The 809882-nt window shown below is 65.7% G+C and carries 645 protein-coding genes, 13 tRNA genes, 1 other RNA gene, 5 pseudogenes and 1 riboswitch; of the genes and pseudogenes, 252 read left to right on the forward strand and 412 right to left on the reverse strand.

Features of this window, described 5'->3' with window-relative positions; all coding sequences use genetic code 11:
- Positions 1-67: 67 nt before the first annotated feature.
- Entirely contained in the window at positions 68-259 is a 192-nt protein-coding gene (locus XnspCFBP7698_RS21490; protein ID WP_123137173.1) for a bacteriocin, read from the reverse strand.
- Positions 260-371: 112 nt separating this feature from the next.
- On the opposite strand from XnspCFBP7698_RS21490, the gene XnspCFBP7698_RS00010 reads away from it, so the two are divergent.
- The 4 genes from XnspCFBP7698_RS00010 to XnspCFBP7698_RS00025 all read left to right on the forward strand — a co-directional run bounded on the left by XnspCFBP7698_RS00010 (position 372) and on the right by XnspCFBP7698_RS00025 (position 2209).
- Positions 372-578, forward strand: a complete 207-nt coding sequence (locus tag XnspCFBP7698_RS00010) for a hypothetical protein (RefSeq protein WP_104581806.1) — start codon at positions 372-374, stop codon at positions 576-578.
- Positions 575-991 (forward strand): SymE family type I addiction module toxin, encoded by a 417-nt coding sequence (locus XnspCFBP7698_RS00015; protein ID WP_104581805.1) that lies wholly within the window; start codon positions 575-577, stop codon positions 989-991. Before XnspCFBP7698_RS00010 ends, XnspCFBP7698_RS00015 begins: the two co-directional genes overlap by 4 nt.
- A 395-nt stretch (positions 992-1386) precedes the next feature.
- Entirely contained in the window at positions 1387-1716 is a 330-nt protein-coding gene (locus XnspCFBP7698_RS00020; RefSeq protein ID WP_104581804.1) for a DUF1778 domain-containing protein, read from the forward strand.
- Positions 1664-2209 (forward strand): GNAT family N-acetyltransferase, encoded by a 546-nt coding sequence (locus XnspCFBP7698_RS00025; protein ID WP_104581803.1) that lies wholly within the window; start codon positions 1664-1666, stop codon positions 2207-2209. Before XnspCFBP7698_RS00020 ends, XnspCFBP7698_RS00025 begins: the two co-directional genes overlap by 53 nt.
- Positions 2210-2663: 454 nt before the next feature.
- On the opposite strand, the gene XnspCFBP7698_RS00030 is transcribed toward XnspCFBP7698_RS00025, so the two are convergent.
- The 55 genes from XnspCFBP7698_RS00030 to XnspCFBP7698_RS00305 all read right to left on the reverse strand — a co-directional run bounded on the left by XnspCFBP7698_RS00030 (position 2664) and on the right by XnspCFBP7698_RS00305 (position 65271).
- Positions 2664-4322 (reverse strand): chemotaxis protein CheA, encoded by a 1659-nt coding sequence (locus tag XnspCFBP7698_RS00030; RefSeq protein WP_104581802.1) that lies wholly within the window; start codon positions 4320-4322, stop codon positions 2664-2666.
- A 2-nt stretch (positions 4323-4324) separates the two neighbouring features.
- Entirely contained in the window at positions 4325-4951 is a 627-nt protein-coding gene (locus XnspCFBP7698_RS00035; protein ID WP_104581801.1) for a protein phosphatase CheZ, read from the reverse strand.
- Positions 4951-5343 carry a chemotaxis response regulator CheY gene (gene cheY / locus XnspCFBP7698_RS00040; RefSeq protein ID WP_014507662.1) on the reverse strand — a complete coding sequence of 131 codons (393 nt, stop codon included), beginning with the start codon at positions 5341-5343 and terminating at the stop codon, positions 4951-4953. Before cheY ends, XnspCFBP7698_RS00035 begins: the two co-directional genes overlap by 1 nt.
- 35 nt (positions 5344-5378) lie before the next feature.
- Positions 5379-6146, reverse strand: coding sequence for an RNA polymerase sigma factor FliA (locus XnspCFBP7698_RS00045; protein WP_039414775.1), 768 nt, complete (start codon positions 6144-6146; stop codon positions 5379-5381).
- Complete coding sequence (locus XnspCFBP7698_RS00050) at positions 6143-7027, reverse strand: MinD/ParA family protein (RefSeq protein WP_005996239.1); 885 nt, start codon at positions 7025-7027, stop codon at positions 6143-6145. The genes XnspCFBP7698_RS00045 and XnspCFBP7698_RS00050 overlap by 4 nt, the downstream gene beginning before the upstream one ends.
- Complete coding sequence (flhF, locus tag XnspCFBP7698_RS00055) at positions 7014-8696, reverse strand: flagellar biosynthesis protein FlhF (protein ID WP_104581800.1); 1683 nt, start codon at positions 8694-8696, stop codon at positions 7014-7016. Before flhF ends, XnspCFBP7698_RS00050 begins: the two co-directional genes overlap by 14 nt.
- A 407-nt stretch (positions 8697-9103) precedes the next feature.
- Positions 9104-11197 carry a flagellar biosynthesis protein FlhA gene (gene flhA / locus XnspCFBP7698_RS00060; protein ID WP_104581799.1) on the reverse strand — a complete coding sequence of 698 codons (2094 nt, stop codon included), beginning with the start codon at positions 11195-11197 and terminating at the stop codon, positions 9104-9106.
- The gene (gene flhB, locus XnspCFBP7698_RS00065; protein WP_104581798.1) at positions 11194-12324 is read right to left on the reverse strand and encodes a flagellar biosynthesis protein FlhB; all 1131 of its coding nucleotides are present in this window, start codon (positions 12322-12324) and stop codon (positions 11194-11196) included. The genes flhA and flhB overlap by 4 nt, the downstream gene beginning before the upstream one ends.
- 261 nt (positions 12325-12585) lie before the next feature.
- Entirely contained in the window at positions 12586-15507 is a 2922-nt protein-coding gene (locus tag XnspCFBP7698_RS00070; protein WP_199679984.1) for a ligand-binding sensor domain-containing diguanylate cyclase, read from the reverse strand.
- A gap of 416 nt (positions 15508-15923) precedes the next feature.
- Positions 15924-18887, reverse strand: coding sequence for a ligand-binding sensor domain-containing diguanylate cyclase (locus tag XnspCFBP7698_RS00075; protein ID WP_104581796.1), 2964 nt, complete (start codon positions 18885-18887; stop codon positions 15924-15926).
- 92 nt (positions 18888-18979) lie between these two features.
- Positions 18980-19771 (reverse strand): flagellar biosynthetic protein FliR, encoded by a 792-nt coding sequence (gene fliR / locus XnspCFBP7698_RS00080; RefSeq protein WP_047696075.1) that lies wholly within the window; start codon positions 19769-19771, stop codon positions 18980-18982.
- A gap of 13 nt (positions 19772-19784) precedes the next feature.
- On the reverse strand, positions 19785-20054 hold the full coding sequence (locus tag XnspCFBP7698_RS00085) for a flagellar biosynthetic protein FliQ (RefSeq protein ID WP_005917968.1): 270 nt from the start codon (positions 20052-20054) through the stop codon (positions 19785-19787).
- Positions 20055-20527: 473 nt separating this feature from the next.
- Positions 20528-21373 carry a flagellar type III secretion system pore protein FliP gene (fliP, locus tag XnspCFBP7698_RS00090; protein ID WP_104580591.1) on the reverse strand — a complete coding sequence of 282 codons (846 nt, stop codon included), beginning with the start codon at positions 21371-21373 and terminating at the stop codon, positions 20528-20530.
- Between the two features lies 1 nt (position 21374).
- Positions 21375-21782 (reverse strand): flagellar biosynthetic protein FliO, encoded by a 408-nt coding sequence (gene fliO / locus XnspCFBP7698_RS00095; protein WP_104580592.1) that lies wholly within the window; start codon positions 21780-21782, stop codon positions 21375-21377.
- A complete protein-coding gene (gene fliN, locus XnspCFBP7698_RS00100; RefSeq protein ID WP_039565006.1) occupies positions 21779-22117 on the reverse strand; it encodes a flagellar motor switch protein FliN in 339 nt (112 codons plus the stop codon). Before fliN ends, fliO begins: the two co-directional genes overlap by 4 nt.
- Positions 22114-23127, reverse strand: a complete 1014-nt coding sequence (gene fliM / locus XnspCFBP7698_RS00105; RefSeq protein ID WP_047696507.1) for a flagellar motor switch protein FliM — start codon at positions 23125-23127, stop codon at positions 22114-22116. The genes fliN and fliM overlap by 4 nt, the downstream gene beginning before the upstream one ends.
- A gap of 9 nt (positions 23128-23136) precedes the next feature.
- Positions 23137-23679: a flagellar basal body-associated FliL family protein gene (locus XnspCFBP7698_RS00110; protein WP_179455335.1), complete on the reverse strand. Its 543-nt coding sequence runs from the start codon at positions 23677-23679 to the stop codon at positions 23137-23139.
- A 164-nt stretch (positions 23680-23843) separates the two neighbouring features.
- Positions 23844-25127 (reverse strand): flagellar hook-length control protein FliK, encoded by a 1284-nt coding sequence (locus XnspCFBP7698_RS00115; RefSeq protein WP_104580593.1) that lies wholly within the window; start codon positions 25125-25127, stop codon positions 23844-23846.
- Positions 25124-25579, reverse strand: coding sequence for a flagellar export protein FliJ (gene fliJ / locus XnspCFBP7698_RS00120; RefSeq protein WP_039407767.1), 456 nt, complete (start codon positions 25577-25579; stop codon positions 25124-25126). Before fliJ ends, XnspCFBP7698_RS00115 begins: the two co-directional genes overlap by 4 nt.
- Positions 25580-25582: 3 nt before the next feature.
- Entirely contained in the window at positions 25583-26959 is a 1377-nt protein-coding gene (locus tag XnspCFBP7698_RS00125) for a FliI/YscN family ATPase (RefSeq protein WP_039407763.1), read from the reverse strand.
- Positions 26956-27576 (reverse strand): FliH/SctL family protein, encoded by a 621-nt coding sequence (locus XnspCFBP7698_RS00130; RefSeq protein WP_039407761.1) that lies wholly within the window; start codon positions 27574-27576, stop codon positions 26956-26958. The genes XnspCFBP7698_RS00125 and XnspCFBP7698_RS00130 overlap by 4 nt, the downstream gene beginning before the upstream one ends.
- Positions 27573-28562 carry a flagellar motor switch protein FliG gene (fliG, locus tag XnspCFBP7698_RS00135; RefSeq protein WP_039407758.1) on the reverse strand — a complete coding sequence of 330 codons (990 nt, stop codon included), beginning with the start codon at positions 28560-28562 and terminating at the stop codon, positions 27573-27575. The genes XnspCFBP7698_RS00130 and fliG overlap by 4 nt, the downstream gene beginning before the upstream one ends.
- A gap of 10 nt (positions 28563-28572) precedes the next feature.
- Positions 28573-30297 carry a flagellar basal-body MS-ring/collar protein FliF gene (gene fliF / locus XnspCFBP7698_RS00140; RefSeq protein ID WP_104580594.1) on the reverse strand — a complete coding sequence of 575 codons (1725 nt, stop codon included), beginning with the start codon at positions 30295-30297 and terminating at the stop codon, positions 28573-28575.
- Between the two features lie 13 nt (positions 30298-30310).
- Entirely contained in the window at positions 30311-30682 is a 372-nt protein-coding gene (gene fliE / locus XnspCFBP7698_RS00145) for a flagellar hook-basal body complex protein FliE (RefSeq protein WP_010373676.1), read from the reverse strand.
- 1144 nt (positions 30683-31826) lie between these two features.
- Positions 31827-35324, reverse strand: coding sequence for a glycosyltransferase (locus XnspCFBP7698_RS00150; protein ID WP_104580595.1), 3498 nt, complete (start codon positions 35322-35324; stop codon positions 31827-31829).
- Between the two features lie 351 nt (positions 35325-35675).
- On the reverse strand, positions 35676-37199 hold the full coding sequence (locus tag XnspCFBP7698_RS00155; protein WP_104580596.1) for an FkbM family methyltransferase: 1524 nt from the start codon (positions 37197-37199) through the stop codon (positions 35676-35678).
- Positions 37196-37819, reverse strand: a complete 624-nt coding sequence (locus XnspCFBP7698_RS00160; protein WP_104580597.1) for a UDP-3-O-(3-hydroxymyristoyl)glucosamine N-acyltransferase — start codon at positions 37817-37819, stop codon at positions 37196-37198. The genes XnspCFBP7698_RS00155 and XnspCFBP7698_RS00160 overlap by 4 nt, the downstream gene beginning before the upstream one ends.
- A complete protein-coding gene (locus XnspCFBP7698_RS00165; protein ID WP_104580598.1) occupies positions 37809-38954 on the reverse strand; it encodes a Rieske 2Fe-2S domain-containing protein in 1146 nt (381 codons plus the stop codon). Before XnspCFBP7698_RS00165 ends, XnspCFBP7698_RS00160 begins: the two co-directional genes overlap by 11 nt.
- 3 nt (positions 38955-38957) lie before the next feature.
- Positions 38958-39608, reverse strand: coding sequence for an acetyltransferase (locus XnspCFBP7698_RS00170; protein ID WP_104580599.1), 651 nt, complete (start codon positions 39606-39608; stop codon positions 38958-38960).
- Entirely contained in the window at positions 39608-40360 is a 753-nt protein-coding gene (locus XnspCFBP7698_RS00175; protein WP_104580600.1) for an SDR family oxidoreductase, read from the reverse strand. The genes XnspCFBP7698_RS00170 and XnspCFBP7698_RS00175 overlap by 1 nt, the downstream gene beginning before the upstream one ends.
- Positions 40357-41130 (reverse strand): SDR family oxidoreductase, encoded by a 774-nt coding sequence (locus XnspCFBP7698_RS00180; protein WP_104580601.1) that lies wholly within the window; start codon positions 41128-41130, stop codon positions 40357-40359. Before XnspCFBP7698_RS00180 ends, XnspCFBP7698_RS00175 begins: the two co-directional genes overlap by 4 nt.
- Positions 41127-42167 carry a ketoacyl-ACP synthase III gene (locus XnspCFBP7698_RS00185; RefSeq protein WP_104580602.1) on the reverse strand — a complete coding sequence of 347 codons (1041 nt, stop codon included), beginning with the start codon at positions 42165-42167 and terminating at the stop codon, positions 41127-41129. Before XnspCFBP7698_RS00185 ends, XnspCFBP7698_RS00180 begins: the two co-directional genes overlap by 4 nt.
- A 5-nt stretch (positions 42168-42172) precedes the next feature.
- The gene (locus XnspCFBP7698_RS00190) at positions 42173-42397 is read right to left on the reverse strand and encodes an acyl carrier protein (RefSeq protein ID WP_042822332.1); all 225 of its coding nucleotides are present in this window, start codon (positions 42395-42397) and stop codon (positions 42173-42175) included.
- A 64-nt stretch (positions 42398-42461) separates the two neighbouring features.
- The gene (locus XnspCFBP7698_RS00195) at positions 42462-43571 is read right to left on the reverse strand and encodes a DegT/DnrJ/EryC1/StrS family aminotransferase (RefSeq protein ID WP_104580603.1); all 1110 of its coding nucleotides are present in this window, start codon (positions 43569-43571) and stop codon (positions 42462-42464) included.
- A gap of 120 nt (positions 43572-43691) precedes the next feature.
- Complete coding sequence (locus XnspCFBP7698_RS00200; protein WP_104580604.1) at positions 43692-45176, reverse strand: sigma-54 dependent transcriptional regulator; 1485 nt, start codon at positions 45174-45176, stop codon at positions 43692-43694.
- Positions 45169-45552, reverse strand: a complete 384-nt coding sequence (locus XnspCFBP7698_RS00205) for a response regulator transcription factor (RefSeq protein WP_005997154.1) — start codon at positions 45550-45552, stop codon at positions 45169-45171. The genes XnspCFBP7698_RS00200 and XnspCFBP7698_RS00205 overlap by 8 nt, the downstream gene beginning before the upstream one ends.
- Positions 45553-45560: 8 nt before the next feature.
- A complete protein-coding gene (rpoN, locus tag XnspCFBP7698_RS00210) occupies positions 45561-46964 on the reverse strand; it encodes an RNA polymerase factor sigma-54 (RefSeq protein WP_104580605.1) in 1404 nt (467 codons plus the stop codon).
- A gap of 248 nt (positions 46965-47212) precedes the next feature.
- On the reverse strand, positions 47213-47845 hold the full coding sequence (locus tag XnspCFBP7698_RS00215; protein WP_003482986.1) for a response regulator transcription factor: 633 nt from the start codon (positions 47843-47845) through the stop codon (positions 47213-47215).
- A 69-nt stretch (positions 47846-47914) separates the two neighbouring features.
- Complete coding sequence (locus XnspCFBP7698_RS00220) at positions 47915-48481, reverse strand: PilZ domain-containing protein (protein WP_104580606.1); 567 nt, start codon at positions 48479-48481, stop codon at positions 47915-47917.
- Positions 48481-48774 (reverse strand): hypothetical protein, encoded by a 294-nt coding sequence (locus XnspCFBP7698_RS00225; RefSeq protein WP_104580607.1) that lies wholly within the window; start codon positions 48772-48774, stop codon positions 48481-48483. Before XnspCFBP7698_RS00225 ends, XnspCFBP7698_RS00220 begins: the two co-directional genes overlap by 1 nt.
- Positions 48775-48782: 8 nt before the next feature.
- A complete protein-coding gene (fliS, locus tag XnspCFBP7698_RS00230) occupies positions 48783-49196 on the reverse strand; it encodes a flagellar export chaperone FliS (RefSeq protein ID WP_047696154.1) in 414 nt (137 codons plus the stop codon).
- Between the two features lie 150 nt (positions 49197-49346).
- Positions 49347-50672, reverse strand: coding sequence for a flagellar filament capping protein FliD (gene fliD, locus XnspCFBP7698_RS00235; RefSeq protein ID WP_104580608.1), 1326 nt, complete (start codon positions 50670-50672; stop codon positions 49347-49349).
- Between the two features lie 269 nt (positions 50673-50941).
- Positions 50942-52141 carry a flagellin gene (locus XnspCFBP7698_RS00240; RefSeq protein ID WP_104580609.1) on the reverse strand — a complete coding sequence of 400 codons (1200 nt, stop codon included), beginning with the start codon at positions 52139-52141 and terminating at the stop codon, positions 50942-50944.
- Positions 52142-52459: 318 nt separating this feature from the next.
- Positions 52460-53665: a flagellar hook-associated protein FlgL gene (gene flgL, locus XnspCFBP7698_RS00245; protein WP_104580610.1), complete on the reverse strand. Its 1206-nt coding sequence runs from the start codon at positions 53663-53665 to the stop codon at positions 52460-52462.
- Positions 53665-55539, reverse strand: coding sequence for a flagellar hook-associated protein FlgK (gene flgK, locus XnspCFBP7698_RS00250; protein WP_104580611.1), 1875 nt, complete (start codon positions 55537-55539; stop codon positions 53665-53667). The genes flgL and flgK overlap by 1 nt, the downstream gene beginning before the upstream one ends.
- 11 nt (positions 55540-55550) lie before the next feature.
- Positions 55551-56729 (reverse strand): flagellar assembly peptidoglycan hydrolase FlgJ, encoded by a 1179-nt coding sequence (locus tag XnspCFBP7698_RS00255; protein WP_104580612.1) that lies wholly within the window; start codon positions 56727-56729, stop codon positions 55551-55553.
- 1 nt (position 56730) lies between these two features.
- Positions 56731-57849 carry a flagellar basal body P-ring protein FlgI gene (locus XnspCFBP7698_RS00260; protein WP_047696164.1) on the reverse strand — a complete coding sequence of 373 codons (1119 nt, stop codon included), beginning with the start codon at positions 57847-57849 and terminating at the stop codon, positions 56731-56733.
- A 10-nt stretch (positions 57850-57859) separates the two neighbouring features.
- On the reverse strand, positions 57860-58552 hold the full coding sequence (gene flgH, locus XnspCFBP7698_RS00265) for a flagellar basal body L-ring protein FlgH (protein WP_047696166.1): 693 nt from the start codon (positions 58550-58552) through the stop codon (positions 57860-57862).
- 38 nt (positions 58553-58590) lie between these two features.
- On the reverse strand, positions 58591-59376 hold the full coding sequence (gene flgG / locus XnspCFBP7698_RS00270) for a flagellar basal-body rod protein FlgG (protein ID WP_047696168.1): 786 nt from the start codon (positions 59374-59376) through the stop codon (positions 58591-58593).
- Between the two features lie 774 nt (positions 59377-60150).
- A complete protein-coding gene (gene flgF, locus XnspCFBP7698_RS00280; protein WP_019300290.1) occupies positions 60151-60906 on the reverse strand; it encodes a flagellar basal-body rod protein FlgF in 756 nt (251 codons plus the stop codon).
- A gap of 172 nt (positions 60907-61078) precedes the next feature.
- Positions 61079-62302: a flagellar hook protein FlgE gene (gene flgE, locus XnspCFBP7698_RS00285; RefSeq protein ID WP_047696172.1), complete on the reverse strand. Its 1224-nt coding sequence runs from the start codon at positions 62300-62302 to the stop codon at positions 61079-61081.
- Between the two features lie 31 nt (positions 62303-62333).
- Positions 62334-62999: a flagellar hook capping FlgD N-terminal domain-containing protein gene (locus tag XnspCFBP7698_RS00290; RefSeq protein WP_039564604.1), complete on the reverse strand. Its 666-nt coding sequence runs from the start codon at positions 62997-62999 to the stop codon at positions 62334-62336.
- Positions 63000-63033: 34 nt separating this feature from the next.
- Positions 63034-63441, reverse strand: coding sequence for a flagellar basal body rod protein FlgC (gene flgC, locus XnspCFBP7698_RS00295; protein ID WP_005914451.1), 408 nt, complete (start codon positions 63439-63441; stop codon positions 63034-63036).
- 3 nt (positions 63442-63444) lie between these two features.
- Positions 63445-63846: a flagellar basal body rod protein FlgB gene (flgB, locus tag XnspCFBP7698_RS00300; RefSeq protein ID WP_039415202.1), complete on the reverse strand. Its 402-nt coding sequence runs from the start codon at positions 63844-63846 to the stop codon at positions 63445-63447.
- A gap of 480 nt (positions 63847-64326) precedes the next feature.
- Positions 64327-65271 (reverse strand): chemotaxis protein CheV, encoded by a 945-nt coding sequence (locus XnspCFBP7698_RS00305; protein WP_003482947.1) that lies wholly within the window; start codon positions 65269-65271, stop codon positions 64327-64329.
- A gap of 300 nt (positions 65272-65571) precedes the next feature.
- Between XnspCFBP7698_RS00305 and flgA the strand changes: the two genes are divergently transcribed.
- The 4 genes from flgA to XnspCFBP7698_RS00325 all read left to right on the forward strand — a co-directional run bounded on the left by flgA (position 65572) and on the right by XnspCFBP7698_RS00325 (position 68536).
- Positions 65572-66216 (forward strand): flagellar basal body P-ring formation chaperone FlgA, encoded by a 645-nt coding sequence (gene flgA / locus XnspCFBP7698_RS00310; protein ID WP_039403905.1) that lies wholly within the window; start codon positions 65572-65574, stop codon positions 66214-66216.
- Positions 66217-66282: 66 nt separating this feature from the next.
- Positions 66283-66594, forward strand: a complete 312-nt coding sequence (gene flgM, locus XnspCFBP7698_RS00315; RefSeq protein WP_039403903.1) for a flagellar biosynthesis anti-sigma factor FlgM — start codon at positions 66283-66285, stop codon at positions 66592-66594.
- Between the two features lie 15 nt (positions 66595-66609).
- Positions 66610-66942, forward strand: a complete 333-nt coding sequence (locus tag XnspCFBP7698_RS00320; protein ID WP_039564602.1) for a flagella protein — start codon at positions 66610-66612, stop codon at positions 66940-66942.
- 367 nt (positions 66943-67309) lie between these two features.
- Positions 67310-68536, forward strand: a complete 1227-nt coding sequence (locus XnspCFBP7698_RS00325; protein WP_047695195.1) for an ATP-binding protein — start codon at positions 67310-67312, stop codon at positions 68534-68536.
- Positions 68537-68715: 179 nt separating this feature from the next.
- Here the strand turns inward: XnspCFBP7698_RS00325 and XnspCFBP7698_RS00330 are convergent, their stop codons facing one another.
- Both XnspCFBP7698_RS00330 and XnspCFBP7698_RS00335 read right to left on the reverse strand, forming a co-directional pair.
- Entirely contained in the window at positions 68716-70437 is a 1722-nt protein-coding gene (locus tag XnspCFBP7698_RS00330) for an EAL domain-containing protein (protein WP_039403898.1), read from the reverse strand.
- A gap of 3 nt (positions 70438-70440) precedes the next feature.
- The gene (locus XnspCFBP7698_RS00335; protein ID WP_184372672.1) at positions 70441-72573 is read right to left on the reverse strand and encodes a PAS domain S-box protein; all 2133 of its coding nucleotides are present in this window, start codon (positions 72571-72573) and stop codon (positions 70441-70443) included.
- A 119-nt stretch (positions 72574-72692) separates the two neighbouring features.
- On the opposite strand from XnspCFBP7698_RS00335, the gene XnspCFBP7698_RS00340 reads away from it, so the two are divergent.
- Positions 72693-75479, forward strand: a complete 2787-nt coding sequence (locus tag XnspCFBP7698_RS00340) for an EAL domain-containing protein (RefSeq protein WP_184374256.1) — start codon at positions 72693-72695, stop codon at positions 75477-75479.
- Positions 75480-76343: 864 nt separating this feature from the next.
- Here the strand turns inward: XnspCFBP7698_RS00340 and XnspCFBP7698_RS00345 are convergent.
- The 6 genes from XnspCFBP7698_RS00345 to XnspCFBP7698_RS21495 all read right to left on the reverse strand — a co-directional run bounded on the left by XnspCFBP7698_RS00345 (position 76344) and on the right by XnspCFBP7698_RS21495 (position 80421).
- Positions 76344-76631, reverse strand: coding sequence for a hypothetical protein (locus XnspCFBP7698_RS00345; protein ID WP_039403892.1), 288 nt, complete (start codon positions 76629-76631; stop codon positions 76344-76346).
- A gap of 86 nt (positions 76632-76717) precedes the next feature.
- Positions 76718-77908: a methyl-accepting chemotaxis protein gene (locus XnspCFBP7698_RS00350; RefSeq protein ID WP_039403891.1), complete on the reverse strand. Its 1191-nt coding sequence runs from the start codon at positions 77906-77908 to the stop codon at positions 76718-76720.
- Positions 77909-78054: 146 nt separating this feature from the next.
- Positions 78055-78669, reverse strand: a complete 615-nt coding sequence (gene hflD / locus XnspCFBP7698_RS00355) for a high frequency lysogenization protein HflD (protein WP_039564599.1) — start codon at positions 78667-78669, stop codon at positions 78055-78057.
- A complete protein-coding gene (gene mnmA / locus XnspCFBP7698_RS00360) occupies positions 78669-79805 on the reverse strand; it encodes a tRNA 2-thiouridine(34) synthase MnmA (RefSeq protein ID WP_047695189.1) in 1137 nt (378 codons plus the stop codon). Before mnmA ends, hflD begins: the two co-directional genes overlap by 1 nt.
- On the reverse strand, positions 79802-80260 hold the full coding sequence (locus XnspCFBP7698_RS00365; protein ID WP_104580615.1) for an NUDIX hydrolase: 459 nt from the start codon (positions 80258-80260) through the stop codon (positions 79802-79804). The genes mnmA and XnspCFBP7698_RS00365 overlap by 4 nt, the downstream gene beginning before the upstream one ends.
- Positions 80257-80421 carry a hypothetical protein gene (locus tag XnspCFBP7698_RS21495; protein WP_158255446.1) on the reverse strand — a complete coding sequence of 55 codons (165 nt, stop codon included), beginning with the start codon at positions 80419-80421 and terminating at the stop codon, positions 80257-80259. Before XnspCFBP7698_RS21495 ends, XnspCFBP7698_RS00365 begins: the two co-directional genes overlap by 4 nt.
- An 89-nt stretch (positions 80422-80510) precedes the next feature.
- Between XnspCFBP7698_RS21495 and clpS the strand changes: the two genes are divergently transcribed.
- On the forward strand, positions 80511-80831 hold the full coding sequence (gene clpS / locus XnspCFBP7698_RS00370; protein WP_016901748.1) for an ATP-dependent Clp protease adapter ClpS: 321 nt from the start codon (positions 80511-80513) through the stop codon (positions 80829-80831).
- A gap of 142 nt (positions 80832-80973) precedes the next feature.
- Entirely contained in the window at positions 80974-83256 is a 2283-nt protein-coding gene (gene clpA / locus XnspCFBP7698_RS00375; RefSeq protein ID WP_039403881.1) for an ATP-dependent Clp protease ATP-binding subunit ClpA, read from the forward strand.
- 422 nt (positions 83257-83678) lie between these two features.
- Here clpA and infA read toward each other — a convergent pair whose 3' ends face one another.
- The 4 genes from infA to trxB all read right to left on the reverse strand — a co-directional run bounded on the left by infA (position 83679) and on the right by trxB (position 87118).
- Positions 83679-83897: a translation initiation factor IF-1 gene (infA, locus tag XnspCFBP7698_RS00380; RefSeq protein ID WP_002813418.1), complete on the reverse strand. Its 219-nt coding sequence runs from the start codon at positions 83895-83897 to the stop codon at positions 83679-83681.
- Between the two features lie 80 nt (positions 83898-83977).
- The gene (aat, locus tag XnspCFBP7698_RS00385) at positions 83978-84727 is read right to left on the reverse strand and encodes a leucyl/phenylalanyl-tRNA--protein transferase (RefSeq protein ID WP_104580616.1); all 750 of its coding nucleotides are present in this window, start codon (positions 84725-84727) and stop codon (positions 83978-83980) included.
- A gap of 246 nt (positions 84728-84973) precedes the next feature.
- Positions 84974-86092 (reverse strand): GNAT family N-acetyltransferase, encoded by a 1119-nt coding sequence (locus XnspCFBP7698_RS00390; protein ID WP_104580617.1) that lies wholly within the window; start codon positions 86090-86092, stop codon positions 84974-84976.
- Positions 86093-86149: 57 nt separating this feature from the next.
- The gene (trxB, locus tag XnspCFBP7698_RS00395; RefSeq protein ID WP_039403874.1) at positions 86150-87118 is read right to left on the reverse strand and encodes a thioredoxin-disulfide reductase; all 969 of its coding nucleotides are present in this window, start codon (positions 87116-87118) and stop codon (positions 86150-86152) included.
- 284 nt (positions 87119-87402) lie between these two features.
- Here trxB and XnspCFBP7698_RS00400 point away from each other — a divergent pair, with 284 nt between their 5' ends.
- The 5 genes from XnspCFBP7698_RS00400 (at position 87403) to crcB (ending at position 94828) form a co-directional block, all read left to right on the forward strand.
- Positions 87403-89760 carry a DNA translocase FtsK gene (locus XnspCFBP7698_RS00400; RefSeq protein WP_047695180.1) on the forward strand — a complete coding sequence of 786 codons (2358 nt, stop codon included), beginning with the start codon at positions 87403-87405 and terminating at the stop codon, positions 89758-89760.
- Positions 89761-90055: 295 nt separating this feature from the next.
- A complete protein-coding gene (locus tag XnspCFBP7698_RS00405; RefSeq protein WP_104580618.1) occupies positions 90056-91981 on the forward strand; it encodes a DUF3857 and transglutaminase domain-containing protein in 1926 nt (641 codons plus the stop codon).
- A 98-nt stretch (positions 91982-92079) separates the two neighbouring features.
- Positions 92080-92709: an outer membrane lipoprotein chaperone LolA gene (gene lolA, locus XnspCFBP7698_RS00410; RefSeq protein ID WP_104580619.1), complete on the forward strand. Its 630-nt coding sequence runs from the start codon at positions 92080-92082 to the stop codon at positions 92707-92709.
- Positions 92710-92869: 160 nt separating this feature from the next.
- Positions 92870-94243, forward strand: coding sequence for a replication-associated recombination protein A (locus XnspCFBP7698_RS00415; protein WP_047695176.1), 1374 nt, complete (start codon positions 92870-92872; stop codon positions 94241-94243).
- A riboswitch (Fluoride riboswitch) is annotated at positions 94244-94312 on the forward strand.
- A gap of 114 nt (positions 94313-94426) precedes the next feature.
- Entirely contained in the window at positions 94427-94828 is a 402-nt protein-coding gene (crcB, locus tag XnspCFBP7698_RS00420) for a fluoride efflux transporter CrcB (RefSeq protein WP_104580620.1), read from the forward strand.
- 158 nt (positions 94829-94986) lie between these two features.
- On the opposite strand, the gene XnspCFBP7698_RS00425 is transcribed toward crcB, so the two are convergent.
- From XnspCFBP7698_RS00425 to XnspCFBP7698_RS00435, 3 genes are all read right to left on the reverse strand, one after another.
- Positions 94987-96192 (reverse strand): acetyl-CoA C-acyltransferase, encoded by a 1206-nt coding sequence (locus XnspCFBP7698_RS00425; protein ID WP_039403863.1) that lies wholly within the window; start codon positions 96190-96192, stop codon positions 94987-94989.
- A gap of 155 nt (positions 96193-96347) precedes the next feature.
- A complete protein-coding gene (locus XnspCFBP7698_RS00430; protein WP_104580621.1) occupies positions 96348-98720 on the reverse strand; it encodes a 3-hydroxyacyl-CoA dehydrogenase/enoyl-CoA hydratase family protein in 2373 nt (790 codons plus the stop codon).
- Positions 98721-98744: 24 nt separating this feature from the next.
- Positions 98745-99377 carry a TetR/AcrR family transcriptional regulator gene (locus XnspCFBP7698_RS00435; RefSeq protein ID WP_047695173.1) on the reverse strand — a complete coding sequence of 211 codons (633 nt, stop codon included), beginning with the start codon at positions 99375-99377 and terminating at the stop codon, positions 98745-98747.
- Between the two features lie 218 nt (positions 99378-99595).
- On the opposite strand from XnspCFBP7698_RS00435, the gene ndk reads away from it, so the two are divergent.
- The 8 genes from ndk to glp all read left to right on the forward strand — a co-directional run bounded on the left by ndk (position 99596) and on the right by glp (position 107756).
- Positions 99596-100021: a nucleoside-diphosphate kinase gene (gene ndk, locus XnspCFBP7698_RS00440; protein WP_002812972.1), complete on the forward strand. Its 426-nt coding sequence runs from the start codon at positions 99596-99598 to the stop codon at positions 100019-100021.
- Between the two features lie 30 nt (positions 100022-100051).
- Positions 100052-101245 (forward strand): 23S rRNA (adenine(2503)-C(2))-methyltransferase RlmN, encoded by a 1194-nt coding sequence (gene rlmN, locus XnspCFBP7698_RS00445; RefSeq protein ID WP_233548934.1) that lies wholly within the window; start codon positions 100052-100054, stop codon positions 101243-101245.
- A 10-nt stretch (positions 101246-101255) separates the two neighbouring features.
- A complete protein-coding gene (locus XnspCFBP7698_RS00450; protein ID WP_104580623.1) occupies positions 101256-102038 on the forward strand; it encodes a tetratricopeptide repeat protein in 783 nt (260 codons plus the stop codon).
- On the forward strand, positions 102035-102886 hold the full coding sequence (locus XnspCFBP7698_RS00455; RefSeq protein ID WP_104580624.1) for a RodZ domain-containing protein: 852 nt from the start codon (positions 102035-102037) through the stop codon (positions 102884-102886). The genes XnspCFBP7698_RS00450 and XnspCFBP7698_RS00455 overlap by 4 nt, the downstream gene beginning before the upstream one ends.
- 70 nt (positions 102887-102956) lie before the next feature.
- On the forward strand, positions 102957-103595 hold the full coding sequence (locus tag XnspCFBP7698_RS00460) for a tetratricopeptide repeat protein (RefSeq protein ID WP_039564583.1): 639 nt from the start codon (positions 102957-102959) through the stop codon (positions 103593-103595).
- Positions 103595-104812, forward strand: coding sequence for an outer membrane protein assembly factor BamB (gene bamB / locus XnspCFBP7698_RS00465; RefSeq protein WP_199679986.1), 1218 nt, complete (start codon positions 103595-103597; stop codon positions 104810-104812). The genes XnspCFBP7698_RS00460 and bamB overlap by 1 nt, the downstream gene beginning before the upstream one ends.
- A 10-nt stretch (positions 104813-104822) precedes the next feature.
- Complete coding sequence (gene der, locus XnspCFBP7698_RS00470; RefSeq protein WP_039564581.1) at positions 104823-106220, forward strand: ribosome biogenesis GTPase Der; 1398 nt, start codon at positions 104823-104825, stop codon at positions 106218-106220.
- Between the two features lie 315 nt (positions 106221-106535).
- Entirely contained in the window at positions 106536-107756 is a 1221-nt protein-coding gene (gene glp, locus XnspCFBP7698_RS00475; RefSeq protein ID WP_104580626.1) for a gephyrin-like molybdotransferase Glp, read from the forward strand.
- A 345-nt stretch (positions 107757-108101) separates the two neighbouring features.
- On the opposite strand, the gene moeB is transcribed toward glp, so the two are convergent.
- Entirely contained in the window at positions 108102-109244 is a 1143-nt protein-coding gene (gene moeB / locus XnspCFBP7698_RS00480; protein ID WP_104580698.1) for a molybdopterin-synthase adenylyltransferase MoeB, read from the reverse strand.
- A 249-nt stretch (positions 109245-109493) separates the two neighbouring features.
- Between moeB and XnspCFBP7698_RS00485 the strand changes: the two genes are divergently transcribed.
- Complete coding sequence (locus XnspCFBP7698_RS00485) at positions 109494-112172, forward strand: TonB-dependent receptor (RefSeq protein ID WP_199679988.1); 2679 nt, start codon at positions 109494-109496, stop codon at positions 112170-112172.
- A 174-nt stretch (positions 112173-112346) separates the two neighbouring features.
- Complete coding sequence (locus tag XnspCFBP7698_RS00490) at positions 112347-112562, forward strand: hypothetical protein (protein ID WP_104580700.1); 216 nt, start codon at positions 112347-112349, stop codon at positions 112560-112562.
- Between the two features lie 123 nt (positions 112563-112685).
- On the opposite strand, the gene XnspCFBP7698_RS00495 is transcribed toward XnspCFBP7698_RS00490, so the two are convergent.
- On the reverse strand, positions 112686-113576 hold the full coding sequence (locus tag XnspCFBP7698_RS00495) for an SDR family oxidoreductase (RefSeq protein ID WP_104580627.1): 891 nt from the start codon (positions 113574-113576) through the stop codon (positions 112686-112688).
- 217 nt (positions 113577-113793) lie between these two features.
- Between XnspCFBP7698_RS00495 and XnspCFBP7698_RS00500 the strand changes: the two genes are divergently transcribed.
- The 4 genes from XnspCFBP7698_RS00500 (at position 113794) to XnspCFBP7698_RS00515 (ending at position 117536) form a co-directional block, all read left to right on the forward strand.
- Positions 113794-115131, forward strand: a complete 1338-nt coding sequence (locus XnspCFBP7698_RS00500; RefSeq protein WP_123137174.1) for a cytochrome P450 — start codon at positions 113794-113796, stop codon at positions 115129-115131.
- A 113-nt stretch (positions 115132-115244) separates the two neighbouring features.
- Positions 115245-115820 carry a DUF4142 domain-containing protein gene (locus XnspCFBP7698_RS00505; protein WP_123137175.1) on the forward strand — a complete coding sequence of 192 codons (576 nt, stop codon included), beginning with the start codon at positions 115245-115247 and terminating at the stop codon, positions 115818-115820.
- A 3-nt stretch (positions 115821-115823) separates the two neighbouring features.
- Positions 115824-116354: a hypothetical protein gene (locus XnspCFBP7698_RS00510; RefSeq protein WP_104580629.1), complete on the forward strand. Its 531-nt coding sequence runs from the start codon at positions 115824-115826 to the stop codon at positions 116352-116354.
- Positions 116355-116366: 12 nt separating this feature from the next.
- On the forward strand, positions 116367-117536 hold the full coding sequence (locus XnspCFBP7698_RS00515; protein WP_104580630.1) for a zinc-dependent alcohol dehydrogenase: 1170 nt from the start codon (positions 116367-116369) through the stop codon (positions 117534-117536).
- A gap of 68 nt (positions 117537-117604) precedes the next feature.
- Here XnspCFBP7698_RS00515 and XnspCFBP7698_RS00520 read toward each other — a convergent pair whose 3' ends face one another.
- Positions 117605-118381: an OBAP family protein gene (locus tag XnspCFBP7698_RS00520; protein ID WP_166745025.1), complete on the reverse strand. Its 777-nt coding sequence runs from the start codon at positions 118379-118381 to the stop codon at positions 117605-117607.
- Between the two features lie 150 nt (positions 118382-118531).
- On the opposite strand from XnspCFBP7698_RS00520, the gene xth reads away from it, so the two are divergent.
- Positions 118532-119572, forward strand: a complete 1041-nt coding sequence (gene xth / locus XnspCFBP7698_RS00525) for an exodeoxyribonuclease III (protein ID WP_104580702.1) — start codon at positions 118532-118534, stop codon at positions 119570-119572.
- Between the two features lie 272 nt (positions 119573-119844).
- On the opposite strand, the gene XnspCFBP7698_RS00530 is transcribed toward xth, so the two are convergent.
- A complete protein-coding gene (locus tag XnspCFBP7698_RS00530) occupies positions 119845-120120 on the reverse strand; it encodes a PQ-loop domain-containing transporter (protein WP_104580703.1) in 276 nt (91 codons plus the stop codon).
- A gap of 193 nt (positions 120121-120313) precedes the next feature.
- Here XnspCFBP7698_RS00530 and XnspCFBP7698_RS00535 point away from each other — a divergent pair, with 193 nt between their 5' ends.
- The 3 genes from XnspCFBP7698_RS00535 to XnspCFBP7698_RS00545 are packed head-to-tail and all read left to right on the forward strand — an operon-like array spanning position 120314 to position 122520.
- The gene (locus XnspCFBP7698_RS00535; RefSeq protein WP_104580631.1) at positions 120314-121567 is read left to right on the forward strand and encodes a molybdopterin molybdotransferase MoeA; all 1254 of its coding nucleotides are present in this window, start codon (positions 120314-120316) and stop codon (positions 121565-121567) included.
- A 37-nt stretch (positions 121568-121604) separates the two neighbouring features.
- Positions 121605-122174: a molybdenum cofactor guanylyltransferase gene (locus XnspCFBP7698_RS00540; RefSeq protein ID WP_104580632.1), complete on the forward strand. Its 570-nt coding sequence runs from the start codon at positions 121605-121607 to the stop codon at positions 122172-122174.
- Positions 122158-122520, forward strand: coding sequence for a hypothetical protein (locus XnspCFBP7698_RS00545; protein WP_104580633.1), 363 nt, complete (start codon positions 122158-122160; stop codon positions 122518-122520). Before XnspCFBP7698_RS00540 ends, XnspCFBP7698_RS00545 begins: the two co-directional genes overlap by 17 nt.
- 100 nt (positions 122521-122620) lie before the next feature.
- Here XnspCFBP7698_RS00545 and XnspCFBP7698_RS00550 read toward each other — a convergent pair.
- Together XnspCFBP7698_RS00550 and XnspCFBP7698_RS00555 are read right to left on the reverse strand one after the other, a co-directional pair.
- Positions 122621-122694, reverse strand: a non-coding RNA gene (locus tag XnspCFBP7698_RS00550) — sX9 sRNA.
- Positions 122695-122786: 92 nt separating this feature from the next.
- Positions 122787-123791: an NAD(P)-dependent oxidoreductase gene (locus XnspCFBP7698_RS00555; protein ID WP_104580634.1), complete on the reverse strand. Its 1005-nt coding sequence runs from the start codon at positions 123789-123791 to the stop codon at positions 122787-122789.
- 84 nt (positions 123792-123875) lie between these two features.
- Between XnspCFBP7698_RS00555 and XnspCFBP7698_RS00560 the strand changes: the two genes are divergently transcribed.
- The 7 genes from XnspCFBP7698_RS00560 (at position 123876) to cobA (ending at position 134297) form a co-directional block, all read left to right on the forward strand.
- Positions 123876-124448, forward strand: coding sequence for an ANTAR domain-containing protein (locus tag XnspCFBP7698_RS00560; RefSeq protein WP_104580704.1), 573 nt, complete (start codon positions 123876-123878; stop codon positions 124446-124448).
- Positions 124449-124452: 4 nt separating this feature from the next.
- Positions 124453-125532, forward strand: coding sequence for a CmpA/NrtA family ABC transporter substrate-binding protein (locus tag XnspCFBP7698_RS00565; protein WP_104580635.1), 1080 nt, complete (start codon positions 124453-124455; stop codon positions 125530-125532).
- A 1150-nt stretch (positions 125533-126682) separates the two neighbouring features.
- Positions 126683-127852, forward strand: a complete 1170-nt coding sequence (locus tag XnspCFBP7698_RS00570) for a nitrate/nitrite transporter (protein WP_179456040.1) — start codon at positions 126683-126685, stop codon at positions 127850-127852.
- A gap of 58 nt (positions 127853-127910) precedes the next feature.
- Positions 127911-130328, forward strand: a complete 2418-nt coding sequence (gene nirB, locus XnspCFBP7698_RS00575; protein ID WP_233548935.1) for a nitrite reductase large subunit NirB — start codon at positions 127911-127913, stop codon at positions 130326-130328.
- Positions 130325-130690, forward strand: coding sequence for a nitrite reductase small subunit NirD (gene nirD, locus XnspCFBP7698_RS00580; protein ID WP_179455799.1), 366 nt, complete (start codon positions 130325-130327; stop codon positions 130688-130690). Before nirB ends, nirD begins: the two co-directional genes overlap by 4 nt.
- Positions 130687-133485, forward strand: a complete 2799-nt coding sequence (locus XnspCFBP7698_RS00585) for a nitrate reductase (RefSeq protein WP_199679990.1) — start codon at positions 130687-130689, stop codon at positions 133483-133485. Before nirD ends, XnspCFBP7698_RS00585 begins: the two co-directional genes overlap by 4 nt.
- A 65-nt stretch (positions 133486-133550) precedes the next feature.
- Positions 133551-134297, forward strand: coding sequence for a uroporphyrinogen-III C-methyltransferase (gene cobA / locus XnspCFBP7698_RS00590; protein WP_184374335.1), 747 nt, complete (start codon positions 133551-133553; stop codon positions 134295-134297).
- Between the two features lie 314 nt (positions 134298-134611).
- Here the strand turns inward: cobA and XnspCFBP7698_RS00595 are convergent, their stop codons facing one another.
- From XnspCFBP7698_RS00595 to XnspCFBP7698_RS00620, 6 genes are read right to left on the reverse strand one after another with little or no spacing between them, the layout of a single operon-like run.
- Entirely contained in the window at positions 134612-135646 is a 1035-nt protein-coding gene (locus tag XnspCFBP7698_RS00595) for an acyltransferase (RefSeq protein WP_104580637.1), read from the reverse strand.
- Between the two features lie 38 nt (positions 135647-135684).
- Positions 135685-136986, reverse strand: a complete 1302-nt coding sequence (locus XnspCFBP7698_RS00600) for an SAF domain-containing protein (RefSeq protein WP_104580638.1) — start codon at positions 136984-136986, stop codon at positions 135685-135687.
- A complete protein-coding gene (gene rfbC, locus XnspCFBP7698_RS00605) occupies positions 136983-137564 on the reverse strand; it encodes a dTDP-4-dehydrorhamnose 3,5-epimerase (RefSeq protein ID WP_104580639.1) in 582 nt (193 codons plus the stop codon). Before rfbC ends, XnspCFBP7698_RS00600 begins: the two co-directional genes overlap by 4 nt.
- The gene (locus XnspCFBP7698_RS00610) at positions 137561-138610 is read right to left on the reverse strand and encodes an SDR family oxidoreductase (protein ID WP_104580640.1); all 1050 of its coding nucleotides are present in this window, start codon (positions 138608-138610) and stop codon (positions 137561-137563) included. Before XnspCFBP7698_RS00610 ends, rfbC begins: the two co-directional genes overlap by 4 nt.
- 2 nt (positions 138611-138612) lie before the next feature.
- The gene (gene rfbF, locus XnspCFBP7698_RS00615; RefSeq protein WP_104580641.1) at positions 138613-139386 is read right to left on the reverse strand and encodes a glucose-1-phosphate cytidylyltransferase; all 774 of its coding nucleotides are present in this window, start codon (positions 139384-139386) and stop codon (positions 138613-138615) included.
- 38 nt (positions 139387-139424) lie between these two features.
- Complete coding sequence (locus tag XnspCFBP7698_RS00620; protein WP_104580642.1) at positions 139425-140609, reverse strand: glycosyltransferase; 1185 nt, start codon at positions 140607-140609, stop codon at positions 139425-139427.
- Positions 140610-140843: 234 nt separating this feature from the next.
- Between XnspCFBP7698_RS00620 and XnspCFBP7698_RS00625 the strand changes: the two genes are divergently transcribed.
- From XnspCFBP7698_RS00625 to XnspCFBP7698_RS00645, 5 genes are all read left to right on the forward strand, one after another.
- The gene (locus XnspCFBP7698_RS00625; protein ID WP_104580643.1) at positions 140844-142004 is read left to right on the forward strand and encodes an NAD(P)/FAD-dependent oxidoreductase; all 1161 of its coding nucleotides are present in this window, start codon (positions 140844-140846) and stop codon (positions 142002-142004) included.
- On the forward strand, positions 141995-142303 hold the full coding sequence (locus XnspCFBP7698_RS00630) for a hypothetical protein (protein ID WP_047695135.1): 309 nt from the start codon (positions 141995-141997) through the stop codon (positions 142301-142303). The genes XnspCFBP7698_RS00625 and XnspCFBP7698_RS00630 overlap by 10 nt, the downstream gene beginning before the upstream one ends.
- 237 nt (positions 142304-142540) lie before the next feature.
- Entirely contained in the window at positions 142541-142798 is a 258-nt protein-coding gene (locus XnspCFBP7698_RS00635; RefSeq protein WP_039411372.1) for a KGG domain-containing protein, read from the forward strand.
- A 604-nt stretch (positions 142799-143402) separates the two neighbouring features.
- Positions 143403-143912: a DUF892 family protein gene (locus XnspCFBP7698_RS00640; protein ID WP_039411375.1), complete on the forward strand. Its 510-nt coding sequence runs from the start codon at positions 143403-143405 to the stop codon at positions 143910-143912.
- Positions 143913-144025: 113 nt separating this feature from the next.
- A complete protein-coding gene (locus XnspCFBP7698_RS00645; protein ID WP_104580644.1) occupies positions 144026-144946 on the forward strand; it encodes a M14 family metallocarboxypeptidase in 921 nt (306 codons plus the stop codon).
- A gap of 99 nt (positions 144947-145045) precedes the next feature.
- Here the strand turns inward: XnspCFBP7698_RS00645 and XnspCFBP7698_RS00650 are convergent, their stop codons facing one another.
- On the reverse strand, positions 145046-146857 hold the full coding sequence (locus XnspCFBP7698_RS00650; protein ID WP_104580707.1) for an EAL domain-containing protein: 1812 nt from the start codon (positions 146855-146857) through the stop codon (positions 145046-145048).
- Positions 146858-147584: 727 nt separating this feature from the next.
- Between XnspCFBP7698_RS00650 and XnspCFBP7698_RS00655 the strand changes: the two genes are divergently transcribed.
- Positions 147585-157784 (forward strand): autotransporter-associated beta strand repeat-containing protein, encoded by a 10200-nt coding sequence (locus tag XnspCFBP7698_RS00655; protein ID WP_123137176.1) that lies wholly within the window; start codon positions 147585-147587, stop codon positions 157782-157784.
- A 269-nt stretch (positions 157785-158053) separates the two neighbouring features.
- Here XnspCFBP7698_RS00655 and XnspCFBP7698_RS00660 read toward each other — a convergent pair whose 3' ends face one another.
- A complete protein-coding gene (locus tag XnspCFBP7698_RS00660) occupies positions 158054-160816 on the reverse strand; it encodes a S8 family serine peptidase (protein WP_104580646.1) in 2763 nt (920 codons plus the stop codon).
- Between the two features lie 1208 nt (positions 160817-162024).
- Here XnspCFBP7698_RS00660 and XnspCFBP7698_RS00665 point away from each other — a divergent pair.
- Positions 162025-162315 carry a hypothetical protein gene (locus XnspCFBP7698_RS00665; protein ID WP_052210042.1) on the forward strand — a complete coding sequence of 97 codons (291 nt, stop codon included), beginning with the start codon at positions 162025-162027 and terminating at the stop codon, positions 162313-162315.
- A gap of 63 nt (positions 162316-162378) precedes the next feature.
- On the opposite strand, the gene XnspCFBP7698_RS00670 is transcribed toward XnspCFBP7698_RS00665, so the two are convergent.
- On the reverse strand, positions 162379-163011 hold the full coding sequence (locus XnspCFBP7698_RS00670; protein WP_047695130.1) for a carboxymuconolactone decarboxylase family protein: 633 nt from the start codon (positions 163009-163011) through the stop codon (positions 162379-162381).
- 705 nt (positions 163012-163716) lie between these two features.
- Here XnspCFBP7698_RS00670 and XnspCFBP7698_RS00675 point away from each other — a divergent pair.
- The 4 genes from XnspCFBP7698_RS00675 to XnspCFBP7698_RS00690 all read left to right on the forward strand — a co-directional run bounded on the left by XnspCFBP7698_RS00675 (position 163717) and on the right by XnspCFBP7698_RS00690 (position 167917).
- Positions 163717-164133 carry a hypothetical protein gene (locus XnspCFBP7698_RS00675; protein ID WP_104580647.1) on the forward strand — a complete coding sequence of 139 codons (417 nt, stop codon included), beginning with the start codon at positions 163717-163719 and terminating at the stop codon, positions 164131-164133.
- Complete coding sequence (locus XnspCFBP7698_RS00680) at positions 164130-165446, forward strand: sorbosone dehydrogenase family protein (RefSeq protein ID WP_104580648.1); 1317 nt, start codon at positions 164130-164132, stop codon at positions 165444-165446. Before XnspCFBP7698_RS00675 ends, XnspCFBP7698_RS00680 begins: the two co-directional genes overlap by 4 nt.
- 400 nt (positions 165447-165846) lie before the next feature.
- On the forward strand, positions 165847-166530 hold the full coding sequence (locus tag XnspCFBP7698_RS00685; protein ID WP_104580649.1) for a thermonuclease family protein: 684 nt from the start codon (positions 165847-165849) through the stop codon (positions 166528-166530).
- Between the two features lie 328 nt (positions 166531-166858).
- On the forward strand, positions 166859-167917 hold the full coding sequence (locus tag XnspCFBP7698_RS00690; protein ID WP_104580650.1) for a Gfo/Idh/MocA family oxidoreductase: 1059 nt from the start codon (positions 166859-166861) through the stop codon (positions 167915-167917).
- A gap of 69 nt (positions 167918-167986) precedes the next feature.
- Here XnspCFBP7698_RS00690 and XnspCFBP7698_RS00695 read toward each other — a convergent pair whose 3' ends face one another.
- The 3 genes from XnspCFBP7698_RS00695 to XnspCFBP7698_RS00705 form a co-directional block, all read right to left on the reverse strand.
- A complete protein-coding gene (locus XnspCFBP7698_RS00695; RefSeq protein ID WP_039414552.1) occupies positions 167987-168262 on the reverse strand; it encodes a hypothetical protein in 276 nt (91 codons plus the stop codon).
- Between the two features lie 145 nt (positions 168263-168407).
- Positions 168408-168833 (reverse strand): YqaA family protein, encoded by a 426-nt coding sequence (locus tag XnspCFBP7698_RS00700; RefSeq protein WP_047695124.1) that lies wholly within the window; start codon positions 168831-168833, stop codon positions 168408-168410.
- A 368-nt stretch (positions 168834-169201) separates the two neighbouring features.
- Positions 169202-169744: a TetR family transcriptional regulator gene (locus tag XnspCFBP7698_RS00705; protein ID WP_104580651.1), complete on the reverse strand. Its 543-nt coding sequence runs from the start codon at positions 169742-169744 to the stop codon at positions 169202-169204.
- 229 nt (positions 169745-169973) lie between these two features.
- On the opposite strand from XnspCFBP7698_RS00705, the gene XnspCFBP7698_RS00710 reads away from it, so the two are divergent.
- Positions 169974-170585: a DUF1349 domain-containing protein gene (locus tag XnspCFBP7698_RS00710; RefSeq protein WP_233548936.1), complete on the forward strand. Its 612-nt coding sequence runs from the start codon at positions 169974-169976 to the stop codon at positions 170583-170585.
- Positions 170586-170765: 180 nt separating this feature from the next.
- On the opposite strand, the gene XnspCFBP7698_RS00715 is transcribed toward XnspCFBP7698_RS00710, so the two are convergent.
- From XnspCFBP7698_RS00715 to XnspCFBP7698_RS00735, 5 genes are all read right to left on the reverse strand, one after another.
- Positions 170766-172337 carry a thioredoxin family protein gene (locus tag XnspCFBP7698_RS00715; RefSeq protein WP_104580653.1) on the reverse strand — a complete coding sequence of 524 codons (1572 nt, stop codon included), beginning with the start codon at positions 172335-172337 and terminating at the stop codon, positions 170766-170768.
- Positions 172338-172882: 545 nt separating this feature from the next.
- Positions 172883-174871, reverse strand: a complete 1989-nt coding sequence (locus XnspCFBP7698_RS00720; protein WP_104580654.1) for a preprotein translocase subunit SecA — start codon at positions 174869-174871, stop codon at positions 172883-172885.
- Complete coding sequence (locus XnspCFBP7698_RS00725; protein WP_199679992.1) at positions 174864-176870, reverse strand: hypothetical protein; 2007 nt, start codon at positions 176868-176870, stop codon at positions 174864-174866. The genes XnspCFBP7698_RS00720 and XnspCFBP7698_RS00725 overlap by 8 nt, the downstream gene beginning before the upstream one ends.
- 140 nt (positions 176871-177010) lie before the next feature.
- A complete protein-coding gene (locus XnspCFBP7698_RS00730; protein ID WP_104580656.1) occupies positions 177011-178864 on the reverse strand; it encodes an HlyD family efflux transporter periplasmic adaptor subunit in 1854 nt (617 codons plus the stop codon).
- Complete coding sequence (locus tag XnspCFBP7698_RS00735; protein ID WP_158255447.1) at positions 178861-180345, reverse strand: TolC family protein; 1485 nt, start codon at positions 180343-180345, stop codon at positions 178861-178863. The genes XnspCFBP7698_RS00730 and XnspCFBP7698_RS00735 overlap by 4 nt, the downstream gene beginning before the upstream one ends.
- A 217-nt stretch (positions 180346-180562) precedes the next feature.
- On the opposite strand from XnspCFBP7698_RS00735, the gene bamE reads away from it, so the two are divergent.
- Positions 180563-180877, forward strand: coding sequence for an outer membrane protein assembly factor BamE (bamE, locus tag XnspCFBP7698_RS00740; RefSeq protein WP_104580658.1), 315 nt, complete (start codon positions 180563-180565; stop codon positions 180875-180877).
- A 577-nt stretch (positions 180878-181454) separates the two neighbouring features.
- Here the strand turns inward: bamE and XnspCFBP7698_RS21670 are convergent.
- The 5 genes from XnspCFBP7698_RS21670 to XnspCFBP7698_RS00790 all read right to left on the reverse strand — a co-directional run bounded on the left by XnspCFBP7698_RS21670 (position 181455) and on the right by XnspCFBP7698_RS00790 (position 219772).
- Positions 181455-181790, reverse strand: coding sequence for a hypothetical protein (locus XnspCFBP7698_RS21670; protein ID WP_146093229.1), 336 nt, complete (start codon positions 181788-181790; stop codon positions 181455-181457).
- The gene (locus XnspCFBP7698_RS21250) at positions 181790-182059 is read right to left on the reverse strand and encodes a hypothetical protein (RefSeq protein WP_146093230.1); all 270 of its coding nucleotides are present in this window, start codon (positions 182057-182059) and stop codon (positions 181790-181792) included. The genes XnspCFBP7698_RS21670 and XnspCFBP7698_RS21250 overlap by 1 nt, the downstream gene beginning before the upstream one ends.
- A 265-nt stretch (positions 182060-182324) precedes the next feature.
- Positions 182325-182798: a hypothetical protein gene (locus tag XnspCFBP7698_RS00745; protein WP_139015217.1), complete on the reverse strand. Its 474-nt coding sequence runs from the start codon at positions 182796-182798 to the stop codon at positions 182325-182327.
- A gap of 82 nt (positions 182799-182880) precedes the next feature.
- Positions 182881-218781 carry an Ig-like domain-containing protein gene (locus tag XnspCFBP7698_RS21500; protein WP_158255448.1) on the reverse strand — a complete coding sequence of 11967 codons (35901 nt, stop codon included), beginning with the start codon at positions 218779-218781 and terminating at the stop codon, positions 182881-182883.
- Positions 218782-218884: 103 nt separating this feature from the next.
- Positions 218885-219772 carry an efflux RND transporter periplasmic adaptor subunit gene (locus tag XnspCFBP7698_RS00790; protein ID WP_146093231.1) on the reverse strand — a complete coding sequence of 296 codons (888 nt, stop codon included), beginning with the start codon at positions 219770-219772 and terminating at the stop codon, positions 218885-218887.
- Positions 219773-220532: 760 nt separating this feature from the next.
- Here XnspCFBP7698_RS00790 and XnspCFBP7698_RS00795 point away from each other — a divergent pair.
- Entirely contained in the window at positions 220533-221495 is a 963-nt protein-coding gene (locus XnspCFBP7698_RS00795) for a tyrosine-type recombinase/integrase (protein ID WP_123137177.1), read from the forward strand.
- Position 221496: 1 nt separating this feature from the next.
- Here the strand turns inward: XnspCFBP7698_RS00795 and ssb are convergent, their stop codons facing one another.
- From ssb to XnspCFBP7698_RS00895, 21 genes are all read right to left on the reverse strand, one after another.
- On the reverse strand, positions 221497-221928 hold the full coding sequence (gene ssb, locus XnspCFBP7698_RS00800) for a single-stranded DNA-binding protein (RefSeq protein WP_123137178.1): 432 nt from the start codon (positions 221926-221928) through the stop codon (positions 221497-221499).
- Positions 221925-223973 carry a DNA cytosine methyltransferase gene (locus XnspCFBP7698_RS00805; RefSeq protein WP_123137179.1) on the reverse strand — a complete coding sequence of 683 codons (2049 nt, stop codon included), beginning with the start codon at positions 223971-223973 and terminating at the stop codon, positions 221925-221927. The genes ssb and XnspCFBP7698_RS00805 overlap by 4 nt, the downstream gene beginning before the upstream one ends.
- Entirely contained in the window at positions 223966-224238 is a 273-nt protein-coding gene (locus tag XnspCFBP7698_RS00810) for a hypothetical protein (protein WP_123137180.1), read from the reverse strand. Before XnspCFBP7698_RS00810 ends, XnspCFBP7698_RS00805 begins: the two co-directional genes overlap by 8 nt.
- Complete coding sequence (locus XnspCFBP7698_RS00815) at positions 224235-224456, reverse strand: hypothetical protein (protein ID WP_123137181.1); 222 nt, start codon at positions 224454-224456, stop codon at positions 224235-224237. The genes XnspCFBP7698_RS00810 and XnspCFBP7698_RS00815 overlap by 4 nt, the downstream gene beginning before the upstream one ends.
- Positions 224449-224997 carry a hypothetical protein gene (locus XnspCFBP7698_RS00820; protein WP_123137182.1) on the reverse strand — a complete coding sequence of 183 codons (549 nt, stop codon included), beginning with the start codon at positions 224995-224997 and terminating at the stop codon, positions 224449-224451. The genes XnspCFBP7698_RS00815 and XnspCFBP7698_RS00820 overlap by 8 nt, the downstream gene beginning before the upstream one ends.
- Entirely contained in the window at positions 224997-225722 is a 726-nt protein-coding gene (locus XnspCFBP7698_RS00825) for a hypothetical protein (RefSeq protein ID WP_123137183.1), read from the reverse strand. Before XnspCFBP7698_RS00825 ends, XnspCFBP7698_RS00820 begins: the two co-directional genes overlap by 1 nt.
- Positions 225715-226104 carry a hypothetical protein gene (locus XnspCFBP7698_RS00830; protein WP_123137184.1) on the reverse strand — a complete coding sequence of 130 codons (390 nt, stop codon included), beginning with the start codon at positions 226102-226104 and terminating at the stop codon, positions 225715-225717. The genes XnspCFBP7698_RS00825 and XnspCFBP7698_RS00830 overlap by 8 nt, the downstream gene beginning before the upstream one ends.
- Positions 226101-226364 (reverse strand): helix-turn-helix domain-containing protein, encoded by a 264-nt coding sequence (locus tag XnspCFBP7698_RS00835; protein ID WP_104542845.1) that lies wholly within the window; start codon positions 226362-226364, stop codon positions 226101-226103. Before XnspCFBP7698_RS00835 ends, XnspCFBP7698_RS00830 begins: the two co-directional genes overlap by 4 nt.
- Positions 226365-226374: 10 nt before the next feature.
- Positions 226375-227475 carry a hypothetical protein gene (locus XnspCFBP7698_RS00840; RefSeq protein WP_123137185.1) on the reverse strand — a complete coding sequence of 367 codons (1101 nt, stop codon included), beginning with the start codon at positions 227473-227475 and terminating at the stop codon, positions 226375-226377.
- Positions 227475-227870 (reverse strand): hypothetical protein, encoded by a 396-nt coding sequence (locus XnspCFBP7698_RS00845; RefSeq protein WP_147423565.1) that lies wholly within the window; start codon positions 227868-227870, stop codon positions 227475-227477. The genes XnspCFBP7698_RS00840 and XnspCFBP7698_RS00845 overlap by 1 nt, the downstream gene beginning before the upstream one ends.
- Positions 227867-228130, reverse strand: a complete 264-nt coding sequence (locus XnspCFBP7698_RS00850) for a hypothetical protein (RefSeq protein ID WP_123137187.1) — start codon at positions 228128-228130, stop codon at positions 227867-227869. The genes XnspCFBP7698_RS00845 and XnspCFBP7698_RS00850 overlap by 4 nt, the downstream gene beginning before the upstream one ends.
- Entirely contained in the window at positions 228118-229065 is a 948-nt protein-coding gene (locus XnspCFBP7698_RS00855) for a tyrosine-type recombinase/integrase (protein ID WP_158591093.1), read from the reverse strand. Before XnspCFBP7698_RS00855 ends, XnspCFBP7698_RS00850 begins: the two co-directional genes overlap by 13 nt.
- Positions 229058-229273, reverse strand: coding sequence for a hypothetical protein (locus XnspCFBP7698_RS21255; protein ID WP_147423566.1), 216 nt, complete (start codon positions 229271-229273; stop codon positions 229058-229060). Before XnspCFBP7698_RS21255 ends, XnspCFBP7698_RS00855 begins: the two co-directional genes overlap by 8 nt.
- A 3-nt stretch (positions 229274-229276) precedes the next feature.
- On the reverse strand, positions 229277-230251 hold the full coding sequence (locus tag XnspCFBP7698_RS00860; RefSeq protein WP_123137189.1) for a recombination-associated protein RdgC: 975 nt from the start codon (positions 230249-230251) through the stop codon (positions 229277-229279).
- Positions 230252-230254: 3 nt separating this feature from the next.
- Positions 230255-230482 (reverse strand): hypothetical protein, encoded by a 228-nt coding sequence (locus tag XnspCFBP7698_RS00865; RefSeq protein WP_123137190.1) that lies wholly within the window; start codon positions 230480-230482, stop codon positions 230255-230257.
- A gap of 3 nt (positions 230483-230485) precedes the next feature.
- The gene (locus XnspCFBP7698_RS00870) at positions 230486-230716 is read right to left on the reverse strand and encodes a hypothetical protein (RefSeq protein WP_123137191.1); all 231 of its coding nucleotides are present in this window, start codon (positions 230714-230716) and stop codon (positions 230486-230488) included.
- Positions 230717-230880: 164 nt separating this feature from the next.
- On the reverse strand, positions 230881-231099 hold the full coding sequence (locus XnspCFBP7698_RS00875; protein ID WP_123137192.1) for a hypothetical protein: 219 nt from the start codon (positions 231097-231099) through the stop codon (positions 230881-230883).
- The gene (locus XnspCFBP7698_RS00880; protein ID WP_147423567.1) at positions 231096-231572 is read right to left on the reverse strand and encodes a hypothetical protein; all 477 of its coding nucleotides are present in this window, start codon (positions 231570-231572) and stop codon (positions 231096-231098) included. Before XnspCFBP7698_RS00880 ends, XnspCFBP7698_RS00875 begins: the two co-directional genes overlap by 4 nt.
- 125 nt (positions 231573-231697) lie before the next feature.
- Positions 231698-231934, reverse strand: coding sequence for a hypothetical protein (locus XnspCFBP7698_RS00885; protein WP_123137194.1), 237 nt, complete (start codon positions 231932-231934; stop codon positions 231698-231700).
- On the reverse strand, positions 231931-232752 hold the full coding sequence (locus XnspCFBP7698_RS00890) for a recombinase family protein (RefSeq protein ID WP_158591094.1): 822 nt from the start codon (positions 232750-232752) through the stop codon (positions 231931-231933). The genes XnspCFBP7698_RS00885 and XnspCFBP7698_RS00890 overlap by 4 nt, the downstream gene beginning before the upstream one ends.
- Entirely contained in the window at positions 232749-232985 is a 237-nt protein-coding gene (locus XnspCFBP7698_RS00895) for a helix-turn-helix transcriptional regulator (RefSeq protein ID WP_104542821.1), read from the reverse strand. Before XnspCFBP7698_RS00895 ends, XnspCFBP7698_RS00890 begins: the two co-directional genes overlap by 4 nt.
- 82 nt (positions 232986-233067) lie before the next feature.
- Here XnspCFBP7698_RS00895 and XnspCFBP7698_RS00900 point away from each other — a divergent pair, with 82 nt between their 5' ends.
- The 3 genes from XnspCFBP7698_RS00900 to XnspCFBP7698_RS00910 are packed head-to-tail and all read left to right on the forward strand — an operon-like array spanning position 233068 to position 234329.
- Positions 233068-233385 (forward strand): helix-turn-helix transcriptional regulator, encoded by a 318-nt coding sequence (locus XnspCFBP7698_RS00900; RefSeq protein ID WP_158591095.1) that lies wholly within the window; start codon positions 233068-233070, stop codon positions 233383-233385.
- A gap of 27 nt (positions 233386-233412) precedes the next feature.
- A complete protein-coding gene (locus XnspCFBP7698_RS00905; protein WP_123137197.1) occupies positions 233413-233601 on the forward strand; it encodes a hypothetical protein in 189 nt (62 codons plus the stop codon).
- Complete coding sequence (locus tag XnspCFBP7698_RS00910; RefSeq protein ID WP_123137198.1) at positions 233598-234329, forward strand: DUF4145 domain-containing protein; 732 nt, start codon at positions 233598-233600, stop codon at positions 234327-234329. Before XnspCFBP7698_RS00905 ends, XnspCFBP7698_RS00910 begins: the two co-directional genes overlap by 4 nt.
- A 68-nt stretch (positions 234330-234397) precedes the next feature.
- On the opposite strand, the gene XnspCFBP7698_RS00915 is transcribed toward XnspCFBP7698_RS00910, so the two are convergent.
- From XnspCFBP7698_RS00915 to XnspCFBP7698_RS00935, 5 genes are read right to left on the reverse strand one after another with little or no spacing between them, the layout of a single operon-like run.
- Positions 234398-234796: a hypothetical protein gene (locus XnspCFBP7698_RS00915; RefSeq protein WP_123137199.1), complete on the reverse strand. Its 399-nt coding sequence runs from the start codon at positions 234794-234796 to the stop codon at positions 234398-234400.
- Positions 234793-235290, reverse strand: coding sequence for a hypothetical protein (locus XnspCFBP7698_RS00920; RefSeq protein WP_147423568.1), 498 nt, complete (start codon positions 235288-235290; stop codon positions 234793-234795). Before XnspCFBP7698_RS00920 ends, XnspCFBP7698_RS00915 begins: the two co-directional genes overlap by 4 nt.
- Positions 235281-235538 (reverse strand): hypothetical protein, encoded by a 258-nt coding sequence (locus XnspCFBP7698_RS00925; RefSeq protein WP_147423569.1) that lies wholly within the window; start codon positions 235536-235538, stop codon positions 235281-235283. The genes XnspCFBP7698_RS00920 and XnspCFBP7698_RS00925 overlap by 10 nt, the downstream gene beginning before the upstream one ends.
- Positions 235502-235921: a hypothetical protein gene (locus XnspCFBP7698_RS00930; protein ID WP_147423570.1), complete on the reverse strand. Its 420-nt coding sequence runs from the start codon at positions 235919-235921 to the stop codon at positions 235502-235504. The genes XnspCFBP7698_RS00925 and XnspCFBP7698_RS00930 overlap by 37 nt, the downstream gene beginning before the upstream one ends.
- Entirely contained in the window at positions 235918-236454 is a 537-nt protein-coding gene (locus XnspCFBP7698_RS00935; RefSeq protein WP_123137202.1) for a hypothetical protein, read from the reverse strand. The genes XnspCFBP7698_RS00930 and XnspCFBP7698_RS00935 overlap by 4 nt, the downstream gene beginning before the upstream one ends.
- 143 nt (positions 236455-236597) lie before the next feature.
- Here XnspCFBP7698_RS00935 and XnspCFBP7698_RS00940 point away from each other — a divergent pair, with 143 nt between their 5' ends.
- Positions 236598-237044, forward strand: a complete 447-nt coding sequence (locus tag XnspCFBP7698_RS00940; RefSeq protein WP_123137203.1) for a hypothetical protein — start codon at positions 236598-236600, stop codon at positions 237042-237044.
- Positions 237045-237368: 324 nt separating this feature from the next.
- Here XnspCFBP7698_RS00940 and XnspCFBP7698_RS00950 read toward each other — a convergent pair whose 3' ends face one another.
- Together XnspCFBP7698_RS00950 and XnspCFBP7698_RS00955 are read right to left on the reverse strand one after the other, a co-directional pair.
- Positions 237369-238307, reverse strand: a complete 939-nt coding sequence (locus XnspCFBP7698_RS00950) for an SOS response-associated peptidase family protein (protein WP_123137204.1) — start codon at positions 238305-238307, stop codon at positions 237369-237371.
- Positions 238308-238316: 9 nt separating this feature from the next.
- Positions 238317-238541, reverse strand: a complete 225-nt coding sequence (locus tag XnspCFBP7698_RS00955) for a hypothetical protein (protein WP_123137205.1) — start codon at positions 238539-238541, stop codon at positions 238317-238319.
- A 59-nt stretch (positions 238542-238600) separates the two neighbouring features.
- Between XnspCFBP7698_RS00955 and XnspCFBP7698_RS00960 the strand changes: the two genes are divergently transcribed.
- A complete protein-coding gene (locus XnspCFBP7698_RS00960; RefSeq protein WP_123137206.1) occupies positions 238601-238804 on the forward strand; it encodes a hypothetical protein in 204 nt (67 codons plus the stop codon).
- A gap of 158 nt (positions 238805-238962) precedes the next feature.
- On the opposite strand, the gene XnspCFBP7698_RS00965 is transcribed toward XnspCFBP7698_RS00960, so the two are convergent.
- Positions 238963-239760 (reverse strand): KilA-N domain-containing protein, encoded by a 798-nt coding sequence (locus XnspCFBP7698_RS00965; RefSeq protein ID WP_123137207.1) that lies wholly within the window; start codon positions 239758-239760, stop codon positions 238963-238965.
- Between the two features lie 480 nt (positions 239761-240240).
- On the opposite strand from XnspCFBP7698_RS00965, the gene XnspCFBP7698_RS00970 reads away from it, so the two are divergent.
- A complete protein-coding gene (locus XnspCFBP7698_RS00970) occupies positions 240241-240687 on the forward strand; it encodes a hypothetical protein (protein WP_123137208.1) in 447 nt (148 codons plus the stop codon).
- 6 nt (positions 240688-240693) lie between these two features.
- Here XnspCFBP7698_RS00970 and XnspCFBP7698_RS00975 read toward each other — a convergent pair whose 3' ends face one another.
- The 18 genes from XnspCFBP7698_RS00975 to XnspCFBP7698_RS01060 form a co-directional block, all read right to left on the reverse strand.
- Positions 240694-241344 carry a hypothetical protein gene (locus tag XnspCFBP7698_RS00975; protein ID WP_123137209.1) on the reverse strand — a complete coding sequence of 217 codons (651 nt, stop codon included), beginning with the start codon at positions 241342-241344 and terminating at the stop codon, positions 240694-240696.
- A 2-nt stretch (positions 241345-241346) separates the two neighbouring features.
- Positions 241347-242024, reverse strand: a complete 678-nt coding sequence (locus XnspCFBP7698_RS00980; RefSeq protein ID WP_123137210.1) for a hypothetical protein — start codon at positions 242022-242024, stop codon at positions 241347-241349.
- Entirely contained in the window at positions 242024-242335 is a 312-nt protein-coding gene (locus XnspCFBP7698_RS00985; protein ID WP_104580828.1) for a hypothetical protein, read from the reverse strand. The genes XnspCFBP7698_RS00980 and XnspCFBP7698_RS00985 overlap by 1 nt, the downstream gene beginning before the upstream one ends.
- Positions 242332-246945, reverse strand: coding sequence for a host specificity factor TipJ family phage tail protein (locus XnspCFBP7698_RS00990; RefSeq protein WP_233548897.1), 4614 nt, complete (start codon positions 246943-246945; stop codon positions 242332-242334). Before XnspCFBP7698_RS00990 ends, XnspCFBP7698_RS00985 begins: the two co-directional genes overlap by 4 nt.
- On the reverse strand, positions 246936-247328 hold the full coding sequence (locus XnspCFBP7698_RS00995) for a C40 family peptidase (protein ID WP_123137211.1): 393 nt from the start codon (positions 247326-247328) through the stop codon (positions 246936-246938). Before XnspCFBP7698_RS00995 ends, XnspCFBP7698_RS00990 begins: the two co-directional genes overlap by 10 nt.
- Entirely contained in the window at positions 247328-247789 is a 462-nt protein-coding gene (locus XnspCFBP7698_RS01000; protein ID WP_123137212.1) for a DUF1833 family protein, read from the reverse strand. Before XnspCFBP7698_RS01000 ends, XnspCFBP7698_RS00995 begins: the two co-directional genes overlap by 1 nt.
- Positions 247786-248142: a hypothetical protein gene (locus tag XnspCFBP7698_RS01005; protein ID WP_123137213.1), complete on the reverse strand. Its 357-nt coding sequence runs from the start codon at positions 248140-248142 to the stop codon at positions 247786-247788. Before XnspCFBP7698_RS01005 ends, XnspCFBP7698_RS01000 begins: the two co-directional genes overlap by 4 nt.
- Entirely contained in the window at positions 248142-250607 is a 2466-nt protein-coding gene (locus XnspCFBP7698_RS01010) for a phage tail length tape measure family protein (protein WP_158591096.1), read from the reverse strand. Before XnspCFBP7698_RS01010 ends, XnspCFBP7698_RS01005 begins: the two co-directional genes overlap by 1 nt.
- A 390-nt stretch (positions 250608-250997) precedes the next feature.
- Positions 250998-251420: a hypothetical protein gene (locus XnspCFBP7698_RS01015; RefSeq protein ID WP_123137215.1), complete on the reverse strand. Its 423-nt coding sequence runs from the start codon at positions 251418-251420 to the stop codon at positions 250998-251000.
- A 16-nt stretch (positions 251421-251436) separates the two neighbouring features.
- The gene (locus tag XnspCFBP7698_RS01020) at positions 251437-252417 is read right to left on the reverse strand and encodes a phage tail tube protein (protein WP_123137216.1); all 981 of its coding nucleotides are present in this window, start codon (positions 252415-252417) and stop codon (positions 251437-251439) included.
- A 4-nt stretch (positions 252418-252421) separates the two neighbouring features.
- Positions 252422-252727, reverse strand: a complete 306-nt coding sequence (locus tag XnspCFBP7698_RS01025; RefSeq protein WP_123137217.1) for a hypothetical protein — start codon at positions 252725-252727, stop codon at positions 252422-252424.
- Position 252728: 1 nt separating this feature from the next.
- Entirely contained in the window at positions 252729-253229 is a 501-nt protein-coding gene (locus XnspCFBP7698_RS01030; protein WP_123137218.1) for a hypothetical protein, read from the reverse strand.
- Positions 253226-253627 carry a hypothetical protein gene (locus tag XnspCFBP7698_RS01035; RefSeq protein ID WP_147423571.1) on the reverse strand — a complete coding sequence of 134 codons (402 nt, stop codon included), beginning with the start codon at positions 253625-253627 and terminating at the stop codon, positions 253226-253228. Before XnspCFBP7698_RS01035 ends, XnspCFBP7698_RS01030 begins: the two co-directional genes overlap by 4 nt.
- A complete protein-coding gene (locus XnspCFBP7698_RS01040) occupies positions 253618-254085 on the reverse strand; it encodes a hypothetical protein (protein ID WP_123137220.1) in 468 nt (155 codons plus the stop codon). Before XnspCFBP7698_RS01040 ends, XnspCFBP7698_RS01035 begins: the two co-directional genes overlap by 10 nt.
- Before the next feature lie 35 nt (positions 254086-254120).
- Positions 254121-255203 carry a hypothetical protein gene (locus XnspCFBP7698_RS01045; RefSeq protein ID WP_104542776.1) on the reverse strand — a complete coding sequence of 361 codons (1083 nt, stop codon included), beginning with the start codon at positions 255201-255203 and terminating at the stop codon, positions 254121-254123.
- A gap of 31 nt (positions 255204-255234) precedes the next feature.
- Positions 255235-255588, reverse strand: a complete 354-nt coding sequence (locus XnspCFBP7698_RS01050) for a DUF2190 family protein (protein ID WP_123137221.1) — start codon at positions 255586-255588, stop codon at positions 255235-255237.
- Positions 255589-255621: 33 nt separating this feature from the next.
- A complete protein-coding gene (locus XnspCFBP7698_RS01055; protein WP_147423572.1) occupies positions 255622-256590 on the reverse strand; it encodes a hypothetical protein in 969 nt (322 codons plus the stop codon).
- A gap of 98 nt (positions 256591-256688) precedes the next feature.
- Positions 256689-257138: a hypothetical protein gene (locus tag XnspCFBP7698_RS01060; protein WP_147423573.1), complete on the reverse strand. Its 450-nt coding sequence runs from the start codon at positions 257136-257138 to the stop codon at positions 256689-256691.
- Between the two features lie 130 nt (positions 257139-257268).
- On the opposite strand from XnspCFBP7698_RS01060, the gene XnspCFBP7698_RS01065 reads away from it, so the two are divergent.
- The gene (locus XnspCFBP7698_RS01065) at positions 257269-257958 is read left to right on the forward strand and encodes a hypothetical protein (RefSeq protein ID WP_147423574.1); all 690 of its coding nucleotides are present in this window, start codon (positions 257269-257271) and stop codon (positions 257956-257958) included.
- On the opposite strand, the gene XnspCFBP7698_RS01070 is transcribed toward XnspCFBP7698_RS01065, so the two are convergent.
- From XnspCFBP7698_RS01070 to XnspCFBP7698_RS01095, 5 genes are all read right to left on the reverse strand, one after another.
- Positions 257942-260197, reverse strand: coding sequence for a hypothetical protein (locus XnspCFBP7698_RS01070; protein ID WP_158591097.1), 2256 nt, complete (start codon positions 260195-260197; stop codon positions 257942-257944). The genes XnspCFBP7698_RS01065 and XnspCFBP7698_RS01070 overlap by 17 nt on opposite strands.
- Positions 260198-261932: 1735 nt before the next feature.
- Positions 261933-262607: a hypothetical protein gene (locus XnspCFBP7698_RS01080; protein ID WP_199679994.1), complete on the reverse strand. Its 675-nt coding sequence runs from the start codon at positions 262605-262607 to the stop codon at positions 261933-261935.
- A gap of 38 nt (positions 262608-262645) precedes the next feature.
- Positions 262646-263044: an AsnC family protein gene (locus tag XnspCFBP7698_RS01085; protein ID WP_123137228.1), complete on the reverse strand. Its 399-nt coding sequence runs from the start codon at positions 263042-263044 to the stop codon at positions 262646-262648.
- Positions 263037-264251 (reverse strand): tyrosine-type recombinase/integrase, encoded by a 1215-nt coding sequence (locus XnspCFBP7698_RS01090; protein WP_233548898.1) that lies wholly within the window; start codon positions 264249-264251, stop codon positions 263037-263039. The genes XnspCFBP7698_RS01085 and XnspCFBP7698_RS01090 overlap by 8 nt, the downstream gene beginning before the upstream one ends.
- A 262-nt stretch (positions 264252-264513) precedes the next feature.
- Positions 264514-265596 carry a DUF1376 domain-containing protein gene (locus tag XnspCFBP7698_RS01095; RefSeq protein ID WP_123137230.1) on the reverse strand — a complete coding sequence of 361 codons (1083 nt, stop codon included), beginning with the start codon at positions 265594-265596 and terminating at the stop codon, positions 264514-264516.
- A gap of 575 nt (positions 265597-266171) precedes the next feature.
- Here XnspCFBP7698_RS01095 and XnspCFBP7698_RS01100 point away from each other — a divergent pair.
- Both XnspCFBP7698_RS01100 and XnspCFBP7698_RS01105 read left to right on the forward strand, forming a co-directional pair.
- The gene (locus XnspCFBP7698_RS01100; protein ID WP_146093233.1) at positions 266172-266483 is read left to right on the forward strand and encodes a hypothetical protein; all 312 of its coding nucleotides are present in this window, start codon (positions 266172-266174) and stop codon (positions 266481-266483) included.
- A gap of 29 nt (positions 266484-266512) precedes the next feature.
- Positions 266513-267664 carry an MFS transporter gene (locus XnspCFBP7698_RS01105; RefSeq protein WP_233548899.1) on the forward strand — a complete coding sequence of 384 codons (1152 nt, stop codon included), beginning with the start codon at positions 266513-266515 and terminating at the stop codon, positions 267662-267664.
- 183 nt (positions 267665-267847) lie between these two features.
- Here XnspCFBP7698_RS01105 and XnspCFBP7698_RS21505 read toward each other — a convergent pair whose 3' ends face one another.
- The 5 genes from XnspCFBP7698_RS21505 to XnspCFBP7698_RS01130 all read right to left on the reverse strand — a co-directional run bounded on the left by XnspCFBP7698_RS21505 (position 267848) and on the right by XnspCFBP7698_RS01130 (position 274245).
- The gene (locus XnspCFBP7698_RS21505; protein WP_158255450.1) at positions 267848-267994 is read right to left on the reverse strand and encodes a hypothetical protein; all 147 of its coding nucleotides are present in this window, start codon (positions 267992-267994) and stop codon (positions 267848-267850) included.
- Between the two features lie 122 nt (positions 267995-268116).
- Entirely contained in the window at positions 268117-270612 is a 2496-nt protein-coding gene (locus XnspCFBP7698_RS01115; RefSeq protein WP_199680079.1) for a TonB-dependent receptor, read from the reverse strand.
- Positions 270613-271084: 472 nt separating this feature from the next.
- Positions 271085-271735, reverse strand: a complete 651-nt coding sequence (locus tag XnspCFBP7698_RS01120) for a TraX family protein (protein WP_104580675.1) — start codon at positions 271733-271735, stop codon at positions 271085-271087.
- A gap of 109 nt (positions 271736-271844) precedes the next feature.
- Entirely contained in the window at positions 271845-273632 is a 1788-nt protein-coding gene (locus XnspCFBP7698_RS01125; protein WP_104580676.1) for a transmembrane repetitive protein, read from the reverse strand.
- A 13-nt stretch (positions 273633-273645) separates the two neighbouring features.
- A complete protein-coding gene (locus tag XnspCFBP7698_RS01130; RefSeq protein WP_039409117.1) occupies positions 273646-274245 on the reverse strand; it encodes an NfuA family Fe-S biogenesis protein in 600 nt (199 codons plus the stop codon).
- A gap of 88 nt (positions 274246-274333) precedes the next feature.
- Here XnspCFBP7698_RS01130 and XnspCFBP7698_RS01135 point away from each other — a divergent pair, with 88 nt between their 5' ends.
- The 4 genes from XnspCFBP7698_RS01135 (at position 274334) to XnspCFBP7698_RS01150 (ending at position 278180) form a co-directional block, all read left to right on the forward strand.
- Positions 274334-274690: a 4a-hydroxytetrahydrobiopterin dehydratase gene (locus tag XnspCFBP7698_RS01135; RefSeq protein ID WP_039409115.1), complete on the forward strand. Its 357-nt coding sequence runs from the start codon at positions 274334-274336 to the stop codon at positions 274688-274690.
- Positions 274687-275109 (forward strand): energy transducer TonB, encoded by a 423-nt coding sequence (locus tag XnspCFBP7698_RS01140; RefSeq protein WP_104580677.1) that lies wholly within the window; start codon positions 274687-274689, stop codon positions 275107-275109. The genes XnspCFBP7698_RS01135 and XnspCFBP7698_RS01140 overlap by 4 nt, the downstream gene beginning before the upstream one ends.
- 210 nt (positions 275110-275319) lie before the next feature.
- A complete protein-coding gene (gene zupT, locus XnspCFBP7698_RS01145; RefSeq protein WP_039409112.1) occupies positions 275320-276138 on the forward strand; it encodes a zinc transporter ZupT in 819 nt (272 codons plus the stop codon).
- Between the two features lie 242 nt (positions 276139-276380).
- Entirely contained in the window at positions 276381-278180 is a 1800-nt protein-coding gene (locus XnspCFBP7698_RS01150; protein ID WP_123137231.1) for a DUF3300 domain-containing protein, read from the forward strand.
- A gap of 154 nt (positions 278181-278334) precedes the next feature.
- On the opposite strand, the gene XnspCFBP7698_RS01155 is transcribed toward XnspCFBP7698_RS01150, so the two are convergent.
- The gene (locus tag XnspCFBP7698_RS01155; RefSeq protein ID WP_104580679.1) at positions 278335-279321 is read right to left on the reverse strand and encodes an RluA family pseudouridine synthase; all 987 of its coding nucleotides are present in this window, start codon (positions 279319-279321) and stop codon (positions 278335-278337) included.
- 411 nt (positions 279322-279732) lie between these two features.
- On the opposite strand from XnspCFBP7698_RS01155, the gene XnspCFBP7698_RS01160 reads away from it, so the two are divergent.
- Positions 279733-283482, forward strand: coding sequence for an Rne/Rng family ribonuclease (locus XnspCFBP7698_RS01160; RefSeq protein ID WP_104580680.1), 3750 nt, complete (start codon positions 279733-279735; stop codon positions 283480-283482).
- Between the two features lie 581 nt (positions 283483-284063).
- On the opposite strand, the gene XnspCFBP7698_RS01165 is transcribed toward XnspCFBP7698_RS01160, so the two are convergent.
- The 3 genes from XnspCFBP7698_RS01165 to XnspCFBP7698_RS01175 form a co-directional block, all read right to left on the reverse strand.
- Complete coding sequence (locus tag XnspCFBP7698_RS01165; RefSeq protein WP_039409104.1) at positions 284064-284711, reverse strand: response regulator; 648 nt, start codon at positions 284709-284711, stop codon at positions 284064-284066.
- Between the two features lie 208 nt (positions 284712-284919).
- Positions 284920-285681 carry a sulfurtransferase gene (locus tag XnspCFBP7698_RS01170; RefSeq protein WP_047694824.1) on the reverse strand — a complete coding sequence of 254 codons (762 nt, stop codon included), beginning with the start codon at positions 285679-285681 and terminating at the stop codon, positions 284920-284922.
- A 164-nt stretch (positions 285682-285845) separates the two neighbouring features.
- On the reverse strand, positions 285846-286211 hold the full coding sequence (locus tag XnspCFBP7698_RS01175) for a DUF6164 family protein (RefSeq protein WP_047694826.1): 366 nt from the start codon (positions 286209-286211) through the stop codon (positions 285846-285848).
- Between the two features lie 59 nt (positions 286212-286270).
- Between XnspCFBP7698_RS01175 and XnspCFBP7698_RS01180 the strand changes: the two genes are divergently transcribed.
- Positions 286271-286702, forward strand: a complete 432-nt coding sequence (locus XnspCFBP7698_RS01180) for an FKBP-type peptidyl-prolyl cis-trans isomerase (RefSeq protein ID WP_047694828.1) — start codon at positions 286271-286273, stop codon at positions 286700-286702.
- A gap of 11 nt (positions 286703-286713) precedes the next feature.
- Positions 286714-287976: a TIGR03862 family flavoprotein gene (locus XnspCFBP7698_RS01185; protein WP_104580681.1), complete on the forward strand. Its 1263-nt coding sequence runs from the start codon at positions 286714-286716 to the stop codon at positions 287974-287976.
- Here the strand turns inward: XnspCFBP7698_RS01185 and XnspCFBP7698_RS01190 are convergent.
- Complete coding sequence (locus XnspCFBP7698_RS01190) at positions 287960-289252, reverse strand: nucleotide sugar dehydrogenase (RefSeq protein ID WP_104580682.1); 1293 nt, start codon at positions 289250-289252, stop codon at positions 287960-287962. The two genes, XnspCFBP7698_RS01185 and XnspCFBP7698_RS01190, sit on opposite strands and share 17 nt — an antisense overlap.
- Positions 289253-289392: 140 nt before the next feature.
- On the opposite strand from XnspCFBP7698_RS01190, the gene XnspCFBP7698_RS01195 reads away from it, so the two are divergent.
- Positions 289393-289476 (forward strand) — tRNA-Leu (locus XnspCFBP7698_RS01195).
- Positions 289477-289981: 505 nt separating this feature from the next.
- Here XnspCFBP7698_RS01195 and XnspCFBP7698_RS01200 read toward each other — a convergent pair.
- The 13 genes and pseudogenes from XnspCFBP7698_RS01200 to XnspCFBP7698_RS01260 all read right to left on the reverse strand — a co-directional run bounded on the left by XnspCFBP7698_RS01200 (position 289982) and on the right by XnspCFBP7698_RS01260 (position 302205).
- A tRNA-Gly gene (locus XnspCFBP7698_RS01200) sits at positions 289982-290057 on the reverse strand.
- Between the two features lie 79 nt (positions 290058-290136).
- Positions 290137-290210, reverse strand: a tRNA-Cys gene (locus XnspCFBP7698_RS01205).
- A gap of 68 nt (positions 290211-290278) precedes the next feature.
- A tRNA-Gly gene (locus XnspCFBP7698_RS01210) sits at positions 290279-290354 on the reverse strand.
- 36 nt (positions 290355-290390) lie between these two features.
- Positions 290391-291023, reverse strand: coding sequence for a CDP-diacylglycerol--glycerol-3-phosphate 3-phosphatidyltransferase (pgsA, locus tag XnspCFBP7698_RS01215; protein ID WP_047694836.1), 633 nt, complete (start codon positions 291021-291023; stop codon positions 290391-290393).
- Positions 291023-292879, reverse strand: coding sequence for an excinuclease ABC subunit UvrC (gene uvrC / locus XnspCFBP7698_RS01220; protein ID WP_104580683.1), 1857 nt, complete (start codon positions 292877-292879; stop codon positions 291023-291025). Before uvrC ends, pgsA begins: the two co-directional genes overlap by 1 nt.
- The gene (locus XnspCFBP7698_RS01225) at positions 292876-294294 is read right to left on the reverse strand and encodes a hypothetical protein (protein ID WP_199679997.1); all 1419 of its coding nucleotides are present in this window, start codon (positions 294292-294294) and stop codon (positions 292876-292878) included. Before XnspCFBP7698_RS01225 ends, uvrC begins: the two co-directional genes overlap by 4 nt.
- A 23-nt stretch (positions 294295-294317) precedes the next feature.
- Positions 294318-294782: a low molecular weight protein-tyrosine-phosphatase gene (locus XnspCFBP7698_RS01230; protein WP_104580685.1), complete on the reverse strand. Its 465-nt coding sequence runs from the start codon at positions 294780-294782 to the stop codon at positions 294318-294320.
- Positions 294779-295558, reverse strand: coding sequence for a 3-deoxy-manno-octulosonate cytidylyltransferase (kdsB, locus tag XnspCFBP7698_RS01235; RefSeq protein WP_104580686.1), 780 nt, complete (start codon positions 295556-295558; stop codon positions 294779-294781). The genes XnspCFBP7698_RS01230 and kdsB overlap by 4 nt, the downstream gene beginning before the upstream one ends.
- A 300-nt stretch (positions 295559-295858) precedes the next feature.
- Positions 295859-296896 (reverse strand): tetraacyldisaccharide 4'-kinase, encoded by a 1038-nt coding sequence (gene lpxK / locus XnspCFBP7698_RS01240; protein WP_104580687.1) that lies wholly within the window; start codon positions 296894-296896, stop codon positions 295859-295861.
- Positions 296893-298662, reverse strand: coding sequence for a lipid A export permease/ATP-binding protein MsbA (gene msbA, locus XnspCFBP7698_RS01245; RefSeq protein WP_104580688.1), 1770 nt, complete (start codon positions 298660-298662; stop codon positions 296893-296895). The genes lpxK and msbA overlap by 4 nt, the downstream gene beginning before the upstream one ends.
- Positions 298659-299114: a biopolymer transporter ExbD gene (locus XnspCFBP7698_RS01250; RefSeq protein ID WP_104580689.1), complete on the reverse strand. Its 456-nt coding sequence runs from the start codon at positions 299112-299114 to the stop codon at positions 298659-298661. Before XnspCFBP7698_RS01250 ends, msbA begins: the two co-directional genes overlap by 4 nt.
- A gap of 3 nt (positions 299115-299117) precedes the next feature.
- Entirely contained in the window at positions 299118-299747 is a 630-nt protein-coding gene (locus tag XnspCFBP7698_RS01255; RefSeq protein WP_343125103.1) for a MotA/TolQ/ExbB proton channel family protein, read from the reverse strand.
- Positions 299647-302205 (reverse strand): annotated as a pseudogene (locus tag XnspCFBP7698_RS01260) (DNA internalization-related competence protein ComEC/Rec2). The gene XnspCFBP7698_RS01255 and the pseudogene XnspCFBP7698_RS01260 overlap by 101 nt, the downstream one beginning before the upstream one ends.
- A 425-nt stretch (positions 302206-302630) precedes the next feature.
- Here XnspCFBP7698_RS01260 and XnspCFBP7698_RS01265 point away from each other — a divergent pair.
- On the forward strand, positions 302631-303695 hold the full coding sequence (locus XnspCFBP7698_RS01265; RefSeq protein WP_047694855.1) for an SDR family oxidoreductase: 1065 nt from the start codon (positions 302631-302633) through the stop codon (positions 303693-303695).
- A gap of 346 nt (positions 303696-304041) precedes the next feature.
- On the opposite strand, the gene lolD is transcribed toward XnspCFBP7698_RS01265, so the two are convergent.
- The 10 genes from lolD to XnspCFBP7698_RS21860 all read right to left on the reverse strand — a co-directional run bounded on the left by lolD (position 304042) and on the right by XnspCFBP7698_RS21860 (position 310794).
- Entirely contained in the window at positions 304042-304797 is a 756-nt protein-coding gene (gene lolD / locus XnspCFBP7698_RS01270) for a lipoprotein-releasing ABC transporter ATP-binding protein LolD (protein WP_047694857.1), read from the reverse strand.
- Positions 304790-306031 carry a lipoprotein-releasing ABC transporter permease subunit gene (locus XnspCFBP7698_RS01275; protein ID WP_104580692.1) on the reverse strand — a complete coding sequence of 414 codons (1242 nt, stop codon included), beginning with the start codon at positions 306029-306031 and terminating at the stop codon, positions 304790-304792. Before XnspCFBP7698_RS01275 ends, lolD begins: the two co-directional genes overlap by 8 nt.
- 23 nt (positions 306032-306054) lie before the next feature.
- Positions 306055-306507 carry a protein YgfX gene (locus XnspCFBP7698_RS01280; RefSeq protein ID WP_104580693.1) on the reverse strand — a complete coding sequence of 151 codons (453 nt, stop codon included), beginning with the start codon at positions 306505-306507 and terminating at the stop codon, positions 306055-306057.
- A complete protein-coding gene (locus tag XnspCFBP7698_RS01285; RefSeq protein WP_047694862.1) occupies positions 306458-306706 on the reverse strand; it encodes a succinate dehydrogenase assembly factor 2 in 249 nt (82 codons plus the stop codon). The genes XnspCFBP7698_RS01280 and XnspCFBP7698_RS01285 overlap by 50 nt, the downstream gene beginning before the upstream one ends.
- A 108-nt stretch (positions 306707-306814) precedes the next feature.
- On the reverse strand, positions 306815-307597 hold the full coding sequence (locus XnspCFBP7698_RS01290) for a succinate dehydrogenase iron-sulfur subunit (protein WP_039409057.1): 783 nt from the start codon (positions 307595-307597) through the stop codon (positions 306815-306817).
- 16 nt (positions 307598-307613) lie between these two features.
- Positions 307614-307823 carry a hypothetical protein gene (locus XnspCFBP7698_RS21675; protein WP_047694864.1) on the reverse strand — a complete coding sequence of 70 codons (210 nt, stop codon included), beginning with the start codon at positions 307821-307823 and terminating at the stop codon, positions 307614-307616.
- 3 nt (positions 307824-307826) lie between these two features.
- Positions 307827-309617 (reverse strand): succinate dehydrogenase flavoprotein subunit, encoded by a 1791-nt coding sequence (sdhA, locus tag XnspCFBP7698_RS01300; protein ID WP_039409054.1) that lies wholly within the window; start codon positions 309615-309617, stop codon positions 307827-307829.
- Positions 309618-309650: 33 nt separating this feature from the next.
- A complete protein-coding gene (gene sdhD, locus XnspCFBP7698_RS01305) occupies positions 309651-310037 on the reverse strand; it encodes a succinate dehydrogenase, hydrophobic membrane anchor protein (RefSeq protein WP_039409052.1) in 387 nt (128 codons plus the stop codon).
- Positions 310034-310429, reverse strand: a complete 396-nt coding sequence (sdhC, locus tag XnspCFBP7698_RS01310) for a succinate dehydrogenase, cytochrome b556 subunit (RefSeq protein WP_047694866.1) — start codon at positions 310427-310429, stop codon at positions 310034-310036. Before sdhC ends, sdhD begins: the two co-directional genes overlap by 4 nt.
- Before the next feature lie 56 nt (positions 310430-310485).
- Positions 310486-310794 (reverse strand): DUF1674 domain-containing protein, encoded by a 309-nt coding sequence (locus XnspCFBP7698_RS21860; protein ID WP_338063804.1) that lies wholly within the window; start codon positions 310792-310794, stop codon positions 310486-310488.
- Here XnspCFBP7698_RS21860 and XnspCFBP7698_RS01320 point away from each other — a divergent pair.
- Positions 310696-311568 (forward strand): folate-binding protein YgfZ, encoded by an 873-nt coding sequence (locus XnspCFBP7698_RS01320; protein ID WP_104580694.1) that lies wholly within the window; start codon positions 310696-310698, stop codon positions 311566-311568. The genes XnspCFBP7698_RS21860 and XnspCFBP7698_RS01320 overlap by 99 nt on opposite strands.
- Here XnspCFBP7698_RS01320 and ugpC read toward each other — a convergent pair.
- Positions 311565-312653, reverse strand: a complete 1089-nt coding sequence (gene ugpC, locus XnspCFBP7698_RS01325) for a sn-glycerol-3-phosphate ABC transporter ATP-binding protein UgpC (RefSeq protein ID WP_047694870.1) — start codon at positions 312651-312653, stop codon at positions 311565-311567. The genes XnspCFBP7698_RS01320 and ugpC overlap by 4 nt on opposite strands.
- Before the next feature lie 420 nt (positions 312654-313073).
- Here ugpC and zwf point away from each other — a divergent pair, with 420 nt between their 5' ends.
- From zwf to XnspCFBP7698_RS01350, 5 genes are all read left to right on the forward strand, one after another.
- On the forward strand, positions 313074-314504 hold the full coding sequence (gene zwf / locus XnspCFBP7698_RS01330; RefSeq protein WP_104580695.1) for a glucose-6-phosphate dehydrogenase: 1431 nt from the start codon (positions 313074-313076) through the stop codon (positions 314502-314504).
- Positions 314501-315508, forward strand: a complete 1008-nt coding sequence (gene glk, locus XnspCFBP7698_RS01335; RefSeq protein WP_046964087.1) for a glucokinase — start codon at positions 314501-314503, stop codon at positions 315506-315508. The genes zwf and glk overlap by 4 nt, the downstream gene beginning before the upstream one ends.
- On the forward strand, positions 315505-316224 hold the full coding sequence (pgl, locus tag XnspCFBP7698_RS01340; RefSeq protein WP_039409036.1) for a 6-phosphogluconolactonase: 720 nt from the start codon (positions 315505-315507) through the stop codon (positions 316222-316224). Before glk ends, pgl begins: the two co-directional genes overlap by 4 nt.
- 142 nt (positions 316225-316366) lie before the next feature.
- On the forward strand, positions 316367-318283 hold the full coding sequence (edd, locus tag XnspCFBP7698_RS01345; RefSeq protein WP_123137232.1) for a phosphogluconate dehydratase: 1917 nt from the start codon (positions 316367-316369) through the stop codon (positions 318281-318283).
- 52 nt (positions 318284-318335) lie between these two features.
- Complete coding sequence (locus XnspCFBP7698_RS01350; RefSeq protein WP_039409030.1) at positions 318336-318995, forward strand: bifunctional 4-hydroxy-2-oxoglutarate aldolase/2-dehydro-3-deoxy-phosphogluconate aldolase; 660 nt, start codon at positions 318336-318338, stop codon at positions 318993-318995.
- Between the two features lie 466 nt (positions 318996-319461).
- Here the strand turns inward: XnspCFBP7698_RS01350 and XnspCFBP7698_RS01360 are convergent, their stop codons facing one another.
- The 4 genes from XnspCFBP7698_RS01360 to XnspCFBP7698_RS01375 form a co-directional block, all read right to left on the reverse strand.
- Positions 319462-320406, reverse strand: a complete 945-nt coding sequence (locus tag XnspCFBP7698_RS01360) for an IS1595 family transposase (protein WP_123137233.1) — start codon at positions 320404-320406, stop codon at positions 319462-319464.
- Between the two features lie 459 nt (positions 320407-320865).
- The gene (locus tag XnspCFBP7698_RS01365; protein WP_104579654.1) at positions 320866-323949 is read right to left on the reverse strand and encodes an efflux RND transporter permease subunit; all 3084 of its coding nucleotides are present in this window, start codon (positions 323947-323949) and stop codon (positions 320866-320868) included.
- Entirely contained in the window at positions 323946-327452 is a 3507-nt protein-coding gene (locus tag XnspCFBP7698_RS01370) for an efflux RND transporter permease subunit (RefSeq protein WP_047694880.1), read from the reverse strand. The genes XnspCFBP7698_RS01365 and XnspCFBP7698_RS01370 overlap by 4 nt, the downstream gene beginning before the upstream one ends.
- Entirely contained in the window at positions 327449-328579 is a 1131-nt protein-coding gene (locus tag XnspCFBP7698_RS01375; protein ID WP_199679999.1) for an efflux RND transporter periplasmic adaptor subunit, read from the reverse strand. Before XnspCFBP7698_RS01375 ends, XnspCFBP7698_RS01370 begins: the two co-directional genes overlap by 4 nt.
- 204 nt (positions 328580-328783) lie before the next feature.
- Here XnspCFBP7698_RS01375 and XnspCFBP7698_RS01380 point away from each other — a divergent pair, with 204 nt between their 5' ends.
- The 6 genes from XnspCFBP7698_RS01380 to XnspCFBP7698_RS01405 all read left to right on the forward strand — a co-directional run bounded on the left by XnspCFBP7698_RS01380 (position 328784) and on the right by XnspCFBP7698_RS01405 (position 330692).
- Complete coding sequence (locus XnspCFBP7698_RS01380) at positions 328784-329176, forward strand: cytochrome c (protein ID WP_104579655.1); 393 nt, start codon at positions 328784-328786, stop codon at positions 329174-329176.
- A gap of 8 nt (positions 329177-329184) precedes the next feature.
- Positions 329185-329643, forward strand: a complete 459-nt coding sequence (locus XnspCFBP7698_RS01385) for a cytochrome c (RefSeq protein WP_039409014.1) — start codon at positions 329185-329187, stop codon at positions 329641-329643.
- Between the two features lie 92 nt (positions 329644-329735).
- A tRNA-Ala gene (locus XnspCFBP7698_RS01390) sits at positions 329736-329811 on the forward strand.
- A gap of 47 nt (positions 329812-329858) precedes the next feature.
- Positions 329859-329934: transfer RNA gene (locus XnspCFBP7698_RS01395), tRNA-Glu, on the forward strand.
- Positions 329935-330493: 559 nt separating this feature from the next.
- Positions 330494-330569 (forward strand) — tRNA-Ala (locus tag XnspCFBP7698_RS01400).
- Positions 330570-330616: 47 nt separating this feature from the next.
- Positions 330617-330692 (forward strand) — tRNA-Glu (locus tag XnspCFBP7698_RS01405).
- 288 nt (positions 330693-330980) lie between these two features.
- Here XnspCFBP7698_RS01405 and XnspCFBP7698_RS21685 read toward each other — a convergent pair.
- The gene (locus tag XnspCFBP7698_RS21685; RefSeq protein WP_199859845.1) at positions 330981-331268 is read right to left on the reverse strand and encodes a hypothetical protein; all 288 of its coding nucleotides are present in this window, start codon (positions 331266-331268) and stop codon (positions 330981-330983) included.
- Between the two features lie 287 nt (positions 331269-331555).
- Positions 331556-331642 (reverse strand) — tRNA-Leu (locus tag XnspCFBP7698_RS01415).
- A 138-nt stretch (positions 331643-331780) separates the two neighbouring features.
- On the opposite strand from XnspCFBP7698_RS01415, the gene XnspCFBP7698_RS01420 reads away from it, so the two are divergent.
- From XnspCFBP7698_RS01420 to XnspCFBP7698_RS01425, 3 genes and pseudogenes are all read left to right on the forward strand, one after another.
- Positions 331781-332161: a response regulator gene (locus XnspCFBP7698_RS01420; protein ID WP_039409661.1), complete on the forward strand. Its 381-nt coding sequence runs from the start codon at positions 331781-331783 to the stop codon at positions 332159-332161.
- A gap of 108 nt (positions 332162-332269) precedes the next feature.
- Positions 332270-332650: pseudogene (locus XnspCFBP7698_RS21865) on the forward strand (histidine kinase); the annotation flags it as partial.
- Complete coding sequence (locus XnspCFBP7698_RS01425) at positions 332633-336040, forward strand: PAS domain S-box protein (RefSeq protein WP_343125099.1); 3408 nt, start codon at positions 332633-332635, stop codon at positions 336038-336040. The pseudogene XnspCFBP7698_RS21865 and the gene XnspCFBP7698_RS01425, both read left to right, overlap by 18 nt.
- 322 nt (positions 336041-336362) lie before the next feature.
- Here the strand turns inward: XnspCFBP7698_RS01425 and XnspCFBP7698_RS01430 are convergent, their stop codons facing one another.
- On the reverse strand, positions 336363-338726 hold the full coding sequence (locus XnspCFBP7698_RS01430) for a Tex family protein (RefSeq protein ID WP_104579658.1): 2364 nt from the start codon (positions 338724-338726) through the stop codon (positions 336363-336365).
- A 102-nt stretch (positions 338727-338828) separates the two neighbouring features.
- Complete coding sequence (locus XnspCFBP7698_RS01435; protein ID WP_039409670.1) at positions 338829-339056, reverse strand: hypothetical protein; 228 nt, start codon at positions 339054-339056, stop codon at positions 338829-338831.
- A 189-nt stretch (positions 339057-339245) separates the two neighbouring features.
- On the opposite strand from XnspCFBP7698_RS01435, the gene XnspCFBP7698_RS01440 reads away from it, so the two are divergent.
- Positions 339246-340457: an FAD-dependent oxidoreductase gene (locus XnspCFBP7698_RS01440; protein ID WP_104579659.1), complete on the forward strand. Its 1212-nt coding sequence runs from the start codon at positions 339246-339248 to the stop codon at positions 340455-340457.
- 235 nt (positions 340458-340692) lie between these two features.
- Here XnspCFBP7698_RS01440 and XnspCFBP7698_RS01445 read toward each other — a convergent pair whose 3' ends face one another.
- The 5 genes from XnspCFBP7698_RS01445 to XnspCFBP7698_RS01465 form a co-directional block, all read right to left on the reverse strand.
- Positions 340693-341157, reverse strand: a complete 465-nt coding sequence (locus XnspCFBP7698_RS01445) for a hypothetical protein (RefSeq protein WP_199680007.1) — start codon at positions 341155-341157, stop codon at positions 340693-340695.
- Complete coding sequence (locus XnspCFBP7698_RS01450; protein ID WP_029219975.1) at positions 341154-341351, reverse strand: PspC domain-containing protein; 198 nt, start codon at positions 341349-341351, stop codon at positions 341154-341156. The genes XnspCFBP7698_RS01445 and XnspCFBP7698_RS01450 overlap by 4 nt, the downstream gene beginning before the upstream one ends.
- A gap of 106 nt (positions 341352-341457) precedes the next feature.
- Entirely contained in the window at positions 341458-342531 is a 1074-nt protein-coding gene (locus XnspCFBP7698_RS01455; protein WP_047694899.1) for a class III poly(R)-hydroxyalkanoic acid synthase subunit PhaC, read from the reverse strand.
- The gene (phaE, locus tag XnspCFBP7698_RS01460) at positions 342528-343751 is read right to left on the reverse strand and encodes a class III poly(R)-hydroxyalkanoic acid synthase subunit PhaE (RefSeq protein WP_146093169.1); all 1224 of its coding nucleotides are present in this window, start codon (positions 343749-343751) and stop codon (positions 342528-342530) included. Before phaE ends, XnspCFBP7698_RS01455 begins: the two co-directional genes overlap by 4 nt.
- A gap of 55 nt (positions 343752-343806) precedes the next feature.
- Positions 343807-344421 (reverse strand): CDP-alcohol phosphatidyltransferase family protein, encoded by a 615-nt coding sequence (locus XnspCFBP7698_RS01465; protein ID WP_039409759.1) that lies wholly within the window; start codon positions 344419-344421, stop codon positions 343807-343809.
- Between the two features lie 129 nt (positions 344422-344550).
- Here XnspCFBP7698_RS01465 and XnspCFBP7698_RS01470 point away from each other — a divergent pair, with 129 nt between their 5' ends.
- A complete protein-coding gene (locus XnspCFBP7698_RS01470) occupies positions 344551-345309 on the forward strand; it encodes a 3-hydroxybutyrate dehydrogenase (protein ID WP_123137234.1) in 759 nt (252 codons plus the stop codon).
- Between the two features lie 354 nt (positions 345310-345663).
- On the opposite strand, the gene XnspCFBP7698_RS01475 is transcribed toward XnspCFBP7698_RS01470, so the two are convergent.
- From XnspCFBP7698_RS01475 to XnspCFBP7698_RS01485, 3 genes are all read right to left on the reverse strand, one after another.
- Positions 345664-346152: an 8-oxo-dGTP diphosphatase gene (locus XnspCFBP7698_RS01475; protein ID WP_104579661.1), complete on the reverse strand. Its 489-nt coding sequence runs from the start codon at positions 346150-346152 to the stop codon at positions 345664-345666.
- Between the two features lie 230 nt (positions 346153-346382).
- Positions 346383-346892, reverse strand: a complete 510-nt coding sequence (locus tag XnspCFBP7698_RS01480; RefSeq protein ID WP_123137235.1) for a DUF1249 domain-containing protein — start codon at positions 346890-346892, stop codon at positions 346383-346385.
- A gap of 201 nt (positions 346893-347093) precedes the next feature.
- Positions 347094-347915, reverse strand: a complete 822-nt coding sequence (locus tag XnspCFBP7698_RS01485) for a pyruvate, water dikinase regulatory protein (RefSeq protein WP_047694908.1) — start codon at positions 347913-347915, stop codon at positions 347094-347096.
- A 142-nt stretch (positions 347916-348057) separates the two neighbouring features.
- Between XnspCFBP7698_RS01485 and ppsA the strand changes: the two genes are divergently transcribed.
- Both ppsA and XnspCFBP7698_RS01495 read left to right on the forward strand, forming a co-directional pair.
- On the forward strand, positions 348058-350436 hold the full coding sequence (gene ppsA / locus XnspCFBP7698_RS01490) for a phosphoenolpyruvate synthase (protein ID WP_104579662.1): 2379 nt from the start codon (positions 348058-348060) through the stop codon (positions 350434-350436).
- Positions 350436-351401, forward strand: a complete 966-nt coding sequence (locus XnspCFBP7698_RS01495; protein ID WP_039564083.1) for a mechanosensitive ion channel domain-containing protein — start codon at positions 350436-350438, stop codon at positions 351399-351401. The genes ppsA and XnspCFBP7698_RS01495 overlap by 1 nt, the downstream gene beginning before the upstream one ends.
- 159 nt (positions 351402-351560) lie before the next feature.
- Here the strand turns inward: XnspCFBP7698_RS01495 and orn are convergent, their stop codons facing one another.
- The 3 genes from orn to mntR form a co-directional block, all read right to left on the reverse strand.
- Entirely contained in the window at positions 351561-352145 is a 585-nt protein-coding gene (orn, locus tag XnspCFBP7698_RS01500) for an oligoribonuclease (RefSeq protein ID WP_039564095.1), read from the reverse strand.
- A 71-nt stretch (positions 352146-352216) separates the two neighbouring features.
- Positions 352217-352744, reverse strand: coding sequence for a tRNA adenosine(34) deaminase TadA (gene tadA / locus XnspCFBP7698_RS01505; RefSeq protein ID WP_047694912.1), 528 nt, complete (start codon positions 352742-352744; stop codon positions 352217-352219).
- Positions 352741-353208: a manganese-binding transcriptional regulator MntR gene (mntR, locus tag XnspCFBP7698_RS01510; protein ID WP_039409702.1), complete on the reverse strand. Its 468-nt coding sequence runs from the start codon at positions 353206-353208 to the stop codon at positions 352741-352743. The genes tadA and mntR overlap by 4 nt, the downstream gene beginning before the upstream one ends.
- Positions 353209-353351: 143 nt before the next feature.
- Here mntR and XnspCFBP7698_RS01515 point away from each other — a divergent pair, with 143 nt between their 5' ends.
- Positions 353352-354686: an Nramp family divalent metal transporter gene (locus XnspCFBP7698_RS01515; protein ID WP_104579663.1), complete on the forward strand. Its 1335-nt coding sequence runs from the start codon at positions 353352-353354 to the stop codon at positions 354684-354686.
- Positions 354687-355199: 513 nt separating this feature from the next.
- Positions 355200-356024: an alpha/beta hydrolase gene (locus XnspCFBP7698_RS01520; RefSeq protein WP_104579750.1), complete on the forward strand. Its 825-nt coding sequence runs from the start codon at positions 355200-355202 to the stop codon at positions 356022-356024.
- Positions 356025-356194: 170 nt separating this feature from the next.
- Here XnspCFBP7698_RS01520 and XnspCFBP7698_RS01525 read toward each other — a convergent pair whose 3' ends face one another.
- The 7 genes from XnspCFBP7698_RS01525 to XnspCFBP7698_RS01555 all read right to left on the reverse strand — a co-directional run bounded on the left by XnspCFBP7698_RS01525 (position 356195) and on the right by XnspCFBP7698_RS01555 (position 361818).
- On the reverse strand, positions 356195-356353 hold the full coding sequence (locus tag XnspCFBP7698_RS01525) for a XapX domain-containing protein (RefSeq protein ID WP_039409705.1): 159 nt from the start codon (positions 356351-356353) through the stop codon (positions 356195-356197).
- The gene (locus tag XnspCFBP7698_RS01530; RefSeq protein ID WP_104579751.1) at positions 356350-356580 is read right to left on the reverse strand and encodes a DUF1427 family protein; all 231 of its coding nucleotides are present in this window, start codon (positions 356578-356580) and stop codon (positions 356350-356352) included. Before XnspCFBP7698_RS01530 ends, XnspCFBP7698_RS01525 begins: the two co-directional genes overlap by 4 nt.
- Positions 356581-356585: 5 nt before the next feature.
- Positions 356586-358217 (reverse strand): MFS transporter, encoded by a 1632-nt coding sequence (locus XnspCFBP7698_RS01535; RefSeq protein ID WP_104579664.1) that lies wholly within the window; start codon positions 358215-358217, stop codon positions 356586-356588.
- An 85-nt stretch (positions 358218-358302) separates the two neighbouring features.
- Positions 358303-360144, reverse strand: a complete 1842-nt coding sequence (locus XnspCFBP7698_RS01540; protein ID WP_199680081.1) for an amidohydrolase — start codon at positions 360142-360144, stop codon at positions 358303-358305.
- A gap of 113 nt (positions 360145-360257) precedes the next feature.
- A complete protein-coding gene (locus XnspCFBP7698_RS01545) occupies positions 360258-360644 on the reverse strand; it encodes a DoxX family protein (protein ID WP_081422427.1) in 387 nt (128 codons plus the stop codon).
- 47 nt (positions 360645-360691) lie between these two features.
- On the reverse strand, positions 360692-361348 hold the full coding sequence (locus XnspCFBP7698_RS01550) for a hydrolase (protein ID WP_104579666.1): 657 nt from the start codon (positions 361346-361348) through the stop codon (positions 360692-360694).
- Positions 361345-361818 carry a helix-turn-helix transcriptional regulator gene (locus XnspCFBP7698_RS01555; RefSeq protein WP_104579667.1) on the reverse strand — a complete coding sequence of 158 codons (474 nt, stop codon included), beginning with the start codon at positions 361816-361818 and terminating at the stop codon, positions 361345-361347. The genes XnspCFBP7698_RS01550 and XnspCFBP7698_RS01555 overlap by 4 nt, the downstream gene beginning before the upstream one ends.
- A 476-nt stretch (positions 361819-362294) precedes the next feature.
- On the opposite strand from XnspCFBP7698_RS01555, the gene XnspCFBP7698_RS01560 reads away from it, so the two are divergent.
- The 7 genes from XnspCFBP7698_RS01560 to XnspCFBP7698_RS01590 all read left to right on the forward strand — a co-directional run bounded on the left by XnspCFBP7698_RS01560 (position 362295) and on the right by XnspCFBP7698_RS01590 (position 370940).
- Positions 362295-365387 carry a sensor histidine kinase gene (locus XnspCFBP7698_RS01560; protein ID WP_104579668.1) on the forward strand — a complete coding sequence of 1031 codons (3093 nt, stop codon included), beginning with the start codon at positions 362295-362297 and terminating at the stop codon, positions 365385-365387.
- The gene (locus tag XnspCFBP7698_RS01565) at positions 365380-366021 is read left to right on the forward strand and encodes a response regulator transcription factor (RefSeq protein ID WP_104579669.1); all 642 of its coding nucleotides are present in this window, start codon (positions 365380-365382) and stop codon (positions 366019-366021) included. Before XnspCFBP7698_RS01560 ends, XnspCFBP7698_RS01565 begins: the two co-directional genes overlap by 8 nt.
- Before the next feature lie 393 nt (positions 366022-366414).
- The gene (locus XnspCFBP7698_RS01570) at positions 366415-367542 is read left to right on the forward strand and encodes a Cache 3/Cache 2 fusion domain-containing protein (protein ID WP_047694931.1); all 1128 of its coding nucleotides are present in this window, start codon (positions 366415-366417) and stop codon (positions 367540-367542) included.
- A gap of 43 nt (positions 367543-367585) precedes the next feature.
- A complete protein-coding gene (locus tag XnspCFBP7698_RS01575) occupies positions 367586-368227 on the forward strand; it encodes a hypothetical protein (RefSeq protein ID WP_104579670.1) in 642 nt (213 codons plus the stop codon).
- 371 nt (positions 368228-368598) lie between these two features.
- On the forward strand, positions 368599-369276 hold the full coding sequence (locus XnspCFBP7698_RS01580) for a TetR/AcrR family transcriptional regulator (protein WP_104579671.1): 678 nt from the start codon (positions 368599-368601) through the stop codon (positions 369274-369276).
- Between the two features lie 208 nt (positions 369277-369484).
- Positions 369485-370408, forward strand: coding sequence for an NADP-dependent oxidoreductase (locus XnspCFBP7698_RS01585; protein WP_104579672.1), 924 nt, complete (start codon positions 369485-369487; stop codon positions 370406-370408).
- An 82-nt stretch (positions 370409-370490) separates the two neighbouring features.
- The gene (locus XnspCFBP7698_RS01590; RefSeq protein WP_199859844.1) at positions 370491-370940 is read left to right on the forward strand and encodes an AraC family transcriptional regulator; all 450 of its coding nucleotides are present in this window, start codon (positions 370491-370493) and stop codon (positions 370938-370940) included.
- A 523-nt stretch (positions 370941-371463) separates the two neighbouring features.
- Here XnspCFBP7698_RS01590 and XnspCFBP7698_RS01595 read toward each other — a convergent pair.
- Positions 371464-372120 carry a nucleotidyl transferase AbiEii/AbiGii toxin family protein gene (locus XnspCFBP7698_RS01595; protein WP_104579673.1) on the reverse strand — a complete coding sequence of 219 codons (657 nt, stop codon included), beginning with the start codon at positions 372118-372120 and terminating at the stop codon, positions 371464-371466.
- Positions 372117-372608: a helix-turn-helix domain-containing protein gene (locus XnspCFBP7698_RS01600; RefSeq protein WP_104579674.1), complete on the reverse strand. Its 492-nt coding sequence runs from the start codon at positions 372606-372608 to the stop codon at positions 372117-372119. Before XnspCFBP7698_RS01600 ends, XnspCFBP7698_RS01595 begins: the two co-directional genes overlap by 4 nt.
- Positions 372609-372817: 209 nt before the next feature.
- Here XnspCFBP7698_RS01600 and XnspCFBP7698_RS01605 point away from each other — a divergent pair, with 209 nt between their 5' ends.
- Genes XnspCFBP7698_RS01605 through XnspCFBP7698_RS01625 form a run of 5 tightly spaced genes read left to right on the forward strand, consistent with a single transcriptional unit; the run spans position 372818 to position 387707 of the window.
- The gene (locus tag XnspCFBP7698_RS01605) at positions 372818-379456 is read left to right on the forward strand and encodes a DUF3320 domain-containing protein (protein ID WP_104579675.1); all 6639 of its coding nucleotides are present in this window, start codon (positions 372818-372820) and stop codon (positions 379454-379456) included.
- Between the two features lies 1 nt (position 379457).
- Complete coding sequence (locus tag XnspCFBP7698_RS01610; protein ID WP_104579676.1) at positions 379458-381002, forward strand: TIGR02677 family protein; 1545 nt, start codon at positions 379458-379460, stop codon at positions 381000-381002.
- The gene (locus XnspCFBP7698_RS01615; RefSeq protein WP_104579677.1) at positions 380999-382261 is read left to right on the forward strand and encodes a TIGR02678 family protein; all 1263 of its coding nucleotides are present in this window, start codon (positions 380999-381001) and stop codon (positions 382259-382261) included. Before XnspCFBP7698_RS01610 ends, XnspCFBP7698_RS01615 begins: the two co-directional genes overlap by 4 nt.
- Positions 382258-386385 carry a TIGR02680 family protein gene (locus tag XnspCFBP7698_RS01620; RefSeq protein WP_104579678.1) on the forward strand — a complete coding sequence of 1376 codons (4128 nt, stop codon included), beginning with the start codon at positions 382258-382260 and terminating at the stop codon, positions 386383-386385. The genes XnspCFBP7698_RS01615 and XnspCFBP7698_RS01620 overlap by 4 nt, the downstream gene beginning before the upstream one ends.
- 59 nt (positions 386386-386444) lie before the next feature.
- On the forward strand, positions 386445-387707 hold the full coding sequence (locus XnspCFBP7698_RS01625; RefSeq protein ID WP_233548901.1) for a TIGR02679 family protein: 1263 nt from the start codon (positions 386445-386447) through the stop codon (positions 387705-387707).
- Positions 387708-388034: 327 nt separating this feature from the next.
- Here XnspCFBP7698_RS01625 and XnspCFBP7698_RS21690 read toward each other — a convergent pair whose 3' ends face one another.
- A complete protein-coding gene (locus XnspCFBP7698_RS21690; protein WP_233548902.1) occupies positions 388035-389255 on the reverse strand; it encodes a hypothetical protein in 1221 nt (406 codons plus the stop codon).
- A gap of 37 nt (positions 389256-389292) precedes the next feature.
- Here XnspCFBP7698_RS21690 and XnspCFBP7698_RS01635 point away from each other — a divergent pair.
- Together XnspCFBP7698_RS01635 and XnspCFBP7698_RS01650 are read left to right on the forward strand one after the other, a co-directional pair.
- Positions 389293-389415, forward strand: a pseudogene (locus XnspCFBP7698_RS01635) (replication initiator protein A); the annotation flags it as partial.
- A gap of 483 nt (positions 389416-389898) precedes the next feature.
- On the forward strand, positions 389899-390261 hold the full coding sequence (locus XnspCFBP7698_RS01650) for an AlpA family phage regulatory protein (RefSeq protein ID WP_104579680.1): 363 nt from the start codon (positions 389899-389901) through the stop codon (positions 390259-390261).
- Positions 390262-390286: 25 nt separating this feature from the next.
- Here XnspCFBP7698_RS01650 and XnspCFBP7698_RS01655 read toward each other — a convergent pair whose 3' ends face one another.
- From XnspCFBP7698_RS01655 to folD, 8 genes are all read right to left on the reverse strand, one after another.
- Positions 390287-390529, reverse strand: coding sequence for a transcriptional regulator (locus XnspCFBP7698_RS01655; RefSeq protein WP_104579752.1), 243 nt, complete (start codon positions 390527-390529; stop codon positions 390287-390289).
- Positions 390530-390563: 34 nt separating this feature from the next.
- A complete protein-coding gene (locus XnspCFBP7698_RS01660) occupies positions 390564-391508 on the reverse strand; it encodes a nucleotidyl transferase AbiEii/AbiGii toxin family protein (RefSeq protein WP_104579681.1) in 945 nt (314 codons plus the stop codon).
- Positions 391492-392313 carry a type IV toxin-antitoxin system AbiEi family antitoxin domain-containing protein gene (locus XnspCFBP7698_RS01665; RefSeq protein ID WP_104579682.1) on the reverse strand — a complete coding sequence of 274 codons (822 nt, stop codon included), beginning with the start codon at positions 392311-392313 and terminating at the stop codon, positions 391492-391494. Before XnspCFBP7698_RS01665 ends, XnspCFBP7698_RS01660 begins: the two co-directional genes overlap by 17 nt.
- Positions 392314-392455: 142 nt before the next feature.
- Positions 392456-393574: a Fic family protein gene (locus XnspCFBP7698_RS01670; protein ID WP_104579683.1), complete on the reverse strand. Its 1119-nt coding sequence runs from the start codon at positions 393572-393574 to the stop codon at positions 392456-392458.
- 166 nt (positions 393575-393740) lie between these two features.
- The gene (locus tag XnspCFBP7698_RS01675) at positions 393741-395000 is read right to left on the reverse strand and encodes a tyrosine-type recombinase/integrase (protein WP_104579684.1); all 1260 of its coding nucleotides are present in this window, start codon (positions 394998-395000) and stop codon (positions 393741-393743) included.
- Between the two features lie 302 nt (positions 395001-395302).
- Positions 395303-396868, reverse strand: coding sequence for a glutamine-hydrolyzing GMP synthase (guaA, locus tag XnspCFBP7698_RS01680; RefSeq protein WP_047694934.1), 1566 nt, complete (start codon positions 396866-396868; stop codon positions 395303-395305).
- Between the two features lie 121 nt (positions 396869-396989).
- Positions 396990-398447, reverse strand: a complete 1458-nt coding sequence (gene guaB / locus XnspCFBP7698_RS01685; RefSeq protein WP_039409741.1) for an IMP dehydrogenase — start codon at positions 398445-398447, stop codon at positions 396990-396992.
- Between the two features lie 181 nt (positions 398448-398628).
- Positions 398629-399540, reverse strand: a complete 912-nt coding sequence (folD, locus tag XnspCFBP7698_RS01690) for a bifunctional methylenetetrahydrofolate dehydrogenase/methenyltetrahydrofolate cyclohydrolase FolD (protein ID WP_104579685.1) — start codon at positions 399538-399540, stop codon at positions 398629-398631.
- A 49-nt stretch (positions 399541-399589) separates the two neighbouring features.
- On the opposite strand from folD, the gene XnspCFBP7698_RS01695 reads away from it, so the two are divergent.
- On the forward strand, positions 399590-399925 hold the full coding sequence (locus XnspCFBP7698_RS01695; protein WP_047694936.1) for a DUF1244 domain-containing protein: 336 nt from the start codon (positions 399590-399592) through the stop codon (positions 399923-399925).
- A gap of 269 nt (positions 399926-400194) precedes the next feature.
- Here XnspCFBP7698_RS01695 and galU read toward each other — a convergent pair whose 3' ends face one another.
- The 8 genes from galU to cmk all read right to left on the reverse strand — a co-directional run bounded on the left by galU (position 400195) and on the right by cmk (position 408762).
- Complete coding sequence (gene galU, locus XnspCFBP7698_RS01700; protein ID WP_104579686.1) at positions 400195-401088, reverse strand: UTP--glucose-1-phosphate uridylyltransferase GalU; 894 nt, start codon at positions 401086-401088, stop codon at positions 400195-400197.
- On the reverse strand, positions 401088-402995 hold the full coding sequence (locus tag XnspCFBP7698_RS01705) for a nucleoside-diphosphate sugar epimerase/dehydratase (protein ID WP_039564076.1): 1908 nt from the start codon (positions 402993-402995) through the stop codon (positions 401088-401090). The genes galU and XnspCFBP7698_RS01705 overlap by 1 nt, the downstream gene beginning before the upstream one ends.
- Before the next feature lie 13 nt (positions 402996-403008).
- Positions 403009-403983: a glycosyltransferase family 4 protein gene (locus XnspCFBP7698_RS01710; protein WP_047694938.1), complete on the reverse strand. Its 975-nt coding sequence runs from the start codon at positions 403981-403983 to the stop codon at positions 403009-403011.
- 269 nt (positions 403984-404252) lie between these two features.
- On the reverse strand, positions 404253-405431 hold the full coding sequence (gene lapB, locus XnspCFBP7698_RS01715; protein WP_039409755.1) for a lipopolysaccharide assembly protein LapB: 1179 nt from the start codon (positions 405429-405431) through the stop codon (positions 404253-404255).
- 6 nt (positions 405432-405437) lie between these two features.
- Complete coding sequence (locus tag XnspCFBP7698_RS01720; protein WP_039409757.1) at positions 405438-405743, reverse strand: LapA family protein; 306 nt, start codon at positions 405741-405743, stop codon at positions 405438-405440.
- 67 nt (positions 405744-405810) lie between these two features.
- Positions 405811-406122: an integration host factor subunit beta gene (locus XnspCFBP7698_RS01725; protein ID WP_002805779.1), complete on the reverse strand. Its 312-nt coding sequence runs from the start codon at positions 406120-406122 to the stop codon at positions 405811-405813.
- Between the two features lie 88 nt (positions 406123-406210).
- On the reverse strand, positions 406211-407896 hold the full coding sequence (gene rpsA, locus XnspCFBP7698_RS01730) for a 30S ribosomal protein S1 (RefSeq protein WP_016903550.1): 1686 nt from the start codon (positions 407894-407896) through the stop codon (positions 406211-406213).
- A 182-nt stretch (positions 407897-408078) separates the two neighbouring features.
- Positions 408079-408762, reverse strand: coding sequence for a (d)CMP kinase (gene cmk / locus XnspCFBP7698_RS01735; protein WP_039414613.1), 684 nt, complete (start codon positions 408760-408762; stop codon positions 408079-408081).
- 174 nt (positions 408763-408936) lie between these two features.
- On the opposite strand from cmk, the gene ykgO reads away from it, so the two are divergent.
- The 6 genes from ykgO (at position 408937) to XnspCFBP7698_RS01765 (ending at position 413621) form a co-directional block, all read left to right on the forward strand.
- Positions 408937-409062 carry a type B 50S ribosomal protein L36 gene (gene ykgO / locus XnspCFBP7698_RS01740; RefSeq protein ID WP_005913193.1) on the forward strand — a complete coding sequence of 42 codons (126 nt, stop codon included), beginning with the start codon at positions 408937-408939 and terminating at the stop codon, positions 409060-409062.
- Positions 409063-409260: 198 nt separating this feature from the next.
- Positions 409261-409602: a hypothetical protein gene (locus XnspCFBP7698_RS01745; RefSeq protein ID WP_039414634.1), complete on the forward strand. Its 342-nt coding sequence runs from the start codon at positions 409261-409263 to the stop codon at positions 409600-409602.
- 227 nt (positions 409603-409829) lie between these two features.
- Positions 409830-410864: an agmatine deiminase family protein gene (locus XnspCFBP7698_RS01750; protein WP_039564075.1), complete on the forward strand. Its 1035-nt coding sequence runs from the start codon at positions 409830-409832 to the stop codon at positions 410862-410864.
- Positions 410865-410979: 115 nt separating this feature from the next.
- Positions 410980-411864 (forward strand): carbon-nitrogen hydrolase, encoded by an 885-nt coding sequence (locus tag XnspCFBP7698_RS01755; RefSeq protein ID WP_047694940.1) that lies wholly within the window; start codon positions 410980-410982, stop codon positions 411862-411864.
- 4 nt (positions 411865-411868) lie between these two features.
- Complete coding sequence (locus XnspCFBP7698_RS01760) at positions 411869-412408, forward strand: GNAT family N-acetyltransferase (RefSeq protein WP_104579687.1); 540 nt, start codon at positions 411869-411871, stop codon at positions 412406-412408.
- Positions 412401-413621: a TraB/GumN family protein gene (locus tag XnspCFBP7698_RS01765; RefSeq protein ID WP_199680010.1), complete on the forward strand. Its 1221-nt coding sequence runs from the start codon at positions 412401-412403 to the stop codon at positions 413619-413621. Before XnspCFBP7698_RS01760 ends, XnspCFBP7698_RS01765 begins: the two co-directional genes overlap by 8 nt.
- 92 nt (positions 413622-413713) lie before the next feature.
- Here XnspCFBP7698_RS01765 and XnspCFBP7698_RS01770 read toward each other — a convergent pair whose 3' ends face one another.
- The 10 genes from XnspCFBP7698_RS01770 to XnspCFBP7698_RS01815 form a co-directional block, all read right to left on the reverse strand.
- Positions 413714-414637, reverse strand: a complete 924-nt coding sequence (locus tag XnspCFBP7698_RS01770; protein WP_199680083.1) for an endonuclease/exonuclease/phosphatase family protein — start codon at positions 414635-414637, stop codon at positions 413714-413716.
- Between the two features lie 62 nt (positions 414638-414699).
- On the reverse strand, positions 414700-417837 hold the full coding sequence (locus tag XnspCFBP7698_RS01775; RefSeq protein ID WP_199680085.1) for a discoidin domain-containing protein: 3138 nt from the start codon (positions 417835-417837) through the stop codon (positions 414700-414702).
- A gap of 26 nt (positions 417838-417863) precedes the next feature.
- Positions 417864-418700 carry a carbohydrate ABC transporter permease gene (locus XnspCFBP7698_RS01780; protein WP_047694944.1) on the reverse strand — a complete coding sequence of 279 codons (837 nt, stop codon included), beginning with the start codon at positions 418698-418700 and terminating at the stop codon, positions 417864-417866.
- Positions 418697-419581: a sugar ABC transporter permease gene (locus XnspCFBP7698_RS01785; RefSeq protein ID WP_074052444.1), complete on the reverse strand. Its 885-nt coding sequence runs from the start codon at positions 419579-419581 to the stop codon at positions 418697-418699. The genes XnspCFBP7698_RS01780 and XnspCFBP7698_RS01785 overlap by 4 nt, the downstream gene beginning before the upstream one ends.
- Entirely contained in the window at positions 419578-420948 is a 1371-nt protein-coding gene (locus XnspCFBP7698_RS01790; RefSeq protein WP_104579689.1) for a sugar ABC transporter substrate-binding protein, read from the reverse strand. Before XnspCFBP7698_RS01790 ends, XnspCFBP7698_RS01785 begins: the two co-directional genes overlap by 4 nt.
- A 3-nt stretch (positions 420949-420951) precedes the next feature.
- Positions 420952-422571 (reverse strand): glucoamylase family protein, encoded by a 1620-nt coding sequence (locus XnspCFBP7698_RS01795; RefSeq protein ID WP_047694946.1) that lies wholly within the window; start codon positions 422569-422571, stop codon positions 420952-420954.
- Between the two features lie 103 nt (positions 422572-422674).
- Positions 422675-425653 (reverse strand): TonB-dependent receptor, encoded by a 2979-nt coding sequence (locus XnspCFBP7698_RS01800; protein ID WP_104579690.1) that lies wholly within the window; start codon positions 425651-425653, stop codon positions 422675-422677.
- Between the two features lie 103 nt (positions 425654-425756).
- Positions 425757-426779 carry a LacI family DNA-binding transcriptional regulator gene (locus XnspCFBP7698_RS01805; protein WP_047694948.1) on the reverse strand — a complete coding sequence of 341 codons (1023 nt, stop codon included), beginning with the start codon at positions 426777-426779 and terminating at the stop codon, positions 425757-425759.
- 575 nt (positions 426780-427354) lie between these two features.
- Positions 427355-427624 carry a BolA family protein gene (locus XnspCFBP7698_RS01810; protein ID WP_047694949.1) on the reverse strand — a complete coding sequence of 90 codons (270 nt, stop codon included), beginning with the start codon at positions 427622-427624 and terminating at the stop codon, positions 427355-427357.
- On the reverse strand, positions 427621-427920 hold the full coding sequence (locus XnspCFBP7698_RS01815; protein ID WP_039412619.1) for a YciI family protein: 300 nt from the start codon (positions 427918-427920) through the stop codon (positions 427621-427623). The genes XnspCFBP7698_RS01810 and XnspCFBP7698_RS01815 overlap by 4 nt, the downstream gene beginning before the upstream one ends.
- Positions 427921-428270: 350 nt before the next feature.
- On the opposite strand from XnspCFBP7698_RS01815, the gene XnspCFBP7698_RS01820 reads away from it, so the two are divergent.
- The 3 genes from XnspCFBP7698_RS01820 to XnspCFBP7698_RS01830 are packed head-to-tail and all read left to right on the forward strand — an operon-like array spanning position 428271 to position 432049.
- Positions 428271-429176: a ScpA family protein gene (locus tag XnspCFBP7698_RS01820; RefSeq protein WP_039412622.1), complete on the forward strand. Its 906-nt coding sequence runs from the start codon at positions 428271-428273 to the stop codon at positions 429174-429176.
- Positions 429177-429189: 13 nt separating this feature from the next.
- Positions 429190-430419 (forward strand): SMC-Scp complex subunit ScpB, encoded by a 1230-nt coding sequence (scpB, locus tag XnspCFBP7698_RS01825; RefSeq protein ID WP_199680011.1) that lies wholly within the window; start codon positions 429190-429192, stop codon positions 430417-430419.
- A complete protein-coding gene (locus XnspCFBP7698_RS01830; RefSeq protein ID WP_104579691.1) occupies positions 430412-432049 on the forward strand; it encodes a pseudouridine synthase in 1638 nt (545 codons plus the stop codon). Before scpB ends, XnspCFBP7698_RS01830 begins: the two co-directional genes overlap by 8 nt.
- A 202-nt stretch (positions 432050-432251) precedes the next feature.
- On the opposite strand, the gene XnspCFBP7698_RS01835 is transcribed toward XnspCFBP7698_RS01830, so the two are convergent.
- The gene (locus XnspCFBP7698_RS01835; RefSeq protein ID WP_047696531.1) at positions 432252-432689 is read right to left on the reverse strand and encodes a hypothetical protein; all 438 of its coding nucleotides are present in this window, start codon (positions 432687-432689) and stop codon (positions 432252-432254) included.
- A 163-nt stretch (positions 432690-432852) separates the two neighbouring features.
- On the opposite strand from XnspCFBP7698_RS01835, the gene XnspCFBP7698_RS01840 reads away from it, so the two are divergent.
- On the forward strand, positions 432853-433623 hold the full coding sequence (locus XnspCFBP7698_RS01840; RefSeq protein ID WP_104579692.1) for a glutaminyl-peptide cyclotransferase: 771 nt from the start codon (positions 432853-432855) through the stop codon (positions 433621-433623).
- A gap of 83 nt (positions 433624-433706) precedes the next feature.
- On the opposite strand, the gene XnspCFBP7698_RS01845 is transcribed toward XnspCFBP7698_RS01840, so the two are convergent.
- Complete coding sequence (locus XnspCFBP7698_RS01845) at positions 433707-434510, reverse strand: amidohydrolase (protein ID WP_104579693.1); 804 nt, start codon at positions 434508-434510, stop codon at positions 433707-433709.
- A 149-nt stretch (positions 434511-434659) separates the two neighbouring features.
- Positions 434660-435808, reverse strand: a complete 1149-nt coding sequence (locus XnspCFBP7698_RS01850; protein ID WP_104579694.1) for a pyridoxal phosphate-dependent aminotransferase — start codon at positions 435806-435808, stop codon at positions 434660-434662.
- A 226-nt stretch (positions 435809-436034) separates the two neighbouring features.
- Between XnspCFBP7698_RS01850 and ccmA the strand changes: the two genes are divergently transcribed.
- From ccmA to XnspCFBP7698_RS01915, 11 genes are all read left to right on the forward strand, one after another.
- The gene (ccmA, locus tag XnspCFBP7698_RS01855) at positions 436035-436679 is read left to right on the forward strand and encodes a heme ABC exporter ATP-binding protein CcmA (protein WP_039414312.1); all 645 of its coding nucleotides are present in this window, start codon (positions 436035-436037) and stop codon (positions 436677-436679) included.
- On the forward strand, positions 436676-437371 hold the full coding sequence (gene ccmB / locus XnspCFBP7698_RS01860; RefSeq protein ID WP_039414310.1) for a heme exporter protein CcmB: 696 nt from the start codon (positions 436676-436678) through the stop codon (positions 437369-437371). The genes ccmA and ccmB overlap by 4 nt, the downstream gene beginning before the upstream one ends.
- 112 nt (positions 437372-437483) lie before the next feature.
- Positions 437484-438233, forward strand: a complete 750-nt coding sequence (locus XnspCFBP7698_RS01865) for a heme ABC transporter permease (RefSeq protein ID WP_104579695.1) — start codon at positions 437484-437486, stop codon at positions 438231-438233.
- Positions 438230-438400, forward strand: coding sequence for a heme exporter protein CcmD (locus XnspCFBP7698_RS01870; RefSeq protein WP_104579696.1), 171 nt, complete (start codon positions 438230-438232; stop codon positions 438398-438400). The genes XnspCFBP7698_RS01865 and XnspCFBP7698_RS01870 overlap by 4 nt, the downstream gene beginning before the upstream one ends.
- Positions 438397-438855 carry a cytochrome c maturation protein CcmE gene (gene ccmE / locus XnspCFBP7698_RS01875; protein WP_104579697.1) on the forward strand — a complete coding sequence of 153 codons (459 nt, stop codon included), beginning with the start codon at positions 438397-438399 and terminating at the stop codon, positions 438853-438855. The genes XnspCFBP7698_RS01870 and ccmE overlap by 4 nt, the downstream gene beginning before the upstream one ends.
- A 318-nt stretch (positions 438856-439173) precedes the next feature.
- Positions 439174-441111, forward strand: coding sequence for a heme lyase CcmF/NrfE family subunit (locus XnspCFBP7698_RS01880; protein WP_104579698.1), 1938 nt, complete (start codon positions 439174-439176; stop codon positions 441109-441111).
- A complete protein-coding gene (locus XnspCFBP7698_RS01885) occupies positions 441104-441706 on the forward strand; it encodes a DsbE family thiol:disulfide interchange protein (protein ID WP_039565919.1) in 603 nt (200 codons plus the stop codon). Before XnspCFBP7698_RS01880 ends, XnspCFBP7698_RS01885 begins: the two co-directional genes overlap by 8 nt.
- Entirely contained in the window at positions 441703-442140 is a 438-nt protein-coding gene (locus XnspCFBP7698_RS01890; protein ID WP_047696546.1) for a cytochrome c-type biogenesis protein, read from the forward strand. Before XnspCFBP7698_RS01885 ends, XnspCFBP7698_RS01890 begins: the two co-directional genes overlap by 4 nt.
- Positions 442140-443153 (forward strand): tetratricopeptide repeat protein, encoded by a 1014-nt coding sequence (locus XnspCFBP7698_RS01895; RefSeq protein WP_199680012.1) that lies wholly within the window; start codon positions 442140-442142, stop codon positions 443151-443153. The genes XnspCFBP7698_RS01890 and XnspCFBP7698_RS01895 overlap by 1 nt, the downstream gene beginning before the upstream one ends.
- Positions 443154-444307: 1154 nt before the next feature.
- Positions 444308-445492, forward strand: a complete 1185-nt coding sequence (locus XnspCFBP7698_RS01910; protein ID WP_104579720.1) for a homoserine O-acetyltransferase — start codon at positions 444308-444310, stop codon at positions 445490-445492.
- Between the two features lie 101 nt (positions 445493-445593).
- Positions 445594-445893, forward strand: coding sequence for a DUF1294 domain-containing protein (locus tag XnspCFBP7698_RS01915; protein WP_104579719.1), 300 nt, complete (start codon positions 445594-445596; stop codon positions 445891-445893).
- Positions 445894-445947: 54 nt separating this feature from the next.
- Here the strand turns inward: XnspCFBP7698_RS01915 and cydC are convergent, their stop codons facing one another.
- Both cydC and cydD read right to left on the reverse strand, forming a co-directional pair.
- Positions 445948-447624, reverse strand: a complete 1677-nt coding sequence (gene cydC / locus XnspCFBP7698_RS01920; RefSeq protein ID WP_104579718.1) for a thiol reductant ABC exporter subunit CydC — start codon at positions 447622-447624, stop codon at positions 445948-445950.
- Positions 447621-449330, reverse strand: a complete 1710-nt coding sequence (gene cydD / locus XnspCFBP7698_RS01925; protein ID WP_104579717.1) for a thiol reductant ABC exporter subunit CydD — start codon at positions 449328-449330, stop codon at positions 447621-447623. Before cydD ends, cydC begins: the two co-directional genes overlap by 4 nt.
- A gap of 177 nt (positions 449331-449507) precedes the next feature.
- On the opposite strand from cydD, the gene XnspCFBP7698_RS01930 reads away from it, so the two are divergent.
- From XnspCFBP7698_RS01930 to XnspCFBP7698_RS01950, 5 genes are all read left to right on the forward strand, one after another.
- Positions 449508-451130: a cytochrome ubiquinol oxidase subunit I gene (locus tag XnspCFBP7698_RS01930; RefSeq protein ID WP_104579716.1), complete on the forward strand. Its 1623-nt coding sequence runs from the start codon at positions 449508-449510 to the stop codon at positions 451128-451130.
- Positions 451131-451145: 15 nt separating this feature from the next.
- Positions 451146-452297, forward strand: coding sequence for a cytochrome d ubiquinol oxidase subunit II (gene cydB / locus XnspCFBP7698_RS01935; RefSeq protein WP_104579715.1), 1152 nt, complete (start codon positions 451146-451148; stop codon positions 452295-452297).
- Between the two features lie 220 nt (positions 452298-452517).
- Positions 452518-452628 carry a cytochrome bd-I oxidase subunit CydX gene (gene cydX, locus XnspCFBP7698_RS01940; RefSeq protein WP_047696850.1) on the forward strand — a complete coding sequence of 37 codons (111 nt, stop codon included), beginning with the start codon at positions 452518-452520 and terminating at the stop codon, positions 452626-452628.
- A gap of 60 nt (positions 452629-452688) precedes the next feature.
- Positions 452689-452765: transfer RNA gene (locus XnspCFBP7698_RS01945), tRNA-Pro, on the forward strand.
- Between the two features lie 123 nt (positions 452766-452888).
- Positions 452889-454115: an MFS transporter gene (locus tag XnspCFBP7698_RS01950; RefSeq protein ID WP_199680087.1), complete on the forward strand. Its 1227-nt coding sequence runs from the start codon at positions 452889-452891 to the stop codon at positions 454113-454115.
- Here the strand turns inward: XnspCFBP7698_RS01950 and XnspCFBP7698_RS01955 are convergent.
- The 13 genes from XnspCFBP7698_RS01955 to XnspCFBP7698_RS02015 all read right to left on the reverse strand — a co-directional run bounded on the left by XnspCFBP7698_RS01955 (position 454096) and on the right by XnspCFBP7698_RS02015 (position 468345).
- Positions 454096-456009 (reverse strand): CocE/NonD family hydrolase, encoded by a 1914-nt coding sequence (locus tag XnspCFBP7698_RS01955; RefSeq protein ID WP_104579713.1) that lies wholly within the window; start codon positions 456007-456009, stop codon positions 454096-454098. The two genes, XnspCFBP7698_RS01950 and XnspCFBP7698_RS01955, sit on opposite strands and share 20 nt — an antisense overlap.
- Before the next feature lie 418 nt (positions 456010-456427).
- Positions 456428-457672 carry a glutamate-5-semialdehyde dehydrogenase gene (locus tag XnspCFBP7698_RS01960; protein ID WP_104579712.1) on the reverse strand — a complete coding sequence of 415 codons (1245 nt, stop codon included), beginning with the start codon at positions 457670-457672 and terminating at the stop codon, positions 456428-456430.
- 130 nt (positions 457673-457802) lie between these two features.
- Complete coding sequence (gene proB, locus XnspCFBP7698_RS01965) at positions 457803-458954, reverse strand: glutamate 5-kinase (protein WP_104579711.1); 1152 nt, start codon at positions 458952-458954, stop codon at positions 457803-457805.
- A 12-nt stretch (positions 458955-458966) separates the two neighbouring features.
- Positions 458967-459227 (reverse strand): YciI family protein, encoded by a 261-nt coding sequence (locus XnspCFBP7698_RS01970; protein ID WP_104579710.1) that lies wholly within the window; start codon positions 459225-459227, stop codon positions 458967-458969.
- Positions 459227-459586, reverse strand: a complete 360-nt coding sequence (locus tag XnspCFBP7698_RS01975) for a cupin domain-containing protein (protein ID WP_199680013.1) — start codon at positions 459584-459586, stop codon at positions 459227-459229. Before XnspCFBP7698_RS01975 ends, XnspCFBP7698_RS01970 begins: the two co-directional genes overlap by 1 nt.
- Positions 459586-460881: an argininosuccinate lyase gene (locus tag XnspCFBP7698_RS01980; protein WP_047694966.1), complete on the reverse strand. Its 1296-nt coding sequence runs from the start codon at positions 460879-460881 to the stop codon at positions 459586-459588. The genes XnspCFBP7698_RS01975 and XnspCFBP7698_RS01980 overlap by 1 nt, the downstream gene beginning before the upstream one ends.
- Before the next feature lie 40 nt (positions 460882-460921).
- Entirely contained in the window at positions 460922-461878 is a 957-nt protein-coding gene (gene argC, locus XnspCFBP7698_RS01985) for an N-acetyl-gamma-glutamyl-phosphate reductase (protein ID WP_104579709.1), read from the reverse strand.
- Positions 461875-462486, reverse strand: a complete 612-nt coding sequence (locus XnspCFBP7698_RS01990; RefSeq protein WP_104579708.1) for a GNAT family protein — start codon at positions 462484-462486, stop codon at positions 461875-461877. Before XnspCFBP7698_RS01990 ends, argC begins: the two co-directional genes overlap by 4 nt.
- 5 nt (positions 462487-462491) lie before the next feature.
- Positions 462492-463835: an acetylglutamate kinase gene (locus XnspCFBP7698_RS01995; RefSeq protein ID WP_104579707.1), complete on the reverse strand. Its 1344-nt coding sequence runs from the start codon at positions 463833-463835 to the stop codon at positions 462492-462494.
- A gap of 45 nt (positions 463836-463880) precedes the next feature.
- Positions 463881-464978, reverse strand: a complete 1098-nt coding sequence (locus tag XnspCFBP7698_RS02000) for an acetylornithine deacetylase (protein WP_104579706.1) — start codon at positions 464976-464978, stop codon at positions 463881-463883.
- A 223-nt stretch (positions 464979-465201) separates the two neighbouring features.
- Entirely contained in the window at positions 465202-466443 is a 1242-nt protein-coding gene (locus XnspCFBP7698_RS02005; protein WP_039414240.1) for an argininosuccinate synthase, read from the reverse strand.
- A 71-nt stretch (positions 466444-466514) separates the two neighbouring features.
- On the reverse strand, positions 466515-467540 hold the full coding sequence (locus tag XnspCFBP7698_RS02010; protein WP_104579705.1) for an N-acetylornithine carbamoyltransferase: 1026 nt from the start codon (positions 467538-467540) through the stop codon (positions 466515-466517).
- A 310-nt stretch (positions 467541-467850) separates the two neighbouring features.
- A complete protein-coding gene (locus tag XnspCFBP7698_RS02015; RefSeq protein WP_047694959.1) occupies positions 467851-468345 on the reverse strand; it encodes a hypothetical protein in 495 nt (164 codons plus the stop codon).
- A gap of 177 nt (positions 468346-468522) precedes the next feature.
- On the opposite strand from XnspCFBP7698_RS02015, the gene cysS reads away from it, so the two are divergent.
- The 3 genes from cysS (at position 468523) to XnspCFBP7698_RS02030 (ending at position 472080) form a co-directional block, all read left to right on the forward strand.
- Entirely contained in the window at positions 468523-469938 is a 1416-nt protein-coding gene (cysS, locus tag XnspCFBP7698_RS02020; protein WP_199680014.1) for a cysteine--tRNA ligase, read from the forward strand.
- A 457-nt stretch (positions 469939-470395) separates the two neighbouring features.
- Positions 470396-470833 (forward strand): SufE family protein, encoded by a 438-nt coding sequence (locus tag XnspCFBP7698_RS02025; protein ID WP_039407583.1) that lies wholly within the window; start codon positions 470396-470398, stop codon positions 470831-470833.
- A complete protein-coding gene (locus XnspCFBP7698_RS02030) occupies positions 470830-472080 on the forward strand; it encodes an MFS transporter (protein ID WP_104579703.1) in 1251 nt (416 codons plus the stop codon). The genes XnspCFBP7698_RS02025 and XnspCFBP7698_RS02030 overlap by 4 nt, the downstream gene beginning before the upstream one ends.
- A 305-nt stretch (positions 472081-472385) precedes the next feature.
- Here XnspCFBP7698_RS02030 and dksA read toward each other — a convergent pair whose 3' ends face one another.
- Positions 472386-473411, reverse strand: coding sequence for an RNA polymerase-binding protein DksA (gene dksA / locus XnspCFBP7698_RS02035; RefSeq protein WP_104579702.1), 1026 nt, complete (start codon positions 473409-473411; stop codon positions 472386-472388).
- An 84-nt stretch (positions 473412-473495) separates the two neighbouring features.
- Between dksA and yidD the strand changes: the two genes are divergently transcribed.
- From yidD to XnspCFBP7698_RS02050, 3 genes are read left to right on the forward strand one after another with little or no spacing between them, the layout of a single operon-like run.
- The gene (yidD, locus tag XnspCFBP7698_RS02040) at positions 473496-473792 is read left to right on the forward strand and encodes a membrane protein insertion efficiency factor YidD (protein ID WP_068838601.1); all 297 of its coding nucleotides are present in this window, start codon (positions 473496-473498) and stop codon (positions 473790-473792) included.
- Positions 473789-475138: a dihydroorotase gene (locus tag XnspCFBP7698_RS02045; RefSeq protein WP_104579701.1), complete on the forward strand. Its 1350-nt coding sequence runs from the start codon at positions 473789-473791 to the stop codon at positions 475136-475138. The genes yidD and XnspCFBP7698_RS02045 overlap by 4 nt, the downstream gene beginning before the upstream one ends.
- Positions 475138-475980 carry a M23 family metallopeptidase gene (locus tag XnspCFBP7698_RS02050; protein ID WP_199680016.1) on the forward strand — a complete coding sequence of 281 codons (843 nt, stop codon included), beginning with the start codon at positions 475138-475140 and terminating at the stop codon, positions 475978-475980. The genes XnspCFBP7698_RS02045 and XnspCFBP7698_RS02050 overlap by 1 nt, the downstream gene beginning before the upstream one ends.
- Before the next feature lie 202 nt (positions 475981-476182).
- Here the strand turns inward: XnspCFBP7698_RS02050 and XnspCFBP7698_RS21260 are convergent, their stop codons facing one another.
- Both XnspCFBP7698_RS21260 and XnspCFBP7698_RS21265 read right to left on the reverse strand, forming a co-directional pair.
- Positions 476183-477028 carry a hypothetical protein gene (locus tag XnspCFBP7698_RS21260; RefSeq protein ID WP_147423578.1) on the reverse strand — a complete coding sequence of 282 codons (846 nt, stop codon included), beginning with the start codon at positions 477026-477028 and terminating at the stop codon, positions 476183-476185.
- Between the two features lie 36 nt (positions 477029-477064).
- Positions 477065-477340 carry a hypothetical protein gene (locus XnspCFBP7698_RS21265; RefSeq protein ID WP_146093168.1) on the reverse strand — a complete coding sequence of 92 codons (276 nt, stop codon included), beginning with the start codon at positions 477338-477340 and terminating at the stop codon, positions 477065-477067.
- 467 nt (positions 477341-477807) lie between these two features.
- Between XnspCFBP7698_RS21265 and eat the strand changes: the two genes are divergently transcribed.
- Genes eat through eutC form a run of 3 tightly spaced genes read left to right on the forward strand, consistent with a single transcriptional unit; the run spans position 477808 to position 481396 of the window.
- The gene (eat, locus tag XnspCFBP7698_RS02055; RefSeq protein ID WP_104579652.1) at positions 477808-479172 is read left to right on the forward strand and encodes an ethanolamine permease; all 1365 of its coding nucleotides are present in this window, start codon (positions 477808-477810) and stop codon (positions 479170-479172) included.
- A complete protein-coding gene (locus XnspCFBP7698_RS02060; RefSeq protein ID WP_104579651.1) occupies positions 479169-480581 on the forward strand; it encodes an ethanolamine ammonia-lyase subunit EutB in 1413 nt (470 codons plus the stop codon). The genes eat and XnspCFBP7698_RS02060 overlap by 4 nt, the downstream gene beginning before the upstream one ends.
- On the forward strand, positions 480578-481396 hold the full coding sequence (eutC, locus tag XnspCFBP7698_RS02065; protein WP_104579650.1) for an ethanolamine ammonia-lyase subunit EutC: 819 nt from the start codon (positions 480578-480580) through the stop codon (positions 481394-481396). Before XnspCFBP7698_RS02060 ends, eutC begins: the two co-directional genes overlap by 4 nt.
- A 65-nt stretch (positions 481397-481461) precedes the next feature.
- Here eutC and XnspCFBP7698_RS02070 read toward each other — a convergent pair whose 3' ends face one another.
- From XnspCFBP7698_RS02070 to XnspCFBP7698_RS02080, 3 genes are all read right to left on the reverse strand, one after another.
- Positions 481462-481752 carry a hypothetical protein gene (locus XnspCFBP7698_RS02070; RefSeq protein ID WP_104579649.1) on the reverse strand — a complete coding sequence of 97 codons (291 nt, stop codon included), beginning with the start codon at positions 481750-481752 and terminating at the stop codon, positions 481462-481464.
- A 94-nt stretch (positions 481753-481846) separates the two neighbouring features.
- Positions 481847-482728 carry an MBL fold metallo-hydrolase gene (locus tag XnspCFBP7698_RS02075; protein WP_104579648.1) on the reverse strand — a complete coding sequence of 294 codons (882 nt, stop codon included), beginning with the start codon at positions 482726-482728 and terminating at the stop codon, positions 481847-481849.
- Between the two features lie 116 nt (positions 482729-482844).
- The gene (locus XnspCFBP7698_RS02080; protein WP_039407610.1) at positions 482845-483333 is read right to left on the reverse strand and encodes a pyridoxamine 5'-phosphate oxidase family protein; all 489 of its coding nucleotides are present in this window, start codon (positions 483331-483333) and stop codon (positions 482845-482847) included.
- Between the two features lie 409 nt (positions 483334-483742).
- On the opposite strand from XnspCFBP7698_RS02080, the gene XnspCFBP7698_RS02085 reads away from it, so the two are divergent.
- Together XnspCFBP7698_RS02085 and XnspCFBP7698_RS02090 are read left to right on the forward strand one after the other, a co-directional pair.
- Entirely contained in the window at positions 483743-484882 is a 1140-nt protein-coding gene (locus tag XnspCFBP7698_RS02085; protein ID WP_233548939.1) for a putative acyl-CoA thioester hydrolase, read from the forward strand.
- A gap of 385 nt (positions 484883-485267) precedes the next feature.
- Positions 485268-486935 carry a glycosyl hydrolase family 28 protein gene (locus XnspCFBP7698_RS02090; RefSeq protein WP_104579646.1) on the forward strand — a complete coding sequence of 556 codons (1668 nt, stop codon included), beginning with the start codon at positions 485268-485270 and terminating at the stop codon, positions 486933-486935.
- Between the two features lie 66 nt (positions 486936-487001).
- Here XnspCFBP7698_RS02090 and XnspCFBP7698_RS02095 read toward each other — a convergent pair whose 3' ends face one another.
- The 6 genes from XnspCFBP7698_RS02095 to efp all read right to left on the reverse strand — a co-directional run bounded on the left by XnspCFBP7698_RS02095 (position 487002) and on the right by efp (position 492022).
- Complete coding sequence (locus tag XnspCFBP7698_RS02095; RefSeq protein ID WP_123137238.1) at positions 487002-487691, reverse strand: phytoene/squalene synthase family protein; 690 nt, start codon at positions 487689-487691, stop codon at positions 487002-487004.
- A gap of 28 nt (positions 487692-487719) precedes the next feature.
- Positions 487720-488385, reverse strand: coding sequence for a phosphoglycolate phosphatase (locus tag XnspCFBP7698_RS02100; protein ID WP_104579644.1), 666 nt, complete (start codon positions 488383-488385; stop codon positions 487720-487722).
- Positions 488386-488497: 112 nt separating this feature from the next.
- Entirely contained in the window at positions 488498-489217 is a 720-nt protein-coding gene (gene ubiG / locus XnspCFBP7698_RS02105) for a bifunctional 2-polyprenyl-6-hydroxyphenol methylase/3-demethylubiquinol 3-O-methyltransferase UbiG (protein WP_039407691.1), read from the reverse strand.
- A gap of 29 nt (positions 489218-489246) precedes the next feature.
- Entirely contained in the window at positions 489247-490584 is a 1338-nt protein-coding gene (locus XnspCFBP7698_RS02110) for a TRZ/ATZ family hydrolase (RefSeq protein WP_047697848.1), read from the reverse strand.
- A gap of 18 nt (positions 490585-490602) precedes the next feature.
- On the reverse strand, positions 490603-491451 hold the full coding sequence (locus XnspCFBP7698_RS02115; RefSeq protein ID WP_233548906.1) for a hypothetical protein: 849 nt from the start codon (positions 491449-491451) through the stop codon (positions 490603-490605).
- A gap of 4 nt (positions 491452-491455) precedes the next feature.
- The gene (efp, locus tag XnspCFBP7698_RS02120) at positions 491456-492022 is read right to left on the reverse strand and encodes an elongation factor P (protein WP_039407624.1); all 567 of its coding nucleotides are present in this window, start codon (positions 492020-492022) and stop codon (positions 491456-491458) included.
- Between the two features lie 101 nt (positions 492023-492123).
- Here efp and epmB point away from each other — a divergent pair, with 101 nt between their 5' ends.
- A complete protein-coding gene (gene epmB / locus XnspCFBP7698_RS02125) occupies positions 492124-493152 on the forward strand; it encodes an EF-P beta-lysylation protein EpmB (RefSeq protein ID WP_104579643.1) in 1029 nt (342 codons plus the stop codon).
- 138 nt (positions 493153-493290) lie between these two features.
- Here the strand turns inward: epmB and XnspCFBP7698_RS02130 are convergent, their stop codons facing one another.
- Genes XnspCFBP7698_RS02130 through XnspCFBP7698_RS02140 form a run of 3 tightly spaced genes read right to left on the reverse strand, consistent with a single transcriptional unit; the run spans position 493291 to position 497150 of the window.
- The gene (locus tag XnspCFBP7698_RS02130) at positions 493291-495408 is read right to left on the reverse strand and encodes an EAL domain-containing protein (protein ID WP_104579642.1); all 2118 of its coding nucleotides are present in this window, start codon (positions 495406-495408) and stop codon (positions 493291-493293) included.
- Entirely contained in the window at positions 495405-496334 is a 930-nt protein-coding gene (locus XnspCFBP7698_RS02135) for a phosphate/phosphite/phosphonate ABC transporter substrate-binding protein (RefSeq protein WP_166744430.1), read from the reverse strand. Before XnspCFBP7698_RS02135 ends, XnspCFBP7698_RS02130 begins: the two co-directional genes overlap by 4 nt.
- A gap of 51 nt (positions 496335-496385) precedes the next feature.
- A complete protein-coding gene (locus XnspCFBP7698_RS02140) occupies positions 496386-497150 on the reverse strand; it encodes an RNA methyltransferase (RefSeq protein WP_104579641.1) in 765 nt (254 codons plus the stop codon).
- 116 nt (positions 497151-497266) lie between these two features.
- Between XnspCFBP7698_RS02140 and XnspCFBP7698_RS02145 the strand changes: the two genes are divergently transcribed.
- Entirely contained in the window at positions 497267-498100 is an 834-nt protein-coding gene (locus XnspCFBP7698_RS02145) for an inositol monophosphatase family protein (RefSeq protein ID WP_005913068.1), read from the forward strand.
- A gap of 159 nt (positions 498101-498259) precedes the next feature.
- Here XnspCFBP7698_RS02145 and XnspCFBP7698_RS02150 read toward each other — a convergent pair whose 3' ends face one another.
- Complete coding sequence (locus tag XnspCFBP7698_RS02150) at positions 498260-498871, reverse strand: superoxide dismutase (protein WP_039407641.1); 612 nt, start codon at positions 498869-498871, stop codon at positions 498260-498262.
- Between the two features lie 260 nt (positions 498872-499131).
- Between XnspCFBP7698_RS02150 and XnspCFBP7698_RS02155 the strand changes: the two genes are divergently transcribed.
- Together XnspCFBP7698_RS02155 and XnspCFBP7698_RS02160 are read left to right on the forward strand one after the other, a co-directional pair.
- Positions 499132-499572 (forward strand): ribonuclease, encoded by a 441-nt coding sequence (locus XnspCFBP7698_RS02155; protein ID WP_104579640.1) that lies wholly within the window; start codon positions 499132-499134, stop codon positions 499570-499572.
- Positions 499569-499994 (forward strand): barstar family protein, encoded by a 426-nt coding sequence (locus XnspCFBP7698_RS02160; RefSeq protein ID WP_039407647.1) that lies wholly within the window; start codon positions 499569-499571, stop codon positions 499992-499994. Before XnspCFBP7698_RS02155 ends, XnspCFBP7698_RS02160 begins: the two co-directional genes overlap by 4 nt.
- A gap of 177 nt (positions 499995-500171) precedes the next feature.
- Here XnspCFBP7698_RS02160 and XnspCFBP7698_RS02165 read toward each other — a convergent pair whose 3' ends face one another.
- Entirely contained in the window at positions 500172-502061 is a 1890-nt protein-coding gene (locus tag XnspCFBP7698_RS02165; protein ID WP_104579639.1) for an ATP-binding cassette domain-containing protein, read from the reverse strand.
- Between the two features lie 102 nt (positions 502062-502163).
- Here XnspCFBP7698_RS02165 and dbpA point away from each other — a divergent pair, with 102 nt between their 5' ends.
- Entirely contained in the window at positions 502164-503540 is a 1377-nt protein-coding gene (dbpA, locus tag XnspCFBP7698_RS02170; protein ID WP_104579638.1) for an ATP-dependent RNA helicase DbpA, read from the forward strand.
- 299 nt (positions 503541-503839) lie between these two features.
- On the opposite strand, the gene XnspCFBP7698_RS02175 is transcribed toward dbpA, so the two are convergent.
- Positions 503840-504400 carry an adenine phosphoribosyltransferase gene (locus XnspCFBP7698_RS02175; protein WP_104579637.1) on the reverse strand — a complete coding sequence of 187 codons (561 nt, stop codon included), beginning with the start codon at positions 504398-504400 and terminating at the stop codon, positions 503840-503842.
- A gap of 94 nt (positions 504401-504494) precedes the next feature.
- Positions 504495-506051, reverse strand: coding sequence for a YdiU family protein (locus XnspCFBP7698_RS02180; RefSeq protein ID WP_104579636.1), 1557 nt, complete (start codon positions 506049-506051; stop codon positions 504495-504497).
- Between the two features lie 262 nt (positions 506052-506313).
- Here XnspCFBP7698_RS02180 and XnspCFBP7698_RS02185 point away from each other — a divergent pair, with 262 nt between their 5' ends.
- Positions 506314-507189 (forward strand): alpha/beta hydrolase, encoded by an 876-nt coding sequence (locus tag XnspCFBP7698_RS02185; protein ID WP_104579635.1) that lies wholly within the window; start codon positions 506314-506316, stop codon positions 507187-507189.
- Between the two features lie 100 nt (positions 507190-507289).
- On the opposite strand, the gene XnspCFBP7698_RS02190 is transcribed toward XnspCFBP7698_RS02185, so the two are convergent.
- Entirely contained in the window at positions 507290-507988 is a 699-nt protein-coding gene (locus tag XnspCFBP7698_RS02190) for a glutathione S-transferase (protein WP_104579634.1), read from the reverse strand.
- 371 nt (positions 507989-508359) lie between these two features.
- A complete protein-coding gene (locus tag XnspCFBP7698_RS02195; protein WP_005923176.1) occupies positions 508360-508575 on the reverse strand; it encodes a cold-shock protein in 216 nt (71 codons plus the stop codon).
- A gap of 268 nt (positions 508576-508843) precedes the next feature.
- Between XnspCFBP7698_RS02195 and XnspCFBP7698_RS02200 the strand changes: the two genes are divergently transcribed.
- The 4 genes from XnspCFBP7698_RS02200 to XnspCFBP7698_RS02215 all read left to right on the forward strand — a co-directional run bounded on the left by XnspCFBP7698_RS02200 (position 508844) and on the right by XnspCFBP7698_RS02215 (position 513408).
- Positions 508844-509329: a YaiI/YqxD family protein gene (locus tag XnspCFBP7698_RS02200; RefSeq protein WP_104579633.1), complete on the forward strand. Its 486-nt coding sequence runs from the start codon at positions 508844-508846 to the stop codon at positions 509327-509329.
- A 56-nt stretch (positions 509330-509385) separates the two neighbouring features.
- Positions 509386-509934 (forward strand): YaeQ family protein, encoded by a 549-nt coding sequence (locus XnspCFBP7698_RS02205; RefSeq protein WP_104579632.1) that lies wholly within the window; start codon positions 509386-509388, stop codon positions 509932-509934.
- Positions 509931-511112, forward strand: coding sequence for an NAD(P)/FAD-dependent oxidoreductase (locus tag XnspCFBP7698_RS02210; protein WP_104579631.1), 1182 nt, complete (start codon positions 509931-509933; stop codon positions 511110-511112). Before XnspCFBP7698_RS02205 ends, XnspCFBP7698_RS02210 begins: the two co-directional genes overlap by 4 nt.
- A gap of 226 nt (positions 511113-511338) precedes the next feature.
- Positions 511339-513408 (forward strand): EAL domain-containing protein, encoded by a 2070-nt coding sequence (locus XnspCFBP7698_RS02215; protein WP_104579630.1) that lies wholly within the window; start codon positions 511339-511341, stop codon positions 513406-513408.
- Between the two features lie 220 nt (positions 513409-513628).
- Here the strand turns inward: XnspCFBP7698_RS02215 and htpX are convergent, their stop codons facing one another.
- Entirely contained in the window at positions 513629-514507 is an 879-nt protein-coding gene (gene htpX / locus XnspCFBP7698_RS02220; protein ID WP_104579629.1) for a protease HtpX, read from the reverse strand.
- 97 nt (positions 514508-514604) lie between these two features.
- Here htpX and gluQRS point away from each other — a divergent pair, with 97 nt between their 5' ends.
- From gluQRS to phaR, 3 genes are all read left to right on the forward strand, one after another.
- Entirely contained in the window at positions 514605-515504 is a 900-nt protein-coding gene (gene gluQRS, locus XnspCFBP7698_RS02225; RefSeq protein ID WP_104579628.1) for a tRNA glutamyl-Q(34) synthetase GluQRS, read from the forward strand.
- A 73-nt stretch (positions 515505-515577) separates the two neighbouring features.
- Positions 515578-516318 (forward strand): beta-ketoacyl-ACP reductase, encoded by a 741-nt coding sequence (locus tag XnspCFBP7698_RS02230; RefSeq protein ID WP_104579627.1) that lies wholly within the window; start codon positions 515578-515580, stop codon positions 516316-516318.
- Between the two features lie 159 nt (positions 516319-516477).
- On the forward strand, positions 516478-517053 hold the full coding sequence (gene phaR / locus XnspCFBP7698_RS02235) for a polyhydroxyalkanoate synthesis repressor PhaR (RefSeq protein WP_039410688.1): 576 nt from the start codon (positions 516478-516480) through the stop codon (positions 517051-517053).
- Between the two features lie 184 nt (positions 517054-517237).
- On the opposite strand, the gene XnspCFBP7698_RS02240 is transcribed toward phaR, so the two are convergent.
- The 6 genes from XnspCFBP7698_RS02240 to XnspCFBP7698_RS02265 all read right to left on the reverse strand — a co-directional run bounded on the left by XnspCFBP7698_RS02240 (position 517238) and on the right by XnspCFBP7698_RS02265 (position 524880).
- On the reverse strand, positions 517238-518200 hold the full coding sequence (locus XnspCFBP7698_RS02240; protein WP_104579626.1) for a TraB/GumN family protein: 963 nt from the start codon (positions 518198-518200) through the stop codon (positions 517238-517240).
- Positions 518201-518221: 21 nt separating this feature from the next.
- The gene (locus XnspCFBP7698_RS02245) at positions 518222-519157 is read right to left on the reverse strand and encodes a DUF1684 domain-containing protein (RefSeq protein WP_146093167.1); all 936 of its coding nucleotides are present in this window, start codon (positions 519155-519157) and stop codon (positions 518222-518224) included.
- Positions 519157-521025, reverse strand: coding sequence for a DNA mismatch repair endonuclease MutL (gene mutL, locus XnspCFBP7698_RS02250; protein ID WP_104579625.1), 1869 nt, complete (start codon positions 521023-521025; stop codon positions 519157-519159). Before mutL ends, XnspCFBP7698_RS02245 begins: the two co-directional genes overlap by 1 nt.
- 138 nt (positions 521026-521163) lie before the next feature.
- Complete coding sequence (locus XnspCFBP7698_RS02255) at positions 521164-522825, reverse strand: N-acetylmuramoyl-L-alanine amidase (protein ID WP_104579624.1); 1662 nt, start codon at positions 522823-522825, stop codon at positions 521164-521166.
- Between the two features lie 70 nt (positions 522826-522895).
- The gene (tsaE, locus tag XnspCFBP7698_RS02260; RefSeq protein ID WP_104579623.1) at positions 522896-523396 is read right to left on the reverse strand and encodes a tRNA (adenosine(37)-N6)-threonylcarbamoyltransferase complex ATPase subunit type 1 TsaE; all 501 of its coding nucleotides are present in this window, start codon (positions 523394-523396) and stop codon (positions 522896-522898) included.
- The gene (locus XnspCFBP7698_RS02265) at positions 523393-524880 is read right to left on the reverse strand and encodes an NAD(P)H-hydrate dehydratase (RefSeq protein WP_123137239.1); all 1488 of its coding nucleotides are present in this window, start codon (positions 524878-524880) and stop codon (positions 523393-523395) included. The genes tsaE and XnspCFBP7698_RS02265 overlap by 4 nt, the downstream gene beginning before the upstream one ends.
- Positions 524881-524904: 24 nt before the next feature.
- Between XnspCFBP7698_RS02265 and queG the strand changes: the two genes are divergently transcribed.
- Positions 524905-525972, forward strand: a complete 1068-nt coding sequence (queG, locus tag XnspCFBP7698_RS02270; RefSeq protein ID WP_104579621.1) for a tRNA epoxyqueuosine(34) reductase QueG — start codon at positions 524905-524907, stop codon at positions 525970-525972.
- Positions 525973-526119: 147 nt separating this feature from the next.
- Positions 526120-527457, forward strand: a complete 1338-nt coding sequence (xseA, locus tag XnspCFBP7698_RS02275; RefSeq protein WP_104579620.1) for an exodeoxyribonuclease VII large subunit — start codon at positions 526120-526122, stop codon at positions 527455-527457.
- Positions 527458-527752: 295 nt separating this feature from the next.
- Here xseA and XnspCFBP7698_RS02280 read toward each other — a convergent pair whose 3' ends face one another.
- Together XnspCFBP7698_RS02280 and XnspCFBP7698_RS02285 are read right to left on the reverse strand one after the other, a co-directional pair.
- The gene (locus tag XnspCFBP7698_RS02280) at positions 527753-529000 is read right to left on the reverse strand and encodes an AcvB/VirJ family lysyl-phosphatidylglycerol hydrolase (RefSeq protein ID WP_104579619.1); all 1248 of its coding nucleotides are present in this window, start codon (positions 528998-529000) and stop codon (positions 527753-527755) included.
- Positions 529001-529305: 305 nt separating this feature from the next.
- Entirely contained in the window at positions 529306-531120 is a 1815-nt protein-coding gene (locus XnspCFBP7698_RS02285; RefSeq protein WP_343125098.1) for an SUMF1/EgtB/PvdO family nonheme iron enzyme, read from the reverse strand.
- Between the two features lie 148 nt (positions 531121-531268).
- On the opposite strand from XnspCFBP7698_RS02285, the gene rnd reads away from it, so the two are divergent.
- Positions 531269-532363: a ribonuclease D gene (gene rnd, locus XnspCFBP7698_RS02295; RefSeq protein ID WP_039410662.1), complete on the forward strand. Its 1095-nt coding sequence runs from the start codon at positions 531269-531271 to the stop codon at positions 532361-532363.
- An 81-nt stretch (positions 532364-532444) separates the two neighbouring features.
- Here the strand turns inward: rnd and ligD are convergent, their stop codons facing one another.
- Positions 532445-535033: a DNA ligase D gene (ligD, locus tag XnspCFBP7698_RS02300; protein ID WP_104579618.1), complete on the reverse strand. Its 2589-nt coding sequence runs from the start codon at positions 535031-535033 to the stop codon at positions 532445-532447.
- A gap of 14 nt (positions 535034-535047) precedes the next feature.
- Positions 535048-535224 carry a DUF3606 domain-containing protein gene (locus XnspCFBP7698_RS02305; protein ID WP_068835655.1) on the reverse strand — a complete coding sequence of 59 codons (177 nt, stop codon included), beginning with the start codon at positions 535222-535224 and terminating at the stop codon, positions 535048-535050.
- 220 nt (positions 535225-535444) lie between these two features.
- Between XnspCFBP7698_RS02305 and XnspCFBP7698_RS02310 the strand changes: the two genes are divergently transcribed.
- The 4 genes from XnspCFBP7698_RS02310 to XnspCFBP7698_RS02320 all read left to right on the forward strand — a co-directional run bounded on the left by XnspCFBP7698_RS02310 (position 535445) and on the right by XnspCFBP7698_RS02320 (position 537616).
- Complete coding sequence (locus XnspCFBP7698_RS02310; RefSeq protein ID WP_003485983.1) at positions 535445-535846, forward strand: H-NS family nucleoid-associated regulatory protein; 402 nt, start codon at positions 535445-535447, stop codon at positions 535844-535846.
- 86 nt (positions 535847-535932) lie between these two features.
- Positions 535933-536008: transfer RNA gene (locus tag XnspCFBP7698_RS02315), tRNA-Ala, on the forward strand.
- A 150-nt stretch (positions 536009-536158) separates the two neighbouring features.
- On the forward strand, positions 536159-536335 hold the full coding sequence (locus tag XnspCFBP7698_RS21600; RefSeq protein WP_166744445.1) for a hypothetical protein: 177 nt from the start codon (positions 536159-536161) through the stop codon (positions 536333-536335).
- A gap of 195 nt (positions 536336-536530) precedes the next feature.
- On the forward strand, positions 536531-537616 hold the full coding sequence (locus XnspCFBP7698_RS02320) for a diguanylate cyclase (protein WP_104579617.1): 1086 nt from the start codon (positions 536531-536533) through the stop codon (positions 537614-537616).
- 37 nt (positions 537617-537653) lie between these two features.
- On the opposite strand, the gene XnspCFBP7698_RS02325 is transcribed toward XnspCFBP7698_RS02320, so the two are convergent.
- Both XnspCFBP7698_RS02325 and XnspCFBP7698_RS02330 read right to left on the reverse strand, forming a co-directional pair.
- Positions 537654-538163, reverse strand: coding sequence for a chemotaxis protein CheW (locus tag XnspCFBP7698_RS02325; RefSeq protein WP_104579616.1), 510 nt, complete (start codon positions 538161-538163; stop codon positions 537654-537656).
- Positions 538164-538174: 11 nt separating this feature from the next.
- Positions 538175-539833 (reverse strand): methyl-accepting chemotaxis protein, encoded by a 1659-nt coding sequence (locus XnspCFBP7698_RS02330; protein WP_047697767.1) that lies wholly within the window; start codon positions 539831-539833, stop codon positions 538175-538177.
- A 298-nt stretch (positions 539834-540131) separates the two neighbouring features.
- On the opposite strand from XnspCFBP7698_RS02330, the gene XnspCFBP7698_RS02335 reads away from it, so the two are divergent.
- Positions 540132-540755 carry a DNA-3-methyladenine glycosylase gene (locus tag XnspCFBP7698_RS02335; protein WP_104579615.1) on the forward strand — a complete coding sequence of 208 codons (624 nt, stop codon included), beginning with the start codon at positions 540132-540134 and terminating at the stop codon, positions 540753-540755.
- Here the strand turns inward: XnspCFBP7698_RS02335 and XnspCFBP7698_RS02340 are convergent.
- Complete coding sequence (locus XnspCFBP7698_RS02340; RefSeq protein WP_104579614.1) at positions 540695-545089, reverse strand: DEAD/DEAH box helicase; 4395 nt, start codon at positions 545087-545089, stop codon at positions 540695-540697. The genes XnspCFBP7698_RS02335 and XnspCFBP7698_RS02340 overlap by 61 nt on opposite strands.
- A gap of 295 nt (positions 545090-545384) precedes the next feature.
- On the opposite strand from XnspCFBP7698_RS02340, the gene XnspCFBP7698_RS02345 reads away from it, so the two are divergent.
- Positions 545385-545729 carry a DUF3301 domain-containing protein gene (locus tag XnspCFBP7698_RS02345; protein WP_010382418.1) on the forward strand — a complete coding sequence of 115 codons (345 nt, stop codon included), beginning with the start codon at positions 545385-545387 and terminating at the stop codon, positions 545727-545729.
- Positions 545730-546220: 491 nt separating this feature from the next.
- Here XnspCFBP7698_RS02345 and XnspCFBP7698_RS02350 read toward each other — a convergent pair whose 3' ends face one another.
- The 7 genes from XnspCFBP7698_RS02350 to XnspCFBP7698_RS02380 form a co-directional block, all read right to left on the reverse strand.
- Positions 546221-546661: a ClpXP protease specificity-enhancing factor gene (locus XnspCFBP7698_RS02350; RefSeq protein ID WP_104579613.1), complete on the reverse strand. Its 441-nt coding sequence runs from the start codon at positions 546659-546661 to the stop codon at positions 546221-546223.
- Positions 546662-546739: 78 nt separating this feature from the next.
- Positions 546740-547375 (reverse strand): glutathione S-transferase N-terminal domain-containing protein, encoded by a 636-nt coding sequence (locus XnspCFBP7698_RS02355; protein WP_039407816.1) that lies wholly within the window; start codon positions 547373-547375, stop codon positions 546740-546742.
- A gap of 735 nt (positions 547376-548110) precedes the next feature.
- Entirely contained in the window at positions 548111-548869 is a 759-nt protein-coding gene (locus XnspCFBP7698_RS02360; protein ID WP_166748751.1) for a cytochrome c1, read from the reverse strand.
- A complete protein-coding gene (locus tag XnspCFBP7698_RS02365) occupies positions 548862-550121 on the reverse strand; it encodes a cytochrome bc complex cytochrome b subunit (RefSeq protein ID WP_104579611.1) in 1260 nt (419 codons plus the stop codon). The genes XnspCFBP7698_RS02360 and XnspCFBP7698_RS02365 overlap by 8 nt, the downstream gene beginning before the upstream one ends.
- Entirely contained in the window at positions 550121-550765 is a 645-nt protein-coding gene (petA, locus tag XnspCFBP7698_RS02370; protein ID WP_039407822.1) for a ubiquinol-cytochrome c reductase iron-sulfur subunit, read from the reverse strand. Before petA ends, XnspCFBP7698_RS02365 begins: the two co-directional genes overlap by 1 nt.
- 366 nt (positions 550766-551131) lie before the next feature.
- Positions 551132-552121, reverse strand: coding sequence for a lytic transglycosylase domain-containing protein (locus XnspCFBP7698_RS02375; RefSeq protein WP_104579610.1), 990 nt, complete (start codon positions 552119-552121; stop codon positions 551132-551134).
- Between the two features lie 48 nt (positions 552122-552169).
- Positions 552170-553135 (reverse strand): WYL domain-containing protein, encoded by a 966-nt coding sequence (locus tag XnspCFBP7698_RS02380; RefSeq protein WP_104579609.1) that lies wholly within the window; start codon positions 553133-553135, stop codon positions 552170-552172.
- Between the two features lie 94 nt (positions 553136-553229).
- Here XnspCFBP7698_RS02380 and XnspCFBP7698_RS02385 point away from each other — a divergent pair, with 94 nt between their 5' ends.
- The 9 genes from XnspCFBP7698_RS02385 to XnspCFBP7698_RS02425 all read left to right on the forward strand — a co-directional run bounded on the left by XnspCFBP7698_RS02385 (position 553230) and on the right by XnspCFBP7698_RS02425 (position 561766).
- Positions 553230-553871: a glutathione S-transferase family protein gene (locus XnspCFBP7698_RS02385; RefSeq protein WP_104579608.1), complete on the forward strand. Its 642-nt coding sequence runs from the start codon at positions 553230-553232 to the stop codon at positions 553869-553871.
- 37 nt (positions 553872-553908) lie between these two features.
- Positions 553909-555378, forward strand: coding sequence for a tRNA (N6-isopentenyl adenosine(37)-C2)-methylthiotransferase MiaB (miaB, locus tag XnspCFBP7698_RS02390; RefSeq protein ID WP_047697749.1), 1470 nt, complete (start codon positions 553909-553911; stop codon positions 555376-555378).
- A gap of 644 nt (positions 555379-556022) precedes the next feature.
- Positions 556023-557012, forward strand: coding sequence for a PhoH family protein (locus tag XnspCFBP7698_RS02395; RefSeq protein WP_123137337.1), 990 nt, complete (start codon positions 556023-556025; stop codon positions 557010-557012).
- Entirely contained in the window at positions 557009-557500 is a 492-nt protein-coding gene (locus tag XnspCFBP7698_RS02400) for a hypothetical protein (RefSeq protein ID WP_123137240.1), read from the forward strand. The genes XnspCFBP7698_RS02395 and XnspCFBP7698_RS02400 overlap by 4 nt, the downstream gene beginning before the upstream one ends.
- Positions 557501-557525: 25 nt before the next feature.
- Positions 557526-558011: an rRNA maturation RNase YbeY gene (gene ybeY, locus XnspCFBP7698_RS02405; protein WP_047697745.1), complete on the forward strand. Its 486-nt coding sequence runs from the start codon at positions 557526-557528 to the stop codon at positions 558009-558011.
- On the forward strand, positions 558011-558529 hold the full coding sequence (locus XnspCFBP7698_RS02410; protein WP_123137241.1) for a hypothetical protein: 519 nt from the start codon (positions 558011-558013) through the stop codon (positions 558527-558529). The genes ybeY and XnspCFBP7698_RS02410 overlap by 1 nt, the downstream gene beginning before the upstream one ends.
- A 95-nt stretch (positions 558530-558624) precedes the next feature.
- The gene (locus XnspCFBP7698_RS02415; protein WP_005989773.1) at positions 558625-559503 is read left to right on the forward strand and encodes a transporter associated domain-containing protein; all 879 of its coding nucleotides are present in this window, start codon (positions 558625-558627) and stop codon (positions 559501-559503) included.
- Positions 559500-560750: a DUF4105 domain-containing protein gene (locus tag XnspCFBP7698_RS02420; RefSeq protein WP_123137242.1), complete on the forward strand. Its 1251-nt coding sequence runs from the start codon at positions 559500-559502 to the stop codon at positions 560748-560750. Before XnspCFBP7698_RS02415 ends, XnspCFBP7698_RS02420 begins: the two co-directional genes overlap by 4 nt.
- 14 nt (positions 560751-560764) lie before the next feature.
- The gene (locus tag XnspCFBP7698_RS02425; protein WP_039407843.1) at positions 560765-561766 is read left to right on the forward strand and encodes a magnesium and cobalt transport protein CorA; all 1002 of its coding nucleotides are present in this window, start codon (positions 560765-560767) and stop codon (positions 561764-561766) included.
- A gap of 159 nt (positions 561767-561925) precedes the next feature.
- Here the strand turns inward: XnspCFBP7698_RS02425 and XnspCFBP7698_RS02430 are convergent, their stop codons facing one another.
- The 11 genes from XnspCFBP7698_RS02430 to XnspCFBP7698_RS02480 all read right to left on the reverse strand — a co-directional run bounded on the left by XnspCFBP7698_RS02430 (position 561926) and on the right by XnspCFBP7698_RS02480 (position 576322).
- A complete protein-coding gene (locus XnspCFBP7698_RS02430; protein ID WP_104579742.1) occupies positions 561926-563290 on the reverse strand; it encodes an NAD-dependent succinate-semialdehyde dehydrogenase in 1365 nt (454 codons plus the stop codon).
- A gap of 145 nt (positions 563291-563435) precedes the next feature.
- Complete coding sequence (locus XnspCFBP7698_RS02435) at positions 563436-564284, reverse strand: ABC transporter permease subunit (RefSeq protein ID WP_104579601.1); 849 nt, start codon at positions 564282-564284, stop codon at positions 563436-563438.
- Positions 564281-565195 carry an ABC transporter permease subunit gene (locus tag XnspCFBP7698_RS02440; RefSeq protein ID WP_104579600.1) on the reverse strand — a complete coding sequence of 305 codons (915 nt, stop codon included), beginning with the start codon at positions 565193-565195 and terminating at the stop codon, positions 564281-564283. Before XnspCFBP7698_RS02440 ends, XnspCFBP7698_RS02435 begins: the two co-directional genes overlap by 4 nt.
- Positions 565192-566322: a polyamine ABC transporter ATP-binding protein gene (potA, locus tag XnspCFBP7698_RS02445; RefSeq protein WP_104579599.1), complete on the reverse strand. Its 1131-nt coding sequence runs from the start codon at positions 566320-566322 to the stop codon at positions 565192-565194. The genes XnspCFBP7698_RS02440 and potA overlap by 4 nt, the downstream gene beginning before the upstream one ends.
- A gap of 276 nt (positions 566323-566598) precedes the next feature.
- Positions 566599-568086 (reverse strand): efflux transporter outer membrane subunit, encoded by a 1488-nt coding sequence (locus XnspCFBP7698_RS02450; protein ID WP_199680088.1) that lies wholly within the window; start codon positions 568084-568086, stop codon positions 566599-566601.
- Between the two features lie 4 nt (positions 568087-568090).
- On the reverse strand, positions 568091-569677 hold the full coding sequence (locus XnspCFBP7698_RS02455) for an MDR family MFS transporter (RefSeq protein ID WP_104579597.1): 1587 nt from the start codon (positions 569675-569677) through the stop codon (positions 568091-568093).
- Entirely contained in the window at positions 569674-570876 is a 1203-nt protein-coding gene (locus XnspCFBP7698_RS02460; protein ID WP_104579596.1) for an HlyD family secretion protein, read from the reverse strand. Before XnspCFBP7698_RS02460 ends, XnspCFBP7698_RS02455 begins: the two co-directional genes overlap by 4 nt.
- A 318-nt stretch (positions 570877-571194) precedes the next feature.
- Complete coding sequence (locus XnspCFBP7698_RS02465; protein WP_039407856.1) at positions 571195-572310, reverse strand: polyamine ABC transporter substrate-binding protein; 1116 nt, start codon at positions 572308-572310, stop codon at positions 571195-571197.
- Positions 572311-572566: 256 nt separating this feature from the next.
- Positions 572567-573934, reverse strand: a complete 1368-nt coding sequence (locus tag XnspCFBP7698_RS02470) for an aspartate aminotransferase family protein (protein ID WP_104579595.1) — start codon at positions 573932-573934, stop codon at positions 572567-572569.
- A 240-nt stretch (positions 573935-574174) separates the two neighbouring features.
- The gene (locus XnspCFBP7698_RS02475) at positions 574175-575560 is read right to left on the reverse strand and encodes a glutamine synthetase family protein (RefSeq protein WP_104579594.1); all 1386 of its coding nucleotides are present in this window, start codon (positions 575558-575560) and stop codon (positions 574175-574177) included.
- A gap of 6 nt (positions 575561-575566) precedes the next feature.
- Positions 575567-576322 carry a gamma-glutamyl-gamma-aminobutyrate hydrolase family protein gene (locus XnspCFBP7698_RS02480; protein WP_104579593.1) on the reverse strand — a complete coding sequence of 252 codons (756 nt, stop codon included), beginning with the start codon at positions 576320-576322 and terminating at the stop codon, positions 575567-575569.
- A gap of 147 nt (positions 576323-576469) precedes the next feature.
- Here XnspCFBP7698_RS02480 and XnspCFBP7698_RS02485 point away from each other — a divergent pair, with 147 nt between their 5' ends.
- From XnspCFBP7698_RS02485 to XnspCFBP7698_RS02500, 4 genes are all read left to right on the forward strand, one after another.
- On the forward strand, positions 576470-577849 hold the full coding sequence (locus XnspCFBP7698_RS02485) for a glutamine synthetase family protein (RefSeq protein ID WP_104579592.1): 1380 nt from the start codon (positions 576470-576472) through the stop codon (positions 577847-577849).
- Positions 577846-579162, forward strand: a complete 1317-nt coding sequence (locus XnspCFBP7698_RS02490; RefSeq protein ID WP_199680018.1) for an FAD-binding oxidoreductase — start codon at positions 577846-577848, stop codon at positions 579160-579162. The genes XnspCFBP7698_RS02485 and XnspCFBP7698_RS02490 overlap by 4 nt, the downstream gene beginning before the upstream one ends.
- 100 nt (positions 579163-579262) lie before the next feature.
- Positions 579263-580561, forward strand: coding sequence for a diguanylate cyclase (locus XnspCFBP7698_RS02495; protein ID WP_039407869.1), 1299 nt, complete (start codon positions 579263-579265; stop codon positions 580559-580561).
- Positions 580562-580689: 128 nt separating this feature from the next.
- The gene (locus XnspCFBP7698_RS02500) at positions 580690-581151 is read left to right on the forward strand and encodes a bacteriohemerythrin (protein WP_104579590.1); all 462 of its coding nucleotides are present in this window, start codon (positions 580690-580692) and stop codon (positions 581149-581151) included.
- 71 nt (positions 581152-581222) lie between these two features.
- Here the strand turns inward: XnspCFBP7698_RS02500 and XnspCFBP7698_RS02505 are convergent, their stop codons facing one another.
- From XnspCFBP7698_RS02505 to XnspCFBP7698_RS02530, 5 genes are all read right to left on the reverse strand, one after another.
- A complete protein-coding gene (locus tag XnspCFBP7698_RS02505) occupies positions 581223-582530 on the reverse strand; it encodes an MFS transporter (RefSeq protein ID WP_104579589.1) in 1308 nt (435 codons plus the stop codon).
- Between the two features lie 381 nt (positions 582531-582911).
- A complete protein-coding gene (locus XnspCFBP7698_RS02515) occupies positions 582912-583190 on the reverse strand; it encodes a hypothetical protein (RefSeq protein ID WP_047693457.1) in 279 nt (92 codons plus the stop codon).
- Positions 583180-585528 (reverse strand): FdhF/YdeP family oxidoreductase, encoded by a 2349-nt coding sequence (locus XnspCFBP7698_RS02520; RefSeq protein ID WP_104579588.1) that lies wholly within the window; start codon positions 585526-585528, stop codon positions 583180-583182. The genes XnspCFBP7698_RS02515 and XnspCFBP7698_RS02520 overlap by 11 nt, the downstream gene beginning before the upstream one ends.
- Complete coding sequence (gene fdhD / locus XnspCFBP7698_RS02525) at positions 585525-586370, reverse strand: formate dehydrogenase accessory sulfurtransferase FdhD (RefSeq protein WP_104579587.1); 846 nt, start codon at positions 586368-586370, stop codon at positions 585525-585527. The genes XnspCFBP7698_RS02520 and fdhD overlap by 4 nt, the downstream gene beginning before the upstream one ends.
- Before the next feature lie 6 nt (positions 586371-586376).
- The gene (locus tag XnspCFBP7698_RS02530) at positions 586377-588056 is read right to left on the reverse strand and encodes an OFA family MFS transporter (RefSeq protein WP_039407881.1); all 1680 of its coding nucleotides are present in this window, start codon (positions 588054-588056) and stop codon (positions 586377-586379) included.
- A 381-nt stretch (positions 588057-588437) separates the two neighbouring features.
- Here XnspCFBP7698_RS02530 and XnspCFBP7698_RS02540 point away from each other — a divergent pair, with 381 nt between their 5' ends.
- The 6 genes from XnspCFBP7698_RS02540 to XnspCFBP7698_RS02565 all read left to right on the forward strand — a co-directional run bounded on the left by XnspCFBP7698_RS02540 (position 588438) and on the right by XnspCFBP7698_RS02565 (position 599884).
- Positions 588438-589790: an aspartate aminotransferase family protein gene (locus tag XnspCFBP7698_RS02540; protein ID WP_104579585.1), complete on the forward strand. Its 1353-nt coding sequence runs from the start codon at positions 588438-588440 to the stop codon at positions 589788-589790.
- Positions 589791-590133: 343 nt separating this feature from the next.
- The gene (locus XnspCFBP7698_RS02545; protein ID WP_104579584.1) at positions 590134-591006 is read left to right on the forward strand and encodes a plasmid replication/partition related protein; all 873 of its coding nucleotides are present in this window, start codon (positions 590134-590136) and stop codon (positions 591004-591006) included.
- A 389-nt stretch (positions 591007-591395) separates the two neighbouring features.
- Positions 591396-592700, forward strand: coding sequence for a DUF445 family protein (locus XnspCFBP7698_RS02550; RefSeq protein ID WP_047693451.1), 1305 nt, complete (start codon positions 591396-591398; stop codon positions 592698-592700).
- A gap of 151 nt (positions 592701-592851) precedes the next feature.
- Positions 592852-596946 carry a response regulator gene (locus XnspCFBP7698_RS02555; RefSeq protein ID WP_104579583.1) on the forward strand — a complete coding sequence of 1365 codons (4095 nt, stop codon included), beginning with the start codon at positions 592852-592854 and terminating at the stop codon, positions 596944-596946.
- Positions 596947-596979: 33 nt separating this feature from the next.
- Entirely contained in the window at positions 596980-597966 is a 987-nt protein-coding gene (locus XnspCFBP7698_RS02560; protein ID WP_104579582.1) for an HD domain-containing phosphohydrolase, read from the forward strand.
- Positions 597967-598450: 484 nt separating this feature from the next.
- Positions 598451-599884, forward strand: coding sequence for a DHA2 family efflux MFS transporter permease subunit (locus XnspCFBP7698_RS02565; protein ID WP_104579581.1), 1434 nt, complete (start codon positions 598451-598453; stop codon positions 599882-599884).
- A gap of 172 nt (positions 599885-600056) precedes the next feature.
- Here XnspCFBP7698_RS02565 and XnspCFBP7698_RS02570 read toward each other — a convergent pair whose 3' ends face one another.
- Positions 600057-600635, reverse strand: a complete 579-nt coding sequence (locus XnspCFBP7698_RS02570; RefSeq protein WP_104579580.1) for a TetR family transcriptional regulator — start codon at positions 600633-600635, stop codon at positions 600057-600059.
- Positions 600636-600812: 177 nt separating this feature from the next.
- On the opposite strand from XnspCFBP7698_RS02570, the gene XnspCFBP7698_RS02575 reads away from it, so the two are divergent.
- Positions 600813-601601, forward strand: a complete 789-nt coding sequence (locus XnspCFBP7698_RS02575; RefSeq protein WP_104579579.1) for an SDR family oxidoreductase — start codon at positions 600813-600815, stop codon at positions 601599-601601.
- A gap of 214 nt (positions 601602-601815) precedes the next feature.
- Positions 601816-602817, forward strand: coding sequence for an NADP-dependent oxidoreductase (locus tag XnspCFBP7698_RS02580; RefSeq protein ID WP_104579578.1), 1002 nt, complete (start codon positions 601816-601818; stop codon positions 602815-602817).
- 144 nt (positions 602818-602961) lie between these two features.
- Here XnspCFBP7698_RS02580 and XnspCFBP7698_RS02585 read toward each other — a convergent pair whose 3' ends face one another.
- Entirely contained in the window at positions 602962-607971 is a 5010-nt protein-coding gene (locus XnspCFBP7698_RS02585; RefSeq protein WP_104579577.1) for an NAD-glutamate dehydrogenase domain-containing protein, read from the reverse strand.
- Positions 607972-608248: 277 nt separating this feature from the next.
- Here XnspCFBP7698_RS02585 and XnspCFBP7698_RS02590 point away from each other — a divergent pair, with 277 nt between their 5' ends.
- Genes XnspCFBP7698_RS02590 through XnspCFBP7698_RS02600 form a run of 3 tightly spaced genes read left to right on the forward strand, consistent with a single transcriptional unit; the run spans position 608249 to position 613422 of the window.
- Positions 608249-608908 carry a TetR/AcrR family transcriptional regulator gene (locus tag XnspCFBP7698_RS02590; protein WP_104579576.1) on the forward strand — a complete coding sequence of 220 codons (660 nt, stop codon included), beginning with the start codon at positions 608249-608251 and terminating at the stop codon, positions 608906-608908.
- A 14-nt stretch (positions 608909-608922) separates the two neighbouring features.
- Entirely contained in the window at positions 608923-610239 is a 1317-nt protein-coding gene (locus tag XnspCFBP7698_RS02595; protein ID WP_104579575.1) for an efflux RND transporter periplasmic adaptor subunit, read from the forward strand.
- 12 nt (positions 610240-610251) lie between these two features.
- Positions 610252-613422 carry a multidrug efflux RND transporter permease subunit gene (locus XnspCFBP7698_RS02600; RefSeq protein ID WP_039407364.1) on the forward strand — a complete coding sequence of 1057 codons (3171 nt, stop codon included), beginning with the start codon at positions 610252-610254 and terminating at the stop codon, positions 613420-613422.
- Between the two features lie 288 nt (positions 613423-613710).
- On the opposite strand, the gene XnspCFBP7698_RS02605 is transcribed toward XnspCFBP7698_RS02600, so the two are convergent.
- A complete protein-coding gene (locus XnspCFBP7698_RS02605) occupies positions 613711-614703 on the reverse strand; it encodes a LacI family DNA-binding transcriptional regulator (RefSeq protein WP_104579574.1) in 993 nt (330 codons plus the stop codon).
- Positions 614704-614864: 161 nt separating this feature from the next.
- Between XnspCFBP7698_RS02605 and ptsP the strand changes: the two genes are divergently transcribed.
- The 5 genes from ptsP (at position 614865) to XnspCFBP7698_RS02630 (ending at position 622715) form a co-directional block, all read left to right on the forward strand.
- On the forward strand, positions 614865-617381 hold the full coding sequence (ptsP, locus tag XnspCFBP7698_RS02610; protein WP_104579573.1) for a phosphoenolpyruvate--protein phosphotransferase: 2517 nt from the start codon (positions 614865-614867) through the stop codon (positions 617379-617381).
- Positions 617378-618334 carry a 1-phosphofructokinase gene (gene pfkB / locus XnspCFBP7698_RS02615; protein WP_039407370.1) on the forward strand — a complete coding sequence of 319 codons (957 nt, stop codon included), beginning with the start codon at positions 617378-617380 and terminating at the stop codon, positions 618332-618334. Before ptsP ends, pfkB begins: the two co-directional genes overlap by 4 nt.
- A gap of 153 nt (positions 618335-618487) precedes the next feature.
- Positions 618488-620221, forward strand: coding sequence for a fructose-specific PTS transporter subunit EIIC (locus tag XnspCFBP7698_RS02620; protein WP_104579572.1), 1734 nt, complete (start codon positions 618488-618490; stop codon positions 620219-620221).
- Between the two features lie 173 nt (positions 620222-620394).
- Complete coding sequence (locus XnspCFBP7698_RS02625) at positions 620395-621672, forward strand: carbohydrate porin (protein WP_199680020.1); 1278 nt, start codon at positions 620395-620397, stop codon at positions 621670-621672.
- A gap of 71 nt (positions 621673-621743) precedes the next feature.
- The gene (locus XnspCFBP7698_RS02630) at positions 621744-622715 is read left to right on the forward strand and encodes an IS5 family transposase (protein ID WP_104579571.1); all 972 of its coding nucleotides are present in this window, start codon (positions 621744-621746) and stop codon (positions 622713-622715) included.
- 186 nt (positions 622716-622901) lie between these two features.
- Here the strand turns inward: XnspCFBP7698_RS02630 and XnspCFBP7698_RS02635 are convergent, their stop codons facing one another.
- The 10 genes from XnspCFBP7698_RS02635 to XnspCFBP7698_RS02675 all read right to left on the reverse strand — a co-directional run bounded on the left by XnspCFBP7698_RS02635 (position 622902) and on the right by XnspCFBP7698_RS02675 (position 632434).
- Positions 622902-623525 (reverse strand): hypothetical protein, encoded by a 624-nt coding sequence (locus XnspCFBP7698_RS02635; RefSeq protein ID WP_104579570.1) that lies wholly within the window; start codon positions 623523-623525, stop codon positions 622902-622904.
- A gap of 74 nt (positions 623526-623599) precedes the next feature.
- Entirely contained in the window at positions 623600-623875 is a 276-nt protein-coding gene (locus XnspCFBP7698_RS21270) for a hypothetical protein (protein WP_146093165.1), read from the reverse strand.
- A gap of 121 nt (positions 623876-623996) precedes the next feature.
- Positions 623997-624233, reverse strand: coding sequence for a hypothetical protein (locus tag XnspCFBP7698_RS21275; protein ID WP_146093164.1), 237 nt, complete (start codon positions 624231-624233; stop codon positions 623997-623999).
- Positions 624234-624744: 511 nt separating this feature from the next.
- On the reverse strand, positions 624745-625290 hold the full coding sequence (locus XnspCFBP7698_RS21280; protein WP_146093162.1) for a hypothetical protein: 546 nt from the start codon (positions 625288-625290) through the stop codon (positions 624745-624747).
- 508 nt (positions 625291-625798) lie between these two features.
- Complete coding sequence (secF, locus tag XnspCFBP7698_RS02650; RefSeq protein WP_047695026.1) at positions 625799-626767, reverse strand: protein translocase subunit SecF; 969 nt, start codon at positions 626765-626767, stop codon at positions 625799-625801.
- A 113-nt stretch (positions 626768-626880) separates the two neighbouring features.
- Positions 626881-628725: a protein translocase subunit SecD gene (secD, locus tag XnspCFBP7698_RS02655; RefSeq protein ID WP_179453949.1), complete on the reverse strand. Its 1845-nt coding sequence runs from the start codon at positions 628723-628725 to the stop codon at positions 626881-626883.
- Positions 628726-629058: 333 nt separating this feature from the next.
- The gene (gene yajC, locus XnspCFBP7698_RS02660; protein WP_047695024.1) at positions 629059-629412 is read right to left on the reverse strand and encodes a preprotein translocase subunit YajC; all 354 of its coding nucleotides are present in this window, start codon (positions 629410-629412) and stop codon (positions 629059-629061) included.
- Positions 629413-629543: 131 nt separating this feature from the next.
- A complete protein-coding gene (tgt, locus tag XnspCFBP7698_RS02665) occupies positions 629544-630689 on the reverse strand; it encodes a tRNA guanosine(34) transglycosylase Tgt (RefSeq protein WP_104579567.1) in 1146 nt (381 codons plus the stop codon).
- A gap of 81 nt (positions 630690-630770) precedes the next feature.
- On the reverse strand, positions 630771-631841 hold the full coding sequence (gene queA, locus XnspCFBP7698_RS02670) for a tRNA preQ1(34) S-adenosylmethionine ribosyltransferase-isomerase QueA (RefSeq protein WP_104579566.1): 1071 nt from the start codon (positions 631839-631841) through the stop codon (positions 630771-630773).
- 161 nt (positions 631842-632002) lie between these two features.
- Positions 632003-632434 (reverse strand): Lrp/AsnC family transcriptional regulator, encoded by a 432-nt coding sequence (locus tag XnspCFBP7698_RS02675; RefSeq protein ID WP_039412949.1) that lies wholly within the window; start codon positions 632432-632434, stop codon positions 632003-632005.
- Positions 632435-632554: 120 nt separating this feature from the next.
- On the opposite strand from XnspCFBP7698_RS02675, the gene XnspCFBP7698_RS02680 reads away from it, so the two are divergent.
- A complete protein-coding gene (locus XnspCFBP7698_RS02680; RefSeq protein ID WP_104579565.1) occupies positions 632555-634051 on the forward strand; it encodes an aminotransferase class III-fold pyridoxal phosphate-dependent enzyme in 1497 nt (498 codons plus the stop codon).
- A gap of 278 nt (positions 634052-634329) precedes the next feature.
- On the opposite strand, the gene XnspCFBP7698_RS02685 is transcribed toward XnspCFBP7698_RS02680, so the two are convergent.
- The 4 genes from XnspCFBP7698_RS02685 to XnspCFBP7698_RS02700 all read right to left on the reverse strand — a co-directional run bounded on the left by XnspCFBP7698_RS02685 (position 634330) and on the right by XnspCFBP7698_RS02700 (position 640334).
- Positions 634330-635037: a glycosyltransferase gene (locus XnspCFBP7698_RS02685; RefSeq protein ID WP_104579564.1), complete on the reverse strand. Its 708-nt coding sequence runs from the start codon at positions 635035-635037 to the stop codon at positions 634330-634332.
- Positions 635038-635278: 241 nt separating this feature from the next.
- Entirely contained in the window at positions 635279-636658 is a 1380-nt protein-coding gene (locus tag XnspCFBP7698_RS02690) for a metallophosphoesterase family protein (protein ID WP_104579563.1), read from the reverse strand.
- Positions 636655-637728 (reverse strand): phytase, encoded by a 1074-nt coding sequence (locus XnspCFBP7698_RS02695; RefSeq protein ID WP_233548940.1) that lies wholly within the window; start codon positions 637726-637728, stop codon positions 636655-636657. The genes XnspCFBP7698_RS02690 and XnspCFBP7698_RS02695 overlap by 4 nt, the downstream gene beginning before the upstream one ends.
- 44 nt (positions 637729-637772) lie before the next feature.
- Positions 637773-640334, reverse strand: a complete 2562-nt coding sequence (locus XnspCFBP7698_RS02700) for a TonB-dependent receptor (RefSeq protein WP_199680022.1) — start codon at positions 640332-640334, stop codon at positions 637773-637775.
- A 151-nt stretch (positions 640335-640485) separates the two neighbouring features.
- On the opposite strand from XnspCFBP7698_RS02700, the gene upp reads away from it, so the two are divergent.
- The gene (gene upp, locus XnspCFBP7698_RS02705; protein ID WP_047695014.1) at positions 640486-641118 is read left to right on the forward strand and encodes a uracil phosphoribosyltransferase; all 633 of its coding nucleotides are present in this window, start codon (positions 640486-640488) and stop codon (positions 641116-641118) included.
- A 336-nt stretch (positions 641119-641454) separates the two neighbouring features.
- Here upp and XnspCFBP7698_RS02710 read toward each other — a convergent pair whose 3' ends face one another.
- On the reverse strand, positions 641455-643197 hold the full coding sequence (locus XnspCFBP7698_RS02710; protein WP_104579561.1) for a glycoside hydrolase family 9 protein: 1743 nt from the start codon (positions 643195-643197) through the stop codon (positions 641455-641457).
- 555 nt (positions 643198-643752) lie between these two features.
- Here XnspCFBP7698_RS02710 and XnspCFBP7698_RS02715 point away from each other — a divergent pair.
- Positions 643753-644142 carry a hypothetical protein gene (locus XnspCFBP7698_RS02715; protein WP_146093161.1) on the forward strand — a complete coding sequence of 130 codons (390 nt, stop codon included), beginning with the start codon at positions 643753-643755 and terminating at the stop codon, positions 644140-644142.
- 152 nt (positions 644143-644294) lie between these two features.
- Here XnspCFBP7698_RS02715 and ggt read toward each other — a convergent pair whose 3' ends face one another.
- From ggt to rsmD, 6 genes are all read right to left on the reverse strand, one after another.
- Positions 644295-646073: a gamma-glutamyltransferase gene (ggt, locus tag XnspCFBP7698_RS02720; RefSeq protein ID WP_104579559.1), complete on the reverse strand. Its 1779-nt coding sequence runs from the start codon at positions 646071-646073 to the stop codon at positions 644295-644297.
- On the reverse strand, positions 646070-646354 hold the full coding sequence (locus XnspCFBP7698_RS02725; RefSeq protein ID WP_029220241.1) for a YfhL family 4Fe-4S dicluster ferredoxin: 285 nt from the start codon (positions 646352-646354) through the stop codon (positions 646070-646072). Before XnspCFBP7698_RS02725 ends, ggt begins: the two co-directional genes overlap by 4 nt.
- The gene (locus XnspCFBP7698_RS02730) at positions 646345-646527 is read right to left on the reverse strand and encodes a hypothetical protein (protein ID WP_233548908.1); all 183 of its coding nucleotides are present in this window, start codon (positions 646525-646527) and stop codon (positions 646345-646347) included. Before XnspCFBP7698_RS02730 ends, XnspCFBP7698_RS02725 begins: the two co-directional genes overlap by 10 nt.
- A gap of 61 nt (positions 646528-646588) precedes the next feature.
- The gene (locus XnspCFBP7698_RS02735; protein WP_047697971.1) at positions 646589-647086 is read right to left on the reverse strand and encodes a hypothetical protein; all 498 of its coding nucleotides are present in this window, start codon (positions 647084-647086) and stop codon (positions 646589-646591) included.
- Positions 647087-647132: 46 nt separating this feature from the next.
- A complete protein-coding gene (coaD, locus tag XnspCFBP7698_RS02740; protein ID WP_039410764.1) occupies positions 647133-647639 on the reverse strand; it encodes a pantetheine-phosphate adenylyltransferase in 507 nt (168 codons plus the stop codon).
- On the reverse strand, positions 647636-648250 hold the full coding sequence (gene rsmD / locus XnspCFBP7698_RS02745) for a 16S rRNA (guanine(966)-N(2))-methyltransferase RsmD (RefSeq protein ID WP_104579557.1): 615 nt from the start codon (positions 648248-648250) through the stop codon (positions 647636-647638). Before rsmD ends, coaD begins: the two co-directional genes overlap by 4 nt.
- A gap of 237 nt (positions 648251-648487) precedes the next feature.
- On the opposite strand from rsmD, the gene htpG reads away from it, so the two are divergent.
- From htpG to XnspCFBP7698_RS21285, 5 genes and pseudogenes are all read left to right on the forward strand, one after another.
- Positions 648488-650392 carry a molecular chaperone HtpG gene (gene htpG / locus XnspCFBP7698_RS02750; RefSeq protein ID WP_123137243.1) on the forward strand — a complete coding sequence of 635 codons (1905 nt, stop codon included), beginning with the start codon at positions 648488-648490 and terminating at the stop codon, positions 650390-650392.
- A gap of 109 nt (positions 650393-650501) precedes the next feature.
- Entirely contained in the window at positions 650502-655169 is a 4668-nt protein-coding gene (locus XnspCFBP7698_RS21695; RefSeq protein ID WP_233548909.1) for an RHS repeat-associated core domain-containing protein, read from the forward strand.
- 12 nt (positions 655170-655181) lie between these two features.
- Positions 655182-655541 (forward strand): hypothetical protein, encoded by a 360-nt coding sequence (locus tag XnspCFBP7698_RS02760; protein WP_104579555.1) that lies wholly within the window; start codon positions 655182-655184, stop codon positions 655539-655541.
- Positions 655542-655549: 8 nt separating this feature from the next.
- Positions 655550-657000 (forward strand): annotated as a pseudogene (locus tag XnspCFBP7698_RS02765) (RHS repeat-associated core domain-containing protein); the annotation flags it as partial.
- A gap of 5 nt (positions 657001-657005) precedes the next feature.
- A complete protein-coding gene (locus XnspCFBP7698_RS21285) occupies positions 657006-657497 on the forward strand; it encodes a hypothetical protein (RefSeq protein WP_146093160.1) in 492 nt (163 codons plus the stop codon).
- A gap of 195 nt (positions 657498-657692) precedes the next feature.
- On the opposite strand, the gene XnspCFBP7698_RS02775 is transcribed toward XnspCFBP7698_RS21285, so the two are convergent.
- The 9 genes from XnspCFBP7698_RS02775 to XnspCFBP7698_RS02815 form a co-directional block, all read right to left on the reverse strand.
- On the reverse strand, positions 657693-660068 hold the full coding sequence (locus XnspCFBP7698_RS02775; RefSeq protein WP_104579553.1) for a glycoside hydrolase family 127 protein: 2376 nt from the start codon (positions 660066-660068) through the stop codon (positions 657693-657695).
- Positions 660069-660219: 151 nt separating this feature from the next.
- On the reverse strand, positions 660220-663114 hold the full coding sequence (locus tag XnspCFBP7698_RS02780) for a TonB-dependent receptor (protein ID WP_104579552.1): 2895 nt from the start codon (positions 663112-663114) through the stop codon (positions 660220-660222).
- A 415-nt stretch (positions 663115-663529) separates the two neighbouring features.
- Positions 663530-665296, reverse strand: coding sequence for a DUF6055 domain-containing protein (locus tag XnspCFBP7698_RS02785; RefSeq protein ID WP_233548910.1), 1767 nt, complete (start codon positions 665294-665296; stop codon positions 663530-663532).
- A gap of 187 nt (positions 665297-665483) precedes the next feature.
- Positions 665484-667793 carry a S9 family peptidase gene (locus tag XnspCFBP7698_RS02790; protein WP_104579551.1) on the reverse strand — a complete coding sequence of 770 codons (2310 nt, stop codon included), beginning with the start codon at positions 667791-667793 and terminating at the stop codon, positions 665484-665486.
- Between the two features lie 340 nt (positions 667794-668133).
- A complete protein-coding gene (locus XnspCFBP7698_RS02795; protein WP_233548911.1) occupies positions 668134-669777 on the reverse strand; it encodes a family 43 glycosylhydrolase in 1644 nt (547 codons plus the stop codon).
- Positions 669774-674045, reverse strand: coding sequence for an Ig-like domain-containing protein (locus XnspCFBP7698_RS02800; RefSeq protein ID WP_104579736.1), 4272 nt, complete (start codon positions 674043-674045; stop codon positions 669774-669776). Before XnspCFBP7698_RS02800 ends, XnspCFBP7698_RS02795 begins: the two co-directional genes overlap by 4 nt.
- Before the next feature lie 373 nt (positions 674046-674418).
- Positions 674419-677235 (reverse strand): TonB-dependent receptor, encoded by a 2817-nt coding sequence (locus XnspCFBP7698_RS02805; protein WP_104579550.1) that lies wholly within the window; start codon positions 677233-677235, stop codon positions 674419-674421.
- Between the two features lie 258 nt (positions 677236-677493).
- Positions 677494-677715 carry a hypothetical protein gene (locus XnspCFBP7698_RS02810; RefSeq protein ID WP_104579549.1) on the reverse strand — a complete coding sequence of 74 codons (222 nt, stop codon included), beginning with the start codon at positions 677713-677715 and terminating at the stop codon, positions 677494-677496.
- A gap of 26 nt (positions 677716-677741) precedes the next feature.
- The gene (locus XnspCFBP7698_RS02815) at positions 677742-680099 is read right to left on the reverse strand and encodes a Tat pathway signal protein (RefSeq protein WP_104579548.1); all 2358 of its coding nucleotides are present in this window, start codon (positions 680097-680099) and stop codon (positions 677742-677744) included.
- Positions 680100-680537: 438 nt separating this feature from the next.
- On the opposite strand from XnspCFBP7698_RS02815, the gene XnspCFBP7698_RS02820 reads away from it, so the two are divergent.
- The 10 genes from XnspCFBP7698_RS02820 to XnspCFBP7698_RS02870 all read left to right on the forward strand — a co-directional run bounded on the left by XnspCFBP7698_RS02820 (position 680538) and on the right by XnspCFBP7698_RS02870 (position 693934).
- Positions 680538-682115 (forward strand): S53 family peptidase, encoded by a 1578-nt coding sequence (locus tag XnspCFBP7698_RS02820; protein ID WP_104579547.1) that lies wholly within the window; start codon positions 680538-680540, stop codon positions 682113-682115.
- Positions 682116-682578: 463 nt separating this feature from the next.
- Positions 682579-683628, forward strand: a complete 1050-nt coding sequence (locus tag XnspCFBP7698_RS02825) for a DUF5694 domain-containing protein (RefSeq protein ID WP_104579735.1) — start codon at positions 682579-682581, stop codon at positions 683626-683628.
- A gap of 547 nt (positions 683629-684175) precedes the next feature.
- A complete protein-coding gene (locus XnspCFBP7698_RS02835; RefSeq protein WP_047696210.1) occupies positions 684176-684967 on the forward strand; it encodes a flagellar brake protein in 792 nt (263 codons plus the stop codon).
- Positions 684968-685090: 123 nt separating this feature from the next.
- Positions 685091-685576, forward strand: a complete 486-nt coding sequence (locus XnspCFBP7698_RS02840) for a chemotaxis protein CheW (protein ID WP_005993869.1) — start codon at positions 685091-685093, stop codon at positions 685574-685576.
- A 329-nt stretch (positions 685577-685905) separates the two neighbouring features.
- The gene (locus tag XnspCFBP7698_RS02845; protein ID WP_039408161.1) at positions 685906-686289 is read left to right on the forward strand and encodes a hypothetical protein; all 384 of its coding nucleotides are present in this window, start codon (positions 685906-685908) and stop codon (positions 686287-686289) included.
- 81 nt (positions 686290-686370) lie between these two features.
- A complete protein-coding gene (locus XnspCFBP7698_RS02850) occupies positions 686371-688749 on the forward strand; it encodes a methyl-accepting chemotaxis protein (protein ID WP_166745179.1) in 2379 nt (792 codons plus the stop codon).
- Between the two features lie 261 nt (positions 688750-689010).
- Positions 689011-689877 carry a CheR family methyltransferase gene (locus tag XnspCFBP7698_RS02855; RefSeq protein ID WP_047696214.1) on the forward strand — a complete coding sequence of 289 codons (867 nt, stop codon included), beginning with the start codon at positions 689011-689013 and terminating at the stop codon, positions 689875-689877.
- On the forward strand, positions 689874-690470 hold the full coding sequence (gene cheD / locus XnspCFBP7698_RS02860; protein WP_024937701.1) for a chemoreceptor glutamine deamidase CheD: 597 nt from the start codon (positions 689874-689876) through the stop codon (positions 690468-690470). The genes XnspCFBP7698_RS02855 and cheD overlap by 4 nt, the downstream gene beginning before the upstream one ends.
- Positions 690467-691543 (forward strand): chemotaxis response regulator protein-glutamate methylesterase, encoded by a 1077-nt coding sequence (locus XnspCFBP7698_RS02865; protein WP_047696216.1) that lies wholly within the window; start codon positions 690467-690469, stop codon positions 691541-691543. Before cheD ends, XnspCFBP7698_RS02865 begins: the two co-directional genes overlap by 4 nt.
- A gap of 6 nt (positions 691544-691549) precedes the next feature.
- Entirely contained in the window at positions 691550-693934 is a 2385-nt protein-coding gene (locus tag XnspCFBP7698_RS02870) for an EAL domain-containing protein (RefSeq protein ID WP_233548912.1), read from the forward strand.
- A gap of 273 nt (positions 693935-694207) precedes the next feature.
- On the opposite strand, the gene XnspCFBP7698_RS02875 is transcribed toward XnspCFBP7698_RS02870, so the two are convergent.
- From XnspCFBP7698_RS02875 to XnspCFBP7698_RS02890, 4 genes are all read right to left on the reverse strand, one after another.
- Positions 694208-695023 carry an alpha/beta fold hydrolase gene (locus XnspCFBP7698_RS02875; RefSeq protein ID WP_047696218.1) on the reverse strand — a complete coding sequence of 272 codons (816 nt, stop codon included), beginning with the start codon at positions 695021-695023 and terminating at the stop codon, positions 694208-694210.
- A gap of 194 nt (positions 695024-695217) precedes the next feature.
- The gene (acnB, locus tag XnspCFBP7698_RS02880; RefSeq protein WP_104581447.1) at positions 695218-697809 is read right to left on the reverse strand and encodes a bifunctional aconitate hydratase 2/2-methylisocitrate dehydratase; all 2592 of its coding nucleotides are present in this window, start codon (positions 697807-697809) and stop codon (positions 695218-695220) included.
- 65 nt (positions 697810-697874) lie between these two features.
- Positions 697875-698285 (reverse strand): type II toxin-antitoxin system VapC family toxin, encoded by a 411-nt coding sequence (locus XnspCFBP7698_RS02885; protein ID WP_011259444.1) that lies wholly within the window; start codon positions 698283-698285, stop codon positions 697875-697877.
- The gene (locus XnspCFBP7698_RS02890; RefSeq protein ID WP_016903180.1) at positions 698282-698530 is read right to left on the reverse strand and encodes an AbrB/MazE/SpoVT family DNA-binding domain-containing protein; all 249 of its coding nucleotides are present in this window, start codon (positions 698528-698530) and stop codon (positions 698282-698284) included. Before XnspCFBP7698_RS02890 ends, XnspCFBP7698_RS02885 begins: the two co-directional genes overlap by 4 nt.
- A 147-nt stretch (positions 698531-698677) precedes the next feature.
- Here XnspCFBP7698_RS02890 and acnA point away from each other — a divergent pair, with 147 nt between their 5' ends.
- Positions 698678-701446 (forward strand): aconitate hydratase AcnA, encoded by a 2769-nt coding sequence (gene acnA, locus XnspCFBP7698_RS02895; RefSeq protein WP_123137244.1) that lies wholly within the window; start codon positions 698678-698680, stop codon positions 701444-701446.
- 322 nt (positions 701447-701768) lie between these two features.
- Here acnA and XnspCFBP7698_RS02900 read toward each other — a convergent pair whose 3' ends face one another.
- Positions 701769-702215: a nuclear transport factor 2 family protein gene (locus tag XnspCFBP7698_RS02900; protein ID WP_123137245.1), complete on the reverse strand. Its 447-nt coding sequence runs from the start codon at positions 702213-702215 to the stop codon at positions 701769-701771.
- 97 nt (positions 702216-702312) lie between these two features.
- Here XnspCFBP7698_RS02900 and XnspCFBP7698_RS02905 point away from each other — a divergent pair, with 97 nt between their 5' ends.
- Positions 702313-703995, forward strand: a complete 1683-nt coding sequence (locus tag XnspCFBP7698_RS02905; RefSeq protein ID WP_104581444.1) for a long-chain fatty acid--CoA ligase — start codon at positions 702313-702315, stop codon at positions 703993-703995.
- Positions 703996-704172: 177 nt separating this feature from the next.
- Complete coding sequence (locus XnspCFBP7698_RS02910) at positions 704173-705042, forward strand: crotonase/enoyl-CoA hydratase family protein (protein ID WP_047696227.1); 870 nt, start codon at positions 704173-704175, stop codon at positions 705040-705042.
- Positions 705043-705054: 12 nt separating this feature from the next.
- Here XnspCFBP7698_RS02910 and XnspCFBP7698_RS02915 read toward each other — a convergent pair whose 3' ends face one another.
- The 6 genes from XnspCFBP7698_RS02915 to XnspCFBP7698_RS02940 all read right to left on the reverse strand — a co-directional run bounded on the left by XnspCFBP7698_RS02915 (position 705055) and on the right by XnspCFBP7698_RS02940 (position 713210).
- Positions 705055-707235 (reverse strand): ATP-binding protein, encoded by a 2181-nt coding sequence (locus XnspCFBP7698_RS02915; protein WP_104581442.1) that lies wholly within the window; start codon positions 707233-707235, stop codon positions 705055-705057.
- A gap of 7 nt (positions 707236-707242) precedes the next feature.
- A complete protein-coding gene (locus tag XnspCFBP7698_RS02920; RefSeq protein WP_123137339.1) occupies positions 707243-707860 on the reverse strand; it encodes an RpfH protein in 618 nt (205 codons plus the stop codon).
- Between the two features lie 10 nt (positions 707861-707870).
- Positions 707871-709007: a two-component system response regulator gene (locus XnspCFBP7698_RS02925; protein WP_047696230.1), complete on the reverse strand. Its 1137-nt coding sequence runs from the start codon at positions 709005-709007 to the stop codon at positions 707871-707873.
- Between the two features lie 140 nt (positions 709008-709147).
- Positions 709148-710665 carry a lysine--tRNA ligase gene (lysS, locus tag XnspCFBP7698_RS02930; protein WP_123137246.1) on the reverse strand — a complete coding sequence of 506 codons (1518 nt, stop codon included), beginning with the start codon at positions 710663-710665 and terminating at the stop codon, positions 709148-709150.
- A gap of 211 nt (positions 710666-710876) precedes the next feature.
- A protein-coding gene (gene prfB, locus XnspCFBP7698_RS02935) for a peptide chain release factor 2 (RefSeq protein ID WP_104581439.1) occupies positions 710877-712002 on the reverse strand; the annotation gives its coding sequence in 2 pieces (ribosomal slippage) (positions 710877-711926 and positions 711928-712002; 1125 coding nt in all).
- Positions 712003-712259: 257 nt separating this feature from the next.
- Complete coding sequence (locus tag XnspCFBP7698_RS02940) at positions 712260-713210, reverse strand: LytTR family DNA-binding domain-containing protein (protein ID WP_104581438.1); 951 nt, start codon at positions 713208-713210, stop codon at positions 712260-712262.
- 161 nt (positions 713211-713371) lie between these two features.
- Here XnspCFBP7698_RS02940 and XnspCFBP7698_RS02945 point away from each other — a divergent pair, with 161 nt between their 5' ends.
- Positions 713372-714583: an acyltransferase family protein gene (locus XnspCFBP7698_RS02945; protein WP_104581437.1), complete on the forward strand. Its 1212-nt coding sequence runs from the start codon at positions 713372-713374 to the stop codon at positions 714581-714583.
- A 270-nt stretch (positions 714584-714853) separates the two neighbouring features.
- Positions 714854-715885, forward strand: a complete 1032-nt coding sequence (locus tag XnspCFBP7698_RS02950; protein ID WP_104581472.1) for a DUF1176 domain-containing protein — start codon at positions 714854-714856, stop codon at positions 715883-715885.
- Positions 715886-715981: 96 nt separating this feature from the next.
- Here XnspCFBP7698_RS02950 and recJ read toward each other — a convergent pair whose 3' ends face one another.
- The 13 genes from recJ to XnspCFBP7698_RS03015 all read right to left on the reverse strand — a co-directional run bounded on the left by recJ (position 715982) and on the right by XnspCFBP7698_RS03015 (position 730036).
- A complete protein-coding gene (gene recJ / locus XnspCFBP7698_RS02955) occupies positions 715982-717721 on the reverse strand; it encodes a single-stranded-DNA-specific exonuclease RecJ (protein ID WP_104581436.1) in 1740 nt (579 codons plus the stop codon).
- Entirely contained in the window at positions 717718-718638 is a 921-nt protein-coding gene (locus XnspCFBP7698_RS02960; RefSeq protein ID WP_104581435.1) for a phosphoglycerate mutase, read from the reverse strand. The genes recJ and XnspCFBP7698_RS02960 overlap by 4 nt, the downstream gene beginning before the upstream one ends.
- A gap of 16 nt (positions 718639-718654) precedes the next feature.
- Positions 718655-719119, reverse strand: a complete 465-nt coding sequence (greA, locus tag XnspCFBP7698_RS02965) for a transcription elongation factor GreA (protein WP_172797366.1) — start codon at positions 719117-719119, stop codon at positions 718655-718657.
- Between the two features lie 8 nt (positions 719120-719127).
- Positions 719128-722370 (reverse strand): carbamoyl-phosphate synthase large subunit, encoded by a 3243-nt coding sequence (gene carB, locus XnspCFBP7698_RS02970; protein ID WP_104581434.1) that lies wholly within the window; start codon positions 722368-722370, stop codon positions 719128-719130.
- A gap of 8 nt (positions 722371-722378) precedes the next feature.
- Entirely contained in the window at positions 722379-722822 is a 444-nt protein-coding gene (locus tag XnspCFBP7698_RS02975) for a hypothetical protein (RefSeq protein ID WP_123137247.1), read from the reverse strand.
- Positions 722822-723946: a glutamine-hydrolyzing carbamoyl-phosphate synthase small subunit gene (gene carA, locus XnspCFBP7698_RS02980; protein WP_123137248.1), complete on the reverse strand. Its 1125-nt coding sequence runs from the start codon at positions 723944-723946 to the stop codon at positions 722822-722824. The genes XnspCFBP7698_RS02975 and carA overlap by 1 nt, the downstream gene beginning before the upstream one ends.
- A gap of 239 nt (positions 723947-724185) precedes the next feature.
- Positions 724186-724902 (reverse strand): 4-hydroxy-tetrahydrodipicolinate reductase, encoded by a 717-nt coding sequence (gene dapB, locus XnspCFBP7698_RS02985; RefSeq protein ID WP_104581432.1) that lies wholly within the window; start codon positions 724900-724902, stop codon positions 724186-724188.
- 209 nt (positions 724903-725111) lie between these two features.
- Positions 725112-725831: an MOSC domain-containing protein gene (locus XnspCFBP7698_RS02990; protein WP_104581431.1), complete on the reverse strand. Its 720-nt coding sequence runs from the start codon at positions 725829-725831 to the stop codon at positions 725112-725114.
- Complete coding sequence (locus XnspCFBP7698_RS02995; protein WP_104581430.1) at positions 725828-727030, reverse strand: PLP-dependent aminotransferase family protein; 1203 nt, start codon at positions 727028-727030, stop codon at positions 725828-725830. Before XnspCFBP7698_RS02995 ends, XnspCFBP7698_RS02990 begins: the two co-directional genes overlap by 4 nt.
- 85 nt (positions 727031-727115) lie before the next feature.
- Positions 727116-727616 carry a hypothetical protein gene (locus XnspCFBP7698_RS03000; protein ID WP_104581429.1) on the reverse strand — a complete coding sequence of 167 codons (501 nt, stop codon included), beginning with the start codon at positions 727614-727616 and terminating at the stop codon, positions 727116-727118.
- Positions 727617-727675: 59 nt separating this feature from the next.
- A complete protein-coding gene (locus XnspCFBP7698_RS03005) occupies positions 727676-727930 on the reverse strand; it encodes a DUF6587 family protein (RefSeq protein WP_104581428.1) in 255 nt (84 codons plus the stop codon).
- 1 nt (position 727931) lies between these two features.
- Entirely contained in the window at positions 727932-729791 is a 1860-nt protein-coding gene (locus XnspCFBP7698_RS03010) for a ferrous iron transporter B (RefSeq protein ID WP_104581427.1), read from the reverse strand.
- Entirely contained in the window at positions 729788-730036 is a 249-nt protein-coding gene (locus XnspCFBP7698_RS03015) for a FeoA family protein (RefSeq protein WP_104581426.1), read from the reverse strand. The genes XnspCFBP7698_RS03010 and XnspCFBP7698_RS03015 overlap by 4 nt, the downstream gene beginning before the upstream one ends.
- A 114-nt stretch (positions 730037-730150) precedes the next feature.
- Between XnspCFBP7698_RS03015 and XnspCFBP7698_RS03020 the strand changes: the two genes are divergently transcribed.
- From XnspCFBP7698_RS03020 to XnspCFBP7698_RS03045, 6 genes are all read left to right on the forward strand, one after another.
- Positions 730151-730948, forward strand: coding sequence for an enoyl-CoA hydratase-related protein (locus tag XnspCFBP7698_RS03020; protein ID WP_104581425.1), 798 nt, complete (start codon positions 730151-730153; stop codon positions 730946-730948).
- Positions 730945-731334: a VOC family protein gene (locus XnspCFBP7698_RS03025; RefSeq protein WP_047696269.1), complete on the forward strand. Its 390-nt coding sequence runs from the start codon at positions 730945-730947 to the stop codon at positions 731332-731334. Before XnspCFBP7698_RS03020 ends, XnspCFBP7698_RS03025 begins: the two co-directional genes overlap by 4 nt.
- A gap of 109 nt (positions 731335-731443) precedes the next feature.
- Positions 731444-732340, forward strand: coding sequence for a hydroxymethylglutaryl-CoA lyase (locus XnspCFBP7698_RS03030; RefSeq protein WP_047696325.1), 897 nt, complete (start codon positions 731444-731446; stop codon positions 732338-732340).
- Between the two features lie 136 nt (positions 732341-732476).
- A complete protein-coding gene (locus XnspCFBP7698_RS03035) occupies positions 732477-733247 on the forward strand; it encodes an SDR family NAD(P)-dependent oxidoreductase (RefSeq protein ID WP_047696271.1) in 771 nt (256 codons plus the stop codon).
- A 98-nt stretch (positions 733248-733345) separates the two neighbouring features.
- Positions 733346-733912 (forward strand): elongation factor P-like protein YeiP, encoded by a 567-nt coding sequence (yeiP, locus tag XnspCFBP7698_RS03040; RefSeq protein WP_039410277.1) that lies wholly within the window; start codon positions 733346-733348, stop codon positions 733910-733912.
- Positions 733913-733923: 11 nt separating this feature from the next.
- Positions 733924-734310 carry a hypothetical protein gene (locus XnspCFBP7698_RS03045; protein WP_104581424.1) on the forward strand — a complete coding sequence of 129 codons (387 nt, stop codon included), beginning with the start codon at positions 733924-733926 and terminating at the stop codon, positions 734308-734310.
- 98 nt (positions 734311-734408) lie between these two features.
- On the opposite strand, the gene XnspCFBP7698_RS03050 is transcribed toward XnspCFBP7698_RS03045, so the two are convergent.
- From XnspCFBP7698_RS03050 to XnspCFBP7698_RS03060, 3 genes are read right to left on the reverse strand one after another with little or no spacing between them, the layout of a single operon-like run.
- Complete coding sequence (locus XnspCFBP7698_RS03050) at positions 734409-736286, reverse strand: DUF4105 domain-containing protein (protein WP_104581423.1); 1878 nt, start codon at positions 736284-736286, stop codon at positions 734409-734411.
- Complete coding sequence (locus tag XnspCFBP7698_RS03055; RefSeq protein ID WP_047696279.1) at positions 736283-736576, reverse strand: DUF2388 domain-containing protein; 294 nt, start codon at positions 736574-736576, stop codon at positions 736283-736285. Before XnspCFBP7698_RS03055 ends, XnspCFBP7698_RS03050 begins: the two co-directional genes overlap by 4 nt.
- A gap of 33 nt (positions 736577-736609) precedes the next feature.
- Complete coding sequence (locus XnspCFBP7698_RS03060; protein WP_104581422.1) at positions 736610-738028, reverse strand: FAD-binding oxidoreductase; 1419 nt, start codon at positions 738026-738028, stop codon at positions 736610-736612.
- A gap of 208 nt (positions 738029-738236) precedes the next feature.
- On the opposite strand from XnspCFBP7698_RS03060, the gene serA reads away from it, so the two are divergent.
- The gene (gene serA / locus XnspCFBP7698_RS03065; protein ID WP_047696283.1) at positions 738237-739478 is read left to right on the forward strand and encodes a phosphoglycerate dehydrogenase; all 1242 of its coding nucleotides are present in this window, start codon (positions 738237-738239) and stop codon (positions 739476-739478) included.
- A gap of 377 nt (positions 739479-739855) precedes the next feature.
- Here serA and XnspCFBP7698_RS03070 read toward each other — a convergent pair whose 3' ends face one another.
- Positions 739856-740440 (reverse strand): NUDIX hydrolase, encoded by a 585-nt coding sequence (locus XnspCFBP7698_RS03070; RefSeq protein ID WP_146093269.1) that lies wholly within the window; start codon positions 740438-740440, stop codon positions 739856-739858.
- A 139-nt stretch (positions 740441-740579) separates the two neighbouring features.
- Here XnspCFBP7698_RS03070 and XnspCFBP7698_RS03075 point away from each other — a divergent pair, with 139 nt between their 5' ends.
- The 6 genes from XnspCFBP7698_RS03075 (at position 740580) to XnspCFBP7698_RS03100 (ending at position 747506) form a co-directional block, all read left to right on the forward strand.
- On the forward strand, positions 740580-742052 hold the full coding sequence (locus XnspCFBP7698_RS03075; RefSeq protein WP_047696287.1) for an amino acid permease: 1473 nt from the start codon (positions 740580-740582) through the stop codon (positions 742050-742052).
- A gap of 76 nt (positions 742053-742128) precedes the next feature.
- On the forward strand, positions 742129-743559 hold the full coding sequence (locus XnspCFBP7698_RS03080) for an amino acid permease (RefSeq protein WP_039410257.1): 1431 nt from the start codon (positions 742129-742131) through the stop codon (positions 743557-743559).
- A 767-nt stretch (positions 743560-744326) separates the two neighbouring features.
- Entirely contained in the window at positions 744327-744980 is a 654-nt protein-coding gene (locus XnspCFBP7698_RS03085) for a methylthioribulose 1-phosphate dehydratase (RefSeq protein ID WP_039410254.1), read from the forward strand.
- Positions 744981-745015: 35 nt separating this feature from the next.
- On the forward strand, positions 745016-745582 hold the full coding sequence (locus tag XnspCFBP7698_RS03090) for an acireductone dioxygenase (RefSeq protein WP_039410252.1): 567 nt from the start codon (positions 745016-745018) through the stop codon (positions 745580-745582).
- Positions 745583-745584: 2 nt separating this feature from the next.
- On the forward strand, positions 745585-746283 hold the full coding sequence (gene mtnC / locus XnspCFBP7698_RS03095) for an acireductone synthase (RefSeq protein WP_039410249.1): 699 nt from the start codon (positions 745585-745587) through the stop codon (positions 746281-746283).
- Between the two features lie 206 nt (positions 746284-746489).
- A complete protein-coding gene (locus XnspCFBP7698_RS03100; protein WP_233548941.1) occupies positions 746490-747506 on the forward strand; it encodes a C13 family peptidase in 1017 nt (338 codons plus the stop codon).
- A 411-nt stretch (positions 747507-747917) separates the two neighbouring features.
- Here XnspCFBP7698_RS03100 and XnspCFBP7698_RS03105 read toward each other — a convergent pair whose 3' ends face one another.
- The 11 genes from XnspCFBP7698_RS03105 to hisS form a co-directional block, all read right to left on the reverse strand.
- Complete coding sequence (locus XnspCFBP7698_RS03105; RefSeq protein ID WP_104581419.1) at positions 747918-749504, reverse strand: calcineurin-like phosphoesterase family protein; 1587 nt, start codon at positions 749502-749504, stop codon at positions 747918-747920.
- 168 nt (positions 749505-749672) lie between these two features.
- On the reverse strand, positions 749673-750293 hold the full coding sequence (gene hisIE, locus XnspCFBP7698_RS03110) for a bifunctional phosphoribosyl-AMP cyclohydrolase/phosphoribosyl-ATP diphosphatase HisIE (protein ID WP_104581418.1): 621 nt from the start codon (positions 750291-750293) through the stop codon (positions 749673-749675).
- Entirely contained in the window at positions 750283-751059 is a 777-nt protein-coding gene (gene hisF / locus XnspCFBP7698_RS03115) for an imidazole glycerol phosphate synthase subunit HisF (protein WP_104581417.1), read from the reverse strand. The genes hisIE and hisF overlap by 11 nt, the downstream gene beginning before the upstream one ends.
- Entirely contained in the window at positions 751053-751787 is a 735-nt protein-coding gene (gene hisA / locus XnspCFBP7698_RS03120; protein ID WP_104581416.1) for a 1-(5-phosphoribosyl)-5-[(5-phosphoribosylamino)methylideneamino]imidazole-4-carboxamide isomerase, read from the reverse strand. The genes hisF and hisA overlap by 7 nt, the downstream gene beginning before the upstream one ends.
- Entirely contained in the window at positions 751784-752386 is a 603-nt protein-coding gene (gene hisH / locus XnspCFBP7698_RS03125) for an imidazole glycerol phosphate synthase subunit HisH (protein ID WP_104581415.1), read from the reverse strand. Before hisH ends, hisA begins: the two co-directional genes overlap by 4 nt.
- On the reverse strand, positions 752383-753510 hold the full coding sequence (gene hisB / locus XnspCFBP7698_RS03130) for a bifunctional histidinol-phosphatase/imidazoleglycerol-phosphate dehydratase HisB (protein WP_104581414.1): 1128 nt from the start codon (positions 753508-753510) through the stop codon (positions 752383-752385). The genes hisH and hisB overlap by 4 nt, the downstream gene beginning before the upstream one ends.
- Positions 753507-754598: a histidinol-phosphate transaminase gene (hisC, locus tag XnspCFBP7698_RS03135; protein ID WP_104581413.1), complete on the reverse strand. Its 1092-nt coding sequence runs from the start codon at positions 754596-754598 to the stop codon at positions 753507-753509. Before hisC ends, hisB begins: the two co-directional genes overlap by 4 nt.
- Positions 754595-755890: a histidinol dehydrogenase gene (gene hisD, locus XnspCFBP7698_RS03140; RefSeq protein WP_104581412.1), complete on the reverse strand. Its 1296-nt coding sequence runs from the start codon at positions 755888-755890 to the stop codon at positions 754595-754597. Before hisD ends, hisC begins: the two co-directional genes overlap by 4 nt.
- The gene (hisG, locus tag XnspCFBP7698_RS03145) at positions 755887-756801 is read right to left on the reverse strand and encodes an ATP phosphoribosyltransferase (protein ID WP_123137249.1); all 915 of its coding nucleotides are present in this window, start codon (positions 756799-756801) and stop codon (positions 755887-755889) included. Before hisG ends, hisD begins: the two co-directional genes overlap by 4 nt.
- Before the next feature lie 9 nt (positions 756802-756810).
- A complete protein-coding gene (locus XnspCFBP7698_RS03150) occupies positions 756811-757137 on the reverse strand; it encodes a YerC/YecD family TrpR-related protein (RefSeq protein WP_047696305.1) in 327 nt (108 codons plus the stop codon).
- 530 nt (positions 757138-757667) lie between these two features.
- The gene (hisS, locus tag XnspCFBP7698_RS03155; RefSeq protein WP_104581410.1) at positions 757668-759077 is read right to left on the reverse strand and encodes a histidine--tRNA ligase; all 1410 of its coding nucleotides are present in this window, start codon (positions 759075-759077) and stop codon (positions 757668-757670) included.
- A gap of 207 nt (positions 759078-759284) precedes the next feature.
- On the opposite strand from hisS, the gene XnspCFBP7698_RS03160 reads away from it, so the two are divergent.
- On the forward strand, positions 759285-759950 hold the full coding sequence (locus XnspCFBP7698_RS03160) for a helix-turn-helix domain-containing protein (RefSeq protein ID WP_179455422.1): 666 nt from the start codon (positions 759285-759287) through the stop codon (positions 759948-759950).
- Between the two features lie 74 nt (positions 759951-760024).
- On the opposite strand, the gene XnspCFBP7698_RS03165 is transcribed toward XnspCFBP7698_RS03160, so the two are convergent.
- Entirely contained in the window at positions 760025-760768 is a 744-nt protein-coding gene (locus XnspCFBP7698_RS03165) for a murein L,D-transpeptidase catalytic domain family protein (RefSeq protein WP_104581409.1), read from the reverse strand.
- A 102-nt stretch (positions 760769-760870) separates the two neighbouring features.
- Positions 760871-762175, reverse strand: coding sequence for a threonine synthase (gene thrC, locus XnspCFBP7698_RS03170; protein ID WP_104581408.1), 1305 nt, complete (start codon positions 762173-762175; stop codon positions 760871-760873).
- A 158-nt stretch (positions 762176-762333) separates the two neighbouring features.
- Between thrC and XnspCFBP7698_RS03175 the strand changes: the two genes are divergently transcribed.
- Positions 762334-762648: an EthD family reductase gene (locus tag XnspCFBP7698_RS03175; RefSeq protein WP_104581407.1), complete on the forward strand. Its 315-nt coding sequence runs from the start codon at positions 762334-762336 to the stop codon at positions 762646-762648.
- Between the two features lie 74 nt (positions 762649-762722).
- Here XnspCFBP7698_RS03175 and XnspCFBP7698_RS03180 read toward each other — a convergent pair whose 3' ends face one another.
- The 3 genes from XnspCFBP7698_RS03180 to XnspCFBP7698_RS03190 all read right to left on the reverse strand — a co-directional run bounded on the left by XnspCFBP7698_RS03180 (position 762723) and on the right by XnspCFBP7698_RS03190 (position 767330).
- A complete protein-coding gene (locus XnspCFBP7698_RS03180; RefSeq protein WP_104581470.1) occupies positions 762723-763691 on the reverse strand; it encodes a homoserine kinase in 969 nt (322 codons plus the stop codon).
- Positions 763692-763732: 41 nt separating this feature from the next.
- Positions 763733-766240 (reverse strand): bifunctional aspartate kinase/homoserine dehydrogenase I, encoded by a 2508-nt coding sequence (gene thrA, locus XnspCFBP7698_RS03185; protein ID WP_104581406.1) that lies wholly within the window; start codon positions 766238-766240, stop codon positions 763733-763735.
- A 589-nt stretch (positions 766241-766829) separates the two neighbouring features.
- Positions 766830-767330 carry a TspO/MBR family protein gene (locus XnspCFBP7698_RS03190; RefSeq protein WP_123137250.1) on the reverse strand — a complete coding sequence of 167 codons (501 nt, stop codon included), beginning with the start codon at positions 767328-767330 and terminating at the stop codon, positions 766830-766832.
- A gap of 519 nt (positions 767331-767849) precedes the next feature.
- Between XnspCFBP7698_RS03190 and pgaA the strand changes: the two genes are divergently transcribed.
- Genes pgaA through pgaD form a run of 4 tightly spaced genes read left to right on the forward strand, consistent with a single transcriptional unit; the run spans position 767850 to position 773388 of the window.
- Positions 767850-769808 (forward strand): poly-beta-1,6 N-acetyl-D-glucosamine export porin PgaA, encoded by a 1959-nt coding sequence (pgaA, locus tag XnspCFBP7698_RS03195; RefSeq protein ID WP_104581807.1) that lies wholly within the window; start codon positions 767850-767852, stop codon positions 769806-769808.
- Positions 769790-771688: a poly-beta-1,6-N-acetyl-D-glucosamine N-deacetylase PgaB gene (gene pgaB, locus XnspCFBP7698_RS03200; RefSeq protein WP_104581808.1), complete on the forward strand. Its 1899-nt coding sequence runs from the start codon at positions 769790-769792 to the stop codon at positions 771686-771688. Before pgaA ends, pgaB begins: the two co-directional genes overlap by 19 nt.
- Before the next feature lie 3 nt (positions 771689-771691).
- Positions 771692-772945, forward strand: coding sequence for a poly-beta-1,6-N-acetyl-D-glucosamine synthase (pgaC, locus tag XnspCFBP7698_RS03205; RefSeq protein ID WP_047697858.1), 1254 nt, complete (start codon positions 771692-771694; stop codon positions 772943-772945).
- Entirely contained in the window at positions 772942-773388 is a 447-nt protein-coding gene (gene pgaD / locus XnspCFBP7698_RS03210) for a poly-beta-1,6-N-acetyl-D-glucosamine biosynthesis protein PgaD (RefSeq protein ID WP_047697859.1), read from the forward strand. Before pgaC ends, pgaD begins: the two co-directional genes overlap by 4 nt.
- 198 nt (positions 773389-773586) lie before the next feature.
- Here the strand turns inward: pgaD and XnspCFBP7698_RS03215 are convergent.
- A pseudogene (locus XnspCFBP7698_RS03215) lies at positions 773587-774465 on the reverse strand (LysR family transcriptional regulator); the annotation flags it as partial.
- Positions 774466-774695: 230 nt separating this feature from the next.
- Between XnspCFBP7698_RS03215 and XnspCFBP7698_RS03220 the strand changes: the two are divergent.
- Positions 774696-775589: an oxidoreductase gene (locus XnspCFBP7698_RS03220; RefSeq protein WP_104581810.1), complete on the forward strand. Its 894-nt coding sequence runs from the start codon at positions 774696-774698 to the stop codon at positions 775587-775589.
- A gap of 16 nt (positions 775590-775605) precedes the next feature.
- Here the strand turns inward: XnspCFBP7698_RS03220 and XnspCFBP7698_RS03225 are convergent.
- Positions 775606-775682: transfer RNA gene (locus XnspCFBP7698_RS03225), tRNA-Arg, on the reverse strand.
- Positions 775683-775818: 136 nt separating this feature from the next.
- Here XnspCFBP7698_RS03225 and XnspCFBP7698_RS03230 point away from each other — a divergent pair.
- The 7 genes from XnspCFBP7698_RS03230 to XnspCFBP7698_RS03260 all read left to right on the forward strand — a co-directional run bounded on the left by XnspCFBP7698_RS03230 (position 775819) and on the right by XnspCFBP7698_RS03260 (position 783226).
- The gene (locus tag XnspCFBP7698_RS03230) at positions 775819-777351 is read left to right on the forward strand and encodes an aldehyde dehydrogenase family protein (protein ID WP_104581811.1); all 1533 of its coding nucleotides are present in this window, start codon (positions 775819-775821) and stop codon (positions 777349-777351) included.
- A gap of 331 nt (positions 777352-777682) precedes the next feature.
- Positions 777683-777967: a DUF4190 domain-containing protein gene (locus XnspCFBP7698_RS03235; RefSeq protein WP_039404416.1), complete on the forward strand. Its 285-nt coding sequence runs from the start codon at positions 777683-777685 to the stop codon at positions 777965-777967.
- Between the two features lie 2 nt (positions 777968-777969).
- Complete coding sequence (locus tag XnspCFBP7698_RS03240; protein WP_199680024.1) at positions 777970-778737, forward strand: class I SAM-dependent methyltransferase; 768 nt, start codon at positions 777970-777972, stop codon at positions 778735-778737.
- A gap of 5 nt (positions 778738-778742) precedes the next feature.
- A complete protein-coding gene (locus tag XnspCFBP7698_RS03245; protein WP_047697863.1) occupies positions 778743-779798 on the forward strand; it encodes a quinone-dependent dihydroorotate dehydrogenase in 1056 nt (351 codons plus the stop codon).
- Positions 779795-780847 (forward strand): UDP-N-acetylmuramate dehydrogenase, encoded by a 1053-nt coding sequence (murB, locus tag XnspCFBP7698_RS03250; RefSeq protein WP_104581812.1) that lies wholly within the window; start codon positions 779795-779797, stop codon positions 780845-780847. The genes XnspCFBP7698_RS03245 and murB overlap by 4 nt, the downstream gene beginning before the upstream one ends.
- Positions 780841-781752, forward strand: a complete 912-nt coding sequence (locus XnspCFBP7698_RS03255; protein WP_104581813.1) for a DMT family transporter — start codon at positions 780841-780843, stop codon at positions 781750-781752. Before murB ends, XnspCFBP7698_RS03255 begins: the two co-directional genes overlap by 7 nt.
- Positions 781753-781927: 175 nt before the next feature.
- Positions 781928-783226 carry an MFS transporter gene (locus tag XnspCFBP7698_RS03260; protein ID WP_104581814.1) on the forward strand — a complete coding sequence of 433 codons (1299 nt, stop codon included), beginning with the start codon at positions 781928-781930 and terminating at the stop codon, positions 783224-783226.
- An 87-nt stretch (positions 783227-783313) separates the two neighbouring features.
- Here the strand turns inward: XnspCFBP7698_RS03260 and XnspCFBP7698_RS03265 are convergent, their stop codons facing one another.
- From XnspCFBP7698_RS03265 to ispG, 3 genes are all read right to left on the reverse strand, one after another.
- Positions 783314-783694 (reverse strand): cupin domain-containing protein, encoded by a 381-nt coding sequence (locus XnspCFBP7698_RS03265; RefSeq protein WP_233548916.1) that lies wholly within the window; start codon positions 783692-783694, stop codon positions 783314-783316.
- A 328-nt stretch (positions 783695-784022) separates the two neighbouring features.
- The gene (locus XnspCFBP7698_RS03270; protein ID WP_104581815.1) at positions 784023-784721 is read right to left on the reverse strand and encodes a phosphatase PAP2 family protein; all 699 of its coding nucleotides are present in this window, start codon (positions 784719-784721) and stop codon (positions 784023-784025) included.
- Positions 784702-785967 carry a flavodoxin-dependent (E)-4-hydroxy-3-methylbut-2-enyl-diphosphate synthase gene (ispG, locus tag XnspCFBP7698_RS03275; protein ID WP_104581816.1) on the reverse strand — a complete coding sequence of 422 codons (1266 nt, stop codon included), beginning with the start codon at positions 785965-785967 and terminating at the stop codon, positions 784702-784704. Before ispG ends, XnspCFBP7698_RS03270 begins: the two co-directional genes overlap by 20 nt.
- 120 nt (positions 785968-786087) lie before the next feature.
- On the opposite strand from ispG, the gene XnspCFBP7698_RS03280 reads away from it, so the two are divergent.
- Entirely contained in the window at positions 786088-787314 is a 1227-nt protein-coding gene (locus tag XnspCFBP7698_RS03280; protein WP_039415018.1) for an ATP-binding protein, read from the forward strand.
- Positions 787311-787889: a response regulator transcription factor gene (locus XnspCFBP7698_RS03285; RefSeq protein WP_046962497.1), complete on the forward strand. Its 579-nt coding sequence runs from the start codon at positions 787311-787313 to the stop codon at positions 787887-787889. Before XnspCFBP7698_RS03280 ends, XnspCFBP7698_RS03285 begins: the two co-directional genes overlap by 4 nt.
- 43 nt (positions 787890-787932) lie before the next feature.
- Here XnspCFBP7698_RS03285 and XnspCFBP7698_RS03290 read toward each other — a convergent pair whose 3' ends face one another.
- Positions 787933-788925, reverse strand: coding sequence for a glycoside hydrolase family 5 protein (locus XnspCFBP7698_RS03290; protein WP_104579545.1), 993 nt, complete (start codon positions 788923-788925; stop codon positions 787933-787935).
- 424 nt (positions 788926-789349) lie between these two features.
- On the opposite strand from XnspCFBP7698_RS03290, the gene XnspCFBP7698_RS03295 reads away from it, so the two are divergent.
- On the forward strand, positions 789350-791203 hold the full coding sequence (locus tag XnspCFBP7698_RS03295) for an EAL domain-containing protein (protein ID WP_104579544.1): 1854 nt from the start codon (positions 789350-789352) through the stop codon (positions 791201-791203).
- A 184-nt stretch (positions 791204-791387) separates the two neighbouring features.
- Here the strand turns inward: XnspCFBP7698_RS03295 and XnspCFBP7698_RS03300 are convergent, their stop codons facing one another.
- Positions 791388-792950: a sodium/sugar symporter gene (locus XnspCFBP7698_RS03300; RefSeq protein ID WP_047696119.1), complete on the reverse strand. Its 1563-nt coding sequence runs from the start codon at positions 792948-792950 to the stop codon at positions 791388-791390.
- 258 nt (positions 792951-793208) lie between these two features.
- Complete coding sequence (locus tag XnspCFBP7698_RS03310) at positions 793209-795824, reverse strand: exo 1,3/1,4-beta-D-glucan glucohydrolase (RefSeq protein ID WP_047696100.1); 2616 nt, start codon at positions 795822-795824, stop codon at positions 793209-793211.
- Positions 795825-796257: 433 nt separating this feature from the next.
- On the opposite strand from XnspCFBP7698_RS03310, the gene XnspCFBP7698_RS03315 reads away from it, so the two are divergent.
- On the forward strand, positions 796258-798213 hold the full coding sequence (locus tag XnspCFBP7698_RS03315; protein WP_104579543.1) for an alkaline phosphatase PhoX: 1956 nt from the start codon (positions 796258-796260) through the stop codon (positions 798211-798213).
- 1757 nt (positions 798214-799970) lie between these two features.
- On the opposite strand, the gene XnspCFBP7698_RS21300 is transcribed toward XnspCFBP7698_RS03315, so the two are convergent.
- From XnspCFBP7698_RS21300 to pcnB, 8 genes are all read right to left on the reverse strand, one after another.
- On the reverse strand, positions 799971-800597 hold the full coding sequence (locus XnspCFBP7698_RS21300) for an AAA family ATPase (protein ID WP_146093302.1): 627 nt from the start codon (positions 800595-800597) through the stop codon (positions 799971-799973).
- A gap of 3 nt (positions 800598-800600) precedes the next feature.
- Complete coding sequence (locus XnspCFBP7698_RS03335; RefSeq protein WP_047696105.1) at positions 800601-800945, reverse strand: type II toxin-antitoxin system prevent-host-death family antitoxin; 345 nt, start codon at positions 800943-800945, stop codon at positions 800601-800603.
- 292 nt (positions 800946-801237) lie between these two features.
- Positions 801238-802752 (reverse strand): glucose-6-phosphate isomerase, encoded by a 1515-nt coding sequence (gene pgi / locus XnspCFBP7698_RS03340; protein WP_104581831.1) that lies wholly within the window; start codon positions 802750-802752, stop codon positions 801238-801240.
- Positions 802749-803129, reverse strand: a complete 381-nt coding sequence (gene panD / locus XnspCFBP7698_RS03345) for an aspartate 1-decarboxylase (protein ID WP_003481969.1) — start codon at positions 803127-803129, stop codon at positions 802749-802751. Before panD ends, pgi begins: the two co-directional genes overlap by 4 nt.
- Before the next feature lie 176 nt (positions 803130-803305).
- Entirely contained in the window at positions 803306-804148 is an 843-nt protein-coding gene (gene panC, locus XnspCFBP7698_RS03350) for a pantoate--beta-alanine ligase (protein WP_104581832.1), read from the reverse strand.
- The gene (panB, locus tag XnspCFBP7698_RS03355; protein WP_047696111.1) at positions 804145-804960 is read right to left on the reverse strand and encodes a 3-methyl-2-oxobutanoate hydroxymethyltransferase; all 816 of its coding nucleotides are present in this window, start codon (positions 804958-804960) and stop codon (positions 804145-804147) included. Before panB ends, panC begins: the two co-directional genes overlap by 4 nt.
- Before the next feature lie 35 nt (positions 804961-804995).
- On the reverse strand, positions 804996-805481 hold the full coding sequence (gene folK / locus XnspCFBP7698_RS03360) for a 2-amino-4-hydroxy-6-hydroxymethyldihydropteridine diphosphokinase (RefSeq protein ID WP_104581833.1): 486 nt from the start codon (positions 805479-805481) through the stop codon (positions 804996-804998).
- Positions 805482-805484: 3 nt separating this feature from the next.
- The gene (gene pcnB / locus XnspCFBP7698_RS03365) at positions 805485-806852 is read right to left on the reverse strand and encodes a polynucleotide adenylyltransferase PcnB (protein WP_104581834.1); all 1368 of its coding nucleotides are present in this window, start codon (positions 806850-806852) and stop codon (positions 805485-805487) included.
- A 49-nt stretch (positions 806853-806901) separates the two neighbouring features.
- Here pcnB and XnspCFBP7698_RS03370 point away from each other — a divergent pair.
- Positions 806902-806976, forward strand: a tRNA-Glu gene (locus tag XnspCFBP7698_RS03370).
- A 504-nt stretch (positions 806977-807480) separates the two neighbouring features.
- Here the strand turns inward: XnspCFBP7698_RS03370 and folE2 are convergent.
- The 3 genes from folE2 to XnspCFBP7698_RS21700 form a co-directional block, all read right to left on the reverse strand.
- Positions 807481-808398, reverse strand: coding sequence for a GTP cyclohydrolase FolE2 (gene folE2 / locus XnspCFBP7698_RS03375; protein WP_104581835.1), 918 nt, complete (start codon positions 808396-808398; stop codon positions 807481-807483).
- A gap of 37 nt (positions 808399-808435) precedes the next feature.
- On the reverse strand, positions 808436-809593 hold the full coding sequence (locus tag XnspCFBP7698_RS03380) for an N-acetylmuramoyl-L-alanine amidase (protein ID WP_104581836.1): 1158 nt from the start codon (positions 809591-809593) through the stop codon (positions 808436-808438).
- An 81-nt stretch (positions 809594-809674) separates the two neighbouring features.
- A partial coding sequence (locus tag XnspCFBP7698_RS21700) for a hypothetical protein (RefSeq protein ID WP_233548917.1) occupies positions 809675-809882 on the reverse strand: 208 nt, incomplete at its 5' end.

The following is an 809882-nucleotide window of genomic DNA, read 5'->3' on the forward strand; positions in this document are numbered from 1 at the left end:
CATGGAACCTCCTCGGAAAAGGGTACGAGAAAATTCCACTTCTGGCGTCAGCTAACCTGTGGGGGGATTACCAGGCATCCGCATCGTCAACGACGATGATGTTGCTTAGGCTTGCCTCTGCGGCTGCATAGCGGGTCCGCGATGTGGTGCCACCAGATACGGCACTGAGCTCTGCATCGGTCAGTTCGCATGCCAGGTTACGGCTCAGCAGGCGGAAACACCCGGTCATACCATGCTGCTTCGATTCTTGCTTGGACATCGGGAGGACCTCCTTGGGTTGAGAGCGATCCACGAAAACTGGCTCCGGACTTCCCTATCATCTCCTAAAGAAGTGAACCTGGAACCCTTATTCGCCAGCCCCCGCTCACCGCCTGCGGTGGGATGTGGGCGAAGTGCTGCGCCGGCTGGTCGCGCGCGCCGCCGTTGAGCAGGCCGACGACGATCATGCGCAGCAGTTGCTCAACCAGCCCGGCGTATTGTCGCAGGCCTTGCATCGCCTTTCTGCACGCATCGACGTGGTGTTGCAGCAGTACGTCGCTGCACCCAGCGCTACCCGCCGCCAATCGGAGGCGCCATGACACGCCGCCGCCCACCCACCACATCTGCCAGCGCACGGCCCACCCGCACGCGTGCGCGCCCCACGCCGCCCAAGCGGGTGCAGTGGGTTGTTGTGGAACCCGACCGCACCAAGCTGCCACCGATGCTGCCACCCGACCCGGACGCCTCCCCGCAAGGCCCCGGCACGCTACGCGCACCCCGCCGCGCCCGCCGCCCGCGCCAGTGCACCGTCAGCTACACCCATTACCCCGGCGCCCATGACCGCGCCGGCGACCAGCACGTGCCGCACGTCCGCCTCAGCGGCTTATGGCTGGAACAACTGGGCTTTGCCATCGGCACCAAGCTGCGCATCACCGCCAGCGAAGGGCAGCTGCTGATGGAGGTGTTGCCGCCGGTGGAGGCACCGGCCGCATCCCGCAGAGCGCGACGGTAGCTGGAACGAAGTCGCAGTGGCGGTATCGTGGTTCAACAGGCCAACCTTCCCGACTTAAGGAGAACGAAGTCTCGGGCCTTACATTACCAAGGGCCTGGGCCAGATATGCGCATATCGATTGCTTTACTTTCAGTAGCACCTCTTGTGCTTGGCTGTAGCGCCGTGCCCGCTGCAAAGACGCTTCAGCCTGCTGCGTATCCCACGGATATTGCAATTTAATCCTAAATGGATTTTCCTCAAGTTGCCATTTTGGCACCACCTGGCTATATTGCGTCTACCAACAGTAGGAGACATGAGATGAAGTAGGCACGATCAGACCATATAGGCAGCGAGCTCAGACCAAGCCAAGAGCTTGGCCAGCTCCGGTGAAGACGAAATACACATAGGAGTTACCTATGCATGCGACCAGTAATGACCGGGCAAGAATAACGACCCGAGTCACCGCTTACGCGCAGCAAGCAATTGAACAGGCGGCTGAGATGACGGCAACAACGACGAACCAGTTCGTCGCCCAGGCCGCGCTGCGGGAAGCTGAGAGAATCATCGAAGAACATTCGATCATTCGACTAAGCCAGAACGACATGCAGAAATTTCTGGATGCGCTCGATAACCCGAAGCCGGTCTCCGATCGTTTGGCTGTCTCCCTGAAACATCATATGGAGACGAGAAACCATGACACTGGAAGTAGAAGTAGTACCGTTCGCTGGACACCTAAGCCGCGCTGATTTCGATTGCGGCAACAAGGAATTGAACGAGTGGCTGCATACCACGGCGAGCCAGCACCAGAAGCGCGGCGTCAGCCGCACGTTCCTGGCAATTCCGATGAAGGGAAGCTTGTACGCTTGGCACCAGGAAAGATTTGAGGGCATCGAGGACACCACCGTCCTTGGCTACTTCAGCCTGTCATCAGCGCAGGTAATGAACAGCGAGCTGCCACCGGCTGGCTCAAAGCTGCCCCGCAATGTTCCTGTAGTCCGCATGGGCCGCCTGGCGGTGCATCAACGACTGAAAGGGCGCGGCTTCGGCACGATGCTCTTCATGGAAGCCATCGCGCGAGCCGCACAGGTGAGCGAAGCCATTGGCGTCACGGGACTGTTCGTGGATGCCAAGGAAGATGCCGCCCCCTTCTATCAGAAGTTCGGGTTCCAGCCTGCGGCGTCGAACCCTCTCAAGCTCTGGTTGCCTATGGCAAGCATCACTGAGCTTTTGAAAACGTAATACCTCTCCACAGCTCCGTGCGAAAAATCCTCTGACTCAGGTCGGTTCGGGGGTTCTTGCGTTTGGGTAATCGCCCTGGCGATTAGATCCACTTCGGAGCGCGCATCCAGGCGTGGAGTGCAGCGGATGCGCATCGGACGCCCCTTTTACAGCAAGAAACGGATTTTCGTCAGCCAAGTATGTAATGACCCAGCGGTCTCCGCACAGGTCATGTAGCTAAGGCACATGCTTCATCGGGTGCCTTCATGCCCAGCGCCTGATGCGGGCGCCGGTGGAGGGGATTACCCCCATCGAGGTGTCTACAAGCATGAGACAAGTACACCACCGCATAGCCGCGCGTAGTGGCGTAAATCGGCAGCGAGGCTGGATGGAAAACGACAACGGCCGCAGTACGCGGCCGTTGTCGTCAAATCGGGCAGCCAGGATCGTCTTGCCGATTCCCGATTCCCGAATCTCAATGATCGCTGGAGCGCAATCCATCCACATCCAGGATCAGCGCCATGCGGCCGTCGCCGATCAGGGTGGCGCCGGCGTAGCCGGGCAGGCCGCGTAATGCGCGGGGCAGGGGCTTGATCACCACTTCCTCGCGGCCGCGGACCTGGTCCACCACCAGGCCGAAGCGGGTTTCGCCGGCCTGCAGCAGCACCACGGTCAACAGTGGCGGTTGTTCGGCGGGCACGCCTAGCCAGCGGCGCAGGTCGATCAGCGGCAGGGTGTGCGAGCGGCGGTCGAGCACGGCGCGGCCGTCGAACCAGCCCAGCGAGGTCTGCGGGGCGTGCAGCACTTCCACCACGCGCGCCAGCGGCAAGGCGTAGACCGCTTCGCCGGCCTGCACCAGCAGGGTCGGCAGGATCGCCAGGGTCAGCGGCACGCGGATCATGAAGCGGCTGCCGCGGCCCAGTTCGGACTGGATCTGGATCTGCCCGCTGAGTTCGCGGATACGCGATTGCACCACGTCCATGCCCACGCCGCGGCCGGAGATGTCGGTCACCTCGGCCTTGGTCGAAAAGCCCGGCATGAAGATCAGATGCAGGCACTCGTCGGTGCTCAGGCGGGCCGCGGCCTCGGCGTCGATCAGGCCCTTGCCGCGCGCGATCTCGCGCAGCCGCTCCGGGTCGATGCCGGCGCCGTCGTCCTGGATTTCGATGCTGACGTAGTCGCCTTCCTGCTGCGCCGACAGGCGCACATGGCCGCTGCGCGGCTTGCCGGTGGCTTCGCGCAGGGCAGGCGATTCGATGCCGTGGTCGATCGCGTTGCGCACCAGGTGCACCAGGGGATCGGCCAGGGCTTCGACCAGATTACGATCGAGCTCGGTTTCGGCGCCGATCAATTCCAGTTCCACTTCCTTGGACAGGGTGCGCGCAACGTCGCGGGCCACCTTGGGGAAGCGCGAAAACACCTTGCTCACCGGCTGCATACGGGTACGCATCACTGCGGTCTGCAGGCGGGCGGTGGCGATGTCGAGCGTGCTGACGGCACGATCGAGTTCTTCGTCGCGCAGGCGGGTGCGCAAGGTCTTCAGACGGTTGCGCGAGAGCACCAGCTCGCCGATCAGATTGACGATGGCATCCAGGCGTTTGGTGTCCACGCGCACGGTCTGTTCGGCTTCGGCGCCGCCCTTGGCTGCGCCTTTGCCGGCCGCCTTGGGAGCGGGCGCATGCGCATCGTCGGCATGTGCGGCAGCCGCTGGTTTGGCAGTGGCTGCCTTGGGCGCGGCCTTGACTGCCGGTGGGCCGCTCTTGGCATCGAACTGCGCGATCAGCGTGGCCGGTGCATGCGGCACGGTCTCGCCAGAGCCCATCGCATCCAGCATGGCCTGCAGATAGTCCAGCGATTGCTGCGCGGCGTCGAAGTGATGCGCCTGCAGCACGGCTTGGCCGGAGCGCGCCATGCCGAGGGTTTCTTCAGCGGCGTGGCAGAGCTCCACCATGGGCTTGATCGCCAGGAAGCCGGCGCCGCCCTTGAGCGTGTGGAAGCCGCGGAACACCGCATTGAGCTGATCGGCTTCGTCTGGCGCCTGTTCCAGCGAGACCAGCTGTTCGCCGAGGCGATCCAGGATTTCCTGGGCCTCGACGATGAAGTCGGCAGCAATATCGTCTGGAACGGCACTCATGGTTACAACCCCAATCCGGACAGCAAATCGTCGGCGTCGTCCTGCGACACGGCGTGACGGTCCAGGCCCTTGATCGCAGGACCGGCAAGACCGCCGTCGTCTTTCTTCGGCTCGGGATTCTTCGGCGGCAGGCCGAGCGCACCGAAGCCCTCGTGCACGCGGCGCACGATGCCGGCCACGCGGCGGATGATCTGGCCGCTGAGGTCCTGGTAGCTTTGCGCCAGCGACAGCTCGGTGAGGTTGTGGCGCATCTTGTCCATCAGCGCGCCCTGGTCCTGATTGAGGCCGCCATCGCGCAGCTGGTTGGCCAGCACGCGGCATTCCTCGACCAGGTCCAGCGTGCGGTGGCTGGCCTTTTCGGTCATCTCCACCACGTGATCCAGGCGCGAGCAGGCATCGTCCAGCTCACCGGCTTCTTCGGGGACGGTGGGCAGGTCGCCCAGCGCCTGGCCAAGTTCGCGGGCGAGCCGGCTCAGGCTCTGCATCATCGGGCGCGTGCGCAGGGCGGCGAGGTGGTCGACCTCGCGCCGCCAGGCGACCTGGTCACCGCTTTCCAGTGCATCGAGTGCGCCTTGCAGGCGCTCGATCAACGCGGCACGTTCGGCATCGGTTTCCACGGTGGCGTTCATCAGGCGGTCGCCGCCAGACGTTCGAACACCTTGCCCAGCTTTTCTTCCAGCGTCTGCGCGGTAAACGGCTTGATGATGTAGCCGTTGACGCCGCACTGGGCCGCTTCGATGATCTGCTCGCGCTTGGCTTCGGCGGTCACCATCATCACCGGCAGGTGCTTGAGCTTGGCGTCGGCGCGGATGTTGCGCAGCAGGTCGATGCCGGTCATGCCGGGCATGTTCCAGTCCGTCACCACGAAGTCGAACGGGCCCGCGCGCAACGCGGCCAGCGCGCTGTTGCCGTCTTCGGCCTCTGCGGTATTGGTGAAGCCGAGATCCGCCAACAGATTCTTGACGATGCGTCGCATCGTCGAGAAGTCGTCCACGATCAGGATCCGCATGTTCTTGTTCACATCAAGCTCCTAACACGAAAAATTACGCGAAAAATTCAGTCGTCGACTTCGACGCCGGCATCGGCCAGTTCGAAGACCTTGAGGCGGCCACGCAAACGCACCACCGCCTGGCCATGGATCTGGCACACGCGCGATTCGCTGACGCCCAGCACGGCGCCGATTTCCTTCAGGTTCAATTCCTGTTCGTAGTACAGCGAGAGCACCAGCTGCTCGCGCTCGGGCAACTGGCCGATGGCCTTGCCCAGCTCGCGGCCGAATTCGCCACGCTCCATCATCTGCTGCGGATTGGGGCCACCCTTGGCGGTGGTGTCCAGCTCGCCGTGATCTTCGATGCGCGATTCCAGGCTCAGCACCTGGCCACGTGCGGCGTCTTCCATCAGGCGCAGGTAGTCGGGCAGCGGCATTTCCATGGCGGCGGCCACTTCGGTGGCGGCGGCGGCGCGGCCGGTGTTCTGCTCGATCTTGCGCACGGCAGCAGCGGCGTCGCGGGCGCGGCGGTGCACCGAACGCGGCACCCAGTCACCCCTGCGGATCTCGTCGATCATCGAGCCGCGGATGCGGATCGAGGCATAGGTTTCGAACGAGGCACCCTGGTCGGAGTCGTAGCTGCGCGAGGCTTCGATCAGGCCGATCATGCCGGCCTGGATCAGGTCGTCCACTTCCACGCTGGCCGGCAGGCGCGCGGCCAGATGGTGGGCGATGCGGCGGACCAGGTCGGCGTGCTGGGTCACCACGTCGTTGGCGTTGTTGCGCTGCACGGCGCGGTACTGCGCGCTGGCCGTGGTGGCGGTAGCGGTGCTCATGCGGCCACTCCCCGTTGGATGATGCGTTCGACAAAGAACTCGACGTTGCCGCGCGGCACGGTGGGTGCCTGCCAGCGCGAGGTACGGCGTGCGATTTCGGCAATCGCCTGCGCCGACGGACTGGACGGGTAGGCCTTGATGACGGGTTGCTGACGCTGCACCGACAGGCGCAGCCAGTCGTCCTGCGGCACGTGGCCGAGATAGTTCAGCGAGACGTCGCCGAGGAACTTTTCGCAGACCCGGGAGAGCTTGTCGTACAGCAGGCGGCCTTCGTTGGGGTCACGCACCATGTTGGCGATGATCTGCAGGCGGTCCACGCCGCGTTCGCGCGAGAGCACCTTGATCAGCGCGTAGGCGTCGGTGATCGAGGCCGGCTCGTCGCAGACCACCACCACGGTGTCCTGGGCGGCCTGGCAGAAGGTCAGCACGCTGTCGGTGATGCCGGCGGCGGTGTCGATGACCATCACGTCCAGGTCGCGTTCCAGTTCGGAGAACACGTTGACCAGGCCGATGTGCTGGGCCGGGGCCAGTTCGGCCATGTGGCGGCGACCGGACGCGGCCGGCACCACCAGCACGCCGCCGGGGCCTTCGATGATCACTTCATCGAGCGTGCAACGGCCGGCGATCAGGTCGGCCAGGGTGTACTTGGGCGAGAGTCCCAAGACCACATCCAGGTTGGCCAGGCCAAGGTCGGCGTCGAGCAGCAGGGTGCGCTTGCCCATGTCGGCAAGCGCCACGGCCAGGTTGGCGGAGATGTTGGTTTTACCCACGCCACCCTTGCCACCGGTCACGGCAATGGTGCGCACCGGGCCCAAAGGCTCGGGACGGGTCGCCGACAGGGGGAAGGCGTTGGTCAGCTTGGCGTATTCACGCGACTGCATGGTTGTGCTCCGGAGTACAGGGCTTATCGGCAGCGCGCCGCAAATCTTCAAGACGAAGAACGAGACTGGCGGCATTGGCGCGGTGCAGGTCGTCGGGGACCCGCTGTCCGTCAGTCACCCAGGTGATGGGCATTTGGTGGTCGACCACCACCGACAAGGCGCTGCCGAAGCGGCCGGTCTCGTCGAGTTTGGTCAGCACCACGCCTTGGGGCTTGGCGTGGGCGAAGCGGCGCACGACCTCGTCGAGGTCGGCGAAATGCGAGTTGGCGGGCAGCACCAGCAGCGAGGTGACCTGCTGGGCGGCGCGCAGCCAGTTCAACTGAGCGGCCAGGGCGCGGTCGCGCTGGCCCATGCCGGCGGTGTCGATCAGCACCAGCTTGTAGTCGCGCAGACGCTCCAGCAGCTCCAGCAGGCTTTCGGCGCTATCGGCCTCGTGCACGGCGATGCCGAGCTGACGGCCGTAGCTGTGCAGCTGTTCGCGGCCACCGACGCGCAAGGTGTCGGTGGTGACCAGGGCCACGTCGCGCGGGGCGTGCTGGGCGGCGAAGCGCTGCGCCAGCTTGGCGATGGTGGTGGTCTTGCCGGCGCCGGTGGGGCCGACCAGGGCGATCACGCCGCCACGTTCCAGCGGGTCGACCGGGGCCACCGGCAGGCGCTTGGACAACAGGCCCAGCATCAGCCCGCGGCCACGGTGCAATTCGGTATCGGCCGGGATCTGCATGGCGATGTCGCGGGTCAGACCGGCGTCGAAGCCGTAGTCGTCCATCAGCTCCAGGGCCTGCGCACGCACCGGGGAGCCGCGCAGGCGCTCGTCGGTGAGGCGGTTCATTTCGCGCTCGATCATCTGCCGCATCAGCGCCAGTTCGCCGCGCAGCTGCTTGAGTTCTTCGTCGTTCTGCGCGACCGGCGCCGCAGCCACCGGCACCGCGGCCAGCGCGGCGGGGGCAACGACGATCGGCGGCAGCGCAGCCGGCGGCAGGATCTGCGGCAGGGCGTCGTCCAGATCGAAGTCGGCCTCATCGGCGAAGGCGTCGTCGTCCTGGCCATGTGCGGCGTAGGCCGGGGCGGCGGCAGCGATCGGAGCCGGAGCCGGGCTCGGAGCGGTCTGCAGCGCCGGGCGCTGAACCGGGGCGGTGGTCAGGAAGTCGGCGAACAGCTGTTCCGGCACCGCCGACAGCGCGTGGTCCTGGCGCTGCGCCACCGGGGCGGCCAGCTCCTGCACGGCCGGCATCGGCGCGCCGCTGCGGATCGGGGCGGCCACCGGGGCCTGACGCGGCACGCTGACCGGCTGGCGCAGGGCCATGGCGGCGATCATCTCTTCAGCGGCGCTGGCAACGCGCTGGCGGTGGCTCATGCCGGCCTCGGCGGCTGGCTTCAGCGGAGCATGCACCGGCGCGGCGGGGCGGGCCGCCGGCTGGGCCGGGGCCTGCTGCACCGGAGCCTGCTGCACGGGCGCCTGCTGGGCGGGCGCGGCGCTGGCCGGGGTCTCGGCGCGGGCGGTTTCCAGGGCGCGCTGCACCAGTTCTTCGTCGTAATTGCTGGCCGCGACGATTTCGATGCCTTCGGCAGTGCGGCGGTTGGACAGGATCACCGCATCCGGGCCGTGCTCGTCACGCACCATGCGGAATGCGGTGCGCATGTCCGGGGCAACAAAGCGTTTGATCTTCATGCCACGTGCCTCCAGGAACGGGACCCGCCGGACGCCGGACGGGTGCGCGATGAATGTGGGTGTGTTGCCAGCGTCATGAGTTGCATGTCCCGTTTGTGTTCCAAGTCCTGCCATCCGCCCCGCAGCGGTGGAGCTGTCTGCGGTCTCGCCAGAGCTAATGCATGTGGTGTGCCAAAACCGCAGTGCTGGATTTCTGGCGCTCGATCAGGAGGGTTGCGCGTGCGGCGGCTGCCCCTGCTGCCCCCATCCGCCCTTCGGGCACCTTCCCCCGCAGGCGGGGGAAGGGAGGCGTTTGCAGGCAGGGGAAGCAGGCGTTGGTGCAACGTCGCTGCAGCGCTGGCAACCCGTTGCCTTCTCCCGCGGGCGGGAGAAGGTGGCGCGCAGCGCCGGATGAGGGGCGTTGGTCTTTAGCTGATCGTGCCGACCAGCTTCAGGCGCTTGTCTTCCGGCACTTCGCTGTAGGCCAGCACCGACAGGCTGGGCACGCTGTGGCGGACCAGGCGGGCCAGCGCGGCGCGTACCTGGCCGGGGACCAGCACCACCGCCGGTTCATTGCGGGCTTCCTGCTTGCCCACGCAATCGGCCAGGCTCTGGTGCAGGCGCTCGGCCAGGCCGGGTTCCAGTGCCACGCCATTGCCGTGGGTGGATTCCTGCAGCACGCGCTCCAGCTGCGGGGCCAGGGTGAACACCGGCAGTTCGGCGGACATGCCGGCGATCTCCTGCACGATGAAGCGGCCCAGCGAGGTGCGTACCGCTGCGGTGAGGGTGGCCGGGTCCTGGCTGTGCGGGGCGTGCTCGACCAGCGCTTCGACGATCTTGCGCAGCTGGCGTACCGGGATGCGCTCGATCAGCAGGTTCTGCAGCACGCGCACCACCACCGACAGCGGCAGCGCCTTGGGGGTGAGGTCCTCGACCATCTTGGGCGCGGTCTTGGCCAGGGTTGCCAGCAGCTGCTGCACTTCTTCGTGGCCGAGCAGTTCGGGGGCGTGTTCGCGGATCAGGTGCGACAAATGGGTGGCGACCACGGTGGCCGGGTCGACCACGGTATAGCCCATCGATTCGGCATAGGCGCGCTGGTGCGGCTGGATCCAGGTGGCGTCCAGGCCGAACGCCGGGTCCTTGCCGGGAATGCCGTCGAGCTGGCCGAGCGCGCCGCCCGGGTCCAGCGCCAGTTCGCGGTCGGGGTAGATTTCGGCGGTGGCCACCGGCACGCCGTGCACCAGCAGCCGATACGCATTGGCGGACAACTCCAGGTTGTCGCGGATATGCACCGGCGGCACCAGGAAGCCGATGTCCTGGGTGAGCTTGCGGCGCACGCCCTTGATGCGCGCCATCAATTCGCCACCCTGGTGCTTGTCCACCAGCGGGATCAGCCGGTAGCCCACTTCCAGGCCCAGCGGGTCGATCGGGCGCAGTTCGTCCCAGCTCAGTTCCGCGCTGGCCTGGGCGGCAGTGGCCGCCGCAGCCGCCTGCGGGTCGGCGGCCGCATCCCCTGCCGCCGGCGCCACCAGGCTGCGCTTGTACATTTTCCAGGCGATCACGCCCAGGATCAGGCCCAGCGTCAAAAACGCGACGTTCGGCATGCCCGGCACCAGGCCGACCAGGCCCAGGATGGCCGCGGCCACCGCCAGTGCGCGATGCTGGCCGAACACCTGGCTGATCATTGCCCCGCGCATGTCCTGCGCCCGCGAGGCGCGGGTCACCAGCAAGGCCACCGAGGACGACACCAGCAAGGCCGGCAGCTGCGCCACCAATCCGTCGCCGATCGACAGCAGGGTATAGGTGGACGCGGCATCCACGAAGCTCATGCCGTGCTGGAACATGCCGACGGCCATGCCGCCGATGAGGTTGATGAACAGGATCAGGATGGCGGCGATGGCGTCGCCGCGGATGAACTTGTTGGCACCGTCCATCGCGCCGTAGAAGTCGGCTTCCTCGCGGACTTCCTCGCGGCGGGCCTTGGCTTCCTCACGCGTCAGCAAACCGGCGTTGAGGTCGGCGTCGATGGCCATCTGCTTGCCGGGCATGGCGTCCAGGATGAAGCGCGCGGTCACTTCCGACACGCGCCCGGCACCCTTGGTGATGACCACGAAGTTGATGATGGTCAGGATCGCGAACACCACGATACCCACGGCGTAGTTGCCGCCGATCACGAACTGGCCGAAGGCCTCGATGACCTTGCCGGCCGCGGCATGGCCGTCCTGGCCGTTGATCAGGATCACGCGGCTGGAGGCCACGTTCAGCGCCAGCCGCAGCATCGTGGTCATCAACAGCACGATGGGGAAAATGGTGAATTCCAGCGGGCGCTGCACGTACACCACCGCCAGCAGCACCATCAGGGAGATGGCGATGTTGAAGGTGAACAGCGCGTCCAGCACCGGCGCGGCCAGCGGGACCATCAGCATGGCCAGCATGGCCATCAGGGCCAGCGGGGCACCCAGGCCGTTGCGCAGCAACTCCATGACGCGGCGGGCGTTCAGCGGGGCGGGTTGGGCGCTCATGCGCTGGCCCCCTTGCCGAACTCATCCACCTCGAGCGAGGGCAGTTCCGGCATCGGGCCGCCGTTCCACCCGCGCAACTGGTAGACGTAGGACAGGACCTGGGCCACGACCGAATAGAGTCTCACGGGAATTTCCTTGCCGATTTGAGCTTCCCTATACAAGGCGCGTGCCAAAGGCGGGGCGGTGACGATCGCCACCCGGTGCTGTTCGCAGGCTTCGCGGATGCGGAAGGCCATTTCGTCCACGCCCTTGGCCACCACGATCGGGGCGCGCATCTTGCCGCCTTCGTACTTGAGCGCCACCGCATAGTGGGTCGGATTCATCAGCACCACGTCGGCCTTCGGCACCGCTTCCATCATCTGGCGCTGCGACATCTGCATCTGCATCTGGCGGATGCGGCCCTTCACTTCCGGGCTGCCCTCGCTTTCCTTCATCTCGCGCTTGATCTCTTCGCGGGTCATCTTCAGCTTCCGCAGCCAGTTCCACTTCTGGTACGGCGCGTCGATGGCCGCCAGCAGCACCAAGGCGCCTGCGGTGTAGAACAGCAGGCTCTTGGTGAAGTCCAGGCCGTTGCCCACCGCCTGTTCCAGCGGCTGGTTCACCAGCGCGCGCAGGCCGGGCAGGCTCTTGGAGATGCACAGCCAGGCGGCCAGGCCGACGAACAGCAGGCGCAGCACCGACTTGACCAGCTCGGCCAGGCTGTTGCTGCCCCACATGCGCTTGATCCCGTTCATCGGGTTGAGCTTGGTGAGGTCGGGCATGATCGCCTTGCTGGAAAAATGCAGGCCGCTCATCATCAGCGGCCCGGCCAGCCCGGCCAGCAGGCACACGCCGATCAGCGGCAGCATCACCCACAGCAACTGCAGCAGCAGGTCGCCGAAATGGCCGAACAGGGCCATCGGGTTTTCGCGCATCTTAGGGTCGGGGCTGAGTGCGGTCTTCATCCAGACCGCCGCGCCATCGCCAATGCCGCCGGCCAGTGCCATCAACCCGAACACGCCGGCGCCAAACACCGCGGCGGTGGACAGCTCACGCGATTGCGGGAAGTTGCCCTGCTCGCGGGCCTCGCGCAGGCGTTTTTCGGTGGGAAGCTCTGTACGCTCGCCGCCGTCTTCGGACTCGGACATAGGGATGCCGATGGGGGATTACGCCCTCTGATGCAAGCGGCATTCCAGAACCGCGGCCGCCAGCCCCGGACGCCGGCAGCGCCACAGCGTGCCAAGCCTGCAGGCGGCGATCGTCCTGGACCGTGATCGTCCTGGACCGTTCACCCGTTCACCCGTTCACCCGCTCTGCCGCCAGCTCGCCCAGCGGCCGAGCACGGGCACGCGCAATGCGCCGACGCGCCCCCACGGGGAGCCTGGGTCCCCGGTGCATGGGGCGCGCGCTCAGGCCACCGAAATCTCCGGTTCTTCCGGCTCGATGCGGTTGCGGCCGTGGCGCTTGGCCCGATACAAGGCCTCGTCCGCACGCGCCAGCAGGGTGGCGGCGGTGTCGCCGACGCGGTACCACGCCACGCCGATCGAGCAGGTCACCTGCAGCGCGCGCGCAGCGCCCACCTCGTAGGGCGACAGGCTGATCGCCTCGTGGATGGCGCGCAGCCGATGCTGGCCCTGACGGGTCATGCCGGGCAGCAGCAACAGCAGTTCTTCACCGCCGTACCGGCCCACCTTGTCCGAATCGCGCAGGCAGGCGGTGAGCCGCGCGCCCACCTTGGCCAGCACCGCATCGCCGACCAGGTGGCCGTGTTCGTCGTTGACCTGCTTGAAGTGGTCCAGGTCGATCAACACCACCGCCAACGGGTGTTCCGCATGCGCGCAGGCCTGCAGTTCCTCGCCCATGGCCTCGAGAATGCCGGAGCGGTTGAGCAGGCCGGTGAGCGCGTCGTGGCTGGCCTTCAGCGCCAGCGCGGCGCGTGCGCTTTCCAGCTCGTGCTTCTCGCGTTCGAGCTGATAGGTGCGCTCGGCCACCAGCTCGGCCAGCATGCGCTCGCGCGCCATCAGATGACGGTGGCGCCAGCTCCACAGCCCGATCAGCAGGCCGCTGCCGATCAGCAGGTACAAGGCAATCGCCGGCGGGCTGCGCCACCACAGCGGTGCCACCGCAAAGGCCAGGTCCACGACCGGCGAGGCGGTGCGCCGATAGCGGTCCAGCACCTGCACCTGCAGGCGGAAGTGCCCGGACGGCAGCGGCGGTTGGTCGATCGACAGGTCGTCGCTCTGGATCCATTCGTCGTGTAGGCCGAGCAGGCGATAGCGCACGGTCAGCCGGCTCGGGTCGTCGTAGACCTCCATCGTGGACAGTTCGATATGCAGCGGTTTGTCGCTCCAGCCCAGCAGCTGTCCGCTGCGGATCGGGACGCCGCCGCGGCTGACGCTGTCGATCCGCACGCTGGGCTGGCGATCGTCGAACAGCCGCGCCGGGTCGGCCAGATGGCTGACGCCGCGCGCGGTGCCGATCCACACCGAACCATCCGGATCCTCGGCGAACGCCGCTTCGGACACGTCGTCCCAGATCAGCCCCTGCGATTGCGACAGATGCGCCCAGCGCTCGCCGTCATAGACCTCCACGCCACGCGCATGGCCCACCCAGATCCGGCCCACGCTGTCGCCGCGCAACAGGTACACACCCACATCGCGCAGCGCGTCGTCGCTGATGGCCTGCAGGTCCACGCCGTCGGCCAGCACCCTGCCGTGCCAGACGCCGGGGCGGTAGAACGCCAGCCACACTTCGCCGCTGTCGCTGATATGGAACTTGCTCACCCACGGCTCGGCATCGCCACCGTTGACCTTCACCGGCACCTTGGCCCAGTGCGCGCCGCGCAGCCGGAACAGACCGTTGGCGCTGGACACCCACAGCGTGCCGTCGGCGGTCTGCTGGATATCGGTGTAGGCAATGGCGGGCATGCCGGCAACCGGCTGCAGCGCGCCACCCTCGAGCGGGCGCTCGATCACGAACAGTCCGCCGGCGGTGAGGATCCATAGCCGGCCCTGGCGATCCAGGAGCAGGCGTCTGGCGGTGCGCGGGAGTTTGGCCACCTCGGCGTTGCGACCATCGGGCCAGAAGCGCTGCAGGTGGCCGGCCGAGTTGAGCGTCCACAGGCTGCCGTCGCTGCTGCGCTGCATGCCCACGATCTGGATGCCGGCTTGCGGCAGCGCCGGTGCAAAGCGCCCGCCCGGATGCGCCTGCCGTCCCACGCCGTGCTCGTTGCCGACCAGCAAGGCGTGCTGCGCATCGCGTGCAATGGACCAGGTCGGGGCGGGCGGCATGCCCTGGGTGGCGTCCCAGTTCTCGATCCATTCGTAGCCGGCCCAACGCACCAGGCCTTCGCCGTCCACGGTCATCCAGAGGTCGCCGTCGCGGTCGACCACGATCGCATCGCTGCTGCCCGGTGGCAGCCCGTTGTCGGCGCCGAAGGTCCGCCAGCGGCCGTTTTCCCAGCGCACCAGGCCATCGTTGCGGCGCACCAGCACGCGTCCTTCGCGATCCATCACCAGCGGTGCCTGTCGTCCGACCGTGCTGCCGTCCAGCAATGGCAGCGGCCGCACGCTGAAGCGGTCGTCACCCGGCGCGCGGTGGAGCAGGGTCCCGGCGCCGCGGGCCCACAGCCCGCCGTCGCGATCGCGCAGCACGCTGGACCAGCGATCCTCCGGCACGCCCTGGTCGGGGCCATAGACCTGCACCCGGCGTTGCGCGTCGATGGCGCACAGCTTGCGCGCGCACCCCACCCACAGGGTGTCGCCCTCCACCGACAGACTCATCGCCTTGGACAGTTCCGGCACCCGCACCCGCGTGGCGGTGTCCAGCAGGTAGTCGCTATGCCACTTGCCGTTGCTGCGCGGGCGCAGCATCTCCAGTTCGCCGCCGTTGAGCATCACGGTGCCCCACGACGGGCTGGCCAGCAGCAGGCCGTCCTGCAGATGCTCGGCCTCGTCGCGGGCAAGCTTGCGGAAGCCATGTTCGTCGCCGACGAACAGCGCCTGGAACCCGGCAACCCACAGGCGACCGTCCGGCGCTTCGCTCATGGCGGTGATCGGTTCGTTGCGCAGGCCGTCCAGCGGAACCTGCTGAAAGATGCGGCCGTTGTAGCGATACAGGCCGCTCTCGGTGCATACCCACAGCAGGGTATGGCGGGTCTGCAACAGGCAGGTGCCGGCCAGGCCGAGCAGGCCCTGATCGTGGGCATAACGCCGAATGCTGGCGCTCTGCGCACCGGCCAGGTCCGCAAACGACAGCAGGGCCAACAGCAGCACCGCGGTCAGCGGTGGCATTCGGCCTGACGACCTCGATTGGCGGTGCAGGAACCCCACGGGCGTTTCGATCTCCCACGCATCCAAGCGTATGGTCCGCGCCCTCGCGCGGACGTCTCACGCTTGCCATTGGCGGCCCCATCCCAGGCCACGATCTATCGACTAGCGGCTGTGCATGCGACTTACTTTAATTGCATTTGACAATCGATCGACGCGGTGAATCAGCGGGCCGGACCGTGCCGCAGTCCTGCCGTGGAACGGCCGAGACCAGCGTCAATGCACGATCTGGATCGCGGTCAAGGCTGCAGCGCAAAGCTGAGCGCCAGGGCGGCGGCGCTGGCGCGGAGCGACCATCACGCCGCTGGCCAACCAGCGCGCCGTGCGCTGATCGGACCTTGTGGCAGTGAGGGCGCGCACGCCATGTCGGTACACACGCCGGCCCTGCGCAGCGCTGCCGCGGCGTTGCACCGGTCGGATCAGTCGAGATGACCGGCCGGTGCGGCAGGGCGCACCGGCCCATGGTCGTAATCGATGCGATTGCGGCCGCTGCGCTTGGCGGCGTACAGCGCTGCATCGGCGCGGGCCAGCAATTGTTCGAGGGTTTCGCCGGGCTGGAACCAGGCCACGCCGATCGAGCAGGTGACATGCAGCCAGCCGCCATCGATGGGGTAGTCGCCGCAGATGCCGCGGTGCAGGGCATCCAGCCGATGCGTGGCCTCCTGCGCCAGCCCCGGCATCAGCGCCAGCAATTCCTCGCCGCCGTAACGGCCGATGCGGTCCTCGCCACGCACCAGCGTATCCATCCGCCGGCCCACCCCGGCCAGCACCGCGTCGCCGGCCAGGTGGCCGTGCTGGTCGTTGACCAGCTTGAAATGGTCCAGGTCGATCAGCACCACCGCCAACGGCCGCGCCGTCGCATCGGCGCGTTCCAGCATGTCGCGCAGGGCCGCCAGAATGCCGGCGCGGTTGAGCAGGCCGGTGAGTTCGTCGTGGGTGGCCTTGAGCGCGAGCGCGGCACGGGCCGATTCCAGATCGCGCTTGTCCTGCTCCAGCTCGGCGGTGCGTTCGGCCACCAGCTGCTCCAGCTCGCGCTTGCGGCGCAGCAGCTTGGCGGTACGCCAGCGCAGCAGCACGATCACCGCTGCGATGGCCAGCACCCCATAGCCGATCAGTGCGGGGATGCCGCGCCACCAGGGTGGGCGCAGCACGAAGTGGAACCGCGCCACCGCGCTTGCGCTGCGTTGATAGGCATCCAGCGCCTGCACCTCGAGCGTGTAACGGCCTGGTGGCAGCAGTGGGTAGGTGAGATGGCTGAGCGAGGTGGTGGTCCAGCGCGCCTGATGGCCTTCCACGCGATAGCGGAAACTGATCCGCTCGGCGCCGCCTTCGACGCCAGGCGTGCGAAGCTCGATGTCCAGCGGCGTTTCCGACCAGTCCAGCGCGCTGCCGGCCCGGACGATCTGGGTGCCGCGACGGACCTGGCCGATCTCGACCTTGAGCGCCTGTGCCACAAACAACCGCTGCGGGTCGCGCAGATGGCTGAGCCCTCTGCTGCTGCCGATCCAGATGCTGCCGTCGTCGTCTTCCAGAAACGCATTGGACGAAAGGTCGTCCCACAGCAAGCCTTCTGCACGGGTGATGCGCGACCAACGTCCCTGCTGGTACAGATCCAGCCCCTGGCTGCTGCCCACCCATAGCCGTCCCTTGCGATCGTGACGCAGGATGAATGGCATCACCCTGGACAACAACGGGTCGTCCACCGCCTGGACCGGCAGGCTGCCATCGGCCTGCAGGCGGCCATGCCATAGCCCGGTTTCGCGCAACGACAGCCAGATTTCGCCATCGGGTGCGAAATCGATCTGGTACATGTCCTGCGTGGGCAACGTCCCGGTGACCGGCACGTGCACCCATGTCGTGCCGTCACGCCGGTACAGACCATCGCCGGTGGCAGCCCACAGGCGGCCTTGGGGGTCCAGGTCGATATCGCCAATGAACCTGGTCGCCATCGCCGGATCGGAGACCAGCGTGTAAGGCGGGCTGGCTTGGCCGTGCCCGAGCCCGCGCGAGGTCGCAATCCAGACCGAACCGGTGGCATCGAACAGGATCTTGTAGCCCGGCCGCGGCAGATCCATCACCTGCCGGGTCACTCCGGTGACTGGATCGCGCCGCGCGATGGCGCCGGAGTAGTACGACACCCAGGCCGCGCCGTCCGGTGCCACCGCGATGTTCAGCGTCTGCGACAACGGCTTGCCATCCTCCAGCCGCCACGGCTGCGCACGCACGGCGTGTCGCGCGAGCAGGTTGGCACCGCCGTCGGCGCCCACTGCGAGCGTGCCGTCGGGCAGGCGCTGCATCGACCAGATGGGCGCCGACGCCATGCCCTGTGCTTCGGTGAGATGCTCGATGTTGCCGTAGCCGAGCAGGCGCTGCAGCCCGGTCCCGCGCGTGCCGATCCACAAGGTCCCGGTGCTCTGGAACAGCAGCGGGCCAACCATCGCATCCAGCTGCAGGCCCTGATCGGTGCCGATATCGGTCCAATGCGAACCGTCCCAACGCACCAGGCCGTGATCCGACCGCGTCAGCATGCGGCCATGCGCGTCCTCCACCATCGTGGTGGCGCCGGACATGGTTTCGAAGCTGTTGTGCGGATTGGCCGGACGCTCCTGGAAACGGGAGGCGCCGGGTTCGCGCGACACCATGATGCCGCCGCCGCGCAACCACAGCCGGCCGCCACGCTCGCGAAAGATCACGCGCCACCGCCTGGCCGGTACGCCATCGGCGTCGGACAAGGTTTCGACCACGGTGCCATTGGCGTCCAGACGACAGACGCCGGCATTGCAGGACACCCACAGGAACCGGCCATCGGCCAGCAGGGTAGGGCCGGTCTTCAACAAGGTGCCATCGCGCGTTTGCAGTGTCAGCGTCTGCACCTGCCAGGAACCGTCGGCAGCCGGCGTCAGCGCCAGCAGCGCGCCATCACTGATGACGGCCACGCCGTTGCGGTAGCGCGCGATCACGTTGCCCGCATCGGCCCTGATGCGCTTGCCCTCCTTCAACACCTGCAGGAACCGCTCGCCGCTGCGCACGAAGACGCCATTGGCGGTGGCAACCCATAGCCGCCCTGCATCGTCCAGCGTCAGCGCGCGCGTATAGCGGGCATCCAGCCCGCTCTCCCGTTCGACGGGAATGAAGCGGTCGCGTTCGAAGCGGTGCAGCGCCAGCTCGGTCGCCACCCACACCTCGCCGCGCCGGTCTTCGACCAGCCCGTTGATGGTCATGCCCTGCAAGCCGTCTGCCTGCCCGTAATCGCGAAGGCTGTAACTCTGTGCCTGCGCGCCGGTCACGCAGGCCAGCAGCAGCGCGACCGCCAGCAGCCACAGACGCGCCCGCGACGCAGCGCGTCGCGAAGCAGGGCAGGCGAACAGCGCTGAGATGAGCATCGGTTTCCGCGGAAAGAGGGGTGTGCCGATTGAACGGGCCAATCGTCCCCAGCGTTGACGGCGACCGGTTACAAAACTTGAGGTGTGCGCGGTCAGCCCGTCAGTTCTCTGGCGGCATCGAAGGCAGTGTCGAACATGCGTTGCACCGGCGGGGCGAATTCGCTCGCAAAGCTGGACAACAGGAACAGTCCCAGCAACACCGTCAGCGGCAGGCCCAGCTGCATGGGGTTCAGCGCCGGTGCCGCCTTGGCCAGTGCGCCGAAGGCCAGGTTGACCGCCAGCATCGCCACCATCATCGGCAACGCCAGGGTCAGCCCGCCGCGCAGGATCTGCAGGAACAATGTCGGCGCCACCTCGGCAAAGGCGCCGGCATCGGGGATTGCGGTGCCGATCGGCAGCGCCTTGTAGCTGTCCACCAGCAGCGCGATCACCGCCAGGTGGCCGTTGGCAGCAAAGAACAACAGCCCGAAACCGATATAGAACCACTGTGCGATCACGCCGGAGGTCACCCCGCGCATCGGGTCGGACATCTGCGCGAACGACAGGCCGGTGGACTGCGACACCAGCTCGCCGGCCAGCGCGCCCGCCTCGAAGATCAGCTTGAGCATGAAGCCCATGCTCGCGCCCACCGCCAGCTCGCGCGCAATGCTCAGCACTGCGCTGGCGGTGAACCCGTCCCACTCGGGCACCGGCGGCAGGATCGGTGCCAGCGCCATCGCCAGGGTCCCGGTCAGCATGACCCGCACCCGCCCGGGCACGGCGCGCGTGCCGATCAACGGCATGGCGGTCAGCAAGGCGCCGGTCCGCAGCATCGTCCACATGATCGCCCCGACCATCGCAAACGCGCGCTGGCCGTCGATCACCATCTGGGTGGCAGCATCCATCCGCGCCCGCCCGCTAGCCGATCAGATGCGGAATGCGCTGGAACAGCGCGATGGTGAACTCCACCAGATGCCCCAGCAGCATGCTGCCGGTGGCAAACAAGGTGGCCGTCAACGCGACTGCCTTGGCCACGAACGCAATGGTGGGTTCGTTCAACTGGGTGGCGGCCTGCACCACGCCAATGACCACACCGACCACCAGCACCGCCAGCAGCATCGGTCCGGCAATCCACAGGACGGTGACCAGGCCACCACGCAATTCAGTCAGGGCGATTTCAGGGCTCATGAGGTGCTGTGATGCAAGTGGGGTGCCAATGGGGGCGGGGAATCGGGAATCGGGAATCGGGAGGCGGGAATCGGGAATCGGGAATCGGGAGGCGGGAATCGGGAGGCGGGAATCGGGAGGCGGGAATCGGGAGGCGGGAGGCGGGAGGCGGGAGTGTGAATAGGGGGAGGAGAGCTGAGCTGGTTCGACGGTGTATGGGCTCAGGAAGCAGCAGGCTGCAGGAGCTGGCCCCTCTCCTGCGGGAGAGGGGTTGGGGTGAGGGTGCGGGGCGAAGCGAAGCCACCCGTGTTGTATGGCTCCGCTGGGGCATTGCTCCGCTGTAGGCTTCGGCCGCTACTGGCTGCACTGGCTATCGCTGTTGTTGTTTGCTCTGCAGCAGCGTCGGCGCTTGCTGCTCTACCTCGGGACCGCCCACCGAAGCCGGCAAACCGGGTAGGCACGCAAGCAGGGCGGCGCGCATGCAGAGCTTGCGGCTACGAGGCGTTGAAGCTCGCCGCCAGCGTGCCGACCACCAGGACCCAGCCATCCACCAGGATGAACAGCAAAATCTTGAACGGTGCGGAGATCAGCATCGGCGACAGCATCATCATGCCCATCGACATCAGCACGCTGGCCACCACCAGGTCGATGATCACGAACGGGATGAAGATCAGAAAGCCGATTTCGAAGGCGGTCTTCAGCTCGCTGGTCACGAACGAGGCCACCAGCACCGGGAACGGCACCGCGTCCGGGCCGGCGTATTTGCCGTCGCCGGCCATGCCGGCGAAGGTCATCAGATCGGTCTCGCGGATCTGCGCCAGCATGAAGGCGCGCAGCGGCTGGGTGGTCAATGTCCAGGCGGTGGAGAAATCGATCTGGTTGTTGAGGTACGGCTGCAGGCCGGCGCCCCACATCTTCTGCCACACCGGCATCATCACCAGTGCGGTCAGGAACATCGCCAGGCCCAGCAGCACCTGATTGGACGGGGTCTGGCCGGTGCCCAGCGCCTGGCGCAGCAGGCCCAGCACGATGGTGATGCGGGTGAAGGCGGTCAGCACCAGCAGCATCGACGGCAGCAGGGTGATCGCCGTCATCAGCAGCAAGGTCTGCAGCGGCAGGCTGACCGGCTGGTCGCCGATGCGGCCCACGCTCACGTTGGGCAGGTTCGGCAACTGGTTGGAACCGGGCGGTACTGCCGCCGGGGCAGCGGCGGGGGCGGCGGCCTGGGCCATCGACGGCAGCGCGGCCGGGGCGGCGGCGGCCAGCAGCGGGCAGCTCATCACCAGCAGGATCAACACCAGGCGGAGGCTGCGCCCCCAGCGATTCCAGCTACTGAACATGTCACGGATCCTTGCGCAGCTTCTGAGCGAGCAGCTGGGCGAAATTGGGGAGTTGCTTGAGAGTGGGCAGGGTGGGTGCAGGCGTGGGCGGCAGCGGTTCGGGCAGGGTATGCAGGGTGCTGATGCCGCCGGCGGTGACGCCGAGCAACAGCTGCTGGCCGTTCACCTCCACCACCACCACGTGCTCCTTGGCACCCACCGCCAGGCTGGTCACCACGCGCAGGCCCTCGCTGCTGCGAAATCCGCTGCCGGGCATGCGCTTGAGCAACCAGCCCAGGCCGACGATCAGCGCGAGCACCAACAGCAATGCAAAGACTGCGCCAAACAGGCCAGGCGAGGACGGCGCCTGCGCGCCGACCTGGGTGGCCTTTGCCGCGGCAGGCGCCGCGGCGGCCAGCAGGCCGATCACCGCAGCCTCCGGATCCGTTCGCTGGGGCTGACCACATCGGTCAGGCGGATGCCGAAGCGGTCGTTGATGACCACCACTTCGCCATGCGCGATCAGGGTGCCGTTGACGTAGACGTCCAGCGGTTCGCCGGCGCCGCGCTCCAGTTCCACTACCGAGCCCTGGTTGAGCTGCAGCAGGTTGCGGATCGGAATGCGCGCACGGCCCACTTCCAGCGACAGCGTCACCGGCACGTCCAGGATGACGTCCAGGTTGAGGTCGGCGGCATTGTGGTCGTGCTCGGCCTGCAGGCTGTCGAAGGTGGCGGGCGCGGCGTCGAGGATGTCGGAGTTGATCATGAGTTGGAGTCCTGGGAGGGAACGGCGCGCGGGGCTTGCACGCCCGGCGGGCGCACGGCGGTGATCTTGACGGCGTTGTTGCCGTTGGAGACGCCGAATTCGCCGGTGAACAAGGGGATTTCTTCAACGCACAGCGGCACCTGGGCGGGCAGGTCGATCGGCAGGATGTCGCCGACCTTCAGGCCGGTAAGCTGGCGCAGGCTCATGCGCTTGCTGGCCAGCACGCTGGACAGGGTCACTTCGGCGGTGTCCAGCTGCTCGCGCAGCATCACGTTCCAGGAGTCGTCGCGGTCGTTGCGGTCGCTCTGGATGCCGGCATCGAGCAGTTCGCGGATCGGCTCCAGCATCGAATACGGCAGGGTGATGTGGATCTCGCCGCCGCCGCCTTCCAGCTCCACATGGAACCGGCACACCACCACGTACTCGCGCGGGGTGACGATGTTGGCGAAGTGCGGGTTGATCTCCGAATTGATGTACTCGAAGTCCACGTCCATCACCGGCGCCCAGGCTTCCTTGAGGTCGGCGAAGGTCTGCTTGAGCATCAGCTGGATCACGCGCATCTCGGTAGCGGTGAATTCGCGGCCTTCGATGCGGGTATGGAAGCGGCCGTCGCCACCGAAGAAGTTGTCCACCACGGTGAACACCAGGGTGGGTTCGAACACGATCAGGCCGGTGCCGCGCAGCGGCTTGAAGCGGATCAGGTTGAGGTTGGTCGGCACGTACAGCGAGTGCATGTACTCGTTGAACTTGACCAGGTCGATGCCGCGCACCGACAGGTCGGCCGAACGCCGGATCAGGTTGAACAGGCCAATGCGCCACAACCGCGCAAAGCGCTCGTTGACCATCTCCAGGGTCGGCATGCGACCGCGGATGATGCGGTCCTGGCTGGACAGGTCGTACTGGCGCGCCTCGCCGGGCAACGGTTCCGGCTCGGTATTGACCGCACCGGAATCCACGCCGTGCAGCAGGGCATCGATTTCGTCCTGGGAAAGCAGGTCACTGACGCTCATCGGGCAGCCTTACTGGGTAACGAAACTGGTGAACAGCAGTTCTTCGACGCACTTCTTGCCGGTTTCGCTGGTCATGACCTTCTGCGCTTCGGCCAGCGCGGATTTCTGCAGCTTCTGCTTGCCGGCCAGGTCGGCCACGTCGGTGGCCTTGACCTGGGACAGCAGCATCAGCAGGTGCGCGCGGATGGCGGGCGCGTTTTCGGTAATGAGCTTGAGCTCTTCCGGGTCGCGGGTGACCAGCTGCACTTCGACCTGCAGGTACTGCGGGCCATCGCCCGGGTCGGCCAGGTTGACCACGATCGCCGGGTCCATCGGGAAGTACTGGGCCGGCTTGGGCACTTCGGCCACCTTGGGTGCGTCGTGCTTGCCGCCTTTCTCCTCACCCTTGTGACCCAGAAAGAACCAGGCGCCGCCGCCGGCCGCGGCCAGCACGACCACGCCAATGGCGATCAGCAGAAGAGGCTTCTTGCCGCCTTTCTTCTTTTCGTCCTTGTCTTCGCTCTTTTCGGGTTTCTTTGCGGCTGCCACGGTGTGCTCCAGGGGAATGCTCACCCGATGGATGCAATCGGCATGCCAAAACTGCGACGGTTTCCTGGCGCAGCGTGCGCGCAGACGTGAAAACCCCCGCAAGCCTTGCGCTGCAGGGGTGTTGGGCGGCGCCAGCGGCGCCGGGGCAGACGGTTTGCGCAGTGCGCCGGCCGATCCGGCGCGCTGGCTCAGGCGTAGGCGTCCAGCAATCCACGCTGGCGTAACACCACCGACGGAATTCCGACGGGCGGGCTGTCGTCCAGGCTGAGGCCGTTGCCGTCGCGGCCACCGCCATTGCGGTTGCCGGTCTGGCTCTGCTGTTGCTGGCCTACATCGGCCTGCCCGAGCTGGAAGCCGTTCTGCCCGAGCATGTCGCGCAGCCGCGGCAGGCTCTGTTCCAGCGCCTGGCGGGTGTCGGCATTGGCGGCGGTAAAGCTGGCGTTGACCTTGTCGCCGTCCAGATGCAGGCGCACCTCCACCGGACCCATCTCGTTCGGGGTGACCTTGATATGGGCGTGGCCGATTTTCTGGTCGGCCAGCCAGCTCAGGCGCGCGCCCATGGCGTCGTCGAAGCTGTCGCTGCCCAGGTCCGGAGTGGGGGTGGGCGAGGCGCTGAAGATCGGTGCCGCCTCCTGCAGGCGGTTGAGTCCCGGCGCGGTGGTGGTCGGCAGGACGAACGCCGGGGCATCCGGCGCGGCCGGAGCTGCGCTGTCGTCGGCGACCGGCTCCAGTGCCTTGGCGGCCATGCTCATCAGCGCGGCGGTCTGCGCATCGCCGCTCACTGCCGTGGTCGAGGTGGGCTTGGCGCCGGCAAGGGCGGCCGGCGCCAGCGCGCCCAGGGCGGGCAGGGCAGTCGTGGCCGTCGCGGTGGCGGCGGAGGCGGCTGCGTCGGTGGGCAATGCGGTCGCTGCGGGCGTGGCGCTGGCTGCGCCGGCCATGCTGGCGGTCAGCGCTGCGGCTGCGGCGGCCAGGACGTCGCCGCCCGGCAGCGCCTGGGCCAACAGGCCCATGCCGAAGCCGCCCAGGCCTTGCGGCGGCCAGCCGGCATCGGTGCTGGTGGCCGTTTCGGCGGCCGCGTCTTCGCTGGCAGCGGCGGCCTTGGCGGTCTTGCCGCTCTTGCCGGCGCCGGCGGCCGTGCTGCTGTCGGTGGTTGCCGGATCCTTGGTGGCGCTGGAGCTGGCGGGCTTGGCCTGGCCGTCCTGCGCACGCGGCCGCGCGGTGGCATCGCCGGCCGCGTCGTCGCGCGTGTCGTCGTCGCGCTGGGTGTCGGACTGCTTGGGCTTGGGCGCGGCCGGCTTGGCCGGCACGCGCTCGGGCGCCTGCGCGTGGCCGGGCGTATTGGCAGGATGGAGCATGCGCGCAAACTGGTCCTTGGCCGGGTCCTGCTCGGACGACGGGTCGCTGTAGCTGGACTTCTTGCCGTTACCGGCAAGCGCGCCGAGGCCGGCGGCGAAGGCGGACAGGGGGTTCATGCGGATTCTCCGTGAGTATCTTCGGCCCGCGCCAGGCGCGAGCGACGTGCGCCCAGATCGTCCATCTCGCGCTGGTCGCGGCGTTCGATCACCTTGTTCTCCTGGGCGCGGTAGCTGGCCGCCAGTTGCTCCAGCACCTGCTTCTCGCGGCTGGCCAGCAGCAGGCGGGTGCGCTCGGATTCGACCTTGGCGATGTTGCTCTGCACGGTCTGTGCCTGCTGCAGCACGGCGCTGTCGAGCCGGTCCAGAAAGGCGCGGCGGTTGCTCAGCGCTACCGCGCTGGTGCCGGCCATGTGGCTGTTGGCGTATTCCTCGGCGTAGCGGCGCAGTTCTTCCAGGCGCGACTGATGGGTCTCCAGGGTGCGCTGGCGCTCGGCCAGGTCGCGGGCGACCTTGTCTTCCTGTTCCTGGGCCCGCCGCAGCAGGGGATCGATTCGCTTGGACTGCATCATGGATTAGTTCTCTGGTTCCACCAGCTGCTGCAGTGCAGACAGGCTGTCGCTCAGCACCGAGGCCTTGTGCACGTCCTGGCCGAGGAATTCGACGATCTCCGGCCAGCGCGCCAACGCTTCGTCGGTGGCCGGGTCGCTGCCGCGCTGGTAGGCGCCGATGGCGATCAGGTCGCGGTTGGCGGTGTAGGCGGAGAGCAGCCGCTTGAGTTTGCGGATGCGCAGGCGCCACGGTTCGTCGGCGATGTCCTGCACCACACGGCTGACCGACGATTCCAGGTCGATGGCCGGGTACAGGCCGCTGTCGGCCACCCGACGCGAGAGCAGGATGTGGCCGTCCAGGATGGCGCGGGCGGCGTCGGCAATCGGGTCCTGCGGGTCGTCGCCTTCGGTCAGCACGGTGTAGAACGCAGTGATCGAACCGCGCCCCTTGGCGCCGTTGCCGGCACGTTCCACCAGCGCCGGCAATTTGGCGAACACCGACGGCGGATAGCCGCGGGTGGTCGGCGGCTCGCCCACCGACAGGCCGATCTCACGCTGCGCCTGCGCAAAGCGGGTCAGCGAATCCATCAGCAGCAACACGTTCAGGCCCTGGTCGCGGAACCATTCGGCAATGGCGGTGGCGCGGTAGGCGCCGTGCAGACGTGCCAACGGGGGGCGGTCGGCCGGGGCGGCTACGACCACGGCGCGGCGCAGGCCTTCTTCGCCCAGGGTGGTTTCGACGAAATCGCGCACTTCGCGGCCACGTTCGCCGATCAACCCGACCACGATCACGTCGGCCGAGGTGAAGCGGGTCATCATGCCCAGCAGCGTCGATTTACCGACGCCGGAGCCGGCGAACAGGCCCACGCGCTGGCCACGGCCGATCGGCAGCATGGCGTTGATGGCACGCACGCCGACGTCCAGCGAGGTGGTGATGGGTTCGCGCGCCAGCGGGTTGATCGACACGCCGGCCATGCCGACGCTGCCTTCGGCGCGGATCGGGCCCTTGCCGTCGAGCGGGGTGCCATCGCTGTCGATGACGCGGCCGAGCAGGCCTTCGCCCACTTCCACGCCGCCGCGGCGCCGCGAGGGCACCACGCGTGCGTTCGGCAGCAGGCCGTGGAGTTCGGCGCTGGGCATCAGGTAGGTGCGTTCGCCGGCAAAGCCGACCACTTCGGCATCCACCCAGCCGCCATCCACTTCGACCTTGCAGGTCGCGCCCATCGGCGCTTCGCAACCGGTGGCTTCCAGGGTCAGGCCGACCGCGCGGCGCAGGATGCCTTCGCGGATCAGGGTGCGGCCGGCGGTGGGCTCCAGGCCGAGCGCGCCCAGGCGGGTGGCCAGGCGCAGATTGCGTGCATCCAGCCAATCGGCCGGGGTGGCGCCGAACAGGGCGCTCACAGGCCCGCTCCGGATTTGCGCATGACTGTCTCCAGCGCGGCTCGCAGGCGCGCATCCAGGGTGCCATCGACGCGCACGCTTTCGGCATGCACGCGCAGGTCGCCGCGGCTCAGGCTCATGTCCGGGGCCACGCGGGTGGTGCTGCTGGGCGCCAGATGCGGCAGCAACGCGGTGATGTCGTCCGGGTGCAGGCGCACCTCGACCTCGCGGCCGGCACCGCCCACCGCATCGACCGCCTCACCGACCAGGTCGGCCAGCAACTGCGGTTCCACCTGGTAAGCGCGCCCGACCAACTGGCCGGCGATGCGCACGGCCAGCTCGCCGAGCGCGCCGACCACCTCGTTTTCCAGCCGCGCCAGCGGGCGGGTGAAGTTGTCCAGGATGCCGTCGATCTGCGCGGTGAGACGGCGCACCTCGGACTGGCCCTGGGCAAAGCCTTCGGCATGTCCGCGCGCGAAACCTTCCTGCTGGGCGGCGTCCTCGATGGCCTGGATCTCTTCCAGGGTCGGCGGGCGCAGCACCGGCTCGAGCATGGCCGGTTCGTCGTACTCCGGCTCCGGCAGGGCCGGGGCCATGTGCAGGTCGGGGGCCAGCCAGCGGGTGACCACGTCGTTCATACCATGGCCTCCGCACCGGCACCGCCGAGGCTGATGGCGCCCTCGTCAGCCAGGCGGCGGACGATGGTGAGGATTTCCTTCTGCGCCGCTTCCACGTCGGCCAGGCGCACCGGGCCGCGCGCTTCCATGTCCTCGATCAGGATCTCGGCGGCGCGCTGGGACATGTTGCGGGTGATCTTTTCGCGCACCTTGGTGTCGGCGCCGCGCAGGGCCAGGCCCAGGCGCTCGCCGGAGACTTCGCGCAGCAGCGTCTGCAGGCCGCGGTCGTCTAGGTCCACCAGGTTGTCGAACACGAACATCAGGTCCTGGATCTTGCCGGCCAGGTCGGCATCGATCTTGCCGATCTCGCCCAGCACGCCCTGGTCGGCGCCGGTGTCCAGGAAGTTGAGGATGTTGGCCGCCACCTTGATGCCGCCCACGTTGGACGACTTGAGGTTCTGGTTGCCGGCAAACTGGCGCTCCATGATGTCGTTGAGCTCGCTCAGCGCGTTGGGCGGAATGCCGTCCAGGGTGGCGATGCGCAGCAGCACGTCGGCGCGGGTGCGCTCGGGCAGCAGCTTCAGCGCCTCGGCGGCCTGGTCGCTGTCCAGATGCGCCATCACGATGGCGATGATCTGCGGGTGTTCGTTGCGCACCAGGTCGGCGACCGCGCGCGGGTCCATCCACTTCAGGGTGTCCAGGCCGGTGGTGTTGCGGCCGAGCAGGATGCGGTCGATCAGGCCACCGGCCTTGTCGGCGCCCAGCGCCTGGATCAGCACGTTGCGGATGTAGTCGTCGGCGCCCACGCCCAGCGAGGTCTTGCCCGCCAGTTCGCCGTTGAAGTCGTCCATCACCTTTTCGACCTGATCGCGCGAGATGCCGGTCATGGTGGCCATGGCGATGCCGATCTTCTGCACCTCCTTGGGGTCCATGTGCTTGAGCACCTCGGCCGCATCGCTCTCACCCAGCGACAGCAACAGCACTGCGGCGCGCTGCACGCCGGTCATCGGTGGTGTATCAGGCTTCACTGGCGACCCATCCCTTCACGACTTGTGCGACACGTTTTGAATCGGCTTTGACTGCCTCGCGAGCCACGCGCATGCGCTCTTCGTAGGCGTCTGGCAGAGCGATCGGGGTCTTCTTGTCCTGACCGATCTGCGCGGTGTCTTCTTCCAGGCGGGGCATCAGGTCGTCGTCTTCGTCGACCATCCGCACGTCGGCGCTCTGTGGAGTGCCATCCTTGCCAGCCTTGGCTTGCTTGTCCTTGACCGCGGTCACGCCAGTGAGCTGACGCAGGGTGGGGCGCACCACACCGAACAGCAGCGCCAGCACCACCACCGCACCGACCAGCAGGCGCAGACCGTTCTGCACGCGCGGGTCTTCCCACCACTTCGGGCCTTCCTCGCCCGCCACCGCTTCCCGCACGAACGGGGCGTTCATCACCGACACCGTGTCGCCACGTGCCGCGTCGAAGCCCACTGCCTGCTTGACCAGGCCTTCGATGCGGGTGAGCTCGGCAGCGGTAAGCGGCTGCTCCACCATCTTGCCCTTGGCACCGGGGCGCGGCACGTTGTCCAGCAGCACCGCCACCGACACCCGCTTGATGCGGCCGGCCGGCTGGCGGGTGTGTTGCAAGGTTCGGTCCAATTCGTAGTTGCGGGTGGCGCTCTTGGAACTTTCGGTCGGCGCGGCGGGTGCGGCGGCCTGGCCGTTGGCGGCCGCTGGAGCCCCGGGGGCGCCTGCGACGGCCGGTGCCGGCGGCTGGCCCGGGCTGTTGCTGGTGGCGCCCGGAGGGCCCTGCGGGCCGGTGGCGCTGGTGCTGGTGTCGCTGACCTGCTCGCTGCGCAGCTTGGCCGGCTCGCCGTTGTAGAGCTCGCGGGCTTCTTCCACCACCGAGAAGTCCATGTCCACGCTGACTTCCGGGTTGACCCGGCCCGGGCCGGTCATCGGCTCGAGCAGCTCGCGGATGCGCTGGTTGTAGGAGCTTTCCTGGCGGCGCACCTGTTCGAACTGGGCGGCGTGCTGGGCAGCGTCGCTATTGGGGTCGGCGATGGAGAGCATGCGCCCGCTCTGGTCGACCACGGTCACGCGCTCGGGGGTCATGTCCGGAATGCTGGAGGCCACCAGATTGACGATGGCATCGACCTGGTTGCGCTCCAGGCCCTGGCCGCCGCGCAGTTCCAGCACCACCGAGGCGCTGGCCACATCGCGCTGGCGGGTGAAGGCGCTGGGCTTGGGAATGGCCAGGTGCACACGCGCCTCGCGCACCGGGCGCAGGGTGCCGATGGTGCGCGAGAGTTCGGTTTCCAGCGCATGCTGGTAACGGGCGTTTTCCACGAACTGGCTGACGCCGAAGCCCGGGTCCTTTTCCATCAGCTCGAAGCCGCCGCCGGTTTCCTTGCCGGTCAGGCCGGAGCCGGCCAGCTTCAGGCGCGCGTCGTACAGGCGATCCTGCGGCACCGAGATCGCGCCGGTGCCCTGGTCGATCTTGAACGGGATCTGCGCGGTGCGCAGCAGGTCGGCAGCTTCCGCGTTGCCCTTCTCATCCAGGCCGGTGTACAGCGCCTGGTAGCCGGGCTTCTGCGACCAGAAGAACACCGCCAGACCGGCCGCGACCGCCAGGGCGATCATCGCCATCATGGTCAGCTTGCGGGTGATCTGCAGGCTGCGGACACGGTCGAACCATTGCCCCGCCTTCTCGGCGTTCTGGTTCATGTTTTCTTTGCTGATCGCGAGAGCCATGTGTCGTCAACCTTTACAGCGGCATGTTCATGACGTCCTGGTAAGCCTGGACGAGACGGTTGCGGACTTCCACGGTGGCGCGGAAGGCCACCTGGGACTGCTGGGAAGCGACCATGACCCGTGCCAGATCGGCACTGGGGTCGCCCATTTCGAATGCTTTGGACAGCGCGCCGGCCTTCTGCTGGGCCTCGTTGACGCCGCCGATGGCGCCGCGCAAGGTCTCGCTGAAGCTCGGTGCCTGGGTGGCCGGTGTTCCCTGTGCGCCGGCCAGCCCCTGGATCTGATTGCCACGCGCCGCATCGCCCACCGCGCCCATGGGGCCTTGGCCCATCTGCGTCTGGTAGCTGCGGATCTGCGAAAGAATCGAGGTAACGGAGTCGCTCATGGGTGCGGTCAGCCAGGGAGGCATCCACATCGATGCAAGCGGCGTGCCGAAATCGCGCCGGGATTCCGGCGCGGGTATGTTCCTGTCGCGGCTGGGGCGTTCGGGGCGCAGCGTGATTGCCCCCATCCGCCCTTCGGGCACCTTCCCCCGCAAGCGGGAGAAGGGGAGTGATGGATAGTCAGTTGCAGTGCAACCAACAGATCACGCGCAGCCCGGCTGTCCTTCTCCCGTCAGCGGGAGAAGGTGGCGCGCAGCGCCGGATGAGGGCAACACCATCAATGGCAACGCGGCTCAAACGGGGCGATGCGCGGCGCTGGAGTGAACACATGCCCCCATCCGCCCTTCGGGCACCTTCCCCCGCAAGCGGGAGAAGGGAACCGCTAGGCGACCAGTCGCAGTGCAACCAACAGATCACACGCAGCCCGGCTGTCCTTCTCCCGCCAGCGGGAGAAGGTGGCGCGCAGCGCCGGATGAGGGCAACACCATCAATGGCAACGCGGCTCAAACGGGGCGATGCGCGGCGCTGGAGTGAACACATGCCCCCATCCGCCCTTCGGGCACCTTCCCCCGCAAGCGGGAGAAGGGAACCGCTAGGCGACCAGTCGCAGTGCAACCAACAGATCACACGCAGCCCGGCTGTCCTTCTCCCGCCAGCGGGAGAAGGTGGCGCGCAGCGCCGGATGAGGGCAACACCATCAATGGCAACGCGGCTCAAACGGGGCGATGCGCGGCGCTGGAGTGAACACATGCCCCCATCCGCCCTTCGGGCACCTTCCCCCGCAAGCGGGAGAAGGGAACCGCTAGGCGACCAGTCGCAGTGCAACCAACAGATCACACGCAGCCCGGCTGTCCTTCTCCCGCCAGCGGGAGAAGGTGGCGCGCAGCGCCGGATGAGGGCAACACCATCAATGGCAACGCGGCTCAAACGGGGCGATGCGCGGCGCTGGAGTGAACACATGCCCCCATCCGCCTTCCGGGCACCTGCCCCGCAAGCGGGAGAAGGAATCGGTAGGCGACCTCGCAGCGCAACCAACAGATCACACGCAGCCCGGCTGTCCTTCTCCCGCCAGCGGGAGAAGGTGGCGCGCAGCGCCGGATGAGGGCGGCTGCAAACGGAAAAACACCCAAGCAGTACGCGCGGGCGCTAGTCGGGCAACCACGCGGCTCGCCAGGTGTCCAGATTGCTGCCGCTCAGCATCCAGTCGCGCCGCACCACCTCACGCAGGGCCACTCCCTTGGCGCGCGTCGCAGCCGGATCGGCCAGATGCTCGCGGATGGCGCCGATCCAGTCGCGGTAGCGGTTCTTCACCAGCGTCACCGGCAGGCTGCCCTGGTAGCAGCGCACGTCGCTGGCGATCACCGGATAACCGCAGGCGCCGTACTCCAGCAGGCGCAGATTGCTCTTGCATTCGTTGAACAGGTTCTGCTCCACCGGCGCCAGCGCCAGATCCAGGTCCAGCGCCGCCAATGCGGCGGGGTAGTGATCGATCTGCACACCCGGCTGGAACTGGTGGATGTGCTGGCTCAGCGCGAACGGGTACATGCCCATGAAGACCCATTCCACCTCGCCGGCGAGCTCTTTCACGACGTCGGCAATCAGTTCCAGATCGCCGGTGTGGCTGGCGCCGCCAGCCCAGCCGACGCGCGGCTTGCCGCCGTGGCGCACTGGCTGCTCCGGCAGCGACTCCCACCAATGGGGTGGCAGGCGGTTTTCCGCCACGCGAATATCGCTGTGCAGCCCGGCAAACGCCTCCGCCAGGGCAGGGGTGGAGACCACGAAGCGGTCCACCATGCCCAGCCCGCGCCGCACCGTCTTCAGGATGTCCTTGGGCATCTGCGCGCGGTGCGCGTTCTTCAGCGGCAGATTGGGCAGGTAATCGTCCAACTCGTAGACCTTGAAGGCGCGCGACAGCGCCTTCATTCGCCGCATCGCGTCCAGCCGAGCCTCGCCGACCTGGCGCTGCAGGATCACCACGTCAGGATCCTGACGCGCCAGTTCGGCGATCTCCAGGTAGCCATTGAACAGCACACCCTCGGCCAGCCCGGCCTCGCGCAGGGCGCGCAACGGCTGGATCACCCGGTAATGCCCGCAGCCCTCGATATCGGCCGGCAGCGCCAATACGCGCGGCAGCGGCCGCCACGATTGCAACGGCCGCCAGCTGGCGCGCGGGTCGGCCAGCGCGAAGCCCGCGCCCGGGTCCAGCGAAAACCCGGGGTTGTAGGCCGGGTCGTTGGCCATCAGCGGCAGCCAACGCGCGTACATCGCCTCTTCCTCGAGGGCGGTGGCGGGTAGTGCGTCGGGTGGATCGATCAGCAACTGCGCGCGCGCGGCATAGACATTGAGGTAGCCGGCCTGCTGCAGTCGCAGGCATAGGTCGACATCGCTCCACTGCGCCAACGCAGGTTCCTGCGCAAAACCGCCCGCGTCCAGAAACAGCTGACGCGGCAGCATCAGGCATTCGCCACTGAGTGCGCTGTAGTTCTGGTCCAGTTGCAGACGCTGCAGATAGCCCGATTCGTCGAATGCCGCACCTTCGAACGCGCGCGCCACCGGTGCCCCCAGGCCCAGCAGCAGCCCGGCGTGATGCACGGTGCCATCGCCACGCAGCAGCTTGCCGGCGACTGTGCCGACCTCTGGCCGCAGCGCATGGTTGAGCAACTGATCGAGCCAATCGGCCTTCATCACCGCGGCGCCGGCAGACAGCCATAGCAGCACGTCCCCACGCGCGTGTTCGGCGGCCGCATTGCAGACCGCCTCGCGCGCTGGTTCGCCGGCAAAGCGCAGCACGCGGATCTGCTGCATGCCCAGCGCCTCGATGCCGGCAAGCCAGTCGCGCAGTTCCGGTTGGCTGCTGGCACGGTCCAGCAGCAACACCTCGTAATGCGGGTAGGCCGTGTTGGCCAGGACGCTTTCCAGGCAACGCTGCACCTGTGGCAGGCGGCCGTCGATCAGCACCAGAATGCTCACCAAGGGCTGCTGCGCGTGCCGGTAGTCCACTGCATGCCGGCCGGGACCGGCGCTGTGCACGCGCGCGTCCACATACCCGCGCGCGGCGAGGTGACGGGCGATGGCTTGCCGTTCGTCTTCGTCGTCCTGCGGCGGCGCGGCCGATGCAACCAGCAAGGGTTCGGCGATATGACGAATGCAGCCCAGCCCGTAGCGCTCGACCAGGCCCAGTTGGTAGCCCAGCTCGAATGCCGCAGCTGGTCCCGTGGGGAAGCCGCCATCGGCCAACAGCGTGCCGTGCCGGAACAACCAATGCCGCGACATGGTCGACGGCGCGCTCAGCAACACATCCAGATACAGCGCCGGCCGCAGCGCCAGCCCAAGCTGGCCGTGATCCAGAGCCACGACCTCGTCGGCGTAGATCGCCTGGCACTCGTCGGGCAAGGCGAGCATTTCCAGGGCCAGCATCAGCAGGCCGCTGGCCGTGAACAGGCTGCCGGCATCGACCAGCAGCACCCAATCGATCCCGTCCTGTGCGGCGATGACCCGATTGAGCGTTGCCGGCAAGCCGTGCCCGTCGATCAGCACGCCGCGCTCGCCAAGCCCGGCAACTTGCTGCGGTGCGCTGCTGATGACCCAGGTTTGATGCTGCCGATAGCAGGCCACCGCATCCAGACTGGCCCGAGTTGCCGCGACTGCTGCGGCATCGCCTTGGCGGTCGATCAGTAGTACCGCGATGCGCGGCCCGCCGGCATGCGCCTGCAGGCGGGCATCGATCAACCCGCGCTGCACATCGCTGGGATGGCGCACGCCCAGCCACGTCGCAGGCGACACCCGCTCGGCCATCCCGGCGCTTTGCATCAATGCATTGACCAGATCCACCGACTTGAACACCCGCGCCTTGTGCGGGCTGAGCGGTGCGACCCGCACCTGCCGGTTATCGCCAGTCTCGCGTCGCCAGCCGAGCTGACGGATGCCCTGACGCAGATCCTCGTGACCCTGGTCGCCGATGCCGGGCTGGTCGCGACCAGTCTGGCTGAACTGCGCGCTGGACACGCGGAAGTGCGTGAGCGGGCTGCCCAGAAACGCCAGGTTGCCGTGGCGCAGCAGCTTGACGTAGATCGCCAGATCGCCAACCCAGTCGATGGCCTTACCGTTCAACGCCATCAGCTCATTGCCGAGTGCCAACAGATCGGCACGCCGCGCGAGCACGCAGCTTGGCTCACCGATGAAATTGATGGTGTGGTCGGCAAGAAACGACACCAACTCCGGCCCGTCGATCAGCACGTCTTCGTCGAACGGAAAGCAGGTGGCCAGGATGTCCGGCAACGGCGCGCCATCCTCATCGATGCGCAACCGCCGCGACGATGCCATGGCAGTGCCCGGATTGCGCTCGATCGCCTGCACCAGTTGCGCAATGCAATCGGGCTCCAGCACATCGTCATCGTGCAGAAACTTGACGTACTCGCCCTGCGCCAACCCAATGCCTTTGACGGTGCTTGCGAGTTCGCCGAGCCGGGGCGTGTTGCGCTCGTAGCGGATCGGGAAGGGTGCAACCGCCAGCCGTGCCTCGAGCAACGCCGCAATCGCGCCATCTTCGTTGTCGTCGCAGATCACCAGCTCCAAGGCCGGGTAAGTCTGCGCGAGTACGCTGTCAAGCGTCCGCTCGAAGTAACGGGACTTGTAGGCCGGCATGACGATGCTGACGAGGGCAACTGAGCTCACGGGCGGTGGTCCAAGTTGATCATTCACGACTTAACCGATGCTGGAAGTGGCGACGGCGCGACTCGATCGATTACGCCGGCGGTGGGTATCGAGTGGGCCGAGAACCAATGCAATATGCATGCCGCTCCAAGCATCGTATGTCGCCGTCGGGAGGAATGGCTGCAATGGTATTGGGCCCCACATCGGTGACCATTCCCGTTCCGCCCCTGCATCAAACAGTGTGTCGTCAGTTCCCTGGATTCAGGCTGGGCCGCCTTGGAAGGAAGGTTGTGCGGGCGTCAGCCATCGCTCTATCTTCTCCAAAAAGTGTGCCTCCTGTGATTACTCCACCCAAGGGGGCGGTGCGACACCGGCGACGGGCGAGGCATACAAGACGAGGTCGTAATAGTGGCCAGGAGAGTGCTGGCGTAGTCGGAAGTGATAGCCATCCACCAATTTGTCCAGTTGCTCCACGATATCCAATAAATCCTGGGCGTAGTGGTAGACACAAATCGCCATGCGGGGGCGCTGGGTACGGATGAGGTGAGATGCGCCTTCCAGTGCTTTGGCTTCGAACCCTTCAATGTCCAACTTCAGTAGCGTCAGCTTTTCCAACTCGTCGTCCAGGCGTGTCGTCGCCACGGAGATTCCGCCATTCGGCGATACATGGCTGGAAACCGTGCCGGTCTCCTCAAAGCGCAGGGTCGCATGTTCGTTGGAGATGGCTTTTTTTATTGCCTTGAAGTTATGCGGGGGCAGGGGGAGGGAACTCGCGATGCCCTCCAATTTCTGGAAGTTGATGCTATCGGGTTCAAAGGCGGTGATGCTTTCGTACTGATAGCGGGAGGCTTCCAGAAACTTATGGACGATGGGCCCCTGGAAGGCACCGCCATCGCAGAAATGTTCACGCTGGCCCAACTGGAATGTGCTGGTATCGGCATATTCTGAAAAATACTCGTTGATCGGCGTGGCCCAGCAGTCTAACAACAGGCTGGAATCGTAGGTCAGGCGAAACAACAAGTTGCTGTAGAGCGTAAAGACGCTGAAATCGTCGTCCAGTCGATCAGCAAAACGCAGAAATTCATCCAAACGCAGAAGCGTCCGTTGACGGTATACCTGGGCAGGCTCGTAGACGGCGAGCAGCCCGCAGTGCGCAACGGCCAGGCAGGCATCGACCCTTTCAACACCTGCTTGCTCGCAAAGCATGCGGGCCAAGCCCGATTCTCCGGGGCTGTAAGAAAAATCGATGGCCAATGCTTGGGAATGCTGGGCCGCTTGTTCGATGAACTGGCGCGAACTCCAGCGCGGCACTCCATGGATAGTGTCGCTGTCGCTTGGCTGGTCATCAATGGCTGCAATGACGTGGCTGGGGCGCTGAACGATCTGCGGGCCATAAATATTGCCAAGGCCCGAGCGCGGTTGGATAAGAAAGAGGGGGCGCTGCTCGAAACCTGGGATCAGCGGATCCAATAAAGGTGCAATGCTCAGCTGCTCAATGCCTGCTCTGGTGCAGAGGTCATTTGCAAACGTTCGTCCGCGCGGGCTGCATGAGAAATCGATAGCGATCGCATTGGCATACTGTCCCACTTTGGAAATGAGCTCCTGACTGCTCCAGCGCGGCGCGCCATGAATGCGGTCAAGGTGGACGCTTTGGTCATCAATTGCGGCAACAACATGGCGTAGGTCTGCAACCACTCTGGGACCATGCACCACGCCGATGTAGGACTCGGGAGCGACGAGGAAGACAGGGCGGTTGGCGATGGCGGGTAGGCGTGCAATGACCTCCGCGAGTGCAGGACGCTCTTGCTCCGCAATACGTAGAATTCGTTGGCGAAGCTGCTCATTTCTTGAATTCATGAACGTCATGTCCCGTAGGTATGGATGGGGGCGTCGTAGCGGACGTCGAAATAGGTCTTGGCAGGCACGTCCTCGCCGTAGACACGTGGCCAGCCGAGTTCGCAGTTTCGTCCCACCTTGACGCCCCCGCGCACGATGGCGCCAGTGCGCAAGATGCTATTGCCGCCGATCTCGACGCCCGCGCCGATCTGCACCCCATTCTCGATCCAGCAGGAAGATTTGACGCGGCATTCCGGCCCGAGGTGCGCTCCGGCATGGATGACGGTGTTGTAGTCGATCCTGCACCGGTGCCCGACGACGGCATGGGCACCTACGAATGCGTTGAGACCGATTACTGTGTCAGCGGCAATGGCTGCGCTAGCGTGGATGAAGGGCTCCAGCTTGAAGCCACGTTCCATCGCCGCCTGCATCAGCTCCATGCGCTTGAAGTTGCCGAAGCGCTCGTCGTACGCCACGAACATGGCGCCATCGGTGGCATTCAGTCCATCCAGCACGCCAAGATCGAACTCGTGTCCTGCATCCTGTGGCACGTCGATCCTGATGACCATCTCGTCCTGACGCGCCTGCTTCCAGGCATGAAAGGCGAGATCGAGGTAGTCGCTGCTGCCGATGATCCACCTAGATCTCATGTTCGGTTTCCATCAGCAGCGTGTACCAGCGTTCGACCAGGCGATTCATGGATTCATAGGCGCCCTGGGTGGGCAGAGGCGCGTTTGTGTGCAATGCCGCCTGTACCCGCTCCATGATGTCTACGTCTTCGCCCACCACCACCTTGCTGCCGTGCATCTGTGCCAGTAGCACTTGGCTGGAAGAACTGTAAGCCTGTTTCTTGCGTGCGCTAAACCAATGGATTTCCAGGTCGGTCCGGTCCGGTGCGACGGGGATGTGGTGTTCCAGCGTGAAAGAATAGCCGCCGTTGGAACTAGCGATATGCATGTTCGGGAAGGCCAACCAGTTAAAGTAGGCATCCTGCTCGCCCCAGCGCTCCACCTTATCGTGCCAGCCAAAGTGCTGAAGGTTGGGTATGGGTGCTTCCGGGCCGCCGAAACTGAAGCGACGCATTTCTCGCCTCAAGGCTGCGGGCGAGCTATCTTGCAACGCTTCAGTGGACTCCCTAGCTTGCTCTTCGTTTACCTCGGCAACGAAGCTGACGCTCTTGGCCAAGGTCTTGGGGTGGACGAAGCGCGGGTGATTGGCATCCCGAAGATTTTCGTAAGCGAGTTTCCAGTTGTATCGGCCACTCCAGGTGGTCACCATCACCTCAGTGTCATAGGCGTTGGAACTACCTTCCAGCAAGTTGATGAAGTCTGCCGAAAACTGCTCCTCGATGGGCAACGGGTTGGGATCGAGGTTGACGAACAGCAGGTTGCCGATGGTGCGAAGCGAAAATTCGCGCAGCTTCAAGCTGTCCTTTTCACGACTGTCCAGCCGATAGATCGCTTCGCAGTCCGGGATGTTCTTCACCTTGCCTTGTTCGTCGTAACTCCAAGCGTGGTAGGGGCAGACCAACGGCCGGCAACCGATAGCACCGGTTTGAATCAGTGCACTGCGGTGGAGGCAGACGTTCTCGAACGCACGAATTTGGCCGTGGAAGTTCTGGATCACCAGGGGAATGCCCGCGATCTTGCGGGTGATGAAACAGTTGTTCTCCTGCAACAGTGTCTTGAGCCCTGCAAACAGCCAAACCCGACGGAAGATCTTGCGCTGCTCGCGCTCAAAGATCTCCTGCGACAAGTAATACTTGGGGTGCATCCGGGAGCGCATGGATCAGTCTGTTGGTGTGTTTTTGTGAAAAACGATTTTGGCAGGATTGCCGAACACCGTAGCGCCGGCCGGCACATCCTTCAGTACCACGGCGCCAGCTCCAATAACCGCGCCGTCACCGACCTTGACGCCTGGCATCAGTGTGGCGCGCGGGTGTACGGTAACGAAGTCACCGATCTGCACGCCGCCGCCCATAAAAGCCATTGCACCAACGTGCACGTAGTTGCCGATCCGTACGTCGTGCCCGAGCATGCTCTGGGCATGGATGGTGACAAAGTCGCCGATGCGCACGTCCGGCCCGGAATGGACCATTAGGCCAAAGAAGCAGCCCTGTCCGAAGTGCACCCGCCTGCCCAGGCGGACGTCAGTGCAGATTGGAATGAACCGCCCGCCTTTTTCGAGGATCGGTAGAGCGTAGCGATGGCGGTCGTAGGGATTGCCCATCGCACAGACGAATACGTCGTCAAGCTGTGGCACATAGCTCATCGGATCGCCGATGATTGGGGTGTCGACACCGTAGCTGTCCAGGATATCGGTGCGACTGTCCAGGAATCCGCCGATCAGCCAGTCTTTGCCATGCCCGGCGTCGCCACGCATTTGCTCCAGGACTTCGCGGCCCCAGCCGCTGGCGCCGATGATGAGTACATGTTCCATCAGAGCACCGCCCCTCCGTCCATGACCAGGCTGGTGCCGGTGACCCAACGGCTGGCGTCGGCCAGCAGGTAGACCGTAGCGTTGGCGACATCGTGCGGCGTGCCAAGGCCCAGTGGATGGCGCGCGCGTTGCTGATTCAGCATTTCGTTGAGTCCGTCGTCCTCACCCCAAAGACGCGGAGTGGGCACCGCCGATGGTGAAATCCCATTGACTCTCACGCGGTGCTTGGCCTGTTCCAACGCCAAGCACCGGATGATTCCTAACAGGCCAGACTTCATTGCCGAGTAAGGCCCCACGCCGCGTGTACCAATATGCGCGGAGGTGGACAGCATGAACACGATGGAGCCTTGAGCATTAATGGAATTGGATTGCAGCAGACGCTGCGTCAGCATGACCGGTGCCAGGAAATGAACCTGGTACATGCGCGTCATCAGCTCCTCCTTCAGCTGTCGGATCGGCGACAGCATCTGCCCGCCGAAGCAGTGCACGACGCCGTCGATGCGCTGGCTGGCTTGCACCAGCCGCTCGCGGTCCTCCGACACAGTCAGGTCGGCTTGCACCTGCACATGCCCGTCGCCGGCCAGTCGCGCATGGGTCTGCTGGAGACGCTCGGGATCTCGGCCGCTGATGACCAGGCGCGCGCCGCGCCGTGCGCAGGTGAGCGCGATTTCCTGGCCAAGGCCGGACGATGCGCCGGTGACCAGGATGGTCTTGCCAGTCAGGGAAAAGGCGCTGCGAGTCGGATTGCTCATGCGTAGATGTCCATCGGCACGGTCAGGCCACCATCTACGAGAAAGTAGTTGCGGGTAACCCAGCGACTTGCGTCGGACAGATAAAACACTGCCGCGTACGCTACGTCCTCCGGTTCGCCCAGTCCCAGCGGGGTCAGTTTGGCGTGCTCGTCGATGTTGGCCCCGCTCTGGTTGAGGCCCTCGAGCATCGGTGTTCGCACGTAGCCGGGCACAATGCAGTTGGCGCGAATACCGTGCTTTGCCACTTCCAGCGCCAGCGTGCGCATTGCGCCGAGCAGCGCCCCCTTGCTGGCCGAGTAGGCTGCGGTGGCCACAGGGCCGATGTGCGAACCCACCGCAGAGATAAATAGGATCGAGCCTTTTGCGTTGATGCGCTTTTTCGCCAGCAGGCCGCGCGTCAGTAGCAGCGGTGCATAGACATTGCTGGCGAAGGTTTCGTCCAGATGCGCGCGGTTGATCATCCGGAATGGTGCTAGCCGGGCGATGCCGGCCGCGTGTGCGACACCATCCAGGACACCTACCGAAGCCACGAGATGGTCGATGTCCTCTTGCTTGTCCAAGTTGGCAATCACCTGCTCATGCCCTGTGCCTTCGAGGGTGGCGAAGGTCTCGGCCAAACGTGCTTCGTTGCGGCCGCTGATGACCAGTTGCGCGCCCATCTCCGCGCAACTCAGTGCGATCTGCCGCCCGATGCCTGAGGATGCACCGGTGACCAGAATGCGTTTGCCCTGCAGCGAGAATGGGTCGTTCGGATCGAGGGCGGAATTCACGACTCGATCAACTCCGGAAACACCGCGCCTTCGATATCGACCAGGCAGGTACCCCAAGACAACCCAATCCCGAAGCCTGAAAGCAGTACACGCTTGGGGCCAGATTCCAGTTCCTTGTTGATCCGTGCAGTCATGGTGAGGGGCAACGATGCGCCGCTGGTGTTGCCGAAGTCGCGCAGGGTGGACGGCACCTTTTCGATCGCAAGGCCGAGCTTCTTGCGAATGGTCTCATTGATCATCCGGTTAGCCTGGTGGAACACGAAGTAATCGATGTCATCCTTGCTGACACCAGCATAAGCGATCAATTTTTCAACTGCGGGAGGAACGCGCTGAGTCGAGAAGCTGAGCACGGCGGTGCCATCGAGTTGCAGATCAGTAGCCTGGTGCCAGCGATCTTTCTCGTTTTCGCGATAAGGCAGCAGATGCTGAATGGCGACAGGCTCGCGTTGACCACCCACCGGCAGGATGATGGCTCTGTAACCGCTCCCGTCGCTGTTGAGGTCGAAATACATCGGTGCTGCGTTCTGGTCGAACTCCAGCGCTGTGGCAGTACCGGAATCGGAAAAGATCGGATCTTCCAGATTGGCGCTGCGGTCACCGACCAGCAGCAAGCCCTTCTTGACGCCGCCGGCAGCGATCATCGAGCCGAGCAGGTTGATGCCGAACGGGTAGGCCGAGCAGCCCAGATTGACGTCGAAGGCGACCGTGGCGTGCGACAGCCCAAGCCGATCCTGCAGAATGATGGCGGTAGCGGGAATCGGATAATCCGGCGATTGGGTCACTACGATCAGCGCATCGATCTCCTCGCGCTTCCACTGCAGTTTTTCCAGCAACACCTCCGTCGCATCGAGGGCCAGGTCCGAAAAGCATTGCCAGGGCTGGGACATGCGCCGGGTCTCGATGCCGATGTTGCGCACCAGGCGCTCACGCTCTGAACGGATCTGCGGCCGGCAATCGGTGAGATTGGACACGACCCGCTTCGGCACGCAGGTCGCCATGCCGGCAAAGCGGACGTTGTGCAGCGTGGAGGTCGGCATGGTGCTTACGCCTCGGTCAGTTTGTAGAGATCGCCTACGGTCACGGCGGCAGTGAGATCTTCGCCAGTGATGGTCTTGCCGTATTCCATGTCGAACATCACGATCACGCCGAGCGCCGCCAGCGAATCCCACTCCGGCAATTCCAGCAGCACAGTGTCCAGCGTGACCTCCACCGGCTCCTGGAAGTCGGTGGCGGAGAGGAAGTTCTCGATAAATGTTGCCTGGGTCATGCGATCTCGCCTGGTTGCCTGTTGAAGATGCGGGAGTCTGGAAACACGGTGTTGCGTGTTGCGGTCATGTGGCCTGTTCGCCGGCGATGATGTCGGCGATGGTATCGACCTGATCGGCGGTCAGGCCGGGAAAGATCGGCAAGCACAATACTTGCGCGGCCACCGAACGCGCTACCGGCAACCATGCCGGCGCGGACGAGGGGAGCGCGCGATACATCGGGAAGTCGCTGATCAATGGATAGAAGTAACGCCTCACCAGAATGCCGTGTTCGCGCATCAACTGATACAGGGCATCGCGCGGCAGCGGGTAGTCGTCCTGCACCAGGATCGGAAAATACGCGTAATTGGCGCTGGACTGTTGGGGGCGTGCCACGCACTGGATGCCACGCACCTCGCTGAGCCGCTGCCGATACTGCGCATCGATGGCGCTGCGTTGCGCAATGGCCTCGTCGATGTGCTTGAGTTGCAACAGGCCGAACGCTGCGCTGATCTCGTTCATCTTGCCGTTGATGCCCGGTGCCACCACCGTGGTTTCGTCGACGAAGCCGAAGTTCTTCAGGTGCCCGATGCGCTGGTAGGTTTTTTCGTCAGGGCAGACAATGGCGCCACCTTCGAAGGTGTTGAACACCTTGGTGGCATGAAAGCTCAACACGCTCAGGTCGCCGTGGCGCAGGATCGAGCCGCCCTCATCGCGCACCCCGAAGGCATGCGCAGCGTCGTAGATCACCTTCAGATTGTAGATGTCGGCGATGCGCGTGATCGCGCTGGTGTCGCAGGCAGTGCCATAGCAATGCACCGGCATGATGGCGGTGGTCTGCGGGGTGATGGCCGCTTCGATCTTGGACGGGTCCATGTTGAGCGTGACCGGGTCGATGTCCACGAACACCGGGGTAATGCTTTTCCACAACAACGAATGCGCCGTGGCCACGAACGAGTAGGGCGTGGTGATCACTTCGCCAGTGATGCGCAGCGCCTGCAATGCCGTGATCAAGGCAGTGGTGCCATTGGTCAACAACGCCAGATGCGGCACACCCAGGTAGGCGCACAACGCCTGCTCCAGGGCGCGGTGCATCTCGCCACCGTTGCTGACGATGCGGCTGGTCCAGATCCGTTCCAGATACGGCAGAAACTCTTCCAGCGGCGGCAGCAGCGGACTGGTGACGGGGATGGGCATCAATGCCTCGCTGGTGCGGGTGGATGTCGGAATTCCGCCGCAGCCGATGGCTGCGGACGGTGTACGCCTGAAGAAGCAAGCGCTATGCCAGCGAGCAGGACCTTGCGTGCGTCGGCACGCTCAATTGGCCAGCTCGGTCTGCTCGCGGTCGATGCCGTACTTGCGCAGCTTTTCGACCAGCGTGGTGCGGCGCAGGCCCAGGAGTTGCGCTGCGTGGGCCACCACGCCCTGCGTACGTTCCAGCGCCTCGTTGATCAAGGCCAGTTCGATGTTGGCCATATGGCCGCGCAGGTCGATGCCGTCGTCGGGCAGGCTGGCGGCCGAGGCCGGTTCCGCATCGGCGGCCTTGGGCTGCAGCGTGACCACATTGCTCGGCAGTGCAGTTACGTCGGTGGGCGCGGCCACCAGTGCCGGCTCGGGCGGCAACTCGACCGGAATGGCCGAGGCGAAATCGCCGCGATAGCGCGCCGGCAGATCCTGCACGCGCACCAGCCCGCCCGGGTGCAGCACAGCCAGGCGCTCCACCAGGTTGGTCAGTTCGCGCACATTGCCGGGCCAGTCATAGCTGCGCAGCGCCTGCAGGGCTTCCTCGGCGAAGCGCACTTCGCCACGGCCGGTACGCGCCAGCTGCCCGGCAATCGTCTGCACCAGCATGGCCAGATCGTCCACGCGCTCGCGCAGCGCCGGCATCTCGATCGGGAACACGTTGAGACGGTAGAACAGGTCCTCACGGAACTGGCCGTCGCTGATGCGCGCTTCCAGGTTGCGGTGGGTAGCAGCGATCACGCGCACGTTGCAGCGGATGGTCTGGCCGCCTCCGACGCGCTCGAAGCTGCGCTCCTGCAGCACGCGCAGCAGCTTCACCTGCATGGGCAGGCTCATGTCGCCGATCTCGTCCAGCAGTAGGGTGCCGCCTTCGGCCATCTCGAAACGGCCCTTGCGCGCGCTCAGGGCGCCGGTGAACGCGCCTTTCTCATGGCCGAAGAGTTCGCTTTCCAGCAGGTCCGGCGGGATCGCGCCGCAATTGATGGCGACAAACGGCCCATCACGGCGCGGCGAGTGCTGGTGGATGGCGCGTGCCACTACCTCCTTGCCGGTACCGGACTCGCCCAGGACCAGCACGGTGGTGTCGAACGCGGCCACCTGGTCGATCAGCCGGCGCAGGCGGGTCACCGCCTCGCTGTTGCCGGTTGGCCCGGTGTCCTGTTGCACGCCAGCCTGATGCTCGGCATCCAGGCGCTTGAGGCTTGCGCGGCGCAGCAGGGCTTCCAGCTGCGCGTGCCGTAACGGGGTATCCAACGCCCAGACATTGGCCTCGTGCAGGCCGTGGGTCTGCGCGAACGTGACCGGGCTGCCTTCCATCAGCAGCACCGGCGGCGGCAGCTTGGCGTCGGCCAGCCAGTCGAAGAACTTGTCGGCCTGCGCCGCATCCTGCGCCGAACCCACCATCACCGCCATCCATTCGTCGTGGCGATGACGGCCAGGATTGATGTCGGCGCCGTCGGTGACCCAGCGGGGATTGAAGTCCATGAATTCGAGCAGCGACACGGTGCGCTCGGCGCGCACGGCGTCACTGTCGATCAGCAGAATGCGGGACTCACTCATTCCTGGCTCCTTCCGTCAGGCCCTCCAGGATTGGCATGACTTCCTGGATATAGGACAGCTTGCTGACAAAATTGTCAGCACCCGCGCGAAGAGCGTGTTCACGATGCTCGGCATCGTCGAAGTGGCTCGCGATGACAATATACGGCGGATCGTCCTGCGTCTTGATCAGACGCGTGGCCTGCAGCCCGCCCATCTCGGGCATCGCCAGGTCCATCAGCACGACGTTGGGGCGCAGCGACTCAGAGCGCTCGATCGCTTCCAGCCCATTGGCGGCACTGCCCACGATGTTGAGCCACTCCACTTTGCGAAAATGACGCATCGCAGCGTTGATGAAGCCCTCGTGGTCGTCGACCAGCAGCACGGTGAGTTTGCTCATAGTAATCCTTATCCTGCCCGGGCAAGCAGCGGTTTGTTGGTGCGGCGGCGCTCACGTGCCGGGGCGATGTCGAGTTGTTCGCGGTACTTGGCCACGGTGCGGCGCGCAATGTTAACGCCTTGCCGCGACAGCAAACCGGCAATGGCTTCGTCGGCCAGCGGCCGGCCGGCCGGCTCGCTTTCGATCAAGCGGCGCACCATTGCCTTGACTGCCTGGCCGGAGACGCTGGCGCCTTCCAGGCGCACGGCGAAGAAGTGTTTGAGTTCGAAGGTTCCGCGCGGCGTCTGTAGGTACTTGCCAGTGGTGATGCGCGAAATGGTCGATTCGTGCATGCCGATCTCGTCGGCGATTTCCTTCAGTGTGAGTGGCGCCATCGCTTCCTCGCCACGCGCCAGGAAGGCGGCCTGGCGCTCGACGATGGCGCGCGTGGCGCGCAGCAGGGTTTCGTAGCGCATCGACAGCCCACGGGTCAGCCAGCGTGCTTCCTGCAGCATGTCGCGCAGCGGCTGCCCGGCATCACCGGCGTCGGCCAGCGCGCGTTCGTGCACCGGGTTGATGCTGACGCGATGGGTGGTGGCCGGATTGAGTGCCACGCGCCAGCTGCCGTCGGCATGCCAGGCGAGCACGTCCGGGATCACGCTGGCGTTGCTTTCCTGCAGCAGGTCATCGCCCGGGCGCGGTTGCAGCGACAGGATCAACCGCACCGCCTCGCGCGCGTCGTCCACTTCGGCATCGTGCGCGCGCGCCAGCACCGCGTAGTCGTGGCTCGCCAGCAGGTCCAGGTCGCCAGCCAGGATGCGCGCGGCCAGATGGCGTGCCGGGACGCGGCCGGGCAGGGCGGTCAACTGCGCCTGTAGGCATTCGCGCAGGTCGCAGGCCCCCAGGCCGGCGGGGTCGCCGTGCAGCAGGCGCTGGCGGACCGCTTCGACCGCCTCGACCGTCATCCCCAGACGGGTGGCGCCCAGCTGCTGCAGCGTCGCCAGCGCTTCGGTCAGATACCCGGCGTCGTCGGTCTGCTCCAGCCAGAACGCAGCGGCCCCCAATGCCGCTTCGTCCAGGTCCAGCGCCAGCTCGCGCAGGATGCGCACATGCGGGTCGGTGGACTCGCCGGCGGCCACGCGCTGCATGCGGTCGTCGTCACCGTCGTTCCAACTGCTGCTCTGCACGTCCCACATCGTGCTTTCCGGCAGCTCGTCGAACGCGGCGATATCGCTGGCGCCATCGTCGTTGGTGGTGGCCTCATACCCGTGATCGGCCAACTCTTCCAACTCCAGCAACGGATTGGTTTCCAGGGCGCGCCGAATTTCCAGTTCCAACTGCATGCCGTCCAATTGCAACAGACGGATCGACTGCAGCAACTGCGGGGTGAGGTGCAGGTGCTGGCCAAGCTGGGCGGAAATGGTCGTCTTCATGGAAGCGCTTCCGATGGGCGCTGCACGCAGCAGCGATGGAACGCATCTTGCAGGAGAATGCGACGGGTTTTTAATCAGGGAGTCGTGTGAGGTGACTCATGATTTTCCTGACAGAGCGTCAGGAATCCCCTGACGTTTTCGGCGAACTCGAGCGTGCTTGACGGAATTCCGTCACTGTTTTGGGCCGAAGTGGCCCGGATACCACTTTCACCATCCTGACAGCCGAGCAAACAGCCTGCGGGAGTTGCTCAGACCAGCTCGTTATGGTGCTTGGCCGCCAGCAGCACCAGATCGTTCGCACGCCGGCAGCCCAACGACTCCATCATGCGCGCGCGATGGGTTTCCACCGTCTTGACGCTGATGCCGAGGTCCGCGGCGATTTCCTTGTTGCTCTGTCCGCGGCCGATCTCGCGCAGGATCTCGCGCTGGCGTGGCGACAGGGCAGCGATGCCGACCGGTTTTTCGCGGCCCAGCATGGGCGCGATCATCTTCGAGGAAATCTGCGGGCTCAGAAATACCTGGCCGGCGGCGGCGGCACGCAGTGCCAGCTCCAGTTCGAGCGGTGCGGCGTCCTTGACCACGAAACCCACGGCACCGCGATCGAGCGCATCGCGGACGTGCACCGGGTCGTCATGCATCGACATCATCACCACATGCGTGCGCGGCGCGGCGCGTAACACATCGGTCATGGCATCCAGGCCGCTGCGGCCGGGCAGGGACAGGTCCATCAGCACCAGATCCGGGCGATGCAGGGATGTCATATCCAGGGCTTGTTGCGCGTTGCTGGCCTCACCGACGACATCGATGCCGGCGAAGGTTTGCAGCAGCCTGGACAGGCCTGCACGGACAAGGGTGTGATCGTCGACGATGATGACTCGCACGGCGCAGAAGGGACCTTTTTCGGTATAGGGCACCTTAGCTGACCCGGCGCCTGACGCCAACCATCGTGATCAGCGCTGGCGACGGGCGTCGGCGATCTGACGGCGATGCAAGCGAAACAGATGACGTTCCAGCGCGTCCTGCAGACCCGGCGACAGGGGCGCGAACCGCAGCCACAGCCACTGATCGTGACCGTCGCTGGCGCTGGCCAAGACCTCGACGGGAAGCTGTACCAGTTCAGGAAGCCAGTCGGAGGGCTGTAGGCAAACGCTACCGACAGTGCCCGGAGGATGCGGAGTTGCGCAATTCAGGCGGATGCCGCGCACCGACCAGTGCACCAGGTTCTGGATCAGGCCGCTGTCGCCCTGGCGCACCAGGCGGCCGATCAGCGCCAGCATCAGATCGAGTTTGGCATCCATGCGCTGCACCAGCAGCGGCAGGTCGCCGCGGTCTTCGCTGGTCTCTTCGCTGCGCAGGTCTTCCACCTGGCCGAGGCTACGCAGCAGGGTCTCCGCGGCGCTGTGCGCGCCCGCATCGCCACCGGCACGGAAGCCGGCCGGCAGGCGCAGTTCGCAGCTGAGCGTGTCGGCAAACAGCTCGGCCTCGGCCGCTGGCGCGAGTGTGCCGAGCGCGGACATCAGATCCGTCCGACCCGGGCGTAGGCGCGGCTGGCCGAGGACGAGGTGCGCTGTGCGCGGATCAGGTCAAGCAGCTTGCGCTGACGCTCGCGCATCATCCGCATCAGGTCCTGGTGCATCGTCAACAGCGTCTGCAGGGCCTCGCGGTCCTGGTCGACGTGCACGTGTTGCGCGTACTGGCGCAGGTGCAGGTCGTGCGCATCCAGCATCGGCGGCATGACTTCGAAGTCCTCGTTCGCCATGGCGATCCGGATGTCGGCCATTTCGGCCTGAAGGCTTTGCACGCTATGCATGGCAGGACTCACGAAACGGCGGAAAGGCCGCGTTGTTCGAGGGGAATGGAGTTCCACGCCGAATCGATTTCGCTGAGCAGATCCAGCGCTTCGGTCAACGCGGTGTCGTCGTTGTGCAGATTGGCTGCGGTCAGACGCTGCATGACGTAGTCGTACAGGGCCGACAGGTTACCAGCGATCTCGCCGCCGGCTTCGTGATCGAGCGAACCGTTCAAGTGACCGACGATCGCGCAGGCCTCGCCAATGGCCTTGCCCTTGCGCGCCTGGTCGCCCTGCGCCAGGCAGGCCTGGGCCAGACGGATGCGCTGGCAGGCACCGGCAAACAGCAGCGACACCAGCTTGTGCGGGTCGGCTTCGGTCACGCTGGTGGACACGCCGACCTTGCGGTATTGCTCGGCGTACTGACGATTGGAACCGTACATGGATGACTCCTCAATGGGCTGACCTTCGCGGGTCCCGGAGCGCTGTGCTCCTGCGACGACGCTCCTGCCGGAAGGCAAGGCCGAAATCACGATAGGCCCTTCTTGTATCGGCAAGACCCTTGCAGGACTTGAGGATCTGCATCACGGAAATCAGCTTGTCAGCAGGCTGCTGAGCGAGCTGGTGCTGCTCTGCAACTTGCTGATCATGGTTTCCATCGCGGTGAACTGTGCGGTGTAGCGGTCGCTGAGTTTTTCCATGCGTGCATCGAGATCGTCCAGGTCCGATTCGTAGCCCTTGATGGTCTTGTTCAAGCTGTCCGAACGCAGGGTCAGCGTGCCGTTGGTGACGTTGACGTTGCTGTCGAGCAGCTTGGTCAGGGTGCCGCCGAACTTGCTGTCCTTGCCGAACACCTCGGCCGCGGCGCCGCCGTCGGATGCGATGGCGGTGTCGAACTTGGCGCCATCGAAACTCATCACGCCATCCTTGTCGATGGTCAGGCCAAGCGCCTTGAGTTCATTGACATTACCGCTGACCTGGCCACGCAGCTGTTGCTGCAGGCTGCGCACCAGCGAATCGCCGGTCAACGCCGAAGCGGTCTTGGTGGTGGCGTCGTAGCTGCTGCTTTTCGCCAGCAGCGTGTTGGCGGTGTTGTAGGCCGCGGCGAAGGCAGTGAGGTTGCCCTTGAGGCCGCTGGTGTCGGCTGCCACGCCCAGGTTGAACTTGGTGCCTTCGGCGGCCTTGGTGAGGTTGAGCACCACGCCTGGCACGATGTCGGTGACGGTGTTGGAACTGGAGGTGCGCTCGAAGCCGTCCACACGCACCAGCGCATCGGCCGCGGCGACGGTCTGGTTCAGCCCGCCAGTGACGCCGGGCCCGTAAGTGAGGCTGCTCAGGCTGGGGTCGCTGGCGCTGACGGTCAGCGCGCCCTTGGTGCCCGAATCCACTGCATTGAAGACCAGGTGCTGGCCGTCGTTGGCGGTGACCACGCTTGCGGTGACGCCCTTGCCGCCGGCGGCCTTGTTGATGGCCGCAGCGATGTCGGTGAGCTTGTCGGTGCCGCTGATATCCACGGTGACGCTCTTGTCGCCGTAGCCGATGGTCAGCGTGCCGCTGCCCACGCTGGCATCGGCAGTGAATGCGCCGGAAGCGAGTTTTTGCGAGGTCGCCAGCGACACCACTTCCACCGAATAGTTGCCCGGCGCCGCCGAGCTGGTGGTGGTGGCGGTGAAGCCGGCATCGGTCGGCACCGTAGCCTTGTAGGCGTTGGTGTCGGCGCTGCTGACCACCTTGTCCAGCGCAGACTTGAGCGTGGTCATGCTGCTCTTGATCTGGCTGATTGCCGACAGCTGCGTCGTCGCAGCGGTGCCGGCCTTGTTGATACGCGCCTGCTCGGGGTCTTTCTGCCGGGACACCAGGGTGGACACCACGGTAGGGATGTCCAACCCGGAGGCGGAAGTGCTGATCACCGATGCCATGTTGCATTCCTCGTCTGGGCGTCCGAAACAGACGGACGCATGGGATTACGTGACGGGTATCGGCCGCATCCGCGAGGACTTTAGCGGCAGCGATGGATCACGCTCACGGGATGCTGTGATGCAAGTTCCATACCTGCACAGGGCCGGCGGCTGGCGTCAAAAACCCGTCCGGCCATTCTGCCAGGGCAGCGGCCACAAAAAAGCCCCTCCGAAGAGGGGCTTTGGACTGCGCGGAGCGCTGCCGCATTGCTGCGGCAGATGACTGCAAGTTACTGCAGCAGGCTCAGCACGTTCTGCGGAACCGACTTGGCCTGGGCCAGCATCGCGGTACCGGCCTGCTGCAGGATCTGCGTGCGGGTCAGTTCGGCGGTTTCCTTGGCGTAGTCGGTGTCGCGGATACGGCTACGCGAGGCCGACAGGTTTTCCGAGGTTGCGCTCAGGTTGGCGATGGTGGAGGTGAAGCGGTTCTGCACCGCACCCATGTCGGCGCGCGAGGAGTTGACCGCGGTCAGCGCCTTGTCGACGATTTCCAGGGCCTTCTGCGAGCCGGAAAACGTGGAGATATCCAGGCTGCTCAGGGTCGAGGCGGTGGAGCCGGAAGCGGCCGAGGCGGTGGTGAGGCCGGCGCCGACGGTGATGCCGGTGGCGCTGGAAGTGCCGGCGGTCAGCGAGGTGAAGTCCTGACCAGCCTTCAGCGATTCGATCTGCAACGTACCGTCGGTCTTGATCGAAGCGTACATGCCGGTCTGGTCCAGCTTGTCGTTGATCGCCGCAGCAACCTTCTTGTTCACGTCGGCAGCGGTGTCGCCGGAAGCGACCTTGACGTCGGCGATGGTGACGCTCTTTGCAGCGCCGCTGGCGTCATTGAAGGACAGGCTCATGCCGGAGACCGAACCCGACGCGGTGGCGGTGCCGGTCACGCCAGCGCCGGAGACGGCAGCGGCGAAGCTGGCCTTGCCCAGCGAATCGACGTTGGCGTCGACGATGCTGTTGATGCCGATGGTCTGGCCGGCGTCGGCGCCGACCTGGAACAGCGCGCCGGAGAAGTCGCCGTTCAACAGCTTGGTGCCGTTGAAGTTGGTCTGGTTAGCAACGCGGTCGATTTCAGCGGTGAGCTGCTTGACTTCGGAGTTCAGCGCGTCACGGTCGGTGGCCGAGTTGGTGGCGTTGGACGACTGCACCGACAGCTCGCGGATACGCTGCAGGTTGCTGCCGATTTCGACCATCGCGCCTTCGGCGGTCTGGGCCAGCGAGATGCCGTCGTTGGCGTTGCGCGAGGCAACGTCCAGGCCGCGGATCTGCGTGGTGAAGCGTTCGGAAATCGCCAGACCGGCGGCGTCGTCCTTGGCGCTGTTGATGCGCAGGCCGGACGACAGACGCTGGATGCTCGTCGACATGCTGGCGCTGCTGGTGTTGAGGTTACGCTGAGCGTTCAGCGACATTACGTTGGTGTTGATTACCTGTGCCATTTTGATTTCTCCTAAGCGATTTTTCCGGCAAGGGGGACTTGCCCGGAGCCTCCGCAGGGGGGCCATCAAGTTGGCCGTTGCCGCTGCTGAGATGAATAACGGCGTTGCGTCGGGAACCTTTAGCGAAATTCAGTATTTTTTTACTGTTTTTCTGCGTCAGGGCGAATTGCGTAAGCGTTGTGCAGCAAAGGGTTTGGTTTATTCGGCAGCACCCCGAAGATCTTTAGCGCTGGTATAAATTCCACAAAATAAACTCCGTCCGCCTGCACAAAGGCTCATGCGCAGGAGCGAAGTAAAACGCAGGTTTTCTGCTGCAAATCAGCGGATCAAGTTGAACAAGGACGAGGACTGCATCTGCTGAAAAATGGTCTGAGCGGCCTGCAACGAGGCCTTCTCGAGTTGGTACTGCCCAATCGCCGAGGCGTAATCCAGATCGCGGATCGACGACAGGGTGGTCTTGAGCGTGACTTCGTTGGATTCGAGCAAGGAATTGGCATTGTCGATGGCCGACAACTGCGCGCCGCCCGAAGCGCGCGCATCGATCATCTTCGAGGACGCCTGCGCGATGTCACGCATCGACGACTGCAGCGTATTGATCATGGCCGCCTTCTGCGGCTGTGTCAGCGTGTCGGAATTGAGGGCGCCGACCAGATCGTCGATGGTGGAAAACACGTCCTTGGTGCCGGACGCGCCGATCTGGAAACTGTCACCCACCGCCGGTGCGCCGCTGATGCGCATGCGCACGCCGGCAGCGTTGATGTCCTGGCCATCCTTGTAGGTGCCGGTGCCGACAACTGCATTGGTGCTGTCGCGCACCTCGTAGGTGTCGGCGGCGGTGAACTGCACGCTGTAGCTGCCGCCGTTCCAGCTGCCGGTGCTCGCATCGCGGCTGAAATCCAGCAGCAGCCCGGTGCCGGCATTGGCGGCATTGGCGTGCGCATCCACGGTGCCGTCGCCGGTGCGGACGCGCATGAAGATTTCGCTGCCGGGCAGGGTGTCGCTGACAAAGGTGTCCGGCGCCACTTCCACCTGCTTCTGGGTCTGGTCGCCGTTGTAGGTCACCCCGCCATTGCCCTTGATGAAGGGCGCGCTGCCGTCGGCGGTACCGCCGAACAGATAGCGCCCGGTGCCGTCGGTGCTGTTGGCCAGGCTCACCATGCTGTCGCGCAGCGCGGTCAGCTCCGAGGCGATCGCCTTGCGATCGTCGGGGCTGAGCGAGGAGTTGTTGGCCTGCACCGCCAATTCGGTGACGCGCGCCATTTTGTCGCCGGCCTGCGCGAGCGCGTTTTCCTGCAGCCCGAGGCGGTTCTGCACGTTGTTGGCGTTCTCGCCGAAGCGGGTGATGGCGGCCAGCGCGCGATCCAGGCCGACGGCTGTGCCGGCGGCGACCGGATCGTCCTTGGCGGTGACCAGGCGTTGGCCGCTGGACAGCTGCGATTCGAGCTGGTTCAGCCGCGCCTGCTTGGCCCCCATCGAGGCAACCGACTGGCTGTACATCATGCTGGTGGAGATACGGTCGGTCATCAGCGTACGGCGCCCAGGATGGCTTGGAAGATGGTGTCTGCGGTGGAGATCATCTGTGCGGCGGCCTGGTAGGCCTGCTGCAGTTTCAGCATGTTGGCGGCTTCCTCATCGAGGTTGACGCCGGAAATCGAATCACGGCTGGCCTGCGCCTGGTCGTTGATGACCTTCTGCGCGTCCGAGGCGTAGCTGGCTGCGCGCGCCGCCGAGCCCACCGAGGTGGTCAGGCCCGACAGCGCGCCGTTGAGGGTGACCGTGCCGCTGCTGAGCGCCTTGGCGTCGTCGATCTTGGCCAGCAACTTGGCATTGCCGTTGTCGCTGGAGCCGGCACTCATCGGGCCCACGCCGAAGGTGTCGCCGGCCTTGGGCGCACCGTCCAGCGCAAAGCTCCAGCCGTTGGCGCTGATGGTCTGGCCGGCGGTGTAGGCGAACGGGCCGGCGCCGTCGACGGTGTACTGGTTGGCATCGATGAACTCGATCGACGACGGGGCCAGCAGCGCGGGATTCTGCGCATTGGTGACCTTGACGTCGCTGATCTTGCCGGTGCCCAGGTTGGCGACGGTGGCGGTGGCCTTGACCGGGGTGGCTGCCGCAATGCGCGAAGGGTCGGTGATGGCCACCGACAGGGTGCCGGCCAGCCCGGCGGTGGGCTGCAGCAGGAACTTGTCGCCGCTGGCCGGGGTGCCGCCGACCACCATGCTCACGCCCTTGAGCACCAGCGGATCGGCAGCGGTGCCGGTGCCGGTCATCGGCACGGCCGAGCCGGTGCTGGCGCTGGTAGCCTTCCACGCAGTGCCGTCGAAGCTGAGCGTGACGTCTTGCCCATCCACGGCCGACATGTTGCTGAAGCTTGCGCTCAGCGACGCGGTGCCGGTGTTCTTCGGGTTGGCGGCAGTGGTGGGTGCGCCGATGTTGAAGAAGTTGCCGCCCATCGCGCCATACAGGTCCATACCCTGGCTGTGGCCGGCGTTGAAGGTGCTGGCCATGCCGACGGCCAGGCGGCCCAGTTCGGCCTGGGTCGGTTCCAGCACGCTGCTGCGGAACTCCAGCAGGCCGCCGATCTGCCCGCCCAACGAATTGGCGCTGAGGCTGACGTTCTGGCCCTGGGTCTGCATCGCCACCTGCAGCTTGGTCGGCTGATACGGGTCGGCGACGGTGGTGAGCTTGGAGGACGTGGTACCGACCACCAGCGCCTGGCCACCGGCGGTGAAGACATTCATGAAGCCGCCGTCCTGGATCACCGCGGTACCGCCGGTGTAGCCCACCAGCTTGGTCACCAATGCGTCGCGCTGGTCGAGCATGTCGGGCGAGGCGCTGTCGATGCTGTTGCCGATGGCGCCGTTGATCTTGGCGATCTGCTGCGTCAAGCGATTGACTTCGTCCACCGACGAGGTCAGACCGCTGTTGACCTCATTGCTCAGGCTGTCCATCTGCCCGTTGAGCTGCTTGAAGCGCGTCGCCAGCGAGTTGCCGCTGTCGAGCATGCTCTGGCGCTCGGCGGTGGAGGAGGCATTGGACGACACCGCGCTGGTGGAGTCGAAGAAGTTCGACCACAGCCCGGCCACGTTGGTGGCGGTGTTGGAATACAGCGCATCCACGCGATTGGACAGCGAGGACAGCTGCTGCAGGCGCGAGAGCTCGCCGCCGCTGTCGAGCAGGCGCGAAATGGCCAGCTGGTCCGCCACGCGGCCCACGTCGGTGATCTTGGCGCCATTGCCCACGAACGCGTAGCCCATGTCGGTGGGCGTGCGCGTTGCAAATTCCACACGTTGGCGGCTATAGCCTTCGGTATTGATGTTGGCGACGTTATGGCTAACGGTCGACAACGCCCGTTGGAAGGCGATGAGCGCGCTGGTCCCGGTGGACATGATGGACATGGGCGTTTACCTCAACGACGGATGGTGCCAAGCCCGGCAGGCTCGGTGGTGCTGGCATAACGGTTGGACAGATCGGCCGCCGCGTTGCCGATGGCGGCCACCGCTCGGTCGATGGTCGGGCCGTTGGCGATCGCTGCGATCTTGGCGGCATAGCCCGGATCGGTGGCGTACCCGGCCTGTTGCAAGCCGCGTGCAAAACCCTTGATGTCGGTGCCGGCTTGCAGTGCGCCCTGGTAGCGGCTGTTGTTCTTCAGCAGGCGCACGTAGTCGGCAAAGCTTTCCTCGGCCGAGCCGTAGGCGCGGAAATCCGCGGTTTCGGTGGTTTTGACGCCGTTGACGTATTCGTGGGTGCCGGTGGTGACCTTGGCGCCGTTCCAGCCGGTGGCCTTGATGCCGAACAGGTTGTTGGAATCGCCGCCATTGCCGATGCCGCGTCGGCCCCAGCCGGTTTCCAGCGCCGCCTGCGCCACCAGCGCGCGCGGGTCCACGCCGAGTTCGCGCGCGGCCTTCTGCGCATGCGTCCAGATCTTGGCGACGAACCCTTCCGGAGTGCGTTCGCCCAGGCTGGCTGCGGCGCTGCTGGCGGCGCTGGCGTTGACGGCGGCATTGGCGTCGGCCGCGTCGCTGGCGGCCACATCGGCCCAGCGGTCGTTGGCCGATGGCCAGCTCAGTGCGGCCGCATCGTCGCCGCCGGATTCGCCACCACCGGTGCGCCCGGCAATCAGGTCCAGCACCTGGCTCATGCCGACGCCGCCCAGCGCACCTGCGCCGAGCTTGGCCGCCGCGCCCAGGGTCGCGCCGACGCCGCTGGCGGCGCCATCGCGGGCGGGCAGCGGCAACGAGGCATCGCGCTTGCCGGCAACCAGCGAATAGGCCTTGGCTGCCTCGGCGGTGCTCAGCGAGGTGTTCAACGCCGGGCCGCCGCTGTCGCCACTCAGCTGCTTGGAGATCATCGCCGACAGGCCCAGCCCCTTGCCCTCGGTCAGCGCCTTGGCCATCTGCTGGTCGTACATTTCGCGGAACATCTGGTTTTCGCCCGGAAACATCGGGTCGCCGGAGCTCGCATCGCGCATGCTCTTGACCAGCATCTGCGCGAACTGGCCTTCGAGCTGACGGGAGACCTTGTCGATCTTTGCCGGATCGGCCTTGGTGCTCGGGTTGAGATCAATGGGCGAGGCTGCGATACGCATGTCAGATCACCTCCAGCTCCGCCGTCAGCGCGCCAGCCTGCTTCAGGGCTTCCAGGATGGCGACCAGGTCGCCGGGCGCCGCGCCCACTTCGTTGACCGCGCGGACGATCTGATCGAGCGTGGTGCCGCCTTCGAACTTGAACATGCGGCTGCCTTCGGAGGTGGCCGTGATGGTCGATTGCTGGGTCACTGCAGTGCGGCCGCCACTGAAGGCGCCCGGCTGGCTGACGTTGGTGTTTTCGCTGATGGTCACGGTGAGCGAGCCATGCGCGATGGCGGCCGGCATCACCCGCACCAGCTGGCCGATGACCACGGTGCCGGTACGCGCATTGACCACCACCTTGGCTGGTGCATCGCCGGGCGAGAGTTCGACGTTTTCCAGGCGCGACAGCAGGCCGATGCGCGCGCCCGGGTCGGTCGGCGAGCGCACCGCCACGGTCACGCCATCCACCGCACGCGCGGTGCCGGCGCCGAAGCTGCTGTCGATCGCCGCCACCATGCGCGAGACGGTGGTGAAGTCGTTCTGATGCAGGTTGAGGGTGATCTCGCCGCTGCCGGCAAACACGTCCGGCAAGGCGCGTTCGACGGTAGCGCCGTTGGGGATGCGGCCGACGCTGGGAATATTGACCGAGACGCGTGAGCCGTCCTTGCCCTGTGCGCCGAAGCCGCCGACCACCAGGTTGCCCTGTGCCATGGCATAGACCTGGCCATCGGCGCCTTTCAGCGGTGCCATCAGCAGCGAGCCGCCACGCAGCGACACCGCGTTGGCGATCGAGGACACGGTGATGTCGATCGGCTGGCCGGGCTTGGCGAACGGCGGCAATTCGGCGTGGATGGCCACGGCCGCGACGTTTTTCAGCTGCGGGTTGACGTTCGCCGGAACATTGACGCCCAGCTCGCCGAGCAGGTTCTTCAGGCTCTGCACGGTGAAGGGCGCCTGGCTGGTGCGGTCGCCGCTGCCGTCCAGGCCGACCACCAGGCCGTAACCGACCAGCGCATTGCCGCGCACGCCGCCGACCTGGGCAAGATCCTTGATGCGCTCGGCGCTGGCCGGTGCGGCGATTGCGCACAGCGCAACGGCGGCAGCGAGCAGACGGAAGGGCAGGGAAGACAGATTCATGGTCGCAGGCTCAGTAGGGCGACAGACGGGAATTGAAGAAGCGGCTCAGCCAGCCCATCGCGTTGGATTGGGCGATGGCACCGCGGCCGCCGTAGGCGATGCGGGCGTCGGCCACCTTGCTCGAGGGCACGGTGTTGTCCGGAGAGATGTCGGCGGCGCGCACGATGCCCTGCACCTGCACCAACTCGTCGCCCTGGGTCAGGCGCAGCTGCTTCTGCCCCTGGATCACCAGGTTGCCGTTGGGCAGGCGCTGCATCACGGTGACGGTGACGCTGCCCTGCATGCGGTTGCTCTGCGCGGTGTTGCCCTTGCCGTCGAAACTGCGATCGCCGCTGGTGGAATTGCGCAGCACGTCGGTGCCGTTGACGGTGAGCGGCACGCCGAGCAGCGTGGGGGTGCTCATGTCCACGCTGTCGGACTTGCTGACGGTGGTGTTGGCGGTGGACGAGGCGGTGGTGTTTTCGATCAGGTTCACCGTCAGCAGGTCACCGACATCGCGGGCGCGGCGGTCGCCATACAGATTCAGGCTCGGGCCGGCAGCGTAGATCGCACCGGCGGTGGGCTGCGCCACCGGCGCGACCACCGGCACGATCGGCGCCATCGCCGCAAACGGCCGCACATCGCCGGCGGCCACGCAGCCACCCAGCAGCGCGCTGCAGGCGATGGCCAAGCACAGAGAGGAGAGGGAAGGCAGGCGGGACATGGCGTAAGTTCCTGAGAGGGCGGTGAGCGGCGAGCCGATCAGACGTTGTTGTTCAAGTAACCGAGCATGGAGTCGGTGGTGGAGATGGCCTTGGCATTCATTTCGTAGGCGCGCTGCGTCTCGATCATGCTCACCAGCTCTTCCACCGTATTGACGTTGCTGCCTTCCAGCGCACCCTGCACGGTGTTGCCCAGGCCGTTGAGGCCGGGCGTGCCGTTCTGCGCGGGGCCGGAGGCGGTGGTTTCGACGAACAGGTTCTCGCCCTTGGACTGCAGGCCCGAGGGGTTGATGAAGTCGGTGAGCGTCAGCGCGCCGATTTCCTGCGCGGCGGCCTGGCCGGCCAGGGTGACGCTGATGGTGCCGTCGTTGCCGATGGTCAGCGACTGCGCGCCTTCCGGCACCTGGATGCCCGGCTGCAGCGGGTAGCCGCTGTTGGTGACCAGCTCACCCTGCGCATTGATCTGGAAGGTGCCGTCGCGCGTGTAGGCGGAGGTGCCGTCGGGCATCTGCACTTCGAAGAAGCCGCGGCCGTTGACCATCACGTCGAGCGCGCGGCCGGTCTGCTGCTGGCTGCCCTGATCGAAGCCCTTGAAGGTGGACACCACGCGCACGCCGGTACCCAGCTGCAGGCCGGTCGGCAGCTGCGTCTGCGCGGAGGTCGAGCCGCCCGGCGCACGCACCTGTTGATACAGCAGGTCTTCAAACGCCGCACGGTCGCGCTTGAAGCCGGTGGTATTGGTATTGGCCAGGTTGTTGGAAATGACCGACATGCGCGTCTGCTGCGCATCCAGCCCGGTTTTGGCGACCCACAAAGCCTGATTCATGACCCGATTCCTCGTTAGACCCGGGGATGTGTTCCGGGTACGGGTGGGTATATGCACGTGGCGTGCCAAAGTGGCGCCGGATTTCTGCCGGGTGTGCGCGGGATCACGCGGGCTGGGTGCGCGGGAGCCTGTGCTGCGTTAGCCGCGCTTTTGTGGATGTAGCAAAAAATCCAGGGCTAAAGCTGAGTCGGTCGAGGGCGCGATGCCCTCACCGCTCGCGGGACACGCCGTGAACCCGTCCATTGGGGCCGTGGCGGCATCCATGCGGCCAAGGGTCCCGCAATCGGCGAGGGCACCGCGCCAGACAGTTTGCTGATGACCCAACCAAAGCGGGCGATTTCAATGCTCGCCCAGTTCGCAGCTCTGGTCGCTTGTTTGGGCGTTCGATTGGCACTCGATGCGCGCAAACCGACGGGATGAGCAAATGGCGATCAACAAAGCACTTTGACCACTGCTCTCATACGGGCACCGACAATCTTCACTGGTCCTTGCCCGCTTACCCTCCCGGGACCTTACGCGGCATGGATGCCGCGTAAGAGCCTCCATGGACGGATTCACGGCGTGTCCCGGGAGGGTGAGCAGGCAAGGGCCCTCCAGCCAAGTCACGGACTAGCTGCCCTGCAGCCGTGCCGCAGATCAGTCGCTCTGTAACGAAGCCCCGGATTTTTCGGTATGCCGAACGCGGGCGCCAACCACGCCTTGCGGTTGCCAGCGGCGGGCTTGGCGAAAAAGTGGCAAGCCCGCCGGCGACGATACAGGCGGCCCGCGCCGCTCTTAGCCGCTCACCCGCAGCAGCGAATTGGCCGATTGTGCGTTGTCGTCGCCGTTCTTGATGATCTTGACCTGCATTTCGAACTGCCGCTGCAGCTGGATCATCTCCACCAGCGCGCCGGCGGCGTCCACGTTGCTGCCTTCCAGCATGCCGCTGTTGATGGTCTTGCCGGTCGCTACCGCAAATGCCTGCGCCGGGTCGGTGCTGGTATTGCGCATCAGCCCGTCCGGGCGCCGCGTCAAACGATCGGCGGGCGCATCGACGACCTTCATCTTGCCGACGATGGCCATGGTCTGCGGGCCTTCGCCCTGCGGAATGATCGAAATGCTGCCGTCGCTACCGATTTCCATCGCCTGGTGCGGCGGAATCGTCATCGGGTTGCCGCCTTCATCCAGCACGGCGTGCCCATTGGCGGTGACCAGCTGGCCATTGGCGGTGAGCGCCAGTTCGCCGTTGCGGGTGTAGGCCTCGCTGCCGTCGGGCGACTGCACGGCCAGCCAGCGGTCCTGCTGCAGCGACACGTCCAGCGGATTGCCGGTGACCTTCTGATGGCCCTGGCTGCGATCGAAGCCCTGGTCCACATGCAGCGCATCGATCCGCGACGGATACCCCTTGCCCTGGATCTTGAACGCCTCGGTATTGGCCAGCGCGGCCTTGAACCCCACCGTATCGACGTTGGCGAGATTGTGCGACACGGTGCTCTGCGCCTGCAGGGAGGCGCGGGCACCGGTCATCGCAACGTAGAGGGCTTTATCCATGGGACACCGGGAATCGGGAATGGAGAATCGGGAATGGAGAATCGGGAATCGGGAATCGGGAATCGCAAAAGCGGGATAGCGGGGCTGGGAGAGTAGGGGGGGCAAGGCCGGCATCGCTACGCGCGACGCCGGCTCTTACGATTCCCTATTCCCCACTCCCGATTCCCAGCTCTTAACGGATATTGATGATCGTCTGGGTGACCTGATCCTGGGTCGAGATCATCTGCGAGTTGGCCTGGAAGTTGCGCTGGGCCACGATCATGTTCACCAGCTGCTCGGTCAGGTCCACGGTGGAGGCCTCGAGCGAGCCGGATTCGATCTGGCCCAGGTCCGAGGTGTCCGGGGCGCCCACGCGGGCGGCGCCGGAGGTGTAGCTTTCGGCCCACATGTTGTTGCCCTGCGACTGCAGGCCCTGCGGATTGACGAAGCTGGCCAGAGACACCTGGCCCAGCGGCTTGTCGGCGCCGTTGGAGTAACGCGCAAACACCACGCCGCTGGTGTCGATGCTGATCTCGTTGAGCTTGCCGCTGGCGTAGCCGTCCTGGCGGGTGTCGCGCAGCGCGAAGGCTTCGCCGTACTGGGTGGAGCCGCTGACATTGAGCTGCATGTTCAGCACGCCGGCGCCGGTGCTCGGGGTGAACGGGTCCATCGCGATGATGCCGTTGGCCGGGGTGGTCAACGCGCCGGTGTCGGAGAACTGCAGGGTGGTCGGCGCGCCAACTGCGGCGCCGTCCACGTAGTTGTGTACCTGCCACTCGTTCGGGTTGGCGGTCTTGACGAAATAGGAAGTCTGCACGTGGCTGACGCCCAGCGAGTCGTAGACGTTGATGCCGCCAGTGGAGTGGCTATAGGTCTTGTCGTCGGCCGGGCTGAACGGGGTCACCGTCGGTGCGGTGGCGTTGCCGGGCAGGGTGAAGGCCAGGTTGACCGTGGAGGTGGATTTGGGCGGGCTGTCGGTGGTCAGCAGCTGCAGGTCCGACAGGCGGCCCACGTCGAAACCGTTGCCGCTCGGGTTGGGCGCGAACACCTGCAGGCGTGCACCCTGCGGGTTGACTACATAGCCGTTGGCGTCGGTCTGGAAGTTGCCGGCGCGGGTGTACATCTTGGCGCCATTGGACGACACGGTGAAGAAGCCTTCGCCGGAGACCGCCAGGTCCAGGCTCCGCCCGGTCGGGTCGATATTGCCCTGCGAGAACTGCTGCGCCACGTTGCTGACGCGCACGCCCGAACCCACCGCATTACGCGACAGGCCGTAGCTGGTGCTCTGGAACATGTCGGCAAACTCGGCGCGCGACTCCTTGAACCCGGTCGTGTTGACGTTGGCGATGTTGTTGGAAGTAACGTTCAGATCGGCATTGGCTGCGTTGATGCCGGACAACGAGGTATTGAAAGCCATGGATGAGTTCCTTTAAGTGTCGGTTGCCGGCTCAGCTGACGCGGAGCACGTTGGCGAGCGGGGAGGTGCCAAGCCCCGTCAGGTTGAGATACAGGCCGTCCGAGCCGATGGTGACGCTGTCCACCGGCGCATCGACGTAGGTGGACAATTTGCTTTTGGAGCCGGCGGTGTCGGTCTGGGTCGCGGTGATGCCGTACTTGCCCGCGGCCATGCGGTTGCCGTTGGCATCGGTGCCGTCCCAGGCGAACGACACCTCACCGGCGGCGCTGGCCGGCACGCTGAGCTGCTTGACGAACGCGCCGTTGGCATCGGTGATTTCGAAGTTGACGGTGCCGGCCGAGGTCGCAGCGACCACGCCCTTGGCCGAGCCGGTGGCGTCGATCGCCACCTGCGCGGAGGGCACCAGCACGTTGTGGCCGACCAGCGCCGCGCCCTTGAGCACCTGATCGCTGTTCATCGAGGTGGTGAAATTGCCGACCTTGGTATTGAGGTCGCCGATGCCCTGCACGGTGGAGAACTGCGCCAACTGGCCCAGAAACGCGCTGTTTTCCATCGGTTTGAGCGGGTCCTGGTGCTGCAGCTGCTCGGTCATCAATTTGAGGAAGTCGGCCTGGCCGAGTGCTTCTTCCTTCTTGGCGACGGTGCTGCCGGTGCTCAGGCCGAGACTTTTGTAGAGATCGCTACCGATCGTGCTCATCTGGAGTGTTCCGTTAGGGAATGGCTAGGACGGGTCAGCGACCCATGGTCAGGGTTGCGAGCGCCAGTTCCTTGGCGGTATTGAGCATTTCCACGCCGGCCTGGTAATTGCGCGAGGCGGAAATCATGTTGACCATCTGCGAGACCGGGTCCACGTCGGGCGAGAACACGTAACCGTCGGCATCGGCCAGCGGATGGCCGGGCTCGTAGCGACGGATCGGCGGCGCATTGGTGGTGGTGATCTCCTTGACGTTGACCGAGGTCAGGCTCGGGTCCTGACGGCTCTGCTGGGCCTGGAAGATCGGCTCGATCGGCTTGTAGGTCGCTTCGGCCGAGCCCGCGACAGAGTCCGCATTGGCAAGGTTGGAGGCGATGGTGCTCAGGCGTACCGACTGCGCATGCAGCGCCGAGCCGGCCACATCGAAGATGGGAAGGTTGCTCATGACTTATTGGCCCGTGATCGCGGTGAGCATCGAGCGCACCTTGGATTCGAGGAAGCTCAGCGACGCGCGGTATTCCAGCGCGGCGCGGCCGTAGGCGGCGCGTTCGGCATCGGGATCGACGGTATTGCCGTCGAGGCTGGGCTGATCGGATTCGCGGGTGATCTGGAACGGGTTGAGCCCGGCCGCGCCGCCCACTTCATAGTGCTTGGCATCGGTGGCCTGCATCAGGCCGCCATCCTGCACGCCCTGGGCCGACTTCAGCGCCGCTTCGAAGTTGAGATCCTTGGCCTTGTAACCAGGGGTGTCCACATTGCTCAGATTGCTGGCAATGAGCTTCATGCGCTGCTCGCGCAGCGCCAACGCGTCGCCGTGGACGCCGAGGAATGAAGAGAAGGGACTGGACACGGTGCTCTCCCGCGAAGTGTTGCAAGGGAGGAAGCAATGTTTGTGCCAAACCGGGATGGTATGGGCGCCGAACTGGCAAACACATCCGCAGTGCCCGACGGACGGTCTTGGAGCGGCTAACAAACCTCGCGAGCATCCGTCAGATAGATGCAGCTGTCGCACTGACGATCGGAGTGCACGCGTGGTACAGGCCGATTCGAGCACCGGCCGCGCTCGCCTGGCAGCTGCGCAGTGGATCTGTCAGCTGCGCTTGGCTGCCATCACCAGACGTGCTGCTGCACGGTTAAGGGCTGCCACTGGCTGTGCAACTTGCAGGCCAACCAGGATTGTCTGGTAGGAATTAGCTCAGCGCAGCGTGTGATCAGCTGCGGCGACGCCTTTTCAAGGCGTGTGCTTGCGTACGGCAACCACTGTATTCCCAGGTCTTTCGGAAGTGGGGGCTGGCCGTCACCCGTAGGGTGGAACGGCCGCACAATTGGATCAGGCCGCTTCGGCGACCACTTTCAGGCGGGCCAGCACGTAATCGGCCAGCTCATGTGCGCTGTACTTGGCCACGAAGGCATTGGCGCCCACCTGCTCGACCATGGCGTTGTTGAACACGCCCGACAGCGAGGTATGCAACAGCACGTACAGGCCCTGCAGGCCCGGCGTGCGCCGGATTTCCGTCGTCAGTGTGTAGCCGTCCATGGCCGGCATTTCGATATCGGAGATCACCATGGCATAGCGGTCGGCCGGATTCTCGCCGGATGCCGCCACCTGCAGCAGGTGATCCAATGCCTGGCGGCCGTCCGAGAGCAGGGTGGCCGAGACGCCCAGCTGGTCGAGCACGCTGCGGATCTGCTGGCGCGCCACGCGCGAATCGTCCACCACCAGCACCTGGAACTGGCGGTCGTAGGCCACCAGCTGCAGCGACGGGTCCAGCTGCACGTCCTTGCTGACCTTGGCGATGTCAGCCAGGACGCTTTCCACGTCGATGACCTGGATCAGTTCGCCCTGGAAGCGCGTCACGGCCGTCAAATAAGTGGCTTCGGCGCCCAGTTCCGGTGGCGGGTGGATGTCTTCCACCGCGATATTGACGATGCGCTCCACGCCGCTGACCAGGAAACCCTGGACCGAGCGATTGAACTCGGCCACCACCAGGTAGCCAGGCCCGTTCTCGGAGTGCGAATCGCGCTCCGGGTGGCCGATGGCCAGGCCCAAGTCCAGCACCGGCACCGAGCGCCCGCGCACGTCGGCCACGCCGGCGAACTCGGTCGGCAGCCCCGGTACCTGGAACAGCTCCGGCCGGCGCAGCACTTCCTGCACCTTGAAGACGTTGACGCCAAAAAGCTGGCGTCCGCCCAGCCTAAACAGCAGCAGCGCCAGTCGATTGTGGCCAGCCAGTCGGGTGCGCTGGTCGATGCGGTTGAGCAGATCGTGGGTCATGGGGCAGATATCGACAGCGCCCTCGGGAAACTTGAGGGCTTTGTGGTTGGTCGGGGGGCGCTGTCGGGATTGGGGATTGGGGATTGGGGAATCGGGAATCGGCAAGAGCGGGGTCGTTCCGCAGAAAGCTTGAGGCGAAGAGCTGCTGATGGCTTTCGCCTGGCAAATCCCGCGGCAGCAACGAACGCCGACCACCGCTCAGCGACCAACCCATTCCCAATTCCCAATTCCCGATTCCCGATTCAAAAAACAGGCACACCTCTTGCACTGTCTTCCGGGTCTTCCTCCGGATCTGGTCCCATGCGCCTGCTCCTGCTTGTCATCTTGTTGGCTGCCGCTCCGGCCTGGGCCCAGAGCTATCAGTCTGTCGATTCCATTCGTGCGGCGGCGCTGGCCACTGTTGGCCCGGACGCGGAGGCCGAGGCCACGCTCGATCCGGGTCTGCGCATGCCGGCTTGCCCGATCGCGCTGCAGGCCCAGCCCACCGGTACCAATACGGTGGAAGTGGCCTGCCCGCAGCCCGCGGGCTGGCGCCTGTTCGTGCCGCTGAAGGTGCGCCGCAACCAGGATGTGCTGGTGTTGCGCCGCGGCATCAGCGCTGGAGAAACCATCTCTTTGGCAGATATCAGTATCGAGAAGCGTGACGCCGCCCGCATCGTCGGCGCAGTGCTAGCCGACCCGGTGGCCGCAGTGGGTAAGTCGGCCCGCCGCATCCTACCGGCCGGGTCGCTGCTCTCGGCCAACGATCTGGTGACGCAGCGGTTGGTGCGCCGCGGCGACACCGTCCCGCTGGTGTCGCGCAACGGTGGCCTGGAAGTACGCATGAGCGGTCGCGCGCTGTCCGATGCCGGCGAAAACGAACGGGTGTCGGTAGAGAATTCCTCGTCGCGGCGGGTAGTGCAGGGCATCGTCGAAGCGAGCGGAACCGTTGTGGTCTCCAGGTAAAAATTTTCTATAAAGTTTTTTTTCTGGGTGCCGTTATCCCCTACGACCTGTAGAGGAGTTCCTGACATGACCCAGAAAATCGAAGGTAATCTACCGACCGCTGCCACCCTTCGCACCGCGGCCACGAGCAGCAAGATCGCTTCGGCTGGCGAAGATCGCGCGTCCCCGGTTGCCGCAACCCCGCCGACCGACAGCGTCAAGCTGACCGGCGAGGCCACCAATCTGCAGAACCTGCAGCGCGAGCTTTCGCAGTCCTCGGCGATCGACACCGGTCGCGTCCAGGCGGTGAAAGAGGCGTTGCAGAACGGCAGCTACTCCATCAACCCGGATGCCATCGCCAGCCGCATGATGGATCTGAATCAGCAACTGGCGGGTTGATTCCCGACTGAAAGGATGAACGTGAACGAGTTCCTGCAACGTCTCAGCGATGCGCTGGCCGGCGAACGCCAGGCATTACTCGAGAACGACATCGATGGCTTGATGCGACACACGCAGGACAAGCTGTCGGCACTGCGCTCGCTCGAAGCGGCAATGCCCGAAGGCGAAGAAGAGCGCCTGCGTGAGCTGGCCGAAGCCAACCGCGCCAATGGCGCGCTGCTGGCACGCCGGCGCCGTGAAGTGAACTGGGCACTGCGTCACCTGGGCCGCACCGAGAGTGCGCCGTCGTATGACGCAAAGGGCCAATCCAACGTGCTGCGCGGCGGACGTTCGCTGGCCGTTGCCTGAGTTGCCCGCGCTGCGCCAACCGCGCGCCGGCCGCTGCTGATGGTCCGCCGCAGGCCAGGGTGCGTGCACGCCCTGCAGGCCTGCCGCCGGTAAAACCGGCGCATCGGCCGTGCACGCTTGCCAACTTCGCAACCCGCGACGTGTGCGCACCGCCGCCCATTGCGTTGATCGTGATGGCACGCATCGCATGCCTGCCTGTCGCCAGGCAGCACCATCCGGATCGCATCTCGAGCACGCCGGATGACACCTCGCACCCATCCGCATGACCACCGCGCCCCTGTTTTGGTCGCCGCTCTAAGACCAAGCGACGATATGGCGTGCCAAGGGTTCGGCGTATATTGAGGTGTCCCTGCTGCCGCCTCGTCCCGTGACCGCCAAGTTCTTTCTCAATCAAGCATTGTTGCCGTCCTCGACCACGCTGCGCGCCTTCGGCGATCAGATGCTCGAAGGCGTGTTGCTGTTCCGCGCTGACGGGCAGCTGATCCTGGCCAACGCCATCGCGCGCCAGAGCCTGTGCAAGGAAGACCCGGCCGACGATCGCAATCTCGGCGAGCGCATTTCGCAGGTATTGCCGTCGGATGCGCTCAACCAGGCGCGCAGCAAGGGCAGCTGGACCGGCAGCCTGCCGGTGGCCGAGCGCGTGGTCATTGCGCATCTGTATTACAACGAAGAGCAGGGCATCGGCCATTTTCTTGCGTTGTTCCATAACATCGAAGGCCAGCAGGACTACGAGCGCGAGCTGCAACAACGCCATGCCGAGCTGCGCCAGGCCTACATGCGCTTGAACGGTGCGCAGGACAAACTGCTGCAGTCCGAAAAAATGGCCTCCATCGGTCAGCTGGCCGCCGGCGTGGCGCACGAGATCAACAATCCGATCGGCTACGTGCACTCCAATCTCGGCAGCCTGCAGGAATACCTGCGCAGCCTGTTCACCCTGATCGAAGCCTACGAGCGCGCGCTGCAGGCGCCGGACCCGAAAGCGCTGATCCCGGAAATCGACGAGATCCGCAACCGTGCCGACATCGACTTCATCAGCCGAGATCTGCCGCAGCTGATGGCCGAGTCGCGCGAAGGCATCGAGCGGGTGACCCGCATCGTGCGCGACCTCAAGGACTTCTCGTACTCGGACCGGTCCGAGTCGTGGAAGATGGTGGACCTGCACGCCGGCCTCGAATCCACGATCAACATCATCTGGAACGAGCTCAAGTACAAGGTCACCCTGGAGCGCAATTACGCCGAGCTGCCGCTGGTGGAATGCCTGCCGTCCGAGCTCAACCAGGTGTACATGAACATGCTGCTCAACGCCGGCCAGGCCATCGTCGAGCGCGGCACGATCACCGTCACCACCGGCCGCGATGAAGCAGAGAACGTCTGGATCCAGTTCCAGGACAGCGGCGCCGGCATTGCCCCGGATCTGCTGCAGCGCATCTTCGACCCGTTCTTCACCACCAAACCGGTGGGCAGCGGCACCGGCCTGGGGCTGTCGATTTCCTACGGCATCATCAACAAGCACCACGGTCGCATCGACGTGGAAAGCACGCCGGGGCAGGGCGCCAGTTTCCGGATCGTGTTGCCGATCCGGCAGCCGAAGTAGCGGGGAATCGGGATTCGGGAATGGGGAATCGTTGGAGCCGGTTGCTGTGCTTCGGTTGATTCCTGCAACGAAAGATGCCGATGCGTTTGCGTCGTCACTAGAAGGTAAGGAGCACGATGCAGCGGCTCAAAACTCGCCCAGGCTGCTGTCTGCTTTAACGATTCCCCACTCCCGATTCCCTATTCCCGGCCGTTACGCAGCTCGTCATGCGTGCGGAACGCCTGGCGGATGTGCTCGCGCAGTTCGTCGTCGTTCCAGGGTTTGGTCAGGAAGCGGTAGATCGCGCCGCGGTTGATCGCCTCGGTCACCGTGGCCAGGTCCGTGTAGCCGGACAGCACCAGGCGCACGGTGTCGGGGTAGAGCATCTTGACCCGGCCCAGGAACTCGGTTCCGCTCATGTCGCTCATGCGCTGGTCTGACAGGATCACCTGCACATCGTTGGTGGCGAGCAGGTCGAAGGCGTCGCGTACGTTGCCGGCGGCCAGGATGCGGTAGCCGTCGCGGCGGAACAGCCGCACCAGCGAACGCAGGACGTTTTCTTCGTCATCCAGCAGCAGCAAGGTGCGGTCCGGGCGGCTTTCGGCAAACGATTCCGGGCGGAGATACCGGCGCCGCAGCGCCATGCCTGCAGACTCGGCCGACATCGGCTCGCCGAACAGATAGCCCTGGAAGATGTCGCAGTCGTTGCGGCGCAAGAAGCCCAGCTGCGCCTGCGACTCCACGCCATTGGCGATCACCGTCATGCCCAGCTGGTGGCCCATCGCAATGATCGCGCGTGCGATCGCCGCCTCGCGGCTGCCGGCCGGCGCGCTCTTGATGAAGCTGCGGTCGATCTTCAGCCGGTCCACCGGATAGCGCACCAGCGCGCTGAGGCTGGAATCGCCGGTGCCGAAGTTGTCCAGGCTCAGGCTGATGCCTTCGTTGCGCAGGTTGGCCATCGTCTCGTGGACGAAGTTGACGTTGTTGGTCAACGCACTTTCGTTGATCTCCAGCGTCACGAACTGCGCCGGCACGCCGGCGGTCTGCAGCATGGCCATCACTTCGTTGAAGAAGCCCGGGCGTAGCAGCTGCAGCGTGGAGACGTTGACCGCGATGCTGAAATCGTCAAAGCCCTGGTCGCGCCACAGCCGCGCCTGGCGTACCGCGTTCTGCAGTACCCATTCGCCGATCTGCACGATCACGCCCAGGCGCTCGGCGGTGCGCATGAAGCGCTCCGGCACCAGCATGCCCAGGGTCGGGGATTGCCAACGCAGCAGCGCTTCCATGCCCACGATGCGGCCATCGCGTGCGCTGACCAGCGGCTGGTAGCGCAGCCGCAACTCGCCGTGCGGGATGGCATCGACGATCTGCCGCGCGATGATGCTTTCGCTATGCGCGTTGGTGGCCGAATTGCGCGTGTACAGCCGCACCGTATTGCCACCTTCGCGCGCGGCCTGATAACTGGCTTCCTCGGCGTAGTCGAGCAGGGTGGACAGCGAGGTCGAATGTTCCGGACACAGGCTGATCCCGACCTTGCCGGTCATGAACAAGGTGTACGGCAATACCGACAACGGCAGCTCCAGCTGCTGACGGATCTCTTCGGCAAAATCTTCCGGCAACGGCGTGTCGTCGCGGCGTACCGCCACGATGACCATCTCGTCGCTACCGTGCCGCCACAGCTTGCCGCGGCTGCCGAGGAATTCCTGCAGCCGGCGCGCGGCCAGCGTCAGCGCCTGATCGCCGACCTCGCCACTCATGTTCTCGTTGATCGACGCGAAGTGATCGATATCGACGTGGAAGATCATCAACGGCTGGCCACCGGAAGCGGCAGCGTCGACCAGGTGCAGCAGTTCGGGATTGCCTGCGCCCAGGCGTGTCGGTTTGACGATTTCCAATCCGGGCGGGATCACAGGGCTCCACATGACTCAACGTCCACCATCTTCGTGGACGGACTCGCCGGCCGGGTGATAGGGCAGGCGCAACGTCACGCGCGTGCCTGCTCCGGGAGCCGATTCTATCGCGAGCACACCGCCAACGGTTTGCGCACGCTCACGCATCACGATCAGCCCCAACCCACGCGGACCTTCGGGCTCGAAGCCATCACCGTCATCGACCACCTCCAGACGAAAACTCTCGCTGTCAATCGACTGCAGGCTCATGCGCACCTCGCCCGCGCAGGCATGCCGCAGCGCATTGGTCAGGCTTTCCTGCGCAATGCGGAAGCAGGCCTGTTCGATCTCGTTGCCCGGGCGTACGTCCAGCGCCTGGATATCCAGCTCCAGCCGCACCTGCGAGGCGCGGAACAGCATCGAAGCCTGCCAGCGCAAGGCTGCTTCCAGCCCCAGTGCATCGAGTTGTGGCGGACGCAACAACATCGACAGATTGCGCAACTTGGTCACCGTGCTGTCAGCCAGCGACACCACCTCCAGCAGGTCCTCACGGCGCGCCTGCGGATCGGGCTCGTCCAGCGCCGCGTGTGCAGACAGCTTCATCGCAGTGATCGCCTGGCCGATGTCGTCGTGCAGATCACGCGAGATGGCGCGGCGTTCGTCCTCCTGCAGCGAGAACAATCGCTTGGCCATCGCCTGCAATTCGGCATTGCTCTCGGCCAGCGCATCGCGCATGCGCTCCGGTTCGCTCAGGTCGCGTACCACCAGCAACTTGCAACTGCGCCCGCCATAGCGGATGTCGCCGGCCGACAGACCGGCATAGAACGTGCTGCCGTCGCGACGGCGCATGGCGCGCGCACTGGACACTGGCTCGTTGCGGTCGCTGCCGGCGCGCAGGTACTCGCGCACCATCGGCAGGTCGGAGTCGCCGACCAGGGTCTGCAACGGTTCGCCCAGGATCGTTTCGCCCTGGAAGCCGAACTGGGCGGAGCCGGCGGCATTGGCGTACATCACATGCTCGTCGGCCAGGATCAGCACGCCGTCCGGCAGCACCCGCACCAGTTCCTTGAATTGTTCCTCGCGCTCGCGCAGCAGCCGCCGCGACTGTTCGCGTTCGCTCACGTCCTGCAAGGTGCCATGCACATGGCGGGCGCCGCTGGGCAGGGTCACGCTCTCTGCGCGCAGGTGCACGGTGCGTGGCTGCGAATCGCCGCCGGTCAGCGGCAGCAGCACATCGATCTGCACCTCGCCGCCGGTGCACATGTCTTCGATCATGCGTTCGATGCGGGTCTGGGTGGCGCTGTCGGAAGCGGTCAGCAGCTCTTCCAGCCGATGTTCGCGGCGATGCATGGGCACGCTGCGCCCCAGGATGCGATACACCGCCGACGAATAGCGTCCCAGACCGGTGGCCCGATCCAGCTGCCACGAACCCAGCCGCGCGATGCCTTGCGCTTCTTCCAGTCGCTCCAGCGCCTCGTCGCGCAGGTGCTGCGCCTGGCGTTCTTCGCTGCGGTCCACCGTCACCACCAGGCGGGCAGGGCCGCTGGCAAGATGCAGCTGGTTGCTGCGGACTTCGACATGGCGCAGCCCGCTGCGGGTCAGCAGGTCTTCGTTCAAGACGCAGGTGACCTCGCCCTTGCCGCGGATCTGCGTGATGATCTCTTCCAGCCGCTCGCCATCGGCATTGGGCCAGATCGCCTGCAGCGTCTGCTGCAGGAATTCATCGCGCTCCCAGCCAAAGAATTCCAGCGCCGCCGGGTTGGCATCGAGAATGCGCATGGTCGCCAGGTCATAGATGAAGGCCGGGCTGGGCAGCGCCAGGAACTTGGCCCGCAGCACGGCCTCCGACTGCGCCAGCTGCGCATGCTCGTCCACGATCAGTGCCACGAAGCGGCGCAGCACCAGGTGGATGACGATGCTGGACAGCAGCAGGAAGCTGGCGTCCGACCAGCGTTCCGGCGCCGCTGCACCGGCCAGGTTGAGCAACCGGTTGCCCAGCAGCAGCCACACCACACCGATCAGCAGGTACAGACCGGTCAGGGTCCACAAGCCCTGCTGCAGGCGCTCGGCGAGGCGAAGTCGGGACACGGGAGGGGACGAAAACGCGGGCACGGCGACAGGTTGGTGCATGGGTCCGCGGACGACCTTTGGAGCTGGCGATGGGGCCATCTTAGCCGTAACTCGGTCCGGTTCGGTCGCGCTGGAAACAGGTGCCTCAACTAATCCGCCGAACGGCCGTTATCCATTGCGACTCCGAGGCAGGGGTCGATCCTTCGGAGTGTTCCAGAGTGGACTCAGGCGTCATTGCAAGCATGCTGCAGCACCCGCTGACCTCGGCGGTGGTGTTGTTGGATGCGCATGGCCAGCCCCTGGCGGCCAACCGCGTTGCGCAGTCCATTGGGCTGCCGGCGACCCTTGGTGCGTATGCCGAAGTGCTGGAAAGCAGTCGCGCCCAGGTGGCCGACAGCGGTGGCATGACCGCCTGCGTGCTGCCCGGAACCGGCGGCGGACGTCTGGAAGGCTGGCTGCGTGCGGTCTGCGACGAGCACGGCCAGGTCATGGCCTTCACCTTGAGCATTCCCGAGCCGATGGGTGCCGATGGCACCAGCCGCTGGGAAATGGGCCTGGACAGCGCCGATCACGGGCTGTGGGACTGGGACATCCCGGCCGATGTGGTGTACCGCTCCGAACGCTGGACGCGCATGCTCGGCTACTCCGAGCAGCCACTGCCGAACAATCTCACCGCGTTGTCCGGGTTGATCCATCCCGATGACCACGCGCACGTCAGCGCGGCGGTGCAGGCGCACCTGGACGGGCGCACCGAGACCTATGTGGCCGAGTTCCGCCTGCGCCAGCACGACGGGCAGTGGCGCTGGATCCTGGACCGCGGCCGCGTGGTCTCGCGCACCGCCGACGGCCGCCCGTTGCGCATGGTCGGCACGCACACCGACGTGCATCACCACAAATTACTCGAGCAGCAGCTGCGCGAGCAGCAGGCCCAGCTCGAAGACGCCCAGCGCATTGCCAGCATGGGCAGCTGGAGCTGGGATTCGACCAAGGACGCGTTGTGGGTCTCGCAGGATTTCCTGCAGCAGCTTGGCATGGCCCAGCTGCGCCTGCACGGCGTCCGCGATCTGCTGCGCCTGCTCGCCCGGTCCTCGCTGGCGCAACTGCGCAGCGCCTGGCGCAAGATCAAGCACGAAGGCTTGCCGGTCCATTTCGAGCTGGAGGTCAACGGCCTGCCAGGCGTCAATCCGCATCATCTGCGGGTGTGGGCACAGCCGGTATTCGATGGCGACGGCAGCATGGTGCGCGTGCTCGGCCAGCTGCAGAACGTCACCGAACAGCGGCAGACCGATGCGTTGATCCGCTGGCGCACCGAGCTGCTCAACCGCGTGTCCGCGCTCGGCAAGATCGGCGGCTGCGAGATCGAGGTCGATACCCGTCGCATGCAGTGGACCGAGGAGTGTTACCGCATCCACGGCCTGCGCAAGGAAAACATCACCCTGGAGCAGGCGCTTGCGCTGTACACCCAGGATTCGCGCGACGCGTTCGAGGCGGCATTGCTGCGCATTTCCGATGGTGGCCTGCCCGAGCAGCTGGAGCTGTGTTTCTACCGCAACTCCGGTCAGCGCATCTGGGTGCAGGTCCTGATCGAACTGGACCGCCGCGAAGGTCTGCCGCCGCGCTATGTCGCCCTGTTCCGCGATGTCACCCGCGAGCGCGAGGCCAATGAGCGTATCGAGCTGCTGGCGCATTACGACCGCCTGACCGGCCTGCCGAACCGCTTCCTGCTGCGCGAGCAGGCCGAAAACGCGATCCGCGAAGCGCATGAGCGCGGCCAGGTGCTGGCCATGCTGTTGATCGATCTGGACGGGTTCAAGAGCATCAACGATTCGTTCGGTCATGCAGCCGGCGACAACCTGCTCAAGCTCGCCTCGGCGCGCCTGCATCAGCATCTGCGCAACAGCGACCTGTTCGGGCGCTTCAGCGACGACGAATTCATCGTGCTGCTGCGCGACCTGTCCGAGCCGGAAGATGCCGGCCACGTGGCGCGCAAGCTGATCAGCGCGCTGGGCGAACCGCTGCGCAAGGATCACGTCACCCTCAAGCTCGGTGCCAGCATCGGCATCGCGCTGCAGGGCGAGGGGCTGTCGGACTTCGACAGCCTGCTGCGTGCCGCCGATGCGGCGATGTACGCGGCCAAGGAGTCGGGCCGCAACACCTTCCATTACTACAGCCAGGACGTGCTCATGCGAGCGCAGCGCCGGCTGGAGCTCGAACACGCCCTGCAAGGCGCGCTCGAGCGCGAAGAATTCACCCTGGTCTATCAACCGCTGGTCAATACCGTGGGCGATGCCTCGCCGGCGATCGAAGCGCTGATGCGCTGGAACCGCCCGGGCCATGGCCCCTGCAGCCCGGCCGAATTCATCCCGATTGCCGAAGAATGCGGCGAGATCGTGCGGCTGGGCGAATGGGTCATCGGTGAAGCCTGCCGTCAGGCCGTGGTCTGGGACCGTGCCGGGCTCAATTTCAGCCGTATCGCGGTCAACGTTTCGGCCGTGCAGCTACGCGAGCGCGGCTTTGCCGAGCGCGTGCTGGAGATTTGCCGCGACAACAGCTGGTCACCGTCGCGTCTGGAGCTGGAGCTCACCGAATCGGCCCTCATTCGCGATTCGGATTCGCTGCGGCGCTGTTTCGAACTGTTCGAACAGAACGGCGTGCTGCTGGCGGTGGATGATTTCGGTACCGGCTTTTCCAACCTGCATTACCTCAACCGCTTCCCGGTGCAGCGTCTGAAGATCGACCGCAGCTTCGTACAGGGCATGCTCGACGACGCCAACACCGCCGAGGTGACCCAGGCCATCGTGCATCTGGGCCACGCGCTGGGCATGCAGGTCGTCGCCGAAGGCGTGGAGACCGTGCAGGAAGATGCCTTGCTGCGCCAGCAGGGCTGCGACGAAATTCAGGGCTATTTCTACTCACGTCCGCTTTCGCCGCGCGACATGGCGCAGTGGCTGCGCGAGGCCGAAGCCGGCATGCGGCTGGGTGCACGGCTGGTGATTGCCAGCTGACGCCCAGGCCAGGCCAGCGCCGTCATCCTGATGCCGCGCAGCCACCCGCAGACGTTTTATCCGCTTGCTGCCGCAGGATTGCGGCCTGTGGTCGTGCGGTGGGCTTCCCGCTCCGGCACCACGAACTAAGCCGCGGGCTTGAACGCCAGTTTCCGATCATGCGCGCGTTGACCGCCCCAACGGGTGTTGGAGCGGCAAGGTGCGCGCAACGCCTTGATGCCGCCCTTGTCCGCAACGTCGAACCAATCCGCTGACGCTGCATCCTGCACTCGAATCCTCGGAATCTGTCTTCATGCGTGCGAGCGCATCGTCAGGTTTTTTCCAGCTGCGAGGTGCCTGTAGCAGATGCAGTTCGTCGGCAACGCTGGTCGGGACGCGGGCCTAGTGACCGCTGGGCATCGCTCAGGAACTGGTGGATTGGCTGGCGAGCAGGCGAATGCGCGGGACGAGCGTCCCATCGAAATTCACAATAGACCGCTCATCGTCTGCCGCATCTGACACGCGCGCGAGTGCTGCCGCGGCAGTGACCAAGGCGAGCGTTCTTGATGGCATCTGTGACGCTCAGCCTGAGAACCAAAGCGAGTTCATCGCTCTGATTGACTGACACCGAGGCTCAGGATTCGGAACGAATCATCCCCAGGTGATCCTGGTGACCGCCGGGACCACTCGGCCATGCGCGACGATCCGGTCGGGCAGGGCAGGTCAAGGCGGGGATGGTCGCCGCACGCGCCCGCCAGCGAGAGTGGCGGCGATTCGGCACGGCCGACGACAGGGAACCCTTGGATGACGACAGGCACCCCTCGGAATCAGGCAGTTCCACAACACCGCGGGGCGCCTGCCGAGGCACGCCCCGCCGTCACTGCATCAGCGTCCCGATGCGCCCACTGCGGCCCCGTCCAGCCCGAGATCCCAGGCCACCGTGGCAAACAGCAGCTCCTCTTCGCTGCAATCGCGGCGCGGGTTGATCAGCGCCTTGACTTCGGCGAGAGCGGCCAGCTCCAGTCGTTCCAGTGCGGCCGGCATCCGGACACGCCGCAGTCCCGGCTTGGCGGCTGCGCTTTGCGCGATGCGCTCGGCATGTGCGGCGGCCAGTGCCGCTGCCTGCAGCGCGGCGGTGGGAGCGTCATCGAGGGGCGGGGCGAGAAGCGTCATGAGCGAAACACCAGGTCGTTGCGGAACGACAAATCCCCGGAAGGCCGGGGAATGTCGGAATCAGAAGCTGCGCGGCGGCATTGGTCTCAGAACAGCTCGACCGTGCCGGCACCCATGCCCTGCTGTGCCACCGGCTTGTGCGGCGGGCGTTCCCATTCCACACGCATGTCGCGCAGACGGTTGGAGACCTTGGCGAGCGAGGCGACCAGATCGCTGTCGTACACGCCACCATTGCGGTGCAGCAGTTCCTGCAGCGCTACCGCTTCGCGGTTGATCGCGGTGAGGCGATCCAGGTGGGTATGGATGCCGCTGAGTGTCTGCGTGGCGATGTCCTCGAACTGCAGGGCACGCACCGCTTCGGCCACGCTGCCATCGATGGAGCGTGCGCATTCGGAGATTTCGCGCATGCCATCGCCCAACGAGGCGTTGATCTGGGCGACGTTCTCCAGCATGGCGGCCGATTCATGGCGCGCCTCGCGGGAGCGGTCCATGTGACGCGATGCCAGCTGCGAGACCGTTTCACGTACCTTGGCGATCGATTCCTTGGAGCTGTGTGCCAGCTTGCGGATCTGCTCGTTGAAGGTGGTGGAACGTTCGGACAGGTTGCGCACCTCGTCGGCGACCACCGCAAAGCCGCGACCGGCTTCACCGGCACGTGCTGCTTCGATGGCGGCATTCAAGGCCAGCAGGTTGGTCTGGTCGGCGATCGACTTGACGTCTTCCAACAGCGCGAAGATGCCATCCAGATGCTGCGCCATCTCATCGATGTGATGGACGGTGTTGGTGCTTTGGCCGCTCACCTGTTCCAGCGCTTCCACCAACTGCTCCATGCGGGAGCTGGCGTGCTGGGCGAAGCGGGCGACGTCGACGCCGGCACTGCCATCGTCACCGGCGCGGTCGACGATGCGGGCCAGTGCCTGGCTTTGTTGGCGCGACTTGCGGTTCATCGCTTCGAAGCTGCCACCCAGACCGGACACGGCCTGGCGGATCAGTTCGCGGGCACGCTCGACTTCCGAGCGCGAACCGTCGACTTCGTTGCTGACGAACGTGCGCAGTTCGTTGAGCAGTTGGTCCTGCTCGCGCAGGATGCGGGTCTGGTCCGGATTACGCCGGAACTGGGAATACGTCACCCAGGCAGCGAAACCCAACCAACTGAGGGTCATGGTCGCCAGGATCGCCCAGCGCACCGAAGCGGGCCAGTCGAATCCGACAGCGAAGGGAAACAGCAAGGTCAGGGCCAAAGGGGCGGCCAGACGGATGAGTGGACGTGAATACATGGGCGTTCTCGGCAGAGTCACGGTTGCTGTATCGGCACTGCCCCCATTGTCTTTAGCGACGATCGCCACATCGTCTCGCCCGCGTTGCCGTCAGCGGCTCACGCCAGCGCCCGTTACGGGCGCCTGAAACCGTCTTCTGCGTCCTCTCACCGCAAGGCGCGATCGACTGCTTCGCTCATCGCGCGCTTGGCAAACAGGAAGTCCCACAGGCTGCCGCCCATCTGCCGCCACAGCACCGCAGAGCGCACTGCCGCCAGCAACAGCGCGCGGATTTCGGCGACCACCCCGGCCTGGCCCAGGTAGTGCGGGTTGCCCTGCACCATGACCTTGGGGCGCAGGTGGCTGATGGTCTGCGCGTACAGCCCGCCCAGCGAACTGAGCACATCCGGGTGCGCGCTGTCGTTCAGCTGTTGCGCCTGGCGTGCAGCGGCGTCGATCCCGCTCGATACCGTGGCCACGGTCGCGGTGTCGCGGACGAACCGGCGCTCCAGCTGCAGTACGGCCAGCGCCAGGCGCGGGAGTACATCGTCCTGGCCCTGGTTGCGGAAATAGTTGTGCAGCAAGCGCAGACCCGGCGCCACCGCAGCGGCCGAGCCATACACGGCCTCCGGTGACGCTGCGTCCACCCGGAACACGCTGTCCATGGCGGTACGCACCGTCGCGGCCTCCGAATGCCCGGTCTCGGCGATCCGCCGCACCTGCTGCAGGGCCTGGGCGACGCCGGCAAGCGCCAGCACACGGTGATCCATGGAAACACTCATCAAGCCACACCCTCGGGGGAGAAAGAAGATCCTGCCAATTGACGTTCCAGCGGTGCATCGGTGGCGGCAATGACTGCGCCGCCGAGGCATTCCTGTCCGTCGTACAGCACCAGCGATTGCCCGGGCGTCACCGCCCGTTGCGGCCGCTCGAAGCGCACCTGCACGCTGCCATCGTCCTGGACGTCCACCGTGCACGGCTCATCCGGCTGGCGGTAACGCGTCTGCGCGGTACAGTCGAACCGGCGTGCCGGCGGCGCGCCGGTCACCCAGTGGGCCTGCTCGGACTGCAGCCAGCGCGACTGCAGCAGCGGGCTGTCGCGGTCCTGATCCACATACAGCACGTTGCTGGCCACATCCTTGCCGACCACGTACCACGGCGCCGCGGCCCGGCCGCGCACGCCGCCGATGTTCAGGCCCTCCCGCTGGCCCAGGGTGAAATAGAACACCCCCGGATGCTCGGCAATGCGCTGTCCCTGCGGGTCACGGATCTCGCCGGTGCGGGCGGGCAGGTAGCGCCCCAGAAACTCGCGGAAATCGCGCTCGCCGATGAAGCAGATGCCGGTGGAATCCTTCTTGGCATGTGTCGGCAGGCCGGCATCCTGGGCAATGCGGCGCAGCGTGCTCTTTTCCAGGTCGCCGATCGGGAACAAGGTGGCCGCAAGTTGGGTCTGCCCCAGCTGATGCAGGAAATAGCTCTGGTCCTTGCCGCGATCGGCACCGCGCAGCAGCCGCCAGCGTCCGCCGCTGTAGGCTACCCGGGCGTAATGCCCGGTGGCGATCCGCTCGGCGCCCAACGCCTGGGCGGCGTCCAGAAAGTGCTTGAACTTCACTTCGCGGTTGCACAGCACATCCGGGTTGGGCGTGCGCCCGGCCGCGTACTCGGCCAGAAAATGCTCGAACACGCCGCTCCAGTATTCGCCGGAGAAATCGCGGAAGTGAAACGGAATGCCCAACACGCCGCACACCGCCACCGCATCGCGACGATCGTCTTCGGCGCGGCAATCGCCGCTGCCGTCATCGGCCCAGTTCTGCATGAACAGCCCGGCAATCGGCTCGCCCTGGCCGGCCAGTTTCCACGCGGCCACTGACGAATCCACGCCGCCGGACACGCCCACCACGATGCGCGGCGTGCTCATGCGACGTGCCGCACCAATGCCAGCGGATGGCGCTGCCCGGCCAGGTAATCCGCCACCACCTCCCACACCAACGGGCTACGCAGCCGCTCGGTCGCATCGCGCAATTCGTCCGGTGTCATCCACAGCGCACGCACCACGCCGGTGTCCAGGCTGCGCTCGGGATGATGGGTCACCGGCTCGGCTGCGAAGGCGAAGCGCAGAAAGGATTGGCCGTTGGGCGCTTCCCACTGGTAGGTGCCGATGAAGTGGGTGAGCCGCACGTCCCAGCCGGTTTCTTCCAGGGTTTCGCGCACCGCCGCGTCCTGCAGGCTCTCGTTTGGCTCCAGATGGCCGGCAGGCTGGTTCAGCAACAGGCGGCCGCCGATGGTCTCTTCCACCTGCAACAGGCGGCCATCGCGCACCACTACGGTGGCCACGGTGACGTCCGGGTGCCAACGCGGATCGGTGGTGCTCATCGGTGACGCTCCTGCGCAAACAGATGGTGGGCCAGCACATCCGGCGCAGCCATGGCGTCGGCGCGCGGTGCGGGGCCCGGCATCGCATGCGGTGCCGGAGCCGCGTGCGGGCGGGCAGTGGGCGACGGCGCCGGTCGCAGCGCGGTCAGGGTGTCAGTCATCGAGTGCCAGTCGGGGGGTCGGAGACAAATTGTGCGGGCCGCAGCGTAAATCGTCCAATGCGCACGGCGATGAACCGTATAATGGCCCGATGCCTCGGAAGACCTCCCACGAACACGATCATGGCCTCACCGTCGAAGCCAGCAAGCCTGAAGTGGCGCCACCGCCGCGCTATCAGGTGCTCCTGCTGAACGATGACTACACCCCGATGGACTTCGTGGTGACGGTGTTGCAGCAATTCTTCAACCTCGACCTGGAGCGGGCCACCCAGGTCATGCTGCACGTCCACACCCGTGGGCGTGGCGTCTGTGGGGTCTATAGCCGTGAGGTGGCCGAGTCCAAGGTCGCCCAGGTCAACGAGTTTTCGCGCATGAACCAGCACCCGCTGCTGTGCACGATGGAACAGACCTGAGGCATTCGCCAGATCATTCCAGCAGCGCAACAGTGTGGCTGCAATCACGTGCTAACGCCGTCTGAACATGACTATCCGATAGGGTTGTGGAAAATCCCAACAAAAGCCGCATATTGTTGGCAACAGCCGTTCGGAGTGACCAATGTTCAGCAAAGACCTAGAGCAAACCATCGGCCAGTGCTACAAGCGAGCACGCGAGGCGCGTCATGAGTTCATGACCGTCGAGCACCTGCTGCTCTCGCTGCTGGACAACCCTTCCGCGCAAGCCGTGCTCAAGGCCTGCGGCGCGGATCAACTGCGTCTGCATAACGATCTGGAGCAGGCCATCGAAGCCTCGGTCTCGCGCCTGGCCGAAGACGATGGTCGCGACACCCAGCCCACGCTGGGCTTCCAGCGTGTGCTGCAACGCGCCGTGTATCACGTGCAGTCCTCCGGCAAGAAGGAAGTCACCGGCGCCAATGTGCTGGTCGCGATCTTCGGCGAGAAGGACTCGCACGCGGTGTATTTCCTGAATCAGCAGGACATCACCCGCCTGGATATCGTCAACTACCTGTCCCACGGCATCGCCAAGCTGGGCGAGGACGGCGAACAGCCGTCCGCAGCCGATGGCGAGCCCAAGAGCGAGGGCGGGGAAGGCGAGGCCAAGAGCGATGCGCTGGCCGAGTACGCCACCAACCTCAACGAGTTGGCCCGCAACGGCAAGATCGACCCGCTGGTCGGGCGGGGCGACGAGATCGAGCGCACCATCCAGGTCCTGTGCCGCCGCCGCAAGAACAACCCGCTGTACGTGGGCGAGGCCGGCGTGGGCAAGACCGCAATTGCGGAGGGCCTGGCCAAGCGCATCGTCGACAACGACGTTCCCGAAGTGCTGGCCGACGCGGTGATCTTTTCGCTCGACCTGGGCGCACTGGTCGCCGGCACCAAGTACCGTGGCGACTTCGAGAAGCGCCTCAAGGGCGTGTTGAGCGCGCTCAAGAAGGTCCCCAACGCGGTCCTGTTCATCGACGAGATCCACACCATCATCGGTGCCGGTTCGGCGTCCGGCGGCACAATGGATGCGTCCAACCTGATCAAGCCGGCGCTGTCGTCGGGCGAGCTGCGCTGCATCGGCTCGACCACGTTCCAGGAGTATCGCGGTATCTTCGAAAAGGACCGTGCGTTGGCACGTCGCTTCCAGAAGATCGACATCGTCGAGCCGACCGTGGGCGAAACCTTCGAGATCCTGCAGGGCCTCAAGCCCAAGTATGAGGCGCACCACGGCGTGACCTATGCCGACGACGCACTACAGGCGGCGGTGGATCTGTCGGTCAAGCACATCGGCGACCGTCTGTTGCCGGACAAGGCGATCGACGTGATCGACGAAGCCGGTGCGCGTCAGCGGCTGCTGCCGGAAGGCAAGCGCAAGGAGCTGATCGACATCGAGGAAATCGAGACCATCGTCGCCAAGATGGCGCGCATCCCGGCTAAGCAGGTCAGCGCGACCGACAAGGACGTGCTGCAGCACCTGGAGCGCAACCTGAAGATGGTGATCTTCGGCCAGAACCCGGCGATCGAAACCCTGGCCGGCTCCATCAAGCTGGCACGTTCGGGTCTGGCCAATCCGGAAAAGCCGATCGGCAACTTCCTGTTCGCCGGCCCGACCGGCGTGGGCAAGACCGAGGTCACCAAGCAGCTGGCGCTGCAATTGGGTATCGAACTGGTGCGTTTCGACATGTCCGAGTACATGGAAGCGCATTCGATCAGTCGCCTGATCGGTGCACCTCCGGGCTATGTCGGCTTCGATCAGGGTGGCCTGCTGACCGAAAAGATCGTCAAGACCCCGCACTGCGTGTTGTTGCTTGACGAGGTGGAAAAGGCGCATCCGGACATCTTCAACATCCTGTTGCAGGTCATGGATCGCGGCATCCTCACCGACACCAATGGACGCGAGGCGAACTTCAAGAACGTGATCCTGGTGATGACCACCAATGCCGGCGCCACCCAGGCGTCGCGTCGGTCGATCGGTTTCACCAAGCAGGATCATTCCACCGATGCGATGGAGTCGATCCGCCGCGGGTTCACGCCGGAGTTCCGCAATCGTCTGGATGCGATCGTGCAGTTCCAGCCGCTGGGCTTCGACCACATCCTACGCGTGGTGGACAAGTTCATCATCGAGCTGGAAATGCTGCTGCAGGAAAAGCACGTGTCGCTGTCGGCCACACCCACCGCGCGCGATTGGCTGGCGCAACACGGCTTCGACCCGTTGATGGGTGCGCGCCCGATGTCGCGCGTGATCCAGGAGAAGATCAAGCGTCCGCTGGCCGACGAGTTGTTGTTCGGCAAGCTGGTGGAAGGCGGGCGGGTCAACATCGACGTCAAGGACGGCGAGCTGGTCGTGGAAGCGCATCCAGAGCCGGAGCGTTTGCTGCCTGCCACAGTCGACTGATCCCAGCGATTGCTGTCAAAAAAGCCGCTCGAACGAGCGGCTTTTTTTTGTGCGGACACACTTGGCGTCAACGCCTCACGAGCGATAGCAGCTTCGATCCGATCACTGTCTGCCCAGACGTCTGCTTGCCATTGTGGATCTTGCAGCATCCTGCGCGTTGATCCGATGCGCTCAGGCCACTCGGGCGCGACATCGCATCCCGCCGGCCGTCACGCCTGCGACTAACGGCAATGAGTCGGGTCTCACCCGGGCCTCCTGCGCCGAGTGACTTGCCGCATTGAATACTTGAACTCATGCAGCGTGACGCGACTCGCCGCAGCGAGGGGCCGCAGCTCGTCCCAGCAACGCAAGTTCCAAATCACAAATTGCAGGCACGACAAAAAGCGGCCATGGGCCGCCTCGCGTCTGAGCACCCAAACCGCTTACTTCATGCGGTAGGTAATACGGCCTTTGGTCAGGTCGTACGGGGTCATCTCGACCTTGACCCGGTCACCGGTCAGGATTCGGATGTAGTTCTTGCGCATACGGCCGGAGATGTGGGCGATGATCTCGTGCCCGTTTTCCAGCTTGACCCGGAACGTGGTGTTGGGAAGCGTCTCGCTGACGCTGCCTTCGAATTCAATGGAGTCGTCTTTCGACATGTAATCCTGTGCAATCACGGCTGGCCCGGCAGGGCCGTAAGGGACGGCATTTTACGCCCCATCTCCCCGCGGCGCAAATTTTATGTTAAGCGGACTTCACCCAAGGCGCTTGCGGGGCGCTCGCCGTAGCGCTCGGACCAGCTGGCTGCCGGCTCCGCCTGGGCCACCTGGTGTTGCACCAACTGCAGGAACTGCGAGCGCGGCATGCGCTGCGCACCCAGGCTCAGCAGGTGCGGGTTCTCCACTTGCGCGTCCAGCAGCGGACAGCCGCGCGACTGCAAATCGGCAGCCAACGCTGCCAGCGCTACCTTGGAGCCGCCGCTTTCTGCACTGAACATGCTCTCGCCGAAGAACATCCGGCCGATTGCCACGCCGTAGATGCCGCCGACCAGGCGTTGGCCATCGAATACCTCCACCGAGTGCGCATGGCCCAGCCGATGCAGGCCGATATAGGCGCGCTGCATCGGTGAGGTGATCCAGGTGCCATCCTGGCCGGTACGTGGAATCGCGGCGCAGGCAGCGATCACCTGCGCAAAGGCGGTATCGGCGCGCACGGTCCAGCTGCTGTTGCGCAGCTGGCGTTTGAAGCGCGAGGACAGGTGCACGCCATCGGTGCGGAACACCATGCGTGGGTCAGGGCTCCACCACAGGATCGGCTGCCCCTCGGAAAACCAAGGGAACACACCATGTGCGTAGGCGTTGAGCAGCCGCTGCGGCGATAGGTCGCCACCGATGGCCAGCAGGCCGTCCGGCTCGCGCAATGCCTGGTCGGCCGGCGGAAACGGTGCGGCCGGATCGGCGGGAAGCAGAAAGGGAAGGGGGCGCGACATCGCGGCAGTTTAGAGCGTGGCGTGTGGCGCGCGGTATGCCATGCGACTCAGCCACAGGCAGCGGGGCGAGGGCGAGCACGGACCGAATGCCGGCCAATCGACGGCTGCGCGCCACAGTGGTTGCCATGCGCTGATCACGATCCCCATCCACCTTGCGCAGGCCACTTATGTGGCATGGGGCGGCGAGTCCTCGCACGGCAACGGCCGGCGCGATCCATGTGTCGCGATCGACGCGATCACCGCGCGTCAGCCGCGAAACGGACTGTGCTCGGCCAGCTCAAGCGCGTGCCGGGCGACGGCCTGGCGCTCATCGGCGCACCACTGCGCCAGCGGCTCGCGGAAACCGGGGTCGGCGATCCAGTGCCGGCTGCGCACCAGGGTCGGCAGGAAGCCGCGCGCAATCTTGTGCTCGCCCTGCGCGCCCGGCTCGAAGCGGCTCAGGCCTTCGCGCAGGCAGTATTCGATGCCTTGGTAGTAGCAGGTTTCAAAATGCAGGCCGGGCAGCGCCTCGCCGCCCCAGTAACGCCCGTACAGGGTGTCGCTGCCGCGCAGGCACAGCGCGCCGGCAATGGGTTGCCCATCCAGGTCGGCCAGGAACATCACCAGCTGGCGCGGCAGATGCTGCGCAAGATGGCGCAGGAATTGCGGCGTCAACGCCGGCGAGTTGCCGTATTCGTTGAAGGTCTTGAGATAGAAGCCGTACATCGCGTCCAGATCGGCGTCGCTGGCTTCATCGCCATGCACGGCGCGTAGCTGCACGCCGGCGCGCTGCACCTTGGCGCGCTCCTGGCGGATGTTCTTGCGTCGCTTGTGGTCCATTGCCGCCAGGAACGACTCGAAGTCGCTCCAGCCGCTGGCGTTGTGCCAGTGGTATTGCAGATCGTTGCGTTCCAGCCAGTCGTCAGTGAATGCGGAATCCTCATCGGCCGGATGGAAATTCACATGCGCCGAGGACAGCCCGCTGCGCTCGACCAATGCCTGCATCGCCACCAGCAACTGTCCGCGCCACCGGGCTGCGCCCAACAGGCGCGGGCCGGTCACCGGCGAGTAGGGCACCCCGCACAGCCACTTGGGGAAATACTCCTGCCCGTAGCGCGCATACGCATGCGCCCAGGCGTGGTCGAACACGAACTCGCCGTGCGAGTTGTTCTTCAGATACCCCGGTGCCGCCGCAACCAGGGTGTCGCCTTCCCACAGCGTCAGGTGCAGTGGATTCCAGCCCCAGTCCGGGCGCAGGCACCCTTCGCGCTCGAGACCCTGCAGGAACGCATGGCTGATGAACGGGTGCGTCCCATCGTGCAGCGCGTCCCAGGCACCGGCCGGCAGCTCATCCAGCCGACGCAACCAGCGGGCGGTCACGCTCATGTGCGCGGCTTGCCGTTGGCGCTGGCCGCACGGCGCGGCCGGCGGTCAGCGGGCACCTCAGGCGCTCTTGTCGAGATAGCGCTCGGCATCTAGCGCGGCCATGCAGCCGAACCCGGCCGAGGTAATCGCCTGACGGTAGTGCTGGTCGGCGACGTCGCCGGCGGCGAACACGCCGGCCACCGAGGTTTCCGTCGCCGCGCCGTTCAGGCCGGAGCGGATCTCCAGGTAGCCGTTGTTCATGGCCAGCTGGCCATCGAACAACTGCGTGTTGGGATGGTGGCCGATGGCGACGAAGAAGCCATGCGCGTCGATGTCGCGGGTGCTGCCGTCGATGGTGGACTTGACCCGCACCCCGGTCACGCCCGCATCGTTGCCCAGCACCTCGTCGATGGCGTGGTGCCAGACGGTTTCGATCTTGCCGGCGGCAACCTTGGCGAACAGCTTGTCCTGCATGATCTTTTCCGCACGCAGGGTGTCGCGGCGGTGCACCAGGTAGACCTTGCGGGCGATGTTGGACAGGTACAGCGCTTCTTCGACCGCAGTGTTGCCGCCGCCGACCACCACCACGTCCTGATCCTTGTAGAAGAACCCGTCGCAGGTGGCGCATGCCGACACGCCGCGGCCCTTGAAGGCCTCTTCGGTGGGAATGCCCAGGTATTTGGCGGTGGCGCCGGTGGCGATGATTAGCGCGTCGCAGGTGTACTCGGCGCTGTCGCCGACCAGGCGGAACGGCCGCTGCGACAGGTCCGCGGTGTGGATGTGGTCGAAGATCACCTCGGTGTCGAAGCGCTCGGCGTGCATCTGCATGCGGTTCATCAGGTCCGGGCCCATCAGGCCGTGGGGGTCGCCGGGCCAGTTGTCCACTTCGGTGGTGGTCATCAGCTGACCGCCTTGCTGCAGCCCGGTGATGACCACCGGCTTGAGATTGGCACGCGCGGCATACACCGCGGCGGTCCAGCCGGCCGGGCCGGAGCCGAGGATCAGCAGGCGGGAATGCTTGGCAGGACTGGCAGAAGAGGCGCTCATGTATACTCGCGATCTAGGAATTGATGGGGATGGCGTAGGTCAATCGCGCCCCCGTGGCGGCATAGAGTGGCGGTCCCCACCCGGTGAATCAAGGCGGCGCGATGGAACTGCTTGAGCCGCAGATGGCATGGTCCGCCCGCAGTGCATGTCTGACGCCGCCTCGTGCGGCGTTTTTCGTTGATCCGCATGCGGCGAGGCAACCGGTGGTCATTCAACAGCTGTCAGCGTGGCCTCAGTCGTTTATTATCAACCACTAACAGCATTTTTCTAAGGTCTGGCTACAGGTGGCAAAGCAGGTTCCCGAACGCAGCAAGCCCGCAGAGGGCAAGTCGTCGTCGCGCAAGCCGGCGGTGGCCGACAATCCGCGTCGGCAAAAGCTCTGGCGCGATCTGGCCTTGATTGCGGTGGCGCCATTGCTGCTGTATCTGCTGGCCAGCCTGTTCACCTATTCGGCCGCCGACCCGGGCTGGTCGCAGACCGGCAGCGTGGTCGCGCCGGTGCACAACATGGGCGGCCGGGTCGGTGCCTGGATCGCCGACGTGTTGCTGCAGCTGTTCGGTTACGTGGCCTTCCTGCTGCCGGTGGTGCTGGGCGCGGTGGCCTGGATCGCCTTGTTCGGCATGGACAAGGAAGGGCAGGCCGAGGCCGACCTGGGGCCGGCGTTGCGCCTGGTCGGCATGGTCGGCTTCCTGATCTCCTCGACCGGCTTCCTGCACCTGCGCCTGTTCAATGGCGACGTCGCGGGGGCGGGCGGCATTCTTGGGCGGTTGGTGAGCAACTCGCTGAGCGCCGGCTTCGGCGCGCTGGGCGCGAACCTGTTCGTGCTGGTGCTGCTGCTGGTGTCGATCACCCTGGCCACGGGCCTGTCGTGGTTTGCGGTGATGGAGCGCATCGGTAGGTGGGTGCTGGCGCTGGGGCCGCTGATGCAGCGCAAGACCCACCAGGCCAGCGAGTGGCAGCAGACCCGGGTGATGCGCGAAGAGCGCGAGGAAGTGCGCAAGGTCGATGCGGTCAAGCAGGCCAAGCGCGAGCCGGTGAAGATCGAGCCGCCGCCGGCACCGGTGGTGGAAAAAAGCGAACGCGCCAAGCGCGACACCCAGATTCCGATGTTCCAGGGCGTCAGTACCGACGGCTCGGACCTGCCGCCGCTGGCACTGCTGGACGACCCCAAGCCGCAGGCCAAGGGCTATTCCGAAGAAACCCTGGAGACCTTGTCGCGGCAGATCGAGTTCAAGCTCAAGGACTTCCGCATCGAGGCGCAGGTGGTCGGGGCCTATCCGGGCCCGGTGATCACCCGCTTCGAGATCGAGCCGGCGCCGGGCATCAAGGTCAGCCAGATCAGTTCGCTGGACAAGGACATCGCGCGCGGGCTGTCGGTGAAGTCGGTGCGTGTGGTGGACGTGATTCCGGGCAAGTCGGTGATCGGCCTGGAAATTCCCAACGTCACCCGCGAGATGATCTTCCTGTCGGAGCTTCTGCGCTCCAAGGAATACGACAAGTCGGCCAGCCCGCTGACGCTTGCGCTGGGCAAGGACATCGCCGGGCGCCCGACGGTGGCCGATCTGGCGCGCATGCCGCACTTGCTGGTGGCCGGTACCACCGGCTCGGGCAAGTCGGTGGCGGTCAATGCGATGGTGCTGAGCCTGTTGTTCAAGGCCTCGCACAAGGAACTGCGGATGCTGATGATCGACCCGAAGATGCTCGAACTGAGCGTCTACCAGGGCATCCCGCATCTGCTGGCGCCGGTGGTCACCGACATGAAGGAGGCCGCCAATGGCCTGCGCTGGTGCGTGGCCGAGATGGAGCGGCGCTACAAGCTGATGAGCGCCGTGGGCGTGCGCAACCTGGCCGGCTTCAACAAGAAGGTCAAGGACGCCGAGGATGCCGGCCAGCCGCTGATGGACCCGCTGTTCAAGCCGAATCCGGAACTGGGCGAAGCGCCGCGGCCGCTGGAAACGCTGCCGTTCATCGTCATCTTCATCGACGAATTCGCCGACATGATGATGATCGTCGGCAAAAAGGTCGAAGAGCTCATCGCGCGTCTGGCACAGAAGGCACGTGCGGCCGGTATCCACCTGATCCTGGCCACGCAGCGGCCTTCGGTAGACGTGATCACTGGCTTGATCAAGGCCAATATCCCGACCCGCGTGGCGTTCCAGGTCAGCTCCAAGATCGACTCGCGCACCATCCTGGACCAGTCCGGCGCCGAGGCGCTGCTGGGCAATGGCGACATGCTGTACCTGCCGCCGGGCACCGCGCTGCCGGACCGCGTGCACGGCGCCTTCGTCAGCGACGAAGAAGTGCATCGCGTGGTCGAGCACCTCAAGGCCAGCGGGCCGGTGTCGTATGTGGATGGCGTACTGGACGAAGTGCAGACCATGGGCGATGGAACGGTGGTCGGTGCGACCGGCCTGCCGGAAAGCAGTGGCGGTGGTGGCGACGAGTCCGACCCGTTGTATGACGAGGCACTGCGGATCGTGACCGAGACCCGACGCGCCTCGATTTCCGGCGTGCAGCGTCGCCTGAAGATCGGCTACAACCGCGCTGCGCGCCTGATCGAGGCAATGGAAGCCGCTGGCGTGGTCAGCCCGCCCGAACACAACGGCGACCGCACGGTGCTGGCACCGCCGCCGCCCAAGTGAGTGCGGCGGCGATCGCGGCGGGCTAGCCGGCGATCGGGACGGGTTGGCGGTACGGGGCGTGCCGATTGCGGCCCGCCGCCGCGCCCGGCGCCTGCGCCCGGGGTCATTCTGGTTGGCCTTGGCGGCTCACTGAGGTGGCCTGCCCAGACCGCCGCGGTCCACCGCGTGTAGCGCAATGGCGAGCGCAACCGGACCCGGCAATACGGCAATGTTGGAAGTCGATGCCTGTCATCGCGCGGCACACCGGCTACCCTGTCTGACGAAGGGCCGCTCCGGCCCGCCGCGATCGAGACCCATGCTGCATCGTCCGTTGTTGTTGTTTGTGCTGATCGTCTCCGCTCCGCTGCTTGCCCAGGCGCAACAGCAGGCCGCGCCTGCCGCGGCTGCACCGCGCAACCAGGCCGATACCAACTACAGTTTCGTGCGCTATCGCGCCGACTACGAAGTGCGCGCCGATGCCAGCAGCGTGGAGACCGACGAGTACGAGATCCTGCTGAAGACCAAGTCGGCGGTGGAGCAGTTCAGCCAGGTGCGGCTGAGCTATAGCGAGAAGATGGAAACCCTCGAGGTACTGGCGGCCTACACCGTTACCGCCGAAGGCCTGCGCCAGGACGTGGCGACCGACAAGATCTATACCCAGGAGAGCTACTCCAGCGCCTCGGCGGCGATGTACGCCGATCGCAAGGTCAAGGTGGTGGTGTTCCCGAATCTGGCGCCGGGCGCGCGCATCGTCTACCGCGTGCGTCGGGCGCAGAACACCCCGTATTTCCCCGGCTATTTCAGCCTGTGGGAGACCTTCAGCGTGTTTGCGCAGTACGACGATGCGGTGGTTACCCTGATGGCGCCCAAGGCGCTGCCGATGCATCTGTCCGTGCGCGGCTTGCAGGGCGGCACCAAGCCGGTGGTCCGCGGCGATCAGGCACGTTGGGAGTGGCGGTATCAACGCGCCGTGCCGATGAAGAACCAGAACTGGAGCGCGGCGACCTGGGAGTTCAGCCCCACCTTGATGGCCAGCACCTTCGACAGCTGGTCGCAGATGGGTCTGGCCTATCACGTCAAGGGTGGGCGCGCGGCGGCGGTCACGCCGGCGATCCAGACAGTGGCCGACCAGGTCACCCAAGGCATCGACGACCCGCGCGCGCAGGCGGCGGCACTGTACGCCTGGGTGGCGCGCAACATCCGCTATGTCGCGGTGTATCTGGGCAACGGCGGGCTGGAACCCAATAGCGCCGACAGCATCCTGGCCAACCATTACGGCGACTGCAAGGACCACACCGTCATCCTCGAAGCGCTGCTGGCCGCCAAGGGCATCGCCAGCACGCCGGTGCTGATCGGCGCAGAGGGCGGGCCGACGCTGCCGCCGATCCCGGTGCTGGGGCGCTTCAATCACGCCATCACCTACATCCCGGCGTTCGATCTGTATGTCGATTCAACCAACCCGTACGCACGCTTCGGGCAGTTGCCGGCCGGCGATCTCGGTGCGCCGGTAGTGCACACGCGCGACGGCAAGGTCACGCACACGCCGCCGAACGACCGCAAGGTCAATCGCTATGTCGCGCGTACCGAGTACCGGTTCACGCCGCAGGGCGGCCTGCAGGGCCTGACCACGCTGGATAGCGGGCAGACCGGCGAGGTGGGCCTGCGCGCGATGTTCGTGCAGCTCAATGCGCAAAACCGCAACCGCATCGAAGAGTCGATCATTGCGCAGTCCGGCTTCGACGGCACCGGCGATCTGTTGATACAGGGCGATCCGCTGGACCTGGATGCGCCGTTCAACTATCGCTATCGCTTCCATGCCGACGACGCGGTGGATTTCTCGGTGGTCGGCGGCATGACCTTGCCGGACATGCCGGGGGCCGAATCCACGCGCAGCATCTACACCACCACCTCGGCAGAAGACAATCTGACCCCGTTCTACTGCAATGACAGCGTGCGCGAGGAAACCTACGTGGTGACCTTCCCGGAGACGGTACCGATCATCGCCATTCCGCGCAGTAGCAGGTTTCGCAATGCCGCTGGCGAGTACGTGGTGGACTGGACGCGGCAGGGGCAGACTGTCATGGCGGTGCATCGCCTGCAGCGTGCCGCCGTGCGTGGGCCGCAGGCGCTGTGCCAGCCGCAGGACTACCGCGCGTTTCGCGAGCTCTACCAGCAGGTGCGACGTGGTTTTCGCGGGCAGATCGTGTATGGCGATCTCGCCAGGGTGCAGACCGCGCCATGACGGCGGGCGAGTGCGCTGCATGAACAGGTCGATACGATAGCGCTCGCCCATTCATCTATGAAGCTTCAGAATTGGCGCACTCCTTCAGGAAGACCGCGATGCATCGCCAGCTCCGTTATGCCGTCCTAGCCACCGCCCTGTTCGCCGGTACCGCGTTTGCCGGTGCGCGCCAGGAGCTGGATACGTTCACGCGCGGCCTGAAAGGCTTGGACGGGCGGTTCAACCAGCAGGTCACCGATGGCAATGGCCGGGTCAAGGAGCGCTCGAGCGGGCGGGTGGCCTTGTCTGCACCGCGCCTGTTCCGTTGGGAATACGCCAAGCCCTACAAGCAATTGATCGTGGCCGACGGCAGGAAGGTATGGGTGTTCGACCCCGACCTGGAGCAGGTGACGGTGCGTGCGCAGGGCAGCGAAGAGCAGAACAGCCCGCTGGTGGCCCTGATCGACCCGGCGCGCCTGGACAAGCAGTACGACGTCAGCGAAGAAGCCGCACCGCGCGACGGGCTGCAGTGGTTGTCGCTGACGCCCAAGGTCGACACTGAAGCCAGCTTCCAGATGGCCTCGCTCGGCTTCGGCAAGGACGGACTGGCCAGGATGGAAGTCGTCGATGCGGTCGGCCAGCGCACCGCGATCAGCTTCAGCGGGTGGAAACGCAATCCTGCATTTGCCGCCGACACCTTCCGCTACACCCCGGCCAAGGGTGTGGATGTGGTGGGCGACGCGCAGTAACGGGTCGCTTGCACTGCACGTGCAGATATTTTTCTTTGGGAAGGTGTCTGCCGCCTCATTGCCGTTCGCATTCAAGTCCCATGCGTGGCCGGCACGGTGCATGTCGCCAACGCGCACCGTCACCGCAATGCCCTAACGCGACGGCGCGATAGAATGGGGCGTGGCACGAACCAGATCCCCCATTGAAGGCACCGCCGATCTGCTCAGCGTGGACGCCGATCACCTGCGTCCGTTGGCCGAGCGCATGCGTCCGCGTACGCTGGATGAAATGGTCGGTCAAAAGCGTCTGCTGACAGCCGACAGCGCGCTGCGCCGCGCGGTGGAATCCGGCCGCGTGCATTCGATGATCCTGTGGGGCCCGCCGGGCTGCGGCAAGACCACGCTGGCGCTGCTGCTGGCGCATTACGCGGATGCCGAATTCAAGGCGATTTCTGCGGTGTTGTCGGGATTGCCGGAGGTGCGGCAGGTGCTTGCCGAAGCCGCGCAGCGCTTTGCCGGTGGTCGGCGCACGGTGCTGTTCGTCGATGAGGTGCATCGCTTCAACAAGGCGCAGCAGGACGCGTTCCTGCCGCATATCGAGCGCGGTACGATTCTGTTCGTCGGCGCGACCACTGAAAACCCCTCGTTCGAATTGAACTCGGCATTGCTGTCGCGTTGCCGCGTGCACGTGCTGGAAGCGGTGTCGCCGCAGGACATCGTCGAAGCGCTGCAGCGTGCCCTGCACGATTCCGAGCGCGGCCTGGGGCAGGAGCGCATCCAGGTCACCGATGCATCGTTGCTGGAAATCGCCGGCGCCGCCGATGGCGATGTGCGGCGCGCCCTGACCCTGCTGGAAATCGCTGCAGAGCTGGCGACCGGCGAGGGCGGCGAGATCACGCCGCAGACGCTGCTGCAGGTGCTGGCCGACCGCACCCGTCGCTTCGACAAGAACGGCGAACAGTTCTATGACCAGATCTCGGCACTGCACAAGTCCGTGCGCAGTTCCAACCCGGATGCCGCGCTGTACTGGCTCACCCGCATGCTCGACGGCGGCTGCGACCCGGCCTATCTGGCGCGCCGGCTGACCCGCATGGCGATCGAGGACATCGGCCTGGCCGATCCGCGCGCGCAGAGCATGGCGCTGGAGGCGTGGGATATTTACGAGCGCCTGGGTAGCCCGGAAGGCGAACTGGCCTTCGCGCAGTTGGTGCTGTATCTGGCCAGCACGGCCAAATCCAACGCCGGCTATGCCGCCTTCAATCAGGCCAAGGCCGAAGTGCGCGCCACCGGCACGCAAGAGGTACCGCTGCATCTGCGCAATGCACCGACCAAACTGATGAAGACGCTTGGTTACGGCCAGGATTACCAGTACGACCACGATGCCGAAGGCGGTATCGCACTGGATCAGACCGGCTTTCCGGATGCGATGGGAGAGCGGGTCTATTACAACCCGGTACCGCGCGGGCTGGAGATCAAGCTCAAGGAAAAGCTCGATCGGTTGCGCGCCGCGCGCGCCCAGGCGCGGGCTGACAAGGCTGGCAGGTCCACGGCATAATCGGCAGCAGGAGATGGCATTCCTCCTTGAACCGCACGCGTTCTGCGTGCTGATGATGCCTGCCCACCCCGCCGGGGCGGCAGGTCCGTGCCCGGCATCGCTTCTTGACCGAGGATGGATGATGCCGTTTTTGCATGCTGGTTCTTCAAAGACACTGCCGGCCGCCGACTGCGGGGCTCCCGCATGAGCGCGCCGGTGTGGTGGCAGCAACTGTTGCTGGCAATGACCGGCGGAGCGCTGGGGTCGGGACTGCGGTTTGCGATCGGCGCATCGTTGCTGCAGCGCTTTGGCAGCGGGTTCCCGTGGGGAACATTGACCGTCAACCTGGTTGGTTCGTTCGTCGCCGGCGTGCTGATGGTGTGGCTGGAGGCGCGTGGTCCTTCGAGCTGGCCGCTACGCGCCTTGTTGATTGTCGGCGTGATCGGCGGGCTGACAACTTTTTCGTCGCTGATGATGGAGTGCCTGATGTTCGCGCGCAGCGACCGCTCGACGCTGATCGGCGTGTATCTGGCGGTGACCCTGGTGGCCGGGCTGACGTTGGTGTTTGCCGGTGCGCGTGCCGGGCAGTGGTTGATTGCACGCTAGGTCGCGGCTTGCCGCATCTTCGCGACAGGCAGACGCGTCTTGCGTGCTTGGTAAGCCGTGCTCTTCGAGAAATCCGAAGGCGTGCTTTCGCACGCCTTCGGTGAGCATCTGACCTGTTTGACTAGAGCGGTATGGCGGCCGATCTGGCGATGCCTGACTTACAGCGCTTCGATGATGCCCGCTGCGCCCATGCCGGTGCCGATGCACATGGTGACCATGCCGTACTTCTGCTGGCGACGACGCAGGCCGTGCACCAGGGTGGCGGCGCGGATTGCGCCGGTGGCGCCCAGCGGATGGCCCAACGCGATCGCGCCGCCCAGCGGGTTGACCTTGGACGGGTCCAGTTCGCTGTCGCGGATCACTGCGAGCGCCTGCGCGGCGAAGGCTTCGTTGAGCTCGATCCAGTCGAGCTGATCCTTGGTCAGACCGGCCTGCTTGAGTGCCTTGGGGATGGCGGCGATCGGGCCGATGCCCATCACTTCCGGGCGCACGCCGGCGACCGAGAAGCTGACGAAGCGGGCCAGCGGGGTCAGGCCGTAATCCTTGATCGCCTGCTCGGACGCCAACAGCACCGCGCCGGCACCATCGCTCATCTGCGACGAATTGCCAGCCGTCACGCTGCCGCCGAACTGGCCGTTGCGGAACACCGGGCGCAGCTTGGCCAGACCTTCGAGCGAACTGTCCGGACGCGGGCCTTCGTCGGTGTCGACCAGGCGCTTGCGCAGCGCGATGACGTTGCCCGCCAGGTCGGGCTGGTGCGAATGGATTTCGTACGGGGTGATCTCGTCACGGAATTCGCCGGCAGCAATCGCGGCAATCGCCTTCTGATGCGAAGCCAATGCGAACGCATCCTGATCTTCGCGCGAGACCTTCCACTCCTCGGCGACCTTTTCGGCGGTGATGCCCATGCCGTAGGCGATGGCCACGTGGTCGTCGGCAAACACGCTCGGCGACATGGCGACCTTGTTGCCCATCATCGGCACCATCGACATCGACTCGGTGCCGCCGGCGAGCATCAGGTCGGCATTGCCCAGGCGGATCTGGTCGGCCGCCATCGCCACGGCCTGGATGCCGGACGAACAGAAGCGATTGATGGTCTGACCGGCGACCGAATTCGGCAGGCCGGCCAATAGCACGCCGATGCGCGCCACGTTCATGCCTTGCTCGCCCTCGGGCATGGCGCAACCGATGATGGCATCGTCGATCCGCGACAGATCGATGCCCGGCGCCTGCGCGACCACTGCGCGCAGCACGTGCGCCAGCATGTCGTCTGGACGGGTGTTGCGGAACACGCCCTTGGGTGCCTTGCCGACCGGCGTACGCGTGGCGGCAACGATGTAGGCGTCTTGAATCTGCTTGCTCATGGCTATCTCCGATAGCCGGGAATGGGAAATGGGGAATCGGGAATCGCAAGTGCGGATTCGCCTGGGTTCGCCATCTTCATTGACCGGCCAAACAATTGGGAGGAGTAGGGACTCGGTCAGGCTTTCACCCATTCCCGATTCCCCACTCCCGATTCTCAGTTCCTCAACGGCTTGCCGGTCTTGAGCATGTGCCCAATCCGTGCCTGGGTCTTTTCCTGCTGGGCCAGTTCGACGAAGTGCTTGCGCTCGAGCTTGAGCAGCCATTCTTCGTCCACCAGTGCGCCACGATCGACTTCGCCGCCGCACACCACCGTGGCAATACGCGTCGCGATCTCGTAGTCGTACTCGCTGATGAAACGGCCTTCCAGCATGTTGACCAGCAGCATCTTGAAAGTGGCAATACCCACATTGCCAGCGACCTGGATGCGACGGGCCGGCAGCGGAGCGCGGTAGCCACCCTCGGCCAGCGCACGGGCTTCGGCCTTGGCGATGTGCAGTGCCTCGTAGCTGTTGAAGACAATCTTGTCGGTGGCACGCAGCAGGCCCAGCTCCTTGGCGTTGACCGCCGAGTTGGACACCTTGGCCATCGCGACGGTTTCGAAGGTCTTCTTCAGCTCGGCGAACACGTCGCCGCCCGGACCCGCCGCAATCGAAGCGCGGACCGCGATTTCCTTCAAGCCGCCGCCGGCCGGCAGCAGGCCGACGCCGGCCTCCACCAGGCCGATGTAGCTTTCCAGCGAGGCCACGGTCTTGGCGCTATGCATCTGGAACTCGCAACCGCCGCCCAGTGCCAGGCCGCGCACCGCGGAAATCACCGGCACCTGCGCGTACTTGATGCGCTGGCTGGTGGCCTGGAAATTGGCGACCAAGGCTTCGAACGCATCGACCTTGCCGGCCTGCAGCAGGCCAAGCGCGCCGGCCAGATCCGCACCGGCGGAGAAGGGTTCTTTCTGCTGCCAGATCACCAACCCGGCGAAGTCCTTCTCGGCGCGGCCGACGACTTCCTGCAAGCCGTTGAGTACGTGGTCGGACACGGTGTTCATCTTGGTCTTGAAGCTGACCACGGCGATGTCGTCGCCGTCATGCCACATGCGCACGCCGTCGTTTTCGAACACGGTCTCGCCCGGCGAGAACTGCTCGCCCAGCAGCGGATCGGGGAAGCGCTGGCGCTTGTAGACCGGCAGGGCAGAGCGCGGCAGTTTGGCATCGCGGGCCGGGCTGTACGAGCCTTCCGCGCCATGCACGCCATCGCGACCATCGAACACCCAGTTCGGCAGCGGCGCGCTACTCATGCTCTTGCCGCTGGAAATATCTTCGGCAATCCACTGCGCCACCTGCTTCCAGCCGGCGGCCTGCCAGGTCTCGAACGGGCCGAGCGACCAACCGTAGCCCCAGCGGATCGCCAGATCCACGTCGCGCGCGGTTTCGGCGATGTCGGCCAGATGGAAAGCGCTGTAGTGGAACAAATCGCGGAACGTGGCCCACAAGAACTGCGCCTGCGGGTGCTGGCTTTCGCGCAGCTTGGCGAACTTTTCCGCCGGGTTCTTGATCCTCAGGATCTCGACCACTTCCGGTGCAGCAGTGCGATCGGCAGCGCGATAGTCCTGCTTTTCCAGGTCCAGCACCACGATGTCCTTGCCGACCTTGCGGAAGATGCCGGCGCCGACCTTCTGGCCCAGGGCACCCTTGGCAATCAGCGCTTCCAGCCACTTCGGCGCGGTGAAGTATTGGTGCCACGGGTCGTCCGGCAGGGTGTCGCCCATGGTCTTGATCACGTGCGCCATGGTGTCCAGGCCGACCACGTCCGAGGTGCGGTAGGTGGCCGACTTGGGGCGTCCGACCAGCGGGCCGGTCAGCGCGTCGACTTCGTCGAAGCCCAGGCCGAACTCCTGCGTGTGATGGATGGTGGACAGGATCGAGAACACGCCGATGCGGTTACCGATGAAGTTCGGGGTGTCCTTGGCATACACGACGCCCTTGCCGAGCGTGGTGACCAAGAAGGCTTCCAGACCTTCGAGCACGGCCTTGTCGGTGCCCTTGGCCGGAATCAGCTCGGCCAGGTGCATGTAACGCGGCGGGTTGAAGAAATGCACGCCGCAGAAGCGGTGGCGCAGCTGCTCGGGCAGCACGTCGGAGAGCTTGTTGATGCCCAGGCCGGAGGTGTTGGAGGCCAGCACCGCATGCTCGGCCACGAACGGGGCAATCTTCTTGTACAGGTCCTGCTTCCAGTCCATCCGCTCGGCGATCGCCTCGATGATCAGGTCGCAGTCGCGCAGCTGCTCCAGGCCGCTCTCGTAGTTGGCCGGGGTGATCGCCTCGGCCAGCGCCTTGCTGGCGAGCGGGGCAGGGCTGAGCTTGCCGAGATTGGCGATGGCCTTGAGCACGATGCCGTCGGCCGGACCTTCCTTGGCAGGCAGGTCGAACAGCACGGTGTCGACACCGGCATTGGTGAGGTGCGCGGCGATCTGCGCGCCCATGACGCCGGCACCGAGCACGGCGGCGCGACGGACTAGCAACGGATTGGACATAGCAATGGCCTCTTGGTGGAGCGTTTACGGTGTGGAATGAGCACGGAACCCGGGTTCCGCGAAACGAATGAGTTCGCGCGCCGCGCGCGCGCGGTGGTCGGCCTCGCTGACGCCCGCCGGGCGCTTGATCAGGCCGAAGTCGGCCATGGCGTAGGTGAGCGCGCCGGCCAGGAAGTCCAGCCGCCAATACAGCTCTTCCTTGCTCAGGCCCGGCACGCAGACGGCGATGGCCTTGCCGAATTCGCGCAGCACATGACCGTAATGGTCGGACAGGAACTTGCGCAGGTTGTCGTTCTTTTCCGCATAGGCGCGAGCAATCACGCGCACGAAGGCGCCGCCGTTCTGGCGGTCCTGCGCCATCGCCAGTGCCGGCTCGACGAAGGCCGCGAGCACGGCAGTGAGTTCGCCGGGCCGGGATTTCCTTGCTGCCTCCAGCTGCTGCAGCCGTGCGGCAGTCATCTCGTCCATGCGGCGGCGGAACACCTCGTTGACCAGGTTTTCCTTGGAGCCGAAGTGATAGTTCACCGCAGCGATATTCACGTCGGCCTGGGTGGTCAGCTGCCGCAGCGAGGTACCGGCAAACCCATGCTGGGCAAACAGCTCCTCGGCGGCACCGAGAATGCGGTCCTTGGTGGAGAAGTGGGCAGGCTTGGGCATGCGCTGGGGTGAGGCTCAATCAAACGATTGTTTGAGTCTACGGGCTTGGTTGCAGGCGCGTCATGCGGCAATGCAGCACGATTCAGGGGGCGGTGTGCAAATGGATGGGCGACACGATAGAATTGACCATCGCAAAGAAGCCTAAGCCCGCGTTTTGACGCGGGTTTTTTTCATGATAACCTCGGGCCTTCAGTGGCCCGCCCAACGGAGAACTTCCCATGGCGCTGGAGCGCACCCTGTCCATCATCAAGCCCGACGCCGTTGCCAAGAACGTCATCGGCGAAATCTACAGCCGCTTCGAGAAGGCTGGCCTGAAGGTCGTGGCCGCCAAGTACAAGCAGCTGTCGCGTCGCGAAGCCGAAGGCTTCTACGCCGTGCACCGCGAGCGCCCGTTCTTCAACGCCCTGGTCGAGTTCATGATCTCCGGCCCGGTGATGATCCAGGCGCTGGAAGGCGAGAACGCCGTTGCCGCACACCGTGACCTGCTGGGCGCGACCAATCCCAAGGACGCTGCGCCGGGCACCATCCGCGCCGACTTCGCCGATTCGATCGATGCCAACGCCGCTCACGGCTCGGACTCGGTCGAGAACGCTGCCAACGAAGTCGCGTATTTCTTTGCCGCCACCGAAGTGGTCTCGCGCTGAGGCCGAGAGAGTCGAATCGTGAATGAGGTCGTGATCCCCTCCGTGTTGCAGGACGTACCTGTCCGTACCCCGGAACTGCGCAAGCAGAACCTGCTCGACCTCGACCGCGAGGGACTGGAGCGCTTCTTCGCCGACACCCTCGGCGAGGCGCGTTACCGTGCCCATCAGGTGATGAAGTGGATACACCATCGCTACGTCACCGATTTCGACCAGATGACCGACCTCGGCAAGGCATTGCGTGCGAAGTTGCACCAGCATGCCGAGGTCCTCGTCCCGAACGTCGTGTTCGACAAGCCCTCTACCGACGGCACCCACAAATGGCTGCTGGCCATGGGTACCGACGGCAAGAACGCCATCGAAACCGTGTACATCCCCGACAAGGGCCGCGGCACGCTGTGCGTGTCCTCCCAGGTCGGCTGCGGCTTGAACTGCACGTTCTGTTCAACCGCCACCCAGGGCTTCAACCGCAACCTCACCACCGCCGAGATCATCGGTCAGGTGTGGGTCGCTGCGCGTCACCTGGGCAACGTGCCGCATCAGCAGCGCCGCCTCACCAATGTGGTGATGATGGGCATGGGTGAGCCGTTGATGAATTTCGACAACGTCGTGCGCGCGATGAGCGTGATGCGCGACGATCTGGGCTACGGCCTGGCCAGCAAGCGGGTCACGCTGTCGACCTCCGGCCTGGTGCCGATGATCGACCGGCTTTCCACGGAAAGCGACGTCTCGCTGGCGGTGTCCCTGCATGCCGCCAACGACACGCTGCGCGAGAGCCTGGTGCCGTTGAACAAGAAGTACCCGATCGCCGAGTTGATGGAGTCGTGCGCGCGCTATCTGCGCGGCAGCAAGAAGCGCGACTCGGTGACCTTCGAATACACCTTGATGAAGGGCATCAACGACCAGCCGGAGCATGCGCGCCAGCTGGCCCGGTTGATGCGGCAGTTCGACAATGCGGTGCAGTCCAAGGACGCCGGCAAGGTCAACCTGATTCCGTTCAACCCGTTTCCCGGCACGCGTTACGAGCGCTCGGGCGATACGGAGATTCGCGCATTCCAGAAGATCCTGCTCGATGCGCAGGTGCTGACGATGGTTCGCCGCACCCGTGGCGACGACATCGACGCGGCATGCGGGCAGCTCAAGGGTCAGGTCATGGACCGTACCCGTCGCCAGGCGGAGTTCCGCCGCACATTGGAAGGGCAGGCCGATCGAGATGCGGCAGCGTGAACTCGCGTTAATGGCGGCCGTGGCGATCGCGTTGTGTGCGGTCGGTTGCGGCGGTCGCAATGCCAAGGCCGGCAAGATCAAGACCGTGGAGCAGGTCGCGCCGAGTTATGACTTCCGTGACAGTGCTGCAACCCGCGAGCGGATCGCCCTGGATCAGCGGCTGGGCCTGGCAAACAATCGCATTCAGAGTGGCGATTATGCTGGCGCAGAACAGCAGGTGCGCGAGGTTCTCAAGAAATCCCCCAGTTCGGTCGATGCATTGATGTTCCTTGGAGTCATCCAGCAAGGGCAGGGTAATCCGGCGGCGGGAGAAACCTACCGCCGCACGACGGACCTGGCACCACAACGTGGCGATGTCCTCAACAACTATGGCGCGTGGCTATGTGCAAATGGCCAGGCGGCCGAGTCGCTCGCCTGGTTCGATCGTGCTTTGCAGGACGAAAATTATGCGCAGGCGCCTGCGTTGGCCAATGCTGGTGGATGCGCGCTGCAGGCCTCACAGCGCGAGCGGGCCGTCCGTGATTTGCGCAAAGCACTGGAACTTGAGCCGGCAAACGCTTACGCGCTTGAGTCGATGGCGCGCTATGAAGTCGGTCAAAAAGCCTATTTCGAGGCGCGCGCCTTCATCGAACGGCGGCTTGCGGCTGCACCGGCAACGGCTTCCGTGTTACAACTCGCCATTCAGATTGAGCAAGGGCTAGGCGACAAGGTAGCTGCCAGCCGTTACCAACAGCGGTTGGTCAAGGAATTTCCTGACGCAGCGACCGCTAACCCCGGGGCCAATGCATTGTGATCAGTGATTCCAATCCGAACCCTTTCGAGCAGGAAAAGGGCTGCGGAACGCAGTTGCGCGAGGCGCGTGAAGCTGCAGGTCTGAGCGTGGACGAGGTCGCCGGCAAGCTGCGCATGCCTGCGCGGGTGGTGCATTCGCTGGAGCAGGAAGAGTGGCAGCGCCTGGGTGCGCCGGTGTTCGTACGCGGCCAGTTGCGCAGTTATGCGCGCCTGCTGCAGGTCGACCTGGAGCCGTTGCTGCAGCAGGCGACCATCGCACCCATCGAACCGGTCAAGTTGGTCAGCCACACGCATACCCCGCGTGCCCGGCGCATTCTCGAAAGCACCGCGCGCAAGGCGATGTATGTGGTCATCACCGGGGTGTTCGCCGTGCCTGTCTGGTACGCAACGCGTTCGCACCTGGATGGCAAGGCACCAAGCACGGTATCGCTGGACAGCATGCCGGTTGCGGCCAAGGCCAGCGCTGCCGCTGCCGCGACGCAGCCCGCTGCCGCACCACGCGAACAGCCGGCGCCCTATATCGCGTCGATGACGCCGGTGCCGCGTACCGCCACCGCCGATGAGGCGCCGGCAGCTGCCGGAACCGGCGACCTGTCGCTGAGTTTCAGCGGCGACAGCTGGGTGCAGATCCTGGCGCCGGACGGCAGCGCGGTCGAAAAGGCGCTGATCCGCGCTGGCGAACGCCGCAGTTATTCGCCAGGTCAGGTGGGCCGCATCGTGCTGGGCAATGCATCGGCGGTACAGGTTCAGCAAGGCGGCAGTATCGTCGATGTGAAACCGTTCCAGCGCGCTAACGTGGCTCGTTTTGCGGTATCCTCCGACGGCTCCGTGGTACCTGCTTCCGAGTGAAGCGGACTGCGGTTTTTCATTTTCCCCTTTTGATGTTCCGCGCCTCCGGGATGACGGAGCGAGAGTACGCATGGCGATCGACGATCTGCTGGACGAACACGAACAAGGCGAACGCGTTCGTTCCTGGTTGAGAAAGAATGGGGCGGGACTGGTGGGCGGTGTGGTGCTCGGCCTGGCCCTGATCCTGGGCTGGCAGTGGTGGCAGAAGCACACCACGACCGCACTGGTGGAAGCCAACACCCGCTACGAGGCGGTGGTGAAGTCGATCCAGGGCAAGGACCTGGAGAAAGCAGCCAAGGACATCGTGGCGCTGGACGATGGCAAGGGCGGTATCTACGCCGAATTGGCTGCATTGCGCCTGGCCAAGGCCCAGGTCGATGCCGGCAAGAATGCCGAAGCGATCAAGACCCTGCGTGACGTGCCCGCCGAAGGCGAACTCAAGCAGATCGTGCAGCAGCGCCTGGCGCGTGTGCTCACCGAAAGTGGCAAGCCGGACGAAGCGATCAAGCTGCTGGCCGATGCGCAGGACCACGCCAGCCTGGAGATCCGCGCCGACGCGCTGGTGGCCCAGGGCAAGCCGGACGAGGCGCGTGCGCTGTACACCAAGGCCCTGACCACGGTGGATGTGGCCTCGCCGCAGCGCCGCTTGCTGGAAACCAAGCTGATGGATGTGGGCGGCAAGGTGCCCGATCCGGCGGAGCAGATTTGATGAAGCAGGTTGATATGTATAAGCGCGTTGCGTTGATTGCGGTGATGGGTCTGTCGCTGGCTGGCTGCAGCACCGTCAAGGGCTGGTTTGCCGGGAAGGATGCTGCTGCCAAGAAGGCGCAGGAACCCGCCGAGCTGGTGAAGTTCGAGCCGTCGGTCAAGGTCGACAAGATCTGGTCCACCGGCGTCGGCAAGGGTGAAGGGCATATCGGCGTACGTCAGCGCCCGGCCGTGGCCGATGGCAAGGTGTATGCGGCGGCCATCACTGGCGGCGTGCAGGCGTTGGATCTGCAGACCGGCAAGCGCGTATGGGAATACAAGCCCAAGAAAGAAGAGCGTAACGACCGCAAGTTCAAGCAGCGCCTGTCCGGTGGCCCGGGCGTGGGCGAAGGCCTGGTGGTGATCGGTACGTTGTCCGGCGATGTGATTGCGTTGAACCAGGCCGACGGCACCGAGAAGTGGCGCGCCAAGGTTCCCAATGAAGTGATCGCCGCGCCGGCCATTGCGCAGAACCTGGTGCTGGTACGCAGCAACGATGGCCGCGTCAGCGCTTTCGATGCAGCCACCGGCGAGCGTCGCTGGTTCCATGCCGAAGAAGGCCCGACGCTGTCGGTGCGCGGTAACGCGCCGATCGTGACCGGCCCGGGGGTGCTGTTCGTGGGCAACGACAGCGGCACCTTGAGCGCGCTGGCGCTGCAGGACGGCCGCCCGTTGTGGGAGCAGGCCATCGGCGTGCCGGAAGGCCGCACCGAGCTGGAGCGCATGTCCGACGTGGACGGCGCACCGGTGCTGGATGGCACCACGCTGTACGCCACCAGCGTCAAGAACGAAACCCTGGCGCTGGAAGGCCCGAGCGGCCGACCGCTGTGGACGCGCGATCACGGCGGCGCCGGTGGCGTCGGTGTGTCGTCGGCGGTGGTGGTGGTGTCCGATAACGCCGGTTCGGTGTGGGGCCTGGACAAGAGCAGCGGCGCGGCAATGTGGTCGCAGGCTGCCCTGGCACGTCGCTCGCTGACCGGTGTGGCCATCCAGGGCGACTACGCCGTGGTCGGTGACTACAAGGGCTACCTGCACTGGCTGAAACTCAGCGACGGTGCACTGGCCGCGCGCGCTCGCGCTGGACGCGACACGCTGCTGGCGCAGCCGCAGGTCGTCGATGGCATTCTGCTGGTACAAAACACCGACGGCGATCTCACCGCCTTCCGGTTGGCACAATAAGGACCTTGCGATGCTGCCCCTGGTCGCCCTGGTTGGACGGCCCAATGTCGGCAAGTCCACCATCTTCAATGCGCTGACGCGCACCCGCGACGCGCTGGTCCACGACCAGCCCGGCGTCACCCGCGACCGTAACTACGGCGTCTGCCGGCTGGACGAGCAGCAACCCTTCATCGTCGTCGATACCGGCGGTATCGCCGGCGACGAGGAAGGCCTTGCCGGCGCCACGGCGCGTCAGGCGCGTGCCGCCGCCGGCGAGGCGGATCTGGTGCTGTTCGTGGTCGATGGGCGCGAAGGCGCGTCCTCGCTCGATGACGAAATCCTGGCCTGGCTGCGCAAGCTGGCGCGGCCGACCGTGCTGGTCATCAACAAGATCGACGGCACCGACGAAGAGACCGTGCGCTCGGAATTTGCGCGCTACGGCTTCTCCGACGTGGTGGCGTTGTCTGCTGCGCATCGTCAGGGTATCGACGAACTGCTGGAGGAAGTGGGCGCACGCCTGCCCGAGGAAGGGTCCGGCGAGTTGCTGGACAACGACCCGGCGCGCGTGCGGATTGCCTTCGTGGGCCGCCCGAATGTAGGCAAGTCGACGCTGGTCAATCGCCTGTTGGGCGAAGAGCGCATGATCGCTTCCGAAGTGCCCGGCACCACCCGTGATTCGATTGCGGTGGATCTGGAGCGCGACAATCGCCAGTACCGCCTGATCGATACCGCCGGCCTGCGCCGTCGCGGCAAGGTGGAAGAGGCGGTCGAGAAGTTCAGTGCGTTCAAGACGCTGCAGGCGATCGAGCAATGCCAGGTGGCGGTGTTGATGCTGGACGCCACCGAAGGTGTGACCGATCAGGACGCGACGATTCTCGGTGCGATCCTGGATGCCGGCCGTGCCCTGGTCGTTGCGATCAACAAGTGGGACGGGCAAAGCGATTACCAACGCGCGCAGGCCGAAGATCTGCTGTCGCGCAAGCTCGGTTTCGTCAGCTGGGCCGAGGCGGTGCGCATCTCCGCGCTGCATGGCTCGGGCATGCGCGAGCTGTTCCAGGCGATCCACCGCGCGCATGCCTCGGCCACGCACGAGTTCAGCACCAGCGAAGTGAATCAGGCGCTGGAAATCGCCTACGAGACCAATCCGCCGCCGAGCATCCGTGGCCACGTCTCCAAGCTGCGCTACGTGCACCCCGGCGGGGCGAATCCGCCGACCTTCATCGTGCATGGCACGCGCCTGAAGGTGCTGCCCGAGTCGTACAAGCGCTACCTGGAAAACTTCTTCCGCAAGCGCTTCAAGCTGGTCGGCACGCCGGTGCGTTTTATCTTCCGCGAGGGTGCCAACCCCTACGAGGGTAAGAAGAACGTGCTGACCGAACGTCAGGTCGCACGCAAGCGGCGCCTGATCCGGCACGTCAAGGGTAAGTAGGTGCATCGCGGCCGCCTGACACGCAATGTTTCAGGCGGTATTGGAAGCTCGATGGTCTGTCGAGCTGTGAGCTGCAGATCAGCTCTGTAGATCGGGGCCATGAAGCTCTGAACGATGTGCTTGAGCTTTCGACCAACGGCTAACGTAATCTCCATCACGTGGATGTGCCTTTTTCCAGCATTGGCGACCATCGAGATCGGCCGAAATCTTGAGTTCACGCGCAATGGCGTGCGTTGTTCGAAGGCACATGCTGCTTCAATAGCCGAGTGACGCGGCCGTCATACGCGCTAGCGGCGCGCTGGTATCCTGCGCGGCATGACCGACTATCCTTCCCGCATTCCTTATGCGCAGGCGCTGCAGATTCTGCGTGCTGTCGCGGCCAGCAACCGTTCGCCCGATGAAAACATCGCCACCTCGCGCGCCGATGGGCGGATCTCCGCCGGCGATCTGATTGCACCGCTGGCGCTGCCGCCATTTGCCAATAGCGCGATGGATGGCTTTGCGCTGCGGCATGCCGATGTCGCTGCGGGCGATACGTCGTTGCAGTTGGTCGGCGAACAATTCGCTGGCGAGCATTGGACCGGCACGCTCGGCGCAGGCCAATGCCTGCGCATCACCACCGGCGCGCCGCTGCCCGATGGCGCCGACACCGTGATTCCCAAGGAAGAGGCCGACGAGCACGACGGCGCCGTGCGGTTTCGCACCACGCCGACACCGGGCGCAGCCGTGCGGTTGGCCGGCAGCGACGTACGTGCGGGCGATCTGGTGATACAGACCGGGCAGGTGCTGACACCGGCGCGGATTGGCCTGGCGGCGGCACTTGGCGTGTCGCGCCTTGCGGTGGCGCCGCGCCCGACCATCGCGGTGCTGGCCACCGGCGATGAGTTGGTCGAGCCGGGCATGCCGCTCGGGCCGGGCCAGATCTACAACAGCAACCGCGACATGCTGATGGCGCAGCTACGGGCGCTGGGCTACGCGCCAACTGCGTGGCCGACCTTGCCGGACGACCCGCAGCGCATCCGCACGATGCTGGAAGATGCGGCGGCGGCGTTCGATGTGGTGATCACCTGCGGCGGTGTCTCCGCCGGCGAAAAGGATTATCTGCCGCGGCTGATCGGTGAGCTGGGCCGCATCCACTTCTGGCGCGTGCGCATGCGCCCGGGCATGCCGGCGGTGCTGGGGCAGATTGGCCGCTGCCTGGTGCTGGGCCTGCCGGGCAACCCGGTGTCGGTGCTGGCAACGCTGATCGCCTACGGGGTGCCGTTGCTGGATGGATTGCAGGGGCGCAGCGAGCCGCGCCCGGTCTGGCATGCGGCGTTGGCAGCCCCATGGGAAAAGCGCCACGAACGCCTGGAGTTCCTGCGCGGACGGCTGGAGTGCGGCGAGGACGGACGGCTGACTGCGCTGCCGCACCGCGGCGACGCTTCGCACTTATTGCGTGGCGCGGCCGACAGCAATGCATTGATCGTCTTGCCCGAGCAGGCGCGGCGTTTCGAGGCCGGCGAAATCGTGCGGGTGATTCCTTACGCGTTGTGAGCGCGCCATGGATCGACTGCGCTCGGCCATGTAGCGCGTTGTTGGAAGGATGATGGACGGCGCAAAGCATGCGACGCGCTTGGCGCCGAGCGTGAATACGGCACGGTACGCATTCCCCGGGCGTGCGCACAGGTGGCGTGGCTTTGCAGCTGAAGCCTTGAACAGCCACAGCGAGTCGCTCTATAGCCCCTCTCCCTGTGGGAGAGGGGTTGGGGTGAGGGTACGCCGGAAGACAGCCATCTGTGCTGCCCAAGCTGCCGTAATCCTCAAGCCAATAAACCCCGCATCGCACCCCAATCAGTCAGTTGGCCAACCGACATCACACGGTCAATTCACTACCCACTCTCAACCAACCGCACTACCGCAGAACGCGGCGTAATCGGCATAACCGGCAAATACCGCGCCTGGCGCGCACACCGGACACTGCGGATCAGGTGGCAGGCGGATCTCGCGAAAGCGCATCGACAGTGCGTCGAAACTGAGCAGGCGGCCGGCCAGACTGTCGCCGATGCCGAGCAGCAACTTGATTGCCTCGGTGGCCTGCAAGAGCCCGATGACGCCGGGCAGCACGCCGAGCACGCCGGCCTCGGCGCAGCTGGGTGCAAATTCCGGCGGTGGCGGTTCGGGAAACAGGCAGCGGTAGCAGGGCGCATGGCCGCGGTGACGCCCGGCGTCGAAGACGCTCACCTGGCCTTCGAACTGTTGCACCGCGCCGTACACCAGGGGCTTGCCAAGTTTGACGCAGGCATCGTTGAGCAGATAACGCGCTGGAAAGTTGTCCGCGCCATCGATCACTACATCGACATCGTGCAGCAGTGCTTCGACATTGCCCGCGGTGACGCGTGTCTGCACCGCATCGACCTGCACGCGCGGATTGAGCGCAGCGATGCGTTGCGCCGCGGAGTTCACCTTGGCGAGGCCGACGCTGTCTTCGGTGTGCAAAATCTGGCGCTGCAGATTGCTGCGGTCCACCACATCATCATCGGCGATGCGCACGTGGCCGACACCGGCGGCGGCCAGATAGAACGCGGCTGGCGAGCCGAGCCCACCCGCACCGATCAGCAGTACGCGCGCGCGCGACAGCCGCCGCTGCCCTTCCACGCCCACCTGCGGCAGGCGCAGATGCCGCGAATACCGCTCGAGAAAATCCTGCTCGTCCGCTGGCAGCGTCGGGCGCACGACCGGCAGCCCGTCGCGTAGCCAGGCAGTGGTGCCGCCCAGCACGGAGGTGACGTTGCCGTACCCGTGCGCCCGCAGCACGTCGGCCGTGTGTGCGGAGCGTTTGCCGCTCTGGCAGATCAGCACGATCTCGCGCGAAGGCGTGGAGAGATGCTGGTCGGGTGCGGTTTCAAGATCGGTCTGCGCGATCGCGAGCGCACCTTCGGCCTGGCCGCCGGCGCGTTCGTGCAGCTGCCGGATGTCGATCAGCAGGGCGCCGTGCAGGGCGCGCGCGCGCGCATCGGCGGGAGAGATGTCGTGGCTGCTCATGGGGCCATTGTCGCGCAAACGCAGGCGCCGTAGCTGCAGTGTGGTGTCGCTTTGCTCGAAGCTGGCGCAAGCCGATGAACGCCGCGTCACGGTGCAGGCGTGCGCGTGGCCGGGATCACGCTGCATTGCCTGCGGCGCGGCTGTAATTCGCACCCGTCAGGGCAGTGCGGCTTACCCGGCCCGGTTCGCCCCGTCTTGCGTAACGCGCTCCCTCGCGGGCCATCGCAACGACCGCCTCAGGAGAGACACATGTTCATCGCATCCCCGCGCAACGCTGTTGCGCGCCACCTCGTTGCCCGTCGTCCGCTGGCCCTCTGGATCGGTCTGGCGTTGAGCGGCAGCGCTTCGGCGCAGCAGGCCACGCCCGACGTCGCCGATGCACCGGCGCCGGCCGCCGCGCAGCCCACCGCCACCCTGGACGCAGTACAGGTCAAGGGCGTGCGCAGCAGCGTGGAAAGCGCGATTGCGACCAAGCAGTCCAACGTGGAGATCAGCGATTCGATCGTGGCCGAAGACATCGGCAAGCTGCCCGACAACAGCGTGGCTGCAGCGCTGCAGCGTGTCACCGGCGTGCAGGTGGCGCGTGCCGGTGGCGAGGTGGGGCAGGTGCTGGTGCGCGGCTTGCCCAACGTGGTCACCACCCTGGACGGGCGTAACGTGTTCACCACGGTGGGGCGCGACATGGAGCTGGCCGATGTGCCGGCCGAGTTGCTGCGCAGCGTGGATGTGTACAAGACCACCGGCGCGCAGTTTCAGGAAGGCGGCATTGCCGGCGTGGTCGACGTGCACTTGCGACGGCCGTTCGATTTCGATCAGGACAGCACCATTGCCGGTAGTGTCAGTGCATTGCGCGGCGACCAGTCCGGCAAGACCGTTCCCAACGGCAGCCTCACCCTGAGCCAGCGCCGCGATACCGGGGTGGGGCGGATGGGCTGGATGGGCAGCGTGTCGTACCAGCGTCGGCCGTATCAGGAATCCAACACGCTCTACGGCACCTACGATCTCAAGCCGAATCCGGTCGATCCCAGCCAGCAACTCTACGTGCCCTACAGCGCGGGCGGGCTGATGGCGCGCGGCGATCGCAAGCGCAAATCGGCCAATTTTTCGTTTCAGTGGGCGCCGAGCGACAACAGCGAGGTGTATGTCGACACGCTGTACATCGGTTACGACAATCGGCCACAGGTGAATTACTGGCTGCCATTCCCCGGATTGGCCACACCGGAAAACACCGCGTCGGTGAGCGTGCGGCCCGGCACCAACGTGCTGGATGGCCTGGTCGCGCGCGACATGCGTACCCTCTCGAGCACGCAGGCGCACAAGAACGCCTCCGATACCTATCAGGCCGCCCTGGGCGGGCGTTGGACCGGCGAACGCATGCGCCTGAGCAGCGAGGTTGCCTATACCTACAGCACCGCCAAGAACCGCTCTTTCACGCTGGACATGAGCACGCAGGCGCCGCTGTTGCACATGCGCTCCGGCGGCGGCGCAGCCGACACCTGGATCACCCAGGCCGACGGCAGCAGGTACGACATCGCCGCGCCGGGCAATTGGGAATTGACGCAGTACTACGACAGCTGGAACGCGCAGGAGGGCGAGGAGTGGGCGTGGCGCGGCGATGCCGACATCACGCTCGATCTCGGGCCACTGCGGTCGCTGGAGGTCGGTGCGCGCGCCAGCAGGCGCACGGCGACCAACCATTCCGGCGACACCGGTGCGCGCAACAACATCAGCGGTGCGCCGCTGCTGTTGAGCGGTGTGCCTGGGCTGGCTTCGGTGACGCCGGGCAACATGCTCGACGGTGCGCGTGCGTTTACCAGCGACCGCTGGGCCGCAGCCAATCAGGACGTGCTGCTGCAGCAGAGCGCACGCTTGCGCTCGGCGATGGGGCATGGCGCAGATGCGCCGGACGAGAATCCCGCGCTGTTCTTCGACGACCGCGAAGACAATTACGCGCTTTACGCGCAGGTGAATTACGGCTTTTCGGTGGGCTCGATCCCGGTGGATGGACGTATCGGTGCGCGCGCGACGCGGCTGGATTCCATGCTGCAGGGGAGCCAGTCGCTGGATGGTGTGTTGAGCCCGGTCAGCATCGATCGGCGCATCGACAAGGTGTTGCCCAACTACAGCGCCAACCTGACCCTGCACGACAACCTGATGCTGCGCCTGGCCGGCAGCACCACCATCACGCGGCCGGAGTTTGCCGACCTCAACCCGCAGCTGGCCTTGTACCAGTCCACCGAATCGCTGCCGGCACGTGGCAACGGCGGCAATCCACAGCTGCGCCCGGTGGAATCACGCAATGCCGATGTGTCGCTGGAATGGTATTTCCGCCCGGGCTCGTTGCTGTCGGTGGCCGGCTTCCATCGCAGGATCGATGGCTACATCCAGAACTACGCGGCCGACGAGCCGATCGGCGGCGTCGTGTATTCGATCAGCCGGCCGCGCAATGCGGGCGAGGGCACGTTGAAGGGTGTGGAAGTAGGGTACACGCAGTTCTACGACTTCCTGCCGGGCTGGTGGTCCGGCTTTGGCAGCCAGCTCAACTACACCTATATTTCTGCAGAAACCGACTCGCCAGAGGGCATTCGTCAGCCGCTGACCAACGTGTCCAAGAATGCCTACAACGCGATCCTGATGTATGAGTACGCGCACTTTTCTGCGCGCGTGGCCTACAACTGGCGCGGCGATTACGCGGTGAGTTTCAACAGCTCCGGCGACCAGCCCGAGCAGATCAATCAGGGGCGGGAGAAGTGGCTGGACGTGGCATTCAACTACGAGCTCAATGAGCGCCTGACCCTGTTTGCCGAGGCGACCAATCTGTTGGGAACCACGACCACTAATTACTTTGGCCGTCGTGGCGGCGATTTCCCGCGCGAGATCGCATCGCCGGAGCGCACCTATACGCTGGGTTTTCGATTCCGGCTATGACCGGCCTTGGCATCAGGCTCACCGCCGCAGCGGTACCGTAAGCACACACGGACGGTGCGGCGCCAGCTTCGCGCTCGCGGCAGCGCGCAGGCGCTGGCATGCCCAGCGCAGCCACAGTTCCGTCTGATGATCGCCAGGCCTTCCGTCTTCGGCTTTATGTACAAGGAATCCTTCATGACCCACGACATCAATGCGCAACTGAAACAGCTGGAAGAGCAATTACCCGAGATGCGCAGCCAGCATCCGGACGATTTCTGGGATGTGTTCCATGCGCGTGCCGAAAAGATCACCGGCGCGGCCGAATCCCAGGAACAGGCCGCGCAGATCGTCAAGCGCATCGACGAGATTCTGGCGGCCAACCAGCTTGGGCCCGCCGATCCCGGTGCGTGACCGGCGGGCCGTGCGCGCATCCAGTGTGATCTGGCGAATGCTTGCGTTGGTGTGATTGCCTGGTAGAGGCCCCGATGCCGGCCGGTTCTCACCAGCGCGGCACCGGCTACTTCCGTCGCTGCATCAGCTTGCCTTGTGCTCGCCGTGCACGCGGCCACCTTCGCCCGGATGGAACAAGGTTCCCTTGGGATCGCGGGCCGGTGCGCCGCCTTGCTGCGTCTGTGCGCGCACCGCCGAAAGCCGGTCTGCCAGGCGCGGCATCAGCCGGGTGATGGCGATATTGGCACCTGCCATCAGGCCTACCTTGATGTCGCGACCGCCGTGTTCGGCGGCGTGCAATATGGCGTCGGCCACACGCAATGGCTCGATCAGGGGCGGCGGCAGTTGCGGTTCCTGGGGCATGTAATTGCGTGCGTGCTGGGGGTATGGGGTATCGACGGCGGTGGGCTGGATCAGCACCACCGAGACCGGCGATCCTGCGAGGTGTTCGAGCTCGATCCGCAGGCTGTCGGTGAAGCCCTTCACGGCATGCTTGGAGGCCGAATACAGGCCTTGCCACGGCACCACCGCCTCCGACGCCTCACTGCCCAGATTGATGAGCACGCCACCACTGGCCGCCAGGTGCGGCAGTGCAATGCGCGAACCGTAGACCACGCCCCAGAAATTGATATCGAACATGCGGCGACTGTCGTGGTCGTCCACCTCCTGCAGCAAGCCGAAGATGGCCACGCCAGCGTTGTTGACCCAGGTGTCGATACGGCCAAAGCGTGCAAGCGCCGCATCCGCGGCGTGTTGCAGCTGCGCGGGGTCGGCCACGTCGGCGACCACCGCGATGGCCTGATGCCCCTGCTCGGTGAGCAACGCGGCCACCTCCTGCAGGATGCCACTGCTGCGTGCAACCAGCACTACGCGTGCGCCGGCTTCGGCGGCGGCCAGTGCAGTGCATAGCCCGATGCCACTGGAGGCGCCGGTGATGAGAATGACTTGTTGATCGAGCGGGCGATGGGCGGCCATGGCGGGTCTCCTGCGGAAAGCAGTGACGCTAGGCAGACCTGGCGCAGCGCGCAGTGAAGCCAACCGGCTGCCTGGCCGGTGACGCGATGCGCCGCTAACACGCTGCTTCGGCGAGACGTGAAGCCGGCGCATGCGCCGCGTTCCGCACGCTGCGGCGGTTCACGCACTGCTAGCCAGGCAAACCGCAGCGTGGCCCGGTCATGCACAAGGACTCACGATGCCGTCGCCGACCACGCCGCACCAGTGCCCACAGGCACCGTTGTCAGATGTCGCTCCACCCGATGCAGCCATCGCACAGGCACCCCACTGGGATGTATTGCCGCAGTTGCTACGCGATGGCTATCTGTTTGTCGGCAAACAATGCGACGCACTGGGCAGTGACGCGTTTGCCGCGCGGCTGGCATTGCGGCCGGTCGTGTTTGCACGCGGCCCGGATGCGGTTGCCACGTTCTATCATCCGGGGCGCTTCACGCGCGTTGCGGCGCTCCCACCTACGACCTTGCGCCTGCTGCAGGGCAAGGGCAGCGTGCAGCAGCTCGATGGCGATGCGCACCTGCACCGCAAGCAGTTATTCATGGCCGTGCTATCGCCGGCGCAGACCTCGCGCCTGGTCGACTGCTTTATGGACGAGTGGCAGCAGCAGGCCGGCAATTGGGCACGCAGCGCCTACGTCGTACTGCAGCACGAAGCCGAGCATGTGCTGTATCGCGCAGCGTGTCGCTGGGCCGGGTTGGCGCTGCACGGGCAGGACAGCCGCGCGATGGCACGCGATGTGGCGGCCATGATCGACGGCGCCGGTGCAGTCGGCCTGCGCTGGTTACGCGGCTGGCACGGTCGTCGGCGGGTCGAACAGTGGGTAGGGCGTAGCGTACGTAATCTGTGCCGGGCAAAAACCCCTGCGCAGTCGAGCATTGCAGCGGCCGTGGTGACGCACTGCGAGCTCGATGGCCGGTCAGTGAGTGAGGCCGTGGCCACGACCGAGCTGATCAATCTGCTGCGGCCGATTGTGGCGATTGCATGCTGGATCAGCTTTGCCGCGCTCGCGCTGCATGAAGACCCGACGTTGCGCCCACGGTTACGCGCCGGCGAGCCGGGATTGCTGCAGAACCTGGTGCAGGAGGTGCGTCGCCACTATCCGTTCTTTCCGATGGTGGCGGGGCGGGTGCGCGTACCGTTCGAATGGCGCGGCCGGCCGTTCCGGCAAGGCGACCGGATGATGCTGGACCTGTATGGAAGCAACCACCACCCTGGCGTGTGGCGACAGCCGCATGTGCTGGACCCTTCACGTTTTCGGCAGTGGCAGGGCAGCGCGTTTGATTTTGTCGCGCAGGGTGGTGGTGTGTTCGACCGCGACCATCGGTGTCCTGGAGAAAACCCGACCATCTCGCTGCTGATGGCGGCGGTGGATGCATTGGCCGCCAGCGACTACGTGCTGCCGGTGCAGGACCTGCATTATCCCCTGAACCGCTTCCCGAGCCAGCCGCGCAGCGGCATGGTGCTCAGCCATTTCCAGCCGGGCGACAGACGCACACCGCGCGACCTTCATGCCGTGTGAGGACGCAGTGCGGCGCAGCAACATTCCTTCGCCACATTGCGACGCGGGCGCGACGACCGAGTCACGTCATGCGGCCCAGCATGACAGGCACCTCATCCAGCTGGAGTTTTGCCATGAAGACACGTCGCCCGCTTTTCGCCCTGATGGCGCTGTGCGCCGGCATCAGTCTCTCTGCCCACGCGCAGGACACGGCGCCCGGCGCCAAGCCATCCGCTCAGCAGCCGACCGGCACCGCCGCGCCGAGCGAGGACGAGCGCGAGGCGCTGGGCATGTTGAGCGCGATCAATCTGGGCGAAATCAATGCGTCCAACCTTGCGTTGCAGAAACAGGTACAGGGCGGCGTGCGCGATTATGCAACCCGTATGGTCAAGGAGCACACCGACAACAATCAGAAGATCGCCCAATGGCAGCCCGATACCTCGGCGATGGGCGCCAAGTTGCAGATGACCAAGTCCAAGGCCGAGCTAGGCAAGTTGCAGAAGCTCGAAGGCGATGCGTTTTCGACCGCTTATGTGACGGTCATGGTCAAGGACCACACCGATGCGCTGGCCGCGCTCGACAAGAAGCTGATCCCCGATGCCAGCTCGCCGCAGGTGCGTCAGCACCTGCAGACCACCCGTCATCATGTGGCCGATCATCTGGCCGACGCCAAGGCCTTGCAGGCCGGCACCAAGGGCGGAGCCCGCTAAGTCATGTCTGCATCGACGCTCAACCCTGTCATCGTCGACGGCGACGGCACGCGGATCGCGCGCAGCATGACCATCCGTGCCGAGCCGCATCAGATCCTGGATGCCTGGTGCGACGCCAATGTGCAGCAAGCGCTGTTGCAGGGAGCTGCAGACCTGGTGTCCGGCGACGGCCATGCGTCGCGCTGGACACTGCATGCACCCTTGCATCAGCAGGTGGCGGTCGAGCTGCGGCGCGGCGAAGCGCGCATGGGCGAATCGGTGCGCTACGAGGTTGAGGGCGAGCATGGACTGCGGCTGGACATCTTGTTGCAGGTACAACCGGCGCGCGGACGCGAGGGCTACGAGGCCACATTGACCCTGCAGTACGCCGTGGATGGGGTCATCGCGCAACTGCTGACCAAGCTGGTGAACCCGGCACCGTACGTCCTGGCTGGAAAGGGGCTACGCCGCCTGCGTGCATGGCTGGAAGCCGGCGAGATGCCGAGCTTGTTGCATACCCCGTCGGCGCGCGGCAGCGCGCACCCCACTTCCTGAGGAGGCTACTCCGTGCGAGCGCTTTGCTGGAACGGTGTCAACGATTTGCGCGTGGAAACCGTGCCCGATCCGGTGCTGGTCAACCCACGCGATGTCATTCTGAAAGTGGGGCTCACCACCACGTGCGGATCGGATCTGCATTTCATCGATGGCTATCTGCCCACCATGCGCGAGGGCGATGTCATCGGCCACGAGTTCATGGGTACGGTGGTCGAGGTCGGGCGTGCGGTGAAGCATGTGCGCGTCGGGCAACGGGTGGTGGTGCCGTCGTTTATTTCCTGCGGCGGCTGCTGGCATTGCGAGCGCAAGGAATTCTCGTTGTGCGACAACACCAACCCCAACTGGGACCTGCAGGAGCCGCTGTTGGGCCATCCCACTGCCGGGATATATGGCTACACGCACGCGTTCGGGGGATATGCCGGCTCGCATGCCACCTATATCCGCGTTCCGCATGCGGACGTGGGTTGTTTCGAGGTGCCTGACGGCATCTCCGATGAAGACGCCTTGTTTCTGTCCGATGCCGGTCCCACCGGTTTCATGGGCGCGGACTTCTGCGATATCCAGCCCGGCGATACGGTTGCGGTCTGGGGCTGCGGTGCGGTGGGGCTGATGGCGATGCAGAGCGCGCGCATCCTGGGTGCCGAGCGCGTGATCGGCATCGACCGGCTACCGGAGCGCCTGGCGATGGCGCGCGACGTGCTGGGCCTGGAAGTGATCGACTACACGGCGGTCGACAGCGTGGTGGACGTGCTACGCGAAATGACCGCTGGCCGCGGGCCGGATGCGTGCATCGATGCGGTCGGCATGGAAGCCCATGGCACCGGCATCGGCCATGCATATGACCGCGTCAAGCAGGCCTTGCATCTGCATACCGACCGCGGGCATGCGCTGCGCGAGGCGATTCTGGCCTGCCGCAAGGGCGGCATTCTCTCGGTATTGGGCGTGTACGGGGTAATGGACAAATTTCCGCTGGGCGCCGTGATGAACAAGGGGCTCACCGTGCGTACCGCGCAGCAGCACGGGCAGCGGTATGTGCCCAGGTTGCTGGAGCTGGCGCAGGCCGGGCGGCTGAAGTCCGGCTTCTTGCTGACCCACAAGATGCCGCTGGAAGATGCCGTGCGCGGCTATGACATGTTCAAGCACAAACACGACGGCTGCGTGCGTGCGGGATTTGTTCCCTAGCTCACGCGCACCGCGCGTGCAGCGATCAGTCGCCCTGCTGCAGATGCAGCAGGGTTTTTTTGCTGGCGTCAGTGGCCGGCTACGTGTGCATCTGCATCGACAACGCCCGGGATGGCTGTTGCGTCGTTGAAGTGGCTGCGTAATGCGTCCACCCCGTGCTGCGGCTTTGCCAGCGGGGTAAGGTCCTGGCGATTGGCGCGACGCTCGGCGGTGGAGACCGACGTGGCCCGATCACGCTGATCCATCAACGGTTGCTGCAACTCGCCATCGCGGTTGAACGACCAGGCCAGCATCGGCTCGCCAAGCGGAAGCGTATCGCCAGGCCCGCCATCCTTGCGCGAATGCCAGGTGTGCCAGGTCTTGCCGTAGCTATTGATCTTGCTGCGCATCAGCTCCTTTTCCGCTACCAACGGCAGGTTGGGAGCGGACAGCTGGCCGGACAGGATTTCGCCATTGTGCGGATGCCAGAACGCCCGCTCCGGTTCGGGCAGCTGCGCAAACAGCGTTTCGGAGATGATGTACTCCACTCCGGTGAGATTGGCGCGGGCGGTGTTGCCGTCGTAGAGCGCACATTGCGCCAGGTCTTCGTTGACTTGCTGGCAGTAGTGATGCGCTTCCATCTGCTGGTCCGGCGCGTCCTTCATCGGATGGAAGCCCACCAGATAGATGTCGAGCTTGCCGACCGGTCCATTGGGTTGCAGTACCTTGGCGCCGGCCTCCAGGACATTGGTCTTGGCGCTTTCCGGTGCGCCCGGCGGGGTGACCGATGGTGGACTGCGCGAACAGCTGGCGCACAGGGCAAGACCGATCAACAAGGCTGACTGTCGCATGGCAATCCAATACAGGTGAGTGTGCCCAAGCTAAGAGCGCGGGCGGTGGGCACGACGTGAGCGCTGGCGGGCTGACGCGGCGCAGCTTCACCTCGCTTGAGCATCGGCTTCATGCGCTGGCCGCCATGCTGCGCGTTTACCACTGCGAGCACCGGCCGGCACGCCATGGCAACCACCATCCGCAAGATCGCCACGTTTAACGTCAACGGAATCGCCAGCCGCCTGCCGCATCTACTGGAATGGCTCAAGCGCGAGCAACCTGACATCGTGGGCTTGCAGGAGCTGAAGGCGGTGCAGGAGGCGTTTCCGGAGCAGGCCATTCGCGACGCGGGTTACGGCGTGATCTGGCAAGGCCAGCGCGCCTGGAATGGTGTGGCATTGCTGGCGCGCGGCGCCGACCCGGTGGAGATCCGCCGCGGCCTGCCATGGGACCCGGGCGACACGCAGAGCCGCTATCTGGAGGCGGCGATTCATGGCGTGGTGGTCGCCTGCCTGTATCTGCCCAACGGCAATCCGCAGCCCGGGCCCAAGTTCGATTACAAGCTTGCCTGGTTTGAGCGCCTGATCCGCCATGCGAAGACGCTGGTGGACCTGCCGCATCCGGTGGCCCTGATCGGCGACTTCAATGTGGTGCCCACCGATGCCGATATCTATGACCCCAAGGGCTGGCGCAAGGACGCCTTGCTGCAACCGGAAAGCCGCCAGGCCTACCAGACATTGGTAGAGCAGGGCTGGACGGACAGCCTGCTGGCCGTGCATGGCGACGCGCCGATCTATACCTTCTGGGATTATTTTCGGCAGCACTTCGCGCGCGATCGCGGTCTGCGTATCGACCATCTGTTGCTTAACCGCGCACTGGCGCCGGGCCTGCAGGATGCCGGCGTGGACAAGTGGGTACGGGCGCTGGAGAAGGCCAGCGATCATGCGCCGACCTGGATCAGCGTGCGCGTGCCCGATGCGATGCCTGAAGCGACTGCCGGCACGCAGGTAGCGCCGGCCGCACGCAAACGTGTGGCGGCGAAGAAAACAGCGCGCAAGGCGGTAGCGAAGAAGGCAACCAAGGCCGTTGCCAAGCGCGTGGCGAAGACTGCCGGTGCAGGCGCGGTGGCGAACAAGGACAAGGCCAGTAGTGCGCCTTCTGCCAAGGCTGCGCCTGCCCGCAAGGCGGCAGCGAAGAAGCGCACGCGTCGCGTCGGCACGTCGTAGCGAGATCGCGCAGGAAAGCAGTCGTCACTCGCTGCAGCGCACATCCGGAGCCAGCCACAGTCACTTCGTTACGAATGGTCCCCCACGCGCGCCAATAAACGGTGACGCTGGCATGTCCATGCAGCGGTGCAGCCGGGCCGGTGCCGCTGTTCGCCTACGGCTTCTGCTGTCGCCTTTGAGCAATGTTCAACCGTTTGTTTGCATGCGCGTGTTTCGATGCCCCAGTCGAAGCACGCACACGCAGGCGCAGTGACTGACGCAGCCAACACCTTTCAATCAGCAAGGCCCAGTCGCCGCTGCTTGATCCGGTGCAACACAAAACCGGTAATACCGGTCAGCAGGATCAGCGCATTGCTGACGATGAACACGGCATTGCCCACCAGATAGCTGTACAGAATGAACAGCACCGAGGCGCTGATCTGACCAATGAACAACCAGCGCGACACGCCCTGCGCCTCATGGGATGTCCATTGCTTGTAGATCTGGCGAATCAGGGTGGCGATGAGGATGGCGCTGGCCAGCCATCCGACGAGGTCGACGAAGTGCATGCGCTGTAATGGTGAGGAGATGCCGGTGACTGTGCGACGCGCGATGTAGGCAGCGCGTACGAGCAAGTTCAAGCGCGGCGCCTGTGCGCGCGACTCACGCAGTTCCGCGTGCACCCGGCCAGCCCGGCTGTACCGTCCACGCTGCAGCCCGGTATCCTAGCCGCCACGTCTCTCGGTCGGCAGTGCCTCGCTCATGATCAGCTACGCCGAAGCACTTGCCCTCGTGCAGCAGCAGGTCACCACGCTTACCGGCGAGTGGGTGGACAGTGCCGCGGCCGAGGGCCGGGTGCTTGCGCAGACGCTGTCCAGCCCGGCCGAGCTGCCGCCTTTCGACAACAGTGCGATGGACGGTTTTGCGATCGCCACGGGTGGCCGTGGTGCAGCGGCCGGCAGCGCGCACGACGTGGCCGGCACCGTTGCCGCCGGCGCCGATGCGGTCGATGCCGAGGCGGGTGCTGCGTGGGAGATCATGACCGGCGCCGGCATCCCCGCCGGCGCCGATGCGGTGGTGCCGATCGAGCAGGTGGACGTGTTGAGCCAGCTGGGCTCGGGCCCTGGGCGCATCCGTCTGCGCGCCGACGTGCGTGCGGGGCAGCATATCCGTCGCCGCGGCGAGGATGTGCGCCTGCAGGACGAGGTGATCAGTGCCGGTACCGTGTTGCGTGGTGCGCACCTGATGCTGCTGGCCGGCCTGGGGTGCGCGCAGGTCAAGGTGGTACGCCGGCCACGCGTCGCCCTGATCGCAACCGGGCGCGAGTTGATCAGCGACCCCTTGCAGCCCTTGCAGCCCGGCCAGATCCGCGATGGCACCAGCAGCTACCTGCGCAGCCAGTTGCGCGCGGCGGGGGCGCAGTTGGTATGGCAGGGGCAGGTGGGCGATGACGATGCCGCGTTCGACGCTGCGCTGGTGCAGGCGCGTGGTGCCGGCGCAGATGTGATTCTGAGTACCGGTGCGGTGTCGCGCGGGCGCTACGACTTTGTTCCCGATGCGCTGGCCCGGCATGCGGCCAGCCTGCTGTTCCACAAGGTTGCGGTGCGCCCGGGCAAGCCGGTGCTGCTGGCGCGCTTTGGCGATGGCGTGTTGTATGTCGGGTTGCCGGGTAACCCGATGGCCAGCGCGGCGGGGATGCGGTTTTTTGTCGAGCCAGCGCTGCGTGGATTGCTGGGCATGCCTGCCGAGGGGGGGCTGCGCGTGGCGTTGGACACCCCGATGCAGGCGCGGCCGATCTGGCGCCAGCACTTGCGTGCCCGGCTGCAGTGCAACGCAGCGGGCGTGCTGGGCGTGCATATCCTGCCGCAGCAGGAGTCGTTTCGGGTGGCGCCGTTGTTGCAGGCCAATGTCTGGGCGGTGCTGGAGCCGCAGGCGGATGCGGCCGCACCCGCCACCCATGTGGACGTCTTCGGGCTGGGGCATCTGCAGCCGGCGGCGCCGGTGCCCGTGTTGTGAAGCGGCCAGTGTCCATTCGTCCGCTTGTGCGCACTGCATGAGCGCGTTCCCTGCATGGACCGGCGTGGTGCTGGCCGGGGGGCGCTCCTCGCGCATGGGCCGCGACAAGGCCTTGCTGCCCTGGCACGGGCGTCCGCTGATCGCGCAGATGCAGGCTCTGCTGCGCGACGGCGGGGCGCAGGCGGTGCTTGTCAGCGGCCTGCGCCCGGAGTACGACGGCATCGCCGATACGCAACCGGACCTGGGCCCGCTCGGCGGACTGGCAAGCGTGATCGAGCGCGTGCCCGATGCGACCACGCTGGTGGTGGTGCCGGTAGACATGCCGCTGTTGTCCACGGCCTTGCTGGCGCGGCTGCTGGTGCCCTCAGCGCAGCGCTGCGTGACCTTCGAGGAGCAGATGCTGCCGATGCGGCTGGCTGTGGATACCCGTGTGCGCATGACGTTAGCCGGGCTGATGGCAGGCGAGGCATCGTCACGTTCGCTGCGCGCCCTGCAGCGTTCACTGCAGTGCCATCGCCTTGCAGTCACCGCCAGCGAACGCGCCGCGTTCGTCAATTGCAATACGCCCGAGCAGTGGAGTCAGCTCATCCATGAAAATCCAGATTGACGGCCAGCACCTGCGGTTCCGTATCGACGAGGCCGAGCTGGCCACCTTGCTCGCCGGACGCAGCGTGGAGAATCTGAGCCGCCTGCCGAGCGGGCAGGGTGCACGGCTGGTGCGGCACAGCGTGAGCCTCACCGGCGGCCATGCGGCGTGCAACTGCGCCACCGACCACTGGCAATTGCAGGTGCCGCGCGGTGCACTCGAAGAGCATGCGCGCCAATTGCCCAGCCGCGATGGGCTGAGCTTCCGTTTCGATGCGGGCGCCGGGCACGCCGAGCCGATGACGCTGCAGGTGACCTTCGACGTGGATGTGCGCGACAGTGCGCGCACGCGGTTTCCGAAGACGTAGCGGGCAGCTCAGCGGGTGCGCCTGTTGCCATTCAGATAAGTCGACGAGCGGAGAGTGTGAGTGCACAGGCATCCGACGCCTTCAGCGCTGCGGCTTGAGCGGCCAACAAAACGGCGTGAGCACTCGTCAGGTGGGTGCGGGCGGCGCGGGTGAACCGGAGTGCGGCTGGTCCCTGCCGCGTCCGCGTACCGGCTGCTCAAGCCTGGCCGCTACGGGTGGGTTTTATTGCGTGTTCTTGGGCGACACGCCTGCATGACGCGCGACGTTCACCCTGCCAGGCGCACACATGGCGTGCGGCAGAGGCCAGGCACGCGCTCGCAGGCAAGCCCGCCGGCTTTCAGCGCCGCTTCGATGGGCGCCGCCGCCGCGTCGTCGTAGCCCATGCCGCCGCGCAGCGCCACCACGTGCAAGCCATCGTTGGCCAGTTCCAGTAGCAAGGCCTGCTGTGCCTGCGCATCCGCCGGCAGCGCACGCCGCGTTGCATCGCGACGCGCCAGCTCGAGCACGGCGTCGGGTACATCGGCGGCAACCAGCAGCACGTCGGCCAGGTTCATCGCACGCAGCGCCTTCAAGGTCAGCAGCCCCGGGTCGCCGGGGCCGGTGCCGACCAGTTGCACGCTGCCGCGCGCAGGCACGGCGCCGGCATCGTCCAGGGCCGTGTTGAAGGCCACCTCGGCGGCGGCATCGTCGCCGGCCTGCAACAGCAGCGGCACCTGCCCGTCGATGACGCGATCGAACCAGCGCCTGCGGCGGTTCATATCGGGGAACTGGCTGCGGATACGCTCGCGATGACGCGCGAACAGAGCGGCAAACCGGCCAACCGATGCATCCAGCTCGCGCTCGAGCCGCTCACGCAGGCGACGCGCCAGCATCGGCGCGGCGCCGGCTGACGAAATGGCGATCACCAGCGGGTCGCGGTCCACGATCGCCGGCACCTGGTAGGTGGACAGCTCGGCATCGTCCACCACATTGACCAGGCGCTGACGTGCGCCGGCCGCTGCGGCCACGCGCTGATTCAGCTCGGTATCGTCGGTGGCGGCGACCACCAGCCACACCGTGTCGATCCACGCCGGGTCGAACGTGCCGCCCAGTTGCTCGAAGCGCCCGGCCTGCGTCAGTTCTGCGAGCTCTGGCGACAGTGCATGTGCATACAGGCGGATGTGCGCGCCGGCCTTGAGCAGCGCCAGCACCTTGCGCGTGGCGACCTCGCCACCGCCGATCACCAGCACGGCGCGTCCTTGCAGATTTGCGAACAACGGAAACAACGGCATCAGACTCGCTCCGAAAGGATGACTCGCACCGACGGCATGTTGCATGGCACCATCGGCGCACGTCCACACGCCTCGCTGCCGCCAATGCGTGTTTTGCTCGTCAACGATACCGAAAAGCCCATCGGCGAACTGCGCCAGGCATTGACGCGCGCCGGCTACACGGTGCTCGACGACGTGGCCTCGGTCGGTGCGCTGTTGCACGCGGTGCAAAGCCAGCAGGCGGATGTGGTGGTGATCGATGTGGATTCGCCCTCGCGCGACACGCTGGAGCAATTGTCGATGCTGCATGCCCATGCGCCGCGCCCGGTGGTGATGTTCTCCGGCGATGGGGACGATGCGCTGATCCACGCCGCCGTCGGTGCGGGCGTGACGGCATACGTAGTAGATGGCCTGGCGCCGGCGCGGCTGGCGCCGATCGTGCAGGTGGCGTTGGCGCGGTTTGCGCACGAAAGCAGCATGCGCAAACGCCTGGACGATGTGCAGCAGGCGTTGCAGGACCGCAAGCAGATCGACCGTGCCAAGGGCTTGTTGATGGAAAAACGCGGCCTCAGCGAGGCCGATGCATACGCTGCGCTGCGCCAGCAGGCGATGAAGCAGGGCGTCAAGTTGGCCGAGGTGGCGCGACGCATCGTGTCCATGGCCGAATTGCTGGGATGATGACATGAGCCAACCTGACGTTCCTGTGTTGCGCGTGGCTTACATGCCGTTGATCGACTGCGCCCCGTTGGTTGCCGCGCAGCGGCTGGGCCTGGACCGCGCGCATGGCCTGCACCTGGAGCTGCAGCGGCAAGCCTCGTGGGCCGGCGTGCGCGACCGCCTGCTGGCCGGCGAGGTGGATGCGGCGCATGCCCTGGCCAGCCTGGTGTACGCCATCGACCTGGGCATTGCCGGGCCGCAATGTCCGATGGCCTTGCTGATGACGCTCAACCACAACGGTCAGGCGATCACCATGGCGCCGGGCCTGGCGCAGGCGCTGGCCAATGGCCAGACACTGCCGCAGGCACTGTCCGGGCTGGGTCGGCGCGCAGTGTTCGCGCAGACGTTTCCCACCGGGACGCACGCGTTGTGGCTGTACTACTGGCTGGCTGCAGGCGGGGTAGACCCGATGCGCGATGTCGATGTGCTCACCATCCCGCCACCACGGATGCCCGAGGCATTGGCCAGTGGGCTGGTCGATGGGTATTGCTCCGGGGAGCCGTGGGCAGCGGTCGCGCAGGCGCAGGGCAGTGGTGCGCGGGTGATCCGCAGTGGCGAGCTCTGGCCTGGCCATCCAGAGAAGGTGCTGGCGTGCCGGCGCGAGTTCGCCGCCCTGCAGCCGGAGCTGACGCAGCAGCTGACCGCCTGCGTGCTGGACGCCTGCCGCTGGCTGGATGCGGGGCCGGACAACCGGGCACAGTGTGCGCAGTGGCTTGCGGAGCCGCAGCATATCGGGGTGTCGGCGGCCCATCTTGCCGCGTGCCTGGATGCCAATGCCGACGCCGATGCGGCCAACGTCGATGCGACGGCGCTGGCGTTCCATCGCGATGGCGCGGTCAACATGCCGTGGCTCTCGGATGGTCAGTGGTTCCTGAGCCAGTTCCAGCGCTGGGGGTGGCACGCCATCAAGGACGACGACCTCGCGCGGCTACAGGACATCCATCGCCTGGATAACTACCGCAGTGCCGCCGCGCGCATTGGCGTGGCCGTGCCGGAAGGCGATGACCGCCGCAATCGCTTGTTCGATACACCCAGCGACGACTGACAACTCGCGCGGTGGTGACGCGCTGGAGTGGGGATCAGGACAGGGCGGATGCACTGCGACTTGCTGCAGGGCCTTGCCCGCCCACCGTAGCGGGACACGCTGCAAGGACGTCGCTGTAGCTCCGCGGCGGCATCCATGCCGCCACGGGTCCCGCGAAGGTGAGGCGCCGCGCCCTCGACCAGACTTGAAGATAGCCAAGTGATCGCGAGACGCACGATACAGTTGCCGCTACCTCATTGCTCAGTAACGGCGGATCAGGCGGAGAGCGGACCATCTGCGCCTTTGCTGCAGGCCCTTGCCCGCCCACCATCGCAGGACACGCCGCAAGTACATCCATGTAGCTCCTTGGCGGCATCCATGCCGCCAAGGGTCCCGCGACGGTGGGCGGGCAAGGGCCAGTCGAGATGGTCGGTGTGCAAGGATCTCAACCAGCGACCGGCAAGCTGGCGATGCGGTGAACTTTGCTTTTCAACAAAACCACCAACCAACCGTCTGGCGTGGTGTGCTCGCCGATTGCGGGACCGTGTGGCGGCATGGATGCCGCCACCGAGCCCCCATGGACGGGTTTACGGCGTGTCCCGCGAGCGGTGCGGGCACCGCGCCCTCGACCAGACTTGAGAATCGCCAAGCGCTCGCGACACGCACGATGCAGTCGTCGCTACCTGATTGCTCAATCCCGCGAGCGGTGAGGGCCGCGCCTTCGACCAGACTTGAGAATCGCCAAGCGCTCGCGATACGCGCGACGCACGCGATGCAGTCGTCGCCACCTGGCACCTCGCTGCCCGACGGCCACTGCACGGTCTTGGTGCATTACTGCACGAAAGCCGGGAATGGGAAGATGCAAGCGGCACTGCGGTGCCGCTGGAGAAGCCACGGGACTCTCACGCAAACTGACTATTTTTCAATCACTTGTGTTGCCGTGACGCCACGGTGAATAAGTTGGCACGCTGATTGCGTAGCACTCACGTGCAGGTGCAACGGCGTGCCTGCAACAACACGTACACGGTGCAGCGGTTCAACGGCGACCCGCACGCATCCAGGACAACGGCGTCCTTCCGGTTTACCGGAGGGGCGCCGTTTTTTTTTGGCCATCGCACTCGAAGAGGTCTCCATGCAGCGCTCGTTCTGGCGATCCGGGCACACGCCCACCTTGTTCGCATCCTTCCTGTATTTCGACCTGAGCTTCATGGTGTGGTATCTGCTGGGACCACTGCAGGTGCCGATTGCGCAATCGCTGGGGCTGGACACGCAGCAGCGCGCCCTGATGGTGGCGGTGCCGATCCTGTGCGGCGCGGTCTTGCGCCTGGTGCTGGGCATGTTTGCCGACCGCATCGGGGCAAAGCGTGCCGGCGTGATGGCGCAGCTTGCCGTGATCGCGGCCTTGTTCGGTGCCTGGCAGTTGGGCGTGCAGAGCATGGGCCAGGTGCTGCTGCTGGGCGTGTTGCTCGGTATCGCCGGCGCTTCGTTTGCAGTGGCATTGCCGTTGGCATCGCGCTGGTATCCGCCCGAGCATCAGGGTACTGCGATGGGCATTGCCGGTGCCGGCAATTCCGGCACGGTGCTGGCGGCATTGTTCGCACCGATGCTGGCGGCAGCGTTCGGCTATCAGAACGTGTTCGGGCTGGCGTGCATCCCGTTGGTGCTGACGCTGATCGTGTTTGCTTCCATCGCCAAGGAGGCGCCCACGCCAGTGGCACGCAAGCAGTGGTCCGATTACGGGCGCGTGCTGGTGGGCAACCGCGATGCGTGGCGCTTCATGTTTTTCTACGCGATCACCTTTGGCGGGTTCTCCGGCTTTGCCAGCGCGCTGCCGGGCTACTTCCACGACCAGTTCGACTTCGATGCGCGTACCGCCGGCTGGGCGACCGCGGCCTGCGTGCTGGCCGGGTCGGTGATGCGGCCGCTGGGCGGGGTGATTGCCGACCGCGTCGGCGGTACCCGCGCCTTGCTGGCGGTGTATCTGCTGGTGGCCACACTGGTGGGCATTGCCGGGTTTGGTGCAGGCGGCGCCACCATCACGCTGGCGTTGTTCGTGCTGACGTTGTTGTGCCTGGGCGCCGGTAATGGCGCGGTGTTCCAGCTGGTGCCGCAGCGGTTCGGCCAGGAGATCGGCGTGATGACCGGGTTGATCGGCATGGCTGGCGGCATTGGCGGCTTTGCACTTGCCGCCGGGTTGGGCGTGCTCAAGCAGCACACCGGCAGCTACGCCCTCGGCATGTGGCTGTTTGCCGCGTTCGCACTCGGCGGCTGGGGCTTGCTGGCTGGCGTCAAGACCCAGTGGCGCAGCGAATGGTCCACCGCCGGCGCGGCACGCGTCTGACATGTCGACAGGAATCCAGGCAATGAAGCAACCCAGATTGGTCGTCATCGGCAACGGCATGGCCGGCATCCGCACGGTGGAAGAACTGCTCAAGCTGATGCCGGGCATGTACCACATCACCGTGTTCGGCGCCGAGCCGCATCCCAACTACAACCGCATCCTGCTTTCACCGGTGCTGGCCGGCGAGCAGGAGTTCGACGATATCGTGTTGAACCCGCTGCAGTGGTACCGCGACAACGGCATCCAGCTGCATCTGAACACCGAAGTCACGCGCATCGACCGGGTGCGTCGCCGCGTGATTGCCGCCGATGGCACCGAGGCCGAATACGACCGGTTGTTGATCGCCACCGGCTCGGTCCCGTTCGTGCTGCCGGTTCCGGGCAATGACTTGAAAGGCGTCATCGGGTATCGCGATATCCAGGACACCCGCACCATGATCGACACCGCGCGCACGAAGCAGCACGCGGTGGTGATCGGCGGCGGGCTGCTGGGCCTTGAGGCGGCCAATGGCCTGAAGCTGCGCGGCATGGACGTCACCGTGGTGCATCTGGCCGGCTGGTTGCTGGAGCGCCAGCTCGACCCGGTGGCCGGCAATCTGCTGCAGCAGGCGCTGCGTGCACGCGGGCTGGAGTTCCGCCTCAACACCGCCACCAGCGCGTTGCTGGGCAATGCGCAGGGCGAAGTGATCGGGGTGAAGTTTGCCGATGGCAGCGAGATTCCGGCCGACCTGGTGGTGATGGCCGCCGGCATCCGCCCCAATACGCGGCTGGCCGAAGAGGCCGGCATCCACTGCTCGCGCGGCATCGTGGTCAACGACAGCCTGCAGAGCTTCGACCCGCGGGTGTACGCGGTGGGCGAGTGCGCCAACCATCGCGGCATTGCCTACGGCCTGGTGGCGCCGTTGTTCGAGCAAGCCAAGGTGTGTGCGAACCATCTGGCGCAGTTCGGCATCGGCATCTATCGCGGATCGGTGGCCTCGACCAAGCTCAAGGTCACCGGGATCGATCTGTTTTCTGCAGGCGATTTCATGGGCGGCGATGGCTGCGAAGAGATCGTGCTGTCCGACCCGGCCGGCGGCGTCTACAAGAAGCTGGTGATCCGCGACGACGTACTGGTGGGGGCGTGCCTGTACGGCGACACCAGCGATGGCGGCTGGTACTTCAAGTTGCTCAAGGACGGCACGCCGATCCAGGCGCAGCGCGACCAGTTGATCTTCGGCGAGAGCGCGTTGGGCGACGCCGGAACCGGCGGCCAGGACCGCGCCAGCGTCATGGCTGACAGCGACGAGGTCTGCGGGTGCAACGGCGTGTGCAAGGGCACGATCGTCAAAGCCATCAGCGAGCAGGGGTTGTTCACCGTCGATGAGGTGAAAAAGCACACCAAGGCGGCCAGCTCCTGCGGTTCGTGCACCGGCTTGGTCGAGCAGATCCTGATGAATTGCCTGGGTTCCAACTTCCAGGAAACCCCGAAGACCAAGGCCGTGTGCGCGTGCACCGATCTGAGTCATGGCGAGGTGCGTCGCGCCATCCGCGAGCACAAGCTGCTCACCCATGCACAGGCCTACGCCTTCATGGAATGGCGCACACCCAACGGCTGCGCCACCTGCCGGCCGGCGATCAACTACTACATGCTCTCGACCTGGCCGCATGAAGCCATCGATGACCCGCAATCGCGTTTCATCAACGAGCGTGCGCACGCCAACATCCAGAAGGACGGCACGTTCTCGGTCATTCCACAGATGAAGGGCGGGGTGACCAATGCCGGCGAGCTGCGCCGCATTGCCGACGTGGCCGACAAATACGCCGTGCCGATGGTCAAGGTCACCGGCGGCCAGCGCATCGATCTGCTCGGGGTCAAGAAGGAAGATCTGGTGGATGTGTGGCGCGATCTGGGCATGCCCTCCGGTCACGCCTACGGCAAGTCGATCCGCACGGTGAAGACCTGCGTGGGCAGCGAGTTCTGCCGCTTCGGCACGCAGAACAGCACGCAGATGGGCATCGACCTGGAAACCATGCTGGCCAACATGTGGAGCCCGCACAAGGTGAAGCTGGCGGTGTCCGGTTGCCCGCGCAACTGCGCCGAATCCGGCATCAAGGACGTGGGCATCATCGCGGTGGACTCGGGCTGGGAACTGCACGTTGGCGGCAACGGTGGCATCAAGACCGAAGTGGCGCGCTTCCTGGTCAAGGTGAGCACCGCCGAGGAAGTACGCGAATACACCGGCGCCTTTCTGCAGCTGTATCGCGAGCAGGCTTATTACCTGGACCGCACCGTGCACTACATCGCGCGCGTCGGCCTGGATTACATCCGCGCGCAGGTGGTGGACGACGCGGCCAACCGGCGTGCGCTGTACGAGCGGCTGCTGTATTCGCTCGAAGGCCTGGTCGACCCGTGGAAGGCGCGCATCGCCGGCGAGCGCCGGCAGGAATATCAACCGCTGCGCATTGCCGCGCCGGCCGCCACGGTGGAGGAATGAACATGCCGCACGACGCATGGGTGCGCGTGTGCGCCTTGCAGGATTTGCCGACGCTGGGCGCGCGCGTGCTGGAGGTCGAGGGCCTGCCGCCGATCGCCATCTTCCGCACCGCCAGCGACCAGGTGTTCGCGTTGCGCGACCGCTGCCCGCACAAGGGGGGGCCGCTGTCGCAAGGCATCGTGGCCGGCGACACCGTGACCTGCCCGCTGCACGGCTGGGCGATCGCGCTGCAGAGCGGGCAGGCCTGCGCACCGGACGTGGGCTGCGCGCCGCGCTACCCGATCAAGGTAGAGTCCGACGCGGTGTGGATCGTGCTGCAGGCGGTGGCGCAGCCGGACGCCGTTGCCGAGCCGGCCGCATGAGCGAAGGCCTGCAGCCGCCGTCGCCCGCCACCGCAGCCCTGCCGCAAGGGGCTGCGCCGATGCATCGCATCACGCGCTCGACCTGTTGCTACTGCGGGGTGGGCTGCGGTGTGCTGATCCACAGCGAGCACGACGCCGATGGCGAACGCATCGTCGGGATCGAAGGCGACCCGCTGCATCCTGCCAACCGCGGGCGTCTGTGCAGCAAGGGCTTGGCGCTGCCGCAGACGGTGGCGAGCACGCAGGGGCGGGTTGTCGCGCCGGAGCTGCGCCGTCATCGGCAGGCTGCGCGTGCAGCGGTGAGCTGGGATCAGGCGCTGCAGCATGTCAGCAGCAAGCTGGCGGCGATCGTGCAGGAGCATGGCCCCGATGCCGTGGCGTTCTATCTGTCGGGGCAGTTGCTCACCGAGGACTACTACGTCTTCAACAAGCTGGCCAAGGGCCTGCTCGGCACCAACAATATCGACACCAATTCGCGCCTGTGCATGTCCAGCGCGGTCACCGGTTACAAGCTTGCGCTCGGCGCGGACGGCCCGCCGACCTGCTACGACGATCTGGAGCTGGCACAGACGGTGCTGTTTGCCGGCAGCAACATGGCGTACGCGCATCCGGTGCTGTTTCGCCGGCTCGAAGACGCGCGCGCACGCAACCCGGACATCCGCTGGATCGTGATCGACCCGCGGCGCACCGATACCGCGGCCATGGCCGACCTGCACCTGGCCATCGAACCCGGTACCGACGTCGCCCTGTTCAACGGCATGCTGCACCACCTGATCTGGGAGGGTCTGGTGGATGCGCATTTCGTTGCGGCGCATACCGATCAGTTCGATGCCCTCAAGCGAATGCTGCGCGAATACACCCCGCGCATGAGCGCCGAGATTTGCGGGATCTCGCACGAGGACCTGGTGCAGGCGGCCGAGTGGTTCGGGCGCAGCCCGGCGGCGTTGTCGCTGTATTGCATGGGCTTGAATCAGTCGGCGCACGGCACCGACAAGAATCTGGCGTTGATCAACCTGCATCTGGCCACGGCACAGATCGGCAAGCCCGGCGCCGGGCCGTTCTCGTTGACCGGCCAGCCCAATGCGATGGGCGGGCGCGAAGTGGGCGGCATGGCCACGATGCTGGCCGCCCATCGCGAGATCGGCAATGCCGAGCATCGCGCGGAGGTGGAACACCTGTGGGGCGTGCCGGCCGGACGCATCTCGCCGACCCCCGGCACACCGGCGGTGCAGTTGTTCGAGCGCCTGCGTGCCGGCACGCTGAAGGCGGTATGGATCGTCTGCACCAACCCCGTGCATTCGATGCCGGAGGTGGCCGGCATCCGCGCCGCGCTGGAACAGGCCGAGCTGGTGATCGTGCAGGACGCGTTTTCCGGCACCGACACCGTGCCGTATGCCGACGTCCTGCTGCCGGCGGCCAGCTGGGGCGAAAAGGACGGCACGGTGACCAACTCCGAACGCCGCATCACCCGCGTGCGTAAGGCCGTGGAGCCGCCGGGCCAGGCGCGTGCGGACTGGTGGATCGCCAACGAAGTCGCGCGACGGCTGGAAGCCCGGCTGGCGCCGGCAACCGGCGCGGGTCTGTTCGCATTCGACAGCACCGCGCAGATCTTCGATGAGCACCGTGCGTTGACGGTGGGGCGCGATCTGGACATCGGCGGGCTGGATTACCCGCAACTGGACAACGGCCCGCAGCAATGGCCGTTTCCTGCCGGCGCTGCGCATGGGCAGGCACGACGTTATACCGATGGCGTGTTCGCCACTGCCAATGGCCGCGCGCAGTTCCATGCAACGCCGTATCGCAAGGTGGCCGAAGCCACTTCGGCGCGCTTTCCGATGCGCCTGCTCACCGGCCGCCTGCGCGACCAATGGCATGGCATGTCGCGCACCGGTCGCGTGGCGGCTGCCTATGCCCACAGCCCCGAGCCAGCGCTACGCATGCACCCGGACGATGCGGCACGGCGCGGACTGGTTGCGGGCGAGCTGGTGCAGGTAGCCAGCAAGCGCGGTGCGCTGGTGCTGCCGCTGGAACTGTCCGACGAATTGCGCTCCGGCACGGTGTTTGCGGCAATGCACTGGAGCGGGCAGGCGCTGTCCAGCGGCGGCATCAACGAGGTCAGCACGCCGGCGGTGGATGCGCGCTCGCAGCAGCCCGAGCTCAAGCATGCGGCGGTGCGAGTGGAAAAGGCGGTGTTCGGCTGGCATCTGCTGGCCGCACGCCGCGGCGATGCGTTGGCGCTGCACCAGGCGCTGCAACCGCTGCTGCGCGAGTGCGGCTATGCCAGCCTGCGCCTGCATGCCGAAGCGCCGAGCGACGGCGGCGGCGAATGGGCGGTCCTGCATGCTGCCTGCGAACGCGCACCCGAGACGGCGTGGATCGAGCGCCTGGTGGCGGCGCTGCAACTGCCGGCCGGCGCCGACGTGCTGGAATACCGCGATCTGCGCCGTGGGCTGATGCGCCGGGTCGGCTGGCGGACCCAGGACGGGCACAGCCATATCGATGGCCTGTTGCTCACCGCAGCCCAGCCCAGTGACGCCAACCAGGCGCTGCTGGCCACCGCATTGGCAGGCAAGCCGTGGCGCGCGGCGCGGCTGGCGGTATTTGCGCAGACGCCGGTCGCGCCCAGCGACCCGATCGTCTGCACCTGCATGAATGTTGCGGCGTCGGCAATCCACGCCGCCATCGACGACGGCGCCGATGTGGCGCAGCTCAAGCAACGGCTCGGCTGCGGCACCGTCTGCGGCTCGTGCGTTCCGCAACTGGCCCGGCTGTGCCGGCAACCGCGGCTGGCCTGATGCACATCCACCCTCCACACACTGCGAGATCTCCTATGTCCGTCATTCCTTCCTGCGCGCGTGATGTGGTGTTGTTGTCCGCCGGCCCCGGCGATCTGGACCTGCTGACCATCAAGGCGGTCAAGGCACTGGCCTCGGCACAGGTGCTGCTGCTCGACGACCTGGCCAACCCCGACATCGTGGAACTGGCACCGCAGGCGCGGGTGATCCGCGTGGGCAAGCGCGGCGGTTGCCGCTCCACGCCGCAGGAGTTCATCTGCCGGCTGATGCGGCGGTATGCGTTGCAGGGATTGCGCGTGGTGCGGGTCAAGGGCGGCGACGCATTGTTGTTTGGCCGTGCCGGCGAAGAGATCGGTTTCTTGCGCCGCGCCGGCGTGGGCGTGCAGGTGATCAACGGGGTGAGCGCGGCGTTTGCGGCAGCGGCGGCGCTGGACGTCTCGCTGACCCATCGCAGCCACTGCCACGGCATCAGCTTCGTCACGGCGCACACCCACGACCATGGCGAGCCAAACTGGGGCGCGCTCGCTGCCAGCGGCACCACGCTGGGCATCTACATGGGCTTGCGCCGTGCCGATGCCGTGGCCACGGCATTACTGGCGCATCTGCCGGCCAGCACGCCGGCCGCCATCGTGCAGGCGGCAACGCGGCCGGAGCAACAACGCCGGCTCACCACGCTGGGAGAGCTCGGCGTTACCGCCGCCGCCATGCTGCCGGGCCTGCCGACCTTGCTGCTGGTGGGAGAGGCGCTGTCCGAGGCTTCTGCCGAGTGCGACGACCGCCTTGCTTCGATGCCGGACCAGGCCGTTGGCTGAGCGGTGCGGGCACCGCAGGCGCGATGCTGCAAGGTTGTTGCAGGGCCGGTGTTCGCCCGCCATCGCGCAACGCGCCGCACGTACGTTCATATGAGCTCCATGGCGGTACCCATGCGGCCAACGGTCCCGCGACGGTGGGCAGACAGCGACCAGCACGATGATCGCTGCGCAAAGCGTTCGAAGAGCGGCCGGCGACGCGGCGTTGTCGTTCTCCCCGACGCAGGTGCGATGAGGGCCGTTCGATCACTGCACATGTGCGTGGCTACGACCCGGCACGCCATCGCCGCATTGGTGGTTGCGAGCGTTGGCTCACCTTAGCGGCGCGCCAGCACGCGCTTGGCCCAGCGCAGCGCGACCCGCTCGTAAAGCAGGTGATACGCCACGCCCAGCAACAGCGCAGCGGCCACGCTGAGCAGCAGATTCACCGGCCAGCTCGCCAGCACACCGAGGCGCCGGGTGGCACGCGCCACCAGCGACATCAGCGGCATGTGCACCAGGTAGATGGCGTAGGACGCATTGCCGAGCAACAGCAGCGCTGGGCCCACGCGCAGCCAGCCGCGCCATTCCGCACGCACCAGCACCACCAGGGCACCGGCCACTGCCAGGCCGAACAGCGGCGAGTGGGCGCGCTGCAGCCCGCTGCCGACGAAGCACCACAGCGCCACCACCGCGATCGCACCGCCAGCCCACACCGGCCAGCGTGCAGTGCCGAGCGTTGCCCGTGCAGCCAACAGACCGAACACGAACTCCAGCGTGATCGGGTGCAGCAGCAACGCGCGCCAGGACAGATCGACGGGCTGCTCGAACGGCGCACCGGCAACATGATGGAGCGCAACGAGCGCGGCCCATGCCAGCGCGCAGCGCAGCGGGTAGCCGCTGCGAAAGAACAGCCACGCCAGCGCATAGAACATCAGCTCGTAACTCAGCGTCCACGCAACGCCCAACGCGGATTGGCCGTGTACCGGCAGCAGGCTGAGCGTGGCCAGCCACGACCAGCCCATCTCGCCGCTGTCCCAGGCCGGACGCAGCGAGTAGGCCAACGCCAGCGCAAGGCCGACCGGCCAGTACGGCAGATAGATCCGGGTGAGGCGGCTGCTGGCGTAGTCGCGGCTCCAGCCCGGCGTCCGGGTACTGGCGTGGTTGACGTAGTAGAGGATGAAGCCGGACAGCACGAAGAAGAAATCCACGCCCAGATAGCCGTGCGCCAGCGCGGCGGCTACGGCAGCCGGCAATGGCTCCACCAGATGCGTGGTGGGCAGCACACTATGACTGAGCACCACCAGCAGCGCGGCCAGTGCGCGCCCGGCCTGCAGGATGCGGAGGGTGGGGCGGGCGGGAAGGGACACCATCGCGAGCGGCAGCGCAGGTGCGGGGGGCCCGCCTGCGGTCAGGCGGCCGGCACGGCAGCGTTACCGAACATGTCGGCCTGCTCGGCGCGCAGGCGGTCGATCAGACGGTGCCCGGGAAGCTGCACATCGTCGTAGCTGAGCACCTGGTCCTTGCGCACCGCATGGCGCAGCACGCAGCCTTCGGCCACGCCCATCGGCAGCAACCGCGCCCCTGCGGTGAGGTCGGCACGCTCGCATTGGCCGTAGCTCATGTAACCGCCCAGCCCGTCGATGATCTCGCCTGCGGCAAGGTCGCGCTTGGCGGTGGCGACCACCTCGACCAGCGGCCCCCCCAGCGGCTGCAACACCGCATCGCCCATCAACACCACGCGCGCAACCGACAACGGCACCTCGAAATGGCACAGGTGATACGGCGTGTAGAAGCTGTACAGCGGGCCCTCGCCGAGCTTGTAGAGATTGAGATAGTGCCGCTGCCTGGCATCGTCGTGGCTGGCCAGCACGAACACGCCCGGCGAGGGCAGGGCGCCGACCACGTAATCCACCGCGCCTCCGGCCGCGCGCAAGGCGTCGATGTCGTAGCGCGTGGTCAGCTCGTCCACATGCCCGCGGTGCGTGTAGCCGGTCATGCCACGCTGCAGGATCGACATGCCGGTGCCATTGGCCACGATGGCCTGTTCGAAGCTGATCTTGGTGCCGTCGGCGAAGCTGGTCACCATGTGCGGGTCCTGCCCCCACTGCGCCGCAAATGCGGCCTGCGTGGCCGGGGTGCGATACGGGTCCTGCAGTCCCTTGATGTTGCCGCACAGCAACGGGGTCAGGCCGATCGAGCGCACGAAGCGGTACAGGTTCATCTGTACGCCCGGCTGGTCGCCATCGCAGGCACTGAAGATCACCCCGGCCGCGTCGGCCTTGCGCTTGAGCAGCGGGCCGACGGTGCCATCGAGCTCGGCATTCATCGTGACCATATGGCGGCCGTTGGCGATCGCGCCCAGGCTGATGCGGGCGCCGTAGTCGATGGCGCCGGTGGCATCGATCAGGCAATCCAGGCCGGCGCATTCGTAGACCAGCGCCGGGTCGTCGGTGACGGCCGGGATGCCGGCAGCGATCTGGCGCTGCAAGGCGCTGGCGCCATCGACCAGCTGCGCCTGTTGGCCGGCCTGCCGATAGGCCTCCAGCGCCTTGTCCACGCTGCGGTTGCAGATCACCGCCACGCGCATGCCCGGCACTGCCTGGGCGATCTGGTTGACCAGCCCGCGCGCCATGAAACCGGCGCCGTACAACCCCACCTGCAACGGGCGCCCGGCGGCGGCACGCGCCTGCAACAAGCGATCGACGTTCATGCGCGCTCCTGCGCGGTGAGCCCGGCCAGCAGGGGAATGCCGTGGGCCTGCGCATCGAAGTCCGGCCAGCCGGTGTCCTTGTCGGAGACGCACTGCGGCACGCGCGGCCAGCGCACGCCGATGCGCGCATCGTTCCAGCGCAGCCCGCGTTCGGCCTGCGGTGCATACATGGCACTGGCGAAGTACAGCGCTTCGGTCTGCGGCTGCAGGGTGATGAAGCCGTGCGCAAAGCCGCGCGGCACATACAGCGCCAGACGGTTGTCGGCACTGAGCTCGGTGCCGTACCACTGCAGATAGGTGGGCGAATCCGGGCGCAGGTCGACGATGGCATCCCACAGCGCCCCGCTGATGCAGCGCACGATCTTGACCTCGGCGGCGGGCGGCAACTGGTAGTGCATGCCGCGCAAGGTGCCGGCTTCGGCATTGAACGAGTTGTTGACCTGGACGAACGCAGAGGCCAGACCGGCCTGCGCCATTTCGTCGCTGCAGAACACCCGTGCAAACCAGCCGCGCGCATCGCCGCGCGGTTCCGGCGCGATCACGAACGCACCTGCCAGCGGCGTGGGGTGGAAGATCATGCCGCCGCCCTCAGGTCCGGGGCCAGCGTGCCCGCGTCGACCAACTGCTGCAGGATCCGCAGGCGAATGAAGTCCGAGTTCCGGCGAAAGTCGCGATCGTCAAAGCCGGCACGCTGCAGGTCGTCGCGCAGTTCGGTGATGGTGGAGCGCAGTGTCTCCTGCGGCTGATGCGCAGGCGCCAACCGTTCGAACAGGGAGAAATCCACCCGGTAGGAGCGGTTGTCTGCCGGTGCATCGGCGCAGATCGACACGCTTGCGCTGGGGAATGCCACACCCACGGCCTGGGCGAGATCGCGGATCTGCACGTTCCAGCGCTGCGCGCCCGCATTGACGAACAGGAACTGCCCACCGTTGTCCGGTGCGCGACGCGATGCCCAGTCGATGGCACGTGCCATGTCGCGCACGTGGATCAGTGGCCGCCACGGCGAGCCGTCCGACAGCACCTCGACGCTGCCGTTGGCCACCGCACCGGCGACGAAATCGTTGAGCACCAGGTCCAGCCGCAGCCGTGGCGACGCGCCGCATGCAGTGGCAAAGCGCAGGCAGGTGATCACCATGCGGGTGTCCAGGCGCGCGAGCGCACGTTCGGTGTCAATCTTGGAGTGCGCATAGGCAGTCAGCGGGGCGACATCGCAGCGCTCGGACCGCGGCGTGCCATCGGCTGCTGCGCCATACACGCTGCAGCTGGACGCGAACACGAAATGCCCCACGCCCGCCTGCGCGGCAGCCTCTGCCACGGCGACGCTGGCACGGCAGTTGATCGCATCGGTGACCTGCTCGAAGCGCTTGCCCATCGCATCGTTGGAAATCGCCGCCAGATGCACCACCGCGTCGAACCCGCGCAGCTGCTGCGCATCGAGATCGCGCACATCGCCGAACCACTGCTGGTCCAGCACCACTTCCGGCAGCCGTCGCGGGTCGGACAGGCAGTGCGCAAACCAGCCGCGGTCGATGCCGACCAGCCAGGCCTGCGGATAGCGCTGACGTAGGTGCGCGGCCACGACCGGGCCGATATAGCCCATGTTGCCGGTGATCAGAATGCGCATGCTTACTCCCACACGCGCCAGGGCGCGCGATTGGTGGACCAGAGGGTTTCCAGATGGTTGCGGTCGCGCAAGGTGTCCATGGGCTGCCAGAACCCGTCGTGGCGATAGACGCTCAACTGGTCGCGGTCGACCAGCGCTTCCAGCGGGCTGTTTTCCCAGACCGTGCTGTCGTCCTCGATCACGTCGATCACTTGCGGGTCGAGCACGAAGAAGCCCCCGTTGATCAGTCCATCGCCATCGACCGGCTTCTCGCGGAAACCGGTCACCTGCCCACCGTCCAGGCGCAGTGCGCCAAAGCGCCCCGGTGGCTGCACGGCGGTGACCGTGGCCAGCCGTCCTTCGCGGTGATGCAGCGCGATGGCCGCACCGATGTCGATGTCGGCCACGCCGTCGCCATAGGTCATGCAGAACGCCGATTCGCCACGCAGATGCTCACGCACCCGACGCAGGCGCCCGCCGGTCATGGTCTGCGCGCCGGTGTCCACCAGCGTCACCCGCCACGGCTCGGCGCGGGTGTTGTGCAAGGTGGTGGTATTGCTGCCGAGGTCGCAGGTCACGTCCGATTCGCGCATGTGGTAGTTCATGAAGAAATCCTTGACCACCTCGCCGCGATAGCCCAGACAGACGATGAAATCCTGGATGCCGTGATGGGCGTAGATCTTCATGATGTGCCAGAGGATCGGCTTGCCGCCGATCTCCACCATGGGCTTGGGGCGGATGGCGGTTTCCTCGGAAAGGCGCGTGCCCAACCCGCCCGCCAGAATGACTGCTTTCATTGCTGATCCCTCGATCTGAAACACATGCGGCGCTGCGGTCACGCGGTCATGCTCATCGCCAGCATCGGCGGGGAGGCGGCGTGCTCGGCCATGGCGGCCAGACTGTCGAGCAGGGCGATGCGCTCGGCCAGCAACGGTGGGCGCGGCAACTGCAGGGTATCGAGCACCTGCGCCCAGCGGTGTGCCCAATCGTGCCGGCGCAGTGACTGCACCGTGTTGTGGACGCGCGCCCGTGCAAGGCGGTCGGTCTGCTGCTCCAGCTCCTGCAGGAAGGCGCCAATGTCGTCCAGTGCCGGCGGCAGCTCGATCACCGCGTCCTCCCAATCGAAGAACTGGCCGAACTCCGGGCAGCGTTGCGCCGAGCCGACGATCACGGCGCCGCCTGCCGCGCCTTCGAAATATCGCGTGGCCAACGCCTGCTTTTGCACGCCCTTGAAAACCCCTGCAGTATCCACGGTGAAGTCGTGTGCCATGAAGAACTTGGCGCGCTTGATCATCGCCGCGGACTGCAAGCGATGCGCGGACCAGTCCGGCACCGCGCCGCCGCGCAGCGCATCGTGCAGGTAGAAGAACTCCGGGTGTGCCCGCGCATGGTCGAGCAGTTGCGCATGGACCTGGGGCATGCGCCGCCCGATGCTCAGCACATCGATGCAGCGCTGCGGCGGCCGTGGCACGGGGGTGGCCAGCACGGTATCGCAGGCGCTGGCCAGAAACGACACCGGCGTGCGGGTGTACTGCTGCAATGCATCCACGCAACTGGCATTGAGCACGAACACGTGATCGAACTGATCCAGCACCTGCAGCTCGGCTTTCTGCGAATGCAGCAGTTCAGGCCAGGTCTCCAGCAGGTACACCGCGCGCAGCTGGCAGCGCTGGTGCCAGCCATCGATGCGCGCGAGCGTGCTCAATTCCTTGGGAAACTGGCACACGTAGAAGAACAGGTCGTAGTCACGGTCCAGCCGCTGCGGTTGCGCATTGGACAGGGCGGGGCGGCCGCTCAAACGCCGCAGCGCGGAAACACTGCGATACGCAAGCTCGTTGACCAGGTACGACACGCTCGGAGTGACGCCGCGTCCGCTTGTATAGTCCGCTGCCGGCGGACACAGCAGCTGTGCATGTTCCAGGTTGCGGACGACGTTGAGCAATGCATACGCCTGTCCATTGAATGCTTCTGGCCAGGCCTGGTAGTTGGAGGCCAGCAAGACCGAACGCGGTGCGTCCATTGAAACTCCTTTGACCAATGCATATCCGAACCGTGCAACCGATGGTCGCGCTCGGGTGGGGTGGACGTGCATGTGTCGAATGCGGCAGGGGAGGCCACTCAAAAACAGCTGTAAATCGTGGCGAAACGCACATCGATAGTAGGATCTGATCGTGAGAGGCCAGTGAGAACGGTCGCAACAACCCGCGCATTGCGCCGGGTCGCTACACTGGCCCGCCGTCGAACGAGCGTAGTCATGCATGACGTCGAATGCATCGTGGTGGGCGCAGGCGTCGTCGGGCTCGCCATCGCACGTTGCCTCGCCGTGCAGGGCCACACGGTGCTGGTGCTGGAGTCGGAAGCAGCCATCGGTACGGGCACCAGTGCGCGCAGCAGCGAGGTGATACATGCTGGTCTGTACTATCGGCCCGGTTCGTTGAAGGCACGGTTGTGCGTCCGCGGTAATGCCTTGCTCTATGCGTACTGCGCACACCGCAACGTGCCGCACCGACGCTGCGGAAAGCTCGTCGTCGCCTGCGATCACGCACAGCAGCAACAACTCGATCGCCTGCAGCACAATGCGGCGCTCAGTCATGCCCCCGCATTGGTTCCGCTCAGCGCTGCCCAGGTCCGCGCCCGCGAGCCCGCACTGCAGTGCGTCGCTGCACTGGAATCGCAGAGCACCGGCATCGTCGACAGCCATGCGCTGATGCTGGCATTGCAGGGCGATGCACAGGCGCACGGCACCACCTTCGCGTTACGCACGGCGGTGCAGCGCGTCGAACCGGTGGCGCAGGGAGTGCGCGTGGTGATTGCCGACGATGCTGCCACCTCGCTCACCTGCCGCTGGTTGATCAATGCGGCCGGTCATGGCGCGCCATCGCTGGCCGCTACGATCGCGGGCCTGCCCGCGCATGCGCAGGTGCAGGCGTACTTCGCCAAGGGCAGCTATTTCACCCTGGCCGGTCGGGCTCCATTTCGGCAGCTGATCTATCCGCTGCCCGAGCCGGGTGGGCTGGGCGTGCATCTCACCCTCGACCTGCACGGCCGGGCGCGTTTCGGCCCGGACGTGGAATGGGTAGCGCAACCGGACTATCGTTGCGCACCGGCGCCGACGGCCGCGTTTGTCGCTGCTATCCGCCGGTACTGGCCAGGCCTGCCGGACGATGCCCTGCAGCCCGGCTACTGCGGCGTGCGCCCGAAGATCCACGGGCCGGAGCTTGCGGACGCGGACTTCCGCATCGATGGAGCGGCACGGCACGGCGTCCCTGGCCTGGTGAACTTGTTCGGCATCGAATCGCCGGGGCTGACCGCGTGCCTGAGCATCGCCGAACATGTGCTGGCGCTGCTGCAGGAACACCCGGCTCCTGTCGACACACCTCCGACCGACCCAAAGGTGGGCACCGCATGTATCTGATCCAGTTGCTGCTGCCGCTGACCGATAACCAGCGCCAGCCGTTTGCATCGAGCCTGTTCGACCGTGTCCACAGCGAGCTGGCCGAGCGCTTCGGCGGCATCACCGCCTACACCCGGGCGCCGGTGAGCGGGGCCTGGCGGGAAGATGGCGCACAGTTGGTGCGCGACGACCTGGTGATCTACGAGGTCATGGCCGACACCCTCGATACAGCCTGGTGGCACAGCTATCGCGCCGATCTGGAACGGCGCTTTCGGCAGGACCAACTGATCGTCCGCGCGCATGACGTCACCTTGCTATAGCGGCGCCTGAGGCCTTGGAGTGATGCCGTCCGGGTTGGGCTGGTAGCGCTACCTGCCTCTGCACCGCAATGGGTCCTGCGTAGCTCAGGCAGGTGTGCAAGATTTGCACAGCGAGCGCAGCGGTTTTTTCCTGCCTGTGTCCGTCTGCCCCCGCCGGGCCTGGTGTTTCGGGTTGGCACGATTGTTGCGGTAAGCCCATTACCCAATGACGTACCCGAAGCATCGAGAGGAGGCACAGTGGAAGACGGTCAGAACAGTACTCGTAGCCGGCGCGGCTTTGCCGCATTGGACCCGGAAAAGCGCCGCCTGCTGGCCAGCAGCGGCGGCAAGGCCGCGCATGCAAGCGGCAATGCGCACGAATTCACCAGTGACGAGGCACGCGAAGCAGGCCGGAAGGGCGGCCAGGCGGTGAGCCGCGATCGCGATCATATGTCGCGTATCGGCAGCAAGGGCGGGCGCTCCAAGCAGGCCAAGCCACAGGAAGAATCCGCGTAACCCGCAGCGGCATGCGAGGGCATGCCGACGCGGCGCGTGGAATGCAGGCCCTGCGCCATGCGGCGTGGGGCCTGCTGCGTTTTGCGCCCGGCGCTTACTGCGGGCTTGGTAGACAATCGATTGCACGCCGCCGGCCTCGACAGCAGTCATGCTGGTGCCGCAACAAAGGCGGCAGCGATAAGCGCCTGATCCGAAACGTGCCGACGCGCCCAGCGGAAATTTTTGCAGCCCTCCAATCGCACGCCATCGATTGCAGGGAAAAATTTCGCTGTTGGCCATCCGCAGGGCGCACGGTCGGCAGAATTTGCAGGGGCGTGGACGAGCGCCTTGCCTGCGCGGCAAGAAAGTTGACGATGCATGTGGTGTGGTCAGCCGTGACCACGCACGATGCCGGGCGCAACGTGTCTTGCCCCGGGTCTGAAGCCCACGCTCCTGAGGCCCGCGCTGCCCAAGCCGGCGGCTACCAGATGCGCTGCGCTGTCACGCATGCAGCCCCCATGTCAACGGCGTGTGCAAGCGCCACGCAACATTCACTTCAAACAGCCGCATCTTTCATGCGCTGCGGGCCAGGCTGGAGCCATCGCACACCAACAGGAGATTGCACATGGCCGAACCCAAAGAGAATTTGATGGACTGGCTGCGCGACGCGCATGCCATGGAGCAGCAGGCCGAGCAGATGCTCAAGGCCCAGGCCGCGCGTATCGAGCACTACCCCAAGCTCAAGGCGCGCATCGAGCAGCATCTGGAAGAGACCCTGGGCCAGCAGCGCCTGGTCGAGTCCTGTATCGAACGCCTCGGCGGCTCGCCGTCGGTGATCAAGGACACCATGGGCAAGATGGCTGCCTTTGGCCAGGCGATGGGCGGCATGACCACCTCCGACGAGATCGTGAAGGGAGCGATGGCCAGCTACGTGTTCGAGAACCTGGAGATCGCCACCTACACCGCGCTGCTGGGCGCGGCAAAGACGGTGGGCGACATCGAGACCCAGCGCGTATGCGAGCAGATCCTGCCGCAGGAGCAGGCCATGTCCGACTGGCTGCTGGCGCATCTGCCCGAGCTGACCGAAGAATTCCTGGTCCGCGATGCCACACCGGGCGTCACTGCCAAGAAGTGAACCTGGTCTGCCGGTGATTGACGGCAGCCCGATGGGCCCCGCACTGCGGGGCCTTTTTTGTTTCTGCAACGCAAGCGCTTACCCTTGCGCCCTCTCTGGCAATGGTTTTACGTATGACTCCGCATTCCGGCTACCCGATCGGCACCCCTGGCCACGCCTGGGGCGAAGACGAACGCAACGCATGGCGCGCCCGTCAGCGCGTGCAGCGCAGTCACAGGGACGAGGTTGTGCGTCTGATCGAGGCCTTGGCCGACCGCTACGAACTGATTCCCTACGGCACTGTCGTTGCCGAACAAACCCGGTACCCGTTGCTGGCGCTGCGCAGCGCCCGCTGGGACCCGCGCCTGCCGTGCGCGCTGGTGACCGGCGGCGTGCATGGCTATGAGACGAGCGGGGTCCACGGCGCACTGCAGTTCCTGAAGCTGCGCGCAGCCGATTACGCGGGCAGGTGCAATCTGCTGGTCGCGCCCTGCGTCAATCCGTGGGGCTATGAGCGGATCCAGCGCTGGAACGCCGAGGCAGTCGATCCCAATCGCGCGTTCCGCGCCAACAGCCCGGCTGCGGAATCGGCGGCACTGATGCAACTGGTGGCGGCCACCGCCGGCTCGATGCTGGTGCATATCGATCTGCATGAGACCACCGACAGCGACGAGAGCGAGTTCCGTCCTGCGCTGGCGGCACGCGACGGCGTGGCGTTCGTTCCCGGCAGCATTCCGGATGGTTTCTATCTGGTCGGCGACAGCGAAGATCCGCAGCCCGCCTTTCAGCAGGCGGTGATCGCTGCGGTGGAGCAGGTGACGCATATTGCGCCGGCCGATGCGCAAGGCCAGCTCATCGGCGCGCCGGTGGCCGGCCATGGCGTCATCCATTACCCGGTGCGGCGTCTGGCCCTGTGTGCGGGAGTCACGAACGCACGCTATCGCACCACCACCGAAGTCTATCCGGACAGCCCGCGCGCCACGCCTGCACAATGCAATACGGCGCAGGTGACGGCAATCTGCGCGGCGCTGGATTACGCGCTGCCACATCGCTGAGCGGCCTGCGCCAGCACGTCGCGTTCAACCTGCCGCCTTGATGTGTAACTGAGGTGGCCGGGCCACGGCAGGGCGCCGCATGCGCCCCAGCCACGCAGGTCAGGGCAGCCGGCGACGTGCGCTGGCCTCCTGCACATAGGCGGCGACCAGGTGAGCTTCCATTGGCTTGGACAGCAGGTAGCCCTGCGCTTCATCGCAGCCCCAACTGCGCAGCAGCGCGATCTCGTCGGCATGCTCGATGCCTTCGGCGACGGTGCGGTATCCCAGGGCGCTGGCCAGCCGTACCACTGCTTCGGCGCGCATCTGCATGCCAGCCTTGGTGGCGATGCCGGTGACCAGCGACCGATCCAGCTTGAGCACATTGACCGGCAGTTCGGTGAGATAGCCAAAATTGCTGTAGCCCGTACCGAAGTCGTCGATGGCCACGCTGACCCCGGCGTCGCGCAAGGCGCGCAGGCGTGGCACGGCCTCCACATTGCTGCGCAACCAGCGCCCCTCGGTGATTTCCAGCTCGATCCGCGTGGTCGGAATGCCCAGGTCGTTGCAGCGGTTGATCACGTCCGCGGCCAGATTGATGTTGCCGAAATCGCGCGAAGACAGGTTGATCGAGATGCAGAAATCCAGCCCCTGGGCGCGCCATTGCGCCAACTGCGTCAGGGCGCTCTCGATCACCCAGTTGGTGACGGTGCACATCAGCGCGGTCTTTTCGAACAGCGGGATGAATTCATCCGGGCCAATCGGTCCAAGACTGGCGTGATGCCAGCGCAGCAGCGCCTCGAAACCGATGACCGACAGGTCCTCCAGATCGATACGCGGCTGGAACACCAACCGGAAGTCGCCGGCGTCCAGCGCCTTTTCCGCATCCAGCGCCAGGCGATACGAGCGTTGGATGGCGTCGTCCTGCGAGGCGCTGTACCAGCACACCACGGCATGGTTGTTGATCGCATCGCCCAGCGACACCAGGCCCTTGCGCATGACATCGTTGGTGTCCGGCTGCTGCGGTGCGAAGCGCACGACACCGGCATGGAAGGTCAGCGACATCGGTACGCCGGCCGCGTCCACTGGTTTGTGCAGCATGTCGCGCAGGTCCAGCAGCAGGTCCTCCATTTCGTCGGGCGCGGAGTTCAGAAGGAAGAACGCAAAGCGCATCGGCGCGACGTGGTAGACCGTGGCCTTGCCACGCAGCGCACGGGTCAGCACGAAGCTGGCATGCCGGATCAATTCCTCCAGCGGCTGCATCCCGAGTGCCTGACGCGCCTCGTTGGCAGCCTGCGTGTCGTAGACCTCGATGAAGGCGGCGATGGTCGGCACCGCATGGCTGCCGAAGGCGAGCGCATCCAGATCCGATTGCAGCTGACGCGCATTGAGCAGGCCGCTATGCGGCTCGCGGCGGCCGGCACCGAATTGCAGTTCCAGCTGCGCGGCTGCCACGTTGGCAAACATCAGCAGTTGTTGATGCTCCTGACTGGCCAGCCTGCGTTCGCGTGTATCGATCACGCATAAGGCGCCGGTGATCCCGGCTTGCGGCGCGCCGACCTGCACGCAGGCGATGAAACGTGCGGGAAGACCCGGGAATGCCGCGTCGCCGAGCTGGATCGGCGCAAGCGCCGCGTGTTCGATGAGTTCGAAGACGCCATTGGCCGACGCCGGCACACGCTCACACAGGGCCATGGCTTGTTCGACGTGGCTGGTGCTGATGCCGCGCGCCGCAAGAACCCGCATGCGGCCGCCTTCGGTGATGGTCAACGCGGCGGCCGGCGCTACCAGTGCATGGCACAACAGCCGTGCAATCTGCTCCAACGGTTCCATTCCGCCAAGATCGATTGGCACACCTGACCAGTCGAACTGGCGGTCCTGCGTTTTGTCGTCCAGAGCAAGCGTCATGTCGTCAGGTTCCGTGTTGAAGATCACACACTGCATGGCTACTAGAAACAAACCGAGGTCATCGATGAGTGACGACCTGCGCCGTCACATTCCATCACGCACCGCTCACCTATTGCCCGGCGCTCCCGAGGTAACAAGCGCGACCGCGACCTGCGATTAATAATTTAAAGGGCTGCGGGCGAATGCGATATACCAATAACGCATCGGACAATCGGCGTCGACCATTGCAGTGGTTATATCGATCCAAACGGACTCAGGCAGATAATCCGTGCCGCTCCTTTATTGCAGTGCGAGATGGTTTCCAAACCACGTCGATATATAGCTCGGCTCGCTTTCACCCGCGTTATTCCAATGAGCTCGCTTGATGCATTCAGCCAGAGCTGCGCGCCAACCTTATGGCGTGGGCCGCCAACCTACTGATAACTCCGAGAAAAGCGCCTCTCCATGACGATTTTCTCGCTCGCGCTTCCCGACGCTTTACGTCCAAGCGGGCAGATGCAAACTGGTTCGCAGATTATGTCCGTGCAACAGATGAGTTTGAGGTTATTGATATTCGTCACAGTTTAGTTCGAGGCGGATCGCCTATTAATCTGCGCAGTCGGTTTACCAGGATTGGTATTAATCACTATCGGCCTCAAGCGACTGAGCTGAAGCGGCTCACGCTTTCACCATCTCGATCGTTAGTTCACTCGTCTTCGGGGGCGCGTGTGCGTGTGCACGCAACTTCTTAGCGCGGCTATCAGGGGGAATCAGGATGAATCGTGCATTTGCGCTTGTTTGGAACGCGGCCATCGGCAATTGGGTGGTCACGCATGAATTGGTACGGCGGCGACGTAAACCCGGATCCACACGCCGCGCATTGCCGAGCCTGGTCATTCTTGCGGTGGGGGCCGCCGCGCCGGCGCTGGCCTGGGGGGCGTGTACACCGGCCCTGCCTGCGGCGGGCGCAACCGTCACCTGCACGGGGCTGGCGCTGACCGGCAATGCGTTTGCGAGCAGCGCGAACAACCTGACCGTCAATGTGGCATCCGGTACGGAGATGACCGCCGGTTTGCTCGGTGGCACCGCCATCGCACTGAACGGCACCAACGCAACGCTCAACAACAGTGGTTCGATCGATCCGTCCGTGCTCGGTCTGCTGTCGGCGTTGAGCAGCGGCGTCACCATGGGCAATGCGACGTCCACGTCGGTGGTGGCCAACAATTCTCTCGGCGGCAGCATCTACGGCACTGGAAGCCTGCTGGGAGCGAACCTGCTCAATCTCGACGGCATGGCGCTGGGCCTCACCTCGGCCAACAGCGGTGTCGTGCAGATCAATAATGCTGGTCTGATCAGCAACCGCCCGCTGCTCAACCTGTCGGTGCTGGGGGCTGATACGCCGGTGATTGCAGTCACGGGCGGCGGAACCGTCAACGCGGTCAACACCGGCACCATCGAGGGGCGCGTCGGCTTTCAGAGTTCGGCCATAGGCAACAGTTTCGTCAATGCCGGCACCATCACCGGTAGCGTGTCGATGGGTGCCAACAGCACCAACACCTTCACCGCGGTCACCGGCGGCAGCATCGGTAATGGCGGTGGCCTGGCGCTGGAATTGCTGGGCCCCAGCGGCCTGCTGACTTTTGCGCGCACCGGTGTCGTGGACGGTGGTGCCGGCGGCACCAATACATTGATCCTGCAGAACGCCGTCACCGGGACCGGCAGTGGCACCACCGGCGCCGGCACCGTCAGCACGGATCAGTACATCAATTTCGGCAGCCTGCGCGTCAACAGCGGTACCTGGACCTTGGGTGGTGCAAGCAACTTCGGTAGCAGCGCGCTCAATGGTGGCGTCCTGCAATTTTCGATACCGGCGCAGCTCGGTACCGCGATCACTGCCAATGGCGGCACCTTGGAATCCACCGCCGCCGGCCTGACCCTGGCGCCCGCCGGTGGCATCACCCTCGCTGCCGGCGGCCTGACGGTGCGGGGCAGCAATGCCCTCACCATCGGCAGCACGCTGGCCGGTGTCGGTGCACTGACCAAGACCGGGACCGGCGGACTGACTCTGACTGGGACCAACACCTTCAGCGGCGGCGTCAACCTGGGCGCCGGTGCAGTGACCGTTGCCAACAACAGCGCGTTGGGAACCGGCACCGTGACCGCAGCCGGTGGCAGCCTGGTGGCCGGCACTGCCCTCAACCTGCCGAACGCGGTGGTGCTCAATGCCGCGCTGGGCATCGGCGGTACGAACAACGTGCGCCTGGGAGGCGCCATCAGTGGAACCGGAGCACTGAACAAGACCGGCGCGGGCACGCTGACCCTCGGCGGGACCAACACCTATGCCGGCGGCACCACCCTGAGTGCCGGCACGACCGTGCTGGAAACCGCTGGCGCACTCGGCACCGGCACCGTCACTGCGGCAGGCGGGCTGCTGGATACGACGGCGCCATTGACCTTGGGCAATACATTTGCGCTGAACAGCTCCCTGGGGCTGGGCGCCAGCGGCAATGCGCTCACCTTGAGCGGCACGCTTGCAGGGACGGGCGGCCTCACCAAGACCGGCACCGGCGCACTCACGCTCAATGCTGCAAACACCTATACGGGCGGTACCACGCTCGCCGCCGGCACCTTGCAGGTGGGCAACGCGGCTGCACTGGGTACCGGTGCGTTGAATGTCACCGGTGCCTCCAACCTGAGCACCAGTGCGCCGCTGACCCTGAGCAACGCCGTCAACCTGTCCGGGCCCCTGAGCTGGACCGGCGCCCAGGCCCTGACGTTGGGCGGCGTCGTCAACGGAAGCGGCAGCCTGATCAAGAGCGGCGCGGGTGATCTCACGCTGTTCAACACCAATGGCTACACCGGTGGCACCACGCTGAGCAGTGGACGCTTGGTAGTCGGTAACAATGCCGCCCTTGGCACCGGCACCCTCACTGCCAGCGGTGGTGTGCTCGATGCAGCGGCTGCGGCCACGCTCAGCAATGCCATCGCATTGACCGGCAGCGTAGGGGTGGGCAGCAATGGCACCGCCCTGAATCTGGCGGGCACCATCAGCGGCACCGGTGCATTGAACAAGCTCGGCACCGGCACCCTTACCGTGGGAGGGCTGAACACCTATAGCGGCGGCACCACCCTCAGTGCCGGCACCTTGCAGCTCACCAATGGCAACGCGCTGGGCAGCGGCGCGCTGAACGTCACCGGCAACGCCAACTTGCAGGGCACTACGCCGACGGTGCTGAGCAATGCGATCACGCTCGCCACGGGCGCGCTGACGCTCGACGGCGCGCAGGCGCTGACCTTGAACGGCGGCATTACCGGTGCCGGCAGCCTGGTCAAATCCGGAAGCGGCGATCTCACCCTGAGCGGCACCAATGCGTACACCGGCGGCACCACGCTGAGCGCGGGCAAGCTCACCATCGGCAGCAACAGTGCCCTGGGTGTCGGCGCGCTCACCGCCGCGGCGGGAACCACGCTGGATACCCTTGCAGTCAGCACGCTCGCCAATGCCATTGCACTGACCGGCTTGGTCAACATCGCGGGCAGTAATGCACTCTCACTCACTGGCGACATCACCGGCGTCGGCAGCCTGGACAAGCTCGGCCCCGCCAGCCTCACCCTGGCCGGCAACAACAGTTATGCCGGTGGCACGCGTCTGAGCGCCGGCAGCCTGCTGCTGGGCAGCGATGCAGCGCTGGGCACCGGAACCTTGACCGTTGCCGGCGGCCTGCTGGATGGCACGGCCGCCCGCACGCTCACCAACAGCGTGGTGCTGGATGCCGATCTGCTGCTCGGCGGCAGCCAGGATCTTTCGCTCACCGGGCTTGTCAGTGGTGCCGGCGGCCTGGTCAAGGACGGCAACGCGACGCTCACGCTGACCGGTACCAACACGTTTGCCGGCGGTGTGGATCTCAACGCGGGGGCACTGCTGATCGGCACGGGCGCCGCCTTGGGCAGCGGCGCGTTGACCGCAGCCGATGGCACGCAGCTGCAGGCCACGACGGCCACCACGGTAGGCAACGACGTCGCCTTGAACGGCGCGCTGTCGCTCACGGGCAACAACGCCCTCGACCTGAGCGGCACCGTGAGCGGTGCAGGCAGCCTGATCAAACAGGGCACCGGCGCACTGACGCTGACCGGCAATAACCTCTACACCGGTGGCACCGCGTTGAACGCCGGCGCCCTGGTGCTCGGCAGCAACACCGCGCTCGGCACCGGTGCACTCACCGCGGCCGATGGCACGCAACTCACTGCCGGCACGGCGCTCAGTCTGCAGAATGCGCTCACGGTGAACGGCGCACTCGGCATCGACGGTGAGAACCTGACACTCAACGGCGTCATCGATGGTGCAGGAAGCCTGGTCAAAAGCGGAACCCAGACCCTCACCCTCAACGGCGCCAATACCTGGGGCGGCGGCCTGCAGCTGCAATCCGGTGGGCTGGTGGCAGGCAGCGATACGGCGTTGGGCATTGGCACGCTGACCGCGGCCGGTGGCACCACGCTGGATGCAAGTACCTCGGTGAACCTGGCAAACGCGCTCGCGTTGAACGGCGCGTTGCGCGTGCCCGGCACCCAGGACATCGCATTGAACGGGGTGATCAGCGGTGCCGGGAGTCTCGACAAGCAGGGCACGGCGACATTGACCCTGGGCAATGCCAATACGTTCAGTGGTGGCGTCACGCTGGATGCAGGCCGGCTGGCGCTCGGCAATGCGGCGGCCCTGGGCGCAGGCGGCCTGCTGGTTGGCGGACCAGCGCAACTGGACACCACGGCGGCGCTGAATGTGGGCAACGCGGTGCAGTTGGACGACCAGCTCAGCCTGGACGGCAGCAACGACCTGACCTTGAGCGGTGTGGTCAGCGGAACCGGCGCCCTGATCAAGAATGGCGCCACTACCTTGTCGCTCACGGCCGGCAACAGCTACGGCGGGGGCACCACACTCAACGCCGGCACCATTGCGGTCGGCGCAGACACCGCGCTGGGCACCGGCAGCCTGTCGGTTATCGGCAACGCGGTGTTGAGCAATGCCATTGCCGTGGCGCTGGGCAATGGCATCGATCTGGGTGCGGCACTCACCGTCGACAACGCAGCGGACATGCTGGCCAGCGGCACGATCAGCGGTGCGGGCGGCCTGACCAAGACCGGTCTGGGCACGTTGACCCTAAGTGGCAGCAATACCTACACCGGCCCGCTCGCGATCCAGACCGGCACCCTGGTGGCCAGCACGGCCGCCTCGCTCGGAAACGCCAGCACGGTCGATGTGGCCGCTGGCGCGTCCTTGAACCTGACCAGTGGCGGTTTGATCAACGCCCTCAGCGGCGCCGGCAGCGTCGATACCGATGCCGGCGCCACCTTGCAGCTGGGCAGTGGCGACTTCGCCGGCAGTCTGGGGGGGGGCGGTAACCTGGACAAGGTCGGCGCCGGCACCGTGCGGCTGCTGGGCAACAGCCTGATCGGAGGCGCCACGCAGGTCAGCGCCGGCACCCTGGACGTGATTGGCAGCCTGGGCACCAGCGCGTTGAATGTGGCGCTGGGCGGCACCCTGACCGGTAGCGGCAGCAACGGCAGCATTGCCAGTGGAGTGACCATCGGCGACGGCGGGCGGCTGGCATTGACCAGTGGCTCCTCGCTCAGCGTCGGCGGTCTGACGCTGGCACCGGGTGCCTTGCTGGATGTCTCGCTTGCGGCGCCGAGCACCACGCGTCTGCTCGCGGTCAACGGCAATCTCACCCTGGACGGCACGCTCAACATCACCGACATCGGCGGCTTCGGTTCCGGCATCTATCGATTGATCGACTACACCGGCGCGTTGACCAATAACGGCGTGCTGTTCGGGACCATTCCGGGCAGTGTCGACATCAGCCAACTCGCACTGCAGACCGCCATCGGTCAACAGATCAACCTGGTGGTCACCGCGCCGGGCAGCATCGTGCAGTTCTGGGACGGCGTGCAGACCGTGGCCAACGGCACGGTCGATGGCGGCGCGGGTGTATGGGGTGCCGCCACGAACTGGACCGGCCAGGATGGTACGGCCAACAGCACCTGGCAGGGCGACTTTGCGGTGTTCTCCGGCACCGCCGGCACGGTAGGCGTGCAGGGCACGCAAGGCGTGGGTGGGCTGCAGTTCGTGACCGACGGTTACCGCCTGAGCGATGCCGGTGGCGGTGCGCTGGACCTGACAACGCCGCTCACCGCCATCCGTGTCGACCCAGGCGCCACGGCCACGATCGACGTCGCTGTCTCCGGCGTCGGTGGCATTGAAAAACTCGACACCGGCACCCTGGTGCTGGATGCAGCCAACAGCTACACCGGCGGCACCGCGCTCGGCGGCGGCACGCTGGTGCTGGGCGATGCGCAGGCACTGGGCACTGGCACCTTGACGGCTGCGGCCGGCACCAGCCTCGATAGCAATCAGGCATTGGCGGTTGGCAATGCAGTGGTGCTGGACGGTGCGGTGAATGTGCTCGGCAGCAACGACCTGACATTGTCCGGCCCGATCGCCGGCGCGGGCAGCCTGATCAAGAATGGCACCAGCACGCTCACGCTCGATGGCGCCAACAGCTATGCGGGTGGCACGGTGTTGAACGCCGGCACGCTGGCGGTTGGCAGCAACACGGCGTTGGGCAGCGGCAGCCTGTCGGTGCTGGGCAATGCCAGCTTGAGCAACGCGATCGCCCTGGCGTTGGGCAACAGCATCAACCTGGGTGCGGACCTGAGCATTGCCAATGCAGCCGATCTGGCGTTGACCGGCACGCTCAGCGGCACCGGTGCGTTGACCAAGACCGGCCTGGGCACCTTGACCCTGTCCGGCGCCAACAGCTTCAGCGGTCCGGTGGCCGTGCAGGCCGGCGTGCTGGCCACGTCCGCTGCCGGCGGTCTGGGCACCACCAGCACGGTGGATGTGGCGGCAGGCGCCGGATTGTCGCTGGGCGGCGATGCCGCGCTGGGCGCGGTGACCGGGCAGGGCAACGTCGCCATCCTCGGCGGCACCACCTTGCAGCTTGGCGTCAACGACGTCGGCAGCAGCTTTGCCGGCAGCCTGAGCGGTGCCGGTAACCTGGACAAGGTGGGCAACGGCACCGTGCAGCTCACCGGTGCCAGCGCACTGGGCGGCACCACGCAGATCTCCGGCGGCACGCTGGATGTGGACGGCACGCTCGCCAGCATCGGCGGGGTCAACGTGGGCACCGGCGGCACGCTGAGCGGCAGTGGCGTGGTCGATGCGGCTGTCACCGTCAACGACGGTGGTCGGCTGGTGGTGACCAGTGGTGCAGTGTTGACCACCGGCAGCTTGAACATGGCCCCCAACGCCACCCTGGATGCGTTGCTGGGCACGCCCAGCCAGACCGGTGTGCTGGCGGTCAACGGCGACCTGACCCTGGATGGCACGCTCAACATCACCGACATCGGCGGCTTCGGCACGGGTGTGTATCGCCTGATCGATTACGTCGGCGCGCTGACCAACAATGGGCTGGATATCGGCACGCTGCCCGGCACCATCGACCCGACCCAGCTGACGCTGCAGACCGCACTCGCCCAGCAGGTCAACGTGGTGGTGCTGTCGCCTGGCAGCAATGTGCAGTTCTGGGATGGCGCGCAGACCGTGGCCAACGGCAGCGTCGATGGGGGAACCGCCGCATGGACCGCGGGCGGCACCAACTGGACCTCGATCGACGGCCTCACCAACAGCTCCTGGCAGAACAGCTTTGCAGTGTTCGCCGGCAGCGCCGGCACGGTGGGCGTGCAGGGCACCCAGGGCATCACCGGCATGCAGTTCATCACCGATGGCTATGTGCTCGGCGATGGCGGCGCAGGCGCGCTGAGCGCCAATGCCGCCACCACCATCATCCGGGTGGACCCCGGTGTCACCGGCACGATCGATGTCGCCATCGGCGGCACCGGCGCGCTCCAGAAACTCGACACCGGCACCCTGGTCCTGGACGCAGCCAACAGCTACACCGGCGGCACCGCGCTCGGCGGCGGCACGCTGGTGCTGGGCGATGCGCAGGCCCTGGGCACTGGTGCCTTGACGGCTGCGGCCGGCACCAGCCTCGATAGCAACCAGGCATTGGCGGTGGGCAATGCAGTGGTGCTCGACGGTGCGGTGAATGTGCTCGGCAGCAACGACCTGACATTGTCCGGGTCGATCAGCGGCGCGGGCAGCCTGATCAAGAGTGGCACCAGCACGCTCACGCTCGACGGCGCCAACAGCTACGCAGGTGGCACGGTGTTGAACGCCGGCACGCTGGCGGTTGGCAGCAACACGGCGTTGGGCAGCGGCGCATTGTCGGTCACCGGCGACTCGGTGCTCAGCAACGCGATTGCCGCAGCGTTGGGCAATACGATCAACCTGGGTGCCGTGCTCACCGTGGACAACCCGGCCGACCTGACCCTGTCCGGCAGCCTCGGCGGTAGCGGGGCGCTGATCAAGACCAACACCGGCACGCTGACGCTGGCCGGCAGCAATGCCTACACCGGCGGCACCACGGTCGATGCCGGCACGCTGGTGGGTAACAGTGCGAGCCTGCAGGGCGCCATTGTCGACAACGCCACCCTGGTGTTCGATCAGGCGGCCACTGGCATCTTCAACGGTTCGATCACCGGCACCGGCGGCGTGGTCAAGGACGGTGCGGGCGCATTGCTGCTCAATGGGGCGAACGGCTACACCGGTGGCACTACCATTGCGGCCGGCAGCCTGATCGGTGACACCACCAGCCTGCAGGGCGACATCACCAACAACGCAGCACTGGTGTTCAACCAGACCACCGGCGGCGTGTACGCCGGTGTGGTCAGCGGCACCGGGTCGCTGGAAAAGACCGGCACCGGTGTCCTGCAGCTCACCGGCAGCAACAGCTACACCGGCGGCACGTTGGTCAGTGCGGGCAGCTTGATCGGCAACACCGCCAGCCTGCAGGGCAACGTGGTGGACAACGCCACGCTGGTGTTCGACCAGGCCACCGATGGCACGTTTGCCGGTGTCGTCAGCGGTACCGGCAACGTGGTGAAGCAGGGGGCCGGCGTCCTGACGCTTGCCGGGACCAACACCTATGGCGGCGGCACCACCATTGCCAGCGGCACGTTGCAGGGCACCACCGCCAGCCTGCAGGGCAATATCCTCGACAACGCAGTGCTGGTGTTCGATCAGGCCGGCGACGGCAGCTTTGCCGGCAACATCAGCGGCAGCGGCACGCTGATCAAGAACGGCGCCGGTGCCGTCACCCTGGATGGGGTCAACAGCTATCTCGGCGGCACCGCCGTCAATGCCGGAACGCTGATCGGCGACACCGACAGCCTGCAGGGCAACATCGCCAACAACAGCGCGCTGGTGTTCCTGCAGAACGCCAATGGAACCTACGCCGGCACGCTGTCGGGCACCGGCACTCTGCTCAAGGATGGCCTGGGCACGTTGCTGGTCACCGCGGACAGCAGCGGGTTCACCGGCCCGACCACCATCAGCGCGGGCACCCTGAGCGTGGGCAATCCGGCCAACCCGGGCGCCGCCCTCGGTGGGCCAGTCACGGTCGGACCGGGCGGTACGCTGACCGGCAGCGGGACCATCGGCAGCCTCACCACGTCCGGTGGCACCCTGGCGATCGGCGGGACCACCGGCACGGTCACCATTGGCGGCAACGCCACCATCGGCCCCGGTTCCACCGTGCAGGTCACGCCGGGCAACGGCGGTGTGGTGACGCCGGTGACGGTGGGCGGCGCCGCGACGCTGGCACCGGGCAGCACCTTGCAGGTGGTGCGTGCGGCCGACCTGCCATTGTTCACCGAGATTCCGGTGATCAACGCCGCTGGCGGGCTGAGCGGGCAATTCACCAACGTCATCTCCGACTATGCCTTCATCGACCCGAATGTCAGCACCAGCGCAACGGGGCTGTCGGTCTTCTTCGGCCGCAACACCACCGGCATGGTCGATGCGGTGACCACGCCCAACCAGCAGTCCACCGCCGCTGCAGTGGACGGCCTGCCCACCACCAGCCCGGTGTACCAAGCCGTGGTCCGTCTCCCGGACGATGCGCAGGCGGTGGCCACCGCGTTTGCGTCGCTGTCGGGCGAAAGCCATGCGAGCACCGCCACTGCGATGCTCGACAGTCGCTTCCTCTACAGCGGCATCAGCAATCATCTGCGTGGCGACAGCCAGGACGCCCGTATCGGCGAGACCACGGTGTGGATCACCGGCCGCAGCCTGCCCAACCGGGTCGATGGCGATGCCAATGCCATTTCGGTGCGGCGCGAAGACAACGGCATCATGGCCGGTGCCGAGCGGCGCGTCGGGGAGCGCAGCGTGGTCGGCATTGCGGTGGGCAGCCAGGACATCGAAAGCTGGTCGCGCGAGTGGGGCGACCGGGCCGACATCGACGGTACGCATGTCGGCGTGTATGGCCAGGCCGACTGGTCTGCGTTCTCGCTGCAAGGCGCGGTGGACTACGCCGACTACCGCGTGGACGGCTCGCGTCGGGTGATGCTGCCCGGCGTGCTCGAAGAGCGGCTCACCAGCGATTACGATGCCACCGCCGTCACCGCCTCGCTGGAAGCGGCCTGGAACCTGCGCACCGGCAACGCGGTCTACAGCCCGTTCATCGCGGCCGATTACACCCATCTGAAGACGGATGGGTTCAACGAGCGCGGCGGGATCGCCGCACTGTCTGTCCGCAGCGCCAAGGACGAATTCACCACCAGCACGGTAGGCCTGCGCGGGCGTTGGGAACTGGGTGAGCAGGCTTCGCTCTACGCCTCGGTGGGCTGGCGGCATGCCTTCGGCGATCGTGCCGTGCAGCGCTCGGCGGGCTTTGTCGGCACCGGTGCGCAGTTCTCGGTGCAAAGCGTCACCCTGGCCAAGAATGCAGCCATCGGTGAGGTGGGCGTCAGCGTGATCACCTCGCCCAATAGCCGCATGGCATTGTCGTTGCAGGGACTCAACGGCGACGGCCAGACCGCCTACGGCGGGCAGGTGACCTGGGGGTGGAGTTTCTGATCGCAGCAACAGCGTGAACCAACGAGCCCCGGCCTGCCGGGGCTTTTTGGTTTCCGCTCAGTATCGGCAATTTGCCTGGCCAGCGAGCCGGCCCTGCCTCCGGCGCATCGCCTGACCACCGCGGACCTCGGCCATGATGTCGCTCAGCTGCAATTGCATGACCCTCCGCACGGCACCACGCAGCAGAAGGCCCCGGCATGCCGGGGCCTTGCAGTGCTGACGCGACACACCCGTCTGACCATGGCGTGCCAGGCACGCCATCGTTGCAATCAGAACTGCCAGCGCAGACCGACGTTGGCGTTGATGCTGTTGGAGTCCGAACGCCCGCGCTCGGCACCGACGTTGCCATACAGCGAGAACGCATCGTTGAGTTCGTAGCGCACGCCCACCGAGGCGCGCACGGCCTGCCGCGAGACCGGCGTGCCCGCTACGTTGAAGCGTGCTTCCGGCAGACCGGTGAACCAGGCGGTGAAGTCGGCATTCGGATTGCCCAACAGCGAGCGATACGCAACCAGGCCATCGAAGCCCCACTTGCCGTGCACCAGGTGACCACGCACGCCGACTTCGCCATACCCTGCGCGCAGGGTGTCGCTGCCGGCGCTCAGGCCCAACCCGGTCACCGAGGCCTCACTGAACGCGTCCTGGGTCTGGCTGACCACACCTGCCGCCACGAACGGCGACAACCCTGCGTGCGGCATCAGGCCGACTTCGGCGCGCAGCGACCAGTTGGTGTCGTGGCGGCTGTCCTGCAGACGCTCGCCGATGCTGCCGGCCTGCACGTTGCGCTCGGTCTCGACATTGCTCATGCCGTACGACCCGATGCCCGACACATACGCCTGGCCGAGCGGCTGATACAGATACGCCGTCATCGCATAGCGATCCGAGCGCAGACGGCTGGCCGATGCATCGATATGGGCGCGATCCTGGCCCGAGGTCAGCGCCGCGCCCACCACCGTGCCTGCGCCGCCCACCGGCAGATCCACACCGACGGTGGTGGCCTGCTGGGTGTAGTCGGCCGAGGCAAAGCCACTGCGGCGCATGTCGCCATCCAGATAGCTGCCCTGCATCCAGGTGGTCAGCGTGGTGGTGTCGGCCAGGTACGGCAGACGATCGGCGGCAACCCGCGCATCGTTGAGTGCGGACTGGAAGCCCAGCGTGCGCTCCACGCCATGCACCTGACCGACCAGCGTCGGCAGCGATGCAGCCACCTGCGCATCGGAAGCCGCCAGCAGCGCGCCGGTGGCGCTGATCAGGCCGCCCAGGTTTGCAGTGTCGCCGGCGGCCACGCGCGTATCCAGCACCTTCACCAGCGTATCGGCTTGGCTTGCCCCGCTGACCACTGCCTGCGGTGCACCGGCCGCCTGCGCGCTCGCGGCCGACGCATTTCGCGTCAAGGTTGCGATGACGGTGGTCGGGTCGTACGCAAGCGAGGCGGTCCAGAAGAAATTGTTGGCGTACTGCACGCGGTCGAAGGTGCCTTGCAGGACGCCGGCCTTGACGATCCGTTCGGTGCTGCCGACGGTGTAGCCGGCCGCTTCCGGCAACAGCAGCAGATTGCCCTTCAAGCTGGCCAGGCCGGTGACTGTGAGGCCCTTGCCCAATTCGATGGCGGTGGTGCCGGTCGCGTTGACCAGGCTGTAGCCGCCGTTGATGACACCGCCGCGTGACTCGAAGGTGGCGGAGTTGGCGACCAGAAGATCCGAGCGCAGGCTGCCGGAGAGCGACAGCACGCCATCGACAATGGTGGTGCCGCCGGTGTAGGTATTGGTCCCGCTCAGGGTGAGCTTGCCGGTGCCGTTCTTGGTCAGGCTGCCGGCACCAGAGATATCGTTGCCGAAGGTGCTGTCGTAGCCGGCACCGACGTTGGCCGACCAGTTGCTGGCGAACTGGCCCGGCCCCTTGATGGCCTTGGCCGCATTGACCAGGCCCCAGCCGTACAGCGCGTCCACACCCGGGTCGCCCAGGTCGGTGGCGGTGGTCAGCAAGGTCTGCTGCAGGTTGGACGCGCTCATCCACGGGTACACGCCCAGCACCTGCGCGGCGACGCCGCTGACGGCTGCGGTGGAGAACGAGGTGCCGGCGACCTGGCCCTGCAGCTCGGTGCCGGCCAGCGCTGGCGCGGTGAAGCTGCCCGGCGCGACCAGGCACCACTGCGCCGCTGCACCGCAGTGGTTGGAATAGCTGGTCAGGCCCGCGGCATTCCCGGAGCTATCGACATTGATCGCGCCCACGGCCAGCCAGTTGTTGCGCACACTGGCTTCCTGCACCGGCGTGGCCGCCGGGTACGAAGCTTCCGCCGCGCCTTCATTGCCGGTGGAGGCAACGATCAGCGCATCTGCCTGCACCAGCGGGGTCAGTGCGAACCGCCACGCCGCGGCCGCATTGGCGCTGCCGGCGGCATCGGCGTACGACGCGCCCAGCGACAGGTTGGCGATGCGCACGCCGGAGGCGGCCAGATCCACCGCCGCGCGACGCGCCTGCTGGGTACCGCAGGAATTTTCCGCACAGATACGTGCATAGAACAGGTCTGCATCCGGCGCAACACCGCCGGCAAAACCGTCCTGCGCCGAGCCCAGTACCAGCGCCGACACGATCGTGCCGTGGCCGCGCAGCGCATTGGACGACGACTCGGGCGTGCCCGGGCTGGCGGTGTAATCGTTGACGCTATCGACCTTGCCGTTGATCGGCGTGTAGCTCGGCACCAGATTGTCGTCCAGCACCGCCAGCTTCACCCCCTGACCCCGAGCGCCGGCCTGCTGCGCCAGATCGGCATTGATCGGCACCAGCAGGTTGCTGCCCACGCCCTGATAGCGGGCAGGCGCAGGGGTCGGAACCGGCGCGGTCTTGGGCAGCGGGTCGGCGGTGGTGGTGGGGGGCGTCGGCGCAGTCGGCGTCGGCGCTGGCGTTGGCGCCGGCGCGATCACGGTGCTCTGCGGCGGGTCGTTACGGACGTTGCCACCGCCACCGCCGCCGCCACAGGCGGTCAGGACGAGGCAGGAGGCGATGGTTGTTGCAAGCAGCGAGCGATTCATGGGTTGGTCGATTCCGTAGGAGGCGCGCCGCTACTGCTGGATCTGAATCTGGCGCAAAGGGTCCCTGCGCCAGCGATCGCCAGCGAAGGCATATATTTCACGGGTTATTCACTTCGAGGGTTTGCTGGTCCGTCCCCTCGGAGCAGCGCTTGCGACAAACCCGGCTGATGCACGATTGCAGTCGCCGCAGCTTGCGGATTGTTTAACGGCGCTATCTGCTGCCTCTAAAATCTGAATGGACAGTTGCTATTCAGAGATAGATCCGCTCGATAGCCATTTACGATTTAATCCATAGCTAAATCGGATTAAAAGGTGCGCGCATGGCCCGACCGGAACCAAATGTGACACCGAGCTGGACAATAAGTAGTCACGTTTCTCGAAGGGCGGCAATCCTAGATGAGACCCAAATCGCAGGTAATAGGGGAAACCGCTGGCAGATGTAGGTGTATTGCCCACCCGGCGTAGCGGATTCAAGCGCACGTTAGGGCATCTAACGGGCTCTTCTGCAAGGTGCTGCGTTTGAATATCGGGGGCGCCGCATCCGTACGTTAACCATGGCCTGGACGCCGCGCGATCTATTTATCGGGACGCGGCCACGAGGGTCGGCTGCAATCTTGTCGCGGAGATTGTGCAAAATTCGACGCCATTGGCGCAAAATTACGCAATCGGTTGCATGAAAATGAACGGCTTGAATAATTCTGTTTATTTAACGCTAGTATTTAAATTATTTCCGGCAAGCCGGCACGTCGGAAATATTCGCCAGATGAGGAGGGGTTTCGAAGTATGTTTTAGCGGTCAGCGAATAAATAACTATAAATATTGGCCGTTGCCACTTCCACCCCGGGCCGACGGCCGAGGCTGCCTGAGCTTCGGCGGGCGCTGCCGGCCTGCTGCTCCGTGCGCTATCCACCGCTGCCATTACATGCAGGGGAGGGCGAGCCACCGGCCGGGTAGCCGTCGACGGACTTGATGGTGCAGACGCGCGGAAGGCGCCCTGACCCCGGCGCGTAGCGGCGCCCGTCGCCAGGCGAGACGCGGCACGACCACCACGACGTCGTCATCGCTTCGCATGGCGCTGCCCTGGAGGCTGCCCAATAAGGGATGCCGACAGCGAAGGGCCTGGCGTCGCGGCGTCACCGGTAGCGTCTGCATAAACCATTCAAAGTGGGACGCTGGCGTGGTGCGGAATCGCCGCTATCCTCGGGTCGATGGGCACCAAGCAAAGCGACACCTTGATGGCGATGGACGGGACCGATCAGGGACTGCCGTATCGTGTCGTCGCCCGCCAGCTGGAGCCTCAACGCGTGGTGCTAGACACCTTGCAGGTGTGCGGGCACACGGTACCTCTGGCCAGCGCGCCCACTTTCGGCTCGCTGCAGAGCGCGCTGGAGATCGGCACCCGACTGGCAGAGCAGTACATCGACCAGTTGATCAGGAAGCAGGCGCTTGCGCGGATGGCACCGCAGCGACGGCCGCCGCACCGCCGCGCTTCCGAATAAGCGGCGTCACCGGCTCGCGGCGCGCCGCCGAATGCATGCGGCATGATCCTGGCAATGACGGGCTTACCGGGTCTTGGCCAACGCCGCCTTGGCGCGCGTTCCGGCGGCGGCGCCGACGCGCTGATCCAGGACCTGGGCCAGTGCGTTCAGCTGCGCCGTGCTCACGCCGATGTTCATGCTGATCTTCAGATGGGAGAGCAATTGCGCTTCCACGCCCTCCAGTGCCGCCAGCATGCTCACCGTGGCCAATTCGCGGCTCACCCAGTCCAGGTTGTCGCGCGCAAAGATGTCGCCGAACAGATGCGTCTTCATATACGTATCGATGGTCGGCGCAAACTCGAACAGGGGTCCTGCCACCGGTGCGCCGGCCAATTGCGTCTGATTGGCAGTACCCAACGCAAGCAACGCCGGCCCGGTCGGCACCGGGCCCGGCAAGGTGCCGGGCGCATCGTCGAGGCCACGCTGGCGGCGCGCCTGGGTGACCTGCATCAATGCGGCGAGCGCATTGAGGCTGCGTGGAAAGCCGGCGTAGGCGTAGACCTGCACCAGCAGTTCCTTACAGTCGTTGACGCTCAGGCCGGCATCCAGGCCCGCGTTCAAGGCGCCGTCCAGGCGATCGATATCGCCGGTGGCGGCGAATGCAGCAATGGGGACGATGGCCTGCTGCCGGGCCGTGAGGCTGTCCGAGATGGGCATGGTGGTTGACTCCGGAAACTGCTGTCGCGGGGGAGGGGCAGGACACAGACCGCGGCCGCGATGGAGGGCGAATCGCCACACGCGCGACCACTGCGTCGTGCCAGGCTGCCGTGGTTCTCCGCTAGATTTAGGGACAGACGCAGGCGATTCCAAGCGCCTGCTTTTGACCGTGCATGGGGTAGACGTGCGGCGGCACGTCGATGCCGCATCAGGCATGCGTCGTCGCAGCGGCACGCTGTTTGACGCTGGCCTGTCGCATCCGGATAAGCGCGTCGTCGGTGTGGAATGCATGCAATGAGGCGATGACGTGTGGTTGTGGCGGCCTGTGAGCAGTCGTGCATCGGCACATGGCCATCGCAGCGCCAGGCACGCATCAGATCGACAGACACCGATAGGTGCGAATCACATTCGCTGCCGAGGTGCCCGATGGATGCTGCGTGCGGAGAATCGTTGCACACGCTGCACTGCATGCCATTTTCGTGGCAAGCACAGCGTCGGTCGCGGTGTCACCGTAAGCGACGCTTCCGCAGCCGACAATCCGTCGTGTGCGCTGCAGCGCCGAGCCCGACTGCGTGCGGGCCCCACGCATGGGGCTGCTGCTTGCGTGCATCGTGTCAGTGCAGATTCGCCAATATCATCCTGGTCGTCACATGCGAGCTGGCAGCATCGTGGGCACGTTTCGCCATCGTTCCCAATGAGTCCGCCATGAATGCAACCGCTGTCCCGACCCGTGATCGGGCCATCCATCCGTTCCATGCAGCCGTTCTCGGCGGTGTGTGGCCCATGTTCCTGGGCACACTGCTCAGCGACTACGCCTACTGGAGCAGCTATCAGATCCAATGGAGCAACTTCGCTTCGTGGCTGTTGGTTGGCGCAATGGTGCTCACCACGCTTGCCTTGGTGGCGGCCATCGTTGGGCTGGTGCGTGGCAGCCGCAACGTGATCTATCTCATTGCACTGGTGGCAACGTGGATCGTGGGGTTCTTCGACGCCCTGCATCATGCGCGCGACGCCTGGGCCATCATGCCGGCCGCATTGGTGCTGTCGGGCATTGCCACCTTGTTCGCCCTGGTCGCTACCTGGGCCGGGCTGTCGGGTCTGCGCATGGGAGGTGCACGATGAGCCGCGCGACACGTGTTCTGGCGGTCACCGCCCTGGCTGCCGCCCTGGCTGCCTGCGGCAAGGCACCTGAGCTTGACCAACACGGCGCCACGCCGCAATTGCCTGCCCCCGACCGTGGCGTGCTGCCTGACATGACGATCGCCGAGCCCACCGCATGGGGCGAGCGCAAACCCACAGTTCCGGCGGGCTATCGCATCGCCGCCATCGCCACCGATCTGGGCATCCCGCGGCAGACGCTGGTGCTGCCGAACGGCGACATCCTGGTGGCCGAAGGCCGTGGCGGCGCTGCACCCAACCTCAAGCCCAAGGACATCATTGCCGGCCCGATCAAGGCCAAGGGCACCTCCAAGGCCAAGAGCGGTAACCGCCTCACGTTGTTGCGCGATGCCGACGGCGATGGCACCTATGAACTGAAGACCGTATTCGCCGACAAACTCAACGCCCCCTACGGGCTCGCGTTGATCGGCGACGCGTTGTACGTGGCCAACCAGGATGCGCTGGTGCGATTCGAGTATCGCGAGGGCCAGACCAAGGCCAGCGGCGCGCCGAGCAAGGTGACCGACCTGCCATCGGCCATCAACCACCACTGGACCAAGGCGCTGACCGCCAGTGCCGACGGACGCTACCTGTACGTGGCCATCGGCTCCAACAGCAACATCACCGAGCGCGGCATGGTCGCCGAAGTCGACCGCGCACAGGTGTGGCAGGTGGACGCGGCAACCGGCGCACACAAGCCGTATGCCACCGGTCTGCGCAACCCGACCGCACTGGCGATCCAGCCCGGCACCGGTGCGTTGTGGGCCGTGGTCAACGAACGCGATGAAATTGGCCCGAACCTGGTGCCGGACTATCTGACATCGGTACGCGAAGGCGGCTTCTATGGGTGGCCTTACAGCTACTGGGGCAAGAACGTAGACACCCGCGTCATGCCGCAGGACCCTGAAAAAGTCGCCTCTGCCATCGAGCCGGACTACGCCCTGGGCTCGCACGTCGCGGCGCTGGGCGTTGCGTTCTCGTCGAGCGCCCTGGGCGCGAAATTCGCAGACGGCGTGTTCGTCGGCGAACACGGCAGCTGGAACCGCGACCCGCCGGTGGGCTACAAGGTGGTGTTCGTACCGTTCCGTGACGGCCGCCCGGCTGGCGAGCCCATCGACTTCGTCGCCGGTTTCCATGGCGACGACGGCAAGACCCGCGGCCGCCCGGTCGGTGTCACGGTGGACCCGCGCGGCGCACTGATCGTGGCTGACGATCTGGCCAACATCATCTGGCGTATCACGCCGGAGACCGCGGCCGCTGCACCTGCCACACAGTAAGTCACCGCCTGCAAGCCTGCCCGGCTCCGCAAGTGGCCGGGCAGGACGCAAGCGCTCCACTGGACGCGCGCCTGGGTAGTACGCAGTGTGTTTCGCTGCCGAATTAGACATTGCCTTTTCGCAGATGGTGCCGCAACGACAAGCCCACGGTTTCGGCTGCGTGCGGCGCGATACGTAACTCGCAGTTGCATCGGCCCATTCAAGGCGGCTGGCCGAGCACAACCGCGCTGATGGGGATAGGCATCCGCATCGCATTGACATACAGTGCCGGCCCCGCGCCGGCACTGTCGCGTGGGCGTCGGGCACAGGACATGGCCGGGCATTGCCATTCGGCTGAAATGTGCAACAAGGCGGCAACGACGGGACGACGTGCTGCCGATCGCCAAGGGTATTGTTGTAGATGGTGTTGAGATGTTTGATGGCGATCGGCGCCGGGCTGCTGTTGATGTCACCGGCTGCTGCAGCAGAGATAGTTGGTCGGGCCACCGTCACGGATGGAGACACGATCACCGTGGCGCAACAACGCATCCGCCTGTGGGGGATCGACGCGCCGGAGAGTGCGCAGCAGTGCAGCGATCAGCTTGGGCGCCCGTGGCCGTGCGGTCGTCGCTCCGCCGCCGCACTGGACAGCCATCTGACGGACAAGACCGTACGCTGTCAGCCGAAGGAGACCGATCGCTACGGTCGCACCGTTGCCGAATGCACGGTGCAGGGCCAATCGGTCAACCGCTGGATGGTACGTTCGGGCTGGGCCGTGGCCTATCGCCAGTACGCCACTGCGTTCGTCGCCGACGAGCGCCTCGCCCAGCAGCAACAGCGCAATCTCTGGCAAGGCAGCTTCCAGATGCCTGCCGACTATCGGCGCAACAAACGCAACCAGGTCGCGTCCCGCGTGCGGCCATCGCCGCCCGCACCGGGCCATTGCGCCATCAAGGGCAACATCTCCGGCAAGGGCAACAAGATCTTCCACGTGCCGGGCCAGCGCGACTATGCACGCACCAGCATCTCGGCGGCAAAGGGCGAGCGGTATTTCTGCTCGCCGCAGGAAGCGATCAATGCAGGCTGGCGCCGCGCAGCGCGCTGAGTGGCGGGGCAGTGTGGTCGCGCGCAGCCTGTTGCAGGGTTCGCGTCCTGCAACCCAATGCCTATCGCTGATGGCGATTGCTGGCACTGCGTCGCAGCTGCGGCATGCTGTCTGCACGGGCTCGGAAGCAGCATCCAAGCCCCCTGCGGTTGCTGCGCACTGCCGTCATGCAACGGGTAACGCGTGCATGCCAGCGCCAGCGCGCCGCCTTGGTCTACAGCCGCGCTCGCCTCGCGGTAAACGCAGTCGCGCATGGCGTTACCTGCACCATGGATCACCTCATCCGGTTTGTTAGCATCGCGCCATCCCCGTAGAGATGCCCATCCCCATGACGCAATTGCATGTGCCTGAGCCCTCGCTTTTTCTGCCTGGCCAGGGCGAGCCCTCGCTGCGCTGGGGCGTGCTGGGGCCCGGCGTCATCGCCTCGGCGTTCGTGGGCGCCATGCGTCGTAACACTGCGCAACGTCCGGTTGCGGTGGCCTCGCGCAGTGCCGAGCGTGCGCATGCGTTTGCGAACGCCTGGGCAATGGACCGTGCGTACGATCGCTACGACGCCTTGGTCGAAGACCCGCATATCGATATCGTCTACGTCGCCACGCCGCATAGCGAACACCTCGAACACGGTCTGCTGGCGTTACGTGCCGGCAAGCATGTGCTGATCGAAAAGCCCATGACCACCTGCGCCGCCGATGTGCGCGTGCTGGTGGACGAAGCGCACGCGCGCGGCCTGTTCCTGATGGAGGCCATGTGGAGCAGATATCTCCCACACACCTCGGTGATCCGCAGGCTGCTGGCCGACGGGGCGCTTGGTGACGTACGGCATGTGTTTGCCGACCTGAGTCAGCACGGCCCCAGCGACCCCGCACACCGGCAACGCCGGCCCGAACTCGGTGGCGGCGCCTTGCTCGACCTGGGTGTCTACGCCGTGCAGTTCTCTTCCATGATCCTCGCGGCGCCCACCGCAATCACTGCGGTGGGAGCGCTCACCGAGACCGGTGTCGATGCCTTCTCGACCGTGGTGCTGTCGCATGGCGCGCATGCACAATCCACCCTGATCAGTTCCATCGTCGGACGCAGCAGTTCGCGTGCCTATGTCGCCGGCACCGAAGGCCGTATCGACCTGGCCGGCGATTTCCATAATCCGACCACGCTGCACATTGCCGGCAACCAGGATGCCGGCGCCGCCGTGGAATGGACCGACCCGACCGGCATCAAGGGTTATCAGGGACTGTCGTGGCAAGCCACAGCGGCTGCCCGTTACATCGGCCAGGGTTACACCCAATCGCCGCTGCATCCCCTGGATGAAGTGGTGCAGATCATGCACACACTGGACGTGGCACGCGCACAGGTGCAGGCCGCAAGTGCGGCTGGCGCAGCAGCCCTTTGAACCGCGGCGCCATGCAGCTTGCAGCGATGGCGGCGGGCGCCGAGGTTCACTCCGCGCCCGCCGCCTTCCTTACGGCAGATCGCACTTGATCTTGGCATCCACGTAATACGGCTTGGGGACGTCGGGGTTGGTGCTGGTCTTTTCGAACACCACTTCGAACGATGCCGGATCGGCCTTGCCCTGACGCGACGTACAGGCGTCCTGCAGCTTCTTCTTGACCGCCGCAATGCCCGCATCGCGGTTGGCGCCATCGGCGCTGTTGGTCAGGTTGGCGACCTCCGCCCAGGCCTGGGCGCTCAGGCCGAGCAGGCATCCAGCAAGCAACACACTGTGCAGTTGTTTCATACGATCTCCTTTGCGATGTCCGTGATGCACTGTCCTTGGAGACGCAACGGGTGCCCCGCTGCGCGCCGTCAGCATAGGCCGCGTGCGTTAACTGTCCGTCGGCGCGCCTCCGGGGACGACTCCCCGACTGACGCGTGTGCTGCGGTCAGCGCATGAGCGACACCGTCGCCCATGCCAGCACGATGTAACGCGTGGTCTTGGCGACAGCCACCAGCGGCAGGAAGACGCGCAGCGGCTCACGCATGACGCCTGCAGCCAGTGTCAGCGGGTCGCCGATCACCGGCATCCAGCTCAGTAGCAACGACCACCTGCCGTACCGGCCATACCACGCCTGCGCACGCGCCAGGGTGGCCGGTTTGACCGGAAACCAGCGTCGCTCCTGAAAGCGCACCACCTCGCGCCCGATCCACCAGTTGATGAGCGAGCCCAGAACGTTGCCCAGGCTCGCTGCCGCAACCAGCCCCACCACCGAGCCGCCATCCAGCAACAAGGCCGCCAACGCCGCTTCCGATTGCGCAGGCAGCAGGGTAGCGGCGATCAACGACAGGGCAAACAGCGAAAGGTACGTCAACGATGACCTGTAGCGGGTGGAGGCGGCTTGAGTGTATCGACGTCCACCGCCAGCGGCCTGGCAATGACTGCTTCCGCAATCGCCCTGGCAGCTGCGGGTGCTGCCTGGAGGCGGCGTCGCGGGACTTCGGCGGCGATGCAGCGCATGCCGGGCGAACCAGGCGACCGGCAGGGGCAGGGCGCTGCGAGAATCGCCGGTTGCGCAGCGGCCAGATGCACACGGGTGACACGCCGCGTGTAGGGCCCGTTCGCGAGCAACGCGGCCCTCCCGACCAGATGGTCCATGTCTGGCAGTGCGTGTGTCAGCCGGTGCACACCGCACTGCCAGGTTCTGCCTCGCTTGCATGCAGCAACGAGCCTGACCAGCCGTCACAGCAAGGCAAGCTGCCCCACCGCATTGCGCACGCTCTTCTTGGTCATGCGCACCACCGAGCGATGGATGGTCATGCCTTCGATCAAGGCATCGATCGCGCTTGCAGCGGCCTTGGAAAAATGCAGCTCCAGCGCTGACCGGCTACGCGCCATCCACTGCTCCATGATCGCGGTCATTTCCGGATGACGGCGCGCAAACGCATACAGCTCATAGCTGAGCAGCAGCACCCGCGGGGACGCCGTGCCATCGGCAAAGATGATGTTCACCACCGCATCGCAGGCTTGGTCGCGGTTCCTGGCAGCGCGGATTTCGGCGGCAAAGTTGCTGGAGACGTCCTGCGAAAAGCGCGTAAAGGCGGCAATCAACAGTTCGTGCATCGAGCCGAAGTAGTAGGTGGTCGCACCCAGGGGCACCTGCGCCTGCTCGGCGACCTTGCGGAAGGTGGTGCCGGCCACGCCATGCTCCACGATCACCTGCAGCGCGGCCAGCTCGATGTGTTCTTTCCGGTTTGGATCCTGGCGCCAGGTTCTGCCGCTCATCTGCATCCACGCACGTATCGACCGCCGTGATGGTAATCGAGAGTTGACTCACCAATTGGTACGGATGTACAAATTGGCGCAATCGGCTTCCGCGCCTGACGCGGAGGCTCCCCGGATGGCATGACGTAGCGTTACCTTGAGAGGAACAGGCATGAGCGATTGCGAACAACACCCCATCGATATCGGGCGCAGGCTGACCCTGGGTGGCCTGGCTGCCGGCAGCGTGGTCATGGCGACCGGTGCAGGCGCAGCAGCGCGCAGCCGCTGGCAGCAGGGCAGCTGGCTCAATGCGCCCAGGCAGCATCGCGTGCTGGGCGACGACGTGCTCGAGGTCGTGACCGACAAGGGCACGGACTTCTGGCGTGAGACGCACTACGGCTTCACGCGCGACAGCGGGCATTTTCTCGGCTTCGCGGCGCCGGCTGCATTTACCTGCCAGCTACGCATTCGCGGCAGGTTCGATCAACTCTACGACCAGGCCGGCATCATGATCCGCGCCAACGAACGCCAGTGGGTCAAGGCTGGCATCGAGCTCAGCGACGGCCGCGCCATGCTCAGCAGCGTGCTCACTGATGGCAGGTCGGACTGGGCCACCGGTCCTTACGAGGGAGACCCGTCCGACTTCTGGATGCGCGCCACCGTCGAAAAGGGCGTGCTGCGTCTGCAGGCGTCCAGGGACGGCATCTATTGGCCGCTGGTACGGCTTTGCCCGTTCCCGGTCGCCGCAAGTTATCTGGCCGGCCCGATGACCTGCACGCCGGAACGCGAAGGCTTGAAGGTGCAGTTCTCGGACTGGCAACTCGGCCCGGTGCTGGGCAAGGATCTGCACGATCTGTCGTGAGACATGCGCTACCAGCGCGATAGGCACGCTCCACAACGGGCAGAGTAGGGCGGCGACGCCTGCAGCCACCGTCGAGGCGCATCATCGGTGCGATGTGGGTAGCGCCCTTGCGAGGTACATGCCAGCGGCGGGATGAGTCGTACGCGCCACCGTGGATGCGCTCGCCGCAGACCTCGCGGCCTAGCCCAGCCAGGCCGAGCAATCGGTCTTGCTGCCGCACAGGGTCCTGGCCTTCTCGTGCACTCGTGCCATCACCGCAGCGCCTTGCGCGCGATGTTGCTTGCTCCAGGCTTGCAGGGATGCGCCGACAGGGTCGAAATGCCTGCGGTTGTTGCGCAGATAGCCGTCAGGCTGCTTGGCCAGATCGCCGAGTACCTGGGTGGCAACTGATTCGATGCCCGGTGCATCGTCCGGGCTGAGCCGGATCATGGCATCCAGGTAAGGCATGCCTCGCTGTATCAGAGTGCCTTCGCTACCTGGGGCTTCGTACGCCTTCTTGAACCACGACAACGCGGTCTTGCGGTCGCCGCGTTCCTCGGCCAGATGGCCCAGGTAAGGCATGTAGAACGAAGGGGTCTTGCTGCGCCCCAGCTCGGCCAGCAGCACCTGTTCGGCGCCGCTGTTGTCGCCCACGTCGACCAGCAGGTCGACGGCGGCCTCGATGGTGGACTGACGCTCCTCGGCCGTCTTTGCCGTTGCCAGCGCCCACTGAACGCGCTGATGCACGGTGTCGACCACGTCGGCGGGCAGGGGAGGCTGCGGTCCGGTCGCCTCCGATGCTGCGGGTTGTCCCTGGGCCAACCGCGCGAGGTCGACCGCTGCAGATGCCGTGCGCAAGCGGTCCACGATCGGCAGCGTGGGGTCGGCGTAGGCCTGCGCCAACGCCGCATTCCATGCCTTGGACAAGACGGTGCGCTCGCCTGCATCGTCGGTGGCGGCGGCCACCAGCGTGGCGGCATACGCGTTCAGTACGTGCAGGTTGGCGCGTACATCCGCCGGGTCTGCGATCACGGCCTGCAGCAATGCGTGCGTTGCCGCAGAGGCCACCGGCTTCTGTTTGCCGACCAGAACCGCCAACAACCCGAAGCGCCGTTGCAGATGCGGCTCCGGCGCTGTCTTTGCCAGCGTCGCGAGCACGCCGGGGGCGTCCTTGGCATCGACCAACTGGTTGTCCAGCAGCCAGCCATAGTTGCTCAGCAACGCCCATTGATCCGGCTTCAGCGATGCCGGAGTCTTCAATGCTGCGTCCAGCAGCTGCTTGGTGCCGGTCGGCAACTGGGTCGCTGCGCGCAGGCTCTGGATGAGCTGGGCCGTGGTGGTGTCGCCGATCACCCGGGTGATTTCGCTGCCGTCCGCACGCAGCATGATCATGGTCGGATAGCCCTTGACCCCAAAGCGCTCACCAGCGGCCTGCGCCTCCTCCAGGTCTCCATCCAGGTGCACCGCTACGAACTGCTGCGCCTGCGCAATGAACGCCGGATCCTTGAACGTGGTGGCCTTGAGGCGATTGCAAGGCGGGCACCACACCGCACCCCAGTACATCAAGAGCGGCTTGCCGGTCTTCCTGGCTTCTTCAAAGGCTTTGTCGACATTGCCTTCCTGCCACTGGATGCTGGCCAGCGCCTGCGCTCGCGCAGTTGTAGGCGGGGAGGGCGCCGCTGACGACGCGGGTTTTTCGCATGCAGTCAGCGTCGCAAGGACAGCCGAGAGCGTCATCAGTGCCAGGGACCGCGAACGAAGAGACAGTGCCATGCAACGCCTTTGCCTGAAGGAGACGGTCGCACGCATCATCAGGCAGCCCGGAACGCTGCGCCGCGTGCACCGGCACTGTCACTTCCTTCGGTTTCTTGAAGGCCCGGCAATGCGAACTGCTGTCACGCCACGCGCAACCCTGGCCGAAAGCGCGTTTGTCGTGGCGGATTGATTCAGGGAATCACTGAAGCGGAGTCCTTGCTGGCCTAGCCGGCCGGTGCGCCTGCAGCGGGTAACCGCCGAAATAAAAGTGTCATTGATTCAGGGAGGGTGTCATGTCGTTTCGAAAGAGAGCTGAAAGTTCTCTTCGGCATACGTCTTTCCGGGATTGAAAGAAATGGCCGATCCTGATGATTTTCCGGCCCCAACACGGCTGGTTCCTCCGAGCTTCGGGTGTGAGCTGGCAACTCTTCCAACGCCAGAACGGGGACTTCAGCGCACCACCAAAGCCGGCTCAGACCCAGGCTTGCATGCCATGTCACTTCGCCGACGACCCGCGCCGCGAGGCACCGAAAAGCTCGATGTATCAGCCGCCGTGCAAAACATCAACGCCGGCTCTTGCCCACGAAGGCGAGTGACTTGACCCACTCGGCATCGCGCTTCTGCGTCATGACGCGCTGCTGTCGATAATGGCGTTCTGCGCGGTCCTGTAGCCATGTGACGTAGCGGCGGACGACATGTGCATTCTCCAGCCGGGCAGGCACCAGGCGGCCAAGCAGAAGTTGATGTGCGGCAGGGGCAAAACGTTGGAATAAATCGTCTTCCACGCTGACGATCGCCTCGGTGCTTCCGGGATCACCCTGGCGTGCACAACGGCCGAACAGCTGTCTGTCCACCCGTGCAGATTCGTGGAATTCGGTCAGGATGACATGCAGCCCCCCTGCTGCTTCAGCCTCCTTGGTCAGCTTGATGTCAGTGCCACGGCCTGCCATGTTGGTTGCCACCGTGATCTGCCCAGCTGCACCAGCCGCAGCGACCGCATCTGCTTCGCCTGCGTCCTGTCTGGCATTCAGCACAGCATGGGCAATGCCCTGAGCTTCGAAGACAGCAGACAGCTTTTCAGACGCTTCCACCGAGCGCGTTCCGATCAGAACAGCGCGTCCTGACGAGGCCATTTCGAAAGCCCGAGATGCAACCGCCTGCCAGCGTTCTTCCGAGCGGCGGCAGAGCGTGTCGGCAAGTCGGGCACGCCGGGTGGGTTTGTGCGTCGGAATGCGCGTAATCGAAAGGTCGTAGCTCCCTTTGACCTCACTGGCGACCTCCTGCGCGGTGCCGGTCATACCACACAACATGAGATAACGGCCGAAAAAGCGCTGGTAGGTGATCTGCGCAAGTGTGCGCCGTTGGCCGGTAATCTCGCAGTTCTCCTTGCATTCGATCATCTGATGCAATCCACGTTCCCATGTGCGATCGGCCATTACCCGGCCGGTGGATTCATCCACGATCTGCACCTTTCCCTCGGCCAGGATGTAATGCTGATCACGCTGGAAGCCATGGATCGCCGAGAGCGCCTTCTGCACGAACTCTTCCCTCCACATCGGCGAACGCCACAACCCGTCCCATTCAGCGGCGAGTTCCTTTGCACGTTTTTTCCCAACCGGGGTGAGCCAGAGGTCACGATGTTGCGAGCGGCGGAAGTCGACGTTTTCTTCCAGCGAACGCGCCAGTTCGATGGCGCGCGTGTATACCGTTGGATCGAGGTCGTCGGGAAGGGTCTCGGAGATGATCAGCGGCGTGCTGGCCTCGTCGATCAGGACACTGTCGGCCTCGTCGATAATGGCGATGTGCAGTCCGCGTAGAATCGGCGCTTCGGCCACACGGCCACCTGCGAACTCGCGCAGGCATTGCTGCGTGCGCGAAGCATCCCCGAGCGCGATCATGTCCTTGAGGTAATCGAAAGTCAGTTCTTTATTCGACACATACGTAATGTTGCAGGCGTATGCGGTGCGTCGATCAGGGATCGACATGTCCTGCAATACCACACCGACCGACAGGCCCAGAAAATCGAATAACGGCATGTTGTGCTCGGCATCGCGCTCGGCGAGGTAGTCGTTGACGGTCACCACATGCGTCGCGGCACCGGTGACCGCGGCAGAGCATGCCGCCAGGGTCGCCGCCAGCGTCTTGCCTTCGCCCGTAGACATTTCTGCGAGACGCCCTTGGAGCAGAGTACGTCCTGCCATCAACTGCACATCGTGGTGACGCATGCCAAGGGTGCGTCGCGAGGCCTCGCGGATCAACGCAAAGGACATCGCCAGCCGCTCATCGGAAAAGCCTTCGTGCCGCATGCGGTGCGCCTCGATGGCCAGCCGCGTTCTCAAGGCGTCGTCGTCAAGCGCCTTGGTGGCGCCTTCATGTGCGTTGGTCGCTTCAACGAAGCGGCGCGTGGCGCGCTGGCTGAAGCGGGGCACACGTGCCAGCCAGGTACGCAAGCGTTCTTCCCAGACCGAGCGCTTCGCGTCGATGCGTTCCAGATACGGGCCATCGCCAAGCTCGATATGGCGCGCGGTGAGCAAGGCGCGTACGTCAGACATCGAAATGACTCAGGAACACTTGCCGCAAGCGCCGCAATCCCTGCATGGCCAGCGGCTCGCTACCGTGGTCGAAACGGACCTGTGCGCGTTCGCCGAAGCGTGGTCTGGCGTCTGGGGGCAGGGCCAGATCGACGATGAAGACACGCTGGATCGTCTTGACGCCGTTGCTGTCGTTGGGATTGGTCGCAATGATGCCCCCCGCATTGAGGCCGAGCGCTGCGGTCGGCAGCTCGTCCACAGCGCCTGGAAAGGCACGAATCAACTTGGTGGTCCATGCATCGCCGAGCGAGCCGGCCAGATGCAGGCTTGCGCCGGAGAGACGTTCGCGCACCAGGTCAATGTCGTCCTGCTGGACGACGGCCCGCACCATCAGCTCGCGCTCCTGCAGCACATAACCAAGTAGCTCACCTTGCTTGTAATAATGGCCTGGCATGTCCTGCGCGGTGGCGACGACCAGCGCGCCGTCGTCTCCGGCGTAGCCTGTCAGCCTGGCCAGCCGTAGTTCGGCACGTTCCAGGCTTTCCTGCGCTTCGGCCAGTTGGCGGCCGGAAATGGCGGCCTTGGTCGGGTCTGAATAATGTTCGGCGTCATAGCGCGCCTGCGCCTGCTCCACCTTGGCTTGCGCAACAGCCGCGTCGGCACGGAACTGCGGATTCTCCAGGCGATACAGAGGCTGCCCACGCCGGACGCTTGTACCTGGAGTGACCAGCCAACGGACGAAGAAGCCATTGCCGCCCGCGTGCAACATCGCCCGATTAGGAAGCCACACCACGCCCAGCGAACGGCTGTGCATCGGTACGGGAATGAAGGCAAGCAGCAGCACCAGGCCGCCGACAAAACATGCAGTGCGGCGCAGTGCCTGTTGCCGCACGCGCTGTAGCGAGCCGGATGAAGACAGGTGCTTCCAGCCCTTGCGCAAGGGTGCCCCGAACAGACCCCAGGCACTCCACAGCGCCATGAGTACGCCTACAAAAAAATACTTGTTGGCGACGGCGAAGATCACCGAGACAGTGACGAACGTGCGATAGCAGAACGCCAGAGGCGTATAGGGGACCAGCCACCGTTGTTCGGAAACCGTCTCGTCAGGACGCATGGCATCGGTCGATCCGAAGCCATAGCGATCAATCAGATAGGTCCACCACGCCTGCCCACGCTGGGCCAGGTTGGGAATCTCGATCAGGTCGGAGAGAATGTAGTACCCGTCGTAGCGCAGCAGCGGGTTGCCGTTGACCACCAAGGTTGAAACGCCACAGATCACCATCACGTTGAAAGCTACCCCGCGCAAGATGCCTGGTTCGGCCGCCAGCCATATGTGCAGCGCCAGCGCGGCAAGGAACAGTTCCACCAGCATGCCGGCGGCGGCAACCGTTGCCCGCCGATATTTCGAGGGGAAGGCCGACGAGGACGACGCTTCGACGTAGGGAACGGGTGCGAAGATCAGGAACATCAGCCCCAACTCTCGTACGGCTCCGCCCCAGCGCTTGGTTGCGAAGCCATGTCCAAGCTCGTGGAGCAGTTTCACCACCGGATACACGGCGGCCATGACCAGCAGGTTGCTGCCGGAGAGCACGCGATCCGACAGGTTCTCGGTGAGGTCGTGCCAGTGTTGGCCGGCAAGGAACAGCGCAGGCACCACAACGAGGGCCCACAGCAATGCACCCCACGTACCGAAGCACCAGCGCACATAGGGCTCGAAGCGCGTGAGAAAACGATCGGGGTTGACCAGTGGAATCTTCAGGCTCATCGGATTCATGAGCCACTGCTTGATCTTTTCGGTGCGCTTGTTGCGGTGGCGGTCGAGCAGCGCAGCCGAATCGGGCATCGCGTCGGCCTGTAGCAGGTCTGCGGCATGCAGGCGGGTCAGCAGGTCCACCACCTCCGGCTGGGTGCAGGCATCGCGCACCTCGGAGGCATTGGCGCGCTCCCATAGCGCCTGTACCGTCGTGCGTCCGTCCATCCCTGCGAGCAGCGCGTACGCCGCGTCGGTCAGCCGGTACACCTTGCCTCCGGTCTGGTCCTGCACCACATACCAGGGGCGGCCACGGAAGATCATGCGCTGCACCGTCGCATACGGCATCAGCCGCGGTGTCAGTTCCGCAACGCTGTGCCAGCTCGGGCTGAAAGGACTGCGCGCCACCGTTACAGGCCCCAGCTCCACCACTGCATGCGCAACCAGTCGAAAGTGCTGTGCAGCAGCACCCAGCCCAGTTGCCGACGACCCACGCCGACCTTGGCCACGCCTTCCATCCCTGGCAACACGCGCTGGTTGGTACCGGTCAAGGCGGCCTCGACGCGATAGACATTCTTGCCGTCCTTGACTGTGGCGACCGGCATCACCCTCATCACGCGGATCGGCATCGCCCCGCCGTCCAGACCATTGAGCTTCAGCTGGCCTGCCTGGCCGACGCGCACGGGCGCCATGTCGTGCTCATCGACTTCCAGGATGATGCGGTAACTGTGTAGCGGTGCAATCTCGAATAGCTTCTTGCCCGCTTCGACGGGCGTACCCACTTGCTGGGAGAGATCACCAGAGACCACCACCCCATCGTAGGGCGCGCGAACCGTCGCGCGGCCGATCTTGTCGTCGAGCAGATCCAGCTGCGCCTGTGCCTCTGCCAGTTGTGCGCCGGTGACGCGGATCGCGGTCAGGTCGTGCTGGGCCATCGCTTCGCGCAGCTTGTTATCGTATTGATCGCGTTCGCTGGCCCAGCGAATGCGCTCCATGCGCAGCTCGTGGTCGTCCAGGCGCGCCAGTGGCTGGCCGTTACGCACGATGTCGCCCGCGCGGACCAGACCCTCGGAGAGAAATCCCTCGAACGGTGCGGCGGCAACACGCTGGATCTCGCCTTCGGTGACCGTCTTGGCAGAGACGCGATAATCAACCGGCACGGCGACCAGCACCAGGATCAGCAGCGCCACCAGCGTCGTCACGGCCTTCCAGACAAGGTGCCTGGGTCCCACGATGGCCCCCCACAATCGACGGCCTTCATCGTTCACGCGTTGCAGCGAACTACGTTCGGCCAGCAGGCGCTGCTCGACCACCGGCGCGATGAGTGCGGCGAAGGTATCGATCCAACGGCGCTCTTCCTCGCTGAAAGCCGTCTCCCGTTCCAGCGTCAGTATCGCAATGATCCGCTGCTGATGCACGATCGGAACCGACAACAGGTGAGCCGCGCCGGTCCGGCGCAGCAGGGCGGCATGTGCGCGATAACCCCCGGCATCGCCGCTGGCCTCGATCGTCTGGGCTAGGTCGAGCACCTCGGCCATGGCATCGCGATAGGCCTGCACCAGCGGAGATGAGGTCTCGAACGTGGCCGCTTCGGATAGCGCGGCGAGGGTGACATGCGCTTCCCGGATGATGCCGGCAGCAACACGGGTGGCAGTGAATCGGCGGCGCAGCTCGTTGACCAGGTCGAAAAGCGCTTGCTGGAAACGTGCGTGACGCAGGGTCACGGCCAGGGTGTGGACGATACCCGTAGTTCGCTCGCCAGCCGCAATGGCCGTGTCATGATCGCGCTTGCCGAGCAGGTTCGAAAGCCAGGCACTGCCCCAGTGCACCTCACGCAATAGCGCGGGAACGATGCTGGCCTCGCCGGACAGCTCAAACGCAACGGCACCTGCGATGCGTTCGTTGGCCGAGATCGGGACGGCGACATGCAGGATGCCCGGGCTTTCCGGATCGGGGGCGATCACCACGCGTCGCTCGGCCAGCGCTTGGCCAACGCTGGTTCCCATCCGCGACATGCCGGCGTCCGCCGAGGGCCACACGGCGATCGGGACATAATTTTTCCCGTCCGCCGACTCGACCAACACCGCAGCATTGCGAATCGGAGGAAAGCGTTCGCAGATGAGCGTCAGCCACGCGTTGCAGAACGCATCCGAGGTCCGGGCAGTGACAAATCGATCCCAGGCCGGAAGCATCGGCACCTCCGCAGTCTCGCCGGTAGCGCGAACTGCCCCCTGGTCCATGGTGTCGTCGGGCAGGGCCTTCATCGGGTCGCCTCCGCCACTGTCACCGCCATTTCGTCGTGGTCATCGCGTGCGTTGACGAACAGGGCATCGAGTTCGTCGACATCGGTGCCGGACAGGTCGCCGAGCGTGGCTTTGAGCTTGATGAAGGCCGTCAGTTGTTGATAGCTGCCCTTGCGCCGGTCACGGCGTGCGGCGGCAAGCTGCTGGCGTGCGGCAAGAATATCTGCCTCGGTGCGCACACCGCGCGCAGTGCCGCGCGTGGCCAGTGCCAGGGCTTGCCGAGCCGCGTCGACCGCGGTCCCGGCGGCAAGCATGCGGGCGCGCCCGGCGCGCCACCCGAGAAAGGCGGTTTTCACGTTAAGTACCGCCTGGCGGCGAGCCGATTCGAAATCGTCGCGCGCCTTGTCGCGCAAGGCGAGTGCCTCAGCTACCTTTGCAGATTGCGTGCCACCGGAATACAGCGGCACATTCAGCTGCAATCCCAGCGTAACGGTGGCAATGCGGTAGCCCGGCTGCCCGGGGAAGTTGCCTACATTCTGGTCGTTGTTGCCATAGCTGGCGACGAAATCAAGTGTGGGCAAATGCCCGGCGCGCTGCTTGGCGATCTCCGCCTCTGCCACGGCAATCGCGGCCGATGAGGCGCGCAGGGCAGGGCAATGTGCATCGATCTGTGCAAGCCATGCATCGATATCGCCACCAAGTAGGTCCGGAATGCGCGCATCTTCTCGAAGCCAGGGCTGCACGAGATCATCTGCATGGCCGATCCACGGCTCGATGGCCGCCTGCTTGGTCTGGGCATCCATTTCCGCAGACAGCGCGTCGGCGTCGGCCTGTTCGTATTTCGCCCGCGCGTCGTCGGCCTCCGGCTGCGACTTGGCGCCAAGTTCGGCCGATCGCCGCGCGATGTTCCATTGCGCCTTCAAGGCGTCGCGTTGCGCCCCGTTGAAATCGATAGCGTCGCGCGCCTCCATTAGCTCGAACCAGCCGGTGGCGAGCTTGGCGTAGAGTTGCTGCTCGGTGTCAGCCAACTGCCAGTTGGCCTGGTCCGCGGCGCTGCCAGCCTGGGACAGCGCCACGCGGTTCGCGCGGCGCCAGATCGGTTGGTTGAGACTCAGCTGGCCGGTGCGCGCATGGTAGTCGTCATGCAACGTTGCGGTCGTCGTGTCCAAGGTTTCATAGCGACGGTTGTTGCCATTGGTGCTGCCGGTGGCAGAGATCTGCGGCAGCATGGCGCCGTAGGCCTGCCGCACCCGCGCTTGCGCTGCCGCGAGATTGGCCTGTGCGGCGTCATATCCGGGCTCGCTGTCACGGGCCAACGCAAACAGTTCGCCTAGCGAAACCACCTGCGGGGGCGTTTCGGCGCGCAGGGAAGGAGCCAGCAGCAGGGCCAGCAGCAGGGGCAAGCCACGCTGGATCCCGCCGCGTTGCGTGCACGCCACCGGCCTGCGGCGCAGAAGAGCCACAGGTGACATGCCTTGCATCACCGAACGTTCGACCAGCACCCCAAATCCTTTCGCCAGGCGCAGGAGGGGCCGGCCCGTCTTGGGCCTCACGACACAGCGACGCGACCGGCATGCCGGTCGCGGAATGGTCGTTCTGCAAATTTCCCCCTGTACGGCCGGCATTTTCGCACCCCACGAGTGACGTGCCAAGTGCGCTTGCGCCAGCTACAATTTCGCACGGTTCGCCGACGGCGTCGACCGGAAACAGGGGAAATACATGAAAGGGATACTTTGCGCGGTCGCCCTGGCGGCTGCAGTCGCCGGCTGCCAGACCACCGGCCATAAAATCACCACGATCGACATCGGTGCCAGTCGCGATCAGGTGATCGCCACGCTTGGCCGGCCGGATTCGATCCGGACGCTGGGCGACTTCGAAGTGTTCAATTACCTCAATCGGCACCGCACGCGCGTGTCGATGACGCACACCGATTACGCGGTGGTGCTCAAGGACGGCAAGGTGAGCCAGTTCGGTCCCGGGCAGGTGAGACGGGATGGGCTGCATTCGGTGGTGATTGATGGGGCAACGCGCTAACGGGCGACCTGATGACTTGATGGCTTAGTGGGCCGGCATCCGGCGTGCTTGCCATGTCCGGGATTGGTGCCAGCGTGTGTGGCTAGCAGGCTGAATGCCGTGCCTGACTGCGGCAGCGGCTTGATCGAATCCGGGGCAGTTAGATTGCAGGTAGCCCTTGTCACCATCTGTTTTTCATTCTGCCGGCGCCGCACTTTCGCGTTGATCAATTCATCTTCCGCGATCGGCAACCCCGCAGATGTGGCGAGAGCGGCGGTGAAGGGCGCAGATACCGAGCATGTCGATCGTGACATGGTGCTTTGGAACCAGCAGGTGCATGTCTTGCTTGCGGATCGGCACGACGCTGGCGTCAGAGTGGAGGTAGAGGCACGTCCGGCAAGCTCACGCCCAATCGTTCCCGTACCTTTGCCGACGCAGCCGCGTCGGCTTTGCCGATAATCTACATTCCTCGCAAGAACACCGCCCTGTCGGGACTGGCTTGATAGAGCCCCCTCAAGCCTAGCTTGCTCATGCGGCAGGCGCATCCAGTCGCTGCCTCGCTCCTCATGGTCAACGTGACCCCGGGCGTGTCGGGCCCCTACGGTCCATTCTTCCAGTTGAATGCGAGGTTGATCGTCCAGTGGCCGGCTGGATGCAATTCCATGCGGCGGGTGGTTAGACGGAACCCGGAGCTTACATAAGATTCAACGTAGATGCGTTCCAGCGCCTGCGGTGTAACGCCTGTATGAGGCACCTCAGCGACAGAGAAAACTATTGCGTAGTCGATTGAAGGCGAGTCCATGCGGTGATTGGTCTGAGGTAATCCGGGCTGCTCATAAGGTTCGAGGTATGCGTGTTCCACGGTCTGCGGCGCAACGCCGGCATGTGGCATCTCAATGAAAGGAATCACTAGCGCGGCGCATACGTCGCTCATCAGCAAACCCAGCGTCTGGCGGCGATCAGGAGCAATCGTTGGGCGTGCATGTAGCGGTCTCCGGTTCTTGGAAAATGTTGACCATCCAGATGGATTTCAATGGCTGCTTCCCGCTGGGGCGGTGGCCATTGCTCGGTGCGTCGCACAACCAGACCTGTCTGTGCAACCAGCAGATCGATCCCCGACACCGCGCCGCCCAGCAGTGCGGCCCATCCAGTGTTCCCCAGTCCCGTCGGGTACGTTCGCGCCGTCGCGGTCCAGTCGATCACGGTCTGGCTGGATGCTCCGAGGTTTACAATAAAGTAGCCACCGCCCTGGACGCTTGCGCCAGAGGCTGAGCCGCCGAGACTCGGCCGGCTCCGTCGCAAGTAGTTTGGCGAGCTGCTTTCGGACTGCACCCATCAACGGTGCAAACCATGCCAGGAGTGGAACTGGAGCGCTCCAGGCGTCCTGCCTCGGCTAGACTTCTTTTACCAGCAGTCTGTTTATCGCCATTGCTGCCGAGGGAACGCGTGTATCGTGGGCGCAGTAGCATCACGGTTCGGCCGGACCTGCGTAGGGGATGCTAGACCCCAATCGCCGCTGCACCTTTGCCAGCGCGGCCCTATCGGCTTTGACGAGAGCACGCTCTCCGCGCATATATGCCTCCCTATCAGGACTATTGGCATCGGCCCCCAAGAAGCTTTCCCTCCGCATGATGCAGCCGCATTTGGGCGGCAGACGGCTAAAGATACTGAGCGTAGTGCTAGGTGAGTCACGTCCCTTCGGTGCACTCTTCAACTGGAAAACGAGCTCGATATTCCAGGCACCGTTCGGATACGACTGCTTACGGCGGTTGGCAAGCCGGAATCCAGACTGCTCATAAGATTCGATGTAGGCGCGTTCCAGGGCCTGCAGCGACAGGCCGTTATGCGGCGTGTCGCCGACTGGCTGATTTGCGGCGGATGGGTGGTTCATCAGTAGCCCCAGGGTCAGGGTGGCGATCAGGATCAATCGACGGGCTTGCATGCAGCGTTCTCCGGTTCTTGGGACATCTTGCCCCCTATGACGATTTCAATGGCCGCCGCCCGTCGGGGGCGGCGGCCATCGCTCAGTCGCGCCGCACCACCAGACCCGTCTGCGCAACCAGCAGATCAATCCCCGACACCGCGCCGCCCAGCAACGCGGCCCATCCAGTGTTCCCCAGTCCCGTCGGGTACGTTCCGGCCGTAGCAGTCCAGTCGATCACCGGCTGGCTGGACGTACCCAGGTTGACGACGATGTAGCCCCCGCCCTGCACGTTTCCGGCAGAGGCCGACGCACCAACGATAATGCTCATCGCATTGTCACGGGGCGGGTTTTTCGACACCACCAGGGTGATGCTCGCACTGGCGGTCAGCTTGCCGTCGCTCACTGAGTAGCTGAAGGCATCCGTCCCCGTAAAGCCCGCCTTCGGCTTGTAGGTGTAGCTGCCATCGCGGTTGCGCGTCAGCGACCCCTTCGACGGATTGGTGAGGCTAAGCGTCAGCGCGTCGCCGTCCGGGTCGTTGACCAGGCAATCGAAGTCGATCCGCACGCTGCCGTCCTTTTGCACCTGGAACGAGGCGCTCTGGGCGGTGGGTGCGCGGTTCACCTTCTGCACCGTGATGCTGACCATCGCCACGCCGGACTGGGCGTCGCCATCGGTCACCCGGTAGCTGAAGCTGTCGGTGCCGTACCAGCCCTTGTCGGGCGTGTAGGTGTAGCTGCCATCGGCGTTGAGCGACAGCTTGCCATGGGACGGCGCGCAGACGAGCAGGGTGGCGAGTCGGTCACCGTCGGCATCGGTGTCGTTGCCGAGCACATCGATGCGCACGGCGGCACCGGCCAGGGTGGTGGCCTTGTCGTCCTTGGCCACGGGTGCACGGTTCGGTGCCAGTACCGTGATGCTGACGGTGACGGGCCTGGAGTCGAGTGCGCCATCGGTTGCCACGTACATGAAGGTATCGGTCCCGACAAAGCCGGACTTCGCCGTGTAGCTGAAGCTGCCGTCGCGGTTGCGGGTGAGCGTGCCGTTCTTGGGCGAGCTGGCGAGCTTAGTGGTCAGGCTGTCGCCGTCGACATCGCTGTCGTTGGCGAGCACGTCCAGGCGCGTTGCCACGCCGGCACGTACCGTGAAGGCATCGGCGGCAGCGACCGGCTCCTGGTTCACATGCGCCACGCGGATCCAGACCATTGCCGGGTTGGAGCGGTACTGACCGTCGAATGCCTGGTAGGTGAAGCCGTCCAGGCCGTACCAATTCGCGTCCGGCGTATAGGTATATGTACCGTCCGGATTGAGCGACAGGCTACCGTGGCTCGGGCCGCAGACCAGCACGGCCTGCAGGTCATCACCGTTGATATCCCAGTCGTTGGCGGTTGGATCGATCCGTACCGAGCCGTTCTGCTTGACGTCCACCACATCGTCGAACGCAAGCGGCGGCAGGTTCGGGCCCAGCACCGTGACTGTGACTGTCGCGATGTTGGAATTGGCTTTGCCATCGTTGACCACATAGGTGAACGTGTCAGTGCCGGTAAACAGGCAGTCAGCAGAGTAGCTGAAGGTGCCATCCGCGTTCTTCGTCAACGTTCCGTGCTTCGGAGCGGAGACGATCGTGGCCTTCAGTGCATCGCCGTCCGCATCGCGGTCGTTGGCAAGCACATCAATGCGCGCCGTCTGGTTGTTGTGCACGCGCACGCTGTCGTTGACGGCGACCGGGGCCTGGTTGGCTGCCGACACCGTCAGGCGCACCGTCGCTACGTTGGACACCGATTTGCCGTCACTGGCCTGGTAGGTGAGGGTGTCGGTGCCGACGAAGCCCGCGTCGGCCGTATAGGTCAACGAGCCGTCGCTGCCCCAGACGAGTTTTCCATGCACCGGTCCGTTGACGATGATCGTGCGCAGGCGATCGCCGTCCGCGTCGGTATCGTTTGAGGTCGGTACGAAGACCAGCGGTTGGCCCTGCACGGTGGTGTAGGCATCGTTCGCGGCGATCGGTGCATGGTTGGTCTGGCGCACTGTGATGCTGACAGACGCAACGGCCGAGTCGAGTTCACCGTCGTTGGCGACATAGGCGAACGTATCGGTCCCGAAGAATCCCTCGTTGGGTGTATAGGTCAGGGTGCTATCCGTGTTGACGACCAGCGTTCCATGGGCGGGCGGCACTGCGACGCGCGCGGTGAGCCCCGCATTGGGCGCCTTCGGCGTGTTTGCGTTGAGCCCCGTGGTGTTGTCGATGTCGCTGTCGTTGGACAGGACGGCGATGACCACGGGCACACCCTGGTCGGTAGTGGCGACATCGTTCACCGCGCTGGCCACATGGTTCAGCGGCAGCACGGTGAAAGTGACGGTCGCCAGCTGCGAGCGCCCGGTTCCGTCGTCTACGACGAAGGTCAGGCGATCGTTGCCCGCGTAGTACGTGTCGGGACGATACGTGTACGAGCCGTCCGTCTGGCGGATGAGCGTTCCATGCGAAGGAGCATCGACGACGATCACGCCCAGCGTGTCTCCGTCGACATCGGCCGCATGAGTGAGCGGGTCGAACGCGACGGCACCATCGCCCTGGACCTGCAGGTCGAAATCGTCGGCAGTAGGCAGGTGATTGACCGGTGCCATGACGATGGTAACCGTCGCGATTGCGGAGCTTGCCAGACCGTCGCTGACCCGGTAGGTGAACACGTCCTGGCCGCGGAACAGCGCATCCGGCACGTAGCGGAAGCTGCCGTCCGGGTTCAGAACCAAGTTGCCGTGGGCGGGGCCACTCACCAGTTCGACCGTCAACGCGTCGCCGTCGCGATCGGTGACCCAGGCAATGAGGTTGCCGTCGAGGGCTTGCTCCTCGAGCGAAGGCAATGTGGCGTCTTGAGCCACCGGTGCGTGGTTGACGTGCTGTACCTGCAACCTGACCGTGCCGACAGACGAGTCCGACTGACCGTCGTTGGCAACGAAGGTGAAGCTGTCTTCGCCGTGGAAGCCGGGGTTGGCCACATAGAGGAAGGTGCCGTCCGGCTGGCGAACCACGCTGCCGTGCAGGGGTCCGTCGACGATACGGTAATCGAGCGTATCGCCGTCCAGGTCGGTGGCGTGGAGTGACAGGTCGATCGCGACGGAGCCGTCTTCCTGCAGCGACACACTGGCATCGCTGGCGCTGGGCATATGGTTGACCTTGCGCACGTCGATCGACACGGTCGCCACGTTCGACTGCACCTTGCCGTTGTCGAGCAGGTAGGTAAACGCGTCCTGGCCCCACCAGAGCGCGTCCGGCGTGTAGTCGAAGCTGCCGTCGTCGCGCACCGTCAGGGTCCCGTGCGTGGGCGGCGTGACCACCACGACACGGCTGCCTGCCGTACTGGTGTCGTTACCGAGCACGTCGAGACGTATCACGGCGTCCTCGTTGGTGGTCAACGCATCGTCCACCGCATGCGGATCAGCCATGAGTGCGATGTCGCTGATGGCGACCTCGCTGCCGAGCGCACCGAAGCCCAGGATGTCGAACGAGAGCGCAATGGCTGTTCCGGCGGGCAGACCACTGATGTCGATCAGATAAGTCCGGCTGCCGTCGGGATTGATCTTGAAGGCGACGCCCTGGGCGAGGAACGCCTGGCCGTCGCCCTGCAGGTTGAGCAGTGCATCGGTGCGCGACAGCGCCATCGCACCGGCGACTGATTGGCCGGTTGCCGCGTCGAGCAGCAGCGCTTCGAAGGCATCTTGCGGGATGCCGCTGCCGGCCTGCAGCGATGCCGCATCAATCGTGAAGCGCAGGAAGCGGTCCGTCGCTCCCACGATAAACACCTTGCCGACCCGCGACTGGCTACCGGCGGCTTCGCGCACGACGAGGCGGCCGTTTCCGATGTCGACATCGCCGTGTGCGGTCCATTCTGTTGTCAGAGAGACCGAAGTTGCCGCTGGCGCCTGCTGAGTTGCCAGCATCGTCGCCTGCGGCACGACTGCGAACCTTTCGGGTGATGCCGATGGGGTGGAGGGTGGTCCGACCGGCGCGACGTACGTCGTTGGAATGCTGGGAAGAGCGTTAGTCGAGTCGCGGAGGTAGTAATACTGCTTGTAGAACGCGATCGTCGCTGCCAGCGGCGTCAGTCCAGTCGACGTTGTGGCGTTCGGCTGGACGCCGACGGCGGACTGGAGGATTGCCTGCTGTTCGGCTGTGAAGCCGAGACGTGTGTATTTTACATCTCCTCCGTTCATGAGATTCGGTTGGGCCATGGCATTAGGCTTATAAATGACTCCTGGGATCTGTAAGTACCCCTCGCCGAGGCCGAAAGTGTGACCGAATTCGTGCGCCACGGTGGACGCTATGTAAGAGCCGAACGATGTGCCGCCGCCCCAGTCGAACGCGCGACCAATCGAGACATTACCGATTTGGGCGACAGTCTGGTTGACCGCGTCGGTGAGCGCCCATTCCTTGGCCATCTCGGGGATGGCGGGTGCGCCCGGTGTTCCGGTTTGTAGGACGGAATCGAGCCACCCCGACTTGATACCTTGACCACGCCTGGTATCGATAGGCAGCCCGGACGGCGGCAGGACGTAGCCAGCAGTGCCGATCCCCACATCTGCCCAATTGACAGATGGACCTTCGATCCACGTCGTAGTGCCCGGCGCTGCGTCGCGGATGAATGTGATGCCATTACCCATTGACGCGTAAATTGCCGTCATGCTTTTTGCCATGTCGTCGAAGGCAGCGATAACGGCGTTGTCGAAGTCCATCTGCAGCCTGGTGGGTGTCGCGCCCGGTGCCGGCACCGTGTAGTTGTTCACGAACTTTCCGTACGTGTTCCAGAAGTCGATACTGACTTCTAAAGAACCGGCCAGGTAACTAGCGCCCCAGCTGGGCTTGGCTTGCGCCGCCGCCCCGACGGCGTAATACCAGCCAGTTTGGTTGTTGCCAGGTTGTCGCAGTTGGAACAGGCCATTTGTCGTGAAGATGCGGACCATCTCGGCCTTGAAGCCGGTGAAGTTCAGGTTTGCCACAACTTGCTTGGTCTTCTTGCCTTGCACGTTCAAAGAGCCGATTGTGGTGCCGTCCGCGTTGATGATGTCCAGCGTGTCTAACGAGTACGAGGATGCGCCAGAGTTAAAGGGGCCAGTCAAATCCGGGTCGAAGGTCCACGATGCCGTGCCTGCCGTCACCGCAGTGCCTGGGCCGAAGCCGAATTCGGTACTCGCGCCGTGATCGGAAAGGTTCAGCTGCATGGAGGACGAAAGGATGATCTGCACTTCCTTGGTACGGACCTGGCCGCCAGCGCCGTCAGCCAAAGTGTTCTGGAACTGGACGCCTGCATAGTCGGGCTTTTCGTAATACAGCCCACCTCCGGTGCCGGAAGAATTGGGTACCAGGAAGGCCGCGTTGTTCGGGTCGACCATTTTCAGGACCGCCACCGCATCGGTCAGATTCACCCAACGAACGATCTGGTACACGACGATCTTCTTCTGGCCGTTGACCACGGTGGTGACGGTGATCTGGCCGCCATACAGTTCGTCCGCCGTTTTGGTCGACAGCGCGTTACCTGGATACATCTCCAAAATGGTCTTGGCATCCGCCGACAAGGTGGCACTGCCGCCAGCGGAGATGACCAGGGTGTGCGAGGTCAGCGGCTCGCTGCCGCTGCCAGCCTTGAGGAACTTGGCGATGGTCGAGTCGACATCGATCGTCACGTAGGTTTGGGCATGCGACGCGCCCGGGATCGTCAGCGACATCGCATTGACCGCCGTGCCAGTGTTCGTCAATCCACTGCCGGTGATGAAGCTGGTCTTCGTCTCCGTCTCCGCACCGGTACTGATCTCGGTTCCCGCAGGCGGGCTTGCCTTGACCGGGATGTTCTGCTCGCCGGGCTCCTCAATCGCGATGTGGTGCGACTGGCGGTCCTTGTCCGACATCGCGAGGGTGGCTTTGAGCAGGGCGTCGATACTCCAGCTCTGCACCAGATTGGGGTTCTGGCGTGATGGATCCACGGTGCCGAAGCCACCCTTCAACTGGCCGACCAGCACCGCGCCGTCTGCGGACAGGCTGAGGTTGATGATGCCGTAGCCGTCCAGCGGCAGCGTGGCACCGAGGTACTGCGCGTTGCCCTGCTTGCCGAACGGATCGCGGATGATGCCCAGCTTTCCGCCGACCGACACCTTCTTGGCGCTGGCACTGCCACCGTAGGCGACCGGCGGGCCAAACGGCGGGTAGAGGAAGTCGGGCGCTTCGAACATCGCCCTGTAGTACGGGTCGTTGAAGTTGTAGTGGTCGTCCGAAACGATGGCGTATTCCACACCGTCGCGTACCACCATGACGACACTCTGCGCCCGCTGGATGTCCAGGCGGTCGGAGATGATCGCGTTGAGCGGTTGCGACAGGTCGATTGCGGTCAGCGTGGCTGAGGTGACGTTTCCGCTGCTGTCGCGGGTGAGGACGAGGGTGGACAAGCCGCGGCTGTAGTCCGCGACATTGGTGACCAGGTAATGGTCAGCGTCCGCAGTGGCCACAATGCGCTGGGGCGACTTGCCGCTGATGCCGTCGCCGTCCAACGCCGCGACGATGGCGGGGGCGATGCGCCCGGTCGTCATGACCAGCGTGGTCAGGTCGAAGATGAGGACATCGCCGCGCTTGGTCCGGTCGCCCAGCTGGGTGCTGTTCGCGTTCTTCGGTACCGCCACGATCAGGGTATACCCATCAGGCCCTATCTCCATGGCGGCGACGCCGTAGACCGAGGCCTCGATACCGGTGCCTTGTACCGAGATGACCTGTCTGAAGGTCTTGCTCGTCGTATCGATATCCACGACGCGCAACTGATAGTTGCCTGCCCCCGCACCGGATGTCGCGCCTTCGCCCACCATCAGCTTGCCACCTGCCGCGACCAGGCTGGTGATGTTCTTCCCACCCGTCACGGGGATGGTCTGGAAGATACGGAAGGTGATGGTGTCGATGACGTAGATCACTGCATTGCCACCGACATAAGCACGGGTAAAGTCGTCGGAGAATGCGATCGGCTGGACCTTGGTGCCTGTGAGGTAGGCATCGAGCTCTGCAGCACCAAGTCGCTCCAGGAGATTGACTTGCCCGACAACCTTGTTTTCACGAAGGAAGTCGACGCCGGTCCGGCTCAGGACCGCCACGATGTTCGGTTGCGGAGTGATCTTGTACACATTACCCGAGAATTCGCGCGTGGCGCCGCTGACGGCTACGCCCGACGGATTGAGCGTATTTGCCGCATAGACGCGGAAGAGCTGCCAGCGGATCACGCCGACGGCCGTGTCCGCCGGAACCTGGACGGTCACGCTGCCGGTTGTCGTACCGGGGAACGTCTTGATATCGATGCGCGAGCCATCGGGAAGGATTGCCCGCAGCACGAGTGTGCTCGTGTAGGGTGCTGGCTTAGCATCGGCAAAGGTCAGCGTGACCTTGTCGGAGCCGGGTACGGCGGCCAGCCCGGTGATGGTCGGCAACGGAATCGTATTCCCGGGAATCTTCACCGGCGGAAGAATATTGATTGTATTGATTTTACCGATCTGGCCGGGACCGACCTGTGGTACCTCCACGTCGGCCGACTGCGGAATGCCGAAGTGGTACGCGCCGACGAACAGGCTGGTGGCGGCCTGCGCGATGGCGTCGATCAGGTCCGACTGGAAGGACGCGCCCAGCAAGCCGCCGGCAATCGAGAGGCCGGTCCCGCCGAATGTGAGCCAGGTAGCTGCTGCTACTCCTACTTCGTACTTGCCGGAGATCACGCCGGGCATCCCGCGCATGACGTAGTACTCGCCGGAGAAGCTCACGCCGTCGAACGGCGGGCTTGCGGTCCGCGCAATGCCGTCTGCGCCGACGAAGCCGTTGTCGACGATCCACCAGGTGTCGGTGAATGTACCGTCCGCATTGGGCACCTGTCCCTTGCGCAGGAACAGCACCTCGTCCCCCGGATTGGCGGTTTGCTGGACGGGGATGGCCAACTGCAGCGGATACGTCGTGCCGTCCTTGCCCAGTTCTAGTTTGAAGGCGGCCAGCGGCTCCAGCACTCCCTGTGCCGGGACCTGCGCCGTACCGGGCCACGACGGATCGCCCAGCGTGATGCGCTGGATGGACACCGTGGTGTCCGCGCTCAGCGCCTGGGGGGGAATCATGACGGTTTCGCCCGTGGGCGCCATCACGACGGAGCCCGTTTCGGCGTCGACCTCAATGGCTTGCGGCGTTGACTGCAGCTGGGCCAGTTCGACCGAGATAACGGTTTGGGCCATGCCGATCGTCTGCTGGAGCAGCGTGCCATCGGAAAGGCGTGAGGTGTACACATAGACGACGAAGATCGTCGCATGGCCGTTCGCATGCGCGGTGACCAACCCGTTGGCATCGATGGTGGCGATCGCGTCGTTGCTGGACAGGTAGATAGCCTGCGCGTGGATATCCACCGATGCCTGGGTGATCGGATCGTCGGCGTGCACCTTGAGCTGGCGGGTGCCTCCCCTGGCGAGCGTGAACGCACCGGGATAGACCTCGGGCATGACAGCCGGCGTGGCGGTCGCGGGGTCGATGATGTTGATCACCTGGACATCGCGAACGATGGAGCCATCGGATGCGGTATTACTGGCCACGATCAGGACAGGGCCCTTGCCCAGCGTGACGAGCAGGTCTTGCGCATCGTCCAGACGCGCGGGCAGGCTACCTGCGGCAACGGGTTGCAGTGTCGCCAGATACATCGCCAGGAAGCCCGGATCGGCGCTGACGTCGACACCCGTCTGGTCTTCGAAGTCGACCGTGGCACGCAGCGGCACGCTCTGGCCCGGTAGCGCGCTATCCGGTGCGACCAGGTGGATGCCGGTCATGCGTGCGGCGCTGACCGTGACAGGCAGACGGATCGACGACGATGTCGAATACCCGTCGTCGGCACCGAGCAGGATGGAAGCCGGCCCCGTGTAGCCGGCGTCGGGCCGGAAGATCACGGAGCGTCCATCGGCACCCAACACGGCAGTGCCGTGCTCGGCGCCGAGGATGCGCCAGAAAATGGCATCCCCCTCGAGATCCGTCGCCACGCCGTCCAGGCCGATCGCGACACCGAGGCCGGCATGGGTGAGCGTGGCCGGGAGATCGGCATGGACCTGCGGCGCCGCATTGGCCTTCCAGCCGTAGTTGGCGTAGAGAAGTTGACGGTCGGACTGATCGATGACGCCGTCGCCAGTGAGGTCGGCCAGGCTGGCATGGCTGATCACTGCCGCGGCATACGCGCTTGCATCGGCGCCGTTGATCGACCCGTTGCCGTCGAGGTCGCCGGGCATGGCGACACGTACGCTGGCTTGTCCCGTGCCGTTCAAACGGACGAGCTTGAGGCCTGCGGCATCAATGCGAACGAGCAAGGTCAGCACGCCGTCGTGCAGCGTGCGCCCGACGATCGTGCCACCGACCACGTCCACGTTGCTGTTGGCATCGGCGAGCGTGACGCGTATTGCCAAGGTCAGGGCACCGGATGCACCGGCGACCTTTACGCTGGAAGCCAGCTCGCTGTCGCGCACGATGAAGCCGACCGTGGTCGTCTCCGCGGAGAGGGAGCCCGTCCATGCGTTGCCCGGCTTGTTCCACTGCGTGGACGCACCGAGATTGGCCGCGAGAACATCGGTATATGGCTTGCCGTCGTCGCCGTATCCATAGGCCTTTGCAGGCTGATCGGTGTCCAGCGAGCGCACGAGCACGACCCGACCGGCGTTGTCGTAACCATAGACCGTGTTGGCGACGGGCGCCCCGCTGGTCTGCGGACCCACGATTCTGACGATCCGGCCGGACGCATCACGCATGAACTCCAGGCGCTGCGTGCCACCGACGACTGCGATGCCACTGTCCGAGACCAGCCATTGGACACCGTCGGTGAAGCGTACGGTCTGCACCTTGCCCGCGGCATCCAGCCCGTAGCGCGTGCCGTCCGGCGAGGTCAGCACATAGCCCGAAGGACGCCACGGCAGACCGCTGATCTGGTCATACAGATGAGATCCCTGGCGCGCGATCGGCGTGTCGACCGACACTGCGAGCGTCCAGCCTTGGTCCGCCGCAAAGCCGGCGCGATACACCAACGGTGCGTTCACTGTGCCGGCCATGGGCTGCGCGGTGGTCTGCAAGGTGAACCTGAGATTGGCCACGGCAGCGCCGCCGCCTGGAGAGGCAGGCATGCGCAACCAGAACACAGACCCTTCGGTCCACGCGTATGTGGCGCCCGTCGAGGTGACGTCGGGCTGATCGGTACGCATGCCGGTGTCGATGCCTTGCAGGTTCTGGTTGCCAAAGTCGCCGCTGTTGGAGCCGGCGGTCCTTACGACGCTGAAAGCGTGGCCACCCAGTTCGTAGGCAGCGTCCTGCGTCCCGCTGTCGAAGCTCTTGGCAGTCGAATCGATGGTGAAACGCGATTCGATCTCGCTGGTCCGGCCGACCAGATCCCATGCGGTCAGGCGCACACGGTAGATGCCGTTGTTCCAGGTGGCCGGATCGAGCGTGTAGATCGGCAGGGTGCCGTCCACGGCTTGTGATCCGGTCTCCACTTCGGCCAGGGTCTGCCACGCACCGCCGTCGATGCTGGCGGCTTGCAAGCGATAGCCGGCCAGCTGGAGCTCACCGATCGCGGCAAGGACCTGCAGCGAAGCCGCAGCAACGACAGGGCTTCCATTGGCGGAGGTGCCGGCGAGGCCGCCGGCCCATGCGAGTTGCGGTGCCGCCGTATCTTGCGGATCGCGGACCTGCAACGCAGTCTGTCGCGTGGCGGTGAACCCATCGGCATCGGTGGCAACGACGCGCACGTCGATGAGGCCCGGACGCAATGCGGTCAGGCGGGCCCTTCCGCTGCTATTGAGCGTGATGGTCTGCCAGGTGTCCGGGTCCGTTCCGATCCCGCGGACCTGGACGATCAGGCCGGTCACCGGTGCAAAGCTCGATGCGCGGACAGTCACCTGCACGGCCTGACCTGGGAGCAGAGGCGTCCCCGGCACTGCATCGACCAGGATCGACGGTGCATTCGAGGCGGCGTCGGCGGCGACGCGCAGCGTGAACGACTTCCATGCCGTCGAGAAGCCGTCGGAAACCTGGGCGGTGACGACGAAATCGCCGATCTGTCCGGGTCCTGGCGTCCAGGACAAGCGCTGTGTCACTGCATCGTAGCTGGCACCTTCGGGCAGGCCCTGGAACGAGACGATGAGGGCAGCCGTCTGCACGGCACCGTCAGCGTCTGACACTGCGATGCCGCCCGGCGCCGGTCCACCCAGCGCGACGGGTACCTTCCACTCCTGGCCGACCACCAGCGCATGGCTGGCGACAGAGAGCTCGGGCATTCGGTTGGTGTCGAAGACACGCACGTTGACGGTGCGCGTGGTGCTCAGCCCACCATCGGTCACGACGAAGCGGAACGCGAAGTCACGCGAGCCTTGCACGGCGTTGTCCACGGTGCCGGCAGCGGGTGTCCATTCGAACTGGCCTGTCTTCGGGTCGAACATCACGCCCGGGGGAGTCTGGTCGTCCTGGATGAAGGCGATCCGGGTCGGATCGCCGTCTGCGTCGGCCGTCCGCAACGTGAAGGTCACCGCCGTCCCTTCGCTCGCCAACTGCAATGGCATCGGAAGGATTACGGGCGCCTGATTCACGTTGGCGACGGTCACCACGAAGGCACGCGTGAACTGCGCGCTGCCGTCGCTGCCAGTCACGGTGAAGCGATACTGGCTCGGCACACCGCCGGGGATATTGCCCGACTGCGCAGCGAACTGGCCGGGAGTCCACTGAAGGATTGCCCGCGTTCCGTCTGAGGGGACAGTCAGTGTCATGCCATCGGGAAGACCGGCCACGGTCCAACGGATCGCGTCGGCATCGACGTCGCGTGCGAACAGGTCGACGAGCAGCGCTGCTCCTTCATTCGCACCGAGCTGGACGGGTTCGGACACGTCGCCGGTGGTCGGCACTGTTTGTCCATTTACCTGGACGGCGAGCAGTTCGGGCGCACTGTTGGCGGCACGCACCAAAATCCGCACCGTCTGCACGGTGGCATTGGGCACCGGCAATGCGGGATTCGTGTGGCCTGCATCCTGCGGCGGTAACCCGCTATCGGTCACGGTGAAAGTGATGTCGTGCGCGCCGACGTCGTCCGCGGTGGGCGTCCAGGTCAGCATCCAGTGACCGTAGGTGGGGGACGCGGTGACAACGGCGTCCACGGGTCGCCCGTTGACGCTGAGGGTGAGGGCATCCTGATCAAGGTCGCTGGCGACAATGGGCAGGGAGATGGCCTGTCCGACGACGGCAACGACATTGCGGGGCACGTCGATGACCGGTGCTTCGGTCTGGCTGCGCGCGGTGACGACGAAGCTGACCGCTTGCGTCAGAACGCGTGCGGGGTCGCCGTTGCCGTCGTCGCGAGCAACGATCGTGATCGTGTAGTCGCCACGATCGTTGGCGCCCGGTGCAAAGCGGATGACGCCGCGCACATGCCCTGCCGGCGCCGAGGCATTGGGCAGGAAGGTCGCAAACCGTGGTAATCCGGACAGGGTGTAGGCGATCGCATTGCCGTCAACGTCCTGGATGTCGACAGGTATATCGAGTACAGCGCCCTTTTCGATAAACGCATTGGCGATCGCGCCGATCACCGGGGCGCGGTTGGTGTCCGCGACCACGATCGGAATGGTGACCCGGCTGGTCGCCGGAGTTCCCAGACCATCGCCGTCGTCGGTGGCGATCACCGTGACGTAATAGGTGCCTGCCTGGGTGTAGCCAGGCGTCCACGCCAGTTCCAGCGTCTGCGCATCGAAGGTCGCGCCGGCGGGAAGTCCGAGGACCTGATAGGCGACGCTCGGCGGCACCACGACACCATCGTTGCTGGTGGCTGGTGCCGAGGTGCCCAGGCGGACGGCCGGGGCGAACTGGGCGTTGTCCGGATCGAAGGCGAACACACTGATCCGCAGCGGCTGTCCTTCGACGATGTTCCAAGGCGACTCGATATTGGCGTCGAAGTGCGGCGCACCGTTGGCATTGAGTACATGCAGTACCACGTCGCGTTCGACATAACGCGACACCGTCGTGCCGTCGGTGGCAGCGAAGGTCGCGGTCAGGCGCACGCGCACGGTGTAATCGCCGTGCTGGTCAAAGCCAGGCGTCCAGGCGAGCCAACCGGTCTCGGGATTGATGGTCATGCCACCCGGCAAGGATGCGGCGCTATAAGACAAGCGCACGACCGTACCGTCGTCGAGCCGGGCACCGCCCGGCAGTGATCCAGCCAACTGCAGCGCGAACGCATCGCCTTCGCGAACGGTCTGCGCCGCGACGGGCAACAGGACCGGGTCGGGCAGGGCTTGCGTGACCGTGATGGTGAAGGCCTGCCTGACGATCGACTTGCCATCGGAGACCGTCACGGTGATATCGGTATACACGCCCGCCTGCTGGTAACCAGGGCGCCAGGAGAAAATGCCGGTCCGGGCGTCGAACTGCGCGCCTGGCGGTACGTTTCCGATGCTGTAGGTGAGCGTGTCGCCATCTGCATCGGCACCGACGATGGGCAGGGTCAGCAGAGCGCCTTCGGCCACGCTGACCTGTTGGGCCACCGCCAGTACCGGCGCTTGATTGCCGTTGACGACGGGGAGGTGGAGTTCTTGCAGCGACGCCCCACCGCGACCGTCCTGCACGCGGACGATGATGACGGTATCGGCCTCGGCATCTGGGCCCGGTGTCCAGGCGAGGGTGGCGGCACCGCGATAGCGTCCGTCGGGGTCCCGGGTGAAGCCAGCACCGGCGGAAATGGCGAAACCCGGCGGTGCACTGACGATTTCCCAGAAGAACGCGGCACCGTCATCATCGGTCGCCTCAATCGATGCGGTCCACGGCTGACCGATGACGGCAGGGGTGACGAAGCTGTCTGCCTCCAGCGACGGCGTGTTCACGATGACGGGCGGGACGTTCGCCATCGGCACGGCGTATACGCCGTGACCGATCGCAAAGCGGGCCAGGCCAGCCAGGCCGCCGAAGGCACTGGCCGAGGAGGGCGGCAGTACGCTGACCGTCTGGTTGTCCAGTGTTGCACCGACGGCGAGCTTTCCGCCCAGTGCCTGCAACGCGGCAGTGAGGTCGAGTACCCACAGATCGGATTGTGAGCCTTGACCGGCGCTGCTGCCGGGGATGGCACCGTTGAAGTAGACGCCCGGATCGAGCAACAACATCAGCGGGCCGTGGATGTCGTCCAGACCGACGTTGGTGAGGCTGATGTCGTAGCTGATGGCGCCGGTGACGTGATCTGCACGCGTGTTACTGAACGCGATGGACACGTTGTTGCTCATATCGAGCAGTGCTGTGAACGCTGAGATGACGTCGTTGCCGATCGCAAGTCCGGTCGCCGAACGCAGCTGGCCGGAGATCGTCATCTGGTAGTAGCCAGCAGGCAGCCCGTCGTATCGGAGATACGCGGTATGGCTGGCAGCATCCCAACGCACGCTTGTGGGATGGAGTGCCGTCGCTCCCGGCTGACCGTCCTTCAGCACGTAGTAGGTGGGATCGAGAACGGAACCATCCTTGCCCAGAGCGACCGACATCGACTGATCGAACACCACCGCAATCTCACCTAGCGGCAGCGGTACCAGTGCACCGTCCGGCACGCTGGTCGCCAGCACCTTCGGCGCACGCGCCGGGGCGATTTCGTCGATGTGGTTGGTCTGTGCCACGAGCAGGCGGCCGTCGCTGGTGGCGACGATCGCCTGGGCCTGGGTGCCGCCGCCGGCAAGCTGGAGCACGCGACGGGAATCCAATTCGATCATCCAGGTGGTCGAGCCGCGCGTGGTGTCGGTGACACCGGCGACGGTGACGTGCTGCGCGAGCTGGCCGGAGGCGAACAACAGGCCGGCGAGCGGGGTGCCCGCGGCGCCGAACGCGATGGACGCGACGGTGCCGGTCAGGCGGTACTCGAGTTCGGCGCGGCCGGCGGTCCTGCCGGACATCGGGAAGCTGACGATCTCGGTGTTGCCGTTCGGATCCGCGGCAGTGATCTGGCTGCCGGTCCAGCGGACCGCCCACAGGCGCCCGTCCGGGCCGAAGGCGAGATCGCCGACGCGGGTGTTGCTGAAGTGCTGCCATGCCTTGGCAGCGTCGGCTTCGTTCGGATTAAATACTTCGATGCCGCCACCAGAGGACACGTAGATGTCACCGTTGGCCGCGATCGCCAGTGCATGGGTGAGCGGCTGCCCGCTCGGTCCCTGCAAGCGGCGCAAGATGGCGCCACTGTTTGCGTCGACCTGGAGCAATTCGTTACCGGTCATCACCCACAGCTGGCCGAACGCGTCCACGGCCATGTCGAGTACTGGGCTATCGAGCACGAACAGCGGGGTCACCGAACGGCCGCCGTCCTTGCCCGCCTTGAACACTTCGTTGCGCTGCGCACCGGCGCTGAACAACACACTGTGGTCGGCGAGTTCGACCATCGCCATCGCGCCGATGTCGGCATCGCTGGCTGCGAAACCGTCCACGAAACCACGTGCCGCGAACGGCGACAGGATATTCGTGTAGTCGCCCGGGTTCGTACCCACGACAACACCCGGCAGCAGCTGGGACGCCTGCTGGAAGATAGTGTTTTCGGGATAGTTGCGATCGGGGGCCGCCGCCGGGGTACTGGGCGTCTGTTCCAGTCCGGGCGTGACGCCCAGACCGTCCAGCACACCCTGTCTGCCGCCATCGTCGGGCAGCACGGCATTGGTGGTACTGGCCGCCTCGCGGTTGCCCGCCAGGTCGGTGGCCACCGCAAGGAATTCGTATGTGTGACCGGCCTCACCGGTGAACACAGCGCTCGTGCGGTCGGGTCCAACCTGGCGCTGCCAGATGCGGAAATCCCCGCCGTCGGTGGCGACGTACACGGTGACGAAGCGGATGCCACTGGCATCGTCCTGCGCGTCCCACTTCACGGTGTAAGTCGGTGCACCCGCGGCGTTGTTGCCGAGGCTGGTGACCGTGACCGTGGTCGTGGGGACGCCCGCATCGAGCGTAACGTTGAGCGTGCCGCTGTCGACCGGCGGCGTCTGGTCGAACAGGATCCGCGCACTTGCGCCGATCTTCGTCCCGGTGACTGCATTGGCGCCGACGGAGACCGTATAGGTCACAAAGCCGCCGATCGAGGCGCCATTGGTCGGTACGAGCAAAGCACGGGTGAGGTCAGTCATGACCTCGCCGGTCGCGGGATCGATTGCCTGGATCAACCAAGTGGCGATGCGGGTTTCGATATCGATGCCGGCGTTGACACGCAGCACATATCCCTTGGTGCCGGTGAAATCGAAGTCGGCCTGAAAATTGGCGCGATCGGCTGGCACATGGAGATTGATGTCGCCGAGTTTGAGATCACCCAGGCGCAGCGAACGCGGATCGAGGTTGGCATCGAGCTGACTGACGATGCGGATCTCGCCGACCCCTTGCGAGGTCGGGTTGGAAAACGCAAAGGAGTAGGGCAGTGGCGTCGCTGACGGGACATAGACGCTGCCGTCAACCGCGTTCGCTCGGCCTTGCGGCCCCTGCACGGCGATCACGGCATCGTCCAGGCCACTGCGCTGCGCCATCAACTGCAGGTATTGAGTAAGGTTGAGCGGCTTTCCCGGTACCGGGTTGAATTTTTCGTCAAGCAGGCCTTGCGCGCGGAGATATTCAAGCTCCGCCTGGCCCCCCACGAAGACCCGGAAGTTCTCGAACTGCAGGGTGCGTCCGGTGTGCCGATCGTAATCGGCCGGATTCGCGAGCGAGGGCACCGGTACCAGAACTTCATCACCCTCAGACGTGTAGCGCACTTCGAAGTGGTCGATCGGGCCGGTGGCTGCACCTCGATCGCCGCTGTACTTGGCGGTGTCGCCGTACCACTGCTGCACCTTGACGAAGAAGCCCAGCAGGTCGGCCTGGGTGCGATAGGTGTCGCCTGCGCGTGAGAGCAGGATGCCGGCGGCGAGTGTGGCATTGAGACTGACCACTTGCGGGTTGGTCGTGATCGGTGGTGCCTGGTGATCGGGACGCAGCATGCCGCCGGTTTCGAGTGCGGCAAGCCAGCCGTTGACCCAGGCCGCCGGATCGGCAGCGAGCACGGCAAGGTTCACCGGAGCCGTCTGGTCGGCAAGGATCGCAGTGCGCAGGCGCAGCGCATACGCCGTCTGCTCGGCGACGAATTCGGCGCGGGTCAGGGCTGTCGCGGCAGCGACGATATTCATCTCGAAGGATTGGGAGAGCGATTCGATTTCGCTGAGGATGTCTTCTGGCTCAGTGGAGCGGAATCGCGCTGCCAAACCCTGCGAAATGGTGTCAAGGCCGTTTATGCCGGCGTCGAGGATGCCCTGCGATTTCCAATCCGGGCGGATGGCGTAAAGCGCTTCGCGAAGGCCAACAAAGTCGCGATTGACCCAAGCAGTAAGTCCGGGATACGTCTGCAAACGGAACGTCATGCCGACAAATCCGCTGGCAGCGATATCGAAGGCGTAACCCGGCGCAAGCGTGTATCCGGATGTGTTCAGCGTGCCGTCCAGCGACGCCCACGGAATATCCGTACGCGACGGGGTCGACGGCGTCTGGCCATAGCCTTGCGTGTTGGCTGGCGCAGTGGCCGTATTGCCGTATGGCGAGCCGGCGATGTTGGAGCCAAACAGGGCGTAGGGCAGGTTGAGCCCATTGATGAGGTACTTGTTGTAACCCATCTCCACTGCGCCGACGTCGAAACGCACATAGGGTGTGTCGACATTGGTCAGACTTTGCAGCGAGACCGTGTAGCTTGCGCTCTGGCCGGGATCCAGAGTGCGCGATCCGCCGACGCCGATGGTGACATCGCTCTCGATACCGCGCTCGACGAGGTAGCGGTTTGCCTCGGTGACGCGCTGCCCATTCGGGTTGATGACAGTGACGTCGTAAAGACCGAGCGGAAATGCACGCGTGTCGAAGATCGCGCGGATGTGCGTAGCATCCAGCACCTGCCAACGATCCGGCTCGGCTTCGAACACGCCGGGGCGGTTGAGCTTGACGATGGCACCGGCCTGGAAGCTGGAGCCGTAAATATCCAGCGTGACCCAGCGGTGTGCGTCGTCGCCCACACCGCCATGGTCCGGCGTGATCCGTGTGATCGACAGCGGCAACAGGTCGGCACGCAGGGTCGCTGCAATGTCATGGCCGCCACGGCTGCGCACGAGGATGTAGTAATCGCCCGCCAGCGTGCTGGCGATGATCGCCTGCTGGTCCGCCGATGACGCGTTCGAGTACGAGGCGTCATAGGCGTACGTGGTCGGGATGTCGCCGTAACGGATGTACAGCTCGTTGTCGCCGGAGAGGGCGAAGGAGTCAAGCAAGACGCGCAGGGTCTGACCAGCGGCGACGCTCACCTTGTAGAGCTGGGCCACGCCATCGTCGAGCACGATGGCCTTGGGGTTGGCGACGGCGAGCGTGGGGACCGAAGTCTGGATGATCGCGGCGGAGGCCGTGAGGTTGTTCGCCTCTCCCGGAGCCATCACGAGGCCGGTCGGGCCATAGCTGATCGCGCCTTCGTAGACCTCGTTGTACAGGTCCGGACGGACGATGATCCGCCAGCTGCCGTCCTTGAGCGGTGGCAGGTTGGCGGTGAGCGCGCCGCTGTAACTGGCATGTCCTGCGAGATCGCCACGATGCACGACCTTGCCGAGCAGGATGTCGGTCAGGCCCCAGGCGTTGTCGATCGAGAGGTAGACAGCATCCGTCCACGTGCCGTACGCGGTGTTTTCCGAATCGTTGGTGATCGTGTAGGTCACGGTCACAGGCTGGCCGACCTGCGCCTGCGGCGGCACGGTGACCGTGTCGACCTTCAGATCGGCCGGCGGCGGAATCTCGATCAATACCGGCTGATCGGCGGCAGTGGCATTGTTCTGGTCCTTGCCGAATTCGAGTACGGCGCCACTGGCCCCTGCACCAAACACGCGTGCAGGGTCGGTGATGACGAACACGTACCACGCGCCGCTCAGATCGCTCGGCGCGGTCACGCTGAAGCGACCGTCGTAACGACCACCGGCAGCGAGGCCGCTACCGTGCGCCACATAGCCCAGATAGCGATCCTGGTTCACGTCTAGGAAGCGGTCACGCGACAGATAAATCAGATCGTTCCAGGTTTGCTGGTCGGTTGGTGTATCGCCACCGGCATTGAAGACCGAATAGTCAACCGAGAACGGTTGGCCGGCCACTACGTGCGCGGGCACGGTCACTGCCGACACGGTGAGGTCTGGCGGCGTCGCCAACCTGATCGGAAGCGCGAGCGAGGCCACGTTGTTGCCTTCGCCACGGAACTCAAGCACGGCGCCTGGGCCACTGCCATCAACGACATCCAGCCCGTCACGGATCGAGCTGGGCGTGCTGTACTCGAAGTCCTTTACCGTAGAGGTGTCGGTCTTGACGATGAGGCGAAAATTGCCACTGATCGATTGAGGCAGGTGGAACGTGACGCTGGCGGTGTAGGACTCGCCAGGCTGCAGGTAACGCGGCTTGCCGTCTGCACCGACGATCGAGATGCCCTGGATACGCCCCGGATTGACGTAGAGATCGCCCTCCGGCAATGGCGTGTCGCTGGCGTCCAGTGTGTCGTCGTTGGACAGGTAGACACCGTCGGCCCAGTTGGAGATACGCGTAGCGCGATCGCCACGATTGGTCGCCGTCCAGGTCACCGTTACCAGTTCGCCGGACTGAGGCGTCGGGTTGGAGATCGCGATGGTATCGATCTGCAGATCGGCCTCACGATAGGTGATGTCGATACCTGCACTACCGAGATTGTTTTCGCCGTTGCGACCTTCGAACACCGACTGGCCATACTGGTCGAGCGCGTAACTGTTACGCCCCCCTGCATTGAGTTCTTCCAATGGTCTGGACTTCGGTTCGGGCGAGGCCAGATTGTCCCGGCTCGCACCCGTATCGGTGATGACGTAGATGTAGTAACGACCGTCGGTACCCGGCGGCAGCGTCACATTGGCCGTCACGGTGTAGCTGGCGCCTGCCGCCAGACCTGCAGTGTTGTAACGCGTGAATGCGCCCAAGGCGGTCGCGCGCGTTGGAATGAAGGTCGGGTCGGTGCTGATGTAGACCGAATCGATCCACGCGCTCGTCGATGGCCAAACGGCTTCATCCTTGTTGGTCACCGTCCAGCTGATAGGCGTCGGTTCGCCGGAATAGTTCTGCGACGGGATGGTGACCGAGGTGACCTGGAGATCGGCAGGATGGGAGACAACATTGGACACCACGGCAGTGGCGTTGTTGTCATCATTGGTCTCTCGAACCTGCCTGAGCGCATCGGAGACCACGACAACGTAGCGGCCGGTGATCGACGGCGCGAGCTGCACTGTCTGATTGACGGTGTATTTTTCGCCGTTGTTGAGCGTGCGACTTTGAATGTAATCACCGATCAGCCACATTTTCGTGGCTTTGGACAGGTCGGCGTTGTCGGCAACGTAAACCGTATCGGTCCAGCTACCGGTAAATAGATCGCCCCCGTTCTGGACGGTGTAGCTGAAAGTGAGGTTGCCGCCTGCATCCACTGTCTGAGGAACGGTGATCTGGCTGACCACAAGATCCGGCGGCGTGATGCCCAGCACGGAGATTGCGCGGGCCTTGTAATTGTTGTTGTCTAGCTGGCTGGGATCGTCGGCATTGAGGTTGGATGCCAGCGTGTCCTCCAGGATGCTGTCGTAGGCGTCGCTCCAGACCGTGATGTAGTACTTTCCGCTGAAGGTGTCATTGGGAATGGCAACGCGCAGACTACCCAGATAGTCCTCGCCCACAGCGAGATTGCCGGTGTGGGTGATGCTACCCAGCAGTACGTCACCACGGCTGGCGCCGGGCCGCCGCGGATCTTTCGCCAGCCACACGGTATCGGTCCAGCTGTTGACTGCTGCATCGGCGCCGCGGGTGGCGGCACTGCCCTTGTTGGTAACGCGGTAATCGACCTGGATGGTCGCACCGTGCACTGCCTGATCGGGGGCAACAACGTTATCCGTCACCAGGTCAGCGAACGGCACGGCGTCGACGTGAAAACGTACCGCCTTCTGGTTGTCATCGTCCTTCGGATATTCATCGACGTTGTTGTCGCCATCGGTGACAACAATCAGATACACATCGCCACGGTAGGTGATCGGAATGTCGATCAAGCCGGTGACATTGGAGTAACGCTCGGTCGGCGCCAGCGCACTGCCGTTGTCGAAGATGCCGACCAGCACGTCGTCGCCGGTCAGGGTACCGTCGAGCGAGAGGTAGACCTTGTCGCGCCAGCGTCCGCTCGCGGGCATGGCGCCGCTGTTGACGACGGTGTACTGGATGCCGACCCGGGTACCGGCAGTGACGTGTTCGGGAATCGACGCGCTGTCGACCTGCAGATTCGGGCGTGCCTGCAGCACGATTTGGGACGCAGTGGAGGCAATCGTCAGGTTGTTTGCGCGCGCGCCACCATGTTCATAGACCTGCGCGCCGTCCTTGCCGAGGTTGCTGTTGGTGATGACTTCGAGGCGATAGAGGCCTTCGATCTTCGCCGGCAGGCGGACCTGCTCGGTGCGCGTGTAGGTCTTGCCTGCCTCGAGCGGACGGTCGTAGGTATAGATACCCAGCACGACATCCGGGCCACCGTTGGTGGACACGAGCTTCACCGTATCAACCCACGGTCCGGTAGCGGTGGCCTGGCCCTGATTGATCACGGTCCAGGCCAGGTCGACCACTGCGCCTTCTACTGCATTCTCCGGCATGCTCAGCGCCTGGACGACAAGGTCGGGCGAGGGCGCCAGTTGAACGGGCACGCCAACACTGTGGCCTACGTTGTTGTTGCCGTAGACAAATTCAAATGGTCCTCCGGTGCGCACGTTGACGTACCACGTCCCGGAGAGCCCGTTGGGCACGGTGACCACGACGCTGCGCACATACTGGTCGCCCACCTCGAGTTGACCAATGTGGCTCACGTTGACGAGTGCAATCGGCGAACCGGTGCCATCCGGCGAAGTGCTCAGCCAGACCGAGTCGGTCCACTCGGCCATGTCCGTGATGCCGATGCCTTGGTTGGCGACGGACCAGCTGATGGTCAGGGGCTGCCCGCTGGTGGCATTGCCTAGCGCTTGGACGCTGTTGACCACGAGGTCGGCATACGGCTTCGGCATCACGTCGACTGCGTGAGTAGCGGCCAGAACATCATTAGTGACCGCACCGTCCTGGAAGACCTGCTTGGTCGCGTCGGTCATCACGAACAGCTTGTAGCGCCCGGTGAAGCCTGGCGGCAGCAAGGTAGTGAAATCGCCCCGGTAGCTATCATTCACCGCGAGCGCACCGTCGTGACGCACCTCGCCCACGACGCGGTCGTCGTCGTTGCCGACGATGTCGTCGGCGGAGAGAATGATCCGGTCGACCCAGCCCGAGCTATCGCCCGCGCCTGTGCCACGATTGGTCACCGTCCAGCTCACCGCGAGGGTGGCCGGGTCGGCGATCAGCGTGGTCGGCGCCTGCACGGCGCTCACGACAAGGTCGGCATGGGGCGCCAGCTGGATGGTAAAGGCGTCTCGGCCCGTATTGTCGGCACGCATGCGGTCATCGACGACATTGCGTGCATCGGTGACGACCACGACGTCATAGTTGCCGCGAGCATCGAGCGGGATGGCGATATCGGTGGAAGCAACATACGAAGCGCCTGCTGCCAGATCCGTGCCGTGTGCGACTTCGGCGACCTGTGTGAGCTGACCATCGCGCGACAGATAGACACGATCGACCCAGCCGCCGCTGGCAAGCCCGCCGCCGTTGGCGACGGTCCATTCGACATGCAACGTGGTACCGGATTGGACCAGCGAGGGCCCGCTCACGGAGGCGACCGACAGATCCGGACGGCTGACCGTGACACCGTTCGTTGCGACGGCCGTGTTATCGGCTTCGTTCTCGCGCTCGTAGACGGTGTTGTCGCTATCGGTGACGACCACCCAACGGTAGCTGCCTTCAGCCAGCCACGCCGGGACGGACACATCGATGGCGCGCGACGCAGTGGTGCCGGCAGCCAGGCCGTCGGTGTAGAAGCGGCTGGCCACTTGCGTCAGCGCACCGTCGGCGGCACGCAAGTAAACCGTATCGCGCCAGGCGCCGGTCACCGCTGCATTGCCGCTATTGGCAACCGCGTAGGTCACGCTGCCGATGTCGCCGGGACGGACGGCAGCCGGGCCGGTAACGGACGTCGCGACCAGATTCGCCACTGGGGCCAGTGTGATCTGCATCACCGCGGAGGCTGCGGTGTTGTTGCCTGTGCGCCCCAGTTCGGTGACGGTGTTGTTGAGGTTGGTCAGCACCAGGATGTAGTAGGAGCCCACAAGGTCGCGCGGCAGCGCGACGGTGGCCGTACCGGTGTAGTTGCCGTTCACCCCAAGCACGCCCGTGTGGACCACAGAACCGGCGAGCACGATGTCGTTGATGGACGGCGTCGGCGAGCGGGCCAGCACGATGCGGTCGTTCCACAGCGCCAGGTCGGTGGGTGAGTTGCCGGAATTGGTGACGACCCAGGTGACCTTGACATTCTCGCCGCTTAGCGCGCTCGCGGGCACGGTGACGGCGGAGACGCCCAGATCCGCATAGGCCGCAGTGACATCGATGCCGCGCGATGCGGAGACCGTATCGGCGCGCGTATCCGGCAGCAGTACTTCGTTGAGCGCGTCGGAGCGCACGCGTAGCGTATAGCGGCCGTTGGCGACGACCGGCATGGTCACGCTGAGGTTTTGCGCATAGCTCTGGCCGTTGGCGAGCGCACCGGTATGGCGGACGCTGCCGATCACCATGTCGGCCATGCCATCACGACTGAGGATGATCTGGTCCGTCCATGCGCCAGAGGTCGGTACCTGACCGGTGTTGCTCACCGTCCACGAGACGGTGAGCGGTTGCCCCGTCGTCGCCTGGAGAGGCGTGCTGACGCCCGATATCTGCAGATGGGCGTATTGGGTGACCGCCGAAACCAGCGACGACGACGCGGCGTTGTTGTCCTCGGCGTTGCCGGCGAGGTTGGCTTCGAACAGCACGCCATTGCCGGCAGTGTTCTGGTCGGAAGTGACGGTGATCGACAGGTTGCCGGCACCCTTCAGACCGTCCGGCAGGCGGAAGGTGAAGGTGCGTAGACGACGTTCGCCGGCTGCGATGGAACCGTTGGCCCCGCCGTTCACGATGGCGGCCGGATCGTAGGGCAGGGTGGTGTCGACCAGCACCAGTCCGTTATCGGCCCGGGCAATCGTGATGCGGTCCACGAAGGCTGTAGCGGTCGGGCTGGCGCCCTCGTTCCAGTCTTCCCAAGTAATGGTGACCACGCCACCGGCACTGACCTGCGTGCTGACGACGGTGAGGTTATGCACGGTGAGGTCAGGACCGGCGACCACGGATGCCGATGCGGTGTTGTTGGTCTCGCCTGTACCTGCCAGATTGGCCTCGTCGATCTCGCCCAGCGCATCGGCGATGACGCGAATCGTGAAGTTGCCTGCTGCGTCCACGCCGGAGGGCCAAGTAAAGGTCGCATGGCGGCTACGTGTCTCGCCTGCAGCAATCGGTCCCTGTGCAAGAAGGTCGTGCAGAGTCACCGTGGCGACGAGGCGACCGGTCGAAGTATTGCGGATTTCAACTGTCTCACTGAACGGTTGGGAGACTTCGCGGTCGCCGGTATTGGCCAGTACCCAGTCCACCGCGACTTGCTGGCCGGCCACGAAGCCGGAAGCCGGCGAGAGCACCAGGCCGCTTACGCTGAGATCTGCGTAGGCGGCGAGTGCGACGTCTGCGTTCACGACGGCGCTGTTGTTGGTCTCCTTGTTTTCCTTGACCAAATTGTCGGAGTCGGCGATGACCGTGATCGACAGCGTCCCGGCCGCGGCAGTGCCGGCGGGCAGGTGCAGCATCAGCTGGCGGGTGATGGCGCCGCCGCGCGGAATACCTGCGCTACCGTCGTAGGGCACCGTGATGTCGAGCAGGATTTCGCCGGTGGCGATGTTGCGCACCACGACGCGATCGTTCCATGCGCTGCTCGTGTCGAGCGTGCCGCGGTTTTCCAGCACCCAGGACAGCTGCACGGTCTGCCCGGTTTCCAGCCCCGTCGCCGGGCTCAGTTCCACGTGGTTGACGGTCAGGTCTGGGGTCGGATCGGACAGGAGCGTGCCCAGGTCTACGGTAGGCGTCTGCGGTACGTGGACCAGGCGAATCGTGGCATCCGCCGCGAGCTGCGTGTCGCTTCCCGTGCGTTCGATGATGAGGGTGTAATGGCCACCCAGCGTCAAAATACCCAGGTCGATGCCACTGCCATCAAGCTGGTACTGCCAGCGCCCCGCTTGATAGTCGTAAAAGCTGCTGACGCTGCCGATCGCGTAGCGACCGGTCACCGGGCGACCGGTGGGATCGATCAGCTGCCAGTTCATGGAAGCCGCGTACTCGTCCATCAGCACGCCTGGCAGGACATCGAGGAAATATGCCTCACCTGCAACAAGGTCGAGGCCATACATGGCGATGCCGCGTGGCTGGTCGATGTGGATCTGGGCCGTGGTCTCGACCGGCAACGGCGTGGCTACGCTCGCGTCGAGCAGACGGAACGAATACTTGCCTGCTGTCCCGTTGGCGCTCCCGAGCACCAGCATGTAATCGCCGGCGGGGATGGTGATGGCAGAATCGGTGTTGTAGTCGCCGTAATTGATGTAACCGCTGTTGATCTCTCCTTGCGGACCCATCAGCCGCCATAGCACAGGGGTGTCGCCGGCGAGCCCGTCGATGACGATGGTGGTGTCGTGGTCGGCATGGATGTCGTAGCGCACCGTGGCGGCGCCCGTGGGCAACTGGCCCTGGGTAACGACGTTCGGGACCAGCGGTTGTGAGCTGTTGCTTATGGTGAACTGGTAACTGGCTTGGTAGCTCTGGCCCGCCGTGTCCATGACGAGGTGGTACTCGCCCGCGGCAAGCCCATAAAAGCCACGCGAATACGTGGCATCGCCGCTTGCGATGACGTCGCCTGTTGCCAAGACCAGGCTGAAACGCAACGGATAGGCGTTGTTCCTACCGTTAAACCAGAAGGAACCAGAGGCGTCGACATCGATCGTCCAGGCGAGCGCGCCCGTGGTTGAGGTGAATGTTCCCGACACGGCGGCGCCGCTGACGATTGGAGGCGCGCTGCTAATGTCGTCGAGACGGAACGTCACGCGGCGCGCCTCACCGCCAAGCGCGCTCAGGCGCAACGTGTAATGACCATCGGCCGGGAGGAGGATCGCCTGGACCGGGAGGTAGTCCGGGGTACGCGAATACACCAGTACGCCGTGTTCGTCGAAGAGTTCGATGCGGGCGTGGAAATAGTCCGGGCTGGAAAGCCACAGGACCTGGTTTGCGCTACCCTCGAAATCGTAGAGCGCTGCTCCGGTCGCCGGAATCGAAGCGACGATTGACGTGCCGAGGGCGATCGAGCGACTGGCAACGGTCACCGAGAAATCGTTGAAAAATACCTCCCGGCCGGAATCGTTGTCGCGAACGAGATAGTAGCGGCCCGTGAAGGGCAAGGCGCCCGATGTGTCACCGCTGCCGAGATCGGCAACCAGCGTGCCGTAAGCGTCATAGACGCGCCACGACGCGTAGTCGCTGCGGTAGGAGATCGTGACGACTTGTCCGGCCTGCGCATCGAAGCCGTAGGACGATGCCCTACCGCCGTCAACTTGTTGGTTAAACGAGCCACCGCTCGGCGTCATGGTGTTCCGTGCGAGATCGTGAACGGTCAGATCCAACGAGCCGTAACCGTCCAGGCGTAGATTGTAGAGGCCCGCCGTGACGCCGAGGACCACGCCATTTCGGACTGAGGACCGGTCGAACACGCCACTGGCCACGACCTGCCCGTTGCGCAGCAGGCTCCATGCGCGGGGTGTATCGGCGTAAGTCACGTCGATCAGGATCTGCGTGGGCGCGCCGATGGTGAACGCAAGGTCGGTGGGCTGGTAAGCGTTTACCGAAAGATCGGGCGCGTTGGCGGTGCGGCGGATGATGACGTCGATGGGATCCGAACCGGCGGTGAGGCCGGTGAAGACAAGACGGTAATTGCCCAACAGATTGACGTAGGCATCATCGCCGACAGCACTAGATGCAACCGCATTGCCATAAGCGTCGTATAGCGCCCAGTTACCCATTTGGCTTCGTGCGAAATGGATCTGGAATGGGCCGTTGGTCAGCGCCTGGAAGGTATAGACCTGCGGAGTGCCGTTGCCCGGCACCACCTGCAACGGCATGTCGACCGTCAATGAGACGGGCAACGAGGTATCGTAGACCTTGAGGTCGGTAGCGTTGTCTCCGTCATTAGTGAATGCGAGGGTGTAGTGGCCCGGCGGCAGTTCGATTGGTGCGAAAAAGGCATCCTGATTCCAGTAGCCCGACAGCAAAACACCGGTATCGGAACTAAGCGCCCAGCGACCATAACCATTACCCACACTGTCAGTGCCCAGGAGCAGCGTCGACGGGCGTGACAGATCGAACCCGTAGATCGCGCCGAAGGCATCGTTGCCGGTAACCGGGACCGGCATGGCGTCGCCCAGTGCGATCAGCGGGGTAGGCGCGAGCGGCGCGCTGAGCTGGAGCGTGTAGTCGTTCGAGTCGCTGCTCTCTGACGTGTGGACCATCCGCAGGAAATACATTCCATCTGCGGGGAGTGGCGGCAACAGGGTATCGGCGTTGCCGCTGAACGTGGTCAGCACGGTGCCATCGGGAGATAGCAGCGCCCAATCCATGCCATAGGCGGGTATACCGAGCTTGCGTACCTCGCCCGCACGGCCTTCGAAACGAGCGAAGCCCGTGACGCCCGGCGACAGTGTCACCGTGGTGTCCTGTCCTGGGTTCAGAACAGCCGCTGCGTGCAGATCGACGAAGGACACGCCGAATCCGGAGGCATACCCATAGCCGCCATAGGCCGAGAGAAAATCGACGCGGTAGTCGCCGGCGGGCAGGGTGAGCAGCACACCTGCGGCGCCCCCCCTGAAGCGTGAGAAATCACGATCGATGCCGGCACCGGAGACATGGACGCGGAGATCGGCCGGGACGTGGTCAAGTTCGATGTACCAACTACCGTCGACGCCAACATGCAGCGAGCGTGACGCGAAATCGCCGAAACCGCGGTAATCGATGTTGTCCGATGCGTCCAGCTTCGCCACGGGTGTGTCGGTGAAGTAAAGACCATCGCCGATGTACCCGCCGGCGTCGACCTTGAAGTACCAGGTCTCGTTGGCCGTGGCGGCAATCAGGGTCGGGTCGCCGCTGTTGTCGTTGCTGCCGTTGAATTCGATCGGGGCGTGGCCTGGACGGAACAGGGTCACGCGGCCCTCGTACGTCGGCTTCATCAGCCACGACTGTCCCGCGGTGACCGACAGGGCGTACAAGCCCTGGCCGCCGGTGCGATGTGCGTCGGCGTCGAGCTTCGTTGCGGAAGCGGAGGTCCGCAGGCGCAGCGGGAACGTGCGTGCGACGTCGTTGCCGTTGGCGAAGACGAGACGGTAGTCGCCGGCAGCCAGGTGTATGACCTGCGAGCCATATGATGACAGCTGATCGCCATCGATCACGGGCTGGCCGATGGCGGTCAGCAACTGCCAGCTCAGGTTGTATTGCTGTTCGGTCGACGCCAGCCAGAAGAAGTCGTCATGGTCCAGGCGGAACGTTACTCCGGCACTACCGCGTGCGGCCAGGGCGATGTCGGTAGCGGTGTCGGTGGAAACCGCGACATCGGCCGCTGCCGTGGGTGCGGCGAAGCGCGTGGTGGCGCTGAAGGTGACCGGCGTGCCCTCGGCATTGCCATCAATGCGCAGGTAATACGTACCCGCGCGCCACAGGGTGACGTCACTGGCATACGTACCATAGCCCCAGAGCATGACGTTACCGTTGGAATCGACGACGTCCCATCTGAGGTTCGATGCCTGGCTCGTCTGCACGAGCGTTAACGTGCTACCGGTGGTGGCGTCGATGCGGATGTAGCGCACATCGCCGTCATTGGTGGTGTCGACGGTTGCTGTGCCGCCGCCGGCGAGTGCAGGAGCCGCCTCAAGACTGTCGAGACGGAAGCTGATCCCTGCACTGTTCTCGCTGTTGCGGGCGACAGCAGCGGACGATTCCTGGTCCGATGCGTTGCCGTTGCGAAAATGGATGACGTAGCTGCCCGCACCGAGTGCGGTCAGCTCGTGGTCGGGGCCGTAGCGATCCTGCGCGAACCACGTTGTGCCGGCGACATCGGTAATGTCGTAGGTGCCGTAGTGCATGCCATCCGGGAAGGCGAGGTACAGCGTCCTGGCACTGTCGAGCGTGAACGCATAGGCTAGCTCGTAGCCATTATCGGCATTGAGGTCGAGCGAAGCGGTTGTGCCTAGCTCCAACGACTGCACGGGGACCACGTACGGCGTGATGCTGAGCCGATAGTCGACGTTGCTACCGAGCCCCACGCGCATCACGATCAGCTGGTAGTCGCCACCGTAGGTACGCCGTGTGAAGTCGAACGGACCGTTGCCTTCGGCCACGGTATAGCCGTTGTGGACGACGATCCAGTGAACATCGTCCGTGTTGTCTCCATTGATGGCGAGCGATGCCGATGCCATCGATGTGCTCGATGGCAATGCGTAGACGGCCGCCGATACCGCTTCGTCAAACGAGTAGACGGTGCTCGCATCCGCCGTCTTCGCATCGGCAAGCGATAGCAGCTGGACGGTGTACTCACTGGACGGTTCTTGGGTGCGGATACGCACGACGTAGTCGCCGGCAGAGATCTGCCGCAGTGAACCCGTGAGGTAGGTGGTGTTGCCGTAGGCGTCGACGAGTTCGATCTCTGCGTTGCCCTGGGACACGAGGCCGTAATACAGGCCATCCTGAGCGACGTGGATCAGATACTCGGACGCGGCAATGGCACCGGTCGTGCCCGGGATGTTTCGACCAGCTGTGACGGTCGGCGGGGCGGCATGACTGACACCGACTTCGACCTGGGACGCATCACCATCGATCAGCAGTGCATACGTACGCAACGACAGAACGCCGAGGTCGAGGTCTGCGTCACCGTAGCCTTCGAAGACAACGTTCAGGCCGTCAAGCACCATCCAATGTGCTTGCCCACCGTTAGCGGTGAGGTGGAACCGAGTGCTTTCCAGGCCGGTCACGGGCAGGGTGAACGCGGCGACCCCGCCGGTCGGGAGGGTGACGGTCGCGCTGGCGCCGAGTGCCACCGCTGTGTAGGGCTCGACGAGGATAATGCTGTAGTCGGCCTCGTCGGAGGTGGCGCGTAGCTGCACTTCGTACGTGCCCGCGACGAAGGAGGTCGCAGCTCCGGTCAGTGCATCGAGCGTCGTCCACGCGCCAACCTTGCCGTCGGTCACCAAGCGAGCTTGTACGGCGCCGGAACCACCGATGCGCAGCACGGTGTCGTTGCCGAGGGTCAGGGTGCGAACCAGGAGATCACCCGCCCGGTCCAGGCGTCCGGACAGCGAAGCCGAGGGAGCAATCGCGGTCGGTGCAAGCGGATCGATCCGCAGTGCAACGGTGAGGTCAGTGGCCGTGGCCACGGTGCGCTCGAGCACGAGCGTGTACAGGTCGCTGTCGAGCGTTGCCGTGCGCGACGTGCCGGCGCCAGTCCCCGAGACCACAAGGTCGCCGCGACCGTCGTACAGCTTCCAGCCCGAAATACCGTCGCCGATGATTGCGAAGTCGAGTGCGCGGGCAAACGGCAGGTCGAAGCGGACGATGCCCTTGGTGGCATTCGCCGAGATTTTGGCCTGGCTACTGCCAAGCGCGACGAGCGGTGCGATTGCGCTATCCAGCGTCGTCAGCGAGTAGTGGGCGTTGTCTGTGAGGGCTGCGATCGTGAGCTGGTATTCGCCGGCGGCGAGCACGGCAGTCAAGGCGTCGGACGCGATGTCGTTCCAGTTGCTGACGAGCGAGCCGTCGAGCGCGCTGATGCGCCAATGGATGCCGCTTGATCCGGCAGCGTTGATCAGCTCCCTCAGCGGCAAGGTCTGCGCGTAGCCAACCGATAGCCGGTAGGTAGCGACGTCCTGCGCACGCGCAAGGCTGCCGTCCAGCGCCTCACCAAGTGGCAAAGCAGTCGGCACTTCGATGGAGGTCGCAGCGCGCTCGACGCTGCTCAGCGTGTAACGGATACCAGGCGCGCCTTTTAGCACAACAGTTCGATCGGTGCCGGCAAGCACGCCGCGCGCGATGCCGGTGCCGGTGATCGGCCCGCGACCCTGGAAGACGATTCGTCCCGCGCCGTCGTAGACGGTCATGGCGATGTCCGCGTCCAGTGACAGATCGAGGTCGGCGAGGGGCTGGGTTGCCGCAACGCGCCACATCGCGAGTCCGTCGGCGGCGAGTTCGCCGGTCTTGCTGCTGCCGCCGGCCTGGGCCGCGATCGAGGTCAGATCCACGATGTCGAGCGAGAACGTTCCAGGTGATGCCGTGGAAACGTCGAGCAGATAGTGCCCGCTACCGAGCGAGACCGGTAGCGCGTCGGCGCCGCTACCCGTCGCTACGATAGTGCCGTCGGTCAGCCGGATCGTCCATTGGGTGCCGGTATCGCCGCCACGGACGAGCAGTCGTGTGGCCGAGGCCAGGTCGAATGTGTATTCCGCCGGTAAGGCCGCCGAGGTTGTGCTTCCCGTGACCGGTTGGCCGATAATCGCAGAACCGCGCAAGCGATGGTCGATGTAGACAGTGCCGGTCGCGCCGGATAGCGGAGTGTCGCTGCCATTGCCGGTCACCAGGACCAACCACGTGCCCTCGCCGGGCAGCGTGAACGACAGCGAGTCACCAGCGGCGACGCTGCGCTGGATGCCCGCGTAGTTGCCGCGTGTGTCGTACACGGTCGCGGTCAGGCCGAAGTCGCTACTCGCATCGAGTCTCAGCGCATCACGGTTTCCCGCATCCACTCGCAAGACTGTTGAACCAGCGCCGGTGTCTAGGTTGAGTGGATGCGCGACATCGGTCGTGACGGCCGATAGCGCACTGAACAGCCGAAAGTTGAAGGCAATCGTCGTCGCTACGCCGAGCGACGAACTGATCGCGAGCCGATATGTGCCGGCGGCGGGCAGGGTGAGGATGCCGCGCAAGCCCCGATCGAGCGACCGGCCACCCTCGATGGTGCCGGTCGGACCGGTCAGCGTCCACCGTACGCCGGGCGAAGCCAACAGCCCTTCCATCAGAGCGACGTCGGGTGCGCTAATCGAGAACTGATATACGGTCGATTGGCCTGGTACGTCGAGACTGTCGTGGACAGCAGTGCCAGGAACGAGCTCTTGCATCACGGTCGTCAGCGCGAGCATCGTGAGCGTCGACGTGTTGGGTTGGTCCTCCGTGCCATTGCTGTTGACCAGCAGCGAATAATTGCCCGCTGCCAGTGCTAATGAGCCGGGGGTATCGTTGCCCGAGCCCGAGGCGACGTGGTTGCCCTCTCGGTCGTACAACGTCCACGAAGCGCTTCCATTGGCGGTCAGCGCGACGGCGTAGTTGCCGTCCACGATATCCACGGAATACACGCGGGTCGTCGGCCTGTCGGTCGTTGTGGGGGTCGGCGTGCCGGTGGTCAGCGCCGTCCTGCCCGCTGCGGTCACGATTCGGAAGCTGAAATCGTCTGTATCCAGGCCCTGCCGCTGAACAGCGAGCGTGTAATTGCCGGCGGCCAGGCGCAGAGTGGTGGTGCCGTACTGGAAGTCGCGTGAGGAGAACACCGCGCCGCCCGGTCCGACCAGCGACCAGAGTGTGCCGTACTGTGCGGCGTTGCCGACGAACGACACCAGCTGCTGGGCATCGAGCGTAAAACCGTAAAGAATCGACCCGCCCATAGGCGGCACAGAGCCGGCGATGTCGCTGTTCAGCGCGGCAGTCGTATTGATCTGTTGGCGCACGCCGATTGTGAAGGGCATCGCGACAGTGGAGGACGTGCCGGCCGAAGGCAGCAGGACCAACGTGTACTGACCGGTCTGCGTCAACGCGATGTCGGAGACCGTGGCGAAGCCGTAATACGAAGTGGCGATCAGACGGCCGGTGGGGCCATAGAGAGCCCAGCTACCGATGCTGTAGTCGGCTGACGGCAACATATACAGGTTCTGGCCCGCAGTGCCCTGCACGTGGAACACGCGAATCTGATCACCCGGCGCATTAGATGCGACCAGGGCACCGGGCTGCACTTCAGGCGTGACCGAACCGTCGACCAGGCGGAAACGGTAGTCGCGGGGCGAGTCGCCAATGGTGCGCAGGCTCAGGGTGTACTGCCCTGCGGCAAGCCAGATGCCGGCGGTATCGGACGTTGTTTGCGTCTGGCTGTTGGACACCTGGCCATAACTGTCGACCAGGCTCCAGCGCAGGTCAGTGCTCGTGCCGCCGCTGAGCGTATCGAAATGGACATAGCGCGGCTGGTCGATCGCGAAGGTGTAGCTGTCGACATCGGCACGCCCGACAAGCGTGCCGGACACAACGTCGTTCATTGGCAGCGCCGTCGTCGAGCGGTCGACCATGGCGATGGTGAGCTGTTCCGTCAGGCTACCGGCCGGCTGATATCGCGCAAGCAGGTAGTACGAGGCTCCGGCTGTGAGGTTGTAAGTCACGCCGCCGGTGACGTTATCGGAGTTGCCCGTGACGGCGCGTCCGAACACGTCGTACATCGCGTAATCGGCGTACCTGTCTGAAAAGACGGTGACGCCTCCCGCGCTAGGTACATCGATGCGCAGCGGCGTTGCGGCGTTGCCCGGATGGGTGATTTGGGTGGCCTGATTGAATGCAAGGCGCTGGGAAGCGGATGCGTCGACCACGCGGAGGGCGTAAGCGCCGTTTTGCGACAGACCACCAGCGTAGGTGGCGCCCTGCAGGGTGAGCGCATAGTCGCCTGCACGCAGGAACAGTACCCGATCGCTATACGAAGAGATGGTCAGTGTTTCCATGGCAACACCGGCCGGACCACTGAGCTTCCAAGTCGCACTGCTGTAATCGGCCTGGTTGTCGAGGACATAGACGCCATCGCTCGGCACAGTGAAACGTAGCGTGCGCGTCATGTCCCACGTATCGAACGTGCCGGCGACGACTGTACCGAAGCCGATCGCATCACCCTCGGCAAGCGCGGCCGGCGGCGTGTTCAGGCCTTTCTGCAATGTCAGCGTGAAATCGTTCGGGGCGCCTGTATCCACGAGCAGCGTGTAGTCGCCGCCGCTGGTCAGGTCGAAGGTGTCGCTGCTGTAGCCGAGGTAGCGCGTATCCACCACGATGTTGCCGTAGGTATCGACGATGCGCCACTTAGCGTCGTAGCTATTGATGGACGAGGCGACTGTGAAATGGTCGCCAGCGTCTGCACTGAAGCGATAGGCGCGAGTCTGGTTGGCGGTGTCGTTGTGGATCGTCACCGGCGCATCGAGCGCGATCGGCGGCGCCAAGGGCAGGGCAAGGATCGCGAACGCGTATTCGGCCGTGCCATTGCCGGGGGCGTTGAGGGTGAGCGTGTAATCACCCGCAGTGAGGAGGCGAAGGATGCTGTCGCTATCGGTGGGTAGTCGCGTTTGACCAAACGACGAAGCGCCGTCGCCATCTAGCGCCCAGTAGACGCCGTCGCCGAGGCGGCCGTCGAATGCCAGCGTGGTGGCGCTGTCGAGGTGGAAACGGTAGACGGTCCGCTGGCCGGGCAGGGCGATCGTGCCGGCGACAGTCGTGGCGGCGCCGAACGAGCCAGCATCGAGCGTTTTCACCACGTCGGGCACGGCCTGGAACCGGAAACCGAAAGTCATGGGTGCCGAAGGATCGTTAGACCCACCGCTCACGACCACGATGTACTCACCGTTGGCGTTGGCCGTAAACCGTGTGCCCGCCGAAGACAGCGCGGTGGAACCCAGCACCGAGCGACCCCGTGTGTCGAAGATGCGGTACGAAGCACCTCCCGTGCTGGAGGTCAACGCCGATAGGTCGTAGTCCTGGCCTTGCTCGACCGCGATGCGGATCACGCTCGACGATCCTGCCACATCCAACGTGCCACTCACTGTCTGGCCATTGAGGGCAGCCGGCGATGTGCCGAGGTCGTGCACGGCAAAGCGGAGCATGCCGATGTCGGAAGATTCGCGTTCCAGCGTCAACGTGTAGGAGCCGGTACCAAGCGCAAAGGTGCCGTAGTCCAGACCGTAGTAGCCGCTAAGGCGATTGCTGGTGAAGCCGTTGGGGCCAGTCAGTGTCCAGTAGTAGTCGCCGTTGCCCAGGTTTTCGAACAGCACGCTGCGCGGTGTATCGACATCGAAGTGATAGCGCAGCGACTGGCTGGGTAACGGAGCGGTGGCGGCCGTTGCCTGATCCAGCGTCAGTGTCGCGTCGAGATCATCGACGCGCGCGAGTTTGAAGCCGAAGTCGACCGGGCCGGTATTTGACTGGGGGCCATCCACCAGCAGCAGATATGCGCCGCCAAGACGGGTGGAAAACCCGGTTGTCGTCGTGTCCATGCCGGTGCCGCTGCGCTCCTGCTCCCCATTCGGGTCGATCAGTCGCCAACTTGCACGGGGATTAGTGCCCTCCAGGGCGTTCGTCACCATGGAGAATTTCTGCCCGGCCGACGCGTCGAATCGGTAGACCGCCGTATCGTTGCCGTGCTGGAGCGTACCGGTGGCGTCCTGGCCCAGGGCGATCGGCGCCGCCGTTTGCGCGTCAACGATGCGCAACGCGTAGGATCCCACGGCATCTGCTGTTCCGCTGACGGTCAGCGTGTAGGTGCCGGCGCCAAGGTCGAGTGCACCGATATTGCTCTCGGTGTACGCAAACGCCGAGCTGGCAATGGAGCCACTGGCGTTGCTAAGTGACCAGGTGATATCCGTTCGATCGGTCAGGCTATCGAGGATGATCTTGCGATCGTCCTGCAGATTGAACTGAAAGTGGTTTTCTTGCGCTGGCGTGGTGAGCGTGCCGTCGATCGCGATGGCCGCCGGATTGACGTCGCCGGAGAGGAGGACACGGGGCTCAAGCGCTTCGAAACGGATGGCTGCGGGCGCCTGTTCCGGTGCGGCGACAGCGTTGCTGACTTCCTTGTTGGACGGACGGTTCGACGTTTCCATGCTTATTTCCCCTGTGTGCAGCGCCATCGGTGCCCGCCAAGGCACACGAAATGAATGTTCGGATAGTGGTAGTGCGCGCAGTTAGGCGCTTGCGCATGACGCCTCACGGCGTCTGGAATTGAGCCTTGCACTTCACGCCCGATGGAAGATCGAGCGCGCTGTTGGGTAGATCGAGGAGTACGACGAAGGTGCCGCTCGCTGGATCGATCACACGATCGATGTTGGCGACCTTGGCCGGATAGGGACGGTTGGGCTGCACTTCGGATGTGACGCGCACCGCGCTACCGACTTTCGGTTCCCCGAAAGCACGCATTGGCATGACGACACGCACCCGCAAAGGATTGAGCCGGGCGACCTTGAGGATGGCGTGCTTGGTCGCGCCGGGACTTGCGACCTCGCCCGGCCAGATCATCTGGTCCACCACGACGCCATCGAAAGGGCTGCGGACGGTGCGCAAGGCAAGTTGCGCGCTCTGCTGGCCGAACTCAAGCCGCGCAACCTCGCGATTCTCCTTGGCCGTCTGTAACTCGGCCTTCGCGCTGCGCAACTCTGCTTCGGCATCGTCGCGGTCCTGCGGCGACATGAGCTTTTCAGCCGCCATGTCGCGCCGGCGGCTGTACTTGCGATCTGCAAATTCGATCTTTGCTTCCGCCAGCCGGCTAGGACCTGTCTGTTGCGACTTGTACTTGGCGAGATCGGCTGCCGCCTGTTCGGCCCGCGACTCAAGAACGGCCAGGACCTGATTCCGCCTGACCCTGTCACCTCGCTGCACAAGCACCTTCTCGACCATTCCGCTAACGGGTGTGCCGAGTTCGACTGTTTGTGCCGGTTCGATCAGGCAGTCATACGATACAGGCCGGGGAGGGGCAGCAGCCTCCACCGTTAATGCGCAGCAGAGTGCCAAGCTGGACCAAGCCTGACGACCTACTGGATTCAGCAGGTTTCCCCAGCGCGCCATACGCGCACTTCCCTTGCGAGCTATCACTTCCATGCCCCTGGCCGCCGCGGAGCCGCACGTTGCGTCCCCCCTTGTCACGACAACCACTGCGGAATCTATCCGAGCTGAACCAGACACGCAACAAAATCTTCACGTCCGCCAACGTCGACCTGTGCAATAGGGGCGAGACTTCACAACATTGTTAAGAATAAGGATTTTTTGAGTCCGATTTGCTAAGCAATGTCAGCAGCAGCCTACGCGCACAAACCTAAGCGTCCGTCCACCTGACGGCGGACTTTTCCGCTCTCAAACCGATGAGATCAACCTGGGCGCGATGGAATTATCTGCGGTGGACATCAATAGGCAACGCCCGGACAAGCAGTTGGCTAAATTCCCGCACTAGCGCCACCGACTTCGACCGCGAAGGCTAATCGCCACCAAGACGTTCTGTCGTCGAACTTGAGGCAGCTTGCTAGTAGCGCTCTTAGGACGGGGCGATTTGTTGGCGGCCTATTGACGGTGGGGCATTTGTGGATCGAATCGGGGCATATGCTAACTGCTAGTCGGCGATTCAGTGCCGGCAATCAGTTGAAAACGCGTCAATCAAATAAGCTGGTGGTCACAAGGTCGTTTTCGCTCCGCATGGGTACAGACCATTTCGCATAATGTATATTATGTAAGATCCCGGGGTGCTGGGTCAGGTTGGGACATGATCCTGGCAAATTCCTGACGAATTTCTTAGCCCTTTCAGCATCTTGCATTCGATTGGTTGCGGTCTGTTCGCCGGTCTCTTCTGGGGTCGGGTTGACAGTTGATGACAGTAATACGTGCTTATTGTTCGATCTCGGAGCCTGCGCTACGCGAGCGGTTCGTGTGGTTCCTCCAGATCACTGGGCGCTCGCCTGAGACCGCGAAGTCGTATCTGCGCGCGCTTGCGCGGTTTGATCGCTTTGCGACCGACAATCCCGTGGATCGCAGCGGCATCGATGTGGTCCATCGTTACGTTGGGCTGCGGCGCGCTCAGGTGCGCCCGGCTACGGTCAACATTGAAATCAACGCGCTGCGTTGCTGGTTTCGCTGGGTTGCGCAGAACCAGCCAGACGCCTGGCAGCCGAGCAGCTTGCCACGCTGCCGCCGTGTTCCTGTCCGCCGCGTGTGGGCGCTTACCGATGCCGAGGTCGGCATGCTGCTGGCGGCGCCCGACCTGACCACATACGTGGGCTTTCGCGACCACGTCATCATGGCCACCTTGTACCAATGCGGCCTGCGTGCTGGTGAGTTGGCGAAGCTGCAGGTTGGCAGCATTCTTCCCGACGGCTTCTTGATCGTGTTCGGCAAGGGCAACAAAGAGCGGCTGGTGCCGATCGGTGAGCACTGCGTGGGGTTGCTCCACACCTACCTGCGCGAACGCGGAAAGCTGCGCCCCGGGAAGAAGAATGCGCTGTTTCTGACGGTACAGGGCCACCCATTGCGCGATGCACGCAGCGTGTGGGTGATCGTCCGCAAATACGCGAAGGCGTTGGGCTACGGCCACGGCGGCGCCGTCGCGGCGCTCGACGCGACCATCTCCACCAGGCCGTGGACTGGCCATTACCCGCACAGGCTGCGCACGGCATTCGCTACGGAACTGCATCGGCGCGGCGTGAACCTTGTGGCGTTGTCGCAATTGCTGGGCCATGCCAGCGTGGTCACCACCGCGCTTTACCTGGGTATTGATATGGCGCAGCTGCGTGAGGCAGTCGCTCACCACCCGCGTGCCAAGCGCGTGAGCGAGTGAATCAAAATGGCAGGTCATCGCCCCGCTCCTCTTCGCCGGGAAACGCTGGTGCCTTGGGCGCGACTGGGCCTTGATGTTCGCGCTTGGTCTGCGCGTGATCCTGGTCTACGTGCAGCGTCAATCCTGCTGCGTTGACATGCACGAAGACCTTGCTACGTGGCCGGCCGTCGTCCCATCGCTCGGTGTGCTTGCGTCCCTGCACGGTGATCATTCGGCCCTTGCGTAGCAGACGCTCGGCGGTTTCTGCTGCCGCGCCGAACAGCTTGATGGCGAACCATTCGGTGTGTTCGCAGCGTTCGCCACTGCGGTCGGTGTAGGTCTCGGTAACGGGGATCGACAGTTCGGCGACGAGCGTGCCGCCTGCCATCGCGCGGATGATGGGATTCTCGCTCAATAGCCCGGTGACGATAACCAGTTGGTGGCCGCTGCTCATGCGGCTGCCCGGTTGTACAACTGGATCAGATCCGCCGCGTTGGCCCGAACGAACAATTCGGCCATGTCGGGGCACACGCTGTTGCCGATCAACTTGACCTGATCAGTCTTGGTGATGGTCCTCCATTCGGACGCGCCAGTATCTGCATTGAAGAATAGCCCGCGGTTCAATATATAGGCCGCCGGGAAGCCCTGCGCCCGCTTCAGCTCATCGGGCTGCAGCATGCGCAAGGTGATGTCCACCAACACATAGCCACCCACCAGCACGAGGTCGGCAGGCTCGGCGAAGTGCTCCGGCAAGTGCTTGTGCAAGAAGGCGGCGCAGCGCTTCGCCTTGGCCAACTGGTCGGGCGGCAGAATGTCGGCCGCAACCTGGACCACCTGCACAAGCCCCATGCGGCCCTTGGTGGGGAGCGTATGCATCGGCTCGTCCACGCCCTGCCACTGCCCGCCTTCCCCGTAATACTTCACCAAGTAGGCGCTCACCAGCTGTTGCTGGCTGCCGCTGCTGGTCACCGTGGACATCGGCGCACCCAGGCTACGCCCACCGCCTTCGTAAAAGCCGGCATTCGCCTGTTCAAGAAAGCCAGCGACCATCGCGTGCTTGTTGGTGCCAACGACGGTGCCCAAGGGGGCTTCGGCGGCTTGCACCCTCGCCTGCTGCCCTAGGCGTTCGCCATAGCCGATCGTCATCAGATGCGCGGCGACCAAGCCCATTGCATGTGCCGCGCCTGCCGGGCGGGCCATGTCGCCGCCCGCGGTGATTGTATGCAAGGGCTCATCGATCGCATGGCCGGTGCTGTCGCCGCGAAACTTGATGATGTGCGCCGCCGCCATCGCGAAATGCCCGCCCTTGACCTGAGCCACCTGCGTGCGCAGCGGCTCGGCAACATCGAATGTGCGCTGGGTGCTTGCATTGGCATATTCGGTCAGGAACGGCGCCAGCTCCATGCCGGCCACCGCGTGCCCGCCCGAGCCTGTCACTGTGCCCAGCGGTAACGCGATATCACGGCTGCCGTGGCCCCAGCGCTGCACGCCACCGGGCTTGCCTTCCCCGTGTGCCGCCTGGATCATCACCGGGGCGCAGAGTCCGTGATGCGTTCCGCCACCGGTGATGGTCGACAATGGCTGTGCGATCTCATGAGTGGCTTGGTGCCGTGGGGTCGTTCCGCGCAGCGGCACGATAAACGGCTGCGCCTTCGTCAACACATGCCGCCAGCAGCCCTTTGCGATCCGCCGTTCACTGTTGGCCGCCAGTGGTTTTTCGCGATCGAAGATGCTGCGGCCGAGGTCATCAAAATTGATGCACTCGGCGGCCATGCGCCAGCGCTTGGCTTGCGTGGTCGCGTCACGCAAGTGCGTGACTTCCGGGAAGACAATCGGCCGGCCATCACAGCGGGCAACGCCGTATAAGCGCTTGCGGATAGTGGGCACACCATGATTGGCAGCGACCAACTCGCGCCAGTCGACTTTGTAGCCCAGGCCGCGCACCAGGGCATCCAGTGGCACGTGCTGGCCGATCTCGCGCAAGATCTCCGGCATGTCCGGGTGGTCCGCTGGCAGGCCGGCACCCAGCACGGCAATAAAGGCCTTGAAGGTACGGCCGCGCTCGGCCTTGATCGGCTGGTGTTGATCATCCAGTGGACCCCAATCGCAAAATTCCTCGACGTTTTCCCAGAATATCAAGCGCGGCCGCGTGGCGTAGGCCCAGCGCACGATGATCCATGCAAGGCCCCGGATCTTCACGTTTCGCGGTTTGCCGCCCTTGGCCTTGGAGTGATGCCGGCAATCGGGCGACGCCCAGAGGATGCCGACGGGACGCCCGCGCGTGGCGATGTAAGGGTCAACCTCGAACACGTCGGCCACGTAGTGCTCGGTGTCGGGGTGATTGGCGCGGTGCGCGGCGATCGCAATCGGGTTGTGGTTCACGGCGACATCGGGGTGCCTGTATGCGCGCGCGATGCCAAGGCTCGCGCCGCCGCCACCGGCGAACAGATCCACCACCAGTTCCTTCGCGAAATTCAGCGAAAAATTCCCGTCAGCCATGTTGAAGTCCTTCTAATTCTTGTGGGAGCGCGCTGCCGCAGGTGGATAGATAGGTTTCTGCCTCGTGGCGGTTTATGCCGCAGGTGCGCATGAGGTGTGCTGCACGCGAGTCAAACGCGCCGCACTGGATCTGGTCGGCCTGGCGGCGCAACTCCGGGATCTGACGGGGCTGCACCTTCAAGGCATGCGCGAGTGCGCGATCAGAGAACACGCTGTGATCCGGGGCAATGGCGTGCAACTCGGTCCCGGTGATGATCGGCGTCATGCTGCCCTCCACTGCGCTTTGCGCGGCGCGTCCGGTAACGCACGCAGGCGCGTCAACAATACCTCGTGCTGTTTGCGCGTCAGATCTAGCGTGCTGGTGGCGCCGACCGCCTGCAGGTGCAGGCGGTATGTCGGTTCGTCCAGGCCCTTGGTGCCATGTGCGTAGCGTCGCAGTGCTTTGACCAACGGCTTGCTGATCTGGAAATCACGGTCAGCCATTGGACACCTCGCCTGCCGGCTTGGCCTGCTGGTCGGCCAGCTTCGCCCAAGAATCGAAGTTGATGCCCGGCCGCAGCTTTGCGTCCCGCCTTGGCACGAACTCAGGCCGGTGGATCGCCGACACCAGCAGCCTGGTCTCGGCTCGCTTGTTCGATGTCTCGCGGAACGGCGCGTGATACCAGTTACAGTTGCCAAGTGGCACACCGTGGGCAGGCTTGAGGCAGCTGCCATTCCATTCGAGAAGCCCCCAGCCGGCCGGCAACTCATCCACGGCGATGACGCCGGGCGGCGCGGCGTAGAACCGCCAATCCCCAACTGCCCTGCATGGATCGGCGCGGTGCGGCTTCTTTGCGTCGGCCAGGAAGTCGGAGCGGCTGGCCTTGGCCTCTATGGCAACCGATGCACTTTCCAGCCAGCCGATTGCATCGGGCTGCTCGGTGATGTTGGCCCGGAATGGGTCGCACAGGATGGCCGCAGCTCCATTGCGACGAAGCCAGCGCACGGCGGCCGCTACGATCTGGTCATGGATTGGGCCAGCCATCACGCACCATCCTTCGCCGCTGCCGGCTGGTCCGGTTCGCGCTTCAGACCAAGCGTTCGTTCAAGGTGCTGCAACTCCTGTTCGCGCCTGGAATCCGGTCGATTACTCACCTCGGCCGCTGCCGGCTGGGGGTGGGTGGCGATTGCGCGAAGCGCTGTCATCGCTGCGCTTACCATCACGCCGGGCCGACGGTCGGGGCTTGAGTCCAGGTCATCGAGTGCAGTGGACAGGTAGCCAAGCGCGCTCTCGATAGCTGCTTCGCGCAGCACATCCACCGGCGCAGCAGCATGCGCGAGCTGCTCCTTGCCGTGAACGACGCCGCTCCCGTTGGCGGGGTAAGCAGCGATGAGGTCGGCGTAGGCTCCCACGCTATCGAAGCACTCGCTGATCATCTCGCCAGCGGGCCAACCGGCGCCGATCATGCGCTCGCTGGGCAACTGAGGCAGGATGGCATGCGTGCTAAGGTCAACTAGCGCCCAGCCCTCGGGAATGGATTGGGCCGCCACCGGGTCCTGCCCCACCGGCAGGCGGGCGATGAGCGCAGCCTTCGCGCGGCTTAGCTCATGGTCGAATTTGTCCATGCAGTCTGCACCGTTGGTTTGGATCACACGGGACTGCAGGTACTCGCCTGCCTCCACCAACTCCAGAAGCCGAACGCGCAGTTCGCTATCTGCTTGACCCAGGATTACCGCGTCGGGCTGCACTATGGTTTTGGATTCAGACATAGCGCGTCCTCCGCGGTTGCTCTTCGTTGTGCAATACCGCCACTGCATCGCGGACGCTCACTGCGACCAGCGCGTCAGAGCCAACCGCACGTAGATCGCTCAACTGGATGGCATTGATGCATGCCAGGTGGTCGGCTGCTGCCGATCGCAGGCGGCGCGCCCACTGCTTGAGCAGGCGCGCTTCGGCGAGCGTGCCCGCGCGAAACGCCTGGTTCGCAACCTCTGTCGCCAGGGCAGCCAGATCCATGCCGGCAGCGTCGGCGCGCTCGGCCAATTCGTGCAGGTTGGGGCACAGTGCATTGCGGCCAATGGCGTTGCCGGCGATGAAGCCGATGCCGCCGGTGGTTAGGGCCGTGATCAAGATGCTGATGATGGTGATCATGCGGCCATGACTCCCCTGCCCGGCAACTCGGGCAGCAAGGTGCGTTGCTGATCGGTGAGCCGGTATTGCGCGACACGGCAGTCGTCACCGTCGCGGTTCGGAACCGTGATGGGCGTGCTGGCGATGTTGAAGCCCTGGTTGCGCAGGTCGTGGACACGCGCGCTTGCGCGCGCAATGCCCAGCTCCATCCAGATCTCGACCGCGGTCATCGGCTTTTGCTTCAGTGCGGCGAGCAGCTTGGTGTTCTGATCCTCGTGCATGGCGGCGACCTCAGAGAGTGAAAGGCATGACGACGTGGGCGATTTCGTCGGGCGATACCTCGAGGGGCTGGACCAGCGCCGCACCCTTGACCTCGCGGGCGAGGTGCAGCACAACCTGGTCCGTGCGGATGGCGCCGAGGATCTGCTGCAGCTGGCGCGGGTGCAGGCCCACGCGGATCGCGCCGGAGTGCTCGAGCGCGGCGCCAGCCTCGGTCAGGTGCTCCACGTTCTCGCCTGCCTTGTCGGTCATCACCACCGCGTCGGGCAGCAGCTCCAGTGCGATGCAGTGGTTGATGCCCTTCTCCCCGCCCCAGGCCGAGAAGGGAACGAAGCGCCGCAGTGCCTCGATCATGGCTTTGCGGTCGAAGCGCACGCGCGCCGCGGCCGCTGCCGGATCTGGCACCAGCTTCTCGATGTCCAGGACCACCTGGGTTTCGACCATGCGCACGATCAGGCACATCGCTGGGCTCTCGATGCGCAGCGCCAACACATGCGCAACGCCCGCCGCCCGCCCCACACTGATGATTGCCTCCGGCTGCCCAAGTGCATCGGTGATGCGACCCAACTGATAGACCGGAAGGGAAAACTTCGGCCCCGTGTAGTTGATCGCCCGGCGCGCCATCAGCTTGCCGTCGGTCGCCCATACCTTGCCGGTTTCGACGAAGACAACGCGGCAGTAGGAGCGCACGTCCTTGTCGTCCGGCGCGTGCTGCACGTGCGACACGGCCTCGGCGAGCATCGTGGCCGGCAGATCGATGGGCTCCCACTTCATCTGCTCGGCATCGGGGAGTGCAGACGGGTCGGGATGGGTGCCTACGCGATAGCGGGAACGGCCGCGGACCACTTGCCCGTCGCCGCGCAAGTCCAGGTTGCCGCCGCCGGCGGCGATGGTGCGCAGGGTGCTTTCGTGTAATAGCAGCTGCCCTTCGTCCTGCACCTCTGCAGCGATGGTCATGCGGGTGTAGACCTGGGTATCGGTGGTCTCGATCTGCACCTCGCCATTGCCCGCCGTGATGCGTGCGAACTGCAGCAGTTCCATGGTGCTTTTTGCCGGGGCTGCGCTGTGCTTGAGCGCATCCGCCAGCTGGGTTGAATTGACAGTGGCGCGCATCAGACGGTCTCCGGAATCAAGGGCGCCTGCGTCGGTGCAGGCAAGGTGGCGAGGTATTCGGACAGGATGGAATTGGCCCAGAGCCGCGTGCGTTCGACGGAACTCAACAGGCTGCTATCCAATTCGTGATCGACCTCGGCGCGCTGCAGAACGTTGCCGTTTAGATCGACGATGAGGCGGACGCTGTCGTTGACAAACTGCATGTCCGAGTCGTCGTCGCACGCCTCTCCATAAGCGAAGCGGCGAAGCCGGCCGCCCTCCCAAATGCCGAATAAAAGCGCATAGTTACCGTTGAAGGTCATGCGCTCCTGGCATGCGAGCTCCATGGCGTCGGCCAGCTCCCAGTCGCCGCGCTGTGCCCGCGCGATCGCATCGCGCTGCATGGTGGTCATCATCGTGCGGCCCTCCGGAGACGGGTGACGTTGTCGATCGGTAGCTGTTGCTGCGGGCTGGTCTTGGGGCTCGGCCGGCCCTGTTGGCGGCACCACTCCCGCAGCGCGTCGTCGAATGCGCCGTGCTTGGTGCTGGCGCTACATGCGCACTCCACGAGATGGCCGCCACCGGCCTGCAGCGAGCGCTGGTCGTGGATGTGGCGAGCGGTGTGGCCATTGCGGCAGGGCGGCAGCGGCATGGGGTGGCTGATCATGCGTTGCATGGCAGTTCCCCCAGGGGCGCCAACGTGCGGATGGCAGCGCGCTGCACCTCCGCGGCGTGGGCACCATAGACGTTGACGGTGGTGGACTTGTGTTTGTGGCGGGCGTGCGCGGCGCCGGCGTCCAGGCCTGCACGTTCCACCACTTCGCCCAGCCGGCGGTGCCGCAGCATGTGCGGGTGCAATCCAGGCATACCGGCCACCCTGCCCCGCTCGCGCACCATCAGGTACACGGACTGCCGCGACAGGCGCCGACCTGTGCCATTGACGAACAACGCGGCCTCACCGGGCAATGCCATCTTGTCGCGTGTACGTCGCCATGCCTGCACGGCGCGCACGGTGACGGGCTCGATGCCGACCACTTCGAAGTCGTCATCCTCGCCGCCTTTGGGCCGCACATACACGCGCTGGCTTTCTTCCAGGACGGTGAAGCCGTTGCGCGACACCGGGGCATCGTCCAACAGCGCCACCTCGCTGGCGCGCAGAGCACCGTCGAGCATCAGCAACAGCATGGCGCGGTCGCGGATGTCGATTGGTGCGCGCTCGCCGATGCTGGCGATCATTGCCTTGAGCGGCTCCAGCTCCGGTGCCACTACGGTGCGTTGACGGAACTTGATGCGCACGTCGCGGGTGGCGTCGTGCTGCATCAGCCCCTGCATGCGACACCACAACATGAAGGTGCGCACGGCGGCAAGCCGGCGGGCGGCGGTGCGGCGTGCCCACTTCATGTGGCGCATGCCATCGTCCAGCCACAGGTTCACCAGGCGCTCGCTGACAAGCTGCACCAGCGTCACGTCGAAGCGGTCCAGAAAGGACACCAGCATGGTGAGGTCGGCGCGGTATGCGGCGATGGTATTGGCGCTGGTGCCGCGCAGGCGGCGGTGGTCCAGAAAGTCCGGGATGAGGGTGCTGAGGTCGCCGGGGATGGTGTCAGCCATGACTATCCTCCTCCGCTTCATCCAGGGCAGAGGAGGTCATGCGAAGCAGTTTGTGGGCGATCGTCCGAGTCTCCGGGTTCATCGATTCACCATCGATGCATGCAAAAAAGGCCACGGCGCACGCGGCTATCACCTTTGCTTCGGAACCGGCATCCGGGTTGTTGAGGATGCGCATAGATTCCTCACGATTCAGTTGAATCTCTGGCATGGCTCAGTCCCCCGCCTTGCTGAAGTGCAGTGCCTGCTCAAGCAGCAGGAACAATCGCCGTACTTCGCATGCCATCAGGTTGAAGCGCGCATCCAGCTCGGCGCGCACGCCATTGGCATCGTCGTAATCCAGCTTGTCGATCGCGCCATCGAGAAAGCGCAGGCGACGGATGACCAAGTCGTCCCCCAGAACAAAGGCGACGTGGTCATCCAGCACCAGCTCCAGGCGTGTCACCTGCTTGCCCGCTTCCAGGTGCTTGCTCACCTCGTCGCTGCGCAGCTCCTGGTGATTGCAGCGCACGCGTGCGCCGCCCTCGATGGGGTCGCGCAACTCACAGTCCTCGCCCAGGCTCAAACCTGACGGCAGCGGCTCGCCGGCGAGCCAACCGGTAAGCACTGCGCGTGGCGCTACTTCGGCATTGAGCGGCAGCGCCGGAAACGAGCCAAGCGCCCCCCGCAGCTCGCTGCAGACGACATCGGCGGTCTTGCGGCTGCTGCTGTCTACCGCGATGAAGCCGTGCTGCATGTCCAGAAACGCATCGGTGCGCTGTTCGCGCACGAACGCCTTGGGCAGCAGTTCGTGGACCACGTCGTCCTTGATGCGCTTGCGCGCGCGGCCACCGGGGCGCTGGCCTTCGCGTTGCTGGATCTCGGCGACCTTGGCTTCGACGGCATGGTTGACCACCGAGCCGGGCAATAGTTTGTCTTGACCGCCAACGCTGACCCAAGCGAATTCGCCATGGATGACTGCGAACGTTTCAGTCTGGTCACCGTCGCGGCCGTATGGTGGAACAAAGCCGCGCGAGGACAGTTCCAGCGGGCCGACTGGCTTCAGGCGCTTTTCGTCCAGCCGAGCAGTCAGCGAATAGTCGGCCGGCCCGGCCCCCATATCGATGCGTGGGTCGGCGGCGAAGGCGCGGTACAGCGCCGAATCGACGTTCCAAGGGAAGCGGTAGAAGGTGAGGTTGCGAAAGAACATGGCTCAGGCCTCCTCTGCGATGATTTTTTGCGCCTGCAGCAGGCGCGGCACGGTCTGGCCGTCATCGTCTGCACGGTTGATTGCCTCGGCCAGGGTGTAGCCCATGGCCTTCAGCCAAGTGGGCTTGTTGAGGACGATGGCCGCAGCCAGGGATTCGCCGGTGGACAGTGGCCCCGTTCCCCGCAGCTTTTTGGCGGTGCGCGCGACGCGCACGATGTGGTTAAGTTCCATCGCTCAGGCCCTCCCGCACTGCAGATCGACGGTGACGAAGCCGGCGCGGCGGGCGGCGAAGCGGTTGCCTCGCGTGGCGCGGTATTCGGCCTCGGCGGCATCCATGGCGGGCGCCGGGTTGACGCCATGGCGGCGCGCATCGTGCGCGGCATTGCGCCGTACGAGCAGCCGATAGCTGACGATGGGGTATGCCGCAGCTTGCGGCGGCGTTGCAGGTGTGGTGCACTGTTCCACGATCTTTCCTCCTACGGGTTTGATCACTGAAGCCACTGGCGTTCGTGCGCCGGTGGCTTCCTCGTTTGGGGCGGACCACGCCGCTGCCGAGTGCAGCAGGGTCCTGTGTTCGCCCGGTACGTCCTCGGCTCCGGGCTTCCTGGTGTGTTCTGGGCGCCGACTGGTCACAGACCGTCGGCGGCATTGAGGGCGCGGGCGGCATAGTCGGCGCGCTGCTCGGTGGGGAAGCGGCGCGCATTCAAGGACGGGGTGACTGCCTCAATGGGCTTGCCGACCGGTTTGCCATTCGCGTCCACCGACTCGAAACGGATCAAGCGCCAGCCAGGGCCGGCTGGCACGGCGGCAGGAAACCAGCGCTTCCAATTGATGGCGGCGTTACTCATCCCTGCACCGCCTTGAGCACGCGCGCCCGCTCGGTATGCGGCATGGCGTCGGCGATCTGCGCGGTGAGCGTGATGCAGGCGCTCTGCACGTCGTTGATCGCGTGCAACGCGTCGGCAAAATGCTGCTGATCCTCCGGGCCGATACGGTGATTGTCTTCGAGCATCGGCACGATCGCTTGCACGGCGTCCGCGGCGCATCGCATCAGCTCGCAAGGGGTGCCCACCTGCCCCACTACATCGGTGGCGTGGGGGGGGCGCCGTGCGTACATCAAGCCCATGCGTGCCAGCAAGTTGGCCAACACGTCCGCACGTTGCTCCTGCGGCAGCGCCATCAGCAGCGCTTCTTCAATGTCCACCGGCATGCGGATCTCTCCGGACAGGAGGCGGCGCACTGTTTGGGTATTCAGACGGGCAGCCTTCTCGTGCTGGGCGGCGGTGCTGGCCACGTGGAAATCGACCACGCGATCGGCCACGTCCACACTGCGGTGGTAGTGCTCAACCACCGCGTGGGCGTACTCCTGCCACTGCATGCGCGATGTCACCACCGCTTGCATGATGAGCGCGCTCAATGCCTGGCTACGGGGTGCGTTGGATGTATTCATGCCCGAGCCTCATTAAGTTGGCGGGTATGCTGCAGGTGCTGGGCATACGCCTCGTACAGCGCGGCCTGCGCGTTGAGCACCTGGTCGTGAACACGGGCGTAGCTCGCGAGCATGTCGCCGGTGATAGCATCGCGTGCCTGGCGTGTTGCCATGAAGCGGGCTTCGAGCACGCGCAACTCCGGCGTTGGCATCACCAGGGGTTCGCTCGTGGACACGTGGTCTGCATTGGTCATGGCTGCGCGGCCTCCGAAACCGCAGGTTCGTGTTCGGCGGGCAATGGCTGGATATGTTTCAGCCCGCCATGCGTATTGATGACCCGGGAAATGGAATGCTTCTGCCAGCGTCGGCCACCGGCAGGCGCCGGGATGCCGCGCGCCTCGAGCTCGGTGGAGATGCCTTGCAAGGAGAGCTGTTCGGCGCCGTCATGCGGCCCGCGCAGCTGCACGATCAACTCGCGGTGCGGCCAGGTCTTGGGGTCGCGGTACAAGTGCTGGCCGACCACGCGCCCCAGACCCTCATCCCAGCGGCCACCGACTGCAATGCAGCCATAGGGCGTGGTGCCATACACCCTGCCCTGCTGCCGCAGGCCTTCCATCGTGGAACGGGTACGCTCGCGGATGGTGTCGCGCTCATACTCGGCCACGGCCCAGAGCATGGTCAGCATCAGCCGCCCCGTGGGCGTGGTGGTGTCCACCAATTCAGTGATGCTGTGCAGGTTGACGCCGCGGCCATCGAGCTCGTCGCGCACGAAGTTGAGGCCGTGCTGCGCATTGCGAAACAGTCGGTCGAGCCGGAACACCACCACCACGTCGGCTTCGCCAGTGCGCAGGCGGTGCATCAATTCCTTGCCGCCTGGGCGCTTGTGCAGCTGGACGCCAGCGCTGACGCCCTCGTCGACCACGATGTCGACCAAGTGCAGTTCGCGCAGTGCGCACCACTGCCGAATGCGTTCGGGCTGCAGCGCAAGGCTATGCCCCTGCGCGGCCTGCTCGTCTGTGCTGACGCGCACGTAGCCGATGGCACGGCGCACGGTGACAGGCATATCGATCATGCTGCCCTCCCCGGCCTGCGGTAGAGGTCGTCCAAGGTGATCTCCTTCTGGAACAAGTCCACCAGCTGCACTGCAAGGTCCGGCACCGGTCTTGTGGTGTCGGACTCCCATTGCGCGACTGCGGCTTTTCCCACTGGCGGGTTGAGGCGGCTACCCAGTTCCTGCTGCGACCACTTGCGGCGCTGCCGGGCAAGGCGGATCGGGTGAAGCTGAGGGGGACGGGTCGTTTTCATCTTGACGCGCAGTCTAGACCATCTATACCCAATGTCAAGACCACCTGAACCCCTGAAAGTTCAGCCCGTCTATACTCAGCAGGTGAGCACCATCGGCGCCCGGATGCGCGCGGCCCGCGAAGCTGCCAAGCTTTCGCAGTTGGATGTAGCAGCGGAACTTGGCGTGACGAAGGGGTCGTTATCCGCCTGGGAGAACGACAAGAACTTCCCGCAGCTGCAGACCTTCATCCAGCTGTGCCAGCTCTACGGCACGTCGGCCGACGCGTTACTCTTCTCCGCAACCGCGGTGGCGGAGCCGCGCGCGCAATACAAGGTCGGCGAAGCCGCTGTGTTACAGCGCCTGGTGGATGGGCTCAGCGACGAGCAGCAGCGCGCACTTGTGGTGCTGCTAGCGAAGTAAGGGATCTACAACTGACAGGGGGAATAGATGGGTAACTATCTGACCGGCGGCTTCGGGCTGCTGATGATGTTCGTGATGGTGGTGCTGGTCCTGCTGTGGATCGCGCTGCCAATCGCGGTGTTCCGCATGAAGGATCGGATGGACAAGATGCAGAAGCAGCTCGAGGAAGCAAATGCTCACTTAGCAGTGATCGCGCGGAATCTGGAGCAGAAATGAGCGATACATATATATGTCCATGGTGCAACGTAGCCAGCGTGATTTCTGGCAACCGCACAGTCGATAGTTCTCGGTTCTTCGATAATAACAAGCATGGACCAATGCGAGTAACTGTCGGCAGTACCACTTGTCTAAATGACGCCTGCCGCGAATTCTCCTTACATGTATTTTTAGATAAAATTTTAGCTGGAGGGCCTGGTAGATCGGAATCTTTTAAGGACTTTGATGACTGGCAGCTGAGGCCTTCTAGCGCTGCCAAGCCAATGCCAGACTATATCCCTGCCGTGATCATTGAGGACTACCAAGAAGCTTGCGCGATCGCGCATCTCAGCCCAAAGGCGTCAGCCACTCTATCTAGGCGATGCCTTCAAGGGATAATCCGGGATTACTGGGGGATATCGCTTCGCACCCTAAACGCTGAAATAAGTGCATTAGAAGACAAGATAGATTTTTCCACCTATCAAGCCATCGACGCAGTTAGGAAAATCGGGAATATTGGCGCCCACATGGAACGTGATATCAACGTTGTCGTAGACGTTGACCCGGAAGAGGCTACTTTGTTGATTAGCATGATCGAAATGGTAATCAAGGATTGGTATATATCAAGGAACGACCGCGAACAACGCACAAAGAAGCTTCTCGAATTAGCAGCTAAGAAGGAGGCAGCACGAAAGCCTGTATCGAGCGGAAGTTCTCACGCCTTACCGCCTCCCGACACGGCTGGCTAAACCGCCACTTATCCACCTCGTCTTCGTAGAGACCCAGCAGCGCCTGCACCCAGGCGCTGCGTTCTGGCTCAGTGCCCGGTTGCGGCGCGATCGGGGCCGGTGGTTCCTGATCGCAGACCGCCTCGGATCTTGGCGTTAACCCGGTCGACGGCCTCGCCAGCCTCCCGCAGGACGACAGGGTCAACATCACGGCAAGGGCCAGGTACCACGACAGTGCGGATGCGTTCGATCGCGGCATGGGTGCTGCTCCGGTTTTCGTTAAGTGCGCCCGACACGGCGGCGCGCGTGCTTGCACCGGTGGCATCGATGGCGGTGTTGGCTTTGTTCTGGTCGGCGACCTGGTTAGCAAGTGCACTGCCGGCTTTCGCTTGCTGGCCCAGTCGCCCGTAGTGCTTGCCGAAAAAGAACGACCCGACGTTGGTGGCCACGAACAGCAGGACCGCTGCGAGGATGGCGTAGACCCTCACAGCAGCGGCCCGCGTGCGAGATCCATGATGATCTGCATCACGGCACGGCGCTTCTCCGTGCTCTCGCCGTAGTAGCGATCCCAGTGGCAGGTCATCAGCTCCACGCCAACTGCGTTCCAATCGCCACGGCGCATTGCGCTCCATAAGGGCGACCATTCGCGCATGCGCTCAGGCTCCAGAATATCGGCCAGCGCGTAAATGTATGGAAGACGGGGCACTGCCTCGGGGTGCACCACAATCAGCTCGAAGATCCTCGCGCGCAGACAGGCCTGCGCGGCCTGCACATCGTTGGTCAGCGCGAACTCGGCCACCTCCTCGGTCATCGCGCGGCGCTCGATCTGCCGGCCGTGGCCATGCCGCAGGATGCCCATCGAGTCTTTCTTGGGGAATTTGTCGAACGTGAAAAGCGATTTGAGCAGCACCATGGTGCGCGCCATCGCCTCTGTTTCAACTGCCGCCAGTCGCTCGTCATCCAAGTCCGGCATCATCTGCACCCCCGCTCCACTGCTGCCATCCGCCGCTCAAGACTGTCCACCTCGCGATTGCGCTGGCTCAGGAGCTGATCGCGATGGCCGGCCGCTTCGCGCAAGCTCCGCACTTCCCCGCTCTGGTTGACGTTCCAGACGCCGAATGCAACGAGCAGCCCGACCATGTATGTGTGGTCGACGCGCATCGAGAAGAAACGACGCTCTTCTGCAGGCTGGCTCACGGCGCCGATGCCTTGCGCAGGAACAGCGCCCATGCAGCGGCTGCTCCACGGTAGAAGAACGGCGCCGCGAAGCCAGCCACCATGCCCAGCAACATGCCGGGCATGGTCCCGGTGAGTGCCCACATCACCCCGAAGCCCACCACCAGCGCCACAAACTCCACCAGGAAGGTGCGCGCGTGCTTGGTGTGGTTGGCACGGCTGTGCGGTAGCCAGCGGCGCAACATCGGTTGGGAGACGGTGGCCAGCGACAGTGCCAGCAGGAACGAACCTGTTCCCAGCGGCACATCCTGCGTGATCCTGACCAGGAACAACCAGAGCGCTTGCGCACCCTCGGCAAATGCACTGCCGTGCAAAGCGATGAACGTCGCCAGCCCGGCAAGAGAGATGCCTAACCCGCTTTTGATTTCTGCGTTCACTGTAGTGCCTTCACGGCGCTGAGTGCTTGGCGATAGTTGTCTGGCCACGTGTCGGGCTTCGCCTTGCCCGGTCGCCACGTACGTTTGTATAACGCCCATGCGGCCTGCTGCTCGCCCAACGCCGGCAACCGTTTTGGATCGGTAAACAGCAGCAGGCGCGCAAGAGCCGCAGCCAGGATGTCGCTGTGTTCCAGCGCGCTCCAAATGGCTTGCGGCTGGAACGGAATGCCGAGCGCCTCGCACACTTGAGCTAGCCAGTAGCGACTGGCGTCGTGCAGGTACACGCCCCACACGCCGCCGCGGCTTGCCTTGGTGCCCTGCTCAAACTGCGCCAGGCCGCGCGCAGGTCCCTTGCGGTCGGGACGCCTGACGTCGATCACCTGCCAGCGATGCGCCAACGCGCTCTCCTGCAGCATGATCGCAAGAATCATCACCAGCGCCTCGGGGGTGGTCATTCGCGGCGGCAACAGGCGCAGCGCCGGCACGATGATCTTGCGCAGGGCGTCGGCGGTCGAGATGGGCAATGGAAGCATTGGCGCGTTCATACCGCGATTGCAGCCGTTGCCTGCGTTGCCTGTCTGCTAGAGCGGGAAACGTAGTTAGGAAACTGCGGCTTCTTGAATCGGCTTGAGGCGACACAGCCTAATCCTCGCCAAAGTCGAAGGAGACGATACTGATGCGCTGCCTGGCCCTCTCGCTGTTGCTTATGATCACCACCGCTGCTGCCACTGAACAGCGGCCGATGGCTGCCGTACTAACCGAGGAATCCATTGCGGGTGAGTCACGTGATGCGTTCATCGTACGCATCGCGCCGCAGGTTATGGCACAGAGCGTAGCGCGCAGCGAGATGCTCTGCGGCGAGGTAGTCGATTTGGCTGGCGGCTACCGCGTTGCGGTAACTAGCAGCGGTGACCCACATAGCTGCGATATTCCATCGAGTGCTGGCGTATACCTGCACACGCATCTGGCGGGTCGAGGTTTCGCCTTCAGTCTGGAGGACTATCGCCACCCGGGTTATCTGATCACCGAGATTGCAGTGAAATATCAGGCTGGCGAGAGGGCAAAAACACTCGCCAAGTTGCGTGGGCGCCGAGGCGTGTACACCGTGGCGCGGCTGAAGTGATACCAGCTTGGCGCGACTAGTTATCCTGCGCCCAGGTGTCTGGGTCTCCCCGCCTCTATCACTGCAAGTTCCATACGCAGACGCGCTTCGTGCCGGCACGCCCACATCTCCACACCGGCCTTCCCGGCCTCGAAGCTGGTGCAATTACGTGTGACTGCCCGGCGCTCCATCGTGAGCAGGTGGTAGTCCAGATAGACAAACCATGCTCCGTTGTCCACGCGCTGAGTCATTCGCGCAACACCACTCGATCCGAGCGCAAGCAAGCGTGGAGGTCCTTCCTGGTGCTGGTAAGCCTGGGTCCAATGAAAGCCGTCGGGCAACATATCACGCCGCCAGCCGGTGCTCGTAAAACGGGTGCCGCTTGTCGTCGAAAATCGCCTGCAGGGCCTGGAGATTAGTCGGATCGGGGTTTAGCCAAGCGTCGACATGCTCGGGCTTGATGTTGATGATGGTCCGGTCGTGCCCCACCGCCGCCACCTCGGGCTCCGGCTCGTCGGTGATGGCGGCGAAGCTCAGCAGGTCCGGCTGCTCTCCGGCGGGATCTGTCCAGCGGGACCAGAGGCAGGCCACCAGCATGGGCTCACGGTCGCTGGGCTGGAACTGCACCACACGGTTCTTGCCGTCGGGCCCCTCCACGTTCTCGTAGAAGCGGCCGACCACCACCAGGCCATGGGTGTAGCCGAACTGCTCGCGCCAGAAGCCCTGCAGGTTGTCCCTGCGGGCGTTGTAGGTGCCTGGGTACTTCGTGTCGTAGATCGGGGGCTTGCCCGCCGGCCGGCACTGGTAGCGCATCGGCTTGATCACGCGCTGGCCGCCCTCGGAGATGATCACCGGCGCGTAGTAGCCGGGGAAGATGCGGTAATCCCGCGCCTTCGGTTCGGTCCGCTGCATGTCGGCGAGGCGGCCCTTGATCTGCTCGATCTTCGTCGTGGCGATGCGCTGGTCGTTGGCTGCCTTTTTTGTCGGCTTGGCGCTTGCCAGCACCCGCTCTGCATCTGCCAGGCGCCGGGCCTGCTTGAACAGCTCTTGCTCCAGGGCCTGCGTGTCCTCGGCGTCCCACACGGCCAGCTCTGCGGCGATCGAGGCTACGCCGCCCTCCCCGCCCGCGCGAAATGCATCGTCCATTGCCTTCGGGGTCTTGGGCCGCTTCTCCTCCTCGCCCTGCCGCAGCCACAGCTTGGAGAACTCCTCGATCGACATGATCGCCCCGAAGTTGCGCACCAGCTTTCGGTAGTCGGCCTGGATCTCAGCGGAGTAGCACATGGCGGACCCTCAGCAGTCGCGGTCGCTGTTCTCCAGGCCATGCCAGGCCAGGATCTCATCGAGCCGCCGGGAGACGAATTGGGCATCGTCGCCCGTGATGGCGCCGTCGCCGACGACGTCCGCCATGCCGGCAAACGCTTGCCAGAAGTGGCAACGGTCGGGGCTGTTAGCCAGCAATGACGGGACGGCCGCGTCCAGGTTGTCGAGGTGGGTTCGAAGCTCGGATCTGTCCATACCCGAAGTATCGGCAGCACCGTCTCAGGGCGTGAGACAGGTCGCCGTAGACTGCTGGCATGGACACCACCACCCCCAGCCTCTTCGAACAGCTGCAGCAGCGCCTCGCGGCCACGTCCGAACCGCTGGAAGTCCTCAACCAGTTCGAGGCGGAGTTGCTGTTTGCCTTCCCAGGTGAGGCGGCAGTGATCGTCGAGCTGGTCACATCCTGGGGTCATCGTCTGGGCGTACTTACACACGACGAGCTTGAGGGTTACGTCTAGGGTGCCGGCTGGGCGCTGCTCAGGCGCCTCGCGGGTTGAACGGCCATCTTGGCACCGCGACCGGCAACACCATCCTCACCGAAGCTCGAAAGATGCGACATCGGGCTTCTCTTCGGTGCAGGGTAAGAAAAAGCCCCGCCGAAGCGGGGCCCTTATCCTTATGCAGCTGGCGGCAATGCCCTTCTATCAGGGCCGACGAGCAGCATTCGTTCGAGAAAAGCTAGCGCAGATGGGTCCCGCTGACGGAAGTAAGTGAGGGCTTTGGTGGGCAACCAGACTTCGTTGAAATGGATTCGAAACTCATGCATGTATCCGATCGGATACATCTTGGCTTCCACCACTCGCCCGTCCGCATAGATATGCCTGTACGTAGGAACTTTGCTGGTGTCGACACCTTTGCTTCGTAGCCAGCTGGCGAACATTTTGCCCTCAGATATATCGGGCACCATGTTGTCCGGCAGCGTGTAGCCAAGCGCTTCGAGCGGAGCGATCAACCCCAGGGTCATCTCGGTCAGGATGGAAAAATGCGTGTAGGGCACCTGATCACGGTTGGCCAGATAGCGCTGTATATGGTGCGGAAGAGCAGCCTTCGGCGCTCCACTAGGCCCCCGGCCGGCCATCCATTCATGGACCCACTTAGCCACTGCCACAGCAAATTTCGGCGACAACCATTGCGCCAAGTGAGTGGCCACATTTGGATGAACCCAAGTGCCCTGCGGTCCATTCCCACCCTTAACTTGTTGAATCAACACCGATATGGGAATTCCCATATCGGCTGAGAGCTCTTCAAGGAAGGCTTCAGTCGTACCATTCCGCCGGTAATCAGCGAACAGCCGTCCCGCTGCTTGGCACATGGACGTCGCGTTGATGTAGCCGTCAAGCTGCCGCTGCTCGACCAAGCTGTTGTTGACCTGCCTCTGAATGAGGGGGAGGTTAAATTGATGTTTTGTAAGCATTTCTTGCGAGCCTTATGGTGCTGGCCTGCGTAGTTCAACCCACATGCATACGTCACCGTTTGTTACGCAATCGCTTGCGCACAAAAACCCAAGATGTACACTGCAGGCATTCGGAACCGCCAAGAACCGAAGTTTCACAACGCTTTGCCAGTTGAAGTTAGAAGACCAGACGCCCTGCCTAGTTACTGCTAGGCGGGGCGTTTTGCGTTTACCGTCCTGAAGCAGGCCGGTAGCTGGCAAGATATTGTGGTCACGAGGAGGGGTCAACACTAAATGTAGGAAATTCCCGAAAACCCTTGTGTCACAAAGCATTGTCTGACGAACGGTCGGGGGACATCCGGAAGATTTCCACTTTGCAAGTAGTGCAACTGCGCAGCAGATGAACGTTTTTTCCTGAGCAGGCGCCGCGCATCTTGGCTTTGCGCCGAGATGCCCTCGCGCCGCCGGCAGTAGTCCGGCGCAGTTGCTCAGGAGAACGTGATGCACCCATTCCTCGCCGCCGCCGCCGTGGCGCTGCTTGGCACAACCTTGCCCGCCCTCGCCGCTGACCCGCCGCTGGGAAAGTTCGGCCGCACCGCCCAGCTGTATCAGGAAACCTCCACCGCCAACGAGTCGCTGGACGCCTTCGTCACCCGCATCGCGCCGCGCGCCCGCGCCGCATCGCTCAGTGCACGGGCAGTGGTGTGCGGGGATATCCAGGGCCGCGGCCCCTACACCTTGGCATTCAAGACCGACGGCTATCCCGACGACTGCCGCGTGCCCAAGACCGCCGCGCCGTACGTGCTGGTGAACGGCATCGCCAAGGACGCGCGCGCCGATCATTTCTCGATCGCCAACCGGTTCCGCCCCGGCTACCTGGTCACTCCCTGGACCATCAAGTTCCAGGACCGTAGCGGCGTCCGCGAGGTTGCGGCCTCCGGCTTCTGATTCGCCTCACGCCGCTGCCGCATCGACGGCGGACAGGCTGGCGGCGATTGCACGATTGGTTGCCGCCTTAATCAGCTCCTGCAGCTTCCACCCCTGAAGCTGCTGAGTGGTCGCTGCGTCCGGGTAGCGGATGGCATATGTCGGCGCGATCAGCTCGGCGATTGGCGCCGCCAGCACGCCCAATGCGGTGCCGCGGTCTTCGACCTGGAACGTAACGGTGCCGGTGTCGTTGGTCGGGTTCCAGACGATGGTGATCTGCCGCGCAATCGGGTCAGCATCTGCGTCGGGTGCGGCGACATTGGAATCGTAGGCGGCGCGCGTGGCCGCCTTGATGCCCAGCAACAAATGCACGCCGGGTTCGGTCACCGTGTCACCTGGCACCTTGATCAACTCGCCTGTCGCCGGGTCCGGCTTGGTCGTCGTTGGTGCGGTGATGTCGTAGCTGCGGCCAATAAGGTCGCTGATCTGCACGGTCAGCACGCGCAGGAAGAAACGCTCCAGCGTCTGGGTCCAACCGTCGGGGTGTGGCTTGGTGGTCATCTGCTCGAGGTGGAACTCGACCGGCCCATCGTTGGTGGTCGGGTCCCATCGGATCTCGATGCGCGGCGACACCATCCGGGTCTGCGTGCCGAAGGCGAGGTTTTCGTTGATGATCATTATCAATATCCGGTGACGTCGAGTATGGGAGCGCGCACCCAGGCTTGGCCGTACTGGCCAGGAGCAGGGAATGGGGTGCCATTCGCGCCCGTTTGGGAAAAGTTTCCGGTGTCGATTGCACTGATGCTGGCAACATTGCCGTTGATGTTGACGACCCCCTTGCGCCACACCACGCTCACCAGCCATTGCGGCCCGCCGCCAACGACGCCACCAACGGCCAGCATGATGTTGCCTGCCGATCCAGCAAGCGCCGCGTATGTGCGACCTGCAGGAAGGGTGATCGACCCGCCTTGATTGGCATTGCCCTGCAGCAGCCCGCGCACTTTCATGTACTTGAGTGTCGCATCGAAATGCACCTCATCGGTGTCGGGATTGGTAATCACCAAGTAGTCTCGGCGCCCGAAGTTCGGATAGTCGAAAACTATGGCAGTGAAGCTACCGCTGGTGGTGAAGCCGGTGAACGTGAAGCTGTTCCCGCTCTGTGTTCGCGTTGCAAGCGCGGCGTTGCTCTCACCCAAGAACGCGAGAACTGGATTGGTGCCGGAAACGGTCAGGCTCCATGTCTTGAGCACGCCACTGCCGGCAGGCGTGATCGTTTGTTTCGACGCCATCGCCAGGTTCTTCCACGTTTCGGATATCACTACTCGGTTTGGACCGGCCTCGAAGATTGCATAAGCCATCAAAACCTCCCGTAGAACAGGGTGCCGCCGGCGCGGGCGGTATTGGCAGAGTCAGGCGAACTCCAGCTGATCGCATTGCCGTTGTCGCTCAAGATCGGCAGCAGCGCGCTCCCCGCGCTGCTATCTGCCACGAACCAGTAGTACAGCTGGTTGGCGCTCCCTGTGACCGGCACCGGCACAGACCCATTGCTGCCGCTGGCGATGGCGACCGCACCCATGTGCTGCGTCAGCAGGTCCGAGTCGGGCTGATCGGTTACCTGCAGCAGCACGACGCCGGTGTCGGCGTCGTTGATGATCAGGACGTTGGTCATGTCACTCCATACCCAAGAGCAACCACACGGCGACCGTTGGGCGCGTAGGCGTAGAACTTCCCGCCGACGAACTCGTTGCGACCGCCACCCGGTGTGGCGCCGATGATTTCCACCACGTCCGCAGAGAACGTGATCTTGCCGATGAGCCCATTATTGTAAGAGCGCATGCCGATCACCTTGCCAGTGACGTCCAGCGCCCACGTGTAAGACGCGTAGTAGCTGGCGATGCCGTTCTCATTGACACTCATCCGTGCTTCCAGCGATTGCGTGGCGGACGCCTGTTCTAGAACTGAAGTGTCATCAGTCCACAACGTGGCGACCAGCCCCGGCTCCACCTTGAGCTGCCTGAAGTACGTTGGACCCGGAGTTCCTTCAACGATCAGCCGGACCAATAACCGAGTCGTGCCCGAGGGTGCGTTAACGCTTATTTGGAATCTCTTCCAGACAAGCCAGCTGCCAGAATCGGCAGCAACTGACACGGCTCCGATCAAGCCCGAGGCGTTGTACGCACCGATCTCCAGTCTCGACACCCCATTACCATTGGTTTTTAGGATGTCCCCCGACAATGTGTAGATGCCGGCAGGCGTGTCGTTTACGAACTGCTCCGCTGCGGCCCCGCCAGACGTGGCGGGCATCACCAGGTAAGGACCGTTCAACGCGTTATTGAACAGGACCGCTCCCGCAGGTAGCACCCAGCTCGAAGACCCTCGGGCAAAGGTGGGATTCTTCAGCATGTTGGCGTTGATGTTGGTCTTCGCCACCACGGCCGTGACTGCGGTGCTGGTGGCGTTGGCCTGATTGCCCACCTGCTGCACCTGCGAGCTCAGCGCGTTGAGCGCCGAGGTGTCGGCTTTGCCAGCCACTGCTGCGTTCGTCGCTTCAATGCGTTGGCCCAGCGCCTGATCACCGCTGATGCGCGCCTGATCTACAGCATTCACACCTGCGGAAGTTGCGAGAAGGCCGACGCCGGACGGCATGCGCGTCTCCACCACGCCGACCCGCTGCGCCATCGCCTCGTTGCGCCGGACCGCCGCCTCATCCACTTCCGTGACTCTCGCCACCGTCTCCAGGGCACCGTTACCGGCCGGCATGCGGCCCTCTACAGTTCCGACGCGCCGGCCTAGCGCTGTGTCGGCATTTGTCAGTGCCGTGAACCCCTCTGATACCCATGCGGATGGAGCAAGCTGCCCGTCGCCCGCAGGTAGGCGGGCAATCACCCCTGATAGCCGGGTGACCTCTGCCGCCAGGTTGTTCGCCGTCTGCGTCGCCATGTCGACCGCGGCGGCCATCGCCTCGCCTGCGCTCGCGTAGTTGCCGACGTTCTGCCAAGTGGCAGCGTTGCCGGTCGGCACCACACCGGAGTTGGCCACGAGCGCCCGATACAGCCGGCCGTCATAGCGCACGAAGTCGCCCGCGGGATATGAACCCGTGGAGGTCCACTCGTCCGCGTTGACCAGGTCGCCCAGCGCAGCGTTAAGCGCGTCCGCGTGTGCGATTGCATCCTCACGCGCCTTGTTTGCTGCCGCCAGTGCGGCCTCGGCAGTCTGGCGATTGCGCTCTGCGGCCTCCAGGAAGCCCTGCCGGACCTCTTCGGTGGTCTGATTGATCGCCTGCTGCATCTCCTCCTGCAGTTCGCCCAGGTTCTTGCCCAGCGTCTTGGTGACGTACTTAGCAGCCAACGACAGCGTGCCGTTGGTGTTGCGCGCGCGGATGGCGAACGTCCACTTGCCCGAGGACGGGATGGGCGAGTCGAATGCGCCGGTGTGGTAGCCGCTGTCCCCGACCGGCGTCATGGCCTCCCACGCCGGCATCGGCGCGCCCTGCTCCGGGGCTTGGGCGTAGCGGATCTCCGCGCCGGCCAGGTTGGCCGACTGGATGGTGTCGTTCCAGAAACCCCAGGTGTAGCGCCGGATGCCGCCGGAGATCTCCTCTACGTCGAACAGGTCGTAATTGACCGGCGGTGCGTCGGCGCCGATGGTCGTGAAGATCAGCGAGGCACCGATACCCATCTGCCCCTCCGGGCCGAACGGGCGCACGTTGATCGTGTAGGTGCCGGCGCGCGGGATGCGCCACCGCGCCGTACGGGTGCGCGTCTGCGCCACTTCCTGCAGCTCGCCGTTGCCATCCGACGCCGAAGCGTAGACCACTGCGTGATCGAACGGGCCGGTGATGTCGAAGGTCGCCACCAAGTCCGTCGCGGTGACGTCGCCGATGGTGACCTGGTCCTCGCCGATCGCAAGATTGCTGACGATCGGGCGCGTGGCTAGCGATGAGCCACTCTCTGGCGGCTGGTACACACCCGTCTTGACGTAGGTCCAGAACTCCGGCGACTCCGGCACCACGCTGATGCTGGCGCCCTTCAGATCGCTCTCCGGCTCGATCGCGACCACGCGGCCGACGTAGCCTGGCGTGGTCTTGAAGTCGTAGATCCAGATGGTGTCGTGCGCTGGATTGTCCTGCCAGCCGCCAGAAACCATGGCGTCGTCATAGCCTTCGCCAGGCAACGCAGCGTCATCTGGCCACTCCTCCACCAGCTGGATGGTGTCGGTCGCTTCGGTAAAGCTGCGCACGCGGAACGTGCGGTAAACGGCTTCCCCAGGAATTCGCAGGCCGATGAACGCATTGCCCGATGCGGGCGGCGGCACCGGCTCGTCCAGCGTCAGGGTGACCGTGCCCAGCAGCGGGCTGCGCTCGGCTGCAACGATCCGCCCGCCGAAGCCCCACTGCGTGACGTCGTGGGACAAGGCCACCTTGGCGAGTCGCCGGACCGTCAGATACTCGGTATCTAGCGCAAAACTGATGTCCTTGTACTGGAAAAGGCTCTGGCCTAGGTGGTAGCGGGCCAGTTCCGCCGCATGCTGCTCCCGGGTGATACCTTCCCCAGTCAAACGCGCCGGACTGAGCATATCTTCGACTTCGACGCCAGGCGCCGCTACACGCACCATCTCGACCTTCTGCGTCGTGCTGTCGAAATAGCTGTATTCGATGCCGTCAGCCGCGTTAGCCAGCGTGTAGTCGACAGCAAAGCTGCCTTTTTTCATCGTGGCCATGTTGACCACGCCCGACAACGGCTGTTCGTCCGCGGCCCACACCACCGACAAGCGACCACCGGCCCAGGTGATTTGCCCCATACCGGCAAGAGCAATCGCCTGTAGCACCTCGTCGTGCGTGCGCTCTTCTGTCAACCAGTAGTCGTAGGTGTAGCCGTTCGCCTCACAGTGCGCCATGAAGCCCTGCAGCGACTCGATGTCGATTTCCTCATCGCTCTTGCCCATGCCGCCGATGAGCCTGCCGTTCTGGTCGTAATAGCCGCGCGCGTACTTGAGGATATGTGCGCCGTTGTTGCTGGTTTCCTCGTTCACCCAGTTTCCGTTACGCCACAACGGGATCGGTGCGGCGACGTGCTCTGCACGCAACTCGTCGGGCTGGCCGTTGAGCTGGCCGGTGCCCTTCATCAGGATGCCGCTGCGCGAAATACCGGCGTAAGTCGCGGTGTCAGCCTGCACGCTGCCCATCGTCGACCATTGAAAGTCGTTGCGCTGAGTGTTTTCCCCCTCGTAGTTGCCCTGCCCGAGGATGCGTACACGCACGTCGTATTGGCCCTTGGCCACATCTGCCGACACGGTTGCACGCTTGCTCACGTCGAGCTGGTCGCCCGTGAACGTCTGCGTGGTCAGGGTGGCCCAGATCCCCGTGCCCGCCGGCGCGTACTGCACCTGCACGGTCTCCGACACGTTGTACTTCTTGCCGGAAGTGCCCACGCCGCCCAGCACGTATTCCAGGTTGATCTGGATGCGTACGGTGTCGGCACTGGTGGTGCGGGTGACGAAGTCGGCCGTATCCGGTAGCTCGCCACCGTCGGTGGTGTCGACATTGCTGTACAGCGGAATGGTTTCATCCGGCATCTCGCTATAGCCGGAGTGATAGACGCTCACTCCCTCATAGCTGGACAGCGGCGTGCCCGCATTGGTGAACACGCCCACCCGGCCAACGCCGATGCCCGGCGTCAGCACCATTCCAACGTACTGGTTGTCGCCCTCGTAGAAGGTGTAGGGCTTGCTCGCGAAGTCGGGGGCGATCAGCATGCGGCCGAATAGCAGGCCCAGCGGCTCATAGGGGCGCAAGCGGTTGCGCGGCGCCCCTAAGCTGTAGACGGTGCCCGCCGTGCTCGGCCCAGCAGGGCTCTCGACCTTAGGCCCGAGCGTTTTATTGATCAGGATCGAGCCAGCCACAAAGGCTGCCGTGTATGCGACGGCCGCACCGGTGGTACCCAAACCCGCAGCCCATGTCGCGCCGGCACCACCAGTGAAGTAGATCAGCGCGGCCATCGCCACGATGTACAGCGCGTTTCTGCCGACCGCGCCGCGCACTTCGATGACCTGGCCGTCCTTCGGGAAGACGTGCGGCCACAGATGGCGCGGTACGACACGGCCACCAATCGACACTGACCATTCGCCCTGATCCAGATCAATCACGTGGCGATGCAGGAAATCGCACAGGCGCTCACCCGGCTGCAGATCCATCGCAATGTGGCGCTGCCCTTCCAGGGTGACCGGATGCGGTGTCAGCACAAGCTGACCGTCCCTCGCAGGCGTGGTCATCAGACCCATGTGTAATACCCCTCGATCCTTGCGCCGTAATCCGGCAGCTCGCGCGCCCGGTGCAGCCAGCTGCTGCCGAGCGCGCTGGTTGTGTGAAGCACCCAACCCTCATGGGCCAGGTAAAAGAAGATGCCGACGTGGCCGGGCCGGCTTTGGCCCTTGTCAAACATCAGCACCAGGTCGCCATCGACCGGTGTGGCAGTGGGTGCTGCATACACGCGAGACAATTCGCCGAGTACCACCTGCCCCTCTGCACCGCGTGGGCGCCGGGCAGGCATCTGCACCTCCCGGCCGAACAGCTCACGCTGCACTTGCACGACCAGGTCGGCGCAGTCGTAGTTATCGGCGTCGTATGGGATGTTTAGGAAACGCTCAACCTCACGCGCCCGCATCAGAAGATCCCCGGCAGCACGTGCGGGTTCGCGCGTAGCTTCACCGCCTGCTGGCGCATGAAGAAGTCCACTCCGATCTGCGCGGTGATCAGCGGGCCAGCTGCGCGCACCTGGGTGAGCGGCAGGTAGAACCGCCGAGCGATAACATCGGGTTGCGCGCGATCGGTGATCAGCACGCGGCACATCACCATCTCGTTTGGCTGCAGGTGCTCCAGGTCATCGGTAATGCCGCGACCGGCGTTGTCGAGTTCCAGCTGCGCCCGTGGCGTCTGCCCAGCCGCGTCCGGGGGCGGGGTGAAGCGGAACTGATAACCCATGTACGTATTGCCGTTGCTCACCCAATCCTGCGTGTCGTTGGCAATCCGTAGGACCGCACCGAACGATGGCGCCGTCATCTCCAGCAGCTCCAGCGGGCCGTCCGTGTCCGTCACCCGCTGGCGGCGCTCCGTAAACGTGCTCATCGCAGGTACTCGATTACCGTCTGCCGGGTTGCAGATGTGAACATTGGATTGCGCGGCTGCAACCGTCCAATAGCGCCACCCTTGATGCATGCCTTGATCGGCACGCCGGTGCGTGGGTGCAACATCGTGAAGTACCCGACCTTCTTAATCACATCGAAGTACCAAACATCGAAGGCAGCCATGTCGGCCTTTGACCGAAACAGCAATGTGCACGACAACTCAACCATGTCGCGGGAGTTCAGGAGGCGTTGCTTCGGAACACCACGCTCCATTTCCGTGCGCTCTACAGATGGCTGCGGCTCTTCACCAAAATCGCTGACCATGATTCCGACGTACGCTGGGAACTCAGCCATCAGCGCCGGTCCTGCACGTTCAAACGTGACTTTGTCGCGGCATAGAAAGGACCAGAACCGGCGCTCATATTGCCGGCGAGGCGCCCTTCGATTTGTTTGAACAGCACCTCGACATCGGTACCGCCAGTGCTATTGCCGCGTGTACTGACTTGCGGCTGGCTCGGCGCGCCGATGATGTTGACGTTGACCTGCGAGCCACCGCCAACACTCCCGCCAGCCGCTGCAGCACCGGCTGGGATGACAACACCGTCCGAACCTGGCATGAGGTAGGTACGATTCCCCTGACGCAGCAACTCCGGCCGTCCGCCTTCGGTCACTTCGTACATTCGATCCCGGCTGACGCCGCCACCAACGGAACGCCCACCTCCAAACCCGAAGAGATTGCGCCCTGTGAACCCCTCCATATTGTTGCCGAACCCGGTCGTGCTACCGGCGCCAGTGCCGCCGCCTGTGTAGCTACCTGCGCCGCCACCCAGCAGACTCATACCCGTGGTGAACAACCATTGGATGGCACGATCGGCAAAGAGATCCGCAGCCATGCGTTTCATTCGATCGATCCACCGCCCTGCTGCATCGCCGGCTTCGCCGAAAGAGACAATGGCGTCCGAGGCGAAATCATGGGTCGCAGAACGTAAGTCGCCTAATACCGCCGCGCTTTCGCGTTGACGCTGCAACTGCTCCGTGGCCTGGACGATCGATTGCCCATATGCGCTGTTCGCATCCACGCCGGCCTGTTTCAGGCGGTTGTAAACCTCCAGTTGCTGCGTGTTGAGCAGCAACGCCTGCTGCTCTTCGCCAATGTCTTGCAGCACCTGGATGGCGCCTGCATTCATTTGATCGCGCAATGTTTGCTGGCGTGCCGAGTATTGATCAGTGGAGATCACTCCCGCATCCAGCAGCTCCTGCACCTTCGTCAACGCCTTCGCGTATTCCAATGCAGCCGAAGCACCGCCGCCGCGCAGCTGCGCGGCCATCTCCGCGGTGTCCTCAGCGAACTCGCGCTGGAACTCGGCGATATCCCGGTCGCGGATCTGCTGCGCCAATGCACGCATGGATGCGGTGAATGCGTCGATCTGCGCTGTGGGAACCTTGGCTTTTGCCGCTGTCTCGCTGCGTTCGGCCACCTCAAGCAGGCGCTTGTTGTATTCGTCGATGATGGGGTTGCCGATCTGCTCCAGCTCGGTGTGCCAGCTGCGTAGCGAATCCGACATCTCTGCAGTTGCACGCTTGATGCGCTCGGCCTGGCGGCTCGCTTCTTTTTCATCGACCAACGCCGGCACGGGGCGCCGCTGCTCGGTCAAGACCGGAGAGGCTTCCGGCGCAGCCTGCTGCTTGTAACGAGAGGTGAGTTCGCGCTGGATGGCAACTCGCTCAGCCTCCAAAATCGCAAGTTGCTGCTCACGAAATGTTGATTGGTTGTCGGTTAGCGGCAGCCCGAACACGTTGGACTTCCAGCGCTGCAGGTCATTGCGCTCTGCCTGCACTTTGCCCATGCGTGCATTCAATGCATCGGTGCTGGCCTGCTGGGGATTGCTGCCACTTGCAAGGCCCTGCGCCTCACGCACTTTGGTATACCAAGCGGTCAGTTGCGTGATGCTACCGACCAGCTCGCTGGTGACCTGCGACACCAGCGAAATCACCTGGCCAAATGCAGCTTTGGTCTGCTCGCTCTGCAGCTCACTCGTCAGCCGATTGACTGCAGAGGCTGCACCATCGAGGCTACCGCCCTCGCCAGTCGTGAGGTCATCCAGGCTATTGCGTAGCGCTGCAAGCGATCCGCCGAACGTGTTTCGGGCTGCCTGGGCAGCCCCCTGGTAAGACTCATTGAGGATATCCAGAATGATCCCCTGCGCCTCTGCGGTGCGCCCGGACTGCTCCAGTGCCTTGATGCTGTCGCGCACGCTCTTGGTGAACGCCGCGCCGAAGCCCTGCTGTGCCAGCGCCCCCGCCGCCTTGGTAGGGGATTCAAGCGCGCGGCCCACGATCTCCGCAGAACTCTCCACGCTGATGCCCAGGCGTGCGGCCTGATCGATAGCCACCTGCAGCGCCGGCACAAAGTTACTGGCGACGACGCCACTGTAGGACAGCAGCCGGGTCTGAGCATTGGTGATGTCGCCACCGCTGAATGTACTGGCGCGGGCGATGTTGTCCGCCATTGCGGCCAATTGTTCGGCGCTGAAATTGGCATCCTGCCCCGTCGACTTGAGCACGGCGTTGAGCTGCGCCAACTCGCGTTCGGCGTTCATGGTGTTCCTGATCACCAAGGCCATGCCTGCAGCTACGACCCCGCTGGCGCCAGCAAGCGCGCCGCCCATGATGCTAGCGACCGAGTTGAGTCGATCGCCCAGCGAGCGCACAGCCGGCTCCGCATCGCGCGCTTGCTGCCTGATGCCGGCGATGTGAGCGCTGACCTTTCCGTCATCGCTCACCTCAAACCGCACATTGAAGGTGTTACCGCCCGCCATGCTTATCGTGCTCCCTCTGCCAATGCTCCACATTTGCCTGCACGTATGCCTGCTCGGCCACTTGCAACTGCGCCAGTAGCTGCGGCAGATCGGCACGCGCCAAACCAAGCTCGCTCACACGTGCGCGCAACAGCACCATGCAGTCGGCGTATCGCAATCCAGTCGGCAGACCGCTGGGCGCGTACTGCCACTGCGAGCGGCACCAAAGAAATGCCAGTGCTGCAGGCTCCGCTGAAGGTAGCAAGCGCGGCTGCGAGCAGTCCGAACACACCACAGGACAGCTGCGGCAAGCCTCGCTGGTGAAGCTGTCTCCGAACTCGTTGCCGACATCCCATAGCCGTTCTTCCTCATACCCAGGCGCGGCGCCGGCGCGCCACCGCACCCAGGCGATCAGTTTTTTCTTACGCCCTCGCGGCTCGTGTCGAAGAGCGCGCGGCGGATCGGCTGGAACAGATAGGCCATGGCCAGCAGCGCCTCGAGGTGCTCTTGCGAGAATGGCAACGGCTCGCCCTCCTCATCGGCAAAGCCGCGCCAGTCGTGAGTGCGCCGGAGCACGTCTGCGCGGTCATCAAGGCGCACACGCTGCATGTCGTCGAAGGCATCCTGCAGCTCTGCAGGTTCGGTGCTGGTGGCGGCCCTCTCCAGGAAGGAAGCCGACGTGCGCGTCATGACCTCACGGTCGCGGGCAGCCAGCTCGTCATCGGTATACAAGGTCATCAACAGGTGCACGCGCACAAGCTCCGGCGTCTCGCCATCACCGCCAGGTAGATCCACCGGCACCCACACGCGCCCCAGGTTTGCGAATCGAAACATTCCGCCTTGCTCCTTGTCAGATTGTTGCGCGCTGGTTCTTCAGCACGGCTGTGACGCCAAGCTCACCCGTGGTGCGGTGCGCGACGAAATTGAAGGGCATCTTCAAACCGCGTGGTCCGCTGATTTCCGGAGCGGTCTGGTCGATGGTGGACAACGGAATGGTGATTACCAACGACTCGTTGCCAGCCGTGCCGGCGCCGGTGCCGCGGGTGAGCGACACCTGGATAGCCAGGTCCTGGTCGTTGAGCGCCTTGTTGAGCAGAACCGGCGTGTCGAACTGCGCCACGCCGTCGCCAGTGACGATGGCGAAGCCCTCCGGCAGGCCGTGGCGTTGGCCGCCGTTGTTGATACACCACAGGTCGCCGTCGAGGTCGTTGGACCAGGTAACGTTGAGCGACTCCAGGCACACCTCGGTGGTGCCGCCATCCAACACCAGCGCGAGGTTGCTCACGCCCCACGCTGCATGGCCGGGGTCGGTGGGCGTGGCGTCCAGCGAGGTGGCGATGGTGCCATCGGAGCTGGAACCAAGCAGGTCGATGGTGGCGCTCGGAGTGCCCTGCGTCTGGAACTGGAACTGCGCCTGATTCACGCGGCAACCGCTGTAACGCATGTAGCGACCGGGCGCCGCGATCGCCGCACCGTAGTCCACCTCGAAGGTGATGCCGGCCGGCAGCGGATTGGCCAGGCTGAAGGTATGCGTGTACGGCGACGCGCTGCCGGTGGTGGCCGGCGCGCCGATCAGGTGTTTCAGCCAGAACCCGATACTGCCGGGCGCCAAGCTCACGGTGGCTTGGCCAGCCACCTCGCGGCGGCCCAGCGTGCCACGTGCCTGCCCACGGAAGCCGCTTAGCGTGGGGTCCTGCTCGCGCGCAGCACTCGGCTTCAGGGTAAAGGTCTGGATGTAGATCAGCTCGGCGTCGGGCGTCGCGGGAATCTCGTTGTAGGTGGTCTCGGTGACGGCGATGACGCGGCTCTTGGCGCCGGTGGCCTGTGCCATGGGATTACTCCTGCGCGGGTGCGATGGTGGCGCCGTTGCCCTGCCCGTCCACGCCGGTGGCGGGGCCGGCGGGATCGGACGACAGGGCGGCGGCATTGAACTGTTCCAGCCACACGGCAGCGGTGGCTGCGTCTTCGGCGGTGGCGTACTGGAAGCGCTTGGCACTTACCAGGCGCACAGCCTCGGCCGGCTCCACGCGAACCACGGCGCCGGGCTTGTGCGTGCCGATCTGGCGGATGCCGGGGTGGCTCTCGGCGGTGAAGAAAACGCCGACCAGCGCGTCGGTGGCGGCTGCGGTCTTGGGGGGCATGTCAGGCGTCCCGGTAGATGGTGTGATGCACGCGGACCACGAAGGCGATCCAGTGCGTGGGCGCGCGGAACGCGCGGTCGTTGATCTCATTGGCGACGAAGGCCAGCTGGCAGGTGTCGTCCAGCGACGGGTTGCGGAGCAGCAGTTGCACCAGCGCCGCGGTGATGCCGTCGCGCTGGTCCACCGCGCGGGAGAAATCCTGCTGGTGCCACACCAGCGAGATCTCGATATCAGTCAACCAGTCCTGCTGCGTGCTGTTGACGATCAGGCCGGCCGGGTCGCCACCGCCATTGCTGGCGTCGGCACCGCGCGCGTCGCCCTTTTCGCTGATCCAGCACGGGAAGTTCTCCTGGCCAATCTGCTCGAAGCGGCGGTTGCCCTTGATGACCTTGGGCACCGCAGCCTGGCCGCGCGAGCCGAGCGTCAGCGCCTGCAGCGCGGCGGCCACGTCGGCGTCCTGCTCGAGCAGGCGGTGCAGTGCTTCGCGCGCGGCGGCGATCATGCGCTCACCGCCTGCCACCACGCTGCCTCAGCACGCTCCATGTCGAGCGTCTTGACCGCGTCCTCGAAGTACGGACGGCCGGGGATCGGCCGCGCGTCCTCATTGCCGTAGGGGTGGAAACCCTCATGCAGGGCGCGGGCATATTCGCGGTCATTGCCGATCACCACGCTGTTGTCACCGATCTGCACAGCGAAGCCGCGCAGGAACGCGCCGGTGCGCGCGGGAATGGGGTACGCGCCAGGGGCTGCGCCGGCTGGGCCACGCGCGCGATCGCTGACCCCGGTCTCCATCTGCACAGCGATGTTCCGCAGCATTGCCTGCCGCGCAGCGTGCAGCGTGGACGCGACGACGTTGGGGCTAGGGAAATTGCCCAGGTTGAGGCGGAGCGTCAGCGCCATGCAGCACCTCTGCGCCACGGTCCACGCTCGGCGGCGGCGATGCCGATGGCCGTGCCGGCCGGCTCGCTGGGGTCGATGACCTGCTGCATAAACGTCTCGGCGCATGCCGTTGCACGCTCGGCCTGTGCCTCATATTCGCGGCGGTTGAGGTAATGCATGTTGTCCAGGCTGGTTGCCGCGTTGCTGTCTACGAACGCGGCGCGGCGGCTCCACAGATGCGCCTTGGCCCAGCACAGCTCGGCCGAGCGCAGCGCCTCGCCCTGCGGCGTGTCCACCGCGATGGCGTCGTATTGCGCACCGATGCGGCCGCGCGCCCAGCGTTCGGCACGCTGCAGCAGGCGATCGACGTAGCCGCCGGGTTGTTCCCAGCTGGCCGCATCGTCGCCTGCTGGCGTGCCGAACTGCTCGGCGCGAAAGCCCGCATCGGTGATGTCCTGAATGGTCGCCTTGGCTGCCATGGCTGCGGGCTGGGAATGTGCCCCGCCCTGCTCCGTCAGGCGAACAGCACGCGGCGCACCTGCGAGGTGTCCGCGATAGTGGCGTTGTACTGCATGGTGCCCACCCAGTCCTCGGCGCGCTTATAGATGTCGCGGTTCTTCTCGATCTGCAGGTCCATCCACACGCCGCGGGCGTTGCGGCGCTGCGGCAGCACCAAGTAGTAGCCGGCGTCGTTGGCGGGTACGTAGGTGGTGGCGATCACGCCTGCCACGGTGACCGCCAGCGGGATGCCGTTCTGGTAGCCGACGATCAGGCTGCCCTGCGTGGCCTCCAGCATGCGCAGGATGTAACCGCGCTTCTCCGGGCTGGTGACGATCCACAGAGGCGTATTTGCGCTGACTGCCGTCCCCTTCAACTGCTGCTGGCGGTAGATCGATGCCGCGGCTGCGTTGAGGGTTTCGGTGCCCAGATCATCGCCGGCAATGCGGGCGAAGTTGATACCGGAGCCCAGCGCGGTGAACAGTCCATAGTGCTGCTCGGCCTGGTTCATCCACGCCTTGGCGCGGAACTCGGTGATGATCGCCTCGACGTTCCACCACTTGTTGTAGCGCAGCCAGTCATCCAGCACGCCTGCGCCAGCGCTGTAGGTGACGTACTTCAGCGACACCTCGCTTTCGGTGGGCAGGCGCCAGATCTCGGTCTTTTCGCCCGGTGCGCGCTGCTTGAAGCTCACGCCGAACTCGCCGGTGGCAACCTCGAAGGCATCCTGGTTGCCACCGCGCATGTCCACCAGGCGGAAGAGGTTTGTCCAGCCGGTGTCGATCTCCTGCATGCCCGTGTGGAACCACTGGTCGATGCGCGCGGGGATGTCGCTGCTGACGATGCTGTCAGCGCTGGTGGCGTACTTCACCCGCAGGGCGGCCTTGATGGCGTCCGCCGACAGCTTGGGGCCTTCGCGCATGGCGCTCTTGCCCACCAGGGTGACGGTGGAATCGTTGGCGGCCTTGCCACCCATCAGATCCAGGCACATGCCCGGCAGCGACAGCTCCAGGTCGATGGCCTGCACCAGCGCCTTGCGCTGTTCCTCGCTCTGCGTCGGCAGGCGGGCCAGGTTGTTGAATTTGGCGACTGCGGTCATGTGTCGTGTCCTTGGAAGGCAGGGCCGCCGGTCAGGCGACGGTGTAGGCGTCGAACGCCACCAGCCCGCTCACCGCCGTAGCCGCAGCCTTGGGCTGCAGTGCGTGGCCGAACAGGGTGTTGTTGGTGGCGGTCTTGGTAAGGCGGGCGTTGGTGGCGTCCCAGTACAGGGCGTCGTTCACCGCCCAGGCCACGCCGGTTTCGGCCGGAGCGTTGTCCACTTCGGTCTCGTAGACGAACGCGTTGCGCTCGTTGGCCGCGCGGGTGTTGATGGGGATCAGCGGCTTGCCGCCGATCACCACCGGCACACGGGCCGTGGTCGCATTGGTGTGGGCAAATCCGACGTTCTTGACCAGCTCGCTGGGCGAGGCGATGTTCAGTGCCATGGGACGTTCTCCGAAGGGATGCGAGGCGCGCGCTTACGCGAACGCCGGGTTGATGTCGCCACTGGCGGGATCGGGCGCGCCGCCGCGGCCGCCAGTGGTCGGCGCCGGCATGCGGCCACCCTTGCCCACGCGCTCGGCGTACCGCTTATGCAGCGATTCCAGACGCTCGATGGAGTCACCCGCGTACATGGCCTTGGCAAAGTTCACAGCCTCTTCGTCATCGCCCAGCAGGCCCAGCTGACGCTCGCCGGCCACCACGTCGTCGATCAGGCTCTTGCGGTAGGCGTCGGCGGACTTCACCGCGGCGCCCAGCAGTTCCGGCTTGTCGATGAGGTGAGCGTGGTCACCCAATGCTTTGCGTAGGCTCAGCACGATGTCGTGCGAAGCCTTGCTGGTGGCGTTCTCGGCTTCCAGGACCAGGATGCGGTCCTTGGCGGTGTTAAGTTCTTTCTGCAGGTCCACGTCGTCTTCCTCGGTTCGTTGTGCGCCCTTGACGGCGCGGGCGCCCGGCTGCGCGCCGAGCCAGACCAGCGACGCTTCCAGGGCCTCGCCGGGCCCTACCAGACGCCACGCATTGAGTTCGTTGCCCTGCTCGTCCACCAGGCGCTCGTAGTCCTTGACCGTGCAGCCGATGGACACGTCGCCCACCACACCTGCATCGATCTCCTCGAGCAGGTCGGCATTGCCGGCCGTGCGCACCAAGTAGGCATCGGCCATGAGCAGCACAGCGGTTTCCACGCCGGGCGGGAATTTCAACTCGGGCTCGCGCAGCAGCGTGCGGGCCTCGTCGAGCGACATGCGCTCCAGCTTCGCGGCAAACCAGCGCCCCTTGCCGGGGCCACTGTCGCCATCCCAGCCGCTGGGATGCTTAATGAAAAGGCCCTTGCCGGGCAGCGTGCGGGCGAAGTCGGCCAGCAGTGCTTCATCGAAGCACTCCAGGTCTCGGTCGATGGCGTTGTGCGCGATGGCAAACGTGCGCACGTACAGCTTGTCCGCCGGCATGTCCGCCAGGGTGTACTGGCGGATGGCGGTGAGCTGGTCGGCGCTGGCATCGCCAGCCGACTTGATCGCCAGGTGAAGCCGCTTGTGCTTGTGCGCGCTCACTTCTCGCGCACCGCCCGCACGGGCTTGATGTTGTGGCGGCGCCACTCGGCCTGCGGGATGGTCAGCGGGCCGTCGTACGCCTCGCGATGCCAGTCGGGAGTGGCTTCGGCGGCAGTCGCGGGAGCTTCCGCCGCCCCGCTGGGCGGCGCATCCGAAGCTTGCACCGTGCCCGCGGGCTTGATGGCTGCATCACCCGCTGGCGGTATCGACGGCGGGGTCATGGCGCTAGGGCTCTCGCCGGCCGTGCTCACGCCCGCGGGCTGGCTCGCCTTGGCGATGGCCTCGTCGATGGCAGCCAGCGCGGTCTTGCGGCCACCATCCTTCTCTTTAGCTTCCAGCGCACGCAGCGCGGTGAGCTCATCCGAGGACAGTTCGCCAAGACGCTCGGCCAGCTCGGGCACCGGCAGATTCTGGATCTCAGACAGCTTGGGGTTCGGTTCGCTCACGGAATCCTCCATCGAAGCCCCGAAGGGCGCACGCGGCGCCAATCGCTGGCGCTCGATGAAAGGAGGATTCCGCAGCGCACCGTCTCCTGTCTGCTAGATTGGGCGACAAGCAATCTATGAGGAGAGTTGCATGTCGGTAGATCCAGATGACATTCCGCAACCCAGCAAAGGAGACATTGCACACGGCATTGCTAAGGCCGCCATCTCATCGATACCCTTAGCCGGCGGCGCGGCGGTTGAGATATTCCAGATGATCGTAGCCCCACCTATCGAAAGGCGACGCAATGCCTGGATGGAATCGGTCGCAGAACGTATCCGGGAGCTGCAGGGGCGAGGAATAGATTCTGCAGCCCTAAGCGAGAACGAAAATTTCATCACCGCAGTAATGTCCGCGACGCAAATTGCACTACGCACGCATTCTGTGGAGAAGCTCAACGCGCTCAGGGCTGCCATATCCAACATTGCCGTTGGGCGAAGCCCGAGCGACACGCGGCAACACATCTTCCTCGAGCTGATCGACGTCCTCGCACCCGAGGCGCTGCGGGTTCTAAAATTCGCGCAAGCACCCGGTGGCTCGCCTGACACGATGATGGGCTCCCTCAGGACCGTATTGATCGGGAAAATTCCGCAAGCCGAGCAGGACGAAGAGCTGTACCACGTGTTATGGCGGGATCTCGCTTCGCGCGGGCTTCTGAATACCGACTCTCTGATGACGACGATGAGCGGTGCGGGATTGGCTCAAAAGAGGACGACCGAAATTGGCGACCAGCTTTTGGCGTTCATCACCGATCCGCCGCTAGAGCCTACTCCGCAGCCCTGATTGAACATCTGCAATTCGGATGGGTGCTCCGCACGGGTAGCGGCGCCTGTGGGTCATCCAACCGATACGGACCGTTGGCTGCCAGCGTTTCGCACAGGACACAGCCACCGGCAGTGATCAAGTCGTATTGTTGGAAGCCTGCCCGCAGATACATCTCGCGCTTGCCCTGCACCTGAGCGTCGGCTACCTCGGAGCGCGCCAGGCGCTCCCAGTTGCTGTTGCCAGCGCCAAACATGTCTTCCAACGCTGCGGCTACGTGCACCGGGTTCTGTCCGTCGAACTGGCCGGAAGTCAGCGCCGCGACGATGCGGCTTGTGTATTCGCGGGTGACGCCCTCGCGCACCCGTGACAGTCCCTCGTGGCGGATCGCGCTGGTGACGCGGGCACGCGAGTCGGCAATCAGCTGCTGCACGCCAGGGTCGGTCCAGTCTAAGTCGACGTCTGCCCGCGCGTTGATGACGCCGCGGTCGTAGGCGTCGACCGTACCGGTGTTGAGATCGGCCGCCATTCCGCCGATGGTCGAATCGCCCTCCGACACGACCTGCGTCATCAACGATAGGTCGAAGCTCCACGCCGTGCCCGCCTTCATGGTGTCCAGGCCGAGCAACCTCATCACCTCGGCATACAGACGCTCCCAGCGCGACAGCATGCGCGCGATGGTCCGCTGCTCGATCGCCGGCAACGCGGCATCAGGCTCGGCCCATGGCTCGGCATCCTCGCCGCCGGCTTTGGTATGCATGCAGCGCGGACCGTGCTTGTGCGGCTGTCGGCCGGCTGAGCGCAGGGTGTTGTCCAGACCCTGATCGGTCCCGGCGGCGCTGTTGCCCAGCACCATAGCGGCCTGGGCGCGCAGGAACTCGGCCTGGGCGCGCTTCAACTCGTCGGTGAGCGATGGCAGATGCTGCACCAGCTTCCAGTCCCCCTTCTTCCAGGTGCGCCCGCGGGCACGCAGCATCGCCTCGACGGGCTTGCGCAACGATGCCTCACGCCGCGCAAACCGCGTCTTGGAATCCTGCAGCACCAACTCGGACTGCGGCTCGGCGATGCCCGCAGCCTGCGCCCATGACACCCCCATCATCCATGCAGGGATGCCGAACGAGGCAACAATCTGCTCAATCATGTGCCGTGCAGGAAGCTCGATCTGCAGTGCCTCATTGACCGCGCCGATGACGTCGATGCTTATCTGGTCGTTCATGCCAACGCCGGTGGCTACGTCGACGCTGTTACCGCGCGCCTTCGCCGCCAATGCATTGGCCAGGCTGGCGGCGATCGTCTCGGCACGCTTCTGCGCCGCCGCGCTATCGATCTTGCTGTTCTTCGTCGAGAACGCCACATGAAAGCTCGGGTCACCAAAGCGCCCCCACACCTGCCGGGTGCTGTTCTGCATCTGCAGCAGGATCTGCGACACGAAAGGCACCGCACGCAGCATCGACGTTCCGTAGGGGTTGTCCGCCTCGGGTCGGTTGATGGAGATAGCCAACTGCGCCGGCTCCAGCTCGACGTAGCCCACCTCAAGCAGCAGCCCAGCGGTGAGCGAACCCTGCACGCGACCCTGCAAAATTGCCTCGACATTGCCCAGTCCATCCGGCCGGCGATCGCTACAGGCGTTGGGGTTGCGGTAGAACACGCGCATGCGGTCGGCATCGCGCACGAAGGCGGTACCCTTGCTGTCGGCCACACGCAGGCCAACCACGTCGCGGCCGGTCGACGAGTAGACGAACTCGGCGATACCATGTCCCTGTTCGTAGAGTTCCTCGCCCTGGCTGGCGTACATCGCCTGGTAGCCGTTTTCCAGGTCGTTGACTGGCACCGTGGCCATCCACTCCTCGATCTCGGCGACGATGCGGTCGTTATCGCCTTCCACGGCCAGGATGCCGTCCAACGTCACCATGCGGCCCAGGCCGCCATCAAGCATCGGCACGGCCTCCTTCAGTGCCTCGTACAGCCACGGCGACACAGTACGCGGCTGCCAGCCGCCGATGCTGGCCTGCCACACGCCGAGGTTCTGCGTGTCACGGATCGACGTGGCGATGCCACCGGTCTGGTTGCGGGTGGGGTCCGGGCTCTTGCCACGGAACCAGCTGACGGGATTGAGATTCACGCGGCGGTCCTTTCGATGGTGCTGCAGGCGAACACGTCCACGCCGCAGCCGTCGTCCTGCAAGCTGCGCAGGCGGCGCAGCATCTGCTGACGGCGGGCGTCGGGGATGTGATCGTCTTGTTTGCTGTAGATGGGCCACTTGGCGCCGGCGCGGGCGGTCTGAGTGGACATGGCGTTGAGCGCGTCCTGGTCGTACGGCATCGCGTAGCCGCCGGCCTGCAGGCGAGCGGTGATGCATTGCGTGGCCCAGTGCTTGGCGGGCGCGGTGAGCGTGACCATCTCGCCGGTGCGCTTGTCTTCGTCCTGCAGCGGCTCGCCGTCCTCGCCCATGCAGTCGACGGACTGCTGGAAATGGAAGCCAACTAGCCGATCCTCGAAGTTGCATTCGGCGAAGCGGTCCACGCTGATGAGATCCTTCACAACCGTGGTGCCAGCGCTGCCGAGGTCCGCGCCCCAGAACGGCAGGTGGCGGAACAGGCTGTCGAGCGCGGCAATCAGCTCTTCCTGCAGGTGGTACGGGAAGCCGATGGCACGGATGCGCACAAGGTCGCGCAACTCCGTACCGACTTCCTCGCTCAGAATGATTTCGGTGGGGTCGTTGCGCTCGCCAAGGTCGGCGCCGGCCCAGAACACGCCCATGGACGCGCCTGCGATGTACGGCCGCAGGATCTCCAGCATCGCCGCACGGCGCTCGGCATCGCGCCCTTTCAGCAGCGGGCGCAGCGGGCGCGCGTCGTCGTAGAGGGTGGCGTAGCTGCCCACCTTGCGGCCCTGCTGCATGGTCAGCTCCACGCGCGCGACTTCAACGGACAGCGTGTCGGCCTCGTGGTCGGCGTGGAGCTTGATGACCCGGTAGTCGGGGCGGTCCACCACGTTGGGCAGTAGGATGCCCCACGGCCACACGGGGTTCTCGGCCTGCCCGTGCTCGCCGAGCACGTTGCGCTGGTAGCCTGGCGTGTTGCGGCCGTTGAAGCGGCGGATCATGTCCGCCTCTCGCTCCGCGCTCCAGAACGGCGCCGGCTTCATCGTCTGCTGCCAGCGGAACAGTCGGTTGCCCGGCTTGCCTACCGGCAGGCCTTCAATGGCCTGCTGCGTGAGGCGGAAATACTCGCTGCCGCGGTCGCCGTCCGGTACGGAGTAGACGCGCGAGCGGCAGCCCGGTTTCAGGGCGCGCCAGAACTCGCTGAAGATGGTCTTGTTCTTGACCTTGGCGGCTTCGTCAAACAACGCCAGCGCGCTCACGTGCACACCGCGGAACGCTTCGCCGTCGTGGCCGCCGGGGCGGTAGTACGTGCGGGCGATACTCGGGCGGTCTGGTCGCACCGGGTTGGGTGCGTAGAACCGGTGCATGGTGTGCGGGGTCTTCTTCGGCTTCAACCAGAAATGCTGGATCAGCGTCTTCTGCCCGGCGCCATCGGCGACGCCGAACTGCTCCTCAAGCGCCAGGATGATTTCATCAAGGTGCGTCTGCTGCGGCGCGGCCACCAGCGACGACGGATTGGCGACGCGCCCGCCCACCGCAGTGCAGCCAGCCCACGCCACCAGCGCGATGATCTCGCGGGTCTTGCCGCACTCGGCGCCGTCTTGGTGCACCACGTCCTGCATCCAGGCCTGCACGCTCGGGCGCTGGTAATCCCAAAACCGATACGGCTCTCCGCTGTCCGGCTCGAACAGGAACGTTTCGGCCCAACGCAACGGGTCCTCGAACGTGTAGAGCACCAGCGCCTCGTCGAGCGTGACGCCATAGTTGCCACGCTCCAACTGGCGCCACGCCCAGCCGCGTTCGGACAGCCACGCCTCGAACTCGTCGACGTTGTACACGCCGCGATCGAGCATCTGCCCCTGCAGAATCCCGACGTTGGTCCTCTGGCGTGTCACTCGCCGCTTGCCGGCAACGATGGACGCTTGCCAGCAGTGCCGCGCTGGAAGATGCCGCCAAGGATGGTCTGCATTGCGTCGGCGCGCTCGTCGTCGACCTTCGCCGCTGCCTTCGACTTCGGTGTCGCCAGCATCTCCGGCAGGCTGATGCCCATGCGCTCCAGCGACTTGAAAAACATTTCGTAAGCCGGGTTGGGGATCATCTTCCCGATGACTTCGCTGCCGTCGTCGCGCGTGATCACTCGGCCTTCATCGTCGATCATGGGCACCTTCACCACCAAACCGTCCGCGCTGATGGTGGTGCGTAGCTCGTGCATCAGCTGCAGGGCTGCAGCGGCCTCAGCCGCCATGATGCCGTGCACACCCTCCATCGCGCCGCTCTGCATCGCATCGATCAGCGCGGTGAATGCCTGGACGTAAATCTGTTTGTCCATGCAGCTGCCGCCGGGGCTGGTGGTGCCGTCTTCCACCAATGGGCATGGGTACTTCGTGCAGGTGCTCAAGCACGGGCGACCAACGGCGCCGAGCAGCGACTGGATACCGCTATCGAAACTGGCGATGTGGATCTTGCTGGTCAGCCCATGTTTCCAACCGTTGCGGCTGCTGCGTGCTTTCCCCTCCTGCGTGCGGGGGCCGGTCGATTTCTGCGCGGCCTCGCGGCGCTGCTTCAACTCTGCAGCGCTCAATTTGCGACGGGGACGGATGGCGGTCATGCCTGAGTCTTGCCCACCGGCCCGTTGCCTGTCCCCTTAACCGGGAGACGCTTCATACGCTTATGCACCGCGGTGCGGTTCATTCCGAACACGCGCCCGATCTCGCTGCAGGAGTCACCATTGGCGGCCATCTGTGCGATCAACTGATCACGCTCCTGCCTCCAAAACCCCGCGAAGAAGTGCTTACGGCGGGCGACGTAGATGTACTCTGATCCCAACTCGTCCAGCACTGCCGCCATCGCCTGCGTGCCGTGCCGCGGCCCAAACTCAGCCAACAGCCGCCGCGCCAACGCGCCAAGCACACTGGTGTCCTGTGCCTGGTACTGCTGCAAGAGCGTGACTTCGAAGTCCGTCACCTGCTCGCCTTGGTTGCTGAAACTCACGCCCTCAATCACGCACCACCTCCCCTGTTGCGATACGCGCCCACAGCGGCGTGCCTGTTGGTTTCGTCCCCAGCACGCGGTGCTGGCGGTCTGCGCTCAGCCGTGTCCGGCGTGCCCGCTCGGATACGGCCAGATAGCGACGCGTGGTTTCGATGCTCTCGTGGCCCATGAGCGCGCGAATGGTCTCGATGTCGGCACCCTCGTCATACAGCTGGGTGGCGAACGTGACGCGGAACCGATGGATTCCCCACTCCCGCAACTTCGCCTGCTTGGCGTGATACGCCACCATCGTTTCAAAGCTACGTAGCGACAGTGCCTGCCCGCGCGTGCCTGTGCTCAGGGACACAAACAGCGCACTGCCATCGAGCGGAAACGGGAGCGCCTCGCGTTGCTCCAGCCAAGCATGCACAGAAGCGGCGACCGGCCCCTCAAATGGGACATCGCGCTCCTTGGCCCCTTTGCCGGCGATGCGTACCACGCCGGTGCGTATGGTCAGCTCCAGCTGCTCAAGCCGCAGTGTGCAGAGCTCCTCGCGCCGCATGCCGGTGGCAAGCAGCAGCAGCAGCGCGCAGCGGTCGCGTACCTGTCGCACCTGCGGCATTTGTTCGATCGAGCGGAACAAGGCACGCAGGTGGTCATCGGTGTACTTGCGCGCGGGCTTTGGTTTCACGCGCGGGCCGGTGACATCCGCCGCGAGGTTCGTTGCGGCGATACCACGCGAGCGGCGCCAGTCGTAGAAACCCCGAAGCGCGTGGACCTGCCGGCGGCGCCACACGGCACCGTTGCGGCATTCGATCGCCAACCAGCGCTGCCAGCGATCAAACTCGGTCACCGTCACTGCGGCATGGTCCACGCCGTTGGACGCACACCATTGCAGCCATCGGCCCACCGTGCGGGCATAAGACTCGCCGGTCGTCGAAGCACGCGAGCCGCAATCGATCACCAAGTGGGCCAGCCACAGCCACAGCTCGGCCATTGCCGCTGGCGCGATCACCTGCGCCTCGATGCGACGCATCGCCTCGGCCAGGCGTCGCGAGTCGGCCATAAGCCATGCACGGTGCGCAGGCAGTTGCAGCCCGTTCGGCAACAACGCCAACGCCTCCAACACCGCCGCCGGCAGCGGCACGGCGGTCATCGCGCACCCGCCCGGGCAAAACGCCCCCTGTAACCCATCCCATTTTTCGGCAGAGCAATAGTTGGGCCGGGGGAAATGTTCCACGGCCGATCCGAAGGGGGGGTGCCCGTGGAACATTCACGGCGTACCGCCCCGATCCCCACGACACGCTTGAGGATCAATGGAATCAATGGGTTAGCGAGAAACCTGACCCAGCGCAGCCGGTTCGTTTTTTCGCCCCCGTGGAACATTTGGAATGGCAGCGCCCAGCGGTTGCCCTTGCCCTGTAAGGCTGTGCGGACGCGTTGAGAGGCATGGACGCGGGGCGGCACAACTGTGGTTGCGCGCAATTCGATGGGAGAACGGATCACGAGCGAGCCTCCTTCGCGGTGCTGACCATCGCGTCCAGATCTGCGATCGCTTCGCGGATGTCGGCAACGCGTTGGTCGCGGGTTACGTCGTCGATCAGCTCCAGGCGGTGATCGTTCTGCACCTGCAGAATCTTGTCGTCGAGTGCACGACGCAGTTGCTTGGCCTCGTCGGCCTGCTGTTGCTCGGCTGTCTTGATGTGCACGACGTTGCCAGGCTGGCCGGCTGACTCGGCTGCATCGTCGCGCATTCCACGCGCTCGATTGACCACGTACCGGATCGGCTTGCCACTCTTGCCTGCGGCTGCCGCCCGGATGTCGTTGGCGGTAATGCCCTCGGCCTTGGCCTGCATCAGGTCTGGATGCCCGTCAGCGCATTCGCTCCAGCCCATATCACGCAGCACGCGCGCCAGATCAGCCGCGTCCTCTAGTGGTTTCTCAGCGCTCGCATTGTTTGGAGAAGACGCTTTTAAAGCTCCCTTCCCTCTCCCTTCCCTCTCCCTTTCACTTCCCTTTCCCTTATTAGCCGTGACCTGTGCGTGACCTGTCACGGTGACTTTTCCGTGACCATCGGCAGGCGCTTCAAGATCGGCTAGGTGCTCTCGCAATTTGCCGGTCGGCGTGTTGTATGGAAGGACAACGCCATAAGCCCGGAGTTTGCCGAAGATATCTACACGGTCCTGCCGCTCGCGCTCTTTACGTAGACGGTCGTTCTCACGCATGCCTTGAAATTCAAGTCGCTCAGTCCACGCTTGCGCAGCCTTGTCGGCGATCAATGGGTGGTAGTAGCGGCCATCTTTGCAGAGGACAAAGCCTCGCATTGCGCCGACTTTCAAGCGCTTCCACGCCCGCAAGTTGCGTGCATACCCGGCGTAGCTGGCCAAGATTTCGTCGTCATCAGGCAGGCTCGCGGCCGGCACCTCATGCCAGCACGCACACCAAAGCAGGATTGCCGCCCGGAACTCATCGCCGGATGCCTTGATCGCCATCCCGCTATCGCGCAGGCGGTTCACGTCCAGCGGCATGTACGGCATTCCGCGCAGATCGACGTCGGCCGGCACCATTGGTTCGCGGGCGGTCATGAATGCCCCCGCGAAACTCGCGCCTCGTGTACCGAGCCACGAGGGTCGATACGCTTCGTTTGCTCAACTGGGGATATCGTGCCCTGGCCGGGCAACGTAGCTTTTTCTCGGATCACCGTGCGTTCCTTGCCGGCGTCCAGACTTCAACTTTTCGAGCGCGGAATTATGGCCCCGCGTGATAGATCAAAGGCTTAGCGTGTAAGCCAATGTATATTATGTAAAAATGGACGCTCACTCCACATGCAGCAATGTGCGGCGGCCACCAAACAATAATGAAGCCAAGTGGCTCACCGGCGCAGCACGAACACGCATTGCGCTGCTTTATCCGGATACCCGCATGCCGTTTTTGACGGAAGTGCTGGTTGCCCCCCCGATGCTGCCAATGCTCGCGGCACGCAGCTCATGGTGCGCGACGCCTCCGTTATAGGAGTCAACGATGCCGATGTCCTGGTGACCCAGGCGCTCGCTGCAGGCGCCGAAGCTCTGGTGCTGATACCTCGATTTGCTAAATTGCTCGCAGGCTGAAGCCTATTCGACAGCTGCGTTTGCCGGCAGTGGCGTTTGCAGCAGCAGGATTGCTCAATGACATACATGCCGTCAGGATCGACGACAAATGCGCAGCCGATGAGCTGACCATCCAACTGATCGCACTGGGGCACCGAGAGATTACCTTCATCACCGGACCGACAGGCCGTCATCAGGCCATGACGATAGCGGCGAACGCCTGGCCGGCTACCGGCACGGTCGTGCACCAGCCAATCCAGGAGATGGCAACCACTGCAGTCGATGTACTGCTGGATGCGGTCACCGAACCGATGCCACCGGCCTGGCGCGAGGCGGCACATCCGCATTCGCTGGTTCTGCGCAGCTCCGCGGTCGCGCCCTGATACAGACCAGTGCCCTCCCCCTTTTTACTATGCCTTCTACCACCATGCCCGCATCGCCCAACGCGCAACAACACGCCACGCGTGCTGCATTCTTCTTGCCAGGCTTCATCACTGCCGTGTGGGCCACCATCGTGCCTTTCGCGAAGACGCACGCAGGCCTCGACGATGCCGCACTTGGGGTGGTGCTGCTCTGCCTAGGCACCGGCTCGCTCATCGCCATGCCGCTCGCCGGCGCGCTGGCCGCAAAGCAGGGCTGTCGAACCATCATGGTCTTTACCACGGTGGTGATGCTGGCGCTGCTGCCAATGCTTGGACTTGCGAACGGCGCGTTCTGGCTTGGAATAACCCTGTTCTTCTTCGGCGCCGCAATCGGTGCGATGGACTGCACCATGAACATCCAGGCCGTTGCTGTCGAGCGCGCCAGCGGTCGCACGATGATGTCCGGGTTCCACGCGTTTTACAGCATAGGCGGCTTCGTTGGCGCCGGTGCCATGACGCTCATGCTGGCCGCAGGTGTTGCACTGCTGGCCACGACACTGCTGGCGGTTGCGACGATGGCCGTGCTGACGGCAGTGGCTGCTCGTCACTGGCGTTCGGACACGCTCGAACACGCCGGGCCGACGTTTGCGGTGCCCAGCGGGATCGTGCTGCTGATCGGTCTGCTGGCTTTCGTGGCATTTCTGGCAGAGGGCTCGGTGCTGGACTGGAGCGCGGTATTCCTGGCCGAGACACGCCATGTCGCGCCAAGCCACGCAGGTCTGGGATATGTGGTGTTCTCGTTGTCGATGACCGTTACCCGGCTTTTCGGGGACTCGCTGGTCGAACGCCTGGGGCGCACCTCATCGATCATGGTGGGTGGCCTGATAGGCGCGGCTGGCTTCCTGATCGCGACGCTGGTCTCTGTCTGGCAGGTGTCGCTGGTCGGATACGGGCTTATCGGTGTGGGATGCGCCAACATCGTGCCGGCGTTGTTTTCGATGGCCGGATCGCAACGATCAATGCCTGAAAGCATTGCGATTCCTGCGGTGACAACGCTTGGCTACGCAGGGGTGCTGGCCGGGCCGGCGTTGATCGGATTTGTTTCGCACAGTGCCGGCTTGATCACGGCGCTGATCGGAGTTGCAATCGCACTGCTGGCAGTGGCTGCCGCCGCACCTTTGCTCAGCAGGCTGGCAAAGTAAACGTCCCTGGCCTTCCTCCCTACCCGCGTCAACAACGACGGCCGGGGCTCGGCACGTCTGCCCCGCTTGTCGCAGGAACGCGATACGGCAGAAACTCCGTCTGCCTGGGCAGCGCATTCCACGCAAGCCGCCCGGCATCGCATCACCCATCAACACAGGGGCCGGCTGCGGGCACTGCAACGATCAGGCACGTGCAGCAATCGCCGTGACAGCGTCGGCCAACGCCAGCAGATGACTGGCCGGTGTAAAGACCTGCGGCGTCACGCGGCTGCAGGAGCCGCTGGTGAGGTCGCTGCGCACGACAGTGAAAATGCCGAATTCGTTCTGCAAGGATGCCTGCAGCGCGCTGACCGCTGCTTTCGAACTGCGACCTCGCAGGCGAAATCCGCCCATGTCCGATGCATTACCGGCGTCCGCGGCGCCAATCGACTTGCCATCACCTGGCAGCTCAATCAAAACGTCAGGGCTGCGCGCATGAACACGGTGCGTCCGCTGAAGCCGAAGGGCGATGTTGCGTTGTAAGGATGCATCCCTGCGTTATCCGAACCGTTGCTGCCCGCCGCGACGCTTGCCACGGTGGAGGCAATATTCTCGTCAGGATAGATATCGAACAGATTCTGTGCGCCCAGGCTGACACGCAGTGCGGGCGTTACCTGTGCGGACAGTTCAAGGTCGGTGATGACCTTCGGAGAAAACGTTTGAATCACATCGTAGGTGCTGGCAGAGGCGGCGACCAGGCGGGTGTCGTAGCCGGGCGTGAGCGCGGCCACCTGTGCTGCGTTCCTGGCCGTCATCGCAACCGTGGAGACCTTGCCGTAGCGCGTATTCGTCATGCTGGCCGCAACGCGCCCATGCGTGTAGTTCAGATTGAACATCAGCTTGTCCCGCGGCAGGCTGTCGGAGTAGCGCAGCTGCTGGGTCAAGTCGAACAGTGGCGTCGTAATGCCTAACGCGGCGATCGGCGCGGGGGTGCCGGCAATCTGATCGAACTCGGTCTTGTTGTAGTTGCCGGCAAACGTGCCGGTCAGAACGGAGCCCTCATCGAAGACGCGTCGGTAGTTGACCACCAGGTCCAGGCCGCGGGTGGTCGTATCCACCGCATTGGTCAGGAAGGAGATCGCGGCAAAGCCGGATTGGCCATTGGCGGCCAGATAGTTTGTAAGGCGAGCATCCTGAAACGTCGAGGAAATCGCGATGCGATCACGCAGCTCGATATGGTAGGCGTCCAACGATGCGGACCAGTTGCCGTTCTGAAAGACCGTGCCCAGCGACACGTTGCGGGACGTCTCCGGCTTCAGGTCGGAGGCTCCGGCCAGGCGCGCGGCTGGCGTATCCACTGCGGCCACCCGCACGATCGCCTGCGATCCATTGAGTATCAGCGTGTTGGAGGCGTTGTAGCCGGATTGCGCCAAGGCCGGTGCCCGAAAGCCGGTGTTGTATGACCCGCGCAGTGCGACGAGCGCATTGAATTCCACACGGGCGGCCACCTTGAAATTGGTGGTGTCGCCGAAATCGGAATAGTGTTCGTGGCGCGCGGCAGCGTTCAACAGCAGGCGATCAATCGGCGAATGTTCCGCCTCGGCGTAGACAGCCTGGCTGCGTCGGTCAAGGTCCGCAGTGTCATCCGGCCCGTTGCTCGGACCGGGCTGCGCACCCGGGATCGATGGGCGACCGATATTCGGGCCGTCCAGGATCGGGACGCCGCCGTTGATGTAGCCTTCCTCGGCGCCGGTGAACAGACGGTACCTCTCGTAGCGGTATTCCGCACCCAACGCCAGCCGCAATGAATTTGCATGCCCCAGGGCGATCTCACGATTCAGATCCAGATTCGTGGTCCATTGATCGAACTCGGCGCCGTTGCGGTAGAAGCGCGTCGGCGACTGGGCGCCGAGCGATACATTGACGCTGTTGGCATAGGTCAGGTCCTGTGTGTTGTTGCCGTAGACCGTCGAAAGATCCCAGCCGAATCCGGCCAGGTCGTGCCCGCGCAGCCCTGCAGCGATCGAGGTATTGTCGATGGCGGTATCCAGCGTCGGGCTGTAGCCATCGGGATAGATCGCACGAACGGTCTCGTCCTGCCCTGCGCGCCTGAAGAAGTAGGTAATGTCGCCATCCAGTCGGTTGTGGCCGCCGAACGAATACATCTCCACCGCATCGGACACCGGCATCACCAGGTTGTAGAACAGCTGACGATTGGTGCTGGGCTGTGTGCCCAGGAACGCGGCTCCATCGCGGTCGAAGCGTGCCTCGCGCGGGTCGCGCGTTCCATTGGCGCGCGTCAGGCCGATGCCGGACCCGAAGTTGCCGGATGGCGTCACCAACGCGCCAGTGGCAGTCGTGCCGAAGTACTGTTGACGAGTGTCCGGGCGCGATCGATCGGTGGCACCGATGTCCTGGATTGCCGCTGTCACGCGCAGCACGCCTTCGGAGCCGATCCGAAACCCGGTACCGGCGGCGACCTCATAGGTGTCGCCATCGCCTCGCGCAGTGGTCTGGTAGGTCGTGTGCGCGGTGCTCTGCAGCGAACGGTCCAGGCTCAGGTTGATGACCCCGGAAATCGCATCCGAGCCGTATTGGGCCGCCGCGCCGTCGCGCAGCACTTCGACGCGAGACAGCGCCAGCGATGGAATGGCATTGAAGTCGATCGAGATGTCGCCGCGGCCGATGCCATTGCTCGCGTTGAGATCGGCCGAGGTATGGCGACGCTTGCCATTGATCAGCACCAGCACTTCGCCCGGCCCCAGGCCACGCAACGAAGGCGGCATCAGGTAATCGCCCGCACCGGACGCGATGGGCCGCGGGATGTTGAAACTCGGCACTTCACTCTTGAGCATCTGCAGCAGGTCGACGCGCCCGTTACGCTCCAATTCCTCACGCGACACCAGATCTACCGGCGTCAGCGACTCGGTCAGCGACCGCCCCCCGAAGCGGCTGCCAACGCTCACCATGACCGCGTCCAGCTCCTTATCGACCGAGCCGGCCCGGGCCGCGCCCAGTTCCTGCGCAGCGCCCGGCGTTGCCGCGATCAATCCCACCGACAGAACACCTACCACGCGTAAAGCCTGAGGTTGCACGACTTTCCCCAATGAAATATTAGGTTATATTGTAACAATAAGTGTAGCAGCGCGGTGCGGCTCAGCCCGCTGTCGGCGCATGCGCTGCGTCTGTAGCTGCAACTTGCTCGTCGGAGGCCGCAGTGCGCTGACGCTGTCCCGAGGCGAGATTCTGCAGTTGAGTACGCATTCCTCCCGGCACGGAGCCATGCCGTTATTTTTTGCTGTCATTCGGTGGAGCGCGCCCTGCTCTTCCGCGCTGTGGAGTGCATCGTGCAGCTCGTCCCGCCCATGGGCGACACACGCGCCAGTCTGATTGTCGGCCGTCGCGCAATACTGAATTTCCGGGCCGACTTGAGGGGGTTTCTCAAACCATTGCGTACGACAACCCCGTGAGAACCATCAGATGACCCACGTAGTAGAAATAAAACGCCCTGCGTGTGCGTGGCACGGGAATGCGCAGGCGTGCAAGCGTCAGCAACGGTATCGCCAGCAGTGCCCAGAAATTACCGTTGATGAAAAACAGCGAGGACACCGGCAGTACCAGCAACAAGAGCGCTGACACGCCTTTCGGCAATCGCCGGTGCCATGGATTGCGCCAGTACACCCAGCCGCCCAGCACCACTGCCAGGCCGCTCCATTGGTAATCGACTGCCACCGGCGCCAGCACGGCGCACACCGTCAGAAACACCCAGCGACGGCGCTCGATGCTGAGAATGCAGACCGCAGCCAATGCAAAGGACAGCAGGACATCGAGCGTAAACACCGTCTGCGTCGCGATCGCGGCTACTGGCATGGCGACCAGGCCCCACACGAACAAGCGATTGACCGACTTTTCGACGTCGGCATCGGGCTGCGCGAGGTTGTAGGCCAGAACCAACGCAAACAGCGGGAACGCGACGCGCCCCAACTCGGTCACGACCGGCACGTAACCAATTCCCAGGATCTTGAGCGCGTGGTCGCCGGTCATGAAGAGGGCAGCCAGCCATTTCAAGAATTCACGGCCGCCGCTGGTCATTGCGGCGGTTCGCCGTGCCGGTTCGGCTGCGTGCGTGAGCGTGCCAGCGAGGGGCTTCGTCGCCCCGCCCCATCGTCAGGTGTTCGGCGGAACGGGAGACGGCGCACGATCATTCGCCACTCCGTCGCAGCGTACCCTTGTCCTCCTGCAGCTCCCGCTTGAACGGCACATCCGGTGGCGGCCTTGCAGTGGCTGGTTGGTCGTTGAGGTTCGGGTCGCTCAGGCCGCAGCCGCCGCCGAATTGCAGCAGCGACACCACGCAACTGATCTTGGTGGTGGTGCCCGGGATCGGGATCTCGATCTTTTTCAGGCCGCGGCGCACCCATTCCTGCAGCAGCGTCTGGTTGGGCATCCAGTACTTGTCCAGCGAGGTCGGCGTGTAGCCGTACGGCGGCCGTTTGAGCCAGGTGCCGCCCTGGGCGATCTGGTCGCGGGTCCAGGTGTCGGTGTCGCTGCCGGGCGGCCCGCGATCGCCAGCGCCGCTGCCGGCATCGCCGGTCCCGGCCACGCGGACGCTGCCGTCGCTATTGAACATGCCATCGCGCCGACCATTGCCGCCGGTGGTTTCGCCGCGGCGGTTGCGGTCGGATTTGCTCCAGTCGTCTGCATTGGCGGCGACATCCCATCCGCCGCTGCGGTCGGCAGGCTTCGGGCCGGCATTGCGGTCGGCTGCCGGCTTAGCTGCTGACGATGCTGCCGAGCTGCTGGAACGCTCGGGCTGAGAGGGATTGGCCTGCGACTGCGCTGCCGCTTGCACCGATTCTGCGGCGGCGGCTATCTGCCTCGGGGAAGCATCGGCAGGCGCCGCTTGCGCCGCAGGTGCCGCCGCCACAGGCGCAGGCGTAGGCGCCGGTTCCGGCACGCTCGGCAACTCTGCGGTGCGCACCGCGACGTCGGGCATGCGCACCGCCGGTGCTATCTCGCGCACGCGTGCGGCCGGCGCCGGCACTTGTGGGCGCTCGGGTATGACGACGTCGCGCTCGCGCACCGTTGGCGCATCGGCAGTGCGCACCGCCACTTCGGTAGCAGGACGTTTCAGTTCGCGAACCTGCGGGCGCTCGGTCACTGTCTGGATGTCGCGTTGACGGACCTCGACCTGCGGCGCCGCGCGTTCGATGGCACGCGGCGTCAGCGTGATCGTTGGTGGCGGTGGCACGACAAACTCGTTGGTGACCACCGGCGTTTCGGTCACTTGCAGCGGGGATTCGATCGTCACCGGCGGTACCTGCACGGTCACTTGCGGAACATCCGCGGTCACCGGTTCGCTGACCGCATCCGCGGGCTCCGGCGCCTCGTTTTGCATCTGTGCCGTACTGGAGCTTTCGACCGGATCGGCAGCCGGCTGCGCCTGCGTCGGCGATGGAGTTGGTTCGCCCGCTGCCACCGATGCATGTGCTTGCGCTGAAGCAGACGCCGTAGCCGGTGCCGCAGATCCAGGTTGCCCCGCACCACCGCCCTGCTCCACCGCGCCATCGCCAATGAAGGTCATGCGTACCCGCGATTCATCGCCAGGCTTGGTGTCATCCGGCGCCCAGCGCACGGTGACCACCCAGACGAGCAGCGCAACGAAACCGAGGTGGATCAGAAAACTGCCGAGCAACGCCAACCAGTGCTGCCGACGCTGATCCTTCGGACGCGGGTCCCAGTGCTGCCACCACAGACTGCAAAATGCCTGGAATGGCGACAGGATGGCTGCGCCGCTCACCTGGCGCTGCGATGGCTGTGCCCGTGCCAGCAGCACATCCGTCAGCTGGCCATCGTTGAACGACGCAGCGGCCTGTGCGCGGTTGCCCATCCAGATACCCCAGCCATACGGCAGGCCGGTACGCCGATCCAGAATGAGCTTGCCCGGCATGCGCGCGCGCAGTGCCTGCAGCAGATCGGCAGCCGTTGTCACCGGTGGTGCGGAATCAGGCCGCGCTGTCGCGCGGAATGTACGGGGCGTCGCCAGTGGCGTGATCGGTGGCATCGCGCACCGCGATCACGCCGGGTACGCGTCCCATCAGCGTCTTCTCGATACCCTGCTTGAGGGTGACATCGGCCATGCCGCAGCCGTGACAGCCGCCGCCGAAACGCAGCAGCACCACGCCATCGGCCGAGACTTCCTGCACCGCCACGCGTCCACCATGCGATGCCAGCTGCGGGTTGATCTCGTTCTCCACCACCCAGCGCACGCGCTCTACCATCGAGGCCGACTCCGCCGGTGCCTCGCCCTTGATCTTGGGCGCCTTGATGGTGAGCTGCTGATTGCCGGTGGACTGGGTGACGTAGTCGATCTCGGCGCCATCCACCCACGGCACGCTGGCCGCCACGACATACAAGGTGAAGCCATCGCAGTCGATGGCCCACTCGTCGCCGCTCAGGTCCGCCGGTTCGGCGAACTCCAGCCGGGCATCGGCGCGCGGGGTTCCCGGGTCCACCGCGCTCAGGCGCACGCCCATGCCGGGCACGCCTTCGCGTTCGATGAGCTTGCGGAAATAGGTCTGGGCTTTGTCGGATATCTGGATCATGCGGGTTATTCTACCGCTCAATGCGCCCTCGCTCATGGAACACCGTGATCCTGGCGGGTGCGCCGTCCGCCACCCCTGCGAGACCGTCATGACCGATCTGATTCCCCTGGAGCAGGCCCATTGCCTTCCGCGCAAGGGCAGCGATCACAAGCTTGGCGAAGCACGCCTGGCCGAGCTGCTGCCGCAGGTTCCCGGCTGGGAGCTGAGCGAAGCCGGCACGGCCATCACCCGCACGTTCCGCTTCGCCGACTATTACCGCACCCTGGCCTTCGTCAACGCGCTGGCCTGGATTGCGCATCGCGAAGACCATCACCCCGACCTGGGCGTGCACTACGACCGGGTCGTGGTGCGTTATTCCACCCACGACGTGGGCGGCCTGAGTGAAAACGACTTCATCTGCGCGGCCAAGACCGCGCAACTCTACGATCAGGGAGTCACTGCATGACCATGTTTCGCGCTGCGCTCGCCGGCCTTTGCCTGACGGCCGGCCTCAGCGGCTGCGGCAAAGCTCCGCAACAGGCCACCACCCCTACCGTGGCCCCCACCGAGCTTGCCGCCATAAAGACGCCGCCGCCCGAATATGCGCCCGAGCTGGCCTGCGCCGGCGTCGGCGGCACCACCGTGCTCCGGGTGGTCGTCGGGACCGAAGGCACGCCGACCGATGTGTCGGTGACGCAGGGCAGCGGCCAGCCGGTGCTGGACGAGGCCGCCCAGAAGCGCGTGCGCGAGTGGAAGTTCAAGGCCGCCACCCGCAACGGGCAGCCGGTGCCACAGACCATCCAGGTGCCGGTCGCGTTCAAGCCGCCGGTGCCGCGCCCGGACGAATGCTTCGCCATCGAAGAACGCGCACGCCGCGGCAGCTGAAGGGGCTGATCGGCGGCGGGCGCAGGCGCTCGCTGCCGCCTACATGAGGCAGCGCGCCCATGGGCCTTGCCCGGCGTTCATGTCCCGCACGGTCGCCTTCGACAGCACGCGTTCGTCATCCGTGGATGGCCATCCTGCTGCCGCCAGCGACCACGCACGTGACGTGCCTGCCGCAGGAGCGCTTTCCATTCCACGAGGTCGTCGCATCGCATGCTTGAGGTGTCATCACAGAACGTCTGGACCGCGCTGGCGGTTACGTTGGCCGCGGGACTGGCCACGGGTCTTGGCAGCCTCATGGTGGTGTTCGCCAAAAAGCCCAATCCGCGGCTGCTCGCGTTCGGGCTGGCCTTCGCCGGCGGTGCGATGGTGTATGTGTCGCTGTCGGAAATCCTCAACAAGTCGATCGCGGCGTTTTCCAGCGCCTATAACGACAAGCTGGGTTTCACCTTCGGCACGTTGACCTTCCTGGGCGGCATGCTGTTGATCATGGCGATCGACCGACTGGTGCCCAACCCGCACCAGAGCCTGTCCACGGACGACCCGCAGTTCCGCGACGACAACCGTGCCTACATCCGGCGCGTTGGCCTGATGACTGCCATTGCGATCACGGCGCATAACTTCCCCGAAGGTCTGGCGACGTTTTTCGCCACCCTGGAGAGCCCGGTAGTGGGCATGCCGCTGGCGTTCGCCATCGCCATCCACAACATCCCTGAAGGCATCGCGATCGCGGTGCCGGTGTACTTCGCCACACGCAACAAGTTCTATGCCTTCGGCGCCAGCCTGCTGAGCGGACTGGCCGAACCCATCGGTGCGGGTATCGGCTATCTGGCCTTGTCCAATGTGCTGTCCGACGCCGTGTTCGGTGCGGTGTTCGGGCTGATCTCCGGGGTCATGGTGTTTCTTGCCCTTGACGAGCTGCTGCCGGCCGCCAAGCGCTATGCGCAGGGCCACGAGACCGTCTACGGCCTGGTCTCGGGCATGGGTACGCTGGCAATCAGCCTGGTGTTGTTCCGCTTCGCAACGCCTTGAGTACGGAGTAGGCGATCGAGCACTGCCACGCCGCCAGGAGACTTGGGCAAGGATCGAAACGTGGCGTTCGCAGCGCACAGGATGACGGTCCACCCACGCTGACGGCCGGCCACTTCGGCAATCCGCATGGCGGCTGAACATGGGCGCGCAGCCTGGCAATCGCCCGCCCGTCAGCCAGCTTCCAGACATTGAATGCGGCGCATGGTACGCGCGTCATCCACGCGTGCACAGCGAGGTGCCGCATGCAACGCACATGGTCACGGGGGCGCCTTGCCTGGGCGTTGGCGCTCGCATCGAGCGGTGTACTGGCGCTCAGCGGCTGCCAACGCAGCGCACCGTCGCCGACACCCACAGCGATGCCGACCGACTCGGCCACCGTTACGCCGACGGCACCGGCCTACACCGCGCCTACCGCCGACCAGCTGTATCGACTGGTGGCGCCGATCGCCCTGTTTCCCGACAAGCTGCTGGCCCAGACGCTGGCGGCGTCGGTCTATCCCGACCAGGTACTCACGGCGCAAGACTGGTTGCGCAGCAACCGCGCCCTGACAGCCGCCGACCGCGCGCAGGCTACCGTCGCGCAGCCCTGGGACCCCAGCGTCAAGGCCTTGACCGCCTTCCCCGATGTCGTGGACCAGTTGGCCGGCAATCTCGACTGGACCCGCGCACTGGGCGAGGCTTATGCACATGACCCGAACGACGTGCTCGACGCGGTGCAGATCATGCGCCAGCGGGCGCAAGCCAGCGGCCACCTGCGCAGCACGCCACAGCAGCAGGTCCAGGTCGCCCGGCATCTCGTGGTAACGCCGGTCCTGGACGGAGAACGCGTCCCACCGCCCTCGCAGGTGATCACCATCGAGCCTGCGCAACCGCAGGTGGTGTATGTGCCGCGCTATGACCCGGAGGTGGTGTACGGAGCGCCGGTAGATATGTATCGCGAGTACCGCTACCACCCGGCGCGTTGGTATGACCAGGGCGATGTGGCGACCGTCGGGGCGGTGTCGTTTGGCGTCGGTGTGCTGGTCGGCAGCGCATTGGAGCACCACCACGGCTGGTTCGGCTGGGCCACGCCAGCGCCGGCGTGGCATCACTGGGGCTGGAACAGCTGGGGCGTGGACTGGAACGCGCCACCAGCCGCACCGCATTACGTGGTCTACCAGAATCGCGTCTACGCGCCCCGTACCACCATCATCAACAACCACACCACCGTTGTGGATGCGCGGTCCTCTGTGCACCAGCAGGACCAGCGTCAGTGGTCGAACACGACCTACACGCCTGTGCCGGGACCGGAGGTTGCGAAAGCAGGCCCGCCCGCGGCGCGCACGGCCATGCCGACTGCAGCGGCTGCAGCATCACTCGGTACGTTGCCGCGGCCAACCGCACTGGCGCCTTTGCCCGCCGACCTGCACCATGCGCCCGACCTCGCGCACCTGTCCGCACCGCACTTCACCGCGCAGATGCTGCAGGCAGGACGCCCGGTGGCCGCGAGAGCTCCGCAGCCCGTGCCTGTGAGCCTGCCGTCGCCAGCGCGCCCAGCGACCACGCCGCACCCGACGCCCGCTACCGAACCTCCGGCAATGCGGACAGGCGAGTCGCCGGTCGCTCAGGCGCGCATGCCACCACTGCCGGCACATCAGGCGCTGCCTGTGGGTACTACCCGCCCTGCCAGTGAGCCGGCTCGTGAAACGGCTCGTCCCACCCTGTCGCCGCGCGAGGCGTTTACCGCCCGGAACATGCACGACATCCCGCCGCGCACGCTGGCAGCACTGCAGCCCCGGCCGCCTCAGTTGCGGGAACACCCCCGCGTGGCGCCTCGCCAGCAAGCCGCGCTCGTGATGCCACCACGGGCGGAACATCAACTGCCGGTGCAACTGCCGCGTCCGGAGCCACGCCCGCTGATGCAGATTCAGGCGCAGCAGCGTCCGCAGCGCGTCGCCACGTTCGCCACACCCCGCGCCGCCCCAGATCGTGCGCCGGCACCTCGGCCGTCCCAATCGCATGCACAGGCGCCGCCGCATCACGAGCGTCGTCACGACAGCTGAGGCGGCTGTCTCGTCATCGCATAGCCGTCATACACGTCGAGGGAAGGAGCCGAAGCTGGCGTCCCATGTGTCGCCTTCTTTCGCTACGCGACAGGCCCTGGCTGACTCCGGTCAGCCAGGGCTGCAGTGATCCGCTGGCGTAGCACCCCCTGCGTCAGCGGCCCAGGCGGTCCAGTGCCTCGGCCAACTCCGGCGCCAGTGGCGCGCTCAGCACATACGGTGTCTTGCCGGAATCCAGCGCGAACTCCAGCGACGCCGCGTGCAGGAACAGCCGCTTCAGGCCCAACTGGTCACGTAGCCGCTTGTTGACCTCGGCCTCGCCGTACTTGTCGTCGCCGGCCACCGGGTGCCCCAGGTGCTGGGCATGTACACGGATCTGATGGGTACGGCCGGTTTCGATGCGCACTTCGCAATACGAGTGCCCGCCGCGCCGTTCCAGCAACTTGAAATGGCTCAGCGACGGCTTGCCGATCGCATTCACCTGCACATGCCGCTCGCCCCCCTGGCGCAGGCCGATATGCAGCGGCGCGTCCACCGTCATCACGCCGTCGGGCATGCGCCCGACCAGCAAGGTGAGGTAGCGCTTGGTGATGCCGCGGCCCTCGACGCGGTCGTCCTCGCGCATCAAGGCCTGCAGCTCGGTCAGCGCCGAGCGCTTCTTGGCCACGATCAATAGGCCGGATGTATCGCGATCGAGCCGGTGTACCAGTTCCAGGGTCTGATTCGGCCGCAACGCCCTTAGGGTTTCGATGGCACCGAAGCTAATCCCGCTGCCGCCATGGCTGGCAACCCCGGACGGCTTGTTGAGCGCAAGCAGCCGCGCATCCTCGAACACGATGGCCGCTTCCAGCCGGGCCAGGAACGACGACGGTGGCGCGGCCTTGTCGCCCTCCTCGTTCACCCGCACCGGCGGGATGCGCACTTCTTCGCCACCCTCGAGCTTGCGTTCGGCCTTGGCCCGCCCGCCGTTCACCCGCACCTGGCCGCTGCGCACCAGCTTGTAGATCAGGCTGCGCGGCGCGCCCTTGAGCTGGCCAAGCAAGAAATTGTCCAGCCGCTGCCCTGCACGGTCTTCCGGAACTTTGAGAATGCGCACGCCCACACGGTCGGCAGGCGGCTTGGGGGGCTGGGGGTCGGTCATCCGGCTCTTTATTCTGTTACACTCGGCGAGCGAGATAAGGGTTTGATTTCGTTGGAAGTTGATTGGCCAGAAGCCTGACTTCCGATGATTCCGGCACAGTGCGCGACCACCGCTCCAGGGGCGGCCATGTTAGCGGCTCACCGGCCTACCCGGCCATCGCCGGCGGTCTTTGACCGTTGCGCTGAACATGTCCCGTGCGCTGCCCCGGTTCGTCCGGACGCGGCTGCCGGCCCTGAAACACCTATAAAACCTAAAGACAAGCGCTCCCGCGGCATGCCGTGGTGTTGCAGCGCTGGAAACCCTGGTCAGGCCTGTCCGCGCGTTGCGCGAAGGGCCGACAAGCTGTTCCAGAGGCGAAACGTCACGGCGTTCCGCGCGGTAGAGCGCGTGAGGAACGCAACAATGAAGCGAATGCTGATCAACGCAACGCAGGCCGAAGAGCTGCGCGTGGCGATTGTGGACGGCCAGACCCTGTACGACATCGACATCGAACAGCCGTCCAAGGAACAAAAGAAATCCAACATCTACAAGGGCCGCATCACCCGGCTCGAGCCTTCTCTGGAAGCGGCGTTCGTGGACTATGGCGCCGAGCGCCATGGCTTCCTGCCGCTGAAGGAAATCTCCCGCGACTATTTCCAGGCCGGCGTCGACCATAACAAGTCGACCATTCGCGAGCTGCTGCGCGAAGGCCAGGAAATCGTGGTGCAGGTCGACAAGGAAGAACGCGGCAACAAGGGCGCCGCCCTGACCACGTTCATATCGCTGGCCGGCCGCTACATGGTGCTGATGCCCAATTCGCCGAGCGCCGGTGGCGTCTCGCGCCGGATCGAGGGCGAAGACCGCGCCGCGTTGAAGGAAGCGCTGGACAAGCTCGACATCCCCGACGACATGGGCGTGATCATCCGCACCGCCGGTGTGGGGCGTGACGCCGAAGAACTGCAGTGGGATCTGGACTACCTGCTGCAGACCTGGAAGGCGATCGCCGAGGCCGCGCTGAGCAAGCCGGCCGCCTTCCTGATCTACCAGGAATCGCGCCTGATCATCCGCGCCCTACGCGACTACCTGCGCGCCGATGTGGGCGAAATCCTGGTCGATACGCCGGAGCTGTATGCCGACGCCCAGGAATTCATGAAGCAGGTGATGCCGCAGAGTCTGCGCAAGCTCAAGCATTACACCGACGACATCCCGCTGTTCAATCGCTTCCAGATCGAATCGCAGATCGAAGGCGCCTACGAGCGCAACGTGCGCCTGCCCTCGGGCGGCTCGATCGTGGTGGACCAGACCGAAGCGCTGACCGCCGTCGACGTGAACTCCTCGCGCGCCACCAAGGGCAGCGATATCGAAGAGACCGCGTTCCAGACCAATCTGGAAGCGGCCGAAGAAGTGGCACGCCAGTTGCGCTTGCGCGACCTGGGTGGCCTGGTGGTGATCGACTTCATCGACATGGCCTCGTCCAAGCACCAGCGCGAAGTCGAAAACAAGCTGCAGAACGCGCTCAAGTACGACCGCGCCCGCGTGCAGCTTGGCCGTATCTCGCGCTTCGGCTTGATGGAAATGAGCCGCCAGCGCCTGCGTCCAAGCCTGGGCGAATCCAGCCAGATCGTGTGCCCGCGTTGCGACGGCCATGGCCGCATGCGCAGTGTCGAGTCGCTGTCGCTGTCGATCATCCGCGTGGCCGAAGAGCACGCCATGAAGGAAAACACCGGGCAGGTGCTGGTCCAGGCCCCGGTGGAAATCGCCAACTACCTGCTCAACGAAAAGCGCAGCGCGCTGCGTGAGATCGAGCAGCGCCACGAGTCGCCGATCATCATTGTCGCCGACGAGCAGCTGCACACCCCGCACTACGAAGTCACCCGCCTGCGCGAAAACGAGCTGGGCGAAGACAGCGGCAAGCCGAGCTACCAGCGCGGCACCCCGCGCAAGCTGCCGGTGCATGCGCTGACCAAGGCGCAGTTGAACATCCCGGCGGCCCCGGCGGTGACCTCGATCAAGCCGAGCCAGCCGGCGCCTGTGCGTGAAGAGGCCCCTGCCCCGGTGGCGCCCGTCGCGGTACCGGTCCCGGTGGTGACGGTGCCAATCCCGGCGCCGGTCACTGGTGTGGTTGGTTGGTTGAAGCGCATCTTCGGCGGGGTCGAGCCGATCGCGCCAGCGCCCGAGACGACCCAGCGCCCGCGGCAGAACGATGCCGGCCGTAATCCACGTAACGAGCGCGGTGAACGTGGCGGCCAACGCCGTGACGGACGCGATGCCCGCAATGGCGGCAACGGCAATCAGCGCGGCAATGGCAACGGCGCCAACAAGGAACGTCGCGACGAGCGCCGCCAGCCGGCCAATGGCCAGAACGGCCAGGCCGCGCAAAACGGCGCCCAGGCCCAGCAGCAGGTGCAGGCGCCCAAGCCGCCGCGCAACGAGTCGCAGGCACCGAAGCAGCAACAGCCGCAGCCGCAGCAGCAGAAGCCCAAGCAGCAGAACCAGGCGCCCCGTCCGCCACGTGCACCTGCACAGCAGGATGGCGCACCGTCCGAGCGGCAGCCGCGTCCTGCACGTCAGGATGAAGGGACCGCCTCGGCGCAGACCCTGACCTCGACGGCAGCAAGTGCAACGACGACGGGTGTGGTTGCAGCCATCGCTGAAACCGCTGCGCCTGCCACCGTGCAGACCAGCACGGCTGAGGCGACCCAGGCGCACCCGGTCGAGGTTGTGGTGAGCGAATCCACGGCCGATCGCGGCAGTGATGCGGTTGCGGATGCTCCCGGCCAGCAAGGCGCGGGCGATGATGCGGCTAATGGCGAAGGTGGAAGCCGTCGCCGCCGCGGTCGTCGCGGCGGCCGTCGTCGTCGTCGTGGCGCCGGCGCAAACGGTGAGGGTGGCAGCAATGTGGATGGTCTGGAGACGGATGATCTCGATGGCGATGTTGATGGTGATCTGGAAGGCGACAACGACGGCGACGAAGCCAATACGCAGGGCCAGGCATCTGCCGCTCCGCGTGCGGGTCAGCCGGAGTTCGACTTCGATGACGACGCTCCCGCGCCGGCCGCTCGCACCAGGCCCGAGCCCGACGCTGCGGCACCGGTGAAACCACGCCCGGTTCCCAAGGAACGTGCGGAAACCCAGTCGGGCAGCGATACCACCGCGACGACGGCGCCGGTGTCCAACGCGGCACCTTCGTTCGAGCAGCAAGCCACAGCCCCGGCTGCCGCAGCAGCGGAGCGGGCACGCAATGACGCTGCCGTCGCGGCAGCGCCGGTGCGGACTGCATCTGCTCCGGCAGCAGCGACTCAAGCGAGCTCGCAAGAGGTCACTGCGACCTCGCCCGCAGCTCCGGCCCCGATCGCCAAGCAGGCGTCGGCAACCGAGGCAACGCCGGCCGCCAGCTCGGCACCAGTGGCGGTTGACGCCACTGTGCCCTCGCCCGCTGCCGAGGTACCTGCGGTGACGGCCACACCGGGTAGCGCGGCAGCGCCTGCCGCACCGGCGGCTGTCACCGAGCCGGTCGCGCCAGCTGCTGCACCGTCGTCGACGAGCGAGCCGACCGCTGTCACGCAGCCGACGCCGGTCCCCAAGGCGTCGACTGATGCCGCAGCGTCCTCGGCCGGTACGCCGGACCGCCTCACCGCAACCGTGCCGGAAACGTCGGCAGCGCAGCGGGAGCCTGCCAAGCCGTCGGCATCGACGTCGGTGACGGCAGAGCAGGCTGCTCCTGCAGCGGCCGCATCAACCGCTCCTTCTGCGCAGGCCGCCGTGGTGACCGCCAAGGCACCGCATGCCGAGCAGACCGGTGCAGTCGTTCCGTCCGTCGATGTCGCAGTGACCTCGACCACGACGGTGCCGCAGACGCCTGTTGCAGATGAAGCACCCGCCCCGGTACGCAAGCCCTACGCGCCGGTGCAGACGACCATGCTGGACGCACTGGCCCCCAAGGACGATTCAACACCTGCAACACCTGCTACGCCGGTCCCGCCCAAGGCGCAGCAAACGCAGCCGGCAGCGGTAGCGCCTGCAGCCACGCAGCGACCGGAAGCCGACGCGCCGAAGGCGACCGTTGTTGTCTCCGAAGCGTCCAAGCCTGCAGCGTCGTCGGCTGATGCCGATGCCGATGCCGATGCCGAGGGTGCTTCCAAGGAAGATGGTGACGCCGACAAGCCGCGTGACCAGCACTGATCGTTACGCCGGCCGCACTACCTGACCTGCATTAGCCGGTCAGGAAGCGTCAAGACACAGCGGCCTTCGGGCCGCTGTGTTTTTTTGCGCGTGTGGTGCTGATAGCGCTGAAAGAACAACACCAGCGCAGGCCACTCTCGTTCGCACATCACACCGAGAGCCTGCTCACACAGCCGTGCCCTGCAGCGGCTACATCTGTGCGGGCCAGCGGATGCTGATCGAGCCTGAAGCGACTTCAGCGCTCTTGTCGTGAGAACTCCCGGAGTGCAGCAGGCGCCGCGCTACGTCGTGGCTGCAGGCCATCGCTTGACCACCTGCCAGTCCTGATGTCCTGTCGCTTGCTGCGATGGACGCTTTTTCGGCGTGTAGGCGCTGCCTGAGTCAACGGAATCGCCTTGTCCTGCGCCGCGCGCTGCGTTTGCATCAGCGGAATCGCCTCGCCCTGCGCTGCGTGCTGCGATAACCGCTTACAAGCCTTCGCCAGCGGATCCAGGGCGCCAGCCAGCTTTACGCACTTTGGAACCGGAAACCTGACCGATTGAACCCATGCAGCGCAGTGCTCAACGAGCGACGGCCAGGCGTCACATCGTGCGGGCAGGATCGGTCAGGCCGTATTGATTGGCCAGACGGGCCAACGCGATGTTGTCCTGGATGCCGACCTTTTCGAACAGACGCGCCTTGTGCGTATTGATGGTCTTGGCACTGAGATTCAGGCGCTTGGCGATGTCTTCCTGGCGCAGGCCCTGGGTCAGCAACAAGGCCACCTCCAGCTCGCGTGGCGACAACGCATCGAAGGGGGAGCCGCCACCTTCGAGATTGGACAGCGCCAGATTCTGCGCAATCGTGTTGCCCAGATAACGCCGCCCCAACGCCACCTCGCGTACCGCGCGCAGCAATTCATGCGCATCGCCCCCCTTGCCCACGTAGCCGGACGCACCGGCTTCGAGCAAGCGCTTGGGCAGCGGACCATCTTCGAGTACGGAGACGATGATCACGCGCGTGCCGTAATCACCCTTGACGATGCGCTCGGTGATTTCAAGACCGCTCACGCCGGGCAGGTGCAGATCGCACAGCACGATATCGGGCTTGAGTTGACGAACCTGCGGCAAGGCGGCTTCACCGCTCTCTGCCTCACCCACCACATCGACGTCCACTTCCTTGGACAGGATCATCTTCATGCCGGTACGCACGAGTGCATGATCGTCGATCAGAAAAACTCTGATGGTCATCCTTGTTGTCCTCGCTGTGCGGCTGGCTGATGCAGCCTAGCTCCGTGAATAATTCAGGGCAAGCTCGATGCAACGTATTACGCTCAAGTTAGAGCGAACTGCACGCATTCCGACGTGTAGTACCACGCGTCGGTCCTGTAGTGCAGTGTGTTGACATGATGCGAGCGCCTGCAATGCCGGCTGCATCGGGCAACCCAGTCGTGCCCGGTCAGACTTTTCCTGGCTCGGTGGTCCGCGCGTCGTCCACCAGCGGCCGCAATTGCGGGTCCAGTGCAACGCGCTCATCGAAGACGAAACAGCGGCCGTCGTAGCCTTCGCCGCCGACTTCCTCGAAATAGCCCAGGATGCCGCCCTCCAACTGCAGCACGTTGTCCATGCCCTCGGCCTGCATCCAGACAGCGGCCTTTTCGCAACGGATACCGCCGGTGCAGAAGCTCACCACCGTGGCATCGGCCAACGCGGCGCGGTGCGGCTCAAGGGCTGCAGGCAGGTCGGTGAACTTGTCGATCGGCAAGGTCAGGGCGCCATGAAACGTGCCATAGGCCACTTCCTGCGCATTGCGCGTGTCCAGCAGCACCAGCGGGCGACCACGATCATCGTGGCCAGTGCGCATCCACTCCCGCAACACTGCGGGGCTCACTGCAGGCGCACGGCCCGGCAGTGGCGATGCATCCTGGCGACGGAAGCTGATGATCTCCGGCTTGACCTTTACCTTGAGCCGCGCAAAGGGCTGATGCGTGCTCTGGCTGTACTTGATGCGCATGTGCGCAAAGCGGCTGTCTGACTGCAACCACAGGTAGAACGCGTCAATCCGGTCCGCCTCGCCCGCCAGAAAGAGATTGATGCCCTCCTCGGCCACCAGCACCGAGCCCTTCAGCAGGTGCTGTTCGGCCTGCGCCAGCACGCTGTCGGCCAGCGGCTGCGGGTCCTGGATGGCGACGAAGTGGTAAGCCGCAGTATTGGTAATCATGCGGCTATTTTAAGGCGGCAGGCCCGAGCTAGCGAGCGCCTGGACAAGATCGAGCGTGCTACGGAACGGCGCGGCGCGGCGCGGCGGCAAGCGGCGCGCTGCTCGATGGCAGAGGCGTTGGATCTGCCGCGATTTCAGTCAGATCGGTCCCAGCCCCGGGCCGATCAGCCGCGCAACAGCAGAAACGGCAGCAACACCAACGAGGCCACGACCAGCATGCCCAGTAGCGTGGCAATCACGAAGACCGGGCGTTTGCGCAGTAATGCGCCAAAGGTTTCTGCGGTGCCGGCGGCAATCGCCTCCTGGCGCTGGGCGCGTGCGATCGCGCCGCGCTGTGCTTGGTAGGCACCCAGCAAGGCCTTGGCGCGTGCATGGTCCGCATCGTCGCTGAGCCAGATACCGCCTGCGGAGATCCCCCAGTTGCTGGGCCGCGTTTCGTAGATCTGTACCAGGTGCTCGCGCATCAGCGCCCGCACCTCGTCGGCCTCGTCGTCGGGGACATTGCGCAGGTTGAGCAGCAGCTTGGCCATGGGACGATGATACCGGGAGCCAGGTGCGATAATGGCGGCCTTCCTTCACGGACATACCCATGCGCCTTGTGCTGACGCTCTGTGCCGCCCTGCTGCTTGCCAGCTGTGCGCCCGCCCTGCCGCCTTCCGGCGGCACCATCGCCAGCTTCGAGCGGATCGACCGTACTGCCGGTACCGGCGCGGAGGCCACGCCCGGTTCCCTGGTGACGGTGCATTACACCGGCTGGCTGTACGACGAAAAGGCGGCCGACAAACACGGCAAGAAGTTCGATAGTTCGCTGGATCGCGCCGAGCCGTTCCAGTTCGTGCTGGGTGGCCGCCAGGTGATCCGCGGTTGGGACGAAGGCGTTGCCGGGATGCGCGTGGGCGGCAAGCGCACCTTGATGATTCCCCCGGACTACGGCTACGGCGACAACGGCGCAGGCGGTGTCATACCCCCGGGCGCTTCGCTGGTGTTCGATGTGGAATTGCTCGGCGTGCAGCCGCGCTGAGTGCGAAAGTGATGATGGATGCGAGCAGACCGCGGCTGACGGTCATTGGCGGCGGGCCTGCGGGATTGATGGCTGCCGAAGTGGCGTGTGCTGCCGGGATCGCCGTGGATCTGTACGAGGCGAAAGGCTCGGTGGGGCGCAAATTCCTGATCGCCGGCAAGGGCGGACTCAATCTCACCCACTCCGATCCGATGCCGCTGTTCGCCCAGCGCTATCGTGAGCGCACGCCGATGGTGGCGGCGTGGCTGCAGGAGTTCGATGCCGATGCATTGCGCGCCTGGGCGCGCGAGCTGGGCGTGGAAACCTATGTCGGCAGCTCCGGGCGGGTGTTTCCGATCGACCGCAAGGCTGCGCCCTTGCTGCGCGGCTGGGTGCGTCGCCTCAAGGACCAGGGCGTTACCTTTCATGTGCAGCATCGCTGGCTGGGATGGAACGCTGACGGTGCGCTGCGATTTTCCACACCTGACGGCGCTATCGATCTCCAGGCGGATGCAACGGTGCTGGCACTGGGTGGCGGCAGTTGGCCGCAGCTCGGCTCCGATGGCGCCTGGCAGGCCCCGCTGCAACAGCACGGCATCGCCGTGCGCCACTTGGTGCCGGCCAACTGCGGCTTCGATCTCGACTGGAGTGCGCATTTCGCGCAACGGCATGCGGGCGCACCACTCAAACCGGTGGTCGCGCATTGGCGCGACAGCACGGGCGTGCAGCACGCGCTGCAGGGCGAATGCGTGATCACTGAAACCGGGATCGAGGGCAGCCTGATCTATGCCATCGCGGCCGAGCTGCGTACGCAGATCGAGGCGCATGGCACAACCGAATTGGTGCTGGATCTGCTACCCGACCGTTCGCTGGAGCGCGTTGGCGCCGAGTTGGCCAGGCCGCGCAAGGGGCGTAGTTTCAGCGAACATCTGCGCCGCCAAATCGGTATCGAGGGCGTCAAGGCCGCGCTGGTCTATGAACTGCTCGGCAAACAGGCCGGCGACGATTCGGCGTTGGTGGCACGCACGCTCAAGCAACTCCCGCTGCGGCTGCTGCGGCCGCGCCCGCTCGCAGAGGCGATCAGCTCGGCCGGTGGCGTGGAACTGGAAGCCCTGGACGCGCAGTTGATGGCGCTGGCGCGCCCCGGCGTGTTCTGTGCTGGCGAAATGCTGGACTGGGAAGCACCGACCGGCGGCTATCTGCTGACCGCCTGCTTCGCCAGCGGGCATCGCGCTGCGTCTGGTGCGATCGAGTGGCTAAAGCAGCACGGCAATCAACTTACAGCCGATCACTGACGGCCACGCGCGGCCACACCGATTTGACGTCGTAGACCACCGCACCTGGCTTGCCCAGTGCAGCAATGCGATGGGCGTCGTAGTCGCGATACTGGGCATGCGCCACCGCCAGCACGACAGCGTCGTAGGCGCCCTCCTCCGGGGCTTCGCATAACTGCACGCCGGCATGCAGCAGCGCCTCTGCCGGGTCGGCCCAAGGATCGCAGGTGTCGACCTGCACGCCGGCCGCCTGCAGCAATTGCACCAGCTCCAGGGCACGGCTGTTGCGCAGGTCCGGGCAGTTTTCCTTGAAGGTGGCACCCAATACCAGCACCCTCGCCTGCGCGAGCGCAACGCCGCGCATCGCCAGCATGCCGCATACCCGCTCTGCCACGTGCCGGCCCACGCGATTGTTGACTTGCCGCGCGGTGTGAATGAGGTCGGGGTGGTAGCCCACGCTTTCGGATTTGTGCATCAGGTAGTACGGGTCCACCCCGATGCAATGCCCGCCTACCAGGCCGGGGCGAAATGGCAGGAAATTCCATTTGGTGCCTGCCGCTTCCAGCACATCGAGCGTGTCGATGCCGAGCTTGTCGAAGATCAACGCCAGCTCGTTGACCAGCGCGATGTTGACGTCGCGCTGGATGTTCTCCACCACCTTGGCCGCTTCGGCCACACGCATCGACGACGCACGCCAGGTGCCGGCGGTGATGATGCTGGTATACAGCGCATCGACCGCATCGGCTGCCTGTGGCGTCGAGCCGGAGGTGATTTTGCGGATATCGCGCAGCCGGCGTTGCCGGTCGCCTGGATTGACCCGCTCCGGACTGTAGCCACAGAAAAAATCGGTATTGAAACGCAGGCCGGACACCGCTTCCAGCAACGGCACACAGACTTCTTCGGTGGTGCCCGGGTAGACGGTCGACTCGTAGATCACCAGATCGCCCGGCTTGAGCGCGGCAGCGATCAACCTGGTGGCGCTGCGCAACGGTTCCAGGTCCGGCTGTTCGAAACTATCGATCGGCGTCGGGACGGTGACGATAAAGATGCTGCACGTCGCCAGGTCCTCCGCGGCCGCGCTATAGCGAAGCTGCGTAGCCGCAGCCAGTTCGCCATCGTCCAGTTCCAGCGTGGCATCGTGCCCTTCGCGCAGCTGCGCAACCCGCTGCGCGTCGATGTCGAAACCCAGTGTGTCGCGCTGCTCGCCGAACGCCACTGCCAGTGGCAGGCCGACATAGCCCAGCCCGATGACGGCGATGCGGGCGTACTGCGGTGGGACAAGCGGGGTGCCGGACATGCAATTCCTCGGGATCGCGCGATCGGTTGCCGCGCAGCTGTGCGGCGGCAGCATAGCGCACGCGGGATTTGGACCGGCAGTTGGCACGATCTTCGTCTGGAGATTCACAATCGCCGCGCAATCAGGCACGCTATCGCAATGCCCGGGTGGCGAAATTGGTAGACGCAAGGGACTTAAAATCCCTCAGCTGTGAGGCTATGCGGGTTCGACCCCCGCCCCGGGCACATCCCACCGCAGCGTAGGTCTGCTGCTGCACCGATGACGTCAGGCACCGTCATCCGATAGCAGACCGAGTTGACTTCGCGACAGCTCAACGTGACGTGCTTTCACTGTCTGCAACTGTAGCTGCTCATCTCATGCTGAGAAGCAGGCCATAGCGGCGATGAGCTGCGTTGGCATTCTGTCAATCGGCACTGCCCCTTTTCGCAGTCATCCACGTCACAAGCGTCGGCGCCACGCTTGGTGACTAGGCATACAACCCGAACGGCATCCAAGATCCAGTCGAGGCAGAAAGCGGCTACCGCTACTCGGTATGCGTCGGCTTGCTGATGTAAGGCTGCATAACGACGTATCGGGGCAAGATTGCTTATGCGCGCAGGGATGCAGAGAGCGGCACCAGCGCAATGCGTTGCCGCGTAGGCGCCCGCAAGTCCACATCAGGCAGCGCCCACTACGCCATCGCTCAAATAAAAAACCCTGGATATCATCTGATATCCAGGGTTCTGAATTTGGAGCGGGAAACGAGACTCGAACTCGCGACCTCAACCTTGGCAAGGTTGCGCTCTACCAACTGAGCTATTCCCGCGTGAAGATAAATTGTACAGCTTGTCACTTCGTTGCGCTAGCCCTGTCATCGTTGCCGATGCGAAAAAGCGCATGCGATGTGGAGGCCTGGGCCGGAATTGAACCGGCGTACGCGGATTTGCAGTCCGCTGCATAACCACTCTACCACCAGGCCGAAACATCTAACCCAAGGCATCCTGCCTTGAAACAACGAGGCCCCGACACGGGAGCCTTGTCACTAACTGGAGCGGGAAACGAGACTCGAACTCGCGACCTCAACCTTGGCAAGGTTGCGCTCTACCAACTGAGCTATTCCCGCTTGGGAGGCGAAATTCTACAGCGAACAGCATAGGTGTCAACTGTTGCTTTCGATTTTTTTCGGCTTGTTGCTGATTGCGGCTTTTTCGTCGGCACGCAGGCTCGGCCAGGCCGCCTGCAGGTACTGGAAACCCGACCACAGCGTCAGCAGCGCGGCGATTGCCAGCGTCCAGTAACCAGCACGGAAGATCAGATTGCCCAACCAGATTTCGTGCGTCGGCATCTGCCCCGGCGTGACCGAATACAGCAGGCAGAGCAACGCCACCATCTGCGCGGTGGTCTTGACCTTGCCGATCACGGCCACGCGCACCTTGGCACGCTGCCCGATCTCGGCCATCCACTCGCGCAGCGCGGAGACGGCGATCTCGCGGCCGACGATCACTGCCGCCCAGAACGCCATCCACGGGGTGGGATGACCCTGCACGATCAGGAACAACGCCACTGCGACCATCAACTTGTCGGCAACCGGGTCCAGAAACGCGCCGAACGCGGAATACTGGTGATAGCGCCGCGCGACCCAGCCATCCAGCCAGTCGGTGATGGCAGCCAGCGCGAACACGCCGGCGGACGCAAAATTTGTCCAGGTGTACGGCAGGTAGAACACCACGACCAGCACCGGGATCATCAGGATCCTCAGCAGTGTCAGCCACGTGGGGATGGTCAACTTCATTACGGACTCGACTCGCCTGCCGCATCGGGAAGCGCCAGCCCGTGCAGGTTAGCGTAGATTCGCGCGGCAAGTGCGGCGTTGACTCCGTCCACCCGCGCGATCTCGGCCTCGCCAGCGGCCTTGAGGCCGACCAGACCGCCGAAATGCTTGAGCAGGCTGGCGCGACGTCGCGGCCCGATACCGGGGATATCCTCGAGCTTGCTGGTCATGCGCGCCTTCTGGCGGCGTCCGCGGTGACCGGTGATGGCAAAGCGGTGCGCTTCGTCACGCACCTGCTGGATGAACTGCAGCGCCGGCGACGCCGCGCCTGGGCGCAGCTCGCGGCCGTCGGCCATGATCAGCGCCTCGTGCCCTGCCCTGCGCTCCTCGCCCTTGGCAACGCCCACCAGCAGCACGTTCTCGACGCCCAGGTCGGCCAGTGCGGCCTGGGCCTGGGCCAGCTGGCCGGCACCGCCGTCGATCAACAGCACATCGGGCAGCACGCCGTTTTCTTCCACCGCGCGCCGGAACCGCCGCTCGATCGCCTGCCGCATCGCGGCGTAGTCGTCGCCCGGGGTGATGCCGGAAATATTGAAGCGCCGATACTGGCCGCGCACCGGGCCGCTGGCATCGAATACCACGCACGACGCGACGGTGGCTTCGCCCATGGTGTGGCTGATGTCGAAGCACTCCACCCGCTTGACCGGTTCGGCAAGTCCGAGCATTTCGCGCAGTGCTTCGCTGCGAGCGTGCTGCGCGCTCTGGCTGGTGAGCTCGGTCACCAGCGTCAGCTGCGCGTTGCGGGTCGCCAGCAGCAGATAGCCGGCACGCTCGCCGCGCACGTTCCACTTCAGCGCGACCTTGTGTTCGGCAGCGGCGCTGAGTGCGGCTTCGATCAGTTCGGCCTCGGGGATTTCGCGATCCAGCAGGATCTCGCGCGGCGGCGAATGCTCGGCGTAATACTGCGATACGAATGCGCCGAGAATCTCGTCGGCGCTGTCCTCACCGTTGGTTTTGGGAAAGAACGAGCGCGTGCCCAGGTTGCGGCCATCGCGGAAGCTCAGCAGCAGCACGCAGGCCTGGCTGGACTGCGTGGCGCAGGCCAGCACATCCAGGTCGGCGGCGCGGCCATCGACGTACTGGCGGTTCTGCATGCTGCGCAACGACGACAACAGATCGCGCAGGCGCGCAGCACGCTCGAATTCCAGCGCTTCGCTGGCCTGCTGCATCGAATGCATGATCTCTTCGCCGAGCTGGTCGCTCTTGCCTTCCAGAAACATGGTGGCGCGGCGCACCGATTCGGCGTAATCGGGCGCGGCCACCAGATCCACGCATGGGCCACTGCAACGGCCGATCTGATACTGCAGACAGGGCCGCGAGCGGTTACGGAACACGCTGTCTTCGCAACTGCGCAACTTGAACAGCTTGTGCATCAGGCTCAGCGTCTCACGTACGCCGGTCACGCCGGTGTACGGGCCGAAGTAGCGCCCCTGCACGGCACGCGGGCCACGATGCAAGGCGATCCGCGGCCAGTCCTCGCGCGTGAGCAGCACGTACGGGTAGCTCTTGTCATCGCGCAAGGACACGTTGTAGCGCGGCGACAGCGACTTGATGAGCTGGTTTTCCAGCAGCAGCGCTTCGGCCTCACTGCGGGTCACGGTGACGTCCATGCGCGCCACCTGCGACAGCATCGAGGTCAGCCGTGCATTCTTCGGCGTGCCGTTGAAATAGCTGCCCACGCGCTTGCGCAGCGCGCCGGCCTTGCCGACGTACAGCAAGGTGTCGTCGGCCGCATACATGCGGTAGACGCCGGGCGCGGTGCTCAGCTGCGCAGCAAACGCTTTTCCATCGAAATCGGCTTGGGGCCTTGCGTTCATTCGTCTATCGCAACATCACTCAGTGCGCCGCTTGCCAGGTCGTAACGCAGCACGGCATGGGCATCGGTTTCGGCAATCCAGACCGCACCGGCGGCCACCGCCAGACCGGCCGGGCCATGCAGGCGCCGCGGCAGCTCGACCGTGGTCAGCTCGCCGCCGCCCAGGCGCAGGCAGCGCAGGCGGCCGTTGCCGGTGTCGGCGATCCACAGCAATGGCGAGTCGGCGGCCAGCGCGATGGCCTGCGGAAACTGCAACTGCGCGGTGCCGCGCGGCCCGTCCTCATCGCCAAACTGCCACAGGCCCTGCCCGCCGACCAGGGTCTGCACTAGGTCACCGCGCAACTGCATGGTGCGGATCGACGAGCCCAGCCCATCGCAGACGTACGCCACTTGCTGCACTGCCGCCAATCCTGCGGGTTGCGCGAAAGCTGCGAGATGGCCGCTGCCATCGCGGATTTCAAGGGAGCCGGTGCCGGCGCGCGCACTCAATGCCGCGCGACCCAGGTCGTAGCTCCAGATGCGGTTATCGCCGGCCATGGCGATCAACACCTGGTTGTCGGCAACGGCCAGACCCTGCGGGTAGTTCAGAGCGGACGCGCCGGCGAACGCCAGCGGCCCTTCGACCGGCTCGCCCGAGCGACCGGTGCCGCACAGGGTGTCCACCTGCCCGCTGCGCAGGTTGATGCGCCGTAACGCGTGGTTGCCGGTATCGGCGACGTAGAGCTGGTCGCGTTCCAGTGCCAGGCCTTGCGGGCGGCGGAATGCGGCTTCGCCGATGCCGCCATCGATGAGATCGGCGTTGCCATGTCCGAACTGACGCAGCACACGCCCGCCATGCGTGCACTCGAGCACGCGATGGTGGCCGGTGTCGGCGACGTACAGACGGTCTTCGGTTGCGGCCAGGCCGGTGGGAAAGCGCAATGCCAACCGCGGCTCGGGGTCGCGCTCGGCCACGCCCTGCAGGTCTGCATCGGAGGGCGGCTGCTGGCCGTCGCACAGGGCGGCCAGCGCCCTGTCCAGATCGCCGGTGACGCCGACCAGGCGCTGGCGCTCGCGCCCGTAGGCGTCCAACAACACCAGCGTGGGCCAGGACTGGATGTTGAACCGGCGCCAGGTTTCCCAGTCCTTGTCGAGCAGGATCGGCGCGCTGACGCCGTGGCCGCGCAACTGCTTGAGCGAACGTTGCGGCAGACGCTCGCTATCGAAGCGCGGCACCTGCACCACGATCACCTGCAAGCGCCCGGGGCTGCGTGCCTGCCATTGCGCCAGTTCGGCCAGGCGTTCGGCGCACCATACCGAGCTGGCGTTGATGAAGGCCAGCACGAGCGCACGGCCGCGATGTTCCTGCAAGGTGGACGGCCTGGCGTTGAGCCAGGTGGGAAATTCCGGCAGTTCCTGGGTGAGCTGGGCATTCATGCGGTGATTATGCCCAAGCGTGATTAGCCTCGGGTGAGTCTGGCCACCGTCTGCCGCGCGGCGGTATCGACCAGTTGCCAGACCTGCTCGAAATCCTTGCTGCTGCCGGTATATGGGTCGGGGATGTCGTCACGTGCGTCCACGCCGGCCCACGGCAACCACAGTGCCACCTTGTCGCGCAGCGATGCGGGGGCGATCCGTTGCAGATCACGTAGATTGTTGCCGTCGGCGCACAGCAGCCAGTCGAAATGCTCGAAATCCTCGCGCAGCACCTGACGCGCACGCAGGCCGGAAATGTCGACACCATGCCCGCGCGCGCAGCGGATGGCGCGCGGGTCCGGCGGATCGCCAGCGTGCCAGTCGCCGGTACCGGCCGAATCGACCTGGATGCGTCGCGACAGCCGCGCCTCGTCCAGCTGCGCGCGTACGGCGCCCTCGCCCATCGGCGAGCGGCAGATATTGCCCAGACACACGATCAACAGCTTCATGCAGAGGCCACGCGCGCCTGGGCACGGGCCAGATCATCGGGCGTGTCGATACCCGGCGGAAACTGCTCCGGCGTCAACGCAACGGCGATGCGATGGCCGGCCTCCATCACCCGCAGCTGCTCCAGCGATTCGAGGCGCTCCAGCATGCCCGGCGGCATGGCCGCAAACCGTTGCAGGAAACCGGCGCGGTACGCGTAGATGCCGATATGACGCAGCCACTGCCCGTCCACCGGCAGCTGCTCGGGTTGGCTGGCGAAGCTGTCTCGGTGCCAGGGGATCGGCGCGCGGCTGAAATACAGCGCATCCCCGCCTGCGGTGCGCACCAGCTTCACCACGTTCGGGTCGAACAGGTCGTGCGCGGTGTCTACCTGTGCGGCAAGCGTGGCCATGTCGGCGCCCGAGTGCAGCAGCAGCTCGGCGACTGCGCGGATGCCGGCGGCAGGCGCAAAGGGCTCGTCGCCTTGCAGATTCACCACGCAGGTGTCCGCATCCCAGCCGGCGATGCGCGCGCATTCGGCAAGGCGGTCGGTACCGGAGAGGTGCTCGCTACCGGTCATGGCCACCTGCACGCCCGGCACGTACGCGATGGCTTCGGCAATCCGCGCATCATCGGTGGCCACCCAGACCGCGCGCGCGCCGGCCAGCAGCGCCCGCTCGGCCACATGCTGGATCATCGGACGATCGCCGAGGCGTTGCAGCGGCTTGCCGGGCAAGCGCGTGGACGCGTAGCGCGCCGGGATGGCGACGACGAAATCGGCAGGCGTTGGATTGGTCATGCGTATGCGCTCTGAACGGCGGAATGGTGGGATGGACCTCGGCAGGGTAATCGCAGTGCGCCTGCCCGCAGCACACGCTTCTGCATGACTGCAGCAGCGCGCCACAGGGCCGACGTCAGGCTGGTTCGCAGTGTAGTGGCTGACCTGCATGCACCAGTACATGCAGGGGTGTTGCGAGTGCGTCGATGGCATTGCGACGTGCGTGGTTGCCACGGAGCGGATGATGCCTGCGCACTTGGGCACCAGCCCCCACGCTCCTATCCGCGTCTCGCGCGCTACACCGCGCCGCACGGCCGCAGTTCATGCGCCCTGGCGGCTCGCCAGCTTGTTCAAGCGGTCCAGCAGGCTCACCCAGAACGCAGCAGGCAGGTCCGCCTTTAGCGGCACGCTGTACAGCCACTCGTCGGCAAATGGCCGGCACTTCACCGCATCTTTTTCGGTCATCAGCACCGGCAGGCGACTGCCGAAGCTGAAATCTGCAGCGCGATACACATGATGGTCCGGGAACGCATGCGGCACCACGCCAATGCCGCGTGCCCGCAGCATTGCAAAGAACCGCTCCGGGTGCGCGATGCCAGCCACCGCATGCACGCGCTGCCCGGCCAGCATGCTCAAGGGTTGCGCGCGCTTGCCATCCATCGGTTGCACGCTGTCGATGCTGAGCCGCATCTGCCACTCGCCGAAACCGGAATCGTCCGGTGCCTGGAGGGCGGCGGTAGCGCTGGCCTGGCCCAGATTGACCACACGAAAATCACAATCGCGTGCACGCGCGGCCGGTTCGCGCAGCGGCCCGGCCGGCAGCAGCCGGCCATTGCCGTAGCGGCGCTGGCCATCGACCACTTCGATCTCCACGTCGCGCGCCAGCCGGTAGTGCTGCAGACCGTCGTCGCACACGATGATGTCGCAACCAGCTTCCACCAGCGCCCTGGCGGCAGCGACGCGGTCGCTGTCCACACGCACGCGCGCGCCGGTCTTCCACGCGATCAGGACCGGCTCGTCGCCGCCTAGTGCCACCGGCGTATCGGCATCCACCCAGCGGGCCGTGCCTGCGTCATCGCGACCATAGCCGCGGCTGGCCACGCCGGGCGTCCAGCCGGCATCCTGCAACTTGGACACCAGGGCAATGGTCAGCGGGGTCTTGCCGGTGCCTCCAGCGGTGACATTGCCGACCACGATCACCGGCGCCGGGATGCCATGCCGCTTGCGCAAGCCACGCCGGTAGACGCCGCGCCGCAACGCAATGGCCGCGGCGTAGATCGGTGCCAGCAGGCGTGCGGCCAGCGGGATCGGGCTGTTGTCGTACCAATAACCCGGGGTGCGGGTGCCGCGCTTGCTCATGCCTGGCGTTCGCGGAACTGCATGCCGTGCAGATGCGAATACAGCCCGCTCTGCGCCAGCAATTCGCTGTGGGTGCCGCGCTCGACGATGCGGCCCTGGTCCATCACCAATACCTGGTCGGCATGTTCGATGGTGGACAGGCGGTGTGCGATCACCAGCGTGGTGCGGTCGGGCATCAGCTTGTGCAGGGCATCCTGCACCAGCCGCTCGGATTCGTTGTCCAGCGCTGCGGTGGCTTCATCCAGAATCAGGATGGGCGCATCCTTGAGCATCGCACGTGCGATCGCCAGGCGCTGCCGCTGCCCGCCCGACAGGCGACCGCCCTTCGTCCCGACATGCGACTGCAGCCCCTCGGGCAATTGCGCGACGAACTCCATCGCATTGGCGCCCAGAATCGCACGCTCCAGTTGCCCGGCATCTGCGGTGCGCATTTCGCCATAGGCGACGTTGTCGGCGATGCTGCCGTCGAACAGCATCACCTGCTGTCCGACCAGCGCGATCTGTCGACGCAGATCGGCCAGCGCGTAGGCCTGCACCGGATGTCCGTCGAGCAGGATCTGCCCTGCCTCGGCTTCGTAGAAGCGCGGGATCAGCTTGATCAGACTGGATTTGCCGCTGCCGGAGCGGCCGACGATCGCGGTGACCGTGCCGGGCTGCGCGACGAAGCTGACCTCGGCCAGCGCAGGATTCACCTGGCCGGGATAGCGCGCGGTCACATCGCGAAATTCGATCAAGCCCTTTGCGCGGCTGAGCGGCACCGTTCCCTGATCGGGCTCGTCGGGGCTGTCGAGCACCGAAAACAGGCGCTCGGCCGAGGCCAGCCCACGCTGCACCATGTTTTGCACATTGGTGAGCTGCTTGAGGCCCGGAATGATCGTGAGCATGGAGGTCATCAGCACCACGAAGTCGCCGGCGGTCAGCCGCCCGGCCAAGGCCTGTGCACCTGCCACGAACAGCAGCGCCGACAGCCCGATCGCACCGATCATCTGCACCGTGGCGGTGGAAATGCCGCGCGTGGATTCGACCTTCATCGCCAGCCGCAGATTGCGGTCGGCCAGCGCGCCATACCGCTCCATTTCGGTCTGTTGGGCGCCGTAGATCTTGACCTCCTGGTGGCTGGACAAGGTCTGGTCGGCGGCCTGCAACAAGTGCGCGCCACTTTCCTGGATGCTGTGGCTGATGCGCCGATACCGGCGCGCCACCTTGTCCATCACCCAGGCCAGAACCGGCGCCAGCACCAGGATGGTCAGGGTGACCTGCCAGCTATGCCACAGCATCAGCGCCAACGCGCCGATCACCTGCAACGACTGCTGGATCATCACCTTGACCGCATCCACGGCTGCCTGCGCCACCTGGTCCGAGTCCGAGCCCAGACGGATCAACATCGACGGCACCGGCTCGGAATCGAACCGCGAGCCAGGCAGGCGCAGGTATTTGGCCATCACCTTGACGCGCAGATCGCGCGCGATGCTGCGCGCGGATTTGCCCATCGCCATGTCGGTGATGTAGCCGGCCACCCCACGCACCACAAACAGCAGGATGATCTGCACCGGCAACCAGCGGCTGACCTCGGCATTCTTGTAGATGAAGGTTTCGTCGGTGATCGGCTTCATCAACGCCAGAAAGCCGGTGGTGCCTGCCGCTTCGATCAACGCGGCGATCAGTGCGGCGACCAGCAACAGCCGGTACGGCTTGGCGAAAGCCAGCAGGCGACGGTACGTGCGCCAGGACGAAACTGGCGCCGGGCGGTCGGTGGAGGTGGTCACTGGCGAGTTCCGTTAGTACGTGTCGTGCCGGCGCTGCCGGTCTGGGGCGCCGTGGCGATGGCAATGCGCCGGAAGCCGAGCTGCCCCAACGCATCCTGCGCAGTGACCACGGCCTGGTACGGCGTCCGTGCATCGGCGCGCATCAGCACCGTCTGCTCGCGGTCATCGCCGGCAATCTGGGCGATGGTCTGCTTGAGCGAATCCACATCCGAGCGCAGTACTTCCTGATCGTTGATGAAGTAATGGCCATCGGCATTGACCAGCACACTGAGCGCGCGCGGCGGCGCACCGGTGTTCTGGTCGCTGGCAGTGGGCAGCTGCAATTGCAGCGTGGAGCGTGCGTCGAAGGTCGTGGTCACCACGAAGAAGATGATGAGGACGAGGATGACGTCAATCAATGGCACCAGATCGATGTGCGGCTCGTCCTGGCTTCGGTCACTGCCGATACGCATCCGTCAGCCCTTCGCCGTGACGGGCTTGGCGACTGCCGGCGCCGGCACTACAGCCGAAACAACCGGTCGGCCGTCCATGGTGTCCAGCAGCAAGGTGGCCTCCTGCTCCATCTCGATGATATAGCCGGCAATGCGCCCCTTGAAGAAGCGATGCGCCATCAATGCCGGCACCGCGATGATCATGCCGGTGGCGGTACAGACCAGCGCCTTGCCGATGCCGCCGGCGAGCTGATTCACATCGCCCACGCCGTGATCGAGGATGCCCAGGAACATCTGGATCATACCGACCACGGTGCCCAGCAGCCCCAGCAACGGCCCGGCCGAGGCAATCGTGCCCAGCGCATTCAGATAACGCTCCATGCGATGCACCACGTGGCGACCGGTGTCCTCGATCCGCTCGCGGATCAGATCACGCGGCCGGCCACGCACATCCAGCGCGGCGGCCAGCAACGCGCCCAACGGCGAGTTGCGCCGCAGCGATTCGATATGGGAGGGATCCAGCTTGCCGCGTGCGGCCCAGTTGCGGACCTCCTCACCCAGCCCGGGCGGTGTCACCTCGTTGCGGCGCAAGGTCCACAGACGTTCCAGCACGATCGCCAAGGCGACCACACCCAACAACAGCAACGGCACCATCGGCCAACCGCCCGCCTTGACCAGCTCCAACACGATGTGATTCCTCCGGCAGCGCGGCCGCCTATTCGCTCACCGATAGGATAGCAGCCGACCGCCGCCGTTCCGCAGCATCCCACAGCCGCGGCTGCCAGCGCCGTCGCTCGCGGACCTGCAGGCCATCAGCGCCGAGCCAGACCCTGATTGCGCCGGACTCGGCCGTATCGAGCACCTCCGCGCCACTGTCCTGCCAACGCTGCACGACCTGCGCGCGCGGATGCCCGAAGCGGTTGCCGTAACCGGAGGACACCAGCGCCAACCGCGCACCGGTGGCAGCAACGAAGCCGGCATGCGACCCGTCTGCGCTGCCATGGTGCGGCACCACCACGAGGTCGGCGTGCAACGCGCCCGCCTGCGCGCGCATCAGCCGACGCTCCACCAGCGCATCGACATCCCCCGGAAGCAAGGCGCTGACGTGTGGCGTCTGCACCAGCAGCACGCAGCTGGATTGATTGCGCAAATACGGGAAATCGGCACCTGGATGCAGGAAGCGAAAGCGCACGCCATCCCACTCCCAGCGCTGCCCCGCATGACAGCGCGCACTGACATCCAGCGGTGCGCCGGGTGGCGCCAACGTGGCTGCGACCGGCAACCCCGCGCGCACCGCGGCATAGCCGCCGGCATGATCGGCATCGGCATGACTGAGCACGAGTGCGTCCAGCCTGCGCACCCCGAGCGCGCGCAAGGCCGGCAGGACCACGCGCTCACCGGCGTCGAAGCCGTCGCGCACCGCAGGGCCGGTGTCCAACAGCAGTGCATGCCGTTGCGTGCGCACCAGCACCGCCAGTCCCTGCCCCACATCCATCACCTGCACGTCGGCTTCGCCGGCGCCGGGCATGGCGCGATCCGGCCAGAGCAGCGGCAGCCACAACAGGGCCGCCATGGTCTTGCCCGGCATGCCGCGCGGCAGCAACAGCCAGAACGCGCCCAGCAGCGCGGCGATCAGCGCGACCGCATCGGATTCGGGCACCCACCACAAGGCCACCGTGGTCTGCCCAAGCCAGACAAAGCCCGGCCAGGTCAGCTCGAAACACCACCCCGCCAACTGCCACGCCCAGAGCCCCGCTCCGACGTACAGTGCCTCCAGTGCGGTGCCGATCAGGCATAGCGGAACAACCACGAAGGTCCACCACGGAATCGCGACCAGGTTGGCAAACGGGCCCACCAGCGAGGCTTGCCCGAACAAGCTGACCGTCAGCGGCAGCAGACCCACCGTGGCAACGGTCTGTGCGGACAGAAAGCCCCGCAGGATGGCGCGGTCGTCGGCCGGCAGGCACCACACCAGCCAGGCAACGCCGGCGAAACTGAGCCAGAAGCCTGCCACCAGCACGCTCAACGGGTCCCAGGCCACTACCGCGAGCAAGGCGAGCGCAAGCATCTGCGCCGTTGTGGCGCGTCGACGCGCCACGCGCGCCACGGCAACGACCGCGATCATCAACACGGTGCGGACCGTCGGCAAGGCCAGGCCGGCCAGCACCGCGTAGGCGGTCGCACCGGTCAACGCAGCGATTGCTGCGGCGTGGATGCGTGGAACCACGATGGCCAGGCCCGGCCACCATCGCCACACACCGGCGACTGCCAATGCAAAGAAGGCAGCCACCAGGCCGACATGGAAGCCCGAGATCGCGATCAGATGACTGAGCCCGGTCGCGCGCAAGGTTGCCCATGCGGCATCGTCCAGCCCACGCGTATCGCCCAGTGCCAGGGCGCGCAGATACGGCGCCGAAGGCCCGGGCACCTGCTCGGCAATTCGTTGCGACATGCGGTCGCGCCAGGCGTCCACACCGTGCGGCGCGACGATCTGGCGCGCGCCGTCGGGGTCGCGCACATAGCCGGTCGCGGCGATGCGCTGCGCCAGGGCCTGGCGTTCGGCATCGAACCCGCCGGGGTTACGCAAGCCGCGTGGCGCTCGCAGCTTGAGGCGCAGCTGCCAGTGCGCTCCGGCGCGCAGGGCCGCGCGCGGGCCGATCCGGTCGGTGCCGAAGGCGTCGTACCAGGCCAGCTGCAACAGCTTGCCGCGCAATGCCGGCGGCTGCGTCCGATCGGCGTCGACGCGCAGCTGGAAGCGTGTCCGGCGTTGCTCGGCCACTGGCAGGCCGATGATCCGCCCCTGTACCGCGCGTTCGCGCGCTTCGTCACCTGGCAGCAGCTGCGACTGCAGCACGGTGGTGGCGTGCCAGCCGGTGAGTCCAAACCCCAGCGACACCGTTGCAAGCCCCAGCATCCAGGCGCCGTGGCGCGGCCACCGCCACAGGACGATGCCGATGATCAGCACGCCTGCGAGCAGGCACCCCATGTAGAGCGCGCGCGGCAGCACTGCGGGCGACCACGCGCAGCCAACGACACCCAGCAGCATGGCAGCTGCAACAGGTACCGCCGAGGCAAACCGCGGCGGTGGCGGCGCTTGTGCTGACACATCCATGTCGCTGGTCCAGCTCCTGAAGGTTCAGGCCGAGAGCACGAGCCTAGACCACGGCTCGGACCGGCCATAGCGGCGATCTGCGCCGTGTCAGGTAGGAAAAAGCGGATCGTAACGGACACACCCTGCGCGGGCGCGAGAGTGCGGTGGGCGTTGCACCTTGCAGCGGTCGTCCCGGCCGACATGCCTGCACTGCGCAGCGGCACGCCGAGCAACGGAGCCGACGAGCGAGCTCGATCGAACGCGGTGAGCGCGACACCGCGGCATCCGCTTCCGTCTACGCCATCGCGGCATCACCGTGCCGATCAGCAGGACGCTACGTGACGCACGATCGCCAGTGCAGCCTGCCAGCCGGCGCCACCCCCAATTCGCCTCGATTTCATGAGCGAAGCGCTATGTTCGACGCTGTTTCCGAGGAGTTCCCCCACATGCGTAAAGGCATTGCATTGATTGTCGGCGTGACCGGCATTTCCGGTTACAACCTCGCCAACGTTCTGGTTGCCGATGGATGGACCGTTTACGGCCTCGCACGTCGCCCACTGCCGCAGGATGGCGTCATTCCCGTCGCAGCCGACCTGCTCGACGCGGATAGCACGGCCAAGGCCTTGCGTGGCCTGCCGATTACCCACGTATTTTTCTGCACCTGGACGCGTCGCGACACCGAGCGCGAGAACGTCGAAGCCAACGGCGCAATGATGCGTCACCTGTGCGATGCGCTGAGCGATGCGCCGCTGCAGCACATGGCCCTGGTCACCGGCACCAAGCATTATCTGGGTGCGTTCGAAAATTACGGCAGCGGCAAGGCCGAAACGCCGTTCCGCGAGAGCGAACCACGCCAGCCCGGCGAGAATTTCTATTACACCCTCGAAGATCTGCTGTTCGCGCACGCCGAGCGTCATGGCTTCGGGTGGAGCGTGCATCGTTCGCACACCATGATCGGCATGGCCAATGGCAGCAATGCGATGAACATGGGCGTGACGCTGGCGGTCTATGCATCGCTGTGCAAGCACACCGGCCAGCCCTTCGTATTCCCGGGCTCGCAGGCGCAGTGGAACAGCCTCACCGATCTGACCGATGCCGGGCTGCTCGGGCGTCAGCTGGCCTGGGCGGGCTTGAGCCCGGCCGCACGCAACCAGGCCTTCAACACCGTCAATGGCGATGTATTCCGTTGGCGCTGGATGTGGGGCGAGATCGCCGCGTTCTTCGAACTCGACGCCGCGCCCTGCCCAGACACACCGCAGCCGTTGGAAGCGCGCCTGACCGAGGCGGCCCCTGCGCTCTGGGCCGAACTGGCGGCAAAGCACGACCTGGTGGAAGCGGACGTCAATCGCCTGGCCTCGTGGTGGCACACCGATGCGGACCTGGGCCGCGAGATCGAGTGCGTCAACGACATGACCAAGAGCCGCGAGCTGGGCTTCGTAGATTTCTACGATAGCCGCGCTTCGTTCTTCGAGCTATTTACCCGATTGCGGGCGCTGCGCATCATTCCCTGATCGGTGGGGTCGCATCGCTGCGGGTCGGCCTCGACCCGCAGCAGTACGCGATCTGCCGCATCACGGTCGGCAAGTCGCGGCGGTAACGTGCGGTACTTCTGTCGTTGCGCCGAGCGCCATGTACAGCTTTTGTTGCGCGGAGCACCCACACAGCGTTCGTCGCGCGGAACGCAACGCAGTCATTCCCATCTCATGGCGGATCGGGTAAGCGCCGCCGCATACTCACTTGCGATACCACAATGATCCGCAGACATCGTGCAGGTGACTTCTGCCCATTAGTGGAGGGCAACGCAATCGCCCTCCCGATGCAGTGCTGCCGAACCGGCGACAGCGCCTCGGTGACTGACTACACCGCCGACGGCGCCAATTCGCGCAGCCTGCCTTGATGCAGCTCCAGCACGCGGTCCAGACGCCGCGCCAGGCTGCGGTCGTGCGTCACCAGCACCAGGCTGGTGCGCTGCGCGCGGTTGAGTTCCAGCATCAGCTCGAACACCGTGCCGGCGGTCTTGTCGTCGAGATTGCCGGTGGGTTCGTCGCCCAGCACGCAGCCGGGCTTGTTGACCAGGGCGCGCGCCACTGCGCAACGTTGACGCTCGCCGCCCGACAGCTCGCTGGGCTTGTGTTCGATGCGATGCCCGAGCCCGACCGATTCCAGCAACTGCAGCGCCTGCGCCCTGGCAACCGGCACGTCCTGGCCCGACAGCAGCACCGGCATCATCACGTTCTCCAGTGCGGTGAATTCCGGCAGCAGGTGATGGAACTGATACACGAAACCGAGCGCCTGGTTGCGCAGCTTGCCGCGCTGGCCATCGGACAGCGCCGACATGCGCTCGCCCGCCACATACACTTCGCCCGAGGTCGGAATGTCCAGCCCGCCAAGCAGGTGCAGCAAGGTGCTCTTGCCGGCACCGGACGCGCCGACGATCGCCACGGTCTCGCCGGTGGCCACCGCCAGATCCAGGCCGTCGAAAACCGGCGTGCGCATCTTGCCTTCGGCGTAGGTCTTGGCCAGACCCTCGGCCCGAATCACTGCCTCTGCTTGGTTTGGCTTTTGCACGACCGATTCCCGATTCCCGAATCCCGAATCCCGGATCTCATTCATAACGCAGCGCCTCCGCCGGCTGGGTGCGTGAGGCGCGCCACGCCGGATACAGGGTCGCCAGGAAACTCATCACCAATGCCACCACGGTGATCACCACCACATCCTGGGTCTGCATGTCGGTGGGCAGGCCGGTGATGTAATAGACGTCTTCCGGCAGCAGCTTGACGCTGAAGATCGTTTCGATCACACCAAGGATGCGCTCGAGATTGAGCGTCAGCACGATGCCGCCGATCACGCCCATGATCGTGCCCATGAAACCGATCAACGACCCCTGCACCATGAACACCTGCATCACCCCGCCGGGCGACAGGCCCAGTGTGCGCAGGATGGCGATGTCGGCCTGCTTGTCGGTCACCAGCATCACCTGCGACGACACTAGGTTGAAGGCGCCCATCGCCACGATCAGCGACAGCAGGATGCCCATCACGGTCTTTTCCATCTTCAGCGAGTGATAGAGATTGGCGTTTTCCTGCGTCCAGTCGCTCACCCGGTACGGGCCGTGCAGTTTCACCGCCAGATCGCGCGCCACCGGCCAGGCCTGATCCATGTCGTGCAGTTTCAGGCGCACGCCGGTCACGCCGTCCATGCGCAAGACGCGCGCCAGATCCTGCATGTTGACCACTGCCAGTCCGCGATCGATTTCGTTGTAACCGGCCTCGAAGATTCCACTGACGGTAAAGCGCTTGAGCCGCGGCATGGCGCCCAACGGCGTGGCCTGGGTATCGCTGAGCAGCACGACGATGCCGTCGCCTACGTCCACGCCCAGCCACAGGGCCAGTTCCTTGCCGATGACGATGTTGTAGGAACCGGGCGTCAGGCTGTCCACCGAGCCCTGCTGCATCTTCTTGGCCAGCACCGACACCTTGGCCTCTTCCGACGGGACGACGCCACGCACGATGGCCGGCTGCTTGCGCGGGCCCTGCAGCAACGATTCGGTTTCGATGTAGGGGGCCGCGCCAGCGATACGCGGGTCGGCCATGGCGACCTCGACCGCATGCTCCCAATCGCGCATGGGCGCGCCGTCGGCACTGACGGTGGCATGCGCGGCCATCTGCAACAGACGGTCGCGGATCTCTTTCTGGAAACCGCTCATCACCGCCAGCGTGGTGATCAGCACGGTGACGCCCAGGGCGATGCCCAGGATCGATGCCATCGAGATAAACGAGATGAAGCCATTGCGCCGCTTGGCGCGCAGGTAGCGCAAGCCGATGGCAACCGGGATAGGTTTGAACATGCGGTTCAACCAGGAAAGGGACGCTATGGTGCCACTAGCGACCGCCGGGACGAAATGGCGTGTGCGTGAGCGGCCAGACGCAGTTCACGTCGTTGCGTCGCCGGCAGGGTGTCAGGCCAGAAATGCAGGCGTTCGCGGCGTGCATCGGCACGTGTCCACGACACCACCGCGATCGGCCCACGCCACGCAACCTGCAGGGCCTGCACGGCTTGGCCGTCGATGCTGGCGGGCAGCTCGCCCCACGGGATCAGCACCTGCCGCGCAGGCGAGCGCAACAACGCCCCAAGCGAGCGCGCGGCAGATACCGGCACCCAGGCAGACAGCAACGCCGCCAGCCACAGCGGCACCCCGCTACGCCACACCGCGCACAGCGCCAGCACGGCCAGTGCGCTCACTGCGCAGACAAGCCCGCGCGAAGGCCGCCACTCAAGCCGGCAAGGCGCGGATATCGGCGATGAGGGCGGCATTGGCGGCATCGGGGCAGGCCTCGTATCCCATGAACCAGCGCCACAACTTATCGTCTTCGCAATCCAGCAGCTGTAGGAAAACCGCGCGCTCGGACTCGGAAGCCTGCGCCCAGCGTTGATCCAGATAACGCCCGAACAGTTGGTCCAGTTCACGCATGCCACGCCGGCAACGCCAGCGCAGCTTTTTCAGCAAGGTTTGCTCGTCCATTTCATCTCCCTATCGCCTGGCCAGAGGCGAAAACGACAGCGGCACCTGACCCAAGGGCCGGTGCCGCTGCGAACCACATCCCGCCAGGCGGGACCGCGCTGCCAGCAATCAGGCGCGACGCGCCATCATCAGCTTCTTGATTTCGGCAATGGCCAGTGCCGGATTCAGGCCCTTCGGGCAGGTCCGTGCGCAGTTCATGATGGTGTGGCAGCGATACAGCTTGAACGGGTCTTCCAGATCGTCCAGGCGCGCACCGGTGTCTTCGTCGCGCGAGTCGATGATCCAGCGGTAGGCCTGCAACAGGATGGCCGGGCCCAGGTAACGCTCGCCGTTCCACCAGTAGCTCGGGCAGCTGGTCGAGCAGCACGCGCACAGGATGCACTCGTACAGGCCGTCGAGCTTCTTGCGATCTTCCGGCGACTGCAGGCGCTCGCGATCCGGCGGCGGCGGGGTCTGGGTGCGGATCCAGGGTTTGATCGAGGCGTACTGCGCATAGAAATGCGTCAGGTCCGGCACCAGATCCTTGATCACGCTCATGTGCGGCAACGGATAGATCGGCACTTCCGACTTGCCGCAGGCCGCAATCGCCTTGGTGCAGGCCAGCGTATTGGTGCCGTCGATGTTCATCGCGCACGAGCCGCAGATGCCTTCGCGGCACGAACGACGGAACGCCAGGGTCGGGTCGATCTCGTTCTTGATCTTGATCAGCGCGTCCAACACCATCGGGCCGCACTTGTCGAGATCGATCTCATAGCTGTCGGTACGCGGGTTGGCGTCGCCATCCGGATCCCAGCGGTAGACCTTGAAGGTGCGCGTGTTCTTGGCGCCCTGTGCAGGGTAATGCTTGCCCTTGCCGATCTTTGAATTCTTGGGGAGGGTGAACTCTGCCATAGCTGCTCTCGTTGGCTCAGGCGATGCGCGGTGCGAACGACAACCGCACCGTGCGCATGAAAGTGAAAACGGTGGATGCCACCATCGAATCGATAGCGCAGCGGCCGGCCAGTTGCCGGCGCTGCGCCTGCGTCCTGCGACGGCCTCGTTGCTGCACGATGGCGCCGCTCTGCCGGAACACACCGGCAGGCACCTTCGACGCAGACGTGGCGTGTTGCAGACGCATCAATCAGTACACGCGCGGCTTCGGCGGGACCACGTCCACGTCCTTGCTCAGCGTGTACATGTGCACCGGGCGATACTCGAATTCGCACTTGCCCTTGTCGTCGACGGTCACCAGCGTGTGCTTCTGCCAGTTGACGTCGTCGCGGTCCGGGAAGTCCTCGTGCGAGTGCGCGCCACGGCTTTCCTTGCGTTGCTCGGCCGAATTGATCGTCGCCACTGCATTGAGCAGCAGGTTGTTCAATTCGTAGGTCTCGATCAGGTCCGAGTTCCACACCAGCGAGCGGTCCGACACCTTGACGTCTTCGAAGGAGGCGAAGATCTCGGCCATCTTGTCCACGCCTTCCTTCAGCGTCTTGCTGGTACGGAACACGGCCGCGTCCGACTGCATGGTGCGCTGCATGTTGTCGCGGATCACCGAGGTCGGCGTGGAGCCGTTGGCATAGCGCAGCTTGTCCAGCAGGCCCAGCGCCTTGTCGCAGGCATCGGACGGCAGCGGCTTGTGCGGCTGGTTGGTCTTGACCGTTTCGGCGCAACGGTTGGCCACCGCACGACCGAACACCACCAGGTCCAGCAACGAGTTGGAGCCCAGGCGGTTTGCGCCATGCACCGACACGCAGGCAGCTTCGCCGATGGCGTACAGACCGGGCACCACCGCGTCCGGGTTGTCGCCCTGCTTGCGCACGACTTCGCCGTAATAGTTGGTCGGGATGCCACCCATGTTGTAGTGCACGGTTGGCAGCACCGGAATCGGCTGCTTGGTCACGTCCACACCGGCAAAGATGTGCGCGCTCTCGGCGATACCGGGCAGCTTGTCGTTGATCACTTCCGGGCCGAGGTGGGTCAGGTCGAGCAGGATGTGGTCCTTGTGCTCGCCCACGCCACGGCCTTCGCGGATCTCCACCGTCATCGACCGCGACACCACGTCGCGCGAGGCCAGATCCTTGTAGTGCGGTGCATAGCGCTCCATGAAGCGCTCGCCATTGCTGTTACGCAGAATGCCGCCTTCGCCGCGCACGCCCTCGGTGATCAGGCAGCCCGCACCATAAATGCCGGTGGGATGGAACTGCACGAACTCCATGTCCTGCACCGGCAGGCCGGCACGCATCACCAGGCCGCCGCCGTCACCGGTACAGGTATGCGCGGAGGTGGCGCTGAAATAGGCACGGCCGTAACCGCCGGTGGCCAGCACCACGCCATGGGCGCGGAACAGGTGCAACGTGCCATCGGCCATGTCCAGCGCAAGCACGCCGCGGCAGACGCCTTCTTCGTCGAAGATCAGGTCGAGTGCGAAATACTCGATCATGAAGCGCGCGTTGTGCGCCAGCGACTGCTGGTACAGCGTGTGCAACATGGCGTGGCCGGTACGGTCGGCTGCGGCGCAGGTGCGCTGCGCGGACGGGCCTTCGCCGTACTTGGTGGTCATGCCGCCGAACGGACGCTGGTAGATCTTGCCCTCTTCGGTGCGCGAGAACGGCACACCGTAGTGCTCCAGCTCGATGATGGCCGGGATCGCCTCGCGACACATGTACTCGATCGCGTCCTGGTCGCCCAGCCAGTCGGAGCCCTTGATGGTGTCGTAGAAGTGATAGCGCCAGTCGTCCTCGCCCATGTTGCCGAGCGCCGCGGAAATACCGCCCTGCGCGGCAACGGTATGCGAACGGGTCGGGAAGACCTTGGTCAGGCAGACGGTCTGCAAGCCCTTCTGGGCCAGACCGAACGTGGCGCGCAGGCCGGCACCGCCGGCGCCTACCACGACCATGTCGTACTTGTGTTCTGTGATCTTGTAAGCGGACATCGAATTATGGATTCCTGTTTGGTCGCTGGCGACTCAGCTGATGCCGAGCGCGATACGCGCCACGGCAAACACGCTGACGATGGCGCCCAGCACGGCGACGAAGCGCACGATGGTCTGCGCCGCAAGCGCGAGCAGCGAGTTGTGCACGTAATCTTCCAGCACCACCTGCATGCCCAGCTGCGCATGCCAGAACGAGGCGATCAGGAAGCCGACCAGCAGAATCGCGTTCCACGGCTTGGCAACGGCGGCGCTGGCGGTCGCATGGTCGGCGCCGACCAGGCTCAGCACGAAGATCAGGAACCAGATCGACAACGGCACCAGGGCGGTGGCGGTCAGGCGCTGGACGACGAAATGCTCGGTACCGGTCTTGGCGGCACCCAGGCCTCGCACGTTTTTGAGCGGGGTACGGTAGCGGCTCATGCAGCACCTCCAGACAACAGGACGTAAGCCCAGATCGCGGCGGTGAGCACCAGGCTCAGCACCACCGACAGCCAGCCCAGGCTGACGAACGAACGCACGGCGTAGCCCTGGCCAAAGTCCTGCAGGATGTGGCGCAACCCACCGAACAGGTGGAATGCAAAGCTCCAGGTCCAGCCGAACAGGAACACCTGCCCGTACCAGGCGGCAGCATGTTCGCGCAGGCAATTCCAGTGGTCGGGGCCAAGCATCAATGTGAGCAAGGCGGCGGCAATTCCCAAGGCGCCGACCGACAGAACAATGCCGGTGGCTCGATTGAGAATCGAGGTCACCATCTGGATCTGCCAGCGGTACACCTGGAGATGCGGGGAAAGAGGACGTTCGCGGATCGCCATTCGCTGGGCTCGTTATCTCGGCTGGGCGGCACTAGGCCGCTGTGGCTAAAAGCTGCTCAAAAATCGATGCAGCGTCCATTTTTTTCCCAGTCGCCGTAGCGCGTTGGCTCAGGGCCGTCGCGCCCACCGATCTCTTTGGGCAGTGGCTTCTTCTCGGGAATGTGCTCCTGAGGGGAAGGCTGCGTCTCGGAATCCTGCGATGGCGTGGGGGTTGGATGGCCTATCATAGTGGTCTCACAACATTGCGATTTTAGTCCTCCCCTTCCGTGGCTGACAACCTGAATCTTATTCCGCAGGGTTTTGGCTCCCTGCACGACATGCAATACGTCCGATTGGCCGGCGCGGATGCAGTGGCGTTTGCGCATGCCCAATTTGCCAATGACGTCCAGGCGCTGGCGATCGGGCAGTGGCAATGGAATGCGTGGTTGACGGCGAAGGGGCGCGTGGTTGCCATCTTCGCACTCCTGCGTGAGGACGACGCGCAATTGCTGATGCTGTTGCCGGACGGCAATGCAGCCGAGATCGCCGCGCAGCTCGGCCGTTTCGTGTTCCGGCGCAAGCTGACAATCAACGCCATCAAGCTATCGGCGTACGGCGGCTTCGAGCCGGCGCAACGCGCGTACGGTGCACACGCCGATATCGGAACGCTGCATATCGCGCTGGACATGGGCACAGCCGGGCGGCCGCGCACGCTGCTGCTTGTGCAGCACACGGCATTGGCCGCGCCTATGGAAGTGCCGAGCATCGACGCGCGATGGCGCCAGGAAGATCTGCAACTGGGGCTGGTTCGCCTGCCGCAGGCCCAGCGCGAACAGTGGACGCCGCAACAACTTGCGCTGGACCGTCTGCACGCCTTCAGCGTCAAGAAGGGCTGCTACCCCGGCCAAGAAATCGTGGCGCGCACGCACTTTCTGGGCAAGGCCAAGCGTGCGTTGCAGTTGCTGAAGATCGAAGGCAAGGCCGAAGCCGGCGACAGTGTCGTGCTCGACGGCACCGCCATCGGGACAGTGGTCAGTGTCGCCGAACCACTGGCGCTGGCCGTGCTTCCGCTGGATCTGGCCCTGGGCGATGACGCCGTGCTGCAGGCAGGCGCGCACCGCGCGCGCCCGCTCGCCCTCCTTCCCGGCCTGGAGCGTTAGGCCGGTTCCAGCCGCTGCCCGGTCGCCGGGTCGAAGAAATGCAGCGCATCACTGCGCAAGGCCAGGCGCAGCGGCTGCCCGACCGCAGGCAGGGCCTGCGGCGCCACACGGATCACCAGCGGCTGGCCGCCGCGGTCCAGGTTGAGGAAGATCTCGTTGCCTACCGGCTCGATCACTTCCACCCGTGCCTCGAAGCCCAGCCGTGCGTCTTCGGACGGTTGCAGGTGCTCGGGGCGCACGCCGACGATCACGTCCTGACCGAACCAGCGACGATCAACCCGGGCAGCGCCCAACGGCACCCGCCAGCCGTCGGCCAGCACCAGGTGCAGGCCATCCTGCTCGTCCAGACGCCCCTGCAGCACATTCATTGCCGGGCTGCCCAGAAAGCCGGCCACGAACAGATTGGCCGGGCGGTCGTACAGCGCCATCGGGCTGTCGATCTGCTGGATCACGCCGTCCTTGAGCACCACGATGCGCTGGCCGAGCGTCATCGCCTCGACCTGGTCGTGGGTGACATAGATCATGGTGGTGCCGAGCTTGCGATGCAGCTGCGCGATCTCGGTGCGCACGCTGTGGCGCAGCTTGGCGTCCAGGTTGGACAGCGGCTCATCGAGCAGGAACACCGAGGATTCGCGCACCATCGCCCGGCCCAGTGCCACGCGCTGGCGCTGGCCGCCGGACATGGCCTTGGGCAGCTTGTCCAGCATCGGGGTCAGGCCCAGCAGCTCGGCCGCATTGTTGACGCGCTCGGCGATGACCTGCTTCGGGTGGCCGCGCAGCTTGAGCCCGAAGGCCAGATTCTCGGCGACGGTCATGTGCGGATACAGCGCGTAGCTCTGGAACACCATGGCGATGTCGCGGTCTTTCGGCGCCACGTCGTTGACCACGCGCTCGCCGATCTTGAGCGTGCCGGCGCTGATGTCCTCCAGCCCGGCGATCATGCGCAGCAAGGTCGACTTTCCGCAGCCGGACGGCCCGACCAGCACCATCAACTCGCCGTCGGCGACCTCGAAGCTTGCGCCCTGCACCGCCACCTGGCCGTTTTCATAGACCTTGCGGACACCTTCCAACTGCACTTTCGCCATCGTTCGGCCTCGACTGTGTATGCGCCCTGCCCTCGGCCCTCCCGACGGCAATGACGACCGACCCGTTTGCGCGAAATCTCTGTGCAAACGAATGCATTGGTTTATTCTGACATGTAATCGTTTTCACATGGCAACATCGATCTCGGGAGGGACCATGCCGCTACCGACGCACGCCGCAGTTTCCAGTGGCGTCACCAGTGACTCGCCACCCGGCATTCCGCCACGCAGGTGCAGGTATGCCGCCGGGGCGCTAACCCCTCACGGCCCGTTGCTGCAACAATCGGGGGCTGGACGTCAGCGTCCATCCCCCGCTGCGCGCACGCAAGTGTCGCTCAGGAACAGACGTACCGACCGCCGGCTGTCCGGCGCCTTTCCGCCAAGCCGCTGATAACGATGTCTCCAGAATCTGAAACTCGGTCCATGCACAACACCCTGATCCTGTTCGGCGCCACCGGCGATCTCGCCCAGCGCTATCTCTTCCCCTCCCTGCTGCGCTTGTTCGTCGACGGCCTGTTGCCGGAGGACTTCCGCATCCGTGCGCTGGCATTGTCGCCGCACGACACCGAGGCGTTCCGCGAGGTGCTGCGGCCGCGCCTGACCGAGGCGTTGCCGATCGCCACGCCCGAGCAGATCCAGACATTGCTGCAGCGGGTGGACTACCGCTCGGTGGATCTGCGCGATGCCGAGTCGGTGGCCAATGCCGTGCGCGAGCTGGCCAACCGCCAGTGCGTGAGCTACCTGGCGATCCCGCCGGGGCTGTACATCAGCACCTGCCAGGGCCTGGCCCTGGGTGGCGCGCTGGCGGCACCGCACCGGCTGATGCTGGAAAAACCGATCGGCCACGATTCGGACAGCGCCCGCGAGATCCTGCAGTCGATCGGCGCGCTGATCGACGAAGACCGCGTGTTCCGTCTCGACCATTACCTGGGCAAGGCGGCGGTGCAGAACCTGATCGCGCTGCGCTTCGGCAACACGCTGCTCGAAGCGGTGTGGAACCGCACGTATATCGAGTCGGTGCAGATCCTGGTCGCCGAAAGCGAAGGCGTGGACGGGCGCGACGCGTATTACGCGCGCTCCGGCGCACTGCGCGACATGGTGCAGAGCCATATCCTGCAGCTGCTGTGCCTGGTGGCGATGGAGCCGCCGGCCTCGCTGGAAGCCGACCGCATCCGCGACGAGAAGGTCAAGGTACTGCGGGCGCTGCGCCCGATGACCGCCGACCACGCCGCGCATGACAGCGTGCGCGGCCGCTACACCGCCGGCACCATCAACGGCCAACCGGCGCAGGCCTATCACCCGCCGGAAGGCAGCGACGTGGAAACCTTCGTCGCGGTGACTGCGCATATCGACAACTGGCGCTGGGCCGGGGTGCCGTTCCACCTGTGCACCGGCAAGCGCCTGGCCGAGCGCTCCACCCGGATCGTGGTGACGCTCAAGCCGGTCACGCATTGGCTGTTCGAGCGCCCGGACCGCCAGAACGCGGTGCCCAACCGCCTGACCTTCCAGCTGCAGCCGCAGGAAAACATCGAACTCGGCCTGATGAGCAGCCTGGCCGGCCCGGAATGGGGCGCCATCGAACTGCAGCCGCTGGAACTGGAACTGTCGGTGCCAACCGGCCTGCACCGCCGCATCGCTTACGAGCGGCTGTTCGTGGACGCCTTCAACGGCAACCCGGCCCTGTTCGTGCGCGATGACGAGGTCAAGGCCGCGTGGGCCTGGATCGACAGCGTCAGCGATGCCTGGAAGGACGCAGCCCTGCCGCTGCAGCCCTACCCGGCTGGCAGCTGGGGCCCCGACGCCGCTACCCCGTTCCTGCCTCCGGCCACCGACGCACAGGGAAACAACGCATGACCGCTCCTTCCAAGCCGGTGCTGGTTGCCGATATCGGCGGCACCAACGCCCGCTTCGCGCTGGCCGATGTCGACGCCTCGGTACCGCTGCTGGATGACACCTCGCGCGAATTTGCGGTGGTGGAGTTCGCTTCGCTTGGCGAAGCCGCGCGTTACTACCTCGACCAGATCGGCGTGCAGGCCACCCAGGGCGTGTTCGCCGTGGCCGGCCGCGTCGATGGCGACGAAGCCCGCATCACCAATCATCCGTGGGTGATCTCGCGCACGCGCACCGCCAGCATGCTGGGTTTCAGTACGCTGCACCTGATCAACGACTTCGCCGCCCAGGCCATGGCGATCAGCCTGTTGCGGCCACAGGACGTGGTGCAGGTCGGCGGCGCCAGCTGGCGGCCGGCGCCGATCGATCAGCCGCGCAACTATGGCGTGATCGGCCCCGGCACCGGCCTGGGCGTGGGTGGTCTGATCATCCGCAACGGGCGCTGTTTTCCGCTGGAAACCGAAGGTGGCCATGTCAGCTTCCCGCCGGGCACGCCCGAGGAAATCCGCGTGCTGGAGATCCTCTCCGAGCAGTTCGGCCGGGTCTCCAACGAGCGCCTGATCTGCGGGCCTGGGCTGGTCAACATCCATCGCGCCCTGAGCGAGATCGCCGGGATCGACCCGGGCCCGCTGGAGCCCAAGGACATCACCGCACGCGCAGCCGCTGGCGACCCGCGTTCGGCGCGCACCATCGACCTGTTCTGCGCCATCTTCGGTGCGATCGCCGGCGACATGGTGCTGATGCAGGGCGCCTGGGACGGCGTGTTCCTCACCGGCGGGCTGGTGCCCAAGGTGCTGGATTCGCTGCAGCACTCCGGCTTCCGCCAGCGTTTCGAACACAAGGGGCGGTTCTCCGCCATCATGTCGCGGGTGCCGTCGCTGGCGGTCATGCATCCGCATGCCGGTCTGCTTGGCGCCGCCGCGTATGCGGTGGACGCGCAACGCCAGCACCCCGGGGAGCAGCGATGAACCTGCAGGACAACCCGCGCATCACCCTGGTGCGTTACGAAGACCCGGCCGAGTGGACCGAGGCGGTGGCCAGCGAAATGGCCGACCTGCTCGAACAGGAGATCTCGCGGCGAGGCCAGGCGCGCATGCTGCTCTCGGGCGGTACGACGCCGGCGCCGGTGTACGAATCCCTCGCCCACCGCCCGCTGGACTGGTCGCGGGTGGAGGTGGGCCTGGTCGACGAGCGCTGGCTCTCGCCACAGGACCAGGACAGCAACGCCTGGCTGGTCAATCACAGCTTCCTGACCCATGCGCCGGCGGCCACCTTCATCCCGCTGGTGCGCCCCGGCAAGCAGTTGCCCGAGTGCGTGCACACCGCCAATCTGCAGGCCACCCATGCCGAGCCGGCCTGTCTGGCGGTGCTGGGCATGGGCGGCGACGGACACACCGCTTCGCTGTTCCCAGGCTCCACCGACCTGCCCAAGGCGCTCGCCAGCCCGCAGCCGTACGCCTCGCTGGATGCGACCGGCTGCCCGGGCGCGAACCAGTGGCCATTGCGCATCACCCTCACGCCTGCCGGTCTGTCCGCGATTCCGACCCGCCTGCTGCTGTTGCGCGGCAAGCAGAAGCTGGATGTGTTGCAGGCCGCGCTGGCAGGCGAGGATGTCGGCGAGTACCCGATCCGCGTGGCGCTGCAGCAGCCTGGTCCGCGCTTGCGGGTGCATTGGTGTCAGTGATGCGAGTTCCCTCGCAGGAGGCGATCTTGTGCGAGTCCTTCGCAACAGCCGATTTCGTGCGAGTCCTTCGCAACAGCCCGCACATCCATGTGCGGGGAATTAAAAGCGCATTTCCTTTCCCGTTTCTCATAGCCGGTAGCCAATGAGCCTGCATCCGAACATCCAAGCTGTCACCGACCGTATCCGCAAGCGCAGCGCGCCGTCGCGCGCGGCGTATCTGGCCGGTCTCGATGCCGCCCTGCGCGAGGGACCATTCCGTAGCCGTTTGAGCTGCGGCAATCTTGCCCATGGTTTTGCTGCGTCCGAGCCGACCGACAAGTCGCGCCTGCGCGGTGCGGCCACCCCCAATCTGGGCATCATCACCGCCTATAACGACATGCTGTCGGCGCATCAGCCGTTCGAGCATTATCCGCAGCTGATCCGCGAGACGGCGCGTTCGCTCGGCGCCACCGCGCAGGTCGCCGGTGGCGTGCCGGCCATGTGCGACGGCGTGACCCAGGGCCGCGCCGGCATGGAACTGTCGCTGTTCTCGCGCGACAACATTGCCCAGGCTGCCGCGATCGGCCTGAGTCACGACATGTTCGACAGCGTGGTGTACCTGGGCGTATGCGACAAGATCGTGCCGGGGCTGTTGATCGGCGCGCTGGCATTTGGGCACCTGCCGGCGATCTTCATGCCGGCCGGCCCGATGACGCCGGGCATCCCGAACAAGCAGAAGGCCGAAGTGCGCGAGCGCTATGCCGCTGGCGAAGCCACCCGCGCCGAACTGCTGGAAGCGGAATCTTCCTCGTATCACTCGCCCGGCACCTGCACCTTCTACGGCACCGCCAATTCCAACCAGGTGTTGCTGGAGGCGATGGGCGTGCAGTTGCCCGGCGCCTCGTTCGTCAACCCGGAATTGCCGCTGCGCGACGCGTTGACCCGCGAGGGCACCGCACGTGCGTTGGCGATCTCCGCGTTGGGCCAGGATTTCCGCCCGTTCGGCCGTCTGATCGACGAGCGCGCCATCGTCAACGCGGTGGTCGCGCTGATGGCCACCGGCGGCTCGACCAACCACACCATCCACTGGATCGCGGTGGCACGTGCGGCCGGCATCGTGCTGACCTGGGACGACATGGATCTGATTTCGCAGACCGTGCCGCTACTGACCCGCGTCTATCCGAATGGGGAGGCCGACGTGAACCGCTTCCAGGCCGCGGGCGGCACTGCGTTCGTGTTCCGCGAGCTGATGGACGCCGGCTACATGCACGACGACCTGCCCACCGTGGTCGAAGGCGGCATGCGCGCCTACGTCAACGAGCCGCGCCTGCAGGACGGCAAGGTCACCTATGTTCCGGGTACCGCGACCACCGCCGACGACAGCGTGGCGCGCCCGGTCAGCGATGCCTTCGAAGCGCAGGGCGGGCTACGCCTGCTGCGCGGCAACCTGGGGCGGTCGCTGATCAAGCTGTCGGCGGTCAAGCCGCAGCATCGCAAGATCGAAGCGCCGGCGGTGGTGATCGACACGCCGCAGGTGCTCAACAAGCTGCATGCCGCCGGCGTGCTGCCGCACGATTTCGTGGTGGTGCTGCGCTACCAGGGCCCGCGCGCGAACGGCATGCCCGAGCTGCATTCGATGGCGCCGTTGCTGGGCCTGTTGCAGAACCAGGGCCGCCGCGTGGCCTTGGTGACCGATGGCCGCCTTTCCGGCGCGTCGGGCAAGTTCCCGGCGGCGATCCATCTCACTCCCGAGGCGGCGCGCGGCGGCCCGATCGGACGCGTCCGCGAAGGCGACATCGTACGTCTGGACGGCGAAGCCGGCACCCTGGAAGTGCTGGTGTCGGCCGAAGAATGGGCATCGCGCGAAGTGGCGCCGAACACCGCCGTGGCGGGCAACGACCTGGGCCGCAACCTGTTTGCGATCAACCGGCAGGTCGTCGGCCCGGCCGACCAGGGCGCGATCTCCATTTCCTGCGGCCCGACCCATCCGGACGGTGCGCTCTGGAGCTACGACGCCGAATACGAACTCGGGGCCGATGCGGCCGCGGCGGCTGCACCGCACGAGTCCAAGGACGCCTGACCCCTTACCCTCTGCGCGGCCGCCCAGGCGGCCGCCGTCTAATGGAGTTGCAATGACGATTGCCCAGACCCAGAACACCGCCGAACAGCTGCTGCGCGACGCCGGCATCCTGCCGGTGGTCACTGTCGACACGCTGGACCAGGCACGCCGCGTCGCCGATGCGCTGCTGGAAGGCGGCCTGCCCGCGATCGAGCTGACCCTGCGCACGCCGGTGGCGATCGACGCGCTGGCGATGCTCAAGCGCGAGCTTCCCAACATCGTAATCGGCGCCGGCACCGTGCTGAGCGAACTGCAGTTGCGTCAGTCGGTGGATGCCGGCGCCGACTTCCTGGTGACCCCGGGCACGCCTGCACCGCTGGCGCGCCTGCTGGCCGATGCGCCGATTCCGGCCGTACCTGGCGCAGCGACGCCGACCGAGCTGCTGACCCTGATGGGCCTCGGCTTCCGGGTGTGCAAGCTGTTCCCGGCCACCGCCGTGGGCGGTCTGCAGATGCTGAAGGGCCTGGCCGGTCCGTTGTCCGAACTCAAGCTTTGCCCCACCGGCGGCATCAGCGAAGCCAATGCCGCCGAGTTCCTGTCGCAGCCCAACGTGCTGTGCATCGGTGGTTCGTGGATGGTGCCCAAGGACTGGCTGGCACAGGGCCAGTGGGACAAGGTCAAGGAAAGCTCGGCCAAGGCCGCGGCGATCGTGCGCCAGGTGCGTGCGGGCTGAGTGCCGGGTGCCCTATCCAGCAAGCTGGATGGTCCAAGGCACTGCATCAACTCATCCACACTGCCGTACTTAGTCGCCAGAGCCGCCTCCTTGGCGATGCCGGCTCGATTGGTTGGCTTCGTCAGGCGCGGTTGGAAGCTGGTCAACCAGCGCCTCGGCGTTGATTGACTGGCGTTATTGCAAAGCACGTGCTCGGGAACGCTGTGGTCGAGTTCTCGATGCACAGGCCGAACGCGGCTGCACCACCGTTTTCGCTGCTCAACACCATGGCAACCACTCGCCGGGGCGGCAGCGTGGTCGGGGATTGGCGCAGAGCGGCACAGGGATGTGCCGCGCCGAAGAGCCGATCCCCGGCCGCGCTGCCGCATCTCGCCGAAGTGGCTGACAGCCGCATGCTTGGCACTAATCGGGAAACCGTACCCTCACCCCAACCCCTCTCCCGGCGGGACCTGATTAGCGCTGTGTCTCAGCTGGGCGTACGTAGTTGCCGCTCTGTGCGCCTTCCCGCGCTGGCGAAGGCGCTGGCCAGACGCGGCACCATGGCGGCCAGGTCGAAGCGGCGGTTGAACCGGTAGGCATGCGCATGCAGGTAGCGCGCGCCGTATTTCGAAAAGTCCACCGCATGGTGGGTGCCGCTCAGGGCGGTTTTGAGATTGCCCAGGATCGTGTTGACCCAACGCAGACGAGGCTGCTGGGCGCCCTTGCGGCCGCCTCCGGTCACGATGGCATCGTGGCTCAGGCCTGCCCAGCCCACGCCGGTGAAGGCGGTCAGCCCGTCACTGACCACATGGGTGCCCGGTGCCAGTGCCTGCTGGGCCCAAGTGTGCACGACGCTTCTTCGGAAGCTGGAGACCACATCCAGGCGCAGGTACTGCGGGCGCCCGTGCTGCAAGGAAACCGCTGCGATAAAGGGCACTTTGTTGCGCCACTGCGGTTCTCCGGGACCACCGGCGCGTTCGCCCCCCAGATAGGCATCATCGATCTGGACCTCTCCCTCAAGCCGGCGTGACTGCTCGTGATCGGCCATCGCCGCCATCACTTTGTGCTTGATCCGCCATGCAGTGCGATAACAGACGCCCAACTGCCGAGCCAGTTCCAGCGCGGCAATTCCGTTCTTGGCTTGGCTCACCAGATAGATGGCCAGCCACCACACCTGCAAGGAAAGCTTGGTGTCCGCCATCGGCGTGCCGGCGGTCAAGCTGGTCTGTACCCGGCAGCGCGTACATTGCCACAGCTGCTGGTGGCCTCGTTCAAAGCGACTGGCATGCATGTGTCCGCACTGCGGACACACGAAGCCATTGGGCCATCTGGCTTGCATCAACGCCTCGACACATTGCGCCTCCGAGCCATAGCGGCTCAGAAAAGCCGGAATCGAAAGTCCCTTCTGGAACTGGATCCGATTGAACGTCATCGTCGTATCTCACTGAAGATCCTGCATTTCTAAACCCAGGCAGCATCACCAGCTGAGACACAGCGCTAATCAGGCCGGCGGGAGAGGGGTTTGATGCGGCTGTCGTCAGTGGATGGAAGATGCTGAGTGCGACCAACAAAAGCACCGCTGCTTTCATCCATAGAAGAAGTCACGGCAACCACTCGCCGAGGCGGCAGCGTGGTCGGGGATTGGCGGAGAGCGGCACAGGGATGTGCCGCGACGGCGCGTCAGACAGGATGTCTGCCGCGCCGAAGAGCCGATCCCCGGCCGGGCTGCCGCCTCTCACCGAAGCCAGTGGCTAACAGGCAGGTGCCTCGGTCCCCGTATCAACCGGAGAGCCGTACCCTCACCCCAACCCCTCTCCCGGGGGAAAAGGGGCTTGATGCATCGCACCCCTTTCAAGAGCCAAAGCCGCATTGTTAGGCAGCACCTCGTTCGCTACTCCAACGCAGCGTTCATCGGCGTTGTCTTCGGCACACCGCGCGCACGTCGTACCAGCGCCGCTGCGCCGCTGCTCATGTCGTCAAGGATCGCGTAGATCGTCGGCAGGAACAGCAGGCTCACCACCGTCGAAAAGGCCAGGCCGCCGGCAATGGCACGCGCCATCGGGAAGTACGGCGGACCGTCGTTGAACATCGTGGTGCTGGTCAGCGAGATCGGCACCATCGCCAGGATGGCGGTACCCATGGTCATCATGATCGGCCGCAGCCGCTCGCGTGACCCCTCCACCAGCGCCTGCGTGCGCCCCATGCCGCGGCGGCGCAGATTGTTGATGTGCTCGATCATCACGATGCCGTTGTTCACCACCACGCCCATCAACACCAGGATACCGATGAAGGACATGATTCCGAACGCAGTGCCGGTGATCCAGAACAGCCAGAACACCCCGAAAATGGAAAACAGCACGCCGCTCATGATCGCCGCCGGGAACAACAGCGACTCGAAGACGGCGGCCATCACCACGTAAATCATCACCAGCGCGATCACCAGGTTGAACACCATCTGGCCCATCGCCTCGCCATCGTCCTGGTAATCGCCGCCGTCGAAGGTGTAGCTGTAGCCAGCCGGGAAACGCATCGCCTTGAGCGGTTTTTCCATCGCAGCGCGCGCCTCCGGCACGGTGACCTTCTCCGCCAGGTTGGCCTTGATGGTCAGCGTGGTCTGCCGATTGGTGCGACCGATCTGGGTGGCGGCCGGACGAATCTGCACCTCCACCAGGCTCAGCAACGGCACGCTGCGGCCATCCTTGGTGCGCACCGTAAAGCTGGCCAGGTCTTCCGGCTTGCTCTGTTCGGCACCGGCAAAGCGCACCCACACCGGCACCTCGTTGTCGCCACGCCGGAACTCGCGCAAAGGCGTGCCACGCAACGCCAACCCGACGAAGCTGGCCACCTGCTCGGCACTGAAGCCGAACGCCGCCGCCCGCTCCCGATCCACCCGAATTGCCAGTTCGCTGGTGCGATCACCGGTGTCCACATGCACGTCGCGCAATTCCTTGCGTTGTGCCAGCAGCGGAATCACGTCGTCGGCCAACGCCTTGAGCGCGTCGGTCGAATCGCCGACCAACTGCACCTGTACGCCTTGATTGCCGCTGCCGCCGTCGCCCTGATTGCCGATGCTGTAATCGGCACGCGCAGACCGCGGCAGCTCCTTGCGGATCTGTTCCAGCAACGGCGGCAGGTCCTTGACCTTGCTCGCATCGAAGGTCACCACGGTGTTGCTGCCTTCCACCTCGCTGAACCACGAATAGATCTGCGTGATGTGGTATTTGGCGCGATTGGCTTCGAGATAGTTTTCCACCCGGCCGATCTCATCGCCCAGCTGCTCGCGCGTGTACGAGCCCTTCCACTGATACTGGATATAGGCCTCGTTGCCGCCATCGCCACCGAACATGTCGACCTTGGTCAGCTTCATCGGCACCAGACTGATCGCACTGACAAGAATGATTCCGGTCACGCTCCAGCCGCGATGCGCCAGCGTCCATGCCAGCACGCGCGCGTAACGCCGCTGCAGCCGCGCGATCACGCCGCGCTCGGAGGTCACCATCGGCGGTGTCTTCATGCGCGCCGACAACATCGGAATGAGGCTGATCGCCACCAGCCACGACGCCAGCAGCGACACCGAAATGGTGATCGCGATCTGCGCCATGAAGATGCTGATGTTGTTGGTCTCGCCGAACAGGTTCGGCACGAACACGATGCAATGGCAGAGCGTGCCGGCGCTGAGCGCGATCGCCACGCTACGCGTGCCCAGCAGCGCCGCCAGTTGCGGCTGGCCGGGCATGCGTTCGCGCTCCTGGTAGATGCTTTCCACCACCACCACGGCGTTGTCGACCAGCATGCCGACCGCCAGTAACAGGCCCATCATGGTCAGGATGTTGAGCGTGACACCGACGAAATACATGAAGCCCAGCGTGATCGCAAAGCAGATCGGGATGGCCAGCGTCACCATCAGCGTGGAGGGCCAGTGCCGCAGGAAAAAGAACAGCACGGTGATCGACAGCAGCAACCCCACCGCGCCGGCTTCGGCCAGTTCGGCCAGCGACGAGGTCACCGCCTTGCCCTGATTGTCGATGACCTTGACCTGCACATCGCGCATTGCCGGCTCGGCGCGGATGTCCTCGACCTCCTTCAAGGCCAGCCGCGAGACGTCCACCAGGTTGGCGCTGCGCTCCTTGTAGATGTCCAGACCGATCGCCGGCCGCCCATCGAGCCGGCGACCGTAGTTCATGCGGGTCGGCTTCAGGCGCACCTGGGCGATATCGCCCAGGCGCAGACCCTTGGCGTTGAGCACCAGCTCGCGCAATTCCTGCAGATCGCGCAGTTCGCCGATCGGCTGCACGCGGATGCGCTGGCCGTTGTCGTCGATCTGGCCGGCAGATACCGAGAAATTGAGCTTGCCCAGCCGCTCGCTCAGGTCGTTGAGGCTGAGGTCGTGTGCGGTGAGGCGGTCCGGTGCGATGGCGATTTCGACTTCGTTCGGCGGCGCGCCGGAAATTTCCACCTTTGCTACGCCGGGAATGCGCTCGATGCGCCGCTTGAACTCGCGGTCCAGCATGTCATAGGCGCCGGTCAGGTCGGTCTGGCTGGCCAGGCGCACCTTGAGCACCGGCTCGTCGCTGCTGGACCACTTGAAGATATGGAAGCGTTGCAGATCATCCGGAAAATCGTCGCGGATGGCATCCAGACGTTCGCGCGCGTCCGAGGCGGCAATGGCGATGTCGCGATCCCAGTCGCTGAACTCGATAAAGATATTGGCGCCATCGGCAGTGGCCGTGGAGCGCATGCGCTTGATGCCGGTCATCGTCGCCAGGGCTTCTTCGGCCGGCCGCACCAGGTTGCGCTCCACCTCATCCGGGGTGGAGCCGGTGTACGGCAGCTGCACGAACAGGAATGGCGCGGAGATGTCCGGCAAGGCTTCCAGCGGCAGCCGGAACGCGGCGATCAAGCCCACCACCACCAACGACACGAAGCACATGATGGTGGTGACCGGCCGGCGGATGCTGAAGGCGGCAACGCTCATAGCGCCTCCAGTCCGTCGGTATGGCCACCGGCGGGCGCCTCGCGTCGTGCCATCCGCCGGCCACGCTCCAGGTAGTAGGCATCGGCACGCCGGTCCAGCAGGTCGTACACCACCGGTATCACCAGCAAGGTCAGCAGCGTCGAGACCAACAGGCCGCCGATCACGGTGATCGCCATCGGTGCGCGCACCTCCGCGCCCTCGCCCATGGCCACTGCCAGCGGCAGGAAGCCGAACAAGGTGCACAAGGTGGTCATGATGATCGGACGCAAGCGCGAGCGTGCGCCTTCGATCAATGCCTCGCGCTTGGGCACGCCGTCTTCGCGCAGCTGGTTGACCTTGTCGATCAGGATGATCGCGTTCTTGGTCACCAGCCCCACCAGCAGGATCAGGCCGATGAACACCACCACCGAGACAGGCTTGCCGGTCATCAGCAGCGCCAGCACCGCGCCCACCATCGCCAGCGGGATGGTAAACAGGATGACGAACGGATGCAGCAGCGATTCGAACTGCGAGGCCATCACCAGATACACCAGAAAGATCGCCAGACCGAACGCGAACAGCAGCGACTTGACCGACTGCGCCAGTTCCTCGCCCTGCCCACCGATGTGCATGCCCACGCCGGCAGCGAGCGGGTCCTTGCGCACCATCGTCTCCACTTCGCGCACCGCACCGCCCAGGTCGATGTCCTTCAGGCTGGCCGACACGATCGCCACGCGGGTCTGATCCGCGCGATGGATCTCGCTCGGGCCCGTCGTCGCCAGCACCTCCGCAACTGCCGCCAGGCGCACCGGCCGGCTGCTGCCGGGGTTGACGATCAGCTGGCGAATCGCCTCCACGCTGGCGCGGTCGCTATGCTGCGCGCGCACCAGCACATCGATCTTGCGATCGCGGAAGCTGTAGCGCGTGGCCACATCGCCGCGCACCTTCTTGACGATGACATCGGCGATCTGCCGCGTGGTCAGCCCCAACGCACCGGCGCGCTCCTGGTCGAAGCGGATCTGGATTTCCGGGAAGCCTTCCTCCACCGTGGACTTCACGTCCGCATAGTGGCCATTGGCGCGCAGCATCGCCGCCAGCTTCTGTCCGGCCTGTTCCAGCTCGCCCAGATCCTGCCCGCGCAGTTCCACTTCCAGCGGCGTCGAAAAACTGAACAACGCCGGCCGCGCGAAATCCACCTGCGCACCCGGATGCCCGGCCATGCTGCTGCGCAGCCGCTGCGTGGCGGCGGCTTCCACGTCCGGGCTGCCGCCGCCGGCCATCACCACGGTGAGCTTGCCGATGTTTTCGCCGCTCTCGGTGGGATTGGCATCCAGCCGCGTGCCGCTGCCGCTGACGCCGTACAACGACGCAACGCCGGGGTCCTTGTCATGGGCCAGCTGCAGCTCGCGCACCAGCGCATCGGTCTGCGCCAGGGGCGTGCCGGACGGCAGTTTGACGGTCATTTCGAAGCGGTCCTGGGCCAGCTGCGGAATCAGGTCCGCGCCCAGCATCGGCACCAGAAAAACCGTGCCGATAAATGCGGCCGCTGCCAGACCCAGCACTAGGCCAGGACGCCTCAAGGCCGCCGGCAACATCGCCAGATAACCACGCTCGGCACGCCCATACGGCGCCATCGCCAGGTCGCTGGCCTTGCGCATCACCGGCCCCACCACCCGCGCAATGCCGCGCCACAGTTTGACCACCGCCCACGCTGTGCCGAAGAACGCATACCGCACGCTCGCTCCGGCCCCGCGCCGCCCGGCGGCCACCGGCTTGAGCCAGCGCTGCTCCGGCTGCCACTGCGGATGGCTCGGCTCATCCGGGAACGCCATCGGCGGCGCGCCCTTGAGCGAACTCAGCATCGGGATCAGCGTCATCGACACCACCAGCGAGATCGCGATCGCAATCGCCACCGTCAACGCCTGGTCGCGGAACAACTGCCCGGCAATGCCTTCCACGAACACCAGCGGCAGGAACACCGCAATGGTGGTCAGCGTGGAGGCCATCACCGCCATGCTGACTTCGCGGGTGCCGGCAATGGCCGCGTCCAGCACGCTCAAGCCGCGTTCGCGTGCCTTGGCAATGCTCTCCAGCACCACGATCGAGTCGTCCACCACCAGGCCGGTAGCCAACGCCAGCCCGCCCAGCGACATCACATTGAGGCTCAGCCCCAGCTGGCCCATGAAGAAGAACGTGGTGATGATCGACACCGGTAACGACAGGCTGATCACGAATGTGCTCCAGCCATCGCGCAGGAACAGGAAGATGATCAGGATCGCCAGCACGCCGCCGATCACCGCGTCTTTCTTGACGTCGCTGATCGCATGCTCGATGAAGTGCGATTGGTCTTCGATGGTGGTGATGTCCACATCGCCCGGCACCGTCGCCTTCAGTTGCTCCAGGCGCTTGCGCAGCGCCGCCGCCGTGGACACGGTGTTGGCGTCACCTTCCTTGTAGATCGCCAACTCCACTGCTTCCTTGCCGCCCAGGCGGATGATCGCCTCGCGTTCCTTGTAGCCCTGGCGCACCTGCGCCACATCCTTCAGCCGCACCGGCATGCCGCCGGCAATGCTGCTGCTGGACGCCGACGAAGTGCTCTGCACTTCGGCTGCAGCTGCAAGCGCTGCTTGCGAACCGGTGGACGCCGCAATGGCATACATCTGCTGCATCGCCGCTTCGGCCGCGCTGCCGCTGCTGCTCTGCGTGGTCACCAGCATGTTGCGGATCTCGTCCAGATCCACGAACTGGTTGACCGTGCGCACCAGGTAACGCTGCGAGCCCTCTTCCAGCCGGCCGCCGGAGATATTGACGTTCTCTTCTTTGAGCCGGGTGATCACGTTGTCGATGGGCAGATTGAGCTGGGCCAGCTTCTGCTGATCGATATCGACCTGGATCTCGTCTTCCAGCCCGCCACCGACCTTGACCGCGGCCACGCCGGCCACGGGTTCAAGTTTCTTTTTCAGATCTTCATCGGCGTAACGACGCAGCCCGGTGAGCTGGCGGATCGCATCGGTGTCGGAGGCCGGCGCCTGCTTGGGCGACAACGCCAGCCGCATGATCGGCTCGGTGGAAGGATTGAAGCGCAGCAACACCGGCGGCTTGGTTTCCAGCGGCAGCGACAAGGCTTCCATCTTGTCGCGCACTTCCAGGCTGGCCTGGTCCATGTTGGTGCCCCAGGCAAACTCCAGCACCACATCGCTCTGCCCGGTGCGCGAGATCGACTTGAGCTTGCGCAGGTTCTTGACCACGCCAACGGCTTCTTCCACCGGCTCGGTCACCAACGTCTCGATTTCCGCTGGCGCCGCACCGGTGTATTCGGTGCGCACGGTGAGCGTGGGATAGCTCAGGTCCGGCAGCAGATTGACCTTGAGGCTGCGCAGCGCGATCAGGCCGAACAGCAGCATGGTGACGGTGATCATGGCGATGGTCACCCGTCGCCGCGTGGCGAAGGCGACCAGGCCACCACCAGGCGATGGTGCATGCGGGTCGTGCACGGGACCGTGCGGGTTGCCGTGGTCACTCATGCGTGCGTCTCATCGCGTGCAGCAGCCGGAGCAGCGGCGACCGGCTTGCGATCGGGCTGGCCGATCACCTGCACGGCGGTGCCATCGCGCAGCGCCACCTTGCCGGCCGTCACTACCTGATCGCCCTCTTTCAAACCCTGGCGCACTTCCAGCCACGGCCCTTCGGCGTAGCCCAGCTTCACCGGTACGCGACTGGCCTTGCCATTGCGCACCACGAACACCGCCGGCTCGCCGTCGTCGAGCAACGCCAGGCGCGGGATCACCAACGCATCCTTGCGCTGGTCGTAATCGATGCGGATGCGCCCGAACATGCCCGGCTGCAGCGACTCGGCGCCCTTGCCGAACGCGCAGACCACCCGGAACGTGCCGCTGCCCGAATCCACTACCGGCGCAATGCGGTCCACCTTGCCAACGAACTGCTGGCCGGGCAGCGCATCGGCCAACAAGGTCACCGGCTGGCCGGATTTGAGCGTCGCCAGCTCGCGCTCGGGCACGTTGAGCGTGGCTTCCAGCTGCGAATCGTCGACGATGCGAAAGATCGGCGTGTTGATCTGCACGAAGTTGCCGGTCTTGATCGAACGCGAAGCGATCACCCCGGAAATCGGCGCCTGCACCGTGGTGTAGGACAGCTCCAGCGATGCCAGACGGTGCTGCGCACGGCTGTTTTCGACATCGAACTTGAGCTGGTCCACATCCGCTGCGCTCACCAGTTGCTGGCCCACCAACTGCGTGGCGCGGCGGTAGCTGTTTTCCAGCTTGCGCAGTTGCGCCTCGCTCTGTGCCACCGCCAGATGCGCGCGATCGGGATCCAGCCGCACCAGTGCCTGGCCGGCTGACACCTTCTGACCTTCTTCCACCAGTACCGCCAGCGCAACGCCCGAGGTCTTGGCCACCACCTGCGCTTCGGCGCGCGGCTCCAGCGCTGCGGTGCCGGTGTAACTGGCGGCCACCGCGCGCCGCGCCGCCTTGGCGGTCTCCACCGGCACCGCGTCCACGGTCTTCTTTTCTTCTGCAGCCTTGGCCTCGCTGTCGCCGGTCTTGCAACCGCCCAACAACAGGCTGGTGGAGATCAATAAGGCTAGCGCGCAGGTTCCGCTGCGGCCGGGCAAGAAGGGGAATGGCGACATCGTCGTGTCCTAGTGGATGCGTGAACAGGTGTTGTAGGCAAGTAAACCACCTGGGCACGTATGCCGCCAATGCGCCAAAGGTCATGGTCTGTTCAACTTCGCGTATTCACCCCGTTTGCGCCGCGCCAAATCGCAGGCATACTCGGTCCGGTTCCGTAACGCCCCCACGTGCGGACGCTCAATCAGTCTTCCGGATACGAAACCATGCGCCCGCAGCCGCTCGCCGCTTGTCTCGCTCTGGTCGTCTTCCTGCCGTTTGGGGGCGCATCAGCAACACCATCCGTCACGCCTGCAGCTCCGGCCACGCCGGCACCTGCCACGGCCGCCCCCGCACCCGCTGCACTGTCCGGCAATCCGTCCAACGGTCGCCTGCTTGCCTATACCTGCCAGGGTTGCCACGGCGTCACCGGCTACAAGAACGCCTACCCCAGCTATCGCGTGCCCAAGATCGGCGGGCAGTCTGCCCAATACCTGACGCAGGCGCTGACCGAGTACCGCCAGGGCAAGCGCAAGCATCCGACCATGCAGGCGCAGGCACAGAGTTTCTCCGAGCAGGACATCGCCGACATCTCAGCCTTTCTGTCCACCCTCAAATAAGCGCCCACATGCCGAACGCCCTGCACGCTCCGCGTCTAGCCATCGTCCTGGTCGCTGCCCTGATGGCGGCCTGCTCCCAATCCCAGGTCGAGTCCACCGATCACTCCGCCGGCGATGCCGGCCACGCCAGCGGCGAACATGGCTCGGGGTCCTCCGCCGGCCTGCCGACCGGCCGCGCCGATGCCGGCGACAAGCTGGCACATGCCAAGGGCAAGGCCACCGGCCAGAGCTGCGTTGATTGCCACGGTGCCGACGGCAACGCGCCAATCGACCCCAGTTATCCCAAACTCGGTGGCCAGTACGGCGACTATCTGGCGCATGCATTGCAGGCGTATCGCAGCGGCGACCGCCAGCATCCGTTGATGACCGCGCAGGCGACCGCACTGAGCGACCAGGACATTGCCGATCTCGCCGCCTACTTCGGCGCGCGGCAGACCCAGCTGCGCGACCTGCACGGCGTCAAGTGAGCCGGCGCGGCGCACGCGCGCCGTCTCATTCGGAATGAAAAAGCGCTTGCGCGAACATTCACAGGCCGCTATCATTTCGTTCTCAGTTTCGTGGGGCCATAGCTCAGCTGGGAGAGCGCCTGCATGGCATGCAGGAGGTCGGCGGTTCGATCCCGCCTGGCTCCACCACTTCAGACATTAGGCCGTCTGAAATGACAACTCAGGTTTTGATACGCGTCCCCATCGTCTAGAGGCCTAGGACACCACCCTTTCACGGTGGACACCGGGGTTCGAATCCCCGTGGGGACGCCAATCATCCAAAAGCCCCGGCAATGCCGGGGCTTTTTTTATGCGTTTTGCGTGCGCGTGTGACCGCAGGGCCGCGCGCTGCTGCGGGCGCGCTGCAGCCGTCCTGCGCCACGACGTGCATTCCGCTTCAGGGCCGCTTCGCCCTCGCGTACTTGTGAACTGATAACTGCCACTGCTCCGCGAAGGAGTACACGTGCCACCTCAGCGCGGGCGAACGCGCCGATGCCTCACCTGTGCAGATCGATCTTAGCTTCCTGCGCCAGGTGTCCACCGTCAGCTCGCTCTGAAGATCTGGCGGCAAGCACGGCATTGCAGTGGACACTGCGTAATGTCAACAAGCGCGTCGACGCATGATGCGGCGCGCCGTGCCACGAACGACGAGGCGCCCAGAATGCAAATGCGCCACTGATGGCAAGCCCGCGAAGAACGCAGAACGCAGCAGGCACTTTCGCGCGCGTGGCCATGCCGTCATCGACGCGCAACGATGGGCGCGCATCTTTTTTGCGCAGATCGCTTCCCAAAGTCGTTTTCAGTCGCTATGATTGCCGGCTCGCAGCAACGCGGGGCCATAGCTCAGCTGGGAGAGCGCCTGCATGGCATGCAGGAGGTCGGCGGTTCGATCCCGCCTGGCTCCACCATTTCGGACATTAGGCCGTCTGGTTTGGACAACGAGGTTTTGATACGCGTCCCCATCGTCTAGAGGCCTAGGACACCACCCTTTCACGGTGGACACCGGGGTTCGAATCCCCGTGGGGACGCCAATCATCCAAAAGCCCCGGCAATGCCGGGGCTTTTTTTATCTGACGATCGATGTCCCGCGAGCTGCAGGCTCGTCCCTCGCGTCCATGTTCGAAGACCTGGCGCCTGTGTGCATCCTTCACTCTTGCCTGCCTGCAGTGTGCACACGCATGCACATCCCGACGAGTACCGACGAGTACCGACGAGTACCGACGAGTACCGACGAGTACCGACGAGTACCGACGAGTACCGACGATCATTCGTGCGGCACGGGTAGCTTGCGCGACCTGCACGCACTGGATGCAGAAGCTTCAGGCCTGGCCATCATCCAATGCCTTACGGCCTTCGTGCGTCAGATCGATGTCGCCATCTTCGGCCTGGGTGGCATAGCCCGCACGTACCGCCCAGTTTCCCTCTTCGTCCGATACCGGCTTGGTGTCGTGGATGTCGCGAAGAATGCGCAATTGCTGCGAAGAATCGTAGTCCATGGAGGCCACCTGCTTGAAGGAGACCTCCACGGTACGCACCGTGCGTGATGGTTGCGTGCCTGCGCTGTTGTCGGCGGCGATGGACAAACACACCATTTCAGCGCCACACATGTGGTCGCCACACGCGGCGAATCGACGGCATGGGGCGAGGCGAATGAGGACGCACAATGCTTCGCCTGAAAGCAAGGTGCATTGCGTGAGCTGCCAAACGCAGCGGCGCCGCATATGCGGGCATCAAACAAGCGGCAGCACCAGGCCGGGTTCCAGCGCGATCAACACGCCGGGTGCACGCGCGGATAAAACGCCGCTGCTGCTGCGTGCGCTCCATCGCCAGACCGCCAATAGCAAAAAGCCCCTCCGGCGTTTGCCGGAAGGGCTTTGCTGAAACCGTAACATCCTGGTGCCGAAGGTGGGACTCGAACCCACACGCTTTTAAGGGCGGCGGATTTTGAGTCCGCTGCGTCTACCGATTCCGCCACTTCGGCGTGGCCGCGCAGTATAGCGACTTGAGAATGAAACGAACAGTGTCACAACGCGCCTGACGAATTCAGGTGCCTAAGGCGTCGGCGGCACCCTGCCTGGTCAGGGCCGATATACTGGCCGACTTGGTGAAGGAGTAAGCAATGTCGGTGTTGCGTGGAGTTCGGGTACTCGTGGTCGAAAACGATGACATGAATGCCATGCTGCTCGAGTTGCAACTGGTCCATGCCGGCGCGGCCGTCGCCGGCCCGGTCGGCGAAGTCCATCAGGCCCTGCGGTTGATCCAGGACGATGCGCCCGATATCGCCGTGCTGGACTATCGGCTGGGCAACGGGGAGACCAGCGAGCCGGTTGCGCGGTTGCTGTCCGAGCGCGGCATCCCGTTCGTGCTGGCCACCGGCGTCGCCAGTACCAGCATCCCTGCCGGCTTCGAACGCGGCGTGATCCTCACCAAGCCCTACCTCTCCGAAGAGCTGGTCAACGCTCTCCTGCGTGCCCGGCAGCTGAGCGGCGCCAGCAGCTGAGACGTGCGCCCTGCCCTGTCGCAGCCTGACCGATGATCGCGGCCCGGGTTGCCAGCCGACCGGTTGCCACTAAAATCCAGGCATCGAAGACGACAGGCGGGTTGCTGGATGGAAAGTGCCGTGTCGCCGTATGCCGGCTTGCTGCCGGAGACGAGCGAAACTGCCGCCCTGCTCTTGGCGTCTGCATGCGCCGCCGATCCGCTGCTGTGCGGTCATCCGGCGCTGCGTACTTCCCTATCGATCTGCCTGCATGCACGACATCCGATGCTGCTGGTGTGGGGCGAGCACGGGCACTGCGTTTACAACGATGCCTGCATCGACACATTGGGCGAGCGTCACCCGGCCGCGTTCGGCCGGCCGCTTGCCGAGCTGACTGGCGCCGACGCCACCGACACGCTGCCTGCCGGCGCACGCTCCGCCTTGAATCTGTCGACCTGGTCGTGCAGCCCGGTGCTGGATGCCGGCCGGCAGGTGGGCGCGCTGTATGTCGCCGCTGCACCTGTCAAGGCGACAGATCAGTCGGATCGCAGCGCGGCGACGCGCGTCGCAACGCCAGCGCTCGACCAGGCTCCGGCTTTCATGGCGGTGTTGCGTGGCCCGGACTACGTCTTCGAGACGGTCAACCAACGCTTCCACGATCTCGTCGGAGAGCGGCCGCTCCTCGGCCGTCCCTTGCTGGAGGCGATGCCGGAAATCGCCGACCAAGGGTATCTGGCACTGCTCGACGACGTGCGCCGCAGTGGGCGGCCTTTCATCGGCGAATCGATGACGGCCTACCTGCAGCGCACGCCGGGCAGCGCGCCTGACGAAACCTTCGTGGACTTCCTGTACCAGCCGATGCGCGACAGCGATGGGCGCGTCGACGCGATCCTGGTGCATGGTTTCGATGTCACCGCGCAGCGCCGCGTCGAGAGTCGCGACAGCTTCCTGTTGATGCTCGAAGACGCCCTGCAGCATGTCTCCGATCCGCGGCACATCATCGACACCAGCGTGCGCCTGCTGGGCGAACATCTGCAGGCCAACCGGTGTGCGTTCGGGCTGGCGGCCGCCGACGGCGGCACCATGCACGTCATCAGCGATCACGTGCAGGACATGCCCAGCCTGCAGGGCGATTTTCCGCTGGAAGCAGCACAGGGGCTGCGCGACGCGCTGCTGCAAAACCGCCCCTGGTTCACCACCGACGCGATGGCGCCCGGGGCGCCGGACTATGTGGCCGAGCAGTATCGTCGCTCGGGCCTGCGCGCCTCGCTGGCGATTCCGCTGCACAAGCACGGCCGGCTGGTGGCGGCCATCGGTGTGCATCAGCGCGCACCGCGGCGTTGGTTGTCCACCGAAATCGAGCTGGTCCGTCTGGTGGCGGCACGCTGCTGGGAGTCGATGCAACGCGCCAAGGCGCAGCAGCAGCTGGCAGCGAGCGAGGCGCGCCTGCGCCGCCTGGCCGACACCTTGCCGCAGATCATTTTCATTGCCGGAGCGGATGGCCAGCCGCGCTACTTCAACCAGCGCTGGTACGAATACACCGGGCTGGACCCGGCCGACCACGAGACCGCCGCCTGGCACCAGGCCCATACCGCCGACGGTCTGCGTCTGTCGGGACAGGCCTGGCAGGACGCGCTGCAGGGCGAGCGCGCCTACGAAGTGGAGTGCGAGCTGCAACGTCACGATGGTCAGGCGCGCTGGCACCTGACGCGCGCACTGCCGGTGCGTGGCGACGATGGCGGTATCAGCGAGTGGATCGGCACCTATACCGACATCCACGACCGCCGCACCTTCGAGCAGCAACTACGTGAAAGCGAGATCCGCTTCCGCGCACTGTGCGAGACCGTGCCGGCGATGATCTGGATGGCCGATGCGCAAGGCGATTGCGTCTACTGGAACCCACGCTGGTACCACTTCACCGGACAGGCCGAGGATCAGGCGCTGGATCAGGGATGGTGGGACGTGATGCATCCGGACGATGCCGGGCGCGTGCGCTTGGCATTCGAACAGGCGCTGCAGCGGCGTGGCGAATTCCTGGCCGAATACCGGGTACGCCGCCATGACGGGCAGTACCGCTGGTGCATCGATACCGCCTCGCCGCACTTCGCGAGCGACGGGCGCTTCTTGGGGCATATCGGCTCGCTGACCGATATCTCCGAGCGCAAGCTGATCGAAGACGCCACCGCGTCCGACCGCGCGATCCTGAGCTTGATTACCACCGGCGCGCCATTGCCGGTGGTGCTGGATGCCATTGCCCTGAGTGTGGAAGCACGCGGCGAGATCGCGCTGTATTGCTCGGTGATGGTGCTCGACGAGGTACGGCACACCCTGAGCTTCGGTTCGGCGCCGCATTTTCCGGTCGATTACCCCGGCCCATTCGAGCCGGTGCCGGCTGGGCCAGAAGGACCACCGTGCGCACGCTCTGCGCATCTTGGCCAACAAGTCGTCTGTGCCGACATCCAGGCCGAACCCAGCTTCAGCCGCCACCATGCGGTGTCGGCGGCACTGGGCATCGTGGCGTGCTGCGTGACGCCGATCCTGTCCAGCGACGGCCAGGTGCTGGGGACGCTCAACATCTATTACGACCGCCCGCATCTGCCTTCGCTGCGCGAGCAGGCCATGGCCCGCTCGGCGTCGCACCTGGCCGGCATCGTGATCGAGCGGACCCGGGTGGACGCCAGGCTCGCATTGTCGCTGCAGGCAGAAACGGCCGCGCGTAACCAGGCGGAGCATGCCAACCGGGTCAAGGACGAATTCCTGGCTACCCTGAGCCACGAGCTGCGCACGCCACTCAACGCCATCCTGGGGTGGTCGCGGCTGATGCAATCGCAGACCTTCGCGCCGGACAACCTGGGCAAGGGCCTGGTCATCATCGAACGTAGTGCGCGTGCGCAGACCCAGATCATCGACGACCTGCTGGACATGAGCGCGATCCTGTCCGGCAAGATCCGGCTGCAGGCAGAGCATTTCGACATCGCCGGGCTGGCGCGCAGCACTGTGGAACTGATGCAGCCGGCCGCGCTCGCACGCGAGATTGCGTTGGACCTGGACGCACCGGTCGATGGCGAGCTGTGGTTCTTCGGCGATGCCGGGCGCCTGCAGCAGGTGCTCTCCAACCTGCTCAGCAACGCGCTCAAGTTCACCGCGCCCGGCGGCAGCGTGCGGGTGTGCCTGGAGGTGGACGACGGGCGTCTGCGCCTGTGCGTGCACGACAGCGGGATCGGGATCGCGCCGGATTTCCTTCCGCATGTCTTCGACCGCTTTCGCCAGGCCGATGCCGGTACGACACGCCGCGTGGGCGGCCTGGGACTGGGCCTGTCGATCTCCCGCCAGCTGGTGGACCTGCATGGCGGCAGCCTGGGCGCTTCCAGCCCCGGTGCGGGCCAGGGCTCGACCTTCACCATCGTGCTGCCGTTCCAGCATGGCGTCAGCGACTGGCGCCCCGCTTCGGCCGAGCTCGCGCCTTCGGGACCGCTGCCGGCCGACTGCCATGGTCGCCTGGCCGATGTGCGCATCCTGCTGGTCGATGACGACCAGGATTCACGCGAGGCAGTGATGCAGTTCTTGATGCTTGCCGGCGCACAGGTGCAGGCGGCCGGTTCGGTGGATGCGGCCGAGCACTGTCTGGCTGCCGCGCCGTTCGATGTGCTGGTCAGCGATATCGCGATGCCGCTGCGCGATGGCTACGATCTGATCCGCACGGTGCGTGCCGGCCGCGCCGATCTGCCGCGGCATATCCCGGCGATCGCACTGACCGCCTATGTGCGCGAAGAGGACCGTGACCGTGCCGTGGTGGCCGGTTTCGATGCGCATATGGGCAAGCCGGTGGAGCCGCCCGGGTTGGTGGATCTGATCGAACGTCTGGTGGTGCCCACACGCACGCGGCATGGCGCGTCGTGATGGCCTCAAGGGAAGGCGGCAGGCTGACAGCGCCTGCAATCAGGCCGAGGTGATGCCCACGGCCCGCAGCAGCCGGCGGCATGGATCACGCGCTATCACACCTGCCGCCCGCGCACAGACACCGCGTGCGTGCTGCCGGGCGCACGTGCCGGGGCGCGAGAAACGTAGGTGTGTCGTTGTTTCATAGCGGCTGGGCAGCAGCGTCCCGCGGCGACTGAGCGCATAGGGACAACGGTCGCAGCGGCGGTCATGCCGTACCGCGACCTGCTGGGTAAGGCCGCCCCCCACCCTGCCCCGACCACGTCGGCCGGGGCGCGTTGGCTCAGCTGCGCTTGGCGCGCGCGAACGCGGCCGCCAACGCGTTGTCGGCCGGGGGCGCGGTGATGCGCGGCTTGTTGTTGCCGGCTGCCGGCCCACGTCCGCCGCCATCGCGGCGACCCTGCCCGGGCCCGCCATGACCGCGCGCCTCGCGCGATGGCGCCGTGCCGTCGGCCGGTGGCGGCGTGTCGGACAGGCGACAGGTGAGTGCGATGCGCTTGCGCGCCACGTCCACCTCCAGCACCTTGACCTTGACGATGTCGCCGGCCTTGACCACATCGCGCGGATCCTTGACGAAGGTATCGGCCAACGCCGAGATATGCACCAAACCGTCCTGATGCACGCCGATATCGACGAAGGCGCCAAACGCGGCCACATTGCTGACCACGCCTTCCAGCACCATGCCCGGCTTGAGGTGCTTGATGTCTTCGATACCTTCGGCAAACTGCGCGGCCTTGAACTCGGGGCGCGGGTCGCGGCCGGGTTTTTCCAGCTCTTTCAGAATGTCGCGCACGGTCGGCACACCGAACTGCTCGTCGGTGAACAGCTCCGGCTTGAGCGCGCGCAGAAAGCTGCCATCGCCCAGCAACGCCTTGATCGGCTTGCCGGTATTGGCAACGATGCGCTCGACCACCGGATAGGCTTCCGGATGTACCGCCGACACATCCAGCGGCTCGTCGCCATCGGCAATACGCAGGAAGCCGGCGCATTGTTCGAAGGTCTTGTCGCCCAGTCGCGGCACCTTGAGCAGGTCCTTGCGGCGCTTGAACGGGCCGTTGTCGTCGCGATGGCGCACGATGTTCTCGGCCACGGTGCTGGACAAGCCGGACACCCGCGACAGCAGCGCCGCCGACGCGGTATTGACGTAGACGCCGACCGCGTTGACGCAATCCTCCACGCGCGCGTCCAGCGCCTTGGCCAGGCGATATTGATCGACGTCGTGCTGGTACTGGCCCACGCCGATTGCCTTGGGCTCGATCTTGACCAGCTCGGCCAAGGGGTCTTGCAGCCGCCGCGCGATCGACACCGCGCCGCGCAACGACACATCCAGGTTGGGAAATTCCTTGGCAGCGAATTCCGACGCCGAATACACCGACGCACCGGCCTCGCTGACCACGATCTTCTGCAGCTTGGTGGCTCCGCACAACGCGATCGCCTCACCGGCCAGTTTGTCGGTTTCGCGGCTGGCGGTGCCGTTGCCGATCGCGATCAGCTCCACGTTGTGCCGCATGCACAATGTCCTGATCGTCTGCAGCGACTGCTCCCACTGGCGTTTGGGCTCGTGCGGATAGATCGTCTCGGTGGCCACCAGTTTGCCGGTGGCATCGACCACGGCGATCTTGCAACCGGTGCGGATGCCCGGGTCCAGCCCCAGCACCACGCGCGGGCCCGCCGGCGCGGCCAGCATCAGGTCCTTGAGATTGTCGCCGAACACCGCAATCGCCTCGGCCTCGGCCTTTTCGCGCGCCTGATTGAACAGGTCCAGCAGCAGGTGCATGTGCAGCTTGGCACGCCAGGTCAGCCGGCACGCGTCGAGCAACCAGCGATCGGCCGGCCGGCCTTCATTGGAAATACCGGCATTGCGCGCCACCCGCCCTTCGGCGTACTGGTGGCCCACTTCGGCATCGGTGCCAGGGTCCAGATCGAGATAGAGGATTTCTTCGCGGCGCGCGCGAAACAGCGCCAGCAGGCGGTGCGATGGGATCTTTGCCAGCGACTCGGCATGGTCGAAATAGTCGCGGTACTTGGCACCGGCCTCTTCCTTGCCCTCGGCCACCTTTGCGCGGATCACGCCGTGATCGTTGAGCCAGCTGCGCAGCTCGCCCACCAGGGCAGCGTCCTCGCCCCACCGCTCCATCAGGATGGCACGTGCGCCTTCCAGTGCAGCCTTGATGTCGGCCACGCCCTTGTCGGCGTCGATGAAGGACGCAGCGGCCACTTCCGGCGCCTGGGCCGGATCGGCCAACAAGCCGTCGGCCAGGGGCTCCAGCCCGGCTTCGCGTGCGATCTGCGCGCGGGTACGCCGCTTGGGCTTGTAGGGCAGGTACAGATCTTCCAGCCGCGACTTGGTATCGGCCGCCGCGATCTCGTTACGCAACTCGTCGCTGAGTTTGCCTTGCTCCCCGATGCTGGACAGGATCGCCGCACGGCGTTCTTCCAGTTCGCGCAGATAGGTCAGGCGCGTTTCGAGGTTACGCAGCTGGGTGTCGTCCAGGCCGCCAGTGACTTCCTTGCGGTAGCGGGCGATGAACGGAACACTGGCGCCCTCGTCGAGCAGGGCAATGGCGGCGCGCGCCTGGGCGGGTTGGGCACCGATCTCGTCGGCGATGGTGCGAGCGATCTGCTGGGCAAGCTGGCTATCGTGCATGACGGCGCGGGTAAACCGCTTCACTGAAAACACGTATTTTCGCAGTGCAGGCCCGCCACGGAAACCCGTTGACAGCGCCGCCGTAAACCTATGCCGTCGCGCTCAGCTGGCGCGGTGGGCGTAATGGGTGGCGGCGCGCTCGACCAGGATGCTCTCCTGCAGCGATTCCAGCGCCATGACACGGATCTTGCCCACGTCCTTCAGCGGCACCATGCGCTCGACGTAGATCTCCGGACCACTGGCGGTCATGGTGCGCGACTTGCTGAAGCCGTAAGGCACAACGCCCTTGTCGCCATCTTTGCTGCCACCGACGTACAGGACAATCGACATGTCACACCCTCTTGCTGCAGTTGTTGCGTTGGGAGGCGCGAGCATAACCAGCGCGCCGTGAGGAGCTTTCCATGCACGTTAACGCCGGCTGTTTGCGGTTTGGTGACGGGCTGACGGCCGCGCCCGCCTCACGACCGCTTCACCCCGCTTGGCCGTCCAATCTCGGACCGCCCGCACGTACGACATCGCATGGACCTCAAAAGCGGCTATCCCTTCTGGTCGATCCGCAACGGATTGATGCGCGCCTATCCGCGCCTGGAGCAGGCCACCCACAGCGAGGTCGTGATCGTCGGCGGCGGCGTCACTGCCGCGCTGATTGCCCACGAGTTGCTGCGCAATGGCCACGACGTCATGGTGGTCGAGCAACGCGAAATCGGCTGGGGCAGCACCTCGGCCAGCACCGCGCTGCTGCAGTACGAAATCGACACTCCGATGATCGAACTGGCCAGGCAGTACGGCATGCCGGCAGCCGCGCTCGCCTACCGCGCCTGCGCGCAGGCCATCGTCGATCTGCAGGACCTGTGCGACAGCCTCGGCGGCTGCGATTTCACCCGCCAGGACAGCCTGTACTACGCCAGCCGCGCGCGCGACCTCAACGACCTGCGCAGCGAGCTGGATGCGCGCCGGACGCATCGGCTGCCGGTGGAATGGGTCGAGCGCGAACCGTTGTGGCACGACTATGGCGTGCGCTCGGACGGCGCGATCCTCAGCCGCCTGGCGGCCAGCGTCGACCCGTACCGGCTGTGCTATCGCCTGTTTGCCGAATGCGAGCAATACGGCGCGCGCATCTTTGATCGCACCAGCATCGCCTCGATCGTACCGCAGGCGCAGCATGTCGAGTTGCGCACCGAAGAAGGCATCACGGTCCGCGCCGGGCACGTGATCATGGCGGCCGGCTACGGCAACCAGCGGTGGCTCTCGCAACGCGTGGCACGCAACCGCAGCAGCTACGCGTTCGTGACCGACCCGCTGCACGACAGCGACATGGGCGCGCTCAGGCACACCATGATGTGGGAGACCGCACGCCCGTATCTGTACATGCGCAGCACGCCCGATGGCCGTGTGGTGGCAGGGGGCGAAGACGACAATGTCGACATCCCCGCACGCCGCGATGCGCGCGTGCAGGGCAAATTGAAGACGCTGCTGAAGAGGATCGGCAAGACCATGCCGGACATGCGCCTGCGCCCGGTGTTTTCGTGGGCCGGCACGTTTGCCGAAACCGCCGACGGGCTGCCGTTCTTCGGCGCGCATGCCGAACACGGTACGCGCCTGCTGTTTGCGATGGCCTATGGCGGCAATGGCATCACCTATAGCGCGATCGGGGCTGGCCTGCTGCGTGCACAGCTGGAAGGCAGGCCACATCCACTGCACGCGCTGTTCGGGTTCAAACGATTGGGTTGAGCGCGCCGGGCCTGGCTGCGGCGTTGCCGGCCGGCGCCGTGGCAGATGTCGCGGCCGGCGTTGCATCACGCAAGGATTGATCTCACTCGCCTGCACTGAATCGCACTGGCAAGCTCACGTTTCTACCGCGCGCAATGTAATCGCCTGACGCATCAGGTGCACGGCAAGCATCCGGAGCGCCTGACAGCCGACGCCTGCGATCAGCATGCGGCACCACCCTGCACCGAGCAGCGATTCAGCGCATCAGGCCCTGGACCGACCATGGCCACCATCCCCGCCCATTCAGCGCGTAGGCATCGGCCGCCCGCTCCAGCGGGTTGCGCACGTGGATGCCGCCACACAGCAGATACACCGGCAGAAACAGCGGCCCGAGCACCATGTATTGGTAGACATGCGCACGCTCGTGGTCACCCAGGCGTACCGGCGGATGTTCACAACGGCCGGCCGCATGCGCGTAGGTGCTGCACTGCAGGTCCAGCGACGCCCCCTTGAGCAGGATCACATTGCCAAGCGTCATCGCCCCGCCCGGCCCCCACGGCCAGGCCTGAAAGACGATGGCATGTTCCTGAGGCGACCAACGCGGACGTGCACCACCACAGCTGCCGATGAGACCCACCAACACGCCGAGCGCGGTATTGGGCAGGGTCCATAACGCGCCCAGCAGCAGCAGGGCCGCTCGCCCGCGCGGCGCCGGGTTCAATCGGCCTGGTTGGGAATCAGCAGCCACAGGATCAGATAGACCAGGATGCCGGGGAACGCGGCCGAGGCGATCGAGACGATGACGAACAACACGCGCAGCAGCGTGGAGCTCCAGCCGAAGCGGCGCGCGATGCCACCGACGACGCCGGCAATCATGCGATCGTTGAGAGAACGGGACAGTGCGGTGGTGGCCATGGGCAGACTCCTGGAAACGTGGCGGCCAGTCTAGAAACACCGACGACAGCGAACCGTGACGGCGTTTCAGGACGATCCATACCCGGCCATTGCAACCGCCCATCCGTCAGCGGCCGTCGCGCGCCTGCAGCCAGCGATGGATGGCCACCGGTACCTCGCGCTGCGCACGCCCGGACACATAGATGCCGATATGCCCGCCGCGAAAACTCAGCTCGCTGTAATCCTGGCTTCCCACCAGCCCGCGCAACGCACGCGAGGCGTCGGGCGGCACCAGATGATCATGCTCGGCGTAGATGTTGAGAACCGGCATGTCCACGTCCTGCAGATCCACCGCCTGCCCGCCGATGGCCACCTGCCCGGTCACCAGCCCATTACGTTGATAGAACAAGGTGACGAACTCGCGGAACGCCTCGCCCGCCAGATCGGGCGAGTCGAAGATCCATTTTTCCATGCGCAGGAAATCTTCCAGCGCCTGCTTGTCGTCCAGAATGTCCAGCAGGCCGACATACTTCTGCAGATTGAGCCGGAACGGTTTGAGCATCAGGTAACTGGCGTTCATAAGATCCGCCGGCACGTTGCCCATGGTGTCGACGAACAGGTCCACATCGACCATGCGCGCCCAGTTGGACAGCATGTTGTCGGGAGTGTGGAAATCCACCGGCGTGACCATGGTGATCAGGTTGCGCACCTTGTGGCGTTGCAGCGCGGCGTAGCACAGCGAGAACGTGCCGCCCTGGCAGATGCCGAGCACGTCGACCGCGTCCAGCCCCGCGTGCGCGCGCAGGTGGTCCACCGCGCCATCGATGTAACGCAGCAGATAGTCTTCGAGGGTGAGGTAGCGCTCGGAGCGGTCCGGGTAGCCCCAGTCCAGCACATAGACATCCTGACCGTGGCTCAGCAGCCCCTTGACCAGCGATCGGTCGGCCTGCAGGTCCACCATGTAGGGCCGGTTGACCAGCGCATACACGATCAGCAGCGGCGTCCTGGCCACCGGCGCCTGATCGCCGACAAAGCGGTACAGCACCACCTTGCCGTCGCGCCAGATCTCTTCGCGCTCGGTGACCCCGTAGTCGACGTCTTCCACACCGGGCAGCAACTTGAGGCCCTCGCGCAACTTGCGCTGCAGCGACAGGGTTTCCTGCATCAGGTCTTCGGCACTGAATCCCAACGGCCCTTTCATGCCTTGGCTCCACGTGACCTGCCTGCGGCCGGCTTGCGGACGGGCGACGTAGCCGGTGTCGCTGTCGAGGCGGGTCTCGAAGCAGGCGTGGATGCAGGTCTTGCTGCAGCGGTCTTTTTCACTGCAGGCTTTGCCGACGATGCCACCTTGGGGGCCGCCGCCCTTGCTGCAGACTGCTTGCCCGCGTCGGTCGATGCCGAACGCCCGGGCGCCGTTCCGGCATTGGGTGGCGCTGCACGCCTGGACGGTGCCACAGCTCCCGGATCGGCCGGCGCGGCCTGCGCAGGCTTGCCGGCGGGGCTGACGCCCACGCCGCTGCGCAGCATGCGCCGCACCACGCGTTCCAGGTCTGCGATGCGGCGGTGGGCGGCATCCATTTCCGAGCGCGTCGGCATCCCGAAGCGTTCGCTGAGCTGTTCGACCTCTTCCTGCAGGGCGGCGCGCAACCGCATATGCGCATTGGCAAACCCGCCGTACACCTGGCGAAACCGGTCCGACAGGGCCACATCGGCGTAGGACTCTTCGGCAGCCTCGATCCACAGATCGAACAAGGCGCGCGCACTGGTCAGCTGACTACCGCTGCTTTCGTGCTCGCCCAGCTTGCTGGTGAACCGGCTGAACGCCTGCTCGATTGCGGCCTTCAGCTGCTCGCCGTACGCCTGCGACTGCGCCTGATACTCCTGCTGCGCGCGGGCGAGCTTCTGCAGCCGGGCCTGATGATTGCGGTTGAGGCCAAACGCGGGCATGTCCAGCCACGGTGCATTTTCTTCGCGCCACTTGCCCACGGTCTGCGCAGCCTCCTGCAGCCACGGGTCGAAGCCGCCGGGGCTGCCGCCGCGCAGCGAGCCCAGCGTCCATTGCATCAATTGTTCGCCCTGCCCCTGCACGGCGCGCCGCCAGGCATCGGAGACTTCGTTGGCCGAGGTATCGCGGCCGGCAAACTGGGCGGCCACCTGCTGCATGGTGCCGAACCAGCCTCCGGCCTGGGTCCGGAAGCGGTCGATCGCCTCCTGCGCCTGCGGCGCGGCCTGGGTGGGCAACAACTGCGACCACCAGTCAACGGCCTTGCGCCAGTCCTGCGGGGCCTCGCCTGACGGGCCCGGCGGTGGCTGCGCCCCAGCGGCGGACTGACCGTGACGCATGGCATCTCCCCAGGCGCTCCAGTACTGGCGCGCCTTGTCCTCGAAGTTGCCGTTGTCCGAACCGCTGCTTGCCATCATCCCCTCCCGTGACCGTCCACCCAGCCATCCTACCGCGTGCGCCCGCGTGTGCCGGTCAGGGTTTGGGTATCCGCAAAGTCTTGCTGATCATCAGCGAGCCGGAGATGGCAAACAGCAGCACCAGCGGGTGGAACTGCCACGGCCCGAGTTGCCACTGCCCCCACCACAGGGTCTGGCCGATGTGCCCGCTGCTGGCGGCCACTGCAAGCAGGATCACCAGCACCAGGCTGGTCGGAATCGGCGTGCCTTCGAAGTACGGCACCTTGTCGGCGTCGCCGGCGATCTCTTCGGCGGTCACGTTGTAGCGTGCCAGCCGGCTGACCCCGCAGCACACGAAGTAGCTCAGCACCAGCCAGTCCCAACCGCCGCGCATGCCGCAGGCGTAACCGAGCGCTGCCGGCGCCACACCAAAGGAGATCACATCCGCCAGCGAATCCAGTTCGCGGCCCAGCGTGGAGGACGCCTTGCGCCAACGCGCGACATGCCCGTCGAGCGCGTCGAAGACGAACGCCAGCGGAATCAGCGCCATACCCAGCAGCAGATCGCCACGGTGGCCTTCCTGCAGGAAGCGCATTGCCGCAAACACCGCTCCGGTGCCACAGAAGGCGTTGGCCAGCGTGAACCAGTCCGCCAGTTGGAAATCGCGCAGCATCGAGAAATGGCGTTTCATGCGGAACCTGATCAGAACGAGGCGCAAAGGGTAACGCGCGCGCGCCAGGCAGGCGACCGTTTCGGCATCCTCCGCTAGGCTGACGACCAGCGTGGCCGCTCCCGGCCACGCACTGCTCAAGGACACCCGATGCGCAGCATCCTGATCACCGGCGCGGGCAGCGGCATTGGCGCCGGCCTTGCCGCCCAACTGGCAACCGATGGCCACCATCTGCTGGTCAGCGACATGGACCATGCCGCCGCCACCCACGTCGCGCAGCAACTACGCGATGCGGGCGGCTCGGCCGAGGCACTGGCGCTGGACGTCACCGACGATGACAGCATTGCGCAGGCCCTGGCGACGGCCTCCCGCGCGCCGCAGGTGCTGGTGAATAACGCCGGCCTGCAGCAGGTGGCTGCGCTGGAAGACTTCCCCATGCAGCGCTGGGCGCTGCTGGTGGACGTGATGCTGACCGGCGCTGCGCGACTCAGCCGTGCGGTGCTGCCCGGCATGCGTGCGGCCGGCTATGGCCGCATCGTCAACATCGGCAGCATCCATTCGCTGGTGGCCAGCCCCTACAAGAGCGCCTATGTGGCCGCCAAGCACGGCCTGGTCGGGCTGGCCAAGGTGATCGCGCTGGAGGCCGCCGACTGCGACATCACCGTCAACACGCTCTGCCCCAGCTATGTGCGCACGCCGCTGGTGGAGCGCCAGATTGCCGACCAGGCCCGCACCCGCGGTATCGCCGAAGATGCGGTGATCCGCGATGTGATGCTCAAGCCGATGCCCAAGGGCGCCTTCATTGAGTACGACGAGCTGGCCGGCACGGTGGCTTTCCTGATGTCGCATGCCGCGCGCAACATCACCGGGCAGTCGATCGCCATCGACGGCGGCTGGACGGCGCAATGAGCGCGCTGGCGAAACTTTCGCCAGCCAGCTCGACAACGTTGCAGCGCAAGGGCACCGGGCAGTTGTCCACAGACTTGCCCAGCCGTCATCCACAGGCGATGTGGAGAAGTGCACAACCGCATCGCGGGACCGACGTCGGTGTTAATGCCCGTAGCGTATCGTTGCAGCGGGCAATAGGGTTGTGCTCGCTGTGGCGACGCGCGCGCTGGCCTGACTGAAGCGCGCGCCGGCGCTGCCAGGTGCAGTGCGTGCAAGCGAGGTGCAGCAACTGGCTCGCCGCAGAGCGCTCGCCCGACCATGCGTATGGACTAGCGCAGCAGGCGCCTGATCAGGCGCTGCGATCTCCCGCGCGCCTTAGACGCGCGAGTACGTCCACGATTGCATGCGTCCGTCGCGGTAGGGCATGACGCCGTGAAACGGGCGCGGGTCGTCATCGAACACCAGCGGCAGGAAATGGCGGTCGCCTTCCCACATCGGCACCTGGTCCATCTGCGCGACCGGAATCCATTCCAGCGTGCCCTCCGGATTGGAGGTGTGCGGCGTACCCTGGAAACTGCGGATCAAAAAGACGAAACCCAGCCAGTCCTCGCCCTGCTTGCCGAACCCGGGCCAGCTGATGGTGCCGCGCAGCTGCATGTCGCCACAGTCGACGCCGGCCTCTTCGCGGATCTCGCGACGCATGCAGGCCAGCACGTCCTCGTCCGGCTCCACCTTGCCACCCAGCCCGTTGTACTTGCCCAGATGCTGATCGCCAGGACGCGCATTGCGGTGGATCATCAGCACCTGCGTGCCGTCCGGCGACAGCAGGTAGCCAAGCGTGGCGACAATCGGGGTATAGGGCATGGCACGGAATCTGACACGAAGCGCAGCAGTATGACCGATGCAGTCAAGGCTCGCGCGACACGACCGGCCTGTGCGGGCTGCTTGTGCACCGCGTGTCGGCCTTGCAGGAAGACCGACGAAGCCACCCGGCAAACACACCGGCAACGCTCGAGGCCGCCACGTTGCACAACCGCGCAAGCCTCGCCATCTGCGGCACGCCAGGCTCGCAAGCCACGGCAGCAATTCGTGTCTTAGCCAACAGCGGCCTGCGAACCGGGCCGTGGCGGCGCAACATAGTCGGTATCGAGCTGCAGCGTGGCGACACCATGACCGCGTTCGGCCAGGTACTCCAGCCATTTGCCCAGGAAGGTGTTCATGCGCATGCGATGGCTGATCAGCTCGGCCGGCGGCGGAAACATCCCCATGACGTCCTGCCAGCGACGGCCGACGTAGCAATGCGTGGTCTCGGCCTGGCGCGCATCGCGGTACAGACGCACGTAGGCAGACGGGTCGGGCTCGCCGGTGACCGGGTCGCACAGGTCGTAGGTCAGCCGCAGTTCGACGGTGTAGCGATGGCACTCGATCACATCCAGGCGCAAATCCAGGCCGTCGCCGATCGAGGACACATACGACCCGGGTGCCAGATCGCCGGGTGCGAACAGACGGGTCAGGTGCTGGAAGTTTTCTGCATACAACCCCATCAGCCAGCCAAACCGGCTCAGGCGGGGGATGATTTCGAGTTTGCTCAATGCTTGGGCCATGCACCGATCCTACACGCTGCGCTGCCGCACGGGCAGCATTGACGAGGGCCCGATCGCAGGCCTACCTTGGCGAGGCACTGCCCCGCCCGCTTGATTTCCGCTGGGTTGCCGGCAAGCCGGCCGCCGCGCCGCCGATACGTCCGCAGCGTGAACGCGACGCTTGCTTGCCCACTCCCGAATCCCGCCCTACCAATCCCGGCCTCAGAACATCTCGCGCTGCAGCCCCAGTGTGGACAGCACCTTGCTGGAGATTTCCTCGATCGAGGTATTGGTGGTGCTCAACGAAGGAATGCGTTCCATCTGGAACATCCGCTCGGCAATGGCCACCTCGCGGCGGCAGGTTTCGGCCGCGCTGTAGCGCGAATTGGCGCGACGTTCCTGGCGGATCTGCTGCAGACGCTCCGGATCGATGGTCAGACCGAACAACTTGCTGCGGTAATTACGCAAGCGCGGCGGTAGCCGTTCGTTCTCCAGGTCTTCTTCGGTCAACGGATAGTTGGCGGCGCGGATACCGTAATGCAAGGCCAGGTAGATGCAGGTCGGCGTCTTGCCCGCACGCGACACCGCCACCAGGATCACGTCGGCCTCGTCGTAATTGAGCGCAATGCCGTCGTCATGGCTGAGGGCGAAGTTCATCGCATTGATGCGGCGGTGATAGGTCTCGAAATCCACCATGCCGTGTGCACGCCCCACGCGCGAATGGCGCGGCGCATTGAGCTCGCGCTCCAGCGGCTCGATGAAGGGCGCAAATACGTCCAGCATCAACGCCCCGCTCTCGGCCAGGATCATGCTCAACTGTGGATCGACGCACGAATTGACGACCACTGGACGCACCTGGTACCGCTCCCCGGCCGCGCGCACCCGCATCGCGGCATCGCGCGCTTTTTCTGCATCATCAATGAACGACATGCGGTCGGTGACGAAGTTGAATCCGCTGAACTGGGTGAGCAGGCTGTGCCCAATCGTTTCAGCGGTGATACCGGTTCCATCGGAGACGTAAAACACCGGCCGGATTGTTGACATCAAGACCACCTCTTTGAACTGGTGTCCAAAACTTACGGGTTCATGCTTGTGCAGATTCCGCTGTGCACTGCATCATAGCGGCTTCTTCCTACGGACGCGGCCATCCAGCCCGCTCGGGCGATGGCCATACGGAGCATCGCGCTTGAACGAGAATATCCTGTGGTTGCATGAGCTACGCCTGGCCGATCTGGCCCGCGTAGGCGGTAAAAATTCCTCGCTCGGCGAGATGATCGGCAACCTGGCCGGGCTGGGCGTGTCGGTTCCGGGTGGATATGCGACCACCGCGGAAGCTTTCAAGGACTTCATCGCACACAACGACCTGTCCAAGCGCATTTTCGACAAGCTCGAAACGCTGGATGTCGAGGACGTCAATGCCCTGACCGTGGCTGGAAAGGAAATCCGCGGCTGGGTGATCGACGCCCCGCTGCAGCCGGAGCTGGACCGCGACATCCGCACTGCCTACGACAAGCTGTGCGCCGAAAACGGTGGCGGCGAAGTGGCCGTGGCCGTGCGTTCGTCGGCCACCGCCGAAGATCTGCCGGACGCCTCGTTCGCCGGCCAGCAGGAAACCTTCCTCAACGTGACCGGCGCCGACGATGTGGTGCACAAGGTCAAGGAAGTGTTCGCCTCGCTCTATAACGATCGTGCAATCGCCTACCGCGTGCATCACGGCTTCAAGCACGAGGACGTGTTCCTGTCGGCCGGCGTGCAGTTGATGGTGCGCTCGGGCGTGGGTTCGTCGGGCGTGCTGTTCACGCTGGACACCGAATCCGGCTTCCGCGACGTGGTGTTCGTCACCTCCAGCTTCGGGCTGGGCGAGATGGTCGTGCAGGGCGCGGTCAATCCGGACGAATTCTACGTCTACAAGCCCACGCTCACGGCTGGCAAGCCGGCGATCCTGCGTCGCTCGCTGGGCAGCAAGGCCATTCGCATGGTGTATTCGGATGTGCCGGGCGAACGCGTGCGTATCGAAGACACGCCGGCGGAGCTGCGCAGCACCTTCTCGATCAGCGACGAGGACGTGCAGGAACTGTCCAAGCAGGCGCTGGTCATCGAAAAGCATTACGGCCGCCCGATGGATATCGAGTGGGCCAAGGACGGTGTCAGCGGCAAGCTGTTCATCGTGCAGGCGCGCCCGGAAACGGTGAAGTCGCGCAGCCACGCCACCCAGATCGAGCGCTTCTCGCTGGAGGCCAAGGACGCCAAGATCCTGGTCGAAGGCCGCGCAGTCGGTGCCAAGATCGGTAGCGGCGTCGCACGTGTGGTGCGCTCGCTGGAAGACATGAATCGGGTCCAGGCCGGCGACGTGTTGATCGCCGACATGACCGACCCCGATTGGGAGCCGGTGATGAAGCGCGCCTCGGCGATCGTGACCAACCGTGGCGGGCGCACCTGCCATGCGGCGATCATCGCGCGCGAACTCGGCGTGCCGGCGGTGGTCGGCTCGGGCAACGCCACCGAGGTCATCAGCGACGGCCAGCCAGTGACCGTGAGCTGCGCCGAAGGCGATACCGGCTTCATCTACGACGGAGAGCTGGCGTTCGAGCGCACCACCACCGATCTGGGCAACATGCCGCCTGCCCCGCTCAAGATCATGATGAACGTGGCCAACCCGGAGCGCGCCTTCGACTTCGGCCAGTTGCCCAACGCCGGCATCGGCCTGGCGCGTCTGGAAATGATCATTGCCGCGCATATCGGCATCCACCCGAACGCGCTGCTGGAGTACGACAAGCAGGACGCCGATGTCCGCAAGAAGATCGACGCCAAGATCGCCGGCTACGGCGACCCGGTGAGCTTCTACGTCAACCGTCTTGCCGAGGGCATCGCCACCCTCACCGCCTCGGTGGCACCGAATACGGTGATCGTGCGTTTGTCGGACTTCAAGTCCAACGAGTACGCCAACCTGATCGGCGGCTCGCGTTACGAACCGCATGAAGAGAACCCGATGATCGGCTTCCGTGGCGCCAGCCGCTATGTCGATCCGTCCTTCACCAAGGCGTTCGCGCTGGAGTGCAAGGCGGTGCTGAAGGTGCGCAACGAGATGGGCCTGGACAACCTCTGGGTGATGATCCCGTTCGTGCGTACGCTGGAAGAAGGCCGCAAGGTGATCGAGGTGCTGGAGCAGAACGGGCTCAAGCAAGGCGAGAACGGCTTAAAGATCATCATGATGTGCGAGCTGCCGTCCAACGCCCTGCTGGCCGACGAGTTCCTGGAGATCTTCGACGGCTTCTCGATCGGCTCCAACGACCTGACCCAGCTGACCCTGGGCCTGGATCGCGACTCGTCGATCGTGGCGCACCTGTTCGACGAGCGGAATCCGGCAGTCAAGAAGTTGCTGTCGATGGCCATCAAGTCGGCGCGCGCCAAGGGCAAGTATGTCGGCATCTGCGGCCAGGGGCCGTCGGATCACCCGGAACTGGCGGAGTGGTTGATGCAGGAAGGCATCGAATCGGTGTCGTTGAACCCTGACACCGTGGTCGATACCTGGCTGCGGCTGGCCAAACTCAAGAGCGAGAGCTGATGGGGCTGTTTGGTGCATTGGTGGCAGCCGCTGCGGGAGCAGCGGCTGCCAAGCCGGCGGCGGTGAAGACGGCCGAACCGGCATTCAATTGGTCGACCATCCCGTGGGCGCAGTACGCCCTCAACTGGGGAGTCGCACTGCTGATCGTGGTGATCGGCATGTGGCTGGCCAGGCAGCTGAGCCAATGGCTGCATCGTGTTCTGAGCCGTGCCCGGGTCGAGATCACCTTGACCAACTTCCTGCGCAATGTCGTCTACGCATTGCTGCTGGTCCTGGTATTTGTCAGTGCACTGAGCCAGATCGGTGTGCCGCCGACCTCGTTGATTGCGGTGCTGGGCGCGGCCGGCCTGGCCGTGGGTCTGGCCTTGAAGGACTCGCTGTCCAATATCGCCGCCGGGGTCATGCTGATCGTGTTGCGGCCGATGCGCGACGGCGACCATGTCGTCATTGCGGGCCAGGAAGGCATTGTCGACGAGATCCGGATCTTCCAGACCCGGGTGCGCTCGTTCGATGAGCGCATGATCACCCTGCCCAACAGCACGATCACCACCGCACCCATCATCAACTACAGCACCCTGCCCAACCGGCGTCTCGAGGTGACTGTTGGCGTGGGCTACGAAGACGATCTGAAAAAGGCCCAGCAGCTATTGCTGCAGATCGCCAAGGACAATCCCAACATCCTGGAATCGCCCGCGCCGTTCGTGCAGGTGACCAATCTGGGCGAAAGCACGGTGGATCTAATGTTGTTTGCCTACGCCACCAACGGCAACTTCGGCGCGGCCAAGAGCACCACACTGGAGCAGATCCGCAACCAGCTGCTGGAAAATGGACTCAGCATTCCGTATCCGCAACGCGATCTGCATGTGTATCACCACGACGCCGACGGCAAGCCGATCTCGGAGCTGCTGCTCAAGGGCGTCACCGACGATGGCGACCTGACCAAGGGGCCACCGCTGGCACGCTGAGCCAGCTATTTAAGGCGAACAAAAGGCCGCATCGGAAGATGCGGCCTTTGTTGTTTTCGACGGGCATTACGGGTGCATGCGTTCTCACGAAAGCGCGCACAGATGCTGACATCCTCCGATCGCATCAGGCCCGGGCTTCCGCTGCAGCTGCAGGGCCGATCAGCCCTGCACGCCTGCCTCGGTGTCGCCACCCAGTGCGCCCATGAACTGGCGATAGTGGCGCAGCTCGTCGATGGAATCGCGGACGTCGCTCAGTGCGGTATGCGCCGAGCTCTTGGCAAACCCGTTGGCCACCGTCGGCGCCCAGCGACGCGCCAGCTCCTTGATGGTGGAGACGTCCAGGTTGCGATAGTGGAAGTAGCGCTCCAGCCGCGACATCTGGCGGTGCAGGAAGCGGCGATCCTGGCAGATCGAATTGCCGCACATCGGCGAAGCGCCGGCACGGATCCACTCGCTCAGGAATGCCACGGTCTGCGCTTCCGCCTGCGCATGGGTGACCTGGCTGTCCAGCACGCGTTGCCACAGTCCCGAGCGCCGATGCTGGTTGCGGTTCCACTCATCCATCGCCTCCAGGGTTTCCAGCGGATGGGCAATGGCCAGTTCCGGCCCTTCGGCAAGCACGTTCAACTGCGCATCGGTCACGATGGTGGCGATCTCGATGATGGAATCGCGGTCGGTATCCAGGCCGGTCATCTCCAGATCGATCCAGATCAGTCGGTCGTTGCCTGCAAGGGTGTCTGCCATATCGCGGTCCTGTGGAGAGCCGTCGCCGGCCGGATGCTGGAAAGGGCGCGCATCATACCGCGGCAAGCCGCTCACGGCAGCAGCGGCGGCTTGCCGCGCTTGGCGCGGAAATAATTGGTCAGGCGCAGACTGGCGTCGGCCGCCAGCACCCCGCCGCTGACCTGCACACGGTGGTTGTGGCGCGGGTCGGCAAGCAGGTCGAACACGCTGCCGCAGGCGCCGGTCTTGGGGTCGCTTGCCGCGAACACCACGCGCGCGATGCGCGCATGGATCATGGCCATGGCACACATCGCACATGGCTCCAGGGTGACATAGAGCGTGCAGCCGATCAGGCGGTGATTGGCCAGCCGGCGGCCGCCCTCGCGCATGGCCATGATCTCGGCATGCGCGCTGGGATCGTGACTGGCGATGTTGTAGTTCCAGCCTTCGCCCAGCAGTGTGCCGGCTGCATCGACCAGCACCGCCCCTACCGGAATCTCGTCATAGTCGCGCTCGGCACGCTCGGCCAGGCGCAAGGCGTGCTGCATCCAACGCGTGTCGAGCGCCGCCTGGGACGCATCGAGCGCTGCACCGGCCGGTGCGTCGGCCGACGCGTTCACGCGGCCGGGCCGCCCTGGCGGTCCAGAAACGCGGCAAAGGCCGCCACGGTGGCCTCGCTGACATGGTGCTCGATGCCCTCGGCATCGCGGCGGGCGGTGGCCTCGTCGATGCCAAGGGCAAGCAGGAAGCGTTCGACGATCTGGTGCCGCTGGCGACTGGACGCGGCCAATGCCTCGCCGGCGGGGGTCAGGAAGACGCCACGATACGGCCGCTGCACCACCCAACCATCGCGCACCAGGCGCTTGAGCATCTTGGCCACGGTGGGTTGGGCCACGCCCAGGCGCGCGGCGATATCGACCTGGCGCGCCTCGCCGCCGTCCACCAGCAGGTCGGAGATCAGCTCCACGTAGTCCTCGACCAGCTCGGCGCGGCGCGCTTCGCGCACCTGGCGGAAGCTCTCCATATGCACCTGCGCATCGATCAGGGACGGCGTGGCCGCCTCCAGCTTTTCGCTCTTGCCCACCCTTGTCCTCGTCATCCCGTCCGGCCTCGCTGCCGGGGCGCCTAGTTTGAGGCACGCGGCCGATCATTACGATTGGGTTTGCCAATGCTCAACAGCATAGCACTTGCTATATCATCCCCTAGACCGCCCTTTACCTGCCGCGCATGTCCACCGATACCCCTGCGTCTGTCCGCTTGCCCGCCGCGTCCACTGGTGGGCTCGGAGATCACCACGCCAGCGTGGCCGTCCCTGGCGCTGGCCACTGGTGGTTCCGGCTGCTGGCGTTCCTGGGGCCGGGCTACATGGTGTCGGTGGGGTACATGGACCCGGGCAACTGGGCCACCGACCTGGCCGGCGGTTCGCAGTTCGGCTACCTGCTGCTGTCGGTGATCCTGCTGTCCAACATCATGGCCATCGTGCTGCAGGGCCTGTCGGCGCGGCTGGGGATTGCCACCGGCCTGGACCTGGCGCAGGCCTGCCGGGCGCGCTACCCGCGCGGCGTGAACCTGGCCTTGTGGGGACTGTGCGAGCTGGCGATCATCGCCTGCGATCTGGCCGAAGTGATCGGCACGGCGATCGCGTTGAAGCTGCTGTTCGGCATCCCGCTGACGCTGGGCGCGATCATCACCGCAGTGGATGTGGTGCTGGTGCTGCTGTTGATGCACCGGGGCTTCCGTGCGCTGGAAGCATTCGTGATGGCCTTGCTGCTGATCATCTTCGTGTGTTTCGGCATCCAGATCGCGCTGGCGGCCCCGCCGGTTGCGGCGGTGCTGGGCGGCTTCATTCCGCGCGCGCGCGTGGTCACCGACCCGCAGGCGCTGTACCTGGCGATCGGCATCATCGGGGCGACCGTGATGCCGCATAACCTGTATCTGCATTCCTCGATCGTGCAGACGCGTGCGTACCCGCGTACCGATGACGGACGGCGCTCGGCACTGCGCTGGGCGGTCACCGACAGCACGGTGGCGCTGATGTTCGCATTGTTCATCAATGCCTCGATCCTGATCCTGGCCGCAGCGGTGTTTCATGCGCAAGGCCGCACCGACGTGCAGGAGATCGAACAGGCGCACGCGCTGCTGGCGCCGATGCTGGGCGTGGGCCTGGCCTCGACCCTGTTCGCAGTCGCACTGCTCGCCTCCGGCGTCAACTCCACCGTGACCGCGACCCTGGCCGGGCAGATCGTGATGGAAGGCTTCCTGCAACTGCGGCTGCCGCCATGGCTGCGCCGGTTGCTGACTCGCGGTATCGCCATCGTGCCGGTGGTGGTGGTGACCTGGTTGTACGGCGAAGCCGGCACGGCGCGGCTGCTGGTGCTGAGCCAGGTGGTGCTGTCGATGCAACTGCCGTTTGCGGTGATCCCGCTGGTGCGCTTCGTCGCCGACCGCCAACTAATGGGCGCGCTGGTGGCGCCGGCGTGGTTGGTGCGCGTGGCCTGGCTGATTGCTGCAGTGATCGTGGCCTTGAACGGCAAGCTGTTGTGGGACACCGCGCTGCACTGAGCGTCGCGTGCGGAGTGCGCTTTTCGACATCGCATCCATGCGCTCCGCGCGCGTGCGCACGACGCAGCCCATCGATTGATCGCCGGGCAGAAGCGCCCCGTTTGCACTTCCGCGCGCTGACGGGCAGACCCTGCCACGTGCAGTGAGCGACGCGCACGCCTGCAGACGTCCAGGGCAGCAGAGCGCACGCAGATGCAATCTGCAACGGCCCTGCAAGCGGTCTACTGCGCAGATGCACCGGCATGTCCGTGACTGCGCCGCACCCAATGGCGTGGGCACGCGCCGCATGGGATGCACTGCGCCATGCGACCGCCGGGCTGCATGCCCTCGCCCACAGGAGTTTCTATGGATCCGTTCGAGGCGCACCCGGCCGATGCCGGACGCCGCAGCTTTCTCATCTCCGGCACGGCAGCCGTGGCAGCGTTGTCGCTGCCCACGTTTGCCATGGCCGCGACGCCCACTCACCACGCGTCTGCCACCCCACCCCACTCGTCCACTCACGGAGTCAACCCGATGTCCAATTTCGTCAAACGCCCCGACGGGGCCGCCATTTTTTACAAGGACTGGGGCAAGGGCCAGCCGGTCGTGTTTGCACACGGTTGGCCACTCAGCGGCGATGCCTGGGACGCGCAGATGCTGTTCATGGGGCAGCACGGCTATCGCGTCATCGCGCATGACCGCCGCAGCCATGGCCGTTCCAGCCAGACCTGGGACGGCAACAACATGGACACCTACGCCGACGACCTGGCCGCCGTAATCGAGGCGCTGGACCTGAAGGACGCCATCCTGGTCGGCCATTCCACCGGCGGTGGCGAAGTGGCGCACTACGTGGGCCGTCATGGCAGCAAGCGCGTGGCCAAGGTGGTGCTGGTCGGCGCGGTGCCGCCGCAGATGGTCAAGAGCCCGACCAATCCCGGCGGCCTGCCGATGAGCGTGTTCGACGGCATCCGCGACGGCGTGGCCAAGGACCGCTCGCAGTTCTACCAGGACCTGGCCACGCCGTTCTTCGGCGCCAACCGCGACGGCAACAAGGTCACCCAGGGCATGCGCGACTCGTTCTGGCTGCAGGGGATGCTGGGTGGCCACAAGGGTCAGTACGACTGCATCAGGGAATTTTCCGAGGTCGACTACACCGCCGACCTGAAGAAGATCGATGTGCCGGCACTGGTGGTACATGGCGACGACGACCAGATCGTCCCGATCGATGCATCGGCCAAGCTGTCGGCCAAGATCATCAAGAATGCCGAGCTGAAGATCTATGCCGGCGCGCCGCATGGCCTGACCTTCACCCACGCCGATCAGCTCAACAAGGATCTGCTGGCGTTCGCCAAGGCCTGATCGCTGCTGTCACGCGCACGACAAGGGCCGGCTCGTGAGAGCCGGCCTTTTCTACGTCAACGATACTGATGCTGGATCCGGGAAGGGCTGAATCAACGGCGGGCAGTCTTCAGTTGGGTGTAGTGCCGCAATGCCGTCTGCATAGACAGCAGCAAGGTGCAGCGCCTGCCTTATTGCAGCAACCAGTCGGCCAGCAGGAACCCGCCGCTCATTGCCACTACCAGCAGCGCACCGGTCAGGCGTGGCGGTGCCGGCAACGGCAGATCGAGCAGACGACAGCCAACGCCAATCGCCAGTGCAAGCAGCACCCCGAGCAATGCCAGGCTCATGCGTCGCCCTGCCCTGCACTGCGGCCGCTGGGTCCGCCGCAATGCGTCAGATGACGTGCGGCACGCCGGCCCAGGAACCGGTCGGCCACTGCATAGCCGCATGTCATCGCCAGCACCAGCAGCGCGCCGACAAAGGCCGTTGGTGCAGGCGATGGAATACCGGCGGCACGGCAGCCGACACCGATGGCCACGCCCAGCACGACACCGCCGATGAACTTCCAGTTCACGGCCATCAGATATCCGAATGCGCATGCGGCGGCACTGCCGCACCGCCGCCGCCGCCGACGAAGTGGCGCACCACCGGCGCGCGTTCGCCCTGATGCAGGGCACGGATCTGTTCCTGCAGCTGGCGGTCATCGCCGGTGACGCGCTCGTGCTGTCGCAGGTGTTCCAGCCACGAGGCGACGATGAAGTACTCGAGTTGCACTCCAGGCGTCGCCGCATCCTCGGCAATGCCCCAGACCACCGCGCCATCGCGGCGTCGCGCGTTGCCCAGCTGCGTCATCAGCTGCAGGAACGTGAGGCGCGCATCGGCGGCGATGCGGTATTCCACCGTTACCAGCACCGGGCCGCGATCGTGTTCCACCGCGTCCGATTGCGCCGGTGCGGGCCAGTGCCCGCCGGGTGCGAGGTCCAGCTGTTCGGTGCCGGCAATGCGCGCCCGCTTGACCAGCAGCGCGGCGATGACCGCACCGGCGGCGGCGATCTGCAGGGCAACCGCGATCGAGGTGCGCTGCGCCAGCGCGCCCCATAGCAGCGAGCCGGCCGCCATGCCTGCCGAAAACACCACGATGTACAACGAGAGTGCGCGCGCGCGCACCCAGGCAGGCACTGCGGTCTGCGCGGCGATCTGCAACGACGACAACACGGTGATCCAGGCCAGGCCGTTGACCACCATCACCACGCATAACACGCCGATCTGACGCGACAGCGACAGCCCCAGCAATGAGGCCGCGCACACCACGGTGGCGACCAACACCAGCAGGTCGCGGTCGTAGCGCGCGCGCAGGCGCGGCAGCAGCAGCGCACCGCTGATCGCGCCAATGCCGATGCAGCCCAGCAGGATGCCGTAACTGCCGGCGCCCAGCTGCATGTCGCGGCGGACCACCAGCGGCAGCAAGGCCGTCAATGCGCTGGCAAACAGGAAGAACCCGGCGGCCTTGATCAGCACCGCCTGCAGGCGTCCTGCGCGTGCGGCGTAGCGCAGGCCCGCACGCAGGCCCGCGCCGAAACTCTCCGGCGGCAACGCCGAAGCATCTGCCTCGCGGCGCCAGCGCCACAGCACCAGCAACATCAGGCCGAAGGTCACCCCGTTGAGCAGAAACGCCCACGGCGGCCCGAACTGCGCCACGATCAGCCCACCGATCGCCGGGCCGATCGAACGCGCGATGTTCATGCCGATCGAATTGAGCGCCACCGCCGAAGCCAGCATCGGGCGCGGCACCAGTTCCGACACGATCGCCGCTTGCGCCGGCATGGCCATCGCCGCACCGATGCCCATCGCAAAGGTCAGTGCCACCAGCACCCGGGGAGTCAGCAGGTGCAGATGCGCGAGCACGGCCAGCGCACCGGCCACCAGCAGCATCCAGCCCTGGGTGAGCATCAGATAACGGCGGCGGTCGACGATGTCGGCCAGGGTGCCGGCGGCCAGGGCAAACAGCACCACCGGCAAGGTGGTGGCCGATTGCACCGCGGCCACCATCAGCGGTGAGCCGGTCTGCTCGGCCATGACCCAGGATGCGGCGACATCGTTGATCCAGGTGCCGATGTTGCTGCCCAGAATCGCCAGCCACAGCGCGCGGAAGATCGGCGCACGCAGCGGCGCCCAGGCACCGCCATCGGCAGGTGCGGCAGAAAAAGTCATTGCAGCAAGGCTCCAGGTGACGAAGCAGGACGAATGGCGCAGCGCGGCCACACGCAGCTGTCTGCGCGTGGCCGCGCGGCCGGTGTCAGAACGCGAAGCATGAGCAACCCAATGCGCCCCAGAAACCGCGCAGGTCGTCGCTGGGCGCTGCATGCTGGGCCGCATGTTGGTATGGCCCGTGCGCCTGGCAGCCGTGGCCATGCACGTGCGCGGCGCCGGCCAGTGCACTGGCTCCGCCGCCCACGTGGTAGCCACCAAACCGGTTGACCGGTGACCAGTCCGGCATCGCAGGCGGCAAGCGCGGTGCCAGCGCCGCGAAGTCGCCATCGCCATGCACCACCTGCCCGCCCAAGACGGTGAGCACACTGGTGATGTCGGCAATGGCGGCGTCGTCGACACGAAAATAGTCGTCCGACAACACGATGAAGTCCGCCAGCTGCCCGGCCACCAGGGTGCCCTTGGTGGACTCGTCGCCGGAGAACCAGGCACTGCCCTGGGTCCACAGGCGCAGCGCCTGCTCGCGATCGAGCAAGTTTTCCTCGCCGTACAGCGCCAGCCCGCCGACGGTGCGCCCGGTCACCAGCCACGACAGCGCCACCCACGGGTTGTAGCTGGCCACCCGCGTGGCATCGGTGCCGGCGCCCACCGGGACCCCGGCAGCCAGCATGCGCCGCACCGGTGGCGTGTGCCGCGCCGCCTGCACGCCATAGCGCTCCACAAACGCCTCGCCCTGGTAGGCCATGCGGTGTTGCACGGCGATGCCGCCATTCAGCGCGCGGATGCGGTCGATGTTGCGCGGCGTGATGGTCTCGGCGTGATCGATGAACCAGTGCAGGCCATCGAACGGGATGTCGGCATCGACCTTCTCGTACACATCGAGAATGCGCTCGATGCTTTCGTCGTAGGTGGCGTGGATCCGGAACGGCCAGCGTTTCTCGACCAGCAGCCGCACCACCTGCTCCAGCTCGGGCTCCAGCTCCGGCGGCAGCTCCGGCCGTGGCTCGCTGAACAATTCGAAGTCCGCCGCAGAGAACACCAGCATTTCGCCGGCACCGTTGTGACGCAGCAGGTCATCGCCCTTGCGCACCGGTAGCAGCTCGGTCCAGCCACGGAAGTCCTGCACCTCCTTGCCCTTGTTCTGGGTGAACAGGTTGTAGGCGATGCGCACGCTCAGCTGGCCGGCCGCATGCAGTTGTTCGATGACCTGGTAGTCCTCCGGATAATTCTGGAAGCCGCCGCCGGCATCGATCACCGAGGTGATGCCCAGGCGATTGAGTTCGCGCATGAAATGGCGGGTGGAATTGGCTTGGTATTCCACCGGCAGGCGCGGGCCCTTGGCGAGGCTTGCGTACAGGATCAGTGCATTGGGCTTGGCCAGCAGCAGACCGGTGGGATTGCCGAGCTTGTCGCGTTCGATGCGCCCGCCGGGCGGGTCCTGCGTGTTCTTGTCATAACCGCAGGCACGCAAGGCCGCACGATTGAGCAAGGCGCGATCGTACAGATGCAGCAGGAACACCGGTGTATCCGGCGCGATCGCATTGATCTCCTCCAGCGTGGGCAGGCGCTTTTCGACGAACTGGTGCGAGGTGAAACCGCCGACCACGCGCACCCACTGCGGCGCCGGAGTGCGATCGACCTGCGCCTTGAGCATGGCCAGTGCATCGGCCAGCGAACGCACGCCATCCCAACGCAACTCCAGGTTGTAGTTGAGCCCGCCGCGGATCAGATGGGTATGGCTGTCGTTGAGGCCGGGCAGCAGGCGCCGTCCCTGTGCATCGATGATGCGGGCACCTTCAGCCATGGCCATGATCTGCGCATCGTCGCCAACCGCGACGATGCGCCCAGCGCTGACGGCAAGTGCGGTGGCACTGGGCCGACGCGGATCGAGCGTAGTGATGCGCGCATTGCGAACGACGAGATCGGCCATGGCAGGCGTCCTTGAAGCGGAGGAAGCGCCGGGCAGCACGCCCAGCGCAAGACCGGCCGCGGCGCCCTGCATCAGCAGGCGCCGCCCGGCATCGTGATCGCCCGGCACGCGGCTCATGCGGAACCCTGCCGGCGCAGCCCATCCAGCGACCACGGACCAGCGCCGGCGGCGACCAGCGCCAGCAACACCAGCAGCCACATCGACGGATATTCCATGCCGCCATGCATCCAGAACCAGCCTTTCGGCATCGCCACCAGCACGGTGGTGGCGATGAACAGCGCCGCCAGCGCGGCACTCGCACGGGTCCAGAACCCGAGCAGCACCGCCAGCCCGGACAGCGTCTGCACCAACGCCAGCACCAACGGCAACGGGGTGGTGGACGGAAGCCCGAACTGCTGCAGCTCTGCTGCAAAACCGCCCAGCCCGGGTCCACCAAACCACCCGAGCAATTTGCCCAGCCCGTGCGGCAGCAGGAAGCCGCCGCCGGCAATGCGCAGCATCAACAATGCCGCGGCAGCACCGGCCTCACTGCGTGGCGTAGGTGCGTTCAATGCCCGCCTTCCTGGGCGCCGAACATGCTCTTGGCGTACTGGATGCCGATGCCGTAGCCACCGGCGTGTGCGCGTGCGATGCCGGTGGTGAGCCCGTAGGTGTCGCCACGCGCCCAATCGCGCTGCAATTCCAGCAGGTACTGCACGCTGGTGATCGGCGCGGCGCCGGCCTGCACCATGCGGGTGACGGCGCGTTCGTGCGCTTCGTCGCTGACATCGCCGCAGGCGTCGGTGATGACGTAGACCTCGAAGCCCTGCTCGATGGCCGACAGGGCCGGGCCGACGATGCACACGCTGGTCCAAAGCCCGGCAATCACCAGGCGCTGCTTGCCGATGGCATTGACGCGGTCGATCACCCCCTGGTCTTCCCAGGCATTCATGCTGGTGCGATCGAACACCGGCTCACCCGGAAAGATGTCCGGCAACTCCGGAAACAGCGGGCCGGAGAACGACTTTTCCGCCACGGTGGTCAGGATTACCGGCACCTTGAAGCCCTTGGCGCCCTTGGCAATCAACGACACGTTGTTGCGCAGTGCCGAGATGTCGATGGTGTGGGTGGCAAAGGCCATCTGCGATTGATGGTCGATCAGGATCAAGGTGTGATCGCCGGGCGACAGCAGGGCGTTACCGGGGACGGCGGTGGCAGTGGTCATGCGTGTTGTTCCTGTGAGGTGGAAAAGGAATGACCGGTGTGCCGATGCGCACGCGGTGCGGGTATTGCCAGACAGCGATCGACCGCAACCTGCGCGGCAAAGCGCGCCGGCGTGCAGCCGGTGGCGTTGCGGAAGCTGCGCACGAAATGGCTTTGATCGAAGAAGCACAGATCGGTGGCGATCTGGCTGATGGTGTGGCGGCCTTCGCGCAACATGGCCTGCGCACATTCGAGCCGACGACGGCGCAGGTATTCCATCGGGCTGGCACCGATGGCGTCGCGGAACACCCGTGCGAAATGGAAACGGCTCATGCAGGCAGCGCCGGCCAGTTGCGCCACGCCGATCGGCTCGTATAGGTGCGTCTCGATGTAATGCAGCGCTCTTGCCACCGCACGTGTGCGTGGTGCATGCGGCGACAGCGTGGCAGCGGCATGCAGATCGGGGCGACCTGTGGCAATCAGACGTGCCATGCGGCGTCTCCGGCGGGGAATGCCGCCATGGTGCGGCGAGCCCCCGTATCGCCCCACCCCTGATGGTGAGGCCGATCGCTCACTCTTTCGGGGGAGCGGCATGCCGCCCTAACAACGCAGCGGCATGTTGGTCATCACAGCACCGCGCGGTGCGCGCTGGCAGCCACGCGCCGCTACGCAGCCTCTGCCCAAGTTGCGGTGTGAGGCTCCCCTGCAGACAGTGGCGCAGGTGAGCACGGGCGGCAGAGCGAACGCCACTGCAACAGCCGCACGATGCAAGGCAAAGGATCCTCTGCAGACCAGCGTTCGCACGCACCGGACTGCGAGCGCGCCAGCGCGCAGTGCGTGATGCATGCGTGCTGCGTGCAGGCAGGCGTGACTGCGCGTCATTCCATGCGTAGCCGATTTGGCGCCTGACGTCCCTCCCCCGAAAGAGGTGGTGGTGCTTCCCCCCGATCTCGCCCGACAATGCCGCGATGCCGCATGCCCCCGTCATCCGATCACGCCTGCTGTTTCGCCTGTGCGCAGTGGTGCTCGTCGTCGTGTGCAGTGGCTTGCCGTTGTGCGCGCTCGCCGCACGTGGCGACATCGTCGCGACGCGTGCCGGGCTGCTGCAGTTCCACCACACCGCCTGGAGCACCGAGCGCGGTGCGCCGGCCGACATCTGGGACATCCAGCAGGTCGACGCCGGCCCGTTGTGGCTGGCCACCGGCTTCGGCCTTTTCCAGTTCGATGGAGAGCGCTTCACGCGGCAGGCGCCGCCGGATGGCGAGGCCTATGCATCGCACAACATGACCGCGCTGTCGCTGGCGCCGGACGACACCGCGTGGATCGGCTATTTCAACGCCGGCATCGACCGCCTTGCAGACGGTCACCTCACCCACTTCGCCCCGGGCAAGGACGTGCCCGACGGCATGGTGTTCCGGATCGAGCACGATGGCAGCGGGCGCATGTGGGCCGCCATCGATGGCGGTCTGTGCTGGTTCGATGGCCAACGCTGGCAGCGCGCCGGTGCCGATTGGGGATACACGGCCGCGCGCGCCCATTGGCTGCTGCGCGACGTGCGCGGCGTGCTCTGGGTCAGCGACGGTACCCAGATTCTGTCGTTGCGCCCCGGTGCGCGACGCTTCGAACCCAGCGGCCAGCCGGTGGGCCTGTACGTCACCATGGCCGAGAGCCCGGACGGCGTGATCTGGGTCGCCGACCCTTACCGCGGCGTCTTCGCGTTGACCGATTCCAAGGGCCAGGTCCTGCCGGCGAGTGCGCGCGCCCAGCCGCAATTTCCCGGCGTCTTCGCACGGCGCATTCGTTTCATGCGCGATGGCGCGCTGTGGGGCAGCGACTATGCCGCGCACGGCGTGTTCCGCATCGCCCTGCCTGCAGCACCGGCACCGGTGCTGGAACGCTTCGGACCGGTGCAAGGGCTGACGTCTGCGACCGCCGGGCCCCTGCTCGAAGATCGCGAAGGCAACCTGTGGGCCGGCACCAATCTGGGCCTGAATCGCTTTCGACACCGCGCATTGCTGCCGCTGGCCGCGTTGCTGCCGGGCCAGCCGATGGCGGTGGCCACCTTTGCGACCGCGCCGGGCGCCTCGCCCGGCCCGCTGCTGGCCAGCCTGCGCGACGACCGCGTGCTCGCGTTGAGCCGCGAGCGCATCGGGCGCCTGCAGCACGGCGCGCCTGCGGCCAGCACCCTGGCAGTGCCCGCAAGCGCCAGCGGCTGGGTGCTCGGCGAACACGCCCTGCTGCGTCTGCAGGCCGGCCATGCGCAGGCGGTGGCGTTGCCGCTCGGCGCGACGCCCGGCGCCATTCGCGCCTTCATGGTGGACAGCCACGACCAGCCATGGGTCTGCCCGGATGCCGGTGGCCCCCATGTCTTCGATGGCAAGGCGTGGGTGCCCGTTGCCACGCTGCAGGACACGCCCTGCTCGGTGCTGACCACGACCCGGGACGGCGGCCTGTGGGTGGGCACCGTCAAGGGCGAAGTGCGCGTGCTGCAGGGGCAACAACTCAAACGCTACGCCGCAGCCGATGGCCTGTCGGTGGGGCCGATCACCGCCATCTGGCACGGGCCCACGCTCACCCTGGTCGCCGGCGAGACCGGGCTGGCCGTGCTCGGCGCCGATGGCCGCTTCCATCAGGTAGCCGACCAGAGCGCGCCGCTGCTGCAGGGCATCACCGGCATCGTGCAGGACCGGCACGGCATGCTGTGGTTGAACGGCAACCGTGGCGTGGTGCAGGTAGCGCAACGGGCATTGCTGAGCAGCGTGCGCGCTGGCGTGGTCGGCCCGATGCGGCTGTACGACATCATGGATGGGTTGCCCGGCATCGCCCAGCAGGCCACGCCGGTGCCTACCGCCGTCGCCGCCGATGACGGCCTGCTGTGGTTCACCACCAACCAGGGCCTGGCCTGGCTCGACCCGGACCAGACCTACCGCAATCCCACCGCGCCGGATGTCTTCATCACCGAGATCGTCGCCAACGACCGGCCCTACCCGCGCGACGACGGCCTGCGCCTGCCCAAGTGGACCGACCGCCTGCGCATCGGCTATGACGCGGTCAGCCTCACCCGCCCCGAGCGGGTGCGCTTCCGCTACCGGCTGGAGGGCGTGGACGCACGCTGGCAGGACGCCGGCAATCGCAACGAGGCGTTCTATACGAATCTGGCGCCAGGCCGTTACCGCTTCCGCATCGCCGCCGCCAACAACGATGGCGTCTGGAACGCGCGCGGCGACACGCTCGATTTCGTCATCGAGGCGGCCTTCGTGCAGACCTGGCAGTTCAAGGTCTGCGCCGCACTGGCACTGCTGCTGACCCTTGCCCTGCTGTGGCGCATGCGCACCCGCCAGGTGGCCGGACGGCTGCGGGCTCGACTGGAAGAGCGGTACCGCGAACGCGAGCGTATTGCCCGCGAGCTGCACGACACCTTGTTGCAGGGCACGCAAGGATTGATCCTGCGGCTGCATGCCGCCAGCCGCTCGCTGCCCTGGAACGACCCACGCCGGCTGGAACTGGAACAAGCGGTGGATCTGGCCGAGAACGCCCTGATCGAGGGCCGCGACCGCGTCAACGGCCTGCGCGACAGCTACTCGCTGCGCGAAGACCTGGCCGCCGCGCTGCAGCGCTCGCGCAACGCCAGCATGCCCCCGCCCGCGGCCGAGTTGCAGGTCTTGGTGGACGGCCGAGCGGTGGCGCTGCGTCCGCTGGTGGCCGACGAACTGTTCCAGCTGGGCCGCGAGGCACTGGCCAACGCCGACCGGCATGCCGCGGCCACGCGCATCGCGCTGGAACTGCGTTACGGTTCACGTGACTTCACGCTGCGCATCCGCGACGATGGCTGCGGCCTGGACCCGGACGTGCTGCATGGTCAGGCGCGCACCGGGCACTGGGGGCTGACCGGCATGCAGGAACGCGCGCAGCGCATCGGCGCCAAGATGCAATTGTGGTCGCGTCCGGGCAGCGGCACCGAGATCCAGATCGTGCTACCCGCCCGTACCGCTTACGCACGGCCGCCGCGCTGGTGGTGGCCCTTTGGACACGCACGCTCCATGGAGAGCTTCAATGGCTGAGACGGTCAAACCAACCAACGTGCTGGTGGTGGACGATCATCCGTTGCTGCGCGACGGCCTGAGCGCCATGCTTGCCGCCGAATGCGACATGCGCGTGGTGGGCGAGGCCGAAGACGGCGAGCAGGCGGTGGCCTGCTACACCCGCCTGCGCCCGGACGTGGTGTTGATGGACCTGCAGATGCCGCGCGTGGATGGCGTGGAAGCCATCCAGCGCATCCGCCGCGTCGACCCGTCCGCCAAGGTCATCGTGCTGACCACCTACACCGGCGATGTGCGTGCGGTGCGCGCCCTGCAGGCCGGCGCCTGCGGCTACCTGCTCAAGAGCGCGTTGCGGCGCGAACTGGTCGACACCATCCGCGACGTGCGCCGTGGCCAGCGCCGGCATGTGCCGGCGTCGGTGGCCGAAAACATCGCCGCCCACGTGCTCGACGACGCACTGTCCGCCCGTGAGACCGAGGTGCTCAACCTGGTCGCCACCGGCTGCTCCAACAAGCAGATCGGCAATGCGCTGACCATCGCCGAAGAGACCGTCAAGGCGCACATGAAGAACATCCTCGCCAAGCTGGGCGTGCGTGATCGCACCCATGCGGTCACCGTCGCGCTGCGCCGCGGAATCCTGTCGCTGGAAACCTGAGCGACACCGGTGCCCGGCCCGCATCGATCGAACAGCGAGGATCGAACTTCACCCACGACGTTTTGCCTGCAGCCATGCCGATCTGCAGCGCGGCAGCGAGACTGGCGAAAGTACTGACCTGGACTGGCCCGGCAAGCGCGCGCCCCGGGCTGCAGTCGCCCCCAGTCCACCCCGCCAACTTTGCAACACGGTCGAGCATTCTTGAACGCAAGGCCCACGCCACGATCGGTGCACCCTGTCAAATGGATCGGCTTGAGCTATCGTATGCACCGCCAGCGGCATGGGGGCCGCTTCAGCATCATGGGTGACAGCCGATAACGGCTACGTCCGACCGCCGCACGACGCCGCGGCGGCCATCGTTTCAATCATTTAAACGCGTTCAGGGGAATTGCGATGCTTCGTCACTCTTTGCGGGTGCGCCTGCTGTTGCCGGTGCTGGCCTTGGTGCTGGTCGTGGTGGTGGCACTGACGGTCATTCTGGCCATTACCGAAGCGAACCGGGTCAAGTTCGAAGCCGGCGACTCGATCGAGCGCCAGTCGGTGTCCTTGCAGACCTTGTTCGCGGTCACCCGCTCGATGATGCTCGACCGTGTCAATTCCTCCATGCGCCAACTGCGCAAGGAAGCCAATGCGCAGGGCGCACCGAGCGTGGGCAACGAGATCCGCGTCGCCGATCGCAATGCCAACGACCTGTTGCTGGGCCAGCGCCCGCAGGCCAACGTCTTCACCATGCTGGACGACGTCACCGCCATCCACGAAGGCACCGCCACGCTGTTCTCGCGCACCGGCGACGACTTCGTGCGTATCTCCACCAACGTCAAGAAGGACGACGGCAGCCGCGCCATCGGCACCGTGCTCGACCCCAATGGCCAGGCCGCCGCCAAGCTGCGCAATGGCGAAAGCTTCTACGGCGTGGTCGACATCCTCGGCAACCCGTACGTCACCGGCTACGAGCCGATCTTCGCCGGCAGCGACAAGCGCGTCATCGGCGCCTGGTACGTCGGCTACAAGGCCGACACGCAGGCCCTGGAAAACGTGGTCAGCAGCCGCCGCGTGCTCGACTCCGGCTTCATCGCCGTATTCGACAGCAAGAACAAGCTGCGCTTCCAGTCCACCACCGGCGCCACCACCGACACCGCCACCATCGAGCGCATCGTCAAGGACAGCCCGGACGACTGGGTCGTGACCAAGCAGGAAGTGCCCGATTGGGGCTTCACCCTGGTGTCGGCGTATCCCAAGAGCGACGTCAATGGCGTGATCGTGCGTCAGTCGCTGTGGATTGCCGGCATCGGCCTGCTGGTGTGCGCGCTGTTGCTCGGCCTGCAATGGGCGCTGATCTGGAGCCGCGTGTTGCGCCCTATCCAGCATCTGACCACCGTGGCCGAAGAACTGAGCCTGGGCAAGTGGAACCACACCATCGACGAGGTCAACCTCAAGGATGAAATTGGTACCCTGGCGCGCGCCATTTCCCGCCTGTCCAACAGTGTCCGGCTGGCCATGGAGCGCCTCAGCAAACGCTGAGCCGCTTCACCTGACCCGTACCAAATGATGCAAGGAAGACGCCATGTCCACTGAATTCCGTCCGCTGATCGATGTCCTGCGCGAGCTCAGGGCGTTGGCATTGAAGAAGGCGTCCGGCTTTCTGTTTGTCGTCACCGAAGAAAATCATTCCTGCATCGTTCGCATCAATGCCGGGCAGATCGAAGAAGTGGTCTTCCGCATGCTGCGCAATGACGAGGCCGTGCAACGCCTCACCATGGTCGGTGCGGCGAAGGCCCGCTTTCAGGTCGACCCCGGCGCCGGCATGGGCAAGCCGTCGCTGCTGAGCGAAGATTCCCGCCAGTGGTTGATGGGCGGGTTCGAGCAGGACCTGGGCGGTGCGCCGGCACCAGCCCGTGCACCGGTCGCGCCCGCAGCGGCGCCGGTTACGCCGGCACCGATCGCAGCGCAGGCCCCTGCCCCGTCGGCCATTGCACCCTCGGCCACTGACGGCGCGGGCGCACCGGACGACCAGGTACGCGATGCGCTGGAAAAGGTCGCATTGAATTATCTCGGCCCGATCGCCGGCATGCTCTGCGACGAAGCCTGGGAAGCCTCCAGCGATATCGAACAGGTCCTCAGCCAGCTCGGCGCCAACCTGGCTACGCCGCAAGAAGCACAAAAGTTCATGGCCGATGCCCGCGTGGCACTGGCCAAGGTGCGCTGAGGCAAGCGCCGTCGCGTCCGGCAATCTGGTCCGGGCATCGCTCACGGTGGCTGCGCCAGCAGCGACAAAGCCCGCGGCAGCACTTGATCAGCGGGACGCTTCAGCCACCGATGCAGCCAGATCGGTCTCCACAGCCCAGAATATAGACGAGCGCCCAGCGCTCGTTTTTTTTGCGCGTCCGTCAGCCTGCGGGCGGACATCGGCACGCGCTGCCGCGTTGCAGCCGCACCGCCCGACCAGCTGCTCGGCGCGTTGCTCGCCGCTGTCAACGCCCCATGCACAGCAGTGGGATGCGGCACGGAAAACACCAACATCACTTGCGTTCGCAAAATGGTACGGTACAGTACCTCACCAAATGCACAGTCAGGCTCATGGCAATCCCGCACTCCGACGCCCCGATCCACCGCACGACCAAGGGTGCCCAGCGCATCCACGACCTCATCGTGGTGGCGTCCGAGCGCTTTCTGGAGCTGGGCTTCGACGCCGTTTCGGTGGACGACCTCATCGCCACGGTTGGTGGCTCGCGACGCAATGTCTATGCGCATTTCGGCGGCAAGGAAGGGCTGTTCAAGGCGGCGATGCTGCACGTGGCCGCAGAGATGGCCAAGCCGCTCGATGCACTGGTCATCGAAGGGCGCCATCCTGCAGACGCATTGCCCGCACTCGGCCATAGCCTCGTGCGCACCGCGCTGTCGCCGCACACACTGGCCGTGCATCGCATCCTGACCAACGAGGGCAAACGCTTTCCCGATATCGCGCAGGCGATGTTGAATGCCAGCTACCTCAAGATTCAGGACAAGGTGGCCAAGTGGATCGCCACCCAGCAAGGCGATGCCCCCGGCCAGTTCACCGATCGCCTGTCCGCTCATGTGCTGGCGGAGCAGTTCATGAGCATGACCGCCAGCCACGTCAAGTTGCTGGCAATCGTCGGCCTGATCAGCCCGCCACTGCACACGTCGGAAATCGACAGCATCGTCGGCAACGCGGTCTGTACCTTGCTGCAGGGCGCAACGGTCGGCCAGCGCACCGTCAAGGCACAGAGCGGATAACCCGCAACACCTCGCACCCACCACGCGGCGATGCGGTAAGACCCACTGCCGTGCATTGCATCTGGCGTTTTCGCCTGGTCGGTCGATCTGGCGTGCCTGACCGTGCCTGCCGCTCATCTCACCGGGCGTTGCCGACGCAACACCTGTCCCACCGCCACGATAGCTGCCGCACGCAGCGTCGCCTCGTTCAACTCCATCGGAGCACCTCATGAAAGCTGTCCGTCTCCATCGATTCAATGACCGTCCCGCCACGGAAGACATCGCCGTGCCCGACATCGCGTCGGATCAGGTGCTGCTGCGCGTACACGCCGCTGCACTCAACCCGCTCGACGCGCTGGTGGTTTCCGGCGCTGCCCGGCACTTTTTCGATATTTCCCTGCCCATCACCCTGGGCACCGACTTCGTCGGCGTGATCGAACGCGTCGGTGCTGCAGTGACGCAGTGGCAACCGGGCGACCGTGTACTGGTCTGGACCGATGCCGGCAGCAGCGGCGCGGTTGCCGAATTCGCCGCCGTCGCGGCCACCGCCTGCGTCGCGCTGCCGCCCGGCCTGTCGGCGGCCGAAGGCGCTGCGATTCCCACCGCCGGCATCACCGCATGGCATGCGCTGTTCTCCGCCGCGCGCCTCAAGGCAGGCGAAACCGTATTGATCCATGCCGCTGCCGGTGGCGTGGGCAATTTTGCGGTGCAGTTCGCGCGCAAGGCCGGCGCCCGCGTCATCGCAACAGCCTCCGGTGATGGCCTGGACCTGGTCCGTCACCTGGGCGCCGATGAAGTCATCGACTACACCGCAGAGGACTTCACCGCCATCGCGTCCAACGTGGACGTCGTGCTGGACCTGGTCGGCGGCGACACCCAGACACAGTCGTACGCGGTGCTGCGTGCGGGTGGACGCCTGGTCTCCACGGCCATGCCACCGGACGAGGCAACCGCCAATGCACACGGCGTGCTGGCCAGCATGTTCTATGCAAAACCCTACGCAGACCGTCTGGATCAGCTGGTGGCATCCATCGTCGCGCAAGGTGTGCGCGTGGTCATCGACAGCACTGCGTCCATCGACGCCTTCGACCAGGCCTGGGCGCGCCTGACCTCGCGCAAGGCACGCGGCAAGATCGTTGTCTCGCTCGTCTGACGCGCCCTGACTACCGGATCACCATATGACCAACGCACCCTCTCTTGGCGGCAGCTTCGCTGCGTTGCGATAGCGAACCGCATTGCCGGGTGATGGCTCACTGCGGTCACGTTTCGCCATCAATCCCATGACGCCCTCCCTCCGCGACACCTTGCTGCGGCTGTTGTCCCTGCTGGACACACCCGCCGACATCCCGGTGCTGGCTCCGATGCTCGAGCGCGAATTGCTCTATCGTCTCCTGCAAGGCCCGCAAGGCCGCCTGCTACGGCAGATCGCCCAGCCCGAAGGTGCACTCGGCAGTATCCGGCGCGCGGTGGCCTGGATCAGGGACAATTTCGATGCACGGCTGCGCATTGATGCACTGTGCGCGGCAAGCGGCATGAGCCGGGCGAGTCTGCATCGCCACTTTCTGTCGCTGACCGGCCTGAGCCCGATCCAGTATCAGAAACACCTCCGACTGCAGGAAGCGCGCCAGCTTCTGCTCGCTGGCGAGCAATCGCGCGTCCGACGTCGCCTTCGCCGTCGGCTATGAGAGCGCCTCCCAATTCAGCCGCGAATATCTCCGCCAGTTCGGCGCGCCTCCCGCACGCGATGTCCGCGCGGTACGCCAGGCGATCGGCTCCTACACCCGGCCCCATTCCGCACCGTGAGTGCCTGCCGCGGCGAAAGCTGAGGCTTGGACCTGCCGGAACCCGCCGCGCGACGTAGCCTGATTGCAGTCAGATCGTTACGCATCAATCCCTGCCCGGAACGCTATACTGAAAGCCGAAAGCCCGCATAAAGCGGGCTTTCAGTGTGCTGGGGCTAGCGAACACTGGTCAGGGCCAGACGGCCCCTCACTCCCACTCTGTCATCAACGTGCCTCATAAGTCCCTATGATTTAAGGGATTTTCTGTGATCGACATACCGTCGCCGTCTACCGTCAAAATCGCGCGTTTAAGGTTGGCGCGGGTTATGGAGGGATTTGCGCGGCGTCGACATTTCCGGGCTTATTGTCGATCAGGATGCATCTTAGCGCGCTCCAATACGACGGGGAATGACCAAATGCGAAGAGGCTACAGTTCGCCCAGGAAGTCTCCGACCACGGCTACGCAATGATCGAAGCTGGGCGTGTACTCCAGAGTGGCGATGGCCTCAAACGCGGCGCGCAAGCTGGCATGCGGCGCTCGGATCTGGGACAGGAATGCCTCCCGATGGCGTAGAAGGAATGGCGTCGCTGCCAGAAGCTGCCGAGGCTCGCGCTCGATCACGAGCGCAAAGTCGAAAAGATCCCGCGCCGTGACCCGATCACCGCGGTGGTACATCTTCTTGGCAATGATTTCAGCGGCAGTCTCTACTTTGACTGCGCGACCGCCGATATCCCATGTGTCCCAGGCATCGTCCAGCAAATTGGGAGCAGCGACGAAATCGACCTCGCCCTCCTCGAACTGCAGTTTGACGAAGGTACCTAATTGCTCGGCGTAGTCCTGCGTCAAATCCGCGGCTGTGTCGCTCAATCGCGGCGACACAAAACCGAGGTACTGCGGGTCAGGCACGAAGATGTCGATGTCTTTGCTCAGCCGATGACGGTAACGAAACATCAGTACGGTTCCGCCACCCAGCGTCCAGAACGGATCCGTGATGCCACCGTATCGGCAGATTTCGCCGATCAGCGCCAGCGCCCGTGGGAACAGCTTCTCCCACGGGCCGCTGGGCAATGCTTCGGAATTCATACCCACAGCGTCCGGCGATGCAAAGACAAGGATCCAGCCAACTTCGCCACATTGCGCCAGATTTGCTTTGCCGGCTGGTGTGTATGCGAGGCAGCCTCCTCCACGGCCATCACGACGACAGGCACGGGGGCCTCATCCAGCAAATGCGTCAGGTGCGGAGCAAATGAAGCAGGCACTTCCCCACTCGCCAGGGCTTGCTCCAGCGTCTCGGGCGCCAGTTCTTGCGCATAGCTGACACTGGCCGTCTTGGCGGCCATCCAGAGCCCGCGCTTCTTGCGCCGCGCCTGCGTATCCAGCTTCGGACTGTCCAGACCCAGCACCGCCATGACCTGTCCCACCCGGTTGACGCCCAGATCGCTCAGGGTGCCTTTCTCCAGGCCGACCAGCGTCTGACGAGACAGGCCGCTGAGGTGAGCCAACTGCGCTTGGGACAAGCCCAGTTCAGAGCGCCGGACCCGCACGGAATGGCCGATATCGATAAGGTTCATGGCAGATAGCAAGCAACTAAAATGTCTTATATTTTTGACATCTTACCTCTACCTGCCCTGACCTGCAAGAACTGGATCTGCCGGCCCGGATCTACTTCCCGTTCTGCCATGGCTCTCACCAGCCGAAATGCCTGGCAACTAGCGCTAATATCTTGGCAGGGCGTAACAGGGCGTAATGCATGTTACGGCGGGGCACCACAGGGGATTCCATGGACGAGACACAACCGCAAGGTTCGGCCGCCGCTGCCGAACTGAAGATTGACGCAACCCTGATCGCCAAATTGAACCTGGCGGACTTTCAGAATGCGGTCCCATTGGTCCGGGATCTATGGTTGATCAACGAGACCGACCAGACGCATGAGCAGGTCGAGCTGGTCCTGACTTCCGATCCACCGTTCTTGAAGCCGCGTCGGTGGCGGATCGACACGCTGGCAGCGGGCTCGCGCTATCCGATCCGCGACCTGGATGTGAATCTGGACGGCGGATTGCTGGCTCGGCTGACCGAAGCCGAAACGGCCGCGGTCTCACTGGCACTGCGCAAAGTGGACGAAGATGCCTCCGCCCCTGCCCTCGCGCAACGCGATATCCACCTGGAGTTGCTCCCCCGCAATCAATGGGGAGGTATCTCGCATCTGCCCGACCTGGTCGCCGCCTTCGTCCAGCCCAACGATCCGGCCGTGGATCGACTGCTCAAGCGAACCGCCGAGGTGCTGCGCCAGAACGATCGCAATCCTGCGCTGGACGGATATGCCGGCGGTGCCAAGCGCGCCTGGGAACTGGCCTCGGCCATCTGGGGCGCCACGGCCGGCATGCAGTTGGACTATGCCTTGCCGCCCGCCAGCTTCGAGCAGTCGGGCCAGAAGGTGCGCAGTCCCAGCCAGATCGAAAGCTCGGGACTGGGAACGTGTTTTGACCTAGCTTTGCTGTTCTGCGCCGCACTTGAGCAGGCAGGATTGAACCCCCTGCTTGTCTTCACAGAGGGTCACGCCTTTGCCGGCGTCTGGCTGCAACCCGAAGAATTCTCCACCACGGTCGTCGACGACGTGACCGCCTTGCGCAAGCGCCTCAGGCTCAAGGAACTGGTGCTGTTCGAGACCACCCTGACCACGCAGCGCTCTACCGCCGCCTTCAGCTATGCAACCGAACGCGGCGCCCAGCAGGTGGAAGAATCCCGGGATGCGGAATTCCGATTGGCCGTAGACATCCGCCGGGCCCGGCTGCAGCGCATCAAACCATTGGCCAGCGCGGAAGCGCTCACTGCTGGTGCAACAGATACCGAAGCGTCATCGGCCACACCCGCCGTTCCCACGATCGAAGACGCGCCTGACCTTCCGGACAGCGCGCCGGCCAATGCGGAAGATGCCAGCCAACTCGATCCCAAGGACCGCCTGCTTCGCTGGCAACGCAAGCTGCTGGACCTTTCACTACGCAACAATCTGCTCAACTTCAAGGGCGGCAAGAAGTCGCTCAAACTGGAAGCACCGGACCCCGCGGCGTTGGAAGACCTCCTGGCCAGCGGCCAGTCTCTGAAGCTGCGCCCGCGTCCGGACCTGATGGACGGCGCCGATCCTCGTGATCAGGCCATCTACGAAGCCCGCGAACGCGAGAACGTACGCCGCGCGCACGCGCTGGAAGCCCTGCAGAAACGTGAGGTTTTTGTCGGCATTCCCGAAACCGAGCTCGATTCACGTCTGACCGAGTTGTTCCGGGGCGCCCGCACGACTTTGCAGGAAGGCGGTGCCAATACGCTGTATCTCGCTCTGGGCTTCCTATCCTGGACACGCGAAGACCGCGACGGCCAGCGCTACCGCGCTCCGTTGATCCTGGTGCCGGTCAGTCTGCAGCGCAAGAGCGCCCGCTCGGGCTTCACGCTCTGCCTGCATGACGACGAGCCCCGCTTCAATCCGACCTTGATCGAGATGTTGCGCCAGGACTTCGACCTGAGCCTAGGCGCCCTCGAAGGTGCACTGCCGCAAGACGAGACCGGCCTGGATGTCGCTGCGGTCTGGAAAATCGTCGGCCACGCCGTCAAGGACATCAAGGGCTGGGAAGTCACCGAGGACGTGGTGCTGTCCATGTTCTCGTTCGCCAAGTACCTGATGTGGAAAGACTTGGCCGAGCACAGCGAACAGTTGCGCGAAAACCCGGTCGTGCGCCACCTGCTGGACACCCCGCGCGATGCCTATCCACCGGGCGCTCCGTTCCCGCAGGTGCGTGAACTGGACCAGCGCTTCGATCCCAAACAAGTATTCTGCCCCCTGCCGGCAGACTCCTCGCAGTTGTCAGCCGTGCTGGCCGCGTCGCAGGGCAAGGATTTTGTCCTGATCGGCCCACCCGGCACCGGCAAGAGCCAGACCATCGCCAACCTGATCGCTCAATCCCTGGCGCAAGGCCGGCGCGTGCTCTTCGTGTCCGAGAAGATTGCGGCCCTAGACGTCGTCTACCGCCGCCTGCGCGAAATCGGCCTCGGCGAGTTCTGCCTGGAGCTGCACTCGAGCAAGGCCCGCAAACTTGACGTACTGGCCCAATTGCAGTCCGCCTGGTCCAGCAGCGGCCAAGCCGACGCCGAGCAGTGGCGGGCAGAAGCCGACAAACTCAAACGTCTGCGCGATGCGCTGAACATCTATGTGGAACGCCTTCACCAGCGTCGCCGCAACGGCTTGAGCCTGTTCGATGCCATCGGCACCGTCAGCGCGGGACACGACGTCCCGATACTCGCCCTGGGCTGGCCCTCGGCCGATCAGCACGATCATGCGGGCATCGAACAGTTGCGCAACGCCGTGGACCGGCTGGAAGTCAATGCGCAAGCCATTGGCCATGCCGCGCTGGCGCAGCACCCCTTGGCACTGGTTGGCCAGGGAGACTGGTCGCCCACTTGGCAGCAACAACTGATCGCCACTGCGCGTGATGTGCTCCCCGCCGCCCAGGCGACGATCGAATCCGCCCAGGCGTTCGTCCAGGCCATCGACCTGCCCTCGCCCACGTTGACGCCCGAAACCTGCGAAGCGCTGCTGCTCCTCGCCCAACGCCTGCCTCTGGCGGCGGGACACGATTGGCGCTTTGTCCTGCGGCCCGACGCACGCAGCCTGAGCCAACGCTTGCTGGAAGGCGCGGCATTGGTGCGCCGCCATGCGGAACTGAACATGCAGTTGTCCACGCCGTGGCCAACCTCTGTCATGACCGCCTGCGTCGACGGGCTGGCCCTGCTCACCGAACATCGGCAGACTCATGGCGAGCTTAGCGAGCCCTGGCCGGTACGCATCACCGTCCAGCTCAACCAGGCACTAGGCCTGCTGGCCCAGCTCAGCGAGCATCATGCTGCCCTGTCGGCTCCCTACGGCGAGACGATCGAACAGCTTGACGTCGCCCAGTTGCAGCAAATGTGGGAACAGGCCGAGCAGACGTTCTGGCCAAAGTCGTGGCTGGGTAAACGCAAGGTCACAGCTCAACTGTCCAGTGCCACTACAGGCGGCTCGCAGCCAGACGTCGCTAACGATCTGCAGCATTGGAATGCCATCCGCGTCTTGCGCCAGCAGATACAGGCCATCGCTCCAGGCGCGGAATGTGCGGACGTCTGGACGGGACTGGACACAGAACAGGACAAGGTGCGCACGGCCCTACGCTGGCAAACCGCCCTGGCTGCCGTACGCGAAAGCCAAGCCTGGGAAGACGACGGCTTCGACGTCATCGCCAATGGCCAATGCGGAGCCACCCTGCAAGCCGATCTGCAACGGGCTCGGCGACTGCGCCAACTCGACCAGGACATTGCTGCACAGGCATCGCTGGAAACAACGACCGACGACCTATGGGCAGGCCATGCCACGCAAATCGACCGCCTGCGAGTCGCACTCGACTTCCTGAGCGACTGGCGCAACCATGCTCAGCAAGGTGCATTGGACACCCATATCTTGGTTGAAGAAGGCGCTTGCGGCCCCAAGCTGGCACGCGACCACCAGACGCTTCGCCAGCGAGCCGATACAGAACAGGCGCTGATCGCCCTGGACGACTTGCGAGAGTCCACCGCGGGCTTGTGGAAAGGTCTCGCCACCAATCTGGATGACCTCGAACAGGCCTGCCAACTGCGGGAGGATCTGGCTGCCGTGCTGGCCCGCCTGGCCACCACGCCCGAACAGATCTCTGCCTGCAAGGCACCGCTGCATGCGCTATTGGGCGATGCCAACGCACTGCTGGAGCCAGGTGGCCGCATCGCGCTGGCCGGCGCGCGATACGTGGAGAAATGGGAACAGTTGCTACCCCGACGCGAAGCACTAGCGACAACCGGACATTTTGCCGAGGCCGCCCAGACGCAGTGGCAGTCTTTGTCACTCGACGGGCTGATCAAGCAAAGTCAGTCCATTGTGCGCGCCGAACACGGTCTGCGCAGTTGGTGCGCATGGCGCCAGGCGCGCGACGAGGCGCTGGCACTCGGGCTGACCACGCTGGTCCAGGGCATCGAGCAAGGCCAGGTCGGCCCGGACCAAGCACGCCGAACTTTCGAGACCAACTACGCGCGCTGGTGGCTCAACGCCGTGGTCGATCATGAGCCGGTCATTCGCGGTTTCGTCAGCGCCGAGCACGAACAGCGCATCCGCGATTTCCGCGAGCTCGATGAGCGCTTCACCTCCCTGACCCGGAACTGGCTGCGTGCCCGCCTGTGCGCCGACCTGCCCTCGCAGGACAACGTCAGCCGCAACTCCGAATGGGGGCTGCTGCGGCACGAGATGGGGAAGAAGCGCGCGCACCTACCCTTGCGCGAACTGATGGCCCAAATTCCGGAGGCGCTGACCAAGCTCACGCCCTGCCTGCTGATGAGCCCGCTGTCCATCGCCCAGTACCTCCAGGCCGGGGCCAACGCATTCGACCTGGTGATCTTCGACGAAGCCTCGCAGATCCCGGTCTGGGATGCGATCGGTGCCATCGCCCGCGGCCGCCAGGTCGTCATGGTCGGCGACCCCAAACAGTTGCCGCCGACCTCCTTCTTCGACCGCGCCGAATCCGGGCTGGACGACGAAGACGTCGAGGCCGACCTGGAAAGCATCCTCGACGAGTGCATCGGCGCCAATCTGCCGACACGGAATCTGAACTGGCACTACCGTTCCCGACATGAAAGCCTGATCGCCTTCTCCAACCATGCCTACTACGACGGCGGTCTGGTCACCTTTCCTTCCCCCGTCACCAATGATCGCGCGGTCAGCTTGCAATTGGTGTCGGGTGCCTATCAGAAGGGAGGCACGCGGACCAACCCCGCAGAGGCCAGGGCGCTGGTCGCCGATGTCGTGGCGCGGCTGACGACCCCCGGCTTCCGAGAAAGCGGGCTGACGATCGGCGTGGTCACCTTCAATGCCGAGCAGCAGAAGCTGATCGAGGACCTGCTCGACGACGCACGACGCAAGGACCCACGTCTGGAGCCCTACTTCGCCGAGGACGAGTTGGAACCGCTGTTCGTCAAGAACGTGGAGAGCGTGCAGGGCGACGAGCGCGATCTCATCTATTTCTCCATCACCTACGGCCCGGACCCCGCAGGCCAACTGGCCATGAACTTCGGCCCGCTCAACCGCCAAGGCGGCGAGCGTCGGCTCAACGTGGCCATTACCCGCGCACGTCACGAACTGCGCGTGTTCGCCAGCTTTCGGGCCGAGCAGATGGACCTGGCGCGCACCCAGGCCATCGGCGTGCGCGACCTCAAGCACTTCCTGGAATTCGCCGAACGCGGTGCCCGTGCGCTAGCGGAAGCCAACCGCGGCAGCCTGGGCGGCTTCGAGAGTCCCTTTGAACAGGCCGTGGCCACCGCCCTGGCCCGGCACGGCTGGCAAGTCCAGCCGCAAATCGGGGCCTCCTCGTTCCGCGTCGACCTCGGCATCGTCGATCCCGACGCACCCGGACGTTATCTGGCCGGTGTGGAATGCGATGGCGCCACCTACCATCGCAGTGCCACTGCGCGCGACCGCGACAAGCTGCGCGAGCAAGTCCTGCGCGGCCTGGGATGGGACATTGTTCGCGTCTGGTCCACCGACTGGTGGATCGATCCGGCCGGCACGCTCGACAGGCTGGATGCCCGGCTGCAAGCCTTGCTCACAGCCCAGCGCGAGCGGCGCGCCGAACAGGCCGAGCGCGAAGCCGAGGCCGAGCACCTGGTGCAAGCGGCCATCGCGCAGGCCATGGCATCGGTGACGAAGCCAGACGGGGAAACGGCGACCCCAGCCCAGGACGCGGCCCCGATCGCACCGGAAGTCTCGGCGACAGCTCCATCACAGCAAGTCGAGGAAGTCTTTGCTCGCCAGGTCTCCGCAGTAGCAGCCCATGCCGATGCCGAAGAAACAACGCCACCGGAAACCTCGCTCTATCGGGTCACAGATCCCACCGAAGCTGTCGCCGGGGCCAATCCCGATAGATTCTTTGACGGTGAGTACAACGACATCCTGTCGGCCATGATCGCGCACGTCGTCGATCACGAGGGGCCCGTGCTCGACGCGCTGCTGGCCCGTCGCATCGCCCGTGCCCACGGCTGGCTGCGCACGGGCGGACGGATCCGCGAGCGCGTGTTCCGACTTGCTCGGGCCCGCTATCGGACGACGGATGAAGAGGTCGGCACGTTCTACTGGCCCGAGCACCGTGATCCTGCAACGGAGCCGCCTTTCCGGGCGCCTGCCGACGAGGACAGCTTGCGGGCAGCCGACGAGATCAGCTTGCAGGAACTGGCTTCGCTGGCCCGTGCCATGATCGCACGCGGCGCTCAAGGCGAATCGATCTACACCGCGATGGCGCGCGAACTGGGACTGCAGAAGTTAGGCGCCGCGAGCCGGGCGCGTTTGGCGCTGGCCTTGCAATCCATATCGCCCAGCCCGTGAGATGACGCTCCCAGCAACAGCCCAAGCCGATCTGTTTCGCCACGTCAGTGCGGAAAAGGCCGCGCTGTATCGCTGTGTCATGGATTGCTTCGCCGCTGCCAAGCGGCAGTTCCGGCTGCATCTTCGCCCCGACGAGGTATTGGAAGACGGCGACTGGTCGACGTTGGTCAGCTCGGCCACGCCTCGGATGGAAGAAATCCAGGCGGCGCTGGCGCAATTGGCCGAATGGGGCAACCTCGAATCCCAGCCGGACACCGCCCGTGTCGCCAGCATCAGCGACTTCTATCGCGCGCGCTTCGTCTACCGGCTCTCGCTGGGTGGCGAGGCGGTGGAAGCCGCGCTAGCAGCCTTCAGCCGCACGCTGCGCCGGCGCGCCGAGTTGCAGAGCGTCGCACTTGAGGACATCGCCCTGCGCCTGAAGGCGTTGCTGGCCCTGGCCGACAGCGCCGAACCCGATGCCGTCAAGGTGCACGAAACCCTGCGCGACCTGGTTCGCGTGTTTGAGAGCTTGGCCGACAACGCTCAGGCCTTCATGGCTAGCGTCGGCCGCGGCATCGAATTGCAGCAGGCCGACGCCGCAGCCGTGCTCGCATACAAAAAGCGGCTGATCGACTACTTGGAGCGTTTCATCGGCGATCTGGTCGCGCGTTCCGGCGGCATCGCCCAGCACATCCTCTCGCTGCAGCCGCGCATCGACTCGCTGCTGTGGCTGGCCGCCCAGCGCCAGGCCCGCGACAGCGCGCCGGGCGACGAAACCGAACAACTCGACGCAGTCACGCGCGGCTGGCAGGCCTGGCGCGAACGCTGGACGGGGCTGCGCCGCTGGTTCCTGGCCACCGGACACGCACCCGCGCAGTCCGAATTGCTGCGCGCCAAGGCACGCGCGGCGATCCCGCAGCTGCTGTCAGCCGTGGCCACGATCAATGAGCGCCGCAGCGGACGCAGCGACCGCTCTGCGGACTTCCGCATGCTTGCCGGCTGGTTCGCCGCCTGCGAGGACGATGCCCAGACCCATCGTCTGGCGCGCGCAGCATTCGCGCTCAACCCGGCCCGCCACTTCTCGTTGAACCCCGAACTGGCGTCCGGGGCGCAGGACTTGCCCGCCAGCACGCCTTGGGCCGACGCGCCGCCGCTGCGCATCCATCCGCGCCTGCGCGAATACGGCCAGGCATCGCCACGCGGCGCACTGCCACGGGTGCAGGCGCGCGATGCCGAGCGCCAATTGCTCGCCGCCCGGTTGCACGAGGAACATGCGCAAATCGAAGCCGCTCGCCAGCGCCTGGCCAACGGCCGCAGCACGCGCCTGTCCGAGTTCGGCACACTCGACCCGCATGCCTTCGCCCTGTTCCTCGGGCTGCTGGGCGAGGCGCTGACCGCGCAATCCTCGCCCGACGCCGAGGTGGACGTGCCCAGCGGCGACGGCCTGCTGCGCATCCGCATGCAGCCGCTGGCCGCGGACAGCCGGGCCACCATCCACACCGCCACCGGCGCGTTCAGCGGCCGCGACCACCTGATCACCATCACCCGCACGGACGCAACACCATGAGCCCCAGCGACAGCCGCGCGAACAGCCACAGCATCGGCCGCCAGCAGGCCCGCCACCGCGACGACGAACGCCGCCAGGCGCTGCGCGCCCTGCTGATGTCGCCGCTGATGACCCCGGCGCACGAGGGCTTCGCCGCCGTGCGCCGCCACGCCGACGAGTTGCGCGCCTGGTTCGCGCGCGAGACCGGCTGGACGCTGCACATCGAGCGCGACTGCGCGCGCCTGTACAAGCGGCCGGCCGACCTGCGCGACGCCAGCCGCGGCCTGCCCGGTTACGACTACAGGCGCTACGTGCTGCTGTGTCTGGGCTGCGCAGTGCTCGAACGCGCCGACCCGCAAATCACCCTGCGTGTCCTCGGCGAGCGGCTGCTGACGCTGGCCACCGACCCCACGCTGGAATCGCTCGGCTTTCGTTTCACCCTCGGCGCCGCGCACGAGCGCCGCGAACTTGTTGCCGTCTGCCGCAGCCTGCTGGAGCTCGGTGTGCTGCAGCGTGTCGCCGGCGACGAAGAAGGCTACGTACGCAGCAGCGGCGAGGCGGCCGAGGGCGCGGACGCCTTGTACGATGTGCGCCGCCGCGTACTGGCTGGGGTGCTCGCCGCGGTCCGCGGCCCGTCCACCTGGCCCGCCGAGCAGGCCCCGGTGGACTTGGACGCACGCCTGGCCTCGCTGGTCACCGAGCACCAGCCGGACAGCGAGGAAGGCCGGCGCACGGCCCTGCGCCACCACCTCGCGCGCCGCCTGCTGGACGACCCCGTGGTCTATCTGGATACCCTCGACGCCGAATTGCGCGCCTATTTCGTCAACCAGCGCGGCGCAATGGCCAGCCGCCTGTGCGAGGCCGCCGGCCTGGTCGCCGAGCAGCGTGCCGAAGGCCTGGCTCTAGCGGACGAGGATGCAGAACTGACCGACATCGCCATGCCCGCCGAAGGCACTGAGGCCCATGCCACCCTGCTGGTCGCCGAGTTCCTGTCCCGGTCGCGGGAAACCGCCGATGCGATCAACCGCGACGACGTCATCGCCTTCCTCGCCACCGCCCGTGAAGCGCACGGCAGCTACTGGCGCAAATCGGCGCGCGAACCCGGTGCCGAACGCGAACTGGCCGACCTGGCACTTGAGCGCCTGCAGAAACTGCAACTCGCGGCATGCGACGAGACCCACGTCCAGCCCCTGCCCGCACTGGCGCGCTTCGCCCTCGGCGAGGCCGATATCCGCCAGCCGGCCGCGCCCGGGGCCGCCCATCCGTCCCTGCTCGAATGACCGACACCACCTCCCCGTCCTTGCCCATCCCCACCCTCGCACGCTGGCAGCCACTGCGGCTGGGGCTGGTCGAGCTGTTCCACTACGACAGCGAGGAGTTCTGGTTCCGCGACGGCCACCTGCTGCTGCGCGGCAACAATGGCACCGGCAAATCCAAGGTGCTCTCGCTGACCCTGCCGTTCCTGTTCGACGCCCAGCTCAAGCCCTCGCGCATCGAACCCGACGGCGACGCCAGCAAGAAGATGGCCTGGAACCTGCTGCTGGGCCGCCTCGACCGCCGCATGGGCTACGCCTGGCTGGAGCTGGGCCGGCTTGGCGCCGACGGCCAGCCGCACTACCTCACGCTGGGCTGCGGACTGCTGGCGGTGGCCGCGCGCCCCCAGGTCGACAGCTGGTTCTTCGTGCTCGAACAGCAGCGCATCGGCCAGGACATCTGGCTGATGAGCCCCGCGCGTGCGGTGCTCACGCGCGAGCGCCTGCGCGACGCGCTGCAGGACCATGGGCAGGTGTTCGATACCGCGACCGCCTACCGGCGCGCAGTCGATGAGCGTCTGTTCCACTTGGGGCCGCAGCGCTACACCGCGCTGATGGATACGCTGATTCAGCTGCGCCAGCCGCAGCTCTCCAAGAAACCGGACGAGACCAACCTCTCCAACGCGCTGACCGAAGCACTGCCGCCGATCTCCACCGACCTGCTGGCCGACGTCGCCGACGCCCTGAACCAGCTCGAGGAATACCGCCGCGAGCTGGAGGAGTACGAGGCCTTGGAGCGCGCCGTCGGCCAGTTCAACCAGCGTTACCAGCGCTACGCCGCCACCCAGGCCCGGCGCCATGCACGCAGCCTGCGCAGTGCGCAGACCGGCTTCGACAACGCCAGCCGCGAACTCAACGACGGCCGCCTCGCCCTGGAGGCCGCACGCGCCGCCGAAACGGGAGCGACACAGGCGCAACAGCGGGCGGAAAATGCGCTGGCCGGCCACCGCAGCCGGCTCGACGAGTTGCAGAACGACCCGGCCATGACTGACGCCAAGGCCCTGGACAAGGCGGCAGCCGACGCCGAGCGGCAGCAACGCGACGCGGGCGCCGCCCGCACTGAACGCCAGCGCCGACAGACCCGCTTCGAGCAGGAACAGCAGGCCACACGGCAGCGCGCCCAGCGTGCAGAGGATGCGGGTCACGCACTGGCCGAGGCCCGCACACAGGCCAGCGCAGCGGCCGAAACCGCTGGTCTGGCGTCCAACTACGGCGCCAGCCCGCTGGCCCACGGCGAGGCGGCCGCCCTGACGCCGCCGGCGCTGGCATCGGCACAGCAGGACCTGCGCCACACCGCTGCCGCCCGTCGCGAACAGGTCGCCCACCTGCAGCGCCGCTGCGACGAAGCCGAGCAGGCGGCCCAGGAGCGGGTACGCGCGCAGGACTTGCGCGACGAACGTGCCGACGAGGCCGAGGCCGCCGCCGCCCGCCGAGAAGAGGCCGACGTGGCCGTCGAACGGCAAGGCCAGCACCTGCTCGAAGCCTGGCAATCCCATCTGGATGCTGCGCAGCAGTTGCAGGTGCCCGACAGCGGCGACGTCCTCGAAACGCTGGCTGCCTGGACCGCGAGCCTGCACGGCGACAACCCCGCGCGCGCCGCCCTGCACCGCGCCCAGCAGGCCGCCAGCCTGCGGCTGGCCCAGCGCCAGGCCATGTTGCAGACCGAACAACAAGCCCTGGAACAGGAACAGGCCACGCTGCACGCGGAGCGCACGCGCCTGCAATCCGGCGAAGACGCCCTGCCCCCGCCACCGGCATGGCGCGCGCCCGGCGCGCGCGAAGGCCGGGCCGGCGCGCCGCTGTGGCAACTGGTCGAATTCGCGCCGACAGTGCCGGCCGATCTGCAGCCCGGCCTCGAAGCCGCGCTGCAGGCCTCGGGCCTGCTCGACGCCTGGGTGACGCCCGACGGACAGTTGCAGGATTGCGGCGGCGCGCCGCTACCGCACGATGCCCAGTGGCTTGGCCGGCCAGCGCGCCCGGATTCGCTGGCAGCGTGGCTGCAGCCAGCTGCCCCGGCCGATGCCACGCCGATGGTCGCCCCCGCCGTGCTGCAACGCCTGCTTGAGGGCGTCGGCTGCGGCGAGCAGGACGACCCGGGCACCGAAGCCTGGATCGGCCCCGGCGGCCGCTTCCGGCTGGGCGCATTGGCCGGTGCTTGGCACAAGCCCCGCGCCGAGTTCATCGGTTACGCGGCACGCGCCGCCGCCCGTGCGCGCCGCCTGACCGAGATCGCCCAGCGACTGGAGGAACTCGACCTAGCGCATGCGCAGCTGCAAGCCGGCTTCGCACAACTCGCTGCCGACCAGCGCCAGGCTGCCAGCGAATGGCAGTCCGCGCCCACCGACGACGCCCTGCGCGCCGCGCACCTGCAAGCCAGCACGCGCGTGCGCGAGCTCGATGCGGCCAGGCTGCGCCTGGACCAGGCCGAGCACGCCTTGCGCAGCGCCATCCAGCAATGGGAAGCTGCCAGCCAGACCATGGAGCAGGACGCCCGGGATCTCGCGCTGCCGCCGGCGCGCGACGCCCTGCGCACCATCGATCAGGCGCTGCTCGCCTTCGGCGATCGGCTGCATGCCCTGGCCAGTGCCGCGCGCTCCTGCCACGACGCCTTGGCAGAACACCGCCAACAAGTCGAACGCGAACAGCAAGCGCGGACAGATGCCGAACACGCGGCTGAGCAAGCGGCCGAACGCGATCTCCTGGCCGAAGAAGCCCGCATCCGCCTGCAGACGCTGCGTGAATCCGTCGGCGCCAAGGTAGAGGAACTGCAGCAGCGCATCCGCGATGCCCGACAGGCCGTCAGCAGTGCAGATCTGGAACTCAAGTCGAGCAACGAAGCGCTTCGCCTTGCAGGCGAAACGCGGGCCCGGGCCGAACAGAAAGTCGAGGCCTCCGACGCCATCCTGAGCGAGCGCGTCGCCTCGCGCCAGCAAGCCATCGAGCACTGGCAGGGCTTCGCCGCCACCGGCCTGCTCGAAATCGCGCTGCCCGATGCCGAACTGCCGCCGCAGGCTGCGCCCTGGACCATCGAACCCGCCCTGGCCCTGGCACGCCGCGCCGAACAGGCGCTGCTGCAGGTCAAGGACGACGACGACGCCTGGAACCGCGTGCAGAACCAGGTGTCGCAGGACTACACAGAACTCGGCCGCGCGCTGGCCGCGCTCAGCCACCGCGCCCAGGCCGAAACCAGCGATTTCGGCCTGATCGTCAGCATCGTCTACCAAAACCGGCCCGAGCGCCCCGACCAACTTGGCACGCGCCTGGCCGGCGAAATCGCGCAGCGCCGGGAACTGCTGACCGCCGGCGAACGAGAGGTGCTGGAGAACCACCTGCAGGCCGAAATCGCCAGCGCTATCCACAAGCTGCTGCGCGACGCCGAGCGACAGGTGCTGGCCATCAACGAAGAACTGGCCAAGCGCCCGACCTCCACCGGCGTGCGCTTCCGGCTGCTGTGGGAGACCCTGCCCGAAAGCGGCGATGGCGGCGCCCCGGTCGGCCTCAAGGCCGCCCGCCAGCGCCTGCTCAACACCAGCACCGATCTGTGGAGCGTCGAGGACCGCCGCGTGGTCGGCGAAATGCTGCAACAGCGCATCGCCGCCGAACGCAGCCGCGCCGACGCCGACCAGGGCGGCAGCCTGCACGAACAACTGGCACGCGCACTCGACTATCGCCGCTGGCACCGCTTCCGCGTCCAGCGCTGGGACGGACAATGGCGCCCGTTGTCCGGCCCGGCCTCCAGCGGCGAACGCGCCCTGGGCCTGACCGTACCGCTGTTCGCCGCCGTCTCCAGCTACTACTCCCTGGCCGGCCACGCGCATGCGCCGCGGCTGGTCCTGCTTGACGAAGTCTTCGCCGGCATCGATGACGCCGCGCGCCATCACTGCTGGGCGCTGATCCGCGAATTCGACCTCGACTTCGTGGTCACCAGCGAACGCGAATGGGCCTGCTCGGCCGAGTTGCCCGGGGTGGCGATCGCCCAATTGCAACGCCACGAAGGCATCGACGCCGTGCACGTCTCGCGCTGGACCTGGGACGGCCGCGCCAAGCGCCAGGAACCCGACCCCGATCGCCGATTCCCGCCTGCCGCCTGATCTGCCACTTGAACCCGACCTGCATGTGCGCCGACGCCACGCTCCCCCCCGATCCGCGCTTGCAACGCCTGCTGGGCGACGATGCCCTCGCCCCACTGCGCCAGCGGCTGCGCCGACACTTCGAGCGCATCGGCCCCGATGCCACCGCATCGACGCTGCGGCTGGACGGACTCGCCCCCGACGCGCACCAAGCGCTCTGCCAGATGACCGGCAGACCCGTACGACCGGCGCGCTCGATGACCCTGGACATCCGCCAACTGGACACGGCATTGCGCGAAGCCGGCCTAGCGAACTCACTGCGCGACGCGCTGGAACGCCTAGACGGTCCCATCGTCGACAAGACGCGGCAGCGCCTGGAACTGCAGGCACGCTGGGCCGCCGCGACCGACTCGGTCGATGCGTGCCCGCTGCTTCAGGATTGGTTGAACACATCGTCAGCCCCGCCGCTGCTCAAGCGCCTGAGTCGTGCCCCGGAAAATGCCATGCCATTGTTGAACGCCGCCGACAGCGTGCTGCGTGCTCTTCCAGCGCTGGGGCAGCCCCGCTCACAATTGGCGGCCAGCCTGCTCGGCGACGCCCATGCCCTCGACGCTGGGCGACCGGTGGCCACCCTCGTGCTCGCCGCTTGGCGGCATTACGAACGGCAGCACCCAACAAACCACGAAACCAGGGAGAACCCAGAAGATGCTCCAAAAGCAGAAGGCACGGAGGAGCGTCAACGCGATATCTGGGCACGTGCCGGCATCCTGGTCAACGAATTGGCCAGGCCCGCACTCTTCCTCAATCTGCCGGTGGCCACCTCCCAAGGAGCGCTGGGGCATCCAGGCGAGCCGTCGTACATTTCGCTGCGGCAATTACTTCGAGCCAGCCCGATCTGGTCCGTCGCCGATCGCATCGTCCATGTCTGCGAGAACCCCAACTTCCTCGCCATCGCAGCCGATCAGTTGGGCGCTAGCTGCGCTCCACTGGTCTGCACGGACGGCATGCCATCGGCCGCGCAACGTATCCTGCTAGATCAATTGCAGGCCGCCGGCGCAAAGCTGCGCTATCACGGAGACTTCGATTGGCCGGGCATCGGCATCGCGAATTTCGTGATCCGCACCTGGAATGCAAACCCTTGGCGAATGAGCACCCAAGATTACGAAGCTGCCGCAAGTTCCACCGCACGCGTGAGGCATGAGCTTGGTGCCATACCCGTCAACGCGGACTGGGATATTCATCTCGCAACCGCCATGCAGAATCGTGGCACTGCCATCGCAGAGGAAGCCGTAGCAACCATTCTGATTGAAGATCTACGCATACCGGGCCCGGCAGAAAACTGATTGACCTTCACCGAATTACTCCGATTCACCGATGCTTTGCGCCAACCTGATGATCCACGCCATAGCGCGACGACTTACGCTGGAACCCTACCCGCCCACTCAATCATCAACGGGGCTCGTAAGCCCCCGTGATTCTAGGGATTGGTTGTGATCGACATGAGGCCTTACCGTCACTTCTACCGTCAAGAACGCACCTCTTTTGTTGGCGCGGGAGATGGAACGATTTGCGGGGCAACGACTCTTTCGACTTCATTGTCAATCGTCATCCATCTTAACTCCCCCAGCTATCTAGTGGTATGGAAGCTCATCAAGGCTTTACCGCAAAGACTATGAGTTCATCGAAGGTATGCGCGTCGGATTGACGAGCATCAGAATGTCGCCGAGAGGAATGAAAAACGATTCCGGTTCCACCTCGGCTGTCACCCGTTCCACCGACTTTCCGAGGGATGTCACAAATTCATCGGCTGAATCGCAGGGGCGTTGGGTTCGCTGACGTAGGAAATGGCCCCAGTCATACCAGAGAGCCCGAGGATCATGACCGTTTGCGGATGTGAAGTGGGCGTGGTAACGCCCCAGCACGACGATGTGAATATAGAGAGCGGTATCGTTTTTGATCGCAAGACGCTCCTTCAATCCGTTGGCTCCAACTGCCTTGATCCAGCCCAGGACATCAGCGATCCACTTGTTGCTGTCATCGACCAGACTACTCGCATTGTTCCGACGCACTTTGTCGTCACCTACGAATGGCTGCTGCCACTTGAGCTGGAAGAGAATGACGCTGTTGCAGCGGGCATCGTGCGCGACGAAATCAATGTCGGTGACCGTCTTACCATCCCGCTTCAGCTTGACACCATCGAGGCAGTGCCAGTGGGGCGCTGGGAACTGTGCATGCAGTTCGGTAACCCATCTACCTTCTCGTCGATTGGCAGCATCAAACCAATCCTTCTCATACCGCCTGCGCAGCTCTGTCCAGAGAAATAGGAATGGATTGAGCTCCAGACCGTACGCCGGGAGCGCCACCAATTGCTGGCTCGTCCTGACTGCCGGAGCGAGTGCTTGTGTTCCACGCTCCAGATGGTCCTTGGCGTTTGCAGGACTCAACGTCAGATGATCCAAAAGCTCCGACACTTCTTGCCGGGATGCATCGAGAAAATTGGCTACCCCTTTGATCAGGTCTTCATGAAATGCTCCGCCAGTCAAGAGATTCCTGATTCCAATGCGTGGATCATCAGCATTCAGCAGTCCGGCATAGCAAAGCCTCTGCTGCGACATGGCTGAGAGCGCTTCGAGAACAGCCACATATGCCGAATAGGCGCGACCTCCAAAGCGGTCGTCGTCTGCCAGCATATCCCTGAACGACGTCCTTCTCAGATACAAGACTGACCATTCCCTGAAATAGTCATCAACGCCGTCAAAAGGTTGATCTTCGGGCGACGGGTTACTACGAAGATAGGCAGTCAGGCGGGGGAGCATTTCCATGTGGCGAAGCTCCAAAGCGACCTCCTTGGGGCGATCCTCCGCCATCGTCATGTCACTGAGCCAGTTCAACCCCTGAAACCCAACCTGTTCCCGGTAGGCTGTGTTCTTTCCGTTTTTCTCGCTGGCGAAGTCGCGGCGCACGGCGCCGATCGACTTCCGCAGCGGGAACATCACCATCCGCGTGGAAGGCACGGCCGAGCACGGCATCGCCACGATATGGGACGCCGACAGCCGATAGCGGCCTTGAGTATCGCGCACGTGCAGCAGCGAATCGAACGAGAAAAAGGACAGTTGCGACATGATCGTGCTCCGGTTGCTCGGGCGGAATTGCCCGGAACCGGCGCCTCACGGCGCAGCGCAAGCAGTCAGGGATCGCAGACGGCCGACAGGCCGCAAGCGTGCGAGCACGCGCAGTCATTGACGGCGAGAACGCCGTGATACGGTGAAGGGAACAGCAAGCCCGCCCCTCCATCTCCAACGACGAAGTGGAAGGCAAGCGCAGCGCGCAGGCCCGGATCAGCGATCCAGGCCGAAGGCATCAGGGATCAAAGCCGGATGGACACGACTCGCAGAGGCGCGGGGCACAGCCCGCGAGCCCGACGGCGGAACGCCGGGATGCGCCTTTCCTACGCCTAGCCTCGCTGCAGCAAGTTGTCGCGATCGCGACCGATAGCGACCATGACGTTCATTGCGAACACATGGAATCTGGACGATGGCTGCCGACTCGGAACCAATCAGGACCTCTGCACAACACACAGCTTCCCTGCCCCATCCTGGCACCGAGCGTTACGCCGAGCTTCCGCAGTTCCCGAAGGGATCACCGCTCCCCTTTCGCCGCACGATTCGTCGACGCGAGCTGCATCAGATCGTGCCCTTGGCGGAAACCACCATCTACGAAATGGAGCAGCGCGGCGAGTTTCCCCGGCGCTTCCGGCTGAAGCCGCGCTGCGTGGTCTGGGATCTGGAAGAGGTCGAAGCCTGGATCGAAGGCCGTAAGCAAGCCTCCCGATCGAAAGAGGCCAACGCATCCCCCGGCCCGGACGTGCGGCTGCGCCGGCACCGCCCTGTTCGATGAAACCACCATTTGGCATCCACGGCGACTACCCGGCATCCACCCTGACCAGTTCTGCCCCGGGCAGCACCTGTGCCATCTGAGCCGCAGCAAGCGTGACCGCAACATCCCGGTCCTGTGCCTTCCGGCTGAAGGCCAGCGCGACGTGTCCAGGCCAACCCAAGCCCACCGTGGCGTCGGCACAGTCGCTGCCGGCCAGTCGGCGCAGGACCTCATCCTGCGAATCCAGTTCGGGATTCAGCGCATAGACCAATGTGAAGTCGTGAACCATCGCGATCGCTCCATCCGCTTGTATTGCCGCCACGTCATCGCACCTTGATGCGCGCCAGCACTTCCGCCAACTGACCACGATCAGCAGCGCGTTTGGCCGCCGTGCGCTGCGCCAGGTTGTGCAGCTTGCGCCGCACACCGGGCAGATCTGCCGCATGCACAAAGCCGATCAACCCGAAATCCGGCTGCTCATCCTCGACCGATTGCAGAAAGGCGCGCGACGGCGCATCCAGCCAATGCGCCACGCGCGCCAACAGGCGCTCGCGGCTCTCCAGCAATGCCACCGCGTTGATGGACTCGGTGGTCATGCCCTTGAAGTGGGCCTCGAAGGTGGCCTCGAAATCCGCAGGTACGCGCGGCGACAGCATTTCCCATGCTGGCTTAGGGCTGCATGTCAGGTACACGAGAAAGGTCCGCCAAAGATTTGCATCCGCCCGCTCATCCTCCAGCAGCAGACCCACGTCGAACAGATCGCGCGGATGCTGCCGCGACAGCGCTGCCGCCAGCTTGCCGGCATACAGGTCGGCGAAATCCAGCACCTGGACTTCGGCGAAGCCGAACGCCTCCTCCACCCGTGGCCGCACGACCATGGTTCGCACTGGATGGACCGTCCCGCGCATCACCGGCGTGGTCTCGATCTGCACCCGCGCGCGGCCGCGACTGGCCACCAGCCGGGTGACCGCCCCGCCTTCGCCCGCTGAAGCTTGAACCTGCAATTGCAAAGGCCGGGCGCGCATCGCTTCGGCCAGTCGTCCGAGTGCTTCGGCGATCAGCTTCGCATCCTCGGCATAGTCATGCACCGGCAGCCAGGCCAGATCGATGTCCACCGACAGGCGCGGTAGATCGTGCTCGAACAGGTTGATGGCGGTGCCGCCCTTGAGCGCGAAGCGCGGCTCCTGGGCCAGCACCGGCAGGATCTCGACCAGCAGCCGCACACGGTCGGTGTAGCGCCGATCCCACCGATCAAGCCAGGTGCTCATCGAGGTCTCCTGGCAAGGTGATCTGGTAGATCGGATGCAGGCGCCCGCCGGGCACCAGCGCACGCTTGCCCCGGCCCAGATCGACGCCATCCAACGGCACATGCGACAGCCACGCATGCCGATGGCGATCGGCCAGCGCCAGGAACAGCCGCTTGGCCTTGATGCTGCCGCAGTGGCGTAGCAGCAGAGCGACGCGCTGTGGTCGCAGTGTGGTCATGGCCTGCATCAGCGCATCGGCCTCGTAGACCCCTGCCGCATCCGATACGCCATCGCACAACTCCAGCATGGCCCGCTCGGGCGTCGAGCAGACCAAAGCATCGACACCTGGTGCAGCGGAGTGCCAAGCCAAACCCACCTCGGATAGCATCTTCTCGGAGACTTCCGCAGTGAAGGACACGGCCGGCAGATCGAACGGCCCTTTGCCCTGGTACTCGAAGCGCTGCTCCATGGACAGTTTGCTGACCCAGCCCGGCGGAGGCACCGGCCCATAAAGCGTGATCGTCCCAGCATCGCCCAAACGCAAGTAGTGCTCGTGCCCTTGCAAGGCCAGTGCGAAACGCCCGCCGACATGCAGGGGCAGGCTCTCCCCAACCTGTAGGCTGCGGACGACCCCATCCCATTGCAGCCGCCCTCCCGCGCGCATGTAGACGCCTCGCGCCGGAGAAATGAGCCAGCCGCTGCCGACATAGCGCGCGACCAAGCTGTTGGAGTAGTCATGCGCACGCAGCCAGCGGCTAGACACCAGGCGCGTATCGCCCAGTTCGGCCAGCAAGCGGTTCAATTTTCCTGAATTTTGAGCATCCATAGTGCTCAAAATATCATTTTTATAAACCTTCGCCAAGGATCATAAGTTTGAAACTTCATTAAAAAGATCATCCAGAGTGATCTTTTCCAGAAAAAATCAAACCCGAGGCTGCCTCGCCGGAGCGCTTTCCCTGACGGTCGTCTCAGGCGTAAGGCTGGAAGTGATTGTTGTCCCGGCTGATCAGTTGCATCAGCTTCGGGTGTATGAAGAGCTTTTCCTTGCCGAGCGGCATTTCACGCAACACTCCCACGTCTGCCAAGTCGTGCAGATAGCGCGAGGCGGCTTGGCGTTGGGCAATCCCTTTGTCCACCAGATTGCCGATGCGGCAATAGGGCTGCTCGAAGATGACATCCACCAATTCGCGGGTGTAGATCTTGGGCAGGCGTGTGCGCACGTACTCGGTGGTGTGTTCTGCCAGCCCGCGAATCGCGGCGATCTTCCCTGTGGTCCATTTGGACGTGTCGGCGACGGCCTGCAGCATGAACAGCAGCCAGGGCTCCCAGGCTCCCTCTCGCGTCACACTGAGCAGCAGGCGGTAGTAGTCGGCCTTGTGCGCAATCACGTGGCGGCTGAGGCACAGGATCGGCAGGCTCAATAGCTCTTCCTGGATGAGGTACAGGATGTTGAGCACGCGCGCGGTACGGCCGTTGCCGTCGGTGAATGGGTGGATGGCCTCGAACTGGTAGTGGCCCACGGCCATGCGGATCAGCGGGTCCAGGTCGACCTGGTTGTGCAGGAAGCGCTCCCAGTTGGCCAGCATGTCACGCAAGCGCGCCTCGCCTTCGGGCGGGGTGTAGACCACCTCGCCCGTGCGGTCGTTGGCGAGCTGAGTCCCCGGAGTGCGGCGGACGTCCATGTCCACCCCCTTGAGGGTGCGGCAGACATCCACGGCGGTCGCGGTACACAACGGTCGCGCCTTGAGTGACTGAAAGCCTTGGTGCAGCGCGGTGCGGTAACGCAGCGCCTCCTTGGTGGCAGGATCGGCGTTGTCGTGGCCCTGGGCGTACTGGAACAGTTGATCAGTCGTCGTCACGATGTTTTCGATTTCCGAGCTGTCTTTGGCCTCCAGCAACGGAATGGTGTTGATCAGCATCGCCTGGTTGGGAATCAACTCGGCCGCCTGCTTGAGTTCGGCCAATGCTGCCCGGGCCTCGATGCAGGCCTTGAGCACAGGCCGGGTCTCCAACTCCTGCGCCGGGGGCAGCGCTGGCAGTTGGTTGTGAGGCTGCTCCGGATGCCAGGCAAGTGCACCATCATTCATGATTGAAAAATACCATTTTGACGACACGTTCTCAGCTTATGTCGCTACTGGCGACACGTCAATGAGTCATGTTCCTATTTCATTGAAATAGCGACACGTAGATTGCTTATGTCGTTCTTGACGACATGAGCACCTCAACATGTCCCGAAGTCACAGCTTTAAACCATCAGACCGCGGGGCTTAGAACCGGCACGGTCACGTCCTCCGGGACCAGCTTCGGCACATGCGTGCGCCCATCGATCCATGCCTCCACCATGTCGGCCCACTCCTGGAGCATGTGCCGCCGCGGCCCGGCGTACTCTGCCTTGTTGTAGACCGACCGCGACGTCCGGCTGCCTTCTTCGTGCGCTAGGCACTTCTCGATCCAGTCCCCGTTGAAGCCCACCTCGTTGAGCAGCGTGGACGCAGTGCGCCGCAGGTCGTGCACCGTGAAGGGCTCCAGCGGCAACCCGGCTTCCTTCGCGCGTGAACCAATGAGCTGGGTCACCCGGTTGAGCGTTGCATGCGACATGCAGCGATCGGGGTCATAGCGCGACGGCAGCACGAATCGCGAGCCTGCCGCGCAGGTGTGCAGTGCCACGAAGATGTCCATCGCCTGCCGCGACAGATAGACCACGTGCGGCTTGCGTCCCTTCATCCGCACCTTCGGAATCGTCCACGTGGCGTTCTCGAAATCAACCTCGTTCCAGGTGGCCTCGACCAGTTCGCTCTTGCGCACCATCGTCAGCAGGATCAACCGCAATGCCAGCCGGATCGTCGGATAGGACGCGATGGTCTCCAGTTGATGGAAGGCCAGCCGGATCTCGGCGGGCGAGAGCGCCCGGTCCTTGGGAACGAAGGTCGCGATCGAGGCCGCCTTCACGTCGTCGGCCGGGTTGGCGAGCCGTTCGCCGTGCAGGATGGCGAAGGCATAGACCTGCTTCACGATGTCTCGGACGTGGATGGCCGTGGCCGGTGCGCCGCGCGCCTTCACCTTGTTGCACAACGCCCGCAGATCATCGGGGGTGACTTCCCTCAGCTTGCGATTCTGGAAGACCGGCAGGATGTCGCGGTCGATGATGTGCTTGCGCATTGCCCGGGTGCTGTCGGCCATGCGGGCATCGGCCAGCCAGCGTTCCGTCATCTCGCCGAAAGTCTTGGCGGCCGTCAGCCGCCGCTTGGCCCGCTGTTTCTCCAGCGCCGGGGAATCGCCTTGAGCAACCGAGCGCTTGGCATCGAGCAGTCGTTCTCGGGCCATGGCCAGCGAAATGCCGGCCGGCCCATACCGTCCGAGCGTCAGCGTCTCGCGGCGCCCGTTGAGACGGTAGTCGTAGCGGAAGGTGATGGTACCGGCGGTCGATACCGCCACGTACATGCCATCGCGGTCAAAAACCTTATAAATCTTGGACTTAGGCTTGAGATTGCGCAGTGCTGTGTCGGTGAGCATTGAGGGTGTTCCTCCTGTTCGTGACGGCTTTTACCGTCAAGGACCTGGAGACCCGTTGATGCTCGGAAAGCCGCATGAAATAAGCTTTCCTCAGGAGTTTTTTACCGTCAAAGACCGGTTCGGTCTCAATAGTAAACAGGAAGGTCTGGATCCGACCTCCGGGGGCTTACCGTCAGTTCTGTCGCCGACCCGTTCTGCTGACCGGCGATAGCCACCGATAGAAAACGCAACTTATACTTTTAAAATCAACAAGTTAAGTCAATTCTACCGATACCTGGCGATAGCCCCCGAAAGACGCTCCGTCATTCCCACTCGATCGTCGCCGGCGGCTTGCCGGAGATGTCGTAGACCACGCGCGAGACGCCGCGCAGTTCGTTGATGATGCGGTTGCTCACCGTGCCGAGGAAGTCGTACGGCAGGTGCGCCCAATGCGCGGTCATGAAGTCGATGGTCTCCACCGCGCGCAGCGCGATCACCCATTCGTAGGCGCGTGCGTCGCCTACCACGCCGACCGATTTCACCGGCAGGAACACCGCGAATGCCTGACTGGTTTTGTCGTAAAGATCGGCCTTGCGCAATTCGTCGATGAAGATCGCATCGGCCTTGGCCAGCAACTCGGCGTATTCGCGCTTCACCTCGCCCAGGATGCGCACACCCAGGCCGGGACCGGGGAACGGGTGGCGATACACCATCGTGCGCGGCAACCCGAGTTCGACGCCGAGGCGGCGCACTTCGTCCTTGAACAATTCGCGCAGCGGTTCGACCAGGCCCAGCTTCATGTGCTCGGGCAGGCCACCGACATTGTGATGGCTCTTGATCACATGCGCCTTGCCAGTCTTGCTGCCGGCCGACTCGATGACGTCCGGGTAGATCGTGCCCTGCGCCAGCCACTTCGCATTGGCCAGCTTGTTGGATTCTTCGTCGAAGATCTCCACGAACAGGTTGCCGATGATCTTGCGCTTGGCTTCCGGATCGCTCACGCCCTGCAGCGCACTGAAATAGCGGTCGGCGGCATTGACGCGGATGACCTTGACGCCCATGTGCTCGGCGAACATCGCCATCACCTGGTCGCCTTCCTGCCAGCGCAGCAGGCCGGTGTCGACGAACACGCAGGTCAGTTTGTCGCCGATCGCCTTGTGCAACAGTGCCGCGACCACCGACGAATCCACACCGCCCGACAAGCCCAGGATCACTTCATCCTCGCCCACCTGTTCGCGCACGCGGGCGATCTGGTCGTCGATGATGTTGGCTGCGGTCCACAGCGTCTGGCAGCCGCAGACATCCACCACGAAGCGGCGCAGCAGGGTCTGGCCCTGCAAGGTATGCGTCACTTCCGGATGGAACTGCACGCCATACCAGCGCTTGTCTTCGTTGGACATCGCGGCCACCGGGATGCGGTCGGTCACGGCGGTAATGGTGAAACCCGGCGGCACCTGCGAGACGTGGTCGCCGTGGCTCATCCATACATTCAGGCGCGCTGCACCGGCGTGGTCGGTCAGGCCGGAGAACAGCGCATCGGCCGCCACCACGTCCACCTCGGCATGCCCGAATTCGCGTTGATCAGCGGCTTCGGTCGCACCGCCCAACTGCGCGGCCAACGTCTGCATGCCATAGCAGATGCCGAACACCGGCAAACCGCTGTCGAACACTTGCTGCGGCGCGACCGGAGCACCCGGCAAGGTGGTCGATTCCGGCCCGCCGGACAGGATGATGCCCTTGGCGCCAAAGCCGGCGATCTCGGACGGATCGTGATCCCATGCCCAGATCTCGCAATAGACCCCCAGCTCGCGAATGCGCCGCGCAATCAGCTGCGTGTACTGCGCGCCGAAATCGAGGATGAGGATCTTGTCGCTATGGATGTTGGTCATTGAGAGCCGGGAATCGGGAATCGGGATTGGGGAATCGCAACAGCAAACGTGGCGCCAGCCACCATCGGACGAGGAAGCGGCGGGCTCTTACGATTCCCGAGTTCCGATTCCCCATTCCCAATTATCCAGCGCGATAGTTCGGCGGCTCTTTGGTGATCTGCACGTCGTGGACGTGGCTCTCGCGCTGGCCGGCGCCGGTGATCTTGACGAACTTGGGCTTGGTGCGCATCTCTTCGATGGTGGCGCAGCCCACATAGCCCATGGTCGCGCGCAGTCCACCGATGAGCTGATGGATGATGCCGCCGACCGGGCCGCGATACGGCACACGTCCTTCGATGCCTTCGGGAACCAGCTTGTCGGCGTCGGAAGCGTCCTGGAAATAGCGGTCCTTGGAGCCCTTCTCCATCGCACCCAAGCTGCCCATGCCGCGATAGCTCTTGTAGCTGCGGCCCTGGAACAATTCGACCTCGCCCGGCGCCTCTTCGGTGCCTGCCAGCAGGCCACCGACCATCACCGTGGACGCGCCAGCCACCAGCGCCTTGCCGATATCGCCGGAATAGCGGATGCCGCCATCGGCGATCAGCGGAATCCGGTCCTGCAGCGCTTCGGCCACCATATCCACCGCGGTGATCTGCGGCACGCCCACACCTGCGACCACACGCGTGGTGCAGATCGAGCCGGGGCCCACGCCGACCTTGACCGCATCGGCACCGGCATCCATCAACGCCAGCGCGGCATCGCCGGTGACGATGTTGCCGCCGATCACCTGCAACTGCGGGTAGGTCTTCTTGACCCAGGCCACGCGATCGATCACGCCCTGCGAATGGCCATGCGCGGTGTCGACGATGACCACGTCCACGCCGGCGGCGGCCAGCAGCTCGATGCGCTGTTCGGTATCACCGCCTACGCCCACGGCCGCACCCACCAGCAGTCGCGTGGCGCTGTCCTTGGCCGCATTGGGGTTGTCGGTCTTCTTCTGGATGTCCTTGACCGTGATCAGCCCACGCAGCTCGAAGCTGTCGTTGACCACCAGGATCTTTTCGATGCGGTTGCGATGCAGCAGCTCCAGCACTTCCTCGTCGCTGGCGCCCTCGCGCACGGTGATCAGGCGATCCTTCTTGGTCATGATGTGGCGGACCGGATCGTCCAGCTTCTTCTCGAAGCGCATGTCGCGGCTGGTGACGATGCCGACCAGTTCGCTGCCATCGACCACCGGCACGCCGGAGATGTTGCGCGCACGCGTCAGCGCGATCACCTCGCCGATGGTGGTGTCCGGGCTCACCGTGAACGGCTCGGTGATGACGCCGGACTCGAACTTCTTGACTTTGGCCACTTCGGCCGCCTGCTGCGCAGGGGTCAGGTTCTTGTGGATGATGCCGATGCCGCCCAGCTGGGCCATGGCCACCGCCAGGCGGTGCTCGGTCACCGTGTCCATCGCGGCCGAAAGGATCGGCAGCTTCAGACGCAGATCGCGGGTCAGCCGGGTTTCCAGGCTGACATCCTTGGGCAGGACGATCGAATGAGCGGGGACGAGCGAGACGTCGTCGTAGGTAAGAGCTTCAGCCTGGATGCGTAGCATCGGCGGACCCGAGTTTGGGGAAGCGCGGCATTTTAACGCATTGGGGCCGGGAGTGGGTAATCGGGATCCGGGATTGGCAAAGGCGCCGTCCCGCACCGCCCCGCCGCTCGTCTAGGATGCCGATGCCCGCCGATCCTTGACGCAATCCGGATTGGCCGACGCATGCGCTTTGCCGTTGCCTTTAACGAATCCCCAATCCCGAATCCCCACTCCCGGCCGCATCAGCGGCCTCGATGGTGTTCTGCATCAGCGTGGCCACCGTCATCGGCCCGACCCCGCCCGGCACCGGAGTGATCCACGCGGCCCGCTGCACGGCGGCGTCGAAGCCGACATCACCCACCAGGCGTCCATCCTCGAGCCGGTTGATGCCGACATCGATCACCACCGCGCCCGGCTTGACCCATTCGCCGGGGATCAGCCCGGGACGGCCCACCGCCACCACCAGGATGTCGGCATTGCGCACGCTGGCTTCCAGCACGTCGGCCGGAGTGAACTTGTGGCAGCTGGTCACCGTGCAACCGGCAATCAACAACTCCAGCCCCATCGGGCGGCCTACGTGGTTGCTCACGCCAACGATGGTGGCATTGCGCCCGCGCACGGGCTGGTCGGTATGCCCGAGCAGGGTCACGATGCCGCGCGGCGTGCACGGGCGCAGGCCGAATTCGCGCAATGCCAGATGACCGACGTTCTGCGGATGGAAGCCATCCACATCCTTGCGTGGGTCGATCCGCTGGATCAGCCGGTTGGCATCTGGAATGCCCGGCAACGGTAGCTGGATCAGAATGCCGTGGATCTTGGGATCGGCGTTGAGCTCGTCGATCAGTGCCGCCAGCTCTGCTTCGCTGGTGCCCTGCGGCAGGTCGTAGTCGAAGGCCTCGATGCCCACCTTTTCCGCAGCACGCCGCTTGTTGCGCACATACACCGACGAGGCCGGATCGCCGCCCACCAGCACCACCGCCAGGCCCGGCCGTGTCTTGCCGGCGGCCACGCGCGCATCCACCCGCAGCTTCAGGCCGTCGAGCAACTCCTCGGCAATGCGCCGGCCATCGAGAAGGCGGGCCGGAGCGGAAGCAGCTGGCGCGGAAGCGGTCATGGGGCGTCAGGTGTAGAGTCGAAGGCCGTCCATTGTCCCCGATTCCGTCATGAGCGACATCACTCCCATCAGCACCTCGAGCAACGACCCGACCACCACGGCTATCGAGGCGGCCGCATTTCGCCGGTTGCTGCAGCATCTCAACCAGGATCGCACCGATGTGCAGAACATTGACCTGATGATTCTTGCCGGCTTCTGCCGCAACTGCCTGGGCGACTGGTACCGCGAAGCGGCCGAAGCGCAGGGGCAGCCGATGAGCAAGGACCAGGCACGCGAGGCGGTCTATGGCATGCCGTTTGCGCAGTGGAAGCAGCAGCATCAAAAAGATGCCACGCCCGAGCAGCTGGAGGCCTTCGCCGCTGCGCAACGCAAGCACGCGCCCTGACATCGCCGCGGCACGGGCACAGGCACACCGGTCGCGCTGCAGGTATGCCGCCGCCGGCAGCACTGAGCTGCCGCCAAAACCCTGCTAACGGTTCCTGCGACGCTGCGCAGATCGTGGCGTTCCATGACGTCGCAACCGCTGCCCTGCCCCGTCAAGCCAGGACAACTCACCTCGATGGTTGCCAGCCTGCGTTTGGCACGGCGCGACACGCTGGCCCAAAAAAAACGGCGCCCAAGGGCGCCGTTTCTCAAAGCACTTGCTGCAAGACCTCAGCCGCGTGCATCCGCCTGAGCCAGCGCAGTGCGCAGGATTTCCTTCGCCGGGCCACCATGCTTTTCGTGCTCGAGGGCAAAGTGCACAGTCGCCTCGATCAGGCCGATGTGGGCACCACAGTCGAAACGACGGCCCTCGAAACGGAATGCGTCGACCTGCTCTTTCTTCAACAGTTCGGCGATTGCGTCGGTCAACTGGATCTCGCCGCCCGCACCCGCACCGGTGGACTCGAGCAGATCGAAGATCTTCGGGCTGAGCACATAACGGCCGACCACGGCCAGGTTGCTCGGTGCCACTTCCGGCTTGGGCTTTTCCACGATCGCGTTGATGCGGCCCTTGCGGCCGTCGAACGCGTCGGTGGACACGATGCCGTAGCTGGCCGTCTTGTCATGCGGAACATCTTCCACCGCAATGACGCTGCCGCCCGACGCTTCTGCCACGTCGGCCATCTGGGTCAGCGCGGCGTCGCCGCGGTTCCACATCAGATCGTCCGGCAGCAGTACGGCGAACGGCTCGTCGCCGACCACCGCCTTGGCGCACAACACGGCGTGGCCCAGACCCAATGCCTCGGCCTGCGTCACGAAAATGGCGCGAACGCCTTCCGGCAACGCGTGGCGCACCAGCTCCAGCTGCTCGAGCTTGCCTGCACGCTCGAGCTTCTGCTCCAGCTCGTAGGCCTTGTCGAAATAGTCGGCAATCGAGTGCTTGTAGCGGTTGATGACGAAGATCAGCGTATCGCACCCGGCCTGGATGGCCTCGTCGACGGCGTACTGGATCAATGGTTTGTCGATGATTGGCAGCATTTCCTTCGGCACCGTCTTGGTGGCCGGAAGAAAGCGGGTCCCAAGACCTGCGACGGGGAATACGGCCTTGCGAATACGCTGGCTCATTACAGTCTTCTGACCTCACGTGCGGGGAATGGAACGACCGTATCAGATCGCGCGTCGACTTTCCGTCGAGCAGCCGCGAAATCCGGCATCAGGCTGCCCAACACAGTCTCCATTGCCTTGATGTCATAGCGATTAACCGCCTCACGCAAACGCGTCACCAGCTGCAGTACCTGCTCGTGAGAGAACTCGCGCACGCCGGCCTCCAGAATCTTCGGGTGCGCGGTGGGGCGGTAGTCTTCGTCGGAATAGAACAGCGTCTCGTGCAGCTTTTCGCCCGGGCGCAAGCCGGTATAGAGAATCGCCACATCCTTGCCCGGCTGCTTGCCGGCCAGACGGATCATCTGTTCGGCAAGCAAACGGATCGGCACCGGCTCGCCCATGTCCAGCGTATAGATCGCGCCATGCGAGGCGGAGGCCGCCGCCTGGATCACCAGCTGGCAAGCTTCGGGGATGGTCATGAAGTAGCGGGTCACATCCGGATGCGTCACCGTGACCGGGCCACCCTGGCGAATCTGCTCGCGGAACAATGGCACGACGCTGCCGGCGGAATCGAGCACGTTGCCGAAGCGCACCGTGATGAAGCGCGTCGGTGCATCGCGCGCGTCAAGACTCTGGCAGATCATCTCCGCATAGCGCTTGCTCGCACCGAGCACATTGACCGGCTCGACCGCCTTGTCGGTGGAAATGAAGACAAAGGTTTCGATGCGGGCACGCTGACAGGCGCGCGCGACGTTTTCCGTCGCCAGCACGTTGTTGCGCACCGCCTCGCGCAGTTGTTCTTCGAGCAACGGCACCTGCTTATAGGCGGCGGCATGGAACACCGCGTCGGGCGCCGCAGTGCTCAAGGCATGCGCCACCACCGCCGGGTCGCCGCAATCGCCAAGCACGCGCACCACCTCGATGTCCGGGAACAGCCGGCGCAGATCCGAGTCGATGGTCAGCAGGGCAAGTTCGTCGATCTCCAGCAACACGATGCGACGGGCACCGTGGCGCGCACATTGCCGACAGACTTCCGAGCCGATGGAACCACCGGCGCCGGTCACCATCACCGTCTTGTTGGTCAGCCAGTCGCGGATCAGGCGCCAGTCGGGCGTGACCGGCTTGCGATTGAGCAGGTCCTCGATCGCCACTTCCTTCAGCTCGCCCGGCAGCGAGCGCCCTTCCAGCACATTGATCAGCTTGGGCACCATCCGGAACGGCAGCCCGGTGCTTTCGCAGATCGCCACCACGCGCTGCATGCCGGACGCGTCCAGCGACGGGATCGCGATCACCAGCAGCTTGGCAGCGGTTTCCTTGGCGATCGAGGCAGCCTCATCCAGGTTACCCAGCACGTTGAGGCCCTGGATCTTGGCACCGTGCAGGTTGGCCGCATCGTCCAGAAAGCCGACCGGCACGAAGGTGCCGGTGCGGCGCAGATCGCGCACCAGGCCTTCGGCGGCACGCCCGGCACCCAGAATCAACACGCGCTGCGCGGCATCGCCGGAATGCGCAATCTGGTAGTCCTTCCAGGCGCGATACAGCAGGCGCGGCGTTCCCAGCAGCGCAGACAGGGCGAAGGGATAGACCACCAGCACCGACAACGGCACCCCATCCAGGCGGTCGTACGACAGCGCCAGCACGATGGCCACCAGCCCGAGGAAGCTCGATTTGAAGATGTTCCAGAGGTCGGGCACCGACGCGAAGCGCCACAGTCCGCGGTACAGCCCCATCTTCCAGAACACCAGTCCCTGCGCCACCAGCACCACGCCGGTGCGCCAGTCCCACAACGGAAGATCGGGGGCCTCGCGCAGCATCGAGTAACGGCCCGCGTGCAGCAGTTGCCAGCACACCCAGACCATCAATAGGTCGTGCACCACCACTGCCACTTGCGGCAGCGCCTTGGTCAAACGGTCACGCCAGGAAATCATAGGAATCCGTTACTCAGGAATTGCGCAGTCCATCGCGCAGAAAGAACCAGATGGCAGTCACGCCAACGCCCCAGACGAGCGCGGCGACAACCTGCTGCCAGAAAGCATCATGACGAATTAACACAAACAAGCAGACGGCAGTGACGCTGAAAGCGAAGTAAACACCAGTAACCGGAACGTGTGTCGCAAGACGGCGCGCCAGGCGCTGATAGACATGCTGCGCATGTGGCTCCCACCACCGCTGACCGCCGAGCATGCGAGTCAGCAGTGTGAAGCCGGCGTCTACAAGAAAAGCGGTCAAGGGCAGCCAGCCGACCCACCAGCTGAGTTGCCCGCCCGCAACGCTCAGGGCAAGCAGCGCGGCCAGTACATACCCCAATGCACCGCTACCGCCATCGCCGAGAAAGATCCGCGCGCGCGGGAAGTTGAACGGCAGGAAGCCCAGACACGCCGCTGCCACTGCCAGACCGGCCAAGGACCACCCATTCGGGACCACGGCAGCGAAGGCCAGCGCGGCCAGTGCCGCCTGACTGGCGGCCAGGCCGTTGATGCCATCCATGAAGTTCCAGACATTGATCAGCACGACCGATGCGGCCGCGCTGAGGATGCCGTCCAGAACGTCGCCGGTGGAATGAAAGACCAGCAGCCCGAGCGATGCGGAGGCGATCAGGTGGATGGCAAAACGTACCCGGGCCGACAACGGGCGATGGTCGTCCCACCAACCCACTCCCGCCACCAGGATCAACCCGACCGCAAACCAGCCGACCACCGTGCGTACGCCAGGCCATGCCACCCCCGCCGCCACGCAGCCCAGCAAAATGGCCACGACGATCGCCATGCCACCGCCGCGCGGCGTGGCCACGACGTGGCTACGCCGCTCGCCGGGATGGTCGAGCAGACGGCGGTGCAGCGCGTAACGCCGCAGCAGCCACGTGCCAACCGCGGCGACCACCAAGTGCAGCGCGCACCAGAGCAAATCGTGCAGCATCAGCGGGGCTCACCACAGTGCGCGCCACGGGCACGTGGCGGCTGCATCAAAACGGTGCCGCTGGCCCTGGCATAGCAGCCGGGCCACATGCTCGCTGTTTCAGTGCGGAGCGAGCCAGACTGCAGGCTGCCATTGATGGTGGAGGGCCGCACGCGCAAGCCCTGAGCCGCGCGGATCACCGCAGGGCCCCGCCCACGCATGGCGCGAACGCCCGCCCACGAGGACTGGGCAAGGCCGGAGGTCGGTTGCCTGGATCGCGCCAACACGCCTTACACCACCGCGTAGTTCAGCAGCGGCTTGACCGTGCCCCATTCCTTGCAGCTCGGGCACTGCCAGTGGTGGGTCTTTGCGCCGAACCCGCAACGCGTGCAGCGGTAGCTGGGATTGCGCACCAGCAACTGGTCGGTGATGTGCTTGAGATCGTTCAAGGTGCCCACCGGATCGCTGCCTTCGGCAAGCGTCAGGTCGATCAAGGCCGATTCGCCACGGACCGAGGGCCGATCCTTGAGCTGGCGGCCGAGATACGCCAGCGCAGGCGCCACGCCATCCTGCGCTTCCATCAACTGCGTCAGAGCCAGCACCGGGGCGATGCCGCGATAGTGCTCGGTCATCTCCGACAGGAAATTACGCGCGCCGGCGATATCGCCGACGCGGCGATACGCGGCCATCAGCGCCGGGATGATCTCCGGCAGGTACTCCGGATCATGCCGGGCCGCGCGCTCGAACGCGCGCACGGCGGCTTCGTCGTGGCCGCGTTCGGCTTCGATGCGCCCTTCCAGAATGCCGGCGCGCACCGACGTACCGTCTGCCTGATAGGCCCGCGCAATCGCCTGCAGGGCCTCGTCGGCCTTGCCCAATCCGCGGTAGCGGTCGGCCAGCTCGCACTCGAACTGCGAGATCAGCTTGCCCATCGGCTCGCCGGTGACTTCTTCATAGCGGGTGGCGTTGTCGATCGCCTTTTCCCAGTCACGCTCGGCTTGGTAGATGCCGATCAGATGACGCAGCGCCTGCGGAGCACGCTGATCGAGCTGCGCCAGCTCGGTGAAGACCGTTTCGGCGCGATCCAGCAGACCGGACTTCATGTAGTCCTCGCCCAACGCAAGCAAGGCCTGCACCCGCTGCTGGTCGGTCAGGTCGGCGCGCTGCACCAGCCCCTGGTGCAGGCGGATGGCGCGATCCACCTCGCCACGACGGCGGAACAGGTGGCCCAGTGCCACCTGCGTCTCGAAGGTTTCCTTGTCCAATTCGGCGATGTGCAGAAACAGCTCGATCGCCTTGTCCGGCTGCTCGTTGAGCAGATAGTTCAGACCGCGGAAATACGTGCTGGACAGACGACTGACCTGGGTATCGCCGTGGCGCTGACCACCGCGTCGACCGACGATCCAGCCGCTCAATGCCGCCAGCGGTAGAAACAGGAAAAACCAGAACCACTCGGTCAGGAAGTCCATACGTGCTTAGAGTCCATCGAGGGGGCGCGGCTCGACGGCGGCGGGCGTGATCGGCCCGGCGTCGGCGCGGCTGACCGCAACAGCCTTGTTGGCCTGGCGCAGCTTGGAATAGAGGGGAATGACCACACTGACCAGCACCATGCCGGCACCGATCAACACACCCACCAGCAGCGCGGCAATGATCGCGACTCCGGAGGTGGTATGCACACTGGAGAAAAGGAAATCGAGAGTGATGTCCTGCGAATTGACGGCACCGATGACCAGACCGACCAACAGGAAAGCCAACATCACCAACAAGCGAAACACCTTCATCGCGAGACTCCGTCGGGAAGGGGCCTAGCTTAACCGAGCCGACATAAACGCAGCGGAAGAGCCGTCGTCAGTCCGCCGCATCGGCCAGATCGACCGGGACCACGGAGCTGACGCGCTCACGCAATTCCTTGCCTGGCTTGAAGTGGGGAACATGCTTGCCCGGCAACGCAACCGATTCACCGGTCTTGGGATTGCGTCCCAGACGAGGCGGACGGTAATGCAGCGAAAAACTGCCGAAGCCACGAATTTCGATCCGATCGCCATCGGACAGCGCCTGCCCCATCATCTCCAGAAGCGATTTCACTGCCAGATCCACGTCGTCCGACTTCAGATGCGCTTGGCGTCGCGCCAGGATTTCAATCAATTCGGACTTGGTCATGGGAAGACTTGCTTTTTTCGACTGACACATCGGAATCGGCCCGGGCAAGCCCGGGCCGATCCATCACGCTCGCGAGAGCGCTACGCGCTTACTCGGACTTGTTGCTGTTCAACTGTGCACGCAGCAGCGCGCCCAGCTGCGTCATGCCGCCCGACGCAGCGGAGGACTGATATTCCTCCAGCGTCTCGCGCATTTCGGCATCGTCCTTGGCCTTGATCGACAGCTGCAGGGTGCGGCCCTTGCGGTCCATGCCCACGAACTTGGCTTCGATCTTGTCGCCGACCTTCAGGTGCTGGGTCGCATCGTCGACGCGCTCGTTGGCGATGTCGCGTGCAGCGACGTAGCCTTCGATACCATCGGCCAGGTCGATCGTGGCGCCCTTGGCATCCACTTCACGCACCACGCCTTCGACCTTCGAACCCTTCGGGTTGGACGCCATGTACTGGCCGAACGGGTCCTGCTCCAGCTGCTTGACGCCCAGGCTGATGCGCTCACGTTCCGGGTCAACTGCCAGCACGACGGCTTCCAGCGTGTCGCCCTTCTTGTAGTTGCGCACGACATCTTCGCCGGTGGTGTTCCAGCTGATGTCGGACAGGTGCACCAGGCCGTCGATGCCGCCGTCCAGACCGATGAAGATGCCGAAGTCGGTGATCGACTTGATCTGACCGGACACCTTGTCGTTCTTCTTGTGGGTGGCAGCGAAGGTTTCCCACGGATTGGCGGCAACCTGCTTCATGCCCAGCGAGATGCGGCGACGCTCCTCGTCGACATCCAGCACCATCACTTCGACTTCGTCACCAACCTGCACAACCTTGGACGGGTTGACGTTCTTGTTGGTCCAATCCATTTCGGAGACGTGCACCAGACCTTCGACGCCCGGCTCGATCTCGACGAATGCGCCGTAATCGGTGACGTTGGAGACCTTGCCGAACACGCGGCTGTTGGCCGGGTAACGACGTGCGATGTTGTCCCACGGATCTTCGCCCAGCTGCTTCAGGCCGAGGCTGACGCGGTTACGCTCGCGATCGAACTTCAGCACGCGCACGTCCAGCTCGTCGCCGACATTGACGACTTCGGACGGATGGCGCACGCGCTTCCAGGCCATGTCGGTGATGTGCAGCAGGCCGTCGATACCGCCCAGGTCCACGAATGCGCCGTAGTCGGTCAGGTTCTTGACGACACCCTTCAGGATCGCGCCTTCCTGCAGCTTGTCCATCAGCTGCTCGCGCTCTTCCGAGTGCTCGCTCTCGACCACTGCACGACGCGACACAACCACGTTGTTGCGCTTACGGTCCAGCTTGATCAGCTTGAACTCGAGTTCCTTGCCTTCCAGGTAGGCCGGGTCGCGCACCGGGCGCACATCCACCAGCGAACCGGGCAGGAACGCGCGGACATCCTTGATGTCCACGGTGAAACCACCCTTGACCTTGCCGCTGATGCGGCCGGTGATGGTTTCGTTCTTTTCCAACGCCTCTTCCAGCTCGTCCCACACCATCGCGCGCTTGGCCTTCTCGCGCGACAACACGGTTTCGCCGAAGCCGTTTTCGATGGAGTCCAGCGCAACCTTGACCTGGTCGCCCACGCCCACATCGATCTCGCCAGCGTCATTACGGAACTGCTCGATCGGCACGATGCCTTCGGACTTCAGGCCAGCGTTGATCACCACCACGTCGCCGCGCACTTCCACGACGGTACCGGTGACGATCGAGCCCGGCTTCAGCTTCGCCAGATTGGCTTGACTGGCTTCGAACAGTTCAGCAAAAGATTCTGTCATTTGGATTTACTCAGTTGAACACACGGGCGCCGGTCGTCGGGTTGCGACAGAGACGGACCGCCCAGCCTGTTGGTCGACCCCAACAACGAGTCGGTTTGGAAGTAGTAGAACCGCCACGCAGGATGCGCGACGGAGCCTTGGAACGCCTTACGGTCGGCGGGACAGGCCCGCTTGCGGAACGCTTACGACGGCGTGCGGGCAGCGATCACCGCAACCACACGCTGGACGACATCCTCGATCCCGATTCCGCTGGTATCGATCAGCACGGCGTCTTCGGCCGGCCGCAATGGCGCCACCACCCGCTGCGCATCTCTGGCATCTCGAGCCATGATCTCGCGCAGCAGGTCGTCAAAGATAACCGAAACACCCTTTTCCATCAACTGTTTATGGCGACGGCCCGCACGTTCTTCGGCACTGGCGGTCAGGAAGACCTTGAAGGCGGCGTCCGGGAAGATCACCGTGCCCATGTCGCGCCCGTCGGCGACCAGCCCGGGTGCCCGCCTGAATGCGCGCTGGCGCTCCTTGAGCGCGCTGCGCACCTCCGGGATCGCGGCGATCGCCGAGGCCAGGGCTCCGGTGGTTTCCAGGCGCAATTCGCCAGTGGCGTCCACACCGTTGACCAGCACCCGCAAGCCCGCCTCGCCCGCGTCGTCGAACTCCACCTTCGTGTCAAAGGTGCAGCGCACCAGGGCGGCCGGGTCGGAGACATCCAGATCGGCCCAGCTCGCCGCCACCCCTACCGCACGATACAGTGCGCCCGAATCGAGATAGTGCCAGCCCAGCCGGGCGGCAACGATCCGGCTGACCGTGCCCTTGCCGGCGCCGGAGGGACCATCGATGGTGAGGACGGGTGAAAGGTCGGTCATTCAGGCTTCCGGGAGCGGCATCAGACGGTAGTGTAGCGCCGCACGCCACGATTGCGCTGCAACCACTTGAAAGCACGACGAAAAGCCGGTTAGAATTGCCAGCTTAATTGCGAGTGCACCCTTCGAACGCGGGCACTCTTCCATCGAACCCAACCGTTTACACCGAGGTGTGCCATGAAAGTCCTGTCCTCCCTGAAGTCTGCGAAGACCCGTCACCGCGACTGCAAGGTGGTCCGCCGCCGCGGCAAGGTCTTCGTGATCTGCAAGTCGAACCCGCGTTTCAAGGCGCGTCAGCGCTAAGCCTTTACGGCGCGCGCAAGACCCGAGAAAGCCGCCTCCGGGCGGTTTTTTCTTGGCCGCTGCTTCACGTCGGCAGTGCTTCGCCGTGGCGGAAGGTCTCCGCGCCTGCCGGGCTGTCATTGCATCAAGGCGCAACGCGGGTGCTGGTTTTTTGCTGTAATCACCATCTGAAATCTTGTCCACTGGGGAGTAGATGACATGCGCAACCGTTTGTTTGTGATGCCGCCGATCGTGCTGACAATCGCGCTGATGGGGATCAGTGCCGTCGCGTCGGCCGATACGCTGCTGGTCGATCGTGCACAGCAGAAGCCTGCCGCCGCCCTGCCCTTGCGTGGTGACAGCATGAGCCAGGTCGAAGGCCGCTACGGCGCGCCAACGGAAAAGCTCGACCCGCGCGGCGGCCAGAAGCGCCAGTGGCCGACCATCCATCGCTGGGTGTATCCGGCGTTCACCGTGTACTTCGAAAAGAGCAAGGTGATCGACGTGGTGGCCAACAAGGCCGATGCCAACGAAATCGGGCCGAAGCCGCCGATCCGTTGACGACAACGCAGCCGCAGTTGCTGGCGCCTGCGCGCCGCACCTGCGGCCATCACGGTATGCGGCGTGAGGCGCGTTGCGCCCGTCGGCAGCCGGACATGCGCTGCTGCGAATCTGTACCAAGCCCGGGCGTCCATGCACGCCCGGGCTGCAAGAGCCCGCACTCACCTGCGGGAGACCGATGAACGTGCAGGCGGCTGCCCGCACACCAAGAAGAGTAATTGCCAGGCATGACCGACCGTCTTCGTTTTCCCGCCGAGTGGGAACCTCAATCCGCCGTGCTGCTCGCGTGGCCGCATGCCGGTACCGATTGGGCCGAGCGCCTGGCCGATGTGGAAGAGACCTATATCGCGCTGGTGACGGCGATTTCCCGATTCGAGCCGGTGGTCATCTGCGTGGCCGATGACGATCTGCAGATCTACGCCGAAGCACGGCTGCGTTCGGCGCGGGTGGACATGGCACGCGTGCGTTTCGTGGTCGCTGCCTACAACGACACCTGGCTGCGCGATTCGGGCCCGATCACGCTGCGCCAGGATGGCGGCTTCCGGCTGATGGATTTCCGCTTCACCGGCTGGGGCGGCAAATTCGAGGCCAGCCTGGACGATCAATTGGTGAGCTCGCTGGAGGCCGCGCAGGTGTTTGTGCCGACGCCGGTGCAGACGGTGGACTTTGCACTGGAAGGCGGCGCGATTGAAACCGACGGCGCCGGCACCCTGCTGACGACCTGGAAGTGCCTGCACGAACGCCACCCGCAGCGCACCCGCGAATCGCTGAGCAGCGATCTGGCCACATGGCTGGCGCAGGACCGCGTGCTATGGCTGGATCACGGTTACCTGGAAGGCGACGATACCGACGCGCATATCGATACGCTGGCGCGCTTTGCCGGCCCGGATGCGATCGTCTACCAGGGCTGCGATGTGCCGGGCGATTCGCATTACGCCGAACTGCAGGCGATGGGCAATGAACTGGCGGCCCTGCGCAAGGCCGACGGCCAGCCCTATCGGCTGTTCGTGCTGCCCTGGGCCGAGCCGATCCTGGACCAGGGCCGGCGGCTTGCGGCGTCGTACGCCAACTTCCTGATCGTCAACGGCGCGGTGCTGATGCCGGCCTACGGCGATCCGGCCGATACGGTGGCGCAGGCGGTGCTGGCGCAGGCGTTCCCGCAGCACGAGATCGTGGCAGTGCCGTGCCGTGCGCTGATCTGGCAGAACGGCAGCCTGCATTGCCTGACCATGCAGGTGCCGGCCGGCCTGCTCGCCGCCTGACCGTTGTCGACCCGACGGCTGCTCCAGGCAGCGCGTCGTTTCTTGTTCCGGCCGGCAGGCCGGTGTTATGCCATGGCGCGCTACCGTAGTGCGCTACCTTGCAGGATGAGATGCCATGTCCCGTCACCCTCTTTCCGTCGCGCTGATCCAGGAGCGCAACCACGGCGACGCCGAGGCCAATCTGGCCGTCATCGAGTCGCGCGTGGCCGAAGCCGCCGCGCAGGGCGCCAAGCTGGTGCTGCTGCAGGAGCTGCATAACGGTGCGTATTTCTGCCAGCACGAATCGGTGGACGAATTCGACCTGGCCGAGCCGATTCCCGGCCCCAGTACCGACCGTCTGGGAGCGCTGGCCAAGCAGCACGGCGTGGTGTTGGTGGCCTCGTTGTTCGAGCGCCGCGCCGCCGGCCTGTATCACAACACCGCGGTGGTGTTCGAAACCGACGGCCGCCTGCTCGGCAAGTACCGCAAGATGCACATCCCCGACGACCCGGGCTTCTACGAGAAGTTCTACTTCACCCCGGGCGATCTGGGGTTCACGCCGATCGACACCTCGGTCGGCCGCCTGGGCGTGCTGGTGTGCTGGGATCAGTGGTACCCCGAAGCGGCGCGCCTGATGGCGCTGGCCGGTGCGGAACTGCTGCTCTACCCCACCGCGATCGGCTGGGACCCGAACGACCAGCAAGCCGAGCAGGAGCGCCAGCGCGATGCGTGGATCCTGAGCCATCGCGGACATGCGGTGGCCAACGGCGTGCCGGTGCTGTCGTGCAACCGCGTCGGGCATGAGCCCTCGCCGCTGGGTGCCTCGGGCATCCAGTTCTGGGGAAACAGCCATGTGCTGGGGCCGCAGGGCGAATTCATTGCCGAAGCCGGCCAGGACCCGACCGTGCTGATCTGCGATGTCGATCTGCAGCGCAGCGAACATGTGCGGCGTATCTGGCCGTTCCTGCGTGATCGCCGCATCGATGCGTACGGCGACCTGCTCAAGCGCTACATCGACTGACCGCATGCCCGTCGAGCTGCGTGCAGTCCGCGATGCGGACATCCCGGCGATCACAGCGATCTATGCGGAGCAGATCGCCGGGTTCAACACCTACGAATACAGCGCGCCCTCCAGCGAAGAGATGCGGGCCCGCGTGCAGGCGATCGTGGACGCGGGCTACCCGTACCTGGTCGCCGAGTACGACGGGACCGTGGTCGGTTATGCCTATGTCAGCGCGTTTCGTGCGCGCACCGGGTATCGCTTCACGGTCGAGAACTCGATCTATCTCGCTGCCGACATGCAAGGCCGCGGCATCGGCAAGGCCTTGCTGGGCGAGCTGATCTCGGTCTGCGAACAGCGCGGCTACCGGCAGATGATTGCGGTGATCGGCGATGCCGCCAACCAGGCATCGCGACGGCTGCATGAACGTTTTGGATTTCGCACGGTCGGAGTGTTCACCGGTATCGGCCGCAAGCAGGGCCGCTGGTTGGACGGCGTGCAGATGCAGCGCCCGCTCGGCTCCGGTGACACCGCCCCTCCTTCTGATGAATACCCCAATGACTGAGCAGACCCCCCCCGTTCTGGACGATGCGCTGTCCGGCCAGCCGCACCGCATCGTCGAACGCGATGGCGTGCGTTACACCTTGCTGGGCACCGCGCACGTGTCGCTGGCCAGCGTGGCGGCGGTGCAACGTGCGATCGGCAGCGGCCGCTACGATGCGGTGGCCGTGGAGCTGGATGCGCAGCGGTTGCAGGCGCTCAGCGACCCGGATGCTCTTGCCCGACTGGATCTGGTGCAGGTGATCCGCAAGGGCCGCGTGGCCCTGTTCGCCGCGAACCTGGCGCTGGCCGCCTACCAGCGCCGCCTGGCCAAGCAGCTCGGCATCGAGCCGGGTGCCGAATTGAAAGAGGCGGTCAACCTGGCGCGAGCGCAGGGGCTGCCGGTGCATCTGATCGATCGCGAAGTCGGGCTGACCTTCAAGCGTGCATCCGGGCGGCTGGGCTTCTTCGGCAAGATGAAGTTGGCTGGCGGCCTGCTTGGCGGGCTGTTCGCCGCTGACGAAGTCGGCGAAGAGGAGATCGAGAAGCTCAAGCAGGGCGACATGCTGGAGGCGAGCTTCGGCGACTTTGCCAGCGAAAGTCCGGAGCTGTACGAGACGGTGATTGCCGAGCGCGATCGCTACATGGCCACGCGTCTGCGCGAAGAAGCCGGTGCCGGGCAGCACGAGGTGCTGGCAGTGGTCGGTGCAGGCCATCTGGCGGGCCTTGCGCGGCATCTGGAGCAGGACACCGATGCACCTGGTCCGCTGCGCGAGTCGCTGGAGTACGTACAGCAGCGCAAGCGCATCCCCTGGATCACGCTGGGCATCCTGGCGGTGATCATCGCCGGCATCGGGATCGGCTTCTGGCGCGGTGGCCTGAGCATGGGCGCCGACCTGCTGCTGCAGTGGGCGATGTATACCGGCGGCCTGGCGGCATTGGGCTGCCTGCTGGCGGGCAGCCATCCGTTGAGCATTCTCACTGCCGCGGTGGTGGCACCGTTCAAGCCGTTCCGTCTGAGCGTGCCGACCGGTGCGTTCGCGGCACTGGTCGAAGTGCATATGCGCAAGCCGGCCTACGGCGATTTCTTGTCCTTGCGCGATGATGCGCAGACGCTGCGCGGCTGGTATCGCAATCGCGTTTCGCGCGTGGTGCTGACGTTCCTGCTGACCAATTTCGGCAGCATGGCCGGGGTGTGGCTGGCGGGTGTGCAGATCTTCAATCGGCTGCATGGATGAGCGTGAGGGCGCTGCCGTGCGCTGTCTCGTAGGAGCACACCCGGGCGCGACGGGGCGTTATCGGTAACGCTCCGTCGCGCCCGGGTGCGCTCCTACGGCATTCGGTCGCTCGGTGCGGGCTGCGCCTGTGGCGCGAGCTGCAGGCGCACCCACACGCCGTAGTGATCCGATGCCCAGCGACCTTCGGCGTAGGGCGTGTCGAACAGGATGCGGGCTTCGCGGGCGAGCAGGCGGTTCTGCTGGAAGAACACGTGATCGATGCGCGCCGGCTTGTCGAAGATGTGCATGTTCAAGGTGCTGACCGTGACATCGCTAGTGCGATGCACGCTGCCGTAGCTGTCGCCATAGCCCTTGCGTAGCGCCTGCAGATCCAGTGCATCGGCGGCGGTATTGAAGTCGCCGGCAATCACCACCGGCGCCTGTGCACTGGTGGAGGAAATGAACTCCAGCAGATCGCTGACCTGGCGCGTGCGCGTAGCGGTGCCGCGCGCATCGGCGCGTTCGTTGAGATGGGTGACGTAGACGTTGACCGGCTGGCCGTCGACATCGATCTGCAGATGCGCGGCAGCCCGATAGTCGTCCAGCGGCTGCAGCAGACGCTCGTGGCGCGCCAACACCTTGCGCCGGCTCAGCAGCGCATTGCCGTAGCGCTTGGGCGCACCGACAGGATCGACCGAGACGAAGATGACCGCGTACCCAAGCTTCCGCGCCAGCCAGACGGCCTGGTTTTCCACGCTGCCGCGCCGCTCGATGACCTCCTGCAGTGCGATCACGTCCGGCGCCAGCTGCCTGAGTTCCTTGGCGATATGCGCGCGACGGCCTGGCCAGTCCTCGCGGTCGTGGTGCAGGTTGAGCGTGACCAGGGTCATCTCGCGCGCCTGCGCGGTGGCGGCAGTCGCCGGCCCTGATCCGGCAACCACCGCGGCCGCGCCATGCGGCTTCGCTTGATCGGTCTCGAGCCGCACTTCCGCCGGCCCTGCCTGGGCAGCCGCAGAGCACGCCCCCAACAGCGCCACCGAGGCCAGCATCAGGCCGCGGTGGCGCCACTGCCCTGCCCGTCGCGGACAAGGCACGACCATCATTGCGCGGCCTTCTCGGCCCGCCGCACCGCGCTGGGCACATCGATCTGCACCGTGGCCGGCAGCTGCTGGATGCGCAGCTCGCCATTCTGCCAGTCGACCGATTCGCCGTTGACGCTGGCCTTGCCCGGTTCGCCCTGGTACGGCCACGCAAACACCACACCGCCCGGCGGCATCAGCAAGCCGGGTTGCAGCTGCAGTTGCAGCTGTTTTTCGCTGCGCCGCAAGCTGTAGTTGAGGCGGCCGTAAGGTGTACGCAATTCGGCGATGCCGATGCCCTTGCCCTCGAACCAGCGCGTCGGCGTGCCGGCGGCAATCACGATGCTCTGGTCGGATTCGCGGGTGTAGGCAAACATGTCCAGCACCGAGCGGACGAAGTCCGAGGCCACCCAGGCATGCGGCAGGTCGCCGACGAAGAACGGCGTGCGCGGGGTGCGCGAGACCACTTCGGCCCACTGGTTCCAGGGCTGCGGCGCGCGATCCTTGAAGAAGAACGCAGTGGCATCCCAGGCACGCTCGCGCCAGCCCAGCCGTACGAATGCGGCCACGTTGCGCCACTCGTACGGCGTGTAGTCCTTCCATTCGCGCTTGCTGTCGCGGCGGTCGGAAAACTCCTTCCAGTAGCGCTCGAAGGTGTTGTTCAACAATTCCTGCGGCAGGCGCTGCTGCTCGCCTCCCGGAGTGAGCGCGATGGTGGTGGAGGTGGCGTCGAAATCACCGAGTTCGGCCGAGCCGGGCAGGAAATCGAGGTTGTGCTGGCGTACCGCTGCACCGAGAGAGGCGATCAGGTCGCCACTGAATTCATCGCGTGCGGCGCCAAACCGGGCGGCGTCATCCGGCTTGTCGAGCGCACCGGCCAGCATGGCGGCGTCCTTGTAACCGCGCAGCGCCCAGAAGTTGTCCCAGTACGAATGTACCGGCTTGGCCGAATAGCCTTCGTGGCTGATCGACACCGGCATCATTCCGTAGAACGCCGGGTTGCGCATGAAGTTGTCTTCGGTGCGTTCGCTGGCGCGCAGTTTTTCCATGTAGTCGTAGGCGCCGGTGACGTGCGGCCACATCTTTTCCAGGAACGCCTTGTCGCCGGTGTAGCGGTAGTACTCGGCGATGTTGTAGATCAGCTCGCCATGGCTATCGTTTTCCGGCACCGGGTCGCTGCCGCGGTCGTCCACGCAGCACGGCACCATGCCGTCGGCGAACTGGAACAGCGCGAACCAGTCGACATAGTCGCGCACCACGTCTTCGCGGCCCAGCCGCAGCAGCCCTTCGGAAATCATCGCGCCGTCGCGGATCCAGCTGCGCGAATACGAGCGCGTGCCCGGCTGCAGGCGCGGGCCGATACGCGAAATCAGCATGTGCGCCAGCGCCGTGCGCAAGGTGTCGACCACCGGCTTGCCTTCGGCCGGCACGCTGATGCGCACCCGATCGAGCTTGCTGCGCCATTGCTGGGCGAGCTGCTGCTGCGCCGTGTCGGCATCGAAGCCGGCCGGCAACTGCGTGGCGCCGGTCTGCGGAATGACCAGCGCCACTTCACGCCGCTGACCAGGCTCCAGCTTCCAGCGATACAGCAGCACACCCGAGGCCAGGCCGGTTTCGTCCTTGACCTGGGTGACTGTTGGCGGCGTGGCGGCGGTGAGATGGCTGACGTCCATGCCGCTGTCGAAGGCGCTGGCAAAGCTGGCATCCGGGCGCTGCGCAGCGAACACGCGCGGCTTGCCGTTGACGCTGACCTGGCCGCCGTCCACGGCCAGCTGGTCGATCCGGCTGACGCCGCCCAGGGTATTGAGGAACTGCGCCGGCGGGTTGACCTGGAATGGACGCACGGCCAGCGCCAGGGTGAAGTCCCGCGCCTCCTTGCCGGTGTTGTGCAGTTGGTAACGCGCGACCAGTTGCGCCTGATCGGGAGTGCCCTGCACGAAGGCAGTGACGCGTAGATTCATCAGATCGTGGTGCCAATCGACACTGGGAATCGGCAGGTAATCGTCCTGCAGGCTCTGCTCGCTACTGACGTCGGACCAGTGCAGCACCTTGCCGCCGGTGACCACGAACGGTTCGATACTGAAACCGCCCTTGCCCACTTCCACCGCACCGTCTTCGCCGATCAGGCCCTGCTCGGTGCCGCCATCCAGACCCAGGATGGTCCAGTACGGCTGCTCGCCGGAGAAGCCGCGCGGATAACTGCCACGCGGTAGCTGCGCGGCCAGCGACTTGATGAAGTCATTGGGCGTTGCGGCGAATGCCAGCGGCTGCAACTGCACTTCCTTGATGCCGTAGCGCCAGTTGGGGCCGTCCTTGAGATCGAAACGCAGATAGCGCGCTTCGGTATCGGGGAGCGCCAGCCAATCGGTGCCGCCGGCGCCGGCGGTGACGGTGCGCAGATCGCGCCAGCTGCGGCCATCGGCCGAAGAGCGCACCACATAGTGCGAGGCCTGCAGGCCCGGCACCCACTGCACGATGGCACCGCCGAACTCGCGCACCTTGCCCAGATCCAGCGTGACCGTCTGTTGCTTGACCGCGCCGCTGAGCCAGAACGTGTCCGGCTTGCCGTCGGCCAGGCGCTGTTCCAGTGCCGGCGCGGTGTCGGTGATGGCCTCGGCCTTGAGCGGCGAGGTGTCTTCCGGCGGCAACGGCGTGAGCGTCAGCCGATCGAAGCACACCGTGCCCTTGCCGCCGACCTTGTTGTAGATGGTGAATTCCACATCTGCGCTGCTGCGCAGCTGCTTGTCCGCACCTGGGCCCCAGGCTTTTTCGATGTTGCGCTTGCGGTAGTTGAACGTGGTCCAGTTCTTCGGAAACGTGAAGCCCGGCCGGTTGACCCACCACACGTTGTCGCCGCTGGCATCGATCAGCTTGACCTGCAGATCGTTGGACGGCGAGTCGCCGCGCAGCGAAAACCCGAGGCGGTAGTTCTCTGGATAGTCGATCGGCAGGTTGCGGCGGATGCCGACATAACCGGACACACCATTGAAGTTGTAGTCCAGGCACAACGCATGCCCGCCCGAGCTAGTGGCCACCGGCCGCAGCGAACCGCTGACCTGGTTGGAGACCACCAGGCGCCACGCGCCGATGTCGTTGAAACCGTCGAGCACGCGCTCCTGCGCCTGCGCCACGCCCGCACCACTGGCAACGGCGGCCATGGCAAGCACTGCCCGAACGATCGGTTTCACCCCTTCACACTCCCCAGCAGAAGACCTTGGATGTAGTAACGCTGCAACGCCAGGAACAATAGCAGTACCGGAATCACCGTCACCACCGCACCGGCCATCATCAGTTCCACGTCCATGATGTGCTCGCGCGACAGCGCCGCCAGCGCCACCGGCAAGGTGTACTGCTCCTGGTCGGTCAGCACGATCAGCGGCCACATGAAGTCGTTCCACGAACCCATGAAGGTGAAGATAGTGAGGGTGACCAGCACCGGCTTGAGCATCGGCAGCACGATCTGGAAGAAGATGCGCATCTCGCTGGCGCCATCGATGCGCGCGGCCTCGATCAATTCATCGGGAATACTGCGCGCGTACTGGCGCACCAGGAAGATGCCGAACACCGTGGCCAGCGCCGGCACTACCACTCCGCCAATGTTGTTGACCAGGTGCAGCTGCTTCATCAGCAGGAATAGCGGCAGCATCGCCACCTGCGCCGGGATCACCAGGGCGGCCATCAGGATCTTGAAGATGCGCTCGCGGCCGACGAACTGCAGCTTGGCGAACGCATAACCGGCCATGGTGTTGATCAGCAGCGAGCCCAGCGTGATCAGCCCGGAGACCAGCAGGCTGTTGGCGAAGTTGCGCGCCATGCCGGTTCGTGCAAACAGCTCGTGGTAATTGGCGGTGGTGAACGCCGAAGGCAGCATCGGCGGCGGGAAGCGGCTGGCCTCGCCGGTGGGCATGAACGACACCGACAGCATCCACAGCAGCGGTGCCAGGCTGATCAGGGCCAGCACCAGCAGGCCGCCGTTGACCAGCACGGCATTCCAGCGCGATTCGCCAACATCACGACTCATATCAGGTCCTTCTTGCGGCCAAAGCGCAGCATCACGGTGGTCACCGCCAGGATGATCAGGAACAACAGGAACGCCACCGCCGACGCGCGGCCGAGGTTCCACCACTTGAAGCCTTCCTCAAACATGAAATACAGCACGCTGACGGTGCTTTGCAGCGGGTCGCCGCGGGTCATCACGTAGGGTTCGGCAAACAGCTGGAAATAGCCGGAAATGGTGATCACGCCGACCACCATCAACACCGGGCCGAGCATCGGCAAGGTGATGTGCAGGAACTGCTTCCAGCGCGAGGCGCCGTCGATGCGCGCGGCCTCGTACAGGTCCTGCGGGATCGCCTGCAGCCCGGCCAGGAAGATCACCATGTTGTAGCCGAAGTTCTTCCACACCGCGAACAGCATGATGGTGGGCATGGCCCAGCGCGGGTCGCCCAGCCAGTCGATCGGAGCGATGCCCAGATGGCTGAGGCCGAAGTTCACCAGGCCATATTTGATGTGGAACAAATAACGCCAGATCACCGCCACCGCCACCAGCGTGGTCACCACCGGCGCGAACAGGGCGGTGCGGAACAAGGCCTTGAAGCGCGAGGCCTTGGCATTGAGCAGGAGCGCGGCGCCGAGCGAGACGCCGATCGACATCGGCACGCCCAGCAGCACGAAATACGTGGTGTTCCACAACGACTTCCAGAACAGCGGCGTCTGCAGCAGTTCGATGTAGTTGCCCAGACCGACGAAGCGCAGGTGGCTGCTGTCGGCCAGTGCGTACAGGTCGAAATCGGTGACGCTGAGCACCAGCGCGGCGAACACCGGCACACCGAAGAACATGCCCAGCACCATGATCGACGGCGCGGCGAACACCCAGCCGGCGACGGAATTGCGCTTCATCATCGTGCGGCTCCCTGGCCCGCGGCGGCGGCTGGCGTGACGATTTCTGCAGCAGACGGTGCTGCTGCGGGTGTGGCCGTCTCACCGGCCGGACCGACATGCCCGCCCTCCTGCTCGAAGATCCAGCGGCGCTTGGCCAGAATCTCGTCAACGCGTTGATCCAGTTCCTGCACGGCGGCGTCGTGCGATTGACCGCCCCGCACCACGCGCTCGGTCACCAGACGCATTTCCTGCACGATGCGCTCCCACTCCAGCACCTTGGGCGTGGCCTTGACCCGCTCAAGCTGGTCGCCGAAGGCATGCGCCAGTTCGTCGTTGGCCAGCGACGGCAACTTCCAGGTACTGCGGCGCGGCGGCAGGTCGCCGATGATGGCGTGGAAACGCGCCTGCACCTGCGGCTGCGACAGATATTCGATCAGCTTCCAGCTGGCATCCTTGCGTTGCGAGGACTTGAAGATCACCAGGCTGGAGCCGCCGGCAATGCCCGCACCCAGGCCGTTCGGCCCAGGCAATGCAGCGGTGCCCCACTTGCCCTCCATGCCCGGCGGCTGGCGCAACTTGAACTCGCGCACGTTCCAGGGCCCGGACAGGTAGAACGCGTAGTAGCCATTGAAGAATTCGTACCAGACGTTGGACACCTGGGTCTCGGAGACCTTCGGCGCCCAGCCCTTCTGGTACATGCCGTCGTAGAAGCCCAGCGCCTTGCGGAAACCGGCGCCGCGGAAGTTGCCGTAGTTGTCGTGGTCGCGCAGCAGGCGGTCGTCCTGCTGCAGCGCGAACGACAGTTGCTGTTCGAACTCGTTGAGCGGCATCAGGATGGCGTAACGGCCGGAGCCGACCTTGCGCTTGATCGCCGCCATCACCTGTTCCATCTCCGCCCAGGTCTTGGGCATTTCGCCGTAGCCGGCCTCGCGCAGCAGATCCTTGCGATAGAACAGCAGGCGCGTGTCCACATACCACGGCACCCCGTACAGCGTGCCATCGACCACGTTGGTGTCCCACACGCCGGGAAAGTAGTCGGCCGGGTCGACGATGGTCGAGCGCGCCACATACGGCTGCATCGGCTCCAGGGTGTCGAGCAGCGCAAATTCCGGCAGCCAGGTGTTGCCGAGCTGGCACACGTCCGGCAAGCCGTCGGCGGCAAAGGCGGTGAGCAGTTTTTCGTGCGCCGCGGTCATCGGGATGTTCTGCACATCGACGTGGATGTCCGGGTTCTGCTTTTCGAAGTCGGCCACCAGCTCGGCGACCACTTCGGCTTCCTTGCCCATGGCCCAGAAGCGCACGGTGGTCTTGGCGGGGTCGGAGCGATTACATCCCGCCGCACCTGCACACAAGGCGGCGGCCAACATCAACAGTTTCAAAAGGCGCACGGATTACTCGGGTTTTTGGCGTTGCGAGGGGTCTTGCTGGGCCTGGGCGGCGGCGGCACGCGATTCGGCCATGCCCAGCGAGCGGGCAGCTGCCTTTTGCTCGTCCTTCTGCGGCAACGGCTGCGGCTCACCCTCGGGCGTGAGCCAGCCACCGGTGAAGCCGGCGCGTTCCAGACCAGCACGGATGTAGGGGTTCTTTTTCATCACCGTCCAGACGAATTCGTTCTGGTAGTTGGCAATCATCGCCAGGATCGGGCCCTGGTCGATGGCGATGTAATCGCTGGCCACCCAGCCGCGGTCCGGCACCATGCGCCCGGTCTTGAGCGGGATGTCGTAGTTGAAGCTGGGGTTGAACGAGTCCAGGAACCCGTAACTGGAATACAGGAAGTTGCCGTAACGCTTGTGCATTTCCTCGGTGGCCGGGATCACCACTTCCGGGGCGAACACGATCGAGGAGATCGCCGCTGACGGCACGATGGTGCCGTCGTCGAAGTTCTCGCGCAGGCCGGCGCCGCGCGAGGAGTAATGGCGGAACTGGCGCTGCTCGCCGCGGTATTCCTGGCTGGTGTTCTGCGGGCCGTCGCCGGCGGTCAGGCCCCAGACGTTCTCGCCGTAGTCCTTCCACTTCATCGGGTTGTCGATGGCGTAGTCGCGCTGGGCCAGGGTGGCGCGGCGGCTGTTGAGGAAGTAGTCGATGCCGCGTTCGCGCATGTACTGGTCCTGGATATCGCGGAAATCGATCCAGACATGGCTGTACTGGTGGCCGAACAGCGGGCCGAAGGACAGGTATTCCTGGCCCTGGTATACGCCCCAGTCGTTGTTGTAGGTACGGGTCCAGCTGGTCCACGCTTCCGGGTCGACGCCGTGCGTGGGCGAGCCCAGCGCGAGGATGTACAGCATCATCGCCTCGTTGTAGCCCATCCAGTCGTGGTCGATGAAGCCGCTCTCGGGGAACCAGCCCATCGAGATCAGCGGCGCACGCTGCTGCAGCCAGCGCCAGTCCACGCGCTTGTAGAGCGTGTCGGCGATCTGGCGGATTTCTTTTTCGCGCGGGTCCTCGCCGTCGTAATACGACTGGGTGAACAACACGCCCATCATCAGCAGTGCGGTGTCCACGCTCGACAGCTCGACCCAGCTGTCGTAGCGGTTGCCCTGCTGCATGTCGAGAAAGTGGTAGTAGAAGCCCTTGTATCCGGCCCGACCGGTCCGCTGCGGCCCCATCGGCGCGTCGCGGAAGAATTTCAGTGTGGTCAGGGTGCGGTCGATCGCCTGATTGCGGCTGACCCAGCCATTCTCGATGCCGATCGGATACGCGGTCAGCGCGAACCCGACCGAGGCGATGCTGGCAAACGGACGCGACGGAAACCGGTCCGGGGACAGTCCGTTGAGTTCATTGGTGGTGTCCCAGAAGAACTGGAAGGTGCGGCGTTCGATGTCCGAGAACAGCGGCGGCAGCGGCGGCTTGACCGGTTTGGGCGGCAACTGCGCCTCGATCAGGATGACTTTCACCGGCGCCTTCTTTTCGGCCACCTTGGGTTCCTCGGCCTGTTTACAGGACGCCAGCAGCAGCGCGCCCAGCAATAGTGGAATCGTCAACCAACGCGACGTGTTGCCCCTGTCCATCCGCCCCCCGCTTGTGTAATCGATTACATCTCGCACGCCAACCTACCCTATCCAAGCGCCGAGTTCGACCGCCCCGGCCGTGTTGCCGGGGCGGTCGAGGACCTTACCAGTCCAGACCGAAGGCCAGACGGAAGGTACGCATCGGCGACGCCAGCACACCGGTCGGTGTGCCGTAAGCCGTGTTCAAGTCAGCCAGTGTCCCGGTGTCGCCGTTAAAGTTGGCGTAGTTCACCCAATTGAACACGTTGAGGATATCCGCACGCACGTTGAATTTGACACCTGCGCCGGTATCCCACTGCTTGTTGGCCGCAATGCTGAACTCCTTGTAGCCCAGCGTGCCGTCCGGCTTGAACTGGATGATGTCGCATTGATCGTTGCCGGCAAGGCAATTCTGGCCGTAGCGCGCGGTCTGGCTGGCCAGCGACAGCTTGCCGGACAGCTTGATCTCGTACGGCAACTCATAGATGCCGGTGACCACCAGGCGGTTCTTGGGAATGCCGCCGGCTTCACGCCAGCCGTAATCCTGGATACGTTCGCGGTCCAGCGCGTAGTGCTCGCCGAACTGGCGGTTCTCCTTGGCATCGGAATAGGTATAGGCCACGGTCAGGCCCCAACCGGAGTCTTCGTCGAACGGCTTTTCGATCTGCAGCGCGAGCTGGTTGTTGCGGGTCTCCACGCCATTGGTGCCCAGCACGATGGCGCTGTAGCCATCCGGGCCGTCGGTCGGCACGCCCGAGGTGGTGCCCGGCTGGAAGAACGAACCGTCGGGCAGACGGTTGCCGCGCAGGAACGCAAAGCCGTCGTGGCTTTCGATGCGGCTCAGGGTCACATCGGTGAACCAGTCCTGGCCCCACAGCGGCACCATGTTGCGCATGCCGATGCTGAATTGGTCGGAGTACGGGGTCTTGATGTTGTTGTCGATCAGGTAGATCTCGCGCCCGCCGCCGCCGGCGCTGGTGGCTGCCAGCGCGTCGAGCCCTTGCTGGGTGCTGTAGGCCGGATTCCACGCCGTGCACGGGTCGCCCAGGCACGCACCGTTGTTGGCGCTGGTGAAGTAGTAGCTATACGACTTGAACGAGTTGTTGAGCTGCTCAAGGGCCAGGTAGTCGAAGATGTTGCGGTCGTACGCACGGCCGGCACCGCCATAGATCACGTGGGCCTGGTCGCCGAACAGGTCGTAGGACGCGCCCAGGCGCGGCTGCCAGGCATCCTTGAAGGCCTTGCGGTTGTTGCCGGTGCTGATGAAGTTGTTGATGTTGTAGTTGGCGTTTTGCAGGTTGGGCCAGTTCTGCAATGCACCGGCCACCTCCGTCGGGGTGACGAAGTCCAGGAAGGCCGGGGTTTCTTCGTAGTCGTAGCGCACGCCCAGGTTCAGGGTCCAGTGCTCGTTGACCTCCCAGTCGTCCTGCAGGTAGATGCCGTACTGCTTGTTCTTGGACACCACCGACCCGCCGCCTTCCACCAGCGGCGCGCCGAAGCGCACGCGGTACGGCGTCTGCACGTCGGTGAGGATGTTGTAGTAGTACTGCGGGTTGGCCGGATTGAACTGGGTCGAGTCCAGATCGATGCTCTTGAACTTCACGCCCATCTTGACGGTGTGGGCGCCATGCCATTCCAGGCTGTTCAAGGTCAGGTCGTCCTGGAAGGTCCAGCCCTTCTGGCCCTTGCGCTGGAAGCTGCTGCCGGCGCCGGCAGACAAGACTTCGTCCTCGATCCCGCGCACCGGCACATAGCTCAGCACGTAGCCGGTGCCGTCGTTGAGCGGCGCCTGGTTCCAGAACGCGCTTTCGTAGCTCAGGTTGGCTTCGTTGAGGAAATTGGCGCCGCTGTACTGCCAGCGCAGGTTGGCGCGCTTTTCTTCCTGGCCGTTGACGCTGCCGTGCTCGTAGGTCGAGGTGCGGCCGACGTCGTTGAGCTCGTCTTCCTTGCGGTACTTGCCGGTCAGCTCGAACAGGTTGTTCTCGCCGATGGTCCAGTCGATCTTGCCGAAGTACAGGTCTTCCTTGAATGGCGTGCTGTAGGTGGCCACCAGCGGCTGCAGCTGCGCCGGCAGCTGGTCGATACGGTCGGAATAGATCGAGCCGGGGATCACCACGTTGGGCGTGGTGTATTCCTTGGCTTCATAGGCGATGAAGAAATGCGCCTTGTCCTGGAGGATCGGGCCGCTGAAGGTGGCGCCGTACTGGGTTTCCTCGAAGTCGTCGCGCACGCCGGCCTTCTTCTCCAGCGGGCTCTCCTCGCGCCAGCCGTCGTTGCTGGTATCCCAGAAGAAGCTGCCATGGAAATCGTTGGTACCCGACTTGGACGAGGCCACGATGGCCGCGCCGCTGACCTGATCGAACTCGGCCTTGTAGTTGGAGGTGATGACCTTGTATTCGCCGATCGCCGATTGCGGGAACGGGTTGCCGCGGCTGGAATCCTGGCCACTGACGCCGCCGGTCAGCACGTAGTTCTTCTGGCTGACGCCATCGATGTAGACGTTGGTGCCCTCGGCCGAGGTGGCGCCCGAGCGCACCTTGGTGGTGCCGTTGGCGTCGCGGGTGAACTGCACGTTCGGCACGGTGTCGGCCAGTTCCAGGAAGTTGCGCGTGGCACGCGGCAGGTTCTGGATCTGCACGTTGGAGATGTAGGTGGCGTTCTCGGAGGTACGGGTTTCCACCAGTACCGGTGGCGCCTTGACCTGCACCGCATCCAGCGTGGTGGCGTTACCACCGGCCGCCGTGGCCGGCTCGCCGCCGACGCCCAGGTTCAGGGTCGCAGTCTGGCCGACCTGCACCGTCACGTTCTGCGAGCTGGTCTGGCCGTTGGCGGTGACGTCGATGCGATAGGAGCCCGGCGGCAGGCCACCGACCGAGTAACCGCCGTTGCTGGCCTGTACGCTCCGGGTCAGTCCGGTGGCGAGATTGGTCGCGGTGACCTGGGCCTGCGCCGCAGGTGCAGCGTCGACGGTGACCTGGCCGCGGATGGTCGCCGCGGTGCTCTGCGCAAATGCAGGCGCGGCGCCCAGCAGCAGGCAGCTGGCCAGGGCGCAGCTGAGCAGCTTGCGCGCCGGGCGCGCGGTATGGGAGTGGTGGTGGCGCATTGGTCCCTCCAGGGATCGGTACAGATTGTTGTTGTGGCGTTGCGGTCTTGCAGGAACGACCGCTGCGGGGGCAGCGGGAGCGGACAGGACGTCCGCGAAAAGGTCAGCCGCCGGCGTCGCCGGCTCCGCAGGACGCACGGATCACCAGCTCGGGCCGCAGCAGTTGGCGCAGGCCGTCGTCACCGCCGGGGGTCTCGACCAGCCGCATCAGGCGGGTCATTGCCTGCTCACCCAGGCGCGCGATGCTGACCCGCATCGTGGTCAGCGCCGGGTGCACGAAACGCGCCAGCGGGATGTCGTCGAAACCGGCCAGCGCAACGTCGTCCGGGACCACGATATCGGCCTGCGCAAACGCGTAGAGGCAGCCCAGCGCGGTCATGTCGTTGGCCGCGAACACTGCATCGGGCAGCGGGCCGGCGGCCAGCATGGCCAGCCCCGCGCGATGGCCGGAGGCTTCGTCGAAGTCGCCGGCATATTCGATGCCCTGCGCCTGCTCACCGTGTGCGGCCATCGCGTCGCGAAACCCGCGCAGGCGCTCGCGCGCATCGAAATTGAGCGCCGGCCCGCCGATGAAGGCGATGCGCCGGTGCCCGGCCCGTAACAGGTGCTCGGTCATGGCCATGGCGCCGGCGTGGTCGTCGATGCTCAGCACCGGATAGCCGGCTCCGGGCAAGTGGGCATTGATCAGCACCGTGGGCAGCGACTGCGGCAGGTTGTCGGTCAGGAAACCGGGCTGCTCGGCATACGGCGAAAGCACCAGCAAGCCATCCACCCGACCCCGCATCGAGCGCAGCGCCCTGCCCTGGGCCTCCGGATCACCGTGATAGCTGGACACCAGCAGGTGCTGGCCGGCAGCGCGGGCGGCGCCATCGATGCCACGGATCAACTCGGAAAAGAATTCTCCGTACAGATCCGGCAGCACCACGCCCAGGGTCTGGGAGCGCCGGCTGCTCAGGCTGCGCGCAGCAGCGTGCGGGCTGTAGCGCAGCCGTTCGGCGACCTCCATGACGTGCTGGCGCACCGGTCCGGCCACGTTGTCGTGCCCGTTGAGCGCGCGCGACACCGTCGCCACGGACACCTGCGCTTCCCGTGCAACATCTTTGATGGTGACCGCACCCTTGGCCATGCGTGTCGCCCTCCGCGACCGGCTTCCCAAAACTGGCGCGGACTGTAAGCGTTTTCATAAGCGGGCGTAAACCCCTGTCTTCACGCGTGTGAAACCGCTTACAGATCAAGCATCTGCAAGTGATGACTACGTGAAGCAATGTGCTGCGACGCAACAAATACGTGCCCATGTGTCCACAAACGAAGCACAACGCGGATCACGGTTGGCAGTTTTCTCCGCGGCGTGACCGGTGCGGGCATGACCACCCGGCAAGGCGTGTCGGGCTGTCGACAGCGCGCGGGCGAAGTTCGTGACACCGACGCGCCAGCGCGGCTACCAAGGGCTGAATCTCTATCGCGTCGCGCCTCGCAAGTAGCTCGCAGAAAGAGCGCGTGATGGGCCATCGCCGGCAATGCAGCCGCGCTCAGGTGTACTACGGCTATGTCATGGAGGTGCTGCTGCTAGGCGCCATGGCTGGGTCGTCCACCCGGGCACTGCCGCGCCCGTAGGAGCGCACCCGGGCGCGACGGGGCTTTATTGGTAACGCGCTGTCGCGCCCGGGTGCGCTCCTACATGACGCGGTCTGGGCGCTCCGGCTAGCCGGCCTCCCCCGGCGCCAATGCCTCGATCGACAAGGCATGGATATCGGTCTGCATCATCTCGCCGACGGCCGCGTACACCGCGCGGTGGCGCGCGAGCGGCGGCTTGCCGGCGAAGGCGGCACTGACCACGCGGACATTGAAATGCCCGCGCCCGTCGCGTGCGCCGGCATGGCCTGCGTGGCGATGACTGTCATCCACCACCTCCAGTTCGGTCGGCGCCAGCGCCGCCTGCACCGCCGCGCGGATTCGCTCGACCCGGCTCATGGCAACACCCGCCGGAACGGGCGGACCTCCGTGCGCACGTACACGCCGGCCTCCACGTACGGGTCGGCGTCGGCCCAGGCGCGCGCATCCTCCAGCGCGTCGAACTCGGCGATCACCACACTGCCGCTGAAGCCGGCCGGACCGGGATCCTCGGCGTCGATGGCCGGGCATGGGCCCGCTACCAGCAAGCGGCCCGCTGCCGCCAAGGCCTGCAGGCGCGCCAGATGCGCCGGTCGCGCCTGCTGCCGCGCCGCCAGGGCGTCGGCCCGGTCATACCCTTCGATTACGTACCACACACGCCACCTCGCCAGAACTTGAAGATCACCGCCCGATTCTAGCCGCGTCAGTGCTGGACACCGCCCCCGCGCACGCATTACCCTTGGCACCACTGCACACGCAACCGGACGCAGCGGCCCGTCGGCCCAGGCCCCACGCCACACTCGACGAGCGATTCGCTGCCCACCGCCGGCTCGCGTAGACGACCTCCTCGCTGTTCCGTCGCCGCATGCCACGCGGCGCACGTTATATGTGGATTTGTGGGATCGTGCCGGCCCAGGCACGACATTGATCGTAATAACTCAAGGCAAAGCCCTGCAGGCACGGCTTAAGACCGTGGCCGGCGACCGTAAGACCCGATGTCGACCTGATGAATTCCGAACTCGCGCACGTCGCGACTCCGCCAGCCACGAGCGCGCCGCCACAGCAGCAGGAAATGCCGCTGGCGGTGGTGCATGGGCAACCGGTGCTGCAGATCCCGCAGGATCTGTATATCCCGCCGGACGCGCTGGAAGTCATCCTGGATGCCTTCGAAGGCCCGCTGGACCTGCTGCTGTACCTGATCCGGCGCCAGAACCTGGATATTCTGGATATACCCGTCGCCGAGATCACCCGGCAGTACGTGGACTACATCAATGTGATGCAGGAGCTGCGCTTCGAACTGGCCGCCGAATATCTGGTGATGGCCGCGATCCTGGCCGAGATCAAGTCGCGCATGTTGTTGCCGCGCCCGCCGAGCCAGGATGGCGAAGAAGAAGATCCGCGCGCCGAGCTGGTACGTCGCCTGCAGGAATACGAGCGCTTCAAGCAGGCCGCCGAGGATCTGGATACCCTGCCCCGCATGGGCCGCGACAGCGCGCCGGTGCAGGCGCATCTGCCCGAGCGCGCGGCGGTCAAGCTGCCGCCGCCGGTGGAACTGAAAGAAATGCTGATGGCGCTGTACGACGTGCTCAAGCGCGCCGAGCTGTTTACCGGCCATGCGATCAAGCGCGAGGCGCTGAGCGTGCGCCAGCGCATGGGCGATGTGCTGAGCCGCCTGGACGACGGCAGGTTCTATCGCTTCGAATCGCTGTTCACTGCCGAGGAAGGCAAGCTCGGCGTGCTGGTCACCTTCCTGGCGCTGCTCGAATTGGCCAAGGAGCAGTTGCTGGACATCGTGCAGGAAGCGCCGCTGGCGCCGATCTACGTGAAGTCGCTGGCGTTGGGAAATACCAATGCGCCGCTGCAATTCTCCAGCGAATTCGATGACAGCGATGCTGCCAACGAACCTATCTGAAGCCGATCACCGAATGGATCAAGCGCTGATCACCCGCATCATCGAAGCCGCCCTGCTGGCGAGCAGCCAGCCGCTGACGCTGGCGCAATTGCAGGGTTTGTTTCCGGAAGAAGAACCCGCGCCGCCTGGCAGCGTGGAGCGCGCGCTGGAGCTGCTGCGCGAGGGCTGCGCCGAGCGCGGCGTGGAATTGGTCGAGGTGGCCTCGGGCTTCCGCTTCCAGGTCAAGGCCGAGGTGCATGGCTGGGTGGCACGGCTGTGGACCGAGCGCCGCACCAAGTACACCCGCGCCACGCTGGAAACGTTGGCCTTGATTGCCTACCGCCAGCCGATCACCCGCGGCGAGATCGAGCAGGTGCGCGGCGTGGCGGTCAGCAGCAACATCATCCAGGCGCTGGAAGAACGCGAGTGGATCCGCGTGGTCGGCCACCGCGATGTCCCCGGCAAGCCCGCCCTGTTCGGTACCACCAAGGGCTTTCTGGATTACTTCGGGCTCAAGCGATTGGACGAGCTGCCGCCATTGTCTGAGTTGAAGGACATCGCCGAGCTGGAACCGCAGCTGCCGCTGGACCGCGACGGGCAACTGGATGGTGCCATGCCGGCGTCGGCGGCGATGCAGACCGCGCAGGATCAGGCAGATGCCGATGCGGCGGGCGCTGGAGGCGCCGATGCGGATGCAACTGCTAATGGCGCTGACGTTGATGGCGCTGACATTGATGGCGCCGACGTTGATGGCGCTGATGCAGACGCCACTACCGCTGACGCCGCGGCCGATGACAGCGACATCAGCGCGACGCAGGAGGATCTGGAAGCCCCCGGGACCGCCGCGGTGGCAAGCCAGGACGGCAGTTCCCAGGCAGCGACCGATCATCAGGCCAATGCCGGGCGCGATCCCGAAACAGACATCGGCACCGTTGCCGACCAGCACGCGCCGGCAACGGCCAGCGATGCCGGGGTCGACCAGCAACACCACGCTCTCCACGACGCCATCGACATGGACGATGCCGACGCGACGGGCGCGCAGACACCGCAACACCTCGGGCATGCCCCGGCGCAGGACCAGGATACGCACCACCCAGACGACGCCCGTGAGGGCGACCCCGACACCGCGCCGGGAACGCGCGCGGATGCAGTGAACGAAGACGAAGACAACGCCGTCGCGACGACGACCGTGGCTGTTGACGAAGCCGATTCCGACCCAGAGGCCGACCCGCAACGCGGCGGCCGGAGCCAGACATATGAGTGACACCCCCCGCAAGCTGTCGTTGAACAAGCTTTCCCTCAAGCGCGACAGCGCGCCCGAAGCGCCCAAGCTGGAAGAGCGCCTGCACAAGGTGCTGGCCCAGGCCGGCCTGGGCTCGCGCCGCGCGCTGGAGCAGCGCATTGCCGATGGCCTAATCAAGGTCAATGGCGCCGTCGCGCAGACCGGCATGTCGGTGCGCAGCGGCGACAAGATCGAACTGGACGGCCGCAGCTTCGTGGCCAGCGCGCTGACCGAACCGTCGCGCGTGCTGATCTACAACAAGCCCGAAGGCGAAGTGACCACGCGCGAAGATCCCGAAGGCCGCCCGACCGTGTTCGAGTCGCTGCCGGCACTGAAGGGCTCGCGCTGGATCGCCATCGGCCGCCTGGACATCAACACCACCGGCCTGTTGCTGCTGACCACCGACGGTGAGCTGGCCAACGCGATGATGCACCCCTCCTACGAGGTCGAGCGCGAATACGTGGTGCGCGTGCGTGCCCCGGAAGGCGAAGAAACGGTCTCCGACGCCATCATCGAGCGGCTGTCGCGCGGTGTGTTGCTGGAAGACGGCGGCGCCAAGTTCGACGAGATCGAGCGCATCGGCGGCACCGACTCGCACGACTGGTTCCGCGTGGTCGTCAAGGAAGGCCGCAACCGCGAAGTGCGCCGCCTGTGGGAATCGCAGGGCTGCCAGGTCAGCCGCCTCAAGCGCAGCCGCTACGGCAAGATCTCGCTGCCGCGCGAACTGCTGCGCGGGCAATCGGTGGAAGTGGCGCAGGAGAAGGTGGAAAGCCTGCGCGCCGAACTCAAGCTGGAAGAAGGCGCGCCGTCGGCGCTGACCCTGCAGCCGGTGATCGGCCAGCGCCGCGCCGCCAAGTCCACCGTGCACGTCTCGCGCGATGGCCGCAGCAATGCCTACGTCAACGGCCAGACCTCGGGTGCCGATGAAGGCCGTGAGCTGCGTCGCTTCGACAACCTGCGCGAAGATCGCGGCCGCGGCGGCCGTGGCAAGCCTGGCGGCTTCAAGGGTGGCCTGACCGTCAGCGGCGAAGCGGCGGCCAAGCAGTCGCAGCAACGCCCGTTCAAGCAGCGCGGCCCGGCCAAGGGCGATCGCTCGCTGCCCGATGGCAACCCGGCGGCATTCCGCAGCTGGTACGTGCCCGATGGCGTGAGCACCGGCCCCAGCGGCCACCGCAACGCCGGCCCGGGCGGCAACAGCACCGGCCAGGCACGTCCGTATGCCAAGAAGGGTCCTGGCGGCGCGCGTCCGGGTGCCGGTGGCCAGGGCCGCGGCGGTGCAGGCGGTCAGGGTCAATCGCAGGGGCAAGGCCAGGGACAGCGCAAGCATCCCTATGGTCACCCGGGTAACGCGCCGAGCTTTCCGTCCGATCATGCCAACCCGGGTTTCAGCCCGTATGGCGCTGCGCGTCCTGCAGGACGCCCGAGTGGCGGCCGTCCGGCAGGCCCGGGCGGTAATCGCGGCCCTGCAGCCGGCAATCGCGGCCCCGGTGGTCCGGGCGGCGGCGCGCGCGGACCGGGTGGTCCCGGTGGTGCACCGCGTGGTGGCCCGGGCGGCCGTCCGCCGGGTGGCGGCAACCGTCGTCCGCCAGGCGGCGGCAATCGCGGTCGCTGAGCATCAGTTGATCCGCGCAACGAAAAACGGCCCCTCGCGGGGCCGTTTTCTTGTTGTAGCCGACACGATGGACCTTCGATTGGAGCAGAGGATTCCGCCGGGTCCACTCAGGCAGGCGCGCCAGCAGCCGCTGTCTGGCGCAAGCTTGCCGCGAGGCAGGAGCCGCGCGCATCGGTCGATGCGCGCGACGCGATGCTGCCGCTTACTTGCGGCGCTCGATCACGAAGTTGCCTACATTGACACCCAGATCCACACCCTCGCCGGTACCTGCAAGCGCCAGCGAAATATCGCCCTTGGTGACCACCTGTGCGGTGCTCGACTTCACGATGCCCGCATGCGCTTCGGCAGCGGCATAGGTGCCGAACAGGTCGTTGAGGCTATAGGCACCGGAGAACGACCCACGGCCGCCGGTGATCTTGGACTTGCCTACCGTCAGGCCGCCGCCCTTGCTGGAAATCTTGACCGGGATGACCGCGCCGTTGTCGCAGGTGATGGTGCCGGTGCCGCTGGCGGTCTTGTAGAACACCGACCAGCCGGACAGATTGAACTTCAGCTGGCAATCGATATTGCCGGCGGCCTGCGCCTGCGGGGCCAGCGTTGCCGCGCCAAGCAGGGCAAAAAGAGACAGTGACTTGATCATGTGTGCGTTGCCGGTGATGGACGTGGCGCGAGACTAGCAGCGCCGATGTGGCAGCCGCGACAAGGTGGCGGCAACGTTCCAACTCGCGTTCAGCCAATCATTACCCGCATCCCGTCCCTGCCTGAGTGCTGCGGGCACGGGCGCGGCGTGGGATGATCGGCGCATGTCACGCACTGCCCACTCGCTGCTCTTCGTCGCCTTGTTGCTGCCCTCGCTCGCGCATTGCGGCGAGGCGATTCCGACCACTGGTTACACGGTCGTCAACCGCTATCCGCACGACACCGCCGCCTATACCGAGGGCCTGTTCTATCTGGATGGCCACCTGTACGAGAGCACCGGCGAGCTGGGCCATTCCAGCGTGCGCAAGGTCGAGCTGAAAAGCGGCCGGGTGCTGCAGCAGGTGGATACGCCGGCGCCCTACTACGGCGAAGGCATCGTGGCCTGGCACGACAGGGTGATTCAGCTGACCTGGCGCAACCAGCAAGGCTTCGTCTACGACCTGGCCACGCTGGCGCCGCGTTCGCAGTTTTCCTACCAGGGCGAAGGCTGGGCGCTGACCAGTGACGCGCGCCAGCTATACATGAGCGATGGCACCGCCAGCATCCGCCGGCTGGACCCGCAGACCCTGAAGCAGATCGGCAGCATCCAGGTCACCGCGCGCGGCCGCCCGCTGGACAATCTCAACGAGCTGGAATGGGTGAAGGGCGAGCTGTGGGCCAATGTCTGGCTGACCACCCGCATCGCACGGATCGACCCGGTCAGCGGCAAGGTCATCGGCTGGATCGACCTGAAAGCGTTGGTCCCCGATGCCGACACGTTGACCGACCCCAGCAACGACGTGCTCAACGGCATCGCCTATGACGCAGAACACGACCGCGTGTTCGTCACCGGCAAGCGGTGGCCGACGATCTATGAGATCAAATTGGCTGAGTAGCTGGGATTCGGGATTGGGGATTCGGGATTGGTGACAGCGGGCGTGCTCGCGCCTGGGCTGGATTGGCTTGCACCAATCCCGACTTACACATCCCGAATCTCGAATCGATCGGCATCCAGCATCGCCGGGAAGCGCGTGCGGTGCTCGGCCAGTGCAGCTGCACTGATGGTGGTGGTGACGACCTGTTCGCGCTCGCGGATTTCGACCTGCGGCTGGCCAAGGAAATCGATCACCGCGCTGTCGCCGGCGTAGTGCAACTGATTGCCGTCCACGCCGATGCGGTTGACCGCGGCAACGAAGCACAGGTTTTCGATCGCACGGGCGCGCAGCAAGGTCTTCCACGCGTAGGAGCGGGCGGACGGCCAGTTGGCGACGAACAGTTGCAGATCGAAATCCAGCTGTCCCGGGCGCCCCACATCGAAGCGGTTGCGGCAGAACACCGGAAAGCGCAGGTCGTAGCAGACCTGCGGATTGATCCGCCAGCCCTTCCACTCGACGCAGAGGCGATCGCGCCCGGCCGCATAACGCAAGTGCTCGTTGCCGAAGCGGAACAGGTGACGCTTGTCGTAGTACTGCAGCGCGCCATCGGGCGTGGCCCACAGCAGCCGATTGAACACCCCCGCAGCGGTGCGCAATTGCACGCTACCGGTGACCGCCGCATCCAACCGTGCCGCCTGTGCGCGCACCCAGGCCACGGTCGGTCCGTCCATGCCTTCGGCCTTGTCGATGGCGTCGTTGGAAAATCCGCTGGTGAAGGTCTCCGGCAGGATCACCAGATCGGTCTGCCCCGCCAGCGGCTCCAGCAACGCGCCGTAATAGTCGCGATTGCCAGCCGGGTCATGCCAGCGGGTGTCGCCTTGGATCAGGGAGATGCGCAGATCGTGCATGGAGAGACTCGGGAATGGAGAATCGGGAATAGGGAATCGAACAGAGGTTTAATGAGGGCGTTGTGTCATCGAGCCAAGTGCAGATTCAGATCAAAAAGCGGCCAACCGCTCTTACGATTCCCGAATCCCCATTCCCGATTTCCGGCTCGTCAGAGCCTACGCAAGCGCTCGATCGCCGCATCCAATGTCGCATCGTTCTTGGCAAAACACAGACGTGCCAAACGCTGCCCCGCCGGTGCGTTTTCGTAGAACGGCGACAGCGGGATCGCGGCCACGCCCTTCTCCACCGTCAGCCACTTCACGAACTCGGTGTCGGGCAGATCGCTGATGGCCGAATAGTCCACCAGTTGGAAGTAGCCGCCGGGCACCGGCAGCGGCTTCAGGCGCGTGGTCAGCAGCTGTTCGCGGAAACGGTCGCGCTTGGCCTGGTAGAAGGCGCCAAGCTGCTCGTCGTGCTCGGGTTCGTCGCGGATCATCGCGGCAAAGGCGTGCTGGGCCGGGCCGAAACTGGTGAAGGTGTTGTACTGGTGCACTTTGCGGAATTCGGCCGTCAGCGCCGGCGGTGCGATGGCGTAGCCGATCTTCCAGCCGGTGCAGTGATAGGTCTTACCGAAGCTCGAAATCACGAACGCGCGCTCGCGCAATTCCGGCCAGCGCAGCACCGATTCGTGGCGGTGGCCGTCGAACACGATGTGCTCGTAGACCTCGTCCGACAGCAGGAAGATGTCGGTGTCGCGCAGCAGCTCGGTCAGCGCCCGCATGTCGTCGGCCGAGAGCATGGCGCCGGAGGGGTTGTGCGGCGAATTGATCATCAACAGGCGCGTCTTCGGCGTGATCGCGGCGCGCAAGGCGTCCCAGTCGACCGCGAAGGTCTGCGGGTGCAATGCCACGTGCACCGCACGCGCGCCGGCCAGATCGATCGCCGGCTCGTAGCAGTCGTAGGCCGGGTCCAGCACGATGACCTCTTCACCGGCGCGCACGACCGCATGGATGGCGTTGAAGATGGCCTCGGTGGCGCCGCTGGTGACGGTGATCTCGGTGTCGGCATCGACCTGCGCGCCGTAGCAGCGCTGCGCCTTGCCGGCGATGGCCTGACGCAGCGCCGCCACGCCGGTCATCGGCGGGTACTGGTTGTGGCCGGCGCGCATTGCACGGTCCAGCTCATCGACCAGGCGCTGCGGTACCGCGAAATCCGGGAAGCCCTGACCCAGGTTGACCGCGCCGTGCTCGGCCGCCAGCTGCGACATCACGGTAAAGATGGTGGTGCCCACCTTGGGCAGCTTGGTCGTGAGGAGCATGGTGCCTGTCCGGACAAGAAACGGGGGACCGCGAGTGTACGCAAAGCCGCCAGGCGGGTGCGCCCGGACGCTGCAAAACAGCGTTCCCCGACCCACCGCGGCGCCTCCGGCGCTGCCTCATACGTCCCCGGCATGCCACCATCGTCGCTACAATGCGCGCCCGGTCTGGTGCGCCCTCGCCCCGGTCCTTCCCCATGCCGTCCTGCGACGGGAGCCCGCTGCACCGATGATCGAACCGCTGCACACCGCACCACCGCTGCTGGCGGCGCACGCCCTGGCCTTCAGCCGCAACGAGGAGCCGGTGTTCGGCCCGCTGGATTTCCATGTCGATGCCGGCGAAGCCCTGTTGGTGCAAGGCGACAACGGCGCCGGCAAGACCACGCTGTTGCGCGTGCTGGCCGGGCTGCTGCATGTGGAGCGCGGGCAGATCCAGATCGACGGCAAGACTGCGCGGCGCGGCGACCGCAGCCGCTTCATGGCCTACCTGGGCCACCTGCCCGGCCTGAAGGCCGACCTCAGCACCCTGGAGAACCTGCACTTCCTGTGCGGCCTGCATGGCCGCCGGGCCAAGCAGATGCCGGGCAGCGCGCTGGCCATCGTGGGGCTGGCCGGCTACGAAGATGCCCTGGTGCGGCAATTGTCGGCGGGGCAACGCAAGCGCCTGGCGCTGGCGCGGCTGTGGCTGTCGCCGGCGCCGCTGTGGCTGCTGGACGAGCCGTACGCGAATCTGGATCTGGACGGCATCACCCTGGTCAACCGGATGATCTCCGCACACCTGCGCGGCGGCGGCGCAGCGCTGGTCACCACCCATGGCGCCTATGCGGCGCCGCCGGTGCGCACCCGCATGCTCACCCTGGAGGCGGCAGCATGAGCACGCCTTCGCCACAACCTTCGTTGCTGCAGGCCGGCCGCGCGCTGTTGCGTCGCGATCTGCAGCTGCTGTGGCGCCGTCGCAGCGACGCCTTGCAGCCGGCGCTGTTCGCGCTGCTGATCGTGGTGCTGTTCGCGCTGGGCCTGGGCGGACGCCCGGACCTGCTGGCGCAGGCGGCACCGGCGGTGCTATGGCTGTCGGTGCTGCTCGCCGGCCTGTTGTCGCTGGACGCGCTGTTCCGCAGCGATGTCGACGACGGTTCGATGGAGCAGTGGCTGCTGGCACCGGTGCCGCTGGCGTGGTTGATTGCGGTGCGCGTGCTGCTGCATTGGGCAACCAGTGCGTTACCGCTGATTGCAGTGACGCCGCTGCTCGGCGAATTGCTGCACCTGCCGCATGACCAATTGCCGGTGCTGCTGGCATCGTTGGCGCTGGGCACACCGCTTTTGAGCCTGCTCGGCGCGGTGGTCGCTGCACTGACTGTCACCATGAAACGCTCTGGTATTCTCGTGGCATTGCTGGCGTTGCCGTTGTATGTGCCGGTGCTGGTGTTCGGGGCCGGCAGCGTGGCGGCGAGCGGACAAGGGCAGGATGCGGTGGGTGCGTTGCTGCTGCTGGGCGCGGGCTTGGTGATCGGCATCGTGCTGGCACCGCTGGCAGCGGCGGCGGCGATCCGGATTTCGCTGAGCTGACCGACGTTACAGATGCGCCGTTGACGGAACACCGTAGGTCGTACGGCGGTGTCGTACCGAGAGCTGTCTCCATGCAAGAAGCCATCGCCATGCCAAGAGCCATCGCCACCGCATGAACGTCGTCGCCCGCTGGTTCCACCAACTCGCCTCGCCCCCGATCTTCGACCGATTCACTGCGCGCTGGGCGCCGTGGTGCCATGCGCTGGCCGCGTTGCTGCTGGGCGCCGGCATCTGGCAGGCCTTGTTTGCGGTGCCGGCCGACTACCAGCAGGGCGACAGTTTCCGCATCCTGTATATCCATGTGCCAAGCGCGTGGATGAGTCTGTTCGTGTTCGGGGTGATGGCGGTGTACGCGGCGGTCGCGCTGATCTGGCGCATCAAGGTGTGCGAGATCCTGGCGATGGCCTGCGCGCCCATCGGCGCGGCGTTCACCGTGATCACGCTGTTGACCGGCAGCATCTGGGGCAAACCGATGTGGGGCGCCTGGTGGGACTGGGACCCGCGCCTGACCACCGAACTGATCCTGTTGTTCCTGTATCTGGGGGTGATCGGGCTGTACCACGCCATCGACGACCGTCGCCAGGCCGCACGCGCGGCTGGCTTGCTGGCGATCGTCGGCGTGGTGCTGCTGCCGGTGATCCGCTACTCGGTGGTGTGGTGGAATTCGCTGCACCAGGGCCAGAGCATCCGCCTGTTCGGCGCATCGACCATCGATGCCAGCATGTTGCTGCCGTTGTGGCTGATGGTGATCGGCACCAAGTTCTGGTTCGCCGGGTCCCTGCTCACCCGCGCGCGCGCCGACAACCTGCGCCGCGAGGCCGGCAAGGCCTGGATCGTGCGCGATGCGGGGGGCACGGCATGAGCTACCTGCCCTATGTCATCGCTGCCTATGCGGTGTTCGTGCTGGTGCTGCTGTGGGACCTGATCGCCGGCCGCTGGCAGGTGCGCCGTGCATTGAGGGTCGCGCAGGCGCGCCGCCTGCGTGAGCGCAAGCGCGTGCTGCCCAGCGATGCAGAGCTGAGCCGATGAACCCGCAACGTCGCCGCCGTCTATGGCTGGTGATCGCGCTGGTGCTGGCCGGGGGGCTGGCGACCACGCTGGTGGCCATGGCCCTGCAGCGCAACGTGGCCTACCTCTACACGCCTTCGGAAGTGCTGCGTGGCGATGCCGGCGCGCGTTCCCGTTTTCGGCTTGGCGGCATGGTCGAGAAAGGCTCGTTCAAAAGAGCCTCCGGTTCGCTGGAAGCACAGTTCCGCGTCACCGATGGCGACGCGCAGCTGCCGGTACGCTACGACCGCATCCTGCCCGACCTGTTCCGCGAAGGTCAGGCGGTGGTGGCCACCGGTCGCATGCAGCAGGGCGTGTTCGTGGCCGAAGATGTGCTGGCCAAGCACGATGAAACCTATATGCCCAAGGAAGTGGCCGACAAGATGGGCAGTGCGCACCGCAAGCATCAAGTGGCCCCCGGCAAGGTGATGCAGTGAGGGATGGACTGATGGACGGCGCTGCCGGGGCCTGCGACCGGCGATCGGAAGTGCGGAAGAGACTCGATGCAGTCGTCGGAAGCTGCGCGGCGGGTGTGTCTTCCGGTGTTCCCGGCGGCACGTGGGACGCTTCTCGCCCCTTCCGCCGGCCGACGCACGCGCCGGCCACGGAAGACGGCGCGATCGCAAGAGGCGGCGTTGCACGTCACCGGGCTTGGCGCGCCCCCCTGTGCCGCGGTCTGTGCGGGTCTTCCGACGTGGCCCGTCTGCCTGCCGCTTCCGCTGGCCCGTTCCACGCCGCCCGGTTCTGGGTCTCCCATGCTTCCTGAGCTCGGCACCTTTCTGCTGGTGCTGGCCCTGCTGGTGGCGCTGGTGCAGGCCGCCGTGCCGTTGGCCGGCGCCCAGCGTGGCCGCAGCAGCTGGATGGCAGTGGCGCGGCCGGCGGCGCTGGTGCAGCTGGGCCTGATCGCCACCGCCTTTGCGGTGCTGACGCACGCGTTTCTGGTACAGGACTTTTCGGTGCGCTATGTCGCCGAAAATTCCAACAGCCTGCTGCCGGTCATGTACCGCTACTCGGCGGTCTGGGGCGCGCACGAAGGCTCGCTGCTGCTGTGGACCCTGGTACTGGCGCTGTGGACCGGCGCGGTGGCGCTGTGGTCGCGGCAATTGCCGGCACAGGTCGTGGCGCGCGTGCTGGGGGTGATGGCGCTGATCAGCGTCGGCTTTCTGGCCTTCCTGCTGTTTACCTCCAACCCGTTTGCGCGCCTGGTGCCGGTACCGCTGGAAGGCGCCGACCTCAATCCACTGCTGCAGGATCCGGGCCTGATCATCCATCCGCCGATGCTGTATTGCGGCTATGTCGGCTTTGCGGTGCCGTTCGCCTTCGCCATTGCTGCATTGCTGGAAGGCCGCATGGACGCACGCTGGCTACGCTGGACGCGGCCGTGGACCAATGTGGCGTGGTCGATGCTCACCGTGGGCATCGCGCTGGGCAGCTGGTGGGCGTATTACGAACTGGGCTGGGGCGGCTGGTGGTTCTGGGATCCGGTGGAAAACGCCAGTTTCATGCCGTGGCTGGTCGGCACCGCCTTGCTGCATTCGCAGGCGGTCACCGAAAAACGCGGCAGCTTTGCCAGCTGGACCCTGCTGCTGGCCATTGCCGCTTTTGCGCTGTCGTTGCTGGGTACCTTCCTGGTGCGCTCGGGCGTGTTGACCAGCGTGCATTCGTTTGCCGCCGACCCGTCACGCGGACTGTTCATCCTGGTGTTCCTGCTGGCGGTGGTCGGTAGCTCGCTGCTGCTGTACGCGTTGCGCGCGCCACGGATGTCGGCCGACGCTGACCCACGCCGCGCATTTGCCGGCAGCTCGCGCGAAACCTTGTTGCTGTTGAACAACCTGCTGCTCGCCTGCGCCTGCGCGATGGTGCTGTTGGGCACGCTGTATCCGCTGCTGGCCGATGCGCTGGGCCTGGGCAAGCTGTCGGTCGGCCCGCCCTACTTCGGCACGCTGTTCGTGGTGTTGATGGCGCCACTGGTGGCGCTGTTGCCGTTTGGCCCGCTCACCCGCTGGCAGCGCGAACAGGCCTCGCGGCCGCTGGCGCTGCTGGCGCCGTGGGCGGCCCTGGCGCTGGCGGCCGGAGTGCTGGCCTGGTTCATGGCGCCGCAAGGCCAGTTCAAGGCCGCGATCGGTGTGGCCGGTGCGGCCTGGGTGATGCTGGGCACCGCACGCTTCCTGTGGACGCGGCGGGCGGCCAAGGGCCGTCGCTACACCGCCGAAATGCTGGGCATGGTGCTGGCGCATCTGGGCGTGGCGGTGTTCCTGGCCGGTGCCTTGCTGGTTGAATCGCTGAGCCTGCAACGCGAAGTGGCGCTGGCGCCCGGCCAGCAGGTGCAGCTCGGCCGCTATGCGCTGCACTTCGACAGCCTGGAAGAACGGCGGGGACCCAATTACGTGTCCGACCGCGCCAACCTGCAGGTGTTCAAGGACGACGCACCGGTCGGCATGCTGCATGCAGAAAAGCGTCGCTACGCCAGCGGCGGACAAACCCTCACCGAGGCGGCGATCCGCCCCGGCCCGTTCGGCGACCTGTATGTCGCCCTTGGCGAACCGCTGGGCAATCAGGCCTGGGCGGTGCGCGTCCACCTCAAACCGTTCGTGCGCTGGATCTGGCTGGGGGCGCTGCTGATGGCGCTCGGCGGCCTGGTCACGGCCGCCGACCGGCGTTTTCGTCGTTCTCCGGAGATCCAAGATGGTTGAGTCACGTTCGCCCCGCCTGCCCACGGCCGTCCTCGTGGGCGCCATCGTGCTGCTGCTCGCACTTGCAGCACTGCTGGTCTATGCGGTGGTGCGCTCAGGTCACGACGATCGCGATGCCCTGCCCTCCGCGCTGATCGGCAAACCGGCACCGGAGTTCGCGCTGCCGCTGCTGCACGACCCCAGCATTGTGGTGCATGCGCGCGAGCTGCGCGGTGCACCGTACATCATCAACGTATGGGGCAGCTGGTGCCCGGCCTGCCGTGAGGAACATCCGGTGCTGAGCCGCTTTGCGCTGACCAAGCGCGTGCGCGTGATCGGCTACAACTGGAAGGACGAGCGCGCCGATGCGTTGCGCTGGCTGGAGCAACTGGGCAACCCGTATCTGCTGGTGGTCGCCGATCAAGATGGCCGCACCGCCATCGACTTCGGCATCGCTGCCGCACCGGAGACGTTTCTGGTCGACGGGCGCGGCGTGGTGCGCTGGAAATACAGCGGCATGCTGACCCAATCCATCATCGACACCCAGCTGATTCCGGCGCTGAGCAAGATCGAACGCTCGCCCACTGCCGCTCCGGACCTGCACGCCAACCAATGACGCGCGCCTGGCTGCTGACGTTGCTGCTGTTGCTGCCTTGGCTGGCCCTGGCCCAGCCGGTCGGTGACCCATCGCCGCTGCAGTACCGCTCGGCGGCGGAAGAAGCGCGTTTCCACGCGCTGACCGCCGAGCTGCGCTGTGTGCAGTGCCAGAACCAGTCGCTGGCCGATTCCAACGCGCAGATTGCGCAGGACCTGCGTCGCGAGGTGCTGGCGCTGATGCACGACGGCCGCAGCGATGCGCAGATCCGCCAGTTTCTGGTCGCCCGGTATGGCGAGTTCGTGTTGTATCGCCCGCAGGTGGAATCGCGCACCTGGCTGTTGTGGTTCGGCCCGTTGCTGGTGCTGCTGCTGGGCGGGGTGGCAGTGATGATGGTGGTGCGTCGGCGCAGTGCGGCCGCACCCGCGTTACCCGCCGACGAGCAGGAGTGGTGATGGCCGGCTTCGTCATTGCGGTGATCGTGATCGCCTTGCTCGCGTTCGGCGTGGCGCTGCGGCCGCTCTGGCGTGAAACGCGCGGCCTGGCGGCCGGCATTGCGGTGCTGTTGCTGGCTGCCAGTGCGGCGTTGTACTGGCTGGTCGGCACGCCCTCGGCGATCGAGCAGGCCGCCAACCGGCCGGCCGCCCCGCGCACCCTGGACGAAGCCATTGCGCAGCTGCGCACGGCGCTGGCGCGCAATCCCGATCAGGCCGAAGGCTGGGTGCTGCTGGGGCGCTCGCTGTCCAGCCAGCAGAAGTTTGCCGAGGCCCGCGATGCCTTCGCGCGCGCGGTCACCTTGCGCCCGGACGAGCCGGACGTGCTGGTGGCCGCCGCGCAATCGCGCATGCTGGCCGACGACAGCGGCCGCCCGGACCCGCAGGCCATGCGCCTGCTCGAACACGCGTTGGTGGTAGCGCCTGACCATCAACGCGCACGCTGGTTCCTGGGCGTGGTGCAACGTCAGGCCGGCCAACCCGCCCAAGCCAGCGCCACCTGGGAACCGCTGCTGCGGGTGGTCGACGCCAGCACCCGCCCCGGCCTGCTCGAACAGATCAACGCCGCGCGGCAGGAAGCCAAGCTTGAGCCGATCCGGACACCGCCGGCGCCCGCCGCCGATGCAGCCGCTGGCAAACGCATCCAGGTGCGTGTAACGCTGGATGCGGAGTTCGCAAAACGGGCGGGCCTGCCCAACGACACCAGCGTGTTCGTGATCGCGCGTGCGGCCGACACACCGATGCCGGTAGCAGTGGAAAAACACGCACTGAGCGAACTGCCGTTGACCCTCACCCTCGACGACGGCGACAGCCCGATGCCGACGCGCCCGCTGTCGTCGCTGGACAAGGTGCAGGTGCTGGCCCGGCTATCGCGCAGCGGCAACGCCATGCGCCAGGCAGATGACATCGAGAGCGTGCCGGTGACGGTGGAACTGCCGGCAGGCGCCCCAGTGGAACTGGTGATCGGCCGCTGAGTGCTCGCCGTGTGTCATTGCACGCCTTGGGGCCAATGGACAAGGAGCGACCAACAAGGCGCAGGCTGCAACCGCATGCAGTTGCGCACCACCATCGTGACTGCTTGAAAGCTCTGCGCACCGACCACCATGACTGGCCCTGCGCCTTTGCTGCCCGGATCAAGCAATCAGGTAGCGACGCCTGCATTGTGCGTGTCGCGATCGCTTGGCTATCTTCACGTCTGGTCGAGGGCGCGGTGCCCTCACCGCTCGCGGGACACGCCGTAAACCCGTCCATGGGGACCGTGTGGCGGCATCCATGCCGCCACACGGTCCCGCAATCGGTGAGGACACCACGCCAGACAGTTGGCTGGCGATTTTGTTGAAAAGCCTGGCGGTTTTGTTGAAAAGCAAAGACACCGCGTCGCAGTTTGCTAGTCGCTGTTGAAATCCATGCAGACCGACCATCTCCACTGGTCCTTGCCCGCCCACCGTCGCGGGACCCTTGGCGGCATGGATGCCGCCACGGAGCTTACATGGACGTACTTGCAGCGTGTCCCGCGATGGTGGGCGGGCAAGGGCCCTGCAGCAAAGGCGCAGATGATCCGCTCTCTGCCTGATCTGTCCATAGCGAGCAATCAGGTTGAGACGCATGAAATGTTCGTATCGCAAGCGCTTGGCAATCTTCAAGCCTGGTCGAGGGCGCGGTGCCCTCCCCGCTCGCGGGACACGCCGTCAACCCGTCCATGGGGGCTCGGTGGCGGAATCCATGCCGCCAACGGTCCCGCAATCGGCGAGGACACCACGCTAGACAGTTGGCTGGTGGTTTTACTGAAGAACGAAGACACCGCGTCGCACGGTTTGCTGATTGCTCTGTTGAAAGCTCTGCAGACCGACCATCTCGACTGGTCCTTGCCCGCCCACCGTCGCGGGACCCTTGGCGGCATGGATGCCGCCAAGGAGCTACATGGATGTACTTGCGGCGTGTCCTGCGATGGTGGGCGGGCAAGGGCCCTGCAACCAAGCTGCAGCTCACGCGCTTTGAAGAGCGGCATCACACCACGCAACGGCTTAAACCAATTCCCGATTCCCAATTCCCGATTCCCAATTCCCGATTCCCGATTCCCGATTCCCACCCTGCACCCAGCGCATCCCATGGCAGATAGAATTGCGACATGACTGAATTCATTCCTCCCGGCACGCTCTACCACGCACTGCCTTCGCCGTTTCCGATGAAACGCGGTGGCGTGTTGCATCAGGCACGCGTGGCGTATGAGACCTGGGGCACGCTGGCCGCAGACCGCAGCAACGCCATCCTGATCGTCACCGGCCTGTCGCCGAACGCGCACGCTGCAGCCAACCAGGCCAATCCCGAGCCGGGTTGGTGGGACGCGATGGTCGGGCCGGGCAAGCCGATCGATACCGCCCGCTGGTTCGTGGTGTGCGTCAATTCGCTGGGCAGCTGCAAGGGCTCCACCGGGCCGGCGTCGATCGATCCGGCGACCGGGCAGCCGTATCGGCTGACATTTCCGGACCTGTCGATCGAAGACGTGGCCGATGCAGCCGCCGACGTCGTGCGCGCACTGGGCATCACCCAGCTGGCCTGCCTGATCGGCAACTCGATGGGCGGCATGACGGCGCTGGCATTGTTGCTGCGCCATCCGGGCATTGCACGCAATCACATCAACATCTCCGGCAGCGCGCAGGCGTTGCCGTTTTCCATCGCCATCCGCTCGCTGCAACGTGAAGCGATCCGGCTAGACCCACACTGGAATGGCGGCAATTACGACGACATGCACTACCCGGAATCGGGCATGCGCATGGCGCGCAAGCTTGGCGTGATCACGTATCGCTCGGCACTGGAGTGGGATGGCCGCTTCGGCCGGGTGCGGCTGGATTCCGAACAGGCCGCCGACGACCCGTTTGGCCTGGAATTCCAGGTGGAAAGTTATCTGGAAGGCCATGCGCGCCGTTTCGTGCGCTTCTTCGACCCCAACTGCTATCTGTATCTGAGCCGCTCGATGGACTGGTTCGACCTGGCCGAATCCGTGGACACGGCCCCGGTCAATGCGACGCGGACCGTCGACACGCACAGCAGCATCGCGTCTGCAGACGTCTCCACCGAGGCCGAAGTGTTGGCCGGCCTGGCCAACATCCGCATTGCGCGTGCGCTGTCGATCGGCGCCAACACCGACATCCTGTTTCCGGTGCAGCAGCAGGAGCAGATTGCCACAGGCCTGCGCGCAGGCGGCGCCGATGCCCGCTTCCTCGGCCTGGATTCGCCGCAGGGCCACGATGCCTTCCTGGTGGATTTCGCCCGTTTCGGCCCGGCAGTCCGCGACTTCCTGGACGCCTGCTGATTGCCAGGTCCAGAGCCACTTCCAGAGCCAGAGCACGGCCCTCGCAAACCACCAGCAGCGTCCTGCCGCGCCGGCTGCTGGCCGGCCTGTTCGCGGTCGGCATGCTCGGCCTGGTGCTCGCAGACCGGCTACCGGCTGCGATTGCGCTCTGGTACGCGGTAACGAGCATTGCCGCGCTGATCGCCTATCGGCTGGACAAGACCGCCGCCACGCGCGGCCAGCGCCGCACCCCGGAAGCCACCCTGCATGCCATCGCCTTGCTCGGCGGCTGGCCCGGCGCGCTGCTGGCGCAGTCGCTGTTCCGGCACAAGACCGTAAAGACCTCGTTCCAGATCGCGTTCTGGGTCAGCGCGCTGGCGAACGCCGCGGCCCTGGCGTGGGCGGTGTATCTGACGAGGTGAGGCGTGTCGTCGACCTGGTCTTGTCGGCGCATGACGCACCGCTCGTCCGACGGCTCACTCCAGCGGTTGCAGCACTCCGCCCCGCATGCGGTAGTGCCGATGCACCACGCCGGCGGGCACGCTGTCGTGGGTGATCATCACCAGGCTGCGCTCACCCAGTACGGCGGCAAGATCGAGCAGCAAGGCGTGCGCGGTGTCCACGTCCAGGCCGTCGGTGGGTTCGTCCAGCAGCAGGATCGGGGCATTGCGCAACAGCGCGCGGGCCAGCGCGAGGCGGCGCGCCTGGCCTGCGGAGAGCGTGGCGCCGTTTTCGCCAACCCAGGTGTCCAGGCCATCCTGGGCGGTGGCCCAGTCGCGCAGACGCACCTGATCCAGCGTTGCCCACAGCACGGCATCGTCGGCATCGGCATCGCCGATGGCCAGGTTGTCTCGCACGGTGCCGGCGAACACCGGCGCGTTCTGCGGCAGCCAGGCAATGCGCCGATGCCACTGCGCCTGCGCAAAGGCTTTTAGATCGATGCCGGCATAGCGCACCTGCCCAGCGTGCGGGTCCCACAGGCGCAGCAGCAGGGCCGACAAGGTGCTCTTGCCGCTGCCGCTGTCGCCGCTGATGGCGATACGCTCGCCGGGCGCCAGGGTCAGGTCCAGCGCCTGCAGCACCGGACGCACGCCGCCAGGCCACGCGAAGGACACCTGCTGCAGTTGCAGCGTGCCGCTGACCGGTACATCGACGGGCTGTGCAGGGTCGCTGACCGAGGGTGCCTGATCGACGATGGCCTGCAGGCGTCTGGCGGCCACGCGCGCACTCTGCAACGCCTGTAGCGCCAGCCCGGCACCGGCCCAGACTTCCAGCAGCGCCATGGTCAGGAACACCAGCCCTGCCGCCAGTTCGGCCGTAATCAAGCCGCGCTCGGCAGCGTGCAGCGCCAGCCACAGCATGCCGGCCAGCCCGATGCCGCCGCACACCGCATGCAACGCCGTGCCGGCAATCAGGTGCTGGCGCTGCAGGCGGTCGCCCTGCACCACGTCGGCTGCAGCGGCATCGGCCTGCTGCAGCCAGGCGCCCTGCGCATCGATGGCGGCCAGATCGGCCGCGCCCTCGAGCCCTTCGAACGCCTGCGTGCGCAGCACCGTGCGCTGCTGCGCACGCAGCCGCTCGCGTCGTGCGCCGCCACGTGCAACCTGCCACGGCACCAGCCCGCCGATCAGCACGCCGAGCACCAGCAACAGCAGCGCGGCAGGCAGGTAGATCAACGCAGCGGCAACCAGCCCGGCCAGCCAGATGCCGAGCAGTGCGCTCAGCGGGGCAAGCGCACGCACGCTCAGACCGTCCACCTCGCCGATGTCGGACATCAGCCGCGCCAGCAGATCGCCGGTGCGCGTGGCCGACAACCGGCCCGGCGCAAGCGGCAGCGCGCGCCGGAAGAACCACACGCGCAGATCGCGCGCAATGCGCAGCGTCGCATCGTGCCCGATCACCTTTTCGCCGTAGCGCGACACGATGCGGGCAAAGGTCAGCGCGCGGATGCCCGCCGAGGGCGAGAAGAAATTGAAGCCCGCGCCCATGCCGGCCACGCCGGCCAGGGCCGCGGCAGTCAGGAAGCTGCCGGACAGGCCCAGCAGCCCCACCCCGGCAAGCGCGGTGACCAGCACCAGCAGCGCCGACAGCAGCAGGCGCCATGCATGCCGGTGAAACACATCGCGCAGATGGTCGTGGCGTGGGTCGCTCATGGCTGCTCCACCGTGACGCTGGCGCCGTGCAGATCGATCACCGTGTCGGCCCAGCGCATCACGGCCGGACTATGCGTGGCCAGCACCACTGCGCGGCCGCGCGCAAACACGCCCAACGTGCGTAGCAGCTCCGCTTCGGTGTCGGGATCGAGAAAGGCGGTGGGCTCGTCCAGCAGCAGCAGGTCCGGCTCGCGCAACAGCAGCCGCGCCAAGGCCACGCGCCGCGCCTCGCCGCCGGACAGGCCGAAGCCGCGTTCGCCGATCACCGTGTCCAGGCCGGCCGGCAGCTGCGCGGCAAACCGTATCACCTGCGCCGCATCGGCCACCGCCAGCAGTCGCGCGTCGCTGGCCTGCGGGTCGGCAAGGCGTAGGTTGTCGGCAATGCTGCCGTGAAACAGGTAGGGCCGCTGGGTGGCGTAGCCCACCCGCGTCCCGGGGCGCAGCACCACGCTACCCGCCTCCGGCGTCAACCAACCGGCCAGGCCCTCCAGCAAGGTGCTCTTGCCGCTGCCGCTGGCACCGATCAACGCCACGCGCTGGCCGGGCTGCAACGCCAGCGAACACTGCGTCACCACCGCATGCGGCGCGCCCGGCGGGCGCAACGCCAGATCGCGTACCTGCAGCAGCGGCGCACGCGCCTGCGCCGGCTCCAGTGGACGTGGCGGCGGCGCGCCGGCAGGCGCCGGCTCGGCGTCAACGCCTTCCAGCAGTCGCTCGGCTTCGGCCACCGCTGCCAGCGCATTGGCGCGGTCGTGGTAATGCGCAGCAAGACGTCGCAGCGGCGCGAAGAATTCCGGTGCCAGCAGCAAGCAGAACATGCCCGCGCCCAGGGACGGCAGCCCATGCAGGTCGAGCATGCCCAGATAGCTCAGGCCGAAGTACAAGGCCACGATCGCCACGCTCACCGATGCGAAGAACTCCAGCACGGTGGACGACAGGAACGCGATGCGCAGCACTTTCAGCGAGCGCTCGCGCACGCCCTCGGCGGCGGCGGCAATCCCGCGCAATTCCGCCTGGCCGCGGCCGTACACGCGCAGCAGGCCCAGGCCCTTCAGACGATCGGCGAAATGCCCGCCCATGCGTGCCAGCTCGCCCAGCTGCTCGCGGCCGGCGGCCTCGGCGCCCCAGCCCACCAGCATCATGAACAACGGGATCAACGGCGCGGTCAGCAACAGCACCAGGCCCACCACCCAATCGACTGAAAACACCGCAATCAGGATCAGCGGTGGCACCAGGAGCATCTCGGTCCGCGCCAGCTGATAGCCGACGAAATACCCTTCCAGCGCATCGGTATGCGCCAGGCTCAGTTCGCCGAGCTCGCCGCTGCGTTGCCGGCGCAGCCACACCGGACCGTGCTGCACCAGGCGACGCGCGATGCGTGCACGTAGCGCGCGCTTGGCCACATCGGCCACCTCGCCGGTCAGCGCTTGCGCCCAGGCCGTGAGCAGCGCACGGCCGAGCACGGCCACCAGCAGGCCGATGCCCACGTCGCGCAGCTGCGCCACGGGCACGTGCCGCACCAGCACTGCCTGCAGCAACCAGGCAATCGCGGCCGATTGCGCGAGCAGCAGCACCCCGGACAGCGCCACGGCCACACCGGCCAGCCGCCGCGCACGTGCGGCGAGTACGGCCAATGCATCCAGCCATTGGCCGCGCTGGCGGCGCTGGGCGGGTGTTTCGCTGGCTCGCACGCTGGGCTGGCTCACATCGGTTCGGTCGAAGACTGCTCACTGCAAGCGATTGTAAGTCGCCACCCGCCGCTGCGGGATGGGCATTGTGCCGCAGCTCATCGGGGCCGCATTGATTTGGATCAACGCGCCGGGCGCGGCAGGAGCAGATGATCCGCCGCATCCACTACCGATTCTCAACCAGGCCACCCCGCCATGATCGACTCGACAGTTGTCGAACTGTCGCGGCTGCAGTTCGCAGTCACCGCGATGTACCACTTCATCTTTCCGCCGCTGACCATGGGGCTGTCGTTCCTGCTCGGCATCATGGAAAGCGTCTACGTCATGACCGGCAAGCAGATCTGGCGACGCATGACCATGTTCTGGGGCGTGCTGTTCGGCATCAACTTCGCCATGGGGGTCGGCACCGGCATCGTGATGGAGTTCGAGTTCGGCATGAACTGGTCGTACTACAGCCACTACGTCGGCGACATCTTCGGCGCACCGCTGGCGATCGAAGGGCTGATGGCCTTCTTCCTGGAGGCGACCTTCCTGGGCCTGTTCTTCCTGGGCTGGAACCGCCTGAGCAAGGTGCAGCACCTGATCACCACCTGGCTGGTGGCGCTGGGCAGCAACTTCTCCGCGCTGTGGATCCTGATCGCCAATGGCTGGATGCAGAACCCGGCCGGCGCGGTGTTCAACCCGGACACCATGCGCATGGAAGTGGTCGACTTTGTCGCCGTGCTGTTCAACCCGGTGGCGCAGGCCAAGTTCGTGCACACCGTCAGTGCGGGCTACGTGCTGGGTGCGGTGTTCGTGATGTCGATCAGCGCGTTCTATCTGCTACGCGGCAAGCATGTGGAGATGGCGCGGCGCTCGTTCGCGGTGGCCGCCGCGTTTGGCCTGCTGTCGTCGCTGTCGGTGGTGGTGCTGGGCGATGAAAGCGGTTATGCCGCCAACGAGCACCAGAAGATGAAGCTGGCCGCGATCGAGGCGATGTGGGAAACCGAAGCTGCGCCGGCCGACTTCACTGCGTTCGGCATTCCGAACCAGACCACCCATCGCAACGATTACGCGATCAAGATCCCGTACCTGATGGGCCTGATCGCCACGCGCTCGCTGGATGAGCCGATTCCAGGCATTCTTGAATTGGTGGGCCGTGCCGAACACCGCATCCGCGGTGGCCAGATCGCCTACGGCGCACTGCAACGCATTCGCGCCGACAAGAACGATGCCGAAGCACGCAAGGTCTTCGATGCGCATTGGCAGGACCTGGGCCACGGCCTGCTGCTCAAGCGCTACCGCGACGACATCGGCAACGCCACGCCCGAGCAGATCGCCCAGGCCGCGATGGACACCGTGCCGCGGGTGCTGCCGCTGTTCTGGACCTTCCGCATCATGGCGGCCATCGGCATCTACCTGATCGCCTTCTTTGCGGTGGCGTTCTGGTTTGCGTGCAAGCACAACTTCCAGGAAAAGCGCTGGTTCCTGACCCTGGCACTGTGGACGTTGCCGCTGCCGTGGATCGCGATCGAATGCGGCTGGTTCGTGGCCGAGTACGGCCGCCAGCCGTGGGCGGTGGAAGGCGTGCTGCCCACGTTCTACGCCGCATCGGGGCTGGATCTGTACGAGATCGTGATGACGCTGGTCGGGTTCACCGCGCTGTACACCACGCTGCTGGTCATCGCGATCAAGCTGTCGTTGAAGACCATCCGCAAGGGACCGGATGCGATGTTCCCGCCGACCCAAGGCACTCCATCGCCGCACAGCGATTCGCCCCACGCGTCCTCACCCGACGCCCTATTGAGCACCGGCGCGCTGGCCGGCGGCGCACCGTAAGCCAGGAGAGACACCATGGATTTCATCTTGCTCGACTACACCACATTGCGCGTGATCTGGTGGCTGTTGCTTGGCATATTGCTGTCCGGTTACGCGGTGATGGGCGGCTTCGATCTGGGCGTCAGCAGCTTGCTGCCGCTGGTTGCCCGCAACGATGCCGAACGCCGGCTGGTGATCAATACCATCGGCCCGGTCTGGGAGGGCAACCAGGTGTGGCTGATCCTGGGCGGCGGTGCCATCTTCGCCGCGTTCCCGCCCTTGTACGCGGTGAGTTTTTCCGGGTTCTACCTGGCGATGTTCGTGATCCTGTTTGCGCTGATCCTGCGCCCGGTGGGCTTCAAGTTCCGCGGCAAGCTGGTCGGCCAGCGCTGGCGCAACAACTGGGACTGGGCGCTGTTTGTCGGAGGTTTCATCCCGGCGCTGATCATGGGCGTGGCCGTCGGCAATGTGCTGCTGGGGGTGCCGTTCCATTTCGACGACAGCATGCGCACGTACTACACCGGCAACCTGTTCGGCCTGCTGACGCCGTTCGCGTTGCTGGCCGGTGTGCTCAGCGTGGCGATGCTGGTTGCGCATGGCGCGGCCATGTTGGTGCTCAAGACCGATGGCCCGGTGGCCGAGCGTGCGGCGCGTTTTGGCAGCATCGCGGCGCTGATTGCAGTGGGCGTGTTTGCCGCGGCCGGTGCCTGGGTCGCGCTTGGCCTGCCCGGCTATGCGGTGACCTCGGTGCTGGCGACCGACGCGCAGACCAATCCACTGGCCAAGACCGCTGCACTCACCGCCGCCGGCGGCTGGCTGCACAACTACAGCAGCATGCCGGCCACCTTGCTGGCCCCCTTGATCGGGCTGCTCGGGCTCGCCATGAGCGCCGTGCTGTTGCGCGTGCGGCGCGGCGGCCTGGCCTTCATCGCCTCGGGCAGCGCCATCGTGGGCATCGTCTTCACCGTGGGCCTTGCGCTGTTCCCGTTCCTGTTGCCCTCCTCCACTGCACCAAGCGCCAGCCTGACGCTGTGGGATGCCTCCAGCAGCCGGCTCACGTTGTGGATCATGCTGCTGGCCACCACCGTGTTCATGCCGATCATCCTGGCCTACACGACGTGGGTGTATCGCGTGCTCAGGGGCAAGGTCACCGACGACGAACTGTCGGCCAATCCCAATGCGTATTGAGGGCGGCCACCCACCCGACCGACGGCCCACCGCGATGCGGCGTCATTCGGTAGCGGCCCGTTGCGCTCGCACGTGCCCGGCTGCTTCGCGCTACGCAGCCTGGCAATGACTGCCTGGTTCGCGGCGCTGGCGCTTCATCTCACTTTCTTGCGGCGACACCAGCGCAATGGCGCCGCCGCGTTCGCCATCCCACTTTCGCAACGATTCGAGGAGCAACATCATGTGGTACTTCGCCTGGATTCTCGGTACCGGCCTGGCGGCACTGGCTGCAGTGCTCAACGGCATGTGGTTCGAAGCACGCGAGCCCGAGCGCATCCAACCGCCGCAGTAAAAATAATTGCGCAAGATGCTTGCCGATTCCGCATTCCCTATGTAACATACGCGGCTCCTTCGGGGTGTAGCTCAGTCTGGTAGAGCGCTACGTTCGGGACGTAGAGGTCGCAGGTTCGAATCCTGTCTCCCCGACCAGTTTCAAAACACAAAACCGGCCTCGTGCCGGTTTTGTGTTTTCAGGCGCCGTCGCACGCATGTGCATGGTGCGGATGGTCTGTCATGTCTGTTGTCACCGCCGCCGCTTCCTCGTCCGCCCAATTGCGTGGTCGCGGCCTGGTGCTGGCTGCCATTTTGTTGTCGGCCTTCAACCTGCGCACTGCGGTGACCTCGCTGACGCCGCTGCTGGAGCGTATCGCCGACGAATACGCCTTCGGTGCACCGACGATGGGTGCGCTGGGCATGTTGCCCACCGCTGCCTTTGCGTTGACCGGTGTGGCGACCCCGGCGGTGTTGCGTCGCATCGGCTTGCTGCGTACCGCCGTGTTGTCGATGGCGCTGGCAACGCTTGGCATGGTCTTGCGGCCGCTGTTGCCGGGCACCACCGGGCTGCTGCTCGGCTCGCTGGTGGCGCTGGCTGGCATGGGCATGGGCAACGTGGTGCTGCCGCCGTTGGTGAAACGCTATTTCGGCGACCGCGTGGGCCGCGTCAGCACGCTGTACATCACCGTGCTGCAGGTGGGCACCTTGCTGCCGGCGTTGCTGGCGGTGCCGGTGGCCGATGCGCTGGGTTGGCGCAGCTCGATGGTGGTGTGGGTGATGCCGGCCCTGCTGGCATTGGCGGCGTGGGCGCTGGTGCATGCCAGCCAGGGTCGCCTGCGCGCCACCGGCCCGGCGCCGGTCACCCCGACCCCGGAGGCCGAGGGCCGGGTCGCACGCACCGCGCTGGGCTGGAGCATGGCGGTCACCTTCGGCATGACGTCGTTGGTCACCTATTCCATGTTCACCTGGTTGCCCACGCTGCTGCGCGAAGCCGGCGCCTCGCCTGCCTTCGGCGGCACCATGGTGGCGTTGTTCGCGGCGCTGGGCATGGTGGGTGCGCTGACCATGCCGGCGCTGGCGGTGCGCATGCGCAACCCCTTCCCGATCGTGCTGGCGTGCGCGGCCTGCCATCTGGTCGCGTTCGCCGGGCTGTGGTGGGCGCCATTGGCCGCGCCGATCCTGTGGGTGACCCTGCTCGGCCTGGGCCCAAGCACCTTTCCGCTGGCGCTGGTGCTGGTCAACCAGCGCAGCCGCACCGCGGCCGGCTCGGCCGCACTGTCCGGGTTCTCGCAAGGCATGGGCTATGCGATGAGCTGCCTGGGGCCGTTTCTGTTCGGCTGGCTGCACGCCCACCGCGGCGGCTGGACCTCCCCGTTCGTGTTCCTGGTGATCTGCATCCTGGTGCAGCTGGCCGCCGCCTGGGTGGCCTGCCGCCCGCAACTGCTGGAAGACAGCTGGGCGCAGCCGGCGCGCGGCGCCCGTGCGGTCAACGCACCGGCAGACTGATGTAGCTGGGCTGCTCGGGGCTCACATACACCCGTTGCGTGGCCTTCTGATACTCGCCCGGCTTGGCGAAGAAGATATTGGGCACGTAGGTCTGCGGGTTGCGGTCGTAGAGCGGGAACAGGCTGGACTGCACCTGCACCATCACCCGATGGCCCGGCTGGAAGGTGTGGTTGGCAGTCGGCAAACCGAACTGGTACGCCAGCGGCTGGTTGGCCGCCAGTGGCTTGGGCGTGCTGAAGCTCTCGCGGTAGCGGCCGCGGAAGATCGCCAGCGATACCGGCAACTCGTAGCCGCCCATCTTCGGGTCCGATGCCATCTCGTCCGGATACACGTCGATCAGCTTAACCACCCAGTCGCTGTCGCTGCCGCTGGTGGACGCCTGCAGATGCACCTCCGGTGCGCCGGCGATCTGCAGCGGCTCGGTCAACGGCTCGGTGACGAAGGTCAGCACGTCCGGGCGGCCGTCGACAAAGCGCTGGTCGTGCACCAGCCAGGTGGTCCACATGCTGCGGTCGCCAAAATCCACCGGGCGTGGCACGAACGGCACCGGCTTGGCCGGGTCGGAGACGTACTCTTCGAAGCCGGGCTGCCCGGCTGCCGGCGCCTTGAACGACAACTTGCCACCGGCCTGCAGATACAGCGGCCTGCTCGCCGCCGCGCAGCCCTTGGCGCAGCTGCGCGGCCAGGCTTGCAGGCGGTCCCAGTGGTTCTCGCCGGTGTTGTAGATGAACACCGGCGGTGTGCTGGCCTTGGGCGCGCCGTCGACCAGGTACTGGTCGAAGAACGGGCGCAGCACCTCGGAGCGGAACTGCCGCGCGGTATCGCCGTTGAAGTTCAGCGCGCCCAGCGAACCGCCATCGTAGTTCACCTGGCTGTGCCGCCACGGGCCCATCACCAGGTAGTTGAGCGTATTGCCCTTGTCACGCGGCTCCATCGCCGCGTAGCTATGAACCGCGCCCCACATGTCTTCCTGATCCCACAGGCCTTGCAGCCACATCGTGGGCACCTTCAGTGGCATGCGCGCCATCACCTTGTCCAGCGCCTGCTCCTGCCAGAACGCATCGTAGGCGGCGTGTTCGGTGAGCTTGTGCCACCACGGCAACTGCTCGAGGCCGGCGGCCCTGGCGAAGTCGCCGGCCGAGCCGGCACGCAGGAAGTTGCTGTAGTCGTCGTGCCCCTGCCGCGCGATGCCGGTGCCCTTGCCGCGCTGGGTGAGCTGGCCGGTGAAGTAATCGAAGTTCACCTGGCGGAACGCGCCGTAGTTGAACCAGTCGTCGCCCATCCAGCCGTCGATCATCGGGCTTTCCGGCACCGCCACCTTGAGCGCCGGATGCGGGTTGGTCAGCGCCATCACCACGGTGAAACCTTCGTAGGACGAGCCGATCATGCCGACCTTGCCGTTGGACTCCTTCACGTTTTTCACCAGCCAGTCGATGGTGTCCCAGGCATCGGTGGCATGGTCCACCTCGCTGGGATTGAGCGCACCGCGCAGCGGCCGGGTCATCACGTAATCGCCTTCGGAGCCGTACTTGCCGCGCACGTCCTGGATCACGCGGATGTAGCCGCCTTCCACGAACACGTCATCGCCCTGCGCGAGCAGGTCCTTCATATGCGGCGATGCCATGCGCTCGGTGCGCCCGCTGGCGTTGTACGGGGTACGCGTGAGCACCATCGGCGCGTTGCGCGCGCCCTTGGGCAGCACGATCACCGTATGCAGCTTGACCCCGTCGCGCATCGGGATCATCACCTCGCGCTTGATGTAGTCGTTGGCGGCATCACTGGCCACGAACGGCTTGCCGGTGATGTCCGGCGTCATTGCTGCGGTCTGGGCGAAGACGCTGCCGGTGCTGGCGGCAATGGCGGTGGCGAGCAGGCAGGCGGCAAGGCGGCGCATCGACAACTCCGGAGTGTGCGGGGGGCAATCGTCGACTGTAGGCAGGCACCGGGCTGCCGGGGGAGTGTCAAAGGTCGTGGTTGCGGCGTGCACTAGCCCGAGTCTCTGTGGCGCTGACTGACTGACTGACGGCCGGGCTGCGCGACCGTCGACTGCCCGCCTGTCCCGAGGTGGTGACGAGCTCCGGACCCGGAACATGCGGCGCGCACGCCAGCCGATGCGAGGCCGGCACGTTGCAGCGCTCGCACTGCCGGCATCTGAGGTGGCTCTCTGCCGCTCCGCTGCGGCACCGTGTCGCGGGACGTGCGGCCAGCCACCTCCGCGGAGGGGCTAACCGCAGCGCGTAACCCCCTCGCTGCGCCCAGGGACATACCAACCGGCGCAGACACGCGCCACGCCAACGTCGCCGCTGAGGGCGTCAGTGCCGCACCTGCCCCTCGCCGCGCACCACGAACCGCTCCACGGTGAGTGCCTCCAAACCCATCGGCCCATACGAATGCAGCCGCGTTGTCGAGATGCCGATCTCCGCGCCCAGGCCGAGTTCGCCGCCATCGGAAAACCGCGAAGAGGCATTGACCATCACCACCGCCGAGCGCAGCGACTGCACGAACTTGTCGGCGTTGGCTGCGTCCTGGGTGGCGATCACCTCGGTATGGTCCGAGCCGTACCGGCGGATATGGGCCAGCGCCGTGTCCAGGTCCGGCACCACGCGAATGGCCAGGATCAGCTCGAGATATTCGGCGGCATAGTCGTCGTCGGTGGCCAGCGCGATCTCCGGCAGCAGCGCACGTGTTGCCGCGTCGCCACGCAGTTCGACGTGACGCGCGCGCAATGCAGCGGCGGCGGCGGGCAGAAAGCGCTCTGCCACCTCCGCGTGCACCAGCAGGGTTTCCAGGGCGTTGCAGGCCGAGGGGCGGCTTGCCTTGCCATCGATCAGCAGGCGCACCGCAAGCTCCACGTTGGCCGAAGCATCCACGAACAGATGGCACACGCCCTTGTAATGCTTGATCACCGGCACCCGCGCATGTTCGGCAACGAAACGGATCAGGCCTTCGCCGCCGCGCGGGATCGCCAGGTCGATGATGTCGCTGAGCTGCAGCAACTCCAGCATGGTCTCGCGGCGCAGATCCTGCACCAGCGTCAATGCCGCTTCAGGGATATCGGCCGCGCGCAAGGCACGCTGCAAGGCATGCGCGATGGCGGTGTTGGAGTGGATCGCTTCGGAGCCACCGCGCAGGATCACGCCATTGCCGGCCTTGATGCACAGCGCTGCCGCATCGGCAGTCACATTCGGGCGTGCTTCGTAGATCATCGCGATCACCCCCAGCGGGACGCGCACCTTCTGCACGCGGATGCCGTTGGGGCGCGTGTCATCGCGGGTGACCTGGCCGACCGGATCGGGCAATTGCGCGACCTCGCGCAAGGCTGCTGCGATGCCGGCCAGGCGCTTGTCGTCCAGCGCCAGCCGGTCGAGCATGGCCGTACCAGTGCCCTTGGCGCGGGCGGCTTCAAGATCGCGCGCGTTGGCGGCAAGGATCGATGCGGCATCGGCTTCCAGCGCGGCAGCCATCGCGTCGAGCAGGTCCTGCTTGGCCTGCGCGGAAAGTTGCGAGAGCACCTGCGCCGCATCACGGCATTGCAGGGCGAGGGATTTGATGGTCATTGTGGAATCGGGAGTGGGGAATCGGGAATGGTAAAAGCACGCGCCATCACTTTACTGCGGCAGAATCGGCAGCGGGAAAGTTGGCTGGAAACGCTCTTGCGATTCCCGATTCCCGATTCTCAATTCCCCGCTACAAAAGCACCAAATCATCGCGATGCACCACATTCTCGCCGTAGCTATACCCAAGCACGCTGTCGATCTCGCGCGAATGGCGGCGTGCGATGCGGCGGATATCCACCGCCGAATACTGGCTGACGCCGCGCGCCAGGCAACGCTCGCCATCGTGATCGCGCAGGCGGATCTCCACCATGTCGCCGCGCCGGAAATCGCCCTCCGCGCCGGCCACGCCGCCCGGCAGCAGCGAGGCGCCCTTCTCGCTCAGCGCCGTGGCAGCGCCGGCATCGATCAGGATCGCGCCCGCTTCCACCGGCGCGTGCCGCAGCCAGTACTTGCGCGCGGCGATGCGCGTGCGCGCGGCGTGGATACGCGTGCCGCGCAGGCGGTCCTGCGCCAGGCCGCGCACCACCTCGCCACTGCGGCCATTGAACAGATAGGTCTCGATGCCGGCCGCGCCGGCTTTTGCGGCAGCTTCCAGCTTGGTGCGCATGCCGCCGGTGCCCACGCTGCTGCCGCTGCCGCCGGCCATGGCCAGCACCTGCGGGGTCAGTTCGGGCACATCGTCCAGGGGTCGCGCCAGCGGATTGCTGCGTGGGTCGGCGCTGTACAGGCCATCGATGTCGGTGGCAATGAACAAGGCATCGGCATCGACCAGCGCGGCCACGATTGCGGCCAGGTTGTCGTTGTCGCCTAGCTTGAGCTCGTCCACCGAGACGGTGTCGTTTTCGTTGATCACCGGCAACGCGCCCAGCCGCAGCAATTCGCCCAGGGTGGCGCGTGCGTTGAGATAGCGGCGGCGGTTACGCAGGTCGTCGTGGGTGAGCAGCACCTGCGCCACCGGGCGCTCGAAAAAGCGCTGCCACAGTGCGATCAACTGCGCCTGGCCCAATGCCGCCAGCGCCTGCCGCGCGGCGATCGGCGCGCCGATCTCGGCGGCCTTCGGCAGGATCGCGCGGCCGGCAGCCACGGCGCCCGACGACACGATCACCAGTTCACGCCCGGCGATCAGATTGGCCGACACGAACTGCGCCAGCCCCAGCGCAAAGCGCGGCGACAAGCCCCCGCCATCGGCGGCGAGCAGGCTGCTGCCGACCTTGAGCACCGCACGCCGCCACGGCGGCAGGGGCTGCTCGATGAAAGGCGAAGGGCTTGCAGGCGTGGTCATGTCGGCGGCGGCTCAGTGCGTGTTCCACTCGTGCACGGTCAGCGTCGATGCGCCGCGCAGCACCAACGGGTCGCGCGCCACGATCTGCTGCGCCTGCGCCAGGTCCTGCACGTTGACCAGCACATACGCACCGCCGCTACCGTCGCTGAAGCCGCCGGTCAGTTCGAGCTGCCCGGCCGCGCGCAGCGCGTCGAGAAATGCACGATGCGGCGCCACCACATCGGCAGGAAACTGCGGATTGCGCATCGCCAGCACCAGATAACGTGTGGACATCAGCCTGCCTCGCTCTCGGCGGCGGGCTTGGGCTCGTTGCGGCCGAACGGCGTGGAAATCACCAGGAACCGCGCCTCCACATCCGCAAGATTGTGCATCTGATGGGTGGAACCCGGGGGCACGTGCAGGCTTTGCCCGGCGCGCAGTACATGCCGCTCGCCGTCCAGCTGCAGCATCACCTCGCCGGACAGCACATAGAAAAAATGCCGCGCGCGGCTGTGCCGGTGGCGCAACTCCGCAGCGCCCGGCGGCATGTGCTCTTCAAGCACGCTCAGGTTGGGGTCGCGCAACAGGTGCCAGCCGTCGCAGGCCTCGCCCCAGGGGTAATGCTCTGCGCTGTCGGTGCTGATCATGGCCATCAGCGCAGCGCCTCCCAACGGGCACGCAGCACATCCAGTTGCAGGTCCGCAGCGGCGCCCGGCGAGACGCGTGCGGCCAGGCTGCCTTCCGGCGTACGTCCCTGACCTGCAGTGTCGGACGATTCGGCTGCGGCCTTGTAGGCCTCGCGGAACGGCACACCGGCCACGGCCGCTTCCACCGCCACATCGGTGGCATACATGCCCGAATCGATGGCCGCATGCAGCTTGTCCGGCCGCCATTCCAGATTGGCCAGCAACGCCGGCAGCAGCTCCAGCGCGGCGAGCCCGCGGCCGAAGCCATGCACGATGGCGCCCTTGCTGCTCTGCAGATCGCGGTGATAGCCCGAGGGCAGCGACAGCAGCTGTTCGATCTCGGTGCGCGCGGCCGCCACGCTGGCGTGGGTGGCACGCATCAGTTCGATCACGTCCGGGTTGCGCTTGTTCGGCATGATCGAACTGCCGGTGGTGTATTGCGCCGGCAATGCAACGAAGGCGAACTCGCCGCTGGTGAACAACGACAGATCCCAGGCGATTCGACGCAGATCCAGCGTGGCGCTGCCCAGCGCTTCGAGCGCCGCCAGCTCGTATTTGCCGCGCGAGAGCTGGGCGTAGATTGGCGAGACCTGCAGCCGCGCAAACCCCAGCTCGGCGGTGGTATGCGCACGATCCAGCGGCAGGTTCACGCCATAGCCGGCGGCGGTGCCGAGCGGATTGCTGTCCACCAGCTGCAAGGTGTCGGTGGCGCGCACTGCGTTGTCGATAAAGGCTTCCGCCCAGCCCGCCCACCACATGCCGGCCGACGACACCACCGCACGCTGGATGTGCGTGTAACCGGGCACCGGCAAATCGGCCTCGGCCTGGGCACGGTCCAGCGCCACCTTGGCGATCTCCGCGCTAAGCGTCGCCACACGCTGCAGCTTGTCCTTCAACCACAGCCGCGTGGCGACCAGGATCTGATCGTTGCGGCTGCGCCCGGTGTGGATCTTGCGGCCGGCATCGCCCAGACGCTCGGTCAGGCGCGCTTCGATGGCCGAATGGCAGTCCTCATACTGTTCATCGAGCACGAACGCACCGCTGCGGAAGTCGTCGGCCAGCAGATCGAGCTGTTCGCTCAGACCGCCCAGCTCCTGCAGCGACAGGATGCCGATGTGCTGCAGCCCCTGCGCATGCGCCTTGCTGGCAGCGATGTCGTGCAGGAAGAACTCGCGGTCCAGGATGACGTCGTCGCCGGCCAGGAAGCTCTGGATCTTGGCGTCCACCGCCACGCCGGGTTTTTGCCACAACAGATTGGTCATTGGGGGTCCTTTTGCGGGACCGGGGACCCGGTCCCGACGATTACAGTGGAATTGCCATCAGCTCGTCCCAGCCCAGCGCCAGGTTGAGGTTCTGCATGGCCTGGGTAGCGGCGCCCTTGAGCAGGTTGTCCAGCGTTGCCACCACCACCACGCGCTTGTTGCCGGGTGCCGACGTGACACCACCGATCTGCACACCGTGCTTGCCGGCGATGCGGCTCACCCACGGCGCCTCTTCGACCATCTCGATCAGTGGCTCGTCGGCGTACCGCTGCGCATAGCGCGCCTGGATCTGCTCGCGCGTCAGCGGCTGCTGCAACCACAGGTTGACGGTCATGGTGATGCCACGGAAATGCGGCGCGACATGCGGCATGAATTCCACCGGCACGCCGAGCTGCGCAGACACTTCGCGCTCGTGCATATGGTTGGTCAGCGCATACGGCATCAGGTTGTCCGCCAGCAACGCGGGGTTGTTCTTGTCCGACGGCGTGGTGCCCGCACCGGAATAGCCGGACACGCCGAAGCACTGCGGCGGGCCGGCCAGTTGATCGAGCAACGGCGCGATGGTCAGTTGCATGGCGGTGGCATAGCAGCCCGGGTTGCTGATGCGCTTCTGCCCGGTGTACCTGGCGCGCGTCAGCTCCGGCAGCCCGTAGTACCAGGCCGGATCGAAGCGATAATCGGCGGACAGATCGATCAACAACGTCTGCGGCCTGGCTGCGTCGATCGCTGCGACGAAAGGCTCGGCCTTGCCGTTCGGCAAGGCCAGAATCACCACGTCGGCGGCCTTGGCAGCCACCGCATCGGCATCCAGGCTTTCGTAATGCAACTCGCCCTCATACGCCTGGTTATGCTCGGCCACGCGCTGGCCGGCCAGTTCACGCGAGGACACAAAAACCAGCTGCAGATGCGGGTGCGCCTGCACCAGCTTGATCAGTTCCGAACCGGTGTGCCCGCGGGCGCCGACAATCCCGATCGTTGTCGTTGTTTGAGCAGTCATGCGTTTGCTTCCAGGCGGAACTGCAGGTGGCGTTTCACCCCGGCCCATTCCGTATCGATAATGGAGAACACCACGGTATCGCGCGGCGTGCCGTCGGCGTGGCGGGTGTGATTGCGCAGCACACCGTCCTGCTTTGCGCCCAGCCGCGCGATCGCCGCGCGCGAGGTGTGATTGAACCAGCTGGTCTCGAACGCCACGCTCAGGCAGCCCAGCATCTCGAACGCATGCTGCAGCAACATCAGCTTGGCTTCGGTGTTGACGCCGCTGCGCTGCACGCGTGGCGCGTACCAGGTGTAGCCGATCGACAGCCGTGGCACGCTGGCATCCAGGGCGTAGTAGCGCGTGCAGCCCACGATCTCGCCGGCGGCATCGCGCACCACGTACGGCAGCGCCGTGCCATCGGCGCGCGCCGCCAGGGCAGCCGCGATGTAGGCGTCCACCTGGGCAGGTGCCGGCACGCCGGTGTACCACAGCTGCGACAACGACCCGTCGCCCAGCGCAACACGCATGCCGTCGGCGTGGGCTGTCTGCAAGGGCTCAAGCGTGGCGTGCTGCCCACGCAGGACAGGCAGCTGACTCCACGACGATGGCAACGCAACGGATGTCATCGCACTCAACCCAGCAAGGTCGGCTGACGCGTCGCGCAATGCGCCACGCAGTACTGGATTTGCTCGAAATTTTCCAGCCCGTACCAGAACACCTTCCACTTTTCCTGCTTGATGCAGCCGTCGGATTCGGCGTAATAGAAGATATTGACCTGATTGTTGTGACGCGAGCGCCAGAACAGCTGCGGCGTTTCTTCGCGCATCACGTTCCACACCGCGCGGCCCAGGCCCTCGCCTTGCGCATCGTCGAGCACGGCGAACTTGTCCAGATAGGTCAGCCGGCCGGCACCGAACTGGCCTTCGTCGGTCAGGATCACCGCAGCGCGATAGTTTTCGCTCACATAGGCACGCAGCAGCTTGGTCGTGTTGAAATAGTCCGGCACCAGGGTGCGGCCAAAGCTTGATTCGATCAGCGAGGTCAGCCGCGGCAGATCCAGTTCGTCCCACGAGCTGGCGCGCAGCACGCGCTCGCCACGCCGCACCAGCGTGCCCGAGCCCTTGTGCGTGAACAGCTCCTTGGCCAGGTCCGCCGGCCGGGTAATCGACACCGACGATTCCAGCGGCAGGCGGTCGAGCAAGTCCTTGATCTGCTCGATCTTCACCCGCATGCCGCCATTGATCCACGGCTGCTGCATCAGATGATCGAACTCGGTGGACAGGTTGATCGAATCGATCAGCTTGCCATCGGCGTCCAGCAGGCCGCCGGTGCCGGTGAGGAAGATGATCTTGTACGGCTGCAGCTCCTGCACCAGTTCGTTGGCAGCGAAATCCGCGTTGACGTTGAGGATCTGCCCGCTGGGCGTTTCGCCCAGGCTGGTGATCACCGGGATGGAGCCAGCCTGCAGGCTGGCCTCGATCGGCGCCAGATTGACCGCCTTGACCTCGCCGACCAGGCCATACGTGTCGCGATCCAGATACTGCGCCTCGAACACACCACCGGTGATCGACGTCGCACGCGCGCCGTTCTGCTGCAGCGCCTCCACCAGCTTGAGATTGGACGCCTGGAACACCTTGCGCACGATCGCCAGCGCTTCCGGCGAGGTCACCCGCAGGCCGTTGACGGTCTGTTTTTCGATGCCTGCCGCCGACAGCTCGGCATCCAGCTGCGGGCCCGCACCATGCAGCACGATCGGCGTCAGCCCTACTTCCTGCAGGAACGACAGCGACGAGGTCAGTGCGTCCAGGTCGTCGCGCAGCACTGCGCCGCCCACCTTGACCACTGCAAAACGCTTGGCATCCAGCTGCGAAAAACGCTTGAGGTACTGGCTGATTTCCTTGGCGCTGGCCATGCTCGAAAGCAGGCGCACGATGGTCTGGCGGGTCTGTTTGTGGGGCTGTGCGGAGAGGGACATTGCCGTGTTCGAAAGAGGAAGGGATGCGCCAGGCGCGGGAGGCGGTTACAGGGAACCGTTGATGATGCGGTGCACCGACTCGGCGTAACGCTGCAGTTGCTCCAGGGTGACGAACTCATCGGCGGTGTGCGCCTGCGCGATATCGCCCGGGCCGTAGACCAGCGCGGTGTAGCCGCCTGCCGAAAACAGCGAGGCCTCGGTCCAGAAGTCCACCGCATTGCCGATCGGCAGGTCCAGCGCATCGGCCACGTCGCGCGCGGCCAGGCGACGTTCTTCTGCACGCGCGATGTCGCCTGAGGGCAGGCTCGGGCCGCGAAAGGTTTCTTCGAAATGCGCTGCTGCCGGATCGGCAAACCCGGCGAAGGTCGCCAGCAGGCCATCCACGTCCATCGATGGCAACGGGCGGAAGCCGAACCGCAGCTCGGCCGCCGGCGCAATCATGTTGGCCTTGATGCCGCCATCGACACGGCCGATGTTGAAGCGCAATCCGGTCAATCCGCCGAAGCGTGCATGCGCCAGCGACTCGACATGATCCAGCGCCTTGCCGCCCCAGCGCATCGCCTGGTGCAAGGCGCTTGCAGAAGGGTCCTGCTTGCCCGATGCATGCCCGGCGCGGCCGGCAAACCGCATCAGCACCGAGCTGATGCCGCGGTGTGCCAGCACCGCTTCGCTCATGGTGGGCTCGGCCACCAGCACCGCCTCATACGGCAGGCCGCGCGCCAGAAACGCCGCGATACAGCGCGGGTCGTTGGCTTCTTCGTCGGACGAGAACAGAAACGCTGCGTCGCCATTGCCGGCATTGGCCGCCGCCACCAACGCCGCTGCCGCGCCCTTGATATCGCACACACCCAGCCCGATCACGCGGTCGTCGGTGCGCCGCATCACGTGCGGGTCGGCACTCCAGTGCGGCGAATCCGGCACGGTGTCCAGATGCACGTTGAACAGGTACTTCGGCGTGCCGCGTACCGCATACAGGCTGACGGCCCCATCGCCGTGGTCGATCACCTCGACCTCGAACCCCGGCAACTGCGCGCGCAGGTACTCGAAGATGCCACCGGTGGTGATCGCACGCGGCGGGTTGCGGGTGTCGAAGGACACCAGCTGTTGCAGGTGCGTCAGTGTGTTGTCGAGCAGTGTGGTCATTGATCGCGTCTTGATTGCGTCGGGTCGCGTGTGGTTGGTCTTTTTTGAGTGCGTCGGGCAGCGTGGGTCGATCGTTCCAACGCCCATCCAGCCCTTCCCCCGCCTGCGGGGGAAGGTGCCCGACAGGGCGGATGGGGGCATGCGGCAGGCCGCCCTCATCCGGCGCCATGCGCCACCTTCTCCCGCATGCGGGAGAAGCAACGTCGTCTGCGGAGCGATTGCCTCAGCGGTTCACCTGCGCATACAACGTGGAGCTCATCCCGAACAACTTGATGAAGCCTTCGGCTTCTTCCACACCCCAGTCGGCCGATTGCGCATACGTGGCGCCCTTGGTGTTGAGCAGGTGCGGCGAACGCACCGCCACCGCATCGACGCGGCCACCGCGGGTTTCCAGCGTGACTTCGCCGTTGACCTTGGCCTGCGAGGACTTCAGGAATGCCTCGATGTCGGTCTTGAGCGGGTCGTGGTAGAAACCTTCGTACACCAGCTCCACCCACTTGCGCGCCACGTCCGGCTTGAAGCGGTTCTGCTGCTTGGTCAGCACCGCATCCTCCAGCGCACGGTGCGCGGTGAGCAGCGAAATCAGACCCGGTGCCTCGAACACGATGCGGCCCTTCAGGCCGATCACGGTGTCGCCGGTGTAGACGCCGCGGCCCACGCCGTATTGCGCGAACAAGGTGTTGAGCTTGGCCAGGATCTTCGCACCCGGCAGCGGCTTGCCATCGAGCTCGACGGCCTCGCCCTCGACGAACTTCAGCGTCACCGTCAGTGCCTCGGTCGGCCACGCGCTGCGCGGCGCGCACCAGCCACGTGCACCTTCGCCCGGCGCTTCCCAACGGTCGATCTCGCCGCCGGACATGGTCAGGCCCAGCAGGTTCTCGTTGATGGTGTAGGCCTGCTGCTTGGCACGCACGCCGAAGCCGCGCGCTTCCAGGTACTTCTGCTCGTAGGCACGCGTCTGCGTGTGTTCCTTCTGGATTTCACGGATCGGCGCGACGATCTGGTAATCGCCCAGTGCCTTTACCGCCAGGTCGAAACGCACCTGATCGTTGCCCATGCCGGTGCAGCCATGCGCAATGATGCGCGTGCCCAGTTCTTCGGCGCGCTTGAGCGCGGCATCCACGATCAGGTAACGGTCCGATACCAGCAACGGATACTGGCCCTGGTAGCCCTCGCCCGCCCACACGAACGGCTTGACGAAGCCTTCCCAGATCGCCGGACCGCCATCGACGGTGACATGGCTGGCGGCGCCCAGTTCGGCGGCACGCTTCTCGATGAACTCACGCTCTTCGGCATCCACCCCGCCGGTGTCGGCGAACACGGTGTGCACCGCATAGCCGCGTTCCTGCAGATACGGAATGCAGAAGCTTGTGTCGAGACCACCGGAGAAAGCGAGGACGATATCTTTGCTGCCGGGATTGGAGATTGGGGATTCGGGATTGGTGGAAGCGGTCTGTTGCGACATGGGGGTCTCTTTAGAAGTTGACTAAGTTAGGTCGGGAGCGGAGTTCGCCGTTGCGAATCCCTAATCCCCAATCACGAATCCCGGCTGCCCTGGCCCACCAGGGCAGCCATGATCGCCTTCTGCACATGCAGGCGATTTTCGGCTTCATCGATGGCGATGCAGTTGGGCGAATCCATCACCGCGTCGGTGGCCTTGACGTTGCGACGCAGCGGCAGGCAATGCGAGAACACGCCGTTGTTGGTCAGCGCCATCTTGCGTTCGTCGACGATGAAGTGCTGGTACTGGTCGCGGATCGGCTTTTCCGGCTCCCAGTTGCCGAAGAACGGCAGCGCGCCCCAGCTCTTGGCATACACCACATCGGCGCCGGCATAGGCGCTGTCGATGTCATGGCTCACCTGCAATGAACCGCCGCTTTCGGCCACGTTCTGCGCCGCCCAGTCCATGTAGCGCTGGTCCAGGATGTAGTCCGGCGTCGGGCACAGCAGGGTCACGTCCATGCCCATGCGGGTGGCGATCGTCAGCGCGGAATTGGCTACCGCGGTGTTGAGCGGCTTGGGGTGGTAGGTCCAGGTCAGCACGTACTTCTTGCCGCGCAGATCCTGCGTACCGAAGTGTTCCTGCAGCGCCAGCGCATGCGCCAGCTCCTGGCATGGGTGGGTGATGGTCTCCATGTTGATCACCGGCACCGGCGAATACTTGGCAAAGCTCTTGAGCACCTGGTCCTCGCGGTCCTTGGACCAGTCGACGAACTTCGGAAACGCGCGCACGCCGATCAGGTCGACATAGCGCCCCAGCACGCGCGCCACTTCGGCGATGTGCTCCTCGGTGTCGCCGTCCATCACCGTGCCCAGGTTGAACTCGATGGGCCACGCATCCTTGCCCGGCTGCAGCACCACCGCATGCCCACCCAACTGGAACGCACCCAGCTCGAAACTGGTGCGGGTGCGCATCGACGGGTTGAAGAACACCAGCGCGATCGACTTGCCCTTCAGCTCGCTTCCCAGCTTGTTGCGTTTGAACAGCGCGGCCTGGGTCAACAGCGCGTCCAGGTCGGCGCGGCTCCAGTCCTGGGTGTTCAAGAAGTGCTTCAGTGACATCGATCGATCCTTTGCTGCGTGCTGCTGCTGCGTGGTCCGCCAGGAGCGACGGGGTGCGCGACATGCGCGTTTCTTGCGGTTGAAACTTTCGTGACGCCAAAACGAAAAAACCCAGCCTGCGGGCTGGGTTCTCAACGACGGACAGCAAAACGCCCCGGTTACCCAGCGAAAATGTGGGATTCCGGTCGGCGGGCACGCGAGGTCATGCCGGAGGCCATCCGGGCGGCGCTGGTGTCGTGCTGAAAGGGGTTTGCTTGCATAGGGCGCGAATCCTCGCATGCATGCGGGCACGGCGCAACCGCTATGCGTCTCATCGCGGCGGCGCGACGATGGCATCGGGAATGTACGGGGTCACCGAGACCCGGATGCGCAGCCGGTTGCCCGGATCTTCCGGTAACCGCGAGCGGTATTTGGTGCCCTTGTAGACGTAATCCACGTCGAAGGCGATCGGGCGCCGGAACTCGCGCGGCACTTCCACCACCTTGCAATTACGGCGCGTGCTGGTCGGCGGCACCGCCGCTGGCGCCGCCGGCTCGGGACGCCGCGAGAACATTTCCTTGACCGAATCCACCATGCGGTTGATGCGCCCCTCGTCCTCGGCCGGCGTGGCCGCCACCTGGGCCGCCTGCTCGGACTCGCACTGTTCTTCGATGCGGGTGGCGCGCAAGGTCTGGTAGACCGGCTCCACATTGAGCACCTGCGCGTAGTCCAGCTTCACGTTCTCGATCACCACGACCCGGTTCTTGGGGTCCGGCTCTGCCGCGTGCACCGAGGTTGCCTGCCAGGCCAGGACACACAGCAGCATGAAGAACGGAGAAGGTCGCATCAGTACCAGGAAGGCGCAGCCGGGCAATACGTAAGTGTATGGAGCTTGCGATCTCCGGGGCTGAACGCAGCCCATCCGGTTACCGGTGTCACGGTGCCGGTTCGCCATCCTGCCGCAACGGGCTAGAATCGCGCGGTTACCCTTTTTCGGATGCCGATGAGCCTGCGCCTGCATAACAACCTGACGCGGCGGGTCGAGCCGTTCGCGCCGCTCGATCCGTCCAGCCCCACCCTGTATGTGTGCGGCCCCACCGTCTACAACTACGCGCACATCGGCAACGCCCGCGGCCCGGTGGTGTTCGACGTCCTGGCCGCGCTGCTGCGGCGCCGCTATGGCGCGCTGCGCTACGCACGCAACATCACCGACGTGGACGACAAGATCAACGCCGCCGCGCAGGCGCAGGGCGTGCCGATCTCGACCATCACCGACCGCTTCGCCGCGATCTACCGGCAGGACATGGCCGCGCTCGGCGTGGTGCCACCGGATGTCGAACCGGAGGCCACCGCACACATCCCGCAGATCGTGGCGATGATCGAGCAGTTGATCGCCAGTGAGCATGCCTACGCCGCCGAAGGCCACGTCCTGTTTGCGGTCGCCAGCTTCGAAGGCTACGGCAAGCTGTCGCGCCGCGACCCGGACGAAATGCTGGCCGGCGCGCGCGTGGACGTGGCGCCCTACAAGCGCGACCCCGGCGACTTCGTGCTATGGAAGCCGTCCAGCGACGACCTGCCCGGCTGGGACTCGCCCTGGGGCCGCGGCCGTCCGGGCTGGCATATCGAATGCTCGGCGATGGCCGCCGCGCACCTCGGCCCGACCATCGACATCCACGCCGGCGGCGTGGACCTGCAGTTCCCGCACCACGAAAACGAGATTGCGCAGAGCGAGTGCGCGCACGGCGGCGCCACCTTCGCACGCTTCTGGCTGCACAACGGCATGCTCAATTTCAGCGGCGCCAAGATGAGCAAGTCGCTGGGCAATATCGAAACCGTGCACGACCTGATCGCCAGGCATCCGCCGGAGGCATTGCGCCTTGCCCTGCTGAGTGCGCATTACCGGCAGCCGCTGGATTGGTCGGAGGCGTTGATCGAGGATCAGGTCAAACGGCTGGACGGTTTGTACGGCACCTTGCGGGGCCTGCAGGCGGTTGAAGCGGAGCCAACGATTCCCGAGCCGATCGAAGACGCACTCAACGACGATCTCAACACGCCGCTGGCGCTTGCGGTGCTGGCGAAGCTGGCGAAGGAAGCCAACCGGGCGCTGCTCGATGTCGCTTCGGCCGGCAACCCGACGAACGCCCCGAGCCCGGACACGCTTGCAGCATTGCAACGCGCCAAGGCCGAGCTGCTGGGCGCCGGACTGGCACTGGGCCTGTTGCAACAGGACCCGGCCGCCTGGTTCTCGCGCGGCACCGACGCTGGCGACGATGCACGCATCACCGCGCTGGTGGAAGAACGCAGCGCCGCGAAGAAAGCCAGGGATTTCGCCCGTGCCGACGCCATCCGCACGCAACTGGCAGACGAAGGCATCGTGCTTGAAGACACCCCCCAGGGCGTACGCTGGAAGCGCGCATGACCTTCCCTTCTCCCACTGGGAGAAGGTGGCGCGCAGCGCCGGATGAGGGTGCGGGCGAAGCCTCATGAGAGACCTTGATGCATGTGGCTGCGCACGTACCCTCACCCCAACCCCTCTCCCGGCGGGAGAGGGGCTAGTTCATGGCAATGCCCTATTCCCCGGCGCACTCCTTTGACGTACTTATTTTGAAGCCGCACGTGCATACCCATCTTTCCGACGCAAACGCCTGTCCCTTCTCCCACCGGGAGAAGGTGGCGCGCAGCGCCGGATGAGGGTGCGGGCGAAGCCACATGCATCAAAACGCCAGGCTTGGCGCGCACCTCACTCCGGCCCTGCTCTGCGACCCGGCCCGCGCTGGCAGCGCGGTTGCTCCAAGGCCCGCGCGCCGGTGGCACGCAAACCACGCCTTCTCGCCCCAGTGCGAAAGGGGCTTTGACCAACGCTTCTGGATGTCCTGATGACCAACTCCCCCTTTCCGCTCGAACCCACTGCCGTCGAGGCACAGACGGCCATTGCCGATGAGTTCTCCTTCTTCGGCGACTGGTCCGAGCGCTACCAGTACCTGATCGACCTGGGCCGCAAACTGCCCACCTTTCCCGAACAGTGGAAGACCGAAGAACACCGCCTGCACGGCTGCCAGTCGATGGTGTGGATCGTGCCCGAAGGCAATGCCGAGCGGCTGGACTTCCATGCCGTCAGCGATTCGGCCATCGTTTCGGGGCTGATCTATCTGGCATTACGCGTGTATTCCGGGCGTAGCGCGCAAGAGATTCTGGCCACCGAGCCGGACTACATCGCCGGCATTGGTTTGGCCAAGCACTTGTCGCCGACCCGCAGCAACGGCGTGGCCGCCATGCTGGCCTTCATCCGCGACACCGCGCGCGCGCAGCAGTGAGCACGCCCGCGCCCTCGCCTGCCGATTCGTTGCGTACGCTGTTCGCGCATCCAGGGTTTGGCCTGGTGCTGCTGTACCGCGTGGCGGCGATGCTGTCGTACCAGATCGTGGCGGTCACGGTCGGTTGGCACATCTACGAGATCACCCGCAATCCGCTCTCGCTGGGCCTGATCGGCCTGGCGGAGATCCTGCCGTTCTTCTGCATCGCCCCGTTTGCCGGCTACCTGGTCGATCACCTGCCGCGTCGCCGGCTGGGCATGGTGGCGGTGCTGGGCCTGGTCGCCACTGCACTCCTGCTGCTGGCGATCACGCAAGGCTGGTTGCCGGTTCAAGGCGTGTGGCCGATCTATGCCGCCATTGCGCTGACCGGCGCGGCGCGCTCGTTCCTGTCGCCGGTCTACAACGCCCTGTTCGCCCGTGCACTGCCCCGCGAAGCGTTCGCGCGCGGCGCCAGCGTCGGCAGCGTCACCTTCCAGGCCGGCATGGTGATCGGCCCGGCGCTGGGCGGCGTGCTGGTCGGCTGGGGCGGCAAGGGCCTGGCCTATGGCGTGGCTGCCAGCGTGGCGATGGTGGCGATTCTGGCGCTGGCGCTGTTGCGCGTGAGCGAGCCGGTCAACGAGGGGCCGCGCGCGCCGATCTTCCGCAGCATCGCCGAAGGCGCGCAGTTCGTGCTGTCCAACCAGATCATGCTGGGCGCGATGGCGCTGGACATGTTCTCGGTCCTGCTGGGCGGCGCGGTGTCGATGCTGCCGGCCTTCATCCACGACATCCTGCACTACGGCCCCGAAGGCCTGGGCATCCTGCGCGGTGCGCCGGCACTGGGCTCGATCGTGGTGGGCGTCTGGCTGGCGGGCCACCCGTTGCAGCGCAATGCCGGGCGTGTGCTGATGCTGTCGGTGGCCGGGTTCGGGTTGTGCACCATCGCCTTCGGGCTGTCGCGTCATTTCTGGCTGTCGGCGGCGATCCTGCTGGTGTACGGGATGTGCGACGGGGTGTCGGTGGTGGTGCGGCAGACCATCTTGCAGCTGGCCACGCCCGATGCCATGCGCGGCCGGGTGTCGTCGATCAACGGCATCTTCATCGGCTCGTCCAACGAGCTGGGCGCGTTCTACGACGGCGTGATGGCGCGCCTGGTCGGGCTGGTGCCGGCGGTGGTGATCGGCGGCTGCGTCACCCTGGGCGTGGTGGCGACCACGGCCTGGAAGGCGCCGCGCCTGCGCAAGCTGGATTTGCGCGAGCTGCAATAGCCGGATGCACAGGCAGCAGTGGCCGCGGATGCGGTCGCTGCTGCCTGTCGCGTTGGAGCATTCTTGCGCCGCACGCCGGCACACGCGCCGGCTGTATGCCCTGCCATGGGTGGCCACATCACGCGGCGCGCGATGCGACGGCGCGATACCACGATTATCCGTCATGCGAGACCGCACGCAGATCGTTCGGGTGGCAGCCACGTCGGCCCTGCCGCTGCGGCTAACCATACGCCTGCACACCGCGCGCGGCGACCATAAAAAAACCCCGCGCTGGCGGGGTCTTTCGTGAGCGTCGAGGCGCCGGATCAGTCGCCCTGCTGCTTCTGCAGATGCTCCCAACGCTCCTGGGCGTCGATGGTGCGCTCGGCGGTGAGACGCGCTTCCAGGCGATCCAGACCGATTTCTTCGCCAGTATCGACGCAGTACCCGTAGTCGCCGTCTTCCAGACGCTTGAGGGTGCTGTCGATCTTGGAGATCAGCTTGCGTGCGCGGTCACGCGCGCGCAGTTCCAGCGAGTTCTCGGTCTCGCGCGTGGCACGCTCGGCTTCGTCGCCGATGTCGCGCACTTCTTCGCGCAGGTTTTCGATGGTCTGCTTGGATTCCTCGACCATCTCGTTGCGCCAGCTCTGCAGGCGCTGACGGAAGTATTCCTGCTGCAGCTTGCTCATGTACTCCTCGTCCGCAGACGGCTTGTAGCCCTGCGGGAGGATCGGGCGCCCGGTGGCGTCGTCGGTCTTGTAGTCGACCACCTTGTACTTGGTCTTGGGCGTCTGACTGGACGGCTTGGCGGTCACGGCCACAGCCACCTTGCCGACCGGACGGGTCGCGGCGGGCTTGGCGGGGGCTTCGGTTTTGGTTGGCGTTTTAGCGGAAGATTTCGAAACGGGCACGGGATTCTTAGGTGACGGGGTCGCAGGCTTTGCCGGCTTCGCAGGGACGGCCTTGGGGGCCGGTGCGGGCGCGGGCTTTTCAGCCTTGACCGGGACTGACTTGGCCGCAGCCGGCTTGGTGGCCGGCTTCGGTACGGACTTGGACGCCGCCGGCTTTGCGGCCGGCTTGGCGGCAGCCGGAGCTGCCTTGCTGGCCGCCGGCTTGGCAGCAGTCTTGGCGACAGGTTTCGCGGGCTTGGTCGCTGCGGGCTTGGAGACCGGCGCCTGCTTGGCAGCGGTCTTGGTCGCAGCTGCCTTCTTGGCAACCGGTTGCTTGGGGGCCGGCGCCGCCTTCTTGGCGGCCGGTTTTGCAGCGGCGGGCGCCGCTGCCTTCTTCGCAACGGGTTTGGCGGACTTCTTGGCGGCCTCTACGGCCTTTTTTGCAGGTTTTTTAGCAGCCACGAAACGCTCTTCCTTGGTTCCCCCGGGGCCCGGGAAAGCGGGTCTTTATAGCGTACCCCGCAGACCCCCGGCAACCACCTATTAATGCAACTCGCATATGATTGGCAAGTGATCTCACGCCTGCTCATCGCGCTGTTGCGCTTCTACAAGCTGTTCATCAGCCCCCTGCTCGGGCCGCGCTGCCGGTTTGCGCCCAGCTGCTCGGAGTATGCGATGACTGCCATCGGCCGCTTCGGCCCGCTACGCGGTTGCTGGCTGGCCGCACGCCGGCTGGGCCGCTGCCACCCTTTCCATCCGGGCGGGTTCGATCCGGTGCCCGATGCGCCCGGCGCCGCCACGCCATCTTCTTCTTCCTGCCGCTGCAAAGGACCTCATCCATGAGCCGAACCCTCATCATCAATGCCCGCCTGGTCAACGAAGGCAAGGAGTTCGATGCCGACCTGCTGATCGAGGGTGGTCGCATCGCCAGGATCGACAGCAGCATCACACCCGCCGACCGCGATACCGTGGTGGACGCGGCCGGGCGCTGGGTGCTGCCGGGCATGATCGACGACCAGGTGCATTTCCGTGAGCCGGGCCTGACCCACAAGGGCGACATCGCCACCGAATCCGGTGCGGCCGTGGCCGGCGGCCTGACCAGCTTCATGGACATGCCCAATACCAACCCGCCGACCCTGGATGCGGCCGCGCTGCAGGCCAAGTACGACGCCGCGGCCGGGCGCGCCTGGGCCAACTACGGTTTCTACATGGGCGCCAGCAACGACAACCTGGCCCACATCCAGTCGCTGGACCCCAAGACGGCGCCGGGCATCAAGGTGTTCATGGGCGCCTCCACCGGCAACATGCTGGTCGATAACCCCGAAACCCTGGACGCCATCTTCCGGGACGCGCCCACCCCCATCATCACCCACTGCGAAGACACGCCGACCATCGATGCGACGATGGCGCAGTACAAGGAGAAGTACGGCGACGCGCTGACGCCGGACATGCACCCGGACATCCGCTCGCGCGAAGCCTGCCTGAAGTCCTCGCAGTTGGCGGTGGCGTTGGCGCGCAGGCACAACACCCGCCTGCACGTGCTGCACATCTCCACCGCCGATGAGCTGTCGCTGTTCGAGGCCGGCCCGCTGGTGGACGCCGACGGCAAGCTGCGCAAGCGCATCACCGCCGAGACCTGCATCCACTTCCTGCGTTTCGACCGCAGCGACTACGCGCGCCTGGGCAACCTGATCAAGTGCAACCCGGCGATCAAGGACCCCGAGGACCGTCTGGCCTTGATCCAGGCGCTGGCCGAAGACGTGATCGACGTGCTTGCCACCGACCACGCCCCGCACACCTGGGAAGAGAAGCAGAAGCCGTACGCACAGGCGCCCTCGGGCCTGCCGCTGGTGCAGTACGCGCTGGTCGCCGCGCTGGAGCTGGTGCACGAAGGCAAGCTGCCGATCACCCGTATCGTGCAGAAGTTCGCGCATGCGCCGGCGCAGTTGTTCGATGTGGAACGGCGTGGCTTCCTGCGCGAAGGCTATTTCGCCGACCTGGTGATGATCGACAACACCCCGTTCACCGTGAAGCGCGAGCAGGTGTTGTCCAAGTGCGGCTGGTCGCCGTTCGAAGGCACCACCTTCCGCTCGCGCATCGCCGCGACCTGGGTCAACGGCCAGCAGGTGTGGGACGGCGAGCAGCTGGTCGGCAGCGCCGCCGGCCAGCGCCTGACCTTCGACCGCTGATGCGCGCAAGCCTGTTGGGCGCCTGGTTGATCCTGGCGCCGGTCGCGCTGGTGGCAGGGACTGCCGATGCGCAGAGCGCGACCGCCGCGACTGATGTCGTGTTTCCGCAAAGCGCCTCGCAAGGTGCGCTGGTGATCGGCAAGGTGCCGGCGGGCAGCAAGGTGCAGTACGCCGGCCGGACCCTGCGTGTAAGCGGCTATGGAAGCGTGGTGTTCGGCATCGGCCGCGAGGCCACCGGGCCATTGCAGGTGCAGATCACCCCGCCCGGAGGCAGCATGCAGACCGTGAGCATCGCAGTGACGCCGCGCGACTGGCCGATCGAGCGCGTCAACGGCGTGCCGCCCAAGACGGTCAACCCGCCAGCGGCGATTGCCGAACGTATCAAGCGTGAGCAGGCGCAGGTGACCGCGGCGCGCGATCGCGACGATGCGCGTACGGATTTTGCGCAGCCCTTCATCTGGCCGCTGCAGGGCCGCATCAGCGGCCGCTTCGGCAATGCACGCGTGTACAACGGACAGCCAGGCGCCGGCCATTCGGGCATGGACATTGCCGTGCCCACCGGCACCCCGGTGAAGGCGCCGGCGGCCGGCGTGGTGACGTTCGCGGCGCCGGACCTGTATCTCACCGGCGGTACGGTGCTGCTGGATCACGGCTTTGGCGTGAGCTCGAATTTCCTGCATTTGTCGCGTATCGACGTGAAGGTGGGCGATCGGGTCGAGCAAGGCCAGGTGATTGCCGCGGTTGGTGCCACCGGGCGTGCCACCGGGCCGCATCTGCATTGGGGGATGAACTGGTTCGAAACCCGCATCGATCCGTTGCTGGTGCTCGAACGCGGCAAATAACGTGCGGGCTATCCGAGGCGGCACGCTCTCCGGCGCGCGGCGGCGCGGTTGCTCTCGCGCGGCATCGACATCACTGCGGCGCGGTTCGACGTGCGGATCGATCCATTGCTGGTGCTCGAACGCGGCAAATAACGTGCGGGCTATCTGAGGCGGCACGCTCTCCGGCGCGCGGCGGCGCGGTTGCTGTCGCGCGGCGTCAAGATCACTGCGGCGCGGTTCGACGTGCGGATCGATCCATTGCTGGTGCTCGAACGCGGCAAATAACGTGCGGGCTATCTAGGGGCGTCACGCTCTCAGGCGCGCGGCGGCGCGGTTGCTGTCGCGCGGCGTCGAGATCACCGCGGCGCGGTTCGACGTGCGGATCGATCCATTGCTGGTGCTCGAACGCGGCAAATAACGTGCGGGCTATCTGAGGCGGCACGCTCTCCGGCGCGCGGCGGCGCGGTTGCTGTCGCGCGGCGTCAAGATCACTGCGGCGCGGTTCGACGTGCGGATCGATCCATTGCTGGTGCTCGAACGCGGCAAATAACGTGCGGGCTATCTGAGGCGGCACGCTCTCCGGCGCGCGGCGGCGCGGTTGCTGTCGCGCGGCGTCAAGATCACTGCGGCGCGGTTCGACGTGCGGATCGATCCATTGCTGGTGCTCGAACGCGGCAAATAACGTGCGGGCTATCTGAGGCGGCACGCTCTCCGGCGCGCGGCGGCGCGGTTGCTGTCGCGCGGCGTCAAGATCACTGCGGCGCGGTTCGACGTGCGGATCGATCCATTGCTGGTGCTCGAACGCGGCAAATAACGTGCGGGCTATCCGAGGCGTCACGCTTTCCGGCGCGCGGCGGCGCGGTTGCTCTCGCGCGGCGTCGAGATCGCCGCGGCGCGGTTCGACGTGCGGATCGATCCGTTGCTGGTGCTCGAACGCGGCAAATAACGTGCGGGCTATCTGAGGCGTCACGCTCTCCGGCGCGCGGCGGCGCGGTTGCTGTCGCGCGGCGTCGAGATCACTGCGGCGCGGTTCGACGTGCGGATCGATCCATTGCTGGTGCCCGAACACGGTAAATAACGTGCGGGCTATCCGAGGCGTCACGCTCTACGGCGCGCGGCGGCGCGGTTGCCGTCGCGCAGCGTCGACATCACAGCGGCGCGGTTCGACGTGCGGATCGATCCATTGCTGGTGCTCGAACGCGGCAAATAACTGGCGGGCTATCCGAGGCGTCACGTTCTTCGGCGCGCGGCGGCGCGGTTGCTGTCGCGCGGCGTCAAGATCACCGCGGCGCGGTTCGACGTGCGGATCGATCCATTGCTGCTGCGCATGCGGCGTGCCACCAATCAGGCGTCTCAGGCAATGCCCGGCGTGAGACCGCACTTGCCTTCTCCCCCCGGGAGAAGGTGGCGCGCAGCGCCGGATGAGGGTGCGGCAGCGTCAGGTATCTTGCGGTACGCGCTTCCTCAAAGCCCCTGCGCAACGGCCGGCAGCGGGCCTGGAGCCGGGACTTGCCTGAGGGCACATCTGCAGCGGTAATGCCGGCTGCCGCAATCGCCCATGGCAGCGATGCAGAGACGATGCTCCTGTACTCAACCCGCTTCCAAGCACAGACCTGTCTGCGGAAAGCGCGTCCGTAGAGCGTATGTCATCCACGCGCACGCGCGTCTCGCCGCTTCCCGCCACCTTGGCTTGGCAGACCTACCCGCTGCGCATGTGTCCGCCAGCAGGCTTTGCGGTATAACCGGGAGGCCGCCGAGCGTCGGCTGATTGCAGCGCCAGCTCAGCCCGCGACGGTCCATCCGCGCCACTGGCGGACGTGCCTGGTCTCCCCTCCCCGACTGCAGGAGATGTGCGACATGCGCAACGAGCAACTCAAGCCCACCCTCGGCACCTGGCAGTTATGGGGTATTGCGGTGGGCCTGGTGATCTCCGGCGAGTATTTCGGCTGGAGTTACGGCTGGGGTACTGCAGGGACATTGGGGTTCCTGGTCACCACGTTGCTGGTCGCGGTGATGTACACCTGCTTCATCTTCAGCTTCACCGAACTGACCACTGCCATCCCGAACGCGGGCGGCCCGTTCGCCTACAGCCTGCGTGCGTTCGGCACCTATGGCGGCATGCTCGCAGGCCTGGCCACCCTGATCGAATTCGTGTTTGCGCCGCCCGCCATTGCGATGGCCATCGGGGCGTACCTGAACGTGCAGTTCCCCACGCTCGACCCGCGCATCGCGGCGATCGGCGCGTACGGGATCTTCATGAGCTTGAACATCGTCGGCGTGGCGATTGCGGCCACCTTCGAGTTGATCGTGACCTTGCTGGCGGTGATCGAGCTGCTGGTCTTCATGGGCGTGGTGGCGCCGGGTTTCAGCGTGGCGCGCTTTACGGCCAATGGCTGGGCCGGCAGCGACGTGTTCGGGCCGGCGGCGATCTCCGGCATCTTTGCGGCGATTCCGTTTGCGATCTGGTTCTTCCTGGCGATCGAAGGCGCCGCCATGGCGGCCGAGGAAGCCAAGGACCCCAGGCGCACCATTCCGCGCGCCTACATCGCCGGCATCCTCACCCTGGTGGCGCTGGCGCTGGGCGTGATGGTGTTTGCCGGCGGCGTGGGCGACTGGCGTCAGCTGTCCAACATCAACGATCCGCTGCCGCAGGCGATGAAGGCAGTGGTGGGCAACAGTTCCACCTGGCTGCACATGCTGGTGTGGATCGGCCTGTTCGGCCTGGTCGCCAGCTTCCACGGCATCATCCTGGGCTATTCGCGACAATTCTTCGCCCTGGCACGCGCCGGCTTCCTGCCGCACGGGCTAGCGAAACTGTCGCGCTTCCGCACGCCACATCGCGCGATCCTGGCCGGCGGCGTCATCGGCATTGCGGCCATCTGCAGCGACGGCGTCGTCAAGATCCAGGGCATGTCGCTGACCGCGGCCATGATCACCATGTCGGTGTTCGGTGCAATCGTGATGTATGTCATGAGCATGCTCAGCCTGTTCACACTGCGCCGTCGCGAACCGGGGCTGGAGCGCAGCTTCCGGGCTCCGGGCTATCCGGTGGTACCGGCGGTCGCGCTGGCGCTGGCGGTGGTGTGCCTGGTGGCGATGGTGTGGTTCAACCCGATCGTGGCGGTGATCTTCGTCGGCCTGCTGCTGCTCGGCGCAGCCTGTTGCGTGCTGAGTCTGCGTCGCCAGGGCGCCACTGCGGCCGGCAGCACATGAGCGGCTTCGCCTTCACTGCCGGTGGCGAGCGTTTCCGGTTTGCCGATCTCAAGCAGTTGCTGGCCAAGGCCACGCCGGCCCGCTCGGGCGATCAGCTGGCCGGGCTGGCGGCCGACTCCGGGCTGCAACGGGCGGCAGCGCAGATGGCGCTGGCAGATCTGCCGCTGCGCCATTTCCTGCAGGAAGCGGTGGTGCCCTATGACAGCGACGAAGTCACCCGGCTGATCGTCGACCAGCACGATGCGACGGCGTTTGCCGCGGTGGCGCATCTCACCGTCGGCGGCTTTCGCGACTGGTTGCTGAGCCCGCAGGCCGACGAAGCCACATTGGCGGCGCTGGCACCGGGGCTGACGCCGGAAATGGTGGCTGCGGTGTCCAAGCTGATGCGGGTGCAGGATCTGATCCTGGTGGCGCAGAAGACACGTGTGGTCACGCGCTTTCGCAACACCCTGGGCCTGCGTGGCCGGCTGTCGACGCGGCTGCAGCCCAACCACCCCACCGACGATGCCACCGGCATTGCCGCCAGCATGCTCGACGGCCTGCTGTACGGCAACGGCGATGCAGTGATCGGCATCAACCCGGCCAGCGACAGTCTGGCGGCAACCACCGCGTTGCTGCGCATGCTCGATGCGGTGATCACCGGCTATCAGATTCCCACCCAATCGTGCGTGCTTGCGCATATCACCACCACCATCGACGCCATCAACCGCGGCGTGCCGGTGGATCTGGTGTTCCAGTCCATCGCAGGCACCGAAGCGGCCAATGCCAGCTTCGGCATCAATCTGGCGCTCTTGCAGGAAGGCTACGAGGCCGGCCTGTCGCTGCGCCGGGGCAGCGTCGGCGACAACGTGATGTATTTCGAGACGGGCCAGGGCAGCGCCTTGTCGGCCAACGCGCACCACGGCGTGGACCAACAGACCTGCGAGGTGCGCGCGTATGCGGTGGCGCGGCAGTTCAAGCCGCTGCTGGTCAACACCGTGGTCGGCTTCATCGGCCCGGAGTATCTGTATGACGGCAAGCAGATCATCCGCGCCGGGCTGGAGGATCATTTCTGCGGCAAATTGCTCGGCGTGCCGATGGGCTGCGACATCTGCTACACCAATCACGCCGAAGCCGATCAGGACGACATGGACATGTTGCTCACCCTGCTCGGCACGGCCGGCATCAACTTCATCATGGGCATCCCCGGCTCGGACGATGTGATGCTCAACTACCAGACCACCTCGTTCCACGATGCGCTGTATGCGCGCCAGGTGCTTAGCCTGCGCGCCGCGCCCGAGTTCGAGCAGTGGCTGGAGCAACACGGCATCCTACGGTTGCACGACGATGGGCGGTTTGAACTGGGCAGCGAGGTCCCGGCACCGTTTCGTCGTGCGCTCTCGCAGCTGCCGTCCGGCACCCCATCGTGAGCAACCCGGCCATACCGCCGCGCGATGCATGGGCACGGTTACGCCAATTGACCCCGGCGCGCATTGCGCTGGGACGGGTCGGCACCAGCCTGCCAACTGCTGCCCACCTGGAGTTCCAACTGGCGCATGCCCAGGCACGGGATGCGGTGCACCTGGTATTCGACCCGGCTGCGTTGCAGGCAGCCCTGCGGCAACGAGGGCGCGACAGCATCCTGTTGCAGAGCGCGGCAGCAGACCGCCATACCTATCTGCAGCGCCCGGACCTGGGCCGCTGCCTGGCCGACACTGCGGCGACCCAGCTACGTGGACAGACCGCCGTGCACGGCGGCGGCCACGATGTGGCGGTGGTGGTCGCCGACGGCCTGTCTGCGCTCGCGGTACACCGGCATGCCGTGCCGATGGTGGAACACATCGACGCATTGGCAGTGCAGCAAGGCTGGACAGTGGCGCCAGTGGCGCTGGTCGCACAGGGGCGCGTGGCGGTGGGCGATGAAGTGGGCGAACTGCTCAAGGCGCGCGCCGTCATCGTGTTGATCGGCGAACGTCCCGGGCTCAGCTCGCCCGACAGCCTGGGGCTCTATCTCACCTACGCGCCGCGCGTCGGCCTGACCGATGCCGCGCGCAACTGCATTTCCAATATTCGTGCAGAAGGCCTGAGCTATGCCGACGCGACGCACAAGCTGGCGTACCTGCTGCGCGAGGCTTTCCGGCGCAGGCTCTCCGGCGTGCAGCTCAAGGACGAAGCCGAGCAGCCGGCCCTGCTCTCCGACGGACCGGCGGACGCGGCGCCACGCAACTTCCTGCTGCCCGACTGACCTGCACCGGTCGCCGACGCACGCCTGCACGCACGCATGCACGCATGCACGCACCACCGAGGAGCCTACTTCAGCGCGCCATCCTGCGGATTGCTGGCTGCATAGGTGCTGGTCCGCAATTCGTTGTCGTGCGGGTGGCGCAGCGCCTGACGTACATCGTCCGGAAGTTGCTCCACATCCAGCATCACCTTGCCCGAGTGCACATCGCGCACCACCGATGCCGGCAGCACGAAGTCGCCACCGTTTTCGATATTGATCACCAGTTCCGCGCCGTCGTTGCGGATATCGCGCACCGCGCCAACGCCGACTTCACCGTCGCGCAGGAACACCATCTGGCCGATTTCGATCTGCTGCATTGTCCGTCTCCGTCTGAGGCATCGCGACACCCTGCGCAACGCCATGAGCGACGATCATGGCGCTGCGCGGTGTCTGGGGGCGGTGAAGCGCAGATCAGTGCGGCGTCGGCGCGTGCAGCAAGGCGCCTGCCGGCAGGCGTGCCGGCTGCCCGGCGACGCGCTCGAACTCGGTGATGTCGTGCGAGCAGAACAGCTCGACCTCCCCGCCGTGGTGCTGACGCAGGTGACGCAAACGTTGCTGGTTGCCCAGCCGCGCGGCGCGATCCTTTTCCAGCATCCACTGATACAGGCGCAACCCCGGCGTGCAGTACGGTTGCTGCGCATCCATCTCGCGATGGAAGAAATACGCATCGCCTGCCAGCAGCAACCAGCGTTCGGTGCTGCGCACGGCAATGGCCGCATGCCCCAGCGTGTGGCCCGGCAGCGGCAGCATCAGGATCTCCGGCGGCAGGCCGTGCAGGTCGCGCACGCAGTCCAGGCCCATCCAGCGTTCGCCGGCAAGCGCGTCATAGCCACGCCATTGACCACGTGTGGACCACTGCTGCGGCCGGAAGCGTTGCCGATCCATCCAGGTGCGCTGCGCAAATGCCGCGTCACGCTCGCTCGCCATCAGATGCACACGCGCATGCGGGAAGTCATCCAGCCCGCCGGCATGATCGAAATCCAGATGGGTCAGGATGATGTGCCGCACATCGCGCGGGTCCAGGCCCAGGCGTTGAATCTGCCGAATGGCCGTCATTTCCTCGCGTAGCTCCGGCCTGACCAGGGCCAGGAAGAAACCGCTCAGACGTGCGCGTGGCTCGGCCACATCGCGCAACCCGAAGCCGGTGTCGATCAGCACCAGCCCGGCGCTGGTTTCCACCAGCAGACAGTGGCAACACAGGTGACCTCGATTCAATACACCAGGCGTGCGAGCGTCCATCAGATGTCCGCCCAGCGGACACGTGGAAATGCAGTTCAGGTGATGCACGCGCATCGGCGCGCTCCGCTTGGCGGGCCAGCGTTGCAGTGCTGGCGTCGCACCCCGGTGACCATTCGTGCCACCGGAGTGCGCATGCACACGCGACCTTGACGGCCGCGTGCGCGAGGAGCTCAGCGCAGCGGAACGTCCGCGACCTTGTCCTGGTAATCCTTCTTCGGGTCGACGCCAAACAAGACCTTGATCCCGGCAAGCAGGCTGGAGCCGTTGAGCCAGATCTGTGCGTGGTCCGCGTCCAGGCGCAGCAGCGCCAATTTCGGGTCGTCCTTTCCGCCTTCGTACCATGCGGCCACGTGCGGGTTCCACAAGCGCTCGACCACGGCAGGATCGGTGTCCTCGCGCAGCGAACCGCTGATGCTGGCGAACAGGTCATGCCCCTTGCTGCTGAAAGCGCCGATGACGCGACGACCCTGCCCCAGCATCGCGATCAATGCATTGTCCTTGGAGGTGAAGAACCAGATCGGGCCGCCGCTGTCGCCTTCGATCTGCGCGGTCATCGGACGCGCATGGCCGTCTTCGACGCCATCCAGGCCCAGCATCACGGTGCGGTCGGACTTCAAGGCCTTCCAGAATTTGTCCTGCAGTTCTTTGGGATCTGCCATTTCGATTCCTGACGTACGCGTTTGCACGCGGGCCGCTGAGTCTGGAAGGGCGCATGCCCACGGCATGTGAGGACGCGGCGCTGCACCATGCATCCGGCAATGCCGGCCCACGCAGCATCGCCTGGTGAGCGCGCCGGGACCTGGTCCCGTTGCAAACCGTGATCACCCCGCACATCTCGTACATTGCTTCGCACCGTCGGTCATCCACAAGCGAGCCCGGCAGTACCATCGCCCTGCCCCGCGTGCGGCGACTGACGTGAGTTCGAGTGGATGGCCGCTGCGACGTGGCGGCCATCCACTAGAACTGCCGGCATCTGCCGGCATTTCACAGGTATGCACGCATCCCTTCCCAAGCGAGCACCTCACCATGTCCGTCCCGTCCTTGCGCACGACCTGCATCGCCGCTGCATTGCTGACGCTTGTCAGCGTCGATGCATCAGCACTCACCGGCACCGCCACGCGGCCGCAGCTCACCCGCAGCGAAGCCAGCACCTATACGATCACCCAGGCACTGGCCAAGACCGGGCCAATCACCGCACCGGTCACCGACAACTGGAATCCCACCGCCGGCGTGGCGCTGCTCACTGCCGACTACGCCGTGGCCGCGGACGGCTCCACCAATTACCGCAGCGTGCAATCGGCGATCGATGCAGCGGTGACCGCCGGTGGCACCACGCGCCGCTACATCAGCATCAAGGCGGGCACCTACACCGAGCTGGTCTGCGTGCCGGCCAACGCGCCGCCGTTGACGCTGTTCGGGCTGGGCGCGTCCGCAGGCGACACCGTCATTCGCTTCAACAACGCCAACCCCACGCCCAAGCCGGCGGGCACCGCCAGCCACGCCTGCGCCAGCAATGCGGCGGCGACCACGGTCGGCACGTCCAACAGCGCCACGGTGACGGTGCGCGCCGCCGACTTCCAGGCGCGCCATCTGCGCATTGAAAACAGCTACATCGAAGGTACCTTCGCAGACGTAAACCAGTCGGCGGTCGCACTGGCCGTGCGCGGCGACAAGGCAAGTTTCGAAGATGTAGTGGTACAGGGCAATCAGGACACCTTGCTGATCAGCGCGACCAACGCAGCCAACGTGAATCGCGCGTATTTCAAGAACAGTACGATCGATGGAGATGTCGACTTCATCTTCGGCTCGGGCATCGGCGTGTTCGACAGCTCGAACATCCGCTCCGTAGGTTCGCGTCTGGGCGCCACCCGAGGCGGTTACATCTTCGCACCCAGTACGCGGCCAGGTAGCACATACGGCTTCCTGGTGATCAACAGCAAGTTCGTTGCATTGTCCGGCTCGCCCGACAACCAGACCTACCTGGGCCGTGCCTGGGACGAAGGTGTCAGCGGCCTGAGCGCGTATGTCAACGGCACCTCGCCCAACGGCCAAGTCACGGTGCGCGATTCCACCCTGGGCAGCCACATCCGCAAGGCGGCGCCGTGGAATGCATCCACGGCCAACCGTCCGTTCTGCAGCAGCGGCTGTGCCAACTCCGCAAACCGTTTCTATGAGTACGGCAACAGCGGTGCAGGCGCCGCCGACTGAGCTGTCTGCAACAGCGTCCTGGACGACGCGCGTGGCTTTCAAGGGCGCGATGACGCCCGGCACTGCAACCAGCGCCTGTTGGCCTGGCGCGCGACGCGCCAGGCCAACAGGCCCTCTGGTCTTGTTGCTGCCGTGCCGTTGAGTGCGGTGCGCCACGGAATTGCAGCAATGCATTGCTGGCTTCGGCAAGACGGTGCTGAGTTCGCCCCGCCGACGCCGGGCAGCGGGGCAAGGCGCCACGCTGGCGCCCGCACCTGACCGATCGGCACTACGGCATCAAACCGCCGCCCGTGCAACTGCATGCAACCACGCCACTGTCATGACCGCAGGTGGCTGCCGTGCACAAATCGGGCAGGCGCGTCCTGTCCTCCCCGGAGCACTCCCAATGCCTAGCCCCACCTCTCTCACCCGCGCGCCACTGACCGTGGCATTGATTGGCCTGATCAGCCTCCACGCCGGCGCCGCACCACCGCATGCGCAGGCGGATGCCGATAGCGCGCACAGCATCTCCACCAGCTGGGGCGTGATCCGGCAGCCGACGCTGCCGACACAGATCTGCAGCACGCTCAAGGCGGCCCTGGTGCCGGTTGCCGGTTCACTGGATGCGATCGACCAGGATCCGGCGCGCTCCAAGCGCGATACCGCGCGCCTGCAGGCCGCCATCGACGATTGCCCGGCGGGCAGCGCGGTGCATCTGGTCCCCGGCGATGCCGGCGAGTCTGGCCTGTTGACCGGCCCGCTCACCATCAAGAGCGGCGTCACGTTGTGGATCGACCGCAACGTCACCGTGTTCGCCTCGCGTAATCCGCAGGACTACGACAATGGCTTAGGCAACTGCGGTACCGCCACCACCGACAAGGCCAAGTCGTGCAATCCGCTGATCCATTTTTCCGACACCGCCAACAGCGCCATCGTCGGCGCCGGCAAGATCGACGGCCGCGGCGGGAGCACGCTCACCGCCGGGCCCAACGCTGGCAAGGCCAGCTGGTGGGATCTTGCCTATCTCAACGTCACCAAGGGCTTGAGCCAGCACGTGCCGCGCCTGATGCAGATCGACAACAGCACCGACGTGACGCTGTACGACATCACCCTGGAAAACTCGCCCAACTTCCACGTCATCAGCGACAACGTGGTGGGGCTGACTGCATGGGGCATCAAGATCCTGGCGCCCAGCCTGGTGTATTCGCGCCCCGGGTATCGCTGCCCGGCCGGCAGCACGCCGGACGTCAATCCGCATGCGACCTGTTTTACCCCGGAAACCGCCAAGAATACCGACGGATTCGACCCCGGCCAGTCGAAGAACGTGCTGCTGGCCTATTCGTACATCGGCACCGGCGATGATGGCGTGGCCATCAAGGCAGGGGCCAAGGCCACGCGCGTCATCGCCTCGGAGAACATGCTGTTCGCCTACAACCAGTTCTATTTCACGCATGGCTTTTCGCTGGGCAGCGAAACCGACGCCGGCATGCGCCACATCGCCGTGCGCGGCTTGAGCATCGATGGCTTCAACGCCAACGACGTCGCACGCGACCCGTATTCGGCCAATGGCCTGCGCATCAAGTCAGACGCCTCGCGTGGCGGGCAGGTCTCCGACATCAGTTTCGACACCATCTGCATGCGCGGCGTCGCGCGTCCGCTGGTGTTCGATGCCAACTACGCCAACGCGGCCGTGCACGGCAAGATCCCTCAGTTCAGCGGCATTTCGCTGCGCAATGTGCATTCGCTGGGTTCAACGACCCTCGGCGCCGGCGAACTGAGTTTTTACGGGTATCGCGATGCCAGCACCACGCGGCCGATCACCCTGTCGCTGGACAATGTCGTGCTCGATGGCGGCAAGGTCAGCTTTGCGCAGCCCCACTTCGGCGGACCGGCCAGCAATCCGGGTGCGGTGCATTTCAGCTTCAACGGCGGCCCGGTGAGCTTCTATGACCAGCTCACGGCCTCGGTGCAGGACGATGTGCAGCTGCAGGGCACGCCCGGCCCGGGCAAGCCGCTGGACTGCAGCAATGCCTTCATTGCGTATCACACCGTGCTGCCCGATTCGCCGATCTGATCGCGGCCACGCGTGCGCCCTGAAGCCCGGTGGCTGCATTCCAGCAGGATGCAGCCAGCGGGCGTTTCACGCCGAGCCGCTGGCCGCCCGCCAGCTATGCCACAGCTGCTGGACCGGCGGCGGATAGGCCGCCTTGCCGGCCAGTTCGCGCTGCAGGCGCAGCCGTGCCAGCCGCGACCACACCCGGTGCGGTCGCGCCAAGGCTGGCTTGCGCGGCCACGCACGCAGCAACTGCGTGCGCCATGCCACCGTGATCACGCCACCAGGTGCTGCGCTATCGCCGGCCACGCGCTGGCGTGCGTCCAGCCATTGCACCGCCACCGCCGTGGCATCGCCCGGCTGTGCACGCGCAAACAGCACCGCTTCCACCGCAACCACTGCGTGGGCGAAGTCACGCAGCTGCTCCAGTGCCTGCTGCAACGATGCGGGCTGCACACGCGCGGCCTGCATTGCCGGCAAGGTGTCGGCCAGTTGCGCCCACGGCGCACGCACCGGCTCCAGCACGCGCCCCAAGGGGTGACGCGAGCGCTGGCTGGACCAGTCGCGCAGCTCCTGCTGCCACCAGGCCAGCTTGGCATCGGCCGGCAACGGGTCGCCGGCGATGTTCATGATGTCCTCCCATTCCTGCAGCAACGCAAACCAGGCAGCGCTCAGGCGCCGCTGCGGTTCGGGAACGAAAGGCTCGGCAACCGACCACTCCGGCCAGCGGGTGCGCCACTTGTCGAGAAAACTGTCGAGAGCACTGGATTGGCTCATGGCTGGTCCGAAAAAAAGCGAAAGAAGATCAGGTCTGCGGCCATGTCGCCGGGTCCCACAACTGCTGCGGATGCTCCACCAGCACATCGGCCTGCCAGCGCGATGGCGCATCGTCGTGCAAACGATAGCCCCACAACACCGCCACCGACGGCATGCCGGCCGCGCGCGCTGCAACGATGTCGCGTTCGTCATCGCCAACATAGACGCACTGCGCAGGCGCCACAGCGATGCGTTCGGCGGCGGTCAGCAGCGGCAACGGATGCGGCTTGCGCTCGGGCAGGCTGTCGCCACCGATCAACACGGCGCAGCGCTGCTGCCACCCAAGTTGCGGCAGGATCAGACGCGCAAGGTATTCGGGCTTGTTGGTCACCACGCCCCAGCTGCAGCCGGCATCGTCCAGCTGCGACAGCAGCGCCTCGATACCATCGAACAGCTGCGACTGCGTGCCGATCAAGCCTTCATAACGCTGCAGGAATTCCGGCACCAGGGCCGTGCGCGCATCGGCATCGAGCTCGGCAAACGCCACGCCCAGCATGGCACGCGCCCCTTTGGACACCACCGGACGCAACTGCTCCAACGCCAGCGGCGCACGGGCGCGTGCCGCCAGCATCGCGTTGACGGTCGCCAGCATGTCCGGCGCGCTGTCCAGCAAGGTGCCATCCAGATCGAACAACACCGCGCGCGGAAGGCTCACAGGACCACCGCCATCACGCGGCGATCTGCAACCGGACCTGCGCCGGGATCCATCAAGCCCCCTGCCGACCGCCGTTGCGACTTCCGACTCCCAACTCGCGACTGCCTGCCCGTCACGGCTTTACCGCATACGCCAGGTAATTGACCTCGGTGCGCGAAGACAACCGCGCGCGGTTGCGCCACGGTTCGTAGAGCATGCCGCTGACGTCGTCCAGCTGCAGCTCGGCATTGCGCAACCAGGCCGCCAGCTCTGCCGGCTTGATGAAATCCTTGTAGTGATGGGTGCCCTTGGGCAGCAGCCGCGCGATGTATTCGGCGCCCACCACGGCCAGCGCGAACGCGGCCGGGGTGCGATTGAGCGTGGACAGGAACAGCTTGCCGCCCGGCTTGAGCAGGCTGGCGCAGGCGCGGATGATCGCGGTCGGGTCCGGCACGTGTTCGAGCATTTCCATGCAGGTCACCGCATCGAAACTGCCTGGCTGTTCGGCCGCCAGGTCTTCCACCGACTGCACGCGATAGTCCACCTGCACGCCCGATTCCAGGCTATGCAGGCGCGCCACCTTGACCAGCTCCGGCGCCAGATCGATCGCGGTGACCTGCGCGCCCAGGCGTGCCATCGACTCGCTGAGCAGGCCGCCGCCGCACCCCACATCGAGCACGCGCGCGCCGGCCAGCTGCTGGCGTGCGGACACGTACTGCAGACGCACCGGGTTGAGCGCATGCAGCGGCTTCTGCGGGCCGTCTGCGTCCCACCAGCGGTTGGCCAGTGCGGCAAACTTGTCCAGTTCGGCCTGATGGAAGTTGGTGGAGCTGGAGTGGGTCGTGGGATTCATGCGGAACTCCGGGATGCGATGACGCGCGCTCAGGCGCGGACGGTGCGGATGCGGTCGCGCCATTGCCGCGCGTTGGCGACGAGGGCCGCGGTATCCATGTCGATCAGCTCGCGCTGCACCAGCTTGGGCTTGCCGGCGATCCACACATCGGTGACCTGATGCCGGCCGGCCGCGTAGATCAGCTGCGACAACACATGATGCAGCGGCTGGGTTTCCAGTGCGGCAAGATCCACGCAGACCAGGTCGGCCTGCTTGCCGACTTCGATCGAGCCGATCCTGTCGCCGAAGCCCAACGCACGCGCACCGCCCAGCGTGGCCGCGCGCAGCGTGGTCGCCGCGTCCAGGGCGGTGGCATCGTTGGCCACCGCCTTGGCGAGGATGGCGGCGGTTCGATTCTCGCTGAACATGTCCAGGTCGTTGTTGCTGGCGCAGCCGTCGGTGCCGATGGCCAGGTTCACGCCTGCACGCTGCAGCGCGCAGGCCGGGCAAAATCCCGAAGCCAGCTTGAGGTTGGATTCCGGGCAATGCACCACACTGACGCCGCGCTCGGCGCACAGGTGGATTTCGGCATCGGTGAGCTGGGTCATGTGCACGGCGATCAGGCGGTCGTTGACCAGGCCAAGCCGGTCCAGGCGCGCCAGCGGGCGCTGCCCGTACTGCGTGATCGAGTCGGCCACTTCCTGCGCGGTTTCATGCGTATGCAGATGCACCGGCATGTCCAGCTGGTCGGCCAGCATGCGCACGCGTTCGAAATTGGCATCGTTCACCGTGTACGGCGCATGCGGCGCGAACGCGGTGCTGATCAACGGATCGTCGCGCCACTGGTCGTGCAACTCGCCGGCACGCGCGAAATACTCATCGTCCGACGACGCCCACGCGGTGGGGAAATCGATGATCACCGCACCGACCAGTGCGCGGAACCCGTGCTGCTTGTAGACCGCTGCCTGCACATCGGCAAAGAAGTAGTTTTCGTTGACGCAGGTGGTGCCGCCGCGCAGCATCTCGGCGATCGCCAGCGTGGTGCCGTCGGCGACGAACTCCGGCCCGATCACCGCCGCTTCCACCGGCCAGATGTGCTGCTGCAGCCACACCATCAACGGCAGGTCGTCGGCGACGCCGCGCAGCAGCGTCATCGGGTTGTGCGTATGCGCGTTGACCAGGCCCGGCATCAGCGCCGCGTCCGGGCGCGACACGGTCTGGGCCGGCGCAAAGCGCGCGCGTGCCTGCGCAGTCGGCAGGATCGCCACGATCACGCCGCCGCGCACGGCCACGGCATGATCTTCGAGGACCACCGCATGCGGTTCGATCGGCACCACGTAGCCGGCTTCGATCAGCAGGTCGCACGGTTCTGGGGGAGCATTGGTCATGAGCGGATCCATAGAAGGTTAGTTGCCGAACGGCCAGCTGGCATTGCCGCCGGAGGTCGCCACATAGCGTGTTCCGTCGTAGCGCAACAGCTGCCGTGCGCGACGCGTGCGTTCGGCATCGGGGCCGCCGCCGGTCACGCTCTCAAGGGTGCGGATGTTTGCGGTCAGGACGATGTCCGCATAGCCGGCGTGTGACTGCGGTGCCATCGCCAGGGCCAGCTCGGCACTTTCGGTAATCACCCCGCCCTGCCCCGGACTGCAGGGTTCGCCCTTGACGCGCTGCCAGAGCGACAGATCGCGTTGCAGCACCGGGCGCAGCGTGCGTCCGTCGCGGACCAGCAGGGTCAGTGCATCCTCGCTGCTGAAATCCGGGCAACTGGGCCCACGCGCGACGCTGTGCACGACCACGCCGATCGCGCGCGTCCCGGGCGCCACGTCGTAGCGCGCGGTATCCAGACGCAGGCTGTCGGCATCGAGCTCGAAGGCGGCGTCTTCGCCCAGGGCCTGCGTATAGCCGGCCAGCACCTTGCCGCTGGCGGCGTCCAGCAGGGCAACGCGCAATTGCAGTTCACGCTCGCCTGGCGCGGCGGCATCGGCGGCAAACGCGATGGCCGCCAGCCGGATCGTCGCATCGTAGGGCCAGAGCTTGCAGGTCTGCGCCACCACGCGATCGTCTGGCGCCGTAGCGACGGCGCCGTCGAATACGTCGGCCTGCGCCACCGCTGCAATGCTGCGTGCATCGCAGGTTGCGGCGGCCGCGTGGGCAAGCGCCGGGCAGGCGGCCAGCGCGGCGCACAGCACGCCGCCCACGACCCACGGGACACCGGCATCGCGTCGCGCTCGCTCCAGCCAGTGTCCGGCGCGCATGCGGTTACTTGACGCGCGCGGAGTATTCGCCCGAGCGGGTGTCGACCTTGATCACTTCGTCCTGGTTGACGAACAGCGGCACGCGCACCACGGCACCGGTTTCCAGCGTGGCCGGCTTGCCGCCGCCGCCGGAGGTATCGCCACGCACGCCCGGGTCGGTCTCGGTGATCTTGAGTTCGACGAAGTTCGGCGGCTGGACCCAGATCGGCGCGCCGTTCCACAGCGTCACGATGCAGTCTTCCTCGCCCTTGAGCCACTTCTCGGCGCCGCCCATGCCGGCCTTGTCCGCCTGCACCTGCTCGAAGGATTCCGGGTCCATGAAGTGCCAGTACTCGCCATCGCTGTACAGGTAGCGCATGTCGGTGTCGACCACGTCGGCCACTTCCACGTCGTCGGTCGCCTTCATGGTCATTTCGACCACGCGCCCGGACTTGATGAAGCGGTACTTCATGCGGGTGAAGGCCTGGCCCTTGCCCGGCTTGACGTACTCGGTCTCGGTGATGACCGCCGGTTCGTTATTGACCAGGATCTTCATGCCGTTCTTGACATCGTTCATGCCAACAGTGGCCATGGTGCAGCTCCTCGATAAGACCACGACCCGCCACTCTGGGGCGGGTCGGATTAGAATGGGGCGCCCGCCATCACCGGCGGGCATTGGTTTTGTGACCGCACATGATAACCGCAGCCCCCCTCGCCTTGCAGCCGTCCCCGCTCCCCATCCTGCAGCCGCCGCGCTGGCAACAGCAGTGGCGCGACGCCGTGCGCGACCCACGCGCCCTGCTGGCGCTGCTGGGCCTGGAGGCACAGGCCGCCGGCATCAGCGATGAAGCGGCGGCGCAGTTCCCGCTGCGGGTGCCGCACGCGTTCGTGGCCCGGATGCGGCCTGGCGACCTCAACGACCCGCTGCTGCGCCAGGTGCTGCCGCTGGACGCGGAGATGCAGCCGGTTCCCGGCTTCGGCCTGGATGCGGTCGGCGATGCGGCTGCAAAAACCGCCGCCGGGGTGATCCAGAAATACCGCGGCCGCGCCTTGCTGATCGCCACCGGCAGTTGCGCGGTGCACTGTCGCTACTGCTTCCGTCGCCACTTCCCGTATGCAGACGAAACCGCCGCCCGCGACGGCTGGCGCGCGGCCGTTGCCGCGATCGCGGCCGACCCGGGCATCGACGAAGTACTGCTCTCCGGTGGCGACCCGCTGTCGCTGGCCACGCCCAAGCTGGTCGAACTGACCGACGCCCTGGCCGCGATCCCGCACCTCAAGCGCCTGCGCATCCACAGCCGCCTGCCGGTGGTGCTGCCCGAACGCGTGGATGCAGCGCTGCTGGCCTGGCTGCGCAGCCTGCCGTGGCCGGTGGCGTTCGTGATCCATGCCAACCATGCCAACGAGTTCGACGCCGCGGTGGACGCTGCCGTGCATGCCTTGCGCGGCGCTGGCACGCAGGTGCTCAATCAGGCCGTGCTGCTGCGCGGGGTCAACGACAGCGTGGACGCGCTGGCCGCCCTGAGCGAGCGCAGCTTTGCGGCCGGTGTGCTGCCGTACTACCTGCACCAGCTCGACCGCGTGGCCGGCGTGGCGCATTTCGAAGTCGACGACACCCGCGCACGCGCCCTGCATGCGGCACTGGCCACGCGCCTGTCCGGCTACCTGGTCCCGCGCTTGGTGCGAGAAATCCCCGGCGACACCGGCAAGCGCCCGCTGTAACCGTCACCGCCATCGGCGCTCACGTGCACTGTAGGAGCGCCCTTGGGCGCGATGCAGCCTTACCGGTAGTGCTCCATCGCGCCCGAGGGCGCTCCTACGCACAGCGGTGCGGCACGTTAAAGCGACGTATGCACGCACTCACCCCGCCGCGATCAGCTTGACCATGTCCGCCGGGCTCAGCGGACGGCTGAACCAGTAGCCCTGCCCCAGGTCGCAGCCGCGCTCGCGCAGCAGGTTGAACTGCGCTTCCTGCTCGATGCCTTCGGCCACCACGGTGATCCCCAGCGAATGGGCCATGTTGATGATCGCGGTGGTCAGCGCCAGATCGTCCGGGTCGCGCTGCAGGTCGGCGATGAAACTCTTGTCGATCTTGACCCCGTCCACCGGCACCTGGCGCAGGTGGCTCAGGCCGGAGAAACCGGTACCGAAATCGTCCAGCCACACTTTCACGCCGGTGCGGTGCAGCTGGTCGAGCAGGCTGGCCGCCATCATCTCGTCGCCGATCACCGCGGTCTCGGTGAGCTCCAGATGCAATCGGGCAGCCGGCAACCCGGACTCGGCCAGGCACTCGGCCACGGTGTCGATCAGCGCACCGCTGCGCAACTGCCGCGGCGAGACGTTGACCGAAATGAACAGCCCATCGCCCATCATCGGCCACTGCGCCGCCTCCAGGCAGGCCGCACGCAGGACCTTGGGACCGATCACCTCGATCAACCCGCTCTGCTCGGCGATGTCGATGAAGGTGGACGGCGCGATCGTGCCCAGCGCCGGATGCTGCCAGCGCAGCAGCACCTCCACGCCCACCAGCACGCGGTCGCTGGTGCGGTAGATCGGCTGATAGACCAGGCGCAGCTCGTCGCGCTCCCACGCACCGCGCAACTCGTGCTCCATATGCACGCGGCGTTCGACCGCATGGTCGGCGGCACGGCTGTAGAACCGGTGGCAATTCTTGCCGGCGACCTTGGCCTGGTACATCGCAATGTCGCCGTTCTTGAGCAGCGCGGTGGCATCGTTGGCATCGTCGGGGAACAGCGTGATGCCGATCGAGGTGCCCAGGAACACTTCGCGCCCCTGCACGTTCAACGGGCGGCTCAATTCGTGCACCAGGCGGTCCGCCAGCTGCGCGGCCAGCAAGCTGACATCGCCGCTCTGCAGCAGGATCACGAACTCGTCGCCGCCAAAGCGCGCCAGAATCGCGTCGTCGCCCCCCAGCGCGCAGACCGCGCGACTGATGCGGCTGGCGAACTGCAGCAAGGCTTCGTCGCCGGCCTCGTGGCCCAGGGTGTCGTTGACGCGCTTGAAGTCATCGATATCGGCAAACAGCAAGGCCAGCTTGCTGTCGGTGCTGCGCGCGGTATTGAGCAGATGGTCCAGCCCCTCGCGGAAACCCAGCCGGTTGGTCAGCCCGGTCAGCGCGTCGGTGTAGGCCATGTGGCGCACCTCGCGATCGTGCCGGGCAATGCTCTCGCTCATGCGGCCGAACGCAGAGATCAGCTCGCCGATCTCGTCGTTGCGCGGGTGCGGCGGCAGCTGCACGGCATAGTCGCCGCGCTCGATCTGCCGCGCCGCCGCCGCCAGCAGCCGCACCGGCGCCACCAGCGTGCGCTGCACGTAGATCGCCAGCAGCACGCCCAACCCCACCAGCGCAGCCAGCAGCACCAGCAGCCAACCCAGATCGCGCTTGCCGATTGCATTGAGGTTTTCGACCAGGGTCAGGTTGGCGCCGGACTCGATCCTGCGCACACGCTCGCGCGACATGCCCACGCGCACCCCGCCGATGCGCTGGTCGCCGATCTTGATCGGTACCGTGACCTCCAGCACCTCGGGCGAGGACTGCAGCAGCATCGCCCGTGCGCTGACCGCCTTGGCCGCCAGCGGGTCGGTCATGGTCTGGCCGTAGCGCTGCAGGGTCGGCGTGCCGTCATGCACCAGCCGGCCGCGGCGGTCGAACACCAGCACGTAGCTGACCACCTGCTGGCGCGCGGCATTGCGCACCAGCGCGCCCACGGCGCCCAGGTCGGAGTAATACAGCGGGTTGGCCAGGCCGGAGGCCAGCTCGGTGGCCAGCGTCTCGCCACGGGTGCGCAGGCTGCGGTCGAACAGCTCATGCAGGATCTGCGCGCTCAAGCCCCGCACCTCGCGCTGCATGGCGCTCTGGCGTTGCAGCAGCGAGGCCAGGATCGCGCCGACCAGCAGCAGGGTCAGCGCCATGACCAACAGGAAACGTGCCTGCAACCCAAAGCGCACCTGACTCATTCCATCTCATCCCTGACGTGTTGCAGGCCCGCGCTCAATGCGTCCAGACGCCGGCGGCTCTGCCCATCCACAGGATGAAACGCGCTGGTGCCGAAGAACCGCTTGAGTGCCGGCCCGGCCTTCGGGTCGGAGGCGGCCTGTAATAGCACGATGCGCAGGCGGCGCTCCACCGCCGGGTCCATGCCGGTGCGCACCATCTCCACCGCGCGCGGCACCGGCGCACTGCGGTAGACGATGCGGAAGTCGCGCCGGAATACCGGGGGCAGATGCCGCTCGTCGTCCCAATCGAGATTGCTGAACGCCCCGGCATCGACCAGCCGCTTGTGCACGAACGCGGCGATGTTCAATTTCGAGCCGACCATCAGATAGCCGACCGAGCCCAGCACCTGGGTGTCGTCCGGCGACAGCAGCACATCGCAGGCAAGACCGTTGCGCCTCAGCTCCAGCATCGGCACCAGATATCCACTGGTGGACGAGGCGTTCTGCAAGGCCAGGGTGTGCCCACGCAGTTGCCCGAGCGACTGGATCGGGCTGTCGCGGCGCACGAAGAACACCGTGTGGAACTCGCGCACGCCGCCGCGCTCGGTCATCAGCAGCGGATGCGCGCTGCCGCGCCGCTCCAGCAACATTGCCGCACCGGTGGTCTCGCTGACCCAGTCGACCCGGCCGCGCCGCAGATAGCTGGACATCTGCCGCGCATCCGGTGCCATCAGGATCTCGCCGCGGCGGATGCCGACCTCGCGCATGCGCGGCACCACATAGTCCAGCAGCGGCTTGAGTTGATCGTAATGCGTGGCCGGATCATCGCTGATCCGCCCTAGCACCAGGACCGGGGAAGGCGCTGCTGCAGCGGTTACGGCCAAGCCTGCGCCGGCGATCAGCCAGCAGGCACTCAGACACCATCGTAGACCGCGCAAAACCGACACTCCCCTAGAGCCGCGGACAGCCTAGCCGAATCTTCAAAGATGTGACAGACGTCAGTTTCCGGCGCGCCTTGCCAACATGGCCATGCGCTGCGCGTCCGACAGGATGCCGCGGATCAGGCGCACCTCCTGCTCGGTCATCTCCGCACGCAGCAGCAGCCGTCGCAGCTTGCGCATCGCCGACTCCGGCGCACGCCCCTTGTGGAAGTCGATCTCGTCCAGCGTGTCGCCCAGCTGGCCGAACATGCCTTCCAGCTGCGCATGACTGGCCGGGCCGTCGCGCAGGCCGGCAGCGGCCGCAGCGACCGGTTCGGCCTCACCGGAGGCCAGCTGCGCCAACCGCACTTCGTAGGCCAGCACCTGCACCGCCGCGGCCAGATTGAGCGAACTGAACTGCGGGTCGGACGGGATATGCACGGCGGCATGGCAGAGCTGCAATTCGTCGTTGGTCAGGCCGGTACGCTCGCGGCCGAACACGAACGCCACTTCGGCCGGCTCGGCGGCCTTGGCCAGGGCGCGCTGCGCGCCTTCGTCGGGCAGCAGTTCTTCCAGCGCCACCCGGCGCGCACGCGCAGTGCAGCCGATGACCAGGGTGCAATCGGCCACTGCCTCGCCCAGGGTCGCGAAAATCGGCGCATCACCCAGCACGTCTTCAGCACCGGCCGAGCGCCGGTAGGCGTCTTCGTCGAGCGCACGTTCCGGCGCCACCAGCACCAGGCGCGTCACACCCATCGTTTTCATCGCACGTGCGGCGGCGCCGATGTTGCCTGGATGCTGGGTACCGACAAGAACAAAACGGATGCGCTGAGTGACGGACATGAACGGAGATTGGGGAGCGATTCGGTCGTAGATGGTAAACTGCGCGGCCGGCTTTGGCGCCGGACCGCTCTTTTACCTTCGTCATCGTCCATTCTGCCTTCACGGGAGCTTTAACCATGCAGAAACCCGCCGTCACCGTCATGGTCAAAGCCGCCCGCCTCGCCGGCAATGTGCTGTTGCGCGGTATCAACAAGCTCGATGCGCTCAACGTGGTGCAGAAAGGCCGCATGGACTACGCCAGCGAAGTCGATGCCGATGCCGAGAAGGTCATCATCAAGGAACTCAAGCGCGGCTACCCCGAGTACGCCGTGTTCGGCGAGGAAGGCGGCGTGCAGGGCGGCAAGAGTGGCCGCTACACCTGGGTGATCGACCCACTCGACGGCACCAGCAATTACCTGCGCGGCTTTCCGCATTACTGCGTGTCGATCGCGCTGGTGGAAAATGGCGAACCCACCGATGCGGTGATCTTCGACCCGCTGCGCAATGAGCTGTTCACTGCCAGCCGTGGCGCCGGCGCGGTGCTCAACGACCGCCGCATCCGCATCGCCGAGCGCAAGGATCTGGAAGGTGCCATGGTCCACACCGGCTTCCCGCCGCGCGAGCGTGCACGCGCCAGCGCGCAGCTCAAGTGCGTGGATGCGTTGCTGGTGCAGGCCGAAGACGTGCGCCGCACCGGTTCGGCGGCGCTGGACCTGGCCTATGTGGCCTGCGGCCGTGCCGATGCCTACTTCGAAGCCGGCGTCAAAGCCTGGGACATCGCGGCCGGCGTATTGCTGGTGCGCGAAGCCGGTGGCCGGGTCTGCGACTACAAGGGCGCCACCCCGCCACGCATGGACAACATGGGCCCGGAAACCCAGCAGATCGTCGCCGGCAACATCAAGATCAGCGACGCGCTGCAGAAGGTCATCGTCAACACCGGCTACGCCCGCGAGTTCGACGCCAAGTTCTGATCGCCGCCGCTTCGGTTGCGTTAGGAGCGCGCTTGCGCGCGATGGAGCTTTCCACGGGAATGCCCATCGCGACCGAGGTCGCTCCTACGACATAGACTGCACAACGAAGAAGGCCGGGATCGCTCCCGGCCTTCTTGCGTTACAGCGTCAGCTTAAGACTCAGGCGATCGCGGCGTGGTAGCGGCGCTCGACTTCGTCCCAGTTGACCGCGTTGTAGAACGCGCCGATGTATTCCGGGCGACGGTTCTGGTACTTCAGGTAGTACGCGTGTTCCCACACGTCCAGGCCCAGGATCGGGGTGTTGCCCTCGAACAGCGGGCTGTCCTGGTTGGCGGTGCTTTCCACCACCAGCTTTTTGTCCGGGGTCACGCTCAACCACGCCCAACCCGAGCCAAAGCGGCTGACGGCGGCCTTGGTGAAGGCTTCCTTGAACTTCTCGAAGCCACCGATGTCCTTGTCGATCGCCTTGGCGACCTCGCCCTTGGGCTCGCCGCCACCGTTGGGCGACAGCACGGTCCAGAACAGCGAGTGGTTGGCGTGGCCGCCACCGTTGTTGCGCACCGGGCCCTGCAGGTTTTCCGGCAGGCTCTTCAGCTTGGACACCAGTTCGTCGATCGGCAGGTCCGCATACTCGGTCCCTTCCAGCGCCGCATTGACGTTGTTGATGTAGGTCTGGTGATGCTTGGTGTGATGGATTTCCATCGTCTGCGCATCGATGTTCGGCTCCAGCGCGTCGTAGGCATAAGGCAACTGCGGAAGGGTGTAAGCCATGCGTGTCTCCTGGACTTGCCGCCCGGCGAAGGCCGGGCGTTGCGGGGTAGATGGTAAGGACGGCGGCGGCGCTTACCAAGGGTGCTGGCAGGGAAACTTCATCCCATCGCATGCCGCGCGGTGTTCGCTGCACACCTTGCACCATGCCCCGGTTACTTGCGCGTGAACCGTATAGGTGCCCGGCCGCGTTCAAAGTCGACACAGTCGCGCGGCGGCATACTTGCTCTGCCGCACACATTCCCGCTTTACGGATCATCTTCATGCGCAAACCCGCTTTGCTGATCGTCGCCATCGTGCTGCTCGTTGCCGGCTTGTGGGGCATGCGCACGCTGCAGACGCCCAAGCCGCAGTTTGCCCCGCAACTCAGCGCACCCATCGCCACCGCAGCGGTCGCACGCCAGGTGCCGCGCTTGCCCGCCTTCCTGCCCACCGAAGCGATGGGCACCATCGTGCTGATCCAGCGCGGCGGTCCATTTCCGTATCCGCAGGATGGCGCGGTGTTCGGCAACCGCGAACATCGCCTGCCGGAGCGCCCACGGGGCTATTACCGCGAGTACACCGTCGATACACCCGGCAGCGCCGACCGTGGTGCGCGCCGCATCGTCACCGGAGGCACGCCACCGCAGGCCTGGTACTACAGCGACGACCATTACCAGAGTTTCAAGGCGTTCCAGGGCCCGACACCGGAGCAGGCACCATGAGCGCAGGCGATTTCGCGCTGAACCTGTCCGACCCGCAGCAGTCGGGCGTGTATCAGGCCGACACCGACGACCTGGACACCATGGCCGCACTGGCCCGTGACGCGGGTCTGCGCATCCTGCGCGTGGACCTGGCCACCTGCAGCGACAAACGCATGCTGCTGATGCGCCTGGCGACCCAGCTGGATTTTCCCGCCAGCTTCGGCCGCAACTGGGATGCGCTGAGCGATGCCTTGCAGGACCTGGCATGGCTGCCGTCGCCACGCGGGTATGCGCTGTTGATCGATGGTGCGGACGCGCTGGCAAATGCCGCACCGAACGACCGCGACACGTTGCTGGATATCCTCGATGAAGCCGCCACGCGCTGGGCAGCGCGTGCACTGACCTTTACGGCGTTCGTCGCTCCGGCCAGCGCCTGCGGGTAGGCGCCTCGCCCGGGCAGGCGCGCTGATGACACCCGGAATCACGGGACATCACTACAGCCGATCAGCCGCGTCTCAGGCCGATCGCAATGGTCGCCCATTACGCGCCCCCATCACGCGGTGCGCCGATCACCGAGTACGTGGATCAGTACCGGCACGTCATGCGCGCCGGCACGCCGGTCAACTATCCAGCTCGCTCCAGCGCGCATAGGCCGCGTCCAGCTGCGCCTGCGCCTGGCTCAACGCGTCGGTGTGCGCGGTCATCGCCGCACTGTCGCGCTGATAGAACCCCGGGTCGTTCATCGCCTCGGTCAGCGCGGCAACCTGCTGCTCCAGCGTCTCGATCAGGGCCGGCAACTGCTCCAGCTCGCGCGTTTCCTTGTAGCCCAGCTTGCGCCTGGGTGCGGCATTCACCGGCGCCGCCGCAACCGGCGTGGCTGGCGCCGCGGTAGCAGACGCCTTGGCGACCGCCATCGCACTCGTCGCCGGCGTGCGCCGCTGCCGCAGCGAATCGCTGTAGCCACCGATGTAATCGCCGATCAGGCCATCGCCTTCCATCACCAATGTGGAGGTCACCACGTTGTCGAGGAAGTCACGGTCATGGCTGACCAGCAGCAAGGTGCCGCTGTAGTCGCCGAGCAATTCTTCCAGCAATTCGAGCGTTTCCACGTCCAGATCGTTGGTCGGTTCGTCCATCACCAGCAGGTTGGACGGCTGTGCGAACAGCCGCGCCAGCAGCAGGCGATTACGCTCGCCGCCGGACAGCCGCGTGATCGGCGCGCGTGCGCGTTCGGGGGTGAACAAAAAATCCTGCAGATAGGCATGCACATGCTTGCGCTTGCCGTTGATTTCCAGAAAATCGCGGCCTTCGGCCACGTTCTCGATCGCGCTCCAGTCTTCGCGCAGCGTCGAGCGGTATTGGTCGAAATAGGCGATCTGCAGGTTGGTACCGATGCGGATCTCGCCTTCCTGCGCCTGCAGATCGCCCAGCAACAGCTTGAGCAAGGTGGTCTTGCCGCTGCCGTTGGGGCCGATCAGGCCGATGCGGTCGCCGCGCTGGATGATGGTGGAAAAATCCTTGACCATGGTGCGCGCACCGAAGGCGAAGCCGACCTCCTTGGCCTCGATCACCTTCTTGCCGGACGACTCGCCCTGCGAGACTTCCATGCGCACATTGCCGGTGAGATCGCGGCGCTGCACGCGCTCGTTGCGCATCGATTCCAGGCGTCGCACACGGCCTTCGTCGCGGGTGCGACGCGCCTTGATGCCCTGGCGGATCCAGATCTCTTCCTGCGCCAGCAACTTGTCGAAGCGCGCATTTTCCTGCGCCTGTGCGTTGAGCCGCTCTTCGCGGCGCCGCTCGTAATTGGCCCAGTCACCCGGCCAGCTGGTGACCTGGCCGCGATCGATTTCGACGATGCGGGTGGCCAGCGCTCGCAGGAAGCGGCGGTCGTGGGTGACGAACAGCACGCTGCCGCTCCAGCCCTTCAGGAAGGTTTCCAGCCAATCGATGGCTTCGATATCCAGATGGTTGGTCGGCTCGTCCAGCAGCAGCACATCCGGCGAGGACACCAGCGAGCGCGCCAGCAGCACGCGCCGCTTCATGCCGCCGGACAGCCGCGCGAACTCCGCATCGCCATCCAGTTCCAGCTTGGTCAGCGTCTCGGTGACGCGCTGGTCCAGCGCCCAGCCGTCGGCTGCATCGATCTTGGCCTGCACCTTGCCGAAGGCGTCGGCGTCGAAGACCTCGGCATGACTGAGCTGGTGGAATTCAGCCAACCAATGGCCCAACTCGCCCAGACCGTCGGCCACCACGTCGAACACGCTGCCGCCGGTGCTCTGCGGCACCTCCTGCTCCAGCCGCGCGATGCGCACACCCTGCTGCACGCGCACTTCGCCGTCGTCGGGCTTGAGCTCGCCGGCAATCAGTTTCATCAAGGTCGATTTGCCGGCGCCGTTGCGGCCGATCAGGGCGATACGCTCGCCCGGCTCGATCGTGAGGTCGGTTTTTTCCAGCAACAAGGGGCCGCCGACGCTGTAGTCGACGCTTTGCAGAGTGATTAAAGGCATGCCGCGATTGTACGGGAATCGGGAATGGTGAATCGGGAATGGAAAGCGCCCTCGCCTTTGCGATTCCCGATTCCCCACTCCCGATTCCCGCTAAAATGCGCCATGAACGAATTTTCCGCGCTGCCGCTGTCGCCGGCCCTGGCCCCCGGCATCGACGCCCTGGGCTACACCGTGCTTACTCCCATCCAGGCACAGAGCCTGCCGCCGATCCTGCAGGGGCTGGACGTCATTGCCCAGGCGCCGACCGGCAGCGGCAAGACCGCCGCCTTCGGGCTGGGCCTGCTGCAGAAGCTCGACCCGGCACTGACCCGCGCGCAGGCGCTGGTGCTCTGCCCCACCCGCGAACTGGCCGACCAGGTCGGCAAGCAGCTGCGCAAGCTCGCCACCGGCATCCCCAACATGAAGCTGGTGGTGCTCACCGGCGGCATGCCGCTCGGCCCGCAGCTGGCCTCGCTGGAAGCGCACGACCCGCAGGTGGTGGTCGGTACGCCCGGACGCATCCAGGAACTGGCCCGCAAGCGCGCCCTGCACCTGGGCGGCGTGCGCACGCTGGTGCTGGACGAAGCCGACCGCATGCTCGACATGGGCTTTGAAGAACCCATCCGCGAGATCGCCAGCCGCTGCGACAAGCATCGCCAGAGCCTGCTGTTTTCGGCCACCTTCCCGGACAGCATCCGCACGCTGGCGCGCGAGATCCTGAAAGAGCCGGTCGAAATCACCGTCGAAGGCGCCGACAACGCGCCGGAAATCGATCAGCAGTTCTTCGAAGTCGACCCGACCTATCGCCAGAAGGCCGTCGCCGGCCTGCTGCTGCGCTTCAATCCCGAATCCAGCGTGGTGTTCTGCAATACCCGCAAGGAAGTGGACGAGGTGGCCGGCTCGCTGCAAGAGTTCGGCTTCTCCGCGCTCGCACTGCATGGCGACATGGAACAGCGCGACCGCGACGAAGTGCTGGTGCGCTTCGTCAACCGCAGCTGCAATGTACTGGTGGCCAGCGATGTGGCCGCGCGCGGGCTGGACGTGGAAGACCTGTCGGCAGTGGTCAACTACGAGCTGCCTACCGACATCGAAACCTATCGCCATCGCATCGGCCGTACCGCGCGTGCCGGCAAGCACGGCCTGGCGCTGAGCCTGGTGGCGCCGCGTGAAGCGGCGCGCGCGCAGGCACTGGAAGCCGAACAAGGCCAGCCGCTGAAATGGTCGCGCGCGCCGTTGGCCACTGCGCGCCCGGCACAGTTGCCGCAGGCGGCAATGACCACGTTGCGCATCGATGGCGGCAAGACCGACAAACTGCGCGCCGGCGATATCCTGGGCGCACTCACCGGCGAAGCCGGGCTGTCGGGCGCGGCGATCGGCAAGATTGCGATCTACCCCACCCGCTCCTATGTCGCAATTGTGCGCGCGCAGGTCGCCAAGGCGCTGGCGCACCTGCATGCGGGCAAGATCAAGGGACGCCGTTTCCGGGTCAGCAAGCTCTGAGCAGACAGCGGCCGGTGCGATACCGGCCGCGGGCATGGCAGTGATGGCGTCGCGCGGATGCACACACGCGTGCACCCGCCGGCCATTGCCTCATGCATTCAGGACGAGCGTGGCGCGCCCATGCCCGCATCGCAGCGGACCAACCGGGCACGCAGAGGCCGACAATGAGCCGCGTATTCCGGCTCTTCCACCCGCAGGCCCACCGCGTGTTCGGCCTGCGTGGCCACCGCAGCGGTCAGCACGTGGTTCAAGCAGCAGCTGCTCGCGTCCAGAGACGGCACACAGCGGACGAACGGCGCTCAATACGACAAGGTCGCCAGCAGCGGCACGTCATCGGCCCACTTCGTGCGGCCCTGCAGCGCGGTCAGCTCGACCAACACCGCAGCGCCAACGATTTCCAGCTCCAGCTGTGCGGCCAGGCCCAGCGCCGCGCGCAACGTCCCGCCGGTGGCCAGCACGTCGTCGACGATCAGCACGCGCGCGCCGCGCGGCAGCGCATCCTCATGCATCTCGATACGGTCGGTGCCGTACTCCAGCGCGTATTCCTGGATCAGGGTACGTCCAGGCAGCTTGCCCGGCTTGCGCACCGGTACGAAGCCGGTCCGCAGTTCGCGCGCCAGTGCCGCACCCAGGATGAAGCCGCGCGCCTCGATGCCCAGCACCGCATCCAGCGGCGTGGTCCGCCAGGGCTGCGCCATTTCATCCAGCGCCGACGCGAAATCGGGGCCATCGGACAGCAGTGGGGTGATGTCCTTGAAGACGATGCCTGGCTTGGGGAAATCGGCGATATCGCGGATCCGCTCCGACCAGTGGTTGGGGCCGGATGGATGGGTGCCGGCGCAGCGGCTGCAATCTGTCATGGTGGTGGCGGCAATGTGGCCAGTGGGGTGCGGCCTATTCTAGGCTGCGCGCGACCTTGACGCTGCGTTTACGGCATACGTGCGTCTGAGCCGGTCAGGAACTGCACGACAGCATCGAACATCCGGCACGGTCGCGCGCCCAGTCCGGGCGTCGCGCGGCAAACGCCTCGCGGCCCGGCTGGTCGTCATACGGCCGCCGCATCACGTCCAGCAGTGCCTGCACACCGGACGCATCGCCCTGCTCGGCCTTGTCGATCGCCTGCTGTGCCAGGTAGTTGCGCAGCACATAGCGCGGGTTGGCCAAACGCATGCGAGTGCGCCGTTGCTCGGGCGGCAGCGTGTCCTGCTTCAGGCGCGCGGCATAGCGCTGCAACCACTCGTGTAGCTGCGGCGTATCGGCCAGGCGCTTGTCTTCGTCGTAGAAGGCGTCACGCAGCAGGTCCGGATCCGGTTGCTCGGCGGAAAAGTCGATCAGCGCGCGGAAGGTCAGTGTCATGTCCATTTCCGACTCGCGCATCAGCGCGCGCAGTGCATCGATCAACTGCAGGTCTTCGTCGCGGCACTCCGCCAAACCCAGCTTGGCGGCGGTATCGGTGCGATCGCAGGCCAGATAGGTGTCGCGGAACCGGTCCAGCCCCTGCTGCAGCGGCGCGGCGTCAGCGAACAGTGGCGCCAGCGCCTGCGCCAGGCGGCCAAGATTCCAGTAGGCCACCTGCGGCTGGGTACCGAAGCGGTAACGCCGGCCCTGCGCGTCGGTGGTGTTGGGCGTCCAGTCCGGGTCGTAGTCGTCCACCCAGCCATACGGGCCGTAATCGATGGTCAACCCCAGGATCGACATGTTGTCGGTATTCATCACCCCATGCACGAACCCCACCCGCATCCAGTGCGCCACCATCACCGCAGTGCGTTCGCAGACCTGTGCAAACCAGTCGGCGTACAGGGCCTCGCCGGTACCGGAAAGCTGCGCAAAATCGCGGGCGATGGTGAACTCCACCCACTGCCGCAACAGCGCGATGTCGCCCCGCGCACTCGGCAATTCAAAATTGCCGAAGCGGACGAACGACGGCGCCACGCGGCAGACAATCGCGCCCGGCTCGCGCTGCGGCCGGCCGTCGTAGAACATGTCGCGCACCACCGCATCGCCCGTGGTCACCAGGCTCAGTGCGCGCGTGGTCGGCACACCCAGGTGGTGCATGGCCTCGCTGCACAGGAATTCGCGGATCGACGAGCGCAGCACGGCGCGGCCGTCGGCACCGCGCGAATACGGGGTCGGGCCGGCACCCTTGAGTTGCAGTTCATAGCGGTCCCCATCGACGCCGATCGCCTCGCCCAGCGAAATCGCCCGGCCGTCGCCCAGCTGCCCGGCCCAGTGTCCGAATTGATGCCCGCCGTAGTTGACCGCCCAGGGCTGCATGCCCGGATACAGCGCATTGCCACCAAAGACCTCGGCAAAGCGCGCACTGGCGAGCTCGGCTCCGTCCATTCCCAGCAGCTGCGCCACGTCCGGCGAATAGGCGACCAGGCGCGGGGCGGCGACCGGGGTGGGCAGGACCGACGACCAGGCCGCGCTCACCTCGCGACGGCGCACGCCCTGTTCCGGGTCACCAGGCAACTGCTGGCGCAGGCGGTTATCAAAGTGCAATCGTGTCATGGCGCCAAGCCTAGGCCACCGACGGTGAACTCGGCATGGGCCGCGCCGCATCCGGCGCCGCGCGCGCACCGTATCTTCACTTCGCATTCCGATACCAAGCGAGCTCTTCGTGCACATGCCAGCGACGCCTGATCGCCGCTAATACGCCTCCACCGTTGCCTGCCCGGGCGATATGCGGCGCCGCCCGACCCTCATGGCACAGCATCCACGCATGCCGCGACACCCGCTTGCCCTCTCTCCTGACTGATCATCGACATCGCCCATGCCTGTTCGCCCCTCCCGCTGGATCCGCCCTGCCCTGTTACTGCTGGGCTCGCTGACGATGACCGCCTGCAGCAGCGTGTTCTTCGGCGGCATCAACGCCGCCTCCAGCCGTGACGGCGTCATCGAGCATCACGATCAGGTCTTCGATCCGGCACACGGCCTGGCGCTGGACGTCTATCAGCCGCGCGGCGTGGTCGACGCACCGGTGGTGGTGTTCTTCTACGGCGGCACCTGGAAGCGCGGCAAGCGCGCGAACTACCGCTGGATGGGCCGCGCCCTGGCACGTCAGGGCGTGGTGGCCATGGTCGCCGACTACCGCAAGTACCCGCAGGTGGGCCTGCAAGGCTTCATGACGGATGCGGCCAGCGCCACCGCGTGGGGCCTGCAGCATGCGCATGACTATGGCGGCGACCCCAAGCGGCTGGCGGTCATGGGGCATTCGGCCGGTGCGCATATCGCGGGCCTGCTGGCCACTGATCGCAGCTGGCTGCAGGCGCAAGGCCTGCAGCCGCAGCAGCTGTGCGGCTTCGTCGGTTTGGCAGGCCCCTACGATTTCCTCCCCATGACCGACCCCGAGCTGGTCGAGATCTTCGGTACCTCGCCCACCGAGCAGGCCAGGTCGCAGCCGGTCCTGTTCGTCGACGGCGATGAGCCGCCCATGCTGCTGCTGCATGGCGATGCCGACCACGTCGTCGAGCCACAGAACAGCCTCTCGCTGGCGTCGGCCATGCGCCGCAAGGGTGAAGACGTGCAGGTCAAGCAGTATCCGCACGTCGGTCATATGGGCCTGGTACTGGCCTTCCGCAAACCGCTGACCGGCTCGCCGGAGCTGCGCGACACCCTGCAGTTCCTGCGGCAGTGCAAGGCGCCCTGAGCCGGACGCAGCCTGCCGGAGAAGGACGGCCGCGCACCTCGACGGTCATAATCGATGAGACCGCCGGCGTCGCGTTCATCGCCACGCCGGCACACCACCATCAGGCGTTGCGGCTGCGCCCCATCAGCTCGTAAGGGCCCCCTTTCTTGAGCGCTGCCTGATACGCGGGGCGCGCTTCGATCCGCTGCAGAAACGCGGCCAGGCGCGGGTAATGCTCCAGCCCACCACCACGCGCCGCCGCGGCCTGCACCGGGAAACTCATCTGGATGTCGGCAGCGGTGAAGCGCTCCCCCGCGAACCAGGCGTTGGCTTGCAGCGACTGCTCCATCCAGTCCATGTGCAGTTTGACCTGCGGGCCGACAAAGCCCGACATCGCCTTGTCCACGATCGCGCGCGCGACGGGTTTGGCGAAGAACGGCATCGGCGCGCTGCGAATCCGGCCGAAGATCAGCGTCATCAGCAGCGGCGGCATGGCTGAGCCTTCGGCGTAGTGCATCCAGTAACGGAACTGCTGCCGCTCGGGTGAGTCGATCGGCCGCGGCGGCGGCGACAACGCGCATTCGGTGTCGTAGCGCTCGGTGAGATAGTCCAGGATCGCACCGGATTCAGCGATGGTCAGCTCGCCATCCACGATCACCGGCGATTTGCCCAGCGGGTGGATTGCGCGCAGCGCCGCCGGTGCCAGCATGGTCTTGGGGTCGCGCTCGTGCCGCACGATCTGGTACGGCAGCGCCAGTTCTTCCAGCAACCACAGCACACGCTGCGACCGGGAATTGTTGAGATGGTGAACGGTGATCATGAAGGCGTCCGCAGGCGGAAAGCCCCATCGTAACCAGCGCCGCGTCGTTGCCGCGCGCAAAGCCCGTGTTCTGTTCACTGCCAGCGGTTGGCGCGCGTATCGTCCAGCTGGATGGATGCAACGCGACAGGGTGTAGACAGCGATGCACGCCGTCGGCCGATTTGTCGACAGGGGATAACGAGGTCGACCAAGGACAGCCTGCCACCCATCGCCTGGTGCTGGTCGCCCGTAGGACACCGGCAGCTGCCAAGGACAAGGGCAGGCCGCCACTTGATGCACGGACCTGTTCGGCCTGGCCGACGCACGGCCAATAAAAAACGCCGGTCGCTTGCGCGACCGGCGTTTTTGGCAACCTTACGGTTGCAGACGGATTAGACCGCCTGCACCTGGTCAGCCTGCATGCCCTTCTGACCCTGCACGGCGACGAAGGTGACCTTCTGGCCTTCCTGCAGCGACTTGAAGCCGGTGCCCTGGATGGCACGGAAGTGCACGAACAGGTCCGGGCCGCTTTCCGGGGTGATGAAGCCGAAACCCTTGGCATCGTTGAACCACTTCACGGTACCGCTCTGACGTGATGCGTCTGACATTTTACTAACTCCTGAACTATAGATTGATAAATCGCAGCGTCCGAAAAGCCGGAGCTGAGACTGAGTTGCAGGCGTTGGTAAAGCGGAACGATGAAGCGAGATCTGTAACGATCCGGCTGCACCAGGCCACGATTCACGGTGACCCTTGCAAACACAGTACGTGCACATTACTCGTGTTTTCGGCAAAAAGCGACACCTGGCGTCAAATCTTTTGCAGTCAGGCCAAATCCCACCGTCTGTCAGGCACTTCCCCATCCACACTCTACCGATGAAGACACCCCAAGACCCCCTCCGCGCGCAGATCTGGGTCGACGCCGATGCCTGCCCGGCGGTGATCCGCGACATCCTGTTCCGCGCTGCCGCACGCACCGGCGTCGCGGTCACCCTGGTCGCCAACCATTACCTGAGCACGCCCACCCTGCCCCACGTCCGGGCCCTGCAGGTTCCGGGCGGCCCGGATGCGGCCGACGATGCCATCGCCGAGCGGGTCGCTGCCGGTGACCTTGTGGTCACCCAGGACATCCCGTTGGCGGCACGTGCACTGGAAGCCGGCGCTACGGCAGTGGGCCTGCGCGGCGAGGCGTTCACCAGCAACACCATCAAGGAGCGCCTGTCGGTGCGTGGCTTCATGGAGGAGCTGCGTGGCGCCGGCATTGCGACCGGCGGGCCGCCGGCGTTGCATGCGCGCGATCGGCAGGCGTTTGCCGCGCAGCTGGATCGTTGGCTGGCCGCGCAACCGCGCAGCCCGGCGTAACGCGCCACGTCCGGGGCGCGCGCGTATCATGGGCGCCCTTTGCAATCGGCATCCTGATGGCCCTCACCGCCACCGTCCGCAGGGCGGAACTTCAGATCAGCGACATGGACCGCGGCTACTACGCCAACCATTCGCTGACCCTGGCCCAGCATCCTTCCGAAACCGACGAGCGCCTGATGGTGCGTTTGCTGGCATTTGCCCTGTTTGCCGACGACCGGCTGGAATTCGGCCGCGGCCTCAGCAACGACGAAGAACCGGACCTGTGGCGACGCGACTACACCGGCGACCCCGACCTGTGGATCGACCTCGGCCAGCCCGATGAGAGCCGCGTGCGCAAGGCCTGCAACCGCTCGCGCGAGGTGGTGGTGATCGGTTACGGCGGCCAGGCCACCGAAACCTGGTGGAAGAAACACGCCAACGCCATGGGCAGGCATCGCAACCTGCGCGTGATCGAGCTCGACGCGCAGTCCACCGAGGCCCTGGGCGCGCTGATCCAGCGCGGCATGCGCTTTGACGTGATCATCCAGGACGGCGAGGTGCAGATGCTGGCCGACCACGGCAGCGTCACCCTGACCCCGATGGTGCGGCAAGCCCCGGCCGAATGAGCATGCGGTGCGACGTGCTGGTCATCGGTGCCGGCGCTGCCGGGCTGATGAGCGCTTTCACTGCCGGCCGGCGCGGCCGCCAGGTGCTGGTGATCGACCATGCCAACAAGGTCGGCAAGAAGATCCTGATGTCCGGCGGCGGGCGCTGCAATTTCACCAATACCGGTACGGCGCCCGGCAATTTCATTTCGGCCAATCGGCACTTCTGCAAATCTGCGTTGGCGCGCTATCGCCCGGCAGATTTCGTGGACATGGTCGAACGCCATGGCATTGCCTATCACGAGAAAGAGCTGGGGCAGTTGTTCTGCGACATCTCCTCCAAGCAGATCGTGCGCATGCTGCTGGACGAGTGCGAGGCGGCCGGCGTGCAGATCCGCACCCAGTGCGAGGTACTGTCGGTCCAGCGCGGCAGCGACGGCTTCGAGGTGCAGACCAGCCAGGGACGCGTGCAGGCGCAATCGTTGATCGTGGCCACCGGCGGGCTGTCGATCCCCAGCATGGGCGCCAGCGGATTCGGCTATGCGCTGGCCCAGCAGTTCGGCCACACGCTGCTGCCGACACGGGCCGGGCTGGTGCCGCTGACCCTGAGCGGCAAGCACCAGGAACGGCTGCACGACCTGTCCGGGCTGGCGTTGCCGGTGGAGGCACATTGCAACGGGGCCAGCTTCCGCAACTTCATGCTGCTGACCCATCGCGGCGTGAGCGGGCCGGCAATCCTGCAGATCTCGTCCTATTGGCAGCCGGGCGACGAGCTACGCCTGGACCTGCTGCCAGGCCATGACGCCGGCGCCTGGCTGCGCGAGCAGAAGCAACAGCGCGGCGCGACCGAACTGCGCAACGTGCTGGCAGAGCTGTTGCCAAAACGGTTCGCGCAGCGCCTGTGCGAGGTGTGGTTGCCTGACAGGCCGGTCCGGCAGCTGGATCCGCCGCAGCTGCAGGGCGCTGCCGACCTGCTCGGCGCCTTCCCGCTGATTGCCAGCGGAACCGAAGGCTACCGGACCGCTGAAGTAACGCTCGGCGGGGTCGATACCCACCAGGTCTCCAGCAGCACGCTGGAGTCGCGACTGGTGCCCGGCCTGTACTTCGTTGGCGAAGTCCTGGACGTCACCGGCTGGCTGGGCGGCTACAACTTCCAGTGGGCATGGGCGTCCGGCCATGCCGCCGGCAGCGTCGCATAGGGCGACCGGCACGTCGTGCCGGTGGTGACCGTCGCGTAGTCGGTGACACGCAGGCCGTTGCGGAGCAATGCAGCGATCAGTCACCGAGTGCGGTGCACCGGCCCTCCGGAAGGCCACTGGCACGTGCAATCAGTGCACTACGTCTCACACTAGATGCGGCATGCTCCACATACATGGACGTGCCAGACCCCTTCGTGTATTAAAGCCCGTCTCCAGGGAGCCGCGCATGCAAAAAGGCAAAGATCTCACCCTCCGCCTGATGATCGTCGATGACAGCGTGGAGAGCGCCGAGACCATCGTCACCGCGTTGCGTAATGGCGGCATTGCAGTGCGCCCGTCGCGACCGCAAACCCAGGAGGAACTGGCCAGCATGCTGTCGGGCCAGATCGATCTGGCCCTGCAGGGGCAGGCGCAACAGGTGCCCATGAGCGCGCTGCAGGCGCAGATCGCCGGCAGCGGCAAGGACATTCCGATCATCCTGCTGGCCGATCGGATCGAAGAGAACGCGCTGGTCGAGGCCGCTTCGCACGGCGTGCGCGCGATTGCGCTGCGCCATCGTCCCGAGCACCTGCTGGCGCTGGTGCGCGCGGAGTGGGACGACCTGCAGGCGCGCCGCGGGCTGCGCCGCATCGAGGCGCAGATGCGCGAAACCGAGCGGCGTTGCGATGCGTTGATCGCCTCCTCGCGCGACCCCATCGCCTACGTGCACGAAGGCATGCATATCCGCGCCAACGAGGCGTATCTGGAAATGTTCGGCTTCGAGTCGTTCGAGGATGTCGAAGGCGTCTCGCTGCTGGACATGATCGCCGCGCAGTACGTGGACGACTTCAAGCAGTTGCTCAAGGCGATGGCCAAGGGCGAACCGCCGCCGGCGCAGTACAAGGTGGACGCACGCCGGCTGGAAGGCGACACCTTCCCGGCGACGATGGAGTTCGCCACCGCCACCTATGAAGGCGAGCCGTGCATCCAGGTGGTGTTCCGGCGCCGCGAGGAATTCGATCCGGAACTGGCACGCGAGGTCGAGGACCTGCGCCAGCGCGACCAGGTCACCGGCCTGCTCAACCGCCCCACCTTCATGGTGGCGCTGGAACAGGCCGTGGCACAGGCCGGTCGCAGCGAAGGCCAGTCCGGCTTCCTGTTGATCGAGCCGGATCATTACGCGCGCATCCTGCCGGAAATCGGCCTGGATTCGGCCGATGCCTTGATCGCCGCCATGGCCGCGCACGTGGCCGGCGTGGTGGATGACAGCGTGGTGGCCGCACGTTTCGGCGAGCACAGTTTTGCCCTGCTGATGGACGGCAACTACGCCCGCACCCATGCGGTTGCCGAAGCCGTACGCGATGCGTTTGCGCAGCATGTCTTCAGCGTGGGCTCGCGCTCGGCCACGGTCACGGTCAGCATCGGCGGCGTGCAGATCGGCGAAAAGATCGCCAGCATCGGCCAGGTGCTCAATCGCGGCACCGAGGCCGTGCGCACCACGGCCGAGCTCGGTGGAAATGCGGCAAGCATCTACGACCCGGCGGCCTCCGACCGCGCCGAGGAAGAACGCATCGAACGCTGGGTCGAGCAGCTGCGCGAGGCGCTGGTGGGCGATGGCTTCCTGCTGCATTACCAGCCGGTGCTCAACCTGCAGGGCGAGCCGCTGGAGCTGTACCAGGCCTTCCTGCGGCTGGAGCGCAATGGCGAGATGATGTCGCCGAACGCCTTCATGGCGATCGCCGAAGAGCACGACCTGATCACCGAAATCGATCGCTGGGTGGTCGCGCGTGCGATCCGGCAACTGGGCGAACGGCAACGCGCCGGGCACAAGACGCATCTGCTGGTCCGGATCGGGCCGAACTCGTTCTCGGACCCGCAGATGGTCGACATCATCCGCGAACAGCTGGCGGTCTATGGCGTGCCCGGCGAACGGCTGTGGCTGCAGACGCCAGAATCGAAGGTATTCACCCATCTGCGCAATGCCCAGCAGTTTCTGGCGGCGGTGTCGGCCATGGGCTGCAAGGTCGGGCTGGAGCAGTTCGGCTCGGGCCTGGATTCGTTCCAGCTGCTGGCGCACTTCCAGCCGGCCTTCCTCAAGCTGGATCGCGGCATCACCAGCGACGTCGCCTTGGCGCGCGACAGCCAGGAAAAGATTCGCGAGATCACCTCGCGCGCGCAGCCTGCCGGCATCCTGACCGTGGCCGAGTTCGTGGCCGATGCGCAATCGATGAGCAGCTTCTTCAGTGCCGGCGTGGACTATGTGCAGGGCGACTTTGTGGCACCGACCGGGCCGCTGATGAACTACGAGTTCGGCTGAGCCAACCGAAAGCCGGCAACGCTGCACAACGAGGCCCGCAGTGCGCGGGCCTTTTGTTGTCTCTGGCAATGATCCCGAGTGGGTCGCTGGCTGGCCAGGCCCTGCAGCGGACCGGTTCGGTGCGCATGGAGATTGGCGCTACCGCTCCAGCTATCGGAGCCAATCCCGGCTGCAGCGCCTTCCACAGAGTTCAGCGCCCGCAGCGATCCCGGTACCGCTCTTACATCGCCGTGCCATTGGCCGCTCGCAGCGCGGCGATACGCTCGCTCAGCGGCGGGTGGCTCAGGAACAGGCGACGCAACCCATCGCCCACGCTTCCGGAAATCCCGAAGGCCTGCACCTGCGAGGGCAAGGTGTTCTGGCCGTGGTTGAGCGACAGTCGCTCCAGTGCGGCAATCATCTTGCTACGCCCGGCCAGATGCGCACCACCGGCGTCGGCGCGGAATTCGCGGCGCCGCGAGAACCACATCGCGATCATGGTCGCGAACAGGCCGAAAACCATCTCCAGGGCGAACACGATGATGTAGTACGCAAAGCCTCGACCCCCCTCGCGGTTGCCCGACATCGCGCTGTCGATGATGCCGCCGACGACGCGTGCCAGCACGATCACGAAGGTGTTCAGCACGCCCTGCAGCAGCGCCATGGTCACCATGTCGCCATTGGCGACGTGCGCGATCTCATGGCCCAGCACCGCTTCGGCCTCGTCCTGGCTCATGTTCTGCAGCAGGCCCGTGGACACGGCCACCAGGGCATTGTTGCGGTTGGCGCCGGTGGCGAAGGCATTGATTTCCGGTCCGTCGTAGACCGCCACTTCCGGCATGCCGATGCCGGCGGCCTGCGCCTGACGCCGCACCGTCTCCAGCAACCAGCGCTCGGTCGGCGTGCGCGCTTCGGTGATCACCTGCGCACCGGTGCTGCGCTTGGCCATGAACTTGGACAGCAGCAACGAAATGAACGAGCCACCGAAACCGAAGACGGCAGCCATCACCAACAATCCACTCATTTGCGCGGGATTGACGCCCAGCACCGACATGACGATGCCGGCGAGCATCAGCACCGCAAAGTTGGTCAGCAGGAACAGGAAAATGCGGTTGAACATGGCGCGGTGGCTCCACTCATGCGGGGTGAACTGCTGCGGATCTGCGGACGCTGCGGCTTGAAATCAAGCAAGCTCCTGACCGACGATTCAGCCTCCCATGCCCCCACTTCCCTATCGCGGCCGTTTTGCGCCCTCCCCGACCGGCCCGCTGCATTTCGGCTCCCTGCTGGCGGCCTTCGGCAGCTGGCTGCTTGCCCGGCATGCCGGCGGCCAGTGGTGCGTGCGCATCGAGGACATCGACCCGCCGCGCGCCGAGCCGGGCGCGTCCGAGCGGCAATTGCGCACGTTGAGCGCCTTCGGCCTGGTGTCGGACCTGCCGGTGATCCGGCAGTCCGCGCGCGACGCACACTACACCGCTGCACTGAGCGCGCTGATGCAGGCCGGGCTGGCCTTCGAGTGCAGCTGCAGCCGCGCCGATCTGGCCGCCATGGGCGGTCTCCACCACGCATGCGTCGCCCCGCTGGGCGCGCGCCGCGCGGTGCGTCTGCGGGTGCCGGCGCAGCCGCCGGTCGACTTCGACGACGGACTGCAGGGCCGCGTGGTGCAGGACGTCTATGCCGAAGTCGGCGATGTGGTGCTGCGCCGCGCCGATGGCTATTGGGCCTACCAGTTGGCCGTGGTGGTGGACGACGCCGCGCAGGCCGTGACCGACATCGTGCGCGGCGCCGACCTGCTCGATTCCGCGCCACGCCAGATCCTGCTGCAGCGCGCCCTGGGCCTGCCGCAACCGCGCTACCTGCATCTGCCGCTGATCCTGGACGCCGACGGCCGCAAGCTGTCCAAATCGCACGCCGCGCCCGCACTGGACGACACCGACCCGCTACCGGCCCTGCATGCGGCCTGGCGCGCGCTGGGCCAGCTGCCGGCCGCGCTGCCGCAGCACGGCAGCGTGGCCACGGTGCTGCAGCATGCCGTGCAGCATTTTTCGCCGGGGCGACTGCCGCAGAGCGCGACCCTGGGCACCGATGGGCGCGCATCGCAGCCCGCGCGTGACTAGAATTGCGACCCAGCACCGGCACCGGGCACCTGCGCCCTGATCGCCTCGGCCTCACCCGCTCATTGGAGTCGTCATGACATCTCGCGTCGCATTGGTCACCGGCGGCACCGGCGGTATCGGTACCGCCATCTGCAAACGCCTGGCCGACCAGGGTCACCGGGTCGCCAGCAACTTCCGTAACGAGGACAAGGCGCGCGACTGGCAGCAACGCATGCAGGCGCAGGGCTACGAGGTGGCCTTGTTCCGCGGCGACGTCGCCTCGTCCGAACATGCACGCGCGCTGGTCGAAGACGTCGAAGCGTCACTGGGGCCCATCGAGGTGCTGGTCAACAACGCCGGCATCACCCGCGATACCACCTTCCACCGCATGACCGCCGAACAGTGGCACGACGTCATCAACACCAACCTCAATTCGGTGTTCAACGTCACCCGCCCGGTGATCGAAGGCATGCGCAAGCGCGGCTGGGGCCGGGTGATCCAGATCAGCTCCATCAATGGTCTCAAGGGCCAGTACGGCCAGGCCAACTACGCCGCGGCCAAGGCCGGCATGCATGGCTTCACCATTTCGCTGGCGCGCGAGAACGCCGCCTTCGGGGTGACCGTCAACACGGTCTCGCCCGGCTATGTGGCCACCGACATGGTGATGGCGGTTCCGGAGGAAGTGCGCGCCAAGATCGTGGCCGATATCCCCACCGGCCGGCTGGGGCGCCCGGAAGAGATTGCCTACGCAGTGGCGTTCCTGGTGGCCGAAGAGGCTGCCTGGATCACCGGGTCCAATCTGGACATCAACGGTGGCCACCACATGGGCTGGTAACGTTTGCTGCAACTTTGCGGTGCAGCATGGATTTACCTCAAAAACCATGCTGCGCAACATTTTTAATGTGTCCGCTTAAGCAAATAGGGCTGTTTGGCTGTTGCAACCGCTGCTGCGCTGCGCCATCCTGCGCGCACTATCAGTGTGAGTGAACGTTCCATGGCCGGACTTCGCATCATCAAGAAGTATCCCAATCGCCGTCTCTACGACACGGAAATTTCCAGCTACATCACCATCGAAGATGTGCGCCAGTTGATCATCGACGGCGAGGAGTTCGAAGTCCGCGATGCCAAGAGCGGCGAAGATTTGAGTCGTGCCGTCCTGCTGCAGATCATTGCCGACCAGGAACAGGACGGTGAGCCGATGCTTTCCACCCAGTTGCTGAGCCAGATCATCCGCTTCTACGGGGATTCGCTGCAGGGCTTCATGGGCAACTACCTGGAGCGCAGCATGCAGGTGTTCCTGGACCAGCAGCAGCAGTTCCGCCAGCAGATGGGCAACCTGCTCGGGCAGACCCCCTGGGCGATGATGAACCAGCTGACCGAGCGCAACCTGGAGTTGTGGCAGGAGTTCCAGCGCAACTTCGGCGCCGGCTTTGGCCGCCCGGGTGGCCCGGGCACCCCGCCGACCCCGCCCGGCGCCGGCAGCATGGGCAGCGGCCCGATGGGCACCGGCACGCACGGCACCTCCGGCAGCCATACCGGCACCACCGGCAAGGCCCGCAACCGCGGTTGACCCGCACGGTGGCATCCCGGAGCAGCAGCGAATCCACCTGCTGCTCCGTTCTCAGGCAGACATGGCCGCCAGTCCGACCTTGCTGCACCCTGGACGCAGCGAGTGTTCCAGCAGTGTTCGCCACTGACTGACGCTTGGTGTCGCACCCATCGGGCCCGGGCGCGTCTGCGCCGGAGACGATCCGTCAGCGGCCCGGCGGTTGCGCACAGGCCGAACAGATCCGCTCCACGTGGTAGCCGCGCGCGCGCAGGCGCTCCACAACCCCGTCGTTACCGAGCAGGTGCAGCGCACCGACCACCACCAGCGTGGTGCCGCTGCCCTTGCCCAGCTGCTTTTCCAGCCGCGGCACCCAGCGCGCATTGCGCTCGACATTGATGTCCTGATAGAGCGCCGGATACTGGCGGCGCAGGTCTTCGGCCATCTGGGTGGACAGCGTCTGCACATCCCCCCTGCGCCAGGCCGCGTGCAGCTGGCGCAGCTGATCGGTGGTCGCGGCTTCGTCTAGCGACTCTTCCAGCAACTGATGCTGCTCGGTTGGCGACATCGCGTCGAGCAACGCGATCTGCTCTTCGGCGCGCTCCAGCCCTTCGGCCGGCTTGCCCCTGGCTTGCGCCTGCTGCATCAGGTAATGGTCCAGGCCGGCATTCGGGTCCATGCCCTGGCGGGCCATCTCGGCCATGCTGATCGAGAGCGCGACAAACCAGGGCTTGAGCGGCTGCAATGCGTCGACCGACATGCCGTGCGTGCGTGCGTAGCTGCTGAGCGCCTGCCAGGTCCTGGCATCCAGCACGTCCTGCAGGGTCCGGCCGTCGTTGCGGCGCGCCACCTGCAACATGCGGCTGGCCAGCCGCGGCGATTGCGCATCCGATGGCGGCAACTCGAAGACCAGCCGGTCGGCCTTGGCAAATGCCTGCATCACGTCCGGCGACAGCGGGTAATCGCTGGGCTTGAGCACATGGAACGAGCCGAGCAGGTAGAGCGTGCCGCCCTTGCCATCGACCTTCCATAGCAGCGGCACCGGCGGGTTGGCGGGCACCTCGTTGGCCGCACGTGCGCAGACCGGCGCAACCGCCCCGCTCCACAGTGCCAGGCCGAGCATCGCGCTGCGGCCCCAGGCAGCCAGCCGCACTTTCATTGCGTTGACCATCACCGATTCCCCCTCGCCACGTCAGTGCGGCACCTTGTAGGCCTTTTCGCCGGCCGACACCGCCAGGTCGATCCGGTTTTCCGGTGGCGGCAAGGGACAGGTGGCGAACGGGGTAAACGCGCACGGCGGGTTGTAGGCGCGATTGAAGTCGACCACCACGTGCCCGGAGGCGTCGGGCACGTCCAGGTCCAGAAAACGCCCGGCCGGATAGCTGCCGTGGCCGCTGGTGCGGTCGGCGAACACCACGAACATGGGTCGCCCCGGCTCGCCGATCGTCTCCAGACGATAGGTCTTGCCGTCGCGCTCGAACTCGATCGCCCCTGCATTGGGCTGCTCGCTGCTGATGCCGACGATGTCCACGATGGGGATGGTCTTGCCGACATCGTTGGGTACGTAGCGCGCGGCGATGCGCCATGCCGGATCCACCGGCCAGTAGTCCAGCCCGGCGAAGTGGATGCGCGAGGGCGCGTCGGCATGCTTGACGCGCAATGCATAGCGGTCGCCACGATGGATCAGGCCGAGCACGCCCTTGCCCTCGTCGAACTGGATCAGCGTCGGCCGCGCATCGCGATCTGACTGGAAGCGGATCCTGCCGGTCAGCGGCTTGCCGTCCACGCTGAGGGCCGCGCCGCGCTCGGGCACGAACCACACCACGCCTCCCTCGGTAGACACCATGCCCATCTTCGGCGGGCCGACCGCGAGTTTGATCCCACTGTCCGCGCTGCTGCCGATGTAGTGCGCCTTCAGCGAGAGCCAGTGCAGGCCGACCAGGCTGGTCCAGCCATCGGGTGCGCGCAGCTCTTTCAGCCGCGCTTCGCGCCAGGCGGCGGTATCGGCCAGAAACGTCTTGTCCAGCGCCACCGGCGCCTGCGGCGGCGCGCTATCGCGCCCACAGCCGGCCAGCGTTGCGACCACCAGCATGCCGAGCAGCCAGCCCTTCCCACCGTGCACTGCCATCAACGTCCCCTGAGAAACCAACGATCGATATCGCTCAGCGTAAACCGAGCCCAGGTGGGTCGGCCATGGTTGCATTGACCCGAGCGCTCGGTGGCTTCCATATCGCGCAGCAGCGCGTTCATTTCTGGCACGGTGAGGCGACGGTTGGCGCGCACGGCGCCGTGGCAGGCCATGGTGGAGAGCAGTTCGTCGCGCGCACTGGCGATGCGCCGGCTTTGCCCATGTTCGCGCAGATCGCCGAGCACATCGCGCAGCAGCGCCTCCGGCTCGGCGTTGGCGAGCAACGCGGGAATGCTGCGTACATGCAGCGATTGCGGGCCGGCACGGGTGATCTCAAAGCCCAGGCTGGCCAGGGTATCGGCTTCACGCTCGGCGGTATCGGCCTCGCGCTCGCCCACCGCCAGCGTGATGGGCACCAGCAGCGGCTGCGCATGCAGGCCGATGCTGTCGTGCGCGTTCTTGAGCCGCTCGTAGCCGATGCGCTCGTGCGCGGCGTGCATATCCACCACGATCAGGCCTTCGGCGTTTTCGGACAGGATGTAGATGCCGTGCAACTGCGCCACCGCGTAGCCAAGCGGCGGCACCCCGCTGTCTTCGGCGGTGGCCGGCAGGCCGGTGCCGGAGAGCTGTGGCAGCTGTGCAGCATGCTGCGCACTGCCGGGCGGCGGCGCATACAGCGCACTGTAGGCCGCGCGCGCTTCGTCCACACGCAAGCCCAACGGCGTCTGCGAGGGCGTCCAGTTGGCGTAGCTTCCTGAGCCGCCACCACCGCTGGCGGTGCTGCCGTAGCTGGCGCTGCCACTAAAACCCGCTCTCATCGCACCCGCGGCGTCCGCCGCAGGAGCGTCGCTGCCGATGCTGTTGGGTGTGGTACCGGCACGCGTCTGCGCCAAGGCATCCTGCAAGGTGCGGTAGACGAAGTCGTGGATCAGCCGCGCTTCGCGGAAGCGCACCTCGTGCTTGGCCGGATGCACGTTGACGTCCACCCGCGCCGGGTCCAGTTCCAGGAACAGCACGTAGGCGGGCTGGCGGCCATGGAACAGCACATCGCCATAGGCCATCTTGACCGCGTGCGCCACGCTGCGATCGCGTACCGAGCGGCCATTGACGTAGAGATACTGCTGGTCGGTGCTGGCACGCGAGTAATGCGGTTGCGCCACCCAACCATGCAGGCGCAGGCCGGCGCCGCTGTGATCCACGCGCAGCGCCTGGCGCGCAAAATCCTCGCCCAGCGTTTCGCCAAGGCGCGCGTCCGAATACAGGTCACCCGGCTTGTAGCGACGCGACGGCTTGCCGTTGTGCGACACGCGCAATTCCACATCTGGGCGCGCCAGCGCCAACGAGCGCAGCCACTCTTCGATGTGCCCGAGCTCGGTACGTTCGGCACGCAGGAACTTGCGGCGTGCCGGCACGTTGAAGAACAGCTCGCGCACCTCGACCGTGGTGCCGGGCGCGTGTGCGTGCGGGGTCACCTCGCCCAGCCGGCCGCCGTCGATCTGCAGCGCCGAGCCGTGCTCGGCATCGGCGCGGCGCGAGATCAGGGTGAAGCGGCTGACCGAGGCGATCGACGGCAAGGCTTCGCCGCGAAAACCGAGCGTGGCGACGGTTTCCAGATCGTCGAGCGAGGCGATCTTGCTGGTGGCATGCCGCGAGACTGCAAGCGGCAGCTCGTCGGGCGTGATGCCGCCGCCGTTGTCGCGGATGCGGATCAGGCGCACGCCGCCTTCTTCCAGCTCGATGTCCACCCGGGTGGCGCCGGCGTCGAGCGCGTTCTCGACCAGCTCCTTGACCACGGAAGCGGGCCGCTCGACGACCTCGCCGGCAGCGATCTGGTTGATCAGGATCTCGGGTAGCTGGCGGATCGCCATCAGCACGCACTCCAGCGCAGGACGCGCGGCATGCAGTACAGCGGGGGTGACACGGACAAGACAGACCTCGGCACGGCGACCCGGCGGCGCACAGGCGCCGACATCTCGGGATTCAGGGCCGAATGATAGCCGAGCGGGTCAGCGGCTGCCGCCGGCCACGGTGCCGACGGCATCGGCTTCGGCCTGCGCGCGCGCAGCGAACAAGGTGCCCGGCGGCGGCTGGCGCGTAAAGAACGTATCGATACCGTCCAGCACCGCAGCGGCGATCTTGCGCTGGTAGGCCGGGTCGATCAGGCGACGCTCTTCGTCCGGATTGGAGATGAACGCGGTTTCTACCAGCATGGCCGGCATATCCGAGGTGCGCAGCACCGCGAAATTGGCGCGCTCCAGCTGCGGCTTGTGATTGTTGCCGATGCGCTTGAGCCCACCGAGCACGTGCCCGGCGGCGTCTTCGGAGGCTTTCATGTGCCCGCTCTGGGCCAGGTCCAGCAATACGTTGGCCAGCGTGCTTTCGGTCTGCTGCAGACGCACGCCACCGACCAGGTCGGCGGCATTTTCCTTGTCGGCCAGCCAGCGCGCGCGCTGTGAAGAAGCGCCCTTGGTGGACAACACGTACACCGACGATCCGGTGGCGCTGCGGTTTTCGGCCGCATCGGCGTGGATCGAAATGAAGATGTCGGCCTTGGCGGCGCGTGCCTTCTGCGCGCGCATCGGCAGCGGGATGAACACATCGGTGTCGCGGGTCAGGTACGCCTTCATGCCGGGCGTGGCATTGATCTGGCGGGCCAGCTCGCGGCCGACTGCCAGGGTCACGTCTTTCTCGCGCTTGCCGGTGGGGCCCATGGCCCCGGGATCCTGGCCGCCATGACCCGGGTCGATGGCGACGATCAACGGCCGCATGCCGGGCGCCATCTTGACCCGCGATGCCTCACTGGGCAGCACCGGACGCGGCGGCAGGTCGTCGTCGGTGGCAGCGCCCGGCACTGCCGCAGCTGGACCCGCGCCCGCAGCAGCCATCGGCGCGCCGCCACCATTGAGGATGGCGGCCGCGGAGGCGCCGGCCGTTGTGGGCGCACCTGGCACCGGCGTGCCCTGGCCCGCAACGATGCGATTGGGTTGGGCGCTACCGGCCGTCGTCGGCGCGGCTGCAGCAGCGGTTCCGGGACGCGGCGTCGGCACCCCGGTGGCGACCGTCGTCGGCACTGCTGCCTGCGTGACGGTCGGCATCGCCGAAGCAGGCACCACGACCGGGGCCGGCGGCGGAGGTGGCGCCGCAGACGCACGCTGCGCGGATGCGGCCAGCGCTGCGGTGGCACGCGCCGCTTCGGCCTGTGCATCGACGATGCGTGGCGGCGGTGCCGCGGCAGGTACCGGTGCGCTGGCAACGGCGGAGGGAGGTGCTGGATCGCCGGGCCATTCGATCACCAGGGTCGAGGCACTGCCGAGCGTCTGCATTTGCGGTTTCAGTGCAGTGACCGGGCTGGACAGCTCGAACACCACCCGGAACGTGCCCGGCACCGGTTGCCCGGTGCGCACGGAGGTCACCAGGCCGGCGGCCGGCGGCAGCTTGAGCCCACGCGCCGCGGCCGAATCCGGGAAGTCCACCACCAACCGATTGGGGTTGGCCAGCGACAAGGTCTTGAAGCCGCCGCTGCCGGCCAACTGGATTTCTGCGCGGGTGCCGGTGGCGCCAATGCTGACGCCGACGCCCTTGATTTCGCCGGCCCACGCAGCAAAAACCGCCAGGCTGAGGCTGGCGGTCAAGGCGGCGCGACTGAACTGGCGGATCCCCGGTGTCATGGCGCTGGATTCAATCACCCAAGCGGGTGAATTGCAAGGTGATTTCCCTTAATAATCCGTAACCTGGCGTTCATTCTTCCTGTGGGCTGACAAAAAGCGCCTGCAACTCGGCCTGATCGGCGAGGCGCGCCAGCCAGTCGCGCCCGGTCTGGCTGCGGCCCAGCAGACGAACACGTCGGCCATCGCCATCGACTGCCAGTTCCACACTCAGGTCCACCGCCGGCAGGGCACCTGCGCCCCGCTCCGGCCATTCCACCAGCCACAGGCTGGCGCTGCCTTCGTCCAGGCCAAGGAAATCCAGCTCGCCGGCCTGCCCGATGCGGTACAGGTCCAGGTGCCAGGCTTCGTCGCCGGGGCCCAGCGGGTATCGTTCGATCAGGGTATAGGTCGGGCTGCGGATCGGCCCGCTGACACCGAGCGCCCGCAGCAGCGCGCGCGCCAGCGTGGACTTGCCCGCGCCCAGGTCGCCATGCAGCTGGACCATCGCGTTGGCGGGCCGGACTGCCGCCATTGCGCGGCCCAGCGTCTCGGTGGCCTCGGCATCGATCAGGTAGGCAGCAAGAGGCGTCATGCAGTGGCTCCGGCATTGGCAAGGCGACGCAGCTGCGGCAGCAGGTCGGTGGGCAACAGGCCGCGTTCGCCGTCGCGCGCCGCCGCGTCGCCGGCGCAGGCATGCAGCAAGGCGCCCAGGCTGGCGGCATCCAGGGCCGCCCAGCCCTGGCCCAGCAAGGCGGCGATCACGCCGGTCAACAGGTCACCCATGCCACCGACGGCCATGCCCGGGTTGCCGGCGCCGATGATCCGCGGCACCGCGTGCGGGGCCGCCACCACGCTGCCGGCGCCCTTGAGCACCACCACCGCGTCGAAGCGCTGGGCCAACGCGGCAGCGGCGGTCAGGCGGTCGCGCTGCACCTGCGCGGTGGACAGCCCCAGCAATCGCCCGGCTTCGCCGGGATGCGGGGTCAGCACCCGCGGGCCACGCGTGGGCACCGGATTTGACGCCAACAGGTTCAGGCCATCGGCATCGATGACGACGGCGCTGTCCGAGCCCAGGACCGCACGCCACAACGTCTGGGCCCACGCGTCCTGGCCCAGGCCGGGCCCGAGCGCGACCACATCGGCGGCATCGGCCAGGGCGGCGATGTCGTCGCCCGCCTGCACCGCGCGCACCATCGCTTCGGGGCAACGCGCCAGCAACGGGGTCACGTGCTCGGCACGGGTGGCCACCTGCACCAGCCCGGCGCCGCTGCGCAGCGCGGCTTCGGCGGTCAGCATGATTGCCCCGCCGCTGCCCAGATTGCCGCCCACGCACAGCACCCGGCCCGATTCGCCCTTGTGCGTGTTGCGCCGCCGGGGCCGCAACTGCGCCGCCAGCGCGTCGATGTCCCAGCGATGTGCGGCAGGCGTGAGCCCGTCGAATGCAGAGCCCGGCACGTCCAGCGTTGCGATGCCGCGGTCGCCTGCGTATTCCAGGGCGTCGCCGGTGTACAGGCCGACATGCGGCACGATGAATTGCAAGGTCGCCTGCGCACGCACGGCCGTCTCGAACGCCACGCCATGGTCGGCGTCGATGCCGCTGGGCACGTCCAGCGCCAGCACCGGAACGCCGCAACCGTTGACCGCCTCGATCAGCGCTGCGGTTGGCGCATCGGGCGCGCGGTTCAGGCCGATGCCGAACAGCGCATCCACGATCACATCGGCCTGCGCCAGCGGATACGGAAACAGCTCGATCGCGCCGCCCACCGCCAGGTAGTCGGTACAGGCGCGCTGGGCCAGCTCCGATGCCGGGCCCCGCTCGGGCAGATGCACCACCCGCACCTGGCGCCCGGCGCGCTGCGCCAACCGCGCCAGCACATAGCCATCGCCACCGTTGTTGCCGGTCCCGCAGACCACCACGATGCGGCGCGCCTGCGGCCAGCGCTCCAGCAACCATTGCCAGGCGGCCTGCCCGGCACGTTGCATCAGGATGTAGCCATCGCCACCGAGCAGCGCGGTGGCCTGCGCATCGAGCGTGCGCGCGGCAGCGGAATCGTAAAGAGCGAGCGGTGCGTACATGCCGGGAATTCTATACTTGTCGTCATGTCTGCCGTCCTCGCCCGCCCCGACCCCACCGATGCCGCCGCGCGCATCCGTGCGCTTGCACGCGAAGCGGGCTTTCAACGCTGCGGTATCGCCGGCATCGAATTGGGCGAAGACGAAGTGCATCTGCGCAGCTGGCTGGAAGAAGGCCTGTACGGCACGATGCACTGGATGGCCCAGCACGGCGACAAACGCTCGCGCCCGCAGGAGCTGGTGCCGGGCACCTTGCGGGTGTTGTCGGTGGGCATGGATTACGGTCGCAAGGACGACACCGAGGCGTGGAACACCTTGCACGACGGCAACCGTGCGTACGTGGCGCGCTATGCGCTGGGGCGCGATTACCACAAGCTGATGCGCAACCGGCTGCAGAAGCTGGCCGAGCGCATCCAGGGCGAGATCGGCGCCTTCGGCTTCCGCGTGTTCGTCGATTCGGCGCCGGTGCTGGAGCGCGCACTGGCGCGTAACGCGGGGCTGGGCTGGATCGGCAAACACACCTGCCTGATCGATCGCAACGGCGGCTCGTGGTTCTTCCTGGGCGAGATCTATCTGGATCTGCCGCTGCCGATCGACACGCCGGCCACCGCGCATTGCGGCACCTGCACGCGCTGCATCGACATCTGCCCGACCCAGGCCATCATCGCGCCGTACCGGCTGGATGCGCGCCGCTGCATTGCCTACCTCACCATCGAACACGACGGTCCAATTCCGGAAGAGATGCGCAAGCCGATCGGCAACCGCATCTTCGGCTGCGACGATTGCCAGCTGATCTGCCCCTGGAACAAATTCGCCAAGCGCACCGATGAGCCCGACTTCCGCGCCCGTAATGCGCTGGATGTGGCAACGCTGCCGCAGCTGTTTGCCTGGGACGAAGACGAATTCCTGCGCCGCACCGAAGGGAGCCCGATCCGCCGCAGCGGCCACGAACGCTGGCTGCGCAATATCGCGGTGGGCCTGGGCAATGCACCGGGCACGCCGGAAGTCTTGGCCGCCCTGGAAGCGCGTCGCCACGACGACTCGGAACTGGTACGCGAACACGTGGGCTGGGCGCTGGCGCAGCACGGTCTCTGACTCGCAAGCGTTCGCTATGCGTTCTGCTGGCGCCGCAGCCATCGGCGCTTACCGCGCGCCAGGTGATGACCCGCGATCAGCCACCGGGCTCATGGGCTTCGGGCAACCGATCACCCACGCTCTGCGCCGCTACGGGATAATGCGGCGATGGCCGACCGCAACCAACAGATCCTCACTCCCAGCCAGCTCAATACACTGGCGCGCGACCTGCTGGAAGGCAGCTTCCCGCTGGTGTGGGTGGAAGCCGAGCTGAGCAGCGTCACCCGCCCGGCCTCGGGCCATCTGTACTTCACGCTCAAGGACGCGCGCGCGCAGATCCGTTGCGCGATGTTCAAGCCCAAGAGCACCTGGCTGAAGTTCCAGCCGCGCGAGGGCTTGCGCGTGCTCGCACGCGGCCGCCTCACCCTGTACGAAGCGCGCGGCGACTACCAGCTGGTGCTCGACCACATGGAAGAAGCCGGCGAAGGCGCGCTGCGACGTGCCTTCGACGAACTGCGTACGCGCCTGGCAGCCGAAGGCCTGTTCGATGCCGAGCGCAAGCAACCGCTGCCGGCGCATGTACGCCGTCTGGCGGTGATCACCTCGCCCAGCGGTGCGGCGGTGCGCGATGTGCTCAGTGTGCTGGCGCGACGCTTCCCGCTGCTGGAGGTCGACCTGTTGCCGTCGCTGGTGCAGGGCGACAGCGCCGCCGCACAAGTGACATCCCTGCTGCAGCGCGCCGATGCCTCCGGGCGTTACGACGTCATCCTGATCACCCGCGGTGGCGGCTCGCTGGAAGACCTGTGGGCCTTCAACGACGAACGTCTGGCGCGCGCGATCGCCGCTGCGCAGACCCCGGTGGTCTCGGCGGTCGGTCACGAGACCGACTTCAGCCTGAGCGATTTCGTGGCCGACGTGCGTGCGCCCACGCCGTCGGTGGCGGCCGAGCTGCTGGTGCCCGATCAGCGTGAACTGGTGGCGCGGGTGAGGCGCGCGCAGGCACGCATGGCCCAGCTGCAACAGCATGCCCTGGGGAACGCGATGCAACGCGCCGACCGGCTTGCGCTGCGCCTGCGTGCGCACAGCCCGCAGGCGCGGCTGCAGCTGCTGCACCGGCGCCAGGAAGAGGCCGGCCGTCAGCTGCGCGCGCGCATGGCCCAGGTGCTGGAACGCCTGCAGACACGCGTGCAACGCGGGCAGGCGCACCTGCAGGTGCATAACCCGCAGCGCAACCTCGCCAGCTTGCAACAGCGGCTGCGCGCACTGCATCCGCAAGCGGCCATGCAACGGCGCTTGCAGCACGATCAGTTGCGGCTGCGCGGCCTGGCGCGCTCGCTGGAAGCGGTGAGCCCGCTTGCCACCGTGTCACGCGGCTATGCCATCGTGACCCGCCCTGCCGATGGCAGCGTGGTGCGCAGCGCCGCCGACGTGGTGGCCGGCGAGCGCCTGCGTGCGCAACTGGCCGATGGCAGCATCGCTGTGCGGGTGGAATCTGGCGAAGGCTGAAAACAAGCAGCCCACGACGACGCGGTGTCTGCAGCACTGCTGCCGCTCTTCGCCTGCTTGAACCAGTCGAAGAGCGCCGCGCCAGGTCGCGCCGCCATCGGTCGGCGCGCTGACAGCAAACCTTGAATAAGCCGTGGGGTGACGGGCAGACCCGGCATTGCGCCCGGGCACTGCGGCCACCGCCGCCAGGAATCAGTCGCCTGCGCCCGGCAGAACGTGCTCGACTGCGATCGTCGGTTGTCGATCAAGCGCTCCGGAAAAACGTCGTCTAGTGCTTCTTCAACGCTGAGCGGCGTCAGGAGCGGCCAGGCATCTGCGCGGCGTGCTGCCAGCCCTGCATCAGCAGCGTGGTCAACACCGCCGGGTCGTGATCGAAATGGTGGCCGCCGGGCCGCACCGCCACCTCGACGCCGCGCGCGCGCAGCTCCGGGCACAGCGTGTCCTTTTCTTCGCTGCCATAGATGCACTGCAGCCGATGCGCGTCCAGCGACTGGATGGCGGGCTCCACATCGCGCTCGGCATCGTTGTGCCAGCCCAGCCAGCCGCCGACACGCACCTTGAAATCGGCCTGGTGGCCAAGCCCGAGCAGGCTGACGAACTGCACGGAGGCGCGCTGCTGCGGCGACAGTTCCGGGTAGGCGAACGGCAGGATGTCGGCACCGAACGAATACCCCACCAACGCAACGTGCTGGATGTGCCAGCGCTGGCGATAGGCCGCGATCACCCGGTCCAGGTCCGCGCCCACCTGCTGCGGGGTGCGGCTGGCCCAGAAGTACCGCAGGCTATTCCAGCCCACCACCGACACGCCCTGCTGCTGCAGCTGCGCGGCGATGCCCTTGTCCAGCTCGCGCCAGCCGCCATCGCCGGAGAGCATCACCACCAGGCGATCGCTGCCGGGTGCGTGCAGCTCGACCAGCGGCAGGTCACCCAGGCCCCGCGCCTGGGCTGCCTGGAAGTGGCCGCGCGTGGCCGCAGCGATCTGCATCGGGCTGGCGCCGTCGACCAGATCGTCGAGAAAGCCCTGATTGGCATCGGGCACGTCGCGCGAACAGGCCAGGCCGGTGTCGGTGGTGCCGGCATCGGCGACCACCGCACCGCCCAGCACGTCGGGCGCCGACGACGCCAACGCCTGGCGTGCCAGCACCGCGCCATCGCCCTGCCCCACCAGCACCGGCGGCAGGAAGGCATCCACATGTTCGGCGCGCAACAATTTCTTGCCGAGCCGCTCGGCGTCGTCGGCCAGCGAGCTGCAGGCCGCGTGGTGCGAGCGCAGGCGCTCGCGGTAGCTGGCGGTATCGACCACCGCAACCAGCGCACCGTCATCGCTCAGCATGTCGGCCAGGCGCTGGCCGTCCTGCGGATGGGCACTGTCGGGCAGCAACACCACCATGGCCTTGGGCGTGCCTTCCGGGCGCACGACCTCCACTGCGTGATAGTGTCCGGCGGTGTTGCCTTCCTGCATGTGCCGCGCCACGGCATAGCCGCTGCCGCCGATCAGCAAGGTCGCCATGACCCAACGAAACATCGTGATCCCCATGCTCATCGCGGCAGTCCTTCAGAAGCGCTGGCGCTTCGACCGCCGCACGCCTTACCGGTTCCATCCGCGCGCGGGAAGTGTTCGCTGCGGTTAAGCCAACGGATCCAGACATGTCATGCATGGTGGCTGGGCCGGCGCTACGCAGCCTGCATCCGGCATCCGCCATGCGCATCAAAAGGCCGAAAAATCTCTGCATCGAGAATTCCAGGCTGTAGTCGCTCGTCTCAGGAAACGCTGTTTGGTGGAGGTGAGCGGATTAGTGGAGGTGGGCGGAATCGAACCGCCGTCCCGAAGCATCCATCTCCTCAACTCTAGATCCCGCGCGCCAGCCGGAACCCGATCCGCGCACTGGTGGTATCGGAGTCCTGCGATTGCCGCCACGCCGCGCGTGTCTGCTGCGGCGAGTTGGCCCAGCTGCCGCCGCGGATCATGCGCTGCCGGCAGCCCGGGTTGAACCATGCCGCGCCATCGGCCGGTGCCCGGCGATAGCTGGCGTGCCAGCAGTCGGCCACCCATTCGCTCAGGTTGCCGCCCATGTCGTGCAAGCCCCAGGCGTTGGCGCGGAAACTGCCTACCGGTGCCGGGCCCCAGAAGCCGTCGCCGTAGCCGACGAAGCCATTGTTCCAGTGCCGGCCGCTGCGCGATACGTCGTTGCCGCCGGTGAAATTGCCCGTGTCGCGCGGTGGCGAGCCGGCATTCCCCCACGGATAGCGCCCAGTGGTGCCGGCGCGCACCGCGTACTCGAACTCGGCCTCGCTGGGCACGTGGTAATGGCGGCCGGTCTGCTCCGACAGCCAGGACGCATACGCCTCGGCGTCGCGGATGCTGACGTGCATCACCGGGCTGTTGGGCGCGGCCCGTGCACCGTTGTAGTCGGACTGCCAGTCCACGCCGCTGCGGCGGATGAAGTTGCCGCTGCGCTCGTCGTACACCACCGAATGCCCGCGCCGGGTGGCCCGCGGCCGCGCACCGGTGGCCTCGACGAACTGGCGGAACTCGGCCACCGTCACCTCGGTGATCGACAACGCAAAGCCGCGTGCGAAGCGCACGTAGTGCGCCGGGCGCTCGTTGTCGGAGGCCCCCGGCTCGGCATCGCCGGCACCCATCTGGAAGGCACCATGCGGCACCACGATCATCTGCGGTCCGCGCCCGCCGAGCTTGAGCCCGTCGGTGAACACCTGCCCGGGCCGGAAGCTGCCGTAATGGGTGGCCAATTCCAGCCGACGGCGCAGATCGCCCGCCATCGGGTCGCCGGGGTCGGCGATGCGCAGCACCTCGGCCAGTTTCTCACCGGCGGCCTTGAGACCGCGCGGCGACGTCAGGTCGTGCAGGCCGGCATCGTGCAACGCCGCGATCTGCGCGCGCCGCGTGCGCTCGATGCGCGCGCGCGCATCGGCAATGGTGGGCGCGCGGTCGCGCACCTGCCCGGCCATCTGCAGCCAGTACCGCGCACCGACGAAATCCCCGGCATCGGCGGCCTGTTCGGCGCGTTCGAGCAATCCGCTTTCCACTGCGGCCAGGCCCTGGCGCGTGCGTGGGTTGTCCGGGTCCAGCTGCGCGGCATCGCGAAAGTTCACCAGCGCGCCGTTGCCGTCTTCGCCCAACCGGCCACCGCGCAGATCGTCTTCACCGGCCCGGTTGAACCCGAGCACGCGCTGGGCGGTTTCCACTTCGCGTTGCAGCGCACGCACCTTCGGGTCCTGCGGTGCGAGCGCCAGCGCCACGATGGCCAGCTCGCGCGCCTGTTCCAGCGCATCGTCCTGACGCTCGGTCTGGGCAATCAAGGCCTGCCCGCGCTCGAGCAAGCGCGCGCGCGCCTGCTCCAGCCCGCGCCGGCTGGCCGCGTCCTTGCCGCCGGCGCGTTCCTGGATAGCCAGGTACAACGGGATCGCATCGTCGGCATCGCGGTACAGGCGATCGTCCTGCAAGGCCGCGTCGGCGCGCTTGCGCGCCTGCGCCAGGGGCTCATCGCCCAGATCCACGGCCGGCGGTTGCCACTGTGCAACGGTCTCGGCGGATTCTTCGCCGCCGATGGAGACATTGGGTGTGCCTGGCTGCCGCGTCGCCGCCGGCGCTTGTGCAGCCGGCGCCGGAGTCGGTGCCGGGGCACGTGAACAGGCACACATGCTGAGCGCCACCAGTGCCCACGTTGCCATCCGGTTACCGCACTTGCCCACCACCTGCTCCTTCCAGTGCTCTGCCGCACGACAGGCGATCGCGACGTTAGGCTATTCTGCGCGTTCTGCGCAAACCCTTGCTGTCGACGGAAATCACGTGCCCCATTGGATCACCCACCCCTCCGAGCTGACCGAGCGCCTGCAGGCAGCGCGCCCGTCGCGCATCGGCCTGGATACCGAATTCATTCGCGAACGCACCTACTGGCCGCAGTTGGCGCTGGTGCAGATGGCCATTGGCGAGGAGATCCTGCTGATCGATCCGCTGATCCCGGGCATGAACGCGGCGCTCAAGGAGTGGTTGACCGCCACCGACATCGTCAAGGTGATGCATAGCGCCAGCGAAGACCTGGTCACCTTCAAGTGCGCGTGCGGCGTGCTGCCGCGGCCGCTGTTCGACACCCAGATCGCTGCCGCCCTGGCCGGTGTCGGCGGTGGCATGGGCTATCAGAAACTGGTGCAGGAAGTGACCGGCACCTTGCTGACCAAGGGCGAGACGCGCTCGGACTGGATGCGCCGTCCGCTCTCTCCGTCGCAGCTGGAATACGCCGCCGACGACGTGCGTTATCTGTTTGCGCTGCACGATGAGCTGACCCGTCGCCTGACCGAGCAGCACCGCCTGGGCTGGCTGGCCGAAGATGCCGAGCGGCTGCTGGCCACCGTCGAGCACGACGATGGCGAGCGTTGGCCGCATGTGAGCCTGCGTACCGCGCAGTTCCTGGAGCCGGCCGCGCAACGTCGGCTGCTTCGGCTGTTGCGCTGGCGCGATCTGCAGGCACGCCAGAGCGACCGTCCGCGCAGCTGGATCCTGGACAACGAATTGGCCAGCCAGCTGGCGCGGTTTCCGCCCGCGGACCTGGACGCGCTGCTGCGCCAGTTCGATAAATTTCCCAAAGCCCCGCGCAAGCTCGCCGCTGCGGTCTGGGAGGCGCTCAACACGCCACTGCCGGACGAAGACAGCGCCCCGCTGGCGCAGGCGGCCACCGATGGAAACAAGGCGGTGCTCAAGCGCCTGCAGGACGCCGTGGCGCAGCGCAGTCGCGAACTGGGACTGCCGGACGGCCTGCTTGCTTCGCGGCGACATCTTGAAACGCTGATCGAGCAACACGCTTGGCCCGCGGCCCTGGGCCAATGGCGCCGGCAGCTGCTGGAAGCACAACTGCTGCCGCTGCTGGCCGATCCTGCCGCGCAGTAAGATCGGCTTCACGCAAAGAGCCCGCAGCAATGCGGGCTTTTCATTGCGTGCATCGGCCCACCTGCGATCACTTGGCAGGCGTCAGTCCTGCGCCGCCCAACGTGCCAGGTTCTGCTGGATATGATCCATGTCTGCCCATGGGTCCTTGCGCCGACGGCGCAGTTTCTCCGGCACATCGCGTAGCGTGAATGCATCGGCACGGTGCAGCTTGGGCAGATCCGACCATGGCAGCGGCAAGGCCACCGGTGCGCCCGGCCGGCCCCGCAGCGAATACGATGCCACCGCCGTGGCGCCGCGCCCGTTGCGCAGATAATCGACAAAGATGCGCTTGTTGCGAAACCGCTTGGTCGCGGTGGCGACAAAGCGCTCCGGTTCCGACTGCGCCAGCGCATCCGCAAAGCCCTTGGCGAAGCGTTTGGTCAGGTCCCAGTCGCAGCCCGGGTTCAGGGGCACCACCACGTGCACCCCCTTGCCGCCGGACACGCGCAGGAACGATTCCAGTTCCAGCTGTGCCAGCAGCTTGCGGATATCGGTCGCCGCGCGCTTGACCTCGGCAAACGGTACGTCCGGGCCCGGGTCTAGGTCGAACACCACCCGGTCGGCCACATCGGGGCGGGCAGCGTGCGAGCCCCAGGGATGAAATTCCAGCGCGTTGAATTGCACCAGCTCCAGCAGCCCGGGCGCATCGTCCACAACCAGGTAATAGGCATTGTTGCCGGTGTCTTCCTTCAACCTGACCGAACTGACGCGCTCCAGCCCGGCGGTGTGGTGTTTCTGGAAGAAGCACGGCTTCTCTGCCCCGTTCGGGCAGCGGATGATCGAGAGCGGGCGGCCGACGATTTCCGGCAGCAGATGGTCCATCACGGCCTGGTAGTAGTCCCAGACGTCGCCCTTGGTCGCGCGGATATCCGGGTAGATGAGCTTGCCCGGACTGGACAGCGCCGGCACCGCCGAAGTGGACGCGGACGTCGCGCTTTTCGCGCTGGTCGGCGGAGACGATGCAGGCGACGACGCAGGCGTCCCCTTGGACCGGCGCGACGGCGTCCTGCGCAAGCCTGCAGCCGCACCGCCAGCCGCATCGCTGTCGGCCAGGTCGGCAATGCGCTTGTCCGGGCGCAGCGCCTTGAATGAGGCCTGCCGCAATAGCTGCTGACCACCGATGCCGCGGTAGAACACCTCCACCACGAACCGCGGCGCAAACCAGGTTGCGCCGCGCAAGTCGGTGTCGTCGGTCGGCACATGGGCGGTGGGTGTCCGCGTGCCGCCCTCCAGCTGCCGCGTCACCTCGCGCATCAGCGCATCGGAAAAGCCCGATCCCACCCGGCCGACGTACAGCCAGCCGTGCACCGGGTCGGGTGTGGCCAGCAGCAGCGAACCGAACCCCGTGCGGCTGCCCTTGGGCGCGGTATAGCCCACCACCGCGTATTCCTGGCTGGCCAATTGTTTGGTCTTACGCCAGTCGTCACTGCGCCCACCGTGATACGGCCGGTCCGCACGCTTGGAGATGATGCCTTCGAAATGCTGCTCGCCCGCGACGCGGAACGCCTGCTGTCCATCGCCTTCCACATGCGAGCTGTACGCCAGGTGCGACGTCGGCGCGGCGGCCATCACCTCCTGCAGTAGTTGCTTGCGCTGGATCAGGGGTGCCCGACTGATGTCCACGCCGTCCACGTGCAGCAGATCGAAGACTGCCAGCGCGAGCGGCATCTGGCGCTCACCGGACAAGGTCGCCTGCAGCAGATTGAAGTCCTGCTTGGTGCCGCGCCCAGCGATCAGCTCGCCGTCCAGTTGCGCCGAGCGCAAGCCCAGCGACTGGATCGCATCGCGGATCTCGGGCGTCTTGTCGGTCCACTCCAGCGCATTGCGCGACCACAACCGCACCTGCCCGTCGCTCACGGTCGCCAGGATGCGGTAACCGTCCCACTTGATTTCGTGTACCCACTGCGCGCCATCGGGGGGCGCCTGGCCCAGCTTGGCAAGCTGCGGCTCGAACGGCGCATCGGCCAGCTCGGCGCGGCGCGCGTTGCTGAGGGCGAGCGCCTGTTTCGCCCAGTCCCGGCGCTTGCCGGCGACCGGCGCAGGCACGTGCGTAAGTACCTTGCGCCCGGCCTTGCCGGCACCGGCGCGACGCACATCGGCGGCTGGCGCGGCAGCGACATCGGCCAGCAGGTCGTCGGCCTCCAGCGTGCCGGCGTAGGCGTCGTCTTCCTTGAACAGCAACCACTGCGGCTGCCGCGCCGGCTTGCCGGACCGTACCAGGTGCCAGCCGCCCTTCAACTTGCTGCCGAACAGCTCAAACCGCAGATGCCCCTTGGCCAGTTGCGCCTCGGGGTCGCCGGCAGTGGCCCATACCCCGTGGTCGAACTGGGCCACGTGGCCGCCGCCATACTCGCCCTTGGGAATCTCTCCTTCGAACTCTGCATAGTCGACCGGGTGATCCTCCACCTCCACGGCCATGCGCTTGACCTTGGGGTCATAGCTTGGCCCTTTCGGGACCGCCCAGCTCTTGAGCGCATCGCCCACCTGCAGGCGGAAGTCGTAATGACGCCGGCTGGCGTGGTGCAGCTGCACCACGAAGATCGCGCGCTGCCCGGCGGGCACGGTCTTGCCGGGCTCGGGCTCGCGGGTCTTGTCGAAGCTGCGCTTGCGGCGATACTCGCTCAGGCTCATCGGGGCTGCCGGGCCTACTTCCGCAGATGCTCACGCACGCTGGCAGCGACCGGACCGACCTGTTTTACGGCAGCGCGCAGTTCGTCGGCGCTGACGCCCAGCGCCTTGGTCCAGTACTGCAGCTCATAGGCTTCGTTGACATTGATACGGTCGCGGTCGGGCGAGCCGGTGTTGTGTTTGTCGTCGCTCATCGCTGGCTCCTGTATCGTCGTGGTCGGGTTTGCTGGCGTGCGTGTAAGCTGGACAACGCCTGCAACGACGATGCGAAAGCGGCCGAACAGATCTCGTGAAAGGCCTGTTCACGCCATGTGCAAGCAACCGCACCCGCAGCGGCCGCCCCCGGGCCGCATGCCATAATGGCGCGCGCCCCTAGGGCGGCGTCTCCACTCTTTATTCCGAGGCCATACCTCTGTGAGCAATACCTCTTCGAAACTGGATTCCATCGCGCAAGCCAAAGCCAAGTTGCTGGACGAGCTGCAGAAGCTGGAAGAACAGGAGAAAACCGAGCGCGCGAGCGAGGCATCCTCTGCGCATGCCACCATCGTCTCGCTGCTCGAGCAGTTCGCCGGCCACTTCAACACCAAGCAACGCAACGACATCGCCGCCTACCTGGGCACCACCGCTGCGCGCAAGGAAGTGGTCAAGAGCGGCCGCAGCGAAGTGAAGCCGAAGTACGAACTGCCGCACACCGGAGAGACCTGGTCCGGCCGTGGCCGTACCCCGAAGGCCTTTGCCGCGTGGGAAGGCTCGGTGTCGTACAAGGAATGGAAGGCCAAGAACCCGGACCTCAAGTTCCCGCTGGTACGCGAGTAAGCGTTGCAGGATCGCGCCCTTGCCGCGCGGTCGATCGCGCGTTGTCTTGGCGAACCGCCTGGCATGTGGTTAGAATCGAGACACGTGGGGCGGTAGCTCAGCTGGGAGAGCGTCGCGTTCGCATCGCGAAGGTCGAGGGTTCGATCCCCTTCCGCTCCACCACTGCATCAAACCAGGAGCCTCGGACGTCCGCGTCCGGGGCTCTTGCGTATGGGGGCACCCCCGCGTGCATGCCAGGCGGCCGCCGCCATGGCACCGGGATCACACCCGCTGCGCTAACGTGCGCTGCACCAACACACCGGAGCCGACGCCATGAGCAACCAACAGCGCCCACCTGATACCGACGCCGACGACGCCAGTGGCGTCTCCGAGAGCCAGGAGTCGCGCAAGCAGGACGAAGCGGCCAAGCAACGCCCAGGCCAGGAAGACCTCAAAGTGCATGACGAGCACAGCCGTCGCCCCAAGGGCAACGCTGGCCAAGGCGGGTAATCGCCAGCTTAATTGCCCGCGGCACGGCCGGACTGGGATCGAGGCCGCCTGCTGCGGCCCCGGGATATGGCAAGATCCGGACACGTTGGCCGCCAGGCGGTCGGCGACCGCCGGATGGCCGGCTCGCACCACGGCAGCGATCATTGCCGCCGACATTTCCACGCCTAGATGGCGTCTTGTTGCAAAAGGCCTTGCATGCAGCTTCCAGACGCGCCCGCGTTGCATTTGATCCACGCGACCCTGTTGCCGGGCGAGGTCGGCGCGGTGCTGGGTGCGCGCGCACCGGCCAACGAGGACGAGCGTGTGGCGGCGCTGCACGCCTATCACCTGTTGGATACCCCTGCTGAGCAGCCCTATGACGCGCTCACCGCCGACGCAGCAGCCGTGTGCCGCACGCCGATGGCGCTGATTTCGTTGGTCGATACGCAGCGGCAATGGTTCAAGTCACGGATCGGCATGCAGCCGGCCGAAACGCCGCGCACGTTGTCGTTCTGTGCGCACGCCATTCTCGAACCCGATCAGCTGATGGAAGTGTCCGACACCCATCTGGATGCGCGCTTCGTCGACAACGCGCTGGTCACTGGCGAGCCGCAGATCCGCTTCTATGCCGGCGCTCCGCTGCTGACGTCCGACGGCATTGCATTGGGCACCCTGTGCGTGCTCGACCGAACGCCGCGGCGTCTGTCCGGTGCGGAGCGCGACGCGCTGCGCGCACTGGCCCGGCAAGTGGTGGACACCATCGAACTGCGGCGTGCGGCCAGGCTGGTGGAGCTGGACGCATTGCGCGACGAACGCACCGGGCTCTGGAACCGCGCCGGGCTGGAGCGCGGCTTGCAGGACCTTGCGACCATGCGCGCAGACGAGACCGGGCACGCGCTGGGGTTTTTGCTGATCGATCTGGACGGTTTCAAGCGCCGGAAGCTGCAGGCAGGTGCCGCCGCGGCCGATGCGACCCTGGCCCAGGCGGCGCAGCTGATCGAGACACGGTTGCCGCCCTCCGCACTCGTGGCGCGGCTGGACGGCGACCGCTTCTGCGTGGCGCTTGCCAGCTCCTCGCCATCGGCCGCCTCACAGGCCGCCGACGACATCCGGCAGGCCATCGAAGCGGCGACCTGGCCCACCGGTGCGTTGACCATCAGCGTCGGGCTGGTCGATGTGGCAGCGGGCGAGGCCGTCGCCAGCAGCATCCTGCTGGCGCGCGCCCGGCATGCTTTGCAGCGTGCGGTCCGCGACGGACGCAACCGTGTGCACCGATTCAGCGGATGGCAGTTGCACGACTGAGCGCGGCGCCCGCTCGTGCATCGGTGACCTGCGCCGCTCAGGCGGCCAGCGCATCGGTAGTGCCGGCGATCTCGTCCACCTGTAACACCTGCTCCATGTCCAGCAGCACCACGAAGCGCTCGCCCACCTTGCCCATCCCGCGCAGCAGATCGCGGCGGATGTGCGTGCCGAAGGCCGGCGCCGCTTCGATGTCCTGGTCGGCCAGCTCGATCACGGCATTGACCGCATCCACCAGCACCCCGACCGCCTGCGTGCCCTGCGCCTGCCCGGTGGACAGGATCACGATGCAACTGCGTTTGTTGATGGCACCGCCGGAGCGCCCCAGCCGCGCCTGCAAATCGACCACCGGCACCACCGCGCCACGCAGATTGATCACCCCGCGCACGCAGGACGGCATCGATGGCACCGGCGTGGGCGCGCGGTACTGGATGATTTCGCGGATGCCGAGAATGCTGGTGGCGAAGGTTTCGCCATCCAGCTGAAAGGTGAGGTATTGGGCGGCCGCGTCGGCGTCGCCCGGCATGCCATCGGAAGTCTGTGCGGTCATCGATCGGTCTCTCAGAAGCGGGCGAACTGGCCTTCGTCCGGGCCCTCGGACATCGCATAGGCTGGCGCGGCGCTGCTGCGCCAGCCACGGGTACCGGCCGCGCGGACCGGGCGTGCGGCCACCTGCTTGCCGCGCTTGGGCGGCGTGCTTGCGGTGCCCTGCCCGCCCAACCGGAAGAACGCCATGCTCTGTTGCAGCTGCTCGGCCTGCGCACTCATCTCTTCGGCCGTGGCAGCCAGCTCTTCGGACGCGCTGGCGTTTTGCTGGGTGGTCTGGCTCAACTGCACCACGGCCGAGTTGATCTGGCTGACGCCGGAGGACTGCTCTTCGGAAGCGGCGGAGATCTCCTGCACCAGGTCGGAGGTGCGCTTGATGCTGGGCACGATGGTATCGAGCAGGCGCCCGGCACGGTCGGCCAGTTCCACGCTGGAGCCGGCCACTTCGCCGATCTCCTGCGCAGCCACTTGGCTGCGTTCGGCCAGCTTGCGCACTTCGGCGGCGACCACCGCAAAGCCCTTGCCATGCTCGCCGGCACGTGCGGCTTCGATCGCGGCATTGAGCGCGAGCAGATTGGTCTGGTAGGCGATGTCGTCGATGATGCCGATCTTCTGCGCGATCTGCTTCATTGCCTGGGTAGTGGCAACCACTGCCTCGCCACCTTCGATGGTTTCCTTGGCGGCCTGGGTGGCCATGCCGTCGGTGATGCGGGCGTTCTCGGTGTTCTGGCTGATCGAGGCGGTCATCTGCTCCAGCGACGCGCTGGTTTCCTCGACGCCGGCGGCCTGTTCGCTGGCAGCCTGCGACAACGACTGCGCGGTGGCGCTGACTTCTTCGGAGGCGCTGGCCAGGGTTTCGGCGCTGGTATTCACCTCGCCCACCACCTGCGACAACTTCTGCACCATGGTGCGCATCGCTTCGAGCAATTGCGCGGTTTCGTCGCGGCCGTGCACATCGATCTGCATGGTCAGGTCGCCTTCGGACAGGCCGTTGGCCACGGTGACCGCGCGCCGGATCGGGCCGGTGACGCTGCGGCTGATCACCACGCCCAGCACGGCGCCCAGCAATACGCCGCTGCAGATGATGGCGATCAACAGCTTGGAACTGCGTGCATGGATGGCGCCGGTCTCCGCATTGGCCGAGGCCGCGCTACGTTCGCGCAGGCCGCTCAGGTCGGTCATCAAGGTATCCACTTCGTCCGAGCTGGCGCGTACCGCACGCGACAGTGCGGCAAGTTCCGGGTTGGCCTCGCGCAATGCTTCGCGATTGGCGGCTTCGATAAAGCGGCCGCGCTCATCCAGATAGGTCTGCCACGCGCGGTCGAACTGCGCCAGCTTGGCCTTGCCCTCTTCGGTCTGGAAGCTACCGCGTGCACGGGTCATGTAATCGACCACCTTGGCGGTGTACTTGTCGATGTTCTGCACGTGCGACTGGCGCTCTTCTGCGCTGCTGGCCAGCAGCAGGTTGGCGCGTGCGCGGCCGGCATAGATCAGGTTGATGTTGGCTTCCTTGACGTTGGACAAGCCAAGCAACTCGCGTTCGTACAGCGAGGTCGACAGGTCGCTGATGCGCCCGGAATTGGAATAGCCCACCCACCCGATGCATGCGCCGATCGCCGAGACGATCAGAAACGCCACGATCAGCCGGGTTCCGATTTTGAAGTTGCCTAACATTGGGGAGTTCTCGTGAGTGATGCGTGGGCGACATGCAGTGCATGGCAATCGACAGTGCTGGGCGTGCCGATCACAGGGATGCGGACTCGTCTAACCAATCGTTGATAGCTATCGGCGATGGCAAAACCCGCTTGAGATGCGAGCGCCGCCGCCGCGCCTATTCAGCCGATTGGATGTGCGCTTTTGTGACAGGTCAGACGCTCCTGCGCGTCTCCATTCGGAAAACCCCTACCCCCGCTCGCCCAACTGTCCGGGACAGTCCGCAGGGACATCACGGCGCGGCCGCTAGGCTTGCCGCATGTCGTCCACACCATTACCCCGCACGTTCTACGCCCACGATTCGCGCCAGGTCGCCCCTCGCCTGCTCAACAAGGTGCTGGTCAGTGCAGACGGCCGGCGCGGCCGCATCACCGAGGTCGAGGCCTATTGCGGCAGCGAAGACCCGGCCGCGCACTCGTTCCGCGGCATGACCCCGCGCACGCAGGTGATGTTCGGCGCCCCCGGGCACCTGTATGTGTATTTCATCTACGGCATGCATTGGGCGATCAACGCCGTGTGCGGCGGTGCCCCCGGGCATGCGGTGCTGATCCGCGCACTGCAGCCGCTGGCCGGGCTGGAGGCCATGCAGGCCGCGCGTGGTGGCACCGCAGCGGCCAGGCTGTTGACCACCGGCCCCGGCCGCCTGGCGCAGGCCTTCGGCGTAACCGCGGCGGACAACGGGCTGGACCTGACTGCTGCCACGGCACGCCTGTGGGTGGAGGATGACGGCATGCCGCCCCCTTCGGTGCCGTTGGCGACGCCGCGCATCGGGATCCGCAAGGCGGTCGACCTGCCCTGGCGCTGGGTGGTCCCGGACAGTGCCTATCTGTCGCGCCCGCTGCCACGCGTCACCGGCACCCGTGCGCCGATGGCGGGCGACTGAGCCAGCCACTGCTCCATCGGCGTCGGCTCGGCGGCACCAGGCCCGCGTTGCAGCAGGCGCAAGGCCTGCCCGGACTGTTCCGGCGTGAGTTCCTGCAGTGGCTGGAAACGGTCTGCCGCCCACACCGCCATCGGCAGGCCATCGAGCGAGGCCACGCGGTTGCCGGGTACCCGCGCGACGCGTTCGCCGGGCAGCAGGCTGCCCAGCAGATTGGCCGGGTCGCTGGCGCTCACGCAGACCCACTGCTGCTGCGGAGCCTGCGCCCGCACGCGGCGCAGCGCGGCAATCGCCTCCGGCAACGCGAACTGTTCGCCGGACAGGCCGGCAATGAAGCGGCCACCACGGATCTCGCCACGCGCTTCCAGGCGCTGGTACATGCGTAGCAATTCGCGCCACGGCGGCAACCACGCCGCCTCGCGCTCGAGCAGCCGCCAGCAGACCACGCCGTAGCGGCGCAGCAGCGTGCGCGCCACGTGTTCGAGCATCTCCTGATGCCGCTCGCCGGCCTCGGCCAGCGGCAACTCCGCAAGCGCACGGACCGGCGCCCAACGACCGGCATCGCGGATGCCCAGCGCACTGGCGCGACGCCGCTGGCGCGACAGTGCCGACGGCCGCTTGGAGGCCGGCACCAGGAGCGCGCGCAGCCCGGCATAACTGTCGCAATGCACGCGGCCGCGCATTACCAGTTCGCTCAAGGCATCTTCCAGCTCGGTGCTCATCAGATGCGCGGCATCGGCAATTTCGTCGAAGAACAGCGCGCCCTGCTGCTGCAGGACCTCCACCACCCGCTGCGCGCGCGAACCCAACGGCTCGTCGTCGGCCGCTCGTGCCAACCCGCTCCAGCGTTGCGCCTCACGGCGCGGCAGCAGCACGATGGGCGTGGCCCGCAGCGCGGCGCCGCTGCGCCCGCCGCCGGGCCGCAGGCGCGCCCACACGGTGCGCCCGGCGGTGCACAATTCGTCCAGCCAGGCCGGCTGGTAGTCGCGCACGCGCGCCGGCAGCAATTCGCCTTCCCACAGCACGGCCGGCGCTTCGAACCCTTCCAGTTGCCCCACCACGCCCGCCAGCGCGTCCGGGCCCGCGACCCGGCTGGCGCTGTCCAGATGCTGCCATTCGAACAGGAAGCGGGCGTAGTCGCGCTGCGAGACCGGCTCGATCTCGCGCCGCAACCGCCCCAGCGTGTAGCGATGGATGCGCGCCAGCAGGTGGCGCTCGCACCACTCCTCCGATGCCGCCTGCGCACTGAACTGCCCGGCCATGACGTAGCCTTCGCGCTGCAAGGCCAGCAGCGCCGGGGCGATTTCCGCTTCGGGCAGGCGCAGGGCGCCGGCGAGCCCGCCCACCTGCGCAGGGCCCACAGCCGACAGCCGCCCGCGCAACAGCTCGCGCACTGCACGGTCGCGTTCCCAGTCGGGCACCCGGCAATCGGCGGGCACCTGCAATGGCGGTTGCGCCACGGCGCCGGCATACAGCGGCATGAACCACTCGATGCGCTCGGCGCTGATCCACAGCGCGGGCGCAGCGTCGATGGTCAGGCAGCTGGCGCGGCCGGCGGCGGCCAACGCGGTCAACCAGGCCTGCCATTGCGCATCGGTCGCCTCGTCCACCGGCAGCACGCCCAGCCCGACCAGCGCCTCGTGCATCTCTTCGGCATCGCGCGGTTGCGGCCATGCTTCTTCGCGGACCGATGCGATGGCCTGCGGGTCCAGGCGCCCCAGATCGTCGCTGCTCTGCGGCGTGTAGCGCCGGCCCTGTACCGCCTGGGTGCGCCGCTCTTCCAGCGGCGCATCGTCCAGAAACGCGTACGGACGCGCGTTCAACGCTTCCGCCGCCAGTGGCGACGGTGCGGCCAGATCACGCGCCACCAAGCGGATGGCTCCCGATTCCAGCCCGCGCAGTACCTGCAACCACCCCTCGCTATCCATCGCCTGATGCAGGCAGTCCTCCAGCGTCTGCGTCACCAACGGGTGGTCCGGCACCTCGCGCTCGCCTGCCAGGTTTTCCGCGCAGGCGACCTGATCCGGAAATACGGTAGCCAGCAGGTCTTCGGACTTCATGCGTTGCAACTGCGGGGCCACCTTGTTGCCGCCAGTGAACCGCGGCAGCGCCATCGCATTGGTGGCGTTCCAGCGCCAGCGCACGCCGAACAACGGCGCGTCCAGCAGTGCCTGGATCAAGACATGCTCGGCCGACGACGAATGCAGGTAACGCGCCACCTCTTCCAGGGCAAAACTATGACTGGTGGACAGCGACAGCACGATGGCGTCTTCGGTCGCTGCGGCCTGCAGCTCGAAGTTGAAGGTGCGGCAAAAGCGCTTGCGCAGTGCCAGGCCCCAGGCGCGGTTGATGCGGCTGCCATACGGCGAATGGATCACCAACTGCGTGCCGCCGCTGGCATCGAAGAAACGCTCCATCACCAGGCACTGCTGGGTGGGCATGGCGCCCAGCGCGGTGCACGCCTGGGCAAGGTAGTCCACCAGTTGCTGCGCCGCCTCGGCAGACAGCGCCAAGGTCTCGCACAGCCAGTCACGCGCGCGCTGATGCGGGGCAGTGTCCAGCCGCGCCGCGATCTCGCCACGCAGGCGCGACACCGCCGCCGACAACTCATCGCTGCGGCCGGGCGCCTCGCCCAACCAGAACGGAATATTGGGTGGCGCCCCCCGGGCATCCTCCACCCGCACGCGGCCTGCATCCACACGCAGGATGCGGTAGCTGGCATTGCCGAGCTGGAACACGTCGCCGGTGAGGCTTTCCACTGCGAAATCTTCGTTCACCGTGCCGATCTTCTCGGCCTGCGGCTCCAGCACCACGCTGTAATCGCCGGTTTCCGGAATGGTGCCACCAGAGGTCAGCGCCGTCATGCGCGCGCCGCGACGTGCGTGCAGCCGACGATGCACCGCGTCGCGATGCAGATAGCCGGCGCGCGGGCCCAGCCGGGTGCTGAAACCCTCGCACAGCATCCGCACCACGCTGTCGAAGGTGGCGCGGCTCAGCCGAGCGAACGGCCAGGCGCGGCGCATCAGCGCAAACAGCGCATCCTCGTCCCAGTCCTCGCATGCCGCTTCGGCCACGATCTGCTGCGCAAGCACATCGACCGGCGCCAGCGGAATGCGCAAGGCATCCAGTTCGCCGCGGCGCACGCTGTCCAGCAAGGCAGCGCATTCGACCAGCTCGTCGCGGGTCTGCGGAAACAGCCGCGCCTTCGGGGTGCCGCCGACCTTGTGCCCGGAGCGGCCGGCACGCTGCAGGAACGTGGCGATCGAGCGTGGCGAGCCGAGCTGACACACCAGATCAACATCGCCGATATCCAGCCCCAGCTCCAGCGAGGCGGTCGCCACCAGCACGGTGAGATCGCCGGCCTTGAGGCGCTGCTCGGCCAGCAGGCGCGTCTCGCGCGACAGACTGCCGTGATGAGCGGCGACCCGCTGCTTGCCCAGCAGATCGCCCAGATGCCGCGCCGCACGCTCGGCCATGCGCCGCGTGTTGACGAACACCAGCGTAGTGCGGTGCTGCTGCGCCAGCGCAGCCACTTCGGCATAGACCTGCAGCCATTGGTCGTTGGACATCACCACGCTCAGCGGGGTCGGCGGCAACCCCAGCGCCAGATCGCGCGCGCGCGTGTAGCCGATGTCCACGATCTCGCAGGGCGGCGGCGCACCGTCTTCGCCAACGCCAACCAGGAACTGCGCCACCGTCTCGATCGGCTTCTGGGTGGCCGACAGCCCAACCCGCGTGATCGGCCGCTCGGCCAACCGCTGCAGCCGCTCCAGTGTCACGCTCAGGTGACTGCCGCGCTTGTCCGCGGCAACCGCATGAATTTCATCGACGATGACGGTCCGCACATGCCGCAGCGCGTTGCGGCCGGAGGCCGACCCCAACAGCACGTACAGCGACTCCGGCGTGGTCACCAGGATATGCGGTGGCACACGCCGCGCCTGCGCCCGCTCGCGTTGCGGTGTATCACCGGTACGCACCGCCGTGCGCACCGGCACATCCGGCAGGCCACTGGCGGCCAGCGCCGCGCGGATGCCCTGCAACGGCGCCTCCAGATTGAGATGGATATCGTTGGACAACGCCTTCAGCGGCGACACATAGACCACGCGGGTCTCATCGGGCAGCATTCCGCCATGCTCGAGTCCGTCGCGGATCAATGCATCGATGGCCGCGAAGAAGGCAGTGAGCGTCTTGCCCGAGCCGGTCGGCGCGGCCACCAGCGTATGCCGCCCGGCCTGGATTGCCGGCCATGCGGCGATCTGCGCAGGCGTGGGCGCAGCGAAGGTCTGCGCAAACCACGCAGCGACAACGGGATGGAATTGCTGCAGAACAGGATGCATGGGCAGTGCCCGACGCCACCACGGCAACCGGCCGCGCGGCGATCGGATTCAACTCGGCGGGACTGCACTGGATGGGGGTGCGATGCCGTGCATGCAAGCCTGACCCACGCAAGGGCGTAAACGGTTTAGTGCGGTTGTGTCCTGCACCGACAGTCGATCGCTTGCGCAAGGGTTTCAGGGCCTCGTGCCGAACACGCGGACAAGCGCGCCGTCCAAGTCGTCGCGTCCTCGTACCTGCAACGCGGCAGCACCGCTGGATTGTCGTCCAGCCGCCCGCCATGGCACATTGGCTGCCATGCCCAGTCTTATTCTCTTCATGATTGCCGGCGCAGCGCTGTTCGCGTTCTGGAACTCCTCGCGCGCCGCTGCCGAACGTGCCGACATTCTCGGCCGCAATGCCTGCCGCGCCGCCGATGTGCAGTGGCTGGATCAGAGCGTGCACTCCACCAACATCCGCATCTGCAGAATGCCCAATGGATGGCTCGGCTTCGAGCGCACCTTCCGCTTCGAATATTCCTACGACGGAGCGGACCGCCACAGCGGCAAGCTGGTGCTGCGCGGCGACCAGCTGATCGCCTTTACCGGTCCGCAGGTCGCCACCGTGCGGGCGCTGCATCCGGAGCAGGAGCGGCTGGAATGATGCGCCGTCACCGCTGCGCGCATCCTTCCACGTAACGACACCTGACACCGCGACGACGCGTCGGGAACCCGCTGCGCTGCAAGTGCCGGTCGGTCGCATTGCGCCAGCCAGCACGGCGTAGGGAACGGTTCGACCAATTGGCCGCGAGCTCACCGGCAGTGGTTGGTATCCGTCTCCACTCCCCCTCAATCAGGGCAGCTCTACCTCGTCTCCCCGTGCAGATGCGGTCGATGCGTCCGCGCGCATGCGCACAGCGGATCGCCCGCCAGGCACGCGTCAGCAGGCGAGATATGGCGTCGCTCTCGATGCCGAAGAGGCATGCGGCAGCGGGCGTGTCGGTGTCACTGCGCGCAACCAGACACGCCGCGCCTTCAATGACGCGCTAAATGACGTATTGGTCGGGGCAAACGCACGTGCCGGAGGCATCCGCTGCATCGTGCGCGATGTGACGGACGCGCTCCACCGGGACTGGAACGTGACCGTCGGCAAGCCTACTTGACCACGCGCAGATGCGGGCGCTTGCCACCGCTGGGTGGCTCGTCCGGTGACGGTGCGCTCGGCGGCGGTGTGCCGGGATCCGGCGGCTCGCTGCTGGTGCCGGGGATGTCGTCCGGCAACGCCATGCCCTGCCCGGTTTCGCGTGCATACACTGCCAATACCGCAGCCATCGGCACCATCACCGGATAGCTGACGCCGCCAAAGCGCGCAGTGAAGCTCACACTGTCGTTGTCGACCTGCAGGCCGACGACGGCACGCTCGGCGATGTTCAACACGACCCGGCCGTCCTTGACGGCACTTGCCGGCACCTGCACGCCAGGCAGTCCTGCGTCCACCAGAACGTGCGGCGTCATGCCGTTGTCGTTGATCCATTCGACCAAGGCCCGCAACAGGTACGGGCGATGGCTGGTCATGCGGGGGAAATCTTCGCTCATGGCGTCATTTTACCCGGACACGACCCGCAACGGCGGCGAGCGGATCGCAAGTCGGTCTGTTGGCATACAGCCGTCGCATCAGCCCGGCAGGTCGCGCAGCTTCTTTTCCTGCTCGGTGAGGCTGCGAATGAAACCGGGATTGCGGAAGATCCGGTTGCCATAGTCCTCGATGGCCTTGCCATCCTTGGGCAGGCCGATCTCCAACGCATCCAGTCGCCAGATGATCGGCGCCATCGCGCAATCGGCCAGACTCATTTCCGGATTGAGGAAGAACTTGCTGGCCTTGAACAGCGGCACCGACGCTGTCAGCAACTCCTTCAGACGCTTGCGGCCGGCTTCGGCCTGGGTCTTGTTGCCGAGCTGGATCGCCTGCACCTGTGGCACCCAATCGTGTTCGATGCGCAGCATCGCCAGGCGCAGGCGCGCGCGCGACAACGGATCGACCGGCATCAGTGGCGGATGCGGATAACGCTCATCCAGGTACTCGCTGACCACCGAGGCCGCGTACAGCACCAGATCGCGCTCGACCAGGGTTGGCACCGAATGATAGGGATTGAGATCGATCAGATCTTCGGGAGGATTTTGCGGGTCGACCGGAACCAGGTCGTAGGTCACCCCTTTCGCCGCCAGGACCAGACGGACCCGGTGGCACAACACGTCGTCGTTGGACGAAAACAAAGTCAAGGTATTCCGCATACGCACACTCGTCGCCATTCAAGGCTCTCCGACGACCGGAATCCGCCGGCCGCATCGGCGCGGCCGGCCCAACGCCGACCGTCACCACGGTCTATCGAGTGTGCAATCACGTCACGCAAAAGCCAAGAGTGCTAGGGCGCATTGACACCTGGGCAGCAGGTGATGTTGCGGGTCAGTCAGGGATGGAGAGCGTGGCCTGACGGCTCGACCCAGCGTCGGCGACGTGCGCCTCGTCCAGCGTCCACGGAGGCTGGCAGCTGGATGGGCATCGACGTCGGTGTGCCGTGCATCGATGCTGTTTGACCGTTGCATGACGCGATCAGGACGTTCGATGTGCCAGCTAGCGTGTTGATGCGGGGCCGGGTCGGCCAATGCGATGGCCAGTCGACGGTTCGGGCTGCAACGACTGCAACGACTGCAACAACAGCAACAACTGCGCGCACGAGGAGTGCGGCCCCAGGTCTGGTGGAGGGGCTGCGTGCACTGTCAAGCGCGACTTGGCGCGTTAGGCCTGCGCAATCGTGTGCCTGTGTTCAATGGCGTGTGCCGCGCAGCATCTCGAAGGATGCTGGTGACCGATAGGCTGAGTGCGCTTGTTCGCGAGCGCCATGCTCCACTTGCGCGCCGTACCCTCACCCCAACCCCTCTCCCGCCGGGAGAGGGGCCGCCTGGCTTTGCTGCCTGGCTTTGCTGCCTGCTTACTGCCCGGTCTTGCTGCCTGCTTACTGCCGGGTCAATGCGCGTGCGGTCCGTTCAATGCACGTCCTTCCAGTATTCCTTCTTCAGCAGGTAGGCGATGAAGGTCAGCAGGGCCAGGAACAGGATCACCCACACGCCCATGCTCTGCCGCTTCAACGCGGCAGGTTCGCCCGCGTATTCGAGGAAGTTGGCGATATCGCGCACGGTCTGGTCAAATTCCACCGGCGTCTGCCGCCCTGGCTGCCCGAGCTTGAGCGCTTCGACCGGTTTGTCGCCGGTGGCCTTGTCGGCCGGGCCGAACTGCGCCTGTTGCAGACCTTGCAGCTCCCACAACGGATTGGGCATCGAGGCGTTGGGGAACAACTGGTTGTTCCAGCCCAGCGGGCGGGTCTGATCCAGATAGAACGACTTGAGATAGGTGTAGACCCAATCGGTACCGCGCACGCGGGCAATCAAGGTCAGGTCCGGCGGCGCCTTGCCGAACCACTTGGTGGCCGCATCGTGCGGCATGGTGCCCTCGATGTGCTCGCCGATCTTGGCACCGGTGAAGTTGAGGTTGCTCATGACCTCCGCTTCGCTCAAACCCAGATCGCTGGCCATGCGCGAATAACGCAGGTACTTCAACGAGTGGCAGCCGGAGCAGTAATTCATGAACAGCTGCGCACCGCGCTGCAGCGACGCGCGGTCGCCCAGGTCGTTGCCGGCCTGCTGCACCTTGCCACCCTCGGCAGCGACCGCACCCGCCGCCAGCGTCAGACCGCACAGCACCGCGATCACGCGCGACGTCCATGACCTCACGTTGGAATTAGTCATGGGTGGTCACCCGCTCCGGAACCGGCTTGGTCTTGTCCAGCCGCGTCCACACCGGCATGGTGATGAAGAAGGCGAAATACAGGAAGGTCAGCACCCGCCCGACATAGGTCTCGTGCGCGTCGGTGCCGGGACCGGAGCCGATGACGCCCAGCCACACGAAGCACACCACCAGCACGCCCAACGCCACCTTGGAAATCCAGCCGCGATAGCGCACCGAGCGCACCTTGGCGCGGTCCAGCCACGGCACCAGGAACAAGATGGCGATCGCCGAGAACATCACCAGCACACCGCCCAGTTTGTTGGGCACCACGCGCAACATGGCGTAGTACGGCGTGTAGTACCACACCGGTTTGATGTGCTCCGGCGTCACCAGCCGGTTGGCCTCGGTGAAGTTGTCGTGTTCCAGGAACAGACCGCCGAAGGCCGGCGCGAAGAAGATGATGAAGGCGGCGATGAGCAGCAGGAACCCGACCCCAACCAGATCCTTGACCGTGTAGTAAGGATGGAACGGAATGCCGTCGGCGGGCTTGTGCGCATCCCAGCGATTGCCCTTCGGTCCTTTCTTAATGTCCACGCCATCGGGGTTGTTGGAACCCACTTCATGCAGCGCGCCGATATGCAGCACGATCAGCAGCAACAGCACCAGCGGCAACGCGATCACGTGCAGCGCAAAGAAGCGGTTGAGCGTGGCATCGCCGGGCAGGTAGTCGCCCATGATCCATTCGGTCAGGCCATTGCCGATCACCGGAATGGCGCCGAACAGCGAGATGATGACCTTCGCGCCCCAGAACGACATCTGCCCCCATGGCAACACGTAGCCCATGAAGGCTTCGGCCATCAGCACCAGGTAGATCAGCATGCCCAGGATCCACACCAGCTCGCGCGGCTTCTGGTAGCTGCCGTACATCAGGCCGCGGAACATGTGCAGATACACCACGATGAAGAACAGCGAAGCGCCGGTGCTGTGCATGTAGCGGATCAGCCAGCCCCACTCCACGTCGCGCATGATGTATTCGATCGAGGCGAATGCATCGGCGGCGCTGGTCTTGTAGTGCATCGTCAGGAAGATGCCTGTGACGATCTGGTTGACCAGCACCACGATGGCCAGCGAGCCGAAGTAGTACCAGAGGTTGAAGTTCTTCGGCGCGTAGTACTCGCTGATGTGCTTGCGGTACATGGGCATGAGCCCGGGCGCGCGTTCGTTGACCCAATCGAACACGCCGTTGGCAGTACGGACCAGGATATTGCTCATCAGGCAGCCCCCGTGCTTTTCGCCGACGACCCGGCACCGTCCGGATCGACGCCAATCACCAGGGTGTTGTCGTCCACGTAATGGTGTGGGGGCACCAGCAGATTGATCGGTGCGGGCACGCCGTCGAAGACGCGGCCCGACATGTCGAAGCGCGACTTGTGGCAGGGACAGAAGTAACCGCCCTTCCACTGTGGGTCGTAGGGCTCGGGGCGGATCTCGGCCACCATTTCCGGCGAGCAACCCAGATGCGTGCACAGCCCCACCAGCACCGAGATGTCGGATTTGATCGAGCGGTATTCCGGGTTTTTCAGCACGTATTCCGGCTGCTGGTCCTTGTTCTCGGACTTGGGGTCCTTGAGCCGGCCGTCCAGCGATGGCAATGCGTCGAGCATCGCCTTGGAGCGTTTGACGATCCAGATGGGCTGACCGCGCCATTCCAGGACCAGCCGTTGCCCTTCCTGCAAGGCGCTGATGTCGGCGGTCACCGGTGCGCCGGCCAACTTGGCGCGTGCACTGGGGTTCCACGACTTCACGAACGGAACTGCGACAAATCCTGCTCCGACCGCACCGACCACGGCTGTTGTCGCGGTCAAAAACCGACGACGCCCGGTATCGGCAGGTGCGTTAACCCCATCGTTGGCCATCCGGCTCTCCGATCTTGATTAGGTAGCGTGAGGCTGCCAACGGCTGGCGGGGGGTCCAGCCGTGATGAATCGACCGCAGTGTAGCGGAACGCTTAATGCACAGACAATGCAATGTACGCAGTCGGACCTGCGCGATGCAATGGCCGCTGCAGACGGCCGCGCTGCGCCCTGCGCACCCCTTGCACGACCAAGGTGCATCGCAGCGTTGTCACATATGCAAGCGGCCCACCGCGAAGCCAGTGCGCCGCACTGCCACTACATCACGACACGGGTGCGGTGCCGACCACACTGCGGACTGCGTCGCAGCATCGGCAGGCACGCGACAGCGTGCCATGCTGCATCGCAGGGTGAGCGTGCGACGTGCGCTCAGTTGGCGCTTGCGTTCTGCCCGCGATAACGGCCGGCCAGCAGGCCGACGCGTTGGACATAACGCTGGGTCTCGCTATAGGGCGGCACACCACCGTAGCGATCCACCGCGCCTTCGCCAGCGTTGTAGCCGGCCGCCGCCAGGGTCAGATCGCCGTTGAAGCGCTTGAGCAACCACGACAGATATTGCACACCGCCGCGAATATTTTGCGATGCATCATAGGCATCGCTGACACCGAAGCGACGCGCGGTGCCGGGCATCAGCTGCATCAGCCCCTGCGCTCCGGCGCGACTGAGTGCCAGCGGGTTGTACGCCGACTCGGCATGGATGATGGCGCGCACGATCGCTTCTTCGACCCCGAATTCGCGCGCTGCCGAGGCGATCTCCTGCTGGTAGGCCGCCGTGTTGAGCCGGATCGCGCCGAAGTTGACGCCCGGCTTGGCGCCACAGGCGTAGCAGGCCTCGATGAAGCTGTAGTGGATGGTGCGCAGCCCTTCGATGCTGGCCACCTGGCGTGGGCGTGCGCTGGTGTAGTGGCGCACGCCATCTTTCATATAGGAATAGACCTGCCCGCTGACCACCCGGCGCGGATTCACCGCTGCGGCCGGCGCGGCGGGCGGCATGAGCGATGTCGCACGCTCTGCCTGCGGACGCGGCACCGCCACCGCAGCGGTCTCGGCAGTGCGCCGTGGCGGCGGACTGATGATCGTGGCAGGCGCGCCGCTGTCGATGCTGTTGATGCTGGCAAGTGGCCGCGCGGACCCGGCCGACACTCCCGGTGCCGCCAGCGATGACACTGGCGGCACGCGCCGCGCTGAACGGTCCGGCGTGTAGCTGCTGATGACGCTGCACGTCGCCCCGCTCTGGCGCTTGCTCAGGTAGCTGGTGATGCCGTCGCCGCTGACGCACTTGTACAGCGTGCCGGCGCTGACCGGCGCGGCCGACAACGTGACAAGCAACAGCCCCAGCGTTCTTGACATCCCCTTCATGCGGCGGAGTGTCCCAGCTTGCCCCGGGCTTGCCAAGGGCGTCCGCGTTCAGGCCGATAACCGGTCCAGTCGCGTCTGCAATGTCTCCAGGGCAATGCGCAACGAGGCGCCCACCTCGGCCGGCGCGATCGCCTCGAACGGCAAGTCGAGCAGCAGCAGGTTGGCTGCCAACGCAGGCAGGCTCGGCGCTCCCAGGCCGAGCCAGCAATGGCCTGCCCCGTCGGCTTCCAGCGCGCCCAGCCATGGCGGGATCTGCGCGGCCAGCGTTTCCAGCGATCCGGCCAGGCGGACTCGGACACGGCACGGAAACGGCGCCTCGCCGATGGCCTTGCGCAGGAGCTGCAGCGGCTCCTCCGGCAGCGCACGCGTGGCGAACCGGGCGCCGGTGGCGATGGCCTGGTCGATCCGGTCGGCGCGCAGGGTGCGCCAGTCCTGGCGCTCGCAGTCCCACGCCAGCAGGTACCAGCGCCGGCCGTAGTTGACCAGCAGCGCCGGCTCGACGCAGCGCACGATGGCCGCACCGGAGTGGCGCCGATAGTGCAGCCGCAGCGTGGCACGGTCGCGGCACGCGCCGGCCAGGAGCGCCAGCATCGCCGCGTCCACCAGGGTGCCGCTCTCGGCCAGCGGCATGCTGGCCATGGCCGCGTGCGCGGCACTGGCACGCTGGCCGCTGCGCCGCGGCAGCAACGGGTCCAGTTTGACCAATACCCGTGCGGCGGCCGTGTCCATCCCGGCGATGGCCGGCGCTGCCGCGCGCAGTGCGATCGCCACGGTCAGCGCTTCTTCTTCCTCGAACAGGAGCGGCAAGGCGGCCGCTCCCTGCCCCAACGAATAGCCGCCGCCGCTGCCGGAGGTGGCATGCACCGGGTAACCCAGCTCGCGCAACCGCTCGATGTCGCGACGCAGGCTGCGCGGGTGGACTTCCAGCCGTCCGGCCAGGGCCGTGCCGGGCCAGTGCCGGCCACCTTGCAGCAGGGAGAGCAGTCGCAACAGACGGGCAGCGGTCGAGGCCATGACAGCACCGTATTGCGGACGGAAACTGTCCGCAATAGCGCCCTAAGATCGGCATACCAGCCATCACTACCCAGTCGCATTCCAGGAGCCCGCAATGTCCGACGCCCGCCATATCACCCTGTTCCACAACCCCCGTTCGCGCTCGCGCGGTGTGCTGGTGCTGCTGGAAGAGCTGGGCGCCAGCTACGATGTTCGCTTCGTCGATCTGGAACACGCGCAGCAGCGCTCGCCGGAGTTCCTGGCGATCAACCCGATGGGCAAGATCCCGACCATCGTCCATGGCAGCAGCGTGGTCACCGAACAGGGCGCCATCTACCAGTACCTGGCAGAGATGTATCCGGAAGCCGGGCTGTCGCCGGCGCCAGGCGATGCCGACCGTGGCGCCTACCTGCGCTGGCTGGCGTTCTACGGCTCGGCCTTCGAGCCGGCGATCATGGATCTTGCGCTCAAGCGCGAGGCGCCACCGCGCTCGCTCTCGCCCTATGCCGACGCCGATACCGTGCTGGCGGTGGTCCATGCGCAGCTGGCGCAGGGCGACTACCTGCTGGGTGCGCGCTGCAGCGCGGCCGATGTGCTGTGGGGTGGCGCACTGGGCTGGATGGTGGAATTCGGCCTGATCGACCCGCCGGCACCGACCCGTGCCTACATCGCCCGGATGGCCGCACGGCCGGCGGTGGCCCGCGCCGCAGCAGTCGATGGCCGGCCCGGTGCGGACGCTGCCTGCCCAAGCGGGTAAACTGCGCGGCTCACTCAACCCGCCTGGATTAAGCGCCATGCCCGGGACATCCGTTTCCGATCTGCCCGCGGCCACCGCCGTGGACGCCCCTGCCCTGCTGCCGTTGCCGGTCGCCCGCCCGGCGGCGCCTGCCGTGGTGCGCGGCAAGCTGTACATCAAGACCCACGGTTGCCAGATGAACGAGTACGACTCGGCCAAGATGGCCGACGTGCTCGCCGCCGCCGAAGGCCTGGAGTTGACCGACAACCCCGAAGAAGCCGACGTGGTGCTGGTCAACACCTGCTCCATCCGCGAGAAGGCACAGGAGAAGGTGTTCAGCCAGTTGGGGCGCTGGCGGCTGCTCAAGGAAAGCCGCGCCAAGGCCGGCGGTACGCCGGTGATCATCGGCGTGGGCGGGTGCGTGGCGTCGCAGGAAGGCGATGGCATCGTCAAGCGTGCGCCGTACGTGGACCTGGTGTTCGGGCCGCAGACGCTGCACCGGCTGCCGGAGCTGATACGTGCACGGCGCGCGTCTGGCAAGTCGCAGGTGGATATCAGCTTCCCGGAGATCGAAAAGTTCGACCGCCTGCCCGAACCGCGCGCCGAGGGCCCGTCGGCGTTCGTGTCGATCATGGAAGGCTGCTCCAAGTATTGCTCGTTCTGCGTGGTGCCTTACACACGTGGCGAGGAAGTCAGCCGGCCGTTCGAGGACGTGCTGGTGGAAGTGGCGCAGCTGGCCGCGCAAGGCGTGCGCGAGATCAACCTGCTTGGCCAGAACGTCAACGCCTACCGTGGTGCCTACGGCGCCGACGCCGGCGACGCGGCGCAGTACGCCGACCTGGGGCTGTTGATTCGCACCATTGCGCAGATCGAGGGCATTGGCCGCATCCGTTTCACCACCTCGCATCCGCTGGAATTTTCCGATTCGCTGGTGGATGCCTATCGCGACGTGCCGCAGTTGGCCAACTACCTGCATCTGCCGGTGCAGGCAGGCAGCGACCGCATCCTGTCGGCGATGAAGCGCGGTTACACCGCGCTGGAATTCAAATCCAAGATCCGCAAGCTGCGCGCGGTGCGTCCGGATATCTCGATCAGCTCGGACTTCATCGTCGGCTTCCCCGGCGAGACCGAAGCGGATTTCGAAAAGACCATGAAGTTGATCGAAGACGTGGGCTTCGATCAAAGCTTTTCGTTCGTGTATTCGCGTCGGCCGGGCACGCCGGCCTCGGACCTGCAGGACGACACGCCCGAAGCGGTCAAGCAGGCGCGCCTTGCCCGCTTGCAGGCGCACATCAACACGCATGCGGCGAGCATTTCGCAGTCCATGGTCGGCAGCGTGCAACGCGTGCTGGTGGAAGGCCCGTCGCGTCGCGACCCGAACGAGCTGACCGGCAAGAGCGAAAACATGCGCCCGGTGAATTTCCCCGGCCATCCGCGGCTGATAGGGCAGTTTGTCGATGTCCTGATCACCGAGGCGATGAGCAATTCGTTGCGCGGCCGCCTTCATCTAAAGGACGACGAGGCGTGATCCGATTCCGGCAGCGCAGTCGGCGTTGCCGGTCGCAGCATCGCCTGCAGCAGTGCGTCCGTCGAGCGAGCTGACGCACTTTTCGGCGCGCGCAGAAATCTGCATCCGACATCGATCGCGAGCCTGGTGATCGGCAACGGCGCACCACGTTTGCATGCGCGTGCACAGTCCGGCGTGTGCCGGGCTGCGCGTGCCCCGGCACAGCGCTCCTCAGCGGGATCACGCATTGCGTGCACGCCATCTTGCCTGCCCGGCGCCATGCGCGCTTGGCTGGCTGCTCCGCGTGCCATGACTGCAGCCGCAGCCGCTGGTCAAAATTTCGCCACACATCTGAGCCGCCTTGCTGCACAAGGTGCCGCCGCACTTACCCACAGGCTTTGCCGAATTCGATCCACATCGTTTGTGGACAACCGCCCGCGCACTGGCGATTTTTTCACCACCCACCTGCCAGGCCTTGTGCCAGTAGGGCTGGCGCACTCTATCCACAGGTTAGTGATGCGTGACTCCACAGCGGTTGTGGAGAACATCCCAGGCCTGCAGGCCGCCACGCTGCGCCGTCCGGTTTGTTGGTGGGATCACATGCAGCGCGCTACCCTCGTCTGCCGCCCTACCGACGCCGCCTGCGCGCGCTGTCCGATCCGACCATGAACTCACCTGCCTATCGCGACTTCACCCTGGAACCCGACGACACCGAGCGCCTGGCCAATCTTGCCGGCCCATTCGACGCGCACCTGCGCCAGATCGAACTCAAGCTGGGCGTGGAGATCGCCAACCGCGGCAATATCTTCCGCATCACCGGCCCGGAGCCGGCAATCGCCGCCGCGCAGTCGCTGCTGACCGCGCTGTATGACGAAGCGGCCTCGGTCACCTTCGACAATCACGCCATCCACCTGCGCTTGAACGATGCCAATGTCGAGCAGGTGGCTGAACGCGCGTACCAGCCGCAGGATGTGGCCATCAAGGTCAAGCGCGGCACCGTGCGTGGCCGGGGCGCCAACCAGGCCAAATACCTGCATGCGATCGCCACCCACGACATCAACTTCGGTATCGGCCCGGCCGGTACCGGCAAGACCTTTCTTGCCGTGGCCAGCGCGGTGGAAGCCTTGAACGAGTCGCGCGTGCAGCGCCTGATCCTGGTGCGCCCGGCGGTGGAAGCCGGCGAGAAGCTGGGCTTCCTGCCCGGCGACCTCAGCCAGAAGGTGGACCCGTACCTGCGACCGCTGTACGACGCGCTCTACGAAATGCTTGGCGTGGAAAAAGTGGTCAAGCTGCTGGAGAAGAACGTCATCGAGATCGCACCGCTGGCCTACATGCGCGGCCGCACGCTTAACGATGCCTACGTGATCCTGGACGAGGCACAGAACACCACCATCGAGCAGATGAAGATGTTCCTGACCCGCCTGGGTTTTGGCTCTACTGCCGTGGTCACCGGCGACCTGACCCAGATCGACCTGCCCAAGCACGTCAAGTCCGGCCTGCGCGATGCGATTGAGGTGCTGCGTGACGTGGAAGGCGCCAGCTTCACCTTCTTCGAAGCGCGTGATGTGGTGCGGCACCCGTTGGTGCAACGCATCGTCACTGCCTACGACAAGCGCGATCAGCAGGAAAGCGCTGCCAAGGGCAATCCCGAGTGAGCAGGACAATTGCCGGCCTGATGCTGGCAATTGCAATGGCGACGCCGGCATCAATCAACGCCAGCCAGACGCCGCTACCGCCGGAGATCGTCGACCGCGATGTCATTCCGGCCGGCCGGGTGACGCCTCCTTGTATTTCCCTGGCTACCGAAGCTGTCAGCATCAGTGTTCCCACCGCAACGCTGCAGGCGATGGTGCCCGGGTATCCCTCGGCATGCTGGTTGCTCGATCTGCCGGGAACCGTCACCGATGCACGCGGTTGCGAAAGTTCACCGGTCGCGCATGCGCACCGCGCCAGCCAGTTGCTGATCGGCAAGTTGCTGGAAGACGGCATTGCGGCGGTCTGGTTGCACGATCAGCCCGGGTTCGTTTCAAGCGTGCGGGTGCGCGATTACAATCACGATTGCGGGCGCGGCCCGCTTGGCAGCTCGAGCTACCGCGTGCCCAATGGGCCCACGGTGCTCCTGCTGATCACCTGCACTCGTTGATCTCTTTGCCCAGGAAGCGCTCGCCATGACCCGTGGACCCGTCCGCCTCGACGTCGCCGTCAGTTATGCGTTGCCACGCGCCGGACTGCCCTCGGCGGTGAGTTTTCGCAAGTGGGTGGCTGCCGCGCTGAAGGGCCGCATCCGCGAGGCCGATCTGGCGGTGCGCGTGGTCGACGAGAAGGAAGGCTGCTCGCTCAATCATCACTACCGCGGCAAGGACTACGCCACCAATGTATTGAGCTTTCCGGCCGAGCTGCCGGAGGGCCTGCCCAAGGGCATCAAGATGCCGCTGTTGGGCGATCTGGTGATCTGCGCGCCGGTGGTGGCGCGCGAGGCCGCCGAACAGGGCAAGTCGCTGGCTGCACACTATGCGCACCTGACCGTGCACGGCACCCTGCACCTGCTGGGCTGGGATCACGAAGACGAGAAGGAGGCCGATGCGATGGAACAGCTGGAGCGCGAAATCCTGGCCGATCTGGGCATCGACGACCCCTACGCGGGGGAGCGTTGATGCGCGCGGCCATTGCCATCGCGGGGCTGTTGCTGAGTCCGGCGACGGGCTGGGCGCAGGCCGCCCCGGTGCGTCCCGACCTGCCGGCATTGATCGAGTGCCGCCAGCGCATCGGCGATTTCAACGCGCTGGCGCCGGTGCTGGCCGACCCGCTCAAGGCGGTGGCGCTGGGCTGGACGCCGCTGGATCAGTCCAACCTGTTCATGACCGAATACACCCTCAATACGCCGATCCGCGTGTTCGGCCACAGCACGAACCACATCGCCTTTTCCGGCGCCAGCATCGTGGCGATCCTGGACCTGCCCGATCCGCGCCCGCTGGCCAGGCAGCTGCAGCTGGAACTGGGCGTGGATAACGCCGAAAAGGTCATGTACGGCCGCGAGCTGGTCAGCGAGGACACCACCAACCCCAAGACCGGCGAGGCGATGATCGAATCGGTGGTGCTGAGCGTGACCAACGTCAAATCGCACCCCGGCAAGACCGTGGTCGGCTGCGGATACAGCCTGGACCTGCCCTGAGACCTGGCACCTGCCCGCGCATCCACAGCGTGTTAGCGGCTTCCTGCTAGACTGATCGCTAATGCCTGGTTTGCCGGGTGCCCTTCCCCGTCACGATGTCCGAAGACGACAGTAGCCACACCTCAGAACCCTCCGAAAAACGCCGCAGCTGGCTCGAACGCCTGAGCGCGGCCTTCTCCGGTGAGCCCCACACCCGCGACGAACTGGTCGCGCTGCTGCGCACCGCCGAGCAGGACGGTCTCATCGCCGCAGACACCTTGCGCATGATGGAAGGCGCGATCTCCGTGTCCGAGCTCACCGTGGGCGATGTGATGATCTCGCGCTCGCAGATGGTTTCGCTGCCGGTGGAAGCGCGCTTCATCGACCTGATGAAGCAGGTGGTCGAATCCGGCCATTCGCGCTTCCCGGTGCACGGCGAGAACAAGGACGAAGTACTCGGCATCCTGCTGGCCAAGGACCTGCTGCGCGGCGTGGTTGCCGACAACGGGCCCGGTAACGTGCGCGAACTGCTGCGCCCGGCGGTGCTGATCCCCGAGTCCAAGAAGCTCAACGTGCTGCTCAAGGAATTCCGCCTTTCGCGCAACCACATGGCGATCGTGGTGGACGAGTACGGCGGTGTCGCCGGCCTGGTCACCATCGAAGACGTGCTGGAACAGATCGTCGGCCAGATCGACGACGAGCACGACGACGCCGAGGAAGAGAATTCGCTGATCGCGATCCAGGCCGATGGCCGCTACGTGGTCGATGCGTTGACGCCGATCGAGGACTTCAACGAGCGCTTCGGCGCCGAATTTCCGGACGACGAATACGACACCGTCGGTGGACTGGTCACCGATGCGATCGGCCATCTGCCCGAGACCGGCGAAGAGCTGACCCTGGGGCGGTTTGCGTTCCGCGTGGCCAAGGCCGATGCGCGCCGCGTGCATGCCTTCCACGTCACCATCCTGCCGCCCGACCCTCAGGACGACGCTTGAACCAGACCACCTGCAGCACCGCCACTGCGCCGCCGCGCCGTGGCGCCCGGCAATGGCTGGCTGCCTGCGCGCTGCTGCTGTTGATGTCGCTGCTGGCGCCATTTGCTTTCGCACAGAACGCACAGCCACCGGCGCCGCGGGTGGGCGTGGTCACCATGCAGCCCGGCGAAGTGTTCTTCGAACGCTTCGGACATGACGCCATCGTGGTGGTGGACCCGCTCACCCAGCAGGCGACCTCCTACAACTTCGGCTTCTTCGACCCCAGCGAGCCGGACTTCGTACCGCGCTTTGCGCGTGGCGAAATGATGTACTACCTGGTGGCGCTGCCGCTGGAAGAAGACCTGTCGCAGTACCGCAGCGTCGGCCGTGGCGTCAGCATCCAGTGGCTGGATCTGCCGCCCGAGCAGGCACGCGCGCTTGCCGATGGCCTGGCTGTCCGTAGCCGGCCGGAAAACGCGCGGTATCACTACGATTACTTCGAAGCCAATTGCGCCACCATGGTGCGCGATGCGCTGGATCGTGCCATGGGCGGCACGCTCAAGTCGCAACTGGCCGGCCGCTCGCGCGGCAATACCTACCGCAGCGAAGCGGTACGCCTGGCCTCCCCTGCGCCGTGGATGTGGCTGGGCTTCGACCTGGGCCTGGGTCCGTACGCCGATCGTCCCCTGTCACGTTGGGAAGAAGCGTTCGTGCCGATGCGTCTGGCCGACAGCCTGACCCAGGTGCACAACAGCGCCGGCCGGCCGCTGGTGCAATCCACCCAGGTGCTGCTGCCGCACCGCGTGGCGCCCGAGCCTGCCGAACAGCAGCGGCACTGGTGGCCGTGGCTGCTGGCCGGCGTGCTGGTGGCCGCCGGCGTGCTGGCGCTGCGCCGCCGGCAACGTCTGCTGGCCGGGCTGGCACTGCCGTTCTGGTTGCTGTGCGCCATCGGCGGCGGCCTGCTGGTGTATCTGTGGGGCTTCACCGCGCATCAGTCCGCGTGGGCCAACCGCAACCTGCTGCTGGTCAATCCGCTGTGCGTGTTGCTGTGGTTCGGCGGCATCCGGCTGCAGCTGGGCCATCGGCCGGGCCGCTGGTTCAACGTGCTGGCATGGCTGGTGGCCGCCGGCGCATTGCTGGCGTTGGTGATCCACTGGCTCTCCTTCCAGGCCCAGGACAACCTGCAGTGGGTGATGCTGCTGTTGCCCGTCCATGCTGCGCTCGCGGTCGCCCTGCGCCGGCGTGATGTGCCCGTCCACACGCGCTGATCCAGGATGCGCCCATGAACACCCACGGCCGTCATCCAGACAATCCGTCCTGCGTCATCACCTGTGCCTATTACGACGGTGACGGCACACGCCACGACATCAGCCTGGAGCAGATCAGCGATGTGCTGCAGCGCCCCGACGGCTGTGTGTGGGTCGGGCTGTACGAGCCGCAGGAATCGGTGCTGCACAAGTTGCAGGACGAGTTTGGCCTGCACGATCTGGCGATCGAGGACGCGCTCAAGGCGCATCAGCGCCCCAAGGCGGAAAGCTACGGCAACTCGTTGTTCGTGGTGGTCAACACCGCGCAGCTGGTCAACGAACGCATCCGTTATGGCGAAACGCATGCGTTTCTGGGCGCGCGCTTTCTGTTGACGGTGCGCCACGGCGCGTCGCTGTCGTATGCACCGGTGCGGCACCGGGTCGAACGCGAACCGGCAATGCTGCGCATGGGCGCTTCGTTCTGCCTGTACGGTGTGCTGGATTTCGTGGTCGACAACTACCTGCCGATCATGGACGAGTTCCGCGACACGCTGGAAGGCCTGGAAAAGGACATCTTTGCCGACAACTACAAGCGCGAAACCGTGGTGCGACTGTATGAGCTCAAGCGCGAGCTCAACAAGATGCGCCTGGTGGTGGCGCCGCTGCAGGATGTGCTCTCGCACCTCAAGCGCAACCCCGGCGGGCTGATTCACGACGAGGTCGGCATCTATCTACGCGACGTGCTCGATCATGCGGTGCGCATCAACGATGCCATCGACACCTTGCGTGAAATGCTGGGCACCGCGCTGAGCGTCAATCTGTCGATGGTGACGCTGGCGCAAGGCGAGACCGTCAAACGCCTCGGCGCCTGGGCCGCCCTGCTGGCCGCCCCCACCCTGATCACCAGCTGGTACGGCATGAACTTCACCCACATGCCCGAGCTCGACAAACCCTACGCCTACCCGCTACTGGTGGGCGGCGTGGTCGCCTCGTGCCTGGTGTTGTATCGCCTATTCAAGCGCGCTCGGTGGCTTTAGAGCCGCGTAGCGGCCCGGGAATGGGGAGTCGGGAATAGGGAATTGGTAGAGCGGCTCACTGCGGACTTTGGCCCGAATGCGAAGGGGTCTCCTCATCATCCCTTCCCCGGCAGATCGACGGAACCGCTCTTACGATTCCCGATTCCCGATTCCCGGCTTTCAAGCTACATAAATCGTCTTGATGTTCATGAACTCATGGATGCCGTGATCGGCGAGTTCGCGCCCGAAGCCTGAGCGCTTGATGCCGCCGAACGGCAGGCGCACGTCGCTCTTGACCACCGAGTTGACGAATGCCGCGCCGCACTGCAGCTGCTGGGCGACGCGTTCGCCGCGCTTGGCGTCTGCCGTCCACACACTGCCGCCCAGCCCGAAGGTGGTGTCGTTGGCCACGCGCACCGCTTCTGCCTCGTCGGCCACGCGAATGATCGACGCGACCGGGCCGAAGAATTCTTCGTCATAGGCGGGCATGCCGGGCGCGACATTGTCGAGGATGGTTGCCGGGTAGCCCGCATGCGAGCCGGCCACCGGTTCGCCGCCCAGCAAGACGGTGGCGCCCTTGGCGACGCTGGCCTGCACCTGCTTGTGCAGTTCGTCGCGCAGATCGGCACGTGCCATCGGCGCCAATGTGGTGCTTTCCTGTTGCGGGTCGCCAACCACGCGCTTGGACGCCGCAGCGACGAAGCGCTCGATGAATCGATCGGCAATCGCGTCCACCACGATGAAGCGCTTGGCGGCGATGCAGGTCTGCCCGCTGTTGTCGAAGCGCGACTGCACTGCCGATTGCACGGTGTGCTCCAACTCGGCGTCTTCCAGCACCACGAAGGCATCGCTGCCGCCCAGCTCCATCACGCATTTCTTCAGCTGGTCGCCCGCATTCGCGGCCAGGGAACGCCCGGCGCGTTCGCTACCGGTGAGCGTCACTGCGGCGATGCGGTCGTCGCGCAGCACGTCGGCGGCCTGGTCGTTGTCGATATGCAGCACATCGAACACGCCCGGCGGGATGCCCGCGGCGTCCAGCACCTCCTTCATGGCGTCGGCGCAGCGCGGTACATTGCTCGCGTGCTTGAGCAGTGCCACGTTGCCGGCCATCAGGCCCGGCGCCAGAAACCGAAACGCCTGCCACAGCGGGAAATTCCACGGCATCACCGCAAAGACGCAGCCCAACGGTTCGTAGCGCACATAGCTCGATTGCGCTTCGGTAGGAATGTTGCGTGGCGCCAGATACTCGGCTGCGTGTTCGGCGTAATAGGCGCAGCCCTGCGCGCACTTGTCGATCTCGGCCAGCGCCTCGACGCGCAGCTTGCCCATTTCGGCGGTCATGATGCGTTGCAGGTCCTCGCGTCGCCTAGTCAGCTCTTCGCCGACGCGGCGCAGCAAGGCACCCCGCTCCGCCAGCGGCAGCGCGGCCCACGCCGGAAACGCCTTGGCGGAAGCGGCCAGGCGCGCCTCAATGCCGGCGGCGTCCAGGGTCTGCTGGGTATGCTCGACCTGGCCGGTGGCCGGGTTCACGGTGTCGTAGGACATGACGGTCTCCAGTAGCAAGACGTCCAATGCTAGTGGCCGATGGGTTCGGACCGCGTCACAACGGCCTGAAAATAGCGCAACGCTGTGTTCGCCCGCCTGCGACCACGGGTCGCACTGCGATGGCGCATACCTGTGTACGGTGCCGTCAGCTCTCGTGTTGCAACGCCAATTGCTGATCGCGCAGGCGGCGTTTTTCGCTGCGTGCCAGCAGCCACCAACCGATCGCTGCGGCGACCGATACCGCCAGCACCATCAGTGTGGCCAGCGCGTTGATCTTCGGGCTGATGCCCAACCGCACCGACGCAAACACCTTGATCGGCAGCGTGGTGGAACTGGGCCCGGCCAGAAAACTGGCGATCACCACATCGTCCAGCGACAGCGTAAAGGCCAGCAGCCAGCCCGATGCCAAGGCCGGGGCGATGAGCGGCAGGGTGATCAGGCAGAACACCTTCAGCGGCGTGGCTCCGAGATCCATCGCCGCTTCTTCCAGCGACCGATCCAGCTCCTGCAGGCGCGACGAAATCACCACCGTCACGAACGACACGGTGAAGGTGACATGCGCCACCCAGATGGCCACCGCGCCACGCGGTGCGATGCCGAGCACGCCCCCCATCGAGACCAACAGCAGCAGGATCGACAAACCGATGATCACCTCGGGCATCACCAGTGGCGCAGTGATCAATGCGCCGAACACGGTCTTGCCGGGAAAGCGGCGCATGCGCACCATCGCCATCGCCGCCATCGTGCCAAGCACCATGGCGGCACCGGCGGTCCAGAACGCCACCTCCAGGCTCACCCAGGCCGCTTCCAGCAGCTGCCGGTCGCGCAGCAATTCGCCATACCACCGCGTCGAGAACCCGCCCCACACCGTGGCAAGGCGCGAGGCGTTGAACGAGTACACCATCAGCAACAGGATCGGCAGATACAAGAAGCCAAACCCCAGCGCAAGGACGGCGCCACCGAGCAGGCGCCCGCTGCGGGAGGCGCGCATCACGTCAGCCGTCCTTCCAGCTCGCGCTGCTGGTAGCGGTGGAAGATCACGATCGGCACCAGCAGCAACACCAGCATGACGGTGGCCACGGCGGCGGCCACCGGCCAGTCGCGGTTGTTGAAAAACTCGCCCCACAGCACGCGGCCGATCATCAAGGTGTTCGGCCCGCCGAGCATTTCCGGGATCACGAACTCGCCCACCGCTGGAATCATCACCAGCATGCAACCGGCCACGATGCCGTTGCGCGAGAGCGGCAAGGTGATGCGCACAAACGCGTGCCACGGGCGCGCGCCAAGATCGTAGGCCGCTTCCAGCAGGCGGATGTCGTGCTTGACCAGGTTGGCATACAGCGGCAACACCATGAACGGCAGATAGCAGTACACGATGCCGATGTAAGCGGCGATCGGCGTGTACAGCAGTTGCAGTGGCTGCTTGATCACGCCCAGCGCCAGCAGTGCCCGATTGAGCAGGCCGTTGCCATCGAGGATGCCGATCCAGGCATAGACACGGATCAGGAACGAGGTCCACGACGGCAGCACCACCAGCATCATTGCCACGTTGCGCGTAGCCAACGGCAGGCGCGCGATCACATACGCCATCGGGTAACCGATCAACAGCGCCAGCGCGGTGGAAATGGCCGCAATCCTGATCGAGCTCAGGTACGCGGCCACATACTGGCTGTCGCGCACCAATGCGAGATAGTTGCCCAGATGCAGCTTGACGCTCACCGCCCCATCGGCCGCGTAGGCAAATAGCGGCGTATACGGCGGCATGGCGGTGGCACGCTCGGCGAAGGAAATCTTCAGCACGATCAGGAACGGGATCGCGAAGAACACCAGCAGCCACAGATACGGTGCGGCAATCACGCCCCAGCGCGCGCCTGGCAAGCCGCGACGGAACAGGCGCGACCTCATGCGGTGAGCACCACGCCGTCGTCCTCGCCCCAGCCCACCCACACGGTGTCCCCCCAGGTCAGCGCCTCGCTGGCCCAGCGCTGGCGATTGGCGAAGTTGGCCATCAGCTTGACCCCGCTGGGCAGGCGCACGTGATAGACCGAATGGCTGCCGAAATAGGCGATGTCCTCAATCACCCCCTGCGCCTTGTTGCAGGCCTGCGCCGGCTCGTCCTTGCCGATGGCGAGCTTTTCCGGGCGCAGCGCAAAGGCCACCGCTTGGCCTTCGAAGCCGGTGATGCCGTGGCCGATGCGGATGCAGGCGGGGAAGGCGGGCGTCTGCAAGCTGACGTACTGCGGCTGGTCTTCGACGATGACTGCGTCGAGCAGATTGACCGAACCGATGAACTCGGCGGCAAAGCGATTGGCTGGTTGTTCGTAGATTTCATCGGGCGTGCCGACCTGCTGGATCCAGCCCTGGTCCATCAACGCGATGCGCGTGGCCATGGTCATCGCTTCCTCCTGGTCGTGGGTCACCATGACGCAGGTGACGCCGGAGGTTTCAATGATGTTGACCAGTTCCAGCTGCATCTGCGAGCGCAGCTTTTTGTCCAGCGCGCCCATCGGTTCGTCCAGCAGCAGCAGCTTGGGCCGTTTGGCCAGCGAGCGTGCCAGTGCCACCCGCTGCTGCTGACCACCGGAGAGCTGATGCGGCTTGCGCCTGGCCAGCGCGCCCAGTTGCACCAGCTCCAGCATCTCACCGACGCGGGCGGCGATGGCCGCCTTCGACAGCCCTTCCTGCTTCAGCCCGAAAGCGATGTTCTGCTCCACGCTCATGTGCGGAAACAACGCATATGACTGGAACATCATGTTGATCGGCCGCTCGTACGGCGGCAGCGCATCGATGGGCTGGCCATCGAGCGTGATGTGCCCCTTGGTCGGCCGCTCGAAGCCGGCCAGGCAACGCAGCAAGGTGGACTTGCCGCTGCCCGACCCGCCCAGCAGCGCGAAGATTTCGCCCTTGCGGATCTGCAGGCTGACATCGTCCACCGCCACGAATCCATCGAACTCCTTGCGGACTTGGCTGATGGACAGGTAGCCGGCATCTGCGGTGCTGGTAATGGGCGGCAAGGCTTCGGTCAGTGACATGGTTCCTCTCGCTGGGGATACGCGCAGGCGCCGAGTGCGGAGCCTGCGCGCCATGATGGCAAAAGCATGTGTCCACCGCCGTGCGCGCGGTCCGGGATGCGGCGTGCAGCATCAACGGTGGGGCAGCCCATAACCACGAAGGCGGCCGACACGGACTCATGCATTCACCGCCGCGCGTGGGACGAGCGTGGCCAGGGGCAATGGCGGCATTGCCTGCAGCCTGCGGCAGGCAATGCTGCCCTGGCTGCGGCGGCCGCAGGGCGACCGCCCTGCCCGTCAGCGCGTTTCCGGCGGTGCCTCGCTCCAGCCCAGGCCCAGGCTCTTCTGCAACGCGACGTAGTTGACCAGCAACTGCACCTGCGCCTGCGCGGCGGCGTCCTGCGCCGACAGCTGCTGGCGCTGCACGTCCAGCAGATCGATCGACGAGGTGGCCCCGGCATCGCGACGTTGCTGCATCAGCCCGGCCGAGCGCGTGGCCGAGGCCTCGGCCTGGCGCGCGACAACCAGCTGCTTGCGTGCCGAACCGAAGCGCGCCAATGCCGAATTTGCATCCTGCAACGCAGCCAGCACCGCACCTTCATACGCCGCCTCGCGCCCGGCATTGCCCGCGCGTGCCTGCTCCACCTGCGCGCGGGTCTTGCCGAAATCGAAGATGGACCAGCGCAGCATCGGCACCGCCAGGGTGGTCAACGCGTCGGAATTGAAATCGCTCGGCGAGCCGGCCACCCAGCTCAGGCCACCCAGCAAGGTCACCTGCGGGAAGTAGCCGTTCAAGGCTTCGCCGATCTGCGCGCTGGACGCGGCCAGCTCGCGCTCGGCCTTGCGTACGTCCGGGCGGCGGCGGATCAATGCCCCCGCATCGTCCACGCGCACTTCGCTGGGCAGCATCGGCAGCGGCTGCGACGCGCGCAGCTGCGCATCCAGTGCGCCGGGTTCGCGCCCGACCATCAGCGCCAGCTGGTCCAGCGCTTCCTGCAATTGCATCTCCAGCGGCAGGCGCTGCGCCTCTTGTTGCTGCACCTGGGTGGCGATCTGCTCGACCTGCAGGTCGGAGGCGGCGCCATGGTCACGACGCTGTTGCACCAGCTGCAGCGACTGCCGGATCTTGTCCAGATTGGCATCGGCAATGGCCAGCCGCGCCTGCAACCCGCGGTAGTTGAGATAGACCTGCCCCACTTCGGCAGCCAGCTGCACCTGCGCATCGGCCAGCTCGGCTTCGGAGGCCTGCGCCTGGGCCAGTGCGCCTTCGGCGGCGCGGCGGCGGCGGCCGAAGAGATCCAGCTCCCAGCTGGCATCGAAACCGGCGCTGTAGATCTGGGTCTTTTCCAGATCCAGCGCCTGATCGCCCTGTCCCGGCTGCCCGGGCTGGCCTTGCTGCAGCCCGCCCAGCGTATCGACGATGGTCTGCGGCGGCTCGGCATACGCATACACGGCGCTGGCGTTGAGCTTGGGCAGACGCTCGGCGCGGCGCTGGCGCGCCAGCGCGCGGTTGGCGCGCAACCTGGCCTGCGCCGCGCGCAGGTTGGGGCTGTCGGCCAGCGCCTGGGTCACCAACCGGGTCAGCTGCGGGTCGTTCAATTGCTCCCACCAGTGGTTCAGCGGCGCGGCGGCAACCACCTGCGCGCCACTGGCGCGATGCAGCGCGGGCGCCTGCATGGCCGCATCGGCCACGACCGGTGCCTTGGTGTAGTTGGGGCCGAGCATGCAGCCGCCGAGCAGCACGGCACTCAGCGCCGCAGCCAGTGGGAGGCGCATCGCGCGCAGGGAATCAGTGCATTGCAAGGTGCGTCCCCTTGGGTAACGGCTTGAGCAAAAAGGCCAGCGGAATCGTGCAGACCACGATCACGCCGAAGATCCAGAATAGATCGCTGTAGGTCATCACCAACGCCTGCTGTTGCACCACGCGTGCGAATTGGGCGATGGAGCGAATCGCCGCTTCGCCACCGGCGCTGCCCTGCATCTGCGCAGTCACGCCGGCCAGAAATTCCTGCGCACGCGGCGCGTTGGCGGTGATCGCGCTGCCGATGGTTTCGGTATGGAAGGTCATGCGGCGCTCCTGGAAGGTGGAGATCAGCGCCAGGCCGACCGAGCCGCCCAGGTTGCGGCCGGCATTGAACAGGCCAGACGCATCGCCGGCCAGCTCCGGCGGCACCGAGGAGATGGCCGCCTGGTTGAGCGACATCATCGCCAGCGCCAGTCCGCAGCCCTGCAGCAACTGTCCGGCCACGAAATGCATGCCCACCGTGTCGGCAGTCAGCCCCAGATTGACGAAGCAGGCGGCGGCAAAACAGATCAGCCCGGCGATCACCAGGATGCGCACGTCCACCACCTCCAGCAGCTTGGGCATCATCGGCATCAGCAGCACGGTGGGCAGGCCGGACAGCAGCAGCACGTAGCCGGCCTGCTCGGTGTTGTAGCCGGAGATCACCGCCAGAAACTGCGGAATCATGTACATCACGCCGAACAGGATCATGCCTACTGCCATGATCATGATGAACACCGCACCGAAACTGCGGTGCAGCAGCAGCGACAGCCGGATCACCGGCGCGCGCCTGCGGAACTGGCCGATCACCAGCGCGATGAACCCGCTCAACGAGATCAGGCTCAGCATGTTGATCTCGCTGGATTCGAACCAGCGCTCGCGCTGGCCTTCTTCCAGCACCACGGTGAGCCCGCCCAGTCCCGCAGTCAGGCCGTAGATGCCCAGCCAATCGGCGTTGAGCAGGCCGGCCCAGTCGGCCTTTTCGTGCTTCAGGCCAAGCAGCAACAGCGCCACCAGGCCCGCGCAGATCGGCACATTGATGAAGAACGCGTAGTGCCAGCTGACGTTTTCGGTGAGCCAGCCTCCCAGCAGCGGGCCGATCACCGGGCCCATGATCACGGTCATGCCGAACAGGGCGGTGCCCATGGTCTGCTGGCTGGGCGGCAGGCGCGTGGCAACGATGGTCAGCGCGGTAGGAATCAGCGCGCCGCCGGCCAGCCCCTGCCCAACGCGGCCGATGATCATCATCGTCAACGAGGTCGACAACCCGCAGACCACCGAGAACGCCGTGAACATCAACGCGCAGATCAGCAGGAAATTGCGCAGGCCCAGCGTGCGCACGAACCAGCCGGTCAGCGGGATCATGATGATCTCGGCGACCAGATACGCGGTGGAGATCCAGGTGCCCTCGGTGCCGCTGGCGCCGACCTCGCCCTGGATGGTGGGTAGCGCGGCATTGACGATGGAGATGTCCAGCGTGGCCATGAACGAGCCGATGGTGCCGGCCAGCACTGCCAACCAGGCGCCGGGCTCGGCCTTCTCGCGGCTGGCACTGCCGCCGGCACCCTGGCCGGTGGCGGCCGCTGTACTCACTGCGCGCGCTCCTGCTCCTGCACGCGGTCGGATTCTTTTTCAGCGCGTTCCTTGGCGTCCTTGGCCGAGCGCGTATCGACGGTGACCTCCACCGACATGCCCGGCACCAGCACCTTGCGTGCCTCCTCGCCGGCCAGCACACGGATGCGCACCGGCACGCGCTGCACCACCTTGGTGAAGTTGCCGGTGGCGTTTTCGGGCGGCAGCAAGGCGAACTGCGACCCGGTGCCCGGGGACAGGCTTTCGACCTTGCCATGCAGCTTCACCCCGGACAGCGCATCGACCTCGATCTCGGCCGGCTGACCCGGGCGCATCAGGCCGACCTGGGTTTCCTTGAAGTTGGCGACCAGGTACAGCGATTCCTGCGGCACGATGGTCATGGTGCGGGTACCGGCGGCCAGGAACTGGCCCTCCTGCACGGTCTTGTCGCCGACGCGGCCATGGATGCGGCTGGTCAGGCGGGTGTCTTCCACGGCCACGCGGGCCTGGTCGGCATCCGCGGTCGCCTGCTTCAGGCCGGCCTGGGCCTGCTCCAGCTGCGCGCGGCTGGCCTGGATCTGGCTCTGCGCACCGGTGGCCTGCGCCTGGGCCGCATCGTACTGGGCGCGTGCGCGCGCCAGCTCGTGCTGCAGGCTTTCCTGGTGCTCATGGGTATCGGCGCCGGAGGCGGCCAGGGGTGCGAAACGCTTCACCTCGGCCTGGGCGAACTTGAGACTGGCTGCCGCCGAGGTCACCTGGGTCCGCGCCTGCAGCAGCGCCGCTTCCTGGCCGGCGACATTGGCGGTGGCGGCCACGATGTCGGCCTGGCGTGCGGCAATCGCCGCTTCGGCCTGCTGCAGGGTGGCCTGGTAGGTGCGGTCGTCGATCTGCAGCAACGGCTGGCCGGCGTCCACGATCTGGTTGTCGCCCACCAGCACCTTGGTCACATAGCCGCTGACACGCGGCGCCACGGCCACCGAATCGGCCTGCAGGTAGGCGTTGTTGGTGTCCTGCATGTAGCGGCCCTTGATCAGGTAGTAGGCCAGCCAGACCACCAGCAGGACCAGCACCAGCACGCCCACCAGGATCAGCGTCCACTTGACCTCGGGGTTCTTCAGCGGCGACGGCTTGGCCGGCTCCTGGTCCTGGTGCGTCTCGGCGCCTTGCGCATCGCCCGCCTGGGCGCGGCCGTCAGTGGGCTGGTGGTCTTGGTTGCTCAAAGGAGGCGTCCTGTGTGTCGTGGGCGAGGCGCGCGACGGCATGCCGCGGCAGCGGCGCCGGCGAAAGCGGCGAAACCATACAATTATTTGAACCCGCCGGTACAGATTGCGTGACGAGCCTAGTCAGCCTGCGCTTGGTCTGGACCGCCTGCGCGGCAATGGGCCCGCCGAGTGCATGGGCCACCCGGTTGCAGCGGCCAGGCATGCCGGCCTGCGGCGGAGGTGCGTGCCCGCGACCAGGTCTGCAGTGTTGCAGGCAACCATTGGACCTTCATGAGGCGCGGCGGCGTACGCCGCGTCAGCGCCTGCGCGCCGGCCTCACCGGCCGGTCTTGATCTCGGTCCACAGCCGTGTGTACAGGCGGTCCACCTCCGGCGGGTTGATCGCGTAGGTGAACATCCTGGCGGTCACCTCCGGCGGCGGATAGATGGTGGGGTCGTTGCGGATCGCCGCATCCACCAGCGGCGTGGCGCTGCGCACCGGGTTGGCGTAGTGGATGAAGTTGCTGTTGGCCGCGGCCACCTCGGGCGTGAGCAGGTAATTAATGAAGGCGTACGCATTTTCAGGATGCTTGGCGTCCTTGGGGATGGCCAGCATGTCGAACCACTGCGGCGCGCCTTCCTTCGGAATGGCGTAGGCCACGTTGACGTTGTTGCCCGCTTCCCTGGCGCGATCGCGCGCCTGGATGATGTCGCCCGACCAGCCCACCGCCAGGCAGGTATTGCCGTTGGCCAGCGAAGTGACGTACTGGCTGGAGTGGAAGTTCTGCACGTACGGGCGGATGGTCTTGATCAGCGCGGCGGCCTTCTCGATCTCGGCCGGCACCGTGCTGTGCGGATCGAGCCCGAGGTAATTGAGCGCAATCGGAATCATGTCCGAGGGCGTGTCCAGGATGGTCACCCCGCAGTCCTTGAGCCTGGACAGATTCTCCGGCTTGAACACCAGATCCCAGCTGTTGGCGACATCGGTGCTGCCGAAGATCGCCTTGAGCTTGTCGACGTTGTAGCCGATGCCGGTGGTGCCGATCATGTACGGCACGCCATAGGCATTGCCCGGATCCTGCGCGGCGATGCGGCGCATGATGTCCGGGTCGAGGTTGGCCAGGTTGGGGATCTTGCTTTTGTCCAGCGGCAGGAACACACCCGCCTGGATCTGCCGACCAAAGAAATTGAGCGTGGGCACCACCACGTCGTAATCGCTGCCGCCGGCGAGCAACTTGGTTTCCACCATCTCGTCGCTGTCGAACACGTCGTAGGTGACCTTGATGCCGGTGCTCTTTTCGAACGCGGGAATGGTGTCTTCGGCGATGTAGTCGGAGTAGTTGTAGACGTTGAGCACCTTGGCCTGCGCCTCGGCCTTGCCCGCGGCGCCATCGCCGCCGCAGCCGGACAGCAGGGTGAGGGACAGCGTCAGGGCGAGCAGTCGCAGCGTCATGGGAGGTCTCCGGCACGGTGGGGCGGTCCGGCGCGGGGCCGGTCTGGCGCCAGACTACCCACCGTGCCCGAGTTTGCACAGCGGCTGCGGCAGGCATTCGTGCCGGGCAGACACCGCGCAGCGGGAATCATGCTCGCCGTCCGCCGGCGAGCCCGACGCCGGCGATGCCGTACGGCGGATCGACATACCGGTCTCCACATTGCCGTGGCAACGCGCGACAGCGCGTACCGATGCGTTGGCGGCAGGTCGCCATCGCTTACCTGCCCAACGCATGCGCGGTGTCATCCAGCGCCGCCCAGGCCTTGTGGAACAGCTCGTCCACCTGCTCGCAGGTGATGATCAGCGGCGGCGACAGCAGCATGGCGTCGTAGGTGGCGCGCAGGATCAGGCCGCGGCGCAACGCAAAGTCACGGCAGAGCGTACCGACGCGCCCACGCCCTTCGAAATACACCCCACGCTGCCGCTTGTCCGGCACCAGCTCCAGCGCCCCGATCAACCCGGCGATGCGCGCCTCGCCCACCAGACGGTGCTCGCCGAGCTCGGCCCAGCGCTGCGCAAGATACGGCGCAATCTGCGCGCGGGCGGTGTCCACGATGCCGTCGTCCTGCAGCAGGCGCAGGTTCTCCAGCGCCACGGCCGCGCACACCGGATGCCCGGCAGACGTGCCACCGTGCGCCAGCTCGCCGCCTTGCGTCTTGAGCACGCCGGCCACGCGATCGTTGAACATGGCTGCCGCCAGCGGGATGTAGCCGGAGGTAATGCCTTTGGCCAGCGTCATCACATCGGGCTGAAAGCCGAAATAGTCCGCACCGAACCAGGCGCCGGTGCGCCCGAACCCGCAAATCACTTCATCGGCCACCAGCAGCACGTCGTAGCGCCGGCAGATCCGCTCGATGTCCGGCCAGTAACTGCGCGGCGGGATGTACACGCCAATCGCGCCCATGATCGGCTCGCCGATAAAGGCGGCGACGTTATCCGGCCCGAGCTGCAGGATCTTGTCTTCCAGACGACGCGCCGCGACTAACCCGTAGTCTTCCGGGCCCATCTCCCCGCCATCGCCGAAGTGATACGGCGGCGTAATGTGGTGGATATCCGGAATCGGCAAGCCGCCCTGCTTGTGCATGCCCTGCATGCCGCCCAGGCTGGCCCCGGCCATGGTGGTGCCGTGATAGCCATCATGGCGACCGATGAAGATGCGTTTTTGCGGCTGCCCCTGCACCGCCCAGAAATGGCGGACCAGGCGCAGGATGGTGTCGTTGGCCTCCGACCCGGAGTTGGCGAAGAACGCATGATTCAGATCGCCCGGTGCCAGCTCCGCCAGCTTGGCCGCCAGCTGGATGGTGGGTTCGGTCGTGCACTGAAAGAAGCTGTTGTAGTACGCCAGCTGCTCCATCTGCCGCGCAGCTGCCTGCGCCAGCTCCTTGCGTCCATAGCCGACATTGACGCACCACAAGCCGCCGAATGCATCCAGCAATTGGTTGCCGTCGGCATCCCAGACATACACGCCCTCACCGCGCGTCAGGATGCGCGTGCCCCTCTGCGCCAATACCGCGTTGTCGTTGAACGGATGCAGATGATGGGCGGCATCGAGCTGTTGCAAGGTCTTCAGTGCTTGCGGATCCATGGCCACTCCGGCTGCGGGGTCCATGCAGTCTATGGCCGATCGGCCGGGCACAAAGGTGCTTTCGGTTGCACGCGCCGAACCGGGTGCGGAAACACGCGGACGGGGCGGTGCGCAATGTCCAACGCGCGAGGCGTCCGGCATCGTCATACGCCGTACCCTCATCCGCCCTTCGGGCACCTTCTCCCCCATAAAGGGGGACAATGTCCCGATGGGAGAAGGGAACAGCGCAGGCGAAGCGCCTTACACATTCAACAGCAGGAACTCTCGCTCCCACGAGCTGATCACCCGAAAGAACGTTTCGTATTCCTTGCGCTTCACCGAGATATAGGCGCGCACGAAGCGCCGTCCCAATATCTCCTGCAACGCATCGCAGCCTTCCAGCTCATCCAGCGCCTCACCCAGCGAGCGCGGCAGATCGTAGCCCTGCTCCTTGCCGTTGCTGCTGATCGGCGCGGTCGGTTCGAGCTGCTCGGCAATCCCCAACAACCCGCACGCCAGGGTCGCGGCCATCGCCAGATACGGGTTGGCATCGGAACCGGCGAAGCGGCTTTCCACCCGCATGTTCTGCGGCACATCGATCGGCACCCGCAGCCCGCAGGTGCGGTTGTCGAAGCCCCACAGCACATTGCTCGGCGACACCTCGCCGAACATCAGCCGACGGTACGAATTGACGTTGGGCGCCAGCAGCCCCATCGCCATCGGGATGTATTTCTGCAAGCCGCCCAGATAATGCGCAAAGGTGTCGCTGAAGCCGCCCTCGCGCTTGCCGCTGAACACGTTCTTGCCAGTGCCGGCGTGCAGCAGGCTCTGGTGGATATGCATCGCACTGCCCGGCTCGGTCTCCATGGGCTTGGCCAGGAACGTCGCATACACGCCATGCCGTAGCGCCGCTTCGCGCATGGTGCGCTTGAACAGGAACACCTGATCGGCGCGCGACAGGGCGTCGGCATGGGTGAAATTGACCTCCAGCTGCGCGGCACCGGACTCGTGGATCAGGGTGTCCACGTCCAGCTCCATCGCATCGCAATAGTCGTACATCAGGTCCAGGATCGGGTCGAACTCGTTGACCGCGTCGATCGAATACGACTGCCGCGCGGTTTCCGGGCGCCCGGAGCGCCCGGCCGGCGGCAGCAGCGGGAAGTCCGGGTCGGTGTTCTTCTGCACCAGGAAGAATTCCAGCTCCGGCGCCACCACCGGTTGCAGCTTGCGCTGCGCATAGGCATCGAGCACGCGGCGCAGCACGTTGCGCGGGGCCAGTTCGTGCGGCTGCCCGTCCTTGGTGTAGCAGTCGTGGATGACCTGCGCGGTGGGGTCGGCGGCCCACGGCACCATGCGCACGGTGGAGGCATCCGGGCGCAGGTGCATGTCCGAATCCGACGGCGAGGTCAGCGCGTAGTAATCCTCCGGAAAATCGCCGGTGACGGTGGTGGCGAAGATCCCCTCCGGCAGCCGCGTGCCGTAGTCGTGCGAGAACTTGTCGGCGGGAATGATCTTGCCGCGCGCATTGCCGGTGATGTCCGGCACCAGGCATTCCACCTCGGTGATGTGACGTTCCTTGAGCCAGCGCCGCAGCGCGCTCTCCGGCTGCTTGGGCGTGGCGGTGCGCGAACGTGTGCGGATGGACATGCGACCTCACTGACCGCGTTGAGCGGCGTAACGGCGACAGGCCTCGCCGAAGGCCTGAAAGATGGCACGGTAGAACGGATGCTGTGTGACACGCCATTCCGGGTGCCACTGCACGGCCAGCAGGAACCCCGGCCCGGCACCGCGAAAGGCTTCGATCAGGCCATCCGGCGCGGTCGCTTCCACCACCAGTCCGTCGGCGAGCGTGGCAATGCCCTGCCCATGTAGCGAATTGACCAGCACCTCCGGCCCGGAATGCATGCCGGCCAGCCAGCCGCCCGGCTGCAACTGCACCGGATGGGCCGGGCCGTATTGCGCCTCCAGTGCGGCGCTGCGGTCTTCGCGGTGATCGGTCAGCCCGGGCACGGCATGCACGCGTTGATGCAGGCGCCCGCCGAGCGCGACGTTGACTTCCTGCAGGCCGCGGCAGATCGCCAGCAGCGGCAGGCCGCGTGCCAGCGCCTGCGGAATCAGCGCCAGGCTGGTGGCATCGCGCGCCGGATCGTGCGGATTGCCCTCCCAGCTGGTCTCATCGCTGTAGTGGTGAGGCTCGACGTTGCTGACCGCCCCGGTGAGCAGCAGGCCATCCAGCCGGTCCAGCCAGGCGCTGGCGTCCAGGCTCGGCTGCAGGCTGGGCAGCAATACCGGCATGGCACCGGCCGCATCCACCACGGCGCGGATGTATTTTTCGCCAGCGGCCAGAAACGGATGCGGCCCGTGCAGGACGCGATCGGTCGGCAGCCCGACCAGGGGAACGACAGCCATGCAGACATCCCGATGCGGTGTGTTGAACGGCAGATGCGCCCGAACTTACCGCGCCACCGCCGCCATTGCCAGGGCCGCTGCTTCGCCAACCTGCGACCGCTCACGCCTGCTTTGCTAGGCTGGTCGGCGACCTCGCAGGTAGTGCCCATGGCTTCCGAGAACTCCGTCGCGTCCCTGCCCGCTGCCGACGCCGCCACCCTGGCGCGCATCCCCGGCTGTACCTCGGTGGATCTGTTGTTGCCCGACACCAACGGCGTGCTGCGTGGCAAGCGGGTCACCGCCGATGCACTGGGCAAGGTCTATCGCGATGGCGTGTGCCTGCCGATGTCGCTGATCGCCACCGACATCACCGGCAACACCGTGGAGGAGACCGGGCTTGGCTACGCGATCGGCGACGCGGACCGCATCTGCCGGCCGATTGCCGGCTCGCTGCGTCCGGTGCCCTGGGCGCCGCAGCCGATGGCGCAGTTGCTGCTGGCCATGCATACCCCCGATGGCGGCCTGTTCGAGGTGGCTCCGCGCGCGGTGCTGCAGCGTGTACTGGCCGGCTTTGCCGCACGTGGCCTCACGCCGGTGGTGGCGGTGGAGCTGGAGTTCTATCTGTTCGATGCGGTGCCCGATGCCCAGGGGCGCCCGCAGACCCCGCGCGACCCGGTCACCGGCGCGCGCAGCGACAGCACCCAGGTGTATTCACTGCAGGATCTGGACGAGCAGCGCGGCTTCACCGATGCGGTGACGGCCGCCTGCCGGCAGCAAGGCATCCCGGCCGACACCGCGGTGGCCGAATATGCGCCGGGCCAGTTCGAGATCAACCTGCAGCACCGCGCCGATGCGGTGGCGGCCTGCGACGAGGCCGTGTTGCTCAAGCGCACCATCAAGGCCATCGCGCAGCAACAGGGCAAGCTCGCCAGCTTCATGGCCAAGCCCTTCCCCGGCCAGGCCGGCAGCGGCCTGCACCTGCATGTGAGCCTGCTCGATGCGGACGGCAACAACCTGCTCGCCGGCCCCGCCGACATGCCTGCCGGGCCGATGCGCCATGCCATCGCCGGGTTGCAACGGCATGCGCAGGCGTCGTTGCTGCTGTTCGCCCCGCATGCCAACAGTTACCGGCGTTTTGTCAACAATGCGTTCGTGCCGCTGGATGCCAGCTGGGGCTTCAACAACCGCACCGTGGCGCTGCGCATCCCGCACAGCGACGCGCGCAACACCCGCATCGAACATCGCATCGCCGGCGCCGATGCCAACCCGTATCTGGCCGCAGCCGCGGTGCTGGCCGGCATCCTGGACGGCGTGCAGCGCCCGGCAGAACCTACCCCGCCGGTCATCGGCAACGCCTATGCGCAGGGCGTGTTCCAGCCGCGCACCTGGCAGGGCGCCGTCGATGCGTTCCTGGCCAGCGAGTTCATCCAGGCGCAGTTGGGCAGTCAGTTCCAGCACGTGTACGGCCAGCAGAAGCAACGTGAACTGCTCGACTATCAGGCGCTGGTGCCGGACATCGATTACGCCCGGTACCTGCGCGTCGTGTGATGACCAGGCCGGACGCCGCTGTGCCGCAGACCAGGACGCCGGACGGGTATCCGGACAGCTGGTATGCGCGCAGTGCGCCGGCGCTGCCCGCGCAACCGCGCCTGCGCGGCGCCCAACGCGCGGACGTGTGCATCCTGGGCGCCGGCTATACCGGCCTGACCGCGGCGCTGGCGCTGGCCGAGGCCGGTTACCAGGTAAGCGTGCTGGAAGCCCGGCGCATCGGCTGGGGCGCCTCCGGGCGTAACGGCGGCCAGGCGATCGTCGGTTACGGCTGCGAACAGGAAACCCTGGAAGCGCTGGTCGGCGACGCCGATGCACGCCTGCTGTTCGATTTCTCGCGCGATGGCATGCGCCTGTTGCGCCAGCGCATCGAGCGCCACGCCATCGCCTGCGACTGGCGTGACGGCCATGCCCACGTCCCGCTCAAGCCGCGTCAGGCGCGCGCGTTGCAGCACGGCATCGTGCGCATGGCCGAGCGCTACGACTACCCGCTGCAGTGGTGGGACCGCGCACGCACGCGCGCGGTACTGGACAGCCCGCTGTACCTGGGTGCGATGTTCGACCCCGCCAGCGGCCACCTGCACCCGCTGGCCTACGCGTTCGGCCTGGCGCGTGCAGCACTCGCCGCCGGGGTGCGGATCTACGAGGACTCGGCGGTGACCCGCCTGGACCAGGGCGCCCGGGTCACCCTGCAGAGCGCCGAAGGCAGCGTGAGCGCCGCATTCGGCGTGATTGCCGGCAATGCCCTGCTGCAGGGCCTGGCGCCGGCCCTGGAGCAGCGCATCATGCCGGTGGGTACCTACGTCGGGGCCACGCCGCCGTTGGGCCAGGCACGCGCGCGCAGCCTGATCGCCAACGACATGGCGGTGGCCGACACCAATTGGGCGCTGGACTATTACCGGCTCAGCGCCGACCACCGCCTGCTGTTCGGTGGGCGCGCCAGCTACTCCGCGCGCCCGCCGCGCGGCCTGCAGCACCTGATGACGCAGCGCATGCACACCGTGTTCCCGCAGCTGCGCGACGTGCCGCTGGAGACGGTATGGGGCGGCTATGTGGACATCTCACGGAACCGGGCGCCGCACTGGGGCCGGCTCGCGCCCAATCTGTACTTCGCGCAAGGCTTCTCTGGCCACGGAGTGGCCGCCACCGGCCTGGCCGGCCAGGTCATCGCCGAGGCGATCGCCGGCCACAGCCAGCGGCTGGACGTATTTGCGCGCATCCCGCACCGCCGCTTCCCCGGCGGGCAGCGGCTGCGCACACCGCTGCTGGTCGCGGCGATGAGCTGGTACCGGCTGCGCGACGCGCTGTGGTGAGCGCGCCTGCAACGCCGCCGCACGGGCAGCGACACAGTGCTCAAGTTTTGGCGAGCAGAGCCGTTAGCTGATCTGACGGTTCGATCCATACGGCCAGCCGATGTCCCCAGGTACCCTCCATCGCAACAGTGAAAGTGCAGTCCTGCCGCAGCGCGTGTTGCTGGTGGAGAACTCGCGCACGTTCACCAGCATGCTGCGCGAAGCCATCGAGCAACGCGTGGAACTGCCGGTCACGGTCGTTTCGACCCTGGCCGAAGCCGCGCGCGTGCTCGACGAGGAGGATGGCTGGTTCCTGGTCCTGACCGGCCTGGTGCTGGTCGACGGCGACCGCGACAAGGTCGTGGAATTCTTTCTCTCGCGCAACCTGCCGACCGTGGTGGTCAGCGGCGTCTACGACGAAGACCTGCGCCAGCGCGTGCTGCAGCAGCAGATCATCGATTACGTGCTCAAGAACGCGCCCGGCAGCATCGAATACCTGGCCTGGCTGGTGCAGCGCCTGGAGCGCAATCGCCGCATCGGTGCGTTGGTGGTGGACGATTCGTTGTCCGCACGCACCTACGCCGCCGCGCTGCTGTCGATGTACGGCTATCGGGTGGTGCTGGCGGCCGACGGTGCGGCCGGGCTGGAAGCGATCGAACGCGATCCCGGCATCCGCCTGACCATCGTCGACCAGGAAATGCCCGGGATGGAAGGCGTGGAATTCACCCGCCGGCTGCGTGCGATCCGCTCGCGCGACAAGGTGGCGGTGATCGGCATCTCCGGCAACAGCGACTCGTCGCTGATCCCGCGCTTTCTGAAGAACGGCGCCAACGACTTCTTGCGCAAACCCTTTTCGCGCGAGGAATTCTTCTGCCGCGTCTCGCAGAACGTGGACCAGCTGGAACTGATCGGCACGCTGCAGGATCTGGCCACGCGCGACTTCCTCACCGGCCTGCCGAACCGGCGCTACTTCCTGGAACAGAGCCAGCGGGTGATTCCCAAGCTGCTGTCGCAGGACCAGTCGGTGACCGCGGCGATGCTCGACATCGATCACTTCAAGCACATCAACGACACCTGGGGCCACGAAGCCGGTGACCAGGCGCTGCGTGCGGTGGCGGCCTCGGTATCCGGGCATGCACGCCCGCAGGACCTGGTGGCGCGCTTCGGCGGCGAAGAATTCTGCCTGCTGGTGCCGGGGCTGGATGCAGCCAATGCCACCAGCTACTTCGAAACCCTGCGCGAACGCATCAGCGCGCTGCGCGTGCGGATCGGCGAGGACACCCTGAGCATGACGGTGAGCATCGGCGTGTGCATTGCGACCGAAGGCGAGCAGTCACTGCATCACTTGTTGAACGAAGCCGACAAGCATCTGTATCTGGCCAAGGCCGGCGGCCGCAACCAGGTGCGCCTGGCGAGCTGATCCCGCCTTGACCGCAGGCCCGAGCCCGCGCCTGCAGATGACGCGCTTCACCAGTGCCTTGATCCAGATCAACGCGCTGTCGGCGCGCGCGGCCTAGCCTGTGCCCATCGCATTGGCAAGGCACTTCGATGGCACTGCTGGTCTGGCAGGACGACCTCAACACCGGGATCGAGGTCATCGATCACCAACACCGGCGCATCGTGGACATGATCAATCAGTTGCATGTGGCGCACACCAGCCTGCAGCGCCTGGCCGTGGCCGAGGTCATCGACGAGCTGATCGACTACACCCTGTCGCATTTCGCGTTCGAAGAAGAATTGATGCAGGAAGCCGGCTACCCCTTCAGCCTGGCGCACGCGCGCGTGCACCAGGTCTTCGGCAAGCGCGTTGGCGACTATCGGCTGCGCTTTCAGGCAGGCGAGGACGTCAGCGAAGACCTCCGCAACATGCTCTCGCGCTGGTTGTTCAACCACATCCGCGGCGACGACCAGGCGTACGCACCGCAGGTCATCGCCCATCTGAACCAGTTCGCGCGCACTCACCAGCACGGCAGCTGGCTGGGACGCACCCTGAAGCGGATCTTCCGCTAGCGATCCTTCCGTCAGAAACGCGCCCGCGTGCGACAAGACGGTCTCGCTGAAGTCCAGCGCGCGCCATCACCCTATGCGAACGGCGTGCGCTGCATCGTCCGGCGACGCGATCGGCGCGCGACCATCAACGCCAGCAGGCTCAGCACCGCGGCAGCGCCCAGATAATGACCTACCGCCTGTACGCCGTAGCGTGCGGCCAGCTGCGTGGCGACATACGGTGCCGGCGCCGCGCCCAGGATGCTGGCCAGGTTGAACGACAACGATGCGCCGGTGTAGCGCACCTCGGTGGGGTACAACTCCGCCAGCAAGGTGCCGCATGGGCCGTAGGTCAAGCCCATGAAGAAGAAGCCCAGCGCAAGAAAGGCCAGCACCTGCAACGGGTGACCGGCCTGAAACAACGGCGCGAATGCCAGGCCGAAGGCGATGATGGCGATGCTGGCCAGCATCATCGCCAGCGGCGCGCCATGGCGGTCGCCGAACCTGGCCGACACTGGAATGCCGGCGGCAAAGAACACGATGCCGGCCATCTGCAGCAACAGGAACTGTTCCTTGTCGTAGCCCAGCGTCTTGGTGCCGTAGCCCAGCGCGAACACGGTCATCAGATAGAACAGCACGAAGGTGGCAAACGCACCCAGCGTGCCGATGATCAACGCCGGCCAGTGCCGCGAGAGCACCGCACCCAGCGGCAGGCGCACGCGCGTCTTGCGATCCAGCGCCTGCTGGAAGTCAGGGGTTTCGGTAATGCTCAGGCGCACCCACAATCCGGTCAGCACCAACAACGCGCTGGCCAGGAACGGGACGCGCCAGCCCCACGCCATGAAGGCGGCATCGTCCAGCACCGCGCCCATACCCAGAAAGGTACCGGTGGACAACAAGAACCCCAGCGGCGCACCCAACTGTGGAAACATGCCGTACCACACGCGCTTGCCCGGTGGCGCGTTTTCGGTGGCCAGCAGCACCGCCCCGCCCCACTCGCCGCCCAGGCCCAGGCCCTGACCGAAGCGACACACCGCCAGCAGCGCGGGCGCCAGCACGCCGATCTGCGCGTAGCCGGGCAGCAGCCCGATCGCCACCGTGGACAGGCCCATCGTCAGCAAGGCGGCCACCAGGGTGGCCTTGCGCCCGACCCGATCACCGAAGTGACCGAACACCGCCGAGCCCACCGGCCGCGCGATGAAGGCCACCGCAAAGGTCGCCAGCGACTGCAGCATCGCCGCACTGCCATCGCCGGCCGGAAAGAACAACGTCGGGAACACCAGCACCGCAGCGGTGGCGTAGATGTAGAAATCGAAGAACTCGATGGTGGTACCGATCAGGCTGGCAAACAGCACGCGCGCGGGCGAATTGGTGGGCGTGGCGAGCGGCGCGGCGGCAGTCATCGTGGGTCGGCATCCATGGAACGAGACGGCCGATTCTGGCAGATCGGGGCAACGCTTTGCGCAGGCGAACCGGTCGGTAACAAGTTACAGGCGTGACCGACGGGGCTGTGGATCGCGTCCTACTCGTCTTGAATCAGATGTGTTCGACCAAGTGTCCGGCAACGCGTCACCGGAGACTGTCACCTGCTTGACCTGCAAGGTGTGAGGTCTTTGCGTCTGCTGCAGGGCCCTTGCCCGCCCACCACCGCAGGACACGCCGCAAGTACGTTCTTTTAGGCTCCGTAGCGGCATCCATGCCGCCAAGGGTCCCGCGACGATGGGCGGACAAGGACCGGTCAAGTTGCTCGGTCTGCACAGCTTTCAAAAGCAGCAGGAACTCGCTCAACCGCTCTGTGGCGACTGCCCTGCTGATCGCTGCATCTGTTCCGCCAAACCGACCGGCGTCAGTACCGCGAACTGCCGCTCACCGCGATCTTCCACGCGCACCCAATCCGGACCGGGTTGGCCGTCCAGGTTTGCCGTCCCCAACCAGGCAAGCGTGCGCAGCAGCACGCTCATGCGCACGCCCAGCTGCTTGCAGAGCTTCGGCAACGACACGCCCTCGGGCGCGTCGGCCAGGGTGTGCAACAGCTGGGCGGTGAGCTGCGGATCAGCGGACAAGCACCGCTCCGATGTCGCGTGGCGCTGCATCAGCGGTTTCGGCGCGATGCGGCAGCACGATCACCGGAATCGACTTGGAGGTGGGCGTACGCGCTTCGTCGGCAAAGCTCGACAGCGGCACCAATGCGTTGGTTTCCGGGTAGTACGCCGCCAGGCAGCCGCGCGGGATGTTGTAGTCCACCAGCAGGAAGCGACGTGCCTCGCGCCGCACCCCGTCATCGCAGAGGCTTTCCAGGTCCACCCAGTCGCCGGCTTTCAGGTTCAAGGCCGCGATGTCGGCGCCATTGATGAACAGCACGCGGCGTTCGCCGAACACACCGCGGTAGCGATCGTCCAGCCCGTAGATGGTGGTGTTGTACTGATCGTGCGAGCGCGTGGTGGCCAGCGTAAACACCATCTGGTCGGTCCGGGTACGGCGTGCGCGATGGATGGGGTTGTCGGTCGGCACGGCATGCGGCTTGAACACCGCGCGTTGTTCCGGGGTCACCCACTGGCGATCGCGCGCGGTATTGGACAAGCGGAACCCACCGGGTGTGCGCACGCGCTCGTTGAAGCCGGCAAAGTCCGGGAACACCTGCGCAATCAGGTCGCGCACGCGGTCGTAATCGCCCACCAGCCAGCGCCAGCGGATCGCGCTGCGCGCGCCCAGCGTGGCTTCGGCCATGCGCGCCACGATCGCCGGCTCGGACAGCAAATCTGGCGAAGCCGGCGGATTGATGCCGGCCGACAGGTGCACCATGCTCATCGAATCTTCCACCGTCACACCCTGCGAGCCGGCGTCCTGGATATCGATTTCGGTACGGCCCAGGCACGGCAGGATCAGCGCATCGCGCCCGTGCACCAGATGGCTGCGATTGAGCTTGGTGGTGACGTGCACGGTGAGTTCGCAGTTGCGCAGCGCGCGGTGCGTGGCATCGGTATCCGGCGTGGCCGCGGCAAAGTTGCCGCCCATCGCAAAGAACACCTTGCCGCGCCCGTCCAGCATCGCCTCGATCGCGCCCACGGTGTCGAAGCCGTCTGCGCGCGGTGGCGCAAAGCCGAACACCGACTGCAGCTTGTCCAGGAATGCGGCCGGCGGCTTTTCGTAGATCATCATCGTGCGGTCGCCCTGCACGTTGCTGTGCCCGCGCACCGGGCACACGCCCGCGCCCGGACGGCCCAGGTGGCCGCGCAGCAACAGCAGGTTGGTGATCATGTGGATGGTGGCCACCGAATGCTTGTGCTGGGTGATGCCCATGCCCCAGCAGGCGATCACGCGCTCGGCATTGAGATAGATCTCGCCGGCCTTGCGCAGCGCAGCTTCGTCCAGCCCGGATTCCTCGACGATGGTGTCCCAGCGCTCGGCCTGCACATCGGCCGCGAAGGCGTCGAAGTTGGCGGTGTGCTCGGCGATGAAATCCAGGTCGAGCAACCGTGGCATGCCTTCGCGCTGGGCCTGCGCGTCGCGCTCCAGCACATGCTTGATGATGCCCTTGATCGCGGCCAGGTCGCCGCCGATCTTGAGCTGGAAATAATCCGAGGCGATACGCGTGGAGCCGTTGTGCAGCATCTCCAGCTTGTCCTGCGGGTCGGCGAATTTTTCCAGCCCGCGCTCGCGCAGCGGGTTGAAGGCCGCAATCGCCGCGCCACGCTTGGAGGCTTCACGCAACTCGCCCAGCATGCGCGGATGATTGGTGCCCGGATTCTGGCCGAAGATGAAGATGGCATCGGCCAGTTCGAAATCGTGCAAGGACACCGTGCCCTTGCCCACGCCGATCTGCGAACGCAGCGCGGTACCGGACGGCTCGTGGCACATGTTGGAGCAGTCGGGGAAGTTGTTGGTGCCGAACTCGCGCACGAACAACTGATACAGGAACGCCGCCTCGTTGCTGGTGCGCCCGGAGGTATAGAAGATCGCCTCGTCCGGGCTTGCCAGCCCGTTGAGATGGCTGGCGATCTGCGCAAACGCAGCGTCCCAACTCACCGGCACGTAGTGGTCGGTGGCCGCGTCATAGCGCATTGGGTGGGTCAGGCGGCCCTGCCCTTCCAGCCAGTAATCGCTGTACTGCGACAGCAGGCTGACGCTGTGCGAGGCAAACAGTTCCGGCCCGGCGCGGCGCGCGGTGGACTCGGCTGCCACGGCCTTGGCGCCGTTCTCGCAGAATTCGAAGGTGGAGGTGTGATCGCGGTCCGGCCAGGCGCAGCCCGGGCAGTCGAAGCCGTCCGGCTGGTTGGCATGCAGCAGCGTCTTGGCGCCCTGCACCGCGATGTCCTGTTCCATCAGGTGCTTGGCGACCGAGCGCAAGGCGCCCCAGCCACCGGCGGGATTGTCGTACTGCTTGATGGTCTTCTTGCTCATGCGGGCTCTCCCACGGCAACGCCCAGGTCCAGGCGTTGTGGATGGCTGTAAACAACACAATCGTGATTGCGGGCAAACCCGATCAGGGTCAGTCCCGCGCTGTCGGCCAGGCTGATCGCCAGGGCAGTCGGTGCCGAAATCGCTGCCAACAGCGGAATCCGGGCCTGCGCGGCTTTCATGGCCATCTCGTAACTGGCGCGGCTGGTCACCACCGCAAACCCTTGCGATGCATCGATGCGCGCGCGTGCCAATGCACCGATCAACTTGTCCAGGGCGTTATGCCGGCCCACGTCTTCGCGGACCAGTTGCACCACGCCGTTTGCATCGGCCCAACCGGCCGCGTGCACCGCACCGGTCTGCGCGGCAATCGGCTGCTGCGCATGCAAGGCCTCCAGCGCACGTGCCAATGCATCCGCATCGATCCGCAGCGTGGACTGCACCACCGGCGGCACACGCAGCACCGCCTCGATCGATTCATTGCCGCACACGCCGCAACCACTGCGCCCGTCCAGATTGCGCCGCCGCTGGTCCAACGCCGCCGCGCGCTCGGGCGGTACCTCGATCTGCAGCGAGGCGCCTTCCAGGAACGTCTCCACCGCCACCACGCGCAGGTCCTGCGCGTGATCGACGATGCCTTCGCTCAAGGAAAACCCGAGGGCGAAATCTTCCAGGTCCTCCGGCGTGGCCATCATCACCGCGAACGGCACCTGGTTGTAGATCAGGGCAACCGGCATTTCGGCCGCCACCATGTCCTGCACCGTGGCACCGCGACCGCCGCGATGGCGGATCACGGTGCGCACCACACTGCCCGGGCGCACCGTGCGGGAAGACGGACTGGTCATCTCACCTCAATGGAACAGCACGAAGGCTTTCTGCAGCGTCACCCAGATGCCGAACGCCATGGGGATGCCGACAGCCAGCCAGGCAAACGCCACCAGTGCGGGGTTGCCGCCATGACCGATGCGCGCCATCTGCTCCGGCGGCAGCACCGCATGCCCGCTGCGGTCGACCTTCTCATGCGCCAGCTGCTTTTCGCGTGCCAGCTCGTCGGGCGTCATGAAGTGACGCGCGGCCACCGGACGCACCAACAGATTGCAGATCAGGCCGAGCACGAGCATGCCGGCCAGGATGTACATGGTGGTGTTGTAGACCTGTGACGGCGGGCTGCCGTGCGCCAGCTGGTATTCGCGCATATACCCCACCACCACCGGGCCGAGGATGCCGGCGGTGGCCCACGCCGTCAGCAGACGGCCGTGGATGGCGCCGACCATCTGGGTGCCGAACAGATCGGCCAGATAGGCGGGAATGGTGGCAAAACCGCCGCCGTACATCGACAGGATGATGCAGAAGATGCCCACGAACAGCGCGATGCCGCCCACGCCACCGGCCGACGGCGCCGCGGCGTACAGGCAGATGCCCAGCACGAAGAACAGCGTGTAGGTGTTCTTGCGACCGAGCTTGTCGGACATGCTGGCCCAGAAGAACCGGCCACCGATGTTGAACAGGCTGAGCAGGCCGGTGAAGCCGGCCGCGATGGCCGCGATGCTGGCCAGCTGGGTCGGATCCAGGCTGCCGAAGCCGACGTCCACCCCGATCAGACGGCCGCCGAACACTTCCTGCAGCATCGGCGAAGACATGCCGATCACGCCGATACCGGCCGAGACGTTCAGGCACAGCACGCCCCACAGCAACCAGAACTGCGGGATGCCCCAGACCTTTTTCACGTGCACATGGTTGGCGGTGATCATGGCGTTGTTGCTGGCCACCGGCGCGGTCCAGCCGGCCGGGGTCCAGCCGCTCGGCGGCACGCGATAGCCGAACGCGCCGGCCATCATGAAGACGAAGTACAGCGCGGCCATGACCAGGAAGGTTTCCATCACGCCCACCGAGGTCGGCGTGGCGAAGTGGCGCATCAGCGCGTCGGCCAGCGGGCTGCCGATCATCGCACCGCCACCGAAGCCCATGATCGCCATGCCGGTCGCCATGCCGCGACGGTCCGGGAACCATTTGATCAGCGTGGACACCGGCGAGATATAGCCCAGACCCAGGCCGATGCCGCCGATCACGCCCGAACCCAGCCACAGCATCCAGATCTGATGGAAGTGGATACCGGCTGCCGAAATCACCAGGCCGCCGCACCAGCACAGCGCCGACACCACACCAGCCTTGCGTGGGCCGGCACGTTCCAGCCAGCCGCCCCAGATCGCCGCCGAACAGCCCAGCAGCACGAAGAACAGCGTGTACATCCACTGCAGCTCGCTGATCTTCCAGTCGCAGGTGGTGGCCACCATGCGCGCGAACAGGCCCATGTCGGCCGGGCAGGCAATCGCTTCGGTGATGCCCAGCGCCTTGGACAGCGGCAACCAGAACACGCTGAAGCCATAGGCCATGCCGATGCACAGATGGATCGCCAGTGCAGCCGGCGGAACCAGCCAACGATTGAACCCCGGACGCGCAACGATGCGCTCCTTGGACAGCAGACCGGCGTCAGCGCCGCTGGCTGTCGCCACGGTGGACCCTTGCGTCATTCCCATTTCCCCAAAAATAAAGTGCGATGAACTGCGATAAAGACGATTGACGGCTGCGATCGATTGGCGTGCTGCGATAAAGGCAGCGACGACAACCAGGCCCAACTGGCGGTTGTCTGGCGCATCATCAGCAATCCTTGCCGCTTTGCAATGCTTGGCGACGCCCCCGTAGCGTTCCATCGCATGGCCATCCCCACGCCACGCAGGCGTTCTGTGAGATTAGCGGCCGGGGCTGCGACTAATTGACTAGTTCTTATGGACTAACCCCACAGGCGCCGGCCGGGCGCTCCGCGCCATGTGCCGCATTCCCGCCATCGCCCGGGTGACGGCTGACACGATGCCTGCGTACAGTCGGGGCGACACCCCGCAACGGAGCCGGCCATGCACGACCCACTTGCGCACGACGACGCGCCTGCGCTGCCTGCACCCGGGCCGCTGGAGGCGTTCTGGATGCCGTTCACGGCCAACCGCCAGTTCAAGGCGCGCCCTCGCCTGCTCGCCTCCGCCGCCGGCATGTATTACCGCGATGTCGATGGCCGGCAGATCCTGGACGGTACCGCCGGCCTGTGGTGCTGCAACGCCGGCCACGCGCGCGAACGGATCGTGGCGGCAATCCGCGACCAGGCCGGCACGTTGGACTTTGCCCCCACCTTCCAGATGGGCTCACCGCTGCCGTTCGTGCTGGCGCAACGCCTGGCCGCCCTCGCCCCGCCCGGCCTGGGCCATGTGTTCTTCACCAACTCCGGCTCGGAGGCAGTGGATAGCGCGATGAAGATCGTGCTGGCCTATCACCGGCTGCGCGGCGAGGGCCAGCGCACCCGCTTCATCGGCCGCGAGAAGGCGTACCACGGGGTGGGCTTCGGTGGCATGTCGATCGGCGGGCTGCCCAACAACCGCAAATGGTTCGGCCCGTTGCTGGCCGGCACCGACCACCTGCGCCACACCCTGGATCTGCAGCGCAACGCCTATTCGCGCGGGCTGCCGGTGCACGGTGCCGAGCTGGCCGACGATCTGGAGCGGCTGATCACCCTGCACGATGCCTCCACGATCGCCGCGGTGTTCGTCGAACCGGTGTCCGGCTCGGCTGGCGTGATCCTGCCGCCGGAGGGTTACCTGCAGCGGTTGCGTGCCATCTGCGACCGCCACGGCATCGTGCTGGTGTTCGACGAGGTGATCACCGGCTTTGGCCGGGTCGGCGAGGCGTTCGCGGCGCAGCGCTTCGGTGTCACCCCGGACATCATCACCGCCGCCAAGGGGCTGACCAGCGGCACCGTGCCGATGGGTGCGGTGCTGGTGGCCGATGCCATCTTCGATGCTTTCATGCACGGCCCGCAGCAGGCGATCGAGCTGTTCCATGGCTATACCTACTCCGGCCACCCGCTGGCCTGCGCGGCGGCGATCGCCACGCTGGATACCTACGCCGAAGAAGACCTGTTCACGCGTGCGATCGCGCTTGACACGCAGTGGGAAGAGGCGTTGCACGGTTTGCGCGGCCTGCCGCACGTGATCGACATCCGCAACATCGGCTTGATTGGTGCGATCGAGCTGGCGCCGCGCGACGGTGCCCCCGGTGCGCGCGGCTACGAGGTGTTCGAGCGCTGCTTCCACGACGGCGGCCTGCTGGTGCGGGTGACCGGGGATGTCATTGCGCTGTCACCCCCACTGATCGTCAGCCCCGAACAGATCGGGCAGATGGTCGAGACGCTGGCGGGGATCCTGCGTCAGCTGGAGTGAGTGTGGCCGAGGCGGCAGCCCGGGTGCGTAGCGGGCGCGGCCGCAACGGCACTGCTCTGTTCGATGCGCCGCGCGATGGGCGCTTGGCGGGAGGCGGCCTTTCCAGCACATGCTCGACAACGCCGCGGCATCCACCCGGGTCGCGGCAGTGGCGGGCTGCACCGCGCACGGATGGTGCCGCCTGCATGCAGCAGGCAGGCAGTCCGTTTGCGGCACCGCCGGCCCGCTGCCGCGTTCGCCATCCACACGTGCTCGCGTGTCACGCGGCAGGCAGCACGTCAAGCGCGCAAAGCCGGGGCAGGCTCACTACAATGCCGGCCCCGCACTCCCCCGCCGTTGCCACATGAACATCGTTGTCAAAGAAGAACTCAAGGCCTATATCGATCCGCTGACCCCCGACGAGCACGAGGCGCTGGAGCGCAGCCTGCTGGCTGAAGGCTGCCGCGACGCCTTGGTGCTGTGGGGCGATGTGCTGGTGGATGGCCACAACCGCTATGGCATCTGCCAGAAGCATGGGCTGCCATTCCAGACCGTGCAGAACCCACGCTTCCAGTCGATGCAGGACGTGCATCTGTGGATGATCGAGCAGCACCTGGGCCGGCGCAGCGTCTCCGACTTCCAGCGTGGCGTGCTGGCGTTGCGCAAGCGCGAGATCCTGGCGCTGCGCCAGCGCACCCAGCGCGATGCCGATACCGCCGCCGAAGCGCCCCTGCAGGCCGACGCGCACGCGGCAAGCGGCGGCGATGACAGCGCCATGCGTGACAGCAGCGCCGCGCAAGCGACCGAAGACACCGACAGCCCGCCGTGGGAAGAGGCCTCCACCCCGGTCAGCCGCGCCGAGCTGGCACGCGAGGCGCGCCTGAGCAGCAACCAGGTGGTGATGATCGAGCGCATCCACAAACAGGCCGCCCCGGAAGTGGTGCAGGCGGTGAAGTCCGGCGAGATTTCCATCAGCGCCGCTGCTGCCGTGGCGACCTTGTCCGAAGACGAACAGCGTGCCGCCGCACAGGCGGGCAAGGCCGAACTGAAGCAGGCCGCCAAGCGCGTGCGCGACGCCAAGCGCAAGCCCAAGTCCGACGAAGCCGAAGGCGGCGAAGCCGAACGCCGCGACCTCAAGGCCTTGCAACGCCGCGTCACCGAACTGGAAAACGAAAACGCCGCCCTGCAGTCCAAGGTCGCCGCACTGCAATCGCAGCTGGAGCGCCTGCGCGGCTAAGTGCGCACCTGCCGATCCGGCAAGCCTGCCCGTGGTAGGAGCGCACCCGGGCGCGACGAAGCATTACCGGTAACGCCTCGCGCCCAGGTGCGCTCCTACGCGGGCGACTGGTCGCATCGCGACCGGACCGCCGGCCTGCGCAATACGCCGCTAGTGGCAAGTCAATCCAGCAGAGCACGCCATTGTAGGAGCGCACCTGGGCGCGACAGGCATTCCCGATAACGCCCGTCGCGCCCAGGTGCGCTCCTACGACGGCAACAGCCGCAGGGTCGCCCCCACCCAAGCGCGGCTGCAGCACAAGCACGCAAGACACGGCCACCAACCTGCGCGCGTGGTGGCGCCACCAGCCGTGGACATGCCCTGGTCAAACGACTGGGTACACTTCACTGATGGAACCCAGTCTCAGCACTCCCCGCCCCATCGATCCGCGTCGCGCGCAGCTGCAGCGCATGAAGCTACTCGCAGTAGCGTTGCTGCTGGCCATGTTCGCCGGCTTTGTCGTCAGCCACCTGATGGGCGAGCAAGGCATCTGGGCCTGGGTGTCGGCGTTTTGCGAAGCGGCCACCGTGGGCGCACTGGCCGACTGGTTTGCGGTGGTGGCGCTGTTCCGCCGCCCGATGGGCCTGCCGATCCCGCACACCGCCATCCTGCCGCGCGGCAAGGAGCGCCTGGCCGATGGGCTGGCGGTGTTCGTGCGCGATCAGTTCCTGGCGCCCGAGGCGTTGATGGACAAGCTGCGCGTGTTCGACCCGGCCAGCCGCCTCGGCGAGTGGCTGGCCAAGCCCGAGCAGGCACGCATGCTGGCACAGATGGCGCGCGGCTGGATGTTGCAGGCGCTGGAACTGCTGGACGAAGCGGCGGTGCGCCGTGCCATCCAGCGTTTTGTCGTGGACCGCCTGCGCAAATGGAATGCCGCCGCCACGGTCGGCGATGTCATGGCCCTGCTCACCACCGATGGCCGCCATCAGAAGTTGCTGGACGAAGTGCTGCTGCGGCTCGGCCAATGGCTGGACCAGGAACAGGTCAAGACACGCGCCTCCGCGCTGATCGTGCGCTATGCGCGCCGCGAGTGGCCCAAGCTGGTCGGCACGGTGAACTGGGTCAAGCCGATCGAGGAGATCGGCGACAGCCTGGCCGACCGCATGGCGCGGGCGGCGCTCGAAGAATTGCAGGACATCCTCACCACACCCGACCATCCAATCAGGCTCGACTACGAGGCCTGGCTGCAGGGCTACATCGCGCGCCTGCGCGACGAGCCGGAAATGGCCGCGCGCGTGGAAGACCTCAAACAGCGCGCGATCGAACATCCGGCATTGCAGGAATATGTGCAGGGGCTATGGGGTGAAATCCGCGATGCACTGCGCAATGACCTGGCGCGTGAAGAGTCGTCGATGGCCGCGCACATGGAGCGCTCCATGCAGTCGCTCGGCCAGGCCCTGTCGCAGGATCCTTCGCTGCGCGAGGCGCTCAACCAGCATATGTTGCAGGCCGCCGACAAACTCACCACGCGGCTGCGCGCATCGGTCACCGAGCACATCGCGTCGACCATGAAAAGTTGGGACGAACGTCACCTCGTCGAACAATTGGAATTGGGTGTCGGCCGCGATCTGCAATACATTCGCTTCAACGGAACGTTGGTCGGTGGACTGATCGGCCTTGCCCTTCACGCACTGTCGATCTGGCTATCGTTCTGATGCATTGATACGACGATGATCGCCCAGACGGTGCGGCCGATGCCGCGGGGGACACTGCACGCAGCCGGATGATCGTCAGGCGGTACCACGAAGCCGACAGTGTTGTCGGCCAGCACACTGGGCACGCAACAGGCAAGGCAAAGGGACGAAGATGCCGAACGGCCGCTGGGATCTGCGCAGGAAATACGGGCGCCGCGCGTTTGCCAGCGCCCTGCTGATTCTCACCGCAGGCCTGATTGCGGCCATCGCCACCGGGGTCTGGCTGCACCGGCACAACGAGCTCGAGCGCGAGCAGCGTTTTCAGTATGTGGTGCGCACCTTGGCGCGCAACATCAGCGAGCGCATGTATACCTTCGAGCACGGCCTGCGCGGTGCGCGTGGCGCGGTAATCGGCGCCGGCAGCGATGTGATCAGTCGAGAGCGCTTCACCCTCTACAGCCGCTCGCGGGATTATTCGCGCGAGTTCCCCGGCGTGCTGGGGTACGGCTATATCCACCGGGTCGCACCGTCCGAGGAGGCCGCATTCCTGCAGACCGCACGCGCCGACGGCGCACCGGACATCCACCGGCGCCTGCTCGCGCCGTGGGAAGGCGAGCGCTACCTCGTGCTGTATTTCGAGCCCGAATCCTCGGGCAACCGCCCGATCGGTCTGGACATCGCCTCCGAACCACGGCGCCGCGCCGCTGCCTTGCAGGCCGCGCGCAGCGGCTCCCCGATCATGACCTCGCCGATCTCGTTGTCGGGCTACCGCGTGCCCACCGAAAGCGGCTTTCTGGTGCTGCTGGCGGTGTATCGCGAGGGCATGCCGCTGCAGACCCCGCAGCAACGCATGGCGGCGACCAGCGGCTGGGTGTATGCGCCCTTCAGTGTCGAGCAGATGGTGCAAAGCGCGCTGGGCGAGCGCAACGACGTGGCGCTGGACCTGTCCGACCGCAACGAGCCGACCCACAATTTCTATCGCAGTGGCACGCCGATCAGCGACAGTGCGCGGCGCCCACCGGTGGTGCAGTTGTTGCCCATCTATGGCCGCACCTGGGTCATCACCGCCCAGCCGACTGCCAGTTTCGTGGCCTCGCTCAACCAGACCTCGCCCTGGCTGGTCGGCGGCCTGGTCATGGCCACCTCGGTGTTGTTTGCCGCCTTGCTGGCGCTGTATTTCAGCAACGGGCTGCGTCGCGAAGAAGTGCTGCGCAAGCAGATGGAACTGGCCGCACTGGTCAGCCATTCCAGCGAGGCCATCGTCGCCGAAACACCGGACGGCCGCATCACCCACTGGAATCCGGCGGCCGAGGCCATGTTCGGATACACCGCCGACGAGGCGATCGGCCAGGACCTGACAGGACTGCTGTCACCGCAGCCCTACGCGATGCCGCAGGTCGACCACGCCGACGATGCGCATCTGGGCAACGCCTCTGCCGCGCAGCGCATGCGCCACCGCGATGGCCAGCACGTGCATGTGCTGGCCAGCAAGGCACCGATCATCGATGCCGATGGCACGCTCAGCGGGCATTCGCACTTCTTCCGCGACATCTCCGACCGGGTGCGCTCGCATCAGCGCATCGTCGATCTCAATGCCTCGCTCGAACATCAGGTGGCCGAGCGCACCAGCGAACTGGTGAAGTTCTCGGTGTTGCAGCGCGCGATCCTGGCGCACGCCGGCTACGCCATCATCGCCGCCGACTCCAGCGGCTTTGTCACGCTGTTCAACCCGGCCGCGGAAAAACTGCTGGGTTACACCGCCGAGGATGTGATCGGCCGTCGCAAGGTCAGCCAGTTCGTCGAAGCCGAAGAATTGCAGGAACGTGCGCACCGGCTGTCCGAACAGACCGGCGTCCCGGTGGCGCCCACCCTGGAGGCGGTTGCCGCGCTGACCAGCCTGGGGCGCAGCGACACCAGCGAATGGACCTATGTCGGTCACGACGGCCGCCGCCTGCCGGTGCTGCTGACCTTGAGCACCTTGCGCGACGACAACGACCAGGTGATCGGTTACCTCGGCGTCGCGGTGGATCTGACCGAGCAGAAACTGCACGAAAAACAGCTGCGCCTGGCGATGGATGCAGCCAAGAGCGCCAACCAGTCCAAGTCCGATTTCCTGGCCAACATGAGCCACGAAATCCGCACGCCCATGAATGCCATCCTGGGCATGTTGTACCTGCTTCAGCGCAGCGAACTTCCCGGCGCGGCGCAGGACATGGTCACCAAGATCGATCGCTCCGCGCGCACCCTGCTGGAAATCATCAACGACATCCTGGACTTCTCCAAGATCGAAGCCGGGCGAATCGATCTGGAACGTGCGCCGTTCGACCTCAACCAGTTGTTCGACAACATCGCCGACCTGATGCGCTCTTCGCTCAGTGCAAAACCGGTGGAGATGATCGTCGAGCCACTACCGCGCGACGGCCGCTGGCTGCTGGGCGATGCACTGCGCATCAACCAGGTGCTGGTCAACCTGGTCGGCAACGCCATCAAGTTCACCGAGGAAGGCGAAGTGGTGCTGTCGGTGCGGCGCTTCCCCAGCGGCGACCCCAACAAGGTCAAGCTGCTGTTCTCGGTACGCGACACCGGCATCGGCATTTCCAAGGAAAAGCAGAGCCTGATCTTCTCTCCGTTTCTGCAGGCCGACACCTCCACCAGCCGTCGCTATGGCGGCAGCGGGCTGGGCCTGACCATCAGCCGACGCCTGATCGAGCTGATGGGCGGCGAGCTGGAAGTGGAAAGCGTGCCCGGCCGCGGCAGCGAGTTCTATTTTGTGGTGACGCTGGAAAAGGCCGCGCCCCCCACTGCGCATCAGGAGCTCCCGGCGCTGCCGCCGGAAGCGATGCCGCGGGTGTTGATCGCCGACGACCACGATGCGGCGCTCAACAACCTGGTGCGTATCACCACCGAGCTCGGCTGGCGCGTGGACGCGGTGGCAAACGGCCAGGCCGCGCTGGCCGCCATCGAACAGGCCAGCGAGCCGTACGACATCTTCCTGCTCGACTGGCGCATGCCCGACATCGACGGCGTGGCGATCGCCCGGCAGATCCGCGCGCGCGCAGCGCCCGGTCCGCACCCGGTGATCGTGATGGTCACTGCCTACGAACGGCGCCTGCTGGAGCAACACCCAGAACAACAGGACCTGGACGCGGTGATGACCAAGCCGGTCACCACGGCCGCGTTGCATCGGCTGGTGGAGCAACTGGTGGAACAGCGTCCGGGCGCGCGTCCGGTGACGCCGACCTTCGTCGCACGGCGGCTGGAAGGCGCGCATCTTCTGCTGGTGGACGACAGCGACATCAACTGCGAGGTGGCGCAACGCATCCTCGAAGGCGAAGGTGCCATGGTCACCGTCGCCCATGACGGCGAGCAGGCAGTCAATACGCTCAAACGTGCGCCCGATCTGTTCCACCTGGTGCTGATGGATGTGCAGATGCCGGTGGTGGACGGGTACGAAGCCACCCGCCGGCTGCGGCAGATCCCCGCCCTGGCCAGTCTGCCGGTGATTGCGTTGACCGCCGGTGCGTTCCGCCCGCAGCAGGAAAAAGCGCTGGAGGCCGGCATGAACGGCTTCATCGCCAAACCGTTCAACGTCGAGGAGCTGGTCACCGCGATCCGTCATTTCATGCATCCCGGGGTCAAGCGCATTTCGTCGCTGCCGCACGAGACCGCCGTGGCCGCCGGCCCGGCGTGGATGCACAACACGCCGGAACTGCTGGACGCGGCACGTGCGCACAGCCTCTGGCGCGACCGCGAGCCTTACGTGCGTTATCTGATCAAGCTGCTGCGCGACAACCCGAACCCGGCCGAGGTGGCGGCCGAGCACCTGCGCCGCAACGAGCTGCCGGCCATCGGCGCGCTGGCGCACAAGCTGCGTGGCGCTGCCGGCTCGCTGGCGCTGCCGGCCCTGGCCGGCGCGGCGGGCGATCTGGAAACCCGCATCGAAGACGGCCACGACATCACCGCCTCGTTGCTCGCGCTCAAGGACGTGATGCAGCGCACCGCCGACGCGATTCGCGCCTTCGTGCAGGACGACGCGCAGGAGGCCGACAGCGACGATGCCGGCGTTGCGCTGGATGGCGACAGCCTGCAGATCCTGCAGGCCGCCTTCGCCAGCGACGACGCCGACAAGATCGACCACGCACTGCTGATCTGCGCACCGCGCCTGCCGCGCAGCCTGCAGGAGGAACTGCAGCGCGCGGTGGAGGACTTCGACTTCCGCCGCGCCGAAGCCACCCTGCGCGACTGGCACGCCACCCACCCACGCTGACCTCGATCTCCTGCCCGACTGCAAGGACCCTCCATGCCGTCCCGTCCCCTGCTCTGTGTCGACGACGAATCCAGCAACCTGGCCACCTTGCGCCAGCTGCTGCGCGACGATTTTCCGCTGGTCTTCGCCAAGACCGGCGGCGAGGCGCTGGATGCGGTGACGCGCCATCAACCGGCATTGATCCTGCTGGATGTGGAACTGCCCGACATGGACGGCTACGCGGTGGCTCGCACGCTCAAACAGCAGCCGGCCAGCCAGACCATCCCGATCCTGTTCGTGACCGCGCGCAGCAGCGAACAGGACGAACGCGCCGGGCTGGACGCCGGCGCGGCCGACTACGTCAGCAAGCCCTACTCGCCGGCCCTGCTCAAGGCGCGCATCGGCACGCAACTCAAACTGGCCGAATGCACACGCCTGGCGCAGCAATACCGCGACGCGATCCACCTGCTGGGAACGGCCGGCCAGGGCCAGGACGTGGACACCGGCGCGCATATCTGGCGCATGGCGGTATACGCACGTGTGCTGGCCGAAGCCGCCGGCTGGTCGCCGCAGCAGGCCCAGGTACTGCAGGATGCCGCACCGCTGCACGACGCCGGCAAGATCGCCGTGCCCGGCAGCATCCTGCACAAGCCCGACGCGCTGGACGAGCACGAGCGCTCGGTGGTACGGCAACACCCGCAGGCCGGGCACGACCTGCTGCGCCACGGGCGCGGGCCGGTGTTCCAGCTGGCCGCCGACATCGCCCTGCATCACCACGAGTGCTGGGACGGCAGCGGCTACCCGCAAGGGCTGGCCGGCGAAGCCATCCCGGAGGCGGCGCGCATCGTGGCGGTGGCCGATGTGTTCGACGCGCTCTGCGGCCGGCGCGCGTACAAGGCGCCGTGGACGGTGGAAGACGCCATGCGCAAGATCGAGAGCATGGCGGGCAAGCAACTGGAACCGCGCCTGGTACAGCACTTTCGCGAGGCATTGCCGCAAATCCTGCAGATCAAGGACGCCTGGGACAGCCCTGCTGCATAGCGCTGATTCGGGTAGCCAAGACAACCGCCCATTCGCGATGTCGGGTTGGCTGTCTTCCGCCATACCCTCACCCCACCCCCTCTCCCGCAGGGAGAGGGGCTTTGCCCAGGGTGCCATCACTGTCCGCGTGCTGCAGCTTGATCCTTCTCCCTCCGGGAGAAGGTGGCGCGCAGCGCCGGATGAGGGTGCGGGCAACTCGGGGACGACCAGGCGACGACGCATCACGTCGCGCGCCCTCTATCGCCATCGCACGCTGCTACCTCACCACTACCCGCTTCAGCCGCAAGCCTCTGCGTCAACACCAGCGTCCACCATCCACACCACCGCGTCTGCATCGACAAGCACGCACTGTTGCCCAAGTGCGCTTGAACCCCGTCCCACACCAGCGGACAATACCCATGTTGCGCCGCACAACACCGTGCGACGCGGGCCGATCCGGACGCCCCACTGGCGCCGTCGATGCAGCCCCGCAACCGAGAGTCCGATGTCTTCCAGCGTGTCCGACGCCGGCACCGCCCCGCCGCGTTATCCCGACTACCGCATTATTTCGCTGATCCTGGCCTGCGCCATTTTCATGGAGCAGATGGATGCCACGGTGCTGGCGACCGCGCTGCCTAGGCTGGCGCGCGACTTCGGCGTGGCCGCGCCGGCCATGAGCATCGCCATGACCAGCTACCTGCTGGCGCTGGCGGTGCTGATCCCGGCCAGCGGCGCCATCGCCGACCGCTTCGGCCTGCGCCGCGTATTCGGCGCCTCGATCTGGGTGTTCGTCGCCGGCTCGATCCTGTGTTCGCTGGCCGACAGCCTGCCCACCATGGTGGCCGCACGCGTGCTGCAGGGCGCTGGCGGCGCGATGATGGCCCCGCTCGGCCGGCTGATCCTGCTGCGCACGGTAGAGCGCCGCCATCTGGTCTCTGCGATGGCCTGGACGCTGGTGCCCGCCTTCATCGGCCCGATGCTGGGGCCGCCGCTGGGCGGGTTCTTCGTTTCGTATCTGGACTGGCGCTGGATCTTCTACATCAATGTGCCGATCGGCATCGCCGGCTTCCTGCTGGTGCGCCGGTTCATCCCGGAGATTCCCACCGAGACTGCGCCAACACGTTTCGATCTGCGCGGGTTCGTGCTGTGCGGCGTGGCGCTGGGCTGCCTGTTGTTCGGCCTGGAAATGGTCAGCCAGGACGACGGCATCGGCATGGCCAGCTGGTTGCTGGCCACCGGCGCGGCCGCTGCGCTGGGCTATCTCGGGCATGCGCGCAACCACCCCGCCCCGTTGATGGACCTGAGCTTGCTGCGCATCGATTCGTTCCGGCTGTCGGTGATCGGCGGCGCACTGATGCGTATCACCCAGGGCGCGCATCCGTTCCTGCTGCCCTTGCTGTTCCAGATCGGCTTCGGCATGAGCGCCGCGCACAGCGGCCGCCTGATCCTGGCCACCGCACTGGGCGCGCTGCTGATGCGCAGCATCACCCCGCAGCTACTGCGCCGCTTCGGCTACCGCAACAGCCTGATCGGCAATGGCGTGCTGGCCAGCCTGGGCTACATGGTGTGCGCGCTGTTCCGCCCCGACTGGCCACCGGCGCTGATGTTCGGCCTGCTGCTGTGCTGCGGCGCCTTCATGTCGTTCCAGTTCGCCGCCTACAACACCATCGCCTACGAAAACGTGCCCAGCGCGCGCATGAGCCGCGCCAGCAGCCTGTACACCACCTTGCAGCAGCTGATGCTCTCGGTGGGCGTGTGTGCCGGCGCGATGATCCTCAAACTGGCCATGCTGGCCGGCGACCACACCCAACCGGCGCAGCGCGATTTCTCGCTGGCGTTCTGCGTGGTCAGCCTGATCTCGCTCAGCGCCACCTGGTGGCATGTGCGCTTCGACAAGGATGCCGGGCAGGAAATGAGCGGGCATCGGGCCAAGTGCTGAACGATCCCGGCGCCTTGCACGCGCATTGCGTGCATGTGGGGCACATGACGTGCCGCGGCACCCGTTGAATCGCGGGAACACGAACGTCTGTCGCGCGTGACCGCATCAGGGCGGGCAGGATGCGCCGCTCCTCCACAGCTTCGGACAGCGCAGCACCCGGCCAGCGGCCCGCCTATGCGCCAGAGGGCGGCAGGGCGGCCAGGATCGCGTGTCGGCAGGCAGCAAGAATGTCGTCGGCAAGCGGAGAGTCGTCAGGGCACGCCCTGGACAGCACGATGGCACCGACGGCGTGCGCCATCAGGTCCAGCTGCCTGGCACGCGTTGCCGCCGCCTCATCGTCGCCTGCCTGAGTGTCGTGTGCGGCAAGCCCGGCCACGATGCGCTCGATGCCGTCTGCAAAGGCGGCTCGAACTTCTACCGATTGACGTGCGGCGTCGGCGCCCAACGCGGCCATCGTGCACCCGGTTGCCGGGTTGTCGCGATGTGAGCGCGAAACATACAGGTCGACGAATTCGGACGCGTCGACCTGGGCGCTCTGCTCCACCGTCTGTGCGATGCCGCAGGCAGCCGACTCGGCCATCAGCGCCGCCTTGGACCGGAACTGCTTGTAGAAGCCGCCATGGGTAAAACCGGCCGCGCCCATCAGGTCCGCCACCCCGACGCCGTCGTAGCCCCGCTCGCGAAACAGCCTGGACGCGTTGGCGACCACATGGGCTCGGTTGGCCTGTGCCTGCGCCTTGCTGACCTTCATGTCCAACCTCTAACGAGGACCCTCCTCGAAAGGCCCAGTATACATTGATGCCGTTCGTCATCAAAACCTTGACCTTATAGATTATGGAGGCAATCATTGGTACTCACCCGGTTGCGTCCCGCGCAACCGGTCGACACGCACATTCCGTTTCGGCTCCCCCTCCTGCCAAGGCTTCCCATGTCCCCACGTTCTGCTGTCCTCATCACTGGCGCCTCCGCCGGGATCGGCGCCGTCTACGCCGAACGCTTCGCACAACGCGGCCACGACCTCGTACTGGTCGCACGCGACCAGGCACGCCTGGATGCCCTTGCCACGCGTCTGCAGGATGCATACGGCATCAGCGTCGACGTGCTGCAGGCCGACCTCACCCAGCCGGGCGATGTCGGCAAGGTCGAGGCGCGCCTGCGCGACGATGCGCAGATCGGCGTGTTGATCAACAACGCCGGCATCGCCCAGTCCGGCGGCATCCTGGAGCAGAACGCCGAGACGATCGAACGCCTGATCGCGCTCAATATCACTGCCCTGACGCGTCTTTCCGCTGCGGTCGCCCCGCGCTTTGCGCAGTCCGGCAGCGGCGCGATCGTCAACCTCGGCTCGGTGGTGGGCTTCGCTCCCGAATTCGGCATGAGCGTGTATGGCGCCACCAAGGCCTTCGTGCTGTTCCTGTCGCAAGGCCTGCACCTGGAGCTGGGTGCCAAGGGCGTGTACGTGCAGGCAGTACTGCCGGCCGGCACGCGCACCGAGATCTGGGAGCGTGCAGGGATCGACATCAACACGCTCAGCGACCTGATGGATGTCGGCGAACTGGTCGATGCCGCGCTGGTCGGCTTCGACCGTCGCGAGCTGGTGACCATTCCGCCGCTGCAGGTGGCCGAGCGTTGGGACGCACTGGAGGGCGCACGTCAGGGAGTGTTGTCCGATCTGAAGCAGGCGACTGCAGCCGAGCGCTACCAGCTACGCCCCTGATGATTCAACCCCGTGCACTGCCAGTAGCCGTTGCCGCCGCCGCGGCAGGCAGGCGAGGCGCATGCCGATGCGCCTCGTGCCGCCAGCAGTCATCCCATCAAACGCTCCCGTGGCACTCAAGCTGCACCCAATGAGTTGCGAGCACGGCAGGTGACGGCAGCCGCAGTTCGGGCACCCGTCACTCATCCCAACGACAGGATTGGATTCCAACCACATGAAAGCACTCACCTTCCAGCGCTATGGCAAATCGCCCGGAGTCGGTTTTTCCGAGCTGCCACGCCCGACCCCCAAGCCCAACGAATTGCTGGTCGAGGTGCACGCGGCATCGGTCAACCCGGTCGACAACATGATCATGGCCGGCACCTTCAAACCCGTTCTCACCTTCGACCTGCCCGCCACCCTGGGCAGCGATCTGGCAGGCATCGTCACCGAGGTTGGCAGCCGCGTCACCCGCTTCAAGAAGGGCGATGCGGTCTTCGCCAGCGTGTTCGATCTGGGCACCGGCACGCTCGCAGAATTTGCGGTGGTGCCCGAAAGCGCTGCCGCGCTGAAACCGGCGAATCTGGACTTCGTGCAGGCCGCCTCCATTCCCATGGTCGGGCTCACCTCCTGGCAGGCGCTCACGGAGCGCGCCAGACTGCAGCACGGCCAGAAGGTCTTCATTCCCGCCGGCTCCGGTGGCATCGGCACCTTCGCCATCCAGCTCGCAAAGCAGATCGGCGCGCACGTGGGCACCACCACCAGTACCGGCAATGTGCCGCTGGTGCGCAGCCTTGGCGCCGACGAGGTGATCGATTACAAGACCCAGAAATTCGAGAACGTGCTGAGCGGCTACGACGTGGTACTCGGCACCACCAAGGGCGATACGCTGGAAAAATCGCTCGGCATCTTGAGGACGGGCGGCAAGATCATCTCGCTCGTCGGCCCACTGGATGCGGCCTTCGCCCGCGCCCGGCGCTTGAACGGTCTGCTGACGCTGGTGTTCGGGCTGATGAGCCGCAAGATCAAACACCTGGCCAAAAAGCGCGACGTGTCCTACGCATTCCTGTTCGTTCGCCCGGACGGCGCGCAACTGGCCAAACTCGGCGAACTGCTCGAAGCCGAGCGTATCCGCCCGGTCATCGACACGGTGTTCCCGTTCGAGCAGGCATCGCAGGCGTTCGAATACCTGGCCCGGGGGCGTAGCAAAGGCAAGGTGGTCGTCAAGATCAAGTAGCCGGCGCGGCGCACTCCAAAGATGGCGTCGGCACAATCTCCGTGACACGAAAAAGGCCGCCCGAGGGCGGCCTTTCTGGTTTGCGTCGTGTCACGCCACCAGGCATGGCGGAGCCTTAGCGCCGCCTTCCTGCGAGGACCGCGCTTACACCCCGTGCGCGGCCAACTGCCCAAGCCGCTGCACTGCCACCGACACGGTCGGGTAGTCCAGGGTCTTCTGCTCGGCCACATCGGCGAGCATGGCCAAGGTGAAGCGCAGGCTGGAATCGTCGCGCGCCAGCCAGTTGGCCACCTTGTCCTCGGCACTGCTGCCGGGCATGGTCAGCACCTGGCCTACCAATGCGCGCTGATGCGCGGCCAGTTCGTCGCGCAGCACGCCACGCGCCACCGCATGCCAGCGGCCGTTGACTTCCAGCGCGTCGATCTGCTCGAACAACCACGGCAGCCGCAGCGCGTCGCCCAGGCGGAAATGCACCTTGGACACTTCTACCGGCTTGAGCTTGCGGGTGCGCGCGGTTTCGATGATGTCGAACGCCGGTTCCAGGTAGCGCAACTCGCACAGCTGCTGCGCCAGTTGCGGCGGCAGTCCCTTGTCCTGCCATTCCTGCACGCTGGCTTCGTACAGCGGTCGCTGCGTATCGGACAACACGCCCGAGGCGACACGGATGTCGTTGAACGGGCCGTGGTAACGCTCCACCGCCGCCGTGATGCCCGGCATCTGGCCCGGACGCAGCAGCAGCCAACGCACGAACGAGCGTTGCAGGCGCCAGATCACTTCCAGTGCATCGATCTGCACCGACTCGGGCACCTTGCCGTCCAGCGCATCGATCTGCGTCCACAGCGCGCGCGCATCCAGCGTTTCGCGGCTGATGGTGTAGGCCTTGGCGACCTCGGCGATGCTGCGGCCGGTGTCTTCCTGCATGCGCATCAGGAAGGTGGCGCCCATGCGGTTGATGGTGGTGTTGGTCACCGCAGTGGCGATGATTTCGCGCTTGAGGCGGTGACGCTCCATTGCATCGGCGTACTTCTTCTGCAGCGGCTGCGGGAAGTACCGCTGCAATTCCTTGGACAGGTACGGGTCTTCGGGGATGTCCGATTCCAGCAGCTGCTGGAATGCCACCAGTTTGGAGTACGACAGCAGCACCGACAATTCCGGACGCGACAGGCCCTGCCCGCGTGCCTTGCGTGCCGACAGCTCGGCATCGGAGGGCAGGAACTCGATCTGGCGATCGAGCAGGCCCTGCAGTTCCAGCGTGCGGATGAAGTGCTGCTTGGAGCCCAGCCGCTTGACGCTCATGCGTTCCATCAAGCTGATCGCCTGGTTTTGCCGGTAGTTGTCCCACAGCACCAGGTCGGCCACTTCGTCGGTCATCGACGCCAGCAGCGTGTTGCGCGCGTCATAGGTGAGCTTCTTGGCCTGCACCATGTCGTTGAGCAGGATCTTGATGTTGACCTCGTGGTCGGAAGTGTCCACGCCGGCCGAGTTGTCGATGAAGTCGGTATTGAGCAGCACGCCGGTCTGCGCGGCTTCGATGCGACCCAGCTGGGTCAGGCCCAGGTTGCCGCCCTCGCCCACCACCTTGCAGCGCAGCTCACCGCCATTGACGCGCAAGCCGTTGTTGGCGCGGTCGCCTACATCGGCATGCGATTCGCTGGATGCCTTGACGTAGGTGCCGATGCCGCCGTTCCAGAACAGGTCCACCGGCGCCTTGAGGATGGCGTTCATCAGCTCGTTGGGCGAGAGCTGCTTGACGTTGGACTCCAGACCCAATGCCTCGCGCACCGGCGCGCTGATGTCGATGGACTTCAGGGTGCGCGGATAGATGCCGCCACCGGCGCTGATCAGCTTGGCGTCGTAGTCCGCCCAGCTGGAACGCGGCAGCTTGAACAGGCGCTCACGCTCGGCGAAGGACGCAGCTGCATCCGGCGACGGGTCGAGGAAGATATGCCGGTGGTCGAACGCGGCCAGCAGGCGGATATGCCTTGAGAGCAGCATGCCGTTGCCGAACACGTCGCCGGACATGTCGCCGATGCCGACCACGCTGAAATCCTGGCTCTGGCAATCGCGCCCCATCGCACGGAAGTGGCGCTTGACCGACTCCCACGCACCGCGCGCGGTGATGCCCATGCCCTTGTGGTCGTAACCGACCGAGCCGCCGGAGGCGAACGCATCGCCGAGCCAGAAACCATGATCCAGCGCCAGCCCATTGGCGATGTCGGAGAAGGTCGCGGTGCCCTTGTCGGCGGCGACCACCAGGTACGGGTCGTCCTGGTCGTGACGCACCACCTGCGGCGGCGGCACGATCTTGCCGCCGACGATGTTGTCGGTGATATCGAGCAGGCTCTGGATGAACAGCTTGTAGCAGGCGATACCTTCGGCCTGGATCGCGTCACGGTCGCCGCCCACCGGCGAGCGCTTGACGTAGAAACCGCCCTTGGCGCCCACCGGCACGATGACCGTGTTCTTGACCATCTGCGCCTTGACCAGGCCCAGCACCTCGGTGCGGAAATCCTCGCGGCGGTCGGACCAGCGCAGGCCGCCACGCGCCACCGCGCCAAAGCGCAGATGCACGCCTTCCACACGCGGGCCATAGACGAAGATCTCGCGATACGGACGCGGCTTGGGCAGGTCCGGCACCCGCGCCGAATCCAGCTTGAAGCTGATGCAATGGGCGTGCTTGCCGTGCTTGTCGGTCTGGTAATAGTTGGTGCGCAGCGTCGCATCGATCACATCGATGAAGCTGCGCAGGATGCGGTCTTCGTCCAGGCTGGAGACGCGGTCCATCAGCTTCAGCAGCGTGGCGCGGGTGGCTTCCTGCTGCGCGGCGCGATCGCCGCCACGTGCCTCGAGCACCGGCTCCAGCGCCTTGAGCGTGGCCTCGTCGCCGGCGGCCAGCGCAGACAACTCTTCGCGCAGGCGCTCCTGGCCGGCAAAGATCTGCGCCTTGGTCTCGCTGCCGGTGGACGGGTCGAAGCGCGCTTCGAACAGTTCCACCAACAGGCGCGCCAGCAGCGGGTAACGGGTGAAGGTGGCTTCCACGTAGGCCTGCGAGAACGGCACCGCCGTCTGCAGCAGGTACTTGCAGTAGCCACGCAGCAACGCGACCTGACGCCAGTGCAGGCCGGCGGCCAGGATCAGGCGATTGAAGCCGTCGTTTTCCGCATCGCCGTTCCAGATGCGCTCGAAGGCTTCACCGAAGCTGGCATCGGCGTTGGCCGCGTTGATCTTGCCGGCGGTGGATTCGACCTCGAAATCCTGGATGTAGACCGGCGTTTCGCCCACCTGCAGCCGATACGGCCGCTCGGAGATCACGCGCAGGCCCATGTTTTCCATCATCGGCATCGCGTCGGACAACGGAATGTCGTCGAGCTGGCGGTATAGCTTCAGGCGCAGGCCTTCGCCGGCATCCAGGCGCATGCCGTCGTCGCGACGGATTTCCTGCAGGCTCAGATGCAGATCGTCCGGGCCATCCAGCGTGGCCAGGTGCTCGACATCGGACACCGCCGATTCGATCGACGAATCTTCGATGTAACCGGCCGGCAGCGCGCGGCCGAAATTGGCCGCCATGCGCAGGCCATTGGCTTCGCCGTGGCGCGCCACCAGCGCCTCGCGCAGGGCGTCGCGCCAGTTGCGCAGCAGGTGCGCCAGGCGCGATTCGAGTTCGGTGGTATTGAACTCCAGTGCTTCGCCGCTCTTGGGGCGCACGATCAGATGCAGCTGCGCCAATGGCGATTCGCCCAGCACCACGCTCGAATCGATGTACTCGCCATGCAGCGCGTCCTTCAACAGGCCTTCGATGCGCAGGCGCACGTCGGTGTTGAAGCGCTCGCGCGGGATGTACACCAAGGCGGAAATGAAGCGGCTGTATTTGTCGCGGCGCAGGAACATGCGGCTACGCACACGCTCCTGCAGCCCCAGGATGCCGATCGCCGTGCGGTACAGCTCTTCTTCGTTGGACTGGAACAGCTCCTCGCGCGGCAGCGTTTCCAGGATGTGGCGCAACGCCTTGCCGCTGTGGCTGCTCGGGGTCAGCCCCGACTTGCTCATCACGTATTCGTGGCGTTGGCGCACCAGCGGAATTTCCCACGGGCGGCGGTTGTAGGCGCTTGAGGTGAACAGGCCCAGGAAGCGCTGCTCGCCGACGATGCGGCCCTTGGCGTCGAATTCCAGGATGCCGATGTAATCCATGTAGCCAACGCGGTGCACGCGCGAGCGCGCATTGGTCTTGGTCAGGATCAAGGCGTCCTTGAGCTTGGACGAGGCATTCAGGCCATGCGCGGCCAAGGTGGTCACCGGGCGCGCCGGCGAGGTGTCGTGGCCGCGCATCAGGCCCAGGCCGGTCTCTTCCACCGGGGCCAGCACGTCCTGGCCGTCCTGCTTCTCCACGCGGTATTCGCGGTAGCCGAAGAAGGTGAAATGGTCGGCGGCGGCCCAGCGCAGGAACTCCTGCGCCTCGTGGCGGCTGATGTCGTCGATGGGCAGGCGGCGGGTGGCCAGGTCGTCGGCCAGCATCACCATCTTTTCGCGCATCGCGGCCCAGTCCTGCACGATGGCGCGCACCTCGGCCAGCACCTTGCGTACCGCCGCTTCCACCTGGGGCATCTCATCGGCCGGCTGGCGGTCGATCTCCAGCACCATCAGCGATTCGCTCTTACCCTCGCCCACCGCGGTCAGCTTGCCGGCCTTGTCGCGCGCGATGCGCAGCACCGGGTGGCCCAGCACGTGCACGCCGATGCCCAGGTCCGACAGGGTCATGCTGACCGAGTCCACCAGGAACGGCATGTCGTCGTTGACGATCTGCAGCAGCGTATGCGGCGACTCGTAGCCGTGGCTCTTCAGGGTGGGGTTGAACACGCGCACGTTGACCGTGCCGGCCTTGCGCACGCGGGCAAACTCCAGCATGTCCGACGCCAGCGCCGCCCATTGCTCGGGCGGGTGATTGGGGAACTCGTCTTCTTCCATGCGCCGGTAGAAGTCGGCGGCGAACGCCTGGACCTCGCCCTGGCGGGCCGCCGGGTAGCGCTTGCGCAGTGCGGCAAACACCGGCTCGAGGGTGACCGCCTGCGGTTCGGTGGCAAGCACGGGGACGGCACGTTCGGCGACCGGTTTGACCGACGTCGTGGACGATTTCGGAGCGGCTTTCTTGGCTGTCATGAGAGCGCTGGGATGCTCGGTAGGAAAGCTGAATTGTACCGATGGACCGTGACAACGCCTTGCTGCATAGCACAAATGCTCAGCGCCCCGCAGGCATCGCGGGGATGCAAAAGCCGTATGGGTCTGAAGTTTCCCGCCGCTGCCCGGCCGGGCGCCGCCGCCGATCGCCAGATCCGGCAAAGTCCGGCGCGACGCTTGGCACACAAGGCGTTGTGCAGACCGGACGGCCTACGTCAAGGCTGTTTAAAAACTAAACTGGACGGTATAGTCTACCGCCATGACCCCTCGTTCCCCCCGTGCTGCCCGGCGTTCGGACTGCGATCGCCGCATCCACGCTGCCGTGCATACCTTGCTTGCCGAACGCGGAATGCGGCTGAGCATGGACGCGGTGGCCGAGCGCGCCGGCTGTTCCAAGCAGACGCTCTACAGTCACTACGGCTGCAAGGAGAACCTGCTGCGCGATGTGCTACAGGACCACGTGCACCTGGCCACGGTGCCGTTGGACGCGGTCTCCGGCGATCTGCGCGAGGACCTGCTGGCCTTTGCGCTGGCCCATCTTGACCGTCTGAACAGCCCAGATGTGCTACAGACCTGTCGTCTGCTGGAAGCCGAGTCGCATCGGTTCCCGGATCAGTCCCGGCAAGTTTTCCACGAAGGCGTGGTCGGCATGCAGCGACGTCTGGCGCATCGCTTCGAACAGGCGATGGCGGCCGGCCAGCTGCGCCATGACGATCCGCACTTCATGGCCGAGCTGCTGCTGAGCATGATCGTCGGGCTGGATTTCGATCGCCAACGGTTTCAAGTTCCCCATCGCGCCGGCCTACCCGCCAGGCAGCAGTGGGCGCAGTTCGCCGTCGACACCTTTATGCGGGCGTTTGCCGCGGCACCTGCCGCGCCTGCGCCGGCCCCGCTTTCTTTTCTCACTTCAAGACCCTAACGGAGTTCCTCCTGATGATTGCCCCGCTCCGCACCTTCGGCCTGGCCTTGGCCATCACCGCGGCGCTCGCTGCCTGCAGCAAGCCCGAACAGCAGCAGGCGCCGCCGCCGCCGGAAGTGTCGGTGCTGGAAATGAAGCCGCAGACGCTGCCGCTGGAACGCGACCTGGTGGGCCGCCTGTCGGCGTTCCGCTCGGCCGACGTGCGCGCCCGCGTGGACGGGGTGCTGCTCAAGCGCCTGTACACCGAAGGCACTGACGTCAAGGAAGGCCAGCCGCTGTTCGAGATCGACCCGATGCCGCTGCGGGCCACCCTGCTGCAGGCCCAGGGCCAGCTGGCCGCGGCCGAAGCGACCTATGCCAATGCCCAGATCGCCGCCAAGCGCGCGCGCAGCCTGGCGCCGCAGCAGTACGTCTCGCGCGCGGACATCGATAACGCCGAAGCCACCGAACGCTCCTCCGGCGCCAACGTGCAGCAGGCGCGCGGCGCGGTCGAGGCCGCCCGGATCCAGCTGGGCTTCGCCAGCGTCACCTCGCCGATCACCGGCCGCGCCGGCATCCAGCGGGTGACCGAAGGCGCCCTGGTCGGCGCCGGCGAAGCCACCTTGCTGACCACGGTCGACCAGATCGACCCGCTGTACGTGAACTTCGCGATGAGCAGCGAAGAACTGGCCTCGCTGCGCCAGGCCCAGAGCAGCGGCAACGTGCAGCTCAGCGGCGACGGCAAGTCCACCATCAACGTGGAACTGGGCAACGGCACCCAATACCAGCACCCCGGCACCCTGGACGTGTCGGCGGTGACGGTGGACCCGAGCACCGGTGCGGTGTCGCTGCGCGCCACCCTGCCCAACCCGGAACTGTCGCTGCTGCCGGGTGCCTTCGTCACCTTCAAGGCCAGCCTTGGCCAGCGCAACAACGCCTATCTGGTGCCGCAACAGGCGCTGCAGCGCGATGCGACCGGCGCGTATGCGCTGGTGCTGGGCAAGGACGGCAAGGTGGTGCGCAAGAACCTTACCGTGGACGGCCAGCAGCAGGGCCAGTGGATCGTGACCGGCGGCGTGGCACCGGGCGACCAGGTCATCGTCGATGGCGTGCAGAAGGCCAAGGAAGGGCAGCCGGCCAAGGGCGTGCCGTGGGACCCGAACAAGCCGGCCGCAGGCGGCCAGCCCGGTCAGCCGGGCGCTCCCGGCGCGGCACCCGCCGCAGGCCAGGCCGGCAATACGCAGGCCGCACCGGCCGCCGACGCGGCCGATGCCGCGGCACCGGCGGCGCAGGAGCAGCCCAAGCAGGACGCGGCCGCGCAGCCGGCCGACTCCCAGTCCAAGCAGCAGTGACGGAACCCGGACATGCCTAAGTTTTTTATCGAACACCCGATCTTTGCCTGGGTGGTGGCGATCCTGATCTCGCTTGCCGGCGTGATCTCGATCCTCAATCTGGGTATCGAGTCGTACCCCACGATTGCCCCGCCGCAGGTCACCGTCACCGCCAACTTCCCCGGCGCCAGCGCCGACACCGCCGAAAAGGCGGTCACGCAGGTCATCGAGCAGCAGCTCACCGGTATCGACCACCTGCTCTATTTCAACTCGTCGTCGGCGTCCAACGGCCGCGTCACCATCACGCTGACCTTCGAAACCGGCACCGACGCGGATATCGCGCAGGTGCAGGTGCAGAACAAGGTGTCGCTGGCCACGCCGCGCCTGCCCTCGGAAGTGACCCAGCAGGGCGTGGTGGTGGCCAAGGCCAACGCCGGCTTCCTGATGGTGGCGGCACTGCGCTCGGACAACCCGTCGATCGACCGCGACGCGCTCAACGACATCGTCGGTTCGCGCGTGCTCGAGCAGATCTCGCGTGTACCCGGCGTCGGCAGCACCAACCAGTTCGGCGCCGAGTACGCGATGAACATCTGGTTGAACCCGGAGAAGCTGCAGGGCTACAACCTGTCGGCCACCCAGGTGCTGACCGCGGTACGCAACCAGAACGTGCAGTTCGCCGCCGGTTCGGTCGGCGCCGACCCGACCCCGCAAGGCATCAGCTTCACGGCCACGGTGTCGGCGGAGGGGCGTTTCAGCTCGCCGGAAGAGTTCGAGAACATCATCCTGCGCACCGACAACAATGGCGCCACCGTGCGCCTGAAGGACGTCGCACGCGTCTCGGTCGGCCCCAGCAACTACGGCTTCGACACCCAGTACAACGGCAAGCCCACCGGTGCGTTCGGCATCCAGCTGTTGCCGGGCGCCAATGCGCTGAACGTGTCCGAGGCGGTCGGTGCCAAGCTCGACGAACTGCAGCCCACCTTCCCGCAGGGCGTGAGCTGGTTTGCGCCGTACGAGTCGACCACCTTCGTGCGCATCTCCATCGAGGAAGTGGTCCACACGCTGGCCGAAGCCATCGTGCTGGTATTCCTGGTGATGCTGCTGTTCCTGCAGAACTTCCGCGCCACGGTCATCCCGACCCTGGTGATTCCGGTCGCGCTGCTGGGCACCTTCTTCGGCATGTACGCCATCGGCTTCACCATCAACCAGCTGACGCTGTTTGCGATGGTGCTGGCGATCGGCATCGTGGTCGATGACGCGATCGTGGTGATCGAGAACGTCGAACGCATCATGAGCGAGGAGCATCTGGAGCCCAAGGCAGCCACGCAGAAGGCGATGACCCAGATCACCGGCGCGGTGGTGGCCATCACCGTGGTGCTGGCGGCGGTGTTCATCCCCTCCTCGCTGCAGCCCGGTGCGTCCGGTGCGATCTACAAGCAGTTCGCGCTGACCATCGCCATGTCGATGGGCTTCTCCGCGTTCCTGGCGCTGACCTTTACCCCGGCGTTGTGCGCCAGCTTCCTCAAGGCCACCCATTCGGACAAGAAGAACTGGGTCTACCGCACCTTCGACAAGTACTACGACAAGCTGGCGCACCGCTATGTGGGCGTGGTCGGCCACACCTTGAAGCGCTCGCCGCCGTGGATGATCGTGTTCGTGGTGCTGGTGGTGCTGTGCGGCTTCCTGTTCACGCGCATGCCGAGCAGCTTCCTGCCCGAAGAAGACCAGGGCTTTGCGGTGGCGATCGTGCAGCTGCCGCCGGGCGCAACCAAGATCCGTACCAACGAAGCCTTCGCGCAGATGCGTGCGGTGCTGGAGAAGCAGCCGGCCGTGGAAGGCATGCTGCAGATCGCCGGTTTCAGCTTCCTGGGCTCGGGCGAAAACGTGGGCATGGGCTTCATCCGGCTCAAGCCGTGGGAAGAGCGTGACGTCACTGCCGAGCAGTTGATCCAGCAGCTCAACGGCGCCTTCTACGGCATCAAGGGCGCGCAGATCTTCGTGGTCAACCTGCCCACCGTGCAGGGCCTGGGCCAGTTCGGCGGCTTCGACATGTGGTTGCAGGACCGCGCCGGTGCCGGCCAGGAGGCCTTGACCCAGGCGCGCAACATCGTGCTGGGCAAGGCGGCGGAAAAGGCCGACACCATGGTGGGCGTGCGCCCGAACGGGCTGGAAAACGCGCCGCAGCTGCAGTTGCACGTGGACCGCGTGCAGGCGCAGTCGATGGGGCTGGATGTCAGCGACATCTACAACTCGATCCAGCTGATGCTGGCACCGGTGTATGTCAACGACTACTTCTCCGAAGGCCGCATCAAGCGCGTCAACATCCGCTCCGACGACCAGTTCCGCACCGGCCCCGAGTCGTTGCGCAACTTCTTCAGCCCGAGCACGACCGCGGTAGGCGCCGACGGCCAACCCGGGATGATTCCGCTGAGCAATGTGGTCAAGGCCGAATGGACCTACGCCTCGCCGGCATTGAACCGCTACAACGGGTATTCGGCGGTCAACATCGTCGGCAACCCGGCGCCGGGCGGCAGCTCCGGTCAGGCGATGACGGCGATGGAAGAGATCGTCAACAACGACCTGCCACCGGGCTTCGGTTTCGACTGGAGCGGCATGTCGTACCAGGAAATCATCGCTGGTAACGCGGCGACGCTGCTGCTGGCGCTGTCGGTGGTGGTGGTGTTCCTGTGCCTGGCGGCACTCTACGAGAGCTGGTCGATTCCGGTGGCGGTGCTGATGGTGGTGCCGATCGGCGTGCTGGGTGCGATCGTGTTCTCGATGCTGCGCGGTCTGCCGAACGACCTGTACTTCAAGATCGGCATGATCACGGTCATTGGTCTGGCTGCGAAGAATGCGATCCTGATCGTGGAATTTGCGGTGGAGCAGCGCGCAGCAGGCAAGACCCTGCGCGAGGCAACCCTGGAAGCGGCGCATCTGCGTTTCCGCCCGATCCTGATGACCTCGTTCGCGTTCATCCTGGGTGTGCTGCCGCTGGCCATTTCCACCGGTGCCGGCGCCAACTCGCGTCACTCCATCGGTACCGGCGTGATCGGCGGCATGGTGTTCGCCACCGTGCTCGGCGTGATCTTCATCCCGCTGTTCTTCGTGGTGGTACGCCGCATGCTGGGCGACAAGCTGGACGAGCAGTCCAAGGAATATCTGGTCGCACAGAACGACTCGGGCACGCATCGCCCGGATCGTTGATCCCGGACAGGCCTAGAACGAAAAGCCCCGGCACTGCCGGGGCTTTTTTTGGCCTGCGCAACAGTGATAGCTCGTAGGAGCGCACCCGGGCGCGACGGGCATGACCGGTAACGCCCGTCGCGCCCGGGTGCGCTCCTACGATGGGGGGGGATTGGTGACATGCCGTGCTCGGGCAAGGCCGCACTGCGCGATCCGCAACACCCGCCAGGCACTTGTAGGAGCGCCCCTGGCGCGATGGGCTCCACCGATCCCCCCTCGCGCCCGGGTGCGCTCCCACGACGACGGCGGCTAGGTGCGCGGGCGCGCGCCGGTGGAGCCGCGCACCACGCAGCGCCCGGTCATGACCATGCGGCGGATCGGCAATTGCGGGCTACCCAGCCGCTCGAGCAGCAGCGACATCGCCGCGCGGCCCATGTCTTCGACCGGCTGTTCGACCACGGTGATGCCCGGTTCGACCAGATCGGTCCAGCGCTCGTTGTCGAACCCGGCCAGGGCCAGATCGTGCGGCAGGCGCAGGCCGGCGGTGCGTGCGGCCTTCAGCGCGCCCATCAGCAGCAGGCTGTTACTGGTGACGATGGCTTCGGGGCGGTCATCGTTGGCCAGCCACTGCTCCAGCTCGGCAATGGCCGCCTCGGCGGTGGGCGCCACTTCGCGATAATCCGGGCTCAGGCCCTGCGCGCGCATCGCGGCCAGGTAACCGTCGCGGCGCTCGGCCGCCGTGGTACTGGTGCTGCCGAACAACCCGCCGATGCGCCGGTAGCCCTGCCCCTGCAGGTGCGCCACCAGTTCGCCCATGGCCGCGGCATTGTCCAGCACCACGCTGTCGTAGCGGCTGCCGGGGCCGGCACGGTCGACCAGCACGGTGGGGTAATCCAGGGCCAGTTCGTGCATGCGCCCCACGGTGACCCGGGTCGGGGCGAAGATCAGCCCGGTGATGCGCTCTTCCTGCATCAGCTCCAGATACAGCGCCTCGCGCTCGGGATCTTCATCGGTATTGCACAGGGTCACGCGCATACCGGCACGGTAAGCGACCTCTTCCACCGAGCGGATCAGCGCAGTGAAGTACGGGTTGCGGATGTCGGCCACGATCACACCCAGGATGCCGGACTGCTGGGAGCGCAGCCGTCGCGCCATCAGGTTGGGGCGATAGCCGGTCTGGCGGACAGCAGCCTCGACCTTGGCCCGCACCTCTTCGCTCACCGGCCCGGTACCCAGGGCGCGCGAGACCGTGGACTTGGACACACCGGCCACCCGGGCCACGTCATTGATGCTGATACTCACTGGGACCGTTCCCGCTCCATTCGCGCACCTGACCCAGGTGCGGTGTCGCCTCTGATCCTAACCCGAAAGCACTACAAGGATTTTGTGCACCGCACATTGACCTGAGACGTGGGAACGTTCCCACTATACTTCCCAGCCTGATCCCCCAATCGGAGCCCGCCTTGTCCTCTCCGTCGCCCGCCCCCGTGACTCCCGAGCTCATCCGTCTGCATGCGCAGGCCCGCGACAAGGACGATGCCATTGCCCAGGCCGCGCAATTGCTGGTGGCCGCCGGCTGCGTGGCGCCCGGCTACGACGCCAGCATGCGCCGCCGCGAAGGCCTGGCGAACACGTTTCTGGGCCACGGCCTGGCCATCCCGCATGGGGTGGGCGAAGACCGCCATCTGGTGCGCCGCGACGGCATCGCCGTCCTGCAGCTGCGCGACGGCGTGGAGTGGAACCCCGGCCAGACCACCCGCCTGGTGGTCGGCATTGCTGCCCAGTCCGACACCCACATCACCCTGCTGCGCCGCCTGACCCGGCTGATCCAGGACCCGGCCCAGCTGGAAGCGCTGTTCAGCACCGACGACCCCGCCGTCATCGTGGCCGCGCTCACCGGCGACCGCGCGCCGGACGCCAGCGCCGCGCCGGCCACCGACCTGGCCGAACGCTTCGAGTGGACGATTGCCTATCCCAGCGGCCTGCACGCCCGCCCGGCCACCCGCTGGGCCGAGACCGCACGCGGCTTCTCCGCGCGGGCGCAAGTGCGTGCCGGCGACCAGGCCGCCGATGCCAAGAGCCTGGTCGGCCTGTTGCAGCTGGGCCTGCGTGCCGGCGACAGCATCACCGTTTCGGCCGAAGGCGCTGATGCACCCGCCCTGCTCAAGCGCCTGCGCGCCGTGATGGACAGCCTGACCGCGCAGGAAAAGGCCGATGCCGAGCGAGCCGCGCAGCGCCGCGCCGCCCCGGTGGTCGGCTGGACCCCGCCACAGGCGCAGCCGGCCATCGTCGGTATCGGCGCCAGCCCGGGCGTGGCGATCGGCATCGTGCACCGCCTGCGCGCCGCGCAGACCGAAGTGGCCGATCAACCGGTGGGCCTGGGGGATGGCGGCGCATTGCTGCACGACGCGCTGACCCGCACCCGCCAGCAGCTGGCAGCCATCCAGGACGACACCCAGCGCCGCCTTGGCGCCTCGGACGCGGCCATCTTCAAGGCCCAGGCCGAACTGCTCAACGACACCGACCTGATCACCCGCACCTGCCAGCTGATGGTCGAAGGCCACGGCGTGGCGTGGTCGTGGCATCAGGCGGTCGAACAGATGGCCTCCGGCCTGGCCGCGCTGGGCAACCCGGTGCTGGCCGGCCGCGCGGCCGACCTGCGCGATGTCGGCCGCCGCGTGCTGGCCCAGCTCGACCCGGCCGCTGCCGGCGCCGGGCTGACCGACCTGCCCGAGCAGCCGTGCATCCTGCTGGCCAGCGACCTGTCGCCCTCGGACACCGCCAATCTGGATACCGCCCGCGTGTTTGGCCTGGCCACCGCGCAGGGCGGGCCGACCTCGCATACCGCGATCCTGTCGCGCACCCTGGGCTTGCCGGCGCTGGTCGCGGCCGGCGGCCAGTTGCTGGATATCGAAGACGGCGCCACCGCCATCATCGACGGCAGCAGCGGGCGCCTGTACCTCAACCCCTCCGAGCTGGATCTGGACGCGGCGCGCACCCACATCGCCGAGCAGCAGGCTATCCGCGAGCGCGAAGCCGCGCAGCGCGCATTGCCGGCCGCAACCACCGATGGCCACCACATCGACATCGGCGCCAACGTCAACCTGCCCGACCAGGTGGCGATGGCGCTGACCCAGGGCGCCGAAGGCGTGGGCCTGATGCGCACCGAATTCCTGTTCCTGGAAAGCGGCCGTACCCCCAGCGAAGACGAACAGCACGCCACCTATCTGGCAATGGCGCAGGCGCTGGACGGCCGCCCGTTGATCGTGCGTGCGCTGGATATCGGCGGCGACAAGCAGGTGGCACATCTGGAACTGCCGCACGAAGAAAACCCGTTCCTGGGCGTGCGTGGTGCGCGCCTGTTGCTGCGCCGCCCGGACCTGCTCGAACCGCAGCTGCGTGCGTTGTACCGCGCGGCCAAGGACGGCGCGCGGCTGTCGATCATGTTCCCGATGATCACTTCGGTGCCGGAGCTGATCGCCCTGCGCGACATCTGCGCACGCCTCCGCGCCGAGCTCGACGCGCCGGAGGTGCCGATCGGCATCATGATCGAGGTGCCGGCCGCCGCCGCCCAGGCCGACGTGCTGGCGCGCCATGCAGACTTCTTCTCGATCGGCACCAACGACCTCACCCAGTACGTGCTGGCGATCGACCGCCAGAACCCGGAACTGGCCGCCGAGGCCGACAGCCTGCACCCGGCGGTGCTGCGCATGATCCGCAGCACCATTGAAGGCGCGCGCAAGCACGGCCGCTGGGTCGGCGTATGCGGCGGCCTGGCCGGCGATGCGTTCGGCGCCAGCCTGCTGGCTGGCCTGGGCGTGCAGGAGTTGTCGATGACGCCCAACGATATCCCGGCGGTGAAGGCGCGCCTGCGTGGCGCCTCGATGCACCAGCTGCAGCAGCTGGCCGAGCAGGCGCTGGACTGCGAAACCGCCGAACAGGTGCGCGCATTGGAAGCCAAGCGCAAGGACGCGGCATGAGCCTACAGGCCATCACGGTCACGCTGAACCCGGCGATCGACCAGACCATCCAGCTCGACAGCCTGCAACCCGGCGCCGTGCATCGCGCTAGCAGCGTGCGCAACGATGCCGGTGGCAAGGGCATCAATGTCGCTGCTTGCCTGGCCGATTGGGGCACCGCTGTGGCCGCACTCGGCGTGCTCGGCGGCGGCAATGCCGGCGTGTTCGAAGCGCTGTTCCGCGAGCGCGGCATCGTCGATCACTGCCAGCGCGTGTCCGGCGAAACCCGCACCAATCTCAAGCTGGTGGAAGCGCGCAGCAACGACACCACCGACATCAACCTGCCCGGCCTGCAGTTGAGCGGCGCGCACCTGCAAGGCGTGGCCGATCAGCTTGCACCGCTGCTGCGCCCCGGCCTACCGGTGGTGCTGTCCGGCAGCCTGCCGGCCGGACTGCCGGCCGACAGCTGGGCGCGATTGCAGGCCCAGGCCAGCGCGGCCGGCGCACGGGTGTTGCTCGATACCAGCGGCGCGCCGCTGGTGGCCGCGCTGGATGCCGCACGCGACGCACTGCCGTATGCGGTCAAGCCCAACCGGCACGAACTGGAAGCATGGACCGGCCGGCCGTTGACCGACCGCGCCGCGCTTGGCGCCGCCGCGCACGAACTGCTCGCGCGCGGCATCCAGCTGGTGGTCATTTCGATGGGCACCGACGGCGCCCTGTTCGTGCAGCGCGACCAGCGCCTGATCGCGCGCCCCCCTCGCCTGGCCCAGGGCAGCAGCGTCGGTGCCGGCGATGCGATGGTGGCCGGACTGGCGGCAGCGCTGCTGGATGCCGCCACCGACCTGGCGCAGTGCGCGCGGCTGGCCACGGCGTTTTCGATGTGCCGGCTGGAAAGCGGCGATGCACGCCGACTCACCGCCGACGGCGTGCGGCGTGCCGCCGCCGAGGTCGTGATCGAGACCGTGTCGTGAGCCGGTCCCTGCAGGCGCGGCCAGACCGCAGGTCGCCACGCGCACGGCGCACCGCGACCAATGGCACGCCCGGCACGCGTCGCACGTTCGCCTAACCCCATCGAATTCCCCCGCCGGCCACACCGGCGACCGCAATACAGCAGGAGTCTTGCCATGTCCTCTTCCATCGTGGTCATCGCCGCCGGCGAACGCAGTACCGAAGCCGTCCTGGCGGCCGAAGCGCTGCGCCGTGCGGCCACCGCCGCCGGGCGCAGCGTGACGATCGAAATCCGCAGCGACCAGGGCGTGCTCGGCGCCTTGCCGAGCGAGCTGGCCAGCGCGGCCACCCAGGTGCTGGTGGTCGGCGATGCCGATGCCGACACCGCGCGCTTCGGCGACGCACAGCTGCTGCAGCTGAGCCTGGGGGCCGTGCTGGACGACCCGGCCGCGGCGGTCGGTCAATTGGCCGCGCCCGCCTCGGCCACCGGGTCGGCAGCCGCCGGCACCGGCAGCAAGCGCATCGTGGCCATCACCTCCTGCCCCACCGGCATCGCGCACACCTTCATGGCCGCCGAAGGCCTGCAGCAGGCTGCCAAGAAGCTCGGTTACCAGATGCGCGTGGAAACCCAGGGCTCGGTCGGCGCGCAGGACGCGCTCACCGACGCCGAAATCCGCGCGGCCGATGTGGTCATCATCGCCGCCGACCGCGAGGTCGACCTGGCCCGGTTCGCTGGCAAGCGCTTGTTCAAGAGCGGCACCAAGCCAGCCATCAACGACGGCCCGGCGCTGATCAACAAGGCACTGGCCGAAGCCAGCGTGCACGGCGGCACGGCACCTGCCACCGGCACCGCCACCAGCGCCGCCGCGAGCAAGGGCAACGGCCGCACCGGCGCCTACAAGCATCTGATGACCGGCGTGTCGTTCATGCTGCCATTCGTCACTGCCGGCGGCCTGCTGATCGCGCTGGCATTTGCACTCGGCGGCATCTACGCCGGCGACGACGCGCACCAGGGCACGCTGGCCTGGTCGCTGTTTCAGATCGGCGCCAAGGCCGGCTTCACCTTGATGGTGCCCGCGCTGGCCGGCTATATCGCCTATTCCATCGCAGACCGCCCCGGCATCGCGCCCGGCATGATCGGCGGCCTGGTCGCCGCCAACCTCAATGCCGGCTTCCTCGGCGGAATCATCGCCGGCTTTATCGCCGGCTACGGCGTGGCCGCGCTCAACCGCTACATCAAGCTTCCGCGTAACCTGGAAGGACTCAAGCCCGTGCTGATCCTGCCGGTCCTCGGCACCCTGCTGGTCGGGCTGGCGATGATGTACGTGTTCGGCCAGCCGGTCGCCGACTTGCTGGCTTGGCTCACCGCCTGGCTGCGCGGCATGCAGGGCAGCAGCGCGCTGCTGCTGGGCCTGCTGCTTGGCGGCATGATGGCCTTCGACATGGGCGGGCCGGTCAACAAGGCCGCCTATGCGTTTTCCACCGGCCTGATCGCCAGCCAGGTCTATACGCCGATGGCCGCCGCCATGGTGGCCGGCATGACCCCGCCGCTGGGTATCGCGCTGGCCACCTGGGTCTTCCGCAACCGCTTCACCCTGGAAGAGCGCGGCTCGGCCACCGCCGCCGGTGTGCTCGGCCTGGCCTTCGTCACCGAAGGGGCGATTCCGTATGCCGCGCGCGACCCGCTGCGCACCATCCCGGCGCTGGTGATCGGCTCGGCGGTGGCCGGCGCGATCTCGATGTCGGTCGGCGCCGAACTGAAGGCACCGCATGGCGGCATCTTCGTGCTGCTGATTCCCAATGCCGTGACCCACCTGGCGATGTATGTGCTGGCCTTGCTGGCCGGCGTGGTGGTCACTGCCATCGCCCTGCGCGTGCTCAAGCAACCGGTGGCCGACGTCGTCGCCTGAGCCAACCCGCGGCGGCAGGCATCTGCCGCCGCATCCGACGCGCCGGACGCGCGTCACCCCTGCTTGCTGTTACCGCCGCGCCGCGTAGTGATCGCGCGCCGCCAACGGCTTGCCCATGCCCTTGCTGTCGCGTTCGCCACCTCGGCCACGCCCTCTTTGTTCGGAGTCCTGCCATGTCCGCCCTGCTCTCCCACCGCGCTTCCCATCGTCTGCTGTGCCTGTCGCTTGCCATGGCGCTGGCCCCCTTGGCCCACGCGCAGGAGGCCGCCGATGCCTTCAAGCTCAAGCTGGGCTACACCGGCGAAGCCGCCTCGATGATCGACGGCGGCCGCAAGAACGGCGACGCCTACGCCGGCCAGCTGATGGTCGGCACCGACGTGGACATGGACCGCCTGTTCGGCTGGGGCGGCGCCACGGTCAAGCTGCAAGTCTCCAACCGCCACGGCACCAACCTGTCCAACAGCAGCATCGGCAACAGCACCTCGGTGCAGGAAATCTACGGCGGCCAGGGCACGCGCCTGGCCAACTTCACCCTGCTGCAAAAACTCTTCAACGACCGCCTGGAACTGGAAGCCGGCCGCAGCGTCGCCAACATTCACTTCCTCGGCTCGGACCTGTGCCAGTACTTCCAGGGCAACTCGGCCTGCGGCAACCCCACCTTCGTGTTCCGCACCAGCAACTTCACCTACTGGCCGGTCTCCAGTTGGGCCGCGCACGCCACCGCCTGGGTCACGCCCAAGGTCTATGTGCACGTGGGCGCCTACGAGGTGAATCCGGTGCAGGCGCAGGACGGCCAGCACGGCCTGAAGTGGAGCACTGACGACACCACCGGCGTGGTGGTGCCCTACGCCATCGGCTACAAGAACAAGGGCGGCGACGGCACGCTGGCGGCGATGTACGAACTGGGCGGCTGGCAGGACAACTCCGACTACACCGACCCGCTGCGCGACCGCAACGGCAACCCCGCCGTGCTCAGCGGCCTGGACTATGAAAACAAGCAAGGCCGCTCGGGCCTGTTCGGCCGCTTCGAACAACAGGTCACCAACCCGGACCCGTCCGGCACCCAGGGCCTGACCGTCTTTGCCGCCGTCCTCAAGAGCACCGGCGGCCAGGCCGTCGAAGACCACTTCGTGCAACTGGGCCTGGTGCAGAAAGGCACATTCGCCAGCCGCCCGCAGGACAACATCGCGTTCGTGATCACCCAGCAGAAGTACAGCGATGAGGCCCTGGAAAACCTGCGCCTGGCGCGCGCCTCCGCCGGCGGCACCGGCACACCGGCCGACAACCAGATCATGATGGAGCTCAGCTACGGCATCCAGGTCACCAAGCGCCTGCGCATCGCCCCCAACCTGCATTACGTCATCAACCCGGACCAGTTCAACGAACCCACCCGCACCAACGATCTCAAGAACGCGTTGATTGCAGGCATGCGGATCGACTGGAATCTGTGACGCTTAGGGAAGGTCTGAACAAAGCAGTCTGATCTGCGACAATCGATCAACGAACCGAGCGGACGATTTCGATGCAGCTGACCTTCGGCGACGCGGAGTACAACGGCAAGCGCAAGCAGACGCGGCGCGAGGTATTTCTGGCCGAGATGGATCAGGTGGTGCCGTGGAAGGACCTGCTGGCGCTGATCGAACCGCATTATCCAAAGTCGGGGCAGCCCGGGCGACAGCCGTATCGGCTGGAGACGATGCTGCGCATCCACTTTCTGCAGCAGTGGTACGCATTGAGCGATCCATCGGCGGAAGAAGCCCTGTACGACACGGTGTCGATGCGGCGTTTTGCAAAGATCGGCGGCCTGGATGAGGTGCCGGACGAGACCACGATTCTCAAATTCCGCCCCTTGCTGGAGCAACACGATCTGGCGCGCAAGCTGTTCAACCGGGTCAACGCGCATTTATCGCGCAAGGGGCAGAGCCTGCGCGGCGGGACGATCGTAGACGCCACGATCATTTCAGCGCCCAGTTCGACCAAGAACCAGGACGGCAGGCGTGATCCGCAGATGCATCAGACCAAGAAGGGCAATCAGTATTACTTCGGGATGAAAGCGCATATCGGCGTGGACGATGTGTCCGGGTTGGTGCACCACGTGGAATGCACGGCAGCCAACGTCGCCGATATCACGCAGGCGCACAAGCTGATGCATGGTAAGGAAGACACGCTCAGCGGGGATAGCGGTTACACGGGGCTGGACAAGCGCGCGGAGATGGCAGGCAAGCGCAAGTTGCGCTACCTGATTGCAGAGAAGCCGTCCAAGCTCAAGCAGATCAATAGCGCGCGTGCGTTGCAATGGACCAAGCGCTGGGAGCACACCAAGGCCAGCCTGCGGGCGAAGGTGGAACATCCGTTTCGGGTGATCAAGCGCCAGTTTGGTTACGTCAAGGTGCGCTATCGCGGTCTGGCGAAGAATACCGCGCAGGTGCTGACGCTGTTTGCACTGTCGAATCTATGGCTGAAGCGCAAAGAGTTAATGCCTGCGGCGGGGTAGGAGCGCCCGTCATCGGGGCGACACCCCGAGAATGCGCCGAAAATGACCAAAAATCGAAGATCTGAGCGCGGCCAGCGCAATCGATGTGTCTTACTTCACTCTCCGGCCGCGTTGATCAGACCATCCCTAACGCCTGAATTAGGCGAACCCGCGAAGCAGATTCGGCTTGAATGAATTTTTAGCTGTCTAGCCAACAGCTACCTGAACATACTTCATTATTCTTGCGGATAAGCCAAAAAGATCTTTGCCGCTTATCTCGTATTGCTCAGAGAGGTCGAATACATCGACAGCGTTACTCACGCGCCTTGATCCAGGGTCTGGATAGCGGCCCGCCCAAACCACGAAATGAGAGAGCCCCTTGAGGATTGCCTTGTCCTTCTCATCCAGGTTTGGGATGAAAGCGGAAAGCTCTTCCAGCTTGTGGTGGAAATGGTCCTTTTCTTGTTTAGTGAACTCGTCCGCGCCGAGCCTAAGTAGGATCATGGCCTTCAGGCAGACTTCGAGGCTGTAGCCAACAAGCATTAAAGCTACCGCGTGGTACTGGCTATGACAGATGGTTCTCAGGTCTTGTGGAAAGCTGTCAAAGCTTGGTGGGTTTCTCACCAGTTGAACTGCTGCCTCGGAGAGCGCGTGGGCATGGCTAAGCCAGAGGACAGGGTTCTTCAAATCTGCGATGGTCGGCGGCTTTGATATATCAATGGGATGGCCACTCGCCGTAGCCAGCAGACCCCACTTGTGCCAAGCGAGTGCGCTGTAGCCAAACGGGTCGGCTACGAATCCATTGGCAATGGATTGACATGAGTCTTTCATAGAAATCTAACACCTGAGTTAAGCCGCGCCGCGAAGCGGCGTCGGCTTTGACGAATTGTTAGGCGGTGACCAGCTCAACGAACGAGCAGCCCAGCGATGAGTAAGCCCACAGAGGCGAGCCAAACACTGACTTCTAGCACGAAGCGCCGCTGCGCGTTGCCTTTCCGGAAAAATAGCAACCAAGTTGCAGCTCCGATTAGCCAGAGATTTGTGTACCAGAGTAGGGCTGGGTTGCCCACGATTGAAAAAGACGACAGGGCGAATAAGAAAACCCACGCTACAGGAAGAACAATTATTCCGACACCGGCAAATACGTATCCTGCATTTTTTATTAAATCTTTCGCGTTCATCTTCGCCTCCCTATTGGTGATGCCACTGACGCTCCGAACCGTCTAACACTGGAATTAAGCCGACCCGCGAAGCGGCTTCGGCTTGAATGAATTGTTAGGCCGTATTGGTCGGCACGGCGCTTTAGAGACTCTCAACACTGGCGTTCCAATCAATGTTGGCAAGCGTCCATTCCGATGCCTTTTTATATGCACCAGCTTTGCTGGGGGCGATCTCATTGTGGGTGGTAACGACGCCACTATTCGCATATAGAATTGTTGCAACCCAGTGCCCACCAACCTGTTCTGTGAGGAAGATCTTGTAGGTCTTTCCGTTGGTCGTGCTGATTTTCCGCTCTTCGGTTTGACCAACAAATGCCATTGGTTGAATCTCCAGATTGATAGGTGGTCGAGTATGCAACCTAACACCTAAGTTAAGCCACGCCGCGAAGCGGCGTCGGCTTGGACGAATTATTAGGTTGTGACCGCCAGGCCTTTGAGAGTGCCCGCGTTCTTACGGAAGTTGCACTCATAGCACTCTGCCTGGATGTTTTCGATTGAATCCTCCCCACCGTGGTAGACCGGCAACTTATGGCCCTTGGTCCATGTGTGCTTATACCGTGGATCCGGACGTGGCGGAATTTCAGACCAAGAGCGCCCACATTCGGCGCAGGTCGGGCTCCGGGCGAGAAGCGAATTCCATTCCTTGGCGGTGTGGCTGCCGCCGTTAGCCACAAGACGCGCCTGCCGCACCTTGGCTCGCTGGTTTCTGCAGTCCATACAGCAATCCCAGCTATTGAAGCGTGTGCTCCCGCACTTTCCGCAAATCTTCATGAGCAACCTAACACCTGAGTTAAGCCGCACCGCGAAGCGGCGTCGGCTTGAATGAATTGTTAGGCGGCACTTTGTAACGCATAACGAACCGCCCAATAAAGAATGTACGAAAGCCCTACCATCGAGAGGACGACGATGGAATAACGCACCAGTTTGTTGGGGCGCGGCGCAGGAATTGCCTGAACAATCTCTGCGAGTCCGTCATCACTCTTGGGTGGCCATGAGACTTGATTCCATACCGTTGGCTCCTGATACAAGTACGAGATCGTGACCTGCTCTTTTGGCGCGAGGGTCGGTATCAAAATCTGAAAAGTTCCGGAGGGACTGAATTCAAAGTTGTAGTGCATTGGGGGATTGACTTGAACGCTTACACTGGTCAAAGGTACCCCGTGTGGGACACGTACATTAGCCGCCGACTTTTTGCCAGCGTTCTGAAGCACGACGCTATGCATGTGCGTCTGCGGTGCGTTGTTGTTGGGAAAGGCTGATACGTGACCAATGTATGTCACCAAGCGCGATTTACCCTCCAAATAATGCTTGATGAGCGCCGCAACAATCAGCGACAAGAGCGGCGCGGCGATCTTTGCTATTAGGTCAATGTCCATTGAACCCCCGTGTACCGCTTAGCTACTATTAGACTGCCGACATGCGGTGTTGCGCTGAGTATCTTCGATCGTTGGCGCTTTGTGAATGGGGGAAATCCCAGCCGGGATCACGGATTGCACGATGGCAAGCGACCGCGACCAAGCGAATGCTTGCGGTGTTATCCAGCAAGGACGCAGGCGTATGAAATACACCCCAAAAACAGTGGCATAACAGCACGTCCGCCGACGCGGTTGCTCGATCAAGTGCGCGGCCGCTTGCGCGTTGGGCACTACAGCCTGCGCACCGAGAGGCCTATATCAGCTGGATACGGCGTTTCACCCTGCCCAGCGGCTCCCTACCGCAACGTATTGCGCATCGATCAGCATCACGCATCCGACGGAATCCCCAGTGTTCAAAATCTTGAGTTATGGCGTCACAGTGCAAAACCGTGCCACGCACGGCGCCCAACGCCAGAAACGAAAAAACCGCGCACTGCGCGGTTTTTTCGTCAGACCATTTGCCAGCCGATCAAGGACGACGCGCCAGCGCCTCCACGTCCTTGGCCTTGGGCAGCAGGTCCTGCTTGGTCACCGCGAACGGGCCGATGCTCAGCATCGGTACGGCCACGATCACCGAAGAGATCACCACGATCACTGCGCCGATCATATGCGTCTCGGCCAGGCCTTCCATCGACTCGCCGCCGTAGATGTACAACGCCATCGCCGACAGGAAGAACATCACCGCGGTGATGACCGTGCGCGATAGCGTCTGGTTGATCGAGCGGTTGAGCACTTCCAGCGGCTCCACGCGCAGGGCGCGGAAGTTCTCGCGCACGCGGTCGAACACCACGATGATGTCGTTGATGGCAAAGCCCATCACCGAGAGCAGGCCGGCCAGCACGGTCAGGTCGAACTCGCGGCCGGTCAGCGACACGTAGGCCACCGTCAGCAGCAGGTCGAACAATGCGGTCAGGCTGGCCACCACGGCAAACTTCCACTCGAAGCGGAACGCGATGTAGATCAAGAAGCCCACCAGCATGAACACCGTGGCGTACACGCCGTTCAAGGCCAGGTCCTTGCCGACCTGCGGGCCGACGAACTCGCCCGGCTGCACGGTGGCCGGGTTCTGCTCGGTGCTCACCGCCTTGCGCACTTCTTCGGCGACCGTGCGGGCCGCATCGTCGCGGTTATTGTGCTGCTCGCGGGCCTGCAGGCGGATCATCACCTCGTTGCCGCCGCGCGCGTTCTGCACCTGCGCATTCTCGAAGCCGGCCCTGGACAGCTGCTCGCGCACCTGGTCCACGTCCACCGTCTTCTGGAAGCTGGTCTGCACCAGCGTACCGCCGGTGAATTCCAGGGCGTAGTTGAAACCCTTGCCGATGACGATGCCGACCGAGGCGATCGCCAGCACCAGCATCAGGATCAGCACCGGCTTGCGCAGGCGCATGAAGTCGATCTTGGTGTCGTTGGGAATGAGATGGAGCGGGAACAATTTCATGGAAAAGAGCTTCCGTTTAAGACGTCTGCATCGTCAGGACGCAGACGCTTGCGAAGGGATTCATCCCCCGGCCCTGCGCAGCAGGCTGCACGGGCCGGGGCCAGGCTCGCATCTCAGATGGCGACGGATTTCAGCTTCTTGCGGCTGCCGTAGATCAGCACCGCCAGCGCACGCGACACGGTGATCGCGGTGAACATCGAAGCGAAGATACCGATCATCATGGTCAGCGCAAAACCCTTCAACGGGCCGGTACCGAACGCGTACAGGGCCACCGCCACGATCAGGCCGGTAAGGTTGGCGTCGAGGATGGTGCCGCCGGCCTTTTCGTAACCTGCCGCAATCGCCGACTTGGGCGGCACGCCCAGGCGCAATTCCTCGCGGATACGCTCGTTGATCAGCACGTTGGCGTCCACCGACAGGCCGACCGACAAGGCCAGACCGGCAAAGCCCGGCAGCGTCATGGTGGCGCCGAACAGCGACATCACCGCCACCACGATCAGCAGGTTGAACAGCAGCGCCACCGAGGTGATCGCGCCAAACACGCGGTAGTAGACAGTGAAGAACACCAGCGTGAACAGGAACGAGTAGATCACCGCGGTGACGCCGCGTTCCACGTTCTCCGCACCCAGGCTGGGGCCGATCACGTATTCCTCGACGAAGTCCATCGGCGCGGCCAGCGAGCCGGATTTCAGCAGCTTGGCCAGGTTTTCCGCTTCGGTCTTTTCCAGCCCGGTGGTCTGGAAGTTCTTGCCGAACACACCCGCAATGCGGGTTGGCGACAGGGCTTCTTCCTTGACCCGCACGCTGCGCACTTCCTTGCCGTCGACCATGGTCACGGTGGGAATGCGCTCGATGTAGACCACCGACATCAGCTTGCCGACGTTGGCGCTGGTGTAGTCGAACATGCGCTGGCCGGCCACGTTGTTGAGCGTCACCGCCACTGCGGGCATGCCGTTCTGGTCGGTGCTGACCGAGGCGCTGACCATCTGGTCGCCGGTCACCAGCGCGCGCTTGTTCAACAACACCGGCGCGCCGGTATCGCGTACGCGGTAGACCTTGGCTTCTGGGGGAATGGTGCCGCTGCGCACGGCGTCTTCGGCATTGCCTTCGACCACTGCGCGGAATTCCAGCGATGCGGTGGCACCGATCAGGCGCTTGGCCTCGGCGGTGTCCTGCAGGCCGGGCAGTTCGACCACGATGCGGTCATCGCCCTGGCGCTGGATGGTGGGCTCGGACACGCCCAGCGCATTGACGCGATTGCGCAAGGTGGTGAGGTTCTGCTCGATCGCGCCACTGGCGATCTGCTTGAGCTCGGCTTCCGGCACCTTCACCGAAATGGTCTGCCCGCTGATGTCGTAGGTCAGCAGCGGCTGCGCCTTGGCCAATGCGACGCGTGCGGCATCGGCACTGGCGCCCTCGCCCAGGCTGACCTGGATGCTGTTGTCGCCGCGGCGCTCGACCGAGCGATAGGCGATGCGGCCGTCGCGCAAGGTGGTGCGGATGTCTTCGGCAAAGCCGTCGATGCGCTTTTCCACCGCCGCCTTCTGGTCCACCTGCATGGCGAAGTGCACGCCGCCAACCAGGTCCAGGCCCAGCACCATCGGGCGGCCGCCCAGCTTGGCCAGCCACTCCGGCACGGTGGACGCCAGGTTCAGCGCCACCGTGTAGTTCTCGCCCAGTTGCTGGCGCAGCACGTCGTTGGCACGGGTCTGCGCCTGCAGGTTGGGCAGGCGCACCATCAGGCTCTCGCCTTCCTTGGTCACCGCCTTGGGAGTGATGCCGGCAGTCTTGAGTTCGGCATCGATGCGGCTGCGCAACGCGTCGTCGAGCTGCGCGCCACGACTGGCGGTGATCTGCACCGACGGGTCTTTCTGGTAGATGTTGGGCAGCGCATACAGCGCGCTGACCGCCAGCACCAGCAGGATCAGGAAATACTTCCAGCGAGGAAATTCGAGCATTGCGACAGTCCCGCGCTGCACCATCCCGGCGCCGCGCCTAGCAGTGAGAACGACTTCAAGCGGCCGATACAGCGTCGCGAGCAGTCATCCGGTGGATGCGAGCAGTGCGCGAAGCCGGCACGCCCGTGGGGCGCAGAACAGCTTCGTGCACCGACTGCGCCCGCCTGATGGTGCGCGCAGCTGTGGTGTTGCAGGTAGTGCGGTGCAACGAGGTAGTGCGCGGCGGTTGCAGGCATCGGCAGCGCGGCGAGCCGCAAGTGTACGAGCGGTCCCTGCCGTTTTCGAGCAGCGGCCAGCAGCGCCGGCCGGTGCCCGTAGTGCCGACGGCGCGACTCAGCTGGCCGACTTCAGCGTGCCCTTGGGCAGCACATGGCCCACGGCGCTCTTCTGCACGCGGATGCGCACGTTGTCGGCCACCTCGATGCTGATGAAGTTGTCGCCAATGTCGGTGATCACGCCGGCAACGCCGCCGGAGGTGATGACTTCGTCGCCACGTGCCAGCTTCTCCAGCAGCGACTTATGCTCCTTCTGACGCTTCATCTGCGGGCGGATCATCAGGAAGTACATGACCGCGATCAGGATGATCGGCAGCGCGAAGGTGGACAGGCCACCCATCGGGCCGGCTGCCGGCGCGCCACCGGTGGCTTGCGCCTGGGCGACGGGGATCAGGAAATCGAGCAAATTCATTCAGTGCATCCTAGTTTGGTGCCAGCGCGCCCATGGGCCCACTCGCTATTCAGGTACCGCCAGGGCGGAACAGCCGGGAATTATGCCACGCAGGTTCCAACGCGTCCGCGCCAGGGCGCGGGCGGCAGGGTTCAGCTGGTTTCCCCCGGCAACGGCGGCGTGGTGGCGCCGCGTGCCGCATAGAAGGACCGCCGGAACTCCACAAAGGTTCCCGAGGCGATCGCCGCGCGCATGTCGGCCATCAGTTTTTCGTAGTACCAGAGGTTGTGCAGGGTGCCCAGCATCGGCGCCAGCATCTCGTTGCAGCGGTCCAGATGGCGCAGGTAGGAACGCGTATAGCCACTGCTGCAGGCATGGCAGCCGCAGCCCGGCTCGATGGTGTCCAGGTCGCGCTCGTACTTGGCGTTACGGATGCGCACGGTACCGAACGAGGTGAAATAGTGGCCGTTGCGCGCATTGCGGGTGGGCATGACGCAGTCGAACATGTCCACGCCGCGGGCCACGCCCTCGACCAGGTCCTCGGGCCGGCCCACGCCCATCAGGTAGCGCGGGCGGTCGGCCGGCAGCTGCGGGTGCAGGTGTTCGAGCATGGCGTTGCGCTCGTGCTCGGGCTCGCCCACCGCCAGCCCGCCGATCGCGTAGCCATCGAAGCCGATGGCGTGCAGGCCGTCCAGCGAGCGGCTGCGCAGGCCCGGGTGCACCCCGCCCTGCACGATGCCGAACAGCGCCGCATCGTTGCCCAGCCCGTCGTGCGCCTCGCGCGAGCGCTGCGCCCAGCGCAGGCTCAGCTCCATCGAGCGCCGCGCCACCTCTTCGGTGGCCGGGTACGGCGTGCACTCGTCGAAGATCATCACGATGTCCGAATCGAGCACCTTTTGAATCTTCATGCTCTCCTCGGGGCCCAGGAACACCCGCGCACCGTCGGTGGGCGAGGAAAACGTCACGCCCTGCTCGGTGATCTTTCGACGATGCGCCAGCGAGAACACCTGGAAACCGCCGGAATCGGTGAGGATCGGCCCGTCCCAGCGCGCAAACCCGTGCAGCCCGCCGTGGTCGCCGATCACATCCAGGCCCGGGCGCAGATACAGGTGGAAGGTATTGCCCAGGATGATCTCCGCCCCCAGCGCGCGGATCTGCTCGGGCAGGATGCCCTTGACCGACCCATAGGTGCCCACCGGCATGAACGCCGGCGTTTCCACCGTGCCGCGCGGAAAGGTCAGGCGGCCACGCCGGGCATGGCCGTCGGTGGTCTGGAGCTGGAACTGGAGTCGGGACATTGAGGGGCCGGGAATGGGGAGTCGAGAATCGGGAATGGGAAGAGCGGTTGGCAGGTGGCTGATCGTTTGGCGGGTAGCGCCTTACGATTCACCATTCCCGACTCCCGATTCCCGGCCCCACAACAACATCGCATCGCCGTACGAAAAGAAGCGATAGCGCTGGGCGATGGCGTGCTGGTAGGCGGCGAAGATGCGCTCGCGGCCGGCGAAGGCGGAGACCATCATCAGCAAGGTGCTTTCGGGCAGGTGGAAATTGGTGACCATCGCATCGACGCTGCGGATGCGGTAGCCGGGCAGGATGAAGATCTGGGTTTCGCCGGCGAATGGCAGCAGTTCGCCATCCGGGGCCGCCTCTGTCTTGCGCCAGGCGCTTTCCAGCGAACGCACGACCGTGGTGCCCACCGCGATGATGCGGCCGCCGCGCTCACGCGTGCGGCGCACCTGCTCCACCAGCGCGGCACCGACGTTGAGCCACTCTTTATGCATCACGTGCTGGTCGAGCGCATCCACGCGCACCGGCTGGAAGGTGCCGGCGCCCACGTGCAAGGTGACGTGGCCGAACTCCACCCCGCGCGCGCGCAGGCGTTCCAGCAGCGCCTCGTCGAAATGCAGGCCGGCGGTGGGTGCGGCGACCGCACCGACTTCGCGCGCGAACACGGTCTGGTAGCGCTCGCGGTCTTCGATGCCCGGCTCGCGGCGGATGTAGGGCGGCAGCGGCAGGCGGCCGGCCTCCCGCAGCCAGTGTTCCAGCGGGGTCGGGATCTCGAAGCGCAGCAGATAGAACTCGCCGTCGCGCCCGAGCACCTCGGCCTGCCCGCCGGCATCCAGCGCGATCAGGCTGCCGGCCTTGGGCGACTTGCTGGCGCCGATCTGCACCCGCGCCTCGCGCTCGCCCAGCAGGCGCTCGATGAGGATTTCCACGCGCCCGCCGCTGGCCTTCTGCCCGAACAGCCGCGCCGGAATGACGCGGGTGTCGTTGAAGATCAACAGGTCGCCCGGCTGCAGCAGCTCGGGCAGATCGCGCACCTGGCGGTCGCTGAAGGCGGCCGGCACCGGCGGCACCACCAGTAGGCGGCTGGCCGCACGCTCGGCCAGCGGCGCCTGGGCGATCAGCTCGTCGGGCAGGTCGTAATGGAAATCGGACTTCTTCAAGGCCGCAGGATTGGTTGGCTGAGGAGCCGGGCATTGTAACTGCGGCCGGGAGTGGGGAATCGGGAATGGGGAATCGAAAGAGCAGTGAGCCGGGAGCGGCACTGGTGACGGTGAAGCGCTGTTGCTGTTGCGATTCCCTATTCCCGATTCCCGATTCGCCCTCACCGCTCGAACTTGGTGGACAAAATGATCGAACTGGTCGTGCGCTCCACCCCATCGATCGCACCGATGGCGTCGGTGAGCACGTCCATTTCGTTGACGCCGCCCACCACCCCCAGGGCGATCAGGTCGTAGGCGCCGCTGACCGAATGCAGCAGGCGCACTTCGGGGATGTCGCGCAGCGCCTTGACCACGGCCGGCATCTTCTTGGGCAGCACGGTGATCAGGATGTGCGCACGGATGCGGCCCTGCTCGTAGTCGTCGTGGGTGCGCACGGTATAGCCGCTGATCACGCCGTCGCGTTCGAGCTTTTCGATGCGGCTCTGCACCGTGGTGCGCGAGAGCCCGAGCCGGCGCGCGATCTGCGCGGTGGAGGCACGCGCGTCTTCGCGCAGCAGCGATAACAGGCGTTCGTCGGATGGGGTGATCTTCACAATGCGCATTCGTTTCGTCGAATCGCCGAAAATACCGTACTTCCTGCCCAGATTCACGCTGCCAAACGCCGATCTTCTGCCGATAATAGAAGAACAACGCCACCTTGCAGGAGATGCGCCATGTCCGTCCTCGCCCCGCTCGCCCCGCTGCGTGCCCATGCCGGCCGCCGCCTGACCGATGGCCTGGACGATGGCGCCATCGTGCGCCTGGCCGCCAACCACTCTGACCTGCAACACGCCATCACTGCGGCAGCCGCCGAATACGCGCTGGTGCGCGATGAGGCCGCCGACCTGCTGGACCTGGACGAAGACGCCCAGATCGCCGCGGTGCAGGACGGCTTCATCAACTTCTACGCCGACGACGCGGTAACGCCTTACGTGGCGCTGGCCGCGCGCGGGCCGTGGGTGGTCACGCTCAAGGGCGCGGTGCTGTACGACGCTGGCGGCTACGGCATGCTCGGCTTCGGCCACACGCCGGCGCCGGTGCTGGAAGCCATGGCGCGCCCGCAGGTGATGGCCAATGTGATGACGCCCAGCCTGGCGCAGCGCCGGCTCGACCGCGCCCTGCGCGCCGAGATCGGCCACAGCCGCGGCGGCTGCCCGTTCGCACGCTTCATGTGCCTCAACTCCGGCTCCGAAGCGGTGGGCCTGGCCGCACGCATCGTGGATACCAACGCCAAGCTGCACACCGACCCGGGCGCGCGGCATGCCGGCGCCACCATCAAGCGCCTGGTGGTCAAGGGCAGCTTCCACGGCCGCACCGATCGCCCCGGCCTGTATTCCGACTCCAGCCGCAAGACCTACAGCAAATATCTGGCCAGCTATCGCGACGAGGACTCGGTGATTGCGATTGCGCCCTACGATGTGGCCGCGTTGCAACGCGCCTTCGACGAGGCGGCGCGCAATCACTGGTTCATCGAAGCGGTGTTCCTGGAACCGGTGATGGGCGAAGGCGACCCGGGGCGTGCGCTGCCGGCCGAGTTCTACGCCGCCGCGCGTGCGCTCACCCGCGCGCACGGCAGCCTGCTGCTGGTGGATTCCATCCAGGCCGGCCTGCGCGCGCATGGCGTGCTGTCGGTGGTGGACTACCCGGGCTTCGAGCAGCTGGACCCGCCGGATCTGGAAACCTATTCCAAGGCGCTCAACGCCGCGCAATACCCGCTGTCGGTGCTGGCAGTGACCGAGCACGCCGCGCAGGTGTACCGCAAGGGCACCTACGGCAACACCATGACCACCAACCCGCGTGCGCTGGACGTGGCCTGCGCCACGCTGGCCTTGTTCACCCCGCAGGTGCGCGACAACATCCGCACCCGCGGCGCGCAGGCGATTGCCAAGCTGCAGGCCCTGCAATCGGAGCTGGGCGGCCTGATCACCAAGGTCCAGGGCACCGGCTTGCTGTTCTCGTGTGAGCTGGCGCCGCAGTTCAAGTGTTACGGCGCCGGCTCCACCGAAGAGTGGTTGCGCCACCGCGGCGTCAACGTGATCCACGGCGGCGAGAATTCGCTGCGCTTCACCCCGCATTTTGCGATGGCCGAAGAAGAACTGGACCTGCTGGTCGGCCTGATCGGGCGGGCATTGAAGGAAGGCCCGCGCCAGACCCAGGCCGAGGCCGCCTGATCCGGGCGGACGCGCATCGGCTGCAGCGCAGTCGATGCGTGCGTGGTGGTAACGCGCCTGCCCCGCCCGGTGGGTGTGACGCGGAGTGAAGCGCTTGCTTTGGGTGTCCAGCTGATTGCGATCGTGCTGGCCGCGGCAATCAGGGCCTTGCAGCCCGGTCGGCCGTCACGCATCGCAGCGTGATGGCAAGCTGCGCTGCGAAGTACATGACGTCCGCGTCCTTTCGCGTGACTGAATGCCACCGCGCCAGACCCAAGGCGTCACCTGTCGGCTGCTGCTCAGACCGGCACTGCACTCAACTTGCGCCGCAGATAATTGGTCACCGCGCGCCGTGGCGATTTTCCCCGCCACGACGCCCAGCACAGGTGCGAGCCCACCGCGGCCTTGCCACCACGATGACCCAAACCGAACCAGGTGCGGTCCGGGTGGAACGCATCGCGCGGCGGAAACACGATGCCCGCAAACTGTGCAGCGTGCGCGTTGTAGAAACGCGTCAACCCGCGCGGCCCGGAAATCATCGGAATCTGACGGTGGTCCTCCAGCGTTTCCGGCGCATGCACGTTGAAGATGTGCTCGATGAACGCGCGCCAGAACGGATGGCCCGCTTCGGAGCCGAACACGGCATTGCCGATCTTGAAGTCGTCGTGGCCCGGAGCGCCTTCTTCGATCGGCAACACGCACTGCTGCGACAGCACGTCCTCACCCAGCGGACGCAACAGTTTGTAATCGGTATCGAAGTAAAACCCGCCATGCGCATGCATATAGGCACAGCGCGCAATATCCGCCTTCATCACGCCGAAGCGGATGCGCTCGTAACGCTCGGCAAACTCCGGGAATGCACGCCGCATCAGTTCCGAATTATCGGCATCATCCCAGAGGTAGCACGTCCATCCAGGCAGCAGGCGCTGCAAACGGTCACAAATCCTGCGCTCCTCCCACAGCAGCTGCTTGGTCGGTGCGGTCAGGTGAAAGAGCTGGGGAATCATGGGCACGGCTCGGTGGGGCTGGGGGAACCGGACCCTGCGCCGTGGCACCGCATTGCAGCGCGTCACGGACACGAGTCCGGCACACCCAACGTAGCCGCATTATCAATGTGACGTAATTCGCATTTTTCGATAGGACGCCCGCGGGTTATTCGAAGAATCTATGCGCGCGCGAAGTTTCCTCACACCGCCCTCATTTACCACGACGATTCGCCCGAATAATCGTCGCGTTGTCATATTTACTTCACTCCCAACACCGATCCGCCCGCCCCTTCAACGTCGCCTCGCGCGGACACGTGCGTGGGGCGATACGTCCCTGCGCATGCTCGATCAACCGCTTTGCGCCCTGTGCATCGCGTTGCAATTCGAATGCGTCGTACAAGCGGCCTGTGGCGGTGCGCGATTCGTACACCAGGTGCTGCCTGTCCAGTCGAAGCACCTGATACAACTGGGTGTCTTCACCCACCGGCCGCATGGTCTTGCGCGCCATGTCCGAGAGGCGGTACTGCTTGGGCCCGGCCACCGACACCACGAATACCGGCGTTGCCTGCCCCGGCTGGTCGCCGCGCCGGCCATAGGTGTGGTCATGGCCTTGCAGTACCAGATCCACCTTGTGCCGGCGAATCACCGGCAGGACCTGCTCCACCAGTTTTTCGTTCTCGCGATCGGCACGCGGCGAGAAGAACGGCTGATGGATGAGCACGATCGACCACGGATGCGGGTTGTCGGCCAATACCTTGTCCAGCCACTGCGCCTGCGCCGGGCCGGTGCCCAGATCCAGCACCGAGGTGCCATCGAGCACGGCAATGCGCACGCCCTGATAATCGAACCAGTAGCTGGTGCGCGCGGTGGCCGAGGGCCCGTTACGCGGCAATGCGAAGGTCACCGGCCAATGGTTGCCCAGGGTGCGGGTCGCCTGCGGAGACTCGTCGCCTTCCTCGTGATACTCGTGGTTGCCCGGCGCCGGCGCCACCGCCGTGCCTTCGAGCAGCCAGCGCCCGGCTTCGAACCATTCCGCCCACTCGTTGTCGTCCTGGCCGTCCTTGCCGCTGACCAGATCGCCGGCGAACAACGCAAGCCGCGCCTCCGGCGCCGAGCGCCATGCCTGGCGGATCACCCGCGAGACCAGGCTGAGGTTCTTGTTCTGGGTGTCGCCGAAATACAGCAGCGTCAGCGGGGCGTCCGGCGTGGCAGCGGTACGGAACTGATTCCAGGCGCCCCAGGTGTCGTGGCCCTGCACGCGGTAGGCATACAGCGTGTCCGGCGTGAGCCCGGCGATCTCGGCCCGGTGATGGTGCGAGCTGCCATTTTCGCTGGCCAGCGTCGCCGTGGTGGCACGGATGCGCCGCGGCGTGCCCAGGTCGGGCGAGTCGCCGGCAACCACCAGTTCCAGCCAGGGCTGGCTGACGCTGGCATCGGTGCGCCAGGCCACCGCAAACCCGGTGGCCGCATCCTGCGCCGGCGTGGCGACGATGCGGTCGGGAAAGCCGTCGGCCACATAGTGGGTGGAGCCGGCCGGCACCTGCGTGTTCGGCTCGGCAGCGCGCTCGGCCGCACACACCTGGCCAGCGGCCAGCGCAAGCACCGACACCACCACGGACAGCGCCCTGCGTGGGGCGTTCATGGCGCGCAGTCCTTCAGCCGCAAGGTGCGCGCGATGTCGCGCCAATCGAAGGCCGCCACCGCCTGGTCGTCGTGCAGCGCGTAGAACACGCCACCGGGAAAGCGCGCGTCGCCACGTTGGTCCAGCCACACGCCGTCGGTGTTGGCAGTCACCCGGCCGGCAAAGGCGCCCACGTGCGCCAGCGTCTTGCGGTCGAACACCTGGAACACGCTGCGGTCCTTGAACTGATCGGTGGCGATCCAGTAGCCGCTGCCGTCGGCGCATTGCAGCAAGGTCAGGCCTTCGGCCTGCGCCTTGAACAGCCCGGTGCCGACATTGCGCCCGCGGTAGCGCCCGTCCATGCCGTATTCGCGCAATTGGGTGCCGACGGCCACGTCCTCTTCGGCAATCATCAGCCGCGCATTGGCCTCGTCGCCGAAGACCGACTCGGCAATACGGATGGCACCGGCCTCGGTGGTATCACCAAAGCTCTGCGTCAGCCGCGCCTGCCAGCTCTGCCCTGCCGCGTTCAGCTGATAGCGCCGGAAACGCTGGCCCAGCTCGGCCAGCGGCGGCGGCTGGTCCTTGTTGGCCGGCGACATGTAGTTGTCGCTGACCACCACCTCGTAGCCGCCGTCGTGCTTGCGCACCCACAGCCCGTAGGGCTCGCGCAGCGCATCCTGGCCGAACGCGGTCAGCGGCCTGAAATCCGGCAGCGAAAACACCTGCACGCGGCGGTTGTCGCGCTCCACCACGAATACCAGGTCATCCACCACCGAAATGCCGTTGGGGCGATCCAGCTTGCCCAGTGCCTTGCCCTTGCCGCCCACCACCCGCAGCCGCTTGCCGCTGTCGCCGTCGAACACCACCAAGGCATGCGTGGCCTTGGCCGTGGCGATCACCCAGCGGCTGCCATCGGGGGCGCGCCAGCTGGCCGGCGAATCCAGGTTATCGGTGGGCGTGAGCGCGGTGATGAAGGCTTCGGGCACCACGTCGTGCGCCACCTTCGCTTCGCTGAGCGTGGGATCCTGCAGCAATGCTTCGTCGGCTTCGCGGTCGACAGCGTGGGTTGCACAGCCGGCCAGCGCCATCGCCCCTGCCAGCACGGTGGCCGGCAACAACACGGCGGCCCGCATCACAGTGCCACCTTCAGGCCAAGCGCATAGGTCCGGCCATATTCTTCGTTTTGCAGGGTGCGCGAGCGCACGCCCTGGTACAGCTCCAACGGTTCGTCCAGCAGGTTCTGTGCTTCCAGGTACAGGCTGACGTGGCTGTTGAACTGATAACTCATGCTGGCATCCAGCTGGGTATGCGGGGCAACGTAGATATCGTACGCACGACTCTGTCCGATGGTGTCCAGGTACTCGCTGCGGTACACCGCTGCCACACGTGCACTGAAGCCGTACTTTTCGTAACCCAGATGACCGCTGTAGATGCGCTTGGACGAGCGCGGCAACATGAAGTCCTCGCCGGCGCGATCGCTCAGGCCCGGGTCAAAATCGCTGTCCAGCGCGGTGGCGCTGGCGCCGAGCAATAGGCCGTTCCAGCCTTCGGGCAGGAAGTCCAGGCTCTGCTGCCAATTGAATTCGGCACCGCGCACCTTGGCGGTGTCGCCATTGATCGCGCGCGTCGCCTGCAGGCCGGGGAATTGCGCATCGGTGGTGCTGATGGTCTGCACGATGTAGTCGTCGATCGACTTGTCGAACACGCCCAGCGACACCAGGCCGGTGCTGCCGATGTACTTCTCGAACGACAGGTCCAGGTTGGTGGAGCGGTACGGGTTGAGATCGGGGTTGCCGATGTTCACCTCGTTGTCGCCGCGATTGATGCTCACCCGTGGCGATACATCGCCGAACGAGGGCCGCGACAGGGTCTTGTTGGCCGCAAAGCGCAGCACCCAGTCGTTGCCGCTGTCGTAGCGCAGGTGCAGGCCCGGGAGCACGTTGGTGTAGCTGCTGGATGCTTCGCGCGGGGTCACCGTGGCGGTGCGGCCGTCTTCGGCCACGTCCACCTGGTTGCCGGTGGCGTTGAACTGGGTGTTTTCCACGCGCACGCCGGCAATCATGCGCAACGCGCCGATGTCCCAGGTTCCCATCGCGTAGGTGGCGAACACGTCTTCGGTGGCGGTGTAGTCGTCCTGCAACGACACCTGCTGGTTGGCGCCGACATCCTGCGGGCGGGCGCTGTAGAGATTGCCCGACGCGCGCCAGTAGCGGCGCATGCCGTCCGAGCCGATGCTCTGGCCCAGGGTGCCGCCGCGATGCTCCGGCGGCGCCGTGGTCCAGCTGCTCGGATCGATGGCCGGGCCGCGACGCAGCTCGCGTTCGTCCACGTTGACATCGCGCTCGCGCCAGCGGCCAAGCACGCCCATCTTCAGGCTGGAATGTTCGCCGTCGAAGCGCACATTGAGTTGCGCGCTGTGCTCGCTATCGTCCACCGTCTTGGGTGCGAGCACGAAACGGTCGAACACGAACTCCTGGTTGCTCTGCCAGCCGTTATCCGAAAACCCCAGGCGCGGGATGCCGCTGCGCTGGTCCACCGTGGCCGAGAGGTCGTCGCCGTCATAATCGAAGTACGCCTCCATCTCGTCGTTCACCCGCTCGGTGGTCTTGGTGTAGCCAGCCTTGTAATCGATGGTGGCGCTGCTCAGGCGGTTCTCGCCACCGACGCTGATGGCGGTGTTGTCTTCCTTCTTGGTGCGGTAACGCACGCGCTTGGAGATGCTGTCGGCCGGCAGATCGGCCACGTTGTAGGTGCCATCGCCATTGGCGCTCACCTGGCCGTCGGCAAGGCCGAAGATGGTGCGCTGGCGCGTTTCGGCATCGTCGAAACGGCTGTACAGCGAGCGCAGGTAGTAGCGGTTGTCCGCATCCGGGCGCCAGTCCAGATTGAGGTTGGCGCCCATGCGGGTCCGCTCGATGAAGTATTTGCGGCGCTGCACCTGGCCAGCGAACAGATCGTCGGCAGCGCCACCTTCGAAGCTGTCGTAGGCCACTTCGGTATTGTCCGATTCGAACTCGCGGTCCTGATAGTTCACCCCCACCGCCACGCCGAAGGTGCCGCCGACAATATCGCTGTAGTTGAACGCGCCCTTGGGGCTGGTCTTGCCGGACAGCGACTGATGGCTGCCCTCGATCGAGCCGCGCAGCGTGCGCCCATCGCGGTCGAAGGCGGAGGTGGATTCGACCTGGATGGCGCCACCGATCGAATCGCCCGGCATGTCCGGGGTCGGCGACTTCACCACCTTCAGACGCTCGGTGGAATCGGAGGGGATCACGTCCAGCGGCGTGGAACGCGTGCCGTCTTCGGGCGTGCCCATGTTCATGCCGTCGATGGTCACGCTGTTGAGCGCCGAATCCAGGCCGCGGATGACCACAAAACGCCCTTCGCCCTGGTCGCGGGTGACGCTGACACCGGGCAGGCGCTGCAAGGATTCTGCAACATTCTTGTCGGGGTAACGCCCCAGCGCATCGGAGGCGACGGCGTCCTGGATGGCATCGGAGGCGCGCTTGAGGTCGACCGCGCGCTCCTGCGCTTCCTGTTGCGGGCGCACTTCCAGGCGTTCCAGATCGATGGCGGCTGCACCGCTGGCGGCGGCGCCGGCGGCAGCAGGCTCTGCCGCATGTGCCTGCGGGCCCCAGCCGGCGCTCGCCAGCGTCAGCGTGATCGCCAGACAGAGCGGAGTCTTGTTCGACACGAGTGCTTCCCCAATCGGTTAAGAATGGGTGTGCACACTATGTCCGCGACGTTTCACCGACATGACATGTGCAAGCGCGATCACATGCGCACTGTGGCGACGCCCCGGCTGGCTGCGGCACACTGTGCCTCTTTCCTGCCTGTCGCTGCCCATGAAAATCGTCGAAGTCCGCCACCCCCTCGTCCAGCACAAAATCGGCCTGTTGCGCGATGCCGCCCTGAGCACCAAGGGCTTTCGCGAACTGGTCACCGAGCTGGGCACCCTGCTCGCCTACGAGGCCACGGCGAACCTGGACACCGAATCGCATGTGCAACAGGGCTGGGCCGGCCCGGTGAGCGTGCAGCGCATCGCTGGCGCCAAGATCACCCTGGTGCCGATCCTGCGTGCGGGCCTGGGCATGCTGCCCGGTGTGCTGGCCCTGATCCCGGCCGCACGCGTCAGCGTGGTCGGCCTGCAGCGCGACGAAGAAACCCTGCAGCCGGTGCCCTACTTCGAACGCCTCACCGGCCGCCTGGAAGAACGCGAGGCGCTGATCCTGGACCCGATGCTGGCCACCGGCGGCACCCTGATCGCCACCATCGACATGCTCAAGCGCGCCGGTGCCCGCCGCATCAAGGGCATCTTCCTGGTCGCTGCACCGGAAGGCCTGAAGGCCCTGGAAGCAGCGCATCCGGACGTGGAGGTCTACACCGCCGCCATCGACGACCACCTCAACGAAAAGGGTTACATCCTGCCCGGCCTGGGCGATGCGGGCGACCGGATCTTTGGCACGCGGGTGGAATGAACTGCGTTGGCTTGAAGCCCCTTTCCCCGGGAGAGCCCCGCTCCCCTCGGGGCGAGAAGGCAGCGCTTGCGCGCGATGGCGCGCGTGCCTTGGAGCGCACGCGCCGCAAGCGCGGGCCGGGGCGCGCAGTGGGGGTTGGGGTGAGGGTACCGGGCGAAGCAGGCGGCGCGTCACCGTTGAAGGCGCGTGTCGACGCGCTTGTCATTGCAGGCACTGGCAACTCATTGAGGCGCACCCTCATCCGGCGCTACGCGCCACCTTCTCCCGAGGGGAGAAGGAACAGCTGCAGTGTGCGATCGCTACGATGGTGCCGCACCGCGTTGAACAACGCACGCCCTAACGCGTCGATGCCTCGATCGCCGCGCTCACATACACCAGCGGCGCATTCCAGTTGATGGCTACCTCGTTGGTCGCGTAACTGCAGGTGTCATCCAGGTACGACAGCGCCGGCAGCGTGGACGGATAGGCCACTTTGCAGTCCTTGGCGTCCTGATGGCCCGGCTGCGGGCCGCCGGCCAGCCAGCCCGGTACCGGCGCGGCAATGCCGTCCGCTTCGGAGGGGCGATGGTGGATATGCATCGGCGTGCGCTGCCCGACCCCGGTGACAAACGACAGGCCCAGCGGATTGCGGCCCAGGATGTAATCCAGGTGCGACTGTGCGGCATCCAGATACGTGCGCTGCCGGGTCAGGCGATAGCCTTGCAACAACATCATCGCGCGGTTGAGCACCGCGGCATTGCTGCCCCAGACGAAATCCTTGTCGTTCATCGCCAGCCGCCACGGCGATGCCTGCCACGCATCGGACAGCTGCTGCGCCAGCCCGGTGACTTCGCGCGTGATGCGGGCACGGTCGGCATGCGCGGTCAGCGTGTCGCGGTGCGCGGCCAGCGACATCCAGGCCAGTCCGCCCACACTACCCCAATTAGGCACGCTGGCCGGCACGTTGCGCGCCAGCATCGCATCGTAGAACTTGTCCTCGCCGGTGGTCACGTACAGCTCCGCTGCTGCCCAGGCAAATTCGTCGTCCACCTGTGCATCGTCGTAGCCGCCGGTGCGCACATCGTCGGGCTGGCGATAGATCACATCCGGATGCTGTTGCGCCCACGTCCACGCGGCCTGTGCGGCCTTCAACATGCGTGCCGACATGCCCGGATACTGTTTGTCGAAGGGTGCATACACCCGGCTGGCCGCGGCCATCACCGCGGCAAAGTCCAGCGTGGCGGCAGTGGCTTTCATCACCACATAGCGTTGCTGTTTGGCCTGGTCCGGCATCACCAACCCGTCGAACTGCTTGTCGGTGAGCTTGTGGTAGACGCCGCCATCGGCCGGGTCCTGCATGGCCAGCATCCATTCCAGGTTCCACCAGGTCTCCTGCAGGATGCCCGGCACGCCGTGCGCGTCGTCGGGAACGGTCAGGGGCCTGGCCTTGAACAGCGCCGGATAGTGTTCGTAGGCTGCCAGCAAGGTGTAGGTGCTGATGCCGGAATTGACGATGTACTTGTTGTAATCGCCAGCGTCGTACCAGCCCTTGGGCGCACTGATCACGCTGTCGGCCGGGCGCGTGGCCGAGGCCGCCGTTGGATGGATACGCACCTGCGTATCCGGATGCCCGGCCGCACGCGCATAGCGCCCGGCAAACTGCGCCGGCAGCGCGGCACTGGCGCGGTTGAAATAGAACGCCTTCAGCGACGCATCGACCACCGGCTGGTAGGCATGCGCGTCGATCGGGAACGGATCCGATGCCGGCAGCCCGTCGACCTTCAACCGGTAAGTGCCGGCCGCACGCAGCCCGGAAAAATCCGCCACCCGCGCCTGCTGCCCGGCTGGCGTCCACAGCGCTGGCGGTTGCAAGGTGCCTTGCAGCACCGTGCGGCCGTGTGCATCTTCCACGGTGAAGCGGTCCGAGCCGATCGCCGCACCCTGCGGTAGCGCGACAACCGCCAGTTTGGTCGAGCCAGGCAGGTACCCGAGCTGGTTGACGTGAATGAGGCCCGGAGCGGCATCGGCTTCCTGCTGCGCAGAGCAACCTGCAGAAGCGAGCATGAGGACAGTGGTCAGCACAACGTGGCGAATAGTCATGCCTCAATGGTGACGGCGGTGCATCACGACCACAAGCCCGGACTGCACTGGCAACCAGCCCGAACGGTCAGCAGCCGGCCCTGCGCCAAGCACGCTATCACCAGCGCCAGGTTCGGAACCCTTGCACGGACCAGCACTGAGGTAGCGGTACATGCGGCCGGTCGTGAGTTTCCGGCCCGCGCCTGCGAATCTCCGCCACCTTCATCGCACCTCGTCGGCGATTCCACCGCATCGGTGCGATCGCTCGTGCACGCCATTGACCCCCGACGCGCTCACTGGTCGTTTCCCAGCGAAGACACGGTAATTGCCATCGTTTCGGCCAATTTTTCCCGATGTCACGGATCTACCCTGGCAGCGCCGTGACGAACGGCATCACCGCACTCTTGCGCGGCAGTTATCGATACCCGCATCCGCACGCGGGCAACGCACACGTCGCATCACGCCTTTCTCTTTCAAGGACCGCCCATGACCATCCAACCGATCACCCACTGCTCCCCTGCTGTCCATCTGCATGCACGCCCAGCCAGACCGCGTTCGCACGCACGCGCATGGCGCGTGTTCGCCGTCCTGCTGTCGATGAGCTTGCTGGCCGTGAGCCAGAGTGCGCTGGCGACAAAGCAATGGAATGCCAATGCCAACCAGGCCATCAACAACTGGATCTCGGGCATGTACGCCAACATTGGCGGGCCGCTGCAGACGATCCTCCAGCAATGTCAGCTTGCACCGCAAGCCACGTGCGAGGTCACGGTCCAGGCCAATGGAGGCGTCCATACCAGCGCAACCGACGACACGCAGCACTTCACGCTGCGCTTCACCGGCAACCCCGCGCCGTTTGGCGCATGTCACATCTATCCGCTCAACCCAGGCAGCCCAGGCGACAAACGCCTGCAGGGCGCCACCTGCTACGACGCCCAACACAACGGAACCTACTTCAAACTCAATTGACAACGAGGAGTTCGAGCCTATCTCCAGGCTCTGACGCCGCCACCTCGTCCTTGCAACGGCGGCGCAGGGTGGGCCCGCCCACCCTGCGCCGTGCGCCGGCGGTCAACGGCCGCGTATCTGCGTTGCGGCGCACGTACGGCGAAGCTACGCGCTCATTGCCCTGGCGTCGCCAACTGCACCTGCGCCTTGCCCACCGGATTACGCGGGTCACTGCCGCCGCTGAGCACGTTGCGGCGCTTGTCCCATTCCACGGTCTGCAGGTTGCCCCACACGTGGCTGGAGCCGCGGCCGCCCTCGGCGCTGTCGCCTGGCAGTTTGAGAGCGTGGCCCATCGCTTCCAGGCCCTTGGCGGTCTGCGGCGAGAACGCATCGGTTTCGGCGTTGATGACGTCCGGCAGCCACTGGTGGTGATACCGCGGCAGCGCGCTCACTGCCTGTGCATCCAGGCCTGCGTCGTAACCGAGGATGCCGAGCAGTACCATGGTGATGATGCGGCTGCCGCCCGGCGTGCCCAGCACGATGGCCTTGTCGGCCGACTCCATGAACGTGGGCGTCATCGAGCTGAGCATGCGCTTGCCCGGCTTGGGCGCGTTGGCCGCATAGCCCATCACGCCAAACGCATTCGGCGTGCCCGGCTTGAGCGCGAAGTCGTCCATCTCGTTGTTGAGCAGCACGCCGGTGCCCTTGGGGATCAGGCCCGAGCCGTACAGCAGGTTGACGGTCTGGGTGGCGCCCACACGGTTGCCTTCGCCATCGATGATGGAAAAGTGCGTGGTCTCGTCGTCTTCCAATGGGGTGGGATTGCCCGACAGCAGATCGCTGGGCGTGGCCTTGTCCGGATTGATCGTGGCGCGCAGGCCTTGCGCGTAGTCCTTGCTGGTCAGCACGCGCTGCGGCACATCCACAAAGTCCGGGTCGCCCAGGAAGAAGGTACGGTCGCGGTAGGCGCGGCGCATCGACTCCACCACCAGATGGGTGCGGTGCACGTCATCGAGCTTGTTCACGTCCCAGCCTTCCAGAATCTGCAGCATGGCCGCCAGCGCGATGCCACCGGAGGACGGCGGCGGTGCGGTGGTGATCTTCCAGCCGCGGTAATCGAACTGGATCGGCGTGCGCTCCTTGACCCGATAGCCGGCGAGCTCGGCGGCCTTCCACTGACCACCGGCCTGCTTCACGCCGGCCAGCAGCTTCTTGGCGGTCTCGCCCTTGTAGAAGCCGTCGAAGCCCTTGTCGCCGAGCAGCTGCAGCGTATGCGCCAGCTCCGGCTGCTTGAAGATCTCGCCTTCGGCAATGGGTTTGCCGCCGCGCAGATACACCTCGCGCGTGCCGGGGTAGCGCTCCATCACTTCGCGCCGCGAGGCATAGCCTTTGGCCATGCGCGCGTACACCGGAAAACCTTCGGTCGCGATGCGGATCGATGGCGCCAGCGACTGCTTCAGCGGCAGCCGGCCGTGCCTGGCCGCCAGTTCCACCAGCGCCGCCGGCAGCCCAGGAATACCGGCCGACCACGCGCCGTTGACCGAACGGTCACGGTCCAGCTCGCCTTTCTTGTCGAGGAACTGCGCTTCGGTGGCCGACTCGGGCGCGGTTTCGCGCGCGTCCAGCATCACGTCCTTGCCGGTCTTGGCGTCGTGCAGCAGGAAGAAACCACCGCCACCCAGCCCCGAGCTGATCGGCTCGACCACCGCCAGCGTGGACGACACCGCAACCGCGGCATCGAATGCATTGCCGCCCTCGCGCAGGATCTGCAGGCCGGCATCGGTGGCCAGCGCATGGCCGCTGGCGATCGCCGCGCCAGGCGGATGCGCGGCAACCGGTGCGGTGCTGGCCGCTGCCGGCTTGGCGCCGTCGGCAGACCACACAGGCGGTGCCAGCACCAAGGCCAGCAACAACAGGCCGCGCAGGGAGAAACGTGGGGAGAAAGTGCTCACGGGGCGGGAGGCTCCTGTTCGTACAGTTCGGGATGATCGCGCTGCAACTGCATCAGCTTGGCCAGCAATTGATCATGGGTTTCCGGAATGTCCGGATCCGGGTCGATGCATTCGACCGGGCACACCACCACGCATTGCGCTTCGTCGAAATGGCCCACGCACTCGGTGCAGCGTGCCGGGTCGATGACGTAGATGGTCTCGCCCATCGAGATGGCCTGGTTCGGGCACGCCGGCTCGCAGACGTCGCAGTTGACGCAGAGCTCGTTGATTTTCAGCGACATATCGACACCACCATGCGATGCGGGGCAGCGCGATTCAACTGCAGGCGCTGGAACGCAACGTACTGCTGCAGGCGGGCGCACATGGCGCGGATGATGACCACCTGGACAGCGCCTTGTGCGCTGTCGGACACCGGCCTGACACGGCCGGCTCCGGTGACGTGCGGAGTCAGCATGCTGCTGACTCCACACACGGCGGCCGGGTGCGCCCTCCCGCGCATCCGGCCTGGTACGGCATTACTTGGCTTCAACGAAGGTGTATTCCACGCCCTTGGGCTGGACGATGGTCTGCACGCGGGCATTTTCGGCAGCGTCGCCGATGAACAGCACGCGCACGCCCTTCATCGAATCCGGCTGCACGTCCTTGAACGCGGCGTCGATCAGGTCGGCCATCTTGGTGGACGCGGACGAACCGAAGGCCAGCATGTTGCCTGGCTGCACGCCACGCGCCAGCGCGGTCTTGACGCTTTCCAGCTGACGCTCGTAGCTGCCGGCGAACTCGGCATCGGACTCCGGCGGCAAGTAGTACAGGAACGGGCTGTTGGTGGTGGCGCCCAGGTTCTGGCCGACCACTTCCTGCAGGTACTTCTTCCAGCCGGCATTGTCGTCCTTGGCCGGTGCCTTCAGCGGCGCCGGAGCGGCAGCGGCGGTCGGCGCCGGCTCTTCCTTCTTGCAGGCGGTGACCGCCAGTGCGGCGATCGAAGCGAGCGCCAGAGCGCGCATGGTGTGTTTCATGAAACTCCTCCCTTTGAAATGCATGTGGTGATGTAACTGCAAAAGCTCAGGCCTGCGCGCGGGATTCGCGCACCTGCCGCAACGCCTCGACGACCGAGGCCGGAACGAAGCCGGACACATCCCCGCCCAGACGCGCAATTTCGCGCACCAACGACGAGGAAATGAAGCTGTATTGCTCGGCCGGGGTCAGGAACAGGGTTTCCACCTCCGGGATCAGATGGCGGTTCATGCTGGCCATCTGGAATTCGTATTCGAAGTCGGACACGGCACGCAGGCCGCGCAGCAGCACGCCTGCGCCCATGTCGCGCACGAAATGGGCAAGCAGGGTGTCGAACCCGCGCACCTCCACGTTGGCATGCGCGGCCAGGGCTTCCTGCGCCAGCGCCACGCGTTTTTCCAGCGGCAGTGCCGGGCCCTTGGACGGGCTGTAGGCAACCCCAACCACCACGCGTTCGAACAGTGGCGCGGCGCGGTTCACCAGGTCGATGTGGCCATTGGTGATCGGGTCGAAGGTACCGGGATAGACGGCGGTGCGGCTGTTGGCCACGCTCATACGGAAACTACCGGGGTCGGATCGCTCTTCAGTGTAGCAGCGGCCCGGCGGTACAGCGCATAGCGCACCTCCCGGGTGCCGCCCTCGCGGTGCAGGTGCCAGCCGGCAGGCAGCGGGGGCACGCCGTCGGCGGGCGCTTCCAGGTATAGCCAGGCCTCGGCGGCCAGATGCCGGGGCAAGCGGTCCAGCACGCCGGGCCACAGCCCGGCGGCGAACGGTGGGTCGACGAACACGATGTCGGCCTGGGCCGGCGGGGCGCGCTCCAGCCAGCGCAGCGCGTCGTCCTGCAGCACCTGCACCTGGCCGGCGGCATCCAGCTTGCGCACATGCTCGCGTAGCCGCTGCGCCAGGCCGGGGTCGCGCTCGATCAGGGTGGCATGCGCGGCGCCGCGCGAGACCGACTCCAGCCCCAGCGCGCCGGAGCCGGCGAACAGGTCCAGCACGCGCGCACCAGGCAGGCGCGGCATCAGCCAGTTGAACACGGTCTCGCGGACGCGGTCGCTGCTCGGGCGCAGGCCCGGCAGGTCGGGCACCGCCAGTCGCGTGTTGCGCCAGCGCCCGCCCACGATGCGCACCTGGCCTTCCGCGCCGCGCGGCGCCGGGCGGCTCATCGCCGCGTACCCGGCGTGGGCAGGCAATGGCGGCGCAGGGATGGCACGAGTGGCGGCATGGGTCGGGGCGCGGTCAATGGCCGTCCATGATACCGCTGTGGCTGCCGTCCCCGCCCCGCCCTGCCCGCCGATGCACCACACATTCGGGCACGCCCGCCTTGAAAAAATCCGCCGACGGCCTCATCCCCCAGGCCATCGGCCGCGGTGCGGCCTGGACCACCATGGAGCACGACCCCAATGACCGTTGATACCGACAAGCAGACGCTGGGCTTCCAGACCGAGGTCAAGCAGCTGCTGCAGCTGATGATCCATTCGTTGTACTCGAACAAGGAAATCTTCCTGCGCGAGCTGGTCTCCAATGCCGCCGACGCCGCCGACAAGCTGCGCTTCGAAGCCTTGGTCAAGCCCGAGCTGCTGGAAGGCGGCAGCGAGCTGCGCATCCGCGTCGACTACGACAAGGACGCGCGCACCGTCACCATCGACGACAATGGCATCGGCATGAGCCGCGAGGATGCGGTGTCGCACCTGGGCACGATTGCAAAGTCCGGCACCGCCGATTTCCTCAAGCACCTCAGCGGCGACCAGAAGAAGGACGCCAACCTGATCGGCCAGTTCGGTGTCGGTTTCTATAGCGCCTTCATCGTCGCCGACCAGGTGGACGTGTACTCGCGCCGCGCCGGCCTGCCTGCCAACGAAGGCGTGCATTGGTCCTCGCGCGGCGAAGGCGAATTCGAAATCGCCAGCATCGACAAGCCCGAGCGCGGCACCCGCATCGTGCTGCACCTGAAGGAAGGCGAAGAGTCGTTCGCCGACGGCTGGACCCTGCGCAACATCCTCAAGAAGTATTCCGACCACATCGGCCTGCCGATCGAAATGCGCAAGGAGCACTACGGCGAAGAGGCCGACAAGCCCGCCGAACCCGAGTGGGAATCGGTCAACCGCGCCAGCGCGTTGTGGACGCGCCCCAAGTCCGACATCAAGGACGAGGAGTACCAGGAGTTCTACAAGCACGTGGCGCACGACGCGGGCAACCCGCTGGCGTGGAGCCACAACAAGGTCGAAGGCAAGCTGGAATACACCTCGCTGCTGTTCGTGCCCGGCCGCGCCCCGTTCGACCTGTATCACCGCGATTCGGCCAAGGGCCTGAAGCTGTACGTGCAGCGCGTTTTCATCATGGACCAGGCCGAGCAGTTCCTGCCGCTGTATCTGCGCTTCATCAAGGGCGTGGTGGATTCGTCGGACCTGTCGCTCAATGTCTCGCGCGAGATCCTGCAGTCCGGCCCGGTGGTGGACTCGATGAAGTCCGCATTGACGAAGCGTTCGCTGGATATGCTGGAGAAGCTGGCCAAGGACAAGCCGGACGACTACGCGACGTTCTGGCGCAACTTCGGCCAGGCGTTGAAGGAAGGCCCGGCCGAAGATTATGCAAACCGCGAAAAGATCGCCGGCCTGCTGCGCTTCTCCTCCACGCATGACACCACCGGCGCGCAGAGCGTGGGCCTGGCCGATTACGTGAGCCGTCTGGCCGAAGGCCAGGACAAGCTGTACTACCTCACCGGCGAGAGCTACGCGCAGATCAAGGACAGCCCGCACCTGGAAGTATTCCGCAAGAAGGGCATCGAAGTGCTGCTGCTCACCGACCGGATCGACGAATGGCTGATGAGCTACCTCACCGAATTCGACGGCAAGTCGTTCGTGGACGTGGCCCGCGGCGACCTGGACCTGGGCAAGCTGGATTCGGAAGAAGACAAGAAGGCGCAGGAAGAAGTCGCCAAGTCCAAGGAGGGCCTGGCCTCGCGTATCAAGGCGGCCCTGGGCGACGACGTGGCCGAAGTGCGCGTCTCGCACCGCCTGACCGATTCCCCGGCCATTCTGGCCATCGGCCAGGGCGACCTGGGTCTGCAGATGCGTCAGCTGCTGGAAGCCAGCGGCCAGGCCGTGCCGGAATCCAAGCCGGTGTTCGAGTTCAACCCGGCCCACCCGCTGATCGAGAAGCTGGATGCGGAAGCCGACATGGATCGCTTCGGCGATCTGAGCCGGGTGTTGTTCGACCAGGCTGCGCTAGCGGCGGGCGACAGCCTCAAGGATCCAGCTGGGTATGTGCGGCGGTTGAATAAGTTGTTGTTGGAGTTGTCGGTGTAAGCAACACTCTTTATGCGCAACGCAAAGACCGGCTTAATTGCCGGTCTTTGCGTATCAGCGCTAGCAATAGCCTTCTTTTTTCTGCAAGAATGATGCAGGGCGCAGCTTCATGCATAGCCCGAAGCCCCATCTTAAAGAAACACAATACAAGTGCAAGGCCAGAATTATTATTAAAATTAATTCAAATTTGGATATAAAGGAATTTCCCCAAGTGAAACTTATAAAAAAGCTGGAAGTTCTTAAAAAAAAGGCTGAGCACATCAAATCGATTAACGCACTTATAAAAAAATTGCCCGCCCGGCTGTTTTTTATTTTATTTTCGACCCTTTTGGCCCACACATCCATTGATTACGCGAATTCTCAGGATTTAAATAATCGATGTCCACAAATGAATTTCCCCTATACTGACCGCCCATGCAATCAGGGCCAGGCATACATAGAGGCCAAAAGACAATCGGATGTCTGGCTTGCATACAGGCCTGACTTCAAGGGGCTTGTAAGTATAGATGGGAATGGGCAAGAAGGAATTTATCAGGCAGCTTGCAAAACAGAGACACCCTGGATTCCTACTACAGGCTGTGGCATTGGATTTTACAGACCGGGTGCCACATGCGCCTCATTGCCAAGTCGCAGCTCACCAAACATTCCAACCCAATCCATAACTTGCGATCAAGGGTGCGAATTCTCAGGAGCTGCACAAGGAATTCAGTCACCTTCGGGAAAAGTTTGCATACCCCCACCACCCATAGATCCAGCTAAAAATAATTGTTGCACTGTGGGCGGCCCGGTGACTGCAGCCAACCCCGTAAATATTTTCACCGGCATCAAGCTAGAAAGTAGCGTGGATTACCGATCATTTTTGGGTGGCCTCGAGTTTACTCGTTACTACAGCAGTGCAGCTGGCTTACACCCAGTCGCCGATCTCGGAAACGGATGGCGACACAACTACGCAAGAAGTATCCATATGCTTGATGCGTCTACCGTCAAAGTCAATAGATCTTCCGGCGACTCTTACGTTTTCAAGAAGAGAACAGGTGTATGGTTGCGAGACCCAGATGTACCGTATCAGCTGACTGAAATCTCAGACTCTGGCCCCACTGGAGTCCATTGGATTTTGCATTCACCTGATAGAACAGTAGAAAATTTCGACATGGACGGCCACTTAATTCAGATCACATGGCCGACCGGCAATACTGTTTTTCTATCATATGCGAACGGGCTTCTAGAATCAGCTACCGACAGGTCAGGACGGAGAATCTCCTTTTCCTATCAACAAGAAAAGTTGACCACAGTCTCCCTCCCCGATAAAAATCGCCTGAATTATCAATACGATGACAAAGAAAACCTTGCAACAGTGTGGCTAACTGATGATCAAGGGGCTCAACATCTAATTTCCAGATACGGCTACTCCGAATTAGATGTTGGCAGTGTATTGACCCAACATTATGATGAAGCAAACGCACTGTATGCCAGCTGGGAGTACGACCCCCTTGGCCGGGTGACTCGCAGCGTGCATGGCGATGTAGCAGGCAGCATTGACGAAACTACGCTTTCTTATGCATCGAACGGCACGACACTAAAAGATTCTGCAGGAAACCAAGTGGTCGCTGCGCCCGTACTCATGCATGGTCGAGCCAAAGCCGCCAGCTTTACAGGCCCCTGCCCTACATGTAACGGAAAAATCTTCGCTAGTCGCACATACGATAGCAATGGTTATCCCGACATCGAAACCGACTTGAATGGAGCCACCACTGATTGGGACTACAGTCCGGATGGTCTGGTTATGCGCAGATCTGAAGCAATCGGCGCAACAGGCAAAGGACAGCGTGTCATTCAGACTACATGGGATACGAGCCTAAGGATGCCACTTCAGCAAGAAACTTCAAGCCCTCAGGATGGCGTAAGGCTAAGGATAAATTTTACATACAACGTTCGCGGGCAGCTGGTTACAACATCGCGCACGAACCTGATCGATAATATTGCTCGTACGACTGATCAGGTCTACTGTGAGCAGGAAGATGTAAACGCAGGCATCTGCCCTTTGCAGGGCCTGCTAACGCTGGTGGATGGAGCGAAACCGGGCGCTGTAGATGCCGTGACTTATCGTTACTACATGGCTGATAGCGCGGAGTGCGGATCTAGCTCTTCCTTTTGCTTGCACCGCAAAGGCGACCTATGGAAAGTCACCAACGCCCTAGGCCAAGTCACCGAATACCTCGCCTACGACGGCGCAGGCCGTCCGCTATCCATCAAGGACGCCAACGGCATCGTCACCGACTACACCTACCACCCGCGCGGTTGGCTGACGGCCAGCAAAGTGCGTGGCGCCGATGCATCCAGCGAGGCCGATGACCGCATCACCCGCATCGACTACTGGCCGACTGGCCTGGTCAAGCAGGTCACCCAGCCCGATGGCGCGTTCACTGCCTTCACCTACGATACGGCGCATCGGCTGACCGACATCACCGACAACGTGGGCAACACCACCCACTACACGTTGGACAACGCCGGCAATCGCGTCAAGGAAGACACCACCGATGCCTCGGGCACCTTGAAGCGCACGCTCTCGCGCGTTTACAACCAGCTTGGTCAGCTCAAGACGCAGGCCACCGCAGGCAGCGACCCTACTGACTTTGAGTACGACGCCAACGGCAACGCCACCAAGGTGACCGACGCGCTGGCTACTGCGACACAGAGCGAGTACGACCCGCTCAACCGCCTATCGCGCACGCTGCAGGATGTCGCTGGCATCAAGGCCGACACCACATTCGACTACGACGCGCTGGATAACCTCACCAAGGTCACCGACCCCAAGGGCCTGGACACCAGATACGAGTACAACGGCTTCGGCGATCTGGTGAAGCTCACCAGCCCGGACACCGGCGTCACCAGCTACACCTACGACAGCGCCGGCAACCGCGCCACCCAGACAGATGCGCGCGGCAACACCACCGCCTACGCCTATGACGCGCTCAATCGCCTGACCAAGGTCACCTACCCCACCACCAGCCTCAACGTCACGTATACCTATGACGTCACGCAGACGGCCTGTGCCAGCCGGGAGACCTTCTCCATCGGTCGCCTGACCCGCATGCAGGACGGCGGCGCGATCACGCAGTACTGCTACAACCGCTTCGGCGATCTGGTCCGCAAGGTGCAGACCACCAATGCGCAGGCACTGGTGCTGCGCTACGACTACACCGTCGGCGGCCAGTTGCGGCGCATGACCTATCCCGATGGCGCGGTGGTCGATTACGTGCGTAACGCGCAAGGCCAGACCACCGAGGTCGGCGTGACGCCGGCCGGCGGCAGTCGTCAGGTATTGCTGGGCAATGCCAGCTACTACCCGTTCGGCCCGGCCGCCGGCTGGACTTACGGCAACGGCCGCACCCTCGCCCGCCAGTACGATCTGGACTACCGCCCGCAGGCGATCCAGGACACCCGCCCGGGCGGGCTGGAAGTGGGCTTCGGCTTCGACCCGGCCGGCAACCTCACGGCGCTGACGCCCGCCGGCAATCCCACGCCGGAGATCGGCCTGGGCTACGACACCCTGGGCCGCCTGACTGGGCTCAAGGATGGCCGCACCGGCACGCTGATCGACGGCTACAGCTACGATGCCACTGGCAACCGCCTCAGCGCCAAGGTCGGCACGGCCACGCAGGCCTACACCTACCCGGCCGACAGCCATCGCCTCAGTGCCGTGGCCGGCGTGGCCCGCAGTTACGATGCCACCGGCAACACCACTGCCATCGGCGGCAGCGCGCGCCAATACACCTACGACACCACCGGCCGCATGACCCAGGCCCGCCGCGCCGGCGCGGTAACCATGAACTATCGCTACAACGGTCGTGGCGAGCAGGTCCGCCGCTTCCTCGGCACCACCAACACCTACACGCTCTACGATGAGGCCGGCCACTGGCTAGGCGACTACGACAACAACGGCGCACCCAAGCAGCAGGCCATCTGGCTAGACGACCTCCCGGTCGGCCTGCTGGCCAACGCCAACAAGCTGCACTACATCGAACCCGACCACCTGGGCAGCCCACGCGTGGTGATCGACCCAAGTCGCGATGTGGCGGTGTGGGCATGGAGCTTGAAGGGCGAAGCCTTCGGCAACACCGCGCCAAATCAGGATCCGGATGGGGATGGTGCGGCGCTGGTGCTGGATATGCGTTTCCCCGGGCAGCGTTACGATGCGGCGAGTGGGCTGAATCAGAACTACTTCCGGGACTATGACCCTACTACCGGGCGGTATGGGCAGAGTGATCCGATTGGACTCACTGGTGGTTTATCCACCTTTACTTATGTCGAATCCGCCCCGATGACATCAATTGACCCCTATGGGCTTCAAAGGGTGAGACCTCTGCCGCAACCAGGTCTGGGCGGCTTCCCAGGTGGGTACAACAATCCGGATAACCCGAACAACTATGGGTCTAATGGACAGCCAGCATATCCACCCGGCCCTTCTGCAGAACAGATACTGGGCGGGATTTTGGCCTCACCGATGGTCAATTCACCCCAATTCCCCCTAGGCCAACTGATCAGCAACTCAATTGCGATCGCTGGAAAGGTCTGTGGGGATGACCCAGATAGATGCTATAACCGCTGGCAAGAAGAAACGAGTAAATGCGTAATATGGGGAAGTCTTGGGGCGAGATGGGTTCATGCATGTCGTGACCGTGCAAGATATAGATTCCAACTCTGCACGAGTAATGGAGGCACGCCTGATCCCAACGAGCCCCCTGAGTGGTCTCCTTCTCGTGATTATCCACGGTAATACAGAAAATATATGAAAAATGAGATAAATCGGCGTCACGACGCACAAGGCAACCTCATCGAGGAAGGCGAATACATCAATGACGTCCTGAATGGCTACCTGAGAATATGGAATTCCCAGGGGATGCTGCTTAGCGACGCGAATTTCAAAAATGGAAAAGCTCATGGTTTAAGCAGGACATGGGGTGAAGGCGGAAATCTCAACTGTGAAAGCCAATACGAAAACGGCGAGCTGCATGGTCATTATCGCAGCTGGTGGGAAAATGGAACCCTAAAAGAAGAAGGAATCTTCAAACACGGAAAGAGGAGTGGAAGATATATTTGGTACAACAAAGACGGAACGGTCTGGCAGATAACAGAAACAGAAGACTGAGGCCGACACACGTGCGCAGCAGCCAGAGTCAGGTACCCGAAGTTGGCGTGCCCCCTGCCGGGGGCAGCCGGCAGGGACTGCTGGGCAATCCGCAAGCGATCCAAGACACCCGCCCGGGCGGGCTGGACGTGGGCTTCGGCTTCGACCCGGCCGGCAACCTCACCGCATTGACGCCCGTCGGCAACCCCACGCCAGAGATCGGCCTGGGCTACGACGCCCTGGGCCGCCTGACTGGGCTCAAGGATGGCCGCACCGGCACGCTGATCGACGGCTACAGCTACGATGCCACTGGCAACCGCCTCAGCGCCAAGGTCGGCACGGCCACGCAGGCCTACACCTACCCGGCCGACAGCCATCGCCTCAGTGCCGTGGCCGGCGTGGCCCGCAGTTACGATGCCACCGGCAACACCACTGCCATCGGCGGCAACGCGCGCCAATACACCTACGACACCACCGGCCGCATGACCCAGGCCCGCCGCGCCGGCGCGGTCACCATGAACTACCGCTACAACGGTAAAGGCGAGCAGGTGCGCCGCTTCCTCGGCACCACCAACACCACACGCTCTACGATGAAGCCGGCCACTGGCTGGGCGACTACGACACCAATGGCGCGCCCAAGCAGCAAGCGATCTGGCTGGACGACCTCCCGGTCGGCCTGCTGGCCAACGCCAACAAGCTGCACTACATCGAACCCGACCACCTGGGCAGCCCACGCGTGCTGATCGACCCAACCCGCGATGTAGCGGTGTGGACGTGGAGCTTGAAGGGCGAGGCCTTCGGTAACACCGCCCCGAATCAGGATCCTGATGGAGATGGTGCAGCGCTGATGTTGGATATGCGCTTCCCAGGGCAGCGGTACGATGCGGCGAGTGGGTTGAATCAGAACTACTTCCGGGATTACGACGCTGCTACCGGGCGGTATGGGCAAAGTGATCCGATTGGGCTTGATGGTGGCATCAACACTTATGCTTATGTTGGTGGGCAACCTTTGACTCTGATGGATCCAACTGGCCAAAATCCAGTTGCTGCTGGCGCATGTTTAATACCTGGAATTGGCTGGGGTGGTTGTGCGATTGTGGGAGCGACTGTGGCAGTTGGCACCTGCTATGTCACGGGTGCATGTCAAAGAGCAGCACAATCTGCTGGAAATTGGTTAGATGAGCAGCTAGGAGCGCTATCTGAAAGTGGACTCGCCGCTGGTCCAGCACCCTATGACCATTACCAAGAAACCGCGGCTCTTTACTTTATGCCAGATCCATTTGGCGGTGATGAAGCATGCAGAAAGCTCGCTCATGCAATTCGAGTGTTGCGGGCACAAATTTCTTGGAGGCGGACTGACTTAAATCCGCGATCAGCAAGTTATAAGGGACACTTAACACGAATTGCAATGTTATCAGCAGCACTTGCAAAACTTGAATCGTCGTATAGGAATATTTGTGGCGACAATTGCCCAGGATAAGAGACATGCGTGAATTAGACATGGAAAAAAGCGTTTCGAGGCTGGATGGATTCCTTTCAGGGCTCGCGGCGTATAGCGGTGATATCAGAGATTATTCTGCCTATGCATTTATCGCCCCACTGAAAAATGAAAAATCTTTTGAAGCCGCCATAAGAAACCACTTTAGCTGGCTTCCCGATCTTGAATTTTCCAAAATTCAAATCTTTCAACACGCCCTTCGCGACCTTGAAGTCGAAATCAGACCTTTCCTCGTTCGGGACTTTCGCTACGGAAATACCGAAGAAATCACTAATCTCCAAAATTACTTTTCATTTCGCGTTATGGACGAAATTTCAATCGCGGTAAGTGGAAATGAAGTTAACCAAGTCATAAAACTAACTGCAACCCCTGAACCCAAAAGCTCAGATTCAGTATTTTTTTGTATATGCCTGGAAAATGACGCCATTGTTATGCAGTTCAATAACGACATAAATTTCAAAAAAAACATTGATGATTAGAAAATTATTTTTTTATGTAAAAAAAATAATGATAGTCCGACCTCCCCCTTCTTTGAAAAAGAGGGGAGTGCAGCTAAATTTTCTCGTTGAGATTTTTTTGCGCCGCTGCGGGATCGGTTCAGTTTTTGGCGATCTACTCTCTCAATACATCGCAGGATGCCTCGCCCTGCTATCGATATGAGCTCACTATAGCTCTCACGCCGACTCCAACACCCAACACCCAAACGCCGGCCCTGCCGAATAACCGGTTTCCGGTTCGATGCGGATCTGCAGGGTGGCGCGACCTGCTACCGCTGCGGGTAAGGCGTAGTCCACGTCGACGAAATCCAGGCCGCGGTTGCCGTCGAGGCGTTCGTTGGCGATGAGTTCGCCGTCGGCGAGGAGGCGGAAGCGGCGGCGGGTTTCGTCTCCCCAGTAGCGCAGGCGCAGGATGCGGGCCTGGGTGGTGTTGCGCACGGTGAAGGCGATGAAGCCGCCGGTGCGGGCGTCGCGGCCGGCGCGGCGGCGGTAGCTCAGTGCATAAGAGCTTTCGCTGGTGAGTGCGTGGGCTTTTTCGGAGGTGTCGTCGCCAAGCGCAACGTGGTCGAGCGCGCGTCTATCCAGGGCTTTTTGCTGTTGCGCGTCGGCGGCCTGTTCGGCCTGGCGTTGCTGCCAGGCGGCGGCGTCGCGGTGTTCCAGGTACACCGCGCTGCGGCGGTCGAACTGGGCGTAGAACGGCGAGAAATGCCATTGCTGGGCGCCGTCGGCATATGCGTAATGGCCGTGTGCCGGCAGTGGCTGCAGGCGTTGCAGTACCTCATCGCCGCCCACCAGTGCGGGGGTCTTGGTGCTCCAGGGCTTTGCGGCGTCGCCAAGATCGGCGGCGAGCACCAGCGGGCCGCGCATGAGCGTCACCCACGCCGGGTCGTCCGCCGTGGGTTCCAGGCGCAACGGCATGTCCAGCTGCAGGGACACATTGTCGCCGGCCTTCCACGCCCGGGTGATGCGCAGGTAGCTGTCCACCGGCTGCAGGGTTTGCAGCTCACCGTTGACCTGCAGCGTGGGCGCGCTGGCCCAGCCGGGCACGCGCAAAGCCAGCGTGCGTGCCTCCGCTGGCGCGGCGTTGATGCGCAGTGCTACCTGGCCTTGTTCGGGCAGCGTGCTGTGCAAGGTCAGTGCGAAGCCGGCAGCATCGCGCACGGTGGAAGGCACATATAGATTGACATACACGCCCTGCCCGTCTTCCCAGTAGATCGAGTCGCCGAACTGCGCGTGCGCTTCCATGCCGCTGCCGACGCAACACCAGAAATCGTCGAACGGCGACGACCAGCCGCGCGCTTCGCCGGCCAGCAGCGGTGTCATGTAGGTGAACATGCCGGTGCGCGGATGCTGCTGCGCCATCACGTGGTTGAGCAAGGTGCGTTCGTAGTAATCGAAGAACGCGGCCTGCGCCCCCCATTGATACAGATGCCGGGTGAGCTTGAGCATGTTGTAGCTGGCGCAATGCTCGCAGGTCTGCTCGGTGAGGAACTTCGAGATACTGTCCGGCTGCTGGAAATATTCGCGGTCGCCGTTGCCGCCGATTACGTAGGTGTGGTGGTCGGTGACGGTATGCCAGAAGAAGCGGGCTGCGGCGCCGGACGCGGCATCGCCGGTCACTTCGTACTCGCGTGCCAGGCCGATCAGCTTGGGGATGTTGGTATTGGAATGCTGGTGCACCAATTCGTCGCGCTGGGCGATGAGTGGGTCGAGCACGGTGTGGTGATGCAGGCGCTGCGCCAGCGCCAGCCATTGCGCGTCGCCAGTTTGCACATGCAGTTCGACGAACGATTCGTTGAGGCCGCCGAATTCGCACGACAACACTTTCTGCAATTGCGCGTCGTCGAGCGCGGAGAAGATGCCCTGCAGATACCCGGCCAGACCGACTGCCACCTGTAGCGCTTGCGCGTTGTCGCAATGCGCGTGCACATCGAGCAAACCGGCGAACAGCTTGTGCCAGGTGTACAGCGGCGCCCAGCTACCGTTGAGATAGAACGGCGCCGGGTCGATCTTGCCGCGCTTGAGTTCGTCGAAGACCGCACGCCCGCTTTCGATCTGCCCTGCCGGGTTCTTGCGGGTGAAGCCGGCCACGTAGCCATCGCCGGCATGCGTCTGGCAGCGGGCCAGTTCGCTGACGATGTAGGCCGCGCGCGTGCGGCATTGCGCATCGCCGGTCTGCGCATGCATCAGCGCCAGTGCGCTGAGATAGTGGCCGAGCGTGTGCCCGGCGATGGTGTCCGCTTCCCAGCCGCCATAGGCCGGCGCCTTGGGATCGAGGCCGGCGTACAGCACGAAGTTGTGCAGCAGGCGGTCCGGCTGCAGGCGCATCAGATAACGGCGGTTGGTATTGAGCGCATCCAGAAACAACGATGGCGTGAGCCTGACCTGGGCCAGCGGCACCGCGCGCACGCTGCCCGGCTGCGCAGCGCTGGCCTGGGCCGGAAACCGCAGGAAGCCCGCCGCAACCGCCAGGCTGCTCCAGGCCAGAAAACGCCGCCGCGACACATTCGGTGCGTGGGCGTCGGTCGATTCACTCGCAGGCATCTCCGTCATGGGCTCAGCTTAGCTCCTGTCGGCACGCACGGACTGCGCGCACCATTGCAACAAAGGGCTGTGCAGCCGCGCAACTACTCGCGCCTGCACAGGTGTGACTCACGCGACCAATTAGCCCAGGACACACTCCATAGCGACGACACCGCCGCACTCAAAACTTCACCGTCGCGCGCGCCCAATAGAACCGACCCAGCAAATCATAGGTCGCCACATCGGTGTTCGCATTGCCCACGTTGTTGGAGTAATACAGCGGCGGCTGCTTGTTGGCGATGTTATCCACGCCCACTTCAAAGCGCGTGTGCCACGGCTCCACGTTGTAGCCAAGCTGCACGTTGTTGTAGACGTAGGCACCGATCTTGCGCACCACCATCGGCTCGCTGGAGTCGGCCGACAGGCTCTGATCCGGATCCGCATTGCCGATGGCGGTGTGCCCCACATAGCGGATGCGCCAGGTGGCGCTCCAGTCGTCCAGCGCCCAGCTCAGCGTGCCCAGTGCGCGCCAGCGCGGGAAGTTGCCGTAGGCCTGGGTGTAGCGGCCCACGTTGTGGATGGTGACCGAGCTGGGGTCGGTGGTGTCGGGCAGCACGTCGTAACGGGTGAGATAGGTGCCGTTGAGGCCGGCAGTGACATTGCCCCAGGCAGTTGTCGGCAAGCGATAGGTCAGGTTGAAGTCCATGCCCTTGGCCCAGAGCTTGCCCAGGTTGACGGTGGGTTCAGCGATGTAATTGATGGTGCCGTTGCCGTTGCGACGGATCAGCGGGCAGAACGCGCTGGCCGGATTGGCGAAGCATTGATTGAGCACGGTCTGCGCGGACACCGTGGTGATGGTGTCTTCCAGGTCGATGCGCCACCAGTCCGCGCTCAGCGACAGGCCATCGATCCATTGCGGGTCATACACGAACCCCACATCGTACGACTTGCCGGTTTCCGGCTTGAGCTGGTAGCCCGCCACCGCCGCACCGGACACCTTGCCCGACACCTGCCCGTCCGATTGCTGGTAGCTGCCATCGGTGGGCACGTTGGCGCAGGCCACGGTGTTGCCACCGGTGTAGCCATTGCAGGGGTCATTGACGGTCGCCGCATCGCCGGCCACGCCGGCATACAGTTCGTTGATGTTGGGCGCGCGGAACACCTGCGACACGGTGCCGCGCAGCAGCAGGTTTTCGATCGGGCGGTATTCCAGCGACAGCTTGCTGTTGGTCTTGCTGCCCACCGAGCTGTAGTCGGAAAAACGCGTACCCACGGTGACGTTCAACGCGTTGATGCCGGGCAGATCCTTGAGCAGCGGGAACAGCGCTTCGGCATAGGCTTCCTTGACATCGAAACTGCCGCTCAGGGTGGACGAGCAGAACTCGATCACCCCGCACAGGCCGTTTTCATCGCCGGTCCATAGCGGGTCCGAGGCCGTGGTGGAGCGCTCCTTACGGTAGGAAATGCCGGCCGCCAGGCTGGCCGCGCCGGCAGGCAGGTCGAACAGGGTGCCGTTGGCATTGGCCTCGAACTGCTTGACCGTGTACACGCTGGTGACGATGGGATTGACCACCATGCCTTGCAGGGTCGCAAGGTTGGCGCTGTCGTTGAGGTTGAAGAAATTCAGCGGCGTGCAACCCGCAACCGCTGCGCCGGCGCTGCCGCACTTCACCACACCATCGCTGTCCAGGAACGACGGGCCGATGGCCTGATTGAACGCGGCATAGTCGAGAAAGCCGTTGTTGATCGACTTCTGCTTGACCTTGCCGTAGTTGAAGGTGGCATCCCATTGCCAGGAGCTGTCGCCGAAGCGGCCGCGCAGGCCGGGGCTGATCTGGAAGTTGTAGGTGTCGTATTGGTAGCTGCGATTGCCCAGCACGGTGGCGCGCGTGTTGAGGTCGTTGTAGGAGGTGCCGGTGGTGCGGTCGGTGCCGAAGTTCACGCCGAACGGGTTGTAGTAACTCTGCGCCGATACCAGGATGTTGTCGCCGTTGGAGAAGATCGGAATCGGCGCAATGATCGAGGCCGATTCGGTTTTACTGAACCAGGTATTGACGTAGCCCTCGACGCTGTCGCTGAAGCGATAAGTGCCCAGCAGGAAGGCATTGGTGCGCTTTTGCGGCGTTTGCAGCAGGTTGAACGGCTGGTAGTTGTAGGAGTCTGCGCTGGCGCTGTAGCAATGGAAATCGCCCGGGCCGGCGCGCCCGCTGACGCCGCTGTTGAGGGTGACGCGCCCGCAGCCATTGGACTGGGCGAGCAGCAGCGATTGCTCCGAGCCATCGTTGAAGTTGACCGTGCCGGTGGGCGTGGCGGACGAGCCCTGCTTCACCGGTTGGCCATTGGTCAAGGCGAGCGCGTCCCTGGAGTAATCGCGCGCCGCTGCCGACACCGGGTCGATGTTGTGATATGACAAGCCGCCGATCAGGCTGCCGCGCTCCCAGGTCTTGCCGGTGGTCAGGGTGAAGTTGCGGCGGTTGCCATCGCCTTCGCTGCTGGTGCCGAAGTCGCTGCTGAACTGCACGCCGTCGAAGCGCGTGCGCAGGATGAAATTGACCACGCCACCGATCGCATCGGAACCGTACACCGCAGACGCACCGTCGCTGAGCACTTCGATCCGCTCGATCATGCTGGACGGAATGGCGTTGACGTCGTTGTAGGCCAGCCGGATGCCGTTGACCAGCACCAGCGTGCGTTTGTCGCCCAGGCCGCGCAGCGAAATGGCGGATGCACCGGTGCCGCCGCCGTTGTTGGTATACGGATTGGTGGCGTTGCCGGCGATGGAGGGCAGCTCCTGCAACAGATCGCCGACCGTCGCCTTGCCGGTGGCGGCGATCTGTTCCTGGCTGACGGTGACGACCGGGTTGGCGGTTTCGGTATCCACGCGGCGCAGGCGCGAGCCGGTGACCACCACGCTGTCCAGGGTCTGCGTCGCTTCGCCCGCAGTCGCCTGCTGTGCAGACACCGGCGCGACCGCAGCTGCCGACAACGCCAGCAGCAACGCGGTGGTGAGCACGCTCGGCAATGGCCGCACGGTGGCGCCGCAGGTGCGGGAGAGAGGCAACGGCAACATCGGCATGCAAGGCTCCTGAGTCGTACAGCAGGCGAACGATGGACAACACACGCCCGTGCCGGCGTACAGCGGCGCAGGTCGAGGTGATTGGCAGACGCATGACGCAACGAAACCGCTGCTCAGGCCCGTATTGCAGACACGCAGACAACCTGCGGCACAGGCGATCGAAAGACTGCGCTGCAACGCGTGTTGTCAGGAAGAATTTGATTCCGCACTGAAGGCGCCCATGCGCTCCAGTTTCATCAGCTGGTCACAATGTGCCCGTGCGCACGCGCCACGTCTTGTCGCATTTGGCGACAGCACATGCGGAAAACAGCATGGTTTCTGCAAGGTGCCAGCACACCCAGCGTGCTCTACTGCTTGCGCGCGATTGCCGGCACAAGCGTGGCCGCACAGTCAGCAGCGAACACGCGCGGTCACCTCATCGACAGGGTTGCGGCTCGAAGTTGTGGCCGTTGGTGTTCCAGTTTCGATCCAGGCCACCGCTGCCTTTGTAGGCGTAACAGGTCGCAGCGGGGCCTACCAACGGCGTTGCGCCCTGGATGGCGACCTCGTATGGAAACGTGGTTGCCCTCTTGCCGGCCAGTTGTTCTTCCCCGGTGGGCACCACCGAGTAACGATACGGCGTTGCGGTCACGACCAGGAAGTAGCTGGTGCCGCTTGCGGCCTGCAGCGGAAACGTGACGGTGGCAGAAGCAGTGCCTTCCACGGCGGCCAGCGGCGCATAGTGCGGATGCGACTGGGCATCCAGTGCCAGCACGGTAAACCGCCACGATGCCTGATCGGCAGTGGTCCTGCCCTTCAAGCTGACCGCAATCGACGTTGCAGCGGCGTCCGGCGTGAGCGGAATCACATGCGTGCCGTAGATATTCAGCGGGCGCTCCGGCGACGACGCGTAACTGCCGCGCATGGCCAACGGCTTGAGCGGGACATATCGCTTGCCGGCGGCATTACCGTTGCCGATATCGAGCATTGCCTTCTGGCTTGCGAAGTCGAACGCTGCCAGACGTGCGCCATAACGCCCCACCATCTCCGCGAACGAGCGGTATCCGTTCGGAAACTGCCCGCCTTGCTGCCCCAGACGCACCAGCGTCTGTACCGGCGTTTCCAGCGTGTCGCCTGCGGGGTTGCGCTGATTCTTCAACCACATGTTCCAGACCAACGGCCGGGTGGCATCGTTCTCGTCCAGATACATCAGAAACGGGTGCGCGCCGTAACGGCTTTGCGGAAAGAACGGGCCGTTTTCCAGATTCGAGTAGTAGTACGACAGCCACTGATCGTCCATGCGCGTGGTCTGGTAGGCGCTCCAGTTGGCGTTGGTTTCCCAGAACCACCCCGCCGCCTGCAGGTTGCGATAGCCGCCGCTGTAATACTGGATCACATGGATGAATTCATGCGCCATCGAAAATGACCCATAGCCCAGCGCCCAGGCCGTGACACCCATGGATTGACCACCGGCTGCGCCACAGTCGGTGAGATCGCCGCCTTGCACATAGGGCAACCCGGTGGCGCACAGGTACACATTGATGCGCTTTGGCTGGGCGGCGTCGGCATACGGCATCGGCGCGTTGAGCACCTGTGCATTCATCTCCCAGACCCGCTCCAGCCACGCCGCACTTTGCGTCACGAAATCGTCCCAGGCGATCCCCCGGCTGGCCACATCGCGGTAGCTCTCACCTTTGCGATCGACGCCGTACCAGAATACAAAATGCTGTGTCTCGTATTTCTTCGCCGAGCCATTTACCAGCATTGCCGGCGTGATGGTGTCGGGTGCGGGCGCGGTGGCATAGCTGCGCGTGTCCTTGCGCACCGGGTGTGCCTTGGCCAGGTTGGCGACATAGCGCAGGTCGGCATCGCCAAACGAGTTGAGTTGGTATCGCCGGCGACAGCCATCGGATGACTCCAGCAGGACCGTACGCCGCGACTGTGCAGAAGCCTCGCCGACGGCGATGACCAACCTGGCATCGAAGGGCTGGCCCTGGGCGATACCGGCATTGTTCGGCTTTCCGGCGTCGGGCTGGGTGTTGTTGGGTATCCAGGTGCGCAGTGGCTCTGCCCTGCCCCAGGGATAGCGCTGTGAAAGGCTTTGGCAGCCCACCGTCTCGGCGGCCAACGCCAGGCCAGGCAGGGATGCGGCCAGGACGGCGCCAAGCATCCATCGGGGCACACGGGTGTGCGATGTTTTCATCGGCTCGCTCTCCAAAACGAAGCGCGCCGTGACGGGCGCTTACCTGATCGAAATGCGTCGTTGGTCGTGCGACCGACCTTGGGGCCGCCGTGCGTCGCCAACCAGCCGGCAGAACGTTGACCTTGCATGCCCGACGCATGGACGCATCGCTTCGACACGGTGTCGGCGTCTGCGTGCACGGGCTGCGTCATTGCGCTGGCACCGTTGCAGACACGCGATTCCATTCCGGCGTTGGTGATTGCTGCATCCAGCGCAGGAAGAAATCCAGCAGACGGCGCTTGCCGTAGGTGCCGCCGGCACCATGATCGCCGCCCGGCACGACCAGCAGATCGAAGTCCTTGCCGGCCTTGATCAGGCGGTCGGCCACCTGGAAGGTGCTGGCCGGGTCGACGTTCATGTCCATGTCGCCGGTGACCAGTAGCAGATGCCCTTGCAGGCGCGCGGCGTTGTCCACGTTCGACGATTCGCTGTACCACGGCCCCACCGGCCAGCCCATCCACTGCTCGTTCCACCAGATCTTGTCCATGCGGTTGTCGTGGCAGCCGGAATTGGCCACGCCTGCCACATAAAGCTCCGGATGGAACAGCAGCGCCGCCAATGCGTTCTGCCCGCCGGCGGAGGTGCCATACACACCGACACCGCCGCCGATGTCGTACCACGGGTACTGCGCCGCGGCGGCTTGATGCCAGGCGATGCGGTCCGGCAAGCCGGCGTCCTTGAGATTGCGCCAGGCCACATCGTGAAAGGCGCGCGAGCGGTTGTTGGTCCCCATGCCATCGATGGACGCCACCGCAAACCCCAGCCCGGTGAGTGCCGGCGTGGCGGTGGTGAAACTCTTCGGCACGAACGAGCCCTGCGGGCCTGCGTAGATGTCTTCGATAACGCGGTAGCGCTGCTGCGGATCGAACTGCTGCGGGCGCTGGATCACGCCCCAGATCTCGGTCTTGCCATCGCGCCCGGTGCTATGGAACGGCAGCGGCGCTTGCCAGCCGGCTGCCAGCAGGCGACTCAGATCGGTGCGCTCCACGGTGCGTGCCAGGCTGCCATCTGCGCTGCGCCGCAGCTCCAGTACCGGGCCCAGGTCCACGCGCGAGTAAAGATCAAGCAGCCACGTTCCATCCGGTGAATAGTGCACTTCATGATCGGCAGCCAACGGCGTCAATGCGGTGAGCCCGCTGCCATCCAGGCCGATGCGATACGCGTGGCGGTAGTACGGGTCTTCGCCGGGCTGCATACCGGAGGCGGTGAAGTACACCTGCCCCGTGGCTTCGTCGACGCGGTCGAGCTTGCGCACCACCCAGTCGCCGCGGGTGATCTGGCGGATCACCTCGCCGCGGCGGCCGTCGTACAGGTACAGATGCTCCCAGCCGTCGCGCTCGGAGGCCCACACCATCTGCGCACCGTCGGCCAGATCGCGGCGCGCATGCTTGCCGCCGTCTTCATGCTCGCCGCTGAGTTCGGAGTATTCGATGAAGGTGGGCGATGTTTCTTCGATGAGCGTGCGCGCGGCGGCCGTGCGGGCGTCCACTTCGACGACCCGATACAGCTGGTGCCCGCGTGCGTTGTATTCGAAGGTGAAGCCGCGGCTGTCCTTCCACCAGACCATCTCGCTCAAGGTGAAGGCATTGGGCAGCAAGGTCATCGCCACCGGATGCGCCGCGTGCGTGGCGATGTCGAACAGCACCGGCTGCATCACCGGCAGGTCGTCACCAGGCTTGGGGTAGACCTGTTGGTGCAACTTGGGCTGCAGCTGATCGGGCGGTGCGGATTCGATGTAATACACCATCCGCGGCGGTGGCGCCTTGACCCGATACGCCGCCAGATGCTGCGAATCCGGCGACCACACCACACTGTCGAGTGCGTAGTAGTCCTGCGCACTGCCGTCGCGGGTGAGCACGCTGCGCTCACTACTGCCGACCGGCGCGATCACCAGATTGGCCTGCTCCACCCAGGCGCGCCAACGGCCATCCGGCGACACCTTGGCCTGCTGCTCGCCCTGTATGAGCGGCAGGCGCATGTCCATCGATTCGGCAGGCAGGTCGCGTTCGGGCACATGCGCGCAGCGATAGCGCGCCAGGTCGCACTGCCATCCCAGCTTCCCCAACTGGAAGCCCAGGCGCTTCTGTTCGAGGGTGAGGTCTTCGAGCCGCAGGTGGGTTGCGTCGATTGCTTGCGCACCGGCCTGGGCCAATGCGGCGGCAAGCCGCGCGTGGTCGAAGGCCAGCGTGTTGCGGCCGCTGGCGGCTTCCACCATGCGGTATTCGATGGCCGGCGCCTGGTTGCCGCGCGCCACACCACGCCGATACACAAAGTGCCCGGCATCGACCCACACCGGTACGGTGGGTTGCCGATCCACCAGCGAGGCATAGTGATCGGACAAGCCGATCGCCTGCGTGTGCTGCGCTGGCGTGGCCGCGGTCAGGGGCGCCGCCGTACCTGCCAGGATCGGCGTGAGTGCGAGAGACACGCACCACGCTGCGATGGTGCGCAAGCGCATGGTTGGGATATGTGGCAACTGCGACCTCAGGGGATATTTGAAAGGACAGCGTGGTGTTGGTGGAGGATTGCCGGGCCGTTGGCCATCGTCTTTGCGGCAGGCACACGCGATAGACGGTGCCACAGGTCGCTAGGTCCTGCGGCTGCATTGGCTGCGTACATCAGGGATATCCGGGTATCGGGCGTGGGGCAAGCCAGCGTGGCTGAAACACAGCCTGTGCGTTCGCACGCATGCGCGGCTTGTGCTCGGAATCAGAACAGTCGCATGCCACGGCGCACTCCGCTGCCTGCGCGCGCTCAGCATTCGCTTGACGGCTGCCTGCCACGCACTGCCAGCTGGTTCAAGGGGCATCGCAACGCCGGCTGTCGGCAGCCGTGGCGGGTGGCAGGCGGTGTGGTTGCGGGGCCAGGACTTCCCACTCCTGCACAGCCAGCGCGGCGTAGCCGTTTGCGCTGCCGGAGGCCTCCATCACCATGCGCACGCAGCGCGTTGTCACCGGCACGAACGACACCGTTTCAGCGCGATCGCCGCGTGGGCTCTCAACACCTTTTGGCTGCACCGGCTGCCATTGCCCGCCGTGGCGGTACTCCAGATGCCAGCGCGCTGGCGGCGCAACCCCGATGCCGGCACCGGCCGGTTGGTCGGCCCAGAACACGATCCGCGTGCGCTCCAGGGTCACCGGTTGCGCCCAGCTGTATTGCAGCCATTGCTGCGGTGGGTTGTGCGGCGTCCAGCTGCCCCACAGTTGCGGTGGCAGCGGGTTGGCCTTGACGATGCCGTCGTTGAGCGCAGCCATCCAGTATTGCGGCGGGATGTCCGGCCCGTTGGAGGCAGTGGCGTAGGCGGCGGGCGCCTGATTGCGCTGTGGTGGCGTCGGCGCTTGCGGGCGCCGCGTGGGCGTGACCGTGCGGATGCTGGCCGGTTGCGTGCTGTCGTCCCAGTCCAGCCGATCGATCGCCACGCTGCGGCGAAAATGCCCGCCGCCCTGCGCATCGGCGGTGTGGTAGACCAGATACCACTGCGCATTGAACAGCACGATGCCCGGATGCGAGGTGGTCGAGGATACCGGCGGCAACACGATGCCGCGGTAGCTCCACGGGCCCAGCGCGCTGGGCGCGCTCGCGTAGGCGATGCACGCGTGATACAGCGTGGGCGTACACGCCGAATCGCGGCCGGCGTTGTTGGCCGCATACGCCAGGTAGTACGTGCCGTTGCGCTTGAACAGCCAGGGCGCTTCGAAATAACCGGGCAGCGTGTCCACCCGCACCGGCGTGCCGGTGAAGCTCACCATGTCGCGCTGCAGCTCCACGCCATACAGCGCACCAAAGGTGCCCCAGTACAGATACACGCGCCCGTCGTCGTCGACCAGCACGGTCGGGTCGATGTTCTGGATGGCGTTGCGGCCCGGTACCGACTGCGAGACCACCGGCCCTTGCGGATGCGCATCGGTCCATGGACCGAGCGGGCTGTCGGCGACCGCCACGCCGATCGCGAACGGGTCCGGGTCGGGTGAGTTGCGCTGTTGCACCGGCGCATACAGGTAATAGCGCCGATCCGGCCCGCGCACGATCTGTGCGGCGTAGGCGTGGGCTTTGTCGGCCCAGGCGAATACATGCTGCGGGCGCAGGAAATCCCGGTAGTGCGTCCACTGCCCGTTGGCCGGGTCGCTACTGACAAACAGCTGCCAACCGGGCATGACGAATGCGTTCTGGTCAGGCGCAGCGCTATCGCGCCCGGCGATGATGTACAGCTTGCCGTCTGCCACCAGCGGCGCCGGGTCGGCCGAATACATGCTGCCATCGGCCAGGATCGGGTTGCCGGGCGCCTGCAAACGCGTGCCCTTGGGCAGATCGATGGCGCCTGCCGGCGCGCTGGCCAGCGGCAACACACAGGCAAGCGCAGCGGCGCAGGCGAGACTGCGGCGCCTGGCGGGACAGCGCTCGGAGTGGCGGCTCTTGAAGGAGTACATGGCACGGCCATTCATGGCGTGGCCGCCGTGACCTGCACCGTGAGCGACACCGCCACCGGCGCGATCGAGACATGTCCCTGCGCGGTGCCGCTGAGATGCAGCTCGCCGGGATGGGCATAGCGCGCAGGCTCGAGCGGCTGCCACTGCACCGGTAGCCGCTCGCGCGAGCCGTCGTTGTATTGCACCGTGACAAACCCCGGCAGCGTCGGCGCGCGCCCTGCCTGCGCGATCACCACTGGCAGCGCCTGCACGGTGTTGATCTGCGCCGGCGGCGTGGCGCGCACCCACAAGGTGGCCCTGATCGGGATGGCGCCTTCCACCAGCCCTTGCAGTTCCACCGTGCCTTCGCTGCGCAAGCGCTCGGGCGGGAGTTCGGACCACTGCACCGCCACCGGCAGCGCGCTGCCATCGTCGAAGAACGCAGTGATGTCCTGCGGCAGCGTCGGCAACTGGCCGGGGGCAGTACGCAGGTCGATCGACTCCAGCCGCTTGGGTACGTCGGTCAATGCCAGCCATTCGTCCACGCCGATGGCGGCATGCCCGTTGGCGCTGGCTGGTGTGGTCAACACCGCACGCAAACCGGTGGTCACCAGCGGTGTAAAGCTGGCCGTACTTGCAGCGCCGGTAGCGGCAGCGGCAATCGGGTAGCCCTGCCTGCCGGCGATGTCCTGCCAGCGCCCATCCTGCAGTGCCTGCAGTTTCCATGCGGCGGGCGCGGCGACCGCGCCCTCGGGTTCGTCGTTCCAGAAATACAGCGCGCTCGACGACAGACGCACCGGCCGCGGCCACTGATACTGCAGCCACACCGTTGCCGGTTGTTCGCGGCCCAGACTGCCCCAGCGGCGTGCTCCGTTGGGTGTACTGCCGGCCACGGGGATGAAGCCATCGTGCAAGGCCTGCACGCTGTACTGCCTGCCGGTGACCTGCGCGCTGACGCTGGCCAGCGCCTGCAACGGGATACTCTGCATCGCGGGCGCGGCCGGCGCAGTCACCTGCACATCGGCATGCCCTGCACTTGCGCCATCGTCGGCCAGCAGCCGCAGCGTGTAGCGCCCGGCGCGGGTGAAGCGCACGGCGGTGCGCAGTGCGGCCGCATCGGCAAACACCGCATCGCCGCCCTGCGGGCCCTGTTGCACGCGCCAGCGCACCTGCAGCGTGCCGTTGGGCAGGCCGTCGTCGCCGGCACGACCATCCACGACCAGCGTGCCATCGGCACCGGGCGCGTCCAGCTGCCATGCCTGCACCTGCGGCGCTGCGTTGGTGTTGGCGGCTGCGGGTGGCGGCAAGCCGCTGTCGAACAGCTGGATTTCCTTGATGCCGGTGCGTGCGCTGCCCGCATGCGTCACCACCACGCGCCACGCCTGCGCGCGCAGCGCCGGGAAGCGCACGCGGTTGCGGTTGCCCTTGGCAAAGGCGGTGTCGCGCACCTGGCCGGGAACGGTCTTCCAACGGCCGCCATCGTCCTGGTATTGCACCAGGTAGATCCACGGTGCGGCGTAGCCGGGGATGGTTCCCGACGGGAAGCTATGCTGTTCGCCGGCCGGCGATGAGCTGCGATAGAAGTACAGCACGACCTGGTCCAGCTGGCGGGCTTGGCCCAGATCCAGCGCAATCCAGTCGCTGGCCGACGCCGACCCTGCCGTGCCCCAGAACGGCGCGTTGGCGGTGCTGCCGTCTACGGCTGCGGCGGCGTCGGACCCTGCGCTGATGTGGCTGGCAGTGACGCGCGCGCCTTCGGTCAGATTGCAGCCGTGCCCCGGTGGCAGTGCCACATCCACGCCGGCCTTGCCCAGCATGCGCGCGGTACGTGAATCCGCAGCGAACGCGACCTGCGTCATCGCTGCCAGCTGCGCTGGATGCGCGTCCAGCACGCGCACCCCGCCGTTGTGATTGACCGCATCCGGCAGCGCACGCACCTGCCCGCTGGCCGGGTCGTAGAGCACATGTGCGAGCCGGTCCACGCGAAACGCCAGCTCGCCGTCCAGATACACGCTGTAGCCCTTGCCCACCTTGCCGCCGTAATGGGTGCCGTCCCTGTCCCACACGATGCTCAGATTGCGATCGCGGTAGCGCAGGTTGTCGGCGGCAAAATGGTCCCAGCCGATATCGATCGGATACAGCTCGATCTGCGCATCGCTACGCGGGCGCAGGCCCATTGCATCTTCGATCATGCTGAAGTTGGTTGCGCCCAGTTGGGTGTGGTGAATCCACGAGCGGTAACCGATGCTCCCGCCATTGCCTGCACTGCCCTCGGCCCAGAATTCGTTCTGATCCGGGTAACGGTTGTCGCCCTGGATGTAGGTGGCCCAGGCGTTCCAGTACAGCAGTTTGCGGTAGCTGCGCGCATCAAGATACGGGCTGGGGTACTCGCGCAAGGCTTGCCCGAACAGGCGGAACGCCACCGTGGCATTGATGGTGGAAAAGTTGTTGCTGCCGGCATGCTCACCGCTGCCGCGCGCCTGCAGGTCGACCTGGTTGGCGGTGTAGAACGGAAACAGCGGGTACTGCGCCGCATCGGCGAATAGCCGTAATGCGCGAACGTATTTGGGATCGTTGTCGGCATCGCCCTGCTTGGGCATCAGGCCTACGCTGAAAGGGTAATAGTTGTTGGTTTCCTTCCAGTCCACCGGTAGCTGCGGCCCCTTGGCCTGGCGGTGCTTGAGCAGATCGCCATGCAGCCCTACCGAATCGGCGGTGTCGCTGTGGTCTTGCCAGAGCACCTGCAGCACTGCGGTGCGGATGCGTTGCGCGGTGGCCTGCATGCGCTGCGCCGTGGCGGTGTCGCCGGCCAGCGCAGCGGCCTGCCCCGCCGCCTGCGCGTTGGCATACACATACGCGCTTTCGGTGCGATCCATGCGGATTTCGCCGTGCCGCCTGGCCCAGTCGAACGACACGGCATCGGCATCGTTGCCGGTCATCGCCGCCCAGTCGTATTCGATCAAGCCATTGTGATTGAGGTCGTAGGCCGCCAGCACGCCGTCCACATCGCCGCTGCCGTAGCGCGCCAGCTTGGTCGCCAATGCGGTGGGACCGCCATGCACCTGCATCGAACGCCACGCGGCGGCAGTGATGTATTGCGCGTACGAGTTGGACCAGTTTTCCGGCGAACCGGGGTTGTCGGTGTATTTTCCGCCGCCTGCGGTTTCGCCCGCGCTGAGCCAGCTGCCGTAGGCATACAGCGGGTTGCGCAGATATTTCAGGTCGTCCAGAAACATGCCGGTGGTCAGCACGATGGCGTTGTTGTAGCCAAGCACGCCTTCGATGGCGACCGGAAACTGATAGTCGTTGCCCGGCACCTCGGCATCGAGCGCATTGAAGCGCAGCACCCACCAGCGATAGAACAGGCTCTTGTCGATGTTCTCGTCGGGCGTGTCCAGATACGGCAGGTTGTCCACCCACCAGCGGTTATAGCTGGCAACGTGCTGCTGGTAGGCCTGCTGCGGGGTTTGCGCGGCAATACGCAGATAGTCGGCACGTGCCTCGGGCAGCTCGTTGGTCAGCAGGCCAAGTTGCAGTTTGATAGCAGGCGCCTGCCCGGTGGCCGGCACCGCCACCTCGCGCTGCAGGCGCTGGCCCTCTGCCCGGAACCCGTCGCCGGACAGGCGTGGAAACACCGTAGTGATGGAATTGTAAGCATCGAACGCGCCGGTCAACTCATTGCCGTCGGCATGCTGCGCCATCGGCGACAGCGCCTGCACCATCAGCGTATGCGCGGCACCATCCAGGCTGGACAGCACGATGCTGGCCACCGCCACGTTCTGCTCAGTGATGTACTTGACCAGATGCATACGCACGCCGGCGGCCGCATCTTCAAACACGGTACTGAAATAGCTGGGCGTCTGCCACCGCTGTTGCGCACGCTCGGCCCAGTGCACGGGCGAGTTGCCTTGGAAGGATTCGATACGGAAGAACGCGTCGTAATCGGTGGCATGCCAATAGGCGGCCTGCCCGACGAAGCCGGGTACCCCCGGCAGATGCGCCGTCAGATAGGCCGCGCGGCCGCGCGTGAACAGCCAATTGTTGGTGTCGTCGAAGCCACCGGCGCTGCCCTCGCGCACCAGCATGCGGTCGATCCAGAAATCCTGCCCTGGCGCCTTCCCCGCGCCATGCTCGAGATCGGCAGCGTAGATACGGGCCAGCTGCCCATCCGGCGCAAACGCCACGCTGGCGTCCGGCAGCGGATGCGCCAACCCGCGAAACTGCGGCGCACCGATCGCCGCGTTGGCAGCGACCGGTGGCGGGTCGCGCACCTCGTTTGCATCGGCCAGGCAAGCCAGCGACATGCTGGCCACCCACCACAGCGCGAGAGCCGCACAGCAGCGCACGGCAGCGACGCAACGACGCCGCAGGCGTCGTCCCGAATGCGCGCGATCGCTCAGCACGCAGGTGTCACCCGGCGGGCACGGCTGACGCACCGGCGTAACGCTCTTTTGCTGGTTACCCATCAACGCCAGCCACCCGGTGGCGTGGCGGCAGACCCCCTGCCCGCGCGCGACCATGCAGGCAGGCGATAAACTCCTGTGCGATGGGTGGTCGGCCGCGGCGCCGGCCAGCAGTGCTGCAACGCCGGTGCGCTGTGTCGGACCACCTGCGAGGACCACGCGCCCGCGGGCGCGTAGAGTGCGCGTGCAGCACGCGCGCATCCATCGACGCCGTTCAAAACTCCACCCGCAAGCGGCTCCAGAAATACCGCCCCAGCGTGTCGTAAGTGGACGCTTCGGTGTTGGCCGCGTTGGAGTAGCTGTAGAACCGTGGCGGCGCGCGATCGCCCAGGTTGTCCACACCCACGGCCAGTGTGCTGTGCAGCGATGCGATCTTCCGGCTCAACGAGGCGTCGTGATAGACCACCGAGCCGATCCGGAAATAGGTGCAGCTGCCATCGGCATTGGTGTCTGCGCAGAACTCTTCGTACTGGCTGCCATTGACGGTGCGGCCGAGATAGCGGGTGTTCCAGCTCGCATGCCACGGGCCCTTGTCCCAGGCCAGATTGGCCACCACGCGCCAACGCGGCATGTTGCCCCAGCTGGAATTTTCGCCGACATAATTGTGCGCATCGCCAGCAAAGCGATAGCTGGAAAAGAACGTGGCATCCAGCCCAGCCGCAAAGTCTCCCAGGGCTGTATCGGCCAAGGTGTAATGAAGACCGGCGTCGTAGCCGCGAATATCGACCTTGCCGCTGTTGTAGGCGAACGGCACCGACACACGCATCAGCTGGCCAGCAGCATCGCGCTGGATCAACGGGCAAAGCGCGGCATCGCGGCCCTCGAAGCAATCGCTGACCACCTGCTGCAGGCTGATACCGGTGAGCATGTCGTCCAGCACCACCCGCCAGCTGTCCAGATTGAGCGACAGTCCGCGCACCTGATCCGGGTCGTAGACCAACCCGACGTTGTAGGAGCGGCCGCGCTCCGGCTTGAGCTGGAAGCCCACGTTGTTGCTGCCGGAGGTCACCACATTGAACTGCGCGGTATTGGTGAAGCTGCCGTCATTGGGCACGTTCGCGCAGGCTGGATTCGGCGCGCCGCTGAGACCTGTGCACGGGTCCTGAAAATCGCCGGTGTTGTCGACCACAGCGGTGTACGGCGAGCCATACAGATCGCCCAATGCCGGCGCGCGGAACACCTGCGAGCCGGTGGCGCGCACCAGCAGATTGGCAACTGGCCGCCACTCGATCGCGACCTTGCTGTTGGTGGTGTTGCCCCACGCGTCGTACCTGGAATAGCGCGAGCCAAGATTCAGATTCAACACATTGGCGAACGGCGCATCCTTCAGCAGCGGCACCAGCAGTTCCGCGTAAGCCTCCCTGACCGATTCGTCGCGCCCCTGCTTGAGGATGCAGCCGTCGTTGTAGTCGCAATTGCCGTCGGCATCGGCGGCGGCCACATCGCTGCTGGTGCCCTGTGCGAACTTGTTGATGCGATAGACCAGGCCCACCGCCGCCTGCACCGCGCCGGCGGGGAGCTTGAACAGGTCGCCATTGGCGCTGATATCGACAAACCGCATCTGGCTTTCGTCGATCAGATCCACCGGCCGCTGCGTGCCGCGCAGCGCGGCGATGGTGGCCGGATCGTCGGGGTTGAAGATGTTGATCGGCGTGCAGCCGGCGATCACCGCGCCCGGCGCACCGCACTTGACCACGCCATCGCTGTCCAGGAACGAGGCGCCTACTGCATTGTTCAATGCCGAGGTGATCGAAAAGCCGGTGCGCACCAGGGTGTCCTTGTAGCGCGCGTAACCGGCCGCCGCATCCCATTGCCAACTGGTTCCCTCCACGCGTCCGCGCAGGCCGGCGACGATGTTGGTCTGGAACATGGTGGCGGTGTAGACACGCGTATTGGCCTGGGTGGAGCGCAGCAGGTAGCGGTCGAGTTGATCGCCGAACGGGTTGTAGTCGTTGTCCACCGCGTCCGGCATTTCCAGGCCGAAGGCGTCCAGCCGCGAGGTGGTCTTGCTGCGGGTCCAGAACACGTCCATGTAGCCCTGCATGCTCGGGGTGAAGTCGAAGCTGCCGTGCAGCGAGGCGTTGGTGCGCTCGATCGGGGTGATCAGGTATTGCGCGTCGTAGACGTTGTAGCTGTCGGTCGCGCGTTGATAAGGGCGAAACGCCTCCTGGCCCACCGGCCCCGGCGCGACACCGGCCACTGGCGTCAGCACACGGCCATCGCTCAAGAACGCACGCGTGTTGGCGCCGCGGATCTCGCTGACCTGTCCATCGAGATATTCCACCGCCTTGGCCGCGTAACTGCGGTCGCGATTGAACACCGGGTTCATCGAGTTGCGGCTGAGCCCCAGAATCAGCCCGCCGCGCTCCCAGGTCTTGCCCCACTCCAGCCCCAGCGTGCGCCGGTTGGCATCGCCATGCGTGCTCTGCGCATAATCCACCGTGGCAGCGAGGCCATCGTATTTGTCCTTGAGGATGACGTTGACCACGCCACCGATCGCATCGGAGCCATACACTGACGAGGCGCCGTCGGTGAGCACTTCCACCCGCTCCACCATCGCTGCGGGTATCGCGTTGACGTCCACGCCCGGTGCCGAGGCCACGCTGCTGGCAGGTCCGGCCATGCGGTGGCCGTTGACCAGCACCAACGTGCGCTCGGGCCCGAGATTGCGCAGCGACACCAGCGCACGGCCATGGCTGAAGCCGGAATTGAGTGCAGGCCCGGCCTGGAAGCCGGCCATCATCGGCAAGCGTTGCAGCAGCTGCCCCAGCGTGTTCTGCCCGCTGTCTTCGATCCGCTGGCGGTCGATTACCACCACCGGGCTGGCGGTTTCGGCATCGACGCGGCGCAGATGGGTGCCGGTGACATTGACCTGATCCAGCGTCTGGGTGCCATCGCCTGCGTCATCGCCACGTTGCTGCGCGGCGGCCGGCACGGCGGCAGCGGCCAGCGCGAACAGCAGCGCGTTGGCCAGCGTGGTTGTATGCAAGGCAAGGCGCTTGTGAACGATGGCAGAGCGGCTGGGCGACATCGGAAATCCTTGTGCTGATACAGGGAGCGGCCCACCTTCATGCACGGCCGCGCACGGCCAAGCCGCGCCGGCACAGCGCAAGGATGAGAGAGCGATCACGACAAAGACGGCACCGGCCTGCCGTTTCAACGGCAGGTGTCTACGACTGCAAGGACGGCAACTGCAGCGACAGCGCTCCCCCCTGAGCGCACGTGCCCTGTCACAGACGGGTCACGTCAAAAAATCTTGCGGCAATGGCGCTGCGCCGTCTTGACGAATTTAGTCGGACCGCGTGCGGAAAATCGCGTGCTTGTGCCTGCTTCCGACGATGACTGCGTCGCGCACGCACTGATGTTGAAGCGCTGTCATCAGATATGCCCTGGTCTCTTGCGATCGGCTACCGCGCTTGCGCGCGCACAGCGTGGTGGCACTGTCGGTGCGCTGCGTGTGCAGCAGCAGCGCCACCGCGACTGCAGCTTGCGCGATGTAGTCGTGCGTCAACGCACTCGATCATGGCGCCACTGCGCTCACACATACCACGCCTGTACCCTCACCAATCCCGCAGCACCGGGCAAGGCCACGCGATCTACATGCGGGCCCTGTGGCCGCACGGCGTTGCCATCGACCAGCACGCGCTGCAGGCGCGTGCCCACCGGAGCACGCAGGGTCAGCCAGGTGCGTTTGGGTGCGCGCACAGGCAACTGCACCTCTGCATCGATACGCCGCGCCGCCACGTCGGTCCGCAGGCTCAGCGTGACCAAGCCCCAGCGCGTGGGCGCCGCGGTGATGCCGACGTGTGCACCACTGCCCAGCCACGCACGTGGCAGCGCGCGGGCAAGGAACAGCTGCTCGCCCGCGCTGTCGTCGCTGACCAGCATCCAGCGCAGCAGCAGCGGAATGGTCATTTGCGCCGGCATGCAGAACAACGGCATGCCACCGGTGATGCCACTGACCTCGCCTGCCGTCCAGCTGCCGCGCGTGTGCACCTGGTAGCGGTGGGCATAGACGAACAGCAGGTACTCCTCGATGCGATCCAGCCGCAGCAGCTGCTGCGCATAGCCGTAGGAGATGAAGCCGAGCAGATCGCGGCTGCCCGGTTCCGGCGGCGCGATATTGGCCACCACGCCGATGCTGGTACCGCCATGGCCGCGCAGGCAATCGACCACCAGGTTGGCCAGATCGTCCGGCAGTACGTCGGCCTGCAGCAGCTCCGCATAGGCACGATGCGGCCATTGCTGTTCGCTGGGTTTTTCCTGCAGCAGCGATTGGCGGAAGGTCAGTGTGGTGCCGGGCAACGGGCCCACGTACGGTGGCGAGAGGTCGCGGCGCACGTTGGCACGCAGGCTGGCTTCCAGGCGCGCGCGCAGTTGCCTGGCGCGGCGCTGCCACTGTGTTGCCTGGCCAACATCGCCGCCGAGTGTGCTCCACACCTGCGCGATGTCTTCCCAACCGCGGATCGTCAGCGCGCTGTTGGCGTAATACGGCTTCCACCACAATGATGGATCGGGAAACAGGCAGGCATCGGATTCGTTCCAGCCATGCAGCAGGCCATGCCCGTGCGCGGTGCGCGGCAATGCCAGCGCCTGGTCGTGGAGATCGCATAGCACCTGTGCGGTGGCCGCAATTTTGGGCAATAAGCGCCGCAGCCGTGGCGCATCGCCGGTGTAACGCAGGTAGCGCGCCAGCAGCGACAAGGTCAGCCCGAACTGGCCGACCTCGGGCCCACGCATGTTCGGCAAGCCATCGTCCTGCACGAAATCGTCGAAGTAGTTGTCGAGCACCGCCGCCGCCTGCGCGAAGCGGCCCCACTCCAGGTTGGCGTAGAACGAACTGGTAAACGTGTCCTGGAAGCCATCGTATTCGTTGCCGTAGTAGTCGCGCTCCACGGCGCCGTACTTGGGGTAATCGCCACCCGGGCGCACCACCAGCTCGCGCGCGAACGCGAACTGCGCCATGTCGTTCCAGCTGTTATCGGGCAGTTGCGCCTGTACCGTGCCATCCAATGCCTGTTGCCAGTACGCCGCAAAATCGATCAGCGCCGCGTAGAACTGTTCGGCAGTGGCGGCGCTGCGCGATGGCGCAAATTCGGGGTAACTGTGCGTGTAATGCACCGCCACGATTTCGCCGCCCCGCACCTGCATCGTGCGGTGCCAGGTCTGCACCACGAAGCGATCAGTGGCGCGCACATCGGCAAACACCAGCACGTCGTACCAGGCATCGGGCTCGCCTTCGCGGCGCATCACCTTGCGCACCGCCGGCATCCAGCCACCCAGCATGCCTTCTTCGCGGCGCTTGATCAGCGCTTCCTCGCCCAGCTCGGTGAAGGCATGTTCCGGACGCGAGGTGCGGCTGCGGCCGTTGGGCAGGATCGGCATGGTGTCCAGGCTTTCGCGCGTGCCGACAAAGGTGGTCCACGGCCAGCGGCCGCCGTTGTCCTTGGGGTCGAGCAAGGATGCGGGCGGCGGCGCCACATCGCGCACCTGTGCCTCGTCCGGGTCGCCATCGCGCAGCAGGCGGTCGGCGAGCAGATCGGCCTCGGCCATCGCCAACTCGGCCAGCGGCATGCCGAAGTAGGGCTTGCCCTCGGCCGGATAGGCCGGCTCGGTGCGTTTGTCCAGCCGCAGCATGCCGCTGTCGGTCCACAGCGTCAGCGCACCCTGTGGGTCGTCGAGATGCTCGTAGACGGTCCAGTCCTGCTGCAGATGCCGAACACTGCAGAGCTTGCTGCCCACGTGCGCTGCCGAGGGCAGCGGCTCCAGCCGCGGCGGTGCAGGCGGAGGAGGCAACGGTGCAGCCGAGGGAACGGCCTGCGCCGCCAGCGCTGCGCCGGTGCCGAGTGCCGCGGTTGCGGCCACGCCCTGCCGCAGAAAGCTTCTCCGATCCATCGTCGCGCCCTTGAGTGATCAACCCGCATCGTGCGCGCGCCGCCCCTCGGCGTCTTGTGGCACAGGTCGGATGCGCGTGCGGAACTCTGCACACCGCCCGATGCACGGCAGGGCCGCGCAGGCGCTTGCCGATGCAGGGCGTTGCAGTGCGCACAGGACGATGGCGCTGTCGCAGGATCTGAGGCGCTGCTGCAGCACGCTGGCCTGGCTGCGCTGCACGCCCTTTTTGCCAGTGGTACCACCGAAGGCCGTCTCGCTTCGCCTGGCGATCGAGCACGTGCGCCGGCAAGGCGCTACGCAGACGGTGCATGCGCTTTACTGTCACGCGGATCGCGGTGCAGGCAGGCTGGGGCGTGGTTGCGCCTGGCGGCAGCCGACCTCCACCACCGGCCTGCCGCGCGCAGTGCAACGCCCCCTCCCGATCGAGAGCCATCCTGCATGCATACCATCCTCCCCGGCAGTGAACGCCAACCCGTGCCCGCCACGCTCCAGGCAGGGCCACCGCCAGGGGATGAGCGCCTGCGCGTGCTGCTGGTGGTGCGCATGCCGGCGCTCAACGCCGCCGCCGAGGTCTTGCTGCAGCTGCAGGCAGGCACCTTGCCGGTGGCATTCTCGCGTGAGGAATTCAGTGCGCGCTTTGCGGCCAGCCAGGCCGATCTGCAGGCGGTTGCGCAGTTCGCGGCCAGCTACGGGCTCAGGGTGGAGCGCGCGCATGCCAACAGCGGCAACGTCATCCTGGAAGGCAGCGTGCAGCAGTGCGAAGCCGCTTTCCAGGTGAGCCTGCGCGAGTACGTGGACGGTGCAATGCGGTATCGCGGCCGCACCGGCCCGGTATCGATCCCGCGGACGCTCGACGGCATCGTCACCGGCGTGCTGGGGCTGGATGCGCGCCCGCAGGCGCAGACACTGCCCGCCGCACCCACGCCCGTGCCCACACAAGCGGCGCCCCAGGCACCCACGCCACCGGTGCCGCCGGCAGAAGGCGACGCGCCGATCATGCAGTACACGCCGCCGCAACTGGCCCAGCTCTACGGCTTTCCCGAGCACGACGGGCACGGGCAGTGCATCGGCATCATCGTGCTGGGCGGCGGTTACACGCGTGCGCAGATGCAGACCTACTTCGCGCAGCTGCGCCTGCCCATGCCCACCCTGGTGGATGTAATGCTGCCGGGCGCCGACAATGTCGCCGGGACCGGCACCGACGATGCCGATGTCGAAGCGCAGATGGATATCCAGATCGCCGGTGCCATCGCGCCGGGCGCCAAACTGGTGATCTATTTCGCCCCCAATACCGACAACGGGTTTCTCGAAGCGATCAATGCCGCCATCCACGATGCCGAGCACGCGCCCGGCGTGATCGGCATCAGCTGGGGCTTCACCGAAGCGCAGTGGACGCCGCAATCGCGCCAGGCCTACGACTGCGCGTTTCAGGCAGCGGCGTTGCTGGGCATTACGGTGTGCATCGCCGCCGGCGACGACGGGGCCAGCGATGGGCAGCCCGGCTTGAACGTGTGCTTTCCGGCATCCAGCCCGTTCGTGCTGGCCTGCGGCGGCACCCGGCTGCAGGTCACGGCGGACAGCGCCGACGAGCAGGCGTGGGCCAACGGCGGCGGCGGACAAAGCAGGTTTTTCGCACGCCCGGCCTGGCAGAAAGATCTGCGCCTGACCGATGCGCAGCACCAATCTCGCCAACTGCGCATGCGCGGCGTTCCCGATGTGGCCGCCAACGCCGATGCGCAGACCGGCTACTACCTGTCGATCAACGGGCAGCCGGCGGTGATGGGCGGGACCAGTGCCGCCGCACCGTTATGGGCGGCCTTGCTGGCACGTATCTATGGTGCAAACGGAATGCAACCCCACTTCGTGCTGCCGCGCCTGTACGGGCGACCGGATGCGTTCCGCGACATCGTTGCCGGCGACAACGCCGGCTTCCGCGCATCCGCCGGCTGGGATGCCAACACGGGATTGGGCGTGCCCGACGGCGCACGCTTGACCGACGCCCTGCGACCGGACTGAGAGCGCCGCGGGTGATGCCGCAGGCGGCCATTACAGCGCACAGGGCCAGCACCAACGCCCGCGTCTAAGCGTGGTAACTGCCGCCACATTCGCCGCTCCGCTCTCGGCTCTCTGCAGGTTTGCCTGACGCAGGCGCAGGCGACTTGCGCGCGGCGCCTACGACGCGGCCGATGTTTCAGCATCAGGCAGGCGCCTCGTGGTCTGCGCACGCTATCGCCCCTGCCATTTGACCGCATGACTTTCCGGCCGGGCCCGACGCCCGCTGCCTCGGCCACACTTGCCGCACGTCCACTGCCGTGGCGTGCGCTTGCGGCAGCGCGGACGCGCGCATTCCACAAGGAACGTTATGCAGATTCCCTTCTATCGCAAAGCGAGCAGCGGCGACACAGCCAGAGCCCGTTCCGCTACATCACCGGTCGTGCCCAATCGCCTGCGACGTCGCAAGCTGTGGTCGGCGGTGCTCATGCTCATCACGCCCTGCATCGCGCAGGCACAGGTGGACCTGTCGCAGCTGGATGCAGAGATGGCTGCGCCACGCACGCAGGTGCTGGTTCTTGGCAGCGTGCACCTGTCACAGCTGCCCAAGGGCAGCGATGTCTCTGCCGCGCGACTGCAACCGTTGCTGGACCGGCTGGCGGCCTACAAGCCCACCATCATCACGACGGAGGATCTGTCGGGCGAAACCTGCGATTTGATGCGCCGGCACCCTTCGGTCTATCTGCCGGAAGACACCGCCACCTATTGTCCGGACACCACCGACGCCGCGCGGGCCACTGGTCTGGATGTGCCAACCGCCGTTGGCCAGACGCGTACCACACTAAAGTCCTGGCCGGACGCACCGACCCCGGCACAACGTCGCCAGCTGGCAGGGTTGTTTCTGGCCGCGGGCGATCCCTCCTCTGCGCTCGTGCAATGGCTGCAGCTGGCGCATGCAGAGCAGCACGCCGGCGACGGGTTGGATGCCGCGCTGGTCGCACACTTGCGCAAGGCAGAGGACCACCCCAACGAGAGCAACCAGATCGCCGCGCGGCTGGCAGCACGGCTTGGTTTACAGCGTGTGTACCCTGCCGACGATCACACCGGCGACAACGTCGATCTGGGCGATCCGGCGGCCTACGGCAAGGCGATTCAAGCAGCCTGGGACAAGGCCGCGCCACGTGCACGCGGCATGCGTGCGCATGAAGACACCCTGGCTGGCGAAGGCAGACTGCTGGAGCTCTACCGCGCGATCAATCTACCAGCCAGCCAGCGGTTGGCCATCGCGGTGGACTTTCGCGCCGCATTGAGCGAAAGCTCGACGCAGCACTATGGGTATCGCTACGTCTCCGGTTGGGAAATCCGCAACCTGCGCATGGTGTCCAATGTCCGCGCCAGCTTTGCCGACCAACCCGGTGCACGCGTGCTTGCAGTGGTCGGTGCCATGCACAAGCCCTGGTTCGATCAGTGGCTAGGCCAACTACAGGGCGTGGATATCGTGGACGCGGCGCAGGTGTTGGGCCGTAACGAGCAATGACGGCAATGAGTACCACGATTGCAGCATGGCGCTTTCGGTCAAGTGCACAGTGACGTCATTGCGTCTGACTTGCAGCAAATACCGCCGCGCCGAGGGTGGCGTCCTCACCGCTCGTGGGGCCGTGGGCGGTATGAATGCCGCACCAGAGCTTATAGGGACGTACTTACAGCGTGTCCTGCGATGGTGGGTGGGCAAGGGCTCTGTAGCACACGCAAGACGTCGAGGGCGCGGTGCCCTCACCGCTCGCGGGACACGCCGTTAACCCGTCCATGGAGGCTCGATGGCGGCATCCATGCCGCCAACAGTCCCGCAATCGGCGAGGACACCGCACCAGACAGTTGACTGGTGGTTTTGTCGAAGAGCAAAGAACCGCGTCGCCAGCTCGCTAGTCGCTGTTGAGATCCATGCAAACCGACCATCTCGACTGGTCCTTGCCCGCTCACCGTCGCGGGACNGCAGCGCTTAAAGATTTCGCTTTGCCGCCGATATCAAGGCGACGCCGGGACAACCTTCCGGGCCTCATCCCGCTTCCACTGTGCTTGTGCCCATGTCCCAAGGCGATACCTCAGAGTCAGAGCTGGACCACGATGCCGATCACCTCGCCGAAGGTGACGAGCGTTACCTGCTGCGCAACAAGCGGCAGATCCGTGGGTTGTTGCGCCAGCTGTTGGACCAACGCGCCGTGGTGACCATGCACGTGGCTGGCCGCGACATGGCCGTGCCCACCGCCGTGCTGGAAATCGATGAGGACGACGACTGCGTGATCCTGGACGGCAGCCATAACGATGCCTCCAACCGCGCCATCGAAGGCGCCAAGTACCTGCTGTGCTACGCCCAGCTGGAACGGGTCAACATCCGCTTCCGCCTGGACAAGGCCGAACGCCTGGAGCGCGACATCCACGTCGCCTTCCGCGCCGAGCTGCCGGAAGTGATGTACCACCTGCAGCGCCGCGAGTCGTACCGGCTGGAGACGCCGATCACCGACTCCCCCATCTGCATCATCCGCCAGGATGACGCGCAGGGCGGCAACCTCAACCTGCAGCTGCGTGTGATCGACATCAGCAGCGGCGGCCTGGCCGTCTCGCTCACTGCCGGCATGCCCCTGCTCGAACCGCATCGCACCTACCGCAACTGCACCCTGCAACTGCCCGATGCCGCGCCGATCGCGCTGCCGCTCACGGTCTGCAGCCAGTACAAGCAGACCCTGCCCAACGGCAGCGAAGGCTTCCGGGTCGGCATGCAGTACAGCGACCTGCCGCGCGGCGCCGATGAAACCATCCAGCGCTATATCTTCCGGGTCGACCGCCAGCGCAATGCGCGCAAGAGCGGCGTGTTCTGAACCCGACCGTACCGTCCCCGGCACGCACCTAAAGTTGCCGAGCGCGGCGCCGATGTTGCTATGGCGACCCTCTTCCAACCCTGTGCCGCAACCTGACACTCAGCCGCAACGCCCGGAGTTTTCATGAACGACAAAAGCACTGCCACCGGCACCGGTGGTGAATTCCTCAGCTTCGCCCTGGGCGAAGAACACTACGGCGTGGACATCCTGAAAGTGCAGGAAATCCGCGGCTACGATTCGGTCACCCGCCTGCCGGACGCGCCCGATTACATCAAGGGTGTGATCAACCTGCGCGGCACCATCGTGCCGGTGATCGACCTGCGCCTGAAGCTGCGCCTGAAAGAAGCGCGCTACGACGCCTTCACCGTGATGATCGTGCTCAACGTCGAAGACCGCGTGGTCGGCATCGTGGTCGACAGCGTCTCGGACGTCATCCCACTCAACGACGACCAGATCCGCCCGACCCCCGAATTCGGCGCATCGGTGGACACCCGCTTCATTTCCGGTATCGGCACCCAGGACGATCGCATGCTGATCCTGCTGGACATCGAAACCCTGCTGGACAGCACCGAGCTGGGTCAGCAGCAGCTGGCCGAAGAAGCCGCCTGATCGGCGTTGCCGATCAACGCGTCCGAGCGACGCGACGGAAGTAGCGGTGCCCGCGGTCGTCAGATGGCGTGTGACTGGCAGTGACTGCGATGTGCGTTTGCACGTCGCACTCCGGCAGCCCACGCAATCAGACGGCCGCAGCGGTTTCTGGACCGCCTGTACGACCATCAGGTGTCAGGAGCTCCCCGACACGCGACGTACGACCGAATCAAAGTGCGATGCGATTCACGTTTTTTGGATTCAAGTTGAACCGGAGCTAGCCGATAGCTGAATAGAAGCCCGCGTTCACAAACGGGTCACTGTTCGACTTTCGATTCTGGAGAATCCACATGAAGTTCCTGCTCTCGCTCCTCCCCGTCGCTGCTCTCGTGATCGTTGCTCCCACGCTGTCGGCTCAGTCGCAGGAAATGATTCCGCCGGAGATGGCCACCCGCTTCGTCGGCAAGGACGGCATGGTGTGCGGCAAGGTCGAAAAGGCCAAGTACGCGCAGAGCTCGGAAGGTGAGCCCACCTTCCTGTACATGGGCGGCATGTTCCCGCGCCACACCTTCTCGGCCCGCATCGACGGCGCCAACCGCGGCAAGTTCAGCTTTGCCCCCGAATCCCTGGAAGGCAAGGACGTCTGCGTCCTCGGCAAGATCCAGCGCGACAGCTCGCGCGCCGAAATCGAAGTCAGCTCCCCGGCCGGCCTGAAGCTCGCCACCATCAAGTAATCGCCTCGCACATCGCCACGCCCACGCGTGGCGATGTGCTGTGTGGATTATGCGGACTGACTTCTACGGGGAATCGTGTCAATGCAATGGATCAATAATCTGAAGTTGATGCCGCGCCTGATGCTCGCATTCGGCATCGTGCTGCTGATCATGCTGGTGCAGGGAATCATCGCCTACTCGGGCCTGGCATCGCTCAACAACGTCACCCGCGACCTGGCCGGCAACACCATGTCCAGCGTGCGCGAAGCCGGCGACCTGCGCGGCATGCTCGGCGAATACCGGAATGCGTCTTATCAGAACCTCGTGCGCGCCAGCGACGCGGTCAAGCAGGAAGCCAAGGTCCGCGCCAAGCGCCTCAATGGCGAAATCGAAGCCACGATCAAGGGCTACCCGCGCCTGATCGAAAGCCCGCAACAGAAAAAACTCTTCGACGTCTTCGTCGCGGACTGGAAGAAGGCCGCCGCCTCCTACGCCAGCGTCGACGAAATGGTCGAACTGAACCTGCCCGACGATGCGGTCGACACCTTTGTCGGCGAAACCCGCACCCTGCACAACAAGGCCAAGGATTCGCTGGCCGCGTTGATCGCCGAAGACAACCTGCTGGCGCAGGCCGCCAAGACCAAGGCCGAAAAGGTCCACGCCACCTCGGTCACGCTGACCCTGCTGGTGTTGCTGATCGGCATTGCCGGCGGCCTGGGCCTGGCGTTCCTGTTTGCCCGCGCCATCGTGCGCAGCATGCGTGGTGCGGTCAGCACCGCCACCGAGATCGCCGGCGGCAAGCTGGACGGCCAGATCAACGTGCAGGGCCAGGATGAAGTGGCCGAACTGATGCGTTCCATGCAGCGCATGCAGCGCGATCTGAAGGAGCGCATCGAACGCGACCGCACCATCGCCGACGAAAACCTGCGTATCCGTACCGCGCTGGACAAGTCGTCCACCGGCACCTTCATCACCGATCCCGACCGCGTCATGATCTACGCCAACGACGCGTTCAAGAAGATCGTTGCGCAGTACGAGAGCAGCATCCGCCTGGCCTCGCCGGAGTTCGATGCCAATAAGGTCATCGGCCAGCACATCAGCTACCTGGGTCTGTCGGATGCGACCGTGCGCAAGGCCATTGCCGCGCTGGAACGCGATGGCGTCACCAGCTTCGAAGAACGCTTCGGCGAAGTGGTGCTGGCGCAGACCGTCACCGGCATCAAGAACGAGCACGGCGAGAATACCGGCGAAGTCTGCGAATGGCGCGACCGCACCATCGAAGTCCAGGTCGAAGAAGAAGTCGCCCGCATCGTGCGTGCCGCAGCCAGCGGCGACATGAGCGGCCGGGTGGAAACCGACGGCAAGCAGGGCTTCTTCCTGCAGCTGGCGCAGCAGCTCAACGGCTTGCTGGATGCCAACGCCGCCAGCATCGAGCAGATTTCGTCGCTGCTGTCGGCACTGTCGCGTGGCGACCTCACCGTGCGCATGCACGGCCAGTTCAGCGGCGTGTTCGCGCAGATGCGTGACGATGCCAATGCCACCGCCGAACAGCTGGCCGACATCGTCGGGCGCATCAAGTCTTCGTCCACCGCCATCAACGCGGCGGCCGGCGAGATCGCCTCCGGCAACACCGACCTGTCTCACCGTACCGAACAGCAGGCCGCCAACCTGGAAGAAACCGCCGCCTCGATGGAGGAGCTCACCTCCACCGTCCGGCAGAACGCCGAAAGCGCTCGCCAGGCCAATCAGCTGGCGATCGGCGCCACCGGTGTAGCCTCGCAGGGCGGCGAGGTGGTGTCGCAGGTGGTCACCACCATGTCCGGCATCGAAGCCTCGTCCAAGAAGATCGCCGACATCATCAGCGTCATCGACGGCATTGCGTTCCAGACCAACATCCTGGCCTTGAATGCCGCGGTGGAAGCTGCGCGTGCCGGCGAACAGGGCCGCGGCTTTGCCGTGGTGGCCTCGGAAGTGCGCACGCTGGCACAGCGCTCGGCCGGTGCGGCCAAGGAGATCAAGGGACTGATCGACGATTCCGTGCACAAGGTCGCCGAAGGCTCGGCACTGGTGCGCAAGGCCGGTGCCACCATGGCCGACATCGTGGCCAGCGTGCAGCGCGTCACCGACATCATGGGCGAGATTTCGGCCGCTTCGCAGGAGCAGTCGGCCGGCATCGAGCAGGTCAACCAGACCATCACCCAGATGGACGAGACCACCCAGCAGAACGCCGCGTTGGTGGAAGAAGCCACTGCCGCCGCCCGCTCGATGGAAGAGCAGGCCGGCCACCTGGCTGAAGCGGTGTCGGTGTTCAAGCTGGACGAACCGGCCGCCGTCGCCGCGCAGGCCCGCGTGCGTCCGGTGGCATCGCGTCCGGTTGGCGTCAAGACCGCCGCCAAGCCGGCCCCGCGCACTGCGGCAACGTCCGCGCGACCTGCCACGCCACAGGCCGCCCTGGCCGACGGTAACTGGCAAGAGTTTTGATCCACCGCTGTCTCCCACAACGCCCCGGCCCTGCCGGGGCGTTGTGCATTGGAGCCGCTGCTGGAGCGTGGATCTACGTTGACCCCTGCGCGCGCACGCTGCCGGGGATGTCACGGCGTGCGGCGTCAGCGCGCAGCGCCCGACAAACGCGCAGCCCGGCCGAATCACACTGCCGACCGAACACAACCGCGCGCAATCCACGCATTGGCGCTTCAGTTGCGCGGCTCCGTGGCCGATATCCAGTGATAGCTCACGACGCGTATGGATATGACGACCACGACTTCCGCTTCAGACACACGCGAATTTGATTTCGGCGACCGCGACTTCAAGCGCGTCTGCGATTTGATCTACCAGCGTGTCGGCATCTCCCTGGCCCCGGCCAAGCGCGACATGGTGTATGGCCGCCTGTCGCGTCGCCTGCGCGCGCTCGGTCTGCGCTCGTTCCGCGAGTACATCGACCAGCTCGAAGCCGGCAACGACGAAGAAGAATGGCAGGCGTTCACCAACGCACTGACCACCAACCTGACCTCGTTCTTCCGCGAGCCGCACCACTTCGACAAGCTGCGCGAAGAACTGCAGAAGCGCGCCTCGCAGGCGCCATTGAAGATCTGGTCGTGCGCCGCCTCCACCGGCGAGGAGCCCTACTCCATCGCCATCACCGCCTGCGAAGCCTTCGGCACGCTGACCCCGCCGGTGAGCATCGTGGCCACCGACGTGGACACCCAGGTGCTGGAAACCGCCTCGCGCGGCGTCTACGCCATCGACCGCGTCGCCTCGCTGGATGCTTCGATCAAGCGCAAGTACTTCCAGCGCGGCAGCGGCCCAAACGAGGGCAAGTGCCGGGTGATTCCGGCGCTGCGCCAGCTCATCGAATACCGCCAGCTGAACCTGCTGGCCCCGCGTTACGACGTGGGCGGCCCGTACGCGGCACTGTTCTGCCGCAACGTGATGATCTATTTCGACAAGCCCACCCAGCGCGGCATCCTGTCGCGCCTGGTCAGCCACATGGGCGACGACGGCCTGCTCTACACCGGGCACTCGGAGAACTACCTGCACGCGGCCGATCTGATCCAGCCGTGCGGCCGCACGCTGTATCGGCGCGCCCCGCGCGCAGGAGCCTCTGCATGAGCACCGCCGTGCAAGTCGATGACGTGATGCGGTACCGCGATTCGCGCTTCCAGACCATCACCGCCAAGTTGCTGCCCACCCAATACCTGGTGGTGGACGACGACACCGCGTTGACGACCACCTTGGGATCGTGCGTTGCAGCCTGCTTGCGCGACCCGGTGCTCAAGATCGGCGGCATGAATCACTTCCTGCTGCCCGAAGGTCAGGTCGGCGATGGCGCACCCGCGCGCTACGGCAGTTATGCGATGGAGTTGCTGATCAACGACATGCTCAAGCGCGGCGCGCATCGCAAACGCATCGAAGCCAAGGTCTTCGGCGGCGCCAACGTGCTCAAGGGCTTCACCAGCAACCCGGTCGGCACCCGCAACGCCGAGTTCGTCCGCCAGTACCTGCAGGCCGAACACATTCCCATCATTGCCGAAGATCTGTGCGGCATCCATCCGCGCAAGGTGTGGTTCTTCCCGACGACCGGCCGGGTGGTCGTGCAGCGTCTGCCGCACGCACACGAAGCCGAAGTCGCCGCCGCCGAATCGGCCGTGCGTGCCCGTCTGTCCAAAGCACCGGTCACCGGTGGAGTGGAGCTGTTCGAATGACGCTGGAAACTCCCGTACGTGTCCTCATCGTCGACGATTCGGCGGTGGTACGTCAGATGCTCACCGAAATCCTCTCGCGCGACCCCGGCATCGAAGTGGTCGGCTCAGCCGCCGACCCGCTGCTGGCGCGCGAAAAGATCAAACGCCTCAATCCGGACGTGCTCACGCTGGATGTGGAAATGCCGCGCATGGACGGCCTGGTGTTCCTGGAAAACCTGATGCGGCTGCGGCCGACGCCGGTGGTGATGATTTCGTCGCTGACCGAGCGCGGCGCCGACACCACCCTGCAGGCCCTGTCGCTGGGCGCGGTGGACTTCGTGTCCAAGCCCAAGATCGATGTCGCGCGCGGGCTGGAAGGCTATGCCGAGGAGATCGTCAGCAAGGTCAAGATGGCCGCCAAGGCCAAGGTCAGCGCGCTCAATCGCCCCAGCACCCCCAAGGTCACCCTGGACATGCAGTCGGCGCCGGTGCCGGGCAGCGCGCTGCGCTTCCGCACCACCGACCGCCTGATCGCCATCGGCGCCTCCGCCGGTGGCACCGAAGCCCTGCGCGTGGTGCTCGAACACATGCCTGCCGACGCGCCCGCGGTGGTGATGACCCAGCACCTGCCGGCCAGCTTCAGCACCGCCTTCGCCGAGCGCCTCAACCGCCACTCGGCGATGTCGGTGCGCGAGGCCAGCGATGGCGAAGCCATCCTGCCCGGCCACGCGTATCTGCCGCCGGGCGGTCAGCACCTGCGCATCATCCGCGACGGTGCGCGCTGGCGCTGCCGCATCGACGACGGCCCGCCGGTCAATCGGCACAAGCCGGCGGTGGACGTGCTGTTCCGCTCGGTCGCTGCCAATGCCGGGCCCAATGCGGTGGGCGCCATCCTCACCGGCATGGGCGACGACGGCGCGCGCGGCCTGCTGGAAATGCTGCAGGCCGGCGCCCCCACCCTGGTACAGGACGAAGCCAGCAGCGTGGTCTGGGGCATGCCGGGTGCCGCCTACAAGCTGGGCGCCGCGCAGGAAGTGGTGCCGCTGGACCGCGTGGCCGAACGGCTCATCGCACTGTCGGCGCAGGCGCGCTGATCGCCCATGTGCCCCCTGCCTCCGCGCCCGACCGATCTGCCGCGTTTCGGCGAACCGGCCACTGTCTTGCCGACAGTGGAGGATGCGTGGGCAACGATACCGGCGTTCGCCGTGGAAACGCTGCCGCTCGACGCAGTTGGCGATGGAGCTGCCACACGTGCGCTGACGCCAGGCGCCATCACGCACGGCCCAGTCACCGCCGGCATGGCCATGCCGGGTGAGCATCCGGACGACCGCCGCTCACGCCTGTTGGCCGAGGCGCTGGACGGCAGCAGCAGCGCCATCCTGATTTGCGATCTGCAATCGCGCCTGCTGTATGCCAACGACGGCTTCCAGCGCATGTTCGGCTACACCGAAGCCGAACTGGTCGGCCAGCGTCCGTCCGACGTACTGACCCGAGCGCAAAGCGACCAGAGCGAAGTTGCACGCATCCGCGACCGCGCCGACGCCCTGCAGCACACCCGCGCCGACCTGCTGGTGTACCGCAAGGACGGCACCCCGCTGTGGATTTCGCTCAACTTCAATCCGATCTACGACGCCCGGCACAACCCCTCGCACTACGTCGCGGTGCTGACCGACATCACCGATACCAAGATGCACGAGGTGCTGCAGCATCGCGTGCTCGAAGCGCTGGTGCAGGAGCGCCCGCTGATCGAAGTGATGACGTTGATCTGCACCGAGGTCGAACGCATCGCACCGGATGTGATTGCGACCGTGATGAGCGCCGACAATCAGGGCTGCCTGCATTCGCTGGCCGCGCCCAGCCTGCCCCCCGAATACGCCGATGCGGTCAACGGCCTGAAGATCGCGCCGACTGCCGGTGCCTGCGGCACCGCCGCCTGGCGTGGCCGCGCGGTGATGGTGGAAGACATCGCCACCGACCCGTTGTTTGCGCCGTATCGGCAGACATTGCTCCCGATGGGCCTGCGTGCCTGCTGGAGCACGCCGATCCGCTCCAACAGCGCGCGCGTGCTGGGCACCTTTGCGCTGTATTACCGCAAGCCGCAACGCGCCGACGCCTGGCATGTGCGGCTCACCGAGCTGTGCCAGCAACTGTGCACCCTGGCACTGGAGCGCGAGCAGATCCGCCAGCGCGTGCATCAACTCGCGTTCTATGACGCGCTGACCGGCCTGCCCAACCGCATCATGTTCAGCGCACGCGCCGAGCAGGCGCTGACCCAGGCCGAATACGCTGGCGAGCCGGCCACCTTGATGTTCATCAACATCGACCGCTTCAAGCTGATCAACGACAGCCAGGGCCATGCGGCCGGCGATGGCCTGCTGCGCGATATCGCGCTGCGCATCGCCGATCAGCTGGCCGCCACCGCCATGCTGGCGCGTCTGGCCGGCGATGAATTTGCGTTGGCCCTGCCGCAATGCAGCGCCGAACAGGCCAGTGCCGCGGCCGAACGCGTGCTGGGCACCATCGCCGGCCCGCTATCGGTCGGCCACATGACCGTGCATCCGTCGGCCAGCATCGGGGTGGCGATGTTTCCCGAGGACGGGCGCGACATCAACATCCTGCTGCGGCACGCGGATCTGGCGATGAATCGCGCCAAGAAGGAAGGCGGCGGACGCTTTCGTTTCTTCAGTTCCGACATGAATCGCATGGCGCAGGAGCGCGTGGCACTGGAAGCGGAGCTGCGGCAGGCCATCGGTCGCGGTCAGCTGCAGCTGCATTACCAGCCGCAGATGCATAGCGCCGCACCGCACGCACTGTATGGCGTGGAAGCGCTGCTGCGCTGGAACCACCCGCAGTTGGGCGCGATCTCGCCGGCGCGGTTCCTGCCGGTGGCCGAAGAGCAAGGCATGATGCCGCAGCTCAACGACTGGGTGCTGCGCCACGCCTGCGAACAGGTGGCCGACTGGCGCCAACGTGGCGTGCCGGTGGCGCGCGTCTCGGTCAATCTGTCGGCCAGCGGCTTCGAAAGCCCGCGCATGCTGCCCGACCTGCTCCGGCTGATGGCCGATACCGGCGTGCAACCGTCCGACCTGACCCTGGAGCTGACCGAGAGCGTGATGCTCTCCGGGCAGTCCGGCGTGCTGGACAACCTGCACGCGATCCGCGAAGCCGGCATTTCGCTGTCGCTGGACGACTTCGGCACCGGCTACTCCAGCCTCAGCCACCTGCATCGCCTGCCGATCGACGAACTCAAGCTGGACATGAGCTTCGTACGCGACATCGAACACAGCGAAGACGCGCGCGCACTCACCACCTCGGTCCTGCGCATCGGCGAGCACCTGCGCAAGCACGTGGTGGCCGAAGGGGTCGAAAACGAGGCCCAGCGCCTGTTTCTCGCCGACCTGGGTTGCGAGGTGCTGCAAGGCTATCTGTTCTCGCGCCCGTTGCCGGCTGCCGCACTGGAAGCCTGGCTGGGCGCGCAGCCTTAGCGGGTTGCTCCCCGGCGGCTGGCGGTACCCGAGTCACCCGTCCCCTCATCCGCCGCTGCGCGCCACCTTCTCCCCCATGAAGGAGGACAATGTCCCAATGGGAGAAGGGAGTTAGCCCCTCTCCCATCGGGGCGAGAAGGCACGGCTGGCGCGCGTGCCTTGGAGCGCCCGCGCCGCAAGCGCGGGCCGGGGCGCGAAGCGGGGATTGGGGTGAGGGTACGGGCTGCATCCCGCACCCAGACGATTACGCCGGCATCACCGCAACGTCCACGCTCAGTGCAACGTACGCTTCAACCACCCCAGCAACTGCGCATTGACGAACGCCGGGTTTTCCAGCGAGGCGATATGCCCGGCATCGGGCACCAGTTCGTAATCGCAACAGATCGCCTCGGCCATCATCCACACCTCTTCCGGCGGGCGTGCCACATCGGCATCGCCGCCGAGCAAGAAAGTGCGTGCCGGATCCAGTGCAGACAGCGCGTCCAGGCGATCGGCCCGCCCGAAGATCAGCCGCCCGAGCGGCACGATCGAGGCACGCAACTGCTCGACCGAAAGCTGTGCCAGGCGCTGCGCAAACGCAGCCGGCAACGCCGAGGTCAGATCGATCCCCGGACGGAAGAAGATCGGCACGATCGCCTCGATCAGCGCAGGCGTCACCTGCCCCGCCGCCTCGATCGCATCGAGCATGCCGAAGTAGCGCGTCCGCGTGGCCTGCGGCTCGGCACCGAGGAAGGTGTCCATCAACACCAGGCTGCGGACACGCTCCGGCGCCAGCAGCGCCAGCTCAGCGCCCCACATGCCGCCAACCGACAAGCCCACCACTGCGCACTGCGGCAGCTGCAGCGTATCCAGCAGGCCAAGCATCTGCCGCGCCAGGTCGTCGATGCCCCGGGTCTGGTCGGGCAATCCGCCCGATTGCCCGTGGCCCCAGAGCTCCGGAACGATGACCTGGTAGTGCTGCGACAGGACCTGGATCTGCGGCTCCCACATGGCCGCATCCCAGAGGTAGTTGTGGCCGAGCAGGACCGGAAAGCCCTGGCCGTATTGTGCGTAGTGCAATGGTTGACCAGCGATCGTGCAAATGGGCATGGCATCGAAGGTAAGTGGGGGAAGTGCCGGACACTAGCTCCCCCGACTTCAGATTTTTGTTGCAATGCGCCACCTCAGTCAGCTGCTGGTTGCCTTATCGCCCGTTATCGTGGATGCAACGCGAAGCCAACGCGCAAAAAGCGAAATGCCCGGCAGTGCCGGGCATTTCGGGACAACACACAGCCGTGACGGCATCAGGCCGCGACGGTCTCCGCAACGTCCTGATACTCCTGGATCTGATCGAAGTTCATGTAGCGGTAGATCTGCTCGCCACTGGTCTTGATCACGCCCACATCGGCCATGTACTCCTCCTTGGTCGGAATCCGGCCCAGACGCGAGCAGATCGCAGCCAGTTCCGCCGAGCCCAGGTACACATTGGTGTTGCGGCCCAGGCGGTTGGGGAAGTTACGCGTAGAGGTGGAGAACACCGTGGCGCCCTCGCGTGCCTGCGCCTGGTTGCCCATGCACAGCGAGCAGCCGGGCATTTCCATGCGTGCGCCGGCGGCGCCGAAGGTGCCGTAATGGCCTTCCTTGGTCAGCTCGGAGGCGTCCATCTTGGTCGGCGGTGCCACCCACAACCGGGTCGGAATATCGCGCTTGCCTTCCAGCAACTTGGCGGCGGCACGGAAGTGACCGATGTTGGTCATGCACGAACCGATGAACACTTCGTCGATCGCCGCACCGGCCACCTCGGACAGCGTCTTGACGTCGTCCGGGTCGTTTGGGCACGCCACGATCGGCTCATGGATATCGGCCAGATCGATCTCGATGACTGCTGCATATTCGGCATCGGCGTCGGGCTGCAGCAGCTGCGGGTCGGCCAGCCACTCCTCCATCTTCTTGATGCGACGGCCCAGGGTGCGCGCATCGGCATAGCCTTCGGCAATCATCCAGCGCAGCAGGGTGATGTTGCTGGTCAGGTATTCGATGATCGGCGCCTTGTCCAGGTGCACGGTGCAACCGGCCGCCGAACGCTCGGCCGAGGCATCGGACAGTTCGAACGCCTGCTCCACCTTCAGATTCGGCAAGCCTTCGATTTCAAGAATGCGGCCGGAGAAGATGTTCTTCTTGCCCTGCTTGGCCACGGTCAACAGACCGTCCTTGATCGCGTACAGCGGGATCGCGTTGACCAGGTCGCGCAGGGTCACGCCCGGCTGCATCTCACCCTTGAAGCGCACCAGCACGCTCTCGGGCATGTCCAGCGGCATCACGCCGGTGGCGGCGGCAAATGCCACCAGGCCGGAACCGGCCGGGAACGAGATGCCGATCGGGAAACGGGTATGCGAGTCGCCGCCGGTGCCCACGGTGTCGGGCAGCAGCATGCGGTTGAGCCAGCTGTGGATCACGCCGTCGCCCGGACGCAGCGACACGCCGCCACGGGTGGAGATGAATTCCGGCAGCGTGTGGTGGGTCTTGACGTCCACCGGCTTCGGGTAGGCCGCGGTGTGGCAGAACGACTGCATCACCAGGTCGGCCGAGAAGCCCAGGCAGGCCAGGTCCTTCAGCTCGTCGCGGGTCATCGGGCCGGTGGTGTCCTGCGAGCCCACCGAGGTCATCTTCGGTTCGCAATAGGTGCCCGGGCGCATGCCCTGGCCTTCCGGCAGGCCACAGGCGCGGCCGACCATCTTCTGCGCCAGCGAGAAACCCTTGCCGGTGTCCGGCGGGTCCATCGGCAGGCGGAACAGGTCCGACGCCGGCAGGCCGAGGAATTCGCGCGCCTTGGCGGTGAGGCCACGGCCCACGATCAGCGGAATGCGGCCACCGGCGCGCACTTCGTCGAACAGCACGTCCGACTTCATCGCGAACTCGGCGATCACCTGCCCGTTCTTCAGCGCCTTGCCGTCATACGGACGCAGCTCGACCACGTCGCCATGTTCCATCTGCGACACGTCCAGCTCGATCGGCAGTGCGCCGGCGTCTTCCATGGTGTTGTAGAAGATCGGCGCGATCTTGCTACCCAGGCACACGCCGCCGAAGCGCTTGTTCGGGATGTACGGAATGTCTTCGCCGGTCCACCACAGCACCGAGTTGGTCGCCGACTTGCGCGAAGAACCGGTACCGACCACGTCGCCCACATAGGCCACCAGGTGACCCTTGTCCTTGAGGTCGGCAATGGCCTGGATCGGGCCGCGCTTGCCGTCTTCTTCCGGCACGAATGCCGCGCCTTCGCGGGTGTTCTTGAGCATGGCGAGCGCGTGCAGCGGGATGTCCGGGCGCGTGGTCGCATCCGGCGCTGGCGACAGGTCGTCGGTGTTGGTCTCGCCCGGCACCTTGAACACGGTGACGGTCATGCTCTGCGGCACTTCCGGCTTGCTCGTGAACCACTCGGCATCGGCCCAGCTCTGCAGCACGGCCTTGGCATGCGCGTTGCCGGCTTCGGCCTTTTCCTGCACGTCGTGGAAGGCATCGAACACCAGCAAGGTGTGCTTGAGCGCTTCGGCGGCGGTGGCGCCCAGCTCGGCGTTGTCCAGCAGGTCGATCAGCGGCTGGATGTTGTAGCCGCCCAGCATGGTGCCGAGCAGCTCGGTGGCCCGCGTGGGGCTGATCAGTGCAGTTTTTTCGGTGCCGAAGGCGACCGCGGCCAGGTAAGAGGCCTTGACCTTGGCGGCGTCGTCGACGCCGGCCGGCACGCGCTGGCTGAGCAGGTCGACCAGGAACTCCTCTTCGCCCGCTGGCGGTGCCTTCAACAGCTCGATGACTTCGGCGGTCTGCTGCGCGGTCAGCGGCAGCGGCGGGATACCGAGCGCTGCGCGCTCTGCAACGTGGTGGCGATAGGCTTCCAACATGCGGGTTCTCCAAAAGGACAGCAGTGAATGTGTAAAAACGTCAGACGTGGATCAGAAGACGTGGATCAGGCAACGGGTTTGGGCACGGTGATCTTCAAACCCTTGAAGTAGTCGCGGAAAAAGCCCTCGTCGCGGGTAATCAAGCCGTCGCACTGGAGCATCGCGTGGGCGCCGATCAAAAAATCCGCCACCACCCGCTCGCGCTTGCCGCCGCGCGCGCGGAAGCGCTTGTTCATGTGGCCGGCGCGCACCGCTGCCGCTTCCTGGGTGGCTTCGTAACGCACCCCGATCGAGGCCAGGGTCTCCATCAGGTCGACCTGGGTGTCGAGCATGGCCAGCACTTCGGCAACCACCGCATCGCAGACCACCACCTCGTCGCGCGCCAGCGCGTCGCCGATGCAGATCTCCGACACCTCGCCGTAGACCGGGTCGCCGATCAAGATATCGAGCAGCACCGAGGAATCCAGGGCGATCATGGGTCGAACGGGTCCCCGGGGGCGCGGCCACGGATGGCGCGCATGGCCTCGTCGGTGCTGGTCAGGCCGTCGACCAGCTTGAACTTACCACGCACCTTGCGCAGCGCCTCGCTGACGTCCTTGCGCAGGATGATGCGCCCGCCGTCGAGCTCGATCTTCAACGTGGTGCCCTTGGTCAGGCCCAGGGCGTCGCGCACGGCCTTGGGCAGGGTGATCTGTCCGCGTTCGGCAACGGTGGCTTCCATGAGCATGCTCCAGAAAGTATGCACATATGATACGTACTTGCGATGTCGTACTCAAGCTTGCAGATCGCCCCGGACACACCGTGCGTACACACTGAATCGCTCAGACTATGTGCCTACCTAAAGCCTTAGACGCCATAGGAGTGACGCATGAGCGATTCCTTTTCCACTCGCACCTCGCTTGAGGTCCACGGCAAACGCTACGAGTACTACAGCCTGCCGAAGCTGGGCGAACGCTTCGACATCGGCCACCTGCCCTACTCGATGAAGATCCTGCTGGAGAATCTGCTCCGGCACGAAGACGGTGGCGTGACCGTCGGCAAGGACCATATCGAAGCGGTCGCCAAGTGGGACCCCAAGGCAGAACCCGATATCGAAATCGCCTTCATGCCCGCGCGCGTGGTGCTGCAGGATTTCACCGGCGTGCCCTGCGTGGTCGACCTGGCGGCAATGCGCGACGCGGTGGTCAAGCTGGGCGGCAACGCCGACCAGATCAACCCGCAGATTCCCTCCGAACTGGTCATCGACCACTCGGTGCAGGTGGACGTGTTCGGCAAGCCCGATGCGCTCGACCTCAATGGCAAGATCGAATTCCAGCGCAACCAGGAACGCTACGGCTTCCTGCGCTGGGGCCAGAAGGCCTTCGAAAATTTCAAGGTGGTGCCGCCCAATACCGGCATCGTCCACCAGGTGAACCTGGAAAATCTCGCGCGTGTGGTGATGAGCGCCGACAAGGACGGCACCCGGATCGCCTATCCCGACACCGTGTTCGGCACCGACAGCCACACCACCATGATCAATGGCATCGGCGTGCTGGGCTGGGGCGTGGGCGGCATCGAGGCCGAGGCCGCGATGCTGGGCCAGCCCTCGTCGATGCTGATTCCGCAGGTGGTGGGCTTCAAGCTCAGCGGCAAGCTGCCCGAAGGCGCCACCGCCACCGATCTGGTGCTCACCGTCACCCAGATGCTGCGCAAGGCCGGCGTGGTCGGCAAATTCGTCGAGTTCTACGGCGAAGGCCTGCAGCACCTGCCGCTGGCCGACCGCGCCACCATCGGCAACATGGCACCGGAATACGGCGCCACCTGCGGCATCTTCCCGGTCGACGAGGAATCGCTGACCTACCTGCGCCTGTCCGGCCGCAGCGAGGAGCAGATTGCCCTGGTGGAAGCCTATGCAAAGGCGCAAGGCCTGTGGCACGACGCCAACACCCCGCCCGCCCAGTACAGCGCCACGCTGGAGCTGGACATGGCCGAGGTCAAACCGTCTCTGGCCGGCCCCAAGCGCCCGCAGGACCGCGTGCTGCTGGAAGACATGCAGTCCAACTTTCGCGAAAGCCTCAAGCCGTTCGCCGAGGCACGCAGCAAGAAGTTGACCGATCTCAAGCAGGAAGACCGCCTGAAGAACGAAGGCGGCGGTGGCACTGCGGTCGGCGCCAAGGCTGCGCAGGCCGAGCATGCCAGCGACAGCGGCGCCGGCTGGCAGCTGCGCGATGGTTCGGTGGTCATCGCCGCCATCACCTCGTGCACCAACACCTCCAATCCGGCAGTGATGCTGGGCGCCGGCCTGCTCGCGCGTAACGCGGCGGCCAAGGGGCTGAAGGCGCAGCCGTGGGTGAAGACCTCGCTCGGGCCGGGCTCGCGCGTGGTCACCGATTACCTGAGCAAGGCCGGCGTACTCGCCGATCTGGAAAAACTCGGCTTCTACGTGGTGGGCTATGGCTGCACCACCTGCATCGGCAACTCCGGCCCACTGCCGGAAGATGTGTCTGCAGCGATTGCCAAGGACGATCTGGTGGTGGCATCGGTGTTGTCGGGCAACCGCAACTTCGAAGGCCGCGTGCATCCCGAAGTCAAGATGAACTACCTCGCTTCGCCGCCGCTGGTGGTGGCCTACGCGATCGCCGGCACCACCGATATCGATCTCACCACCGAGCCGCTGGGCACCGGCAGCGACGGGCAGCCGGTGTACCTGCGCGACATCTGGCCGAGCAACAAGGAAATCGGCGACACCATCGCCGCCACCGTCGGCCCGGAGATGTTCAAGCAGAACTACGCGGACGTGTTCAAGGGCGACACGCGCTGGAACACGATTGCCTCCCCCGATGGTGCCTTGTACGAGTGGGACGCCGCGTCCACCTACATCAAGAACCCGCCCTACTTCGACGGCATGACCATGCAGGTGGGCAACGTGGACGACGTACACGGCGCACGCATCATGGGCCTGTTCGGCGACTCGATCACCACCGACCACATCTCCCCGGCCGGCAACATCAAGAAGGATTCGCCGGCGGGCCGCTTCCTGCAGGAACGTGGCGTGCAGCCGGCTGACTTCAACAGCTACGGCAGCCGCCGCGGCAACGACGATGTGATGGTGCGCGGCACCTTCGCCAACATCCGCATCAAGAACCTGATGTTCGGTGGCGAAGAAGGCGGCAACACGCTGTACTACCCCGCCGATGGTGGCCAGCCGGAAAAGCTGGCGATCTACGATGCGGCAGTGAAGTACAAGGCCGATGGCGTGCCGCTGGTGGTGCTGGCCGGCAAGGAATACGGCACCGGCTCCTCGCGCGACTGGGCGGCCAAGGGCACCAACTTGCTCGGGGTCAAGGCAGTGATCGCCGAGAGCTTCGAGCGCATCCATCGCTCCAACCTGGTCGGCATGGGCGTGCTGCCGCTGCAGTTCCTGGAAAACGAAAACGCCCAGACACTGGGCCTGGATGGTTCGGAAGTGCTGGACATCACCGGCCTGCAGGACGGCGCCAGCCGCCGTGCCACCGTGGATGCGAAAAAGTCCGACGGCAGCGTCAAGCAGTTCCAGGTCAAGGTACTGCTGCTCACGCCCAAGGAAGTGGAGTACTTCAAGCACGGCGGCCTGCTGCAGTACGTGCTGCGTCAATTGGCTGCGCGCAAGGCGGCGTAACGCCCCTCCCAGCGCGTGTTGCCCCGACATTCCCGCCTGCTGGCGGGAATGTCGTCTCTGGGGTTGGCCTGCTCCGGCGTGGGCGCATTCGCGCGCACGGCGACACCTGCTCCGTTTACTGAAAGTCGCCAGTCATACCCAACGCGCCTGGGCGCCCGCGTACGGCCCTGCATCGGCATGCAGGCAGCGCTGGGCATCGGCGTCCACGACACACCCCTTCGCTGACGCCCGCCCAGGCAGCGGACGCGACGCAGGCGCCAACGCGCAATGACGACGGCGGTGGCGGCAACGTGTGGCGTCATGCTGCACACGCACAGCAGGCCTACCGGTCGGCCGGTGCCCATTGCGCGTGATAGAGGTGCCAGTCGCCGTCCTGCAGGCGCCATCCGGTCGTCACCTGATAGGTCTGCGCCTGCTCGGGCACCCAGCGCCCATCGCCCCCGGTGAGCAACGCGGTGAAGCTGGCGGTCGCCGTCGTGCCTTGCAGTCGCACGTCCATCGGCCCCAGGGTGAGGCCGATCTTGCGGTTGCCCAGCAACTGCAGCTGCAGCATGCGACGCAGGCCGGCCGTGTCCAGGCCCTGCTCACCCACGAAATCGGCCGCCACCGGCTGCATCGCCTCGCCGACATCGCGTGCCTCGATTGCCGCCTGCATCTGCGCCACGCGTTGCCGAACGCGCTGCTCCGGCGCAGGACGTGCACATCCACAAAGCAGCACGGTCCACGCAAGCATCAGCAGCCACTGCCGCCAGTGAATCCTGCCCTGCATCACGCTTCGCCTTTTCCATTCATGACGGTATGCTGCCAGTCGTTGTCACGCCGTGGAACACACTGCGGCGCGTCGAGAACACCCTGGAGGGGGGCAGATGAATCAGGCACGTCCTTGGTTGCAAAGTTATCCGGCCGGCGTCGCCGCCGAGATCGATCTGGAGCAGTTCCGCACCGTCGCCGAGGTGTTTGCGACCTCGGTCAGCCGCTTTGCCGATCGTCCTGCGTATCACAGCTTCGGCAAGACCATCACCTACCGGCAGGCCGATCAGCTGGTCGACCAGTTTGCTGCCTATCTGCTGGGCGAGCTGCAGCTCAAGAAAGGCGACCGCGTCGCCCTGATGATGCCCAACTGCCTGCAATACCCGATCGCCACCTTCGGCATCCTGCGTGCCGGCCTGACCGTGGTGAACGTCAATCCGCTCTACACACCGCGTGAGTTGAAGCATCAGCTGATCGACTCCGGTGCCAGCGTGCTGGTGGTCATCGACAACTTCGGCACCACCGTGCAGCAGGTCATCGCCGACACGCAGGTCAAGCAGGTGATCACCACCGGCCTGGGCGACATGCTCGGCTTTCCAAAGGCCGCACTGGTCAACTTCGTCGTCAAGTACGTCAAGAAACTGGTGCCGGAGTACCGCATCAAGGGCGCGATCCGCTTCCGCGAGGCGCTGGCGCTGGGCCGCAAGCACAAGGTACCGACCCTGCAGATCGAGGCGGACGACATCGCGTTCCTGCAATACACCGGCGGCACCACCGGCGTGGCCAAGGGCGCGATGCTGACCCACCGCAACCTGGTGGCCAACATGCAGCAGGCGCACCAGTGGCTGGCCGGCACCGGCAAGATGGAGGAAGGCAACGAGGTCGTCATCACCGCGCTGCCGCTGTACCACATCTTCGCCTTGACGGCGAACGGCCTGGTCTTCATGAAGATCGGCGGCTGCAATCACCTGATCAGCAATCCGCGCGACATGCCCGGCTTCGTCAAGGAACTGAAGAAGACCCGCTTCACCGCCTTCACCGGCGTCAACACGCTGTTCAACGGCCTGCTCAATACGCCCGGCTTCGATCAGGTCGATTTTTCCTCGCTCAAGATGACCCTGGGCGGCGGCATGGCCGTACAGCGCTCGGTGGCCGAACGCTGGAAGAAGGTGACCGGGCTGACCCTGGTCGAGGCCTATGGCCTGACCGAAACCTCGCCGGCCGCCTGCATCAACCCGATGGACCTGAAGGACTACAACGGCGCGATCGGCCTGCCGATTCCGTCCACCGATGCCTGCATCAAGGACGACGCAGGCGTGGCGCTGCCGGTCGGCGAGATCGGCGAGTTGTGCATCAAGGGCCCGCAGGTGATGAAGGGCTACTGGAAGAAGCCCGACGAAACCGCCAAGGTGATGGACGACGAGGGCTGGCTGCACACCGGCGACATCGCGCGCATGGACGAACGTGGCTTTGTCTACATCGTCGACCGCAAGAAGGACATGATTCTGGTGTCCGGCTTCAACGTCTATCCGAACGAGATCGAAGACGTGATCGCCACCCTGCCCGGCGTGCTGGAAGTGGCAGCGGTCGGCGTGCCGGATGAAAAATCCGGCGAAATCGTCAAGGCCGTGATCGTGAAGAAGGACCCCGCCCTGACCGCCGAGGACGTGAAGGCGCATTGCCGTGCCAACCTGACCGGCTACAAGCAGCCCAGGGTGATCGAGTTCCGCAAGGAACTGCCGAAAACCAACGTCGGCAAGATCCTGCGCCGCGAACTGCGGGATGCGCCCAAGGCATAAGCCCGCAACACCGCGATCGACCGGGGCGTTCAGCCTCCAGGCACGCCCGCAACGCCGCAAGGCCTTGCGGGCGTTCGCTTTTGCACGCATAGAATCGGATGTCGGCGCACGCTCAGGCGTTCACCCTTTTCTCCGTCCGCAAGGCAGCCGGCCGGACGGTCTTCACGGAGAATCACCATGTCTGCAGTTCAACCCTTCATTCGCACCAATATCGGCTCCACCCTCCGCATCATCGAAGAACCGCAGCGTGACGTGTACTGGATCCATATGCATGCCGACCTGGCCATCAACCCGGGGCGCGCCTGCTTTTCGACGCGCCTGGTCGACGACATCACCGGCTATCAGACCAACCTGGGCCAGCGCCTCACCACCGCCGGCGTCCTGGCGCCGCACGTGGTGCTGGCCTCGGACAGCGACGTGTTCAATCTCGGCGGCGACCTGGCCCTGTTCTGCCAGCTGATTCGCGAAGGCGACCGCGCGCGCCTGCTCGACTACGCGCAGCGCTGCGTGCGCGGCGTGCATGCCTTCCATGTCGGCCTGGGCGCGCGTGCGCACAGCATCGCACTTGTCCAGGGCAATGCGCTGGGCGGTGGCTTCGAAGCGGCGCTGAGCTGCCACACCATCATTGCCGAAGAAGGCGTGATGATGGGGCTGCCCGAAGTGCTGTTCGACCTGTTCCCGGGCATGGGCGCCTATTCCTTCATGTGCCAGCGTGTCAGCGCGCAGCTGGCGCAGAAGATCATGCTCGAAGGCAATCTGTATTCGGCGGAGGAACTGCTCGGCATGGGGCTGGTGGACCGCGTGGTGCCGCGCGGCCAGGGTGTCGCCGCGGTGGAACAGGTCATCCGCGAGAGCAAGCGCACCCCGCACGCCTGGGCGGCGATGCAGCAGGTGCGCGAGATGACCACCGCCGTGCCGCTGGAGGAGATGATGCGCATCACCGAGATCTGGGTCGACACGGCGATGCAGCTCGGCGAGAAATCGCTGCGCACGATGGACCGCCTGGTGCGCGCGCAGTCGCGGCGCTCCGGGCTCGACGCGGGCTGATGCGGCGGCGGTCTATTCGCTACTACGGGGGGAGCACTCGTCGTCCTTGACGCCTCGCACGCGTGCGTCGAGTGCATCCTTACCGGCCGTCAATTGCTCACGCAGCACGGACAGGCGCTGCCGCCATTCGGCCTGCAGTTGCCAATCGGCCATGCGCATCAGCTCGCCGCCGTTGGTGGCCACCTGCGCCAGACCCAGGTTGCTGGCAACGCCACGTAGCGCATGCGCGCTCTCGCGCAATTGCTCCCAGTCCGAGCGCGTGCCGTCGCGCTCGATCGCAGCCACGCAGTTTTGCGCATCTTCCAGGCATTGCCTTACGAACTGACGTTCGAATTCGTCGCCCATGCCCAATGCCGCCAGCTCGTCCAGCACGCTCGCATCCAGCACGCCTTCGAAACTGGTCGGCAACTGCACCGTGGTGGCCGGGCTCGCCAACGGGCGCGTGCTGACCGCCAGATCGGCCAGGGTGTCGAGCAGTTTGGCCGCCACCACCGGCTTGGCCAGGAAGGCGCGTGCACCGGCCTGCTCGCAGCCGCGGATGGCTTCGGGCGTCACGTCGGCGCTGAGCACCACCACCGGCGTGTAGCGCATGCCGCTGGCCTGCATCACCCGCAGTTGCTTGAGCATGTCCAGGCCATTCATGCCCGGCATGTGCAGATCCACGATCACCGCGTCGAAGTCTTCATCGGCCATGGCATCGAGCACCTGCTCGGCGCCATTGACGCACAGCACCTTGTGCCCTGCCTTTTCCAGCAGGCGCTGCAGCACCATGCGGTTGGCTTCGTGGTCGTCGGCCACCAGCATGCGCATGCTGCGCACGCGGGCGCGGTGACGCAGGAACGGGTTGGAGAAGGCGATGACGTTGGAGGCCTCCAGCTCGTCGGGTACCTCTTCCAGCGCACTGGCCGCCGCACGGCTGGGGGCGGCCCTGGACGGCTCGCCGATCGTCAGCGGCAACTCAAACCAGAACACGCTACCGCTGGGCTTGTTCTCCCTGAACCCGATGCTGCCGCCCATCGCCTCCACCAGGCCCTTGGCGATCGTGGTGCCCAGCCCGGTGCCCTCGTACCGTCGCGACAATCCGACGTCGGCCTGCTCGAAGGCCTCGAACAGCCGCGGGCGCATGTCCAGCGGTACGCCAATGCCGCTGTCTTCGACTTCGAAACGCAGCCGCACCGACTGCTCGGCCCCCCCGGAGAGCCGCGTGACCCGCAGCAGCACGTGCCCGTATTCGGTGAACTTGACCGCATTGCCGACCAGGTTGAGCAGCACCTGGCGCAGATGGCCGGTATCGCCCTTGAGCAGGTCCGGCACGTCGGCAGCCACCTGCATGGCGTAGTCCAGGCCGCGCGTCCTGGCCTGCGGCTGCAGGATCATGCTGACCGAACCGATCAGCTCGCGCAGCGAGAAATCGCGCTGATCGATCCGGATCTTGCCGGCTTCGATCGCCGAAATGTCCAGTACCTCTTCCACCAGCGACAGCAGGCTGCGCGCCGATGCCTGGATGGTGTTGAGGCATTCCTTCTGCTCCGCGTCCAGTCGCGTGGTCGCCAGCACTTCGGTCATGCCCGACAACCCGTTGAGTGGGGTGCGGAACTCGTGGCTCATGTTGGCCAGGAAGCGGCTCTTGGCCTGGTTGGCATGGCGCGCCTCGCGCACGGCGCGGGTCATCGCACGCAGCAGCGAGTCGAAATACAGCGGCACTGCGATCAGGCCCAGCCACAGGCCCCAGCTGAGATACGGATTGGCCTTCCAGTACGGCGAGATCAGGATCGCGCTGAGAAAGCACAGGCTGCCCATCGCGGTCGCCGCACGCAGATAGTTGCTGCCATAGCGCAGGCCATTACCGATGGTCACCCACATGCACACCGCGTACAGCGGCGAGGCCGGCTCGCCCTGGATCGCCATGATGGCGCCGGTGCAGGTGTAGTCCAGCAGCATGCCGATCAGGCGCCGCGTATGCGAGACCTGCGGTCGCAACAGGATGGCCACCATCAGGCCCAGCGACACCACCAGCTCGCCGACCAGGATCAGCCAGGTGGCCATCAAGGTATCGCCATGGGTGTGCTGATAGCGCCAGCCCAGGTACGAAATGAACAACGTGGTGATGATGATGCGGATCAGGTTTTGCGCGTGTTCCGTATCCGCCCGCCCGGACAGGCGTCGTTTCAACCATGGCAAGGGAGACGTCATAGAAGCCTCAGACGCGCGGTGGCGTCGCTGGTGTGGGAATCCGTTCGTGCGTCGCTGCCGCGTCGCCGATCCTGTGGGGCAACGGCGCAACGCACGCGTCCGCGCCCTCGTGTAGCAGACGCAACAATGACATGGGAATGATGACCAGCGCACCCAATAGCGCGATCGCCAGCTCCAGTTGTTGTTGCCAGTACACACTATTGGCAAGTGTCATACCGAAACTGAGCGCACCCATTGCGGTGGCCGTCTGCAGGGCATGGCTGCCGAAGCGCAGGCCATTGCCGATGGTGACCCATAGCAATACCACGGACAGGCAGGCCATCGGCGCGCCGAACCAGGTCATGGCCAGACCGATCAGGCCATAGTCGGCCACTATGCCGAGCGTGCGGCGCAGATGCGAGCGCCGTGGCCTCACCACAATCCACGCGAAGATCAGCACCGCCCCGGCCTGCCCGACTGCGATCATGCCCAGCAGCAGCTGCAGTTGGTGCCGGGGTAACTGCCAGTGCGAGGCGAATGCCAGGGTGTAGGCCAGGATCAGCAGGATCATGACGATGCGCACCATCGCCTGACCATGCTCGCTGTCGGGACGCCGCGCAAGCCGGTCCCGCAGCTGGCCGAGCACCGCCCTCACCTCACACCCCGGGTCGCGCCGATGCGGTGGAGAATTCCCCGCAAATCTGGTCAAGCTGTGCACGGCCGCGCAGCAACGCATCCACGCAGCGCGGATCGAACAGGCGGCCGCGCTGCGCGTACAGATAGGCCAGCGCGGCATCCATCGTCCACGCTTCCTTGTACGGGCGCGGCGACAGCAAGGCGTCGAACACGTCGGCCACCGCCACGATGCGCGCCTCCAGCGGAATCGCTTCGCCGACCAGTCCATCCGGATAGCCGGTGCCGTCGTAGCGCTCGTGGTGGCGCAGCGCGATCAGGGCGCCGACCTGGATGAAGCGGTTCTGGCTGCCGCTGAGCAGCTCGTAGCCGATCCGCGGGTGGCGCTTCATGATGCTCATCTCGTCGTCGGTGAGCTTGCCCGGCTTGAGCAGCACCGCATCGGGAATGGCGATCTTGCCCATGTCGTGCAGCGGCGCGGCCATCTCGATGATGCGTACTTCTTCTTCCGACAACCCCAGTTGCTCGGCGATCAGGCCGGCAACGTGCGACATGCGCTCCAGGAATGCGCTGGTGCCCGAATCGCGGTACTCGATGGCGCGCGCCAGCCGCGACAAGGTTTCGCGCTCGCGCTCCTCGACCTCGTTCATGCTGGCCAGCAGGCGTTGCTCCAGCGACAGCGCGCGTTGCTTGACGCTTTCGCTCTGCTGGCGCAACTGCAGCAGGTTGGAACACCGCGCGCGCAATTCGCGCGGGCGGATCGGCTTGACCAGGAAGTCGATCACACCGGCTTCCAGCGCTGCCTGGCGAATCGGCTCGTCGCCGACGATGGTGATCAGGATGATCGGAATGTCGCGATGACTGGGCAGCCGGCGCAGCCGCCGCGCGAACTCCAGACCATCCATGCCCGGCATGCGGTAGTCGAGCAGCAACAGATCCACGCGCCCGGCCTCGCACCATGCCAACGCGTCGAGCGGGTCGCCGAAATCGTAGACCTTCAGTTCCGGCGCGATGTCCTCGATGACATGGCGCAGCATCGTCCGCGCAGACATCTGGTCATCGACAATGACGATGTTCAATCCCAGATCCGCCTTTTCCGCCCAGCTTCCCCATGTATCCGCCGACACGATGCCGTCCGGACTCCCTAAAACATCCTGCATAGCCGTTGCTCCTCTATCCCGAGAACGGAAAAGCGATGACGTCGACCCCTCTGTCGACTCCCCCGAACGTCACGGCGTTCGAGGCTCCGCCCTAGCATATGCAGTATCTGTGCCGTGAGCACGCGCTTGGCACAAAAAAGTCAGGCTTCCGGCCGCATGTACGGAAACAGCAGGACGTCACGGATCGAGGTGCTGCCGGTCAGCAGCATCACCAGACGGTCGATACCGATGCCCAGACCCCCGGTCGGCGCCATGCCGTACTCCAACGCACGGATGTAATCGGCGTCGAAATGCATGGCTTCGTCGTCGCCGCCGTCCTTGGCCTGCACCTGCGCCTGGAAGCGTGCGGCCTGGTCTTCGGGGTCATTGAGCTCGGAGAAGCCGTTGGCCAGCTCCTTGCCATTGATGAAGAGCTCGAAGCGATCGGTGTACCCCGGCTCGGTGTCGCTGGAACGCGCCAGCGGCGACACCTCGACCGGATGGTCGGTGATGAAGGTCGGCTGCACCAAGGTGTGTTCGACGGTGGCTTCGAAGATCTCCAGCAGCAGCTTGCCCCAGCCGTAGGACGGCTTGACCCGGATCTTCAGTCGCTCGCAATGGCGCAGCAGCGCCTCGCGGTCGGTGCAGTCGGCGGCGCTGATCTCAGGGTTGTGGTGACGGACGGCCTCATCCATGCGCCAGCGCCGGAAAGCCGGCGCCAGATCGATGTCGGCGCCATCCCAGCTCACCTGAGTGGTCCCCAGCACCGTCTGTGCGGTGTCGCGGATGACCTGCTCGGTCAGATCCATGATCTCGTGGTACGTGGCATAGGCCTCGTAGAGCTCGAGCATGGTGAACTCGGGGTTGTGCCGGGTCGACACGCCTTCGTTGCGGAAGTTGCGGTTGATCTCGTAGACGCGCTCCAGGCCACCGACCACCAGGCGCTTGAGATACAGCTCCGGGGCCACGCGCAGGTACAGGTCCAGGTCCAGCGCGTTGTGGTGGGTGGTGAACGGCTTGGCCGTGGCGCCACCGGGGATGTAATGCATCATCGGCGTTTCCACTTCCAGGAAGCGGCGCGCGTCCAGCCACGCACGCATCGCGCGGATGATCTTGGAGCGCTTGATGAAGACCTCGCGCGCTTCCGGGGTCACGATCAGGTCGACGTAACGCTGGCGGTAGCGCTGCTCCACGTCCGACAGGCCGTGCCACTTGTCCGGCAGCGGGCGCAACGACTTGGTCAGCAGGCGCAGCGCGCTGGCCTTGACCGACAGCTCGCCGGTCTTGGTGCGGGTGAGCCCACCCTCCACTGCCACGATGTCGCCCACATCCCAGCCCTTGAAGGCGGTATAGGCATCGCCGAGCACATTGCCCTGCAGGAACAGCTGCACACGCCCGGATTCGTCCTGGATCTGCGCAAAGCTGGCCTTGCCCATGACCCGCTTGGCCATCAAGCGGCCGGCCATGCGCACCGTGCGCCCGCTGGTCTCCAGCGCCTCTGCGGTCCAGGTCTGCGCGTCGGCGAATTCGGCCTGCAGATCACCGGCGAAGTGTTCGCGCACGAAGTCGTTCGGATAGGCGATGCCCTGGCCGCGCAACGCGCCCAGTTTCGCGCGACGCTCGGCGATGAGGCTGTTCTCGTCGGCGGGGATCTGCGGCGCGGGGGTCTGTTCGGTCATGGCGGGAATCGGTCTGCGATAGGTCGGGCGCGTGCCCGGTGGGGAGTGAGGAGCCGGCAGCGCTGGCTCCTGTTTTACAGTGCGACGATGACCGGCGGACGATCGACTGGATCGTCCGCCGTAGCGCGGGTGTCGTGCGACCCGGACATAGCGCACAGGCCGCCTCGTCATGCCGCGCCGCCGGCAGCTTGATGCCGACGGCGTACCGAGATCAGGCATCCAGGCGTTTGGAACCCGCTGCCAGACCCGCCTTCAGGCTGGCCTCGACGAATTCGTCCAGGTCGCCGTCCAGCACTTTCTGCGTGTCGCTACGCTCGATGCCGGTGCGCAGATCCTTGATGCGGCTCTGATCGAGCACGTAGTTGCGGATCTGGCTGCCCCAGCCGATGTCGGACTTGGTCGCTTCCAGTGCGTCGCGCTCGACATTACGCTTCTGCACTTCCAGCTCGTACAGCTTGGCGGCCAGCATCTTCATCGCATTGTCGCGGTTCTGGTGCTGACTGCGGCCGGTCTGGCACGCAACCACCGTATTGGTCGGGATGTGCGTGATACGCACGGCCGATTCGGTCTTGTTGACGTGCTGACCGCCGGCACCGGAGGAGCGATACACGTCGGTGCGCAGATCGGCCGGGTTGATGTCGATCTCGATGTTGTCGTCCACCTCCGGCGATACGAATACCGAGGTGAAGCTGGTATGCCGGCGGTTGTCCGAATCGAACGGCGACTTGCGCACCAGCCGGTGCACGCCGATTTCGGTCTTGAGCCAGCCATAGGCGTACTCGCCTTCGATGCGCACAGTGGCCGACTTGATGCCCGCCACTTCACCGCCGGACACTTCCATCAGCTCGGTCTTCCAACCGCGCGACTCGGCCCAGCGCAGGTACATGCGCAGCAGGATTTCGGCCCAGTCCTGTGCCTCGGTGCCGCCAGCGCCGGCCTGGATATCGACGAAGGCGTTGGCGCCGTCCATCTGGCCGGAGAACATGCGCTGGAATTCCAGCTTTTCCACGTGCGCCTGGTACTTGTCCAGATCGGCGATCACCGCAACGGCAGTGTCTTCGTCCTGCTCGCTGTCGGCCAGCTCGAGCAGATCGCCGGCATCGGTCAGGCCGGCCAGCACGTCGGCGATGCCGATAACGGTCTTTTCCAGCATGGAGCGCTCACGTCCCAGGGCCTGGGCACGTTCGGCGTCGTTCCATACGTCCGGGCTTTCCAGCTCCCGGCTGACTTCCTCTAGACGCTCTTTCTTGGCGTCGTAGTCAAAGATACCCCCTGAGCGAGAGCACGCGATCGTTGAGATCGGTGATGCGCTGGCGGATCGGATTGGTTTCGATCATGACGGACTTCCGGCAAACAAGCTGGTTAGTTTAGCAAGCGGGCGGCGGCGGCGGAACGCGGTGGCGTCTGCCCGGCCATGCCGCGCAACGGGGACGGCGACGCGCACCTGCCCTCTCGCGCCCGCTCGACCAGTGCGATATCGCCAGCGTTGCGCGCCGGTGTCGCAACGGCTGCGACGCCCGGCGCGCGACGCCGGACCCGATGCGCGACACGCCGTGCGTTCCCGGGCATCTTCCTGCCTAGACCGGTTTGCCGGTCAGCGCACCGGCAGTGGCTCGGTCCTGGACCCGGCCGCGGCCTGCCCGGCGTGCGCGCGCAGCGTGACCAGATGGCTACGACTGCAGGGCAACACGGTGGCGTCGCGCAGGTGCACGCGCGCGTCGCCCGAATCGGCCGGCTCGATGGCCTGCACCTGCCCAAGATTGACCAGATAGCTGCGGTGGATGCGCACGAACACGGCCGGGTCCAGCCGGGCCTCGATCGCCGCCATGGTGCTGCGCAGAGGATAGTCATGCCCGCGCACGCGCAGGTTGACGTAGTTGCCCGAGGCCTGGATCCATTCGATATCTGCGGTAGCCACCAAAAAATCCCGACCGAGCTTGCGCACCAGAAAGCGCTCCGGCCGCTCCAACGGCTCCACTGGTGACCCTTCCTCCGGCGCGGCAAGCAGATGCGCCTCGCCCTGGCGGCGCCGCGCGTACCAGCTCAAGGTGTGCTGCAACGCCACCAGCAGGGCAAAGGTGCGCAGATCCTTGGACAGCTCGTACATCCACTGCAGCCCGCCCCCGAAGTCGTAATGGGTACCGGCCAGGGCGTAGATCGACTTACGCAACACCACCATGCCGGCCACATGCGCCAACCACCATCCCAGCGCAGCCGCCGCATACAACGGCAGGCGCCGCCGCCAGGCAGCGGCCTCCAGCGGCCATCGGGCACATAGAAAGAGTACTGCCGGCAACAGCAACAGCGCCGCGGTGGCGCTGCTCAACTCCCAGCTCAACACCTGCCACAGCACGATCGCCTCGCCATCGCGGCGCCCTGCCAGCCACGCGCTCAGCGTGTTGCCCAATGCACTCAGGTAGAACACCAGCAACCAGATCGTCACTGCCCAGCGCGTGGTGAAGTGGCGCACTCCGTCCCTAGGTGTCGGCGGGCGTGGCCCGGTCGTTTCCATTGCACACGTCCGCAGTTGGCAGCTGGCGATCATAGAGGCCTGCGCGACGGGGCGAAACCGTCACCCCCGCCGCCCCCATTCGTCCCTGGGACGGCACAACTGGTCACTGCGCCGGGGCACTTCCACCCCTGACACCTATGCCCTTGCGAGCCGGCGGGCAGGATGCACCCACTTCTTCCGTTACCGACCGCACCATGACCGAGCGCCACCACGATATCGATGCCTTGCGCGTCTTCGCCTTCGCCCTGCTGATCCTCTATCACGTAGGCATGGCCTACGTGGCCGGCTGGGATTTCCACCTGAAGAGCGCCTACACCACCGACTGGCTGCAGCCGCCGATGATTGCGCTCAACTGCTGGCGGATGCCGCTGCTGTTCCTGATCTCGGGCATGGCGATCGGCCTGGCGCGGGCCGAGCGTGCGCCGTGGCAGTTCGCGTGGCGGCGCTGCGGGCGCTTGCTGCCGCCACTAGTGTTCGGCATGTTCGTCGTGGTGGCAGTGCAGGCCTACTGCCAGGGCGTGAGCAACGGCAAGGTGGTCCCCGGGTTCGGCAGCTTTCTGCTGCGCTACTGGCAGCTGCGGCCGTGGCCGGCCGGCAGCTTCGATGGCTGGGAGCACGGGATCACCTGGAACCACCTGTGGTACCTGGCCTATCTGCTGCCCTACACCCTGGTGTTGATGGCGATGATTGCGCTGGGCCGCGCCTTGCCCGTCACCCTGCCGCGCCTGCCCAGCTCCATTGCGGGCCCGGCCCTGCTGCTCGTCCCCATCCTCTGGGAAGCCTTCTGCGTGCTGTGGGTGATGCCGCGCCATTCGCCGACCCACGCATTGGTTGGCGACTGGTTCGTGCATGCCGAATCGTTTCCGCTGTTCGTGCTCGGGTATGTGCTGGCCCATCGCGCACGCTTCTGGGACTGGGTGGTGCAATTGCGCTGGCCGACCCTGATCGCGGCGCTGCTGGCGATCACGCTCGAGCTGGGCATCCGGCATCTGGGGCGTACGCTCGATCCTGCACAGCTGTCCGACATGCTGGCAACGGTACGCTGGGACGTGGTGGAACGACTGGCACGTGCGGCGTATACCTGGCTGGCCTTGCTCACGCTGCTGGGCTGGGCAAGACAGCGTCTGAATCGCCCGTTTGCCTGGCTGCCGTACTGCACCCAGGCGGTGTTCCCCTGGTACATCCTGCATCAAAGCCTGATCATCCTGGCGCTGTACTGGCTGGCGCCGCTGCACTTGGGCCCCTGGCTGGAGCCGGCGCTGGTGCTGCTTGCCACCGTGGCGGGGTGCCTGCTGTTGCACGAATACCTGATCCGCCGCGTGCGCTGGCTGCGGCCGTTGTTCGGCATGACGATGCACGCGCCGGAGACCCGCACGCGCCAGACCACACCAGCGATGACGGCGTAATGGCGCGCGGCACGGTCCTGCCTCGTCATGCAAACGCGTTGGCGTGCGCGATACCGCAGGCAGCGATCGCGGGGCGATACGGAGTACTCGTCAACGAGCAGGTGCATGCGCAGGACACCGGAATCGAATTCCACCACTACCTGCATCCAGTGCTGCTGCGAGGCGACGTGCTACCCGATGAATCGTGTTCACCGCCTGTCGCTGGCTCGGCTGGACGCATGGCAGATGGCACCGCAAGATGCCCGCCCGACCTGCGTTGAAGGAACCACGATGCGTCCCGCCCTGCTTGCTGCGACATTGTTGTTCAGCCCCACGTTCGTCCATGCCGCACCGGCCACCAGCGTCGACTTCACCCATGACGACTGGACCATCGCCTGCGACAACACCCGCACCTGTCGTGCCGCCGGATACCAGCCCGACGAAGGCGAGCACTTGCCGGTGTCGGTGCTACTGACCCGCAAGGCCGGTGCCGGTGAGGCAGTCACCGCAGAGCTGATGCTGGGCCAGTACGACGAGCTCAAGCTGCCGGCCTCGCTCAGCCTGCAGATCGACCAGCGGACCCAGGGCAAGCTGGTGCTGGACAGCAAGAGCGGCACCGCATCGCTGAGCAGCGCGCAGATCGCCGCATTGCTGGCGGCGTTGCCGCGCAGCAGCTCGATCGTCGCACTCGGCAACGATGGCCGCCGCTGGCAGCTGTCCGACAAGGGCGCGTCGGCCGTGCTGTTGAAGATGGATGAATTCCAGGGCCGGCTCGGCACGCGCGGCGCGCTGGTGCGCAAGGGCGACCGCGACGACTCCGCCGTACTGCCGCCATTACCGGCACCGCAGGTCCGCGAGGCCAGGCTCGTCGCAGCGCAGGCGGGCGATACGCGCCTGGGCACGTTGCCGGCGTTGTACCAAGCACTGCGTGCCACGCTTCCCGCCGATGAGGAGTGCAAGGGACTGGACACCAGCGAAGCCGCCGAACCGCTGACCATCACCCGCCTGAGCAGCGACAAGCTGCTGGTGTCGACCGACTGCTGGATGGGCGCCTATAACGTTGGCACCGGCTTCTGGGTAATCAATGCGCGCGCGCCGTTTGCACCAAGCCTGATCACCCTGCACGCCAGCGAGCTGGATGGCTCGACCATCCTGTCGTCGCAAAAGGGCCGCGGCCTGGGTGATTGCTATGGCGAAGAACGCTGGACCTGGGATGGCCGCCGCTTTGTACAGACCTCCAAATCCACATCCGGCCTGTGCCGGCTGGTGGCCGCCGGCGGTGCATGGGAACTGCCCACCGTGGTGGCCGAGGTCAGCAAGTAAACCGACAGGCGCAAGCCGGAACGTCAGCTCCTGCGCGCGGCATGCCGCGGCCGCAGCAGGTTGCACTGCCAACGCCGCCCAGGCCCGGCGGCGCACTCACCCAGATGACGACGCCGGCTCGCAATGTTCGACGATCAACTGCACCGCCGTGCCGCCGCGGTAGTCGTCGCTGACCAGACGGTACGCCAGCCGCACCACGCGCGCGGGCTCGCTGCCGCGCCAGCCGTTGAAGTGGATGGCGTTGAGCGGCTCGGGCCGGCCGGGGCAGCGCAAGGTCAGTTTGAGATGGCGCTCCTTGAGCACACGGTATTGCAATACTTCGAACTGACCATCGAACAAGGGCTCGGGAAAACCCTGCCCCCACGGCCCGGCCACGCGCAGCGCTTCGGCATGCACGTGATCGAGTTCGTGCGCGGCCAGTTCGCCGTCGCTGTGCAATTCGGCATGCAGCAGCGAGGCGTCCACCATCGCCTGCACCTGTGCTTGAAAGGCCTGTTCGAAGGTGACCAGCGCCGCGTGATCGATGCTCAGCCCGGCAGCCATCGCATGGCCACCGAACTTCTGGATCAGGCCGGGATGGCGCGCATCCACCGCTGCCAGCACATCGCGGATGTGCAGGCCGGGGATCGACCGCGCCGAGCCACGTAGCTGGCTGCTGCCGGGCTCTGCTGGCGCCAGCGCGATCACCGGACGGTGCAGCCGGTCCTTGAGTTTGGAGGCGACCAGGCCGATCACGCCCGGGTGCCAGTCGGCATCGAACAGGCAGGCGGCCATCGGCAACGCACCATCGGCATCCAGCACCACCTTTGTGACGGCCTGCTCGGCGTCGTCGGTCATCAACTGCTGCACCGCGCGACGCTCGGCATTGATTTCTTCCAGCGTGCCGGCAATCTCGCGCGCGCGGCCCCAGTCTTCGCTGAGCAGCAGCTCGATGCCCAGTGCCATGTCCTCGAGCCGACCGGCCGCATTGAGACGTGGCCCGAGCGCAAACCCGATATCGCTGGCGCTCAAGCGCGCCACATCGCGGCCGCAGGCATCGATCAAGGCACGCAGGCCGATGCAGCCCTTGCCTTCGCGCAACCGACGCAGGCCGGCCGACACCAGCGCACGGTTATTGGTATCCAGCGGCACAAGATCGGCGACGGTGCCGACCGCGACCAGATCCAGCAACACCGACAGATCCGGCTCGGCGCGCTCGGCAAATGCACCGCGTGCGCGCAACACGCCACGCAACGCCAGCAACACGTAGAAGATCACGCCGACCCCGGCCAGGGTCTTACTGGGAAAGCTGTCTTCGGCCAGGTTCGGGTCCACGATCGCATCGGCTGGCGGCAACACCTCCCCCGGCAGATGGTGGTCGGTGACCAGCACCGTCCAGCCGCGCGCCTTGGCTGCGGCCACACCGGCATGGCAGGCGATGCCGTGGTCGACGGTGACCAGCACATCCGGCTGCAACGCCGCCAGTTCGTCAACCAAGGCCGGCGACAGGCCATAGCCATGCACCATGCGATTGGGCACAGCGTGGTGCACATCCAGCGCCCCGAGCATGCGCAAACCACGCACACCCACCGCGCAGGCGGTGGCGCCATCGCAATCGAAATCGCCCACCACCAGGATGCGCCGTTGCTGTGCGATCGCATCGGCCAACAGGTTGGCGGCCACATCGCTGTTGTGCAGCAGCTGCGGCGACAGCAGTTGCCCCAGGCGCGGCTGCGCGCCCTGCGCGTCGCGCACGCCGCGCGCGGCATACAGACGGCGCAGCAGCGGCAGCATGGCATCGGGCCATTGCCCGGCCGGCCCCGCAGGCCGCCGGACGATCCGCGGGCTGGACGTCATTGCGCCAGCTGCAGGCGCGGCGTTCGCCAGAACCGCCAACGTTGCGTGCGTGCCAGCGACAGCGTTTCACCGTCCTGGAAATCCAGCACCAGCCGATCCAGCTCGCCGCGCGCCATTGCCCCCAATAGCGGTGCCAGCGCCTCGTCGCCAAACTGCTGCAATGAGCGCAGATGGCGCAGATCCACCAGCGCATCCACGCGCTGTTCGCCCTGCGCATCGGCACCGGCGGCAAGCGCCAACGCACGCAGCAACGATTCGCGGCTGCGCACCTGACGATGCGGCGATGTCACTGCATGTGGCGGCACACCGCCACCCCAGAACCACAGTGAATTGATCGCCGGCTTGCCGCTGGCCACGCGGCCCTCGTTCCAGGGATGCTGATGCAGCAGCACCTGCGCCTCCGTCAGCAAGGCACGCCAGCGCCGGCCCGCATCGCCTGCCGGCAGATGCTCGAACAGGTCGTCGCCGATTGCGACATCCGGCGGCACGAAATCCGGCAACGTCGCGTCCGGGGACAACCGCAGATACCAGCGCGATGGCGTGGGTGCGTCGAGCAGGAAACCGGCATCGCCGAACATCGGCTTGAGGAGCGGCAGCAACACCGCCACATCCTCGGCGGTGGGGCCGAGCGCTTCGCCATAGCCCATCAGACGGGCGCCCTGCATGTCCGGCACCACATAGGCTGGGTCGGCACGTACCCAGGTGGCGCCGGCGGCATCGCCGGCATCCAGCTGGCGGGTCAACGCAGCCACCGGCCAGTGCGCCGGGGTCAGGGTGAAATGGCGCTGCAGCTGCGCCACCTCACCACTTACGGCCTGCTGCTGGTCGGCGCGCGCCAAGGCACGCGCCACCAGCGCATTGCCCAGGGTTCCGGGCAGACGGCGTTTTTCCGGCAGCAGCAGCGTGGCGGTGGTCATCGCGCGGTATTGCCGCTCAGTCCAGGTACGCGACGCTGACCACTTCGTACTCGCGCTGGCCGGCCGGCGCATCGATGGTGACCGAATCGCCCTCCAGCTTGCCGATCAGCGCACGCGCCAGCGGCGAGGAAATCGCGATCAGGCCCATCTTGATGTCCGCTTCCAGGTCGCCAACGATCTGGTAGCGCTTTTCTTCATCGGTCTCGGTATCTGCCAGCGTCACCGTGGCGCCGAACACGATCTTGGTGCCGGCCGACAACTTGGTGATGTCGATGATCTCGGCATGCGAGAGCTCGCCTTCCAGCTGCTTGATGCGGCCTTCGATGAAGCTCTGCTGCTCGCGTGCGGCGTGGTACTCGGCGTTTTCCTTCAGGTCGCCGTGCGCACGCGCTTCGGCGATTGCGGCAATCACTGCCGGGCGCTTGACCGATTTCAGCTGGTCCAGTTCCTCGCGCAGACGTTGCGCGCCCTTTGCCGTCATGGGTGCTCTCATGCTTGAAGCTCCTTGTGCAGTTCCTGCAGCGACCAGACCGGGCCGGTACCGCGGAATTCCAGAGAATGCACCAGCGCCTTGGCGCCGGCGACAGTGGTCGAATAGGTCACGCGATGCTGCAACGCTTCACGCCGGATCGAGAACGAATCGGAGATGGCAGCGCGACCTTCGGTGGTATTGACGATATAGACGATCTCGCCGTTCTTGATCGAATCGACGATATGCGGGCGGCCTTCGGCCACCTTGTTGACGATCTCGCAGCTCAGCCCGTTCTGCTGCAGCCACGCACCGGTGCCGCGCGTGGCCACCAGGGTGTAGCCACGCTCCACCAGTGCCTGTGCCACCGGCAACACGCGCTGCTTGTCGGGGTCGCGCACCGACACGAACGCCTTGCCCACCGGCGGCGCCTTGATGCCGCCGGCTTCCTGCGCACGAGCGAACGCGGCACTGAAGCTGCGGCCCACGCCCATCACCTCGCCGGTGGAGCGCATTTCCGGCCCGAGGATCGGGTCGACGCCCTGGAACTTGGCGAACGGGAAGATCGCCTCCTTCACCGAGTAGTAGTCCGGCACGATTTCCTTGGTGGCGCCCTGCTCGGCCAGCGTCTTGCCGGCCATGCAGCGGGCGGCGATCTTGGCCAGCGGCATGCCGATGGCCTTGGACACGAACGGCACGGTACGCGAGGCGCGCGGATTCACTTCGAGCAGATAGACGATGTCGTCGCCGGCATCGTTGACCTGCACCGCGAACTGGGTGTTCATCAGGCCGACCACGTTCAGGCCTTCGGCCAGCATCACCACCTGGCGACGCAGTTCGGCCTGGGTCTGCGGCGAGAGCGAATACGGCGGCAGAGAGCACGACGAATCGCCCGAATGCACGCCGGCCTCTTCGATATGCTCCATCACCCCGCCGATCAGCACGTTGCCGTCCTTGTCGGCAATGATGTCCACGTCCACTTCCACCGCGTTGTCCAGGAAGCGGTCCAGCAGCACCGGCGAGTCGTTGGAGACCTTCACCGCATCGCGCACATAGCGTGCCAGGTCGGATTCGCCGTAGACGATTTCCATCGCGCGGCCGCCCAGCACGTAGCTCGGGCGCACCACCAGCGGGTAGCCGATCTCGCGCGCCAGCACCAAGGCTTCGTCGGCGTTGCGGGCAATGCGGTTCGGCGGCTGCTTCAGGCCCAGCTTGTCGACTAGTTGCTGGAAACGCTCGCGGTCTTCGGCCAGATCGATCGAATCCGGCGAGGTGCCGATCACCGGCACGCCGTTGGCTTCCAGCGCACGCGCCAGCTTCAGCGGAGTCTGGCCGCCGTACTGCACGATCACACCCTTGGGCTGTTCCAGCTCGACGATTTCCAGCACGTCTTCCAGCGTCAGCGGTTCGAAGTACAGACGGTCGGAGGTGTCGTAGTCGGTGGAGACGGTTTCCGGATTGCAGTTGACCATGATGGTTTCAAAGCCATCATCGCGCAGCGCCAGCGCCGCATGCACGCAGCAATAGTCGAACTCGATGCCCTGGCCAATGCGATTCGGCCCGCCGCCCAGGATCATGATCTTGTCGCGACCGGTCGGCAGCGCTTCGCATTCGTCCTCGTAGGTCGAATACAGATATGCAGTGCTGGTGGCGAACTCGGCCGCGCACGAGTCAACGCGCTTGTACACCGGGCGCACCTTGAGCGCGCGGCGCAGCGTGCGCACCGATTCTTCGTTGCTGCCGATCAGCTCGGCCAGACGCGCATCGGAGAAACCGGCGCGCTTGAGCGTGCGCAGACGCGCCGCATCCAGTGCCGGCATGCCGTCGTCCGCTAGCTGCTGTTCGTGGCTGATGAGCTCTTCGATCTGGTCCAGGAACCAGGGGTCGATGAACGACAGCGCGTACACCTCGTCCACCGTCATGCCGGCGCGGAATGCATCGGCGACATAGAACAGACGCTCCGGGCCCGGTGCCTTGAGCTCGCGCTTGAGCGCGGCGATGTCGTCTTCGCTGCTCAGATCCAGGCCGGTCGGGTCCAGCCCGATCTTGCCGGTTTCCAGGCCGCGCAAGGCCTTTTGCAGCGATTCCTGGAAGGTGCGGCCCATCGCCATCACCTCGCCCACCGACTTCATCTGCGTGGTCAGGCGTGCGTCGGCCTGCGGGAACTTCTCGAAAGCGAAGCGCGGAATCTTGGTGACCACGTAATCGATCGACGGCTCGAACGAGGCCGGGGTCAGCCCACCGGTGATCTCGTTGCGCAATTCGTCCAGCGTGTAGCCCACCGCCAGCTTGGCGGCGACCTTGGCGATCGGGAAGCCGGTGGCCTTGGAGGCCAGCGCCGAGGACCGCGACACGCGCGGGTTCATTTCGATGACGACAACGCGGCCATTGGTCGGGCTGATGCCGAACTGCACGTTGGAACCGCCGGTGTCCACGCCGATCTTCCGCAGCACCGCGATCGAGGCATCGCGCAGGCGCTGGTATTCCTTGTCGGTGAGCGTCTGCGCCGGCGCCACGGTGATCGAGTCGCCGGTGTGCACGCCCATCGGGTCGAGGTTTTCGATGGCACAGACGATGATGCAGTTGTCCGCGGTATCGCGCACCACTTCCATCTCGAATTCCTTCCAGCCCAGCACCGACTCTTCCACCAGCACTTCGGTGGTCGGCGACAGTTCCAGGCCGCGACCGACGATCTCGATCAGCTCTTCGCGGTTGTAGGCGATGCCGCCGCCGCTGCCGCCCAGGGTGAAGCTGGGGCGGATGATGGTGGGGTAACCGACGCGGGTCTGGATATCCAGCGCTTCTTCCAGCGTGTGCGCCACTTCGGCCTTGGGACATTCAAGGCCGATCTCGCCCATCGCCACGCGGAACAGCTCGCGGTCTTCGGCCATGCGGATCGCTTCGCGCTTGGCGCCGATCAGCTCGACGTTGTACTTCTCCAGCACGCCGTGGTCGGCCAGATCCAGCGCGCAGTTCAGCGCGGTCTGCCCGCCCATGGTCGGCAGCAGGGCGTCGGGCTTTTCCTTGGCGATGATCTTCTCGACCGTCTGCCAGTTGATCGGCTCGATGTAGACGGCATCGGCCATGTTCGGGTCGGTCATGATGGTGGCCGGATTGCTGTTGACCAGCACCACCCGGTAGCCCTCGTCGCGCAGTGCCTTGCACGCCTGCGCGCCGGAGTAATCGAACTCGCAGGCCTGGCCGATGACGATCGGACCAGCGCCGATGATCAGGATGGTTTTTAGGTCGGTGCGCTTTGGCATGGGGGTCCTCAGTAAAGTCGGTCCTGCCACGCCTTTGCGGCGAGCCAGGTAATTTGGTCGGGCGATCGGGCGTCGATCGCGCCATGGTCGACCGCGGCGCGAACCTCTCGCTGCATCGCGGCCCAGCTCGGAGCGGCGGCGCCGATGCGCGCGCCAATCCCGTTGTTGTGCGCATCCATCGCGCGGCTCGGAGTGCCAACGCCACCGCGCTCCATCACGGCAGTCACCCAATCCACGCAACGCGGAGACAAGGTGTAGGCAACGATGGCGCTTGCAAGGCTGTGCCGGTAGGCATCGGCCGGGCCGTTGCGTCCGCCCGGGAGGCCGGATCCCATCCACTGCGAATACACCGCGATCAACACGAACGCCGGATACGCGGACAGCGCCAGCATCGCCAACGCGAACACCCGCCAATGGCGTGTGTGCGGCAGCGAGGCCAGCCCTGCTTTCATCAGGCGCGTGCCGCCATCAGATCCACAAACCGATCGAACAACGGCCCCACATCGCGCGGACCGGGCGAGGCTTCCGGATGGCCCTGGAACGAGAACGCCGGTGCGTCGGTCAGCGCGATGCCCTGGTTGGTGCCGTCGAACAGCGAACGATGGGTCACCCGCACATTGGCAGGCAGGCTGCTTTCATCCACTGCAAACCCGTGGTTCTGCGAGGTGATCATCACCCGGCCGCCATCCAGATCCTGCACCGGGTGGTTGGCGCCGTGATGGCCAGTGGCCATCTTCACCGTCTTCGCGCCGGCGGCCAGCGCCAGCAACTGATGGCCCAGGCAGATGCCGAAGGTCGGCACCTTCTGCGCGACCAGCTCCTTGATCGCGTCAATGGCGTAATCGCAGGGCTCCGGGTCGCCCGGGCCATTGGACAGGAACACGCCATCCGGCTGCAGTGCCAGCACCTCGGCCACCGGCGTGCGGGCCGGTACCACGGTGACGTCGCAACCACGGTCGGCCAGCATCCGCAGGATGTTGAGCTTGACGCCATAGTCATAAGCGACAACTTTGTGCTTCAACTCGGCGCGTACGAAGGTGTCTGAATTCAGATCCAGCGAGCCTTCCTGCCAGCTGTAGCTGGTCTCGGTGGAAACCACCTTGGCCAGATCCATGCCTTTCAGGCCGGGGAACTTGCGCGCGGCTTCCAATGCCTTTTCGATGTCGATCTCGCCGGCCATCAGCGCGCAGTTCTGGGCGCCCTTCTCACGCAGCAAACGGGTCAGCTTGCGGGTGTCGATGCCGGAGATGGCCACCACGCCGCGCGCCTGCAGCCATTCGGGCAGGGCCACCTGGCTGCGCCAGTTGCTGGGACGGCGCGGCACATCGCGCACGATCAGGCCGGCGGCCCAGATCTTGCGGGCTTCGTCGTCCTGATCGGTAAAGCCGGTGTTGCCGATATGCGGATAGGTCAGCGTGACCATCTGGCGGGCGTAGGAGGGATCGGTCAGGACTTCCTGGTAACCGGTCATGGCGGTGTTGAACACCACTTCACCGACGGAAAGCCCGTTGGCGCCTACGGATTCGCCCTCGAACACGGTGCCGTCTTCGAGGACAAGGATTGCGGGTTGGGTCACGTGGGGTCTCGCTCTGGCTGCCTGGGACTCCGATGCGCTTCCGGCCAAATTCCGGTTGCAGCAAAGCGCGGACGCGGTGCTGAGGACCGGTCCGACGCTGGTTCGGGCAAGCGAGAATTGTAAAGGCAAGTGCCCCCGCATGCCACCCTGTCGCGCAGCCGAAGCGGCAGACGCCGCGCCGGAGCGGCATGAATACGCTGCCGCGCCTGGCAACCGTTCACGCGCGGTTGCGCGGCGCGTTACAGCACCAGGTCGCGCACCCGGTAGCTACCGGCCGGCCTCCCGATCAGGCGCTTGGCTGCATGCAGGGCGCCGCGCGCGAAGATGTCGCGATTGGTTGCGCGATGCACCAGCTCCACCCGTTCGCCCAGGCCGGTGAACTGCACCGTGTGTTCGCCCACGATATCGCCGGCGCGCAGGCTGGCAAAGCGCGGTTGCGCACCGCTGCCGGTGGCCGCTTCGCCCAGCGTCAGTGCGGTGCCGGAGGGTGCGTCCTGCTTGTGCACGTGATGGGCTTCGATGATGTCGCAGTCCCATCCGGGCAAGGTGCCGGCGGCGCGCTCGACCAATTCGGTGAGCACCGCCACCCCCAGGCTGAAGTTGGACGCCCATACCAGCGGAATCTGCCGCGCGGCATCGAGCAGGGCGGCGCGCTGCGCCTCGTCCAGCCCGGTGGTGCCGGAGACCAGCGGCTTGCCGCGCTGCGTGCACAACGCCAGGACCGGCGCAAAGCCCTGCGGCAGACTGAAGTCGATTGCCACATCGTAGGCCGGCGCACCGCCCAGCTCGCTGGCGGCAAAGAACGGCACGCCGTCGACCACCCGCTGCGAGGGCGAGCGCCCTACCACTGCGCCGACGACATGCAAGCCATCGTCTTCGGCCGCCAGGCGCAACAAGGCCTTGCCCATCCGCCCGGAGGCACCGTGGATCAACACTTTTACAGGAGACGTTGTCATGCCCGCAGGCTAGCGATGCGGTGTGGGTTGCACAAGGTGCTGGGATTGGGGAATCGGGAATCTGGAATCGTAAGAGCGGTGTGCTGTGGCTGAGCGGCTGGCGAGGTTTGGCGGTTGTTGGGTGTGGTGTGGCTGGGAGCGAGGGGGCCTGCGGTGGCGTGGCGCTTGGGTGAGGGATTGCCGCTCACATCGACCGGGGCGACGTTTGCTCAGTCGTCCATGCCGTCCAGGCGCTTGGCCCAGCTTTCGACCTCGCTGCGCTGCAGGCGACGCTCGAACAACGCGCGCCACGAGGGCACCAGTGGCAACGTCAGCACATCGGAGATCGCGGCGGTATCGACGGTGCGCGCGCACAGCACCTGCTGCAGGCGGGCCAGTGTCCATTGCGGATGCGGTCGCTCCTGCAATGTGAGCATGTCGCCGGCGGCCACCGCGCCGGGTTGCAGCACGCGGTAATACCACCCGGTGCGTCCGCTGTCCTGCACCCGGCGCGCCATCTCGCGCACGCCGAAGCGGTCCGACAGCTTCCAGCATGGCTGGCGCAACTGCGAGACCTCCACTACCGCCGTGCCCAACGTAAAGCGATCCCCAAGACAGACCGTGGCCTCGGTCAGGCCGGTGCTGCTCAGGTTCTCGCCGAAGGCGCCGGCAGCTTCCAGCAGCGCATGCGCGCCAAATTCGCTGCGCCAGGCGGCGTAGTGGTCGCGCGGATAGTGATGGATCGCCTTGTCCGGCCCGCCATGCACGCGCCGGTCGCCCTGCTCGTCGCCGGCCAGACCGTCCACCGCAACCTGCACCGAGCCCCGCACGGCGCGCTTGTCGATCGCGCTGCGGCTGCCGGGGCGCGTGAAGTCGCGTGCCACGCCGATGGCGACGCTATCGATCCGCGTTGCGGTCGGCGCGTCCTGCAGCGTAGCGGGCGCGCTCATGCGCCCTGCCCCGGCAGCTCGGCCAGCGCCTCGCGCAGCACCTCGCCGAGCACCTGGATGCCGGCATCGATCTTCTCGCCCGGCACGGTGACGAACGACAGCCGCAAGGTGTTGGCTTGCGGGAGCGTCGCGAAAAAAGGTGCGCCGGGCACGAACGCGACATTGCGTGCGATGGCGCGCGCCAGCAGTGCGGTACCGTCCAGCCCGGGCGGCAGGCTCACCCACAGGAACATGCCGCCTTCGGGGCGATTCCATTGCACCTGGGGCGGAAAATGCCTGTCCAGCGCTTCCAGCATCAGGCTGCATTGGCGCGCATACAGCGCGCGGATCTGCGGGATGTGGGTCTCCAGAAAGTCGTCCTGCAGCGTCTGGTAGACCACGCGCTGGGTGAACGACGGCGTATGCAGATCGGCCGCCTGCTTGGCCTGGATCAGTTTGCCCAGCACGGCCTCCGGCGCCACCACATAGCCCAGCCGCAGACCGGGCGCGAGCACCTTAGAGAAGGAGCCCATGTAGATCACGCCGTCCGGATTCATCGACAGCAGGCCCGGCAGCGGCTGCCCGCTGTAGTACAGCTCGCCGTACGGGTCGTCTTCGACAAGGGGCACGCCTGCCTCGGCAGCGCGCGCCACCAGCGCCCGACGTCGCGCCAGCGGCAAGCGCCGCCCGGTCGGGTTCTGGAAATTGGGCAGGCAGTACAGGAAGCGCGCATCGGCCAGCAGCGCCGGCTCCAGCGCATCCACCACCACACCCTCCTCGTCCGATGGCATGCCGACAAACGCGGGCTGGAACAACGAGAACGCCTGCAATGCGCCCAGATAGCTGGGCGTTTCCACCAGCACCTTGCTGCCTTCGTCGATGAAGACCTTGCCCAGCAGGTCCAGGCCTTGCTGCGAACCGGTGGTGATCAGCACCTGGCTGGGCCGGATGACCGCGCCATCGCGACTGAGCCGGGCCGCCACCCATTCGCGCAATGGCGCGTAGCCCTCGGTGGGCCCGTATTGCAAGGCGGCCTGCGGTGCATCGCGCAACACCTGATCGCTGGCCGCGCGCATGCGCTCGACCGGAAAGGTCGCCGGCGATGGCAGGCCGCCGGCGAAGGAAATGACCTCCGGCCGCTCGGTCACCTTGAGGATTTCACGAATCGCCGAACTGGTCAGCGCCTGCGCACGTCGGGAGATCTGGAAGGAGGTTGTCATGGCACAAGCATAGCGAACGCCAGCGACTGCGCCGCTGTGCACTGCAGCGATACATTGCTCGCCATTTGCCGGGCGCGACGCCCGCTTACTGGTACGCGGGGCCGACCCAGGCCGTGCCTTCGCTGCGTTCGATCAGGGTCTTCCACCGTTTGCGGATCAATGTGTCGCGCGAGCGGAAGGTCATGCGCAACCCCGGCAGGCCGAGTGTGGCACGCGTCTCCACCAGCGCCGACCGCGCGTCCGGTGCAATCTCGATCTTGGTGATCGACTGCTTGTAGTCGATCAGTTCTTCCGGCTCAGCCACATGGCGCATCTGGCTGAGCACCTGCGCCCATTCGCCATTGGACTTGCAGTACTTGGCGCGATTGGTGGTCTCGCGCTTTTGATGGGAATCCATGCGGTAAAGGACCACCATCTCGAATTCCGGCGCGGTCATCGCACACAGGGCCTCACCATCCTGGCCCATCATCGCCTTTTCCTGGGCGGCGTAGAAATCGCGCACCTGCTTTTCGTCGAGCGCATTGCCACCATAGTTGTAGAACCCCGCAACGGCGGCCAGCACCGCCAACAACACCAGCAAACGCATCACCGGCCCTTGTTTCGCCGCGTCCTGCGGCCGGGCAAGTGTAGCCGACGTTGGGTGCGTCAGTGCTTGCGCGGCGGCGTCGGGCCGCAGCTATCGCAGCCGCCGCAGGAGGCAGCGCCCTGGGCAGCCGGCGGCGCCACGCGACGGCCGACCGCCTGCATCCAGGCAGGTCGCCCGGTGCGCAGCAGCGCGAGCGCGAGCGCGCCGCGTAGCCGGCGCAAGGTGCCGGGGAACTGCTTTTTCATCACCACCCACAGGCTGACCAGCACCGCGATGGCGATGACCACGTATTGCGCCGTGAGCGAGAGATCCATGTCAGCCTGCACCCAACAGGACGGCCAGTTGGTAGGTCACCAGTGAGGCCAGGTAGGCCAGGGCGAACAGATACACCGCGCTGATGGTCATCTGCTTCCACGAGTTGGTTTCGCGCTTGATCGTGGCCAGCGTGGAAATGCACATCGGCGCGTAGATGTACCAGACCAGCAACGACAGCGCGGTGGCCAGCGACCAGCCGTCGCTGATCAACGGCGACAGCGCCTGCGCTGCGGCATCGTCATCGGCGGCCGACAAGGCATAGACCGTGGCCAGCGAAGCCACCGCCACTTCGCGCGCGGCAAGTCCGGGAATCAGCGCAATGCAGATCTGCCAGTTGAAGCCCAACGGCGCGAAGAACACCGCCATTGCATGGCCGATGCGGCCGGCAAAGCTGTAATCGATGGCCGGCAAGGTTGCATTGGCGGGCGCCGCCGGAAACGACAACAGGAACCACAGCAGGATGGTCAGCGCCAGGATGATGCCGCCCACCCGCTTGAGGAAGATCCAGGCCCGCTCCCACAGGCCCAGCGCCAGGTCGCGCAGCTGCGGCACGCGGTAGGACGGCAACTCCAGCATCAGCGGATGCTCGCTCTTGTCGCGGCGCCACTTCTTCATGGTCCACGACACCAGCAGCGCACTGACGATGGCCGCGGCATACAGCCCGAACAGCACCAGCCCCTGCTGGTTGAAGATGCCCCACACGGTTTTCTGCGGGATGAAGGCACCGATCAGCAGCGCATACACCGGCAGCCGCGCCGAGCAGGTCATCAGCGGCGCGACCATGATGGTGGCCAGCCGGTCGCGTGGGTCCTGGATGCTGCGGGTGGACATGATGCCCGGCACCGCACACGCAAAGCTCGACAGCAACGGAATGAACGAGCGCCCCGACAACCCGGCCGCGGCCATCATGCGATCCAGCAGAAACGCAGCGCGCGGCAGATACCCTGATTCTTCCAGCGCCAGAATGAAGGCGAACAGGATCAGGATCTGCGGCAGGAAGATGATCACCCCGCCCAGGCCGGCAATGATGCCGTCCTTGAGCAGGCTGTTGAGCGGGCCTCCCGGCAAGGTGGCGCCCACCCACTCGCCCAGCGCGGCGGTGCCGCCGTCGATCAGATCCATGACCGGCGTGGCCCAGGCGTACACCGCCTGGAAGATCAGGAACATCACCACCGCCAGCGTGACCAGGCCCCAGATCGGGTGCAGCAGCCAACGGTCCAGCGCGTCGTCCACACGCGAGGTGCGGGTCGGCATGCTGACGGCCGCACTCAGAATTTGGCGCACCTGGGCGTGGTAGTTGCCGTCCGCCGGCGGTGCTGCACTGGGCGCGTGCAGGCTGGCGGCCTGCGCGTCGATGCGCTCCACCAGGGCCTTGGTCCCACCGCGCCGCACTGCCACGGTTTCGACCACCGGCACGCCCAGCGCCTGTTCCAGCGCCGCCAGATCGATGACGATGCCGCGCCGCTGCGCGGCGTCGACCATGTTCAAGGCCACGATCATCGGCCGGCCCAGCTCGCGCAGCTCCAGCGCAAAGCGCAGGTGCAGGCGCAGGTTGGTCGCATCCATCACGCACACCAGCACGTCCGGTGCGGGTTCGCCGGGGTAGAAGCCACGGCACAGGTCGCGGGTGATCGCTTCGTCCAGGCTGGCCGGCTGCAGGCTGTAGGCGCCGGGCAGATCCAGCACCGCAAAGTCGCGCCCGGACGGGGCACGGAAGTGGCCTTCCTTACGCTCGACGGTGACGCCGGTGTAATTGGCCACCTTCTGGCGGCTGCCGGTGAGCTGGTTGAACAAGGCGGTCTTGCCGCTGTTGGGGTTGCCGACCAATGCCAGCCGCAGCGGAACGCTGGCCGCGTTCATGCCGATCCCCCCTCTTGGCGCACCTGTACGCGCGCCGCCTCGCTGCGACGCAGCGCAAAGCGGGTGTAACCGACCTGCACCAGCAAGGGTTCACGCCCCACCGGCCCGGTGGCCAGCACGGTCACTTCCTCCCCTGCGACAAAGCCAAGCTCGCGCAAGCGCCGGGCGATCGTGTCGTTGGGAAGACGATCCTCCACAGAGTCCACAATGGCGGCGCGATGCAAGGGCATGTCGGACAGCGTCACAAAGACGGCCTGATTGTTAGGAATGGTTCTCAATTCTAGCATCGACGCACCGCGTCATGGCTCCGGCGACCCGTACCGCTATGATGGTTCGCATCTCATTCATGGACGTTCGCAATGCAGGACACCGGCTTGATCGTCGAGGACCAGGGACCGGTCCGCACCTTGCGCCTGCACCGACCAACGGTGCATAACGCCTTCGATGCGACCTTGATCGGCGCCCTTACCCAGGCCCTGCAACAGGCAGCCGGCGCAGCCCACATCCGCGTGGTGGTGCTGACCGGTGCCGGCGATGCATTTTCCGCCGGCGCAGACCTGAACTGGATGCGCGGCATGGCCAACGCCAGCGAGGCCGCCAACGCTGCCGATGCAATGGCGCTGGCACAGCTGATGCGCACCCTGGACGAACTGCCCAAGCCCACCATTGCCCGCGTCAACGGCGCCGCGTTCGGCGGCGGCGTCGGCCTGGTAGCGTGCTGCGACATCGCCATCGGCTGCACCGAAGCGCGCTTCGGCTTGACCGAGAGCAAGCTGGGGCTGCTGCCGGCGGTGATCTCGCCGTATGTCATCGCGGCGATCGGCGCGCGCCAGGCGCGCCGCTGGTTCGCGACCGCCGAGATCTTCGACGCCGGCACCGCGCAGCTGCTGGGGCTGCTGCACCAGCTCGTGGCGGCCGACCAGTTGGACATCGCGGTGGAGCGGCAGGTGCGCCTGCTGCTGGCCGCTGCGCCACTGGCCGCCAGCAACGCCAAGACGCTGGTGCGTTCGGTACTGCCGCCTGCCGACCGCGACGCGATCGATGCCGCCAATGCCGCCTGGATCGCACGCCTGCGGGTGTCGCCCGAAGGCCAGGAAGGTCTTGCGGCCTTTCTGGACAAACGGGCGCCAGCATGGGTGCCGGAGAGCGTGGCATGAGCGGGATCGACCACGTTGGCATCGCCTGCGGCGACCTTGCCGCCAGTGTCGCGTTCTATCGCGCGGCGCTCGCCCCGTTGGGCATGACCCTGCTGGCGGAATTGAGCGCGGCCCAGACCGGCAGCCGCGCGCACGCCGGCTTCGGCATCGAGCGTGCAATCGTCTGGCTGGGGTCCGATGCGCAGGCTCCCGGCACCGCGCATCTGGCACTGGCGGCGGCCGATCGCGCCAGCGTGGACGCGTTCCACCGTGCAGCGCTCGCCGCAGGCGGCCGCGATCACGGCGCGCCCGGTCTGCGCCCGCATTACCACCCGCACTATTACAGCGCCTTCGTGCTCGACCCCGATGGCAACAACCTCGAAGCGGTCTGTCACCGCGCCGCATGAGCACCGTCCCGATGTCCTTGAGCACTGTATCTCCCTGCGCGGACGTGGGCGCACATGAGACCGCTGTTGCGTCGGCCGCGCCCAGGCGGGCATGCGGGAACGTGGGCGCATGAGCGACTTCGTCCGCATTGTCGAGGTCGGCCCGCGCGATGGACTGCAGAACGAAGCGCAACCGGTCGCCACCGCCGACAAGATTGCGTTGATCGATCAACTCTCGGCCACCGGCCTGCGCAGTATCGAGGCGACCAGCTTCGTCAGTCCGCGCTGGGTGCCGCAGCTGGCCGATGCTGCCGATGTCCTTGCCGGCATCGGCAAGGCGCCGGGCATCGCCTACCCGGTCCTGGTGCCGAACCTGCAGGGCTATGTACGTGCCCATGCCGCAGGCGCGCGCGAGGTCGCGGTGTTCACGGCCGCATCGGAAGCGTTCAACCGCACCAACACCAATGCCGGCATCGACGAATCGATCGCGCGGTTCCGGCCCGTGCTGGAGCAGGCCGCCATCGATGGCGTACGCGTGCGTGGCTACGTCTCCACCGTGCTCGGCTGCCCGTACCAGGGACAGGTGCCAGTGGCCGATGTGGTGGACGTCGCGCAGCGCCTGTACACGCTGGGCTGCTACGAAATTTCGCTGGGCGACACCATCGGTGTCGGCACCCCGGCAAAGGCACGCCAGATGCTGGACGCGGTCGCACAGGAGGTGCCGATGCAGGCGCTGGCCGTGCATTTCCACGACACCTACGGACAGGCGTTGGCCAATATCGCTGCATGCCTGGAACAGGGCGTGCGCGTGGTCGATGCGGCGGTGTCCGGCGCGGGCGGTTGCCCGTACGCCAAGGGCGCCAGCGGCAACGTCGCCAGCGAGGATGTGGTGTACCTGCTGCACGGGTTGGGCATGTCCACCGGCATCGACCTGCCCGCCCTCGCCCGCACCGGCCGCTGGCTGGCGCAGCTGCTCGGTCGCGAGACCGGCAGCAAGACCGGCAAGGCGCTCGCGGCCGCCGGCTGATCAACCGGCACCGCAACGCGCCGGCAGTGTCGCCGGCACGCTGGCACAAGGGCTTCGGCTAGAATTGCCGGCCGTCTCGTCCACCGTTCGCGTGCCGTCATCGCTCGGCATCCAACGCATCACAGGGAACCATCGCATGCAGCCGTCTTCTGTTCTTGCCGTTGTCACCGGCGGCGTCTCCGGCCTGGGCCTGGCCGTGGCGCAACGCCTCGTGGCCGACGGCGGCAAGGTGGCCCTGTTCGATGTCAACGCGGACAAGGCCGACGCGGCGCTGGCGGCGCTGGGCGCCGGCAATGCGCATTACTTCGCCACCGACGTCACCGATGAGGCGCAGGTGGCAACCAATATCGCGCAGGCGGCGCAGGCGTTGGGCGGGCTCACTCTTGTCGTCAACTGCGCCGGCATCCTGGGCGCAGGGCGCGTACTGGGCAAGGAGGCGCCGATGCCGCTGGCGACCTTCCGCAACACCGTGCTGGTCAACCTGGTCGGTAGCTTCAATGTGGCCAAGGCGGCCGCCGATGTCATGCAGCACAACGCCGCCGGTAACGACGGCGAGCGCGGCGTGATCATCCACACCGCCTCGGTCGCTGCCTACGAGGGCCAGATCGGCCAGGCCGCCTATGCCGCGAGCAAAGGTGGCGTGGTGGGCATGACCCTGCCGATGGCGCGCGAACTCGCCCGCTTCGGCATCCGCGTGATGACGATCGCGCCCGGCGTGTTCTGGACCCCGATGGTCGACGGCATGCCCGAGGCCGTGCAGCAATCGCTGTCCGCTTCGATTCCGTTCCCCTCGCGCCTGGGCCAACCCGACGAATACGCCGACACCGTCGCCTTCATCCTGCGCAACCGCTATCTCAACGGCGAAGTGATCCGCCTGGACGGCGGCGTGCGCCTGGCACCCAAGTAGCCGGGAATCGGGAAACGGGAATGGGGAATCGCAACGGCGCCCTGCTCCCACCCCCGGTCCTTGCGTTTCCGATTCTCCATTCCCAACTCCCGATTCCCATGAAAGCTAACGACATCAAGAAAGGCAACGTCGTCGAATACAACGGCGGCATTTATCAGATCCGCGATATCGAGCGCAGCTCGCCGCAGGGGCGCGGCGGCAATGTGCGCTTCCGCTTCATCATGTACAGCGTGCCCGGCGGCGCCAAGCTGGACGCCAGCTTCGATGCCGACGACAACCTGCCCGACGTCGAGCTGCTGCGCCGCCTGTCCACGTTCTCGTACAAGGATGGCGAAGCCTTCGTGTTCATGGACGACGAAGATTTCACCCCGTACACGCTGGATGCGGACGTGATCGGCACCGATGCCGGCTACATCACCGATGGCCTGACCGGCATCTACGTGCAGGTGATCGACGACCAGCCGGTAGCCGTGCAGTTGCCGCAGACGGTGACCCTGGAAGTGGTGGAAACCCCGCCGGAACTGAAGGGCGGCACCGCCACCAAACGCCCCAAGCCGGCCAAGCTCAACACCGGCATGGAAATCATGGTGCCCGAGTACATCAGCAACGGTGAGCGCGTGCTGGTCAACACCACCACGGGCGAATTTGCTGGCCGCGCCGACTGATGCGCCGACTGATGCGGCGCCTGATCGCAGCCCTGTCGCTGGGGCTGCTGGCTGCCTGCACCGCGGAACCGGTACCGACGCCCGCGTCGGCGCCGGCTGCGGCAACCTGCACCGACTCCAAGGTGGAGGAAGAATGGCTGCAGCACCCGGCCGGCCTGTGCGGCATGCCCGATGACGTGCGTGCGCTGGTGGACGACTACGACACGTGCGAGCACTTCGCCGGCGAGGAACCGTATGACGCCGACCGCCGCCACGAAATCGAAGTCGCCGTGGCGCAATTCTGCACACCGGCGCCGGCACGGCTTGCAAAGCTGATGCAGCAGTACCGCAACGACGCGCACATCAGCGAATGGCTGCGCCAGTATGCAGTGCAAGCGGATCTGCAACCCGCCGGCTGAAGCATCCCTTCTCCCCTCGAGACATTGTCCTCCTCACCCCAACCCCTCTCCCGACGGGAGAGGGGCTCTGCTACGCCCCCTTTGCGTAGCCTGGTTCGCTATTGCACCTGCAGAGGCGTGCGCATGTCCGACTGCACGTTGTCGGCAGCCGCCTCACCGCGCGCCAGCACACGCAAGCGCGTACGCAAACGCGCCACATTCGCTTCACCCTGCTCCAATCCACTGCGCAGCTTGGCCGGCAAGTGCTGGCGGCCCAAGCGCTGCAGCTGCTTCCAGCCATCGACCAATACGCCGCTATCCTGCGCAACGCGCTCTGCCAGCTGCCGCTGTTCGTCCGTCTGCGGCAGCCCATAACCGGAGGTGACCAGCAGCGTCGCCGGGCGACTGAACTGCGCCTGCTGCGCGAACACTGCGTGCAGCTGGTCCTGCACCATTAAGCGGTCGGCCACGCCAGGGCGCAGCAACCGCTTGAGTGCATCGCGCGCCAGCAACTCCTGCCGACGCAGTGCCGCCTGCTCCAGCAACAGCGCCGCTGCGGTTTCGCGCAGGCCGCCCTGGTCGAACCACTGCGCGCGTGCGGCGGGTTGCGCATCGAGCCAATGTGCCACGCTGGTCTGCGGCACCGGGATGCCGCGCCGGATCACCTCGAACATGGCCTGGTAATGCGTGGCCGCCGACTCGAAGTAATAGCCCTGGCGGATTGCCTGGGCGTGGTCGTCCAACACCCTGATATCGGCGATACCGGCGCGCTGAAGGCGCTGACGCAGGCCGCGCGGCGTGATCGACGCCAGATCGGCGGCCCCCAGACGCGGCACGCCGTCGTGGAGCAGCTTGTAGGTCTCCACCGCGCAGTTGTTGCCGACGAAGTAATAGCGCCCGTCGTAGCTCCAGTGCACCTGCGCTGCACGCGTGAGCAGCGCGGCGATCTCCTCGGGCGTCAGCGCCAGCGGCACCGACGAGAGCGCGCGCAGTTCCACCTTGGTGTACTCGTCGATGACTTGGTTCAGCGACAACACGAACAGCCGCGACGGATACGACCCGGTCAGCCCGCGCCAGCTGGAAATCTGCACATCGCCCACAAACGCGCGGAACGAGAGCACGCGGTGGTACTGCAGGTCCAGCCGGCAATCCGGTCCGGGCACGCGACCGGGCGCGCAGATCACCAGCCGCAACATGCTGTGGCCCCAACGGCTCATCGGCTGCTGGTTCCCTTCGGCCAGCAGGTAGTCCACCGCATACACGCGCGAAGGATCCAGACTCAGCAGCGACATCGCCCCGGCATCGTTGTCCGCCTGCAGGTAGGGCAGCGTCGGCGCACACGATGCGATGTTCTGCGGCGGGCCCACCTGTCCGGACAACCACGCCGCCAACGCGGGACGCCGGCAGGCATAGTCCGGGTCCAGCACATAATGTTCGAGATTGACCGCGACGAACTCTGCAGGGCTATGCCGCTCGTAAGGGTCGGGGCTGCGGTCGCTGAAGTGGTTTGCGCCGCGTCCAACCCGCCATGGCCGCACCTGCCAGCCGGCCAGATCGCGCAAGCGGGGGTCACGCGACAGCGCACTGCCCGCGCCACGGTCGCGCACATGCGCCAACTCGTGGATCAACGCCGCCATGGCGGCGCGCGTGGCCGGTGCGGTCACATCGGCGCGCTCACGTGCCGGCTGCGCACTCCACGACTGCAGCAAGGCGCGATCGAGCAGGATGTGGTTGCCGATGGCGCGGCCATGCACGCGTGCAGGCAGATCGCGGCGCCATTGCAGCTGGATCGGCGCTGCAGGGCGTTGCGCCCAGCCCTGCGGCAGGCGCTGCACGACCTGCTGGACCAGCGCCTGGCTGGCATCGCGTTGCTCCGGACTCAGGCCCGCGGGCACGACGGTAATTTGCAGCGCCGGAGCGAGCTGCGACTGGCCGTAGGCCGCCGGTGCGAGTGCTGCGGCCAGCCACAGCCATCCGCACCGGCGGCGACGACTCACTGCGCCAGAATGGACTGAGCCAGTTCCAGGTCGCTGGACAGACGCGCCGCATCGCTGCGGCTACGCAGCTGCAGCAACGCCGCTTCCAGGCGCGCACCGCGGATGGCGCCATCGCTGGCAACGAAGCCGGCCGCATCTTCGCGCGCGTCGGCCAACACCTTGTCGTCGCCGGAACTGCTGCTATTGGACGAGCCAGCCGACGATGCGCCGGCCGACGTGCCGGCGAGACTGGAGGCGGCTGCAGCCAGCGGCAGCAGGGTCAACGCACAAAACACCAGGGAGCGCATCATTGGCATGTCGATTCCATGTGAGGTGCCGAAAGACTAACCGGCGTGCGTGACGCCGGGCGCGTCGCCCATGTCGAACAGCTTGCCGGGATTCAGCAAAAGATGAGGATCGAGCACATGTTTGATGCCGCGCATCAGCGCGATCTCCGCGGTTGAACGGGTACTCCACAGATACGGCTTCTTGACCAGGCCGATGCCGTGCTCGGCAGAGATGCTGCCGCCGAAACGCTGCAGCGCATGCGCCAGGACCTTGGTGACCTGATCGCAGGCAGCGACAAAATCGGCCTGGCTGGTGTCGTCGGGTTTGAGCACGTTGATGTGCAGGTTGCCATCGCCGATGTGGCCGAACCACACCACATCGAAGTGCGGGTACGCCTGGCTGAGCAAGGACTGTGTTTCAGCCAGAAACGCCGGCATTGCCGAGATGCGCACCGACACATCGTTCTTGTACGGGGTGTAGCGCGCCACGGCCTCGGTGATGCCCTCGCGTAGCCGCCACAGCTGCGCGGCTTGCCCATCGCTCTGACTGATCACCCCGTCGCTGACCCAGCCCTGCTCCATGCAGGTCTCGAATGCCGCCATCGCCGCCGCTTCCTGCACTTCATCTCCGGCGGCGAACTCGGTGACCACGTAATACGGGTGAACGTCGGCGAACGGCGCCTGCGCGCCATGCGCAAGCACGTGTTCCAGCGCACGGTCGGTAAAGAACTCGAAGGCTTCCAGGCGCAGCTGCGCGCGAAACGCTGCAAATACCTGCATCAGCACCTCGAACGAGGGCAGCGCCAGCAGCATCACATTGCTGGGCGGCGGCGGGTCAGTCAGCCGCAGCGTCGCTTCGACGACGATGCCCAGGGTGCCCTCGGAGCCGATCATCAGATGGCGGACGTCGTAGCCGCTGGAATTTTTCACCAGCGCGTTGTTGAGTTCGAGCAGCTCGCCGCCGCCGGTGACCACTTTCAAGCCGGCCACCCATTCGCGGGTGTTGCCATAGCGGATCACCCGGATACCGCCGGCGTTGGTGGCAATATTGCCGCCGATCGAGCAGGAGCCGCGTGCGGCAAAATCCACCGGGTACACCAGACCCTGTTCGCGCGCGGCGTTGTGCACCGCTTCCAGCGGCATGCCGGCCTGCACGGTCAGCGTGCGGTCCACCGGGTTGAAGTCCAGCGGCTTGTTCAAGCGCTCCAGGCTCAGCACCAGTTCGCCATTGGCGGCCACCGCGCCGCCGGACAGCCCGGTGCGGCCGCCCGATGGCACCACCGCCACGCCCTGCGCATTGGCCCAGCGCACCACCGCCTGCACCTCATCGACCGAGCCTGGAAGCGCGATGGCCAGCGGGTTGGGCGTCCAGCGCCGCGTCCAGTCGCGGCCGTAATGTTCCAGGTCGGCCGGCTCGGTTTTCAGGCGCAGGGCCGGCACGGCCTGTTGCAACGAAACAATGCGGGGGTCGGTCATGGCACGCGGCGCGGCAGTAGGAACCGCACAGCGTGCCAGTGTGCGCCGGCCTCGTCCAGTTGCGATGCGCCGCGCCGGCGCCGTGTTGGATTCAGCTGAAACCGTTGCAGCGCAAGGGCTGGCGCCGCACAAACGCCGCATCGCCAGCGCCCCATCGGGCAGCCCATCTGGCATAGTTGCCGACCCGATTGCTGCATTGCGCTCCCCCATGTCGCCGAAGAAAACCTCGTTTCCCAAGCAGGACATCCGCGTGCTGTTGCTGGAAGGCATCAGCCCCACCGCGGTGGATGTATTCCACGCCGCCGGCTACTCGCAGATCGAACTGCATGCCAAGTCGTTGCCGGAAGACGAGTTGATTGCGCGCATCGCCGAGGCGCACATCGTCGGGATCCGCTCGCGCACCCAGCTGAGCGCCGAGGTGCTGGCGCACGCCAAGCGGCTGATCGCGGTGGGCTGTTTCTGCATCGGCACCAATCAGGTGGACCTGGATGCCGCAGAGCTGGCCGGGATCCCGGTGTTCAATGCGCCCTACTCCAATACCCGCAGCGTGGCCGAGCTGGTGATTGCCGAGGCGATCCTGCTGTTGCGCGGCATTCCGCAGAAAAATGCCGAATGCCACCGTGGCGGCTGGTCCAAGTCGGCGGCCGGCAGCCACGAAACCCGCGGCAAGGTGCTGGGCATCGTCGGTTACGGGCACATCGGCACGCAGGTGGGCGTGCTGGCCGAATCGTTGGGCATGCAGGTGATCTTCCACGACATCGAAACCAAGCTGTCGCTGGGCAACGCGCGCGCGGCGATCGACCTGGACGACCTGCTGGCCCGCGCCGACGTGGTGACCTTGCACGTGCCCGAGACACCGTCCACCAAGGATATGATCGGCGCGGCGGAAATCGCCCGCATGAAGCCCGGCGCGCATCTGATCAATGCCTCGCGCGGCACCGTCATCGACATTGCCGCACTGGATGCGGCGCTCACCTCAGGCCAGATCGGTGGCGCAGCAGTAGACGTGTTCCCGATCGAGCCCAAGGGCAATGGCGACGCGTTCGAATCGCCACTGATCGCGCACGACAACGTGATCCTGACCCCGCACGTGGGCGGCAGCACGCTGGAAGCGCAGGACAATATCGGCATTGAAGTCGCTGCAAAACTGGTGCGCTACAGCGACAACGGCAGCACCTTGTCGGCAGTGAACTTCCCGGAAGTGACGTTGCCGGAGCACGCCGAAAGCCTGCGCCTGCTGCATATCCATCGCAACGTGCCGGGCGTGCTCTCCAGAATCAACGAACTGTTCTCGCGCCACAACGTCAACATCGACGGCCAGTTCCTGCGCACCGACCCCAAGGTCGGCTATGTGGTGATCGATGTCAGCGCCAGCGAGGCGCAGGCCACCGCGTTGAAGGAAGGCCTGGCGTTGATCGAAGGCACGTTGCGGACGCGCGTCTTGTATTGATCTGTTGTTGCGCGAGCGCCCTCATCCGGCGCCTTGCGCCACCTTCTCCCGCAAGCGGGAGAAGAAAGTGCAGCTCATCGGTCTCCCGCTTGCCCCCCTTCTCCCGCAAGCGGGAGAAGTAAAGTGCAGGCCATCGGTCTCCCGCTTGCCCCCTTCTCCCGCAAGCGGGAGAAGAAAGTGCAGGCCATCGGTCTCCCGCTTACTCCCTTCTCCCGCAAGCGGGTGAAGAAAATGCAGGCAATCGGTCTCCCGCTTACTCCCTTCTCCCGCAAGCGGGAGAAGAAAGTGCAGGCAATCGGTCTCCCGCTTACTCCCTTCTCCCGCTTGCGGGAGAAGGTGCCCGCAGGGCGGATGAGGGCGCACACCCTCAGCACCCATCACACCCCTCGGGCCATCCACTTCTCGGCCATGCGCCGCAGCGACGGATCCAGCTCCGGTTCTGCAAGCAGCTCGACGATCGTGCGCCAGGCCAGTGCCAGCGATTCTTCGCTGACTTCGAACGCCTCGTCCGCACCGGCCATCACCACGTAACGCGCATCAAAGTGCCAATGCCCGGCCACCTCGCCGCGTGCCGGGATCCAGTGACGGTCCAGATCGAACAGCGCCGTTTCCGCCAGCCGCAAACCGCTGAGCCCGGATTCTTCCTCCGCCTCGCGCAGCGCCACCTGGGCCAGATCGCGGTCGCCGTCGGCGTGCCCGCCCAGCTGCAACCAGCGCTGCAGCTTGCGGTGGTGGGTCAGCAGGGTGCGGCTGCCATCGGCGCTGACCACCCAGGCCGAGCCGGTGAAATGACCTTCGACACGTTCGCGCACGAACGGATCGGTGGCATCGTCCAGCAGCTGCGCAAACTGGTCGGCCACAACGGCCTCGTCCGGCCAGCGTGCGCGGTAGGCAGCCAATTGCTGCCGCAAGGTTGCATCCACCATCTCTCGTTCCCGGTCGCCCGTCGGCCAAGCGGCCATTATCGCCATTCATGCTGCGTACGTGCTTGTCGTGAGCGTGCAGCTTTGGCAAGGTAGGCCGCTTGCCTGTCCTTCGGGGGCGGCACACACCTTCGCCCGGGCGCGTGCGCCTTCGCTTTGCCACTTAGGGACGTACCGAATGCTGAAATCTCTGTTGAGGGTCAAACCGATCGAGCCCGCCGGACGCGTCGATGCGGGCGAACCGGTCGAAGGCAGTCTGCAAGGCGAAGCTACGCTGCAACGGACCCTCACCGCCAAGCACCTGATCATGCTCGGCATCGGCGCGGTCATCGGCGCCGGTATCTTCGTGCTGACCGGCCAGGCGGCGGCCAATCACGCCGGCCCGGCAGTGATGCTGTCGTTCGTGTTTGCGGGCATCGCCTGCGCATTCGCCGGGCTGTGCTACGCCGAATTTGCGGCGATGATGCCGGTCTCCGGCAGCGCCTACTCGTATTCATATGCCACGCTCGGCGAGGGCATCGCCTGGTTCATCGGCTGGTGCCTGGTGCTGGAGTATTTGTTTGCCGGCTCCAGCGTCGCGGTCGGTTGGTCCGCCTACCTGATCAGCTTCCTGACCGGCACACTCGGCCTGCCGTTCCCTGCGGAACTGGCGGGTGCGCCACTGGCCTGGGACGGCCACGGCTTTGTCAGTTCCGGCAATATCGTCAACCTGCCGGCAGTGCTGATCGTCGCTGCGGTGAGCATGCTGTGCTATGTCGGCGTCACCCAGTCCGCATTCGCCAATGCGATCGTGGTGGCGATCAAGGTGGTGGTGATCTGCCTGTTCGTCGGCTTCGGCATCGCCTACATCGACCCCGCCAACTGGCATCCCTTCATCCCCGAAAACGCCGGTCCGGGCAAGTTCGGTTGGGACGGCGTGTTCCGCGCGGCGTCGATCGTGTTCTTCTCCTACATCGGCTTCGATGCGGTCTCCACCTCTGCCGGCGAAACCAAGGACCCGCAAAAGAACATGCCGATCGGCATTCTGGTGTCGCTGGCGATCTGTACCGTCATCTACATCATCGTCTGTGCGGTGCTGACCGGCCTGCTGCCGTACACCCAGCTGGGCACCGCCAAGCCGGTGGCCACCGCGCTGGAGGCGCACCCACAACTGACCTGGCTCAAGACCGCGGTGGAGATTGGCGCGATCGCCGGCCTGTCCTCGGTGGTGCTGGTGATGCTGATGGCGCAGCCGCGCATCTTCTACACCATGGCCAAGGATGGATTGATGCCCAAGCTGTTCGGCAAGGTGCACCCCAAGTTCCATACGCCCTATGTCGGCACGCTCTTCGTTGGTGTGGTCGCTGCGCTGCTGGCCGGCGTGATCCCGTTGAACGTGCTGGGCGAATTGGTCTCGATGGGCACCCTGCTCGCCTTTGCCACGGTGTGCGCCGGGGTGATGGTGCTGCGCTTCACCAAGCCTGAGTTGCCGCGCCCGTTCCGGGTGCCGCTGGCGATGGTGATCTGCCCGCTGGGGGCGCTGGCCTGTCTGTTCCTGTTCTTCCAGGCCTTCCAGGAGCACTGGAAGGTGTTCGTGGGCTGGACCGTGATCGGCCTGTGTATTTATTTCGGCTACGGCATCCACAACAGTCGTCTGGCCAAGCGGGCCTGACGCTCTCTCAAGACCGGCGCACAGCGCCGGTCTTCTCGTTCAATGATCGCGCTCAGCGCCAAGCCGGAACTGCTGCATGTTCAAACAACTTTGGGCCACCAAACACCCGCACGCCAGCCATGAGGCGGCCGACGGGCTGGGCCTGCAACGCGCGCTCGGCCCCTGGGGGCTGACCGCACTCGGGATCGGCGCGGTGATCGGCGGCGGAATCTTCGTCATCACCGGCCAGGCTGCGGCCGACCATGCCGGCCCGGCGATCGTGCTGTCGTTCGTGCTGGCGGCGATCTGCTGCGCGTTCTGCGCCATGGCCTATGCCGAATTCGCAGCGATGGTGCCGGTGTCCGGCAGCGCCTACACCTACACCTACGCCACCTTCGGCGAGCTGGCGGCGTGGTTCATCGGCTGGATGCTGGTACTGGAATATGGCGTATCCGCCTCGGCAGTGGCGGTCAGCTGGACCGGCTATTTCCTCAGCCTGCTCGAACACTTCGACATCCACCTGCCAGCCGCGCTGGTCAGTGCACCGCTGGACGGCAAGCTGCAGCCCACCGGTGCGATCGCCAACCTGCCGGCCGCCGGCATCGTGCTGTTGCTGACCTGGCTGTGCTACGTGGGCATCCGCAAGTCGTCGGCAATGAACATGGCGATGGTCATCCTCAAGACCGGCCTGATCATCCTGGTCATCGCAGTGGGCTGGAAGTACGTCGATACCGCCAACTGGCATCCCTTCATCCCGGCCAACGAGGGCCCGGGCAAGTACGGTATGGAAGGCGTGCTGCGCGGTGCGGCGATGGTGTTCTTCGCCTATATCGGTTTCGAAGCGGTGTCGGTGGCCGCGCAGGAATCGCACCGGCCGCAACGTGACCTGCCGATCGGCATGATGCTGTCGCTGCTGATCTGCACCGTGCTCTACATCGCCATGGCGGCAGTGATGACCGGTCTGGTGCCCTATACGCTGCTCGGCACCGACGAGCCGGTGGTGACCGCAGTAGCAGCGCATCCGCAGCTGGCCTGGTTGCGCGTTGTGGTCGAAGTGGGCGCGTTGATAGGGCTGTCCTCGGTGGTGCTGGTGATGATCATCGGGCAGCCGCGCATCTTCATGATCATCGCGCGCGACGGATTGTTGCCGTCCATCTTCACCCGTATCCATCCCAAGTACCGCACCCCGCATATCAACACCATCATCACCGGTGTCGGCATCGCCGTGCTGGCGGCCGTGTTCCCGCTGGACGTGCTGGGCGAGCTGACCTCGATGGGCACGCTGATCGCCTTTGCCGCGGTCTGCGCCGGCGTGCTGATCCTGCGCCGCACCCACCCGGAACTGCCGCGCCCGTTCCGCATGCCGGCAGCGTGGCTGATCTGCAGTGCCGGCGTACTGAGCTGCCTTGCGCTGCTGTCGGCGATGACGCTGCACAACTGGATGCTGATGGGCCTGTGGACGCTGGTCGGGCTGGTGGTCTACTTCGGCTACGGCTACCGTCACAGTCGCCTGCGCGACGGCCGCTGAGCGCGCGCGCCAGCAGCCACTGACGCGCGACCGCCCGCCGATGTATGGCAGAGCGGGTGCCAGGTATTCGGCTCCTGGGCGGCTGATCTGTGACCTGGTTGCAGGACCGTGATCCGCTGATCTGCAACTTGGCTGCAAGGCCCTGATCCGCTGGTCTGCAACTTGGCTGCAGGGTCCTTGCCCGCCCACCATCGCGGGACACGCCGTGAATCCGTCCATGGAGGCTCTTACGCGGCATCCATGCCGCGTAAGGTCCCGCGATGGTGGGCGGGCAAGGACCTGTCGAGATGGTCGGCGTGTGTGTTTGCAAGCAGTGCATGACGTGCTCTGGTTGGATCACTGGGCGTCCGCTCAACCTCTCACCACTTTCCATCGCAAGCCGAGCGGAAGACCAGACTACAAACGTCCAGCCTGCGCGCCGCAAGCCGAGCAACATGCTTTCAAGAAAACAACCGATCGACTGTCTGGTGCGGTGTCCTTGCCGGTTGCGGGACCGTGTGGCGGCATGGATGCCGCCACCGAGCCCCCGGGGACGGGTTCAAGGCGTGTCCCGCAAGCGGTGAGGACACCGCGCCCTCGACCGACTAAAGCGTTTCACCTCGCCCTCTGACTGCCTCCGACAAGAGGCGGCTAACAAAAAACCACTGCGTTCACCGTCTGACGCGCGCGCTTCATCGTTTGTCAGCCATTCGCGACCCGGGCGTGGCAGCAACACCCCCTGCTGCGCTGCACCTGACCGTAATCCGGTGGGGCAGTAGAATAGCCGCATGAATGCGACCACTGCCCCCCTGCCCTATAGCGCCGCCCGCCTGCACGAGCTGGCGCAGTTGTTGATCGGCAATATCCGCGAGCTGGCCCAGGCCGGCTGGACGCCCGCCACCAGCAGCAACTTCTCCCATCGCCTGGACGAGCAGCACGCCGCCATCACCGTGTCCGGCCGCGACAAGGGCCGCCTGGTCGAGGAAGACATCATGGTGGTGGACTTCGATGGCCAGGCCGTTGGCCGTCCGCTGCGACCCTCCGCGGAAACCCTGCTGCACACCCAGTTGTATCGCCGGTTTCCGGAGATCGGCTGCGTGCTGCACACGCATTCGCCGGTGCAGACGATCGCCTCGCGCCTGTATGCAGGCCCCGGCGTGATCCGGCTGGAAGGCTACGAGCTGCTCAAGGCCTTCGACGGCAACACCACCCACGAGACCGCGGTGGAGGTGCCGGTATTTGCCAATACCCAGGACATGCAGGTGCTGGCCGCGCAGGTCGAGGCCCTGCTGGACAAACAGAGTATGTGGGGGTATCTCATCGAAGGACACGGGTTGTATGCCTGGGGCCGCAACATGGCCGAGGCACGTCGTCATCTTGAGGCGTTCGAATTCCTGCTGCATTGCGAGCTCGAACTGCTGAAACTGCGCGGCCCGCGCTGATCATCGTCCGTCCCCCATTCGTGAGCCAGACCGCTATGAGCCGACTGCGTATCTTCGCCGACACCAACCCGACCACCCCGGAATTCGACAGCCGCGACGGCGATGCGATCGCCGCCGAGCTGGTCAAGATCGGCGTCACCTTCGAGCGCTGGCACGCCAGCGAACCGGTGGAGCCAGGCGCCACGCCCGAACAGGTGATGGCGGCCTATCGCGCCGACATCGACCGCATCAGTGCCGAGCGCGGCTTCAAGACCGTGGACGTGGTGAGCATTGCGCCGGACAACCCCAAGCGCGAGGAAATGCGCGCCAAGTTCCTGGACGAGCACTTCCACAAGGAAGACGAGGTGCGCTTCTTCGTCGCCGGCTCGGGCCTGTTCACGCTGCATGTGGACGACAAGGTCTACGAGATCGAGTGCGTCAAGGACGATCTGATCGCCGTGCCCGACAGCACCCTGCACTGGTTCGACATGGGGCCGGAGCCGCACTTCGTGGCGATCCGCTTCTTCACCGAGCCGGATGGCTGGGTCGGCCACTTCACCGGCACCGAAATCGCCAAACAATTCCCCCGCTACGCCCCCGAGAAACCTCACAAGGCCAGCTGACGATGACACGACCGCACGCGATCCTCACCGATATCGAAGGTACGACCAGCAGCATCTCGTTCGTCAAGGACGTGCTGTTCCCGTATGCACGCCGCGCCATGCCCGCGTATGTACGCGAGCACGGCAATCATCCGCAGGTGCGCCACTGGCTCAACCAGGTGGCCGACGAAATCGGCGAGGACGTGCCGGACGACGTGCTGATCACCACGTTGCAGACCTGGATCGACGAGGACCGCAAGCACACCGCGCTCAAGGCCCTGCAGGGGCTGATCTGGGGCGATGGCTACAAGACTGCCGATTTCACCGCGCACATCTACGCCGATGCGGCGATCCAGCTGCAGGCCTGGCATGCGCAGGGCATCCCGCTGTACGTGTATTCGTCCGGCTCGGTGCCGGCGCAGAAGCTGTTTTTCGCGCACAGCGACGCCGGCGATCTGAGCGGCCTGATCACCGACTGGTTCGACACCGAGGTAGGGCCCAAGCGCGAGAGCGCCAGCTACCGCCGGATTGCCGAGCGCATCGGCGTGCCGGGGCCGGAGATCCTGTTCCTGTCGGATGTGATCGAAGAACTCGACGCGGCCAAGCGCGCCGGCATGCGCACCGCGTTGCTGGACCGCCTGGAGGACTACCCCACGCCGCGCTCGGCCGACGATGTCGGCAGCCACCAGCGCGTGGAGAGCTTCTCGCAGCTGGTGTTCTGAAACGTGGCGTCATTGCGCACACCGGCTGCTCGCAATGCAGCCGGCGTGCGCAAGGCCGATTCCGCTTGACGCAGCAGTTGCGCGACAAGACGCCTTGGTCGAGCGCTGTGTCCATCCGTCTTCGAGAGGCATCGGCGTTGTTTGTGAGAGTCCATTCCCTGCCGCCGGCGCACCGCTTGCTTCGTCGGATCTTGGCACTGCTGGCCATGGCCGTCCTGGTGGCCGGGTGCCACCCCGATGCCGGCGCGGCCTTGCCGCCCGCGTCCGCGCAAGCGGCAGCCGAGGCGGACCCGATCGACCAGGCCGCACTTGCCAAGGCGCTGGCGGCGGTGCAGCCGCAGCGCCCGGGCGTGACCGATTTGTACGTGGTCGGCTTTGCCGGCGATGCCAGCGACGATGTCTTCCGCAACGAAACGCTCTACCTCAAGCAACTGTTCGAGCAACGCTTCGACGCACGCGGCCGCGTGGTCACGCTGGTCAACAACCCGGACAACCTGGGCGAGCATCCGTACGCGCCACTGGCGACCTACGACAATCTCTACGACACGCTGGCCGCGATCGGCAAGCGCATGGACCGCAAGGAAGATGCGCTGCTGCTGTTCGTGACCACGCACGGCACCGAAGACCACACGCTGTACGTGCAGGTGGACCAGAACGAAGAAGACTTCATCAGCCCGCAGGATCTGCGCACCGCGCTGGACGATGCCGGCATCGGCAACCGCATCATCGTGCTGTCGGCCTGTTATTCGGGCGGATTCATCCCGGCGCTGCGTTCGCCGGACACCGTGATCCTGACCGCCGCGCGCGCGGATCGGCCGTCCTTCGGCTGCGGCAATACGTCCAACGCCACCTACTTCGGCCAGGCCTGGCTGATCGATGCGATGAACCGCAGCGACGACCCGCTTGCGGCCTTCGACATGGCCAGGGCTGCCATCACCGCGCGCGAAAAGCAGGACGGCGAATTGCCCTCGTTGCCGCAGCAATCGCTCGGCAAGCGCATCGCACCGGTGTTGGCGCGCTGGCGCGCAGGGTTGCGACTTGGGCCTGCCCTCGCCTATCCGTATCCGCCGGTCGACATCGATCCGGATGCCGACGCCGAGCCGGCCAACGACGGTGACCCGGGCAGCAGCAGCCCGGACACCAGCAGCAACGTCGGCAAGGGGACGACCCCGCCGACGTCTGCTCCAACGGCCCGATCGCCACCTTCGGCCACGAAAGGCTGAGACTAATTCTCATTTCGTCAGCAATTCGACGGCCTCGCTACACTCGCCGGGCCAGCCAGCTTCTGCCAGCCAGCACAGACCCCCGCCAGCGCGCCGACGCCTGCCAGCCCGGGTCCTGAGACGCCTCCTTTGTGGAGGCGTTTGTGTTTCTGCCACCGGGGTGGCGCTTGCCCGTTGGCTGCACAGGCGCATGCGCGCGGCCAGCAGCCTTGTTGCGAGGCGCGCGGCCAACGGAGCGCGGCATCATCACTTTCGCGCGGCCGGCAACACAGGCCTCACCGCGCTGCCTGACCGATCCGCACGGTGCAACGCACGCACCCGACCTTACGGTGTCACGTGCGGGCCCGCGATCGGCCGCACGCGTGACCACGAACCAACGCACATCCGTGCGCCAGCCCACCGCGCCGGCATTTACGGATCGGCGCGTTGCAGGCGATAGACCGTGTGGGCACCGTACTGCCCGGTGGGCAGGTGCGCGCGCACGTCCACGCGGTGCTCGCCCACCTCCAGGGTGGTCGGCAACACGCCGCGCCACAGATGTGTGGAGGGGGTCGCTTCCGGTGAGCGGTCGTACCCACGTAGCCGGTCAGCGCTATCGTCGCGCACGTTTTCGGCCAGCAGCCGCGGGTCGGCGCGCTCCTGTCGTTTCATCGATTGCCATGCGCCGTTGTCGATGCGCATCTCCACGCGGGTATCGTCCTGCCCCATGAACACATTGGCGTAGATGCCCCAGGCCGGATATGCGCCCTGTCGCAGCACCTTGGGCGCATGCAGCAGCAGTTGCGCGTCGTCGGCTGCGCGTGCCGCGTGGTAGGCCAAGGTGTAGTTGCCATCCGGCGCCACGTTCAGCACCGCGTAGCCGTTGGGCGTGCCGTCGCTCATGGTCGCATCGGGGATGCCGTCGGCGTCCTTGACCCCCGACCAGAACGCACCGCAGGCCGCGCCCACGTTGTATTCGTGCAGCGGGCGTTCGCCGTGCCAGCCTTCGTCGGCGCCGTGATCGACGTGCCGCTGGGTGTGGCTGTGCGCACTGAGCACCAGCACATGCGGGAAATCCTTCAGCAGCGCGAACAGACGGCTGCGATCGGCATGCCGGAAGGTCTCCTGCCCCGGCGCCGCATCGAACAGCGGGATATGCATGCCGAGCACCAGCAGCCGCTCGCGCGGCACCTGCGCCAGGTAGTGCTGCAGGAACACGAACTGATCCTCGCGCAGGCCGCCGACATACGCCGGCTTGCCGCCAGGGGTGTAGATCACGTCGTCCAGAAACACGAAGCTCGCATTGGCTTCTTCCACCGCATACGTGTCCGGGCCATAGACCGCGCGCCAGCTGTCCAGCGACTGCAGATCGTCGCCGGCATCGACGTTGAGGTCGTGATTGCCGGGCACATGGAACCAGGGCACGCCCAGTTGGGTCGTGACCTTGTTCAGGGCCGGATACAGGCTCAGGTCGTCGTTGACAATGTCGCCGAGCGTGGTCCCCAGGCGCGCGGACGTCTTGCCGACCAGCGGTGCCACGATATCGCGCTGGTAATAGCCCACATCGGTGAGGCTGGCGGTCTGGCTGTCGGCGAACACCAGCATGTCGAAACCGTTGCCGCCAGCGTCCGCACGCGGCGTCAGTGCGAAGTCCCAGCCCTGCGTGGTGCGGCCGGTGGATGCGATGCCCTGATACTTGTGGGTCACCGAACCGCGCGGCGCATAGTGGCGCCAGAACCCGGGCAGCCCGTCGGCGGCAGGAACAAAGCGGCGATCGCCCGGCTTGATCACGAACACCGTCTGGCCATCGCGCACCGGCAGGCGGTAGCGCCCCTGTGCATCGGTGCGCACGATCTGCTCACCGTTGGACACTGCAATACCGGCAAGACCCGGCTCATCCGCACTGCGGCCGGCACGCCCGTCGCGCTCTTCGTAGACGGTGCCATCGATCATGACGTCGCGTGCGTACGCGCTGCCCCCAAGCAACCCCAGGGCCAATAGAGCGAAGCGAAGCTGCATGTGGTGTACCGCGGCAAGACCGGCGGAAATTGTACCCGCCGGCCCGCCACGCGCGGTGCAGGCCCGGAAAATCGCGCGTCCTGCACAGCACCGTAGGAGCGCACCCGGGCGCGACAGGGCTTTACCAGCAAGCCCTGTCGCGCCCGGGTGCGCTCCTACGGCGGCATGTTAGTTGTGCCGCGACTCCAGCAGTGCCACCGCGTCGCTCAGGCCAAGCCCACGCGCGCGGAGCAGCACGATCAGGTGATACAGCAAGTCGGCCGATTCGCCGAGCAGTTCGGCATCGCCCTGCACCACGCCTGCCAATGCGGTTTCCACACCCTCCTCGCCCACCTTCTGCGCGATGCGGCGGATGCCCTGCTCGAACAGCTTGGTGGTGTAACTGCCATGCGGGCGCTCGTGCTCGCGCGTGGCAATCAGCGCATCCAGGCTGCCCAGAAATTGCCCCGGCGCATTCGGGAAGCAGCTGGTACGGCCCAGGTGACAGGTCGGCCCGTGCGGATGGGCCAGCACCAGCAAGGTGTCGGCGTCGCAATCGGCCTCGATGGTCACCACGCGCAGCACATTGCCCGAGCTCTCGCCCTTGGTCCACAGCCGCTGCTTGCTGCGGCTGAAAAAGGTCACTTCGCCACGCTGCTGCGTCACCGCCAGCGCTTCGGCATTCATGTAGCCCAGCATCAGCACACGCAGGGTGTCGGCGTCCTGCACGACGACCGGCAACAGCCCGTCGCCCTTGCTCCAGTCCAGCGCCTGCAAGGCGTCGCCGGTTGCCACGGTGTCACTGTCCATCACGTACCTCGATCTGTTGCGCGCGCAGGAACTGCTTGAGTTCCGGAATGGGAATGGCCCCGCTATGGAACACGCTGGCGGCCAGCGCGCCGTCCACATCGGCCTGGTCGAAGACGTCGGCAAAATGCTGCATCTCGCCGGCGCCGCCGGAGGCGATCAACGGCACCCGGCAGAGCGTACGCACCTGACGCAGCTGGGCAAGGTCGTAGCCGCGGCGCACGCCGTCGTTGTCCATGCAGTTGAGCACGATCTCACCGGCACCCAGGCGCTGCGCTTCGGCAACCCAGTCCAGCGTGCGCATAGGCAAGGCCTGCGTCTTGCTCGGGTCGCCGGTATAGCGACGCACCCGCCATTGGCCGTCTTCCTCGCGAATGGAGTCGATGCCCACCACCACGCACTGCACGCCAAAGGCGTCGGCCAGTTCGGAGATCAGCTGCGGGCGCCCGAGTGCCGGCGAGTTGATGGAAATCTTGTCGGCCCCGGCGTGCAGCACCGCACGCGCTGTTTCCACATCACGAATGCCGCCAGCAACGCAGAACGGGATATCGATCAGCCGCGCCACGCGCTCGACCCAGGTGTAGTCGACCGAGCGGCCTTCCGGGCTGGCACCGATGTCGTAGAACACCAGCTCATCGGCGCCCTGTGCGCGATAGCGCAGGGCCAGCTCGACGATGTCGCCCATGTCGATATGGTCGCGGAACTTGACGCCCTTGACCACGCGGCCCTCGCGCACGTCCAGGCATGGAATGATGCGGCGGCTCAGCATGCCAATGCCTCGTTGAGATCCAGATGCCCTTCAAGCAAGGCCTTGCCCAGCACGATGCCGGCGCACCCGGATGCCTTGGCAGCGACCACGTCGGCCAAATGGCGTGCACCGCCGGACACCTGCACCTGCAGCTGCGGTACCAGCCCGCGCAGGTGCGCGTACAGCGCCATGTTGGGGCCGGACAACATGCCGTCGCGCGCGATGTCGGTGCACAGCAGGTGCTGCAGGCCGGCCTGCGCGTAACGTACCGCCAGGTGATCCAGCGTGGCGTCGGCCGCTTCGGTCCAGCCATGTACCGGCAGCTGCCACACGCCGTGCGCGTCCTGGCGCGTATCCAGCGCAATGGTCAACCGGTCGGCGCCGAACTCCTGCAGCCAGCCGATCACGGTGTCGCTCTCGCGCACCGCCAGCGAGCCGATGACCACGCGCGCCGCGCCGGCATCGAGGATGCGCGCCACATCGTCACGTGAACGGACGCCGCCGCCGGTCTGCACCTGCAGGCCGGTCTGGCGCGCGATCTCGCCCAGGGTTGCTGCCAGGGTGTAGCCGCCGGCCTTGGCGGCATCCAGATCGACCAGATGCATCCACTGCGCGCCGGCATCGGCAAACGCCTGCGCGCGCGGCAACACGTCGTCGCCGTACTGCGTTTCGCGTGCGTAATCGCCCTGCAGCAGGCGCACCACGCGGCAGTTGCGGATATCCAGCGCCGGATAGACGGTAAAACTCATGGGAAACTCATCTCAAGAAAATTACGCAGGATGCGTGCACCGGTGTCGGCCGAGCGCTCGGGATGGAACTGCGCGCCGCACCGCAAGCCTTGCTGCACGACGGCGGTAAACAGGCCCCCGTGATCGCAGGCGGCCACAGTATCGGCCGTCACCGGCGCGGCGTAGCCATGCACAAAATAGGCGCTGGCGCGCTCCGGCAGGCCGGCAAGCAGCGCCGAGTCGCGCATTGGCACCAGCTGGTTCCAGCCCATGTGCGGGACACGGATGCCCAGCGCCGGGGTCATATGGCGCACGATGCCCGGCAGCAGGCCAAGGCACTCCACCTCGCCTTCTTCGGAGCGCTCGAACAACAACTGCATGCCCAGGCAGATACCGATCAAGGGCACCTGCAGCTGCCGCAATGGCTCGACCAAGCCTTGTGCGCGCAGGCGCTTCATCGCTTCCGGCGCGGCGCCCACGCCCGGCAGGATGACCCGCTCGGCGCCTTGCAGGCCCGCCGCATCGCGCACCAGCCGCGCTTCCACGCCCAGCCGCTCCAACGCATAACGCACCGAACCCAGATTGGCACCACCGGCATCGATCAATGCGACATCGGTCATAGCGCACCCTTGGTGGACGGCAGCGCGTTGCCTTCGCGGCGGATCGCCTGACGCAACGCGCGTGCCAGTGCCTTGAAGCAGGCTTCCACCTTGTGGTGATCGTTCTCGCCACGCACGCTCAGATGCAGGTTCAAGCCCGAGGCATCGCAGATGGAGCGGAAAAAATGCGGTACCAGCTCGGTGGGCATGTCGCCCACGCGCTCGCGCTTGAAGTCGCCTTCGAACACGAAATACGGCCGGCCACTGAAATCCAGCGCGGCGCTGGCAATGGTTTCGTCCATGGGCAGCGTGAAGCCGTGCTGCGCGCCTGGCCCTGCTGCAAGCCAGGGGCTTTCGACCGGATCGAACCCATACCGGCCGATCCCGCGCTTGTTGCCCAGCGCCTCGCGCAGCGCCTGGCCCAATGCCAGGCCGGTGTCTTCGATGGTGTGGTGCTCGTCGATATGCAGGTCGCCGTCGGCGCGGATATCCAGCGCAAAGCCGCCATGCTTGCCGATCTGCTCCAGCATGTGGTCGAAGAACGGCAGGCCGGTGGCGGTGTGCGGTTCGGCGACGCGGTCCAGGTCCAGCTCGACGCGGATTTTGGTTTCCTTGGTGTTGCGCTGAACCACCGCGCGCCGCGGCGCATCGGCCAGCTCATGGGCGATGCCAGGCCAGTCCCACTCGCCGCCGAATTCGTCGGTACGCAGCTGGAAGCCGCGGATATTGAGGTTCTGCGCGAACTGGATGTCGGTGATGCGGTCGCCGACCATCGCCGAGCGTGCCCAGTCGATCGTGCGGTCCTGCAGATACGGCACCATCAGGCCGATGCCGGGCTTGCGCGTGGGGGCGTTGTCCGCCGGCCAGCTGCAGTCGATCAACACGTCGCGGAACTCGATGCCCTGGCTGGCGAAGATCTGCAGCATCAGGTTGTTCGGGCCGTCGAAGGACGCACGCGGGTAGCTTTCGCTGCCCAGGCCGTCCTGATTGGTGACGATGACGAACTGATAGCCGGCGTCGCGCAACCTGAGCATGGCCGGAATCACGTTGTCGACAAAGCGCAACTTTTCGTAGGCGTCGATCTGGTAGTCGGCCGGCTCGGTGATCAGCGTGCCGTCGCGGTCGACAAAAAGAATCGGGGTCATACGGCAGCCTCCTGCGCGGTATGCAGTGCCGTCAGCACGCGCACGTTCTGTTCCGGCGTGCCCAAGGTAATACGCAGTGCATCGTGCAACCGCGGCACTGCGCGTTGATCGCGCACCACCACGCCCGCCTCCAGCAGCGCCTGGAATGCGGTTTGGGCATCGTCGAAACGCACCAGCAGGAAGTTACCCTGCGAGGGGTACACCTGGCGCACGCCGGCGAGCTGCGCAAGCGCCTTGTGCATGCGCTCGCGTTCAGTACGAACCTCCGCGATGCGTCGACGCGTGACCTCCAGCGCCGGTGCAGACAAGGCCTGCTCGGCCATCGCGGCACACGGCGTCGGCACCGGATACGGCGCCTGGCAGCGGCGTAGCAAGGCGATCAACTCGGCATTGGCGATCAGCGTACCGATACGCGCCGCCGCCAACGCGTGCGCCTTGGAGAGCGTACGCAGCACAGCGAGATTGTCGTAGCGCGCAAGCAGGCTCACTGCGGACGGCACATCGGAGAACTCGCCGTAGGCTTCGTCGACCACCACCAGCGCCTTGCCCTGCAATGCCTGCAAGGCGGTTTCGATCTCTTCGAGGCTGATCGCCGAGCCGGCCGGGTTCGAAGGCGAACACAGGAACACCAACTTGGCACGCGCGGCCAACGCTGCCTCGATGATTTCCGGGATATCCGCATGGAATCCGTCGGGCCCATCGACCAGCGGCACTTCTATCAACGGCGCGTTCTGCAGCCGTGCGCACACGGCATACATGCCGAACACCGGCGGCGTCACCACCACCGCATCGCGCTCCGGCACGCACAGGCCGCGCACCAGCAGATCGATCGCTTCGTCGCTGCCACGGCCAATCAGCAGCTGCTCGGGCGCGCAGCCGTACAGCGCGGCCAGCGCGCCACGCAGGCCCTTGGGTTGCGGGTCGGGATAGCGTCGCGTGCTGCCACCGGGATCGGCCGGGTTCTCCCAGGCCGATTCATTGGCATTGAGCCAGACATCGCCCTGCAGCGCACTGGTGCGCGCCGACGAATACCCGGCAAATGCGCGCAGGTCCTCGCGCACCAGATCCAGGATCGAGGACGTGCTCATGCTGCCACTCCCATGCGCAGGGCCACCGCATTGGCATGGGCATCCAGGCCTTCGGCGCGCGCAAGAATCAATGCGCACTCACCGATGCCGTCGATACCGGCCTTGCTCGCGGCCTGCACGCTCACCATGTTCTGGAAGCTGGCAACGCTGACACCGCTGTACGCGCGCGCCGCGCCGCTGGTCGGCAGGACATGGTTGGTGCCGCTGCAATAGTCGCCGAGCGCTTCCGGCGTGTAATCGCCGAGAAAGACCGAGCCGGCCGCTTCGACCTGCGCCAGCCATGCGCGCGGTTCGCGTAGCGCGAGGATCAGGTGCTCGGGTGCATAGCGGTTGCTGATCGCAAACGCGTCGTCCAGCGTCTGCACCTTGATCAGCCGCGACTGCGCCAAGGCCTGGCGTGCGATGTCGGCACGCGAGAGCTGGGCCAGTTGCGCGTCCAGCTGCACCTGCACCGCATCGATCAAGGCGTCGCTGTCAGACAGCAGCAACACCTGCGAATCCGGGCCGTGCTCGGCCTGCGACAGCAGGTCGGCCGCAACGAAGGCCGGCTGCGCGCCGGCATCGGCAATCACCAGCACCTCGGAGGGACCAGCCGGCATGTCGATCGCGGCTGCGCCGGATTGGGCCACCTGCTGCTTGGCTTCGGTCACAAAGCTGTTGCCCGGGCCGAACAGTTTGTCGCAGCTCGGCACCGACTCGGTGCCATACGCCATCGCCGCGATCGCCTGCGCACCGCCCAGCTTGAACACGCGGCGCACGCCGGTGAGCTGCGCAGCCACCAGCACCGCCGGGTCCACGCTGCCATCCTTGCGCGGCGGCGTGCATAGCACGACCTCGCGGCAACCGGCCAGCCGTGCGGGAACGCCAAGCATCAGCGCCGTCGACGGCAACGGTGCGCTGCCTGCCGGCACATACAACCCGACCCGCCCGATCGGGCGCACGATCTTTTCGCAGACCACGCCAGGCGCAGTTTCCACGGCGTAGCCGGCGCTCATTCCGGCGCGGTGGAAGGTGTCGATCCGCGCCACCGCGTCCTGCATGGCCTGGCGCAGTTCGGGGGCAACCGCGGCCTCGGCAGCGGCGAATTCGGCCTCGCTGACGATAAAACTCTGCAGCGACACGCCATCGAAACGTGCGGTGATCTCACGCAATGCGGCATCGCCACGTGCGCGCACATCGGCAATCAGTGCAGCCACCGCGTCGCGCGTCTGTGTGGCCACGGTCTGCACCGGGCGCGTCAATGCGTCGGTGCGCGCGGCGCTGTCGAGTTGGGACCAATCGAGAATGTTCATGCCAGCGAGCGCTCCACCGTCAACACCATCAAGCCTTGCGCACCTGCGCGTTCGAGCTCTTCCAACCGTTGCCAGGTCACCGCGCCGTGGCACATGGTCTGCAGCCGCATCGCGCCGTTGCCGTCGTCGGGCAACTGCACCAGCGGGTCGGCGTCGGGCAGTAGCCGGCGCAGCGCATCCACATGGGTCTGCTCGGCGCGGAACATCAGCAACTTGCTATCGCGCAACTTGAGCAAGCCGTCCATGCGCCGCAGCAGCATCGCCAGCAGCGCTGCGCGTGCGTCCGCCGGCTCGCGCACGGCGCCAGCCAGTACCGCCTCGCTTTCCATCACCAACTCCACCGGCTTGAGCTGGTTGGCGGCCAGGGTGGCGCCACTGGAGACCAGATCGCAGATCAGATCGGCGGTACCCAGCCGCGGCGCGATTTCCACCGAGCCGGACAACTCCACCACCGCCGCATCGATGCCCTGCCGCTCCAGCCAGTCGGCCAGGATCGCCGGGTAGCTGGTGGCGATGCGCTTGCCCGCCAGTTGCGCCACGCCCTGCCACTCCCATTCTTCCGGCACGGCCAGCATCAACCGGCACTGGCCGAAACCGACGCCGCGCACCGCGTGGTAGGCGGCTGGCAACCCAGCGCGACGACGCGCCGAGGCCTGCTCGTCGAGCTCGTTCTGGCCGACGATCCCCAGGTCGCAGACGCCGTCGGCGATCAGGCCGGGGATGTCGTCGTCGCGCACCAGCAGCAAGTCCACCGGCAGCGATTCGCCGTAGCAGAACAACTTGTCGCGGCTCTGCCGCCAGCTCAGCCCGCAGGCGGCCAGCAGGCTGCGCGCGGGCTCGGCCAGACGGCCGCTCTTCTGGATGGCGATACGCAACCGGTCACGTGCCGGTGCTGCCGTGGAAGCACTCATGTTGTTCTCTCAGTGGGATTCGACAGGGCGCGACGATTGCTCGCGCAGGGCCTCGGCGTAGCCGCCGGCGCCATGTTCCAGCGTGCGCGCAACGCGCCCGATGGTGGTCACGCTGACCTGGGTCAGCTCGTGGATCTCGCGATACGGCACGCCCTTGACCAGCAAGGGCACCACCCGCCAGCGGTCGCCCATGGCTTCCAGTTCGGCGGGTGTGCACAGATCGCGCAGGAAGGCTTCGACCGCGCCGGGCTCGGTCAGGCAGGCCAGTGCGTCGGCCAGCATCTTGAGGGAGGCGGCGACGTCGGTACTTTCGCGGGGGGCTGGTCGTTGTTTCATCGCGTTAATGTAATAGCGTGTTAGTACATTAACGCAAACGGTGGCGCTTGTCACCTGCTGCGGCGGTGACAGTAGGACAGTTTGGTTGGTGCCCGTCATGCGGCGTTGCGCTCGCCTGCCCTCGCGTTGCTGCAAGGAGGGCCGACCAAGCTGCCCTTGCCCCGCCTGCGGGGAAGGTGCCCACGCTGCTGCCTGGGTGAGGCGCTGTGCCCCGGCCTCTCAGCTAAGTTGCAGGAAAGCCCCAACGCCCCTCATCCGGCGCTGCGCGCCACCTTCTCCCGTCAACGGGAGAAGGGAGCAATCCATGGCGCCTCGGGCGCGGCGGAGGACACCCGCTGACCTTCACCCGTCAACGGGAGAAGGGAGCAAGGCAAGGCGCTTCGGATGCGGCGGACCCGCTGCCCTTCTCCCGCCTGCGGGGGAAGGTGCCCGCAGGGCGGATGGGGGCGAAACCTCGTGCAGCACCGCCATCAGTTCACATGCTGAATTGCGTGCGCCGGCCATCGAAAAACCAGCGACGACCACCTGCCTTACGGCATCACCTTGGCCTGCTCCAGCTCCACCTGCAAGGTGCTCGCCAGCTCGTCGCGGGCAACGTCGAACTGCTGCTCGCGCACCAGGTCCTTCACCGCCACCACGCCGCGCGCCAGCTCGTCGTCGCCGGCCAGCACCACGAAGCGGATGCCGGCACGCGCGGCGTATTGGAATTGCTTGCCGACCTTCTTCGGCTCCATCTGCACTTCGGTGTTGATGCCACCGATACGCAGCCGGCGCGCGATGTCCAGCGCGTCGTCCAGGCGGGTTTCGTCCATCAGCGCCACCATGGCCTGCACGCTGCTTTCGGCGATGCCCTGGATCAGGCCGGCCTCGCGCAGCTGCCAGAACAGGCGGGTCAGGCCGATCGAGATGCCCACGCCCGGCAATCTGGACTTGGTGTAATGGCTGGCCAGGCTGTCGTAACGGCCGCCCGAGCAGATCGAGCCGATCTGCGGGTGGTCGGTGAGCGTGGTTTCGTAGACGGTGCCGGTGTAGTAGTCCAGCCCGCGCGCGATGGAGAAATTCAGGCAGTACGCGCTCTCCGGCACGCCCAGCGCCTTGACCAGCTCGAGCACTTCGCGCAATTCGGCAATGCCCTCGCCCAGCGTGGCACTGGCACCGACCGAGGCTTCCAGCGCCTGCAGCTGCGCCAGCGCATCGGCGTGCCCGTTCGAGCGCACCGCCACGAAGGCGAGAATCTTGGCAACCTGCTCGGCGGCAATGCCGAAGCCCTCGCCCGTCAGCGTGTCGCGCACGTAATCGGCGCCCCGCTTGTCGATCTTGTCGACCTCGCGCAGCACCGCAAGCTGCAGCTCGCCCTCGGCCACGCCCAGGCTTTCGAAGAAGCCGCGCAGCAGCTTGCGGTTGTTCAACTGCACCTTGAAGTCGCCGATGCCCAGCTCGGCGAACACCGCGTGTATCACCGCCAGCACCTCGGCGTCGTAGCGGATGCTCAGCGCGTCCTTGCCGATGACGTCGATGTCGCACTGGTAGAACTCGCGGAAACGCCCGCGCTGCGCACGCTCCCCGCGATACACGCGCTGCATCTGGTAGCGGCGGAACGGGAAGCTCAAGTCATGCTCATGCTCGGCCACGTACCGCGCCAGCGGCACGGTCAGGTCGAAACGCAGCGCCAGCTCGGGCAGCCCGCCCTCGCCGCCTTCGTCGGCCGCAGCGGCGGCATTGGCCAGCGCACCGGTGGACTGCACGAAGTACACCTGGCGCTCGGTCTCGCCGCCGGATTTGGTCAGCAACACATCGGACAGCTCGAACACCGGCGTTTCGACCGGCAGGAACCCGAACCGCTCGTAATTGCGGCGGATGACGTCCAGCATGCGCTGGAACGCGATCTGCTCGCGTGGCAGCAATTCCATGATGCCGGGCGGCGTACGGGGCTTGATCACGAGCGAAACTCCTGCATGACGACTGGGGGCGAGCCGGCAATTCTACCGGTTGGGCGGCCGCGCTGACCGCATGGCGTATCATTCACACGCGTCCCAGGCAGTGCGTGACCCATGTACCGGCAGCTTTCAGACCCCAGCGTGACCTGCCCGACCCCAAGCGCGGCGGCCGGCAGCGACGCCCGTCATTCCGATTGCACGCTGTGTGCGGTGCGCGGCCGCGCGGTCTGCGCGGCGCTGTCGGCGCAGGAAATGGACGCACTCGAGCAAGTCACCAGCGCCTCGGGCTATTCCCCGGGCAGCACCCTGGTGCGCGCCGGCGAGGCGCGCCACCACGTCTACACCGTCACCTCCGGCGCCCTGCGCATGGTGCGCACCCTGGCCGACGGGCGCCGCCAGATCACCGGCTTCGTGCTGCCCGGCGACTACGTGGGGCTGACCGAAACCCCGCAGCACCGCCATGACATCGAGGCCATCGTCGAGACCCGCGTGTGCCGCACGCCGCTGGCGCAGATGCGGCAGTTGCGCGATCGCTACCCGCAGCTGGAACGCAAGCTGCTGCAACGCGCCAGCATGGAACTGGCCGCCGCACAGGACACCGGCCTGCTGCTGGCACGCCTGCAGCCCAGTGAGCGGCTGGCGCACTTTCTGCTCCGCCTGGCCGCACGCTCCACCCAGCCCGGCGCCAGCGGCGACACCGTGGCGCTGCCGATGAGCCGCGGCGACATCGCCGACCATCTCGGGCTGACCATGGAAACGGTGAGCCGCACCTTCACCAAGCTGCGGCAGCAGCAGCTGATCGCGCTACCGCAGCTGCACCTGGTGCAGATCCTGGATTACGCCGCGTTGCGCAGCCTGGCCGGCGATACGGTGTGAGCGCTGACGGACAGAGCCGCTGCGCCTCACGCTGATCGCAAGCCGCCTGCCGCTGTCACCCCGCACGCCGTCAGTCAGCGCCCGGCCACCGTCCCCGCTACCGACCCGCCGCAGCCGCTGCTGAGCAGTTGCGATTGACGCAACCAGGCGCGGTCCGGGTAGTAGGCAAACACGAAGGCACCCTCGCGCAAGGTATCGATCAGTTGCCTGGCCACCGCCGGCCGCACGGCCGGGCAGCCCAGGCTCCGGCCAAGCCGGCCCTGGGTGCGGATGATGGCTTCGCTGACGTAGGGCGCGCCGTGGATGACGATGGCGCGGTCGCGCGCATGGTCGTTGAAGCCCGGCTCCAGGCCCTTGAGCCGCAGCGAGTAGCCGTTGTGGCCGGTATACGACTCCTGCGCGGTGAATGCACCCAGGCTGGACTGGAAACTGCCGTCGGCATTGGAAAACTTCGCCGCCAGGTTCTCGCCCGTGTTGCGCCCGTGCGCCACCCACTCCTGGAACAACAAGCGTTGCCGGTCTAGATCGAACACCCATAGGCGGCGTTCGGTCGAGGGTCGGCTGTAATCGATGACGCTGAGCACCCGCTCGGCGCCCACCTGCTGGCGCTGCCGCGCGCACTGCAAGGCCTCGGTGGCCAGCGCCAGCACCTGGCGGTCCAGCGACGGCGCCTGACGCGCCAGGGCATCGATCAGGCCGGCACGCAGTGCACCCAACGGCGGCACCGCAGAGCCAGGCATGGCATCGGCCGCCATGGCCGTCCCCGCCGTTGCCCACCCGCAGAGCGCAGCGGCAACGGCAATCACTCGATAAGACATGCAGCAACCCACATCAGACGCGGCACCACGCCGGGGCCGCACCCGCTACAAATAGCCCCAAGCGCGGCACTTTCCAACCCCGGCCGGCTGAACGCGTTCGGCTCAGGCCACGTCCGCAAGCAGGCGCTGCCGGAACGCCGCGTAGTCCGGCGGCAGCGCCTCGGCATGCGCCGGGCGTTGCAGCAGCGCCGCCAGCGCCGGCGGCACCTCGACCCCACGGCCGATCAGCGGCTCCACCACGGCCTCGAACTTGGCCGGGTGCGCCGTGGCAGCCACGGCCCAGTCGCCCGTCACGCCCTCGGCTCCCTCCGCGCGCAATTGCTCCAGCACATGCACCGCGGTGGCGGTATGCGGGCAATGCACCTCGCCGTAGCGCGCGTAGCGTTGCTGGATGGTGTGGCGGATGGCCGCATCGTCCACCGACAGGGCACGGAACGCCTCGCGTAGCGCGGCGTCGTCGCCGCGATACAGCCAGCGCAGGCGCTCGAAGTTGCTGGGCGCTCCCACGTCCATGGCATTGGCCAGGGTCGCCACGCTGGGCTGCGGAGCGTAGTCGTCGCCGGCAAAGTAGTCCGGCAGCACGTGGTTGGCGTTGGACGCCAGCGCGATCGTGCCCAACGGTACCCCGAGCGCACGCGCCAGGATCGCGGCCAGCCCGTTACCCAGGTTGCCGGTGGGCACCACCAGATTCAGCGCGCCACCAGAGGCCGCATGGTGCTGCAGGGCCGCATGCGCGTAGTAGCTCATCTGCGGCAGCAGCCGGCCCAGGCTGATGCTGTTGGCCGAACTCAGCGGCACCTGCGCCTGCAGCGACGCATCGTTCAAGGCCTGCTTGACCATCGCCTGGCAGTCGTCGAACGAGCCGGCCACGCGCAGGGCCTGGATGTTGTCGCCAAAGCAGCCCAGCTGATGCGCCTGCCGCGGCGACACCCGGCCATCCGGGTACAGCACCACCACGCGCAGGCCCGGCTGCCGATGAAAGGCCGCCGCCACCGCCGCGCCGGTGTCGCCGGAGGTGGCCACCAGGATGGTGAGCGGACGATCCTCTTCCCGGCGCAAGCGGGTCAGGCAGGCGGCCAGAAAGCGTGCCCCGAAATCCTTGAACGCGGCGGTCGGCCCATGGAACAGCTCCAGCGCGTAGTCGCCGGGCGTGGCCAACGGCACCAACGGCGCAGGGAAATCGAACGCCTCGACGCAGATGGCCGGCAGTTCCGCCGCCAGCGCATCGCCTTCGAAAAACGGTTGCAGCAGCTTGCTGGCAGTGGTCGCCAGATCGACGCCAGCCGTCAGCGTGCGCGCCGGCGGCAGCGACTGCGGCACATACAGGCCGCCATCGGGCGCCAGCCCGGCAGCGATGGCCTGGCTCAGGCTTGCGGCAGGCGCGCCGCCACGGGTGGAAATGAACATCAGCGTGACTCCAGGCAAAAGGGAGACCGGGCGCTACCCGGCGACAACAGAGATGAGGAAAGACGCGGGAGCGGCGCAGTGCGGGTGCGTGTCCTGCGCGTCATCCGCCCCCATGGGCGCGGCGCTATGCTGCGCGCACCTTTCCGTGGAGCCGGCAGATGATCAAGGTCAGCGTGATGTACCCGTACCGCGAAGGCGCGCGCTTCGACCACGCCTACTACCGCGACCAGCACATGCCGCTGGTGAGCGCGCGCATGGGCGCGGCCTGTCTGAAATACACCGTGGACAAAGGCATCAGCGGTGGCGAAGCCGGCAGCCCCCCGGCCTTCATCGGCATGTGCCACATCTATTGCGACTCGGTGGAGACCTTCAACGCCAGCTTCGGCCCGCATGCGGCCGAGATCCTCGGCGATATCGCCAACTACACCGATCTTACGCCGGTGACGCAGATCAGCGAAGTGGTGGTCGACTAAGTCGCAGATCACGAGCCGCATGTCAGACCTGTTGCGCGCTACCTGCGGCATGTTGTCATTGCGGGCGTGCTGATTCATCCGAGCAACCGCGCTGCCGGGCTTGCGATTGGCGACACCCACGCCTGGCTATCGAAACCGGCGGCAGCAAACCCGGCCTGCACTGCCGGTGCTGCAGCGTCTGCAGCGGCACGCGATTCGAACCAGGCAAACACGCTTGGCCCGGCGCCGGAAATGCTGGCGCCCAACGCGTCGTACTCCAGCGCCGCCTGCTTGGCCTGCGCGAAGCCGGCAATCAAGGGTGCACGACGCGGCTCGATCAGCACATCGCGCAGGCCGGCGCGCACTAGACTCGCATCGCCGGCATGGCAACCGGCCAGCACCAGGGCCAGGTTGGTGCTCTGCGCGACAAACTCGCGCAGCTGATACGCCCCGGCCAGGGCCTCGCGCGCACGCCGCGTTTCCAGCGCTGCATCCGGATGCACCAGCAAGCTATGCCAGGCTGCCGGTACCGCGATCGGCACCAGACGTTCCAGCGTGCACAGCACCAGCCCGCCTAAGAACAGCGGCCCCAGGTTGTCGCCGTGGCGGCTACCGCTGGCCACTGCTTCGCCATCGAGCGCGTATTGGTAGAGCTGGTGGTGGTCCAGCGGCGAGGCCAGCAGCGCGTTTGCCGCGACCAACGCCGCCACGCACGACGCAGCAGAGCCGCCCATGCCCGAGCTCAGCGCGATGCCCTTGTCGATCTCGATTTCAAACCCGTAAGGCAGCTGCAATGCGGCGCGCAGCGACATCAACGCAGCGCCTGCGGTATTGCGTTCGGCATCCAGTGGCAGTGCCACGGTCGTGCCGCGAATCGCCGCGATGCGTACTGTGGGTTCTTCGATGCGGCGCACGGTGACGGTGTCGCCGACGCCATCGATCGGGTAACCGAGCAGGTCGAATCCCACCGCCACGTTCGCAACCGATGCTGGCGCGAAGGCGCGCGCTTCGTGCAACCCGTGGTTGCCGACAGAAGCGCGATCACTCTTGTGCGCACGCGCCACCGTTGCTGGGCTCAGGCCGGTCTGGCCGACAACTGCCTGCGTCACAGCCGCGCGCCCTCGCCCGCCGCCACGCGCAGCAGATCGGCGAACACGCCGGCTGCGGTCACTTCCGGCCCGGCACCCGGGCCCTGCACCACCAACGGGTTCTCGCAATAGCGGCGCGTGGTGAACTGCACCACGTTGTCGGTCAGACGCAGGTTGGCGAATGCGTGATCGGCCGGCAGCTCGACCAGGCCCACGCTGGGCGCGCGGTCGGGCGGCAGCTGCGCCACATAGCGCAGCACATTGCCGCGTGCACGCGCATCGGCCAGACGCTGCGCAAAGGCCGCATCCACCTCGGGCAGGCGCGCGATGAAATCGTCCACACTGGCCTGGCGCAATGCTTCCGGCACCAGGCTTTCGACCTGCACGTCTTCCAGGCTGATCGCACGCCCTGCTTCGCGCGCCAGGATCACCAGCTTGCGCGCTACATCCACGCCGGACAGATCATCGCGCGGGTCTGGTTCGGTATAGCCCATGCCGCGCGCCTGCGTCACCAGTTCGGCGAACGGCACGCTGCCGTCGTATTTGTTGAACAGCCAGGCCAGCGTGCCGGAGAAGATGCCTTCGATCGAGGTCACCGCATCGCCGGTATCGACCAGATCGCGCAGCGTGGTGATCACCGGCAAACCGGCGCCGACGGTCGCCTCGTAACGGAAGCGCGCACCGCTGGCATCGGCCGCTGCGCGAATGGCCTCGTAGCGCGCAAGCGGGCCGGAACCGGCCTGTTTATTCGGCGTCACCACATGGATGCCGGCCGCCAGCCAACCCGCGTAGCGGTCGGCCACTTCGGCGCTGCCGCTGCAATCGATGATCACCGTGTGCGGCAAATGCGCGGACAGCAGATGCGTGGTGAAGCGCTCCAGGTCGGTCGGCGTAGCGGCCGATGCAAACGCATCGCGCCAGTCGCCGACCAGGCCACGCTCATCCAGCAGCATGCGCCCGCGCGACACCACAGCGCGCAGGCGCAGATCCAGGTTGGCCTTGCCCAGCAATTGCGGTTGCGCGATGCGCAGTTGATCCAGCAACGCCGCGCCGACATTGCCCGGGCCGATCACGCCCACCGAAAAGGTCTGCGGCGACAGCCAGAAACCGGCGTGCGCCGCGCGCAAGGCCTTGGTCGCATGCGCCGCATCGATGGCTACCGAGATGTTGCGCTCGGATGAGCCCTGCGCAATCGCCAGGATATTGACCTGCGCGCGCCCCAGCGACTCGAACAGGCGCGCCGCAACGCCCGGCTGCCCGGCCATGCCATCGCCCACCGCCGCCAGCACGCTGATGCCGGTGGTCAGCTGCACGCGCTGCACCTGGCCGACCGTGAGTTCATGCGCAAATGCCTGCAGCAGCGCATTACGCGCACGCTCGGACTCGTGCTGCTTGACCACGCAACAGATCGAATGCTCCGACGAGCCTTGCGAGATCATCACCACCGAGACCTGCGCCGTGCGCAGCGCTGCAAACACGCGCTCGGCCGTGCCCGGCACACCGATCAGGCCGGTGCCTTCCAGATTGAGTACCGCCAGATCCGGGCTCAGCGTCAGCCCCTTGATCGGCCCACTCACCGCGCTGCTGGCGGTGATGCGCGTGCCAGGATGTTCGGGCTGGAAGGTGTTGCGGATGATGATCGGCAAGCCGCGCTCGATGGCCGGCGACATCGTCTGCGGGTGCACCACCTTCGCACCGAAATACGCCAGCTCGCAGGCCTCGTCGTAGCTCAGGGTTTCCAGTTGCACTGCTTCAGGCACCACGCGCGGGTCGGCAGACAGCACGCCATCTACGTCGGTCCAGATATGCAACTCGTCGGCATTGAATAGCGCCGCAAAGATCGCACCCGAGTAATCGCTGCCGTTGCGCCCCAGCGTGGTGATGCGGTCGGCACGATCGCGCGCCACAAACCCGGTCACCACCACCCGCGTTTGCGGATGCGCCTGCCGCCACGTGGCAAGGCGCTGCGCACTGACGTCCCAATCCACATCCACGCCCAGCTCGCCGCGATTGACCACCAGCACGTCGCGCGCGTCCAGCACCGCGCAGTCTTCGCCGATGGCGCGGAAGTGGTCGCCCAGCAATTGCGCCGAATACACCTCGCCCAGGCCTTGCACGCGGTCCAGCACCTCGCGTGGCAACTCGCCGATCACCGCAAGCGCACCCAGGATCTGCGACAGATGCTCGAAGCGCTCGTCCAGCCATTCCACCGTCGGCCCGGAATGCTCGCCGAGCAACGCCACCGCCGCACCACGATGGCGCGCACGGGTTTCGTGCCAGCGCTCGCGCCATTCGGGGCGATCTTTTGCGGCCAGTTCGGCCAGCTCGATCAAGGCATCGGTGACGCCCTTCATCGCCGAGACCACGGTGACCTGCACCGTCTCGTCGCGGGCGAGCAACAACTGCGCCACATGCCGATACCGCTCGGCATCGGCCACGGAGGTGCCGCCGAACTTGTGCACCACGGTGCGGTGGGATGACGCCGGCGCGGCGGCAGGGTCGAGCGAAACAGCAAGCGATGACATCGACAGACCTCGTTAGGGAGGCCCCGTCCGCTTCAGGTGAGAGGGAGGCCCCCGCATCCTGATCCGGGTGCGGGGCCGTTGTTTTCGGAAGTTACGCGAAGACGACGGACCGCACCGGGCAAATGGTGACGGTGGTAATGGTGGTGGTAATACCGGCCACGCCCCTGCCTGCCCGCAGCAGCGGCTGGCAGAGAAGCGAAACGTTGGTAGAGACATTACCCATGTCTGCAAAAGACATCACCAGGCCGAGGCCTGTCAAGCAGCGCGTTAATGGGCGTGCGCCTGCTGCCACAGCCGTGAGCAGAAAACCTTGCGGCTCAAAGATTTAAGCAACGCACTCGCAAGCAATTGATTGCCATGGAAACTTTTCGAGCCGCCTCAGCAGGCGGCGCTGCGCAGTTTTCGAACAGGAATGGATGCCGTCGTGCGACCCGGCCAATGCAATGCAGCTGACGGATCGCTTACGCGCGATTGCATCGGATCGCTACCGGTGCCACTGCACGTCCAGCAACAGGTCACTTCGCGTAAAGTGACAGGCCGTCGCCATTGCTGCGTCAGTCGGTGCAAATCAGCATGGTCAGCACAGAGATCAGCCAAGCACCTGAGGATTGAGTTGCCAGACCGAATAGTTGAGCGCGGCTGCAAAGCTCACCCACGCCAAGTAGGGCACCAACAACCACGCGGCCACCGAGTTCCGCTTCGCAAATACGCCGATCGTTGCCGCAAGCGTCAACCACAGCAGCACGATATCGGCGAAGGCCCATGCACCCATGTGCCACGCAAAGAACAACCAGCTCCATAGTCCGTTGAGCGCCAGCTGCAAGAAGAACATGCCCAGCGCCAAACGCGCCCCGGCCCAGCCCCCCCGCCTCCACACCAACCAGACCGCCACCGCCATCATCCCGTACAGCGCAGTCCATACCGGCCCGAACAACCACCCCGGCGGCGCCCATGCTGGACGCTGCAAATCGGCATAGAAGCTGGCAGCCTGGATCGATGCCAACGCGCCCAATCCGGCGACGGCGTAACACAGCGCCAGCCAGCCCAAGAGTCCAAACCATTGTGATTTTTTCCACTTTTGCCGGGTCATGGTCACCTGCTTATCGATTTCCTATTGGGCGGGGCGAAATGGCAGCAGCCATGTGCCGCTCACCATTGTTAACGCGCAAACAGGCGTAACTGGTACCAGCCACGCGCGCACAGCCGCCTTTCTGACGTCGGACTTAGCAAATTAGTCGCCACGAAGATGTGATCGGCAATGCGCGTAGCCGTGCGATGCGTGACGACAGCAACGCTGTGTCGTCCAAACAATTGTGCCTGACTGCGCATTTGTACCAAGCGAACTCATACGATGAACATCTCATCAACATGGTGATGACATTCGTTTTACATGGGCATACGCAGTATCGCCGCTCTTCATAGCCAGGACTGCTTGTGAATCTCCCCCGTTCCCTGTTTGCACCGACACGTGCAGCGCGGTCGTCCTGACCGCACAGGCGCACTCACTCCCCTGCTCAGCCTCGCTCTGTTTGCCGCATGTGTGCCCCTGGCGCACAGCGGAGAAGTGCGGCCGGCAGCTGTGACTGACGCCTCCATCGCCCCGACACCCATGCAGCAGGCCGAGCAACTCCGCGGCCAGCAGCGCTATGCGGACGCGTTGGCCATCTACGAACGCGTGCTGCGCAACGACCCGCGCGACAAGGGGGCGTACACAATGCGTGCGCTCACCCTCGCCGATCTGGGCAGCGCACAGCTGGCTGCCGAGGCGGTGTGGCGTCATCCGGACTGGTTTTCGCCGCAGGAACGCGAGCGCCTCGACAATGATCGCGTGGCGCGCATGATTGGTTGGGCCAGTGCCGAGCCGGTCGATGCCGCGCACCGCTATGCGGAGACCGACCAGGCGCTGGCAAATGTGGCGCGTCTCCAACGCGATGCGCCGCCGCAGGTCGCCTGGGAAGCCACGCGCCTGCGCGTGGACAGCCTGGTCGCCCTCAACCAGCGTCAGCGCCATCGCGATGTGGTTGCGAACTATCAGGCGCTGCGCGCAGACGGCGTCGATGTCCCGAGCTACGTGCTGCCTACCGTGGGCGACTCGCTGATGGGCTTGCGCCGCCCCGCCGAGGCAGAGGGCGTACTGCGCGAAGCACTCAAGCACACGCCCGACGACTTCGGCACGCAGGTATTGCTGGGGTATGCATTGCTGGAGCAGGAACGCTTCGATCAGGCGATGCCGCTGTTCGAACGATTGGCGGCCAGCCAGGCGCCGTGGCCACGGCGTGCCGGTGCGTCCAGCGGCTATGAAAACTGGGACCGCTTCAGCGCCGACGTTGCGCTGGCGACCGCGCGCTCGGCAGCCAACGACAACCGCGGCGCGGAGCAGCTGCTGCGCGAACGCGTGGCCATCGGGCCGGACAATGCCGAACTGCAGGCCGCGCTGGCATCCATCGAATCGCGCCGCGGCCATACCACGCAGGCGCTGCAGCGCAATCAGATGGCGTTGACGCTGGACCCGCATCAAAAGCAGGCACGCGGTGGCATTGTCGAAAACCAGCGCGACCTCGATCGCCTGGACCTGGCCGATGCCCAGTTCACCGCCTTGCGCGCCGAGTATCCCGACGATGTCGGCCTGCAGCGGCTGGGGGCATCGCTGGAACGTCAGCGCGGGTGGCAGGTCCATCTGAGCCATGCCTGGGGACGCAGCGATAACGACAACAGCGCCACGGCAATCTCGCCGCTCGGCAACCATTTCGGCAGTTCGCTGCTGGAGGCCGAATCGCCCCTGCTCGGCGAGCGCTGGCGAGTGGGCCTGCGCGCGCGCGACGACTGGGCCGATTTTCAGGACACCCGTGTACGCTACCGCAGTTTCTGGCTGGGCACGCATTACCGCTACGACCGCCTGGACCTCAGCGCGTACGGCGGCCGGGCGCTGGACGATTTCGATCGCGATGGCACCGCCTGGGCGCTGGATGCGGGTTGGCGCTTTTCCGATGCGTGGTACGGCAGCGTGGCCTGGCGCACACGCGATCCGGACGCCTCGTTGCAGGCCCGTCGCCTGGGTATCACCGGCGACAGCATCGGCGCCACGTTGCGCTGGACGCCCAGCGATGAAACACGCTGGGAGCTGCAGGCGCGCCAGCTGCGCTACAGCGACGGCAACCGGCGCGATCAGCTCGATCTTTCGGGCAGTCAACGCCTGTGGGCCAGCCCGCATGTGCTGGTCGACGGGCTGTTTGCCGCCTCGGCCGGGCGTGCGCACGACGACCGCGTGGTCGACTACTTCAACCCGCGTCGCAGCACGGGCGTGGCCGCAGGGGTGCGCGTCGAACAGATCGGCTGGCGCCGCTACGACGCTGCCTTCCGGCAACGCCTGGACGTGACCGCCGGCCCGACCTACCAGTCCGGCTTCGGCAGCCAATGGGTTCCTGCCGTGGCGTACCGGCATCTGTGGTCGCTGGGCGATGGCAGCGCACTGACCTATGGCGTGAGCTGGTCGCGCCCGGTCTACGACGGCCGGCGCGAACACCAACTTGGATTGGACCTGGATTTCCGATGGGGAGGTACGCCTTGATCCGCCTGCCGCTATTGCTGCTCGCGTTGCTGCTGATGACGTTTGCGTCGTCGGCACACGCGGGTCTGCTGGTGCTCAGCTATCACGATATTCGCGACGACGTCGCGGCCAAGGGCGACCCGGATCGCTACGCGGTGTCCACCAGCAACTTTGCCGCGCATCTGGACTGGCTGCGCTCGCACGCTTACCACCCGGTGAGCGTGCAGCAGGTGCTGGACGCACGTGCCGGCCGTCGCGCATTGCCGTCGCGGCCGGTGTTGCTCACCTTCGACGATGGCTTGCGCAGCGTCTACACCCGCGTGTTTCCGTTGTTGCAGGCCTATGGCTACCCCGCGCTCGTTGCGCCGGTGACCAGCTGGGTCGAACTGCCTGCAGGCAAGGTCGTGCCCTACGGCCCGCGCGATTTCACCGGCGACGATTTCGTGACCTGGGCGCAACTGCGCGAAATGCAGGACAGCGGCCTGGTCGAAATCGGCTCGCACAGCGATGACCTGCACAAGGGCATCGCCGGCAACCCGTTCGGCAATCAGACGCCTGCTGCGGTGACGCGCGAGTGGCATGCAGACAGCGGCTATGAAAACGAAGCCGATTATCGCCGGCGCATCGAGACCGACCTGCGCCATAGCCGCGATGCCATCGTGGCGCATCTGGGCAAGCCGCCGCGCGCGATGGTGTGGCCGTATGCCGCCTACAACCGCGCCAGCAACGCCATTGCCGCGCAGTTGGGCATGACGCTCAGTTTCGACCTGGAAGGCCGCTCGCACGAAGCCGATATCGGCCAGCAGGGGCGCGACCGCGTGGATGGCCAGTCGCTGGCCAGCCTCGGGCGCTTGTTGCTGTTCAACAACCCCGATGTGCGCGACCTGGCCGGCGAGTTGCGCCGCGACCTGTCGCGCGATGGCCTGCGCGCCATGCAGATCGATCTGGACTACGTCTACGACCCGGACCCCGCACAGCTGGCGCGCAATCTCGACATCCTGGTCCAGCGCGTCAAGGACATCGGGCCGAGTCATGTGTTCCTGCAGGCCTTCGCCGACCCGGATGGCGATGGCGCCGCCGATGCGCTGTATTTCCCCAACCGGCATCTGCCGATGCGCGCGGACCTGTTCGGGCGCGTCGCCTGGCAGCTGCGCACCCGCGCCGGCGTGCGTGTGTTCGCCTGGTTGCCGGTGCTTGGCTTCCACCTGCCCGATGCGCAGCAACAGGCCGCATTGCAGGTCCGCGGCAACGACCCCAAGGACGTGCCGCGGCTGGATCCGAGCAACCCGCGCACGCGCGCACTGGTGGCCGACATCTACGAAGATCTCGCCGCCAATGCCTACTTCGAAGGCCTGCTGTTCCACGACGATGCCTACCTGCGCGATGACGAGCTGCCGGCCTATGGCGGCGGCGATCCGGCACGACGCACCCAGGCGCTGATCGGCTTCACCCAGCAGCTGAAGACAGCCGCAGAGCGTTGGCGCCCGAAGCTGGTGACGGTGCGCAACCTGTTTGCGCAGCCGGTGCTGGAGCCGCACAGCGAGGCCTGGTTTGCGCAGCGCCTGGATGCCTTTGCAGCCGCCTACGACTACACCGCGCTGATGGCGATGCCATACATGGAAAATGCCGACGACCCGCAGCAGTGGCTGAGCGAGCTGGCCAGGCGCGTCGGGCAACAGCCACGCGGCTTCGACAAGACCATGTTCGAACTGCAGACCGTCGATTGGCGCACCGGCAAACCGTTGCCCGAGGGCGTGCTGCTGGCGCAGACCAGACTGCTGCTGGCGGCAGGCGTGCGTCACCTGGCGTATTACCCGGACGATTTCATTGGCGGCCATCCGTCTCTGCCCGAAGCGCGCGAAGCCATGTCGGCCCGCCAATTCCCCTATCTCGAGCGATGACCGATGACGACCAGCCTCTTACTGGCCGCCCTGTTCAACTTTGCGTTCTTCTACCCGATCATCATGGCGTTCTTCTGGATGATCGGCGGGATCTACTACTACCTGCGGCGCGAACGCGGCACGCCGGGCCCGTCCAAGCCGCCGCCGATGGCCAGCGAACCGTTCGTGTCGCTGCTGATGCCTTGCTACAACGAGGCCAAGCACGTGGCCGAAACCATCGCGGCGATGAGCGCGCAGCAGTATGCGGACTTCGAGATCATCGCGATCAACGACGGCAGCACCGATCGCACCGCCGAAGTGCTCGACGACCTCACTCACCAGTATCCGCGCCTGCGGGTGGTGCACCTGGAACAGAACCACGGCAAGGCCAACGCACTGCGCGTGGGCACGCTGGCAGCGCGCTCGGACTATCTGGTGTGCGTGGATGCCGATGCGATCCTGGACCCGAATGCCACGCGCTGGATGGTGGGTCACCTGGTGTCCGGCCCACGCGTGGGCGGGGTCACCGGCAACCCGCGCGTGCGTAACCGCACCACCTTGATGGGCCGCATGCAGGTGGGCGAGTTCTCCGCGATCGTCGGGCTGATCAAGCGCGCGCAACGCGTGTATGGCCGCCTGTTCACCGTTTCCGGCGTGATCTGCGCGTTCCGTCGCTCGGCCCTGCACCACGTCGGCTTCTGGTCCGACAACATGGTCACCGAAGACATCGACATCTCCTGGCGCCTGCAGCTGGACGGCTGGGATATCCGCTACGAACCCAACGCACTGTGCTGGATCCTGATGCCGGAAACCTTCCGCGGTCTGTGGATGCAGCGCCTGCGCTGGGCACGCGGCGGCGTTGAGGTGCTGCTCAGCCATGGCCGTCGCGCGCTGGCCTGGCGCAGCCGTCGCATGTGGGCAGTCTTGCTGGAGTACGCGCTGAGCCTGATCTGGGCCTACGTGATGCTCTTCATCATCGTGCTGTGGGCCTTGGGCAAATTCATCGCGATGCCGCCTGCGCTGTATGTCGACACCATCCTGCCGCGCTGGCATGGCCTGGTGCTGGCGGTGGTCTGCCTGCTGCAGTTCGGCACCAGCCTGATGATCGAACGCCGTTACGAAAAAGGACTGGCACGCCAGTTCTTCTGGGTGATCTGGTACCCGGCTGCGTTCTGGATGATCGGCATGATGACTGCAGTCATCGCCTTCCCCCGCGCCCTCATCGCACGCCGCAACACGCGTGCCCGCTGGAAAAGCCCCGACCGAGGAATTCAATGACACCGCCCATCATCAACCTGCCGCAACGTCTGGGCCGCTCGCGCCGTCTCGCCTACGGTGCCGCCACCGCCGGCGCGTGGATGGTCTATTTCTACCTGTGGGCACCGCTGGCAACGCTGCTTGCGTGGTTCTTTGGCCTGCGCAGTGCCTATACCGAGCTGTATCTGCGCCACAACGCCATCGACCCGTTCGCGCTGGGCGCGCTGCCGGTGATCGCGCTGATGGCCGCCGTCACCACGGTCGGCTGGGCCGAGTACAACCGCCTGCGCTTTGCCAACGCCGACAAGCGCAAGCGCCCGCGCACCGTGGCCGAACCGGAAGTCGACCAGCGCCTGGGCGCCACCGAACAGTTGGGCAGCCTGCTTCGGCACAGCCGCATCTCCAGCGTCTCGATGGACAAGTCCGCCAAGCCGGTCGGTGTCCGCGTGCTACGGCATCGCTGACGCCAGCCACGCTGCATGCTGGCCATTGCAGCCCTTGCGACGTGCTCGATGGCCACCGCCGCCGATGCGAACGATGCGACGCCGCCTTGTTCAGGATGGAGGCTTGTCGCGCACCCTGCGCTGCGCGGCTTGCGCGCTCCGTTTCGCTGCACTGGCTGTAGGTAGCGGAGCAGCATGCACTGCCCCACCCGCCGGGTCGTTTTCGAACGTCCTGACAAAATCGATGAATGCCCTGAGTGCCGGCGGCGACAGGTTGCGATTCGGGTAATACAGGTAGGGGCCCTGGAACGGCTGCCACCAGGGCTGCAATACCGGTTCCAGGGCGCCGGCATCGAAGTGGGGCTGCAGCCATTCCTCGAACAGGTGGACGATTCCCTGCCCCGCCACCGCTGATTGCACGGCCAGATCGCTGCCGCCGCCGATCTCCACCAGCAACTGCCCCTGCGGGATGATGGTGACCACCTCGCCGTCCCGCTCGAATTCCCAGTCCGCCATGGCGCCGCTGGGGAAGCGGCCACGGATGCAATCGTGGTCGAGCAGCTCACGCGGATGGTGGGGCCGTCCGTGGCGCGCCAGGTACTGCGGCGACGCCCCGGTTGCGATGCGTTGCACGCGCGGGCCGATCGGCATGGCCACCATGTCCTGCTGCAGACGCTCGCCATAGCGGATGCCCGCATCGCAACCTGCGGCGATGACGTCGACGAAATTTTCTTCGGTCAGGATTTCCACGCTGATATCCGGATAGGCCGCCATGAAAGCCGGCAAAATCCGCGGCAGGACCAGCCGCGCAGCACTGACCGGCACGTTGAGCCGCAAGGTGCCGGCCGGCGTGTCCCGGAAAGCGCTGATGACCTCCGTTGCGCTATCGAGTTCGATCAGCGCAGGCTCGATGCGCGCCAACAGTGCCTTCCCCGCATCGGTCAAGACCACGCTGCGCGTGGTGCGGTTGAACAGCCGTACGCCCAGCCACGCCTCCATCCGCTTCACCGCATCGCTCAGGTTGGATGCGCTCACGTCGGCGCTCTTCGCCGCCTCGCGGAACCCGCCTGCCCGCGCAACCCGGACAAAGCTCTCCATATCGCTCAGCCGACCGCTCATTGTTCGAATTTCCGTACAAGCCGTTCGCTTTGTACCGGATTGTCGCACAGGACCGGCCACCCTAGATTGCACACACGGTCAGACGGCAGTCCCCAGCGCACTGCTTCCAGGCTGTCAGATCAAGTCACCTGCGCTACCAGCGCGCGCAGGCCGCGCCATCTCCACGCTCCACCGCAGCGACCCGTCACCCATCCCCTCTAGGAACAGCAATGAACAACGACACACGTCTTGGCGGCACCTTTACCCTGCCCGGCACCGGCATCTCCATCAAGCGAATGGGCTACGGCACGATGCAGCTGCCCGGAGCGCATGTGTGGGGGCCACCCCGCGATAAGGCCGCAGCGCTGGCCGTGTTGAAGGAAGCGGTTGCGCTGGGCGTCGACCACATCGACACCGCCGAATTTTACGGCCCGCATGTGTCCAACCAGCTGATTCGCGAAGCACTTCACCCATACGCCGACGGGTTGCGGATCGTCACCAAGATCGGCATCGGCCGTGGCAGCGACGCCTCCTGGAATGCCGATCGGTCTCCTGCAAGCCTCAGACGCCAGGTGCAGGACAACCTGGTCAGTCTTGGCCTGGAAACGCTGGACGTGGTGAACCTGCGCCTGGGCGCGATGATGGACACCGACACTAGCGCGATCGCCGAACCGGTGGCCTGCCTGGCCGAGCTGCAGCGCGAAGGACTGGTGCGCCACATCGGCCTGAGCAATATCACGCCCGCCCAGTACCAGGAAGCCCAAAAGCTGGCCAAGATCGTCTGCGTCCAGAATCACTACAACCTGGTCAAACGCGACGACGACGCCTTTATCGACGCACTCAACGACCAGGGCGTGGCCTACGTCCCTTTCTTCCCACTGGGGGGTTTCTCACCGGTGCAATCGGACGCGCTGTCGCAGGTTGCCAAGGACGCAGGCGCCACGCCCAAGCAGGTCGCCCTCGCCTGGCTGCTGCAGCGCTCGCCCAATATTCTCGTCATCGCAGGCACCTCGTCGGTGCCCCACCTGCGCGAAAACCTTGCCGCCTCCGGGCTGCACCTGTCCGCACAACAGCTTGCGGTGCTTAACAGCATTGCGGACGAAGCGAGCGTCACCGGCCACTAGAACCGCAATGCCGTCCTGGTGACCCCGGCCCGATTCGAACGGGCGACCTTCCCCTTAGGAGGGGGACGCTCTATCCAGCTGAGCTACGGGGCCAAGGGCGGCATTGTCGCATGTTCAGCCGGCTTGCCAAGCCGGCGGGCGGCGGGTGGAGCCTGCTAAAATCGGCGGCTACCCGTGTCGCTGGCTGGCCTTGGCCGTCGGGCGACCGTCCCGACCTCCAGGAGATTCCATGTCCGCTGACCTGCTCAAGGCGCTCGACCTCGCCGCGTCCAATTCCGGCACTTACCTCGGCGAGGCGACCTGGTCGTCGGCCGCCGGTGCGGGCGTGCTGCAACCGCTCAATCCGACGACCAACGCCGTCATCGCCGATGTACAGGCGACCACGCCGGAAGATTACGAGCTGATCATCCAGCGCGCGCAGGCCGCCTTCAAGCTGTGGCGGACCACGCCGGCCCCGCGTCGCGGCGAGGCGGTGCGCCTGTGTGGCGAGGCGCTGCGTGCGCACAAGGACGCACTGGGCTCGCTGGTGGCATTGGAGATGGGCAAGAGCAAGCCGGAAGGCGATGGCGAAGTGCAGGAGATGATCGACATCGCCGACTTCGCCGTGGGCCAGAGCCGCATGCTCTACGGCTACACCATGCATTCGGAGCGTCCCGGCCACCGCATGTATGAGCAGTACCAGCCGCTGGGGCTGGTGGGCATCATCAGCGCGTTCAACTTCCCGGTGGCGGTGTGGGCGTGGAATGCGTTCCTTGCGGCGATCTGCGGCGATATCTGCATCTGGAAGCCGTCCAACAAGACGCCGCTGACCGCGATCGCGACGATGAAGATCTGCAATGCGGCGTTGAAGGACGCCGGCTTCCCGGACATCTTCTTCCTGATCAACGATGCCGGCACGGCGCTGTCGCAGACGCTGGTCGAAGACCGGCGCGTGCCGCTGATCAGCTTCACCGGTTCGACCCAGATCGGCCGCGTGGTCGCCGAAAAGGTCGCCCATCGCCTGGGCCGCTGCCTGCTGGAGCTGGGCGGCAATAACGCGATCATCCTGGATGAAACCGCCGACCTGAAGCTGGCCATCCCGGGCATCGTGTTCGGCGCAGTCGGCACCGCCGGGCAGCGCTGCACCACCACGCGCCGGCTGATCGTGCACGCATCCATCTATGAGAACGTGCTGGCCACCCTGGTCAAGGCGTACAGGCAGCTCGACAGCAAGATCGGCGACCCCACCGACCCGGCAAACCTGATGGGCCCGCTCAACAGCCGTGCTGCGGTGGAGCAATTCCTGGAGTCGATCTCCAAGGCCAAGGCCGCCGGTGGCACCGTCGAAGTGGGCGGCACCGCGATCGATCGCCCCGGCAACTTCGTGTTGCCGGCGATCGTCACCGGGCTGCAGAACAGCGATGAGGTCGTGCAGCACGAGACCTTCGCGCCGATCCTGTACGTGATGAAGTACCGCACGCTGGATGAGGCCATCGACCTGCAGAACGGCGTGCCGCAAGGCCTGTCCTCGTCGATCTTCACCCAGAACCTGAAAGCGGCCGAGAAGTTCCTGTCGGCGGCAGGCAGCGATTGCGGCATTGCCAACGTCAACATCGGCACCTCGGGTGCGGAGATCGGTGGCGCCTTTGGCGGCGAGAAGGACACCGGCGGTGGCCGCGAATCCGGCTCGGATGCGTGGAAGGTCTACATGCGTCGCCAGACCAACACCATCAACTACTCCGATTCGCTGCCGTTGGCGCAGGGCATCAAGTTCGATCTTTGATCGATGCCGCAAGGTGCGCCGGGCAGTGGTCCGGCGCGCTTGCGACACAGCGATGTGAGCGCAGCCGCAGCCTGCCCGGCATCTGCGGCGACGCCGGACACACCACTGACAACAGCATCGCGGCAATGCCAGGCGGCTGGCTGCCCTGCTCCGATACGCCCTGCTCTACCAAGGTAGCGCGACGGCCCGGCCTGCTCTTCGGCACGTCAGGACAGGCCAATGACCGGCTGCACAGGGGTTCCCACCGCACACGGCACGCCTTTTCGGCGGCCGCTCTGGGATAATCGCCTCACCAGAGACCGGCTGCCGGCTCACTCTCACGGAGTTCATGATGAACGTTGTCGTTCGACAGACCAGCGCCATGGCCATCGTCAGCCTGGTCGCAGGCATTCTCGGCTGGACGCTGATCCCCTTCCTCGGCAGCATCTGCGCCATCATCACCGGCCATCTGGCGCGCGCCGAAATCCGGCGTAATCCGCAAGGCCTGGAAGGCGACGGGCTGGCCATCGGCGGGCTGATTCTTGGCTGGCTGGCAGTGGCGATGTGGCTGGTCGGCATCGTCATCTTCATCCTGTTCTTCGGTGGCATGGCGTGGCTGGCGGCCTCCAGCAGTTGAGCATGGCTGCGCCCTCCTCTGCCCAGCGCTTCAACGACCGTGTGGCCGCTTACGTGCGCTACCGGCCAGGCTACCCGCCGCAGGTGTTGCGTTGGCTGCATGACGACCTGGGCGTCACCCCCGCCACGCCGGTGGCCGACATCGGCGCCGGCACCGGCATTTCCAGCCGCCTGTTTCTTGAAGCCGGCTACGCGGTCACCGCGGTAGAGCCAAATCCGGCCATGCGCGCGGCGGCCCAGCAATGGCTGGCGGAGTTTCCGGCCTTCCAGGCCACCGACGGCACTGCCGAAGCTACCGGCCTGGCTGATGCCAGCGTGGGTCTGGTGTCGGCGGCGCAGGCCTTCCACTGGTTCGACACGCAGGCAGTGCGCCGCGAATGGGCACGCATCCTGCAGCCCGGCGGCCTGGCGGCGGTGTACTGGAATTCGCGCGAACTGGACAGCACCGCGTTCCTGCGCGGCTACGAGCAGCTGCTGCTGGAGTACGGCACCGATTATTCGGCCGTGGCCGAACGCTACCAGGACGATGCCACCATGCAGGCCTGGTTCGGCGACGGGTTTCGCGCGATGGCGCGCTGCCCCAATGTGCAGCGGCTGGACTTCGATGCGCTGCGCGGCCGGTTGCTGTCGTCTTCGTATGCGCCGCTGGCACACGACCCGCGCCACGCGCCGATGCTGGCCGCGTTGCGCGCCCTGTTCGATGCGCACGCCCGCGACGGACTGATCGACTTCCATTACCAGACCCGCATTTTTGCCGGGAGTTTGAACTGACCCGCATGTATTCGCTTGCCCGCCCCTTCCTGTTTTCCCTCGATGCCGAGCGCGCCCACGCGCTGGCGCTGCGCTCCATCGATACCGCCTACCGCACCGGCACTACGTCGCTGCTGGCCAAGCGCCCGGTGCCGCTGCCGACCCCTGCGTTCGGCCTGATGTTCCCCAACCCGGTCGGGCTGGGCGCCGGGCTGGACAAGAATGGCGAGCACATCGACGCCCTGCTGGCGTTGGGGTTCGGCTTTGTCGAGATCGGCACGGTGACCCCGCGCCCGCAGGAGGGCAACCCGAAGCCGCGCATGTTCCGGTTGCCCGAGTACCAGGCGGTGATCAACCGCATGGGCTTCAACAACCTGGGCGTGGATGCGCTGGTGGCCAATGTGCAGCGCGCGCGGCGGCGCGGTGGCCTGCTGGGCATCAACATCGGCAAGAACAAGGACACGCCCAACGAGGATGCCACCAGCGACTACCGCTACTGCATGGAGCGCGTGTATCCGCTGGCCGACTACATCACCGTCAACATCTCTTCGCCCAATACCGCCGGCCTGCGCGAGCTGCAGGAAGAACAATCGCTGCGCCGCTTGATCGCCGACCTGCGCGAGACCCAGGAAGCGCTCGCCGCGCAGCACGGCAAGCGGGTACCGATGCTGGTGAAGGTGGCGCCGGACCTCAACGACCGCGACATCGATGCCGCCGCACGCGTGTTGGCCGATCTGGCCGTGGATGGCGTGATCGCCACCAACACCACGGTGACCCGCACCTTGATCGCCAATCACCCATTGGCCGCCGAAGCCGGCGGTTTGTCGGGCGCGCCATTGCTGGGGCAATCCACCCTGGTGCTGCGCCGGCTACGCGCGCGGCTGCCCGAGTCGATCCCGTTGATCGGCGTGGGTGGCATCAGCTCCGGCGCCGACGCGGTGGCCAAGATGGCCGCCGGTGCGAGCCTGGTGCAGTGCTACAGCGGCCTGGTGTATCGCGGGCCGCCATTGATCGGCGAATGCGTGGACGCCATCCGCCGCCGCCGCGAAGCGCCGAGCGGCGGTGCGGTGTCGCCGTTATGAGCGAGGCTGTGCAACCGGGCTGGCAGTTGAGCGAACACGCGCCATTGCGTGCACTCAACACCTTTCACGTCGATGCCTCCGCGCGCTGGCTGCTGCGCATCCACACGCCCGAAGCCTTGCCGCAGGCGCTGGCAGCGCCGCAGATCGCGGGCGAACCGCTGCTGGTGCTGGGCAGCGGCAGCAATGTGCTGCTGGCCGGCGACCCGCCCGGCTGCGTGCTGTGTTTCGAGAACCGCGACATTGCGATCATTGCGCACCACGCCGACCACGCCATCGTCCGCGCCGGTGCCGGCGTGAACTGGCATGCGCTGGTGCTGTATTCGCTGCAGCAGGGGCTGTCGGGGCTGGAGAATCTGGCGCTGATTCCCGGCACCGTCGGCGCCTGCCCGATCCAGAACATCGGCGCCTATGGCGCGCAGGTGGGCGACTTCATCCAGGTGGTGGAAGCCTTCGACCGGCACAGCCAACAGTTCGTGCGGCTGGAGGCAACGGACTGCGCGTTCGGCTACCGCGACAGCGTGTTCAAGCAGCAGCCCGAGCGTTACCTGATCGTGGCGGTGGAATTCAATCTGCCGCTGCTGCACGAGCTGCGGCTGGACTACGCCGGCATCCGCGAGGAGCTGGCCAGCATGGGCGCCGAGCTGGCGGGCGCGGCCGATGTGGCGCAGGCGGTGATCAACATCCGCCGCCGCAAATTGCCGGACCCGGACGTGCTCGGCAATGCCGGCAGCTTCTTCAAGAACCCGCTGCTTCCGAGCGAACAGATTGCCGCGTTGCAGGCCACCTTCGCCGACATGCCGGTGTATCCGGGCGAGCAGCCTGGCCAGGGCAAGTTGTCGGCCGCCTGGTTGATCGAACAGTGCGGCTGGAAGGGCCAGCGCGAAGGCGACGCCGGCGTGTCGCCGGCGCATGCCTTGGTGCTGGTCAATTACGGCAGCGCAACCGGTGCACAGCTGCTGGACGTTGCGCGACGCATCGCCGAATCGGTGCGCGAGCGCTACTCGGTGATCCTGGAGCCGGAACCACGCATCATCGGAGCGCATTGGTGACTGCACCCTCGGCGTCCATGCGCGCCGCTGCCTGGATGCTGATCAGCACGCTCGCCTTCGGTCTGATGGCCATCACCATCCGGCTGGCATCCAAGACGGTCGCCACCACCGAGATCGCGTTCTTCCGCAATGCATTCGGCCTGCTGGTGCTGCTGCCGCTGCTCATCGGCCCCGGCAAGACGCTGCCGCGTACCCGTCAGTTGCCGCACTATTTCGCACGCACGCTGATTGGCCTGGCCTCGATGCTGTGCGGGTTCTGGGCGATCGGCCATCTGCCGTTGTCGCAGGCGATCTCGCTCTCCTATTCCACGCCGTTGTTCGTCACCGTGCTGGCCGTGATCTGGCTGCACGAACAGGTGCGCATGCGCCGCTGGCTGGCAGTGGCAGCCGGGTTTATCGGGGTGCTGGTGATCCTGCGCCCGGGCTCGTCCACCTTCAGCCCGGGACTGCTGATTGCGCTGCTCGCGGCAGTGATCAGTGCCATCGTGGCAATCCAGATCAAGCAGCTTTCGCGCAACGACGATTCGGACACGGTGGTGTTCTACACCTACGTGTTCTGGGTGCCGATGTCGCTGATCCCGGCGCTGTTCCAGTGGACCTGGCCGCAGGGCATCGACTGGCTGTGGCTGGTGGCCACCGGCATCTTCGGCACCGCCGGGCAGTTGTTCTGGACGCGCGCGCTCAAGCTGGGCGAAGTCTCGGCGCTGCAGCCGATCAGCTTCATGCAGCTGCCGCTGGTGGCGCTGCTGGGCTGGTGGCTGTTCGGCGAGGCGATCGAGCGGCATACCGTGATCGGGGCGGCCATCATCATCGGCGCCAACGTCTACATTGCGCATCGCGAAGCGGTACTGGCACGTCGCGCCGCCACGCATGCGCCGGTGGAAGGCGCAAAACCCGGCGAATGAGTCCACCCGGCGCCAACGCGCAGGCATGTCCGGACCACCGAAGCATCCAAACGGCGATCACCGCCACACAGAATCGGCATACCGGTCCATGCTGCAGGTCGCGCTAGCATGGGATGGCACGCCGCGACCGCCGTGACTGGCAGGCGCGCCACCACCCGCAACAGGACGCAGCTGCATGAACACGCATGACGCTCTCGGCACCGCCGCCCCACACCACCTGACGCGCCGCGACTACAGGACGCTGACCCTGGCCGCGCTGGGCGGCGCGCTGGAGTTCTATGACTTCATCATCTTCATCTTTTTCGCGAAGGTGCTGGGCGAACTGTTTTTTCCCCCAGGCATTCCGGAATGGACGCGGCAGCTGCAGACCTTCGGCATTTTTGCGGCCGGTTATCTGATCCGTCCGTTGGGCGGAATCGTGATGGCGCACTTCGGCGATCTGCTCGGCCGCAAGCGCATGTTCGCGCTCAGCATCGGCCTAATGGCATTGCCCACGCTGGCCATCGGTGTGCTGCCGACCTACGCGCAGATCGGCCTGGCCGCGCCATTGTTGCTGTTGACGATGCGCCTGCTACAGGGCGCGGCGATCGGTGGCGAGGTGCCCAGTGCCTGGGTGTTCGTTGCAGAACACGTGCCTGCGCAGCGCAGGGGCCTGGCCTGCGGCACATTGACTGCCGGCCTGGCTGCCGGCGTGCTGCTCGGCTCGCTCAGCGCCGGGGCGATCAATCGCGTCTACACCCCGCAGGAGATCGCCGACTACGCCTGGCGTCTGCCATTCCTGGCGGGCGGGGTCTTCGGCCTGTTGTCGGTATATCTGCGGCGCTGGCTGCACGAGACCCCGGTGTTTGCCGAGATGGTGGCGATGCGTGCCCTGGCGCGCGAAACGCCACTGAAGGTGGTGGTGCGCGACCATCCGCGCAGCCTGGCGCTGTCGTTATGGCTGACCTGGGTGGTGGCAGCGGCGGTGCTGGTGGTGTCGCTGATGACCCCCACCTTGCTGCAGAGCGCTTATGGCTACCCTGCCGCGGTCGCCTTGCAGGCCAACCTGCTGGCGGTGCTGCTGCAGGCCATCGGCTCGGTGGTGGCCGGCGCGCTGTCGGATCGCTGGGGCAACGGCCGCGTGCTGCTGGGTGGGAGCGTGCTCCTGGGCGTGAGCGCATGGCTGTTCTATCGCTTCGCCGGCGACCCGCAGTTGCTGTTCCCGCTGTATGCGTTGTTGGGCGCGGCGCTTGGCGTGCTGGGCGCAATCCCGCGCGTCATGGTCGAAGCGTTTCCGCCGGTGATCCGCCTGTCTGGCGTGTCGTTCGCCTACAACCTGGGCTACGCCGTGTTTGGCGGCCTGACCCCGCTGGTGGTGGTGATGCTGCTCAAGCAGCATCCGATGGGACCGGCGTATTACGTGATCCTGCTGGCGATGATCGGCGGCGTGATCGGGCTGCGGCTGTGGGGCGGTGAATACACACGCAGGCTGTGAGTGCAACGCTGTGGCGGCGGGCGAGGCCGGCAACGCACGCGCACGCCATCACGGGCATTGGCTAGAGGCTTCGTGCAACCTGCCGGCCTAGCCTGTGTGCAGCCCATCGAGTTCGGGTAGCAGCACCACGCTTTCGTGCGTGTTCGGATCGGTTCGGGCCACCAGCACAACTGCAGGTTCCGCGCCGTCGTTGTAGGGCTGGTGCGGCATGCCAGCCGGGATATAGAGAAAATCGCCTGGCTCCACCACCTCGTGATGCTGCAGCGCCGCGCCGTACCAGACCTTGGACACGCCGGTCAGCGCGTAGATGGCGGTTTCGTGCGCCGCATGCAGATGCGGTTTGGCACGTGCGCCTGGTGCAATGGTGACCATGTGCAGGCTGAGATGCGTTGCGCCCACGCTTTGCGCACAGATGCCCATCGCGTACTGGACGCCCTGCTCCGCCAGCGTGACGTCGCTTGCGCGCAAGACCCGGCAGCTTGCCGCTGGGCCAGCATTGGGTAACACCACATCCACGTGCATGTTTTCAGCCATCAGCTTGCAAAGTGGCCTGCGCAGTCGCCGGGTCGGTGCGCCGCGCCGTCCTGCCTGATCGGCACGACGGCGCGGCGCAGGCAGCGACGATAGTCCAGGGGAACGATGTCTTCCCACACGAATGCGAACCCGGCATCGTCAAACCGAAATGCCCAGGTGCCAGCCGCTGGCGGTACGGCAGACCACGCATGGCGCAGGCCGCGCCGCCGCCGGCACCTGCCGTGCCGCTGCGCGGGACTCAGGACAAGCCGCGAACCGCCACTCAGGCGGAGGCGATGCGGCGACGCCAATGCGGCCGCCGTGCGCCGCGAAACATCACCAGATACAGGCCGACCACCCACACCAGCGCGGCCGACCAGCCACCGAGGATGTCGGAGGGGTAATGCACGCCCAGGTAGATACGCGAGACCCCGACCAGCAGCGCGAATGCGCTGGCCGCAATCGTCACCGGCAAGCGCCAACGGGTGCGCCAGGCCAGCGCGATGACCACCGCCGCGAGCGTCATCGAGCCCATCGCATGACCACTGGGAAAACTGAAGGTGCTCTCCGGCGTGATCGATTCCCACAGGCTCGGCCGGTTGCGCTGAAAGAACTGCTTGGCGCCCATGTTCAACAGCGCCGAGCCGCCGAAGCCGAGCGCGGCAAAGGTGCCCTCACGCCAGCGCCGCAATACCAGCAGCACCAGCACGATCGCGATATCCGCCGGAATCACGCCGTACTGGTAGCCCACCTTCGATATCACGCCGAACAGCGCATCCAGCGTCGGGGTGGCGATGCTGCGCATGCTCCACAGCAACGGCTCGTCGAAATAGAAATTTTCCAGCTCGTGCACTTCATCGGCCAGGTCCACGAACAGGCCCAGCGGCAGCAGCACCCCGACGAACAACAGTCCCATGCGCCACGCATTGCTGCGCAACCACGCCTTGAACCCGGCCGGCGACTCAGCCGGCGCGGCGGACATAGGTGCGTTCGACGTACTGGTCGATCAGGTCGATGAATTCGTAGGCGATATTCTCACCGCGCAAGGTGACGCTTTTTTCGCCATCGATGAACACCGGCGCGGACGGCGCCTCGCCCGTGCCCGGCAGCGAAATACCGATATTGGCGTGGCGCGATTCGCCCGGGCCGTTGACCACGCAGCCCATCACCGCCAGGGTCATGTTCTCGGCGCCGGGGTTGGAGATCTTCCACTCCGGCATCTTGGCGCGCACATGGTTCTGCACCACGCCGGCCAGTTCCTGGAAGAACTCGGAGGTGGTGCGCCCGCAGCCGGGGCATGCGGTGACCATCGGGGTGAACGCGCGTTGCCCGGTGGTCTGCAGCAGCTCCTGCGCGACCACCACTTCCTGCGTGCGCGACTGGCCGGGCTCCGGCGTCAGCGAGATGCGGATGGTGTCGCCGATGCCCTCCTGCAGCAGCACGCTCAGCGCCGCAGCCGAGGCGACGATGCCCTTGCTGCCGATGCCGGCTTCGGTCAGGCCCAGGTGCAGCGCAAAGTCGCAGCGGCTGGCCATGTCGCGATACACCGCGATCAGTTCCTGCACACCGGACACCTTGGCCGACAGAATGATGCGCTCGCGCGGCAAGCCCAGCTCCACCGCACGCTCGGCCGAATCCACCGCAGAGCGGATCAAGGCCTCGCGCAACACCCGGCCGGCATCCCAGGGCGTTTCGCGCTGCGAGTTTTCATCCATCAGCTGCGCCGCCAGCGACTGGTCCAGCGAGCCCCAGTTGGCGCCGATGCGCACCGGCTTGTCGTACTTGATGGCGAACTCGATCAGCTGACCGAACTGCAGATCCTTCTTCTTGCCGAAGCCGACATTGCCCGGATTGATGCGGTATTTGGCCAGCGCCTCGGCACAGGCCGGCTCGGCGGCAAGCAATTGGTGGCCGTTGTAATGGAAGTCGCCGATCAACGGGACTTCGATCCCCATCATGCGCAGCTTCTCCACGATGCGCGGAATGGCGGCAGCGGACTCGGCGTTGTTGACGGTCAGCCGTACCATCTCCGAGCCGGCGCGCCACAGTTCGGACACCTGTTTGACGCTGCCGGCGATGTCGGCGGTGTCGGTGTTGGTCATCGACTGGACGACCACCGGGTGGCCTCCGCCCACGATCACGCTGCCGATCTTGACGGCCTGGGTGATGCGGCGCGGCCAGGCGGTGGCATCGGCGGGAGGGGTTGGGCGGGTCACGGCGTCATGCATCGCGCTATTTTAGCCTGTCCGCCGTCGGCTCACAGCTGAAGCAGCGCGCGGGCCGCCGCCGGCGCCGATGCGACGGTTTGTCGCAGGCCACCATTCCCCTGAGCGCATAGCATTGCCGTGATGAACAGCTCCGACGCCTCCTTCCTGCGGACCCTGTGCAGCCTGCGCTGGCTCGCCACCGCCGGCCAGGCCGCCACCATCCTGGTCGCCACCGGCCTGATGGGCTTGAACCTGCCGCAACAGCCGCTGTGGGCCGGTGTCGCCGCACTGGCGGTGTTCAACCTGTACGCCCAGCTGCGTGTGGCCCACCGTGGCGCGGTGAGCCCGGCCACCGAATTCGGCCACATCCTGGTCGATGTGACGGTGCTGACCTGGATGGTGGGCTGGAGCGGCGGCATCGCCAATCCGTTCGGCTCGCTGTTCCTGGTGCTGATCGCGCTGGCCGCGTTGGCGCTGCCGCTGGGCTGGGCGATGGCGGTGGCGGCGTCGTGCGTGGCCGGCTACGTGATCAGCGCGGCGTTCGGGCTGCCGCTGCCCTACGGCAGCTTCGACCCGCTCAGCCTGCACATGTGGGGCATGGCGGCCAACTTCCTGCTCTCCACGGTGGTGGTGCTGGCGTTCGCCACCCGGCTGGCGTTGTCCATGCGCGAACGCGAGCGCGAGATCTCCACCCTGCGCGAGCGCTTCGCCCGTAATGAAGGCATCGTCGCGCTGGCCACGCATGCGGCCTCGGTGGCGCATGAATTGAATACTCCATTGGCGACGATGACCCTGCTGGTGGACGACATTGCCGATCAGTGCGACCAGGCCGAACTGCGCGAAGACCTGGACACCTTGCGCGAGCTGCTGGTGCAATGCCACGAACGCGTGCTGGCCCTTGCCGCGCCGGCCGACAACGGCCACCTGAGCCGCGAAGTGGCAGTCAAGGACGTGCTGGAGCAATGGCGGCTGGTGCGCCCCACCATCGAGCTGCGCCGCAACGACGACGCACCGATGCGGCTGATGCTGCAGCCGGGCGTCAGCCACCTGCTGATGGTGCTGCTCAATAACGCCGCCGATGCCGGCGAACGGGCCGGGCGCCCGCAGATCGACCTCACCTTGCGCGTGGAGCATGACCATCTCAGCGGCGAAGTGCGCGATTACGGCCCCGGCTTCGACACTGCGCAGGCCATGTTGCCGGGCACCTTGTTCAACAGCGGCAAACACGACGGCATGGGCGTGGGCCTGGCGCTGTCGCATGCCACCGTCGAACGCCTGCAGGGCGAATTGTGGATGCTGCCCGCCGAAGGCAGCGGCGCCCGCGTCGGTTTCCGTCTGCCGCTCTCCGAACACGAGGCACTCGCATGACAAGCACTCCCATCCGCACCGGCCTGCTGGTCGACGACGACACCTTGTACCTGCGCACGCTGCAGCGCAGCCTGGCGCGGCGCGGGGTGGAAACGCTGACCGCCACCGACGCGGCCAGCGCGCTGTCCACCGCGCGTAGCGCCCTGCCGGATTTCGCCTTGATCGATCTCAAGCTCGGTCACGATTCCGGCCTGAGCCTGATCCAGCCGCTGCGCGAGATCCGCGCCGACATGCGCATTCTGCTGGTCACCGGCTATGCCAGCATCGCCACTGCGGTGGAAGCGATCAAACTTGGCGCCGACGACTACCTGCCCAAGCCGGCCAATATCCCCACCATCATGCGGGCGCTGGGCGAAGAAGATGACGACCTTCCCGAGCCGGACGAAGAGGAAACCGCGCAGGAAATGATGACCCCGCTCAGCCGCCTGCAGTGGGAGCACATCCAGCAGGCCCTGCACGAGACCGGTGGCAACGTCTCCGCAGCCGCACGCCTGCTCGGCATGCATCGGCGCTCGCTGCAGCGCAAGCTGACCAAGCGCCCCAGCCCGGGTCCATTGCGCGAACCCGGGCGCTGATGCGCCTGGGTCGCACGCATGTCCTGTCAGCCCACCCACTATCTCAACGCTGTCGGGCAGCAAACACGCTTGCCCGGCGCGAGGTGGCACGGATGCCGTCGGAGCCTTCAATCAATGTGCGGCCCCAGCTGCTCAGACGCGTCGGGTCCCAGCCAAGCACGATATCCAGCGACTGGGTGCTGCTGTCGTTGCCCGACCACGACCAGCCCATGTAGCCCACGTTGTACTGGCGCGCGCGCCGCATGATGGCGGCCTCGTCCACCTGCGCGCCGCGATGGTCGGCACCGAATTCGCCCACCACCAGCGCCAGGCGGTTGCCCTGGAATGCACGCAGGTACGCATCCACCGTGGCATCGTTGCCGAACACTTCGTACATGTGCACGCTGAAGACCAGGTTGCGACGGCTGTCGAGCGCCAGTAACGCAGCCGCGTTGTCGCGCATGTAGAACTGCCAGTCCTGGCCCCAGTTGGGCGCGTCCACCATCAGCGCGTGGGTCAAGCCGGCGTTGCGCAAGGTGGCAATCGCACGGGCATGGCCGTTGACCCACTCGCTGGCACTGAGGCGGTTGCCGTACGGCTCGTTGCCGACATTGATGATGACGTAGTTCTCCTGCCCCACCAGTGCGCCGCGGATGCTGGTCCAGTAGGTGGCCGCGTCGGCCAGGGTCCCGGCGGCGCCGTCCTCGCCGTAACCGGTGGTGTCGTGCACTTCCAGCACGGCGATCAGGCCCAGGCTCTTGCAGCGCGCGATGATGCGCGCCACCTCCGCTTCGGGCGTGCGGTTCCAGCGATGCCCGCTGCTCAGCACCACGCGCACGCTGTTGGCGCCGGTGGCGGCAATCTGCGCCAGCGCCGCATCGGTACGGTCGGCAAACCAGGCATGTGGCAGGTTGATGCCGCGCAGGACCAGCGCGTTGCCGTTGCTCTCGCGCAACTGCGTCCCGGACACGGACAAACCAGCCTGTGCGGCGGACGCCAGCGCAAGGCCGGCCACCAGCAGCAGGGCGCGCTGCGCCAGACGAGTGAAGATCTTCATGGTCGCTCCAAGGTGGGTGCCGTGGACGCCTCGGCACGCAGTCGCATGCCCGGCCCACGTGCACCCACCGTGCCCACCGTGGGCATGCGCAATCGGCGGCCAGGTCACAGAACCGACAAAAACCGCAGATGCGGACCGAGCGCGCAGACCGCGACGCCGGCCGCTGGTAACGTTAACTTCCGTGCGTTCCCGGCAGTTGCCGGTGTCTTCTGCAAGGCGCATCCAGCCTTGCAGAATGACGCGCGCGCGGCCTGCCGCGCTGCGCACTACGGTGCTGCAACGCGAAACCACCGGCAGCCTGCGGGTCGGTGCCGGGGCCATGCACGCGCCACGCCTTGCGCTGCAACACGCTACAGCGCTGCTGCCAGCTGAATAAGCCGGAGCGCGTACGTCAAGAGGTGGCGGCCTGGGCCGATAGAGGCACATGCAACCCTCGCCCGCCCCCAACTCCCTGCCGTCCTCCATGACCGACGAAGCCACCCGTCTGGCCGTCTTGCGCGGTCTCTGCCTGCTGGATTCGCCGCCGGACCCGGTATTCGAGACCATTGCCGCGATGGCCTCGCGCAGCCTGGGCGCGGAAATCGCGCTGGTGTCGCTGGTGGACGAACATCGCCAGTGGTTCAAGGCACGCGTCGGCCTGGACGCGTCGGAGACCCCGCGCGACCAGGCGTTCTGCGCCCACGCGATCCGCTCCGACGAGGTGATGGTGGTACCGGATGCGCAGCTGGACCCGCGCTTTTGCGACAACCCGCTGGTGCTGGGCCCGCCGTATATCCGCTTCTACGCCGGCGCACCGCTGAAATTGCGCGAGGGCCACAGCATCGGCACGCTGTGCGTGATCGGCACCAGCCCGCGCGATGGCCTGGATGCAGAGGCATTGACCCGTCTGGAAGGTCTGCGCGACCTGGCCGTACTGCGGGTGGAAAACCTGCGCAGCACCACCTACCGTGATGGTGCCACCGGCCTGCCGAACCGTTCGCGTTTCAGCGAAGACCTGGATACTTGGCTGTCGCAGCGCGACACCGCACCGGCCACCACCGCGGTGGCCATCGATGTCTGCGGCAGCGATTATTTTCGCGACATGGTCAAGGCACTGGGCTGGGACTACGCCGATGGCTATGTCGCGCTGGCGCAGCGTCGCCTGGCCGCCTACCTGCCCGGCGGCACCCTGCTGTACCGGCTGGACCCGACCACTTTCGGGTTCATGACACCCACCGAGAACCAGCGGCTATCCAGCCTGTGCAACAAGGTCTCCAAGGCCTTTGCCGAACCGCTGGATCATCAGGGCATCCCGCATACCGCGGTGGCTTCGATCGGCGCGGTATCGCTGCAGACCAGCTACGGCGCCGCCGACACCATCCGCTCGCTCACCACCGCTGTGGACGTCTCGCGCGAGCGCGGGCTGGCGTGGAGCATGTACGAGCGCAAGCATGACGTGGCGCAACGCAATACCTTCCGCCTGCTTGCCGCCCTGCCCGCCGCACTAGACAGCGCCAGCCAGCTGCGCCTGCACTACCAGCCACGCGTAGACCTGCACGACCACCGCTGCGTGGCGGTGGAAGCCCTGCTGCGCTGGCAGCACCCGATGATCGGCCCGGTGTTGCCGTCCGACTTCGTGCCGATGGCCGAAAAGACCGCCCTGATCAACCGCATCACCGCCTGGGTCATCGACAACGGCATCGCCCAGGCCGCGCGCTGGCAGCAGCAGGGGCTGGATTTCAATCTCGCCCTGAACGTGTCGGCGGCCGACCTGGACCGCCGCGGGTTTGCCGGCCTGCTGCGGCGCGGCCTGGAACGCCACAAGCTGGACCCGCGCCGGCTGGAGATCGAATTCACCGAAAGCGCGATGATCCGCCACCCCGACCACCTGGCAGAGGAGCTGGCGGCGGTGGCGGCGTTGGGCGTGCACATCGCCATCGACGACTTCGGCACCGGCTACAGCAATTTCAGCTATCTCAAGCAGTTGCCGGCCAGCTCGTTGAAGATCGATCAGTCGTTCATCCGCTCGCTGCCCGACAACCGTACCGACCGCACGCTGGTGCCGGCAATGATCCAGCTCGGCCACAGCCTGGGCCAGCGCGTGGTGGCAGAAGGCATTGAGTCGGCCGAGGCCTACGCGCAGCTGCGCGCCTGGGGCTGCGACGAAGGCCAGGGCTACTGGATCGCAAAACCAATGCCGGCTGCCGCACTGGAAACCTGGCTGCAAACCCCGTGGCACGAACCGCTCGCGGCACCGGTGGATCTGCTCGCAGCCAGCCTGGCTGCAGCGCGGGTCTGAGGCACGGCCATCGACGATGACGATGTCGTTGGTGGGAATCGGGAATCGGTGGGAGCTGAGGCGACCGCGCGCTTCACTGCAACGCTGAAACGCACTGCGGCGCGACACCGGGGTGCCGCGCCGCAGTGCGTATATGGAGTGAGCGGCTGACGCACGCGGCGTCAGCCACTTTTGTAACTGCCGCTTACCAGAACACCGCGTACAGCACGACCAGGATCGCGATCACGCCGGCGGCGCCGACCTTGAAGCCCAACGTGGTGCCATAGGCCACATCGTCGGTGCGGATCAGATCGCGTGCCTGGGTGGCCGGCGTCATCAACGACACCAGAACCGCCAGCACCAGCGCGGCCAGGAACACCACGCCGATGCGGTCCATGAACGGCAGTTCCGGCCAGGCGAACTTGAGCGCGAACGACAACACCACCGAACCGATCGCCGCGGTCAGTGCGCCGGCTTCGTTGGCGCGCTTCCAGAACAGGCCGAGCATGAAGATCACCACCACGCCCGGCGTAAAGAAGCCGGTGAATTCCTGGATGAACTGGAAGCCCTGATCGAAGTTGCCCAGCAACGGCCGCGCGGTGAGGATGCCGATCAGCACCGACACCGCCGCCACGATGCGGCCCACGCGCACCAGCTGCTTCTGCTCGGTGTGGGGGCGGAACTTGGCGTAGAAATCCAGGGTGAAGATCGTCGCCACCGAATTGATCTTCGACGCCAGCGAGGCCACGATCGCCGCCACCAGCGCTGCGAACACCAATCCCAAAATACCGGTCGGCAACAACTGCATCATGGTCGGATAGGCCTGGTCGGGCTTGGCCAGGTCCGGCGCCAGCACCACCGCGGCAATGCCCGGCACCACGATCACCAACGGCATCAGCAGTTTCAGGAACGCCGCAAACACCATGCCCTTCTGCGCCTCGCCGATGTTCTTGGCCGCCAGTGCGCGCTGGATGATGTACTGGTTGAAGCCCCAGTAGCTGATGTTCATGATCCACAGCCCGCCCAGCAGCACGCTCAGGCCGGGCAGATCCTTGTAGAACGGGTTGTCCTTGGACAGGATCATGTGGAAGTGCTCGGGGTGCGCGCTCCACAGGTGCTTGAAGCCGGCCAGCACGCCGGCGCCATCACCGATCCGCGCCAGGGTCAACCCGGCCACCAGCAGACCGCCCAGCACCAGCAGCGTGACCTGCACGATGTCGGTCAGCGCGACAGCTTTGAGACCGCCGTACAGCTGATAGACCAGCGCGAACACGCCGATCAGCGCCAGCGCCAGGGTCTGATCCATGCCAGTGACCTGGCTCACTGCAATCGACCCAAGCCACAGGATCGAGGTGAGATTGACGAACACGTACAGCAGCAGCCAGAACACCGCCATCAACGTACGGATCCACTTGCCGTAACGCTGCTCCAGGAATTGCGGCATGGTGTAGATGCCGTTGCGCAGGAAGATCGGCAGGAAGAACTTGCCCACGATCAGCAGCGTCAGCGCCGCCATCCATTCGTAGGAGGCAATCGCAAGACCAATGGCATAGCCCGAACCGGCCATGCCGATGATCTGCTCGGCCGAAATGTTCGCGGCAATCAGCGATGCGCCGATCGCCCACCACGGCAACGACTTGCTGGCCAGGAAGTAATCCTCGGCGCTCTTGCTGTGGCCTGCCTTCTCGCGCGAGACCCACTGCGCAAGTACGAAGATGCCGGTCAGGTAGACCAGCACAATCACGATATCCAACGTCGCCAAACCCACTGCACTCTCCTGTCTGGCTCTGGGGTATGCGCCGACGGTCGGGCAGGACTGCAGAAAGCCACCGCCGCGCACCAGGTGCACGATGGCAGCGCGGCGAACCGCGGCTGCAGGCCATCCCGGCCGATCGACAACACCGCCCCCGCGGCGGCTGATGACACCACCGCGATCGGTGGCCGCTGTAATGCGTTGCCGATGGCGGCAACGCGCTTGTTTGCTTGCGTTACGTCATGCCCGGCGGCCTGCCGCCAGGCATGCGCATTACTTGACCGGGCAGTCCACGGTGGCTTCGGCTTCGTTGAGCGCGCCCAACGCCACCCTGGACACCGACAGGTTCAGTGCCGCAGCGCTTTCGATGCTGGCCACCTGGGTCAGCTTGGTCACGTCGGCACCGGCCACTGCGAAGCACTTCAACGGCACGCCGACCACCTTCCACTGACCTTGCGGCAGTGCGGCCAGGGTCTTCTGTGCATCGACCCGGCCACCGCACTTGTCGCCGCAGCCCACGCCCAGCCACACCGGCGCGGTCACGGCGCTGTCGCGGCGCACGGTCAGCTGCAGCTGCACGTCGCCGTTGCTCTCACGCGACACATCCACCGGCTTGCCGGACACCAGCAGCACGCTGGCGGCCTTGTCGCCGGACCACACCAGGCGGCGTGCATCTTCCTGCGCCTTGTGATCGACCGCGCTCATCTTCAGGCTGCCGTCGGACAGGCCCACCGGCAAGGTGGTCGCCGGCATGTTGGCCTGGCCCGCATTGGACAGCTGCATGGCAATCCCCAGTGCCGGCTTGCCGCGCACGAAGTACACCCCGCCCACCGACTGCTCGCCGGACACGCCCGATTCTTCCGGCAGCGCCGCCAGGTCACCCTTGTCGGCGTAGGTCAAGCCGAAGCCGAACTTGAACTGCGGGTCGTAGTCCTTCTGGCCGACGTTGTTGGCGAACTGCATCGCGTTCTTGGGCCAGGAGAAGCTCAGCTTGCCCTTGAAGTCGTTCTGCACGCTGCCATCTGCCTTGCGCAGCAGCACATCGGCAATGCCTTCGCCTTCCGAACCCGGCAACCACGCAGCCACGAACGCGTCGGAGGCGTTGATGTACTGGTTCATCCACAGCGGACGCCCGCTCAGGAACACCGCCACCACCGGGATGCCTTCGGCCTTGAGCTTCTTGATCAGTGCCAGCTCGCTCTCGTCGCCCGGCTTGTACAGCAGGGTGGCAATATCGCCCTGGAACTCGGCGTACGGGTTTTCACCGAACACCACCACCGCCACGTCGGGCTTGGTCTTGTAGGCGCCGTCCACGGCCAGCTCGGCGCTGCCGCCGGCCGCCTTGATCTGCTTGTCCAGGCCTTCCCAGATGGTGTTGCCATTGGGGTAGTCGCTGCGCTTGGTGCCGGTGCCCTGCCAGTTCAGCGTCCAGCCACCGGACTGCTTGCCCATGTCGTTGGCACCATCGCCCAGCACCAGCACGCGCTTTTTGGGATCCAGCGGCAGGATGCCGGCCTGGTTCTTCAGCAGCACCAGCGACTCGCGCACCGCCTGGCGGGCGATGGCGCGGTGTTCCGGTGCGCCCAGCAATTCGTACTTGCCACCGAGCGGACGCTTGGACGGCTTGCCGGCCTCGAACAGGCCCAGACGCAGCTTGACGCGCAGGATGCGGCGCACCGCATCGTCCAGGCGCTCGGCCGAGATCTGGCCGGACTTCACTGCTGCCAGTTCGGTTTCGTAGATACCCTTCCAGCTATCTGCGGCCATCGCCATGTCGACGCCGGCAATGAACGAGGCCGGGCAGTTGTCGTTGGTGCAGCCCTTGACCTGGCCCTGGCCGTTCCAGTCGCCGACCACGAAGCCGCCGAAGTTCATGCGGCCCTTCAGCACGTCGGTCAGCATGACCTTGTTGCCGTGCATCTTTTCGCCGTTGAAGCTGTTGAACGAGGCCATCACCGTCTGCGCACCGGCCGCGATCGCCGGCGGGTAACCGGCGGCGTGGATGTCGCGCATGGTGGCTTCGGACACCTTGGTGTCGCCCTGGTCCTTGCCGTCGGTGGTGCCGCCGTCGCCAACGAAATGCTTCACCGAGGAAATCACGTGGCTGCCGTCCAGGAACTGCGGCGTGCCCGGGGTGCCCTGCACGCCTTCGACCATCTTGCCGGCGAAGCTGGCCACCACATCCGGCGACTCGGAATAGCCTTCGTAGCTGCGTCCCCAACGGTCGTCCTGCGGCACTGCCACGGTGGGCGCGAAGGTCCACTCCATGCCGGTGACGCGGGTTTCGGCAGCGGTGACCTCGCCGATCTTCTTGATCAGGTCGGGGTTGCGCGTGGCCCCTAAGCCAATGTTGTGCGGAAACAGCGTGGCGCCGACGATGTTGCTCTGGCCGTGCACCGCATCGATGCCGAAGATGATCGGAATCGCATTGCCGCCCTTGGAGGTGTCCATCGACGCTTCATAGAACGCGTCGGCCAGCTTCAGCCATTCCGCCGGGCTGGCGTTGTACTTGCCGCCCGGGTCGGAATTGCCGCCGGCCAGCACCGAGCCGATACGGTACTTGCGCACGTCGTCCGGGGTCAGGCTGGCGATGTCGCCCTGGACGGTCTGGGCGACCTTTTCTTCCACGCTCATCTTGGCCATCACGTCGGTGATGCGCTGCTCCAGCGCCGCGTCCTGCGCGAATGGCCACTTCGGCGAGGGCCACTGGTCCGGATGGATGGTGGTCGAAGACTCCGCAGGCGCGGTGGCCGGGGCGGTCTTGCTCGCCTCGGCAGCGGTGGTGTCCTTGCCTTGGCAGGCGGCCAGCATCAGCACCGCCGCAGCGGTTGCCAGAGAGAGGGCACGCCGCGCGACGGGCGCGGCGGTACGACGAAGCAGCTTGTCCAAGATCCGGGTCTCCAGGGTGGTTCTCCCACGGCGATGCGTTGCGCCGCAGGCCATTAGGCGGCGTACGCTTGCGTGATTCCCCTACCCTGTCAACAACGCGCTCCCATATGCCAAATGACGGTCAACTTATTGACCGGGGCTATAGCGTTGGAATACCGGCAGCACCTGTGAAACCACGGAAAACTGCCGAATCCGCTGCCGCGCTTGGCATTCCGCGCAGCTGCACTTTGCTGCAATGCACCACCCGCAGGTCCTGGCAGTGCGCAGCCGCCGCCTATGCTGGCCTGCTGCAGCGATCGCTTGTGCGGGCGCGTCCGAACGCACGCCAACGGGTGAGCTCGCCGTCAAACAACTGTCATACCGCCGGCCTAGCGTGACCGGCTTGCCGATGTGCCATCGCCATCGTTGATCGTTGCCTTTGCCTGGAGTTTCGATGTCCGCCTCCCCCGATCCCTCCCGCCGTCGCATCATGCAATTGCTGGCGGCCGTTCCCCTGTTGCCGCTCGGCAATGTCAGCGCCGCCGCGTTCCAGCAACTTGGCAGCGCCGCACTGGCCGCGCGCCCGTTACGACCATCGGAAACCCCGACCCGGCTGGTCTCGGCCACCTTCCACGGCATGCCCGCGCCCAGCCTGGCCAACCCGGCGGCGATGGCCACCACCACGGTCGGCTCGGCACTCACCGTGGCGCGCAGCGACGGCAGCACCCAGCGCTACGCATTGGCATATCACCCGTTCTTCGTCACCGGCGATCAGGTGCCCGATGGCAAGGGCGGCACCGTGCTGGCCGGCGGTTACTACGACATCCAGCACCGCCCCATCATCGACCGCTCCAAGCCCGGTGCCGAGCGGCCGTTCTTCTCTGATTGCCCGGACGGCTCCTCGCTGCTGACCCTGCCCGATGCCAAGGTGCCCGGCGTCAAGGGCAACCACGTGTTTGCGGTGGTGCAGTTCGAATACACCACCCGCGACCAGGCCGGCAACGACACCAACCGCCACCTGCCAGCACCGATCGCCGTACTGACGCTGGACCAGGACCCGGCCACCGGCAAGCTGTCGCTGGTGAAGTACCACAATGTCGACACCGCGCCGGTGCACGGGCTGTGGACCACCTGCGGCGCCAGCCTGTCGCCGTGGAATACCCATCTGTCCAGCGAAGAGTACGAGCCCGACGCCACCGCGCTGGCCGGCAATACCCAGTTCCGCAGCTATAGCACGCATCTGTATGGCGACCCGGAAAAGGCCAACCCTTATCACTACGGCCATCTACCCGAAATCACCGTGCACCCGGACGGAACCGGGAGCGTGCGCAAGCACTATTGCCTGGGCCGCATCTCGCACGAACTGGTGCAGGTGATGCCCGACCAGCGCACCGTGCTGATGGGCGACGACGCCACCAACGGCGGTCTTTTCATGTTCATTGCCGATCGCAAGGCCGACCTGTCGGCCGGCACCTTGTACGTCGGCAAGTGGCAGCAGACCTCGGGCATCGGCCCGGGCGCGGCCACGCTGCGCTGGATCAAGCTGGGCCACGCCACCAGTGCCGAGGTCCAGGCCATGGCCGACCGCCTCACCGCTGCCGACATCCTCGACGTGCATCTAAGCGACCCGGGCGATGCCTCGTTCACCAAGATCCCGTTCAACGGCACCTTCAACTGGATCCGCATCAAACCAGGCATGGAAAAGGCCGCCACCTATCTGGAAACCCATCGCTATGCCGCGCTGGCCGGCGGCAGCCTGGGCTTCACCAAGCTCGAAGGCACCACGGTCAATGCCAAGGACAAGGTCGCCTACATGGCCATGTCCTACATCGTCACCAGCATGCGCAATGGCTCGGGCGACGTGAAGGTGGAAGGCCCGGATGCTGGCGCGGTGTACGCCTTGAACCTGCGCGGCGGCCAACGCGACAGTCACGGCGCGCCGATCCATAGCGACTGGGTGCCGATCGACATGGCCGCCCCGGCCGCGCTCACCGGCCACGATCTGGCCACGCCCGACGCGCTCGGCAATCTTGCCGACCCCGAGCGCCTGGCCAACCCGGACAACCTCAAGTTCTCCGAATCGCTGCGCACCTTGTTCATCGGCGAAGACAGCAGCCTGCACGTCAACAATTTCCTGTGGGCCTACAACGTGGACAGCGGCGCGCTGACGCGGGTGCTGTCGGTGCCGGCGGGCGCGGAATCGACCGGTCTGCACGCGGTCGACGAGATCCACGGTTGGACCTACGTGATGAGCAATTTCCAGCACGCCGGCGATTGGGAAAGCCCGCTGCACGACACCGTCAAGCCGGTGTTGGACCCGCTGATCCGCGCCAACTACAAAAATCGCTTCGGCGCCGCGGTGGGCTATCTCACCGGCGACCCGGTGGCCGTGCAGCTGGGCAAGGCGTGAGCGCAGGGTGTCGTCGCTCGCAGCGCAGGCAACGTGCTGCGGGCGGCATCTTCGTTCGTCGGTCACATCGACTGCGCGACAGTCGCTTGCATGAGGGCGCGCTGATGTATGGCCATCGCGCAGCGTCGAGTGCGCGGTGCCCTGACCAGACAATTAGCTGGTAGCTTTATTGAAGAACGAAATCAACGCATCAGACATTTGCTGGTGACTTCATTGAAGAACGGAATCAGCGCAGCAGACAGTTTGCCGGCTGTTTTATTGAAAGCTGTGCGCACCGACCAACTTGACTGGTCCTTGCCCGCTCACCGTCGCGGGACCTTGAGCGGCATGGATGCCGCGCCAGAGCCTCCAGGGACGGATTCACGGCGTGTCCCGCGATGGTGGGCGGGCAAGGACCCTGCAGCAAACGCGCAGCCTCGGTCGAGGGCGCGGCGCCCTCACCGCTCGCGGGACACGCCGTTAACCCGTCCATGGGGGCTCGGTGGCGGCATCCATGCCGCCAACGGTCCCGCAATCGGTAAGGACACCGCACCAGACCGTTGGCTGGTGGCTTCTTGAAGAACGAATCAGCGCACCGGACAGTTTGCCGACTGTTTGATTGAGAGCTCTGTGCACCGACCAACTTGACTGGTCCTTGCCCGCTCACCGTCGCGGGACCTTGAGCGGCATGGATGCCGCGCCAGAGCCTCCAGGGACGGATTCACGGCGTGTCCCGCGATGGTGGGCGGGCAAGGACCCTGCAGCAAACGCGCAGCCTCGGTCGAGGGCGCGGCGCCCTCACCGCTCGCGGGACACGCCGTTAACCCGTCCATGGGGGCTCGGTGGCGGCATCCATGCCGCCAACGGTCCCGCAATCGGTAAGGACACCGCACCAGACCGTTGGCTGGTGGCTTCTTGAAGAACGAATCAGCGCACCGGACAGTTTGCCGACTGTTTGATTGAGAGCTCTGTTCACCGACCAACTTGACTGGTCCTTGCCCGCCCACCGTCGCGGGACCTTGAGCGGCATGGATGCCGCGCCAGAGCCTCCAGGGACGGATTCACGGCGTGTCCCGCGATGGTGGGCGGGCAAGGACCCTGCAGCAAACGCGCAGCCTCGGTCGAGGGCGCGGCGCCCTCACCGCTCGCGGGACACGCCGTTAACCCGTCCATGGGGGCTCGGTGGCGGCATCCATGCCGCCAACGGTCCCGCAATCGGTAAGGACACCGCACCAGACCGTTGGCTGGTGGCTTCTTGAAGAACGAATCAGCGCACCGGACAGTTTGCCGACTGTTTGATTGAGAGCTCTGTTCACCGACCAACTTGACTGGTCCTTGCCCGCCCACCGTCGCGGGACCTTGAGCGGCATGGATGCCGCGCCAGAGCCTCCAGGGACGGATTCACGGCGTGTCCCGCGATGGTGGGCGGGCAAGGGCCCTGCAGCAAAGGCGCAGATGATCCGCTCTCCGCCTGATCTGCCAGGATTGAGCAATCAGGTAGCGACGCCCGCATCGTGCGTATCGCAAGCGCTTGGTGATCTTCAATTCTGGTCGACTGCGCGGTGCCTTCACCGCTCGTGGGACACGCCGTAAACCCGTCCATGAGGTGCCCCCCGGAGGTTGGACACCGCACCAGACAATTGGCTGGCCGTTCTGGTTAAAGCGATGCACACCCGGTCTGCGATAGGTCGGCATGACGTCGTTTTACTAGCCGATCTTGTTCCCAACGCGGTGCGAATCAGGCAGGCAACTCACGCAGGCCAGCCCGGATGTGCAGCTCAAGACACGCGGCGCGTCTCCAATGCCGCCATCACGATGGGCTTGGCCCAATCGGGCACCTGCGCCAATTCTGCAGGTGTTTGCGGGTAGTGCAGGCCGCCGCGGTCCAGTTCCAGCACCAGCATCGGCGCCGCCTGACCCACCGCGTCGGCCGGCGCGCTGTTGTCGTAGACATGCAGCACTGCCAGATGCGGCAGCAATGCGATCAGGTTGGCACGCGATGTGTCGTAACGCTCGCGGATCTTGTGCTCGGGAATGGCATGGCCGCCGGCAGCGACCCGTGCCGCCACGCGCTGGACGTGCAGGTCCACCGTTGCCAACCCGCAGAACCAGACCGCCACTGTGTGTTGCGCACAGGCCTCGCGCAGCAGGCGCGGAATGGTGCTGGCACCCAACGTCGTTTCGAACGCGAAATCGCTGCCGTCGGCCATCGCCTGGCGCAGCCGTCGCACGCCTTCCTGCCACGCCTGGGCATTGGCCTCTTCCAGTGTCCAGCCCTGCTCCACCAGTTGCCGGGTGAAGGCATCCGGGTTGAACCAGCTGGCGCCGTCTTCCTGCAGCAAGGTGCCCAGCAATGAACTTTTGCCGGCGCCGTTGACGCCAGCCAGTACCAGGATATTTCCCATCGATCAGAGCGACGGGCCCAAGGCGATCTTGCGGCCGCGGCGTGCAGGCTTGGCGATCACCTGGGCCAGCACCGCGCCATCGGTGACCGCGGCAAGATGCGCGTCGAATTTGGCCTGCAAGGCCTGCAGCGACTGCGCGCGCGTGGCCGCATCGGCAAGCGCACTGGCCTGCCGCACAAGATGCCGGTATTCCTCGGCATCCACCACCACCGCTTCGGGGTGGTTGTGATTGGTGATGACCACCGCGCCATGGGTGCGCACCTTGCGCATCAGGCTGGGCCAACCCTTGATCTTGATGTCGGCCGCTGGCGCTTTTTCAAGCTCGGGCAAGTCCTGATGACGGGACATGGGGCGGTCCTGCGATGTGGGTGACGTCAGCCTACGCCAAAACGTCCATTTTGGGAAATTTGTCTATTTTAGACGTGGTAAAAAAAGGTGCCGAACCAAGTACGGCTGATTGATATGCAGCAGACAGTTGTCAGATGGACGCCGACGGCCCTCGGACCCAGACGCACGAGTGGTCCATGCCGCGCCAAGCATCGGCCTCGCCCGCCTGGGGTGAGCGCACTCGTTCGTTGGGCTGCTCCAACGGAAACGGGGCCCGCAGGCCCCGTTCCTTGTCACGCACGCTGCGCCAGGCTCAGCCGCGCAGCTTGCCCAGCAGCTCGCGCGTCACCGGGTCGGCCACCTCGGCCGCTTCGCCCTTCAGGGCCGGCAGCAACTGGCTCGCCAGCTGCTTGCCCAGCTCCACGCCGAACTGGTCGAACGCGTTGATACCCCACATTACCGACTGCACGTACACGCTGTGCTCGTACATCGAGATCAGCGCGCCCAGCGCCTGCGGGGTGAGCGCGTCGAGCAGGATCACTGTGCTCGGGCGGCCGCCCGGGTAGCTGCGGTGCGGGTCGCTGCTGTCCTGGCCGTTGGCCAGCGCCTCGGTCTGCGCCAGCACGTTGGCCATCAGTGCGACATGGTTTTCCGCATACGGGTCGTCGTTGTGCACGGTGCCGATGAAATCGGCCGGCACCACGCTGGTGCCCTGGTGCAGCGCCTGGAAGAAGCTGTGCTGCACATCGGTGCCCGCACCGCCCCACCACACCGCCACGGTGTCGCTATCCACCGCCGAGCCGTCCAGCTTGACCCGCTTGCCCAGGCTCTCCATCACCAGCTGCTGCAGATACGCCGGCAGCAGTGCCAGGCGCTGGTCGTAGGTCATGACGGCGTGCGTGGCGCTACCGAGCAGGTTGCGGTTCCACACCGCAGTCAGCCCGTGCAGCACCGCGACGTTTTCTTCCAGCGGCGTGTTGAGCACGTGCGCATCGAACTGCGCGGCACCTTCCAGCAATTGTTCGAAACGCTCAAAGCCAATCGCCAATGCAATCGGGAAACCGACCGCCGACCACAGCGAATAACGCCCACCCACCCAATCCCACATCGGCAGCACGCGGCCGGGTGCGATATCGAAGGCCTTGGCGGCGCGTTCGGGGTTGGCGCTCACCGCATACAGGCGCTCGCTGCCACCGAGCCAGGCATGCAGGATGCCGCCATTGAGCAGCGTTTCTTGGGTGCCGAAAGTCTTGGAAATCAGGATGCCGGCGGTGCGTGCCGGGTCCAGCGTCGCCAAGGTGCGCTGCATCGCCGCGCCATCGACGTTGGACACGAAATGCACGCGGAAGCGCGCACCGGTGACCGGGCGCAGCGCATCGGCCACCAGGCGCGGGCCCAGGTCGGAACCACCGATGCCGACGCTGACGATGTCGGTGACCTCGGTGGCTTCCAGCTGCTGGATCAGCGCGCCCATGCGCTGGCGCACTTGCGCAGCGGTGGCATATGCCTCGGAGGCAACCGGCGCGTCGGTCAGATCGCCGCGCAACGCGGTATGCAATGCGGCGCGCTGTTCGGTGACATTGACCTGCTCGCCACGAAACAGGCGCTGGAACGCACCGGCCAGATCGCGCTCGCGCGCGATGGCGAACAATGAATCGAGCGCGGCGCGGTCGTACTTCTGGCGCGCGAAATTGAAATACAACGGACCGACTTGCCTGGCGTACTGCGTCGGCCGTTCCGGCTCGGCGGCAAGCAATGCGGGGATGGCAGCGCCGCGCAGGCGCTGGGCGTGGGCGTGGAGCGCGTCGAATCCGTTGGTCTGTGTCATGCGGCCTGGGTGGGGATGCTGTGGTTGGTGTGGGAGATCGCGTTGTGCGCGTTCACGTATACCAGATTGGGCTTGAAGGTCTTGGCTTCGTCTTCGCTCATGCTGGCGAACGCCGCCACGATGATCAGATCGCCCACCTGCACGTGACGCGCAGCGCCACCGTTGAGCGACATGATGCCGCTGCCGTCCTCGGCGCGGATGGCATAGGTGCTGAAACGCGCACCGTTGGTGACGTCCCAGATATGCACCTGTTCGAATTCGCGGATGCCGGTCGCTTCCAGCAGCAGGCCGTCGATGGCGATCGAGCCTTCGTAGTTGAGCTCGGAGTGGGTGACGGTGGCGCGGTGGATCTTGGCTTTGAGCAGGGACAGGTGCATGGACGCAGGCAACAACGAAAGGAAAGCCGGCATTTTAGCGGAAAGCGTCAGCGCCCACCGGTTTGCCGCACGCCCGGTCGTGAGGGCTTCAGGCCGGCCGCGACGCCAGCGCCCGCATGCTAGTCGCGCATGCCCGGCGCCGGCGTCGATCCGGCTGTTCGGCGCGATGCGGCGGCTCAGAATTCCAGATTGTCGATCAGACGCGTCGTGCCCAGCCGCGCGGCGATCAGCGCCACGCGGGCACCGGCATGGCTCTCGCCCGGCTCGTTCAGGTCGGGCAACCGCACCACTGCGTAGTCGACACGGAACCCGGCCTGCTCCAGCGCCTGACGCGCGGCCTGTTCGACCTGTGCACGCGGCGTGCCAGCCGCGTAGCTGTCGCGCATCTGCAGCAGCACCTTGCGGATCTGCGCCGCGATCGGGCGATCGTCTGCCGACAGATACTGGTTGCGCGAACTCATCGCCAGGCCGTCGGCCTCGCGCACGATGCTGCCGCCGAGAATCTCGATCGGAAACGCCAGGTCGGCCGCCATCTGCCGGATCACCGCCAGCTGCTGGTAATCCTTCTTGCCGAAGGCCGCCACGTCCGGCTGCACCTGATTGAACAGCCGCGCCACCACCGTGCACACCCCATCGAAATGCCCCGGACGGCACACGCCTTCCAGCACGTCGCTGACGCCGGGCGCATGGACCGGCGTGGCCAGCGCGGTGCCGAGTGGATACATGGTCTCCACGTCCGGCAGCCACAACGCGTCGCACCCGGCATCCTCCAGGCCGCGCAGGTCGGCCTCGGGTGTGCGCGGGTAGCGCGCGAAGTCTTCGTTGGGGCCAAACTGGGTCGGGTTGACGAACACGCTGGACACCACGCGGTCGGCGTACTGCCGCGCCAGCATCACCAGCGAGTAATGCCCGGCATGCAGGTTGCCCATGGTGGGCACCAACGCCACGCGCAGGCCTTCGCGCTTCCAGCCGGTGACCAGGGCGCGCAATGCGGAAAGATCGGTCAGGGTCTGGATCATGCGGCGTACGCGTGCTCTGCATCGGGGAAGCTGCCATCGCGCACGGCCTGCGCGTAGGCGCGCACTGCGCCGGCGACCGAGCCGCCTTCAGCCAGGAAATCCTTGACGAACTTCGGCCGGCGGTGGCCGCTGTCCAGGCCCAGCATGTCGTGCATCACCAGCACCTGGCCGTCGCAGCCGGGGCCCGCGCCAATGCCGATGGTGGGCACGCTGAGTTCGGCACTGATCTGTGCGGCGATCGGCGTGGGCACGCACTCCAGCACCACCAGGCTGGCGCCGGCCTCGACCACCGCCTGTGCATCGCGGCGCAGCTGCTCGCCGGCTTCGCCGCGGCCCTGCACCTTGTAGCCGCCGAACCGCAGCACCGACTGCGGGGTCAGCCCCAGGTGCGAACACACCGGGATTTCGCGCTCGACCAGGTAACGGATGACCTCGAGCTTGTGTCCGGCGCCTTCGATCTTGACCATTTCCGCACCGGCCTGCAGCAGCTGCGTGGCGGCATCGAGCGCGCGTGCCGGCGTGGCATCGGCCTGGAACGACAGGTCGGCCACCAGCAAGGCCTGCTGCAGCGCCCGCGCCACCGAGGCGGTGTGGTAGACCATGTCGGCGGTGGTCACCGGCAAGGTGGAATCATGCCCCTGTACCACCATACCCAGCGAGTCGCCGACCAGGATCAGGTCCACGCCGTTGGCATCGAAGGTGCGTGCAAAGCCGGCGTCGTAGGCGGTCAACATGACCAGTTTTCGACCCGCCCGCTTGGCCTCGGCCAGGGCGGGCACGGTCCAGGGCTTGCTGTCGCTATGGCTGCTCATGAACTCATTACGTGGGGTGATAAGCCGGCCATTATCTACCCAATCGGCTCCAGCCCGCAGCGATCGATGGCTTGCAGGGCGTGCCGCACTGTTCCATGGCCTGGAATGATGGCGTCCGGCGCCAGCTCGGCCAGCGGCAGCAGCGCAAAGCCACGCACGTGCAGATGCGGGTGCGGCACCTGCAGGCGTGGCAGGTCGATCACCTGATCGGCATACAGCAGCAGGTCCAGATCCAGCGTACGCGGTCCCCAGCGCTCGCCGGCCCGACGCTCACGGCCGAAGGCCTGTTCGATGCCAAGCAAGGCCTCCAGCAGCGGCAGTGGCGCAAGACCCGTGCGCAGCTGCGCGACGGCGTTGATGAAGTCCGGCTGGTCTTCGCGGCCCCAGGCGGGCGTGCGGTACAGACGCGAGGCGGCCACCAGGGTGGTCTGCGGCAGCGCGTCCAGCGCGGCGATGGCCGCGCGCACGCTGGCCTCGGCCGGGCCCAGGTTGGCACCCAGGCCGACAAAGGCGATCTGCATGGCTTAGTCGCCTGCCGGGGCGCCGGGGCGGCGGCGACGGCGACGACGCTTGCGTGGCGCGCCCTCTTCGCCCTCGTGGTCGGACTGTGCCGATTCGATCGCATCCACCAGCTCCTGGCCGGAGGACTTCTGCGCCTCGCGCCAGAACTCGACGTCGGCAGCATGATCGGGCGATGCAAATTGACGCAGCACCAGGAAATCGAACGCCGCACGGAAGCGCGGATGCGACAGGGTGCGGAACACGCGCTTGCGCTGACGCGAGGAGAAGCGCGTCTGCAACAACCAGATTTCCTGCATCGGCAGCGAGAACCGGCGCGGCAATGCCACGCGCTCCAACTGATGCAAGGTGACGCGGTCGGCGGCACGGCGCTGCGCATCTTCCGGTTGCACGCCCTGCGCCTGCAGCCCCATCAAGGTGCGGCAGAACGCCGGCCACAGCAACAGCGCGAACAGGAATGCCGGCGACACCGGCTCGTCGTTGGCAACGCGCGCGTCGGTATTGCGCAGGCCTTCCAGCACCATGGCGCGCAACGCGCCGCTGCGGTTGGATTTCAATGCCGCCGCGCTTTCCGGAAACAGCGCGCCGAGCAGGCCGTAACGCTCCAGGCCCTGGAAACTGGCCACGCCATGTCCGGACAGGAACAGCTTGAGGATCTCTTCGAACAGGCGCGCCGGCGCTGCCTCGGACAACAGACCGGCCAGGCGCGGGATCGGCTCGGCAGTGCTGGCTTCGATGTCGAAATTCAACTTGGCCGCCAGCCGCACCGCGCGCAGCATGCGCACCGGGTCTTCCTGGTAGCGCAGCTCCGGGTCGCCGATCAACTTCATCAGCCGTGCCTGCACGTCTTCGAATCCGCCGCAGTAATCACGCACCGAAAAATCCTCGATCGCGTAGTACAGGGCGTTGCAGGTGAAGTCGCGGCGGATCGCGTCGTCTTCAATGGTGCCGTAGACGTTGTCGCGCACCAGGCGGCCGTTATCCAGCTCGCGGTCGCCGCTGCCGTCGTCGACGTTGGCGCGGAAGGTGGCAACCTCGATGATCTCGCGGCCGAACACCACATGCGCCAGCCGAAAACGGCGGCCGATCAGGCGACAGTTGCGAAACAGCGCCTTGACCTCTTCCGGCGTGGCGCTGGTGGCGACGTCGAAATCCTTCGGGTGGCCGCCGACCAGCAGGTCGCGGACCGCGCCGCCGACCAGATAGGCGCCAAAGCCCGATTCGCGCAGGCGGTACAACACGCGCAGCGCGTTGGGGCTGATGTCCTTGCGCGAAATGGTGTGCTGATCGCGTGGGATAACGCGCAGCGTGAACGGGGATGTAACTGAGGGTTCGATGATGGCGCTTCCGTCTTGTGTTGCAGGATTGCCCAACGGCTATTACCTCACTATACTAGCGCGCTGCACAAGACGCGACAAAAACGCTCCCTTCGTCTAATGGTTAGGACGTGGCCCTCTCAAGGCTAAAACAGGGGTTCGAGTCCCCTAGGGAGCACCACGTTGGTCCTGCTGCAGATCACGCCAAGACCCCGCATTGCGGGGTTTTTGCGTTGTGGTGCAGGCAGTCTGCATGGGGTGTGGATTGCGCCGCTGTGCGGCGGGCGGCGACGGCCTTCTTGTGCATGCCTGGATCCGGACGACGTGGCCCCGGGGCACCATGTGGTCGAGGTTGGTTGCCGCCCTGCGCTGCCGGATTGGTCGCGTTGAACGTGAGCCCCGTGCGGCCGTGCTGATCGATATGTGATGCCCCGCGACCACCACCGCAATGTGGTTCAAGCGCATGCGCGCTTCACAGGCCTCGCACTGCAGATACCACCAGACGCCACATCGGTCACCGTCGCGTCGCTCACATCAGCCACAACAACACAAAACACACAGACGGGTCGAACAGCAATGCGTCACGCATGCCGCGTTCGTCGCGCCTTGCTGGAGCGGTCGCGACACGTGATGTGCGCACCGTTAGTGCCCGGCGCCTCGGCAATTTGCAGTGCATGGCCTCAACTCACACGGCAACTAGAGAAGGTGAGTCGTCGTCGCTGCCGGTTTCGGCGACGGCGTCGTGGGCATGCAGGCTTTCCAGATGGCGCACTGCCACATGAAAGGTCGCGTAGTGCTCTGCCAGCGCCTTGCGCAGGCGTCGCGCTGCGTCTTCGACATACATCAGGTTTGCGCCATTCAAACGCGCAAATTCCTGCTCGTCGGTCCGCCGCACCGCGGCCTGCACCGGCGTTGCCAGCGCCCGCTCGCAGAGATCGAGCAGCTCACGGATCGCAAAGCGCTGCGTCTCCGCGCCCAGCTCAACGCGCACCTGCGCCACGCTGCGTTGGCTATGCGGGGTGGCGTAGGAACCGTGCTCCTGCAGCCATTGCGCAACCTCCTGCAGCGGCAGCGCGTCGCGCCCGGCGTGCTGCTGCACGAACGCATCGCTCAACAACTGCCGCGACAACGCCGCCGAACATGGGCAGGTGGACGCGTACAGCACATCGACCTGTAGCTGGATTGTGGTGCGCCCTGCCCTGCAGTGCGCGACGATGTGCACCGGATAGGCACGCCAGCCGCTCAGCCCTTCGCTGCGCAGAGCCGGCATGCGCAGCAGCAGTTCAAAGCGCAGCGTCAGCCGCGCGGCGCGGCTCCCGCAATCGGCGTGACTGGCGACCAGCGCCTGCAGCAGCTGCGACAGCATGGCCGGCGACACCGGCTGCCGCAGATGCAGGTCCAGCAGGCGATACAGCCGTGACATATGGATGCCCTTGAGCTCTGGCCGCGGCAGATCGACCTGCACGCTGGCGCGCGCGGCAAGCCCGGCGCCGCCAGCTTGCAGATGCACGGGGATGGCGATGTCCTGCATGCCCACCCAGCGCAAGGGCGCACTCAGGGCGGAGAGTTCGGTAACGGCAACATCGGGAAGCGTGGCGGACATCGGGTGCTCGTCGAAGGGTAAAGGTGGCGATCGCGGCTCAGGCGCGACCGGGAAAGGCAGCGAAGTAGTCGTCGATGCCCGCATGCAGCGTCTGCGCCAGTTCGTCCTGATGCGTATCGCCACACAGGCGCCGGCAATCGTCGCGATTGCTCATGAAGCCGGTTTCTACCAGCAACGAGGGAATATCCGGCGATTTCAGCACCGCAAAGCCGGCCTGCCCGACCTGGTGTTGGTGCAGGTGCGTCACCTGCTGCAGGCGCGCCAGCATCAACGTGCCAAACGCAAGGCTGCTGACGATGGTGCCGCTCAGCGACAGGTCGGCCAGTACCTGCGACAGAACCGGGTTGCTCGGCACCCGCAGCCGGCGCGCGGTGTCGCCCATATCGTCGGCCGCGTTCTCGCTATCGGCGATCCAGCGTGCCAGTGCCGAACTGGCACCGGTCTGCGAGAGCGCAAACACCGAAGCACCGCGCGCTTCGCGTGTTGGCGCGGCATCGGCATGGATGGAGACGAACAGATCCGCGTTGTGGCGATGCGCAATCAAGACGCGCTCATGCAACGGCACGAAACGGTCGTCGCTGCGGATCATGGTGGGCCGATAGCGTGCATCGGCGGCCAGGCGCTGATGCAGCCGCCCAGCCACCGCCATGGCGACATGTTTTTCGTAACGCGCATCGGCACTGACCGCGCCCGGATCCTTGCCGCCGTGGCCGGCATCGATGGCGATGATGTAGGAATGCAGGCGCGAGCGGGCCGGGCCTACGGGCGCTGTCGCTGCAACATCGCCGCTGACTGTCAGGGCCGCGCCACCCGGCATGGCGGCAAGCTCCAGCACCAACGCACTGCCATCCCGGCGCACGTTGACCGAACAGGGCTGCCGCAGATCCAGCACGACGCGCAGACCATCGAGATGCGGCGCGCTGCGTATGCGGGTCACCGCAACGCCGGCGGGCATCGGATCGATGCGAGGCGACTGCGGCGACACGCCAGAAAGATCGATGACCACACGCTCAGGATCGGACAACCTGAAATTGCGGTAGGCCACCTGCGCGCCCAGCTCCAGCCGCAGGCGAAGCAACTCGCCCTGCTGTTGCACGCGGCATCCCCGCAGGGCCGGGAGCCTCTGCGCAGCCCCGCACGTCGGCGCAAGCATCAAGGCAGCAGCTCCACCCCGTAATAGGTGCCGACGCTGCATCACGCCCTGCCCTCACAACTCAGGCAATCGACCCGCCACAGCGAACGGCAGCGCAGAGCGCAGTGCGATTCCGGACGGCAGCTAAAACATAGAAGAAGGCAGGACACGGGAGGCAAAACTGCGCGGCAAAGATGAAGTGTTATAAAGTAACATTAATCCGCCAAAAGCAAGCCTGTCACTATCGTCCTGCGCACCCGCGTTCATCTCGTCCAGAAGCCGCCCATGTCCCACCATATCCCCGAGACCTACGACGCCTGGTAATCCCCCCGCTTTGAGCGTTCGCCAAAAG

Origin of the sequence: Xanthomonas sp. CFBP 7698 (assembly GCF_003600855.1) — a bacterium.
Taxonomy (GTDB): domain Bacteria; phylum Pseudomonadota; class Gammaproteobacteria; order Xanthomonadales; family Xanthomonadaceae; genus Xanthomonas; species Xanthomonas cannabis.

Bases quoted from the DNA above. Each gene is read 5' to 3' on its own strand.
- XnspCFBP7698_RS02080 (WP_039407610.1), bottom strand. From the start codon at position 483,333: ATGGCAGATCCCAAAGAACTGCAGGACAAATTCTGGAAGGCCTTGAAG.
- XnspCFBP7698_RS02905 (WP_104581444.1), top strand. From the start codon at position 702,313: ATGAATCAGGCACGTCCTTGGTTGCAAAGTTATCCGGCCGGCGTCGCC.
- efp (WP_039407624.1), bottom strand. From the start codon at position 492,022: ATGGCCACTGTTGGCATGAACGATGTCAAGAACGGCATGAAGATCCTG.
- XnspCFBP7698_RS01375 (WP_199679999.1), bottom strand. From the start codon at position 328,579: ATGTCGCCATTCCCCTTCTTGCCCGGCCGCAGCGGAACCTGCGCGCTA.
- XnspCFBP7698_RS00365 (WP_104580615.1), bottom strand. From the start codon at position 80,260: ATGAGCACCACCGATCCGCGTTGGCACCCGGACGTCACCGTGGCCACC.
- epmB (WP_104579643.1), top strand. From the start codon at position 492,124: ATGATAACCGCAGCCCCCCTCGCCTTGCAGCCGTCCCCGCTCCCCATC.
- XnspCFBP7698_RS00625 (WP_104580643.1), top strand. From the start codon at position 140,844: ATGCATGACGTCGAATGCATCGTGGTGGGCGCAGGCGTCGTCGGGCTC.
- XnspCFBP7698_RS01545 (WP_081422427.1), bottom strand. From the start codon at position 360,644: ATGCTGCGCATTGCCGGCGGCGGCTTCCTGCTGCCGCACGGGCTGGGC.
- XnspCFBP7698_RS02995 (WP_104581430.1), bottom strand. From the start codon at position 727,030: ATGACAACCTCCTTCCAGATCTCCCGACGTGCGCAGGCGCTGACCAGT.
- XnspCFBP7698_RS02340 (WP_104579614.1), bottom strand. From the start codon at position 545,089: ATGCATCCTGTTCTGCAGCAATTCCATCCCGTTGTCGCTGCGTGGTTT.
- clpS (WP_016901748.1), top strand. From the start codon at position 80,511: ATGCCTCGGAAGACCTCCCACGAACACGATCATGGCCTCACCGTCGAA.
- XnspCFBP7698_RS00025 (WP_104581803.1), top strand. From the start codon at position 1,664: ATGACACTGGAAGTAGAAGTAGTACCGTTCGCTGGACACCTAAGCCGC.
- lolA (WP_104580619.1), top strand. From the start codon at position 92,080: ATGCATCGCCAGCTCCGTTATGCCGTCCTAGCCACCGCCCTGTTCGCC.
- zwf (WP_104580695.1), top strand. From the start codon at position 313,074: ATGCACAACACCCTGATCCTGTTCGGCGCCACCGGCGATCTCGCCCAG.
- XnspCFBP7698_RS01155 (WP_104580679.1), bottom strand. From the start codon at position 279,321: ATGACCGACCCCCAGCCCCCCAAGCCGCCTGCCGACCGTGTGGGCGTG.
- aat (WP_104580616.1), bottom strand. From the start codon at position 84,727: ATGTCGCGCCCCCTTCCCTTTCTGCTTCCCGCCGATCCGGCCGCACCG.
- XnspCFBP7698_RS00935 (WP_123137202.1), bottom strand. From the start codon at position 236,454: ATGCTTCCATTGCCCATCTCGACCGCCGACGCCCTGCGCAAGATCATC.
- XnspCFBP7698_RS02495 (WP_039407869.1), top strand. From the start codon at position 579,263: ATGTCCCCAGGTACCCTCCATCGCAACAGTGAAAGTGCAGTCCTGCCG.
- XnspCFBP7698_RS02950 (WP_104581472.1), top strand. From the start codon at position 714,854: ATGCGTCCCGCCCTGCTTGCTGCGACATTGTTGTTCAGCCCCACGTTC.
- XnspCFBP7698_RS01525 (WP_039409705.1), bottom strand. From the start codon at position 356,353: ATGAGCCTGGCATTGCTCGGGGTGCTGCTTGCACTGGCGATTGGCGTT.
- XnspCFBP7698_RS03150 (WP_047696305.1), bottom strand. From the start codon at position 757,137: ATGAAACAACGACCAGCCCCCCGCGAAAGTACCGACGTCGCCGCCTCC.
- XnspCFBP7698_RS00670 (WP_047695130.1), bottom strand. From the start codon at position 163,011: ATGCCCATCTCGGACAGCCTCACGGCCCGGCAGCAGGCCATCGTCCCC.
- XnspCFBP7698_RS01930 (WP_104579716.1), top strand. From the start codon at position 449,508: ATGATCGACTCGACAGTTGTCGAACTGTCGCGGCTGCAGTTCGCAGTC.
- XnspCFBP7698_RS02155 (WP_104579640.1), top strand. From the start codon at position 499,132: ATGCGCAAACCCGCTTTGCTGATCGTCGCCATCGTGCTGCTCGTTGCC.
- XnspCFBP7698_RS00260 (WP_047696164.1), bottom strand. From the start codon at position 57,849: ATGAATCTGTCTTCCCTGCCCTTCCGTCTGCTCGCTGCCGCCGTTGCG.
- XnspCFBP7698_RS01750 (WP_039564075.1), top strand. From the start codon at position 409,830: ATGACCGACCGTCTTCGTTTTCCCGCCGAGTGGGAACCTCAATCCGCC.
- XnspCFBP7698_RS01865 (WP_104579695.1), top strand. From the start codon at position 437,484: ATGAACGTCGTCGCCCGCTGGTTCCACCAACTCGCCTCGCCCCCGATC.
- XnspCFBP7698_RS01465 (WP_039409759.1), bottom strand. From the start codon at position 344,421: ATGAAACGCCATTTCTCGATGCTGCGCGATTTCCAACTGGCGGACTGG.
- XnspCFBP7698_RS01450 (WP_029219975.1), bottom strand. From the start codon at position 341,351: ATGGCCACCACCGCACTGTCCCGTTCTCTCAACGATCGCATGATTGCC.
- XnspCFBP7698_RS02620 (WP_104579572.1), top strand. From the start codon at position 618,488: ATGTCCTCTTCCATCGTGGTCATCGCCGCCGGCGAACGCAGTACCGAA.
- XnspCFBP7698_RS21695 (WP_233548909.1), top strand. From the start codon at position 650,502: ATGCATAGCCCGAAGCCCCATCTTAAAGAAACACAATACAAGTGCAAG.
- bamE (WP_104580658.1), top strand. From the start codon at position 180,563: ATGAAAGGGATACTTTGCGCGGTCGCCCTGGCGGCTGCAGTCGCCGGC.
- XnspCFBP7698_RS01540 (WP_199680081.1), bottom strand. From the start codon at position 360,144: ATGGCCGATCTCGTCGTTCGCAATGCGCGCATCACTACGCTCGATCCG.
- XnspCFBP7698_RS02335 (WP_104579615.1), top strand. From the start codon at position 540,132: ATGTCGTCCACACCATTACCCCGCACGTTCTACGCCCACGATTCGCGC.
- XnspCFBP7698_RS02215 (WP_104579630.1), top strand. From the start codon at position 511,339: ATGCAAAAAGGCAAAGATCTCACCCTCCGCCTGATGATCGTCGATGAC.
- hisIE (WP_104581418.1), bottom strand. From the start codon at position 750,293: ATGGACAGTGACACCGTGGCAACCGGCGACGCCTTGCAGGCGCTGGAC.
- XnspCFBP7698_RS01230 (WP_104580685.1), bottom strand. From the start codon at position 294,782: ATGAAGCTGTTGATCGTGTGTCTGGGCAATATCTGCCGCTCGCCGATG.
- XnspCFBP7698_RS03280 (WP_039415018.1), top strand. From the start codon at position 786,088: ATGAACAGCTCCGACGCCTCCTTCCTGCGGACCCTGTGCAGCCTGCGC.
- XnspCFBP7698_RS03105 (WP_104581419.1), bottom strand. From the start codon at position 749,504: ATGCAGCTTCGCTTCGCTCTATTGGCCCTGGGGTTGCTTGGGGGCAGC.
- XnspCFBP7698_RS00535 (WP_104580631.1), top strand. From the start codon at position 120,314: ATGATCAGCTACGCCGAAGCACTTGCCCTCGTGCAGCAGCAGGTCACC.
- pgaB (WP_104581808.1), top strand. From the start codon at position 769,790: ATGGGGAGGTACGCCTTGATCCGCCTGCCGCTATTGCTGCTCGCGTTG.
- XnspCFBP7698_RS02015 (WP_047694959.1), bottom strand. From the start codon at position 468,345: ATGCTGCTGTGTGTCCTGGCCTGGCAGGCAACCTCGGTGCACGCGGCA.
- XnspCFBP7698_RS02195 (WP_005923176.1), bottom strand. From the start codon at position 508,575: ATGTCAGACGCATCACGTCAGAGCGGTACCGTGAAGTGGTTCAACGAT.
- mutL (WP_104579625.1), bottom strand. From the start codon at position 521,025: ATGGCGATCCGCCAGCTACCCGAGATCCTGATCAACCAGATCGCTGCC.
- ssb (WP_123137178.1), bottom strand. From the start codon at position 221,928: ATGAGCAGCGGCCACCAACTGGTTATCGTCACCGGGCTATTGAGCGAG.
- XnspCFBP7698_RS02465 (WP_039407856.1), bottom strand. From the start codon at position 572,310: ATGACGCTGCGACTGCTCGCCCTGACGCTGTCCCTCACCCTGCTGTCC.
- XnspCFBP7698_RS00170 (WP_104580599.1), bottom strand. From the start codon at position 39,608: ATGGAACATGTACTCATCATCGGCGCCAGCGGCTGGGGCCGCGAAGTC.
- crcB (WP_104580620.1), top strand. From the start codon at position 94,427: ATGAGCGCGCCGGTGTGGTGGCAGCAACTGTTGCTGGCAATGACCGGC.
- XnspCFBP7698_RS02425 (WP_039407843.1), top strand. From the start codon at position 560,765: ATGAACACCCACGGCCGTCATCCAGACAATCCGTCCTGCGTCATCACC.
- XnspCFBP7698_RS02805 (WP_104579550.1), bottom strand. From the start codon at position 677,235: ATGTCGCCCAGCCGCTCTGCCATCGTTCACAAGCGCCTTGCCTTGCAT.
- XnspCFBP7698_RS01015 (WP_123137215.1), bottom strand. From the start codon at position 251,420: ATGTTTCGATTCGCAAACCTGGGGCGCGTGTGGGTGCCGGTGGATCTA.
- XnspCFBP7698_RS01845 (WP_104579693.1), bottom strand. From the start codon at position 434,510: ATGCACGATCTGCGCATCTCCCTGATCCAAGGCGACACCCGCTGGCAT.
- XnspCFBP7698_RS00895 (WP_104542821.1), bottom strand. From the start codon at position 232,985: ATGAAAACGACCCGTCCCCCTCAGCTTCACCCGATCCGCCTTGCCCGG.
- XnspCFBP7698_RS00505 (WP_123137175.1), top strand. From the start codon at position 115,245: ATGAAGACACGTCGCCCGCTTTTCGCCCTGATGGCGCTGTGCGCCGGC.
- XnspCFBP7698_RS01475 (WP_104579661.1), bottom strand. From the start codon at position 346,152: ATGCCCTATACCCCGATTGTCGCCACGCTTGGCTACCTGCTGTCGCCG.
- XnspCFBP7698_RS01430 (WP_104579658.1), bottom strand. From the start codon at position 338,726: ATGCACGATAGCCAGCTTGCCCAGCAGATCGCTCGCACCATCGCCGAC.
- infA (WP_002813418.1), bottom strand. From the start codon at position 83,897: ATGTCGAAAGACGACTCCATTGAATTCGAAGGCAGCGTCAGCGAGACG.
- XnspCFBP7698_RS00485 (WP_199679988.1), top strand. From the start codon at position 109,494: ATGTTCATCGCATCCCCGCGCAACGCTGTTGCGCGCCACCTCGTTGCC.
- XnspCFBP7698_RS02285 (WP_343125098.1), bottom strand. From the start codon at position 531,120: ATGTGTGCCTGTTCACGTGCCCCGGCACCGACTCCGGCGCCGGCTGCA.
- XnspCFBP7698_RS01570 (WP_047694931.1), top strand. From the start codon at position 366,415: ATGCTTCGTCACTCTTTGCGGGTGCGCCTGCTGTTGCCGGTGCTGGCC.
- XnspCFBP7698_RS01380 (WP_104579655.1), top strand. From the start codon at position 328,784: ATGCGCCCGCAGCCGCTCGCCGCTTGTCTCGCTCTGGTCGTCTTCCTG.
- XnspCFBP7698_RS00585 (WP_199679990.1), top strand. From the start codon at position 130,687: ATGAGCGAAGGCCTGCAGCCGCCGTCGCCCGCCACCGCAGCCCTGCCG.
- XnspCFBP7698_RS01805 (WP_047694948.1), bottom strand. From the start codon at position 426,779: ATGGCCAAGGGTGCGGTCACCATCAAAGATGTTGCACGGGAAGCGCAG.
- XnspCFBP7698_RS01105 (WP_233548899.1), top strand. From the start codon at position 266,513: ATGCCTTCTACCACCATGCCCGCATCGCCCAACGCGCAACAACACGCC.
- XnspCFBP7698_RS01795 (WP_047694946.1), bottom strand. From the start codon at position 422,571: ATGGACAGGGGCAACACGTCGCGTTGGTTGACGATTCCACTATTGCTG.
- XnspCFBP7698_RS00720 (WP_104580654.1), bottom strand. From the start codon at position 174,871: ATGTCTGACGTACGCGCCTTGCTCACCGCGCGCCATATCGAGCTTGGC.
- XnspCFBP7698_RS01045 (WP_104542776.1), bottom strand. From the start codon at position 255,203: ATGACCGCAGTCGCCAAATTCAACAACCTGGCCCGCCTGCCGACGCAG.
- XnspCFBP7698_RS02415 (WP_005989773.1), top strand. From the start codon at position 558,625: ATGTCCGAAGACGACAGTAGCCACACCTCAGAACCCTCCGAAAAACGC.
- hisA (WP_104581416.1), bottom strand. From the start codon at position 751,787: ATGAGTTTTACCGTCTATCCGGCGCTGGATATCCGCAACTGCCGCGTG.
- XnspCFBP7698_RS00980 (WP_123137210.1), bottom strand. From the start codon at position 242,024: ATGGCTTATGCAATCTTCGAGGCCGGTCCAAACCGAGTAGTGATATCC.
- flgK (WP_104580611.1), bottom strand. From the start codon at position 55,539: ATGTCCATCATGTCCACCGGGACCAGCGCGCTCATCGCCTTCCAACGG.
- xth (WP_104580702.1), top strand. From the start codon at position 118,532: ATGGCAACCACCATCCGCAAGATCGCCACGTTTAACGTCAACGGAATC.
- XnspCFBP7698_RS02255 (WP_104579624.1), bottom strand. From the start codon at position 522,825: ATGACACCGGGGATCCGCCAGTTCAGTCGCGCCGCCTTGACCGCCAGC.
- mtnC (WP_039410249.1), top strand. From the start codon at position 745,585: ATGACACGACCGCACGCGATCCTCACCGATATCGAAGGTACGACCAGC.
- XnspCFBP7698_RS01480 (WP_123137235.1), bottom strand. From the start codon at position 346,892: ATGGCCCAAGCATTGAGCAAACTCGAAATCATCCCCCGCCTGAGCCGG.
- XnspCFBP7698_RS02070 (WP_104579649.1), bottom strand. From the start codon at position 481,752: ATGCAGCAGATCGAAATCGGCCAGATGGTGTTCCTGCGCGACGGTGAA.
- der (WP_039564581.1), top strand. From the start codon at position 104,823: ATGCTGCCCCTGGTCGCCCTGGTTGGACGGCCCAATGTCGGCAAGTCC.
- XnspCFBP7698_RS01670 (WP_104579683.1), bottom strand. From the start codon at position 393,574: ATGAATGATGGTGCACTTGCCTGGCATCCGGAGCAGCCTCACAACCAA.
- XnspCFBP7698_RS21600 (WP_166744445.1), top strand. From the start codon at position 536,159: ATGAGCAACCAACAGCGCCCACCTGATACCGACGCCGACGACGCCAGT.
- XnspCFBP7698_RS00840 (WP_123137185.1), bottom strand. From the start codon at position 227,475: ATGCGCGCCACTGTCAATTCAACCCAGCTGGCGGATGCGCTCAAGCAC.
- XnspCFBP7698_RS00240 (WP_104580609.1), bottom strand. From the start codon at position 52,141: ATGGCACAGGTAATCAACACCAACGTAATGTCGCTGAACGCTCAGCGT.
- XnspCFBP7698_RS01565 (WP_104579669.1), top strand. From the start codon at position 365,380: ATGGCTGAGACGGTCAAACCAACCAACGTGCTGGTGGTGGACGATCAT.
- fdhD (WP_104579587.1), bottom strand. From the start codon at position 586,370: ATGACCAGTCCGTCTTCCCGCACGGTGCGCCCGGGCAGTGTGGTGCGC.
- XnspCFBP7698_RS01955 (WP_104579713.1), bottom strand. From the start codon at position 456,009: ATGCGCCGCCTTGCCGCCTGCCTGCTCGCCACCGCCATTGCCGCCAGC.
- XnspCFBP7698_RS03335 (WP_047696105.1), bottom strand. From the start codon at position 800,945: ATGTCCCGTCATCAGGACTTGCCCGAGCTTGAAAAAGCGCCAGCGGCC.
- XnspCFBP7698_RS01180 (WP_047694828.1), top strand. From the start codon at position 286,271: ATGCGCCTTGTGCTGACGCTCTGTGCCGCCCTGCTGCTTGCCAGCTGT.
- XnspCFBP7698_RS02385 (WP_104579608.1), top strand. From the start codon at position 553,230: ATGTCCGACGCCCGCCATATCACCCTGTTCCACAACCCCCGTTCGCGC.
- XnspCFBP7698_RS01550 (WP_104579666.1), bottom strand. From the start codon at position 361,348: ATGACCACTGCCACCGCCGTCCCCGGTAACGCCCTGCTGTCGCCCGGC.
- XnspCFBP7698_RS00195 (WP_104580603.1), bottom strand. From the start codon at position 43,571: ATGCCCATCCCCGTCACCAGTCCGCTGCTGCCGCCGCTGGAAGAGTTT.
- ugpC (WP_047694870.1), bottom strand. From the start codon at position 312,653: ATGGCGAAAGTGCAGTTGGAAGGTGTCCGCAAGGTCTATGAAAACGGC.
- XnspCFBP7698_RS02005 (WP_039414240.1), bottom strand. From the start codon at position 466,443: ATGTCGCAACAGACCGCTTCCACCAATCCCGAATCCCCAATCTCCAAT.
- XnspCFBP7698_RS01495 (WP_039564083.1), top strand. From the start codon at position 350,436: ATGGGGCTGTTTGGTGCATTGGTGGCAGCCGCTGCGGGAGCAGCGGCT.
- lapB (WP_039409755.1), bottom strand. From the start codon at position 405,431: ATGGACTTCCTGACCGAGTGGTTCTGGTTTTTCCTGTTTCTACCGCTG.
- XnspCFBP7698_RS02180 (WP_104579636.1), bottom strand. From the start codon at position 506,051: ATGACACGATTGCACTTTGATAACCGCCTGCGCCAGCAGTTGCCTGGT.
- XnspCFBP7698_RS00015 (WP_104581805.1), top strand. From the start codon at position 575: ATGACACGCCGCCGCCCACCCACCACATCTGCCAGCGCACGGCCCACC.
- XnspCFBP7698_RS02910 (WP_047696227.1), top strand. From the start codon at position 704,173: ATGTCTGCAGTTCAACCCTTCATTCGCACCAATATCGGCTCCACCCTC.
- rpsA (WP_016903550.1), bottom strand. From the start codon at position 407,896: ATGACAGAATCTTTTGCTGAACTGTTCGAAGCCAGTCAAGCCAATCTG.
- XnspCFBP7698_RS00960 (WP_123137206.1), top strand. From the start codon at position 238,601: ATGGACACCACCACCCCCAGCCTCTTCGAACAGCTGCAGCAGCGCCTC.
- XnspCFBP7698_RS01995 (WP_104579707.1), bottom strand. From the start codon at position 463,835: ATGTCCCTCTCCGCACAGCCCCACAAACAGACCCGCCAGACCATCGTG.
- XnspCFBP7698_RS01440 (WP_104579659.1), top strand. From the start codon at position 339,246: ATGGACCTCAAAAGCGGCTATCCCTTCTGGTCGATCCGCAACGGATTG.
- XnspCFBP7698_RS00705 (WP_104580651.1), bottom strand. From the start codon at position 169,744: ATGAGCGGCAGAACCTGGCGCCAGGATCCAAACCGGAAAGAACACATC.
- XnspCFBP7698_RS01095 (WP_123137230.1), bottom strand. From the start codon at position 265,596: ATGACCGCCCGCGAACCAATGGTGCCGGCCGACGTCGATCTGCGCGGA.
- XnspCFBP7698_RS00610 (WP_104580640.1), bottom strand. From the start codon at position 138,610: ATGCGCATTCTGATCACCGGCAACATGGGCTATATCGGCCCGGTCGTG.
- XnspCFBP7698_RS02160 (WP_039407647.1), top strand. From the start codon at position 499,569: ATGAGCGCAGGCGATTTCGCGCTGAACCTGTCCGACCCGCAGCAGTCG.
- XnspCFBP7698_RS00185 (WP_104580602.1), bottom strand. From the start codon at position 42,167: ATGCCGACCTCCACGCTGCACAACGTCCGCTTTGCCGGCATGGCGACC.
- XnspCFBP7698_RS02940 (WP_104581438.1), bottom strand. From the start codon at position 713,210: ATGATCGCCAGCTGCCAACTGCGGACGTGTGCAATGGAAACGACCGGG.
- XnspCFBP7698_RS02725 (WP_029220241.1), bottom strand. From the start codon at position 646,354: ATGTCGCTGAAAATCAACGAGCTCTGCGTCAACTGCGACGTCTGCGAG.
- folD (WP_104579685.1), bottom strand. From the start codon at position 399,540: ATGACCGCTTCCGCGCCAGCTGCTTCCGCTCCGGCCCGCCTTCTCGAT.
- XnspCFBP7698_RS02590 (WP_104579576.1), top strand. From the start codon at position 608,249: ATGACCCCTCGTTCCCCCCGTGCTGCCCGGCGTTCGGACTGCGATCGC.
- XnspCFBP7698_RS02840 (WP_005993869.1), top strand. From the start codon at position 685,091: ATGAACGACAAAAGCACTGCCACCGGCACCGGTGGTGAATTCCTCAGC.
- XnspCFBP7698_RS02835 (WP_047696210.1), top strand. From the start codon at position 684,176: ATGTCCCAAGGCGATACCTCAGAGTCAGAGCTGGACCACGATGCCGAT.
- XnspCFBP7698_RS02800 (WP_104579736.1), bottom strand. From the start codon at position 674,045: ATGTCGCTGGCTTGCCTGGCCGATGCAAACGAGGTGCGCGACCCGCCA.
- XnspCFBP7698_RS02095 (WP_123137238.1), bottom strand. From the start codon at position 487,691: ATGAGCCAATCCAGTGCTCTCGACAGTTTTCTCGACAAGTGGCGCACC.
- XnspCFBP7698_RS00885 (WP_123137194.1), bottom strand. From the start codon at position 231,934: ATGACCAATGCAGACCACGTGTCCACGAGCGAACCCCTGGTGATGCCA.
- XnspCFBP7698_RS02975 (WP_123137247.1), bottom strand. From the start codon at position 722,822: ATGAAAGCAGGGCTGGCCTCGCTGCCGCACACACGCCATTGGCGGGTG.
- XnspCFBP7698_RS01660 (WP_104579681.1), bottom strand. From the start codon at position 391,508: ATGAGCACCTGGCTTGATCGGTGGGATCGGCGCTACACCGACCGTGTG.
- XnspCFBP7698_RS02360 (WP_166748751.1), bottom strand. From the start codon at position 548,869: ATGACTAATTCCAACGTGAGGTCATGGACGTCGCGCGTGATCGCGGTG.
- XnspCFBP7698_RS00450 (WP_104580623.1), top strand. From the start codon at position 101,256: ATGGCGGCCGTGGCGATCGCGTTGTGTGCGGTCGGTTGCGGCGGTCGC.
- fliJ (WP_039407767.1), bottom strand. From the start codon at position 25,579: ATGATGCAGTCCAAGCGAATCGATCCCCTGCTGCGGCGGGCCCAGGAA.
- XnspCFBP7698_RS00655 (WP_123137176.1), top strand. From the start codon at position 147,585: ATGAATCGTGCATTTGCGCTTGTTTGGAACGCGGCCATCGGCAATTGG.
- XnspCFBP7698_RS00555 (WP_104580634.1), bottom strand. From the start codon at position 123,791: ATGCCGTTGTTTCCGTTGTTCGCAAATCTGCAAGGACGCGCCGTGCTG.
- XnspCFBP7698_RS00845 (WP_147423565.1), bottom strand. From the start codon at position 227,870: ATGATGACCACCATGCAGCGCGATGCGATCGCGCGGGCACAGCGCGGC.
- XnspCFBP7698_RS01365 (WP_104579654.1), bottom strand. From the start codon at position 323,949: ATGAGCGTTGCCGCCTTCAGCATCCGCCGGCCGGTCACCACCATCATG.
- XnspCFBP7698_RS01600 (WP_104579674.1), bottom strand. From the start codon at position 372,608: ATGAACCTTATCGATATCGGCCATTCCGTGCGGGTCCGGCGCTCTGAA.
- XnspCFBP7698_RS01675 (WP_104579684.1), bottom strand. From the start codon at position 395,000: ATGCTCACCGACACAGCACTGCGCAATCTCAAGCCTAAGTCCAAGATT.
- XnspCFBP7698_RS03190 (WP_123137250.1), bottom strand. From the start codon at position 767,330: ATGACCCGGCAAAAGTGGAAAAAATCACAATGGTTTGGACTCTTGGGC.
- orn (WP_039564095.1), bottom strand. From the start codon at position 352,145: ATGGCAGACACCCTTGCAGGCAACGACCGACTGATCTGGATCGATCTG.
- XnspCFBP7698_RS02710 (WP_104579561.1), bottom strand. From the start codon at position 643,197: ATGACTATTCGCCACGTTGTGCTGACCACTGTCCTCATGCTCGCTTCT.
- XnspCFBP7698_RS01250 (WP_104580689.1), bottom strand. From the start codon at position 299,114: ATGCGTATCGGCAGTGACCGAAGCCAGGACGAGCCGCACATCGATCTG.
- XnspCFBP7698_RS01835 (WP_047696531.1), bottom strand. From the start codon at position 432,689: ATGATCAAGTCACTGTCTCTTTTTGCCCTGCTTGGCGCGGCAACGCTG.
- XnspCFBP7698_RS02785 (WP_233548910.1), bottom strand. From the start codon at position 665,296: ATGAAAACATCGCACACCCGTGTGCCCCGATGGATGCTTGGCGCCGTC.
- XnspCFBP7698_RS02875 (WP_047696218.1), bottom strand. From the start codon at position 695,023: ATGCCCATTTGCACGATCGCTGGTCAACCATTGCACTACGCACAATAC.
- XnspCFBP7698_RS02140 (WP_104579641.1), bottom strand. From the start codon at position 497,150: ATGTCCGTCACTCAGCGCATCCGTTTTGTTCTTGTCGGTACCCAGCAT.
- XnspCFBP7698_RS02150 (WP_039407641.1), bottom strand. From the start codon at position 498,871: ATGGCTTACACCCTTCCGCAGTTGCCTTATGCCTACGACGCGCTGGAG.
- proB (WP_104579711.1), bottom strand. From the start codon at position 458,954: ATGACCACGCCTGCAAGCCCTTCGCCTTTCATCGAGCAGCCCCTGCCG.
- XnspCFBP7698_RS00630 (WP_047695135.1), top strand. From the start codon at position 141,995: ATGTATCTGATCCAGTTGCTGCTGCCGCTGACCGATAACCAGCGCCAG.
- pgl (WP_039409036.1), top strand. From the start codon at position 315,505: ATGAACCTGCAGGACAACCCGCGCATCACCCTGGTGCGTTACGAAGAC.
- XnspCFBP7698_RS00205 (WP_005997154.1), bottom strand. From the start codon at position 45,552: ATGAGCAAACTCACCGTGCTGCTGGTCGACGACCACGAGGGCTTCATC.
- cmk (WP_039414613.1), bottom strand. From the start codon at position 408,762: ATGACCGACCTTTCACCCGTCCTCACCATCGATGGTCCCTCCGGCGCC.
- XnspCFBP7698_RS00345 (WP_039403892.1), bottom strand. From the start codon at position 76,631: ATGACGCTTCTCGCCCCGCCCCTCGATGACGCTCCCACCGCCGCGCTG.
- guaA (WP_047694934.1), bottom strand. From the start codon at position 396,868: ATGACCAACATCCATAGCGACAAGATCCTCATCCTCGATTTCGGCGCG.
- XnspCFBP7698_RS02760 (WP_104579555.1), top strand. From the start codon at position 655,182: ATGAAAAATGAGATAAATCGGCGTCACGACGCACAAGGCAACCTCATC.
- fliD (WP_104580608.1), bottom strand. From the start codon at position 50,672: ATGGCATCGGTGATCAGCACTTCCGCCTCCGGGTTGGACATCCCTACC.
- XnspCFBP7698_RS21675 (WP_047694864.1), bottom strand. From the start codon at position 307,823: ATGCGTCTGCAACACGCCACGTCTGCGTCGAAGGTGCCTGCCGGTGTG.
- clpA (WP_039403881.1), top strand. From the start codon at position 80,974: ATGTTCAGCAAAGACCTAGAGCAAACCATCGGCCAGTGCTACAAGCGA.
- XnspCFBP7698_RS21500 (WP_158255448.1), bottom strand. From the start codon at position 218,781: ATGGAAACGTCGAACCGTCCGTCCAACAAGGAAGTCAGCAACGCTGTC.
- XnspCFBP7698_RS01175 (WP_047694826.1), bottom strand. From the start codon at position 286,211: ATGGCCAAGCTGCTGCTCAACCTGCGCAATGTCCCCGACGACGAGGCC.
- coaD (WP_039410764.1), bottom strand. From the start codon at position 647,639: ATGAGCGTGGCCAACAGCCGCACCGCCGTCTATCCCGGTACCTTCGAC.
- XnspCFBP7698_RS02790 (WP_104579551.1), bottom strand. From the start codon at position 667,793: ATGCGCTTGCGCACCATCGCAGCGTGGTGCGTGTCTCTCGCACTCACG.
- XnspCFBP7698_RS00640 (WP_039411375.1), top strand. From the start codon at position 143,403: ATGGCCGAACCCAAAGAGAATTTGATGGACTGGCTGCGCGACGCGCAT.
- glp (WP_104580626.1), top strand. From the start codon at position 106,536: ATGACCGACTATCCTTCCCGCATTCCTTATGCGCAGGCGCTGCAGATT.
- XnspCFBP7698_RS03000 (WP_104581429.1), bottom strand. From the start codon at position 727,616: ATGCGTTTGCTGGTGTTGTTGGCGGTGCTGGCCGCCGTTGCGGGGTTC.
- XnspCFBP7698_RS03230 (WP_104581811.1), top strand. From the start codon at position 775,819: ATGTCCGCTGACCTGCTCAAGGCGCTCGACCTCGCCGCGTCCAATTCC.
- cysS (WP_199680014.1), top strand. From the start codon at position 468,523: ATGAGCCTGCGCCTGCATAACAACCTGACGCGGCGGGTCGAGCCGTTC.
- XnspCFBP7698_RS03380 (WP_104581836.1), bottom strand. From the start codon at position 809,593: ATGCAGCGTCGGCACCTATTACGGGGTGGAGCTGCTGCCTTGATGCTT.
- folK (WP_104581833.1), bottom strand. From the start codon at position 805,481: ATGCAGATCGCCTTTGTCGGCCTGGGTGCCAACCTGGGCCCGGCCGAG.
- XnspCFBP7698_RS03220 (WP_104581810.1), top strand. From the start codon at position 774,696: ATGAACAACGACACACGTCTTGGCGGCACCTTTACCCTGCCCGGCACC.
- XnspCFBP7698_RS00155 (WP_104580596.1), bottom strand. From the start codon at position 37,199: ATGACGTTCATGAATTCAAGAAATGAGCAGCTTCGCCAACGAATTCTA.
- XnspCFBP7698_RS01140 (WP_104580677.1), top strand. From the start codon at position 274,687: ATGACCATGTTTCGCGCTGCGCTCGCCGGCCTTTGCCTGACGGCCGGC.
- XnspCFBP7698_RS03290 (WP_104579545.1), bottom strand. From the start codon at position 788,925: ATGAAGATCTTCACTCGTCTGGCGCAGCGCGCCCTGCTGCTGGTGGCC.
- XnspCFBP7698_RS00710 (WP_233548936.1), top strand. From the start codon at position 169,974: ATGGCGACCGGTGCAGGCGCAGCAGCGCGCAGCCGCTGGCAGCAGGGC.
- XnspCFBP7698_RS00175 (WP_104580600.1), bottom strand. From the start codon at position 40,360: ATGAGCAATCCGACTCGCAGCGCCTTTTCCCTGACTGGCAAGACCATC.
- galU (WP_104579686.1), bottom strand. From the start codon at position 401,088: ATGAGCCAGCGTATTCGCAAGGCCGTATTCCCCGTCGCAGGTCTTGGG.
- XnspCFBP7698_RS01150 (WP_123137231.1), top strand. From the start codon at position 276,381: ATGCAACGCACATGGTCACGGGGGCGCCTTGCCTGGGCGTTGGCGCTC.
- upp (WP_047695014.1), top strand. From the start codon at position 640,486: ATGAAAATCGTCGAAGTCCGCCACCCCCTCGTCCAGCACAAAATCGGC.
- XnspCFBP7698_RS01650 (WP_104579680.1), top strand. From the start codon at position 389,899: ATGGCTGCCGACTCGGAACCAATCAGGACCTCTGCACAACACACAGCT.
- XnspCFBP7698_RS00805 (WP_123137179.1), bottom strand. From the start codon at position 223,973: ATGGCTGACGGGAATTTTTCGCTGAATTTCGCGAAGGAACTGGTGGTG.
- fliM (WP_047696507.1), bottom strand. From the start codon at position 23,127: ATGAGCGTCAGTGACCTGCTTTCCCAGGACGAAATCGATGCCCTGCTG.
- XnspCFBP7698_RS03090 (WP_039410252.1), top strand. From the start codon at position 745,016: ATGAGCCGACTGCGTATCTTCGCCGACACCAACCCGACCACCCCGGAA.
- XnspCFBP7698_RS00715 (WP_104580653.1), bottom strand. From the start codon at position 172,337: ATGGCACTGTCTCTTCGTTCGCGGTCCCTGGCACTGATGACGCTCTCG.
- XnspCFBP7698_RS02060 (WP_104579651.1), top strand. From the start codon at position 479,169: ATGAGCGGCTTCGCCTTCACTGCCGGTGGCGAGCGTTTCCGGTTTGCC.
- XnspCFBP7698_RS00940 (WP_123137203.1), top strand. From the start codon at position 236,598: ATGCGCTGCCTGGCCCTCTCGCTGTTGCTTATGATCACCACCGCTGCT.
- XnspCFBP7698_RS02635 (WP_104579570.1), bottom strand. From the start codon at position 623,525: ATGAAAGACTCATGTCAATCCATTGCCAATGGATTCGTAGCCGACCCG.
- XnspCFBP7698_RS02885 (WP_011259444.1), bottom strand. From the start codon at position 698,285: ATGATCGCCCTGGATTCCTCGGTGCTGCTCGATATCTTGATCGGCGAC.
- cheD (WP_024937701.1), top strand. From the start codon at position 689,874: ATGAGCACCGCCGTGCAAGTCGATGACGTGATGCGGTACCGCGATTCG.
- XnspCFBP7698_RS01170 (WP_047694824.1), bottom strand. From the start codon at position 285,681: ATGATTACCAATACTGCGGCTTACCACTTCGTCGCCATCCAGGACCCG.
- XnspCFBP7698_RS00035 (WP_104581801.1), bottom strand. From the start codon at position 4,951: ATGAACGCCACCGTGGAAACCGATGCCGAACGTGCCGCGTTGATCGAG.
- XnspCFBP7698_RS00430 (WP_104580621.1), bottom strand. From the start codon at position 98,720: ATGTCCAATCCGTTGCTAGTCCGTCGCGCCGCCGTGCTCGGTGCCGGC.
- XnspCFBP7698_RS00825 (WP_123137183.1), bottom strand. From the start codon at position 225,722: ATGTCTGAATCCAAAACCATAGTGCAGCCCGACGCGGTAATCCTGGGT.
- mnmA (WP_047695189.1), bottom strand. From the start codon at position 79,805: ATGAGCACGCCGCGCATCGTGGTGGGCGTGTCCGGCGGCGTGGATTCG.
- cydC (WP_104579718.1), bottom strand. From the start codon at position 447,624: ATGAGCGACCCACGCCACGACCATCTGCGCGATGTGTTTCACCGGCAT.
- XnspCFBP7698_RS01040 (WP_123137220.1), bottom strand. From the start codon at position 254,085: ATGGCAGCCAAGGCGACCATTCAGGACATCACCGATGCGGGCTTTCGC.
- XnspCFBP7698_RS02075 (WP_104579648.1), bottom strand. From the start codon at position 482,728: ATGCGCGTGCATCACCTGAACTGCATTTCCACGTGTCCGCTGGGCGGA.
- XnspCFBP7698_RS00425 (WP_039403863.1), bottom strand. From the start codon at position 96,192: ATGAGCAAGCAGATTCAAGACGCCTACATCGTTGCCGCCACGCGTACG.
- XnspCFBP7698_RS01020 (WP_123137216.1), bottom strand. From the start codon at position 252,417: ATGGCACAGGCCACCGGCGCCAAGAGCCGCGTCATCGCCGTCACCGAG.
- XnspCFBP7698_RS21490 (WP_123137173.1), bottom strand. From the start codon at position 259: ATGTCCAAGCAAGAATCGAAGCAGCATGGTATGACCGGGTGTTTCCGC.
- XnspCFBP7698_RS00620 (WP_104580642.1), bottom strand. From the start codon at position 140,609: ATGGACGCACCGCGTTCGGTCTTGCTGGCCTCCAACTACCAGGCCTGG.
- XnspCFBP7698_RS02280 (WP_104579619.1), bottom strand. From the start codon at position 529,000: ATGAGCATGGGGATCACGATGTTTCGTTGGGTCATGGCGACCTTGCTG.
- XnspCFBP7698_RS02845 (WP_039408161.1), top strand. From the start codon at position 685,906: ATGAAGTTCCTGCTCTCGCTCCTCCCCGTCGCTGCTCTCGTGATCGTT.
- XnspCFBP7698_RS00510 (WP_104580629.1), top strand. From the start codon at position 115,824: ATGTCTGCATCGACGCTCAACCCTGTCATCGTCGACGGCGACGGCACG.
- XnspCFBP7698_RS01010 (WP_158591096.1), bottom strand. From the start codon at position 250,607: ATGGCGGGCGGTAACACCTTCAATGTGCGGTTTGAGGTGAGCGATGAC.
- XnspCFBP7698_RS00660 (WP_104580646.1), bottom strand. From the start codon at position 160,816: ATGAATCGCTCGCTGCTTGCAACAACCATCGCCTCCTGCCTCGTCCTG.
- XnspCFBP7698_RS01050 (WP_123137221.1), bottom strand. From the start codon at position 255,588: ATGGCACTGAACATCGCCTCGCCCAGCGAGCTGGTCAAGAACGTCGGA.
- pgi (WP_104581831.1), bottom strand. From the start codon at position 802,752: ATGACACAGACCAACGGATTCGACGCGCTCCACGCCCACGCCCAGCGC.
- XnspCFBP7698_RS01005 (WP_123137213.1), bottom strand. From the start codon at position 248,142: ATGGCTGAGTTCCCAGCGTACGTCGGAATCATGGTCAGCGATTTTGGT.
- XnspCFBP7698_RS03100 (WP_233548941.1), top strand. From the start codon at position 746,490: ATGGCCGTCCTGGTGGCCGGGTGCCACCCCGATGCCGGCGCGGCCTTG.
- XnspCFBP7698_RS02855 (WP_047696214.1), top strand. From the start codon at position 689,011: ATGGATATGACGACCACGACTTCCGCTTCAGACACACGCGAATTTGAT.
- XnspCFBP7698_RS00020 (WP_104581804.1), top strand. From the start codon at position 1,387: ATGCATGCGACCAGTAATGACCGGGCAAGAATAACGACCCGAGTCACC.
- XnspCFBP7698_RS01190 (WP_104580682.1), bottom strand. From the start codon at position 289,252: ATGTCCGGCACCCCGCTTGTCCCACCGCAGTACGCCCGCATCGCCGTC.
- XnspCFBP7698_RS01255 (WP_343125103.1), bottom strand. From the start codon at position 299,747: ATGGTGCCGTTGCTGTTGTTGGGTGTGGTCGCCTTGGCGATCGTGCTG.
- XnspCFBP7698_RS00950 (WP_123137204.1), bottom strand. From the start codon at position 238,307: ATGTGCTACTCCGCTGAGATCCAGGCCGACTACCGAAAGCTGGTGCGC.
- nirD (WP_179455799.1), top strand. From the start codon at position 130,325: ATGAACATGCCGCACGACGCATGGGTGCGCGTGTGCGCCTTGCAGGAT.
- XnspCFBP7698_RS00220 (WP_104580606.1), bottom strand. From the start codon at position 48,481: ATGTCCGCGCTCGGCACACTCGCGCCAGCGGCCGAGGCCGAGCTGTTT.
- yajC (WP_047695024.1), bottom strand. From the start codon at position 629,412: ATGAATTTGCTCGATTTCCTGATCCCCGTCGCCCAGGCGCAAGCCACC.
- XnspCFBP7698_RS00645 (WP_104580644.1), top strand. From the start codon at position 144,026: ATGACTCCGCATTCCGGCTACCCGATCGGCACCCCTGGCCACGCCTGG.
- scpB (WP_199680011.1), top strand. From the start codon at position 429,190: ATGGATCAAGCGCTGATCACCCGCATCATCGAAGCCGCCCTGCTGGCG.
- folE2 (WP_104581835.1), bottom strand. From the start codon at position 808,398: ATGTCCGCCACGCTTCCCGATGTTGCCGTTACCGAACTCTCCGCCCTG.
- pgaA (WP_104581807.1), top strand. From the start codon at position 767,850: ATGCAGCAGGCCGAGCAACTCCGCGGCCAGCAGCGCTATGCGGACGCG.
- ccmA (WP_039414312.1), top strand. From the start codon at position 436,035: ATGATCGAACCGCTGCACACCGCACCACCGCTGCTGGCGGCGCACGCC.
- XnspCFBP7698_RS01785 (WP_074052444.1), bottom strand. From the start codon at position 419,581: ATGATGAAGCGCAATTCCGTCGCCGGCTGGGTGTTCGCCGCGCCGTCG.
- XnspCFBP7698_RS00530 (WP_104580703.1), bottom strand. From the start codon at position 120,120: ATGCACTTCGTCGACCTCGTCGGATGGCTGGCCAGCGCCATCCTCATC.
- yeiP (WP_039410277.1), top strand. From the start codon at position 733,346: ATGAAAGCTAACGACATCAAGAAAGGCAACGTCGTCGAATACAACGGC.
- XnspCFBP7698_RS01025 (WP_123137217.1), bottom strand. From the start codon at position 252,727: ATGCCCCCCAAGACCGCAGCCGCCACCGACGCGCTGGTCGGCGTTTTC.
- XnspCFBP7698_RS02000 (WP_104579706.1), bottom strand. From the start codon at position 464,978: ATGACCACACTGCTCGACAACACACTGACGCACCTGCAACAGCTGGTG.
- murB (WP_104581812.1), top strand. From the start codon at position 779,795: ATGAGCGAGGCTGTGCAACCGGGCTGGCAGTTGAGCGAACACGCGCCA.
- XnspCFBP7698_RS01225 (WP_199679997.1), bottom strand. From the start codon at position 294,294: ATGAATGCCCAGCTCACCCAGGAACTGCCGGAATTTCCCACCTGGCTC.
- XnspCFBP7698_RS03060 (WP_104581422.1), bottom strand. From the start codon at position 738,028: ATGACCGACCCCCGCATTGTTTCGTTGCAACAGGCCGTGCCGGCCCTG.
- XnspCFBP7698_RS00160 (WP_104580597.1), bottom strand. From the start codon at position 37,819: ATGAGATCTAGGTGGATCATCGGCAGCAGCGACTACCTCGATCTCGCC.
- acnB (WP_104581447.1), bottom strand. From the start codon at position 697,809: ATGTTGGAAGCCTATCGCCACCACGTTGCAGAGCGCGCAGCGCTCGGT.
- XnspCFBP7698_RS00830 (WP_123137184.1), bottom strand. From the start codon at position 226,104: ATGATCACCATCATCAGCATCTTGATCACGGCCCTAACCACCGGCGGC.
- XnspCFBP7698_RS02480 (WP_104579593.1), bottom strand. From the start codon at position 576,322: ATGGCTGTCGTTCCCCTGGTCGGGCTGCCGACCGATCGCGTCCTGCAC.
- XnspCFBP7698_RS00965 (WP_123137207.1), bottom strand. From the start codon at position 239,760: ATGCTTACAAAACATCAATTTAACCTCCCCCTCATTCAGAGGCAGGTC.
- XnspCFBP7698_RS01705 (WP_039564076.1), bottom strand. From the start codon at position 402,995: ATGATTTCCTGGCGTGACCGTTTGACCAAGGCGCTGCCGCAAGTGGCA.
- XnspCFBP7698_RS00680 (WP_104580648.1), top strand. From the start codon at position 164,130: ATGAGCCGCGCGACACGTGTTCTGGCGGTCACCGCCCTGGCTGCCGCC.
- XnspCFBP7698_RS00985 (WP_104580828.1), bottom strand. From the start codon at position 242,335: ATGACCAACGTCCTGATCATCAACGACGCCGACACCGGCGTCGTGCTG.
- XnspCFBP7698_RS00165 (WP_104580598.1), bottom strand. From the start codon at position 38,954: ATGCGCTCCCGGATGCACCCCAAGTATTACTTGTCGCAGGAGATCTTT.
- XnspCFBP7698_RS21300 (WP_146093302.1), bottom strand. From the start codon at position 800,597: ATGGGAAATATCCTGGTACTGGCTGGCGTCAACGGCGCCGGCAAAAGT.
- XnspCFBP7698_RS02470 (WP_104579595.1), bottom strand. From the start codon at position 573,934: ATGGATCCGCAAGCACTGAAGACCTTGCAACAGCTCGATGCCGCCCAT.
- serA (WP_047696283.1), top strand. From the start codon at position 738,237: ATGTCGCCGAAGAAAACCTCGTTTCCCAAGCAGGACATCCGCGTGCTG.
- XnspCFBP7698_RS21255 (WP_147423566.1), bottom strand. From the start codon at position 229,273: ATGCCAGAGATTCAACTGAATCGTGAGGAATCTATGCGCATCCTCAAC.
- XnspCFBP7698_RS01265 (WP_047694855.1), top strand. From the start codon at position 302,631: ATGCGTAAAGGCATTGCATTGATTGTCGGCGTGACCGGCATTTCCGGT.
- XnspCFBP7698_RS02410 (WP_123137241.1), top strand. From the start codon at position 558,011: ATGCGCGCGGCCATTGCCATCGCGGGGCTGTTGCTGAGTCCGGCGACG.
- miaB (WP_047697749.1), top strand. From the start codon at position 553,909: ATGCCCGGGACATCCGTTTCCGATCTGCCCGCGGCCACCGCCGTGGAC.
- XnspCFBP7698_RS00540 (WP_104580632.1), top strand. From the start codon at position 121,605: ATGAGCGCGTTCCCTGCATGGACCGGCGTGGTGCTGGCCGGGGGGCGC.
- recJ (WP_104581436.1), bottom strand. From the start codon at position 717,721: ATGACGTCCAGCCCGCGGATCGTCCGGCGGCCTGCGGGGCCGGCCGGG.
- XnspCFBP7698_RS01515 (WP_104579663.1), top strand. From the start codon at position 353,352: ATGTCCACCGATACCCCTGCGTCTGTCCGCTTGCCCGCCGCGTCCACT.
- XnspCFBP7698_RS01655 (WP_104579752.1), bottom strand. From the start codon at position 390,529: ATGGTTCACGACTTCACATTGGTCTATGCGCTGAATCCCGAACTGGAT.
- htpG (WP_123137243.1), top strand. From the start codon at position 648,488: ATGACCGTTGATACCGACAAGCAGACGCTGGGCTTCCAGACCGAGGTC.
- XnspCFBP7698_RS01435 (WP_039409670.1), bottom strand. From the start codon at position 339,056: ATGTCGATTGTCCTGTACGTCGGTGGCAGCAAAGATGGCGACAAGGGC.
- XnspCFBP7698_RS03245 (WP_047697863.1), top strand. From the start codon at position 778,743: ATGTATTCGCTTGCCCGCCCCTTCCTGTTTTCCCTCGATGCCGAGCGC.
- XnspCFBP7698_RS02205 (WP_104579632.1), top strand. From the start codon at position 509,386: ATGGCCCTCACCGCCACCGTCCGCAGGGCGGAACTTCAGATCAGCGAC.
- XnspCFBP7698_RS00820 (WP_123137182.1), bottom strand. From the start codon at position 224,997: ATGGCTGGCCCAATCCATGACCAGATCGTAGCGGCCGCCGTGCGCTGG.
- tsaE (WP_104579623.1), bottom strand. From the start codon at position 523,396: ATGACGCCTCTTGCTGCCTACCTGATCGATGCCGAGGCCACCGAGACG.
- XnspCFBP7698_RS03235 (WP_039404416.1), top strand. From the start codon at position 777,683: ATGAACGTTGTCGTTCGACAGACCAGCGCCATGGCCATCGTCAGCCTG.
- XnspCFBP7698_RS21495 (WP_158255446.1), bottom strand. From the start codon at position 80,421: ATGACTGACACCCTGACCGCGCTGCGACCGGCGCCGTCGCCCACTGCC.
- XnspCFBP7698_RS02175 (WP_104579637.1), bottom strand. From the start codon at position 504,400: ATGACAGATTGCAGCCGCTGCGCCGGCACCCATCCATCCGGCCCCAAC.
- fliN (WP_039565006.1), bottom strand. From the start codon at position 22,117: ATGATCAACTCCGACATCCTCGACGCCGCGCCCGCCACCTTCGACAGC.
- hisC (WP_104581413.1), bottom strand. From the start codon at position 754,598: ATGAGCACGTCCTCGATCCTGGATCTGGTGCGCGAGGACCTGCGCGCA.
- XnspCFBP7698_RS02540 (WP_104579585.1), top strand. From the start codon at position 588,438: ATGCACGACCCACTTGCGCACGACGACGCGCCTGCGCTGCCTGCACCC.
- secD (WP_179453949.1), bottom strand. From the start codon at position 628,725: ATGCTCGAATTTCCTCGCTGGAAGTATTTCCTGATCCTGCTGGTGCTG.
- XnspCFBP7698_RS02900 (WP_123137245.1), bottom strand. From the start codon at position 702,215: ATGCAGGGCAGGATTCACTGGCGGCAGTGGCTGCTGATGCTTGCGTGG.
- fliE (WP_010373676.1), bottom strand. From the start codon at position 30,682: ATGAGCGACTCCGTTACCTCGATTCTTTCGCAGATCCGCAGCTACCAG.
- ybeY (WP_047697745.1), top strand. From the start codon at position 557,526: ATGACCCGTGGACCCGTCCGCCTCGACGTCGCCGTCAGTTATGCGTTG.
- XnspCFBP7698_RS00600 (WP_104580638.1), bottom strand. From the start codon at position 136,986: ATGAACGTCGATCGCTTGTTGCAGGCGCGTGCCGCCGCCGGGCGCCCG.
- XnspCFBP7698_RS01725 (WP_002805779.1), bottom strand. From the start codon at position 406,122: ATGACCAAGTCCGAATTGATTGAAATCCTGGCGCGACGCCAAGCGCAT.
- XnspCFBP7698_RS01470 (WP_123137234.1), top strand. From the start codon at position 344,551: ATGCGCAGCATCCTGATCACCGGCGCGGGCAGCGGCATTGGCGCCGGC.
- XnspCFBP7698_RS00255 (WP_104580612.1), bottom strand. From the start codon at position 56,729: ATGCGTATCGCAGCCTCGCCCATTGATCTCAACCCGAGCACCAAGGCC.
- XnspCFBP7698_RS00490 (WP_104580700.1), top strand. From the start codon at position 112,347: ATGACCCACGACATCAATGCGCAACTGAAACAGCTGGAAGAGCAATTA.
- XnspCFBP7698_RS02530 (WP_039407881.1), bottom strand. From the start codon at position 588,056: ATGACGCAAGGGTCCACCGTGGCGACAGCCAGCGGCGCTGACGCCGGT.
- XnspCFBP7698_RS01065 (WP_147423574.1), top strand. From the start codon at position 257,269: ATGTCGGTAGATCCAGATGACATTCCGCAACCCAGCAAAGGAGACATT.
- XnspCFBP7698_RS00545 (WP_104580633.1), top strand. From the start codon at position 122,158: ATGAAAATCCAGATTGACGGCCAGCACCTGCGGTTCCGTATCGACGAG.
- htpX (WP_104579629.1), bottom strand. From the start codon at position 514,507: ATGTTCAACCGCATTTTCCTGTTCCTGCTGACCAACTTTGCGGTGCTG.
- XnspCFBP7698_RS01280 (WP_104580693.1), bottom strand. From the start codon at position 306,507: ATGCCGCCAATGCCGCCCTCATCGCCGATATCCGCGCCTTGCCGGCTT.
- XnspCFBP7698_RS03085 (WP_039410254.1), top strand. From the start codon at position 744,327: ATGAATGCGACCACTGCCCCCCTGCCCTATAGCGCCGCCCGCCTGCAC.
- XnspCFBP7698_RS00200 (WP_104580604.1), bottom strand. From the start codon at position 45,176: ATGAGTGAGTCCCGCATTCTGCTGATCGACAGTGACGCCGTGCGCGCC.
- acnA (WP_123137244.1), top strand. From the start codon at position 698,678: ATGAGCGATTCCTTTTCCACTCGCACCTCGCTTGAGGTCCACGGCAAA.
- XnspCFBP7698_RS00865 (WP_123137190.1), bottom strand. From the start codon at position 230,482: ATGGAACTTAACCACATCGTGCGCGTCGCGCGCACCGCCAAAAAGCTG.
- XnspCFBP7698_RS01285 (WP_047694862.1), bottom strand. From the start codon at position 306,706: ATGGACGAGCAAACCTTGCTGAAAAAGCTGCGCTGGCGTTGCCGGCGT.
- XnspCFBP7698_RS01620 (WP_104579678.1), top strand. From the start codon at position 382,258: ATGACCGACACCACCTCCCCGTCCTTGCCCATCCCCACCCTCGCACGC.
- XnspCFBP7698_RS00875 (WP_123137192.1), bottom strand. From the start codon at position 231,099: ATGAGTAACGCCGCCATCAATTGGAAGCGCTGGTTTCCTGCCGCCGTG.
- lysS (WP_123137246.1), bottom strand. From the start codon at position 710,665: ATGACCGAACAGACCCCCGCGCCGCAGATCCCCGCCGACGAGAACAGC.
- XnspCFBP7698_RS01755 (WP_047694940.1), top strand. From the start codon at position 410,980: ATGTCCCGTCACCCTCTTTCCGTCGCGCTGATCCAGGAGCGCAACCAC.
- XnspCFBP7698_RS00955 (WP_123137205.1), bottom strand. From the start codon at position 238,541: ATGGACAGATCCGAGCTTCGAACCCACCTCGACAACCTGGACGCGGCC.
- XnspCFBP7698_RS02330 (WP_047697767.1), bottom strand. From the start codon at position 539,833: ATGTTAGGCAACTTCAAAATCGGAACCCGGCTGATCGTGGCGTTTCTG.
- uvrC (WP_104580683.1), bottom strand. From the start codon at position 292,879: ATGAACGCAAGGCCCCAAGCCGATTTCGATGGAAAAGCGTTTGCTGCG.
- XnspCFBP7698_RS02690 (WP_104579563.1), bottom strand. From the start codon at position 636,658: ATGAACGCCCCACGCAGGGCGCTGTCCGTGGTGGTGTCGGTGCTTGCG.
- flhF (WP_104581800.1), bottom strand. From the start codon at position 8,696: ATGAAGATCAAACGCTTTGTTGCCCCGGACATGCGCACCGCATTCCGC.
- XnspCFBP7698_RS02915 (WP_104581442.1), bottom strand. From the start codon at position 707,235: ATGACGTCTCCCTTGCCATGGTTGAAACGACGCCTGTCCGGGCGGGCG.
- XnspCFBP7698_RS01370 (WP_047694880.1), bottom strand. From the start codon at position 327,452: ATGAGTGACCACGGCAACCCGCACGGTCCCGTGCACGACCCGCATGCA.
- XnspCFBP7698_RS00810 (WP_123137180.1), bottom strand. From the start codon at position 224,238: ATGACGCCGATCATCACCGGGACCGAGTTGCACGCCATTGCCCCGGAT.
- petA (WP_039407822.1), bottom strand. From the start codon at position 550,765: ATGGCCAACGATGGGGTTAACGCACCTGCCGATACCGGGCGTCGTCGG.
- pfkB (WP_039407370.1), top strand. From the start codon at position 617,378: ATGAGCCTACAGGCCATCACGGTCACGCTGAACCCGGCGATCGACCAG.
- XnspCFBP7698_RS01960 (WP_104579712.1), bottom strand. From the start codon at position 457,672: ATGACCATCAAATCCCTCGCCCTGCAATGCCGTGATGCGGCGCAGGTG.
- XnspCFBP7698_RS01890 (WP_047696546.1), top strand. From the start codon at position 441,703: ATGACGCGCGCCTGGCTGCTGACGTTGCTGCTGTTGCTGCCTTGGCTG.
- XnspCFBP7698_RS02780 (WP_104579552.1), bottom strand. From the start codon at position 663,114: ATGCCGATGTTGCCGTTGCCTCTCTCCCGCACCTGCGGCGCCACCGTG.
- pgaD (WP_047697859.1), top strand. From the start codon at position 772,942: ATGACACCGCCCATCATCAACCTGCCGCAACGTCTGGGCCGCTCGCGC.
- XnspCFBP7698_RS02565 (WP_104579581.1), top strand. From the start codon at position 598,451: ATGTCTTCCAGCGTGTCCGACGCCGGCACCGCCCCGCCGCGTTATCCC.
- flgH (WP_047696166.1), bottom strand. From the start codon at position 58,552: ATGTCCCGCCTGCCTTCCCTCTCCTCTCTGTGCTTGGCCATCGCCTGC.
- XnspCFBP7698_RS03030 (WP_047696325.1), top strand. From the start codon at position 731,444: ATGAGCGACTTCGTCCGCATTGTCGAGGTCGGCCCGCGCGATGGACTG.
- XnspCFBP7698_RS00835 (WP_104542845.1), bottom strand. From the start codon at position 226,364: ATGCACGAGGATCAGAACACCAAGCTGCTCGCCGCACTGAAGCAAAAG.
- XnspCFBP7698_RS01830 (WP_104579691.1), top strand. From the start codon at position 430,412: ATGAGTGACACCCCCCGCAAGCTGTCGTTGAACAAGCTTTCCCTCAAG.
- XnspCFBP7698_RS00990 (WP_233548897.1), bottom strand. From the start codon at position 246,945: ATGGGTCTGATGACCACGCCTGCGAGGGACGGTCAGCTTGTGCTGACA.
- XnspCFBP7698_RS02960 (WP_104581435.1), bottom strand. From the start codon at position 718,638: ATGACCACCGCCACGCTGCTGCTGCCGGAAAAACGCCGTCTGCCCGGA.
- XnspCFBP7698_RS02110 (WP_047697848.1), bottom strand. From the start codon at position 490,584: ATGACCAATGCTCCCCCAGAACCGTGCGACCTGCTGATCGAAGCCGGC.
- ubiG (WP_039407691.1), bottom strand. From the start codon at position 489,217: ATGAATCCCACGACCCACTCCAGCTCCACCAACTTCCATCAGGCCGAA.
- XnspCFBP7698_RS01580 (WP_104579671.1), top strand. From the start codon at position 368,599: ATGGCAATCCCGCACTCCGACGCCCCGATCCACCGCACGACCAAGGGT.
- XnspCFBP7698_RS02550 (WP_047693451.1), top strand. From the start codon at position 591,396: ATGGAACCCAGTCTCAGCACTCCCCGCCCCATCGATCCGCGTCGCGCG.
- ccmE (WP_104579697.1), top strand. From the start codon at position 438,397: ATGAACCCGCAACGTCGCCGCCGTCTATGGCTGGTGATCGCGCTGGTG.
- XnspCFBP7698_RS00970 (WP_123137208.1), top strand. From the start codon at position 240,241: ATGCACCCATTCCTCGCCGCCGCCGCCGTGGCGCTGCTTGGCACAACC.
- XnspCFBP7698_RS02870 (WP_233548912.1), top strand. From the start codon at position 691,550: ATGTGCCCCCTGCCTCCGCGCCCGACCGATCTGCCGCGTTTCGGCGAA.
- XnspCFBP7698_RS03315 (WP_104579543.1), top strand. From the start codon at position 796,258: ATGTCCGCCTCCCCCGATCCCTCCCGCCGTCGCATCATGCAATTGCTG.
- kdsB (WP_104580686.1), bottom strand. From the start codon at position 295,558: ATGACCAATCCAACGCCTGCCGATTTCGTCGTCGCCATCCCGGCGCGC.
- sdhA (WP_039409054.1), bottom strand. From the start codon at position 309,617: ATGTCCGCTTACAAGATCACAGAACACAAGTACGACATGGTCGTGGTA.
- XnspCFBP7698_RS02050 (WP_199680016.1), top strand. From the start codon at position 475,138: ATGCGCGCAAGCCTGTTGGGCGCCTGGTTGATCCTGGCGCCGGTCGCG.
- XnspCFBP7698_RS02440 (WP_104579600.1), bottom strand. From the start codon at position 565,195: ATGAGGTCGCGCCTGTTCCGTCGCGGCTTGCCAGGCGCGCGCTGGGGC.
- XnspCFBP7698_RS01885 (WP_039565919.1), top strand. From the start codon at position 441,104: ATGGTTGAGTCACGTTCGCCCCGCCTGCCCACGGCCGTCCTCGTGGGC.
- rsmD (WP_104579557.1), bottom strand. From the start codon at position 648,250: ATGAGCCGCCCGGCGCCGCGCGGCGCGGAAGGCCAGGTGCGCATCGTG.
- rpoN (WP_104580605.1), bottom strand. From the start codon at position 46,964: ATGAAGACGACCATTTCCGCCCAGCTTGGCCAGCACCTGCACCTCACC.
- XnspCFBP7698_RS01560 (WP_104579668.1), top strand. From the start codon at position 362,295: ATGCCGCATGCCCCCGTCATCCGATCACGCCTGCTGTTTCGCCTGTGC.
- XnspCFBP7698_RS01030 (WP_123137218.1), bottom strand. From the start codon at position 253,229: ATGATCGCCGCCGCGCGCGAAGCACTGCACCGCCTGCTCGAGCAGGAC.
- XnspCFBP7698_RS02595 (WP_104579575.1), top strand. From the start codon at position 608,923: ATGATTGCCCCGCTCCGCACCTTCGGCCTGGCCTTGGCCATCACCGCG.
- XnspCFBP7698_RS00030 (WP_104581802.1), bottom strand. From the start codon at position 4,322: ATGAGTGCCGTTCCAGACGATATTGCTGCCGACTTCATCGTCGAGGCC.
- XnspCFBP7698_RS00075 (WP_104581796.1), bottom strand. From the start codon at position 18,887: ATGCTCATCTCAGCGCTGTTCGCCTGCCCTGCTTCGCGACGCGCTGCG.
- pgaC (WP_047697858.1), top strand. From the start codon at position 771,692: ATGACGACCAGCCTCTTACTGGCCGCCCTGTTCAACTTTGCGTTCTTC.
- XnspCFBP7698_RS02890 (WP_016903180.1), bottom strand. From the start codon at position 698,530: ATGGAAGCCACCGTTGCCGAACGCGGACAGATCACCCTGCCCAAGGCC.
- ccmB (WP_039414310.1), top strand. From the start codon at position 436,676: ATGAGCACGCCTTCGCCACAACCTTCGTTGCTGCAGGCCGGCCGCGCG.
- XnspCFBP7698_RS03175 (WP_104581407.1), top strand. From the start codon at position 762,334: ATGATCAAGGTCAGCGTGATGTACCCGTACCGCGAAGGCGCGCGCTTC.
- XnspCFBP7698_RS02025 (WP_039407583.1), top strand. From the start codon at position 470,396: ATGACCAACTCCCCCTTTCCGCTCGAACCCACTGCCGTCGAGGCACAG.
- XnspCFBP7698_RS02245 (WP_146093167.1), bottom strand. From the start codon at position 519,157: ATGGCAGTGCACGGTGGGAAGGGCTGGCTGCTCGGCATGCTGGTGGTC.
- secF (WP_047695026.1), bottom strand. From the start codon at position 626,767: ATGAAATTGTTCCCGCTCCATCTCATTCCCAACGACACCAAGATCGAC.
- XnspCFBP7698_RS02485 (WP_104579592.1), top strand. From the start codon at position 576,470: ATGGCTTCCGAGAACTCCGTCGCGTCCCTGCCCGCTGCCGACGCCGCC.
- XnspCFBP7698_RS02230 (WP_104579627.1), top strand. From the start codon at position 515,578: ATGACATCTCGCGTCGCATTGGTCACCGGCGGCACCGGCGGTATCGGT.
- XnspCFBP7698_RS21670 (WP_146093229.1), bottom strand. From the start codon at position 181,790: ATGAGCGACGTATGCGCCGCGCTAGTGATTCCTTTCATTGAGATGCCA.
- XnspCFBP7698_RS02560 (WP_104579582.1), top strand. From the start codon at position 596,980: ATGCCGTCCCGTCCCCTGCTCTGTGTCGACGACGAATCCAGCAACCTG.
- XnspCFBP7698_RS02145 (WP_005913068.1), top strand. From the start codon at position 497,267: ATGCAGAAACCCGCCGTCACCGTCATGGTCAAAGCCGCCCGCCTCGCC.
- XnspCFBP7698_RS01275 (WP_104580692.1), bottom strand. From the start codon at position 306,031: ATGTTCAAACCTATCCCGGTTGCCATCGGCTTGCGCTACCTGCGCGCC.
- XnspCFBP7698_RS01455 (WP_047694899.1), bottom strand. From the start codon at position 342,531: ATGAAAGGGCCGTTGGGATTCAGTGCCGAAGACCTGATGCAGGAAACC.
- XnspCFBP7698_RS00665 (WP_052210042.1), top strand. From the start codon at position 162,025: ATGGGCACCAAGCAAAGCGACACCTTGATGGCGATGGACGGGACCGAT.
- XnspCFBP7698_RS03055 (WP_047696279.1), bottom strand. From the start codon at position 736,576: ATGATGCGCTCCCTGGTGTTTTGTGCGTTGACCCTGCTGCCGCTGGCT.
- XnspCFBP7698_RS00050 (WP_005996239.1), bottom strand. From the start codon at position 7,027: ATGCAGTCGCGTGAATACGCCAAGCTGACCAACGCCTTCCCCCTGTCG.
- XnspCFBP7698_RS01185 (WP_104580681.1), top strand. From the start codon at position 286,714: ATGATGGATGCGAGCAGACCGCGGCTGACGGTCATTGGCGGCGGGCCT.
- XnspCFBP7698_RS02115 (WP_233548906.1), bottom strand. From the start codon at position 491,451: ATGCGCGCCGGACACTGGCTGGAGCGAGCGCGACGCGATGCCGGTGTC.
- XnspCFBP7698_RS03005 (WP_104581428.1), bottom strand. From the start codon at position 727,930: ATGGATCTCTCGCTCACGGCGCAATACGTGGTCATCGCCATCGCGGTG.
- XnspCFBP7698_RS00435 (WP_047695173.1), bottom strand. From the start codon at position 99,377: ATGCCCAAGCCTGCCCACTTCTCCACCAAGGACCGCATTCTCGGTGCC.
- XnspCFBP7698_RS02795 (WP_233548911.1), bottom strand. From the start codon at position 669,777: ATGAATGGCCGTGCCATGTACTCCTTCAAGAGCCGCCACTCCGAGCGC.
- XnspCFBP7698_RS02210 (WP_104579631.1), top strand. From the start codon at position 509,931: ATGAGCATGCGGTGCGACGTGCTGGTCATCGGTGCCGGCGCTGCCGGG.
- XnspCFBP7698_RS02350 (WP_104579613.1), bottom strand. From the start codon at position 546,661: ATGAGCGAAGATTTCCCCCGCATGACCAGCCATCGCCCGTACCTGTTG.
- hisB (WP_104581414.1), bottom strand. From the start codon at position 753,510: ATGACCCCGATTCTTTTTGTCGACCGCGACGGCACGCTGATCACCGAG.
- XnspCFBP7698_RS01695 (WP_047694936.1), top strand. From the start codon at position 399,590: ATGAGCGACATCACTCCCATCAGCACCTCGAGCAACGACCCGACCACC.
- XnspCFBP7698_RS03285 (WP_046962497.1), top strand. From the start codon at position 787,311: ATGACAAGCACTCCCATCCGCACCGGCCTGCTGGTCGACGACGACACC.
- XnspCFBP7698_RS02090 (WP_104579646.1), top strand. From the start codon at position 485,268: ATGCCTAGCCCCACCTCTCTCACCCGCGCGCCACTGACCGTGGCATTG.
- XnspCFBP7698_RS02505 (WP_104579589.1), bottom strand. From the start codon at position 582,530: ATGACTGCCGCCGCGCCGCTCGCCACGCCCACCAATTCGCCCGCGCGC.
- XnspCFBP7698_RS01895 (WP_199680012.1), top strand. From the start codon at position 442,140: ATGGCCGGCTTCGTCATTGCGGTGATCGTGATCGCCTTGCTCGCGTTC.
- cydB (WP_104579715.1), top strand. From the start codon at position 451,146: ATGGATTTCATCTTGCTCGACTACACCACATTGCGCGTGATCTGGTGG.
- gluQRS (WP_104579628.1), top strand. From the start codon at position 514,605: ATGCCCCCACTTCCCTATCGCGGCCGTTTTGCGCCCTCCCCGACCGGC.
- XnspCFBP7698_RS01760 (WP_104579687.1), top strand. From the start codon at position 411,869: ATGCCCGTCGAGCTGCGTGCAGTCCGCGATGCGGACATCCCGGCGATC.
- flgA (WP_039403905.1), top strand. From the start codon at position 65,572: ATGCGCCTGCTCCTGCTTGTCATCTTGTTGGCTGCCGCTCCGGCCTGG.
- XnspCFBP7698_RS00695 (WP_039414552.1), bottom strand. From the start codon at position 168,262: ATGAAACAACTGCACAGTGTGTTGCTTGCTGGATGCCTGCTCGGCCTG.
- XnspCFBP7698_RS02825 (WP_104579735.1), top strand. From the start codon at position 682,579: ATGCTCATCACGCCCTGCATCGCGCAGGCACAGGTGGACCTGTCGCAG.
- XnspCFBP7698_RS01520 (WP_104579750.1), top strand. From the start codon at position 355,200: ATGTCCAATTTCGTCAAACGCCCCGACGGGGCCGCCATTTTTTACAAG.
- XnspCFBP7698_RS00225 (WP_104580607.1), bottom strand. From the start codon at position 48,774: ATGCATAGCGTGCAAAGCCTTCAGGCCGAAATGGCCGACATCCGGATC.
- flgL (WP_104580610.1), bottom strand. From the start codon at position 53,665: ATGACCGACCGTATCTCCACCAGCATGATGTACAGCCAGTCGGTTGCC.
- XnspCFBP7698_RS02045 (WP_104579701.1), top strand. From the start codon at position 473,789: ATGAGCCGAACCCTCATCATCAATGCCCGCCTGGTCAACGAAGGCAAG.
- XnspCFBP7698_RS01595 (WP_104579673.1), bottom strand. From the start codon at position 372,120: ATGAATTCCGAAGCATTGCCCAGCGGCCCGTGGGAGAAGCTGTTCCCA.
- XnspCFBP7698_RS00745 (WP_139015217.1), bottom strand. From the start codon at position 182,798: ATGCAAGCCCGTCGATTGATCCTGATCGCCACCCTGACCCTGGGGCTA.
- XnspCFBP7698_RS00350 (WP_039403891.1), bottom strand. From the start codon at position 77,908: ATGTATTCACGTCCACTCATCCGTCTGGCCGCCCCTTTGGCCCTGACC.
- hisH (WP_104581415.1), bottom strand. From the start codon at position 752,386: ATGACCGATGTCGCATTGATCGATGCCGGTGGTGCCAATCTGGGTTCG.
- XnspCFBP7698_RS01610 (WP_104579676.1), top strand. From the start codon at position 379,458: ATGACGCTCCCAGCAACAGCCCAAGCCGATCTGTTTCGCCACGTCAGT.
- panC (WP_104581832.1), bottom strand. From the start codon at position 804,148: ATGATCCAGACCCTGACCGATCTTTCCGCATTGCGCGCCCTGGTCACC.
- XnspCFBP7698_RS00795 (WP_123137177.1), top strand. From the start codon at position 220,533: ATGACAGTAATACGTGCTTATTGTTCGATCTCGGAGCCTGCGCTACGC.
- XnspCFBP7698_RS01130 (WP_039409117.1), bottom strand. From the start codon at position 274,245: ATGATCCAGATATCCGACAAAGCCCAGACCTATTTCCGCAAGCTCATC.
- XnspCFBP7698_RS00860 (WP_123137189.1), bottom strand. From the start codon at position 230,251: ATGTTCTTTCGCAACCTCACCTTCTACCGCTTCCCTTGGAACGTCGAT.
- XnspCFBP7698_RS03075 (WP_047696287.1), top strand. From the start codon at position 740,580: ATGCTGAAATCTCTGTTGAGGGTCAAACCGATCGAGCCCGCCGGACGC.
- XnspCFBP7698_RS00405 (WP_104580618.1), top strand. From the start codon at position 90,056: ATGCTGCATCGTCCGTTGTTGTTGTTTGTGCTGATCGTCTCCGCTCCG.
- XnspCFBP7698_RS00560 (WP_104580704.1), top strand. From the start codon at position 123,876: ATGCGTGTTTTGCTCGTCAACGATACCGAAAAGCCCATCGGCGAACTG.
- ispG (WP_104581816.1), bottom strand. From the start codon at position 785,967: ATGCATGACGCCGTGACCCGCCCAACCCCTCCCGCCGATGCCACCGCC.
- panD (WP_003481969.1), bottom strand. From the start codon at position 803,129: ATGCACCTGTCCCTGCTCAAAGCCAAGATCCACCGCGCCACCGTCACC.
- XnspCFBP7698_RS02500 (WP_104579590.1), top strand. From the start codon at position 580,690: ATGGCACTGCTGGTCTGGCAGGACGACCTCAACACCGGGATCGAGGTC.
- XnspCFBP7698_RS00815 (WP_123137181.1), bottom strand. From the start codon at position 224,456: ATGGCTGACCGTGATTTCCAGATCAGCAAGCCGTTGGTCAAAGCACTG.
- XnspCFBP7698_RS02345 (WP_010382418.1), top strand. From the start codon at position 545,385: ATGCCCAGTCTTATTCTCTTCATGATTGCCGGCGCAGCGCTGTTCGCG.
- XnspCFBP7698_RS02365 (WP_104579611.1), bottom strand. From the start codon at position 550,121: ATGAGCAATATCCTGGTCCGTACTGCCAACGGCGTGTTCGATTGGGTC.
- XnspCFBP7698_RS01800 (WP_104579690.1), bottom strand. From the start codon at position 425,653: ATGCGCCACCACCACTCCCATACCGCGCGCCCGGCGCGCAAGCTGCTC.
- edd (WP_123137232.1), top strand. From the start codon at position 316,367: ATGAGCCTGCATCCGAACATCCAAGCTGTCACCGACCGTATCCGCAAG.
- XnspCFBP7698_RS02945 (WP_104581437.1), top strand. From the start codon at position 713,372: ATGACCGAGCGCCACCACGATATCGATGCCTTGCGCGTCTTCGCCTTC.
- fliS (WP_047696154.1), bottom strand. From the start codon at position 49,196: ATGTACGGTTCCAATCGTCAGTACGCCGAGCAATACCGCAAGGTCGGC.
- XnspCFBP7698_RS00115 (WP_104580593.1), bottom strand. From the start codon at position 25,127: ATGAACCCCCTGTCCGCCTTCGCCGCCGGCCTCGGCGCGCTTGCCGGT.
- sdhC (WP_047694866.1), bottom strand. From the start codon at position 310,429: ATGGCGATCCGCGAACGTCCTCTTTCCCCGCATCTCCAGGTGTACCGC.
- XnspCFBP7698_RS02990 (WP_104581431.1), bottom strand. From the start codon at position 725,831: ATGAGCGCGCCCGCTACGCTGCAGGACGCGCCGACCGCAACGCGGATC.
- fliG (WP_039407758.1), bottom strand. From the start codon at position 28,562: ATGACCGGCGTGCAGCGCGCCGCAGTGCTGTTGCTGTCGCTGGGTGAG.
- XnspCFBP7698_RS01780 (WP_047694944.1), bottom strand. From the start codon at position 418,700: ATGAGTCGTGATGTTGGCGAATCGCGCTGGAATGCCGTGCTGGTCAAC.
- zupT (WP_039409112.1), top strand. From the start codon at position 275,320: ATGCTTGAGGTGTCATCACAGAACGTCTGGACCGCGCTGGCGGTTACG.
- XnspCFBP7698_RS02850 (WP_166745179.1), top strand. From the start codon at position 686,371: ATGCAATGGATCAATAATCTGAAGTTGATGCCGCGCCTGATGCTCGCA.
- phaR (WP_039410688.1), top strand. From the start codon at position 516,478: ATGGCCGGACTTCGCATCATCAAGAAGTATCCCAATCGCCGTCTCTAC.
- XnspCFBP7698_RS02475 (WP_104579594.1), bottom strand. From the start codon at position 575,560: ATGTCCATCCGCACACGTTCGCGCACCGCCACGCCCAAGCAGCCGGAG.
- ligD (WP_104579618.1), bottom strand. From the start codon at position 535,033: ATGAGCCTGAGCGAGTATCGCCGCAAGCGCAGCTTCGACAAGACCCGC.
- XnspCFBP7698_RS02185 (WP_104579635.1), top strand. From the start codon at position 506,314: ATGCCTGTTCGCCCCTCCCGCTGGATCCGCCCTGCCCTGTTACTGCTG.
- guaB (WP_039409741.1), bottom strand. From the start codon at position 398,447: ATGCTACGCATCCAGGCTGAAGCTCTTACCTACGACGACGTCTCGCTC.
- XnspCFBP7698_RS01605 (WP_104579675.1), top strand. From the start codon at position 372,818: ATGGACGAGACACAACCGCAAGGTTCGGCCGCCGCTGCCGAACTGAAG.
- XnspCFBP7698_RS01555 (WP_104579667.1), bottom strand. From the start codon at position 361,818: ATGGCACGTCTGATTGCCACAGGTCGCCCCGATCTGCATGCCGCTGCC.
- tgt (WP_104579567.1), bottom strand. From the start codon at position 630,689: ATGTCCCGACTCCAGTTCCAGCTCCAGACCACCGACGGCCATGCCCGG.
- XnspCFBP7698_RS03240 (WP_199680024.1), top strand. From the start codon at position 777,970: ATGGCTGCGCCCTCCTCTGCCCAGCGCTTCAACGACCGTGTGGCCGCT.
- trxB (WP_039403874.1), bottom strand. From the start codon at position 87,118: ATGAGCGCCTCTTCTGCCAGTCCTGCCAAGCATTCCCGCCTGCTGATC.
- XnspCFBP7698_RS01535 (WP_104579664.1), bottom strand. From the start codon at position 358,217: ATGACTTTTTCTGCCGCACCTGCCGATGGCGGTGCCTGGGCGCCGCTG.
- XnspCFBP7698_RS00330 (WP_039403898.1), bottom strand. From the start codon at position 70,437: ATGTGGAGCCCTGTGATCCCGCCCGGATTGGAAATCGTCAAACCGACA.
- XnspCFBP7698_RS00320 (WP_039564602.1), top strand. From the start codon at position 66,610: ATGAACGTGAACGAGTTCCTGCAACGTCTCAGCGATGCGCTGGCCGGC.
- XnspCFBP7698_RS02570 (WP_104579580.1), bottom strand. From the start codon at position 600,635: ATGAAGGTCAGCAAGGCGCAGGCACAGGCCAACCGAGCCCATGTGGTC.
- XnspCFBP7698_RS00305 (WP_003482947.1), bottom strand. From the start codon at position 65,271: ATGACCCACGATCTGCTCAACCGCATCGACCAGCGCACCCGACTGGCT.
- eat (WP_104579652.1), top strand. From the start codon at position 477,808: ATGTGCGACATGCGCAACGAGCAACTCAAGCCCACCCTCGGCACCTGG.
- nirB (WP_233548935.1), top strand. From the start codon at position 127,911: ATGGCCGGCATCCGCACGGTGGAAGAACTGCTCAAGCTGATGCCGGGC.
- XnspCFBP7698_RS01880 (WP_104579698.1), top strand. From the start codon at position 439,174: ATGCTTCCTGAGCTCGGCACCTTTCTGCTGGTGCTGGCCCTGCTGGTG.
- flgG (WP_047696168.1), bottom strand. From the start codon at position 59,376: ATGAATCAGGCTTTGTGGGTCGCCAAAACCGGGCTGGATGCGCAGCAG.
- XnspCFBP7698_RS01720 (WP_039409757.1), bottom strand. From the start codon at position 405,743: ATGAAGGTGTTTCGCTTGTTGGTGATGTTGGCTTTCCTGTTGGTCGGT.
- XnspCFBP7698_RS01385 (WP_039409014.1), top strand. From the start codon at position 329,185: ATGCCGAACGCCCTGCACGCTCCGCGTCTAGCCATCGTCCTGGTCGCT.
- XnspCFBP7698_RS00910 (WP_123137198.1), top strand. From the start codon at position 233,598: ATGAGCGATACATATATATGTCCATGGTGCAACGTAGCCAGCGTGATT.
- yidD (WP_068838601.1), top strand. From the start codon at position 473,496: ATGCAACTCGCATATGATTGGCAAGTGATCTCACGCCTGCTCATCGCG.
- XnspCFBP7698_RS02265 (WP_123137239.1), bottom strand. From the start codon at position 524,880: ATGTACGCACCGCTCGCTCTTTACGATTCCGCTGCCGCGCGCACGCTC.
- XnspCFBP7698_RS02190 (WP_104579634.1), bottom strand. From the start codon at position 507,988: ATGATCACCGTTCACCATCTCAACAATTCCCGGTCGCAGCGTGTGCTG.
- XnspCFBP7698_RS03035 (WP_047696271.1), top strand. From the start codon at position 732,477: ATGCAGCCGTCTTCTGTTCTTGCCGTTGTCACCGGCGGCGTCTCCGGC.
- ndk (WP_002812972.1), top strand. From the start codon at position 99,596: ATGGCGCTGGAGCGCACCCTGTCCATCATCAAGCCCGACGCCGTTGCC.
- XnspCFBP7698_RS01165 (WP_039409104.1), bottom strand. From the start codon at position 284,711: ATGACCATCAGAGTTTTTCTGATCGACGATCATGCACTCGTGCGTACC.
- XnspCFBP7698_RS01980 (WP_047694966.1), bottom strand. From the start codon at position 460,881: ATGACCAATCTGTTGTGGCAAAAACCCGGCGTGGCGGTGGACGCCAAG.
- XnspCFBP7698_RS01120 (WP_104580675.1), bottom strand. From the start codon at position 271,735: ATGACCAGCGGCGGCCGTGAATTCTTGAAATGGCTGGCTGCCCTCTTC.
- XnspCFBP7698_RS03080 (WP_039410257.1), top strand. From the start codon at position 742,129: ATGTTCAAACAACTTTGGGCCACCAAACACCCGCACGCCAGCCATGAG.
- XnspCFBP7698_RS02580 (WP_104579578.1), top strand. From the start codon at position 601,816: ATGAAAGCACTCACCTTCCAGCGCTATGGCAAATCGCCCGGAGTCGGT.
- XnspCFBP7698_RS03045 (WP_104581424.1), top strand. From the start codon at position 733,924: ATGCGGCGCCTGATCGCAGCCCTGTCGCTGGGGCTGCTGGCTGCCTGC.
- XnspCFBP7698_RS00975 (WP_123137209.1), bottom strand. From the start codon at position 241,344: ATGATCATCAACGAAAACCTCGCCTTCGGCACGCAGACCCGGATGGTG.
- XnspCFBP7698_RS02600 (WP_039407364.1), top strand. From the start codon at position 610,252: ATGCCTAAGTTTTTTATCGAACACCCGATCTTTGCCTGGGTGGTGGCG.
- XnspCFBP7698_RS03070 (WP_146093269.1), bottom strand. From the start codon at position 740,440: ATGGCCGCTTGGCCGACGGGCGACCGGGAACGAGAGATGGTGGATGCA.
- XnspCFBP7698_RS00685 (WP_104580649.1), top strand. From the start codon at position 165,847: ATGGTGTTGAGATGTTTGATGGCGATCGGCGCCGGGCTGCTGTTGATG.
- lolD (WP_047694857.1), bottom strand. From the start codon at position 304,797: ATGAATGAGATCCGGGATTCGGGATTCGGGAATCGGGAATCGGTCGTG.
- XnspCFBP7698_RS02325 (WP_104579616.1), bottom strand. From the start codon at position 538,163: ATGACCGCACAGACTTCCGATGGCATGCCGGGCGACGCCGACGCGGCC.
- bamB (WP_199679986.1), top strand. From the start codon at position 103,595: ATGAAGCAGGTTGATATGTATAAGCGCGTTGCGTTGATTGCGGTGATG.
- XnspCFBP7698_RS00675 (WP_104580647.1), top strand. From the start codon at position 163,717: ATGAATGCAACCGCTGTCCCGACCCGTGATCGGGCCATCCATCCGTTC.
- XnspCFBP7698_RS03260 (WP_104581814.1), top strand. From the start codon at position 781,928: ATGAACACGCATGACGCTCTCGGCACCGCCGCCCCACACCACCTGACG.
- XnspCFBP7698_RS02545 (WP_104579584.1), top strand. From the start codon at position 590,134: ATGAACATCGTTGTCAAAGAAGAACTCAAGGCCTATATCGATCCGCTG.
- XnspCFBP7698_RS01915 (WP_104579719.1), top strand. From the start codon at position 445,594: ATGCTCGGCCTGGTGCTCGCAGACCGGCTACCGGCTGCGATTGCGCTC.
- queG (WP_104579621.1), top strand. From the start codon at position 524,905: ATGTCTGCCGTCCTCGCCCGCCCCGACCCCACCGATGCCGCCGCGCGC.
- XnspCFBP7698_RS01055 (WP_147423572.1), bottom strand. From the start codon at position 256,590: ATGCCGGCGGACAAGCTGTACGTGCGCACGTTTGCCATCGCGCACAAC.
- XnspCFBP7698_RS01420 (WP_039409661.1), top strand. From the start codon at position 331,781: ATGTCGGTGTTGCGTGGAGTTCGGGTACTCGTGGTCGAAAACGATGAC.
- flgC (WP_005914451.1), bottom strand. From the start codon at position 63,441: ATGAGCAACCTTCCCATCTTCGATGTGGCCGGCTCGGCGCTGCATGCG.
- ykgO (WP_005913193.1), top strand. From the start codon at position 408,937: ATGAAAGTCCTGTCCTCCCTGAAGTCTGCGAAGACCCGTCACCGCGAC.
- XnspCFBP7698_RS01710 (WP_047694938.1), bottom strand. From the start codon at position 403,983: ATGCTGCACGATTTGCTCTGGTGCGCGCTGCACTTGGTGGTCGCCGCG.
- XnspCFBP7698_RS03270 (WP_104581815.1), bottom strand. From the start codon at position 784,721: ATGTCCGCCGCGCCGGCTGAGTCGCCGGCCGGGTTCAAGGCGTGGTTG.
- XnspCFBP7698_RS00890 (WP_158591094.1), bottom strand. From the start codon at position 232,752: ATGATCGATATGCCTGTCACCGTGCGCCGTGCCATCGGCTACGTGCGC.
- XnspCFBP7698_RS00085 (WP_005917968.1), bottom strand. From the start codon at position 20,054: ATGAGCCCTGAAATCGCCCTGACTGAATTGCGTGGTGGCCTGGTCACC.
- XnspCFBP7698_RS21280 (WP_146093162.1), bottom strand. From the start codon at position 625,290: ATGGACATTGACCTAATAGCAAAGATCGCCGCGCCGCTCTTGTCGCTG.
- XnspCFBP7698_RS01870 (WP_104579696.1), top strand. From the start codon at position 438,230: ATGAGCTACCTGCCCTATGTCATCGCTGCCTATGCGGTGTTCGTGCTG.
- carB (WP_104581434.1), bottom strand. From the start codon at position 722,370: ATGCCAAAGCGCACCGACCTAAAAACCATCCTGATCATCGGCGCTGGT.
- XnspCFBP7698_RS02680 (WP_104579565.1), top strand. From the start codon at position 632,555: ATGTCCGTCCTCGCCCCGCTCGCCCCGCTGCGTGCCCATGCCGGCCGC.
- fliP (WP_104580591.1), bottom strand. From the start codon at position 21,373: ATGTTCAGTAGCTGGAATCGCTGGGGGCGCAGCCTCCGCCTGGTGTTG.
- XnspCFBP7698_RS01820 (WP_039412622.1), top strand. From the start codon at position 428,271: ATGAATTCCGAACTCGCGCACGTCGCGACTCCGCCAGCCACGAGCGCG.
- dbpA (WP_104579638.1), top strand. From the start codon at position 502,164: ATGAACGAATTTTCCGCGCTGCCGCTGTCGCCGGCCCTGGCCCCCGGC.
- XnspCFBP7698_RS02695 (WP_233548940.1), bottom strand. From the start codon at position 637,728: ATGGCGCTGGCCGGCTGTGCAACCCACGCTGTCGACCGCGAAGCCGAC.
- XnspCFBP7698_RS01290 (WP_039409057.1), bottom strand. From the start codon at position 307,597: ATGGCAGAGTTCACCCTCCCCAAGAATTCAAAGATCGGCAAGGGCAAG.
- XnspCFBP7698_RS01765 (WP_199680010.1), top strand. From the start codon at position 412,401: ATGACTGAGCAGACCCCCCCCGTTCTGGACGATGCGCTGTCCGGCCAG.
- XnspCFBP7698_RS00855 (WP_158591093.1), bottom strand. From the start codon at position 229,065: ATGGCTGACACCATCCCCGGCGACCTCAGCACCCTCATCCCGGACTTT.
- XnspCFBP7698_RS00190 (WP_042822332.1), bottom strand. From the start codon at position 42,397: ATGACCCAGGCAACATTTATCGAGAACTTCCTCTCCGCCACCGACTTC.
- XnspCFBP7698_RS00850 (WP_123137187.1), bottom strand. From the start codon at position 228,130: ATGCAACGCATGATCAGCCACCCCATGCCGCTGCCGCCCTGCCGCAAT.
- flhA (WP_104581799.1), bottom strand. From the start codon at position 11,197: ATGAGCGCCCAACCCGCCCCGCTGAACGCCCGCCGCGTCATGGAGTTG.
- thrA (WP_104581406.1), bottom strand. From the start codon at position 766,240: ATGTCATCGCTTGCTGTTTCGCTCGACCCTGCCGCCGCGCCGGCGTCA.
- XnspCFBP7698_RS01115 (WP_199680079.1), bottom strand. From the start codon at position 270,612: ATGGTGAGCGTTGGCAGCCGCTTCGGGGGGCGGTCGCTGACCGAGTCG.
- XnspCFBP7698_RS02865 (WP_047696216.1), top strand. From the start codon at position 690,467: ATGACGCTGGAAACTCCCGTACGTGTCCTCATCGTCGACGATTCGGCG.
- XnspCFBP7698_RS02575 (WP_104579579.1), top strand. From the start codon at position 600,813: ATGTCCCCACGTTCTGCTGTCCTCATCACTGGCGCCTCCGCCGGGATC.
- fliR (WP_047696075.1), bottom strand. From the start codon at position 19,771: ATGGATGCTGCCACCCAGATGGTGATCGACGGCCAGCGCGCGTTTGCG.
- XnspCFBP7698_RS00495 (WP_104580627.1), bottom strand. From the start codon at position 113,576: ATGGCCGCCCATCGCCCGCTCGATCAACAAGTCATTCTCATCACCGGC.
- XnspCFBP7698_RS01000 (WP_123137212.1), bottom strand. From the start codon at position 247,789: ATGAGCACGTTTACGGAGCGCCGCCAGCGGGTGACGGACACGGACGGC.
- XnspCFBP7698_RS00150 (WP_104580595.1), bottom strand. From the start codon at position 35,324: ATGCCGGCCTACAAGTCCCGTTACTTCGAGCGGACGCTTGACAGCGTA.
- XnspCFBP7698_RS00390 (WP_104580617.1), bottom strand. From the start codon at position 86,092: ATGAGCGTGACCGCCCGCTGGTTGCGTCGGCTGGATGAGCTGCCGGCC.
- rfbF (WP_104580641.1), bottom strand. From the start codon at position 139,386: ATGAAAGCAGTCATTCTGGCGGGCGGGTTGGGCACGCGCCTTTCCGAG.
- sdhD (WP_039409052.1), bottom strand. From the start codon at position 310,037: ATGAGCCGCTACCGTACCCCGCTCAAAAACGTGCGAGGCCTGGGTGCC.
- argC (WP_104579709.1), bottom strand. From the start codon at position 461,878: ATGACTGCTCAAACAACGACAACGATCGGGATTGTCGGCGCCCGCGGG.
- hisG (WP_123137249.1), bottom strand. From the start codon at position 756,801: ATGAGTGCTTCCACGGCAGCACCGGCACGTGACCGGTTGCGTATCGCC.
- XnspCFBP7698_RS01840 (WP_104579692.1), top strand. From the start codon at position 432,853: ATGTCACGCACTGCCCACTCGCTGCTCTTCGTCGCCTTGTTGCTGCCC.
- XnspCFBP7698_RS02555 (WP_104579583.1), top strand. From the start codon at position 592,852: ATGCCGAACGGCCGCTGGGATCTGCGCAGGAAATACGGGCGCCGCGCG.
- XnspCFBP7698_RS21275 (WP_146093164.1), bottom strand. From the start codon at position 624,233: ATGGCATTTGTTGGTCAAACCGAAGAGCGGAAAATCAGCACGACCAAC.
- XnspCFBP7698_RS02395 (WP_123137337.1), top strand. From the start codon at position 556,023: ATGAACTCACCTGCCTATCGCGACTTCACCCTGGAACCCGACGACACC.
- XnspCFBP7698_RS03020 (WP_104581425.1), top strand. From the start codon at position 730,151: ATGCAGGACACCGGCTTGATCGTCGAGGACCAGGGACCGGTCCGCACC.
- XnspCFBP7698_RS02585 (WP_104579577.1), bottom strand. From the start codon at position 607,971: ATGACAGCCAAGAAAGCCGCTCCGAAATCGTCCACGACGTCGGTCAAA.
- XnspCFBP7698_RS03165 (WP_104581409.1), bottom strand. From the start codon at position 760,768: ATGTCTTATCGAGTGATTGCCGTTGCCGCTGCGCTCTGCGGGTGGGCA.
- XnspCFBP7698_RS21860 (WP_338063804.1), bottom strand. From the start codon at position 310,794: ATGCGCAAACGCCACTGCATCCGCGCCGGCCAATCGGACGTATTGCAT.
- XnspCFBP7698_RS01585 (WP_104579672.1), top strand. From the start codon at position 369,485: ATGAAAGCTGTCCGTCTCCATCGATTCAATGACCGTCCCGCCACGGAA.
- lpxK (WP_104580687.1), bottom strand. From the start codon at position 296,896: ATGAGCAAGCGCGGCACCCGCACCCCGGGTTATTGGTACGACAACAGC.
- XnspCFBP7698_RS01970 (WP_104579710.1), bottom strand. From the start codon at position 459,227: ATGTCCACACGTTATCTGGTGCTGGCGATGCGCAATCCGCAGTTTCCT.
- XnspCFBP7698_RS01360 (WP_123137233.1), bottom strand. From the start codon at position 320,406: ATGACGTTCAATCGGATCCAGTTCCAGAAGGGACTTTCGATTCCGGCT.
- XnspCFBP7698_RS02240 (WP_104579626.1), bottom strand. From the start codon at position 518,200: ATGGTCAACGCAATGAAAGTGCGGCTGGCTGCCTGGGGCCGCAGCGCG.
- XnspCFBP7698_RS01485 (WP_047694908.1), bottom strand. From the start codon at position 347,915: ATGTCAACAATCCGGCCGGTGTTTTACGTCTCCGATGGAACCGGTATC.
- XnspCFBP7698_RS03025 (WP_047696269.1), top strand. From the start codon at position 730,945: ATGAGCGGGATCGACCACGTTGGCATCGCCTGCGGCGACCTTGCCGCC.
- XnspCFBP7698_RS01775 (WP_199680085.1), bottom strand. From the start codon at position 417,837: ATGGCCGCCGTTGCCAGTGGTGCGGGCGTGGCGCAGGCGCAGGAGCGC.
- flgM (WP_039403903.1), top strand. From the start codon at position 66,283: ATGACCCAGAAAATCGAAGGTAATCTACCGACCGCTGCCACCCTTCGC.
- XnspCFBP7698_RS00925 (WP_147423569.1), bottom strand. From the start codon at position 235,538: ATGGGCGCTGTTCCTGCGCAAGGCATCGGCGCCGTGAGCCAGCCTGCA.
- flgF (WP_019300290.1), bottom strand. From the start codon at position 60,906: ATGGATAAAGCCCTCTACGTTGCGATGACCGGTGCCCGCGCCTCCCTG.
- flgE (WP_047696172.1), bottom strand. From the start codon at position 62,302: ATGGCTTTCAATACCTCGTTGTCCGGCATCAACGCAGCCAATGCCGAT.
- dapB (WP_104581432.1), bottom strand. From the start codon at position 724,902: ATGACAACGTCTCCTGTAAAAGTGTTGATCCACGGTGCCTCCGGGCGG.
- XnspCFBP7698_RS01575 (WP_104579670.1), top strand. From the start codon at position 367,586: ATGTCCACTGAATTCCGTCCGCTGATCGATGTCCTGCGCGAGCTCAGG.
- greA (WP_172797366.1), bottom strand. From the start codon at position 719,119: ATGACGGCAAAGGGCGCGCAACGTCTGCGCGAGGAACTGGACCAGCTG.
- XnspCFBP7698_RS21270 (WP_146093165.1), bottom strand. From the start codon at position 623,875: ATGAACGCGAAAGATTTAATAAAAAATGCAGGATACGTATTTGCCGGT.
- XnspCFBP7698_RS02625 (WP_199680020.1), top strand. From the start codon at position 620,395: ATGTCCGCCCTGCTCTCCCACCGCGCTTCCCATCGTCTGCTGTGCCTG.
- XnspCFBP7698_RS00595 (WP_104580637.1), bottom strand. From the start codon at position 135,646: ATGGTGTCCCTTCCCGCCCGCCCCACCCTCCGCATCCTGCAGGCCGGG.
- XnspCFBP7698_RS01350 (WP_039409030.1), top strand. From the start codon at position 318,336: ATGACGATTGCCCAGACCCAGAACACCGCCGAACAGCTGCTGCGCGAC.
- XnspCFBP7698_RS01745 (WP_039414634.1), top strand. From the start codon at position 409,261: ATGCGCAACCGTTTGTTTGTGATGCCGCCGATCGTGCTGACAATCGCG.
- XnspCFBP7698_RS00045 (WP_039414775.1), bottom strand. From the start codon at position 6,146: ATGAGCACCGCTACCGCCACCACGGCCAGCGCGCAGTACCGCGCCGTG.
- XnspCFBP7698_RS02735 (WP_047697971.1), bottom strand. From the start codon at position 647,086: ATGAAACACACCATGCGCGCTCTGGCGCTCGCTTCGATCGCCGCACTG.
- cydX (WP_047696850.1), top strand. From the start codon at position 452,518: ATGTGGTACTTCGCCTGGATTCTCGGTACCGGCCTGGCGGCACTGGCT.
- XnspCFBP7698_RS02380 (WP_104579609.1), bottom strand. From the start codon at position 553,135: ATGGCCTCGACCGCTGCCCGTCTGTTGCGACTGCTCTCCCTGCTGCAA.
- XnspCFBP7698_RS02430 (WP_104579742.1), bottom strand. From the start codon at position 563,290: ATGTCCTACGACACCGTGAACCCGGCCACCGGCCAGGTCGAGCATACC.
- rfbC (WP_104580639.1), bottom strand. From the start codon at position 137,564: ATGATCTTCCACCCCACGCCGCTGGCAGGTGCGTTCGTGATCGCGCCG.
- pgsA (WP_047694836.1), bottom strand. From the start codon at position 291,023: ATGAAGTTGACCATCCCCACGTGGCTGACACTGCTGAGGATCCTGATG.
- flhB (WP_104581798.1), bottom strand. From the start codon at position 12,324: ATGTCCGAGTCCGAAGACGGCGGCGAGCGTACAGAGCTTCCCACCGAA.
- XnspCFBP7698_RS21285 (WP_146093160.1), top strand. From the start codon at position 657,006: ATGCGTGAATTAGACATGGAAAAAAGCGTTTCGAGGCTGGATGGATTC.
- XnspCFBP7698_RS00460 (WP_039564583.1), top strand. From the start codon at position 102,957: ATGGCGATCGACGATCTGCTGGACGAACACGAACAAGGCGAACGCGTT.
- XnspCFBP7698_RS01615 (WP_104579677.1), top strand. From the start codon at position 380,999: ATGAGCCCCAGCGACAGCCGCGCGAACAGCCACAGCATCGGCCGCCAG.
- hflD (WP_039564599.1), bottom strand. From the start codon at position 78,669: ATGAGTGTTTCCATGGATCACCGTGTGCTGGCGCTTGCCGGCGTCGCC.
- panB (WP_047696111.1), bottom strand. From the start codon at position 804,960: ATGAGCAGCCATAGCGACAGCAAGCCCTGGACCGTGCCCGCCCTGGCC.
- XnspCFBP7698_RS02355 (WP_039407816.1), bottom strand. From the start codon at position 547,375: ATGGCGACGAGTGTGCGTATGCGGAATACCTTGACTTTGTTTTCGTCC.
- XnspCFBP7698_RS01975 (WP_199680013.1), bottom strand. From the start codon at position 459,586: ATGGCCATGATCAGCACCGACAGCGCAGAGCATTACCCCTGGGGCGAG.
- XnspCFBP7698_RS02820 (WP_104579547.1), top strand. From the start codon at position 680,538: ATGCATACCATCCTCCCCGGCAGTGAACGCCAACCCGTGCCCGCCACG.
- hisD (WP_104581412.1), bottom strand. From the start codon at position 755,890: ATGAACATTCTCGATTGGTCCCAACTCGACAGCGCCGCGCGCACCGAC.
- XnspCFBP7698_RS01810 (WP_047694949.1), bottom strand. From the start codon at position 427,624: ATGAGCCGGGTCGAGCGAATCCGCGCGGCGGTGCAGGCGGCGCTGGCG.
- XnspCFBP7698_RS00335 (WP_184372672.1), bottom strand. From the start codon at position 72,573: ATGGCCCCATCGCCAGCTCCAAAGGTCGTCCGCGGACCCATGCACCAA.
- XnspCFBP7698_RS02520 (WP_104579588.1), bottom strand. From the start codon at position 585,528: ATGAGCAAGAAGACCATCAAGCAGTACGACAATCCCGCCGGTGGCTGG.
- XnspCFBP7698_RS02305 (WP_068835655.1), bottom strand. From the start codon at position 535,224: ATGAGCGACGACAAACACAACACCGGCTCGCCCGACCGCGACCGTATC.
- XnspCFBP7698_RS01665 (WP_104579682.1), bottom strand. From the start codon at position 392,313: ATGGATGCTCAAAATTCAGGAAAATTGAACCGCTTGCTGGCCGAACTG.
- XnspCFBP7698_RS02730 (WP_233548908.1), bottom strand. From the start codon at position 646,527: ATGCTGACTCCGCACGTCACCGGAGCCGGCCGTGTCAGGCCGGTGTCC.
- XnspCFBP7698_RS02815 (WP_104579548.1), bottom strand. From the start codon at position 680,099: ATGGATCGGAGAAGCTTTCTGCGGCAGGGCGTGGCCGCAACCGCGGCA.
- XnspCFBP7698_RS02775 (WP_104579553.1), bottom strand. From the start codon at position 660,068: ATGACGGAGATGCCTGCGAGTGAATCGACCGACGCCCACGCACCGAAT.
- XnspCFBP7698_RS00905 (WP_123137197.1), top strand. From the start codon at position 233,413: ATGGGTAACTATCTGACCGGCGGCTTCGGGCTGCTGATGATGTTCGTG.
- XnspCFBP7698_RS02130 (WP_104579642.1), bottom strand. From the start codon at position 495,408: ATGAGTCAGGTGCGCTTTGGGTTGCAGGCACGTTTCCTGTTGGTCATG.
- XnspCFBP7698_RS00690 (WP_104580650.1), top strand. From the start codon at position 166,859: ATGACGCAATTGCATGTGCCTGAGCCCTCGCTTTTTCTGCCTGGCCAG.
- XnspCFBP7698_RS01850 (WP_104579694.1), bottom strand. From the start codon at position 435,808: ATGCTCCTCACGACCAAGCTGCCCAAGGTGGGCACCACCATCTTTACC.
- XnspCFBP7698_RS02630 (WP_104579571.1), top strand. From the start codon at position 621,744: ATGCAGCTGACCTTCGGCGACGCGGAGTACAACGGCAAGCGCAAGCAG.
- XnspCFBP7698_RS00565 (WP_104580635.1), top strand. From the start codon at position 124,453: ATGAGCCAACCTGACGTTCCTGTGTTGCGCGTGGCTTACATGCCGTTG.
- XnspCFBP7698_RS00500 (WP_123137174.1), top strand. From the start codon at position 113,794: ATGCCGTCGCCGACCACGCCGCACCAGTGCCCACAGGCACCGTTGTCA.
- XnspCFBP7698_RS00730 (WP_104580656.1), bottom strand. From the start codon at position 178,864: ATGAAGGCCCTGCCCGACGACACCATGGACCAGGGGGCAGTTCGCGCT.
- potA (WP_104579599.1), bottom strand. From the start codon at position 566,322: ATGTCACTGACCGAAGCCTTGCCGCCCATTACCAGCACCGCAGATGCC.
- XnspCFBP7698_RS03295 (WP_104579544.1), top strand. From the start codon at position 789,350: ATGCAACCCTCGCCCGCCCCCAACTCCCTGCCGTCCTCCATGACCGAC.
- XnspCFBP7698_RS21685 (WP_199859845.1), bottom strand. From the start codon at position 331,268: ATGTGTGGCGCTGAAATGGTGTGTTTGTCCATCGCCGCCGACAACAGC.
- phaE (WP_146093169.1), bottom strand. From the start codon at position 343,751: ATGATGGCAAGCAGCGGTTCGGACAACGGCAACTTCGAGGACAAGGCG.
- XnspCFBP7698_RS00790 (WP_146093231.1), bottom strand. From the start codon at position 219,772: ATGGAAGTGATAGCTCGCAAGGGAAGTGCGCGTATGGCGCGCTGGGGA.
- XnspCFBP7698_RS02685 (WP_104579564.1), bottom strand. From the start codon at position 635,037: ATGATTCCCCAGCTCTTTCACCTGACCGCACCGACCAAGCAGCTGCTG.
- XnspCFBP7698_RS00995 (WP_123137211.1), bottom strand. From the start codon at position 247,328: ATGCGGGCGCGTGAGGTTGAGCGTTTCCTAAACATCCCATACGACGCC.
- XnspCFBP7698_RS02320 (WP_104579617.1), top strand. From the start codon at position 536,531: ATGCAGCTTCCAGACGCGCCCGCGTTGCATTTGATCCACGCGACCCTG.
- XnspCFBP7698_RS01990 (WP_104579708.1), bottom strand. From the start codon at position 462,486: ATGACATCCGTTGCGTTGCCATCGTCGTGGAGTCAGCTGCCTGTCCTG.
- glk (WP_046964087.1), top strand. From the start codon at position 314,501: ATGACCGCTCCTTCCAAGCCGGTGCTGGTTGCCGATATCGGCGGCACC.
- XnspCFBP7698_RS02925 (WP_047696230.1), bottom strand. From the start codon at position 709,007: ATGCAGGATGTTTTAGGGAGTCCGGACGGCATCGTGTCGGCGGATACA.
- fliF (WP_104580594.1), bottom strand. From the start codon at position 30,297: ATGGCTCTCGCGATCAGCAAAGAAAACATGAACCAGAACGCCGAGAAG.
- XnspCFBP7698_RS00130 (WP_039407761.1), bottom strand. From the start codon at position 27,576: ATGAACGACGTGGTCACCCGCTGGCTGGCCCCCGACCTGCACATGGCC.
- XnspCFBP7698_RS02010 (WP_104579705.1), bottom strand. From the start codon at position 467,540: ATGTCACTGAAGCACTTCTTGAACACCCAGGACTGGAGCCGCGCCGAC.
- XnspCFBP7698_RS02200 (WP_104579633.1), top strand. From the start codon at position 508,844: ATGAAGACACCCCAAGACCCCCTCCGCGCGCAGATCTGGGTCGACGCC.
- XnspCFBP7698_RS01035 (WP_147423571.1), bottom strand. From the start codon at position 253,627: ATGGCGCTGACGCTCCGCCTCAACCTGGGCAATTTCCCTAGCCCCAAC.
- XnspCFBP7698_RS01135 (WP_039409115.1), top strand. From the start codon at position 274,334: ATGACCGATCTGATTCCCCTGGAGCAGGCCCATTGCCTTCCGCGCAAG.
- thrC (WP_104581408.1), bottom strand. From the start codon at position 762,175: ATGTTCATTTCCACCCGTGGCGGCGCGCCTGCCGCAAGCCTGAGCCAG.
- XnspCFBP7698_RS01160 (WP_104580680.1), top strand. From the start codon at position 279,733: ATGCTGATCAACGCAACGCAGGCCGAAGAGCTGCGCGTGGCGATTGTG.
- moeB (WP_104580698.1), bottom strand. From the start codon at position 109,244: ATGAGCAGCCACGACATCTCTCCCGCCGATGCGCGCGCGCGCGCCCTG.
- XnspCFBP7698_RS00290 (WP_039564604.1), bottom strand. From the start codon at position 62,999: ATGAGCACGATCGGTAGCGATCTCTACAAAAGTCTCGGCCTGAGCACC.
- XnspCFBP7698_RS02165 (WP_104579639.1), bottom strand. From the start codon at position 502,061: ATGCCTTTAATCACTCTGCAAAGCGTCGACTACAGCGTCGGCGGCCCC.
- XnspCFBP7698_RS03010 (WP_104581427.1), bottom strand. From the start codon at position 729,791: ATGAACGCGGCCAGCGTTCCGCTGCGGCTGGCATTGGTCGGCAACCCC.
- XnspCFBP7698_RS01910 (WP_104579720.1), top strand. From the start codon at position 444,308: ATGACTGAATTCATTCCTCCCGGCACGCTCTACCACGCACTGCCTTCG.
- xseA (WP_104579620.1), top strand. From the start codon at position 526,120: ATGGCCGACCGCAACCAACAGATCCTCACTCCCAGCCAGCTCAATACA.
- XnspCFBP7698_RS02375 (WP_104579610.1), bottom strand. From the start codon at position 552,121: ATGAAGGGGATGTCAAGAACGCTGGGGCTGTTGCTTGTCACGTTGTCG.
- hisF (WP_104581417.1), bottom strand. From the start codon at position 751,059: ATGCTGAGCCGCCGCATCATTCCATGCCTGGACGTGCGCGAGGGCCGC.